General features: G+C 54.1%; 837 protein-coding genes, 12 tRNA genes, 3 rRNA genes, 1 other RNA gene, 6 pseudogenes, 1 riboswitch and 2 other annotated features (2 of these 862 cut by a window edge). Of the genes and pseudogenes, 461 read left to right on the top strand and 398 right to left on the bottom strand.

Annotation, left to right across the window (positions count from 1 at the left end):
* From alr to FD428_RS19995, 4 genes are all read left to right on the top strand, one after another.
* A protein-coding gene (gene alr, locus FD428_RS20010; protein ID WP_114848704.1) for an alanine racemase crosses the window boundary here: on the top strand, positions 1-139 show its 3' end. The gene continues 941 nt to the left of window position 1, outside the view; the window shows 139 of its 1,080 coding nt (coding positions 942-1,080); the start codon falls outside the window, past its left edge; it ends in the stop codon at positions 137-139.
* 148 nt (positions 140-287) lie between these two features.
* Positions 288-1,481 carry an aromatic amino acid transaminase gene (gene tyrB / locus FD428_RS20005; RefSeq protein WP_071257673.1) on the top strand — a complete coding sequence of 398 codons (1,194 nt, stop codon included), beginning with the start codon at positions 288-290 and terminating at the stop codon, positions 1,479-1,481.
* Between the two features lie 245 nt (positions 1,482-1,726).
* A complete protein-coding gene (aphA, locus tag FD428_RS20000; RefSeq protein WP_012134616.1) occupies positions 1,727-2,440 on the top strand; it encodes an acid phosphatase AphA in 714 nt (237 codons plus the stop codon).
* 202 nt (positions 2,441-2,642) lie between these two features.
* Entirely contained in the window at positions 2,643-2,999 is a 357-nt protein-coding gene (locus FD428_RS19995) for an MmcQ/YjbR family DNA-binding protein (protein WP_012134615.1), read from the top strand.
* A 95-nt stretch (positions 3,000-3,094) separates the two neighbouring features.
* On the opposite strand, the gene uvrA is transcribed toward FD428_RS19995, so the two are convergent.
* A complete protein-coding gene (uvrA, locus tag FD428_RS19990) occupies positions 3,095-5,917 on the bottom strand; it encodes an excinuclease ABC subunit UvrA (protein ID WP_012134614.1) in 2,823 nt (940 codons plus the stop codon).
* A gap of 250 nt (positions 5,918-6,167) precedes the next feature.
* Here uvrA and ssb1 point away from each other — a divergent pair, with 250 nt between their 5' ends.
* Positions 6,168-6,704 (top strand): single-stranded DNA-binding protein SSB1, encoded by a 537-nt coding sequence (ssb1, locus tag FD428_RS19980; RefSeq protein ID WP_047459655.1) that lies wholly within the window; start codon positions 6,168-6,170, stop codon positions 6,702-6,704.
* Positions 6,705-6,965: 261 nt separating this feature from the next.
* A complete protein-coding gene (locus tag FD428_RS19975; RefSeq protein ID WP_012134612.1) occupies positions 6,966-7,397 on the top strand; it encodes a universal stress protein in 432 nt (143 codons plus the stop codon).
* A gap of 109 nt (positions 7,398-7,506) precedes the next feature.
* Here FD428_RS19975 and FD428_RS19970 read toward each other — a convergent pair whose 3' ends face one another.
* From FD428_RS19970 to FD428_RS19930, 9 genes are all read right to left on the bottom strand, one after another.
* The gene (locus FD428_RS19970) at positions 7,507-10,224 is read right to left on the bottom strand and encodes a cation-transporting P-type ATPase (protein ID WP_371417114.1); all 2,718 of its coding nucleotides are present in this window, start codon (positions 10,222-10,224) and stop codon (positions 7,507-7,509) included.
* Positions 10,225-10,679: 455 nt separating this feature from the next.
* Complete coding sequence (fecE, locus tag FD428_RS19965) at positions 10,680-11,447, bottom strand: Fe(3+) dicitrate ABC transporter ATP-binding protein FecE (protein ID WP_112001355.1); 768 nt, start codon at positions 11,445-11,447, stop codon at positions 10,680-10,682.
* Entirely contained in the window at positions 11,448-12,404 is a 957-nt protein-coding gene (gene fecD, locus FD428_RS19960; protein ID WP_114848702.1) for a Fe(3+) dicitrate ABC transporter permease subunit FecD, read from the bottom strand.
* A complete protein-coding gene (gene fecC / locus FD428_RS19955; protein ID WP_114848701.1) occupies positions 12,401-13,387 on the bottom strand; it encodes an iron-dicitrate ABC transporter permease FecC in 987 nt (328 codons plus the stop codon). The genes fecD and fecC overlap by 4 nt, the downstream gene beginning before the upstream one ends.
* Complete coding sequence (locus tag FD428_RS19950) at positions 13,384-14,286, bottom strand: Fe(3+) dicitrate ABC transporter substrate-binding protein FecB (RefSeq protein WP_111925710.1); 903 nt, start codon at positions 14,284-14,286, stop codon at positions 13,384-13,386. Before FD428_RS19950 ends, fecC begins: the two co-directional genes overlap by 4 nt.
* Positions 14,287-14,386: 100 nt before the next feature.
* Complete coding sequence (gene fecA / locus FD428_RS19945) at positions 14,387-16,702, bottom strand: TonB-dependent Fe(3+) dicitrate receptor FecA (RefSeq protein WP_114848700.1); 2,316 nt, start codon at positions 16,700-16,702, stop codon at positions 14,387-14,389.
* Positions 16,703-16,799: 97 nt separating this feature from the next.
* Positions 16,800-17,756: a ferric citrate uptake sigma factor regulator FecR gene (fecR, locus tag FD428_RS19940; RefSeq protein WP_114848699.1), complete on the bottom strand. Its 957-nt coding sequence runs from the start codon at positions 17,754-17,756 to the stop codon at positions 16,800-16,802.
* Entirely contained in the window at positions 17,753-18,271 is a 519-nt protein-coding gene (gene fecI, locus FD428_RS19935) for a ferric citrate uptake sigma factor FecI (protein WP_114848698.1), read from the bottom strand. The genes fecR and fecI overlap by 4 nt, the downstream gene beginning before the upstream one ends.
* A 156-nt stretch (positions 18,272-18,427) precedes the next feature.
* The gene (locus tag FD428_RS19930; protein WP_012134601.1) at positions 18,428-18,709 is read right to left on the bottom strand and encodes a YjcB family protein; all 282 of its coding nucleotides are present in this window, start codon (positions 18,707-18,709) and stop codon (positions 18,428-18,430) included.
* 576 nt (positions 18,710-19,285) lie between these two features.
* Here FD428_RS19930 and FD428_RS19925 point away from each other — a divergent pair.
* Positions 19,286-20,872, top strand: coding sequence for an EAL domain-containing protein (locus FD428_RS19925; protein WP_049011569.1), 1,587 nt, complete (start codon positions 19,286-19,288; stop codon positions 20,870-20,872).
* Positions 20,873-20,874: 2 nt separating this feature from the next.
* Here FD428_RS19925 and soxS read toward each other — a convergent pair whose 3' ends face one another.
* A complete protein-coding gene (soxS, locus tag FD428_RS19920; protein WP_012134599.1) occupies positions 20,875-21,198 on the bottom strand; it encodes a superoxide response transcriptional regulator SoxS in 324 nt (107 codons plus the stop codon).
* 86 nt (positions 21,199-21,284) lie between these two features.
* Between soxS and soxR the strand changes: the two genes are divergently transcribed.
* The 4 genes from soxR to FD428_RS19900 all read left to right on the top strand — a co-directional run bounded on the left by soxR (position 21,285) and on the right by FD428_RS19900 (position 26,203).
* Positions 21,285-21,743 carry a redox-sensitive transcriptional activator SoxR gene (gene soxR, locus FD428_RS19915; RefSeq protein WP_049011570.1) on the top strand — a complete coding sequence of 153 codons (459 nt, stop codon included), beginning with the start codon at positions 21,285-21,287 and terminating at the stop codon, positions 21,741-21,743.
* A gap of 318 nt (positions 21,744-22,061) precedes the next feature.
* Positions 22,062-22,730 carry a glutathione S-transferase family protein gene (locus tag FD428_RS19910; RefSeq protein ID WP_012134597.1) on the top strand — a complete coding sequence of 223 codons (669 nt, stop codon included), beginning with the start codon at positions 22,062-22,064 and terminating at the stop codon, positions 22,728-22,730.
* A gap of 324 nt (positions 22,731-23,054) precedes the next feature.
* The gene (ghxP, locus tag FD428_RS19905) at positions 23,055-24,404 is read left to right on the top strand and encodes a guanine/hypoxanthine transporter GhxP (protein ID WP_024130830.1); all 1,350 of its coding nucleotides are present in this window, start codon (positions 23,055-23,057) and stop codon (positions 24,402-24,404) included.
* Between the two features lie 152 nt (positions 24,405-24,556).
* Positions 24,557-26,203 carry a Na+/H+ antiporter gene (locus FD428_RS19900; RefSeq protein WP_012134595.1) on the top strand — a complete coding sequence of 549 codons (1,647 nt, stop codon included), beginning with the start codon at positions 24,557-24,559 and terminating at the stop codon, positions 26,201-26,203.
* Positions 26,204-26,302: 99 nt separating this feature from the next.
* Here the strand turns inward: FD428_RS19900 and FD428_RS19895 are convergent, their stop codons facing one another.
* A complete protein-coding gene (locus FD428_RS19895; protein ID WP_012134592.1) occupies positions 26,303-27,190 on the bottom strand; it encodes a LysR family transcriptional regulator in 888 nt (295 codons plus the stop codon).
* A gap of 103 nt (positions 27,191-27,293) precedes the next feature.
* Here FD428_RS19895 and FD428_RS19890 point away from each other — a divergent pair, with 103 nt between their 5' ends.
* Together FD428_RS19890 and FD428_RS19885 are read left to right on the top strand one after the other, a co-directional pair.
* Entirely contained in the window at positions 27,294-27,704 is a 411-nt protein-coding gene (locus tag FD428_RS19890; protein ID WP_012134591.1) for a CidA/LrgA family protein, read from the top strand.
* Positions 27,697-28,386, top strand: a complete 690-nt coding sequence (locus FD428_RS19885; protein ID WP_012134590.1) for an LrgB family protein — start codon at positions 27,697-27,699, stop codon at positions 28,384-28,386. The genes FD428_RS19890 and FD428_RS19885 overlap by 8 nt, the downstream gene beginning before the upstream one ends.
* 39 nt (positions 28,387-28,425) lie before the next feature.
* On the opposite strand, the gene actP is transcribed toward FD428_RS19885, so the two are convergent.
* The 3 genes from actP to acs all read right to left on the bottom strand — a co-directional run bounded on the left by actP (position 28,426) and on the right by acs (position 32,481).
* Positions 28,426-30,075 carry a cation/acetate symporter ActP gene (gene actP / locus FD428_RS19880; protein ID WP_012134589.1) on the bottom strand — a complete coding sequence of 550 codons (1,650 nt, stop codon included), beginning with the start codon at positions 30,073-30,075 and terminating at the stop codon, positions 28,426-28,428.
* Complete coding sequence (locus FD428_RS19875; RefSeq protein WP_024130828.1) at positions 30,072-30,386, bottom strand: DUF485 domain-containing protein; 315 nt, start codon at positions 30,384-30,386, stop codon at positions 30,072-30,074. Before FD428_RS19875 ends, actP begins: the two co-directional genes overlap by 4 nt.
* A 136-nt stretch (positions 30,387-30,522) precedes the next feature.
* Positions 30,523-32,481: an acetate--CoA ligase gene (gene acs, locus FD428_RS19870; RefSeq protein WP_012134587.1), complete on the bottom strand. Its 1,959-nt coding sequence runs from the start codon at positions 32,479-32,481 to the stop codon at positions 30,523-30,525.
* 435 nt (positions 32,482-32,916) lie between these two features.
* Here acs and nrfA point away from each other — a divergent pair, with 435 nt between their 5' ends.
* The 7 genes and pseudogenes from nrfA (at position 32,917) to gltP (ending at position 41,208) form a co-directional block, all read left to right on the top strand.
* Positions 32,917-34,353: an ammonia-forming nitrite reductase cytochrome c552 subunit gene (gene nrfA / locus FD428_RS19865; protein ID WP_012134584.1), complete on the top strand. Its 1,437-nt coding sequence runs from the start codon at positions 32,917-32,919 to the stop codon at positions 34,351-34,353.
* Positions 34,354-34,399: 46 nt separating this feature from the next.
* Positions 34,400-34,966, top strand: a complete 567-nt coding sequence (gene nrfB, locus FD428_RS19860; protein ID WP_024130827.1) for a cytochrome c nitrite reductase pentaheme subunit — start codon at positions 34,400-34,402, stop codon at positions 34,964-34,966.
* Entirely contained in the window at positions 34,963-35,634 is a 672-nt protein-coding gene (gene nrfC / locus FD428_RS19855) for a cytochrome c nitrite reductase Fe-S protein (protein WP_012134582.1), read from the top strand. Before nrfB ends, nrfC begins: the two co-directional genes overlap by 4 nt.
* A complete protein-coding gene (nrfD, locus tag FD428_RS19850) occupies positions 35,631-36,587 on the top strand; it encodes a cytochrome c nitrite reductase subunit NrfD (protein ID WP_114848697.1) in 957 nt (318 codons plus the stop codon). Before nrfC ends, nrfD begins: the two co-directional genes overlap by 4 nt.
* An 18-nt stretch (positions 36,588-36,605) precedes the next feature.
* A pseudogene (gene nrfF, locus FD428_RS19845) lies at positions 36,606-38,820 on the top strand (heme lyase NrfEFG subunit NrfF).
* Entirely contained in the window at positions 38,817-39,548 is a 732-nt protein-coding gene (gene nrfG, locus FD428_RS19835; protein ID WP_371417113.1) for a heme lyase NrfEFG subunit NrfG, read from the top strand. Before nrfF ends, nrfG begins: the two are co-directional and overlap by 4 nt.
* Before the next feature lie 346 nt (positions 39,549-39,894).
* Complete coding sequence (gene gltP, locus FD428_RS19830; RefSeq protein WP_024130825.1) at positions 39,895-41,208, top strand: glutamate/aspartate:proton symporter GltP; 1,314 nt, start codon at positions 39,895-39,897, stop codon at positions 41,206-41,208.
* Positions 41,209-41,311: 103 nt separating this feature from the next.
* Here the strand turns inward: gltP and yjcO are convergent, their stop codons facing one another.
* Positions 41,312-42,001, bottom strand: a complete 690-nt coding sequence (yjcO, locus tag FD428_RS19825) for a Sel1 family TPR-like repeat protein YjcO (protein WP_012134575.1) — start codon at positions 41,999-42,001, stop codon at positions 41,312-41,314.
* Between the two features lie 182 nt (positions 42,002-42,183).
* The gene (fdhF, locus tag FD428_RS19820) at positions 42,184-44,331 is read right to left on the bottom strand and encodes a formate dehydrogenase subunit alpha (protein ID WP_077956844.1); all 2,148 of its coding nucleotides are present in this window, start codon (positions 44,329-44,331) and stop codon (positions 42,184-42,186) included.
* Between the two features lie 289 nt (positions 44,332-44,620).
* Here fdhF and FD428_RS19815 point away from each other — a divergent pair, with 289 nt between their 5' ends.
* Positions 44,621-45,352: a response regulator transcription factor gene (locus FD428_RS19815; protein WP_012134571.1), complete on the top strand. Its 732-nt coding sequence runs from the start codon at positions 44,621-44,623 to the stop codon at positions 45,350-45,352.
* Here FD428_RS19815 and FD428_RS21970 read toward each other — a convergent pair.
* The 7 genes and pseudogenes from FD428_RS21970 to FD428_RS19785 all read right to left on the bottom strand — a co-directional run.
* Positions 45,353-45,535, bottom strand: a pseudogene (locus FD428_RS21970) (hypothetical protein); the annotation flags it as partial.
* An 8-nt stretch (positions 45,536-45,543) separates the two neighbouring features.
* Complete coding sequence (locus FD428_RS19810) at positions 45,544-46,539, bottom strand: carbohydrate kinase family protein (RefSeq protein WP_096753815.1); 996 nt, start codon at positions 46,537-46,539, stop codon at positions 45,544-45,546.
* Positions 46,536-47,396 carry a ketose 1,6-bisphosphate aldolase gene (locus FD428_RS19805; protein WP_012134569.1) on the bottom strand — a complete coding sequence of 287 codons (861 nt, stop codon included), beginning with the start codon at positions 47,394-47,396 and terminating at the stop codon, positions 46,536-46,538. Before FD428_RS19805 ends, FD428_RS19810 begins: the two co-directional genes overlap by 4 nt.
* A 14-nt stretch (positions 47,397-47,410) precedes the next feature.
* Complete coding sequence (locus tag FD428_RS19800) at positions 47,411-48,091, bottom strand: D-lyxose/D-mannose family sugar isomerase (protein ID WP_024130824.1); 681 nt, start codon at positions 48,089-48,091, stop codon at positions 47,411-47,413.
* A gap of 125 nt (positions 48,092-48,216) precedes the next feature.
* Positions 48,217-49,158, bottom strand: a complete 942-nt coding sequence (locus FD428_RS19795; protein ID WP_012134567.1) for an ABC transporter substrate-binding protein — start codon at positions 49,156-49,158, stop codon at positions 48,217-48,219.
* Between the two features lie 101 nt (positions 49,159-49,259).
* Positions 49,260-50,255, bottom strand: coding sequence for a ribose ABC transporter permease (locus FD428_RS19790; protein WP_047459617.1), 996 nt, complete (start codon positions 50,253-50,255; stop codon positions 49,260-49,262).
* Positions 50,252-51,772 (bottom strand): sugar ABC transporter ATP-binding protein, encoded by a 1,521-nt coding sequence (locus FD428_RS19785; protein WP_012134564.1) that lies wholly within the window; start codon positions 51,770-51,772, stop codon positions 50,252-50,254. The genes FD428_RS19790 and FD428_RS19785 overlap by 4 nt, the downstream gene beginning before the upstream one ends.
* Positions 51,773-51,886: 114 nt before the next feature.
* Between FD428_RS19785 and FD428_RS19775 the strand changes: the two genes are divergently transcribed.
* Entirely contained in the window at positions 51,887-54,157 is a 2,271-nt protein-coding gene (locus FD428_RS19775) for a hybrid sensor histidine kinase/response regulator (protein ID WP_114848694.1), read from the top strand.
* Between the two features lie 14 nt (positions 54,158-54,171).
* On the opposite strand, the gene alsK is transcribed toward FD428_RS19775, so the two are convergent.
* The 6 genes from alsK to alsR all read right to left on the bottom strand — a co-directional run bounded on the left by alsK (position 54,172) and on the right by alsR (position 60,373).
* Entirely contained in the window at positions 54,172-55,086 is a 915-nt protein-coding gene (alsK, locus tag FD428_RS19770; protein ID WP_049011255.1) for an allose kinase, read from the bottom strand.
* Positions 55,070-55,765 carry a D-allulose-6-phosphate 3-epimerase gene (alsE, locus tag FD428_RS19765; RefSeq protein ID WP_114848693.1) on the bottom strand — a complete coding sequence of 232 codons (696 nt, stop codon included), beginning with the start codon at positions 55,763-55,765 and terminating at the stop codon, positions 55,070-55,072. The genes alsK and alsE overlap by 17 nt, the downstream gene beginning before the upstream one ends.
* A 10-nt stretch (positions 55,766-55,775) precedes the next feature.
* Positions 55,776-56,756: a D-allose ABC transporter permease gene (gene alsC / locus FD428_RS19760; RefSeq protein ID WP_012134559.1), complete on the bottom strand. Its 981-nt coding sequence runs from the start codon at positions 56,754-56,756 to the stop codon at positions 55,776-55,778.
* Positions 56,735-58,267, bottom strand: a complete 1,533-nt coding sequence (gene alsA, locus FD428_RS19755) for a D-allose ABC transporter ATP-binding protein AlsA (RefSeq protein ID WP_012134558.1) — start codon at positions 58,265-58,267, stop codon at positions 56,735-56,737. The genes alsC and alsA overlap by 22 nt, the downstream gene beginning before the upstream one ends.
* A 226-nt stretch (positions 58,268-58,493) precedes the next feature.
* A complete protein-coding gene (alsB, locus tag FD428_RS19750; RefSeq protein ID WP_114848692.1) occupies positions 58,494-59,429 on the bottom strand; it encodes a D-allose transporter substrate-binding protein in 936 nt (311 codons plus the stop codon).
* 53 nt (positions 59,430-59,482) lie between these two features.
* Positions 59,483-60,373: a D-allose utilization transcriptional regulator AlsR gene (gene alsR / locus FD428_RS19745; RefSeq protein WP_012134556.1), complete on the bottom strand. Its 891-nt coding sequence runs from the start codon at positions 60,371-60,373 to the stop codon at positions 59,483-59,485.
* A 359-nt stretch (positions 60,374-60,732) separates the two neighbouring features.
* On the opposite strand from alsR, the gene rpiB reads away from it, so the two are divergent.
* Both rpiB and yjdP read left to right on the top strand, forming a co-directional pair.
* The gene (gene rpiB / locus FD428_RS19740) at positions 60,733-61,182 is read left to right on the top strand and encodes a bifunctional allose-6-phosphate isomerase/ribose-5-phosphate isomerase RpiB (RefSeq protein WP_024130821.1); all 450 of its coding nucleotides are present in this window, start codon (positions 60,733-60,735) and stop codon (positions 61,180-61,182) included.
* A 69-nt stretch (positions 61,183-61,251) separates the two neighbouring features.
* Entirely contained in the window at positions 61,252-61,584 is a 333-nt protein-coding gene (gene yjdP / locus FD428_RS19735; protein WP_012134552.1) for a DDRRRQL repeat protein YjdP, read from the top strand.
* 55 nt (positions 61,585-61,639) lie between these two features.
* On the opposite strand, the gene phnP is transcribed toward yjdP, so the two are convergent.
* From phnP to FD428_RS19650, 16 genes are all read right to left on the bottom strand, one after another.
* Entirely contained in the window at positions 61,640-62,398 is a 759-nt protein-coding gene (gene phnP, locus FD428_RS19730) for a phosphonate metabolism protein PhnP (protein ID WP_049011829.1), read from the bottom strand.
* Between the two features lie 8 nt (positions 62,399-62,406).
* The gene (phnO, locus tag FD428_RS19725) at positions 62,407-62,841 is read right to left on the bottom strand and encodes an aminoalkylphosphonate N-acetyltransferase (protein WP_114848691.1); all 435 of its coding nucleotides are present in this window, start codon (positions 62,839-62,841) and stop codon (positions 62,407-62,409) included.
* A complete protein-coding gene (gene phnN, locus FD428_RS19720) occupies positions 62,828-63,382 on the bottom strand; it encodes a ribose 1,5-bisphosphokinase (RefSeq protein WP_012134548.1) in 555 nt (184 codons plus the stop codon). Before phnN ends, phnO begins: the two co-directional genes overlap by 14 nt.
* A 2-nt stretch (positions 63,383-63,384) precedes the next feature.
* Complete coding sequence (gene phnM, locus FD428_RS19715; RefSeq protein ID WP_114848690.1) at positions 63,385-64,521, bottom strand: alpha-D-ribose 1-methylphosphonate 5-triphosphate diphosphatase; 1,137 nt, start codon at positions 64,519-64,521, stop codon at positions 63,385-63,387.
* Positions 64,518-65,198: a phosphonate C-P lyase system protein PhnL gene (gene phnL / locus FD428_RS19710; protein ID WP_047459594.1), complete on the bottom strand. Its 681-nt coding sequence runs from the start codon at positions 65,196-65,198 to the stop codon at positions 64,518-64,520. The genes phnM and phnL overlap by 4 nt, the downstream gene beginning before the upstream one ends.
* A gap of 123 nt (positions 65,199-65,321) precedes the next feature.
* Complete coding sequence (gene phnK, locus FD428_RS19700) at positions 65,322-66,080, bottom strand: phosphonate C-P lyase system protein PhnK (RefSeq protein ID WP_047459591.1); 759 nt, start codon at positions 66,078-66,080, stop codon at positions 65,322-65,324.
* Positions 66,077-66,868, bottom strand: coding sequence for an alpha-D-ribose 1-methylphosphonate 5-phosphate C-P-lyase PhnJ (gene phnJ / locus FD428_RS19695; RefSeq protein WP_174234025.1), 792 nt, complete (start codon positions 66,866-66,868; stop codon positions 66,077-66,079). Before phnJ ends, phnK begins: the two co-directional genes overlap by 4 nt.
* A gap of 46 nt (positions 66,869-66,914) precedes the next feature.
* Entirely contained in the window at positions 66,915-67,982 is a 1,068-nt protein-coding gene (locus tag FD428_RS19690) for a carbon-phosphorus lyase complex subunit PhnI (protein ID WP_012134543.1), read from the bottom strand.
* On the bottom strand, positions 67,982-68,566 hold the full coding sequence (gene phnH, locus FD428_RS19685; protein WP_012134542.1) for a phosphonate C-P lyase system protein PhnH: 585 nt from the start codon (positions 68,564-68,566) through the stop codon (positions 67,982-67,984). Before phnH ends, FD428_RS19690 begins: the two co-directional genes overlap by 1 nt.
* Positions 68,563-69,015: a phosphonate C-P lyase system protein PhnG gene (gene phnG, locus FD428_RS19680; protein WP_012134541.1), complete on the bottom strand. Its 453-nt coding sequence runs from the start codon at positions 69,013-69,015 to the stop codon at positions 68,563-68,565. Before phnG ends, phnH begins: the two co-directional genes overlap by 4 nt.
* 4 nt (positions 69,016-69,019) lie before the next feature.
* Positions 69,020-69,745 carry a phosphonate metabolism transcriptional regulator PhnF gene (gene phnF, locus FD428_RS19675; RefSeq protein ID WP_024130818.1) on the bottom strand — a complete coding sequence of 242 codons (726 nt, stop codon included), beginning with the start codon at positions 69,743-69,745 and terminating at the stop codon, positions 69,020-69,022.
* Between the two features lie 20 nt (positions 69,746-69,765).
* Positions 69,766-70,545, bottom strand: a complete 780-nt coding sequence (gene phnE / locus FD428_RS19670) for a phosphonate ABC transporter, permease protein PhnE (protein WP_012134539.1) — start codon at positions 70,543-70,545, stop codon at positions 69,766-69,768.
* A gap of 104 nt (positions 70,546-70,649) precedes the next feature.
* Complete coding sequence (phnD, locus tag FD428_RS19665; RefSeq protein WP_024130817.1) at positions 70,650-71,666, bottom strand: phosphonate ABC transporter substrate-binding protein; 1,017 nt, start codon at positions 71,664-71,666, stop codon at positions 70,650-70,652.
* Positions 71,667-71,689: 23 nt separating this feature from the next.
* Positions 71,690-72,478 (bottom strand): phosphonate ABC transporter ATP-binding protein, encoded by a 789-nt coding sequence (phnC, locus tag FD428_RS19660; protein ID WP_012134537.1) that lies wholly within the window; start codon positions 72,476-72,478, stop codon positions 71,690-71,692.
* A gap of 132 nt (positions 72,479-72,610) precedes the next feature.
* A complete protein-coding gene (yjdN, locus tag FD428_RS19655) occupies positions 72,611-73,057 on the bottom strand; it encodes a VOC family metalloprotein YjdN (protein WP_047459584.1) in 447 nt (148 codons plus the stop codon).
* Between the two features lie 120 nt (positions 73,058-73,177).
* Positions 73,178-73,513 (bottom strand): zinc ribbon domain-containing protein YjdM, encoded by a 336-nt coding sequence (locus FD428_RS19650; protein ID WP_003031835.1) that lies wholly within the window; start codon positions 73,511-73,513, stop codon positions 73,178-73,180.
* A gap of 431 nt (positions 73,514-73,944) precedes the next feature.
* Between FD428_RS19650 and crfC the strand changes: the two genes are divergently transcribed.
* Positions 73,945-76,299, top strand: a complete 2,355-nt coding sequence (gene crfC / locus FD428_RS19645) for a clamp-binding protein CrfC (protein ID WP_114848689.1) — start codon at positions 73,945-73,947, stop codon at positions 76,297-76,299.
* Complete coding sequence (locus FD428_RS19640; protein WP_012134530.1) at positions 76,296-77,189, top strand: YjcZ-like family protein; 894 nt, start codon at positions 76,296-76,298, stop codon at positions 77,187-77,189. The genes crfC and FD428_RS19640 overlap by 4 nt, the downstream gene beginning before the upstream one ends.
* A gap of 17 nt (positions 77,190-77,206) precedes the next feature.
* Here FD428_RS19640 and kdgT read toward each other — a convergent pair whose 3' ends face one another.
* Positions 77,207-78,205 carry a 2-keto-3-deoxygluconate transporter gene (gene kdgT, locus FD428_RS19635; protein ID WP_012134529.1) on the bottom strand — a complete coding sequence of 333 codons (999 nt, stop codon included), beginning with the start codon at positions 78,203-78,205 and terminating at the stop codon, positions 77,207-77,209.
* A gap of 708 nt (positions 78,206-78,913) precedes the next feature.
* Between kdgT and proP the strand changes: the two genes are divergently transcribed.
* Entirely contained in the window at positions 78,914-80,416 is a 1,503-nt protein-coding gene (gene proP / locus FD428_RS19630) for a glycine betaine/L-proline transporter ProP (protein ID WP_012134526.1), read from the top strand.
* 226 nt (positions 80,417-80,642) lie between these two features.
* Positions 80,643-80,732, top strand: a complete 90-nt coding sequence (pmrR, locus tag FD428_RS19625; RefSeq protein WP_052194426.1) for an LpxT activity modulator PmrR — start codon at positions 80,643-80,645, stop codon at positions 80,730-80,732.
* Here pmrR and pmrB read toward each other — a convergent pair.
* The 15 genes from pmrB to uxuA form a co-directional block, all read right to left on the bottom strand.
* Entirely contained in the window at positions 80,726-81,811 is a 1,086-nt protein-coding gene (gene pmrB / locus FD428_RS19620) for a two-component system sensor histidine kinase PmrB (RefSeq protein WP_024130816.1), read from the bottom strand. The genes pmrR and pmrB overlap by 7 nt on opposite strands.
* A complete protein-coding gene (gene pmrA, locus FD428_RS19615; RefSeq protein ID WP_012134524.1) occupies positions 81,812-82,480 on the bottom strand; it encodes a two-component system response regulator PmrA in 669 nt (222 codons plus the stop codon).
* Entirely contained in the window at positions 82,477-84,120 is a 1,644-nt protein-coding gene (gene eptA, locus FD428_RS19610) for a phosphoethanolamine transferase EptA (RefSeq protein ID WP_058668434.1), read from the bottom strand. Before eptA ends, pmrA begins: the two co-directional genes overlap by 4 nt.
* 197 nt (positions 84,121-84,317) lie before the next feature.
* Complete coding sequence (fumA, locus tag FD428_RS19605) at positions 84,318-85,964, bottom strand: class I fumarate hydratase FumA (protein WP_114848688.1); 1,647 nt, start codon at positions 85,962-85,964, stop codon at positions 84,318-84,320.
* Between the two features lie 86 nt (positions 85,965-86,050).
* On the bottom strand, positions 86,051-87,391 hold the full coding sequence (dcuB, locus tag FD428_RS19600) for an anaerobic C4-dicarboxylate transporter DcuB (protein ID WP_012134520.1): 1,341 nt from the start codon (positions 87,389-87,391) through the stop codon (positions 86,051-86,053).
* A 597-nt stretch (positions 87,392-87,988) separates the two neighbouring features.
* Complete coding sequence (dcuR, locus tag FD428_RS19595; protein WP_049011800.1) at positions 87,989-88,708, bottom strand: two-component system response regulator DcuR; 720 nt, start codon at positions 88,706-88,708, stop codon at positions 87,989-87,991.
* Positions 88,705-90,336 carry a sensor histidine kinase gene (locus FD428_RS19590; RefSeq protein WP_047459570.1) on the bottom strand — a complete coding sequence of 544 codons (1,632 nt, stop codon included), beginning with the start codon at positions 90,334-90,336 and terminating at the stop codon, positions 88,705-88,707. Before FD428_RS19590 ends, dcuR begins: the two co-directional genes overlap by 4 nt.
* Before the next feature lie 109 nt (positions 90,337-90,445).
* Positions 90,446-91,399 carry a nickel/cobalt transporter gene (locus FD428_RS19585; RefSeq protein ID WP_049011927.1) on the bottom strand — a complete coding sequence of 318 codons (954 nt, stop codon included), beginning with the start codon at positions 91,397-91,399 and terminating at the stop codon, positions 90,446-90,448.
* 105 nt (positions 91,400-91,504) lie between these two features.
* Entirely contained in the window at positions 91,505-92,284 is a 780-nt protein-coding gene (locus FD428_RS19580; protein WP_114848687.1) for a heme ABC transporter ATP-binding protein, read from the bottom strand.
* Complete coding sequence (locus FD428_RS19575) at positions 92,277-93,269, bottom strand: iron ABC transporter permease (RefSeq protein ID WP_012134514.1); 993 nt, start codon at positions 93,267-93,269, stop codon at positions 92,277-92,279. Before FD428_RS19575 ends, FD428_RS19580 begins: the two co-directional genes overlap by 8 nt.
* Complete coding sequence (locus tag FD428_RS19570; protein WP_012134513.1) at positions 93,269-94,090, bottom strand: hemin ABC transporter substrate-binding protein; 822 nt, start codon at positions 94,088-94,090, stop codon at positions 93,269-93,271. The genes FD428_RS19575 and FD428_RS19570 overlap by 1 nt, the downstream gene beginning before the upstream one ends.
* Positions 94,087-95,115, bottom strand: a complete 1,029-nt coding sequence (chuS, locus tag FD428_RS19565) for a hematinate-forming heme oxygenase ChuS (protein ID WP_114848686.1) — start codon at positions 95,113-95,115, stop codon at positions 94,087-94,089. The genes FD428_RS19570 and chuS overlap by 4 nt, the downstream gene beginning before the upstream one ends.
* 45 nt (positions 95,116-95,160) lie before the next feature.
* Positions 95,161-97,143 carry a TonB-dependent hemoglobin/transferrin/lactoferrin family receptor gene (locus tag FD428_RS19560; RefSeq protein WP_012134511.1) on the bottom strand — a complete coding sequence of 661 codons (1,983 nt, stop codon included), beginning with the start codon at positions 97,141-97,143 and terminating at the stop codon, positions 95,161-95,163.
* Between the two features lie 75 nt (positions 97,144-97,218).
* A complete protein-coding gene (hemP, locus tag FD428_RS19550; protein ID WP_077956852.1) occupies positions 97,219-97,455 on the bottom strand; it encodes a hemin uptake protein HemP in 237 nt (78 codons plus the stop codon).
* Between the two features lie 150 nt (positions 97,456-97,605).
* A complete protein-coding gene (gene uxuA, locus FD428_RS19545; protein WP_012134508.1) occupies positions 97,606-98,670 on the bottom strand; it encodes a mannonate dehydratase in 1,065 nt (354 codons plus the stop codon).
* A 478-nt stretch (positions 98,671-99,148) separates the two neighbouring features.
* On the opposite strand from uxuA, the gene uxaC reads away from it, so the two are divergent.
* The 7 genes from uxaC to FD428_RS19510 all read left to right on the top strand — a co-directional run bounded on the left by uxaC (position 99,149) and on the right by FD428_RS19510 (position 108,373).
* Positions 99,149-100,558, top strand: a complete 1,410-nt coding sequence (gene uxaC, locus FD428_RS19540) for a glucuronate isomerase (RefSeq protein ID WP_115182191.1) — start codon at positions 99,149-99,151, stop codon at positions 100,556-100,558.
* 20 nt (positions 100,559-100,578) lie between these two features.
* Complete coding sequence (locus tag FD428_RS19535) at positions 100,579-102,123, top strand: MFS transporter (RefSeq protein ID WP_047459551.1); 1,545 nt, start codon at positions 100,579-100,581, stop codon at positions 102,121-102,123.
* Positions 102,124-102,196: 73 nt separating this feature from the next.
* Positions 102,197-103,660 carry a mannitol dehydrogenase family protein gene (locus tag FD428_RS19530; RefSeq protein ID WP_114848045.1) on the top strand — a complete coding sequence of 488 codons (1,464 nt, stop codon included), beginning with the start codon at positions 102,197-102,199 and terminating at the stop codon, positions 103,658-103,660.
* Between the two features lie 371 nt (positions 103,661-104,031).
* Positions 104,032-105,075, top strand: coding sequence for a TRAP transporter substrate-binding protein (locus FD428_RS19525; protein ID WP_012134504.1), 1,044 nt, complete (start codon positions 104,032-104,034; stop codon positions 105,073-105,075).
* 76 nt (positions 105,076-105,151) lie between these two features.
* Positions 105,152-107,026: a TRAP transporter large permease subunit gene (locus FD428_RS19520; protein WP_058668440.1), complete on the top strand. Its 1,875-nt coding sequence runs from the start codon at positions 105,152-105,154 to the stop codon at positions 107,024-107,026.
* 117 nt (positions 107,027-107,143) lie between these two features.
* Positions 107,144-107,908, top strand: coding sequence for an SDR family NAD(P)-dependent oxidoreductase (locus FD428_RS19515; protein ID WP_012134502.1), 765 nt, complete (start codon positions 107,144-107,146; stop codon positions 107,906-107,908).
* A gap of 45 nt (positions 107,909-107,953) precedes the next feature.
* Positions 107,954-108,373, top strand: coding sequence for an RbsD/FucU family protein (locus tag FD428_RS19510; protein WP_049011918.1), 420 nt, complete (start codon positions 107,954-107,956; stop codon positions 108,371-108,373).
* Between the two features lie 38 nt (positions 108,374-108,411).
* On the opposite strand, the gene FD428_RS19505 is transcribed toward FD428_RS19510, so the two are convergent.
* Positions 108,412-109,479, bottom strand: coding sequence for a LacI family DNA-binding transcriptional regulator (locus FD428_RS19505; protein ID WP_326999281.1), 1,068 nt, complete (start codon positions 109,477-109,479; stop codon positions 108,412-108,414).
* 341 nt (positions 109,480-109,820) lie between these two features.
* Between FD428_RS19505 and FD428_RS19500 the strand changes: the two genes are divergently transcribed.
* Positions 109,821-112,028, top strand: a complete 2,208-nt coding sequence (locus FD428_RS19500) for a TonB-dependent siderophore receptor (protein ID WP_168190570.1) — start codon at positions 109,821-109,823, stop codon at positions 112,026-112,028.
* Between the two features lie 183 nt (positions 112,029-112,211).
* On the opposite strand, the gene FD428_RS19495 is transcribed toward FD428_RS19500, so the two are convergent.
* Both FD428_RS19495 and FD428_RS19490 read right to left on the bottom strand, forming a co-directional pair.
* A complete protein-coding gene (locus FD428_RS19495) occupies positions 112,212-112,988 on the bottom strand; it encodes a DUF4886 domain-containing protein (protein WP_012134496.1) in 777 nt (258 codons plus the stop codon).
* A 10-nt stretch (positions 112,989-112,998) separates the two neighbouring features.
* Positions 112,999-114,036, bottom strand: coding sequence for a porin (locus FD428_RS19490; protein WP_012134495.1), 1,038 nt, complete (start codon positions 114,034-114,036; stop codon positions 112,999-113,001).
* 414 nt (positions 114,037-114,450) lie between these two features.
* Between FD428_RS19490 and FD428_RS19485 the strand changes: the two genes are divergently transcribed.
* Positions 114,451-115,821, top strand: coding sequence for an adenylosuccinate lyase family protein (locus FD428_RS19485; RefSeq protein WP_114848043.1), 1,371 nt, complete (start codon positions 114,451-114,453; stop codon positions 115,819-115,821).
* A 37-nt stretch (positions 115,822-115,858) separates the two neighbouring features.
* Here FD428_RS19485 and FD428_RS19480 read toward each other — a convergent pair whose 3' ends face one another.
* The gene (locus FD428_RS19480) at positions 115,859-116,752 is read right to left on the bottom strand and encodes a MurR/RpiR family transcriptional regulator (RefSeq protein ID WP_049010346.1); all 894 of its coding nucleotides are present in this window, start codon (positions 116,750-116,752) and stop codon (positions 115,859-115,861) included.
* A gap of 347 nt (positions 116,753-117,099) precedes the next feature.
* On the opposite strand from FD428_RS19480, the gene dcuC reads away from it, so the two are divergent.
* From dcuC to FD428_RS19465, 3 genes are all read left to right on the top strand, one after another.
* Positions 117,100-118,467 carry a C4-dicarboxylate transporter DcuC gene (dcuC, locus tag FD428_RS19475; RefSeq protein WP_114848042.1) on the top strand — a complete coding sequence of 456 codons (1,368 nt, stop codon included), beginning with the start codon at positions 117,100-117,102 and terminating at the stop codon, positions 118,465-118,467.
* 27 nt (positions 118,468-118,494) lie between these two features.
* Positions 118,495-120,189: an NAD-dependent malic enzyme gene (locus FD428_RS19470; protein WP_114848041.1), complete on the top strand. Its 1,695-nt coding sequence runs from the start codon at positions 118,495-118,497 to the stop codon at positions 120,187-120,189.
* A 356-nt stretch (positions 120,190-120,545) separates the two neighbouring features.
* Positions 120,546-122,444 (top strand): methyl-accepting chemotaxis protein, encoded by a 1,899-nt coding sequence (locus FD428_RS19465; RefSeq protein WP_114848040.1) that lies wholly within the window; start codon positions 120,546-120,548, stop codon positions 122,442-122,444.
* 128 nt (positions 122,445-122,572) lie between these two features.
* Here the strand turns inward: FD428_RS19465 and FD428_RS19460 are convergent, their stop codons facing one another.
* From FD428_RS19460 to aspA, 17 genes are all read right to left on the bottom strand, one after another.
* Positions 122,573-124,006: an EAL domain-containing protein gene (locus tag FD428_RS19460; protein WP_047459526.1), complete on the bottom strand. Its 1,434-nt coding sequence runs from the start codon at positions 124,004-124,006 to the stop codon at positions 122,573-122,575.
* 28 nt (positions 124,007-124,034) lie between these two features.
* The gene (locus FD428_RS19455) at positions 124,035-124,937 is read right to left on the bottom strand and encodes a fimbrial protein (RefSeq protein ID WP_058668445.1); all 903 of its coding nucleotides are present in this window, start codon (positions 124,935-124,937) and stop codon (positions 124,035-124,037) included.
* Between the two features lie 16 nt (positions 124,938-124,953).
* Complete coding sequence (locus FD428_RS19450) at positions 124,954-125,457, bottom strand: fimbrial protein (RefSeq protein ID WP_012134486.1); 504 nt, start codon at positions 125,455-125,457, stop codon at positions 124,954-124,956.
* A 12-nt stretch (positions 125,458-125,469) separates the two neighbouring features.
* Entirely contained in the window at positions 125,470-126,000 is a 531-nt protein-coding gene (locus FD428_RS19445) for a fimbrial protein (RefSeq protein WP_049008429.1), read from the bottom strand.
* A 10-nt stretch (positions 126,001-126,010) separates the two neighbouring features.
* Positions 126,011-128,635, bottom strand: a complete 2,625-nt coding sequence (locus tag FD428_RS19440; protein ID WP_114848039.1) for a fimbrial biogenesis usher protein — start codon at positions 128,633-128,635, stop codon at positions 126,011-126,013.
* A gap of 82 nt (positions 128,636-128,717) precedes the next feature.
* Complete coding sequence (locus FD428_RS19435; protein ID WP_161799976.1) at positions 128,718-129,422, bottom strand: fimbria/pilus periplasmic chaperone; 705 nt, start codon at positions 129,420-129,422, stop codon at positions 128,718-128,720.
* A 56-nt stretch (positions 129,423-129,478) separates the two neighbouring features.
* Entirely contained in the window at positions 129,479-130,018 is a 540-nt protein-coding gene (locus tag FD428_RS19430; RefSeq protein WP_012134482.1) for a fimbrial protein, read from the bottom strand.
* A 72-nt stretch (positions 130,019-130,090) separates the two neighbouring features.
* A complete protein-coding gene (gene fimA, locus FD428_RS19425) occupies positions 130,091-130,639 on the bottom strand; it encodes a type 1 fimbrial major subunit FimA (protein WP_012134480.1) in 549 nt (182 codons plus the stop codon).
* 459 nt (positions 130,640-131,098) lie between these two features.
* Positions 131,099-131,737 carry a tyrosine-type DNA invertase gene (locus FD428_RS19420; RefSeq protein ID WP_012134479.1) on the bottom strand — a complete coding sequence of 213 codons (639 nt, stop codon included), beginning with the start codon at positions 131,735-131,737 and terminating at the stop codon, positions 131,099-131,101.
* A 405-nt stretch (positions 131,738-132,142) separates the two neighbouring features.
* A complete protein-coding gene (locus tag FD428_RS19415) occupies positions 132,143-132,745 on the bottom strand; it encodes a tyrosine-type DNA invertase (protein ID WP_114848038.1) in 603 nt (200 codons plus the stop codon).
* 672 nt (positions 132,746-133,417) lie between these two features.
* Positions 133,418-133,792, bottom strand: coding sequence for a hypothetical protein (locus FD428_RS19410; RefSeq protein WP_071257308.1), 375 nt, complete (start codon positions 133,790-133,792; stop codon positions 133,418-133,420).
* A 519-nt stretch (positions 133,793-134,311) separates the two neighbouring features.
* Positions 134,312-134,387: transfer RNA gene (locus tag FD428_RS19405), tRNA-Phe, on the bottom strand.
* A 115-nt stretch (positions 134,388-134,502) separates the two neighbouring features.
* Positions 134,503-135,078, bottom strand: a complete 576-nt coding sequence (locus FD428_RS19400; RefSeq protein WP_024130805.1) for a transcriptional regulator — start codon at positions 135,076-135,078, stop codon at positions 134,503-134,505.
* Between the two features lie 36 nt (positions 135,079-135,114).
* A complete protein-coding gene (locus FD428_RS19395; RefSeq protein ID WP_114848037.1) occupies positions 135,115-136,824 on the bottom strand; it encodes a protein-disulfide reductase DsbD in 1,710 nt (569 codons plus the stop codon).
* On the bottom strand, positions 136,800-137,147 hold the full coding sequence (gene cutA, locus FD428_RS19390; RefSeq protein ID WP_012134473.1) for a divalent cation tolerance protein CutA: 348 nt from the start codon (positions 137,145-137,147) through the stop codon (positions 136,800-136,802). Before cutA ends, FD428_RS19395 begins: the two co-directional genes overlap by 25 nt.
* Positions 137,148-137,268: 121 nt before the next feature.
* Positions 137,269-138,570, bottom strand: a complete 1,302-nt coding sequence (gene dcuA, locus FD428_RS19385) for an anaerobic C4-dicarboxylate transporter DcuA (RefSeq protein WP_012134471.1) — start codon at positions 138,568-138,570, stop codon at positions 137,269-137,271.
* 114 nt (positions 138,571-138,684) lie between these two features.
* Positions 138,685-140,121, bottom strand: coding sequence for an aspartate ammonia-lyase (gene aspA / locus FD428_RS19380; protein WP_024130804.1), 1,437 nt, complete (start codon positions 140,119-140,121; stop codon positions 138,685-138,687).
* A gap of 338 nt (positions 140,122-140,459) precedes the next feature.
* On the opposite strand from aspA, the gene FD428_RS19375 reads away from it, so the two are divergent.
* Entirely contained in the window at positions 140,460-140,936 is a 477-nt protein-coding gene (locus tag FD428_RS19375) for an FxsA family protein (RefSeq protein WP_012134469.1), read from the top strand.
* Positions 140,937-141,020: 84 nt separating this feature from the next.
* Here the strand turns inward: FD428_RS19375 and yjeH are convergent, their stop codons facing one another.
* Positions 141,021-142,271: an L-methionine/branched-chain amino acid transporter gene (yjeH, locus tag FD428_RS19370; protein WP_071257317.1), complete on the bottom strand. Its 1,251-nt coding sequence runs from the start codon at positions 142,269-142,271 to the stop codon at positions 141,021-141,023.
* A 275-nt stretch (positions 142,272-142,546) separates the two neighbouring features.
* Here yjeH and FD428_RS19365 point away from each other — a divergent pair, with 275 nt between their 5' ends.
* From FD428_RS19365 to FD428_RS19355, 3 genes are all read left to right on the top strand, one after another.
* Positions 142,547-142,840 (top strand): co-chaperone GroES, encoded by a 294-nt coding sequence (locus FD428_RS19365; RefSeq protein ID WP_000027827.1) that lies wholly within the window; start codon positions 142,547-142,549, stop codon positions 142,838-142,840.
* A 43-nt stretch (positions 142,841-142,883) separates the two neighbouring features.
* Positions 142,884-144,530 (top strand): chaperonin GroEL, encoded by a 1,647-nt coding sequence (gene groL / locus FD428_RS19360; RefSeq protein WP_114848036.1) that lies wholly within the window; start codon positions 142,884-142,886, stop codon positions 144,528-144,530.
* Positions 144,531-144,789: 259 nt separating this feature from the next.
* Positions 144,790-145,143 (top strand): DUF4156 domain-containing protein, encoded by a 354-nt coding sequence (locus FD428_RS19355; protein ID WP_024130803.1) that lies wholly within the window; start codon positions 144,790-144,792, stop codon positions 145,141-145,143.
* Positions 145,144-145,322: 179 nt separating this feature from the next.
* On the opposite strand, the gene FD428_RS19350 is transcribed toward FD428_RS19355, so the two are convergent.
* On the bottom strand, positions 145,323-146,186 hold the full coding sequence (locus FD428_RS19350) for a YjeJ family protein (RefSeq protein ID WP_047459497.1): 864 nt from the start codon (positions 146,184-146,186) through the stop codon (positions 145,323-145,325).
* A gap of 183 nt (positions 146,187-146,369) precedes the next feature.
* On the bottom strand, positions 146,370-147,398 hold the full coding sequence (epmB, locus tag FD428_RS19345) for an EF-P beta-lysylation protein EpmB (RefSeq protein WP_012134462.1): 1,029 nt from the start codon (positions 147,396-147,398) through the stop codon (positions 146,370-146,372).
* A 41-nt stretch (positions 147,399-147,439) separates the two neighbouring features.
* Between epmB and efp the strand changes: the two genes are divergently transcribed.
* The 3 genes from efp to ecnB all read left to right on the top strand — a co-directional run bounded on the left by efp (position 147,440) and on the right by ecnB (position 148,585).
* The gene (gene efp, locus FD428_RS19340; RefSeq protein WP_012134461.1) at positions 147,440-148,006 is read left to right on the top strand and encodes an elongation factor P; all 567 of its coding nucleotides are present in this window, start codon (positions 147,440-147,442) and stop codon (positions 148,004-148,006) included.
* 189 nt (positions 148,007-148,195) lie between these two features.
* Entirely contained in the window at positions 148,196-148,330 is a 135-nt protein-coding gene (gene ecnA, locus FD428_RS19335; RefSeq protein ID WP_024130802.1) for a lipoprotein antitoxin entericidin A, read from the top strand.
* Between the two features lie 108 nt (positions 148,331-148,438).
* Entirely contained in the window at positions 148,439-148,585 is a 147-nt protein-coding gene (ecnB, locus tag FD428_RS19330) for a lipoprotein toxin entericidin B (protein WP_024130801.1), read from the top strand.
* A gap of 30 nt (positions 148,586-148,615) precedes the next feature.
* On the opposite strand, the gene FD428_RS19325 is transcribed toward ecnB, so the two are convergent.
* Positions 148,616-149,215: a LuxR C-terminal-related transcriptional regulator gene (locus FD428_RS19325; RefSeq protein WP_024130800.1), complete on the bottom strand. Its 600-nt coding sequence runs from the start codon at positions 149,213-149,215 to the stop codon at positions 148,616-148,618.
* A 255-nt stretch (positions 149,216-149,470) separates the two neighbouring features.
* On the opposite strand from FD428_RS19325, the gene sugE reads away from it, so the two are divergent.
* On the top strand, positions 149,471-149,788 hold the full coding sequence (gene sugE, locus FD428_RS19315) for a quaternary ammonium compound efflux SMR transporter SugE (RefSeq protein ID WP_012134457.1): 318 nt from the start codon (positions 149,471-149,473) through the stop codon (positions 149,786-149,788).
* Between the two features lie 16 nt (positions 149,789-149,804).
* On the opposite strand, the gene FD428_RS19310 is transcribed toward sugE, so the two are convergent.
* From FD428_RS19310 to frdA, 5 genes are all read right to left on the bottom strand, one after another.
* On the bottom strand, positions 149,805-150,338 hold the full coding sequence (locus FD428_RS19310; RefSeq protein ID WP_012134456.1) for a lipocalin family protein: 534 nt from the start codon (positions 150,336-150,338) through the stop codon (positions 149,805-149,807).
* Positions 150,339-150,447: 109 nt separating this feature from the next.
* Positions 150,448-150,807: a fumarate reductase subunit FrdD gene (frdD, locus tag FD428_RS19305; protein ID WP_012134455.1), complete on the bottom strand. Its 360-nt coding sequence runs from the start codon at positions 150,805-150,807 to the stop codon at positions 150,448-150,450.
* A 10-nt stretch (positions 150,808-150,817) separates the two neighbouring features.
* The gene (gene frdC, locus FD428_RS19300; protein WP_012134454.1) at positions 150,818-151,213 is read right to left on the bottom strand and encodes a fumarate reductase subunit FrdC; all 396 of its coding nucleotides are present in this window, start codon (positions 151,211-151,213) and stop codon (positions 150,818-150,820) included.
* Positions 151,214-151,223: 10 nt separating this feature from the next.
* A complete protein-coding gene (gene frdB, locus FD428_RS19295) occupies positions 151,224-151,958 on the bottom strand; it encodes a fumarate reductase iron-sulfur protein (protein ID WP_012134453.1) in 735 nt (244 codons plus the stop codon).
* Entirely contained in the window at positions 151,958-153,742 is a 1,785-nt protein-coding gene (gene frdA, locus FD428_RS19290; protein WP_047459485.1) for a fumarate reductase (quinol) flavoprotein subunit, read from the bottom strand. The genes frdB and frdA overlap by 1 nt, the downstream gene beginning before the upstream one ends.
* Positions 153,743-154,066: 324 nt before the next feature.
* Between frdA and epmA the strand changes: the two genes are divergently transcribed.
* The 4 genes from epmA to FD428_RS19270 all read left to right on the top strand — a co-directional run bounded on the left by epmA (position 154,067) and on the right by FD428_RS19270 (position 158,091).
* Positions 154,067-155,044, top strand: coding sequence for an elongation factor P--(R)-beta-lysine ligase (gene epmA, locus FD428_RS19285; RefSeq protein ID WP_012134451.1), 978 nt, complete (start codon positions 154,067-154,069; stop codon positions 155,042-155,044).
* Between the two features lie 218 nt (positions 155,045-155,262).
* Positions 155,263-156,765, top strand: coding sequence for a glutamate/gamma-aminobutyrate family transporter YjeM (yjeM, locus tag FD428_RS19280; protein ID WP_114848035.1), 1,503 nt, complete (start codon positions 155,263-155,265; stop codon positions 156,763-156,765).
* A gap of 295 nt (positions 156,766-157,060) precedes the next feature.
* Positions 157,061-157,777, top strand: coding sequence for a hypothetical protein (locus tag FD428_RS19275; RefSeq protein ID WP_114848034.1), 717 nt, complete (start codon positions 157,061-157,063; stop codon positions 157,775-157,777).
* Positions 157,777-158,091, top strand: a complete 315-nt coding sequence (locus FD428_RS19270) for a YjeO family protein (RefSeq protein WP_110494770.1) — start codon at positions 157,777-157,779, stop codon at positions 158,089-158,091. The genes FD428_RS19275 and FD428_RS19270 overlap by 1 nt, the downstream gene beginning before the upstream one ends.
* 55 nt (positions 158,092-158,146) lie before the next feature.
* Here the strand turns inward: FD428_RS19270 and mscM are convergent, their stop codons facing one another.
* The 3 genes from mscM to rsgA all read right to left on the bottom strand — a co-directional run bounded on the left by mscM (position 158,147) and on the right by rsgA (position 163,602).
* On the bottom strand, positions 158,147-161,473 hold the full coding sequence (gene mscM / locus FD428_RS19265; protein WP_024130797.1) for a miniconductance mechanosensitive channel MscM: 3,327 nt from the start codon (positions 161,471-161,473) through the stop codon (positions 158,147-158,149).
* Positions 161,474-161,489: 16 nt separating this feature from the next.
* On the bottom strand, positions 161,490-162,458 hold the full coding sequence (gene asd / locus FD428_RS19260) for an archaetidylserine decarboxylase (protein WP_114848033.1): 969 nt from the start codon (positions 162,456-162,458) through the stop codon (positions 161,490-161,492).
* A gap of 91 nt (positions 162,459-162,549) precedes the next feature.
* Positions 162,550-163,602 (bottom strand): small ribosomal subunit biogenesis GTPase RsgA, encoded by a 1,053-nt coding sequence (gene rsgA / locus FD428_RS19255; protein WP_058668459.1) that lies wholly within the window; start codon positions 163,600-163,602, stop codon positions 162,550-162,552.
* Between the two features lie 106 nt (positions 163,603-163,708).
* Here rsgA and orn point away from each other — a divergent pair, with 106 nt between their 5' ends.
* From orn to FD428_RS19235, 4 genes are all read left to right on the top strand, one after another.
* A complete protein-coding gene (gene orn / locus FD428_RS19250) occupies positions 163,709-164,254 on the top strand; it encodes an oligoribonuclease (RefSeq protein ID WP_012134446.1) in 546 nt (181 codons plus the stop codon).
* A 277-nt stretch (positions 164,255-164,531) separates the two neighbouring features.
* Positions 164,532-164,607: transfer RNA gene (locus FD428_RS19245), tRNA-Gly, on the top strand.
* Positions 164,608-164,675: 68 nt separating this feature from the next.
* Positions 164,676-164,751 (top strand) — tRNA-Gly (locus tag FD428_RS19240).
* A 75-nt stretch (positions 164,752-164,826) separates the two neighbouring features.
* A tRNA-Gly gene (locus FD428_RS19235) sits at positions 164,827-164,902 on the top strand.
* Between the two features lie 269 nt (positions 164,903-165,171).
* Here the strand turns inward: FD428_RS19235 and queG are convergent.
* Complete coding sequence (gene queG, locus FD428_RS19230; protein ID WP_049009166.1) at positions 165,172-166,311, bottom strand: tRNA epoxyqueuosine(34) reductase QueG; 1,140 nt, start codon at positions 166,309-166,311, stop codon at positions 165,172-165,174.
* On the opposite strand from queG, the gene nnr reads away from it, so the two are divergent.
* The 15 genes from nnr to FD428_RS19155 all read left to right on the top strand — a co-directional run bounded on the left by nnr (position 166,310) and on the right by FD428_RS19155 (position 183,923).
* Positions 166,310-167,857, top strand: coding sequence for a bifunctional ADP-dependent NAD(P)H-hydrate dehydratase/NAD(P)H-hydrate epimerase (nnr, locus tag FD428_RS19225; RefSeq protein WP_114848032.1), 1,548 nt, complete (start codon positions 166,310-166,312; stop codon positions 167,855-167,857). The two genes, queG and nnr, sit on opposite strands and share 2 nt — an antisense overlap.
* On the top strand, positions 167,829-168,290 hold the full coding sequence (tsaE, locus tag FD428_RS19220; RefSeq protein WP_012134443.1) for a tRNA (adenosine(37)-N6)-threonylcarbamoyltransferase complex ATPase subunit type 1 TsaE: 462 nt from the start codon (positions 167,829-167,831) through the stop codon (positions 168,288-168,290). The genes nnr and tsaE overlap by 29 nt, the downstream gene beginning before the upstream one ends.
* Positions 168,291-168,306: 16 nt before the next feature.
* Positions 168,307-169,638: an N-acetylmuramoyl-L-alanine amidase AmiB gene (gene amiB, locus FD428_RS19215; RefSeq protein ID WP_012134442.1), complete on the top strand. Its 1,332-nt coding sequence runs from the start codon at positions 168,307-168,309 to the stop codon at positions 169,636-169,638.
* A 9-nt stretch (positions 169,639-169,647) separates the two neighbouring features.
* The gene (gene mutL, locus FD428_RS19210) at positions 169,648-171,507 is read left to right on the top strand and encodes a DNA mismatch repair endonuclease MutL (RefSeq protein WP_114848031.1); all 1,860 of its coding nucleotides are present in this window, start codon (positions 169,648-169,650) and stop codon (positions 171,505-171,507) included.
* Positions 171,500-172,450 (top strand): tRNA (adenosine(37)-N6)-dimethylallyltransferase MiaA, encoded by a 951-nt coding sequence (gene miaA / locus FD428_RS19205; protein WP_047459461.1) that lies wholly within the window; start codon positions 171,500-171,502, stop codon positions 172,448-172,450. Before mutL ends, miaA begins: the two co-directional genes overlap by 8 nt.
* 84 nt (positions 172,451-172,534) lie before the next feature.
* Positions 172,535-172,843 carry an RNA chaperone Hfq gene (gene hfq / locus FD428_RS19200; RefSeq protein ID WP_012134439.1) on the top strand — a complete coding sequence of 103 codons (309 nt, stop codon included), beginning with the start codon at positions 172,535-172,537 and terminating at the stop codon, positions 172,841-172,843.
* Positions 172,844-172,916: 73 nt separating this feature from the next.
* Positions 172,917-174,197, top strand: a complete 1,281-nt coding sequence (gene hflX, locus FD428_RS19195; RefSeq protein ID WP_047459460.1) for a ribosome rescue GTPase HflX — start codon at positions 172,917-172,919, stop codon at positions 174,195-174,197.
* A 92-nt stretch (positions 174,198-174,289) separates the two neighbouring features.
* Entirely contained in the window at positions 174,290-175,546 is a 1,257-nt protein-coding gene (gene hflK, locus FD428_RS19190; protein ID WP_047459458.1) for an FtsH protease activity modulator HflK, read from the top strand.
* A 2-nt stretch (positions 175,547-175,548) separates the two neighbouring features.
* A complete protein-coding gene (hflC, locus tag FD428_RS19185; protein WP_012134436.1) occupies positions 175,549-176,553 on the top strand; it encodes a protease modulator HflC in 1,005 nt (334 codons plus the stop codon).
* A gap of 82 nt (positions 176,554-176,635) precedes the next feature.
* A complete protein-coding gene (locus FD428_RS19180) occupies positions 176,636-176,833 on the top strand; it encodes a DUF2065 domain-containing protein (protein ID WP_024130795.1) in 198 nt (65 codons plus the stop codon).
* A 102-nt stretch (positions 176,834-176,935) separates the two neighbouring features.
* Positions 176,936-178,234 carry an adenylosuccinate synthase gene (gene purA / locus FD428_RS19175; protein ID WP_012134433.1) on the top strand — a complete coding sequence of 433 codons (1,299 nt, stop codon included), beginning with the start codon at positions 176,936-176,938 and terminating at the stop codon, positions 178,232-178,234.
* Positions 178,235-178,461: 227 nt separating this feature from the next.
* Positions 178,462-178,887 (top strand): nitric oxide-sensing transcriptional repressor NsrR, encoded by a 426-nt coding sequence (gene nsrR, locus FD428_RS19170; RefSeq protein WP_024130794.1) that lies wholly within the window; start codon positions 178,462-178,464, stop codon positions 178,885-178,887.
* Positions 178,888-178,925: 38 nt separating this feature from the next.
* A complete protein-coding gene (gene rnr, locus FD428_RS19165; protein ID WP_024130793.1) occupies positions 178,926-181,358 on the top strand; it encodes a ribonuclease R in 2,433 nt (810 codons plus the stop codon).
* Positions 181,359-181,451: 93 nt separating this feature from the next.
* Positions 181,452-182,183 carry a 23S rRNA (guanosine(2251)-2'-O)-methyltransferase RlmB gene (rlmB, locus tag FD428_RS19160; protein WP_012134428.1) on the top strand — a complete coding sequence of 244 codons (732 nt, stop codon included), beginning with the start codon at positions 181,452-181,454 and terminating at the stop codon, positions 182,181-182,183.
* Positions 182,184-182,300: 117 nt separating this feature from the next.
* On the top strand, positions 182,301-183,923 hold the full coding sequence (locus FD428_RS19155; protein ID WP_114848030.1) for an isovaleryl-CoA dehydrogenase: 1,623 nt from the start codon (positions 182,301-182,303) through the stop codon (positions 183,921-183,923).
* Positions 183,924-184,008: 85 nt separating this feature from the next.
* On the opposite strand, the gene yjfN is transcribed toward FD428_RS19155, so the two are convergent.
* Entirely contained in the window at positions 184,009-184,284 is a 276-nt protein-coding gene (gene yjfN / locus FD428_RS19150) for a DUF1471 family protease activator YjfN (protein WP_012134425.1), read from the bottom strand.
* A 130-nt stretch (positions 184,285-184,414) separates the two neighbouring features.
* Positions 184,415-184,744: a biofilm peroxide resistance protein BsmA gene (gene bsmA / locus FD428_RS19145; protein WP_012134424.1), complete on the bottom strand. Its 330-nt coding sequence runs from the start codon at positions 184,742-184,744 to the stop codon at positions 184,415-184,417.
* A 178-nt stretch (positions 184,745-184,922) separates the two neighbouring features.
* On the opposite strand from bsmA, the gene yjfP reads away from it, so the two are divergent.
* A complete protein-coding gene (yjfP, locus tag FD428_RS19140) occupies positions 184,923-185,672 on the top strand; it encodes an esterase (RefSeq protein ID WP_114848029.1) in 750 nt (249 codons plus the stop codon).
* Here yjfP and ulaR read toward each other — a convergent pair.
* Together ulaR and ulaG are read right to left on the bottom strand one after the other, a co-directional pair.
* Positions 185,669-186,424, bottom strand: coding sequence for an HTH-type transcriptional regulator UlaR (gene ulaR, locus FD428_RS19135; protein WP_012134422.1), 756 nt, complete (start codon positions 186,422-186,424; stop codon positions 185,669-185,671). The two genes, yjfP and ulaR, sit on opposite strands and share 4 nt — an antisense overlap.
* A gap of 106 nt (positions 186,425-186,530) precedes the next feature.
* Entirely contained in the window at positions 186,531-187,595 is a 1,065-nt protein-coding gene (gene ulaG / locus FD428_RS19130) for an L-ascorbate 6-phosphate lactonase (protein ID WP_047459442.1), read from the bottom strand.
* Between the two features lie 363 nt (positions 187,596-187,958).
* On the opposite strand from ulaG, the gene ulaA reads away from it, so the two are divergent.
* From ulaA to FD428_RS19100, 6 genes are read left to right on the top strand one after another with little or no spacing between them, the layout of a single operon-like run.
* Entirely contained in the window at positions 187,959-189,356 is a 1,398-nt protein-coding gene (ulaA, locus tag FD428_RS19125) for a PTS ascorbate transporter subunit IIC (protein ID WP_012134419.1), read from the top strand.
* 15 nt (positions 189,357-189,371) lie between these two features.
* The gene (ulaB, locus tag FD428_RS19120) at positions 189,372-189,677 is read left to right on the top strand and encodes a PTS ascorbate transporter subunit IIB (protein ID WP_024130790.1); all 306 of its coding nucleotides are present in this window, start codon (positions 189,372-189,374) and stop codon (positions 189,675-189,677) included.
* Positions 189,678-189,686: 9 nt separating this feature from the next.
* Complete coding sequence (gene ulaC, locus FD428_RS19115) at positions 189,687-190,154, top strand: PTS ascorbate transporter subunit IIA (protein ID WP_012134416.1); 468 nt, start codon at positions 189,687-189,689, stop codon at positions 190,152-190,154.
* Positions 190,155-190,167: 13 nt separating this feature from the next.
* Positions 190,168-190,818 carry a 3-keto-L-gulonate-6-phosphate decarboxylase UlaD gene (ulaD, locus tag FD428_RS19110; RefSeq protein WP_024130789.1) on the top strand — a complete coding sequence of 217 codons (651 nt, stop codon included), beginning with the start codon at positions 190,168-190,170 and terminating at the stop codon, positions 190,816-190,818.
* A 9-nt stretch (positions 190,819-190,827) separates the two neighbouring features.
* On the top strand, positions 190,828-191,682 hold the full coding sequence (locus FD428_RS19105; protein WP_114848028.1) for an L-ribulose-5-phosphate 3-epimerase: 855 nt from the start codon (positions 190,828-190,830) through the stop codon (positions 191,680-191,682).
* On the top strand, positions 191,682-192,368 hold the full coding sequence (locus FD428_RS19100) for an L-ribulose-5-phosphate 4-epimerase (RefSeq protein WP_049010941.1): 687 nt from the start codon (positions 191,682-191,684) through the stop codon (positions 192,366-192,368). Before FD428_RS19105 ends, FD428_RS19100 begins: the two co-directional genes overlap by 1 nt.
* Positions 192,369-192,502: 134 nt before the next feature.
* Here the strand turns inward: FD428_RS19100 and yjfY are convergent, their stop codons facing one another.
* Positions 192,503-192,778: a DUF1471 family protein YjfY gene (gene yjfY, locus FD428_RS19095; protein ID WP_024130788.1), complete on the bottom strand. Its 276-nt coding sequence runs from the start codon at positions 192,776-192,778 to the stop codon at positions 192,503-192,505.
* 333 nt (positions 192,779-193,111) lie between these two features.
* Here yjfY and rpsF point away from each other — a divergent pair, with 333 nt between their 5' ends.
* The 5 genes from rpsF (at position 193,112) to FD428_RS19070 (ending at position 195,618) form a co-directional block, all read left to right on the top strand.
* Complete coding sequence (gene rpsF / locus FD428_RS19090) at positions 193,112-193,507, top strand: 30S ribosomal protein S6 (protein WP_012134408.1); 396 nt, start codon at positions 193,112-193,114, stop codon at positions 193,505-193,507.
* A 6-nt stretch (positions 193,508-193,513) separates the two neighbouring features.
* Positions 193,514-193,828: a primosomal replication protein N gene (priB, locus tag FD428_RS19085; RefSeq protein WP_012134407.1), complete on the top strand. Its 315-nt coding sequence runs from the start codon at positions 193,514-193,516 to the stop codon at positions 193,826-193,828.
* Positions 193,829-193,832: 4 nt separating this feature from the next.
* A complete protein-coding gene (gene rpsR / locus FD428_RS19080; RefSeq protein WP_000135199.1) occupies positions 193,833-194,060 on the top strand; it encodes a 30S ribosomal protein S18 in 228 nt (75 codons plus the stop codon).
* A gap of 41 nt (positions 194,061-194,101) precedes the next feature.
* Positions 194,102-194,551, top strand: a complete 450-nt coding sequence (gene rplI, locus FD428_RS19075) for a 50S ribosomal protein L9 (protein WP_012134405.1) — start codon at positions 194,102-194,104, stop codon at positions 194,549-194,551.
* 137 nt (positions 194,552-194,688) lie between these two features.
* On the top strand, positions 194,689-195,618 hold the full coding sequence (locus FD428_RS19070) for a DMT family transporter (RefSeq protein WP_012134404.1): 930 nt from the start codon (positions 194,689-194,691) through the stop codon (positions 195,616-195,618).
* Between the two features lie 88 nt (positions 195,619-195,706).
* Here FD428_RS19070 and FD428_RS19065 read toward each other — a convergent pair whose 3' ends face one another.
* Complete coding sequence (locus FD428_RS19065) at positions 195,707-196,357, bottom strand: OapA family protein (protein WP_012134403.1); 651 nt, start codon at positions 196,355-196,357, stop codon at positions 195,707-195,709.
* A gap of 219 nt (positions 196,358-196,576) precedes the next feature.
* On the opposite strand from FD428_RS19065, the gene fklB reads away from it, so the two are divergent.
* Both fklB and cycA read left to right on the top strand, forming a co-directional pair.
* Positions 196,577-197,197, top strand: coding sequence for an FKBP-type peptidyl-prolyl cis-trans isomerase (gene fklB / locus FD428_RS19060; RefSeq protein WP_024130787.1), 621 nt, complete (start codon positions 196,577-196,579; stop codon positions 197,195-197,197).
* A gap of 309 nt (positions 197,198-197,506) precedes the next feature.
* On the top strand, positions 197,507-198,916 hold the full coding sequence (cycA, locus tag FD428_RS19055; RefSeq protein ID WP_012134401.1) for a D-serine/D-alanine/glycine transporter: 1,410 nt from the start codon (positions 197,507-197,509) through the stop codon (positions 198,914-198,916).
* A gap of 79 nt (positions 198,917-198,995) precedes the next feature.
* Here cycA and ytfE read toward each other — a convergent pair whose 3' ends face one another.
* Entirely contained in the window at positions 198,996-199,658 is a 663-nt protein-coding gene (gene ytfE, locus FD428_RS19050) for an iron-sulfur cluster repair protein YtfE (protein WP_114848027.1), read from the bottom strand.
* A 245-nt stretch (positions 199,659-199,903) separates the two neighbouring features.
* On the opposite strand from ytfE, the gene FD428_RS19045 reads away from it, so the two are divergent.
* Complete coding sequence (locus FD428_RS19045) at positions 199,904-201,457, top strand: methyl-accepting chemotaxis protein (protein WP_114848026.1); 1,554 nt, start codon at positions 199,904-199,906, stop codon at positions 201,455-201,457.
* 63 nt (positions 201,458-201,520) lie between these two features.
* Here FD428_RS19045 and FD428_RS19040 read toward each other — a convergent pair whose 3' ends face one another.
* The 3 genes from FD428_RS19040 to FD428_RS19030 all read right to left on the bottom strand — a co-directional run bounded on the left by FD428_RS19040 (position 201,521) and on the right by FD428_RS19030 (position 204,317).
* The gene (locus tag FD428_RS19040) at positions 201,521-202,486 is read right to left on the bottom strand and encodes a DMT family transporter (protein ID WP_114848025.1); all 966 of its coding nucleotides are present in this window, start codon (positions 202,484-202,486) and stop codon (positions 201,521-201,523) included.
* A 76-nt stretch (positions 202,487-202,562) separates the two neighbouring features.
* Positions 202,563-203,387 (bottom strand): AraC family transcriptional regulator, encoded by an 825-nt coding sequence (locus tag FD428_RS19035; protein ID WP_047459432.1) that lies wholly within the window; start codon positions 203,385-203,387, stop codon positions 202,563-202,565.
* Between the two features lie 81 nt (positions 203,388-203,468).
* Positions 203,469-204,317: an SDR family oxidoreductase gene (locus tag FD428_RS19030; protein ID WP_058668468.1), complete on the bottom strand. Its 849-nt coding sequence runs from the start codon at positions 204,315-204,317 to the stop codon at positions 203,469-203,471.
* Between the two features lie 89 nt (positions 204,318-204,406).
* Between FD428_RS19030 and FD428_RS19025 the strand changes: the two genes are divergently transcribed.
* Complete coding sequence (locus tag FD428_RS19025) at positions 204,407-204,787, top strand: helix-turn-helix domain-containing protein (RefSeq protein ID WP_012134394.1); 381 nt, start codon at positions 204,407-204,409, stop codon at positions 204,785-204,787.
* A gap of 88 nt (positions 204,788-204,875) precedes the next feature.
* Here FD428_RS19025 and cpdB read toward each other — a convergent pair whose 3' ends face one another.
* The gene (gene cpdB, locus FD428_RS19020) at positions 204,876-206,819 is read right to left on the bottom strand and encodes a 2',3'-cyclic-nucleotide 2'-phosphodiesterase (protein WP_114848024.1); all 1,944 of its coding nucleotides are present in this window, start codon (positions 206,817-206,819) and stop codon (positions 204,876-204,878) included.
* Between the two features lie 190 nt (positions 206,820-207,009).
* Here cpdB and cysQ point away from each other — a divergent pair, with 190 nt between their 5' ends.
* Entirely contained in the window at positions 207,010-207,750 is a 741-nt protein-coding gene (cysQ, locus tag FD428_RS19015; protein WP_114848023.1) for a 3'(2'),5'-bisphosphate nucleotidase CysQ, read from the top strand.
* Here cysQ and FD428_RS19010 read toward each other — a convergent pair.
* Positions 207,747-208,304 carry a YtfJ family protein gene (locus FD428_RS19010; RefSeq protein ID WP_024130783.1) on the bottom strand — a complete coding sequence of 186 codons (558 nt, stop codon included), beginning with the start codon at positions 208,302-208,304 and terminating at the stop codon, positions 207,747-207,749. The two genes, cysQ and FD428_RS19010, sit on opposite strands and share 4 nt — an antisense overlap.
* Before the next feature lie 325 nt (positions 208,305-208,629).
* Between FD428_RS19010 and FD428_RS19005 the strand changes: the two genes are divergently transcribed.
* On the top strand, positions 208,630-208,836 hold the full coding sequence (locus FD428_RS19005; RefSeq protein ID WP_004857160.1) for a DUF1107 domain-containing protein: 207 nt from the start codon (positions 208,630-208,632) through the stop codon (positions 208,834-208,836).
* 81 nt (positions 208,837-208,917) lie between these two features.
* Here FD428_RS19005 and FD428_RS19000 read toward each other — a convergent pair whose 3' ends face one another.
* A complete protein-coding gene (locus tag FD428_RS19000) occupies positions 208,918-210,261 on the bottom strand; it encodes a hemolysin family protein (RefSeq protein ID WP_012134390.1) in 1,344 nt (447 codons plus the stop codon).
* Between the two features lie 151 nt (positions 210,262-210,412).
* On the bottom strand, positions 210,413-211,051 hold the full coding sequence (msrA, locus tag FD428_RS18995; protein ID WP_024130782.1) for a peptide-methionine (S)-S-oxide reductase MsrA: 639 nt from the start codon (positions 211,049-211,051) through the stop codon (positions 210,413-210,415).
* Positions 211,052-211,264: 213 nt separating this feature from the next.
* On the opposite strand from msrA, the gene tamA reads away from it, so the two are divergent.
* The 3 genes from tamA to FD428_RS18980 are packed head-to-tail and all read left to right on the top strand — an operon-like array spanning position 211,265 to position 217,121.
* Positions 211,265-212,998, top strand: a complete 1,734-nt coding sequence (tamA, locus tag FD428_RS18990) for an autotransporter assembly complex protein TamA (RefSeq protein ID WP_012134388.1) — start codon at positions 211,265-211,267, stop codon at positions 212,996-212,998.
* The gene (tamB, locus tag FD428_RS18985) at positions 212,995-216,774 is read left to right on the top strand and encodes an autotransporter assembly complex protein TamB (RefSeq protein ID WP_114848022.1); all 3,780 of its coding nucleotides are present in this window, start codon (positions 212,995-212,997) and stop codon (positions 216,772-216,774) included. The genes tamA and tamB overlap by 4 nt, the downstream gene beginning before the upstream one ends.
* A gap of 2 nt (positions 216,775-216,776) precedes the next feature.
* Positions 216,777-217,121: a gamma-glutamylcyclotransferase gene (locus tag FD428_RS18980; RefSeq protein ID WP_012134386.1), complete on the top strand. Its 345-nt coding sequence runs from the start codon at positions 216,777-216,779 to the stop codon at positions 217,119-217,121.
* Positions 217,122-217,302: 181 nt separating this feature from the next.
* On the opposite strand, the gene ppa is transcribed toward FD428_RS18980, so the two are convergent.
* A complete protein-coding gene (ppa, locus tag FD428_RS18975; protein ID WP_012134382.1) occupies positions 217,303-217,833 on the bottom strand; it encodes an inorganic diphosphatase in 531 nt (176 codons plus the stop codon).
* Positions 217,834-218,143: 310 nt separating this feature from the next.
* Between ppa and ytfQ the strand changes: the two genes are divergently transcribed.
* The 5 genes from ytfQ to FD428_RS18950 all read left to right on the top strand — a co-directional run bounded on the left by ytfQ (position 218,144) and on the right by FD428_RS18950 (position 223,943).
* Positions 218,144-219,100, top strand: a complete 957-nt coding sequence (ytfQ, locus tag FD428_RS18970; RefSeq protein WP_012134381.1) for a galactofuranose ABC transporter substrate-binding protein YtfQ — start codon at positions 218,144-218,146, stop codon at positions 219,098-219,100.
* Positions 219,101-219,222: 122 nt separating this feature from the next.
* A complete protein-coding gene (ytfR, locus tag FD428_RS18965) occupies positions 219,223-220,725 on the top strand; it encodes a galactofuranose ABC transporter, ATP-binding protein YtfR (RefSeq protein WP_058668471.1) in 1,503 nt (500 codons plus the stop codon).
* Between the two features lie 13 nt (positions 220,726-220,738).
* Entirely contained in the window at positions 220,739-221,761 is a 1,023-nt protein-coding gene (gene ytfT, locus FD428_RS18960; RefSeq protein WP_024130780.1) for a galactofuranose ABC transporter, ATP-binding protein YtfT, read from the top strand.
* Positions 221,748-222,749, top strand: coding sequence for a galactofuranose ABC transporter, permease protein YjfF (yjfF, locus tag FD428_RS18955; RefSeq protein ID WP_024130779.1), 1,002 nt, complete (start codon positions 221,748-221,750; stop codon positions 222,747-222,749). The genes ytfT and yjfF overlap by 14 nt, the downstream gene beginning before the upstream one ends.
* Positions 222,750-222,830: 81 nt before the next feature.
* Positions 222,831-223,943, top strand: coding sequence for a methyl-accepting chemotaxis protein (locus FD428_RS18950; RefSeq protein ID WP_114848021.1), 1,113 nt, complete (start codon positions 222,831-222,833; stop codon positions 223,941-223,943).
* A 102-nt stretch (positions 223,944-224,045) separates the two neighbouring features.
* On the opposite strand, the gene fbp is transcribed toward FD428_RS18950, so the two are convergent.
* Positions 224,046-225,044 carry a class 1 fructose-bisphosphatase gene (gene fbp, locus FD428_RS18945; RefSeq protein ID WP_024130778.1) on the bottom strand — a complete coding sequence of 333 codons (999 nt, stop codon included), beginning with the start codon at positions 225,042-225,044 and terminating at the stop codon, positions 224,046-224,048.
* A gap of 175 nt (positions 225,045-225,219) precedes the next feature.
* Between fbp and mpl the strand changes: the two genes are divergently transcribed.
* Positions 225,220-226,593: a UDP-N-acetylmuramate:L-alanyl-gamma-D-glutamyl-meso-diaminopimelate ligase gene (gene mpl, locus FD428_RS18940; RefSeq protein WP_024130777.1), complete on the top strand. Its 1,374-nt coding sequence runs from the start codon at positions 225,220-225,222 to the stop codon at positions 226,591-226,593.
* A gap of 97 nt (positions 226,594-226,690) precedes the next feature.
* Here mpl and yjgA read toward each other — a convergent pair whose 3' ends face one another.
* Positions 226,691-227,242, bottom strand: a complete 552-nt coding sequence (yjgA, locus tag FD428_RS18935) for a ribosome biogenesis factor YjgA (RefSeq protein ID WP_012134373.1) — start codon at positions 227,240-227,242, stop codon at positions 226,691-226,693.
* A gap of 95 nt (positions 227,243-227,337) precedes the next feature.
* On the opposite strand from yjgA, the gene pmbA reads away from it, so the two are divergent.
* The 11 genes from pmbA to FD428_RS18880 all read left to right on the top strand — a co-directional run bounded on the left by pmbA (position 227,338) and on the right by FD428_RS18880 (position 236,870).
* Positions 227,338-228,690: a metalloprotease PmbA gene (pmbA, locus tag FD428_RS18930; RefSeq protein ID WP_047459405.1), complete on the top strand. Its 1,353-nt coding sequence runs from the start codon at positions 227,338-227,340 to the stop codon at positions 228,688-228,690.
* 44 nt (positions 228,691-228,734) lie between these two features.
* Entirely contained in the window at positions 228,735-229,121 is a 387-nt protein-coding gene (gene cybC / locus FD428_RS18925) for a cytochrome b562 (RefSeq protein WP_049010806.1), read from the top strand.
* Between the two features lie 331 nt (positions 229,122-229,452).
* Positions 229,453-229,773: a glycine dehydrogenase gene (locus tag FD428_RS18920; protein WP_012134369.1), complete on the top strand. Its 321-nt coding sequence runs from the start codon at positions 229,453-229,455 to the stop codon at positions 229,771-229,773.
* A 10-nt stretch (positions 229,774-229,783) separates the two neighbouring features.
* Complete coding sequence (locus FD428_RS18915; protein WP_012134368.1) at positions 229,784-230,146, top strand: SFCGS family glycine-rich protein; 363 nt, start codon at positions 229,784-229,786, stop codon at positions 230,144-230,146.
* 2 nt (positions 230,147-230,148) lie between these two features.
* Positions 230,149-230,448: a DUF4312 family protein gene (locus FD428_RS18910; protein WP_012134367.1), complete on the top strand. Its 300-nt coding sequence runs from the start codon at positions 230,149-230,151 to the stop codon at positions 230,446-230,448.
* A gap of 22 nt (positions 230,449-230,470) precedes the next feature.
* Entirely contained in the window at positions 230,471-231,247 is a 777-nt protein-coding gene (locus FD428_RS18905; RefSeq protein WP_012134366.1) for a DUF4311 domain-containing protein, read from the top strand.
* Between the two features lie 14 nt (positions 231,248-231,261).
* Positions 231,262-231,906, top strand: coding sequence for a DUF4310 family protein (locus FD428_RS18900; protein WP_012134365.1), 645 nt, complete (start codon positions 231,262-231,264; stop codon positions 231,904-231,906).
* A gap of 58 nt (positions 231,907-231,964) precedes the next feature.
* Positions 231,965-233,098 (top strand): amidohydrolase/deacetylase family metallohydrolase, encoded by a 1,134-nt coding sequence (locus tag FD428_RS18895; protein WP_112001304.1) that lies wholly within the window; start codon positions 231,965-231,967, stop codon positions 233,096-233,098.
* Positions 233,082-234,200 (top strand): DgaE family pyridoxal phosphate-dependent ammonia lyase, encoded by a 1,119-nt coding sequence (locus FD428_RS18890; RefSeq protein WP_047463804.1) that lies wholly within the window; start codon positions 233,082-233,084, stop codon positions 234,198-234,200. Before FD428_RS18895 ends, FD428_RS18890 begins: the two co-directional genes overlap by 17 nt.
* On the top strand, positions 234,197-234,937 hold the full coding sequence (locus tag FD428_RS18885) for a KDGP aldolase family protein (protein ID WP_047459393.1): 741 nt from the start codon (positions 234,197-234,199) through the stop codon (positions 234,935-234,937). Before FD428_RS18890 ends, FD428_RS18885 begins: the two co-directional genes overlap by 4 nt.
* A 22-nt stretch (positions 234,938-234,959) precedes the next feature.
* The gene (locus FD428_RS18880) at positions 234,960-236,870 is read left to right on the top strand and encodes a transcription antiterminator (RefSeq protein WP_058668474.1); all 1,911 of its coding nucleotides are present in this window, start codon (positions 234,960-234,962) and stop codon (positions 236,868-236,870) included.
* Between the two features lie 97 nt (positions 236,871-236,967).
* On the opposite strand, the gene nrdG is transcribed toward FD428_RS18880, so the two are convergent.
* From nrdG to FD428_RS18850, 6 genes are all read right to left on the bottom strand, one after another.
* Positions 236,968-237,432, bottom strand: coding sequence for an anaerobic ribonucleoside-triphosphate reductase-activating protein (gene nrdG / locus FD428_RS18875; protein WP_114848020.1), 465 nt, complete (start codon positions 237,430-237,432; stop codon positions 236,968-236,970).
* A gap of 106 nt (positions 237,433-237,538) precedes the next feature.
* Positions 237,539-239,677 carry an anaerobic ribonucleoside-triphosphate reductase gene (gene nrdD, locus FD428_RS18870; protein ID WP_047459384.1) on the bottom strand — a complete coding sequence of 713 codons (2,139 nt, stop codon included), beginning with the start codon at positions 239,675-239,677 and terminating at the stop codon, positions 237,539-237,541.
* 404 nt (positions 239,678-240,081) lie between these two features.
* Positions 240,082-240,666: a fructose PTS transporter subunit IIA gene (locus tag FD428_RS18865; protein ID WP_049009912.1), complete on the bottom strand. Its 585-nt coding sequence runs from the start codon at positions 240,664-240,666 to the stop codon at positions 240,082-240,084.
* A gap of 1 nt (position 240,667) precedes the next feature.
* Complete coding sequence (locus tag FD428_RS18860) at positions 240,668-242,377, bottom strand: sugar phosphorylase (RefSeq protein WP_114848019.1); 1,710 nt, start codon at positions 242,375-242,377, stop codon at positions 240,668-240,670.
* Positions 242,374-244,992: a glycoside hydrolase family 38 C-terminal domain-containing protein gene (locus tag FD428_RS18855; RefSeq protein WP_114848018.1), complete on the bottom strand. Its 2,619-nt coding sequence runs from the start codon at positions 244,990-244,992 to the stop codon at positions 242,374-242,376. The genes FD428_RS18860 and FD428_RS18855 overlap by 4 nt, the downstream gene beginning before the upstream one ends.
* Before the next feature lie 14 nt (positions 244,993-245,006).
* On the bottom strand, positions 245,007-246,404 hold the full coding sequence (locus tag FD428_RS18850; protein ID WP_114848017.1) for a PTS fructose transporter subunit IIC: 1,398 nt from the start codon (positions 246,402-246,404) through the stop codon (positions 245,007-245,009).
* Between the two features lie 180 nt (positions 246,405-246,584).
* On the opposite strand from FD428_RS18850, the gene FD428_RS18845 reads away from it, so the two are divergent.
* Positions 246,585-247,244 carry a MurR/RpiR family transcriptional regulator gene (locus tag FD428_RS18845; RefSeq protein ID WP_047459370.1) on the top strand — a complete coding sequence of 220 codons (660 nt, stop codon included), beginning with the start codon at positions 246,585-246,587 and terminating at the stop codon, positions 247,242-247,244.
* 4 nt (positions 247,245-247,248) lie between these two features.
* On the opposite strand, the gene FD428_RS18840 is transcribed toward FD428_RS18845, so the two are convergent.
* From FD428_RS18840 to treR, 4 genes are all read right to left on the bottom strand, one after another.
* Complete coding sequence (locus FD428_RS18840; RefSeq protein WP_114848016.1) at positions 247,249-247,995, bottom strand: oligogalacturonate-specific porin KdgM family protein; 747 nt, start codon at positions 247,993-247,995, stop codon at positions 247,249-247,251.
* Positions 247,996-248,192: 197 nt separating this feature from the next.
* Positions 248,193-249,848, bottom strand: coding sequence for an alpha,alpha-phosphotrehalase (gene treC, locus FD428_RS18835; RefSeq protein ID WP_012134350.1), 1,656 nt, complete (start codon positions 249,846-249,848; stop codon positions 248,193-248,195).
* 49 nt (positions 249,849-249,897) lie between these two features.
* A complete protein-coding gene (gene treB, locus FD428_RS18830) occupies positions 249,898-251,316 on the bottom strand; it encodes a PTS trehalose transporter subunit IIBC (protein ID WP_024130770.1) in 1,419 nt (472 codons plus the stop codon).
* Positions 251,317-251,492: 176 nt separating this feature from the next.
* Positions 251,493-252,440 (bottom strand): trehalose operon repressor TreR, encoded by a 948-nt coding sequence (gene treR, locus FD428_RS18825; protein ID WP_012134348.1) that lies wholly within the window; start codon positions 252,438-252,440, stop codon positions 251,493-251,495.
* Here treR and mgtL point away from each other — a divergent pair.
* From mgtL to FD428_RS18810, 4 genes are all read left to right on the top strand, one after another.
* A complete protein-coding gene (mgtL, locus tag FD428_RS21965) occupies positions 252,412-252,720 on the top strand; it encodes a mgtA regulatory leader peptide MgtL (RefSeq protein ID WP_071818874.1) in 309 nt (102 codons plus the stop codon). The genes treR and mgtL overlap by 29 nt on opposite strands.
* Before the next feature lie 143 nt (positions 252,721-252,863).
* On the top strand, positions 252,864-255,572 hold the full coding sequence (gene mgtA / locus FD428_RS18820; protein ID WP_047463800.1) for a magnesium-translocating P-type ATPase: 2,709 nt from the start codon (positions 252,864-252,866) through the stop codon (positions 255,570-255,572).
* A 474-nt stretch (positions 255,573-256,046) separates the two neighbouring features.
* Positions 256,047-256,556 carry a TRAP transporter small permease gene (locus FD428_RS18815; RefSeq protein WP_012134344.1) on the top strand — a complete coding sequence of 170 codons (510 nt, stop codon included), beginning with the start codon at positions 256,047-256,049 and terminating at the stop codon, positions 256,554-256,556.
* Between the two features lie 30 nt (positions 256,557-256,586).
* Positions 256,587-257,873, top strand: coding sequence for a TRAP transporter large permease (locus tag FD428_RS18810; RefSeq protein WP_047459361.1), 1,287 nt, complete (start codon positions 256,587-256,589; stop codon positions 257,871-257,873).
* Between the two features lie 104 nt (positions 257,874-257,977).
* On the opposite strand, the gene ridA is transcribed toward FD428_RS18810, so the two are convergent.
* The 4 genes from ridA to pyrL form a co-directional block, all read right to left on the bottom strand.
* Positions 257,978-258,364, bottom strand: coding sequence for a 2-iminobutanoate/2-iminopropanoate deaminase (gene ridA, locus FD428_RS18805; RefSeq protein WP_110494748.1), 387 nt, complete (start codon positions 258,362-258,364; stop codon positions 257,978-257,980).
* A gap of 74 nt (positions 258,365-258,438) precedes the next feature.
* The gene (gene pyrI, locus FD428_RS18800) at positions 258,439-258,900 is read right to left on the bottom strand and encodes an aspartate carbamoyltransferase regulatory subunit (RefSeq protein ID WP_012134341.1); all 462 of its coding nucleotides are present in this window, start codon (positions 258,898-258,900) and stop codon (positions 258,439-258,441) included.
* Positions 258,901-258,911: 11 nt separating this feature from the next.
* Entirely contained in the window at positions 258,912-259,847 is a 936-nt protein-coding gene (gene pyrB / locus FD428_RS18795; protein ID WP_114848015.1) for an aspartate carbamoyltransferase, read from the bottom strand.
* A 2-nt stretch (positions 259,848-259,849) separates the two neighbouring features.
* Positions 259,850-259,984, bottom strand: a complete 135-nt coding sequence (gene pyrL, locus FD428_RS18790; protein WP_024130768.1) for a pyr operon leader peptide — start codon at positions 259,982-259,984, stop codon at positions 259,850-259,852.
* On the opposite strand from pyrL, the gene FD428_RS18785 reads away from it, so the two are divergent.
* A complete protein-coding gene (locus tag FD428_RS18785) occupies positions 259,964-260,083 on the top strand; it encodes a hypothetical protein (protein ID WP_077956855.1) in 120 nt (39 codons plus the stop codon). The two genes, pyrL and FD428_RS18785, sit on opposite strands and share 21 nt — an antisense overlap.
* On the opposite strand, the gene FD428_RS18780 is transcribed toward FD428_RS18785, so the two are convergent.
* The 5 genes from FD428_RS18780 to arcA (FD428_RS18760) form a co-directional block, all read right to left on the bottom strand.
* On the bottom strand, positions 260,074-260,562 hold the full coding sequence (locus FD428_RS18780; protein WP_024130767.1) for an arginine repressor: 489 nt from the start codon (positions 260,560-260,562) through the stop codon (positions 260,074-260,076). The two genes, FD428_RS18785 and FD428_RS18780, sit on opposite strands and share 10 nt — an antisense overlap.
* A 288-nt stretch (positions 260,563-260,850) precedes the next feature.
* Complete coding sequence (locus tag FD428_RS18775) at positions 260,851-262,254, bottom strand: YfcC family protein (RefSeq protein WP_024130766.1); 1,404 nt, start codon at positions 262,252-262,254, stop codon at positions 260,851-260,853.
* 57 nt (positions 262,255-262,311) lie between these two features.
* The gene (gene argF / locus FD428_RS18770; protein WP_114848014.1) at positions 262,312-263,316 is read right to left on the bottom strand and encodes an ornithine carbamoyltransferase; all 1,005 of its coding nucleotides are present in this window, start codon (positions 263,314-263,316) and stop codon (positions 262,312-262,314) included.
* Between the two features lie 112 nt (positions 263,317-263,428).
* Positions 263,429-264,361 carry a carbamate kinase gene (gene arcC, locus FD428_RS18765; protein ID WP_114848013.1) on the bottom strand — a complete coding sequence of 311 codons (933 nt, stop codon included), beginning with the start codon at positions 264,359-264,361 and terminating at the stop codon, positions 263,429-263,431.
* Between the two features lie 10 nt (positions 264,362-264,371).
* Complete coding sequence (gene arcA, locus FD428_RS18760) at positions 264,372-265,592, bottom strand: arginine deiminase (protein WP_012134333.1); 1,221 nt, start codon at positions 265,590-265,592, stop codon at positions 264,372-264,374.
* A gap of 676 nt (positions 265,593-266,268) precedes the next feature.
* On the opposite strand from arcA (FD428_RS18760), the gene FD428_RS18755 reads away from it, so the two are divergent.
* Entirely contained in the window at positions 266,269-266,721 is a 453-nt protein-coding gene (locus FD428_RS18755; protein ID WP_047459346.1) for a YhcH/YjgK/YiaL family protein, read from the top strand.
* Positions 266,722-266,801: 80 nt separating this feature from the next.
* On the opposite strand, the gene argF (FD428_RS18750) is transcribed toward FD428_RS18755, so the two are convergent.
* Entirely contained in the window at positions 266,802-267,806 is a 1,005-nt protein-coding gene (gene argF, locus FD428_RS18750) for an ornithine carbamoyltransferase (RefSeq protein WP_012134329.1), read from the bottom strand.
* 164 nt (positions 267,807-267,970) lie between these two features.
* Between argF (FD428_RS18750) and rraB the strand changes: the two genes are divergently transcribed.
* Entirely contained in the window at positions 267,971-268,396 is a 426-nt protein-coding gene (rraB, locus tag FD428_RS18745) for a ribonuclease E inhibitor RraB (RefSeq protein ID WP_047459344.1), read from the top strand.
* Between the two features lie 65 nt (positions 268,397-268,461).
* Here rraB and FD428_RS18740 read toward each other — a convergent pair whose 3' ends face one another.
* The 4 genes from FD428_RS18740 to pepA all read right to left on the bottom strand — a co-directional run bounded on the left by FD428_RS18740 (position 268,462) and on the right by pepA (position 274,102).
* Positions 268,462-268,965 (bottom strand): GNAT family N-acetyltransferase, encoded by a 504-nt coding sequence (locus tag FD428_RS18740; protein ID WP_110494743.1) that lies wholly within the window; start codon positions 268,963-268,965, stop codon positions 268,462-268,464.
* A 198-nt stretch (positions 268,966-269,163) separates the two neighbouring features.
* Positions 269,164-272,019 carry a valine--tRNA ligase gene (locus FD428_RS18735; protein WP_114848011.1) on the bottom strand — a complete coding sequence of 952 codons (2,856 nt, stop codon included), beginning with the start codon at positions 272,017-272,019 and terminating at the stop codon, positions 269,164-269,166.
* Positions 272,019-272,462 (bottom strand): DNA polymerase III subunit chi, encoded by a 444-nt coding sequence (gene holC / locus FD428_RS18730; RefSeq protein WP_071257400.1) that lies wholly within the window; start codon positions 272,460-272,462, stop codon positions 272,019-272,021. The genes FD428_RS18735 and holC overlap by 1 nt, the downstream gene beginning before the upstream one ends.
* Positions 272,463-272,590: 128 nt before the next feature.
* A complete protein-coding gene (gene pepA / locus FD428_RS18725) occupies positions 272,591-274,102 on the bottom strand; it encodes a leucyl aminopeptidase (RefSeq protein ID WP_114848010.1) in 1,512 nt (503 codons plus the stop codon).
* Positions 274,103-274,255: 153 nt separating this feature from the next.
* On the opposite strand from pepA, the gene ytgA reads away from it, so the two are divergent.
* From ytgA to lptG, 3 genes are all read left to right on the top strand, one after another.
* The gene (gene ytgA, locus FD428_RS21875; RefSeq protein WP_211180521.1) at positions 274,256-274,306 is read left to right on the top strand and encodes a protein YtgA; all 51 of its coding nucleotides are present in this window, start codon (positions 274,256-274,258) and stop codon (positions 274,304-274,306) included.
* Between the two features lie 62 nt (positions 274,307-274,368).
* Positions 274,369-275,469, top strand: a complete 1,101-nt coding sequence (lptF, locus tag FD428_RS18720; RefSeq protein ID WP_012134315.1) for an LPS export ABC transporter permease LptF — start codon at positions 274,369-274,371, stop codon at positions 275,467-275,469.
* Positions 275,469-276,551 (top strand): LPS export ABC transporter permease LptG, encoded by a 1,083-nt coding sequence (gene lptG / locus FD428_RS18715; protein ID WP_012134314.1) that lies wholly within the window; start codon positions 275,469-275,471, stop codon positions 276,549-276,551. Before lptF ends, lptG begins: the two co-directional genes overlap by 1 nt.
* A gap of 78 nt (positions 276,552-276,629) precedes the next feature.
* On the opposite strand, the gene FD428_RS18710 is transcribed toward lptG, so the two are convergent.
* Together FD428_RS18710 and FD428_RS18705 are read right to left on the bottom strand one after the other, a co-directional pair.
* Positions 276,630-278,132 (bottom strand): helicase HerA-like C-terminal domain-containing protein, encoded by a 1,503-nt coding sequence (locus tag FD428_RS18710; protein ID WP_114848009.1) that lies wholly within the window; start codon positions 278,130-278,132, stop codon positions 276,630-276,632.
* 135 nt (positions 278,133-278,267) lie between these two features.
* Entirely contained in the window at positions 278,268-279,287 is a 1,020-nt protein-coding gene (locus FD428_RS18705) for an NAD(P)-dependent alcohol dehydrogenase (RefSeq protein ID WP_012134312.1), read from the bottom strand.
* A gap of 201 nt (positions 279,288-279,488) precedes the next feature.
* Here FD428_RS18705 and FD428_RS18700 point away from each other — a divergent pair.
* From FD428_RS18700 to FD428_RS18625, 16 genes are all read left to right on the top strand, one after another.
* A tRNA-Leu gene (locus FD428_RS18700) sits at positions 279,489-279,573 on the top strand.
* Between the two features lie 1,137 nt (positions 279,574-280,710).
* Positions 280,711-281,340 carry a recombinase family protein gene (locus FD428_RS18690; protein ID WP_114848007.1) on the top strand — a complete coding sequence of 210 codons (630 nt, stop codon included), beginning with the start codon at positions 280,711-280,713 and terminating at the stop codon, positions 281,338-281,340.
* A 1,261-nt stretch (positions 281,341-282,601) separates the two neighbouring features.
* On the top strand, positions 282,602-284,446 hold the full coding sequence (locus FD428_RS18685; RefSeq protein WP_114848006.1) for a DEAD/DEAH box helicase: 1,845 nt from the start codon (positions 282,602-282,604) through the stop codon (positions 284,444-284,446).
* A 38-nt stretch (positions 284,447-284,484) separates the two neighbouring features.
* Positions 284,485-284,919, top strand: coding sequence for a hypothetical protein (locus FD428_RS18680; RefSeq protein WP_015387043.1), 435 nt, complete (start codon positions 284,485-284,487; stop codon positions 284,917-284,919).
* Complete coding sequence (locus FD428_RS18675) at positions 284,916-285,122, top strand: hypothetical protein (RefSeq protein WP_015387042.1); 207 nt, start codon at positions 284,916-284,918, stop codon at positions 285,120-285,122. The genes FD428_RS18680 and FD428_RS18675 overlap by 4 nt, the downstream gene beginning before the upstream one ends.
* Complete coding sequence (locus FD428_RS21750; protein ID WP_164472300.1) at positions 285,119-285,295, top strand: hypothetical protein; 177 nt, start codon at positions 285,119-285,121, stop codon at positions 285,293-285,295. The genes FD428_RS18675 and FD428_RS21750 overlap by 4 nt, the downstream gene beginning before the upstream one ends.
* Positions 285,292-285,855: a hypothetical protein gene (locus tag FD428_RS18670; RefSeq protein WP_114848005.1), complete on the top strand. Its 564-nt coding sequence runs from the start codon at positions 285,292-285,294 to the stop codon at positions 285,853-285,855. The genes FD428_RS21750 and FD428_RS18670 overlap by 4 nt, the downstream gene beginning before the upstream one ends.
* The gene (locus FD428_RS18665) at positions 285,852-286,088 is read left to right on the top strand and encodes a hypothetical protein (RefSeq protein WP_225391100.1); all 237 of its coding nucleotides are present in this window, start codon (positions 285,852-285,854) and stop codon (positions 286,086-286,088) included. The genes FD428_RS18670 and FD428_RS18665 overlap by 4 nt, the downstream gene beginning before the upstream one ends.
* Positions 286,089-286,100: 12 nt before the next feature.
* Positions 286,101-286,340: a hypothetical protein gene (locus FD428_RS18660; protein ID WP_000047583.1), complete on the top strand. Its 240-nt coding sequence runs from the start codon at positions 286,101-286,103 to the stop codon at positions 286,338-286,340.
* 3 nt (positions 286,341-286,343) lie between these two features.
* Complete coding sequence (locus FD428_RS18655; protein WP_114848004.1) at positions 286,344-287,039, top strand: hypothetical protein; 696 nt, start codon at positions 286,344-286,346, stop codon at positions 287,037-287,039.
* A 139-nt stretch (positions 287,040-287,178) separates the two neighbouring features.
* Positions 287,179-287,592, top strand: a complete 414-nt coding sequence (locus FD428_RS18650; RefSeq protein ID WP_069601661.1) for a hypothetical protein — start codon at positions 287,179-287,181, stop codon at positions 287,590-287,592.
* A 197-nt stretch (positions 287,593-287,789) separates the two neighbouring features.
* The gene (locus FD428_RS18645; protein ID WP_114848003.1) at positions 287,790-288,785 is read left to right on the top strand and encodes a capsid protein; all 996 of its coding nucleotides are present in this window, start codon (positions 287,790-287,792) and stop codon (positions 288,783-288,785) included.
* A 16-nt stretch (positions 288,786-288,801) separates the two neighbouring features.
* A complete protein-coding gene (locus FD428_RS18640; protein ID WP_114848002.1) occupies positions 288,802-289,311 on the top strand; it encodes an HNH endonuclease signature motif containing protein in 510 nt (169 codons plus the stop codon).
* A gap of 18 nt (positions 289,312-289,329) precedes the next feature.
* The gene (locus FD428_RS18635; protein ID WP_114848001.1) at positions 289,330-289,755 is read left to right on the top strand and encodes a hypothetical protein; all 426 of its coding nucleotides are present in this window, start codon (positions 289,330-289,332) and stop codon (positions 289,753-289,755) included.
* Positions 289,739-290,038: a hypothetical protein gene (locus FD428_RS18630; protein WP_049005209.1), complete on the top strand. Its 300-nt coding sequence runs from the start codon at positions 289,739-289,741 to the stop codon at positions 290,036-290,038. Before FD428_RS18635 ends, FD428_RS18630 begins: the two co-directional genes overlap by 17 nt.
* Positions 290,011-290,439, top strand: coding sequence for an endonuclease domain-containing protein (locus tag FD428_RS18625; RefSeq protein WP_049005210.1), 429 nt, complete (start codon positions 290,011-290,013; stop codon positions 290,437-290,439). The genes FD428_RS18630 and FD428_RS18625 overlap by 28 nt, the downstream gene beginning before the upstream one ends.
* 42 nt (positions 290,440-290,481) lie before the next feature.
* Here the strand turns inward: FD428_RS18625 and dcm are convergent, their stop codons facing one another.
* From dcm to FD428_RS18610, 3 genes are all read right to left on the bottom strand, one after another.
* Positions 290,482-291,714 carry a DNA (cytosine-5-)-methyltransferase gene (gene dcm, locus FD428_RS18620; RefSeq protein ID WP_058685590.1) on the bottom strand — a complete coding sequence of 411 codons (1,233 nt, stop codon included), beginning with the start codon at positions 291,712-291,714 and terminating at the stop codon, positions 290,482-290,484.
* An 80-nt stretch (positions 291,715-291,794) separates the two neighbouring features.
* On the bottom strand, positions 291,795-292,514 hold the full coding sequence (locus FD428_RS18615; protein ID WP_058685589.1) for an Eco47II family restriction endonuclease: 720 nt from the start codon (positions 292,512-292,514) through the stop codon (positions 291,795-291,797).
* A gap of 268 nt (positions 292,515-292,782) precedes the next feature.
* Positions 292,783-293,988, bottom strand: a complete 1,206-nt coding sequence (locus FD428_RS18610; RefSeq protein ID WP_114848000.1) for a site-specific integrase — start codon at positions 293,986-293,988, stop codon at positions 292,783-292,785.
* A gap of 1,005 nt (positions 293,989-294,993) precedes the next feature.
* Between FD428_RS18610 and FD428_RS18605 the strand changes: the two genes are divergently transcribed.
* Both FD428_RS18605 and FD428_RS18600 read left to right on the top strand, forming a co-directional pair.
* Positions 294,994-296,364 carry a tyrosine phenol-lyase gene (locus tag FD428_RS18605; protein ID WP_049010418.1) on the top strand — a complete coding sequence of 457 codons (1,371 nt, stop codon included), beginning with the start codon at positions 294,994-294,996 and terminating at the stop codon, positions 296,362-296,364.
* 106 nt (positions 296,365-296,470) lie between these two features.
* Positions 296,471-297,733 carry an aromatic amino acid transporter gene (locus FD428_RS18600; protein ID WP_012134247.1) on the top strand — a complete coding sequence of 421 codons (1,263 nt, stop codon included), beginning with the start codon at positions 296,471-296,473 and terminating at the stop codon, positions 297,731-297,733.
* A gap of 407 nt (positions 297,734-298,140) precedes the next feature.
* Here the strand turns inward: FD428_RS18600 and trpS are convergent, their stop codons facing one another.
* The 7 genes from trpS to mdtM all read right to left on the bottom strand — a co-directional run bounded on the left by trpS (position 298,141) and on the right by mdtM (position 305,586).
* Positions 298,141-299,148, bottom strand: coding sequence for a tryptophan--tRNA ligase (gene trpS / locus FD428_RS18595; RefSeq protein ID WP_114847999.1), 1,008 nt, complete (start codon positions 299,146-299,148; stop codon positions 298,141-298,143).
* A gap of 253 nt (positions 299,149-299,401) precedes the next feature.
* Positions 299,402-300,592 (bottom strand): MFS transporter, encoded by a 1,191-nt coding sequence (locus FD428_RS18590; protein WP_049010410.1) that lies wholly within the window; start codon positions 300,590-300,592, stop codon positions 299,402-299,404.
* Positions 300,593-300,707: 115 nt separating this feature from the next.
* The gene (locus FD428_RS18585) at positions 300,708-300,959 is read right to left on the bottom strand and encodes a DUF3343 domain-containing protein (RefSeq protein WP_049010407.1); all 252 of its coding nucleotides are present in this window, start codon (positions 300,957-300,959) and stop codon (positions 300,708-300,710) included.
* Positions 300,956-301,723: a putative 2-hydroxyacyl-CoA dehydratase activator YjiL gene (gene yjiL / locus FD428_RS18580; RefSeq protein WP_114847998.1), complete on the bottom strand. Its 768-nt coding sequence runs from the start codon at positions 301,721-301,723 to the stop codon at positions 300,956-300,958. The genes FD428_RS18585 and yjiL overlap by 4 nt, the downstream gene beginning before the upstream one ends.
* A 9-nt stretch (positions 301,724-301,732) precedes the next feature.
* Complete coding sequence (locus FD428_RS18575) at positions 301,733-302,884, bottom strand: double-cubane-cluster-containing anaerobic reductase (protein WP_114847997.1); 1,152 nt, start codon at positions 302,882-302,884, stop codon at positions 301,733-301,735.
* 82 nt (positions 302,885-302,966) lie between these two features.
* Positions 302,967-304,247, bottom strand: coding sequence for a DUF445 domain-containing protein (locus FD428_RS18570; RefSeq protein ID WP_114848046.1), 1,281 nt, complete (start codon positions 304,245-304,247; stop codon positions 302,967-302,969).
* Between the two features lie 97 nt (positions 304,248-304,344).
* Positions 304,345-305,586: a multidrug efflux MFS transporter MdtM gene (gene mdtM, locus FD428_RS18565; RefSeq protein ID WP_049009412.1), complete on the bottom strand. Its 1,242-nt coding sequence runs from the start codon at positions 305,584-305,586 to the stop codon at positions 304,345-304,347.
* Between the two features lie 166 nt (positions 305,587-305,752).
* Here mdtM and FD428_RS18560 point away from each other — a divergent pair.
* A pseudogene (locus tag FD428_RS18560) lies at positions 305,753-306,187 on the top strand (Rpn family recombination-promoting nuclease/putative transposase); the annotation flags it as partial.
* A 55-nt stretch (positions 306,188-306,242) separates the two neighbouring features.
* Here the strand turns inward: FD428_RS18560 and FD428_RS18555 are convergent.
* Positions 306,243-307,655 (bottom strand): PLP-dependent aminotransferase family protein, encoded by a 1,413-nt coding sequence (locus FD428_RS18555; protein WP_114847996.1) that lies wholly within the window; start codon positions 307,653-307,655, stop codon positions 306,243-306,245.
* 177 nt (positions 307,656-307,832) lie between these two features.
* Here FD428_RS18555 and FD428_RS18550 point away from each other — a divergent pair, with 177 nt between their 5' ends.
* The 4 genes from FD428_RS18550 to FD428_RS18535 all read left to right on the top strand — a co-directional run bounded on the left by FD428_RS18550 (position 307,833) and on the right by FD428_RS18535 (position 310,738).
* Positions 307,833-307,997, top strand: a complete 165-nt coding sequence (locus tag FD428_RS18550; protein ID WP_112001232.1) for a DUF1127 domain-containing protein — start codon at positions 307,833-307,835, stop codon at positions 307,995-307,997.
* A gap of 148 nt (positions 307,998-308,145) precedes the next feature.
* The gene (locus tag FD428_RS18545) at positions 308,146-308,604 is read left to right on the top strand and encodes a MarR family winged helix-turn-helix transcriptional regulator (RefSeq protein ID WP_012134229.1); all 459 of its coding nucleotides are present in this window, start codon (positions 308,146-308,148) and stop codon (positions 308,602-308,604) included.
* A 12-nt stretch (positions 308,605-308,616) separates the two neighbouring features.
* A complete protein-coding gene (locus FD428_RS18540) occupies positions 308,617-309,684 on the top strand; it encodes an HlyD family secretion protein (protein WP_114847995.1) in 1,068 nt (355 codons plus the stop codon).
* Positions 309,674-310,738 (top strand): DUF2955 domain-containing protein, encoded by a 1,065-nt coding sequence (locus FD428_RS18535; protein ID WP_114847994.1) that lies wholly within the window; start codon positions 309,674-309,676, stop codon positions 310,736-310,738. The genes FD428_RS18540 and FD428_RS18535 overlap by 11 nt, the downstream gene beginning before the upstream one ends.
* Positions 310,739-310,834: 96 nt before the next feature.
* Here FD428_RS18535 and symE read toward each other — a convergent pair whose 3' ends face one another.
* The 4 genes from symE to hsdR form a co-directional block, all read right to left on the bottom strand.
* Positions 310,835-311,179, bottom strand: coding sequence for an endoribonuclease SymE (gene symE, locus FD428_RS18530; protein ID WP_114847993.1), 345 nt, complete (start codon positions 311,177-311,179; stop codon positions 310,835-310,837).
* A gap of 214 nt (positions 311,180-311,393) precedes the next feature.
* Positions 311,394-313,157, bottom strand: coding sequence for a restriction endonuclease subunit S (locus FD428_RS18525; RefSeq protein WP_110494709.1), 1,764 nt, complete (start codon positions 313,155-313,157; stop codon positions 311,394-311,396).
* Positions 313,157-314,626, bottom strand: a complete 1,470-nt coding sequence (locus FD428_RS18520) for a type I restriction-modification system subunit M (RefSeq protein ID WP_114847992.1) — start codon at positions 314,624-314,626, stop codon at positions 313,157-313,159. The genes FD428_RS18525 and FD428_RS18520 overlap by 1 nt, the downstream gene beginning before the upstream one ends.
* Before the next feature lie 75 nt (positions 314,627-314,701).
* Positions 314,702-317,125, bottom strand: coding sequence for an EcoAI/FtnUII family type I restriction enzme subunit R (gene hsdR / locus FD428_RS18515; protein WP_110494707.1), 2,424 nt, complete (start codon positions 317,123-317,125; stop codon positions 314,702-314,704).
* Between the two features lie 141 nt (positions 317,126-317,266).
* Here hsdR and FD428_RS18510 point away from each other — a divergent pair, with 141 nt between their 5' ends.
* Complete coding sequence (locus tag FD428_RS18510) at positions 317,267-318,235, top strand: hypothetical protein (protein WP_110494706.1); 969 nt, start codon at positions 317,267-317,269, stop codon at positions 318,233-318,235.
* Positions 318,236-318,352: 117 nt separating this feature from the next.
* Here FD428_RS18510 and yjiA read toward each other — a convergent pair whose 3' ends face one another.
* The 3 genes from yjiA to btsT all read right to left on the bottom strand — a co-directional run bounded on the left by yjiA (position 318,353) and on the right by btsT (position 321,806).
* Positions 318,353-319,309 carry a GTPase gene (gene yjiA / locus FD428_RS18505; RefSeq protein ID WP_024130743.1) on the bottom strand — a complete coding sequence of 319 codons (957 nt, stop codon included), beginning with the start codon at positions 319,307-319,309 and terminating at the stop codon, positions 318,353-318,355.
* Between the two features lie 11 nt (positions 319,310-319,320).
* The gene (locus FD428_RS18500; protein ID WP_024130742.1) at positions 319,321-319,524 is read right to left on the bottom strand and encodes a YbdD/YjiX family protein; all 204 of its coding nucleotides are present in this window, start codon (positions 319,522-319,524) and stop codon (positions 319,321-319,323) included.
* A gap of 131 nt (positions 319,525-319,655) precedes the next feature.
* Positions 319,656-321,806, bottom strand: coding sequence for a pyruvate/proton symporter BtsT (gene btsT / locus FD428_RS18495; RefSeq protein ID WP_047459136.1), 2,151 nt, complete (start codon positions 321,804-321,806; stop codon positions 319,656-319,658).
* A gap of 366 nt (positions 321,807-322,172) precedes the next feature.
* Between btsT and tsr the strand changes: the two genes are divergently transcribed.
* Positions 322,173-323,837, top strand: a complete 1,665-nt coding sequence (gene tsr, locus FD428_RS18490) for a methyl-accepting chemotaxis protein (RefSeq protein ID WP_012134223.1) — start codon at positions 322,173-322,175, stop codon at positions 323,835-323,837.
* Positions 323,838-324,123: 286 nt separating this feature from the next.
* Here the strand turns inward: tsr and FD428_RS18485 are convergent, their stop codons facing one another.
* From FD428_RS18485 to FD428_RS18455, 7 genes are all read right to left on the bottom strand, one after another.
* Positions 324,124-324,639 (bottom strand): GNAT family N-acetyltransferase, encoded by a 516-nt coding sequence (locus FD428_RS18485; protein WP_110494705.1) that lies wholly within the window; start codon positions 324,637-324,639, stop codon positions 324,124-324,126.
* Between the two features lie 66 nt (positions 324,640-324,705).
* Positions 324,706-326,997 (bottom strand): phosphatidylglycerol--membrane-oligosaccharide glycerophosphotransferase, encoded by a 2,292-nt coding sequence (gene opgB, locus FD428_RS18480; protein ID WP_114847991.1) that lies wholly within the window; start codon positions 326,995-326,997, stop codon positions 324,706-324,708.
* Positions 326,998-327,251: 254 nt separating this feature from the next.
* Complete coding sequence (locus tag FD428_RS18475; protein WP_058668533.1) at positions 327,252-327,743, bottom strand: DUF2501 domain-containing protein; 492 nt, start codon at positions 327,741-327,743, stop codon at positions 327,252-327,254.
* Between the two features lie 63 nt (positions 327,744-327,806).
* Positions 327,807-328,544 (bottom strand): DNA replication protein DnaC, encoded by a 738-nt coding sequence (gene dnaC / locus FD428_RS18470; protein ID WP_049008305.1) that lies wholly within the window; start codon positions 328,542-328,544, stop codon positions 327,807-327,809.
* A 2-nt stretch (positions 328,545-328,546) separates the two neighbouring features.
* Positions 328,547-329,086 (bottom strand): primosomal protein DnaT, encoded by a 540-nt coding sequence (dnaT, locus tag FD428_RS18465; protein WP_049008309.1) that lies wholly within the window; start codon positions 329,084-329,086, stop codon positions 328,547-328,549.
* 124 nt (positions 329,087-329,210) lie between these two features.
* Positions 329,211-329,684: a threonine/serine exporter gene (locus FD428_RS18460; RefSeq protein WP_012134217.1), complete on the bottom strand. Its 474-nt coding sequence runs from the start codon at positions 329,682-329,684 to the stop codon at positions 329,211-329,213.
* Complete coding sequence (locus FD428_RS18455) at positions 329,675-330,451, bottom strand: threonine/serine exporter ThrE family protein (protein WP_114847990.1); 777 nt, start codon at positions 330,449-330,451, stop codon at positions 329,675-329,677. The genes FD428_RS18460 and FD428_RS18455 overlap by 10 nt, the downstream gene beginning before the upstream one ends.
* A 569-nt stretch (positions 330,452-331,020) precedes the next feature.
* On the opposite strand from FD428_RS18455, the gene FD428_RS18450 reads away from it, so the two are divergent.
* Together FD428_RS18450 and bglJ are read left to right on the top strand one after the other, a co-directional pair.
* Positions 331,021-331,743: a LuxR C-terminal-related transcriptional regulator gene (locus tag FD428_RS18450; RefSeq protein WP_114847989.1), complete on the top strand. Its 723-nt coding sequence runs from the start codon at positions 331,021-331,023 to the stop codon at positions 331,741-331,743.
* On the top strand, positions 331,704-332,372 hold the full coding sequence (gene bglJ, locus FD428_RS18445; protein WP_049008312.1) for a DNA-binding transcriptional activator BglJ: 669 nt from the start codon (positions 331,704-331,706) through the stop codon (positions 332,370-332,372). Before FD428_RS18450 ends, bglJ begins: the two co-directional genes overlap by 40 nt.
* A 64-nt stretch (positions 332,373-332,436) precedes the next feature.
* Here bglJ and FD428_RS18440 read toward each other — a convergent pair whose 3' ends face one another.
* Complete coding sequence (locus tag FD428_RS18440; RefSeq protein ID WP_012134213.1) at positions 332,437-332,895, bottom strand: YbaK/EbsC family protein; 459 nt, start codon at positions 332,893-332,895, stop codon at positions 332,437-332,439.
* Positions 332,896-333,258: 363 nt separating this feature from the next.
* On the opposite strand from FD428_RS18440, the gene FD428_RS18435 reads away from it, so the two are divergent.
* Positions 333,259-334,602: a PTS sugar transporter subunit IIC gene (locus FD428_RS18435; protein WP_024130738.1), complete on the top strand. Its 1,344-nt coding sequence runs from the start codon at positions 333,259-333,261 to the stop codon at positions 334,600-334,602.
* Positions 334,603-334,632: 30 nt separating this feature from the next.
* Here the strand turns inward: FD428_RS18435 and fhuF are convergent, their stop codons facing one another.
* Entirely contained in the window at positions 334,633-335,421 is a 789-nt protein-coding gene (fhuF, locus tag FD428_RS18430) for a siderophore-iron reductase FhuF (protein WP_012134210.1), read from the bottom strand.
* A 122-nt stretch (positions 335,422-335,543) separates the two neighbouring features.
* Complete coding sequence (locus tag FD428_RS18425; RefSeq protein ID WP_012134209.1) at positions 335,544-336,611, bottom strand: GGDEF domain-containing protein; 1,068 nt, start codon at positions 336,609-336,611, stop codon at positions 335,544-335,546.
* A gap of 252 nt (positions 336,612-336,863) precedes the next feature.
* Between FD428_RS18425 and FD428_RS18420 the strand changes: the two genes are divergently transcribed.
* On the top strand, positions 336,864-337,100 hold the full coding sequence (locus FD428_RS18420) for a DUF1435 domain-containing protein (RefSeq protein WP_080516675.1): 237 nt from the start codon (positions 336,864-336,866) through the stop codon (positions 337,098-337,100).
* A gap of 39 nt (positions 337,101-337,139) precedes the next feature.
* On the opposite strand, the gene FD428_RS18415 is transcribed toward FD428_RS18420, so the two are convergent.
* The 4 genes from FD428_RS18415 to rsmC all read right to left on the bottom strand — a co-directional run bounded on the left by FD428_RS18415 (position 337,140) and on the right by rsmC (position 338,693).
* Positions 337,140-337,225 (bottom strand) — tRNA-Leu (locus FD428_RS18415).
* Between the two features lie 32 nt (positions 337,226-337,257).
* Positions 337,258-337,344 (bottom strand) — tRNA-Leu (locus tag FD428_RS18410).
* Positions 337,345-337,371: 27 nt separating this feature from the next.
* A tRNA-Leu gene (locus tag FD428_RS18405) sits at positions 337,372-337,458 on the bottom strand.
* Between the two features lie 206 nt (positions 337,459-337,664).
* Positions 337,665-338,693 (bottom strand): 16S rRNA (guanine(1207)-N(2))-methyltransferase RsmC, encoded by a 1,029-nt coding sequence (gene rsmC, locus FD428_RS18395; RefSeq protein WP_047459087.1) that lies wholly within the window; start codon positions 338,691-338,693, stop codon positions 337,665-337,667.
* A gap of 103 nt (positions 338,694-338,796) precedes the next feature.
* Between rsmC and FD428_RS18390 the strand changes: the two genes are divergently transcribed.
* The 8 genes from FD428_RS18390 to FD428_RS18355 all read left to right on the top strand — a co-directional run bounded on the left by FD428_RS18390 (position 338,797) and on the right by FD428_RS18355 (position 345,206).
* On the top strand, positions 338,797-339,210 hold the full coding sequence (locus FD428_RS18390; RefSeq protein WP_024130737.1) for a DNA polymerase III subunit psi: 414 nt from the start codon (positions 338,797-338,799) through the stop codon (positions 339,208-339,210).
* The gene (gene rimI / locus FD428_RS18385) at positions 339,179-339,625 is read left to right on the top strand and encodes a ribosomal protein S18-alanine N-acetyltransferase (protein ID WP_012134203.1); all 447 of its coding nucleotides are present in this window, start codon (positions 339,179-339,181) and stop codon (positions 339,623-339,625) included. The genes FD428_RS18390 and rimI overlap by 32 nt, the downstream gene beginning before the upstream one ends.
* Before the next feature lie 14 nt (positions 339,626-339,639).
* On the top strand, positions 339,640-340,317 hold the full coding sequence (gene yjjG / locus FD428_RS18380) for a pyrimidine 5'-nucleotidase (protein WP_114847988.1): 678 nt from the start codon (positions 339,640-339,642) through the stop codon (positions 340,315-340,317).
* A 92-nt stretch (positions 340,318-340,409) separates the two neighbouring features.
* The gene (prfC, locus tag FD428_RS18375; RefSeq protein WP_012134201.1) at positions 340,410-341,999 is read left to right on the top strand and encodes a peptide chain release factor 3; all 1,590 of its coding nucleotides are present in this window, start codon (positions 340,410-340,412) and stop codon (positions 341,997-341,999) included.
* A gap of 329 nt (positions 342,000-342,328) precedes the next feature.
* Positions 342,329-342,946 (top strand): molecular chaperone OsmY, encoded by a 618-nt coding sequence (gene osmY, locus FD428_RS18370; protein WP_012134200.1) that lies wholly within the window; start codon positions 342,329-342,331, stop codon positions 342,944-342,946.
* A gap of 128 nt (positions 342,947-343,074) precedes the next feature.
* A complete protein-coding gene (locus tag FD428_RS18365) occupies positions 343,075-343,236 on the top strand; it encodes a DUF1328 domain-containing protein (RefSeq protein WP_047459078.1) in 162 nt (53 codons plus the stop codon).
* 123 nt (positions 343,237-343,359) lie between these two features.
* Positions 343,360-344,433 (top strand): patatin family protein, encoded by a 1,074-nt coding sequence (locus tag FD428_RS18360; RefSeq protein ID WP_114847987.1) that lies wholly within the window; start codon positions 343,360-343,362, stop codon positions 344,431-344,433.
* A complete protein-coding gene (locus tag FD428_RS18355; RefSeq protein WP_114847986.1) occupies positions 344,430-345,206 on the top strand; it encodes a metal-dependent hydrolase in 777 nt (258 codons plus the stop codon). The genes FD428_RS18360 and FD428_RS18355 overlap by 4 nt, the downstream gene beginning before the upstream one ends.
* 164 nt (positions 345,207-345,370) lie before the next feature.
* Here the strand turns inward: FD428_RS18355 and FD428_RS18350 are convergent, their stop codons facing one another.
* Positions 345,371-346,225, bottom strand: coding sequence for a YjjW family glycine radical enzyme activase (locus tag FD428_RS18350; RefSeq protein ID WP_114847985.1), 855 nt, complete (start codon positions 346,223-346,225; stop codon positions 345,371-345,373).
* 71 nt (positions 346,226-346,296) lie between these two features.
* Positions 346,297-347,883: a YjjI family glycine radical enzyme gene (locus tag FD428_RS18345; RefSeq protein WP_024130734.1), complete on the bottom strand. Its 1,587-nt coding sequence runs from the start codon at positions 347,881-347,883 to the stop codon at positions 346,297-346,299.
* A gap of 262 nt (positions 347,884-348,145) precedes the next feature.
* Here FD428_RS18345 and deoC point away from each other — a divergent pair, with 262 nt between their 5' ends.
* The 4 genes from deoC (at position 348,146) to deoD (ending at position 352,478) form a co-directional block, all read left to right on the top strand.
* Complete coding sequence (deoC, locus tag FD428_RS18340) at positions 348,146-348,925, top strand: deoxyribose-phosphate aldolase (protein WP_024130733.1); 780 nt, start codon at positions 348,146-348,148, stop codon at positions 348,923-348,925.
* A 135-nt stretch (positions 348,926-349,060) separates the two neighbouring features.
* Positions 349,061-350,383: a thymidine phosphorylase gene (deoA, locus tag FD428_RS18335; protein ID WP_024130732.1), complete on the top strand. Its 1,323-nt coding sequence runs from the start codon at positions 349,061-349,063 to the stop codon at positions 350,381-350,383.
* A 52-nt stretch (positions 350,384-350,435) separates the two neighbouring features.
* Positions 350,436-351,659, top strand: a complete 1,224-nt coding sequence (deoB, locus tag FD428_RS18330; protein WP_024130731.1) for a phosphopentomutase — start codon at positions 350,436-350,438, stop codon at positions 351,657-351,659.
* Between the two features lie 99 nt (positions 351,660-351,758).
* Complete coding sequence (gene deoD, locus FD428_RS18325; protein ID WP_114847984.1) at positions 351,759-352,478, top strand: purine-nucleoside phosphorylase; 720 nt, start codon at positions 351,759-351,761, stop codon at positions 352,476-352,478.
* Between the two features lie 58 nt (positions 352,479-352,536).
* Here the strand turns inward: deoD and FD428_RS18320 are convergent, their stop codons facing one another.
* The 6 genes from FD428_RS18320 to FD428_RS18295 form a co-directional block, all read right to left on the bottom strand.
* Positions 352,537-353,103 carry a hypothetical protein gene (locus FD428_RS18320; RefSeq protein WP_114847983.1) on the bottom strand — a complete coding sequence of 189 codons (567 nt, stop codon included), beginning with the start codon at positions 353,101-353,103 and terminating at the stop codon, positions 352,537-352,539.
* Positions 353,100-355,526: a fimbrial biogenesis outer membrane usher protein gene (locus tag FD428_RS18315; RefSeq protein ID WP_114847982.1), complete on the bottom strand. Its 2,427-nt coding sequence runs from the start codon at positions 355,524-355,526 to the stop codon at positions 353,100-353,102. Before FD428_RS18315 ends, FD428_RS18320 begins: the two co-directional genes overlap by 4 nt.
* A gap of 31 nt (positions 355,527-355,557) precedes the next feature.
* Complete coding sequence (locus FD428_RS18310; protein WP_047459060.1) at positions 355,558-356,268, bottom strand: fimbria/pilus chaperone family protein; 711 nt, start codon at positions 356,266-356,268, stop codon at positions 355,558-355,560.
* An 82-nt stretch (positions 356,269-356,350) separates the two neighbouring features.
* Positions 356,351-357,049 (bottom strand): DUF1120 domain-containing protein, encoded by a 699-nt coding sequence (locus FD428_RS18305; protein WP_112001213.1) that lies wholly within the window; start codon positions 357,047-357,049, stop codon positions 356,351-356,353.
* Positions 357,050-357,447: 398 nt separating this feature from the next.
* The gene (gene lplA, locus FD428_RS18300; protein ID WP_114847981.1) at positions 357,448-358,464 is read right to left on the bottom strand and encodes a lipoate--protein ligase LplA; all 1,017 of its coding nucleotides are present in this window, start codon (positions 358,462-358,464) and stop codon (positions 357,448-357,450) included.
* Positions 358,465-358,518: 54 nt separating this feature from the next.
* The gene (locus FD428_RS18295) at positions 358,519-359,166 is read right to left on the bottom strand and encodes a YtjB family periplasmic protein (RefSeq protein ID WP_012134185.1); all 648 of its coding nucleotides are present in this window, start codon (positions 359,164-359,166) and stop codon (positions 358,519-358,521) included.
* A gap of 117 nt (positions 359,167-359,283) precedes the next feature.
* Between FD428_RS18295 and serB the strand changes: the two genes are divergently transcribed.
* The 3 genes from serB to nadR all read left to right on the top strand — a co-directional run bounded on the left by serB (position 359,284) and on the right by nadR (position 363,103).
* Positions 359,284-360,252 carry a phosphoserine phosphatase gene (serB, locus tag FD428_RS18290; RefSeq protein WP_104867797.1) on the top strand — a complete coding sequence of 323 codons (969 nt, stop codon included), beginning with the start codon at positions 359,284-359,286 and terminating at the stop codon, positions 360,250-360,252.
* 97 nt (positions 360,253-360,349) lie between these two features.
* Positions 360,350-361,732: a DNA repair protein RadA gene (gene radA / locus FD428_RS18285; protein ID WP_114847980.1), complete on the top strand. Its 1,383-nt coding sequence runs from the start codon at positions 360,350-360,352 to the stop codon at positions 361,730-361,732.
* Positions 361,733-361,870: 138 nt separating this feature from the next.
* Positions 361,871-363,103 (top strand): multifunctional transcriptional regulator/nicotinamide-nucleotide adenylyltransferase/ribosylnicotinamide kinase NadR, encoded by a 1,233-nt coding sequence (gene nadR, locus FD428_RS18280; protein WP_012134180.1) that lies wholly within the window; start codon positions 361,871-361,873, stop codon positions 363,101-363,103.
* An 88-nt stretch (positions 363,104-363,191) separates the two neighbouring features.
* Here nadR and ettA read toward each other — a convergent pair whose 3' ends face one another.
* Entirely contained in the window at positions 363,192-364,859 is a 1,668-nt protein-coding gene (gene ettA / locus FD428_RS18275; protein ID WP_024130727.1) for an energy-dependent translational throttle protein EttA, read from the bottom strand.
* Between the two features lie 214 nt (positions 364,860-365,073).
* Between ettA and sltY the strand changes: the two genes are divergently transcribed.
* Both sltY and trpR read left to right on the top strand, forming a co-directional pair.
* Entirely contained in the window at positions 365,074-367,011 is a 1,938-nt protein-coding gene (gene sltY / locus FD428_RS18270) for a murein transglycosylase (protein WP_012134178.1), read from the top strand.
* A gap of 90 nt (positions 367,012-367,101) precedes the next feature.
* Positions 367,102-367,431: a trp operon repressor gene (gene trpR, locus FD428_RS18265; RefSeq protein ID WP_024130726.1), complete on the top strand. Its 330-nt coding sequence runs from the start codon at positions 367,102-367,104 to the stop codon at positions 367,429-367,431.
* Positions 367,432-367,524: 93 nt separating this feature from the next.
* Here trpR and yjjX read toward each other — a convergent pair whose 3' ends face one another.
* Positions 367,525-368,040 (bottom strand): inosine/xanthosine triphosphatase, encoded by a 516-nt coding sequence (gene yjjX, locus FD428_RS18260; RefSeq protein ID WP_114847979.1) that lies wholly within the window; start codon positions 368,038-368,040, stop codon positions 367,525-367,527.
* 51 nt (positions 368,041-368,091) lie between these two features.
* Between yjjX and gpmB the strand changes: the two genes are divergently transcribed.
* Positions 368,092-368,739, top strand: coding sequence for a 2,3-diphosphoglycerate-dependent phosphoglycerate mutase GpmB (gpmB, locus tag FD428_RS18255; protein WP_012134175.1), 648 nt, complete (start codon positions 368,092-368,094; stop codon positions 368,737-368,739).
* Here gpmB and robA read toward each other — a convergent pair.
* Entirely contained in the window at positions 368,736-369,605 is an 870-nt protein-coding gene (robA, locus tag FD428_RS18250; protein ID WP_012134174.1) for an MDR efflux pump AcrAB transcriptional activator RobA, read from the bottom strand. The genes gpmB and robA overlap by 4 nt on opposite strands.
* A gap of 211 nt (positions 369,606-369,816) precedes the next feature.
* Between robA and creA the strand changes: the two genes are divergently transcribed.
* Positions 369,817-370,287 (top strand): protein CreA, encoded by a 471-nt coding sequence (gene creA / locus FD428_RS18245; RefSeq protein ID WP_024130725.1) that lies wholly within the window; start codon positions 369,817-369,819, stop codon positions 370,285-370,287.
* 109 nt (positions 370,288-370,396) lie between these two features.
* On the opposite strand, the gene arcA (FD428_RS18240) is transcribed toward creA, so the two are convergent.
* Positions 370,397-371,113: a two-component system response regulator ArcA gene (gene arcA, locus FD428_RS18240; RefSeq protein ID WP_001194359.1), complete on the bottom strand. Its 717-nt coding sequence runs from the start codon at positions 371,111-371,113 to the stop codon at positions 370,397-370,399.
* 95 nt (positions 371,114-371,208) lie between these two features.
* Here arcA (FD428_RS18240) and yjjY point away from each other — a divergent pair, with 95 nt between their 5' ends.
* The 7 genes from yjjY to FD428_RS18205 all read left to right on the top strand — a co-directional run bounded on the left by yjjY (position 371,209) and on the right by FD428_RS18205 (position 377,996).
* Entirely contained in the window at positions 371,209-371,349 is a 141-nt protein-coding gene (yjjY, locus tag FD428_RS18235) for a protein YjjY (RefSeq protein ID WP_001541509.1), read from the top strand.
* A gap of 398 nt (positions 371,350-371,747) precedes the next feature.
* The gene (locus FD428_RS18230; protein WP_114847978.1) at positions 371,748-372,434 is read left to right on the top strand and encodes a tRNA/rRNA methyltransferase; all 687 of its coding nucleotides are present in this window, start codon (positions 371,748-371,750) and stop codon (positions 372,432-372,434) included.
* Positions 372,435-372,646: 212 nt separating this feature from the next.
* Positions 372,647-372,712 (top strand): thr operon leader peptide, encoded by a 66-nt coding sequence (gene thrL, locus FD428_RS18225; RefSeq protein ID WP_060815970.1) that lies wholly within the window; start codon positions 372,647-372,649, stop codon positions 372,710-372,712.
* Positions 372,648-372,768, top strand: a sequence feature (Thr leader region). (Overlaps the previous gene by 65 nt.)
* A gap of 25 nt (positions 372,769-372,793) precedes the next feature.
* Complete coding sequence (gene thrA / locus FD428_RS18220) at positions 372,794-375,256, top strand: bifunctional aspartate kinase/homoserine dehydrogenase I (protein WP_114847977.1); 2,463 nt, start codon at positions 372,794-372,796, stop codon at positions 375,254-375,256.
* A gap of 1 nt (position 375,257) precedes the next feature.
* Positions 375,258-376,187, top strand: coding sequence for a homoserine kinase (gene thrB, locus FD428_RS18215; RefSeq protein ID WP_012134169.1), 930 nt, complete (start codon positions 375,258-375,260; stop codon positions 376,185-376,187).
* 3 nt (positions 376,188-376,190) lie between these two features.
* Positions 376,191-377,477 (top strand): threonine synthase, encoded by a 1,287-nt coding sequence (gene thrC / locus FD428_RS18210; RefSeq protein WP_071257499.1) that lies wholly within the window; start codon positions 376,191-376,193, stop codon positions 377,475-377,477.
* Positions 377,478-377,705: 228 nt separating this feature from the next.
* Entirely contained in the window at positions 377,706-377,996 is a 291-nt protein-coding gene (locus tag FD428_RS18205) for a DUF2502 domain-containing protein (RefSeq protein WP_012134167.1), read from the top strand.
* Positions 377,997-378,094: 98 nt separating this feature from the next.
* On the opposite strand, the gene yaaA is transcribed toward FD428_RS18205, so the two are convergent.
* Both yaaA and FD428_RS18195 read right to left on the bottom strand, forming a co-directional pair.
* Positions 378,095-378,871: a peroxide stress protein YaaA gene (yaaA, locus tag FD428_RS18200; RefSeq protein ID WP_047459033.1), complete on the bottom strand. Its 777-nt coding sequence runs from the start codon at positions 378,869-378,871 to the stop codon at positions 378,095-378,097.
* A 77-nt stretch (positions 378,872-378,948) separates the two neighbouring features.
* Entirely contained in the window at positions 378,949-380,379 is a 1,431-nt protein-coding gene (locus FD428_RS18195) for a sodium:alanine symporter family protein (protein WP_024130724.1), read from the bottom strand.
* A gap of 286 nt (positions 380,380-380,665) precedes the next feature.
* Between FD428_RS18195 and tal the strand changes: the two genes are divergently transcribed.
* The 3 genes from tal (at position 380,666) to FD428_RS18180 (ending at position 383,752) form a co-directional block, all read left to right on the top strand.
* Positions 380,666-381,619 (top strand): transaldolase, encoded by a 954-nt coding sequence (gene tal, locus FD428_RS18190; protein WP_012134163.1) that lies wholly within the window; start codon positions 380,666-380,668, stop codon positions 381,617-381,619.
* A gap of 113 nt (positions 381,620-381,732) precedes the next feature.
* Entirely contained in the window at positions 381,733-382,320 is a 588-nt protein-coding gene (mog, locus tag FD428_RS18185) for a molybdopterin adenylyltransferase (protein ID WP_012134162.1), read from the top strand.
* A gap of 124 nt (positions 382,321-382,444) precedes the next feature.
* A complete protein-coding gene (locus FD428_RS18180; protein ID WP_071257506.1) occupies positions 382,445-383,752 on the top strand; it encodes an MFS transporter in 1,308 nt (435 codons plus the stop codon).
* A gap of 34 nt (positions 383,753-383,786) precedes the next feature.
* Here the strand turns inward: FD428_RS18180 and satP are convergent, their stop codons facing one another.
* Positions 383,787-384,353, bottom strand: a complete 567-nt coding sequence (gene satP, locus FD428_RS18175; protein WP_012134160.1) for an acetate uptake transporter — start codon at positions 384,351-384,353, stop codon at positions 383,787-383,789.
* A 401-nt stretch (positions 384,354-384,754) separates the two neighbouring features.
* Here satP and dnaK point away from each other — a divergent pair, with 401 nt between their 5' ends.
* From dnaK to nhaR, 4 genes are all read left to right on the top strand, one after another.
* Positions 384,755-386,671 (top strand): molecular chaperone DnaK, encoded by a 1,917-nt coding sequence (dnaK, locus tag FD428_RS18170; protein WP_012134158.1) that lies wholly within the window; start codon positions 384,755-384,757, stop codon positions 386,669-386,671.
* Positions 386,672-386,758: 87 nt separating this feature from the next.
* Entirely contained in the window at positions 386,759-387,892 is a 1,134-nt protein-coding gene (gene dnaJ / locus FD428_RS18165) for a molecular chaperone DnaJ (protein ID WP_047463780.1), read from the top strand.
* Between the two features lie 184 nt (positions 387,893-388,076).
* Positions 388,077-389,243 carry a Na+/H+ antiporter NhaA gene (gene nhaA / locus FD428_RS18160; protein WP_012134155.1) on the top strand — a complete coding sequence of 389 codons (1,167 nt, stop codon included), beginning with the start codon at positions 388,077-388,079 and terminating at the stop codon, positions 389,241-389,243.
* Positions 389,244-389,310: 67 nt separating this feature from the next.
* Positions 389,311-390,207, top strand: coding sequence for a transcriptional activator NhaR (gene nhaR, locus FD428_RS18155; RefSeq protein WP_012134154.1), 897 nt, complete (start codon positions 389,311-389,313; stop codon positions 390,205-390,207).
* Positions 390,208-390,304: 97 nt separating this feature from the next.
* Here nhaR and rpsT read toward each other — a convergent pair whose 3' ends face one another.
* The gene (gene rpsT / locus FD428_RS18150; protein WP_001518655.1) at positions 390,305-390,568 is read right to left on the bottom strand and encodes a 30S ribosomal protein S20; all 264 of its coding nucleotides are present in this window, start codon (positions 390,566-390,568) and stop codon (positions 390,305-390,307) included.
* Between the two features lie 102 nt (positions 390,569-390,670).
* On the opposite strand from rpsT, the gene FD428_RS21870 reads away from it, so the two are divergent.
* From FD428_RS21870 to ispH, 6 genes are all read left to right on the top strand, one after another.
* Positions 390,671-390,871 carry a DUF2575 family protein gene (locus FD428_RS21870; protein WP_049008862.1) on the top strand — a complete coding sequence of 67 codons (201 nt, stop codon included), beginning with the start codon at positions 390,671-390,673 and terminating at the stop codon, positions 390,869-390,871.
* Positions 390,872-390,896: 25 nt separating this feature from the next.
* Positions 390,897-391,835, top strand: coding sequence for a bifunctional riboflavin kinase/FAD synthetase (gene ribF, locus FD428_RS18140; protein ID WP_012134153.1), 939 nt, complete (start codon positions 390,897-390,899; stop codon positions 391,833-391,835).
* A 37-nt stretch (positions 391,836-391,872) separates the two neighbouring features.
* A complete protein-coding gene (gene ileS / locus FD428_RS18135) occupies positions 391,873-394,689 on the top strand; it encodes an isoleucine--tRNA ligase (protein WP_114847976.1) in 2,817 nt (938 codons plus the stop codon).
* Complete coding sequence (lspA, locus tag FD428_RS18130) at positions 394,689-395,177, top strand: signal peptidase II (protein WP_047459022.1); 489 nt, start codon at positions 394,689-394,691, stop codon at positions 395,175-395,177. Before ileS ends, lspA begins: the two co-directional genes overlap by 1 nt.
* 180 nt (positions 395,178-395,357) lie before the next feature.
* Complete coding sequence (gene fkpB, locus FD428_RS18125) at positions 395,358-395,807, top strand: FKBP-type peptidyl-prolyl cis-trans isomerase (protein ID WP_012134150.1); 450 nt, start codon at positions 395,358-395,360, stop codon at positions 395,805-395,807.
* A gap of 1 nt (position 395,808) precedes the next feature.
* A complete protein-coding gene (ispH, locus tag FD428_RS18120) occupies positions 395,809-396,759 on the top strand; it encodes a 4-hydroxy-3-methylbut-2-enyl diphosphate reductase (protein ID WP_012134149.1) in 951 nt (316 codons plus the stop codon).
* 47 nt (positions 396,760-396,806) lie between these two features.
* Here ispH and FD428_RS18115 read toward each other — a convergent pair whose 3' ends face one another.
* Both FD428_RS18115 and FD428_RS18110 read right to left on the bottom strand, forming a co-directional pair.
* Positions 396,807-397,499 (bottom strand): response regulator, encoded by a 693-nt coding sequence (locus FD428_RS18115; RefSeq protein WP_049010161.1) that lies wholly within the window; start codon positions 397,497-397,499, stop codon positions 396,807-396,809.
* Positions 397,489-399,126, bottom strand: coding sequence for a sensor histidine kinase (locus tag FD428_RS18110; protein WP_114847975.1), 1,638 nt, complete (start codon positions 399,124-399,126; stop codon positions 397,489-397,491). The genes FD428_RS18115 and FD428_RS18110 overlap by 11 nt, the downstream gene beginning before the upstream one ends.
* A gap of 333 nt (positions 399,127-399,459) precedes the next feature.
* Here FD428_RS18110 and FD428_RS18105 point away from each other — a divergent pair, with 333 nt between their 5' ends.
* The 3 genes from FD428_RS18105 to rihC all read left to right on the top strand — a co-directional run bounded on the left by FD428_RS18105 (position 399,460) and on the right by rihC (position 402,778).
* On the top strand, positions 399,460-400,827 hold the full coding sequence (locus tag FD428_RS18105) for a 2-hydroxycarboxylate transporter family protein (RefSeq protein WP_012134145.1): 1,368 nt from the start codon (positions 399,460-399,462) through the stop codon (positions 400,825-400,827).
* Between the two features lie 24 nt (positions 400,828-400,851).
* On the top strand, positions 400,852-401,715 hold the full coding sequence (locus FD428_RS18100; protein ID WP_024130722.1) for a fumarylacetoacetate hydrolase family protein: 864 nt from the start codon (positions 400,852-400,854) through the stop codon (positions 401,713-401,715).
* A 148-nt stretch (positions 401,716-401,863) separates the two neighbouring features.
* Positions 401,864-402,778 carry a ribonucleoside hydrolase RihC gene (rihC, locus tag FD428_RS18095; protein ID WP_104867788.1) on the top strand — a complete coding sequence of 305 codons (915 nt, stop codon included), beginning with the start codon at positions 401,864-401,866 and terminating at the stop codon, positions 402,776-402,778.
* Here the strand turns inward: rihC and FD428_RS18090 are convergent.
* A complete protein-coding gene (locus FD428_RS18090; protein WP_012134142.1) occupies positions 402,775-403,674 on the bottom strand; it encodes a LysR family transcriptional regulator in 900 nt (299 codons plus the stop codon). The two genes, rihC and FD428_RS18090, sit on opposite strands and share 4 nt — an antisense overlap.
* Before the next feature lie 90 nt (positions 403,675-403,764).
* Between FD428_RS18090 and FD428_RS18085 the strand changes: the two genes are divergently transcribed.
* Together FD428_RS18085 and dapB are read left to right on the top strand one after the other, a co-directional pair.
* On the top strand, positions 403,765-404,394 hold the full coding sequence (locus tag FD428_RS18085; RefSeq protein WP_168190569.1) for an alanyl-tRNA editing protein: 630 nt from the start codon (positions 403,765-403,767) through the stop codon (positions 404,392-404,394).
* A gap of 186 nt (positions 404,395-404,580) precedes the next feature.
* Complete coding sequence (gene dapB, locus FD428_RS18080; protein ID WP_049010172.1) at positions 404,581-405,402, top strand: 4-hydroxy-tetrahydrodipicolinate reductase; 822 nt, start codon at positions 404,581-404,583, stop codon at positions 405,400-405,402.
* Positions 405,403-405,450: 48 nt separating this feature from the next.
* Here dapB and FD428_RS21745 read toward each other — a convergent pair whose 3' ends face one another.
* Positions 405,451-405,624, bottom strand: a complete 174-nt coding sequence (locus FD428_RS21745; RefSeq protein ID WP_160117730.1) for a hypothetical protein — start codon at positions 405,622-405,624, stop codon at positions 405,451-405,453.
* A gap of 234 nt (positions 405,625-405,858) precedes the next feature.
* Here FD428_RS21745 and carA point away from each other — a divergent pair, with 234 nt between their 5' ends.
* From carA to caiF, 3 genes are all read left to right on the top strand, one after another.
* Positions 405,859-407,007, top strand: coding sequence for a glutamine-hydrolyzing carbamoyl-phosphate synthase small subunit (carA, locus tag FD428_RS18075; RefSeq protein WP_024130719.1), 1,149 nt, complete (start codon positions 405,859-405,861; stop codon positions 407,005-407,007).
* Positions 407,008-407,025: 18 nt separating this feature from the next.
* Entirely contained in the window at positions 407,026-410,250 is a 3,225-nt protein-coding gene (carB, locus tag FD428_RS18070) for a carbamoyl-phosphate synthase large subunit (protein WP_012134136.1), read from the top strand.
* A gap of 259 nt (positions 410,251-410,509) precedes the next feature.
* Positions 410,510-410,902 carry a carnitine metabolism transcriptional regulator CaiF gene (gene caiF, locus FD428_RS18065; protein ID WP_012134135.1) on the top strand — a complete coding sequence of 131 codons (393 nt, stop codon included), beginning with the start codon at positions 410,510-410,512 and terminating at the stop codon, positions 410,900-410,902.
* Positions 410,903-411,001: 99 nt separating this feature from the next.
* Here the strand turns inward: caiF and caiE are convergent, their stop codons facing one another.
* The 6 genes from caiE to caiT all read right to left on the bottom strand — a co-directional run bounded on the left by caiE (position 411,002) and on the right by caiT (position 418,372).
* Complete coding sequence (caiE, locus tag FD428_RS18060) at positions 411,002-411,595, bottom strand: carnitine operon protein CaiE (RefSeq protein WP_114847974.1); 594 nt, start codon at positions 411,593-411,595, stop codon at positions 411,002-411,004.
* A 96-nt stretch (positions 411,596-411,691) separates the two neighbouring features.
* Positions 411,692-412,477 (bottom strand): crotonobetainyl-CoA hydratase, encoded by a 786-nt coding sequence (gene caiD / locus FD428_RS18055; RefSeq protein WP_114847973.1) that lies wholly within the window; start codon positions 412,475-412,477, stop codon positions 411,692-411,694.
* A 40-nt stretch (positions 412,478-412,517) separates the two neighbouring features.
* Entirely contained in the window at positions 412,518-414,071 is a 1,554-nt protein-coding gene (caiC, locus tag FD428_RS18050) for a crotonobetaine/carnitine-CoA ligase (RefSeq protein WP_058668555.1), read from the bottom strand.
* A gap of 65 nt (positions 414,072-414,136) precedes the next feature.
* Entirely contained in the window at positions 414,137-415,354 is a 1,218-nt protein-coding gene (gene caiB / locus FD428_RS18045) for an L-carnitine CoA-transferase (protein ID WP_114847972.1), read from the bottom strand.
* Between the two features lie 324 nt (positions 415,355-415,678).
* Complete coding sequence (gene caiA, locus FD428_RS18035) at positions 415,679-416,821, bottom strand: crotonobetainyl-CoA dehydrogenase (RefSeq protein ID WP_114847971.1); 1,143 nt, start codon at positions 416,819-416,821, stop codon at positions 415,679-415,681.
* Between the two features lie 33 nt (positions 416,822-416,854).
* Positions 416,855-418,372, bottom strand: coding sequence for an L-carnitine/gamma-butyrobetaine antiporter (caiT, locus tag FD428_RS18030; protein ID WP_012134129.1), 1,518 nt, complete (start codon positions 418,370-418,372; stop codon positions 416,855-416,857).
* A 480-nt stretch (positions 418,373-418,852) separates the two neighbouring features.
* On the opposite strand from caiT, the gene FD428_RS18025 reads away from it, so the two are divergent.
* The 9 genes from FD428_RS18025 to folA all read left to right on the top strand — a co-directional run bounded on the left by FD428_RS18025 (position 418,853) and on the right by folA (position 427,295).
* On the top strand, positions 418,853-419,623 hold the full coding sequence (locus FD428_RS18025; RefSeq protein ID WP_049008001.1) for an electron transfer flavoprotein FixA: 771 nt from the start codon (positions 418,853-418,855) through the stop codon (positions 419,621-419,623).
* Positions 419,624-419,638: 15 nt separating this feature from the next.
* Positions 419,639-420,580, top strand: coding sequence for an electron transfer flavoprotein subunit alpha/FixB family protein (locus tag FD428_RS18020; RefSeq protein ID WP_110494691.1), 942 nt, complete (start codon positions 419,639-419,641; stop codon positions 420,578-420,580).
* 61 nt (positions 420,581-420,641) lie between these two features.
* Positions 420,642-421,928 carry an FAD-dependent oxidoreductase gene (locus FD428_RS18015; RefSeq protein ID WP_012134125.1) on the top strand — a complete coding sequence of 429 codons (1,287 nt, stop codon included), beginning with the start codon at positions 420,642-420,644 and terminating at the stop codon, positions 421,926-421,928.
* Positions 421,925-422,212: a ferredoxin-like protein FixX gene (gene fixX / locus FD428_RS18010; protein ID WP_012134124.1), complete on the top strand. Its 288-nt coding sequence runs from the start codon at positions 421,925-421,927 to the stop codon at positions 422,210-422,212. Before FD428_RS18015 ends, fixX begins: the two co-directional genes overlap by 4 nt.
* Before the next feature lie 117 nt (positions 422,213-422,329).
* Complete coding sequence (locus tag FD428_RS18005) at positions 422,330-423,661, top strand: MFS transporter (protein WP_024130715.1); 1,332 nt, start codon at positions 422,330-422,332, stop codon at positions 423,659-423,661.
* Positions 423,662-423,763: 102 nt separating this feature from the next.
* The gene (locus FD428_RS18000) at positions 423,764-423,997 is read left to right on the top strand and encodes a YgdI/YgdR family lipoprotein (protein WP_012134122.1); all 234 of its coding nucleotides are present in this window, start codon (positions 423,764-423,766) and stop codon (positions 423,995-423,997) included.
* Between the two features lie 104 nt (positions 423,998-424,101).
* Complete coding sequence (gene kefF / locus FD428_RS17995) at positions 424,102-424,632, top strand: glutathione-regulated potassium-efflux system oxidoreductase KefF (RefSeq protein WP_047458991.1); 531 nt, start codon at positions 424,102-424,104, stop codon at positions 424,630-424,632.
* On the top strand, positions 424,625-426,487 hold the full coding sequence (kefC, locus tag FD428_RS17990; protein ID WP_114847970.1) for a glutathione-regulated potassium-efflux system protein KefC: 1,863 nt from the start codon (positions 424,625-424,627) through the stop codon (positions 426,485-426,487). Before kefF ends, kefC begins: the two co-directional genes overlap by 8 nt.
* 328 nt (positions 426,488-426,815) lie before the next feature.
* Positions 426,816-427,295, top strand: coding sequence for a type 3 dihydrofolate reductase (folA, locus tag FD428_RS17985; RefSeq protein WP_012134119.1), 480 nt, complete (start codon positions 426,816-426,818; stop codon positions 427,293-427,295).
* Positions 427,296-427,411: 116 nt separating this feature from the next.
* On the opposite strand, the gene apaH is transcribed toward folA, so the two are convergent.
* The 6 genes from apaH to lptD are packed head-to-tail and all read right to left on the bottom strand — an operon-like array spanning position 427,412 to position 434,155.
* A complete protein-coding gene (apaH, locus tag FD428_RS17980; protein ID WP_012134118.1) occupies positions 427,412-428,260 on the bottom strand; it encodes a bis(5'-nucleosyl)-tetraphosphatase (symmetrical) ApaH in 849 nt (282 codons plus the stop codon).
* 10 nt (positions 428,261-428,270) lie between these two features.
* Complete coding sequence (gene apaG, locus FD428_RS17975) at positions 428,271-428,648, bottom strand: Co2+/Mg2+ efflux protein ApaG (protein ID WP_012134116.1); 378 nt, start codon at positions 428,646-428,648, stop codon at positions 428,271-428,273.
* A 2-nt stretch (positions 428,649-428,650) separates the two neighbouring features.
* Positions 428,651-429,472 (bottom strand): 16S rRNA (adenine(1518)-N(6)/adenine(1519)-N(6))-dimethyltransferase RsmA, encoded by an 822-nt coding sequence (rsmA, locus tag FD428_RS17970; protein ID WP_049011436.1) that lies wholly within the window; start codon positions 429,470-429,472, stop codon positions 428,651-428,653.
* Positions 429,469-430,458 (bottom strand): 4-hydroxythreonine-4-phosphate dehydrogenase PdxA, encoded by a 990-nt coding sequence (gene pdxA / locus FD428_RS17965; protein ID WP_114847968.1) that lies wholly within the window; start codon positions 430,456-430,458, stop codon positions 429,469-429,471. Before pdxA ends, rsmA begins: the two co-directional genes overlap by 4 nt.
* Complete coding sequence (surA, locus tag FD428_RS17960; RefSeq protein WP_047458976.1) at positions 430,458-431,744, bottom strand: peptidylprolyl isomerase SurA; 1,287 nt, start codon at positions 431,742-431,744, stop codon at positions 430,458-430,460. The genes pdxA and surA overlap by 1 nt, the downstream gene beginning before the upstream one ends.
* A 53-nt stretch (positions 431,745-431,797) precedes the next feature.
* The gene (lptD, locus tag FD428_RS17955; protein WP_049011438.1) at positions 431,798-434,155 is read right to left on the bottom strand and encodes an LPS assembly protein LptD; all 2,358 of its coding nucleotides are present in this window, start codon (positions 434,153-434,155) and stop codon (positions 431,798-431,800) included.
* Positions 434,156-434,530: 375 nt separating this feature from the next.
* Between lptD and djlA the strand changes: the two genes are divergently transcribed.
* Entirely contained in the window at positions 434,531-435,346 is an 816-nt protein-coding gene (djlA, locus tag FD428_RS17950) for a co-chaperone DjlA (protein ID WP_114847967.1), read from the top strand.
* A gap of 99 nt (positions 435,347-435,445) precedes the next feature.
* On the opposite strand, the gene rluA is transcribed toward djlA, so the two are convergent.
* The 6 genes from rluA to araB form a co-directional block, all read right to left on the bottom strand.
* Complete coding sequence (gene rluA / locus FD428_RS17945) at positions 435,446-436,105, bottom strand: bifunctional tRNA pseudouridine(32) synthase/23S rRNA pseudouridine(746) synthase RluA (RefSeq protein ID WP_114847966.1); 660 nt, start codon at positions 436,103-436,105, stop codon at positions 435,446-435,448.
* Between the two features lie 11 nt (positions 436,106-436,116).
* Positions 436,117-439,023, bottom strand: a complete 2,907-nt coding sequence (gene rapA / locus FD428_RS17940; protein WP_114847965.1) for an RNA polymerase-associated protein RapA — start codon at positions 439,021-439,023, stop codon at positions 436,117-436,119.
* 131 nt (positions 439,024-439,154) lie between these two features.
* The gene (gene polB / locus FD428_RS17935) at positions 439,155-441,506 is read right to left on the bottom strand and encodes a DNA polymerase II (RefSeq protein ID WP_047458970.1); all 2,352 of its coding nucleotides are present in this window, start codon (positions 441,504-441,506) and stop codon (positions 439,155-439,157) included.
* Positions 441,507-441,603: 97 nt separating this feature from the next.
* A complete protein-coding gene (araD, locus tag FD428_RS17930; protein ID WP_114847964.1) occupies positions 441,604-442,299 on the bottom strand; it encodes an L-ribulose-5-phosphate 4-epimerase in 696 nt (231 codons plus the stop codon).
* A gap of 98 nt (positions 442,300-442,397) precedes the next feature.
* Positions 442,398-443,900 (bottom strand): L-arabinose isomerase, encoded by a 1,503-nt coding sequence (araA, locus tag FD428_RS17925; RefSeq protein ID WP_047458964.1) that lies wholly within the window; start codon positions 443,898-443,900, stop codon positions 442,398-442,400.
* Between the two features lie 10 nt (positions 443,901-443,910).
* Positions 443,911-445,620, bottom strand: a complete 1,710-nt coding sequence (araB, locus tag FD428_RS17920; RefSeq protein WP_114847963.1) for a ribulokinase — start codon at positions 445,618-445,620, stop codon at positions 443,911-443,913.
* A 339-nt stretch (positions 445,621-445,959) separates the two neighbouring features.
* Here araB and araC point away from each other — a divergent pair, with 339 nt between their 5' ends.
* Positions 445,960-446,805, top strand: coding sequence for an arabinose operon transcriptional regulator AraC (gene araC, locus FD428_RS17915; RefSeq protein ID WP_012134104.1), 846 nt, complete (start codon positions 445,960-445,962; stop codon positions 446,803-446,805).
* Positions 446,806-446,924: 119 nt separating this feature from the next.
* Positions 446,925-447,692: a DedA family protein gene (locus FD428_RS17910; protein WP_012134103.1), complete on the top strand. Its 768-nt coding sequence runs from the start codon at positions 446,925-446,927 to the stop codon at positions 447,690-447,692.
* Positions 447,693-447,784: 92 nt separating this feature from the next.
* Here the strand turns inward: FD428_RS17910 and thiQ are convergent, their stop codons facing one another.
* From thiQ to sgrR, 4 genes are all read right to left on the bottom strand, one after another.
* On the bottom strand, positions 447,785-448,483 hold the full coding sequence (gene thiQ / locus FD428_RS17905) for a thiamine ABC transporter ATP-binding protein ThiQ (protein WP_114847962.1): 699 nt from the start codon (positions 448,481-448,483) through the stop codon (positions 447,785-447,787).
* Positions 448,467-450,077, bottom strand: coding sequence for a thiamine/thiamine pyrophosphate ABC transporter permease ThiP (gene thiP / locus FD428_RS17900; protein ID WP_110494682.1), 1,611 nt, complete (start codon positions 450,075-450,077; stop codon positions 448,467-448,469). The genes thiQ and thiP overlap by 17 nt, the downstream gene beginning before the upstream one ends.
* On the bottom strand, positions 450,053-451,036 hold the full coding sequence (gene thiB / locus FD428_RS17895; RefSeq protein ID WP_047458953.1) for a thiamine ABC transporter substrate binding subunit: 984 nt from the start codon (positions 451,034-451,036) through the stop codon (positions 450,053-450,055). Before thiB ends, thiP begins: the two co-directional genes overlap by 25 nt.
* Before the next feature lie 31 nt (positions 451,037-451,067).
* A riboswitch (TPP riboswitch) is annotated at positions 451,068-451,189 on the bottom strand.
* Between the two features lie 33 nt (positions 451,190-451,222).
* Complete coding sequence (sgrR, locus tag FD428_RS17890; protein ID WP_012134099.1) at positions 451,223-452,878, bottom strand: HTH-type transcriptional regulator SgrR; 1,656 nt, start codon at positions 452,876-452,878, stop codon at positions 451,223-451,225.
* A 93-nt stretch (positions 452,879-452,971) separates the two neighbouring features.
* Between sgrR and sgrT the strand changes: the two genes are divergently transcribed.
* Together sgrT and FD428_RS17880 are read left to right on the top strand one after the other, a co-directional pair.
* Positions 452,972-453,094, top strand: a complete 123-nt coding sequence (gene sgrT, locus FD428_RS17885; protein ID WP_024130713.1) for a glucose uptake inhibitor SgrT — start codon at positions 452,972-452,974, stop codon at positions 453,092-453,094.
* Positions 453,095-453,216: 122 nt separating this feature from the next.
* The gene (locus FD428_RS17880) at positions 453,217-454,395 is read left to right on the top strand and encodes a sugar efflux transporter (protein WP_114847961.1); all 1,179 of its coding nucleotides are present in this window, start codon (positions 453,217-453,219) and stop codon (positions 454,393-454,395) included.
* A gap of 89 nt (positions 454,396-454,484) precedes the next feature.
* Here FD428_RS17880 and leuD read toward each other — a convergent pair whose 3' ends face one another.
* The 5 genes from leuD to leuL form a co-directional block, all read right to left on the bottom strand.
* A complete protein-coding gene (leuD, locus tag FD428_RS17875) occupies positions 454,485-455,090 on the bottom strand; it encodes a 3-isopropylmalate dehydratase small subunit (protein WP_049008518.1) in 606 nt (201 codons plus the stop codon).
* Between the two features lie 10 nt (positions 455,091-455,100).
* Positions 455,101-456,501: a 3-isopropylmalate dehydratase large subunit gene (gene leuC / locus FD428_RS17870; protein ID WP_012134093.1), complete on the bottom strand. Its 1,401-nt coding sequence runs from the start codon at positions 456,499-456,501 to the stop codon at positions 455,101-455,103.
* Positions 456,502-456,503: 2 nt separating this feature from the next.
* A complete protein-coding gene (gene leuB, locus FD428_RS17865) occupies positions 456,504-457,595 on the bottom strand; it encodes a 3-isopropylmalate dehydrogenase (RefSeq protein ID WP_012134092.1) in 1,092 nt (363 codons plus the stop codon).
* Positions 457,595-459,166: a 2-isopropylmalate synthase gene (leuA, locus tag FD428_RS17860; protein WP_114847960.1), complete on the bottom strand. Its 1,572-nt coding sequence runs from the start codon at positions 459,164-459,166 to the stop codon at positions 457,595-457,597. Before leuA ends, leuB begins: the two co-directional genes overlap by 1 nt.
* A gap of 90 nt (positions 459,167-459,256) precedes the next feature.
* Complete coding sequence (gene leuL, locus FD428_RS17855) at positions 459,257-459,343, bottom strand: leu operon leader peptide (RefSeq protein ID WP_047458945.1); 87 nt, start codon at positions 459,341-459,343, stop codon at positions 459,257-459,259.
* Positions 459,344-460,002: 659 nt separating this feature from the next.
* Between leuL and leuO the strand changes: the two genes are divergently transcribed.
* From leuO to mutT, 23 genes are all read left to right on the top strand, one after another.
* Positions 460,003-460,947, top strand: a complete 945-nt coding sequence (leuO, locus tag FD428_RS17850) for a transcriptional regulator LeuO (protein ID WP_012134089.1) — start codon at positions 460,003-460,005, stop codon at positions 460,945-460,947.
* A 318-nt stretch (positions 460,948-461,265) separates the two neighbouring features.
* Positions 461,266-462,990: an acetolactate synthase 3 large subunit gene (gene ilvI, locus FD428_RS17845; RefSeq protein ID WP_012134088.1), complete on the top strand. Its 1,725-nt coding sequence runs from the start codon at positions 461,266-461,268 to the stop codon at positions 462,988-462,990.
* A 2-nt stretch (positions 462,991-462,992) separates the two neighbouring features.
* On the top strand, positions 462,993-463,484 hold the full coding sequence (gene ilvN / locus FD428_RS17840) for an acetolactate synthase small subunit (RefSeq protein WP_003829566.1): 492 nt from the start codon (positions 462,993-462,995) through the stop codon (positions 463,482-463,484).
* A 272-nt stretch (positions 463,485-463,756) separates the two neighbouring features.
* Complete coding sequence (gene cra, locus FD428_RS17835; protein WP_024130712.1) at positions 463,757-464,761, top strand: catabolite repressor/activator; 1,005 nt, start codon at positions 463,757-463,759, stop codon at positions 464,759-464,761.
* Between the two features lie 643 nt (positions 464,762-465,404).
* A complete protein-coding gene (gene mraZ, locus FD428_RS17830) occupies positions 465,405-465,863 on the top strand; it encodes a division/cell wall cluster transcriptional repressor MraZ (RefSeq protein ID WP_012134081.1) in 459 nt (152 codons plus the stop codon).
* Between the two features lie 2 nt (positions 465,864-465,865).
* Positions 465,866-466,807, top strand: a complete 942-nt coding sequence (rsmH, locus tag FD428_RS17825; RefSeq protein ID WP_024130711.1) for a 16S rRNA (cytosine(1402)-N(4))-methyltransferase RsmH — start codon at positions 465,866-465,868, stop codon at positions 466,805-466,807.
* Positions 466,804-467,169, top strand: a complete 366-nt coding sequence (gene ftsL / locus FD428_RS17820; RefSeq protein WP_012134079.1) for a cell division protein FtsL — start codon at positions 466,804-466,806, stop codon at positions 467,167-467,169. Before rsmH ends, ftsL begins: the two co-directional genes overlap by 4 nt.
* Positions 467,170-467,184: 15 nt before the next feature.
* On the top strand, positions 467,185-468,951 hold the full coding sequence (gene ftsI, locus FD428_RS17815; protein ID WP_012134078.1) for a peptidoglycan glycosyltransferase FtsI: 1,767 nt from the start codon (positions 467,185-467,187) through the stop codon (positions 468,949-468,951).
* A complete protein-coding gene (gene murE / locus FD428_RS17810; protein ID WP_058668566.1) occupies positions 468,938-470,425 on the top strand; it encodes a UDP-N-acetylmuramoyl-L-alanyl-D-glutamate--2,6-diaminopimelate ligase in 1,488 nt (495 codons plus the stop codon). Before ftsI ends, murE begins: the two co-directional genes overlap by 14 nt.
* Positions 470,422-471,780, top strand: coding sequence for a UDP-N-acetylmuramoyl-tripeptide--D-alanyl-D-alanine ligase (gene murF / locus FD428_RS17805; RefSeq protein WP_114847959.1), 1,359 nt, complete (start codon positions 470,422-470,424; stop codon positions 471,778-471,780). Before murE ends, murF begins: the two co-directional genes overlap by 4 nt.
* Entirely contained in the window at positions 471,774-472,856 is a 1,083-nt protein-coding gene (gene mraY / locus FD428_RS17800; protein ID WP_012134075.1) for a phospho-N-acetylmuramoyl-pentapeptide-transferase, read from the top strand. Before murF ends, mraY begins: the two co-directional genes overlap by 7 nt.
* A gap of 2 nt (positions 472,857-472,858) precedes the next feature.
* Positions 472,859-474,175, top strand: coding sequence for a UDP-N-acetylmuramoyl-L-alanine--D-glutamate ligase (murD, locus tag FD428_RS17795; protein WP_114847958.1), 1,317 nt, complete (start codon positions 472,859-472,861; stop codon positions 474,173-474,175).
* Positions 474,175-475,419, top strand: coding sequence for a cell division protein FtsW (ftsW, locus tag FD428_RS17790; protein ID WP_024130710.1), 1,245 nt, complete (start codon positions 474,175-474,177; stop codon positions 475,417-475,419). Before murD ends, ftsW begins: the two co-directional genes overlap by 1 nt.
* Positions 475,416-476,483 carry an undecaprenyldiphospho-muramoylpentapeptide beta-N-acetylglucosaminyltransferase gene (gene murG / locus FD428_RS17785; protein ID WP_112001186.1) on the top strand — a complete coding sequence of 356 codons (1,068 nt, stop codon included), beginning with the start codon at positions 475,416-475,418 and terminating at the stop codon, positions 476,481-476,483. The genes ftsW and murG overlap by 4 nt, the downstream gene beginning before the upstream one ends.
* Positions 476,484-476,535: 52 nt before the next feature.
* On the top strand, positions 476,536-478,011 hold the full coding sequence (gene murC, locus FD428_RS17780) for a UDP-N-acetylmuramate--L-alanine ligase (RefSeq protein WP_012134071.1): 1,476 nt from the start codon (positions 476,536-476,538) through the stop codon (positions 478,009-478,011).
* Positions 478,004-478,924: a D-alanine--D-alanine ligase gene (locus FD428_RS17775; RefSeq protein WP_071257565.1), complete on the top strand. Its 921-nt coding sequence runs from the start codon at positions 478,004-478,006 to the stop codon at positions 478,922-478,924. Before murC ends, FD428_RS17775 begins: the two co-directional genes overlap by 8 nt.
* A gap of 1 nt (position 478,925) precedes the next feature.
* Entirely contained in the window at positions 478,926-479,756 is an 831-nt protein-coding gene (gene ftsQ / locus FD428_RS17770) for a cell division protein FtsQ (RefSeq protein WP_012134069.1), read from the top strand.
* Positions 479,753-481,015 (top strand): cell division protein FtsA, encoded by a 1,263-nt coding sequence (gene ftsA / locus FD428_RS17765; protein WP_003018755.1) that lies wholly within the window; start codon positions 479,753-479,755, stop codon positions 481,013-481,015. The genes ftsQ and ftsA overlap by 4 nt, the downstream gene beginning before the upstream one ends.
* 61 nt (positions 481,016-481,076) lie before the next feature.
* Entirely contained in the window at positions 481,077-482,228 is a 1,152-nt protein-coding gene (gene ftsZ, locus FD428_RS17760) for a cell division protein FtsZ (RefSeq protein WP_004857884.1), read from the top strand.
* Between the two features lie 100 nt (positions 482,229-482,328).
* On the top strand, positions 482,329-483,246 hold the full coding sequence (gene lpxC, locus FD428_RS17755) for a UDP-3-O-acyl-N-acetylglucosamine deacetylase (protein WP_012134068.1): 918 nt from the start codon (positions 482,329-482,331) through the stop codon (positions 483,244-483,246).
* Between the two features lie 401 nt (positions 483,247-483,647).
* The gene (gene secM, locus FD428_RS17750) at positions 483,648-484,154 is read left to right on the top strand and encodes a secA translation cis-regulator SecM (protein ID WP_024130709.1); all 507 of its coding nucleotides are present in this window, start codon (positions 483,648-483,650) and stop codon (positions 484,152-484,154) included.
* Positions 484,155-484,215: 61 nt separating this feature from the next.
* Positions 484,216-486,921 (top strand): preprotein translocase subunit SecA, encoded by a 2,706-nt coding sequence (gene secA, locus FD428_RS17745; RefSeq protein ID WP_047458916.1) that lies wholly within the window; start codon positions 484,216-484,218, stop codon positions 486,919-486,921.
* 58 nt (positions 486,922-486,979) lie between these two features.
* Complete coding sequence (gene mutT / locus FD428_RS17740) at positions 486,980-487,369, top strand: 8-oxo-dGTP diphosphatase MutT (protein ID WP_049010061.1); 390 nt, start codon at positions 486,980-486,982, stop codon at positions 487,367-487,369.
* A gap of 95 nt (positions 487,370-487,464) precedes the next feature.
* On the opposite strand, the gene yacG is transcribed toward mutT, so the two are convergent.
* The 3 genes from yacG to coaE are packed head-to-tail and all read right to left on the bottom strand — an operon-like array spanning position 487,465 to position 489,032.
* Positions 487,465-487,659, bottom strand: coding sequence for a DNA gyrase inhibitor YacG (gene yacG / locus FD428_RS17735; protein WP_047458910.1), 195 nt, complete (start codon positions 487,657-487,659; stop codon positions 487,465-487,467).
* Positions 487,660-487,668: 9 nt separating this feature from the next.
* Positions 487,669-488,412, bottom strand: coding sequence for a cell division protein ZapD (gene zapD / locus FD428_RS17730; protein WP_012134063.1), 744 nt, complete (start codon positions 488,410-488,412; stop codon positions 487,669-487,671).
* The gene (coaE, locus tag FD428_RS17725; RefSeq protein ID WP_058668570.1) at positions 488,412-489,032 is read right to left on the bottom strand and encodes a dephospho-CoA kinase; all 621 of its coding nucleotides are present in this window, start codon (positions 489,030-489,032) and stop codon (positions 488,412-488,414) included. Before coaE ends, zapD begins: the two co-directional genes overlap by 1 nt.
* A gap of 225 nt (positions 489,033-489,257) precedes the next feature.
* Between coaE and FD428_RS17720 the strand changes: the two genes are divergently transcribed.
* The gene (locus FD428_RS17720) at positions 489,258-490,301 is read left to right on the top strand and encodes a GMP reductase (protein WP_012134060.1); all 1,044 of its coding nucleotides are present in this window, start codon (positions 489,258-489,260) and stop codon (positions 490,299-490,301) included.
* 33 nt (positions 490,302-490,334) lie between these two features.
* Here FD428_RS17720 and hofC read toward each other — a convergent pair whose 3' ends face one another.
* From hofC to nadC, 4 genes are all read right to left on the bottom strand, one after another.
* On the bottom strand, positions 490,335-491,537 hold the full coding sequence (gene hofC / locus FD428_RS17715) for a protein transport protein HofC (protein ID WP_114847957.1): 1,203 nt from the start codon (positions 491,535-491,537) through the stop codon (positions 490,335-490,337).
* Positions 491,527-492,912 carry a type II secretion system protein GspE gene (gene gspE, locus FD428_RS17710; RefSeq protein ID WP_114847956.1) on the bottom strand — a complete coding sequence of 462 codons (1,386 nt, stop codon included), beginning with the start codon at positions 492,910-492,912 and terminating at the stop codon, positions 491,527-491,529. Before gspE ends, hofC begins: the two co-directional genes overlap by 11 nt.
* A 10-nt stretch (positions 492,913-492,922) precedes the next feature.
* Positions 492,923-493,360, bottom strand: coding sequence for a prepilin peptidase-dependent pilin (gene ppdD / locus FD428_RS17705; RefSeq protein WP_114847955.1), 438 nt, complete (start codon positions 493,358-493,360; stop codon positions 492,923-492,925).
* Between the two features lie 356 nt (positions 493,361-493,716).
* Positions 493,717-494,610, bottom strand: a complete 894-nt coding sequence (nadC, locus tag FD428_RS17700) for a carboxylating nicotinate-nucleotide diphosphorylase (RefSeq protein ID WP_012134056.1) — start codon at positions 494,608-494,610, stop codon at positions 493,717-493,719.
* Positions 494,611-494,697: 87 nt separating this feature from the next.
* On the opposite strand from nadC, the gene ampD reads away from it, so the two are divergent.
* Complete coding sequence (gene ampD / locus FD428_RS17695) at positions 494,698-495,261, top strand: 1,6-anhydro-N-acetylmuramyl-L-alanine amidase AmpD (protein ID WP_012134055.1); 564 nt, start codon at positions 494,698-494,700, stop codon at positions 495,259-495,261.
* Positions 495,258-496,112, top strand: coding sequence for a beta-lactamase regulator AmpE (ampE, locus tag FD428_RS17690; RefSeq protein WP_114847954.1), 855 nt, complete (start codon positions 495,258-495,260; stop codon positions 496,110-496,112). Before ampD ends, ampE begins: the two co-directional genes overlap by 4 nt.
* Positions 496,113-496,210: 98 nt before the next feature.
* Here ampE and FD428_RS17685 read toward each other — a convergent pair whose 3' ends face one another.
* From FD428_RS17685 to aroP, 3 genes are all read right to left on the bottom strand, one after another.
* Positions 496,211-497,161, bottom strand: coding sequence for a family 43 glycosylhydrolase (locus tag FD428_RS17685; RefSeq protein ID WP_012134053.1), 951 nt, complete (start codon positions 497,159-497,161; stop codon positions 496,211-496,213).
* Entirely contained in the window at positions 497,161-498,567 is a 1,407-nt protein-coding gene (locus FD428_RS17680; protein WP_114847953.1) for a glycoside-pentoside-hexuronide (GPH):cation symporter, read from the bottom strand. The genes FD428_RS17685 and FD428_RS17680 overlap by 1 nt, the downstream gene beginning before the upstream one ends.
* 155 nt (positions 498,568-498,722) lie before the next feature.
* Positions 498,723-500,096 (bottom strand): aromatic amino acid transporter AroP, encoded by a 1,374-nt coding sequence (gene aroP / locus FD428_RS17675; RefSeq protein WP_012134051.1) that lies wholly within the window; start codon positions 500,094-500,096, stop codon positions 498,723-498,725.
* A gap of 539 nt (positions 500,097-500,635) precedes the next feature.
* Between aroP and pdhR the strand changes: the two genes are divergently transcribed.
* The 4 genes from pdhR (at position 500,636) to lpdA (ending at position 507,758) form a co-directional block, all read left to right on the top strand.
* Positions 500,636-501,400: a pyruvate dehydrogenase complex transcriptional repressor PdhR gene (pdhR, locus tag FD428_RS17670; RefSeq protein WP_012134049.1), complete on the top strand. Its 765-nt coding sequence runs from the start codon at positions 500,636-500,638 to the stop codon at positions 501,398-501,400.
* Between the two features lie 163 nt (positions 501,401-501,563).
* Positions 501,564-504,227 carry a pyruvate dehydrogenase (acetyl-transferring), homodimeric type gene (gene aceE, locus FD428_RS17665; RefSeq protein WP_012134048.1) on the top strand — a complete coding sequence of 888 codons (2,664 nt, stop codon included), beginning with the start codon at positions 501,564-501,566 and terminating at the stop codon, positions 504,225-504,227.
* A 14-nt stretch (positions 504,228-504,241) separates the two neighbouring features.
* On the top strand, positions 504,242-506,131 hold the full coding sequence (gene aceF, locus FD428_RS17660; protein WP_114847952.1) for a pyruvate dehydrogenase complex dihydrolipoyllysine-residue acetyltransferase: 1,890 nt from the start codon (positions 504,242-504,244) through the stop codon (positions 506,129-506,131).
* 202 nt (positions 506,132-506,333) lie between these two features.
* Positions 506,334-507,758 carry a dihydrolipoyl dehydrogenase gene (lpdA, locus tag FD428_RS17655; RefSeq protein ID WP_047463778.1) on the top strand — a complete coding sequence of 475 codons (1,425 nt, stop codon included), beginning with the start codon at positions 506,334-506,336 and terminating at the stop codon, positions 507,756-507,758.
* A 125-nt stretch (positions 507,759-507,883) separates the two neighbouring features.
* Here lpdA and FD428_RS17650 read toward each other — a convergent pair whose 3' ends face one another.
* Together FD428_RS17650 and FD428_RS17645 are read right to left on the bottom strand one after the other, a co-directional pair.
* Complete coding sequence (locus tag FD428_RS17650) at positions 507,884-508,675, bottom strand: DUF2950 family protein (protein ID WP_114847951.1); 792 nt, start codon at positions 508,673-508,675, stop codon at positions 507,884-507,886.
* 12 nt (positions 508,676-508,687) lie between these two features.
* Positions 508,688-510,250 carry a DUF3300 domain-containing protein gene (locus tag FD428_RS17645; RefSeq protein WP_114847950.1) on the bottom strand — a complete coding sequence of 521 codons (1,563 nt, stop codon included), beginning with the start codon at positions 510,248-510,250 and terminating at the stop codon, positions 508,688-508,690.
* Positions 510,251-510,650: 400 nt separating this feature from the next.
* Here FD428_RS17645 and acnB point away from each other — a divergent pair, with 400 nt between their 5' ends.
* Complete coding sequence (gene acnB, locus FD428_RS17640) at positions 510,651-513,248, top strand: bifunctional aconitate hydratase 2/2-methylisocitrate dehydratase (RefSeq protein WP_047458888.1); 2,598 nt, start codon at positions 510,651-510,653, stop codon at positions 513,246-513,248.
* A 176-nt stretch (positions 513,249-513,424) separates the two neighbouring features.
* A complete protein-coding gene (gene yacL / locus FD428_RS17635) occupies positions 513,425-513,787 on the top strand; it encodes a protein YacL (protein ID WP_012134038.1) in 363 nt (120 codons plus the stop codon).
* 33 nt (positions 513,788-513,820) lie between these two features.
* Here yacL and speD read toward each other — a convergent pair whose 3' ends face one another.
* The 3 genes from speD to FD428_RS17620 all read right to left on the bottom strand — a co-directional run bounded on the left by speD (position 513,821) and on the right by FD428_RS17620 (position 515,963).
* Entirely contained in the window at positions 513,821-514,615 is a 795-nt protein-coding gene (speD, locus tag FD428_RS17630; protein WP_012134037.1) for an adenosylmethionine decarboxylase, read from the bottom strand.
* Between the two features lie 15 nt (positions 514,616-514,630).
* A complete protein-coding gene (gene speE, locus FD428_RS17625; RefSeq protein WP_012134036.1) occupies positions 514,631-515,497 on the bottom strand; it encodes a polyamine aminopropyltransferase in 867 nt (288 codons plus the stop codon).
* Positions 515,498-515,615: 118 nt separating this feature from the next.
* On the bottom strand, positions 515,616-515,963 hold the full coding sequence (locus tag FD428_RS17620) for a YacC family pilotin-like protein (protein ID WP_012134034.1): 348 nt from the start codon (positions 515,961-515,963) through the stop codon (positions 515,616-515,618).
* A 167-nt stretch (positions 515,964-516,130) separates the two neighbouring features.
* Here FD428_RS17620 and cueO point away from each other — a divergent pair, with 167 nt between their 5' ends.
* Positions 516,131-517,681: a multicopper oxidase CueO gene (gene cueO / locus FD428_RS17615; protein ID WP_114847949.1), complete on the top strand. Its 1,551-nt coding sequence runs from the start codon at positions 516,131-516,133 to the stop codon at positions 517,679-517,681.
* 147 nt (positions 517,682-517,828) lie between these two features.
* On the opposite strand, the gene FD428_RS17610 is transcribed toward cueO, so the two are convergent.
* Positions 517,829-520,219: a glucose/quinate/shikimate family membrane-bound PQQ-dependent dehydrogenase gene (locus tag FD428_RS17610; protein WP_071257587.1), complete on the bottom strand. Its 2,391-nt coding sequence runs from the start codon at positions 520,217-520,219 to the stop codon at positions 517,829-517,831.
* 205 nt (positions 520,220-520,424) lie between these two features.
* Here FD428_RS17610 and hpt point away from each other — a divergent pair, with 205 nt between their 5' ends.
* On the top strand, positions 520,425-520,961 hold the full coding sequence (gene hpt, locus FD428_RS17605; protein ID WP_024130701.1) for a hypoxanthine phosphoribosyltransferase: 537 nt from the start codon (positions 520,425-520,427) through the stop codon (positions 520,959-520,961).
* An 86-nt stretch (positions 520,962-521,047) separates the two neighbouring features.
* On the opposite strand, the gene can is transcribed toward hpt, so the two are convergent.
* Positions 521,048-521,710: a carbonate dehydratase gene (gene can, locus FD428_RS17600; RefSeq protein ID WP_012134030.1), complete on the bottom strand. Its 663-nt coding sequence runs from the start codon at positions 521,708-521,710 to the stop codon at positions 521,048-521,050.
* Between the two features lie 232 nt (positions 521,711-521,942).
* Between can and FD428_RS17595 the strand changes: the two genes are divergently transcribed.
* The 3 genes from FD428_RS17595 (at position 521,943) to FD428_RS17585 (ending at position 524,179) form a co-directional block, all read left to right on the top strand.
* Positions 521,943-522,869 carry an ABC transporter ATP-binding protein gene (locus FD428_RS17595; RefSeq protein ID WP_012134029.1) on the top strand — a complete coding sequence of 309 codons (927 nt, stop codon included), beginning with the start codon at positions 521,943-521,945 and terminating at the stop codon, positions 522,867-522,869.
* Positions 522,866-523,636, top strand: a complete 771-nt coding sequence (locus FD428_RS17590; RefSeq protein WP_012134028.1) for an ABC transporter permease — start codon at positions 522,866-522,868, stop codon at positions 523,634-523,636. Before FD428_RS17595 ends, FD428_RS17590 begins: the two co-directional genes overlap by 4 nt.
* A gap of 102 nt (positions 523,637-523,738) precedes the next feature.
* Positions 523,739-524,179, top strand: a complete 441-nt coding sequence (locus FD428_RS17585; RefSeq protein ID WP_012134027.1) for a PTS sugar transporter subunit IIA — start codon at positions 523,739-523,741, stop codon at positions 524,177-524,179.
* A 55-nt stretch (positions 524,180-524,234) separates the two neighbouring features.
* On the opposite strand, the gene FD428_RS17580 is transcribed toward FD428_RS17585, so the two are convergent.
* The 16 genes from FD428_RS17580 to thpR form a co-directional block, all read right to left on the bottom strand.
* Positions 524,235-525,350: a fimbrial protein gene (locus FD428_RS17580; RefSeq protein WP_114847948.1), complete on the bottom strand. Its 1,116-nt coding sequence runs from the start codon at positions 525,348-525,350 to the stop codon at positions 524,235-524,237.
* Positions 525,351-525,358: 8 nt separating this feature from the next.
* Entirely contained in the window at positions 525,359-525,967 is a 609-nt protein-coding gene (locus FD428_RS17575) for a fimbrial-like protein (RefSeq protein WP_012134025.1), read from the bottom strand.
* 18 nt (positions 525,968-525,985) lie between these two features.
* Positions 525,986-526,552, bottom strand: a complete 567-nt coding sequence (locus tag FD428_RS17570; protein WP_012134024.1) for a fimbrial protein — start codon at positions 526,550-526,552, stop codon at positions 525,986-525,988.
* A 26-nt stretch (positions 526,553-526,578) separates the two neighbouring features.
* Positions 526,579-527,211 carry a fimbrial protein gene (locus FD428_RS17565; protein ID WP_071257592.1) on the bottom strand — a complete coding sequence of 211 codons (633 nt, stop codon included), beginning with the start codon at positions 527,209-527,211 and terminating at the stop codon, positions 526,579-526,581.
* Positions 527,212-527,238: 27 nt separating this feature from the next.
* Positions 527,239-529,839 carry an outer membrane usher protein gene (locus tag FD428_RS17560; RefSeq protein ID WP_024130698.1) on the bottom strand — a complete coding sequence of 867 codons (2,601 nt, stop codon included), beginning with the start codon at positions 529,837-529,839 and terminating at the stop codon, positions 527,239-527,241.
* Between the two features lie 64 nt (positions 529,840-529,903).
* The gene (locus FD428_RS17555; RefSeq protein WP_114847947.1) at positions 529,904-530,647 is read right to left on the bottom strand and encodes a fimbrial chaperone; all 744 of its coding nucleotides are present in this window, start codon (positions 530,645-530,647) and stop codon (positions 529,904-529,906) included.
* 80 nt (positions 530,648-530,727) lie between these two features.
* Positions 530,728-531,318 (bottom strand): fimbrial protein, encoded by a 591-nt coding sequence (locus tag FD428_RS17550; RefSeq protein ID WP_024130696.1) that lies wholly within the window; start codon positions 531,316-531,318, stop codon positions 530,728-530,730.
* 420 nt (positions 531,319-531,738) lie between these two features.
* Positions 531,739-532,119 carry an aspartate 1-decarboxylase gene (gene panD, locus FD428_RS17545; protein WP_012134019.1) on the bottom strand — a complete coding sequence of 127 codons (381 nt, stop codon included), beginning with the start codon at positions 532,117-532,119 and terminating at the stop codon, positions 531,739-531,741.
* A 92-nt stretch (positions 532,120-532,211) separates the two neighbouring features.
* Positions 532,212-533,066, bottom strand: a complete 855-nt coding sequence (gene panC, locus FD428_RS17540; protein ID WP_024130695.1) for a pantoate--beta-alanine ligase — start codon at positions 533,064-533,066, stop codon at positions 532,212-532,214.
* Positions 533,067-533,184: 118 nt separating this feature from the next.
* The gene (gene panB / locus FD428_RS17535; RefSeq protein ID WP_012134017.1) at positions 533,185-533,976 is read right to left on the bottom strand and encodes a 3-methyl-2-oxobutanoate hydroxymethyltransferase; all 792 of its coding nucleotides are present in this window, start codon (positions 533,974-533,976) and stop codon (positions 533,185-533,187) included.
* A gap of 120 nt (positions 533,977-534,096) precedes the next feature.
* Positions 534,097-534,576, bottom strand: coding sequence for a 2-amino-4-hydroxy-6-hydroxymethyldihydropteridine diphosphokinase (gene folK / locus FD428_RS17530; protein ID WP_114847946.1), 480 nt, complete (start codon positions 534,574-534,576; stop codon positions 534,097-534,099).
* Complete coding sequence (gene pcnB / locus FD428_RS17525) at positions 534,573-535,970, bottom strand: polynucleotide adenylyltransferase PcnB (RefSeq protein ID WP_204267647.1); 1,398 nt, start codon at positions 535,968-535,970, stop codon at positions 534,573-534,575. The genes folK and pcnB overlap by 4 nt, the downstream gene beginning before the upstream one ends.
* 69 nt (positions 535,971-536,039) lie before the next feature.
* Entirely contained in the window at positions 536,040-536,936 is an 897-nt protein-coding gene (gluQRS, locus tag FD428_RS17520) for a tRNA glutamyl-Q(34) synthetase GluQRS (RefSeq protein WP_012134014.1), read from the bottom strand.
* Positions 536,937-537,081: 145 nt separating this feature from the next.
* A complete protein-coding gene (gene dksA / locus FD428_RS17515) occupies positions 537,082-537,537 on the bottom strand; it encodes an RNA polymerase-binding protein DksA (protein ID WP_001155232.1) in 456 nt (151 codons plus the stop codon).
* A 177-nt stretch (positions 537,538-537,714) separates the two neighbouring features.
* A complete protein-coding gene (sfsA, locus tag FD428_RS17510) occupies positions 537,715-538,419 on the bottom strand; it encodes a DNA/RNA nuclease SfsA (protein WP_012134013.1) in 705 nt (234 codons plus the stop codon).
* A gap of 34 nt (positions 538,420-538,453) precedes the next feature.
* Complete coding sequence (gene thpR / locus FD428_RS17505) at positions 538,454-538,984, bottom strand: RNA 2',3'-cyclic phosphodiesterase (RefSeq protein ID WP_114847945.1); 531 nt, start codon at positions 538,982-538,984, stop codon at positions 538,454-538,456.
* A gap of 73 nt (positions 538,985-539,057) precedes the next feature.
* Here thpR and hrpB point away from each other — a divergent pair, with 73 nt between their 5' ends.
* The 6 genes from hrpB (at position 539,058) to fhuB (ending at position 550,513) form a co-directional block, all read left to right on the top strand.
* Positions 539,058-541,487 (top strand): ATP-dependent helicase HrpB, encoded by a 2,430-nt coding sequence (gene hrpB, locus FD428_RS17500; protein WP_151228657.1) that lies wholly within the window; start codon positions 539,058-539,060, stop codon positions 541,485-541,487.
* Positions 541,488-541,657: 170 nt separating this feature from the next.
* Positions 541,658-544,198, top strand: a complete 2,541-nt coding sequence (gene mrcB, locus FD428_RS17495) for a bifunctional glycosyl transferase/transpeptidase (protein ID WP_012134009.1) — start codon at positions 541,658-541,660, stop codon at positions 544,196-544,198.
* Between the two features lie 350 nt (positions 544,199-544,548).
* A complete protein-coding gene (gene fhuA, locus FD428_RS17490; RefSeq protein ID WP_012134008.1) occupies positions 544,549-546,798 on the top strand; it encodes a ferrichrome porin FhuA in 2,250 nt (749 codons plus the stop codon).
* Positions 546,799-546,846: 48 nt separating this feature from the next.
* Positions 546,847-547,644: a Fe3+-hydroxamate ABC transporter ATP-binding protein FhuC gene (fhuC, locus tag FD428_RS17485; protein ID WP_112001170.1), complete on the top strand. Its 798-nt coding sequence runs from the start codon at positions 546,847-546,849 to the stop codon at positions 547,642-547,644.
* Entirely contained in the window at positions 547,644-548,534 is an 891-nt protein-coding gene (fhuD, locus tag FD428_RS17480) for a Fe(3+)-hydroxamate ABC transporter substrate-binding protein FhuD (RefSeq protein ID WP_114847943.1), read from the top strand. The genes fhuC and fhuD overlap by 1 nt, the downstream gene beginning before the upstream one ends.
* Positions 548,531-550,513 carry a Fe(3+)-hydroxamate ABC transporter permease FhuB gene (gene fhuB / locus FD428_RS17475; RefSeq protein ID WP_114847942.1) on the top strand — a complete coding sequence of 661 codons (1,983 nt, stop codon included), beginning with the start codon at positions 548,531-548,533 and terminating at the stop codon, positions 550,511-550,513. Before fhuD ends, fhuB begins: the two co-directional genes overlap by 4 nt.
* Positions 550,514-550,583: 70 nt before the next feature.
* On the opposite strand, the gene hemL is transcribed toward fhuB, so the two are convergent.
* A complete protein-coding gene (gene hemL / locus FD428_RS17470; RefSeq protein ID WP_049011622.1) occupies positions 550,584-551,864 on the bottom strand; it encodes a glutamate-1-semialdehyde 2,1-aminomutase in 1,281 nt (426 codons plus the stop codon).
* 170 nt (positions 551,865-552,034) lie between these two features.
* On the opposite strand from hemL, the gene clcA reads away from it, so the two are divergent.
* The 3 genes and pseudogenes from clcA (at position 552,035) to erpA (ending at position 553,881) form a co-directional block, all read left to right on the top strand.
* Entirely contained in the window at positions 552,035-553,456 is a 1,422-nt protein-coding gene (gene clcA / locus FD428_RS17465) for a H(+)/Cl(-) exchange transporter ClcA (protein ID WP_114847941.1), read from the top strand.
* A gap of 28 nt (positions 553,457-553,484) precedes the next feature.
* A pseudogene (gene yadW, locus FD428_RS21765) lies at positions 553,485-553,544 on the top strand (small protein YadW).
* Complete coding sequence (gene erpA, locus FD428_RS17460; RefSeq protein ID WP_012134001.1) at positions 553,537-553,881, top strand: iron-sulfur cluster insertion protein ErpA; 345 nt, start codon at positions 553,537-553,539, stop codon at positions 553,879-553,881. Before yadW ends, erpA begins: the two are co-directional and overlap by 8 nt.
* 105 nt (positions 553,882-553,986) lie before the next feature.
* Here erpA and FD428_RS17455 read toward each other — a convergent pair whose 3' ends face one another.
* From FD428_RS17455 to mtnN, 3 genes are read right to left on the bottom strand one after another with little or no spacing between them, the layout of a single operon-like run.
* Positions 553,987-554,610 (bottom strand): TRIC cation channel family protein, encoded by a 624-nt coding sequence (locus FD428_RS17455; RefSeq protein ID WP_012134000.1) that lies wholly within the window; start codon positions 554,608-554,610, stop codon positions 553,987-553,989.
* A 36-nt stretch (positions 554,611-554,646) separates the two neighbouring features.
* A complete protein-coding gene (gene btuF / locus FD428_RS17450; protein ID WP_114847940.1) occupies positions 554,647-555,447 on the bottom strand; it encodes a vitamin B12 ABC transporter substrate-binding protein BtuF in 801 nt (266 codons plus the stop codon).
* A complete protein-coding gene (gene mtnN, locus FD428_RS17445) occupies positions 555,440-556,138 on the bottom strand; it encodes a 5'-methylthioadenosine/S-adenosylhomocysteine nucleosidase (protein ID WP_012133998.1) in 699 nt (232 codons plus the stop codon). Before mtnN ends, btuF begins: the two co-directional genes overlap by 8 nt.
* 83 nt (positions 556,139-556,221) lie before the next feature.
* On the opposite strand from mtnN, the gene dgt reads away from it, so the two are divergent.
* The 3 genes from dgt (at position 556,222) to cdaR (ending at position 560,606) form a co-directional block, all read left to right on the top strand.
* Positions 556,222-557,736, top strand: a complete 1,515-nt coding sequence (gene dgt, locus FD428_RS17440; protein ID WP_112001166.1) for a dGTPase — start codon at positions 556,222-556,224, stop codon at positions 557,734-557,736.
* 132 nt (positions 557,737-557,868) lie between these two features.
* Positions 557,869-559,290, top strand: coding sequence for a serine endoprotease DegP (gene degP / locus FD428_RS17435; protein WP_012133996.1), 1,422 nt, complete (start codon positions 557,869-557,871; stop codon positions 559,288-559,290).
* Between the two features lie 158 nt (positions 559,291-559,448).
* Positions 559,449-560,606 carry a DNA-binding transcriptional regulator CdaR gene (cdaR, locus tag FD428_RS17430; protein WP_114847939.1) on the top strand — a complete coding sequence of 386 codons (1,158 nt, stop codon included), beginning with the start codon at positions 559,449-559,451 and terminating at the stop codon, positions 560,604-560,606.
* Between the two features lie 90 nt (positions 560,607-560,696).
* Here cdaR and FD428_RS17425 read toward each other — a convergent pair whose 3' ends face one another.
* From FD428_RS17425 to map, 4 genes are all read right to left on the bottom strand, one after another.
* Positions 560,697-561,083: a DUF3461 family protein gene (locus FD428_RS17425; protein ID WP_024130689.1), complete on the bottom strand. Its 387-nt coding sequence runs from the start codon at positions 561,081-561,083 to the stop codon at positions 560,697-560,699.
* Positions 561,084-561,192: 109 nt separating this feature from the next.
* Positions 561,193-562,017, bottom strand: a complete 825-nt coding sequence (gene dapD / locus FD428_RS17420; protein ID WP_012133993.1) for a 2,3,4,5-tetrahydropyridine-2,6-dicarboxylate N-succinyltransferase — start codon at positions 562,015-562,017, stop codon at positions 561,193-561,195.
* Positions 562,018-562,047: 30 nt separating this feature from the next.
* On the bottom strand, positions 562,048-564,720 hold the full coding sequence (gene glnD, locus FD428_RS17415; RefSeq protein WP_114847938.1) for a bifunctional uridylyltransferase/uridylyl-removing protein GlnD: 2,673 nt from the start codon (positions 564,718-564,720) through the stop codon (positions 562,048-562,050).
* 106 nt (positions 564,721-564,826) lie between these two features.
* Positions 564,827-565,621 carry a type I methionyl aminopeptidase gene (gene map / locus FD428_RS17410; protein ID WP_012133991.1) on the bottom strand — a complete coding sequence of 265 codons (795 nt, stop codon included), beginning with the start codon at positions 565,619-565,621 and terminating at the stop codon, positions 564,827-564,829.
* Positions 565,622-565,945: 324 nt separating this feature from the next.
* Here map and rpsB point away from each other — a divergent pair, with 324 nt between their 5' ends.
* The 20 genes from rpsB to tilS all read left to right on the top strand — a co-directional run bounded on the left by rpsB (position 565,946) and on the right by tilS (position 589,677).
* The gene (rpsB, locus tag FD428_RS17405; RefSeq protein WP_012133990.1) at positions 565,946-566,671 is read left to right on the top strand and encodes a 30S ribosomal protein S2; all 726 of its coding nucleotides are present in this window, start codon (positions 565,946-565,948) and stop codon (positions 566,669-566,671) included.
* Positions 566,672-566,805: 134 nt separating this feature from the next.
* A complete protein-coding gene (gene tsf, locus FD428_RS17400; protein ID WP_024130688.1) occupies positions 566,806-567,657 on the top strand; it encodes a translation elongation factor Ts in 852 nt (283 codons plus the stop codon).
* A 147-nt stretch (positions 567,658-567,804) separates the two neighbouring features.
* On the top strand, positions 567,805-568,530 hold the full coding sequence (gene pyrH / locus FD428_RS17395) for a UMP kinase (protein ID WP_012133987.1): 726 nt from the start codon (positions 567,805-567,807) through the stop codon (positions 568,528-568,530).
* A gap of 272 nt (positions 568,531-568,802) precedes the next feature.
* Complete coding sequence (frr, locus tag FD428_RS17390) at positions 568,803-569,360, top strand: ribosome recycling factor (protein WP_024130687.1); 558 nt, start codon at positions 568,803-568,805, stop codon at positions 569,358-569,360.
* A gap of 95 nt (positions 569,361-569,455) precedes the next feature.
* Complete coding sequence (gene ispC, locus FD428_RS17385; RefSeq protein WP_114847937.1) at positions 569,456-570,652, top strand: 1-deoxy-D-xylulose-5-phosphate reductoisomerase; 1,197 nt, start codon at positions 569,456-569,458, stop codon at positions 570,650-570,652.
* 255 nt (positions 570,653-570,907) lie between these two features.
* On the top strand, positions 570,908-571,666 hold the full coding sequence (gene ispU / locus FD428_RS17380; RefSeq protein WP_024130686.1) for a (2E,6E)-farnesyl-diphosphate-specific ditrans,polycis-undecaprenyl-diphosphate synthase: 759 nt from the start codon (positions 570,908-570,910) through the stop codon (positions 571,664-571,666).
* Positions 571,667-571,678: 12 nt separating this feature from the next.
* A complete protein-coding gene (gene cdsA / locus FD428_RS17375; RefSeq protein WP_012133982.1) occupies positions 571,679-572,536 on the top strand; it encodes a phosphatidate cytidylyltransferase in 858 nt (285 codons plus the stop codon).
* An 11-nt stretch (positions 572,537-572,547) separates the two neighbouring features.
* Complete coding sequence (rseP, locus tag FD428_RS17370; RefSeq protein ID WP_012133981.1) at positions 572,548-573,900, top strand: sigma E protease regulator RseP; 1,353 nt, start codon at positions 572,548-572,550, stop codon at positions 573,898-573,900.
* Positions 573,901-573,931: 31 nt separating this feature from the next.
* Positions 573,932-576,361 carry an outer membrane protein assembly factor BamA gene (gene bamA / locus FD428_RS17365; protein ID WP_012133980.1) on the top strand — a complete coding sequence of 810 codons (2,430 nt, stop codon included), beginning with the start codon at positions 573,932-573,934 and terminating at the stop codon, positions 576,359-576,361.
* A gap of 122 nt (positions 576,362-576,483) precedes the next feature.
* The gene (gene skp, locus FD428_RS17360) at positions 576,484-576,969 is read left to right on the top strand and encodes a molecular chaperone Skp (RefSeq protein ID WP_024130685.1); all 486 of its coding nucleotides are present in this window, start codon (positions 576,484-576,486) and stop codon (positions 576,967-576,969) included.
* 3 nt (positions 576,970-576,972) lie between these two features.
* Positions 576,973-577,998, top strand: coding sequence for a UDP-3-O-(3-hydroxymyristoyl)glucosamine N-acyltransferase (gene lpxD / locus FD428_RS17355; protein WP_114847936.1), 1,026 nt, complete (start codon positions 576,973-576,975; stop codon positions 577,996-577,998).
* Between the two features lie 103 nt (positions 577,999-578,101).
* Entirely contained in the window at positions 578,102-578,557 is a 456-nt protein-coding gene (gene fabZ, locus FD428_RS17350) for a 3-hydroxyacyl-ACP dehydratase FabZ (protein WP_003018528.1), read from the top strand.
* Between the two features lie 3 nt (positions 578,558-578,560).
* Positions 578,561-579,349: an acyl-ACP--UDP-N-acetylglucosamine O-acyltransferase gene (gene lpxA, locus FD428_RS17345; RefSeq protein ID WP_114847935.1), complete on the top strand. Its 789-nt coding sequence runs from the start codon at positions 578,561-578,563 to the stop codon at positions 579,347-579,349.
* The gene (lpxB, locus tag FD428_RS17340; RefSeq protein ID WP_047458808.1) at positions 579,349-580,497 is read left to right on the top strand and encodes a lipid-A-disaccharide synthase; all 1,149 of its coding nucleotides are present in this window, start codon (positions 579,349-579,351) and stop codon (positions 580,495-580,497) included. Before lpxA ends, lpxB begins: the two co-directional genes overlap by 1 nt.
* Complete coding sequence (gene rnhB, locus FD428_RS17335; RefSeq protein ID WP_012133974.1) at positions 580,494-581,090, top strand: ribonuclease HII; 597 nt, start codon at positions 580,494-580,496, stop codon at positions 581,088-581,090. The genes lpxB and rnhB overlap by 4 nt, the downstream gene beginning before the upstream one ends.
* A 36-nt stretch (positions 581,091-581,126) precedes the next feature.
* Entirely contained in the window at positions 581,127-584,609 is a 3,483-nt protein-coding gene (gene dnaE, locus FD428_RS17330; protein WP_024130683.1) for a DNA polymerase III subunit alpha, read from the top strand.
* A 12-nt stretch (positions 584,610-584,621) separates the two neighbouring features.
* Entirely contained in the window at positions 584,622-585,581 is a 960-nt protein-coding gene (gene accA / locus FD428_RS17325) for an acetyl-CoA carboxylase carboxyl transferase subunit alpha (RefSeq protein WP_012133972.1), read from the top strand.
* A 129-nt stretch (positions 585,582-585,710) separates the two neighbouring features.
* On the top strand, positions 585,711-587,849 hold the full coding sequence (gene ldcC, locus FD428_RS17320; RefSeq protein ID WP_114847934.1) for a lysine decarboxylase LdcC: 2,139 nt from the start codon (positions 585,711-585,713) through the stop codon (positions 587,847-587,849).
* Between the two features lie 59 nt (positions 587,850-587,908).
* Positions 587,909-588,298 carry a VOC family protein gene (locus tag FD428_RS17315; RefSeq protein WP_071257623.1) on the top strand — a complete coding sequence of 130 codons (390 nt, stop codon included), beginning with the start codon at positions 587,909-587,911 and terminating at the stop codon, positions 588,296-588,298.
* Between the two features lie 62 nt (positions 588,299-588,360).
* Positions 588,361-589,677 carry a tRNA lysidine(34) synthetase TilS gene (gene tilS / locus FD428_RS17310; protein ID WP_114847933.1) on the top strand — a complete coding sequence of 439 codons (1,317 nt, stop codon included), beginning with the start codon at positions 588,361-588,363 and terminating at the stop codon, positions 589,675-589,677.
* An 83-nt stretch (positions 589,678-589,760) separates the two neighbouring features.
* On the opposite strand, the gene rof is transcribed toward tilS, so the two are convergent.
* Both rof and FD428_RS17300 read right to left on the bottom strand, forming a co-directional pair.
* Positions 589,761-590,021 (bottom strand): Rho-binding antiterminator, encoded by a 261-nt coding sequence (rof, locus tag FD428_RS17305; protein ID WP_024130681.1) that lies wholly within the window; start codon positions 590,019-590,021, stop codon positions 589,761-589,763.
* Positions 590,008-590,208, bottom strand: coding sequence for a YaeP family protein (locus FD428_RS17300; RefSeq protein WP_012133967.1), 201 nt, complete (start codon positions 590,206-590,208; stop codon positions 590,008-590,010). Before FD428_RS17300 ends, rof begins: the two co-directional genes overlap by 14 nt.
* Before the next feature lie 199 nt (positions 590,209-590,407).
* On the opposite strand from FD428_RS17300, the gene FD428_RS17295 reads away from it, so the two are divergent.
* From FD428_RS17295 to nlpE, 3 genes are read left to right on the top strand one after another with little or no spacing between them, the layout of a single operon-like run.
* Positions 590,408-590,953, top strand: coding sequence for a YaeQ family protein (locus FD428_RS17295; protein WP_012133966.1), 546 nt, complete (start codon positions 590,408-590,410; stop codon positions 590,951-590,953).
* On the top strand, positions 590,950-591,372 hold the full coding sequence (gene arfB / locus FD428_RS17290) for an alternative ribosome rescue aminoacyl-tRNA hydrolase ArfB (RefSeq protein WP_012133965.1): 423 nt from the start codon (positions 590,950-590,952) through the stop codon (positions 591,370-591,372). The genes FD428_RS17295 and arfB overlap by 4 nt, the downstream gene beginning before the upstream one ends.
* A 30-nt stretch (positions 591,373-591,402) precedes the next feature.
* Complete coding sequence (nlpE, locus tag FD428_RS17285; protein ID WP_012133964.1) at positions 591,403-592,107, top strand: envelope stress response activation lipoprotein NlpE; 705 nt, start codon at positions 591,403-591,405, stop codon at positions 592,105-592,107.
* A gap of 59 nt (positions 592,108-592,166) precedes the next feature.
* On the opposite strand, the gene proS is transcribed toward nlpE, so the two are convergent.
* The 6 genes from proS to metN form a co-directional block, all read right to left on the bottom strand.
* A complete protein-coding gene (gene proS / locus FD428_RS17280) occupies positions 592,167-593,885 on the bottom strand; it encodes a proline--tRNA ligase (RefSeq protein WP_012133963.1) in 1,719 nt (572 codons plus the stop codon).
* 110 nt (positions 593,886-593,995) lie between these two features.
* Positions 593,996-594,703, bottom strand: coding sequence for a tRNA (N6-threonylcarbamoyladenosine(37)-N6)-methyltransferase TrmO (gene tsaA, locus FD428_RS17275; RefSeq protein WP_114847932.1), 708 nt, complete (start codon positions 594,701-594,703; stop codon positions 593,996-593,998).
* Positions 594,700-595,104 (bottom strand): Rcs stress response system protein RcsF, encoded by a 405-nt coding sequence (rcsF, locus tag FD428_RS17270; RefSeq protein ID WP_012133960.1) that lies wholly within the window; start codon positions 595,102-595,104, stop codon positions 594,700-594,702. Before rcsF ends, tsaA begins: the two co-directional genes overlap by 4 nt.
* Before the next feature lie 118 nt (positions 595,105-595,222).
* Complete coding sequence (metQ, locus tag FD428_RS17265; RefSeq protein WP_012133959.1) at positions 595,223-596,038, bottom strand: methionine ABC transporter substrate-binding lipoprotein MetQ; 816 nt, start codon at positions 596,036-596,038, stop codon at positions 595,223-595,225.
* Between the two features lie 39 nt (positions 596,039-596,077).
* Positions 596,078-596,731 carry a methionine ABC transporter permease MetI gene (locus FD428_RS17260; RefSeq protein ID WP_012133958.1) on the bottom strand — a complete coding sequence of 218 codons (654 nt, stop codon included), beginning with the start codon at positions 596,729-596,731 and terminating at the stop codon, positions 596,078-596,080.
* Positions 596,724-597,755: a methionine ABC transporter ATP-binding protein MetN gene (metN, locus tag FD428_RS17255; protein ID WP_049008092.1), complete on the bottom strand. Its 1,032-nt coding sequence runs from the start codon at positions 597,753-597,755 to the stop codon at positions 596,724-596,726. Before metN ends, FD428_RS17260 begins: the two co-directional genes overlap by 8 nt.
* Before the next feature lie 189 nt (positions 597,756-597,944).
* On the opposite strand from metN, the gene gmhB reads away from it, so the two are divergent.
* The 7 genes from gmhB (at position 597,945) to dkgB (ending at position 605,020) form a co-directional block, all read left to right on the top strand.
* Positions 597,945-598,511: a D-glycero-beta-D-manno-heptose 1,7-bisphosphate 7-phosphatase gene (gene gmhB, locus FD428_RS17250; protein ID WP_047458784.1), complete on the top strand. Its 567-nt coding sequence runs from the start codon at positions 597,945-597,947 to the stop codon at positions 598,509-598,511.
* 366 nt (positions 598,512-598,877) lie between these two features.
* A 16S ribosomal RNA gene (locus tag FD428_RS17245) occupies positions 598,878-600,419 on the top strand.
* 85 nt (positions 600,420-600,504) lie between these two features.
* A tRNA-Glu gene (locus FD428_RS17240) sits at positions 600,505-600,580 on the top strand.
* A gap of 226 nt (positions 600,581-600,806) precedes the next feature.
* A 23S ribosomal RNA gene (locus FD428_RS17235) occupies positions 600,807-603,712 on the top strand.
* 95 nt (positions 603,713-603,807) lie between these two features.
* A 5S ribosomal RNA gene (rrf, locus tag FD428_RS17230) occupies positions 603,808-603,923 on the top strand.
* Together the 16S, 23S and 5S rRNA genes with 2 tRNA genes alongside form the textbook arrangement of a ribosomal RNA operon.
* Before the next feature lie 53 nt (positions 603,924-603,976).
* Positions 603,977-604,053 (top strand) — tRNA-Asp (locus tag FD428_RS17225).
* A gap of 163 nt (positions 604,054-604,216) precedes the next feature.
* Positions 604,217-605,020: a 2,5-didehydrogluconate reductase DkgB gene (gene dkgB, locus FD428_RS17220; protein WP_114847653.1), complete on the top strand. Its 804-nt coding sequence runs from the start codon at positions 604,217-604,219 to the stop codon at positions 605,018-605,020.
* Positions 605,021-605,044: 24 nt separating this feature from the next.
* Here the strand turns inward: dkgB and yafC are convergent, their stop codons facing one another.
* Positions 605,045-605,959 (bottom strand): DNA-binding transcriptional regulator YafC, encoded by a 915-nt coding sequence (yafC, locus tag FD428_RS17215; RefSeq protein WP_012133790.1) that lies wholly within the window; start codon positions 605,957-605,959, stop codon positions 605,045-605,047.
* 299 nt (positions 605,960-606,258) lie between these two features.
* Here yafC and FD428_RS17210 point away from each other — a divergent pair, with 299 nt between their 5' ends.
* Positions 606,259-607,059, top strand: a complete 801-nt coding sequence (locus FD428_RS17210) for an endonuclease/exonuclease/phosphatase family protein (protein WP_024130650.1) — start codon at positions 606,259-606,261, stop codon at positions 607,057-607,059.
* 76 nt (positions 607,060-607,135) lie between these two features.
* Positions 607,136-607,906 carry a class I SAM-dependent methyltransferase gene (locus FD428_RS17205; protein WP_071260099.1) on the top strand — a complete coding sequence of 257 codons (771 nt, stop codon included), beginning with the start codon at positions 607,136-607,138 and terminating at the stop codon, positions 607,904-607,906.
* 48 nt (positions 607,907-607,954) lie between these two features.
* Here FD428_RS17205 and mltD read toward each other — a convergent pair whose 3' ends face one another.
* Positions 607,955-609,322 (bottom strand): murein transglycosylase D, encoded by a 1,368-nt coding sequence (gene mltD, locus FD428_RS17200; RefSeq protein ID WP_047458772.1) that lies wholly within the window; start codon positions 609,320-609,322, stop codon positions 607,955-607,957.
* 71 nt (positions 609,323-609,393) lie between these two features.
* Positions 609,394-610,149 carry a hydroxyacylglutathione hydrolase gene (gloB, locus tag FD428_RS17195; protein WP_114847654.1) on the bottom strand — a complete coding sequence of 252 codons (756 nt, stop codon included), beginning with the start codon at positions 610,147-610,149 and terminating at the stop codon, positions 609,394-609,396.
* Between the two features lie 33 nt (positions 610,150-610,182).
* Between gloB and FD428_RS17190 the strand changes: the two genes are divergently transcribed.
* Positions 610,183-610,905 (top strand): class I SAM-dependent methyltransferase, encoded by a 723-nt coding sequence (locus FD428_RS17190; protein ID WP_012133785.1) that lies wholly within the window; start codon positions 610,183-610,185, stop codon positions 610,903-610,905.
* Here the strand turns inward: FD428_RS17190 and rnhA are convergent.
* Positions 610,902-611,369, bottom strand: coding sequence for a ribonuclease HI (gene rnhA, locus FD428_RS17185; RefSeq protein ID WP_012133784.1), 468 nt, complete (start codon positions 611,367-611,369; stop codon positions 610,902-610,904). The genes FD428_RS17190 and rnhA overlap by 4 nt on opposite strands.
* Positions 611,370-611,433: 64 nt before the next feature.
* Between rnhA and dnaQ the strand changes: the two genes are divergently transcribed.
* Complete coding sequence (gene dnaQ / locus FD428_RS17180; RefSeq protein WP_024130648.1) at positions 611,434-612,165, top strand: DNA polymerase III subunit epsilon; 732 nt, start codon at positions 611,434-611,436, stop codon at positions 612,163-612,165.
* Between the two features lie 133 nt (positions 612,166-612,298).
* A tRNA-Asp gene (locus tag FD428_RS17175) sits at positions 612,299-612,375 on the top strand.
* Between the two features lie 116 nt (positions 612,376-612,491).
* Here the strand turns inward: FD428_RS17175 and FD428_RS17170 are convergent.
* Entirely contained in the window at positions 612,492-613,262 is a 771-nt protein-coding gene (locus FD428_RS17170) for an amidohydrolase (protein WP_114847655.1), read from the bottom strand.
* A 107-nt stretch (positions 613,263-613,369) separates the two neighbouring features.
* Positions 613,370-615,817, bottom strand: a complete 2,448-nt coding sequence (fadE, locus tag FD428_RS17165; protein ID WP_047458764.1) for an acyl-CoA dehydrogenase FadE — start codon at positions 615,815-615,817, stop codon at positions 613,370-613,372.
* A 238-nt stretch (positions 615,818-616,055) separates the two neighbouring features.
* Between fadE and lpcA the strand changes: the two genes are divergently transcribed.
* Positions 616,056-616,634: a D-sedoheptulose 7-phosphate isomerase gene (lpcA, locus tag FD428_RS17160; protein ID WP_024130646.1), complete on the top strand. Its 579-nt coding sequence runs from the start codon at positions 616,056-616,058 to the stop codon at positions 616,632-616,634.
* 130 nt (positions 616,635-616,764) lie between these two features.
* Positions 616,765-617,532 carry a class II glutamine amidotransferase gene (locus FD428_RS17155; RefSeq protein WP_101743955.1) on the top strand — a complete coding sequence of 256 codons (768 nt, stop codon included), beginning with the start codon at positions 616,765-616,767 and terminating at the stop codon, positions 617,530-617,532.
* Here the strand turns inward: FD428_RS17155 and dpaA are convergent.
* Entirely contained in the window at positions 617,503-618,243 is a 741-nt protein-coding gene (gene dpaA / locus FD428_RS17150) for a peptidoglycan meso-diaminopimelic acid protein amidase (protein ID WP_012133778.1), read from the bottom strand. The two genes, FD428_RS17155 and dpaA, sit on opposite strands and share 30 nt — an antisense overlap.
* Before the next feature lie 271 nt (positions 618,244-618,514).
* On the opposite strand from dpaA, the gene dinB reads away from it, so the two are divergent.
* Positions 618,515-619,570 (top strand): DNA polymerase IV, encoded by a 1,056-nt coding sequence (gene dinB / locus FD428_RS17145; protein ID WP_012133777.1) that lies wholly within the window; start codon positions 618,515-618,517, stop codon positions 619,568-619,570.
* 103 nt (positions 619,571-619,673) lie between these two features.
* Here the strand turns inward: dinB and pepD are convergent, their stop codons facing one another.
* Positions 619,674-621,131: a cytosol nonspecific dipeptidase gene (gene pepD / locus FD428_RS17140; protein WP_104869055.1), complete on the bottom strand. Its 1,458-nt coding sequence runs from the start codon at positions 621,129-621,131 to the stop codon at positions 619,674-619,676.
* Positions 621,132-621,388: 257 nt separating this feature from the next.
* Between pepD and gpt the strand changes: the two genes are divergently transcribed.
* From gpt to crl, 3 genes and pseudogenes are all read left to right on the top strand, one after another.
* Complete coding sequence (gene gpt, locus FD428_RS17135; protein ID WP_006685917.1) at positions 621,389-621,847, top strand: xanthine phosphoribosyltransferase; 459 nt, start codon at positions 621,389-621,391, stop codon at positions 621,845-621,847.
* 99 nt (positions 621,848-621,946) lie between these two features.
* Positions 621,947-623,191 carry an esterase FrsA gene (frsA, locus tag FD428_RS17130; protein ID WP_104869054.1) on the top strand — a complete coding sequence of 415 codons (1,245 nt, stop codon included), beginning with the start codon at positions 621,947-621,949 and terminating at the stop codon, positions 623,189-623,191.
* Between the two features lie 57 nt (positions 623,192-623,248).
* Positions 623,249-623,647, top strand: a pseudogene (gene crl, locus FD428_RS17125) (sigma factor-binding protein Crl).
* Positions 623,648-623,751: 104 nt separating this feature from the next.
* Here crl and phoE read toward each other — a convergent pair.
* Positions 623,752-624,804, bottom strand: a complete 1,053-nt coding sequence (gene phoE / locus FD428_RS17120; RefSeq protein WP_024130644.1) for a phosphoporin PhoE — start codon at positions 624,802-624,804, stop codon at positions 623,752-623,754.
* A 289-nt stretch (positions 624,805-625,093) separates the two neighbouring features.
* Here phoE and proB point away from each other — a divergent pair, with 289 nt between their 5' ends.
* From proB to FD428_RS17050, 13 genes are all read left to right on the top strand, one after another.
* Positions 625,094-626,197, top strand: a complete 1,104-nt coding sequence (gene proB, locus FD428_RS17115) for a glutamate 5-kinase (protein WP_114847656.1) — start codon at positions 625,094-625,096, stop codon at positions 626,195-626,197.
* An 11-nt stretch (positions 626,198-626,208) separates the two neighbouring features.
* Positions 626,209-627,462 (top strand): glutamate-5-semialdehyde dehydrogenase, encoded by a 1,254-nt coding sequence (gene proA, locus FD428_RS17110; RefSeq protein WP_114847657.1) that lies wholly within the window; start codon positions 626,209-626,211, stop codon positions 627,460-627,462.
* 115 nt (positions 627,463-627,577) lie between these two features.
* A tRNA-Thr gene (locus FD428_RS17105) sits at positions 627,578-627,653 on the top strand.
* 175 nt (positions 627,654-627,828) lie between these two features.
* Entirely contained in the window at positions 627,829-629,043 is a 1,215-nt protein-coding gene (locus FD428_RS17100; RefSeq protein ID WP_020231158.1) for an integrase arm-type DNA-binding domain-containing protein, read from the top strand.
* Positions 629,044-629,369: 326 nt separating this feature from the next.
* The gene (locus FD428_RS17095) at positions 629,370-629,570 is read left to right on the top strand and encodes an AlpA family transcriptional regulator (RefSeq protein WP_020231157.1); all 201 of its coding nucleotides are present in this window, start codon (positions 629,370-629,372) and stop codon (positions 629,568-629,570) included.
* Between the two features lie 122 nt (positions 629,571-629,692).
* Positions 629,693-629,968, top strand: a complete 276-nt coding sequence (locus tag FD428_RS17090; protein WP_000711964.1) for a hypothetical protein — start codon at positions 629,693-629,695, stop codon at positions 629,966-629,968.
* Positions 629,969-631,256: 1,288 nt separating this feature from the next.
* Positions 631,257-631,544: a hypothetical protein gene (locus FD428_RS17080; protein WP_020231154.1), complete on the top strand. Its 288-nt coding sequence runs from the start codon at positions 631,257-631,259 to the stop codon at positions 631,542-631,544.
* Positions 631,545-631,555: 11 nt separating this feature from the next.
* On the top strand, positions 631,556-631,831 hold the full coding sequence (locus FD428_RS21865) for a hypothetical protein (protein WP_071595938.1): 276 nt from the start codon (positions 631,556-631,558) through the stop codon (positions 631,829-631,831).
* Positions 631,832-632,315: 484 nt separating this feature from the next.
* On the top strand, positions 632,316-632,618 hold the full coding sequence (locus FD428_RS17070; RefSeq protein ID WP_080224986.1) for a hypothetical protein: 303 nt from the start codon (positions 632,316-632,318) through the stop codon (positions 632,616-632,618).
* A gap of 182 nt (positions 632,619-632,800) precedes the next feature.
* Entirely contained in the window at positions 632,801-633,049 is a 249-nt protein-coding gene (locus FD428_RS17065; protein ID WP_114847658.1) for a hypothetical protein, read from the top strand.
* Positions 633,043-633,441: a hypothetical protein gene (locus tag FD428_RS17060; protein WP_114847659.1), complete on the top strand. Its 399-nt coding sequence runs from the start codon at positions 633,043-633,045 to the stop codon at positions 633,439-633,441. Before FD428_RS17065 ends, FD428_RS17060 begins: the two co-directional genes overlap by 7 nt.
* Positions 633,413-634,876, top strand: coding sequence for a relaxase/mobilization nuclease domain-containing protein (locus FD428_RS17055; RefSeq protein ID WP_080224989.1), 1,464 nt, complete (start codon positions 633,413-633,415; stop codon positions 634,874-634,876). The genes FD428_RS17060 and FD428_RS17055 overlap by 29 nt, the downstream gene beginning before the upstream one ends.
* A gap of 301 nt (positions 634,877-635,177) precedes the next feature.
* The gene (locus FD428_RS17050) at positions 635,178-637,337 is read left to right on the top strand and encodes a YecA family protein (RefSeq protein ID WP_059334104.1); all 2,160 of its coding nucleotides are present in this window, start codon (positions 635,178-635,180) and stop codon (positions 637,335-637,337) included.
* A 146-nt stretch (positions 637,338-637,483) separates the two neighbouring features.
* Here FD428_RS17050 and FD428_RS17045 read toward each other — a convergent pair whose 3' ends face one another.
* From FD428_RS17045 to FD428_RS17000, 10 genes are all read right to left on the bottom strand, one after another.
* Complete coding sequence (locus tag FD428_RS17045; RefSeq protein WP_020231146.1) at positions 637,484-638,137, bottom strand: AbiV family abortive infection protein; 654 nt, start codon at positions 638,135-638,137, stop codon at positions 637,484-637,486.
* A gap of 302 nt (positions 638,138-638,439) precedes the next feature.
* Positions 638,440-639,471, bottom strand: coding sequence for a methionine synthase (locus FD428_RS17040; protein ID WP_114847660.1), 1,032 nt, complete (start codon positions 639,469-639,471; stop codon positions 638,440-638,442).
* Between the two features lie 27 nt (positions 639,472-639,498).
* Positions 639,499-640,482 (bottom strand): DUF1852 domain-containing protein, encoded by a 984-nt coding sequence (locus FD428_RS17035; protein WP_104869048.1) that lies wholly within the window; start codon positions 640,480-640,482, stop codon positions 639,499-639,501.
* A gap of 269 nt (positions 640,483-640,751) precedes the next feature.
* Positions 640,752-641,975, bottom strand: coding sequence for a Zn-dependent hydrolase (locus tag FD428_RS17030; protein ID WP_114847661.1), 1,224 nt, complete (start codon positions 641,973-641,975; stop codon positions 640,752-640,754).
* Positions 641,972-642,454: an L-2-amino-thiazoline-4-carboxylic acid hydrolase gene (locus FD428_RS17025; RefSeq protein ID WP_114847662.1), complete on the bottom strand. Its 483-nt coding sequence runs from the start codon at positions 642,452-642,454 to the stop codon at positions 641,972-641,974. Before FD428_RS17025 ends, FD428_RS17030 begins: the two co-directional genes overlap by 4 nt.
* 17 nt (positions 642,455-642,471) lie before the next feature.
* A complete protein-coding gene (locus FD428_RS17020; protein ID WP_047458708.1) occupies positions 642,472-643,629 on the bottom strand; it encodes a branched-chain amino acid ABC transporter substrate-binding protein in 1,158 nt (385 codons plus the stop codon).
* 27 nt (positions 643,630-643,656) lie between these two features.
* Positions 643,657-644,376, bottom strand: a complete 720-nt coding sequence (locus FD428_RS17015; RefSeq protein WP_110494636.1) for an ABC transporter ATP-binding protein — start codon at positions 644,374-644,376, stop codon at positions 643,657-643,659.
* Positions 644,369-645,136 carry an ABC transporter ATP-binding protein gene (locus FD428_RS17010; RefSeq protein ID WP_012133754.1) on the bottom strand — a complete coding sequence of 256 codons (768 nt, stop codon included), beginning with the start codon at positions 645,134-645,136 and terminating at the stop codon, positions 644,369-644,371. The genes FD428_RS17015 and FD428_RS17010 overlap by 8 nt, the downstream gene beginning before the upstream one ends.
* A complete protein-coding gene (locus FD428_RS17005) occupies positions 645,133-646,239 on the bottom strand; it encodes a branched-chain amino acid ABC transporter permease (RefSeq protein WP_049010604.1) in 1,107 nt (368 codons plus the stop codon). Before FD428_RS17005 ends, FD428_RS17010 begins: the two co-directional genes overlap by 4 nt.
* A 10-nt stretch (positions 646,240-646,249) precedes the next feature.
* Positions 646,250-647,200, bottom strand: a complete 951-nt coding sequence (locus FD428_RS17000) for a branched-chain amino acid ABC transporter permease (protein ID WP_024130638.1) — start codon at positions 647,198-647,200, stop codon at positions 646,250-646,252.
* 171 nt (positions 647,201-647,371) lie between these two features.
* On the opposite strand from FD428_RS17000, the gene FD428_RS16995 reads away from it, so the two are divergent.
* Positions 647,372-648,304 carry a LysR substrate-binding domain-containing protein gene (locus tag FD428_RS16995; RefSeq protein WP_047458702.1) on the top strand — a complete coding sequence of 311 codons (933 nt, stop codon included), beginning with the start codon at positions 647,372-647,374 and terminating at the stop codon, positions 648,302-648,304.
* A gap of 52 nt (positions 648,305-648,356) precedes the next feature.
* Here FD428_RS16995 and FD428_RS16990 read toward each other — a convergent pair whose 3' ends face one another.
* The 16 genes from FD428_RS16990 to FD428_RS16915 form a co-directional block, all read right to left on the bottom strand.
* Positions 648,357-649,163 (bottom strand): phosphate/phosphite/phosphonate ABC transporter substrate-binding protein, encoded by an 807-nt coding sequence (locus tag FD428_RS16990; protein WP_114847663.1) that lies wholly within the window; start codon positions 649,161-649,163, stop codon positions 648,357-648,359.
* Positions 649,160-650,164, bottom strand: a complete 1,005-nt coding sequence (locus tag FD428_RS16985) for an ornithine cyclodeaminase family protein (protein WP_110494633.1) — start codon at positions 650,162-650,164, stop codon at positions 649,160-649,162. Before FD428_RS16985 ends, FD428_RS16990 begins: the two co-directional genes overlap by 4 nt.
* The gene (locus FD428_RS16980; RefSeq protein ID WP_114847664.1) at positions 650,161-651,132 is read right to left on the bottom strand and encodes an ABC transporter ATP-binding protein; all 972 of its coding nucleotides are present in this window, start codon (positions 651,130-651,132) and stop codon (positions 650,161-650,163) included. Before FD428_RS16980 ends, FD428_RS16985 begins: the two co-directional genes overlap by 4 nt.
* Positions 651,133-651,143: 11 nt before the next feature.
* Positions 651,144-651,776, bottom strand: a complete 633-nt coding sequence (locus FD428_RS16975) for an ABC transporter permease (RefSeq protein WP_114847665.1) — start codon at positions 651,774-651,776, stop codon at positions 651,144-651,146.
* Positions 651,773-652,396 carry an ABC transporter permease gene (locus FD428_RS16970; protein ID WP_012133746.1) on the bottom strand — a complete coding sequence of 208 codons (624 nt, stop codon included), beginning with the start codon at positions 652,394-652,396 and terminating at the stop codon, positions 651,773-651,775. Before FD428_RS16970 ends, FD428_RS16975 begins: the two co-directional genes overlap by 4 nt.
* Complete coding sequence (gene hutH, locus FD428_RS16965) at positions 652,396-653,940, bottom strand: histidine ammonia-lyase (RefSeq protein ID WP_114847666.1); 1,545 nt, start codon at positions 653,938-653,940, stop codon at positions 652,396-652,398. The genes FD428_RS16970 and hutH overlap by 1 nt, the downstream gene beginning before the upstream one ends.
* Before the next feature lie 9 nt (positions 653,941-653,949).
* Positions 653,950-654,831, bottom strand: a complete 882-nt coding sequence (locus FD428_RS16960) for a glycine betaine ABC transporter substrate-binding protein (protein WP_047458689.1) — start codon at positions 654,829-654,831, stop codon at positions 653,950-653,952.
* A 366-nt stretch (positions 654,832-655,197) separates the two neighbouring features.
* Complete coding sequence (locus tag FD428_RS16955) at positions 655,198-655,701, bottom strand: DUF1543 domain-containing protein (protein ID WP_114847667.1); 504 nt, start codon at positions 655,699-655,701, stop codon at positions 655,198-655,200.
* Positions 655,702-655,842: 141 nt separating this feature from the next.
* Positions 655,843-656,430, bottom strand: coding sequence for a LuxR C-terminal-related transcriptional regulator (locus tag FD428_RS16950; RefSeq protein WP_114847668.1), 588 nt, complete (start codon positions 656,428-656,430; stop codon positions 655,843-655,845).
* 45 nt (positions 656,431-656,475) lie between these two features.
* Entirely contained in the window at positions 656,476-657,141 is a 666-nt protein-coding gene (locus FD428_RS16945) for an EAL domain-containing protein (RefSeq protein ID WP_112002441.1), read from the bottom strand.
* A gap of 52 nt (positions 657,142-657,193) precedes the next feature.
* The gene (locus tag FD428_RS16940; RefSeq protein WP_123907353.1) at positions 657,194-657,976 is read right to left on the bottom strand and encodes a hypothetical protein; all 783 of its coding nucleotides are present in this window, start codon (positions 657,974-657,976) and stop codon (positions 657,194-657,196) included.
* 317 nt (positions 657,977-658,293) lie between these two features.
* Positions 658,294-659,385: a fimbrial protein gene (locus FD428_RS16935; RefSeq protein ID WP_058668655.1), complete on the bottom strand. Its 1,092-nt coding sequence runs from the start codon at positions 659,383-659,385 to the stop codon at positions 658,294-658,296.
* Between the two features lie 15 nt (positions 659,386-659,400).
* Positions 659,401-661,839: a fimbria/pilus outer membrane usher protein gene (locus FD428_RS16930; RefSeq protein ID WP_114847669.1), complete on the bottom strand. Its 2,439-nt coding sequence runs from the start codon at positions 661,837-661,839 to the stop codon at positions 659,401-659,403.
* Positions 661,840-661,870: 31 nt separating this feature from the next.
* The gene (locus FD428_RS16925) at positions 661,871-662,569 is read right to left on the bottom strand and encodes a molecular chaperone (protein ID WP_114847670.1); all 699 of its coding nucleotides are present in this window, start codon (positions 662,567-662,569) and stop codon (positions 661,871-661,873) included.
* A gap of 181 nt (positions 662,570-662,750) precedes the next feature.
* Complete coding sequence (locus FD428_RS16920) at positions 662,751-663,329, bottom strand: fimbrial protein (protein ID WP_024130637.1); 579 nt, start codon at positions 663,327-663,329, stop codon at positions 662,751-662,753.
* A 773-nt stretch (positions 663,330-664,102) separates the two neighbouring features.
* On the bottom strand, positions 664,103-664,486 hold the full coding sequence (locus FD428_RS16915) for a nuclear transport factor 2 family protein (protein ID WP_223849122.1): 384 nt from the start codon (positions 664,484-664,486) through the stop codon (positions 664,103-664,105).
* A gap of 106 nt (positions 664,487-664,592) precedes the next feature.
* Between FD428_RS16915 and FD428_RS16910 the strand changes: the two genes are divergently transcribed.
* The gene (locus FD428_RS16910) at positions 664,593-665,348 is read left to right on the top strand and encodes an AraC family transcriptional regulator (protein WP_114847672.1); all 756 of its coding nucleotides are present in this window, start codon (positions 664,593-664,595) and stop codon (positions 665,346-665,348) included.
* Positions 665,349-666,039: 691 nt separating this feature from the next.
* On the top strand, positions 666,040-666,588 hold the full coding sequence (gene cueP / locus FD428_RS16905; protein ID WP_114847673.1) for a copper-binding periplasmic metallochaperone CueP: 549 nt from the start codon (positions 666,040-666,042) through the stop codon (positions 666,586-666,588).
* Between the two features lie 115 nt (positions 666,589-666,703).
* Here cueP and FD428_RS16900 read toward each other — a convergent pair whose 3' ends face one another.
* Entirely contained in the window at positions 666,704-667,234 is a 531-nt protein-coding gene (locus FD428_RS16900; RefSeq protein WP_012133729.1) for a hypothetical protein, read from the bottom strand.
* A 311-nt stretch (positions 667,235-667,545) separates the two neighbouring features.
* Between FD428_RS16900 and FD428_RS16895 the strand changes: the two genes are divergently transcribed.
* Positions 667,546-667,890, top strand: a complete 345-nt coding sequence (locus FD428_RS16895) for an anti-adapter protein IraM (RefSeq protein ID WP_047458657.1) — start codon at positions 667,546-667,548, stop codon at positions 667,888-667,890.
* Positions 667,891-668,122: 232 nt separating this feature from the next.
* On the top strand, positions 668,123-669,583 hold the full coding sequence (locus FD428_RS16890) for an EAL domain-containing protein (RefSeq protein ID WP_160117728.1): 1,461 nt from the start codon (positions 668,123-668,125) through the stop codon (positions 669,581-669,583).
* A gap of 126 nt (positions 669,584-669,709) precedes the next feature.
* Here FD428_RS16890 and FD428_RS16885 read toward each other — a convergent pair whose 3' ends face one another.
* Positions 669,710-669,967 carry a hypothetical protein gene (locus FD428_RS16885; RefSeq protein WP_024130634.1) on the bottom strand — a complete coding sequence of 86 codons (258 nt, stop codon included), beginning with the start codon at positions 669,965-669,967 and terminating at the stop codon, positions 669,710-669,712.
* A 168-nt stretch (positions 669,968-670,135) separates the two neighbouring features.
* Here FD428_RS16885 and FD428_RS16880 point away from each other — a divergent pair, with 168 nt between their 5' ends.
* Entirely contained in the window at positions 670,136-671,125 is a 990-nt protein-coding gene (locus FD428_RS16880; RefSeq protein ID WP_012133726.1) for a lysozyme inhibitor LprI family protein, read from the top strand.
* Between the two features lie 60 nt (positions 671,126-671,185).
* On the opposite strand, the gene FD428_RS16875 is transcribed toward FD428_RS16880, so the two are convergent.
* Genes FD428_RS16875 through FD428_RS16845 form a run of 7 tightly spaced genes read right to left on the bottom strand, consistent with a single transcriptional unit; the run spans position 671,186 to position 677,370 of the window.
* Positions 671,186-673,282: a flagellar biosynthesis protein FlhA gene (locus FD428_RS16875; RefSeq protein WP_047458653.1), complete on the bottom strand. Its 2,097-nt coding sequence runs from the start codon at positions 673,280-673,282 to the stop codon at positions 671,186-671,188.
* Entirely contained in the window at positions 673,269-674,402 is a 1,134-nt protein-coding gene (gene flhB, locus FD428_RS16870; RefSeq protein ID WP_012133724.1) for a flagellar biosynthesis protein FlhB, read from the bottom strand. The genes FD428_RS16875 and flhB overlap by 14 nt, the downstream gene beginning before the upstream one ends.
* Complete coding sequence (gene fliR, locus FD428_RS16865; RefSeq protein WP_049009537.1) at positions 674,402-675,175, bottom strand: flagellar biosynthetic protein FliR; 774 nt, start codon at positions 675,173-675,175, stop codon at positions 674,402-674,404. Before fliR ends, flhB begins: the two co-directional genes overlap by 1 nt.
* A gap of 6 nt (positions 675,176-675,181) precedes the next feature.
* On the bottom strand, positions 675,182-675,454 hold the full coding sequence (gene fliQ / locus FD428_RS16860) for a flagellar biosynthesis protein FliQ (protein WP_012133722.1): 273 nt from the start codon (positions 675,452-675,454) through the stop codon (positions 675,182-675,184).
* A 2-nt stretch (positions 675,455-675,456) separates the two neighbouring features.
* Entirely contained in the window at positions 675,457-676,209 is a 753-nt protein-coding gene (gene fliP, locus FD428_RS16855) for a flagellar type III secretion system pore protein FliP (RefSeq protein WP_047458650.1), read from the bottom strand.
* Positions 676,206-676,604 (bottom strand): flagellar motor switch protein FliN, encoded by a 399-nt coding sequence (gene fliN / locus FD428_RS16850; protein ID WP_012133720.1) that lies wholly within the window; start codon positions 676,602-676,604, stop codon positions 676,206-676,208. Before fliN ends, fliP begins: the two co-directional genes overlap by 4 nt.
* The gene (locus tag FD428_RS16845; RefSeq protein WP_223849117.1) at positions 676,597-677,370 is read right to left on the bottom strand and encodes a FliM/FliN family flagellar motor switch protein; all 774 of its coding nucleotides are present in this window, start codon (positions 677,368-677,370) and stop codon (positions 676,597-676,599) included. The genes fliN and FD428_RS16845 overlap by 8 nt, the downstream gene beginning before the upstream one ends.
* Positions 677,371-677,991: 621 nt before the next feature.
* Between FD428_RS16845 and FD428_RS16840 the strand changes: the two genes are divergently transcribed.
* From FD428_RS16840 to FD428_RS16795, 10 genes are all read left to right on the top strand, one after another.
* Positions 677,992-679,023, top strand: a complete 1,032-nt coding sequence (locus FD428_RS16840) for a sigma-54-dependent Fis family transcriptional regulator (RefSeq protein ID WP_101743927.1) — start codon at positions 677,992-677,994, stop codon at positions 679,021-679,023.
* 19 nt (positions 679,024-679,042) lie between these two features.
* Positions 679,043-679,411 (top strand): flagellar hook-basal body complex protein FliE, encoded by a 369-nt coding sequence (locus tag FD428_RS16835; protein WP_047458644.1) that lies wholly within the window; start codon positions 679,043-679,045, stop codon positions 679,409-679,411.
* 10 nt (positions 679,412-679,421) lie between these two features.
* Positions 679,422-681,104, top strand: a complete 1,683-nt coding sequence (gene fliF, locus FD428_RS16830) for a flagellar basal-body MS-ring/collar protein FliF (RefSeq protein WP_114847675.1) — start codon at positions 679,422-679,424, stop codon at positions 681,102-681,104.
* Positions 681,076-682,113, top strand: coding sequence for a flagellar motor switch protein FliG (locus FD428_RS16825; RefSeq protein ID WP_012133715.1), 1,038 nt, complete (start codon positions 681,076-681,078; stop codon positions 682,111-682,113). The genes fliF and FD428_RS16825 overlap by 29 nt, the downstream gene beginning before the upstream one ends.
* Positions 682,114-682,116: 3 nt before the next feature.
* Positions 682,117-682,875: a flagellar assembly protein FliH gene (gene fliH / locus FD428_RS16820; protein WP_049009546.1), complete on the top strand. Its 759-nt coding sequence runs from the start codon at positions 682,117-682,119 to the stop codon at positions 682,873-682,875.
* Positions 682,862-684,181 (top strand): flagellar protein export ATPase FliI, encoded by a 1,320-nt coding sequence (gene fliI, locus FD428_RS16815; protein WP_058668664.1) that lies wholly within the window; start codon positions 682,862-682,864, stop codon positions 684,179-684,181. Before fliH ends, fliI begins: the two co-directional genes overlap by 14 nt.
* A gap of 6 nt (positions 684,182-684,187) precedes the next feature.
* A complete protein-coding gene (gene fliJ, locus FD428_RS16810; protein ID WP_049009295.1) occupies positions 684,188-684,631 on the top strand; it encodes a flagellar export protein FliJ in 444 nt (147 codons plus the stop codon).
* Between the two features lie 4 nt (positions 684,632-684,635).
* Positions 684,636-686,069 carry a glycosyltransferase gene (locus tag FD428_RS16805; protein ID WP_024130631.1) on the top strand — a complete coding sequence of 478 codons (1,434 nt, stop codon included), beginning with the start codon at positions 684,636-684,638 and terminating at the stop codon, positions 686,067-686,069.
* Positions 686,070-686,102: 33 nt separating this feature from the next.
* Complete coding sequence (locus FD428_RS16800) at positions 686,103-687,044, top strand: hypothetical protein (RefSeq protein WP_071259990.1); 942 nt, start codon at positions 686,103-686,105, stop codon at positions 687,042-687,044.
* 110 nt (positions 687,045-687,154) lie between these two features.
* Positions 687,155-688,042 carry a glycosyltransferase family 9 protein gene (locus tag FD428_RS16795; protein ID WP_160117727.1) on the top strand — a complete coding sequence of 296 codons (888 nt, stop codon included), beginning with the start codon at positions 687,155-687,157 and terminating at the stop codon, positions 688,040-688,042.
* Between the two features lie 99 nt (positions 688,043-688,141).
* Here FD428_RS16795 and FD428_RS16790 read toward each other — a convergent pair whose 3' ends face one another.
* The 5 genes from FD428_RS16790 to flgA all read right to left on the bottom strand — a co-directional run bounded on the left by FD428_RS16790 (position 688,142) and on the right by flgA (position 692,190).
* Positions 688,142-689,215 (bottom strand): glycosyltransferase, encoded by a 1,074-nt coding sequence (locus FD428_RS16790; RefSeq protein WP_114847677.1) that lies wholly within the window; start codon positions 689,213-689,215, stop codon positions 688,142-688,144.
* A gap of 18 nt (positions 689,216-689,233) precedes the next feature.
* Entirely contained in the window at positions 689,234-690,481 is a 1,248-nt protein-coding gene (locus FD428_RS21760; RefSeq protein WP_172958462.1) for a class I SAM-dependent methyltransferase, read from the bottom strand.
* A gap of 73 nt (positions 690,482-690,554) precedes the next feature.
* The gene (locus FD428_RS16780) at positions 690,555-690,992 is read right to left on the bottom strand and encodes a flagella synthesis protein FlgN (RefSeq protein ID WP_012133706.1); all 438 of its coding nucleotides are present in this window, start codon (positions 690,990-690,992) and stop codon (positions 690,555-690,557) included.
* A gap of 2 nt (positions 690,993-690,994) precedes the next feature.
* Positions 690,995-691,267: a flagellar biosynthesis anti-sigma factor FlgM gene (gene flgM / locus FD428_RS16775; protein WP_012133704.1), complete on the bottom strand. Its 273-nt coding sequence runs from the start codon at positions 691,265-691,267 to the stop codon at positions 690,995-690,997.
* A 131-nt stretch (positions 691,268-691,398) separates the two neighbouring features.
* Positions 691,399-692,190, bottom strand: coding sequence for a flagellar basal body P-ring formation chaperone FlgA (gene flgA, locus FD428_RS16770; protein ID WP_114847678.1), 792 nt, complete (start codon positions 692,188-692,190; stop codon positions 691,399-691,401).
* Positions 692,191-692,268: 78 nt separating this feature from the next.
* Here flgA and flgB point away from each other — a divergent pair, with 78 nt between their 5' ends.
* Genes flgB through FD428_RS16710 form a run of 12 tightly spaced genes read left to right on the top strand, consistent with a single transcriptional unit; the run spans position 692,269 to position 702,050 of the window.
* The gene (flgB, locus tag FD428_RS16765; RefSeq protein WP_012133701.1) at positions 692,269-692,619 is read left to right on the top strand and encodes a flagellar basal body rod protein FlgB; all 351 of its coding nucleotides are present in this window, start codon (positions 692,269-692,271) and stop codon (positions 692,617-692,619) included.
* Positions 692,620-692,642: 23 nt separating this feature from the next.
* Positions 692,643-693,068: a flagellar basal body rod protein FlgC gene (gene flgC, locus FD428_RS16760; RefSeq protein ID WP_012133700.1), complete on the top strand. Its 426-nt coding sequence runs from the start codon at positions 692,643-692,645 to the stop codon at positions 693,066-693,068.
* A gap of 2 nt (positions 693,069-693,070) precedes the next feature.
* Complete coding sequence (gene flgD / locus FD428_RS16755) at positions 693,071-693,754, top strand: flagellar hook assembly protein FlgD (protein WP_114847679.1); 684 nt, start codon at positions 693,071-693,073, stop codon at positions 693,752-693,754.
* Between the two features lie 34 nt (positions 693,755-693,788).
* The gene (gene flgE, locus FD428_RS16750) at positions 693,789-694,979 is read left to right on the top strand and encodes a flagellar hook protein FlgE (protein WP_012133698.1); all 1,191 of its coding nucleotides are present in this window, start codon (positions 693,789-693,791) and stop codon (positions 694,977-694,979) included.
* The gene (locus FD428_RS16745) at positions 694,979-695,710 is read left to right on the top strand and encodes a flagellar basal body rod protein FlgF (RefSeq protein ID WP_012133697.1); all 732 of its coding nucleotides are present in this window, start codon (positions 694,979-694,981) and stop codon (positions 695,708-695,710) included. The genes flgE and FD428_RS16745 overlap by 1 nt, the downstream gene beginning before the upstream one ends.
* Positions 695,711-695,731: 21 nt before the next feature.
* A complete protein-coding gene (gene flgG, locus FD428_RS16740; RefSeq protein ID WP_012133696.1) occupies positions 695,732-696,517 on the top strand; it encodes a flagellar basal-body rod protein FlgG in 786 nt (261 codons plus the stop codon).
* A gap of 26 nt (positions 696,518-696,543) precedes the next feature.
* Entirely contained in the window at positions 696,544-697,209 is a 666-nt protein-coding gene (flgH, locus tag FD428_RS16735) for a flagellar basal body L-ring protein FlgH (protein ID WP_012133695.1), read from the top strand.
* Positions 697,209-698,312 carry a flagellar basal body P-ring protein FlgI gene (locus FD428_RS16730; protein ID WP_371417106.1) on the top strand — a complete coding sequence of 368 codons (1,104 nt, stop codon included), beginning with the start codon at positions 697,209-697,211 and terminating at the stop codon, positions 698,310-698,312. The genes flgH and FD428_RS16730 overlap by 1 nt, the downstream gene beginning before the upstream one ends.
* A gap of 9 nt (positions 698,313-698,321) precedes the next feature.
* The gene (locus tag FD428_RS16725; RefSeq protein ID WP_012133693.1) at positions 698,322-698,711 is read left to right on the top strand and encodes a rod-binding protein; all 390 of its coding nucleotides are present in this window, start codon (positions 698,322-698,324) and stop codon (positions 698,709-698,711) included.
* Between the two features lie 3 nt (positions 698,712-698,714).
* A complete protein-coding gene (gene flgK, locus FD428_RS16720; RefSeq protein WP_012133692.1) occupies positions 698,715-700,100 on the top strand; it encodes a flagellar hook-associated protein FlgK in 1,386 nt (461 codons plus the stop codon).
* Positions 700,101-700,122: 22 nt separating this feature from the next.
* Entirely contained in the window at positions 700,123-701,040 is a 918-nt protein-coding gene (flgL, locus tag FD428_RS16715; RefSeq protein WP_071818870.1) for a flagellar hook-associated protein FlgL, read from the top strand.
* A 5-nt stretch (positions 701,041-701,045) separates the two neighbouring features.
* Entirely contained in the window at positions 701,046-702,050 is a 1,005-nt protein-coding gene (locus FD428_RS16710) for a hypothetical protein (protein WP_112002451.1), read from the top strand.
* A gap of 40 nt (positions 702,051-702,090) precedes the next feature.
* Here FD428_RS16710 and FD428_RS16705 read toward each other — a convergent pair whose 3' ends face one another.
* Positions 702,091-702,561, bottom strand: coding sequence for a hypothetical protein (locus tag FD428_RS16705; RefSeq protein ID WP_110494617.1), 471 nt, complete (start codon positions 702,559-702,561; stop codon positions 702,091-702,093).
* On the bottom strand, positions 702,533-703,486 hold the full coding sequence (locus FD428_RS16700) for a transcriptional regulator (RefSeq protein WP_012133688.1): 954 nt from the start codon (positions 703,484-703,486) through the stop codon (positions 702,533-702,535). The genes FD428_RS16705 and FD428_RS16700 overlap by 29 nt, the downstream gene beginning before the upstream one ends.
* Before the next feature lie 732 nt (positions 703,487-704,218).
* Here FD428_RS16700 and FD428_RS16695 point away from each other — a divergent pair.
* The 13 genes from FD428_RS16695 (at position 704,219) to FD428_RS16635 (ending at position 715,128) form a co-directional block, all read left to right on the top strand.
* On the top strand, positions 704,219-705,097 hold the full coding sequence (locus tag FD428_RS16695; protein ID WP_024130628.1) for a flagellin: 879 nt from the start codon (positions 704,219-704,221) through the stop codon (positions 705,095-705,097).
* A 247-nt stretch (positions 705,098-705,344) separates the two neighbouring features.
* Positions 705,345-706,238 (top strand): flagellin, encoded by an 894-nt coding sequence (locus tag FD428_RS16690; protein ID WP_024130627.1) that lies wholly within the window; start codon positions 705,345-705,347, stop codon positions 706,236-706,238.
* A gap of 204 nt (positions 706,239-706,442) precedes the next feature.
* A complete protein-coding gene (fliD, locus tag FD428_RS16685) occupies positions 706,443-707,771 on the top strand; it encodes a flagellar filament capping protein FliD (RefSeq protein ID WP_047458617.1) in 1,329 nt (442 codons plus the stop codon).
* A 22-nt stretch (positions 707,772-707,793) separates the two neighbouring features.
* Entirely contained in the window at positions 707,794-708,186 is a 393-nt protein-coding gene (gene fliS / locus FD428_RS16680) for a flagellar export chaperone FliS (protein ID WP_012133681.1), read from the top strand.
* Positions 708,183-708,488 (top strand): hypothetical protein, encoded by a 306-nt coding sequence (locus FD428_RS16675; RefSeq protein ID WP_012133679.1) that lies wholly within the window; start codon positions 708,183-708,185, stop codon positions 708,486-708,488. The genes fliS and FD428_RS16675 overlap by 4 nt, the downstream gene beginning before the upstream one ends.
* Positions 708,488-709,561 carry a flagellar hook-length control protein FliK gene (locus FD428_RS16670; RefSeq protein WP_012133678.1) on the top strand — a complete coding sequence of 358 codons (1,074 nt, stop codon included), beginning with the start codon at positions 708,488-708,490 and terminating at the stop codon, positions 709,559-709,561. Before FD428_RS16675 ends, FD428_RS16670 begins: the two co-directional genes overlap by 1 nt.
* A gap of 13 nt (positions 709,562-709,574) precedes the next feature.
* Positions 709,575-710,045 (top strand): flagellar basal body-associated protein FliL, encoded by a 471-nt coding sequence (fliL, locus tag FD428_RS16665; RefSeq protein WP_012133676.1) that lies wholly within the window; start codon positions 709,575-709,577, stop codon positions 710,043-710,045.
* A gap of 19 nt (positions 710,046-710,064) precedes the next feature.
* Entirely contained in the window at positions 710,065-710,760 is a 696-nt protein-coding gene (locus FD428_RS16660; protein WP_012133675.1) for a FliA/WhiG family RNA polymerase sigma factor, read from the top strand.
* Between the two features lie 7 nt (positions 710,761-710,767).
* Positions 710,768-711,631 (top strand): flagellar motor stator protein MotA, encoded by an 864-nt coding sequence (gene motA, locus FD428_RS16655; protein ID WP_114847681.1) that lies wholly within the window; start codon positions 710,768-710,770, stop codon positions 711,629-711,631.
* Positions 711,631-712,578, top strand: coding sequence for a putative lateral flagellar export/assembly protein LafU (lafU, locus tag FD428_RS16650; RefSeq protein WP_104869027.1), 948 nt, complete (start codon positions 711,631-711,633; stop codon positions 712,576-712,578). The genes motA and lafU overlap by 1 nt, the downstream gene beginning before the upstream one ends.
* Before the next feature lie 16 nt (positions 712,579-712,594).
* Positions 712,595-713,407 (top strand): C40 family peptidase, encoded by an 813-nt coding sequence (locus FD428_RS16645; protein WP_317889389.1) that lies wholly within the window; start codon positions 712,595-712,597, stop codon positions 713,405-713,407.
* Positions 713,408-713,450: 43 nt separating this feature from the next.
* Positions 713,451-714,485 (top strand): plasmid segregation protein ParM domain-containing protein, encoded by a 1,035-nt coding sequence (gene parM, locus FD428_RS16640; protein WP_196491298.1) that lies wholly within the window; start codon positions 713,451-713,453, stop codon positions 714,483-714,485.
* Positions 714,478-715,128 carry a hypothetical protein gene (locus FD428_RS16635; RefSeq protein ID WP_123907349.1) on the top strand — a complete coding sequence of 217 codons (651 nt, stop codon included), beginning with the start codon at positions 714,478-714,480 and terminating at the stop codon, positions 715,126-715,128. Before parM ends, FD428_RS16635 begins: the two co-directional genes overlap by 8 nt.
* A gap of 80 nt (positions 715,129-715,208) precedes the next feature.
* Here FD428_RS16635 and mtr read toward each other — a convergent pair whose 3' ends face one another.
* The 4 genes from mtr to FD428_RS16615 form a co-directional block, all read right to left on the bottom strand.
* A complete protein-coding gene (gene mtr, locus FD428_RS16630) occupies positions 715,209-716,453 on the bottom strand; it encodes a tryptophan permease (protein ID WP_024130622.1) in 1,245 nt (414 codons plus the stop codon).
* Between the two features lie 136 nt (positions 716,454-716,589).
* Positions 716,590-717,978, bottom strand: coding sequence for a tryptophanase (gene tnaA / locus FD428_RS16625; protein ID WP_071259965.1), 1,389 nt, complete (start codon positions 717,976-717,978; stop codon positions 716,590-716,592).
* 125 nt (positions 717,979-718,103) lie between these two features.
* Positions 718,104-718,199, bottom strand: coding sequence for a tryptophanase leader peptide (gene tnaC / locus FD428_RS16620; protein WP_114847683.1), 96 nt, complete (start codon positions 718,197-718,199; stop codon positions 718,104-718,106).
* Between the two features lie 221 nt (positions 718,200-718,420).
* Positions 718,421-720,583: a TonB-dependent siderophore receptor gene (locus FD428_RS16615; RefSeq protein WP_114847684.1), complete on the bottom strand. Its 2,163-nt coding sequence runs from the start codon at positions 720,581-720,583 to the stop codon at positions 718,421-718,423.
* 449 nt (positions 720,584-721,032) lie between these two features.
* Between FD428_RS16615 and FD428_RS16610 the strand changes: the two genes are divergently transcribed.
* The 10 genes from FD428_RS16610 to FD428_RS16565 all read left to right on the top strand — a co-directional run bounded on the left by FD428_RS16610 (position 721,033) and on the right by FD428_RS16565 (position 733,478).
* A complete protein-coding gene (locus FD428_RS16610) occupies positions 721,033-721,860 on the top strand; it encodes an ABC transporter ATP-binding protein (RefSeq protein ID WP_012133664.1) in 828 nt (275 codons plus the stop codon).
* Positions 721,857-722,870, top strand: a complete 1,014-nt coding sequence (locus tag FD428_RS16605; protein ID WP_114847685.1) for an iron ABC transporter permease — start codon at positions 721,857-721,859, stop codon at positions 722,868-722,870. Before FD428_RS16610 ends, FD428_RS16605 begins: the two co-directional genes overlap by 4 nt.
* Positions 722,867-723,919, top strand: a complete 1,053-nt coding sequence (locus FD428_RS16600) for an iron ABC transporter permease (protein WP_047458603.1) — start codon at positions 722,867-722,869, stop codon at positions 723,917-723,919. The genes FD428_RS16605 and FD428_RS16600 overlap by 4 nt, the downstream gene beginning before the upstream one ends.
* 15 nt (positions 723,920-723,934) lie before the next feature.
* Positions 723,935-724,882, top strand: coding sequence for an iron-siderophore ABC transporter substrate-binding protein (locus FD428_RS16595; protein WP_012133661.1), 948 nt, complete (start codon positions 723,935-723,937; stop codon positions 724,880-724,882).
* A gap of 2 nt (positions 724,883-724,884) precedes the next feature.
* On the top strand, positions 724,885-725,778 hold the full coding sequence (locus tag FD428_RS16590) for a MurR/RpiR family transcriptional regulator (RefSeq protein ID WP_012133660.1): 894 nt from the start codon (positions 724,885-724,887) through the stop codon (positions 725,776-725,778).
* Positions 725,779-725,966: 188 nt separating this feature from the next.
* On the top strand, positions 725,967-726,533 hold the full coding sequence (locus tag FD428_RS16585) for a TetR/AcrR family transcriptional regulator (protein WP_047458599.1): 567 nt from the start codon (positions 725,967-725,969) through the stop codon (positions 726,531-726,533).
* A gap of 160 nt (positions 726,534-726,693) precedes the next feature.
* Positions 726,694-727,815 (top strand): efflux RND transporter periplasmic adaptor subunit, encoded by a 1,122-nt coding sequence (locus FD428_RS16580; RefSeq protein ID WP_114847686.1) that lies wholly within the window; start codon positions 726,694-726,696, stop codon positions 727,813-727,815.
* Positions 727,815-730,922: an efflux RND transporter permease subunit gene (locus FD428_RS16575; protein WP_071259957.1), complete on the top strand. Its 3,108-nt coding sequence runs from the start codon at positions 727,815-727,817 to the stop codon at positions 730,920-730,922. The genes FD428_RS16580 and FD428_RS16575 overlap by 1 nt, the downstream gene beginning before the upstream one ends.
* A 3-nt stretch (positions 730,923-730,925) precedes the next feature.
* The gene (locus tag FD428_RS16570) at positions 730,926-732,290 is read left to right on the top strand and encodes an efflux transporter outer membrane subunit (RefSeq protein WP_114847687.1); all 1,365 of its coding nucleotides are present in this window, start codon (positions 730,926-730,928) and stop codon (positions 732,288-732,290) included.
* An 18-nt stretch (positions 732,291-732,308) separates the two neighbouring features.
* Complete coding sequence (locus FD428_RS16565; protein WP_114847688.1) at positions 732,309-733,478, top strand: multidrug effflux MFS transporter; 1,170 nt, start codon at positions 732,309-732,311, stop codon at positions 733,476-733,478.
* On the opposite strand, the gene FD428_RS16560 is transcribed toward FD428_RS16565, so the two are convergent.
* On the bottom strand, positions 733,444-734,076 hold the full coding sequence (locus FD428_RS16560; protein WP_012133652.1) for a LysE family transporter: 633 nt from the start codon (positions 734,074-734,076) through the stop codon (positions 733,444-733,446). The genes FD428_RS16565 and FD428_RS16560 overlap by 35 nt on opposite strands.
* Positions 734,077-734,274: 198 nt before the next feature.
* On the opposite strand from FD428_RS16560, the gene yahO reads away from it, so the two are divergent.
* The gene (gene yahO, locus FD428_RS16555) at positions 734,275-734,550 is read left to right on the top strand and encodes a DUF1471 family periplasmic protein YahO (RefSeq protein ID WP_114847689.1); all 276 of its coding nucleotides are present in this window, start codon (positions 734,275-734,277) and stop codon (positions 734,548-734,550) included.
* Positions 734,551-734,761: 211 nt separating this feature from the next.
* Here yahO and prpR read toward each other — a convergent pair whose 3' ends face one another.
* Complete coding sequence (gene prpR, locus FD428_RS16550) at positions 734,762-736,348, bottom strand: propionate catabolism operon regulatory protein PrpR (protein WP_114847690.1); 1,587 nt, start codon at positions 736,346-736,348, stop codon at positions 734,762-734,764.
* 265 nt (positions 736,349-736,613) lie between these two features.
* On the opposite strand from prpR, the gene prpB reads away from it, so the two are divergent.
* From prpB to prpE, 4 genes are all read left to right on the top strand, one after another.
* Positions 736,614-737,492, top strand: a complete 879-nt coding sequence (gene prpB / locus FD428_RS16545; RefSeq protein ID WP_024130618.1) for a methylisocitrate lyase — start codon at positions 736,614-736,616, stop codon at positions 737,490-737,492.
* Positions 737,493-737,614: 122 nt separating this feature from the next.
* Positions 737,615-738,784 (top strand): 2-methylcitrate synthase, encoded by a 1,170-nt coding sequence (gene prpC / locus FD428_RS16540; protein ID WP_047458582.1) that lies wholly within the window; start codon positions 737,615-737,617, stop codon positions 738,782-738,784.
* Between the two features lie 39 nt (positions 738,785-738,823).
* Complete coding sequence (locus tag FD428_RS16535) at positions 738,824-740,275, top strand: bifunctional 2-methylcitrate dehydratase/aconitate hydratase (protein ID WP_114847691.1); 1,452 nt, start codon at positions 738,824-738,826, stop codon at positions 740,273-740,275.
* Between the two features lie 33 nt (positions 740,276-740,308).
* Positions 740,309-742,195 carry a propionate--CoA ligase gene (gene prpE / locus FD428_RS16530; RefSeq protein ID WP_114847692.1) on the top strand — a complete coding sequence of 629 codons (1,887 nt, stop codon included), beginning with the start codon at positions 740,309-740,311 and terminating at the stop codon, positions 742,193-742,195.
* A 96-nt stretch (positions 742,196-742,291) separates the two neighbouring features.
* On the opposite strand, the gene FD428_RS16525 is transcribed toward prpE, so the two are convergent.
* Together FD428_RS16525 and FD428_RS16520 are read right to left on the bottom strand one after the other, a co-directional pair.
* The gene (locus tag FD428_RS16525; protein ID WP_114847693.1) at positions 742,292-745,369 is read right to left on the bottom strand and encodes a beta-galactosidase; all 3,078 of its coding nucleotides are present in this window, start codon (positions 745,367-745,369) and stop codon (positions 742,292-742,294) included.
* A 121-nt stretch (positions 745,370-745,490) separates the two neighbouring features.
* Complete coding sequence (locus tag FD428_RS16520; RefSeq protein ID WP_060815881.1) at positions 745,491-746,573, bottom strand: LacI family DNA-binding transcriptional regulator; 1,083 nt, start codon at positions 746,571-746,573, stop codon at positions 745,491-745,493.
* A 421-nt stretch (positions 746,574-746,994) separates the two neighbouring features.
* On the opposite strand from FD428_RS16520, the gene mmuM reads away from it, so the two are divergent.
* Positions 746,995-747,927, top strand: coding sequence for a homocysteine S-methyltransferase (gene mmuM / locus FD428_RS16515; RefSeq protein ID WP_110494608.1), 933 nt, complete (start codon positions 746,995-746,997; stop codon positions 747,925-747,927).
* Between the two features lie 88 nt (positions 747,928-748,015).
* On the opposite strand, the gene fbpC is transcribed toward mmuM, so the two are convergent.
* From fbpC to FD428_RS16485, 6 genes are all read right to left on the bottom strand, one after another.
* A complete protein-coding gene (gene fbpC, locus FD428_RS16510; protein WP_114847694.1) occupies positions 748,016-749,062 on the bottom strand; it encodes a ferric ABC transporter ATP-binding protein in 1,047 nt (348 codons plus the stop codon).
* A gap of 11 nt (positions 749,063-749,073) precedes the next feature.
* Positions 749,074-751,152 (bottom strand): iron ABC transporter permease, encoded by a 2,079-nt coding sequence (locus FD428_RS16505; protein WP_114847695.1) that lies wholly within the window; start codon positions 751,150-751,152, stop codon positions 749,074-749,076.
* A gap of 68 nt (positions 751,153-751,220) precedes the next feature.
* Positions 751,221-752,252 carry an ABC transporter substrate-binding protein gene (locus tag FD428_RS16500; protein ID WP_012133638.1) on the bottom strand — a complete coding sequence of 344 codons (1,032 nt, stop codon included), beginning with the start codon at positions 752,250-752,252 and terminating at the stop codon, positions 751,221-751,223.
* Entirely contained in the window at positions 752,249-753,553 is a 1,305-nt protein-coding gene (gene uhpC / locus FD428_RS16495) for an MFS transporter family glucose-6-phosphate receptor UhpC (RefSeq protein ID WP_114847696.1), read from the bottom strand. Before uhpC ends, FD428_RS16500 begins: the two co-directional genes overlap by 4 nt.
* 85 nt (positions 753,554-753,638) lie before the next feature.
* Positions 753,639-755,180: an MASE1 domain-containing protein gene (locus tag FD428_RS16490; RefSeq protein WP_049011967.1), complete on the bottom strand. Its 1,542-nt coding sequence runs from the start codon at positions 755,178-755,180 to the stop codon at positions 753,639-753,641.
* The gene (locus FD428_RS16485; protein WP_047458568.1) at positions 755,180-755,809 is read right to left on the bottom strand and encodes a response regulator transcription factor; all 630 of its coding nucleotides are present in this window, start codon (positions 755,807-755,809) and stop codon (positions 755,180-755,182) included. Before FD428_RS16485 ends, FD428_RS16490 begins: the two co-directional genes overlap by 1 nt.
* A 343-nt stretch (positions 755,810-756,152) precedes the next feature.
* Between FD428_RS16485 and tauA the strand changes: the two genes are divergently transcribed.
* Genes tauA through tauD form a run of 4 tightly spaced genes read left to right on the top strand, consistent with a single transcriptional unit; the run spans position 756,153 to position 759,565 of the window.
* Entirely contained in the window at positions 756,153-757,115 is a 963-nt protein-coding gene (gene tauA / locus FD428_RS16480) for a taurine ABC transporter substrate-binding protein (RefSeq protein WP_012133631.1), read from the top strand.
* A gap of 10 nt (positions 757,116-757,125) precedes the next feature.
* A complete protein-coding gene (tauB, locus tag FD428_RS16475; protein ID WP_012133630.1) occupies positions 757,126-757,893 on the top strand; it encodes a taurine ABC transporter ATP-binding subunit in 768 nt (255 codons plus the stop codon).
* The gene (gene tauC / locus FD428_RS16470; RefSeq protein ID WP_012133629.1) at positions 757,890-758,717 is read left to right on the top strand and encodes a taurine ABC transporter permease TauC; all 828 of its coding nucleotides are present in this window, start codon (positions 757,890-757,892) and stop codon (positions 758,715-758,717) included. The genes tauB and tauC overlap by 4 nt, the downstream gene beginning before the upstream one ends.
* Positions 758,714-759,565, top strand: a complete 852-nt coding sequence (gene tauD / locus FD428_RS16465) for a taurine dioxygenase (RefSeq protein WP_114847697.1) — start codon at positions 758,714-758,716, stop codon at positions 759,563-759,565. Before tauC ends, tauD begins: the two co-directional genes overlap by 4 nt.
* Positions 759,566-759,673: 108 nt before the next feature.
* On the opposite strand, the gene FD428_RS16460 is transcribed toward tauD, so the two are convergent.
* Both FD428_RS16460 and hemB read right to left on the bottom strand, forming a co-directional pair.
* A complete protein-coding gene (locus tag FD428_RS16460; RefSeq protein ID WP_114847698.1) occupies positions 759,674-761,389 on the bottom strand; it encodes a lysophospholipid acyltransferase family protein in 1,716 nt (571 codons plus the stop codon).
* A gap of 168 nt (positions 761,390-761,557) precedes the next feature.
* Complete coding sequence (hemB, locus tag FD428_RS16455; protein WP_012133626.1) at positions 761,558-762,532, bottom strand: porphobilinogen synthase; 975 nt, start codon at positions 762,530-762,532, stop codon at positions 761,558-761,560.
* Between the two features lie 494 nt (positions 762,533-763,026).
* Here hemB and ehaB point away from each other — a divergent pair, with 494 nt between their 5' ends.
* On the top strand, positions 763,027-765,948 hold the full coding sequence (ehaB, locus tag FD428_RS16450) for an autotransporter adhesin EhaB (RefSeq protein ID WP_012133624.1): 2,922 nt from the start codon (positions 763,027-763,029) through the stop codon (positions 765,946-765,948).
* Positions 765,949-766,034: 86 nt separating this feature from the next.
* Entirely contained in the window at positions 766,035-766,658 is a 624-nt protein-coding gene (iprA, locus tag FD428_RS16445) for a hydrogen peroxide resistance inhibitor IprA (RefSeq protein WP_047458555.1), read from the top strand.
* Here the strand turns inward: iprA and ampH are convergent, their stop codons facing one another.
* Positions 766,659-767,816: a D-alanyl-D-alanine-carboxypeptidase/endopeptidase AmpH gene (ampH, locus tag FD428_RS16440; protein ID WP_049011959.1), complete on the bottom strand. Its 1,158-nt coding sequence runs from the start codon at positions 767,814-767,816 to the stop codon at positions 766,659-766,661.
* Between the two features lie 392 nt (positions 767,817-768,208).
* On the opposite strand from ampH, the gene sbmA reads away from it, so the two are divergent.
* Positions 768,209-769,429, top strand: coding sequence for a peptide antibiotic transporter SbmA (gene sbmA / locus FD428_RS16435; RefSeq protein ID WP_114847699.1), 1,221 nt, complete (start codon positions 768,209-768,211; stop codon positions 769,427-769,429).
* Positions 769,430-769,447: 18 nt separating this feature from the next.
* Complete coding sequence (locus tag FD428_RS16430; RefSeq protein ID WP_114847700.1) at positions 769,448-770,551, top strand: DUF1615 domain-containing protein; 1,104 nt, start codon at positions 769,448-769,450, stop codon at positions 770,549-770,551.
* A gap of 27 nt (positions 770,552-770,578) precedes the next feature.
* Here FD428_RS16430 and FD428_RS16425 read toward each other — a convergent pair whose 3' ends face one another.
* Positions 770,579-770,887, bottom strand: coding sequence for a YaiY family protein (locus FD428_RS16425; protein ID WP_024130611.1), 309 nt, complete (start codon positions 770,885-770,887; stop codon positions 770,579-770,581).
* Between the two features lie 267 nt (positions 770,888-771,154).
* On the opposite strand from FD428_RS16425, the gene FD428_RS16420 reads away from it, so the two are divergent.
* Positions 771,155-771,367 carry a DUF2754 family protein gene (locus tag FD428_RS16420; RefSeq protein ID WP_024130610.1) on the top strand — a complete coding sequence of 71 codons (213 nt, stop codon included), beginning with the start codon at positions 771,155-771,157 and terminating at the stop codon, positions 771,365-771,367.
* A 105-nt stretch (positions 771,368-771,472) separates the two neighbouring features.
* On the opposite strand, the gene ddlA is transcribed toward FD428_RS16420, so the two are convergent.
* A complete protein-coding gene (gene ddlA / locus FD428_RS16415) occupies positions 771,473-772,570 on the bottom strand; it encodes a D-alanine--D-alanine ligase (RefSeq protein ID WP_104869010.1) in 1,098 nt (365 codons plus the stop codon).
* Positions 772,571-772,676: 106 nt separating this feature from the next.
* Between ddlA and FD428_RS16410 the strand changes: the two genes are divergently transcribed.
* The 9 genes from FD428_RS16410 (at position 772,677) to adrA (ending at position 781,783) form a co-directional block, all read left to right on the top strand.
* Complete coding sequence (locus FD428_RS16410; RefSeq protein ID WP_047458542.1) at positions 772,677-773,360, top strand: extensin family protein; 684 nt, start codon at positions 772,677-772,679, stop codon at positions 773,358-773,360.
* 169 nt (positions 773,361-773,529) lie between these two features.
* A complete protein-coding gene (locus FD428_RS16405) occupies positions 773,530-774,723 on the top strand; it encodes a multidrug efflux MFS transporter (RefSeq protein WP_012133614.1) in 1,194 nt (397 codons plus the stop codon).
* A 172-nt stretch (positions 774,724-774,895) separates the two neighbouring features.
* Positions 774,896-775,660 (top strand): gluconate 5-dehydrogenase, encoded by a 765-nt coding sequence (idnO, locus tag FD428_RS16400; RefSeq protein ID WP_012133612.1) that lies wholly within the window; start codon positions 774,896-774,898, stop codon positions 775,658-775,660.
* A gap of 23 nt (positions 775,661-775,683) precedes the next feature.
* Entirely contained in the window at positions 775,684-776,973 is a 1,290-nt protein-coding gene (locus tag FD428_RS16395; RefSeq protein ID WP_024130608.1) for an MFS transporter, read from the top strand.
* 83 nt (positions 776,974-777,056) lie between these two features.
* Positions 777,057-778,049, top strand: a complete 993-nt coding sequence (locus FD428_RS16390; RefSeq protein WP_114847773.1) for a substrate-binding domain-containing protein — start codon at positions 777,057-777,059, stop codon at positions 778,047-778,049.
* Positions 778,050-778,279: 230 nt separating this feature from the next.
* A complete protein-coding gene (iraP, locus tag FD428_RS16385) occupies positions 778,280-778,540 on the top strand; it encodes an anti-adapter protein IraP (RefSeq protein ID WP_012133608.1) in 261 nt (86 codons plus the stop codon).
* Positions 778,541-778,699: 159 nt separating this feature from the next.
* Entirely contained in the window at positions 778,700-780,115 is a 1,416-nt protein-coding gene (gene phoA / locus FD428_RS16380; RefSeq protein ID WP_071259932.1) for an alkaline phosphatase, read from the top strand.
* Positions 780,116-780,257: 142 nt separating this feature from the next.
* On the top strand, positions 780,258-780,578 hold the full coding sequence (gene psiF / locus FD428_RS16375; protein WP_012133606.1) for a phosphate starvation-inducible protein PsiF: 321 nt from the start codon (positions 780,258-780,260) through the stop codon (positions 780,576-780,578).
* A 107-nt stretch (positions 780,579-780,685) separates the two neighbouring features.
* The gene (gene adrA, locus FD428_RS16370; protein WP_114847701.1) at positions 780,686-781,783 is read left to right on the top strand and encodes a diguanylate cyclase AdrA; all 1,098 of its coding nucleotides are present in this window, start codon (positions 780,686-780,688) and stop codon (positions 781,781-781,783) included.
* A gap of 15 nt (positions 781,784-781,798) precedes the next feature.
* Here the strand turns inward: adrA and proC are convergent, their stop codons facing one another.
* Positions 781,799-782,608, bottom strand: a complete 810-nt coding sequence (proC, locus tag FD428_RS16365) for a pyrroline-5-carboxylate reductase (protein ID WP_047458533.1) — start codon at positions 782,606-782,608, stop codon at positions 781,799-781,801.
* Between the two features lie 138 nt (positions 782,609-782,746).
* On the opposite strand from proC, the gene FD428_RS16360 reads away from it, so the two are divergent.
* The 5 genes from FD428_RS16360 (at position 782,747) to ppnP (ending at position 785,444) form a co-directional block, all read left to right on the top strand.
* A complete protein-coding gene (locus FD428_RS16360) occupies positions 782,747-783,205 on the top strand; it encodes a YaiI/YqxD family protein (protein WP_012133603.1) in 459 nt (152 codons plus the stop codon).
* Between the two features lie 181 nt (positions 783,206-783,386).
* Entirely contained in the window at positions 783,387-783,932 is a 546-nt protein-coding gene (aroL, locus tag FD428_RS16355; RefSeq protein WP_114847702.1) for a shikimate kinase AroL, read from the top strand.
* Between the two features lie 26 nt (positions 783,933-783,958).
* Positions 783,959-784,150, top strand: a complete 192-nt coding sequence (gene yaiA / locus FD428_RS16350; RefSeq protein ID WP_012133601.1) for a protein YaiA — start codon at positions 783,959-783,961, stop codon at positions 784,148-784,150.
* 261 nt (positions 784,151-784,411) lie between these two features.
* Complete coding sequence (locus FD428_RS16345; protein ID WP_012133600.1) at positions 784,412-785,089, top strand: AroM family protein; 678 nt, start codon at positions 784,412-784,414, stop codon at positions 785,087-785,089.
* A gap of 70 nt (positions 785,090-785,159) precedes the next feature.
* On the top strand, positions 785,160-785,444 hold the full coding sequence (gene ppnP / locus FD428_RS16340; protein WP_024130605.1) for a pyrimidine/purine nucleoside phosphorylase: 285 nt from the start codon (positions 785,160-785,162) through the stop codon (positions 785,442-785,444).
* 37 nt (positions 785,445-785,481) lie between these two features.
* Here ppnP and rdgC read toward each other — a convergent pair whose 3' ends face one another.
* Entirely contained in the window at positions 785,482-786,393 is a 912-nt protein-coding gene (gene rdgC / locus FD428_RS16335; protein ID WP_024130604.1) for a recombination-associated protein RdgC, read from the bottom strand.
* Between the two features lie 125 nt (positions 786,394-786,518).
* Between rdgC and mak the strand changes: the two genes are divergently transcribed.
* On the top strand, positions 786,519-787,427 hold the full coding sequence (gene mak, locus FD428_RS16330) for a fructokinase (RefSeq protein ID WP_047458524.1): 909 nt from the start codon (positions 786,519-786,521) through the stop codon (positions 787,425-787,427).
* Positions 787,428-787,869: 442 nt separating this feature from the next.
* On the opposite strand, the gene sbcC is transcribed toward mak, so the two are convergent.
* Positions 787,870-791,013, bottom strand: a complete 3,144-nt coding sequence (gene sbcC / locus FD428_RS16325) for an exonuclease subunit SbcC (protein WP_114847703.1) — start codon at positions 791,011-791,013, stop codon at positions 787,870-787,872.
* Entirely contained in the window at positions 791,010-792,218 is a 1,209-nt protein-coding gene (gene sbcD, locus FD428_RS16320; RefSeq protein WP_114847704.1) for an exonuclease subunit SbcD, read from the bottom strand. Before sbcD ends, sbcC begins: the two co-directional genes overlap by 4 nt.
* Before the next feature lie 187 nt (positions 792,219-792,405).
* Here sbcD and phoB point away from each other — a divergent pair, with 187 nt between their 5' ends.
* The 5 genes from phoB to malZ all read left to right on the top strand — a co-directional run bounded on the left by phoB (position 792,406) and on the right by malZ (position 799,644).
* Positions 792,406-793,095 carry a phosphate response regulator transcription factor PhoB gene (gene phoB / locus FD428_RS16315; protein ID WP_012133591.1) on the top strand — a complete coding sequence of 230 codons (690 nt, stop codon included), beginning with the start codon at positions 792,406-792,408 and terminating at the stop codon, positions 793,093-793,095.
* A gap of 67 nt (positions 793,096-793,162) precedes the next feature.
* Positions 793,163-794,458 (top strand): phosphate regulon sensor histidine kinase PhoR, encoded by a 1,296-nt coding sequence (phoR, locus tag FD428_RS16310; RefSeq protein WP_012133590.1) that lies wholly within the window; start codon positions 793,163-793,165, stop codon positions 794,456-794,458.
* Positions 794,459-794,866: 408 nt separating this feature from the next.
* Positions 794,867-796,186, top strand: a complete 1,320-nt coding sequence (brnQ, locus tag FD428_RS16305) for a branched-chain amino acid transporter carrier protein BrnQ (RefSeq protein WP_012133587.1) — start codon at positions 794,867-794,869, stop codon at positions 796,184-796,186.
* Between the two features lie 76 nt (positions 796,187-796,262).
* Positions 796,263-797,636 carry a proline-specific permease ProY gene (gene proY, locus FD428_RS16300; RefSeq protein ID WP_104869004.1) on the top strand — a complete coding sequence of 458 codons (1,374 nt, stop codon included), beginning with the start codon at positions 796,263-796,265 and terminating at the stop codon, positions 797,634-797,636.
* A gap of 190 nt (positions 797,637-797,826) precedes the next feature.
* Complete coding sequence (gene malZ, locus FD428_RS16295; protein ID WP_114847705.1) at positions 797,827-799,644, top strand: maltodextrin glucosidase; 1,818 nt, start codon at positions 797,827-797,829, stop codon at positions 799,642-799,644.
* On the opposite strand, the gene FD428_RS16290 is transcribed toward malZ, so the two are convergent.
* The gene (locus tag FD428_RS16290; protein ID WP_024130600.1) at positions 799,638-800,540 is read right to left on the bottom strand and encodes a LysR family transcriptional regulator; all 903 of its coding nucleotides are present in this window, start codon (positions 800,538-800,540) and stop codon (positions 799,638-799,640) included. The genes malZ and FD428_RS16290 overlap by 7 nt on opposite strands.
* Before the next feature lie 304 nt (positions 800,541-800,844).
* Here FD428_RS16290 and FD428_RS16285 point away from each other — a divergent pair, with 304 nt between their 5' ends.
* Complete coding sequence (locus FD428_RS16285; RefSeq protein WP_114847706.1) at positions 800,845-803,475, top strand: DUF2339 domain-containing protein; 2,631 nt, start codon at positions 800,845-800,847, stop codon at positions 803,473-803,475.
* On the top strand, positions 803,472-804,866 hold the full coding sequence (locus tag FD428_RS16280) for a DUF3999 domain-containing protein (RefSeq protein ID WP_114847707.1): 1,395 nt from the start codon (positions 803,472-803,474) through the stop codon (positions 804,864-804,866). Before FD428_RS16285 ends, FD428_RS16280 begins: the two co-directional genes overlap by 4 nt.
* 74 nt (positions 804,867-804,940) lie before the next feature.
* Here the strand turns inward: FD428_RS16280 and FD428_RS16275 are convergent, their stop codons facing one another.
* Together FD428_RS16275 and acpH are read right to left on the bottom strand one after the other, a co-directional pair.
* The gene (locus FD428_RS16275) at positions 804,941-805,543 is read right to left on the bottom strand and encodes a peroxiredoxin (RefSeq protein WP_012133577.1); all 603 of its coding nucleotides are present in this window, start codon (positions 805,541-805,543) and stop codon (positions 804,941-804,943) included.
* A 149-nt stretch (positions 805,544-805,692) separates the two neighbouring features.
* Positions 805,693-806,274 carry an ACP phosphodiesterase gene (gene acpH, locus FD428_RS16270; protein WP_049009713.1) on the bottom strand — a complete coding sequence of 194 codons (582 nt, stop codon included), beginning with the start codon at positions 806,272-806,274 and terminating at the stop codon, positions 805,693-805,695.
* A gap of 236 nt (positions 806,275-806,510) precedes the next feature.
* Between acpH and queA the strand changes: the two genes are divergently transcribed.
* The 6 genes from queA to yajD all read left to right on the top strand — a co-directional run bounded on the left by queA (position 806,511) and on the right by yajD (position 812,487).
* A complete protein-coding gene (queA, locus tag FD428_RS16265; protein ID WP_012133575.1) occupies positions 806,511-807,581 on the top strand; it encodes a tRNA preQ1(34) S-adenosylmethionine ribosyltransferase-isomerase QueA in 1,071 nt (356 codons plus the stop codon).
* A 53-nt stretch (positions 807,582-807,634) separates the two neighbouring features.
* Complete coding sequence (gene tgt, locus FD428_RS16260) at positions 807,635-808,762, top strand: tRNA guanosine(34) transglycosylase Tgt (protein WP_012133574.1); 1,128 nt, start codon at positions 807,635-807,637, stop codon at positions 808,760-808,762.
* Between the two features lie 22 nt (positions 808,763-808,784).
* Positions 808,785-809,117: a preprotein translocase subunit YajC gene (yajC, locus tag FD428_RS16255; RefSeq protein WP_012133573.1), complete on the top strand. Its 333-nt coding sequence runs from the start codon at positions 808,785-808,787 to the stop codon at positions 809,115-809,117.
* Positions 809,118-809,144: 27 nt separating this feature from the next.
* Complete coding sequence (gene secD / locus FD428_RS16250) at positions 809,145-810,992, top strand: protein translocase subunit SecD (RefSeq protein WP_048902403.1); 1,848 nt, start codon at positions 809,145-809,147, stop codon at positions 810,990-810,992.
* A 10-nt stretch (positions 810,993-811,002) separates the two neighbouring features.
* Entirely contained in the window at positions 811,003-811,974 is a 972-nt protein-coding gene (gene secF, locus FD428_RS16245; protein ID WP_024130598.1) for a protein translocase subunit SecF, read from the top strand.
* Between the two features lie 165 nt (positions 811,975-812,139).
* Positions 812,140-812,487: an HNH nuclease YajD gene (gene yajD, locus FD428_RS16240; protein ID WP_047458501.1), complete on the top strand. Its 348-nt coding sequence runs from the start codon at positions 812,140-812,142 to the stop codon at positions 812,485-812,487.
* Between the two features lie 71 nt (positions 812,488-812,558).
* On the opposite strand, the gene FD428_RS16235 is transcribed toward yajD, so the two are convergent.
* Together FD428_RS16235 and FD428_RS16230 are read right to left on the bottom strand one after the other, a co-directional pair.
* The gene (locus FD428_RS16235) at positions 812,559-813,413 is read right to left on the bottom strand and encodes a nucleoside-specific channel-forming protein Tsx (RefSeq protein ID WP_012133569.1); all 855 of its coding nucleotides are present in this window, start codon (positions 813,411-813,413) and stop codon (positions 812,559-812,561) included.
* A gap of 300 nt (positions 813,414-813,713) precedes the next feature.
* A complete protein-coding gene (locus FD428_RS16230; RefSeq protein ID WP_024130597.1) occupies positions 813,714-814,253 on the bottom strand; it encodes a DUF3251 domain-containing protein in 540 nt (179 codons plus the stop codon).
* 152 nt (positions 814,254-814,405) lie between these two features.
* Between FD428_RS16230 and nrdR the strand changes: the two genes are divergently transcribed.
* The 6 genes from nrdR to pgpA all read left to right on the top strand — a co-directional run bounded on the left by nrdR (position 814,406) and on the right by pgpA (position 818,503).
* Complete coding sequence (nrdR, locus tag FD428_RS16225; RefSeq protein WP_012904816.1) at positions 814,406-814,855, top strand: transcriptional regulator NrdR; 450 nt, start codon at positions 814,406-814,408, stop codon at positions 814,853-814,855.
* A gap of 3 nt (positions 814,856-814,858) precedes the next feature.
* Positions 814,859-815,962 carry a bifunctional diaminohydroxyphosphoribosylaminopyrimidine deaminase/5-amino-6-(5-phosphoribosylamino)uracil reductase RibD gene (gene ribD / locus FD428_RS16220; protein ID WP_058668695.1) on the top strand — a complete coding sequence of 368 codons (1,104 nt, stop codon included), beginning with the start codon at positions 814,859-814,861 and terminating at the stop codon, positions 815,960-815,962.
* 85 nt (positions 815,963-816,047) lie between these two features.
* Complete coding sequence (gene ribE, locus FD428_RS16215; protein ID WP_001021161.1) at positions 816,048-816,518, top strand: 6,7-dimethyl-8-ribityllumazine synthase; 471 nt, start codon at positions 816,048-816,050, stop codon at positions 816,516-816,518.
* 19 nt (positions 816,519-816,537) lie between these two features.
* A complete protein-coding gene (gene nusB / locus FD428_RS16210) occupies positions 816,538-816,957 on the top strand; it encodes a transcription antitermination factor NusB (protein ID WP_000801129.1) in 420 nt (139 codons plus the stop codon).
* Between the two features lie 75 nt (positions 816,958-817,032).
* Positions 817,033-818,010, top strand: a complete 978-nt coding sequence (gene thiL / locus FD428_RS16205; protein ID WP_114847708.1) for a thiamine-phosphate kinase — start codon at positions 817,033-817,035, stop codon at positions 818,008-818,010.
* On the top strand, positions 817,988-818,503 hold the full coding sequence (gene pgpA, locus FD428_RS16200) for a phosphatidylglycerophosphatase A (RefSeq protein ID WP_012133564.1): 516 nt from the start codon (positions 817,988-817,990) through the stop codon (positions 818,501-818,503). The genes thiL and pgpA overlap by 23 nt, the downstream gene beginning before the upstream one ends.
* Before the next feature lie 94 nt (positions 818,504-818,597).
* Here the strand turns inward: pgpA and yajO are convergent, their stop codons facing one another.
* From yajO to xseB, 4 genes are read right to left on the bottom strand one after another with little or no spacing between them, the layout of a single operon-like run.
* Positions 818,598-819,572, bottom strand: coding sequence for a 1-deoxyxylulose-5-phosphate synthase YajO (yajO, locus tag FD428_RS16195; protein ID WP_024130596.1), 975 nt, complete (start codon positions 819,570-819,572; stop codon positions 818,598-818,600).
* Positions 819,573-819,628: 56 nt separating this feature from the next.
* Positions 819,629-821,491, bottom strand: coding sequence for a 1-deoxy-D-xylulose-5-phosphate synthase (gene dxs, locus FD428_RS16190; protein ID WP_114847709.1), 1,863 nt, complete (start codon positions 821,489-821,491; stop codon positions 819,629-819,631).
* A gap of 32 nt (positions 821,492-821,523) precedes the next feature.
* Entirely contained in the window at positions 821,524-822,423 is a 900-nt protein-coding gene (ispA, locus tag FD428_RS16185) for a (2E,6E)-farnesyl diphosphate synthase (RefSeq protein WP_012133561.1), read from the bottom strand.
* A complete protein-coding gene (gene xseB, locus FD428_RS16180) occupies positions 822,424-822,666 on the bottom strand; it encodes an exodeoxyribonuclease VII small subunit (RefSeq protein WP_012133560.1) in 243 nt (80 codons plus the stop codon).
* Positions 822,667-822,861: 195 nt separating this feature from the next.
* Here xseB and thiI point away from each other — a divergent pair, with 195 nt between their 5' ends.
* A complete protein-coding gene (thiI, locus tag FD428_RS16175; protein WP_049008398.1) occupies positions 822,862-824,310 on the top strand; it encodes a tRNA uracil 4-sulfurtransferase ThiI in 1,449 nt (482 codons plus the stop codon).
* Positions 824,311-824,415: 105 nt separating this feature from the next.
* On the opposite strand, the gene yajL is transcribed toward thiI, so the two are convergent.
* Both yajL and panE read right to left on the bottom strand, forming a co-directional pair.
* Entirely contained in the window at positions 824,416-825,006 is a 591-nt protein-coding gene (gene yajL, locus FD428_RS16170) for a protein deglycase YajL (RefSeq protein WP_012133558.1), read from the bottom strand.
* Complete coding sequence (panE, locus tag FD428_RS16165; protein WP_012133557.1) at positions 824,969-825,880, bottom strand: 2-dehydropantoate 2-reductase; 912 nt, start codon at positions 825,878-825,880, stop codon at positions 824,969-824,971. The genes yajL and panE overlap by 38 nt, the downstream gene beginning before the upstream one ends.
* 124 nt (positions 825,881-826,004) lie before the next feature.
* On the opposite strand from panE, the gene FD428_RS16160 reads away from it, so the two are divergent.
* Complete coding sequence (locus FD428_RS16160) at positions 826,005-826,496, top strand: YajQ family cyclic di-GMP-binding protein (protein ID WP_012133556.1); 492 nt, start codon at positions 826,005-826,007, stop codon at positions 826,494-826,496.
* Positions 826,497-826,587: 91 nt separating this feature from the next.
* On the opposite strand, the gene FD428_RS16155 is transcribed toward FD428_RS16160, so the two are convergent.
* Positions 826,588-827,952: an MFS transporter gene (locus tag FD428_RS16155; RefSeq protein WP_114847710.1), complete on the bottom strand. Its 1,365-nt coding sequence runs from the start codon at positions 827,950-827,952 to the stop codon at positions 826,588-826,590.
* Positions 827,953-828,134: 182 nt separating this feature from the next.
* Here FD428_RS16155 and FD428_RS16150 point away from each other — a divergent pair, with 182 nt between their 5' ends.
* Genes FD428_RS16150 through FD428_RS16140 form a run of 3 tightly spaced genes read left to right on the top strand, consistent with a single transcriptional unit; the run spans position 828,135 to position 829,419 of the window.
* Positions 828,135-828,617, top strand: coding sequence for a type VI secretion system tube protein TssD (locus FD428_RS16150; protein WP_114847711.1), 483 nt, complete (start codon positions 828,135-828,137; stop codon positions 828,615-828,617).
* A gap of 11 nt (positions 828,618-828,628) precedes the next feature.
* Positions 828,629-829,096 carry an STM2901 family protein gene (locus FD428_RS16145; protein WP_071259901.1) on the top strand — a complete coding sequence of 156 codons (468 nt, stop codon included), beginning with the start codon at positions 828,629-828,631 and terminating at the stop codon, positions 829,094-829,096.
* Complete coding sequence (locus tag FD428_RS16140; RefSeq protein WP_071259899.1) at positions 829,096-829,419, top strand: DUF1493 family protein; 324 nt, start codon at positions 829,096-829,098, stop codon at positions 829,417-829,419. The genes FD428_RS16145 and FD428_RS16140 overlap by 1 nt, the downstream gene beginning before the upstream one ends.
* Positions 829,420-829,475: 56 nt before the next feature.
* Here FD428_RS16140 and cyoE read toward each other — a convergent pair whose 3' ends face one another.
* The 7 genes from cyoE to FD428_RS16105 form a co-directional block, all read right to left on the bottom strand.
* Positions 829,476-830,366, bottom strand: coding sequence for a heme o synthase (cyoE, locus tag FD428_RS16135; RefSeq protein WP_081353222.1), 891 nt, complete (start codon positions 830,364-830,366; stop codon positions 829,476-829,478).
* 11 nt (positions 830,367-830,377) lie between these two features.
* A complete protein-coding gene (locus FD428_RS16130; RefSeq protein ID WP_012133553.1) occupies positions 830,378-830,707 on the bottom strand; it encodes a cytochrome o ubiquinol oxidase subunit IV in 330 nt (109 codons plus the stop codon).
* Complete coding sequence (locus tag FD428_RS16125) at positions 830,707-831,327, bottom strand: cytochrome o ubiquinol oxidase subunit III (protein ID WP_012133552.1); 621 nt, start codon at positions 831,325-831,327, stop codon at positions 830,707-830,709. Before FD428_RS16125 ends, FD428_RS16130 begins: the two co-directional genes overlap by 1 nt.
* Positions 831,317-833,308, bottom strand: coding sequence for a cytochrome o ubiquinol oxidase subunit I (gene cyoB / locus FD428_RS16120; protein ID WP_012133551.1), 1,992 nt, complete (start codon positions 833,306-833,308; stop codon positions 831,317-831,319). The genes FD428_RS16125 and cyoB overlap by 11 nt, the downstream gene beginning before the upstream one ends.
* 19 nt (positions 833,309-833,327) lie before the next feature.
* Positions 833,328-834,275 carry a cytochrome o ubiquinol oxidase subunit II gene (gene cyoA, locus FD428_RS16115; protein WP_012133550.1) on the bottom strand — a complete coding sequence of 316 codons (948 nt, stop codon included), beginning with the start codon at positions 834,273-834,275 and terminating at the stop codon, positions 833,328-833,330.
* Positions 834,276-834,733: 458 nt separating this feature from the next.
* The gene (gene ampG, locus FD428_RS16110) at positions 834,734-836,209 is read right to left on the bottom strand and encodes a muropeptide MFS transporter AmpG (RefSeq protein ID WP_024130594.1); all 1,476 of its coding nucleotides are present in this window, start codon (positions 836,207-836,209) and stop codon (positions 834,734-834,736) included.
* Between the two features lie 44 nt (positions 836,210-836,253).
* Positions 836,254-836,832 (bottom strand): lipoprotein, encoded by a 579-nt coding sequence (locus tag FD428_RS16105; RefSeq protein WP_012133548.1) that lies wholly within the window; start codon positions 836,830-836,832, stop codon positions 836,254-836,256.
* Between the two features lie 304 nt (positions 836,833-837,136).
* Here FD428_RS16105 and bolA point away from each other — a divergent pair, with 304 nt between their 5' ends.
* The 9 genes from bolA to fadM all read left to right on the top strand — a co-directional run bounded on the left by bolA (position 837,137) and on the right by fadM (position 847,505).
* Positions 837,137-837,454: a transcriptional regulator BolA gene (gene bolA, locus FD428_RS16100; protein WP_012133546.1), complete on the top strand. Its 318-nt coding sequence runs from the start codon at positions 837,137-837,139 to the stop codon at positions 837,452-837,454.
* A gap of 347 nt (positions 837,455-837,801) precedes the next feature.
* A complete protein-coding gene (tig, locus tag FD428_RS16090; RefSeq protein ID WP_012133545.1) occupies positions 837,802-839,100 on the top strand; it encodes a trigger factor in 1,299 nt (432 codons plus the stop codon).
* Between the two features lie 246 nt (positions 839,101-839,346).
* Entirely contained in the window at positions 839,347-839,970 is a 624-nt protein-coding gene (gene clpP, locus FD428_RS16085) for an ATP-dependent Clp endopeptidase proteolytic subunit ClpP (RefSeq protein ID WP_003021624.1), read from the top strand.
* A gap of 129 nt (positions 839,971-840,099) precedes the next feature.
* On the top strand, positions 840,100-841,374 hold the full coding sequence (gene clpX, locus FD428_RS16080; RefSeq protein ID WP_012133543.1) for an ATP-dependent protease ATP-binding subunit ClpX: 1,275 nt from the start codon (positions 840,100-840,102) through the stop codon (positions 841,372-841,374).
* Positions 841,375-841,558: 184 nt separating this feature from the next.
* A complete protein-coding gene (lon, locus tag FD428_RS16075; RefSeq protein ID WP_012133542.1) occupies positions 841,559-843,913 on the top strand; it encodes an endopeptidase La in 2,355 nt (784 codons plus the stop codon).
* Positions 843,914-844,122: 209 nt separating this feature from the next.
* Complete coding sequence (hupB, locus tag FD428_RS16070) at positions 844,123-844,395, top strand: nucleoid-associated protein HU-beta (RefSeq protein ID WP_003021629.1); 273 nt, start codon at positions 844,123-844,125, stop codon at positions 844,393-844,395.
* A gap of 223 nt (positions 844,396-844,618) precedes the next feature.
* Positions 844,619-846,490, top strand: coding sequence for a peptidylprolyl isomerase (gene ppiD / locus FD428_RS16065; protein WP_012133541.1), 1,872 nt, complete (start codon positions 844,619-844,621; stop codon positions 846,488-846,490).
* A 149-nt stretch (positions 846,491-846,639) separates the two neighbouring features.
* Positions 846,640-847,014 carry a helix-hairpin-helix domain-containing protein gene (locus tag FD428_RS16060; RefSeq protein WP_049008409.1) on the top strand — a complete coding sequence of 125 codons (375 nt, stop codon included), beginning with the start codon at positions 846,640-846,642 and terminating at the stop codon, positions 847,012-847,014.
* Positions 847,015-847,106: 92 nt separating this feature from the next.
* A complete protein-coding gene (gene fadM, locus FD428_RS16055) occupies positions 847,107-847,505 on the top strand; it encodes a long-chain acyl-CoA thioesterase FadM (protein ID WP_012133539.1) in 399 nt (132 codons plus the stop codon).
* 108 nt (positions 847,506-847,613) lie between these two features.
* On the opposite strand, the gene queC is transcribed toward fadM, so the two are convergent.
* Entirely contained in the window at positions 847,614-848,309 is a 696-nt protein-coding gene (gene queC, locus FD428_RS16050; protein ID WP_012133538.1) for a 7-cyano-7-deazaguanine synthase QueC, read from the bottom strand.
* 27 nt (positions 848,310-848,336) lie between these two features.
* Positions 848,337-850,073, bottom strand: coding sequence for an SgrR family transcriptional regulator (locus FD428_RS16045; protein ID WP_114847713.1), 1,737 nt, complete (start codon positions 850,071-850,073; stop codon positions 848,337-848,339).
* Between the two features lie 100 nt (positions 850,074-850,173).
* Here FD428_RS16045 and cof point away from each other — a divergent pair, with 100 nt between their 5' ends.
* Positions 850,174-850,992 carry an HMP-PP phosphatase gene (cof, locus tag FD428_RS16040; RefSeq protein WP_024130593.1) on the top strand — a complete coding sequence of 273 codons (819 nt, stop codon included), beginning with the start codon at positions 850,174-850,176 and terminating at the stop codon, positions 850,990-850,992.
* A gap of 52 nt (positions 850,993-851,044) precedes the next feature.
* On the opposite strand, the gene FD428_RS16035 is transcribed toward cof, so the two are convergent.
* Positions 851,045-852,100, bottom strand: coding sequence for a PLP-dependent cysteine synthase family protein (locus tag FD428_RS16035; protein ID WP_114847714.1), 1,056 nt, complete (start codon positions 852,098-852,100; stop codon positions 851,045-851,047).
* A 112-nt stretch (positions 852,101-852,212) separates the two neighbouring features.
* Between FD428_RS16035 and decR the strand changes: the two genes are divergently transcribed.
* The 5 genes from decR (at position 852,213) to amtB (ending at position 858,172) form a co-directional block, all read left to right on the top strand.
* Complete coding sequence (decR, locus tag FD428_RS16030) at positions 852,213-852,671, top strand: DNA-binding transcriptional regulator DecR (RefSeq protein ID WP_012133534.1); 459 nt, start codon at positions 852,213-852,215, stop codon at positions 852,669-852,671.
* Between the two features lie 44 nt (positions 852,672-852,715).
* Positions 852,716-854,488, top strand: a complete 1,773-nt coding sequence (locus FD428_RS16025) for a SmdA family multidrug ABC transporter permease/ATP-binding protein (RefSeq protein WP_112002128.1) — start codon at positions 852,716-852,718, stop codon at positions 854,486-854,488.
* Positions 854,481-856,259, top strand: a complete 1,779-nt coding sequence (locus FD428_RS16020) for a SmdB family multidrug efflux ABC transporter permease/ATP-binding protein (RefSeq protein ID WP_071259890.1) — start codon at positions 854,481-854,483, stop codon at positions 856,257-856,259. The genes FD428_RS16025 and FD428_RS16020 overlap by 8 nt, the downstream gene beginning before the upstream one ends.
* A 256-nt stretch (positions 856,260-856,515) precedes the next feature.
* Positions 856,516-856,854 carry a P-II family nitrogen regulator gene (gene glnK / locus FD428_RS16010; protein ID WP_012133530.1) on the top strand — a complete coding sequence of 113 codons (339 nt, stop codon included), beginning with the start codon at positions 856,516-856,518 and terminating at the stop codon, positions 856,852-856,854.
* Between the two features lie 31 nt (positions 856,855-856,885).
* Positions 856,886-858,172, top strand: a complete 1,287-nt coding sequence (gene amtB / locus FD428_RS16005; protein WP_024130590.1) for an ammonium transporter AmtB — start codon at positions 856,886-856,888, stop codon at positions 858,170-858,172.
* A 49-nt stretch (positions 858,173-858,221) separates the two neighbouring features.
* Here amtB and tesB read toward each other — a convergent pair whose 3' ends face one another.
* On the bottom strand, positions 858,222-859,082 hold the full coding sequence (gene tesB / locus FD428_RS16000) for an acyl-CoA thioesterase II (protein ID WP_012133528.1): 861 nt from the start codon (positions 859,080-859,082) through the stop codon (positions 858,222-858,224).
* A gap of 215 nt (positions 859,083-859,297) precedes the next feature.
* On the opposite strand from tesB, the gene FD428_RS15995 reads away from it, so the two are divergent.
* Positions 859,298-859,867 carry a YbaY family lipoprotein gene (locus tag FD428_RS15995; protein WP_012133527.1) on the top strand — a complete coding sequence of 190 codons (570 nt, stop codon included), beginning with the start codon at positions 859,298-859,300 and terminating at the stop codon, positions 859,865-859,867.
* A 35-nt stretch (positions 859,868-859,902) separates the two neighbouring features.
* Here FD428_RS15995 and FD428_RS15990 read toward each other — a convergent pair.
* Positions 859,903-860,292, bottom strand: a pseudogene (locus tag FD428_RS15990) (MGMT family protein).
* 84 nt (positions 860,293-860,376) lie between these two features.
* Here FD428_RS15990 and ffs point away from each other — a divergent pair.
* From ffs to FD428_RS15975, 3 genes are all read left to right on the top strand, one after another.
* Positions 860,377-860,473, top strand: an RNA gene (ffs, locus tag FD428_RS15985) — signal recognition particle sRNA small type.
* 193 nt (positions 860,474-860,666) lie between these two features.
* Positions 860,667-860,918: a hypothetical protein gene (locus FD428_RS15980; protein ID WP_012133525.1), complete on the top strand. Its 252-nt coding sequence runs from the start codon at positions 860,667-860,669 to the stop codon at positions 860,916-860,918.
* A complete protein-coding gene (locus tag FD428_RS15975) occupies positions 860,915-861,130 on the top strand; it encodes a hypothetical protein (protein WP_012133524.1) in 216 nt (71 codons plus the stop codon). The genes FD428_RS15980 and FD428_RS15975 overlap by 4 nt, the downstream gene beginning before the upstream one ends.
* A 20-nt stretch (positions 861,131-861,150) precedes the next feature.
* On the opposite strand, the gene FD428_RS15970 is transcribed toward FD428_RS15975, so the two are convergent.
* Positions 861,151-862,578 carry a PLP-dependent aminotransferase family protein gene (locus FD428_RS15970; RefSeq protein ID WP_104868984.1) on the bottom strand — a complete coding sequence of 476 codons (1,428 nt, stop codon included), beginning with the start codon at positions 862,576-862,578 and terminating at the stop codon, positions 861,151-861,153.
* Between the two features lie 86 nt (positions 862,579-862,664).
* On the opposite strand from FD428_RS15970, the gene FD428_RS15965 reads away from it, so the two are divergent.
* Together FD428_RS15965 and FD428_RS15960 are read left to right on the top strand one after the other, a co-directional pair.
* Positions 862,665-863,279 carry a YitT family protein gene (locus FD428_RS15965; RefSeq protein WP_101743908.1) on the top strand — a complete coding sequence of 205 codons (615 nt, stop codon included), beginning with the start codon at positions 862,665-862,667 and terminating at the stop codon, positions 863,277-863,279.
* A 79-nt stretch (positions 863,280-863,358) separates the two neighbouring features.
* Complete coding sequence (locus FD428_RS15960; RefSeq protein WP_012133521.1) at positions 863,359-863,712, top strand: DUF1428 domain-containing protein; 354 nt, start codon at positions 863,359-863,361, stop codon at positions 863,710-863,712.
* 39 nt (positions 863,713-863,751) lie between these two features.
* Here FD428_RS15960 and FD428_RS15955 read toward each other — a convergent pair whose 3' ends face one another.
* Complete coding sequence (locus tag FD428_RS15955; RefSeq protein ID WP_114847716.1) at positions 863,752-865,302, bottom strand: EAL domain-containing protein; 1,551 nt, start codon at positions 865,300-865,302, stop codon at positions 863,752-863,754.
* A 225-nt stretch (positions 865,303-865,527) separates the two neighbouring features.
* Between FD428_RS15955 and FD428_RS15950 the strand changes: the two genes are divergently transcribed.
* Both FD428_RS15950 and ykgO read left to right on the top strand, forming a co-directional pair.
* Complete coding sequence (locus tag FD428_RS15950; protein ID WP_012133519.1) at positions 865,528-865,788, top strand: type B 50S ribosomal protein L31; 261 nt, start codon at positions 865,528-865,530, stop codon at positions 865,786-865,788.
* Between the two features lies 1 nt (position 865,789).
* Positions 865,790-865,930, top strand: a complete 141-nt coding sequence (gene ykgO / locus FD428_RS15945; protein ID WP_003859006.1) for a type B 50S ribosomal protein L36 — start codon at positions 865,790-865,792, stop codon at positions 865,928-865,930.
* A 77-nt stretch (positions 865,931-866,007) separates the two neighbouring features.
* Here ykgO and FD428_RS15940 read toward each other — a convergent pair whose 3' ends face one another.
* From FD428_RS15940 to acrA, 6 genes are all read right to left on the bottom strand, one after another.
* The gene (locus FD428_RS15940; RefSeq protein ID WP_114847774.1) at positions 866,008-866,478 is read right to left on the bottom strand and encodes a YlaC family protein; all 471 of its coding nucleotides are present in this window, start codon (positions 866,476-866,478) and stop codon (positions 866,008-866,010) included.
* 113 nt (positions 866,479-866,591) lie between these two features.
* On the bottom strand, positions 866,592-867,143 hold the full coding sequence (gene maa, locus FD428_RS15935; RefSeq protein ID WP_049009805.1) for a maltose O-acetyltransferase: 552 nt from the start codon (positions 867,141-867,143) through the stop codon (positions 866,592-866,594).
* Positions 867,144-867,326: 183 nt separating this feature from the next.
* Complete coding sequence (locus FD428_RS15930; protein ID WP_002892050.1) at positions 867,327-867,545, bottom strand: HHA domain-containing protein; 219 nt, start codon at positions 867,543-867,545, stop codon at positions 867,327-867,329.
* A gap of 27 nt (positions 867,546-867,572) precedes the next feature.
* Complete coding sequence (gene tomB, locus FD428_RS15925; protein WP_012133514.1) at positions 867,573-867,947, bottom strand: Hha toxicity modulator TomB; 375 nt, start codon at positions 867,945-867,947, stop codon at positions 867,573-867,575.
* Positions 867,948-868,448: 501 nt separating this feature from the next.
* Complete coding sequence (gene acrB / locus FD428_RS15920) at positions 868,449-871,595, bottom strand: efflux RND transporter permease AcrB (protein ID WP_012133513.1); 3,147 nt, start codon at positions 871,593-871,595, stop codon at positions 868,449-868,451.
* A gap of 22 nt (positions 871,596-871,617) precedes the next feature.
* Positions 871,618-872,811: a multidrug efflux RND transporter periplasmic adaptor subunit AcrA gene (gene acrA / locus FD428_RS15915; RefSeq protein ID WP_012133512.1), complete on the bottom strand. Its 1,194-nt coding sequence runs from the start codon at positions 872,809-872,811 to the stop codon at positions 871,618-871,620.
* Positions 872,812-872,952: 141 nt separating this feature from the next.
* On the opposite strand from acrA, the gene acrR reads away from it, so the two are divergent.
* Entirely contained in the window at positions 872,953-873,606 is a 654-nt protein-coding gene (gene acrR / locus FD428_RS15910) for a multidrug efflux transporter transcriptional repressor AcrR (protein WP_012133511.1), read from the top strand.
* Between the two features lie 119 nt (positions 873,607-873,725).
* Positions 873,726-877,088, top strand: a complete 3,363-nt coding sequence (gene mscK / locus FD428_RS15905) for a mechanosensitive channel MscK (protein WP_047458417.1) — start codon at positions 873,726-873,728, stop codon at positions 877,086-877,088.
* Between the two features lie 36 nt (positions 877,089-877,124).
* Here the strand turns inward: mscK and FD428_RS15900 are convergent, their stop codons facing one another.
* The 3 genes from FD428_RS15900 to priC all read right to left on the bottom strand — a co-directional run bounded on the left by FD428_RS15900 (position 877,125) and on the right by priC (position 878,839).
* Positions 877,125-878,060 (bottom strand): Rpn family recombination-promoting nuclease/putative transposase, encoded by a 936-nt coding sequence (locus FD428_RS15900; RefSeq protein ID WP_114847717.1) that lies wholly within the window; start codon positions 878,058-878,060, stop codon positions 877,125-877,127.
* A 69-nt stretch (positions 878,061-878,129) separates the two neighbouring features.
* On the bottom strand, positions 878,130-878,297 hold the full coding sequence (gene rsmS, locus FD428_RS15895; RefSeq protein ID WP_012133507.1) for a pleiotropic regulatory protein RsmS: 168 nt from the start codon (positions 878,295-878,297) through the stop codon (positions 878,130-878,132).
* Between the two features lie 14 nt (positions 878,298-878,311).
* A complete protein-coding gene (gene priC, locus FD428_RS15890; RefSeq protein WP_114847718.1) occupies positions 878,312-878,839 on the bottom strand; it encodes a primosomal replication protein N'' in 528 nt (175 codons plus the stop codon).
* A gap of 69 nt (positions 878,840-878,908) precedes the next feature.
* Between priC and FD428_RS15885 the strand changes: the two genes are divergently transcribed.
* The 8 genes from FD428_RS15885 (at position 878,909) to hemH (ending at position 887,106) form a co-directional block, all read left to right on the top strand.
* Positions 878,909-879,277 carry a DUF454 family protein gene (locus FD428_RS15885; RefSeq protein ID WP_114847719.1) on the top strand — a complete coding sequence of 123 codons (369 nt, stop codon included), beginning with the start codon at positions 878,909-878,911 and terminating at the stop codon, positions 879,275-879,277.
* Positions 879,278-879,454: 177 nt separating this feature from the next.
* Positions 879,455-880,006, top strand: a complete 552-nt coding sequence (gene apt / locus FD428_RS15880; protein ID WP_012133504.1) for an adenine phosphoribosyltransferase — start codon at positions 879,455-879,457, stop codon at positions 880,004-880,006.
* 189 nt (positions 880,007-880,195) lie between these two features.
* A complete protein-coding gene (gene dnaX / locus FD428_RS15875) occupies positions 880,196-882,121 on the top strand; it encodes a DNA polymerase III subunit gamma/tau (RefSeq protein WP_012133503.1) in 1,926 nt (641 codons plus the stop codon).
* Positions 881,454-881,518: a sequence feature (DnaX frameshifting element), on the top strand. It overlaps the preceding gene by 65 nt.
* Before the next feature lie 45 nt (positions 882,122-882,166).
* On the top strand, positions 882,167-882,496 hold the full coding sequence (locus FD428_RS15870) for a YbaB/EbfC family nucleoid-associated protein (protein ID WP_001515903.1): 330 nt from the start codon (positions 882,167-882,169) through the stop codon (positions 882,494-882,496).
* The gene (gene recR / locus FD428_RS15865; RefSeq protein ID WP_012133502.1) at positions 882,496-883,101 is read left to right on the top strand and encodes a recombination mediator RecR; all 606 of its coding nucleotides are present in this window, start codon (positions 882,496-882,498) and stop codon (positions 883,099-883,101) included. Before FD428_RS15870 ends, recR begins: the two co-directional genes overlap by 1 nt.
* Positions 883,102-883,210: 109 nt before the next feature.
* On the top strand, positions 883,211-885,085 hold the full coding sequence (gene htpG / locus FD428_RS15860) for a molecular chaperone HtpG (protein ID WP_012133501.1): 1,875 nt from the start codon (positions 883,211-883,213) through the stop codon (positions 885,083-885,085).
* Between the two features lie 237 nt (positions 885,086-885,322).
* Positions 885,323-885,967, top strand: a complete 645-nt coding sequence (gene adk, locus FD428_RS15855) for an adenylate kinase (protein WP_012133500.1) — start codon at positions 885,323-885,325, stop codon at positions 885,965-885,967.
* A 176-nt stretch (positions 885,968-886,143) separates the two neighbouring features.
* Complete coding sequence (gene hemH, locus FD428_RS15850; protein WP_047458399.1) at positions 886,144-887,106, top strand: ferrochelatase; 963 nt, start codon at positions 886,144-886,146, stop codon at positions 887,104-887,106.
* 2 nt (positions 887,107-887,108) lie between these two features.
* Here the strand turns inward: hemH and aes are convergent, their stop codons facing one another.
* Complete coding sequence (aes, locus tag FD428_RS15845; RefSeq protein WP_114847720.1) at positions 887,109-888,068, bottom strand: acetyl esterase; 960 nt, start codon at positions 888,066-888,068, stop codon at positions 887,109-887,111.
* Between the two features lie 152 nt (positions 888,069-888,220).
* Between aes and gsk the strand changes: the two genes are divergently transcribed.
* Entirely contained in the window at positions 888,221-889,525 is a 1,305-nt protein-coding gene (gene gsk, locus FD428_RS15840) for an inosine/guanosine kinase (RefSeq protein WP_047458391.1), read from the top strand.
* Positions 889,526-889,615: 90 nt separating this feature from the next.
* Here gsk and ybaL read toward each other — a convergent pair whose 3' ends face one another.
* A complete protein-coding gene (gene ybaL, locus FD428_RS15830) occupies positions 889,616-891,292 on the bottom strand; it encodes a YbaL family putative K(+) efflux transporter (protein ID WP_047458388.1) in 1,677 nt (558 codons plus the stop codon).
* A gap of 279 nt (positions 891,293-891,571) precedes the next feature.
* Entirely contained in the window at positions 891,572-892,792 is a 1,221-nt protein-coding gene (gene fsr, locus FD428_RS15825) for a fosmidomycin MFS transporter (RefSeq protein ID WP_012133495.1), read from the bottom strand.
* A gap of 174 nt (positions 892,793-892,966) precedes the next feature.
* On the opposite strand from fsr, the gene ushA reads away from it, so the two are divergent.
* The gene (gene ushA, locus FD428_RS15820) at positions 892,967-894,619 is read left to right on the top strand and encodes a bifunctional UDP-sugar hydrolase/5'-nucleotidase UshA (RefSeq protein ID WP_114847721.1); all 1,653 of its coding nucleotides are present in this window, start codon (positions 892,967-892,969) and stop codon (positions 894,617-894,619) included.
* A gap of 81 nt (positions 894,620-894,700) precedes the next feature.
* On the opposite strand, the gene ybaK is transcribed toward ushA, so the two are convergent.
* From ybaK to FD428_RS15750, 14 genes are all read right to left on the bottom strand, one after another.
* The gene (gene ybaK / locus FD428_RS15815; protein WP_012133493.1) at positions 894,701-895,180 is read right to left on the bottom strand and encodes a Cys-tRNA(Pro)/Cys-tRNA(Cys) deacylase YbaK; all 480 of its coding nucleotides are present in this window, start codon (positions 895,178-895,180) and stop codon (positions 894,701-894,703) included.
* 200 nt (positions 895,181-895,380) lie between these two features.
* Entirely contained in the window at positions 895,381-896,175 is a 795-nt protein-coding gene (locus tag FD428_RS15810; protein WP_047458383.1) for a TraB/GumN family protein, read from the bottom strand.
* Between the two features lie 155 nt (positions 896,176-896,330).
* On the bottom strand, positions 896,331-898,832 hold the full coding sequence (gene copA / locus FD428_RS15805; protein ID WP_114847722.1) for a copper-exporting P-type ATPase CopA: 2,502 nt from the start codon (positions 898,830-898,832) through the stop codon (positions 896,331-896,333).
* 95 nt (positions 898,833-898,927) lie between these two features.
* On the bottom strand, positions 898,928-899,641 hold the full coding sequence (locus FD428_RS15800; protein WP_047458375.1) for an MgtC/SapB family protein: 714 nt from the start codon (positions 899,639-899,641) through the stop codon (positions 898,928-898,930).
* Between the two features lie 64 nt (positions 899,642-899,705).
* Positions 899,706-900,689 carry a nucleoside hydrolase gene (locus FD428_RS15795; protein ID WP_371417142.1) on the bottom strand — a complete coding sequence of 328 codons (984 nt, stop codon included), beginning with the start codon at positions 900,687-900,689 and terminating at the stop codon, positions 899,706-899,708.
* A gap of 10 nt (positions 900,690-900,699) precedes the next feature.
* Entirely contained in the window at positions 900,700-901,731 is a 1,032-nt protein-coding gene (locus FD428_RS15790) for a LacI family DNA-binding transcriptional regulator (RefSeq protein ID WP_071259872.1), read from the bottom strand.
* Positions 901,732-901,837: 106 nt separating this feature from the next.
* Positions 901,838-903,232 (bottom strand): MFS transporter, encoded by a 1,395-nt coding sequence (locus FD428_RS15785; protein WP_024130581.1) that lies wholly within the window; start codon positions 903,230-903,232, stop codon positions 901,838-901,840.
* A gap of 207 nt (positions 903,233-903,439) precedes the next feature.
* Complete coding sequence (locus FD428_RS15780) at positions 903,440-904,210, bottom strand: heme ABC transporter ATP-binding protein (protein WP_114847724.1); 771 nt, start codon at positions 904,208-904,210, stop codon at positions 903,440-903,442.
* On the bottom strand, positions 904,207-905,199 hold the full coding sequence (locus FD428_RS15775; protein ID WP_114847725.1) for an iron ABC transporter permease: 993 nt from the start codon (positions 905,197-905,199) through the stop codon (positions 904,207-904,209). Before FD428_RS15775 ends, FD428_RS15780 begins: the two co-directional genes overlap by 4 nt.
* 50 nt (positions 905,200-905,249) lie before the next feature.
* Positions 905,250-905,873, bottom strand: coding sequence for an anaerobilin reductase (gene chuY / locus FD428_RS15770; RefSeq protein ID WP_112002138.1), 624 nt, complete (start codon positions 905,871-905,873; stop codon positions 905,250-905,252).
* On the bottom strand, positions 905,873-906,367 hold the full coding sequence (gene hutX, locus FD428_RS15765) for a heme utilization cystosolic carrier protein HutX (RefSeq protein WP_012133483.1): 495 nt from the start codon (positions 906,365-906,367) through the stop codon (positions 905,873-905,875). The genes chuY and hutX overlap by 1 nt, the downstream gene beginning before the upstream one ends.
* A 12-nt stretch (positions 906,368-906,379) precedes the next feature.
* Entirely contained in the window at positions 906,380-907,717 is a 1,338-nt protein-coding gene (gene hutW / locus FD428_RS15760; RefSeq protein WP_049010050.1) for a heme anaerobic degradation radical SAM methyltransferase ChuW/HutW, read from the bottom strand.
* 20 nt (positions 907,718-907,737) lie between these two features.
* On the bottom strand, positions 907,738-908,562 hold the full coding sequence (locus FD428_RS15755) for a hemin ABC transporter substrate-binding protein (RefSeq protein WP_049010046.1): 825 nt from the start codon (positions 908,560-908,562) through the stop codon (positions 907,738-907,740).
* 2 nt (positions 908,563-908,564) lie between these two features.
* Positions 908,565-910,691 (bottom strand): TonB-dependent receptor, encoded by a 2,127-nt coding sequence (locus tag FD428_RS15750; protein WP_047458360.1) that lies wholly within the window; start codon positions 910,689-910,691, stop codon positions 908,565-908,567.
* A 283-nt stretch (positions 910,692-910,974) separates the two neighbouring features.
* Between FD428_RS15750 and cueR the strand changes: the two genes are divergently transcribed.
* Entirely contained in the window at positions 910,975-911,391 is a 417-nt protein-coding gene (cueR, locus tag FD428_RS15745; RefSeq protein ID WP_012133479.1) for a Cu(I)-responsive transcriptional regulator, read from the top strand.
* On the opposite strand, the gene FD428_RS15740 is transcribed toward cueR, so the two are convergent.
* Both FD428_RS15740 and FD428_RS15735 read right to left on the bottom strand, forming a co-directional pair.
* Complete coding sequence (locus FD428_RS15740) at positions 911,392-911,844, bottom strand: NfeD family protein (protein ID WP_047458358.1); 453 nt, start codon at positions 911,842-911,844, stop codon at positions 911,392-911,394.
* Entirely contained in the window at positions 911,841-912,758 is a 918-nt protein-coding gene (locus tag FD428_RS15735; protein ID WP_012133477.1) for an SPFH domain-containing protein, read from the bottom strand. Before FD428_RS15735 ends, FD428_RS15740 begins: the two co-directional genes overlap by 4 nt.
* Positions 912,759-912,907: 149 nt before the next feature.
* On the opposite strand from FD428_RS15735, the gene fetA reads away from it, so the two are divergent.
* Positions 912,908-913,585 carry an iron ABC transporter ATP-binding protein FetA gene (gene fetA, locus FD428_RS15730; RefSeq protein WP_114847726.1) on the top strand — a complete coding sequence of 226 codons (678 nt, stop codon included), beginning with the start codon at positions 912,908-912,910 and terminating at the stop codon, positions 913,583-913,585.
* Positions 913,572-914,351, top strand: coding sequence for an iron export ABC transporter permease subunit FetB (gene fetB, locus FD428_RS15725; RefSeq protein ID WP_047458353.1), 780 nt, complete (start codon positions 913,572-913,574; stop codon positions 914,349-914,351). Before fetA ends, fetB begins: the two co-directional genes overlap by 14 nt.
* Before the next feature lie 72 nt (positions 914,352-914,423).
* Here the strand turns inward: fetB and FD428_RS15720 are convergent, their stop codons facing one another.
* From FD428_RS15720 to tesA, 3 genes are read right to left on the bottom strand one after another with little or no spacing between them, the layout of a single operon-like run.
* The gene (locus FD428_RS15720; protein WP_058668720.1) at positions 914,424-915,278 is read right to left on the bottom strand and encodes a co-chaperone YbbN; all 855 of its coding nucleotides are present in this window, start codon (positions 915,276-915,278) and stop codon (positions 914,424-914,426) included.
* Positions 915,279-915,338: 60 nt separating this feature from the next.
* Positions 915,339-916,109 (bottom strand): SDR family oxidoreductase, encoded by a 771-nt coding sequence (locus FD428_RS15715; protein ID WP_101743903.1) that lies wholly within the window; start codon positions 916,107-916,109, stop codon positions 915,339-915,341.
* 28 nt (positions 916,110-916,137) lie between these two features.
* Positions 916,138-916,761: a multifunctional acyl-CoA thioesterase I/protease I/lysophospholipase L1 gene (gene tesA, locus FD428_RS15710; RefSeq protein WP_024130579.1), complete on the bottom strand. Its 624-nt coding sequence runs from the start codon at positions 916,759-916,761 to the stop codon at positions 916,138-916,140.
* Here tesA and ybbA point away from each other — a divergent pair.
* The 5 genes from ybbA to sfbB all read left to right on the top strand — a co-directional run.
* Positions 916,732-917,418, top strand: coding sequence for a putative ABC transporter ATP-binding protein YbbA (ybbA, locus tag FD428_RS15705; RefSeq protein ID WP_012133471.1), 687 nt, complete (start codon positions 916,732-916,734; stop codon positions 917,416-917,418). The two genes, tesA and ybbA, sit on opposite strands and share 30 nt — an antisense overlap.
* On the top strand, positions 917,415-919,829 hold the full coding sequence (gene ybbP / locus FD428_RS15700) for a putative ABC transporter permease subunit YbbP (RefSeq protein WP_114847727.1): 2,415 nt from the start codon (positions 917,415-917,417) through the stop codon (positions 919,827-919,829). The genes ybbA and ybbP overlap by 4 nt, the downstream gene beginning before the upstream one ends.
* Before the next feature lie 302 nt (positions 919,830-920,131).
* Positions 920,132-921,274, top strand: coding sequence for a porin (locus FD428_RS15695; RefSeq protein WP_114847728.1), 1,143 nt, complete (start codon positions 920,132-920,134; stop codon positions 921,272-921,274).
* 294 nt (positions 921,275-921,568) lie between these two features.
* Positions 921,569-922,399: a MetQ/NlpA family ABC transporter substrate-binding protein gene (locus tag FD428_RS15690; RefSeq protein ID WP_114847729.1), complete on the top strand. Its 831-nt coding sequence runs from the start codon at positions 921,569-921,571 to the stop codon at positions 922,397-922,399.
* A gap of 62 nt (positions 922,400-922,461) precedes the next feature.
* Positions 922,462-922,746: the beginning of a virulence-associated ABC transporter ATP-binding protein SfbB gene (gene sfbB / locus FD428_RS15685; protein ID WP_012133465.1), read on the top strand. 732 nt of this gene lie beyond the right edge of the window; the window shows 285 of its 1,017 coding nt (coding positions 1-285); its start codon is at positions 922,462-922,464; the stop codon falls past the right edge of the window.

The following is a 922,746-nucleotide window of genomic DNA, read 5'->3' as shown; positions in this document are numbered from 1 at the left end:
GCAGGACAAAGCAGGCGATCCGGTCATTTTGTGGGGTGAAGGTCTGCCCGTTGAGCGCATTGCGGAAATAACAAGAGTGAGTGCTTACGAACTTATCACGCGCCTGACATCAAGGGTTGCGATGAAGTACATTGATTAAATGCGTGCCGGGTGGCGCATTGATCCCAGGCCGGATAAGGCGGATACCCCGCCATCCGGCGATATTCACATCAACATCCTCTCGATCTTCTCTCGCTTCCGGTTTATTGTGTTTTAACCCCCTGCCTGTAAACCTGGAGAACCACAGCGTGTTTCAAAAAGTTGACGCCTACGCTGGCGACCCGATTCTTTCGCTTATGGAGCGTTTCAAAGAGGATTCGCGTAGCGACAAAGTGAATCTCAGCATCGGTCTGTATTACAACGAAGAGGGCATCATTCCTCAGCTTAAAGCCGTTGCCGAAGCGGAAGCCCGGATTAATGCACAGCCGCACGGCGCGTCGCTGTACCTGCCAATGGAAGGTCTCAATACCTATCGCCATACCATTGCGCCGTTGCTGTTTGGCGCCGATCATCCGGTTCTTCAGCAGCAACGCGTGGCGACAATTCAGACGCTGGGCGGTTCCGGCGCGCTGAAGGTAGGGGCGGATTTCCTGAAGCGTTATTTTCCTGAATCCGCCGTGTGGGTCAGTGACCCGACCTGGGAAAACCACATCGCAATTTTTGAAGGCGCTGGTTTCGAAGTAAGTACTTACCCCTGGTATGACAACGCCACTAACGGCGTGCGTTTCAACGACTTGCTGGCGACCCTCAACACCTTGCCTGCTCGCAGCATTGTGCTGCTGCATCCGTGCTGCCATAACCCGACCGGTGCTGATTTAACCCATTCGCAGTGGGACGCGGTTATTGAGATCCTGAAAGCGCGCGAGTTGATTCCGTTCCTCGACATTGCCTATCAGGGATTTGGCGCCGGTATGGAAGATGATGCCTACGCAATTCGCGCTATTGCCAGCGCCGGATTGCCCGCGCTGGTCAGTAACTCTTTCTCGAAGATCTTCTCGCTGTATGGCGAGCGTGTGGGCGGGCTTTCGGTGGTCTGTGAAGACGCTGAGGCCGCAGGCCGCGTGTTGGGTCAGCTCAAAGCCACCGTGCGCCGTAACTACTCCAGCCCGCCGAATTTTGGCGCGCAGGTGGTTGCCGCCGTACTGAACGATGAGGCGCTCAAAGCCAGCTGGCTGGCGGAAGTCGAAGCAATGCGCACGCGTATCCTGGCGATGCGTCAGGAACTGGTGAATGTCCTGAACGCCGAGATACCGGGCCGTAACTTTGATTATCTGCTGCAACAGCGCGGCATGTTCAGCTATACCGGCCTGAGCGCTGCACAGGTGGACCGTCTGCGTGATGAGTTCGGCGTCTACCTGATCGCCAGCGGACGCATGTGCGTGGCGGGTCTGAATTCCGGCAATGTCCAGCGCGTGGCGAAGGCGTTTGCTGCGGTGATGTAAGTAATTGTGTTGCCGGATGGCGGCGTTGCCTTATCCGCCTACAAAGCAGCCCGTAGGCCCGGTAAGCGGTAGCGCCACCGGGCGAGCAGCGCTGCCCCCTCCATTCATATGTGATCATCCTCTTTTTCTGTAACAAAACCGCAGAAAATTCTTCCTTTCACCTGCCGCTGGGGTTATGGTCAGAGAGTTTTTTGACCAGTCAATATAATTAAAAATCATAACTAACTGACTATTTAGGGAAAAATATGCGCAAGATAACCTTGGCCTTGAGCGCCTTTTGTTTACTTTTCACGTTAAATAATTCAGCAATCGCCCTGGCGTCCTCGCCGTCGCCGCTAAATCCTGGCACCAACGTCGCGAAACTCGCCGAGCAGTCTCCCATCCACTGGGTTTCTGTCGCGCAGATCGAAAATAGCCTGGCGGGTCGTCCTCCCATTGCTGTCGGGTTTGATATTGATGACACCGTGCTGTTTTCCAGCCCTGGCTTCTGGCGCGGCAAAAAAGTCTATTCGCCAGAAAGCGAGGATTATCTGAAAAATCCGGCATTCTGGGAGAAGATGAACAACGGCTGGGATGAGTTCAGCATTCCGAAAGAGGTGGCGCGTCTGCTTATTGATATGCACGTCCGGCGTGGCGACAGCATCTTTTTTGTCACGGGGCGGAGCCAGACGAAAACCGAAACCGTCTCGAAAACGCTGGCTGATGATTTCCACATTCCCGCAGCCAATATGAATCCTGTGATTTTTGCAGGCGACAAGCCGGGCCAGAACACCAAAACGCAGTGGCTACAGGAGAAAAATATCCGCATCTTCTACGGCGACTCCGACAATGACATTACGGCAGCCCGTGACGCGGGCATCCGTGGCATCCGCATCCTGCGCGCCTCCAACTCTACCTATAAACCGTTGCCGCAGGCCGGCGCGTTTGGGGAAGAGGTGATTGTGAACTCGGAATATTAAAACCGGCGGAACCTTTTGCCCCAGGACTGATAAAACGCATTAGCGTCGCCATCAGGCCTACAGTGGCATCATCCGGCAAGATTCTCAATCGCTGTTTTTTTGAACAAAATTGAGCTGCTGGCTTTTACCTTTGGCGGACTTGCTGCAAACTGAGTAAGAGACGTTCTCAGTGGGGCAATATGCTTAAAAGGGGAATAAGAAGATGACCAATTCGGAGTTACTGCAATATTGCATGGCAAAAACAGGCGCGGAACAGAGCGTTCACAGTGACTGGAAAGCCACACAAATCAAGGTTGAAGATGTGCTTTTTGCCATGGTGAAAGAGGTGGAAAATCGCCCGGCGGTATCTTTGAAAACCAGCCCTGAACTGGCGGAGTTGCTGCGCCAGCAACACAGCGATGTGCGACCAAGCCGACATCTTAATAAAGCGCACTGGAGCACCGTCTACCTGGACGGTTCGCTACCGGATTCGCAAATCTATTATCTGGTGGATGCCTCTTATCAACTGGCGGTAAGTACCCTGCCGGAGGACAAGCGTAAGCTGTTGGTGCAGCCGTGAGCCGTTTTGCCGGATGCGGCGCAAGCGCCTTATCGAGCCTACAAACTATTACGCATATTCTGTAGGCCCGATAAGCGCAGCGCCATCGGGCATTATTACAGCATTGGTTTGAGGAAACGGGCAGTATGTGATGCTTCACACTCTGCGACCGTCTCCGGCGTCCCGGAAACAAGAATTTCGCCGCCGCCGCTGCCGCCTTCCGGGCCGAGATCGACAATCCAGTCCGCCGTCTTAATGACGTCCAGGTTGTGCTCAATCACCACAATGGTGTTGCCCTGGTCGCGCAACTGGTGCAGCACGTCCAGCAGTTGCTGAATATCGGCAAAATGCAGACCGGTGGTCGGTTCATCCAGAATGTACAGCGTCTGCCCGGTGCCGCGTTTCGACAATTCACGCGCCAGCTTCACGCGCTGTGCTTCACCGCCGGAGAGCGTGGTGGCGGACTGACCGAGACGGATGTAGGTCAGACCCACGTCCATCAACGTTTGCAGCTTACGCGCCAGCGCCGGAACGGCGTCAAAAAATTCGCGCGCTTCTTCGATGGTCATATCCAGCACTTCGTGGATAGTCTTGCCCTTGTACTTAATCTCCAGCGTTTCGCGGTTATAGCGCTTGCCTTTGCACTGGTCGCACGGTACGTAAATATCCGGCAGGAAGTGCATTTCAACCTTGATGACGCCGTCGCCCTGACAGGCTTCGCAACGCCCGCCGCGCACGTTAAAGCTGAAACGTCCCGGCGTATAGCCGCGTGAGCGTGATTCCGGCACGCCAGCGAACAGCTCACGTACGGGCGTAAACACGCCGGTATACGTTGCCGGGTTAGAGCGCGGCGTACGGCCAATCGGACTCTGGTCGATGTCGATGACTTTATCGAAATGCTCCAGCCCCTGAATATCACGATACGGCGCAGGTTCCGCAATGGTCGCCCCGTTTAACTGGCGCTGGGCAATCGGGAACAGCGTGTCGTTGATAAGCGTGGACTTACCCGACCCGGATACGCCGGTAATACAGGTAAACAGGCCAACCGGCAGCGTCAGGGTGACGTCTTTCAGGTTGTTGCCGCGCGCGCCGGTCAGCTTCAGCACTTTCTCCGGGTTCGCGGGAACGCGCTGTTTCGGCACTTCAATCTTGCGTTTGCCGCTCATGTACTGGCCGGTGAGGGATTCCGGCACCGCCATAATCGCCTCCAGCGGCCCTTCGGCCACGACCTGACCGCCGTGTACGCCAGCGCCGGGGCCGATATCGATCACATGGTCGGCGGCGCGGATGGCGTCTTCGTCATGCTCCACCACAATCACGGTATTGCCGAGATTACGCAGGTGAATCAGCGTTCCCAGCAAACGTTCGTTATCGCGCTGATGGAGACCGATAGACGGTTCATCCAGCACATACATCACGCCTACCAGCCCCGCGCCAATCTGGCTGGCCAGACGGATACGCTGGGCTTCGCCGCCGGACAAGGTCTCTGCCGAACGGGACAGCGTCAGGTAGTTGAGGCCGACGTTTACCAGGAACTTGAGGCGGTCGCCAATCTCCTTGAGGATCTTCTCCGCAATCTTTGCACGCTGGCCTGCGAGCTTGAGATTGTTGAAGAAGTCCATCGCATGGCCGATGCTCATGTCGGAGATCGCAGGCAGCGGAGTATTCTCGACGAAGACATGACGTGCTTCACGGCGCAGACGCGTGCCTTCACAGCTGGCGCACGGACGGTTGCTGATGAATTTAGCTAACTCTTCACGTACCGCGCTGGACTCCGTCTCTTTGTAACGGCGCTCCATGTTGTGCAGCACGCCTTCGAACGGATGGCGACGCACGGAGGTGTCGCCACGATCGTTGATGTATTTGAACTCGATGCTCTCTTTGCCGGAACCGTACAGAACGACTTTATGCACGTTCTGACTCAGACTTCCCCACGGCGCTTCCACGTCGAACTTATAGTGTTCCGCCAGCGATTTCAGCATCTGGAAATAATAGAAGTTACGGCGATCCCAGCCGCGAATCGCGCCGCCAGCCAGAGAAAGCTCCGGGTTCTGGATCACGCGATCGGGATCGAAATATTGCTGTACGCCGAGGCCGTCGCAGGTCGGGCAGGCTCCCGCCGGGTTGTTAAACGAGAACAGACGCGGTTCCAGCTCGCGCATACTGTAGCCGCAAATTGGGCAGGCGAAGTTGGCGGAAAAGAGCAGCTCTTCCGCTTTCGTATCGTCCATATCCGCGACGATCGCGGTGCCGCCGGAGAGTTCCAGCGCGGTTTCAAAAGATTCCGCCAGGCGCTGGGACAGATCGCTACGGACTTTGAAACGATCGATCACGACCTCAATGGTGTGTTTCTTTTGCAGCTCCAGCTTCGGCGGATCGGAGAGATCGCAGACCTCGCCATCAATACGGGCGCGGATGTAGCCCTGGCTGGCCAGGTTTTCCAGCGTTTTGGCGTGCTCGCCTTTGCGCTCTTTAATAATGGGCGCCAGCAGCATCAGGCGTTTGCCTTCCGGCTGAGACAGCACGTTATCCACCATCTGGCTGACGGTTTGCGCCGCCAGCGGGACGTCATGATCCGGGCAGCGCGGTTCACCCACGCGGGCGAACAGCAGACGCAGATAGTCATGTATTTCGGTAATTGTACCTACCGTAGAGCGCGGGTTATGGGATGTCGATTTCTGCTCAATTGAGATAGCGGGCGATAGCCCCTCAATATGGTCGACATCTGGTTTTTCCATCAAAGACAGAAACTGACGCGCATACGCGGAAAGGGATTCAACGTAACGACGCTGCCCTTCGGCATACAAGGTGTCAAAAGCGAGCGAGGATTTGCCAGAACCCGAAAGCCCGGTGACGACAATCAGTTTGTCGCGCGGGATGACGAGGTTGATGTTTTTGAGATTATGGGTGCGGGCGCCCCGAACTTCGATCTTATCCATTCACCTTTCCCGGATTAAAACGCTTTTTCCCGGCCGCATGGCGCTACCGGCGATCACAAACGGTTAATTATGACACAACTCAACCTGAATGGATATACAGTATTGGAATGCAAAACACAGGCTACTGTGTAACAATGTCCGCCCAAGGTTGTTTACTGGAATCAGCCTCGCATCGTAGTAAAAACGCTATTGGTAATGCTACAATCGCGCGTTTACACTTATTCAGAAACGTTTTTCAGGAGACTCGATCATGGCCAGCAGAGGCGTAAACAAGGTGATTCTCGTCGGTAATCTGGGCCAGGACCCGGAAGTACGCTACATGCCAAATGGTGGCGCAGTTGCCAACATTACGCTGGCTACTTCCGAATCCTGGCGTGATAAGCAGACCGGTGAGATGAAAGAGCAGACGGAATGGCACCGCGTTGTGCTGTTCGGCAAACTGGCGGAAGTGGCCAGCGAATATCTGCGTAAAGGTTCTCAGGTTTACATTGAAGGTCAGCTGCGTACCCGTAAATGGACCGATCAGTCCGGTCAGGACAAATACACCACTGAAGTGGTGGTCAACGTTGGCGGCACCATGCAGATGCTGGGTGGCCGTCAGGGCGGCGGCGCTCCGGCTGGCGGCAATATGGGCGGCGGTCAGCAGCAGGGCGGTTGGGGTCAGCCTCAGCAACCGCAGGGCGGCAACCAGTTCAGCGGCGGCGCGCAGTCCCGTCCGCAGCAACAATCCGCTCCGGCACCGTCTAACGAACCGCCAATGGATTTCGACGACGACATCCCGTTCTGATGAATTAAAAAAGCTCCCTTTTCGGGAGCTTTTTTTGGGGCTGAAATAGCGTGCAATTAAATAGCAGGCTTGTCAGTTTTGTCACCGGACGTAAATATATCTACAGACTTTATGGGTTATTTCCTTTCTTGCTTATGATCAAAAAATACAGGGTATTATTGATTATTATTCCCCCGTTATTTTGGTCAAATGAATGCTGAATCTTGCCAGGTCTTTTCAGGGATATGTGATTGACCTGTCAGCTAACTTAAGGAAATCATCATGAATAAAGTCATTTTAATGCCCGTTGATATTCTGGCGATGGATCTCTCTGACAAAGCCATTGCCTACGCTGATCATATGGTGGACAAAGAAAACGGCGTGATCCATCTGCTGCATGTTTTCCCTAAACTGGGTACCTCCCCAATGCGTGGTTTTGCCTCGGATATCAGAAAATACGAGGAATACATGACGAATGACGCGCAAGAAAAAATGCTTAACCTTGCGAGAAAATTCAAAACGCCGTTGGAGAATATTCGTTTTGAAGTCCGTCATGGCAATATTCGTGATGAAGTAAATAACGCGGTAGAAGCGCATAACGCCGAGATGATTATCATCGGTTCGCGCAAGCCGGGTATTGCAACGCATTTGCTCGGTTCGGCTGCGGCGAATATTTTGCGATACGCGAAAATTCCGGTGATGGTCATTCGTTAATCTGCCATGCCCGGTGGCGCTTTGCTTACCGGGCCTACAAAATGCCTCCCCCATCGGCAAAAAAAAGCCTCCGCTACGGGAGGCTTTTTGCTTCGCGGTGAACCGCCGGCTATTTCCGGCGGAATTTACGGGTGAGCGGTTTCTCTATCTCCACAATGCAGAACAGCACTGCGCCGATAGCGAAGGTTATGCCCCAGTAACGCAGCGGCAGCGCTTCTGTGCCAAACAGCATCTGCATGAAAGGCATATAGATAATCGCTAGCTGTAACAGCAACAGAATGCCGCTGACCATCCAGATGCCTTTATTCATCAGCAGCCCGCGTCCCAGCGAGAAACCATCCGAAACCCGGCAGTTGAGCATATATACCCACTGTGCGGTGACCAGCGTCTGCAACAGCACGGTACGGATAAACTCCGGGCTGTGGCCGCGAGGCTGCAACCAGGCTTCCAGCGCAAAGGCGCAGGCCGCAATTAACGTTCCGACAAAACCGACGCGCCAGATAGCAAAGGCATCCATGACGTTCTCATTACTCTGGCGTGGCGGGCGTCGCATGATGTTGCGCTCACCGGCTTCAAATGCCAGCCCGAACGACAGCGTGGCGGAGGTCGCCATGTTCATCCACAGAATCAGTACCGGCGTGAGCGGGATCAGGTTCCCAGCCAACAGGGCAATGATGATCAGCAGACCCTGTGCCAGGTTGGTGGGCATGATGAACAGAATCGTTTTCTTCAGGTTGTCGTAAACGCGACGCCCCTCCTGCACGGCGCTGGCGATGGTGGCGAAGTTGTCGTCCGTCAGTACCATGTCAGCGGCTTCTTTTGTCACTTCCGTGCCTTTGATGCCCATCGCGATGCCGACGTCCGCCTGCTTCAGCGCGGGGGCGTCGTTGACTCCGTCGCCGGTCATACCGACAATCTCGCCTTTGTTTTGCAGCGCCTTCACCAGACGCAGTTTATGTTCGGGGCTGGTGCGGGCAAAGATGTCGTAGGTGACAGCGGCTTCGGCTAATGCCGCATCGTCCATCTGCTCCAGTTCGTAGCCCGTTACCGCGTGGGTGCTGTTATGAATCCCCAGCATGCCACCGATACTCATGGCCGTTTGCGGGTGATCGCCGGTGATCATCTTCACGCGAATCCCCGCCTGCTGGCAGGCCTGGATTGCGTCAATGGCCTCTGGACGCGGCGGGTCCATCATGCCTGCGATGCCCAGGAAGATCAGGCCGTCATTCAGGCACTCATGGGTGAGAGAGGCGGCTTCTGCACGCCCTGGCTTCCAGGCTGCCGCAACCATGCGCAGACCTTCTTTCGCATAGCGCGCGATCTCCGCTTCCCAGTGATTTTGCGTAAAGGCTTCAGTACCGGTAGCGGTTTGCTGTAGCTGGCACAGTTTAAACAACACATCTGGCGCGCCGGTCACCAGTACGCGCTCTTCATTTCCAATGCGATGGTGCGTCGCCATGTATTTGTACTGCGAATCGAACGGGATTTTGCTGCGCAGTTCAGTTTCAATGGCGGGAAGGCGCGCTTTTGCCGCCAGCACTTTTAAGGCCCCTTCCGTTGGCCCGCCGGTGATGCCCCAGTGACCGTTTTCGTCCTGAATCAATTGGCTGTCATTACACAGGTCGATAGTGCGAAGGTAGTTCTCCAGCAGGCTGCCGGGCAGGATCTCTACCGCAGCGTCGCTCTCCTCAGTATGGATCTCGCCCATTGGCTCATAGCTGTTGCCCTGAACGCGGTAATTTTTGTCCGCCGTAATAATGGCTTTTACCGTCATCTCATTCATGGTCAGGGTGCCCGTTTTATCGGAACAGATCACGGACATCGCACCCAGCGTCTCGACCGTCGGCAGCTTGCGGATAATGGCGTGTTTGCGGGCCATCGTCTGTACGCCGAGCGACAGAATAATCGAGATGATCGCGGGCAGCCCTTCCGGTACGGCCGCGACGGCAAGGCTAATCAGAGAAAGCAGCAGTTCGCCCATCGGCATATCGCGCAGCAGCAGACTGAACACAAATAGTCCTGCCATCATGGCGACGATAATGGCGAAAATGGCTTTGCCGAGTTTATCCATCTGAACCAGCAGCGGGGTACGGTGCTTCTCAATGCCCGTCATCATCTGGTTGATGTGGCCGAGTTCAGTCTCTTCACCAGTGGCGATAACCACGCCCAGCCCGGCGCCTGCACTGATGGTGGTGCCGGAGAACAGCAGATTTTTACGATCGCCTAACGGCAGTTCGCCGGTAAGGGTGTCGGCTGTTTTATCGACAACGGTGGACTCGCCCGTCAGGATGGCCTCTTCAACCCGCAGGTTATGGGCTTCCATAACGCGAAGATCTGCCGGGATGCGATCGCCTGCGCGCAGCACGACGATATCGCCCACCACCAGTTCGGTTGTGGGGACGGTTTCATGTTGACCGTTGCGGATCGCGACCGCTGAGTTCGACAGCATATTGCGGATGCTTTTCAGCGACTTTTCCGCGTTATTTTCCTGAATGTGGCCAATCAGCGCGTTGATAACGGCAACACCCAAAATGACGGCCGTATCCACCCAATGACCCATGACCGCAGTCAGCACCGCCGCAGCGATCAGGACATAAATCAGAACATCGTGGAAATGCGCCAGGAAGCGTAACCATGCCGGTTTGCCTGCTTTTTCTGGCAGCGCGTTAGGCCCATGCTGCGCGAGGCGCGCGCTGGCTTCATTTTGCGTCAGCCCGGAAGGCTGACTCTGCTTTTTTTCAAGTACCTCGTTAACAGATTGCTGGTACGGTTTTTTTTCAACGCATGGCGCAGAATGGAGACGATTTTTATTCGGCATTCTGGTCAATTTAAAATTCCTCGAAGTATAAAATGCATAATGTTTTGAATCGCGCTTATACTATTAAAATAAAGAGTCTGAATTATTGACATTAATCAATGGCGTTTCGTTAAAGATTATTTTATCTTGATGGTTAGATAACGCTTGTAGCGTATATTTTCAGTGTTTTGATGGAAGTGTAAATTTAGTAAAGGAGGTAATTATGTTAGGAATATATAGCGGTAGTCGATTGATGTTACTGGTTATTTTTGCAATTATCATCGCGGTAATTAGCGGGATTTCAACCTACGCCTTCGTTAAATATCTGGGTTGAAAAACACTAAATATAGTGTTCCTTACATAACTTTTAAATATTTAAAGTTAATGACAGAGAATAAAAATAAAGGGCATAAGAATATATTTTTGATGAGCAGTCTGACAGGATGAACAGACTGCTCTGGACAGGTAAAAATATGGCTAGCAGACTAACGAATAATACACATTGGTTTTCCTGTCAGCGGTTCAGGGTGAATTTCCGCATCAACCTGAAATACCTTGCGTAATAATTTTGGTTGCATAACATCAACAGGTTGCCCTTGCGCAATCACATTCCCCTGCGCCAGCACGACAAGATGATCGCAATAGCGACTTGCCTGATTCAGGTCGTGCAGTACCGTCACGACCGTTTTTCCCGCCTGTTTTAGCATCTGCATGAGCGCCATCAACTCCACCTGATGATTAATGTCGAGCCAGGTGGTGGGTTCATCCAGTAATACAATGGGCGTATCCTGCGCTAACACCATCGCCAGAAACACGCGCTGCCGCTGACCGCCGGACAGCTCCGTCAGCCGCCTGTCTGCCAGCGCGTCAGTGTGCGTCTGCGCCATTGCCCGGTTGACATGCTGATGGTCGTCGCGAGAAAGCCGCCCCCACAGCGGCAGCCACGGGCTGCGGCCATAGCTGACCAGTTCCCGCACGGTGATCCCTTCCGGCGTCATGTGCTGTTGCGGCAGTAGCGCCAGGTGACGCGAAAGCGCGCGGGGTGAGAATGCCGACAGCGGCTTACCCGCAATGTGCAAGGTGCCGGATTGCGGTATGAGCAGGCGGGCAAGGCATTTCAGCAGCGTCGATTTGCCGCAGCCATTAGGCCCCAGTAATGCGGTGATCTGCCCGGCGGGTAGCGTAACCGACAGGCCGTCAAGAATGCGTTTATCACCGTATCCGGCAGTCAGGTTTTCACATCTGATATCCATCTAGCGCATCCTCACAAGCAACCAGATAAACCACGGCGCGCCGATAATGGCGGTGAGCATGCCTGCCGGAAGCTCCGTGGGAGGGTTAATGATCCTTGCCAGCAAATCGGCCAGCGTTAAGACAAATGCGCCGATTAGCGCAGCGCCGGGCAGCAGCCAGTGATGGCGCCCTCCCAGCAGGCGTCGGGTCAGGTGGGGCACGACCAGGCTGACGAAAGCTATCGGCCCGCAAACTGCCACGCTGGTGGCTGCCAGCGCGACGGCGAGGAGCAATCCCAGGCGCTGCGCCCGCCTGACCGGGACGCCGAGCGTGCTGGCGCGATCATCGCCCAGCGCCAGCAGATCCAGATCGCGGCAAAACCAGGCGCTGAGTGGAATAAGCGCCAGCATTATCGGCAGCGCCACATACACAAACGACCAGCCGCGTCCCCATAAACTGCCGGTCAGCCACAGCAGCGCGTTGTTAACGTCCTGCGGGCGGGAGAGCATCAGGTAATCCGTCAGGCTGGCCCAGGTTGCCGACAACGCCACGCCGATTAACGCCAGACGTAGGGGGGAGGAGCGACCCGCAATCGCACGCAGCAAGATCAGCGCACAAAGCCCGCCCACAAATGCCAGCAGCGGCAGCCAGACGACCGACAGCGATGGCAGCAGCATGAGTGCGCTTACCGTCGCCAGACTGGCGGCATGGTTCACCCCTAAAATATCCGGCGAGGCCAGCGGATTACGCACGATGCCCTGCACCAGTACGCCGGAAATTGCCAGGGCAGCGCCGACGAATATCGCCAGCAGCAGTCGCGGCAGACGATACTGAGTCAGAACATAGTGGTGCTCGTGATCGGTATGCCAGCCATCGATCAGCGCGGACCAGGGCAGAGGAACCACGCCCAGACGCAATGACAGCAGCGCGGTGATACTCAGCAGGAGCAGCGTGATGAGCAGAATAAAGGCTTTCATCCACGCCTCCTTGCCAGCCAGACAAAACACGGCGCGCCAATCAGCGCCAGCACTGCGCCTGCCGGAAGCTCGCCCGGCCAGGCCAGCGCTCGCGCCAGAATATCTGCCAGCAGCATAAACGTTGCGCCCATCAGCAGGCTCATCGGCAGCAACTTACGCTGGTCGTGACCCGACCACGCCCTGGCCAGATGCGGCATTAACAGGCCGATAAACGCCACCGGCCCCGCCACGCTGACGCAGGCGCCGACCAGCACCAGCACGCCGATATTGACGGTAAGCCGCAGCCGAAACAGGTTTACGCCGAGCGTGTGTGCAGCGACATCGCTGACGTTGAGCAGATTAAGGGCGTTCGCCAGCAGCAGCATGACGGGAATAATCACCAGAACAAAAGGAAAGAGCTGCCAGAACTCGGCCCAGCGCACATGGGCAATACCGCCCGCCAGCCATGAAAAAATGCCGTAAGCGTGGTCTTCCGCCAATAGCAGCGTGATGCGGGTCAGCGCCATACACAGCGCGGAGAGCGCGATTCCGGCGAGAATCAGTTTGTTGCGGTCTGGCTCCTGTCGCCAGCCGCCGCCAGCCAGCATCACCAGAAGCCAGGCGAGGCCTCCGCCTGCGGCGGCGATAAACGCGATGGAATACCCGCTGAGCAGCATGGGGCTGAATGCGCTGGTTAACGCTATCGCCAGTGCCGCACCGCTGTTAATGCCGGTCAGAGAAGGGGAGGCCAGCGGGTTATGGGTCAGGGTTTGCAGCAATGTTCCCGCCAGGGCAAGGCTGGCGCCAATCAGCAATGCCACCAGGCTGCGCGGCAGACGTAAATTACGCACCAACGCCTCCGAAAGCGGAGGCGTTGAAGAAGGAAACAGGGCATGCAGAGCACTGACGGGTGAAATCGGGATCGCCGAGTAGCAGAACAGGCTCAGCCAGAACGCCGCCAGGAGCGCCAGTACGGGCGCTCCCCAAATGATCAATGTCCTCATTGCGTGGTATCAGGCATCTGGTGATGAAAGATTTTCACCGTATCGCCGGCAATGCGTTCCGCAGCGAAAATCCCGCGCATCCGCGCCCAGCTATTGCTATCGACGGCGGCAACCTGGTGGTGTTGCGACGCCTGGAGCATGGACCACAACGTATCCTGCTGCCAGCGTTTAACGATGCTCTCCTGGCGGTAGTGCGCGACAATCAGCCACTGCGGATCGAGCGCCAGTAGCCGCTCCAGATTAATCGTGGTCATTGGCGCAGAGTTGATTGCCTCCGGCACGCGCAGACCCAGCGCGGCGAGCACGCCGCCCGTATACGATTCGCGGCTGTGCAGATTAAACTGCTGTTCGCGTGAGGTGCCGAATACCACGCTGGCCCCTTTCGGCAAGTGGGCGGCAAACGCGCGCATACGTTCCCGATGCAACGTCAGCCGTTTTTGCATTTCAGCATCTTTACCTGATACTTTCCCGATGATCGCGGCGGATTGCAGATTTTCAGCGTACGTTTCATTGCGGGATTTGAGCAACAACACGGGGGCGATCTCTTGCAGCGCGGCGTAAATCCCTGCGTGGCGGCTGCTGTCAGCGATAATCAGGTCAGGTTTTAGCGCGCCGATCGCCTCAAGGCTCGGCTGAGCGCGGGTGCCGACGGACTGCCATTGCCCGATAATCTGACGCACTTCCGGCAGCAGACGCGTGGGATCGTTGTCATCGGCGATCCCCACCGGACTGACGTTCACCGCCGCCAGCGCATCGGCAAACGACAGTTCCAGTACGACAATCCGTTGCGGCGTTTTATTCAGGGTAAAGGCGCCGTGTTCATCCTGCACCGTCACGGCAAAAACCGGCGCTGCCAGGACGATCAGGCTGAAAAAATAAACGCGAATAAAAGCAAACATAGTCAACTCCGGTTGCCGGATGGCGTTGCGCTTACCTGGCCTACGTCACTCTGTAGGCCGGGTAAGGCATTTACGCCGCCACCCGGCAACAAATGAACAATCAGAACTTCAGTGACCCTTGCAGGTACAGCGTTCGCGGCTGTCCGGCATAGATGCCTTTGTTGTTGTCGTCATACGAGCGGGTGTAATACTCATGGTCGAAGATATTCTTTACGCCAAACGCGAGGTTCAGGTTGGCCATCTCGGGGCCGAAGTCATACGCCACGCGCGCGCCCCACAACATGTAACCCGGAATACGCCCGGTGCTGCCGTCCGCGCTCTCTTTCACAGTATTGGCGTTGTCGGCAAACTGGCTGGACTGGAAATCGCTGTTCAGGTTGAACGTCCAGTTGCCGGGTTTGTAATCCACGCCCAGCGTTCCTTTATGCTTCGGTGAGAACGGCACCTGATTGCCGTAAGTGTCGCCTTTTTCGCGAATTTCGGCGTTAACGTACGCGTAGTTAGCGTAAACGGCGACATTTTCCAGCGTGGGCGTCATATCGCCGAGATCGTAACGTACCTGCGTTTCCAGCCCGGTATGACGGGTTTTGCCACGGGCGGTAACCGTATCGTTAGTCTGGTTGGAGTCGTACTGATTATTAAAGTTAATCAGGAACAGCCCCATTTCCGCCGTCAGCGCGCCGTTGTCGAATCGGGTTCCGACTTCCCAGGTTCGCGCTTTTTCCGGTTCCACATTGCCGCTTTGCACAGCCTTGCCAATTTGACTGTACTGTACGGTGCCGAACGAGCCTTCAGTGTTGGCATAAAGATTCCAGCTGCCAGTGAGGTGGTAGAGGACGTTAAGCGCCGGAAGCGGGGCGTTGTAGCTCACCTCTTCGTGCGTACCTTTAACGTTGTTGTCCTGGTAGGATTCAATGTGCTCAAAACGCATACCTGGCGTAATGGTCCAGTTGCCGATATCAATTTTGTCATCGAGATACCAGGCGTGAGCTTCGGTCCCTGAACGCGTATCACGGTCATAAGGGCTGGATGTTGACGGCAACTGACCGCTGGTGGTTGCGGTGTAGTAACGCATTTCATGCGTGGATTCATTGACATAGCGATAGCCTACGCCGACTTCATGCGCAGACGGGCCAATCATAAAGCTCTGGCTGTAGCGCGGTTCAATGCCGCGAACCCAGTAGTAGCGCGGTGAGAGCGTAATGCGTTTTCCTTGCTCTAAATAACCGCTGCGCAGGGTGCGGGTGTAGAAACCCTGAATATTGAATTTGTGCTGGCTGTCGGGCTGGTATTGATATCCCAGACTGGCAAGCTGGCGGCGGCCCCAGAAGCTGTCATACGGGCGCGTGGACTGCCAGCGATCGGCGTCGTAGTCGGCGCGGGACAGGCCGCCGGGCATATCGGCGTGACCGTCATAGTATTGCAGCAGGCTATTGAAGGTGTGTACCTCGTCAGGCGCGTATTTGCTTTTCAGCATCACGTCGTCGATACGGGTGTTGCTGTGTTCGCGCCAGTCGCTGCCGCGCGTGCCGGAGTAGAGCAGGGCCGTGCCGAAACCGTTATCCGCCGTTCCGCCTACCATCAGGTTGTGCGTCTCTTTTGGATTGTTTTGCGACGAGGTGGGGCTGAGTTGCCCTTCAACGCCGGCTTCAATACCGAAATCCTGCGGAATCGCGCGGGTCACGAAGTTCACCACACCACCCACGCTTTGCGGCCCATAGCGCACCGCGCCGCCGCCGCGCACCACGTCAACGGCATCCATATTGCCCAGAGAGACCGGCGCGAGCGACAGCTGCGGCTGACCGTATGGCGCAAAAGGCACGGGGATGCCGTCCATCAATACCGTCGAGCGGCTGGCCAGGCGTGGGTTAAGACCGCGAATACCGAAGTTCATTGCCAGGTCATGGCTGCCGGTGCCGTTGTTTTCCGGGGCGTTGACGCCGGGGATACGGTTCAGCGCTTCGCGCATGGTCGTCGCGCCGGTTTTGGTGAAATCATCCCGACGGATAACGTCACGCGCGCCGGCATGTTCGAACACGTCGTTTTCCCGGGCTTCACCCAGCCAGTCGCCGACTACGGTCAACGAGTCCTCGCTGGCAACCGGGGCGGCTTCCAGCGTCCAGGTGTTATCGCCTAACGATTTTTCCTGTAGGCCGCTCCCCTTTAGCAGCGTGCGCAGGCCATCTTCAAGCGCGTAGTCGCCGTGCAGTCCGTCGCTGTGTTTGCCCCGCGTGAGCGAAGCATCCACTGACATAATAATGCCGCTGCGGGCAGCGTATTGATTAAGTGCTTTGTCTAAATCTCCGGCGGCAATATCGAACTGCGTGGCAAATGCAGGCAGTGAAGCCAGTCCGGCAAGCGGAAGCAGGCTTAAACGAATCGCCATCACCAGAGGTGCTGTGTTATGAAAGGCCATCACGTCTCCATCATCATTTCTTTATTTGTATTCAGTTATGAAGTCGAACGAGCGGGGCAAAAGGGACAATAAAAATGATAATTTTTTTCGTTATCGTTTAAATGGCGGGAGACAGCGTGACCCAGTAGCGCGTAACAAAATGAATTTTCACAGGAAGCGTTTTCGCGATCGCATTCAGTACGGCATCGGTGTTGCCGAGCGGGAACGTCCCTGTCAGGCGTAATCCGGCAACGGCCGGGTCGCAACGCAGTATGCCGTGTCGGTAGCGCGAGAGCGTGGCGATGACGTCGCCTAGAGGTTTGTCGCTGAAACTTAACACGCCCTGCGTCCAGCTTGCAGACTCGTCATTCAATGATGCGACGTCGCCAAACTGCGAGGCGCTGAAGCGCACCGTTTCACCTTGCTGAATAACCCGTTTTTGTTGCGGATCTCCGGCGAGAATCGCTTCGACGGCATGTTGGCGGACGCTAAGGACGGTTTCATCGCCGTCCTGGCGCACGGTAAATTCCGTACCCAATGCGGTGAGCTGGCCCTGGCGCGTCTGTACACGAAACGGGCGTTGCAGCGCGTCTTTACCGGTGGTAATGGCGATCTCGCCGTACCAGAGCTGGATCTGGCGCTGGCTACCGTCAAATCGCACGTTAACCGCGCTGTCGGTATTCAGCGAAAGCAACGTGCCATCCTCCAGCGTCTGCTGGCGAGTCTGCCCCCGGGCGGTACGATAATCAGCACGCAGGCCTTCGCCCAACTCCGATCGCCAGAGCTGCCAGCTGCCGCCCGCGCAGACCAGCAACAGCAACCCTTTCAGTACGTGGCGACGCGTCAGGCGGCTGTCTTTCAGTGTGTGGCTGGCGAGTTTGCCGGGGACGCTGCTCATCTGGCAGCGCAGGTTTTCGACCTGCTGCCAGGCCCATTGATTATCCTGATCTTGTTCATACCACTGCTGCCAGCGCGCTTCCTGCTGGGGGCTCACGCGCTCCCCGCTTAAAACGGCATACCAGTGTGAGGCTGAACGTAGCGCCTGGCGGCGGGCATCGGTGAGGGAGGTTTTCACAGGCCATGCTCCAGGCGGAACAGCAGGCAGTGTTCCGTGGCTTTCGCGACGTACTTTTTCACCGAGCTGACGGAAACATTCAGACGTTGCGCGATGGCGCTGTAGGTCAGCCCGTCAAGCTGAGAAAGCAGGAAGGCCGTTCTCGCTTTGGCGCTCAACCCGTCCAGCATCCTGTCGACAAGTTGCAGCGTTTCGAGATGTGACTGCTTTTCTTCAGCGGAAGGCGCCAGCGTTTCGGGTAACTGCGCAAGCATCTCCAGATACGCTTTTTCCAGCGCATTGCGGCGGAAAAGGTCGATCATCACCCGTTTGGCGACGGTGCAGAGAAACGACTTTGGGTCGCGAATCGCCGTCAGAGATTCACCGTTAATAATACGCAGGAAGGTGTCCTGGGCGACGTCGTCGGCGTCGAACGCCGACTGTAACTTTCGCGCCAGCCAGTGCGTCAGCCAGCCGTGATGCGCGCGATACAGCGATTCAAACGTTAAAGGAGCGCACTGAACTGGAGTCGGCATAGCGGAAAAGTATCAAAAGTTAATCATCACGGCGGGGATGTTAATATGAGAATAGTTCTCATTACAATAAATGATACGGCGATTTTAGCGGGATAAAGGTTAACTGGCTGTTTTTGAGAGAATAAAAAAGCCTCCGGGCGGAGGCTTATATCAGCATCAGGTCAACACCATCGGCCACTCTGGCGGGGTATGGCTCATGGCTTCCACCATCACGGCTTCGATATTGTTCCAGATTGCGGAGACATCCATCAGAGTGATGCCGAGTAACCCGGTTGCAAACCAGCAGGCCGATACGACGCCAAGGCCGCTACTGATCACCGCGAGTCCGATATAGTCGGATTTACGAAAGCGAATATTGAGCGTGCTGGCTAAAAACATGAGCACAGCGCTCAGCAGTTGCCAGCGGAGAAGAACCACGCCAGTGGTTATGGTAGCCATGAAACATTTCCTCTGAGAATAGCAGGTGCCCTGGACAGCGCGGCGTTGCTCACGGAAGGCGTGGTACACTCTGGCTATCGACGGGCATGACATCGACACTGAATGAAACAACGTTTCTGTTTCATCATTTTTGTGAACTATATCACAATAAATTGTTTGTTAGCCAGTGCAGGGCACCCTTTTTTGTGTGCTTTATAACCACAAATTAAATATGGGTATCTGAAGGGGGCTATACCGGAAGATTATGGGGCTGGTTATTGAAGATGTATTTTTATTACCATTTTATTAGCGCCGGAAAATTAACCAGCCTGGAAATTTAACTTAATTTTTCTGCATTAATCGGAAAAAACCCTGGAAAATTCTTACTCCTTTTGGATTAGAATATTCCCTAATAAAAATAAGCATAACTTTAAGTTTGCCTTACGGGAAAATATTATCGTCATCCGTCAATATCAGACTTTTACCAGGAAAAGTCTGTTGCTAATGTCGCTTAATTCATGCAACGTAATCACCTGTTTGTTATAGCATCCGCCTTGATGATGACAGGCACAGACAATTCAGGGATACAGGGCCGAAATGAATCATAGCGCGCAACGAAAGTTGCTGAGATTCCTTGGAACAATCATGGTGGTATTACTCCCCGTGATGCTGGCGCTATGGTTTGCCCACATGCGGGCGGTGTCTGAAACCCGTAATCAACTGCACTCTTTTGCCGAGCTGGCATTAGAAAAAACGGAACTGGTTGTCCAGCAGGTGGAGCTGGCCCGCGACGCGATACAGCAGTATCAGGGAAAAGCCTGTACTCCTGCGCATCAAAAACGAATGCAGGATATTATTCGTGGTCGTCTGTATATCAGCGAGTTAATTTATGCGCAAGACGATCATTTTTTATGCTCTACGGTAATGGCGCCTGCCAGTCCTTATATTATCCCTGCCGCAGATTATAAACGAGAACCAGACGTTTCTATTTATTACTATCGTGATACGCCGTTCTTTGCTGGCTACAAAATGACGTATATGCAAAGAGGACACTATGTCGCGGTAATAAATCCGTTGTCTTACAGCGAGGTGATGTCAGACGATCCGACTCTGGCCTGGGGTGTATATGACACGGTGACGAGCTCCTTTTTCTCCGTGAGCGAACAGGCAAACGTCGAGCAATTATTACCGTTACTGCACCGTGATGAATCTACCTTTCAGCAAAATAATCGCTTCTATACTATTGCCCATTCAGAAAAACGTCCGATCGCGATAATTGTTTCCACTGATAACGCACGTTTCTATCAGAACCTGTACCATCAGGCGACGTTAACGCTGCCGTTAGGCATTATCTGTAGCATCATTGTGTTATTGATGTGGTCGCGTACGCGCGAGGAATATCATTCACCGCGCCGTTTGTTGCAGCGAGCGATCGATAAACGTCAACTGCGTCTTTATTATCAGCCCATTATTGATATTCAAAATGAAAAATGCGTGGGGGCGGAGGCGCTATTGCGCTGGCCTGGTTTTGAAGGGCAGGTGATGAGCCCGGCAGAGTTTATCCCGCTGGCTGAAAAAGAGGGGATGATTGCGCAGATTACCGATTACGTTGTGGAAGAAGTATTCAACGATCTGGGACATTTTCTCGCCTCGCAACCTCATCTTTATATCTCTATTAATCTCTCTGCTTCTGATTTCCACTCCTCCCGGCTTATCGCGTTAATTGCGGAGAAAGCCCGCCAGCATTCCGTTCTTGCGCAACAAATTAAGGTGGAAGTGACGGAGCGCGGCTTTATTGACGTGCCGAAAACCACGCCGGTTATTCAGGCATTTCGTCAGGCGGGTTTTGAAGTGGCAATCGATGATTTTGGAACAGGGTATTCAAACCTGCACAACCTGTATTCATTGAATGTCGATATTCTGAAGATTGATAAATCCTTTATCGACACGCTGACCACCAATAGCACCAGTCATCTGATCGCGGAACATATCATCGAAATGGCGCAAAGTTTACACCTGAAGGCCATTGCCGAAGGCGTGGAAACGGCAGATCAGGTGAACTGGCTGTTCAAGCGCGGCGTTCAGTATTGTCAGGGATGGTATTTTGCGAAGGCGATGCCGCCGCAGGCGTTTATTCAGTGGCTGCAACAGTCGCCCGCACTCCTGATGCAGCGCGGGCAGTAAGGTTACAGACGATGACGGTAGTCGCTGGGCGTGCGGTCAAACTCGCGGCGGAAGACGCGCGAAAATGTCTGTTGCGACACATATCCCAGATCCATCGCGATATCAAAAATGGGGCGCTCGGTCGTTCGTAGCTCTACGGCGGCTAGCAGGAGTCGGCGCTGACGAATATAGTCGCCCAGCGTCTGATGCATCACCGTGCGGAACATCCGCTGTAAATACCACTTCGAGTAACCTGATTTTTTTGCGACCACATCAATGTTCAGCGGTTGGTCGATATGTTCATCAATCCATTCAATAAGGGTCTGAATTATCTGCTGATGGGACATATTGCTGCCTCTTTCTCAGTGTTCGATTCGTCGTTTTGTCTGCGGGCGAGTATAATTCCTCAAGTTAACTTGAGGTAAAGCGATTTATGGAAAAGAAATTACCGCGTATAAAGTCCCTGCTTACGCCGGGTGAGGTGGCGAAACGTAGCGGTGTGGCGGTATCGGCGCTGCACTTTTATGAGAGCAAAGGGCTTATCAGCAGTGTCCGTAACGGCGGCAATCAGCGGCGATATAAGCGCGATGTGCTGCGCTATGTGGCGATCATCAAGATTGCTCAACGTATTGGCATTCCACTGGCGACCATTGGCGAAGCGTTTGGCGTATTGCCTGAGGGGCATACGCTGAGCGCAAAGGAGTGGAAGCAGCTTTCTTCGCAATGGCGCGAGGAGCTGGACAGACGTATTCATACTCTGGTGGCGTTGCGTGATGAGCTGGACGGCTGCATCGGCTGCGGCTGTTTGTCGCGTAGCGATTGCCCGCTGCGCAACCCAGGCGATCAGCTCGGTACGCAGGGAACAGGGGCGCGATTGCTGGAAGATGATTAAATGTCGTTTCGCCGGGACGCGCGTAGGCCGGATAGGCGAGCGCCATATCGCCGCGCATAAAACTAAAGCGCCGCAAGGGCGCTTTAGTTTGTTTCCGGTCTTTGTCTTTCGCTCTATCCCGTTGGTTCACGGGAGGGTTTCCCCCGACATCAACACCCCTCAGTCGAGCACGTGGTGGAGGTTCCGGTTTGTGTTGATACTGTAATTGTATGCCATGCCCGCCCGTTTGCCAGTGTATTGTCTGTTTTTTAGCCGAAATTTTTACGCCATCTCTCGCTCTTTTCTATAGTTAATTTGAATGAAAAACAGGAGACAGCCATGCTGACGGTGCATCATTTGAATCAATCTCGTTCCCAGCGCGTGCTCTGGGCGCTGGAGGAGCTGTCGCTGCCCTACCAGATTGTTCGCTACCAGCGTGAAAAAACCATGCTTGCGCCACCGGCGCTGAAAAAAATCCACCCGCTTGGAAAATCGCCCGTTATTGAAGATAACGGTGAGATCCTCGCCGAATCCGGCGCCATCCTGGAGTATTTGCAGGAAACCTATGACCACGCAGGGCAGTTTAAACCTGCCGATGCCCGGCAAAAACGGCAGTATCGGTTCTGGCTGCATTATGCGGAAGGCTCGTTAATGCCAATGCTGTTAATGAAACTGGTGTTTGTCAGCCTGGGTAAACCGCCGGTGCCATTTGGGTTACGCACGCTGGGCGGCATTCTGGGGCAGGGCGTGCAAAAAGCGTATCTCAACCCGCAACTGGAGACGCATGCGCGCTACATTGATGCGCATCTTGCCGCGCAGCCCTGGTTTGCCGGGGAACATATCAGCATGGCGGATATCCAGATGAGTTTTCCTCTGTTTGCGTTACTGAGCCGAGGCGGAATTAACGACCTGACGCACATTAGCGCCTGGAAGAAGCGCGTAGAGATGCGCCCGGCGTGGCAAAGGGCTATCCAGCAAGGCGGTCCTTTTGAGATCCCTGGCGGGTAGACGGATGTGTCAGTCGTCCGCCCGAGAAAAAATGTTATCAGATTGCGCATTGACGATAACGTTTGCGCATCGACTGGCGATTTATTGAGCGTGATGAAAAGAAATAAGCAAAAAGCCGCAAAGTTTAGTTGAAAAGCCCCGTATTATCGCTGGATAATCGTTTGCTTTTTTTACTACCCGTTTTGTATGCGCGGAGTTAAACGTTTGCTTTTTTGCGACACCCCTTATTGTTGCAAACGTAGCACAAGGAGATGACGTTTCGCTGGCAGTGGATTGTCCACCACGCATACTCGACGAAAAATAAACTCTCAGGGGATGTTTTCTATGTCTACGCCTTCAGCGCGTACCGGCGGTTCACTCGACGCCTGGTTTAAAATTTCACACCGTGGAAGCACCGTCCGTCAGGAAGTGGTTGCCGGATTAACGACTTTCCTGGCGATGGTCTACTCCGTTATCGTGGTTCCGGGGATGCTGGGTAAAGCCGGATTCCCGCCTGCCGCCGTATTTGTGGCGACCTGCCTGGTGGCTGGCGTCGGTTCTATTGTTATGGGTCTGTGGGCGAACCTGCCGTTGGCTATCGGTTGCGCCATCTCGCTGACCGCCTTCACCGCGTTTAGCCTGGTGCTGGGTCAGCACATTAGCGTTCCGGTTGCGCTGGGTGCGGTATTCCTGATGGGCGTGCTGTTTACCATCATCTCGGCGACCGGTATCCGTAGCTGGATCCTGCGCAATCTGCCGCATGGCGTGGCGCACGGCACCGGCATCGGTATCGGCCTGTTCCTGTTGCTGATCGCCGCGAATGGCGTGGGTCTGGTGATTAAGAACCCGCTGGACGGTCTGCCGGTCGCGCTGGGTAACTTTGATTCTTTCCCGGTTATCATGTCGCTGATTGGTCTGGCGGTCATTATCGGCCTGGAAAAACTGAAGGTGCCGGGTGGCATTCTGCTGACCATTATTGGTATTTCGGTTGTGGGTTTGATCTTCGATCCATCCGTCCATTTCTCCGGCTTTTTTGCTATGCCGTCTTTAAGTGATGAACACGGCAACTCGCTGATTGGCAGCCTGGATATTATGGGCGCGCTGAACCCGATCGTCCTGCCGAGCGTGCTGGCGCTGGTGATGACCGCTGTTTTCGACGCCACCGGCACGATTCGCGCGGTCGCTGGCCAGGCGAACCTGCTGGATAAAGACGGGCAGATTATTGATGGCGGCAAAGCGCTGACCACCGACTCCCTGAGCAGCGTGTTCTCTGGTCTGGTTGGCGCAGCGCCTGCGGCGGTATACATTGAATCGGCGGCGGGTACGGCGGCAGGCGGTAAAACGGGTCTGACGGCGATCACCGTCGGCGTCCTGTTCCTGCTGATCCTGTTCCTCTCTCCGCTCTCTTATCTGGTTCCGGTCTACGCGACCGCGCCCGCGCTGATGTACGTCGGCCTGCTGATGCTGAGCAACGTGGCGAAAATCGACTTCGCTGACTTTGTGGATGCGATGGCGGGTCTGATCACGGCGGTGTTTATCGTCCTGACCTGCAACATCGTAACCGGCATTATGATTGGTTTTGCTACGCTGGTGATCGGCCGCATTGTGTCGGGCGAATGGCGTAAGCTGAACGTCGGCACCGTGGTAATTGCCGTAGCGCTGGTCGCCTTCTATGCGGGCGGCTGGGCTATCTGATTCCTGGCGTCCTCTAAAAACGGGTGGCTTTTGCCGCCCGTTTTTATTTTCAGGACACATCCCGTTGTCTTTTGCGTTACTCTGAGGAAGATAGAATTGAGGCACGACGCCTCACGTTTTAAAACATAAGAAATATCGCAAACAGGGAACGCATGGAAATCTTCTTCACAATACTCATCATGACCCTTGTGGTCTCGCTGTCGGGGGTATTTACTCGTGTATTGCCCTTCCAGCTTCCTTTACCCCTCATGCAAATCGCCATTGGCGCGCTGCTGGCATGGCCGACGTTTGGTTTGCATGTGGAATTTGACCCTGAACTGTTCCTGGTGCTGTTTATTCCGCCGCTGTTGTTCGCAGACGGCTGGAAAACGCCGACCCGGGAGTTTCTCGAACATGGGCGAGAGATTTTCGGTCTGGCGCTGGCGCTGGTGCTGGTCACGGTGGTCGGAATTGGCTTTATGATTTACTGGCTGGTGCCGGGCATTCCGCTGATACCGGCCTTCGCGCTGGCTGCCGTACTGTCGCCGACCGATGCGGTTGCGCTTTCCGGCATTGTCGGCGAGGGGCGCATTCCGAAGAAAATTATGGGCATCCTGCAAGGCGAGGCGTTGATGAACGACGCGTCCGGCCTGGTGTCGTTGAAATTTGCCGTCGCAGTGGCGATGGGGACGATGGTGTTTACCGTCGGCGGGGCGACGGTGGAGTTCTTCAAAGTCGCAGTGGGTGGTATTCTGGCGGGCTTTGTCGTCAGTTGGTTATACGGTCGCTCCCTGCGTTTCCTGAGCCGTTGGGGCGGGGATGAGCCAGCGACGCAAATCGTCTTGCTGTTCCTGCTGCCGTTCGCCTCCTACCTGATTGCGGAACATATCGGCGTATCCGGCATTCTTGCCGCTGTGGCGGCCGGGATGACCATCACCCGCTCCGGCGTTATGCGTCGCGCGCCGCTGGCGATGCGTCTGCGCGCCAACAGCACCTGGGCGATGCTGGAGTTTGTCTTTAACGGCATGGTCTTTCTGCTGTTGGGTCTGCAACTGCCAGGGATTCTGGAGTCGTCGCTGGTGGCGGCGGAAGCCGATCCCAACGTTGAAACCTGGATGCTGTTCACCGATATCGTGCTGATTTATGCCGCGCTGATGCTGGTGCGCTTTGGTTGGCTGTGGACGATGAAGAACTTCAGTAATCGCTTCCTGAAGAAAAAGCCGATGGAGTTTGGCGCCTGGACGATGCGTGAAGTTCTTATCGCCTCTTTTGCAGGGGTACGCGGGGCGATTACGCTGGCCGGTGTGCTCTCTATCCCGCTATTGTTGCCGGATGGTAACGGCTTCCCGGCGCGCTATGAGCTGGTATTCCTTGCGGCGGGCGTGATTTTGTTCTCGCTGTTTGTGGGGGTCGTGATGCTGCCGATTCTGCTGCAACATCTGGAAGTGGGCGATCACTCACAGCAGCAGAAAGAGGAGCGAATCGCCCGCGCCGCCACGGCGGAAGTGGCGATTGTCGCGATTCAGAAGATGGAAGAACGTCTGGCGGCGGATACCGAAGAGAACATCGATAACCAGTTGCTCACCGAGGTCAGCTCCCGCGTGATTGGTAACCTGCGTCGCCGCGCCGATGGGCGTAACGATGTGGAAAGCTCAATGCAGGAAGAGAACCTCGAACGGCGCTTCCGCCTGGCGGCGCTACGCTCGGAACGTGCAGAGTTATACCACCTGCGCGCGACGCGTGAGATCAGTAACGAAACCCTGCAAAAACTGCTGCATGACCTGGATTTGCTGGAAGCATTGTTGATCGAAAATCAGTAAGCACCCGTATCGCCCGGTGGCGCTTCGCTTACCGGGCCTACAAAATGCACTCCCGTAGGCCGGATAAGGCGCTTGCGCCGCCATCCGGCGAGCGAGGCGTTATTCCTGCGTTAACCAGAACCCTTCGCAACACGTCAACCACGCTCTGGCGCTGTGGGACAAATAAACGCCTTCGCGCCAGATCATGCCCAACTGCCAGCGTAAGTCACTCTCCAGCGGGAGCCAACGCAGGGTTTGTTTATCCAGCCGTTGGCAAATCGGCTCCGGCAAAATCGCAATTCCGACGCCGGCCTGCACCATAGCGGCCAGGAAATCCCACTGACCGCTGCGTACCGCAATACGCGGCTTCACATCATGCTGCTTAAAAAGCCGCATCAACTGGCGATTCAACGCAAAATCTTCGTTGTAGATAAGCAGAGGATGCTCCGCCAGCGCTTCGGGGGAAATCGACTCGCACGCCATCCACTTACCGGAACGCGGCACCAGCACGCATAGCGGGTGGCTGAACAGCGGCAAGGTCGTCAGTCCGCTCTCTTCCTCCACTGGCAGCGCGGTCATCGCCACATCCAGCTCGCCGTTCATTACCGCCTGCTGTACCGTCAAACCGCCAAATTCTGCAATCTTCAGTTCCACACCCGGATAACGCTGGCGAAACAGGCTAATCGGCCCGGCCATCAGCATGCCGACCATCGGCGGGATGCCAAGCCGCAGCAGCCCTTTATTGAGATGGTTAATATCGCCCAGCTCTGCTTCCAGCTGGCGAAATTCAGCGAGGATCGCCAGGCCGCGCTCGAACACCACGCGCCCGGTATCCGTCAGCAGCAGACGTCGCCCATCGCGGATCAGCAGCGTGCAATTAAGCTCATCTTCCAGATTCTTCAGCATCTTGCTGATGGTGGGCTGAGTGACAAATAACTTCTCCGCTGCGCGGGTGAAACTCTGCTGGCGCACCACCTCGACAAAATAACGCAGCGTTCTGATATCCATGATTATTCCTTAAGACTATGCCTGCAATGAGTTTAATTCATTTCAGTAGCGGACGGGCGCTCTCTATACTGGCGTTCCGTTTTATTTTTCAGGACATTCCCTCATGGCTGTGGCGATAAGCCGCGTTACGCCTGCTGTTATGCAACGACTCCAGATACCGGTTCAGGTACTGCTGTATGCAGGTTTATTTGTTTTTGCTCAATACCTTGTTTCATGGCTGCATCTGCCGCTTCCCGCCAATCTGGTTGGGATGGCGCTGATGCTGGCGCTTATTGTCTGTCGGGTGATCCCGCTTAACTGGGTTCGCGCGGGCGCACGCTGGCTGCTGGCGGAAATGCTGCTGTTCTTTGTCCCCGCCGTGGTGGCGGTCGTTAACTATGCGCAACTGCTGTTGATGGACGGCTGGCGTATCTTCGCCGTGATTGCGATCAGCACGCTGATGGTGCTTGGCGCAACCGCATGGGTGGTGGATAACGTATACCGCTATGAGATGAGCAGGGTAAACCGTGAGTAATTTTCAGCTAAGCGTACTGTGCCTGGTCATCACGCTGGGGATCTATTTCGTCAATAAGCGGCTGTACCGTCGCTTTCGTAAGCTGCCGTTGATGCCGCTGGTGCTCACGCCCGCGCTGTTGGTATTGATACTGGTGTTTGGCCATATCTCCTGGCAGAACTACATTGGCGAATCGCACTGGCTGCTGTGGTTGTTAGGCCCGGCGACCATCGCGTTTGCCGTTCCGGTTTACGATAATCTCGCCATCATTAAACGCCACTGGATGTCGCTGACGGCGGGCGTGGTAACGGCAACCGTGGTGGCGGTCACCAGTTCCGTCTGGCTGGCGCGCCTGTTTACGCTGCCGGATGAGATTCAGCGCAGCCTGGCCGTGCGTTCCGTCACCACGCCATTTGCGCTGGCGGCGGCAGAGCCGCTGGGCGGTCAACCGGATTTAGTGGCGCTCTTTGTGGTGGTGACTGGCGTGTTCGGGATGGCGGTTGGCGATGCGCTGTTTTTGCGCCTGTCTATTCGTGAAGGAATGGCGAAAGGCGCCGGGTTTGGCGCGGCATCACATGGGGCAGGTACGGCGCGTTCGTATGAACTGGGTCAGCAGGAGGGCGTCGTCGCCAGTCTGGTGATGATGCTGTCCGGTGTGATGATGGTGCTGGCGGCGCCGCTGGTCGCAAAAGTGATGTTCTGATGTTGTCCTCCGACCCGTGGGCCGGAGGAGTGCGCTGAATTAATGCGCGCGGCCTTGCTCAACGCCGTACCCGGTCTGGGAACGGATGAACTGGGCGCGGAACTGCTCACGCTCGCGATTACCTTCCGCAGAATTATCGGTAGCGGAGAAGAACCAGATCCCAATAAAGGCAACGCTGATGGAGAACAGCGCCGGATACTCATACGGGAAGATGGCTTTTTCGTGGCCGAGGATTTGCACCCAAATCGTTGGGCCGAGAACCATCAGCACGACAGCCGTCACCAGGCCTAACCAGCCGCCCATCATCGCGCCGCGCGTGGTCAGCTTCGACCAGTACATGGAGAGCAGGATGATTGGGAAGTTGCAGCTCGCCGCGATAGCAAACGCCAGGCCGACCATGAAGGCGATATTCTGGTTTTCAAACAGCACGCCCAGAATGATGGCAATTACGCCCAGCACCAGTACGGTAATTTTCGATACCCGCAATTCTTCGCGTTCGGTCGCGCCTTTACGAAACACGTTCGCGTACAGGTCGTGAGATACCGCCGATGCGCCTGCCAGCGTCAGACCGGCCACGACCGCCAGGATCGTTGCGAAGGCTACCGCAGAGATAAAGCCGAGGAACAGGTTGCCGCCTACCGCGTTCGCCAGATGAACCGCCGCCATGTTGTTGCCGCCGATTAACGCGCCTGCGGCATCTTTATACTCCGGGTTCGCGCCGACCAGCATGATCGCGCCGAAGCCGATAATAAAGGTCAGGATGTAGAAATAACCCATAAAGCCAGTGGCGTAGAACACGCTTTTACGCGCTTCGCGGGCATCGCTGACGGTAAAGAAACGCATCAGAATGTGCGGTAAGCCTGCCGTACCGAACATCAGACCCAGGCCTAATGACAGCGCGGAGATCGGGTCGTTGACCAGACCGCCAGGGCTCATAATGGCTGAACCTTTCGGGTGTACCGCCATCGCTTCGGTGAACAGGTTGTTGAAGCTGAAGCCGACGTGCTTCATGACCATAAAGGCCATAAAGCTGGCGCCGAACAGCAGCAGTACGGCTTTGATAATCTGTACCCATGTCGTTGCCAGCATGCCGCCGAACAGGACGTACATCATCATCAGAACGCCCACCAGCACGACCGCGATGTGGTAGTTCAGACCGAACAACAGCTCGATCAGTTTACCTGCCCCCACCATCTGGGCGATGAGGTAAAGCGCCACGACCACCAGCGAACCACAGGCAGACAGAATGCGGATCGGCCCCTGTTTCAGTCGATAAGAGGCGACGTCAGCAAAGGTATAGCGACCCAGGTTACGCAAGCGCTCGGCGATCAGGAACAGAATGATAGGCCAGCCCACCAGGAAGCCAAGGGAGTAGATCAGCCCGTCGTAGCCGGAGGTGAACACCAGAGCGGAAATTCCGAGGAACGACGCGGCGGACATATAGTCGCCGGCGATCGCCAGCCCATTCTGGAAGCCGGTAATATTCCCGCCTGCCGTGTAATAGTCGCTGCGTGAACGGACGCGTTTAGAGGCCCAGTAGGTGATGCCGAGCGTAAACACCACGAAAATCAGGAACATGACGATTGCCTGCCAGTTGGTTGGCTGGCGTTCTACTGCACCGCTAATGGCATCCGCTGCGTTTGCAGCGAAGGGTAGTGTGGCGGCAAGCGCCGTCAGGACTCTCTTCATGATGCTTTAACCTCGTGCAGGACGGCGTTGTTAAGACGGTCGAATTCACCATTCGCCCGCCAGATGTAAATACCGGTCAGGATGAAGGAGATCAGAATGACGCCCACCCCAATTGGAATACCCCGGGTGACATTGGTGCCGGCGTGTAGCGGAGTGCCCAGCCAGCCCGGCGCGAAGGCAATCAGTAGAATAAAGCTGATATAAACCGCCAGCATGATGACCGACAGGATGGTGGCAAACCGTTGCCGTTTTTCGACTAACTCCCTGAAACGCGCACTGTCTTCTATCCGTTGATAAATATTGTCATTCATCACAGAGTCTCCAGAGATAAGGTAGGGGGATTTTTTTATTTTGCCGGATGGCGGCTGAAGCCTTATCCGGCCTACAAGCGATGTTGAACCTGTAGGCCCGATAAGCAGCGCGCCATCGGGCATTTCACGGTTAGGGTTATGAAGGCATTGCGATGGCCTGCTTCTCTTCGAGCAGTTTCTCGACCACGCCAGGATCGGCGAGAGTTGAGGTATCGCCCAGATTGCTGGTATCGCCCGCTGCGATTTTGCGCAAAATACGGCGCATGATTTTGCCGGAACGCGTTTTCGGCAGTGAGTCTGTCCAGTGCAGCACGTCCGGTGTTGCCAGCGGGCCAATTTCTTTACGTACCCAGTTGCGTACTTCGGTATACAGCTCCGGCGACGGATCTTCGCCGTGATTCAGCGTGACATAGGCGTAGATGGCCTGGCCTTTGATGTTGTGCGGAATACCGACCACCGCGGCTTCGGCAATCTTCGGATGCGACACCAGCGCGGATTCAATCTCCGCCGTGCCCAGACGATGGCCGGAAACGTTCAGTACGTCATCGACGCGCCCGGTGATCCAGTAGTAACCATCTTCATCACGACGCGCGCCGTCGCCGCTGAAATACATGTTTTTGAAGGTAGAGAAGTAGGTCTGCTCAAAACGCTCGTGATCGCCGAACAGGGTACGCGCCTGACCCGGCCAGGAGTCGGTAATCACCAGATTGCCTTCGGTCGCCCCTTCCTGCGGGTGGCCTTCGTTATCCACCAGCGCGGGCTGCACGCCAAAGAACGGACGCGTGGCGGAACCGGCTTTCAGTTCAGTCGCGCCGGGCAGCGGCGTGATCATGAATCCACCGGTTTCGGTCTGCCACCAGGTGTCCACTACCGGGCATTTTTCGTTACCGATCTTCTTCCAGTACCATTCCCACGCTTCCGGGTTGATCGGTTCGCCGACGGAACCGAGGATGCGCAGCGAAGAGCGATCGGTGCCTTCAATCGCCTTATCGCCTTCCGCCATCAGAGCGCGAATAGCGGTTGGGGCGGTGTAGAGAATAGTAACCTGGTGCTTATCCACCACCTGCGCCATCCGCGCAGGCGTCGGCCAGTTTGGCACGCCTTCAAACATCAGGGTGGTTGCGCCGCAGGCCAGCGGCCCATACAGCAGGTAGCTGTGCCCGGTCACCCAGCCTACGTCTGCGGTACACCAGTAGATATCGTCCGGGTGATAGTCAAAGACATACTTAAAGGTGGTGGCGGCATAGACCAGATAGCCGCCGGTGGTATGCAGCACGCCTTTTGGCTTGCCGGTTGAACCGGAGGTGTAGAGGATAAACAGCGGATCTTCCGCATTCATCTCTTCCGGCTGATGGTCAGCGCTGGATTTCTCAATCACGTCGCTCCACCACAGATCGCGGCCTTCATGCCAGTCGACTTTCCCGCCAGTACGTTTTAAAACCACCACATGTTCAACGCTGTTCACATTCGGGTTTTTCAGCGCATCATCGACGTTCTTTTTCAGCGGGATGCCGCGTCCGGCACGCACGCCTTCATCGGCGGTGATCACCAGACGTGAGCTGGAGTCGATGATTCGCCCGGCAACCGCTTCCGGCGAGAAGCCGCCGAAGATCACCGAATGCACCGCGCCAATGCGCGCGCAGGCCAGCATCGCCACCGCCGCTTCCGGCACCATCGGCATATAAATAGCCACGACGTCGCCTTTCTTAATGCCCAGCTCCAGCAGCGTATTGGCGAAACGACAAACATCGCGATGCAATTCGCGATATGAAATGTGTTTGCTCTGGGTGGCGTCATCGCCTTCCCAGATGATGGCGGTACGGTCGCCGTTTTCTTGCAGATGGCGGTCAAGGCAGTTTGCCGCCAGGTTCAGCGTGCCATCTTCATACCATTTAATCGACACGTTGCCGGGCGCAAAGGAGGTGTTCTTCACTTTTTTATACGGTGTAATCCAGTCGAGAATCTTTCCCTGTTCACCCCAAAAGGTATCTGGCTCGTTAATAGATTGTTGATATTTCGCCTCATACTGCTCCGGGTTTATCAGGCAACGATCCGCAATGTTTGCGGGAATAGCGTGTTTATGTATTTGGCTCATGGCTTTTGTTCTCCTTGTAAGATGTTAATAATATGTCTCACAAAAGTTAAATGTAGGGGCTTTGGCAGTTTTGTTTAGTATTTGCGCGGCAGATCACGCAATAACGGAACTGTGCAAATAAACGGCAAAGTGATTTTTGAAGGAATCTCGCAAAAATGGATTAATACCCGCGATAACATGCAGTTACAGGCGAGTTGTTGAAAAAGTGATCCGCGTCGAATGCTAACGAAAGGAGTAGGTTTAAGGAGGGTGGTATAACTCTAAAGTGGTATTTTACATGCACTTACAATTGATTAAAGACAACATTTTTAATGGGGTTTTTTGTTACACATAGAGGGGAGCAATGTCATGACAGTATTCGTGCGGTTGCTGTTGTGGAAAAACAAAATAAAGAACCGCCATTGAAGGCAATGGCGCAATCTGGATGAGACCTCTATGGCAAGGACAATATTACGCGCACGCCGTTTCTTCAGCCTGATATTACCGTTTTTTTTCATTTCCTCTGTATACGCTGAACAAACGTCCGTTCCCGCAAAGACCGTCACCGTTGAAGCGAAGAATGAAACCTTCGCCCCTCAGCATCCCGATCAATATCTCTCATGGAAAGCGACGTCAGAACAGTCAACGCGTGAAGATGCGCTGGCAGAAGACCCGCGTCTGGTGATCCTGTGGGCGGGATACCCCTTCTCGCGTGACTACAATAAGCCGCGCGGGCACGCTTATGCGGTTACCGATGTGCGTGAAACCCTGCGTACCGGCGCACCGAAAAATGCCGAAGATGGCCCATTGCCGATGGCCTGCTGGAGCTGTAAAAGCCCGGATGTGGCGCGTCTGATCCAGAAAGATGGCGAAGACGGCTACTTCCACGGTAAATGGGCGCGCGGCGGCCCGGAAATCGTCAATGCCCTGGGCTGCGCCGACTGCCATAACACCGCCTCAGACGATTTCGCCAAAGGCAAACCAGCGTTAACGCTCTCCCGTCCTTATGCCGAGCGCGCGATGGAAACCATCGGCAAACCGTTTGATAAAGCCAGCCGTTTTGACCAGCAATCTATGGTGTGCGGGCAGTGCCATGTGGAGTACTACTTTGACGGTAAAAACAAAGCCGTCAAATTCCCGTGGGATGAGGGAACAAAAGTCGAGGATATGGAGAAATATTACGACGCCATCGCCTTCTCTGACTGGACAAACCCGCTGTCGAAAACGCCAATGCTGAAAGCGCAGCACCCGGAATATGAAACCTGGAGCGTGGGCATTCACGGCAAGAACAACGTGACCTGTATTGATTGTCACATGCCGAAAGTGCAGAACGCCGAAGGCAAACTCTACACCGACCATAAGATTGGCAACCCGTTTGATAACTTCGCCCAGACCTGCGCCAACTGCCACACCCAGGATAAAGCCTCCCTGCAAAAAGTGGTTGCTGAGCGTAAACAGGCGATTCATGACCTGAAAATCAAGGTTGAAGATCAGTTAGTACACGCGCATTTCGAAGCGAAAGCAGCGTGGGATGCGGGCGCGACAGAAGCGGAAATGAAACCGATTCTGGACGATATTCGTCATGCGCAGTGGCGCTGGGATCTGGCGATTGCCTCGCACGGCATCCATATGCATGCCCCGGATGAAGGTCTGCGTATGCTGGGCGGCGCGATGGATAAAGCGGCGGATGCCCGTACCAAACTGGTGCGTCTGCTGGGCAGTAAAGGCATCACTCATGAAATCCCGCTGCCGGATATCTCCACCAAAGAGAAAGCCCAGAAAGCGATTGGTTTGAACATGCAGCAAATCAACGCCGAGAAGCAGGACTTCATCAAGACGGTGATTCCGCAATGGGAAGATCAGGCGCGTAAAAACGGTCTGTTAAGCCAATAACCCCACATTCCGCCTCGTAAGAGGCGGATAACTCAACGGAGTGAATATGAGCGTATTACGTTCGTTATTAACTGCTGGGGTGCTGGCGTCAGGTCTGTTCTGGAGCCTGTGTGGGATAACCGCTACCCCAACGCCGCAGGACTCAGAGCAACGCTGGACGGTCACCCAGCAGCGTAATCCAGATGCTGCTTGTCTGGATTGCCACAAGCCGGATACCGAGGGTATGCACGGTAAGCACGCTTCTGTCGTTAACCCGAACAACAAGCTGCCGGTTACGTGCACCAACTGTCACGGTCAGCCATCGCCTAAACACCGCGAAGGGGTGAAAGATGTGATGCGCTTTAACGACCCGATGTATACGGTAGAGCAGCAGAACAGCGTCTGTATGTCCTGCCACCTGCCTGAGCAGCTGCAAAAAGCGTTCTGGCCGCATGATGTCCATGTGACCAAAGTGGCGTGCGCCAGCTGTCACTCGCTGCATCCACAGCAAGATACGATGCAGACGCTCAATGAGAAAGGACGGATTAAGATTTGCGTCGATTGCCACAGCGATCAGCGTACCAATCCGCACTTTAACCCGGCGTCCGTTCCCTTGCTTAAGGAGCATCCATGAGTTGCTCTCGTCGCCAGTTTATCACCCGCGTCGGCGCGCTGGTGGCGGTCAGCGGAACAGCAGGACGCGTGGTGGCGAAAACGTTGAATATCAACGGCGTGCGTTACGGCATGGTGCATGATGAGTCATTATGCATCGGCTGTACCGCCTGTATGGATGCCTGTCGGGAAGTGAACCAGGTGCCGGAGGGCGTGTCGCGTCTGACGATTATCCGCAGCGAGCCGCAGGGGACGTTTCCTGACGTGAAGTATCAATTCTTCCGTCATTCGTGCCAGCACTGCGATCATGCGCCCTGCGTCGATGTTTGCCCGACCGGGGCCTCATTCCGCGATGCCGCCAGCGGTATCGTCGATGTGAACCCGGATCTGTGCGTCGGCTGCCAGTATTGCATTGCGGCGTGTCCTTATCGCGTACGCTTTATCCATCCGGTCAGCAAGACGGCGGATAAGTGCGATTTCTGCCGGAAAACCAACCTGAAAGCGGGTAAGTTGCCCGCCTGCGTCGAGTCCTGCCCGACAAAGGCGCTGACGTTTGGCAACCTGGACGATCCCAACAGCGATATCTCTCGTCTGCTGCGGCAGAAAACCACCTACCGCTACAAGCTGGCGCTGGGTACGAAACCGAAGGTCTACCGCGTTCCCTTTAAATTTGGGGAGGTGAGCCAATGACGCACACTTCTGCTTTCCATTTTGAATCGCTGGTGTGGGACTGGCCCATCGCCATCTATCTGTTTCTGATTGGTATTTCTGCCGGGTTAGTGACGCTGGCTATTTTGCTGCGCCGCATTCACCCGGAAGCGGGCGGGGCGGACAGCACGCTGCTGCGTACGACGCTGGTGGTGGGGCCGGGGGCAATTATTCTTGGCCTGCTGATCCTGATCTTTCACCTGACGCGCCCGTGGACCTTCTGGAAACTGATGTTCCACTACAGCTTCACGTCGGTGATGTCGATGGGTGTCATGCTGTTCCAGCTCTATATGGTGGTGCTGGTTCTGTGGCTGGCGAAAATCTTTGAAAAAGAGGTGCTTGCCCTGCAACAGCGCTGGTTGCCGCGTCTGGGGATGGTGCAAAAAGCGTTGACGTTGCTGACGCCGTTCCATCGCCTGCTTGAGACGGTAATGCTGGTGCTGGCGGTACTGCTGGGGGCGTATACCGGCTTCCTGCTGTCGGCGCTGAAGTCCTATCCGTTCCTTAATAACCCGATCCTGCCGGTGCTGTTCCTGTTCTCGGGGATCTCTTCCGGGGCGGCGGTGGCGCTGATTGCGATGGCCTTGCGTCATCGCAGCAATCCGCACAGCACTGAAGCGCATTTTGTGCATCGCATGGAAACGCCGGTCGTCTGGCTGGAAATCTTCCTGCTGGCGGCGTTCTTCGTTGGGCTGGCGTTGGGCGATGACGGTAAAATGCGCGCGCTGACTGCGGCGCTGGGCGGCGGATTCTGGACATGGTGGTTCTGGCTTGGCGTCGCGGGGCTGGGGCTGATTGTGCCAATGCTGCTGAAGCCCTGGGCGAATCGCGGTTCGACGTTTCACGGCGTGCTGGCGGTATGCGGCGCCAGCCTGACCGGTGTCCTGCTGCTGCGCTTTTTCATTCTTTATGCGGGACAGCTAACGGTCGCGTGAGCTTAGGCAGGGTGATCTCTGGACGTATTCCTTCCTGAAGCCGGTTTTCTGGCATTATTACTGAGTCTTGGGGTCAACGTGTTGACCCCACTTGCCACGCTGGTGGGGTTGCGCCAGCGCTGGCAGGGCATCAGACGTCTGGCGATAATCGGCGTCCTGGCGCAATTCGCGCTGTTATTACTGGCGTTCGCTATTCTGGTTTTCTGTTTTCTTACCAGCGATTTTTCGGTTGTCTACGTTGCACAGCATAGCTACAGCCTGCTGCCGTGGGGATTAAAACTGGCGGCGGTGTGGGGCGGTCATGAAGGATCGCTGCTGCTGTGGGTGCTGTTCCTTTCCGGCTGGAGCGCGCTGTTCGCCTGGCGGTGCAAAGGCGAGCGCGATGCGCTCTTTCCGCTAACGCTCTGTATTCTGTCGATGATGACCGCCCTGCTGCTGCTGTTTGTCGTGGTCTGGTCGGACCCGTTCGTGCGTATCTTTCCGCCCGCGATTGAGGGACGCGATCTCAATCCGATGCTGCAACACCTGGGGCTGATTCTCCATCCACCGCTGCTTTATCTGGGCTATGGCGGCCTGATGGTCGCAGCGGGCGTTGCGCTGGCGTCATTGCTGCGCGGCGGCTTTAGCGCGGCCACCGCCTGGGTCTGCTGGCGCTGGGCGCTCCCCGGCTGGTGCGCGCTGACGCTGGGCATCATTCTCGGGTCGTGGTGGGCGTACTGCGAACTGGGCTGGGGCGGCTGGTGGTTCTGGGACCCGGTGGAAAACGCTTCTTTATTACCCTGGCTTTCCGCCAGCGCGCTACTGCACAGCCTGTTCGTTTCCCGCCAGCGCGGCATCTTCCGCCACTGGTCTTTGCTGCTGGCGATTCTGACGCTGATTTTATCCCTGCTGGGCACGCTGATTGTGCGCTCCGGCATTCTGGTTTCTGTCCATGCCTTTGCGCTGGATAACGTGCGTGCGGTGCCGCTGTTCGCGCTGTTTACCGTGTTGAGCCTGGCGTCGCTCGGGTTGTACGCGTGGCGAGGCCAGCAAGTCCGCCAGAATGCGCGTTTTGGCAGTTGGTCGCGTGAGATGATGATTCTGGCCGCGCTGCTGCTTTTTAGCGCCGTGCTGCTGATTGTGCTTATCGGGACGCTCTATCCGATGATTTACGGCCTGTTCGGCTGGGGGCGACTCTCCGTCGGCGCGCCCTATTTTAATCGCGCCACGCTGCCGTTTGGGCTGCTGATGATGTTAGTTATTGTACTGGCGACAATCAGAAGCCGGAAAGTGTCTGTGCGTTGTCAGCTTCCGGCGCTGCTGGCGCACACCGGCGTATTGGTTGTCGCCGCCGGGATTATTTTCTCCAGCGGCAGTCGGCACGAAATCAGCCTTAATCTGCGCCCCGGAGAGCAGGTGGAACTGGCAGGCTACACGTTTCGTTTTGAACGTCTCGATCTGGAGGCGAAAGGCAATTACACCACTGAGAAAGCGCAGATCGCCATTGAGCAGGATAAACGGCACATCGGGCGCGTCACGCCAGAGCGGCGTTTTTACGCGGCGCGCCGTCAGCAGATGATGGAGCCGGGGATTCGCTGGAATCTGCTGCATGACTGGTATGCGGTAATGGGCGAAAAAACCGGGCAGGATCGCTATGCCATGCGCCTGTATGTCCAGACCGGCGTGCGCTGGATCTGGGGCGGAGGGCTGTTGATGATTGCAGGCGCGGCGCTCAGCGGCTGGCGTGGGAGGAAGCGTGATGAGTAAATTAATCAACGCGTTGTCGGATGGCGGCGTACGGGGTGCGCAACACATTGTAGGCCAGATAAGCGCAGCGCCATCCGGCAGAATAGGTTTACTCTTGGCTATCATTTTGTTTTTCATCACCTTCGCAACGCATGCCCAGGTTGTGGACACCTGGCGCTTTGAAAACGCGCAACAGCAGGAAAAATCACTATTTATTGCCAGCCAGCTGCGCTGCCCGCAGTGCCAGAATCAAAACTTGCTGGAATCCAACGCGCCGGTAGCGGTCAGTATGCGCCATCAGGTCTATACCATGGTGGCGGAAGGTAAAAGCGAAGAGGAAATCACCGCCTGGATGACCGAACGCTACGGTGAGTTCGTCCTCTACAACCCGGCGCTAACCGGGCAAACGTTGCTGCTGTGGGCGCTGCCTTTCCTGCTGTTGCTGCTGGTGGGCGTGGCGCTGTGGCGAGTGATAGCGCGTCAGCGTAAAGAGGAGGGGCGTGAATGAGTCTGCATCAGGTGAGCGTACTGCTGCTGCGTCACAGCCAGCGCCAGGCGCAGCAGGCGCTGGCGGGTCAGGACACGGCGCCGCTACAACAGGAATTGCATCATGATTTGGCGGAGCCTGTGGCTTCGGACGCGCCGTCGCGCCCGCTGCCGGTGAAAGCGCTGCTGGCCGTTGCGATCGTCATGGTGATGGCTTGCGTCGGCGGCTATCTGGCGTCGTCAAAATGGCAGGCCGTTCGCCAGGAGCAGCAGCGTCTGGCCGATCCGCTGCGGGCGTTTACCGATGAACCGACGGCGGAAAAGCAGTTGCTGACGTTGCAGGCGGCGATTCGCGCAAACCCGCAGGACAGCGCGCAGTGGGCGACGCTGGGCGAGTACTACCTCTGGCGTAATGCCTATGACAATGCTCTGCTGGCGTATCAGCAGGCGCTGCGCCTGCGGGGAGAGAACGCGGAGATCTATTCGGCGCTGGCGACGGTGCGCTATTACCAGTCCGGGCAGCATATGACGCCGGAAACGCGTGAAATGATCGATAAAGCGCTGGCGCTTGATGCTTCGGAAGTCACCGCGTTAATGCTGCTGGCCGCTGATGCGTTTATGCAGGCTGATTATGTGCAGGCCATCGCATTCTGGCAAAAATTACTGGATTTAAACTCGCCAAGGGTTAATCGCGTGCAACTCATTGACGCTATTAATATGGCGAAGTTGTTGCAGAATCGTCAGAAATAATTTTGTTTTTTTGTGATTTGTGTCGTTTTTGCTGTTTAAAAAGTAAGCGAATGAACGGTGGCGTTAAAATAATTCCAGAAAGGTATTATTCGTTTTTGAGGAAATAAAAATCTTTCCATAACAAATAGTTATTCATGATGATCGCGATAAACTCGCGTTATTATGCATAAAATCAGTTAGATGCCCTGTTCTGAAAGGGTTGCGCAGTATGCCATGCAAATGGTACTGATTATGCGCGTTAAAAAACTCCACAAACGAACGCAACACAATTCATACCCTTTCAGTATGTACTGTTCTCATCCTTTTTTGAATGCAGAACGGCGCTTCATTGAGGAAGTCTGTTGTTATGAAAAACTTGAAAATCAGCCTGGCCTGGCAGATTTTGCTGGCCATGGTGCTGGGTATTCTTCTGGGCAGTTATCTGCATTATCACAGCGACAGCCGCGAATGGCTGGTTGCCAACCTGCTGTCACCGGCGGGCGATATCTTTATCCATCTGATCAAAATGATCGTCGTTCCGATTGTTATCTCCACCCTGATTGTCGGTATTGCCGGTGTCGGCGATGCGAAACAGTTAGGGCGTATCGGTGCCAAAACCATTATCTATTTCGAAGTGATCACGACCGTCGCCATTATCCTCGGTATTACACTGGCGAACGTGTTTCAACCCGGTTCCGGGATTGATATGTCGCAACTGGCGACCGTGGATATTTCGAAATACCAAAGCACGACGGCGGAAGTACAAAGCCATGCGCACGGTTTGATGGGCACGATTTTGTCACTGGTTCCGACCAATATTGTCGCGTCGATGGCGAAGGGCGACATGCTGCCGATTATCTTCTTCTCGGTGCTGTTTGGCCTGGGTCTGTCTTCCCTGCCTGCGACTCACCGTGAACCGCTGGTCACCGTGTTCCGCTCCATCTCAGAAACCATGTTTAAAGTGACCCACATGGTGATGCGTTACGCGCCGGTCGGGGTGTTTGCGCTGATCGCTGTTACCGTGGCGAACTTTGGTTTTGCGTCGCTGTGGCCGCTGGCGAAACTGGTGCTGCTGGTACACTTCGCGATTCTGTTCTTCGCGCTGGTGGTGTTGGGCATCGTGGCGCGTCTGTGCGGTCTGAGCGTCTGGATTCTGATTCGTATCCTGAAAGATGAACTGATTCTGGCTTATTCCACTGCCAGCTCTGAGAGCGTGCTGCCGCGCATTATCGAGAAGATGGAGGCCTATGGCGCTCCGGCGTCGATCACCAGCTTTGTGGTGCCGACCGGGTACTCCTTCAACCTTGATGGCTCAACGCTGTACCAGAGTATCGCGGCGATCTTTATCGCACAGCTGTACGGTATCGACCTGTCGCTGTGGCAGGAAATCATACTGGTGCTGACGCTGATGGTCACCTCGAAAGGGATTGCGGGCGTGCCGGGCGTTTCCTTCGTGGTGCTGCTGGCGACGCTGGGTAGCGTGGGCATTCCGCTGGAAGGGCTGGCGTTTATCGCCGGTGTTGACCGTATCCTCGATATGGCGCGTACCGCGCTGAACGTGGTGGGTAATGCGCTGGCGGTGCTGGTTATCGCCAAGTGGGAACACAAGTTTGACCGTAAGAAAGCGCTGGCGTATGAGCGCGAGGTATTGGGCAAATTTGATAAGACCGCGAATCAGTAATTCATGACAGATTGCCGGATGGCGCTACGCTTATCCGGCCTACGGGAAGCTGTGGTCTGTAGGCCGGATAAGGCGCTTGCGCCGCCATCCGGCAATATTACATTCACCCGTTGGTTAACTTATCAAACTCTTCGCAGCCGGTATCAAACCCTTCCGTACAGCTCAGATTCAACCAGTGCAGCGCCTTCTGTTTATTCTTCTCAATAAAGCCCTGTTCGCCGTTTAAGAACAACATTCCGGCCCAGTATTCGGAGTAGCCGGTACGGGAAATGGCGGAACTGCGTTTGAAATACCAGGTCGCCTTATCGTCATCGGCAGGAATGCCCACGCCGTTGGCATAAATCAGCCCGAGCAGCATCTGCGCATCGGCGGCAGAATCGCTCTCCAGGTTTTCTGAGGCGTTTTGCAACAGTGAAATAGCTTTTGGATAGTCAGGCGTCCCCGCCTGGGTGTTGACCAGAATGCGCGCCAGAGTGATTTCTCCGGCTTTGCTGCCCGCTTGTGCCGCTTTTTCGGCCAGCGTTTTAGCCTGCGGATAATCCAGACTGACGGGGTTGGTGATTTTGATTTGCGCCAGCAATGCGCAGGCATCCGCATCACCGTTGTCTGCGGCTTTTTGCGCCCAGTATTCGGCCTTGCTGAGATCGCCGGAACTGAACCAGGTATCGGCAAGGAAATACTGTGCGCGTCGGTCTCCGCCCTCCGCCGCCTTCAGATACTGGCTGCCAGGCTCAGTATCGGTGGCATGGGCAAAGAATGTCATTAAGAACATCAATGCAAGAAGTGGTTTCATTTTGAGTTTTATTTAGGGTACGGAGTAGACAGTATAAAGAGATCGTATGGATAAAAAAACAGCCTCCGGCGGAGGCTGTTGCAAGGAAAATGTCTGATGGCGATGCTCACGCATCTTATCAGGCCGACAGTGGAAACAGGTCGTAGGCCGGATAAGGCATTCTCATGCCGCCATTCGGCAGATTACCCCATTGCGCTTTCGCGCAGACGGGTTTTCAACTTGCTGTATTCATCAATCACATACTGCTCGGCGGCGCGCTGATCGGCGATCGGCTCGACGCGCACGGCGCAGTACTTGTACTCCGGCGTTTTGGTAATCGGGCTTAAGTTCTCCGTCACCAGCTCGTTACAGGCGCCAATCCACCACTGGTAGGTCATGTAAATCGCCCCTTTGTTCGGACGATCGCTGACCTGCGCACGGGTGATAATTTTGCCTTTACGTGAATGAACCCAGACCAGCGCTTCATCTTCAATGCCCAGACGCGCGGCGTCGGCCGTGTTGATTTGCGCATAGCCAGGCTCATCCGCCAGCGCCGCCAGCGCGGCACAGTTCCCGGTCATCGAGCGACACGAGTAGTGGCCGACTTCACGCACCGTAGACAGCACCATTGGGTACTCTTCGGTGAGTTTGTCGATCGGCGCGACCCAGTCGCAGGTGAAGAACTGCGCCAGACCGTTCGGGGTGTCGAATTTCTCTTTGAAGAGATAAGACGTCCCCTGATCGGCATCCGACGTGTCGCGGCAAGGCCACTGAATGAAGCCCAGCTCGCCCATCTTCTCGTAAGTCGCCCCATAGAAATCCGGGCACAGATGACGCAACTCATCCCAGATCTCCTGGGTGTTGTTGTAGTGCATCGGGTAGCCCATACGGGTGGCGATTTCACTGATGATTTGCCAGTCCGTTTTCAGATCCCACTTCGGTTCAACGGCTTTAAAGAAGCGCTGGAAACCACGGTCAGCAGCGGTAAACACCCCTTCATGCTCGCCCCACGACGTAGACGGTAAAATAACATCCGCCGCCGACGCGGTTTTGGTCATAAAGATGTCCTGCACGATGACCAGTTCCAGGTCTTCAAACCCTTTGCGCACCGCAGAGAGTTCCGCATCGGTTTGCAGCGGATCTTCACCCATAATGTACGCCGCGCGAACTTCGCCATGCGCAGCACGGTGTGGCAGTTCGCTGATGCGATAGCCGGTATGCGCTGGCAGGCTTTCCACGCCCCAGGCTTTGGCGAATTTTTCGCGGTTAGCCGGGTCTTTCACGTACTGATAGCCCGGATAGGTATCCGGCAGCGCGCCCATGTCGCATGCACCCTGAACGTTGTTCTGGCCGCGAACCGGGTTTACGCCCACGCTTGGCTTACCGAGGTTGCCGGTCAGCATGGCGAGACTGGTCAGTGAACGCACGGTTTCCACGCCCTGATAGAACTGGGTCACGCCCATGCCCCACAGGATTGCGGCGCTTTTCGCTTCGGCGTACATACGCGCCGCCTTGCGAATATCGTGCGCGCTCACGCCGGTGATATCCTCAACGGATTCCGGCGTGTAGCCTTCGACAATCTTACGGTACTCTTCAAAGCCTTCAGTACGGGAGGCGACGAACGCCTGGTCGTACAGATTTTCTTCAATAATGACATGACCCATAGCGTTGAGCAGCGCGATATTCGAGCCGTTTCTCAACGCGATGTGGATGTCGGCAATGCGCGCGGTTTCAATTTTACGCGGATCGCAGACGATAATTTTCGCGCCGTTGCGTTTAGCGTTAATCACATGATTCGCCACGATAGGGTGAGAATCCGCCGGGTTATACCCGAAGATGAACACTAAATCGGTGTTATCAATTTCGTTAATCGCATTACTCATTGCGCCGTTACCGACCGACTGGTGCAGACCTGCAACCGATGGGCCGTGTCAGACGCGAGCGCAGCAGTCAACGTTATTGGTACCAATAACGGCGCGCGCGAATTTTTGCATTACATAGTTGGTTTCGTTACCTGTGCCGCGAGACGAACCGGTCGTCTGGATGGCGTCCGGGCCATACTTCGCTTTGATGGCGCTCAGGCGATCGGCGACGTAGTTCAGCGCTTCATCCCAGGAAACGGATTCCAGTTTGCCGCCACGCTGGCGACGAATCATAGGGGTTTTCAGGCGCGGGGTCAGGATCTGGGTATCGTTAATAAAATCCCAGCCATAGTAGCCCTTCAGACACAGAGTACCCTGATTGGTTTTCCCCTGCGCCGCCTCTGCCCGGACGATTTTGCCGTTATCGACCACCAGGTTGATTTTGCAACCTGATGCGCAATACGGGCAAACCGTGACGACTTTTTTCATCGGTCTCGCTCCAGTTAATCAAATCGCGCATACGCGCTGTCGGCCTCATTATGCATCTTTTATGCCATGTTTTTATTGGGGTCTTTCCCTGATATTACGGGTAAAATTTGGTCAAAACCCTGACGAAAAACAGGCTGTCGTCAGTTTTGACGTGACGAACAGGAAAAGCAGTGACGGCCCGGCAGTGTGACCAGGGTTATGTTTCCTGCATCTCCTGCTGCGCAATATCTGTCACTCCGGGCAGAATCAATCACACTCATCTGTAGGGGATGTGAAATGGGGAAGGGTGATGAAACCAGCCATACTGGTCGTGGATGATGACGCGGCGGTCTGCGCATTGTTGCAGGATGTCCTGAACGAGCACGTTTTTGCGGTGACGGTCTGCCATACCGGGCAGGCTGCGCTGGCGTGCGTCGAAACCCAGCCGGAGATTGCGCTGGTGTTGCTGGATATGATGCTGCCCGACACGAACGGTTTGATGGTGTTGCAGCAGGTACAGAAGATCAGGCCTACGCTGCCGGTGGTGATGCTCACGGGGCTGGGGAGCGAGTCGGATGTGGTGGTCGGGCTGGAGATGGGCGCTGATGATTACATCAGCAAACCGTTTAACCCGCGCGTGGTAGTGGCGCGGATGAAAGCCGTACTCCGTCGGGTTGGCGTGCTGATCGCCGAAGGCGGAAGCGTGCAGACGTCCGGCCTCTCTTTCAATGGCTGGCATCTGGATACCGCGCGCTGTCAGTTGCACAATCCGCAGCAGCAGGCGGTGGATCTCACCCAGGGGGAATACAGTTTGCTGCTGGCGCTGGCGCAAAACGCCCGTCGGGTGCTCAGCCGTGAGCAGTTGCTGGAATTAACGCATAGCGACAGCGTTGAGGTGTTTGATCGCACCATTGACGTGTTGATTATGCGTCTGCGCCGCAAAATTGAAATCAATCCGCATCAGCCGACGTTGATCAAAACCCTGCGCGGCCTTGGGTATGTTTTTGCCGCCGATGTGCAGCACCACGATAAAGCCGCGTAATCAGGCGCAGTTGCCGGATGGCGGCGTAAACGCCTTATCCGGCCTACGGAGGCAACGGCCGGATGGCGGCGTAAATGCCTTATCCGGCCTACGGAGGCAACGGCCGGATGGCGGCGTAAATGCCTTATCCGGCCTACGGGGTGGCGGGGTATTTGTAGGCCTGATAAGCGCAGCGCCATCAGGCGTACTGGCTACAAAAGCGTTCGCAACTCCTCAAGCGTTTTCGCGCCATCAATCGCATTGGCGCACAGCAGGCTGACCCGCGCGCAGGCGTGCGCCAGCTTAATGCTCTCGGCCAGCGGCCATACTTCGTGGCAGCCATACAAAAAACCGGCGCAGAACGCATCTCCCGCGCCAACGCTACCGACAATCTCCCTCTGCTCCAGCTTTTGCGATGGTATCCAGACGCCAGGCTGATCCGGCGTTTCGCCCCAGGCGCCTTCCGGGCAATGAATCACCACCCGCTGGCGGACGCCTGCATCCAGCAATTCGCGGGCGGCTGCGGCGATGTGCGGAATATGCGGTTCGCCGTTGGGCTGGCGGATCTCCAGGCCGCTGAACTCCCCGGCCTCCAGCTCGTTGATCACCAGATAATCCAGATGGCGTAGCGCGGGCAAAACCAGCGGCTGATAGCGCGGATCGCCTTTGCGAGACACCAGATCCAGCGAAGTCTCAAAGCCCTCCTCATGCATCTGCGCCATCAGCCGTGCGCTGCGGGTGCCGTAGTCATCATCCGGCATATCCAGACTGTCGAGCAGCAGCAGATAGCCCAGGTGGAAAATCTTCATCGAGGCATCAAGCTCATCGAACGCGGGCAGATCCAACAGACGGTTAGCGCCGGGGGAGTGGAAAAAGGTGCGCTGCCCGCTGGGATCGGTCATCACCTGCGACATCGACGTGGGGGCAAACGTGGTGCGCTGGACATGCTGGCGATTGACGTGATACTGCTCCAGCATCGCCATAATGTAGTCTCCGTCGGCGTCCTGGCCGATTAATCCCACAGCCTGCAACGGCAGTCCGGTGTGCATCTTTGCCAGCGTCAGCAGGACATTAAGCGGCGCGCCGCCCGTCGAACGTTCGCTATGGGTGATCTCCGCCAGCCAGCCGCGCTCCGGCCACTGTACGATTTGGTGCACATGGTCGACCAGCATATTGCCCGCCGCGATAATGCCTTTACGTTCCATCAGATCTGCCCCGCGCTGCCAAAAATGCGCATCTGTTCCGATACCGTATCGGTAATCGCTTCTTCAATGCCCAGCAGCAGTTCGGCGAACTCATCATACAGCGGCTGGCGGTTAGTCATCCGTGATTCCACCGCCGCCAGCGCAGCCTGCGACATACCGGTGTAGAAATTGATTTTGTGAATGCCCAGCGTAATGGCGCGACGAAAATCCTCATCGCTGATGCCGGAACCGCCGTGCAGCACCAGCGGTAGCGCCGTTTGCTGGCGAATGGCGTCCAGACGTGGGAAATCGAGTTTGGGCTCGCCTTTATATTTGCCGTGAGCGTTGCCGATGGCGACGGCCAGGGCATCAATACCGGTGCGGTCAACAAAATCGCGCGCCAGCTGCGGATCGGTAAACAGCGATTCGTCGGCATGACCATACAGCGCACCGCCCTCATCGCCGCCAACCGCGCCAAGTTCCGCCTCTACCGACACGCCAACGGCGTGGCACATCTTCACCACTTCCCGGGTCTGGCGGATGTTTTCCTCATACTCCAGCGTGGAACCATCAAACATTACCGAGCTGAAGCCCAGACGTAACGCCCGCACCACGGATTCAAAATGCAGCCCGTGGTCGAGGTTAAGCACCACCGGAATATCGTGTCGGGCGGCTTCGAATTTTACCGCTTCGACCAGCGAGTCCAGCGAAACATACTTAAAATGGACTTCGGCAATGTTAATGATAAACGGCGAGCGTTCCTGCCTGGCGGCGGCGAACAGCGCGCGTAAAAAATGGGAATCCAGAACGTTAAACGCCCCCAGCGCATAGCGATGCTTGCGGGCATGGTCGAGTCCATCGGCAAGAGAAATCAACGGCATAATGTGCTCCTTGTTCAGCAGAACAGGCGGTACTCGTTACACAACACCAGTTGCGCCGGTTCATCTTCTTCAATGTCGTTATAGCGGGCGATCGGCTGGAGAAAATGGTTGTCATGGTCATCGTCATTGACGGAAGAAACTTCGCCGACCAGCACGTCGCCAAACCCTTTTTCCGCCCAGAAGCTGTGATACAGGCCCGGCGTCAGGCAAATGCTTTCTCCTGGCGAAAGGCGCAGCTGGCTGCCTGCCGCATGGGTCTGTCGACAGCCGTCTATCACAATGGTGACGTCGGTATTGTCGGTCTGGTCCCGGGAGTCGGCGTTCCACAGCTCAACGATTAAATTACCGCCGCCGCGATTGATAATGTCTTCACGCTTGCGCCAGTGGAAATGCATCGGCGTAACCTGCGCGTCGCGCACATGCATGATTTTTTCCGCGTAGCATTTCTCATAAGGCATACCTTTGGGCGAGCCGTTGCGCAGGGTAAACAGCGTCAGTCCCTGAGCGGCAAAATCTGTCCCGCCGAACGCGGTAACATCCCAGCCGAGCCTGAGATCGAATACTTCGCTCCAGGCGGCATCAAGCTGACGCCATTGCGATGGGGCAAAGCTGGCGAAAGGCGGCAGGTGGACGTCATGCATGGAAAAGAATTGCCGCGTGTGGCCGAGAATTTCGTTTATTTCGGAGCGTTTCATTGAAAGAATTCTCCTTATTGTGATGTAGCCTTGTAGGCCAGATAAGGCATTTTTGCCGCCATCCGGCATGAGTTTACTGCCTGATGGCGCTGCGCTTATCGGGCCTACGCAGAGGCCGCTTTCCGTTATTTCACCGTCCAGCCCTTGTAGCTGCCGATGTTGTTTTTATCGATCATCGTCACCGGAATCAGTACAGGTTCACCAGGCGCCGGTTTGCCCTGTAGAATGTCATAGCCGATCTCCACCGCTTTTGCCGCCATCACCTGCGGATCTTGTGCGGGGGTCGCTACAAACAGGGAATTTTCACGCTTCAGCGCCTCTTCGCCATCGGGCGAACCATCCACACCGACGATAAAGAACTCATTGCGCTGTGCCTGTTTTGCCGCCAGATCGGCGCCGATCGCCGTCGGATCGTTGATCGCAAATACGCCGTCGATCTTCGGATTCGCAGCCAGCAGGGCGGTCATCACTTCCAGCCCGCCTTCGCGACTGCCTTTGGCATTCTGGTTCCAGGAGAGCACCTTGATATCCGGGTGGCGTTTGAACTCGGTCTGGCAGCCCTCGACACGGTTCTGCACGGCGGAAACCGGCGGCCCGTTGATGATCACCACATTGCCTTTGCCTTTCAGACGATCGGTAATGTATTTACAGGCCATTTCGCCCGCCTGGGTGTTATCAGAGGTGATGGTGGCGTCTGCGCCTTCGGCAGCCACGTCAACCGCGACCACCACGATCCCGGCGTCTTTCGCCCGTTTCACCGCCGGGCCGATCCCTTTTGAATCTGCGGCGTTAAGGATGATCATATCCACCTTCGCGGCAATAAAGTTGTCGATCTGCGAAACCTGCTGACCCAGATCGTAGCCGCTGGAGACCAGCGTCACTTTTACGCCATCACCGGCCAGTTTGCGTGCTTCCAGCTCCGCCCCTTTTGTTATCTGCACGAAGAACGGGTTGGCAAGATCGCCCACCGTCACGCCGATGGATTTCAGTTCTTTGGCCTGTACAAACGGCGATGCGGCCAGTAACGCGCCAGCACAGAGCGCGGTCACTAATGGTTTCAAACGCATACTCTTTTCCTCACGTAGGGTATTGTTGTTATAAGCCTGATGGCGCTGCGCTTATCCGGCCTGCGAACGGGCAGGCCTGCGCCGCCATCCGGCAAGCTTGTCTATGCACTTTGATGGTGTCGGGTACGGTATTTGTCGATCAGCACCGCTATGATGATCACCGCCCCTTTGATCACCAGTTGCCAGAAGTAAGAGACGCCCATCAGCGTCATGCCGTTATTCAGGGTGGCGATGATCAGCGCGCCCACCAGCGTGCCGGTGATCGTGCCGATCCCGCCGACAAAACTGGTGCCGCCGAGGATCACCGCCGCGATGGCGTCCAGCTCATACCCCATGCCTAAGTTGCCGTTGGCGCTGTAGAGACGCGAGGCGCTCATTACTCCGCCCAGCCCGGAGAGCAGGCCGCTCATGCCGTACACAAACAGCAGCACCAGCCACACTTTGATGCCGGTTAAACGCGCCGCCTGCATGTTGCCGCCCACGGCATAAATATGTACGCCCAGCGTGGTGCGGCGCAGAATGAACCAGCACAGCACGATCACCGCGAGGGCGATAACCACCAGCCACGGAATCGGGCCAAGATAGTTATTGCCAATCCACTCGAAGCTGATGTTGGAGTTGATCACCGTGGTGCCGTCCGCCAGCAGGTAGGCCGCGCCGCGCAGCGCCGTATAGGTGCCGAGCGTGACAATAAAGGGCGGCAGCCCGGCGAAGGCCACCAGCGCGCCGTTAATCAGCCCCAGCCCCAGGCCGAGCATCAGCGCCGCCGGAATCGACAGCATGGCGAACTCGGGTATCAGAGAGACCACCATCGCCGCCACGGCGGTGGTGCCGAGAATCGACCCCACGGAGAGGTCGATGCCGCCAGTCAGAATGATGAACGTCATCCCCGCTGCTAGCACGATGTTGATCGACGCCTGGCGGGTGATGTTCAGCAGGTTGCTTTCAGTGAAAAAGTTAGGTGCGATAAAGCCAAATACCGCCACGATCAGCACTAAAATCGGTAAAATACCGACCGTTTGCATAAGATCGCTCATCAACATCTTTTTTGCGGAGGCGGACTTCGCCACCTGCTGGGGAGTGGTTGGGTTATTCATGATTTCACCGCCTCAAGGTGGGAGTCGTTTACGCCGGTCGCCAGCCGCATGATGTTTTCCTGTGTGATGTCCTGGCTGTGCAATTCCCCGGCAATGCTGCCTTCATGCATGACGTAGACGCGATCGCTCATGCCGACGATTTCCGGTAATTCACTGGAGATCATCAGGATCGCCACGCCCTTACGTGCCATTTCGTTCATGATGCGATAGATCTCGCTTTTCGCGCCGACATCCACACCGCGCGTCGGTTCGTCCAGAATCAGAATGCGCGGGCCGATGGCGACCCAGCGTGAGATCAGAAGCTTTTGCTGATTGCCGCCGGACAAACCTCCGGCGCGAACCTGGGCATGCGGCACGCGAATGTTGAGCAACTGAATGGCGTCATCGGAGATGCTTTGGGCTTTTTTACGGTTCAGCATCCCCCAGTTGGCGTCGCGCTCCAGCGTCGCCATCGTAATGTTCTCCGCCGCCGCCAGTTCTAAAAACAACCCTTGTTCTTTGCGGTTTTCGGTGAGGTAGCCAATACCGTGCTCAATGGCCTCACGCGGGGAGTGGATCACCACCGGCTCGCCATCCACCTCGATCATCCCGCCGGTGGCTTTACGCACGCCGAAAATCAGGTGCGCCAGTTCGGAACGCCCGGCGCCGACCAGCCCGGCCAGGCCGACGATTTCGCCGGAACGTACCAGCAGGCTGCACGGCTGCACTTTACCGCCGTCGGTAAGGTGATGAACGTTCAGACGCGGTTTACCGAGCGGGATGTCGCGTTCTTTGTTGAACAGGTCGCTTAACGGACGCCCCACCATCATGCGCACCAGTTCGGACGCGTTGAGTTTGTCGCGGGTGAGGCTGCCCACGTACTGTCCGTCGCGTAGGACGCTGACGCGATCGGACAGCTCATACACCTCCGCCATACGGTGGCTGATATAGATAACCGCCATCCCTTCATCGCGAAGGCGCATGATCAGCTCAAACAGACGGTGGGTTTCACGAGATGAGAGGGCGGCGGTAGGTTCATCCATCACCAGGATACGGCTGTTGCGATGCAGGGCGCGGGCGATCTCCACCTGCTGCTGTTCGGCGATGGTCAGCCGCATTACCCGATCGCTGGCTTTAAACTGCGCGCCGAGCCGGTCGATGACCTTTTGCGCCTGCAACACCATCTCTTTACGCTGCACGATGCCGCCGCGCGACAGTTCGCTGCCGAGGAAAATATTTTCGGCGACGGTAAGGTTAGGCGCAAGCTGCATCTCCTGATAAATCAGAGTGATGCCTGCGCTCAGGGCATCTTTCGGCCCACGAATATGAAAGGGCTGACCGTCGATCAGAATCTCGCCGCTGGTGGCGGTATACGCACCGGCGAGAATCTTCATCAGGGTGCTTTTACCGGCGCCGTTTTCGCCCATCAGCGCGTGGATTTCACCGGGGTATACCGTCAGATCGACCCCTTTCAGCGCGTAAAATTTGCCAAACGCTTTGGCAATATTGCGCATCTCCAGAACCGGTGTCCTGCTCATGGCGGATCTCCTGCGGGGTTAGCGATATCAGCACTCCATCACAGGAAAGTAAATGCAAAATGTCAGAAGCCGTTCATATTTGTCATATTGCGATTTTTCTTCATGGAGCGTGATATGCCGCAGCACAGACGTCACTTTTTCGCCAGTGCGCGCGGGCGACTGCTGTTTTTTAATCTGCTGGTAGTGGCGGTGACGCTGATGGTGAGCGGCGTGGCGGTGCTGGGCTTTCAGCATGCGAGTCAAATACAGGAGCAGGTGCAGCAGCAAACCGTCGATGACATGACCGGCAGTATGAACCTGGCGCGCGATACGGCGAACGTGGCGACGGCGGCGGTGCGGCTGTCGCAGGTGGTTGGCGCGCTGGAGTACAAGGGCGAAGCGGAGCGGTTGCAGGAGACTCAGCGGGCGCTCAGGCATTCACTCGAACAGCTGGCGACCGCTCCGCTGGCACAGCAGGAACCGGGGCTGGTGGCCCGCATTATTCAACGCAGCAACGAGTTGCAGACCAGCGTGGCGGGCATGTTGCAGCGCGGGCAGCGGCGGCATCTGGAACGTAATACGCTGCTGAGTTCGCTGTATCAGAATCAGAGTTACTTGCGGCATCTGCAACAGCTTGATGCGGCGCAGGATGCGGCGTTGTTCAGTCAAATGGATCGCCTGATTAGCGCCGCCATCGAAACGCCGACGCCGCGCGCCGTCATTAAACAGCTGGATGGCGTGATGCGCGACCTGCCTGAGCAACATGCCGATCCGCTGGTGAACGTGATTCTGTCTGACTTTAACCAGGAGTTACGCAAACTTGAACCGCTCTCGGCGGCGCTGGAGCAAAGCGACCTGGCCATCAGCTGGTACATGTTCCACATCAAAGCGCTGGTGGCGATTTTAAACAGCGACATCAATCAGTATGCGGCGCAGGTGGCGATCATCTCAGAACAGCGGGTGGCGCAAAGCCATCAGGAATTGCGCTCCGGCGCGTTGTTTATCATGACCTTCGCCCTGCTGGCGGTGGTGATTACCGGCTTTGCCGGGTGGTATATCTACCGCAACCTCGGTTCTAACCTGACGGCGATTTCGCGCGCCATGACCCGGCTGGCGCACGGCGAATCGGATGTCAGCGTCCCCGCCTTGCAGCGGCGGGACGAGCTGGGGGAACTGGCGCGCGCGTTTAACGTTTTTGCCCGCAATACGGCGTCGCTGGAGCGCACCTCCCGCCTGCTGAAAGAAAAGACCTCCCAGATGGAGATCGACCGAACGGAGCGTCAGGGGCTGGAAGAGGCGCTGCTGCACAGCCAGAAACTGAAAGCGGTAGGGCAACTGACGGGCGGGCTGGCGCATGATTTTAACAACCTGCTGGCGGTGATTATCGGCAGTCTGGAGCTGGTCAGCCCCGACTCGCCGGATGCGCCGCGCATTACCCGCGCGCTGAAGGCCGCCGAGCGCGGGGCGCTGCTGACGCAACGCCTGCTGGCATTCTCCCGTAAACAGTCGCTGCACCCGCACTCGGTGGAACTGAAAACGCTGCTGGAAAACCTGAGCGAACTGATGCGTCACTCGCTACCGGCCACGCTGACGCTGGAGATAGAAGCCCAGTCGCCCGCCTGGGCCGCATGGATAGACGTCAGTCAACTGGAGAACGCGATCATCAACCTGGTGATGAACGCCCGCGATGCGATGGAAGGGCAGACAGGGACGATCAAAATCCGCACCTGGAATCAGCGGGTTACGCGCAGTGACGGACGTCGTCAGGATATGGTGGCGCTGGAGGTGATCGATCACGGTTGCGGTATGTCGCAGGAGGTGAAAGCGCAGGTGTTCGAGCCGTTCTTCACCACCAAACAGACTGGCAGCGGCAGCGGGCTTGGGTTATCGATGGTTTACGGCTTTGTGCGCCAGTCAGGCGGTCGTGTCGAAATTGAGAGCGCGCCGGGGCAGGGGACGACGGTCAGATTGCAGCTTCCCCGCGCCATCGCGCCTGCGGTGGCAAACCTGGAGCCGGTTGCGGTGCAAAGTACCGCCAGCGACGAGAAACTGGTGCTGGTACTGGAAGATGAGGCGGATGTTCGTCAGACGTTGTGCGAGCAACTGCATCTGCTGGGGTATCTGACGCTGGAGGCCGCCAACGGCGAGCAGGCGATGCAGATGCTGGCGTCATCCGGCGAGATTGATGTTCTTATCAGCGACTTAATGCTGCCAGGCAGTCTGAGCGGTGTGGAGGTGATCAACCATGCCCGCAAGCATTATCCCCGCCTGACGCTGCTGCTTATCAGCGGGCAGGATTTACGCCCGGCGCATAACCCCGCGCTACCGGATGTGGCGCTGCTGCGTAAACCGTTTACCCGGGCGCAGCTCGCGCAGGCGCTGCGGGCGGCGCATGTGCAGGCCTGATAAGCGTCGCGATATCACCGCGACGACAGAAAACGGCAGCGCGCCAGCGTTGCCGCGCCCTGCGCGCCGTTAAACGCGGAGGACGAGGCGGCAATAAAACGTACGGCCTGATACGGCAACGGTCGGCGCAGGTATTTTTGGATCAGGGTAATTAATTGTTCGCGCGGGAAAGCCTGCATATCCATCACGCCGCCGCCCAAAATCACCGCATCGGGATCGAACAGATTTATGCTGGTGGCAATCGCGCGGGCGGCGCTTTCCAGCAGCGCCTGGACGAATGGCGCCTCTCCGGCGTGGACAAACAGTGCGTCCAGCGCGAAATCCCGTGGCTGTTGTTCGTACCAGCGTTTCAGCGCCAGCCCGGAACAGACCGTTTCGAGGCAACCTGGATTGCCGCAGGCACAGGTCTGCGTCATGTCGCCCTGGGGAATGTGCCCCAGTTCGCCCGCCACGCCATGCGCTCCGGTCCAGGGCGCGCCGTTCATCCACACCGCGAAGCCCATTCCCGTGCCGAGGTAGGCGGCCAGCACCTGCTGCTGTGTGAGATGGTTTTCCACGACGTCATACGACAGCTGTAAGTTAACGTCGCGGGAAAACGCGACCGGGCAGCCCAGCGCATCCTCCAGTTTTCCCGCGAGGTCATGCACTTCTTCAGGTTGCAGCGGCAAATTGGGTGTCGAAATGATGGTGCGGTTGTCTTTGCCGACCAGCGCCGGAAATCCCATCACCAGACCACGGCAGCGCGCCTCGTAGCGTGCGATCTGTTCGCTAATCATCTGTGCAATACCGGCCACCACGCCGGGCGCGATCACCTCCGCCGTACGCTGTTTCTCACAGTGCAGAGTCTCACCGCTTGCCGTTTGCAGGCAAAAACGGATATGGGTTGCCCCCATATCCACACCCGCCACAACGCTATGCTGTTTTTGCATGAGGCAGTACCTCGTTTTTCGCCGTCAGGATCTGCGCCGTCATTACTTGCCATGCGTCGTCGATATTCTCCGCGTGGTTAAACAGCCCGGAGGTGCCGACGATAAAGACATCCGCGCCTGCCGCCATCAATTTTTCGTAGGTGGCCTGATTGCAGGAACCATCCACTTCAATTTCGTAATGCAGCCCTTCACGCTCGCGCCAGGCTTTCAGCTCGGCGATTTTATCCAGCATTTCCGGGATGAACGGTTGCCCGGCAAAGCCGGGATCGACGGTCATCACCGTCACTTTATCAGCCTTATGGATATAGTATTTCATCGCCTCAACCGGTGTTTCCGGGTTGAGAATCAAGCCCACTTTCATACCGTGGCGGCGGATTTCGTCAATCAGACGGAACGCCTGACCGTTGATGGTTTCCGGGTGCAGCGTGATGAAATTCGCACCGGCGCGCGCCAGTTGACCAATATAATCCTGCGGACGCGTCACCATCAGATGACAATCAAGAGGTTTGCTCGCCAGTTTCTTGACCTGGCTGACGAAGAAGGGGGACAGCGTCAGATTCGGCACAAAGTGGCCGTCCATAATATCAATATGAAAATAGTCTGCATGGCTGTCGATAAATTCGATCTGTTCTTTAAACTTCAGCAGATCCATACACATTAAAGAGGGAGAGATTTTCATGATCCATTCCTTACTTACTGATAAGACGGTCAAGGGCGACAGCCGCGATAATTAATCCGCCCATCACCACCAGTTGGTAATAGGTTTGTACCTGCAAAATATTCAGGCCGTTGTTGATGGTGCCGATGATTAAGCCGCCAATCACCACCGAGAAGATGCGCCCCTTGCCGCCGAAGAAGCTGGTGCCGCCAATGATGGCGCTGGCGATGGCGTAGGTTTCAAACCCCATTCCGGCTAAGGGTTCTGCGGCGCCGAGTCGCGCAGTAGAAACCACGCCCGCCAGTCCCGCGCAAATGCCGGAGATGATAAACACCACCAGGATGTGAAACTTCACGTCAATCCCGGAATAGAACGCCGAGTTTTTGTTGCCGCCGAGCGCGTAGATGTTGCGCCCAAGCCGCATCCGAGTAGTGAGGAACCAGAGGATCACCGCGACAATCAGCGAGAAGATGACCGGCACGGGAACACCTAACACGCTGGCGGCGAAGAAGTTCACGAAGTCGAATGAGAAGCCGTATACCGAGTTGGCGTCAGAAATCACCAGCGTGATACCACGGAAAATCGCGTTAGTGCCAAGGGTGATAATGAACGGATGCAGGCCGGTCCAGTTCACCAGGCAGCCGTTAATCGCCCCCAGCGCACCGCCGACCAGCACGCCGCCAATCAGCGCCGCAAAGAACGGATCGACGCCTGCCAGCATCAGTTTGGCCGTCACCATCCCGGACAGCGCCAGAATCGCCCCGACGGACAGGTCGATACCGGCGACCAGGATGGCAAAAAATTCACCCATGCCGATCAGCACCGTTACCGAACTCTGAACAAAAATCTGGGTGATGTTGTTGGTGGTCAGAAAATATTCTGACGACAGCGAACCGAAGATGGCGACGATAATCGCCAGAATGAAGAAGGTGCCGTATTTATCCCAGAACAGCGCAAAGTTGAACGGTTTCTTCCCGTTCACGTCACCTTTTACTCTTGTGGTAATGCCCATGCCATAATCTCCTCTTCGCTCATGTCATCGCGATTGGTCAGGATTTGCGTCAGTCGTCCTTCGCAGAACACGGCGATGCGGTCGCAGACGGCGATAATTTCAGGAAGTTCAGATGACACCATCAGGATGACTTTTCCGTCGTCCGCCAACTGGCGCATCACTTTATAAATTTCGGCTTTCGCACCGACGTCGATACCACGGGTCGGCTCGTCGAAAATGATCACCTCCGGGCTACAGCACAACCATTTGGAAATCAGCACTTTCTGCTGGTTTCCGCCGGAGAGTTCGGTGATGTTCTGGTTAACGGAATGACACTTCAGCGCCAGCAGTTCGCGCTGCGCTTCGGCGGTACGCTGCTCGTCGCCTTCGTGGAACAGGCCCATCGCCCCCTTAAAGCCGCCGCTTTTCAGGCTGCGGCCGATCGCCATGTTCTGGGCGATAGAGAAATTGGGGAAGAAGCCGTTATCCCGGCGGCTTTCGGTGATGTAAGCCATCCCTTTTTTCACCGCATCCAGGGGTGAGCGCGGGGAGATGGTTTTCCCGTTCAGACGGATCTCGCCGCTTGCGCGTTTATCGACGCCGAACAGGCAATCCATCAGCTCGGTGCGCCCGGAGCCGACCAGTCCGGCGAAGCCTAAAATTTCGCCCCGGCTGACGCTAAAGGAGATATCGCGAACCTTTTTCTTGTCGCGGCTGGTGACGTTTTTCACCTCGAATACCGTATCGCGCTCGATGTTGCCGGTGCTCTCTTTCATGGCGTTAAAGCGGTTTTGCAGTTCGCGGCCAACCATCAGGCGGACGATATCGTCGTTGCTGACGTCGCTCACCATCCCGCTGCAAACGCTGCTGCCGTCTTTCATCACCGTATAGCGGTCGCAGATGCGGCGAATTTCCGCCAGCTTATGCGAGATGTAGACGATGGCGGTGCCCTCTTTGCGTAGCTGGTTCATGATCAGAAACAGGTAGTCCACCTCTTTATTGGTGAGCGAGGAGGTGGGTTCGTCCATGATGATCACTTTGGCGTTGAGCATCAGCGTCTTGGCGATTTCCAGCATTTGCTTATGGCTGATGGATAAGTTCGCCACCTTTTCGTCTAAATCGACTTTTAAACCGACGCGCAGCAACATCATGGCGGCCCGTACGCGCATCTCTTTCCAGTCAATCATATTGACGCCACAGACTTTTTTCGTCAGATGACGACCAATATATAAATTCTCCAGCACGGTTAATTCATCAATCACGCTGAGTTCCTGATAAATAATGCCAATGCCGAGTTGTGCCGCTAATTTATGATCCAGCTTGTCGTAATTAACGTTATTAATCGTAATGGTGCCTTTGGTCGGTTCATGTATTCCCGACAGAACCTTCATCAACGTTGATTTACCGGCGCCATTTTCTCCTAATAATGCGTGTATTTCATAAGGATAAACCGTTAAATCAACCGATTTTAATGCGTGAACCGGACCAAAGGATTTGCCGATCCCCGCCATCGAGATATATGGCGTGACCATAATTAACCTCTTTTACACTTCATCCTTCAAGCTGCCTCTTTGTTGGCTGTCTTCGCTCACCCCAGTCACTTACTTATGTAAGCTCCTGGGGATTTACTCAGTTGCCGCCTCGATGCATCTCGAATGATTTTGTGTAAGAAAAATATTGACTAAATCAGTGCCATTGCCTGATGGCGCTACGCTTATCAGGCCTACGTTCGCGTCGCCATCCGGCCTATTTACGGACTTACTTTGCGACCAGGATGGAATCAACCAGCTTAAATTCCGGCGCTTTATCCAGCGGGATCACGTTGCCTGATTTCGCGGCATCAACCATCAGCCTGAGCCCTGTCGCGCCGATATCCGCAGGGTTCTGAGCGATGGTCGCCGTCATCTGTCCGGCCTCCACCATTTTGCGGGCTTCCGGGATACCGTCTGTACCCACTACCAGCACTTTTCCGCTTTTCCCGGCGTTAGCCACGGCCTGGGCGACGCCCATCGCCATGGTGTCGTTAGCGCAATAAATCGCTTTGATATTCGGGTTGCGTTGCAGCACGTTGGTGGCAACGTCTAACGCTTTGATTCGGTCCCAGTCTGCGGGTTGGCTGGCGACCAGCTTGATTTGGCTTGCCTTTTTGAAAGCCTCGGTTGCGCCATTGCGGCGCGCCTCGCCGGAGGCGTTACCGGCTTTACCTTCAATAATGGCGACTTCACCGCCCTCGGCGCCCAGTTTCTCAATAATGAACTCCGCGCCTTTGGCGCCCACGGCGACGTTATCGGTGGTGACAAACCCTTCGACGTTACCGCCCGCTTTTTTCAGGTTATCCATATCGATTTTTTCATCGAGATTGACCAGATAAATCCCTTTCTTCCACGCGCGGGCGACGGGTATCACCAGGTTTACTGAGGATAATGGCGCAAAGGCGATACCTTTGTAATTTTTATTGCTGAGATCTTCGAATAGCTGCAACTGAGACTGAAAGTCGCCTTCCGAAGGCGAGGCAAAAATATCGACGCTGACGCCCAGCGTTTTTGCTTCATCTTCAATACCTTTTTTCATATCCACCCAGAATGGATTGGATAATGTTTTTAATACTACGGCATATTCGGCGGCGGCAAATGCGCTGGTGGACAACATTAAGCCCATAGCCGCACCGCTGAAATATTTCAGATATTTATTCATAGCAGTATTCTCAGTGTAGGGTGTTGCTCCCGAAAATGAGAGCAACGAGCATTTTATTTCAGCGCGCCTGGTGAAAAGAAATCAACAATTGCGCCAGTTTTTTGCATATTAATGGTTGCCTGTTCGATATTCAGTTGGGCGACGGAAACAAAAAATGCATCCAGTAGAGTGAGTTGTAATATGCGTGCGGAAGCATTACGCCCTAATAACGGTGTTTCTGGTGCTGGCGAACAAATAATATAGTCAGCCAATTTGGCGATAGGTGAATGGTAGCTGTGGGTGATACAGATAATTTTGGCACCATTCTTTTTCGCCAGTTCAACCGCGGCTTTTACATCACTGGTGCGCCCGGAATGGGTCACCACCAACACGACATCGCCTTCTTTTAATAGCGATGCGGACATCATCATAATGTGCGCGTCCGGGTAAGTCTGGCAGCGCACGCCGATGCGTAAGAACTTATGCTGTACGTCCGCGCAGATGGCATTCGACCCGCCAGCGCCATACAAATCACGCTGCTTCGCCTGATAAAAGAAGCGTGCGGCGCGATGAATCTCATCCACGTTGACGATTGACTGACCTTCCATAATGGTGCGCAAGGTAATGTTGAATACCTTATTCACCACATCCTGCGGCGCTTCATCAAAGGCCAGTTCGGCAGGCAATACCTGCTCAGACTGAGAAAAATAGTCTTCCAGCGCGCTGCGTAAGTTGCGAAACCCGCTGAATCCCAGCAGTTTCGATACCTTAACAATCATGGCTTCAGATACCGCCAGCGCCTCTGCGACATCTTTAATGGCTGGCGCGCTACTGAGATTACCCGGCTTGAGTAACCACTCGACGATACGGCTCTCGTTCTCCGTCATGCCTTCCTGCTTCATGCGCAGGTAAGGCGCAAGCCCGATGCCGTTTGGAAGCCCTGAATCAAATTCTGACTGACTCATTACGTTCTCTTGTCCTTGAAATGAAGACGCCACTATATCACCACAGCAGGAACAGAAAAGATGCTGACAACTTCACAAAATAGTTAAATTTATAAAGTTTGTCATTTTGTGAATTTAATAACGTTGATAAAAATACGGAATGAAAATAAGTCAATATAAAACAATGAATTATAATTTTTGCTTGTTCAGGTGCAGCCTGTGTAAGCATCAAGGTCGGGTATTTGTCGCTCTTGCTTTGCCGAACGGAGGTGTGTAGAACAGGCCCATACAGCGTCTTTCTGTCGATTTATTGTTCTTTTAAATTCATTTAAATCACAAATATTTTTTATTCGTAAAGTTTGACCGGGGCGAGAATGAGTATGAAAAAGATAGCATTTGGCTGTGATCACGTTGGTTTTATCCTGAAACAGGATATTTTGACGCACTTAACCCAGCGCGGTATTACGGTGATTGATAAGGGAACCTGGTCGCCGGAGCGCACGGATTACCCGCATTATGCCAGCGAGGTGGCACAAGCCGTTGTCTCTGGCGAGGTTGATGGCGGTATTCTGGTGTGTGGCACCGGTGTGGGGATTTCGATAACGGCAAACAAGTTTGCCGGAGTCCGCGCCGTCGTTTGCAGCGAACCCTATTCGGCACAGCTTTCGCGCCAGCATAATGATACCAACGTGCTGGCTTTTGGCTCGCGGGTTGTTGGGCTGGAACTGGCAAAAATGATCGTGGATGCCTGGCTGGATGCGGGGTTTGAAGGGGGTCGCCATCAAAAGCGCGTGGAGGCGATTATGGCGATAGAACAGCAGGGCAAATGAGATTCCTCCGCTACACGTCGAACAGGCCATTCGCTACCGTGAGGGGAAGATCTCTGCGAGGCTGGTTTTATGAAACGCTATTCTACGCTCATTGCTCTGGGTCTGTTGTCGCTGACGACGCTTCCTGCGCATGCCGATATTGTTGATGACACCATCGGTAATATTCAGCAGGCGATCAATGACGCGTATAAATCTGACAACGGGCGGGATTATGAGGATGACCGCCGTGATGAAGAGTGGCAGCGTCAGATGAGCGACGATCGCCGCAGACAATATGACGACAGACGCCGTCAGTTTGAAGATCGGCGTCGCCAGTTGGACGATCGCCAACGCCAGCTCGATCAGGAACGTCGTCAGCTGGAAGATGAAGAGCGCAGAATGGAAGACGAGTACGATCGTTAACCGCGCGACAATCGTAGGCCGGATAAGGCGCAATGCGCCGCCATCCGGCGTAAGGCTACTCCAGCACAATCTCCATCCCGTCATATCCGGCTTCAATACCGCCCGGCAGGGGGTTATCCATCAGCCATACGTCGAACGAGTGGCTGATGTGGGTGAGAATGACCCGTGGGCAGTGAATCACCTCATTGAGCGCGATAACCGTGTTTACATCGCAGTGATTACGCGGTGCTTCCGCGCGTGGCGCGTGACTACAGTCGATGACGATCGTTTGCGGCTGGTTATTCAGCAGAAATTTTACTGTCTTGTCCGGCAGCGCTGCGGTGTCCGACAGCCACGCGACGCGGCTGTGCGCAGATTCCAGCAGATAGCCAAACGTCAGTTTTGAATGGTTAAGCGGCAGCGGCGTTACCTGTAATCCCTGGAGATCGAAGACCACAAACGGTTCGACGGTATGGCTGAAATCAAGGATGCCGGGGTGTTTAAACAGATCGTCGCAGCCCTGTTCATCCGGCGGACCATAAACCGGAATCGCGGCGCCCACGCCCCAGCGCAGGGGGAACAGCCCCTGAACATGATCCATATGGTAATGTGTGAGCAGAAACTGCTGAAAAGATCCGGCGGGCCAGCGATCGGTAAGATCGTGCAGGCCCGCATCAAGCAGCGTTACCGCGTCATTGAATTTGACGACGCCGCTACAGGGGCGGCGGCGATACTGCTCCTGTAAGCGTGCCCGACGGCAGGCGAGACAATCGCAGCCGTATGCTGGCACGCCCTGTGCGCCGCCGGTTCCTGTTAGCGTAATCGTCAGGCTCATTAGTCACCTCAAAGCGCTTTGGTAAAACGAAAATGGCTTTGCGCATACCCTTCACGCAGATAAAACCGGTGCGCATCATGGCGTTTCACGCTGGTGGACAGCTCCGTCATCTCCGCGCCGGCCTGGCGGGCCTCTTCTTCCGCCCATGCCAGCAGCTGGCTGCCGACTTTCAGACCTCGCGCCTGCGGCATCACCACCAGTTCCTGGATCTCCCCGATCCAGTTAGCGTGATGCAGGTGGTACTGCATATGCAGGCCGATCATCCCGACTACCTGCCCGTCGCGCAGCGCCAGCTGGTAGCGTATCGTGCGATCCTGCAAATTTGAGGCAAACCCGGCGCGAAAGGCCTGGCGATCGAACTCCGCTTGTTTCAGTTCGCAGATCAGTTGATACACCGCGTCGGTATCGTCCGGCGTGGCCCGGCGTAGTTCACAGACAGGCATGGCTTTTCTCCTGGCGGCCCATTAACGTTAACAAGGTATCGACTGACTGTAGCAAACTTCCGTCATTATTGAGGATATGACAGTTAAAAGGGGCGTAACGGGCCGCACGCGCCAGGCGAGCAGCAATCTCGGTTTCGCTTTCACGCCCGCGCGCCTGTAGGCGCTGGCGCAAAATATCGGGAGAGACCTGTAAACAGATGGGCAGCAGCGCTTTGCCGTAGCGGGCCTGCGCCTGCGGCAGATGGGCGCGTGAGCCGTTAACCACCACGTCAAAACCGGCGTGCAGCCACAGATCGATCTCCACGCCAACGCCATAGTACAGGCCATTAGCGTGCCAGCTCAGCGCCAGTAAATTTTGCCCTGCCCGAGTGAAAAACTCCTGCTCGCTCAGCGCAATATGGTTCTCGTTGCCCGCGTTAGCCGCACGCGTGATATAGCGGTGCGCAACCAGCAACTGCGTATGTTCCCGCTGGCGGAGCGCCGCCAGCAAACTGTCCTTACCGGAGCCGGACGGCCCCATCAGCCAGATCAGTTTTCCCATAGTCAGAACACCCTTTTACCCTGACGCCAGACGTGGTCGATATGAATGTGATCGCCTTTACGGTGCGCCAGCACCAGATCGGCGCGCCTGCCTTCGGCGATGATGCCGCGATCGTCGAGATTCAGCGCGCGCGCCGGGTTGCGTGTCACCAGGTGTATTGCCTGCGGCAGCGTAAATGTGTTGGCCTCGTCGTCCGCCACGCGGAATGCCGCGTCGAGCAGGCTGGCGGGGTAATAGTCGGAGGAGAGGATATCCAGCAACCCCAGTTCTGCCAGCTTATGCGCCGCCACGTTGCCGGAGTGCGAACCGCCGCGCACGATGTTGGGCGCGCCCATCAGTACGTTCATCCCATGCTTGCGTGACGCCTCTGCCGCCTCGAACGTGGTGGGAAATTCGGCGATCACGCTGCCAAGCTGATGCGATTCCAGCACATGATCGGGCGTTGCGTCATCGTGGCTCGCCAGCGCGAGATGACGTTCGCGGCACATCTGCGCGATGGCGGCGCGGTTCGGCTGCGACCAGCGCGCCGCAAGCTGAAGCTGTTCCTCTTCGTAGTGGGCCATCTGTTCATCATTGAGTGAATATTTGCCCTGATAGTATTCACGGTACTTCTCACGGTTAGCGAACTGGCGCTGACCCGGCGAGTGATCCATCAGCGAGACCAGCGTTACCGGCTCGCGATCCACCAGCTTTTCGAACAGCGGCAGGGTGGTGTGATGGGGCAATTCACAGCGCAGATGCAGACGGTGTTCGGCGCGGTTAACGCCGCGTTTCTGCGTCTCTTCGACGGCATTGATCATCTTTTCCAGATTTTCCAGGCGATCGCCGCCGTCGCGGACATCGCCAATCGCAACGGCATCCAGCACGGTGGTGATACCGCTGGCGACCATCAGCGCGTCGTGGCTACTCATGGCGGAATGGGCGGGCCAGTCCACCTTCGGGCGCGGGGTGAAGAATTTGTCGAGATTATCGGTATGCAGCTCAATTAAACCCGGCAGCAGCCAGCCGCCTTCGCCATCCAGCGCCTCGGGGTGACGGCTCTGACTTTCCGCAAAGGCGCGGATAATCCCATCCTGCATTTCCAGCGATCCCTGCACCACTTCGTCTTCCAGCACCAGCTTTACGTTGTTGATAATCATGATGTGGTTCCCATCAGATGCAAACGATCCGCTACGCGATCGCGTACGGTTTGATCGTGAAAAATGCCGACAATCGCCGCGCCGCGCGCTTTGGCTTCTTCAATCAGCGCGACCACGGCGGCGCTGTTTTTGGCGTCCAGTGAGGCGGTGGGTTCATCAAGCAGCAGGATCGGGTAATCGACGATAAACCCGCGCGCGATATTCACGCGCTGCTGCTCGCCGCCGGAAAAGGTGGAGGGAGCGAGATGCCATAGCCGTTCCGGGACGTTCAGGCGCGTCAGCAGGTTCGCGGCTTTCGCGGCGCACGTTTCGCGGGCGACGCCCAGATCCAGCAGCGGCTGCATCACCACATCCAGCGCGGAGATCCGGGGGATCACGCGCAGAAACTGGCTCACCCAGCCGATCGTCGAGCGACGCACTTCCAGCACCTTGCGCGCCGGGGCCTGCACCAGATCGATCCACTCATCGCTATGACGAATGTGGATGTGCCCTTCGTCCGGCAGATAGTTGGCATATAGCGAGCGCAACAGCGTCGATTTACCGCTCCCGGAGTGGCCGTGCAGCACCACGCATTCACCGTTTTGTACCTCCAGAGAGGCGTTTTGCAGCACCGGCAGGCGCACGCCATTTTGCTGGTGCAGCACAAAGGTTTTACTGACGTTTTCTACGCGAATCATTTTGGCCTCTTAATTCTGATTGCCGGATGGCGGCTTCGCCTTATCCGGCCTACAGGTGCGCTTTTTGTAGGCCGGGTAAGCAAAGCGCCACCCGGCAAAACAAAAAATCAGCAAAACAAAAAATCAGTTCTGCAATACCGACGACACCAGCAACTGGGTATACGGATGATGCGGATCGTCGAGCACGCGGTCGGTTAATCCACTTTCCACCACCTGACCCTGCTTCATCACCAGCAGACGGTCTGCTAACAGGCGCGCCACGCCCAAATCGTGGGTGACAATCACCACTGCCAGATCCAGTTCCACCACCAGGCCGCGCAGCAGGTCCAGCAGCTTTGCCTGTACGGAAACGTCCAGCCCGCCGGTGGGTTCGTCCATAAACACCAGCTTCGGGTGAGTGACCAGGTTGCGGGCGATCTGCAAACGCTGCTGCATCCCGCCGGAAAAAGTGGTCGGCAGGTCGTCGATGCGCGAGGCCGGAATTTCCACCTCCTCCAGCCAGCGCTTCGCCGTGGCGCGGATTTCACCATAGTGACGCGCGCCGGTAGCCATCAGGCGTTCGCCGATATTGCCGCCCGCCGAGACCTGGCGGCGCAGTCCGTCCATCGGATGCTGATGCACCACACCCCATTCCGTGCGCAGCAGGCGGCGGCGGTCGGCTTCGCTCATGCCGTACAGTGAACGGTTCTGGTACAAAATGTCGCCGGACTGCGGCGTCAGGCGTGAGGAGATGGATTTCAGCAGGGTGGTTTTGCCGGAACCGGACTCCCCGACAATGCCCAGCACTTCACCAGGCCACAGGTCAAAAGAAACATCGCTGAAGCCTTTGCCCGGCGCGTAGAGATGGGTCAGGTTATTGACTGAAAGCAGCGGTTGCGTCATTTGCTGAGTGCCTCGCTCTGTTGGCGGCAATAATCGGTGTCGGAGCAGACAAACATCCGTTTGCCGGTGTCATCCAGCACCACTTCGTCGAGATAGCTGTGCGTTGAACCGCAGATGGCGCAGGGCTCATCCCAGGTTTGTACGGTGAACGGGTGATCGTCGAAATCGAGGCTTTCCACGCGGGTCCAGGGCGGCACGGCATAGATGCGTTTTTCGCGCCCCGCGCCGAACAGTTGCAGCGCGGGCATCATATTCATCTTCGGGTTGTCGAATTTCGGGATCGGCGACGGGTCCATGACGTAGCGGTCATTGACCTTCACCGGGTAGGCGTAGGTGGTGGCGATATGGCCGAAGCGGGCGATATCTTCGTACAGCTTCACCTGCATGACGCCGTACTCTTCCAGCGCGTGCATGGTGCGGGTTTCGGTTTCGCGCGGTTCGATAAAACGCAGCGGTTCAGGGATCGGCACCTGGAAGATAATGATCTGATCTTCGGTCAGCGGCGTTTCCGGGATCCGATGACGGGTCTGGATCAGCGTCGCGTCTTCGGTGCGTTCGGTGGTGTTCACGCCGGTTACGCGCTTAAAGAAGTTGCGGATCGACACGGCGTTGGTGGTGTCATCCGCCCCCTGGTCGATCACTTTCAGAATGTCTGGCTCGCCAATCACGCTGGCGGTAAGCTGAATGCCGCCCGTTCCCCAGCCGTAGGGCATCGGCATTTCACGCCCGCCGAACGGCACCTGATAACCGGGGATCGCCACCGCTTTTAAAATAGCGCGGCGGATCATGCGTTTGGTTTGCTCGTCGAGATAAGCAAAGTTGTAGCCGGAGAGGTTAGTCGTCACGGGCGGCCTCCTGTTGCAGGCGTTTGAGCAGTTCCAGTTCAGCCTGGAAATCGACGTAGTGGGGGAGTTTGAGGTGCGAAACAAAACCCGCCGCCTCGACGTTATCCGCATGCGCCAGCACGAACTCTTCGTCCTGCGCCGGGCCCGTGACCGTTTCATCGTATTCGGGTGCCTGTAGGGCTCTTTCCACCAGCGCCATTGCCATTGCTTTACGTTCGCTCATGCCGAACACCAGTCCGTAGCCGCGGGTAAAGTGCGGCGCGTCGTTTTCCGGTGCGACAAAGCCGTTGACCATTTCGCATTCTGTCATCAGCAGTTCGCCGACGTTTACGGCAAATCCCAGCTCCTCCGGCACCGTTTCCAGCCCGACGTAGCCGCTGCGGATCTCACCGGCAAACGGGTGGTTGCGCCCGTAGCCGCGTTGCGTGGAATACGCCAGCGCCAGCAGATACCCTTCGTCGCCGCGCATCAGCTGTTGCAGGCGTGAGGAGCGCGAACAAGGGTAAACCGGCGGCGTGCGGGTGATGTCGTCCGGTACGGCGCCGCTGTCTTCTTCACGCTTCGCCAGCCCCTGGTTCGCCAGCAGAGAAAAAACGTGCGGCGCGGCGTCCTGCATGGCGTCAGCGGTACGCAGCGGCGGCGTTTCGCCGTTTGCCAGCAGGGTAAAATCGAGCAGGCGATGGGTGTAATCGTAGGTCGGCCCCAGCAGCTGCCCGCCGGGAATATCCTTGTAGACGGCGGAGATACGGCGCTCTAATCGCATCTCTGCGGTGTTCAGCGGCTCACTGACCGCCAGCTTTGCCAGCGTGGTGCGGTACGCGCGCAGCAGGAAGATGGCTTCGATGTTATCGCCGCTGGCCTGTTTTAAGGCGAGCGCGGCCAGTTCGCGGTCGGCGATGCCCCCTTCGGTCATCACGCGATCCACGGCCAGGTTCAACTGTTGCTCGATTTGCGCCACGCTCAGTTCGGCGAGGGTGTCGTCGCCCCGGCGTCGGTTTTCCTGCAACGCGTGGGCGTTAGCTATCGCCTTTTCGCCCCCTTTGACGGCTACGTACATCAGCACACCTCCACATGGGTGGTTCGCGGAATCGCCAGCAGTCGCTCGCCGCAGGTGAGGATGAGATCGACCCCCAGCGGGAACGGGTGCGGGCGCTCAGTCAGTTCATGGATGAGGCACTCCGGCAGCTGCGGGGCAATCATGCGTTCTTCGGCGATACCCGCCCCGGTCAGGCGCAGCATACGTCCACCGCTCAGGCTGGCGACCTGGACGATCAGGGTGGCGCTGGTTTCCGGCGCGACGGCGCTTCCGGCGGAAAGGGCGTTTAGCTGCTCGCTGCTGATACGTTCATCGGCGACGGCAAAGGCGGCCTGCTGCGGCTGTTCAACCAGCGGCGCGCTGGTGTGAAAGCGCAGGTTCTGACTGGCAATGTCGTTGTTGATGGACGGCGCGAGCCATACCGGGGTGTCGCCGTCGACCAGAGTGAGCAATACGCTGGTGGTGGCCAGATTCAGCGGCTGCCAGCCGTGCTTCAGTTGATGCAGGGCGACAATCACCCCCGGCTCGCTCATCGCCTTCAGCAGGCGACGAAAACTCTGTTGCGCGTCCTGAACGGGCAGGGTAAAGGCGGTTTGTAGGGTCATGCGTTATCTCCGCGTACCAGCGTAAAGAAGTCGACCCGGCTGGCGTTTACTTCGGCGCGGCGAGCGGTAATGTGTGCGTCGCGTTCCGCCTCCAGCGGGGCAATTAAGGTTTCCATTAAGGTCTGGAAGTGAGTGTGCTCCTGCAACAGCGCGTCGATGACGGCGCACTGCTCGGCGTGGTGTTTGTTGCGCCCCAGCAGGTAGCTGTAGCCCAGCGTGCCGCTCTTAAGACGCACCACCGCACGGGTCAGCGTGGTATCTCCGGCGAAAAAGCGGTTGCCGGTGCCGCCCATGCGGGCCTGAATCTGCATCAGCCCGGTTTCCGGGGCGCGAATCAGTTCATATTCCGGCGTGAGTTTCAGCGCCTGCATTTTCACGTTAAGCGCGTCGGCGTTGCTGTAAGCCAGCGCGCGCATCCAGCGCTGGCGAGTGGCGGTATCGAAGTGCATTCCGTCAGTGCTCCATAGTGAATTCGATCATGTCGGCGCGGGTCAGGCTGACGGAGTACTCCGTCGCGTTTTCCTCGCCATCACGGTGGTTCAGCGTGCGCACGCACAGCAGCGGCGCCATATTGGGAATTTCCAGCACCTTGCTCTCTTTGGCCTGCGCACGGCGGGCACTGATGCGCGTCTGGGTGCGCTGTAGCGCCAGACCGCACTGCTCGCGCAGGTAGTCATGCAGCGAACCGTGGTTAAAGCCCTGCAACAGCGGCCAGAGGGCGAGGTCGGAAAAGTAATGGTCGATCAGGCACAGGGCGATGCCATTTACCCGGCGCAGGGTGCGCAGGTGGATGACGTTATCGCCCTCTTTGACGCTCAGCGCATCGGCGATGTGGCTGGATGCCGGGCGCAGCACCGCCAGCAGTTTTTCGCTGGTGGGATGACTGCCTTGTTCCAGTAGATTCTGGCTAAAGCGCGCCTGGGCATTGAGCGGGTAATCGAACGGGCGCATCAGCACCAGCACGCCGACGCCCTGGCGACGCTGCACCCAACCGCGCTCCACGAGCTGGTCGATGGCGCGGCGCAGCGTGTGGCGGTTCACCTCATAGCGGGCGGCAAGCTGATGTTCCGCCGGAAGGTAATCGCCGCAGCGGTAATGCTGGCGAAGCTCCTGCTCAAGTCTCGCGGCAATCTCCTGATAGCGCGTTGGGTAACTGGTCGGATGTGTAGACAAGTGCATAGCCATCAATGCCTCGCTAATCAGATAAAGTGCTTACGCAAACGCTGGGAGAGGAAATCCAGCAGGCTGACGGTAATGATGATTAACACCATCAGGGCGCAGGTCTGCGGGAACTGAAAGCCGCGAATCGCTTCCCACAGCGTGACGCCGATGCCTCCTGCGCCCACCATGCCGACCACCGTGGCGGAGCGGACGTTGGACTCAAAACGGTACAGCGAGTAGGAGATGAGCAGCGGCATAACCTGCGGCAGCACGCCGTAGAGGATCTCTTCAATTTTGTTGGCGCCGGTGGCGCGAATGCCTTCAACCGGGCCGGGTTCAATGGCTTCCACCGCTTCGGAAAGCAGCTTGGAGAGCACGCCGGTGGTGTGGATAAACAGCGCCATGACCCCGGCAAACGGCCCGAGACCAACGGCGACCACGAACAGCATGGCGAAAACCATTTCGTTAATCGCGCGGCAGGCGTCCATCAGGCGACGCATCGGCTGGTAAATCCACCACGGCACGAGGTTATCGGCGCACATCAGGCCGCAGGGAATTGACAGAATGACCGCCAGCGCAGTGCCCCAGACGGCGATTTGCAGGGTGACGGCCATTTCGCCCAGATAGTGCTGCCACTGGCTGAAGTCCGGCGGGAAGAAGTCGGCGGCGAAGGTCGCCATGTTGCCGGAATCCTGAATTAGCGTGAGCGGTGCCATTTCGGCGCCCTTCCACGAAACGACCAGGACGGCGAGAAGGATGGCCCAGCTCAGGAGCGAGAACCAGCTACGCTTTGGCGGGGCGACGGTGATGCTTTGCATGTTTAGCTCCGTGCGTCGTTTATTGCCGGATGGCAGCGCTTGCGCCTTATCTGGCCTACAGAACATCGTAGGCCCGGTAAGCGAAGCGCCACCGGGCATCAGGTTTACTGCACCGCTTTGGTGACGCTGGTCATCGCGCCCAGCGCGGCGGTCAGGCGGTCGAGATCGTCCAGCTGCGCTTTAATCGCGGAGGTTTTGCTGGTTTTTTCGCTCTCGTTCAGCCCTTTGTTGTCCTTCACACCCTGCATTTCTTTAAACAGCGCCAGCTGGCGAATCGGCACCAGTTGCAGGTCGCTGGAGGGGCGGAATGGCGCCCAGCCCAGGCGTTCCAGCACGGTTTTCTCTTCCGCTGTTTTGCCGTAATTCATAAAGAAGTCGTACACCTTGTCCTTGGTGGTTTCGGAGAGATTTTTACGCCAGACGATCGGATCGCCCGGGATCAGCGGCGACTTCCAGACAACTTTCAGTGCTTTCAGCTTGTCCGGCGCGGAGGTTTTCAGTTTGTCGAGGTTTTCGGTGTTATTGGTCGCGACATCCACCTGCTTGTTGGCGACGGCCAGCGCGTTGGTTTCGTGGCTGGCGTTAACGGTGCGTTTGAAGTCGCTGGCGGAGATGCCGTTTTTGGCGAAGACGTAATAACCGGGGACGAGGAAGCCAGAGGTGGAGTTCGGATCGCCATTGCCGAAGGTGAGATCTTTACGTTTGGCGATCAGATCGTCCAGGTTATTGATCGGGCTGTCTTTGTTGACGATCAGCACGCTCCAGTAGCCCGGCGATCCGTCTGCGGCGACGGTCTGGGCAAATACCTGACCGTTAGCGCGATCCACGGCTTCCATCGCCGAGAGGTTGCCGTACCAGGCGATATCCACTTTGTTGAAGCGCATTCCCTGAATGATGCCCGCATAGTCAGGCGCGAAGAAGGCGTTCACTTTGACGCCCAGTTTCTTTTCCATGTCCTTCAGGAACGGGTCCCACTGCGGCTTCAGGTTTTGCTGTGATTCGGTCGAAATAATGCCAAAGTTCAGTGCTTTTTCCTGTTCTTCCGCATGTGCCGGGCTTAACAAGGTGCTGATGCTGAACATGCTGGTGAACGCCAGCGCGGCAACGGCTTTGTAGCTCATTTCCATTCCTCATTGTGGGGATGTTAAGCAGCCTGCGCGTTCTGTTCGACGCGGTTCATGCTGCGGTAGAGATGGTCAAAACGATCGTTATCAAAGTGCTGGCTGCTGCCGTCATAGAACACATGCCCCTGACGCAGCGCCACAATGCGTTCGCAGTAGCGCAGGGCGTAATCCACCTGATGCAGCGTGACGACCACGGTGATACCGTCGGTCTGGTTAATGTCGCGCAGGGTGTCCATCACAATGCGCGCCGACTCCGGGTCCAGCGAGGCGATCGGCTCATCGGCGAGGATCACTTTCGCCTGCTGCATCAATGCCCTGGCGATAGCAACGCGCTGCTGCTGTCCGCCGGAAAGCGTCGATACGCGCTGATGCGCGAAGTGCGCCATCCCGACGCGGGTCAGCGCCTGTAACGCGCGCTGCTTCTGCGCCTGGGTGAACCAGCTAAAACAGGTACGCCAGAACGGCGTGCTGCCGAGCGCGCCAATCAGCACGTTCTCCAGTACGGTCAGACGGTTCACGAGGTTGAACTGCTGGAAGATGTAGCCGGTGTGAGCGCGGCTTTTGCGGATGTCCCGCGCCAGTTTGCCTTCACGCTGTACCGTGCGGCCCAGCAGCTCGACATGGCAGCCCGGCGCTTTATCTCCGGTAATCAAACCGCTTAAGTGACGTAAAAGGGTGGATTTGCCGGAACCGGAAGGCCCAAGCAGAGCCACCATCTCACCGGAAGAGATGTTCAGATCAACCGCATGCAGCGCCTGATGCTGATTGAACGTTTTGGAGAGTTTCTCGACGCGAATAACCGTTTGCATGATGCGGCCTCCCTAAAAAAGTGGCCCCATCGTGGCGGATTAATGTGACGTTTTAGTTAAGGGATGGTTACTTGACGATGAAGAATTGAAGGGGCTTCGATGACAGCACGGGAGGGCGCGCCTCCCGTCGGTTTACTCTGTCGGCTGCGGCTGTTTCACCACATTGATCATCCACGGTACGCCATATTGATCGGTCACTTTCCCGAAACCGTGCGCCCAGAAGGTTTCCTGCCAGTCCATTTCGATTTGTCCCTGTGCGGCCAGGTTATCAAACCAGCGTTTCCCTTCGGCGACATCCTGCGTGTCGAGCACCAGCGTAAAGCCGGAGTAACTCGCGTTACCCGACGCGACGGCGTCGCTCATCATGATGTCGCTGCCTGCAATGCGCACGTTGGCGTGGGCGATGGAGGTATCAGGGAATTGCATGCCTGACGGGCAACCGTCTTCGCTGCCCTGCTCTGGCGGGGGCATTTCACCGAAGGTGATTTTATAGAGGAGTTCCGCGCCTAACGTTTTGTGGTAGTACGCGATAGCGTCGGCACAGTGACCGGCAAAAGAGATGTAGGGACTTAACGGCATAATCGTGACCTCAGGTAAGAGAAGCCAGTTAAGTGTAGTTATCGTAGGCCCGGTAAGCGAAGCGCCACCGGGCAATAAATGCCGGATGGCGGCGTAAACGCCTTACCGGGCCTGGAAAAATCAGTTCTTTTTCACGAACTCAGATTTCAGCTTCATCGGGCCAAAGCCATCGATCTTGCAATCAATGTTGTGGTCGCCTTCAACCAGACGGATGTTCTTCACTTTGGTGCCAATTTTCAGCATGGAAGAACTGCCTTTTACTTTCAGATCTTTAACAACGGTCACGCTGTCGCCGTCTGCCAGCAGGTTGCCGTTGGCATCTTTTACGATCAGCTCGTCGCTGTCCTGCGCCGGTTCTGCGTCGTTCCATTCATGGGCGCATTCCGGGCAGATGAACATGCCGTTATCTTCGTAGGTATATTCGGAGTTGCATTGTGGGCAATGGGGTAATGACATGTCGATTTCCTCAAAAAAGTCAGCAGGGGCAAAAGCGCCCAAAAAATGGCAGATTGCCGAAAAAGGCCGCAATTATACACAAAATCCTTAACGTTGTCGGGACTACTCGCAATTTAAGGATACGACAATCTGTGGCTGAAGGTTGCCGCCAGGGTAAGAAAAATGTCATGACTATTTTTTTAAGGGAAATTGCTACGTTTTACTATTTAAGATAAGGTGAGAGGAACGACCAGACGCTTTATAAATCTTTATCCCTCTTACTTTTACACGGTAAGAGAGACAGGTGTGGTTGATAAAAATATCTCTAATATTAACAATAAGTTATTTTAATAAAATTATTTCCACACGTAATTATAAAAGCCGAAAAGCAAACAAATAAAATCATCCGGCTAAATAAAAGTAATAAAGTTTGCGTTAAGGAAAGATTTTCCATGTACACACAGACAATATATGAATTAAGCCAGGAAGCGGAAAGATTGTTGCTGCTTTCTCTGGAACATCTCCGGTTATTGCAACAACTGCCTGTGGCTTCGCTGGATGGCGTCGCTCAGGAAGGGGGGGAAGGGAATGAAAATACCCGGCCTCAGCCTGTTAGCGGGCGTGACGTGGAGGCTCAGCACGGCACGCTCAATAATGAGCTACGTAAAATAACGCGCCTGGAGATGGTGCTGGCGATTGTCGGGACGATGAAGGCTGGGAAGTCGACGACAATTAACGCCATTGTCGGAACCGAAGTCCTGCCCAACCGTAATCGGCCGATGACGGCGTTACCGACGCTGATTCGCCATACGCCAGGGCAGAAAGAGCCGGTGCTGCATTTTTCTCACGTCGCGCCGATTGATACGCTCATGCAAACGCTGCAACAGCGTATGCAGGCGTGCGATCGCCAGCATCTGACCCAGGTGCTGGAAATCGATAAAGACATGAATGCGCTGCTCCAGCGAATTGAAAAGGGCGTGGCTTTTGAGCGTCATTATCTGGGCGCGCAGCCCATCTTCCACTGTCTGAAAAGCCTGAACGATCTGGTGCGCTTGTCAAAAGCGCTGGGGGTCGATTTTCCTTTTGCGGCGTATGCCGCGATTGAACATATTCCGGTGATTGAGGTGGAGTTTGTGCATCTGGCGGGGCTGGAGAACTATCCGGGGCAACTGACGCTACTGGATACGCCCGGCCCTAATGAAGCCGGGCAGCCGCACCTGCAAAAGATGCTTAATGAACAGCTGGCGCGCGCTTCTGCCGTACTGGCGGTGATGGATTACACCCAACTGAAATCCATTTCGGATGAAGAGGTGCGCCAGGCCATTGCGGCGGTGGGGAAATCCGTGCCGCTGTACGCACTGGTGAATAAGTTCGATCAGAAAGACCGCAACAGCGACGATGAAGAACAGGTTCGCGCGCTGATTTCCGGCACGCTGATGAATGGCAGCATTACGCCCGGGCAAATTTTTCCGGTCTCTTCCATGTGGGGGTATCTGGCGAACCGCGCGCGTCACGAACTGCGGGTGCACGGGCGGTTGCCGGATCATCAGGAACAGCGCTGGGTGCAGGATTTTGCCGAGGCCGCGCTCGGCAGGCGCTGGCGGAGCGCCGATCTTGATGATATCGAACATATTCGTCATGCCGCCGATCTGCTGTGGGAAGATTCGCTATTTGAACAGCCCGTACAGCGACTGATTCACGCCGCTTACGCCAACGCCTCACTGTATGCGCTCCGGTCGGCGTCGCATAAGTTATTGAATTACGCACAGCGCGCGCGTGAATATCTGGATTTTCGCTATCACGGGCTGACGGTGGCGCATGACGCGTTGCAGGTCAATATTTCCCGCGTCGAAGAAGATATGCGGCAGCTTCAGGTGAGCCAGGATCGCGTGAGCGATGAGGTCGGCCATGAAGTTGAACGGATGATGGAGGCGGCAAACACGTTCCTGAGCCAGCAGCAGGCCGATATTTTGCACCGTATCGCGCCGCTTTTTCGCGAAGAGAGCGTGGTGGCGTGGCTGCCGCGCGATCCCCTTTCCCCTGAGCAGGAGGCGGTGGTCGAGGGCGAAACGCTGGTGCTGCATAACGAAAGGCAGGCGCAGGTCGTTTTAAGCAAAATGCGTGCGTCATGCGAAGCGGTATTACTGGCGGCGCAGGAGAACATTAGCCGCGATCTGGCGCTGCGCTTCGAACAGCTCGAATCGACGCTAAGCCGGGTGTTAAATGACGCGATGCGGCCAATTGAAGCGCGGGTAAAAGACGATCTGAGCCAGGCGGGGTTCCGGGCGCGAATCAGCTTCCCGACGTTTCATGCCAGTATGTTTAACTTCAATACTCAACCGTTGTTTAGCGAGGCGGTCGCTCAGGAGAACCCGCCGGAAGGCGCCGCGCCTCGCGCGGGCGGCGTGCGCGACACCTTTGCGCGCTGGCTGAATCAACCGAACTGGGGATGGAATGATTATGTGGAAGCCAGGACACGCTATGTCATTGATATAACGGCATTGCATAACACTCTGATCCAGCATGTCAGCCATTTCTTCCAACAAATTCATAAAGCTTTAGATGCCCAGGTCGATGTTTCTGTTACGGCAGGTATGGCGACCTTTTTTGCCGATTTTTCGTTGTGTCTGTCGGGATTGCAGGAGAGCTTGCGCGAGAGTCTGGTGACGCGCCAGCAACATGAATCGGTTGTGAACAGACTGAGCCAACAGTTACAGCACAGTATCTCCGCCACCCGGTGGATTCATGAAGATTCCCGCCTGTTACGTGATGATATCCAGACCCTTTTTGCAGCCGAGCACTCATGACGAACGTGTTACTGGAAGGCCCGGGACGGATGCTGGAATGCATTCACCCGAAGTTTATGGTCGATCTGGTTCAGGGAGAAGAGCCGAAGCGACCTGGCGGCAACCTGCAACAGCAGCAGCGTTTTCGCGAACGCCTGACGCAAGAAATTCTGAGCCAGACGCAGCTTCGCGCCTGGGTCATGGCGGGCGTATTCAATGAGCATCTGATGATGCGTCTTAAGCTGGTGGAAAAACTGGCGGGGATGCTCGATCCTGGCCATCTGGCGCTGACGCGCATTTCCCGGCAATTGACCCTTCTGCAACAGACGGAAAGCCCCAGAGGGCAAGCTATTCCTGGTATCACGCAGCAGTTAGCGGCGCTGAGCGACGGGTTTGCCCGGCGCAGCGAACATAAAGAGAAGGCGCTGACCCGGCGTGGATTGACGGTGCAGGCGGGCGAACACAGCGAGCAGATTTTTACCCGCTGGCGCGCCGGAGCCTATGACGGCTGGTCATTGCCGGGGCGCTGTTTTGTCGCGCTGGAGGAGCTGCGCTGGGGGCCGTTTGGCGATGCCTGTCGGTTGGGCAATATGGAAGTGGTCGCGATGCTGAAAGATAATTTGCGCGCGATGGCTACCGATTATCTGGCGCACAGTATTCACGCCGCGCCCACCACGCGTCATTATTACCATCAGTGGCTTCATTCGCCCGCCGTGGCCGGCGCGGGGGAGCACAATGACATGTTGAGCTGGATTGGCGACTGGTGCGATCCCGATAAACATCCGGTGTGCTGGTCAGTGACCCAGCGCTGGCAGACGGTGGCGTTGGGGATGCCAAGGCTGTGTTCGGCACAGCGCCTGGTGGATGCGATGATTGAGGAGATTTTTGCGCCGTCCCCTCTCGTGGGCTGAGAGGGGACGTATGACGTTTAGTGATGGAGGGATTCCGTTGGGTTTGCCTCCGCGTTGCCCGGCGCCGGGACGTTGCCGAAACGTTTTGCATACAGGGCGGTGATAATCGGAACCAGAATCGCCGTCACAATCACGCTGGCGGCAACCAGCGCCGTGGCGGACGCGGCGACGGGTTCAAACGCCGGGTTAATCTGCGCGATGATCACCGGGTTCGCTACCGCAGCGCCTGCCGCAGAGGAGGCCGCGACGCCCGCAGTGCCGTTACCGCCGCCAATGACGCGGTCTGCGATAATCAACGGGATACCGGTAATAATGATAACCGCGACACCCAGCAGGATGCCCAGCAGGCCGGTATCGACAATCACGCTCAGGTTAATGGTGTTACCCAGCGCAAAGCCGAAGAACGGGATCAGCACCGGCGTAGCTTTGCTGAAGAACGCGCGCAGGTCGTGGTCCAGGTTGCCTAATGTGAAGCCAATCAGGAACGGCAGCACGGCGCCGACAAAGTGATGCGGTTCGAAGGAGGCGAGACCTGCGGAACCCAGAATCACCATCGTCATCAGCGGGCCAGATTCCAGAGACATCAGGACGAACGCGCCGGACTCTTCTTTGGTACCGTACTGGTTCATCAGGCTGGCGTACAGGCCGCCGTTGGTCATGTCCATTGCGGAGACGATCGCCAGTACGGACAAACCGGCGAAGAAGCCGGTTTGAATACCGGTATCCGGGATAAACGAGGCGGCAATCATCGCGACCACCCACGCCACGGCTATTTTAGTAATAACCAGCGTACCCGATTTACGTAATACCGTTCCGGTAGCGCGCAAATCAATCGAGGCGCCAATACAGAAGAACCAGACGGCCAGAATCGGCACGGTGCCGCTGATCATGCCTTTTGTAAATGAACCAAAATAGGCGCCGGTATCCGGGGCCAGGGTATTTAAAATTGCGCCGAGCAGCAGAGGGATCAACATCATCCCGCCAGGGATGCGTTCAATCGTGGCTTTAATTTTCATAAAAGTCCTCACATCTTGTCGCGCGGAACTAACGGACAAGTCGATAAATATTATTTAATTTCAATTTGTTATTTCACAAAGAGAACGGCGGGAAACCCTCTTTCTCCCTGCGTGATACATAATCGAATGTGGCATACGTCTGTTTGTCACAATCCTCAGGGATGTTGCGTCGGGTGTTATCTTGCATTCAGTGGAATATTGATTCAATCAAAATAAAACACTGTTTTAGTTATCTTCATCACATATTTTGCGTAAAGGCCAGGGAACGCGATGATTATTAAAAATGCTGTAAATTGTTTGTGAAGAGTTATGGCGGATTTTTTGCTAGCAGCATAATAGTGACGGACGTGATATTTCGAAAAGAATAACGAAATCGCCTCTCATTTATTGTCAATAATGCGCTTTGCTGACAATGTAAAAATACAGATAAAAATGCCCTTATTTACGCTCGTTGACGAAACGGCAATATATATGTGAAGTTGATCACAAATTTAAACACTGGTAGGGTAAAGAGGTCATTAACCGCCCAATCAGGCGTCAACAGGTTCGGTTGTACAGACCTTGACCAGTCAGTGTAAGTAAACCTGCTACGCTTGTTCTACGAGGAATTGTGCCCGCACGATTCCAACGCTCGACGGTGACGTTAGCGCTTTGTGCGCCAATGAATGCAGTATGTAGCGAGACAGGGCTTAGTCTACGAGGACAGCTATGCTGAAAAGGAAAAAAGTAAAACCGATTACGCTTCGCGATGTGACCATTATTGATGATGGTAAACTGCGTAAAGCGATTACCGCAGCCTCGCTGGGTAATGCGATGGAGTGGTTTGATTTTGGTGTTTATGGGTTTGTCGCCTACGCGTTAGGTAAAGTGTTTTTCCCGGGGGCTGACCCCAGCGTGCAGATGATTGCCGCACTTGCCACCTTCTCCGTTCCCTTCCTGATTCGACCGCTTGGCGGCTTATTCTTCGGTATGCTCGGCGATAAATATGGTCGCCAGAAGATTCTTGCCATCACGATTGTGATTATGTCGATCAGTACATTCTGTATCGGGTTGATCCCCTCTTATGCCTCTATCGGCATCTGGGCGCCGATACTGTTGCTGCTGTGTAAGATGGCGCAGGGCTTCTCGGTCGGCGGCGAATATACCGGCGCGTCGATCTTTGTCGCCGAATACTCGCCAGACCGTAAACGCGGCTTTATGGGAAGCTGGCTGGACTTCGGCTCCATTGCGGGCTTCGTGCTGGGCGCGGGCGTGGTGGTGCTGATCTCCACCGTTGTCGGCGAGGAGAACTTCCTCGACTGGGGCTGGCGTATTCCGTTCTTCATCGCACTGCCGCTAGGGATCATTGGTCTTTATCTGCGCCATGCGCTGGAAGAGACCCCGGCCTTCCAGCAGCATGTGGATAAGCTGGAGCAGGGCGATCGCGAAGGTTTGCAGGAAGGGCCAAAAGTCTCCTTTAAAGAGATTGCAACCAAACACTGGCGCAGCCTGCTGGCGTGTATCGGCCTGGTGATTGCCACCAACGTGACCTACTACATGCTGCTCACCTATATGCCGAGCTACCTGTCGCATAACCTGCACTACTCGGAAGACCACGGCGTGCTGATTATTATCGCCATCATGATCGGGATGCTGTTTGTGCAGCCGGTGATGGGGCTGCTCAGTGACCGTTTCGGTCGCCGTCCGTTTGTGATTATGGGCAGTATCGCGCTGTTTGCGCTGGCTATTCCGGCCTTTATTCTGATCAACAGTAATATTATCGGCCTGATTTTTGCCGGTCTGCTGATGCTGGCGGTGATCCTGAACTGCTTTACCGGGGTGATGGCCTCTTCTCTGCCAGCGATGTTCCCGACGCACATCCGTTACAGCGCGCTGGCGGCGGCGTTTAATATCTCGGTGCTGATTGCGGGTCTGACGCCGACCCTGGCCGCCTGGCTGGTGGAAAGCTCGCAGAACCTGATGATGCCAGCCTATTACCTGATGGTGATTGCGGTCGTCGGTTTTATTACCGGTATTACCATGAAAGAGACCGCCAACCGTCCGCTGAAAGGGGCGACGCCAGCGGCCTCGGATATCCAGGAAGCGAAAGAAATCCTTGGCGAGCACTACGATAATATCGAGCAGAAAATCGAAGATATCGATCAGGAGATTGAGGAGTTGCAGGCTAAACGTTCGCGGTTAGTGCAGCAGCATCCGCGTATTGACGAGTAAGCTTTAGCGCACCGCCTGATGGCGCTGCGCTTATCAGGCCTACAGACGGTGCAACACCTTTGCCTGATGGCGCTGCGCTTATCAGGCCTACAGACGGCGCAACACCTTTGCCTGATGGCGCTACGCTTATCAGGCCTACAGGCTGCGTTTATCAGGTCGACAAATCTTAATGTTCGCTTAATCTTCGTCAGGCATACTCTCCTCCAGACCATCGGAGGAGAGTGTGATGAAAACGCGAATGTATGAAAGTCTGACAACCCTGTTCAGTATGCTGATTGTCAGCAGTTTCCTGTATGTCTGGGTCACGACTTACTGATCTCTTTTCAACAGCACCCACGCGCGGGTTCCCGTCGTTCCCACACGGTTTTGCAAAAAGAATTGCCCGTGGTGCAGCTGCGTGATGCGGGAGACGATGCTCAATCCCAGCCCGATACCGCCATAGCGGCTGTCCATGCGGACAAACGCTTCACTTAACTCCCCGCATTTACTTTCATCAATTCCCGGCCCTTCGTCTTCGACGGCCATCATCGCGTCGCTTTCCGCATTATTGAGGATAATGGTGATGGTTGACCCTTTCGGACTGTAGCGGTGCGCATTTTCCACGAGATTACGCAACAGCATACGCAGTAGCGTGGCATCGCCGCGCACGGTGGCGTCTGCTGTGCTTTCCGGCAGTTGCAGCGTCTGCTGGCGTGTTTCCAGCATGGTGTTCAGTTCATCGTAAGAGGGCAGGATCACATCATCCAGCAGCTTCACCGACTGGTAATTACCGGATGAGAACGACTGCCCCACGCGCGCTAATTGCAGCAGCTGTGAGACGCTGTCCATCATTTGATCAAGACGCGCAATCAACGGCGTGACGTTAACGTTGTGCGCTTTCGCCAGCAGTTCCAGATGCAGACGCACGCCCGCCAGCGGCGTGCGTAGCTCGTGGGCGACGTCGGCGGTGAACAGGCGTTCATTCTCCAGCGTTGTCGTCAGGCGAGTGACCAGTTGGTTAAGCGCCGAGACAACGGCTTCAATTTCAATCGTCGAGCTGTGAATGTCGATAGGCGTCAGGTTATCGGCCGTGCGGGCTTCCAGCTCTTTTTGCAGGTCGGCAAGCGGGCGGGTGATGCGCCGGACAGCCTGATAGCAGATCAGCAGCGTCAGGCTGACCATAAACACGGCGGGAACGATCAGGCTGGCGACCGCTTCGCGAACCTCATGCCTGATGTGCCGATCGTTATTCCTGTCCTCCAGCAGCGCCTGCTCGAAAAGCTCAATCTGCTCGGTGCTCTCGTGCCATAGCCAGAAGGTGCTGATCAGTTGCAGCACCAGCAGGATAGAGCCAATGGTCAGCATCAGACGCTGACGAAGGGTCATCGGTCTGTGCAGAAAACGCGTAAGGTTCACTTAGTTTTCCTCAACGGCAACCAGCATATAACCAAACCCGCGCACCGTGCGGATACGTGATTTCCCCACTTTGTCGCGCAGGTTGTGAATATGCACTTCCAGGGTATTGGTTGACGGTTCGTTATCCCAGTTATAGATGTCGTTATACAAGATTTCACGGTGTACCGGGCTGCCTGCTTTGAGCATCAGCCGCGACAGCAGCGCATACTCTTTGGGCGTTAAGATAAGCTCTTGCCCGGCCAGCCACACCTGACGACGCCCCAGATTCAGCATCAGATTGCCGACGGTCAATTCGCTTTCACCCTGATTGTGATGACGGCGCAGCAGCGCGCGAATACGCGCATGTAACTCCTCCAGCGCAAACGGCTTTACCAGATAATCATCCGCCCCGACATCCAGCCCGGTGATGCGGTCGTTGAGTGTGTCGCGGGCGGTGAGGATCAATACCGGAAGGGTGTATTTTTTCTGTCTTATTCGCGTCAGAAAATGCAGACCGTCCTCATCAGGCAACCCAAGATCCAGCACGACCAGGCTGTAATGCCCTGTTTCCAGACAGTGTTCCGCCGCCCGGGCGGTAGAAACGCCGTCGCAGGCGTAACCCTCCGTTTGTGCAGCAAGTATCAGTCCCTGTAATAACAGCGTATCGTCTTCAACAATCAGAATTTTCATTCAGTTAGCCTCCTGCAAGGTTGCAGAATATCGTCTGCGGCCTGGTAGTTCCTGGTCTGTACGCCCGTTAATCCGAGCATGGTTGAGAAAAGGTTGTCCTGCGAGAAATCCTCCTGGGCTGCCCGCTTTTGCAAACATGTCAGGTCTGTCCGGTAACGTTTCTGATAATCCTCCGAGAGCCAGAGGAGCATCGGGATATGCTTTTGCGCATCCGGCGCAATGGCGTATGGCAGCCCATGCAAATAGACGCCATTTTCTCCTAAAGATTCACCGTGGTCGGAAAGATAGACCAGGCTGGTGGTGAATTTATCCTGATGCGCTTTTAATATATTGATTGCCTTATCAACAATATAGTCCACGTACAGTACGGTATTATCGTAAGTATTCACTAACTGTTGCTGTGAACAGGTCTGAATTTCATTGGTGTCGCAGGTCGGGGTAAATTGCGCAAACTGCGGCGGATAACGGTGATAATAGGTCGGGCCGTGGCTGCCGATGGTGTGCAGCACAATGACGCCGTCGCCCTGGAGTTTATCGATGTATTCCTCCAGCCCGTGAAAGAGCACTTCGTCGTAACATTCGCCGTTAATGCACTGACCCGGCAATTTCAGCGCGGTCATATCCTGATGCGGCACGCGATCGCAGGCGCCTTTACAGCCGCCGTCGTTATCGTTCCACAGCACGCTAACTCCGGCTCGTTGAATGATGTCCAGCAACCCTTCCTGATGGTGCGCCAGCCCTTCGTTGTAGTGTTTACGCGGCATACCGGAAAACATACAGGGAACCGAGATCGCCGTTGCGGTGCCGCAGGAGGTGGTGTGTGGGAAGTAGACCACATTATCCTGCGCCAGACGCGGGTTGGTTTGCCGTGAATAGCCAGACAGCGAGAAGTTATCCCCACGCGAGGTTTCGCCGACGATCAGGATGGTCAGATTATGCCGTTTTTCTTTCAGCATCGCGGGATTGCGATGCGCATCTTCGCCAATGCGTACCAAAGGCAGGTTGGCGAGTTGCTCATGTGAATACCACGACCAACTGGCGACCAGGCTGTTCGACGGGCTGAGAGACTTGATCAGCTCTTTGTTATTGCGAAAAAGCGAGGCGTAATCTTTGTAGAAGCAGGCGGCGACCAGCACGATCAGCAAAAGCGAAGCCAGCACGTTGAGGGCGCGATACGCGCCGCTGCGTAATGTCAGAGAGGTCGGTTTGATTTTGATGCTACAGGCGATTACCGCCGCCAGAAGGCCGCTTAATCCCAGTGTAAGCGCCATTTGCGGCGTGACCAGCGCGAACGTTTCTGCCGGTGTGGTATCCATCATGTTGGCGATCATGGAGCGGTCCATGACGATGCCGTAGGTCATGATGAAGTATTGTGCGGCGGCGCCCGTCAGAATAAAGAGGCAGGCCAGCGGACGGTTAAGCCACAGGAACGACGCCAGCGTCAGTACGATATTGATGACGCTAAACGCGACAAGCGGCATGGATAAAAACACCAGCACGTTGTGCATTGAATCCAGCGGCAGGGCTTGCATCACCTGCTTGTAGAAAGCGATGTTCAGACAGACGGCGATGTAGAATGAAAGGAGTAACAGCCAGGTAATGTGTCCGAGGGTCGGTCTTTTTAAAACGCGCTTCAGCATTATGGTATGTCCATCAACTAAGTGCGCCGATCCTCGCAAAGCAACATTAAGCCAACCTTAAGTTTTTAAGGTTGTGGGGCGACCTGCGATCGTCGCCACAGGACTGATAAACGTAGCGCCATCGGGGGGAAACGGCGTATCCGCCATGCTGTAAATAAAGGGAAAAACGGCCCGATGAGATAACCGGGCCGGGCAGGTTATTTCGCGCAGTTCGCGCACTGTTTGCTGACAATCTGCTGGAAGAAATCGTTGCCTTTGTCATCCACCAGGATAAACGCCGGGAAGTCTTCCACTTCGATTTTCCAGATCGCTTCCATCCCCAGTTCCGGGTACTCCACGCACTCCAGATGCTTGATACTCTGCTGCGCCAGCACCGCAGCCGGGCCGCCAATGCTGCCCAGATAGAAGCCGCCGTATTTGTGGCAGGCGTCGGTGACCTGCTGGCTACGGTTGCCTTTCGCCAGCATGATCATGCTGCCGCCGTGAGATTGCAGCAGGTCAACGTAGGAGTCCATGCGTCCTGCGGTGGTTGGCCCCAGGGAGCCGGACGGGTAGCCTGCTGGCGTTTTCGCCGGGCCTGCGTAGTAGATGGGGTGATCTTTAATGTACTGCGGCAGACCTTCGCCGGATTCGATGCGCTCTTTCAGCTTCGCATGGGCGATATCGCGACCGACGATGATGGTGCCGCTCAGCGACAGGCGGGTCGATACCGGGTACTGTGAAAGCTGGGCGAGGATCTCTTTCATCGGCCGGTTGAGGTCAACTTTCACCACTTCGCCTTCACCGGCCTGACGCAGGGATTCCGGGATGTACTGCGCGGGATTGTGCTCCAGTTTTTCGATCCAGATCCCTTCACGGTTGATTTTGGCTTTGATGTTGCGGTCAGCCGAGCAGGAGACGCCCATGCCGACCGGGCAGGACGCGCCGTGACGCGGCAGGCGGATTACCCGGATATCGTGCGCGAAGTATTTACCGCCAAACTGTGCGCCGAGGCCGAGCTTCTGCGCCTCTTCCAGCAGTTCCTGTTCCAGTTGAATATCGCGGAAGGCCTGGCCGTGTTCGTTACCTTCAGTCGGCAGACCGTCGTAATAATGCGTACTGGCCAGCTTCACGGTTTTCAGCGTGCTTTCCGCCGATGTCCCGCCAATCACAAACGCGATGTGGTATGGCGGGCAGGCTGCGGTGCCCAGAGTGCGCATTTTCTCAACGAGGAAGTTTTTCAGCTTGCCGGGCGTCAGCAGCGCTTTGGTTTCCTGATACAGATAGGTTTTGTTCGCCGAGCCGCCGCCTTTTGCCACGCAGAGGAACTTGTATTCGTCGCCATCAACCGTGTAGAGGTCGATTTGCGCGGGCAGGTTGGTGCTGGTGTTGACCTCTTTGTACATATCCAGCGCGGCGTTCTGCGAATAGCGCAGGTTGTCTTCGATATAGGTGTTGAACACGCCTTTGGAGAGCGCGGCTTCATCGCCGCCGCCCGTCCAGACGCGCTGGCCCTTTTTACCGACGATAATCGCCGTGCCGGTATCCTGGCAGGTCGGCAGAACGCCTTTAGCGGCAATTTCGGAGTTGCGTAAAAATTGCAGCGCGACGTACTTATCGTTTTCGCTGGCTTCGGGGTCATGGAGAATGGAGGCGACTTGTTGCTGGTGCTCTGGGCGGAGCATAAAGGAGGCATCGTGGAAGGCTTGCTGGGCCAGGAGCGTCAGGGCCTGTGGCTCAACCTTCAGTATCGACTCTCCTTCAAATTCGCCAACGCTAACGTGATCGGAGGTCAGGAGATAATACTCCGTTTTGTCTTCCCCCATCGGGAAAGGCGCCTGATATATAAATTCTTTATTCGACATATGCTTCCAGCCTTTTTAATTATCCTGAATTATTTGAATTGTATAGATGGCGTGCCGCGCGATAACGGGCGGCACGCAAGGTGCTGTTACAGGAACCCGTACATGGCGGCGAAGATCCAGCCAAATACACAGGAGACGCTTACGCCAATCAAACCGGGCAGAATAAAGCTGTGGTTAATGACGAAGCGACCAATGTGGGTGGTGCCGGAACGGTCGAACTGAATCGCGGCCAGATCGCTCGGGTAGGTCGGCAGAATGTAGTAGCCATAGCACGCTGGTGCTGACGCCACGATGTAAGCCGGGTCTACGCCGATAGCCAGTGCTAACGGAACAATCGCCGCCAGCGCCGCCGCCTGGGAGTTTACAAACTTGGAGACCAGCAGCAGAACAATCGCATAGGCCCACGGATACTCTTTCACCATTTCGCCCAGCACGCTTTCGATTTCAGTCATGTGCGCGCCGAACATGGTTTCCGCCATCCAGGCAATACCGTACACCGCCACAATCGCGATCATACCTGAACGGAAGACTTCATTTTTTGAGATAGAAGCAGGATTGGTTTTTGTCAGGATAATAATCAGCGCGCCGGTCAGCAGCATGAACATCTGAATGACCAGTACCATCGACAGCGGTTTGCCGCCGAAGACCGGACGCAGTTCAGAGAAGGCGCCTAACAGAGCGACAACGGCGATGGCCGACAGGAAGATCCACATGGCCAGCCAGTTGCTTTTCGGCAGTTTTTTATCCAGCAGCGTGGCGGTGTCGCCATACACGTAGTGGTAGTTTTCCGGGACGGAGATGAACTTCTGGAACTCTTCGTCTTTATCCAGATCTTTACCACGGAACCAGCTGAAAATACCGATAGCCAGGATACCCAGCAGGGTCGATGGAATGGTGATGGAGAGCAGGTCAAGGAACTCCAGATGCTTACCGTTAAAGGTGAAGTTACCCAGCATCGCGACCAGCGAAACGACCGCCACAGAAACCGGGCTGGCGATGATCCCCATCTGCGCGCCGATAGAACTGGCTGCCATAGGACGTTCCGGGCGAATATTGTTCTTAATCGCGACGTCGTAGATGATGGGCAGAATGGTGTACACCACATGGCCCGTACCGCACAGGATGGTCAGCGTGCAGGTTACAAACGGGGCGACGATGGAGACGTATTTGGGGTTGCGACGCAGCAGCTTCTCGGCAATCTGCAACATCACATCCAGGCCGCCGGAGGCCTGTAGCGTGGCGGAGGCGGCGACCACGGCGATGATCACCAGCATAACGTCGACGGGCGGTTTACCCGGCTGGAGGTGGAAAACAAAGACCAGAATGACCAGACCGATACCGCCTAATAAACCCAGCGCGATACCGCCTTTTCTGGCGCCATAAAACAAACACACTAATATTATGATAAGTTGTATACTAAATAACATTTATCTACCCTCGCGATAAACCTGTTTAATTTTTGATAAATAGATCACAGTCATGTTCTGTTTTTTGTGAATTGTCCTCAGAGCCTGACGAATATTCGCTTTGTCTGTATTGATGATTAATCTCTAAACATGAAATAAGAATTTTTCAGTAAATCATGAGTCATTCTTGGCTTCTGTTTATGGCGTATTCAGAGAACGAAGCTCCCTGGCGATGGGCTGGTTAACAAAGAAGAGCAGGGCAGGTTGTGTGTTTTGTATTCTATGTCACTGAATTTCAGGAACATATCGTCTGCTCACAAAAATAGCGTTATTTTAATTTTTTTTATGTGTCCGGTGAATCCCAGACTACTCCTTTATAGTTAAAAATACACACTCTACGAGTCACATAATACTTAATTAACTTTTGTTACCGTTTTTGAAATTAAAAACAACGTGACGCTTCTGAATAATAAGCTGATGAATTAAAACATATTTGTGTTCATATTTGATCTGGCACAAATTCTCTATTTTTGAGGGTGTAACTTGTGCCTTTGTTATTTTTCATTATTGTAATAATTGTTACCTTTATATAACGCATAATGCGAAGCGGCTTCTTTTCTACTGGCAATATTGCTTAAGTAAAGAATAATGTTCGGCCTGAATACGATAACGGTAAACCGGTCTGCCGGTCACGCCATAATGGATGCTGGTAAACAGAATATGGCAATTGACCAGCCAGATAAGATATTTACGGCAGGAAACGCGGGAAATATTGACCTCATTCGCCAGCTCGTCAGTTGAAAATTCCTGGTCCTGGTGCGCATCGATCCACTGACACAGGGTGCGCAGCGTTTGCGGCGTCAGCCCTTTAGGCAGGCGTCGGGTATCCGGCTCATTGGATGAACTGCCGTGAATCAGCCGATCCAGCTCTGATTGTTCATAATACTGGTGCTTCTCCATCGCCGTTTTCTTTTGCAGCCAGCCGGTCAGCGCCTCTTCAAAGCGGGAAGCCTGAAACGGTTTGATCAAATAATCGACCACGCCGTAATGGAGCGAATCTTTGATGGTGGTGGCGTCGGCGGCGGAGGAGATAACGATGACGTCACATTTGCATCCGGCGCTGTGCAGGACGGGCAGCAGGTCCAGCCCGTTCTCCTTCTGCATGTAAATATCCAGTAAAATCAGATCAATATGGTTTTCGCCGTCGAAGATAAACGCTTTTGCTTTCTCCAGCGTAGACGCGGTGCCGCAGCAGTGAAAGCCAGCGATCTGCGCAACATAGCGGCGGTTTAACTCTGCTACCATCGCATCGTCATCGACAATTAAAACATTGATCATATGCTGGTCCTCTCCCCGTCCCAGGGTATTTGAACAAAAAATTGTGTGAAGATCCCGGGTTCCGATTCGACGGTAATATTGCCGCCGATACTCTCAACTTGCTGTTTTACTATCGCCAGACCGACGCCACGCTCCGTTCCTTTTGACGAGACGCCCTTGTCAAAAATTTGCTCTATGCGTTCGGGGTCAATTCCCGGCCCGTCATCGTTGACTTCACAATGCAGCCAGCCATGCCGATAATGCAAGGATACGCTGATTTCACCGCCGGGTTGTTGACCTAGCGCCTCCAGCGCGTTTTCAATTAAATTGCCCAGAATGGTAATCAATACGGTGATTTGATCTTCATTACGGCTGTCCGGTAATCGACTTTCATTGCTAATCACCAGACTGTGCCCTAAATCGGAGGTGCGATTAATCTTACTGAGCAAAAAGCCTGCGATAACGGGCGACTTTATTTTCCCCAACAGTGAGCCGATCTCTTCCTGATAGTTATTAGCCGTCTTAATAATATAATCTTCAAGCTGCTTATAACTCTTCAGATGCAATAATCCCAGAATGACATGTAATTTGTTCATAAATTCGTGGGATCGTTCACGGAGTGCATCCGCGTAGTTGACCATTCCGTCCAGACGCTGCATGAGCTGGCGGACTTCTGTTTTGTCCCTGAACGTGGAGATCGCGCCGATGATTTTTCCATTGCTGCGTACCGGAACGGTGTTGATAAGCAGCAGACGATCTTTAACGGTAATCTCTTCATCCCGGCGCGGCGTACCGTCGCGGAGCACGTCGTTCAGATTCACTACCTGCGACCAGGCGTGGCTAAGCGAGGATAAGTGCGCGTCATCCTGCGATTTGCGGTAATCAAGAAGTTCCTGCGCCGCCTGGTTGATTAACGTCACCTCGCCGCTGTCGTCAACGGCGACCACCCCCTCTTTGATGGATTGCAGCATCGCCTGGCGCTGCTCAAACAGCGTGGAAATTTCATACGGCTCCAGGCCGAACAGGATGCGTTTGAGCACCTTCACCAGCACGTAAGTGCCCAGCAGTCCCACCAGCGCGCCGAACAGAATTGACCAGATGATGCTCCAGCGGCTGTTGTTGATCTGCTCCGTTACTCTGCTGAGTTCAAGGCCAATCGCCACGACGCCGATCTGCTGATGATTGTCGTCATAAATGGGCGTGAAAACCCGCAGCGCTTTGGCAAGAAAACCGCGATTGATGGCGACATTTTCATGCCCCTGTAGCGCCAGCAGGATGTCGTCGCCTTTAAACGGCTGGCCGATTCGCTGCGCTTCCGGGTGCGAATAGCGAATGCTCTTCATATCGGTAATCACGATAAATAACATATCGTTGCGTTTGCGAACCGCCTCGGCGATCGCCTGAATGCCGCTCTCTGTCGGCTTTTGCTTCATACGCTGGCGAATTTCCGGGGAGTCCGCCAGCGTACGGGCGACCGCCAGCGCTTTGTCTGCCAGCGCGTCGCGCGTCATGTGGCTGATCTGTGAGAAATAAATCAGATGGACGACGAGCAGCACGGAGAACAGCACGGCGCTGACCATCAATATCACGGTCGTGCCGAGTTTCATCTGGCGTTTTCGTCCAGCGCGGCGTTGCAGAGAATGTTTCATCGCGATCCTGAGATTACACATTGTGTGGGTATTATCCCTGATGGGACGGGTAATTCAAAGGAGGTAGGGAAAGACAGGGGCATAAGCACGCTACCGCCCGGCAAACAGGTTAACAACCCGCCGCAATATAATCACCGTTCGCACTGATGGGGATCACCGTCAGAAACAGAATGAGGGCAAACAGTACCAGCGCCAGCCCGCCGATGATGCGGATAACCGGCCCCAGCCAGCGCAAGGGGGCATGGTTCCCGGCAAACAGCGCCTGGGTCTGGTTGCGTGCGTAACGTACCGCCAGCGACAGCCCCATAATCGACAGCGCCGTGCCGAAGGACATGGTCATGACGGCGGCAATCCCCCAACTGACAATACCGAGCGCGTTGGAGAACAGTAAAATCATGATTGCCCCGCTACAGGGGCGGGCGCCTGTCGCCAGAATCACGCCGAGGCGTGTTTTCCAGTTGCCGTCGGTGAGTTCTGCGCCCACGCCGTGATGCCCGCAGCCACAGTGTTCGTCGTGGCTGTGCGGCTGGGAGAAACGCGAAAAAATGGGCTTTGGACGCAGGGTTTTTAGCGCCTGGTAGATGATAAATAGCCCGAACGCGCCAATCAGGACGGCGCTGATTTTCTCGACGTACCAGCGGCTGGTGCTGAGATCGCCGGCGGCCAGGTTGAAGCCGACCGCCAGAATAAACACGAACAGTATGGCGCTGACGCCCTGCATCAGGCTGCCAATAAAGGGTACGACCCGCGCGGCAAGCAGGCTCTCTTTCGTCGTGCTCAGCCAGGTGGTGACGATAAATTTCCCATGCCCCGGCCCAATCGCATGCAGTACGCCATAGAAGAACGCGCCGGTCAGCAGCCATAGCCCGCCGGTGTACTGGTGGTTATTGAGTTGCAGCAAATACATGACCAGATAGCGGTGCAGGGTGATCTGGGCGGCGAGACACCACTGGATAAACGCTTCCCAATGGCTGTGCACGGTGAAACCTGCCCACAGCAGCGTCAACATCAGGAGTCCTGCCAGCGGTAAACGCAGGGAGGGAAGCTGTTTTGGTGCGATCATGATTCCGCCTGGTGATGAGTTTTGCGGAAAGTATAGCCTGAGGAAAGCGATTCTCCGCAGAATTGTCTGCCGGATAAGGCGAAGCCGCTATCCGGCATTTTCCGGTTAAGGCGCGAGGAAGATCTGCGGCCCGCCGCTTGTCGGGTGTGTTCTGACGTGGACTTCCGCGCCGTACCAGCGGGTTAGCGTACCGGCTTGCAGAACCTCGGCGGGTGCGCCTTCGGCAACGATGTTGCCGCCATGCAGCAACACGATTCGATCCGCCCACAGGGCCGCCAGGTTGAGATCGTGCAGCACGATGCAAACATGCAGATGGCCCTTACGGGTCAGCGTTTTCAGCAACCGCAGTAAATGCTGCTGATGGAACAGATCCAGCGCGGAGGTGGGCTCATCAAGAAAAAGCCAGCCGCGTGGGGAGCCGTCGCACCATAGCTGCGCCAGCGCGCGCGCCAGCTGTACGCGCTGCTGTTCGCCGCCGGACAAGGAGGCGTAACGTCTTCCCGCCAGCGACAAACATTCCGTAAGCTGCATCACCTGATGAATCACCGCCGCTTCGGGCTGCTGCGTCCAGGGCATTCGCCCCATGCCGATTACGGCCTCAACGGGCCAGTCAAACCCCATTCGCGTTTGCTGAAGCATGACCGCGCGGTAGCGGGACAGCGTCTGCGCAGGCCATTGCTCAAGCGGTTTGCCGGCCAGCAGGCAACGCCCGTCTGCCGGAGTGAGATAACCGGTGAGCAGCCTTAACAGCGTCGATTTCCCGGCACCGTTGGGGCCAATTAATGCCAGCAGTTCTCCCTGGGTCAGGGAGAGCGAGATATCGCGAATAATTGTTCTGCCCGCAGCGGCGTAGCTGACGCTGTCAGCGAGAAAACGTTCAGCCATACTGACCTCCCCGGCGGAAAATAAGCCACAGGAACCACGGCGCGCCCAGAATACTGGTCAGCAGCCCGACCGGCATTTCAGCCGGGGCAACCAGCGTTCGGGCGATGGTATCGGCAATCAGCAGCAGAAAGGCGCCCGCCAGCACGGAGCCGGGGATCACCGCACGATGGTCTGCCCCTAGCCACATCCGTATCAGATGCGGCACGACCAGACCGATAAAACCGATCACGCCGCTGACGGCGACAGCCGCCGCCACCAGCAACGCGCTACAGATCAGCAGGATTCGCTGAACAACCCGGACATCGACGCCCAGGTAATGCGCCTCTTCCTCTCCCAGTTGCAGCAGGTTAAGCGCGCCAGCAAGACGCCAGATGAGAAATACCGTTGGGATCATCAAAGAGGCGACTGCCAGCAGCGTTGACCACTGCGCCTGGCCAAGGCTGCCCATTCCCCATAGCGAGAGCTGGCGTAGCTGGGTGTCATTGCTGATCCACGACAACACGCCCACCGCCGCGCCGCATAGCGCATTAATGGCGATGCCGACCAGCAGCAGCCGGGAGAGCGAACTGTCCCGCTGTCGGCTGAGCAGGAAAATAACGACCGTTGCGATGAGCGCGCCAATGAATGCCGCCAGCATCGGCGCATACAGCATAATCAGGGGAGGCAGCGTGAGCGGAAGGACGACCCACAGCGCAACGGCTAACGCCGCGCCGCTGCTGATGCCGAGCAGTCCCGGATCGGCGAGGGGGTTGCGAAAGAGCCCCTGCATCACGCACCCGGACAGCGCCAGCGAGCCGCCAATCACCAGTGCGAGCAGAACCCGGGGCAGACGAATATTGAACCAGATCTGGCGTAACGCGTCGTCGCCGTCATGCCAGAGCAGGCTGAGAGGCAGGCGTAATGCGCCAAAACCGCTTGCCACGACCGTCACCACTGCCAGCATCAGCGCCAGCGTATACAGAGAAAGCGTGATCCGCCGTGGCATCAGGGCAATGACTCCGCTTTCGCGCGTAGCTGCTGAATCGCCTGAGGCGTACGCACGCTAAAACCGAGCAGCGCCATATCATCAACCGCGAACACCTGCTTATTGCGACCGGCAGGGGTCTGCGCCAGTCCAGGTAACTTCCAGAGATTCTCTTCGCCGCCCATCGCCGTTAATCCCTCCTGGGGAATCACCACCAGATCGGGCTGGCTGGCGATCACGCCTTCCTGTGAGAGCGGCTGATAGCGGGAGACGCCCTGCATCGCATTTTGTAGCCCTGCCGCGCGAATGGCGGCATCCGCTCCCGTTTGCTGTCCGGCGGCCATCGCGCTCATTCCGCCGTGGTTAAGAATAAACAGCACCCGCTTATTGAGCGGCGTGGTCGGCAGCGCGGAGATCTCTTTATTCAGCGTCTGGCGCAGCGCCTCGCCTTCAGCCACCCGGTCGGTGGCGTTGGCGATGACCTGCACTTTCTCGTCGATGACGCGCAGGTCGTTGCGGCTCGGTACGGTAATGACCCGAACATGACTTTGCTCGACCTGTTTGAGTACCAGCGAGGGCTGAGCCTGGCTGCTTGCCAGCACAAGATCGGGACGCGTGGCGAGGATACCTTCGGCATTTAGCTGGCGCAGATACCCCACATCCGGCAGGGCAGTGGCCTCCGGCGGCCACTGGCTGGTGCTGTCGCGGGCGACCAGCGAAGACTGTGCGCCGAGCGCGTACACGATCTCGGTGACATCTCCGCCGAGCGCGACGATCTTATCCTGTTTCGCGGCAAGAACCGTCAGCGGCAGGGCGGCAATCAGGGCAAGCAGTTTTTTCATGCCGCCAGTCCTTTTGGTATCAGCGCCTCAATCTGTTTGCGCCACTGTGTCTGTTCTGGTTCGCCTTCCGTACGCTGACCGTAAAGCTGAGCGATTTGCGTGCCGTCATGCGCAAAGAGTTCCAGACTGGTGACGTGGCCGTCTGCGGTAGGTTTGCGGGTTATCCAGGTCTCGGCAATCGTCTCTTCCAGCAGGTGCAGCGTAAACGTCGGGTTGAAAATATTCAGCCAGCCTTTCATCGGCACGACTTTTTCGACCACGCCGGTGAAAATTTGCACGCAGCCTCTGTTGCCGACGAACACCATGATTTCATTGCCGTCTTTAAGGGCGGCGTCGAGGAGCTGCGCCAGCGCGCTGTTCGGCACCTTGCAGGCCAGATCGTCAGCGACCCGTTCAAAAGCCTGCTGGCGGGTCAGGTTATGGCGCTTGAGCAGCGTGAAGAACTGGTGAACGTCGGTCATCGCGCGCCACTCTCTGTCGACGGTCACGGCATCGGCAGCCGTTTCGTTAACAGGGGTTTCAGCCGCTTTCAGCGCCAGCGGCGCATTCTCGGTCACGATAAAATGTTGCAGAAGCTCGTCCCAGGCGGCGGTGTCGGTGTTGTCTGTGGCATACACCTTCAGGAGCGCATCGCCCTGATGATCAAAGAACTGAATGCTCTGGCGCTCGCCGCGGGCGGTCGCTTCCTTAATGTGGAACACGCTGGCCCATTGATTTAAAAATAAGCGCAGATCGAGCGCGCGTGGGTTCAGTACCAGCCCGGCGTGACCGCTCAGGTGTTGATTGGTGAATGCGCCGACCTGCTCGTGTACCGCATACTCGTTGCGGCAGATGCATTTTGTTTCGCCAACGGATTCCAGCGCCGCGAAAATTTCACGCGTGTCGCCGCGCAGCCGCCATGCGTCATGACCGACGCGGGCAAACGTCAGCTCCGCCTCGCTGATCCCCAGTAAACCAGCGATGTCACGCGCGTACTTACCAGGATGTTGTTCTTTTAGCTCAAGCCAGCGTGTGTAGTGGTTCATTGTCTCTTCCTTCCAGTATTTGCCCCGGCGAACCGGGGCGGGTGATTACCATTGATAGCTCACGAAAATCTTGCCGTTGCGCCCGTCCTGCGGGATGCCCTGCGGCGACCAGTACTCTTTATCGAAGGCGTTACCCAACACCAGCGTGGTGGTCATGCCTTTCAGCGCCTGCTGTCCCTGGTAGCTAACGTAAAAGTCGTTGACGGCATAACCCGGCTGTTTGCTGTATTCGCTGCTGATATGCGTTGAGCGATCGGCAAACGTTCCTACCCAGCCAACGGAGAAGCCGCTCTGCGCGACGGGAATATTCAGCTTGCTGGTGACGGTATCCGGGTTAATGCTGGAGATATACTCTCCGGTATCCTTGTCTTTCCCACGGGTGCGGTTGTAGGCCACGTCGAGGCTGAACAGATCAGCGGTATATTTCGTCATCACATCCCAGCCCCAGATTTTGGCGTTCGGGACGTTGTAAGACATAGTGGTCGCGGCGGCGAAATCGACGGTCGTGGAGATGTAATCTTTTGCTTTGGTATCAAAGTAGCTGGCTTTGAACTCCAGCGCATCGTTGGACAGCATCAGATTGTCGAAACGCAGACCAAAACCGTACTCCTGCGTTTCGTTGGTTTCCGGGCGCAGGTTAGGGTTTGGCACCCAGTAGTTAGTGTAGAAGCTGCCAATGGAGAAGTGTTTTGCATCGTTATACATTTCACCCATTGTCGGCGCGCGGAATGCCTGGGCGTAAGAGCCAAACAGCATCAGCCAGTCCGTCGGGCTGACGGTTAACCCGGCGCGAGATGACCATTTATCGGCATCAACATCGTCATAGCCGTCGCTGCTGCCGCGGTAGTTGTCGTAACGCGTGCCGCCCAGCAGGGTGACGGGCAGGTCGCGAAGGGTGATTTCATCCTGCAACCAGCCGGAGCTGAAGTCGATTTTTGCTTCCGGGAAGCCGGTTGTCACGCCGCCGGGTTTTTGCTCCTGACGGTAATACTCTCCGCCATACGTCAGCAGGTGAGAGGCGAAAGCGTCGCTGAAGAGACGCGTGCGGTTTTCAACTTTTCCGCCTTTGGTGGTTTGTTTGCGAAATTCGCCCGTGTTATCGACGTTCTGGGCGTTGATGCGCGCTTCAGACCAGTACACTTTAGCATCGGCATTCAGCCAGTCGTTGCCCTGCGGCGCGATCCTGTAAGAGAGCTGCATGTCGCGCTGGATGGTCGAGCGATCCACAAGAGGGTTGCTGGTGGAGGCATCAATCGTTTGCGGGTTCTTTGGCTCTTGCGCGTCGTTGTTGTAGTAACGTAATGACCCACTCAGCGCCTGCGCATCGTTAATATACCAGGTGCCTTTTGCCAGCATGTTATTGATCGATTCATCATTTGGCGCCGTGGAGCCGTCGCCCTGGCGCAGGTCGCCACGATCGCGGCTGGACCACGCCACCAGTCCATCAAGGTTATCGGTTCGGCCAAAGGCGCTGGCGCCCATTCCCAGACTGTGATCGCCGGTGCCGCCAGTGCCAAAGACGCGGAAACCGCTGTTCTGGCCTTCCTGAAGCAGATCTTTCGCATCGGCGGTTTCATAAGAGATCACGCCGCCCAGCGCGCCGCTGCCGTACAGCAGTGCGGAAGGGCCGCGAACGATCTCAATACGTTTGATCAACGCCGGATCGAGGAAGGTGCTGTTGAGGTGCCCGGTATCGGTTCCCTGACGAACGCCGTCCACCAGAATCAGTACGCCGCGACGGTCATAGCCACGCATACTGATATCCTGGCCGTTGGTTCGCCCGCTTCCGCTCAGGGTGATCCCTGGAACAGGACGCAGCAGATCGGCTGCCGAGCTGGCGGTCTGGTTTTCGGGATCGGACGTATCGATAACGCTCACCATCATGGGGGCTTCAAAGGTGCTGCGCGCATTACCGGTCGCAGTGACGGTGATATCGTCTGTGGTCGCGTAAGCCGCTCCTGGCAGGGTGCTAACGATTGCCAGCGCCAGCAGAGATGGGCGCAAAGAGGCAGATTGCAGGCGTAACATAACAACTCTCCATAAGGAAATTGAAAAGTGCTGGCTGCCTGGGGGGAGACCTGGGTGGCTGGCGAAATTGGTTATTTATTTAGTCAGGATCAGTTTCCCGGATTGCGTCTGGCGGAGCAGATAATGTTCACCCTTATGCTCAATCAGTACCCAGCCTTCTTCACCGAGCAATACTTTGCTGTCTATCTGGCGTTTGGTGCCTGAAGGAGAAAGCGGAGCGTTGTTTTTTATTATTGCAGCCATAGTGTTATGCATAGCGGGCGCATCCGTTATGAAAATGATAATAAACATGATAACAAGAATGATTATCATCAAGATCAATTTTTGCATCAAGCGTTTTTTCGTAAAATAGCGTCTGGATCAACTTTGGTGAGAAAAGCGGTGATATTGAGGGGTACGGCAAGTAAAAACCCGCAAAATGGCGGGTTTTTTATCTCGTTACATCGTGATTCACAACGGACTTTATTTTTTCTCCAGCGCTTCCCAGAGACCTGACAGGTAAGTGACGCCGAGCGCGCGGTCGTAAAGACCATAGCCTGGGCGTCCCGTTTCTCCCCAGATAAAGCGACCGTGATCCGGGCGGATGTAGCCATCAAAGCCGTTATCGTGGAGCGCCTGCATTACGCGGTACATGTCCAGCGAACCGTACTGCGAAGGGTGGGCCGACTCGTAGAAGTCTTTATCTTTGATCAGCTTAATGTTGCGTACGTGCGCAAAATGGAGGCGCTTGCGACGCGTGAATTCAGCCAGGATTTCATAGACGTTATTTTCTGGATCTTCAGCGATCGAACCGGTACAGAGGGTGATGCCATTCGCCGGAGAGTCAACGGCATCGCAAATCATCGCCAGGTCGGCGTGGTTTTTGACCACGCGCGGAAGGCCGAAAATAGAATACGGCGGATCGTCCGGGTGAATGGCCATTTTCACGCCCACTTCTTCGCACACGGGAATAATCTCCCGGAGGAAATAAAACAGGTTTTCCCGCAGCTTGTCGTCATCCACTCCACTGTAGCGCGCGAATAATTCCTGCACTTTAGCCAGGCGCTCAGGTTCCCATCCCGGTAATGCGAAACCGTTGGAGTTATCCAGAACCTCTTTTACGACCTCTTCCAGCGTCTTATCAATGCCATGTTTTTCAAAGGCCATCGTCAGAGAACCGTCCGGCAGGACGTAGTTCATGTCCGTTTTCATCCAGTCGAAGACCGGCATGAAGTTATAACAGATGACCTTTATGCCAAAGCCCGCCAGGTTGCGGATCGTCTGCTTGTAATTCTCAATATAGCGATCGCGTTCCGGGGTGCCGATTTTGATGTCATCGTGGATATTGACGCTTTCGATGACTTCCATCTTCAGGCCCGCAGCGTGCGCCTGCTCAACCAGCGCCTTAATTTTTTCAACCGGCCACACTTCTCCAGGGGCGACATCATAGAGCGCCCCGACGACGCCTTCTACACCCGGCACCTGGCGAATGTATTCCAACGGGATTTTGTCTTCCTGTGGCCCAAACCAGCGCATTGTCATCTGCATTCTTTGTCCGCCTTTCTTATCTTATTGCGTATTTCGTATATTTGACTTCATACCATACTAGTATTGACTAGCATATTCAGTAATGACAATTTGATCAACCTTACCGTAGAAAAAAGATTAAATGCCGTCAGGAATATACATTTCCGTTAAGGGGAAGCTTTTACTGGAAAGCTTATTTCCGGTAAGTGTTTTAATTTTGTAAAATATAATGATCAGTTTGTTCTTATTTGTCGTTTATCGTGAAAATAGCCGCTATCGCACAGGGATTAATACACGCCATTATGACTGAAAGTGATTTTTTTATTGAAAGTTGCATAACATGATTTAAGTCACAAATTTCTTAATTACACTTGTATGGTAGTAGACTTTAAATGGGCGGGAGGGGTAATGTCGGGGCTATTAAGTACCTGTCATACACCGATTTTAGCCTCAACCTGGGGACGTTTTAGCAAAAGCCATCCCCTTGTGCGGAGTAATTATGTCCATGATAAATCAAAGTTTTATGATAAATAACGAACCGGGTCAGCGGTTGTATTCTGAGCTGGCTAAGACGTTACCTATTATTGACTATCACTGCCATCTTGAAGCGAAAGCGATTTGGGAAAACAAACCTTTTGCCGATATTACCCAGCTTTGGCTGGAAGGGGACCATTATAAATGGCGGGCGATGCGCGCCAATGGCATACCCGAGCGGAAAATTACCGGCGATGCCTCTTCAGAGGAAAAATTTGAAGCGTGGGCGCAAACCGTTGAGGCCAGTTTTGGTAATCCGCTGTATCACTGGACTCATCTTGAACTGAAATATTATTTCGCGATTGAGGAAACGCTAAACAGTAAGAACTGGCGCACGATTATGGCGCAGTGTAATGAACAATTACGTCGCGATGATTTTTTACCGCAGGCGTTAATTACCCGTTCAAATGTTGAAGCGCTTTGCACAACCGATGGGCCGCTTGACGATCTGGAATATCATCAGCGACTGGCGGAAAAGCGTGATTTTTCAACGCTCGTGCTGCCGACCTTCCGTCCCGATGAACTGTTTGAAACGCATCCCGATCGTTTCCTGACGTTTGTTTCTCGTCTGTCGCAGAAAACCGGAAAAACCATTACCACTCTGAATGAGTTTCTCGCGGCGCTTGAAGCGCGCGTCGATTTTTTCCACAGCACGGGTTGCCGGGTGTCGGATCATGGGCCGCTGGCCGTTCGTTTTCGCCCGTTTGATGCTGCCGGGCAGGCCGCGCTGTTCCAGCGCCGACTGGCAGGTGATGCGCTGAGTGAAGATGAACTTCAGGCCTGGGATAGCCTTATTTTTGTCGCCTTAGCCAAAATGTACAAACAGCGCGACTGGGCAATGCAGATTCACTTTGGCGCGATTCGCAACAACAACACGCCAATGTTCGAAAAAATCGGCATTAACTGTGGCTTTGATTCCATTGGCGATCAGACGCACCTTGCGGAAAGCCTGAATGGTCTGCTGAACGCAATGGCGGAAAACAACGGTCTGCCGAAAACGATCCTCTACAACCTCAACGCCAGCTATAACGATGTGGTTGCCTCCACCATCGCTAATTTCCAGAGCGGTGAAGATGGCGTGAAATCCCCGCTGCAATTTGGCTCCGGCTGGTGGTTTAACGATACGCGACGCGGCATGGTGAATCAGCTCAATGCGCTTGCCGATCAGGGATTACTCTCTAACTTTATTGGTATGCTGACGGATTCCCGCAGCTTTGTCTCCTATACCCGACACGATTATTTCCGCCGAATTCTCTGTGATTTGATTGGCGGGTGGGTCGAAAGAGGGGAAGTGCCGGAGGACGATGCGATCCTCAATAATATGATTCGTGGCATCTGCGTGGATAACGCCCGCCGCTATTTCCGTTTTCGATAAGACTGATGCAGGAATAAACGATGACCCGTAAGAACAGAAAAGTCACCATTCCCGTCAGTATCGGCTACGGCCTGACGGATATCATGGGGGGCGGCGCATTTACCGTTATCGGTGCCTGGCTGCTTTTCTTCTATACCACCTTTGTTGGTCTGTCGCCGATTGAAGCGGCGTCTATTGTGGCGATCGCGCGTATTGTCGATGCGATCGTGAGCCTGTTTATGGGCAGCTTCACGGACCATTTCTATAAGCATTATTTGGGCAAGAAATTTGGCCGCCGCCGGTTCTTCCTGCTCATTGGCGCGCCACTCATGCTGGTTTACATCCTGTTATGGATGAACGGCATGAACTTCTGGTTCTACCTCGCGGTATATCTGGCCTTTGAGATTATCGCCGCTATGGTGCTGATCCCGTGGGAAACGCTGCCGTCTGAGATGACCAAAGACTTCAATGACCGTACCAAACTGTCAACGTGCCGCATGTTCCTGTCGGCATCCGGGACGTTCCTTGCCACCTTTATTCCGGGCCTGCTGATCGGCTGGCTGGGTGAAAACAACGCGGATGCGTATCTGATCAACGGCGTTGTATTTGCCGTGCTGTTTACGGTCTGTGTGTTTATCTCCTGGAAAGTGACCTGGGAACGTGAACTGACGCCGGAAATGCTGGCGGAAATGGAAAAAGAGCGTCAGCCGATGACTGCTGGCGAAAAACTGGCGGCGTTTGGCAACCTGTTCAAAGAGTATGCCTCAACGTTAAAAGTGCGCGCGTTCCGTAAACATCTGGCGATCTATCTCTTCTCCTTTACCGCCAAGGATGTCTACAACACCGTATTCGTCTTTTTCTGCGTCTACTGCCTGAATGTTTCATCCTCGCTGGCGGGAACATTGCTGTCGATGAGTATCGTCGGCTTGCCGGTCACGCTGGCAGCGGGCGTGGCGATTATTAAATATGGCCCTTCTCGCCTCTATGTCTTCTCCTACAGCCTGATGATGCTGTGCCTGGGCGGGTTCTTCCTGGTTTACCAGTTCCCGACCGACAACAAAATCGTATTGTTGGTGATTCTCGCCGGGGTTTACCAGGTTGGGCGCTGCATTCTGGAGTTCACGCCGTGGAACGTGTTCCCGTTCATCCCGGACATTGACGAAATGATCACCCGCCAGCGCCGTGAAGGGCTGTTTGCCGCCGTCATGACGTTCTCCCGTAAGACAACGGTAGCTATTGCGACCTTTGCCGTGGGCCTGCTTCTGCAAAGCGGCGGCTTCGTGAAAGGCAGCCAGACGCAGCCGCAGGAAGCGATCACGACCATTGCCATGCTGCTGTTCGTTGGTACGGCCGGGCTTCTGATCATTGCACTGTGGCAAGCGCTGACCTTCCATCTGAATAAGCGCACGCACAAAATTTTCGTGGACGAAATTGAACGCCTCAAAGCGGACGGTCTTAAACAGGATGTGACGCCGGAAGCCCGCCATATTGTGGAAGACCTGACGGGTTACAGCTATGACTCGCTCTGGTGTCAAAGCGCGCCTGAACGGGTAAAGCCCGCTGAACCCACCTCCATACTGAGCTGATACAGCCTGGCGGCAGCAAGGGCGCAATAGGCCTGCTGCCGCCAATCCCTCTTTTTATACAGTGAGTAGAAAGATGCAAAATAAGCTATTACACGCGAAAGCCACCGTTCCGAACTGGGATCGCAACGCGCTGGTTCCGCGAATTGTTCACCTGGGATTCGGCGCGTTTCATCGTGCGCATCAGGCCGTTTATGCGGATATTCTGGCTGCGGAACACGGCAGCGACTGGGGCTACACCGAAGTTAACCTGATTGGCGGCGAGCAGCAGATCGCCGATCTGAAAAATCAGGATCGCCTCTATACGGTGGCGGAAATGTCGGCCGATGCCTGGACCGCCCGCGTGGTTGGCGTAGTGAAGAACGCGCTGCATGCGCAGGTGGATGGCCTGGAAACGGTGCTGGCTGCCATGTGCGAGCCGCAGGTTGCCATTGTATCGTTGACGATCACGGAAAAAGGCTACTGCCACTCTCCGGCTACCGGCCAGTTGATGCTCGATCACCCGGCTATCGTTGCCGATCTGCAAAACCCTCAGCAGCCAAAATCAGCGCCGGGCGTTATTGTCGCCGCGCTGGCGCGCCGCAGAGCGGCGGGTCTCCCGGCGTTTACCGTGATGTCCTGCGACAATATGCCGGAAAACGGTCATGTTATGCGCAACGTAATATGCGCCTATGCGCAAGCCGTTGATGCCGGGCTGGCTGCCTGGATTGCGCAGAACGTGACGTTCCCCTCCACGATGGTGGATCGTATCGTCCCGGCGATGACGGCGGAAACGCTGGATAAGATTGAACAGCTTACCGGCGTGCGCGACCCGGCAGGCGTGGCCTGCGAGCCATTCCGCCAGTGGGTTATCGAGGATAACTTTGTCGCAGGCCGCCCGGAATGGGAAAAGGCCGGAGCCGAACTGGTGGCTGACGTGCTGCCGTTTGAAGAGATGAAGCTGCGTATGCTTAATGGCAGCCACTCTTTCCTCGCTTATCTGGGTTATCTTTCCGGCTATCAGCACATTAATGAGTGTATGGAAGATGAGCACTTCCGACACGCCGCGAGGGCGCTGATGCTGGAAGAGCAGGCACCGACGCTGAACGTGACGGGGGTGGATCTCACCCGCTATGCCGATATGCTGATTGCGCGCTACAGCAACACGGGACTGCGTCACCGTACCTGGCAGATTGCGATGGACGGCAGCCAGAAACTGCCGCAGCGCATGCTGGATTCCGTTCGCTGGCACCTGGTTCACCACCATCGTTTCGATCTGCTGGCGCTGGGCGTTGCGGGCTGGATGCGTTACGTCGGCGGGGTGGATGAACAGGGAAACCGTATTGACGTCAGCGATCCGCTGTTGCCGGTCTTGCAGAATGCGGTGATGCAGAGCGCGGAAGGCGAGGCGCGGGTAAAAGCGCTGCTGGGCGTGGAGGCCATTTTCGGGAACGAATTACCGCATGAGCCGCTGTTTGTGGCGCAGGTAACGCAGGCTTACCTGTCGCTGCTGGAAAACGGCGCGAAAGCGACGGTCGCCCGCTATATCTCTGAACGGTAAAGCGTAAAGGAGTGCCGCCAGATAACGACGGCACTCCTGCGTTGACTGACGCCCCCCATTCACCAACCCTTTTCCTCTTTTTTTCTCCCGTCGCTTTCTTCTGCGCTAAACAGTGACTAAACAGCGATGATGTCGTTTTAACGATGTAACGCACCTGCGCGAATTAGCGATGTCCGCCACAAAATTCACATATCACTCCCACTGATGAAAGGAAGCGACTTGCTTTTGTACAGGGAGGCGGATAGTTTCTGTAACGTTACACTAAAACGTTACAGAAGAAACATACAGCAGTTTTTCTCATTTACTCTCCTGGCGATTTAGCGGTGCCAGACGGCGTTATCGCTACCCTAATGGTATGTGGAAGGACAATCATGATGGAAATAAAACAGCTTCGTTCGACCAGACGTTTTTTAGCTTTAGCTTGCTTAAGTACCGCGCTGATAGCGGGCAGTGTGGTGACTTCTTTTGCTCAGGCAGCGCTTAATTTTCGCGTTTACTCCTCTCTGCCCGGGGATGATTCCTCCGCGCACTATATCTGGTTTACCCGTTTTCAGGAGAACCTGAACAAAAACGAAAAATTGAAAGGGCAAATTAAGCTCAACTATTTCGCCAACGGGATGTTAGGAAAAGAGGCCGATGCCACGCAGCAGGTACGCATTGGCGCAATCAATATGATGATCTCCGGCACCTCGATTTGGGCCACGCTGGTGCCTGAAATCGGCGTTCTGGATCTGGGTTATCTGTTTAAAGATTACGACCAGGTTGGCAAAACGCTGGACGGAAAAGCGGGCGAGCAGCTTTCTGCGTTAATGCTGAATAAAGCCAACGTTATGGTGCTGGGTTATGGCTATAACTTAGGCGCGCGTAACGTGTATACCAAAAAGGCCATTGAAAAACCTGAAGATTTAAAGAATCTGAAAATCCGCGTTCTGCCAGTGCCTAACTTTATCGCCACGCTGAATCATATGGGCGCGGTGGCGATTCCGATGCCGGGCGGCGAGGTCTATTCCAGTCTGCAAATGGGCGTTATCGACGGCGTTGAACATGATGCGCCGACCATCTACTCCAGCAAATATTATGAAATTATTAAGAATGGCACCCTGACCCGCCATAGCTTTAACCCGCTGATGATTGCCATGAATAAGAAGAGCTTCGAGCAAATTCCAGAAGCGCTGCGGGCCGATGTCCTTGCGGCGGCGCAGGAAGCCACAGAGTACGAGCGCCAGCAGGCAAGCCAGAAAGAGCAGGAAGCGATTAAAAACCTGGAAGCCAAAGGGGTGACATTCCGCGAGACCGATCGCGCGTACTTTGCGCAGCAGGTGCAGCCGGTCTGGAAGGCATTCCTCGATCAATATCCTGATATGAAACCGATTGTTGATGAGATTACCGCCGCGGCGCCAGGCGATAAGTCGTAATACGTGAGCCGCCGATTCAGCCGGTTTTGGGGTGGGTCGGCGGTATCACCCGGTAAGCCCATGAAAGGAGTCCAACATGGCAGATATCTCTATGAAAGCAAAGGATGAAAATGCTTTGCTGATGCTGTTAGGCCGACTGAGCAGAGGCTTAACGACCTTAACATCCTGGGCCGGGGCACTGGTGCTGTTTATCAACGTACTGGTGGTATTCGCATCCGTTATCTGGCGCTACGCATTGCATTCACCGATTCACTGGGCGGAAGAGGTGGCGCGTGCGTTGATGATTGCCCTCGTCTTTTTTGGCGTGGCCACGTCCACAGGCAGAGGCGGGCATATTGGCGTCGATCTGTTCCTGCGTTTTTTGCCCGAGCAGGTGCGCCCTTATGTTATCCACGCCAGTCGTTGGGTGCTGTTTCTGGTGTCGGTGGGGCTGGTTATTTCCAGCTATGACCTGGTGCAGGCCGCGCGGGTACAAACGACCGAGACCGGCCTGCCGCAGACGATTTACGTTATCCCGGTGTTGATCGGTTCCGTGGTAATGATGGTGGCCGCGCTGGAACATGCGCTGCATGAACGCGCGCGGGTTGTTCTGCTCAGCGGCGGCGGAATCCTGGTGCTGGCGGCGCTGGGGTATCTGAAACTCTCGCTGATGGCCGATCCGGCCAGCGCGGCGGCGGGGCTGATGCTGATCTGTTTTGCGCTGGGTATCCTGGCCGGTGTGCCTATCGCGTTTACGCTGGGCATGTCCGCAATGGTGTTCTTTATTTGCGATCCGTCGTTACCGTTTGTCTTTTTCTCTCAGCAGGTTGCCGCCGGGGTAGACCACTTCGTTCTGCTGGCGATTCCGTTCTTTTTACTTGCCGGGGCGGCAATGGAAATCAACGGGATGTCAACGCGTCTGGTTGAGCTGATTGTGCGCGGGATGGGGCGCTTTCGCGGCGGGTTAAACATGACGACCGTGCTGTCGATGGCCTTCTTCTCCGGGATTTCCGGTTCCAAACTGGCGGATGTCGCTGCGGTGGGCGGTGTCTTGATGCCTGCGGTGCGTCGCGCTAAGCAGGACAGCGAAGAGGCCGCAGGGGTGTTCGCCGCATCGGCGGTGATGGCGGAGACCATTCCTCCGTGCGTAAACCTGATCGTCATGGGGTTTGTGGCGAATATCTCCATCGGCGCGCTGTTTATCGCCGGCCTGGTTCCCGCCGTCTGCTTGCTGATACTGCTGATGATCGCGGCCAACCGTTTTGGCGGAAAAATTAACGTCAGCGAGGCTTACCCGGTTTTACGCCCGCGTGCGCAGCTCTACCTTGGCGCCGCCGTGGGGCTGGTCATGATCTTTATGATTGGCCGTGGGGTGATGATGGGGATTGCGACCTCGACAGAAATCTCTGCCTTTGCGGTGATTTACGCCATCGTTGTCGGTCGCCTGGCGTTTCGCGAGCTGACGCTGAAAGCGACGGTGAAAATGTTTATTGATATCGCGGCCATGTCCGGCGTACTGCTGTTCATCGTCGCCTGCGCGACCAGCCTTTCTTATGCGCTGACGATACAGATGATTCCGCAGCAAATCGCTGAACTGCTGGTGGGGATTGGGATGGAACAAGGCGCCTGGCTGTTCCTGCTGTTGACCATTGTGATTCTGATTATCTTTGGCGCGGTTCTGGAAGGTGCGCCAGCGTTGATCATTTTCGCCCCTATCCTGGTGCCAATCGCCATTCAGCTTGGGTTTAACCCGCTGCATTTCGGTATTGTCATGATTCTGGCGATGGGCTTTGGCTTATTTTCACCGCCGATTGGATTAGGGCTGTATACCACCTGCGCCATCTGCGGTGTGGAGATGAAACATGTTATTCGGCCAATGGCGAAATATCTGGCGGTTGTTTTCGTCGGCATCATCATTGTGGCGATGGCGCCGCCATTAACCACCTGGTTGCCTGGACTGGCAGGCTACTGATTATTCATTACGGATATTCGCCACGCTCAGTGGCGGGGATGTCCGCGTGCTGAAAATAGCAGTAACGCGACAGGTTATCGCCTGGCGATGTTTAAATCTGAATAAGTGGAGTATGAAATGGGATCATTAGTGGGTAAAAAAGTTTTTATTACCGGTGCGGAACAGGGTATTGGTAAAGAAACGGCCAGAAAATTAATTGAGGCCGGATGTGATATCTATATTCATTATTTCAGTGGCGAAGAAGGCCCACGAGAATTAATGGCCATTGCGGAGCAAAAGGGAGGCCGGGCGGCTTGCGGTTATGCTGATTTAACGAATGAGGAAGATGCCGCGCGGTGCGTTGCGCAGGGCGCGGCGTTTCTTGGCGGCATTGATATTCTGGTGAATAACGTCGGTGGAATTATCGCCCGAAAATGGCTCGGCGAGATCGAACCACAGTTCTGGCGTACCGTTATTGACGTGAATATGACCACGATGCTCAATGTCACCCAGCAGGCGTTACCCTGGCTGAAAGCCTCGCCAGATGGGGCGAGCATTGTGAATCTGGCGTCATTAGCCGGTCGTTCCGGCGGCCATGCGGGCTCTCTGGTTTATTCCACCACGAAAGGCGCCGTCTTGACCTGGACGCGCTCACTTGCCGCCGAACTGGGCGAATCTGGCATTCGGGTGAACGCCGTGGCCCCTGGATTGATTCTGGGCACCCGTTTTCATAATCAGCATACGACGCAGGCCTCTGCCGACCAGACGATTCAGGCTATTCCTTTGGGGCGCGCCGGTACGCCTGAAGATGTCGCCCGGGTAATCTGTTTCCTCGCCTCTGAATATGATGGTTTCGTCTCCGGCGCGACGATTGATATTAATGGCGGTATTTATCGGGCGTAAAAGCGGGCGGGTTGTAAAACCCGCCTGATTTAAAAGGGACTCTTTATGATAAAGTCAGATATTATTCATCCTGATTTATTACAGGCATTGGCGCAGTGCGGTCATAAAGCCAATATTCTGATCGCGGATGCGAATTACTCTTTCCTGACCAACTCGTCACCGCAGGCACGTATTATCTGGCTTAACTTTTCTCCCGGCTTAATTGGCAGCGTGATGATTCTGGAGAAAATTCTTGGCTATATTAACGTAGAGAAAGCGACGTTAATGACGAGCCCGGCTGAATTTGATAACACGATTGAGCGTGAATACCGTGGTCTGCTTTCAGAAATGACGGAACTTTCTCATGTTGAGCGAAATGCGTTTTACGCGCTGGCAAAATCATCGGATACGCTGCTGGTGATTGCGTCAGGCGAAACCCGCCGTTTTGCCAATATTCTCCTCACCGTCGGCCCGACATTACTCTGAGAAGACGAGAAGAACGCGACGTTCTTCTCGCGTTATTCTCATCGTATATTTTCCGCTTCCCGCACCGATTGTCGGCATACCAGGGAAGGGGGAAACAAAAACTCGTCGGGAGGGATTGCCGGAGTCTCTATTCGGGCGATCAGGCGCTCAACCATCACGTCCGCCATCTCCGTGAGCGGCGGCATAATAGAGGTCAGGCCGGGGTAAACCAGGCCAGAGAGTGAAATATTGTCGATACCGACGAGAGAGATCTCTTCCGGCACGCGGATACGGGCTTCGTGCAAACCACTCATCAAACCAATGCCAAGCGCATCGTTAATGGCGACGATGCCGTCAGGACGAAGGGATTGCTGGCAGAGGGTTTGCGCCAGAGAACGGCCCAGTTCGGTCATTTCGGTATCTCCGTAGGCGGCCATCGCTTTTCCTTCGATGATCATCCCTTCACGATACATGTTGTGCTGGCGTACCGCGCTGAGAAAGCCTTCTATTTTATGCGCGCGGCTGGGGGTCATCCCTGCGACGGTCGCAAACGCGAGGCGGCGACACCCGCGCGCGATAAGATGCTCTGCCGCCATTCGGCCCGCCTCAACGTTATCCATCGACACGCTGTCCAGCGCGAAACCGCCAGAGTCAACGCTTGCAGGCATACGGCCATCGTAGTTCACCATTATCATGCCCTGCGCCGCCGCGCGGGCGAAATGCGGCTTTTCGATATCACAGGCGGCCACAATAATCCCGCGAACGCCATGAGCAAACATATCTTCCAGAAACGCTTCTTCTTCTTCGATTTGGCGATAGGTGTTGCCGATCAGCACGCGGTAGAGGTGTTTTTTGGCGGCCAGATCCACTTCACGCGCCAGTGCCGCAAAGCTGGGGTTCACGATGGATGGCACCAGCAACCCGATCATTTTTGCCTGCCCCGTTTTGAGTTGCTGAGCGACCCGGTTGGGGAAATAGTTGAGCGTTTGCATGCTTTGCTGAATGCGCGCCAGCGTTTCCGGGCGCATTTGATCGGCGCGGCCGTTAAGCACATTGGACACCGTGCTGACGGAAACGCCCGCATGCTTTGCGACATCTCGAATGTTTGCCATACATCTCCTTTGCAGCAATCGGTGAATGGCGGCTCATTCAGTATCGCCATCTGGATAGCAGAGTATAAACTACAACGGTTTAGTGTAACGTTACAGCTAATCGTGTCAATGCCATAAATCCCGTAACCGTTGTTCACACAATGAAAAATCTAAATAACATTGATAATGAGTTTCACTCTCATTATCATGTTGGCTGTGCGGGTTTCGGTGATTATTCTTCGTATCAAGGATGGACACAGAACATATATATGGAAAACCCTTCCCATACATAAAACGAGCATTTTTGTTCGGGTTTCATTCAATAAAACCCCATTTTAAAGGGTTTTTTTCGTGTCCTTGTATTCATGAGATTAATGATGAAAAGCAGCGCAAAAAATAATTATTCTCTGCAAAAATCCTTGCTGGCATTCGCGATTGGTGCCGCCGCTCACGGTGTTTACGCAGCAGAAGACACTACCGGGAAAGAAGATACGATGGTCGTTGAGGCCAAATCCGCAAACAGTGGTTTTAAAGCCGGTGGCGACGCGCAGGTGCCCGCGTTCCTGGAGGGGCAGGTTGCCCACGGAGGACGGCTGGGGGTTCTGGGCGAACAAAAAGCGATGGATGTGCCGTTTAACGTTATCGGTTACACCTCAAAACTGGTGGAAGACCAGCAGGCGAAGACCATCGGCGAGGTGCTGAAAAACGACGCCGCAGTACAGCCCGTACAGGGATACGGGAACTTCTCAGAAAACTATCGTATTCGCGGCTTTGAGCTGGCGGGGGATGACGTGACCTGGGGCGGTCTGGCTGGCGTGCTGCCGCGTCAGGTCGTGGATGCTTCGCTGTTTGAGCGCGTGGAAGTGTTTAAAGGCGCAAGCTCTTTCGTGAACGGCGCAGCAAGTTCCGGCGTGGGCGGTATGGTCAACATGGAGCCGAAACATGCTGATGACCTGCCGCTGACGCGCCTGGGAGTGGATTACACCTCTTCAACTCAGGTAGGCACCACGCTGGATGCCGGTCGTCGTTTTGGCGATAACAATCAGTTTGGCGCGCGAGTAAACATTCTGCATCGTGAAGGCGAAACCGCCGTTGATAATGAGAAAAAACGCACGACGCTGGCCGCCCTCGGGCTGGATTATCGCGGCGATAAACTGCGCTCCTCGCTGGATGTCGCCGCCCAGAAAAAGACGTTCCACGGCGGGACGATGGGAATTAACTTAAGCGGCGTCGATTTCGTGCCGGATGTACCGAACAACACGGATAACTACAGCCAGAAGTGGGGCTACAGTGATATCACCAACCAGTTCGGTATGGCGCGCGCTGAATACGACATCCTGAATAACTGGACGGTCTACGGCGGCGCCGGGGCGCAACATGCGCATGAAACCGGGATTTATACCGCGCCAAAATTACTGAACAGATCGGGTGATGCTGTCGTCGATGTGCTGTATACCAACCGTATTATTGACGCGTTTAGCAGTATGGCGGGTATTCGCGGCGAATTTGATACCTGGTCGGTCAGCCATAAGGTGAACCTGGGCTATTCGGCGGTGATCAAACGCGATAAAACGGCATGGCGTATGAACTGGGCCAACCCTGGCTCCATGACCAATATCTATGACAACCATGACGTGCCGATGCCGCAGTGGGATCTCGCCGGCGGCAACTATCACGATCCGCTGACAACCTCCCGAAACCGTACTCAGGGTTATCTCCTCAGCGATACGCTGGGATTCTTTGATGACCAGGTGCTGCTGACCGTCGCCGCGCGTAATCAGAAAGTGGTGGTGCGTAACTACAGCAATGCGACCGGTGAAGAAGACACTGACTCTCGCTATACGGAAAGTCGATGGATGCCGACCTACGGTATTGTATATAAGCCGTGGGACACGGTGTCACTGTATGCCAACCACACCGAGGCATTACAGCCGGGTGAAAACATTACCGATCAGGAGTCGCCGGATTACGGTAAAAGCATCGGTATTCTGCACTCTAAGCAAAATGAAGTGGGCGTGAAAATTGATTTCGGCACCGTCGGCGGTAGCCTGGCGCTGTTTGAGATTAAGAAACCGTCCGTGATTAAGAACGAGACGACGCAGGAATATTCGACCGATGGCGAGCAGCGTAACCGGGGTGTGGAAGTTAACCTGTTTGGTGAGCCGGTCTACGGTCTGCGTCTGAACAGCAGTGCGACCTGGTTACAGCCGAAACTGACCAAAACGCAGGATGGCGTCAACCAGGGGAATGATGCTTCCGGTACTCCACGTTTCACCGCCGTTCTCGGTGCTGAATATGATATCCGGCAGGTTGATGGGCTGACCGCTACCGCGCGACTGAATCACACCGGCTCGCAGTATGACGGCGCCGCTAATGAGAAGAAGCTGGACAGTTACACCACGCTTAACCTCGGCGTTCGTTACCGGATGCGCATAAACCAGGAGCAGAATGAGATGGTATGGCGTTTAGGGGTGGATAACGTCACCAACGAGCAATACTGGTCTGGTGTATCCGACTACGATGGCGTGTATGTGTACCGTGGCGAACCGCGTACCCTGAAGCTGTCTGTTAATTACGACTTCTGAGTTAAAAACGGGCAGGGATGCCCGGTAGTAATGCCGGATGGCGGCTTCGCCTTATCCGGCCTACGGTATTACGGTGTGGTGTGGGTAATGTCGGATGGCGGCTTTGCCTTATCCGGCCTACGGTACTACGGCGTGGTGAGATTGTAGGCCCGATAAGCTTGCGCCATCGGGCAACCGAACCGGCTATGATGATTTCTGAAACTCGCTGACGGTTTCCCACGCAATCTGCTGCAATGCTTTTGCGGTGGCTGGGGTCATATCCGTGTCTACGGGCAGCGCTCCGCCCACTGGCGACTGGTTATACAGCGTGGCAAAGAACACACAGGCGGCTAAATAGGTTCCTGCGATGGAAGGGTGTACGCCATCGTGGTAATAAAGATTAATTTCCGGGTGTGCTTTACGCGCTTTTTCAAAAGCCAGGCCGACCGGCGCGACATAGCCGCCAGTTTTCTGCGCAATGGAAACATAGGCGTCAGCAAGTTTCTGTATATCCTCTGGTTGATCCCGCTTTGCCCAGGTCATGAAGTACACGACTTTTGAACCTGCCTGATGCGCCATATCCGCCATTTTTGTCGCGGATTCGATGAAATTCTGCCGGGTGCTCTCTTTCTGCGAGATCGTCTCCGTAGAGTTGCCTTGCAAGATGACAACGTCCCATTTTTGCAATGTATTCTGATAGGCGAGATTATGAATTTGCCAGCCTAAATGACCGCTTGAGATGGTGATCCCCCGATATTTATACCCTTTCGCGTGATTCGGCAGTAAAGAGCGCGTCAGATCCCGCAACCGGGTATTAATATTGTTGTTATAGAACGTAAAAGAGTTGCCATACAGCGCGACAATTTTATTATCCCCCTCTATTTTTGCATAGGGTGAGGGCGCTAATAGCGCATCAGCATGCACACATAAACTGCCAAATAAAAAAGTTGATGCAAGGGATAACTGCATTATTCTTTTCATAAATCACCTGTCAGAAGTCATAGCGGAGTCCAACGATGAGCGCGTCATCATTGACTTTTTGGTTTTTATTGGCGAAGGCTTTATCGTAAGTAAATGATAACCAGGTATCATCGGCTAATGTTATTTGTGTTTCGACACGCCAGTCCTCTTTTTCATAGACGGATTTATCTTTCTCATCCAGGAAACTGTAACCGGTAAGGAATTTAAATTTACCGTATTTCCAGGACAGTAATGAATCCATGCCTTTAAAGTCATTGTCGCTTTTATTATCGCGCGCAATGGATGTGCGTAATGCGGTGACGGCGGCTTCAACGTTCTTATAGCTGAGCTGCAAGCCTGCCATGATCTGGTCGTTTTGATTCCGGCCATCGGTGGTTTTTACGCCATCCTGGCGTTTATAACGGCTGGCGGCAATCGCCGGTGTGAGTCTGAAATCCCCCAGTCTGAGCGTGTTTCTGTAACTGGCCATTGCGCCATAATCCAGGGCTTCATTACTGCTGCCATTGCCCGCGACCCACGCCAGCTGTATCTCATTGCCTGCAAATTTAGCATTCCATTGTACGGTGCCGTCCTGGCGGTTGAACTGGTAGGAGTCATCAATGGTGGTGATGCCGTAGCTGTAAATATTCGGCGTAAAGTTTTTATATTTATCAGTCATTTTCATGACCTGATACAACGGGTTTTTGGTCCTGCCGACAATCAGTTCGCCCCAGGTTTTATTGGACAAACCAATATAGGAGTAGCGCGCTTTTAAATCGCTATCCCCGGTATTGCTGTCGTTTTTTTCGGTTCGCACTTGCCATTCCAGACGGCCCACGATCTTTGTCTCGGGGATAAAATCCAAATCCCGGGTAAGGTAAATCCCCAGACGGCCACCCAGATTCGTTCGTGTTTCGCTTCCGGCATAAGAGTTTTCTCCGCTGGCAATTTTACCTTCTACACGGCCATAAATATCCAGCGTATTTCCATCTTTATTATAGATACTCATCGCATATGAGGAGGTTGTCATCCCCGTCAGTAGAATGAGTGAAATCATTTTTATTTTCATAGCATCCCCAGAAAACAATAGTTAGCTTATTTGTCTGTTCGAGTGAGCGGTTTATCGCAGGAGGGATTGTTCTGGAAAAAAGGAAAGTCATGATATGGGAATTATTTTTTCTCATTACAAAATGTGATTTTTAGCGCATAACGATGTCCTGTTTTATCGTGTTGCTAAATTTAATGATGCTTATTTGCGAAAAGTTAAAGCAAAGCGAAATACGCGTTGCACTAACAAGGCAACTCATTGTGATAGCTATCTCATTTTTGTGTTTTTCGGGTGTTAAAAAGGGAAAACAAAATTCTCATGACGTATTTTATGAATGGGAATTTTATTTTCCCCTGTTAATCAGTTGGCCGATCCCGCAAGATTCATTCACGACCTTTTATATTAAGATGCTTTATATTGCCGGAGAGTCGCAGTATGTACGGTAAGCAAACAACAGTATTTGATTCTGACCTCTATTCATCGCTCTTTACCGAGAGTCGGATGCGGGAGATCTGGTCTGACGACAATCTGCTTCGCTGCTGGTTGACGTTTGAAGCAACGGTAGCGCTCGTGCAAAGCGAGCTGGGCATTATTCCTGAACAGGCGGCGATTGAAATCGAGCAGGTATGTCAGAACATCGAGATAAACTGGTCTGCCTTAGCCCAGGGAACGCAAACGGTAGGCATGGCGATTAAGCCCTTGATCGACCAGATTTCGGCTGCTGGCTCTCCGTTGGTTAGCCGCTATCTCCACTGGGGATGCACCACCCAGGATCTGCTGGACTCCGGCGTGGCGATGCGATTACAGCAGACGCTGCAACGGGTATATCAGCAACTGATTGAGGTAGGGGAAGAGATGAAGGGCATGGCCTTAAAGCATGCCCGCACCGTTATGGTTGCGCGCACTAATTCGGTTGATGCTTCCGCCACGACCTGGGGGCTGCACGTCTCCGGCTATCTGGCGGAGGTGAATCGGCATCTGAACCGGCTGCAACAGCTCTATCCCCGGGCGATTACGGGTCTGTTTGGCGGCGCGGTGGGGAATCTTGCCTCCGTCGGTTCTCAGGGAATGGCGACGCGTGAGCGGTTGATGCGGGCGCTGGGGCTAAACGTTCCCTGTGGTATAAACAATGCCAGCCAGGATGCAATTGTTGAAGTGGTTCAATGCTTTGCGCTGATTCACGGTACGCTCTGCCGCCTGGCGAATGACGTGGAAACTCTGGGACGCACCCCCATCGCGGAAGTGCTTGAAGGCGAGGGCGGCGGGGGCTCCAGCACCATGCCGCACAAGGCTAATCCGCGCGCCAGCAATATGATTCAGACGCTGGCGAGGATGGGCTGGATGTACGCCTCCGGCGCGCCTGCGATGCTGGATCAGCAGGATGTGCGCGCGGCGTCGATGAGAGTATTGAACTGGACGATTCTACCCGAGGCGTCGAACGCCTTATCGGTCAGCCTTAGCCGGGCCAAAAAGCTGCTTTCCCACCTTATTGTGAATGAAGACAGAATGCGCGCTAATTTTGACTGCTCGAAATCTTTCATTATGTCGGAATCGATTACGATGAATCTGGCGAACAAAATAGGGCGAGAACCCGCTTATAATTTAGTTAAAGCGCTGCTCAGTCAGGCGAATGGTGAGCAAAGTCTTATCGACATTGTCCACGCCAGCCCGGAAATTCGGGCGTCGTTATCCGCAGAAGAAATTGCCGATGCCTGCGAGCCGTTGTCTTATATTGGTTGCAACGATGCGCTGATTGCCGAGACCCTCGCGCGGTTTGATGAAATGAAAGTCATCGATATCGCGTAGCGCTTTATGTCGGGAGCGTCCCTCCCGACTCTGCTGGTCAGGTATTATGTGAAGAAGCGGAAAATGTCTCAAAGAAGAGAAACAACTCTTCCAGTTGGGCAAAGTTGCCTTCATTGTCACTCTTCTCATAAGCCAGATGCAGAATCAGTTCGATAAAAAAGAAACCGAGAATTCGGCTTTGAAAAATGGACTCCACGTCGCTTGGCAGTACAAACTGAAGATCGCAGAATTTACCGTAAGGATTAGCATCAGAATTGGTGATCAGCACGACGGTCGCATTTTTCTTTCTGAACCATTTCGCGATATTGAGTGCGACCCGGTTAAAGCGATAGTAGGAGAATACGATCAGAACATCATCTGGTTCGATGTTTATCAGGCACTTGGGCAGCTCGCTGATGTCGGTAGGCAGAAGAGTGATGTTGCTGCGAAAGTACTTTAACAACGTACAAAAATGCAGCGCCATCGCGTGGGAGGAGGAAGGGCCGACCACATAAATATGGCGCTGGCTGTTGAGTACCAGTTCGATGAATTTATTCAGGCTATCGATGCTGATAGTCTGTTTAAAACCATTAAATAATGAAGTGACTTTATTATTAAAGGTATCAACAATCTGTTCTGTTTTGGTGGTGTTTTTAGGTCGCTGGCGACTGTTTTTCTCAAAAGGCGCGGCGATTTTGTTTTTTGACAGCGTGGTATCCAGCGCTCTTCTGAAAGCTGCATAGCCAGTAAAACCAACTTTATTCAGAAAGCGCCCGATGGTTGCTTTGCTCACGGCGGCATTCTGGGAAAGATCGACAATCCCATGATAAGGTAATTCGCTGAAGTGTTTATTAATATAGTCATTAAGCCGACATTCAGACTCGGTCAGGTCACCAATATTTTGGGTGAGTGAATTATACTCATCCAGACTTAATGTGTTTTTTCTGTACATGTGCAGTACCCGGTGACGTTTTATATTGAGATTGTTATATGAAAAGATACCTCTGCCGTCAATCATTCCGTGGCTGGCAATTTAGTAAAACGTCTTATTTTCTGCGGGATCGCGCCCCATGTAGATAAGATGCGATCTTACTCACAAAAAAATATGGGAAAAGCCCTTTCCCATATTTTATAGCACGGTGGTTTATTACGATTAAATCGACAGTACAATTATTTAATACCGTGAACTGACGGACATATTCTCATGGCAATATGTATGAGCAGGTTTTTAGCTGTTGGTGAAAACGCTGCTTGCATAAGGCTGACATCTCTGATTTGTATGGTATAGGGATTGTTGTTATGACTGCATTTATTATAGCAATAGTGATAACAGTAATTGCCGCGTGGTTAATTGTGAAAAATTACCAGCCGCAAACTGTGTTATTATTCGCGGGGCTGGCGTTATTAACAGTTACCGTTCTGTTTTACCCAGAGAATAGTATTCTTTATGGTAAAGCAAAATCTACCGGGTCAACCTGGCTGGATATCTTCAGTTTTGCAAAAGAGTCTTTGACCACGCAAATCGCGGGTATCGGCTTAATTATTATGGCGGCGGGAGGATTCGCCAGTTATATGGATCACATCAAAGCCTCGAATGCGATGGTGAATATGTGTATTCGTCCCTTGCAGGTCATTAAAGCGCCTTATCTTATTCTTGCGCTGGGCTACATTTGCGCGCAGCTTCTGCATGTGGCGATCTCCAGCGCAGCCGGGCTGGCGATGTTATTACTGGTGACGTTTTTTCCCGTTCTGGTGCGGCTGGGCGTCAGTAAAGCGTCCGCTGCCGCGATGATCGGCCTGTGCGCGTTTATGGATCTTGGCCCGGCGGTTGGAACGGCGAATCTTGCGGCCAAACATGCCGGAATGGAAAGCGCGATTTACTTTGCGCACTATCAGATGCCGGTGGCGGTTGTGGTTATGCTGGCCGTCGCGGTGGTGATTTTCTTTACCGCCAAATATTTCGATAAAAAAGATGGGTTTGTTCCGGGGACGGAAGAGGTTGCCGAAGCGGAAGAGGAAGGACGCAAAGTGCCCGCCATTTATGCGCTGCTGCCTGTATTGCCCGTCATTCTGGTTCTGGTTTTCAGCCCGCTGGCGATCGCATCCATCAAAATTGACGTTGTGACGGCGATGATCCTCGGGGCGGTGGTCGCTTTTTTCTTCGAGCTGTTCACCACGCGTGATTTCCTCGCCTGTTGCAAAGGGTTGCAGGTATTTTTCAAAGGAATGGGAAGCATGTTTACCAGTATCGTTTCTTTACTGGTCTGTGCGGATATCTATGCCCAGGGGCTACAGAAGATCGGCGCAGTGGACTATCTCCTTCAGTCCGTGCAAAGCGCCGGTCTGGGCTTTACCAGTATGACGCTGGTGATGACGGCGCTGGTGGGCGTTACCGCAGTATTAACCGGTTCTGGCGTGGCGGCATTCTTCTCCTTTTCCGGGCTGGCGCCCTCTATCGCGGCGAAGTTTGGTGAAAGCGCGGTCAATATGATTCTGCCTATGCAGCTGATGGCGGGAATGGGGCGCTCTATTTCTCCGGTTGCAGGCATCATTATCGCCGTGAGCAAAGCGGGCGAATGCTCACCGTTTATGATCGTCAGAAGAACGCTGCTCCCGGCGCTGGCGGGGATTGCCGCGATGTTGATTGCCAACTATGTGCTGATTTAACGCTTTTCTTATTACCGGGTTTAACTCATGGACAACAACGTGACACACGATGTTTTATACGTCCCGTTTACGGGGAAACTGTTACTGGAATCGCCGTTATTGAATAAGGGGAGCAGTTTTACTCAGCAAGAGCGGAATGATTTTAATCTTAATGGATTGCTGCCCTGCGCTATCGAAAATATTGATGAGCAAGCGGAACGCGCTTACCAACAATATCTGGAGGCGGAGTCTGATAACGCGCGGCATATTTATTTGCGTAATATCCAGGATACGAATGAGACGCTATTTTATTACCTGCTGAAAAAACATCTCCCGGAAATGCTGCCGATTGTTTATACCCCGACTGTTGGCGCGGCCTGTGAAAAGTTTTCCGGGATTTACCGTCGCGCCAGAGGGGTCTTTATTTCGTGGCTCGATCGCGAACGTATTGACGATATTCTGCATGATATTCCGAGACACGATATCAAAGTGATTGTGGTGACGGACGGGGAACGCATTCTGGGACTGGGCGATCAGGGCGTCGGGGGAATGGGGATACCGATTGGCAAACTGTCGCTGTATACCGTTTGCGGCGGGGTAAATCCGGCGCATACGTTGCCCGTTATGCTGGATGTCGGGACAAACAATCCGCGATTATTAGACGATCCCCGCTATATGGGCTGGCGGCATCCGCGCATCACCGGTGAAGACTACTTTGCGTTTATCGGTATGTTCATCGCTGCGGTGAAACGTCGCTGGCCGGATGTATTGCTGCAATTTGAGGACTTTGCCCAGCATACTGCGGTTCCTTTGCTGCATCGTTATCGTGATGAGCTGTGCTGTTTTAATGATGACATTCAGGGAACGGCGTCGGTCGCGCTGGCGACAATTTTAGCGGCCTGCCGCGCCAGTCAGCGTGATTTTAATCAGCAGACGATGGTTATTGTTGGCGCAGGGGCGGCGGGTTGCGGCATTGCCCGCCATATCATCGCCTGCCGGGTGGCCGAAGGTATGGACGCCGCAGAGGCCAGCAAAACGATTTTCATGGTGGATCGCGACGGCCTGGTGATGACCACCGCCTCGTCGCTGGCTGATTTTCAGGTTCCGCTGGCGCAGCCTCCTGAAATGCTATCTGGATGGGCATACGCTGGCGCGACGCCATCCTTGCTGGAGGTCATTCATAACGCGAAACCCGGCGTGATGTTGGGCGTTTCAGGGCAGGCGGGGCTGTTCACTGAAGAGGTGGTGCGTACGATGTATCGCCACTGCGAGCGCCCGATTATTATGCCGTTGTCTAACCCGACCTCCAGAATGGAGGCCCGGCCGCAGGACCTTATCCGCTGGACTGATGGACAGGCGATTATCGCAACGGGAAGCCCTTGTGAGCCGGTAGATTTTGCCGGACGTACGATACCGGTATCGCAGTGTAATAACGTGTATATCTTTCCTGCCATTGGTCTTGGCGCAATTGCCAGCGGCGCCAGGAGGATCACGGAAACGATGCTGATGGCGGCGAGCCGCGCGCTTGCCGACGCCTCGCCTTTGGTGCGTCATCATGGCGGAGGATTGCTGCCGGAAATCAATATGATATGCGATGTAACCCGCCGTATTGCCTTTGCGGTGGGGAAGGCGGCGCAGCTGTCCGGCGTAGCGGATGCGCTGGATGATGCAGTGCTGACACAGCGCATTACGGCGCATTTTTGGCTACCGCACTATCGTCCTTATAAACGCCGTGCTATCTAGTTTTTGGCTATGAATGCTCCGCTTCGGCAGTCGCGCCAGAGCGGGGCCGGGCGTATTAATAAAAAATACAAGGCGATAAAAAATAAAGGTAAGGAATAAAACTGACATCATAAGTTGAAAAATAAAACTTCATTAGCCTGCGATGCATTGCGTGGATTGTGCAACTTCATGATATGTATTTAATTATTTTTGAAAGCGGATGTGCGGCCTTATACAAGGTCAGATGGACGGCTGTTAATTAAAATGCTGTTTTTATTTTATGTGGGGAAAACCTTATTCAGAGCGATCGAAATAAGTAAAGAATTGCGGATAAATGTCGTTATAACACTTATCCAAACCGATCGAGACCCTACCCCATGATGTGGAAAACAACTCAAGCCCGAGTGACACTCCTGCTTATAAGTTTTTTTGTTATATTACTGTTGGTTACGTTTGTTGTTATCAAACAATTCGTCTCTCCACAGATTATTGCAACGGAAACCAGAAATATAAGAGCCACGGTCGAGCTGCAAAGTGACGCGATAAAAGAGCAAATGAACCGCGTTAAAGCGCAGCAGCGCACGATCACCGAACTGGTTTCCGGGCTTCAGAGCGAGCAAATTGACGCGCTCTTGCCGCTGTTTGTGAACCAGTATGGCGATCTGAACGTTTTTGGCGGCGGCATCTGGCCATTACCCGGGCTACGCGAGCCGGGCCGCGACAAATTCAGCACTTTTTATGCGCGCGATGCCGGTGGCGTGCTCCAGCTTAATACGGTCTGGAACCAGCCGGAGTCAGAAAAATACTGGGAACAACCGTGGTATAAAGACGGTATGGCTGCGCCAAAAGGTGAGTGTGCATGGGCCAAAGCCTACCAGGATTCGGCCAGCCCGCAGCCGAGAACCAACTGCGCGATGACAATCTGGAAAGAGGGAAAGGCCTGGGGTGTCGCCACTATCGATGTGACGTTGGGCTTTTTTAACCAACTGGCAAAAGAGATGGGGAAGGCGGTTGAGGGAACCGTATTAATTGTTGAGTCTGATGGCAAAATTGTTGGGAACGGCGCGCCGACTCAAGGCAATACCGCATTGATGAATGTGCGTGATTTGAATATTCCGTCAGCTTTACCGCTGCTCAATCTGCTGAGCCAGGGGCAAAAAGCGGAATATGAGGGCGGCTATGACGGCGAAGACGGCGCCCATTCGCTGTTTGTTTTGTCGATAGAAGGCAGCCCGTGGTATCTGGTGATTGATACGCCCAGCAGCAACCTGGTGCGCCAGTCTAATGCGATACTGACAACACTCACGCTCGTGCAGACGGTGATCGGCCTTATCATTGTTCTTGTCCTGATGCTGATTGTGCGCAACATTTTCAGGAATGTGACGCTGCTGAACAGGAACATAGAGGCGCTATCCGGCGGCGGCGCCGATCTCACGCAACGGCTTGTGGAAAGTAAAAGCCCGGAATTTAATGCCATCATCAATAACTTTAATAAATTCATCGCGTTCCTTCAGGATTTGATGCAGCAGGTTGGGTACAGCTCCTCGGCAATTTCTTCCGCTTCGCGGCAGATCGCCGGAGGAAACCTGGATCTCTCCTCCCGTACGGAAGAACAGTCCGCTTCCATTGTTGAAACGGCGGCGTCGATGGAGCAGCTCACCAGCACCGTACGGCAAAATGCGGAGAATGCGTTGCAGGCGAACAGGCTGGCGACACAGGCTTCCGACGCGGCGAAAGCGGGGGCTTCAGTGGTCAATGACGTGGTTGCCACAATGAGCAATATCAATGATTCATCCTCAAAAGTGGTGGAAATCATCAGCGTAATTGATGGCATCGCGTTCCAGACCAATATTCTGGCGCTGAACGCGGCGGTTGAAGCGGCGCGGGCCGGTGAGAATGGCCGTGGTTTTGCCGTCGTTGCCGGTGAAGTGCGTTCTCTTGCGCAGCGAAGCGCTCAGTCCGCGCAGGAAATTAAGAAGCTCATTGAAGAATCGGTCAGCAGTATTGAGCAAGGTAGCGGTCTGGTTCGCCAGGCGGGTACGACAATGGACGGCTTAATGGAGAAGGTTGAAGACGTGAGCGTTTTAATCTCTGAGATCAGCTCCTCAAGCGATGAGCAAAGTCGCGGAATTGAGCAGATTAATATCGCCATTACTCAGCTTGATAGCGCGACCCAGCAGAATGCGGCGCTGGTAGAAGAGGTTGCCGCAGCGGCCCAGTCAATGGAATCGCAAACCGAGATGCTTGAAAAAGTGGTCGGCAGCTTCAAACTCTGAAAAGCGGTATAACAAAACGCGCAGCATGATGGGGTTAGCCCTTCGCCGGACCGTGGAACACGTTGGTCTCAGAAAAGTTATCCCCTGTCATGCGGCGCTCTATGAAACCAGTAAGGCGCAGCGTGCGTTCAGCGAGGTGCGGGATGTTTCGGTAAAAATTGCTGGATTATCTCCGGCAGACGATCGTGAGTGATGGGCGGCGAGAAAAGATAGCCCTGAAAGCGGTCAACTCCCAGCGCTTTCAACTGATTGAATTTCTCCAGGCTATCGACGCCTTCGGCAATACAGCGACTCTGCGTCAACTGGCAGTAATAGAGCAGGCTCTTTATCAGCGCCAGTGCATGTGGATCGCGTTGAAAATCATTCACGATACTCATATCCAGCTTGTAGCCGCTAAAGCGGATTGTCCTGACGGGAAACATTACGCTGCTGTGTGAAAAGCAGTCATCAAGGAAGATGCGAAAGCCTTGCCGTTGGATTTTGTCCATATTTTCTGCTGTTCTTCCTTGCTGATGCAGATCGACCGTTTCTGCAAATTCCAGCACTAATCTACCCGACCATTGCGGCTGCTGTAGCTGCTGGCGCGCCGTTTCCATCATCCGCAGCAGGTTTTCGTGGTTGGCGATGCAGGGTGGAATATTTATTGAGAACCAGAACTTACCCTGGTGTTGGTTAATGTTCTGGATTGCTATTTGTAGCACAAAGGCCGTGAGCAGAAGCCAGGCGTATTCGGCGTGGATCTGCGGCAAAAATTCGCCGGGAAGCAATACGTTGTCGCCTCTTCTCCAGCGGGAAAGGATTTCAACTCCCTGCAACCGCAGGTGGCCGTCGGTTATGGGTTGAAATACCGGGAATACCTGTTGGCTATGAATGGCATGGATAAATTCGCGCTCAAAGGGAGATAGCGCGGCGATGAGCTGATTGTTGTGAGTCTTGCTCTGGCTTCCAGGAAAGCGGGTAATCAGATGCGGGTGAGACGCCACCATCTTTTTTAGTCCTGACGTTCTTTGATTATAAAGTGTTTTCTGGCTCACACCGCGGATCTTCGCCTGTGTGTTGATGCTGTACCCGTACAGAAGAGAGAGGGTGGCGCTCAATTCCGTTTTACTTAACCCTGCTGCCGGTTTGCCCTGTATCTGCGCGTCTAAAAAGGACAATTGCTGGAGTTTCGGGTATTGCAGGAAGTCCCCCTGTAGCAGCGCTGCCAGTTGTTTCCCAGGAAGGTCGGAGGCGACCGCCCGGACGGCGGTAAGTTGCCGTTTATCAGGAACATGGTAGAGCAGCGTTTGCCATAGCCAGGCGGATGGACTACGGCTAAGGATCAGCATGGGCAGCGGTGTTTCTGCCTCAGCAAGCAGGAAGGCGGCTTCCCTAAGAATAAACAGCAGCCAGTAAGGATCGTCAGGGAGAAAAACGACGATCCTTCCGACCTCGGATGTTAGCTGTAGCGAAAGGCGCTCCTGCGTCTGGTGTTGCAGCAGCACCGGTCGCCGTTGACCGCAGGTCATCATTCTGGCGAGTCCTTCCGCCGCCATTGAACAGGGAGACAGGATATAGTCCACCCTTGTTTTCTCCAGCGGGGAGGGAGAGTTACTGGTAAACAAATGTCACCCCGATGATCGACTGTACGTTGCCCGCCGTGACCTGGCCGCTGGTGCGCGCGTAGGTTGCGGTTAAGCCAAGATTTACCGGCGATGTGCCGACCGTGCCCAGTGCTACGGTGTTGTTAGCGGGAACAACACTACCGTATCGGGTCATCTGAACGCCGATACCCTGCGCCGCTGAGGAGGACGCGGTGTTGCTGAAGATAGAGTTGGCGGCATCGACGGTCGTACCTGAAAGGTAATAGCCGAGGTTCTGGTTTTGCGCACAGTGGACAGTGACCGGCACGGCCATTGAGCCGGGATAGTCTGGAAGCGTCACGGTAACATCACGCGCTGATACGTCGCATCCCCCAGTAGGGACAACAACATTATTGTTGGCGTAAATATTCCAGATGAAATTATTCGGGTTTCCGTCGCTGGCCACTTTATGCATATTCAATTGCGCGATGAGTTCGCCAGAGTTGATGACGACGCCTCCCGCTGCTCCGGTCGCGGTCAGATACATGCGCAGCGGCAATCCGCGATAATCCGTATGAGTGATGGTATAGACGGATGAATTACCGTTCATCGGCAAAGGATACGTATTCCCCGCCCAGTAAACGCTCCCCGTAAACGCCGCAAGCGCGCCACCGAAGGCGGAACCGCTGGTTAAATTGATGTAGTCAATGATAGAGCCGCCGGAGGAGTCGTTTTTACAGGAAACTGAAGAGGATAAATCTACGACCAGGTTTTGACCCACTCCAACAGATGGCGTCAGGTTTACATAGACATTCGCTGACCCTGAGGTCATGGTCTGCCCGGTATCATTGACTTTACAGGTGAATGCCGCAGCATCCAGCGACCAACCCATCAGCAGCAGCGTGGTGAATAGCGCGATGATTTTTTTCATGACAAACTCTCCTGACTCAGGCGTAGGTATAGGTGACACTAATCACCGCCTGAATAGTTCCCTGGGTGGCACCGCCGTTGACCGTTAACGCTCTGACCTGTAACGGAAAGCGGGTGGACTGCGTTGAGTCATCCACCTGAACGGATTTCGTGGCGCCATTGTTTAACGTGGTGCCTGCGTCATCCTGCAATTCGAGCTGAATATTGCCGGCGGTCCCCTGGTTTTTGTAATAACCGGTGCTGTCTGCGGTTCCGCTAAAGGTTGCGATGACCCGGGAGGTGCCGATCGGACAGTTAGTGAGTTCCAGCGCGGTACTGTGCCAGGCGGAAGCCGAACCTGCGGTTACCAGGCTGAAGGTATACAGGTCACCGAGGTCAACGGCGGCATTGGTGGTAGACACCGTGCACGGCTTCGCCACCACCTTCCCGTTGACGGTAATCGTGATATCAGCGGCCTGAAGCCCTGAAGAAGCCGCTGTCAGTACGCTTGCCAGAAGCCACCCTACATAGTTGCGTTTCATCTCAGCCTCCGGTTACTGAAATTCAAGCGTGAATGTTGCTGTGGCATTGACGTGCCCGGCGGTGACCGGAATCTGCGTAGCCATCAGGCGTGCATAAAAGTTGAGGATGTTGGTCTGCCCAGGCGTGAGCGTGGTCCACGCGATGGATGATGACGCGGCGTTGAGCGGCAGCATCGTCTGTTGGTTATTGAGGATCTGCACGCCCATGCCTGCGGCTGCCGAGGCACCGCTATCGATCTTCAATAGACTGGTGTTGCTGCCATCCTCCGTGCCGGTAAAGCCGACTTTGACTGCCGTAACCGAGTTACCGCAGGGAGAGAGGACAATACGGAATGGGACGAGCGGGGTTGTCGCCCCCACCGCATTAAACTGTTTGGCAGCGTTATTCATCAGGTCAACGGTAAAATCTTTTGACTCTCCCGCGACAGCGCAGGCATTGTCGCGGACGTAGCCGCTAATCGTAATCGTGCTGTCGGCGGCGAAGACATTGACGCAGGCCAGCGTCAGCACAGCGCCGAGGAAATACAGTGGTTTTTTCATCATCATTCCTTCCTTAACGGCACTCTGCAAAGAGCTGGCTCAGCACATGTTTCTGGCTCTCTTCCGGCAGGCGATACCGGGCCATGCAGTTAGCCCCCGGGCCTTCGCCCCATTTCACCTGAACGCTTCCCGCCAGCGGCATGCCGCTCAGGTAGACCTGGCCGTTATCTGCCACGATGCTGCCGCTCTGGTTATCGCCGGAGGTGACCATAGCGCCGAATGGCACGGGTTTGCCGTTGTGCGTCAGCGTCATCAGGATTTTTACCCCGACGTGGGCTTTAAATTCGGCGCGGACGATGGCGCCGTGGGTCGGCACGACGCTGACCACCGCATCATCGAGATCGACGTTATCCGCCAGGGTGTTGGTATCCAGCGCGACGCGGTTTTCCCTGTACTCAGTGGCGTACGGCATGACGGCATAACCGCGCCAGTCGGTACGTACGCCGGTCTGGTTCTCGACTTTCACGTCTCCGGCGCCAGGCGCTTTAATCAGCACTACCGTGTCATTTAATGGCTGGCTTAAGGTGATGCCGTTGGCATGGGCAAGTACACCGCCGCTCATCCCGTAGTACAGCTGTTTAAATCCATCGCTGTGGCTGTAGCCCACGTTAGCGTTGCCGTAGCCGCCGCGATAGTTCATCGCCGCGTAGCCGGTTCCGCCATTGTTGCCTTCGCCACCGCTGGCATAACCGGTTTGCATGCTGTAGCTCAGGTTATTGTCTTCCAGCAGCGTGCCGTAAAGACCGGCCAGGTTAGTCATCCTGCCATTCAGGTCGTGCGACATGCTGTAGCTGGCGCTTGCGTGCCGCCAGACGGATTTGCTGTCGGAACGCAGCCAGTGGCTAAACGGAATATTGACGTTGAACGCTAACATCTGGTCGCGGCCCTGTTGCCAGGCGTTTTTGGTCAGGCTGTAGCTCAGCGTCCAGTTGATATCGTCAACGGCGGCATTTAACCCCAGCTGTAGCTGTTCGTCGGCCTTGTTGGTTGACCAGTAAGTTTGACGGCTGCCATTCACGTACAGTGTGGCAGTGCGCCCCAACTGCTGCGTTACGCTCATCTGAACCTTGCCCCGCTTGTTATAAGCAAGGTTGTAGTAGTCGGTGAATTTGGGTTTGACCTGAATCACGCCATCCTGGGTTTCAACGTCATAGCCACTCATCCTGCGGTAAGTGGTGTCGGCAAAGCTGTAATAGCCCTGGGTGGAATAACGGTATCCCACCAGTTGGACGTTGGTGCCGGTCTCATAGAGCGACTTGTTATAAAGGAAGCGTATCGATTGCCCCTGGTGAGAGCTGTCGTCAGGCAGGGTGGCGTTGGCCTGAGTTGCATCCAGCGAAACCGCGCCGAACTCGCCCATGTTCTTACCGACCCCTAAATTGAAGGCGCGATAGTTGTCGGCCAGTTGGGTGCCGCCATACAGCGTCCAGCCTGCCGGGAGCCCGTGCAGGAGGGTGCTCTGGAAGAACTTTGGTTTTTCCTGCTGGTCGTTGCCGCTGCGGTATTCACCAGCGGTCACAGCATAACGGGTGTGCCCTTCACGCTGTAACATTGGCACCGTAGACCACGGCACGCTGAAGACCTGGCTGGTGCCATCGGCCTCTTTGATGGTGACCTGGAGATCGCCGCCGTTGCCTGCGGCGTAGAGATCGTTAATTGTGAAGGGGCCCGGCGGCACCGTGCTCTGGTAAATTTCATAGCCGTTTTGTTTGATCGAGACCTGCGCCGTGCCGCGCGCAATGCCGTGGATGACCGGCGCAAAGCCTTTCTGGCTATCCGGCAGCATATTGTCGTCAGAGGCTAACTGGGCGCCACGGAAGTTAATCCCGTCGAAGATATCGCCGTTGGTGTAGCTGTCGCCAAGCGTCAGGCGGGCGCGCAGGGGGGTAATATCGCGCTCCAGCCAGCTGTTCACATGCTGCCACTTATTTTCATTACTGGACGCGCTACCGCCACTGCTGTAGCTCCAGATGGTGTTATCACGCAGACGCCAGGCGCCAAGGTTGAGGCCGCTTTGCAGGTTTAAATACGCGTAATTGCTGCTGTCGCTGGCATCGTTATGTACGTTGTTGCCGGTAAAGTTATAGTTCAGCAAACCGGCGTTAATCCCGTCATCCCAGAGTTCCGGTGGAATATAACCGCGCGCGCGATTGCCCATGAAAGCCTGCGGGACACTCAGGTACAGGCGCTGTTGGCTGACATCGAAGCGGGTGGTGGCATCTTTGACCATTTCCGTCAACGGTACGCAGGCGTCGGACGCCAGCGTATCCATACCGGTGATGGCCGACGTGCTGACCCCCATGCCAGCGAGCTGGCTGCGGGTCAGGCACGGTTCCAGTCGATGACCGTTTGCGCCAGCGTTAAACGTGACGTCGCGGGTAGTTATAAAGCCATCGTTCAGATAGATATCCACGCGATAGGCGCCAGGCGGCACCTCTTGCCCGTTTTCAAATCCAGAGAGATCCGCAACGGCCGAGGGATCGTCGGCCAGGAAACGGGGGTTAAAATAGAGATCTGCCCGCGCGAAACCCGCGAGGCAAAGCGCCAATGGTATCTGCGCAAGGACAAAAATAGAGAATGCTTTGCGCCGGGCGCGTTGGGAACCCAAACGGTCCAGTCCGTATTTGAGATGTGACATAGTCCCTCCGGTCCGAAGTCGCCCGGCTGTCAGTTCTTAATTGTAATGTGCGGGGGAGTCCTGTTGGTGGACTGCCCCTGTGTTAACGCAGAACGCCCTTCATTTGCGGGGTCAGTGCGCCATAGTCATTAATCGTCCGGTAGGTAATGTTGCTACCGGCATCAGGCGGCAACTTGACCGAGGTTTTACCCATTGGCGGCACCAGCGCATTTTCCAGCACGCGCGTGCCGGCATTGAGTTCGGTCACCGTCAGGTAATACGGCGTCGGGTTGTTGAGCGTCAGCGATGAACCGTCACGGTTAAAGGTCAGTTTTTCCGCCGCCTGATCCGGTGGCAGAGCCAGTTTCGTTGGGCGGTAGTAGAGTTTGATTCGGCTGATAATCGCCAGTTGTAAGGTGTTATCGCTGAGCTTTGATTTATCCATCGAAGGAATGGCTTTTACGTTTACCCAGAACAGGCTTTCCCGGTCCTGCGGTAACTGGTTGTTAGTGGCATCAATAATGCGCAAGGTATTCTCTTTCTTACCTTGCATCGCAAACAGCGGAGGGGTGATGACAAAACGACCATCTTTGCCGCCATCGGCGTTTTCAACCCATGACTGAATCAGATAGGTACTGTTATTGTCGTTATTGGTCACCGCCAGCTGAACCTGTTTTTGTCCAGCCGGATAGATAACCCGGGTTGCGCCCAGCGCCACGCCTGCTTCAGCGCTGGTGGAAAAACCGCTTGCGGCGAGCATCAAAAAGCCCGCCAGTAAGCCGCGTGTCATCTCCAGTGTTTTTTTCACATTTTCCCCTTTCGTACTCACCGTTGTTTCCTGTTTCCGGCATACCTGCTGGCTAATTACTGATAGGTCAGAGAGAACCAGATTTGAGCATTGGCGGCTCCCCCGGTGACCTGCTTCCCGGTCGCCCGATACTTCGCCACGAAATGAAGCGTGGTGGGGCCGCTATACAACTGCGTCCAGGCACCCGGCGGGCTGTTGAGTGGAATCAATTGATTGTCTTTATCAAATAAAGCGATGCCTACGCCGGTTGCTATCCCCGGCCCTTCGCCAACTGAAAGCACCTCCGGGTTTTTGCCGTCGGCAACTCCGCGAAATGACACGCCTACGCGCTGACTCACGGCAGTGCTGCAATCCTGTAGATGAATATCGAATGGCACGGGGTTGGCATCTTCCCCTGACGAATGAAACCGATTACTGCTGATCTGCCCCATATTGACCGTCATCTGTTGATCTCCTGCTTCAACGCGGCAGGATTCGGCAATAATGACCCCCTGGAAACGCATGTTTCCCCCGGGCAACGTCACGTTCCAGTGATTGCCAGCCAGTGCCAGCGACGGAAACAGAAATATCAGCAGACCTGATTTCACTCCTTGCATCGTTATCACCCCTGTCCTGTTATGGATAACGGGCCATCCTGGCCCGGAATGCTTCCCTGTCAGACGTTTGAATTACTGGTATTGCACTTTGAAGGTTGCGTCTGCGTTCGCAGTACCGGCAGTTGCTGCGCCAGTTGCGTAGTAACGAGCCTGGAAAGGAATGATGTTAGTACCGTCATTCAGCGTGGTAGCGCTGCTGAAGGTCGCGCCATCCAGCCCCAGAGCGGTGCCAGTTTTGTCGAGGATCTGTACGCCGACGTTAGTCGCGCCGCCTGATGCGGAACTCTGTAGCGCCAGAACGGTAGGGTTGGCGCCATTAACAGCAGTACCTGTGAACGCAACGGAAGCCTGGGTCGCAACGGTCGTGTCGCAATCATCCAGTTGAATGTTGAAACCCACAGCGGAGCTGGTGTTGCCTTCAGCAGCGAGTTTGGCGGAACGAACCTGGCCTAACTGAACTGTCTGATCGATAGAACCGGCATCAACTGCACAAGCGGCGTTAACGATTTCCCCTTTAAAATGCACGGTGCCGCCGTTTACCGTGGTGGTGTCGGCCAGGGCTGCTGTGGAGCTCAGGGACAGTGCTGACAGAACAACGATTGCCAGTGTTTTGATTTTCATGCGGTTTTCCTTTAAACAATGTCGATATTACGAACCGAAACTGGCAGTCGTTGTACCTTCCTGGCATTTCAGGTTTAAGCCGAATAGTTCGACTGCCGATCTTGCGCAGTTTTTACCCAACTGATGAGTCAATTGGGACCATTTTGACTCGTAGCAATAAATTTCTTAATTTCGTTTTTTTATGCGTTGATCTGGAATTTAATTCTTATTTTTTGGTTTTATATAGATGAATATATCTGAGGTGATCGTGAGTTATATCAACAAGACAAGTGGAAAGCAGAACTCGACGTGCGGAGAAAAGGTGAGGATGTATGAAACGTAAAAAAATGTGAGTAAAAAAACAATTTTAAATCAGTTGGATATTTTTTTTTCGCAAAAAAATGGACTTACAGGTTGCAGAAAATTACAAAATTCCTCTATGATATAGACAGTTTGGTCCCAATTGACCTGTTCAATGTCTTATTTTTCCTTAGTTATCAATGAACTATATAGTTCATCATTTTTGATCTTCTGTTTTAGTAGCTTTTCCTCTAGCGGATTTACCCTTTCCCATAATCCTGCAAACCGGGCGGCATTACTGGCTGTATAACGTACGGTGTGGCGAATATTTCGGTGACCAAGGTAATCCTGGATTAGACGTGTATCTGTACCTCTTTCAGCAAGTTCATAACCACATGCATGTCGCAGCATATGCGGATGTGTGGTGGTGCTGGTTCCGGCCTTTTGGCCAGCAGAACGTATTATACGGTATGCCTGCTGGCGGGAAAGTTGTGAGCCTTTACGGGAAATAAACACCGCGTTTATTTTCTGCGCTCCTTTCCAGCTCGCACGAACCCGGCTCCAGCATTCAATGGCTTCACACTCGTCCGGCATGAGGGGATGAATAGTAGAAAAACCATTTTTCAGTCGGCGGATATTGATCCGACCTTCATAAAGATCAAAATCCCGGTAATGCAGGTTCAGTAGTTCACTTATACGCATTCCATGACGAAAGGCCAGCAGGATAAGACAATAATCTCGCTCTCCTGTCTGGCCATGACGTACGGCTTTCATCATGGCCTGAACTTCTCTGGCAGTAAGAAAACGGCGTCGGTTCATAATATTTCTCCTGGTATCAGAATGATAAAGAGTCAGCTCCAGTGATACGAATAACTGATAGCTAAAGCTAGGGATGTATTATTAATTGCACATATTGACCACTATCCCATTTTATTCTATGAAGCTCACAAAGCCCCATGTCAGTGGGCGACTTCATTCTAAAGATTTCATCAGACATCACAAGAAGACTATTCCGTATATTCTCAGAGGGGAAAAATGTATTCAGCGGGGGAATAACTATTCAGACCATGTCAGCGGTGTCAATTATACTGGTCAGAAAAAAATAACACAGGATATAGTGTAGAAACATAAAATAGATAACCATACTACCAATGTGACTATTGCAGTGCCATCCATGGCACATAGCTTTATTCAGACTTATTTACTGTCTATATTTTTCTTTCCTTACAGTCTGCTACAGACATCTCTGTTTTTTGTTTTATTCCAGATGCCATAAAAACGACCAGCGTTACTGGCAGTATACCAGACAGTATGACGAATATTGCGATGGCCAAGGTAATCCTGAATCAAGCGGGTATCTATCCCCATATTTGCCAGAGCAAACCCACAGGAATGGCGAAGCATATGCGGGTGGGCACAAATTGCAAGTTTTGCTTTCTTCCCGGCCTTGGCGATTATCTGATAAAATTGCTGTCTTGAAAGGGGATTGCCTTTACGTGATAAAAATAACCATTCAGTTTCTGAATGTTGGCTTGTAAGGCGAATTTTCAGCCAGGACTTTATCGAACGAATTTCCTCTTCCAGTAAGGGATGGGTAGTTGAGAATCCTTTTTTTAATCGGTAAATATGTATACATTTATCCTTAAGGTCAATATCTGAGATACGCAGACGACATATTTCGCTTGCCCTTAACCCATGAATAAAACACAGCAAAACCAGACAGCGATTACGCACTGCATAGGTTCCTGTACTAACAGCATTAAGAATTAAATTGATTTCATTTTGTGTCATAAACCTGCGTTTCTCTAGTCCATTATTATTTTTCATATCACCTGTTATCCTTTATTTTGCCGACATTCCGCTTATACCTGACTCTCTTCTAATGGATTAAAATCTGCCGAATAATAGCTTTTTCTTCAGGAAATAACCAGGTGTAGTTAAAAATAATGATATGTTCTTAAATTTATGTAGAGTCACAAATGAATAATTAGTCATATGCAGAACTAATTTGTTTTTTGATATCGTAGATGAATTACATATCCGTAATGACGGGACTATCGCTGTAGTTATCATATGGTAATATGATTAATTTAACTTAAGGGTAATTGAATGGCGAAAAGATAAGGTGAATGAACCACATAAGATTCTACATAAATATATTATTCTCAATGGACTGATTTTTTCGGCGTGTGCGGTGTATTGTTATTTCAAGGGGCTATTCCACTCTTTCACACAGTTCATTTTTACCGGGGTTGCAGGTTTTCTTCAGTTTGTATATGTCTTTCAATCTTTCTCGCTTTGATATCTACCATTAAGTCAGAACGGTTTGCTGCGGTGCGAAGCCTGTATACACTCTTCATAGGTATTAGCTCAGACTTGATCTGGCTTTGTCACAATACAGAGTTTTATCTAATCTGACAGGCAACTCTGTGCCAGGAGGAGACGTTGCTAACAACAGTCTGAGTTGATCAACGGGGAGCAGGTCAGTATTTCTGCTCATCACTTTCGCAGACCCAACCGTATAAAATTATGAGGGAATAAAGGCGTAATCATTATCTTATCGTTAAAAATAAATAGGTTAGGTGATATGGCGATGACATCGTAGATATTATCGACAATGAGTTGTAGATGGGTTCTGAACACGGGCACATCGGCATCATCCGCTATGACAAATACAGTTTCATTGCCTAAGCCGCTCCCATTAAACATATCATGAGTGAGTTCATAATCGCTGAAATCCATTTCTGACCATATGAGATTACCGCTATGCCATGGATATTGATGAAAAATATCCATTACCATACTCAAATCATCCCCTTCCACAACATCAAAATCTGCCTTGAGCAACTCCTTACATTCCTCAAACAATGTCATGTCCACTCCCTTTGTGGCTGTATATTTTTATCATAACCTCCCGGGAGGATTGTCTAAAGGAATTATGAACTTCCGCTCCTCGCTCAGAGCGGACACTCAGGTTTAATAATGCAATACGTTCAGCTCAAGTAGTATTACTACTGATAAATCATTTTATGGTGGGGGATTCTGGTAATGGTAAGAAGTGAAAGGGAAAGAAGTGTATGTTGCGGGTGGACGGACTTGTGAAGATCCCCATATGACTAGTGGAGGGCGTATGTTGTCAGATTCCCCCGTTTTCCTCGTGCTTTTGCATCATTATGAACAGTTAGAAATGAAAATAACCGTAGCTGACCGTAGAAAGACCGTATCTGGAAGTAAGAGATAGGCTTGTCAGAGGGTATATATGTCTTTAAATGCAACGAGCATCTAAGAAAATGGCGAGAAATCCAGCAAGCAAATAACGTCCTGTAATGACCAGAAATCTACCGGAACGCCAGAAAGCAAAAAACCAGCCCGTAGGCTGGTTTCTTTAAATTTTGGTGCCCGGACTCGGAATCGAACCAAGGACACGGGGATTTTCAATCCCCTGCTCTACCGACTGAGCTATCCGGGCAACGGGGCGCATTAAACCGTAAAGGCGCGCAGGCGTCAACGGCTTTCCATGAAAAAAATGACAAAAGACAGCTGACTGCCTGCTTTTCACGCAAAAAGCGCAAAATTGGCTCTAATTACGTCAACGCGCCACCCTGACGGCAGCGGGCAAAGCGCAGTATATCCTCCGCCAGACGGTGGGCGGTATCCACATCAGCCTGGCTGCGATTGACCAGCATTCGGCTGAGGCAACCTTCCAGCACCAGTTCCATCTGTTTCGCCACCATCGCCGGGTCGTCAATTTCGAGCGTTGTCAGCAATTCGTGGGTGAAGTCATGCGCCGCCCGTTTTTGCTGATCGGCCAGTTGGTGAATAGGGTGGGCAGGATCGGGATAAAACGTACAGGCAGCAATGAACAGACAACCGGGGTAGCGATTGTTGCTCACGCACTCCGAAAGCGCGTTATAGCGCGCCAGCAGTTTTTGTTCTGCGGTAAGGGTTTCATCAAGCAAAAGCTGGCGACGCCAGATGTCTACCTGTTGACTCAGATAACGCAGGGCGTCGTACAGAATAGCCTCTTTATCGGGCCAGAAGCGCTGTAACTCATCAAGCGGATAATCAATGCGTTCTGCCACCATTTCAAGCGTGGTGTTTGCTATCCCTTGAACCTCAAGTAATTTCAGGGCTTCTCCCAGGACATCTTCACGTTGCACGGTATTCTCCTCCGTCTTTCCCACAGAAAGTGTCGCTCACGGTTGGCGATCGCGCAAATGTGCGCTAAAGGTCGTCGCATCCATAAAGCCCGTCACTCGCGCATTCGGGTGCTCATGGCCTTGCGCATCAAAAAACAGGATTGTCGGTAAACCCAGCACATTCAGGTGCCTGAGCAAGGCGACATCCTGCGCATTGTTGGCGGTGACATTAGCCTGTAGCAGCACGGTGTCGCCCAGCGTCTGCTGAACCTGCGGATCGCTGAAGGTGTACTTCTCAAACTCTTTACAGGCGACACACCAGTCGGCGTAGAGATCCAGCATTACCGGTTTTCCTTTTGCCTCTGCCAGCGCCTGATTTAACGCATCGACTGTCGTAATCGGCTTGAAGTTCAGGTGCGCCTGCGTCTGGGCGGTTGTTGCGCCAAACGCCCAGTCCTGTAACGGGCGTACGCTGACCAGCGCCGCCGCCAGCAGGATGATTTGCACAATGCGCATCCCACCGCGTCTGGCGTGCAGGCTGGTAATAAACGCCCAGCCGAAGAAGGCGACGCCCAGCAGCGACCACAGACGCAGCCCCCACTCGTCGCCGATTACCCGTTCCAGCAAAAAGACCGGCAGCGCGAGGATCACAAAGCCAAAAGCGGTTTTGACGTGTTCCATCCACGGGCCGCTTTTCGGTAGCAGACGGTTGCCAAACACGGTGACCAGAATCAGCGGCAGCCCCATGCCCAGCGCGTAGAGATACAGCGTTCCACCGCCAAGCCACATGTTCCCGCTCTGGGCGATGTACAGCAAAATGGCGCTCAGCGGCGCGGTGGTGCATGGCGAGCAGATAAGCCCGGCAATCGCGCCCATGACAAATACGCCGCCAGGAGAGCCGCCCTGCTGACGGTTACTCATCAACGTGAGGCGAGTTTGCAGTGAAGAAGGCAGCTGTAGCGTGAACAGTCCGAACATTGACAGCGCCAGCAGCGTGAAGACCAGCGCAAGGCCGATTAGCACATAAGGGTGCTGAAGCGCCGCCTGGAACTGTAGCCCGGCAGCGGCCACAACCAGCCCCAGCGCGGTGTAGGTGAGCGCCATACCCTGTACGTAGATAAAGGTCAGCAGCAGCGCGCGTCCGGTTGAGAGGCGTTGTTTACCGCCGAGTACAATGCCGGAAATCAGCGGATACATCGGCAGGACGCAGGGCGTGAAGGCGATCCCGATGCCAATCAGCAATGCCCACAGCGCGGAGAAAGGCAGCCGGGCGGCAGGTTGCGGCGTCTCTTCCGTTTGCGCCGCGACCGGCGACGGCGTGGATTTAGCCACCGTGCTGGCGCTCACTTCGCTTAACGGCACGGTTTTGGTTTCCGGTGGATAGCAGAAGCCTGCGTCAGCACAGCCCTGATACGTCACGGTTAACGTCGCGCCGGATGCGGCCTGGTTAACGATGAGCGGAATGTTTAAGCGCTTGCGGTAGATTTCGCTTTTGCCATAAAACTCATCTTCATGCCAGACGCCCGCAGGGAGCCGGACTTCGGCAATTTCGGCCTGAGATGGGGTGATGCTTATCTGTTTGCGGTAAAGATAGTAGCCGTCTTTCACCTGCCAGGAGAGGTTCAGGTCATGTTGATTCTGCTGAAAATCAAAGGAAAAAGCCTGGTCGGCAGGGACAAACTGCGAGCGGCCTGGTGCGTCAAATAATCCGGCGAAGGCGGATGTGCTACACAGCAGCAGGATCAGCGTAAAGATGCGTTGAGCCATGAGAGGTAATCAGTGTCTCCGTGAGTGACGGGTAAAACCAGAAGTTCAGGCGTTTGATACGGGTGGTGAGACTTCAGGCATTCAAGAAGCGCTTGCTGGTGCGAAACGGTGGTTTTTAAAATCATCTGCACTTCGTATTCCTGCTCCAGTTTGCCCTCCCAGTAATACAAGGATGTCGCGCCCGGCAGTAACGTGGCGCAGGCGGCCAGTTTTTCCGCCAGCACCTTAGCGGCCAGATCCTGGGCTGTTGCTTCATCCGGCGCGGTACAGAGCACCACGACGGCCTCGGGGATGGAGATATCCTGACTATTATCATCAAGCATAAACACCTCGAAAGAACAGAAAGAGCAGCAAGAGTGTGGTCACTATACAACGGAAGGCGGCGGGATGTTAGTCAAAGCGGAGGTAAGAAAGCGGGGCGCGTATACGCCCCGCGAGGAGAACTTACAGCATGACGCTGCCCAACAGGAAGCCGAAGCAAACGGCAAGGGCAACACCCAGCGTACCTGGGATAAAGAACGGGTGGTTAAAGACGAATTTACCGATACGGGTTGTACCGGTGTCATCCATCTGAACCGCAGCAACCAGCGTTGGGTAGGTCGGCAGAATGAACAGGCCGGAAACCGCAGCGAAAGACGCGACAGCGGTCAGCGGAGAGACGTTCAGCGCCAGCGCCATTGGCATCAACGCTTTCGCTGTGGCTGCCTGAGAGTACAGCAGAGCGGAAGCAAAGAAGAAGATGACGGCCAGCAGCCACGGATGGCCCTGAATCACGCTACCCGCAGTGTCTTTGATCCAGTCGATGTTGTGAGAAACGAAAGTATCGCCCAACCATGCTACGCCCAGAATACAGATACAGGCGCTCATACCCGCTTTAAAGGTACTGGAGTTCAGGATGGAGTCCGTTTCGACACGGCAGACGATGGTCGTCAGCGTCGCGACGCTCAGCATGATGATCAGAATCGCGTTGGTGGTGTTCATCAGCGGTGTTGCGACCAGGCCGAGGCTTGGACTGTTGACGATGGCATAAACCACGACGCAGACAACGCCCAGCAGGAACAGCCAGACCGAGGTTTTTGCCATCGGTTTGATTTCAATTTGCTTTTCGCCGCGCAGCTCGATCAGCCCTTCTTCCAGACGTTTGCGGTAAACCGGGTCGTCAGAAAGTTTAGAGTTAAACAGCATTGTGACCAGGAAGGACATCACCAGTACCGCCAGCAGAGTGGACGGAATCACCACGGACAACAGGTGAATATAGCTGATGCCATGACCTTCCATGACGGAAGACATGTACACCACCGCCGCAGAGATAGGCGATGCGGTGATCGCAATCTGTGCGGAAACCACCGCCGTGGAGAGCGGACGGCAAGGTTTGATGCCTTGCTCCTTCGCCACTTCAGCGATAACCGGCAGGGTTGCCAGAGAGATGTTGCCAGTACCGGCAAAGATAGTCAGGAAATAGGTGACGATCGGTGCAAGGATCGTGATGTATTTCGGGTTTTTGCGCAGCAGTTTTTCCGTCTGGTTAACCAGATAGTCCAGACCGCCCGCAACCTGCATTGCGGAGATGGCAGCGATAACCGCCATGATGATGGAAATAACATCGAACGGGATATTCCCTGGTTTAACGCCGATGGCTGCAAGAACCAGAACGCCAAGCCCACCTGCAAATCCAATACCGATGCCCCCAAGTCTGGCACCCAAAAAGATTGCCAGCAAAACGATGATAAGTTCTAAAACTATCATATTAGCCTTCCTTGTTGTTTAACAAGTTGATATTAAATTGTTGTTATTTGGTAACTTATAACAAGAAAAAAGGCACGTCATCTGACGTGCCTCCTGTGTTACTACCCTGTACGATTACTGTTCGCTTTCATCAGTATAACGTTTTGCTTTGTAAGCCGGGTGCATCAGGTTCTGTGCGGAGAAAATATCGTCCAGCTCTGCTTCAGTCAACAGGCCGCGCTCCAGCACCACTTCACGGACGCTCTTACCGGTCTCGGCGCAAATCTTACCAACGATGTCGCCGTTGTGGTGGCCGATGAACGGGTTGAGGTAGGTGACGATGCCGATGGAGTTATAAACGTATCCTTCGCACACTTCTTTGTTTGCGGTAATGCCGTTAATGCATTTTTCCAGCAGGTTGTAGCAGGCATTGCTCAGAATGTGGATAGATTCGAACATCGCCTGGCCGATAACCGGCTCCATTACGTTCAGCTGCAACTGGCCTGCTTCGGCTGCCATCGTTACGGTGGTGTCGTTACCGATGACTTTGAAGCATACCTGGTTAACAACTTCTGGTACTACCGGGTTTACTTTCGCTGGCATGATAGAAGAACCCGCCTGTAGTTCCGGCAGGTTGATCTCGTTCAGACCCGCGCGTGGGCCTGAGGAGAGCAAACGCAGGTCGTTACAGATTTTGGACATCTTCACAGCCAGGCGTTTCAGCGCGCTGTGTACCATGACATAAGCGCCGCAGTCGGACGTTGCTTCAATCAGGTCTTCTGCCGGTACGCAGGCAAAGCCAGTGACTTCAGCCAGTTTCTGCACCGCCAGTGGAGAGTATTCTTTCGGGGTGTTCAGGCCAGTACCGATTGCCGTCGCGCCGAGGTTAACTTCCAGCAGCAGCTCAGCAGTACGTTCAATGCTTTTCACTTCTTCTTTCAGCAGTACGCTGAAAGCGCGGAATTCCTGGCCGAGGGTCATCGGTACAGCATCCTGCAACTGGGTACGGCCCATTTTCAGGATGTCCTGGAACTCAACGGCTTTACGCTCGAAGCCTTCACGCAACTGATTGATTGCATCAATGAGTTTGACGATAGACGCGTAAACGGCAACACGGAAACCGGTTGGATAGGCGTCGTTGGTGGACTGACATTTATTCACATGGTCGTTCGGGTTCAGGTACTGATATTCACCTTTCTGATGACCCATCAGTTCCAGCCCGATATTGGCCAGCACTTCGTTGGTGTTCATGTTGACGGAAGTACCTGCACCGCCCTGGTAAACGTCTACCGGGAACTGGTCCATGCATTTGCCGTTATTCAGGACTTCATCACATGCGGCAATGATGGCGTTGGCCACACTTTTAGGGATGGTTTGCAGCTCTTTGTTGGCCAGGGCCGCTGCCTTTTTCACCATTACCATACCGCGTACAAATTCAGGGATATCGCTGATTTTGTTATTGCTAATGTAGAAGTTTTCAATCGCTCTCAGAGTGTGAACACCATAGTAGGCATCCGCTGGAACTTCCCTGGTACCCAACAAATCTTCTTCGATACGAATGTTGTTTAACATGTGAACCTTCTTTTTCAAGCTGCCAATAATTACATAAACACACAGGATATATGTGGTTTCGAATGTTTCCTGACCGACGATTATCCCCTGCATCGGTCTGATACTCGAGATCATATTCTGCTTCAGGATTTCTACCGTAACCTGGATCACTTAAAGTGTGGGAAGTTACCCCTTATTTATTATTTTGTGAAATAGGTCACCGCTTTGGGATTACCACTAAAAATAAGTGTACAAACAGCTTGAAATTTTGCTAACCGTCTCAACATCTGACGCATGCGAATCGCGCACCCATATCAGACAGACGTGATGAAAACGGCTGTCATTTACAGGAGAGTCCTTTGCGCTGGATACCGTTTATTGCCATCTTTCTCTATGTTTACATTGAGATTTCTATTTTTATCCAGGTCGCCCATGTGCTGGGCGTCCTGATGACGCTGATCCTGGTGATTTTCACCTCGGTCATTGGTATGTCGCTGGTGCGAAACCAGGGTTTCAAGAACTTTTTGTTGATGCAGCAGAAAATGGCGGCTGGCGAAAGTCCGGCGGCGGAGATGATCAAGAGCGTGTCGCTGATCATCGCGGGTCTGCTGCTGGTGTTGCCCGGCTTCTTCACCGACTTCCTGGGGCTGCTTCTTTTATTGCCGCCCGTGCAGAAACACCTGACCATGAAGTTGCTGCCGCATTTGCGTTTTTCCCGTATGCCCGGCGGTGGTTTTAGCGCCGGAACGGGCGGCGGCGAGACGTTTGACGGTGAGTTTCAGCGTAAAGATGACGAGCGTGACCGTTTAGATCATAAAGACGACCGCAAGGATTAAATCAAACATTGAACCGTAGGCCGGATAAACCGCTTCAGCGGCGTCATCCGGCATAAATGCCCGGTGGCGCTATGCTTACCGGGCCTACAACTGCTGACGCTTAGCCAACCTGCGGGGTAAAAACAGCCACAGCGCCGTCAGCATAATCAGCGCGTACAGACACTTCCATCCCACCATTGCCAGCAATAATAGACACAGCAGAGCGCCAGTCACCGCCAGCGCGCGATAGCGTCCTGCCAGCAACCGACACCCGGCCAGCATACACAGCAAGTAGATCATAATGAAAATGCCGTTGGCATAGACGATCAGCGCGTCGAGATTGATCTCAAGGATGTAAATGCACAATGTGCTGAGTACGCAACAGCCCAGTACGGCGTTCAGCGCATTGCGGGGAACGCGGCGGGCAGAAAGGCGCGCCAGATAATGGTCTGGCCTGTCCTGCGCCTGTGACCAGACAAGGCGGGCGAAACTCTGGATATAGATATTCAGGCTGGCGAAGCAGGCCAGATAACCAATAATGCAGGCGACCCACAGCGCCTGTACGCCAAACAATCGCACGACGATGTCAGGGAGCGACGCTGCCGCCGCCATTTGCGCGCCGTAGGCGTCAAAATGCAGAACCGCCACCGTACACGCCCAATAAACGGAGCCAGCCAGCAGCAGACCGATCATCAGCGCGCGCGGGAAATCGCGTTCAGGGTTTTTAAATTCCGATGCCAGATGGGCGAACGCTTCAAGGCCGACAAAGCACCAGAACATAACCGACAGCGCAGCGAACAAGGCGGGCAGCTCAATATCCGCAGGGGCAGGGAACGGAATTTTGTTCGGCTTGAGATCGCCCGCCCACCAGATGGCGACAATCAGCGCCACAATCAGCCCGGCAATGATCGTTTGCAGGTTGGCGCTGGAGCTGGCGCCGCGAGAGCCAATGAACCACACCAGCGCCAGCGTGCCGAATTCCGCCAGTAAAAGCTGCCAGCCGTGCCAGCCAAACATCGCCTGACCGAATCCGGCGGCGATATGCAGCGCCGCTGGCAGGCCGACGGGGATGACCGACAGGAACAGCCATCCGGTGACGCGCGCCATTCGCGAACCAAACGCCATCCCGACAAAATGCGCCACGCCGCCCGCACTGGGGAAATGACGCCCCAGGATGGCAAAAACAATCGCCACAGGAAAGACTAAAACGATGAGCGCAGGCCAGGCCCACAGGCTGTTATTGCCCGCCACCAGCGCGGCCAGCGCCGGGACGGCAAAGACGCCGGTTCCTAACAGTGATGTCGACAACAGGCCCACGCCCTGAGCCAGTCCCAGCTCTTGTTTTAGTCCACTCATGAGTCACTATCCGGTTACGCCCAATTTTTGGGCAACTGCGCAGATTTTCGATGGTAACACAATCGGATTTACTTATGACGGGCTGCCTTAAATCGTTATGAAATGTGAGGTGAGCTATCGTTTTCGCGCGATTTTCTGCTGATAAGAATTTTTTTTCATCTGCCCCCTTGAAGGGGCAAAAACCCATCCCCATCTCTCTGGTCACTAGCCGGGAAACCGTTCACGGGCCGGCGTCACCCATAACTGATAAAGACTTTCTCAAAGGAGAGCTATCAATGAGTATTCGTCCGTTACATGATCGTGTGATCGTCAAACGTAAAGAAGTTGAATCCAAATCTGCTGGCGGCATTGTTCTGACCGGTTCCGCAGCGGGTAAATCAACGCGTGGCGAAATCATCGCTGTCGGTAAGGGTCGCATCCTGGATAACGGTACTGTGCAGCCGCTGGACGTTAAGGTTGGCGACATCGTTATTTTCAACGATGGCTATGGTGTGAAATCTGAGAAGATCGACAATGAAGAAGTGTTGATCATGTCTGAAAGCGACATTCTGGCAATTGTTGAAGCGTAATCCGCGAACGACACTGAACATACGAATTTAAGGGAAAGAGAAAATGGCAGCTAAAGACGTAAAATTCGGTAACGACGCTCGTGTGAAAATGCTGCGCGGCGTAAACGTACTGGCAGACGCAGTGAAAGTGACCCTCGGTCCGAAAGGCCGTAACGTGGTTCTGGATAAATCTTTCGGTGCGCCGACCATCACTAAAGATGGTGTTTCCGTAGCGCGTGAAATCGAGCTGGAAGACAAGTTCGAAAACATGGGCGCGCAGATGGTGAAAGAAGTTGCCTCTAAAGCGAACGACGCGGCAGGCGACGGCACCACCACCGCGACCGTACTGGCTCAGTCCATCATCACTGAAGGTCTGAAAGCCGTTGCTGCGGGCATGAACCCGATGGATCTGAAACGTGGTATCGACAAAGCGGTTGCTGCTGCGGTTGAAGAACTGAAAACCCTGTCCGTACCGTGCTCTGATTCTAAAGCCATTGCTCAGGTTGGTACTATCTCCGCTAACTCCGACGAAACCGTAGGTAAACTGATCGCTGAAGCGATGGACAAAGTCGGTAAAGAAGGCGTGATCACCGTTGAAGACGGTACTGGTTTGCAGGATGAGCTGGACGTGGTTGAAGGTATGCAGTTCGACCGTGGCTACCTGTCTCCTTACTTCATCAACAAGCCGGAAACTGGCGCAGTAGAACTGGAAAGCCCGTTCATCCTGCTGGCTGATAAGAAAATCTCCAACATCCGCGAAATGCTGCCAGTTCTGGAAGCCGTGGCCAAAGCAGGTAAACCGCTGCTGATCATCGCTGAAGACGTTGAAGGCGAAGCGCTGGCGACCCTGGTGGTTAACACCATGCGCGGCATCGTGAAAGTGGCTGCGGTTAAAGCACCGGGCTTCGGCGACCGCCGTAAAGCGATGCTTCAGGATATCGCAACCCTGACCGGCGGTACCGTTATCTCTGAAGAGATCGGTATGGAACTGGAAAAAGCCACCCTGGAAGACCTGGGCCAGGCGAAACGCGTTGTGATCAACAAAGACACCACCACCATCATCGATGGCGTGGGTGAAGAAGCGGCAATCCAGGGTCGTGTGACTCAGATCCGTCAGCAGATCGAAGAAGCTACTTCCGACTACGACCGTGAAAAATTGCAGGAACGCGTAGCGAAACTGGCAGGCGGCGTGGCCGTGATTAAAGTCGGTGCTGCGACCGAAGTTGAAATGAAAGAGAAGAAAGCCCGTGTTGAAGATGCCCTGCACGCAACCCGTGCTGCGGTAGAAGAAGGCGTGGTTGCCGGTGGTGGCGTAGCGCTAATTCGCGTCGCGTCTAAAATTGCGGAACTCAAAGGCCAGAACGAAGACCAGAACGTGGGTATCAAAGTTGCGCTGCGCGCAATGGAATCCCCGCTGCGTCAGATCGTGCTGAACTGCGGCGAAGAACCGTCTGTTGTGGCTAACACCGTTAAAAGCGGCGACGGCAACTACGGTTACAACGCAGCAACCGAAGAATACGGCAACATGATCGATATGGGTATCCTGGACCCGACCAAAGTAACCCGTTCTGCTTTGCAGTACGCGGCATCCGTGGCTGGTCTGATGATCACTACCGAGTGCATGGTAACTGACCTGCCGAAAGGCGATGCTCCTGACTTAGGCGCAGCCGGCGGCATGGGCGGTATGGGTGGAATGGGCGGCATGATGTAATTGCCCACCCCCTGCATCCTTCAGGCCGCAGATGCGTTGGCTGCGTTTGCTAACCCCAGTCACTTACTTGAGTAAGCTTCTGGGGATTAACAAACTGGCCGCCTCCCTGCAACCAGAATGATTTGGGGGCTCATCTCCCAGAATTTAGAAACCCCCGGGCAGAAATGTTCGGGGGTTTTTCTTTTGGTCATCTTTTTAGTATAAGATTCAGACATGGACGACGTGAGTGGCGTCCAGCTCATTGATTATGGGGAATAACATGCACGTAAAATATTTAGCAGGGATCGTCGGTGCTGCGCTGCTGATGGCGGGTTGTAGCTCCAGCAACCAACTGACCGCTGCCGGGCAAAGTGTGCGTTTTGTGGAAGACAAGCCTGGTGCAGAGTGCCAGTTGATCGGCACTGCGACCGGTAAGCAAAGCAACTGGCTTTCTGGTCAGCACGGTGAAGAGGGCGGCTCCATGCGTGGTGCAGCGAACGACCTGCGTAACCAGGCCGCGGCAATGGGCGGAAATGTGATTTATGGCGTCAGCAGCCCAACGCAGGGAATGTTGTCCAGCTTTGTCCCGACCGCCAGTGAAATGAACGGTCAGGTTTATAAGTGCCCTAACTGATTACACTTCATTCTTCAACCTGCCTCTTTGTTGGCTGCGCTGTGAAACCCCAGTCACATAGTTATCTGTGCTGCTGGGGATTTCTTTGCTTGCCGCTGCGATGCAGGTTGAATGATTTTGTGTAATACAGTGGGTCTATACAGGCGCATGTGGTCGTAGGCCGGATAAGCGCAGCGCCATCAGGCGTTTTTCGCTTTCTCGACCGACTGTATGCGTAAATGATGCAACGCGCGCAGGCACTGCTCCTGAGTGAGTTTGTGCGTCTTATCAGCGGTTAGCGTTCTGACAAACACCTGGCACGGTTTCCCGGCCAGCTTCTTCAGCCGTGGGCTGAAATCAAGCAGTCGGCGTGAAATGGCCTCTGCCTCTTTGCTGCCAGAAGGGGTGCGGTTTTTCACCACAGCGCCGCTAAAATGTGTTTTACCTGTCTCATCGGTATAACGATAGAGCACCGCCAGATAATGGCTGAAGAGATTGTGCTTCCATTCAGGTTGCGCGTAGGCGTCATATTCCAGATTACCGTTATCCAGACAGTCGGCATCATATAATGGCAGAAAATCCAGTAGTGATGTAATACGCAGCACCAGCTCACGCATACCGGCATTATCTATGGCGCGAATAATTGCGCGCACCAGAACGTCAATCTGTAATTCATTAATCATCAGCTCGCATGTTTTACCGTCATGCAGCGTAAAAGAAAGCATGACGTTTTCGCTCTGGTCGTCTATCAGCGTTAATGTATTCACCCGGCGATTAATATCTGCGTTTTTGAGTTCCTCTTCCTGAATGGCCGGAATGCTCTCAAGCATTTTTTTACTGACTCTATCCCGTGCTTTTTCATATTGTTGGCGAGCGTTGGGGGACAGGTGATGCTTCTGGTGCAGCCTGCTTTCCAGAGCGATCAGCAGATCTCTTAATTCCAGCGCCGTCAGAAAAAACAACGACTCTTTATTCCTCGGTTCTTTTATTTTTAATGCCAGCGCAATAAACTCATTCGCTTTGCGAATAACGCCCGTATTAACGCCTTTGATACTCATCGCCATAAAGGTTCTCCCTAACCAATTATTAATCAGGTAACTTAATTTGAATCAATATATAATTTTGAAATATATTCGGTGTATTATGTTATTAAAATAACATAATATGGAAAGTGTCGCGCTATATGAACGGATTCAAATAAGCGATTTTAAGGGCGAGTGTCCGAAACCGGACACTCGTTTGAACAATTATTGCTGGCGTAACTGCAAATCTAATGGTGTTTTGCTCGGCTCCCCGCCAATTTCACGCGCCAGTCTGGGCACCATATAACCGGATACCCGCGTCAGCAGTTCACGCATAATTCGCCGCGCTTCATCGTCGCTCACCATGAAATGCGCCGCGCCCTGAACTTTATCCAGCACATGCAGGTAGTAGGGCATGACGCCGGCGTCAAACAGCGCATTGCTGAGGTTTGCCAGCGTTTGCGCGTTATCGTTCACCCCGCGTAGCAGTACGCTCTGGTTGAGCAGGGTAACGCCCGCGTTGCGCAGCGTCGTCATGGCCTGACGGAACGTGTCGTCAATTTCGTTGGCGTGGTTGATGTGGTTCACCAGCAGAATTTGCAGAGAAGAGCGCGCAAAGCGGGCTGCCAGCCCATCCGTAATGCGCGCGGGGATCACGATCGGCAAACGACTGTGGATACGCAGCCGTTTGATGTGCGGGATCGCTTCCAGTTGCGTAAGCAACCAGTCCAGTTCGTGATCTTTCGCCATCAAAGGATCGCCGCCGGAGAAGATGATCTCATCCAGTTCAGGGTGTGCGGCGATGTAGTCCAGCGCGACCTGCCAGTTGCGTTTGTTGCCCTGATTATCCGCATACGGGAAGTGGCGACGGAAGCAGTAGCGGCAATTTACCGCGCATCCGCCTTTTACCAGCAGCAACGCACGGTTGCGGTATTTGTGCAGTAATCCGGGCACGACGCTGTGCTGCTCTTCCAGCGGGTCGGTGGAAAAACCGGGAGCGGTTACGAATTCGTCCTGCGAGGTAAGTACCTGACGCAGAAGCGGATCGTTGGGATTGCCTTTCTCCATACGCGCGATGAAAGATCGCGGTACGCGCAGGGCGAACAGGCGTTTGGCGTCGCGTCCGGCCAACAGTTTTTCATCTGCGTCTATATTCAAAAGATGCAGTAGTTCATCGGGATTGGTCACAACATCGGCAAGTTGCGCTAACCAATCTTCTCTGGATGGGGTATTTAGGGTTACAATATGCGCCATTTTGTGGCTTAGCTACCAGTTAACAATTTTCAGAGGGCCTTATGGCAACGTACTATAGCAACGATTTTCGTGCTGGTCTTAAAATCATGTTGGACGGCGAACCTTATGCGGTTGAAGCCAGCGAATTCGTTAAACCGGGTAAAGGCCAGGCATTCGCACGCGTTAAACTGCGCCGCCTGCTGACCGGCACTCGTGTAGAGAAAACCTTCAAATCCACCGACTCTGCTGAAGGTGCTGATGTTGTCGATATGAACCTGACTTACCTGTACAACGACGGTGAGTTCTGGCACTTCATGAACAACGAAACGTTCGAACAACTGTCTGCTGACGCCAAAGCGATCGGCGACAGCGCGAAATGGCTGCTGGATCAGGCTGAGTGCATCGTGACCCTGTGGAACGGCCAGCCGATCACCGTGACCCCGCCGAACTTTGTTGAACTGGAAATCGTAGATACCGATCCAGGCCTGAAAGGCGATACCGCAGGTACTGGCGGCAAACCGGCTACGCTGTCTACTGGCGCAGTGGTTAAAGTTCCGCTGTTCGTCCAGATTGGCGAAGTGATCAAAGTGGATACGCGCTCTGGCGAATACGTATCCCGCGTTAAATAAGACGCTGATATTAAGATTGATGACAACGTCTGAAATGCCCGATGGCGCAAGTTTATCGGGCCTACGGCGACTGCGTGACGCATGGGTATTAACGCCATCCGGTAAAACAGACGTGGAGTTTGTCAGCAATTTGCTAAGTTGAATTTATGGTGCGGCATTGAGCTGCGCCATACCTTTTCCAGGGCAGGAATGATGAAACGTCTTATCAGTCTTGTAGCACTCATTCTTTTCACCGGCGCGTTGCTGACGGGGTGTAATACCGCGCGTGGCTTTGGTGAAGACATCAAACATCTCGGCAATTCTATCTCTCACGCTGCCAGCTAATTATTTCCAGGTGTCTTAAAAAATCGTCGAACGCCCGTCACATTGCGGGATCTTGTCTATGCTTAAGTGGCTATACACAAACAACATTGGCTAGAAAAGGAAGACGTTATGGTTAAGAAAACAATTGCAGCGATCTTTTCTGTTTTGGTGCTTTCTTCCGTGCTAACTGCGTGTAATACAACACGCGGCGTTGGGCAGGATATCTCTGAAGGCGGCAGCGCCATTTCAGGCGCAGCGACCAGAGCCCAGCAATAAATGTGAACGGTACGGCGTGGCGTCGTACCGTTAATTGATTTGCTCCGGTAAGGATAAAAACGGCGAGTAGCGATTATCCATATGCAATTTCATGCGGATATTGCGTTTGTAGGTGTAGACCGTTTTGCCGTGAATACCGAGCGCAGCCGCGATTGCGTTGTTTCCCGCACCTTCCATCCACATTGTCAGCACCTTTTCCTCCTGCGGCGTAAGCAGCGGCGTGGCGGTTTTTGGCGTGTCAGTAACGGACTGGGCAAGCAGCACGTCCTGAATATTCCGCGATAGCTCATGCAGCGTGGCCTGTTTCGACACTACGGCATGAACCTGATACAGCGGGTCGCTATCGGCCTGGTACTGTACGCCGCCTGATTGCAGCAAAATTAAAGGCGTGGCTCCGCAGGCCATCAGGAGCGGCGCTGCTGGCTTAAAAGAGTGGCTGTAGTTGAAAAAACTATATAAGTCAGCGATAACCAGATGAGGTTTCCACTGGGAAATATGCTCTTTTGCCAGTAGCAGGTTATTCAACCCTGATACCAGGAACGAAGAATCAAATAAGCCAGAATGATTAAGCCAGGCCTCTATCCCCGTGCGGGTGAAATGGCAGCGGTCAATCACTAAAATTTTTAACATAAACTTTCCGCATCCAGAAGTAGGCGATGGCTTCCTGACCTCAGAAAGCGTCTCATCATAGAGAAGTCCGATGAGCGTCGAATGCGTGAACTGCGCTGCGAATTGCGCCCAATTCATGCTTTTGCAACGGCGGAAAATAAAAGGGTTGAATTTGATTTTTTCGCAGGCAAAAATGCTTTCTCACACCTCTGCTTTGCAGGACGACCTGCAAATGTATCTTTCACCGGGGACGGCCCCATTTTTCTGGAGCCAGATATGTCCTGGATAATTTTGTTCATTGCGGGTCTGCTTGAAGTCGTTTGGGCGGTCGGCCTGAAATATACCCACGGATTCAGTCGCCTGACGCCCAGCGTCATTACCATTGCGGCGATGATTGTCAGTATGGCGCTGTTGTCATGGGCGATGAAAACCCTGCCGGTTGGCACGGCATACGCGGTCTGGACGGGCATCGGCGCGGTAGGGGCTGCCATCACCGGCATTTTGCTGCTTGGCGAATCCGCCAGTCCTGCGCGTCTGGCGAGCCTTGCGCTGATCGTAGCGGGGATTATTGGGCTGAAGCTCAGCGCTCACTAATCCTCCGGGAAAAGCGTTAAGCGCCGGGTTGTTTTACCCAGATTAATTTACTGACATCAAACCCTTCCCGGGTCGCGACGGCCAGCATCTGCTGCTTCATCTCTTCGGAGAGCGTCGGCGTGCGTGAGAGTATCCACAGGTAGTCGCGATCCGGGCCGCACACCAGCGCATGGCGGTACTCTCTGTCGATCGCAATGACGTTATACCCGCCGTAGAAAGGGCCGAAGAACGATACTTTCAGCGCGGCGCGGCTGGGGTCGCCCGTAAACCAGGCTTTCCCTTCTGTTTTCTGCCACATGCCCCTGTCCGGGTTGTAGCCTTTGTTGAGGACGTTCAGGCCACCGTCGTCCCGCAGACTGTAGGTTGTCGTCACTTTTTCAAGACCACTTTCAAAGCGGTGATCGAAACGCGCGATTTCATACCAGGTGCCAGTGTAGCGTCTGGCATCAAAGTCAGTGACAACGGTAACGCCCCTGGGCGGGACAGGCGTGCTACACGCGACGACCAGAAACGCAGCGGTAACGGCGGCAACGACAGGCAGCAGGCGCATGGGATTTTCCTTAGCGGTTTTTTCTAAGTGTAGAACCTGGCGAGAAAAATAAGGGAGAAGGGGAAATAAAAAAACGCCCTCTTATCGTGCAGATAAGAGGGCGTATGGCTTAGATTGTGAGGATGCCGATTGCCGTGACAACGGTCAGAATCGCCGCCAGACCGTAGAATACCCATTTGCCGCTTGGCACATGGATTTTCAGGTCATGCATCGCATGGTGCATACGGTGTAAACCGCACCACAGCGGCAGGACGATCATCAGGAACAGGAACGCGCGGCCAATGAAGCTCTGGGCGAACGCCAGTACGCGTTCATAGCTCAGCGCATCGCCCGGGAAAAGTCCCAGCGGCAGCAGAATACCCACCAACAGAACCATTACCGGCGCAATAATCGCGCCCCACATACCACCTGCACCGAACAGGCCCCAGAATACGGGTTCGTCAGAGCGTTTTGGATTTGGATTAATCATCCCGGACTCCTTACCAGTACAGGGCAACATACAGTATGACTACGGTGACAACCGCAGTAACAACCCAGAGACCTTTAATGATCGGCTCTGGCCCCATTTTTTCGTCTTTAACAATGATGTTGGCGGCTTTTGGCGCCAGCTCAAACCAGGTTTTGGTGTGCAGCAAGGCTGCCGCCAGGGCGATCAGGTTTAAGATCACCACTACCGGGTTTTGCAGGAAGCCAACGAAGCCCATCCAGGATTCCGCGCCATGTTTGAGGGCAAACAGGCCGAAGATCAGTTCAATGCTGAACCAGACTGCCGGAACCGCCGTGCCTTCGCGCAGCATGTAAAAGCGATAAAACGGCAGTTTTTTCCACCAGGTGGACGTCATTGGCCGCACATAGGCTTTGCGTTTAGTCGTCATGTTGCACTCCTTAGCGTGGTTTCAGGGTGGCGATAAGAAAGTCTTTCGAACTTTCCACTTTACCCTGCTGAATGGCCGCAGCCGGATCGACGTGTTTCGGACAGACTTCGGAGCAGTAGCCCACGAAGGTACAGGTCCATACGCCGTTCTGACCGTTTAACTGCGCCATACGCTCCTTCTTACCGTGGTCGCGGCTGTCTTCGTTATAACGATGCGCCAGCGTGATCGCAGCCGGGCCGATGAACTCAGGGTTCAGGCCGAATTGCGGGCACGCGGCGTAGCACAGACCACAGTTGATGCAACCGGAGAACTGGTGATACTTCGCCATCTGCGCCGGGGTCTGGGTGTTTGGCCCCTGATCCGGCGTACGCGGGTTGCCGATGATGTACGGCTTGATCGCTTCCAGGCTCTCGATAAAGTGCGTCATATCGACGACCAGATCGCGTTCGATCGGGAAGTTCCCCAGGGCTTCAACCTTCATACCCTTGGTGTAATCACGCAGGAAGGTTTTGCACGCCAGTTTTGGCACGTTGTTAACCATCATGCCGCAAGAACCGCAGATCGCCATACGGCAGGACCAGCGGTAGCTCAGGTCCGGCGCCAGGTTATCTTTGATGTAGCCTAACGCATCCAGCAGCGACGTCGCTTCATCATAAGGCACTTCGTAGAAAGCACTGTGCGGCGCGGTGTCGGTTTCCGGGTTATAGCGCACCACCTCAATTTTCAGGTTTTTCATCTCAGACATTACGCCTTCTCCTTCTTATCGGCGGCTTCCGCTTCAGCGCCATACACACGTTTTGCCGGTGGCAGAGTGGTGATTTTTACGTCGCTGTATTCCAGGCGAGTTGTGCCATCAGCATCGCGGAAAGCGAGGGTATGTTTGAGGAAGTTGACGTCGTCACGCTCGGTGCAGCCTTCGTCCAGACGCTGGTGAGCGCCGCGAGATTCTTTACGTGCCAGCGCGGAGTGCGCCATACATTCCGCTACGTTCAGACCATGACCCAGCTCGATGGTGTACAGCAGGTCGGTGTTGAATACGCTGGAGGTATCGGTGATACGAACGCGCTTGAAGCGTTCCTGCAACTCCGCCAGCTTATCCACGGTTTTCTGCATGAGTTCCGGCGTACGGTAGATACCGCAACCTTCTTCCATCGACAGGCCCATTTCATCGCGGATTTTCGCCCAGTTCTCGTTGCCTTCCTGGTTAACGAGGTCTTTCAGACGTTGTTCAACGCCCGCAACCTGCGCATCAAGCGCGGCGTCGTTAGCCGTACCTGCGGTTGAGGCGCGTTCCATTGCTTGTTCGCCCGCCAGACGGCCAAAGACCACCAGTTCCGCCAGAGAGTTAGAACCCAGACGGTTAGCGCCGTGCAGACCCACAGAGGAGCACTCGCCAACGGCAAACAGACCTTTAATGCGGGTTTCGCAATTCTGATCGGTTTCGATGCCGCCCATGGTGTAGTGCGCGGTTGGACGAACCGGAATCGGCTCTTTAACCGGATCGACGCCCACGTAGGCTTTCGCCAATTCGCAGATGAACGGTAAACGTTCGAGCAGTTTTTTCTCGCCCAGATGGCGCAGGTCGAGGTAAACCACATCGCCACGCGGCGTGGAAATGGTGTTGCCTTTGCGCCATTCGTGCCAGAACGCCTGAGACACTTTGTCGCGCGGCCCCAGTTCCATATATTTGTTTTTCGGCTCGCCAAGCGGCGTTTCCGGGCCCATGCCGTAATCCTGCAAATAGCGGTAGCCGTTTTTGTTGACCAGAATACCGCCTTCACCACGGCAGCCTTCGGTCATCAGGATACCGGAACCCGGCAGACCGGTCGGGTGATACTGAACGAATTCCATATCACGCAGCGGTACGCCGTGGCCCAGCGCCATGCCCATACCGTCGCCGGTCACGATGCCGCCGTTGGTGTTGTAGCGATACACGCGGCCTGCGCCGCCGGTAGCCATCACCACCGCGTTGGCGCGGATCTGCACAAGCGTGCCTTCCATCATGTTCATGGCCACGAGGCCACGGGCATGACCGTCATCGACCAGGATATCCAGGACGAAGTGTTCATCAAAGCGTTGGATTTGTGGGAACTGCAAAGAGGTCTGGAACAGGGTATGCAGCATATGGAAGCCGGTTTTATCTGCGGCAAACCAGGTACGCTCAATTTTCATACCGCCGAAACGACGTACGTTGACGCTGCCGTCCGGGCGGCGGCTCCACGGGCAACCCCATTGCTCAAGTTGCGTCATTTCAGTTGGACAATGGTGGACAAAGTAATCCACGACATCCTGTTCACACAGCCAGTCTCCGCCCGCTACCGTATCGTGAAAATGGTAGTCAAAGCTGTCATGATCCTGGGCGACAGCGGCTGAACCCCCTTCGGCAGCAACGGTGTGGCTGCGCATCGGGTACACTTTTGAGATCAGTGCGATTTTAGCGTTAGGATTCGCCTGCGCGGCAGCTATTGCAGCACGTAATCCCGCGCCACCGGCGCCTATAATGGCAAGATCGGCTTGAAAGGTTTGCACGACATTCCTCCAGATTGTTGTTATTTCGTCCCCGTACACCATCAGATTGAACTCCTGATTGATGCGGGTTGCGAACGCGTTTCCACTGCTCCTTTATAGGTACAACAGTATAGTCTTACGGATGTGAGGGAAATTTGACGTGTTCGATTTTTTTAGCGCATCAACGGGTCGATTTATCATTGATTCTGATTAATTTAATTACTAAACCACCTGGCTTCACTTTTTTTACTTTTCCGGCGGAGCGCATTATTCCCGCACAAAATTTGTTTCACTGGCGTGTTACGAGTAGACTTCGTGCCCTTGTCTTAAATCGGAGAAAGTACCATGAGCGAAACGGCAACCTGGCAGCCGAGCGCGTCCATTCCTAACCTGTTAAAACGTGCAGCAATTATGACGGAGATCCGTCGTTTCTTTGCCGATCGTGGAGTGCTGGAGGTTGAGACGCCCTGCATGAGCCAGGCGACGGTAACGGACATTCATCTGTTCCCGTTCGAAACGCGTTTCGTCGGCCCTGGCCACTCTCAGGGCATGAACCTTTATCTGATGACCAGCCCGGAATACCACATGAAACGCCTGCTGGTGGCGGGATGCGGCCCGGTTTTCCAGCTGTGCCGTAGCTTTCGCAACGAAGAGATGGGGCGTCATCACAACCCGGAATTCACCATGCTGGAGTGGTATCGTCCCCACTACGACATGTACCGTTTGATGAACGAAGTGGACGACCTGCTGCAACAGGTGCTGGAATGTCAACCTGCGGAGAGCCTCTCTTACCAGCAGGTGTTTCAGCGCCATCTGGAGATTGATCCGCTGTCTGCGGATAAAACTCAACTGCGTGAGGCGGCGGCGAAGCTGGATTTAAGCAATATCGCGGATACCGAAGAAGATCGCGATACGCTGCTGCAACTGCTGTTTACTATGGGCGTGGAACCGCACATTGGCAAAGAGAAGCCGACGTTTGTGTACCATTTTCCGGCAAGCCAGGCATCGCTGGCGCAAATCAGCACTGAAGATCATCGGGTGGCTGAACGCTTCGAGGTTTACTTCAAAGGTATTGAGCTGGCGAATGGTTTCCACGAACTGACGGATGCGCGCGAGCAGCAACAACGCTTCGAGCAGGATAACCGTAAGCGCGCCGCGCGAGGCTTACCGCAGCAGCCTATCGATAACAATCTGCTGGAGGCGCTGAAGGTGGGGATGCCTGACTGTTCCGGCGTGGCGCTGGGCGTGGATCGTCTGGTGATGCTGGCGCTGGGGGCGGAAAGCCTCGCTGAGGTTATCGCTTTTACCGTTGATCGGGCATAAATCTGAAAACCCCTCTTTTGCGAAACAAAATGGCGCAATGAGCGCCATTTTGTAGCACATTTTTTCAATTCCCCTCTTATAGCCACAATATAAGTCTGGATGTTTGATACCATTCAGGTATCAATTCTGTGTTGATTTTTATTGCTGACCTCTGCAAGGGGGCAGTGCAAACCGGTGAGCGCCGTTTAGCCAACGTGCCCAGAGTAAGGGATGGTTTCATGAACCAGACAATAAAGAAGATGAGCCTGGCTGGCCTCATCCTGATGATATTTACGTCCGTTTTTGGTTTTGCCAATAGCCCGTCGGCGTTTTATTTAATGGGGTATAGCGCGATCCCGTGGTATATCTTTTCTGCATTATTATTCTTTATTCCATTTGCTTTAATGATGGCTGAAATGGGTTCTGCTTATCGAAAAGAAGAGGGCGGAATCTATTCGTGGATGAATAATAGCGTTGGCCCGCGTTATGCGTTTATCGGCACTTTTATGTGGTTCTCCTCCTATGTTATCTGGATGGTGAGTACTGCGGCGAAAGTCTGGGTGCCTTTCTCTACGTTCTTGTTTGGCGCAGATATGACGCAGCACTGGCGGATCGCCGGGCTTGAACCGACGCAGGTTGTTGGTCTGCTCGCCGTCGGCTGGATGATTCTGGTGACCTGTATCGCATCAAAGGGAATTAATAAAATTGCGCGTATTACGGCAGTAGGGGGGATTGCCGTGATGTGTCTTAATTTGGTTTTGTTGTTAGTGAGTGTCGCTATTTTGTTATTAAATGGTGGGCATTTTGCGGAAAATATTCATTTTGTCTCCTCGCCCAATCCCGGATATCAGTCCGGCCTGGCCATGCTCTCATTTGTTGTTTTCGCTATTTTTGCCTACGGCGGAATTGAAGCGGTAGGCGGCCTGGTGGATAAAACAGAAAAGCCGGAAAAGAACTTTGCGAAAGGAATTGTTTTTGCGGCAATTGTTATTTCCGTTGGTTATTCGCTGGCGATATTTTTATGGGGCGTTAGCACCAACTGGCAACAGGTATTAAGTAATGGCTCCGTTAACCTCGGAAATATCACCTATATTCTGATGAAAAGCCTGGGGATGACGTTGGGTAACGCGCTGCATCTGTCGCCGGAAGCGGCAATGGCGACCGGCGTCTGGTTTGCGCGTATCACTGGCCTCTCCATGTTCCTTGCCTATACCGGCGCGTTCTTTACGCTGAGCTACTCGCCATTGAAGGCCATTATCCAGGGAACGCCAAAAGCGCTGTGGCCTGCGCCGATGACGACGCTGAACGCGGCAGGTATGCCAGCCACCGCAATGTGGATGCAGTGTCTGCTGGTGAGTCTGTTTATTCTGCTGGTCTCTTTTGGCGGTGATACCGCGTCGGCGTTCTACAACAAACTGACGCTGATGGCGAACGTGTCGATGACGTTGCCGTACCTGTTCCTCGCGCTGGCCTTCCCGTTCTTTAAGTCTCGCGAAGGCCTGGAACGGCCATTTGTGATCTTCAAAACCCATGTTTCTACGATGCTGGCAACGGGCGTGGTCGTGCTGGTGGTGACGTTTGCGAATGTGTTTACCATCATTCAGCCGGTAATTGAAGCCGGGGACTGGAATAGCGCACTGTGGATGACCGGCGGCCCGATATTCTTCTCGCTGTTAGCAATGGCGATTTATCAGAACTACAGCCGCCGGATGGCGAAACAGTTTCGCTGGGTGACAGACTGAGGAAAGATACATATTGAATTTCCCCAAAGCCCGAATGGAACACCCTCCGGGCTTTTTCGTATCAAATAATTTTGAGATTTTTATCAGAATGATATTGATGTATATATTTTATGATTATTTACATGTCAAATCTAGGGAAGTGATTTTTTATGGTTGGAAATCATTGTTACTATGAATCTATTTGTGAATATAATTTTTGATTGCTTTTTTATACATGTGGTGTCTATCTCATTACTGATTGAGAACCATGGCTATTGTCGGGTCAATGCTAAATTAACTTTGGTGATAAATTTTCATGATGATTAGCTCTCCACCTTTTTGTGAGATCGACGAATATGGTTTTCCTCATTGGAATGGGTTAGATTTTTTTCGATGGTATGCCTTACCTACCAATTGGCGTTTTATGACTGGGAAAGCATATCTTTGGTATTATAAAACAGCTTGGTTGATTCACCATAGGGCAATGATAAAGCAATACGCTTATGAAGCAAGAATCCCTGAATTACTCCTTGCAGGTGTTGCTGTTGCTGAAGTTGGCGGAACTCCAGAGAGATTTAAAGGTGTTGGTGTTCTGCAATTCAGACAGATAATTGAAGAAATATTGGGAAAGAACAGTAATGAATCGTCTAATGCTACATCGGTCGGTTCAATTGCTATCCAGATCGGTGTTGCAGCCAAAACAATAGGTATCCACCCTGATAAATTGACTCATTTTCAGCAATTTCGCCTGTCGCAGTGTTTACTTGATAACAGCTTTAACATTCGGGTTGTAGCATTCCATTTACATGATCTTATTTTATATGATAATCCAGACGCTGATACTTTATACTTGACTGACGAGCAGATAATATTGGCGGGTTCCAGATATAATCGTGGAACAATGAGAAGTAAAGATGATATTGTTCAATCAATTAGTGAGTTACCCGGTTCTCCGGGGCGTGAATATGGTGAATATGGTCGTCGAATTATAGAAAAGAAAGATATAATACTTAAAATTATGCGAGGCGGTTAATGAGTTGGAAGTCTTTTACGTTGAATTTTATCTGGGGTATAGTAAGCATTATATCGATAATTATATTTTCAACGCAGGACAAGGAATGGTTTATCGATGGCAGGGGAATCAATGATATCTGTGATGTCATGAAATATATTGAGAATGATGATATTCGAACTGTGGGCATAACTTTAACTCTACCTCTGTTTATTCCTTTTATCTATGCAATTGTATGGCGAAGGCAACGTAGTATCTGGCAATATTCTGTTATAGTGGCTCTCCTGCTCTTTTGGTTATGGCGCTTTGTTATTCGATACCAATTATGTTGGTAAATAAGACGTTGGGTAGTGCTCAACACACCCAACGTTCATCTTATTGTGACACAATTTACAAACTTCCCGCCGGACGACTTTTCCTGGCTGCGGATGTCAGCGTTCTTCCTGTCTGCCTGCCATTCAGGCTTTCCAGACGCATCTGGAACGGCGGGAATGGCATATCGATACCGTGCTCATGGAAGCCCGCCAGAATCAACTGGTGGATTTCATGGCGCAACGGCATACGGTGCCCCATCTCTGCGGCATAGATACGCAGTTCGAAGATCTGAATCCCCTGTTGCAGGTCAACCAGGAATACTTCCGGCGCCGGGTTGTCGATCACCAGTGAACAGCGGTGCGCCGCAGTCAGCAGAATTTGCGTCACCTCCTCGCTGTTAGCGTCTGAGGGCGCCGGGATGGTCAGCACCACACGCGTTACCGAATCAGACAGCGACCAGTTGATAAACTGCTCGGTGATGAACGCTTTGTTCGGCACGATAATCTCTTTACGGTCCCAGTCGCTGATGGTGGTGGCGCGGGTGTTGATTTTGGTCACGCTGCCGGTAAGGTCGCGAATGGTCACCGTATCGCCAATACGAATCGGCTTTTCGAACAGGATGATTAAGCCGGAAATAAAGTTGGCGAAGATCTCCTGTAAACCAAAGCCCAGACCGACACCGAGCGCGGCGACCAGCCATTGTAACTTCGACCATTCAATGCCAATCATCGAGAAACCGACCAGCCCGCCAATCAGCATCAACAGATACTTGGTGATGGTGGTGATGGCGTAGCCGGTGCCGGGCGTCAGATCCAGATGCTGCAAGAGCGCCAGCTCCAGCAGTGCGGGCAGGTTACGCACCAGTTGCGTGGTGATGATAAACACCAGGATCGCAATCAACACCGCGCCCAGCGTAATCGGCTCCAGACTTTCAACCCCTTGCACCGTGGAGGTGACATCCCACAGCGAGATATTCTCCAGGAAGCCAAAGGCGGAATGGATTTCCGACCACAGCACAATGACCGACAGCAGGGCGATAAGCATCAGGATAGAACGTACCAGGCGCAGCGACTGGGCGCTGATGGCGTCGAGATCCACTTCGCTTTCATCCACTTCGACGGCCCCTTCGAGGCTGGTGGAGTGGGCGGGTTCTTCTTCACCGCGCGCACGTTGCGCCAGCATTTCGGCCCGGCGATGCTTAGCGCGATCGAACGCCAGACGGCGACGCTGAATCAGCATCCAGCGGCGAATGACGTGATAGATAACCAGCAGCAGGAACCAGATGGCGACGGAGGTCTCCAGTCGCGCCAGCAGCGCCTGTGCGGTAGCCAGATAGCCGACAGCGGCCGCAAGGATCGCAATGAGCGGCGCGCCCATCAGCAGGTTCCAGAGCATACTGTTGACCATATTGTCGCCGCTGCCCTCTTTATCGAGGTACAGCGGGATACCGGCGCGCTTCAGGCTCAGCGTGACAATCGCGAGCGCGCCGCAGATCAGGATGAAACAGAGACGCCCCAGCGAAGCGGAGAACTCCCGATCGTTAAGATTATCAAACATAATCAGCGCCATAATGAGCGGGACAATCAGCCCGATGCTCATCAGGTAATAGCGCATGGCGCGCGCGACACGGTTTCGGGGCCAGCCAAAATGCGCCACGAACAGACCGTTAGGGCGGGCAAAGGTGGCGCAAATCATGACGACCCACAGCAGCGGAACCGTTGCTGTCACTCCGTCGCCGATGGCGACGGCCAGAGGATAAGGCCATGCCTCCTGCAACCCATAGCCCAGCGTGGCCCACAGTACGGGCAGCGGGGAGGCGACCAGAATCGACCAGAACACGGTGCGCAGCGTAAGCCAGAAGTGATCCTGCGTGACTTTCCCGACGCGGGAGGATGAACGCTCCAGAAAACGGGTGAAATGTTTGCGCGAATAGAGACTAAAACCAACCAGCACCAGCGCGCCAAACAGCGGCAGCAGCGTCTCCTTGCTGGTAAGCATCATGATGCTGGCTTTGCCGAGCTGATTGAACGTATCCAGTGAGATCAGTCGACGCAGATCCTGAACGAGGCTGATAGGCCACGAGAGCGACATCGGACTCACGTCAGACGTCCAGAACAGGTAACGGTGAGTGGCTTCGTTGACCTCTTTCAGCGCGTCTTCCAGTTGACTATTGGACACTTTCAGCTTGGTGAGTTCGAGGATCAGCGTATCACCGCCCTGCAACAGTGAATTCAGCAGCTCGCGTTGGGTACGCAGTTGGGCGTCAAGAATGCGGCTCTGCTCAGAGGTCAGCGTTTGACCGTCGGCCTGGCGAATCTGACGTAGTTGCGGTTGTTTGTTGAGCAGGTCTTCGTAGCGCATACGGTGTACGCGCAGTTGCGCCATTTCGGTATCTAACTGCTGCGGCTTGGGCATTTCCGGGAGACGCGATACCTGTGCGCGCAGGGCTTCCCCCAGCATATTCGATACGCCTAACCACTGCGACTGTTCCCGCAGGGTGTTCAGGGCCTGACGAACCTGTAGCGTCTGGCTGGTGGCCTGGCGTTGCTGTGAGGCCACCAGATCCATGCGTTGCGCCTGCTGGTTAAGCGCCTGCGACAGCTCGCGGTTCACCTTGAACTGTTCGATAATGCCCGGCGGCAGGTCAGCGCTGTTTTCCGCCAGCAGTTCGGTGCTCTCCAGCGCTCGCTCTGCTTCTCGTTGGCGCTGGCTGTTTAATTGATTGCGTAATGCCTGCAACCAGGCATCCAGCTGTTGGCTCTGTTTTTCCGCCAGTTCGGAGCGCATACGCGCCAGTTCCTGACGGTTATTCGCCGAAAGCTGCGCCAGTTCCAGTTCATCAACCTGCGCTTTGAGTCTGGCGGATTCGGCCTGCATACTCAGATTTTGCGCCTGGTTGAGCGGGGAGTTGCCGCTGGCGGTGCCAATGCGCCGCTCAATCTCATTTAACTGGCGACGGGCATCCGTTTGCTGTTGTGGAAGCTGGCTTAACGAATCGGCGATTTCACGAGCGCGCTCTCGCTCCTGCTGGGCCTGACGGCTTTTATCCAGCAACTGGCTGCTGACCTGGAGGATCTCCTGGCTTAGCGCATCGGTGGACATGCCTGGCGGCACGCTGCGCGGTTCATCGCGCAAGTTATTGAGCTGTGCGCGTAGCGTCGCGGACAGCTTAGGGAAATTGTCGATAACTTGCTGATATTGTTCGGCGCGCTCAAGAGAACCTTTTCGTTCCTCAAGCGCGTTCAGCGCAGACTGGAGGGCCTCTACGGCCTCTGGCTGAGCGGGTTTTGCCGCTTTAGCCTGCTCCAGTTCCTGGGCAATCAGTTTGGCGTCGGGGGCCGTCGCAGCGTACGCCCCCAGGCTGAGGCACCAGGCCATCAGAAAAGTGATAATCAGGCGCACAGCAGCGATCCTTTATTTAACTTTCGTCTTTCTTGTCGTCAACCAGCGGGCTGGCGTCGTGTTCGGCGTTGATCTCTTCTTCCGGCAGCGGCGCGGGTTCCGCTTCAGGGGTCACGAAGAGTTCGGTAGAAACGGCCAGCGGCTGACCGATTTTGGTCACTGACAGGCTTTGCAGCTGTTCAGCCAGCGTGACTTTACCCGGCGCAAACAGGTTGATCACGGTTGAACCCAGTTTGAAACGGCCCATTTCCTGACCTTTCAACAGCGCCACAGACCCTTCGCTTTCCCCTTCCGGCCATGTCCAGCGTTTGATCACGCCTTCACGCGGCGGCGTAATGGTTCCCGCCCAGACGGTTTCGATGCTGCCGACAATGGTCGCCCCGACCAGAATTTGCGCCATTGGGCCAAACTCCGTGTCAAACAGGCAGATCACGCGTTCGTTACGGGCAAACAGGTTTGGTACGTTCTGCGCGGTCAGGTGATTCACCGAGAACAGATCGCCCGGTACGTAGATCATCTCGCGCAGGATACCGTTGCACGGCATGTGTACGCGGTGGTAGTCGCGCGGAGAGAGGTAGGTGGTGACAAACGAACCGTTGCGGAACAGGTCCGCCATCAGGTAGTTACCTGCCAGCAGCGCTTCCAGGCTGTAGTTGTGACCTTTCGCTTGCAGGATTTTATCTTCTTCGATTTTACCTGACTGGCTGATCACGCCGTCAGCCGGCATCACCAGTATGTTTGGATCGGTATTCACCGGACGGACGTCGTCACGCAGCGGACGAACAAAGAAATCGTTAAAGGTGCGATAGCTGGCGGTATCCGGCTTCTGCGCCTCTTTCATATCGACCTTGTAGTATTTCACGAACAGATCGATAACCAGTTTGGTCAGCCAGCCCGCTCGTTTTCTCGCGCCCCAGCCCGCCAGGCGAGTGAGCCATAGTTTCGGCAGAATGTATTGTAGCGAAAGTTTAAATGAGTTTAACAAGGTAGCCTCCAGGCCATTGTTGTTCCTGAACCGGCATTGACGCCGGCATCCTGAAAAAAGGGGACGATTCTAGCGATGCTTAGCGTAGTTGTCAGTCGTCCATATCAGAAAAGTTTTTACGTGTTTTTACCTGTGCCATGCTTTCCAGAATGCGGTGATAATTTTCGAAACGGGTTTCTGCAATTTTACCGTCTTCTACCGCTTCACGGATGGCGCAACCTGGGTCGGTATCATGCTTGCAGTCGCGATATTTGCAATGGCCCAGGTAGTCATGAAATTCGACAAATCCGTGGGTGATTTGTTCCGGTTCGAGATGCCAGAGGCCAAATTCGCGTACCCCGGGGGAGTCAATCACATCGCCGCCGTGCGGGAAGTGATACAGGCGCGCGGCGGTCGTGGTGTGCTGCCCCAGACCGGAGTTATCCGACACATCATTGGTGAGGATCGCTTCTTGCAGGCCCAGAAGGGCGTTCAACAGGCTCGATTTTCCAACGCCAGACTGCCCGGCAAAGATGCTGATGCGGCCGGTTAGCGCCTCTTCTAATGGTTTGAGGCCATCTTGCGTATGGCTGGATACCATCAACACGCGATAGCCGATGCCGCGATAGATATCCATCTGCTCGTTAACGAAGTCCATCCCTTCGTCATCCAGCAGATCGATTTTATTGAGCACGATAATCGGTTCAACCTGCAACGTTTCGCAGGCCACCAGGTAGCGGTCGATAATATTGAGCGACAGCTCCGGCAAAATGGCGGAGACAATGACGATTTGGTTGATATTGGCGGCAATAGGCTTCACGCCGTCGTAGAAATCCGGGCGCGTTAGCACGGAGGTGCGTTCGTGTACGGCTTCGACGATCCCTTTGACGTTGACGCCTTCAGCCGCCGCTTTACCCGGACGCCAGACGACGCGATCGCCGGTGACCAGCGAACGGATCGTGCGACGGATGTTGCAGCGGTGAATCTCGCCATTGGCGGATTCTACGTCGGCATGCATGCCAAAGCGGCTAATGACGATACCTTCAGCGGTCTCGCCGAACAGGTTGTCATCGAAGTCTGCCTTCTCCGTGGACGTTTTTAGACGACGCTGGTGATTGGCTTTCACGCGGCGCTGTTGGCCTTTGGAGAGTTTATTTTTACTCAATCGTACTGGCTCCTGGTCGCCCGCAATGGGCAAAACATCTATGATACACGCTATTTTAGATGAATATAGTCACACTGACTGTGACCTCTGAAGGGTGGAAAATAGCATGAGTGCCAATGAAAACAACCTCATTTGGATAGATCTTGAGATGACCGGCCTGGATCCCGAGCGCGATCGCATTATTGAGATCGCGACGCTGGTGACCGATGCCAACCTGAATATCCTGGCGGAAGGGCCGACGATTGCGGTGCATCAGTCTGCTGAACAACTGGCGTTAATGGATGACTGGAACGTGCGTACCCATACCGGAAGTGGTCTGGTGGATCGGGTAAAAGCCAGCTCGTTTGACGATCGCGCCGCAGAACTGGCGACCATTGAATTTTTAAAAGAGTGGGTTCCGGCAGGTAAATCACCGATTTGTGGCAACAGCATCGGCCAGGATCGCCGTTTTCTGTTTAAGTACATGCCTGAACTGGAAGCCTATTTCCACTATCGCTATCTGGATGTGAGTACGCTGAAAGAGCTGGCGCGTCGCTGGAAGCCGGAAATCCTTGCCGGTTTTACCAAGCAGGGGACGCACCAGGCGATGGATGATATTCGCGAGTCGGTGGCGGAGCTGGCTTATTACCGCGAGAATTTTATTAAGCTGTAAACGGCGTGTTTGCCGGATGGCGAAGCGAAGCGTCTTATCCGGCTTACGCTTTGCCTGCCGGGTGTGCTTGCGGCGGGGTGAATTTGGCGCTAAATTGTACGCTTTGCTGATAAATTCAACACTCAGAACGAAAACGGAAAAAATTGCGTTTTAGGGGGTTGCAGCAGAAAGGATTTCTCGTATAATGCGCCTCCCGTAACGACGCAGAAATGCGAATTACGACAGCAACAAATTTAATCACAGAATTTCAGATAACAGTCTGAAAAACGAAGATTAAGCGGGAATAGCTCAGTTGGTAGAGCACGACCTTGCCAAGGTCGGGGTCGCGAGTTCGAGTCTCGTTTCCCGCTCCAAAATTTGAAAGCAACACCAGATACCCAATCGCAGGATTTCAGGCAACGGTCTGAAAGACGAAGATTAAGCGGGAATAGCTCAGTTGGTAGAGCACGACCTTGCCAAGGTCGGGGTCGCGAGTTCGAGTCTCGTTTCCCGCTCCAAAATTTGAAAGTATCAGCAGATACGCACCACCCAATCGCAGGATTTCAGGCAGCGGCCTGGAAGACGAAGATTAAGCGGGAATAGCTCAGTTGGTAGAGCACGACCTTGCCAAGGTCGGGGTCGCGAGTTCGAGTCTCGTTTCCCGCTCCAAATTCTTATCTCCATAAAATTATCCACAGCGTATTTTCACGTTGGGGGTCTTTTATTTTGCCTCTGAAACACTCTTGTAAACAGACTTATCCACAGGTCCAGGCATTATTCCTGGAATACAAAAAACTTCGCCTGGTGAATAGTAACTTTGTAACTCATTGAAATTGATGGATTAATTATCATTTCGAAATGTTAATGCGATCACTTGACGATTTTTTCCCTCTTGAATCGCAATGTCTTTTTATTTTTATACACAAGCTGTGGATGACTCAGGCGTCGCGCGGCAGTCCCTTTTCAATGACCCTGACCAGGCGTTGTTTCTTCGGTAATTGCACCTCCACCACGCAGGCATTTCGCTTCTCAATTTGCTGCGCAATCGCCCACTCTATGTGTTCATCGAGAAGTGGGTGCTCACCCCGGCGACTTTCCAGGGCAGTAATTACGGCGTTATCCCAGGGCGCATTGCCTAACGCGACGGCAATATTTCGCAGCCAGCGTAAGTGACCAATGCGGCGAATCGCCGATCCTTCCGTAACTTTTAAAAACCAGGCTTCGCTCCAGCCAAACAGTTCAATCAGCTCTGGCGCGTGAAGATGCTTGCGGGGACTGAAATCTTCTTCATCGGTCAGTTGCGAGTAGCGGTTCCACGGGCAGATAAGCTGACAATCGTCGCAGCCGTAAATCCGGTTGCCCATTAATGGCCGAAGCGCTTCTGGTATCGCCCCCTCCAGCTCAATCGTGAGATAGGAGATGCAGCGGCGCGCATCCACCGTGTAGGGCTCGACGATTGCGCCAGTCGGGCAGATGGTCAGACAGGCAACGCATTTCCCGCAGCCTTCTTCAACTGGCGTATCAATGGGGAGAGGCAAATCAATTAACAACTCCCCCAGAAAAAAGAACGAACCGGCTTCGCGGTTAAGGATTAGTGAGTGCTTACCTGTCCAGCCAAGCCCGGCTTTTTCAGCCAGCGGACGTTCCAGAATGGGCGCAGAATCGACAAACGGTCTAAAATTCAGCGAAACGCAGTGCTGCTGAATCCTCTCGCCGAGTTTTTTGAGACGGTTACGTAACAGCTTATGGTAGTCACGGCCCAGCGCATAACGGCTGACGTAGCCCAGAGAGGGATTTTTTAGGGTACTGGCGAAAGCGGCATTGGCAGGCAGATAATTCATGCGCACACTGATGACGCGTAGCGTGCCGGGCAATAATTCGTGAGGGCGGGCGCGCATCATTCCGTGGCGAGCCATCCAGTCCATTTCGCCGTGGTATTGTTTATCCAGCCATGCCTGTAATTTGGGTTCGCTGGCGCTGAGATCGGTATCGGTAATACCGACCTGCTGAAAGCCCAGTTCCAGCCCCCACTGTTTAATATTTTGCGCTAACTGATTGAGATCGAGGGGCTCTGACATGACGGACCATACAATGAAGAAAAACCCCGCAAGTATACCACACTCCATCTGGCCCGCCGATGAGATCAAATGGGCGGAACGCGAGGCGGCGGACAGCTTAGGGCTGACGCTGTATGAGCTGATGCTGCGGGCGGGGGAAGCCGCATTTCAGGTTGCACGCGACGCGTATCCCGATTCACGGCGCTGGCTGGTGCTTTGCGGTCACGGTAATAATGGCGGCGACGGCTACGTGGTGGCGAGGCTGGCGAAAGCCGCAGGTATTGAGGTGACGCTACTGGCGCAGGAGAGCGATAAGCCGCTTCCTGAAGAGGCAGCGCAGGCACGCGAGGCGTGGCTCAATGCCGGGGGCGTCATTCATGCGTCGGATATCATCTGGCCGGATCATATTGATGTGATTATTGACGCCCTGCTGGGGACCGGCCTGACGCAGGCTCCGCGCACCGCCCTCTCTACGCTTATTGAACGAGCGAACAGCCATCCAGCGCCGGTGGTGGCTATTGATATCCCTTCCGGTTTGCTGGCGCAAACGGGCGCCACGCCTGGTGCGGTGATGAATGCCGCGCATACCGTTACCTTCGTTGCGCTGAAACCCGGTTTACTGACGGGCAAGGCGCGGGATGTCGTGGGAGCGCTGCACTTTGACGCGCTGGGGCTGGAAAGCTGGCTGGCAGGACAAGAAGCTCGTATCCAGCGCTTTGCGGCTTCGCAACTTTCCCACTGGCTGACACCACGCCGCCCGACGTCGCATAAAGGCGATCATGGTCGGCTGGTCATTATTGGCGGCGACCACGGGACGGCGGGAGCGATACGTATGACCGGCGAAGCGGCGCTGCGTGCCGGTGCTGGATTAGTGCGGGTGCTGACGCGCAGCGAAAATATCGCGCCGTTGCTGACCGCCCGTCCCGAACTGATGGTGCATGAACTGACGCCTCAATCTCTTGATGACAGTCTGCAATGGGCGGACGTGGTGGTGATCGGCCCAGGGCTCGGACAGCAGGAATGGGGTAAAAAAGCGCTACAGAAAGCTGAGAATTTTCGCAAACCGATGCTCTGGGATGCGGATGCGCTGAACCTGCTGGCAATCAATCCCGATAAACGTCACAATCGCGTGATCACGCCGCATCCGGGGGAAGCCGCGCGGCTACTGGGTTGTTCTGTCGCAGAAATTGAAAGTGATCGCTTACTTTCAGCACGTCGTCTGGTAAAACGGTATGGTGGCGTGGCGGTGCTGAAAGGTGCGGGAACGGTCGTCGCCGCCCAATCGCATGCGTTGGGCATTATTGATGCCGGTAACGCCGGGATGGCCAGCGGTGGAATGGGCGATGTGCTTTCCGGCATTATTGGCGCATTGCTTGGACAGAAGTTTTCCCCGTATGATGCAGCGTGTGCGGGATGTGTTGCCCACGGTGCGGCGGCGGATGTTTTAGCGGCGCGTTATGGCGCCCGTGGCATGCTGGCAACCGATCTCTTTTCTACGCTACAGCGTATTGTTAACCCTGATGTGATTGACGTAAACCATGATGAATCGAGTAATTCCGCTACCTGACGAGCAGGCGACTTTAGACCTGGGACTACGCGTAGCGAAAGCCTGTGACGGTGCGACCGTCATCTATTTGTACGGCGACCTGGGGGCGGGGAAAACCACCTTCAGCCGGGGATTTCTACAGGCGTTGGGCCACAAAGGTAATGTGAAAAGCCCGACCTACACGCTGGTTGAACCCTATACGCTCGATAACTTAATGGTGTATCACTTCGATTTATACCGACTTGCGGATCCTGAGGAGCTGGAATTTATGGGGATCCGTGATTATTTTGCCAACGATGCCATTTGCCTGGTGGAATGGCCGCAACAAGGTAAAGGTGTACTGCCTGACCCGGATGTCGAAATACACATAGATTACCAGGCGCAAGGTCGTGAGGCGCGCATTAGTGCTGTCTCCTCATCAGGTGATTTGTTGCTGGCGCGTTTGGCCGGTTAACCTTAAGGGTGGCGGGATGATTTATCGCATCAGAAATTGGGTGGTGGCAACGCTGGTTCTGCTGTGCGCGCAGGCGGGGGCCGCCAGCCTCTCCGATATTCAGGTATCTAACGGCGATCGGCAGGCGCGGATTACGTTCAGTTTTATCGGCGATCCTGATTACGCGTTTTCGCAAGAAGGTAAACGTACCGTCGCGCTGGATATCAAACAGACCGGCGTGATTCAGGGACTGCCGTTGCAGTTTAGCGGCAACAACCTGGTAAAAGCGATTCGCTCCGGTACGGCGAAAGATGCGCAGTCGTTGCGGTTGGTTGTCGATCTGACGGAGAACGGTAAAACCGAGGCCGTGAAACGACAGAGCGGCGGTAACTATACCGTGGTTTTTACCATCAACGCCGATACGCCTCCGCCGCCACCTCCACCGCCTGTCGTCGCAAAACGCGTTGAGACGCCGGTGGTTGCTCCGCGTCCGACTGAACCTGCGCGAAATCCGTTTAAAACAAACCAGGATCGCGCTACCGCTGTCACCAGCAGCAATACGGTAACGCGCCCGGCAGCGCGGGCGACATCCAGTAACGGCGACAAAGTGGTGATTGCCATTGATGCCGGTCACGGCGGGCAAGACCCCGGCGCTATTGGCCCCGGCGGGACGCGGGAGAAAAACGTGACGATTGCTATCGCCCGTAAGCTGCGCACGCTGTTGAATAACGATCCGATGTTCAAAGGCGTATTGACCCGCGACGGGGATTATTTCATCTCCGTGATGGGTCGCTCCGACGTGGCGCGTAAGCAGAACGCCAATTTCCTCGTCTCCATTCATGCGGATGCCGCGCCAAACCGTAACGCGACGGGCGCCTCGGTATGGGTGCTGTCAAACCGTCGCGCCAACAGCGAAATGGCGAACTGGCTGGAAGAACATGAGAAGCAGTCTGAGCTGCTGGGCGGCGCGGGCGATGTGCTGGCGAACAGTCAGGCTGACCCCTACTTAAGCCAGGCGGTGCTGGATTTGCAATTCGGTCATTCCCAGCGCGTAGGGTATGATGTGGCGACAAACATGTTAGGTCAGTTGCAGCGCATTGGTTCGCTGCATAAGCGTCGCCCTGAACACGCCAGCCTCGGCGTGTTGCGTTCCCCGGATATCCCCTCGGTGCTGGTTGAAACGGGCTTTATCAGCAACAGCGGCGAAGAGCGTTTACTGGCAAGCGATGCTTATCAGCAGCAGCTGGCAGAGGCGATTTACCAAGGGTTGCGTAACTACTTCCAGGCGCATCCGGTGCAATCCGGGCCGCAGAGCGCTCCGGCGCAAACGGCCAGCGCGGTGTCGCCGGGTGAGTCGTTGATTAACTAAGGATTTTACATGCCGATTCAGGTTCTACCGCCGCAACTGGCGAACCAAATTGCCGCAGGTGAGGTGGTAGAGCGACCTGCGTCGGTTGTGAAAGAGCTGGTGGAAAACAGCCTTGATGCAGGGGCAACGCGGATCGATATTGATATCGAACGCGGCGGCGCAAAGCTTATTCGTATTCGCGATAATGGCTGCGGAATTAAAAAAGACGAGCTGGCGCTGGCGCTGGCTCGCCATGCCACCAGTAAAATCGCCTCGCTTGACGATCTCGAAGCGATTATCAGCCTCGGATTTCGCGGCGAAGCGCTGGCAAGTATCAGCTCGGTTTCGCGTTTAACCCTCACGTCACGTACCGCGGAACAGGCGGAAGCCTGGCAGGCCTATGCCGAAGGGCGTGATATGGACGTGACGGTAAAACCGGCGGCGCATCCGGTCGGCACCACGCTGGAGGTGCTGGACTTGTTCTACAACACGCCGGCGCGGCGCAAGTTTATGCGCACCGAGAAAACCGAGTTCAATCACATTGACGAAATTATCCGCCGCATTGCGCTGGCGCGCTTCGACGTCACCCTTAATTTGTCGCACAACGGTAAAATGGTGCGCCAGTACCGCGCGGTTGCGCAGGACGGGCAGAAGGAACGTCGATTAGGCGCGATTTGCGGCGCACCGTTTCTGGAACAGGCGCTGGCGATTGAATGGCAGCACGGCGATCTGACGCTGCGCGGCTGGGTGGCCGACCCCCACCATACCACGGCGGCGCTGGCGGAAATCCAGTACTGCTACGTGAACGGCCGCATGATGCGCGACCGGTTAATCAATCATGCGATTCGTCAGGCCTGTGAAGACAAACTGGGCGGCGATCGGCAACCGGCATTTGTGCTGTATCTGGAGATTGACCCGCATCAGGTGGATGTGAACGTGCATCCGGCGAAACATGAGGTGCGTTTCCACCAGTCGCGGCTGGTGCATGATTTCATCTATCAGGGCGTATTGAGCGTGCTACAGCAGCAGCTTGATGCGCCGTTGTCGCTGGCGGAAGAAGATCCTGCGCCGCGTCATATCCCGGAAAACCGCGTGGCGGCCGGGCGTAATCATTTCGCTGAACCGGCCTCTGCGCGGGAACCCGCCGCGCCGCGCTATTCCACGTCGTCAGGGGCAACCGGCGGAGGTCAGCCTGCTGCCAGTTGGCCGCATGCCCAGCCGGGCTACCAGAAACAGCAGGGCGAAGTGTACCGCCAGCTGTTACAGACGCCCGCTCCGCGACAACCGGCGCTTGCACCGGAAGCAGAAACGGCAGCGCCGTCGCTGGCAGGGCATAGCCAGAGTTTCGGTCGCGTGCTGACCATTGTCGGCGCGGATTGCGCATTGCTTGAGCGTGACGGCAATATCCACCTGCTGGCGCTGCCCGTGGCGGAACGCTGGCTGCGTCAGGCCCAACTGACGCCGGGGCATACGCCGGTCTGCGCCCAGCCGTTGTTGATTCCGCTGCGCTTAAAAGTGTCGGCGGAGGAGAAATCCGCGCTGGAAAAAGCGCAAACACCACTGACGGATCTGGGGATTGAATTCCAGTCAGATGCGCAGCATGTGACCATTCGTGCAGTGCCTTTACCCTTACGCCAACAAAATTTACAAATCTTGATTCCTGAACTGATAGGCTACCTCGCGCAGCAGTCAGCGTTTGACGCGGGCAATATTGCACAGTGGATTGCGCGGAATTTGATGAGTGAACATCCACAGTGGACGATGGCGCAGGCCATTACGCTGTTGGCTGATGTAGAGCGGCTATGTCCGCAGCTCGTGAAGGCGCCGCCGGGTGGTCTGTTACAACCTGTTGATTTACATTCGGTGATGAACGCCCTGAAACATGAGTGATGTAAGTAAGGCGAGCCTGCCAAAGGCGATTTTTTTGATGGGGCCGACGGCCTCCGGCAAGACGGCGTTAGCAATTGAATTGCGTAAAGTTTTGCCAGTAGAGTTGATAAGCGTTGATTCCGCCCTTATTTATCGGGGGATGGACATCGGTACGGCGAAGCCGACGGCTTCAGAGTTAAAGGCCGCTCCGCACCGATTGCTGGATATTCTCGATCCGGCGCAAGCGTACTCAGCAGCGGATTTTCGCCGCGATGCGTTAGCGGAAATGGCGGAGATTACTGCGGCGGGGCGTATTCCGCTGTTAGTGGGCGGCACCATGTTGTATTTCAAGGCGTTGCTGGAAGGACTTTCGCCCTTACCGTCGGCGGAACCCGAGATCAGAGCCCGAATTGAGCAACAGGCGGCAGAGCAGGGATGGGATGCGTTGCACCGACAGCTTCAGGATATTGATCCGGTCGCTGCCGCACGGATTCATCCAAATGATCCGCAAAGACTTTCCCGGGCACTGGAAGTTTTTTTCATTTCGGGTAAAACTTTAACGGAACTGACGCAAACGTCAGGAGACGCTCTACCGTATCAGGTGCATCAGTTCGCCATCGCCCCGGCGAGCCGTGAACTGCTCCATCAGCGAATTGAGCAGCGTTTTCATCAGATGTTGGCTTCAGGTTTTGAAGCAGAAGTTCGGGCGCTTTTTGCCCGTGGAGATTTGCATACGGATTTGCCTTCCATTCGTTGTGTGGGATACCGCCAGATGTGGTCATACATTGAAGGCGAAATTTCATATGATGAAATGGTTTATAGAGGTGTTTGCGCCACGAGGCAGTTGGCGAAGCGTCAGGTAACCTGGTTGCGTGGTTGGGAAGGAGTACGCTGGCTTGACAGTGAAAAGCCTGACCAGGCGCGAAACGAAGTATTGCAGGTTGTTGGTGCTATCGCGAACTGAATGTGTACAATTGAGACGTATCGTGCGCAATTTTTCAGAATCGAAAGGTTCAAAGTACAAATAAGCATATAAGGAAAAGAGAGAATGGCTAAGGGGCAATCTTTACAAGATCCGTTCCTGAACGCACTGCGTCGGGAACGTGTTCCAGTTTCTATTTATTTGGTGAATGGTATTAAGCTGCAAGGTCAAATCGAGTCTTTTGATCAATTCGTGATCCTGTTGAAAAACACGGTCAGCCAGATGGTTTACAAGCACGCGATTTCTACTGTTGTCCCGTCTCGCCCGGTTTCTCATCACAGTAACAATGCCGGTGGCGGCACCAGCAGTAACTACCATCACGGTAGCAGCGCGCAGGGTACTTCTGCGCAACAGGACAGCGAAGAAACCGAATAAGGTTTTGGCTGTTTTACACACGGGGAGCCAGGGAACCTGCGTTCCCCGCTGATATATATCGAGGGGTTGACGCTTGTTTGACCGTTATGATGCCGGTGAGCAGGCGGTACTGGTACACATCTATTTTTCGCAAGACAAAGATATGGAAGACCTCCAGGAGTTTGAGTCTCTGGTCTCTTCCGCCGGTGTCGAAGCAATGCAGGTGATTACCGGTAGCCGTAAAGCACCGCACCCGAAGTACTTTGTAGGTGAAGGTAAGGCAGTTGAAATTGCGGAAGCCGTGAAAGCGTCTAACGCTGCGGTCGTGCTTTTCGATCATGCTTTAAGCCCGGCCCAGGAGCGTAACCTGGAACGTTTGTGTGAATGTCGCGTGATCGACAGAACCGGTCTTATTTTAGATATTTTTGCTCAGCGTGCACGTACCCACGAAGGTAAGTTGCAGGTTGAACTGGCGCAGTTGCGTCATCTGGCCACGCGTCTGGTTCGTGGCTGGACCCACCTTGAAAGGCAGAAAGGCGGGATTGGTTTGCGCGGTCCGGGTGAAACCCAGCTCGAAACCGACCGTCGTTTGCTGCGTAATCGTATTGTACAGATACAGTCGCGCCTGGAAAAAGTTGAGAAGCAACGTGAGCAGGGGCGGCAGTCGCGTATAAAAGCGGATGTCCCGACGGTCTCGCTGGTGGGATATACCAACGCCGGTAAATCCACCCTTTTCAATCAGATTACTGAAGCCAGGGTGTATGCCGCAGACCAACTGTTTGCGACCCTGGACCCGACGCTGCGCCGTATCGATGTCGCAGATGTGGGGGAAACCGTACTGGCGGATACCGTAGGGTTTATCCGTCATTTACCGCACGATCTGGTGGCGGCGTTTAAAGCGACCTTGCAGGAAACCCGGCAGGCCACGCTCTTGTTACACGTTGTTGATGCCGCTGATGTGCGCGTACAGGAAAACATCGACGCAGTGGATACGGTTCTCGAAGAGATCGACGCTCACGAGATCCCAACCCTGATGGTGATGAACAAGATCGATATGCTGGACGATTTTGAACCGCGTATCGACAGGGATGAAGAGAACAAACCAATCCGTGTCTGGCTTTCTGCGCAAACAGGGGTTGGGATACCACAGCTTTTTCAGGCTTTGACGGAGCGGCTTTCCGGCGAGGTGGCGCAGCATACGTTGCGTTTGCCGCCGCAGGAAGGGCGTCTGAGAAGCCGGTTTTACCAACTTCAGGCAATAGAAAAAGAGTGGATGGAGGAGGACGGCAGCGTAAGTTTGCAGGTTCGCATGCCGATTGTCGACTGGCGTCGCCTCTGTAAACAAGAACCGGCGTTGATCGACTATGTGATCTAATGGCGGCTCGTCTGGAGCATGGAGTAATTTCGCCTTATCCCTCTCGTCGAAAGACAACGGGGATCACCGCATAACAAATATGGAGCACAAACATGGCGTGGAATCAGCCCGGTAATAACGGACAAGACCGCGACCCGTGGGGAAGCAGCAAACCTGGCGGCAACTCTGAGGGAAATGGAAACAAAGGTGGTCGCGATCAGGGGCCACCTGATCTTGATGATATCTTCCGCAAACTGAGTAAAAAGCTCGGTGGTCTGGGTGGCGGTAAAGGTACAGGCTCTGGCGGTGGTAGTTCATCGCAGGGGCCGCGCCCGCATATCGGAGGTCGTGTCGTTACCATCGCAGCGGCAGCGATCGTCATTATCTGGGCTGCCAGCGGTTTCTACACCATCAAAGAAGCGGAACGCGGCGTGGTGACACGCTTCGGTAAATTCAGCCACCTGGTTGAGCCGGGTCTGAACTGGAAGCCGACGTTTATCGATGAGGTTACCCCGGTGAACGTGGAAGCGGTTCGCGAACTGGCGGCGTCCGGTGTGATGCTGACTTCTGATGAAAACGTTGTGCGCGTTGAGATGAACGTGCAGTACCGTGTGACCGATCCGCAACGTTATCTGTTCAGCGTGACCAGCGCGGATGACAGTCTGCGTCAGGCGACCGACAGCGCCCTGCGTGGGGTTATCGGTAAATACACGATGGACCGCATTCTGACGGAAGGTCGTACCGTTATTCGTAGCGATACCCAGCGTGAACTGGAAGAGACCATTCGTCCGTACAACATGGGTATTACCCTGCTGGACGTCAACTTCCAGGCAGCGCGTCCGCCGGAAGAGGTAAAAGCGGCGTTTGACGATGCTATCGCGGCGCGTGAGAACGAACAGCAATACATCCGTGAAGCGGAAGCGTACACCAACGAAGTTCAGCCGCGTGCGAACGGTCAGGCGCAGCGTATTCTTGAAGAAGCGCGTGCATACAGAACCCAAACCATCCTGGAAGCGCAGGGTGAAGTGGCTCGCTTCGCTAAAATTCTGCCGGAATATAAAGCCGCACCAGAGATTACTCGCGAGCGTCTGTATATCGAGACGATGGAAAAAGTGTTGAGCCATACGCGTAAAGTTCTGGTCAACGACAAAGGCGGCAATCTGATGGTTCTGCCATTGGATCAGATGCTGAAAGGCGCTAACGCGCCTGCGGCAAAAGACAGCACGGCTAACAATCTGCTGCGTCTGCCGCCGGCTTCATCGTCCAGCACGAGCGGAGCAAGCAATACCTCGTCCACCAGTCAGGGCGATATTATGGACCAACGCCGCGCTAACGCGCAGCGTAACGACTACCAGCGTCAGGGGGAATAACGATGCGTAAGTCAGTTATTGCGATTATCATCATCGTGCTGGTAGTGCTGTACATGTCTGTCTTTGTTGTCAAAGAAGGCGAGCGCGGAATTACGCTGCGTTTCGGTAAAGTTCTGCGTGACGATGAAAACAAACCGCTGGTTTATGAGCCGGGCCTGCACTTTAAGATCCCGTTCATTGAGTCGGTGAAAACGCTTGATGCGCGTATCCAGACGATGGACAACCAGGCCGATCGCTTTGTAACCAAAGAGAAAAAAGACCTGATCGTTGATTCCTACATCAAATGGCGCATCAGCGATTTCAGCCGTTACTACCTGGCGACAGGCGGCGGCGATGTTTCTCAGGCCGAAGTGCTGCTGAAACGTAAGTTCTCTGACCGTTTGCGCTCTGAGATTGGTCGTCTGGATGTGAAAGACATCGTGACCGATTCCCGTGGCCGTTTAACGCTGGAAGTGCGTGACGCGTTGAACTCCGGTTCTGCGGGAACGGAAGATGAAGTGGCGACTCCGGCGGCGGATAGCGCGATTGCCGAAGCGGCTGAACGCGTTGCGGCAGAAACCAATGGCAAAGTGCCGGTGATCAACCCGAACAGTATGGCGGCGTTAGGTATCGAAGTGGTGGATGTGCGTATCAAGCAGATCAACCTGCCGACCGAAGTATCCGAGGCGATTTACAACCGTATGCGCGCCGAGCGTGAAGCGGTAGCCCGTCGTCACCGTTCACAGGGTCAGGAAGAAGCGGAGAAACTGCGCGCGACCGCCGACTATGAAGTGACCAGAACGCTGGCGGAAGCCGAGCGTCAGGGCCGCATTTCGCGTGGTGAAGGTGATGCCGAAGCCGCGAAACTGTTTGCCGATGCCTTCAGTCAGGACCCGGACTTCTACGCCTTCATCCGTAGCCTGCGTGCTTACGAGAAGAGCTTCGAAGGCAATCAGGACGTGATGATCATGAGCCCGGACAGCGATTTCTTCCGTTACATGAAGACACCGAATACGGCAACACGTTAAAATCGTATCAACGGTTTTAGATGAACAAAACCACCGGCATCCTCAGGGAGGCGGTGGTTTTCTTTTTATATAAGGACGATGGATGAATTCAACTATCTGGCTGGCGCTTGCCCTCGTTTTGGTGCTGGAAGGTTTAGGCCCGATGCTGTATCCCCGCGCCTGGAAGAAAATGATCTCTGCCATGACGCAACTGCCGGAAAATGTTTTACGTCGTTTTGGCGGCGGTCTTGTGGTTGCCGGAGTTGTTGTCTACTACATGTTGAGGAAAACGATTGGCTGATCAAAAAGTAGTCGTATTTGCCGATCTTAGCATGCAAAAAGTGCTGTATATCTGAAAAAGCGATGGTAGAATCCATTTTTAAGCAAACGGTGATTTTGAAAAATGGGTAACAACGTCGTCGTACTGGGCACCCAATGGGGTGACGAAGGTAAAGGAAAGATCGTCGATCTTCTGACTGAACGGGCTAAATATGTTGTACGCTACCAGGGCGGTCACAACGCAGGCCATACTCTCGTAATCAACGGTGAAAAAACCGTCCTCCATCTTATTCCATCAGGTATTCTTCGTGAGAATGTTACCAGCATCATCGGTAACGGCGTTGTGCTGTCTCCGGCTGCGCTGATGAAAGAGATGAAAGGGCTGGAAGACCGTGGTATCCCTGTCCGTGAGCGCCTGCTGCTGTCTGAAGCCTGTCCGCTGATCCTTGATTATCACGTTGCGCTGGATAACGCGCGTGAGAAAGCGCGTGGTGCGAAAGCGATCGGCACCACCGGTCGTGGTATCGGTCCGGCTTATGAAGACAAAGTGGCTCGTCGCGGTCTGCGCGTTGGCGATCTGTTCGATAAAGCTACCTTCGCTGTAAAACTGAAAGAAGTGATGGAATATCACAACTTCCAGCTGGTGAACTTCTACAAAGTGGAAGCTGTTGACTACCAGAAAGTGCTGGATGATGTGATGGCAATTGCCGACATCCTGACCTCTATGGTTGTTGATGTTTCCGATCTGCTGGACCAGGCGCGTAAGCGTGGCGATTTCGTCATGTTCGAAGGCGCGCAGGGTACGCTGCTGGATATCGACCACGGTACTTATCCGTACGTTACCTCCTCTAACACCACTGCGGGTGGCGTAGCGACCGGTTCTGGCCTGGGGCCGCGTTATGTGGACTACGTTCTGGGTATCATCAAAGCTTACTCCACTCGCGTGGGCGCGGGTCCGTTCCCGACTGAGCTGTTTGATGACACCGGCGAGTTCCTGTGCAAGCAGGGTAACGAATACGGTGCCACCACCGGTCGTCGTCGTCGTACCGGCTGGCTGGACTCCGTTGCTGTGCGCCGTGCGGTGCAGATCAATTCCCTGTCTGGCTTCTGCCTGACCAAACTGGACGTGCTGGACGGTCTGGAAGAGGTGAAAATCTGCGTGGCTTACCGTATGCCGGATGGCCGTGAAGTGACCACCACACCGCTGGCAGCGGATGACTGGGAAGGCATCGAGCCGATCTACGAAACCATGCCGGGTTGGTCTGAGTCCACCTTTGGCGTGAAGGATCGCAGCGGCCTGCCGCAGGCGGCGCTGAACTACATCAAACGTATCGAAGAACTGACCGGCGTGCCGATTGATATTATTTCTACCGGCCCGGATCGTACTGAAACGATGATTCTGCGTGACCCGTTTGACGCATAATTTGGGGTCATGGCGCAGTGCCTGATGGTGCTGCGCTTATCAGACCTGTTCACACTGTAGGCCGGATAAGGCGCTTTTCACCGCCATCCGGCTTAATACAGCGTAAGATCCTCGCTTTTTTCCTTCCCGAACTGAAATAAATTAGCGACCTGGCTGGTGGCTGGTTTATCATCAATGTAATTAATACAACTTGGTTTATCCCGTTTTCCCCTTTTCCTGAGGTTGATGTGCAGTTAACGAGTTTCACCGATTACGGATTACGTGCGCTAATCTATATGGCGTCGCTACCCGAAGGACGTATGACCAGTATTTCTGAGGTGACAGAAGTCTACGGCGTGTCCCGTAATCATATGGTCAAAATAATCAATCAACTTAGCCGGGCGGGCTTCGTTACTGCTATTCGAGGAAAAAATGGCGGTATCCGCCTGGGTAAACCGGCTAATGTTATTGTTATCGGTGATGTGGTTCGTGAGCTGGAACCTTTATCTCTGGTAAATTGCAGCAGCGAATTTTGCCACATTACTCCTGCCTGCCGACTCAAGCAGGCACTTTCGAAGGCCGTGCAAAGTTTTCTCAAGGAACTGGATAACTACACGCTTGCCGATTTGGTTGAAGAGAATCAACCGCTTTATAAATTATTGCTGGTGGAGTGACGAAAATCTTCATCAGAGCTGACAACGGAGGAACCGCCATGTCACAAGATCCTTTCCTGGAACGTGAAGCTGAAAAATACGCGAACCCTATCCCGAGCCGGGAATTTATCCTCGAACATTTAACAAAACGTGAAAAACCAGCCAACCGTGATGAGTTGGCTGCGGAACTGAACATTGAAGGTGAAGAGCAGCAGGAAGCCCTGCGCCGCCGTCTGCGCGCGATGGAACGCGACGGACAGCTGGTCTTTACCCGCCGCCAGTGCTATGCGCTGCCGGAACGCCTCGACCTGCTGAAAGGTACCGTTATCGGCCACCGTGATGGCTACGGCTTTTTGCGTGTCGAAGGACGTAAAGATGACCTGTATCTCTCCAGTGAGCAGATGAAAACCTGCATTCATGGCGATCAGGTACTGGCGCAGCCGCTGGGGGCCGATCGTAAAGGCCGCCGCGAAGCGCGTATCGTGCGCGTTCTGGTGCCGAAAACCAGCCAGATTGTCGGTCGTTACTTTACCGATGCTGGCGTGGGCTTTGTGGTGCCGGACGATAGCCGTCTGAGCTTCGACATCCTGATCCCGCCTGAAGAGGTGATGGGCGCGCGCATGGGCTTTGTGGTGGTGGTGGAACTCACCCAGCGCCCGACCCGCCGCACTAAAGCGGTCGGTAAAATCGTTGAGGTTCTCGGCGATAACATGGGCACTGGCATGGCTGTCGATATGGCGCTGCGCACCCATGAAATTCCTTATATCTGGCCGCAGGCGGTAGAACAGCAGATCGCCGGCCTGAAAGAAGAAGTGCCGGAAGAGGCGAAAGCAGGCCGTGTGGATCTGCGCGACTTACCGCTGGTGACGATTGATGGCGAAGACGCCCGTGACTTTGACGATGCGGTTTACTGCGAGAAGAAACGTGGTGGCGGCTGGCGCCTGTGGGTGGCTATCGCTGACGTAAGTTATTACGTGCGTCCGCCAACGCCGCTGGATCGCGAAGCGCGCAACCGTGGGACGTCGGTCTATTTCCCGTCGCAGGTTGTGCCGATGCTGCCGGAAGTGCTCTCCAATGGCCTGTGCTCGCTGAACCCGCAGGTTGACCGCCTGTGTATGGTCTGCGAAATGACCGTTTCATCAAAAGGGCGTTTAACCGGCTATAAATTCTACGAAGCGGTGATGAGTTCCCATGCGCGCCTGACGTATACCAAAGTCTGGCATATGCTACAGGGCGACCAGGACCTGCGTGAGCAGTATGCGCCGCTGGTCAGGCACATCGAAGAGCTGCATAACCTCTACAAAGTGCTGGATAACGCCCGCGAAGAGCGTGGCGGCATCTCATTTGAAAGCGAAGAAGCGAAGTTTATCTTCAATGCTGAACGTCGCATTGAACGTATCGAGCAGACGCAGCGTAATGACGCGCACAAGCTGATCGAAGAATGCATGATTCTGGCGAATATCTCGGCGGCGCGATTCGTTGAGAAAGCCAAAGAGCCTGCGCTGTTCCGTATTCACGACAAGCCGAGCACCGAGGCGATTACCTCCTTCCGTTCCGTTCTGGCGGAGCTGGGGCTGGAATTGCCGGGCGGCAATAAGCCGGAACCGCGTGATTATGCGGAGCTGCTGGAGTCGATTGCCGACAGGCCTGACGCGGAAATGCTGCAAACCATGCTGCTGCGCTCAATGAAACAGGCAATTTACGATCCAGAAAACCGTGGCCACTTTGGTCTGGCATTGCAGTCTTACGCGCACTTTACCTCACCGATCCGCCGTTATCCTGACCTGTCGCTGCACCGCGCTATTAAGTATCTGCTGGCGCATGAGCAAGGGCATAAGGGCAACACGACGGAAACGGGCGGCTACCACTATTCGATGGAAGAGATGCTGCAACTGGGCCAGCACTGTTCTATGACCGAGCGCCGTGCTGACGAAGCCACGCGCGACGTCTCTGACTGGCTGAAGTGTGACTTCATGCTGGATCAGGTGGGGAACGTCTTTAAAGGGGTGATTTCCAGCGTAACCGGGTTCGGCTTCTTTGTTCGTCTGGATGAACTGTTTATTGATGGTCTGGTACACGTCTCTTCGCTGGACAACGATTACTACCGTTTCGATCAGGTAGGGCAGCGTCTGATGGGGGAATCCAGCGGCCAGACCTACCGTCTGGGCGACCGCGTGGAGGTCCGCGTCGAAGCGGTCAATATGGATGAGCGTAAAATTGACTTTAGCCTGATCTCCAGCGAACGCGCCCCGCGCAACGTCGGTAAAACCGCGCGTGAGAAAGCGAAAAGAGGCGAAACGGCTAAAAATGCCGGTAAGCGTCGTCAGGTGGGCAAAAAGGTGAATTTCGAACCGGATAGCGCCTTCCGCGGCGAGAAAGCGAAAGGTAAGGCGAAGAAAGAGAAGAAAGCCAAAAATCCATCGGCAAAGACGCAGAAAATCGCTGCCGCGACAAAAGCGAAGCGCGCGGCGAAGAAAAAGTCAGCTGAGTAATTTCCCCCTCTCCCCCTGCGTGGAGAGGGCGTTTGTACTGTAGACCGGGCAGGCATCGCGCCGCCCGGCAAAATTGATCAATGAGAACCATCAATGAGTGAAATGATTTACGGCATCCACGCGGTGCAGGCTCTGCTGGAACGTGCGCCAGAGCGCTTTCAGGACGTCTTTATTCTGAAAGGGCGGGAAGATAAACGCCTGCTGCCGCTGATCCATGCGCTGGAAGCGCAGGGAGTGGTGATCCAACTGGCGAACCGCCAGTATCTTGATGAAAAAAGCGAGGGTGCGGTACATCAGGGGATCATTGCGCGCGTGAAGCCGGGACGCCAGTATCAGGAAAACGATCTTCCTGATCTGATCGCGAAGTTCGACAATCCCTTCCTGCTGATCCTCGACGGCGTGACCGATCCGCATAACCTCGGCGCCTGTCTGCGTAGCGCAGACGCCGCTGGCGTACATGCGGTCATTGTGCCGAAAGATCGTTCCGCACAGCTTAATGCAACGGCGAAAAAGGTGGCCTGCGGCGCAGCCGAAAGCGTGCCGCTGATCCGTGTGACCAACCTGGCGCGTACCATGCGTCTGTTGCAGGAAGAGAATATCTGGATTGTCGGTACGGCGGGCGAAGCTGACCATACGCTGTTCCAGAGCAAAATGACCGGCCGGATGGCGCTGGTGATGGGCGCTGAAGGCGAAGGGATGCGTCGTCTGACCCGCGAGCACTGTGATGAGCTGATTAGCATTCCGATGGCGGGCAGCGTGTCGTCGCTGAACGTCTCCGTCGCGACCGGGATCTGCTTGTTTGAAGCGGTGCGACAGCGCAGCTAAGCGCTTTTGACTGATGAAGCCATCCCTCGGGATGGCTTTTTTGTGACCGTTATCCCAGGCGTGTCCCCCGCAGGCTGACCATACTTAATGCGACTGCCATTGACGGAGGGAAACACAATGCACTGGCAAACGCATACCGTTTTTAACCAACCGGCACCGCTCAACAACAGCAATTTATTCCTGTCTGATGGCGCGCTTTGCGAGGCGGTCGCCCGTGAAGGCGCGGGCTGGGACAGCGATCTTCTCGCCAGCATCGGTCAACAATTGGGCACTGCGGAGTCGCTGGAGCTGGGGCGGCTGGCGAACGCCTTTCCACCTGAACTGCTGCGTTACGATCCACAAGGGCAGCGGCTGGACGATGTCCGTTTTCATCCCGCCTGGCATCTGCTGATGCAGGGCCTGTGCGCTAACCGTGTGCATAACCTGGCCTGGGAAGAGAACGCCAGACAGGGGGCATTTGTCGCGCGGGCTGCGCGTTTTATGCTGCATGCGCAGGTGGAAGCGGGTACGTTGTGTCCAGTCACGATGACTTTTGCCGCTACGCCGCTGCTGCTACAGATGCTGCCGCCTCCCTTTCACGATTGGTTAACGCCGCTATGCAGCGATCGCTATGATTCACACCTCCTGCCCGGAGGGCAAAAACGCGGCCTGCTGATTGGCATGGGCATGACGGAAAAGCAGGGCGGCTCCGATGTGCTGAGTAACACCACCCGGGCAGAGCGACTGGACGACGGCACCTGGCGCCTGGTGGGGCACAAATGGTTTTTCTCCGTGCCGCAAAGCGACGCGCACCTGGTGCTGGCGCAGACGAAAGGCGGATTATCCTGCTTTTTTGTCCCGCGTTTTTTGCCTGACGGGCAGCGAAACGGCGTTCGCCTTGAGCGGTTGAAAGACAAACTGGGCAACCGCTCTAATGCCAGTTGCGAGGTTGAGTTTCAGGATGCGGTAGGCTGGCTACTGGGTGAGGAAGGCGAGGGGATTCGTCACATACTGAAGATGGGAGGGATGACCCGCTTTGATTGCGCGTTGGGCAGTCATAGTATGATGCGCCGGGCGTTTTCCGTGGCGATTTACCACGCGCATCAGCGGCAGGTGTTCGGCAAGTCTTTGATTGATCAGCCCATGATGCGGCAGGTTTTAAGTCGTATGGCGCTCCAGCTTGAAGGCCAGACGGCGCTGCTGTTTCGTCTGGCTCGTGCGTGGGATCGTCGCAGCGACCCGAAAGAAGCGCTCCGGGCGCGTTTGTTCACGCCAGCCGCGAAGTTTGCTATTTGCAAAAGTGGCATCCCCTTTGTTGCCGAGGCGATGGAAGTGCTCGGTGGCGTTGGCTATTGCGAGGAGAGCGAGCTGCCGCGCCTGTATCGTGAGATGCCGGTCAACAGCATCTGGGAAGGGTCGGGAAACGTCATGTGTCTGGACGTGCTGCGGGTGCTGAGTAAACAGACCGGCGTCTATGAGCTGCTCAACGAGGCTTTTGCGGAGGTCAAAGGGCAGGATCGGCATTATGATCGGGCGGTACGTCAGCTGCAACAGCGCTTGCGCAAACCCGATGAAGCGCAGGGGCGGGAGATAACACAGCAGCTGTTCCTGCTCGGCTGCGGGGCGCAAATGCTGCGCTATGCTTCTCCGCCGTTGGCACAGGCCTGGTGCCAAATGATGCTGGACACGCGCGGCGTGTTACGCCTGTCTGAACAGGTGCAAAATGATCTGTTGCTGCGGGCAACGGGGGGATTGCGATAACGATTTGCCTGATGGCGGCGCGGGCGCGTCTTATCATGCCTGCGATCGGTGCAGGCCAGATAAGTTTACGCCATCAGGCAATCTGTTACGCATAAAGTATGGCTTGTACGCGCCAGTTATCGGGCTGCTGTTCTTCGTACATCTGGATAATCCGATACCACGAAGCGCCCTGCTCATCGGCTTTTAACGCAATGATACGTTCCACATCCTGCTGATTTCCCGAAATATTACTCACGGATATCAGACCAATTTCATTCAGGCCCGTTACGCAGTCCGCGCTGGCGAATTCGGCAGACTGCGCCGTCGTACTCACCAGACCGGCAGAAAGCAGCAGTGAGGATAAGGCAAGAGATCGTTTCATCGTCAGCTCCTTTTACGTGACCCCGCGTTCAACAGGGCATTCCATTGCGGTCATCCCATGATTTCATTGTGCACAGGTAAACGCATAGAGGCGCAAAGCAATGTAAAGCTGACTAAATTTCAACCTTCCGCTATTTACGATACAGGATGGCTTGCGAATACCATTGGCCTGTTACGATGGTTTCATCAACCAACAAAATAACGTAATAATCTGCTTTAGCGGCGGCGGCTTTCGCTCTGATCTCTGCCACAGCATCGTCAGGAGAACCCCGAACCATTGAGCTTACCGTTCCCAGGCGCTGCAACCCTTGTGTCTGGTCACGGCGAATTTCCTGAGGATGGTCAGCGACTGGCGGTGCTGGTTGCGGCGTCCCTTGCAATACGCTACAGGCGCTTAAAAACAGTACCAGCATCAATGGGGCGAACCGTCGCATAACTCTATCTCGTTTACTGATAGCCATAGTGTAGTGCCTTATTAATTTCCTTTAGGGGGAATGTTCCCAAATTGTTATCTCTCACGCGATTTTCGAATGAAAATAGAGTGAAAGCGTAATCCACTTCTCAACATTATGAATCATTGCCGTACTCATTAACTTGAGTTATGTATTTCTCCGTGGCATATCAGAGAAAGGGGGATATATGATAAAAATAGAAACACGGTACCTGGCAGGACATTCCATACTCCACGCGTTTCCTGACGGTAAATGTGACACGCCCCTTCCATGTATTATTTTTTACCACGGTTTTACCTCTTCCAGCCTGGTCTATAGCTACTTTGCGGTTGCCCTGGCGCAGGCCGGGTTCCGGGTTATCATGCCGGATGCGCCCGAGCATGGCGCGCGGTTTAGCGGTGATACGCAGGGGCGAATGACCCAATTCTGGCAGATTCTGCGGCAAAACATGCAGGAATTCGCTGCGTTACGTGCGGCAGTTCAACAGGAAAACTGGGTGCTGGAAGAACGTCTGGCCGTGGGGGGCGCATCAATGGGCGGTATGACGGCGCTGGGGATCATGGCCCGCCACCCGGAGGTAAAATGCGTCGCCAGCCTGATGGGGTCGGGTTATTTCACCCGACTGGCGCATACGCTTTTTCCGCCATTAATTCCTGAGACGCCTGAGCAACAGCGAGAATTTGACGACATTATTGCTCCCCTGACTGAGTGGGAGGTGGCGCATCAGTTGCCAAAACTGGCCGACCGGCCGCTGCTGCTATGGCATGGACAGGAAGATGACGTCGTCCCTGCGGTGGAAACGTTCCGCTTACAACAGGCGCTGATTCAGGCGAACAGGGATCAGAACCTGACCTGTCTGTGGGAGGCAGGCGTACGCCACCGTATTACGCCAGAGGCGCTGGCGGCAACGGTGTCGTTTTTCCGCCAGCATCTTTAAACGCGCAGAATGCTAACGCCTTGCGCTTCAAGCTGTTGCAGAATGTCAGGGTTAGCATTTTTGCCCGTAATCAGCGTGTCGATTTGATCGGCGCGGCTGAACAACATGCCTGCGCGCTCGCCGATCTTGCTGCTATCCACCAGCACCACCAGCTTCCCGACCACGCTGAGCATTTTCTGCTCGGCCATAGCGGTGAGCATATCGGTTTTATACAGACCGTCTGCGGTCAGGCCTTTGCCGCTGGTAAACATCCAGTGCCCGGCATACAGGCTGTTTTCGCTGCCCTGGGGACTAAGCGTGATGGACTGGCTCTTGTTGTACTGACCTCCCATGATGATCACGCTTTCATGTTCCTGATCGATCAGATAGTTCGCCAGCGGGAGATAGTTGGTGATGATCTGCACCGGCTTACCGCATATTTCTCTGCCCAGCAGAAAGGCGGTCGATCCACAGTTGATCACCACGCTTTCCCCAGGATTCACCAGTTGCGCTGCCGCTTTAGCAATGCGCACTTTTTCATCGTGGTTCTGCGCCTGATGCAGATTCATCGGCGTCCAGCGCGGACGTTGCTGAGCGATCGCTTCGGCGCCATTACGCACTTTTTTGAGCTTTCCGCTCTCATCGAGCTTGTTGATATCCCGACGCGCCGTGGCCGGTGAGATCCCCAGACGTTCGATCACATTCTCGACGGTAACAAAGCCCAATTGCGCCAGCATATCCAGCAATATTTGATGTCTTTGTGCTTCAGTCATGAGCTATTCCGATACGAATTGATTTTAAAAGATGATATTTGAAATAGCCTGAAAATACTAAAGTAAATATAGAAAAATGCCGGGAAAACCCGGCATCGGAGAACAATTACAGGAAGGATTTGAACGGTAAATCCGGTTCCATCGTGAAGCAGTCATCAAAACCACGCGGGTAGTGATATTCAAAGTTGTCTTTATCCAGTGGCCAGGTGAACTTACCGCCAACCTGCCAGATAAACGGCTTGAAGCCATACTTCAGGCGATCTTTTTTCATTTCCCACAGAACGCGGATTTCCTGCGGATCGGCCTGGAAGTTCGACCAGATATCATGGTGGAACGGAATCACGACTTTCGTGTTCAGCGCTTCCGCCATACGCAGCATGTCGGCGCTGGTCATCTTGTCGGTGATGCCACGCGGGTTCTCGCCATAGGAGCCGAGCGCCACGTCGATCTGATGCTCATTGCCGTGCTTCGCATAGTAGTTGGAGTAGTGGGAGTCGCCGCTGTGATACAGCGTACCGCCCGGCGTTTTGAACAGGTAGTTCACTGCGCGCGCGTCCATGCCGTCCGGCAGTACGCCCGCCGCCTTTTGATCGGCCGGAAGCGTGATGAGCGCAGTACGATCAAACGCATCAAGCGCATGAATTTCGATGTCTTTCACTTTCACAACATCGCCCGGTTTGACCACGATGCAGCGCTCTTTCGGCACGCCCCAGCCAATCCACAGGTCAACGCAGGTTTGCGGCCCGATGAAAGGCACATCGTTAGCGCAGTTTTGCATCACCGCTGCGGCGACGTTGACGTCGATATGATCGTTATGATCGTGAGTGGCCAGCACGGCATCGATCTGGCGAATCGCGAAAGGATCGAGAACAAACGGCGTGGTGCGCAGGTTCGGCTGCAATTTCTTCACCCCTGCCATACGCTGCATCTGATGGCCCGTTTTCATCAACGGATTGCCGTGGCTTTGTTTGCCGGTGCCGCACCAGAAATCAACGCATACGTTGGTGCCGCCTTCTGATTTCAGCCAGATGCCGGTGCAACCGAGCCACCACATAGCAAATGTGCCGGGCGCGACCTGTTCCTGTTCGATCTCTTCATTCAGCCAGCTTCCCCACTCAGGAAAGGTGCTCAGGATCCATGATTCACGCGTGATACTTTTCACTTTACTCATCGCATTTACCTTCATGTTTGTTCAAATTGAATCAGTGTGTGATTGGTTTTGATTAATCCTGACATTATTTTTTCAAGATGGCAACGGCATATTTTTGCTTGTGCAGGGCGGTCTGGAAGTAAAGGAGAACGTAATGAAGGGCGTATAACTATTGAAATTAAATATATCTATTTGATTAAAATGAGTTTTATTGATGGCTGGTTAACGTCGGGTTAATCCTTTTCTGAAGTGTGGGAATTATTTGCGTGGTGCGTCACAATTAATCAAATTCAATCTTGTTGTGATTACTTTTGAAAATTAGAGTGGTGACACAACAACCTGAGCGTACGCAGAGCTCAGCAACTTCGTCTACTGGAGATCGTTATGGAGATCCTCTACAACATCTTTACCGTTTTCTTTAACCAGGTTATGACCAATGCTCCGCTGCTACTGGGTATTGTCACCTGTCTGGGCTATATCCTCCTACGCAAAAGTGTCAGCGTTATTATCAAAGGTACGATAAAAACCATTATTGGTTTCATGTTATTACAGGCAGGGTCCGGCATCCTGACCAGTACCTTTAAGCCCGTCGTGGCGAAGATGTCTGAGGTGTATGGCATCAATGGCGCGATTTCTGATACTTACGCCTCCATGATGGCGACGATCGAACGCATGGGCGACGCCTACAGTTGGGTCGGGTATGCCGTGCTGTTAGCGCTGGCATTGAATATCGGCTACGTGCTGCTGCGCCGGATTACCGGGATTCGCACCATCATGCTTACCGGGCATATCATGTTCCAGCAGGCGGGGCTGATCGCGGTGTTCTTCTACATCTTCGGTTATCCGATGTGGACCACCATTATCTGCACGGCGGTTCTGGTGTCCCTGTATTGGGGGATCACCTCCAATATGATGTATAAGCCGACGCAGGAAGTCACAGACGGCTGTGGTTTCTCCATTGGTCACCAGCAACAGTTTGCCGCATGGCTGGCGTATAAAGTCGCGCCATATCTCGGTAAAAAAGAAGAGAGCGTTGAAGATCTCAAACTGCCCGGCTGGCTGAATATCTTCCACGACAATATCGTCTCCACGGCAATTGTCATGACCATCTTCTTCGGCGCGATCCTGCTCTCTTTTGGCCTGGATGTGGTTCAGGCGATGGCGGGTAAAACGCACTGGTCTATCTATATCCTGCAAACCGGCTTCCAGTTCGCTGTCGCTATTTTCATCATCACGCAGGGCGTGCGCATGTTTGTCGCCGAACTGTCCGAAGCATTTAACGGTATCTCTCAGCGTCTGATCCCCGGTGCTGTGCTGGCGATTGACTGTGCGGCGATTTATAGCTTCGCGCCGAACGCGGTGGTCTGGGGCTTTATGTGGGGCACGATTGGTCAGCTGATCGCCGTTGGTATTCTGGTAGGTTGCGGCTCCTCCATTCTGATCATCCCTGGCTTTATCCCAATGTTCTTCTCTAACGCCACGATTGGCGTGTTCGCTAACCACTTTGGCGGCTGGCGCGCGGCGCTCAAGATTTGCCTGGTTATGGGCATGATCGAAATCTTTGGCTGCGTCTGGGCGGTGAAACTGACCGGTATGAGCGCCTGGATGGGAATGGCGGACTGGTCGATTCTGGCGCCTCCGATGATGCAAGGCTTCGTCAGCATCGGGCTGATGTTTATGAGCGTCATGATACTGATTTCACTGGCTTATATGTTCTTCGCAGGGCGTACATTGCGCGCTGAAGAAGATGCAGAAAAACAACTGGCAGAACACTCTGCTTAATAAGGAGTTCCGATTATGACCGTACGTATTCTGGCTGTTTGTGGTTGTGGGCAAGGCAGTTCAATGATCATGAAAATGAAAGTTGACCAGTTTCTGACGCAGCAGGGCGTTGCGCACACGGTAAATAGCTGCGCAGTGGGTGAGTACAAAAGTGAGCTGAACGGCGCGGACATCATTATTGCCTCGACGCACGTCGCCAGCGAAATCACCGTCTCCGGTAATAAATATGTGGTGGGTGTGCGCAATATGCTTTCCGCCGCTGATTTTGGTCCGAAACTGATGGAAGTGATCAAAGAGCACTTTCCGAACGACCTGAAATAAGGACGCAGCATGAAATTACGTGATTCGCTGGCGGAGAATAAGTCCATTCGCCTGAATGCAGAAGCGAGCACCTGGCAGGAGGCGGTGAAAATCGGCGTAGACCTGCTGGTGGAAGCAGATGTTGTGGAGCCGCGTTACTACCAGGCCATTCTTGATGGCGTAGAGCGTTTTGGTCCGTATTTTGTGATTGCGCCAGGCCTGGCGATGCCGCATGGCCGCCCGGAAGAGGGCGTCAAAAAAACCGGCTTCGCGCTGGTGACGCTGAAAACGCCGATGGTCTTCAACCACGAAGATAATGACCCGGTCGATATCCTCATCACGCTGGCGGCAGTGGATGCCCGCGCGCATCAGGAAGACGGCATCATGCAAATCGTCAACCTGTTTGAAGATGAAGCCAACTTTGACCGTTTACGCGCCTGCCGTACCGAGCAGGATGTGCTGGATTTAATTGATAACGCCACTGCGGCGGCAGTTTAAGTAAGGAATAGAAATGTCATTACCTATGTTGCAAGTTGCGCTGGATAACCAGACGCTGTCCCACGCTTACGAAACGACCCGCCTGATCGCGGAAGAAGTCGATATTATCGAAGTTGGCACCATCCTGTGCGTGGGTGAAGGCGTACGTGCGGTACGCGATCTGAAAGCGCTTTATCCGCATAAGATCGTGCTGGCTGACGCCAAAATTGCGGACGCGGGGAAAATTCTTTCTCGTATGTGCTTTGAAGCCAACGCGGATTGGGTGACGGTTATCTGCTGCGCGGATATCAACACCGCCAAAGGCGCGCTGGAAGTAGCGCAAGAGTTTAACGGCGATGTGCAGATTGAACTGACCGGCTACTGGACCTGGGAGCAGGCGCAGGAGTGGCGCGATGCGGGGATTCAGCAGGTGGTTTATCACCGTAGCCGTGATGCACAGGCCGCTGGCGTGGCCTGGGGCGAAGCGGATATCAGCGCGATCAAACGTCTCTCTGATATGGGCTTTAAAGTGACCGTGACTGGCGGCCTGGCGCTGGAAGATCTGCCGCTGTTTAAGGGCATTCCAATCCATGTCTTTATTGCTGGTCGCAGCATTCGCGACGCCGCCTCTCCGGTTGAAGCCGCGCGTCAGTTCAAACGTTCTATCGCCCAGTTGTGGGGATAAGGAGCGGATATGCTGTCTAAACAGACTCCGTTTGGCATCTACGAAAAAGCGCTCCCCGCCGGGGAGTGCTGGTTGGATCGCCTGCGGCTGGCGAAAGAACTGGGCTTCGATTTCGTTGAAATGTCTGTCGATGAAACCGATGCCCGCCTGGCGCGCCTCGACTGGAACCGTGAGCAGCGCCTGGCGCTGGTGAGCGCTATCGCTGAGACCGGCGTGCGGGTGCCGTCCATGTGCCTGAGCGCGCATCGTCGCTTTCCGTTGGGCAGTGAAGATGATGCTGTACGTGCGCAAGGGCTGGAGATCATGCGTAAAGCCATTCAGTTTGCGCAGGACATCGGTATTCGCGTCATCCAGCTTGCGGGTTACGACGTGTACTATCAGGAGGCCAACAATGAAACGCGCCGTCGTTTTCGTGATGGGCTGAAAGAGAGCGTCGAAATGGCAAGCCGTGCCCAGGTCACGCTGGCGATGGAGATCATGGATTACCCTCTGATGAACTCCATCAGCAAAGCGTTGGGTTATGCGCACTATCTTAATAACCCGTGGTTCCAGCTTTATCCTGATATTGGCAACCTGTCAGCCTGGGATAACGATGTGCAGATGGAGTTGCAGGCTGGAATGGGGCATATCGTCGCGGTTCATGTCAAAGATACGAAGCCAGGCGTGTTCAAGAACGTGCCGTTCGGTGAAGGTGTCGTCGATTTTGAACGCTGTTTCGCCACGCTCAAGCAGAGTGGGTATTGCGGGCCATACCTGATTGAGATGTGGAGTGAAACGTCGGACGATCCGGCGCGTGAGGTGGCGAAAGCGCGTGATTGGGTGAAAGCGCGTATGGCCAGCGCCGGTCTGGTGGAGACAGCATAATGCAAAAACTCAGGCAGCACGTTTTTGAAGCCAATATGGATTTGCCGCGTTATGGCCTGGTGACTTTCACCTGGGGCAACGTCAGCGCGATCGACAGGGAGCGCGGGCTGGTGGTCATTAAGCCTAGCGGGGTGGCTTATGAAACCATGAAAGCGGACGATATGGTGGTGGTGGATCTCCAGGGCAATGTGGTGGAGGGGCAGTGGCGGCCTTCTTCCGATACCGCCACGCATCTGGCGCTGTACCGTCGTTACCCTTCGCTGGGTGGTATCGTGCACACGCACTCTACGCATGCCACGGCGTGGGCGCAGGCAGGGCTGGCGATCCCGGCGCTGGGCACGACCCATGCGGACTACTTCTTTGGCGATATCCCCTGTACCAGGGCGTTAACCGAAGAAGAAGTGCAGGGTGAATATGAGCTGAACACTGGCCATGTGATTATCGAAACGCTGGGTGACGGTCAGCCGCTACATACGCCTGGCATCGTGGTGTATCAGCACGGGCCGTTTGCCTGGGGCAAAGATGCGCATGATGCCGTGCATAATGCGGTGGTGATGGAAGAAGTCGCGCGGATGGCATGGATTGCTCGCGGTATCAATCCGGCGCTCAGCCCGATCGACGATTATTTAATGAATAAACATTTTATGCGTAAGCATGGGCCTGACGCCTATTACGGACAAAAGTAAGACACGTGCCCTGGAATCATTACTTCCTTCGGGATGTTACCGGCCTGATTCCGGGGCCGCTTTTGCCATAAAAAAGCCCCCGGTTAAGGGGGCAAGTCAAACTATGGCAATGTTCTCGTTGGTTTTTCCTGGTGCTAGCGATAAATATCCGCGCTGGCGCGCATGTTGCCGTTACTTCCCGGTTCCCGGGTCAGGATGGCGTGGTAGTACGTTGCGCCTCGCGCATCTGTCTCTTCATTCAATGCCTGATCTGCTTCACTTTCAGTGGCGAAGTTATGGTTTATATAAATCACGCCTAAGCTCTGCACATCATCCATATTTCGTGCCTGGTGATTATCGATTTTGATGGCTGCCATCGCGTTTGCACTGAGCAAAAGCGCAGCCAGAAGGGTCATAACACGCGCTCGCATACTGTACCTCCTCGACTGCTGTGTCTGGTTAGCAATATCTCCTGTAAGTGAATTGCTTCTGATTTAATTTTAATCGCTACCAGCGAAGTCGATAGCGACCATTTCTGATGCAGTTGTTCAAAAAATTGGCGCGATGCCATGTGATTAATTTTAAATCACATGGTTAACCTGTCTTTGCGCTTCGTGTGAATTTTTGCGCAATCAACTTGTGTTTCCTCATGGGCGCAAGTATTATGACGCGTCATTTTTCAGCCGACCTTTAACACGTTCCTTGCCTCCCCGGGATTCGGCTGACCCAGACAGGAGGCTGAATAATCCGTAAGGAGCAATTCGATGCGTCATTACGAAATCGTTTTTATGGTCCATCCTGACCAGAGCGAACAGGTTCCGGGCATGATCGAGCGCTACACTGGTGCAATCACTGGTGCAGAAGGCAAGATCCACCGTCTGGAAGACTGGGGCCGCCGTCAGCTGGCTTACCCGATCAACAAACTGCACAAAGCTCACTACGTTCTGCTGAACGTTGAAGCGCCGCAGGAAGTGATCGATGAGCTGGAAACTAACTTCCGCTTCAACGATGCCGTTATCCGTAGCATGGTAATGCGTACTAAGCACGCTGTTACCGAAGCATCTCCGATGGTTAAAGCGAAAGACGAGCGCCGTGAGCGTCGCGATGATTTCGCAAACGAAACCGCAGATGATGCAGATGCTGGGGATTCTGAAGAGTAATTTCTGATGACCAACCGTCTGGCGTTGTCCGGCACCGTGTGCAGGATGCCCCTTCGAAAGGTCAGTCCATCAGGAATTCCGCACTGCCAGTTCGTGCTTGAGCATCGTTCTGTGCAGGAGGAAGCCGGGTTTCACCGGCAGGCATGGTGTCAAATGCCCGTTATTGTTAGCGGACACGAAAACCAGGCCATTACTCACAGTATAACGGTCGGCAGCCGCATAACCGTTCAGGGGTTCATCTCTTGCCACAAGGCAAAGAACGGTCTGAGCAAAATGGTTCTGCATGCCGAGCAGATTGAATTGATAGATTCTGGAGACTAGCCATATGGCACGTTATTTCCGTCGTCGCAAGTTCTGCCGTTTCACCGCGGAAGGCGTTCAAGAGATCGACTATAAAGATATCGCTACGCTGAAAAACTACATCACCGAAAGCGGTAAGATTGTCCCAAGCCGTATCACCGGTACCCGTGCAAAATACCAGCGTCAGCTGGCTCGCGCTATCAAACGCGCTCGCTACCTGTCCCTGCTGCCGTACACTGATCGTCATCAGTAATCGGCCACGGTCCATTAATACGACTTTGAGAGGATAAGGTAATGCAAGTTATTCTGCTTGATAAAGTAGCAAACCTGGGTAGCCTGGGTGATCAGGTTAACGTTAAAGCGGGCTATGCTCGTAACTTCCTGGTACCACAGGGTAAAGCTGTTCCTGCTACCAAGAAAAACGTTGAGTTCTTCGAAGCACGTCGCGCTGAACTGGAAGCTAAACTGGCTGACGTTCTGGCTGCTGCAAATGCACGCGCAGAGAAAATCAACGCCCTGGAAACCGTAACCATCGCGTCCAAAGCTGGCGACGAAGGTAAACTGTTCGGTTCCATCGGTACTCGCGACATCGCTGACGCTGTAACAGCAGCAGGCGTTGAAGTGGCTAAGAGCGAAGTTCGTCTGCCGAACGGCGTTCTGCGTACCACTGGTGAGCACGAAGTGAACTTCCAGGTTCACAGCGAAGTATTCGCTAAACTGACTGTAAACGTAGTAGCTGAATAAGTTTTATTCTTCTATCGCGTAAAAACGCCGGCCTTGTGCTGGCGTTTTGCTTTTCTGCCCCCTGTTTTTCGCACTGGCTATTCTTTACCCTTTTCGGGATAATAAAAAATAAAACATTATTTCAAAGTGGTGATGGAATGGAGATAACCCACCAGCAACCCCTGTTCGCGCGTAAAAACGTTGTCTATCTGGGGGCGGCATTTTGTTGTCTGTTATGGGGAAGCGCCTACCCGGCGATAAAAAGCGGGTACGAGATCTTTCAGATTGCGACAGATGATATCCCGTCAAAAATTGTCTTTGCCGGATACCGTTTCTTGTTCGCGGGGTTATTGCTGCTGTTGCTGGCGATGGCGCAGCGTAAACCGATCGGCCGCTTAAGCCCGCGCCAGTTTGGCCAACTGACCCTGCTGGGGCTGACGCAAACCTCGCTGCAATATATCTTTTTCTATATCGGTCTGGCGTTCACCACGGGCGTGAAAGGATCGATCATGAATGCCACAGGCACTTTTTTTAGCGTGTTGCTGGCGCACTTCATCTACCAGAACGACAAACTGAGCTACAACAAAACCCTCGGCTGTATTCTTGGCTTTGCCGGGGTGATGGTGGTGAACTTCAACAGCGGGCTGATGGATTTCAGCTTTAGCCTGTTGGGTGATGGCTCCGTGGTGCTGGCTGCTTTTATTCTTTCTGCCGCGACCCTTTACGGTAAACGTATTTCGCAGACGGTTGACCCAACGGTGATGACGGGCTATCAGCTTGGCATCGGCGGCCTGGCGCTGGTGATTGGCGGCTATGCCTTCGGCGGCTCGCTCTCCGTGCACGGCCTCTCTTCTGTGGCGATTCTGGGCTATCTGACGCTGCTCTCGTCTGTTGCTTTTGCGCTGTGGAGCATTTTGCTCAAGTACAACCGCGTCGGGATGATTGCGCCGTTTAACTTCCTGATTCCGGTTTCCGGTGCGGTGCTGTCGGCGATTTTCCTCGGCGAAAATATTTTTGAATTGAAATATGCGGTTGCGTTGGTGCTGGTGTGTTCGGGGATCTGGTGGGTGAACAAGGTGAAGCGGTAACGCCTGATGGCGCTACCGCTTATCAGGCCTGCAATCGCGGGTGCCGTAGGCCGGATAAGGCGATGCCGCCATCCGGCAATTTGCGCGCTTAACGGGCGCGAATAAAGCTGCCGTTTGGCTGACGGGTAAACAGAACCTGTTGGTCATTACCGGTATCGATGGTCAATCCTGTCACCACGCCATTCGCATTCTGGCGGATCTGCACCATCTGGCCATCTTTCAGATTGCTCAGCGGCTTGCCTGCGCCTTCAACCTGCGCCATCGCGTAAACGTCCGTTGGCGGCAGGCCGTGGTCACGGAACAACTGCGCCAGCGTTTTACCTGACTCCACGCGATAGGAGCGCCACTGCTGGTCAATTCCCCCGTTCTGCTGGAAAGGCTGTGTTTGCGGCTGGGATTGCTGCGTCTGCGGCGGCTCTTCCGGTTGACCTTCCTGGATGGGTTCCGGCGCTACGGGGGCGACCTGTCCCGGATCGTTTTGCGGGGCGACCAGTTGCGCCTGAAGTTCGGCTTCCGTCGGCGGTTGCGACTGTGACTGGATATCTGTCTGGACATTACGCGTGACGACGGGCGTATCGCGGGTATCATTCGAGGGAAGCAGAAAACCGACCACCAGCACGATAGCGGCAATAATAATGCCACGGCGATGCATAGGCGGCAGCGGGTCCATGATGCGAAAATTGTCCGGTGCATGCCAGATTTTCGCCAGGGTTGGTTTTAGTTCAAAGCGCCCGGGCATGGCTTTCCTCCTGCTCCGCGTCTCGTTCCTCAATCATAGAGTATAGATGCCTAACGCTATGATGTTCGTAGTTATACCCGCTTTCGTGACATCAGCATGGGTTATTCTTATTGTTTCTTTTTCCCCGCGATTTGTCATCTCTTCCCGAGACAAAGTTTTACCGGAAGAGACGTGGCTGCTATGCTGCCCGCTACTTTACCTCCGATGAAAGGAAATATGATGGCAACCCCGACTTTTGACACTATCGAAGCGCAAGCAAGCTATGGCATTGGTTTACAGGTAGGGCAGCAGCTGAGCGAATCCGGTCTGGAAGGTCTGTTGCCTGAAGCGCTGGTGGCAGGTATCGCTGATGCGCTGGAAGGCAAACACCCGGCAGTGCCTGTTGATGTGGTGCATCGCGCGCTGCGTGAAATTCACGAACGTGCGGATGCCGTACGTCGCGAACGTTTCCAGGCAATGGCGGCAGATGGCGTCAAATATCTGGAAGAAAACCGTGAGAAAGAGGGTGTGAACAGCACCGAATCCGGTCTGCAATTCCGCGTGATCACCCAGGGTGAAGGCGCGATTCCGGCGCGTACTGACCGTGTACGCGTACACTACACCGGCAAACTGATCGACGGCACCGTCTTTGACAGCTCCGTTGCGCGCGGCGAACCGGCTGAATTCCCGGTGAACGGCGTGATCCCAGGCTGGATTGAAGCGCTGACCCTGATGCCGGTTGGTTCCAAATGGGAACTGACTATCCCTCAGGAACTGGCCTACGGCGAGCGTGGCGCGGGCGCGTCCATTCCTCCGTTCAGCACTCTGGTGTTTGATGTAGAACTGCTGGAAATCCTGTAAGCAGTGACTTCTGTTCCCCTCTTTGTTGGGGGGAACAGAAAATATGCAAGAAAACCGTAAGTTAGCCAGATGTCGATATTTTATCTTGCAAATGTAGCTATTGCGTGTATTTTTGTGAGCTAATTCGCGTTGCCAGAGTGATATGACACTCACTTTAAACATATAATTAACATTATATCTAAATCTTAGTATTCATCCCGCCGATTCTTACCTAATATCGATGAGTCCTGATAACAGGATCGTCGTATCATATGACGCACTAAAGGCCGCAGAGCCTGCACAACACAGACAGGTACAGGAAGAAAAAACATGGTAGATCAGGTAAAAGTCGTTGCCGACGAACAGGCACCGGCTGAACAGTCGCTACGGCGCAATCTCACAAACCGTCATATTCAGCTTATTGCGATTGGCGGCGCCATCGGCACCGGCTTATTTATGGGCTCCGGTAAAACGATCAGCCTCGCCGGGCCGTCGATCATTTTCGTTTATATGATCATCGGTTTTATGCTCTTTTTCGTCATGCGGGCAATGGGTGAATTGCTGCTCTCGAATCTGGAATATAAATCCTTCAGTGATTTCGCTTCCGACCTGCTCGGGCCGTGGGCAGGATATTTCACCGGCTGGACTTACTGGTTCTGCTGGGTGGTCACCGGGATGGCGGACGTCGTTGCGATTACCGCCTATGCGCAGTTTTGGTTCCCCGGCCTTTCCGACTGGGTCGCCTCGCTGGCGGTCGTTGTTCTGCTGCTGAGCCTTAACCTTGCGACCGTGAAAATGTTCGGCGAGATGGAGTTCTGGTTCGCGATGATCAAGATTGTCGCTATCGTGGCGCTGATCGTCGTCGGTCTGGTGATGGTTATGATGCACTTCAAATCACCGACCGGGGTTGAAGCGTCGTTTACTCATCTGTGGAATGATGGCGGCTGGTTCCCGAAAGGGATCAGCGGCTTCTTTGCGGGCTTCCAGATAGCGGTATTCGCGTTCGTGGGGATTGAACTGGTGGGCACCACCGCCGCAGAGACCAAAGACCCGGAGAAATCCCTGCCGCGCGCGATTAACTCAATCCCGATTCGTATCATCATGTTCTACGTTTTTGCGCTGATCATCATTATGTCGGTCACGCCGTGGAGCTCGGTAGTACCAACCAAAAGCCCGTTTGTTGAGCTGTTTGTACTGGTAGGACTGCCGGCCGCCGCCAGCCTGATTAACTTCGTGGTGCTGACGTCTGCGGCCTCTTCCGCCAACAGCGGCGTGTTCTCTACCAGCCGTATGCTGTTTGGTCTGGCGCAAGAGGGCGTGGCGCCGAAAGCGTTCGCTAAATTGTCTAAGCGCGCGGTGCCGGCGAAAGGGCTGACCTTCTCCTGTATCTGTCTGCTGGGCGGCGTGGTGATGCTGTACATCAATCCGAGCGTGATTGGCGCGTTCACCATGATCACGACGGTGTCGGCTATTCTGTTCATGTTTGTCTGGACCATCATTCTCTGCTCGTACCTGGTGTACCGTAAGCAGCGTCCGCACCTGCATGAGAAGTCCATCTATAAGATGCCGCTTGGTAAGCTGATGTGCTGGGTGTGTATGGCGTTCTTCGTCTTTGTGCTGGTACTGCTGACGCTGGAAGATGATACCCGTCAGGCGCTGATCGTCACGCCGCTGTGGTTTATTGCGCTGGGGCTGGGCTGGCTGTTTATCGGTAAGAAACGTATGGCAGGAGTGCGTTAATCTTGATGCCCGGTGGCGTAAAGCTTACCGGGCCTACGGATTGTAGGCCGGATAAGCGTTAGCGCCATCCGGCTACACATTATTCCCCGGCCAGTGCGCGCGGGAACAAGACGTTGTTTTCCAGACTGATGTGTTCCATCAGATCGTCAATCATTTCATTAATGCCGTTGTACATCGCTTTCCAGGTGGTGCAGGCTTCTGGCGGCGGCGTGACGTTGTTGGTGGTGTGTTTGATCACTTCCAGCAATTCGCCAGCGTCATCGTGTTCGCTTTCCATGACGCTAATCGGGCCCATTGCCTGGCTTCCGATGCCTTGTTTGATCATCGGGAACAGGATCTGCTCTTCTTTCATCATGTGGCTGGAAAGTTCCTGATGCAGCATAGTCAGGTATTTCGCCAGACCTTTCGGTACGCTGGGTTTGTCTGCGTGAACGCGTTCCACTTTGGTGGCTTGCAGGATCAGCTCCGGCAGTTGCTCGCGGTGTCTGTCGTGGTAGCGCACGATAATGTGGTCGATAATTTCGGCCAACGGCGCGGTACGCCAGTCCTTCTCAATCGGTTGTTCAGCCAACTGTGCCAGTTCTGCTTCAATGGCTTCTACATCCAGCTCTTTACGTGCAGCAGCGCGCGCGAGCGTCTGCTTACCACCGCAGCAGTAATCCATATCGTACTTACGAAACAGCGCCGAGGCGCGAGGAATAGAGAGCGCCAGTTCACCTAAAGGTTGATCGCGAAAAGACATAGCCGTTACCTCATTCTCAATAATATAAGATGTATTTTAAATGCATCTTTAAGCCGAAGATATAACCCTTTCGGGTCAGAATAAAATGTGATGACCATCACAAAAAAATGTTTGTGCCTTAACGTGCTGAATCTTATTGAAAAGGGCAGGAATACGCGCGGCAAGCCGCCGGACAAAATTAAATATGCCGGCGGCACTGCCGATAGTTAGACCTCTGACAATACCTGCATAGTAAAAGGCAACAAATGTTCAAACGAATCAAAGTTATAACCTTACTGATTATCGTGTTACTCGCCCTCGGCGCGATGCAGCTTATTTCGGCGGGCGTTTTTATCAGCGCGCTCAATAACGATAAGCAGAATTTTACCGTATCGCAGCGTTCCAGCCAGAACGTCGCGGAGTTTACCGATGTCTGGATCAGCCTGAACCAGGCGCGCGTCACGCTTAACCGCGGCATGTTGCGCCTGCAAAGCAGCATGGCCAATGAGATCAACGGCGGTCAGCTAAATGAACTGGTGAAGACGGCGAATGCTCTGCTGGCTGATGCGCAGCGTCATTACGATAAATATTACGCGCTGCCAGAAACGCCGGGGCTGGATGAACACCTGGCCGACCGTCTGGAAGAGCAGTACGGCATCTACTCCGCGACGCTGGCGAAAATGAATACCTTCCTTGCCGCAGGACAACTGGAAGAGATGTTCAAACAGAATGCGGAACAAAAACAGACGGCGATGCAGGACGTGTACCTGGAATGGCGTGCCGCGCAGGCCGAACTGACGAACGCGGGCATTCAACAAAATGAACAGGACTACCAGCGCATTCTGTGGATTCTGGCGGCCGTTATGCTGGCGGTTGTCGCGGTGATTGTGATTAGCTGGCTGGCAATGCAGCGTGTCTTACTTAAACCGTTGCATGATGTTATGGAACATATCCGCCATATTGCGGCAGGCGACCTGACGCGCAATATCCATACCGAAGGCAGTAATGAAATGGCGCTGCTGGCGCATAACGTACATGAGATGCAGCAGGCGCTGGCGAACACGGTCAGCGTGGTACGTGAAGGCGCTGACACGATCTATACCGGTGCGGGTGAAATTGCGACAGGCAGTAGCGATCTCTCTTCACGTACTGAACAGCAGGCTGCATCGCTGGAAGAGACTGCCGCCAGTATGGAACAACTCACCGCAACCGTGAGACAGAACGCCGACAACGCGCGTCAGGCGTCCAGCCTGGCGAAAAATGCCTCTGAGACGGCGCAGAAGGGCGGCAACGTAGTGGACGGCGTTGTGCGCACGATGGATGAAATTGCCACCAGCTCCAGCAAAATCGCGCAGATCACCAGCGTTATCGACGGTATCGCATTCCAGACCAATATCCTGGCGCTGAACGCGGCGGTGGAAGCCGCTCGCGCGGGCGAACAGGGCCGTGGCTTTGCGGTGGTCGCTGGCGAGGTACGCACGCTGGCGCAGCGTAGCGCGCAGGCGGCGAAAGAGATCAAAACGCTGATTGATGACTCCGGTAATCGAGTCAGCGCGGGTTCCGCGCTGGTGCATGAAGCGGGGGAAACGATGGCGGAAATTGTCAGTGCGGTAACGCGTGTGACCGACATCATGGGGGAGATTGCCTCTGCATCTGATGAACAAAGTCGCGGCATTGACCAGGTTGGCCTGGCGGTGGCGGAGATGGATCGCGTGACGCAGCAGAACGCCGCGCTGGTGGAAGAGTCGGCGACTGCCGCCGTTGCGCTTGAAGAGCAGGCGGCACGTCTGACCCAGACGGTAGCAGTGTTTAAAGTTTAACCTCTGCTCCGGCCTACAGGATAATATCTTGTAGGCCGGATTAGCGCAGCGCCATCCGGCACATTATGATTGTGAAACCGCGACGACGCCGGGTTTCTGCGGCCTGGCTCTGACGGCTATCACCACCCCAACAATCAGCAGCGCAATGCCGCTTACCGTCAGCAGCGGTGGAAATTCCTCGCGCAGTATAAAGGTGTACAATAGGCCAGCCAGCGTTTCGAACACGATCAAGGGCCCCAGAATCACCGTCGGCAGCTTTTGACTGGCGACGTTCCAGCATAGCGCCCCCACCCATGAACAGAGCACGGCAATGGCGACCATCAAGGCGACAAAGACATCCGGCCGGGGGCCAAAGGGGAGAGGAAAGTCGGGCATCTGCTTACCCAACCAGATGCAGGCCGCAACATAACCCAGCAGCGAAACGGGAAGCGTCACTAGCGCCTGTGCTGTTGCCCACATCATCGGATGTTTATCCGGGTTTTCCCGCAGCCAGCGGGCATTACGCAACGCGTACCATGCCCAGCACACAACGGAAACCAGCGCCAGCGCGATACCTGAACCGTAGCGCCAGCCGCTAAACTCCGGCAGCCCCTGATTCAGCTCCGCAATATTGACGCACAGCAGGCCAACGCCGATGAGCGCCAGCGCAGGCGCCAGACGCCGCCAGGATAACTTACCATCTCGCTGGCTGTAGAGCAGGTTGGCAAACACCGGGATCACCACCGGCAACGTGCCGATGATCATGGTAGAAACAGGGGCTCCCGTGCGCTGGATAGCGCTCGCCAGGCAGACGTAATAGATCAGATTGCCCATCATCGTCAGCGCGAGTGCGGTTATCCAGTCTTTGCGCGTCAACTGGCGCAGGCGCGCACGCCCCAGCCACGCCAGGGGCACAGCAATTAACCCCAGCGCCAGATAGCGCCCCATCGACTGCAATACCGCCGGATACTCCGGTACGATCAACGGTCCGACAAAAATCAGTCCCCACATTAACCCTGCCAGCAGGGCATACAACACGCCGCTAATCATTGTTGATATCCACATCGTTTCACATTGCGAAAAGTGTAGGCAGGAGAAATGCGCCAGTATTGTATGAGATTGCGCATTAGCGCGGATAAACCTGTTTTTGATAGCGCACTGGCGTAATGCCGTAGCGATGGGTAAAGGCGCGCGTGAGATGAGATTGATCGGTTAGCCCGGTGGCGGCCGCCACATCCGCTGCGGGCATCCCGAGCGTGAGAAACGCCTTTGCCCGCCACAGACGGATCGCCATCAGCATTTGGTGCGGCGTAACGTGGAAATGGGCCTTGAACTGACGCTGAAAATGCCAGGGGCTTAATGAGGCGACCCGCGCCAGTTCGTCAAGCGTGACCGGATGCATGTAGTTGTCGTGCAGGTAGTCCCGCACGCGCTCAAAGCGATGCCCTCCTTCCCGCACTTCCGGCGCATGGCGCGCCAGCGGCTGGAAGGTGTCGATCAGATCGAGCAGCAGCCCTTTTTGCGCCAGCGGATCGTCGGTATGCCACAGGCCGTGGATCAGCGTGCAGATCTGGCGTGAGCGCAGCGGATCGTGGCGCGTGACCTCATGAAACCACCAGTGACGAACCCCGGTCACTTCTTCCAGCAGATCGGGATCGAGATAAATCATCCGATAGCGCCAGCCGTCGGCGGTTTCCGCTTCGCCGGTATGCAGCTCATCGGGATTCATGGTGACAACGGAGTGGACGGGGGCAACGTACTGCGTGCCGCGATAGCGAAAGCGTTCGGCGCCGGCTTCAATTGCGCCGATACCGAAGGCTTCGTGGGTGTGAGGCTCGAAAGCGTAACGCGAGATATGCGCATGATACAGCTCAACCCCCGGCACCTGCGCCAGATGGCGAAAGCGGGCGCTGTCTTTCTCATCGCTAAACTGTTCGGGTACGCCTTGCACGTTGTCTCTCCCTGAAAGCCATCTGTTCATTATCAGAGATGGCCAGCAGGGATGCCACAACAATTAACCTGTTTTTAACACTTACAGGATGCTTTTGACGCTTTCCGCCAGCGAGGTTGTCGGGCGACCGATCAGTGCGCTCAGAGTATGGCTGTCGTCAAACAGGCCGCCTTTTGCGGCGCCCGCGTCAGAATCAGCCAGCATATCCGCCAGACCTGCTGGCAGGCCCACGCCTTTCAGCGCGGCGGCGAAATCGGCTTCATTCAGGTTCTGATAGACGACCTTTTTCCCGCTCTGTTTTGCCAGTTCGGCGGCTAACTGGCTCAGCGTCCAGCCTTCGTCGCCTGCCAGTTCATACACTTTACCGGCATGGCCTTCTTCGCTGATGACGCGAGCGGCTGCGGCAGCGTAATCGGCACGGGTTGCGGAGGCGATTTTGCCTTCTCCGGCCGCGCCGATAAAGACGCCGTGCTCCAGGGCCGCTGGCGCGCTCGCCAGGTAATTTTCGGTGTACCAGCCGTTGCGCAGCAGGGCGTAAGGAATGCCTGAATCCGCCAGCATTTTTTCGGTTTCCACATGTTCAACATGCAGGCCCAGCGGGGAACGGTCTGCGTGCAGCAGGCTGGTATAGGCAATGAATTTCACGTTTGCGGCTATTGCCGCGTTAATCACGTTGCGGTGCTGAGCGGCACGTTGCCCGACTTCGCTTGATGAGATCAGCAGCAATCTGTCGATGCCCTGCAACGCTGCCGTGAACGCGGCTTCGTCGCTGTAGTCCGCCTGGCGTACGGTAACGCCCAGTCGGGTTAGCGCGTCAGCTTTCGCGGGGTTACGGACAATCGCCGCAATCTGGCTGGCAGGAACGGTTTTCAGTAAGGTATCGATAACGTGTTGGCCCAGTTGGCCGGTCGCGCCGGTAATTGCAATCATGGGGGATCTCCCTGTGTTCGTCTTGTGTTTCATTAAGCTAGCACTTAAACTTACTTTTAGTAAGTACGTACAAAAAGGTAAGTGTAAAGATGACGAACCCGACGCTTTCTCAGCAGCTTCGCGATGGCAATTTGTTTGCCGAGCAGTGTCCTTCTCGCGAGGTGTTAAAGCATGTCACCAGCCGCTGGGGCGTATTAATTCTCGTGGCACTGCGTGATGGAACGCACCGCTTCAGCGATTTACGCCGCAAGATGGGCGGCGTGAGTGAAAAAATGCTGGCGCAGTCATTACAGGCGCTGGAGCAGGATGGATTTATTCATCGGGTGTCGTACCCGGTGGTGCCGCCGCATGTGGAGTACAGTCTGACGACGCTGGGTGAACAGGTGAGTGAGAAGGTCGCCGCGCTGGCAGACTGGATCGAGCTCAATTTGCCGCAGGTGCTGGCACAGCGGAAAGAGCGAGCGGCATAATGGCTTGCCGGATGGCGCTGCGCTTATCCGGCCTACGGCGCGTCGATCGCGTAGGCCGGGTAAGGCGAAGCCGCCACCCGGCGTGGTTTTACTTACTCAAATCCAGCTGATAAATCGCAAAGCCGATGTCATCGGTAGCGACTTTATTCATCGGATATTGTCCCTTCTCTTTGATAAACGCGGCAGCCTTATCGGACGGCGAGGTTTCGAAGCGGATATCCAGTTTCGTGTCGCTGTGAACTGGCGCCAGACGCCAGTTGTTGTCCGCCGCCGGGTGGATTTCCCCCGCACGCTTCGACTCCGCGCCAATCCACGCCGCCAGCACGGAGCGGTTCTCATCCGGTGATGCAAAAGCGATGTGGCTGTCGCCCGTACCGGCAAATTTGCCGCCGTAGGCGCGATAGTTATTGGTCGCGACCAGGAACATAGCGTTCGGATCGACAGGCTTGCCGTTGAAGGTCAGATTTTTAATACGTTCCGCTTGCGGATTCACCGTCTGGCATTCGCCGTCGTAGCGCGCAGGCTGCGACACATCAATCTGATACTCCACGCCGTCAATCACATCAAAGTTATAGGTGCGAAAACCGTCCCAGTTGATCAATGACTGCGGTTTACTGCTGTGGACATCAATCTGATTGAACTGCCCGGCGGAACATTCCAGCCACTCTTTCACCTCTTTGCCGCTGGCTTTTACGACGACCAGCGTGTTCGGATAGAGGTAAAGATCAGCGGCGTTGCGGAAGGTAAGCTGACCTTTTTCCACTTCAACAAAGCTGGCAGGATCGTTTTTACGTCCACCGACTTTAAACGGCGCAGCGGCAGAGAGCACCGGCAGTTTCGCCAGGTCCGGGTCGCCCTGAATAAAGTGTTCGACATACGCTTTCTGCGCGTTGTTCACCACCTGCACGGTAGGATCGTCCTGCACCAGCGCCAGGTAGCTGTACATGTTATCGGCGGACTTACCGATCGGTTTGCTAACAAACTCGCGGGTGGCATCGTGGTCGGCTTTCAGGATACCCACCAGTTTTTTATCTTCTGCGGCCAGCGATTTTTTCGCGGCGGCATCGTAAATGGGCCGCGCTTCGGCTTTCGCACCGGTCACCTGCCATTTGCCGCTGTCGTTGTTGAGCACCAGATCCACCACGCCCAGATGATCGCCCCACATACCCGGCATGACCGCCGGTACCCCGTTAAGCGTACCTTTTGCGATATCCGCGCCGTTGATATCGGCAAAATCTTTGGAAGGGAAGACCGCGTGCGCATGGCCGAACATGATGGCGTTAACGCCGGGGACTTCGCTCAGGTAATACACGGAGTTTTCCGCCATCGTCTGGTACGGATCGGCAGAAAGCCCGGAGTGGGCAATCACCACCACAACGTCGGCGCCGTTGGCCCGCATTTCCGGCACATACTGACGAGCGGTTTCGGTAATGTCGTTGACGGTGACTTTGCCGCTCAGGTTGGCTTTATCCCAGGTCATAATCTGCGGAGGGACAAAACCGATATAGCCAATTTTCAGCGTCTGCGTGTTGCCCTCTTTATCGACCACGTCAGTCTCTTTGATCAGATAAGGCGTAAACAGCGGCTTTTTGGTCTTAACGTCGATGATATTGGCATTCACGTAAGGGAACTTCGCGCCCGCCAACGCCTTATGCAGATAGTCCAGACCGTAGTTAAATTCATGGTTACCGAGGTTGCCGACCGCATAATCCAGCGTATTCAACGCCTTGTAGACAGGGTGAATATCACCAGCTTTCAGCCCCTTTGCCGCCATGTAATCGCCCAGCGGACTCCCCTGAATAAGATCGCCGTTATCGACCAGCACGCTATTTTTGACTTCATTTCTGGCGGCGTTAATTAAACTTGCTGTGCGTACCAGTCCGAATTTTTCGGTCGCTGTATCTTTGTAATAATCGAAATCCATCATGTTGCTATGCAAATCAGTGGTTTCCATAATCCGAAGATCGACGGTCGCCGCATTCACGCTGGCGGCGATCAGCGTGGCCAGGAGCGTTGCGCTAAACTTAATCATCAGGGGCATCCTTTTTTAGATCTGAAACACAAAAGAAAATGTATATAAGTCTTGTTGCTTACAGAACTGTGAATCATGACATGAATTCAGCCATTAAAACCGCAATCGCTATCACAGATGGCGGATTCATTTACGATGGGGTATAAGTAAAACAAAGAGTTAAACGCCACTGCCATAAACGAGGTGGAGAATGCTAGAACATGTATGCCAGCTTGCACGGAATGCGGGCGATGCCATTATGCAGGTCTACGATGGAATCAAACCGATTGAAATCACCAACAAGCAGGATGATTCTCCGGTTACTGCGGCGGATATTGCCGCCCACGCGGTGATACTGGAAGGGTTACAGGCGCTGACGCCGGATATCCCGGTTTTGTCGGAAGAAGATCCGCCCTCCTGGGATGTGCGCCAGCACTGGCAGCGCTACTGGCTGGTTGACCCGTTAGACGGCACCAAAGAGTTCATCAAACGTAACGGCGAGTTTACCGTCAATATTGCGCTGATTGATAAAGGTAAACCGGTTCTGGGCGTGGTCTACGCGCCCGTCATGAAAGTGATGTACAGCGCTGTGGAAGGAAAAGCCTGGAAAGAAGAGTGCGGCGTGCGTAAACAGATTCAGGTGCGCGACGCGCGACCGCCGCTGGTGGTGATTAGCCGCTCCCATGCCGACAACGAGCTGCAAGAGTACCTGCAACAGCTGGGCGAGCATCAGACGACCTCCATCGGCTCATCGCTGAAGTTTTGTCTGGTGGCGGAAGGGCAGGCGCAGCTGTATCCGCGCTTTGGGCCGACCTGCGTCTGGGACACTGCCGCAGGCCATGCCGTTGCCGCTGCGGCCGGGGCGCACGTTCACAACTGGCAGGGGAAACCCCTGGACTATACCCCGCGTGAATCGTTCCTTAACCCCGGCTTTCGGGTCTCTATCTACTAATTATTCAGCAACTTATGCAGCAGGGCGATCACCTGCTGCACCTCTGCCGGGCTTAACCCGCCGTCTTTGGCATACTGAATACGCCCGTCTTTATCGAGCACCACAATGGCGGAGCTCTCTTCTTCAAGCTGCCATGCCTTACGCGCCACGCCATTGCTGTCGACAATAAATTGTGACCAAGGATAGAGTTTTTTATTGCTCTCGATGCTGCTGCGCACAAACATGCTGGTGCCCGGGATCGCGTCGTCGGTGTTGACGATGGTGGTCGTCTGGTAGCGGTCATGCGGGAGATTCGCGGATTTAATCGCTTCTATCAGCGCGGCATTTTTCTCTTTCGCTGACGTTCGCCCGGCGATGTGCTGCAACACTCGAACTTTCCCGGGGAGCTGCGCGCTATTCCAGCTTTTGTAGCTAAACTTGTTGTTATCAAGAATCAGTTCGCCGCGATCGGCGATCCCAATCGGTGATACGCGCTGATGGGTTTCAAAGTTATGCGCGGAGGCCATCATCGGCAGTAACAGGCACGACAGCGCCAGCAGTTTACGTAAGGTCATGGGGTTTCCTTCTTTATTTTTTGCAGGTGATCCGACCACTTGGGTCTGAGGTTTAATCATATGTGCGAATGATGCTTTTTCCCGCAAGCGTGATGCCAGTTTGCGGACGGGCGCACAAATCCTGCGAAAAATGAAGACTTATACTGAAGACAGCGAATCGGTGAATAGATAATTCTGAATAACTGTAATGAAAAGGTAAATAAACTTATACACACTGGAAACATCGTAGAGATAGTCTATAGTCATATGGCATTAAAATTTGCGCCTTAGAACAGCTGGGCCGAATGTGGCACCGCAAAGGCGTAACGCTCAGCAGGAGATAACAATGAAAATTTTCCAACGGTACAACCCGCTACAGGTGGCGAAGTACGTGAAGATCCTGTTCCGTGGACGGTTATATATCAAGGACGTTGGCGCTTTTGAGTTTGATAAGGGCAAGATTCTTATCCCAAAAGTGAAGGATAAGCAGCATTTGTCTGTGATGTCCGAAGTTAACCGTCAGGTTCTGCGTCTGCAAACTGAGATGGCTTAACCAAAGTGCTATGCAGTAGTTTAAAGTAGTATAAAAAAACGGCTCCCAATGGGAGCCGTTGATGTTTCCAGGGCCGGGCATTTATGCCGGGCCTTCTTCTTTCTCTTTGCTATCCGGCAGTTTAGGGACCAGGATGCTGGTTTTGGTGTCGAGGCGCGTTACCAGTAGCTGATCGATACGGTAGTTGTCGATATCCACCACCTCAAATTTATAGCCCGAGAACTTCACCGAGTCGGTGCGTTTCGGGATTTTACGCAGCATAAACATCATAAAGCCGCCGATGGTCTCGTAGTTGCCGGACTGCGGGAACTCGTCGATATCCAGCACGCGCATGACGTCGTCAATCGGCGTTCCGCCGTCGATCAGCCAGGAGTTTTCATCGCGCGCCACGATTTGTTCTTCCAGACCCTGACCGACCAGGTCGCCCATCAGCGTGGTCATCACGTCGTTCAGCGTGATAATCCCGACCACCAGCGCGTATTCGTTCATGATCACCGCGAAGTCTTCCCCCGCCGTCTTAAAGCTTTCCAGCGCTTCAGAGAGGGTCAGGGTGTCCGGCACGATTAATGTGTTGCGGATCTGCACGCCGCTGTTAAGCGCCATACTCTGGTTTGCCAGAACGCGGTTGAGCAGATCTTTAGAATCAACGTAGCCGATGATGTGGTCGATATCTTCATTACACACCAGGAATTTTGAGTGCGGATGCTCCGCGACTTTATTTTTCAGGCTTTGCTCATCTTCGTGCAGATCGAACCAGATGATGTTTTCACGCGATGTCATGGAAGACGGCACGGTACGCGATTCCAGCTCAAACACGTTTTCAATCAGCTCGTGTTCCTGCTTACGCAGCACGCCAGCAAGCGCCCCGGCTTCCACGACGGCGTAAATATCGTCCGAGGTGATATCGTCTTTACGCACCATCGGGATTTTAAACAGGCGGAAAATGCTGTTTGCCAGGCCGTTGAAGAACCACACTAAGGGGCGGAAAACGAACAGGCAGAAGCGCATCGGGTTGATGATACGCAAAGCCACGGCTTCTGGCGCAATCATACCGATGCGTTTCGGGGTTAAATCGGCGAACAGGATGAACATACCGGTAACTAACGAGAAGGAGAGCACGAAGCTTAACTGCTCGGAGAGTTCTGGCGACATATAGTTCGAGAACAACGAATGAAAGGCCGGAGAGAATGCGGCATCGCCGACGATACCGCCCAGAATGGCGACAGCGTTAAGGCCAATTTGCACCACGGTAAAAAACGTCCCGGGGTTTTCCTGCATTTTCAGGATGCGTTGCGCATTGATGTTGCCTTCATCAGCCAGCAACTTGAGTTTTATCTTTCGTGAAGCGGCAAGCGAGATCTCGGATATCGAGAAGAACGCACTCACAGCGATCAGGCAGAGTATAATTAAAATACTGTTTAACATATCTTATCCGACCGTTCAGGTCAGATCCTCGGAAGGGGAAGTTGATAAATCCGTGTGATATACACATTGAAAACCGGCCCGAAGGATGTGGGCCGGTAATTTCAGTCGCTAGTATAGCGTAAGGAACTGTAAAGCCGCCAGAGGCGCTGAATTAACCTTGCGGCGGTAAGCACACGCCGATCCCGCCAATGCCGCAATAGCCATACGGATTCTTGTGCAGATACTGCTGGTGATCGTCCTCGGCATAGTAAAACGGGGTGGCGGTGTTGATCTCGGTGGTGATGTGGCGATCGTCGTTTGCCGCAGTCATCGCGCTCTGGAAACGCGCCAGGCTGGCATGTGCGGCGGCGTTCTGCTCTGGCGTTAACGGATAAATCGCCGAGCGGTACTGCGTTCCGTGATCGTTGCCCTGCTGCATACCTTGCGCCGGATCGTGATTTTCCCAGAAGACCTGCAACAATTGTTCATAGCTGATAACCTGCGGATCGTAGACGACGCGTACCGCTTCGGCGTGGCCGGTTTGCCCGGAGCAGACTTCCCGGTAGGTTGGGTTTGGCGTGTAGCCGCCGGTGTATCCCGCTGCGGTGCTGTAAACGCCAGGTAATTGCCAGAACAAACGCTCGACGCCCCAGAAGCAACCCATGGCGAAGAGGGCAATTTCCATCCCTTCGGGCACGTTTGTCATTGAGTGTCCGTTTACCGCATGTAAAGTTGCCACTGGCATCGGGGTATTGCGTCCAGGTAGGGCATCTGCTTGTGAAACAAGATGCTTTTTATCAAATAAACTCATGGGCCATTCTCCCGAAATCAGTAATTGGGGTTAAGGTTGTAACGAGACGCGTCTTTGCACACAATAGTTACAGTGAATGCGTCTAGAGTAAACATAAGAAATATTTGGGTTGTCGTCTGTTTTTCAATCCCGGTTGTTGGGTTTTTGTTAAGCCGTGGAGCGGCATTGTGATTTCCTTCCAGGGGTGGGAATAAGGGATATTCAGGAGAAAACGTGCCATATATCCGTCAGTTATGCTGGGTTAGCTTACTGTGCTTAAGCGGTTCTGCCGTAGCCGCAAACGTCCGTTTACAGGTCGAGGGGTTATCGGGCGAGCTGGAAAAAAACGTTCGTGCGCAGTTGTCTACGATTCAAAGTGATGAAGTGACGCCGGACCGGCGTTTTCGCGCGCGCGTTGATGATGCCATCCGCGAAGGGTTAAAAGCGCTGGGCTACTACGAGCCGACCATTGATTTTGAGCTGCGCCCGCCGCCGGAGAAGGGGCGTCAGGTCTTGCTCGCCAAAGTGACGCCAGGCGAACCGGTTCGCATCGGCGGAACAGAAGTGATTTTACGCGGCGGCGCGCGTACCGACAGGGATTATCTGGATTTGCTGAAAACGCGTCCGGCCATCGGAACCGTGCTGAATCATGGCGACTATGACGGCTTCAAAAAGTCATTAACCAGCGTGGCGCTACGTAAAGGCTATTTCGACAGTGAATTTAATAAAAGCCAGTTAGGCGTGTCGCTCGATCGTCACCAGGCGTTCTGGGACATCGATTACAACAGCGGCGAGCGCTATCGCTTTGGCCAGGTCACTTTCGAAGGTTCGCAGATTCGTGACGAGTATCTGCAAAACCTGATCCCGTTCAAAGAGGGAGATTACTACCAGTCGAAAGACCTGGCGGAACTGAACCGCCGTCTGTCGGCCACCGGTTGGTTTAACTCGGTCGTCGTCGCGCCTGAATTTGATAAAGCGCGCGAAACCAAAGTATTACCGCTGCACGGCGTCATGTCGCCACGTACTGAAAACACCATTGAAACGGGCGTCGGCTACTCTACCGACGTCGGGCCGCGTGTGAAGGCGACGTGGAAAAAACCGTGGATGAACTCCTACGGCCACAGCCTGACCACCAGCGCCAGTATCTCCGCCCCGGAGCAGCAGGTCGATTTCAGCTATAAAATGCCGCTCTTAAAGAACCCGCTGGAACAATACTATCTGGTTCAGGGGGGGATTAAGCGCACCGATCTCAACGACACCGAGGCGGACTCCTCCACGCTTGCCGTTTCCCGCTACTGGGACCTTTCCAGCGGCTGGCAGCGCGCCATCAATCTGCGCTGGAGCCTCGATCACTTTACGCAGGGTAACGTCACCAACACCACCATGCTGCTCTATCCGGGCGTGATGATCAGCCGTACCCGTTCGCGCGGCGGCCTGATGCCGACGTGGGGGGATTCCCAGCGTTACTCCATCGATTACTCAAACACCGCCTGGGGTTCGGACGTGGATTTCTCGGTATTTCAGGCGCAAAACGTCTGGATTCGCTCGCTGTATGACCGCCATCGCTTCGTGATGCGCGGTAACCTGGGCTGGATTGAGACCGGCGATTTCGACAAAGTGCCGCCGGATTTGCGTTTCTTCGCTGGTGGCGATCGCAGTATTCGCGGTTATAAATACAAATCTATCTCGCCGGAAGACAGCGACGGCAACCTGAAAGGGGCGTCGAAGCTGGTGACGGGCTCGCTGGAATACCAGTACAACGTGACCGGAAAATGGTGGGGGGCGATGTTCGTCGACAGCGGCGAAGCCGTCAGCGATATCCGTAAGAGCGACTTTAAAACCGGCGCCGGGGTTGGCGTGCGTTGGCAGTCTCCGGTCGGGCCGATCAAGCTCGATTTTGCCGTGCCGGTTGGTGACAAAGACGAACACGGTTTACAGTTTTACATCGGTCTGGGGCCTGAATTATGAGTTTATGGAAGAAAATAAGCCTCGGCGTACTGATTTTTATTCTGCTGCTGCTGGGAACCGTGGCGTTCCTGGTGGGCACCACGACGGGGCTGCATCTGGTCTTTAACGCGGCGAACCGCTGGGTGCCGGGGCTGGAGATCGGTCAGGTAACTGGCGGCTGGCGTGACCTGTCGCTGAAAAATATTCGTTACGATCAGCCCGGCGTGGCGGTGAATGCCGGTGAAATCCACCTGGCGGTGAAACTCGGCTGCCTGTGGGACAGCAGCCTGTGTGTTAACGATCTGTCGTTGAAGGACATCAACGTCGCCATCGACAGCAAAAAAATGCCGCCTTCCGAACCGGTGGAGGAAGAAGAGGACAGCGGGCCGCTGAATCTTTCCACGCCGTATCCCATCACGCTTTCACGCGTGGCGCTCAGCAATATCAATCTCAAAATTGATGATACGACCGTCTCGGTGATGGCTTTCACCTCCGGCCTTAACTGGCAGGAGAAAACCCTGACTCTGAAGCCCACTTCGCTACAGGGGCTGCTAATCGCGCTGCCAAAAGTGGCGGAAGTGGCGCAGGAAGAGGTGGTTGAACCGAAGATTGACCATCCCCAACCGGATGAAAAGCCGCTTGGCGAGACGCTGAAGGATCTGTTCTCAAAGCCCGTGTTGCCGGAGATGGCCGATGTGCATCTGCCGCTCAACCTTAATATTGAGGAGTTCAAGGGCGAACAGCTGCGCGTGACGGGCGATACTGACCTGACGGTGCGCAACATGCTGCTGAAAGTCAGCAGCATCGACGGCAATATGAAACTGGATGCGCTGGATATCGACGCCAACCAGGGCACCGTCAATGCGACCGGAACGGCGCAGTTGACCAACTCGTGGCCAGTGGATATCACCCTCAACAGCACGCTGAATATCGATCCGCTGAAAGGCGAAAAGGTGAAGCTGAAGGTAGGCGGCGCGCTGCGTGAACAGCTGGAGATCAGCGTTAACCTCTCCGGGCCGGTGGATATGGATCTGCGCGCCCAGACGCGCCTCGCCGAGGCTGGGTTGCCGCTGAACGTCGAAGTGGCAAGCCGCCAGGTTTACTGGCCGTTTACCGGTGACAAGCAGTTCCAGGCCGACGATATCAAACTCAAACTTACCGGCAAGATGACCGACTACACGTTGTCGATGCGCACGGCGGTGAAGGGGCAGGACATTCCGCCCGCCACCATTACCCTGGATGCGAAAGGCAACGAACAGCAGATCAATCTCGATAAGCTCACCGTGGCGGCGCTGGAAGGGAAAACCGAGCTGAAAGCGCTGGTCGACTGGCAGCAGGCGATCAGCTGGCGCGGCGAACTGACGCTGGACGGCATCAACACGGCGAAAGAGATCCCGGACTGGCCTTCTACGCTTAATGGCCTGATCAAAACCCGGGGAAGCCTCTATGGCGGCAGCTGGCAGATGGATGTGCCTGAGCTGAAACTGACCGGTAACGTGAAGCAGAACAAGGTCAATGTTAACGGCTCTCTGAAGGGTAACAGCTACATGCAGTGGGTCATTCCGGGCCTGCATCTGGAGCTGGGACGCAATAGCGCCGATGTGAAAGGCGAGCTGGGCATTAAGGATCTCAATCTCGACGCCACAATTGATGCGCCGAATCTGGATAACGCGCTGCCGGGGCTGGGCGGTACCGCCAAAGGGCTGGTGAAAGTCCGTGGTACGGTCGATGCGCCGCAGCTGCTGGCGGATATCAACGCGCGCGGATTACGCTGGCAGGAGCTGTCGGTGGCGCAGGTGCGTGTGGAAGGGGACATTAAATCCACCGACCAGATCGCCGGGAATCTTGACGTTCGCGTTGAGCGGATTACGCAGCCGGACGTCAATATCAACCTCGTCACCCTGAATGCCAAAGGCAGCGAAAAGCAGCATGAACTGCAACTGCGGATTCAGGGCGAGCCGGTCTCCGGGCAGCTTGCGCTTGCGGGCAGTTTTGACCGTAAAGAAGCGCGCTGGAAAGGCACGCTCAGCAATACGCGCTTCCAGACGCCGGTGGGGCCGTGGTCGCTGACGCGCGCCATTGCGCTGGATTACCGTAATCAGGAACAGAAAATCAGCATCGGGCCGCACTGCTGGACGAACCCGAATGCGGAGCTGTGCGTACCGCAAACGATCGATGCCGGGGCAGAAGGACGGGCGGTAGTGAATCTCAACCGTTTCGATCTGGCGATGCTGAAGCCGTTTATGCCGGACGCCACGCAGGCCAGCGGCGTCTTTAGCGGGAAAGCGGATGTCGCGTGGGACACCACCAAAGAGGGGCTGCCGCAAGGGCAGGTCACGCTGTCGGGTCGTAACGTGAAGGTAACGCAACGGGTCAATGACGCGCCGTTACCGGTGGCTTTCGACACGCTGAACCTGAATGCCGATCTGCACAATAACCGGGCGCAGTTAGGCTGGATGATCCGTCTGACCAATAACGGCCAGTTCGACGGGCAGGTACAGATAACCGACCCGCAAGGGCGGCGTAATATTGGCGGTAACGTCAATATCCGCAACTTCAACCTGGCGATGGTCAACCCTGTCTTCTCGCGCGGCGAAAAAGCGGCGGGCATGTTGAACGCAAACCTGCGTCTGGGGGGCGACGTGCAAAGCCCACAGATGTTTGGTCAGCTACAGCTGAGCGGCCTGGATGTGGATGGCAACTTTATGCCGTTTGATATGCAGCCAAGCCAACTGGCGATGAATTTCAACGGTACGCGCTCAACTCTGCAAGGCGTGGTGCGCACGCAGCAGGGGCAAATTAATCTGAGCGGCGACGCCGACTGGAGCCAGATAGATAACTGGCGCGCCCGCGTGGCGGCGAAAGGCAGCCGCGTGCGTATCACCGTGCCGCCGATGGTGCGGCTGGATGTTTCCCCGGATGTGGTCTTTGAGGCGACGCCGAGCCTGTTCACGCTGGATGGACGTGTGGATGTGCCGTGGGCGCGTATCGTGGTGCATGAACTGCCGGAAAGCGCGGTAGGCGTCTCCAGTGATGAAGTTATGCTCAATAACGATTTACAGCCTGAAAATCCGCAGAGCGCGTCGATTCCGATCAACAGCAACCTGATTGTCCACGTAGGGAACAACGTCCGCATGGATGCGTTTGGCCTGAAAGCGCGTCTGACCGGCGACCTGAAAGTTGCGCAGGATAAACAGGGACTGGGGCTTAACGGGCAGATCAATATTCCTGACGGGCGCTTCCATGCGTATGGTCAGGATCTGATCGTGCGTAAGGGGGAACTGCTGTTCTCTGGCCCGCCGGATCAGCCGCTGCTCAACATCGAGGCGATTCGTAATCCTGAATCGACGGAGAACGACGTCATTGCCGGGGTGCGCGTGACCGGCACTGCGGATGAGCCGAAAGCGGAAATCTTCTCCGACCCGGCGATGTCCCAGCAGGAGGCGCTGTCTTACCTGCTGCGCGGCCAGGGGCTGGAGAGCGATCAGAGCGACAGTGCGGCGATGACCTCAATGCTTGTTGGTCTGGGGGTTGCACAAAGTGGTCAGGTTGTGGGTAAAATCGGGGAGACATTTGGCGTAAGCAATCTGGCGCTGGACACGCAAGGGGTGGGCGACTCATCCCAGGTTGTGGTCAGCGGATATGTGCTGCCAGGTCTGCAAGTGAAATATGGTGTGGGTATATTTGACTCTTTGGCGACGCTCACGTTACGTTATCGCCTGATGCCTAAGCTATATCTGGAAGCAGTGTCTGGCGTAGATCAGGCACTTGATTTGCTCTATCAGTTCGAGTTTTAGCAATGCGAATATTTGTTTACGGCAGTTTACGACGCAAACAGGGCAACAGCCACTGGATGACCAACGCCCAGTTGCTGGGCGATTACAGTATCGATAACTACCAGTTGTATAGCCTGGGCCACTATCCAGGCGCAGTTCCGGGAAACGGATCGGTACACGGTGAAGTTTATCGTATTGATAACGCCACGCTGGCCGAACTTGATGCCTTGCGCACCAGGGGCGGCGAATATGCACGCCAGTTAATCCAGACACCGTACGGAAGCGCATGGATGTATGTGTACCAACGTCCGGTCGAAGGGTTAACGCTGATTGAAAGCGGTAACTGGTTAGACAGAGACCAGTGCTGATAAAAAAACACGCCACCTTCGGGTGGCGTTGTTTTATGTGGTGCCATAATCATGCTGCGGATGCTTGATGGCGCTGCGTCCTTCACCACCGCCACTGGAGGTGGCTTAGGATGGATAAAAAAAAGACCCTCAATAAATGAGGATCTCCAATAGTGACGTTGGCCTTAACGCGAAAACGAACTTATTTCTTCGCTGCGCGCTCGAAGGAAGCAACGATTTCAGCTTTAGCCGCTTCAGCGTTGTCCCAGCCGTCAACTTTCACCCATTTGCCTTTTTCGAGGTCTTTGTAGTGCTCGAAGAAGTGCGTGATCTGCGCTTTCAGCAGTTCCGGCAGGTCGTTCACGTCGTTGATGTGATCGTATTCTTTGCTCAGTTTGGTGTGCGGTACGGCAACCAGCTTCGCATCTTCACCGGATTCGTCGGTCATTTTCAGAACGCCAACTGGACGGCAACGGATCACAGCACCCGGTTGCAGCGGATACGGCGTCGGGACCAGAACGTCTACCGGATCGCCATCCAGAGACAGGGTGTTGTTGATGTAGCCGTAGTTGCACGGATAGAACATCGCGGTGGACATGAAGCGGTCAACGAACAGTGCGCCGCTCTCTTTGTCAACTTCGTATTTGATCGGATCTGCGTTAGCCGGGATCTCAATAACAACGTAGATATCTTCCGGCAGATCTTTACCCGCAGGGACGTTGAGTAAGCTCATGTCTGTTTCCTTTAAATATATATGGCAAACAAGTGGCGAGTATTATAGCCAACTCGCGCTGAAAGTCTCCGCTTGTTTTCGTCTTCTTTCCCCTCCGGCTGCGATTTTCAGACGGTTTACGTGACAGGAAAATCCATAACAACAGCTGCTTTTTTCATAGGCGAATGAAAGCGATTACAAAGTTGTGATTAACCTTTTATTTACTTTTTTGAAGTGTGATGTAACGCAATCCGTTACATCACCTATTGTCTATAGTTTTCCTCGCGAATGCTTTTCACCCAACAATAACCTGGGCTACGAGGACATCATTATGTGGAAGCGCTTACTTTTAGTCACAGCAGTTTCGGCAGCCATGTCGTCTATGGCAATGGCCGCCCCCTTAACCGTAGGATTTTCGCAGGTCGGCTCTGAGTCCGGCTGGCGCGCCGCCGAAACCAACGTGGCGAAGAGCGAGGCCGAAAAACGCGGCATCACGCTGAAAATTGCCGACGGTCAGCAAAAACAGGAAAACCAGATTAAAGCCGTACGCTCATTTGTCGCTCAGGGCGTGGACGCCATCTTTATTGCGCCAGTGGTCGCGACAGGCTGGGAACCGGTCTTAAAAGAAGCCAAAGATGCGGAAATTCCGGTCTTTCTGCTCGACCGCTCCATTGATGTTAAAGACAAATCGCTCTATATGACCACCGTCACCGCCGACAACGTGCTGGAAGGCAGATTGATCGGCGACTGGCTGGTAAAAGAGGTAGATGGCAAGCCGTGTAACGTTGTTGAGCTGCAAGGCACCGTTGGGGCCAGCGTGGCGATCGACCGTAAGAAAGGGTTTGCCGAAGCTATCGCCAAAGCGCCAAACATCAAAATCATCCGCTCTCAGTCTGGCGACTTTACCCGTAGTAAGGGGAAAGAGGTGATGGAGAGCTTTATCAAAGCGGAAAACAACGGCAAAAACATCTGCATGGTTTACGCCCATAACGACGACATGGTGATCGGCGCGATCCAGGCGATTAAAGAAGCGGGCCTGAAGCCGGGAAAAGATATTCTGACGGGCTCTATCGACGGCGTGCCGGATATCTATAAAGCGATGATTGATGGCGAAGCCAACGCCAGCGTTGAACTGACGCCGAACATGGCCGGGCCCGCTTTCGATGCGCTGGAGAAATACAAAAAAGACGGCACGATGCCTGAGAAGCTGACCATCACCAAATCGACGCTGTACCTGCCTGACACCGCAAAAGAAGAGTTAGAGAAGAAGAAAAACATGGGCTACTGATTTTGCTGTCGGTCTTCTGTAGGCCGGATAAGGCGTTACGCCGCCATCCGGCATTTATTGCCTGATGGCGCTGCGCTTATCGGGCCTACGGAAAGGCCGCGCTTTCGAACCGGAGGAATGCCATGACCATAGACCAAAATCAGGAAATCCTCCGTACCGAGGGACTCAGTAAATTCTTTCCCGGCGTTAAGGCGCTGGATAACGTCGATTTTAGCCTGCGCCGGGGCGAAATCATGGCGCTGCTCGGGGAAAACGGGGCGGGAAAATCAACGCTGATTAAAGCATTAACCGGCGTATACCATGCCGATCGCGGCACTATCTGGCTGGAAGGCCAGGCGATTTCACCGAAGAATACCGCGCATGCCCAGCAACTGGGGATCGGAACCGTCTACCAGGAGGTTAACCTTCTGCCCAATATGTCGGTGGCGGATAACCTGTTTATCGGTCGTGAGCCCCGGCGTTTTGGCCTGCTGCGGCGCAAAGAAATGGAGAAACGCGCTACAGAATTGATGGCCTCTTACGGCTTTTCGCTGGATGTGCGTGAGCCGCTCAACCGCTTTTCCGTTGCAATGCAGCAGATTGTCGCTATCTGCCGGGCCATCGATCTCTCCGCGAAAGTCCTGATCCTCGACGAACCCACCGCCAGCCTCGACACCCAGGAAGTTGAGATGCTGTTTGGCCTGATGCGCCATCTGCGCGATCGCGGCGTCAGCCTGATCTTTGTTACGCACTTTCTCGATCAGGTTTATCAGGTGAGCGATCGGATCACCGTGTTACGCAACGGCAGCTTTGTCGGCTGCCGCGAAACCCGCGAGCTTCCACAGATCGAACTGGTGAAAATGATGCTGGGGCGTGAACTGGAGACCCATGCGCTACAGCGGGCGGGGCGCACCTTGCTGAGCGATAAACCGGTGGCTGCCTTTAAAGATTACGGCAGGAAAGGCACCATCTCGCCGTTCAGCCTGGAAGTCCGCCCCGGCGAGATCGTCGGTCTGGCAGGGCTGTTGGGATCGGGGCGTACCGAAACCGCAGAGGTGATCTTCGGCATTAAACCGGCCGACAGCGGCAGTGCGATGATCAAAGGTAAACCGCAAACCCTGCGATCGCCGCATCAGGCTTCGTGCCTTGGGATTGGCTTTTGCCCGGAAGACAGGAAAACGGACGGCATTATTGCCGCCGCATCGGTACGGGAAAATATCATTCTGGCGCTACAGGCGCAGCGAGGCTGGCTGCGGCCGATTTCCCGCAGAGAACAGCAGGAGATTGCCGAGCGTTTTATCCGCCAGTTGGGCATTCGTACCCCCAGTGCGGAACAGCCGATTGAATTTCTCTCCGGCGGCAATCAGCAAAAAGTGTTGCTGTCGCGCTGGTTGCTGACCAAACCGCAGTTCCTGATCCTGGATGAGCCGACACGCGGCATCGACGTTGGGGCGCATGCGGAGATCATCCGCCTGATCGAAACGCTGTGTGCGGACGGGCTGGCGCTGCTGGTCATCTCCTCTGAACTGGAGGAACTGGTGGGCTATGCCGATCGGGTGATCATCATGCGCGATCGTAAACAGGTGGCGGAGATCCCGCTGGCGGAACTGTCCGTTCCGGCGATCATGAACGCCATTGCGGCGTAAGGAGAATAGTGTGATGCCTCAGTCTCTCCCGCAAACCACACCGCCGAAGCGACGTTTTCGCTGGCCGACAGGTATGCCGCAGATCGTGGCATTGCTGCTGGTGCTGTTGGTGGACAGCCTGGTGGCGCCGCATTTCTGGCAGGTGATTTTGCAGGATGGCCGCCTGTTCGGCAGCCCGATTGACATTCTTAACCGCGCGGCTCCCGTTGCGCTGCTGGCGATTGGGATGACGCTGGTGATCGCCACTGGCGGTATCGATCTCTCCGTCGGGGCGGTAATGGCGATTGCCGGAGCGACCACTGCCGCCATGACGGTGGCCGGGCACAGTTTACCGGTGGTGCTGCTCGCGGCGCTGGGAACCGGCGTACTGGCGGGCTTGTGGAATGGCATTCTGGTGGCGATCCTTAAAATTCAGCCGTTTGTCGCCACGCTCATTCTGATGGTGGCCGGACGTGGCGTGGCGCAACTCATCACCTCCGGGCAGATCGTCACCTTTAACTCACCCAACTTATCGTGGTTCGGCAGCGGTTCGCTGCTGCTGTTTCCGACGCCCGTGATTATCGCGCTGCTTACCCTGGTGGTGTTCTGGCTGCTGACCCGTAAAACGGCGCTGGGGATGTTCATTGAAGCGGTGGGGATCAACATTCGGGCGGCGAAAAATGCCGGGGTGAACACCCGCATTATCGTCATGCTCACCTATGTTCTGAGCGGCCTGTGCGCGGCGATTGCGGGCATCATCATCACGGCGGATATTCGCGGCGCGGACGCCAATAACGCCGGACTCTGGCTGGAACTGGACGCCATTCTGGCCGTGGTTATTGGCGGCGGCTCGCTGATGGGCGGGCGCTTTAACCTGCTGCTGTCGGTCGTGGGCGCATTGATTATCCAGGGGATGAATACCGGCATCCTGCTGTCAGGCTTTCCGCCGGAGATGAACCAGGTCGTCAAAGCCATCGTGGTGTTATGCGTGCTGATTGTGCAGTCGCAGCGCTTTATCAGTCTGATAAAAGGAGTGCGTGGTCGTGATAAAACGTAACTTACCGTTGATGATCACCCTCGGGGTTTTTGTGCTGGGCTACCTCTATTGCCTGACGCAGTTTCCCGGTTTCGCCTCAACCCGGGTTATCTGCAACATCCTGACCGATAACGCTTTCCTCGGGATTATCGCGGTTGGCATGACCTTCGTGATCCTCTCCGGCGGCATCGATCTGTCCGTGGGATCGGTGATCGCGTTTACCGGCGTTTTTCTGGCGAAGGCCATTGGCTACTGGGGGATCTCGCCGCTGCTGGCCTTCCCGCTGGTACTGGCGATGGGCTGTGCGTTCGGGGCATTTATGGGGCTACTGATTGATGCGCTGAAGATTCCGGCGTTTATCATTACGCTGGCGGGGATGTTCTTCCTGCGTGGCGTCAGCTACCTGGTGTCTGAGGAGTCGATTCCGATTAACCACCCGATTTACGATACGCTCTCCAGCCTGGCGTGGAAAATCCCCGGCGGCGGGCGTCTGAGCGCAATGGGGCTGCTGATGCTGGCGGTGGTGGTGATCGGTATTTTCCTCGCGCACCGTACGCGGTTTGGTAATCAGGTTTACGCCATTGGCGGAAATGCGGCGTCGGCGAACCTGATGGGGATTTCGACGCGCAGCACCACCATCCGTATTTATATGCTCTCTACCGGGCTTGCGACGCTGGCGGGTATTGTTTTCTCCATTTATACCCAGGCCGGTTATGCGCTGGCGGGCGTTGGTGTTGAGCTGGATGCCATCGCATCGGTGGTGATTGGCGGTACGTTGCTGAGCGGAGGCGTGGGGACGGTGTTAGGTACGCTGTTCGGCGTGGCGATCCAGGGGCTGATCCAGACCTATATTAACTTCGATGGCACGCTGAGTTCCTGGTGGACGAAGATCGCTATCGGGATTTTGTTGTTTATTTTTATTGCCTTGCAGCGTGGTCTGACGGTGCTGTGGGAGAATCGCCAGAGCTCTCCGGTTACGCGTGTCAACACAGCCGCAACACCGAAGTAACATATTGAATTTCCTGAAACGTATAAACTTTTTCCGGTTGTAGTCGATAGATTCTATATCCCTACAACCGGAAAGATAACGATGCCAAAATCCCTCTCTATTCGTACAAGTTTACTGGTTTTACTGTCTTTACTTACCCTGCTCCTGTTGCTGACGGGCGGTATGGGGCTCTACGCCTCCACCCGCATTATCACTTCCTGGGTCTATTATGGGGTGATGACGGGGGCGACGCTGGCCGCCATCGGCCTGCTGGCGCTGGTATGGCTGATGTTGCGTAATAAGCTCCTGAAACCTCTTGGTAATGTTGTTGAGCAACTGGAGCGTCTGGCGACAGGGGATTTATCGCCGACGGTAAGCCATTTTGCCAGCTCTGAATTTAACCGTCTGAATACCGCCCTTGAAGAGATGCGTGCGGCGCTGAGTGAATCCGTGGTACGCGTTCGTGACGCCAGCACGCAAATTGATACCGGCAGCCGTGAACTGACGGCGGGCAACCTGCATCTGGCGCAACGCACGGAGTCTACGGCCACCTCGCTGGAACAGACAGCCGCCAGCATGGAAGAGCTGACTGCGACGGTGAAACTGAACGCTGAAAATGCCGATCAGGCGCACCAACTGGCGAAATCAGTCTCGGACACCGCCGATCGCGGCAGTGAGATGGTGTGCTATGTCATTGAGAAAATGCGTGATATTTCCGGCAGCTCTGACCGTATCGCCGATATTCTCGGCGTAATTGACGGCATCGCTTTCCAGACCAATATTCTGGCGCTGAATGCCTCCGTTGAAGCGGCGCGCGCTGGTGAACAGGGGCGCGGTTTTGCGGTGGTTGCCGGTGAGGTGCGTAATCTCGCCAGCCGCAGCGCCGATGCCGCGAAAGAGATCCGCGCGCTCATCAGCGACTCGCAAACGCATGTCGGAGAGGGCAGCGATCTGGCGATGCAGGCCGGTGAAACGATGGATGAAATTGCGACAGAAGTGATGCGCATGACCAAACTGATGCGTGAGATTGCCAGTGCTTCTCAGGAACAGAGCCGGGGCATTGAGCAGGTGAATATCGCGGTCAGTCAGATGGATGAAACCGCACAGCAGAACGCGGCGCTGGTACAGCAATCTTCCGCAGCCACCCGTTCGCTGGAAGAACAGTCCCATGCGCTGCTGGAGGCGATGGCCGTATTTAAGCTACAGGCAGCGTAACCGAACGTAGGCCGGATAAGGCGAAGCCGCCACCAGGCAATAAATTGCCGGATGGCAACGCTGCGCGTTTTATCCGGCCTACATCCGTGCGATTAATGATAATTATGCGTCCGGGAACTCGCGGATGAAGCGTTCTACGTCTTCCACCATATGATCGGTGCCGACGAAGAACGGACGGCGCTGGTGCAGGCTTTCCGGCGTAATATCCAGAATGCGCTCTTTACCGTCGCTCGCTTTGCCGCCCGCCTGCTCAGCCAGGAAGGCCATCGGGTTGCATTCGTACAGCAGACGCAGTTTCCCTTCCGGGTGGCTGGCGGTGCTCGGGTAGAGGTAGATCCCGCCTTTCAGCAGGTTGCGGTGGAAATCCGCCACCAGGGAGCCAATATAGCGCGAGGTGTACGGGCGATTCGTGGACTTGTCCTCTTCCTGGCAGAACTTAATGTACTTCTTCACGCCATTCGGGAATTTGATGTAGTTGCCTTCGTTAATGGAGTAGGTGTTGCCCTTCTCCGGGAAGCGCATACGTTCCTGGCACAGGCAGAAAACGCCCAGCGACGGATCGTAGGTGAAGGCGTGTACGCCGCAGCCGGTGGTGTAAACCAGCATGGTTGAAGAGCCGTAGACCACATAACCCGCAGCCACCTGCTTGTTGCCCGGTTGCAGGAAATCTTCTTCCGTCACCGGCGTGCCGACAGGCGTTACGCGGCGGTAGATAGAGAAAATAGTACCGACAGAGACGTTAACATCGATGTTGGACGAGCCATCCAGTGGGTCCATCAGCACCACGTATTTCGCGTGTTCGCAGCCTTCAAAGACGACAATTTCATCTTCTTCTTCAGAAGCGATGCCCGCCACAATATCGCGCGCCTTCAGTGCAGCTTTCAGTTTTTCGTTCGCGAACAGGTCGAGTTTCTGCTGAACCTCGCCCTGCACGTTCTCAGCACCGCTGGCACCCAGGATATCGACCAGACCGGCCTTGTTGATATCGCGGTGGATGATCTTGGCGCCCAGCTTTATTGCCGACAACAAAGCAGTGAGCTCACCGGTAGCATGAGAGAACTCGTGCTGCTTTTCGACAATAAATTCACCTAACGTTTTCATAACACTTTCCCTGCAATTGATATGGAGTAAAGCGACCGTAACAATCTTAACAAATATTTCAGCGGCCGCGCTCAGGTGAATCGCGCCAGCAAAGTACGGAATATCCTGAAATGCGTTTCTCACTTGCCTGACATGTGCGTAAAATGGCCCCCAGATTAAAAAAGGGTAGTGACGTATGCGCATTCATATTTTGGGAATTTGTGGCACTTTCATGGGCGGTCTGGCGATGCTGGCGCGCTCGCTCGGTCATGAAGTAACGGGTTCGGACGCCAATGTGTATCCGCCGATGAGCACCCTGCTTGAGAAGCAGGGCATTGATTTAATTCAGGGTTACGACGCCAGCCAGCTCGACCCACAGCCAGACCTGGTGATCATCGGCAATGCCATGACCCGTGGAAATCCGTGTGTTGAAGCGGTGCTGGAAAAGAACATTCCGTATATGTCCGGCCCGCAGTGGCTGCATGACTTTGTTCTGCGCGATCGCTGGGTGCTGGCCGTAGCCGGTACGCACGGTAAAACCACCACGGCAGGCATGGCGACCTGGATTCTGGAAGCCTGCGGTTATCAGCCGGGCTTCGTGATTGGCGGCGTTCCGGGTAATTTCGACGTTTCTGCCCGTCTGGGTGAAAGTCACTTCTTCGTCATTGAGGCGGATGAGTACGACTGCGCGTTCTTCGATAAGCGTTCCAAGTTTGTGCACTACTGCCCGCGCACGCTGATCCTCAACAACCTTGAGTTCGACCATGCGGACATCTTTGACGATCTGAAAGCGATTCAGAAGCAGTTCCACCACCTGGTGCGCATCGTGCCGGGGCAAGGGCGCATTATTTTCCCGGAACACGACATCAACCTGAAGCAGACGATCGCGATGGGCTGCTGGAGCGAGCAGGAGCTGGTGGGCGAGCAGGGGCACTGGCAGGCGAAGAAACTGAACGCGGATGCATCCGTTTGGGAAGTGTGGCTGGACGGTGAAAAAGCCGGCGAAGTGAAGTGGTCGCTGGTCGGTGAACACAATATGAATAACGGGCTGATGGCGATTGCCGCCGCTCGTCATGTTGGCGTAATGCCTGCGGATGCGGCTAACGCGTTGGGATCGTTCATCAACGCCCGTCGTCGTCTGGAGTTGCGCGGTGAAGCCAACGGTGTGACGGTGTATGACGATTTCGCTCACCACCCGACGGCGATTCTGGCGACGCTTGCGGCGTTGCGCAGTAAAGTGGGCGGTACGGCACGCATTCTTGCGGTGCTGGAACCGCGCTCCAACACCATGAAGATGGGTCTTTGCAAAGACGATCTGGCTCCGTCGTTAGGGCGTGCGGATGAAGTGTTCTTGTTGCAACCGCAGCATATTCCGTGGCAGGTGGCGGAAGTCGCGGATGCCTGTGTTCAGCCTGCGCACTGGAGCGGAGATGTGGACGCGCTGGCCGATATGGTGGTGAAAACCGCGCAGCCTGGCGATCATATTCTGGTGATGAGCAACGGCGGGTTCGGCGGCATCCATCAAAAACTGTTGGATGGCCTGGCGAAAAAGGCAGAGGCGGCGGAGTAATCATATGCCCGGTGGCGCTGCGCTTACCGGGCCTACAAACTGTAGGCCGGATAAGACGTTTTGCGTCGCCATCCGGCACACTTCACTCACGTACGCATTACTCTTCGTTTTCCGCCAGCTCACGCAGATACTGGAAGATCTGCCGCGCCGACTTCGGCGGCTTATTGCCTTCTTTCTCTTTCTTCGCGTTGCGGATCAGCGAGCGAAGCTGTTGACGGTCGGCATTCGGCCACAGGCTCAGCACTTCCTCCACCGCATCATCACCTTCAACGATCAGGCGATCGCGCAGTTGCTCAAGCTTATGGAACAGCACCACCTGCTGGTTGTGGCGGTTTTTCAGCTTATCCAGCGCCTGACGAATAGGTTCAACGTCGCGTTGACGCAGCATCTTACCGATCAGCTGCAACTGACGGCGGCGGCCTTCCATCTTAATACGCTGGGCCAGCTCAATGGCGGCGCGCAGATCCGCATCAAGCGGGATCTTATCCAGCGCGTTTTTCCCCAGATCCACAATTTCCGCGCCCAGGCGTTTTAACTCCTCGGCATCGCGTTTAATTTCACTTTTGCTGACCCAGATAATTTCATCGTCTTCGTCTTCGATGTCATCACCGGGAACGTCGTCGAGCCAGTCTTCGGGCTGCTTTGTCATGTCAGGCTCCTTAAAAAAAGAGGCTAATGTTACCAGTTAAGATGCGCACTGAAAAACGGTTCTCTGTTAGACTTCAGAGAAACTCTCTCTACAGTATGGCATTTGCGATGAAAGTAATCTCACAAGTTGAAGCGCAGCGTAAGATTCTGGAAGAAGCGGTCTCGACAGCCCTGGAACTCGCCTCAGGCAAATCAGACGGCGCGGAAGTCTCTGTCAGCAAGACCACCGGCATCAGCGTCAGCACCCGTTATGGTGAAGTGGAGAACGTAGAATTTAATAGTGACGGCGCGCTGGGGATCACCGTTTATCACCAGAACCGTAAAGGCAGCGCGTCATCCACCGATTTAAGCCCGCAGGCGATTGCCCGTACCGTACAGGCAGCGCTGGATATTGCTCGCTATACCTCGCCGGACCCGTGCGCGGGCGTGGCAGATAAAGATCTGCTGGCCTTTGAGGCGCCGGATCTCGACCTGTTCCACCCGGCGGAAGTAACCCCGGATGAAGCCATTGATCTGGCTGCTCGCGCGGAGCAGGCGTCGTTGCAGGCGGATAAACGTATTACCAACACCGAAGGCGGCAGCTTTAACAGCCATTACGGCATCAAAGTGTTCGGCAACAGCCACGGCATGTTGCAGGGATATTGCTCCACGCGCCATTCGCTCTCAAGCTGTGTCATCGCCGAAGAAAAGGGCGACATGGAGCGTGATTACGCCTACACCATTGGCCGTGCGTTAGGCGATCTGCAAACGCCGGAATGGGTGGGCGCCGAGTGCGCGCGCCGTACGTTATCTCGCCTGGCGCCGCGCAAACTCTCGACCATGAAAGCGCCGGTGATTTTCGCGAATGAAGTGGCGACCGGGTTGTTTGGCCATCTGGTCGGCGCGATTGCGGGCGGCTCGGTATACCGTAAATCGACCTTCCTGCTCGACTCGCTGGGCAAACAAATTCTGCCGGAATGGCTGACCATCGAAGAACACCCGCATCTGCTGAAAGGGCTGGCCTCTTCGCCATTCGACAGCGAAGGTGTGCGCACAGAGCGTCGCGACATTGTGAAAGACGGCGTGCTGACCCAGTGGCTGCTGACCAACTATTCCGCGCGCAAACTGGGGCTGAAAAGCACCGGGCACGCGGGCGGCATCCATAACTGGCGCATTGCCGGGCAGGGGCTGAGCTTTGAACAACTGCTCAAAGAGATGGGCACCGGTCTGGTCGTCACCGAACTCATGGGCCAGGGGGTGAGCGGCATTACTGGCGACTACTCCCGTGGCGCGGCCGGTTTCTGGGTTGAGAATGGTGAGATCCAGTATCCGGTCAGCGAGATCACCATCGCCGGGAATTTAAAAGAGATGTGGCGCAATATCGTCACCGTGGGTAACGATATTGAAACGCGTAGCAATATACAGTGTGGTTCCGTGCTGTTACCGGAGATGAAAATCGCCGGGCAGTAGCACTCGTTTGTTTTCTTTTCATAATAAAAATGAGGAAGTGAGCAATGCGTAAAAACCTGTTAACTGTTCTTGCCATATCATCCCTGGCGTTCAGTTCGGCGGTGTTTTCTGCCGATCTTGAAGACAATATGGACACGCTTAACGACAATCTGAAGGTGGTGGAAAAAACGGATAACGCGACCGAACTGAAAGACGCGTTAAGCAAAATGCGCGTTGCTGCGCTGGATGCGCAAAAAGGCACGCCGCCTAAGCTGGAAGATAAAGCCCCGGATAGCCCGGAGATGAAGGATTTTCGCCACGGTTTAGATACGCTGGTCGGTCAGATTGATGGCGCATTAAAACTGGCGAATGAAGGCAAAATCAAAGAGGCGCAAGCGGCGGCGGAAGCGTTTAAAACCACCCGCAACGCGTACCATAAGAAGTATCGTTAATAACGTGATGTAGGCCGGATAAGACGCATCGCGTCGCCATCCGGCATTTCCCCTGGGCCATAAGTAATCCCTATTCCCGTCACACTTTTTCACTTTCGGCGATCGCGCGAATGTGCTTTTTCTCATCGGTTTTTCCGCCTTTCCTTGCGACGTATGTCACAGTTTTTCAGCGATAAATCGCCAAATCCCCCTTTTCTGTGGAACAGATCACTGTCGCCACTCGCCTTTCCACTTCGAAGTGGAAAACAACTCGCTACAAACTTTTAACCCCTGCCGTTAGTTTTAACCCAGAGCCATTAACGGGGTAAGACGAGTGAATAACGGAGCAGTAATGAACGACATGGGGGAGCAGGTGACGGAGATCGGTGAACTGGCCGATCGCATGCTGGCGCAGGTGTATGCCTTACTCAGCGAACATCACATCATTCCCAACGCCGTACAGGAACAAATGCTGACGTCTCATGTTCGCGCCATGGCGCACCGGTCAGTGACCGGCGAGCCTTTGCCGGAAGTGGATGCCAGTTTATTTGATGAAATTTCAGCCGAATCAATGGCACTTGCCCGCGACATCGTGGCGGCGTTTGGCAACCTTCCAGAGGAAGAAGCCTGGCTGCTGTCAGTACATTTCGAAGTCGCGAAAGACAACCTTTAAGGAGCAAAAAATGGAACAGATTACAGTCGTAATTGGCGATCGTCTGGGTAAGGGCCAGAAAGTGGCGGCAGGTGTGGAAAAAGCCGGTGGTCGTGCGGTGGTGGTGCCGGGCGTGGCGGCGGATATGAAGCTGGGCGACGTGATGAAAGCGGAAAACGCTACCTTTGGCATCTCTTTTTGCGGTAGCGGCGGTGCGGGCGCCATCACGGCGCAAAACAAGTATGGCTACAAAGCCAAATACGGGATGCGCTCTGTGGATGAAGGCGTCACGGCTATCAACGAAGGCTGCAACGTGCTGGGGTTCGGCTTTATGGATAAAGAAGAACTTGGCGAGCGTCTGGTTCAGGCGTGGCAGAAGAAATACGGCGCTTAAGTATGAAAGAACAATTCACCACTACGGTGAGAGTCACCGGTAAAGGCGAAGCCAAAGCGCGCGCCTTTGCCGATGCCCTGAACCACGTTCAGGGCGCGGTGATGAAAGCATCGCCGCATATTTTATTGCGTATTGAGCCACAGGATGTGCAGGTTGTTCAAGCGCGTGAAACGGTGCGCAAAGAAGCGTTTTTATTTGTCTTTTTGCGCCGGGAAAGACGCACCTACAGCGTGGAGCTGGAAGTGACCGTCAACGTGACTGCCATCAATCTCGACAAGGTGGACTTCGTCGCGCAACGCTGATTCTTTATTAAAAGGCATAAATATGTTCCTGATAATATTAATAAAATCGCTCATCATTGGTGGCCTGGTCGGCGTCGGTGTGGGCGCCGGGGCTGCACGCATGTTTCATGCGCCGACTACACAGGGTATGGGCGCGTTTCGTACATTGGGGGAACTGAACTCCTGTGAAGGGGACCCGGCTTCTCACTTCTCCTTCGGTCTGGGCTTCTTCTTCAACGCCTGGGCCTCATCCGTTGCGGCAGGTTCATTCACGCAGGATGTCGATCACCGCATCATCCCGAACTGGGGCGCGGCAGCGCTGATGATCAAAAACCGCAATGTCGGCGAGACGCTGCACGATCCGAAGAAAATGGCGATTGCCTGCGGCATCATCGGCATGATCGTCGTGACCTTCCTCAACCTTACCGCCTCTTCCGTACCGGAAGCGTTGCAGGTCACCGCCGTTAAGGTATTGGTGCCTGCGGCTAACCTGCTGGTGAATACCGTGATGCCGGTTATTTTCTGGTTGGCGGCGATCGACGCCGGGAAAAAATCAGGCTTCTGGGCCACCGTGTTTGGCGGCGCGGCGCAGCTGATCATGGGTAACGCCGTTCCGGGTCTGGTGCTGGGTATTCTGATCGGCAAAGGCGTTGAAGAGAGCGGCTGGAACCACGTCACCAAAGTGATGATGGTCGCCATTGTGGCGCTGTTTGTCCTGAGCGGCTTCTTCCGCGGCTTCGACATGAAGATGATCGAATCCTTCAATATGACCGTGCCGAACTGGCTCGAACTGATCCACGGCTCGCTCAGCGGCAAATAACGGAGGCCATCATAATGGAACAGAATAAAGGTTTTTGGTATGCCGACTGGTCGTTCCCGATCTTTGTAGGCTTGCTCTCATCCGGCGTTTTTGCCGGGACGCATATGTACTACCTGTACGGTATCGGCGCGTTTAACGAAGTGGCCTTTGTGGCAATGCTGAAAGCGGGGATGGACACCGGCGTTTACGGCGCGGTGGCCGCGTTTGGCGCAAGCTTCTTGTTTGCCCGCATTATCGAAGGGTCGCTGGTGGGGATTCTGGACATCGGCGGGGCGATCCAGACCGGCGTCGGTCTTGGGGTTCCGGCGCTGCTGCTGGGCGCAGGGATCGTTTTCCCGGTCGCTAACTTTGTCGCCTCGTTAATCACCGGTCTGGTGATTGGTCTGGCAATTGGCTACGTCATCATTCTGGCGCGTAAGTTCACCATCAATCAGAGCGACTCCACCTACGGGGCGGACGTGATGATGGGGGCGGGTAATGCGTCAGGCCGCTTCCTGGGGCCGCTGATCATCCTCAGCGCGATGACCGCCTCGATTCCAATCGGCGTGGGTTCTTTGCTGGGGGCGTTGCTGTTCTATCTCTGGCAGAAGCCGATCACCGGCGGCGCGATCCTCGGCGCCATGATTTTAGGTTCGATCTTCCCGATTGCCATTAGCTAACTGTTGATTTGTAGGCCGGATAAGGCGGTTACGCCGCCATCCGGCAAAGGAGAGAGCGATGTATGATTTACTCCTGCGCCGTGCGCGTCTGGTTGACGATACGGTGAGCGATATCGCCCTGAAGGACGGCAAAATTGCCGCGTTGGGCAATATCCAGCAACCGGCGGCGAAAACCGTCGATCTGCGCGGCGAGTATTACGTTAGCGCAGGGTGGATTGATTCCCACGTCCACTGCTATCCGAAATCCCCGATTTATCACGATGAGCCGGACAGCGTCGGTATTGCGACAGGCGTCACCACCGTTGTTGATGCGGGCAGTACCGGCGCAGACGACATTGATGATTTCTACACGCTGACCCGTGAAGCGGCCACTGAAGTTTATGCGTTGCTGAATATCTCCCGCGTAGGGCTGATCGCACAAAACGAACTGGCGAATATGGCCAATGTCGATGCGGACGCCGTGAAACAGGCGGTGAAACGCCATCCGAATTTCATTGTGGGCCTGAAGGCGCGAATGAGCAGTAGCGTAGTGGGTGAAAACGGCATTACGCCGCTGGAATGCGCCAAAGCGATGCAGAAAGAGAACGGCGATCTGCCGTTGATGGTACACATCGGCAACAATCCGCCGGATCTGGATGAGATCGCTGAGCGTCTGACGGCGGGTGATATCATCACTCATTGCTATAACGGCAAACCTAATCGCATTCTGACGCCGGACGGTGAGCTGCGCGCGTCAATCACCCGGGCGCTACAGCGCGGCGTGCGCCTGGACGTTGGTCACGGCACTGCCAGCCTGAGCTTTGCGGTCGCGCAGCGCGCGATTAGCTTAGGCATTTTGCCGCACACCATCAGCTCGGATATCTACTGTCGTAACCGCATCAATGGCCCGGTTTATTCGCTTGCCAACGTGATGTCGAAATTCCTCGCTATCGGCATGACGCTGCCGCAGGTGATCGACTGTGTGACGGCAAATGCCGCTGATGGCCTGAACCTGAAAAGCAAAGGCCGCCTTGAGCCAGGTCTGGACGCCGACTTGACCCTCTTTACGCTCAGGCGCCAGCCAACCGTGCTGGTGGACGCTGAAAACGACAGCTTACAGGCTGAAAAATTGCTGGTGCCGCTTGCCGCCATCCGTGCGGGTAAGGGCTATGTAACCGAACAAGGGAGTGCTGAACGTGACTTCGATTTATGAAAAATACAATCTGAAACAAGTGATTAATACATCAGGGCGCATGACCGCGCTCGGTGTTTCCACCCCGCGCCCGGAAGTGGTGCAGGCGGCAATGGATGGCATGAACCAGTACTTTGAGATGAAAGATCTGGTCAATAAAACCGGGGAGTACATTGCAAAACTGCTGGATGTGGAAGGGGCGACGGTCGTCTCCTGCGCCTCGGCGGGGATTGCCCAGTCGGTAGCGGCGGTACTGGTTCAGGACAGCGACTGGCTGCTGGAAAACCTGCATGTTACTCCGATCGAGAATAACGAAATTGTATTGCCGAAAGGGCACAACGTTAACTTTGGCGCGCCGGTTGGCACGATGGTGGCGCTGGGCGGCGGTAAGTTGGTCGAAGCCGGTTATGCCAACGAATGTTCCGCAGCGCAGCTTGCGGCGGCGATCACTCCGCGCACGGCGGCGATCCTCTATATCAAATCTCACCACTGCGTGCAGAAAAGCATGCTCAGCGTAGAGCAGGCGGCGGTAGTCGCGCGCACGCACAATTTACCGTTGATTGTGGATGCGGCGGCAGAAGAGGATTTGCAGTGTTACTACCGCGTCGGCGCGGATCTGGTGATCTACAGCGGCGCGAAAGCGATTGAAGGGCCGACCAGCGGTCTGGTGATCGGTAAAACTCAGTACGTCGAGTGGGTGAAACGCCAGACGGCGGGCATTGGCCGCGCCATGAAAGTCGGCAAAGAGGGCATCCTCGGGCTGACCTGCGCCATCGAACTCTACCTGAACGCGCAGAAAGAGAGCGGCGCGGAGATGGTCGAAAAAATGACGCCGTTTATTGATGCGCTGAATGCGCTTAATGGCGTGAGCGCCCGCGTGGTGTGGGACAGCGCTGGACGCGATATCGCGCGAACGGAAATTAAATTCGATGAGGCCGTGACCGGCATTGCCACCGGCGATCTGGTGGAAGCCCTCAAACAGGGTGAGTACGCCATCTATTTCCGTGGCTACAAAGCTAACGAAGGCATTATTGAGGCGGATGTCCGCAGCGTAAATCAGGCGCAACTGGAGATTGTGGCACGCCGCATTCGCGATGTGATTAATCAGGAGAAAAAAGCATGAAACTGACCCCTAACTTTTACCGTGACCGCGTTTGTCTGAACGTTCTGGCGGGTTCCAAAGAGAACGCCCGTGAGATTTATGCGGCGGCGGAAGGCCATGTGCTGGTCGGCGTGCTCTCCAAAAATTACCCGGATGTCGATAGCGCGGTGGCGGATATGCGCGAATATGCGGCGCTTATCGACAATGCCCTCTCTGTTGGCCTGGGGGCTGGCGATCCGAACCAGTCGGCGATGGTGAGCGAAATCTCTCGTCAGGTGCAGCCGCAGCACGTTAATCAGGTCTTTACCGGCGTGGCGACCAGCCGCGCGCTGCTGGGGCAGAGTGAAACGGTCGTTAACGGTCTGGTCTCCCCGACGGGGACGCCGGGCAGAGTGAAAATTTCTACCGGCCCGCTGAGCAGCAAAACGCCGGACGGCATTGTTCCCGTTGAGACGGCGATTGCCCTGCTGAAAGACATGGGCGGCAGCTCGATTAAATACTTCCCGATGGGCGGCCTGAAATGCCGTGATGAGTACAAAGCGGTAGCGGAAGCCTGCGCCCGTCACGACTTCTGGCTGGAGCCGACTGGCGGTATCGATCTGGAAAACTTTGGCGAGATTTTGCAGATTGCGCTTGATGCCGGCGTCAGCAAAATCATTCCTCACATTTATAGTTCGATTATTGATAAGGTGAGTGGCAACACCCGTCCAGACGATGTACGCCAGCTGTTGGCCATTACCCGGACGTGCGTAGGTTAATAGCAAGAGTGAGGTAAGTGACGTGCGATTCCCCAACCAACGTTTGGCACAGCTGTTTGATATGTTGCAAAACGAGACGCTGCCGCAGGATGAGCTGGCGCAGCGGTTGTCGGTTTCCACGCGCACCGTGCGGGCGGACATTACTGCGTTGAATGCGTTGCTGACGCAGTATGGCGCGCAGTTTGTTCTGAGCCGGGGCAACGGTTATCAGCTCCGAATTGACGATCCGACCCGCTATCAAACCCTGCGGGAGCAGCAGCCGAGTACGCTGCGCATCCCGCGAACCAGCCAGGAACGGGTGCACTATCTGGTGGTTCGTTTCCTGACGTCCGCTTTCTCGCTCAAACTGGAAGATCTGGCGGATGAGTGGTTCGTCAGCCGCGCGACGCTGCAAAATGATATGGCGGAAGTTCGCGAGTGGCTGCGCCGCTATCATCTGACGCTGGAAACCCGCCCGCGCCACGGCATGAAATTGTTCGGCAGCGAGATGGCGATCCGCGCGTGTCTGACCGATCTCCTGTGGACGCTGGCGCAGCAGGACCCGGCGAACCCGCTGATTGTGGAAGAGGCGCTTAACGCGGGTGTGCCGGAGCAATTGCAGCCGATTTTGCAGGAAATATTTACCCGTTTTCGTATTCGTTTGACAGATGAAGGCGAGCTGTTTTTACGCCTGTATTGCGCCGTCGCGGTACGGCGCATCAGCGAAGGGTATCCGCTGTCGGAATTTACCACGGAAGAGGTGGAGGACAACGTCTGCTTCGCGGCGCGGGATATTGCGGCGGTGCTGCAACACCTGGCAGATAAACCGCTGTCGGCGTCTGAAGAGAACTGGCTGAAGGTACACATTGCCGCACGGCAGGTGCAGGAGATTGCTCCCAGCGCCATCAATGCCGATGACGATGAAGCGCTGGTTAACTATATCCTCCGTTTTATCAACACGCAGTACAACTATAACCTGTTGAATGACAAACAGTTACATGCCGACCTGCTCACCCACATCAAAACGATGATCACGCGGGTGCGCTATCAGATAATGATCCCCAATCCGCTACTGGAAAACATTAAGCAGCACTACCCTATGGCGTGGGATATGACGCTGGCGGCCGTGTCGGGTTGGGGAAAATACACGCCATATACCATCAGCGAAAACGAGATTGGTTTTCTGGTATTGCATATCGGCGTTGGGCTGGAGCGTAGTTACAACATCGGTTACCAACGGCAGCCTAAAATCCTGCTGGTATGTGACGCGGGAAATGCGATGGTACGCATGATCGAAGCGGTGCTGGCGCGGAAATATCCGCAGATTGAGATCGTGAGAACCCTGACTCTGCGTGACTATGAGCAGCGGGACAGCATTGCCGAAGATTTTGTCATCTCTACCGCGCGCGTCAGCGAAAAAGATAAGCCGGTGGTCATGATTGCGCCATTCCCTACCGACTACCAGCTGGAGCAGATCGGCAAGCTGGTGCTGGTGGACAGAACCCGCCCGTGGATGCTGAACAAATACTTCGACGCCGCCCACTTTCGCATTATTGACGGTGCAATGGATCAGCAGACGCTGTTTAAGACATTGTGCGATCAGCTGCAAAGCGAGGGGTTTGTGGATGCGGAGTTTCTCGACTCGGTGGTTGAGCGTGAGGCCATTGTCAGCACGATGTTAGGCGACAGCATCGCCCTGCCGCACGCCCTGGGATTGCTGGCGAAGAAAACGGTGGTCTATACCGTGCTCGCTCCGCAGGGCATCGTCTGGGGAGATGAGACGGCGCACGTCATCTTTTTACTCGCCATCAGTAAAAGCGAGTACGAAGAAGCAATGGCGATCTACGATATTTTTGTCACTTTCCTGCGTGAGCGCGCCATGACGCGACTCTGCGCCAGCCAGAATTTTGCCGAGTTCAAAGCGGTAGCGATGGAGTGTGTGAGCCGTTTTTGAGAGGCGTTTTCCAGAAATGAATGTTAATGCAAATGTAATGCTATAACGCATTACATTTGTTTATCCTGAAGCAGAGAAACGGCGTTAAAGAGTGCGATCAACGTAAATGATGGACGACCTGGTTACTGCTGCCGCGCCAGATCAGCATCGGGTCTTTAAGATCCTGTACGAATTTACCGTCGACCAGCACGTTAATCAGATCCACAACCTGCATTTGCGCGGCGGTGAGTTCATCCAGCTTATAACCCGTCCATACCCAGATGTCTTTGCCGGGGCACTCTTCGCGAATGCGTTGCACCAGTTTCAGAATGTCCGGTACGTTTTGGGGATGCAGCGGATCGCCGCCAGACAGTGAGATCCCCTGGCGTTTAATCCGCTCGTCGTTCAGATCGTTAATGATCTGGTCTTCCATCTCTTTCGTAAACGGTTTACCCGAATTGAGCCGCCAGGTGCTTTTGTTGTAACACCCGGGGCATTCATGCACGCACCCGGAAACAAACAGGGTACAGCGCGTGCCGGGGCCGTTGACGATGTCGACGGGGTAGTACTGGTGAAAGTTCATAGTCTGTAACCACGCCGGGGGGCGCTACGCTTACCCGGCCTACAGTAAGAGTGCAGTCCGTAGGCCCGGTAAGCGTAGCGCCACCGGGCATTAACGTGACAGCGGATTAACCGATCTGCCCATTGCCTAAATGCTTAACGCGGCGCTTCACTTCTTCCTGCTTACCGGCGTTAAACGGACGCGCATCCGGGCTGCCTAAATAACCGCATACGCGGCGGGTGACTGAAACACGCGCGGCGTCGTGGTTACCGCATTTCGGGCAGGTAAACCCTTTGCTGGTGCACTCGAACTCGCCGGTAAAGCCGCACTCGTAACACTCATCGATTGGCGTGTTGGTTCCGTAATACGGCACATGCTGATAGCTGTAATCCCAGACGTCTTCCAGCGCTTTCAGGTTGTGCTGAATGTTCGGGTATTCGCCGTAGCAAATGAAGCCACCGCTCGCCAGCGGCGGATACGGCGCTTCGAAATCGATTTTATCGTACGGGTTCACCTTCTTCTCCACGTCGAGGTGGAAGCTGTTGGTGTAGTAGCCTTTATCGGTCACGCCCGGCACGACGCCAAACTCAGCGGTATCCAGACGGCAGAAGCGGTCGCACAGGTTCTCGCTCGGTGTGCTGTACAGGCTGAAGCCATAGCCGGTTTCGTCTTTCCACTGATCCACCGCCTGACGCAGGCGCTCGACAATGGCGATACCTTTAGCGCGCAGCGCTTCGCTGTCGTACAGATGTTTGTCGCCAAACAGCGCGTTGATGGTTTCGTGAATACCGATATAGCCCAGCGAAATTGACGCGCGGCCATTTTTAAAAATCTCGGAAACGTCATCGTCAGCTTTCAGGCGGACACCACAGGCGCCTTCCATATAAAGGATTGGCGCAACGCGGGCTTTCACGCCTTCCAGACGGGCGATACGGGTCATCAGCGCCTTACGCGCCAGCACCAGGCGATCGTCCAGTAGCTTCCAGAACGTTGCTTCATTGCCACCGGCTTCCAGCGCGATACGCGGCAGGTTGAGGCTGATGACGCCCAGGTTGTTGCGGCCATCGTGAACCTGTTCGCCGTTCTCATTTTCCCAGACGCCGAGGAAGCTGCGACAGCCCATTGGCGTTTTGAACGAACCGGTCACTTTCACCACCTGATCGTAGTTCAGGATGTCTGGATACATGCGTTTGCTTGCGCACTCCAGCGCCAGCTGTTTGATGTCGTAGTTTGGATCGCCAAACTTGTGGTTCAGACCGTCGCGAATCGCAAACACCAGTTTCGGGAACACAGCGGTTTTACGGTTCTTACCCAGACCTGCGATACGGTTACGCAGGATGGATTGCTGAATCAGGCGCGATTCCCAGCTGGTGCCGAGGCCAAAACCAAAGGTGACGAACGGCGTCTGTCCGTTGGCGGTGTGCAGCGTATTCACTTCGTATTCCAGAGACTGGAAAGCGTCGTAGCACTCTTTCTCGGTACGGGCGTGCGCGTAGCCGTCAGCGTCCGGGATCTGCCACTCTTCGGCGGTCTTACGGTGTTTATTGAAGCTGGCGGTAACAAACGGCGCCAGCACTTCATCAATACGGTTGATGGTGGTGCCGCCATAAATATGGCTGGCGACCTGCGCGATGATTTGCGCGGTTACGGCCGTGGCGGTGGAGATGGATTTCGGCGGCTCGATTTCCGCATTCCCCATCTTAAAGCCCTGCGTCAGCATGCCTTTCAGATCGATCAGCATACAGTTGAACATCGGGAAGAACGGAGAATAGTCGAGATCGTGATAGTGAATGTCGCCGCGCTCGTGCGCCTGCACCACATCACGCGGCAGCAGATGCTGACGGGCGTAGTGTTTCGCCACGATACCGGCCAGCAGGTCGCGCTGGGTCGGGATCACTTTACTGTCTTTGTTGGCGTTTTCGTTCAGCAGCGCGGAGTTGGTTTGCTCAACCAGACCACGAATTTCCTGGTTCAGACGGCCACGTTTTTCACGTTGAATATCACGGTCATGGCGGTATTCAATGTAAGCGCGAGCGAGTTGTTTGTACGGCCCGGACATCAGCTGGTTCTCAACGGCTGTCTGGATCTCGTTGATATCAACCTGGCTGCGCTCATTCATCTGGTTACTAACGACTTCTGCGACGGTGGCGCAGTAATCTGCGTCATCGACTCCCGCTGCTTTAGCTGCACGCAGAATGGCTTCCTTGATGCGCTCTGATTTAAACGGCACTTTACAGCCATCTCGTTTCATCACATGCGGTGTCATGATCACTCCATATTTATAAGAACAGGTTATCCACAGAGGCTGAGGAAGTCTGCGTGGGTTTATTCATCTCTCTATCCAACGACTTCCCGCAATCCCGACCCACGTTATCCACAACATCACCGTTATGGCGTCGTATTGTGTTTGTAGCAATTGTAGTCGATTAATACAACATATTGGGTCGGGTTGCATTTTAAGTTCTATATGTAGTGATTTGCATCAAAGATGTTTACGATTTTATTGATTCAGAACAAAGTAAAAATTTAAGAGTACGAATGGCGGGCGCTTGCGCTTAATGTAAATTTTTGGACTTAAAAATTGCGTAAAAATTCAACAAAATTCGGGCGTTAAGCCAGGCGTTCGTCAAACCGGCGCGAAAAGAAACGACCGGTTTGACGCAGGAGGGGTTATTGCGCTGTTGCGTTCATCCAGTGAATACCCGCATTGATAAATGCAGCAACAGCGACGATCCCCAAAATCAGGGGGACAAGCCGGGTGTTTTTCACCACAATGGCGGTTTCTGGCGAAACCGAAGGCGCATCTGGCGAGAGCAGCGCAAGTACCTCTTCGGCAGAGGAAGCGTTGATGAGTGATTCACGCACTTTATCGTCCACCAGAGACGAGGTTAGTCGGGTTAATAATTGCATATGCGTACTGCCTGCTTCTTCTGGGGGAATCGCCAGCAGAAATACCAACTGAACCTCCTCGTCACCCTCAAGACCCGGCCACATGATGGGCTGGCGAAACAGGGCGACGCTAAATGCGGCCTGGACAACCGATCCGCATTTCCCATGTGGGACAGCCAGCGACTCTCCCAACGCCGTGGGCCCTTCGCTTTCACGGCGCAGGACGCTATCAATAAACATCGCCTTGTCGTTGATCAGGCCCTGCCTGAACAGGGCGGCGGACATCTCCCCGATCACCGCTTCAGGAGTGCGGTGCGGCGGATCGATAAAAATCAGTTCAGAATGCGTAAGCGCGGACAACTCCATGTTATGCCTCCGGTTGCGTATCAGCGAGAATCCATACCGTTTGCCAGCCGGAAAGCTCGCAAGCGCCGTTGAATGCTGCGCCCGTCAGCAGATCTGTTCCTGTGACAGGCAGTGAAAGTGATTGTGGTATTCCTGTGACGTTCACGACGCAGTACAGCGTTTCGCCTTCTGTAGGATGCTGGCGAACGACGCCAAAGAGCGCGTCAGGCAATTCAGGAACGCGCTGCGAGGCGAACGGAGAAAATGCGGGATGCTGCTGGCGTATACACGCTAACTTCGCCAGAGACGCGTAGATTCGGGATTGTCTCGTTTCCGGCGAGAGCAACTGCTCATGGAGCGTGGCAGCGTCCAGTTTTTCCCGGTTAATGCGGCGATTTATGCCCGATTCGAGCAGCCCGGCGTTGTCATTTTCACTGCCGAAGAGGCTGTGATAATAGATCGCAGGCACGCCCCGCAGCATAAAGAGGATGGCGTGCGCGGCGGTGAATCTGGCGAGCTGGTCGTCGGGACTTTCCCCAGGTTCGCTCAATGCGCTCAGAAAGTTGATGTTAAGTTCATACGGCGACTGGCTGCCGTCAGGGTTGGTTTTCCATGAAATACGCCCCTGCTTGCGTTCTACCTCGCTTATCAGAAACTGCCGCTCTTCTGCGCAAAGGAGATTTTCCACGGGACGCAGCCCGATGCCGTCGTGGCTGGCGAGGAAATTAAAAAAGGTCGTCTTGTCGGGAAACGCATCCTGTTCCAGACGTTGCGCCCACTGGCGTAACCAGCGTGCGTTACCGCGTAAAAAGGCATGGAGCGTCAGCGGCGGCAAGGGGAACTGATACACCATGTGAGCTTCATCGCCGTTGCCGAAGTAGCTGATATTTTCCTGATGCGGGACGTTGGTTTCCGTAATCAACAGGCAGTCAGGCCAGGTCGTATCCAGAATGGCGCGCCAGAGTTTAACGATCAGATGCGTCTGCGGCAGGTGAATACAGGTGCTGTTTCGCTCTTTCCACAAAAAACCGATCGCATCGAGCCTGATTGCGCGCGCGCCGCGCGCCGCGTATTCCAGCAGGATGTCGATACTTTCCAGTAACACGTCAGGTTCACGGAAATTCAGATCGATCTGATCGGCGCTGAATGTCGTCCAGATATGTACGGTTTCCCCCGTTTTGCGCTTGAATGGCGTAAGCAGGGGAAGGGCGCGTGGACGCGTGACAAGATGGTAGTCATCGTCAGGGTCGGCGCTAATAAAGTAGTGCTGATAACGCGGTTCGCCGTGTAAATAGCCCTGGAACCAGCGGCTTTGCTGAGAGATATGGTTAATCACGAAATCAAACATCAGATTAAAATCGCCTGCCAGCGCTGCAATGTCTGACCACTGGCCTAATTCTGGCGCAATGTGGCGATAATCTTTAACGCTGAAGCCATCATCAGATGTCCACGGGAACATGGGCAGCAGGTGAATGTCGCTGATGACGCCCTTAAGCCAGCGTGTCGAAAACTGATGCAGGCAGGCAAGAGCGTTTGCGTCCCCGCTATGGATACTGTCGCCATAAGTAATCATCCACACCCGGCTCTGATCCAAAGGTGCGGCGATTTGCTCCCGTAGCTTCCAGCGTTGACAGAGTTGCTCGATTTTCGCCGCCAGCGCGTACCGATCCGCATGGGGATAAAGCTGAGCTAACGTATTTTTGATGAAGGTATGATGGGCGTTCTGGCTCATACTTTTTCGTTACGCTCCTGATGAGTAAAAAGAAAATCACACGTACTGCAAGGCAAAATGGTGGTGCAATCTGCGACAGGTTCTTCCAGATAATTGATTTGCGGAATATTTCTTAGCGAAGGCGGGAGCGGCACCGGGTGCTCTCCGGCATTGAAAACGCGAATGATTGTTCCGTCTACCGTATGGGCATGGGGTATTGCGGAAAGCATCAGCGGTTCGGGAAGCGTCAGCAGGCTGAATGTTTCCGGCAGCGAGCGCGAAGCAAAATTGAGCGTAAAACGCTCCAGGCGGTTGTCCAGCGTGTTCAATGTCTGATTTTGCCAGGTGAATGGCTGGCGCGTCACGCGGGTTTCAAGATGCCTTAACGTCATAGGGTCGGCCCGATCGGCAAGCGCCAGCGTCAGGCTGAAATGCAGCGGTTTAAGCAGCTGCGCGTCGGGCGTGTTGACGACGGTATTATTAATGCCGGAAGCGCGTCCGGGTCGCCAGTCAAGATCGTCACGTCCCAGGACTCCCGTTGATTTAAACAACGTCAACGCTATCTGCGCCGTCTCGTTCTGGCATATCTGAAACTCTTTCATGCCCAGGCTATTGATGATGAGCGAGCGGTTGTTTTCCTCGATGGCGATAATGCCCTCGCTGGTTTCAATATCGACCGGCTTTTCCCGATAGTGCTGACGCCAGTCGGCTGGCGCATCGGCAACAGGACGCCGGATGACGGCAAAGGGCTGAGAGGCGATGGATTCTGTGGTGCGAATGTCGCTGTTGATGAGTAAGCGCAGGCGGTGATCGCAGACGGTGTTTTCCAGCGAAACGTCGATAAAAAGCTGAGCGTCATGCTGGCGAAGCTCGCAGACAAGGCGTACAGGGTAGGGTTGAACATCCTGCGCCGCTCGTGCCGCCAGCGAAGGGGGGAGCATCAGTGTGGCGCTTAGCGTTATCCGTTCAATGTGCGGGCCTTTCTCGCAGGCAATAAGCGTAAATGTGTGGCAGCGCTGCGGAACATCGCCCTCCAGCGGCGAAAAGTCATAGCTATCGCCCGCATCCGCACAGTCTTCAAAGGTCAGCAGGTCGGATATTACCCGGCCGTTGCGCTTATCATGAAGCGACAGCGAACCGGCACGCAGCGCCAGCCGGTAATCATTGTTTTCAATGGCGCTTTCAGCGCAGTTGCGCATTGCTGGCGCGGTGCGTGACGATTCCTGCGCCTGAATGTGGGTATAACCCAGCGGCGGTAACGCTGGCGCGTCAATAGCGACCTGCCAGCGGTAATAAGGCGGAAGTTCGACCTCTTTTTCGCCCTGCACAGTAACCTGAACCGTGCGCCCGCCGGAGACCTGCGTGCGTTCGAGAACGCTGAACGGAAGAGGACGCGCATGATGGCTGAGTTCAATACCGGCCGTACGGCTATATAATGTGGCTTTGATAATGCCTGACCAGGCGGTGGCGCTGGGGTTGATGACGAAAAGATCGCCCTCTTCACAACTGGCGGTCGCCAGTTCTTTTACGACCAGATTCCACAGGCTATGGCTAAGTTGTTCCGTTTGCTCAAGGCGATGGAGAATATCGCGATTGGTGGCATCGCTGTTACACCCGCCGATGGAGTCATGCGCATGATTACGCAGAAGGTTTTTCCATATCTGGTCAACCCACTGCACGTTGACCTCAATGCCCTGATAACGCGCCAGCGCAATGGTGGGTTCGAGCTTGCCTAACAGGAACTGTTCAACATCATAATTCTTCTTTTTGATGTCGTAACGTACTGAACCGATTGTTTTATGAATGCGGGTATAGCGGGGAGATTTTAATTCCCCTTGCCAGCGATCATATCCTGATGCCTGTTGTCGAAGGCGGTCAATGTACGCTTCCAGAGAGGAGATCTGAAAACGATCGCCTTCAGGGGAACATGCGCTGGCGATACGCAGTATCTCCGGCAGATGGGGATCAATATTGACCTGGTCGCCGCCGCAGGGCAGGAGCAGATCGTTCAGGCCGGAGCGTTGGCGGATGTGGTTAACGATTGGGAATATTTTGTCGTGCAGATGCGCGTCGTCTGCACGAATATTTTTTGCCGCGCCATAGCCGAAGGGCATGGCGCAAGCGATAACCTGCGCGCCGGACGGCGCTTGCCAGATGAACTGACTCTTTTCAACCTGCGTATCATGGTTGATGCCCCGCCAGAAAACGATGTTATCAAGGTTACACCCGCGAAGCAGGGTCGGGAGCTGGCTGTTATGGCCGAACGTATCGGGTAAATAGCCGACCATCATGGCATGGCCCAGTTTACGCGCGGAAAGTATCCCGTATTTCAGGTTGCGAATGATGGATTCGCCATGAACATTATACGTATCCGTCTGGGTGTACCACGGGCCGATAAAAAGCCGTCTGTCGGCGACCAGCTGTTTCAGCCGTTCGCAGTATTGAGGATTGACGGCCAGGAAATCTTCCACGACAGCGGTTTGGCCGTCGAAGTGGTAACAGGTATACGCAGGGTTCTGTTCCAGGGTTCGGATCACATCCGCAAAATTCCAGGACGCGAGAATATTGCTATCCTGCAAGGTGAAATACCATTCCTGATCCCAGTGCGTATGGGCGATGACGTGAATGTTGCTCATTTCTACTTCCTGAATTATTTGGCGATCTTAGGGCTGGCGAAGAGCACGCCCAGCGCGCATACAAGAGAACCGGCAAACACGCTGATCAGATACCCTGTGACATTTGTCGCCAGCGGCCATCCCCAGATGGCAGGCAACGGCAGCGATTGCTTCACGCCGAGTGCGATAGCAATAAGCGCGCCGGACATTGCGCCGATCATAAAGACCGGAATCAGGCGTGGATTTTTCAGGATGAAAGGAATAGCGCCTTCTGAAATGCCAATGAATCCCAGCAGTAAAGACGTACCGCCGACGGTTTTTTCTTCGCTGCTAAACACGTTGGGCAGGCCAAAACGGTTATTCAGTAACGCCGCCAGGCCGACGCCGATAGATGGAATGACGATCGCCAGCTCTCTGGCGGTTAAATCGAAGGTTTCGCTGACGCCGTTGAGCCCCAGCGCCACCGAACCAGCGGCTTTATTGATGGGGCCGCCGAGGTCGAAGGCCGTCCCTGCGGCGATCATCATGGCGTAAAAACCGCGCCCGGTGTTGCCAGCGGAGGTGAAAAACTCGACCATCGCCTGGTTGATTGCGCCAAAGAAGGGGTTGATCAGGTACTGCATAACGATGACGAGCGTAATGCCGGTACACAGCGGCACGATAAGCATCGTTTTAATGGTGGTAAGTTGGGCGCGAACGTTAATGGTATTGTTGAGCCACTGCACCAGATGACCGACAAAAAAGCCGATGGCGATGGCGCCGAAGAAGCCTGAGGGCATAAAACCGTCGAGATCAAAAAAGCGTTTATAGACCTCGTCGGACATAATGCCGCCGATAAGTCCGGGGATCAGCGCAGGTTTACCGGCAATAGAGAACGCGAGGTACATGGCAAAAACCGGGTACATGAACTTGATCACCATAAAGCCCAGTTTATCCAGCACCTCGAACGGCGTACCGGCAATTGGAATAAACTGCCCGGTTATTTTGGCGACCGCCATCAGTAATCCACCGAGGACGACGACCGGGAGCATATAGCTGATCGCCGCCATAATATGGCCGATGAAGGTCTGCCAGGCGGAGCGAGCTTCTTCCTGTTCTTCACACGCTACCGTTACGGTTTTATCCATCGCCAGCGCCTGACGCAGGTAACGATCGGTATTTTTGATCAGTTCCTGAGTGCGTATTTTGAGATGAGGAACGTTATCGAATCGTTCAGCGTCCTGGATGGGAACATCGATTGCCAGAATGACGGCATCTGCGCTGGCAATATCTTGTCGGGAAAGCTTGTTTTTGACGCCATCGCTTCCTTGTGTTTCCACTTTGACGATGACGTTATTTTCTTCTCCCCACGCTGCAATTTTGTTGGCAGCCATAAAGGTATGAGCGATGCCGGTCGGGCATGCCGTTATCGCGACGACTTTTTGCCTTGTCATTGTAAAACCCCTAACAATAGAATTGCAGAAATTATAAAGAGAAATAAAAAAGGCAATAAAAGGTTTGATGGTACTAATTGCGTATTGCCATACCTGTTGAATAGAGTGTGATTCGCATTCCAGTGTTATAAATACGATATTGATAGAATATATTATATTCGTAGGTTAAGGGTGGGTTTTATGAATTCCTTTCAGGGTAGTGAAAGATTAATATTTGAGTATATTCAGTGTCATGCTCATGAAATATCGGGTATTTCAGCTAAGGTGATTGCGAGCGAAACATTCACCACTACAACATCCGTTAATCGGGTGTGTAAAAAAATGGGATACCGGAGCTATACCGAGCTACGGTATCAGTTTTCTCGCGACAGGTTAATAGCCGAACCCGTAAGATATGTTGTTGGTGATGAAAAAGAAGAGACCGTTACACAACTGTGCAACATACTGGTTAATTCCAGCCATATCTTCTTATATGCGCGCGGCGCGTCATTGACCAGCCTGAATTATTTGTCGCGTTTTTTGTCGCTGGCGAGCTTGCCGCACCTCATTCTCAATGATGTTCATCAGCTGACGCGAGTCTCTAAAGGTACGCTGGTGTTGATCAGCAAATCGGGTGAAACGGCGTCGTTAGTCGAAATGGCGCGAAACGCGTTACGTAAGGGATTAAAAATCATTGCGATTACAAAACGAGAATCCACGTTAGCGACGATTTCAACATTATGCTGGCCTCTGGATATTGATATTGACGCAATCTCGTTATATCAACGAGAAGGCCAGCTGGAACTGCTGACGGTAGTAGACCGCATCGGATGTTATCTGCTGCAATACGATGCGGCATAGCGCGTTAAAGCTGTTTTACGATACCAAGACGTACGGCGTAATCATTTTCATGATGACCGTCGTCATTGATATAGGTTTTATCAAGAGAGACCAGCTCGACGTACGGCGTCCAGCCATCGTCCAGTTTGTAGTTGAACGCGAGGGTATGTTCCCAGTAAGTATCGTCGCCCGTCCCCTGATCGACGCCATCCTGATAGCGGAAACGGGGGTTATAAGACATGCCAAAGTTACCAATATTGTAGGCAAACCATATATCAAACTGATGAGATTCACGACGTGTATAACCGCTGCCGTCTAATTCTCTGTCGCTGTGCGCATCGTTCACCGTGTTGTAACGATAACGGGCAGAAAGGTTAAGGCCATTATCGAAGGATTTCCAGCCCTGAATAAAAGGGCGATAATGGGTATTACTGGACGTAAATACGGTGACCATCCCCGGTGCGACCGCGTAACCGTCACCTAAATCAAAGCGCCAGCGAGTTTCTATTTCCTGGGCTGCTTCGGTCACGCCTTTATCATCGGAACTGTAGCGATCGGTATCGCCAAAAAACGTATCGTTATGGTTTTGCGCAGCTTCAACGGAGAAATAAAAACCATTGTCGGCCTGGTGCATGACTTTAATTCTGGAATCATTAGCTTCTGAATTGGTATTATGACCAAAACGCAAATCAACAGAGGTATTACCGCACCATCCCTGGCTGCTAATGAGTAAAGCTGAAAGTAAACTTAACTTAATAAGAGGTTTATTCATGATATCCTGCCGGTTATATGATAAGTGTCAGTGGCAGGTCTATTTTTGTTTTATTCTTTAGCGCGTGTAAATTTTATGATGGTACATTCTAAGTATCACTATACGCGGCATTTTTTTACGCTGTCAGAAAGACGGAGAAAATATCTGTGGGCTGAATAATCCGGGATACAGACAGGTCTGTCCGTATCCCGTTGTGATTACTTCTGCAACCACCAGACGGCCTCAAACGGGCGTAACGTCATGGCGGCAGGGCGGGTGGCAACCTCGTCGTAGTTGTGCATCAGCGCCTGCCAGTTTCCTTCGTGATGCTCTGGCAGCCAGGCCTGACAGGCGTTGCTCAGGTTGGCGACCACCAGTAACCGCTGCCCCTGCCATTCGCGGCGATAGCACCATACATGCGGGCTGTCCGGCAGCAGATCCTGATAATTCCCCCAGGTTAAGACCGGCTCTGTTTTGCGCAAGGCAATCAGTCTTTGATAGGTGTAGAACACCGAGTCTTCATCATTTAGCGCCGCCGCCACGTTGATGTCCGCATAGTTATCGCAGAGGTTGATCCACGGCTCGCCTTGCGTAAACCCTGCATTCGCGCTGCTATCCCACTGCATGGGCGTGCGGCTGTTATCGCGGGATTTGCTGGCAAGAATAGCCAGTAGATCATTGGCTTCCCGGCCCTGGGCGCGCAGCCCGGCAAACATGTTGTGGCTTTCCACGTCACGGTAATCGGTGATGTGGGAGAAATGCGGGTTTGTCATGCCAATTTCTTCGCCCTGGTAGATATAGGGCGTACCCTGCATACCGTGCAGCACCATCGCCAGCATCTTCGCCGCCGGAACCCGCAGTTCGCCTTCGTCGCCAAAGCGCGACACGATACGCGGCTGATCGTGGTTACACCAGAACAGGGCATTCCAGGCAACGTTATGCATCCCCTGCTGCCAGTGGCGAAACAACGCTTTTAGCGCCACGTAATCCGGCTTTGCCAGCGTCCATTTCTCGCCGCCGGGATAATCGACTTTCAGATGATGGAAGTTAAAGGTCATCGACAGCTCGCTGCCATCGAGAGCGGCATACCGCTGACAGTTTTCCAGGGTGGTGGATGACATTTCGCCCACCGTCATCAGGTTACGCGGAGTAAAAACGTCACGGTTCATCTCGTGCAAGAACTCATGCGCGCGCGGCCCGTCGGTGTAAAAGCGGCGACCATCGCCGTCCAGATCGTTCGGGAAACGCTGATCTTTGGAGATGAGGTTCACGACATCCAGGCGCAGCCCGTCCACGCCGCGATCGGCCCAGAATTCACACACTTTTTTCAGCTCAGCGCGCACCGCCGGATTTTCCCAGTTCAGGTCGGCCTGCTCCGGGGCGAAAAGGTGCAGGTAATACTGTTCGCTCTGGGCATGCCAGCGCCAGGCGCTGCCGCCAAATTTGGAGCGCCAGTTATTGGGCGGCGCATCCGGCGTACCGTCGCGCCAGATATAAAACTCCCGGTGCGGACTCTCTTTATTCAGCGCGTTGTGGAACCAGGCATGCTGCGTGGAGGTGTGGTTAAACACCATATCCAGAATAATGCGGATGCCGCGCGCTTTGGCCTGCGCCGCCAGTTCGTCAAAATCATCCAGCGTGCCGTAGGCCGGGTCGATGGCGGTGTAGTTCGCGACGTCGTAGCCGTTATCAATCTGCGGTGAAACATAGAATGGCGTCAGCCAGATAGCATCCACCCCCAGTTTTTGCAGGTAATCAAGGCGCTGCGTAACGCCGCGTAAATCGCCGGTTCCGCTGCCGGTCGTGTCCTGAAAACTTTTGGGATAGATCTGGTAAATAACGCCGTTTTGCCACCAGTGGGGAAGGGTATTCATGCTTGTAACCTACATATGCGATGGGGCGCAACTGCGCCCCGAAGAAGAATCAGACAATCTGCAACGTGCCCTGACGGTACTTACGCTGATAGATAACGGAAGTCAGCACGATTGGGATGACGACCGCGATCGCCATCGCCATGCTAAACACCTGCCAGTAGCTCGGCTGGATGGAAAGAATGCCCGGCAAGCCGCCGACGCCGATCCCGTTCGCCATGACGCCGTTCAGGCCGCATAACAACCCGGCGAGGCCAGAGCCGATCATGGCGCACAGCATCGGGAAGCGGTATTTCAGGTTGATGCCGTACATCGCCGGTTCGGTCACGCCGAGGTAGGCGGAGATGGCGGCCGGAACGGAAATTTCGCGTTCGTTGTGCTTACGGCTGGAGATAATAATGCCCACCACAGCGGAAGCCTGGGCGATATTCGACAGCGCAATCAACGGCCATACCGGCGTACCGCCCATGCTCTGAATCATCTGCATATCGATAGCCAGCGTAGTCTGATGTACGCCGGTAATGACCAACGGAGCATACAGGAAGCCGAACAGCGCCGCGCCGACAGGGGCGAAACTCCCGGTCATCAGATGGCGCACCGCAAAGGCCACACCATCGCCAATCATGCGGCCAAACGGGCCGATAAAGGCGTGTGCGAGAAAGACCGCGAGGATCAACGAGCATACCGGCACCACCACCAGATAGAGGTAATCCGGCACGATGCGCTTCATGCGCGTTTCAATAAAGCCGAGCGCCAGACCCGCCAGCAATGCCGGGATGACCTGCGCCTGATAGCCGACTTTCGCAATGCTGAACATGCCGAAGTCCCACACTTCAGGAGCCTGCTGGCCCAGCAGATAGGCGTTCATCAACTGCGGCGACACCAGCGTTACGCCGAGTACGATACCGAGGATCGGCGTGCCGCCCATTTTCTTCACCGCAGACCAGCAGATCCCGACCGGCAGGTAGAAGAAGATCGCTTCGCCGATCAGCCACAGGAAGTCGTAGATCGTTTTCAGCGCGGGATGCATCTGCGCCAGCGTCTGGCCGTTGCTCATCGGCAGATCGCCGATCACGTTGCGAAAACCTAAGATCAGACCGCCGCTGATCAGCGCAGGCAGCAGCGGGAAGAAGATCTCAGCGAAGTGGGAGATCAACTGCTCGTGCCATTTCATATTCTGCCGCGCGGCTTTTTTAGCCTGCTCTTTGTCGGCGTGCGCCTGACCGGTGGTCGCCAGCAGCGCGTTGTAGTAGTCGCCAACGTCAGTGCCAATCACCACCTGGAACTGCCCGGCGTTGGTGAAGCAGCCTTTAACCATCGGTAATTGTTCAATTTCTTTCGGTCTGGCATTTGCTGGCTGGTTCAGCACAAAGCGCAGGCGAGTAATGCAGTGGCTCACCGTGGCGATATTGTCTCGCCCGCCGACCAGTTCAATCAGCTGGTCTATATCAGCTTGTTTTACTTTGCTCATCATAAAGCCCCGTGGCAGATGAAATGTGTCCCTGTAAGCCGGATGATAAGACGCTTTAGCGTCGCCATCCGGCAGCTCTTACGTTGTTGGCGCAAGAGTATATCTTCGGTGAATATTAAAAAATGGGAACGTTCCCGAAACGCAGCGAAGATCACAAATTACCGTTCAGAAAAGAATCAGGAGAGGGTAGACGGAATGACGATCTGGCGGGGATCGCTGCGGCCGTTGATTTGTTCGATCAGCTGTAAGGCCGCTTGTTTCCCGGCTTCAGCGTAACCGGGATCAACCGTGATAATCTCCGGGTGGAGAAATTTCATCAGCGGCGTGTTCCCGACGCTCGCCAGTTGCAGAGAATCGATACGCTGTTCCTGCAAATATTTACTGGCGCCCAGCGCCAGCGTATCGGTCGCGCAGACCAGCGCGCTGGTGTCTGGCGTAATGACATCCGCAGCGTGCTCATAGCCTTGTTTCATCGCCAGGCCAGGCAGAGCGGCGACAGGGTGCAGTTTATTTTTTTTGCAGAAACTCAGATAGGCTTCGTGACGGCGCTTACCGGTCGTGACGTCGCTGTGAGGCACGCCGAGAAAGCTGATCGCCCGATGTCCCTGGTCATACAGACGCTGCATTAAGGTATGGATAGCGCCTTCGTCGTCATAGCACACCGACGCAAAACCGCTGGCGTCCCTTGCCAGCAGCACCAGCGAGGCCTGCCAGGGCGCAAGCATCTCCTCGCAAATACCGGTAAAACCGAACAGCACCACGCCGTCAATGTTACGCCGTCTGAGCATCCCCAGGTGCTCTTCTACCAGTTCTGGCGAGAACTGGCTCTCCATCATGATGGGATCGTAACCCTGCTCGTAAAACGCGGGCAGCATGGTCTGGACGGCGAGGTTTTCTGACAGGGAATCCAGACGGGTAACAATAATGGCGACCACTTTATCACTTTGCCCGCGCATGGCGCGTGCGGAACGGGAAGGGGAAAAACCATGTTGATTCATTACGGCTTCCACACGTTCACGAGTCCGTTCACTTACCCCGCTTTCGTTGTTGAGCACGCGGGAAACGGTGGATTTCCCTACGCCGCTTAAGCGGGCAATGTCTTTAATGGTCAGCCGATTCTGCATCCTGTTTTCCCGTGGTGCGCATCAAGTTGTGTCAAAAAGAGTAACTTTACTCAAGCCAGGGGCAATGGGTAAAGTCTGGTTTATACGCTTCATCCTTCAAGCTAAATGTTTTTGTGTATACGTTTGGTTTAATTACACGGCGGTATCATACCGCCATAATTGCCACAAACCTTATGGTTTTCTGCGTATAATGCGCGGCGCCAATCATTCACTTACCGGAGGCTGCATGGATCCCGAACCCACCCCTCTCCCGCGATGGAGAAATAGCCCTTTCCGGTAAGCCTGTTTTTCACTGTCTTACCGGATACGTAAGGCAGTGACGTTCCCGACGTCCCTGTTATCGCTTTAAATTATCGTCAGGTAAGGCTTTGCCGCGCCTGAGAGATGTTTCTGCGCCGCTTTTTCGGCGCGGAGGGACTGCTTATGCTGAAAAATATCACCCGCGAGCTGTTTGCCCGCCTTAACCGTCATTTACCTCATCGTCTGGTGCATCGTGACCCTCTGCCCAGTGCGCAGAGCGTTGCGAATACTCCGATTCCCCCGTCATTGAGCGATCGCTGCCTGAAAATGGCGGTGATGGAAGAAGCGGCGCTCTGGCGCGCATTCGATGCGCATCCTGAGGGGCTGAATGTCGCAGAGGTGGAGGATGCGCGCGAGAAATACGGTGAAAATCAGCTGCCCACACAGAAGCCGACTCCGTGGTGGAGACACCTGTGGGTCTGCTATCGCAACCCTTTCAATATCTTGCTGACCATTCTCGGCGTCATCTCCTATGCCACGGAAGATCTGTTTGCCGCAGGCGTTATTGCGCTGATGGTCGGGATTTCGACGCTGCTGAATTTTGTGCAGGAAGCGCGTTCGACCAAAGCGGCAGATGCGTTGAAGGCGATGGTCAGCAATACCGCTACGGTGCTGCGCGTTATCAATGAAAAAGGCGAGAACAGCTGGGTTGAGCTGCCCATCGACCAACTGGTGCCGGGCGATATTATCAAGCTGGCGGCGGGCGATATGATCCCGGCGGATTTACGCGTTATTCAGGCGCGCGATCTGTTTGTTGCGCAGGCTTCGCTCACGGGCGAATCTCTGCCGGTAGAAAAAGTGGCGACGACCCGCGACCCTAAGCAAAGCAATCCGCTGGAATGCGACACGCTGTGCTTTATGGGCACCAACGTGGTGAGCGGGACGGCGCAGGCGATCGTCATCGCGACGGGCGGCGAGACCTGGTTTGGTCAACTGGCTGGCCGCGTGAGCGAGCAGGAAAGCGAGCAAAACGCGTTTCAGAAAGGCATCAGCCGCGTCAGTATGCTGTTGATCCGCTTTATGCTGGTCATGGCGCCTATCGTGTTGATCATTAACGGCTATACCAAAGGCGACTGGTGGGAAGCGGCGCTGTTTGCGCTCTCGGTCGCGGTAGGCCTGACGCCGGAAATGCTGCCGATGATTGTCACCTCCACGCTGGCGCGCGGGGCGGTGAAACTGTCGAAGCAAAAAGTCATTGTTAAGCACCTGGACGCCATTCAGAACTTCGGCGCGATGGATATTCTCTGCACCGACAAAACCGGCACGCTGACTCAGGATAAAATTGTGCTGGAGAACCATACGGATGTCTCCGGCAAGCCCAGCGAACGCGTGCTGCATTCCGCCTGGCTGAACAGCCACTACCAGACCGGGTTGAAAAATCTGCTGGATACCGCAGTGCTGGAAGGCGTGGATGAAGAGTCTGCGCGTCAGCTCTCCGGGCGCTGGCAGAAAATTGATGAGATCCCGTTTGATTTTGAGCGTCGCCGGATGTCCGTAGTGGTGGCGGAAGAAGCCGATGTGCATCAACTGGTGTGCAAAGGCGCGTTGCAGGAGATCCTCAGCGTCTGCACCCAGGTGCGCCACAATGGCGATATTGTGCCGATGGATGACAACATGCTGCGCCGGGTGAAGCGCGTAACGGATACGCTGAACCGCCAGGGGCTGCGCGTGGTAGCCGTTGCCACGAAGTATCTGCCTGCGCGGGAAGGGGATTATCAACGCATTGATGAGTCTGACCTGATCCTCGAAGGCTACATTGCGTTTCTCGATCCGCCGAAAGAGACGACCGCTCCGGCGCTGAAGGCGCTGAAAGAGAGCGGCATTACCGTGAAGATCCTCACTGGCGACAGCGAACTGGTGGCGGCGAAAGTATGCCATGAAGTCGGGCTTGATGCGGGCGATGTGGTGACTGGCAGTGATATCGAAGGGCTGAGCGATGATGAACTGGCGGAACTTGCCGCGCGCACCACGCTGTTTGCCCGCCTGACGCCGATGCACAAAGAGCGCATCGTCACGCTGCTGAAACGCGAAGGGCATGTGGTTGGCTTTATGGGCGATGGCATCAATGATGCTCCGGCATTGCGTGCGGCGGATATCGGCATTTCCGTTGATGGCGCCGTGGATATTGCCCGCGAAGCTGCGGATATCATCCTGTTGGAAAAGAGCCTGATGGTGCTGGAAGAGGGCGTTATCGAAGGGCGTCGCACGTTCTCCAACATGCTGAAATACATCAAAATGACCGCGAGTTCTAACTTTGGTAACGTCTTTAGCGTGCTGGTGGCGAGCGCATTCTTGCCCTTCCTGCCAATGCTGCCGCTGCACTTACTGATTCAGAACCTGCTGTACGATGTATCCCAGGTGGCGATCCCGTTTGATAACGTGGATGACGAGCAGATCCAGAAGCCACAACGCTGGAATCCCGCCGATCTGGGGCGTTTTATGATCTTCTTCGGGCCAATCAGTTCGATTTTCGACATCCTGACCTTCTGCCTGATGTGGTGGGTATTCCATGCGAATGTGCCGGAAGCGCAAACCCTGTTCCAGTCGGGTTGGTTTGTCGTCGGGCTGTTATCGCAAACATTGATTGTGCATATGATTCGCACGCGCCGCGTACCGTTTATTCAGAGCCGCGCCGCATGGCCGTTGATGCTGATGACGCTGGTGGTGATGGTGGTGGGTATCGCGCTGCCGTTCTCGCCGTTGGCGGGCTATCTGCAATTACAGGCGCTGCCGCTGAGCTACTTCCCGTGGCTGATCGCTATTCTCGCGGGTTATATGACATTGACACAATTAGTGAAAGGTTTTTATAGCCGTCGTTACGGCTGGCAATAATCCAGAATAATGGCTGCTGCGGCAGCCATTACGCTTTTCTATAACTCCGAAAATATATCCTCACGAAAGTTCCTGTTTTATTTTTTTTGAAATACTAAAGAGTGTGACGGATCACAATTTTACTCCTCTTTCAGACATCTTTTTATCAGGAAAAAGACCTTCATTGCAAAAATGAAACAGCGTGCTAAAAATATTTCCATTCAGTCATATTTTATGAACATAATTATCGTAATACTTTCTTACATGCGTTGGCCTGCGCAGGCTACGCTGTAAAAGGTCATATATAACTGTAAGTTAAGCCCGGCACTCTTTTATCCTGTCAGTTAGCGCTATTCATGGCATTTTTTAAACTGCCAGCGAACCCTATAAAGATCGCCAGGATTTGATTAAACGGATTCAGGATATGAAGTAATACCTCTGGCGGGGTAAGGACTTTATCCGCCTGAACCTAAAGATTAATTCAAGGGGACGACCATGGGTGAATTTTATTCGTCGGTAATGGATTTGTTTTACCGAATCTCAATGTGGGTTGCCGGATTGGCGCTGTTGATTATGGTGGCCGTTATTCCCGTCGGGATATTTGCGCGCTATGTGATGAACAGCGCGTTGTCATGGCCGGAACCGGTCGCCATTCTTTGCATGGTGACATTCACCTTTGTTGGCGCAGCGGTGAGCTATCGCGCGGGTTCCCATATTGCCGTCAGCATGGTGACCGACCGCCTGAGCGAGGGCGCGCAGCGAATCTGTTTCATTGTGGCGGATCTGATGCTGATGGCCGTCAGCCTGTTTATCCTCTGGTACGGCTCCCTGCTGTGCTACGACCTGTGGGAACAGCCGGTGGCGGAATTTCCTCTGTTATCAGCGGGAGAGAACTACCTGCCGTTGCCTGTCGGCTCTGCCATCACGCTGCTTTTCATTATCGAGAAAATTTTCCGTGGTTCGCAGTATCAACGTCCTGTCGTCATGCTGGGCTCAACCCATTAATGCGCGACCCCATTTCATAAAGGAAAGCAGATGGATGCATTTATTCTCGTCTTTACGCTCGGCATTATGCTGGCGATTGGGGTGCCGGTAGCATACGCGGTGGGCATTAGCGCGATCATTGGCGCCTGGTATATCGACATTCCCCTGGAAGCGGTCATGATCCAGCTCACCAGCGGCGTGAACAAATTTTCGCTGCTGGCGATCCCATTTTTTATTCTGGCGGGGGCGATTATGGCGGAGGGCGGTATTGCGCGTCGCCTGGTGAACTTCGCCTACATCTTTGTCGGCTTTATACGCGGCGGGCTGTCGCTGGTGAACATTGTGGCGTCTACCTTTTTTGGCGCGATTTCCGGCTCGTCCGTCGCGGATACGGCGTCTATCGGCTCGGTGATGATCCCGGAGATGGATAAAAAAGGCTATCCGCGTGACTTCGCGGCGGCGGTCACCGCCAGCGGCTCCGTACAGGCGATCCTGACGCCGCCCAGCCACAACTCGGTGATTTATTCGCTGGCGACGGGCGGTACGGTATCGATTGCCGCGCTGTTTATCGCCGGCATTCTACCGGGGCTGCTGTTAAGTTTTACCCTGATGGTGATGTGCGTCGGTTTTGCCCATAAGCGCGGTTATCCGAAAGGCGAGCGGGTGCCGTTTCGCCAGGCGTTGAAGATTTTTGTCGATACGCTGTGGGGGCTGATGACGGTTGTCATCATCATGGGCGGGATTCTCTCCGGCATCTTCACCGCGACGGAATCGGCGGCGATCGCCTGTCTGTGGGCCTTCTTCGTCACTATGTTTATCTACCGCGACTACAAATGGTCTGAACTGCCGAAGCTGATGTACCGCACGGTAAAAACGGTCACCATTGTGATGATCCTGATCGGGTTCGCCGCCGCATTTGGCGCCATCATGACCTACATGCAGCTGCCGATGCGCATTACCGAGGCGTTCACCAGTATTTCAGATAACAAATACGTCATCCTGATGTGCATTAACATTATGCTGCTGCTGATCGGGACACTGATGGACATGGCGCCGCTGATCCTGATCCTGACGCCTGTTCTGCTGCCGGTCACTACGGCATTGGGTATTGATCCGGTGCATTTCGGCATGATCATGCTGGTGAATCTTGGGATCGGCCTGATTACGCCGCCGGTGGGATCGGTGCTGTTTGTTGCCAGTGCGGTGAGTAAGCAGAAAATAGAGCAGGTGGTGAAGGCGATGCTGCCGTTCTACGCGGTACTCTTCCTGGTGTTGATGTTAGTGACCTATATTCCGGCGATCTCGCTGTTCCTGCCGAAACTATTTGGGGTGATGTGATAAATGCCCGGTGGCGCTGGCGCTTACCGGGCCTACAAACGGCGCTTCCCGTAGGCCGGATAAGGCGAAGCTGCCATCCGGCGCAGACATATTTTTAAGGAGACTTAGCGGCGAATAGCGATCGCTTCGATCTCGATTTTTACGTCTTTCGGCAGACGCGCAACTTCAACGCATGAACGTGCCGGGAAGGTCGCATTATGCTCGGTGAAGAACGCTTCATAGGTCGCATTCACGGTCGCGAAGTCGTTCAGGTCTTTAACGAACACGGTTGTTTTCACGATGTCGCCCACTTTCAGGCCTGCGGCTTCGACGATAGCTTTTACGTTTTCCAGCGACTGGCGCGCCTGAGCGGACACGTCATCCGGTACGCTGCCGGTTTTTGGATCAACCGGGATCTGACCGGAAGTGATGATCATGCTGCCCAGGTCAACGCCCTGAACGTATGGGCCGATAGCTGCGGGTGCATTTTCCGTCGCGATAGTTTTGCTCATGATTTCTCCTGAATTACAGCGGTAAATTAGGTACAGGTCATTATAGGGAGCCGGATACCCATTACCAACCTCAATTAGTTGGCCAGCACCACATAATGCGAAAACTCTTTTTCGCAGTATTTACATTTGAGCGCAATGTCATCTGTGCGTTTTTTCACTGCAAAACTGGATGAAACCGGCTCAGCATGACTGATGCAGTTGCTGTTCGGGCAGACCAGCACGTTGTCGATGCGATCCGGCAGGCTCGGGCGCGATTTGCCCACCACATCATAGTTGTCGATGCGGTTTACCGTTGCCTGCGGCGCGTACAGGGAGAGCTGGTTAACCTGTTCTTCGGTCAGGAAGGTGTTCTCGATTTTAATCAGGTCCTTACGACCCATCTCGCCGGACGGCAGGTTAAGGCCGATGGTGATGCGCTGATCGGTCTCGGTCAGTTTGAACAGCGTCAGTAACTTAAAGCCAACCTGCGCGGGAATGTGGTCGATTACGGTGCCACGTTTGATCGCTTCAACCTGTAGTTTATTGTCGTGTGTCATCTCTTTTCCCCTTACAGTGCCAGATCGCTATTCAGAACCAGTGCCAGTAACGCCTGGCGAGCGAAAATACCGTTTCCTGCCTGCTGGAAGTACCAGGCGTGCGGCGTTTTATCTACGTCGGTGGTGATCTCATCAATACGCGGCAGCGGATGCAGAACCTTCATGTTTTCACGCGCGCCGTTCAGGTCGCTGGCGCGCAGGACAAACTGCGCTTTGACGTTGGCGTATTCGGACGGGTCCAGACGCTCTTTCTGCACGCGGGTCATATACAGAATATCCACTTCCGCCATCACCTCTTCGATGGCGCTGTGCAGACTCCAGGCAATGCCTTTATCATCCAGCATATCCAGAATGTATTGCGGCATCGCCAGCGCGTCCGGCGCGATAAAGTAGAAGCGGTTGCCGTCAAACTTCGCCAGCGCCTGCGTCAGTGAGTGTACGGTTCGGCCATATTTCAGGTCGCCGACCATAGCGATGTTCAGATTGTCCAGGCGGCCCTGGGTTTCCTGAATGGTAAACAGATCCAGCAGCGTCTGGGTCGGATGCTGGTTTGCGCCGTCGCCGGCGTTCAGTACCGGCACGTTGCCGGAGAACTCGGTCGCCAGACGCGCTGCACCTTCCTGTGGGTGACGCATCACAATCGCGTCCACATAAGTGCTGATAACGGAGATGGTATCCGCCAGCGTCTCGCCTTTTTTGCCCAGCGACGTGTTAGCGCTGTCGGAAAAGCCCACCACGCTGGCGCCGAGGCGGTGCATCGAGGTTTCAAACGACAGGCGGGTGCGTGTGGATGCCTCGAAGAAGCAGCTGGCGATCACTTTATGCTTCAGCAGCTCCGGCTGTGGATTGGCTTTTAATTTCGCCGCCGTCGCCAGGACCAGATTGAGGTCATCGCGGCTGAGGTCGTTTATGGAAATGATGTGTTTTTGGTATAGCGGGTTAGCCATGTTTATCTCCTGACGCCTGGGCAAAAAAAAAGCCCCTCAATGAGGGGCCTGGAATAGGTGAGCAACGGGAAGAAAAACGGCAGTCCAGCGTCTGTTTTCAGACGCGGTAAGACAGAATGTCGTACACACTGAACCATACTTCCTCCCGGCAAATTGTCCGCGATTATACTCAGCTATGTTATGGGATCAAGCGATTAATGCACATTTTATTCATCGCAAACGGTTCTCATGAATAAGAATTCATTTTTAATAAATAATTAATTTGCTTGTGAACAAGCCCGGTGCGCTGTACGACCCGTGGCGCGACCCAGACGATACTGCTGCCCGCGATCACTCCTAAAATTTCCGGCAGGGCGTGATAATCCAGGATTCTGGCAACGGCGCGGCCATAACCGGCCACCGTGTGGATAAGGATAAATTCGCTATTGTGTTCCACGCTGACCACCATCTCGGATATCGATCGCGCAGCGTCAGGAGCGGGGCGCAATTGCGGATTTACGGAATAAATTTTTTGTCCCTTTGTATTTCTTATTTTTATGACGCCGAGCAGTTTCAACAGACGTGAAACGGTCGACTGGCTGATGCCTTCGAAGCCGTGGTTTTGCAGATCGCGACGTATTTCCTCCTGGGATAAGTAACTTTTTTCTGTAATCAGGCGCTGACATACCGCCAGTTGCTGCTGTTCTTTGGCGGAGCAATCATTGTATTCCTTCATATATGCACCTTGCTTTGTCATTGATATCAATGGACTAGCGAAATTCATCCTGTTTGTCACATTGATAACGAATCAACCGGTCGGTTTTGCAGGAAAGTGAGAAGCCAGTCAAAAAAGAAAGCGTATTGGCTGCGTTCGTTTGCCGGATGGCGGCGCTAAAGCGCCTTATCCGGCCTACGGAATACGCAACCTGTTGGCCTGTGCCGGATGGCGGCGCTAAAGCGCCTTATCCGGCCTACAAAATGCGTAACCTGTAGGCCGGATAAGCGAAGCGCCATCCGGCGGGAGTTACAGCATTGCGCCAACGCTCAAAACAGCCATATTCAGTAGCGTCAGGATCAGCAGCAGCGGCGCGACCCACTTCAGATACCGCACATACGGCACGCGCGCAATCGCCAGCCCTCCCATTACGACCGCCGACGTCGGCGTAATCAGGTTCACAATCCCGGACGCCGATTGATACGCCGTTACCACCAGATCCCGTTGCACATGGGCGAAGTCCGCTAACGGCGCCATGATCGGCATGGTCAACACCGCCAGACCAGAGGAAGAGGGCACCAGGAATGAGAGCAATACTTCCAGCCAGTAAGTGACATTGATAAAAATGGTGGTGGACAAGCCAGATACCAGATTTTCCGCGCTGTGCAAAATGGTATGCGTAATCATGCCATTATCCATCACCACCACAATGCCGCGTGCAATACCGATAATCAGCGCTACGCCAAGCAGATCCCGCGCGCCGTCGATAAACGTACTGGTGAACGCCTCTTCGCTCATCCGGGCGATAACGCCGACGATAATCGCGGACGCCAGGAAAACGCCGGAAATTTCCGCCATCCACCAGCCGAGAACCGCGACGCCGTAAATCATCACGGCAAAGGCGGCGGCGAAAATCAGCAAGATCCATTTGCGGGTTGCGGTGAACTCCAGCAGCGTGCTGGAACGGTTGCCAAGAAAGTGAGCGCGGTTCTCCTCCATCTTATCCGCCACGATAGATAACTCCGGGTTGCTGCGCACTTTGCGGGCATAGCGCATCACCCAGACCACGCAAATAACATAACCAACGACCAGCAGAATGATGCGTAACAGCATACCCTGAGTGAACGGGATTCCGGCGGCGTTGGCGGCAATCACCGTGGCAAAAGGGTTGATGGTCGAACCGAGTGTGCCAATACCTGCGCCGAGCAGCACGGTGGCGGCCGCGACCAGCGGATCGAATCGAGCGGCCATCATCACCGGAACCAGCAGCGTGTAGAAGGGGAGTGACTCTTCCGCCATCCCGTAAATCGTCCCGCCTGCGGCAAAGAGTCCCATTAGTATGGGGATCATCCACTCCTCTTTGCCGTTGAGCCGTACCGTGACGCGTTCAATACCCGCATCGATTGCACCGGTTTTGTTCACCACGCCGAGAAAGCCGCCGATGATTAGTACAAACAGCGCCACATCGATTGCGCCTGCGGTATAGGTTTCGTGGTTGTAGAGGCCGTCAATGGGGGCCAACAGTACGGCGGTAATCCCTTGCGGATGCGACTCGGCAGGAGCATAGGTGCCCGCGACCGGAACCTCTTTACCCAACGTGGGGTTCATCGCCATCTGGTATTTGCCCGCCGGGACAATCCAGGTCATCACAGCGACCAGTGCGATAAGAATAAACAGGATGGTATACGCGCTGGGAAATTTAAATTTGCCCATGGTGTTCTCTCCAGATAACACGGGCATGCGTCGTCAGGCGGCACATGCCCGGAGGGGTTAGTCGCCGAGCGTCGCCACCATGACCGCTTTAATGGTGTGCATACGGTTTTCCGCTTCGTCAAACACGATGGAGTGGGCTGACTCGAACACCTCTTCCGTCACCTCCAGTCCTTTCAGGCCATAGGCGGCCTCGATTTCGCGGCCCACTTTGGTGTGCTCGTTGTGGAAGGCGGGCAGGCAGTGCATAAACTTCACGTTGGGGTTGCCGGTGGCGTTGATGACCTGCTGGTTGATCTGGTATGGCTTCATCAGGCTGACGCGCTCCGCCCACGCCTCTTTTGGTTCGCCCATCGACACCCAGACATCGGTATAGAGGAAATCCACGTCATAAACGCCTTCCTCCACGTCCTCGGTTAGCGTAATGCGCGCGCCGGTGACGCTGGCGATGTCGCGACACTGCGCCACCAGTGCGTCGTCCGGCCAGAAGGATTTCGGTGCGACCAGGCGGATGTCCATCCCCATTTTTGCCGCGCCGACCATCAGCGAATTGCCCATGTTATTGCGGGCGTCGCCGAGGTAAGCGAAGCTGAGTTCAGGCAGCGTTTTGCCCGGCGCATGTTCCAGCATGGTCATCAGGTCGGCGAGGATCTGCGTAGGGTGAAATTCATCGGTCAGGCCGTTCCACACCGGTACGCCCGCGTACTGCCCCAGTTCTTCAACGATCTGCTGACCAAAACCGCGATACTCAATGCCGTCATACATCCGGCCCAGCACGCGGGCGGTATCTTCCATGGATTCTTTATGCCCAATCTGCGAGCCGCTTGGTCCGAGATAGGTCACCTGTGCGCCCTGATCGAATGCGCCGACCTCAAACGCGCAGCGGGTGCGGGTGGAGGTTTTTTCGAAAATTAGCGCGATGTTTTTACCGACCAGCGTTTGCTTCTCGCGCCCGGCTTTTTTTGCCGCTTTCAGCTCGATGGCCAGATCGATCAGGTACTGGATCTCCGTCGGAGTGAAGTCGAGCAGTTTAAGAAAGTTGCGATTTTTCAGTGAAGTAGCCATTACAGTGTCCTTGTTAAAATGAATTACCTGATGGCGCTGCGCTTATCAGGCCTACGGTTATGCGCGTGCTGTAGGCCGGATAAGGCGCCGCCGCCATCCGGCAGAAATCGCCTTATGCGTCGTAATCGACGGTTTCGGGTCGAATCAGGGTGCCTTTGTCACCGCTGAGAATGGCCGGGCCGTCGGCCAGTGAACCGATGCCGGCAATCCCCTGGCAGTGGCTGACAAACCCGGCGCAGGCGGTGACTTTCGGCCCCATCGAACCGGCATCGAACTGCATTTCGCTGAGCAGTTCCGGCGTTACCTGAGCCAGCGGGCGTTGGGTTGGCTTGCCCCAGTCGAGGTACACCGCGTCGGCATCGGTCAGGATCAGTAGCGCGTCCGCGTGGATTTGACTGGCGAGCAGAGCGGCAGAGAGGTCTTTGTCGATCACCGCTTCAATGCCATGAAAACCATCGGCTTTTTCCACTACCGGCACGCCGCCGCCACCGTTGCAGATCACGAGATGGTCGCGGGCGATCAGGGTGCGGATCGCGTCGCTCTCAACGATGCGTTTGGGCTGTGGCGAAGGCACTACGCGGCGAAACGCTTTTCCGTCGGCTTTGAAAATCCAGCCTTTTTCCGCCTGTAGCGTGTTGGCCTGGACGCCGTCATAAACCGGGCCGATATATTTGGTTGGGTTGCGGAATGCCGGATCGTCGGCATCCACCTCCACCTGAGTAAGCAGGACGCTGATTTCACGCTGCGGAAGCTGGTTTTTCAGCGACTGTTGCAGCATGTAGCCGATCATCCCCTGGCTTTCCGCGCCGAGAATATCGAGCGGGTAGGGGGTGACGCGGTCATAGGCGCTGTTCTGCAACGCCAGCAGGCCAACCTGCGGGCCGTTGCCGTGTACCAGCACCACGCGCCACTGTTGCGTCAGTTGAGCGATGGTTTTTGCCGCCAGATCGATGTTTTTACGCTGGATATCCGCTTCCAGCGGTTCGCCGCGTTTGAGCAGCGCATTGCCGCCCAGTGCGACAACCAGAGTGGGTTTGTTGTCCATAATCGCTTCCTTAAATGCCGTCGCGTTCCAGCGGGCAGCTCATGCAGCGCGCGCCGCCGCGTCCGCGTCCCAGTTCATCGCCAGGAATGGGCAGAACGGTGATGCCCGCTTTGTCGTATTTTTCGTTGGTCCAGATGTTGCGTTCGTAGCCGACCACCACACCGGGGCGCAGGGTGAGAACGTTGTTGGCGTCATTCCACTGCTCACGTTCGGCTTCGAAGGCATCGCCGCCAGTAGTGATCAAACGCACCTGATCAATGCCGAGGGCTTTTTCGATGGCGTGTACCAGCGTGCTTTCCTGGGTACGCTTCAGCCCGCCGCGCCCGTCCGGTGTTAAGGTCCAGCACTGGACGTCCGGGCGAACCACTTCCGGGTAGACGGAGAAGGTGTCGATGTCGATATGAGTCATGACGGTATCGAGGTGCATGCAGGAACGGTGTTTTGGCAACTCAACGGCGATGACGCGCTCGGCCTGGCGATGTTTAAACAGCGACTGAGCGAGGAACTCGATCCCCTGCGGGGTGGTACGTTCAGACATGCCAATCAGTACGGCGCCGCGACCAATAACCAGCACGTCTCCGCCTTCTAACGTGGCATGGTCGTAATTAATGTTTTCGTCACCGAAATATTTAATAAATTCGCCATCCGCAAATTGTGGATGCCAGCGATAAATTGCCCGCAGGTTATTGGTTTCACGCTGGCGCGCTGTTTTTGCCATTGGGTTGATCGACACGCCGTTATATATCCAGCATGAGGTATCGCGGGTAAATAAATGATTGGGTAATGGCTTCATAATAAAGTCATTAATATCGTGTGTATCAACCACCATATTTTTAATCGAGGCGGGGATTTCGCCATATGTCAGCCCACCGCTTAAATGGCGCGCTAATTCCCGATGCGGCATATCCGCCAGCCAGGCGCGAATATCCGCCGCGAAAGTCGGGCCCAGGCGATAGTCGGAGATTTGTGTTTCCAGCAGCCAGGTTTTGGCTTCGATAACATCCAGTGTTTGCGTCAGCAGGTCGGTTAGCAGCAACACCTCTATGCCTTGTTGGCGTAACGTATTAGCGAAAATATCGTGCTCTTCGCCTGCGCGTTCCACCGACAGAACGTCATCAAAAAGCAGCTCCTGGCAATTTGATGGCGTCAGTCTTTTCAGACTGAGATTAGGGCGGTGCAACATCACACTACGTAATTGACCGATTTCAGAACCGACATAATGTTTTTCCATCACGATACCTTTTACTCAATTTTCAGGAATAAAGAAGTGGTGGCTGCAAATAATTAAATTGTTTGCAGTCATTACTGTTCAGCTAATTTTCGGAAATCATCATTGATTCTAATTCGGTCTGATAATGTGATGTGTTTCACATCAGAAGGGATATTTAATTTTTCTTATTTAATATATGAGCGAGGTCAGAGAAATTGAAAAATAAAGAGAGTAATAACTGAATTACTACGCAATAAAATGTCTTGTTATTCTTTTTTGTTAATTATTTGTAGATGTTCTAAATTTATTATTTAATTCTATCTTGTTGATTTTATGATGTTTTATTTTTGTCTGTGCATAGGTATGCGGGAGGGTTATTTTATTATTTTTACCTTAACGTAAATCATAAAATAACTATGGTGATAAATGCAGGTTATGCAGGGAAAAGGAAGTGTGATCAACAAGGTGTTTTTCTGATAAACCCTTTTATAACAGCATATTACGGTTTTTACCGTAAAGTGGAGGGGGAAAGTTATGCAAAGGATATGCATAATCTTCGATGACGATTAACAGTCGGACAACATCTTCAGCGATAAACATGCGCTGACGCAAAACATTGTGAAATAGAAGTGGTATGGCAGCGGTTTTTTTCGTATAACCATAAAAATGAAACGTTGTTTTATTTAAGGAGTCTGTGATGATCGTTGGCAATATCCACAATCTGCAACCCTGGCTGCCGGACGCGCTGCGTCAGGCCATTGAACATATTAAAGCGCATGTGACGGATGAAACGGCAAAGGGCAAGCATGATATCGACGGCAATCGCCTGTTTTATCTGGTTTCGGAAGACATGACCGAGCCGTTTGAAAAGCGTCGTGCGGAGTATCACGCGCGCTATCTCGATATTCAGATCGTATTAAAGGGGCAGGAAGGAATGACCTTCAGCACCCAGCCTGCGGGCGCGCCGGAAACTGACTGGCTGGCGGATAAAGACATCGCGTTTTTGCCTGAAGGGGCAGAGGAGAAAACGGTGATCCTTAATGAAGGCGATTTTGTGGTCTTTTACCCGGGGGAAGTCCATAAGCCGCTGTGCGCCGTAGGGGCGCCAGCTCAGGTACGCAAAGCGGTCGTTAAGCTGCTGGTCGAGTAAGTTGCATTGCCGGGTGGCGACGCAAAACGTCTTACCCGGCCTACGGGAGCACGATCTGTAGGCCGGATAAGACGTAATCGTTATTTCGCCAGCGTTGCCACCATCACCGCTTTGATGGTGTGCATCCGGTTTTCCGCCTGGTCAAACACGATGCTGGCCGGAGATTCAAACACCGCATCGGTCACTTCCATCCCGCCGTGCAAACCGAACTCTTCGGCCATTTTCTTGCCAAGCGTGGTCTGATCATCGTGGAATGCGGGCAGGCAGTGCAGAAACTTCACCTGAGGATTACCGGTCTGCGCCATCATTGCGCTGTTTACCTGATACTGACGCAGCAGTGCGATACGCTCCGCCCATTTCTCTTTTGCTTCACCCATCGACACCCATACGTCGGTATAGATAAAGTCCGCGCCTTTCACGCCCGCTGCGATATCTTCAGTCAGCGTAATATCGCCGCCGTTCTTTTGCGCCAGCGCTTTGCACTCTGCGACCAGGCTTGCTTCCGGCCAGCAGGCCTGCGGAGCCACCAGACGTAAATCCAGCCCTGTCAGCGCGGCGGCTTCCAGCATGGAATTCCCCATGTTGTTACGCGCATCGCCAGCGTAAACCAGGGTCATCTCATTGAAGGCTTTGCCCGGCAGATGTTCCTGCATGGTCAGCAAATCCGCCAGCAGCTGCGTGGGGTGAAACTCGTTGGTCAACCCGTTCCACACGGGAACGCCTGCATATTCCGCCAGCGTTTCTACCACTTCCTGGCCGTGGCCGCGGTACTGAATACCGTCATACATGCGTCCCAGCACGCGGGCGGTGTCTTTAATTGACTCTTTATGCCCAATCTGGCTGCCGCTTGGCCCAAGGTACGTTACGCGAGCGCCCTGATCGTATGCGGCAACTTCGAAAGAGCATCGGGTACGGGTCGAGTCTTTTTCGAAGATGAGCGCGATGTTTTTGCCGGTCAGTCTGGCGACTTCTACGCCGTTTTTCTTGTCGGCTTTCAGTTTGGCGGCGAGTTGCAGCAGAGCGGTGAGTTCAGCGGAGGTGAAATCGAGTAATTTCAAAAAATGTTTCTGATAAAACGTAGACATGGTTCCCTCACATGGCAAAGGCCATTTGTTGAATTAAAATTCAATTTATATGGATGATTATGCATTTGCAACCCCATTTAACAAATCTTTCCTGGAAAGGTGGAGGCAATGACAGCGGTGTGTGACAATAAGAGTATCGGCAGGACATTTATGAGGAACGAGCCATGGCAAACCCGGAACTACTGGAAGAGCAGCGTGAAGAGACGCGGCTGATTATTGAAGAATTACTTGAAGATGGCAGCGATCCAGATGCGCTGTACACTATCGAGCACCACTTTTCCGCTGACGACTTCGAAACGCTGGAAAAAGCAGCCGTAGAAGCGTTCAAACTCGGTTATGAAGTGACCGAGCCAGAAGAGCTGGAAGTGGAAGAAGGCGATACGGTGATTTGTTGCGATATCCTCAGCGAATGTGCGCTGAATGCCGATCTGATTGATGCTCAGGTTGAACAACTGATGAACCTGGCTGAGAAATTTGACGTGGAATATGACGGCTGGGGTACGTACTTCGAAGATCCGAACGGCGAAGAGGGTGAAGACGGCGACGATGAAGATTACGTCGACGAAGACGATGACGGCGTACGCCACTAACTCAGAAGCAGAATGTTTGCATAAATTGCCGGATATGGCGTCGCCTTATCCGGCCCGTGGGTGACTTACAGCGTTTTCAGCATGCGGACTTCGCAGTCAACATGCCCGGTGCAGCCCAGCGGTTCGCTGATATGCTCAAATCCCAGATGTTCATACAGGCCAATCGCTTCGCGTAAGGATGCGGTGGTTTCCAGGTAGCAGCGTTTAAACCCCTGCTCACACGCATGCTCCAGCGCCATCAGCGCCAGTTTCTTCGCCAGTCCCTGGCCGCGTACCGTCGGCAAAAAGTACATTTTTTGCAGTTCGCAGATATCCGGTTCGCTACAGCCTAACGGCGCCACGCCGCCGCCGCCCACCACCTGACCGTTCTGCTCGACGACCCAATAGGCCGCGCCTGGCTGACTGTAAACCTGGAACAATTCATCCAGATTAGGATCGGCAACCGTATAGCCTTTATCAGCGGTCAGGCCGTATTCAGCGGAAACCTGGCGGATGACGCGGGCGATAGCGGCGTTATCGTCAGCGGTAAGACGACGCAACGTTGCCGGGACAGAGGTAATGACACTCATAGCGAACTCATGACAGAAACGTGGAACATATGCAGTTAATAACACTGCGGGGAGGGGGAGTGCAAGCGAGGATAATTCAATAAAAAGCCTCTTAGCGAGTGCGTCAGAGGCTTTTATCGTCCGTGGTGCCGGATGCGCTGAAGATGCCTGTAGGCCGGATAAGCGTAGCGCCATCCGGCAAACAGTCAGGCACGATCTTTACAGCGCCGCGATAACCGCCTGCTGCTCAATCAGCTTCGCTTTCGCTTCCGCGTAGTTTTCCAGCTTCTCACGCTCTTTGGCGATCACCGCTTCCGGTGCGCGGGCGACAAAACCTTCGTTCGCCAGCTTGCCTTCAATGCGGCCAATTTCAGCTTCGACCTTCGCCACTTCTTTCGCCAGACGCGCCAGCTCGGCTTCTTTGTCAATCAGCCCCGCCATCGGAATCAGCAGCTCGGCGCCATCGATAATCTTAGTCACGGAAACCGGCCCTTTGTCATCGGCTGGCAGCACGGTGATGCTTTCCAGACGCGCCAGGTTCAGCAGGAAGCTGCGGTTGTCGTTCACGCGGCGAATCGCTTCTTCGCTGCAACCACGCAGCAGCAGTTCCAGCGGTTTGCCCGGCGCGATATTCATTTCCGCACGGATGTTACGTACGGCAACGATCGCCTGCTTCAGCCATTCGGTATCGGCCAGCGCGGCTTCATCCACCTGGGAGGCATCGTACTGCGGGAACGGTTGCAGCATGATGGTGTCGGCGGTAATGCCGGAAATCACTTTCACACGCTGCCAGATGGTCTCGGTGATAAACGGGATGATCGGATGCGCCAGGCGCAGCAGACCTTCCAGCACGGTGACCAGCGTGTTGCGGGTGCCGCGCAGTTCTGCTTCAGAGCCGCCGTTCATGACCGGCTTGGTCAGCTCCAGATACCAGTCGCAGAACTGGTTCCAGGTAAACTCGTACAGAATGCCCGCTGCGATATCGAAGCGGAAGCTGTCCAGCGCTTCGCGGTACGCTTTGATGGTCTGGTTGAACTCCGCCAGGATCCAGCGGTCTGCCAGCGACAGGGTCATCTCGCCGCCGTTGAAGCCGCAATCCTGATCTTCGGTATTCATCAGCACAAAGCGGCTGGCGTTCCACAGCTTGTTACAGAAGTTACGGTAGCCTTCCAGACGCTTCATATCCCAGTTGATGTCGCGGCCGGTAGAGGCCAGCGCCGCCAGGGTGAAACGCAGGGCGTCAGTACCGTGCGGCTCAATGCCGTCCGGGAATTGTTTTTCGGTACGTTTGGCGATCTTCTCAGCCAGCTGCGGCTGCATCATGTTGCCGGTACGTTTTTCCAGCAGCTCCGGCAGGGAAATGCCGTCAACCATATCCAGCGGGTCGATAACGTTACCCTTGGATTTGGACATCTTCTGGCCTTCGTCATCGCGAATCAGACCGGTCATGTAGACGGTCTTGAACGGTACCTGCGGCTTGCCGTTTTCATCTTTGATGAAGTGCATGGTCATCATGATCATGCGGGCAATCCAGAAGAAGATGATGTCGAAACCGGAGACCATCACGCTGGTCGGGTGGAACTGACGCAGCGCGTCGGTGTTTTCCGGCCAGCCGAGAGTAGAGAAGGTCCATAGCGCGGAGGAAAACCAGGTGTCCAGTACGTCGTCGTCCTGACGCAGCGCAACGTCGGCGCTCAGGTTGTTTTCCTGACGCACTTCGTCTTCGCTACGGCCAACGTAGACGTTGCCCGCGTCGTCGTACCATGCCGGGATGCGGTGGCCCCACCACAGCTGACGGGAGATACACCAGTCCTGAATGTCACGCATCCAGGAGAAGTACATGTTTTCGTACTGTTTTGGCACGAACTGGATATCGCCGTTCTCTACCGCTTCCACCGCCGGTTTTGCCAGCACATCAGCGCGTACGTACCACTGGTCGGTCAGCATTGGTTCGATAACCACGCCACCACGGTCGCCGTAAGGAACGGTCAGGTCGTGCGGTTTAATCTCTTCCAGCAGGCCGAGGGCATCGATAGCGGCAACCACCGCTTTACGCGCGGCAAAACGCTCCAGCTTCTGGAACTCAGCCGGGATTTCGTTGGAGTAAACGTCGGACTCTTCGCCTTTGGTGTCATACACTTCCGCGCTTTCACGGATATCGCCGTCAAAGGTCAGAATATTGATCATCGGAAGTTGATGACGACGGCCCACCTCATAGTCGTTAAAGTCGTGCGCCGGGGTGATCTTCACGCAGCCGGTGCCTTTTTCCATGTCGGCATGCTCGTCGCCAACGATCGGAATACGACGGTTCACCAGCGGCAGCACCACGAATTTGCCAATCAGATCTTTATAACGCGGATCTTCCGGGTTGACGGCTACGCCGGTATCGCCCAGCAGGGTTTCCGGGCGGGTGGTGGCGACCACCAGGTAATCTTTACCGTCTGCGGTTTTCGCACCGTCAGCCAGCGGATAGCGGATGTGCCACATAGAGCCTTTGGACTCGCGGTTTTCCACTTCCAGGTCAGAGATCGCGGTGCGCAGTTTCGGGTCCCAGTTGACCAGGCGCTTGCCACGGTAAATCAGATCTTCTTTGTACAGGCGGACAAACACTTCTTTCACGGCATTGGAAAGACCTTCGTCCATGGTGAAGCGTTCGCGCTCCCAGTCCACGGAGTTGCCCAGGCGGCGCATCTGACGGGTAATGGTGCCGCCGGATTCCGCTTTCCACTGCCAGATTTTGTCGATGAAGGCATCGCGGCCATAGTCGTGGCGGGTTTTACCCTCTTCTGCGGCAATCTTGCGCTCAACCACCATCTGGGTAGCGATCCCGGCGTGGTCAGTACCGACCTGCCACAGGGTGTTTTTACCCTGCATGCGCTGATAGCGGATCAGGGTATCCATGATGGTTTGCTGGAAGGCGTGACCCATATGCAAACTGCCGGTGACGTTTGGCGGCGGGATCATGATGCAGAAGCTTTCCTGGCTTTCATCGCCATTCGGCTTAAAGTAGCCCTGCTGCTCCCAGTGCTCGTAAAGCGGCTGTTCGATATCTTGTGGGTTATATGTCTTTTCCATTATTTCCAGGTTGCCGTATTCAGGTTAAAACCAGCCACGCGGTAGGCTTTGTAGCGTTCGCGCGCCAGTTGTTTCAAAGTTTCTTCGTAAGGGACAAAGTCTATCACTTCTGTGAAAGCGGTGGCAAAATCTGCAAAGCCAGTACGCAGGCTGATCAGAATATCACGCGGGCTGCTGTTGCGTTTTTGCGGCCAGGCGATTTCCACCGGTGCGCCGCCGCGCGGACCTTCTCCCGCCAGATTATGCGGGACAAAACTCTCCGGCGGTCTTGCCCACAGCGCTTCATCCAGACGGATGGCCTGTTTTTCGTCTTCACAGGCAATCAGCACGCGTTTACCACTGCGCCAACGTTCTGCGGCAATGTCGCACACCAGTTGTTCAACGGCGCTCAGGCCATCAACGGTGGTGTCATTGTCCAGAATATAGAACGTTGCATTCTTCATATATGGGGCTTCTTGTGGTGAATTTAAATGCGAAGCCGGATGGCGCTACGCTTATCCGGCCTACGGTTAAATACTCCATGTAGGCCGGATAAGGCGCATATGCGTCGCCATCCGGCAATCATGCAAACTTACTCTTCGCCGTTAAAACCCGCGCGATTGAGCAGGAACTGCGACAGCAACGCCACCGGACGACCGGTTGCGCCTTTCGCTTTACCGGAACGCCATGCGGTGCCGGCGATGTCCAGGTGCGCCCAGTTGTACTTACGGGTAAAGCGCGACAGGAAGCAACCGGCGGTGATAGCACCACCAGGACGGCCGCCGATGTTCGCCATATCCGCAAAGTTAGACTCCAGCTGTTCCTGGAACTCATCGCCCAACGGCAAGCGCCATGCGCGGTCGCCCGCCTGTTCGGACGCGCTAATCAGCTCATGCGCCAGCGGATTGTGGTTCGACATCAGACCGGTGATGTGATGGCCCAGCGCAATCACGCAGGCGCCCGTCAGGGTCGCGACGTCAATCACCGTTTCCGGCTCAAAACGCTCAACGTAGGTTAACACGTCGCACAGTACCAGGCGGCCTTCGGCATCGGTGTTCAGCACTTCGACCGTCTGGCCGGACATGGTGGTCAGCACGTCGCCCGGACGATACGCTCGCCCGCCAGGCATGTTTTCGCAGCCTGCCAGCACGCCGATGACGTTAATCGGCAACTGAAGTTCCGCGACCATGCGCATCACGCCGTACACTGCCGCCGCGCCGCACATATCGTACTTCATCTCGTCCATGCCTTCGGCAGGCTTGATGGAGATGCCGCCGGAGTCAAAGGTTAGCCCTTTGCCGACCAGCACAACCGGACGCGCGTCTTCGGACGGGTTGCCTTTGTATTCGATAACCGACATCAGCGATTCGTTCTGCGAACCGTGACCGACCGCCAGATAAGAGTGCATACCCAGCTCTTTCATCTGCTGTTCGCCGATGACGCGGGTGATGACGTTCTTGCTGTAGCTGTCGGCCAACTGGCGCGCCTGAGAGGCCAGGTAGGCGGCATTGCAGATATTCGGCGGCATATTACCGAGATCTTTCGCCGCTTTAATCCCGGCGGCAATCGCCAGACCGTGCTGGATCGCACGCTCGCCGCTGGTCAGCTCACGGCGGGTCGGCACGTTGAAGACCATTTTACGCAGCGGGCGACGCGGCTCGCTCTTGTTGGTCTTCAGTTGATCAAAGCTGTACAGCGTCTCTTTGGCCGTTTCGACAGCCTGACGCACTTTCCAGTAGTTGTTGCGGCCTTTGACGTGCAGTTCGGTCAGGAAGCAGACCGCTTCCATTGAGCCGGTGTCATTCAGCGTATTGATGGTTTTCTGAATGACCTGCTTGTACTGGCGCTCATCGAGCTCGCGCTCTTTACCACAACCAATGAGGAGGATTCGCTCGGAAAGAACGTTAGGAACATGGTGCAGCAACAGGGTCTGCCCCGGTTTTCCTTCCAGTTCACCACGACGCAGCAGGGCGCTGATGTACCCGTCGCTGATTTTATCGAGCTGTTCTGCAATCGGAGAAAGGCGGCGTGGTTCAAAGACGCCCACGACGATGCAGGCACTCCGCTGTTTCTCCGGGCTACCGCTTTTTACACTGAACTCCATGCACTACGCTCCTGAATCTTAAAGACAACGGCGGCGGCTACAGTTAGAATTGCAAGCTTTCGTAACTCATGTCCGCAGTTGCGGTGACTTCGTGTTAATCTTAACGTTATTACGGCATTGGCACGTCAGAACGCGTTCTGAGTGGCGAATCCGCTGAGTATAATAATTTTAGCGACGATTTCGACGACTCAAGAGAATAAATGACGTTTAAGCCATGAAACAAGCTAAATTCCTGCAAAAGACGAGTTTTTACGGGCGTATTTAAAGTGATAATCATAAGATATCTGGTGCGGGAGACGCTCAAAAGCCAACTGGCGATTCTTTTCATCCTGCTTTTGATCTTCTTTTGTCAAAAGCTAGTGAGGATCCTCGGGGCGGCGGTTGACGGTGACATTCCGGCAAATCTGGTGCTCTCGCTACTGGGGCTGGGCGTGCCGGAAATGGCGCAGCTCATCCTGCCATTAAGCCTGTTCCTCGGGCTGTTGATGACGCTGGGCAAACTGTATACCGAAAGTGAAATAACGGTCATGCATGCCTGTGGTCTGAGCCGGGCTGTGCTGGTGAAAGCCGCAATGGTGCTGGCGCTGTTTACCGGCGTCGTCGCCGCTGTCAACGTCATGTGGGCGGGGCCCTGGTCATCCAGACACCAGGATGAGGTACTGGCGGAAGCAAAAGCCAATCCTGGCATGGCCGCGCTGGCGCAAGGGCAGTTCCAGCAGGCGACCAATGGCAGCGCCGTGCTGTTTATTGAAAGCGTTGACGGCAGCGATTTTAAAGATGTGTTCCTTGCGCAAATCCGCCCGAAAGGCAACGCCCGTCCTTCTGTGGTGGTGGCCGATTCTGGACATCTGACGCAATTGCGCGACGGCTCCCAGGTTGTGACGTTGAACAAAGGGACGCGCTTTGAAGGTACAGCCCTGCTGCGTGACTTCCGCATCACCGATTTCCAGAACTATCAGGCGATTATTGGTCATCAGGCCGTTGCGCTGGACCCGAACGATACCGATCAGATGGATATGCGCACGCTGTGGCAGACCGATACCAATCGCGCCCGTGCGGAACTGCACTGGCGTATTACGCTGGTATTCACCGTATTTATGATGGCGCTGATGGTTGTACCGCTGAGCGTGGTTAACCCGCGACAGGGGCGCGTGCTGTCGATGCTGCCAGCTATGCTGCTGTATCTGCTGTTCTTCCTCCTGCAAACCTCCCTGAAATCGAACGGCGGTAAGGGCAAACTGGACCCGGTTATCTGGATGTGGGCGGTCAACCTGATCTATCTGGCGTTGGCGGTTGGTCTGAACCTTTGGGATACGGTGCCGGTACGCCGCCTGCGCGCCCGTCTTCTGCGTAAAGGAGCGGTATAATGCAGCCGTTTGGTGTACTTGACCGCTATATCGGTAAAACCATTTTCACCACCATCATGATGACGTTGTTCATGCTGGTGTCGCTCTCCGGCATCATCAAGTTTGTTGACCAGCTTAAAAAAGCCGGGCAGGGGAGCTACGATGCGCTGGGCGCGGGGATGTATACCCTGCTCAGCGTGCCGAAAGATGTGCAGATTTTCTTCCCGATGGCGGCGCTGCTTGGCGCGCTGCTGGGGCTGGGGATGCTGGCGCAGCGCAGTGAACTGGTGGTGATGCAGGCTTCGGGTTTCACCCGGATGCAGGTGGCGCTGTCGGTGATGAAAACCGCCATTCCACTGGTGCTGTTGACAATGGCCATCGGTGAATGGGTCGCTCCGCAGGGCGAGCAGATGGCGCGTAACTACCGTGCGCAGGCAATGTACGGCGGTTCGTTGCTCTCTACTCAGCAAGGCCTGTGGGCGAAAGATGGCAACAATTTCGTCTATATCGAGCGGGTGAAGGGCGACGAAGAGCTGGCGGGCATTAGCATCTACGCCTTTAACGATCAGCGTCGCTTACAGTCAGTGCGTTATGCCGCGTCTGCGAAGTTCGACGCAGACAACAAGGTCTGGCGTCTGTCGCAGGTGGACGAGTCTGACCTGAAAGACCCGAAACAGATCACCGGTTCGCAGACCGTGAGCGGCACCTGGAAAACCAACCTCACGCCGGACAAACTGGGCGTGGTGGCGCTGGACCCGGATGCGCTCTCCATCAGCGGTTTGCATAACTATGTGAAGTATCTGAAGTCGAGCGGCCAGGACGCCGGACGTTATCAGCTCAATATGTGGAGTAAAATCTTCCAGCCGCTTTCCGTGGCGGTAATGATGTTGATGGCGCTGTCGTTCATTTTTGGCCCGCTGCGTAGCGTGCCGATGGGGGTGCGTGTGGTGACCGGGATCAGCTTTGGTTTCGTCTTCTACGTTCTGGACCAGATTTTCGGCCCGCTGACGCTGGTTTATGGCATTCCGCCGATTATCGGCGCGCTGCTGCCAAGCGCCTCGTTCTTCCTGATTAGCCTCTGGCTGATGATGCGTAAGTCGTAAAATCGATCTCTCTCATTGTTGGCCAGATACGGCGCAGCGCCATCAGGCGCTGCGCTTAGCAAACAAGGATTCCTTCTGTTAGCGTTTTCTACCGCCCATCAGGCTACCTAACATCCCCCGGATAATTTGGTTCGTTACCTGACGCGCTGCGCTTTTGGCGACGCTCTGCACCACACCATCACGTTTGCCGCCGCGTGGCCCGGTGCTGCCAAACAATATCTCTTTCAGCCCGCCAAGAATTCCGTCATCAACGGCGACTTCTTTGCCTTTTGCTGGCGGATTGTTTTGCTGCTCGGTGGTGGCCTGAACGCCTTTTTGCAACATTTCATACGCCGATTCGCGATCGACTTCGTCTTCATATTTGCCGTACAGCGAGGAGTGATTGATAAGCCCGTTACGCTCATCGTCCGTCACCGGCCCCATGCGTGAGCACGGCGCGATGACCATCGCTCGTTCAACCACTGATGGGCTGCCTTTGGTATCCAGGAAGGAGATTAGCGCCTCGCCAGTGCCCAGTTCCTGAATCGCTTTCTCGGTATCAAACGCCGGATTCGCCCGCATGGTTTGCGCGGCGGCTTTCACCGCTTTCTGATCTTTGGGGGTGAAGGCGCGCAGGGCGTGCTGTACGCGGTTGCCTAGCTGACCGAGCACGTTGTCCGGGATATCGGAAGGGTTCTGTGAGACGAACCAGACGCCCACGCCTTTGGAGCGGATCAGGCGGATAACCTGTTCGATTTTATCCAGCAACACCTGCGGAGCGTCGTTGAACAGCAGGTGAGCTTCGTCGAAGAAGAACACCAGCTTCGGTTTTTCCAGATCGCCCGCTTCCGGCAGTTGCTCATACAGTTCGGAGAGCATCCACAGCAGGCTGGCGGCATACAGTTTGGGCATCTGGTAGAGTTTTTCGGCGCTAAGGATGTTGATAATGCCTTTGCCGTTGGCATCGGTACGCATCCAGTCTTTGATGTCCAGCATCGGTTCGCCGAAGAAGTGCGCCGCGCCCTGCTGTTCCAGCGACAACAGCCCGCGCTGGATCGCCCCGACCGATGCGCTGCTGATATTGCCATACTGGTTCTGGAAGGATTTGGCATTATCACCGATATACTGCGTGATCGCCCGCAGGTCTTTAAAGTCCAGCAGCAACAGCCCCTGGTCATCGGCGATGCGGAAGATAATATTCAGCACGCCGGACTGCACCTCGTTCAGGTTCAGCAGGCGAGCCAGCAATAACGGCCCAAGATCGGAGACGGTCGCCCGCAGTGGATGACCTTTTTCGCCAAAAATATCCCACAGCACCACCGGATTAGCGTGCGGTTGCCAGCCGGTGATGCCGATATTTTTCAGCCGTGCGAGCAGTTTTTCAGAAGGTTCGCCTTCCTGCGCGACGCCGGTTAAGTCACCTTTCACATCCGCCATAAATACCGGAACGCCGATGTCTGATAGGGACTCAGCCAGTTTTTGCAGGGTAACCGTTTTGCCGGTTCCGGTTGCGCCGGTAATCAGCCCGTGACGGTTGGTCATGCCCGGCAACAGGAACAGTTCGCTTTCCAGCGTGCGGGCAATTAACAGGGGTGCACTCATGAGATTTTCTCCATTTATCCTGCCTGGAGTATAGGCAACTGCGGCGTACTCTTCACCGCTAAATTGCGGAGATTGCGAGAAGAATTCCAAAAGGGGGAACAAAACCGGGCAGCGAATGCCGCCCGGTGAAGGCAATCAAAAGTCGGCTTGCAGTACCACACGGTAGCGAGCTTTACCGTCACGAACGTGCTGGATGGCCTCGTTGATTTGCGACATCGGGAACAGCTCAGTCGTCGGCGAGACCTTGCTGCGCCCGGCAAATTTCATCAACTTGCGCAGTTCATACGGCGTACCGGTTGCCGAACCGGAGATGCTGCGATCGCCTGCAATCAGGGTAAACGCCGGAACCGGTAGCGGCTTCAGCACCGCGCCAACGGTGTGGAAGTTGCCGCCATAGGCCAGCGCTTCGAAGTAAGGCTGCCAGTCGAGATCGACATTGACGGTGTTGATGATGAGATCAAATTGACCTGCCAGCGCTTTCAACGCCTCTGGATCGCGGCTGTTGACCACTTTATCGGCGCCCATCGCCAGCACTTCCTGTTCTTTGGCCGGGCTGGAGCTGAATGCGGTAACCTCGCAGCCCATCGCGTGTAGCAGCTTAATGGCGATATGGCCGAGGCCGCCGATACCGATCACCCCAACGCGACTGGTGGCGGTAACGTGGTGCATCAGCAGCGGTTTGAAGACGGTGATGCCGCCGCACAGCAGAGGGCCTGCGGATTCAATATCGATGCTTTCTGGAAGCGGGATCACCCATTGCCAGTCTGCTCGCAGCTTCTCGGCAAAGCCGCCGCGATTGAGGATGGTTGGCACCGATCCTTCCAGACAGTTAATCTGATTGCCGCTGATACAGGCATCGCAGTGCCCACAGCTGCGCGCCGTCCAGCCAATCCCGACGCGTTGACCTACCTTCAGACCTTTATCCTGCGCGGCGCTGCCGAGTGCCACGACGCGGCCAATCACCTCATGCCCGGCAACCAGCGGATACTGAGAAAAGCCCCATTCGTTGTCGATCATCGACAGATCGGAGTGGCAGATACCGCAGTAATCTACCTGTACCTCAACATCTTCCGGCTTGAGTTCACCCGCATCATATTCATAGAGTTCAAGTTCGCTGCCCGCCTCTTTTGCGGCATAGCTTTTTATAATAGACATCGTGTTTCCCTCAGTGTGGTGTTGAACTGGAAGTGTAGAGCATGGGAAACGGAGTCGCTTCGCAGAAGGAGGGGTTAAGGAGGTGCCAGCCGTGGGGTTGTGCTGATTTTTTCAACACTTAGCGAGCCGGGCATATGCTACCGCTTGCATGGTGGCGTGTGACAGGTATAATCCACAACGTTTTCCGCATACCTCTTCAGTGCCGAAGTGGCGAAATCGGTAGACGCAGTTGATTCAAAATCAACCGTAGAAATACGTGCCGGTTCGAGTCCGGCCTTCGGCACCAAGTCACTAAATTCCTTACAATACAGCTAGTTAGACAATAAAATCTGTCTCTTTTGCCTGTAAGAAATGCTCTGTTATGTCCCTTGAAAAAGCCGCTGTGGTTGATAGTGGTAATTGGGATGTTAACTCATAGCGGCGTGTAGTTCCAAGCGTCAAACACGTACTGACTCAACTTGAAAGCTATGACGTAGCCACCGTCTCTAAACAATCCCAAAAACTTTTAGTGAAGCGCATTTTAGTCCGATGCCCCCGTTCTGTCGCCGTCGCGAGACGCCGCAGGGGATAAACAGGTTTATGGTGGTTACGGTACTTGCAGACCATATGCAAGCTCTGCCAGCGGTTCGGCCTCGCTCCCTTTGGGTACATGGTCATCCTGATAAGCCTCACTAACTGACATAACCCTGATGAAGTCGCCAGAGGCTCCGCTTGTTGTCTTACCACCAACGGGGCTAATGGTTGGTATTGCCAGATTACTTAGCAGAGGGGCATAAAGGCACTTCGGAGATCCCGTCCCAAGCGGCTCTCAGGGACTTGTGCGCATGAAGTAATGCGGTTGTATTGGGTATGTGCGCACAACCCTCTACAAGCCGCATTCTACCGTTAGCCTATAGCTGAATCCCCGGCTTGAAAAATTGCACGCTTATGGTTGCCCCTCCCTCAACTCTATAGCTCGCCCGCGCCCCCGTGCGCATGTGCGTGCCCGCGCGTCAGGGGTCGCTGAGAAAACCCTAAGATTTTGCTCATCCGAGACAACCGTTGCAGGCGCGAAATGCTGGACGATTGCTGCTGCCGAATGTGGGTGCGGGCGATTGATTTTCACTGTGTATCTGTACATCCCTCTAAAACGATCTGTGCCGCGTTCTACGGCGTCCTGTGCTTTCGGTGTGTGATTTAACGTCTGAGTGATTTCGTGATCGTGGCGGTGCTGTGGTGATCTGCTACGTGCGCCGTGGGGCTTTGCTGCTGTGGTGCGGTGCCAGTCTGTCGCGGCTGCGCCTGTCTCATTCGGGTATACCGCATTGTGATGTGCCGCCGCTGTCGCAATCAAATTTATTTTATACCCTATTGACCACGGTTTTTAAGTGTGATCTCCTTCATGTCGGGATGTGATACTTCACTGAGATTTGGAGGGGGAATCATGAATAACGTTCGTCTGTATGCCAGGGCATCCACCGCCGAGCAACACGCCGACCGTGCCGTTCCTGCGCTGGAGGATTTCGCTAATGAGCGTGGTTGGTCTATTGCTGCGCGATACATCGAGAACGCCAGCGGTGCGCGGCTGGAGCGTCCTGAACTGATGCGCCTGCTGGGTGAGGCGGAGGCTGGCGACGTCCTGCTTATCGAAAGCATCGACAGGCTAAGCCGCCTGACTCAAAAAGAATGGGCGACACTGAAACAGAGGATTCAGGATAAGGGGCTGGTGATCGTCGCCGTTGACCTGCCAACCTCATGGCAGTTGCTGAACGAAACCGCGTCAGAGCTAACCAGTGGCATCCTGAGAGCCGTTAATGCAATGCTGATCGACATCCTCGCTACAATGGCTCGCGTGGACTACGAGACGCGACTGATGCGCCAGCGGCAGGGCATTGAACGAGCCAAAGCTGAGGGGCTTTATCGTGGGAGTCAGAAGGATGCCGCCGCTCGCGAGACCGTCAGGGAAATGCTGGCGCAGGGTGTGAAACCGGATCGCATCATGAAAGCTGCCGGGATAAGCCGGGCAACGTTCTACCGCATCAAGCGAGAGCTGGCCGCCAGCGTTACGGAGTGATGGCCTACAAGCGAATAAGGTGCTATGACTGGCCGTTACTGGGCTGTGGGTGATGGATGACCTACAGCTTTTGTATTGATTTCAGTGGGTTATGTTATGCGTAATGTCATAACGATATGATTTATAATGTATTTTCGTGTTACTTGCGGCTCTCGATGTGAAGAGGTGGCGGGGCTTTAGCCGTGCCAGACGATGAACATCGAGATCAGATTGTGAATGTGATTTATCACTGAACAATTCGAGGGATGGGGCAGGGGAAGGGATCAAAGGCTGTGTTGTCTATCTACAAAGCCAGACGAGACGCGGGCTGGTGCTGCTTGGTTTGCTTTAAAGTTGCATTTTATATGCATGTACAAAAAAGGGTTCTTCCCCTACATCCCCATCTCCTAATCAGTGTATCGCTTCACGCTCACCACTGGCTACGCTTCTCGCGTCCGCTAGTCCGCTTTCATTCGCCTTCGGCTCATTCATCGGCCTGCGTCCGCTGCTGATGCTCGGCCCTCCACGCAACCGTGCTTGCCGGGCGGTCAACGCGGCGGGGTTGTGTAGTGGGACGGTACTCTGTATCGGTATTACTTCTGTATTCAATCTTATCCTGATATCGGTACGGTATTCTTCATAACATCTTCAATTCATTTCTGTAGCATTCAATCATCTTCCTTGTTCGTTTCCTTTCAGGTCTTAGCCGTTGGTCATTGGTCTTACTGCCTGCTGTGCTACTGCCAGCTATGGCACGCCGTCACGGTCTACTGTCTGTTACTGTCCTCCTGCGTTCACTGTCTGCCGTCTGTCATCCTGTCGGATTCCATCCGTTGACGTTCCGCGCTCGCTTGTTTCGGCTGCGCCGCGCTCGCTCTGCGTATCTAGCGATACTATATCACTATAGACACTTTCATAATTATCTATTGATATCAGTAGCTTATATTTTTAATTTTAAAGGCTACTAATAAGGAGATATAGAGCATTACTTGCACGTTTTAAACCTACTTAAAACTGCTCTGTTAAATGCGCCCAGCCCATACGCAATAAGGCTTTGCAGGGTCTTGAACGAAAAATGATCAAATTAAAGTGTCTAATAAGGAGAAAGAACAGCTCCCGAATTGCGACAAACTCTCCGATTTTGAGAGCATCTATTAAGGCAGATAGAACCCCCGACGCAACCACTGCCACGAAAACCTCTATAAGGGCAGAGAGTCTGCCGCACCTGTACCACCGCCCCAACCTGAGCTAATACCTACCCCTATTTTCTGGAGATTTCACCATGCCAACGAATCTACGCCGCCTGCTTGAGCAGGCTGCTGACGCCGAGCTGCTCAATACTGCAAACGCAGATGTGCAGCAAATGATCGCTGACGGGATTGTTATTCGACGTTCCAAGATATGCCCCGTAAAGCGTAAACCCGTTAAGGCGGCATACAACACAAAGACCGAAGAGTTTTATTACAATGCTGATGGCTCCGCTATGACCCTGCGGGAGTGGCGAGCGCTGCACGGTGTTCAACCGAAGAAGCAAAAACAGCGCTCTGACACTGGGTTGCGGCAAGTCATCCAGCCCGGTGACGCAATTCATTGCCGATGCGCTGAGCTGGAGCTGTGGTTAAACAAGAAGCCTGCTCGTTATGCTGACCCGCTGCCGCCAGATTTTCCCGGTGTTCGCGTAGATGATGCCGCATTGAAACCGCGCGAGCACGCCGTGCCGGAAGCGACAACCGGACAGAATGCTTTTCTCAAAGCCTGCCGCGAGTTCCTGATTTGCGATGAGAAGACCATGCGCCGTATCAGTCGGGGCATGAACCAACTGGAAGCTATGCGCAACGCAGATTTCAAACGCTACGGAGACTCAGGGGAGTTTCGTCAATTGTGGTGTGGAGAGTCGAAGCCTACCGAAGATAGATTTAATAGTTCTAATCATCATTGTGACCCGAACGGCTTGGCTGCTTCGCCGTCTGTGCCGCCACTGAATACTGCACCGTATGAGTTCCGCCCGCTGGCTCGCTGTGACCGAAACGCACGCGTTAGCCTGCTGCCACCTGATGGGCTGGAGTGGAGGCCGGGGCAGTTGTCTGTTGCTGATGCGATCTTTTCCCGTGGCAGTGATGTGCTTGCCGTACTGCCGACCGGGTATGGCAAAAGCGCCGCCTTCACTTATCCATTGATTTATGAGTCCCGCGCTGGCATTGGCCTGTCTGTAATCGTGGTTCCTACTAATACCCTTAAGCGTCAGATTCTCCGCCAGTTGCGGGAGGCTGGCATTCACGCTGTGGCCTTTGGCGATAAGCTACCGAGGCACCGCAACGCACAACAACTGGCGGGACTAGCAGCCGGGGTGTTCCGGGTTGCTGTTGTTTCGCCTGAACATCTGGTTCCGTCGAGTCAGGTTCTCGCGGCGCTGATGGCTTATGGCGTTGATCGTTTTATTATCGATGAGGCACACACGGTCAAAGACTGGGATTTCCGCCCAGCTTACGACGCAATGCAGCACACACTACAGAATGCTTTTCCCTCGGCTCAACGCTGCGTGTTTACGGCTACTCTACTACGTGAAAATGAGCGCGGTTTAATGGAGGCGCTGGGATGCCGTGGCGACTACGTCACATTCCGTGCTGATGTTGCTCGCGAGAATATCCAGTTGATTCCGGTCAGGCAGTGCCGCCAGCGATACCGTGCGGCTGTTGGTCTGGCTGAGGCTCTGCCGGATGAAGAGAAGACGCTCATTCTCGTCAATGACCTTAAGACGTTGCGGGCGTACCTGAAGCTCTTGGGCGACCGGGCGCGGCCATATCATTCGAAGACGATGCACCTGAGCAACGAGGAACGCCACGCAAACGCTGAGTGGTTTGCCACTACGCCGGGCGCGATTCTGATTGCTACTAAAGCCTTCGGGCTGGGGGCTGATGTGCCAGACATTCGCAACGTCATCGTTACCTATATTCCTGATGACCTGCCTGACCTCATTCAGATGATTGGACGAGCCGGGCGCGATGGTCAACCTGCCCGCGCGTTTCTGCTGTGGTCATCGCTGGCGCTGGATGCTGCGCCTGATGAGCTTGCTTACTTCTACCGCCCTGAAAACTGCAACTGGCAGTACATCGCAAAATACCTCTGAGTCGAAAGGCTCCCCCTCATTCTCTGGAGTTAATCCATATGCCTGTTACCGAACATGCGCAGCGTCGTGCTGCGCGTGCGGATGCGCTCGTCACCGCACAACTTGCCTTCGCCCTGAACGGCTATTCCTTTGATGGATTGGCTGAGCGCCACCGCCAGACCCTTAACCGTGAGGCTTTGTTACGTCAAGCAAGTACGCCTCTACAGCGGTATTGCCTGCTCAATAACTGTGAGCCTTGGGAATGTCTGGCCGCTGTGCTGAATAGATTCCGACGCCGGGAGGATGGCGCTCGTCTTTGGCCGACCTATCGCATGGCTCGTGAGGTCTTTAATGGGACTGTTCACCCTGCCGACAAGACGCGCGACGAGATATTTCAATCCGTGCAGCGTCGCCTGTTTTTACCAAAGCCAGTACATGCCGAGGTCATTCAACACCTGCGTGCAATGGGACTAACTGGAGACAACCACCAATGACGAAATCTGAATTTGAAAATGAAACGTGGCGAATGAAAGGCTTGCTTCTTGGGGCGCTGATTCGCCGCCTTGAGGAAGACAAGGCTGGTGAGTCGCGCATGGCCGCAGCGGAGTTATCCAGTGCGGTCAACTTCCTTAAGGCCAATGCCGTAGAAGCGCCGGACACGTCATTTAACCGTGTATTTGAGGATGACGAGCAATGACACCCGCAGAGTTTAGAGCATGGTTTGCCACCCTGCCGCCGAATTATCAGAGCGCCGCACGCACCATGTACGACAACGCCCGCAAGTCGGGCACACATACCGCATCAAGCCTTGCGCTGATCCACACGCTGGTTACTGACCAGATTAAATTTGATTCGGAGTTTAATTTATGACTTTGAGTATTACCGATATCCAGCGCATTAACGCGCTGGCTCATAAGCACCTAAAGAACAATGAAGAGATTGCAGCGGAGACAGGTCATACCCTGACCGATATTGATGCTGTAATCCGTGGCGTCTATGTCGATGACTTGGCCGAAAATTGGAAAGACGATGCTGATATCACTCTGGCGGAGTACAACGCCATCCGCAGCCGCTATAAGCCCGGCAAGCTGCACCGCGATACAGAGTTTATGATTGCCCGCGATATGCTGATTCGCCCTGAGACTGTGCTGGCTATCGCCCATTCCCGCTTTAGCAACGTCCACACGCACCCAGTGCCGAAAGCCGTCAAAGCAAAGCCGGAGAAAGCGAAAGTAGTGCGCAAGTTGGTGCCTACTGATTTAGATGAAATCCACAATTTAGAGCGCTTCGGTTGGCCTGCTGCGGAGATCGCCGGGAAGCTGGGCGTCCCTGTTGAAGTCGTCGCGCATGTGCAACGCTGTCTGAGAAATCGTTGGTCGTACCCGGATACTCTGGAGTCTGTTAACTCCAAATTCAGCGAGGCTGAATGATGGCAGAGAACGAACCGCTGCACCCCGCCGTTAACCCTGATCTCTATGTGAACCTTGACGAACAGCGTGAAGGATACGCTCCGATTGAATCACGGGGTTGGGATGTGCTGACGCAGAACCTGACCGGGAAAGGTCGAACTGACCCCAGCCAAACACTTAACCAGAATCCGAAACAACGTCCGCGCGGCTCCGTTGGTGAGCGCCGTTGGCTTCGTAAACGTGGATTACTTTAACGAGGAATTACCATGAGCAAAACTATTGTATTGCTGCCGCCACGTAAGAATACAGACTGGGCTGCACAATTAAAGCTGATTTCTGAATCGCTTGAGGTGAGTCAGGCAGACCTCGCCCGTGCATATCAGGTTGACCGTCAGGATATGGGGAAAGCGTATCACGGTGTACGCAAACTGCCGGAGCGTTGTGTGCCTGTTCATATGCTGTTGTTAGCGCAGGTACACGACTTTAGAGCATTATCAGGAGAATAATTTATGTCTGACCAGAATGTTAATCCGTACCTTTCCGGTGCTGATGCTGCGCCGCAGCAATCGCCATACATGGCTGCACCTGTTGGCGCTGACAATGGCGCATCCCGCTTTAGCTCTGCGCCTGCTGATGCTGATTTCCTCCGTACCCAGCCCGTTAACGGCAATGATGGCGGCCAATGGAATAGTAGCAATATTGCGAATCAGCAAGATCAGAACGCGGACAGCGCCGGGGCGCAGGTGGGCGATACTATCCCCCTGATGGACGGAAGCGCTGTAGAGTTGACTCCTGAACTTCATGGGCTGATGGGGCAGTTTCACCAGTCTGTCGAAAGCCAGTTAGGGCAGGGAACAGTTGACGCCATGTTGCAGTTCGCTGGTACGCTCGACGCCGGGACGCAATCTACCCTTGAACGGATGGTTATGTCTGGCGACCCTGCACAGATGCAGCGGGCGGTTCAGTATCTGCAAGAGCGTATGGCCGCTGGCTCTGCCACTGGTTATGTCCCGTCGCAGGCGAACACATATGGTCAGCCCGCAGCGCAACCTGTCGGTATGTCTCATGCCGAGTTTATCGCAGCGTATGACCAGCTTTCGCAGTGGGCGCAGCAATCAGGGTATGGCCCCGGCCATCGCCAGTACGACGAACAATACCGTGCTCTCGTTGCGCAGCGCTCCGCTGGCAAACGTGCTGGCCGCTAACGCCCAACGGTGGAATGCGCCCTGCAAGACTGAGTGCGCACCAACCCGGTACTACCACACCAATCTATGCGCATGAGTCCCCGCAAGCCGCATTCTGCGCGGCATCTGAAAGCCTATTTTTAATTAACCGAGGTTCGTAATGAGCACCTGTAATTTCCATGCCGTGGAGCGTGTCGCTGACGTGCGCCCGGATTTCGCCTTGCCGCTGGGTAGATGCGACCACATTTACCCTGAGCGTGTGCAGCACGCTTTTAACCCAGACGAAGCGGTTTATATCGTTGCCCGTTCTGCCACATCCGGCACCCGCACATCTGGCGTTAGCCGTGGGCTTTCCCCTGTACTACCGCCGAAGATGGCCGAGCGGATGCGCGAACGTGAACGGCACGAGAAGAATCGAGCCAGACCCCGCAAGGTGATCACTGAGGCGATACGCGCTGACATTATCGATCGCTCTGCAAAAGGCCAGAAGAATCGTTACATCGCAAGCAAGGTTGGCGTGTCTGAAACCTCTGTGCGGAAGGTGTTGAACATGGCGCGTATGAGTGCGCACTAATGCAAGGTAATGCGTTCGCCTTACTTCACGCGCACTAACCCCTGAGAACCGCGCCAGCTCTGGCCTCAAAACGCCCATTTCGGGGCACCTCATCCCTTTAATCGATACCGTTCTGAATCCTGCCTCGGCGGGAGGATTACGCACGTCTGTGCCATGACGATGGCGCGGGCTTCATCAACCTACGTAGGAGTTTTGTTATGGCTGATACTTCGTACAGTCCCGATCTGTTTCGCCCACATTATGGCGGGGTGGAATCCGACAATGATATTCACATCGAGGCTTATGACCGGGATGTCCAGACCCGTTTAGAGTCCAAATCCGTATTTCTGGCCGAGAGGCTGTCTACATACAGGCCGCTGAAAGCCAGCAACCAATACCGCATTGATCGCCTGAGTGGTGATCTTGAGGTGAAGGGCAGAACCGCAGGGCAATCGCTGGAGCCTACCGCTGTTAAGTCGGATAAGCTGATTATCTCTGTGGATACGCTGAGCTATATCCGCATCCCGATTGACTATCAGGATGACTGGACAGCACCCACCTTTCGCTCAGAGCTGAGCCGCAATATCGGTACTGCTCACGCTAAATTCTACGACGAAGCGCACACCATCCAGCTAATCAAAGCGACTGACTTTGTACCACCGCCGACACTGCAACCAACGTTTAACCCGTTGACGGATAACGTTGTCTCGCTCGACCTGACAGCGGGGAGCGAAGAAGACGCCGCGAATGAGCTGGTTAACGCTATTAAAGCTGCTGTTAATCGATTCCTGACTGAGAAAGATATTCCGGTGGCGGAGCTGGTACTGCTTATCGACCCGGCTTGGTTCAGCATCCTGATGGAACATAAGAAGCTGATGAACGTCCGTTACAGCCGGGATAGTGGCAACGATTACGCATGGCGTCGTGTTGGCTATGTCGCTGGGGTGCGAGTTATCGAGCTGAATAGTTACCCGCAGGAAGCCATTACCGGGCATGAACTGGGCGCTGATTATGACGTTACCGCAGAGGAAGCGATGACGAGGGCAACGCTGTTTAAACCTTCCTCGGTACTGTTGACGGTCGAAGCGCAGAGCGTCATCAATCGCCAGTGGGATGATGAACGCGAAATAACGATGGTGATGGACTCATATCGCCTGTTCAACGTTGGGCTGCGTCGTCCTGACTGCGTTATCAATTTCCGACAAGCTGCATAACTGGAGGGGCTGAGTCATGGTTAATGATGCTTACGCCCCTGAGCTGTTGCGATTCCTTTTCCTGTATGACCCGGTGACAGGTCGCCTGCACCATAAAGCTAAGCGACGCCGGGTTAAGGCTGGCTCCTATGCTGACTCCACCCGGCGAGCTGATGGCTATCGTCAAGTTGCCCTGCGACTTGATGGCAAGCAGTACCAGCTAAAAGCCCATCGCGTGGCGTGGATTCTTGCGCATGGCGCTATTCCTCACGGTAAGCAGATCGATCACATCAACGGTATCCGTGACGACAACCGCCTATGCAATCTGCGCTTGGTTACGCAGCGGGAAAACGACCAGAACCGACGCAAGGCAAGGGGGTATAGCTGGAATAAGGGCTGTAGCAAATGGGAGGCTTACATACGCGTAGATGGTGTACTCCGTCACCTTGGCTTATTTACTACCGAAGCGGCGGCGCGTGCTGCCTATTTAAAAGCTAAAGCCAGATACCATCCCTCAACGCCAGCCGATTTGTTGCAGGCTGCCTAATCCTCGGAGGTTCCATATATGGCTGATGAAAAGCCAATTAAACCGCTGGCATGTGATGACCCACGCCGCCAGCGGTACGCCGAACTGTTGGCGCAGGCTGGCCGCATGACTATTCCCCGACTGCATCCGGGCGATGCTAATAGTGTTATGAGTCAGCTTGCGACAACGCTCGGCGCACCTGTCCCGATAGTGGGTGCTATGACGGAGCACGCCGCTGCATGGCGTGCCTGTCTGCTGGATCAAGGACTTGGCGATCTTCTGGATGGATTGAGTAAACAGGTGCTGACCATCTTCTTTCTGCTCTGCTGGAGAGACAGCGCCTTACGATTGGCGGGTAAGCAAAAGGAACGGCTTACAGCGGCCAGCGAGGGTTTGACCATTGAGCAATACCGGGTAATGCACCCGGCTTACAGAGAGAATAAAGAAGATGATAACCACGATTAAATTAAGGTGGCGGTACATCGAGCCGCCGCCAATGACTGGCGTACTCGCTGACCTGAAACAGTGGGTAATGGATAACGGAGAGCCTGAGCTGGAAGCTGAATTTCGTAAGCTGCTGGGGCTAATGCGCCGCAACGGTATCAGTGACAAACGCGTTAATGCGATGGCTGATGAGCTTTATGTTCTGGTTTGCCAACGCCAGTGCGAAGAATACGAAGCCTGCAAGCGGGCAGCCTCTGACAATGGAGACTTTGAATCATGGTTACACGGACAGACCAACTACTAAGAAAAGCGATGCGGGGCTATCTGGAACATCTCGGCAACATGCCGCTGGCAGAACGGATTACAAATGCTGCTGTATTCGAAGATGTGTATCGCTTCCTGTTGAATGGTTCCGGGCGGCTGGAGCTGCGCCGCGCTGACGTGGCTGCCGTCCGTGTCTTCCTGTGGAATTATCAATACCGTCGCTGTGCGGTGACAGGTAAACCGCTGCGCCTTGCGTCTGCCGTGCTAGATCACTGCCATCGAACCGGGCGCGTGCGTGCTGTGGTGCATCGCTCTGCTAACGCTGCTGAGGGTGGGCGATATGTTGGGCGTACTTGTGGCGTGAACATTATAAATTTGAAAGCTATGTTGGATATCTATCGTAAGAATTATTTAGGAATAAATCTTACGTATCCAACATAGAGTAAGAATAAAAGGGTAGGTCATGAAACCTACCCTTTATGGTTATCTTTTATTTATTTTTTCTAAAAGATGCACAACTGATTTGCCAACGGCAAATGACAGATTAACAGGAACCGCATTCCCTATTTGCTTATATTTCGCTGACATTGGGCCTTCAAATACCCAGTCATCGGGGAAGGTCTGTATTCTTGCGTACTCACGCACTGTTAATGGTCGTGTTTCTTCCGGGTGGCAACGCTCTGTTTGTTTCTGCGCTGGGGCACATGTTAAAGTTAGGCTTGGCTCATCCCACGATAAGCGACGAGCCATACCTGTTTTGCCACCGCCTAAGTAAAAACTCTTGAGCATGTATTCTTTTTGAATATCCTCTGGAAGATCTCTCCAGTAGCCACCAGGAGGAACCATGCTTAGAATCTCGGCTTTTCTTTTAGGATACTTTTGTCCCTCAGACTCTGGCACGTCGCTATCGTACAGCTCTCCCTTTTTTAAAGCATCTTTAAGTGTTAATATTTTATTGTAAGAAGACGGCCATTCATAATCGATGCCATTAGCAAGATCATTTCTTACAGCCACTATAATCAAACGCTCGCGTTTTTGTGGCACTTTGTAGAAAATAGCCTTAAGTACCCTAGGCTCAAATAAAGTGTAACCTAGGTCTGTGATAATATTTTTTATTGTTTCTAAAGTTCGCCCATCATCATGATTTAGCAATCCTCGTACATTCTCTGCTAGAAGAACTTTCGGATTGATTTCTTTAACGGCTCTGGCGAACTCAAAGAAAAGGGTGCCTCGTGTATCTTCAAAACCAAGTTTTTTGCCTGCATAAGAGAATGCTTGGCAAGGGAAACCGCCAGCCAGTACGTCAACGGTATCCCTATAAGGGGTGAAGTCAACTTTGCTCACATCGCCTTCAACCACATTCCATTCAGGTCTATTTTTTCGTAACGTCTTACAAGCATGGGAATCAATTTCATTTAGTAAAACAGATTTCAAACCTGCTTTTTCCAAACCTAAAGCCATACCCCCTGCGCCAGCAAATAATTCTAATACAGTATAAATGTTATTACAGGTTTTAGACTCATCAGACCACTGGCTTTTGAATAAAAACTGAGCCTGTTCAAAATGTTTAAGTTGATCTTTTCTATAAAAACGATAGTTGTTCTCGTCATTTCGTTGAGAAACTAATTTTCCAGCAGTGTCCCAACGCCTTAAAGTTTCTTTTGACACACCCAAAATGTCTGCAACTTCTGAAAGTGAAAACTCTTCCTTTAACATACTTAGTAACCATGCCAACATTAGTCATGGTTACTACTGTATGGGTTTACATGGTCGTTGTCAAACATTGATCATGGTTATCAGCCGTAAGCGAGACCAAAATACTTAATAAAGCTATCTTTATCAGGGATGGAGAAGCCTTTCTGTCCGAGACGCTCGTTCAAAACATACTCAATTGCGTGAGGAAGAGCACTATAAAGTTCCTGCAAAGCATCCGGTCTGCCCGTGACAAGCTCATAGAAGCTCGCGCCATCAATGATTCGGATGTTAGGATTCGAAAGGCACAGAGTACCGCTGCCTTTATCAGAGGGGGTAAAAGGGATATCAAACCTAACAGGCTTGCGAGGGATTATATTAACAAAGTAAGCGCAGTAATCCTTAAATCGGCTATATTTAGGTGATACCAGTTCATCTAAGCCTTTATACTTATCAGCTAAGTCCCCGCCAGTAACCGTTGAGTATTTATTCTTCACCTCAGCAATGATTTTTCTCTCTTCGTTGAGGAGATCAACGATACCCCCGATTCCCATGTCCTGCCATCCATCAACATGGCCGAGGATTTTTTGGTGAAACGTACCAACATGATTCTGAATGGTCTTCTGACGTTGCCGTGCAAGTTCGGAGTTTCGCCACTCTTCATGGGATGAGAAACCCGGAGCTTCAAAAAGCGCACCAAAAGGGTCAATCACATTGCTGTTAAAAGTCTTCTCAGCGGCGTCTTTTTTCTTTTTAGCTTTAATTAATAAGGTTTCAACTTCGTTAAAAAGGTCTTCATCACTGATATATTCAAGTAATGCCATGGCTTTCTCTCCATCATTCTTTATAATTCAATGACTTGTTTGCGTAGTAACCTTTGGGAACTATTGCTGTTATGGCTAATTACGCAGCAGCTCTCAAAAACATCATTGGAGCAAGTCTCCCCATCATAACGACTACGGACATAGATGAGAACGATCAATAAGCATTTAAATGATAGAAAGGGCGGATGTTTGCTGCGGCGGGCTTTGAATGGCTTGCGCTAAGGATTCGATCAATATCAATATGTTACAAGGATAGGGGAGTTACCCCCTAAATTTCGAGATAAGCCACTTGTTCTATATACCGAGCCAATTCAATTGGAGATGCAGAATTTTTGGAATAAGTTTTGAAGCTCTCCGTGTTACCTCGCTCATGGCCGACGAGTAAGGCAATGCGATCCTCTGGTACTTGAGCACGATCGAGCTGTTGCACAAACGCATGTCGGAGTGAATGAAACACTTTTCTCTCTGCGGCAGGTTCGCCAAGAACTTTGCGCTTCGCCCGTGTGAACTGCTGGGTGTGCCACGTTGAACGCTTTCCGTCTGCCCGGTCTGTGATTGAGGCGTGATAGAACAGAAAACCGCTATGTGTGGTCTTGAGCAACGACTTCACGAGAGGGATTATCTTGCTGTGTACAGGGACGATTCGCGCCGCGCTCTTGGTCTTCCCCTCGGTGATCTCAAAGCACAAAACGCCCTCGATAGTTTTAATACTGCTCTCACGCAGCGTACATATTTCATTGATCCGCATACCGCTGTAAGCACCAATAGCCGTTACCGCCTTCATCTCGTCATCAAGCAAGGTATAGACCTTTGCCAGCTCTCCCGGTGCGAAGACTTCATAGCTGACCTTGCTGCTTTTGGCTTCGAGTGCATGACCACGCCAAGGGTTATCCTGTGGCGCATCGTGATAGCGATTGCGTGCCAAATCCCATATCTGTGCCAGTGCACTGATATAGTTCTGGATGGTTTGGGGCGCTCGCTCAGTTTTGAGTTTATCTAACCAGCCTGTAACTATGGTTCGGTTAATATCTCGCAACTGAACATCTTTCTTTTTCAGGTGGGTTAACAGCACCTCTACGGCTTTATTGGTCTTGGATAGGGTGGTTAGCTTTCGCTTCTCGCTGTATTGAAGCAGGTACAAATCACGCATTTTTAGCAAGGAAGGGCAAGCCTGAACCGATGCACCAAATGATGCGGGGGCTTCCTTAGCATACATACTGACACGGCGTAGCTCATCAATGATTTGATCGACGGACGAGCCGCCTTGTGGCTTAAGCAGATTCCGTAAGCGAGTCCATTCCAGAGCAATAGCATCGCGAAACAAACGCGCTTGCCGTATGTCTCGTGTCCCTGTGCTTTTCATAAAGTAGCGCTTCCCTTGGAACAGGTGGCGCATGTAGCTGGGAATAGCTATCCGCACGAGGTAATTCCCGCAGGGATCTAAAACTAGATAACGATCTCTCTTGAAACTCATACAAACCCCGGTTATGTTGTCGGGGCTTTTTCATGGCTAAACAGTCTGTGAAATGTGCCGGGGTTATGAGCTTTAGTCTAGCTAGTTCAACGAGTTAACGATGATTGTTGAAGCAAGCTAAGCCGCCTAAACCCGTGCCGGTTCGAGTCCGGCCTTCGCACTTATCCCCTTAACACCTCTCTCATGTACCATTCTACAAGCCCTTACGGCACGTCAATCGGCTTGTCGGCGGAACACAGAACAGCCTGTCGATAATCCTGCCTCCATTCATCATCTTCGACATCTGTACGTGCATAGTCTCGTTTGGTCCAATCGTTCCTTTATCAAAACTTTTATGATGGGCCACATTGTTTGCGTGTCTGTTGGATAGCGAATCCCACCTCGTCAGCAGAGAGTAATGTTCTTCATCAAAACCACTGGCAACTGTTGTGTTCGACGGTCTCTTTTTATTCTCAAACTACGTGAACTTTGCTGCTTATCTACTCTCCCCAAATCCATGCCAAAAAATGTGAACCTCATCCCTGAAGCAAATCGTAATCTCTGAAATCGATCCGTATCGTAAACTTTACTTTACACTTTTAGTGATGTTAGTCACAAAATTAAGCGCGGAGGGTGATCGCAATCTCACAATAGCCTGGTATACAAAATCGACAATGTGAGCGGAAAAGAGGCTGGAAAGTTAAGTTTTCACTGCTTTCTCTCTTTTACCGCGTCTGGAGGGAAACTGCAATTCAAAAGATAAAAAATAACTTGTTGAAATTGAGTCAGTAAAAAAATGGTATGTGATTTAAATCACGCGTATTTACAGATTTTATGATTTACGCCAATGGCGAATATTGACGGAGCTATTTTCTTCATGAATTAAATCTTGCATAGTGCCCTCACATTATTTCTCCCCCTGAATCAGGAGGCGGATAGTTATATTCCATCAATCTTTATTGATGGACCAGGTATGCTTTACTTCACATTAATACGAACATGACCACTGTTAACTGGAGAAACAAAATGAATTATCCGGCAGAACCCTTCCGTATTAAAAGCGTTGAAACTGTATCTATGATCTCGCGTGATGAGCGCATCCAAAAAATGCAGGAAGCGGGCTACAATACCTTCCTGTTGAACTCGAAAGATATCTATATCGACCTGCTGACGGATAGTGGTACGAACGCCATGAGTGATAAGCAGTGGGCCGGGATGATGATTGGTGATGAGGCCTACGCAGGCAGTGAAAACTTTTATCATCTGGAAAGAACGGTTCAGGAGCTGTTTGGCTTTAAACATATTGTTCCTACGCACCAGGGGCGCGGGGCGGAAAACCTGCTATCGCAGCTGGCGATTAAACCGGGGCAATATGTTGCAGGGAATATGTATTTCACCACCACGCGTTATCATCAGGAAAAAAATGGCGCCACCTTTGTGGATATCGTCCGTGATGAGGCGCACGATGCCGGTCTGAATATCGCCTTTAAAGGCGATATCGATCTTAAAAAGCTGCAAAAACTGATTGATGAAAAGGGCGCTGAAAATATTGCCTATATCTGTCTGGCGGTGACGGTGAACCTTGCGGGCGGTCAGCCGGTCTCGATGGCGAATATGCGTGCCGTCAGGGAGTTGACGCAGGCGCATGGCATTAAAGTCTTCTACGATGCAACCCGCTGCGTAGAGAACGCCTATTTCATCAAAGAGCAGGAAAAAGGCTTTGAGAACAAGAGCATCAAAGAGATCGTCCATGAAATGTTCAGCTACGCCGATGGGTGTACCATGAGCGGGAAAAAAGACTGCCTGGTGAATATCGGCGGGTTCCTGTGCATGAACGATGATGAGATGTTCTCGGCGGCTAAAGAGCTGGTGGTGGTATATGAAGGGATGCCATCCTACGGCGGTCTGGCCGGACGCGACATGGAAGCAATGGCCATTGGTCTGCGTGAATCCATGCAGTTTGAGTACATCGAGCACCGTGTGAAGCAGGTTCGTTATCTGGGCGATAAGCTGAAGGCGGCAGGTGTGCCGATTGTTGAACCGGTAGGCGGCCATGCGGTATTCCTCGATGCTCGTCGCTTCTGCGAACACCTGACCCAGGACCAGTTCCCGGCGCAGAGTCTGGCGGCAAGCATCTATATGGAAACGGGCGTGCGCAGCATGGAGCGTGGCATCATCTCCGCAGGGCGTAATAAAGAGACGGGCGATCACCACCGGCCAAAACTGGAAACGGTACGCCTGACTATTCCACGCCGCGTTTATACTTATGCGCATATGGATGTGGTGGCCGATGGCATTATTAAACTCTATAAGCATAAAGAGGATATTCGCGGGCTGAAGTTTATTTATGAGCCTAAGCAGTTGCGCTTCTTTACTGCACGTTTTGATTATATTTAATGGTATTGATAGCCCCATTTTTTAATGGGGCTTTTTGTTTTTTATTATCCAAAGATGTACAAATGACAGCCGTAATTATAATTAATAGTCAACAGGAACATTTATCATGGATATTAATGCCATTGAACGACAGAGTTCCCCCGGACTTATTAGCGGGACGATGCTTGTCATCGCAACGGTAGTCGGCGGGGGAATGTTCTCCCTGCCTATTGCGATGGCGGGAGTCTGGTTTCCCGGCGCCTCTGTTATTCTGATCGTTATTGCCATCATGATGTTATTAACCGGCCTGATGCTGGTGGAAGTGAACCTTCACTATGGTGCCGGAGCCAGTTTTAACACCTTTACTCAGGATCTATTAGGGCGAAAGTGGAATATCGTGGTTGGCATCGCCTTTGGTTTTGTACTCTATATTTTAACCTATGCGTATATCTCCGGGTCATCGGCGGTGATGGCGCAGACGGTGTTTAAATATAGCGGTTTTCGTTTCCCGGCAAACATCTCCGTTATTGTCGTCAGTATGCTGGTTGGCGTAATCGCCTGGTATAGCTCGCTGCTGGTCGGGCGGATCACCACCATTCTGATCGTCGGTAAGTTTGTGGCGTTCTTTGCCACGTTCTCCGGGCTAATCGGCCATATTGAGGTGGCGAAACTGGTCGATAGCGTCGCCATCGCACTGCCGAATACGCAATATCTGCCCTATATTCTGATGACGCTGCCGTTCTGCATTATCTCCTTTGGTTTTCACGGCAATGTGCCGAGTCTGGTGAAACTGTATGGCACCCACGGCGTATCCCATATTACGCGCTCCATCGTGATTGGCACCCTGTTTGCCGTGCTGCTCTATATCTTCTGGCTGGCGGTGACGATGGGCAATATCAGCCGCGCCGAGTTTTCGCCGATCATTGCCAAAGGCGGCAATATTGATGTGTTTGTGGAAGCCATCAGTGGGCTGTTTACCAGTCGCTATATGGATTTAATCCTGACCTTTTTCGGTAACTTTGCCGTTGCCAGTTCGCTGTTGGCCGCTACGCTGGGTCTGTTTGATTATATTGCCGATCTGTTCCACTTCCCGGATAACGGCATCGGCAGACTGAAAACCGCGCTGGTGACCTATTTCCCGCCCGCTGCCGTCTGTTTCTTTTTCCCGAATGGTTTTGTCCACGCGATTGGCTATGCGGGACTGGCGTTTACCATCTGGAGTGTGATCCTGCCGCCATTTCTGGTGAAAGCGTCCCGTAAGCGTTTTGCCACGGCGCGTTATACCGCCCCCTGTAACAATACGGTGCTGAATCTGGTGATTGTCGGCGGAGGGATTGTGTATCTGACGGTGGTGCTGGATGTGTTTGGTTTACTGCCGACGTTCCGTTAGCGGGAGGCGCTATGTTTCTGACATTACTCAGGTTACAGCATCCGCTGGTTTATCGTTACGCCTGGCTGAGGGTGTGGGTGGTGGTGTTAAGAAAATGCGGACTGCGCAAGAATAAAACTCACAAAAGCAATCAGGCCTGTCGCTGACAGGCCTGCCTGGATTTACACCCGGAAGTAGCGTGGTGGAATCAACGTTGAGAATGCGTCGATCTTCTTCACCATCTTTTTCCAGAACAACATAACAACAATCCTCTGTTTAAAATGCAGGCGCTATTTTAGTCAGCGCAGGCATTGCGTAAAAGATCGCCGCGTCGTTCTTATCGTGTGCGCGGTGTAAAGCTTTTTGTTCACTCTGCAAAATGTGGAGGAGTAACACGATCGGCAACCCTGCCGCCGGGTTGACAAGCGTTAAAATAGTACGGGCAATCCCAGCCCGCGTTTCACTTCCCGTAGCGTTGTCTGTGTGACCTCATGCGCCCGTTCACTGCCTTGTTGCAGTATCTGCATCAGCATGCCTTTATCCTGAATATAGGTTGCCCGCCGCTCGCGCACTGGGGCAATCAACTCCTGCAAACAGGCTTCCAGTTCGTTTTTACAGGTGCGATCGCCAAGCCCGCCCTGCTGATAATGCGCTTTCATCGCCGCGACTTTCGTTTTGTCCGGGTGAAAGGCATCCAGCCAGGTGAACACGACATTTCCTTCGATCTGACCCGGATCGCTGACGTTAAGGTGGTGAGGATCGGTGTACATGGCGCTAACCGCTTTGTGGATCGTCTCTTCACTGGCGGAGAGTTGCAGGGTATTGCCGAGAGATTTTGACATTTTAGCGCCGCCATCGATGCCGGGCAGGCGGCTGGTGTCGCTCAGAATCGCCTGACAGTGGTGTAGCAGCGGGGCAGGCAGCAGGCTGTTCATCTTGTGTACGATTTCGTTAGTCTGCTCGATCATCGGCAACTGATCGTCTCCTACGGGCACATATTCCGCTTTAAACGCGGTGATATCCGCCGCCTGGCTGATGGGGTAGACCATAAATCCGACCGGTAACGAGCGGGTAAAGCCTTTCTGCGCAATTTCATTTTTCACCGTCGGATTACGCTCTACGCGGGCGACAGTGACGACATTCATATACAGCATGGTCAGTTCCGCCAGTGCAGGTAAGGCGGATTGCAGGCAGAGCGTGGTGAGTGCAGGGTCGATTCCGGCAGCCAGATAATCCGCCAGCACTTCCGGGATGTTGTCGCGGATCTTTTGCGGGTTCGTACCGTTATCGGTCAGCCCTTGCAGGTCAGCAATCAGCACAAATTGTTGATGGGTATGCTGCAAGGCAACGCGCTGGCGCAGTGAGCCAACGTAGTGCCCGAGGTGCAGGGTGCCCGTAGGGCGATCGCCGGTCAGAATGGTGGGTTTTGTGTTCATCAAAGACTCCTTTACGTGAAAAAACCGAAAGACGTCTCTGGAACGCAATAGCCGCCTTTCGGCGGCTATTAATACGGGGATAAAACAGAACCGTGCCGCCTTTAGTCAGGCAGCCACCAGCGGTTATGGCGTTGGGGAATCGCAGTCTGTTTATTCATAAAAATGACCGTATCACGGTTAAGCGCAGGGGTAAACCTGCTATGTCAGGGTTGTTAATGGGCAACCTGTTCACTCTGCTTGCCATCAGCGCTCTTCAGCATTCTCTTTTTTGCGTAAACTGCCGCTGCTTAACAAGTTGAATCATGCTGATGACGGCGCCGAAAAATAAGGCCGCAGCGCCGCAAAGCGTTGCGCTGGCGATCGCCTCCGTGCCGCTGCCTAGCAGGCTGGTTAACAGTGGGCCGACGATCTGACCGATGCCGTAGGTAAGCGTGACAAGACCCAACAGATTGATATTCCCCGGCACGCTCAGTTGCCGCGCCAGCGGCATCACCAGCGAGGTTGTCCCCATGAACGTCGCGCCAAAACCAATGCTGCTGATAATGAGAAGCGGCAGTGCGTCGCTGGCGAGCGTGAGTATGACGCAGACTCCCTGAATCAGCAGATTCGCCGTCAGGCATTGTAATACGCCCCAGCGCTTTGCCGCCCACAGCCAGCCAAAACAACCGGGAACGATCGCCAGTCCCACCAGTGACCAGAGATGGGCGGTGAGTAGCGGCGAGCCCGCGTTTTTCGCCATCAGCGGCAGATAGGTGGCGACGATGATGTAGCCAAATCCGGCGAAGCCATACAGCAGCGCCAGTTGCCACCAGCGCATCAGCGGATTATGCGTCGGCGCCGGAGGAGCGGGCGGCAACGCGTGGGCGCGGGCAGGGATGAGGAGCGCCAGGAGCAGCAGTAACACGGCGGAGATAACGGCAGCGCCTGACCACAGCATATGGGAAGAAAGCGCATAGCGTAAACCGGCGATAACATACTCGTTGCCCAGCAAGATACCGGCGCCAACGCCGGAGAAAAGCGACGCAATCACAAACGGGTGACGGGTATGTTGCAGGACGATCATCGAGCCAAAAATCATCATTCCGGCGCTGGCGACCCCGGCCAGAAAACGGATCAGCATCACGATGGCAGGTTGCGTAAATATCGCCATCGCAAGGATTAATCCTCCGGTTGCTACTGCCGATGTCAACAGCATTGGCCGTAAGCGAGAAGGGAGGTGAAAGGCGCCGAAGGAGAACAACAGGCTGCCCGCCAGATACCCCGCGTAGTTGGCGCTGGCAATCCAGGAAAGCGCCGCGAAGGTAAACTGACCTTCAGACAGCAGGACCGGTAGCATCGGGGTATACAGAAAACGTCCGATCCCCATTCCCAGCGTCAGTACCATTAAGCCGAAGAGTGCCGTACTGATGGCATGACGGTTTGAATCGGCATTGCCCTGAACCATACTTGCTCTCACTTAGCGCGTTAATTTGTGTTTGTTATATTACATGTGTAAATGATAATAAAAAGTAAAAAATAGAGGCGTGTGAGGGCCCGGCAAGGCATATGCGTTGGGAAATTCAGCAGGCGTCGATCGTTTTTACGCAGTGCCAGCCATCATCCACGCAGCGATAGATGGATTCGGTATGACCGGGAATAATCCACCGCGTTTCTTCGCCGGGGGCGCAGCGCAGGTAAATACATAACCCGCAGCCGCCGCGTAGCTGGCGCGGAATATCCGCCACCCGGAAGGTCATTCCCGCAGCCTGAAGCGCTTTGCGGGTCTGAATGACGCCCACCGTCGAATGAAATAAAAACAGATATTCCGTCATCCGCGTTTTCTCTGGCGTTGACCAATCAGCGCCGCACCAATGGCCCCGGCAAACTGCGCGTCAGGATGGGTGTAAACCGGCATCGCAACGTGGCTTTCCAGCATACGCGCGAATGCCGCACAGTGGCTGACGCCGCCGGTAAACAGCAAAGGTCCCCCGGCAGACAGTCGGCCGATAAAATTAGCGCTACGTCTGGCCATCGCGTTGATCACGCCGGAAAGAATGGCTTCTGGCGCAACGCCCGCAGAACGCAGGCTGATCACTTCAGACTCGGCAAAAACCGTGCACATGCTGGTGATGGCATGAGGCTCAACGCCGTCGGTGATCGTATCCAGTTGATCCACGCTGGCGCCGAGGGTGCGCGAAATCACCTCCAGAAAACGCCCGGTTCCGGCGGCACATTTATCATTCATCAGAAAGTCGGTGAGATTACCGTCGTTATCCAGTTGAATAACTTTGCTGTCCTGGCCGCCAATGTCGATGACCGTGCGGGTTTCAGGAGCCAGGAAGCGCGCCCCCAGCCCGTGGCAGGAGATTTCCGTCACCTGTTTATCGGCAAAATCAACCAACTGGCGTCCGTAGCCGGTTAGCGTCAGAAACGGGCGCGTGTCCAGCCCTGCGCTTAGCGCTTCCCACGCCTCGTGGATAGCATCGGCGGGGCGAAACGGCGTGGGGCAGAGGAAACGGCGTGTGATAACGCCCTCCGCCAGCAAAACGCCTTTTGTCGCCGTGGAGCCGGAATCAATGCCAATCGAATACGTCACGGGCGCTCCTTACAGCATTTCGATAAAGGCCGCGACGCGGGTGCTGAGTTGCCCGATATCCGAAGTGGAGTAGTCCGTTTCGATGGCGATATAAGGGATGTTGTGCTGCTGGCGTACGTGGCGCTTAATCGCCATAGACTCAACGGCATAGGTATGACAGGCCTGCAAAATCACATCCACGACGCCGTCCGCCTGATACTCCTCTACCATCTGGCTGAGCAACGTCAGCCGCTGGTCGTTGGGCGAAATGCAGGAACAGCCAATTGCGAGGTATTTGTCGGTCAGCGCGTCATAGACATCGCCCGTCTCTTCAACGCACTGTTCGGTGGCTTTTGCCCCCGTGCAGTTTTCAAATCCGACGACCCAACCGCCGTTTTCTTCAATGGCGCGTACCACTTTTTCTGCCGCGCCGCCAATCGGGCAGCCGGTGATCAGAATACGCGGGCGGGCGTCCAGCCGCTTGCCGTCCTGCCACTCCTGGCGCACGCGGTCAGCCATGCCGTTGAGCTCGTCGATAAGCGCTTCTTTATCAAAACGAAACGTCGCGCCGTACACCACTTTCAGAATATCGCTGCCGCTAAGAGCAGGAGGATTAAGCTGGCCGACGCGGTAGAAATTGGCCAGCGCGCGGCGTTCGCGGTTTTTCAATACGATCGCGTCGCGCAGGGCGGCTTCGCTGATGGGGTGGCCAAAACGCGTTTCCACAGCCTGTTGCAGACGCAGGATCTCTGCTTTCCATAACGCACGGGAGGCGGCGTCATTGGCGCTGTTGGGTAGTTGCATGACGTGTACGGCCTTAAATTCGGCCATGTATTCGTACATTTTCTTTTTGCCGTCGCAGGTGGTTTCGCCCACCACCAGATCGGAAAAATAAAAGTAGGGGCATTTGTCCGTTTTGCCGAAGCCGTAGCTGCTTTTGATCAGCGGACACAGGTTGCGCGGCAGATCCTTTTCGGCTTCTTCGATGGTTTCGTCCGATGTTGAACACAGGGAAACGACAACCGCGCCCGCCGCCATTGGGATCTCCTGCGGCATAAACGTGCAGTAGGTGCCGACCAGTGGAACCCCCTGTTCTTTAAGATCCATGACGGTGAGAAAGCCTTTCTGACGGGCGTCGGAGAACTGGTTAAAAATGGCGGGTAGATCGGTGATAAGCGACATGGTTTTCCTTCCCCGTAACACGGGAGACAATGAAAAGACCACGCATTATAACCCTGTAAAAACCAGGTGTTTATTGATCTGCTTAAAAGTTGGGTAACGTCAGCAGGGACGGTATTTGCGACAGCAGATACAACACCAGCCCGATGGAGCCGCCGACCAGCGTGCCGTTGACGCGGATAAACTGCAAATCTTTGCCGATGTTCAGCTCTATCTGGCGTGACATATCGCGGGCATCCCAGCTTTTTACCGTGTCGCTGATGTGGCGCGTCAGAAACGTGGCGAATTCCGGCGCGACCCGGTGCGCAGCCTGTTCCAGATGGCCGTTGAGCGAAGCGCGAAGGGCATCATCCGCCACCAGCGTTTCGCCGAACCATTGCCCGGCATGGGCGATCCGCTGCTTCACGCGGGAACCCTCTGCGTTAATATCTGCCTTCAGCCACTGGCGTAAATCAGCCCAGAGTTCACCAAGATAATGGTTAAACGCCTCATCTTCTTTCAGGTACGCTTTGATGCTTTCCGCCCGGGAGGCCATCTCTGGATCGTTTTTGAGTTTGTCGATCAGCTTAAAGGTGGCGCGATCGAAGGCGTGGCGGATCTGGTGCGCCTGGTCGTGGCTGATATCATCCAGCAGCGAATTCACTGCATCGGAAACCAGTTCTGCGCTGTGTTCCCCCAGCCATTCGGTCGGTAAAATTTTTGCTTTTAGCGGATGTTCCGTCTCCAGCCAGCGCACGATTTGCTGTGCGATAAACGCGCGTGAGCTGTCGCGCTGAAGCAGGGCGATCAACTGCGCGATCAGGGTGTCCAGCAGTACCTGATGACGATCGTTTTTGGTCATGCTCTCCAGCATTAACGCGCTGGTGCCAGAGAAGTCCACTTTATCGATCGCTTTGTGTACCGCCCGCTTGAGCAGGCGCTGAATACGGGCGTCGTCCGTCAGTTCGAGAAAACCGCTCATGATTTGCAGCAAATGCATCCCAACCCGCCGGGCGTTATCCGGCTGACTGAACCAGTTGCCGATCAGCAAGGCCGGTTCATGACGGCGAATGAGCGCGACCAGCGACTGGGTATCAAGAAATTTCTCCTGCACAAACTGGCCAAGATTTTCGCCGATTCGATCCTTATTACGCGGGATAATGGCGGTATGCTGCGCGATAAACGGGATCGGCACCCGACGAAACAGCGCCACGACGGCGAACCAGTCCGCCAGTGCGCCCACCATTGCCGCTTCCGCAATGGCTTTAATGCCGAGTACCCAAAAATTTGGCGGCAGGAAAAGCGTCGTGATGAACGTGGCGGCGGCAATCAGCAGCAGCGAGAGCGCCAGTCGTTTGGCGCGTTTGAGTTCAGCAATTTTATTCATAGCGTTAAGGATAGAGCCAGACGGGAGGATCGTGCAAAAGATCATCCCGGGCTACCTGCGGTGAAGGCCTTCTGGCGTAGCGCTATCAGGCATGAGTTTATTTCTCAGTTGCCAGTTCTGTTACCTCATACTGACGCACGCGCTGTAATAGCCCTTTCAATGTGAACACCGCCGCAATTCCTGCCACCACCGCCAACAGATGAAACGGAATCTTGCCGCCGTTAAACCACAGCCCGCGTCCGACTTCGATAGCGACGGCCATGACTGTCAGGATGACGATATTCAGCGACGCTGAGACGGTGCCTTTAGGCAGAGTGTTGGAAAACAGCGTAAAGCGGAACAACGTCGAGAAAATCATCCCGATCCCGAAAGCGTACAGACTGGTGCCCAGCACTGACCACAGCCAGACATGAGGCCACAACAGATTTCCTGCGATCAGGATGGCCAGACCGACAAGCTGTATCGGCGGCGCGCGCCAGATAAAACGCGGATCGCCGGGATCTTTCACAACCCGAGCGACCATCATATTGGCGATGATTACCGCGCCAAACACCGGCACCTGCGCCCAGGCGAACTGCGCGGTAGTCATGCCGCCCGCGTCGATTAAGATTACTGGCGAGACCGCCACCCAACTCATTAGCGGGATGTAGCTCAGCGAAAGCGTTGCGGCGCCGAAGAGGAAAATCCGGTTGTGAAAGACATGGCGAAAATCGCGGAGGACGGCGGGAATGCTAAACGGCGCCGCGCCGCGTTGTACCGTCTCTGGCATCGCCAGCGCCAGGCCGCACAGGGCGATCAGCCCCATCAGCGCAATAATGCCGAACAGGGCTTTCCAGTGAACAAAGTGCATTAGCGCAGCGCCTGAGAGCGGGCCGATAACCGGCGCAACCAGGACTATTGAGGTGATGATCGCCATCAGTTTTATGGCTTTGGTCTGGCCGAAGGCTTCCTGCACGGTAACGTAACCGACCGTGGCGATAAAACAGATGCTGGTGCCCTGAATGAAACGCGCGACCAGAAACTGTGTCATTGACGTTGTAAGGAGTGTGGCGGCGCAGGCAACGGTGAAAATAAGCGCGCCCGTAATCAGCACCGGTCGGCGGCCAATCCGGTCGGAAAGCGGGCCGAGCAACCACTGCAATGCCATCCCTCCGGCCAGATAGAGACTGACGGATGCCGGAGCCAGGCTGACATCGGCATTGAAATCATGCACGACATGGATGATGCCCGGTTGAATCAAATCCGTCGACAGATAGGCGGCAAAGTCGTACAGAATCAGCGCCATCGGGAAAAATAGCGTTGTCGCGCGCCGGGAGAAGAATTGACGTATCCGTTGCATATAAATCGCACTCCATGTCGGAGAAAACCCTGAACGGGTACAGTGAAACATTTCTGCATGGCGTATTCAGAAAAAATGTACGCCTTGCAGAAAGGTGAATTTATCGTTGATAGCGCCTCGCAGCAACGCATAATACCGAATGTCGTTGGCATCCTGACAAGGTAAGGTGACGCCGGATAGTGAGATCATGCAACATCGGCGTATTGCCTTGCTGGAGTTGATACAAAAACATATCCGCCAGCGTGACCTGATGGGGCTGGTGGAGCAACTGGCCTCACTTTTGGTGATGGGATACACTACCGACAGCCAGCTTAAAGTGCTGTTTAATTATATGATGCAGTGCGGCGATGCCTCTCGTTTTAGCCAGTTTATTCACGAGGTGGCCGAACGTTCCCCCCAACACAAGGAGAGTCTGATGACGATAGCTGAACGATTACATGAAGCGGGTCGCCAGGAGGGTATGCAGCAAGGCTTACAGCAAGGCCAACGGGCTGAGGCGCAGCGTATCGCGCGTACAATGCTGGAAGACGGCATCGATCGCGATACGGTTTTACGTATCACCGGACTTGCTGTTGAAGAGGTTATCGCGCTGAACCACTAAACACATATCCACCAGCGCATCACTGGCCCGGTAAACGCCGTTCTGCCGGGCGGGCTTATTCCATCGCCACTTTCACCGCCTCTCCAAGTTTTTGCATCACTTCACGATGTTTCTCGTTCGGCGGTAACGCACAGTTGATGCGCACGCAGTTGCGATACTTCCCGGAGGCGGAAAACAGTGATCCCGGCGCGACCTGGATTTTCAGGCGGCATAGCTGTCTGGCGACGCAGACCATATCGATATGCTCCGGCAGCTCGACCCATAGCATAAAGCCGCCTTTTGGTCGAGTGACGCAGATCCCGCAGGGAAAATATTCGCGTACCCAGCAGGTATAGATCTCCATGTTGCGCTGGTAGATTTGGCGCATTCGCCGGACATGACGGTGATAGTGGCCCTCGCGGACGAAGGTGGCCGCCGCCAGCTGCGTGGCGGGAACGTTGGTGCCGATGACGGCGTATTTCATATGCAGCAGGCGATCGTGGTAACGACCCGGAGCGACCCAGCCTACGCGCAGGCCCGGCGCGACGGATTTGGTAAACGAACTGCACAATAGCACCCGACCATCGATATCCCAGGAGTGGATGGTGCGGGGGCGCGGGTAATCCGTCGCCAGCTCGCCATACACGTCATCTTCAAAAATCACAATATCGTGGCGCTGCGCGAGGCTGAGCACTGCCCGTTTGCGTGCGTCCGGCATAATAAACCCGAGGGGATTATTGCAGTTTGGTACGAGGATAACCCCTTTAATCGGCCACTGATCCAGCGCCATTTCCAGCGCTTCAATACTGATACCGGTATCTGGGTCGGTCGGGATTTCAATGACTTTTATTCCTAAGCCGCGCAGGAGCTGCATGGTGCCGTAATAGGCGGGGGATTCGACGGCGACAATATCACCCGCCTGGCAGACGGTCAGCAGCGCCAGCGACAAACCGCTCTGGCTACCGTTGGTGATAACGATATCATCAGCGCTGACGACCGAACCGCTGTCAAGCATCAGGCGGGCGATCTGTTCCCGCAGTTCGCGGTATCCGGCCAGTTCATCGTAGCCCAGCACCGCCCCTAGGTTATGTTGCGCCACGCGGCTTAGCTCGCGCCAGAGCGGTTTCAGGCTGGGTTGGTGGATATCGGGGACGCCGCTGCTGAAAGGAATGATTGATTTGTCGTTGTGCCCTTCCAGCATGTCCAGCACCTGATCCCACTGGGTGATCTCTACCGGCCGCTGTACCGGGCGTGACATCAGCGGCACCGGCGGTTGCGCCTTGCGTGGGGCGACAAAGTAGCCGGAGCGCGGCTGTGGAGTGATGAGCTGCAACGTCTCCAGCGTCTGATATGCCTGCTGTACGGTACTGATGCTCACCCCATGCTCCTGACTCAGGCTACGCACCGAGGGCAATTTTTCCCCGTGGCGATACAGCCCTTGCTCAATACGCTCGGCCAGCAGATTAGCCAGATGTTGGTAACGCGTCATGCTGTATCCCTCACTCTTGCCATACAGATGGAAAAACCAGTACAGAACGGTGGTCGAAATCGCGTTCAGATACCGTTTTAGCCAATCTGTATGGCAAAGAAAAGTATTTTTTGAATCTGTATTGTGGTGGTGAAGATCCGGGAAGATAAAGCCTCTGACCAGGTGGGGAGGTGGAGTATGGAATTTCACGAGAATCGCGCAAAACAGCCGTTTATTGGTTTTGTTCAGATCTGGCGGGCAATAAAAAGATGGCGACTGCGGGCGCAGACGCAGCGTGTATTGCAACGCATGAACGATGAGCAGTTAAAGGATGTGGGGCTGCGACGGGATCAGATTGAGTGATCCCCCGTAACATCACAGAGGCTGGGCTGTATTCAGTCCGGCCTTTTTACATTCACATAATTTATCAATTGATGCTTCCTTATCAGCCATTTCTTGATACTTATCCTGATAAGTATTATTTTCCCATCTGCTAAGAGGGGAAAGAGAGATGACTGAAGATGAGCTGTTTGCCCGTCGTCCGATGGGGATGCGCATGGCAATGGTGGTACGCCAGTGGCGTGCAATTATTGATGCTGCCATCACCGATACCGGCCTGACGCAGTCAAGCTGGACGGTGCTGATGCAACTGCATCAGTTGGGCGATAACGTCTCGGTCAGCGAACTGGCGGAGGTGCAGGGTATTGAGCTGCCACCGCTGATGCGCACCCTCACGCAACTGGAAAAACAGGGCTATCTGGTGCGTTCAACATCGCCATATGACAAACGCATCCGCCTGCTGACGCTGACAGCGCAAGGCCGTTCAAGGCTGGAAGAACTGAACCGGGTGATTGAGACGTATCAGCAACGCGTCACCCGTACTATCCCGGAAGCGGAACTTGCCGCCTTCAGCGCCACATTAAATCAAATCGCCTGCAATCTGCGGTTAATCCGCGAAGAAGATAATTAACTCTAAAAAACTATGATGACCCCAGAACAAAAATTTGCCCGTTGGGTAAGGGTGAGTATTGCCGCTTTCCTTGCAATATTCGCCTGGTTTATTGTTGCCGATATCTGGATCCCGCTGACGCCGGATTCCACCGTGATGCGTGTGGTGACGCCGGTCTCCTCGCGCGTCTCCGGCTATGTCTCTCACGTCTACGTACGCAACAATAGCCAGGTGAAAAAGGGCGACCTGTTGTATGAACTGGACCCAACGCCGTTTATCAATAAAGTTGAGGCCGCACAGATTGCCTTTGAGCAGGCGAAGCTGAGCAACCAACAGCTGGATGCGCAGATCGCCTCTGCGCGCGCCAACCTGCGCACCGCGCAATACACTGCCCGCAACGATAAGCTCACGTTTGACCGCTATCAGCGGCTGAGCGCGATGCAGAATGTTTCGCAGTCGGATCTGGATAAAGTGCGCACCACCTGGCAGACCAGCGAGCAGTCGGTGGCGGCGCTGAATGCCAGTATCCAGAACCTGCTGATCCAGCGCGGTGAACGCGACGACAGTCGCAATGTGACGCTGCAAAAATACCGCAATGCGCTGGAAGAGGCACAGCTGAACCTGGGCTGGACGAAGGTGCGGGCGGAAACCGACGGGACGGTGAGCAATCTCCAGCTCAACCCTGGGCTTTACGCCACCGCTGCCACGCCTTTGATGGCGCTGGTCAGTAACCAGACCGATATTGTGGCCGATTTTCGTGAGAAAAGCCTGCGTCACACCCGCGTAAATACCGATGCCGCAGTGGTGTTTGACGCCATGCCGGGCAAAGTGTTTCCTGCGCATGTGACCAGCAGCGACGCCGGGATTCTGGCCGGGCAGGAAGCGGTTAACGGACAGCTGTCGCAGCCGGAACAGTCGACGCGCTGGGTGCGCGATGCCCAGCGTATGCGCATTCACGTTACGTTGGATACCCCGCTAGAGAAACCCCTGCCGACCGGCGCTCGCGCTACGGTGCAGTTGTATAACAGCGAAGGGATGTTTGCCCGCACCTTTGCAGGGGCGCAGATCCACCTGGTAAGCTGGCTTCACTATGTCTATTAACACCCTGGCCCACGTCTTTACGCCGCACGGGAATATTGTCTACACCGCCAATGATTTTCGCCAGACCGTGCGTATTTCCGTTGCCGGGACGATAGCGCTGAGTATCTCGACCTTTTACAACGTGCAGTACGGCGTCTTTTTTGTGGTTTATCCGCTGATGCTGTTGTCGCTGGTGCCGGTGTTTAACCGCCATGTGGCTCGTCAGTTTGTATTCAGCGCGGCGGTGAACTGCGTTGAAATGGTGTTGATTGTCGGCTATCTCTCGCAGTGGCCGGTAATTATGACGCTGGTGGTGTTTGGCCTGTACGTGATGCGCTTTCGTTTTATGAGCAAGGGGCCGCTGTTTTTGCTGGGGTCGATGGGCGTGGTGTGCCAGAGCACGATGCTCAACTTTATGAGTTACCCTGGCACCAACTGGCACACGCTGATGTTCTCCAATATGGAGGCCTGCGTGATGGCAGTAGCCCTGAGCGCGCTGCTGCACTATCTGATCCCGGATGTCGAACCGCGTCAGCCGCCGCCGCGTATTGAGAAGGATGATGCCCGTATTCGCCATGAATCGCTGCTTTCCGGCACCGTGGCGACGATGATCTTTGTGATTTTCCAGATCTGTGATTTGAGCGATTCGTTGTCGGCGCTGATGGCGGGAATTTTGATTTTGTTTCCGATGCATTATCGTGGCGCGGTGATCAGCTCTATCTGGCGCGTCGTCGGCGTGGTGCTGGCCTGCCTGTATATTCTGCTGGTGCAACTGCTCATTTATGACTTCAGCAACCATATGCTGCTGATGATGCCGCTGATCGGCCTTGGGCTGGCCTTTAGTGCTCGTCTGCATGTGATGGAAAAGGTTGGCGCGGGCGTCGGTTTTGCCAGTATCACCACCATCGGCATTATGTTCGGCCAGAACCTGCACCCGGATCAGGACCTGGTATTCAGCGATCTGTACCGCATCACCTCCGTCACCGTCGCGCTGGTGGCGACGCTGACGATGGTGTTTCTGGTCCACCGGGTGTTGAACTGCTTTGCTGCGACACGGTTTGTAATTACCGAGTGAGTGTGGAGTAAGTGCCGGATGGCGGCTGCGCCTTATCCGGCCTACGTAGTTGATTTGTAGGCCCGGTAAGCGCAGCGCCACCGGGCATTCGGGCGGTTATTTCTGCCTGGTAGGCTTCGCCGAAATTACGTCGATAAACTCCTGCACCTGCTGTTGCTTATGCGCGGACAGTTTGCACACCCGACGCAGCGACTGCAATAACGCCGGTTCTTCAGGCTCCGACTGCTTTGTCGTCAGCACAATACAGCCTGCCATCACCTTGATATCCATTTTGCTGCCGGTGGTAAAACCGGCGGCTTCCAGCCACTGGCCTTTCAGGGTAATGGCGGGAATACGGGTGTAATCCGGGTAGCGGCTCGCATAACTGACGGTGCCCAGACGATTGTTTGCCGGGGAGACTTCTGGATCGTTGAATTCTGCAATAGAATGCGGGGTAGTCATGATGGCTATTTCCTGTGAATAGTGATTGTGATTAGCGAGGCGCTCGTGTTGCAGCACGGGCGTCTTGCGATAAATACCTGTACATATCATCAGGGAATAGAAGGAAAGTCCAGCTGAAAATAAATGAAAATAACGGCGTGGATGCGGGGATGAATTATTTCTGGTGATGGGAATAAAGCGGCTATTTAGCCGCTTTATTGGTTTCTGAGGCGGGTTAATTTATGGCTGCGTCGGTGAGGGCGTCGGCCAGGTGGAGCTGGGTTTGTTGGGCGGATTGGATATGTTTTCTTAATGAACTACATAAATTCAATAAAGAATTAACAGCCAATACCACTCTTGCTTGTTCGTGCTCCGGCGGTAGTGGAATAACCGTTTGAGAAATCTTTGCGACGTTCAAATTGGGCTGAGCACCACCAGATGCTAATGCTCTCAAGTCATCATATGATTTTTCAAAGAAAATTTTTATAAATTTACGATGGCTATCTTCATTTGCGATTAATTGGATTGCCGCACATGCTTGGTTTGTGCCTGCATTTATTAATAATTCTGTAATTTGGCCTCTGGTTTTACCTTGGCCATACATGGCAATAATGAGGGTTCCTGGTGGATATATCGAAACATTAGTATCATTAATCGCTTTTTTTGTAACGCACTCACTTGTGGTTTTAATAAATGGTTTACTGGTTTCACCACTGGTCACCCAATTAATTTCACCATCCAGCCAATATTTAGGCTCATCACGTGAAGGTGTTGCTCCTGTACCTACTGTTGAAATATCGCTTATTCGACACCATTCCCAACCATCCGGCAGTTCAAAAGGTTTTTCCTCATCACTAATCGGCGGCAACGGTTTTTGTTTTTTAATTTTCCCGTCTTTTATCAGCTGTGCTTTTTCCTGCGCAATACGTTTGAGCAGTTCAGAAGCCGGTTCATCGTTCGGATCCTGCGGCACCAGTTTGCCCATCACCGCCAGTTGCAGAATGGTCTGTTTTAAGGCGTCAATGCTGGCTTCGGTGGTAAACAGCGTATCGAAATGCTCGCTGATACGCGCCCAGTTTTCGGCCAGTTCCTCGGCGTTCTGGCTGCCGGTTAGCGTGGTTAGCAGGGTTTCAACCAGCTGTTGATGGGTGTCCAGACTGGTCAGGGAGTGCTGTTCCAGTTGGTCGCAGAGTGTCATTAGCTCCGTAATTTTATTAACAATGCGAGACTGCTCATCTAGTGGTGGTAATGGAACTAAAAAACGAGCTAAATCTGTAGCTGCCAGATTAGGTTGGGCTGTTCCATTATCATATTTATTTATAAAATCATAAGATAATGGCGCATCGAAATATAAATGAATATATTTATTAAATGTAGGCTTAAAAACACGAACGATTACTAGTGATGAAGCAATTGCTCCTGATAGGTTTTGTACAATTGCTGATTTACCTAGAGAACCTCTAAGACAAAATAAAATATCACCATTGAGGAATTTTCCTGAACGGAGAATGCTAAAATGTTCTGGTGTAATGAATGTCATGTCTTCTTGTCGTATATTTCCATTTTCAAGATGACCTGCGTTGACAAATGGTATTCCTGTCTCTACTAGTGTTGACTTATTCGGATAGTTTTTACTTCTGTCACCATTTTCTAATGAACATATTTCTTGTAATGCAACCCATTCCCACCCCGCAGGCAGCTCAAACGGCTTCTCTTCCTCGCTAATCTCCGGCAGCGGCTTCTGCTTTTTAATTTTCCCCTGCTTCACCAGCTCGGCTTTTTCCGCCGCAATGCGTTTCAGCAATTCAGACGCCGGTTCGTCGTTCGGATCCTGCGGCACCAGCTTGCCGCGCACCGCCAGCTCCAGAATCAGCTCGCGCAGCTTCTTAATGCCGTACAGGTCAATCTTACCCGAGCTGCCGCGCCCGGCGGTGGAGCGGGTTTGTAGCGCCGTGGTCCAGGTGTCGATATGGTCGACAATCAGTTTTTCCACCGCCATCAGTTGGCCTCCTTACCGGAGAGCGCCGGGCCGAGGATATCGCGCAACTGGTGGCGCAGAGTCTGGATTTCTTCCTGCTGCTTTGCGTACTGTGTGAGCAGTTCATCCGGATCGTGGCTGACGGTTTCCGCCTGGTGCGGGTTCTTGATATCGAGGTTAAAGTTGCGGGCAATCACCTCATCGATGCTGACCTTCCACGCCTGTTCGTTCTCGACGCGGCTGACGAAGCCATCGGCTTCGTTGCCCCACCAGTCGATCTCGGCCTGGAATTCTTCAAACTTCATCGGCTTGGTTTTGCTGTAGTTCTTCACGCCCGCCGGGTACGGATGCTCGTAGAACCAGATGTCTTTGGTCGGCTGGCCTTTGGTAAAGAACAGCAGGTTGGTTTTGATCCCGGTGTACGGGTTAAACACGCCGTTCGGCAGACGCACGATGGTGTGCAGGTTGCACTCCTCGGTGAGCAGCTTTTTGATTTTGGTTTTCACGCCTTCGCCAAACAGCGTGCCGTCCGGCAGCACCACCGCCGCGCGGCCGTTTTTCGCCAGCACTTCAATAATCAATTGCAGGAACAGATCCGCCGTCTCGCGGGTCTGCATCTCTGCCGGGAAGTTCTTCTCGATGCCGTCTTCTTCGGTGCCGCCGAACGGCGGGTTGGTGACGATGACATCCAACTGTTCATCCCACGACGACAGCGGCTTGTTGAGGGTGTTGTCGTGACGAATTTGCACCGGCACTTCGATACCGTGCAGCAGCATATTGGTGGTCGCCAGCAGGTGCGGGAGCTGCTTTTTCTCCACGCCGTGGATCTGCTGTTGCAGCGTCTGGTGATCGGCCACGCTCTTCACGTAGTTGTTTTTTACGTGATCGAACGCGCAGGCGAGGAAGCCGCCGGTGCCGCAGGCCGGGTCCATAATCGACTCGCCGAGCTTCGGATCGACGCGATCGACCATAAAGCGGGTGACGGCGCGCGGGGTATAGAATTCACCGGCATTGCCCGCCGATTGCAGATCTTTGAGGATCTGTTCGTAAATGTCGCCGAACAGGTGGCGCTCGCTGGCGCTGGTAAAGTCGATTTCGTTCAGCTTGTTGATCACCTGACGCAGCAGGGTGCCGTTTTTCATGTAGTTATAGGCATCGCTGAACGCCTGTCTGACCACAAAGCCGCGGGGGTTTTTATCGATGGGCGCGGTGAGGTTTTTCAGCGCCGGGAACAGGTCATCGTTGACGAATTCCAGCAGGGAATCGCCGGTAATGCCCTCGGCGTTCGCCGCCCAGGTGCGCCACAGGTAGCGCTGCGGGATCGGATACTGATAGTTATCCTGCTCCAGTTCGAGCGCCTCTTCCTGGGCGTCAAAGATTTTCAGAAACAGCAGCCAGGAGAGCTGGCCGAGGCGCTGCGCATCGCCGTCCACGCCGGCGTCTTTGCGCATAATGTCCTGTAATGATTTGATAACCGAGCTGATTGACATGATGTGTTCCATGTTTCATTAACAATAAGGCCTTCTGCTACGCGGTGGCAGCAGAAGGCGCAAAAGGGGGAGTGGTTACGCGGAGCGGGGCGGTAAGTGGTAGATTTCGCTCTCCAGCTCGCTGATGGCCTGATTATACCCGTTACGGTCGCCGAATCCGCTTTTAATGATCTCCGGCAGCGTACCCATGCTGTCGAACGGCTTAAGCTTCAGTACCTGAATACTCTCTATTTCCTGCACGCCTGCGTCGGCGTATTTATCCAGCAGCGTATTCAGCACCGTCTGCGCGGCGTCGGAGTATTTGGTGAAGTAGTTGCGCTTACGCACGTTCTCCGCCCGCTCTTTGCGGGTTAACGGCGGCTGACCATACACCACGTGGCACAGCATGTCGAACGGGTCGAGGTCTTTACCGACCTCTTCCGCCAGCACTTCCCAGATGATGCCTTGTTGTTCCAGCTCCTTGATGATGGCCTCTTTGCGCTCAGCGTCCAGCCATTTGCGGGTGAAATCATCCAGCGAGGCGTACTCTTTGAGCAGCGTTTTGCGGGTGTAGTCTTTAAAGGATTCGGTGACCAGCTTGCCGTCGGCATCGTAATACTGCACGCGCTGGGCGATCACGCCGACGGCCACGCCGTTGACGTGGAACTTCCGCACTTTGTTCTCGTCGTCTTCCGGCAGCAGGCCGACATCATCTGAACCGGTGACGGTATACGGCGCGGGATCTTCATTGGCACCGATGATGTCGTCTTCGGCTTCTTCCTCGTGCTCGTCGAACAGCTCTTCAAAATCAGACTCCGGGTCGGCGATATCTTCCGGCGTGGTATCCATCACCTTTTCCGGGATGCCGTCGAAGCGCTCGTCGGCGAACAGTTCGGTAGCCTTTTTGAAGTCGAGGATGGTGAACCATAGCTTGCCGTAGCGTTCATCGATGCGGGTGCCGCGACCGATGATCTGCTTGAATTTAGTCATCGACTGAATGTTTTGGTCCAGCACCACCAGTTTGCAGGTTTTGGCATCCACGCCGGTGGTCATCAGTTCGGAGGTGGTGGCGATAACCGGATAGGCTTTTTTGGGGTTAATAAAGTTATCCAGTTGGGCTTTGCCGATGTCGTCATCGCCGGTGATTTTCATCACGTACTTGTCGTTCTTTTTCACCTGTTCCGGGTTGAGATTGACCAGCGCGCGGCGCATCCGCTCCGCGTGATCGATGTCGTTACAGAAGATGATGGTTTTATCCATCGGGTTGGTGCGTTTGAGGTAATCGGTAATGGTTTTGGCCACCAGTTCGGTGCGCTCATCAATCACCATCGTGCGATCAAAATCTTTCTGGTTGTAGATGCGGTCGTCAATCAGCTCGCCGTTTTTATCCGCCTGGCCTTTGGTCGGGCGCCAGCCCTGGAGGTCGACGTCGATATCGACGCGCACCACTTTATAAGGGGCAAGGAAGCCGTCCTCGATGCCTTCTTTGAGCGAGTAGATATACACCGGGTCGCCGAAGTAATCGGTGCTGGAGACTTCATGAGTCTCTTTCGGCGTGGCGGTTAAGCCAATCTGCGTGGCGGCGCTGAAATAGTCGAGGATTTCGCGCCAGGCACTGTCTTCCGAAGCGCTGCCGCGATGGCATTCGTCGATCACAATCAGGTCGAAGAAATCCGGGGCTACCTGTTTAAAGGCTTTTTGATCTTCTTCCGGGCCGGTGATGGCCTGGTACAGCGCGAGATGGATTTCAAATGCCGGGTCGATGGTGCGCCCGGTGACCTTGGTCATCGCCGTGCCAAACGGCAGGAAGTCATTATTTTTGGTCTGATCGACCAGAATGTTGCGATCGGCGAGGAACAGGATCCGCTTCTTACTTTTAGCTTTCCATAAGCGCCAGATAATCTGGAAGGCGGTGTAGGTTTTCCCCGTCCCGGTCGCCATCACCAGCAGAACGCGGTTCTGCCCGGCAGAGACCGCTTCAATCGTTTTATTGATGGCCTGTAGCTGATAGTAGCGCGGCGCTTTGCCACTGCCGTCATCGTAGTAGTCCTGGGTAATAACCGGAAGCTGAGTTTCGGTGTAACCTTTCCAGACGCAGTATTTTTGCCACAATTCGTCAGGCGTTGGGAATTCGTCGAGGGTAATTTCTCGCTCAATCGCGCCGATTGCCGTTTTATCGTGGAAGATAAAGCCATCGCCGTTAGAAGCAAACGCAAAGGGAACGTCCAGCAGGTGGGCATAACCCAGTGCCTGCTGCATGCCTTTGCCGATTTCATGTTTATTGGCTTTGGCTTCGATCACCGCCAGTGGCATGTTTAATTTGTGATACAGCACGATATCGGCAGATTTCACCGTTCTGCGCGCCGCGACTTTGCCGCGCACAATGACCTTACCGTCCCGGAGTTTGACCTCTTGTCTGATTTGCGTTGTGTCGTTCCAGCCAGCATCAAGGATGGCGGGCATAACGCGTTTGGTGATGATGTCTGCTTCCGTCAGGGTACTCAGGTTCAGGTCAGCCATTGGGGATTCTCATCAAATAGCGATGCGCGAATTCTACACAAAAAATCAGATGAAATCATTACACGCTATGTGCATTATTGGTGTTAAGTCTCTGTTTTAGATGAATTCGTGAATTTTGTACCCAACATATAAGGTTTTAATATGGAAGTTATTAATATTTGGAGATCCTTTCTTAAACATTTTAAACAGAAAAAATTAGACTCTGCGGTGGTTGTCTACGGCATGATCGCAATCTATTTAATTCCCTATAAGTTTCCTTTAAAAAGTTACCTGGTTGCATTTCTTTTTATATCTATTCTGATATTCTCCTGTACTCAAGAAAATCGAGTCAGGGAATATATTAGTTTCTTTATACGTACAGACAATAACCATTTATTGACTCGGTTTGCTGGTATTCTATCGCTAACTGCATGGTCAATTTTTTTGCTTTTGTTGTTGTCTGCTAATGTGTTTGTTAACACCATAACGTATTGGTTAGCAATTTTATTTTCAGTCTCTATCCTCATTAGTAGCATTTTGACTGTTTTAGATCTTGCCAGAAATAATACAGCAAAAACCCTTAAGGTAATCGGCCTGGCTGTTACCGCATTTTCAGGTATTTTTGCTTTTACTAGTAGTTACTCTGCCAGCATTTTCTGGCAAATTAGTAATCTGGCGCTATCCTCTTCTCCGTGGTTAGAATATTGTTGGAAAGCCACCGCATTTCTTATGTTTTTCTTGTGGTTATCACAACCTATTTGCTATGGGCTATTTCTGCGTTACGGTGATAAAGCAAAAGGGTATCGAATCTTTACATTAACGGGTGCTTTTATCATGTCAATATTTTTGTTTCTGCTTGTTCCTATGCTGATCGGTGATGCCGCTTATTTTGTGCTAAAAAAGACCATCAACTATGAATGGCGTGATGAAGCAAAATGTGGTGAGCTAAAAATTAAGAATAAAAACGAAAAGTATTTTGGTTTTAATACTAATAAATATACAGTCTTTTATTCAGATAAAAATGAAAAATGGGGGTTCTATGAGCTTACCTGCAAAAAAGGGAGTGACAGGAGAGATTCTTATATTGTAGAACCTTTGCCGGAATATAATATACCCTCGTGGTTAAGGTAGCTTGTATTTATCCTTATGTGGTGGTGTGCTGGTGATGGGAAGAGTACGACAACGGCGAATGGGGTGTTTCTTATCAGCTCAGCAGGGGCCATCATCCCGTGATGGCCCTGATACGCATTACTTCTTCAACCCCGCAAATGCGGCTCTGATCTCGTCTTCCGGCAGTTGAATACCGATAAACACCAGCGTGCTGTGCGGCTGTTCGTCGCCCCACGGGCGGTCCCAGTCGGCGCTGTACAGGCGCTGGACGCCCTGGAACAGCAGGCGGTTCGGTTCGCCTTCAATCCATAGCATTCCTTTGTAGCGCAACAGTTTCTCGGCGGACTCCAGCAGCAGGTTTTCCATGACGCGGGAAACGTCGCTGATGTCTACCGGATAATCCAGCTCCACCACAATTGATGAGATATCGTTTTGTTTGTCGGCGATAAAGTGGAAGCGCGGTGTGGCGCTGACCACGTTCTCCTCCAGCATAAAGCCGTTGGTGTCGAACAACAGGGAGAGGTCGATATCGCCGTGCGTGACGGTGTAAACCGGGGCGCGGGCGTTGATGCGCGCTAAGCGTTCACGCAGTTTTTCGCTAACTCCCGCCACGTCGGTTTTGGTCAGCAGGATGCGGTCGGCATAACCGACCTGCGACTGGGCGATGGTGAACTGGTTCATCTGCTCGTCGGCGTGTACCGCATCGACCAGCGAAATCACGCCGTCCAGCAGGTAGCGCTGGCAAATCACGTCATGGGAGAAAAAGGTCTGAATAATCGGGCCGGGGTCGGCCATGCCGGTGCACTCAATCACCAGACGGTCGAAATGGATGTTGCCCTGGTCGAGGTTGTCTAGCAGGTCTAACAGCGCGTCTTCCAGTTCACTTGAGCGGGTGCAGCAAATGCAGCCGTTAGTCAGGGTTTTGATCTGGGTAGCGCGATCGCCAATCAACTGATCGTCAACGGAAACTTCGCCGAATTCGTTTTCGATAACGGCAATCTTGTAGCCGTGTTTTTCGTTAAGAATGTGGCGCAGCAGGGTGGTTTTACCCGCGCCGAGAAAACCGGTGAGTAGGGTAACTGCAATCGGGGTCATCAGTGCCTCCATTAACAGCAGCGCATGCCGCCTTTTCCGTCGCCGCCGTAACGTGCCTGCTGGCGCTCGCGGAAGAATTCTTCATAGCTCATGTACGGCTTGTCTGGATGGTTGGTTTGCATATGCTCGACATAGTTGTCGTAGTCTGGAATGCCAATCAACATCTTCGCCGCCTGGCCGAGATATTTTTTTGCCTGACCTAAGTTACCAAACATTTTCTCATCCAGATATGAATAAAGCCCAGCGAACCGGGCGTTGGTTTTGCCGGATGGCGGCTTGCGCCTTATCCGGCCTACGTTAACTGCATTTTGTAGGCCGGGTAAGCGTAGCGCCACCCGGCATCCGATTAATGGTGTGAAGAGGTCTTCACGCCGCCTTCCGGCACCGGTACATACGGCGTCTCTTTATCGGTACGACCGTTGATGGTGCGGGCTTTCTGCCAGGTACGGAACCCATAGAAGATGATGCTGTACACTACCACCAGGAACAGAATACTCAGGCCTGCGTTGGTGTAGTTGTTCACGACGATGTGGTTCATATTGGCAATTTGCTGCGCGGTCAGTTCGCTGCCGTTGGCAATCTTCTCTTTGTACTGGTTAGCCATGTAGAAGAAGCCTTCCATCTGCGGGTTGGTGCTGAACAGTTTCAGACCCAGCGCCCAGGTGGTGCAGATCAGCAGCCATACTGCCGGGATAACGGTAACCCAGATGTATTTGGTGCGCTGCATTTTAACCAGTACCACGGTACCCAGAACCAGCGCCACGGCGGCCAGCATCTGGTTGGAGATACCGAACAGCGGCCACAGGCTCTTAACGCCGCCCAGCGGATCAACCACGCCCTGATACAGCAGGTAGCCCCACAGACCGACGCAACCCGCAGTACCGATGACGCCAGCAACCAGAGAGTCGGTTTTCTTCAGGAACGGGACGAAGTTACCCAGCAGATCCTGCAACATAAAGCGGCCGGAGCGGGTGCCTGCATCCAGCGCGGTCAGGATGAACAGCGCTTCGAACAGAATACCGAAGTGATACCAGAAGCCCATGTCAGCCATCGGCAACACTTTGTGGAATACGTGAGCGATACCGACCGCCAGCGTCGGTGCGCCACCTGCGCGGTTCAGTACCGACGGTTCGCCGATGTCTTTCGCGGTTTGCAGGATCTGCTCAGGCGAAATTACAAAGCCCCAGGAGCTGACGGTTGCCGCCGCGTGCGCGGTGACGTCTTTCAGCTGCGCCATAATCAGCGGCGCGTTCTCGCCACCCATTTCGTGCAGGTTCGGCATGGTGATACCGAGGCCCGCCGGTGGGGTGTTCATCGCGAAGTAGAGACCCGGTTCGATGATAGACGCCGCAACCAGCGCCATGATCGCCACGAAGGACTCCATCAGCATTGCGCCATAGCCGATGAAACGCGCGTCGGTTTCACAAGCCAGCAGTTTCGGCGTCGTACCGGAAGAGATCAGCGCGTGGAAGCCAGATACCGCGCCACAGGCGATGGTGATGAACAGGAACGGGAACAGCGCGCCTTTCCACAGCGGGCCGGTACCGTCAATGTACTGGGTCATCGCTGGCATTTTCAGCTCTGGGTTGAGGATCAGAATCCCCAGCGCCAGACCGACGATAACGCCGATTTTCAGGAAGGTTGCCAGATAGTCGCGCGGGGCGAGGATCAGCCATACCGGCAGCAGTGCGGAAATAAACGCGTAACCGATCAGCGCGAAGGTAATGGTGGTGTCTTTAAAGGTCAGCGCCGGGCCCCAGTAGGGGTCGTGCGCAATCACGCCGCCGAAGTAAATAGAAGCAACCAGCAGCACGATGCCAATAACGGAGACTTCACCCACACGTCCCGGACGCAGGAAGCGCATGTAGATTCCCATAAACAGCGCGATAGGTACGGTTGAGCAAACGGTGAAGACGCCCCACGGGCTTTCGGCCAGCGCTTTTACCACGATCAGCGCCAGTACCGCGAGGATGATGATCATGATTAAGAAGCAGCCAAACAGGGCGATGGTGCCCGGCACCGGGCCCATCTCTTCTTTGATCATCTCACCGAGAGACGCGCCGTTACGGCGGGAAGAGATAAACAGCACCATGAAGTCCTGTACCGCACCGGCCAGCACTACGCCCGCCAGCAGCCACAGCGTACCCGGCAGGTAGCCCATTTGCGCGGCCAGAACCGGGCCGACCAGCGGACCGGCGCCAGCGATAGCGGCAAAGTGGTGACCAAACAGTACGTAACGGTTTGTCGGGACGTAGTTCAGGCCGTCGTTATTAATGACCGCAGGCGTAGCACGCGTTGGGTCGAGTTTCATCACCTTCTGGGCGATGTACAGGCTGTAGTAGCGATAAGCCACCAGATAAACAGAGACGGAAGCGACCACGATCCACAGGGCGCTGACGTGCTCACCTCTGCGTAAGGCGACGACCGAGAGGCAGAATGCACCGATGATTCCAAGAATCACCCAGGGTATGTGCTTGAATATCTTTTTCGTATCCATAGTAAAACCTGGTTTTTAAGATTAATAATTGGCCGAAGCCGTTGGGTTTGAGTCTGTGTTTGAGGAGGTAAATTGACTGCTATGCTGAGGTGATCCTGCCAGAGATACGCGCGCGTAAAGTAAGGTAAATAAGTGAGTGGTTATATGTGGGCTTAAGCGGTCAGGAGTGTCAGTGAGTGGTTTTTCCGACGGCGGGATGCGGTCATTTATGTGATTGAGATCACTAATTAAAATCCAGCATTTCTTTTTCGTCGATCGTGAACGGAGAATCATTCGTGCTGATATCGTCCCAACCAGTACGAATTCGGTAAAGTTTTCCCTTTCCAGGCCGAAAATTCTGGTATCTGTCTAGCGGAAAGAGAAAACATGTTAAAACGAATCAAGATTGTGACCAGCTTGCTGCTGGTCCTGGCAATATTTGGCCTTTTACAACTCACCTCAGGCGGTTTGTTCTTTAACTCATTGAAGAATGACAAAGAGAACTTCACCGTTCTGCAAACCATTCGTCAGCAACAGTCCACGCTGAACGCCAGCTGGGTTGCGCTGCTGCAAACGCGAAACACCCTGAACCGGGCGGGTATCCGTTACATGATGGATCAGAACAATATTGGCAGCGGCGCGACCGTTACCGATCTGATGCAAATTGCGACGACCTCTCTGAAACTGGCGGAAAAACACTGGGCTGAGTACGAGGCGTTGCCTCGCGATCCGCGCCAGAGTGAAACGGCGGCAGTGGAGATCAAGCGTAACTACGATATCTACCACAATGCGCTGGCGGAGCTGATCCAGCTGTTGGGCGCAGGTAAGATCAACGACTTCTTCGATCAGCCGACTCAGGGTTATCAGGACGGTTTTGAGAAGCAGTATGTTAACTACATGCAGCAGAACGATCGTCTGTATGACATTGCGGTAGAAGATAATAACCGTTCATACAGCCAGGCGATGTGGGTACTGGCGAGCGTGTTAATTGTTGTACTGCTGGTGATCGTCGCCGTCTGGTTCGGTATTAAGCTCTCTCTGATCGCGCCGATGAACCGTCTGATCGAAAGTATTCGTCATATTGCGAACGGCGATCTGGTGAAACGCATTGATGTGGAAGGCTCTAACGAAATGGGACAACTGGCGCAGAGCCTGCGTCATATGCAGGGCGAGCTGGTTCGTACCGTCGGTGATGTGCGTAACGGCGCGAATGCGATTTACAGCGGCGCCAGCGAAATCGCGATGGGCAACAACGATCTCTCTTCCCGTACTGAACAGCAGGCCGCCTCTCTGGAAGAGACCGCCGCCAGCATGGAAGAGCTGACCGCCACGGTGAAACAGAACGCCGAGAACGCGCGTCAGGCCAGCCATCTGGCATTGAGCGCGTCTGAAACCGCGCAGAAAGGCGGTAAAGTGGTGGATAACGTCGTGCAAACGATGCGTGATATTGCTTCCAGTTCGCAGAAAATTGCCGACATCATCAGTGTGATCGACGGTATTGCTTTCCAGACCAACATCCTGGCGCTGAACGCGGCGGTAGAAGCGGCGCGTGCGGGTGAACAGGGTCGTGGTTTTGCCGTGGTAGCGGGTGAAGTTCGCAACCTGGCGCAACGCAGTGCGCAGGCGGCGCGTGAGATCAAGAGCCTGATTGAAGACTCCGTCAGCCGTGTGGATGTGGGCTCAACGCTGGTCGAAAGCGCCGGTGAAACGATGGATGAAATCGTGAACGCGGTGACGCGTGTGACCGATATCATGGGGGAAATCGCCTCGGCATCTGATGAGCAAAGCCGTGGTATCGACCAGGTTGGCCTGGCGGTAGCGGAGATGGATCGCGTTACCCAGCAGAACGCCTCGCTGGTGGAAGAGTCTGCCGCCGCCGCTGCCGCGCTGGAAGAGCAGGCCAGCCGCTTGACGCAGGCCGTTGCCGTATTCCGCATTCAGCAGGAACAGCAGCGTGCGCGTGATGCCGCAGCGGTGAAACCGGCTTCTGCGTCTGTACTGCCGCGTAAAGCAGCCGTCGCGGATAGCGGTGATAACTGGGAAACCTTCTAAGCCGTCATGCCGGATGGCGCTGGCGCTTATCCGGCCTACGGGCAGGGAGCTGCTGTGATGCCGGATGGCGCTGGCGCTTATCCGGCCTACGGGTAGGAGGCTGCTGTGTTGCCGGATGGCGCTAACGCTTATCCGGCCTACGGGCAGGGAGTTGCTGTGATGCCGGATGGCGCTAACGCTTATCCGGCCTACGGGTAGGGAGTTGCTGTGTTGCCGGATGAATCCGGCCTACGGTATGGATGCGGTGCTTGTAGGCCCGATAAGGCGACAGCCGCCATCGGGCGCTTCAGACCAGCCTCAGGCGCATGGCGCAGCGTGATTCATACGCCAGACCGTGCGCCGTTTCTTCCTCTCGCTTTTGACGTAACCCTGGCGACAGGTTCTCATCATCCAGCACCACAAATCCCATTCGCGCATAGAGCGGCGCATTCCACGCCACGTCCCGAAAGGTGGTAAGCGTCAGCGCATCAAAACCGCTGCTGCGCGCCTGCTCCGCGACGTACGCAATCAGTTGACGGCCAATGCCTTTTCCCTGCCATTCACACAGCAGAGACACCTCGGCGATAAACAGCGATGAATCCAGCGCTTCGGCCAGTAAAAAACCGACAGGACGCTCATCGGCCAGCGCCAGCCAGCTCAATCCTTTTGCGGCGTGTTCCCGGTGTTGTTCAACTGAAATAACAGGGCCGTCGGCTATCCATGCCAGCGCAGGCACGTCCCGAAAGCGTTGACCCGCAGAGCGTTCAATGGCGGGCATGACGGTGATATCAGCCAGCGTGGTAGGGCGAAAAGTCATCTTCATGCGCGGGAGTATAGCGTGGATTGCGCAGACCCGATAAACGTTGTGTTATCGGGCCTGTACTAAGGATTAGCCTTCGGCATTCACCACTTTAATCTCAACCATCCCGATACCCAGCTTACGCGGGGAGTGGCCGAGAATATTGCCTTCATTGGTCGATACCGGGTCGGGCGGCACAATCACCAGCGTACTGGCATTTGACGGGTTATCAAAATGCAGCGTTGTTGTGGTGACTTCGTTCTCTAACACCAGCGTCTGTTCTTCCTTGCCTACGCGAACAGGAATAGGGCGATTAGCATTCGCGCCAAAGGCTTTGGCGGTGATCACCAGATCGAATTTCTTCGGTAACGGCGTGTTGTATTCAATCTTCACTTCATTACCCAGTTGCGCATTAGACCAGCGCCCCCACGATTCCGGTCGTGAAATCCCGCTGAACTGCTTCACCTCTTCCGGCGCGCCAGCCACGTTAAAGATAAAACTGTCGGCTTTATAACGAATGTCGTTATCGACGATCTTCAACGTATCAACGTTGCCTTTGTAACGTTCCATATCGATAACCGTATCTTTAAACGCCGTTTTGCCTTTCCACTGTGCTTTATCGACGTGCTGGATGCTTTGTTGCCCGCCCAGTTGCCCTTGTGAAACGCACCAGTCGGTGGAGAGCGCCAGCTCCGGCGCCCACAGCTGCGCCATTTTGTAGCAGCGATCGACCCAGACGAAGTTATCGCGCGGGGCAAAATTAGCCAGCTGGAAACGCAGCGGGGCAGAGTATTCACTTTCCGGCAGCGGTTCGACGCGCTTATCCGACACCCGCAACAGCAGCGGCAGGCGGAAGTGGCTCCCTGAGAAAGCGATCATGTCTTTATCCCGATCGACGGTAAAATCCTTCATCTCTTTCGGGAAGTTCCACAGGCGAATAATGTCCGGCTTCATCGCCAGGATTTTCTCTTTGCTGTTCAGGAAGACTTCCGACAGCGACTGACCGGAGAGGCTGCTGCGCCCCAGGCCGATAAAGTTATCCCCGCCCAGAATATCCAGCACGGTCGCGCCGTTATCCATCGTGTTGCGTTTCACCGCCAGCGTATCCTGCTGAGGCTGGTCGCCGCGCAGCACGAAGAACAGGTTGTTGCGATCCTGTTTGTTCAGGTACTTCCACGCGGTGTTGTTCATCGCCAGATGGTCGGAGGAAACCACGATGACGGTATTTTTAAACCACGGCGATGCTTTGATTTTATTGATAAATTCGGCGATGTTCTCCTGGCTGCAACTGACGGCGCTAAAGGACTGGTTCGGCTTACCGTCGAAGTCGTAACGCTTGCGGTTACAGGTGCGTGAGATAAACCCGTCCGGGTGGTGAGTATCCACCGTCAGCGTAAACAGCGAGAAACGCTGGCCGGAGCGAGAGAGTTCTTCAAACTTTTTCCATGCCTCGTCGAGCACCGTATCGTCGTAAAAGCCCCAGTCGTTACGATAGCTCGGGTCAGCCACCACGGTTTTTAATTCTTCCGCACCATACAGATGGTCGAAACCGTGGGATTTGAGGAACACGTCTTTTCCGGCGAAACGCAGATTTGCGCCCTGCACAAAATAGTTCTGATAGCCGGAGTTTTTCAGGATATCGCCCAGGCAGATATTCTGCGGGAAGAAGCTGGATACGGAAGCCGACGCGTTGCCTTCAAACGGCGCAAACAGCGGGATGCCGCACTGCGAGGCGACCATTCCGGCGATGGTGTAATCTGTGCCCGGCAATTGCATGGTGTGGCTGAAATCCAGCCCTTCGTTTTTCAGCGCTCCGAGTTCCGGCGTGAGATCCGGGAAGGCATCGTTATCAAAATAGGTGCGCTCCAGGCTTTCACCGTAGATATAGACCAGGTTGAGCTGCGGATTCGGGATCGTTTTCGACGGTTCTTTGTAATAAGCCGGGAAGTCCGGGTCGCCATCGCGCGACTGGGATTTGACCAGTTCGGAGATCTGGCGAAATGCCGGGCTGGCATCCACCGATCCCAGCGCCAGTAAGAGCGCCAGCAGGCTGTAGCCAAAATGGTGAGGATGGTGGCGACGCCTGCGCAGAACCCAGCCTAACGCGCCAAATACGGCGGCCAGCGCAAGTACGATGCCGGCGCCGGGCAGAATATATTTGCTGACGCCGGCACCCGTCAGGCTGTTGGTCAGCGTGTAGAGAACCGCATCGTTAATGCCGTCACCGGTAAAGTAATCACTGGCATAGAGCGTAATATTTAAGACAACAAAAAGCCCAAGTACCGCTAAAATGGCGGCAAACCACCAGGTGTTGCGACCCGCTTTCCACGCATAAATCAGCACGGACGCGAGAAACAGGGCGATGGAAAGTAACTCAGACAACTGATGATCCTCAATAAACCCGCATTCGGCAGGCGGCGTAATCTCTTTTCAGGACATACAATGTAATGGCGATGTCATATTGCTGCAATTATGGTGACATTAAAATGTGCAGTGATTAAGAATTGGTTTAGAACCTGGCTTTTTTGATCGTCGTCACTTCCCGTGATGCGGGGAAGGCGAGACAGAGAGAAGTAGAAAGAGAGAGGTCAGGCCGCGCTCAACGCTAAACGGTTGAAACGCGGCATGTTGGCGCATCAGGAAATGAAGTTCATCCCCTGTTTTAACACCAGGTCGCAGGCTTTGGTTTTCACTTTTTCCGCCAGCGGCGTGCTGCCAATATTATCCAGGCTAAGCTGTTCGCCGTTTTGGGTATTCAGCAGACCCTGAATGCCATCCAGATAATTGGTGTCCTGCTTCTGTTCGGCGGCGCCAAGTCCCAGTTTATCCAGCACCTGGTTTTTAACGTTTTCCGCATCGGTAACGGAAGTCAGTTTCTGTTTCGCGCAATACTGCAAAATACCCGCCGCGTTGTTCATGTTATCAGCGCTTAATGCCTGATTGCCGCCATTCAGCAGGCTGGTCAGAGAAGACAGCGACATGCCGCCCTGCTGTGAAGAGCTGCTTTGTTTGCTCAGTTCGCTGGCGGCGCTGGAGAGAGAATCCTGCCAGGACGCGGCGAAAGCGCTGGTGGCGATAAACGCGCTGGCGGCAACCGCGCAGCACAGAAGACGTTTTGTGGTTTTCATCGTTATGACTCGTGTGTGTGTACCTTTCGTCGCAGTATAGCGCTTGCCTGGGTCGGAATGGTCTTAATACTCTTTGCCGGTGACGCGGCTACGGTAGCTTTCCCAGTTGAAGATCACCCACAGACTGTTGCCCAGACGCATACGATCCATTACGCGTTCGCCAAGGAGTTTGGTCATCTCATCCATATTGCTGTTGGTTAACATCCCGGTAGGGCGTTTGGATGATGAGCGGCGATCGACGATCTGGTTAATGATCACTTTTTCATAGCGGGATTCGGTCTGCATGCCGATCTCGTCGATCACCAGCAGATCCACATTGCTGAGATCGTTGAGCAACTGCTCTTCGCTGGTTTCGCGATTGCTAAAGGTGCCTTTCATCGCGGACATAATATCGGCGACGGTAATGATCAAAACCGATTTTCCGCGCAGCAGCAGTTCATTGCAGATTGCCGCCGCGAGATGGTTTTTCCCGGTGCCGGGTTTGCCCGAAAAGATAAAGCTGGCGATGTTGCCGTCGAACTCTTCGACGTACTGCCGCGCTTTGCTCAGCGCGTTCATCTGCCCGTCGTTCTCAACACGATAGTTATCAAACGAGCAGTTTTGATGCAGCGGACGGATGCCGGAACGGTTGAACGTGCGCTGCATTTTCATCGCCCGGTTTTCACGCGCCAGCGCTGCCGCACGCATTTCGCCTTGCTCTTTCTGCCATGCCAGCAGTTCTTCGCCCGTTTTGAATGCAGGCTCAACATTTGCTGGCATCATTTTTTGCAGACGTTTCATCAGGTCGCCAACGTTTTTCATCGTTACCCTCGAAAACCAGGTGGAATATGGTCGTCAGGTTCGCTGACGTTGTTCACATCACGTTTCGGCATACCGCCGTTACTGGCCCGGCTGATTTGCACGCTGCGCGCCAGCTTTTGCTGCCACTGGATGTGGTGAAAAATCTTACCTTCCGCTTGCCAGTAAGCCACAAACGAGGCCAGCTCTTCGGCGGTGACGGGTTCCCTTAGCGCGACGCCCCACAGCGCGGCCTGCCGCTGAAAGTCAGCATCCGGCTGCCAGTCTGCGTACATGGCGAATTTCCCCAGCGGAACAGCCACAGGCGCGGCCTGGGAGTCTTCGTAGAGTTGAGCATCCAGTGTGACATCGCTTCCCGGGCGCGATAACTTTTCCTCCAGTGCCAGCAGTTCCGCCAGACGTGCCGGCGTCACGGCATAAAACGCGGGCGCGTTATTGGCGAAGACCGCCACCGCGCCGCTTGCCGATTTTGCCAGCACCGCGTTGTGATCGTGTAATAAGGCGTCAATACCGATGACGTCCGGGGTCAAAATTCTGGAAGACATAATGTTTCTCAACAGGGAACCACAACCGAGAAGGAATACTGTTTTTATAGTAACACACAGACGGGAGATATCGGCAGGGTGAGGGAAAGCGGCCTCACCCTGCCTGAGCGCAGGGAGAAAAGCATTACACCCGTGGGCGTTTGCGATACAGCCACAGACCGGGAACGGAAAGCCCGATGGAAAGCGCGCCGACAATAGAGGAGGCTTTCAGGAAATTGGTCAGCAATGTGATCATCAACGGTTCGCTGTAGCCAAAGTGGCTGATTTTGACGGCGGATATCATTGCCGTATAGGCGGATATCCCCGGAAACATCGGGATGACTGCCGCGACGGTAAAGACTTTGGGGTGCGCCAGATACCAGCGCGACCACTGAATGCCGATGCTCCCTACCAGCAGCGAGGCCATAAATGTCGACCATTCGATATTAAACCCGGCGGTCATCATCACCATGCGTGAGCCGTGGCCCAGCGCGCCGAGCAACGCACACCAGGGGAGCGCCCGGTGCGGCACGTTGAACACCATCGCAAAGCCCACTGCCGGGATTGCGGAGAGAATCATGTCCTGCATCAGCGCCAGAAGAAAATCGATTACACCCATCCGCGTAGCCCCCACAGCGTCATCGACATCACCACGCCGACGCACGTCGCCAGCGTTAACAGACTGGCAATCGCCCAGCGCGCCAGACCGGTATTAATGTGGCCCTTAAACATATCCGCGACGGAATTAATCAGCGGAAACCCCGGCACCAGCAGTAAGACGCTGGCGGCCATGGCGATGGTCGGAGTATGGCTGAAAGTGGGCAAGCGAAGCAAAAGGCCGGAAATGGTGGTGGCGACAAAAGCGGTGATGCAAAAGTTGATTTGTGGGTGTAAATGCCGATGCGCCAGTATCTGGCGAATATACATCGCCACCATGCTGGCGAAAAAGGTGATCACCGCGCCATCCCATCCGCCGTTATTCAGTTTGCAGAAGCAGGCGCAGGAAAGCCCGACCATCAGCGACACCAGCCACCGCGGGTAGCGCAACGGTCTGAGCTGGCTAAAGCGCTTCTCTACGCCTTTTATATCCAGCAAATTATGTTCGGCCAGGATGACAATATGCTGCACCTCCGTGACAACGTGCATATTAATGCCGCGATCCTGGTTCTTACGTGTCGATGTCAGACACTGCCCATCTTTAATGGTGGTGAGAACGATAGCGTTGGAGGAGATGGCGCTTTCCACGCTGTCCATCCCTAACGCCAATCCCAGGCGGGTGGAGAGTTCATCAACCAGCGCGCTCTCCGCGCCGTGTTGCAGTAAAAAAAGCCCGCATTGAATACATAACCGTGTAACCGTTCGCTGTAACGACTGCTCTGTTTGCATGACTCGCCCTGACTGAAAAGACGCGTTGCGTACCATCTGAATGACGAAAGTCTTCTTTGTATCATGAAGCCCGACCCTTTTGGCTCTGGCTAAGATCAATTTTGTGATGAAAAAAGAGGCAGGATGCCAGACAATCAGTCTGTGAATGTCATAATTGCAGTATATTGAATGCCTTACGTCGGACGTAAATGACAGGGAATGAAGTATCGTCTGTAACCTCTGAAATTAATGAGACGATATTCTTTTCTTGTGCTTCCTGAAAGCATAACTATCTGATGCGAAACATAGCGTGAGTTTATTAAATTCCCCTTGCATATGTTAGAAATGCTAATGATCTAATTTAGTTAATTTAATTGTACCGCAATTATTTTTAGCGGTAATTATGCAATAATAGTTTGGTGATTTTATACTATGCGGATCATTGTATAGAGTCGTTATTGCTATAACATTTCAAATAAAAGCCAAGGATAAACAATTCACTTCGTCTATTACCACGTCTGTTTTTCTCATTAATTATATTATTTATTAATGAGTGAACAGGAGGGGAGACCTGTGGATATGGAGGAGATATGTTGCCAGGATGCCGCAAAAACATAATTATTATCAGTAAAATACCTGTTATACAGACGGGGTTAAAAGAGGTGGTGCTGGGCCATTTCCCTGCTTATGAACTGATGTACTGCCGTTCCGTAGAAGAACTGACATTAATGCAGTTGCGCCGCTCCGATGTAGTGATTACGGATTTAACGGGAGAATGTAAACATCCCCGCGCTGTCTGCGAGCAATTTTACGCTTTATTATCTCAATACCATGATATTCACTGGGTATTTCTTGTTTCCCGTGCGTTTTACTCACAGGCGATTGAGCTTCTGATGAGCCCCTTCAGTACGTTGCTGTCTGACGTTGAACCGGTTGAGAATCTGGTAAACGTGATTGAAGCAGGCAATGCCCATACGGACAGGATCAGTAAGACGCTGCTATCTCCCGCTCTGCCAGATGTCTCGAGTTTTGGCCATCGTCCGGTTGTTCTTACGCTGTCGGAACGGAAAGTGTTACGGCTTCTGGGTAAGGGTTGGGGGATTAATCAGATAGCGATGTTGCTTAAGAAGAGTAATAAAACGATTAGCGCGCAGAAAAACAGTGCGATGCGACGTCTGTCAATACACAGCAATGCTGAGATGTATGCCTGGATAAACAGTTCTCAGGGAGCAAGAGAATTGAATTTACCTTCAGTTTATGGAGATGCTACTGAATGGAAAACAGAATTGCCAAGGGAAATGTCGCACTCATAGAGAAGTGCGTAATGAGCAGTATTGGAATGAAGAGTTTATTTGACGCGTTTCCTGATTGCCAATATAAACTTCATATTTTTCCAACTCAATCTGCTTTCCAGAAAGCGATGTTAAGTACTCCCTTTTCCGTCGTTATTTTTTCACTTTCTGCGATGCGGGAAGATCGCCGGATGGGGCTGGCTTATCTGGCGGAACTGGCTGTGAATTTTCCTCGTGTGCGCCGACTGGTCATCGCGGATGATGATGCGGAAGCCCGGTTAATTGATTCGCTGTCGCCTTCGCCGTTAGATGGGGTCTTAAGTAAAGCGTCGTCACTGGCCAGTTTGCAGGAAAAGCTCTTTTTATTATTGAACAGTAAGCGAGAGGTGACGGAACATACTCTGAACCTCTGGTATCTCAATCAGAGCCGAATGATAAGCCCCACTGAGCGTGAAATTCTGCGTTTTATGTCGAATGGTTATTCGATGCCACAGATAGCCGTCCAGCTGGAACGCAATATCAAGACGATTCGCGCCCATAAATTTAATGTGATGTCTAAACTGGGCGTCAGTTCAGATGCCGGATTGCTTGATGCGGCGGATATCCTGCTGTCTCTGCGCGCCGAAAAGCCGGGTCGCTTATCCGCGTAATTCTGTAGTCGCTCTGTATTTACAGGTTGCTTGTGCCGGGTTTATCGCCCGGGCACAAATAGCATCACTGGCACACATCAATCCAGGTTGCTGAAGTGAGTTCTGCCATTCTGTCGGGGGAAATTCGGACTGCGCTGTGCGTTGCCCCTGCGGCTGGTAAGACTTCAGCATAATGTTTTAATGAGACGTCGCAATAGACGGGCAGAGGCGTTTCCAGCCCGAAAGGGCAGACACCGCCGACCGGGTGCCCTGTGGCGATCACGACTTCATCGCTGCTGAGCATTCGCGCTTTCGCGCCAAACGTGCTCTTGAGTTTCTTATTGTCCAGGCGGGCATCGCCTTTGGCGACAACCAGAATAATGTCGTCTTTCACCTTAAGTGAAAGCGTTTTTGCTATCTGTCCTGGCGCGACATTGTGTGCTTTCGCTGCCAGTTCCACCGTCGCCGTACTCTGATTTAATTCGATGATTTCAATATCCGGGGCACGTTCGGCCAGAAACTGCCGTACCGATTGCAGACTCATTCTTTTCTCCTGACGCTGTATTAGCAGTCCTGTTTTTCAGAAAACCGCGTGGCGTAATTTGTCATAAGGAAAGCGGCACTGTAAATAATTTATGTAATAAACCAGCAGCATGAGCGATTTTTCGATCGTCTTCACATTCACAGAAACCGGTTACAGTAACCGGTTGCAGTCCGGCGGGCGGGGATTAATACTGAACCTGTCACTTCCTCTGTATCACATAATAAGAGCCATTTATGAAACTTCATTCTCTCTGCTGTATCGCTGGTGTTCTCCCCGGCGCGGTCGCGAAAAGTAGTAATGGACCCTTACACGGCGGTGCTGCTGCCAGCACGTCTATGTTGTTTTGACTGACAGGAGAACGCTATGTCTACCAACCATGCTGTGTTTAATGTGATTTTTCGGTTTGTCGAAAACTACGTGAGTCCCGTTGCCGGACGTATTTCCTCACAACGTCATGTTATGGCAATTCGTGATGGCTTCATTTCGGCAATGCCGTTTATGATTGTCGGCTCCTTCCTGCTGGTTTTCGCCTATCCTCCTTTCTCACCGGACACCACCTGGGGATTTGCCCGTGGCTGGCTGGCGCTGGCGAAACAGTTTGAAAGCCAGATTTTGACGCCGTTTGATATGACGATGGGGATCATGTCCATCTATATCTGTGCGGCCATTGCCTATAACCTGGGCAAACACTATGTTAAATCGCATCAGTTAGATCCGTTTATGTGCGCCATGCTCTCGATCATGGCCTTCTTGCTGGTTGCCGCGCCGAAAACAAACGGTACTATGCCGGTTGACAGCCTGGGCGGAACGGGGATTTTTACCGCGATTCTGGTGGCGATTTATTGTGTTGAAATGATGCGCTTCCTGAAGGCGCATAACATTGGCATTCGCCTGCCCGACCAGGTGCCGCCGATGATCAAGAACTCCTTTGATCTGCTGATTCCGGTGCTGGTGGTGGTTCTGACCTTGTATCCGCTGAGCCTGGCGATCCAGTCGCAGTTCGATATGCTGATCCCACAGGCGATCATGGCGATCTTTAAACCGCTGGTTTCCGCTGCGGATTCATTGCCCGCTATTTTGCTGGCGGTGCTGATTGGGCATCTGCTGTGGTTTGCGGGGATTCACGGAGCAGCGATTGTCTCCGGGATGCTGCAAATGTTCTGGCTGACCAATCTCGGTATGAACCAGACCGCGTTGGCGCAGGGGGCGCCGTTGCCGCACATTTTCATGGAAGCCTTCTGGACTTTCTTCATCGTCATTGGCGGTTCTGGCGCCACGATGGGGCTGGTGATTTGTTATTTACGCAGCCGTTCCGTACATTTGCGCTCTATTGGCCGCTTAAGCGTCGTGCCGAGTATCTTTAATATCAACGAACCGGTTATTTTCGGGACGCCGATTGTGATGAACCCGGTGTTCTTTATCCCGTTTCTGCTGGCGCCAATGGTGAACGCCGTGCTGGCGTGGGCGGCGATGAAACTGGATCTGATTGGGCGGGTGATTTCCGTGGTGCCGTGGACTGCGCCCGCACCGGTTGGCGCTGCGTGGGCACTGGGCTGGGACTACCGTGCGGCGATCCTGGTGGTTATACTGGCGCTGGTGTCCGCCATCATATACTTCCCGTTCTTTAAGGTTTATGAGAAGCAGCTTCTGGCGCAAGAGGCAGAAGAGGCCGGGCGTGCAGAAGAGGAGAGTCAGCAGATGGCCTGACGTGTTGAACAAGGCGCTGCGGCGCCTTGTTTATTTCAGCGTACAGTCACCGCATTGCTGAACGTCTGGCAACCGGTAGCGTTGACAGCAGGTTCGGCGCACCAGCAGACCTTCGCGAGGGACGACGGTACGCCACAGCGGGTTATCCTGGCCGCTGGAAAGTTGCTTTTCGAAGAAGCAGCTCTGGCGCAGCGTTGCCAGCAATGCTTCGCCAAGCAGCGGTTTCATTTCGGTCAGATACCAGTTGATCAGATACCCGGTGTTACTCCAGATAAGCTTACCGTTAATATCGCCGGTTGATTCCAGTGCCTGAACGACCGGCATCAGCGCAGAGACGATCAACGTTTCCATTCTCTGTTGAGGAGAATGCGCGGTTGCCCGCTCGTCCTGATGAACATCAACCCAAAAACAGGCTGCGCGTCCGGTTTCGTGGAACTCAACGTGCATGTGCTCGGGCGAAACGTCAATGGCCCTTTCCTGGGTGAGCAGGGCAAGCATCAGAGGCGGTACCATCAGACCGATATACCATTGCGCCCAAAGTGAAATGAGCGGCTTATTTTCGCGTGGTTGCGTCGGTTGATGACGATAAATATGGTCGGAATAGATAGCCAGCAGGGAGCGCATCGTACCCGGTCGAGCCCACTGCGCCAGCGTCATGGCGCCCGTTGGGTGCGGTTCGTCCAGCCGAATAAAATCAAGCAGATGTTCGCGCGTCCGGGTTATCGTTTCACGCACGGCTTCAGCCAGCGAGGGCATCTCAGGCTGGAGATGGGCTCGCCAGGTGACATCTTCAATGATCGGTGCGGAACGGTAAGGCATAGCGCTGTATATAAGGATAGTAATCTAAATGATAATGATTGCTAATCCTAATGATAGCGATAGTCGATGGCAAGCGCTTTGTCGTGACGCTGTGCGCGGTAGCACGATGATATCGCCCTGTGTCAGACTGTACGCAGTTCGTCACTCGCAAGAATGTTGTTGCGCCCCAGGTTTTTGGCTTCATACAGCGCTTTATCCGCCTTGACGATTGCAGCCTCCATGTCCTGACCCAGTAGCGGCGCGATGCCAACGCTGATGGTGACATTGGTCGCCACGCTGACATTAAACATATGTGGGATTTTGAGATCGTAGACCTTCTGGCGAATACGTTCGGCGGTCGTGCGCGCCTCCTGTGGATCGGTCGCGGTCAGCAGGACCATAAACTCTTCGCCGCCAAAACGGGTGACAATATCCCGGGAACGGACAGCGTCACGAATCGCGGCTGAAACGCGAATGAGAGCCTGGTCGCCCATCATGTGCCCATAGTGATCGTTATAAGCTTTGAAGTGATCGATATCCAGCAGCAATACGTAGTGTTCTTCGTGCGTTTCCAGAGCAAGGAGCGTATTCAGCTTATTTTGCAGGCCGCGGCGATTATACAGGCCAGTCAAAGGATCGAGCATACTCAGCCCGTTCAGCGTTTCTCTCTCTTCCAGCAGTTTGTACATCAGCTGTTGAGCGAAATCGTCATAGCGTTTTTGAATAACATGCTGGATGGCAATGCCCGCCATCGGGAGCGCCATGAGATAAATAATCCGTATGCCGTGTTCGCTGCCATTAAGCCACAGGCAGGCCAGAACGGAAGGCAATGAATGGAACGTAAACGCAATGATATTATTAGCAAAGGCGATGGAGCCAATAAATAACACGCAGAGAAGGGCGATGAGTAGAAAAGTATAATCGCTATGGTTCATAGCATTATATTTCAGTGTGATATGCCAGGCCCACAATATGCCTGATATAACAGAAATAAAGGGGATATTAATCTTTTTATGCGTATATTTTCCGTGCCATATCAGAAGTAACGTACTTGCAACAAAGAGCAGTATTGCCGGGACTGAGACAGCCCTGACCTCATAAAGAGGAAAGACAAGCGTAAACAGCCCGGACACCGCATTGAGAAACAGAAAAAGGCGTAAAGAGAATTGATATTTTTTGGTGCGTAGCGCGCGCCAGGATTGAGCTGTCATATCTGAATGTCGTTATTTATCTATGAATTACGCTGGTTGGGGCCAAAATGAAAAATAACGTGCGGGAAAAAGCCCGCATAAATAAACGTTTTTATTGTTTGTAAGTTAACCACTGCCCAATCTATCACCTTGCTGAATTCATGTCATCAATTGTTAAGACAATCTCATACAAGGAAGTGTGACGAACTGCTGACAAATGAGAAATTTTATCATATGCTATTGGTTATCATTATCGGTATCAGAGGTAAAGCCATGTTGCAGCGTACACTGGGCAGTGGATGGGGGATATTGTTGCCGGGTATTTTTATTACCGGACTGGCGTTTGCCGGCCTCTCCATTGACGCATGGAAGGTACTGATTGTATTAGGGTTACTGCTGACTTCGTTGATGCTGTATCACAAACGCTTACGGCATTTCGTCCTGCTGCCGTCATGTGTCGCGCTGATCAGCGGCATGGTGCTGGTTATGATGAATTTGAATCAGGGATGAACAAACAAGGCGTAAAACAGAGAAGGGAAATAAGATAATTGGTGCGAGGGGGGGACTTGAACCCCCACGTCCGTAAGGACACTAACACCTGAAGCTAGCGCGTCTACCAATTCCGCCACCTTCGCACAGTCATCTTACTTTTTTGATATCGCCTCGTTGGTGCGAGGGGGGGGACTTGAACCCCCACGTCCGTAAGAACACTAACACCTGAAGCTAGCGCGTCTACCAATTCCGCCACCTTCGCCCAGTGCGAGCAATATCAACGTGGTTTTGGTGCGAGGGGGGGGACTTGAACCCCCACGTCCGTAAGGACACTAACACCTGAAGCTAGCGCGTCTACCAATTCCGCCACCTTCGCATACCATCGATTCTTAAAAAGAATCGCTACCACGGAGGCGCATTCTAGTGGTTTTCAGCTTTTCGTCAATAGTTAATTACGCAGGATGGATTGATTGCTGCAAAAATGGGCGCTAACCGCAGGCCGGATAAGCGAAGTGCCATCCGGCATCCGCAAACCATGCCGGATGGCGGTGCAGGCACTTTATCCGGCCTACGATGACCACTCTATTTCTTCGCCTGGCGCGTCATCACCGTGCGGTAAACTTTAAAGCGCCCGGTTTGCGCAATCACTTCGTGGAAGCCAAACGTTTCATCCAGCACTTTCGGGTAGGGCAGGAAGGCGTTAGCCACGATGCGCAACTCACCGCCGCTGTTGAGGTGGCGAACCGCGCCGCGAATCAGCGTTTGCGCGGCATCCAGGCTGGTTTGTATTCCATCGTGGAACGGCGGGTTAGAGATGATCATATCAAAACGCCCTTTTACGTCAGAAAAGACGTTACTGGCGAACACCTCACCCTCAACGCCGTTTGCCGCAAGCGTTGCGCGACTGGCCTCAACGGCAGGCGCGGAAACATCACACAGGGTTAAACGCACTTTTGGCGAGTGGCTGGCTAAGGCCGCAGAGAGCACGCCTGCGCCGCAACCGACATCCAGCACTTTGCCTTTGGTATGTGGCGTCAGCGTGGAAAGCAGCAACTGGCTGCCGACATCCAGACCGTCGCGGCTGAAAACGCCGGGCAGCGTTTTGATGGTCAGATCGTTAATGCGGTACTCGCCCCAGTATTTTTCCGCATCAAAGACAGGCTGTTTTTCCAGACGGCCATGATACAGCCCGCAGCGGCGCGCGCTGTCGATTTTGTTCAGCGGCGCGTAGTCGGCCAGCATTTGCTCTGCGCTGCGAACGCCGCTACGGTTTTCGCCCACCACGAAGATGTCGGTGCCGAGCGGCAGCAGCGACAGGATATTCATCAACTGGAACTGGGCTTCAGGTTTATTTTTCGGCCAGTAGTAGATCAGCGTGTCGCAGTCCGCGACGTCGTCAGCGTGGGCGACCAGGCTAAAGCGCGCCTTCTCGCCCATCAGCTGGCTTAACAACTGCCAGTGGTGGAATTGTTGCGTATGCACGCGGCTGGCGGCGCTTTCGAAGCGGGCTGGCAGGTCATCCTGCAAATCTCCGGCAAACAGAATACGGCTTTGTTCGAAATCATCACTGTGGCGCAGCAAGACTTCACTTGCCGGGGTAAAAGCAGACATGAAAGGTTCCTCTATTGTTCCTGGCGGCGATTATAGTTGTTTGTTGGCGCAGTTTCGACGAATTTGCTATATTTGCGCCCCTGACAGACAGGAGCGTTTCGCTATGACATCCCGACGAGACTGGCAATTACAGCAACTGGGCATTACCCAGTGGTCGCTGCGTCGCCCTGGCGCGCTACAGGGGGAAATCGCGATTTCCCTTCCTGCGCACGTTCGTCTGGTGGTCGTGGCGGAAGAATTACCGGCGCTGACCGAACCCTTGATGAGCGATATTTTGCGCGCATTGACCGTCAGTCCCGACCAGGTATTACCGTTGACGCCTGACCGCGTCGCCATGCTGCCGGAAGGCAGCCGGTGCAACAGCTGGCGGCTGGGTACTGAAGAGCCTTTGCTGCTGGAAGGCGCTCAGGTGACAAGTCCTGCGTTTAATGAATTACGGGCAAACCCAACGGCACGCGCCGCACTATGGCAACAAATTTGCGCATATGAACACGATTTCTTCCCTCAATCCGACTGATTTACCTGCTGCGTTTCTGATTGAAAAACGCGCCCATGCGTTTCCGTGGAGTGAAAAAACCTTTGCCAGCAATCAGGGCGAACGTTACCTCAACTATCAACTGACGGTCGGCGGAAAGATGGCGGCGTTCGCGATTACGCAGGTGGTGCTGGATGAGGCGACGCTGTTCAATATTGCGGTCGACCCGGATTTTCAGCGTCGGGGGCTGGGGCGAGAACTGCTGGAACATCTGATTGATGAACTGGAAAAACGCGGCGTCCTGACGTTATGGCTGGAGGTGCGCGCCTCAAATGCCGCCGCCATCGCACTCTATGAAAGTTTAGGTTTTAATGAGGCAACGGTGCGCCGTAATTACTACCCGACGGCTGACGGGCGTGAGGACGCGATAATCATGGCATTGCCAATCAGTATGTAAGACAAGGTGGAATGATGAAGTGGGACTGGATTTTCTTTGATGCCGACGAAACGCTGTTTACATTTGACTCGTTTACCGGCTTACAGCGGATGTTTCTCGACTATAGCGTCACCTTTACCGCTGAAGATTTTCAGGACTACCAGGCCGTCAATAAACCGCTGTGGGTGGATTATCAGAACGGCGCTATCACTTCGCTTCAGCTTCAGCGCCAGCGCTTTGTCGGCTGGGGCGAGCAGCTGAACGTCCCGCCTGAAGAGTTAAATGATGCGTTTATGAATGCTATGGCGGAGATTTGCGCACCGCTGCCGGGTGCGGTTTCGCTGGTTAACGCCCTGCACGGTAAGGTGAAGATGGGCATCATCACCAACGGATTCACCTCATTGCAGCAAATTCGCCTTGAACGAACAGGGCTTCGCGATCGTTTTGGTCTGCTGGTTATTTCTGAAGAAGTGGGCGTGGCGAAGCCCGATCCGCGCATCTTTGATTACGCGCTGGAGCAGGCGGGCAGCCCTGACCGCTCTCGCGTGTTAATGGTCGGCGATACCGCAGAGTCTGATATTCTCGGCGGCATTAACGCCGGGCTTTCCACCTGCTGGCTGAATGCGCACCATCGCGAGCAGCCTGCGGGCATTGAACCGACCTGGACCGTGGCGTCATTAAGCGAACTGGAGCAACTCCTGTGTAAACACTGATTGCCTCCCCCCCGTTGATGGGTAAAATAGCCGCAATTTTTCGTATTCAACATGCGTGGTCAGACGCCGCGCTTACTCAAGAAGATTGAACTATGACGTTGTCTCCTTATTTGCAAGAGGTGGCTAAGCGCCGCACTTTTGCCATTATTTCTCACCCGGATGCCGGTAAAACCACTATCACTGAGAAGGTATTGTTGTTCGGACAGGCTATCCAGACTGCCGGGACGGTAAAAGGCCGTGGCTCCAGCCAGCATGCAAAATCTGACTGGATGGAAATGGAAAAGCAGCGTGGTATTTCTATTACCACGTCGGTAATGCAGTTCCCGTATCATGATTGCCTGGTCAACCTGCTGGACACCCCCGGGCACGAAGACTTCTCGGAAGATACCTACCGCACGCTGACGGCGGTGGACTGCTGTCTGATGGTGATTGACGCGGCAAAAGGTGTCGAAGATCGTACCCGTAAGCTGATGGAAGTAACCCGCCTGCGCGATACGCCGATCCTCACCTTTATGAACAAACTCGACCGTGACATCCGCGACCCGATGGAGCTGCTGGATGAAGTTGAGAACGAGCTGAAAATCGGCTGTGCGCCGATCACCTGGCCGATTGGCTGCGGGAAGCTGTTTAAAGGCGTCTATCACCTTTATAAAGACGAAACTTACCTGTACCAGACCGGTAAAGGCCACACCATCCAGGAAGTGCGCATTGTAAAAGGTCTGGATAACCCGGAACTTGACGCTGCCGTAGGGGAAGACCTGGCGCAGCAGCTGCGCGACGAGCTGGAACTGGTGCAGGGCGCGTCCAACGAGTTTGACCATGAGCTGTTCCTCGCGGGCGAAATCACCCCGGTCTTCTTTGGTACAGCGCTGGGTAACTTCGGCGTTGACCATATGCTGGATGGCCTGGTGGAGTGGGCGCCTGCGCCGATGCCGCGCCAGACCGATACCCGTACGGTAGAAGCGAAAGAAGAGAAGTTCACCGGTTTCGTGTTTAAGATTCAGGCCAATATGGACCCAAAACACCGCGACCGCGTGGCGTTTATGCGAGTGGTCTCCGGTAAGTACGAAAAAGGCATGAAAATGCGCCAGGTACGTATCGGCAAAGATGTGGTGATTTCTGATGCGCTGACCTTTATGGCGGGCGACCGTTCCCACGTTGAAGAGGCGTATCCGGGCGATATTCTGGGCCTGCACAACCACGGCACCATTCAGATCGGCGACACCTTCACTCAGGGCGAAATGATGAAGTTCACCGGTATACCGAACTTCGCGCCGGAGCTGTTCCGTCGTATCCGCCTGAAAGATCCGCTGAAGCAGAAACAGCTGCTGAAAGGGCTGGTTCAGCTGTCTGAAGAAGGCGCGGTACAGGTGTTCCGTCCGATCGCCAACAACGATCTGATCGTGGGCGCTGTCGGCGTGTTGCAGTTTGACGTGGTGGTTGCCCGTCTGAAGAGCGAATACAACGTTGAGGCTATCTATGAATCCGTCAACGTCGCCACCGCACGCTGGGTTGAATGTACTGACGCGAAGAAATTCGAAGAGTTCAAGCGTAAGAACGAAGTACAACTGGCGCTGGATGGCGGTGATAACCTCACCTATATTGCACCGACAATGGTTAACCTGAACCTGACGCAGGAACGCTACCCTGACGTTCAGTTCCGCAAAACGCGCGAGCACTAATTGTCCCTCCAGGGCGCGTCATCCGGCGCGCCCTGTTACTTTCCCTGCCTTTTTAACCGCTTGCGGAATGTTCTTAAATCCCTCAGTTTTTCTTATGGTTGCTTGTTTTTTAAGCGTATCAGCAAGCGATTTTGCGATTGTGATCTATATTTAACAAAGTGATGACATAAATGACGACTTTTAACACTGTTCAATGCGTGAATACTGGTTGTTAAGGCCGTCATTTATCTTGTCTGCGATATTAATAACTGAATAAAGATGGGATTAGCGCCGCGATTCTGCATAAGTATGTTGATTGTGACGGCTGCCATCCATACAGGAATGAATCGATGACGACGACAAGACTGAAGATTTCTAAAACTCTCCTGGCCGTAATGTTGACCTCCGCTGTCGCGACCGGTTCTGCATTTGCGGAAACCTCTACGCTGGATAAGGCACAGTCCAGCGCAGAAAGCGCGGGACAGAAAGTCGATAGCTCTATGAATAAAGTCGGTAACTTCATGGATGACAGCGCCATCACCGCAAAAGTGAAAGCGGCGTTGGTGGATCATGAAAGTATTAAGAGCACCGATATCTCGGTCAAAACCGATAACAAAGTGGTGATATTAAGCGGCTTTGTTGAAAGCCAGGCTCAGGCTGAAGAAGCCGTGAAAGTGGCGGAAGGCGTTGAGGGTGTGACCTCCGTCAGCGACAAACTGCATGTTCGCGACAGCAAGTCCGGCACGATGAAAGGCTATGCCGGGGATACGGCCACTACCAGCGAGATCAAAGCGAAACTGTTGGCGGATGACATCGTGCCTTCCCGCAAAGTGAAAGTCGAAACCACCGACGGTGTGGTGCAGCTCTCAGGAACCGTAGATTCTCAGGCGCAAATCGACCGTGCTGAAAGTATCGCAAAAGCGGTTGATGGTGTGAAAAGCGTCAAAAATGACCTGAAAACTCAGTAATTCGTCTTAATTCGCCCTCCCGACGTTTGTCGGGAGGCGCAATGTACACCACACTAAAAATATCGCGAATGAGCAACCTGAACGCTCATATCAAGCGGTCGACATTAACTATGGTAAAGGAGAGGCTTATGTTTCGTTGGGGCATTATATTTCTGGTTATCGCGTTAATTGCCGCCGCTCTGGGTTTTGGTGGACTGGCAGGCACCGCGGCTAGCGCAGCGAAAATTGTCTTCGTCGTCGGGATTGTCCTGTTCCTGATCAGCCTGTTTATGGGCCGTAAACGACCCTAGCACGTCACCCGTAATACCCATGATTCATGCTAAGCCAGTCCATCGGACTGGCTTTTACGGTTTTAGCTATCGCGAATTTGCGTTACTTTGTCATTCTATAAAATAAAACACAGGAAGGCAGAGGTGGGGCAGCGAATACCCGTGACGCTCGGCAATATTGCGCCATTATCATTAAACGCGTTCCGACCAGGCCGAATGGCTCTGGTGTGCGAGGGCGGAGGGCAGCGGGGAATCTTTACCGCTGGCGTGCTGGATGAGTTTATGCGCGCGCAGTTCAATCCGTTCGACCTCTACCTCGGCACCTCTGCCGGGGCGCAAAACCTTTCCGCCTATCTCTGTAACCAGCCCGGCTATGGGCGCAAAGTTATTATGCGTTACACCACGAAGCGGGAGTTCTTCGACCCGGTGCGTTTTGTTCGCGGGGGGAACCTGATCGATCTCGACTGGCTGGTGGACGCGACATCCGGGCAGATGCCGCTGGCGATGGACACCGCCGCGCGTCTGTTTGATAGCGGAAAATTCTTCTATATGTGCGCCTGTCGTGGGGATGACTACACGGCGAACTATTTCTCGCCGACGAAGCAAAACTGGCTCGATATTATTCGTGCGACCAGCGCGATTCCGGGGTTCTACCGTACAGGCGTGGCGCTGGATGGCATCAATTATCTGGACGGCGGGATCAGCGATGCGATCCCGGTACAGGAGGCGGCAAAGCGTGGTGCGAAAACGATCGTGGTGATCCGCACGGTGCCTTCGCAAATGTACTATACGCCGCAGTGGTTTAAGCGCATGGAGCGCTGGCTGGGGGAGAGCAGTTTGCAGCCGCTGGTGAATCTGGTACAGCACCACGAAACCAGCTATAGCGCCATTCAGCGTTTTATTGAGAAGCCGCCGGGTAAGCTGCGTATCATTGAAATCTACCCGCCGAAACCGCTGCAAAGCATGGCGTTGGGCAGCCGTCTTCCTGCGCTGCGTGAAGATTACAAAATCGGACGCCTGTGCGGGCGCTATTTTCTGGCGACGGTGGGGAAACTGCTGACGGAGAAACCGCCGCTCTCCCGCCACACGCCGAAGATTGTCATTCCTGGCCCGGTGGTGGTGCCTCCGGCGGCGGTGGCCAACGATATGCACGTAGCAACGGTCAGCGGCGTGGCGCAGGCCAACGACACTACCTTCAATAATGAGGATCTGGCGTGAGTTGCCGATTTATCGACACGCATTGTCATTTTGATTTTCCGCCTTTCACCGGTGATGAAGCGGCCAGCATCCAGCGTGCCGCTGATGCGGGGGTTGGCAAAATCATTGTTCCGGCGACGGCTGCGGTCTGTTTTTCACGCGTGCTGGCACTGGCGGAACGCTTCCCGCCGCTGTTCGCGGCGCTGGGGCTGCACCCCGTGTTTATTGAGCAGCACGCAGATGACAGTCTGGAGCGCCTGCAACAGGCGCTGGATCAACGCCCGCAGAAAGTCGTGGCGGTAGGGGAGATCGGGTTGGATCTTTACCGCGATAATCCTCAGTTTGATGAGCAAGAACGGCTCCTGGAGGCGCAGCTTAAACTGGCGAAACGCTACGATCTGCCGGTGATCCTTCACTCGCGTCGCACCCATGACAAGCTGGCAATGCATCTCAAACGCCACGCCCTGGCGCGAACCGGGGTGGTACACGGTTTTTCCGGCAGCCTACAACAGGCGGAACGCTTTGTTCAGTTAGGCTACAAAATTGGCGTTGGCGGCACGATTACTTATCCGCGCGCCAGTAAAACGCGTGATGTGATGGCGCAACTACCGCTGGACGCATTGCTGCTGGAGACCGACGCGCCGGATATGCCGCTAAATGGTTTTCAGGGGCAGCCAAACCGCCCGGAACAGGCGGCACGGGTATTCAGCGAGCTGTGCGCGCTACGCGATGAACCCTCTGAGGTGATAGCCGAAACGCTGTATCGCAATACGGCGGCGTTATTTCGTCTCTGATTGCCGGATGCGACGCAAAAGCGTCTTACCCGGCCTACGGGCCGACATCATTTGTGGGCCGGATAAGGCGGCCTACGGGCCGACATCATTTGTGGGCCGGATAAGGCGGCCAACGGGTCGACATCATTTGTAGGCCGGATAAGGCGCAGCCGCCATCCGGCGATTCATAAATATAAAGCAGGGAAAATCAGGTTATGCACCCCGTGCGCCCATAATGCGTTTGCCAGCTGTTGCACGTCGTCAGGCGTTGCGCCCGGCCACGCTTTTGCTTCGCCATACACCCCATGCGCATGGAAAGCGTTTAACCGGACGGGAATATCGCCCAGACGGGAGATAAACGCGGCCAGCGGCGCTATCTGTTGCAGGTAATCCACCTGACCAGGAATCACCAGCAGCCGTAACTCGGCCAGCTTGCCATGCTCCGCCAATATCCTGATGCTGTGCTTGATCTGCGCGTTATCCCGCCCGGTAAGACGCTGATGGCAGGCGCTATCCCAGGCTTTTAGATCGAGCATCGCGCCATCACAAACGGGTAGCAGTTTCTGCCAGCCGGTTTCGCTCAACAGGCCGTTGCTGTCGACCAGACACGTCAGCGTACACAACTGCGGATCGGCCTTGATCGCGGCAAACAGCGCGCAAATAAACGGTAACTGGGTGGTGGCTTCGCCCCCGCTGACGGTAATGCCTTCAATAAATGGCGATGCCTTACGGATATGGCCCAGCACTTCATCGACGCTCATCGTCTGCGCCATCGGCGTGGCCTGCTGCGGGCACATCCGTAAACAGGTATCGCACTGCTCGCAGACGTCAGCCTGCCACACCACTTTCCCCGCGCTGAAGCCCCGCGCCTGATGAGGGCACTGGGGAACGCACTCACCGCAGTCGTTGCAGCGCCCGATCGTCCACGGATTATGGCAATTCTTACAGCGCAGATTGCACCCTTGTAAGAACAGAGCCAGACGACTGCCGGGGCCGTCCACGCAGGAGAACGGTATGATTTTACTGACTAAACACTTCATCCTTCGAACTGCCTCTTTGTTGGCTGCACTTATTCACCCCAGTCACGTACTACGTGTACGCTCCTGGGGGGTCATTCGCTTGCCGCCTCGATGCCTCTCGAATGATTTTGCGTTAGGAAGCGCATCTGCTGTTCATGACTTATTACGCGTGCTTGTCGTTCCAGAATGCGCGTATTGCGCGCGGCTTCTTCCCCCAGCCAGGTGGTGTTTGTTCGCGATCCTTCGGCGCGATATTTTTCCAGATCCGACAGGCGCACCATATACCCGGTAACGCGCACCAGATCGTTGCCGCTGACGTTGGCGGTAAATTCACGCATGCCGGCCTTGAACGCGCCCAGACAAAGCTGCACCAGCGCCTGAGGATTCCGCTTGATGGTTTCGTCCAGCGTCAGGATGTCGCTGATCCCGGCATGGTAGTGCGCATGATGGGGGGCGACGGTTTGCAGGTGGGTAATGGGGTCGGGTTCATCGCCGTACGGTAAACGCGCGCCCGGCGTCGTACCGATATCGGAGCTGATGCCTGACTGGGCATGCAGCATCGCCCGCTGTTTCCAGCCATGCTTAACGGGCGTGTTTGCGACGAAATCGGCCAACTGCGCGCTGATGCGATAGCCCAGCGCATTGGCCGCGTCGTCTTTCCCGTAGCGCGCGTTCATCCCCGCGTTTTCACACAGCAGGTTTACCGCTTCGGCCAGGCCATACATCCCAAACATCGGTACAAAACGTCCGGGATCAAGCAACCCTTCCTGCACCAGGAAGCTATTCTCAAAGAAATGTGATTGTTCATAGAGGAAGTCACATCGGGCATCAATGATGGCGATCTGCTGCTGGCAGTAGTGCGGTAGCGTGCGCGTAAAGAAGTCATCGACAGAGGTGCTGCGCTCTGCAACGGCTTTCAGATTGATCCTGACCAGCGTGCTGCCGCCGCCCGCAAGCGGCAGAGAGTTGTAACAACTGACGACGCCATATTGACCTTTTGTGAAAATTTTATCATTTACCGGGCCATTAGAAATATGCGGTTTGCTGCATTCACAAATGTTTTTAGCGACATCAAGCAGTAAATCATCCGGTGTGATATCGGGATCGTAGATAAACGTCAGGTTAGGTGAAACCTGCTTTAACTCAGCATCGGCACGTAAAATAGCGCGGGTGACAGGCGTGTCGGCCGGGCCAATATTGGCATGCATAAAGGCGTCCGGCAGCGTTCTGTCGAGATAGCGCCAGAAACGTTTTATTCGAATATCGATCTCGTCTTGTGTTAGAATTTTAACATACGGCTGCAACAGCGCATCCAGTTGCCCCAGATAGACCGGCATCGATGTTACGGAAGGAACGTGATGGTAGAGGATGGTCAGCAAAGATAGTGCGTCATCCAGATCTTTTGCGCCTTCCAGCTCCAGCCACTGTGAGCCATTAGCCAGAAAACGGGCGTAATCGGGCAAAACATAACGAGGTTTGAACGGGGCATGACCTTCGAACATATCGCAGATAACCCCGTCGTCCAGCGCCTGGCGAGCCTCTGCGGGCAAGGCCGGATAAGGCAAAGCGTTCTCAGCTTCCAGCGCCAGAAAATGACGTTTTTGTTCGGGGCTGAGCACCGGACTGGTCACAATTTGCTGGCAACGATGTTGCAGCGCGGTTTCGCATGAAGTGGGCATCTTCGTTTCCTTTTTGTGCCGAAGGTTAAGCGCCATTGTAGGAAGTTGCGTGATGATGGCTTTTGATCAGGATGCGCCTGTTGCCCACTCGCGAGGCCGGGAAAGGTCATTTATTTGAAGTAGATCTCGTTACAGTAATGCAAATTTGTACGTAGTTTTCATTAACTGTGATGTATATCGAAGTGTAATGGCGAGCGGATGTTAGAATACTAACAAACTCGCAAGGTGAAATTTTATACCGGCGATGAGCCAGGAGAATGTAATGACTGATTTAACCGCAAGCAGCCTGCGTGCGCTGAAACTGATGGACCTGACCACCCTGAATGACGACGACACCAATGAAAAAGTGATCGCGCTGTGTCATCAGGCGAAAACCCCGGTTGGGAATACTGCCGCTATCTGCATCTACCCGCGTTTTATTCCGATTGCGCGTAAGACTCTGAAAGAGCAGGGCACGCCGGATATCCGCATTGCGACCGTCACCAACTTCCCGCACGGTAATGACGACATCGACATCGCGCTGGCAGAAACCCGCGCAGCCATCGCGTACGGCGCGGACGAAGTTGACGTGGTATTCCCGTACCGCGCGCTGATTGCCGGTAACGAGCAGGTGGGCTTCGATCTGGTGAAAGCCTGTAAAGACGCCTGTGCGGCGGCAAACGTGCTGCTGAAAGTGATCATCGAAACCGGTGAACTGAAAGAAGAAGCGTTAATCCGTAAAGCGTCTGAAATTTCCATCAAAGCCGGTGCGGATTTCATCAAAACCTCTACCGGTAAGGTTCCGGTTAACGCAACGCCGGAAAGCGCACGCATCATGATGGAAGTGATCCGCGATATGGGGGTTTCCAAAACCGTTGGTTTCAAACCGGCTGGCGGCGTGCGTACCGCTGAAGATGCACAGCAGTTCCTGGCCATTGCTGACGAACTGTTTGGCGCTGACTGGGCGGATTCCCGTCACTACCGTTTCGGCGCATCCAGCCTGCTGGCAAGCCTGCTGAAAGCGCTGGGTCACGGGGACGGCAAGAGCGCAAGCAGCTACTAAACCTTATATTGCCGGAGTTGTAGTGACGTAGGCCGGATAAGGCGCAGCCACCATCCGGCATCAATACGACTGCCGGGTGGCGCGTTGCTTACCCGGCCTACAATGGCCTTCTACTCTTTTCCCCTGGGGGTTACCGTGTTTCTCGCACAAGAAATTATTCGTAAAAAACGTGATGGTCATCCGTTAAGCGACGAAGAGATCCGCTTCTTTATCAATGGTATTCGTGATAACACCATCTCTGAAGGGCAGATTGCCGCTCTGGCGATGACCATTTTCTTCCACGATATGTCGATGCCTGAACGTGTGTCGCTGACCATGGCGATGCGAGATTCAGGAACCGTTCTGGACTGGAAGAGTCTCAACCTTAACGGCCCCATTGTTGACAAACACTCCACCGGCGGCGTGGGTGATGTGACTTCGCTGATGCTTGGCCCTATGGTGGCGGCCTGCGGCGGCTACATTCCGATGATCTCCGGGCGCGGCCTCGGTCATACCGGCGGTACGCTCGACAAACTGGAAGCGATCCCGGGATTTGATATTTTCCCGGACGACAACCGTTTCCGCGAAATCATTAAAGATGTGGGTGTGGCGATTATTGGGCAGACCAGTTCGCTCGCACCGGCGGATAAACGTTTTTACGCCACCCGCGACATTACCGCGACGGTGGACTCCATCCCGCTGATCACCGCTTCAATCCTCGCGAAAAAACTGGCGGAAGGGCTGGATGCGCTGGTGATGGACGTGAAAGTGGGCAGCGGCGCCTTTATGCCGACCTACGAACTCTCTGCCGCGCTGGCTGAAGCCATCGTTGGCGTTTCCAACGGTGCAGGCGTGCGCACAACTGCGCTGCTCACCGACATGAACCAGGTGCTGGCCTCCAGCGCCGGTAACGCCGTCGAAGTGCGCGAAGCGGTGCAGTTCCTGACAGGTGAATACCGCAACCCGCGTCTGTTCGACGTCACGATGGCGCTGTGCGTGGAGATGCTGATCTCCGGCAAGCTGGCGAAAGATGACGCTGATGCGCGAGTGAAACTACAGGCGGTGCTGGATAACGGCAAAGCGGCGGAAATCTTTGGTCGCATGGTAGCGGCACAGAAAGGGCCGAGCGATTTCGTTGAAAACTACGCGAAATACCTGCCGACGGCGATGCTCAGCAAAGCCGTCTATGCCGATACTGAAGGTTTTGTATCCGCGATGGACACTCGCGCGTTGGGCATGGCGGTGGTTTCAATGGGCGGCGGTCGTCGCCAGGCGTCGGACACCATTGATTACAGCGTCGGCTTTACCGACATGGCGCGTCTGGGCGACAGCGTTGACGGGCAGCGTCCGTTGGCTGTTATCCACGCCAAAGATGAAGCCAGCTGGCAGGAAGCGGCGAAAGCCGTCAAAGCGGCAATCAGCCTTGACGACAAAGCGCCTGAAATTACACCGACAGTCTATCGTCGTATTACCGAATAGCTGTATACTGATCTGATCGCTTTTTTGCAGCGCAAGATGTATGGAGAACAAGATGAAACGTGCATTTATTATGGTGCTGGACTCCTTTGGTATTGGTGCAACTGAAGATGCGGATCGCTTTGGCGACGTAGGTTCAGATACCCTGGGCCATATTGCAGAAGCCTGCGCCAGGGGCGAGGCCGACAATGGCCGTAAAGGCCCACTGAATTTGCCTAACCTGACCCGCCTGGGTCTGGTGAAAGCGCATGAAGGTTCTACCGGTAAAATTGCTGCGGGTATGGACGGCAATGCGGAAGTAATTGGCGCGTACGCGTGGGCGCACGAGCTCTCTTCCGGTAAAGATACCCCGTCTGGCCACTGGGAAATCGCGGGTGTTCCGGTTCTGTTTGACTGGGGCTACTTCAGCGACCATGAAAACAGCTTCCCGCAGGAACTGCTGGATAAGCTGGTAAAACGCGCCAACCTGCCGGGTTATCTCGGTAACTGTCACTCTTCCGGTACGGTCATTCTGGATCAGTTGGGCGAAGAGCATATGAAAACCGGTAAACCGATTTTCTATACCTCCGCTGACTCCGTATTCCAGATCGCCTGCCATGAAGAGACCTTTGGGCTGGATAAACTGTACGAGCTGTGCGAAATCGCCCGTGAAGAGCTGACCGAGGGCGGCTACAACATTGGCCGTGTTATCGCGCGTCCGTTTATCGGCGATAAGGCCGGTAACTTCCAGCGTACCGGCAACCGTCACGATCTGGCCGTTGAACCACCGGCGCCGACCATCTTGCAGAAACTGGTCGACGAGAAAAAAGGGCATGTGGTTTCCGTCGGTAAGATTGCGGATATCTACGCCAACTGCGGCATCACCAAAAAAGTGAAAGCCACTGGCCTGGACGCGCTGTTCGACGCCACCCTTAAAGAGATGAAAGAAGCGGGCGACGAGACGATCGTCTTTACCAACTTTGTTGATTTCGACTCATCCTGGGGGCATCGCCGCGACGTAGCGGGCTATGCTGCGGGTCTGGAGCTGTTTGACCGTCGTCTGCCGGAACTGATGGAACTGGTCGGTGAAGATGACATTCTGATCCTGACCGCCGACCACGGTTGCGACCCGACCTGGACCGGTACGGACCATACTCGCGAGCACATTCCGGTGCTGATTTATGGCCCGAAAGTGAAAGCGGGCTCGCTCGGTCACCGTGAAACCTTCGCGGATATCGGTCAGACGCTGGCAACGTACTTCGGTACGTCGCCGATGGACTACGGCAAAAACATGCTGTGATGCAATTGCCCGGTGGCGCAAGCTTACCGGGCCTACGGTTTTGTAGGCCTGATAAGGCGTAGCCGCCATCAGGCAATAACAACGAGATAAGGATAAAAGATGGCAACTCCACATATTAACGCAGAAATGGGTGATTTCGCTGACGTCGTTTTGATGCCGGGCGACCCGCTGCGTGCGAAGCACATTGCTGAAACTTTCCTTGAAGACGTGCGTGAAGTGAACAACGTTCGCGGCATGTTAGGTTTCACCGGGACGTACAAAGGCCGTAAGATCTCCGTCATGGGTCACGGTATGGGTATCCCGTCCTGCTCCATCTATACCAAAGAGCTGATCACCGATTTCGGCGTGAAGAAAATCATTCGTGTCGGTTCCTGTGGTGCGGTACGCAACGACGTGAAACTGCGCGATGTGGTGATTGGTATGGGTGCCTGCACTGATTCCAAAGTTAACCGTATCCGCTTCAAGGATCATGATTTTGCGGCGATCGCTGACTTTGATATGGTGCGCAACGCGGTAGACGCGGCGAAAGCGCTGGGTGTTGACGCGCGCGTGGGCAACCTGTTCTCCGCCGATCTGTTCTATTCTCCTGACGGCGAAATGTTCGACGTGATGGAAAAATACGGCATCCTGGGCGTGGAAATGGAAGCGGCGGGTATCTACGGCGTAGCGGCTGAGTTTGGTGCGAAAGCGCTGACCATCTGCACCGTGTCTGACCATATCCGTACTCACGAGCAGACCACTGCTGCTGAACGTCAGACGACCTTCAACGACATGATCAAAATCGCGCTGGAATCTGTTCTGCTGGGCGATAAAGAGTAAAAAAAGAAGGGGCAGTTTGCCCCTTTTTCCTGCCTGTTTATTTACCGCCCTTTGGCGATTAATGCGTTAGCAACTCCCAGCTTAAATTACTCTCCATCTCAGTATTGTCGCTGACGTTACGGAACTGCTTTTCGTTCAGCACTGGCGTTAGCGTTAACGTAAAGTTCAACTGCTGCCCGCGCGCGGCTTCATTGTTCTCGATAGCGATAATGGCTTCGTTATTGTGCAGCAGCTGTGTATCGGCATGGCCGTCTGCGGGAATGAACTCATTGCGATCGGTTGTTTTCCCGATCATATAGCTGCGGCCATCCAGTATCATTTGGCTGGCTTTCAACGCCAGCCCCCCGCCGTTACCGAAAAGAAATCGCCCTTGTGGGCCTGCGGCGCCATGTACAAATAGCGCCATCACCTGTGGTTGCGGGCAATAGATGCTGACATTGATATCGCGCGAGGGCATTTTAAACCAGTTTTGCTGTGAGCCGACGTTGTCATTTCGCTGCATCGGGGGAAAGGCTACGGTAGCGCGAGAGAGCGATACCTGGCAGTTCTCGTCTGCCCATGCTATGCGTGACCCCAGCACTGCTAACGTACATAATGCAATGATCCACTTTCCGTATGACTTCATTGGCAAATACCCTCCGCCGTTTCGTAAAACGCCTCTTTATTCTGCACATTGCTTAATGTGTAAGTGATTTTGCAGATACGGTTCATATTGTCATCAACGCTATAGAGCGTTGGCGTTTCGTCAATATTGCTAATAAAGACGCGGCCGCTGTCCACTGCGCTGACCAGGTAGTTTCCTTTTTCATCAACAACAGACGTGCCTTTAGGAAGCCAGGAGCCATCCTGCTGTTTTATCTTCAGCATGACGCGACGGGTGTTTAGCACGTTAAAATCCAGGTCGCTGACGGTGGCATGAGCGGGCACCAGTAGCTTTGTTCCGTTAGCCAGATCCATATTTTTGGGCAACGTATTTGCGTTCACCTCAATACGTGACTTACGCCACTCCGTCAGTCCTGGCACCACGGCCTGCCCCCAGAAATCTGTCCAGACCGGGCCTTGCGGCGTTGCGATTTCGATGCCGCTTTCCGGTTCGCTCAGGTGGGCAATGCCAAAAGTATCTTTAATGGTATAGGGGGAGAAGGTTACCCCCTGGCGATGCAGGGCAATGCCGCCCGACAGCATTGCGCTGTAGCTACGCTGATCGTCATTGTTGGTTGTTGCGCCAACGCTCATCTGCGTGTAGTGCAGGTTGCTGTTGATGTTGCCGTTGAGGGTGTTGAGATCGTTTCCGATATCGCGATCCGCCGAAACGGAGTAGCTGGTATTGTCGCTGAGAGGGCCACTGCTGCGTAAGCCATATGTCGTTCGATCGCCCTGATTGCGCATATATGCGTTAATCGATTGCGACTGGAAAGGAATGTTGAGGTTGATGTAAAACACATCATCGTCATAGCTGTCATCGTTGATGTCGTCATTATCGTTATCGTTATCGTTGCTAACAGAGTGCTGCCAGTTCACGTTTATTGACGCGTATTTAAATGTTTTTCCCCATGAAAGACTCACGTAACTGGAGTCTTCATAATCATCCGTGGCCTGATTATAGCTATAAGCTAACGAGAAGCTTCCTGCTGTTCTGCCGCTCCAGTTCACATTGGCGCTATAGCTGCTTTGATAGCTTGCGCTGTCATCGTCCATCGCCTCGGACAACTCACGATAGTCGTCAGAATAACGCGCGGTGCTGACCCCAACAGAGACATGGCCGGGAAGTGTCAGCTGGTTTTGAATTTCCGCCTTTATACCGCTGCGCGTATCGCCGAAGGATTCGCGGCTGCCCAGCAGACTGGCAAATACTTGCCATTTCTCGTTTGAACTCCACTCCAGCATTGCACCGCTTGCCTGATAATCCTCGGCAAGAACCCCCGCCGCCAGCAAACTTGTTTGTGGGGTAAGGCGCCAGCCGTCTGAAATGTTATATACCCAGGGGTCGCTGTAATCGCTGTCGACGTTGCGCACCTGGCCTACTGACATCATAAGCCCTTGTGGTCGCGGAAGGCCGTTCAGGTTGATTGAGGAGGCAGGTACGATGAAACTGGTTGTGACGTTGTCGGTTTCGACGATGCTGACCTGAAGATCGGCGTTATTTAACAGGATGGGGACATTGTCCAGCCTGAATGCCCCCGCGTTTACCAGCGTGGAATAAACAAGCTGCCCCGCCTGGCGGACTTCTACTCGCGCCTGGTTCGTGCGGGCAATCCCCGTCACGGTGACGCCTGAATTATCAGAGGTCATGCTGGACTCGGGGAGTAACTGAATGCCGCTGAGGGATGTTCCAGAAAACAGCGCCGATCTGGAGCTGATCTGCCCAACCTGGACACGCATCTGTTGCGCTTCAAAAACGTGTTCGCCATAAGTGAATAAATTTTTAGCGCTGCGATCGCCGTCAGAGTCCAGCAGAAAATAGCGGCTGCGCAATGCCCAGTTGGCCAGATTGGCGCCCGCTTCGAGATCGCCCTGCGTGTAGTTATGGCTGTCGCCGCCGTTGTATTCATTTCGCGTGGAAAACAGGCTGTAGTTGAGCAGCCCGGCGCTGCCGCCGTGGCTATAGTTTTTCTCCCGGGACGCGCTATTTTCCAGTGCGTCGGGCGGGACAGTTAACTCCAGCATCTCCTTACCGGGAAGGGACTTTATGACGGCGGAGGGATAATCTTTTTGCAGGTCATGACAGTGTTCTTGCAGGGAAATCCCCAGAGGACGTAGCCCGATCGCTGTCAGAAAATCGTCATCTACGCAGAGTTGCCCTTGTTCGTCAAATTTGGCGCCCAGCGAACCTTTTTCTGACCCGTTTACGTTGATTAGAACGCTATGTACACCGGGCAAAAAACGCGGCTCTTCTGCGAAGTAATTTGCGATATTTTTACTGATGCCGCGCGTATTGAGTATATCGGTACTGAACGTTACCTCACGGGCTAACGCCGTTGAGGTTAATAACGTACATGAATATAACGCGATCTGAATATGGCGAGACAGCAGGTTGATTCCTTTCATATACACTTACTTTGTCCCCGTTTTTTATTGATTATGGTGTTAACGGCGCAGTGAAATTGGGTATGTCGATGCCGTAGCGGCTGGCCGGGAAGAAGCGTACAGATTGATCGGAAATGATGGATTTCTTGACGGTTACATCCAGAACTTCTCCGGGTAAAATATAGGTTTTTGCGATTTCCCCGGCCGTTTGCGAAGGTAAAAAAATCACCTGTTGCGCCAGGCGCACCACATAGGCGGAAGGGTTGCTGACTTTAATATGCTGCCCGGAGCCGGACCATTTCAGCAGTTTCCACGCATCGGTGACGACCGGTAAATTTTTGGGGCGAATTAATACCGGCAGATCCTGACGCAGATTGAAGTTAACTTTCATTGCGCCTTTAGACACGCCTGATGGTGGGATGCCTTCAAAGGTGACGCGTTTATAGTGCTCTTTGGTTAGCGGGGCGCTGCTTTCCATAATAAAGCGGACCTGCTGTTCCTGACCGGGTTCCACGCGTACGACGGGCTGGGTGACGTTGACGGTGATGCCACTGTCATCTTTTACATCTTCTATTGTGGTGTACAGCAACATCGGAACCGTATCGCTGTTTTTGACATTTATCGTTCCGCCATTATGGCTTTCTTCAATAACCAGTAGCGTGGAGGCGGGAACCATTCCTGCCGCATAAGCCTGAGATAAAGGTAAACAGAGAAGCGTGGCGGCAAATATATACGCTTTAACGGTACAAGATTTGTCAGACATTATTGTAATTCCTTCTATTGGAAAAACTCCCCACCCATCCATGTAGGGAGTTGTTGTACAGATATGATTAATAACGATGTGATTAGATATATCTCAGGGTAATGGTGGCGGAACCTGAAATATCGGTATCATCGCTAATGGCCAGTTTGGTGGTATTATCTACAGCCAGAGAAACCTTAAGCGGATAAGTTGCATTGCTATAGGCTGCTGGTTCCAGCGTGCCTTTGGCGCCGACGGTGATGATATCCTGCGTCCCTTCCTGGTTCCGAAAAGAAGTTGCCGTTGTCGCCTTAGCCCACGAACCCATACTTGCGGCGGCGCCTATAATATAGTCAACGTCAAAGGTGTCTTCGCCATTGACGGCTTGCGCGCTTGCTGCCTTGGCAGAATCGATGGATACGGCATAGGCGCCAATGTTGACATTGCCTGCTGTTTTACCTACGCCGAATGAGACTCCTTTACCTTTAATGATGCCGGTTATCCAGATCTCTGCGTTGCTATCCGCTTTGTTATCGGTCAGCGTCCAGCCTACTTTTGTGGCGCTGGGGCACTCGATGACCAGATCGGTGTCTTTCGTGGCGATATCGTTGACGGCCGTTGAGCTAAGGTCGCTGATCAGATGCGAGCCGAAATCAAGTGCGTTGCCGCCGTTGACAGTCGCGGTACAGCCACCGACCAGCAGTTTCCCCGTTACGCGCAGTTCAGTAGTGGAGCCATCGGCCGCCCATGCGTTAGACATGGTCAGTGCCGCGATTGCGGTGGCAAGAAGTGCTTTTTTCATTTGTTGATCCTTAACTTGAATTGTGTGATGGTACGAAAAGGCATGTTACTTGCCTTCTGAATACGTTTTATATCAACCAGATAGCTATGGAATATGGTTGGGATAGAGTTATATTCCAGAAGTAATATATTATCTGGACACAGCAGACAGTGGTTTTAGTTTTATTTAAAACTGATTTCTGGTGATCTTTGTTATTTTTTGTTTTAGAGTTGCTGCTATTTTGTATGCGGTTGGAATATGGCGAGAGTGTATGTTTATATATTCACGCGGTGAATATTATTGATAAATAATATGCCAGCCTGAGCGTTAATCGGCAGGCTTTTAATGCATTGCTGATGGTTATTGAGAAAGTAACGTGCCGCCCTTGTTAAGGAGAAACGAGCACGTCCTGGAGAGGGTTAACGCACCGCCCGCGCAATCCACGCCGACAATTCCCGTAGCTCTTTTTCCTGCTCTGGAAAATCGACTAACAGCGCATCACACTCCTGTTGCAGCATATCCGCACGGTACAGACACCCCTGTAAACGGCCTGCCAGCGCTTCCAGCGGCGCAGGGTTAAGGCTGTCGGTAAAAACCTGAGTGCGCGTGATGTGCCCTTTTTCAACGTCGAAGTGCAGTTCAACGCCGCCCCAGATAAAGCGTTCGTCCAGAAGATGCGTAAAGGCTGGCGCCTGGCCGAAGTTCCATTCCCAACTGCTCTGGCGAGCAAACGTTTCGGCAAAATTGGGCAGATCCGGTGTTTTATCTGGAGAGATTATTTCGGCTTCCACGCGTCCGCCGTAGTGGCTGAAGAACGCCTCGGTAATGGCGTCGCAGATGTGTTCATGGGTAATACCAGGCAGCAGTTCGACCAGATTGGCGACGCGCCCGCGTACGGAAGCGATCCCTTTGGCCTGTAATTTTTTCTTATCAGGATTGAGGTAGTTCGCCAGACGGCTGAGATCGGCATTCAACAGCAATGTGCCGTGGTGGAAGCCGCGATCTTTGGTTTCCCGATAGGCGGAGCCGGAAACCTTGCGATCGCCTTCCGGCGTTTTCACCACCAGATCGTTACGACCGGAAGCCTCTGCGGTAACGCCCAGCGCGTTCAGCGCATTGAGCACTATCGCGGTGGAGATCGTTTTGTCGTACTCCGGCTTCCCGGCCATAAATGTAAAACAGGTATTGCCGAGATCGTGGAACACCGCGCCGCCGCCGCTGCTGCGACGCGCCAGCCGGACATTGTCTTCTTCCATGCGCCGGGTGTTGCACTCTTTCCACGGGTTTTGCGCCCGCCCGATGACGACCGTATCAGCGTTGCGCCACAGGAACAAAACGCGCTGTGTCGCGGGCATCTGGCGAAAAATACATTCTTCAACCGCCAGGTTGAACCAGGGATCGTAAGAGTCAGAGATAAGCAGACGTAATGTCGTCATGGCAGCATTCCTTTTCGTGGTCTCAACTATATTAACGACAAAGCGGCGGCTATCCTATGGTTCTTTCTTCTCGCTTTCTTCCTCTTCCGGTACGGATTTACTGGCGGTGAGCAGGAAAGGCGATTGCTGCCAGCGCGTGCGTTTGCCCTGTAGCAAGGTGCGCGTGAGCACCACGCCAATTGCCAGTGACAGGAGCAGCATCAGGCGTAAAATGTTGGTGGTGTTATCGACCTGTTTCGCTTCGGTCGCCAGCGTATGCGTATCCAGCGTCAGGCGCAGATAGCCCAGCGGGCCATTTTTACCCTGAATAGGTTCGACAATCTGCTGATTAAAATAGCCGCCCGCTTTTTTACCGTCCAGCGCCAGCCTGTCGCGCACATTGACGCTTTCGCCTGCGCGCGTAATAAGATCGCCTTGCTCGTCGTAGACGCCAGCATCCAGAATGCGGCTCTCTTCCGTTAGCTGGCGGAGTACGACGGCGATCCGCTTCTCATCCGGCGTTTCGGTGCGCATCAGCGGCGCGATATTTAAGGTCACCTGGCGCGCCAGCGTGCGGGCCAGTTCTTCGAGCTGCGGATTGCGCTGCCGTTGATGGTTTTGACTGAACCAGGACGCCCCCTGCATCAGCCCGACGAGCAGTGCGAGACAGAACAATACAATCACTGCACGATGAAGCCGGAATTTCAGTTTTGCGCGAGCCATATTCCACCTGCTGAAAATTTGAGGCTTAATGTTGCCAGAAGCGATGGTTACAGGGTAGCCTCATGCGTTATTTTCCCCAGGATGATTCCCGACCCGAACGATTTTACAGGAGCTTTAATGCCTAACATTACCTGGTGCGATCTGCCTGAAGATGTTTCTTTGTGGCCTGGTTTACCCCTTTCATTAAGTGGTGACGAGGTGATGCCACTGGATTACCACGCAGGCCGTAGCGGCTGGCTGCTGTACGGTCGCGGGTTGGATAAGCAGCGCTTAACGCAGTACCAGAGCAAGCTGGGCGCGGCGATGGTGATCGTGGCGGCCTGGTGCGTTGAAGATTATCAGGTGATTCGTCTGGCGGGCTCCTTAACGCCGCGCGCGACGAAGCTGGCGCACGGCGCCGGGCTGGATGTCGCGCCGCTGGGCAAAATTCCGCATCTGCGTACGCCAGGCCTGCTGGTTATGGATATGGATTCGACGGCGATTCAGATCGAATGCATCGATGAAATAGCGAAGCTGGCCGGGACGGGCGAAATGGTTGCGGAAGTCACGGAACGCGCGATGCGCGGCGAACTGGATTTTACCGCCAGCTTACGCAGCCGGGTGGCGACGCTGAAAGGCGCGGATGCCGATATTCTGCGCCAGGTGCGCGAGAATTTGCCGTTGATGCCGGGTCTGACGCAACTGGTGCTGAAGCTGGAAACGCTCGGCTGGAAAGTGGCGATCGCCTCCGGCGGGTTCACCTTTTTTGCAGAATACCTGCGTGAAAAGCTGCGTTTAACCGCGGTGGTGGCGAACGAGCTGGAGATCATCGACGGGAAATTTACCGGCAATGTCATTGGCGATATCGTCGATGCCCGGTACAAAGCTAACACGCTGACCCGACTGGCGCAGGAGTATGAGATTCCCGTGGCGCAGACGGTGGCGATTGGCGATGGCGCTAACGATCTGCCGATGATCAAAGCGGCCGGGCTGGGGATTGCGTACCACGCCAAACCGAAAGTGAATGAAAAGACGGAAATCACGATTCGTCACGCTGATCTGATGGGGGTGTTCTGCATTCTCTCCGGCAGTATGAATCAAAAATGATTGAATTGCCCGATGGCGCCGGGCCTACGGGAAAGTGACTGTAGGCCGGATAAGCGCCAGCGCCATCCGGCAAAAGCGTTAACGAAAGAGGTAAACCGTGGCAAAAGCTCCAAAACGCGCCTTTGTTTGTAATGAATGCGGGGCCGATTATCCGCGCTGGCAGGGGCAATGCAGCACCTGTCATGCCTGGAACACCATCACCGAGGTGCGTCTTGCCGCGTCGCCAACGGTGGCGCGTAATGAGCGACTCAGCGGCTATGCCGGTAACGCAGGTGTGGCAAAGGTGCAGAAATTGTCTGACATCAGCCTTGAGGAGCTGCCGCGTTTTTCCACCGGGTTTAAAGAGTTCGACCGTGTGCTGGGCGGCGGTGTCGTGCCCGGTAGCGCCATCCTGATTGGCGGCAACCCCGGTGCGGGGAAATCCACGCTGCTGCTGCAAACGCTTTGCAAACTGGCCGAGCAGATGAAAACCCTGTATGTCACGGGCGAAGAATCCCTGCAACAGGTAGCGATGCGCGCGCATCGGCTGGGATTGCCGACGGCTAACATGAATATGCTGTCAGAAACCAGTATTGAACAGATCTGCCTGATTGCGGAAGAAGAACAACCGAAGCTGATGGTGATCGACTCCATCCAGGTGATGCATATGGCGGATATCCAGTCCTCGCCAGGCAGCGTGGCCCAGGTGCGTGAGACGGCCGCTTATCTGACGCGCTTTGCCAAAACGCGCGGCGTGGCTATTGTGATGGTTGGTCATGTAACCAAAGACGGCTCGCTGGCTGGCCCGAAGGTGCTGGAGCACTGCATTGACTGCTCGGTGCTATTGGATGGCGACGCTGACTCCCGTTTTCGCACGCTGCGTAGCCATAAAAACCGTTTTGGCGCGGTAAACGAGCTGGGTGTTTTTGCGATGACGGAGCAGGGGCTGCGTGAAGTCAGCAACCCGTCCGCAATTTTCTTAAGCCGTGGCGATGAGGTGACTTCCGGCAGTTCGGTCATGGTGGTGTGGGAAGGGACGCGCCCGCTGCTGGTAGAGATTCAGGCGCTGGTCGATCACTCGATGATGGCGAATCCGCGTCGCGTGGCGGTCGGTCTGGAACAAAACCGTCTGGCGATCCTGCTGGCGGTGCTGCACCGTCATGGCGGATTGCAGATGGCCGATCAGGATGTATTCGTCAATGTCGTGGGCGGCGTGAAGGTCACGGAGACCAGCGCGGATCTCGCGCTATTGCTGGCGATGGTCTCCAGCCTGCGCGACAGGCCGCTGCCGCAGGATCTGGTGGTGTTTGGCGAAGTGGGGCTGGCAGGGGAAATTCGCCCGGTGCCCAGCGGTCAGGAACGTATTTCTGAAGCGGCTAAACACGGTTTCCGCCGCGCTATCGTACCGGCTGCCAACGTGCCGAAAAAGCCGCCGGAAGGGATGCAGGTTTTTGGCGTTAAAAAGCTTGCGGATGCGTTAAGTGTGTTTGACGACTTATAATCATCTGTATGCACTGATGTTGTATAATTTGCCGGATAGCGACGCAGTGCGTCTTATCCGGCCTACGGATTGATGTTGTAGGCCTGATAAGCGAAGCGCCATCAGGCATTGTTACGCGTTTTTTAGCAGGAGGCTCTTGTGTCATCGTTCGACTATCTCAAAACCGCGATCAAGCAAAAGGGGTGTACCCTGCAACAGGTGGCGGATGCCAGCGGCATGACCAAAGGGTATTTGAGCCAACTTCTGAACGCGAAGATTAAAAGCCCCAGCGCGCAAAAGCTGGAGGCGCTGCATCGTTTTTTGGGGCTGGAGTTTCCCCGGCAGCGGAAAAACATCGGCGTGGTGTTTGGCAAGTTCTACCCCCTGCATACCGGGCATATCTATTTGATTCAGCGCGCCTGTAGCCAGGTGGATGAACTGCATATCATTATGGGTTATGACGATACCCGCGACCGCGAACTGTTTGAAGACAGCGCCATGTCGCAACAGCCTACCGTGTCGGATCGTCTGCGTTGGCTACTACAGACCTTTAAATATCAGAAGAATATTCGTATTCATGCCTTCAATGAGGAAGGGATGGAGCCGTACCCGCATGGCTGGGATGTGTGGAGCAACGGCATCAAAGCCTTTATGGAAGAGAAGGGGATTCAGCCTAACTGGATCTACACGTCCGAGGAAGCCGATGCGCCGCAGTATCTCGAACACCTGGCTATTGAAACGGTGCTGGTCGATCCGAAACGAACCTTTATGAGTATCAGCGGGGCGCAGATCCGTGAAAACCCGTTCCGCTACTGGGAATACATTCCGACGGAAGTGAAGCCCTTTTTCGTGCGCACCGTGGCGATATTAGGCGGGGAGTCGAGCGGGAAATCCACGCTGGTGAACAAGCTCGCCAATATTTTTAATACCACCAGCGCGTGGGAGTACGGGCGCGACTATGTCTTCTCGCATCTGGGCGGTGACGAGATGGCGTTACAGTATTCTGATTACGATAAGATCGCGCTGGGCCATGCACAATATATTGATTTTGCGGTGAAATACGCCAATAAAGTGGCCTTTATCGATACCGATTTCGTTACCACGCAGGCCTTTTGTAAAAAATACGAAGGGCGCGAGCATCCGTTTGTACAGGCGTTGATCGATGAATACCGCTTTGATCTGGTGATCCTGCTGGAGAACAATACGCCCTGGGTCGCGGATGGGTTACGGAGTCTGGGCAGTTCGGTGGATCGTAAAGAGTTCCAGAATCTGCTGGTGGATATGCTGCGGGAGAACAACATCAATTTCGTCCACGTAGAAGAGGCCGATTACGATGGTCGATTTTTGCGCTGCGTGGAGTTAGTGAAAGAGATGATGGGCGAGCAGGGTTAAGCCTGAAGCGCCGGATGGCGGCCCACAAGGTGTAGGCCGGATAAGTCTGTAGGCCGGATAAGCGTAGCGCCATCCGGCATCTGATACATTACTTGGCGATACGTTTGTACTTGATACGCTTCGGCTCCAGCGCGTCGGCGCCCAGCGTGCGTTTCTTGTACTCTTCGTACTCGGTAAAGTTACCCTCGAAGAACTCCACCTTGCCTTCATCCTGGTAATCCAGAATGTGCGTGGCGATACGGTCGAGGAACCAACGGTCGTGCGAGATAACCATTGCACAGCCCGGGAACTCCAGCAGGGCGTTTTCCAGCGCGCGCAGGGTTTCGATATCCAGGTCGTTGGTCGGTTCATCGAGCAGCAGCATATTGCCGCCAACCTGCAACAGCTTCGCCAGATGCAGACGACCGCGCTCACCGCCGGACAGTTCGCCCACGCGTTTACCCTGATCGACACCTTTGAAGTTAAAGCGGCCCACATAGGCGCGGCTTGGCATTTCGGTGTTGCCGATCTTCATGATATCCAGCCCGCCGGAAACTTCTTCCCACACGGTTTTGCTGTTATCCATCGCGTCACGGAACTGGTCAACGGAAGCCAGTTTTACAGTCTCCCCCAGCGTGATGGTGCCGCTATCCGGCTGTTCCTGACCGGACATCATGCGGAACAGGGTGGATTTACCCGCGCCGTTCGGACCGATGATGCCGACAATCGCGCCTTTCGGTACTGAGAAGCTGAGATCGTCGATCAGCAGGCGATCGCCGTAGGATTTACGCAGGTTGCTGACTTCAACGACCTTGTCGCCCAGACGTGGTCCAGGTGGAATAAACAGTTCGTTGGTTTCGTTACGTTTCTGGTATTCGGTGCTGTTCAGCTCTTCAAAGCGCGCCAGACGGGCTTTGCCTTTAGACTGACGGCCTTTAGTACCCTGACGCACCCACTCCAGCTCTTTCTCAATGGATTTACGGCGGGCCGCTTCCTGAGAGGCTTCCTGCGCCAGACGCTGATCTTTCTGTTCCAGCCAGGAGGAGTAGTTGCCTTCCCACGGAATTCCTTCGCCACGGTCAAGTTCGAGGATCCAGCCCGCCACGTTGTCGAGGAAGTAACGGTCGTGGGTAATCGCCACAACGGTGCCTTCGAAGTCGTGCAGGAAGCGTTCCAGCCACGCGACGGACTCCGCATCCAGGTGGTTGGTCGGTTCGTCGAGCAGCAGCATGTCCGGTTTTTCCAGCAGCAGACGGCACAGCGCGACGCGGCGGCGCTCACCACCGGAAAGATTCGCGATTTTGGCATCCCAGTCCGGCAGACGCAGGGCGTCAGCGGCGCGCTCCAGCTGTACGTTCAGGTTGTGGCCGTCATGCGCCTGGATGATCTCTTCCAGCTTGCCCTGTTCGGCGGCCAGCTTGTCAAAGTCCGCATCTGGATCGGCGTACAGCGCGTACACTTCATCCAGACGTTTCAGGGCGCCGACCACTTCGGCCACCGCCTCTTCGATCGATTCGCGAACGGTATGTTCAGGGGTGAGCTGAGGTTCCTGCGGCAGGTAGCCAATTTTGATGCCTGGCTGTGGGCGAGCTTCGCCCTCAATATCTGTATCGATGCCAGCCATAATGCGCAGCAGGGTAGACTTACCGGCGCCGTTCAGACCCAGTACGCCGATTTTCGCCCCAGGGAAGAAGCTCAGCGAGATGTTTTTCAAAATATGACGTTTCGGCGGAACCACTTTGCCGACACGATGCATGGTATAAACGAATTGAGCCACGTTGGACTTCGCCTCTATAGGTTTATCGTGATGAAGAATAATTTTCAAAGGCGAAGTGTAGCCTTTTTCCCGGGCTAATCCCAGCCAGCAACTCTCACTCGCAATAAAAGTAAAAAAGTGTCCGTAACATGGCGCATTTAGCAATGTCTGGTTAGCATAAATTCATTACGCGGCATGATGCTGCATTGATGTATCACGACAAGAGGAAGAGCTTGTGGACAAAGCCAAACCATTTACCTGGCGTCTTATCGCCGCCAGCGTATGTCTGCTGACGGTAAGTCAGGCGGCGCGAGCGGATTCTCTGGATGAGCAGCGCAATCGCTATGCGCAAATCAAACAGGCCTGGGATAACCGACAGATGGATGTCGTTGAGCAGATGATGCCTGGCCTGAAGAATTACCCGCTGTATCCCTATCTTGAGTATCGCCAGATCACCGACGATCTGATGAACCAGCCTGCGGTCACCGTCACCCAGTTTGTGCGCGCCAACCCTACGCTTCCTCCTGCGCGTACGCTGCAATCGCGTTTCGTTAATGAGCTAGCGCGTCGCGAAGACTGGCGTGGACTGCTAGCGTTCAGCCCCGAGAAGCCGGGCACCACCGAAGCGCAATGTAATTACTACTACGCGAAATGGAATACCGGGCAGACGGAAGAGGCCTGGCAGGGGGCGAAAGCGCTTTGGCTGACCGGGAAAAGCCAGCCGAACGCCTGTGACAAACTGTTCAGCGTCTGGCGCGCTTCCGGCACCCAGGACCCGCTGGCCTGGCTGGAGCGCATCCGCCTGGCGATGAAAGCAGGCAACACGGGGCTGGTAACGGTGCTGGCCGGGCAGATGCCTGCGCAGTACCAGACCATTGCTTCGGCGATCATCGCGCTGGCGAACGATCCCAATAGCGTGATGACTTTTGCGCGTACGACCGGCGCGACCGATTTTACCCGCCAGATGGCGGCAGTGGCCTTTGCCAGCGTGGCGCGTCAGGACGCAGAGAATGCGCGTTTGATGATCCCGTCACTGGTGCAGGCCCAGCAGCTTAATGAGGAGCAAACTCAGGAACTGCGCGATATCGTCGCCTGGCGGCTGATGGGGAACGATGTGACCGATGCGCAGGCGAAGTGGCGCGATGATGCGATTATGCGCTCGCAATCCACCACGCTGGTGGAACGCCGCGTGCGGATGGCGCTGGGCACCGGCGATCGGCGTGGGCTGAATACCTGGCTTGCCCGACTGCCGATGGAAGCGAAGGAGAAGGATGAATGGCGCTACTGGCAGGCGGATTTGTTGCTTGAACGCGGGCGTGAGGCAGAGGCAAAAGAGATCCTCCATGCGCTGATGCAACAGCGTGGTTTCTACCCGATGGTCGCCGCGCAAAAGCTGGGTGAAGCGTATGTGCTGAAGATCGACAAAGCGCCGACGACAGTGGACGCTTCGCTTACGCAGGGCGCGGAAATGGCGCGAGTACGCGAACTGATGTACTGGAACCTGGATAATACGGCGCGCAGCGAGTGGGCGAATCTGGTCTCCAGCAGGACGAAGTCGGAGCAGGCGCAGCTGGCGCGTTATGCCTTCAATAACCACTGGTGGGATCTGAGCGTGCAGGCGACGATCGCAGGGAAACTGTGGGATCATCTGGAAGAGCGTTTCCCGCTGGCGTACAAGGATCTTTTCGCCCGTTACACCGGCGGCAAAGCGATCTCGCAAAGTTACGCTATGGCGATTGCGCGTCAGGAGAGCGCCTGGAATCCGAAAGTGAAATCCCCGGTAGGAGCCAGCGGTCTGATGCAAGTTATGCCGGGCACGGCGACGCATACGGTGAAAATGTTCTCGATACCGGGCTACAGCAGCCCCAGCCAGCTGCTTGACCCGGAGACGAACATCAACATTGGCACCAGTTACCTGCAATACGTTTATCAACAGTTTGGTAATAACCGTATTTTCTCTTCAGCGGCTTACAATGCCGGGCCGGGGCGCGTTCGTACCTGGCTTGGCAATAGCGCAGGGCGCATCGACGCCGTCGCGTTTGTTGAAAGTATTCCGTTCTCAGAAACGCGGGGCTACGTGAAGAACGTGCTGGCTTATGATGCCTACTATCGCTACTTCATGGGCGATAAACCAACGTTGATGAATGACGCAGAATGGCAGCGCCGTTACTGATCGCATCGGTTATGTTATGCTATCGTACTCGTTAAAGAGTACAATCGGGGGAGGCAGATACGTTTCCCCCTGCAACGATGGCGACATTCTATGACTCAGCAATCACCCTATTCAGCAGCGATGGCAGAACAGCGTCACCAGGAGTGGTTACGCTTTGTTGAGCTGCTCAAGCACGCTTGTGCGGAAGACCTGCATCTTCCCTTACTCAATTTGATGCTGACGCCGGATGAGCGTGAGGCGCTGGGAACGCGCGTGCGTATCATTGAAGAGTTGTTACGCGGTGAAATGAGCCAGCGCGAGCTTAAAAATGAGCTGGGGGCGGGCATCGCCACCATTACGCGCGGTTCCAACAGCCTGAAGTCCGCACCGGTAGAGTTACGCCAGTGGCTGGAGCAGGTGTTGCTCAAGAGCGAAAGGTAATTTCGCCTGATGGCGCTACGCTTATCAGGCCTACAGGAATGGTGAACGTAGGCCGGATAAGGCGAAGCCGCCATCCGGCGTGGATCGCGAGCCCTACCGATACACCGCATTATGAAACGGACTGAGCGCCAGAATCACCGCCTGGTGATAAACGCTGGAGCGGGTCAGTTTTCCGGCGGTAAACACCCCGATAGCCCCCTCTTTACGGCCAATCTCATCAATACCGGTATACTGCGACATCACCGGGCCGAGCGCTTCGCCCTGACGAACTTTTTCAAGGATAACCGCAGGAAGCGGCAGCGTTGCCGATCGCGCCTCGCCTCGCTGGGCGGCATTCTCTATCACCACCCAACTGAACGTACTGTTATCATCAATCCCCGCTTCGATAGCCACCCAAAAATCGGCCTGAGGACGCAGACAGCGCGCATTTTCTACCCGATTCCGTGCGCCAGCGCGCGTTTCCTGACTTCCAAAAGGCTGTTCCGGCACGCCGCTCTCGACGGAGACGGACTCAATATGGCAGGATCCTTCACCGAAAATCTCGTTAAATGCTTGCAGAATTGCCTGAATTTTAGCGGGATTGGTGGTTGCTGAGACAACATGGTGCATAATCAGAATTACTCAGAAATGAATGTCATCGCAGTATAACGGATAAAAAGCATGTTACAGGTATACCTTGTTCGCCACGGTGAAACGCAGTGGAACGCCGAGCGACGTATTCAAGGCCAGTCTGACAGTCCGCTGACCGCTAAAGGTGAGCAACAAGCTATGCAAGTGGGAGAACGCGCCAGAACGCTCGGCATCACCCATATCGTCAGTAGCGATCTCGGTCGCACCCGCCGCACGGCTGAAATCATCGCCCAGGCATGCGGTTGCGATATCACTTTCGACGCCCGCCTGCGTGAGCTGGACATGGGCGTGCTGGAAAAACGGCACATCGACACCCTCACCGAAGAAGAAGAGAACTGGCGTCGCCAGTTAGTGAACGGTACGGTTGACGGGCGCATTCCTGATGGCGAATCCATGCAGGAACTGAGCGATCGCGTCAATGCCGCTCTCGCGTCCTGTCTGGAACTGCCGCAGGGCAGCCGCCCGCTGCTGGTCAGTCACGGTATCGCGCTGGGTTGCCTGGTCAGCACCATTCTGGGATTACCGGCCTGGGCGGAGCGTCGGTTACGTCTGCGTAACTGCTCTATTTCCCGCGTCGATTATCAGGAAAGTTTGTGGCTGGCGCCTGGTTGGGTCGTTGAAACGGCAGGGGACGTCTCGCATCTCGATGCCCCTGCGTTAGATGAGCTACAGCGTTAACGGCGAACGGGGATCAGGAATTCGCAACGCAGGTTAATAGGGCGACCGCCTGTTTTGGCATCTTCTGCCGGGTAGTATCGCTCTATATCCTGCCCTTTACGGCGGGTCAGGTTCAGCATCGGCATACAGGTGCCGTATACCGTCAGGATAAACTCCTGTACCCCGGTTCCTAAACCTTCGTAGGTGAACATCACATATTCGCCGCCCTGTAGGGTAACAGGCTGCGCTGACGGCACATACCCGTTGGCATGTTCTTGCGGTAGCGCGGTGGTGTAGAACACCTCCTGTTCGTCATCTTTCTCAAGGCTGGGGCGCGTTTCGTTAAGGCCGTAGAGCAGCGGAGGAATCGTTGGCGCCTGGCTGAGAAAGTCTTGCCAGAACTGTACGCGCATTTCGTGTCGAAAATCGGAGATTTGCTCCAGCGAACAGGAATAGCTCTGGGTGGTGCCGAGCAGTTGCGTATCTTCCAGGGTGACAAACTGATGTTCAGGCATGGCGAACTCACCCAGACGCATTGGCGGACGAATGCCAAAGGCGCTCCATTCTGGAGAGCGGCGATATAACGCCGGCGTCTGAGAGAACTGCTTTTTAAACGCGCGGGTAAAGGTTTGCTGAGAATCGAAGCGGTACTGCAACGCGATATCCAGAATCGGACGCGCCGTCAGGCGCAGGGCCACGGCGGATTTAGATAAGCGGCGAGCGCGGATGTAAGCGCCAATAGCATGGCCCGTCACGTCCTTAAACATTCTTTGCAGGTGCCACTTGGAATAACCTGCTTTTGCCGCCACATTGTCAAGCGACAGAGGCTGATCCAGATGGCCTTCCAGCCAGGTTAAGAGGTCGCGAATAATGCCAGCCTGATCCATAAAATATCCTCATCCTTTCCACAACGAGCACCTGACATCAGGTAAGTGGATAATAGCATTTTTTGCTGTTTTAGCATTCGGTGTTTTTTTTGCTCATCTGTGCTTTTTTGGGGCACACTAAAGCATGATTATTCTAATCCTGTGATCTGTAAACAGTTTATCCAGACGTGTCGAATAATTGCGCAGTGTAACTTTTATGAATGGTAACAATATGAAATACAAGAGCTTAATACTTTCCTCAATTCTGTTGATGCTGGGGCAGTTTGCGCATGCAGAACAGGTGGGTTCCGTCGATACCGTATTTAAAATGTTTGGGCCTGACCATAAAATCGTCGTCGAAGCGTTTGACGATCCCGACGTCAAAAATGTGACGTGCTATGTAAGTCGGGCGAAAACGGGGGGGATTAAAGGCGGTCTGGGACTGGCCGAAGATACCTCCGACGCGGCGATCTCCTGTCAGCAGGTAGGGCCGATTGAGCTGAGCGATAAAATTAAGAACGGGAAAGCGCAAGGGGATGTCGTTTTCCAGAAACGCACGTCGCTGGTGTTTAAAAAATTACAGGTCGTGCGTTTTTATGATGCCAAACGCAATACGCTGGCGTATCTGGCCTATTCTGACAAGGTCGTTGAAGGGTCGCCAAAAAATGCCATAAGCGCGGTGCCCGTTATGCCGTGGCGGTAACGTTCCTGACGCGTCATCTGGAAGTGATTCCCGTTATGGTCGGATAAGTCATTGACAGACAATAAAAAACGGCGCGTTTTGCGCCGTTTTTGCTGCCGGTGGTAACCGATTAGTCCTGTAGATCACCGCAGAAACGGTAACCTTCACCGTGAATGGTCGCGATGATTTCCGGGGTATCCGGCGTGGATTCGAAATGCTTACGAATACGACGGATAGTCACGTCAACAGTACGGTCATGCGGCTTCAGCTCGCGACCGGTCATTTTCTTCAGCAGTTCTGCACGAGACTGGATCTTGCCCGGGTTCTCGCAGAAGTGAAGCATGGCGCGGAATTCGCTGCGTGGCAGTTTGTACTGCTCACCATCTGGGCCGATCAAAGAACGGCTGTTGATGTCGAGTTCCCAACCGTTGAACTTGTAGCTTTCGACGCTACGGCGCTCTTCACTGACCGTACCCAGATTCATAGTACGGGACAGCAGGTTGCGCGCACGGATAGTCAGTTCGCGTGGGTTAAACGGCTTGGTGATGTAATCGTCTGCGCCGATTTCGAGGCCGAGGATTTTATCGACTTCGTTATCGCGGCCAGTCAGGAACATCAACGCAACGTTAGCCTGTTCGCGCAGTTCACGCGCTAACAGAAGACCGTTTTTCCCTGGCAGGTTGATATCCATGATCACCAGGTTGATGTCATATTCAGAGAGGATCTGATGCATTTCCGCGCCATCTGTCGCTTCGAATACATCATAGCCTTCCGCTTCGAAAATACTTTTCAACGTGTTGCGTGTTACCAACTCGTCTTCAACGATAAGAATGTGCGGGGTCTGCATGTTTGCTACCTAAATTGCCAACTAAATCGAAACAGGAAGTACAAAAGTCCCTGACCTGCCTGATGCATGTCGCAAATTAACATGATCGGCGTAACATGACTAAAGTACGTAATTGCGTTCTTGATGCACTTTCCATCAACGTCAACAACATCATTAGCTTGGTCGTGGGTACTTTCCCTTTGGACCCGACAGTGTCAAAAACGGCTGTCATCCTAACCATTTTAACAGCAACATAACAGGCTAAGACGTACCGGACACCCAATAAAACTACGCTTCGTTGACATATATCAAGTTCAATTGTAGCACGTTAACAGTTTGATGAAATCATCGTATCCAAATGCTAGCGTTCATCACAAATTTGCAATAATCCAACTAGTTGCGCATGCCAACTAATAAATGTAATGAATCCAATAGGTGTGATTCATTCTAAATTAAATTATCCTAAATAAACAGAAGGATATGTAGTATTTCTTAACATAAAACGCAATAGTAAAGATAAGAAATAGTTTAGTGCCTTTTACTGAATGTGAAATGGTTTTTCAACGATTTTCGTTAAAAAATTGTAAATTCGTGCTGCGTAATATGTTGACATTGGTCACATTATTGCCAGCGGCTGGTCAAAAAGAGAATCGAAATGCGTGTAACAATTATTCTGGTCGCGCCTGCCAGAGCGGAAAATATTGGCGCGGCGGCACGGGCAATGAAGACGATGGGGTTTGGCGATATGCGTATTGTCGACAGCCAGGCGCACCTGGAGCCGGCGACCCGTTGGGTCGCACATGGTTCCACTGATGTTATTGATAATATTAGTGTTTATCCAACGCTGGCGGAAGCGCTGCACGATGTTGATTTCACTGTCGCCACCACGGCCCGCAGTCGCGCGAAGTTCCACTACTACGCAACGCCCGCAGAACTGCTGCCGCTGTTACAGGAAAAATCGCAGTGGATGAACCATGCGGCGCTGGTTTTTGGCCGGGAAGATTCGGGCCTGACGAATGAAGAACTGGCGCTGGCAGACGTTTTAACCGGCGTGCCAATGGTTGCTGATTATCCTTCACTCAATTTAGGGCAGGCAGTAATGGTGTATTGCTATCAATTAGCAGGCTTAATGCAACAACCGGCGAAACAAACAGAGGTGACTGACGCGCCGCAATTGCAGGCGTTACGCACACGTGTTTCGCAGTTACTGGCGACGCTGGATGTTGCTGATGACACCAAACTGGCGGACTGGCTGCAACAACGACTGGGGCTGTCAGGGCAGCGCGACACGGCCATGCTGCACCGTTTATTGCATGATATTGAGAAAAACATAACAAAATAAAATATTGTTAAATTACTTAATGTAAGATTTTAAATCTGGTTTCAAGAGGTTGCTTCATTCCGTATTGGTTGAAAATAAATGCGCAAGCAGCAGCTCGTGAACATGTTGCGGAATGTGATCAAATTAAAAATTTATTGACTTAGGTCACGAGATACTTTAACCCTTTAAAGATACAAGACAGACAGATAATAATTACAGAGTACACAACATCCATGAATCGCATCAGCACCACCATTACCACAACCATCACCATTACCACAGGTAACGGTGCGGGCTGACGCGTACAGGAAACACAGAAAAAAGCCCGCACCTGAACAGTGCGGGCTTTTTTTTCGACCAAAGGTAACGAGGTAACAACCATGCGAGTGTTGAAGTTCGGCGGTACATCAGTGGCAAATGCAGAGCGCTTTCTGCGTGTTGCCGATATTCTGGAAAGCAATGCCAGGCAGGGGCAGGTAGCGACTGTTCTCTCTGCCCCCGCCAAAATTACTAACCATCTGGTGGCGATGATTGAAAAGACCATCAGCGGTCAGGATGCTTTACCGAATATCAGCGATGCCGAACGTATTTTTTCCGAACTTCTTACGGGTCTTGCAGCCGCTCAGCCGGGGTTCCCGCTGGCGCAGTTGAAAGTTTTCGTTGAGCAAGAATTTGCGCAAATCAAACATATCCTGCACGGAATCAGCCTGCTGGGCCAGTGCCCGGATAGCATCAATGCTGCGCTGATCTGCCGTGGCGAGAAGATGTCGATCGCGATCATGGCTGGCCTGCTGGAAGTGCGCGGTCATGGCGTGACGGTTATCGATCCGGTCGAAAAATTGTTGGCGGTCGGGCATTACCTCGAATCGACCGTTGATATCGCCGAATCTACGCGCCGTATCGCGGCGGGCCGCATTCCGGCTGACCACATGGTGCTGATGGCAGGTTTCACCGCCGGTAACGAAAAAGGCGAGCTGGTCGTGCTGGGCCGCAACGGTTCTGATTACTCCGCTGCGGTGTTGGCTGCCTGCTTACGCGCCGACTGTTGTGAGATCTGGACTGACGTCGACGGTGTGTATACCTGTGACCCGCGCCAGGTGCCGGACGCCAGGTTGCTGAAGTCGATGTCCTATCAGGAGGCGATGGAGCTTTCTTACTTCGGCGCCAAAGTCCTTCATCCTCGCACCATCACCCCCATTGCTCAGTTCCAAATCCCATGCCTGATTAAAAACACCGGAAACCCGCAAGCCCCTGGTACGCTGATCGGCGCTAGCGTCGATGAAGACGAACTGCCGGTGAAAGGGATCTCGAACCTGAACAATATGGCGATGTTCAGCGTTTCCGGCCCTGGAATGAAAGGGATGATCGGGATGGCGGCGCGCGTCTTCGCGGCAATGTCCCGCGCGGGGATCTCCGTGGTGCTGATCACGCAATCCTCTTCTGAATACAGCATCAGTTTCTGCGTACCGCAGGGCGACTGCGCGCGGGCCCAGCGTGCAATGCAGGATGAGTTCTACCTGGAACTGAAAGAAGGGTTGCTGGAACCGCTGGCAGTGACTGAACGTCTGGCGATCATCTCGGTGGTTGGCGACGGTATGCGCACGCTGCGCGGCATCTCGGCGAAGTTCTTTGCGGCGCTGGCGCGCGCGAATATCAATATTGTCGCGATTGCGCAGGGCTCGTCCGAACGATCGATTTCGGTGGTCGTGAATAACGATGATGTCACAACGGGCGTGCGCGTTACTCACCAGATGCTGTTCAATACCGATCAGGTGATTGAAGTGTTCGTTATCGGCGTTGGCGGCGTTGGCGGCGCGTTACTTGAGCAGCTTAAACGCCAGCAGTCCTGGCTGAAAAACAAGCATATCGACCTGCGTGTTTGCGGCGTGGCGAATTCGAAAGCGCTGTTGACCAATGTGCATGGCCTGAACCTGGATAACTGGCAGGCGGAACTGGCGGAAGCGAAAGAACCGTTTAATTTAGGGCGCTTAATTCGCCTGGTGAAAGAGTATCACCTGCTTAACCCGGTCATTGTTGACTGTACCTCCAGCCAGGCGGTGGCGGATCAATACGCCGACTTCCTGCGTGAAGGCTTCCATGTGGTAACGCCGAACAAAAAAGCCAACACGTCGTCGATGGATTACTACCATCAACTGCGTTTTGCCGCGGCGAAATCCCGACGTAAGTTCCTGTACGACACCAACGTAGGCGCGGGCTTACCGGTTATCGAGAACCTGCAAAACCTGCTGAACGCAGGTGACGAACTGCAACACTTCTCCGGCATCCTGTCTGGATCGCTCTCTTTTATTTTCGGCAAGCTGGATGAAGGCATGAGCCTTTCGGCTGCGACCACGATGGCGCGCGAGTTGGGCTATACCGAACCCGATCCGCGTGACGATCTTTCCGGGATGGATGTGGCGCGCAAATTGCTGATCCTCGCTCGTGAAACGGGACGTGAGCTGGAACTGTCCGATATCGTGATTGAGCCGGTGCTACCGGAAGGTTTCGACGATTCCGGCGATGTCGCCACGTTTATGACCAATCTGTCGCAGCTTGACGACGCGTTTGCCGCCCGCGTGGCGAAAGCCCGTGATGAAGGCAAAGTATTGCGCTATGTTGGCAACATTGAAGACGACGGCGTGTGTCGCGTGAAGATCGCCGAGGTTGACGGCAACGATCCGCTGTTTAAAGTGAAAAACGGGGAGAACGCGCTGGCGTTTTACAGTCACTATTATCAACCGCTGCCGCTGGTTCTGCGCGGTTACGGTGCGGGGAACGATGTGACGGCGGCGGGTGTTTTTGCCGATCTGCTGCGCACCCTTTCATGGAAGTTAGGAGTCTAAAATGGTGAAAGTCTATGCTCCGGCTTCCAGTGCCAATATGAGCGTCGGATTTGATGTGCTTGGGGCGGCCGTCACGCCGGTTGATGGCTCACTGCTGGGCGATGTGGTCTCGGTGGATGCGGCAGAAAGCTTCACGCTGAATAATTTAGGGCGTTTTGCCGACAAGCTGCCGTCAGCGCCGCGTGAAAATATCGTTTATCAGTGCTGGGAGCGTTTTTGCCAGGAGTTAGGTAAACAGATTCCGGTGGCGATGACGCTGGAAAAGAACATGCCGATTGGTTCCGGGTTAGGATCCAGCGCCTGTTCCGTGGTCGCCGCGCTGGTGGCGATGAATGAGTTCTGTGGCAAACCGCTGAACGACACGCGTCTGCTGGCGATCATGGGGGAACTGGAAGGGCGTATCTCTGGCAGCATTCATTACGATAACGTCGCGCCGTGCTTTCTCGGCGGCATGCAGTTGATGATCGAAGAAAACGGCATTATCAGCCAGCAGGTGCCAGGATTTGATGAGTGGCTGTGGGTACTGGCCTATCCGGGGATTAACGTTTCGACGGCTGAAGCGCGGGCGATTTTACCCGCGCAGTATCGCCGTCAGGACTGTATCGCCCACGGGCGGCATCTGGCCGGGTTTATTCATGCCTGCTATTCCCGTCAGCCGCAGCTTGCTGCAAAGCTGATGAAGGATGTGATTGCCGAACCGTACCGCGCTCGTCTGCTGCCGGGCTTCAGCCAGGCGCGTCAGGCGGTGGCGGAAATTGGCGCGCTGGCCAGCGGTATTTCCGGGTCCGGGCCGACGCTTTTCGCGCTCTGTGATAAGCCGGATACGGCGCAGCGTGTAGCAGACTGGCTGGGTAAAAATTACCTGCAAAATCAGGAAGGCTTTGTTCATATTTGTCAGCTGGATACGGCGGGCGCACGAGTACTGGGATAAACAATGAAACTCTACAATCTGAAAGATCATAATGAGCAGGTCAGCTTTGCGCAGGCCGTTACGCAGGGGCTTGGCAAGAATCAGGGGCTCTTTTTCCCGCACGACCTGCCGGAATTTAGCCTGACTGAAGTTGATGAGATGCTGAATCAGGACTTTGTGAGTCGTAGCGCAAAGATCCTTTCCGCGTTTATCGGGGATGAGATCCCGCAGGAAATCTTAGAAGAGCGCGTCCGCGAGGCATTCGCTTTTCCGGCGCCGGTGCGTCAGGTGGAAGGCGATGTCGGGTGCCTGGAGTTGTTCCACGGCCCGACGCTGGCCTTTAAGGATTTTGGCGGTCGCTTTATGGCGCAAATGCTGACGCACATCAGCGGCGACAAACCGGTGACTATCCTGACGGCGACCTCTGGCGATACCGGCGCGGCAGTTGCTCACGCATTCTACGGTCTGAAAAATGTACGCGTCGTGATCCTCTACCCACGCGGCAAGATCAGCCCGTTGCAGGAAAAACTGTTCTGTACGCTGGGCGGCAACATCGAAACGGTTGCGATTGACGGTGATTTCGATGCCTGCCAGGCGCTGGTAAAACAGGCGTTTGATGATGAAGAACTGAAGGCGGCGCTGGGGCTGAATTCGGCGAACTCCATCAACATCAGCCGTCTGCTGGCGCAGATTTGCTATTACTTTGAAGCGGTCGCTCAACTGCCGCAGGACGCGCGTAATCAGTTAGTGATTTCCGTGCCCAGCGGTAACTTTGGCGACCTGACGGCGGGGCTGTTGGCGAAGTCGCTCGGCCTGCCGGTGAAACGCTTTATCGCCGCCACTAACGTCAACGATACGGTGCCGCGCTTCCTGAAAGAGGGGCAGTGGTCGCCGAAAGCGACGCAGGCTACCTTGTCGAACGCGATGGATGTCAGCCAGCCCAATAACTGGCCGCGTGTGGAAGAGCTGTTCCGCCGTAAAATCTGGCGTCTGACGGAGCTGGGCTACGCTGCGGTTGACGATGAGACGACGCAGGAGACCATGCGCGAACTGAAAGCGGCAGGTTATACCTCTGAACCGCACGCTGCCGTGGCGTACCGCGCGCTGCGCGATCAGCTGCACCCGGGGGAGTATGGCTTGTTCCTCGGGACCGCGCATCCGGCGAAATTCAAAGAGAGTGTGGAGGCGATTCTTGGTGAAACATTGGATCTGCCAAAAGAGCTGGCGGATCGTGCCGACCTGCCGCTGCTCTCACATAATCTGCCTGCCGATTTTGCCGAATTGCGTAAGCTGATGATGACACGCGGCTAACAGTTGTGCCCGGTGGCGCTTCGGGGCTATTGTAGGCCGGATAAGGCGTTAGCCGCCATCCGGCTTTTTTATGGAGAAAATAAGGAGAAATTTAGCAGGTAAAAAGGAGTAATTCTCAATAAATGCGGTAACTTAGAGATTAGGATTGCGGAGAATAACAACCCGCGTTCTCATCAAGTAATCTCCTTTCATCGACCCAAATCGGGCAATGGTAAAAAGGAGTACCTCATGAACAAGTTGAAACCCGTGCTTCTTGCACTTTCCATGATGCTGGTGGCTCCCCTCGCAGCACAGGCTGCCGAAATTACCCTCGTACCGGCAGTTAAACTTCAGATTGGCGATCGCGATAACCACGGTAACTACTGGGATGGCGGTCACTGGCGTGACCACGGCTGGTGGCAGAAGCATTATGAGTGGCGAGAAAACCGCTGGCAGCCACATGGACCACGTCCGCAACCGCATCATAATAAGCATGACGAGCATCGTCATGATGATCGCCGCGACGACCACCGCCATTAAGCACGCAAGCCTGATAAGCGTAGCGCTATCAGGCAGTTATGCGGTTTTAGCGCCGGATAGCGACAAAAGGCGTCTTATCCGGCCTGCGCTTCAGGGCATCAGTTTTGCTCGTGGCGTTTAAACACCAGTTCGCCTTTTCCTGACGCTTGCTCATCATAGAAATAGCCTTCGCTGTTAAATGCGGTGAGCTGTTCCGGCTTCGTCAGCCGGTTTTCAATGATGTAACGGCTCATCAGGCCGCGCGCTTTTTTGGCGTAGAAGCTGATAACTTTGAATTTGCCGTTTTTCTCGTCAAGGAACACGGGCTTGATAACCTCCGCATTCAGCTGCTTCGGCTTCACGGATTTATAATATTCATCCGAGGCCAGGTTGATGACGATTTTATCGCCTTGCGCAGCCAGCGCTTCGTTCAGCTTATCGGTAATCACATCGCCCCAGAACTGATAAAGGTCTTTCCCTTTGGCGTTCTCAAGGCGAATACCCATCTCCAGACGGTAAGGCTGCATCAGATCCAGCGGACGCAGGACGCCGTACAACCCGGAAAGCATACGCAAATGCTGCTGCGCGAAATCAAAATCGGCTTCGCTGAACGTTTCCGCCTGTAGTCCGGTATAGACGTCGCCTTTAAACGCCAGAATCGCCTGGCGGGCGTTTTCAGGGGAGAAGTCAGGCTGCCAGTCATGAAAACGGGTGGCATTCAGATCGGCCAGTTTGTCGCTAATGCCCATTAGCTTGCCAATCTGCGGCGCCGAGAGCTTGCGCGCCTCGCGGATCAACTGCTGGGAGTAATCCAGCAGTTCAGGCCGCGTATAGCGCGTCGTGGCCAGCGGGCTTTGGTAATCGAGCGTTTTTGCAGGTGAAATCAGAATCAGCATATCCAGTCCTTGCAGGAAATTTACTGCGACTTTAGCAAAAAAACCGACCGATTTGATCGATGGTTGTGATTGCCGCGCTAGTGACGCGGCAACTCATCCCATGTATCCGGCGCCAGTTGCTGCTCAATTTCAGGGTAGCGGAACGGGTCGAACACGGGTTGTACGCCGAGCTTACGCTGTCGCAGATAGTCGCTGGCGATCGTATGTACCACCGGCGAGAGCAGCAGAATCGCCGTCAGGTTGGTGATGGCCATACAGGCCATAATAATGTCGGCCAACTGCCAGACGAGCGGAAAGCTGAGTAACGTGCCCGCCACGACCATCCCGACGGTGACAATACGCAGCGCCCAGCGCATTCGCAGACTGTCCAGACGCAGAAAAATCAGGTTATTTTCGGCGTAAACGTAGTTGGCGACAATCGAGCTGAAGGCGAACAACACCACAATAAACGCGACAAGGCTTGCGCCCCATTCGCCGGTCAGTGAAATCATTGCCTGTTGCACCAGCTGGATGCCTTCCGTTGGCATATGCGAGGCGCCATTGCCTGCCAGCAGAATAATCATCGCGCTGGCGGTGCAGATAATAATGGTATCGGTAAAGACGCCGATCATCTGCACAATTCCCTGCGCGGCAGGGTGCGGCGGCCAGGATGAAGCGGCGGCCGCAATGTTAGGCGCAGAACCCATTCCCGCTTCGTTGGAGAACATGCCGCGCTGGAAACCGCTGGTAATCGCCTGGCTGAGCGTATACCCAGCCGCCCCAGCAGTGGCTTCCTGCCAGCCGAATGCGCTTTTCACAATCGACGCGATAATGTCGGGCAACTGTTCGATGTGCCAGAGGCAAATCACTAAACCGGTGAGCGTCCACAGAAGGGCCATCGCAGGGACGAACCATTGCATGAGCTTTGCGACATCTTTAATGCCGCGAACGATGACAAAAAAGGCCGCCAGCGCCAGCACGATACCGGAGATAATGGGCGGTATGTCAAAGGCAAAAGCGAGCGCCCGCGAGACGGAGTTCGCCTGTACGCTATTAAAAATCAGACCATACGCAATGAGTAAGAAAATCGCGAAGAGAACGCCCATCCAGCGCATACCCAGACCACGCGCCATATACCATGCCGGGCCGCCGCGATACTGTCCTGTGCTGTCGCGCTCTTTGTAGAGCTGGGCCAGAGAGCATTCGGCAAACGAGGTCGCCATGCCGATAAGCGCAGATACCCACATCCAGAATACGGCGCCTGGCCCGCCTGCGGCGATAGCCAACGCAACGCCTGCCAGGTTGCCGCTGCCAATACGCGCGGCAAGGCTGGTACACAGCGCCTGAAATGACGTAAGCCCGCCCGGCTGGGGATGTATGCTGTTTTTAAGACTTTTGCCAAACTGGCGGATATAGCGAAACTGAACGAATCCGGTACGGTAAGTAAACCAAAACCCTGCGCCAAGCAGGAGGTAGATCATTACCGAACCCCAGAGTATTTCATTAATAAAGGCGAAGAAATCAGGCATTAACATCCCTCTTGTTGATGCCGGTACGCTTTTGGGTTCCAGTGTAAGCGTTACCAATTCACGAACAGTATAGACCCTGTCAGGCTATTGAATGGGGGGAGTCTACCATACTATATGGCAATATCCTTTAATTGCGCGCAGCCCTGGCGAGGGGCTGAAAAAGGGGCAAACAAAGAGGGGGGTGGGATAACCGCATTGTCTGCGGTTGCGCTGTGAGTGCGTCGTGTTATCATCAAGGCAGACCGGTTACATCCCCCTAACAAGCTGTTTAAAGAGAAACACTATCATGACGGACAAATTGACCTCCCTTCGTCAGTTCACCACCGTGGTGGCCGACACCGGAGACATCGCGGCAATGAAGCTGTACCAGCCGCAGGATGCCACAACCAACCCTTCTCTCATTCTTAACGCAGCACAGATCCCGGAATACCGTAAGCTGATTGACGATGCCGTTGCCTGGGCGAAACAGCAGAGCAGCGATCGCGCGCAGCAGATTGTTGACGCGGCCGACAAGCTGGCGGTGAACATTGGTCTGGAGATCCTGAAACTGGTCCCTGGCCGTATCTCCACCGAAGTTGACGCTCGTCTGTCCTACGACACCGACGCGTCTATCGCCAAAGCAAAACGCATCATCAAGCTCTACAACGACGCGGGCATCAGCAACGATCGCATCCTGATCAAACTGGCGTCTACCTGGCAGGGGATTCGTGCTGCTGAACAGCTGGAAAAGGAAGGTATCAACTGTAACCTGACTCTGCTGTTCTCCTTCGCGCAGGCGCGTGCTTGTGCGGAAGCGGGTGTATACCTGATCTCTCCGTTCGTGGGCCGTATTCTTGACTGGTACAAAGCCAATACCGACAAGAAAGAGTACGCTCCGGCAGAAGATCCGGGCGTGGTTTCCGTTACGGAAATCTACGAATACTACAAACAGCACGGTTATGAGACAGTGGTGATGGGCGCGAGCTTCCGCAACGTCGGCGAAATTCTGGAGCTGGCGGGTTGCGATCGTCTTACCATCGCTCCGGCGCTGCTGAAAGAGCTGGCGGAAAGCGAAGGCGCTATCGAACGTAAACTGTCCTTCTCTGGCGAAGTGAAAGCGCGTCCAGAACGCATCACCGAGTCTGAGTTCCTGTGGCAGCACAACCAGGACCCGATGGCGGTAGACAAGCTGGCGGACGGTATCCGTAAGTTTGCTATTGACCAGGAAAAACTGGAAAAAATGATCGGCGATCTGCTGTAATCATTCGGCGTGACCAGACAGGTTTCTGGTCACGCTACCTCTTCTGAAACCTGTCTGTCCTTCCCTTTGCAGTGTATCATTCTGTTTAACGAGACTGTTTAGACGGAATAATCATGAACACCTTACGTATTGGTTTAGTTTCCATTTCTGACCGCGCGTCCAGCGGCGTATACCAGGATAAAGGCATTCCTGCTCTTGAAGAGTGGCTGGCCTCCGCGCTGACTACCCCTTTTGACGTGCAAACCCGACTGATCCCGGATGAGCAGGCGATCATTGAGCAAACGCTGTGTGAGCTGGTGGATGAAATGAGCTGTCACCTGGTACTGACGACGGGCGGTACGGGGCCAGCGCGTCGTGATGTCACGCCTGACGCGACTCTGGCCGTCGCCGACAGAGAAATGCCCGGCTTTGGCGAGCAGATGCGCCAGATCAGCCTGCACTTTGTTCCTACGGCGATCCTTTCCCGCCAGGTTGGCGTGATCCGTAAGCAGGCGCTGATCCTGAACTTACCGGGGCAGCCAAAATCCATCAAAGAGACCCTGGAAGGGGTGAAAGATGCCGAGGGTAAGGTTGTTGTGCCGGGAATTTTCGCAAGCGTACCGTATTGTGTACAGTTGCTTGAAGGGCCTTATGTGGAAACCGCAGCGGAAGTGGTAGCATCTTTCCGCCCGAAAAATGCCAGACGCGACATAAACGCCTGAAGTTGGCCTTTCTGTGACATAAATTACGCAGGTGGTGGAGTATTGAATTGTTTACGATATAGTAATTTTTGATTTACACATATCGATAAGCGCCCTCAATAACTCCACTGACTCATGGTTTGCTATGTCACAACACACACGACCTCTGAATCGCCAGGATTATAAGACTCTTTCACTTGCCGCTCTCGGCGGCGCGCTCGAGTTTTACGACTTCATCATCTTTGTTTTCTTCGCAGCGGTTGTGGGCGAACTATTTTTCCCCGCCGATATTCCTGAGTGGCTTCGTCAGGTTCAGACGTTTGGGATCTTCGCCGCCGGTTATCTGGCGCGCCCGCTGGGCGGCATTATCATGGCGCACTTTGGCGATCTGGTAGGGCGCAAGAAGATGTTCACCCTGAGTATTCTATTGATGGCTGTTCCAACGCTGGCGATTGGCCTGCTGCCGACTTACGCCTCAATGGGCATCCTTGCGCCGTTGTTATTGCTGCTGATGCGTATTTTGCAAGGCGCAGCGATTGGCGGCGAAGTGCCGGGAGCGTGGGTGTTTGTGGCTGAACATGTGCCGGAGCGCCGTATCGGCATCGCCTGCGGCACGCTGACTGCGGGACTGACGGTCGGTATCCTGCTTGGCTCTGTCGTGGCGACGCTGGTGAATACCAGTATGACCCAGCAGGCGGTGCATGATTATGGCTGGCGTATTCCCTTCCTGCTCGGCGGCGTATTTGGTCTGATTGCGATGTATTTACGTCGTTGGTTGCAGGAAACGCCCATCTTCCTTGAAATGCAGCAGCGCAAAACGCTCGCGCAGGAATTGCCCGTCAAAGCGGTAGTGGTGAAACATAAAAAAGCGGTGGCGATTTCGATGCTGCTGACCTGGTTGTTATCGGCCGGCATTGTCGTCGTGATTTTGATGTCGCCGGTCTGGTTGCAAAAGCAGTACGGGTTTGCGCCCGCGTTAACTTTACAGGCAAATAGCGTGGCGACCATTATGCTGTGCGTGGGATGCCTGCTGGCAGGGTTCATTGTCGATCGGGTTGGCGCCAGCAAAACCTTTATTGTAGGCAGTTTTCTGCTGGCCTGCTCAAGCTGGATCTTCTATCACCTGTCTGGTGCGCATCCCGAGCAGTTGTTTTTATTATACGGACTGGTGGGGCTGTGTGTTGGTGTTGTTGGCGCGGTGCCGTACGTAATGGTGCGAGCCTTCCCGGCGGAAGTGCGTTTCACCGGCATCTCTTTTTCTTACAACGTCTCGTATGCCATTTTTGGCGGCCTGACGCCAATTGCGGTCACCATGTTGATGGGCGTGTCGCCAATGGCGCCGGCCTGGTATGTGCTGGCGTTGTCACTGGTGGGGCTGGGGTTGGGCGTCTGGTTGCGACAGGATATTTATTATCGCGATGCGGATGTGCAGGCAGAATTACAACAGCTGTAAAAATTATCCCCCCGGTCGGGGGGATAACGGAAGATTAGTGCGCTTCACCGATTGGCAGGATGGTGCGGCCAAACTGTTCGTTCAGCACTTCGCCCATCGCCAGGTAAATGGCGCTGGCGCCACACACTAAGCCAATCCAACCCGCAACGTGGATCACCGCTTCATTACCCGCGATGTTGCCGAAGGCCAACAGGGCGAACAGTACGGTCAGGCTCAGGAAGACAAACTGTAGCGCGCGAGCGGCTTTCAGCGTGCCAAAGAACATGAACAGTGTGAACACGCCCCACAGCCCCAGGTAGGCGCCCAGGAACTGCGCGTTCGGCGCTTCTGTCAGACCCATTTTCGGCATTAACAGGATCGCGACCAGCGTCAGCCAGAAAGAACCGTAAGAGGTAAATGCGGTTAAGCCGAAGGTATTGCCTTTTTTATATTCCAGCAGGCCAGCAAAAATTTGCGCGATACCGCCGTAGAAAATGCCCATCGCCAGAATAATGCCGTCTAAAGCGAAGAAACCCGCGTTGTGCAGGTTAAGCAGAATGGTGGTCATGCCGAAGCCCATCAGGCCCAGCGGAGCCGGGTTAGCCAACTTAGTGTTGCCCATAATTCCTCAAAATCATCATTAATCGAATGGTGAAATAGTTTCCCCGAACAACCGATACCGTATTCGGGGCGCGGCATGATAATCAGGGGAATAGAGGCTGTCTATGATCTAATAGGGGGAAAATGAAATATTTCCCCTTGTGATGACGATCACGGAAGAAAAAGGCTTAACCGCCGCACAGGCAGAGGTGTTTTCCGTATGCCCGGTGAAGAAAATTATCGTTTTTCGCAAAAAAAATTTTTCATGCCCCCCTTGATGACGTGGGTTACGACCCCATCTTGTAGTCAACCGCAGTGAGTGAGTCTGAAAAAAAACGATTCAGGGTAGTTGAAACCGCACGTTTCGCCCTTATTACAGATTCACAACCACATGATGACCGAATTTTTAGTGGAGACGTTTAGATGGGTAAAATTATTGGTATCGACCTGGGTACTACCAACTCTTGTGTAGCGATTATGGATGGCACAACTGCACGTGTGCTGGAGAACGCCGAGGGCGATCGCACCACGCCTTCTATCATTGCTTATACCCAGGATGGTGAAACTCTGGTTGGTCAGCCGGCTAAACGTCAGGCAGTGACAAACCCGCAAAACACCCTGTTTGCGATTAAACGCCTGATTGGCCGCCGCTTCCAGGACGAAGAAGTTCAGCGTGACGTTTCCATCATGCCGTACAAAATCATCGGCGCCGATAACGGCGACGCATGGCTTGATGTGAAAGGTCAGAAAATGGCACCGCCGCAGATCTCTGCTGAAGTGCTGAAAAAAATGAAGAAAACCGCAGAAGATTACCTGGGCGAACCGGTAACTGAAGCTGTTATCACCGTGCCTGCTTACTTCAACGATGCTCAGCGTCAGGCAACGAAAGATGCCGGTCGTATCGCAGGTCTGGAAGTAAAACGTATCATCAACGAACCGACCGCCGCCGCGCTGGCTTATGGTCTGGATAAAGAAGTCGGCAACCGTACTATCGCGGTTTACGACCTCGGTGGTGGTACTTTCGATATCTCTATTATCGAAATCGACGAAGTTGACGGCGAAAAAACCTTCGAAGTTCTGGCAACCAACGGTGATACCCACCTGGGTGGTGAAGACTTCGACAGCCGTATGATCAACTACCTGGTTGAAGAATTTAAGAAAGATCAGGGCATTGACCTGCGTAACGACCCGCTGGCGATGCAGCGTCTGAAAGAAGCGGCAGAAAAAGCGAAAATCGAGCTTTCTTCCGCACAGCAGACCGACGTGAACCTGCCGTACATCACCGCAGATGCTACCGGTCCGAAACACATGAACATCAAAGTGACTCGCGCGAAACTGGAAAGCCTGGTCGAAGACCTGGTGAACCGTTCCATCGAGCCGCTGAAAGTCGCGTTGCAGGATGCTGGCCTGTCCGTATCTGATATCAACGACGTTATCCTCGTTGGTGGTCAGACGCGTATGCCGATGGTGCAGAAAAAAGTGGCGGAGTTCTTTGGTAAAGAACCGCGTAAAGACGTTAACCCGGACGAAGCTGTTGCTATCGGCGCAGCGGTGCAGGGCGGCGTACTGACCGGTGATGTGAAAGACGTTCTGCTGCTGGACGTTACCCCGCTGTCTCTGGGTATCGAAACCATGGGCGGCGTAATGACGGCGCTGATCAGCAAAAACACCACTATCCCGACCAAGCACAGCCAGGTGTTCTCTACCGCTGAAGACAACCAGTCTGCGGTAACCATCCATGTGTTGCAGGGTGAGCGTAAACGCGCGTCTGATAACAAATCTCTGGGTCAGTTCAACCTGGATGGCATCAACCCGGCGCCGCGCGGTATGCCGCAGATCGAAGTCACCTTTGATATCGATGCTGACGGTATCCTGCACGTTTCCGCGAAAGACAAAAACAGCGGTAAAGAGCAGAAGATCACCATCAAGGCTTCTTCTGGTCTGAACGAGGACGAAATTCAGAAAATGGTTCGCGATGCTGAAGCGAACGCAGAATCTGACCGTAAGTTCGAAGAGCTGGTTCAGACGCGCAACCAGGGCGACCATCTGCTGCACAGCACGCGTAAGCAGGTTGAAGAAGCGGGCGATCAGCTGCCAGCAGACGACAAAACGGCTATCGAGTCTGCACTGAGCGCGCTGGAAACGGCGCTGAAAGGCGAAGACAAAGCGGCTATCGAAGCGAAAATGCAGGAACTGGCGCAGGCTTCCCAGAAACTGATGGAAATCGCTCAGCAGCAGCATGCACAGCAGCAGGCTGGCGGCGCTGACGCTTCTGCAAACAACGCGAAAGATGACGATGTTGTCGACGCTGAGTTTGAAGAAGTGAAAGACAAAAAATAATCGCCCTTTGAACGGGTAAAATACTGGCACGGGCGAAGAGGGTTCCTCTCCGCCCGTGCACGCATGTTAGGGGCAGATAAAAAAAAGATGGCTAAGCAAGACTATTACGAGATTTTAGGCGTTTCCAAAACAGCGGAAGAGCGTGAAATCAAAAAGGCGTACAAGCGCCTGGCCATGAAATATCACCCGGACCGTAACCAGGGTGATAAAGAGGCCGAGGCCAAGTTCAAAGAGATCAAGGAAGCCTACGAAGTTCTGACCGATGCGCAAAAACGTGCGGCATACGATCAGTACGGGCACGCCGCGTTTGAACAAGGCGGTGGTGGATTTGGCGGCGGCTTCGGCGGCGGTGCTGACTTCAGCGATATCTTTGGTGACGTTTTCGGCGATATCTTTGGCGGCGGACGTGGTCGTCAGCGCGCAGCGCGTGGTGCTGATTTACGTTACAACATGGATCTCACCCTGGAAGAAGCCGTACGTGGCGTGACCAAAGAGATCCGTATTCCGACGCTGGAAGAGTGCGACGTTTGCCACGGCAGCGGTGCGAAAGCAGGTACTCAGCCGCAGACCTGTCCAACCTGTCATGGCTCCGGCCAGGTGCAGATGCGTCAGGGCTTCTTCGCCGTGCAGCAAACCTGCCCGCACTGTCAGGGGCGCGGTACGCTGATTAAAGATCCGTGCAACAAATGCCACGGTCATGGCCGCGTAGAGAAAACCAAAACCCTGTCGGTTAAAATCCCGGCGGGTGTGGACACCGGCGATCGTATTCGTCTCTCCGGTGAAGGTGAAGCGGGCGAGCATGGCGCGCCAGCGGGCGATCTGTACGTTCAGGTGCAGGTGAAGCAGCACCCGATCTTCGAGCGTGAAGGCAACAACCTGTATTGCGAAGTGCCGATTAACTTTGCAATGGCAGCGCTGGGTGGCGAGATTGAAGTCCCGACGCTGGATGGCCGTGTGAAGTTGAAAGTGCCGCACGAAACGCAAACTGGCAAGCTGTTCCGTATGCGCGGAAGAGGCGTGAAATCCGTACGCGGCGGCGCGCAGGGCGATCTGCTGTGCCGTGTTGTGGTCGAAACGCCGGTAGGTCTGAACGAGAAGCAGAAGCAGTTGCTGAAAGATCTGCAAGAAAGCTTCGGTGGCCCGACAGGTGAGAAAAACAGTCCACGTTCGAAGAGTTTCTTCGACGGAGTGAAGAAGTTCTTTGACGATTTGACGCGTTAATCACCGTTGTTACATTGCATAAAAAGCCCGGGATTGCACAATCCCGGGCTTTTTTTGTTTATCGGCGGCGATTATCTTATTTCGTAAAAACCGAACATTTCACCATAAATAATCTAATTTTAACGATAGATCATGCGAGGTAAGATAGACGCCACGAGGTTTGATTATATTGAGAGAATAAAAAGTGAAACACCTGCATCGTTTTTTTAGCAGTGATGCCTCCGGGGGCATCATTCTCATTATCGCCGCCGTGCTGGCTATGCTGATGGCGAACAGCGGATTCACCAGCGGATGGTATCACGCCTTTCTGGAGACGCCCGTTCAGCTACGGGTTGGGGCGCTTGAGATCAATAAAAATATGCTGCTGTGGATCAACGACGCGCTAATGGCGGTATTTTTCCTGCTGATTGGTCTGGAGGTCAAGCGCGAGCTTATGCAGGGCTCGCTGGCCAGTTTACGTCAGGCGGCGTTTCCGGTGATTGCCGCCATTGGCGGTATGATTGTTCCGGCGCTGCTCTATCTGGCTTTTAACTATTCCGACCCGATTACGCGCGAAGGCTGGGCGATCCCGGCGGCAACGGATATTGCTTTTGCGCTGGGCGTATTGGCCTTGCTGGGCAGCAGGGTGCCGCTGGCGTTGAAGATATTCCTGATGGCGCTGGCTATTATTGACGATCTGGGCGCGATTGTGATCATTGCGCTGTTCTACACCAGCGATCTTTCGATGGTCTCGCTGGGGGTGGCGGCATTTGCGATTGTGCTTCTGGCCGTGCTGAACCTGTGTGATGTCAGACGAACAGGGGTTTATATCCTGGTCGGCGTGGTGCTGTGGACTGCCGTATTGAAATCTGGCGTCCATGCCACTCTTGCCGGGGTGATCGTCGGCTTCTTCATCCCATTGAAGGAGAAGCATGGTCGTTCTCCGGCGAAGCGTCTGGAACATGTGCTGCATCCGTGGGTGGCGTATCTGATTCTGCCGCTGTTCGCCTTCGCCAATGCGGGCGTCTCGCTACAGGGGGTGACGCTTGACGGGCTGACCTCAATACTCCCGCTGGGAATCATTGCCGGGTTGCTGATCGGTAAACCGCTGGGGATTAGCCTGTTTTGCTGGCTGGCGCTGCGTCTCAAACTGGCGAAGCTGCCGGAAGGAACACGTTTTCAGCAAATTATGGCGGTCGGTATTCTGTGCGGGATCGGTTTTACAATGTCGATTTTCATCGCCAGTCTGGCGTTCGGTAGTGTAGATCCGGCACTGATTAACTGGGCGAAGCTGGGGATTTTGATTGGTTCTCTGCTTTCGGCAGTGATCGGCTATAGCTGGTTACGTACACGTTTAAGCCCGGTGGTCTGAGCGGGGCCAGAGGGTTGGGGGGCTGATGTGGCTCCCCTTGCGACATAGATCAGGGAGAGGAGTGAGCATGTCTCATATTAACTACAACCATCTTTATTATTTTTGGCATGTGTATAAAGAAGGTTCCGTTGTCGGGGCGGCAGAAGCGCTTTACCTGACGCCGCAAACCATCACCGGTCAGATCAAAGCCCTTGAGGAGCGCTTGCAGGGAAAATTATTCAAGCGTAAAGGGCGTGGGCTGGAGCCCAGCGAATTAGGGGAACTGGTGTTTCGCTATGCGGACAAAATGTTTACCTTAAGCCAGGAAATGCTGGATATCGTTAACTACCGCAAAGAGTCTAACCTGCTGTTTGATGTCGGCGTGGCGGATGCGTTGTCAAAACGTCTGGTCAGCAATGTGCTGGACGCGGCCGTGGTTGACGACGAACAAATTCATTTGCGCTGTTTTGAATCCACCCATGAGATGCTGCTTGAGCAGCTTAGCCAGCATAAGCTGGATATGATTATCTCGGATTGCCCAATCGACTCTACCCAGCAGGAAGGGCTGTTTTCGGTGAAGATAGGTGAATGCAGCGTGAGCTTCTGGTGTACGAAACCGCTGCCTGCAAAACCCTTTCCGGCGTGTCTGGAAGAGCGTCGGCTGCTGATCCCAGGCCGTCGCTCTATGCTCGGTCGCAAATTATTAAACTGGTTTAATTCGCAGGGCTTAAACGTCGAAATCCTCGGCGAGTTTGATGATGCGGCGCTGATGAAAGCGTTTGGCGCTACCCACAATGCGATTTTCGTCGCGCCGACGCTCTATGCGCATGACTTTTACGCCGATGAATCGATCGTTGAGATTGGCCGTGTGGAAAACGTCATGGAAGAGTACCATGCCATTTTTGCCGAGAGGATGATTCAGCACCCGGCCGTACAGCGTATTTGTCACGCGGATTATTCGGCGCTATTTAGCCACAAAGGGTAAGTGCTACAGGCCGGGTAAGGCGTTTGCCCGCCATCCGGCAGACATAAAAAAACCCGCTTGCGCGGGCTTTTTTACAAAGCTGATAACAAGCGAGCGATTAAGCCAGTTTGTTGATCTGTGCAGTCAGGTTTGCTTTATGACGTGCAGCTTTGTTTTTGTGGATCAGACCTTTAGCAGCCTGACGGTCCACGATCGGTTGCATTTCGTTAAATGCTTTCAGTGCAGCAGCTTTGTCGCCAGCTTCGATAGCTGCGTATACTTTCTTGATGAAAGTACGCATCATAGAGCGACGGCTTGCGTTGTGCTTACGAGCCTTTTCAGACTGAACGGCGCGCTTCTTAGCTGATTTGATATTAGCCAAGGTCCAACTCCCAAATGTGTTCTATATGGACAATTCAAAGGCCGAGGAATATGCCCTTTTAGCCTTCTTTTGTCAATGGATTTGTGCAAATAAGCGCCGTTAATATGGCGGCACTCGTTACGTAGTGATGGCGCAGGATTCTACCAGCTTGCGGGTCGTGAATACAGCTTTTCCACGATAAAAATTACATTGAATGGGCAGTTTCTTGTTCTGATTTGCCCCATAACAATGAAAACAATCTTCTTTATGTTTCACAGGGGCAATCGTCGGTTAACCTTGACCGCTGTACAAGGTATACTCTGACGATTTTCACTGTTTTGAGCCAGACATGAAGCTGATACGCGGCATACATAATCTCAGTCAGGCCCCGCATGGGTGTGTGCTGACTATTGGTAATTTCGACGGTGTGCATCGTGGCCATCGTGCATTGCTGCAGGGCTTGCGGGAAGAAGGGCGCAAGCGGGGTTTACCAGTGATGGTAATGATTTTCGAACCGCAGCCGCTGGAACTCTTCGCTACGGAAAAGGCCCCTGCGCGCCTGACCCGCCTGCGGGAAAAACTGCGTTACCTGGCGGAATGCGGCGTGGACTACGTGCTGTGCGTACGCTTCGATCGCCGCTTTGCCGCCCTGACCGCACAAAACTTTATCAGCGATCTGCTGGTGAAGCGTCTCGGCGTGCGGTTCCTCGCTGTCGGTGATGATTTCCGTTTTGGCGCTGGTCGCGAAGGCGATTTCTTGTTATTACAGAAAGCCGGAGCGGAGTACGGTTTTGACATCACCAACACGCAGACCTTTTGCGAAGGTGGCGTACGCATCAGCAGTACGGCCGTGCGTCAGGCGCTGGCGGAGGACAACCTGCCGCTGGCTGAAAGTTTGCTGGGGCATCCATTTACCATCTCCGGGCGTGTCGTCCACGGCGATGAGTTAGGGCGCACCATTGGTTTCCCGACGGCGAATTTACCGCTGCGTCGTCAGGTCTCCCCGGTAAAAGGGGTTTATGCGGTGGAAGTGATGGGGCTGGGTGATAAACCCATGCCTGGCGTTGCCAATATCGGCACGCGTCCGACAGTGGCAGGCGTACGCCAACAGTTAGAAGTGCATCTGCTGGACGTTGTAATGGACCTCTATGGTCGCCATATAGATGTAATACTGCGTAAAAAAATACGCAACGAACAGCGATTCGCATCGCTGGATGAACTAAAAGCGCAGATTGCGCGTGATGAGTTAACTGCCCGCGATTTTTTTGGGCTATCAAAACCGGCTTAATGCCTATACGAGTTTTAAATACGGAACCGAGAATCTGATGAGTGACTATAAATCAACCCTGAATTTGCCGGAAACAGGGTTCCCGATGCGCGGCGATCTCGCCAAGCGTGAACCGGGAATGCTGGCGCGTTGGACCGATGATGATCTGTACGGCATCATTCGTGCGGCCAAAAAAGGCAAAAAAACCTTCATTCTGCATGATGGCCCTCCTTATGCGAATGGCAGCATTCATATTGGTCACTCGGTTAATAAGATTCTGAAAGACATTATCGTGAAGTCCAAAGGACTCGCGGGATTTGACTCGCCTTACGTTCCGGGCTGGGACTGCCACGGTCTGCCGATCGAGCTGAAAGTCGAGCAGGAATACGGTAAGCCGGGCGAAAAATTCACGGCTGCGGAATTCCGTGCGAAGTGTCGCGAATACGCCGCCACCCAGGTTGACGGCCAGCGTAAAGACTTCATCCGTCTGGGCGTGCTGGGCGACTGGTCGCATCCGTATTTGACGATGGACTTCAAAACTGAAGCCAACATCATTCGCGCGCTGGGTAAAATCATCGGCAACGGCCATCTGCATAAAGGCGCGAAGCCGGTGCACTGGTGCGTGGACTGCCGTTCCGCGCTGGCGGAAGCGGAAGTTGAATATTATGACAAAACGTCTCCGTCTATCGACGTGGCGTTCCACGCCGCTGACCAGGATGCGGTGAAAGCGACGTTTGGCGTTTCCAGCGTCAACGGCCCGATCTCGCTGGTTATCTGGACCACCACCCCGTGGACGCTGCCTGCGAACCGCGCGATCTCTCTGGCGCCGGATTTTGATTACGCGCTGGTACAAATTGACGGTCAGGCGCTGATTCTGGCGAAAGACCTGGTGGAAAGCGTGATGCAGCGCCTTGGCGCGGCTGACTATACCATCCTCGGCACCGTAAAAGGCGCGGAGCTGGAGCTGTTGCGCTTTACCCATCCGTTTATGGACTTCGACGTTCCGGCGATCCTCGGCGATCACGTCACGCTGGATGCCGGTACGGGGGCGGTGCATACCGCGCCTGGTCATGGCCCGGACGACTATGTCATCGGTCAAAAATACGGTCTGGAAACCGCTAACCCGGTCGGACCGGACGGCGCTTACCTGCCAGGCACGTATCCGACGCTCGATGGCGTGAACGTTTTCAAAGCGAACGACATCGTCGTTGCGCTGCTGCGTGAAAAAGGCGCGCTGCTGCACGTTGAGAAGCTGCAACACAGCTATCCGTGCTGCTGGCGTCACAAAACGCCGATCATCTTCCGTGCGACGCCGCAGTGGTTCGTCAGCATGGATCAGAAAGGCCTGCGCGAGCAGTCGCTGAAAGAGATCAAAGGCGTACAGTGGATCCCGGACTGGGGTCAGGCACGTATTGAATCAATGGTTGCGAACCGCCCTGACTGGTGTATTTCCCGTCAGCGTACCTGGGGCGTGCCGATGTCTCTGTTCGTACATAAAGACACCGAAGAGCTGCACCCGCGCGCCATCGAACTGATGGAAGAAGTGGCGAAGCGCGTTGAAGTGGACGGCATTCAGGCATGGTGGGACCTCGATCCGAAAGAGATCCTCGGCGACGACGCTGACCAGTACGTAAAAGTGCCGGATACGCTGGACGTCTGGTTTGACTCCGGTTCGACACACGCTTCTGTGGTCGATGTGCGTCCTGAGTTTGCCGGTCATGCGGCGGATATGTATCTGGAAGGTTCCGACCAGCATCGCGGCTGGTTCATGTCCTCCCTGATGATCTCCACTGCGATGAAGGGCAAAGCGCCGTACCGTCAGGTACTGACCCACGGCTTCACCGTGGATGGTCAGGGCCGCAAAATGTCCAAATCCATCGGTAACACCGTTTCTCCGCAGGATGTGATGAACAAACTGGGCGCGGATATTCTGCGTCTGTGGGTGGCGTCTACCGACTACACCGGCGAAATGGCCGTTTCCGACGAGATCCTGAAACGCGCTGCCGACAGCTATCGTCGTATCCGTAACACCGCGCGCTTCCTGCTGGCGAACCTGAACGGGTTTGATCCGGTAAAAGATATGGTGAAACCGGAAGAGATGGTGGTGCTGGATCGCTGGGCGGTGGGCTGCGCGAAAGCGGCGCAGGACGATATCCTGAAAGCCTACGAAGCCTATGATTTCCACGAAGTGGTACAGCGTCTGATGCGCTTCTGCTCCGTTGAGATGGGCTCGTTCTACCTCGACATCATCAAAGACCGCCAGTACACCGCGAAAGCCGACAGTGTGGCGCGTCGTAGTTGCCAGAGCGCGCTGTACCATATCGCAGAAGCGCTGGTGCGCTGGATGGCGCCAATCATGTCCTTCACCGCAGATGAAATCTGGGGTTATCTGCCAGGCGATCGTGAGAAGTACGTCTTTACCGGTGAGTGGTATGAAGGTCTGTTTGGCTTAGGCGAAACCGAAGCGATGAATGACGCTTACTGGGATGAGCTGCTGAAAGTGCGTGGCGAAGTGAACAAGGTTATCGAGCAGGCGCGTGCGGACAAGAAAGTCGGTGGTTCTCTCGAAGCGGCTGTCACCCTGTACGCTGAACCGGAACTGGCGGCGAAGCTGACTGCACTGGGCGATGAATTACGATTTGTCCTGTTGACCTCTGGCGCGAAAGTCGCTGACTATGCGGAGGCTTCTGCTGATGCGCAGCAGAGCGAACTGCTCAAAGGGCTGAAAGTCGCGTTGAGTAAAGCCGAAGGTGAGAAGTGCCCACGCTGCTGGCACTACACCACGGATGTCGGCAAGGTAGCGGAACATGCAGAGATCTGCGGCCGCTGTGTCAGCAACATCGCCGGTGATGGCGAAAAACGTAAGTTTGCCTGATGAGTAAGCCTCTTTGTTCAACAGGACTGCGCTGGCTGTGGCTGGTGGTGGTCGTGCTGATTATCGATTTAGGCAGCAAGTACCTGATCCTCCAGAACTTTGCTCTGGGGGATACGGTGTCGTTGTTCCCGTCGCTTAATCTGCACTACGCGCGTAACTATGGTGCGGCGTTTAGCTTCTTAGCCGACAGCGGCGGCTGGCAGCGCTGGTTCTTTGCCGGTATCGCCATCGGTATTTGCGTTATCCTGATGGTGATGATGTATCGCTCGAAGGCGACGCAAAAGCTGAATAACATCGCCTATGCGTTAATCATTGGCGGTGCGCTGGGCAATTTGTTCGACCGTCTGTGGCATGGCTTTGTTGTTGATATGATCGACTTCTATGTCGGCGACTGGCATTTCGCCACCTTTAACCTGGCCGATAGCGCGATTTGTATCGGTGCGGCGTTGATTGTGCTGGAGGGTTTCCTGCCGAAAAAGCAGGCGTAATAAAATGCCGGATGGCGGCGTAAGCGCCTTATCCGGCCTACAAAATAGCGCGATTCTTGTAGGCCCGGTAAGCGTAGCGCCACCGGGCAAACAGGTAGCCCAAAACAAGCCTCTTGTAGGCCCGGTAAGCGTAAGCGCCACCGGGCAAACAGGTGACCCAAAACAAGTGAGCAAACCTGCATGTCTAAATCAGTACAGAGTAACAGTGCGGTGCTGGTGCACTTCACCTTAAAGCTTGACGATGGCTCTACCGCTGAGTCAACGCGTAACAATGGTAAGCCAGCGCTGTTCCGCCTGGGTGACGGCTCCCTGTCCGAAGGGCTGGAGCAGCATCTTCTGGGACTGAAAGACGGCGACAAAACCACGTTTTCTCTGGAGCCGGATGCCGCGTTTGGCGTACCGAGCCCGGACCTGGTTCAATACTTCTCTCGCCGCGAGTTTATGGACGCGGGCGAGCCTGAAGTAGGGGCAATTATGCTCTTTACCGCAATGGACGGCAGTGAGATGCCTGGCGTGATCCGCGAAATTAACGGTGACTCGATTACCGTCGATTTCAACCATCCGCTGGCCGGGCATACCGTTCATTTTGATATTGAAGTGCTGGAAATCGATCCGGCACTGGAGGCGTAAAATGCAGATCCTGTTGGCCAACCCGCGCGGCTTTTGCGCAGGTGTAGACCGCGCTATCAGCATTGTAGAAAACGCGCTGGCTATTTACGGCGCGCCAATTTATGTCCGTCACGAAGTGGTGCACAACCGCTACGTGGTGGATAGCCTGCGTGAGCGCGGGGCGATTTTCATTGAGCAGATCAGTGAAGTGCCGGACGGCGCGATCCTGATTTTCTCCGCACACGGGGTTTCCCAGGCGGTACGTAACGAGGCGAAAAGCCGCGATCTCACCGTTTTTGACGCCACCTGTCCGCTGGTAACAAAAGTGCATATGGAAGTGGCGCGCGCCAGCCGTCGCGGCGAAGAGTCAATCCTGATCGGCCACGCCGGGCACCCGGAAGTGGAAGGGACGATGGGGCAGTACAGCAACCCGGAAGGGGGCATGTATCTGGTCGAGTCGCCGGACGACGTTTTGTCGCTTGATGTCAAAAACGAAGGCAAACTCTCCTTTATGACCCAGACGACTCTCTCCGTCGATGACACGTCTGATGTGATTGACGCGCTGCGTCAACGCTTCCCGAAAATTGTCGGGCCGCGTAAAGATGACATTTGCTACGCCACGACGAACCGCCAGGAAGCGGTGCGCGCGCTGGCGGAACAGGCCGATGTTGTGCTGGTGGTCGGTTCGAAAAACTCCTCCAACTCCAACCGTCTGGCTGAACTGGCGCAGCGTATGGGGAAAGCGGCGTTTCTGATCGACGATGCCACCGACATCCAGGAAGCCTGGGTGAAAGAGGCGAAGTGCGTTGGCGTGACCGCTGGCGCTTCCGCACCGGATATTCTGGTGCAGAATGTGATCGCTCGCCTGCAAGAGCTTGGCGGCGGCGAAGCCATTCCGCTAGAAGGCCGCGAAGAGAACATTGTTTTCGAAGTGCCGAAAGAACTGCGTGTGGATGTTCGTGAAGTAGAGTAACTACGCTTTGACGCCGGTCTGCTATCCGACCGGCATCTTTTATGCCATTACGTTTCGCTCAGGCGATACATCCTGCGCGGATGCCCTGGCTTGCCATACAGCATTTCGACGCGAAGAAAACCCGTCTCGACACCGTGTTCAACATAGCGGCGTGCCGTGGTTTTACTTAACCCCGTTCCGGCAACCACATCGTCAACGGAGAAGCTGCGCGTGCTGTTTTCTGTAAAAAGCTTCTGCACCAGCGCCAGCGTGATTTCTTCAATCCCCTTACTGCCATTCTCCTGACGGTAATTTTTCGCCTGTAACAGGTAGAGTGAATCGACGTTTTGCTGATCGACAATTTTCCATACCCGCTGCTGTTCGGCAAACTGGACAAAACGTTCCAGCGACTGGCTGAGCCGTTTCCACGAGATTGGCTTTAGGATATAGTCAAACGCGCCGTTGCGAATCGCCAGGCTACAGGTATCCATATCACTGGCGGCAGTAATAAAGATCACTGAGCAATTCGTGTTCATGACTAACGGATCGCTGATGAGCGTAATACCCTTACCATCCGGTAGATAGTTGTCCAGCAGCAGTAGCTGAGGCCGCAGCTGGTTGAGTTTTTGCCGGGCATCGGCAAGCGTGGAGGCAATGCCTGCCAGTCGGAGTCTCGGATGTTTGTCGATCAGTTCAGCGTGCAGCTGCGCCAGTTCGTTCTCGTCCTCAACGATCAGGACATCGATAAGTTCAGGTTGCATAATCGGTACCTTCCAGTTCCTGTACGGGACTGCGGGAAATTCCCGTAGCGGGAATAAACAACGTAAATATGGCGCCGCGCGGCGAATTATCAGCGACTTCTATCACCCCTCCCGCCTGAGTGACATAACTTTCAATCAGATACAATCCAATGCCATGATCGCCCCGGGTTTTCGTGGTGACGCCACGTTCGAAAATATGCTCTCGAATCTCCGGTTTAATACCGACTCCCTGATCGGCCACTTCGATAATCAGCTCATGCTCGTTGAGTCTGATCAGCACGTCCACTGGCGCATGCGGTAATGGCGATCGCTGCGTTGCTTCGATCGCGTTATCGAGTAAATTGCCCAGGATCGAAATCAGTTCTGATTCTGCAAGTGGCGGAAAAGGCCTATCCATCCGGCAGCTGGGATCGAAATTCAGTTCCACCCCTTTTTCACCCGCTCTTGCCGCCTTACCTAACAGCAGGCCGCACAACGTCGGTGAACTGAAGCGCGATGAGATAAAGTCCAGCAGCTCCTGGGCATGTTCCGACTGGGCCTGAATATAATCAATGGCTTCATTGTAACGACCCATATGCAGTAAACCAGAAAGGGTCGTCATGCAATTGAGCTGCTCGTGGCGCATGATGCGCAGATTATCTACGTAACGTTTTACCTGGCTTAGCTGAGCGCTCAAACTGTCTATTTCATTGCGATCGCGGAAGGTTATCACCCATCCCTGAAGTGAGTTCTCCAGCATGATGCGCACCCGGCTGGCGATAACCGTCAATTCATTGAAACGGCAGATTTCATCATGAGTGTCATTCTTCAGCATCACCTCTTTAAGGAAGAAGGGGGATGGCGTAATCACTTCGGTAATGTGTTGCCCGCGTATCGCCTGCGCAGGCTGGCCTAAACCCAGCAGCTCGCGGGCAGCCTGATTGATCACCTCAATGTGCAAATTATTATCAATGGCGATTACCCCTTCATAAATCGATTCCATCATCGCTTTTTGCTGACGAACCAGCAGGCCTATCTCTCGCGGCTCCAGTGAAAAAATCTGTTTTTTAATACTGCGGGTGAAGAACCAGGAAAAGACAAAAAGGGATATCAGCAGCAGGATGGCGGCAACCAGGATACTGACGGCTTTATTCACCGTAATGGTGTTGAGGTAACTGGTGAGGTATCCAACGGAGACGATACCAATAACCTTGCCCTGATCGTCAACAATGGGCGCTTTACTGCGCAGGGAGATGCCCAGGCCGCCACGGCGAATTGTCGTGGTGCTCTTTCCGTGAAGCACTTCAGTGTTATCGTCGCCAACCAGCTTTTTTCCTACTCTGTCGGCATAAACCGAATGAAACAGATGGATGCCTTCTTTATCTCCGATAACAATAAAACTGGCGTCGCTATGCGCGGCTATTTTTTGCATAAATTGATGAATCGCCGTGGTATCTCTTTCCACGACTTCTTTTCGCAAATTCGGAATAAGCGCAATTTCTTCCGCCTGTATTTTCGCCCTGGCTCCCATCTCCTGATAAAGCTGCTTTTCTACGTGCATATAATAGTATCCACCCAGTAAGGCAAATAATATGGAGAAAAAAGCAATCAGCGATATAAACAGTTTGATCTGAAATGAAACTTTCATAATGTTCAGGCATCGTCATCAGGGATACGTCACTGTATCATCTTTTGGCCTGAATGAAGCGGTTTTGCCAGAAACCTGTGATCTTTTGCACAGCAGAATATATTGCGGTAGGCAGCGCGCAGGTGCAACGGTGTTACCAAACGTTGCTTTAAATACGCGCTGAAAAGAAACCATAAAAACCACGGCGTTAAATAAGAGGTAAATCACATAAAATAATAGAAACCATTAAAACTATAGAGACCATTAAAACTTCTTTTTGAATTCGTCAGTACTCACACAAAGTAAATATTGAAGCCCATAAACTAACCCTGAAAAATAACCGAGGGCTTAATAATGAGCACGACTGATGATTCTTTCTCTGTTACTCATGAACCGTTAAACATTCAGCGCTTGTCACTTAAAGAGCGCTGGTGGCACATTATGGATACATGGAAAATCGGTATTATTCCATTACCGATGTTTTTGTTGGCCGGTGCATTAATCGCGATTGATTGCCTGGGCGGGAAGCTGCCGAGCGATATTGTCGTGATGGTCGCCACGCTGGCTTTTTTTGGCTTTGCCTGCGGAGAGTTTGGAAAGCGTTTGCCCATCGTCGGCAAACTGGGGGCCGCCGCAATTTGCGCGACCTTTATCCCTTCCGCGTTAGTTTACTATGGCCTGCTGCCGGATGTGGTGGTGGAGTCGACGACCAAATTCTATAAATCTACCAATATCCTGTATCTCTATATCTGCTGCATTATCGTCGGCAGTATTATGAGTATGAATCGCACCGTGCTGATTCAGGGTTTTCTGCGTATTTTCTTCCCAATGTTATGCGGTGAAATCGTCGGCATGGTTGTTGGTATGGGCGTCGGCCTGGCGCTTGGCCTCGAACCCTTTCAGATTTTCTTTTTTATTATTTTGCCCATCATGGCCGGCGGCGTTGGCGAAGGCGCCATTCCGCTTTCAATCGGCTATGCGACCCTGTTACACATGGATCAAGGGGTGGCGCTCGGTCGTATCTTACCGATGGTAATGCTGGGCAGTCTGACCGCCATTATCATCTCCGGCTGCCTGAACCAACTGGGCAAGCGCTTCCCGCATCTGACCGGCGAAGGTCAATTGATGCCAAACCGTGCGAATGCCGATGAACAATCGCCGTCACTGGCGGAAGGCGTCTCTGGCAAAACGGATGTGACCACGATTGCCGCAGGCGCGCTGCTGGCGATACTGCTCTATATGCTGGGTATGTTAGGGCACAAGCTGATTGGCTTGCCCGCACCGGTTGGCATGTTGTTTGTGGCTGTGCTGGTCAAGTTAGTTAACGGCGTATCGCCCCGCGTTCTTGAAGGCTCGCAGGTGGTGTACAAATTCTTCCAGACTTCGGTGACTTACCCCATTCTGTTCGCGGTTGGCGTAGCCATTACGCCGTGGGAGGAACTGGTGAACGCCTTCACCCTGACCAATCTTCTGGTCATTATCAGTACCGTTGCTGCGCTGGTCGCGACAGGATTCTTTGTCGGTAAAAAAATCGGTATGCATCCTATTGATGTCGCCATTGTCTCCTGCTGTCAGAGTGGGCAAGGCGGTACGGGCGACGTAGCGATTTTAACCGCAGGCAACCGCATGAGTCTGATGCCGTTCGCACAAATTGCGACGCGTATCGGCGGGGCGATAAATGTTTCCATTTCGCTGCTGGTGCTGGGTAACTTTCTTATTTAATTGAAGTATGCAGGATTGATAATTATGAAACTCGCAAGCTTTCTTTATCAGGGTACTCGCAGCTATGGCATCGTTACTGCCGGAGGCGTTATTGATTTGGGGAACCGCATCGGCGACCAGTATCGGGACCTGAAGGCGCTATTGCAGGGGGATGGTCTGGAGCAGGCGCGGCGCTTCGCGCAGGCGCCGGTCGATCTAAAAATGGATGCAATCACCTTTTTACCGGTGATAGAGCGACCGGAAAAAATACTCTGTGTCGGCATGAACTACGCCGAAAAGCGCCAGGAGTTCGATCAGCATGACCCCGCGCCGACGCTGTTTGTTCGTTTTGCGGATTCGCAAACCGGGCACAACATGCCGGTACTCAAGCCACGCCATTCGCATGAGTTTGATTACGAGGGGGAGCTGGCGGTGATCATCGGTAACGGTGGCGAGAATATCTCCCGTGACCATGCGCTTGACCATGTCGCCGGATACAGCTGCTATATGGATGGCTCCGCACGCGACTGGCAGCACAGCTGGTTTACTGCGGGGAAAAACTGGCGGCAGACCGGCGCTTTTGGTCCGTGGATGGTCACTGCCGATGAAATTCCCGACCCGCATCAGCTGGCGATCCGCACCTGGCTCAACGGCCGCATGGTACAGGAAGATAACACCAGCAGTATGATCCATAAAGTTGCTGAATTAATTGAGTATATAAGCACTTTCACCCGTCTTAATTCCGGGGACGTCATCATTACGGGCTCGCCGGGCGGCGTAGGGAAAAAGAGGAATCCGCCGTTATTCATGCAGGAAGGCGATCGTATTGAGGTGGAGATTGAGCACATTGGCCATCTGAGTAATGTCATTATGGAAGCCCCGCTACAGGCCTTTGCGGCGGCGCATTAATACGATGAGCCAACACGTTTTGGCGTATGGGATTAATGACAAATTTTGTTTCGTCTCCTTTTGTCGGTCGGTCGCTTGCCAACCGGCAAAAGGTTTGCCAATAATCGGATGCCAACCCTGGAGTTTGTCATCTTTTTATGGAGGAAACATGCGCCTGCCCATTATTCTGGATACCGATCCGGGTATCGACGATGCCGCCGCCATTGCCGCCGCCCTGTTTGCCCCGCAGCTTGACCTGCAACTGATGACCACCGTCGCGGGGAATGTCTCCGTAGAGAAAACCACCCGCAACGCGCTGCAACTGCTGCATTTCTGGAACATGGATATCCCGCTGGCGCAGGGGGCCGCCACGCCGCTGCTGCGCCCGTTGCGCGATGCTGCTTACGTCCACGGCGAGTCGGGCATGGAAGGCTATGACTTTGTCGCCCATGATTGCCAGCCACTGGCAAAACCGGCCTTTATCGCCATTCGGGATGCCCTGATGAGCGCCCCGGAACCCGTCACGCTGGTCGCGATCGGCCCGTTGACCAATATTGCGCTGCTGCTGACTCACTACCCGGAATGCGCTTTTAACATTCGTCGTCTGGTGATCATGGGCGGCTCTGCGGGGCGGGGGAACTTTACGCCGAACGCTGAATTCAATATTGCCGTCGACCCGGAAGCCGCTTCCCGCGTTTTTCAGAGTGGGATAGAGATTGTGATGTGCGGGCTGGATGTGACCAACCAGGCCCTGCTGGCGCCGGATTATCTGGCAAAACTGCCCGAACTTAACCGGACGGGAAAAATGCTGCATGCGTTGTTTAGCCACTACCGCAGCGGCAGCATGAACACCGGGCTGCGCATGCACGATCTCTGCGCCATCGCCTGGCTGGTTCGCCCGGATCTGTTCACCGTTAAACCCTGTTTTGTCGCGGTAGAGACGCAGGGGGAATACACCGCAGGCACAACGGTTGTTGATATTGAAGGCCGACTGGGGAAAAGCCCTAACGTGCAGGTGGCGCTGGAGATAGATGTGGCTGGCTTCCAGCAGTGGGTCGCCGACGTGCTGGCGCTGGCACCCTAGGATTTTAGCTGTTGGCTAAGGTAATCAATCATGGCCCGTATTTTGAGCGGCATATGCTTGTTTCCAGCCCACAAAAGCCATAGCTCGCCGGAGTAGTTGCTGATAAACGTCCACTCTGGCAACACCTGCATGATTTCGCCGTCTTGTAACGCTTCTCTGGCCGTGAATGCGGGGAGACTGCCAATTCCCAGATGGCGCTTTACTGCGTCCAGTCTTACACCCGTATGATTAGCCGCATAGCGCCCCGTTGTTTGAACGACTTCTGTCTTACCTTGTTTACGAAATTTCCAGCGTGAGTCCGTTGGCGTCTCTCCGAGGCTAATGCAACTGTGCTGACGTAAATCTTCCGGGTGCGTCGGTGTCCCCTGTTTTTGCAGATACTCTGGCGTGGCGCAGAGGATGTGGGTGATTGGCATTAACGGCTTGCCATGCAACCCGGGCGAGGGGGTATTGGTGATTTGCAGCGCCAGATCGACACCATCATCAATGAGATCCATATAGCGGTCTTCGAGCCTCAGGCAAACATCAACCAGGGGAAAACGTTCAAGAAATTGCGGGATCAGTGGATGAATAACGAAGCGTCCGACGGCTTTGGGTACGCTGAGCGTAATCTTTCCCTGAGGAACGTGTTGTACGCTTCCCCCGGAATCAATGGCCTGTCGCGCTGCTTCCAGCATCATTTTCGCATGTTCATACACCATCTTTCCTGTTTCACTTAATGCCAGCTTACGTGTTGAACGATGCAACAACTGGCTGCCCGTTTCGCGTTCAAGGCGTGAAACGCTGCGGCTCATGGCTGATGGGGTCACACCTGCTGCGCGCGCTGCGGCAGAAAAGCTACCGTGATCAACAATCAACACAAAAGTGGCCAGATCGGGAAGGAGTGTCAAATTCATTTGTGTTTCTCAGGCAAAGATTCATTGCCGGGCAGGCGGATTATCTGCTCCGGGATAAATAATATACTGCCCTTCACGACAGGAGGACATATGACAGAACGTCTTTATTACAACACCGATGATACAGAAGGTATGGCATGTGTGACGGGGTGCTCTCCACAAATGGATGGCTTGTATGCCGTTACGCTCGATAAAACATTATTCCACCCTCAGGGAGGTGGACAACCCGCAGACAAAGGCTGGATTGCGGATATTCCAGTTTGCGGAATCATGTTACGTGATAATCAAATTATACATATTCTACCGCAACCCGTTGCAGCGGGAGTGGTTCAGCTAAAAGTCGATGCACAGACACGTTTGCTCAACTCTCGTCTGCATTCAGCAGGCCATCTTATCGGGTGTGCGGGAGAAACATGGGGTTGGTCGCCAGTGAAAGCGCACCACTGGCCGGGTGAGGGGCGCATTACCTTTTCAGCAGGTGAACATGCTCGTCTTCCTGATGCTGAAAATCTGCTGGCGTGTATTGAACAGTGGCAGGCGAAGGATTATGCCCGCCGAATTGAGTTTGACGGTGAGCGACGTAAAGTGGGGTTTGGTGAACTTCCGATGTACTTCTGTGGAGGAACACATGTCACTTCGCTCGGCCAACTTGGTCGTATAACGATCGGTGGGATCAAAATGAAGAAAGGGCAGCTCATCATTAACTATTCCATTGAATAGCGTCCATTTGCTCTTGATCGCAGGCAGAGTTGCCTGCGGTGTCCCGCTTTTCCCGCATATAGCTTTTACTGATATCTCTCCCTGTTTATCATTAAATTCTAATTATCGACGTTTTTGGCTAGCGGCGCGGCGTGGTGCTGGTTAATCTGAAAACGATTTACGCAAAATTAACAAAAGAGAATAGCTATGCATGATGCACAAATCCGCGTTGCCATCGCGGGAGCCGGGGGACGCATGGGACGTCAGCTGATTCAGGCCGCCCTGGGGATGGACGGCGTTCAACTCGGCGCGGCGCTGGAGCGGGAAGGTTCTTCATTACTGGGCAGCGATGCCGGTGAATTAGCAGGCGCAGGGAAAACGGGCGTCACCGTGCAAAGTAGCCTCGAAGCGGTAAAAGATGATTTTGACATCTTTATCGATTTCACTCGCCCGGAAGGGACGCTGGCGCACCTGGCGTTTTGCCGTCAGCACGGTAAAGGCATCGTCATTGGCACGACGGGATTTGATGACGCGGGCAAGCAGGCCATTCGCGATGCCGCGCAGGATATCGGCATTGTGTTCGCCGCCAACTTTAGCGTCGGTGTTAACGTCATGCTGAAGCTACTTGAGAAAGCGGCGAAAGTGATGGGCGACTATACCGATATTGAAATTATCGAAGCGCACCATCGCCATAAAGTGGATGCGCCGTCAGGCACCGCGCTGGCGATGGGGGAAGCGATCGCCCACGCGCTGGACAAAGATCTGAAAGCGTGCGCGGTATACAGTCGTGAAGGTTATACCGGCGAACGCGTGCCGGGCACCATCGGTTTTGCGACGGTTCGTGCCGGCGACATTGTGGGTGAACATACTGCGATGTTTGCTGATATCGGTGAACGTATTGAAATCACGCATAAGGCCTCCAGCCGTATGACGTTTGCGAATGGCGCGGTCAGATCGGCTATCTGGCTAAAATCAAAGCCAAATGGTCTTTTTGATATGCGAGATGTGCTGGATTTAAACAATTTATAGCTTGTTTTTACCCTTCGTGATGTGGTTATGGTAATCATAATTTGTTGATTACATAGGGCAATAATTTATTGCCCTATTATTTTTAGCATTATCTTTCTTTTTTTTATTTAAACTCGTAAATTTATCTGTTTTCTTCTGTTTATTTGTTGCTTTTATGTAAATTTTGACCAAATGGTCCACTTTTTTCTTCTCACTGGTTTCATAATGCATTCTTTCAGCCACGCAAGCGTTTTCCAGGACAAGTTAGCTGATCTTTTTGCCTGTTAAATCAGAACATCCTTTCCTGAGTCGTAAAACAATACAAAAAATACCGCCTTTAAGTTGACTTTTACCCGCCTTATCTTCAGAATGCCGCCGTTTGCCAGAAATCCACGGGTAAGCAGATTTGCATTGATTCAGGTTATACAAATGAATTAATATGCAAATAAAGTGAGTGAATATTCTCTGGAGGGTGTTTTGATTAAGTCAGCGCTATTGGTTCTGGAAGACGGAACCCAGTTTCACGGTCGGGCCATAGGGGCAACAGGTTCGGCGGTTGGGGAAGTCGTTTTCAATACTTCAATGACCGGTTATCAAGAAATCCTCACTGATCCTTCCTATTCCCGCCAAATTGTCACTCTTACTTATCCTCATATCGGTAATGTCGGCACCAATGAAGCCGATGAAGAATCCTCTCAGGTTCATGCGCAAGGCCTGGTCATTCGCGATCTGCCGCTGATTGCCAGCAACTTCCGCAATACTGAAGACCTCTCTTCTTACCTGAAACGCCATAACATCGTGGCGATTGCCGATATTGATACCCGTAAGCTGACGCGCCTGCTGCGTGAGAAGGGCGCACAGAACGGCTGCATTATCGCGGGTGATAACCCGGATGCGGCACTGGCGCTGGAGAAAGCGAAAGCCTTCCCGGGCCTCAACGGAATGGACCTGGCGAAAGAAGTGACCACCGCTGAATCCTATAGCTGGACGCAGGGAAGCTGGACGCTTGCAGACGACCTGCCGGAAGCCAAATCAGAAACTGACCTGCCGTTCCACGTTGTGGCTTACGACTACGGCGCGAAACGCAACATCCTGCGTATGCTGGTAGACAGAGGCTGCCGCCTGACGGTGGTTCCGGCGAAGACCTCCGCCGAAGAGGTGCTGAAGATGAACCCGGACGGTATCTTCCTCTCTAACGGCCCTGGCGATCCGGCGCCATGCGACTACGCTATCGAGGCGATTCAGGCATTCCTCGAAACCGATATTCCGGTTTTCGGCATCTGCCTCGGCCATCAGCTGCTGGCGCTGGCGAGCGGCGCGAAAACCATCAAGATGAAGTTCGGCCACCACGGCGGTAACCATCCGGTAAAAGATATCGATAACAATACCGTGATGATTACGGCGCAGAACCACGGTTTTGCGGTGGATGAGGCTTCTATGCCTGCAAATCTGCGAGTGACGCACAAATCGCTGTTCGACGGCACTCTGCAAGGGATTCATCGTACCGATAAACCGGCGTTCAGCTTCCAGGGGCACCCTGAGGCGAGCCCTGGCCCGCATGATGCCGCGCCATTGTTCGACCACTTTATCGAGTTAATTGAGCAGTACCGTCAGTCCGCGAAATAATCAGGAGTAAACAGAGCCATGCCAAAACGTACAGACATAAAAAGTATCCTGATTCTGGGTGCGGGCCCGATTGTTATCGGCCAGGCGTGTGAGTTTGACTACTCTGGCGCCCAGGCGTGTAAAGCGCTGCGCGAAGAAGGTTATCGCGTCATCCTGGTGAACTCTAACCCCGCGACCATCATGACCGACCCGGAAATGGCCGATGCGACCTACATCGAGCCGATTCACTGGGAAGTGGTGCGTAAAATTATTGAGAAAGAGCGCCCGGATGCGGTGCTGCCGACGATGGGCGGCCAGACGGCGCTGAACTGCGCGCTGGAGCTGGAGCGTCAGGGCGTGCTGGCTGAGTTCGGCGTGACCATGATTGGTGCCACTGCCGATGCGATTGATAAAGCCGAAGACCGCCGCCGTTTCGATGTGGCGATGAAGAAAATCGGCCTCGACACTGCCCGCTCCGGTATTGCGCATACGATGGAAGAGGCGCTGGCGGTTGCCGCTGACGTCGGTTATCCGTGCATTATCCGTCCATCCTTTACGATGGGCGGCACCGGCGGCGGTATTGCCTACAACCGCGAAGAGTTCGAAGAAATTTGCGCGCGCGGTCTGGATCTCTCCCCAACCAACGAACTGCTGATAGATGAGTCGCTGATTGGCTGGAAAGAGTACGAAATGGAAGTGGTGCGTGATAAGAACGACAACTGCATTATCGTCTGTTCCATTGAGAACTTTGACGCGATGGGCATCCACACCGGTGACTCCATCACGGTGGCTCCGGCGCAAACGCTGACGGACAAAGAGTACCAAATCATGCGTAACGCCTCGATGGCGGTACTGCGTGAAATCGGCGTGGAAACCGGCGGTTCCAACGTTCAGTTTGCGGTGAACCCGAAAAACGGTCGTCTGATTGTTATCGAAATGAACCCGCGCGTCTCCCGCTCCTCGGCGCTGGCGTCAAAAGCCACCGGCTTCCCGATTGCCAAAGTGGCGGCGAAACTGGCGGTGGGTTACACCCTCGACGAACTGATGAACGACATCACCGGCGGCCGTACCCCGGCATCGTTCGAACCGTCCATCGACTACGTTGTCACCAAAATTCCTCGCTTCAACTTTGAAAAATTCGCGGGCAGCAACGACCGTCTCACCACCCAGATGAAATCCGTCGGCGAAGTGATGGCGATTGGCCGCACTCAGCAGGAATCCTTACAGAAAGCGCTGCGCGGCCTGGAAGTGGGCGCCGCCGGTTTTGACCCGAAAGTGAGCCTGGATGACCCGGAAGCGCTGACCAAAATTCGTCGCGAGCTGAAAGATGCGGGCGCCGAGCGTATCTGGTACATCGCTGATGCGTTCCGCGCGGGGCTGTCTGTCGATGGCGTCTTTAACCTGACCAACATCGACCGCTGGTTCCTGGTGCAGATTGAAGAACTGGTTCGTCTGGAAGAGAAAGTGGCAGAGCTTGGCATCACCGGTCTCGACGCTGACTTCCTGCGGATGCTGAAGCGCAAAGGCTTCGCCGATGCGCGCCTGGCTAAACTGGCGGGCGTGCGCGAAGCGGAAGTGCGCAAACTGCGTGACCAGTTCAACCTGCACCCGGTTTACAAGCGCGTGGACACCTGTGCGGCGGAATTTGCTACCGACACCGCCTACATGTACTCCACTTATGAAGATGAGTGCGAAGCGAATCCGAACCAGGATCGCGACAAAATCATGGTGCTCGGCGGCGGCCCGAACCGTATCGGCCAGGGGATTGAATTTGACTACTGCTGCGTACACGCCTCGCTGGCGCTGCGCGAAGACGGTTACGAGACCATTATGGTCAACTGTAACCCGGAAACGGTCTCCACCGACTACGACACCTCCGACCGCCTGTACTTCGAGCCGGTCACGCTGGAAGATGTGCTGGAAATCGTGCGCGTCGAGAAACCGAAAGGCGTCATCGTACAGTACGGCGGCCAGACTCCGCTGAAACTGGCGCGCGCGCTGGAAGCGGCAGGCGTGCCGGTTATCGGCACCAGCCCGGATGCGATTGACCGCGCGGAAGACCGTGAGCGCTTCCAGCAGGCGGTTGACCGTCTGAAACTGAAACAGCCTGCTAACGCCACCGTGACGGCGATTGAACAGGCCGTTGAGAAGGCAAAAGAGATTGGCTATCCGCTGGTGGTTCGCCCGTCCTACGTGCTGGGTGGCCGCGCGATGGAAATCGTTTACGACGAAGCTGACCTGCGTCGTTACTTCCAGACCGCAGTCAGCGTCTCTAACGATGCGCCGGTACTGCTGGACCGCTTCCTTGATGACGCGGTGGAAGTGGATGTGGATGCTATCTGCGACGGTGAAATGGTGCTGATTGGCGGCATCATGGAGCACATCGAACAGGCGGGCGTGCACTCCGGTGACTCCGCATGTTCTCTGCCGGCCTACACGTTAAGCAAAGAGATTCAGGACGTGATGCGCCAGCAGGTGCAGAAACTGGCCTTTGAGTTGCAGGTGCGTGGTCTGATGAACGTGCAGTTCGCGGTGAAAGACAACGAAGTCTACCTGATTGAAGTGAACCCGCGTGCGGCGCGTACCGTACCGTTTGTCTCCAAAGCGACCGGCTTACCGCTGGCGAAAGTGGCGGCGCGCGTGATGGCGGGCAAATCGCTGACCGAGCAGGGCGTGACGAAAGAAATCATCCCGCCGTACTACTCGGTGAAAGAAGTGGTGCTGCCGTTCAACAAATTCCCGGGCGTTGACCCGCTGTTAGGGCCAGAAATGCGCTCTACCGGGGAAGTGATGGGCGTCGGCCGCACCTTCGCTGAAGCGTTCGCCAAAGCACAGCTTGGCAGCAGCTCGACGATGAAGAAATCGGGCCGTGCGCTGCTCTCCGTTCGTGAAGGCGACAAAGAACGCGTGGTGGACCTGGCGGCGAAGCTGCTGAAACAGGGCTTCGAACTGGATGCGACTCACGGTACGGCGATTGTGCTGGGTGAGGCGGGTATCAACCCGCGTCTGGTCAACAAGGTGCATGAAGGTCGTCCGCACATTCAGGACCGTATCAAGAATGGCGAATACACCTACATCATCAACACCACCGCAGGTCGTCAGGCGATTGAGGACTCTAAACTGATTCGCCGCAGCGCGTTGCAGTATAAAGTGCATTACGACACGACCCTGAACGGCGGCTTCGCCACGACGATGGCACTGAACGCCGATGCGACTGAAAAGGTGATCTCCGTACAGGAAATGCACGCGCAAATTACGAAGTAAGCGGCAGACGCATTTATCTGGTGATATAAAAAGGTTCCTGCAAAGGAACCTTTTTTTTACGCCATAAGGTCATTCCTGGTCACATACGCTTCCTGGATGTGGTTTTCAATGTAACAAGCACGATTTCGCTCACACTAATCAACAATTAAGTCGCATACTATCCCCTTATATCCACAATTTATTTATGGTTAATGGCGTTATTTATATTCAGGCCATAACGAACCGTAGCAAGATTTTTAATTTGTAAAATGGTGTGCTTATGAGTGAAAAATATGTTGAGAAACCACTTTATTTGTTAATTGCTGATTGGGTAATGGCAGAAAACCGGTGGGTGAGCGCCAAAGAGATCGCGAAGCAATTTAATATGGATTATTGCAAAGCGATTAATACGGTTTCGTATATTCTTTCTGAAGTGGGGGAAATAGAGTGCGAGACCAGGACGATCCCTAATCAGCTGGAAGGGCGAGGATGCCAGTGCCAGCGTCTGGTGCGTATTAAGCGTATTGACGCGCAGCTCTATGCGCGTTTGGGTCATAGCGCGCAGGAGAAGATGGTAAAAGCGGAGAGAACCCCGCGAATGCCGGTTCCGCCCGCAGAGCTAAACCGCGAGCAGAAATGGCAGATGATGCTATCAAAAAGTATGCGTCGGTAATGTCGGTGTGCCGGATGATGGCGTAAATGCCTTATCCGGCCTGCAACGGCGTGTTGACCCGTAAGCCGGATAAGCGTTAGCGCCATCCGGCACAAAGCGCTACGCCGATTTTGGCTTCACCTCCGTCGTGCCTTTCAGGCGCGGCCGGTTCTTTTCGACCTGGGTTAAGGGTTGCGTTTCACATAGCGATGCCCGACAGCGTACCGCGAGATCCTGATATTCCTGCGTGTTGAGCCGTTTCCAGTGCAGCTCTTCATCCGTGACATCACGTTTGACGCGTGCAGGCGCGCCAACCAGCAGCTGCCTGGGCGCGCCGACAAAACCTGCTTTTACAAAACTCATGGCGGCAACGATACTCTCTTCGCCGATGATTGCGCCATCCATGATTACGCTGTTCATGCCCACTAACGCATCACGACCAACCACGCAGCCGTGAAGGATTGCGCCGTGCCCGATATGCCCGTTTTCATGCACGATGGTGTCGGTATCGCAATAACCGTGCATGATGCAGCTATCCTGAAGGTTAGCGCCCGCCTCAAGAATCAGACGCCCATAGTCGCCGCGCAGCGATGCAAGTGGGCCGATGTAGACGCCGGCGCCGACGATGACATCGCCAATCAACACGGCGCTGGGATGCACGTACGCCTCTGGATGTACTACCGGAATCAGGCCTTCAAAGGCGTAATAGCTCATGGTTATTCCTCCGTGATTGTTGTCGGATGGCGACAGCGCCTTATCCGACCTACGGCAGTAGGCGGATAAGCGTTAGCGCCATCCGGCAGTACGGCGCTAGCGGCCTTTCCAGACCGGATCGCGTTTTTCGGCAAACGCCTGCGGGCCTTCGATCGCATCTTCAGAGTGCAGTACCGACGGGTAGTGCTTCAATGCGCCGCTGCGAATGTAGCGATAACCTTCTTCCACAGGCATTTCACTGGTTGCGCGGTAGATCTCTTTGAGGGCGGCGATCGCCAACGGCGCGCTGTTCACCAGCTGTTGCGCCAGTTCACGGGCGCTGTCCATTAACGCTTGCTGGCTGACAACCCGGTTCACAATTCCCCAGCGCAAGGCTTCTTCTGCGTCCATTCGTCTGCCGGTCATCAGCATTTCGTTGACGATAGCAGGCGGCAACAGCTTAGGCAGGCGCAGCACACCGCCGCTGTCAGGCACAATGCCGAGCTTTGCTTCAGGCAGCGCGAAACTGGCGTTATCGGCGCAGACGATAAAATCCGCCGCCAGCGCCAGTTCGAACCCGCCGCCGAAGGCATAGCCGTTAACGGCGGCAATCACCGGTTTATCCAGGTCAAAGATCTCGGTTAAACCGGCAAACCCGCCGGGGCCAAAATCGGCGTCCGGGGCTTCGCCTTCGGCTGCCGCTTTTAAATCCCAGCCTGCGGAGAAGAATTTTTCGCCGCCACCGGTGATGATCGCCACACGTAATTCGGGATCGTCACGGAAATTGAGAAAAACTTCGCCCATCTCAAAACTGGTTTTTGCGTCTATTGCATTCACTTTCGGGCGATCCAGCGTAATTTCCAGAATTGGGCCGTGACGGGTCAAATGTAATGATTCACTCATATCTTCACTCCATTATTTAAAATCGGACGGGTAAGAATGCTTATTTCAGGTTCTTTTTAATTATTTTTCCTGAACAGTTTCGGGGCAGATCATTTCTTATCTCAAGAAAAGAGGGGACTTTGAATTTCGCCATATTCTGTTCACAGAAAGCGAAAAACTCCTCTTCCGTTAATGTTTCACCTTCATTAAGCACCACAAAGGCTTTAATGGCTTCATCGCGAATCGAATCGTGAATACCAATAACGACGATGTCCTGAATTTTGGGATGAGCCGAAATAATGTTTTCCAGTTCGACGCAGGAGACATTTTCGCCGCCGCGTTTAATCATGTTGCAACGCCTGTCGACGAAATAGAAAAATCCCTCCTCATCCCGATAGCCGGAATCACCGGTATGCAGCCAGCCGTTGGCTTCCAGCGCTTTGGCGGTGGCTTCCGGCCTGGCGTAATACTCTTTAAAGAGGGTTTTTCCCGGCACGCCTTTAATACAGATTTCACCGATTTCTCCGGCGGGCAGCGAGCGGTTCTGCTCATCGCGGATGTCCGCCTCATAGCAAAATCCAGGGCGACCAATAGATGGCCAGCGCCGTTTATCGCCGGGACGATCGCCAATAATGCCGACAATGGTTTCCGTCATCCCGTAAGAGGTCAGCAGCCGGACGCCGAAACGTGCAATAAAAGCGTCTTTTTCCTGCACGGAAAGGTTGAGATAGAACATCACTTCGCGCAGACAATGCTGCCTCTCTTCCGGGGAGGCGGGCTGCACCATCAGCGTCCTGATCATCATCGGAATACATTCCGTGACGGTGGCGCGATACTTTCGTACCTGTCCCCAGAACGCGCGGGCGCTGTATTTTTCGATCAGCACAAAGGTGCTGCCTGCGGAGAATGCCGCCATTGCCGCAGTACACTGACAGTCAATATGAAAGGCGGGCATCACCGTCAGATAGACGTCATCTTCACGCAGCGCACACTGCCAGGAGGAGTAGTAACCCGCAAAACGCAGGTTGTAATGGGTAATGACCACGCCTTTGGGCCGCGAGGTGGTGCCAGAAGTAAACAGAATCTCCGCCGTGTCGTCAGTGGATAACGGCGGCGCATAGCACAATGTGGCAGGCTGCTGGTCTTTCAGTTGAGAAAAATGGCTAACGTTATCTTCAACGGGCGCATTTTCGCCAATCAGACAGATATGATTGAGCAGGGTATCGTCCTCAAGCAGTATCTGGCGATACATCGGATAAAATTCAGCGCTGGTGACGATGAGCTGCGCGCGGCTGTTTTGTAAAATCCAGGCGCTCTCTTCGCGCAGGAGCCTGGCATTGATCGGCACCATGATGGCGCCAATTTTGGCCAGACCAAACCAGCAGAAAAAGAACTCCGGGCAGTTATCCAGATGCAGCGCGACGTTATCGCCTTTCTGAATTCCTGAGGCGAGGAAAAGGTTCGCCGTGCGGTTGATCTCCTCATTCAGCGACGCGTAGCTGAATTGCCGGACAACGCCTTCGCTGGATTCAAAAATAAGCGCCGTTTTATTTCCGTATACCTCGGCCAGGTCGTCCCACATCTGACGTAAGTTTTGTCCGCCAACGATATCCATTGCACTGTTATCCGTTCGAAAATAGGCATGCGCGCTAACCGGATAAACCGGTTAGCGCTTTGCGTTTAATCCTCAACTTTGGCCAGACCCTTGCTGACCAGTTCCTGTATATCTGCTTCGTTGTAACCGATGTTTTTTAGAATGGCGGCGGTGTCCATGCCATGCGACGGCATGCCACGCCAGATTTTCCCTGGGTTGTTTTTGAATTTCGGCATGATGTTTGGCCCTTTACAGGTGCGGCCATCCATCGTGTGCCACTCGGTAATGGATTCGCGGGCGACGTACTGCGGGTTGCTTTCCAGTTCTGGAATGGTCAGCACTTTCGCGCAGGCGATATTCAGCTCGGCGAAACGCGCCTGCACGTCGGCGATGGAACGGGTCGCCAGCCACGCATCCAGTTTTTCCTCGACTAACGGCCCGTAAGGGCACTCAACGCGATGGATAAGCTGGGTGCCTTCCGGCACCTCTGGCGTACCCAGAATGTGCGCCAGGCCGATATCCTTAAAGCACTCGTTGATCTGCGTAATGCCGACCAGCTCCATCACGATGTAACCGTCTGCGCATTTATACAGCCCGCATCCGGCGTAGTAGGGGTCTTTGCCTTTGGTCATGCGCGGGCAAATTTCGCCGCCGTTGAAGTAATCCATCATGAAGTACTGACCCATGCGCAGCATCACTTCATACATCGCCACATCAATGCTCTCGCCTTTGCCGGTTTCACGCACTCTGTGCAAAGCCGCCAGCGCGGCGGTGGTGGCGGTCATCCCGGAAAAATAGTCCGCCGTATACGGGAACGCGGGCATGGGTTGATCGACATCGCCGTTCTGAATCAGGTAGCCGCTAAAGGCCTGGGCGATGGTGTTGTAAGCCGGGAGGTTGGTGTACTCCTCCGTGCCGTACTGGCCGAAACCGGAAAGGTGGGCGATCACCAGTTTGGGGTTGTGCTCCCACAGCACGTCATCGGTAATTCCGCGACGGGCAAACGCCGGGCCTTTGCTGGCTTCGATGAAGATGTCAGTGGTTTCCATGAGTTTCAGAAACGCTTCCCGACCTTCATCTTTGAAGATGTTAAGGGAGAGGGCATGCAAGTTTCGGCGTGAAAGCTGCGGATAGTTCGGCTGGACGCGAATGGTATCGGCCCAGGCGACGTTTTCAATCCAGATCACTTCCGCGCCCCACTCTGCGAACATTTGTCCGGCGAACGGCCCGGCGATTTCAATCCCGGAGAACACGACCCGCAATCCGGCGAGCGGCCCGAAAGTGGGCATCGGTAAACGTTTCATAAATAAATTCCTGCATTTTTTGTAGGCCCGGTAAGCGCAGCGCCACCGGGCATATCGCCGGATGGCGGTGTAAACGCCTTATCCGGCCTACGATGTTTGTAGGCCCGGTAAGCGCAGCGCCACCGGGCAAATTGCCGGATGGCGGCATAAACGCCTTATCCGGCCTACGATGGTTTGTAGGCCCGGTAAGCGCAGCACCACCGGGCATGTTGCCGGATGGCGGCGTAAACGCCTTACCCGGCCTACGATGGTTTGTAGGCTCGGTAAGCGTAGCGCCACCGGGTAAATTGCCGGATGGTTTGTAGGCCCGCCACCGGGCAATGTTTAACGGTATTGCTTCAGCACGGCGCGGCCGAGCGTCAGGATCTGCATTTCGTCAGAGCCGCCGGAGACGCGGTCAACGCGCAGGTCACGCCAGAAACGCGTAATGCGGTGGTTGCCCGCAATCCCGACGCCGCCCAATACCTGCATGGCGCTGTCTACCACGTCAAACGCGGCGTTGGCGCAGAAGTATTTACACATCGCGGCATCGCCCGAGGTGATGGTGCCGTTATCCGCTTTCCACGCGGCTTCCAGCAGCATGTTTTTCATGGAGTTTAATTTGATCGCCATATGCGCGAACTTCTCCTGAATCAGCTGGAAGCGGCCGATCGTCTCGCCAAACTGCACGCGCTGATTGGCGTAACGCGCAGCGTCTTCGAACGCGCACATCGCCGTACCGTAGTTGGTTAAAGCCACCAGGAAACGTTCGTGGTCGAACTCTTCTTTTACGCGGTTAAAGCCATTACCTTCCCGGCCGAACATGTCTTTTTCGTCCAGCTCAACATCGTCAAAACTGATTTCACAGCAGCTGTCCATGCGCAGGCCGAGCTTCTCAAGTTTGTTAACCTTGATGCCGGGTTTGCTCATATCGACAAACCATTCGGTATAAATCGGTTTGTCCGGGGAGGCGCCGTCCCGTGCCATCACCACGATGTAGGGGGTGTAGGCGCTACTGGTGATGAAACACTTGCTGCCGTTAAGATAAACCTTACCATTTTTACGGGTATAGGTAGTTTTTAAACTGCCAACATCCGATCCCGCTCCCGGTTCGGTGATCGCCGAGTTCCACATCTGCTTGCCGGTTCCCTGGAACGCCATGATTTTATCAATTTGCTCCTGGGTTCCTTCACGCAGGAAAGTGTTAAAACCTCCCGGCAATTGGTACAACACGTAAGTTGGCGCGCCCAGACGCCCCAGTTCCATCCATACGGCGGCAACGGTGACGAAACCGGCTTCCAGCCCGCCGTGTTCTTCCGGGATCAACAGGCTGTCGATGCCCATATCCGCCAGCGCTTTCACAAAACGTTCCGGGTAGACGCTGTCGCGATCGCACTCGGCAAAGTAGGCTTCCCAGTTCTCACTGGCCATCAGTTCACGAATACCGGCGACAAACAGTTCCTGCTCGTCATTCAAATTAAAATCCATCTTCCAGCCTCATTTGTAAGGAGTTTATTGAGTTTATTTATCTTTCCAGTGCACTTTGGCGTCTTTGATAAAGGAGAGCGTTACCATGATGTTGACGAAGAACAGCGGGCATCCTCCGGCGATAATCGCGGTTTGAATGGGTTTTAACCCGCCGAGCGCTAACAGGACGATGCCGATAACGCCAACCAGCACCGACCAGCCGATACGTACCAGCAGCGGCGGCTCTTCACCGTCGCGCACTTCGCGGCAGGTGGACATGGCCAGCGTGTAGGAGCAGGCGTTAATCAGCGTGACGGTGGCGATAAAGCAGAGGATGAAGAATCCCCACATCGTAGCCGTGCTGAATGGCAGTGCGGCCCAGGTTTCGATGATGGCGCGCGCCACGCCGTGCTGTTCGATAAGTTGTGGAATATTGAGGATATTTTTATCCATCAGCAGCAGGGTGTTGCTGCCAAGAACGGTCCACAGAATCCAGGTGGAGGCGGTCAGGCCGAGCACCATCCCAAAGCACAGTTCGCGCACGGTACGGCCGCGGGAAATACGCGCGAGGAAGATACTCATCTGGATGGCGTAAATGACCCACCATGCCCAGTAGAAAACGGTCCAGCCCTGCGGGAAGCCGCCTTTGCCGATCGCATCGGTGTAGAACAACATGCGTGGCAGATACATCAACAGCATACCGACGGAATCGGTGAAGTAGTTCATGATGAAACTGGCGCCGCTGACGATAAACACCCAGCCGAGCATCAGGAAGCTGAGATAGCTACGCACGTCACTGGCGATTTTCACCCCTTTTTGCAGGCCGCAGGCCACGCAAATGGCGTTCAGAACGATCCAGCAGGTAATGATGATGGCGTCCAGTTCCAGCGTATGAGGGATGCCGAACAGATACTGCATACACTCGGTCACCAGCGGCGTCGCCAGGCCGAGGCTGGTGCCCATCGCGAAGATCAGCGCCACCAGATAGAAGTTATCGACAATAGTACCGAATAACCCTTTCGCGTGTTTCTCGCCCACTAAAGGTACCAGCGTCGAGCTGGGACGAATCACGTCCATTTTGCGAACAAAAAAGAAGTAGGCGAACGCGACGGAGAGGAAGCTGTAAGTCGCCCACGGTAACGGCCCCCAGTGAAACAGGCTGTAGGCGAGGCCGATCTCTTTGGCGCCGTTGGAGCCAGGTGCCAGAGCAAAGGGCGGCGTCGAGATGTAATAATAAATTTCGATTGAGCCCCAGAACAGCACGGCGGCGGAAGTGCAGGAGGCGAACATCATGAAAATCCAGCTGGCGGTGCTGAATTCCGGCGGTTCATCACCTAATCTTTTTTTAGCGTAAGGGCCGAAGACCAGCCAGAACCAGCCAAAAAGCATCACCACCATGTACCATTCAAATGCCCAACCCCAGATATTTGTGACATAACTGAAGACGGCATTAATAACAATATTCGCAGCGTCGAGATCTCTGACGGTTAGCCAACAAAGTATCCCTACAATTATTAACGGCGGGAAAAAAACCTTAGGTTCAATCCCGGACTTTCTCTTTTCATTTTTCATGAGTCAATTCCAGTGTCAAAACGAAATTTATGTTACGTTCCCGTTTGTTATATTTTGTTTATTTTTCTTAGTAATAATCTGATGACAGTTAGACCTCAGAGTCGCTTTGGCGAGTAACTCATAATGGGTATTCATTTTGCGGTAATCTGTTATGTTGATCACACTTTTTTGTCTGGTGTTTTTGACCATGATTTTCAAATAAAATCAATGTAAAACAATTGGATATATTGCATCTTGGTCGAATTTCGCGCATCTCTCATTCAATATTGGTGATCCATCAAACAATATTGAAAATTTTTATGTTCTACGGGTGCTGTTCAATATTAGTGAGGTGCTTAACAATATTGAAAGTTGTAAATATCAGCGTGTGACATTTTCAATATTGGTGATTAAAGTTTTATTTCCGAATTAAAGAGCGTGATATCTGTATTTAACACCGCCGATATGGATGACGTTTCCTTCATGATTTCTGGAGATGCAATGAAGATAATTACTTGTTACAAGTGCGTGCCTGATGAACAGGATATTGCGATCAATAATGCCGATGGTTCATTAGATATCAGCAAAGCGGATGCCAAAATCAGTCAGTACGATCTGAATGCGATTGAAGCTGCCTGCCAGTTAAAGCAGCAGGCAAGCGATGCCCAGGTGATTGCCATGAGCGTAGGCGGCAAGGCGCTGACCAACGCCAAAGGGCGTAAAGATGTGCTCTCCCGTGGGCCAGATGAACTGGTCGTGGTGATAGACGACCAGTTTGAACAGGCTTTGCCGCAACGCACCGCCGCAGCGCTTGCCGCCGCCGCGCAAAAATCGGGCTTTGATCTGATCGTTTGCGGCGACGGTTCCTCCGACCTTTATGCCCAGCAGGTCAGCCTGCTGGTGGGTGAAACGCTGAACATTCCGGCCATCAACGGCGTGAGCAAAATCCTCTCCCTGACGGAAAGTGCGCTTACCGTTGAGCGTGAACTGGAAGATGAAATTGAAACCCTGAGTATTCCCCTGCCTGCGGTGGTGGCGGTCTCCACAGACATTAACGCTCCGCAGATCCCGTCGATGAAAGCGATTCTGGGCGCGGCGAAAAAACCGGTGCAGGTCTGGTCTGCGGCGGATATTGGTTTCAGTGCGCCAGACGCGTACTCCGTCCAGAAGGTCGCCGCACCGAAACAACGCGAGCGTCAGCGCATCGTTATTGAAGGCGATGGTGAAGAACAGATCGCCGCGTTCGCCGAACATCTGCGCAAAATCATTTAATTACCGGGGGATATTATGAACACGTTTTCTCATGTCTGGGTATTCAGCGATACCCCTTCTCGTCTGCCGGAACTGATGAGCGGCGCACTGGCTTCAGGCGAGCAGATTCATGCGTTTGTGCAGCACGACGCCGAGGGCGAGACGGCACGCCAACTGGGGGCGAATCACATCTGGCATTTACGCGGTAAACCGGACGACCGCATGGTGGAAGATTACGCCGGGGTGATGGCGCAGACGATTCGCCAGCAGGGGGATTCGGGTCTGGTGCTGCTGCCTAATACCCGCCGTGGCAAACTGCTGGCGGCAAAGCTGGGATTTCGTCTCGCGGCGGCCGTCTCTAACGACGCCAGTGCGGTAACGCAGCAGGAGGGCCATGCGACCGTCCGGCATATGGTCTACGGCGGGCTGGCGATTGGCGAAGAGACCATCACATCACCGTATGCGGTGATCACCGTCGGCAGCGGCACGTTCGAGGCGCAACAGGCGGACGCGTCCCGCCACGGCGAGTCGCATGACGTGCAGTGGCAGTCGCCAGATGTCGTCGTAACGCGCACCGCAACGCAGGCGCGCCAGAGCAACACGGTCGATCTTGATAAAGCGCGACTGGTGGTCAGCGTCGGGCGCGGCATCGGCAGCAAAGAGAATATCTCGCTGGCCCAGGCGCTGTGTCAGGCCATAGGCGCGGAACTGGCGTGTTCTCGTCCGGTGGCGGAAAACGAAAAATGGATGGAGCACGAGCGTTATGTTGGCATCTCCAACCTGATGCTTAAACCAGAGCTTTACCTCGCGGTGGGCATTTCCGGGCAGATCCAGCACATGGTGGGCGCGAACGGTTCACAAACCATCTGCGCCATCAACAAAGATAAAAATGCGCCGATATTTCAATACGCTGATTACGGCATTGTCGGCGATGTGATGAAGATTCTGCCTGCGCTTACGAGCGCTTTAGCACGCTGATCCACTCGGGCAGGGCTTGTGGGTATCGGCCCTGCCGCTGACAGGTAAATCTGGAGTTCTTATGTCCGAAGATATCTTTGATGCCATCATCGTGGGGGCCGGGCTGGCGGGTTCTGTCGCGGCGCTGGTGCTCGCCCGTGAAGGGGCGCAGGTGCTGGTTATTGAGCGCGGCAATTCCGCTGGCGCGAAGAATGTCACCGGCGGGCGCATCTACGCGCACAGTCTGGAGCGCATTATCCCCGGTTTTGCTGAGCATGCCCCGGTTGAACGCGTGATCACCCATGAAAAACTCGCTTTTATGACCGAAAAAGGGGCGATGGCGGTGGATTACGTCAATGGCGAGGATGCCGCGCCTTCGCAGGTCTCTTATTCCGTATTGCGCAGTAAATTTGACGCCTGGCTGATGGAACAGGCTGAAGAGGCGGGCGCGCAGCTGATAACCGGCATCCGCGTGGATAATCTTGTTCAGCGCGACGGCAAAGTGGTGGGCGTTGAGGCGGATGGCGACGTTATTGAAGCGAAAACTGTCATTCTCGCTGATGGCGTGAACTCGCTGTTGGCGGAAAAGCTGGGAATGGCGAAACGTGTAGATGCCGCCCATGTCGCGGTAGGCGTAAAAGAGTTAATTGAGTTGCCTGAATCGGTCATTGTGGATCGCTTCGGATTACAGGGAAATGAAGGCGCGGCCTGTCTGTTTGCCGGTTCTCCGACCGACGGTCTGATGGGCGGCGGCTTCCTCTATACCAATAAAACGACCCTCTCTTTGGGGCTGGTTTGCGGTCTGCATCATCTGAAAGAGGCGAAAAAGTCGGTTCCACAAATGCTGGAAGATTTTAAACAGCATCCGGCGGTGGCGCCGCTGATTGCGGGCGGAAAACTGCTGGAGTACGCCGCGCACGTCGTCCCGGAAGCGGGAATGAATATGCAGCCGGAGCTGGTGGGCGACGGCGTGCTGATTGCCGGTGACGCCGCCGGTATGTGTATGAACCTCGGTTTTACGATTCGCGGTATGGACCTGGCCGTCGCGGCAGGGGAAGCGGCGGCGAAGACCGTACTTTCGGCCATGCAGAGCAACGATTTCAGCCGACAGGGGCTGGCGGAATATCGACAGCATCTCGACAACGGGCCGATGCGGGATATGCGTATGTACCAGCGCTTACCGGCGTTTCTGGACAACCCGCGTATGTTCACGCGCTACCCTGAAATGGCGGTGGGCATTGCCCGCGATCTGTTTACCGTCGATGGCAGCGCTCCCGTCCCTGTGCGTAAAAAAATCCTGCGCCACGCGAAGAAAGTGGGCTTCATCAACCTGATGAAGGATGGCATCAAAGGAGTGACCGTATTATGACTTCTCCCGTCAATGTGGACGTCAAACTGGGCGTCAATAAATTCAATGTGGATGAAGACAATCCGCACATCATCCTGAAAACCGAACCGGATAAGCAGGCGCTGGAGGTGCTGATCAAGGCGTGTCCGGCCGGGTTGTATAAAAAGCAGGACGACGGCAGCGTGCGTTTTGATTACGCCGGGTGCCTGGAGTGCGGCACCTGTCGAATCCTCGGGTTGGGGACGGCGTTGGAGAAATGGGAATACCCGCGCGGCACCTTTGGCGTGGAATTTCGCTACGGCTGAGGTTGATGCCGGATGGCGTCGCTGATGCGTCTTATCCGGCCTACAAAATACGTGATTCGTAGGCCTGATAAGCGTAGCGCCATCAGGCATCAAGTGAAAACAAAACAGGACGCGGCTATGCAGCAGCCCAGGAACTTTGACGACATTAAATTCTCCTCTATTCACCGCAGAATTATGCTGTGGGGAAGCGGCGGGCCGTTCCTGGACGGTTACGTACTGGTCATGATTGGCGTGGCGCTGGAGCAGCTCACGCCTGCGCTGAAGCTGGATGCGCAGTGGCTGGGGTTACTGGGGGCAGGCACGCTGGCCGGGCTGTTTGTCGGTACGTCGCTGTTCGGCTATATCTCAGACAAAGTGGGGCGACGTAAAATGTTCCTCATCGATATCATCGCCATTGGGGTGATATCGGTAGCGACGATGTTTGTCTCATCGCCGATGGAGTTGCTCGTCATGCGCGTGCTGATTGGGGTGGTGATTGGCGCGGATTATCCTATCGCCACCTCGATGATTACCGAGTTTTCCAACACCCGCCAGCGCGCCTTCTCGATCAGTTTTATTGCCGCGATGTGGTACGTCGGCGCCACCTGCGCCGATCTGGTCGGTTACTGGTTGTACGATGTGGCGGGCGGATGGCGCTGGATGCTGGGGAGCGCGGCAATTCCCTGCATTATGATCCTGATCGGGCGCTTCGATCTTCCCGAATCACCGCGCTGGCTGTTGCGTAAGGGGCGGGTGAAAGAGTGTGAGGAGATGATGATTAAACTGTTTGGCGAACCGGTGGCGTTCGATGAAGAACCGCCCCAGGAGACGCGCTTCTTACAGCTGTTTAATCGCCGTCACTTCCCGTTTGTTTTGTTTGTCGCCGCCATCTGGACCTGCCAGGTCATCCCGATGTTCGCCATCTATACCTTTGGCCCGCAGATTGTCGGCCTGCTGGGGCTGGGCGTCGGGAAAAGCGCGGCGCTGGGTAATGTGGTAATCAGTTTGTTCTTTATGCTGGGCTGTATTCCGCCGATGTACTGGCTGAACAGCATAGGGCGACGGCCATTGCTGATCGGCAGCTTTGTTATGATGACGCTGGCGCTGGCTGTGCTGGGGCTGATCCCAGAAATGGGGATCTGGCTGGTGGTTGCGGCCTTTGCGGTGTACGCCTTTTTCTCCGGCGGCCCGGGGAACCTTCAGTGGCTCTATCCGAATGAGCTGTTCCCGACGGATATTCGCGCGTCTGCCGTGGGCGTCATTATGTCCCTGAGTCGAATTGGCACCATCCTTTCAACGTGGGCGCTGCCGATCTTCATCACCAGATATGGGATCAGCTACGTCATGCTGATGGGGGCGGGAATTTCACTTATCGGTCTGCTTATTTCCATCGCCTTTGCGCCGGAGACGCGTGGACTGACGCTTGCCCAGACGAGCAGTATGACGATTCGCAACAAGCCTCTGTGCTAGGGGATATCTTCAGAGTGTTCTGTATTTTCTTTTAAGGTCAGTCAGTTAGTCTATAGTTAATGGGTATGCCACTGAAAATGACTGAAAAGCAGGGAGAACACCATGCAAAAACAACTTCTTATTGCGTCTCTTTTTGCCGCTGCGACGGTATTTACCGTAGCGGGCTGTTCATCAAACCAGGCCATAAAAACCACCGACGGCAAAACGATCGTCACTGATGGTAAACCACAGGTCGATGATGATACCGGACTGGTGTCCTACAAAAACGCAGAAACCGGTAAAACGGAACAGATCAACCGCGATCAGGTGAAGAACATGAGCGAACTGGATAATTAATTCAGTTTTATCCATTTAGCTGCTCAATAATATTCACTATTAGCCTGTTAAATTACTGACTACACTCTGTGGTAAAACAGAGATGTAAAATAACAGGCTACTTCATGATCCTCATTATTTATGCCCATCCGTATCCGCAGCACTCGCATGCGAATAAACGGATGCTGGAACAGGCAAGGACGCTGGATGGCGTCGAAATTCGCTCGCTCTATCAACTTTACCCTGACTTCAATATTGATGTTGCCGCCGAGCAGCAGGCGCTGGCGCGCGCGCGTCTTATCATCTGGCAGCATCCAATGCAGTGGTACAGCGTTCCCCCTTTACTCAAACTCTGGATGGACAAAGTCCTCGCGCATGGCTGGGCCTACGGGCATGGCGGCACGGCGCTCCGGGGTAAAGATCTGATGTGGGCCGTGACGACCGGCGGAGGCGAAAGCCACTTCGCTATTGGCGCCTATCCGGGCTTTGACGTGCTCTCGCAGCCGTTACAGGCTACCGCGCTCTATTGTGGGCTCAACTGGCTGCCGCCTTTTGCGATGCACTGTACGTTTGTCTGTGATGACGAAACGCTCCAGGCGCAGGCGCGCCACTACAAGCAACGTTTGCTGGCGTGGCAGGAGGCAAATCATGGATAGCCATACGCTGATACAGGCGCTGATTTACCTGGGGTCGGCCGCGCTGATTGTGCCGATTGCCGTCCGGCTGGGCTTAGGGTCGGTGCTGGGCTACCTCATTGCCGGGTGTATTATCGGCCCGTGGGGGCTGCGTCTGGTGACGGACGCTGAAGCTATTCTCCATTTCGCCGAAATTGGCGTGGTGCTGATGCTGTTTGTGATTGGGCTGGAGCTGGACCCGCAGCGTTTGTGGAAACTGCGTGCGTCGGTTTTTGGCGGCGGCGCGTTGCAGATGGTGGTATGCGGTGGGTTGATTGGCCTGTTCTGTATGTTCCTCGGTCTGCGCTGGCAGGTGGCGGAGCTGATCGGCATGACGCTGGCGCTCTCTTCCACGGCGATTGCGATGCAGGCGATGGATGAGCGTAACCTGACCGTCTCGCAAATGGGCCGTAGCACATTCGCCGTGCTGCTGTTTCAGGATATTGCCGCTATTCCGCTGGTGGCGATGATCCCCTTACTGGCCGCCAGCAGCGCCTCAACGACGCTGGGCGTCTTTGCGCTGTCTGCGTTAAAAGTGGCGGGAGCGCTGGCGCTGGTGGTGCTGTTAGGGCGATATGTCACGCGTCCGGCGTTGCGTTTTGTCGCGCGTTCCGGTTTGCGTGAAGTGTTCAGCGCCGTGGCCCTGTTTCTGGTCTTTGGCTTCGGCTTGCTGCTGGAAGAAGTGGGGCTGTCGATGGCGATGGGGGCGTTTCTGGCGGGCGTGTTGCTGGCAAGCTCGGAATACCGGCATGCGCTGGAAAGCGACATAGAGCCATTTAAAGGGCTGCTGCTGGGGCTGTTCTTTATCGGCGTCGGCATGTCTATCGACTTTGGCACGCTGATCGATAATCCGTTACGCATTCTTATCCTGCTGGTCGGTTTCCTGGTCATTAAAACGGTAATGCTGTGGCTGGTCGCCAGGCCGCTACGGGTGCCGAATAAGCAACGTCTCTGGTTTGCCGTATTATTAGGACAGGGGAGTGAGTTTGCCTTTGTGGTATTCGGCGCGGCGCAAATGGCCAATGTACTCGACCCGGAATGGGCGAAGGCCTTGACGCTCACCGTTGCGCTCTCAATGGCGGCGACGCCCATTTTTCTGGTGCTCCTGAGCCGTCTGGAAAAATCCGCAACCGGCGAAGCGCGTGAAGCGGATGAGATCGATGCGGAGCAACCGCGCGTGATCATCGCCGGATTTGGCCGTTTTGGGCAGATTACGGGGCGTTTGCTGCTGTCGAGCGGGGTAAAAATGGTGGTTCTCGACCATGACCCGGATCATATTGAAACGCTGCGCAAATTTGGCATGAAGGTCTTTTACGGTGACGCGACGCGCATGGATTTGCTGGAGTCCGCCGGTGCGGCGAAAGCGGAAGTGCTGATCAACGCGATTGACGATCCGCAAACCAGTTTACAACTGACAGAAATGGTAAAAGCCCATTTTCCCGACCTGCAAATTATTGCCCGCGCCCGCGATGTCGATCACTACATCCGTCTGCGACAGGCCGGTGTTGATATGCCGGAGCGTGAAACGTTTGAAGGCGCGTTAAAAACAGGGCGTCAGGCGCTGGAGAAATTAGGGCTGGGACGCTACGAGGCGCGCGAGCGTGCCGATCTGTTCCGTCGTTTTAATACGCAGATGGTGGAAGAGATGGCGAAAGGGGAAAACGATCCAACGTCCCGCGCGGCTGTCTATAAACGCACCAGCGCTATGTTGAGCGAGATTATTACTGAAGACCGTGAACATTTATCGTTAATTCAACGCCACGGCTGGCAAGGCACGGATGAAGGTAAACATACGGGTGACGCAGATGATGAGCCGGAAGTGAAACCGTCAACGTAGGCCAGGTAAGGCGTTTATGCCGCCATCCGGCAATTTGCCCGGTGGCGCTAAGCTTACCGGGCCTACAAACCATCGTAGGCCGGATAAGGCATTTATGCCGCCATCCGGCAATTTGCCCGGTGGTGCTGCGCTTACCGGGCCTACAAACCATCGTAGGCCGGATGGCGCGTCTGATTGCCTGATGGCGGCCTGCGAGCTGACACCGCTTTAAATAAGTCGGGTTGCCAGCAGAACGGAAAATTTTCGTGCTATTCCTCTTTTCGTTAGTCGACGAAAGATTGCTCTTTCCGTATAGTGGCGACAATTTTTTGTATCCAGGAAATATTCAATGATCAGTCTGATTGCGGCGTTAGCGGTAGATCGCGTTATCGGCATGGAAAACGCCATGCCGTGGAACCTGCCTGCCGATCTCGCCTGGTTTAAACGTAACACCTTAAACAAGCCTGTGGTTATGGGGCGCCATACCTGGGAATCCATCGGACGACCGCTGCCGGGGCGTAAAAACATCGTCATCAGCAGCCAGCCTGGCACTGACGATCGCGTGCAGTGGGTGAAATCGGTCGATGAAGCGATTGCCGCCTGCGGCGATGCGCCAGAGATTATGGTGATTGGCGGCGGACGCGTGTACGAACAGTTCTTGCCGAAAGCGCAGAAACTGTATCTGACGCATATTGATGCCGAAGTGGAAGGGGACACCCATTTCCCGGACTACGAACCGGATGACTGGGAATCGGTCTTCAGCGAGTTCCACGACGCCGATGAGCAGAATTCTCATAGCTACTGCTTCGAGATTCTGGAGCGTCGTTAATCCGGCATGTTGTAATGCGGATTTGTAGGCCTGATAAGCGAAGCGCCATCAGGCAATAATGTGGCGTGAATGCCGGATAGCGGCGTAAACGCCTTATCCGGCCTACAAAATAACGCTCAGGCGTTTACCGCCTCGCCTTTGCCTGAATCAAGATGACGATTCGACGGCTGCACGAAGTAGCGCTTATCTTCCCAACGCAGGCAGGTTAAATCCCCGCCCCAGCAGCAGCCGGTATCCAGACCATAAATGCCTTCCGGCGTCCCTTTACCTTCCAGCGACGCCCAGTGACCAAAGACAATGCTGTATGCTTCGCTAACCGGTCCCGGAATGGCGAACCAGGGTTTCAGCGGCGCAGGGGCGTTTTCCGGCGACTCTTTGCTGTACATATCCAGTTGGCCGTTCGGGAAACAGTAACGCATACGGGTGAAGGCATTCGTGATAAAACGCAGCCGCGCCAGACCCGTTAGCTCCGGCGTCCAGTTGTTCGGCATATCGCCGTACATCGCGTCGAGGAAGAAGGGATAGGAGTCGCTCGACAGTACGGCTTCAACATCGCGCGCGCAGTCTTTCGCTGTCTGTAAATCCCACTGCGGCGTAATGCCCGCATGCGCCATCACCAGCTTCTTCTCTTCGTCGACCTGCAACAGCGGCTGACGGCGCAGCCAGTTGAGCAGTTCGTCGGCGTCTGGCGCCTCCAGCAGCGGAGTCAGCCTGTCTTTCGGCTTATTGCGGCTAATGCCCGCAAAGACGGCCAACAGATGTAAATCGTGATTGCCAAGCACCAGACGCACGCAGTCGCCCAGTGATTTCACGTAGCGGAGCACTTCCAGAGAACCAGGGCCGCGAGCGACCAGATCGCCGGTAAGCCACAGGGTATCTGAACCGGGGGTAAATTCCACCTGGTGTAACAATGCGATCAGTTCGTCGTAGCAACCGTGAACGTCGCCAATGAGGTATGTTGCCATTGCTTTAGTTTTAATGAATAAGTGTTGGAACGGCGAGTCGGAACACGGGAATATCGATAGTAAAGGCGACGCCTTTTTCATCGATCATTTCGTAGTGACCCTGCATGGTGCCCAGCGGCGTTTCAATAACGGCGCCGCTGGTGTACTGGTACTCTTCTCCGGGCGCGATGTGCGGCTGCACGCCAACCACACCTTCGCCCTGTACTTCGGTTTCGCGGCCATGACCATTGGTTATCAGCCAATAACGCCCCAACAACTGCACTGGCGCTCGCCCCAAATTGCGGATGGTTACCGTGTATGCGAATACGTAACGTTCATCATCAGGTGAAGATTGCGCTTCAATGTAGACGCTCTGAACCTGAATACACACTCGGGGCGAATTGATCATGCTTAACTCTCCTTCGAAGGCGCGTTTTCTGACAGATAGTTCGCCATCTGGCAATATTGCGCGACAGAGATATTTTCCGCTCGCAATGCCGGGTCAATGCCCAGTTCCGTCAGCACCTCGACGCTGAACAGATTGCCGAGGCTGTTGCGAATCGTTTTACGACGCTGGTTAAACGCCTCGGTGGTGATGCGGCTCAACACGCGTATGTCTTTCACCGGATACGGCATCGTCGCGTGAGGCACCAGACGCACAACGGCGGAATCGACTTTAGGCGGCGGCGTGAAGGCGGATGGTGGCACTTCCAGCACCGGGATCACCTGGCAATAATATTGCGCCATGACGCTTAATCGACCATACGCCTTACTGTTCGGCCCTGCAACCAGACGATTGACCACTTCTTTTTGCAACATAAAGTGCATGTCGGCAATGGCATCAGTATAGCTAAAGAGGTGGAACATCAACGGAGTGGAGATGTTGTAGGGCAAGTTGCCGAATACGCGCAGCGGCTGACCTATCTTCTCAGACAGCTCGCCAAAGTTCATGGTCATGGCATCTTGCTGATAAATCGTCAGTTTCGGCCCCAAAAACGGGTGCGTTTGCAGGCGCGCGGCCAGATCGCGGTCAAGTTCGATCACCGTGAGCTGGTCCAGACGTTCGCCGACAGGCTCCGTCAGCGCTGCCAGACCGGGGCCGATTTCGACCATTGCCTGACCCTTTTGCGGGTTAATGGCGGAGACAATACTGTCGATCACAAACTGATCGTTGAGAAAGTTTTGCCCGAAGCGTTTACGGGCTAAGTGGCCCTGATGGACTCGATTATTCATTGGGTATTAACAATCATTTTGATGGCGAGATTAAGCGCCGTAATAAAACTGCCGACATCCGCTTGCCCCCGACCCGCCAGTTCAAGCGCGGTGCCGTGGTCTACGGATGTTCGAATAAAAGGCAGGCCCAGCGTGATATTCACGCCGCGACCAAATCCCTGGTATTTTAGCACGGGGAGACCCTGATCGTGGTACATCGCCAGCACGGCATCGGCATGATCGAGATATTTAGGCTGGAAAAGCGTGTCGGCGGGCAAAGGGCCGCTTAAGCGCATCCCTTGAGCGCGCAGATCATCCAGTACCGGAACGATCGTGTCGATCTCTTCGGTTCCCATATGGCCGCCTTCACCCGCATGCGGATTTAGCCCGCACACCAGAATATGCGGATCGGCAAGGCCGAATTTCGTGCGTAAATCATGATGCAGAATGCCGATCACCTCATGCAGCAAAGCGGGCGTAATGGCGTCGGCAACCGCTCTTAACGGCAGGTGCGTTGTCGCCAGCGCGACCCGCAGCTCCTCGGTGGCCAGCATCATCACCACTTTCTTTGCCTGCGAACGCGCTTCAAAAAACTCCGTGTGTCCGGTAAACGGTACGCCAGCGTCATTGATGACGCCTTTGTGAACCGGCCCGGTGATCAGCGCCGCAAATTCCCCTTGCTGACAACCGTCGCAGGCGCGCGCCAGCGTATCCACCACATACTGCCCATTCTCAACGCTGAGTTGACCTGGGGTGACAGGAGCGCGAAGCGCTGTCGGCAACAGGGTCAGCGTGCCGGCGGATTGCGGTTTTGCAGGGTGATTTGGCGAGTAGGGAAGAAGCGAGAGGGGCAAACCGAGCAACGCGGCCCGGTCGGTTAACAGACGGGCATCTGCACAGACGACGAGCTCGACCGGCCACTCACGCTGTGCGAGCTGAACGACTAAGTCAGGACCAATCCCGGCGGGTTCGCCGGGAGTGATAACAACGCGTTGAACAGTAGCCATTAATTGCTCAGGATTTTAACGTAAGCGCTGGCGCGTTGTTCCTGCATCCAGGTCGCCGCTTCTTCCGAGAACTTACGGTTCATCAGCATACGGTAAGCTCTGTCTTTCTGCGCCGCGTCGGTTTTATCAACGTTACGCGTATCCAGCAGTTCGATCAGGTGCCAGCCAAAGGAGGAGTGCACCGGGGCGCTCATCTGGCCTTTGTTGAGGCGGGTCAGCGCGTCGCGGAAGGCAGGATCGAAAATATCCGCTGCCGCCCAGCCCAGATCGCCGCCCTGGTTGGCAGAACCTGGGTCCTGTGAAAACTCTTTCGCTGCGGCGGCAAAGGTCGTTTTGCCGCTCTTAATGTCTGCTGCGATCTCTTCCAGTTTCAGGCGCGCCTGTTGATCGGTCATGATCGGCGAGGGTTTCAGCAGAATATGGCGGGCATGAACTTCAGTGACGGAGATGCTCTGGCTCTGGCCGCGCAGATCGTTCACTTTCAGAATGTGGAAGCCAACGCCGGAACGAATCGGGCCAACGATGTCGCCTTTTTTCGCCGTGCTCAGCGCCTGCGCGAAAATGCCCGGCAGCTCCTGAATACGTCCCCAGCCCATCTGGCCGCCTTTCAGCGCCTGCTGGTCGGCGGAGTAGGTGATCGCCAGTTTGCCGAAATCACTGCCGTTACGCGCTTCATCAACAATCGAACGCGCCTGGGCTTCCGCTTCGCTTACCTGATCCGACGTCGGGTTTTCCGGCAGCGGGATCAGAATGTGGCTCAGGTTCAGCTCTGTGCTGGCATCGTTCTGGTTACCGACCTGTTGGGCCAGCGCATCCACTTCCTGCGGCAGGATGGTGACGCGACGGCGCACTTCGTTGTTACGCACTTCGGAGATGATCATCTCTTTGCGGATCTGGCTACGGTAGGTCGAGTAGCTCAGACCATCGTAAGCCAGACGGCTGCGCATCTGGTCCAGCGTCATGTTGTTCTGTTTAGCGATATTGGCGATAGCCTGATCCAGCTGTTCATCAGAGATTTTCACCCCCATCTTCTGACCCATCTGGAGAACGATTTGATCCATGATCAAACGTTCCAGGATCTGATGACGTAGCGTGGCATCATCAGGAAGCTGCTGACCAGCCTGACCCGCATTAAGTTTTACTGATTGCATTAAGCCATCAACGTCGCTTTCCAGCACGACGCCGTTATTGACGACGGCTGCGACTTTATCGACTACCTGCGGGGCAGCGAAACTGGTATTCGCGATCATGGCGATACCGAGAAGCAGCGTTTTCCAGTTCTTCATACTTTTTCCATTTCAATTAACCGCAATGCGGATTACGTGGTAAATCAATCAAATCACAGAGAGCTTTGATACGGCAAAATGTTCGAACGCAACATCTCTTTGGTGCCGAGACCGTAGTTGGAGCTCAGACCACGCAATTCAATGTTAAAGCCGATCACGTTGTCATAAACAGCGTGTTCTTTATCGTTATCCCAACCGTTCAGCTTACGCTCATAACCGAAGCGAATCGCATAGCAGCAGGAGTTGTACTGCACGCCGAGCATCTGGTCGGCAGGCTTATTCACATTGGTATCAAAGTAGTAAGCGCCTACGATAGACCAACGATCGGCAATCGGCCAACTGGCAACGCCCCCGACCTGGGAAATCCCGTTTTTATACTGCTCCGCAGTGGAATAAGACGGCAGCGTAGCCTGAATATATTCCGCGCTGGCATAACGGTAGTTCAACTGTAAGAGACGATTTTCATCGCGACGGTATTCGATCGTACTGCTGCTGGTCGCGACGCTGTCCAGACGCGTGTCGTACTGAATGCCGCTACGCAGTCCCCAGCGGTCGGAGATACGCCAGTAGGTGTCGCCCGCCCAAACCAGTGAGCCCGTTTTGTCGTCATTCTCCCAGGTTATGTTGTCATCGCCGGTGCGAGACTCCGTGAAATAGTAGATTTGACCCACGGAAACATTAAAACGTTCAATTGCGGCATCATCATAAATACGCGATGTGACGCCGGTCGTGACCTGGTTTGCGGAGGCGATACGGTCCAGACCGCCATATGTGCGGTCGCGGAACAGGCCGCTGTAGTCGGACTGCAATAATGAGGAGTCGTAGTTATTGATGCTGCTCTGGTTACGATAGGGAACGTACAGATACTGCGCGCGCGGCTCCAGCGTCTGGGTGTAACCCGGCGCCAACGTCGTCATATCGCGTTCAAACACCATCCTGCCGTCGACTTTGAACTGCGGCATTACGCGGTTAACCGACTCATCGAGTTTATTGACGTTTCGCGAATTGTTGTTGTACGAGTCCAGATTGGTTTGCTGGTAGTGCGTCGCCAGCAGCTTCGCTTCAGTATTGATGCTGCCCCACTGATTCGATAACGGCAGATTGATGGTTGGCTCCAGGTGAACGCGAGTCGCTTCCGGCATGTTGTCTCGGGTGTTTACAAACTTCACGGCCTGGCCATAAATACGCGTATCGAATGGACCAACGTCATTCTGGTAGAAGTTAACGTCTAACTGCGGCTCAGCGGAGTAACTGCTGGTATTCTGATCGCTGAATACCTGGAACTGTTTGGTTGACACCGTGGCATCAAAGTTCTGCACGGCATAGCCGACGCTGAATTTCTGCGTGGCGTAACCGTCGGTACTGGAACCGTACTTATTGTCAAAGTCATTGAAGTAGCTGGAGTCGCTGACCTTGGTATAGTCGACATTAAAGCGCCATACCTGATCCATCACGCCGCCATGACGCCAGTAGAACAACCAGCGACGGGAGTTGCTGTCGTTCGGATGCTCATCGTCGTAAACGCGATCGGAATTCAGATAATCGAACTCCATTAAACCCGCGCCCGCCTGGCTGAGGTAGCGGAACTCATTCTCCCACATGACACCGCCACGACGGTGCATATAATGCGGCGTAATGGTGGCGTCCATATTGGGCGCGATGTTCCAGTAATACGGCAGGTAGAACTCAAAATAGTTCTTGGTGGTGTACTTCGCGTTCGGGATCAGGAAACCGGAGCGGCGTTTGTCACCGACCGGCAGCTGTAAATAAGGGCTGTAAAACACGGGAACCGGACCCAGTTTAAAACGGGCGTTCCAGATTTCCGCTACCTGCTCTTCACGATCGTGAATCACTTCGCTGCCCACAACGCTCCAGGTATCGGAGCCTGGCAGACAGGAGGTAAAGCTGCCATTTTCCAGAATGGTATAGCGGTTTTCGCCACGCTGCTTCATCAGGTCCGCTTTCCCGCGCCCCTGACGGCCGACCATCTGGTAGTCGCCTTCCCACACGTTTGTGTCTTTGGTGTTCAGGTTCGCCCAGCCTTTCGGCCCCTTCAGAATAACCTGATTGTCGTCATAATGGACGTTGCCGAGCGCATCGACGGTACGCACCGGTTCCGGCTGGCCTGGCGCCTCTTTTTGATGGAGTTGCACCTCGTCAGCTTGCAGGCGACTGTTACCCTGGTTGATATCGACATTACCGGTGAATACCGCGTCGTCCGGGTAGTTCCCTTTCGCGTGATCGGCGTTGATCGTCACGGGTAATTCGTTCGTCTCGCCTTTCACCAGAGGACGGTCGTAGCTTGGCACACCCAACATGCACTGCGAGGCAAGGTCGGCGGCCAGGCCCTGCTGACTATAAAGGGCGCTGGCGATCATGGTGGCCAGGAAAGTGGGAATACGTTTTTTCATACGTTGTATTTATTGTTCCATCATCAGTAGCGTTGCGCGTGACAAACGGTCAGAGACTAACGTACTCATCTTCACTACGCTAGTGTTAATCCTGTCCCTTTTCTACCCGTCGTCTTTCAGGTTGCGCTTTCGTGGACGTTATTCACATGCCCCGGCGACTTGCCTGGATAAGCGTCTGGCGGCTGTGCGGCGGTCTTGCTGCAACGTGAAATCCAATGGGTATGTGTCTGTGGTGTTAGGCACGGCATTGAATGACAGGTATGATAATGCAAATTATAGGCGATGTCCCACAATTGACCGCAGCCTTCATTCCAGGAAAAGCACTCTATATTGTGGGACATAGCCTCACTGTCAGCGTAAAGATTTGGGGAGTCTATGCAGTACTGGGGAAAGATTGTAGGTGTCGCAGTGGCGCTGATGATGGGAGGCGGCTTCTGGGGCGTGGTATTAGGTCTGCTGATAGGCCACATGTTCGACAAAGCCCGCAGCCGCAAAATGGCGTGGTTCGCCAATCAGCGTGAACGGCAGGCACTGTTTTTCGCCACCACTTTTGAGGTCATGGGGCATTTAACCAAATCGAAAGGGCGCGTGACGGAAGCGGATATTCATATTGCCAGCCAGTTGATGGACCGGATGAACTTACACGGCGAATCACGTACCGCCGCCCAACACGCGTTTCGCGTGGGAAAATCGGATAATTACCCGTTACGTGAAAAAATGCGCCAGTTTCGCAGCGTCTGCTTTGGGCGGTTTGATCTGATACGGATGTTTCTGGAAATTCAGATTCAGGCGGCGTTTGCGGATGGAACGCTCCACCCGAACGAGCGGGAAGTGCTGTACGTTATCGCCGAGGAGCTGGGGATTTCCCGCGCTCAGTTCGATCAGTTCTTACGCATGATGCAGGGCGGGGCGCAGTTTGGCGGCGGTTATCAGCAACAGCAGGCCGGCGGCGGCTGGCAGCAGGCGCAGCGTGGCCCTACGCTGGAAGATGCCTGCAACGTGCTGGGGGTTAAGCCGACAGATGATGCGACAACCATTAAACGCGCGTATCGCAGACTGATGAGCGAGCACCACCCGGACAAACTGGTCGCAAAAGGGTTGCCGCCGGAGATGATGGAGATGGCGAAGCAAAAAGCGCAGGAAATTCAGAAAGCGTATGAAATGATTAAAGAGCAGAAAGGTTTTAAATAATGGTTTTGCCGGATGGCGACGTAAAGCGTCTTATCCGGCCTACGTTGAGAACGGTAGGCCGGGCAAGCGAAGCGCCCCCGGCACAAATGGGCACAGAATTTAAAAATCTACCGGGGCTTTAAAGGTCATACTGTTGCCATACGCGGGATGGGTGATGGTTAGCGTTTCGGCATGCAGCAACAGACGCGACGCCATCGTCAGCGCTTCTGGCGACGCGTAGAAGCGATCGCCGAGAATGGGGTGTCCCAACGCCAGCATATGCACACGTAGCTGATGAGAACGCCCGGTAATCGGTTTAAGCACCACCCGTGCGGTGTTATCCGCAGCGAAGTCCACCACCTCATACCCGGTTTGCGCAGGCTTACCTGTCTCATAGCACACTTTCTGTTTCGGCCTGTTCGGCCAGTCGCAGATCAGCGGTAAATCAACCAGCCCTTCGGCAGGGGCTGGATGCCCCCACACGCGCGCAACGTACTGTTTTTTCGGTTCACGCTCGCGGAACTGGCGTTTCAGCTCCCGTTCCGCCGCTTTGGTCAGCGCCACTACAATCACGCCGCTGGTCGCCATATCCAGACGATGCACTGACTCCGCCTGCGGATAATCGCGTTGAATACGCGTCATCACGCTATCTTTGTGCTCCTCAAGGCGGCCCGGCACGGACAACAAGCCGCTGGGCTTGTTGACCACCATAATGTGCTCATCCTGATACAGGATAATCAGCCAGGGCTCCTGCGGCGGATTGTAGTTTTCCATCCCCATTTTTTGCTCCGTTACTGATGCGTGACGACGATAAGACGCAAGGCATCCAGACGCCAGTTGGCCTGATCCAGGCTTTCCATTACCTGCTGACGGTTGCTGTCGATCGCCGCAAGTTCATCATCACGGATGTTCGGGTTAACGGCGCGCAGCGCTTCCAGACGCGACAGTTCGGCAGACAGTTTTTCATCCGCTTCGCTACGCGCGGCGTCGATCAGCGCCCGGGCCGATTTCTCCGCCTGCGCTTCGCCCAGTTGCAGAATCGCGTGTACGTCCTGTTGAACCGCGTTGACCAGCTTGCTGCCGGTATGACGGTTAACGGCGCTCAGCTGGCGGTTGAAGGTTTCAAACTCCACCTGCGCGGCCAGGTTATTGCCGTTTTTATCCAGCAGCATGCGCACCGGCGTCGGCGGCAGGAAACGGTTAAGCTGTAAATGTTTCGGCGCCTGCGCTTCAACGACATACACCAGTTCCACCAGCAGCGTTCCCACCGGCAACGCTTTGTTTTTCAACAGTGAAATCGTGCTGCTGCCGGTATCGCCAGACAGAATCAGATCCAGGCCGTTGCGAATCAGCGGATGTTCCCAGGTAACAAACTGCGCATCTTCACGCGACAGCGCCACATCACGCTCGAACGTAATGGTGCAGCCATCTTCCGGCAGGCCAGGGAAGTCCGGCACCAGCATATGATCGGAAGGCGTCAGTACAATCAGGTTCTCACCACGGTCATCCTGGTTAATCCCGACGATATCAAACAGGTTCATGGCGAAGGCGATCAGGCTGGTGTCGTCATCCTGTTCTTCAATGCTCTCTGCCAGCGCCTGCGCTTTCTCGCCGCCGTTAGAGTGGATCTCCAGCAGACGGTCGCGCCCTTGCTCCAGCTGCGCTTTCAGCGCTTCGTGCTGCTCGCGGCAGGTTTTGATCAGCGCGTCAAAACCGTCGGTGTTTTCAGGCGTCGCCAGGTAAGCGATCAGATCGTGATACACCGTATCGTAGATGGCGCGACCGGTCGGGCAGGTGTGCTCAAAGGCATCCAGCCCTTCGTGATACCAGCGAACCAGCACGGACTGCGCGGTTTTTTCCAGATACGGAACGTGGATCTGAATATCGTGCGCCTGGCCGATACGGTCCAGACGGCCAATACGCTGCTCCAGCAAATCCGGGTTAAACGGCAGGTCAAACATCACCAGGTTGCTGGCGAACTGGAAGTTACGGCCTTCAGAACCAATTTCCGAGCACAGCAGAACCTGCGCGCCGCTGTCTTCTTCGCTAAACCACGCGGCGGCGCGGTCGCGTTCAATAATGGACATGCCTTCATGGAATACGGCGGCGCGAATGCCTTCGCGCTCGCGCAGCACCTGCTCCAGTTGCAGCGCGGTGGCGGCTTTCGCGCAGATCACCAGCACTTTCTGCGAGCGGTGGCTGGTCAGATGCCCCATCAGCCACTCCACGCGCGGGTCGAAGTTCCACCAGGTGCCGCTATCCCCTTCGAATTCCTGATAAATCTGCTCCGGGTAGAGCATATCGCGCGCTCTGTCCTCCGCGCTTTTACGCGCGCCCATAATGCCGGAGACTTTAATCGCCGTCTGATATTGCGTTGGCAGCGGCAGCTTGATGGTGTGCAGCTCGCGTTTCGGGAAGCCTTTGACGCCGTTGCGGGTGTTGCGGAACAGTACGCGGCTGGTGCCGTGTCTGTCCATCAGCATGGAGACCAGCTCCTGGCGGGCATTCTGCGCGCCATCGCGGTCGCTGTTCGCCGTTTGCAGCAGCGGTTCGATGTCCTGCTCGCCAATCAGGTCGCCGAGCATGTTCAGCTCTTCGTTGCTCAGCTTGTTGCCTGCCAGCAGCATGGCGACGGCGTCGGCGACCGGGCGATAATTTTTTTGCTCTTCGACAAATTGTTCGAAGTCGTGGAAACGGCTCGGGTCGAGCAGACGCAGACGGGCGAAGTGGCTTTCCATTCCCAGTTGTTCCGGCGTTGCGGTCAGCAGCAGGACGCCAGGCACGCGTTCCGCCAGTTGTTCAATCGCCATATATTCGCGGCTTGGCGCGTCTTCGCTCCACACCAGGTGGTGAGCTTCATCGACGACCAGCAGGTCCCATTGTGCGTCGCACAGATGCTCCAGACGCTGTTTGTTGCGACGCGCGAAGTCCAGCGAGCAGATAACCAGTTGCTCGGTTTCAAACGGGTTGTAGGCATCGTGCTGGGCTTCGGTGTAACGCTCGTCGTCGAACAGCGCGAAGCGCAGGTTGAAGCGGCGCAGCATTTCAACCAGCCACTGATGTTGCAGGGTTTCCGGGACGATGATCAGCACGCGTTCCGCCGCGCCAGACAGCAGTTGTTGGTGCAGGATCATCCCGGCTTCGATGGTTTTTCCTAAGCCCACTTCATCCGCCAGCAGGACGCGCGGCGCGTGGCGGCGACCGACATCATGGGCAATGTTGAGCTGGTGGGGAATCAGGCTGGTGCGCTGACCGCGCAGGCCGCTCCACGGCATGCGGTACTGCTCGCTCTGAAATTTACGTGCGCGGTAGCGCAGAGCGAATCGGTCCATCCGGTCGATTTGCCCGGCGAACAGGCGATCCTGCGGTTTACTGAAAATCAGCTTGCTGTCGAGCAGGACTTCACGCAGCGTGACGGCGGTTTCTTCGGTATCAAGGCGGGTGCCAGTATAGGCAAGCAGGCCGTTTTCTTCTTTTACTTCATCGATTTGTAGCTGCCAGCCTTCATGGCTTGTAATCGTATCACCAGGGTTAAACATCACGCGGGTCACGGGGGAGTCACTGCGCGCATACAGACGGTTTTCACCTGTCGCTGGGAAAAGTAAGGTGACAGTTCGCGCATCCATCGCGACGACGGTTCCAAGTCCCAGTTCGCTTTCTGTATCGCTGATCCAGCGTTGACCAAGTGTAAAAGGCATATATGTTCGGCTCTATATCTTTAATTGCAGGCAATAATCACCCGCTACCAAAATAGAATGGCAGCAGTGTTAATTGGGTCCAGGAATGGAAAGGGCGCTATGGTAATGGATGGCGGCGCATTCGTCACGCGTCAAAATAACCCCAGTTGTCCTGTGAGTAGTGTAGCAAAATTATCATCGATGAAGGGAAGTATTCCCTCTGCGACCGGCTGTAGCTGGCGGGTTAAATAGTGCTCGTAATCCAGCGGTGAATGCCGGTAATCCAGCGGCTCAGGGCCGTTAGTCGTCCACACGTATTTGATCGTGCCGCGGTTCTGATACTGCGCCGGGCGCCCCAGCTTGATGTTTTGTTCATCGGCGAGCCGGGCGGCGCGAACGTGCGGCGGAACGTTACGCTGATATTCGCTCAACGGGCGGCGCAGTCGCTTGCGGTAAACCAGCTGTTCATCCAGCTTGCCCGTCATCAGGTTATCGATGGTTTCCCGGACATACTCCTGATAGGGCTCCTGGCGGAAGATACGCAGGTAAAGCTCCTGCTGGAATTGCTGCGCCAGCGGCGTCCAGTCGGTGCGCACGGTCTCCAGCCCTTTAAATACCATTCGCTGCTTCTCGCCTTCCTGAATCAGCCCGGCATAGCGCTTTTTGCTGCCGGTGTCCGCCCCGCGAATGGTCGGCATCAGAAAGCGGCGGAAGTGGGTTTCAAACTCTAATTCCAGCGCGCTGGTCAGCTTTTGCTGTTGCAGGGATTGCGTCCACCAGTCATTCACATGACGCACCAGCTCGCGGCCAATCCTTGCCGCCTCGTCTTCAGAATGCGCGCCTTTCAGCCAGACGAAAGTGGAATCCGTATCGCCGTAGATCACGTCATAGCCCTGCGCCTCGATCAGCGCTTTGGTCTGACGCATGATCGCGTGGCCGCGCATGGTGATCGACGAGGCCAGTCGGGGATCGAAAAAGCGGCAGGCCGTCGTCCCGAGCACGCCGTAAAACGCATTCATGATGATCTTCAGCGCCTGGGACAGCGGTTTATTGCCGTGGCGTTTGGCCTCATCGCGCCCGTGCCAGATCTGCGTGACGATCTCCGGGAGACAGTGCGTTTCTCGCGAGAACCAGGCGTCAAGAAAGCCTTCGGTGCTGTGTGTCGGGTCCGGTTGCGCCATCCCTTCCACCAGCCCAACCGGGTCGATCAGGAACGTGCGAATGATCGACGGGTACAGGCTCTTATAATCCAGCACCAGTACGGAGTCATACAGGCCAGGGCGCGAGTCCATTACGTAACCGCCAGGGCTGGCATGCGGCGGGACTTCACCGAGATTCGGTGCAACGTAACCGGCGCGATGCATACGGGGAAAATAGAGATGACCGAAGGCGGCGACAGAACCGCCGTGGCGGTCAGCGGGCAGACCGTTAACGGTGGCGCGCTCCAGTAAAAACGGCATGATCTCCGTCTTATGAAAAATCTGCGTCACCAGCTCGCAGTCCTTGAGGTTATACGTGGCGAGCGCGGGCTTATCTTCGGCGAAACGGCGGTCAATTTCGTCCATTCTGTCCCAGGGATTATCGATCGATTTCCCTTCGCCAAGCAGCTCCTGGGCCACGGTTTCCAGTGAAAATGATGAGAAATTCCAGAACGCGGATTTGAGCGCCTCAATGCCGTCAATAATCAACCGCCCTTTGGCCTGGGCGAAAAACACGCCGTTCTTGAAACCGTGCTCGCGCCATTCCAGCTCGGTGTTGTCGCGCCCCAGACGTAGAGGGATACGATAGCGCTCGGCATGTTTTTGCAGGATGCGTAAATCAAACTGCACCACGTTCCAGCCGATGATCACATCGGGATCGTGCCGGGCAAACCAGTCGTTGAGTTTTTCCAGCAGCAGCGGGCGACTCGCCGCATACTCAAGCTGGAAATCCAGCGCCGAGGCATCGCCATTCGCCGGGCCGAGCATAAAAACGACGCGTTGCCCGCAGCCTTGCAGGCCAATGCAGTACAGCTCGCCGTGTCGGGTGGTTTCAATATCCAGCGATACCCATTTCAGCGGGGGACGGTAGTCTGGGTGCGGTTTCAGGCGGGCATTGACGATCGCGCCGTCTTTTGTGTCGCCCTCCAGCCAAACGGGAGCGGTGATAAACCGCTCCATCAGGTAACGTTCCGGCGGGCGCACATCGGCTTCATAGACCGTTACGCCCTGTTCTTTCAGCTGTTTTTCCAGACGCATCAGCTGTCGGTGAGAGCGGCAGTACAACCCCGAGACGGGCTGGCGATGAAAATCCTGCAAATTGAGCGGCGTCAGGCGATAGCCGTTTTCTGTGCGCAGCAGCGAGGTGACGCGGGCGGCCTGATGCGTAGGGATAAACGCGACCGACTCCTGCGGCGCGAGCGTGACCTGCAAAGGACCGGTGTCCGTTGCCAGCCAGAATGAGACCTCCGTTCCTTGCGGGGTATCCCGCCAGTGCCGGGTTAAAATAAAACCTGCCTGCGCCACGCTGCGTACTCATTAAAAAACCAGGCATGATTATAGCCTGGTTTGGAACGTTTTGCTGTGGTTTTATACAGGTGTGGTTGCGCCGTCGGGCTATCCATTACTGCCCGTAATAGGCCTTCGCCCCGTGTTTGCGCAGGTAGTGCTTATCCAGCAACGTTTGCTGCATATCCGGCAACTGTGGCGCAAGCTGGCGGCAGAAGATGCCCATACAGGCGACCTCCTCCAGCACAATGGCGTTATGCACCGCGTCTTCGGCGTTTTTGCCCCAGGTGAACGGACCGTGTGAATGCACCAGCACGCCGGGCATCTGCGCGGCATCGATACCCTGTTTTGCAAAGGTTTCAACGATGACGTTGCCCGTTTCCCATTCATATTCGCCGTTGATCTCCGCATCGGTCATTTTGCGCGTGCAGGGGATCGTGCCGTAAAAATAGTCCGCATGGGTCGTCCCCGTCGCCGGGATGGATTGCCCGGCCTGCGCCCAGATGGTCGCGTGGCGCGAATGGGTGTGGACGATGCCGCCAATCGACGGGAAAGACTGATACAACAGACGGTGGGTCGGCGTATCGGAGGAGGGCTTTTTCGTTCCTTCCACCACTTCACCCGTGGCAATGCTGACCACCACCATATCCTCTGCGCTCATCACGCTGTAGTCGACGCCGGAAGGTTTGATGATGAAGACGCCGCGCTCGCGATCGACGGCGCTGACGTTCCCCCAGGTGAGAGTCACCAGATTGTGTTTTGGCAGCGCCAGATTGGCTTCCAGTACCTGACGTTTGAGGTCTTCTAACATAGCTGTCTCCACGCCGGATGGCGCTGCGCTTATCCGGCCTACGAGGTTGGTGCGACCTGTAGGCCGGATAAGGCATTTACGCCGCTATCCGGCAACTGTTAACGTTTGAAACCGTAATAAACTTCGTTCCAGCGCAGCGCGTCTTTAAAGGCGGGCAGACGGGTATCGTTATCGATGACGGTGATTTCGATATCGTGCATCTCTGCGAACTGGCGCATATCGTTCAGATCCAGCGCATGGCTGAAGACGGTGTGATGCGCGCCACCGGCGAGAATCCACGCTTCGGATGCGGTGGTCAGATCCGGCTGGGCTTTCCACAGCGCGTTGGCGACCGGCAGCTTCGGCAGGTCATGCGGCGTTTTTACGGTGTCGATGCAGTTGACCAGCAGACGATAGCGATCGCCGAGGTCGATCAGGCTGGCGACGATCGCCGGGCCGGTTTGGGTGTTGAAGATCAGACGTGCGGGCGCGTCTTTACCTCCGATGCCGAGGTGCTGCACGTCGAGGATCGGTTTTTCTTCCACCGCGATAGACGGGCATACTTCCAGCATGTGCGAGCCGAGCACCAGATCGTTGCCCTTCTCAAAGTGGTAGGTGTAATCCTCCATAAATGAGGTGCCGCCCGGCAAACCGCCAGACATCACTTTCATGATGCGAAGCAGCGCGGCGGTTTTCCAGTCGCCTTCGCCAGCGAAACCGTAGCCCTGTTGCATCAGGCGCTGTACGGCCAGTCCTGGGAGCTGCTTCAGGCCGTGCAAATCTTCAAACGTCGTGGTGAACGCGTGGAAGCCGCCCTGTTCCAGAAAGCGCTTCATGCCAAGTTCAATACGCGCGGCTTCCAGCACGTTCTGCCGCTTGTCGCCGTGAATTTGCGTCGCGGGCGTCAGGGTATAGCGGCTTTCGTATTCATCCACCAGCGCGTTAATGTCGCCGTCGCTAACCGCATTCACGACCTGCACCAGGTCGCCCACCGCCCAGGTATTCACCGAGAAGCCGAACTTGATCTGCGCCGCCACTTTATCGCCGTCGGTCACGGCCACTTCACGCATGTTGTCGCCAAAGCGGCACACTTTCAGGTGGCGGGTGTCCTGTCTGGAGACCGCCTGACGCATCCATGAGCCGATACGCGCGTGCGCGTGTTTATCCTGCCAGTGACCGGTCACTACCGCGTGCTGCTGACGCATACGCGCGCCAATAAAACCAAACTCGCGTCCGCCATGTGCGGTCTGATTCAGGTTCATAAAGTCCATGTCGATGCTGTCCCACGGCAGGGCGGCATTGAACTGGGTGTGGAACTGCAACAGCGGCTTGTTGAGAATACTCAGCCCGTTAATCCACATTTTCGCGGGCGAGAAGGTGTGCAGCCAGACCACCAGGCCCGCACAGCGATCGTCATAACTGGCGTCACGACAAATCGCGGTGATCTCGTCAGGCGACGTCCCCAGCGGCTTCAGCACCAGTTTGCAGGGCAGTTTTGCTTCGGTATTCAGCGCCTTTACCACATGTTCGGCATGCTGAGTAACCTGGCGCAGCGTTTCAGAGCCATACAAATGCTGGCTGCCAATCACAAACCACACTTCATAGTTGTCAAAAATCGTCATTGTCGTGTCCTTAATGGGTCAGGGTTGCCTGGCTGACCGGGGTTTTTGGCGCCGGGGCGGCAGTCGGAAGATAGTGTTGTTCAGCGCTGACCGCCCACTGCCGGTAGCGCTGATAAAGCTGTTCGAAGCGTTGAGCCTGTTCCGGGCGCGGTTGCAGGGTGTTCTCTACGGCGCTGGCCATTTTTTGTTGTGCGGCAGGGATATCGACATGCGCTTTTGCGGCGACGGCGGCAAAAATGGCGGCGCCTAACGCGCAGCACTGGTCTGAGGCGACAATCTGTAGCGGACGGTTGAGCACGTCGCAGCAGGCCTGCATGATCACCTGATTCTTACGGGCGATGCCGCCCAGCGCCATCACGTTGTTGACGGCAATGCCCTGTTCGGTAAAGCATTCCTGAATGGCGCGTGCGCCGAAGGCGGTGGCGGCGATCAGCCCGCCAAACAGCGCTGGCGCATCGGTAGCGAGATTCAGATCGCTAATCACCCCTTTCAGACGCTGATTAGCGTTCGGCGTGCGGCGACCGTTAAACCAGTCGAGCACCACGGGCAGATGATCCAGCGATGGATTCTTCGCCCACGCCTCGGTCAGCGCCGGGAGTAGCTGCTTTTGGCTGATGGCGATTTGGTCTTTCAGTTCAGGATGCTGCGCCGCAAGCTGCTCCAGCGGCCAGCCGAGAATGCGGCCAAACCAGGCATAGATATCGCCGAACGCCGATTGTCCTGCTTCCAGACCAATAAAATCAGGCACGACGCTGCCGTCTACCTGGCCGCAAATGCCTTTCACCGCGCGGTCGCCGACGCTCTGCTTGTCGGCAATCAGAATGTCGCAGGTCGATGTGCCGATCACTTTCACCAGCGCATTCGGCTGCGCGCCCGCGCCAACCGCGCCCATATGGCAGTCAAACGCGCCGCCAGAGATGACCACGCTTTCCGGCAGGCCGAGGCGTTGCGCCCACTCCGCGCACAGCGTGCCAACCGGCAGATCGGCAGTGAAGGTGTCGGTAAACAGCGGCCAGGCGAGGTGGCGGTTGATGATGGGATCGAGGTCATCGAAGAAACTGGCGGGCGGCAAACCGCCCCAGCTCTCATGCCACAGCGATTTATGTCCGGCGCTACAGCGACCACGGCGAATATCCTGCGGGCGCGTGGTGCCGGAGAGCAGGGCAGGCACCCAGTCGCACAGCTCAATCCAGGAGGCGGCGGCCTGCGCGACGGCGCTGTCCTGACGTGTAACGTGCAGAATTTTCGCCCAGAACCATTCGCTGGAGTAAATGCCGCCGATGTAGCGGGAATAATCGGTTTTGCCCGGCGTATGGCACAGGCGGGTGATGGCTTCCGCTTCTTCGACCGAGGTGTGATCTTTCCACAGGACGAACATCGCATTCGGGTTTTCGGCGAACTCAGGACGCAGCGCCAGTACGTGGCCGTCGGCATCAATGGGGGCGGGGGTGGAGCCGGTGCTGTCGACGCCGATGCCGACCACCTCGCCACGCTGTGACGCGCTCAGGGTCGCGAGGACGTTTTTCAACGCGGCTTCCATTGACTCTATGTAGTCGCGTGGATGATGGCGGAACTGGTTGTTCGGGGCGTCGCAATAGCGCCCTTCCTGCCAGCGGGGATACCACTCTACGCAGGTGGCGATCTCTTCCCCGGTGGTGCAATCCACCGCCAGAGCACGAACTGAATCACTGCCAAAATCGAGGCCAATTGCAATCGCCATCGTCTTACTCCATCGAAAAAAACAGGTATGGAGAAACAGTAGATAGCGGGGATAAAAACCGTCAGGCAGGATCCGCTAATCTTATGGATTAAAATGCTATGGCATTGCAAAGTGTGACGCCGTGCAAATATTCAATGTGGACATTTCTGTCGTAGTTATAGACACTTTTGTTACCCGTTTTTATCGCCTTCGCAATCGGCCTTTGTTACAAATCTCTTTTCTCAAGCGGGGTTGATGATCCGTAACCGCAATGACGGCGGGGCGCAGAGGGGAAGGTGAAGATGTTTCACTCAATATGGACAATTGGTTTCTTCTCAGAACGCCGGGAGTATTGAATTTATGGCTGAAACGCAGAATGATCCCCTGCTGCCGGGTTATTCGTTTAATGCGCATCTGGTTGCCGGGCTGACGCCCATTGAGGCGAACGGCTATCTGGATTTTTTTATCGACCGCCCGCTGGGGATGAAGGGGTATATCCTTAATCTTACGATTCGCGGGGAAGGGGTGATCAATAACCACGGCAAACAGTTTGTCTGCCGTCCGGGGGATATTTTGCTGTTTCCGCCTGGCGAGGTACACCACTACGGTCGCCATCCCAATGCGAGCGAATGGTATCACCAGTGGGTGTACTTCCGACCGCGCGCCTACTGGCAGGAGTGGCTCACCTGGCCGACGATTTTTGCGCAGACCGGTTTTTTCCGCCCTGACGAAGCGCACCAGCCGCGTTTTAATGAGCTTTTTGGTCAAATCATCAATGCCGGGCAGGGGGAAGGGCGCTACTCTGAACTGCTGGCGATTAACCTGCTGGAGCAGCTTCTGCTGCGACGTATGGAGGCGATCAATGAATCGTTGCATCCGCCGATGGACAGCCGGGTGCGCGATGCCTGTCAGTACATCAGCGATCATCTGGCGGACAGCCAGTTTGATATTGCCAGCGTAGCGCAGCATGTCTGCCTGTCGCCGTCTCGCCTGTCGCACCTGTTCCGCCAACAGTTAGGCATTAGCGTACTGAGCTGGCGCGAGGATCAGCGCATCAGCCAGGCGAAGCTGCTGCTCAGCACGACGCGGATGCCGATAGCCACCGTCGGGCGCAATGTCGGGTTTGACGATCAGCTTTATTTCTCTCGCGTCTTTAAAAAATGTACCGGGGCCAGCCCGAGCGAGTTCCGCGCTGGTTGTGAATAAAAAGTGAATGATGTGTCTGCAAAGATGTCATAACGCGTAATCTATTCAGACAATTGGCGACTTGACGAAGCGGGTGAGGGTTAGCAGAATCGCTGCTTCGTAAATCTGACGGACACATTATGCAAGCATTGCTGGAACACTTTATTCTCCAATCCGCTCTGTACTCGCTAATTGCGGTGGCGCTGGTGGCCTTTCTGGAGTCGCTGGCGTTGGTCGGTCTGATTCTGCCCGGTACGGTGATGATGGCGGGGCTGGGGGCGCTTATCGGCAGCGGTGAGCTGAATTTCTGGCATGCGTGGCTGGCGGGCATTATCGGTTGCCTGCTGGGGGACTGGATCTCCTTCTGGTTGGGCTGGCGCTTCAAAAAGCCGCTGCACCGCTGGTCTTTTATGAAAAAGAACAAAGCGCTGCTGGATAAAACCGAACACGCGCTGCATCAACACAGCATGTTCACCATTCTGGTCGGGCGTTTTGTCGGCCCGACGCGGCCGCTGGTGCCGATGGTGGCGGGTATGCTGGATCTGCCCGTCGCGAAATTTATCGTGCCGAATATTATTGGCTGCGTGCTGTGGCCGCCGTTCTATTTCTTGCCGGGGATTCTGGCGGGCGCTGCGATCGACATTCCGGCCGATATGCAGAGTGGTTATTTCAAATGGCTGTTGTTGGCAACGGCGCTGCTGCTGTGGCTGGCGGCCTGGCTGTGCTGGCGGTTATGGCGTAGCGGTAAGGCCGCCGCCGATCGCTTAACGCCGTTTTTACCGCGAGGCCGCCTGTTATGGCTGGCGCCGGTGATGCTCGGCGCGGGCATTGTCGCGCTGGTGATGCTGCTTCGTCATCCGCTGATGCCGGTGTATATCGATATTCTGCGTAAAGTCGTGGGTTACTGAGGAATCTTTTGCCGGATGGCGCTGACGCTTATCCGGCCTACAACGGATGCCTGTCCGTAGGCCCGGTAAGCGCAGCGCCACCGGGCACCCCATTACGCTTTAATGCCCAGCAATGCCGAAGCGCTGGCCTGACCGCTTAATAACTCATCCGTTTTGCCCTGCCATGCGATACGCCCGTCGGCCACGACAATCGAGCGTGACGCAATGCGCGCGGCATCTTCCACGCTATGCGACACCATCAGCAGGGTTAATTGCTGGTCGCGGCAGACGTCGCCGACCAACGTCAGCATCTCCTGACGCAGGGCGGGATCGAGAGCGGAAAACGGCTCGTCGAGCAGCAATACCGGCTGCTCGCGCACCAGGCAGCGCGCAAGCGCCACGCGTTGACGTTGCCCGCCGGAAAGCTCGCCCGGCAGGCGCTCCAGCAGATTTTCGATCCCCATCTGGCGTGCAATATGATGCAGCTTCTCCCGCTGAGCCGCGTTCAGCTTTAGCCCAGGGTTTAACCCCAGCCCGATGTTCTGCTGCACGTTGAGGTGGCTGAACAGATTATTTTCCTGAAACAGCATGGAAACGGGACGGCGGGAGGGCGGTGTCGTGGTGTGATCCTGACCTTCAATCATTATTGTGCCGCTGGCCGGTGTCAGAAACCCGGCGATTAAATTCAGCAACGTACTTTTCCCGGCGCCGCTTGGCCCGAGAACCGCCACCTGTTCACCGCGCGCCACCGACAGTGTGAAGCGCATGGGCAAATGGTGATAAAGCCAGGTGATATCAGTCAGTTTTAACATTTCGCCCCGGTAATTTTTCGATAACGGTAAACAGCATAAAGCAGAGCATCAGCAGTAATAATGCGGTAACCGCGCCGTCCTGGCTGCGATAGGAGCCAATTTGCTGATACAGATAAAACGGTAGCGTGCGGAAATCGTCGTTGCCAAACAGCGCCACCACGCCAAAATCACCGATGGAGAGCACGCAGGCAAAGGCCAGCGCCTGCGCCAGAGGGCGTTTCAGGGCGCGCAGTTCCACCACCTTCAGCCGCGACCATCCCTCAATGCCCAATGACTGACACAGCATACTGTAACGTGCGGTCACGTCGCGCATGGGGTTTTCCAGCACTTTTAGCGCATAGGGAATCGCCATTAGCGCGTTGGTGAAAATCACAATACCGTCAGCCGACTCCGGTAGTCCAACGCTGTTGTTGAGCAGTAAAAAGAAGCCGGTCGCCAGCACGATGCCGGGCATGGCAAGGATCAACATCCCGCTCAGTTCCAGCGCCTGGCCTGCCAGTACCTGCTGGCGGGCGCGCAGTTCGCGGCTGCTCCATAAAAGCATCATCGTCAGGATGACGCACAGCACTCCCGCCGCCAGCGCAATGCGCAGAGAGGTCCACAGCGCCTGCCACAAAATGGGTTGCGCCAGCACGTCCAACAGGCTGCGATTGACGCCATCAATAATAACCGCCAGCAGCGGCGGGAGAAGCAACAGCAGCGCCAGGGCGATCAGCAGGCTGTCCGTCAGGCGGCTGTGGAGCCGATCGTCAGGGTCGCGCCAGCCTTGCACCAGCGTGACGCCGGGGGCAATGGCTTTACTCAGCCGCTGGCTCAGCAGCACCAGCGCCAGACAACATATCATCTGGATCAGCGCCAGCATGGCCGCACGGGCAGGATCGTAGTCGTAGCTCAGCGCCTGATAGATGGCCAGCTCGATAGTGGTAGCCTGCGGGCCGCCGCCAAGTGACAACACGGTGGCGAAACTGGCGAAACAGAGCATAAAAATCAGCGCCGCCACCGGCGGGATTTGACGACGCAGCCACGGCCATTCAACAAAGCGGAAGAAGTGCCAGCCGCGCATACCTAGCTGCGCGGCGAGCTGTCGCTGTTCGCCGGGAATGTTTTCCAGCGCCTGAAGCAGCAGGCGGCTTGCCATCGGCAGGTTAAAAAAGACGTGCGCCAGTAAAATCCCCTGCAAGCCGTAGGGCGAGAAATGCCACTCCAGCCCCAGCGTATGCCACAGCGAGGCCAGCCAGCCCTGACGACCGTAGACGCTGAGGATACCGAAAACGGCGACCAGCACCGGTAAAATCAGCGTCATGGCGCACAGGCGCAATAACGCCAGACGTCCGGGAAAACGGCGACGATAGAGCGCTCTGGCGAGGAAAATCGCCGGGATGACGGAGAGCAGCGCCGACAGGAACGCCTGCCAGAACGAGAAACGCACGACGTGCCACAGGTAGCTGTCCTGCCACAGCGACGACCATTCACCCTGCGGCGCGTTAAGCCATAGCGCCAGAAATGCCGCCAGAGCCACTGCCACCATCAGCGCGGCGGCAGAAAGCCCGGGTATCAGCCAGCCGGGAATTAGCGGCTGACGGCGCGTTGCCATTCGCTAATCCATGCCTGACGCTGGGATGCCACTTCCGCAGGCGTAAATTCCAGCGTGGTGGATGGCTTCGTCAGTTGTTCAAATCCTGCGGGCAGGGCGACGTCAGCGACCGGATACATCCAGTTGCCGGTAGGAATGGCGTTCTGGAATGCCGGTGAAACCATAAACTTGAGGAATTTTTCTGCCAGTTCCGGCTGTTTGCTGGCGGCAGTGCGCGCAGCCACTTCCACTTGCAGGTAATGACCTTCGCTGAAGCTGGCGGCGGCGTAGTTATCTTTCTTCTCTTCGATGATGTGATACGCCGGAGAGGTGGTGTAGCTCAGCACCAGATCGCTTTCGCCTTTCAGGAACAGGCCGTAGGATTCGCTCCAGCCTTTGGTGACGGTGACCGTTTTGGCCGCCAGTTTTTGCCAGGCTTCCGGCGCGTTATCGCCGTAGACTTTCTGCATCCACAGCAGCAGACCCAGCCCCGGTGTACTGGTGCGCGGGTCCTGATAAATCACGCGCCATTTCCGATCGCTCTCTACCAGTTCTTTCAGGCTTTTCGGTGGGTTTTTCAGTTTGTTTTTGTCATAGATGAAGGCGAAGTAGCCATAATCAAACGGCACGAATGTGTCGTTATGCCAGCCGCCTGGCACGTTAACCGCATCAGGCGCAATGCCGCTTTTCGCGAACAGGCGGGTTTGCGTGGCGGCTTCCAGCAGGTTGTTGTCCAGGCCAAGCACCACGTCGGCTTTGCTGTTTTTCCCTTCCATTCGCAGGCGGTTGAGCAGCGACACGCCATCTTCCAGCGCCACCAGCTTCAGTTCGCAATCACAGTCAGCTTCAAAGGCTTTTTTGATTGTCGGGCCAGGCCCCCAGTCGGCAGCGAAGGAGTCATAGGTATAGACGGTCAGAACAGGTTTGGCGAAGGCAGGCGCTGCGCACAGGAGTAGCAAGGGAAGACATTTTTTTAACACTTTGCACCTCATAAAGTGGGTGGCAAAGGACTTGAGAAGCAGTCTCAAATCCCTTCGCCGGCGTTATCCGGATCAGGTTCGACGGGTATTTTCTCAGCCCATACACTTCACGAATGGTTTCGCGTATGTTTATCAGCACCCCGTTGAGGACGGCGTTAGTGTAGTGATTTTGTTGCTAAGCGGCAATCATGGGTCGGGTGGCGCAAACCATGCCGATTTAAAGTCAAACCAGCCGAGGGTGTTCATACGTAGCCCGCGCATACTGCGCTGCCCCTGGATGATCAGCCAGTGGTGGATCAGCGGGACGATCGCTTTACTGGCGAGCAATTGCTGGCACCACACTGCCAGGTTCATCTCGCCGTTTCGCCACTGCGCGGCGTCGCCCTCCCAGTCCAGCGGGATGCAATGCTGCAACAGCGGGACTTCGCACAGGTGCGCAAACAGGGAAAAATCGAGTGGTAGCGTAAAGTTGGCGCTGTTGAGCCAGATGTCGCTTGTGACCTCCCCCGCATGCCATTGATCGTAGTCGATCTCATGGATATCCAGATGGACCTGATGTTCAGCCAGCAGCTGGCTCATGATCTGCGCGATCACCCGATGTTCGATGTGGTCGTGGTAGTAGGTCAGCGTGATCGTCTCCAGCCCGGCGGGTTTTTCGCCGTGTCCCGGGCGGGCATGGTGCCAGCGGGGCAGTAATCCGTAAGCCGGGAACCAGTGGCGCTGGTATTGCTCGTCGGCATAGAAGAGCAAATTGCTGGGAGAGAGCACGCGGCTTATCCACTCTCTGACTTCCTGATTCGCGCCGCGATTCGTCCGGGCGTCGAACAGCATATAGTAGCAGCCCTCTTCCAGTCGGCTTTCGATGGCTTTTTCATCTTCGGTCGGCCCTTTTAACGTCAGACCGCCGTTCGGTTCGTCGCCAATGTCCGGCAATACCCAGACGTTCACTTCATCAATCAGCGCCCGATAGCCGAAGAAATCATCAAAGGCGTGGATTTTTAACTGGTTGCGCGTATTACGCATCACCGCGTAAGGGCCGGTGCCGATCGGATGGCTGGAGAAATTATTCAGCGTTTCCCACTCCCGCGGCAGGATCATCGCCGGAACCTGACCCAGCAGCCACGGCAGCCAGCGATCCGGCTGCGACAGGTGAATATCCAGCGTCCAGGCGGTGGGGGAGACTATCTCGGTAATGTGCGAGTAGAGCGGCAGGGCGTTGATGCGCGTCAGTGAGGCAATGACATCCTCCATCTCCAGCTCACGTCCGTGATGGAAGTGAATCCCCGGACGAAGAAAAAAACGCCACTGCAAAGGGGAAATCTGTTGCCAGTGGTGGGCAATGTCGGCTTCCAGTTCCCCATTTTCCTCATTTACACGCGTCAGTGCGCTGAAAATTTGCCGGGCGATATGGGTTTCTGAACGACGCAATGCGGTGCCAGGCAGCAGGTTGTGCATTGGACGATAGTAGAGCACGCGCAGAATATGCCGCCCCTGGCGAAAGCTGCGCCCCAGGTGGGACACCAGCATTTGCCGCACGGCGGTTTTGTCGCCCACCAGCTGTACCAACTGGTCGATGCGATCTTGCTCCAGCAGGTCTTCCGCCCGCTGCTGCTGTAGCGCCAGCCCGGTATAGAGGAAGGTCAGACGGGAGCGTTTCCCGCGTCCGACCTCCGCCTCCCACGTCAACCAGCCACGTTCCTGCATGGTATTCAGCAGCGTACGCATATGGCGGCGGGAGCAGCTCAGCAGGTCCGCCAGCTCGTTGAGCGTGGTGTCTTGCGTTTTGCCGTCGCAGCATTGCCACAGACGGATGAACTGTTGTTGCAGACGACCTGAAGACATAAAAGGGGAACTCCTGCGCAAAACTCAGCAATTTTACTATCCCCATATTAGGTCAATAATGGATTCCGATGAAGCAATATGGAGAGGTCTTCGATGCGTCAGTTTTATTTGAAGTACTTTACCGCGACAGAAGGGTTGTCCTGGTTGGCTTGTCCGAGCGCGCCGCAGCGCTTAAAGATGCTTGAAGAACTGATGCAGTGGGAGGTGACTGCCTGACCTCGGATTTCCGAATTGCAGACATCATGTGTGACTGAGTATTGGTGTTTATCGCCGCGCCAGCAGATAATTCCTGCTGGCTTTTTTCGTTTCGGCTGCGTTTAGCCATAAAAAGGGAAAGTATGCTCTGGTTAATGACGATGGGACGGCGCCTCAACGGTGTTTATACCGCTTTTATGCTGGTTGCCTTTATGATGGGCGTGGCGGGAGCGTTGCAGGCACCGACGCTGAGCCTGTTTTTGAGTCGTGAAGTTGGTGCGCAGCCGTTCTGGGTCGGCCTTTTTTACACGGTCAACGCGATTGCCGGGATTCTGGTCAGCCTTGCATTAGCAAAACGCTCGGACAGTAAAGGCGATCGCCGTAAGCTGATTATGTTCTGCTGCCTGATGGCGATTGGCAACGCGCTACTGTTCGCCTTCAATCGCCATTATCTCACCCTGATCACCTGCGGCGTGTTATTCGCGTCGCTGGCCAATACCGCCATGCCGCAGCTATTTGCGTTGGCGCGGGAATATGCCGATAACTCCGCGCGTGAAGTGGTGATGTTCAGCTCGGTAATGCGTGCACAGCTTTCACTGGCATGGGTGATTGGCCCGCCGCTGGCTTTTATGCTGGCGCTGAACTATGGCTTCACGGCGATGTTTTCCATTGCCGCCGGCATATTCGCCATCAGCCTGGCGTTGATTGCTTTTATTCTGCCCTCGGTGGCGCGCGTTGAGCAGCCTGCCGATGTTCCGGTCACGGAAGCGGGCGGCTGGCAGGATAAAAACGTCCGTATGCTGTTTATCGCCTCCACGCTGATGTGGACCTGCAACACCATGTACATCATTGATATGCCGCTATGGATAAGCCTTGAGCTGGGTTTACCGGATAAACTGGCCGGAATATTGATGGGGACTGCGGCAGGTCTGGAGATCCCGGCGATGATTCTGGCTGGCTACTCGGTGAAGCGCTTCGGTAAGCGGCGGATGATGGTTATCGCCGTGGCTGCGGGGGTACTGTTTTATCTCGGCCTGATTTTCTTTCACAGCCAGACGGCGTTGCTTATCCTGCAACTGTTTAACGCGGTGTTTATCGGCATTGTGGCGGGGATTGGCATGCTGTGGTTTCAGGATTTAATGCCTGGCCGCGCCGGTTCAGCCACCACGCTGTTTACCAACAGTATCTCCACGGGAGTGATTCTGGCGGGGGTGATTCAGGGCGCGGTCGCGCAAAGCTACGGGCATTTCGCTGTTTACTGGGTGATAGCGGCGATTTCGCTGGTGGCGCTGGTGATGACCGGGCGGGTGAAGGATGTGTAAAAAATGCCGGATGACGGCTTCGCCTTATCCGGCCTACACAGAGTGGCAGGCCGGATAAACGAAGTGCCATCCGGCAGGTATGCTGAGAATCAGCGCATAAACGACGGTTGTTTCTCTTCGTATGCCGCAATTGCGCTTTCGTGTTGCAACGTCAGGCCGATGCTGTCCAGACCGTTCAACATGCAGTGGCGGCGGAAGTCGTCGATTTTAAAGCTGTAGGACTTATCGCCCGCTTTTACTACCTGCGCTTCCAGATCCACTTCAAATTTAATCCCCGGATTGGCTTTCACCAGGGCGAACAGTTCATCGACCTCTTCATCGCTCAGTTTCACCGGCAGCAGCTGGTTGTTAAAGCTGTTGCCATAGAAGATATCCGCGAAGCTCGGCGCGATGACCACTTTAAAGCCGTAATCGGTCAGCGCCCACGGCGCGTGCTCGCGCGATGAACCGCAGCCGAAGTTTTCCCGCGCCAGCAGAATCGATGCGCCTTTATATTCCGGGAAGTTCAGCACGAACTCCGGGTTCGGCTGCTGACCCTTTTCATCCAGAAAACGCCAGTCATTGAACAGATGCGCGCCAAAACCGGTGCGGGTGACTTTCTGTAAAAACTGTTTCGGTATAATCGCGTCGGTATCGACGTTAGCAGCATCCAGCGGGACGACCAGGCCGGTGTGTTGGGTAAATTTCTCTGCCATGGTGTGCTCCTTATTTGATGCTGCGAATATCGGCGAAATGACCGGTGACGGCGGCAGCGGCAGCCATCGCCGGGCTAACCAGATGCGTGCGTCCGCCGCGCCCCTGACGACCTTCAAAGTTACGGTTGCTGGTGGAGGCGCAGCGCTCGCCCGGATTCAGACGGTCGTTGTTCATCGCCAGACACATGGAACAGCCTGGTAAACGCCATTCAAAACCGGCTTCGATAAAGATCTTATCCAGACCTTCCGCCTCTGCCTGCGCTTTTACGGGGCCGGAGCCGGGAACCACCAGAGCCTGAACGCCCGGTGCAACTTTACGCCCTTTGGCGATTTCCGCCGCCGCGCGTAAATCTTCAATACGCGAGTTGGTGCAGGAACCGATAAACACTTTGTCGATCGCCACGTCGGTTAACGGAATGCCCGGTTTCAGCCCCATATAGGCCAGCGCTTTTTCGGCGCTTGCGCGCTCGACAGGATCGGCAAACGAGGCCGGATCGGGGATATTGTCGTTGACGGAGATAACCTGACCCGGGTTGGTTCCCCAGGTAACCTGCGGCGCAATGTCTTCCGCTTGCAGGGTCACGACGGTATCGAACGTTGCGCCGTCGTCGGTTTTCAGGGTTTTCCAGTATGCGACGGCATCGTCAAAATCGCTGCCTTTCGGGGCGTGCAGACGCCCTTTTACGTAGTTGAAGGTGGTGTCATCCGGCGCGACCAGACCGGCTTTGGCGCCCATCTCGATCGCCATGTTGCACAGGGTCATACGACCTTCCATGCTCAGATTGCGAATTGCTTCGCCGCAGAACTCGACCACATGGCCCGTACCGCCCGCGCTGCCGGTTTTACCGATAATCGCCAGCACGATATCTTTCGCCGTAATGCCCGGCGCAGCCGTGCCTTTCACCTCAATCTTCATGGTTTTTGCGCGGCCCTGTTTCAGGGTCTGCGTCGCCAGAACGTGTTCAACTTCGGAGGTGCCGATGCCAAACGCCAGCGCGCCGAATGCGCCGTGCGTGGCGGTATGGGAATCGCCGCAAACAATGGTCATCCCCGGTAAGGTCACGCCCTGTTCCGGCCCCATTACGTGGACGATCCCCTGATACGGGTGGTTCAGGTCATACAGCTCCACGCCGAACGCTTTGCAGTTTTTGATCAACTCCTGCATCTGAATCCGCGCCATCTCGCCAGAGGCGTTGATGTCTTTGGTTTGCGTAGAGACGTTATGATCCATCGTCGCGAAGGTTTTACCGGGCTGGCGAACCGGGCGGCCGTGGGCGCGCAGGCCGTCAAACGCCTGCGGAGAGGTCACTTCATGCACCAGATGCCTGTCGATGTACAGCAGCGGGGTTTCGTTCTGCGCCTCATAAACCACATGCGCATCGAACAATTTTTCATACAACGTTTTAGCCATGATTACACCCCTTCGGCGACATAACGGGCAATGATGTCGCCCATCTCATCAGTACTGACAGCGGCAGCGCCACGGGCTAAATCACCGGTGCGAATACCTTCTTCTAATGCGCGGTTAATAGCGCTTTCAATGGCCGTTGCCGCATCGTCGGCATCCAGGCTGTAACGCAGCAGTAACGCCAGCGACAGGATCTGCGCGATCGGGTTGGCGATGTTTTTCCCGGCGATATCCGGCGCAGAACCGCCCGCAGGTTCATACAGGCCGAAACCCTGCTCGTTCAGGCTGGCGGAAGGCAACATCCCCATTGAGCCGGTGATCATCGCGCATTCGTCAGACAGAATGTCGCCAAACAGGTTGGAGCACAGCAGCACGTCAAACTGAGAGGGATCTTTAATCAACTGCATCGTGGCATTGTCGATGTACATGTGCGCCAGTTCGACATCCGGGTACGCTTTGGCGACCTCATTGACGATCTCGCGCCACAGAATGGACGTTTGCAGGACGTTGGCTTTGTCGATCGACGTAACTTTACGGCGACGTTTACGCGCCGATTCGAAGGCGATGCGCGCGATACGTTCGATTTCAAAACGGTGATACACCTCGGTATCGAAGGCTTTTTCATGTTGCCCGCTGCCTTCGCGGCCTTTCGGCTGACCAAAATAGATCCCGCCGGTTAATTCACGCACGCACAGGATGTCGAAACCGTTGGCCGCGATGTCGGCGCGCAGCGGACAGAAGGCTTCCAGCCCCTGGTACAGCTTTGCCGGACGCAGGTTGCTAAACAATTTGAAGTGTTTACGCAGCGGCAGCAATGCGCCGCGTTCCGGTTGGCTGTCCGGTGGCAGATTTTCCCATTTCGGGCCGCCGACGGAGCCAAACAGAATGGCATCCGCTTGTTCACAGCCTTCAACGGTCGCTTTCGGCAGCGGTTGACCGTGGTTGTCGATAGCGGCGCCGCCGACATCGTAATGGCTGGTGGTAATGCGCATAGCAAAACGACTGCGAACGGCTTCCAGGACTTTCAGGGCTTGCGCCATCACTTCCGGGCCAATACCGTCACCCGGCAAAACAGCAATATGGTAATTCTTCGACATCACACGGTTTCCTTATTGTTCTCTTTATTCTGAGCTTTGCGTTGCAATTCTTTTTCGACTTCGGCGGCGCGCCAGATGTTGTTCAGGACATGCACCATCGCTTTCGCGGAGGATTCGACGATATCGGTCGCCAGACCGACCCCGTGGAAGCGACGGCCGTTATAGTTGGCGACGATATCCACCTGGCCCAGCGCATCTTTGCCGTGGCCTTTCGCCGACAGGCTGTATTTCACCAGTTCAATGTTGTAATCGGTGATGCGGTTGATGGCCTGGTAAATGGCATCGACCGGGCCGTTGCCGTTCGCGGCTTCCGCTTTGATGTCGTCGCCGCAGGCCAGTTTGACGGAGGCCGTGGCGATATCGTTAGAGCCGGACTGCACGCTGAAATAGTCCAGACGGAAATGCTCTGGTTCTTCCTGTTGTTTATTGATGAAGGCCAGCGCCTCCAGGTCGTAATCGAATACCTGACCTTTTTTATCCGCCAGCTTCAGGAAAGCGTCGTACAGGTTATCCAGATTGTATTCACTCTCTTTATAGCCCATCTCGTCCATACGGTGTTTTACGGCAGCACGCCCGGAGCGAGAGGTCAGGTTCAACTGGATCTGGTTCAGGCCGATAGACTCTGGCGTCATGATTTCGTAGTTTTCACGGTTTTTCAGCACGCCGTCCTGGTGAATGCCGGAGGAGTGGGCGAACGCGCCGCTGCCGACAATAGCTTTGTTCGCCGGGATCGGCATGTTGCAGATCTGACTGACCAACTGGCTGGTGCGCCAGATCTCCTGGTGATTGATGCGGGTATGCACATTCAGAATGTCCTGGCGTACCTTGATCGCCATGATGACTTCTTCCAGCGAGCAGTTACCGGCACGTTCGCCGATACCGTTCATGGCGCCTTCAACCTGACGCGCGCCCGCGTGGACGGCCGCCAGCGCATTGCCGACGCCCAGACCTAAATCATCATGGGTATGTACGGAGATGATGGCCTTGTCGATATTCGGTACGCGCTCATACAGCCCGGAAATAATACCGCCGAACTCGAAGGGCATGGTGTAGCCCACGGTATCGGGAATGTTGATTGTTTTCGCGCCCGCATTGATCGCCGCTTCCACGACGCGAGCGAGATCGTCAATCGGGGTACGACCTGCGTCTTCGCATGAGAACTCCACGTCATCAGTGTAATTACGTGCACGCTTAACCATATAGACAGCACGCTCAATCACTTCATCCAGCGTGCTGCGCAGCTTGGTGGCGATATGCATCGGCGAGGTGGCGATAAAGGTATGGATGCGGAAAGCGTCCGCGACCTTCAGTGATTCTGCCGCGACGTCGATGTCTTTTTCCACGCAGCGGGCTAACGCGCAAACGCGGCTGTTTTTGACCTGGCGGGCGATAGTCTGTACCGACTCAAAATCGCCAGGTGAAGAGACGGGAAAACCCACTTCCATCACATCGACGCCCATACGTTCAAGGGCCAGGGCAATTTGCAGCTTTTCTTTCACACTCAGGCTAGCCTGTAACGCCTGTTCACCGTCGCGTAAAGTGGTATCGAAAATAATGACTTGCTGGCTCATGGTTTAGGTCCTTGTCTCTTTAGGGCGCCTTGCTTCGAGCATAAAAAAACCCGCGCAACGGCGCGGGTTTTTAATCTTACTGATGCTGACTTAATGCTGAATGTCGCTCACCAGTCTACCGCGCAACGAAGATGCGTTTAGTAGTAGTAGACCGTTAAAGCGAGCGATACGAATCATTAAATCAACTCCAGATGAATGCGATATGCTTTTAGTGGTACTGGATACGCTGCGCGATGTCAACCCTGTTGCAGATAAACCCTCCCATGCAGAGGGGATCTTGCGTTCTGTACTTTAGCTAATTGTGCTGAACTTTCAGGCGAATGCAAAATAAATCGACAGGAGGTGCGTACATACTTTTCACTGTTTGACATATTTGAGCATGTTTATTTGCAACTACAGCAAGCTGAAAGGGGAGTAAAGGTATTGCAAAGGTCGTACTTATCTTTTTGATTTTATTTATTTTTATATCTTTCGTGAATAAATTAATGAAACCGTTGCACACGTTATTGATAAATTATTGTTAAGAGTAAAAGCACAACTAATATAAACAATTAATTAAAACTTAATTTATTATTCACCAAAAGCATGATTGTGTATTCGCCACGCTTATGTTTATATTGCTTTTGTAATTTAAACATTATGAATCATCGTGCTGTGGCCTCTGCCGTATTGTACTGGCATGGGCTTTCGCCTTTTCCTGAACGATGCCTTTATGTTTTCCTAATTTTTATGTTTTCTCTTTTTCTTATTTTATATGCATGATAAATCATATTTCCTGAGATTATTTCTGCATTTCGTCAAGAAAAAGGGAGTTTAGTGTGACAGTGGAGTTAACTATGCCAGAGATAGAAATAGATAAACCGCATCCGATAGAAATGGTTAAGCCTCAGCTTCGTATGGTTGATCTGAATTTACTGACCGTCTTTGATGCCGTGATGCAAGAGCAGAATATCACGCGGGCGGCCCACTCCCTGGGGATGTCGCAGCCTGCCGTCAGTAATGCGGTGGCGCGTCTGAAAGTCATGTTTAATGACGAGCTGTTTGTCCGGTACGGACGCGGTATCCAGCCAACGGCGCGCGCTTATCAGCTATTTGGTTCTGTTCGCCAGGCGTTACAGTTGGTGCAAAATGAGTTGCCCGGTTCAGGTTTTGAACCCGCCAGCAGCGAGCGTGTATTCCATCTTTGCGTGTGCAGCCCGCTGGATAATATTCTGACGTCGCTTATTTATAATCGCGTTGAAAAGATTGCGCCGAATATTCATGTCGTTTTTAAATCATCGTTAAATCAAAATACGGAACATCAGCTGCGTTATCAGGAAACGGAATTTGTTATTGGGTATGAAGAGTTTCGCCGTCCTGAGTTTACCAGCGTATCGTTATTTAAAGATGAAATGGTGCTGGTCGCCAGCAGAAAACATCCGCGTATCAGCGGTCCGTTGCTGGAGAGCGATGTTTATAATGAACAACATGCGGTCGTTTCACTCGATCGTTATGCCTCGTTTAGCCAGCCGTGGTATGACACGCCAGACAGACAAAGCTGCATCGCTTATCAGGGAATGGCATTGATCAGCGTGCTTAATGTTGTCTCTCAAACGCAACTGGTGGCAGTTGCGCCGCGTTGGTTAGCCGATGAATTTGCCGAGTCATTAGCGTTACAGATATTACCGTTGCCTTTAAAACTGAATAGCCGGACCTGTTATCTTTCCTGGCATGATGCCGCGGGTCGGGATAAGGGTCATCAATGGATGGAAGAGTTATTGGTTTCTGTCTGTCAAAAGTGAATACGGGTGGAATAAATCAGAGTGAAATATCTGGTTTATTCTGCTTTTTCGTCTGTGTGTGAAATTTTATACTGAATTGTGCATCCAGGCGCTTTACGCATATCGCAAAAAATGGCGATATTGCTGTAAGTCCCCATTTTTAAGCGATTATTTATCATCACATCTGCTTATCCTGGTGTAATTCGCCGTTTCTTCTGCGCTTTCATCTCATTTATTCTTATTTATCTTCGAGCGACGACATCAGCCTGAATTGCCTGCGTCATGGCGAGCAGTTAATGTGTTAGCAAAAGGTAAATCATCATAATAGTGGAGCAAGCCATGGAGATGTTGTCTGGAGCCGAGATGGTCGTCCGATCGCTCATCGATCAGGGCGTGAAGCAGGTATTCGGTTATCCCGGGGGCGCGGTCCTCGATATTTATGATGCGCTGCACACGGTCGGTGGTATCGATCATGTGCTTGTCCGTCATGAACAAGCGGCTGTGCATATGGCGGATGGTCTGGCGCGGGCAACAGGTGAAGTCGGGGTCGTTCTGGTCACTTCCGGGCCAGGCGCCACGAATGCGATCACCGGTATTGCCACGGCCTATATGGACTCCATTCCTCTGGTCATCCTTTCCGGGCAAGTGGCGACGTCGTTGATTGGCTATGACGCCTTTCAGGAATGTGACATGGTGGGGATCTCACGTCCGGTGGTGAAACACAGCTTCCTCGTTAAACAGACGGAAGACATCCCGCAGGTGCTGAAAAAAGCGTTCTGGCTGGCGGCAAGCGGGCGTCCTGGACCCGTGGTCGTGGACCTCCCGAAAGATATTCTGAATCCGGCGAAAAAGTTGCCCTACGTCTGGCCGGAGTCGGTCAGTATGCGCTCTTATAACCCGACCACGACAGGACATAAAGGGCAGATTAAGCGCGCGCTGCAAACGCTGGCGGCGGCAAAAAAACCGGTGGTCTACGTCGGCGGCGGTGCAGTGAATGCGGGTTGTCATGAACAACTGCGGCAAACCATTGAAGCGCTCAACCTGCCGGTCGTCTCGTCGCTGATGGGGCTGGGCGCATTCCCGGCCACGCATCGTCAGTCGTTAGGGATGCTGGGGATGCACGGCACCTATGAAGCCAACATGACCATGCATCATTCCGATGTGATTTTTGCCGTCGGGGTGCGTTTTGACGATCGCACGACCAATAATCTGGCGAAATACTGCCCGAATGCGACCGTGCTGCATATCGATATCGATCCGACGTCTATCTCTAAAACCGTGACGGCGGATATTCCCATTGTGGGTGATGCGCGCCTGGTTCTGGAGCAAATGCTGGAATTACTACCGCAGGAAGTCGCACAGCAGCCGCTGGATGATATTCGCGACTGGTGGCAACACATTGAACGCTGGCGCGCCCGTCAGTGCCTGAAATATGACACCCAAAGCGAGAGCATTAAACCGCAGGCGGTGATCGAGGCTATCTGGCGTCTGACGAAAGGCGATGCGTATGTCACTTCTGATGTCGGCCAGCACCAGATGTTCGCCGCGCTCTATTACCCCTTTGATAAGCCGCGTCGCTGGATTAACTCCGGCGGTCTCGGCACGATGGGCTTTGGCCTGCCAGCGGCTCTGGGCGTGAAGATGGCGCTGCCGGATGAAACGGTAGTGTGCGTCACGGGAGATGGCAGCATTCAGATGAACATTCAGGAGCTGTCGACGGCGCTGCAATATGAACTGCCGGTGCTGGTGCTCAACCTTAACAACCGCTATCTCGGCATGGTCAAACAATGGCAGGACATGATCTACTCCGGGCGCCACTCCCAGTCTTACATGCAGTCGCTGCCCGATTTTGTACGCCTTGCCGAGGCTTATGGGCATATCGGTATCCAGATTAATCATCCAGATGAACTGGAGAGCAAGCTGGGCGAAGCGCTGGAACATGTGCGTAACCATCGTCTGGTGTTTGTCGATGTCACCGTCGATGGCAGTGAGCATGTCTACCCGATGCAGATTCGTGGGGGCGGGATGGATGAAATGTGGTTAAGCAAAACGGAGAGGACCTGATTATGCGCCGGATATTATCAGTATTGCTGGAAAACGAGTCGGGTGCATTGTCGCGTGTGATTGGCCTCTTCGCCCAGCGTGGATACAACATTGAAAGCCTTACCGTCGCGCCGACCGACGATCCGACGTTATCGCGTATGACCATCCAGACAGTTGGCGATGAGAAAGTTCTGGAGCAAATTGAAAAGCAACTGCACAAGCTGGTAGATGTTCTGCGCGTAAGCGAACTTGGGCAGGGCGCGCACGTTGAGCGAGAAATCATGCTGGTGAAGATTCAGGCCAGCGGATACGGAAGGGAAGAGGTGAAGCGCAACACGGAGATTTTCCGTGGGCAGATTATTGATGTCACGCCTTCTATTTATACCGTCCAGCTGGCAGGCACCAGCGATAAGCTGGACGCGTTTCTGGCGACGCTGCGTGAAGTGGCGAAAATTGTTGAAGTTGCCCGTTCCGGCGTCGTCGGGCTTTCGCGCGGCGACAAGATCATGCGTTAGTCATTGTGTTGTCTTTCAATTGTAGGCCTGATAAGACGCGGTAGCGTCGCCATCAGGCCATTATACCCAGCCGGATGGCGCTAATGCTTATCCGGCCTACAGGTGACGTCTCGACCTCCGCCGACGCTACCCGTTGGCTTTTTTTTGCGAAATCAGTGGTAACCCGGAATAAAAGCGGTTGCCGCAGTCACTATTCTGCGCTTAGATGTTAAGAAATTTAACCCATGCCGTCACAATGGTTATGGTTTGTACATTTTACGCAAGGGGCAATTGTGAAACTGGATGAAATCGCTCGGCTGGCCGGTGTATCGCGAACGACTGCAAGCTACGTTATTAACGGAAAAGCAAAGCAATACCGCGTGAGCGACAAGACCGTCGAGAAAGTCATGGCGGTGGTGCGTGAGCATAATTACCACCCGAATGCTGTGGCCGCCGGGCTGCGTGCTGGACGCACACGTTCTATCGGACTGGTCATTCCCGATCTGGAGAACACGAGTTATACCCGTATCGCCAACTACCTGGAGCGCCAGGCGCGCCAGCGCGGTTATCAACTGCTGATTGCCTGCTCAGAAGATCAGCCGGATAACGAAATGCGGTGTATCGAACACCTTCTACAACGCCAGGTGGATGCGATCATTGTATCGACCTCGTTACCGCCGGAGCATCCGTTCTACCAGCGCTGGGCCAATGGTTCATTCCCCATCGTGGCGCTGGATCGCGCGCTGGATCGCGAGCATTTCACCAGTGTTGTCGGGGCGGATCAGGATGATGCGGAAATGCTGGCGGCAGAGTTACGTAAATTCCCGGCGGAAACGGTGCTTTACCTGGGCGCGTTGCCGGAGCTGTCCGTCAGTTTCCTGCGCGAGCAGGGGTTCCGTACCGCATGGAAAGACGATCCGCGCGAAGTACACTATCTGTATGCCAACAGCTACGAGCGGGAAGCGGCGGCGCAGCTGTTCGAGAAATGGCTGGAAACTCACCCGATGCCGCAGGCGCTGTTTACCACATCGTTTGCGCTCTTGCAGGGCGTGATGGATGTGACGTTACGTCGTGACGGGAAGCTGCCTTCCAACCTGGCGATCGCCACCTTTGGCGATAATGAACTGCTCGACTTCTTGCAGTGTCCGGTTCTGGCGGTCGCACAGCGTCATCGTGATGTTGCTGAACGCGTCCTGGAGATCGTCCTGGCCAGCCTGGATGAGCCGCGTAAACCGAAGCCAGGTTTAACGCGAATCAAACGTAATTTGTACCGTCGCGGTATTCTTAGCCGCAGTTAGTCCATTTCTGTCGGCCGGATAGGGCGGTTATGCCGCCATCCGGCAAATCGCCCGGCGGCGTTGTCGCTGACCGGGCAAATATTCACCTGCCAACAATACTCACACCATAATTAAGATTATTCCTTAGAATTATCCGACTTATCTTTCAAATATGCTGATTTTAAACCTGTCGATACCGACTTCAGGTTTATTGAGACGTCGTATTGAACCCGTTTTGTATTATTTTGTTACATGCGGGCGACGAATTGCCGAATTAACAAACACTTTTTTTCGATGTGGCCTCCACGTCGCGGCTGGCTTGTCGGTGCGGGGCGTAGAGAGCGATAAACAGGTACTGTTATCTCGCTGCATATTGTCCTAAAATGCCGCTCGCGTCGCAAACTGACACTTTATATTTTTATCAGATGATATTGAGTCGTTTTAAACGGTGATGAGTTTTTGGATCTTTTTTCTTACAAATATTCATGACGTTAATTTGCTTCGCTCGTTGGACGGAATTTAATCAACGCTGATATTAGCCGTATACATTGGGTTTTTTACTCCGGTAAGCGTCCTGACTTGCTTGACAAGCTTTTCCTCCGCTCCGTAAACTCCTTTAAGTGGGAATTTGTGGGGCAAAGTGGTAATAAGGGGTGAGGCTGGCATGTTCCGGGGAGCAACGTTAGTCAATCTCGACAGTAAGGGGCGCTTATCTGTGCCCACCCGTTACCGGGATCAACTGATCGAGAACGCTACCGGTCAAATGGTTTGTACCATTGACATCCATCACCCGTGCCTGCTGCTTTACCCCCTGCCTGAATGGGAAATTATCGAGCAAAAATTATCGCGTCTGTCGAGCATGAACCCGGTTGAGCGCCGCGTGCAGCGTTTACTGTTGGGGCATGCCAGCGAATGTCAGATGGATAGCGCGGGTCGCTTATTGATCGCGCCGATTCTGCGGCAACATGCCGGGCTGACGAAAGAAGTGATGCTGGTTGGACAGTTCAATAAGTTTGAACTGTGGGATGAAACGACCTGGTATCAACAGGTCAAGGAAGATATCGACGCTGAGCAGTCAGTAACCGAAACCTTGTCGGAACGACTGCAGGACTTGTCTCTATAATGATGATGGAAAATTTTAAACACACTACGGTGCTGTTGGACGAGGCCGTAAATGGTCTGAACATTCGCCCTGACGGCATCTACATTGATGGGACATTTGGTCGCGGCGGCCACTCACGTCTGATCCTCTCCCGGCTTGGCGAAGAGGGACGTTTGCTGGCGATCGATCGCGATCCACAGGCTATTGCCGAAGCCCAGGCCATCAATGATCCTCGCTTCTCCATCATTCATGGACCTTTCTCTGCGCTTGCTGATTATGTAAGTGAGCGCGAACTTATCGGCAAGATCGACGGGATTCTCCTTGATCTTGGCGTCTCTTCACCGCAACTCGATGATGCCGAACGTGGTTTTTCTTTTATGCGCGATGGCCCGCTGGATATGCGTATGGACCCAACGCGCGGTCAGTCTGCCGCAGAATGGCTGCAAACCGCGGAAGAAGCCGATATTGCCTGGGTGCTGAAAACCTTTGGCGAAGAGCGTTTTGCGAAACGTATTGCCCGCGCCATTGTGGAGCGCAACCGCGAACAGCCCATGACCCGCACCAAAGAACTGGCGGAAGTGGTCGCAGCGGCGACGCCGGTGAAGGACAAATTCAAACATCCCGCGACCCGTACCTTCCAGGCGGTGCGCATTTGGGTGAACAGTGAACTGGAGGAGATAGAGCAGGCGCTAAAAAGCTCGCTCAGCGTGCTGGCCCCGGGTGGGCGGCTTTCCATTATCAGTTTCCACTCGCTGGAAGACCGTATTGTGAAGCGCTTTATGCGTGAGCAAAGCCGCGGTCCACAGGTTCCAGCAGGGTTGCCGATGACGGAAGAGCAGCTCAAAAAACTGGGCGGTCGTGAGCTAAGAGCATTAGGCAAGTTGATGCCGGGCGAAGAAGAAGTGGCGGAAAATCCACGCGCCCGTAGTTCAGTTCTGCGTATTGCAGAGAGGACGAACGCATGATCAGCAGAGTGACAGAAGCCCTGAGCAAAGTGAAGGGATCGACGGGAATCACCAATCGCCATGCTTTGCCTGGCGTGATCGGTGACGATCTTTTGCGATTTGGGAAGCTGCCACTCTGCCTGTTCATTTGCATCATTTTAACGGCGGTCACCGTCGTGACAACGGCGCACCATACGCGCCTGTTAACCGCACAGCGCGAGCAACTGGTGCTGGAGCGTGATGCGCTGGATATCGAATGGCGCAACCTGATTCTTGAAGAAAACGCGCTCGGCGATCATAGCCGGGTAGAACGGATCGCAACGGAAAAGTTGCAGATGCAGCATGTCGATCCCTCACAAGAAAATATCGTAGTGCAAAAATAAGGATAAACGCGACGCATGAAAGCAGCGGCAAAGACGCTCAAACCAAAACGCCAGGAAGAACAAGCCAACTTTGTCAGTTGGCGTTTTGCGTTGCTGTGCGGCTGTATTCTGCTGGCGCTGGGTTTCCTGCTGGGGCGCGTGGCCTGGCTGCAAATTATTGCGCCTGACATGTTAGTGCGTCAGGGCGACATGCGCTCTTTGCGTGTACAGGAAGTCTCCACCTCTCGCGGCATGATCACCGACCGCTCTGGTCGCCCACTGGCGGTGAGCGTGCCGGTAAAAGCCATCTGGGCGGACCCGAAAGAGCTGCATGATGCAGGCGGGATCACGCTGGACAACCGCTGGAAAGCGCTGGCGGACGCGCTGAAAATGCCGCTCGACCAACTGGCGGCTCGCGTTAATGCGAACCCGAAAGGCCGCTTTATCTATCTGGCGCGTCAGGTTAACCCGGATCTCGGCGACTACATCAAAAAACTGAAGCTGCCAGGCATTCATTTGCGCGAAGAGTCCCGCCGTTACTATCCTTCCGGGGAAGTGACCGCTCACCTCATTGGCTTCACTAACGTCGATAGCCAGGGGATTGAAGGCGTCGAGAAGAGCTTCGATAAGTGGCTGACCGGCCAGCCTGGTGAACGTATTGTACGTAAAGATCGCTATGGCCGGGTTATTGAAGATATCTCTTCTACCGACAGCCAGGCCGCGCACAATCTGGCGCTGAGCATTGATGAGCGCCTGCAAGCGTTGGTCTATCGCGAACTGAACAACGCCGTGGCCTTCAACAAAGCGGAGTCAGGCAGCGCCGTGCTGGTGGATGTCAATACTGGCGAAGTGCTGGCAATGGCGAACAGCCCGTCCTACAACCCGAATAACCTGACCGGTACGCCGAAAGACGCTATGCGTAACCGCACCATCACGGACGTGTTTGAACCCGGTTCAACCGTCAAACCGATGGTGGTGATGACCGCGTTACAGCGCGGGGTCGTGCGTGAAAACACCGTGCTGAACACGGTGCCATATCGAATTAATGGTCACGAAATCAAAGACGTGGCGCGTTACAGCGAATTGACCCTGACCGGGGTTTTACAGAAGTCGAGTAACGTCGGCGTTTCTAAGCTGGCGTTAGCGATGCCGTCCTCAGCGTTAGTAGATACTTACTCACGTTTTGGGCTAGGAAAGGCGACCAATTTGGGGTTGGTCGGAGAACGCAGTGGCTTATATCCTCAAAAACAACGGTGGTCTGACATAGAGAGGGCCACCTTCTCTTTCGGCTATGGGCTAATGGTAACCCCGTTACAGTTAGCGCGAGTCTACGCAACGATTGGCAGCTACGGCGTTTATCGTCCGCTGTCGATTACCAAAGTTGATCCTCCTGTACCGGGCGAGCGCGTCTTCCCGGAAGCGACCGTTCGTACCGTCGTCCACATGATGGAAAGCGTGGCGCTGCCGGGTGGTGGTGGCGTGAAGGCGGCGATCAAAGGTTATCGCATCGCCATTAAAACCGGTACGGCGAAAAAAGTGGGGCCGGATGGCCGCTACATCAACAAATACATTGCTTATACCGCAGGCGTTGCGCCTGCGAGTCAGCCGCGCTTCGCGCTGGTGGTTGTTATCAACGATCCGCAGGCGGGTAAATACTACGGCGGCGCCGTTTCCGCGCCGGTATTCGGTGCCATTATGGGCGGCGTACTGCGCACCATGAACATCGAACCGGATGCGCTGGCAACGGGCGAAAAAAGTGAATTTGTAATTAACCAAGGCGAGGGAACAGGTGGCAGATCGTAATTTGCGCGACCTTCTCGCTCCGTGGGTGCCTGGCGCACCGGAGCGAGCACTGCGGGAGATGACACTCGACAGCCGTGTGGCTGCATCGGGCGATCTCTTTGTGGCAGTGGTGGGTCATCAGGCGGACGGGCGTCGATATATCCCGCAGGCGATAGCGCAAGGTGTGGCTGCCATTATTGCAGAGGCCAAAGATGAGGCGACCGACGGGGAAATCCGTGAAATGCACGGTGTGCCGGTTATCTATCTGAGCCAGCTCAACGAGCGTTTATCTGCACTGGCGGGCCGCTTCTACCACGAGCCATCTGAACATATGCGTCTGGTCGGCGTGACCGGAACGAACGGAAAAACCACCACCACGCAACTGCTGGCGCAGTGGAGCCAGCTGCTTGGCGAAACCAGCGCGGTAATGGGAACGGTGGGTAATGGCCTGTTGGGCAAAGTGATCCCGACGGAGAACACAACCGGTTCCGCCGTTGACGTACAGCATGTGCTGGCCGGTCTGGTCGAGCAGGGCGCAACATTCGGTGCAATGGAAGTCTCTTCCCACGGTCTGGTGCAGCACCGGGTCGCCGCGCTGAAATTTGCCGCCTCTGTTTTCACGAATTTAAGCCGCGATCACCTTGATTATCACGGTGACATGGAACATTACGAAGCGGCGAAATGGATGCTCTATTCAACGCACCATTACGGCGAGGCTATCGTCAATGCCGATGATGAAGTCGGACGCCGATGGCTGGTGAGGTTGCCGGATGCCGTTGCGGTCTCGATGGAGGATCATATCAACCCGAACTGCCACGGACGTTGGCTGAAAGCGGTTGAGGTGAAGTACCACGATAGCGGCGCGACGATCCGTTTCGACTCCAGTTGGGGCGAAGGCGAGATTGAAAGCCGTCTGATGGGCGCGTTTAACGTCAGCAACCTGCTGCTGGCGCTGGCAACGTTGCTGGCGCTTGGCTATCCCCTGGCGGATCTGCTGAAAACCGCCCCCCGACTGCAACCGGTTTGCGGGCGGATGGAGGTGTTCAGCGCGCCGGGCAAAACCACGGTGGTGGTCGATTACGCCCACACGCCGGATGCGCTGGAAAAAGCGTTGCAGGCTGCGCGGTTGCACTGTACTGGTCAACTGTGGTGCGTCTTTGGCTGCGGCGGCGATCGCGATAAAGGTAAACGTCCGCTGATGGGGGCGATTGCCGAAGAGTTCGCGGACGTGGTGGTCGTGACGGACGATAACCCACGCACCGAAGAGCCGCGCGCGATCATTAACGACATTCTGGCGGGTATGCTGGATGCCGGGCACGCGAAAGTGATGGAAGGCCGCGCGGAGGCGGTGACCTGCGCCATTATGCAGGCGAAAGAAAACGACGTGGTTCTGGTCGCGGGTAAAGGGCATGAGGATTACCAGATTGTCGGTACTCAGCGCCTTGATTACTCCGACCGCGTGACGGCTGCGCGTCTGCTGGGGGTGATTGCATGATTAGCGTAACGCTCAGCCAACTGGCCGGTATTCTGCACGGCGAATTACAGGGCGCAGACCTGACGATTGACGCGGTCACGACTGATACGCGTAAAGTGACGCCGGGCTGCCTGTTTGTGGCGCTGAAAGGCGAGCGTTTCGACGCCCATGATTTTGCGGATAACGCGAAAGAGGGCGGCGCCGGTGCGCTGCTGGTGAGTCGCCCGCTGGATTGCGATCTGCCGCAGCTGATCGTCAAAGATACGCGGCTGGCCTTCGGCGAACTGGCCGCATGGGTTCGGGCGCAGGTTCCCGCTCGCGTCGTGGCGTTAACCGGCTCCTCCGGCAAAACATCCGTTAAAGAGATGACCGCCGCCATTCTGAGTCAGTGTGGCAACACCTTATACACCGCGGGCAACCTGAATAACGATATCGGCGTACCGATGACGTTGCTGCGGTTAAACAACGATTATGACTATGCCGTCATTGAGTTAGGCGCCAATCACCAGGGCGAAATTGCCTGGACCGTCGGTCTGACGCGTCCTGAAGCGGCACTGGTTAATAATCTGGCGGCAGCGCACCTGGAAGGATTCGGTTCGCTGGCGGGCGTGGTGAAAGCGAAAGGCGAAATCTATACCGGCTTGCCGGTGAATGGGATCGCCATTATGAACGCCGATAACAACGACTGGCTGAACTGGCAGGGCATTATTGGCGATCGCAAAGTGTGGCGTTTTTCACCGAATGCCGCCAACAGCGATTTTACCGCGACCAATATCCATGTGACCTCGCACGGTACGGAATTCACGCTGCAAACGCCGACGGGCGACATTGACGTCCTGCTGCCGCTGCCTGGTCGTCACAATATTGCGAACGCGCTGGCGGCGGCTGCGCTGTCGATGGCGGTAGGGGCTACCCTTGACGCCATTAAAACCGGTCTGGCGAACCTGAAAGCTGTGCCGGGGCGCCTGTTCCCCATCCAGTTGAATGACAACCAGCTGTTACTTGATGACTCCTATAACGCCAACGTCGGTTCGATGACTGCCGCTGTGCAGGTGCTGTCTGAAATGCCGGGCTACCGGGTGCTGGTGGTCGGCGATATGGCGGAGCTGGGCGCGGAAAGCGAAGCATGCCATGTTCAGGTCGGTGAAGCGGCAAAAGCGGCGGGTATCGACAGCGTGCTGAGTACAGGAAAACTGAGTCAGGCGATCGGCAATGCCAGCGGCGTTGGCGAACATTTTGCGGATAAATCGGCTCTGGTCGCGCGTCTTAACACGCTGATTGCGGAGCATCAGATTATTACCATTTTAGTGAAGGGTTCACGTAGTGCCGCCATGGAAGAGGTAGTACGCGCATTACAGGAGAATGGAACATGTTAGTTTGGCTGGCCGAACATTTGGTCAAATATTATTCCGGCTTTAACGTCTTTTCCTATCTGACGTTTCGCGCCATCGTCAGCCTGCTGACCGCGCTGTTCATCTCCTTGTGGATGGGCCCGCGTATGATTGCCCGCTTACAAAAATTGTCTTTTGGCCAGGTCGTGCGTAATGACGGCCCGGAATCGCACTTTAGCAAGCGCGGTACGCCGACAATGGGCGGGATTATGATTCTGACGGCGATTGTGGTCTCCGTCCTGCTGTGGGCTTACCCGTCTAACCCGTACGTCTGGTGCGTGCTGGTGGTGCTGGTGGGCTACGGCATTATTGGTTTTGTCGATGATTATCGCAAAGTGGTGCGTAAAGACACCAAAGGGCTGATTGCTCGCTGGAAATATTTCTGGATGTCGGTGATTGCGCTGGGCGTGGCGTTCGCGCTGTATCTGGCAGGGAAAGACACGCCGGCCACCGAACTGGTGGTGCCGTTCTTTAAAGACGTGATGCCGCAACTGGGTCTGTTCTACGTGCTGCTGGCGTACTTCGTGATCGTCGGAACGGGCAACGCGGTTAACCTGACCGATGGCCTGGACGGCCTGGCGATTATGCCGACCGTATTCGTCGCCGCCGGTTTTGCGCTGGTGGCGTGGGCAACCGGCAACATGAACTTCGCCAACTACCTGCATATTCCGTACTTACGTCATGCCGGTGAACTGGTGATTGTCTGTACGGCGATTGTCGGCGCGGGCTTAGGTTTCCTGTGGTTTAACACCTATCCGGCGCAGGTCTTTATGGGAGACGTCGGGTCGCTGGCGCTGGGCGGCGCGCTGGGCATCATCGCGGTGCTGCTGCGTCAGGAGTTTTTGCTGGTGATTATGGGCGGCGTGTTTGTCGTGGAAACCCTGTCAGTCATTTTGCAGGTCGGTTCCTTTAAATTGCGCGGGCAGCGCATCTTCCGCATGGCGCCGATTCACCATCACTATGAACTGAAAGGCTGGCCGGAACCGCGCGTTATCGTGCGCTTCTGGATTATTTCGCTGATGCTGGTCCTGATTGGCCTGGCAACGCTGAAGGTACGTTAATCATGGCTGATTACCAGGGTAAAAAAGTCGTCATTATTGGTCTGGGATTGACCGGACTTTCCTGCGTGGACTTTTTCCTGGCGCGCGGCGTAACGCCGCGCGTAATGGATACCCGTGCGACGCCGTCGGGTCTGGACAAATTACCGGAAGCGGTAGAGCGTCACGTCGGCAGCCTGAATGATGACTGGCTACTGGCGGCGGATCTGATCGTCGCCAGCCCTGGTATTGCTCTGGCGCACCCTTCACTGAGCGCTGCCGCCGATGCGGGTATTGAGATTGTCGGCGATATCGAACTGTTCTGTCGCGAAGCGCAGGCGCCGATCGTGGCGATCACCGGATCGAACGGTAAAAGCACCGTGACCACGCTGGTAGGCGAGATGGCGAAAGCGGCGGGCGTGAACGTGGGCGTTGGCGGTAACATCGGTCTGCCTGCGTTGATGCTGCTGGACGCCGCTCGCGAGCTGTACGTACTGGAGCTTTCCAGCTTCCAGCTGGAAACGACATCCAGCCTACAGGCCGTTGCCGCAACCATCCTGAACGTTACCGAAGACCATATGGACCGATATCCGTTTGGTCTGCAACAGTATCGCGCGGCAAAACTGCGCGTGTATGAGAATGCGAAAGTTTGCGTGGTGAATGCCGATGACGCGCTGACCATGCCGGTACGCGGCGCGGATGCGCGTTGCGTCAGTTTTGGCGTCAACATGGGGGATTATCACCTCAATCGCCAGCAGGGCGAGACCTGGCTGCGGGTGAAGGGTGAAAAAGTGTTGAACGTGAAAGAGATGAAGCTTTCCGGCCAGCACAACTACACCAATGCGCTGGCGGCGCTGGCGCTGGCCGATGCGGCGGGTTTACCGCGCGCCAGCAGCCTGAAAGCGTTGACGACCTTTACCGGCCTGGCGCATCGCTTCCAGCTGGCGCTGGAGCATAACGGCGTGCGCTGGATTAATGACTCCAAAGCCACCAACGTAGGCAGCACGGAAGCGGCGCTGAATGGCCTGCACGTAGACGGTACGCTGCACCTGCTGCTCGGCGGCGATGGTAAATCGGCGGACTTCTCTTCGCTCACCCGTTACCTGGGCGGCGATCGCGTTCGCCTGTACTGCTTTGGTCGTGATGGCGCGCAGCTGGCGGCGCTGCGCCCGGAAATCGCAGAACAAACTGAGACGATGGAAGAGGCGATGCGTCTGCTGGCGCCGCGTTTGCAACCGGGCGATATGGTTCTGCTGTCCCCGGCCTGCGCCAGCCTCGATCAGTTTAAGAATTTTGAGCAACGGGGCGATGCCTTTACCCGTCTGGCGAAGGAGTTAGGTTGATGCGTTTATCTCTCCCTCGCCTGAGAATGCCGCGCCTGCCGGGATTTGGAATCCTGGTATGGGTCTTTACGGCGCTTAAAGGCTGGGTGATGGCGTCGCGCGATAAAGACGACGATAGCCTGATCATGTATGACCGCACGTTGCTCTGGCTGACATTTGGCCTGGCGGCGATCGGTTTCATCATGGTGACGTCGGCGTCAATGCCTGTCGGACAACGTCTGGCGAACGATCCTTTCCTGTTTGCCAAGCGTGACGCGCTGTACATACTCCTGGCGTTTTGCCTGGCGATGATCACGCTGCGTTTACCGATGGAGTTCTGGCAAAAGTACAGCACCACGATGCTGATCGCGTCGATCATCATGTTGTTGATCGTGCTGGTGGTGGGTAGCTCAGTTAACGGGGCATCGCGTTGGATTGCGCTGGGGCCGCTGCGTATTCAGCCTGCGGAATTTACCAAACTGTCGCTGTTCTGCTACCTCGCCAACTATCTGGTGCGCAAAGTTGATGAAGTGCGTAATAACCTGCGCGGCTTCTTAAAACCGATGGGCGTGATTCTGGTGCTGGCGATTTTGCTGCTGGCGCAGCCCGATCTCGGGACGGTGGTGGTGCTGTTCGTTACCACGCTGGCGATGCTGTTTCTCGCCGGGGCGAAGTTATGGCAGTTCATTGCCATCATCGGCATGGGGATATCGGCGGTGATCCTGCTGATCCTCGCCGAACCGTATCGTATTCGCCGTGTGACCTCTTTCTGGAACCCCTGGGAAGATCCGTTTGGCAGCGGCTACCAGCTGACGCAATCCCTGATGGCATTTGGCCGTGGTGAGATGTGGGGGCAGGGGCTGGGGAACTCGGTACAAAAACTGGAGTATCTGCCGGAAGCGCATACTGACTTCATCTTCGCCATTATTGGGGAAGAACTGGGTTATATCGGTGTGGTACTGGCGCTTTTAATGGTATTCTTCGTCGCTTTTCGCGCGATGTCGATTGGCCGTAAGGCGCTGGAGATTGATCACCGTTTTTCAGGATTCCTGGCCTGCTCGATTGGAATCTGGTTCAGCTTCCAGGCGCTGGTCAACGTCGGCGCGGCGGCAGGCATGCTGCCAACGAAGGGTCTGACGCTGCCGCTGATCAGTTATGGTGGTTCCAGTTTGCTGATCATGTCGACGGCCATCATGTTTTTGTTACGTATTGATTATGAAACGCGTCTGGAAAAAGCGCAGGCGTTTACACGAGGTTCACGATGAGTGGTCAACCGAAGCGGTTAATGGTGATGGCGGGCGGTACTGGCGGACATGTGTTCCCAGGACTGGCCGTCGCGCACCATTTAATGGACCAGGGCTGGCAAGTACGCTGGCTCGGAACCGCCGATCGTATGGAAGCGGATTTAGTGCCGAAGCATGGCATTGAGATTGATTTTATTCGCATTTCCGGTTTGCGCGGAAAAGGCGTGAAAGCGCTGCTGGCGGCACCGCTGCGTATTTTTAACGCCTGGCGTCAGGCGCGGGCGATCATGAAGCGGTTTAAGCCTGATGTGGTGCTCGGCATGGGCGGCTATGTCTCTGGCCCCGGCGGTCTGGCGGCGTGGTCGCTGGGTATTCCGGTTGTGCTGCATGAGCAAAACGGCATTGCAGGGTTGACCAATAAGTGGCTGGCGAAAATCGCCACGACGGTGATGCAGGCTTTTCCCGGCGCGTTTCCGAAAGCGGACGTGGTCGGAAACCCGGTACGTACTGACGTACTGGCGCTCCCCTTGCCGCAAGAACGCCTGGCCGGACGTGAAGGGCCGATTCGCGTGCTGGTGGTGGGCGGCTCTCAGGGGGCGCGGGTATTAAACCAGACGCTGCCGCAGGTTGCAGCAAAACTGGGCAATACGGTCACTATCTGGCATCAAAGCGGTAAAGGCGCGCAGCAGACCGTAGAGCAGGCTTATGCCGGGGCGGGGCAACCGCAGCATAAGGTGACGGAATTTATTGATGACATGGCCGCAGCCTATGCGTGGGCGGATGTTGTCGTTTGCCGCTCTGGCGCGTTAACGGTGAGTGAAATCGCCGCCGCCGGTTTGCCCGCGCTGTTTGTGCCGTTTCAGCATAAAGACCGGCAGCAGTACTGGAATGCCCTGCCGCTGGAGAAAGCGGGGGCCGCCAAAATTTTTGAGCAGCCGCAGTTTACTGTGGATGCCGTCGCCAGCACCCTGTCCGGGTGGTCGCGAGAAACGTTATTAACCATGGCAGAACGTGCCCGCGCTGCATCCATTCCAGATGCCACCGAGCGTGTTGCAAATGAAGTGAGCCGGGCTGCCCGGGCGTAATTGTGGCGGTGCCTTTTGCACCGCATGAATTGAGAAGTGAATGGCGTAAAGAATGAATACACAACAACTGGCAAAACTGCGTTCCATCGTGCCCGAAATGCGTCGCGTTCGGCACATCCACTTTGTCGGCATCGGTGGTGCCGGTATGGGCGGTATTGCCGAAGTTCTGGCCAATGAAGGGTATCAGATCAGTGGTTCTGATTTAGCGCCGAATCCGGTTACGCAGCAACTGGCGAGCCTTGGCGCCACCATTTTCTTCAATCATCGCCCGGAAAACGTGCGCGATGCGAGCGTGGTGGTGGTTTCCAGCGCGATCTCTGCGGATAACCCGGAGATTGTCGCGGCGCATGAAGCGCGTATTCCGGTGATCCGTCGCGCGGAGATGCTGGCGGAGTTAATGCGTTTTCGTCACGGCATCGCCATTGCCGGGACGCACGGTAAAACAACGACCACCGCGATGGTCTCCAGCATTTACGCGGAAGCGGGACTGGACCCGACCTTCGTCAACGGTGGGCTGGTGAAAGCGGCGGGCGTGCATGCGCGTTTAGGCCACAGCCGTTATCTGATTGCGGAAGCGGATGAGAGCGATGCGTCGTTCCTGCATCTGCAACCGATGGTGGCGATTGTCACCAATATTGAAGCCGACCATATGGATACTTACCAGGGCGACTTCGAAAATTTGAAGCAGACCTTTATTAATTTCCTGCACAATTTGCCGTTTTATGGTCGTGCAGTGATGTGTGTTGACGATCCGGTGATCCGCGAGCTGCTGCCGCGCGTGGGCCGTCAGACCACAACTTATGGTTTTAGCGACGACGCTGACGTGCGTGTGGAAGAGTACCAGCAGGTTGGGCCGCAGGGGCATTTTACGCTGCTGCGTCAGGATAAACCTGCAATGCAGGTGACGCTGAATGCGCCGGGCCGCCACAATGCGCTGAACGCGGCGGCTGCCGTGGCGGTGGCGACCGAAGAGGGGATTGACGACGAGGCGATTCTGCGCGCGCTGGAAAGCTTCCAGGGTACCGGGCGTCGCTTCGATTTCCTCGGCGAATTCCCGCTTGAGCCGGTAAACGGTAAAGCAGGGACGGCGATGCTGGTCGATGATTACGGCCATCATCCAACGGAAGTTGACGCCACCATTAAGGCCGCGCGTGCAGGCTGGCCGGATAAAAATCTGGTGATGGTTTTCCAGCCGCACCGCTTCACGCGTACGCGCGATCTGTACGACGATTTCGCCAACGTGCTGACGCAGGTTGACGCGCTGTTAATGCTGGATGTTTACGCCGCAGGCGAAGCGCCAATTCCGGGAGCGGACAGCCGTTCGCTGTGCCGTACGATTCGCGGTCGCGGTAAAATTGACCCGATTCTGGTCTCCGATCCGGCGCAGGTTGCGCAAATGCTGGCGCCGGTATTAACCGGTAATGATTTGATTTTGGTGCAAGGCGCGGGAAATATCGGCAAAATTGCGCGCACCTTAGCTGAAATTAAACTGAAGCCGCAAACCCAGGAGGAGGAGCAACATGGCTGATAAAATCGCGGTCCTGTTGGGTGGAACCTCCGCCGAACGTGATGTTTCGCTGAATTCCGGCGCGGCGGTGCTGGCCGGGTTACGCGAAGGCGGCGTGGATGCGCATCCGATCGACCCGAAAGAGGTTGATGTCACCCTGCTGAAATCAATGGGTTTTCAGAAGGTGTTTATTGCGTTGCATGGTCGCGGCGGTGAAGATGGCACGCTGCAAGGGATGCTGGATCTGATTGGCCTGCCCTATACCGGCAGCGGGGTGATGGCTTCAGCAATCTCAATGGATAAACTGCGCAGCAAATTGCTGTGGCAGGGCGCCGGATTACCGGTTGCGCCGTGGGTGGCATTGACGCGCGCTGAGTTTGAAAAAGGGCTTAGCGACGACGCGCTAACGCAAATTTCTGCGCTGGGTTTGCCGCTGATTGTGAAGCCGAGCCGTGAAGGTTCCAGCGTCGGCATGTCGAAAGTGGTAGAAGAAAATGCTTTGCAGGCAGCATTAGCATTGGCTTTTCAGCATGATGAAGAAGTACTGATTGAGAAATGGCTCAGTGGCCCGGAATTTACGGTTGCGATACTCGGTGAAGAAATTTTACCGTCAATTCGTATCCAACCCGCCGGAACCTTCTATGATTATGAGGCGAAGTATCTCTCTGATGAGACACAATATTTCTGCCCGGCAGGTCTGGAAGAGGAACAAGAGGCTATTTTGCAGACATTGGTCCTGAAAGCGTGGACCGCGTTGGGTTGCAAAGGATGGGGCCGCATCGACGTCATGCTGGACAGCGATGGCCAGTTTTATCTGCTGGAAGCGAATACCTCGCCGGGTATGACCAGCCACAGTCTGGTGCCGATGGCGGCGCGTCAGGCGGGCATGAGCTTCTCGCAGTTGGTGGTACGAATTCTGGAGTTGGCGGACTGATATGTCGCAGGCTGCGCTGAACACGCGAAACAGTGATGAAGAGGTGTCTTCTTCACGGCGCAATAATGGAACGCGTCTTGCAGGAATACTGTTCCTGCTGACGGTGCTCTGCACCGTGTTTGTCAGCGGCTGGGTTGTGTTGGGCTGGATGGAAGACGCGCAGCGTTTGCCGTTGTCGAAACTGGTGTTGACCGGCGAGCGGCATTACACGCGCAATGATGACATCCGCCAGTCGATTCTGGCGTTGGGCGCGCCGGGTACGTTTATGACTCAGGATGTGAACATTATCCAGAGCCAGATAGAGCGTTTACCGTGGATTAAACAGGCCAGCGTCAGAAAGCAATGGCCTGATGAATTGAAGATTCATCTGGTTGAATATGTGCCGATTGCGCGTTGGAATGATCAGCATATGGTTGATGCCGAAGGCAATACCTTCAGCGTACCGGCAGAGCGAACCAGTAAACAGGTATTACCCATGTTGTATGGCCCGGAAGGCAGCGCGAGTGAAGTGTTGCAGGGGTATCGCGATATGGGGCAGGTGCTGGCTAAGGACAGATTCACCCTGAAGGAAGCGGCAATGACCGCGCGTCGTTCCTGGCAGTTGACGCTGAATAACGATATTAAGCTCAACCTCGGCAGGGGCGATACGATGAAACGTTTGGCTCGCTTTGTAGAACTTTATCCGGTTTTACAGCAGCAGGCGCAAACCGATGGCAAACGGATAAGCTACGTTGATTTGCGTTATGACTCGGGGGCGGCAGTAGGGTGGGCACCCTTACCTCCAGAGGAATCTAATCAGCAACAGAATCAGGCACAGGCAGAACAACAATGATCAAGGCGACGGACAGAAAACTGGTAGTAGGACTGGAGATTGGCACCGCGAAGGTTGCCGCTTTAGTAGGGGAAGTTCTGCCCGACGGTATGGTCAATATCATTGGCGTGGGCAGTTGCCCGTCGCGAGGTATGGATAAAGGCGGGGTGAACGACCTCGAGTCAGTGGTGAAGTGCGTACAGCGCGCCATTGACCAGGCGGAGCTGATGGCGGATTGCCAGATCTCCTCGGTGTATCTGGCGCTTTCTGGCAAGCACATTAGCTGTCAGAATGAAATTGGTATGGTGCCGATCTCCGAAGAAGAAGTGACGCAGGAAGATGTGGAAAACGTCGTGCATACCGCGAAGTCGGTGCGCGTGCGTGATGAGCATCGTGTACTGCATGTTATTCCGCAGGAATATGCGATCGATTACCAGGAAGGTATTAAGAATCCGGTTGGCCTTTCCGGCGTGCGTATGCAGGCAAAAGTGCACTTGATCACATGCCACAACGACATGGCGAAAAACATCGTTAAAGCGGTGGAACGTTGTGGCCTGAAAGTTGACCAACTCATATTTGCCGGGTTAGCGGCCAGTTACTCCGTTTTAACGGAAGATGAACGTGAACTTGGCGTCTGCGTGGTTGATATCGGTGGTGGTACAATGGATATCGCCGTTTATACTGGCGGGGCGTTGCGCCATACCAAGGTAATCCCTTACGCAGGGAATGTCGTGACCAGCGATATCGCGTATGCCTTCGGTACGCCGCCGAGCGATGCTGAAGCCATCAAAGTGCGTCACGGCTGCGCGCTGGGCTCTATCGTCGGCAAAGACGAAAGCGTTGAAGTGCCGAGCGTGGGCGGTCGTCCGCCGCGTAGTCTGCAACGTCAGACGCTTGCGGAGGTGATTGAGCCGCGTTACACCGAGCTGCTCAACCTGGTCAACGAAGAGATTTTGCAATTACAGGAACAGCTTCGCCAGCAGGGTGTGAAACATCATCTGGCGGCGGGGATTGTATTAACCGGCGGCGCGGCGCAAATTGAAGGTCTTGCTGCCTGTGCTCAGCGCGTGTTCCATACGCAAGTGCGTATTGGCGCGCCGCTGAATATTACCGGACTGACGGATTATGCCCAGGAGCCGTACTACTCAACGGCGGTGGGGCTGCTTCACTACGGGAAAGAGTCCCACTTAAGTGGCGAAGCGGAAGTGGAAAAACGTGTTACGGCATCAGTTGGCTCGTGGATCAAGCGACTTAATAGCTGGCTGCGAAAAGAGTTTTAATTTTTATGAGACCGGCGACTATTAACGGTCTCAGGCGACAGGCACAAAACGGAGAGAAACTATGTTTGAACCTATGGAACTGACCAACGACGCGGTGATTAAAGTCATCGGCGTCGGTGGCGGCGGCGGTAATGCCGTTGAACACATGGTGCGCGAGCGCATCGAAGGTGTTGAATTCTTCGCGGTGAATACCGACGCTCAGGCGTTGCGTAAGACTGCGGTTGGGCAGACCATTCAGATTGGTAGCGGCATCACCAAAGGTCTGGGCGCGGGTGCAAACCCGGAAGTCGGCCGCAATGCGGCGGACGAAGATCGTGAAGCACTGCGTGCAGCGCTTGACGGCGCAGACATGGTGTTTATCGCAGCAGGCATGGGCGGCGGTACCGGTACCGGTGCAGCGCCAGTGGTTGCGGAAGTGGCAAAAGATTTAGGTATCCTGACCGTTGCCGTGGTGACGAAGCCTTTCAACTTCGAAGGCAAGAAGCGCATGGCATTCGCGGAGCAGGGTATTACTGAGCTGTCCAAACATGTGGACTCGCTGATCACCATCCCGAACGACAAGCTGCTGAAAGTGCTGGGACGCGGTATCTCCCTGCTGGATGCGTTTGGCGCGGCGAACGACGTGCTGAAAGGCGCGGTTCAGGGTATCGCTGAGCTGATTACCCGCCCAGGTCTGATGAACGTCGACTTTGCAGACGTGCGCACCGTGATGTCCGAAATGGGCTACGCGATGATGGGCTCCGGCGTGGCAAGCGGTGAAGACCGTGCGGAAGAAGCGGCAGAAATGGCGATCTCTTCTCCGCTGCTGGAAGATATCGATCTGTCTGGCGCGCGCGGCGTGCTGGTTAACATCACTGCGGGCTTCGACCTGCGTCTGGATGAGTTCGAAACCGTTGGTAACACCATCCGTGCTTTTGCGTCGGATAACGCGACCGTGGTTATCGGTACTTCTCTGGACCCGGATATGAATGACGAACTGCGCGTCACCGTTGTGGCAACCGGTATTGGTATGGACAAGCGTCCTGAAATCACCCTGGTGACCAACAAACAGGTACAGCAGCCGGTGATGGATCGTTACCAGCAGCACGGCATGGCGCCGCTGACGCAAGAGCAGAAGCCGGTCGCAAAAGTGGTGAACGACAATACGCCGCAAACGGCAAAAGAACCGGATTATCTGGATATCCCTGCGTTCCTGCGTAAGCAAGCCGATTAAGAATTGGCTGGAATTTGGGATTCACGGCTCTTTGTGCTAAACTGGCCCACCGAATGTATAGTACACTTCGGTTGGATAGGTAATTTGGCGAGATTATACGATGATCAAACAAAGGACACTTAAACGTATCGTTCAGGCGACAGGTGTCGGTTTACATACCGGCAAGAAAGTCACCCTGACCTTACGCCCTGCGCCGGCCAACACCGGGGTCATCTATCGTCGCACCGACTTGAATCCACCGGTAGATTTCCCGGCCGATGCCAAATCTGTGCGTGATACCATGCTCTGTACGTGTCTGGTCAACGAGCATGATGTACGGATTTCAACCGTAGAGCACCTTAACGCTGCTCTGGCGGGTCTGGGTATCGATAATATCGTTATCGAAGTCGATGCGCCGGAAATCCCGATCATGGATGGCAGTGCTGCTCCGTTTGTCTACCTGCTGCTTGATGCGGGTATTGATGAGCTGAACTGCGCCAAAAAATTTGTACGCATCAAAGAGACGGTTCGCGTCGAAGATGGTGACAAGTGGGCTGAATTTAAGCCGTACAATGGTTTTACGTTGGATTTCACCATCGACTTTAACCATCCGGCGATTGATTCCAGCAGCCAGCGCTATGCGATGAACTTCTCTGCGGACGCGTTCATGCGCCAGATCAGCCGTGCGCGTACCTTCGGTTTCATGCGTGATATCGAATATTTGCAGTCCCGTGGCCTGTGCCTGGGCGGCAGCTTCGATTGTGCCATCGTTGTTGACGATTATCGCGTACTGAACGAAGACGGTCTGCGTTTTGAAGACGAATTTGTTCGTCACAAAATGCTCGACGCGATCGGTGACTTGTTCATGTGCGGTCACAACATTATTGGTGCGTTTACCGCGTATAAGTCCGGTCACGCATTGAATAACAAACTGTTGCAGGCTGTCCTGGCGAAACAGGAAGCCTGGGAATATGTGACCTTCCAGGACGACGCAGAACTGCCGTTGGCTTTCAAAGCGCCTTCGACTGTACTGGCATAATAGCTATACACAAAATCATTCAAGTTGCATCAAGACGGCAACTGAGCGAATTCCCAGGAGTGTACAACCAGTACATGACTGGGGCGAGAGAAGGCAGCCAACAAAGAGGCAGCTTGAAGGATGAAGTGTATACCTGTCGCATAAATTCGACTGGTTAATCTGGCACCCTCTCCGGCCAGGTAAGCCAGTCGTTTTTTTATCTCTTCCGTCCGGCGTTTGCCTTCGCCTTTTTCTCTGCCGCTGAACCGAAATACAGTGCGTTCGCTGCTTTCTTAAGCATTTTTATCCTCAGCGCCATGTCATTACTGCTGTAGAGCGTACGCTTTAATGGTAATATTTGTGCGCAAAAAACGTTTTGAATTCGTAAGCCCACATGCCGGGCATATCAGGGTGGCAATGACGTGAGTGGAATACTGACGCGCTGGCGACAGTTAGGTAGACGGTACTTCTGGCCGCATCTCTTATTGGGGATGGTCGCGGCTAGCTTTGGTCTGCCCGCTCTCAGTAACGCAGCCGAGCCTAATACGCCGGCGAAAGCGACCGCCAGTAACCACGATCAATCCGTTAAGGTTAACTTCAGCCAGCTCGCGCTGCTGGAGGCGAGTAACCGCCGCCCGAATTTTACCGTCGACTACTGGCATCAGCATGCGATTCGCACGGTTATCCGTCATCTCTCTTTTGCCATGGCGCCGCAAACGCTGCCGGTTGTTGAAGAGTCTTCGCCACTTCAGGCGCACCATATTGCGTTACTGAACACGCTCAGCGCGATGCTGACGCAGGAAGGCACACCGCCAACGATTGTACGTCGCGTCGCCCGTGCGCACTTTACGCCTCAGGCCTCATTTAGCGTTCCCGCCTGGATAAGTCAGGCGCAGGGAATCCGCGCTGGCCCTCAACGCCTCAGCTAAAAACAAAAAACCTTCAACTAATTATAGAGACTCCGCATCGCGGGGCGTTTGAGATTTTATTATGCTAATCAAATTGTTAACCAAAGTATTCGGTAGTCGTAACGATCGTACCTTGCGTCGTATGCGTAAAGCGGTCGGCATCATCAATGCCATGGAACCGGAGATGGAAAAACTCTCCGATGACGAACTGAAAGGGAAAACGGCAGAGTTTCGCGCGCGTCTGGAGAAAGGCGAAAGCGTTGAAAGCCTGATCCCGGAAGCGTTCGCCGTGGTTCGTGAAGCGAGTAAGCGCGTATTCGGCATGCGTCACTTTGACGTCCAGTTGCTGGGCGGTATGGTGCTGAACGATCGCTGTATCGCGGAAATGCGTACCGGTGAAGGTAAAACCCTGACCGCAACGCTGCCTGCTTACCTGAACGCGTTAAGCGGTAAGGGCGTACACGTCGTCACAGTGAACGACTATCTGGCGCAACGTGATGCTGAAAACAACCGCCCGCTGTTTGAATTCCTCGGGATGAGCGTCGGTATTAACCTGCCGGGCATGCCTGCCCCAGCAAAACGTGAAGCTTACGCCGCCGACATCACTTACGGCACCAACAACGAATACGGCTTTGACTACCTGCGCGATAACATGGCGTTCAGCCCGGAAGAGCGCGTACAGCGTAAACTGCACTATGCGCTGGTGGATGAGGTCGACTCCATCCTGATCGATGAAGCGCGTACGCCGCTGATCATTTCCGGCCCGGCTGAAGACAGCTCGGAAATGTACAAGAAAGTAAACAAGATCATCCCGCATCTGATTCGCCAGGAGAAAGAAGACTCTGATACCTTCCAGGGCGAAGGCCACTTCTCCGTTGATGAGAAAGCGCGTCAGGTCAACCTGACGGAACGCGGTCTGGTGCTGATCGAAGAACTGCTGGTGAAAGAAGGCATTATGGATGAAGGCGAGTCCCTGTACTCTCCGGGCAACATCATGCTGATGCACCACGTAACCGCCGCGCTGCGCGCGCACGCGCTGTTTACCCGCGATGTGGATTACATCGTTAAAGATGGCGAAGTGATCATCGTTGACGAACACACCGGTCGTACCATGCAGGGTCGCCGCTGGTCCGACGGTTTGCACCAGGCTGTGGAAGCGAAAGAAGGCGTGGAAATCCAGAACGAGAACCAGACGCTGGCATCCATCACCTTCCAGAACTACTTCCGTCTGTATGAGAAACTGGCCGGTATGACTGGTACCGCAGATACCGAAGCGTTCGAATTCAGCTCCATCTATAAGCTGGATACCGTTGTGGTTCCGACCAACCGTCCGATGATCCGTAAGGATATGCCGGATCTGGTCTACATGACCGAAGCGGAAAAAATTCAGGCGATCATTGAAGACATCAAAGAGCGTACCGCGAACGGCCAGCCGGTGCTGGTGGGTACGATCTCGATCGAAAAATCTGAAGTGGTCTCTAATGAGCTGACCAAAGCGGGCATCAAGCATAACGTTCTGAACGCCAAATTCCACGCCAACGAAGCGGCGATTGTCGCGCAGGCGGGCTACCCGGCTGCGGTCACTATCGCCACCAACATGGCCGGTCGTGGTACGGACATCGTGCTGGGTGGTAGCTGGCAGGCTGAAGTGGCGGAGCTGGAAAACCCAACGCCAGAGCAGATCGCGCAGATCAAAGCGGACTGGCAGGTTCGCCATGAGGCGGTGCTGGCGTCTGGCGGTCTGCACATCATCGGCACTGAGCGCCACGAATCTCGCCGTATCGACAACCAGTTGCGTGGTCGTTCCGGTCGTCAGGGCGATGCGGGTTCTTCCCGTTTCTACCTGTCAATGGAAGATGCGCTGATGCGTATTTTTGCCTCTGACCGTGTGTCGGGCATGATGCGTAAACTGGGTATGAAACCAGGTGAAGCCATTGAGCACCCGTGGGTGACTAAAGCGATTGCCAATGCGCAGCGTAAAGTTGAAAGCCGCAACTTCGATATTCGTAAGCAGCTGCTGGAATACGACGATGTCGCGAACGATCAGCGTCGCGCCATTTACACCCAGCGTAACGAACTGCTGGATGTCAGCGACGTCAGCGAAACCATCAACAGCATTCGTGAAGACGTCTTTAAAGTGACGATCGATGCGTACATTCCGCCGCAGTCGCTGGAAGAGATGTGGGATATTCCGGGTTTGCAGGAACGTCTGAAAAACGACTTCGATCTGGATATGCCAATTGCCGAGTGGCTGGATAAAGAGCCGGAGCTGCACGAAGAGACGCTGCGTGAGCGTATTCTGGCGCACTCAATCGAAGTGTATCAGCGTAAAGAAGAAGTAGTTGGCGCAGAGATGATGCGTCACTTCGAAAAAGGCGTCATGCTGCAAACTCTTGATTCGCTGTGGAAAGAGCACCTGGCGGCGATGGATTACCTGCGTCAGGGTATCCACCTGCGTGGCTATGCGCAGAAAGATCCGAAGCAGGAATACAAACGCGAGTCCTTCTCCATGTTTGCAGCAATGCTGGAATCGCTGAAGTATGAAGTGGTCAGTACGCTGAGCAAAGTTCAGGTTCGTATGCCTGAAGAAGTAGAAGCGATGGAACAACAGCGCCGCGAAGAAGCCGAGCGTTTAGCGCAGATGCAGCAGCTTAGTCATCAGGATGACGACAGCGCAGCGGCTGCTGCTCTGGCAGCGCAAACGGGCGATCGTAAAGTGGGTCGTAACGATCCTTGCCCTTGCGGTTCCGGTAAAAAATACAAACAGTGCCACGGCCGTCTGAGCTAAGGTCTGAATAAAGACAATGAGGCGCAGGTGACTGCGCCTTTTTTATGGATGTAACCGTATGAAAAAACTGCAAATCGCTGTCGGGATTATTCGCAACCCGAACCACGAAATTTTTATTACCCAACGTGCGGCCGATGCTCATATGGCCAATAAACTGGAGTTTCCCGGCGGGAAAATCGAAGCGGGCGAAACGCCGGAGCAGGCGCTGATCCGGGAGTTGCAGGAAGAAGTGGGGATCACCCCGCGTGAAGCAACGCTATTTGAAAAGCTGGAATATCAGTTCCCGGACAGGCACATCACACTGTGGTTCTGGTTAGTTGATCACTGGGAAGGGGAGCCGTGGGGAAAAGAGGGGCAACCGGGGCGGTGGATTGCGCAAGATGCTCTGAATGCGGAAGATTTCCCGCCCGCGAATGCGCCAGTAATTGAAAAACTGATTGCTGGCTAATGGTGTTCGTAGTTCGTAGGCCGGATAAGGCAACGCCGCCATCCGGCAAATTATGGCGGGGGCGCTGCGCTTGCCCGCCCTACGTTTTAGTTGAATTACTTCTGTTCTTCACTCCAGTCGTCGCTTTCTGACAAGTCGCCAGAGCTTGGAATACGCTTCTCTTCAGCGGCCCACTCGCCGAGATCGATCAACTGGCAGCGTTTAGAACAAAATGGACGGAACGGACTCACTTCGCCCCAGACAACGGTTTTCCCGCAGGTTGGGCAGCTAACGGTGATAGTTTCTGACATCTTTACTCCTTAACAACATGCCAGTTCGAAATCGAGGCGCTCAGGCACCAGGCCATTTTCGCTATCCAGCGGCATAAAGCGAATCGCAAAGCGGCTCTTATGCCCGGAAATTTGCGGATAGAGCTGTGAATCAAGCGCCAGTTGCAAACGCAGCAGGTCGGCATCATCGCCATTGTCCTGATAAAAACCATTCAGACTGGTTTGCTTACGGAACGGCGAGGAATTACGAATCAAATCCAGGATCAGCGTTAATGCCTGATTGAGCGGATTCAGGCTGGCGATCCAGGTTTCAACCTGCGCATCACGCTGTTCCTGCGGCAAATGCAGCCAGATATGCAGGGTCGGCAAATCAAAACTACAACAACCGCCAGGAATACTCAGGCGCTGACGAACCAGAGCAATCAGGCGATCTTCACGTAACTGCTGCCCGATACGCGGAGCAGAAATCAGAATGCTGCCCGCCGTCTTCAATTGCTGGCGCAGAGCCTCAATTCGACTCTGGTCAACCCCCGGCACTTCAACCCAGGCCTGAAGTTTGCGCTGCTGACGCTCAAGCTCTTTTAGCAACTCGGTCCGCACTTCACCACGTTCGAACACATCCAGCAAATCCCCGATGTTACGGAAAAAATGCAGAGCGTCCGCATGATCTGCGAGGGGTAAATTGACGGAGAGTTGCTGAATCAGAAACTCAATGCGCAGCCATGTACGCATCTTCTCATTGAGAGGGTGTTCAAAAAGGACCTGGGTGTGCATTACGGTTTTTCCTGTGAGACAAACTGCGACGCAAGCTGTAAATAGCGCGCGTGCAGGCGGGCAACATCCGACGCGATAGCGTCCGGTGCGCCATTATTATCAATAACATCATCTGCCACGGCAAGGCGTGCTTCACGCGTTGCCTGGGCAGCCAGAATTTGTTCAACATGTTCACGCGTCACATCATCGCGCTGCATGGTCCGCAAGAGCTGCGTTTCGGGCGTCACGTCGACCACCAGAACGCGATTGGCTTGTTTATACAGCGCATTTTCGACGAGCAGGGGCACAACCCATAGCACGTAAGGGGACGTTGCCTGCTGAAACTGACGCCGGGTTTCCTGCTGAATTAACGGATGGAGCAGGGCATTCAGCCAGGATTTCTCTTCAGGACTGGCAAAGATACGTTCGCGCAACATCCGACGTTGTAGCGAACCGTCTGGCGCGATAAGTGCAGAACCAAAATGTTCAGCGATCGCCATAAGGGCGGGTTGACCGGGTTCAACCACCTGACGCGCAATAATATCGGCGTCGATAACGTTTATTCCGAGGTCAGCGAATGCATTCGCAACGGTGCTTTTACCACTGCCAATGCCGCCGGTTAAGGCTACTGTATACCTCATAAGTCCAGATCCTGGGATTTAGGTTTGATAATCAAATGGTTAAAAGTTGAGCGCGCGAAGGCGATATTACTGTAGGCATTATCTACTATTCGCCAGGTAAATTTATGGGATTGTAGCGTAAAAAAAGAGAATTTCGCAGTCTTGCGCAAGCCTGATTAGTGCGTATGATAACGTCACTGGAGTTGTGAGTTTCGCTTTTTTGCCATTAACCCCAGGAATCCGCACATGCGTATCGAAGAAGATCTGAAATTAGGTTTCAAAGACGTTCTTATCCGCCCTAAACGCTCTACCCTCAAAAGTCGTTCTGATGTTGAACTGGAACGTCAATTCACCTTTAAACATTCAGGTCAGACCTGGTCCGGCGTGCCGATTATCGCGGCAAATATGGACACCGTCGGGACTTTCGAGATGGCAAGCGCTCTGGCATCGTTCGACATTCTGACTGCCGTACATAAGCACTATTCCGTTGAGGACTGGAACGCCTTCACCAGTACCGCCTCTGAGGATGTTCTCAGGCATGTGATGGTTTCAACAGGCACCTCCGATGCTGATTTCGAAAAAACCAAACAGATTCTGGCGCAGAGCCCGGCACTGAACTTTGTTTGTATTGATGTGGCAAATGGTTACTCCGAACACTTCGTGCAGTTTGTTTCAAAGGCGCGTGAAGCATGGCCGACAAAAACCATTTGTGCCGGTAACGTGGTGACTGGTGAAATGTGTGAAGAGTTGGTTCTCTCCGGCGCGGATATTGTAAAAGTCGGGATTGGCCCTGGCTCCGTATGTACCACGCGTGTGAAAACTGGCGTGGGCTATCCGCAGCTTTCTGCGGTGATTGAATGCGCCGATGCCGCGCATGGTCTGGGCGGTATGATTGTCAGCGATGGCGGTTGCACCATGCCTGGCGATGTCGCAAAAGCGTTCGGCGGCGGCGCGGATTTCGTGATGCTGGGCGGTATGCTGGCAGGCCATGAAGAAAGCGGCGGTAAAATTGTTGAAGAGAATGGCGAGAAATTTATGCTGTTCTATGGCATGAGTTCTGAATCCGCTATGACCCGTCACGTTGGCGGCGTTGCGCAATATCGTGCAGCAGAAGGGAAAACCGTTAAGCTGCCGCTGCGTGGCCCGGTGGAATACACCGCGCGTGATATCCTCGGCGGTCTGCGTTCAGCCTGTACCTACGTTGGCGCCTCCCGTCTGAAAGAGCTGACGAAACGCACGACGTTTATTCGGGTACAGGAACAAGAAAACCGCGTTTTCAATAGCCTGTAATCCCCTGCGCTGGCGCAGCACAATGCGCCAGCATTATCCCATACCGCTCATTGCATCCCCCAGATGGAAAACGGGCAAATACATTGCCACGACCAACGTACCAATAATGACCCCTGTGATAACAAGCAAGGCGGGTTCCAGTAGCGCCGCCAGGTTATCCGCCAGCGATAGCGTATTCTCACCGTGGTGCCGGGCAAGGTTATGCAACATTGCATCCAGCGCGCCGGAAGTTTCACCGGTCATGACCAACTGTATGCACAATGGGCTGAACTCACCGGCATTTTTAAGCGCCTGCCAGACCGGTTTTCCGGCATGAATATCGCGATGAACCTGAGCTAAACGCTGAGACCAGTAAGGGCAATTCAGGGTTTCTGCGACACTTTCCAGCCCTTGTGAAAAGGGGATTCCGGCGCGTTGCGTTAATGCCAGGATGGTGAAAATCTGCGTGAGTTTTTGGCCTCTGACCAGGCGTGCAATAACGGGACAGCGCAGCAGAAGACGCTGGCGTTGAATCTGCCAGTACGGTTTTTTTATTATCAAACCGTAGATTACCCCCGTTGCGATACCGGGCAGCGCCATCAGCCAGCCCCATTGGGCACTCCACTGCGCCAGTGTGATGATGCCCTGCGTCAGTGCCGGTAACGGCGTATTGAATGTCCGGTAGATAGCGGCAAACTCTGGCAGGACAAAGTGCAGCATGGCGAAAACAACCATCACGGCCATCGTCAGAATTATGATGGGATAACGCAGCGCTTTTTTGACTTTGTCAGCAAGCTGTTTTTGGGCATTTTGCTGACGCGCCAGCTCAAAGCAGCATTCATCGAGTTTTCCGGTAAGTTCCCCGGTACGGATCATCGCCTGATAGAGTGGAGGAAAGACCTGCGGCCATTGCGCCAGCGCGGAAGAAAGCGGGGCGCCTTGCTCCAGGTTATGGGCCAGCGTTTGCAGCAGCGCCTGCCATTGTCGACTGGGATGCTGCCCGGCAAGCAACGTCAGTCCTTCGGAAAGCGTAAGCCCCGCTTTGAGAAGCGTCGCCAGTTGGTGGACGATCTCCGCGCTTTGTTCTGCGCGCCAGTGTGCCGCTTTAACGCTCAAGCGTTTTGCGCGTATCGGTATGATGTGCTGATGTTCCAGAGCAACGAGCAGTGCGGCACGATCGTCAGCCCATAATGCCCCCTCTTCCGAATGGCCCGTGGCGTTAATCCCTTGCCAGCGCCAAAGCTGTTTAGCTGACATGGGGTAGCCCCAGAACGCGCAGGAGTTCTTCAAAGGTCGTCAATCCTTGTTCAACCGCATGACAGCCGTTCTCAAAAAGCGTACTCATCCCTTCCTGTCGGGCGCAGGACTCCAGCGCCTCAACGGTTGCATTGTTGATAAGCAACTGTCGCAATGCGGGCGTAACAGGCAAAACCTCGAAGAGTGCGGTACGCCCATAAAATCCGTGGTAGCAACGTTCGCAACCTGGCGCTTGCCAGCGGGGAAGCGTGGTAGGCCATAGCGCGGCGGGAAGCGAGACAGGCTCTGCGGCAAGATGACGGCAGTACGGACATAATTTTCTGACCAGTCGCTGGGCGACGACCAGCGTCAGGGCGGATGAGATCATCCAACGCGCGACGCCCATCTGCTGTAAACGTATCAGCGTTTCACTGGTGGAGTTGGTGTGCAGCGTGGACAGCACCAGGTGGCCGGTTTGCGCGGCTTTAATCGCAATTTCTGCTGTTTCGCCATCACGGATTTCGCCCACCATTATAATGTCGGGGTCCTGACGCAGCAGCGCGCGTAATACGCTCTGAAAGGTAAGTCCGGCGCGCGGATGAATTTGTGTCTGATTAAGGCCCTCGACAGGGATTTCGACCGGGTCTTCTACGCTACAGAGATTCACATCCAGGGTGTTGCGCGCCTGTAGCGCGCTGTAGAGCGTTACGGTTTTTCCACTGCCGGTAGGGCCTGTCACCAGAACCAGCCCCTGCGGTTGCCGTAGCGCCTGCATGAGCAGGGCGAGTTGCGTATCAGGCATGCCTAACGCGTTGAGATCAAGCGCCTGCTCGACCTGGTGAAGTAACCGCAGTACCACTTTCTCACCGTCCCGGCAGGGGAGGATCGCGACACGAAATGAAACCGCATTGCCCGCAAGCGTCACGGTAAATTGCCCGTCTTGCGGGAGTCGATGTTCGGCAATATCCAGATTGCCCAGTACCTTTAACCTTGCCGTCAGTGTCGCGCCGGTGACGGATGAAACGCCGGGCAAGGCATGAAGTACGCCATCCACGCGCAGCCTGATTCGGTAGTGGTTTTCCGCAGGTTCAATGTGGATGTCGGAAGCGCGTTTTGCCAGCGCGGATTCCAGCGTCTGCTGCAAAAGTTCCGCCGCCGTGCGGCTATCGTCGGCGATGACGGCCGGGAGCATTTTCCGGGGCTTATGCATATGGCCTTCCATCTGCTGACGAGTCCAGCAGACAATGTCGATCCGCTTTGTTGTGGCAAAGTGCAGGGCGTCCAGTAGTTCATGGGACGGTGAATCTACGACCGCGACGTGAACCACCTCGTTATCGGCATCGAGCAATATTCCCTGATGACGCAGGCACAGCGCCGTAAGTTGCGTGATGTTCATTGCTTTCTCCTTAGCTGGCGTCAAAGCGGAAAACATCTTCACAAGCCTGTTGCAGCGCGCTGTCGCTCTGGATGTTGCAACTGCGCGTCCAGCCGGTGATGCCGTTGGCGTTATCCCAGTTGGGCGTCATGGTGATGCTCAGACCGTTGAGGCTCTCCTGCCCGGTGAGCATTACCACGCCTTTTTCTATGCTCATGCCAGAGACGTAGCGGGTGGTGGTCGGAGAGGGGATGCCGTTGCTGCTGGCGTCGCAGGTTGCAATGCCGCCGTGTTCCAGCGCGCAGAGTTCGACGGCGGTGCGGTAAGGAACGAATGTCTGCAACATATCCGTCAGTGCGGCTTTGCACAGGTAGTTCTGGTAGGCCGGAATGCCGATGGCGCTCAGGATGGCGATAATGCCGATCACCACCATCAGTTCGATAAGCGTAAATCCGCGTTGTTTGTCCATTGTCTGCTCCTTGAGTTAACAGGCGCTACTTTGGCAAACGCAGGATATGATCCGCGAGCGGCAAAAATCGAAACGGGAAAGGGGATTCAGAAGATTGTTAGCGGGTTGCATAGCAAGGCAGCAGGTTTGCGAGGCCGCCCGAAAAAATGTGCCGGATGGCGGCGTAAACGCCTTATCCGGCCTACGGATTTACATCGTTTGTAGGCCCGATAAGCGAAGCGCCATCGGGCATTATCGGCAGGGTGTTACATCGTTTGTAGGCCCGATAAGCGGAGCGCCACCGGGCATTATCAGCCGGGATTAGCATTATTTGTAGGCCCGATAAGCGAAGCGCCATCGGGCATGACAATCCGGCGTTAGCGAAAACGCATGGAGAGATCGAGCGCTCTCACATGTTTGGTCAGCGCGCCAACGGAGATAAAATCTACACCGGTTTCGGCAAATTCGCGCAGGGTTTCATCAGTGACATTGCCGGAAACTTCCAGCCGCGCCTGTCCGTTGGTGCGTTTCACCGCTTCACGCATCTGATCCGTTTCGAAGTTATCCAGCATGATGATGTCTGCGCCCGCTTTCAGCGCGTCGTCCAGCTCATCCAGATTCTCAACTTCAACTTCAACCGGCACATCAGGATGCAGCCAGAAGGCTTTCTCGACCGCCTGGCGCACTGAGCCGGAAGCGATGATGTGGTTCTCTTTAATCAGAAAGGCGTCGGAAAGCCCCAGACGGTGATTCGCGCCGCCGCCGCACAATACGGCGTATTTTAATGCGGTTCGCAGACCCGGCAGGGTTTTGCGGGTGTCCAGCAGTTGCGTTTTTGTCCCCGCCAGTAAATCAACGTATTTACGGACTTCGCTTGCGACGCCGGAAAGCGTCTGAACAAAGTTCAACGCGGTGCGCTCGCCGGTCAGCAGGATGCGAGACGGGCCGTCCAGTTCAAACAGCGGCTGGTTGGCTTTAATGCTGTCGCCGTCCTGTACGCGCCAGGTGATGCTGACATCATCGCCGGCCAGTTGAATAAAGACCTCTTCTACCCAACGTTTTCCGCAGAATACGCCATCTTCACGGGTAATCACCGTGGCGTGAGAACGGGTGTTCTCCGGTAAAAGCTGCGCGGTAATATCGTTATTTGCGTCAACTTCTCCGCCTAAATCTTCACGCAGCGCCTGGGCGACAGCGGTGGGGATATCCAGATTTATGCGTTCCAACAGCGCGTCACGTCGGTAGTCAGGGTTGTAGCGGCGAGGCGGCATGATAAAACTCCAAATTGGTAACGAATCATAAGGTAGAAACATGCTACTCTGAACCGGATAACTGCACCATATAAAAGGAGGTTCTGTATGCTGTTAGACAAGGGCTGGCTGGCGGAGGCGCGACGCGTCCCCTCTCCTCATTTTGACTGCCGCCCGGATGACGAAACCCCTTCTTTGCTGGTGGTGCACAATATCAGCCTGCCGCCAGGCGAGTTTGGTGGTCCGTGGATTGATGCGCTATTCACCGGAACACTCGATCCCGCTGCCCATCCTTTTTTTGCCGAGATTGCCCATTTGCGCGTTTCGGCACATTGTCTGATTCGCCGTGATGGCGAAATTGTGCAGTATGTCCCTTTCGACAAGCGTGCCTGGCATGCGGGCGTGTCGAACTATCAGGGGCGTGAGCGCTGTAATGATTTTTCCATTGGTATCGAGCTGGAGGGAACGGACACGCTGGCTTATACCGATGCGCAGTATCAGCAACTGGCCGCCGTGACGCGCACGCTGATTGCGCTTTACCCGGCGATAGCCGACAACATGACCGGACACTGCAATATTGCGCCTGAGCGTAAAACCGATCCCGGTCCGTCTTTCGACTGGGCGAAGTTTCGCGCGCTGGTCACCGCCTCGTCACACAAGGAGATGACATGACGCTGTTTACGACATTACTGGTGCTGATTGTTGAGCGCCTGTTCAAGCTGGGTGAGCACTGGCATCTCGACCACCGACTGGAGGTCCTGTTCCGCCGGACGACGCATTTTTCGATGGTGCGTACGTTGGGGATGACGATTGTTGCGATGGCGGTGACGTTCCTGCTGCTGCGTGCGCTGGAAGGTTTACTGTTTAACGCTCCCACTCTGGTGGTCTGGATACTGATTGGTGTGTTGTGTATTGGTGCAGGGAAGGTTCGTCTGCATTATCACGCGTACCTGAACGCAGCTTCCCGTAATGATGCCCATGCCCGTGAAGCGATGGCTAACGAACTGACGCTGATCCACGGCGTGCCGCCAGACTGCAACGAACGGGAGTTTTTGCGCGAGCTGCAAAATGCGCTGCTCTGGATAAATTTCCGCTTTTATCTGGCGCCGCTGTTCTGGTTTATTATCGGCGGCCCGTGGGGGCCGGTGACGCTGGTCGGCTATGCGTTTCTGCGCGCCTGGCAGTCCTGGCTGGCGCGTTATCAAACGCCGCATCAACGTTTGCAGTCCGGCATTGACGCGATTCTTCATGTTCTGGACTGGATTCCGGTGCGTCTGGCTGGCGTGGTTTATGCGCTGCTGGGGCATGGCGAGAAGGCGCTGCCCGCCTGGTTTGTTTCGCTGGCGGATCTGCGCACGTCTCAGTACCAGGTGTTGACGCGTCTGGCACAGTTCTCGCTGGCCCGCGAGCCGCACACGGATAAGGTCGAAACGCCGAAAGCCGCTGTCTCAATGGCGAAGAAAACGTCTCTGGCGGTGGTGGTGGCGATCGCATTTCTGACCATTTACGGAGCGCTGGTGTAATGTCGTTTCGCCGGATGGCGCTGCGCTTATCCGGCCTACGGCATCACTCATTTATAGGTTTATAGGCCCGGTAAGCGCAGCGCCGCCGGGCAACGAGCTCAGACGGTATCCGCAGGCGGGATGCCAAAATCTGGCATTCCGTTTTCGTCCCAGCGAATCAGCTTCAGGCGGGTATGACGGTTCGGATCGTACAGCGGATCGCCTTCAATCTCCGTATAATTTCGCGCATGGTAGACCAGTACATCATCGCCTTCCGGCGTTTGGGTAAAGCTGTTGTGCCCTGGCCCATACTGGCAGTTTTCATTGCTGGTGGTAAAGACCGGACGCGGTGATTTGTGCCAGTTTGCCGGGTTTTGCGGATCGGCATGCATATCAATCCACAGCAGACCCATACAGTAGTTTTCGTCGGTGGCGCTGGCGGAATAGCTGATAAACAGCTTATCGCCGTGTGTGATAACCGCAGGCCCTTCATTGACGCGAAAACCCCGGCACTCCCAGTCGTATTCCGGCTTGCTGAGCATCACCGGCGCGCCTTTGATCGTCCACGGATTTTCCAGCCCGGCAAGATAGATATTGGAATTTCCGGCGATATCCGGCGCTTTCTGCGCCCACAAATACCACTGTTTTCCCTGATGGCTAAAAGTCGTGGCATCCAGCGCGAAGGTATCAAATGGTGTTTTGACCTGACCTTTTTCTTCCCAGACGCCGCTGAGTGGGTCGGCATCTGTACACTCCAGGACAAACATACGGTGCTGGAACATTCCCAGTTTGTCGAGCGCCTGGGTATGCGCGGCGGCGAAATAGATGTACCACTTGCCGTCGATGCGGTGAATCTCTGGCGCCCAGATAAGCTCGCACATCGGGCCGCTTTCAGGTTTACGCCAGACGACGACAGGGGAGGCGGTGCGTAAGTTTTCCAGCGAGTTTGCCCGACGGATCTCCAGCCGGTCATACTCCGGCACCGAGGCGATAAAGTAATAATGGTTGCCGTCGCGAAGGATAAACGGATCGGCGCGTTGTTCAATAAACGGGTTGGGCCAGTTTTGCATCAGGCTTTCCTTACTGTTTCAGCGACGTTAAATTGCGGGTCATCGTTGAGCTCGCGGTAGCTGGCGCGGCGTTTTTCCAGGTCCTTCTGAATCTGTTTCATCAGTTCGCGATCCACTTTCAGCAGGCGAACCACGCCGGCGGTGATCAGATAGCCGACGCCGGGGATCACCGTGAAGAGCAGAACAATACCGCCGATTGCCGTGTCGCTCTGCGCTTTGGCGCCAGCGTCGTAGCCATACCAGGATAACAGGAAACCGACCATTGCTCCGGCAATCGCCAGACCCAGTTTCAGGAAGAACAGGTTGCCGGAAAAACTGATGCCGGTGATGCGCTTGCCGGTTTTCCATTCGCCGTAGTCATCGACGTCTGCCATCAGCGACCAGTGCAGCGGGGAAGGGATCTGATGCAGGATGTTAAGCAGGAAGTAGAGCACCACGATAAGCGTAGTGGCTTTTGGATCGAAGAAGTAAAAAGCGCAGGAGAACAGCGCCAGCGCGATATTGGTCCAGAAGAAGACCTTCAGTTTGCACCAGCTGTCGGTCAGCACTTTCGCCAGCATACTGCCGATCATCATTCCCACCACGCCAAGGCTAATGAAAAGGGTAGCGAAGTGAGTGCTTTGCCCCATTACCCAGGTCACGTAATACATGGTTGCCGCCATGCGGATAAACCCCGGACAGACGTTGCACAACGTCAGCAGCAGGATGCGTACCCATTGATCGTTTTTCCATACGTCTTTGAAATCGTTCTTCATGTCATCATGGGTAGGAACGGCGGGACGAATGCGTTCACGAACGGTGGCGAAGCAGAACAGGAACATGCACATGCCGATAATCGCCAGTACGGTCATCGCCATCTGGTAGCCTTTGGCTTTATTGTCGCCGCCAAACCACTCCACCATCGGCAGCAGCGTTAATGACAACAGCAGAGTGGCAATCCCGACCAGCACAAAGCGGTATGACTGGCAGGCCACGCGCTCTTGCGGATCGTTGGTGATGACGCCGCCTAATGAGCAGTAGGGAATATTGATGGCGGTGTAGGTAATCGACAGCAGGAAATAGGTGACAAACGCATAGATAACCTTGCTGTTATATGTCCATTCCGGGGTGGTGAACATCAGGATGCTGAACAGCGCATAAGGGAAGGCAATCCACAGCAGCCAGGGACGAAATCGCCCGTATTTGCTTTGGGTACGATCGGCGATTGCGCCCATAATCGGGTCGGTAACGGCATCAATCACGCGAACGGAGAGGAGTAATACACCGACCAGAGCGGGAGCCAGCCCAAAAATATCTGTATAAAAATAGTTAACAAACAGCATTATGGCGCCAAAGATGATGTTGCATCCGGCGTCACCCATGCCATAGCCGATTTTTTCTTTTATCGACAGCTTACCCTTTTCCATTGAAACGTCTCCCATCAGATGATGTAGAGAATTATTCTGCGCAAGCGAAGTAATTGCGTTGCAGGATAACGCCGCTGATATGGATAAAATGGCTATACAGAGGAAAATGTGAGGCAGGTTGCAACCCTCACTCTTGCAAGTGAGGGCTGTGGGGATTAATGCGCTTTAACGGTTTTTGCGGTTTTCTGTTTACACAGATAGCCTACGCCCAGAATGACAATCCACACCGGAATCAGGTAGACCGAGATGGCCATGCCTGGCGTCATCAGCATAATGACCAGCACCGCCGCCATAAACAGCAGGCAGACCCAGTTACCCAGCGGGTAGAACAGCGCCGGGAAGCGAGTTTTCACTCCCTGCTGCTGTTTGGCGCGACGGAACTTTATGTGCGCGAGGCTGATCATTGCCCAGTTGATCACCAGAGCAGAGACCACCAGCGCCATCAGCAAGCCGAATGCCGAGTCCGGCGCCATATAGTTAATCAGCACGCAGAGCGCGGTAACCAGTGCGGAAACCAGAATGGTGTTCACCGGTACGCCGCGTTTATCCACGCTTAAAAACACTTTCGGCGCGTTGCCCTGCTGAGCCAGGCCGAACAGCATACGGCTGTTGCAGTATACGCAGCTGTTATAGACGGACAGCGCCGCGGTCAGTACCACGATATTCAGCGCGTTGGCCACGAGGGTATCGCCCAGTTCGTGGAAGATCAGGACGAACGGGCTGGTATCCGCCGTTACGCGCGTCCACGGCAGCAGAGAAAGCAGCACCGCCAGCGAACCAATATAGAAAATCAAAATACGGTAGATAACCTGGTTCGTCGCTTTCGGAATGCTTTGCTCCGGGTTGTCCGCTTCCGCCGCCGTGATCCCGACCAGCTCCAGTCCGCCGAAGGAGAACATGATAATCGCCATCATCATGACCAGCCCGGTGAAGCCATGCGGCAGGAAGCCGCCCTGTTCCCACAGGTTACGCACGGTTGCCTGCGGGCCGCCGTTGCCGCTAAACAGCAGCCAGCCGCCGAAGAGGATCATCGCCACCACTGCGATAACTTTAATGATGGCAAACCAGAACTCCATCTCACCAAACACTTTCACATTGGTCAGGTTGATGGCGTTGATGAGCACAAAGAAGGCCGCAGCGGAGACCCAGGTGGGGATTTCAGGCCACCAGAACTGAATGTATTTCCCGACCGCCGTCAGTTCCGCCATCGCAACCAGCACATACAGCACCCAATAGTTCCAGCCGGAAGCGAAGCCTGCAAATCCGCCCCAGTATTTATAGGCGAAGTGGCTGAACGAACCGGCAACCGGCTCTTCAACCACCATTTCACCTAACTGACGCATGATCAGAAAAGCGATAAAGCCCGCGATGGCATAACCCAGAATAATCCCTGGCCCTGCTGACTGGATAACGGATGCGCTGCCCAGAAACAGCCCGGTACCGATTGCGCCCCCCAGGGCGATTAGCTGGATATGGCGGTTTTTAAGACCGCGCTTTAGCTGCTCGCCATGCTGTTGACCTTCCATCATGAAACCTCGTGTGTGGTTATTTTTGAACTACGCAGTGACGCGTGTGTAAGTTTGCAATTCCATTTGTTGTATTAATATGTTTACGCTGATGAAATCTTAATTGTTACCGAAAGTCTTTCGTCGGCTAAAGAATAATGGTATGCGGGCGTTAATGCACCTGCTTTATGAAGGGACGATGACGAGTTGAATAAAAAGAAACCATTTGTAAATACCACCTCTCCCACCTCAAATTTTAGCCGATAAATATTTATTCATTATTTGTGAATATGAAAGCATTAAATAAGCGGTTGAATCGGTTCAGATAAAATTTTTCCTCGTTTCAATTACGTTAAATCTACTCCCAGGGGAGTAAATTTAACATTTGTGCATAGTTACATCTTTGAAACGTTATTTCTGTAATCTTGTTAAAATGTGCGTGGTTTACTGATTTCAATCAAAACCTGTATGGACAGAAGGTGAATACTTTGTTACTTTAGCGTCACGAACGTGAAATTGGTAAGACCAATTGACTCCGGGCAAATGGCTTAAGACAGGAAATCATGGCCTACAGCAAAATCCGCCAACCAAAACTATCCGATGTGATTGAGCAGCAGCTGGAGTTTTTAATCCTTGAGGGGACTTTGCGCCCCGGCGAAAAACTCCCACCGGAACGTGAACTGGCTAAACAGTTCGACGTCTCCCGCCCCTCTTTACGCGAGGCGATCCAACGTCTCGAAGCGAAGGGTTTGCTGCTTCGTCGCCAGGGCGGCGGAACTTTTGTGCAGAGCAGTCTGTGGCAGAGCTTTAGCGACCCACTGGTAGAACTGCTCTCCGATCATCCTGAATCCCAATTTGACCTGCTTGAGACGCGCCATGCGCTGGAAGGCATTGCCGCTTATTACGCGGCATTGCGTAGCACGGATGAAGACAAAACCCGCATTCGTGAACTCCATCATGCCATCGAGCTTGCTCAACAGTCCGGCGATCTGGATGCCGAATCCGACGCGGTTCTCCAGTATCAAATCGCTGTCACCGAAGCGGCGCACAATGTGGTGCTGCTCCATCTGCTAAGGTGTATGGAGCCGATGCTGGCGCAAAACGTTCGTCAGAACTTTGAATTGCTGTATGCGCGCCGGGAGATGCTTCCGCTGGTGAGCAGTCATCGCACCCGTATTTTTGAAGCGATCATCGCCGGTAACCCGATCGATGCGCGTGAAGCGTCGCATCGTCACCTGGCGTTTATCGAAGAGATTCTCCTGGACAGAAGCCGTGAGGAAAGCCGTCGTGAACGCGCCTTACGCCGTCTGGAGCAACGAAAGAATTAGTGATTTTTCTGGCAGAACGTTAACCAGAAGATGTTGTAAATCAAGCGCAAATTATAGCGCGCGGCAACTAAACGCAGAACCTGTCTTATTGCGCTTTCTGGCGAAAGCTCAATGGGACAGGTTCCAGACAAATCAACGTATTAGATAGATAAGGAATACCCCCATGTCAGAACGTTTCCCAAATGACGTGGATCCGATCGAAACTCGCGACTGGCTACAGGCGATCGAATCGGTCATCCGTGAAGAAGGTGTTGAGCGTGCTCAGTATCTGATTGACCAGCTTCTTTCTGAAGCCCGCAAAGGCGGCGTGAAAGTAGCGGCAGGTGCAGGGGCTAGCAACTATGTAAACACTATTGCCGTTGAAGATGAACCGGAATACCCGGGCAATCTGGAACTGGAGCGTCGTATCCGTTCAGCTATCCGCTGGAACGCCATCATGACCGTACTGCGTGCGTCTAAAAAAGACCTCGAACTGGGTGGCCACATGGCTTCCTTCCAGTCTTCCGCAACCGTTTATGATGTTTGCTTCAACCACTTCTTCCGCGCACGCAATGAGCAGGATGGCGGCGACCTGGTATACTTCCAGGGCCACATCTCCCCGGGCGTGTATGCACGCGCATTCCTGGAAGGCCGTCTGACTGAAGAGCAGATGGACAACTTCCGTCAGGAAGTTCATGGCAAAGGCCTCTCTTCCTACCCGCACCCGAAACTGATGCCGGAATTCTGGCAGTTCCCGACCGTATCTATGGGGCTGGGCCCAATCGGCGCGATCTACCAGGCTAAATTCCTGAAATATCTGGAACACCGTGGTCTGAAAGACACGTCCAAACAGACCGTTTACGCTTTCCTGGGCGACGGCGAGATGGACGAGCCGGAATCCAAAGGGGCTATCACCATCGCCACCCGTGAGAAACTGGACAACCTGGTCTTCATCATCAACTGTAACCTGCAACGTCTGGACGGCCCGGTAACCGGTAACGGCAAAATCGTTAACGAACTGGAAGGCATCTTTGACGGCGCTGGCTGGAACGTGATCAAAGTGATGTGGGGCGGTCGTTGGGATGAGCTGCTGCGTAAAGACACCAGCGGTAAACTGATCCAGCTGATGAACGAAACCGTTGACGGCGACTACCAGACCTTCAAATCCAAAGATGGCGCTTACGTACGTGAGCACTTCTTCGGTAAATATCCAGAAACCGCAGCCCTGGTTGCTGACTGGACTGATGAGCAGATCTGGGCACTGAACCGTGGTGGTCACGATCCGAAGAAAGTCTACGCTGCACTGAAAAAAGCGCAGGAAACCAAAGGCAAAGCAACGGTAATCCTGGCCCATACCATCAAAGGTTATGGCATGGGTGACACTGCCGAAGGTAAAAACATCGCGCACCAGGTTAAGAAAATGAACATGGACGGCGTTCGTTACGTCCGCGATCGTTTCAACGTGCCGGTATCCGATGCTGACATCGAAAAACTGCCGTACATTACCTTCCCGGAAGGTTCTGAAGAGCACACTTATTTGCACGCACAGCGTCAGAAACTGCACGGCTACCTGCCGAGCCGCCAGCCGAACTTCACTGAGAAGCTGGAACTGCCGACCCTGGAAGACTTCGGCGCGCTGCTGGAAGAGCAGAACAAAGAGATCTCCACCACTATCGCTTTCGTTCGTGCCCTGAACGTGATGCTGAAAAACAAGTCGATCAAAGATCGTCTGGTTCCGATCATCGCTGACGAAGCGCGTACTTTCGGTATGGAAGGTCTGTTCCGTCAGATCGGTATTTACAGCCCGAACGGCCAGCAGTACACCCCGCAGGACCGTGAGCAGGTTGCTTACTACAAAGAAGACGAGAAAGGTCAGATTTTGCAGGAAGGCATCAACGAGCTGGGCGCAGGTTCTTCCTGGCTGGCCGCTGCGACCTCTTACAGCACCAACAACCTGCCGATGATCCCGTTCTACATCTACTACTCCATGTTCGGGTTCCAGCGTATTGGCGACCTGTGCTGGGCAGCAGGTGACCAACAGGCGCGCGGCTTCCTGATCGGTGGTACTTCCGGTCGTACGACGCTGAACGGCGAAGGTTTGCAGCACGAAGATGGCCACAGCCACATTCAGTCTCTGACTATCCCGAACTGTATCTCTTACGATCCGTCTTACGCGTACGAAGTTGCGGTCATCATGCACGATGGTCTGGAGCGTATGTACGGTGAGAAACAAGAGAACGTTTACTACTACATCACCACGCTGAATGAAAACTACCACATGCCAGCCATGCCGGAAGGTGCTGAGGAAGGTATCCGTAAAGGTATCTACAAACTCGAAACCCTCGAAGGTAAGAAAGGTAAAGTTCAGCTGCTGGGCTCCGGTTCTATCCTGCGTCACGTTCGTGAAGCAGCAGAGATCCTGGCGAAAGATTACGGCGTAGGTTCTGACGTTTACAGCGTCACCTCCTTCACTGAACTGGCGCGTGATGGCCAGGATTGTGAGCGCTGGAACATGCTGCATCCGCTGGAAACTCCACGCGTTCCGTACATTGCCCAGGTAATGAACGACGCGCCGGCAGTGGCATCGACTGACTATATGAAACTGTTCGCCGAGCAGGTTCGTACTTATGTACCGGCTGATGATTACCGCGTACTGGGTACTGACGGTTTCGGCCGCTCTGACAGCCGTGAGAACCTGCGTCACCACTTCGAAGTGGATGCATCTTATGTGGTTGTTGCGGCTCTGGGCGAGCTGGCTAAACGTGGCGAAATCGATAAGAAAGTGGTAGCGGAAGCCATCACCAAATTCAACATCGATGCAGATAAAGTTAACCCGCGTCTGGCGTAAGAGGTAAAAGAATAATGGCTATCGAAATCAACGTACCGGACATCGGGGCTGATGAAGTTGAAATCACCGAAATCCTGGTCAAAGTGGGCGACAAAGTTGAAGCTGAACAGTCGCTGATCACCGTAGAAGGCGACAAGGCCTCTATGGAAGTTCCATCGCCGCAGGCGGGCGTCGTTAAAGAGATTAAAGTCTCTGTTGGCGACAAAACCGCGACGGGCGCACTTATCATGATTTTCGATTCCGCCGACGGTGCAGCTGACGCTGCGCCTGCTCCGGCAGAAGAGAAGAAAGAAGCCGCTCCGGCAGCCGCTCCTGCTGCTGCGGCAGCGAAAGACGTACACGTACCGGATATCGGCGGCGACGAAGTTGAAGTCACCGAGATCCTGGTCAAAGTGGGCGACACCGTTGCGGCTGAGCAGTCGCTGATCACCGTAGAAGGCGACAAAGCCTCTATGGAAGTGCCGGCGCCGTTCGCGGGTACAGTTAAAGAGATCAAAGTCAACGCTGGCGATAAAGTGTCTACCGGCTCTCTGATCATGGTCTTCGAAGTGGCGGGCGCTGCGCCTGCTGCTGCGCCCGCTCAGGCGGCAGCACCAGCAGCGGCGGCTCCGGCAGCAGCGGCTGGCGCGAAAGACGTTAACGTACCGGACATCGGCGGCGACGAAGTTGAAGTCACCGAAGTGATGGTTAAAGTCGGCGATAAAGTGGAAGCTGAACAGTCGCTGATCACCGTAGAAGGCGACAAAGCCTCTATGGAAGTGCCGGCGCCGTTCGCGGGCGTGGTTAAAGAGCTGAAAGTTAACGTTGGCGACAAAGTGTCTACCGGCTCTCTGATTATGGTCTTCGAAGTGGAAGGCGCTACCCCTGCCGCGGCTCCGGCTGCTGCTCCGGCACCTGCCGCTGCACCTGCTCAGGCCGCTAAACCGGCTGCTGCGCCTGCGGCAAAAGCGGAAGGCAAATCTGAGTTTGCTGAAAACGACGCTTACGTTCACGCGACCCCGCTGATTCGCCGCCTGGCGCGCGAGTTCGGCGTTAACCTGGCGAAAGTGAAGGGCACTGGCCGTAAAGGTCGTATCCTGCGCGAAGACGTTCAGGCTTACGTGAAAGACGCTATCAAGCGCGCTGAATCCGCGCCAGCGGGCGCAACCGGCGGTTCTCTGCCAGGTCTGCTGCCGTGGCCGAAAGTGGACTTCAGCAAGTTTGGTGAAGTGGAAGAAGTTGAACTGGGCCGCATCCAGAAGATCTCTGGTGCTAACCTGAGCCGTAACTGGGTGATGATCCCGCACGTTACGCACTTCGACAAAACGGATATCACCGATCTGGAAGCGTTCCGTAAGCAGCAGAATGCGGAAGCTGAAAAACGTAAGCTGGACGTGAAATTCACGCCAGTGGTCTTCATCATGAAAGCCGTTGCCGCTGCTCTGGAACAGATGCCGCGCTTCAACAGCTCTCTGTCTGAAGACGGTCAGCGCCTGACGTTGAAGAAGTACATCAACATTGGTGTCGCGGTCGACACGCCGAACGGTCTGGTTGTTCCGGTGTTCAAAGATGTGAACAAGAAGAGCATTACTGAGCTGTCCCGTGAACTGACGACCATCTCTAAGAAAGCGCGTGATGGTAAGCTGACCGCTGGCGAAATGCAGGGCGGTTGCTTCACTATCTCCAGCATCGGCGGCCTGGGCACCACCCACTTCGCGCCGATTGTGAACGCGCCGGAAGTGGCTATCCTCGGCGTTTCTAAGTCCGCAATGGAACCGGTGTGGAATGGTAAAGAGTTTACTCCGCGTCTGATGATGCCGATTTCTCTCTCCTTCGACCACCGCGTGATTGACGGTGCTGATGGTGCTCGCTTTATCACCATCATCAACAACACGCTGTCTGACATTCGCCGTCTGGTGATGTAAGCAAGCAAAAAAGTCGGCCTGACGGCCGGCTTTTTTCTGGTAATCTCATGAAGTGAGTGAGGTTATCGTGCGAAAGACAAATCGGTTGCCGTTTGTTGTTTCAAAATTGTTAACAATTTTGTAAAATACGGGCGGATAGAACGACCCGGTGGATGATGGGCGACAAGACCAGGGATCGCCGGGAATAAATTAAGAGGTCATGATGAGTACTGAAATCAAAACTCAGGTCGTGGTACTTGGGGCAGGCCCGGCAGGTTACTCTGCTGCCTTCCGTTGCGCTGATTTAGGTCTGGAAACCGTAATCGTAGAACGTTACAACACCCTCGGCGGTGTTTGTCTGAACGTCGGCTGTATCCCTTCTAAAGCTCTTCTGCACGTAGCAAAAGTTATCGAAGAAGCCAAAGCACTGGCTGAACACGGTATCGTTTTTGGCGAGCCGAAAACCGATATCGACAAAATTCGTACCTGGAAAGAGAAAGTTATCACTCAACTGACCGGCGGTCTGGCTGGTATGGCGAAAGGCCGTAAAGTGAAAGTGGTAAACGGTCTGGGTAAATTCACCGGGGCCAACACCCTGGAAGTGGAAGGCGAGAACGGCAAAACCGTGATCAACTTCGACAACGCGATTATCGCAGCAGGTTCCCGTCCGATCCAACTGCCGTTTATTCCGCACGAAGATCCGCGCGTCTGGGACTCCACCGACGCACTGGAACTGAAATCCGTACCGAAACGTCTGCTGGTTATGGGCGGCGGTATCATCGGTCTGGAAATGGGTACGGTGTACCATGCGCTGGGTTCAGAGATCGACGTGGTTGAAATGTTCGACCAGGTTATCCCGGCGGCTGACAAAGACATCGTTAAAGTCTTCACCAAACGCATCGGCAAGAAATTCAACCTGATGCTGGAAACCAAAGTGACTGCCGTTGAAGCGAAAGAAGACGGTATTTACGTTTCCATGGAAGGCAAAAAAGCACCAGCAGAAGCACAGCGTTACGATGCGGTGCTGGTGGCTATCGGCCGTGTGCCGAACGGTAAAAACCTCGATGCTGGCAAGGCTGGCGTAGAAGTTGACGACCGTGGCTTCATCCGCGTAGACAAACAGCTGCGCACTAACGTACCGCACATCTTTGCTATCGGCGATATCGTCGGTCAGCCGATGCTGGCGCACAAAGGTGTTCACGAAGGTCACGTTGCCGCTGAAGTTATCGCCGGTAAGAAACACTACTTCGATCCGAAAGTTATTCCGTCCATCGCCTACACTGAGCCAGAAGTTGCATGGGTAGGTCTGACGGAGAAAGAAGCGAAAGAGAAAGGCATCAGCTACGAAACCGCCACCTTCCCGTGGGCAGCGTCTGGCCGTGCTATCGCTTCTGACTGCGCAGACGGTATGACCAAGCTGATTTTCGACAAAGAATCTCACCGTGTTATCGGTGGTGCGATTGTCGGCACCAACGGCGGCGAGCTGCTGGGCGAAATCGGTCTGGCGATCGAGATGGGCTGTGATGCTGAAGACATCGCGCTGACTATCCACGCTCACCCGACTCTGCACGAGTCCGTTGGCCTGGCAGCCGAAGTGTTCGAAGGCAGCATCACCGACCTGCCGAACCCGAAAGCGAAGAAGAAATAATCTTCTGAGTTGATAAAGAAAAAGCGGCTTAGCGGCCGCTTTTTTATTGGGTCAAATCCTGCCCCGGGTTTTGCCGGATGGCGGCATCAACGCCTTATCCGGCCTGTAATCTTTGATAACCGCTTTTACTCAACGGTCTGCCAGTGGGCATCGGCATTGAATTTATTGATTGTCGCGACGTTCTTCTCCGTCCCTTTTCCCAGGTTCGCCTGATACACCTTATCGTCCTGATTCACCATAAAGCTCATGACGCCCGTCTTCCCCCAAATTACCGGCCAGGCCAGCAGGGCGAAACCGTTCTCTGTGCTATCGGGAATAATGCGGAAATGGTAGCCGTGATAACCCTCACCGGGTGCCGAAGGACTGAATGCCGGGCCTAACGGGCTGGGCATCTCGCCGGGTTGTGCCGGCCAGTACAGTCCATCCTGCTGACCTTTGCTACTGATGAGTTTTGTCGCGAACCTCTGTTTGCGTTGCCAGTAATCGTATTGGGCATCCACATAGGCACGCATCGCTTCTATCGCCGACAGTTCATTGCGGCCGATGGCGCGGGTGAGGATCTCGTCCTGTGCGGCCGCCATATCAAAATGCCAGCCATCAGCATCTTTCATCATCGGTACAGGCAGTTGCCACTCGTCGCGCCCGACGTTCAGGTGCGCGGTATCGTCTTGCTGTACGATACGGTGGCTGATTTTCCAGTCGCGGTTAAAGCGGGCAACGGCTTCGGGGTCGGCGCCTTCCTGCGGCAGAAACTGTCGCCAGTTGTCGCCCAATAGCGCCGTCAACTGCGCCTCGTTTTGTGTGGCGACTGCGGTCGCGAACGCCGTTGCCGCGTCGTCAGGCGAAGGGAAGCGTTGTTGCGCGTAGCTCAACAACGGCAGCGACAGCAGCAGGGTGCTTAACAGGATTTTTTTCATCATCGACTCCGGTTAACGACGGCGAAATTCATGGCGCTCGGAAAGGTGTTCACGCGCAGCGGCACGCTGTTCAGTATTGAGATTGCCGACGTGACGACTCTGCTGGCCGCGCTGCTGCTGGGATTGCCAGGAGGGCGAACGGCTGTCGTTACCGCTGAACACATTGGCATGGTTCTGCCGGAAGGTCTGACGCTGCTGCGGCGTGGCGGATGCAACGCGCTGGTGAACGGTCTCCCGTTGCGGCTGTGACAGTGAATGTGACTGAGCCGACTCTCTGTGAACGCTGTCTTGCCGGGTGTCGTAGCCGCGATAGTTATTCCGCTGGGCAATCTGGTTTAGCTGCTGCGAGGCCGCTTTGCGCTGAGCATCGCGGGACGTCGCGCCAGGTGGTTGGGTTCGCGTGGCGGGAGACGCGTGGCTATGCTGCTGGAATTGCGCCATCGCCGCCTGACGCTGGCCGTCGCGGGAGGCTGGCGTCTGTTGAGTAGCGCTTAACCCGCCGCTGACATCGGTTTGATGAAAACGTTGGGACACCGCGTTGTTCTGATAGGGCACGCCGTTGCGATACGCCGGGTTGTGCTGCCAGGCCATTGTCTGCCCTTTGAGATTTTGCCCGGTAATGTGATTGAAGTTATTCACATTGATATTGATGTTATCCCCGTTGTGCTGGTAGCCATTGCCGCCGTGATGGTCGTTATCATCGTGGTGGTGATGGTCATCGTCGTGGTGATGATGATCGTCGTCCCAGTCGATGCTGCTGAACAACGCGTAGGTGGTGGCGACGCCGAGGCTATAACCAAAGCCTTTCACGAAACTGTCGGCGAATTGCTGTCCGGGAGGCGGCGGCAGATACACGGGCGGGTAAGCGGTGTTCGGCCAGGCGCCGTAAACGGTCGCGGGATTATAGTTGGGAACATAGACGACCTGTGGATCGGCGGGCTCAATTTTGATCACCGTCGGCGTCGTGCTCTGTACGTTAGCGGCGGCGGTCGCCTGCGTAGCTGCGGCGCTCTGCTTCGGCGTGCTGCTGACCGTTTGCTGCGGCGTGGATTTCAGCGAGCCGGTTTGCTGCGCCAGTAAACGCAGCCGTTGCACCGCGTCCATGACGTCCTGCGGCTGGGCCAGAAAAGCGTCGCCAAGGTTTTGCACCCACGTTGGGTTTTCGCCCATCAGCGCCATCAACTGGGGAAACGCCACCAGTGATTTCACGCTCGGGTCCCAGGGCTGACCGGAGACGGCCTGTATTGCCGCGTCGCCTTGCAGGGTTGGGTTGTCATGCGACCACTGCACCGCCTGAACCACGTTCGCCGGATAGGTGGCGGCCATCAGCACCTGAGAAAGCAGTGAGTCAGGGTAGAGCGCTATCGGGGCGACCCATTGATCGATTTGCGCTGCGGTAAACGCGGCTTTTGTTTCAGGTTCCGCGGCGGCGGTCGGCTGCGGCTGCACGGCAACGGGCGCGGGTTGAAGCGGGGCTTCGGGCGTGCGGCTTTTTACATACAACACACCCGAAGCGGCAAATAACCCTGCGCTGCATACCAGCGCAATTACATGGGGCTTAAAGGGCAACGTCATTTTATCTCTCCCGATTCCTGAAGAATCGTCATGGTCATTATGCCTGCCGCCAGCGGGTGCGGTGTTGCGTGAGTATAGGGCGGCGGGAGTTTAATTTTTGACTAATATTGGGATCGCTACCGTCAGGTGATGATTAGCGTTCGAAATAATGTGAGCAAACGTTACAGGGGAAAATGTCTCTTTCCTGAAAAGGCGAAGGGCAATAGACCATGCGTAACGATTCAGCCACTTTTTTATGTTGCTTTTTTGTAAACAGATTAACACCCCACTAAAATCCTGCTATTCTGCCCGTTGCGGTATCGGGCATTTACCCTACAAACTGCTGTCTCACAGGAGCGTGAAGAGAATCGCCCATATACAAAAGCGCCGCACTATGACAATGAGAGCGAGGAGAACCGTCGTGCTAGAAGAATACCGTAAGCACGTAGCTGAGCGTGCCGCCCTTGGGATTGTGCCCAAACCCTTAGATGCAACCCAAATGGCCGCACTTGTCGAGCTGCTGAAGACCCCGCCTGTGGGCGAAGAAGAATTCCTGTTAGACCTGTTAATCAACCGTGTTCCCCCTGGCGTCGATGAAGCCGCCTATGTAAAAGCGGGCTTTCTCGCTGCCGTCGCGAAAGGCGACACCACCTCCCCGCTGGTTACTCCAGAAAAAGCCATTGAACTGCTGGGCACCATGCAGGGTGGTTACAACATTCATCCGCTGATTGACGCGCTGGACGATGCCAAACTGGCGCCGATTGCCGCCAAAGCGCTGTCTCATACCCTGCTGATGTTCGACAACTTCTACGATGTAGAAGAAAAAGCCAAAGCGGGCAACGAATATGCGAAGCAGGTGATGCAGTCCTGGGCCGATGCCGAATGGTTCCTGAACCGTCCTGCTCTGGCTGAAAAAATCACCGTTACCGTCTTTAAAGTGACCGGTGAAACCAACACCGACGACCTCTCCCCGGCGCCAGATGCCTGGTCCCGCCCGGACATTCCGCTGCACGCGCTGGCGATGCTGAAAAACGCCCGTGAAGGCATTGAGCCGGATCAGCCTGGCGTGGTGGGGCCGATCAAACAGATCGAAGCGTTGCAGCAAAAAGGCTATCCGTTAGCCTACGTGGGCGACGTTGTTGGCACCGGTTCTTCGCGTAAATCCGCTACCAACTCCGTGTTGTGGTTCATGGGCGATGACATCCCGAATGTGCCGAACAAACGCGGCGGCGGTCTGTGTCTTGGCGGCAAAATTGCGCCTATCTTCTTTAACACGATGGAAGATGCGGGCGCGCTGCCCATTGAAGTGGACGTGAATAACCTGAACATGGGCGATGTGATTGACGTTTACCCGTACAAAGGTGAAGTCCGCCATCACGAAACCGGCGAACTGCTGGCGAGCTTTGAACTGAAAACCGACGTGCTGATCGACGAAGTGCGCGCGGGCGGTCGTATTCCGCTGATCATCGGTCGCGGCCTGACCACCAAAGCGCGTGAAGCGCTGGGTCTGCCGCACAGCGATGTGTTCCGTCAGGCGAAAGACGTGGCGGAAAGCGCTCGCGGCTACTCGCTGGCGCAGAAGATGGTGGGCCGCGCCTGCGGCGTTGCCGGTATCCGTCCGGGCGCTTACTGCGAACCGAAAATGACCTCCGTAGGCTCTCAGGATACCACTGGCCCAATGACCCGTGACGAACTGAAAGACCTGGCGTGCCTGGGCTTCTCGTCTGACCTGGTGATGCAGTCTTTCTGCCATACCGCAGCGTATCCGAAACCGGTTGACGTAACTACGCACCACACGCTGCCGGATTTCATCATGAACCGTGGCGGCGTCTCTCTGCGTCCGGGCGATGGCGTAATCCACTCCTGGCTGAACCGTATGCTGCTGCCGGATACCGTTGGTACCGGCGGCGACTCCCATACCCGTTTCCCGATTGGTATCTCCTTCCCGGCGGGTTCTGGCCTGGTGGCGTTTGCGGCGGCGACCGGCGTCATGCCGCTGGATATGCCGGAATCAGTGCTGGTGCGCTTTAAAGGCAAAATGCAGCCGGGTATCACCCTGCGCGATCTGGTACACGCGATCCCGCTGTACGCGATCAAACAGGGTCTGCTGACCGTTGAGAAGAAAGGTAAGAAAAACATCTTCTCCGGCCGTATTCTGGAAATCGAAGGGCTGCCGGACCTGAAAGTGGAACAGGCGTTTGAGCTGACCGATGCCTCTGCGGAGCGTTCTGCGGCAGGCTGTACCATTAAGCTCAACAAAGAGCCGATTATCGAGTACCTGAACTCCAACATCGTTCTGCTGAAGTGGATGATCGCGGAAGGTTACGGCGATCGCCGCACCCTGGAGCGCCGTATTCAGGGCATGGAAAAATGGCTGGCGGACCCGCAGTTGCTGGAAGCGGATGCGGATGCTGATTATGCGGCGGTGATCGAGATCGATCTGGCTGATATCAAAGAGCCGATCCTCTGCGCGCCGAACGATCCTGACGATGCGCGTCTGCTGTCTGATGTGCAGGGCGAGAAGATTGACGAAGTCTTTATCGGTTCCTGTATGACCAACATCGGTCACTTCCGTGCGGCAGGTAAACTGCTGGATGCGCACAAAGGCCAGCTGCCGACCCGCCTGTGGGTGGCGCCACCAACCCGTATGGATGCCGCGCAGTTGACCGAAGAGGGCTACTATAGCGTCTTTGGTAAGAGCGGCGCGCGGATTGAAATTCCAGGCTGTTCACTGTGCATGGGGAACCAGGCGCGTGTGGCTGACGGGGCGACGGTTGTTTCTACCTCAACCCGTAACTTCCCGAACCGTCTGGGAACCGGGGCGAACGTCTATCTGGCTTCTGCGGAACTGGCGGCGGTTGCGGCGCTGATCGGCAAACTGCCGACGCCGGAAGAGTACCAGACCTACGTTGCGCAGGTGGATAAAACCGCCGTGGATACCTACCGTTATCTGAACTTCGATCAGCTTTCCCAGTACACCGAGAAAGCCGACGGCGTGATTTTCCAGACCGCGGTGTAACGGCTCCGACCTGTTCTGCGTAAAAACGCATCAATGCCCGGTGAACCTTGCGTCACCGGGCATTTTTATTTCTATTCCTTCCGCCCGTTCCGCTTTTTTTCTTCCGTTGTGCTGCGATAATTACAGCATGGGCGCAATGCGGTAATGGCGCATTGCCGGGAGCAGAGGAACACATTATGGATTACGAATTTCTGCGCGATATTACCGGAGTGGTAAAAGTGCGAATGTCCATGGGCCACGAGGTGGTGGGGCACTGGTTTAACGAAGAAGTGAAAGAGAACCTGGCCTTGCTTGATGAAGTGGAACAAGCGGCGCGTGCGCTAAAGGGCAGTGAGCGTTCCTGGCAACGGGCGGGACATGAATATACGCTCTGGATGGATGGCGAAGAGGTGATGGTTCGCGCTAATCAACTGGAGTTTACCGGCGACGAAATGGAAGAGGGGATGAACTACTACGACGAAGAGAGCTTATCGCTCTGCGGCGTGGAGGACTTTCTTCAGGTTGTTGCGGCTTACCGTCATTTCATTCAACAACGCTAAATACGGTGGAGCCTCCGTGCTCCGCCGTTACGCTTATACCGCAGGGATATTGCGGCCGTAGTAAATCTCGCGCATCTCTTTCCACAGCGCAGCGGTAATCTCTTTGCGCTCGGTTTCCGTCAGATCTTCCGGTTTAGTGTGGAACATGTAGTGCTTAAGATCGAACTCTTTAAGCAGCATCTTGGTATGGAAGATATTTTCCTGATACACGTTCACATCCACCATGTCATACAGCGACTTCATGTCGTCGGACATAAAGTTCTGAATGGAGTTAATCTCATGATCGATAAAGTGTTTCATGCCGTTGACGTCGCGGGTAAACCCACGCACGCGGTAGTCGATGGTGACGATATCGGACTCTAACTGGTGGATTAGGTAATTCAGCGCCTTCAGCGGGGAAATCACGCCGCAGGTCGAAACTTCAATGTCGGCGCGGAAGGTGCACAATCCGCCTTCCGGGTGGCTTTCCGGGTAGGTATGCACGCAGATATGGCTCTTATCCAGATGGGCGACGACGGCCTCGGGCAGCGGGCCGGGATGCTCTGTTTTGTCGATAAGCTGCGGGTCGACCGGCTCTTCGCTTACCAGAATAGTGACGCTGGCGCCCTGGGGTTCATAATCCTGGCGGGCGATATTCAGGATATTCGCGCCGATGATGGAGCACGTCTCTGACAGAATTTCCGTCAGGCGATTGGCGTTATAGAGTTCATCGATATAGGCAATGTAACCATCGCGCTCTTCTGCGGTTTTGGCGTAGCAGATATCGTAAATACAAAAACTCAGACTTTTGGTCAGATTATTAAAGCCATGCAGTTTCAGTTTTTTCAATTTCTTATCTTCTCCTTAGGACGACGGTGTTGCGAGCGCGTCTTGCAAATACTGAGGTAAGGCAAAAGCTGCCGTGTGAACAGACGGATTGTAGTAACGGCATTTCAGGCCGGAGGTATGGAAACGCGCCTGAATAATCTCGGTTGACAGGTGGCGCAGCGCGTCATTGTCCGTCGCCCACGCGAAGGTCATAATGCCGCCGTAGTAGGTCGGAATGGCTGCCTGGTAGAAGCTGACATCGCCAAAGTAATGGCTGAGCTTGCGGTGGCTGTCAATGGCTTCATCCTGTTGCAGGAAGCAGACGCCGTTCTGTGCGACAAAGATCCCGCCAGGATTCAGACAGCGCTTGCAACCTTCATAGAAGGTTGAGGTGAACAGACTCTCGCCGGGGCCGATCGGATCGGTACAGTCGGAGATGATCACATCAAAGGTCTGGCTGGTCTGATTCACGAAGTTAACGCCATCGTCGATCACCAGATTAAAACGCGGATCGTCATAGCTGCCTGCGTTGTGATTCGGCAGATACTGACGGCAGAAAGAGACCACGCCTGCGTCGATCTCCACCATCGTGATCGTTTCGACATTTTTATGCCGTGTCACTTCACGCAGCATTGCGCCGTCGCCGCCGCCGATGATCAGCACATGTTTCGCGTGGCCGTGTGCCAGCAGCGGAACGTGGGTCATCATCTCGTGATAGATAAACTCATCGCGCTCGGTGGTTTGCACCACGCCGTCCAGCGCCATTACGCGGCCAAACGCGGCGTTCTCGAAAATAATCAGATCCTGGTGATCGGTTTTCTCGTGATACAGCACGTTGTCTACGGCAAAGTACTGACCAAACTGGTCGTGTAGCGTTTCATGCCACTTCGTATTTTCGGCCATTGGCTGATACCTCCATTGTTAACACCCGTAAAAAATGGGCGCAACATAATAGCTAACAATGACCGATGATGCACGGTCATTATTTCAGCAATAAGGTATCCGTTGGGTATAACGCGAGTTATTTTACGTAGGCCAGCAAACTCAGGGAATCGCGCGCCAGCGCTTTGCATTTTTTGGCGACGGGAATACCGATGCCGCTCAGATCGCGGTAGCTGTCTTCACCGAGGGATTTCATGTCGAAGGAGTCGTAATTGCTGAGGTCCCACTGGTTTTGCTGGGCAAAAAAGACCAGTGCGCGACGAATCTGACCGTTCGGGAGATTCTGGTAACCGCAGTCATTTTTCAGAAAGACGAACACCGCCGTTAAATCTGCCATATCTTCGGCTTCGGATTCACTGAGCGCATAGCTGTTTGCGCATACGGCCATCAGGCTGCCGAACAACACTGTTCTGAAAAACGTCTTCATTGCTTCTACCACTGCATCACGGAAATTAAACGTTAGCACACTGCGGGCGAGGCGACGACATTTATTATTGTATCCGACGGGCGTCTGTGACTTGACCTTCCCGTAAGGGGAGGGTCTATGCTCAAAGGTCAGACTGCGTCCCGCCGGTTGAAAATAAGGAAGTGATTATGCAACGTCGTGATTTCTTAAAATATTCTGTGGCGCTTGGGGTCGCATCGGCACTGCCGTTGTGGAGCCGCGCCGTGTTTGCTGCGGAACGTCCCGCGTTACCCATTCCCGATCTTTTAACCGCCGACGCGCGCAATCACATTTCGCTGATTGTCAAAGCCGGACAGTCGACCTTCGCGGGTAAAACGGCAACGACCTGGGGCTACAACGGCACGCTACTCGGGCCGGCGCTTAAGCTGCACAAAGGTCAGCGTATTACCGTGGATATTCATAACCAGCTTGCCGAGGAGACGACGCTGCACTGGCATGGGCTGGAAGTTCCCGGCGAGGTGGACGGCGGCCCGCAGGGGGTGATTGCGGCGGGCGGCAAGCGCTCCGTCACCTTCACGCCTGAACAGCGTGCGGCAACCTGCTGGTTCCACCCTCATCAGCATGGGAAAACCGGTCGTCAGGTGGCGATGGGACTGGCGGGCCTGGTACTGATTGAAGATGAAGACATTGGCAAACTGCTCCTGCCAAAACAGTGGGGGATAGACGATGTGCCGGTGATTATTCAGGACAAACAGTTTTCCCCTGACGGACAAATCAATTATCAACTGGATATGATGACCGCCGCCGTCGGGTGGTTTGGCGACACGCTGCTGACCAACGGGGCGATTTATCCGCAACATGCTGCGCCAAAAGGCTGGCTGCGTCTGCGCCTGCTGAATGGCTGCAACGCGCGTTCACTGAACATCGCCACCAGCGACAACCGCCCGCTGTATGTTATCGCCAGCGATGGCGGCCTGCTGGCGGAGCCGGTGAAGGTAAACGCACTGCCCATGTTAATGGGGGAGCGTTTCGAAGTGCTTATCGACATCAGCGACGGCAAAGCGTTTGAGTTGATGACGCTGCCCGTCAGTCAGATGGGGATGACGATCGCGCCGTTTGATAAACCGCACCCGGTTATGCATATCCAGCCGCTGGCGGTCACGGCCTCCGGCACTTTGCCGGATACGCTGACCACGATGCCTGCATTGCCTTCTCTTGATGGCCTGACGCAGCGAAAACTGCAACTGTCGATGGACCCGATGCTCGACATGATGGGTATGCAGATGCTGATGCAAAAGTATGGCGACCGGGCGATGGCGGGAATGGATCATGGGCAGATGATGGGGCATATGAATCACGGTAGTGGTGGACATATGAACCACGGCGGGAAGTTCGATTTCCACAATGCCAATAAGATCAACGGTCTGGCGTTTGATATGACGACACCGATGTTTGCCGCCGCCAAAGGGCAGTATGAGCGCTGGGTTATTTCCGGCGAAGGCGACATGATGCTGCATCCGTTCCATATTCATGGTACGCAGTTCCGTATCCTGTCGGAAAACGGCAGCGCTCCGGCGGCGCATCGCGCAGGCTGGAAGGATACGGTGCGGGTTGAAGGCGGGATCAGCGAGGTGCTGGTGAAGTTTGATCACGAGGCATCGCAAGAACATGCTTACATGGCGCACTGCCATCTGCTGGAGCATGAAGATACAGGCATGATGCTTGGCTTTACGGTATAAACATGCCGGATGGCGCTGGCGCTTATCCGGCCTACAGTCTCGGTTTTACGGTATAAACATGCCGGATGGCACTGACGCTTATCCGGCCTACAGTAAAATGAGCATCCTGTAGGCCGGATAAGGCGAAGCCGCCATCCGGCATAAACGTTACTGCGCGTCGTCAGGCAGAGCGTACGCGACAATATAGTCGCCCATCTTCGTCCCGAACGAACCGTGACCCCCGGCGGAAATCACGACGTACTGCTTACCGTTGACTTCATACGTCATCGGCGTTGCCTGACCGCCTGCGGGCAGACGGCCTTCCCACAGTTTTTCACCATTGCTCATGTTGTAAGCGCGCAGGTAGTTATCTGCGGTCGCGGCAATAAACAGCACGTTGCCAGCGGTAGAGATTGGGCCGCCCAGCATTGGCATTCCCATATTGAACGGCACCTTAAACGGCATCGGGAACGGCATGCTGTCCTGCGGCGTACCAATACGTTTTTTCCAGACAACTTCGTTGGTTTTCAGATCCAGCGCGGAGATGTAACCCCAGGCAGGCTGTTTACACGGCAGACCAAACGGCGACAGGAACGGGTTCAGCGTCACGCCATACGGTACGCCATACTGCGGTTGAATACCCGATTCCGAACCGGTGCCTTTGGCATCTTCCGGCGGCTCCATCGGATTACCCGGGCCGCGTGGGATCAGTTTAGAGACAAACGGCAGCGCCATCGGGTTGGCAATCGCCACCTGACGGTTTGGGTCGACGGAAATGCCGCCCCATTCAAACATACCGAGGTTGCCCGGGAAGACCAGCGTGCCTTTTTCTGATGGTGGGGTAAAGATCCCTTCATAACGCATCTGATGGAACATCACGCGGCACACCAGCTGATCGAACATGGTGGCGCCCCACATATCCGCACCGGTCAGGTCTTTCGTCGGACGGAAGCTCAAATCAGAGAACGGCTGCGTTTTGGTGACGTAATCCCCTTTGGCCGCGCCCTGCGGCACCGGTTTTTCCGGGGCAGGCACCACAAGCTGACCATTGCGACGGTCCAGCACGAAAATATTACCGGTTTTTGCCGGAGCGTAGATGACCGGAACGGTTTGCCCTTTCACGGTGATATCCGCCAGCGTCGGCTGGGACGGCATATCCATATCCCACAGATCGTGATGAACGGTCTGATAGCTCCAGGCCAGTTTACCGGTCGTTGCATTGAGCGCCAGGATCGAGCTGGCATAGCGCTCCTGCTCTGGCGTACGGTTGCCGCCCCAGATATCCGGGGTGGTGACGCCCATCGGCAGATAGACCAGATCCAGCTTCGCGTCATACGCGGCTGGCGCCCAGGAGTTTGGCGAGTTTGGCGTGAAGTGGTGCTCATCCGATGGGATCGCGTTCGGGTCTTTCGCACCGGGATCGAATGCCCATAGCAATTTACCGCTGTTCACGTCAAAGCCGCGAATAACCCCGGACGGCTCGCGGGTAGAGAAGTTATCGGTGACGGCGCCTGCAATGACGATCACCTTGTCGGTCACGACCGGCGGTGATGTGGGTTCATACATGCCCGGCGTAGTGACCGGCATATTGGTTTGCAGGTTCAGAATGCCGTTGTTGGCAAAGGATTCGCACAGCTTGCCGTTGTCCGCGTTGAGGGCGAAAATACGGCCATCGTTCACCGGCAGAATAATCCGGCGCGGGCAGTCTGAAACGACATCCGGCGAGGCGTTATCGGCCGTGGCTTCATGATAGGAGACGCCACGGCAGGTGACATGCTGGAAGCTGGGATCGGTATTGAGCTGCGGGTCGAAATGCCACTTCTCTTTCCCGCTCGCCGCGTCCAGCGCGAACAAACGCTGGTGGGCGGTACACAGATACAGCGTATCGCCGACTTTAATCGGGGTCACTTCGTTGGTGATTTCACCCGGATCGTTCGGCTGCTTCAGATCGCCGGTACGGAACACCCACGCCTCTTTCAGGTTGTGGACGTTATCAGCAGTGATCTGCTTCAGCGGGGAGTAGCGTTGCCCTTCCTGATTGCGGCCATAGGCAGGCCAGTCCTGGTCCGCAACCGGAGAGATCGGTTCGGCAGGCACCGCGTCCGCGCTTAGCGTACCGTTGATCTCTTGCGGGTCGTTGAAGCCAGCCCAGGTGAGGATGCCGCCGCTTATCAGCAGGGCAACTACCAGCGCGCTGACAGCGCCGCTGGAAGGGACGCTCAGGCGATGCCAGACAAACGGTAAAATCAGCCAGATGCCGAAGAAGACCAGAATGTCGCTACGCGGGGTTAGCGCCCAGAAGTCGAAGCCGACTTCCCACACGCCCCAGATCATGGTGGCGAGGAGCAGGGCGGCATACAGCCACAGCGCGGAACGCTTGCTGCGCCATAATAGCCCGGCGACGCCAAGCATGACGATGCCCGCAATCGGGTAGTACCAGGAGCCGCCGATGGCGACCAGCCAGCCGCCGCCGATCAGCAGATACAGCCCGCAGAGTGCAGCGAAGAGGGCTGTCAGCGTCACGAGAAGCCGTGGCGCTTTTGCGTTGTTATTTGCCATAAAAAGATACCATCTCAATTTGTTAATTTTTTAGTAGCAATTAATTATAGGATTTAACAAGTGTGATCGTCATCACAAAATGAGCTTTATTAACAGATGCCGCGAATAAATACTTTTGCTGGTATACTGCGTGCCTTGCGCTTCGATGCTGTCTTATCAAGAGCAGGCATGAAGTGATTTGTTTTTAAATCATATGGTTAGAGATATGAAACATACTGTAGAAGTAATGATCCCCGAAGCGGAGATCAAAGCGCGCATTGCCGAACTGGGTCGTCAGATTACTGAACGTTATAAAGACAGCGGCAGTGACATGGTGCTGGTAGGTCTGCTGCGTGGCTCATTTATGTTTATGGCGGATCTGTGCCGCGAGGTACAGGTGTCTCATGAAGTCGATTTTATGACCGCCTCCAGCTACGGTAGCGGCATGTCCACCACTCGCGATGTGAAAATTCTCAAGGACCTGGATGAAGATATCCGTGGCAAGGATGTGCTGATTGTCGAAGATATTATCGATTCCGGGAATACGCTGTCGAAAGTGCGGGAAATCCTGAGCCTGCGTGAGCCAAAGTCTCTGGCGATTTGTACGCTGCTGGATAAGCCGTCTCGCCGTGAGGTTGACGTCCCGGTTGAGTTTATCGGTTTCTCGATCCCGGATGAATTCGTTGTGGGTTACGGCATCGACTATGCTCAGCGTTATCGCCATCTGCCGTATGTTGGTAAAGTGGTGCTGCTGGACGAGTAAGAACGTTGTGCCGGATGGCGCTACAGGTGCTATGTCCGTAGAAATGTAGGCCGGGTAAGGCGTAGCCGCCACCCGGCAATACACGTTTACTTGTGGTTAATATGCTTTTTGCTGAGGTTTGAAACCCCCCGACGATAGCGCTGTTCCAGCGTTTCACGGTTGGTCGCCGTGACTTCCAGATCGCGCAGCAGGCCGTCGTGAATACCGTAGGCCCAGCCGTGAATCGTCACTTTCTGACCGCGTTTCCACGCGGACTGCATGATGGTTGAGTGGCCCAGGTTATATACCTGTTCCATCACGTTCAGCTCGCACAGGGTATCGATTCGACGCTCCTGCGGCATTTCTCCGAGTAATGAGCTATGTTTGAACCAGATATCGCGAATGTGCAGCAACCAGTTGTTAATTAACCCCAGTTCCGGGTTTTCAACAGCCGCCTGGACGCCGCCACAACCGTAGTGACCACAAATAATAATATGTTCAACTTCCAGTACATCGACGGCATACTGCACTACGGAGAGGCAGTTGAGATCGGTGTGAATGACCAGGTTGGCAACATTGCGGTGAACAAATAATTCGCCCGGCTCAAGGCCGGTTAAACGTTCTGCGGGAACGCGGCTGTCGGAACATCCAATCCATAGAAAGCGCGGTTTCTGCGCTTGCGCCAGTTTCTCAAAAAATCCGGGATCCTCTTCCACCAGCATTTTTGACCATAGTGCATTGTTGCTGATGAGTGTATCTATGTCTTTCATGGAGGTTAACGACCTGTAACCAAATAAGTGCGTTGGGCTAATATAGGGCAACTCCGGGATTATTTAAACCATATACTCGTCATTCTTCACGTTGCAGGTGCGTTGGCTTCCTCGCTCACCCCGGTCACTTACTGGTGTAAGCTTCCGGGGATTCACTGCGTTGCCGCCTTCCTGCAACTCGAATTATTTAGAGTGTAAATAAAGTGTAAGAACGTAAGGTAAGTAAAAATTCATGACCATTGCACTGGAACTTCAGCAACTTAAAAAAACGTATCCGGGCGGCGTTCAGGCGCTCCGTGGGATCGATTTGCAGGTTGAGGCGGGTGATTTTTATGCGCTTCTGGGGCCAAACGGGGCGGGGAAATCAACCACCATTGGCATTATCAGCTCGCTGGTTAACAAAACCTCCGGGCGCGTCTGCGTCTTTGGTTACGACCTTGAAAAAGATGTGGTCAACGCCAAACGCCAGCTTGGCCTGGTGCCGCAGGAATTTAACTTCAACCCGTTTGAAACCGTCCAGCAGATCGTCGTCAATCAGGCGGGGTACTACGGCGTTGAGCGTAAAGAAGCCGTTGCGCGCAGCGAAAAGTATCTGAAACAACTCGATCTGTGGGAAAAACGTAACGAACGTGCGCGTATGCTCTCCGGCGGGATGAAGCGTCGTTTGATGATCGCCCGGGCGCTGATGCATGAGCCGAAACTGTTGATTCTGGATGAACCCACCGCAGGGGTGGATATTGAACTTCGCCGCTCAATGTGGGGCTTTTTGAAGGATTTAAACGACAAAGGCACCACGATTATCCTGACGACGCACTATCTTGAAGAAGCGGAAATGCTGTGTCGCAACATCGGTATCATTCAGCACGGCGCGCTGGTGGAAAACACCTCAATGAAAAATCTGCTCTCTAAGCTGAAATCCGAGACGTTTATTCTCGATCTGGCGGCGAAAAGCCCGCTGCCGAGGCTGGAAGGCTATCAGTACCGTCTGGTGGATACCTCGACGCTGGAGGTCGAAGTATTGCGGGAACAGGGCATCAATAGCGTCTTTTCGCAACTGAGCAGCCAGGGCGTTCAGGTTCTCAGTATGCGTAACAAGGCAAACCGCCTGGAAGAACTGTTTGTCTCTCTGGTGCATGATAAAAAAGGAGATCGCGGATGATGCAGCTGTATTGGGTCGCGCTGAAAAGCATCTGGGCGAAAGAGATTAACCGCTTTATGCGTATCTGGGTGCAGACGCTGGTGCCGCCGGTCATCACCATGACGCTCTATTTTATTATCTTCGGTAATCTGATCGGCTCACGCATTGGCGAGATGCACGGTTTTAGCTATATGCAGTTTATCGTGCCGGGCTTAATCATGATGGCGGTGATCACCAACGCATATGCCAATGTGGCCTCATCCTTCTTTAGCGCCAAATTCCAGCGCAACATTGAAGAGCTGCTGGTGGCGCCTGTCCCGACGCACGTCATTATCGTCGGATATATTGGCGGCGGCGTGGCGCGCGGGCTGTGCGTAGGGGTTCTGGTTACGGTGATTTCGCTGTTCTTTGTGCCGTTCCAGGTACACTCCTGGGTGTTCGTGGCGTTAACGCTGGTGCTGACGGCGGTGCTGTTTTCGCTGGCAGGGCTGCTGAACTCGGTCTTTGCGAAAACCTTTGATGATATCAGCCTGATCCCGACGTTCGTGCTGACGCCGCTCACCTACCTGGGCGGGGTGTTTTATTCCCTGACGCTGCTACCGCCGTTCTGGCAAGGATTGTCGCATCTGAACCCGATTGTCTACATGATCAGCGGCTTCCGCTATGGTTTCCTGGGCATTCACGATGTACCTCTGGTCACTACGTTCGGCGTGCTGGCCGTGTTTATCCTGGCGTTTTACCTGCTGTGCTGGTACTTAATCCAGCGCGGACGCGGCTTGCGCACGTAATGTTTTTCCTCTCCTCCGCCGGGGGAGGGGCAGACTTTGACGTTTATCACCCTTACTCATTTATCACACTGATAAACTACTTGCTTGCTAAGGAGGTAGGCTATGTTGGGTTGGGTGATTACCTGTCATGACGATCGCGCGCAGGAGCTACAGGATCGTCTGGAAGAAAAACATGGCCCGCTGGCGCAGTGCCGGGCGGTGAACTTCTGGCGCGGTCTGAGTACCAATATGCTCAGCCGTATGATGTGTGAAGCATTACACCAGGCGGATTCCGGCGATGGGGTGATCTTTTTAACGGACACGTCCGGCGCCGCACCTTATCGTGTGGCGTCGCTGATGAGCCATAAACATTCCGGCTGCGAAGTGATTGCCGGTGTGACGTATTCATTGCTTGAAGAAATGCTTGCCGCACGGGAATCCATGAGCAGCGCGGCGTTCCGTGACACCATTGTTTCCCTCGGCGCGCCCGATGTCACCAGTCTCTGGCATCAACAGCAAAAAAATCCGCCTTTTGTGCTGAAGCATGATTTGTACGCGTACTGACGGTCAATTCGTGGAGGCGATGATGCGGCTGACAGGCAGTCAGCCGCAGGGAACGTTATTCGTAGCTGAGGGTGAAAGTACCGACGGTTTCAAAAGTGCCGGCTTTAATTGTACCGATTTTGATTAACTGCCCGGTGAAATCCAGACCAATAGATTCATGATACCACTCACGATTTCCGCTGTAGGTGATACCGACATGCTCCGAACCGTCTACCTTCATTGTTTGTGTGTTGTTATTGATAATGGAACGAATTTTTACGCCCACGCCCTCGGCGCTCCCTGAAGAGTTGGTGAGAATCGTATTGTCTGCGCCATGATTGCCGGTCAGGGTGACGGTAACGGTCGTCAATGAGCAGCGGAATAAGTTAAACGTAAACGGCTTTTCTACCGACTCGCCCGTTTTTTCGAAATCGGAACGGTAAAAGTCGCCAAAATCCACGTCCCGATCGTATTCGTCATTATTTATCCCCATCCCCTGGCAGGTCGGCTCCATGACGGAAAACGCCATCGATGCTCCACTCATCATAAGGTCGAGATCGTTTTGCCCGGCATCTCCTATGTGCAGAGTACCTATTTTCCCTGGCAGCGCGTTCCCGTCCGTCTGACCATTTCGGGGGTGGTAGTCTGGCGTCTGATACATCGTGACGAAGATATCCCAGTTGCGTGTTGCGCTCGGCCCCGTCCAGGGGGCATCGCCATGGCTTGGGAAGGTTGACGTTCCTCCGGGCAGCGGCAGGTTTAAATCCAGATCGTTAGTGTTGTTGCCGTTGTGGCAGTTCCCGACACACCTCACGGAATAGGTGTAAACAATGCCGGGAATCGAGGTTTTGAGCAGCCCGGTAGGGCCATCTGACCCCTGAGTGGTATATTGATCCCACAAATTGGCGTCGGTAGGGCCGGTCAACGTTACGGCATTGCTCCCATTACCTCCGCATGTGATGGGCGCCGCTCCCTGGAATAAAGGGAAATCACCCTCCATAGACTGAGGGTTCATAATGATGAGCGGCGTATCGATGCCTCCGATGGGGCCGATGAGCGTTCTGGCAGTCCAGAAAGCAGGTATACTGGCCTGCTGTGTCGTAAAATGACATGCGGTGTCTGCTAACGCTTGCCTGGCGAAAATGGAGAGCACGCAAAATAATAGCGGCAGTAAATAGCGTAATTTCATCATAAATCCCTTTACTGATAGGTTACATTGACCACCACATTGCTGGTCACCAGTCCGTTGCCGACATCGCCCGTGTTCTGGTAGCGGGCGTAAAACACATAATCTGCTGGAAAGAGCGGTGCCGCTTGCCCGCTAAGGTCATACGCTACGTCGGAACTGCCATCGCTATTCAATACGTTCGTGTGGTGTGTGGCGGAAAAAACAACCACACCGACATTTCTGGCCTGATCGCTGACCGCGTTATTGATAAATACCTGGCTGTTGTCGGGGTTTATACCGAATTGCGGTTCAAATCGAAAATGAAGCTGCTGGCTTCCTTCGCTTCCTGCTGGCGGCACGTCGCAGTTGACAACCTGAATGGTAAACGTTGTACCGCCAGCGTCCGTTTCCGGCCGCAGGCGATCGCTGTTGTCCGTATTGTAAAACCAACTGCGCGTGACGGTTGGCAACTCGACATTACCGCCATTTTCCAGGCTTACTTGGCAGGTATTGGCCAGAATCTTCGCCTTAAAATTGACGTCCATTCCGCTGTCGTCAGCCTGACTGACGACAGGCCACAGTCCTGCCAGGCCCACCAGCAGGGCGAAAGTAAATCGCATAAAAAATAGTGTCTGTCGCATAGTTGCCCGCTGGCTACATTACTGGTAGGTGACTAAAAAGGTGATAAGCGACGTCGCTTCACCTGTTGTGATATCAGCGGCTGTTTTACCGTTCGCAACGACCCAGCGAGCCACCAGAGGATAGGTGTAGCTCTGGTTCATATTCTTCGAACCAAACGAATGCGTCAGTACATTCGAAGGGTTGCCCGTCTGGCAGGCTAACTGGGTGCCTGAGTCTGCGGCGGTTTCCCAGATCTCAACGGCGGTATTCGTGGCGCCTGTTGTCGCGTAGGAGTCGCCGGAACAGGTATTGCCCGCCCCTGGCTGAGCCGCCACGGTTGTGGTTAACACGCCCGCGCATTCGGTCAGTGCGATATTAAAGGATTCGGTACGCGTACCGACTTCGTTCTTATACAGATCGCCGAAGTCAATCGTGCTGGTCGGGCCATCTGCATCCGTCACCTGGGTGTTACAGGTGCCGGGGAGGATCTCAGTGGTAAAGATAGCCTGCAACTGATTGGTGCCTGTCACCGGGGCGGCGTGGGTCAGGCCGCTGAATAATCCACCAGCTACCGCCAGCGCGAGAAAAAGAGAATTAGATTTCATTATGATGCTCCGTTATATCGCAGGAATTATTCATAGCTAAAGTTAAAGGTTGCTGTTGCCTGGAAGGCGCCAACCGCCGGGGTTGTACCGGAGATCCTTGTCGTCACCAGACGCGCCACAAGGTCGACCTGTTTGCTGTCTATTTCAGCAGGACTCCATTTAATCACCTCGGCATCGTTATCTGAGGTCTCCGTTTCGTTGGCAAAAATAGCAAAATAGCTGGTTGGTGCACTGACACGAGAGAATTTCAGGCCAACCCCGGTGGGGCCTGTCTCACCCGTACCGGGGAGGAGGATGGTTTTCGGCGTACCGCTGTCGTAACCGGAGGTCGTGCCGCTGATGGAGGCTTTAATTCCGGTTACGGATTCCGGGCAGTTTTTAATTTTCAGGGCGAATTGCGCCATCGTTGGCCCTGACGCTGCCTCGCTGGTCTGGTATTTAATGATATCGCCCAGCGACACTTTGCCGTCGGCGCCGATGATGATGGTGGAGCTACTGTCCGAGTCATTAATCGTCATATCACAGGTTGTGTCCCGGATATTGGCTCGGAAGGTAATGTCGATGCTGTCGCCGTTGTCTGCATGAACGGATGAACACACCGCCAGCGCTAACATAGCGACAGGTAAACTGCGGAGATATTTATTACTTTTTAAAGTCATTAAGGGAACTCCCTGTAGAAAAATAACTTATTGCATATGACAGAGTTGATTGTTCAGGATTGTGGTTAATCCTGCCTTTTGTGCGCTGTCGGTAATGTGATAATTCACCGTACAGGCGCTACCTGCTTCTTTACCCCAGACAACTCGCAGGGTGCCCTGATCTTCTACGCCGCGCACATAAGCCTGCCCGGCCTGACCGACGGCGCCGACCAGCTCGCCTTTATCGGTCAGGACGTCTGCGCCGAGTGGAATAAAGCCTTTATCGTTGCGTAGAAGTTCAAGGATGAGAGAACGACCTTCGTCGGTTTCGAAGTTGACCAGCACCACGGCGCCATCACGCGGGACGATGGTTTCACTGGTGTTTTTGACCTCGACGTCGGCGTCCAGAGAACTGATATTCAGCCCAACGCGGTTCTCACGGTAAGCCGAGGCATACGGCATAATCGCGTATCCTGAACGACCTATTTCACCTTTGCCGTAACCGAGCTGCGCGCCTTTTGCGCCGCTGGCATGAACCAGAATGATGGGGCCGGTGTCACTTAACGTTCCTGGCGCCATCGTCAGGCCGCCAGTGTGAACCACCATGCCGCCGCTATAGTTGGCGGAATATTGTTTGCTGCTGTCATCGCTAAAAGAGGTAGAGACTGACAGGGGGCCATACGGACTGCTCCACGAGCCGTAACCGCTGATCTGATTCAAATCGCCATAATCACCGGTATTGCTTGCCGTACTGATGGAGTAGTTAATCTTACCGTCTTCAGTATTACCGCTGGCGGTGTTGTTAAAGTTGGCGCTGCCTTCCATATCCGTACGCGCGCTCATATTGACGTTGTTAAAACCGGCAATATTTTTACGTTCACTGGAGAACGTGCTTAACGGAATGCTGACGTTGAGATAAACGCTGTCATCTTTTTCGCCATCTTCATCATAGGTACGCTGGAGCGAGATGCTGTAGCTGCCATAGCGGAAGTCATTGCTGTAACCTGCGCTGTAGTTTGAGGTGGAACCACTCTCATTCCAGTAGTCTTCCCAGGTGCCGGTGACATAGAGCGAGCCGTAGTTTTCACCATTGAACGCCAGCGGTTGACTGACGCTAATCTGAAACTGGTTTTTCATACGCTGATAGTCAGAATAGAGTTCGTCGCTGGACTCATATGACTGATTCTTATAGCTGCCGTATTTCACGTCGTCCTGTAGCGCGGCGGCGTCCCGCAAGCTGAGGTAGTCTTCCGTCGAGAAACGGTATGCCGCCACATTGAATGAGGTGTCGGTGGTTTCGATGACCTTGCTGTACGTCAGGCGATAGCTTTGGCCGGTCAGCGTCCCCAGCTCGTCAATTTGTGCATGTGACTGCGTGACGTCTAACGCGAAGGCGCCGATCGCGGTGTTCATCGCCACGCCAAGCAAACCGGCGTAAAAATCCATGTCGCTGTACTGCACGCCCGCGTAGCCGGTAAAGGTGTTGTTGAGACCGTAATACCAGGTGGCGTAACCAATGTTCGGTCTGTCATGCAGCGAATCGTCGTTCAGTTCGCCCGCGCCAAACTCCCAGCGTGAGGTTCCCGGACGCATCATCTGCGTAACCGAGGAAAAAGGAACCGTGAAGGTTCTCTTGCTGCCGTCAGACTCTTCTACAGTCACCTGTAGATCGTTACCGTAGCCGGTGGTGCTGAGATCGCTCAGTTCAAACGGGCCTGGCGGTACGGTGGTTTCATAAATTTTGCTGCCGCTTTGCATGACGGTGACTTTGGCGTTGCTGTTGGCGACGCCACGAATGACCGGTGAGTAGTTGGTACGGCCTTCCGGGCGCATGCGATCGTCGCTGTACAGGCGCATCCCGCGCAGGCTGACGGAGTCGAAGGTGTCGCCGTTGGTGTAGGTTTCGCCCGCCACAACCTGCGCGGTTAACGCCGGAATGTCGCGCTGGAGGTAAATGTCCTGGCTGGAGTAATCTGAACCGTTGTCTTTATCCCAGTTGTAGGTGCCGCGGGAGCGCAGCCGCCATGCGCCCAAATTCAGCCCATATTGCAGACCGGCGTAAGCCGTGTCGGAATTATTGCCATCGCTTTCGCTATGCCAGGCGTTGAGGTTGTACGACAGCAACGCCGCCGGAATACCTGCATCCCATAATGATGGATCGACATATCCCGCCGGGCGTTTGAGAACGTAAAGCTGCGGCATCGTCAATTCCAGGGTAAGTTTTGAGGTATCGAAATTCACCGACGAGTGGGGGTAATATTTTTTGATATCAATACAGGTTGTATCATCGTCGGAAATAGTATTCCCCAGCACACTACTATCAACGCCCGCTTGTTTCAGCAACAATGCGGTAATACACGGCGTGGCGCGTGGCGTTCCGTTATCTTTAAATTCGATGTTTTGCGTCGATTTATTTTCACCGTTCAGGCTTATTTTCGCCCGGTAGGTTCCCGGTAATATTGGATTACCCTGAGCATAACGGCTTACATCGACTGCACTCCCCATATTCAGCAGGAATTGATCGTTAAACTCTACCATTTCCTCTGAGTCGGGAGCAGAGGACTGTGCAGGCGTATTTCCCGTCGCATGAACAGAGAACGGCAATGCCGCACTAATGGCGAGACATAATAGAGATCGTCGAAAAATCATAACAAGTCCAGTCGATTAAAGCGGGTTGCCGTTATATAAGAAGAAAAAATATATTTTTAATTTATTAATTAACGTTGGCGGTGAGTTTTTCCGTTCCGCCAAAATCATTGATAGCGATATACACCACTTCTCCGCTGGCGTTATTCGTTAATCCTTTAACCGTCATGGTTTCGCTGGAGAACGGCTTAATCGACTTACTGTCAATTTCATACTCTTTGGCGCCGACCTTAAACGTTGCGCTGGAGAGTGAAACGTTATAGGGCGAGTCGTTACGGCCAACTAAAGACAGGGTGTTGCCCTGGCGCGTTTGCGACCATTTAACCTGCTTCATCGCCTCACCCGGGGTGCCTTTTAAGCCGTCCGGGCGGAAAAATAGCTTAATACGGGTACGGAAAGCGAGTTGCAGTTGGTTCTGGCTTTCGCCGTCTTTCGCCGTTGCTTTTTTGGGGATTTCCAGCACGTTAAACCAGAATAAGGATTCCCGATCCTGCGGCAGCGGCTGCTGTAAATATGTCACACGCACAGACTGGCCTTTCCCTGGATCGATGCGTGAAATGGGCGGGGTAATGACAAAAGGCAGTTTTAATTCCTGCGGGTTAACGTTCGGGCTCCCGTCATCCAGCCAGATCTGAAGTAACAGCGGGTTTTTGCCTCGGTTATCCAGGTTCACAATCACATCTTTCATGGATTGTTGATATACGATGCGTGTGCCGGAGATAACCACGTCGGCGCATGCCTGAAAAGAGGCGACACCGATCATGGCGGCGGTGAGGGTTTTTAATCCGGTTTTTAACGTCAGGCTGAACATGATGCTATCCACTCCCTGTTGGATGTAACGAAAACATCCTCTGGCTTAAGCCAGAGGATGAAGAACGACAGTCCTGTTGCTTATTGGTAGTTCATGGTGAAGGCAACCTGTGCCTGCACGGAACCGCTGGTTACGCCAGTAGCCGGGCCCATATAAGCGACGGTGTAGTTCAGTTCGCCTTTGCCATCAGTCAGCGTGGTTGACTGAGTGTTGTTAGGATGATCGATTTTGATCAGATCGGTCTTCGTGTTGCCATCGTTGTGCAGAACCAGGCTTACGTTGGTTGCTGAACCTTGCAGGCCAGTTGGTGGAACCAGCGCGCCTTCGTTGTTTGCGGAAGAACCGCCCCAGGAATCAAACTGCGCATCAGCAGACTGCAACTCAGTATCCGCACAGGAAATAGACAGCGCGAACTTAGCCTGGCCCAGGGTGCTGTTAACGTCGGCAGCAGTACCTGGGGTGAAGTCTTCTACTGACACGGTCGGCAGAGTGACGTTGAAGTCTTTAGTTGTCTGGGAGCTCAGTGGATCATCTTTCAGCGTGATGTTACAGGTATTCGGGGTGACCAGGCCGTGGAAGGTGATGGTGCCACGATCCGCGTCTGCTGCGAATGCTGAACTGGAAATAGTTGCCAGAACTGCCGCAGCTAATGCGTATTTTTTCAATGCCATTTTGGTAAACATCCGTATTAGATAATAAGTGTACTTTACGTTTTTAGAAAAAGTACTTCGTCTGTTAAGCGTAAAGGCCGGCCGGGAATTACATTAACTTTGCGGAGTATAGGAAAATATTTATTGATAATTGTAATTATCTTTACTTAAATGGTGTTTAAGTAAACTTAACTGATGGTTATTTCGTTGAAAGGTAAGTGTTTTTATTTTTGGTTATTCATCTGATGAATTTGTGAGGAAAAGAATTTAATGATATAAATAAATATAACGATGGATTGTTGGACGTTTGTTTAAATTTTCTGATAACGCCACAACTAATATTATTAGTTGTCCTGATAAGAAAGGCCGGAATTATTTAAAATAAAAGGAGCTGAAGTTTTTCGGCTCCTTTTATTAATATAATAATATATTTGGGAAATATCAGGCAACCTGTACCGGGATCGCTTTCGCGGTGCGCTTCATTTCATTATCGCCTTCAAAATAGGCGACGTTGGGCTGCCAGCGACGCGCTTCTTCGTCTGACATGGTAACGAAACTTGCGATGATCACGATATCGCCCACCGCAGCGCAGTGCGCCGCTGCGCCGTTCACGGAGATGATTCTGGAACCACGCTCGGCGGCAATCGCATAGGTTGAGAAGCGCTTGCCGTTAGTCACGTTCCAGATATCAATGGCTTCGTTTTCAAGAATACCGGCTGCGTCCAGAAAATCCTGATCAATGGCGCAGGAACCTTCGTAGTGCAGGTCCGCCTGAGTCACTTTCACGCGATGGAGTTTGCCCTGCAACATAGTGCGAATCATAACTTCTACCTTTAAATCTTAGCGATAACGAAGCAGGCGTAGCCTGCTTTGAGGAAATTCTCAGGCAGTATTGCCTGATTTTTAACCCCTGTCTACTGGGTTAATGTAACGGACTGATTGTCGATCAGGCGAGCCTGGCCCAGCCATGCCGCCATCAGGATCACCGCGCGTTTGCTGCTATCGGTGAGTTCCAGCAGCGTGTCCGCGTCGCGAATCTGAATGTCATCGGCGCGGAAGCCTTTTTCATTCAGCTCCTGCTCGGCGACGGCGATCATCTCTTCCAGATCGCGATTACCCGCCAGCAATTTCTCGGCGACGCTGTTCATCACCTTATTTAAGCCGGGAGCAATTTTGCGCTGTTCGGCGGTCAGGTAACCGTTACGCGAACTCAGCGCTAAACCATCTTTGGCGCGAATAATCGGTACGCCGACGATCTCGATGTCGTAGCCCATATCGGCCACCATCTTGCGGATTAAAGCCAGTTGCTGGAAGTCCTTTTCGCCAAAGCAGGCGATGTCCGGCTGGACGAGATTGAAGAGTTTGCTGACGATGGTGGAAACACCACGGAAATGGCCCGGACGGCTGGCGCCTTCCAGCATGGTGGACAGCCCAGGAACATCAACGTAAGTCTGGCCGTCGGTGCCTTGCGGGTAAATTTCCGCTGGCGCCGGCGCGAACACGAAATCCACTTTGCGTTTGTTCAGCTTTTCGCAATCTTCCTGCAACGTTCGTGGGTAGCGTACCAGATCGTCCGGGCGGTCAAACTGCATTGGGTTCACGAAAATACTGACCACCACGACGTCAGCGCGCGCTTTCGCTTCCTCAACCAGTTTCATATGACCATCGTGCAGGTTGCCCATCGTTGGCACCAGCGCAATGCGTTTACCGTCCTGGCGCAGGCGGCGAATATGCTGTCGCAGCAGCGGCAGGGTTTCAATAATTAGCACAACAAGACTCCTTAAGTTGCCTGATGGACAGTGGTTTGTAGGCCTGATAAGCGTAGCGCCATCAGGCATTTTGCCGGATGGCGACGCAGGGCGTTTTATCCGGCCTACAAGCACCCCATTAATGGAAGCTGTGTTCTTCGCCCGGATAGACGCTGGACTCAACCTCGGCAATATACTGCCGCACGGCGGCGCGCATGTCGCCTGCTTCCGCCAGGAAATTTTTAGCAAATTTCGGAATGTGGCCGCCGGTAATGCCGAAGGCGTCGTGCATCACCAGGATCTGACCGTCGGTTACGTTGCCTGCGCCAATGCCGATGACCGGAATAGAGAGCGCTTCGGTGACGCGTTTAGCAAGCTCAACCGGCACGCATTCCAGCACCAGCAACTGCGCGCCTGCCGCTTCCAGCGCCAGCGCATCATCCAGCAGTACCTGCCCCGCATCGCCGCGCCCCTGGATCTTATAGCCGCCAAAGATATTGACGGACTGCGGCGTCAGTCCCAGATGGCCGCACACCGGCACCGCGCGTTCGGTGAGCATTTTTACCGTATCGACCAGCCAGGCGCCGCCTTCGATTTTGACCATATTCGCCCCCGCGCGCATCACCACGGCGGCGTTTTCAAACGCCTGCTCCGGGGTGGCATAGGCCATAAACGGCAGGTCGGAGAGCAGGAGACAGTTAGGCGCGCCACGGCGCACCGCACGCGTGTGGTAAGCGATATCTTCTACGGTAACAGGCAGGGTGGAATCGTGTCCCTGAACCGTCATGCCCAGCGAGTCGCCTACCAGCATCACGTTGATACCCTCGTCAGCGAAGAGTCTGGCGAAGCTGTAATCGTAGGCGGTGATAGTCGCGAAGCGCTTTTTCTCTTGCTTACATTTTTGCAGCAAGGCGATAGTCGTCGGTTTCATAACGTTTCCTGATGGTGGAGGTCATATTAACCGGCATTTTAACAGCAGCATTGATGGGGGCAATGGATTTAAGCAATCGATTAACCCGAAAGCAGTAAACGCTAAAGAGGGGCGGGCAATTTACCAGTAGGCAGGTTTTTCTGCTGCGAGACGCGTGAGGTAATGATGCAGCGTGACGCCGTCCGGGAACACCAGGTTGGGGGCGATTTCAAAGAGCGGCCACAGCATAAAACCGCGATTTTTCATATCGTAGTGCGGTATCGTCAGGCGGGGCGTGTTTATTACGTCATCACCAAACAGCATGATGTCGAGATCGAGCGTGCGCGGTCCCCAGCGTTCGGCTTTGCGAACGCGGCCCTGTTGTAACTCAATACGCTGCGTGTGGTTGAGCAGTTCTTCCGGCGCCAGTTGGGTTTCCAGCGCAACGGCGGCGTTCAGGTAGTCGGGCTGATCCTGCGGGCCTAGCGGGGGAGTGCGGTAAAACGAGGAAACGGCAACAATGCGGCTGTCCGGGATGTCGCCGATAGCCTTCACGGCAGCATTAACCTGCTCCAGCGGAGAGGCTAAGTTGCTGCCGAGCGCGATATAGGCAACCGTCACGCGGTTCCCTCGCGGCGTGGCGCGCGTTTACGCGGACGACGATGGCGGCGGCGCGGCGCGGGGTCTTCATCCAGCTCATTCAGCATGCCTTTCTGATCGGGCGGCGCTGAAACCTGGAACTCGCCCCACCACTGCGCCAGACGTTGCAGTTCAGCGTTGTTTTCCACCTCGGCGCGCAACGCCAGCAGATCGTATGCGGCGCGGAATTTCGGGTGCTCCAGCAGCTTCCAGGCGCGTTTGCCCTGGCGGCGGGACATCCGCAACTGGAGTTGCCAGATATCACGGGTTAACGTTGTGAGGCGTTTCGGGATCGCCAGCGAACGGCACGCTTCGTCCAGCACCTCGTTCATGGCCAGCGCAAAGGCGTCGTAATAGGCCAGGCCGCTCTCCTGAGCGATTTTCTGCGCCATTTCCAGCAACGGATACCAGAACATGGCGGCAAACAAGAACGCCGGGTTAACGCGCATGTCGTTATGAATGCGGTTATCGGTATTTTTCAGCACCTGCGCAATGATGCGCTCCATCGCGCTGTCGCCGTTTTCGGTGAAATAACGCGTAATGGTGGGGAACAGGGGCTGGAACAGGCTGTATTCACGCAGCTTTTTGTAGGTTTCGAAACCATATCCCGCTTGCAGAAGCTTCAGGGACTCTTCAAACAGACGCGCGGGCGGAATATCGTTGAGTAAGGTCGCCAGGCGCGGAATCGGCTCTGCGGTTTCCGGGCTGATGCGCATATCGAGTTTTGCGGCGAAACGGACTGCACGCAGCATTCGCACCGGATCTTCGCGGTAACGCGTTTCAGGGTTGCCGATCAGGCGAATCACGCCGTCTTTCAGATCCTGCATACCGCCGACGTAATCGCGCACGGTGAAATCCGCCACGCTGTAATAGAGGCTGTTAATGGTGAAGTCACGACGCTGGGCGTCTTCTTCAATGGAGCCGAAGATGTTATCGCGCAACAGCATGCCGTTTTGCCCGCGCTGGGAGGTGGCGCGGTCGCTGTCGTTGCCCTCATGGTGACCACGAAATGTCGCCACTTCGATAATCTCCGGGCCGAACATGACGTGCGCCAGACGGAAACGGCGACCCACCAGACGACAGTTACGGAACAACTTCCGCACCTGATCCGGCGTTGCGTTGGTGGTGACATCGAAATCTTTCGGTTTTTTGCCGAGCAGAAGATCGCGCACGCCGCCGCCAACCAGCCAGGCCTCATATCCCGCTTTATTGAGCCTGTACATTACTTTCAGAGCATTTTCACTGATATCTTTGCGGGAAATAGCGTGCTGCTCACGCGGGATTACCGTCATATGTGGACGGGCGACGGCAAGCTCGGCCTCGCTCTCCTCGCGGTTTAGCACCTTGCGGCAAAAATTAGCGACTCGGGTAAAAATAGTGCACCTCGGTAGTGTCAAACATCAATCAGGACAAGTTACTGCGTAAAAATAGCGGCTAATCATAGCTCAGCAAGACGCATTTGAGAATGCTGGATTTACACTTGCCGATTCCGGCACCGTCGTAAGCGTCCAGTTATCCACCGCATACTGCAATAATTCGTCGGTATGCATATCCTGCCATTGCGCCGTGGCGTTCTGGCCCAGAAAGCGCAGCGCGGCAATGAGTACGGGGCGTGGATCGCCCTCCGGCAAGGCTGGGGCATGATTCTGTTTGGAAAGTTTAGCGCCTTGTTCGTTGAGCGCCAACGGCAGATGAATATAGTCCGGCGCGCGCCAGCCGAACTGCTGGTACAACGAAATTTGCCGTACCGTGGGTTCGATTAAATCCGCGCCGCGCACGATTTCCGTGACGCCCTGAAAATGATCGTCCACGACCACCGCCAGGTTATAGGCGAACAGACCATCGCGGCGATGAATAATAAAATCCTCGCGCGCCAGCAGCGGGTCGGCCTGGATATCACCGCGCAGCACGTCATGAAATTGCATCACCGGGCTGAACTGTTTAATCCGCACGGCGGCATTTTCCGGCCCATGCTGCAAGGTTCGGCAATGGCCGTCGTAAACGCCGCCGATGCGTTGAATGCGCGCGCGCGGGCAGGTGCAGTAGTAGCTTAAATTCTGCTGGCGCAGCCAGGCGAGCGCGTCGCGGTAGGCGTCATGGCGTTGGGACTGCCACAATATATCGCCATCCCAGTGCAGGCCGTAATGTTCCAGCTGACGCAGAATTGTCTCTGCGGCACCGGGAACTTCACGAGGGGGATCGATATCTTCAATGCGTACTCGCCAGATCCCATGCTGAGAGCGGGCTCGCAGGTAACTACCGAGGGCGGCGATCAGTGAACCAAAGTGCAGCTCGCCAGAGGGGGACGGGGCGAAGCGGCCAATATAGTGTGCGTTGGTCATACCGGTGGACAATATAAAAGAATAAGGCGGGAGATAACCCCGCCCGGATTTTGCCGGATGGCGGCGCAAACCCTTCATCCGGCCTATGAATTGTTGCCAGGCAGGATAAGCGTAGCGCCATCCGGCGTTCTACGGTCTGACGGGATTAGCCCGCCATTTGTTTTTCGCGGATCTCAGCCAGCGTTTTGCAGTCGATGCACAGATCGGCTGTTGGACGCGCTTCCAGACGGCGAATACCAATTTCGACACCGCAGGATTCGCAGTAGCCAAAATCTTCGTCTTCCACTTTCTTCAGCGTTTTCTCGATCTTTTTGATCAGTTTGCGCTCACGGTCGCGGTTACGCAGCTCAAGGCTAAATTCTTCTTCCTGCGCGGCACGGTCAACCGGATCAGGGAAGTTAGCCGCTTCGTCCTGCATATGAGTCACAGTGCGATCGACTTCATCCCTGAGTTGATTACGCCATGCTTCAAGAATACGCTTGAAGTGCGACAGCTGGGCTTCGTTCATATACTCTTCGCCCGGTTTCTCCTGGTACGGCTCCACCCCAGCGATGGCGAGAATACTCAGGGACGATGTTTTACGGTTTTGCCCTTCTTGCATGTTGCTTCTCCTTAACACGCACTATCGATCCCCATTGTCGGGGGAAAAATCAGGTCGCTATAAATAGCAGATGCTTTTCAGGATAGCAATTATCTAAACGTAACACTTGACAACCCTGTGAGGAAAAGCGTATTTGCGTACGCGACCAGAATACTAATTAACCGATTGTTTACGCCATTATAAAGTCATGGGTAACGGTTCTTTTAGAGTCATACCTTCGGCAGAAAGTTCGGCTTTATAAACCAGAATTTCTACCCCCTTTAGCTGTGCTTCAATCAATAGTTGCGCATATTTTGCATCGATATGCCGCGCGGGTGAAAACCGTGTAATGGCTGAATGCAGCACCGCGAATAACACCACGGCGCGATGGCCTTCAGCCGCTACGCTCATCAGTTCCCGAAGGTGTTTTTGTCCCCGTAAGGTGACGGCATCGGGAAAATAACCATACTCTTGTTCCGCTAATGTGACCGATTTCACTTCAATATAGCAGTCGGGTCGGGAATCTGCCTGTAACATGAAATCAATACGGCTGCGTTCCGCGCCGTATTTTACTTCGCTTTTTAACAGGCTGTAGCCTGAAAGTTCTGAAAGCTGCTCATTCTGAATCGCTTCCTTCGTTAATCTGTTTGCCCACAGGGTGTTAACGCAGATAAGTGCGCCTGTCCGGGTTTGCGTTAATTCCCAGGTGTGCGGATATTTGCGTTTAGTATTTTCTGATGTCGAATACCAGACGGTATCGCCCGGCGTGGCGCATCCGGTCATCGCACCGGTATTTGGGCAGTGTAACGTTAATTCCGTGCCGTCCGGCGTAATGACATCGGCTAAAAAACGTTTGTAGCGCTGAATTAAGGTGGCGCGCTGTAATGGCGGAGAGAACTGCATGTGATTTCCTTAAAGCCTGCTTTTGCAGACTATTTTATTCGGTAAGCGTCCAGCGCTGTAGTTGTGTGTAACGTGTGCGGCCGCGTTCGAACGACGAGGCATAAAGCGCAAATTCATTGACCGGAAACGACCAGCAAAAACCCGGCGCTGGAATGGCGACCGCATGGCTGGCGTCACGCAGCAGCGTAATATGCGGATGAAAAGGCTGCGGGCTTTGATAACAACCGCTGCGCGCCGCCTGGGCGCGTAACATGTTCGCCAGTTGCAGCAGCCCGCGCGGCGGCTGTCGCGTCCCCAGCCAGACGACCCGCGAACGTAGCCACTGGCCCGCGTCATCCAGCCTGAGCGTAAAGCCTGGCTGACGGATGCGTCCGGCAAGCTGTGATAACGCCTGTTGCTTGCTCGCGCTCACCTCGCCTAAAAACGCCAGCGTCAGGTGCAAATTTGCTGCGGCGACCGGCCTGCCGTCGTCCGGGGAAAAATGACCGGCGCGCCAGGCGATGATCTGCTCACGAACCTCGTCGGGCAATTCAATGGCAAAGAACAGCCTTTTCGGCTCAGACATGATGGGTACTCGGTTATGAATTAACGCGATGCTACAATGCAGCGCGAAGAATGTTAACCCTCTGGAGCCATTTGTGACGTCGTTGCCCGTTGCCGCCGTACTGCCCGAATTACTTGCCGCGCTTGAAAGCGCGCCCCAGGTTTTGCTCACCGCCCCAACCGGCGCAGGGAAATCGACCTGGCTGCCGTTGCAGTTTCTGACGCATAAAGGCATTCAGGGGCGAATTATCCTGCTGGAGCCGCGCCGCCTGGCGGCACGCAATGTGGCGCAGCGGCTGGCGGAACTCCTGAACGAGAAGCCCGGCGAGACGGTCGGTTATCGGATGCGCGCGCAAAGCTGTGTTGGCCCGCAGACGCGGCTTGAAGTGGTGACGGAAGGGGTGCTGACAAGAATGATCCAGCGCGATCCCGAGCTGAACGGCGTCGGGCTGGTGATCCTCGATGAATTTCATGAGCGTAGTTTGCAGGCGGATCTGGCGCTGGCCCTGCTGCTGGACGTGCAGCAAGGGCTGCGTGACGATCTGAAACTGCTGATCATGTCTGCGACGCTGGACAACGGGAAGCTGCAACAGCGCCTTCCTGATGCGCCGCAGGTGGTGTCTGAGGGGCGTGCCTGGCCCGTTGAGCGTCGCTACCAGTCACTTCCGGCCCAACTGCGTTTTGATGAGGCGGTGGCCATCGCCACGGCAGATTTGCTGCGTCACGAAACCGGCTCTCTGCTGCTGTTTTTACCGGGCGTTGGGGAAATTCTGCGCGTACAGGAATACCTGGCCGCGCGCGTGGCGGATGATGTGCTGTTATGCCCGCTGTATGGCGCGTTGTCTCTGGAGGCGCAGCGTAAAGCGATACTGCCTGCGCCGCGCGGGATGCGCAAAGTCGTGCTGGCGACCAATATTGCTGAAACCAGTTTAACCATCGAGGGTATCCGTCTGGTGGTGGACAGCGCGCAGGAGCGCGTGGCGCGCTATGACGTGCGAACCGGCCTGACGCGGCTGATTACCCAGCGCGTCAGTCAGGCCTCCATGACGCAGCGAGCCGGACGCGCCGGGCGTCTGGAACCGGGCGTGTGTGTTCACCTGCTGGCGAAAGAGCAGGCGGAAAGGGCGGCGGCGCAAAGCGAGCCGGAGATTTTACAAAGCGATCTGTCCGGTTTACTGCTGGAGCTGCTGCAATGGGGATGCAGCGATCCCGTGCAGCTAAACTGGCTGGACCTTCCCCCGTCTGCCAACGTGCAGGCAGCCCGGCGGCTGTTGCAGATGCTGAATGCGCTGGATGGTGAGCGGCTGAGCGCGACGGGGCAGAAAATGGCGCGGCTTGGCAACGACCCCCGTCTGGCGGCGATGCTGGTCAGCGCCGGCAATGACAGTGAAAAGGCGACAGCGGCGAAACTGGCGGCGATTCTGGAGGAGCCGCCACGCGCGGGCAATACCGACCTCAGCGTGGCGTTTTCGCGCCAGCAACCGGGCTGGCAGCAGCGTAGCCAGCAGCTCCTGAAACGGCTCAACGGGCGAGGCGGCGAAGTGGACGGCACGATGCTGGCGCCGCTGCTTGCGCAGGCGTTTGCCGATCGTATTGCGCGTCGACGCGGTCAGGAAGGGCGCTATCAACTGGCGAATGGCATGGGCGCGGTGCTTGACGCCGATGACGCGCTGGGTCGCCATGAGTGGCTTATCGCACCGTTGCTGTTGCAGGGGAGCGCGTCGCCGGATGCCCGTATTCTGCTGGCTTTACCGCTGGATATTGAGGCGCTTATTCAGGCATGTCCGGCGCTGTTGCAGCAGTCCGACACGGTAGAGTGGGACGACGCGCAGGGAACGTTAAAGGCGCTGCGCCGAATGCGCATCGGGCAACTGACGGTAAAAGTTCAGCCGCTGGCTAAGCCTTCGGAAGAGGAACTGCACCAGGCGATGCTCAATGGCATTCGCGATAAAGGGCTAAGTGTGCTCAACTGGACGCCGGAGGCTGAACAGTTCCGCCTGCGTCTGCTGTGCGCGGCGCAATGGTTGCCGGAGTACGACTGGCCTGCCGTTGATGACGCTTCTCTTCTGGCTACGCTGGAAAGCTGGCTGCTGCCGCACATGACGGGCGTTCATACGCTGCGCGCCCTGAAAGCCCTGAATATTACCCTGGCGTTACGTGGCCTGCTGGACTGGTCTATGCTGCAACGTCTGGATAGTGAGCTGCCCGCGCATTACACTGTGCCGACGGGAAGCCGGATAGCCATTCGTTATCACGAAGATAACCCGCCAGCGCTGGCGGTCAGAATGCAGGAGATGTTTGGCGAAGCAAATACGCCTGCTATCGCGCAGGGGCGCGTGCCGCTGGTGCTGGAGTTGCTCTCACCGGCTCAACGCCCGCTACAGATTACGCGCGATTTAAGCGCGTTCTGGCAGGGAGCGTACCGCGAGGTACAAAAAGAGATGAAAGGGCGTTATCCCAAACATGTCTGGCCGGACGATCCGGCGAATACCGCGCCGACGCGGCGCACGAAGAAGTATTCATGACTGCCGGATGGCGCTGTGCTTATCAGGCCTGCTCGCTCAAATGTAGGCTGGATAAGGCGAAGCCGCCATCCGGCATAAACATGGCAGAAAATTGAGAGATTTCTTCTTCTGTCGACTGACGGAAGGACAGAGAATCGGGCCTTTGCGCCTGTATGTTGCGGAGAAAAAGCATGGCCGGGAATGACCGCGAGCCAATTGGACGCAAAGGGAAACCACCGCGTCCGGTGAAACAAAAGGTAAGCCGTCGTCGACTCAGAGATGAAGAGTACGACGACGATTATGATGATGACTATGAGGATGAAGAACCGATGCCGCGTAACGGTAAGGGCAAAGGGCGTAAGCCTCGTGGCAAGCGTGGCTGGCTCTGGCTACTGCTAAAACTGTCGATTGTTTTTGTCGTGCTGATTGCGATCTACGGCGTCTATCTGGATCAAAAAATCCGTAGCCGTATTGATGGCAAAGTCTGGCAGCTTCCTGCGGCGGTATATGGCCGGATGGTTAACCTTGAGCCGGAAATGCCCGTCAGCAAGAATGAAATGGTGAAATTGCTGGAGGCCACCCAGTACCGTCAGGTGACGAAAATGACGCGTCCCGGCGAGTTTACCGTACAGGCGAACAGCATCGAGATGATCCGCCGTCCGTTTGACTTCCCGGACAGCAAAGAAGGGCAGGTGCGTGCGCGTCTGACCTTTGACGGCGGCCATCTGGATACGATCGTGAATATGGATAACAACCGCCAGTTTGGTTTCTTCCGTCTCGATCCGCGCCTGATCACCATGCTCTCTTCGCCGAACGGCGAACAGCGCCTGTTCGTGCCGCGCAGCGGTTTCCCGGATCTGCTGGTGGATACGCTGCTGGCGACGGAAGACCGTCATTTCTATGAGCACGATGGCGTTAGCCTGTATTCCATCGGTCGTGCGGTGCTGGCGAACCTTACCGCCGGGCGCACGGTTCAGGGGGCGAGTACGCTGACGCAACAGCTGGTGAAAAACCTGTTCCTCACCAGCGAACGCTCCTACTGGCGTAAAGCGAACGAAGCTTACATGGCGCTGCTGATGGATGCGCGCTACAGCAAGGACAGGATCCTTGAGTTGTACATGAACGAAGTCTATCTCGGCCAGAGCGGCGATAACGAGATTCGCGGCTTCCCGCTGGCGAGCCTGTACTACTTTGGCCGCCCGGTCGAAGAGTTGAGCCTCGATCAGCAGGCGCTGCTGGTGGGGATGGTGAAAGGGGCGTCAATCTACAACCCGTGGCGTAACCCGAAACTGGCGCTGGAGCGTCGTAATCTGGTGCTGCGTCTGCTGCAACAACAGCAGGTGATCGACCAGGAGCTGTACGACATGCTGAGCGCGCGTCCGCTGGGCGTGCAGCCGCGCGGCGGGGTGATCTCGCCACAGCCAGCCTTTATGCAGATGGTGCGTCAGGAGTTGCAGGCGAAGCTCGGCGACAAAGTGAAAGACCTTTCTGGCGTGAAGATCTTCACCACTTTTGATTCCGTGGCGCAGGATGCGGCTGAAAAAGCGGCCGTTGAGGGCATTCCGGCGCTGAAGAAACAGCGCAATCTGAGCGATCTGGAAACCGCGATTGTGGTGGTAGACCGCTTCAGCGGTGAGGTGCGTGCGATGGTCGGCGGGGCGGAGCCGCAGTTCGCCGGGTACAACCGTGCGATGCAGGCGCGCCGTTCTATCGGCTCTCTGGCAAAACCGGCGACCTATCTGACGGCGTTAAGCCAGCCGAAGCTGTATCGCCTGAACACCTGGATTGCCGACGCGCCGATCGCGCTTCGTCAGCCGAACGGGCAGGTCTGGTCTCCGCAGAACGATGACCGTCGTTACAGCGAAAGTGGCAAAGTGATGCTGGTGGACGCGCTGACGCGCTCCATGAACGTACCGACGGTGAATCTGGGGATGGCGCTGGGGCTTCCTGCCGTCACCGATACCTGGATGAAGCTGGGCGTGCCGAAAGATCAGCTGCATCCGGTTCCGGCCATGCTGCTGGGGGCGCTGAACCTGACGCCAATCGAAGTGGCGCAAGCGTTCCAGACCATCGCCAGCGGCGGCAACCGGGCGCCGTTGTCAGCATTGCGTTCGGTGATTGCGGAAGACGGTACGGTGCTGTATCAGAGCTTCCCGCAGGCTGAGCGCGCGGTTCCGGCGCAGGCGGCGTATATGACGTTGTGGACGATGCAGCAGGTTGTGCAGCGCGGCACCGGGCGTCAGCTGGGCGCGAAGTATCCGGGTCTGCATCTGGCGGGTAAAACCGGGACTACCAACAACAATGTCGATACCTGGTTTGCAGGGATTGATGGCAGCCAGGTGACGATTACCTGGGTGGGTCGCGATAATAACCAGCCGACGAAACTGTACGGCGCCAGCGGCGCGATGTCGATTTATCAGCGTTATCTGGCGAACCAAACGCCAACGCCGCTGACGCTGACGCCGCCGGAAGATGTGGTGGATATGGGCGTCGATTACGACGGTAATTTCGTCTGTAGCGGTGGAATGCGAGCGCTGCCGGTCTGGACGACCGACCCGGACGCGCTGTGCCAGCAGGGCGAAATGATGCAACAGCAGCAGCCGACCGGGAACCCGTTCGATCAGTCTTCTTCGCAGCAACAGCAGCCTCAACAGCAGCAACCGGCGCAGCAGGAGAAGAAAGACAGCGACGGCGTGGCGGGGTGGATCAAGGATATGTTTGGTAGTAACTAACCGTTGCGCCTGATGGCGCTGCGCTTATCAGGCCTACGGAACCAATAAACGCATTGGATCTTGTAGGCCGGATAAGACGCGCCAGCGTCGCCATCCGGCAAGATGGCAAAAACAGGCGCGAACCGTAGGCCGGATAAGGCGCGTCAGCGCTGCCATCCGGCAAATTTCCGCAGAATAACATTCCAGCCTAAATCATTAACCCTTCCTTTTCATCTGGTTATTTCTTAACCCCTTAGTTTTGATAGGGGCGCGTATTGCTTGCTATCGCGCCAACGTTTCGAATATTATGCTGCGGTCATAAGAATAATTCTCGTTTACGTTATCATTCACTTTTCATTAGAGATATACCAATGGCGCGTCTTAAAACTGCTCAGCCAAACTCTTCGCTGCGTAAAATCGCAGTCGTAGTAGCCACAGCGGTTAGCGGCATGTCTGTCTATGCACAGGCGGCGGTTGAACCGAAAGAAGAAACTATCACCGTAACCGCTGCACCTGCCCAGCAGGAAAGTGCCTGGGGGCCGGCGGCGACCATCGCGGCCAGACAATCCGCCACAGCGACCAAAACGGATACCCCCATTCAAAAGGTGCCACAGTCTATTTCTGTGGTAACTGCCGAGGAGATGGCGCTGCATCAGCCTAAATCTGTGAAAGAGGCGCTCAGCTACACTCCTGGTGTTGCCGTGGGCACTCGTGGCGCGTCTAACACTTATGATTACCTGATCATCCGCGGTTTCGCCGCTGACGGCCAAAGTCAGAACAACTATCTGAATGGCCTGAAGATGCAGGGTAACTTTTACAATGATGCGGTGATTGACCCTTATATGCTGGAGCGCGCTGAAGTCATGCGCGGCCCGGTTTCCGTTCTCTACGGAAAAAGCAACCCTGGTGGTTTGTTGAACATGGTCAGCAAGCGTCCAACCACGGAACCGCTGAAAGAAGTTCAGTTCAAGATGGGCACCGACAGCCTGTTCCAGACCGGTTTTGACTTTAGTGATGCTCTGGATGACGATGGTGTTTACTCTTATCGCTTAACCGGCCTTGCGCGTTCTGCGAATGCCCAGCAGCAAGGTGCGGAAGAACAGCGTTATGCCATCGCGCCATCTTTCAGCTGGCGTCCGAATGATAAAACCAACTTTACCTTCTTATCTTATTTCCAGAATGAACCGGAAACAGGTTATTACGGCTGGCTGCCGAAAGAAGGGACAGTGACTAAGTTACCGAACGGTAAGCGTCTCTCTACCGATTTCAACGAAGGTGCGAACAACAATACCTATTCTCGTAACGAGAAGATGGTGGGCTACAGCTTCGACCACGAATTTAACGACACCTTTACCGTGCGTCAGAACCTGCGTTACGCGCAAAATAAAGTCTCGCAGAACAGCGTGTATGGCTACGGTATGTGCTCCGATCCGCTCTATACAAAGGATCCGGCTAATAGTCCTTGCGCCAGCGTTCCTCAGTCAGATTGGGGTCATACGCTGACTCGTCAGTACGTTATCGATAATGAGAAATTGCAGAACTTCGCTGTCGATACCCAACTGCAAAGCAAGTTTGCAACGGCCGATGTGGATCACACGCTGCTGACCGGCGTTGACTTTATGCGTATGCGTAACGATATTGACTCCTGGTTTGGCTATGCTGGTTCTGTAACGCCGTCCGACATCTATAACCTTGATCGCAGTGACTTCGATTTTGGCTCACATCCTGGCCCTTCAGGCCCTTACAAAGTGCTGAATAAGCAGAAGCAAACTGGCTTGTACGTGCAGGATCAGATGCAATGGGATAAGGTGCTGGTTACTCTGGGCGGTCGTTACGACTGGGCTGACCAGGAGTCCTTCAACCGTGTTTACGGTACTACCGATAAGCGCGACGACAAACAGTTCACCTGGCGTGGCGGTGTTAACTACCTGTTCGACAATGGCGTAACCCCGTATTTCAGCTATAGCGAGTCGTTTGAACCGGCTTCGCAGACGGGGGAAAGCGGTAATATCTTTGCTCCATCCAAAGGTAAGCAGTACGAAGCTGGCGTGAAATACGTGCCGAGCGATCGTCCGATCGTGATTACCGGTGCAGTGTATCAGCTCACCAAAACCAACAATCTGATGCCCGACCCGAATGGATCGTCCTGGTCAGTCGAAGGCGGTGAAATTCGTTCACGTGGTGTGGAAATTGAAGCGAAAGCCGCGCTGTCTGCAAGCGTCAACGTGGTTGGTTCTTATACCTATACCGATGCGGAATACACTACCGACACCAGCTACAAAGGCAACACGCCTGCTCAGGTGCCTAAACATATGGCATCATTGTGGGGTGATTACACCCTCTATGACGGCGCGCTTTCCGGGCTGACGTTGGGTACGGGTGTTCGTTATACTGGCTCCAGCTATGGCGACCCGGCAAACTCCTTCAAAGTGGGGAGCTATACGCTGGTGGATGCGTTAGTACGTTACGATCTGGCGCGCGTTGGTATGGCTGGGTCTAACGTGGCGCTGCATGTGAACAACTTGTTTGACCGTGAGTACGTCGCAAGCTGCTTTAACACCTATGGCTGCTTCTGGGGCGCGGAGCGTCAGGTCGTTGCAACCGCAACCTTCCGTTTCTAATTTCTCTTTGGGCACGGTTCGCCGTGCCCGCTTTACAAGTTGGCCGCTATGCAGGAAAACACAACCCGTCCCGACACGACTTTCGCCCTACGTAATGTCTCCTTTCGTGTGCCTGGCCGCACGCTTCTGCATCCTCTTTCGCTGACCTTTCCGGTGGGTAAAGTTACCGGGCTTATTGGTCACAACGGTTCAGGTAAATCAACCTTACTGAAAATGCTGGGGCGGCATCAACCGCCGTCGGAAGGCGACGTGTTGCTCGACGATCAGCCGTTGAACAGCTGGAACAGTAAAGCGTTTGCCCGCAAGGTCGCCTATCTGCCGCAGCAGCTTCCGCAGGCGGAAGGGATGACGGTGCGCGAGCTGGTGGCGATTGGGCGTTATCCGTGGCACGGCGCGCTGGGTCGTTTTGGCGTAACCGACAGAGAAAAAGTGGAAGAGGCGATTACGCTGGTGGGACTAAAACCACTGGCGCACCGTCTGGTGGACAGCCTCTCCGGTGGGGAACGTCAGCGGGCGTGGATCGCCATGCTGGTGGCCCAGGATAGCCGCTGTTTGCTACTCGACGAACCCACCTCCGCGCTGGATATCGCGCATCAGGTTGATGTGCTGGCGCTGGTGCACCGCTTAAGCCAGCAGCGTGGGCTGACGGTGATTGCCGTTTTGCACGACATCAACATGGCGGCCCGCTACTGTGATTATCTGGTGGCGCTGCGCGGTGGCGAAATGATTGCCCAGGGTACGCCAGCAGAGTTGATGCGTGGTGAAACGCTGGAGCTGATTTATGGCATCCCGATGGGAATTTTGCCGCATCCGGCTGGCGCCGCACCCGTGAGTTTTGTCTATTAATGAGCGGTTTACATTCTATTACCCGACGTCGATTGTTAACGGCGATGGCGCTTTCTCCTCTGCTCTGGCAAATGGGGCAAGCCCGGGCCGCAACCGTCGATCCTCATCGTATTGTCGCCCTGGAGTGGTTGCCGGTAGAGCTGCTGTTAGCGCTCGGCATCATGCCTTACGGCGTGGCGGATATTCCCAATTATCGCCTGTGGGTTAACGAGCCCGCATTGCCGGAGTCGGTCATTGACGTTGGGCTGCGTACCGAACCTAATCTGGAACTGCTGACCGAAATGAAGCCCTCATTTATGGTCTGGTCGGCAGGCTATGGCCCTTCGCCTGAAAAGCTGGCGCGTATCGCGCCGGGGCGCGGCTTTAGCTTCAGCGACGGCAAAAAACCGTTAGCGGTAGCGCGTCAGTCGTTAATTGAAATGGCGCAACTGCTTAATCTTGAGTCTGCGGCCAGCCGCCATCTGGCGGAATACGATAGCTTTATCGACAGCCAGAAACCGCGCTTTGCCCGGCGTGGCGACCGGCCTCTGCTGCTGATGACGTTGCTCGATCCGCGCCATATGCTGGTTTTCGGCCCGAACTGCTTATTCCAGGAGACGCTGGACGCGTTCGGCATTCGCAATGCCTGGCAGGGGGAAACCAATTTCTGGGGCAGCACTGCGGTCGGTATCGACCGGCTGGCGGCCTATAAAGACGCTGACGTCCTCTGTTTTGATCACGGCAATAACCCGGATATGGCTGCGCTGATGGCGACGCCGCTGTGGCAGGCGATGCCGTTTGTGCGCGCCGGACGTTTTCAGCGCGTGCCTGCCGTCTGGTTTTATGGCGCGACGCTGTCGAGCATGCGTTTCATGCGCATTCTGGATAATGCGCTGGGAGGTAAAGCGTGAGCCGACGTATTGCGCTATTTCCGGCGTTGCTGCTGGCGGTGTTATTTATCGCCGCTGCCTGGCTGACCTGGTTTAACTTCTCCATCGCATTGCCGCGCAGCCAGTGGCAGCAAGCGTTCTGGTCGCCGGATATCGACAGCATTGAGCAAATGATTTTCCACTATAGCCTGCTACCACGCCTGGTGATCGCCTTGCTGGTCGGGGCCGGACTTGGGCTGGTGGGCGTATTGTTCCAGCAGGTGCTGCGTAACCCGCTGGCGGAGCCAACGACGCTCGGCGTGGCGACAGGGGCGCAGCTCGGGATTACTGTAACGACGCTATGGGCGATTCCCGGCGCGATGGCCACGCAATTTGCGGCGCTGGCAGGCGCGTGCGTGGTGGGGGCGCTGGTGTTTGGCGTCGCCTGGGGAAAACGCCTGTCACCGGTTACGCTGATTCTCGCCGGTCTGGTGGTGAGCCTGTATTGCGGGGCGATTAACCAGCTGATGGTGATTTTCCACCACGACCAGTTGCAAAGCATGTTCCTGTGGAGCACCGGAACGCTGACGCAAACCGACTGGAGTGGGGTGCAGAGGCTGTGGCCGCAGCTGCTGGGCGGCGTGATGCTCACCTTGCTATTGCTGCGTCCGATGACCCTGATGGGGCTGGATGACGGCGTGGCGCGCAATCTGGGGCTGGCCTTGTCGCTGGCGCGTCTGGCGGCTTTATCGCTGGCGATCGTGCTCAGCGCGATGCTGGTTAACGCCGTTGGGATTATCGGCTTTATCGGCCTGTTCGCCCCGCTGCTGGCGAAAATGCTTGGGGCGCGTCGCTTACTGGCGCGCCTGATGCTGGCGCCGCTGATTGGCGCGCTGATCCTTTGGCTTTCCGATCAGACCATTTTGTGGCTGACCCGCGTCTGGATGGAGGTCTCCACGGGTTCCGTGACGGCGCTGATTGGCGCGCCGCTGTTGCTGTGGCTGCTGCCGCGTCTGCGCAGCATGAGCGCGCCGGCAATGAACGCCAATGACCGCGTAGCGGCGGAACGCCAGCATGTGTTGAGTTTTGCGCTGGCAGGCGGTGTCGTGCTGCTGCTGGCGGTGTTCGTGGCGCTCTCTTTTGGCCGTGACGCGCACGGCTGGAACTGGGCGAGCGGCGCGCTGCTGGATGAACTGATGCCCTGGCGCTGGCCGCGTATTCTGGCGGCATTGATTGCGGGCGTGATGCTGGCGGTAGCGGGGTGCATTATTCAACGCCTGACCGGAAACCCGATGGCCAGCCCGGAAGTGCTGGGTATCAGCTCCGGCGCGGCGTTCGGCGTGGTACTGATGCTATTCCTGGTGCCGGGTAACGCCTTTGGCTGGCTGCTGCCTGCCGGGAGCATCGGCGCGGCGGCGACGTTGCTGATCATCATGGTCGCGGCAGGACGCGGGGGCTTTTCTCCGCACCGTATGCTGCTGGCGGGGATGGCGCTCAGTACGGCGTTTACGATGCTGTTGATGATGTTACAGGCGAGCGGCGATCCGCGCATGGCGGGAGTGCTGACCTGGATTTCCGGTTCGACCTACAACGCGTCGGAAGAACAGGTGGTACGCACTGGCATTGTGATGGTGATTCTGCTGGCGATTACGCCGCTGTGTCGTCGCTGGTTAACCATTTTACCGCTGGGCGGCGAGACGGCGCGGGCGGTGGGTATCGCGTTGACGCCATCGCGTGTTGGGCTGTTGTTGCTGGCGGCCTGTCTGACGGCGACCGCGACGATGACCATTGGGCCGCTGAGCTTCGTCGGGCTGATGGCGCCGCATATCGCGCGGATGCTCGGTTTTCGCCGCACGATGCCGCATATGATTATGTCGGCGCTGGCGGGGGGAATACTGCTGGTTTTCGCCGACTGGTGCGGCAGAATGGTGTTGTTCCCGTATCAGATCCCGGCGGGATTGCTCTCGACGTTTATCGGCGCGCCGTATTTTATTTATCTGTTACGTAAGCAGAGCCGGTAATGGTGCCTTATCCGGCCTACGGCGCCATATGTAGGCCGGGTAAGCGTAAGCGCCACCCGGCAATGACAATTTACAGCTTCGCAAATACCCGACGCGCGGCATCGATGGTGTTGTTGATATCGTCCATGCTGTGCGCCACGGACATAAAGCCTGCCTCGAAGGCGGACGGCGCCAGGTAAACGCCTTCATCCAGCATCATGTGGAAGAAACGTTTGAAGCGCTCAACGTCGCATGCCATTACATCCTGATAGCAGTTTACGGATTCCGCATCGGTAAAGAAGATGCCGAACATACCGCCGACGTGATTCACCACCAGTGGAATGTTGGCTTCCTGCGCGGCGTCCAGCAGGCCTTCTGCCAGTCGGGTCGTCAGTTCGTCCAGCGTCTCGTGAATCCCCGGCTGGGCGACTTCGGTCAGGCAGGCGAAACCCGCCGCCATGGCAATCGGGTTGCCGGAAAGCGTTCCCGCCTGGTAAACCGGGCCAGTCGGCGCCAGTGCGTCCATCACATCGCGGCGTCCGCCAAATGCGCCTACCGGCATACCGCCGCCGATGATTTTGCCCAGACAGGTCAGATCCGGCACTACGCCGTAATAATCCTGTGCGCCCGCCAGCGCCACGCGGAAACCGGTCATCACTTCGTCAATGATCAGCAGCGCGCCGAATTCGTCGCACAGGGCGCGCAGGCCCGGCAGGAATTCCGGCAGCGGAGGGATGCAGTTCATATTGCCCGCCACCGGCTCGACGATAATACAGGCAATCTCTTGCGGATATTGCTCGAACGCCGCGCGTACAGAAGCCAGATCGTTATAGGTGCAGGTCAGGGTATGTCTGGCGAAATCAGCCGGAACGCCCGGTGAGTTCGGCTGGCCCAGCGTCAGTGCGCCGGAACCCGCTTTCACCAGCAGGCAGTCGGCGTGGCCGTGGTAGCAGCCTTCAAATTTGATGATCTTGTCGCGACCGGTGAAGCCGCGCGCCAGGCGAATCGCACTCATTGTGGCTTCGGTGCCGGAGTTCACCATCCGCACCATGTCCATAGTCGGCACCAGTTCGGTGACCAGCTCCGCCATTTTAACTTCCATCTCGGTCGGCGCGCCGAAACTCAGCCCGCGCGCAGCGGCTTCAATCACTGCATTACGGATGGCGGGGTGGTTATGGCCCAGCACCATCGGACCCCAGGAGCCGACGTAATCGATGTACGCTTTGCCATCGACATCATACAGATACGCGCCGTCTGCTTTTTCGATAAACAGCGGGGTGCCGCCCACGCCAGTGAAGGCGCGAACAGGGGAGTTGACGCCGCCGGGGATAAGCTCGCGCGCTGCGCTGTAGAGGTTTTCAGACTTGCTCATGGATGGGGTTCCTGGTTCGTAGAAAAAGTGAATGCCCTTTATTCTAAGTTATTCACAGAAGGTTATGAACATTTTGCGCATTTGAAACATGGCGATTTACAGGGGATTTTCCCGAAACAGGCGGGTACAATGCCGCTTCTGTATTTGTATTACCAATTAATGATCATCTGATGAACACAGACACTCCCACTTTCGAAGCACAGCAAGTTGTGCGCTTACGGCGCGGGGATCTGATCCGCAGACTACTTCAGCGGGATAAAACGCCGCTGGCCATCTTATTAACGGCGGCGGTGGTCGGCACCGTCACGGGCCTTATTGGCGTCGCGTTTGAGAAAGCCGTGACCTGGGTGCAAAACTTACGTATCGGCGCGCTCGTTCAGACGGCCGATTACGCGATTCTGGTCTGGCCGCTGGCCTTTATCCTCTCTGCGCTGCTGGCGATGGTCGGTTATTTTCTGGTGCGTAAGTTTGCGCCAGAAGCCGGTGGGTCGGGCATCCCGGAAATAGAAGGCGCGCTGGAAGAGTTGCGTCCTGTTCGCTGGTGGCGCGTGCTGCCGGTGAAATTTGTGGGCGGTATGGGAACGCTGGGCGCTGGCATGGTGCTGGGGCGGGAAGGGCCGACGGTACAAATCGGGGGCAATATCGGGCGAATGGTGCTGGACCTCTTCCGTATGCGTAGCGCCGAGGCGCGTCACACCTTACTGGCAACCGGCGCGGCCGCAGGGTTATCGGCAGCCTTTAACGCGCCGCTGGCGGGGATCTTATTTATCATCGAAGAGATGCGCCCGCAGTTTCGCTACAATTTAATTTCGATCAAAGCCGTGTTTACGGGCGTGATCATGTCGAGCATTGTGTTTCGTATTTTTAACGGTGAAGCGCCGATTATTGAGGTCGGGAAGCTCTCAAACGCACCGGTTAATACGCTATGGTTATATTTAATCCTCGGCATGATTTTTGGCTGCGTCGGGCCGCTGTTCAATCACCTGGTATTGCGCACTCAGGATATGTTCCAGCGTTTTCACGGCGGCGAAATCAAAAGGTGGGTTCTGATGGGCGGCGCGATCGGCGGCCTGTGCGGTATTCTCGGCTTAATTGAGCCGGAAGCGGCGGGCGGTGGATTTAATTTGATCCCCATTGCGGCGGCGGGGAATTACAGCGTAGGCCTGCTGCTGTTTATTTTTATCGCCCGCGTCCTTACCACGCTGCTTTGTTTCTCATCCGGCGCGCCGGGCGGAATTTTTGCGCCAATGCTGGCGTTGGGGACGTTGCTCGGCACCGCATTTGGTATGGCGGCTGCGGCGTGTTTTCCGCAGTACCATCTGGAAGCCGGAACATTCGCGATTGCCGGAATGGGCGCGTTGCTGGCGGCGTCGGTGCGTGCGCCTTTAACGGGAATCGTGTTAGTGCTGGAGATGACCGATAACTATCAGCTCATTTTGCCAATGATTATTACCTGTCTTGGCGCAACACTATTAGCACAATTTATGGGCGGAAAACCGCTATACTCCACCATCCTTGCGCGTACGCTGGCGAAACAGGATGCGGAGCAGGCGGCAAAAAGCCAGCGGTCGGTCGCTGGTGAGAATACTTGAATGAAATACCAGGGTATTAGATAATGCCATAACGATTGGGTTATAATTTGCCCAATTGCCAATGTCGTTTGGAGCAAAAAATGAGTGATGACGTAGCGCTGCCACTGCAATTTACTGAAGCAGCAGCCAAGAAAGTAAAAAGCCTGATCGCTGACGAAGATAACCCGAATCTGAAACTGCGCGTGTATATCACCGGCGGTGGTTGCAGCGGTTTCCAGTACGGTTTTACCTTTGATGATCAGGTAAACGAAGGTGATATGACCATCGAGAAGCAGGGTGTTGGCCTGGTGGTTGACCCGATGAGCCTGCAATATCTGGTAGGCGGCGCTGTCGATTACACCGAAGGTCTGGAAGGTTCCCGCTTTGTGGTCACCAACCCGAATGCGAAAAGCACCTGCGGGTGTGGTTCGTCCTTTAGTATCTGATGTATTGCCGGATGGCGACGCAGGGCGTCTCATCCGGCCTACGGTGCGTGTTGCTGCGTTCCTGAATGTAGGCCCGATAAGCGTCAGCGCCATCGGGCAGTGAAATCAACGCCCGTTCTCATCCAGAGCAAACGTCGGTAATTTTAAATGCCAACGAATTGCGGCCAGACGAATCATCAACGTCACAACCATCCCCATCATACTGGCGCTTTCCAGCGGCACGGAAAAGGTATAAAACGCCGTCGCATGCACGATGCCGCCGATAATACAGGCCGTGGCATAAATCTCCGTGCGTAAGATCATCGGCACTTCACGCGCCAGCACGTCGCGGATAATCCCGCCGCCGACGCCGGTAATCACGCCCATACAGATGGCGACCAGCGGGCCTGTTTCGGCAAGGAACGCCTTATTGACGCCAATACCGACGAACACCGCGAGGCCGACGGCATCCAGCACGGGAAGCATCCATTTAGGCAATCGTCTCGGCTGGCGCACCAGCAAAATGGTGAGCATGCTGGTGACCATCGCCACCACCAGGTCGGTCGGATCTTTGACCCAAAAGACGGGCCCGTTATCCAGCGCCATATCGCGGATCGTCCCGCCGCCCACTGCGGTCACGACGCCCAATACCAGTACGCCAAACGGGTCCATACGCAACTTTCCGGCCAGCAATACGCCAGAGATAGCAAAGACAGCTGTGCCTACAATATCCAGCCAATAGACGAGCATTATCGAATCCCCACTGAGAACCTGACTGCGCAGGTTCTATTCTACTTGTGAAAGCGCATTACAGAGTTGTTTTGCGGCGAGGATGATACGCGGGCTCGCGCGTTCAAACCAGTCACCATTCAGCGGTATAACCGGGATTTTTAGCTGATTTTGCCAGTATTGTTCTATTTTAGGAATTTCGCCCGCATCGCCGGTAACGACAATCGCCTGCGGATGTCGGGCCAGCACCTGCTCGCGGCTGACCTGCGGCCAGGGGACGCGACTGCCCGCAAAAATATTTTCTCCGCCGCAGACCTCCAGAACCTGGTTCTGGATGGAGCCTTTTCCGCTGGTGAATAACGGATTCGCGCCAAACTGGAGAAAAACGCGTTTTTTCGGTTTATCAGCGTACTGCGACTTTAGCGCGGCATACTCGTCCAGCAGCGTTTGCGCCGCACGTCTGGCTTTTTCTGGCTCAGGGCTCCATGCGGCAAGCTGGCGCAGTGCGTCGGCGACCTGCTCAATGGTTACGGCATCCACCCACATGATTTTAATGCCCAGGGACGCCAGCTGGTTAACCTGCCGTTCAGCATTGCCCCCTCGCCAGGCGATGACCAGGTCGGGTTTGAGCGCCACAATACGTTCCAGATTCATCCCTTGCCAGGTGGAGACTTCTTCGATGTTTTTCGCTTGCGGGGGATAGTCGGAATAACTGCTGACGCCAACGGGCATGATCCCTGCGGCAAAGGCAAGTTCGGTGTTGGAAGGGGAGAGGGAAACGACGCGCGGTGCGGCGCAAAGCCACAGCGGAAGGGCTAAAAGCAGGGCGGCCAGCGCCCTGGAGAATAATTTAGCCATGCGCCAGTTTCTGCACCAGCGTTTCAACCATCAGGCTGGACTGCTTCGCGGCTACGGCCAGGAATTCGTCAAAGCTGAGGTGGGATTGCTGATCGGCCACATCAGAGATGGCGCGAACCACCACGAAAGGCACGTTGAAGTTATGGCAGACATGCGCGATCGCGGTCGCTTCCATTTCCACGGCAATCGCCTGCGGGAAATTGTGGCGGATTTTCGCCAGGCCCACGGAGCCGTTAATGAAAGCGTCGCCGCTGACGATCAATCCGCGAACCGCATTCAGGTTGAGTTTTGCGATGCAGGATTCCGCCGCCGCGATCAGCGCGTCGTCGGCTTTAAAACCTGCCGGGCAGCCAGGGAGCTGACCAAATTCATAACCAAACGCGGTAACGTCGGCATCGTGATAACGCGCTTCATCGGAAACGACGATATCGCCGACTGTCAGCGTCGGGGCCAGACCGCCAGCGGAACCGGTATTAATAATGACATCCGGCTTGCAACGTTCCAGCAGCAACGTTGCGCCCAGCGCCGCCGCGACTTTACCGATGCCGGATTTCAGCAGCGCAATCTCGGTCCCGTTCAGTTGGCCGGTGTAAATTTCACAACCGCCCAGGGTGATCGTCTGACGGTTTTCGATTTTGTCACGCAGCAGCGTAACTTCTTCTTCCATTGCACCAATGATGCCGATTTTCATAGATTTACTCGCGATAAGCCAGATTTGAAGGCATAGTCTATCATGCGCTTAAGGGGAAGCGCATTTCTCAGGCGGGAGAGGACATGGCACAGATCGATTTCCGAAATAAAATTAACTGGCATCGTCGTTATCGTTCACCGCAGGGTGTGAAGACCGAACATGAGATCCTGCGGATCTTTGAAAGCGATCGTGGACGCATCATCAATTCCCCGGCGATCCGTCGGCTTCAGCAAAAAACGCAGGTCTTTCCACTGGAGCGTAACGCCGCCGTTCGGACGCGGTTGACGCATTCTATGGAGGTGCAGCAGGTCGGACGTTATATCGCGAAAGAGATCCTGAGCCGGTTAAAAGAGTTAAAGCTGCTGGAACAATACGGTCTGGATGAACTGACCGGCCCCTTTGAGAGCATTGTGGAAATGTCCTGCCTGATGCATGACATTGGCAATCCGCCGTTTGGTCATTTCGGCGAGGCGGCGATCAATGACTGGTTTCGCCAGCGCCTGCACCCGGCGGATGCGGAAAGCCAGCCGCTTAGCGACGATCGCTGCGCGGTGGCGGCGCTGCGTCTGCGTGAAGGCGAGGAGTCTTTGAATGATATTCGTCGCAAGGTGCGCCAGGATTTATGTCATTTCGAGGGCAACGCGCAGGGCATCCGCCTGGTGCATACATTAATGCGCATGAATCTGACCTGGGCGCAGGTGGGCGGCATTTTAAAATACACTCGCCCGGCATGGTGGCGAGGAGAAACGCCCGCGACGCACCGTTATTTAATGAAGAAGCCGGGGTATTATCTCTCTGAAGCGCCGTATATTGAGAGGTTACGTAAAGAACTTGCGTTAGCGCCTTACAGCCGCTTCCCATTAACATGGATTATGGAGGCCGCCGATGATATCTCTTATTGCGTGGCCGATCTGGAAGATGCCGTCGAGAAAAGAATCTTCAGCGTTGAGCAGTTATATCACCATCTTTACGAAGCATGGGGCCACCATGAAAAAGGGTCGCTGTTTACTCAGGTTGTTGAGAATGCCTGGGAAAAGTCTCGCTCAAATTCGCTAAGTCGCAGTACGGAAGATCAGTTCTTTATGTATTTACGCGTGAATACGCTAAATAAACTGGTGCCCTACGCGGCTCAGCGTTTTATTGATAATCTGCCGCAAATCTTTGACGGCAGTTTCAATCATGCGCTGCTGGAAGACGCAAGCAGCTTCAGCCAGTTGCTTGAGTTATATAAAAATGTGGCGATAAAACATGTGTTTAGTCACCCGGATGTTGAACAACTGGAATTACAGGGCTATCGCGTCATCAGCGGGTTATTAGAAATTTACCAACCGTTATTACGTATGTCCCTGGTCGATTTCAGGGAACTGGTTGAAAAAGAGCGGGTGAAGCGCTTTCCAATAGAATCTCGTTTATTCCAGAAGCTCTCTACGCGCCATCGCCTGGCTTACGTGGAGGCCGTCAGTAAATTATCGTCGGAGGCGCCGGAGTATCCCACGCTGGAATATTATTATCGCTGCCGTTTGATCCAGGATTATATCAGCGGGATGACGGATCTGTACGCCTGGGATGAATACCGGCGTCTGATGGCGGTTGAATAATAAATACGCTTTTGTAAAGATGGACAATAAATTTTTACTTTTTCCAGAAACTTTATTCTGGAACTTCGCGCTATAAAACGAATCTGACGTACACAGCAATTTTGCGTTATCTGTTAATCGAGATTGAAACACATGAAAAAAACCACATTAGCAATGAGTGCACTGGCTCTGAGTTTAGGTTTGGCGCTGTCCCCCCTGTCTGCAACGGCGGCTGAGACGGCGTCTTCGGCAACGACTGCCCAGCAGATGCCAAGTCTGGCACCGATGCTCGAAAAAGTGATGCCATCGGTGGTGAGTATCAACGTGGAAGGTAGCACAACCGTCAACACGCCGCGTATGCCGCGTAATTTCCAGCAGTTCTTTGGCGATGATTCGCCATTCTGCCAGGACGGTTCGCCGTTCCAGAGTTCTCCGTTCTGCCAGGGCGGGGGTCAGGGCGGCGGTCAGCAACAGAAATTTATGGCGCTGGGCTCCGGCGTCATTATTGATGCCGCAAAAGGTTATGTCGTCACCAACAACCATGTGGTGGATAACGCGACGGTCATCAAAGTTCAACTGAGCGATGGCCGTAAATTTGACGCCAAGGTCGTCGGTAAAGATCCGCGCTCTGATATCGCGCTGGTTCAAATTCAGGACCCGAAAAATCTGACGGCCATTAAGCTGGCGGATTCCGACGCGCTGCGCGTGGGGGATTATACCGTCGCTATCGGCAACCCGTTTGGTCTGGGCGAAACGGTGACTTCCGGTATCGTCTCCGCACTGGGCCGTAGCGGTCTGAACGCGGAAAACTACGAAAACTTTATCCAGACGGATGCCGCCATCAACCGTGGTAACTCCGGTGGCGCGCTGGTGAACCTGAACGGCGAGCTGATCGGGATTAACACCGCGATTCTTGCGCCGGACGGCGGCAACATCGGTATTGGTTTTGCTATCCCCAGCAACATGGTGAAAAACCTGACCTCCCAGATGGTGGAGTATGGCCAGGTTAAACGCGGTGAGTTGGGTATCATGGGGACGGAGCTAAACTCTGAACTGGCGAAGGCGATGAAAGTTGATGCCCAGCGCGGCGCGTTTGTCAGCCAGGTGATGGCGAACTCTTCTGCGGCGAAAGCCGGTATTAAAGCCGGGGACGTGATCACGTCCCTGAACGGTAAGCCGATCAGCAGCTTTGCCGCGCTGCGCGCCCAGGTGGGTACGATGCCGGTAGGCAGCAAAATTAGCCTTGGTCTGCTGCGTGATGGCAAGCCGGTGACTGTCAACCTGGAACTGCAACAGAGCAGCCAGAATCAGGTTGATTCCAGCTCCATCTTCAATGGTATTGAAGGCGCGGAAATGAGCAACAAAGGCCAGGATAAAGGCGTTGTTGTCAGCAACGTGAAGCCGAATACGCCGGCTGCGCAGATTGGCCTGAAGAAAGGGGATGTGATTGTGGGGGCCAACCAGCAGGCGATTAAGAACATCGCTGAGCTGCGTAAAATCCTCGACAGCAAACCTTCTGTTCTGGCGCTGAATATTCAGCGCGGCGATAGCACCATCTATCTGCTGATGCAGTAATTTCCTCTCTTGCCCTTTTCCTGTCCGGGAAAAGGGCATTTCTCACATTCTGTGAGGCCCCCCACAACTCCATACTTCTCTGCTTTAGTTTGTGCAGATGCACAATGATGCAGGTTAGCATCTTCCCTATGCTTGAGCTCTGCTCACAGGAGGGGATTATGGCTGGCTGGCATCTTGATACCAAAATGGCACAGGATATTGTGGCGCGCACAATGCGCATCATCGATACCAATATCAACGTAATGGATGCCCGTGGGCGTATTATCGGTAGCGGCGATCGGGAGCGCATTGGTGAATTGCACGAAGGCGCGCTGTTGGTGCTGTCGCAGGGGCGCGTGGTCGATATTGATGATGCGGTGGCGCGGCATCTTCACGGCGTGCGCCAGGGGATCAACCTGCCGTTGCGCCTGGAAGGGGAGATCGTCGGCGTTATTGGTTTAACCGGTGAGCCACAACACCTGCGAAAATACGGTGAGCTGGTCTGTATGACGGCCGAAATGATGCTGGAGCAGTCGCGGCTGATGCATCTGCTGGCCCAGGACAGTCGTCTGCGTGAAGAACTGGTGATGAACCTGATTCAGGCTGAGGAAAATACGCCAGCGTTGACGGAGTGGGCGCAGCGGCTGGGTATCGACCTGAACCAACCGCGTGTGGCTGCCGTGGTCGAAGTGGACAGCGGGCAGCTTGGCGTTGACAGCGCGATGGAGGAGTTGCAGCAGCTGCAAAATGCGTTAACGACGCCTGAACGCAACAATTTGATTGCTATCGTTTCTTTGACGGAAATGGTTGTGCTGAAACCGGCGCTTAATCAGTTTGGGCGCTGGGATGCGGACGACCATCGCAAGCGTATTGAGCAGTTGATTGCCCGGATGAAAGAGAACGGGCAATTGCGCTTTCGGGTCGCACTGGGGAACTATTTTACCGGCCTGGGCAGTATCGCCCGCTCCTGGCGCACTGCGCGTACTACCATGATGGTGGGCAAGCAGCGTATGCCGGAGCAACGCAGCTACTTTTACCAGGATTTAATGCTGCCAGTGCTGCTGGACAGCCTGCGTGGCGGCTGGCAGGCCAATGAGCTGGCGCGCCCGCTCTCAAAGCTGAAGGCGATGGATAATAACGGGCTGTTACGCCGGACGCTGGCCGCGTGGTTTCGCCATAACGTGCAGCCGCTGGCAACGTCGAAGGCGCTCTTTATTCACCGTAATACGCTGGAATACCGTCTGAACCGCATCTCTGAGTTAACGGGGCTGGATTTGGGCAATTTTGACGATCGGCTGTTGCTGTATGTCGCACTGCAACTGGACGAGCAGCATTGATTGCCTGATGGCGCGACGCTTATCAGGCCTACCGGGAGTTACCTGTAGGCCGGATAAGGCGTAACACGCCGCCATCCGGCAACACACAGCTTACTTACGCGTTAGTTTTTCCAGATCCGCTTCGATTTCGTTGATCTTGTTGGCGACTACGCTTTCCAGATGACGTAAATCATCCAGGATCTTACGTTTGAGATCGACTTCCGTGCGATCGCGCTGGCAGATCTGATCCAGTTCATCGATCACATAGCGCAGGTTAGGACTGATCTCCTGCACCTCTTTGTAACCTTGTCCGATACCATCGGCGACGACGGTTTTACGCTGGCGGGGATATTTGAACTTTACGCTTTTGGCAAAGAACTCGCCTCTATCCTTCTGGAAATAGATTTTCAGGATATCGTTGTTGGCTTCTTGCCGCAGGCTGTAACGATCGATTTCTTCAGGATTGGTAATGCCCAGACTTTTCAGATTGTCATACATAGCGGTACCCTTCATCTCAACATAACCTATGAATAATTAACGAAAAGTTCTCTTTCCGCCAGCCACAGATGTAAAAAAAGCGGGCTCAGCCCGCTTTTTCAAATCATTGTTAGTCGATGGTACGTAACAGCTCGTTGATCCCGACTTTGCCGCGCGTCTTCGCGTCGACTTTTTTCACGATGACCGCACAGTACAGGCTGTACTTACCGTCTTTCGACGGCAGGTTGCCGGAAACCACAACGGAGCCTGCCGGTACGCGGCCATAATGGATTTCGCCCGTTTCGCGATCGTAAATACGGGTGCTTTGACCGATGTACACGCCCATAGAGATGACGGAACCTTCCTCAACGATCACCCCTTCAACCACTTCAGAACGCGCGCCGATGAAGCAGTTATCTTCGATGATTGTCGGGTTCGCCTGTAGCGGTTCCAGTACGCCGCCGATGCCGACGCCGCCGGACAGGTGTACGTTTTTACCAATCTGCGCGCAGGAACCTACGGTCGCCCAGGTATCTACCATCGTGCCTTCATCAACGAATGCGCCGATGTTTACGTAGGATGGCATCAGCACGGTGTTGCGTGCGATAAACGCGCCCTGACGCACAGCGGCAGGCGGCACTACGCGGAAGCCTTCTTTCTGGAAGCGCGCTTCGTCATAGTCGGCGAATTTCATCGGCACTTTATCGAAGTAGCGGCTTTCCGCACCGTCGATAACCTGGTTATCGTTAATACGGAAAGAGAGCAGAACCGCTTTCTTCAGCCACTGGTGAGTCACCCACTGACCATCAATCTTTTCTGCCACACGCAGCGCACCGGAATCCAGCAGAGAAATGACCTGGTTAACCGCTTCACGGGTCACGGTATCTACATTCGCCGGAGTGATGTCGGCACGGCGCTCGAAAGCGGACTCAATAACGTTCTGTAACTGCTGCATTGTTAAACTCTTTCCATATGAATAAACACACTACCCTTTATCGTTTGGATTGAGGGCCGCTGTCAACCGTTGATGCACTTCCTGCTGTAGCTCATTATTAAGGGCACGCCGGTCGGCTGTCGCGATTATGAATAAATCTTCTACTCGCTCGCCAATGGTTGTAATTCGGGCGCCATGAAGCGAAATTCCCAGATCGGCAAAAATTTGCCCGACCCGCGCCAGCAGGCCCGGCTGATCGAGAGCGATAAGTTCAAGGAACGATTTTCTGTCGGTGTGAGTAGGCAGAAAAGTGACCTCGGTATCGACGGTAAAGTGGCGCAGTTTGGCCGGCTGGCGACGCGGCTGCGGAGGCTGCCAGCTGCTCTGGGTAATCGCCTGCTCCAGTCCAAAACGGATGGCTTCGTGACGGTCGGCGGAGAGAGGGCTGCCGTCCGGCTCCAGCACAATAAAGGTATCCATCGCCATGCCGTCGCGGGTGGTGAAGATTTGCGCGTCATGAACGCTCAGATTGCGCCTGTCCAGCTCTGCGCAAACGGCGGCAAACAGATAAGGGCGATCAGGACTCCAGATGAAGATCTCCGTTCCGCCGCGCGTGGCCTGCGGGCTGACCAGAATCAGCGGTCGGGTCAGATCGTGCTGTAACAGATGACGCGCATGCCAGGCTAGCTGATTCGGGCTATGGCGCACGAAATAGTTAGCGCGGCAGCGTGTCCAGATTTGATGCAGCGCCTCTTCGTTTATATTGTCCATTCGCAGCAGCGCCAGTGCCTGAAGCTGATGATGGCGCACGCGTTCGCGCATATCCGGCGTGTTTTGCATGCCGCGACGTAGCTGTTTTTCGGTGGCAAAGTACAGTTCGCGCAACAGGCTTTGCTTCCAGCTGTTCCACAGCGTTTCGTTAGTGGCGCAAATGTCAGCGACCGTCAGGCATACCAGGAAGCGCAGACGGTGTTCCGTTTGCACCTCTTCGGCGAACTGTTTGATGACCTCAGGGTCCTGGATATCGCGCCGCTGGGCGGTAACCGACATTAGCAGGTGCTGGCGTACCAGCCAGGCGACCAGTTGCGTTTCGCGTGAGTTCAGACCGTGCAGTTCGGCAAATTTGAGCACGTCCTGCGCGCCGAGTACCGAGTGGTCGCCGCCGCGCCCTTTGGCGATATCATGGAACAGCGCCGCGATCAGGATCAGTTCCGGTTGCCGCAGGCGCGGCCAGAGATCGACGCACAGCGGATGGCGCTGGCGGGTCTCTTCTTTGGCGAAACTTTCCAGCTTCAGCATCACGCGAATGGTGTGCTCATCCACCGTGTAGGCATGGAACAGGTCGAACTGCATTTGGCCGACGATATGCGACCATTGCGGCATGTAAGCCCAAAGCACGCTGTGGCGATGCATTGGCAGCAAACCGCGGCTGACGGCGCCCGGATGACGCAGCATACTGAGAAACAGAGAGCGCGCTTCCGGGATGTAGCACAGCGGCTGGGTCAGGTGGCGGCGGGCATGGCGCAGATGGCGCAGCGTGGTGGAATAGATGCCAGTGATGGTGCTATTGCGCACCATCGTATAAAACATCCGCAGGATCGCTTCCGGTGAACGGATAAACAGATCGTCATCGCGCAGGTCGATCAGCGTGCCGCGCAGTTGAAACTCGTCATCAATCGGGCGAGGTTTTTCATCGGCGGGCAGGGCGAGGATTGCTTCATCAAACAGCTGTAATAGCATCTGGTTTAGTTCGCTGACCCGACGCGTGACCCGGAAATAGTCTTTCATCATGTGCTCAACCGGCTCGTTGCCTTCGCCAGTGTAGTTGAGCCGCTGGGCAACGCTGAGCTGCCTGTCGAACAACAGGCGGTTGTCGTAACGGCTGACCGCCAGGTGCAGCGCGAAGCGAATGCGCCACAAAATATGCAGGCACTCGTTTAGCTCAGCGCGTTCTGCCTGGGTTAAGAAGCCGAAGCCGACCATCTCATTGAGAGACGTTGCGCCGAAGTGGCGGCGGGCCACCCATTGCAGGGTGTGGATATCACGCAGGCCGCCGGGGCTGCTTTTAATATCGGGTTCAAGGTTATAGCTGGTGCCGTGATAGCGCTGGTGGCGCTGGTTTTGCTCTTCGACTTTGGCGGCGAAAAATTTCTCCGACGGCCAGAAACCTTCACTGAAAATATGCTTTTGCAGCTCCAGAAAAAGCGCCACGTCGCCGATCAGCAGACGTGTTTCAATCAGATTGGTGGCGACGGTTAAGTCCGACAGCCCTTCCAGCAAACACTCTTCCAGTGTGCGCACGCTATGCCCGACTTCCAGCTTCACATCCCACAGCAAGGTCAGCAGTTCCCCGACTTTTTGCGCCTGAGCGTCGGGCAGCTTTTTACGGCTCAGGATGAGCAGGTCAATGTCGGAAAGCGGATGCAGCTCGCCCCGGCCATAGCCGCCGACGGCCACCAGGGCCAGATCGGCAATTTGCCCGAATCCGGCATCGATCCACAGTCGTTGCAACAACTGGTCGATAAATTCGGTGCGGGCTTCAATCAATTGCTCTGCGGAAATCCCGCTGTCAAAAGCGTCTCCCAGCCACTGCTGGAAAATATCAATGTGGGCTTTAATTCCGCTGACGGTAAGCTCGTCACGCGACCAGGCTCCCGGATTTTGCGGTTGGCCGGGTAGGGTGGGGAGAGCCGTATTCGCGTGCTGTTCAGGAAGAGTATTCATTATGTGCCACCCATTAAAAAGCCGGATGCGGCGTTAACGCCTTATCCGGCCTACGGGTAAACGCTGATTGTAGGCCTGATAAGCGGTAGCGCCATCAGGCAAAAGTTTATGCGTCGTGCGTGATAATCGCCGGGATGGTGTCATCCTTGCGTAACGTCAGAATTTCACAGCCGTTTTCGGTTACCACAATAGTATGCTCGTACTGCGCAGACAAGCTTCTGTCTTTGGTTTTTACCGTCCAGCCGTCTTTCATGGTGCGGATGCGGTAATCACCGGCGTTCAGCATCGGTTCAACGGTGAACGTCATTCCCGGTTGCAGAACCACGCCGCCGTCGTCCGCATCGTAGTGCAGAACCTGCGGTTCTTCATGGAAGCCGCGACCAATCCCGTGACCGCAATATTCGCGAACGACAGAGAAACCTTCGCCTTCCGCGTATTTCTGAATGGCCGCGCCCAGCGTGCGCAGACGGATGCCCGGCTTGACCATTCGCAGCGCCAGATACAGGCTTTCCTGGGTTACACGGCACAGGCGCTCGCCCAGAATCGTCGGTTTGCCGACGATAAACATTTTCGACGTATCGCCGTGGTATTCATCTTTAATTACGGTTACGTCGATATTGACGATATCGCCGTCTTTCAGCAATTTGCCGTCGTCCGGGATACCGTGGCACACCACTTCATTAATGGAGATGCAAACGGATTTCGGATAACCGTGGTAGCCGAGGCAAGCGGAGATCGCGTGTTGTTCATTGACGATGTAGTCGTTGCAGATGCGATCCAGTTCCCCGGTGCTGACGCCCGGTTTGATATACGGTTCGATCATCTCCAGCACTTCTGCGGCCAGGCGGCCAGCGACGCGCATTTTTTCGATTTCTTCAGGGGTCTTGATTGAGATAGCCATGAATTCTGTCCATCGGTGTCGATTATTTCGACAATAATTGTGTAAGTGCTGTCAATGGTATCAGTCCAAAGCGTAGCCTGCCAAATTGAGAATCATTAACAGCACATCGAGCCAACAATTATTGGTGTCCGCGGCGTATTTGTGGTATAAAGCGCGCCGGACTTCCGTTCCATTCGAAGACTACACAAGATGGACTGAAGCGACAAATCTCACTTTGTGTAACAACACACACGTATCGGCACATATTCCGGGGTGCCCTTTGGGGTCGGTAATATGGGATACGTGGAGGCATAACCCCAACTTTTATATATAGAGGTTTTAATCATGGCAACTGTTTCCATGCGCGACATGCTCAAGGCTGGTGTTCACTTCGGTCACCAGACCCGTTACTGGAACCCGAAAATGAAGCCGTTCATCTTCGGTGCGCGTAACAAAGTTCACATCATCAACCTTGAGAAAACGGTACCGATGTTCAACGAAGCGCTGGCTGAACTGAACAAGATTGCTTCTCGCAAAGGTAAAATCCTTTTCGTTGGTACTAAACGTGCTGCAAGCGAAGCGGTGAAAGACGCTGCTAACAGCTGCGACCAGTTCTTCGTGAACCATCGCTGGCTGGGCGGTATGCTGACTAACTGGAAAACCGTTCGTCAGTCCATCAAACGTCTGAAAGACCTGGAAACTCAGTCTCAGGACGGTACTTTCGAAAAGCTGACCAAAAAAGAAGCGCTGATGCGCACTCGTGAGCTTGAGAAACTGGAAAACAGCCTGGGCGGTATCAAAGACATGGGCGGCCTGCCGGACGCACTGTTCGTTATCGATGCTGACCACGAGCACATTGCTATCAAAGAAGCAAACAACCTGGGTATCCCGGTATTTGCTATCGTTGATACCAACTCTGATCCGGACGGTGTTGACTTCGTTATCCCGGGTAACGACGACGCAATCCGTGCTGTTAGCCTGTACCTGGGCGCTGTAGCTGCAACCGTTCGTGAAGGCCGTTCTCAGGATCTGGCTTCTCAGGCGGAAGAAAGCTTCGTAGAAGCTGAATAATAAGGCACGCTCGTTCGAGCCCCCTTATAAACCAGGTAGTATCACGTTTGGTTAGGGGCCCTTTAGGCCCCTTTTTCACTTTTAAATCTGTGCGGTTTGATGCCGGGCAGATCAAATCTTCCGAGGATTTTAGAATGGCTGAAATTACCGCATCCCTGGTAAAAGAGCTGCGTGAGCGTACTGGCGCAGGCATGATGGATTGCAAAAAAGCACTGACTGAAGCGAATGGCGACATCGAGCTGGCAATCGAAAACATGCGTAAATCCGGTGCGATCAAAGCAGCGAAAAAAGCAGGCAACGTTGCTGCTGACGGCGTGATCAAAACCAAAATCGACGGCAACTACGGCATCATTCTGGAAGTTAACTGCCAGACTGACTTCGTTGCTAAAGATGCTGGTTTCCAGGCATTTGCTGACAAAGTGCTGGACGCCGCTGTTGCTGGCAAAATCACTGACGTTGACGTGCTGAAAGCACAGTTCGAAGAAGAGCGCGTTGCTCTGGTGGCAAAAATTGGTGAAAACATCAACATTCGCCGTGTTGCTTCCCTGGAAGGCGACGTTCTGGGTTCTTACCAGCACGGTGCGCGCATCGGTGTTCTGGTTGCGGCTAAAGGCGCTGACGAAGAGCTGGTTAAACAGCTGGCAATGCACGTTGCTGCAAGCAAGCCTGAGTTCGTTAAGCCGGAAGACGTGTCTGCTGAAGTGGTAGAGAAAGAATACCAGGTACAGCTGGACATCGCGATGCAGTCTGGTAAGCCGAAAGAAATCGCAGAGAAAATGGTTGAAGGCCGCATGAAGAAATTCACCGGCGAAGTTTCTCTGACCGGTCAGCCTTTCGTTATGGAACCGAGCAAATCTGTTGGTCAGCTGCTGAAAGAGCACAACGCCGACGTAACTGGCTTCATCCGCTTTGAAGTGGGCGAAGGCATCGAGAAAGTTGAGACTGACTTTGCAGCAGAAGTTGCTGCGATGTCCAAGCAGTCTTAATTGTCGAAAAGGAGCCGCCTGAGGGCGGCTTCTTTTTGCGTCCATCTTGTAAATTCAGCCAACCCCTATAGTGGCTGCGCTGAAAAGCGACATACAATGTCGCCGGAATTAACTCATCTCAATCGTTGACAGTCTCAGGAAAGAAACATGGCTACCAATGCAAAACCCGTCTATAAACGTATTCTGCTTAAATTGAGTGGCGAAGCTCTGCAGGGTTCGGAAGGCTTCGGTATTGATGCAAGCATACTGGATCGTATGGCTCAGGAAATCAAAGAACTGGTGGAACTGGGCATTCAGGTTGGTGTGGTGATTGGTGGCGGTAACCTGTTCCGTGGTGCTGGTCTGGCGAAAGCGGGTATGAACCGCGTTGTGGGCGACCACATGGGCATGCTGGCCACCGTGATGAACGGTCTGGCGATGCGCGATGCGCTCCACCGCGCCTATGTGAACGCCCGCCTGATGTCCGCTATTCCGCTGAATGGCGTGTGTGACAACTACAGCTGGGCAGAAGCCATTAGTCTGCTGCGTAATAACCGTGTGGTTATCCTGTCTGCGGGCACCGGCAACCCCTTCTTCACCACCGACTCTGCGGCTTGCCTGCGCGGTATCGAAATTGAAGCGGATGTGGTGCTGAAAGCCACGAAAGTCGATGGCGTATTTACTGCGGACCCGGCCAAAGATCCGTCCGCCACGATGTATGAGCAACTCACCTACGGCGAAGTGCTGGATAAAGAGCTGAAAGTGATGGATCTGGCCGCGTTCACGCTGGCTCGTGACCACAAATTGCCAATTCGTGTCTTCAATATGAACAAGCCGGGCGCGCTGCGTCGCGTCGTGATGGGCGAAAAAGAAGGGACTTTAATCACGGAATAATTCCCGTGATGGCCAATTCCGGGTAAGATTCGCCTTTACCCGGCAGGATTTATATATCCTGTGGCATGAATTAAACGAGACTATACTGAGCATACTCTGTATACACGAAATCATTCATGCTGCATCACGGCGGCAAGAGCGTGAATCCCGAGGCGCGTACATCGGTACGTGACAGGGAAGAACGTTCGCAGCCAACGCAGAGGCAGCCTGAAGGATGAAGTGTATTGTGTGATTGTCTGGTCGACTGAGACTAGTTTTCAAGGATTCGTAACGTGATTAGCGATATCAGAAAAGATGCTGAAGTACGCATGGAAAAATGCGTTGAAGCGTTTAAAAACCAAATCAGCAAAATTCGCACGGGTCGTGCTTCTCCCAGCCTGCTGGATGGCATTGTCGTGGAATATTACGGCACGCCGACTCCGCTGCGTCAGCTGGCGAGCGTAACGGTAGAAGACTCCCGCACGCTGAAAATCAACGTGTTCGATCGCTCCATGAGCCCGGCGGTTGAGAAAGCGATTATGGCTTCTGACCTCGGCCTGAACCCGAGTTCTGCGGGTAGCGATATCCGTGTTCCGCTGCCGCCGCTGACTGAAGAACGTCGTAAAGACCTGACCAAAATCGTTCGTGGCGAAGCAGAGCAGGCGCGTGTTGCCGTGCGTAACGTACGCCGTGACGCGAACGACAAAGTAAAAGCGCTGCTGAAAGATAAAGAGATCAGCGAAGATGACGATCGCCGTTCTCAGGACGAAGTACAGAAACTGACTGACGCTGCCATCAAGAAAGTTGATGCGGCGCTGACGGAAAAAGAAGCGGAACTGATGCAGTTCTGATTTTCCTGTACGACTAAAACGCCGCTGGTTGACCCTGACGGGTCTTCCGGGCGGCGTTTTGCTTTCTATCCTGTCTCAATTCTTCTGGACGTTTCATGAAGCAACTAACCATTCTGGGCTCGACCGGCTCTATTGGTTGCAGCACGCTGGATGTGGTGCGCCATAATCCTGAAAGTTTCCGTGTTGTCGCGCTGGTTGCGGGTAAAAATGTCACCCGTATGGTAGAGCAGTGCCTGGAGTTTTCGCCGCGTTATGCGGTGATGGACGATGAACAGAGCGCTCAACGGCTGAAAACTGCGCTTCTGGAACATGGAAGCCGCACTGACGTCCTGAGCGGACAACAGGCCGCCTGCGATATGGCTGCGCTGGATGAGGTCGATCAGGTGATGGCGGCTATCGTGGGCGCGGCAGGTCTGCTGCCTACGCTTGCGGCGATTCGCGCCGGTAAAACCATCCTGCTTGCCAATAAAGAGTCGCTGATTACCTGCGGGCGTCTGTTTATGGACGAGGTGAAACGCAGTAAAGCCCGGCTTTTACCGGTAGATAGCGAACATAACGCGATTTTTCAGAGTATGCCCCAACCTATTCAAAACGATCTGGGATACGCTGAGCTGGAGCAAAATGGCGTGATGTCGATTTTGCTTACCGGGTCTGGTGGCCCTTTTCGTGAAACGCCATTGTGCGATCTGGCGGCCATGACGCCCGATCAGGCATGTCGTCATCCGAACTGGTCTATGGGACGAAAAATTTCCGTCGATTCCGCCACCATGATGAATAAAGGTCTGGAATACATTGAAGCGCGTTGGTTGTTTAACGCCAGCGCAAGCCAGATGGACGTGTTGATTCACCCGCAGTCGGTTATTCACTCAATGGTGCGTTATCAGGACGGCAGCGTTCTGGCGCAACTGGGGGAGCCGGATATGCGTACGCCAATCGCGCATACGATGGCGTGGCCGAATCGCGTGAACTCTGGCGTGAAGCCGCTCGATTTTTGCACGCTCAGTGCGTTGACGTTCTCTGCGCCGGATTATCAGCGCTATCCGTGCCTGAAACTGGCGATGGACGCGTTTGAGCAAGGTCAGGCCGCGACAACCGCGCTGAATGCGGCGAATGAAATCACCGTCGCCGCATTTCTGGCTGAAGAGATTCGCTTTACAGATATTGCTGAGCTCAATTTATCTGTGCTGGAGAAAATGGATTTGCAGGAACCGGGAAGCGTTGACGACGTTCTCAGGGTTGATGCCGTCGCGCGTGACGTCGCCAGAAAACAGGTGATGCGACTCGCAAGCTGATGATAATCCCTCTACACAGGATCGTGCTATTTGTTAGCGTTGGGCTTCAGTGATATAGTCTGCGCCACCCGATCGCAGATATTTGGCTTTATGCGGTCAGGTAAGCCGTGGTTTGACACGGCTTTTTTGTGGATGCACAAAATCATTCAGGTTGCATCATTCATAGCCAACGAAGAGGCAGCCTGAAGGATGAAGCGCAAAAGGCTTCAGTATTCCTGAGTACCGTTAAATCCTTTCAGGGACTAAAAACGCGTTATGTTGTCTGCAACTCAACCACTAAGCGAAAATTTGCCAGCACATGGCTGTCGCCATGTAGCAATCATTATGGATGGCAATGGCCGCTGGGCGAAAAAGCAAGGGAAGATTCGCGCCTTTGGGCATAAGGCCGGAGCAAAATCCGTCCGTCGGGCCGTATCTTTCGCTGCCAACAACGGTATTGATGCGTTAACGCTGTATGCCTTTAGCAGTGAGAACTGGAACCGACCAGCGCAGGAAGTGAGTGCGTTAATGGAGCTGTTCGTGTGGGCGCTGGATAGCGAAGTAAAAAGCCTGCATCGCCATAACGTTCGCCTGCGCATTATTGGCGACACCAGTCGATTTAACTCGCGTTTGCAAGACCGTATTCGCAAGTCTGAAGCGCTTACCGCCCAGAATACCGGGCTGACGCTGAATATCGCGGCGAATTATGGCGGACGTTGGGATATTGTCCAGGGAGTCAGGCAACTGGCAGAACAGGTGCAGGAAGGACTGCTGCGCCCTGATCAGATTGACGAAGAGATGCTAAACCAGAAAATCTGTATGCATGAACTGGCTCCTGTAGATTTAGTAATTAGGACTGGGGGAGAGCATCGCATTAGTAACTTTTTGCTTTGGCAAATTGCCTATGCCGAACTTTACTTTACTGATGTTCTTTGGCCCGATTTCGATGAACAAGACTTTGAAGGGGCGCTGCATGCCTTTGCCAATCGAGAGCGTCGTTTCGGCGGCACCGAGCCCGGTGATGAAAAAGCCTGATGGGGGTCGCTTTTGCTGAAGTATCGCCTGATTTCTGCTTTTGTTTTAATACCCGTTGTCATCGCGGCGCTTTTTTTACTCCCGCCGGTGGGGTTCGCCATTGTCACGCTGGTCGTTTGTATGCTGGCCGCCTGGGAATGGGGACAGTTAAGCGGTTTTACCACGCGTACTCAGCGGGTCTGGCTGGCGGTGCTGTGCGGGTTATTGCTGGCGCTGATGCTGTTTTTGCTGCCTGAATATCACCGCAACATTCATCAACCGCTTGTTGAGGTTTCGCTTTGGGCGTCGTTGGGCTGGTGGGTCGTTGCATTATTACTGGTGTTATTTTATCCCGGTTCGGCGGCGATCTGGCGTAATTCAAAGACATTACGCGTAATTTTCGGGGTGTTAACCATCATTCCTTTTTTTTGGGGAATGCTGGCGCTGCGCGCCTGGCACTATGATGAGAATCATTACAGTGGCGCCATATGGCTGCTCTATGTCATGATCCTCGTCTGGGGGGCAGACTCCGGGGCATATATGTTTGGCAAACTGTTCGGCAAACATAAACTTGCGCCAAAGGTTTCTCCTGGTAAAACCTGGCAGGGCTTTATTGGCGGACTCGCGACTGCCGCCGTGATTTCATGGGGTTACGGCATGTGGGCGAATCTGGATGTTGCGCCTTCAACCTTACTGATTTGTTCTGTCATCGCGGCCCTGGCGTCAGTGCTGGGCGATCTGACTGAGAGCATGTTTAAGCGTGAAGCAGGAATTAAGGACAGTGGTCACTTGATCCCAGGGCATGGTGGTATTCTGGATCGTATTGATAGCCTGACGGCGGCAGTACCGGTCTTTGCTTGCCTGTTGTTACTGGTATTCAGGACACTCTAACGGAAGGTTTTATGCTGAGTATTCTCTGGAATCTGGCTGCATTCATCGTCGCACTGGGTGTGCTTATCACCGTGCATGAATTTGGTCATTTCTGGGTTGCCCGGCGCTGCGGTGTTCGTGTCGAGCGCTTTTCTATCGGTTTTGGGAAAGCGCTTTGGCGGCGTACCGATCGATACGGTACGGAATATGTGATCGCCATGATTCCCCTCGGCGGTTACGTCAAAATGCTGGATGAGCGCGCTGAGCCGGTTGTGCCGGAACTGCGCCACCACGCTTTCAACAATAAAACCGTGGGACAGCGGGCGGCGATTATCGCCGCAGGTCCGATTGCAAATTTTCTTTTCGCTATTTTTGCCTACTGGCTGGTTTTTATCATCGGCGTCCCTGGCGTTCGTCCGGTGGTTGGTGAAATAACACCCAACTCGATTGCCGCCCAGGCGCAAATTCTTCCTGGTACGGAACTTAAAGCCATTGATGGCATCGAAACCCCTGATTGGGATGCGGTGCGCTTACAGCTGGTGTCCAAAATCGGCGATGAGCGTACGACAATCAGCGTGGCGCCGTTCGGCAGTAATCAGCGCCAGGATAAAACGTTAGATTTGCGCCACTGGGCATTTGAGCCAGACAAAGAAGATCCTGTATCTTCTTTAGGGATTCGGCCGCGTGGTCCACAGATCGAACCGGTGCTGTCAGAAGTGCAGGCGAACTCCGCTGCAAGTAAGGCGGGTTTGCAAGCAGGCGACAGGATCGTTAAAGTCGATGGTCAGTCGTTAACGCAATGGATGACGTTTGTGACGCTTGTGCGCAACAATCCAGATAAGCCGTTAGCGCTGGAAATTGAAAGGCAGGGGAGTTCCTTGTCTTTGACGTTAATCCCGGATACAAAGCCGGTTAACGGAAAGGCAGAAGGTTTTGCGGGTGTTGTGCCTAAAATTATTCCTCTGCCGGATGAGTACAAGACTGTACGCCAGTATGGGCCATTCAGCGCCATCCTCGAAGCCACGGACAAGACGTGGCAGTTGATGAAGCTGACGGTCAGTATGCTGGGAAAATTGATAACCGGTGATGTGAAACTGAACAACCTCAGTGGGCCGATTTCTATCGCTCAGGGGGCTGGGATGTCAGCGGAATTTGGGGGCATTTATTACCTGATGTTTCTTGCGCTTATCAGCGTGAACTTAGGGATAATCAACCTGTTTCCGCTGCCCGTTCTTGACGGGGGGCATCTGCTGTTCCTGGCGATTGAAAAGCTGAAGGGCGGGCCGGTATCCGAGCGGGTTCAAGACTTTAGTTACCGCATTGGCGCGATTTTGCTGGTGTTGTTAATGGGGCTTGCACTTTTCAATGATTTCTCTCGGTTGTAAGAGAGTTAGTTAGGAAGAACGCATAATAACGATGGCGATGAAAAAGTTGCTCATAGCGTCGCTGCTGTTTAGCAGCGCCACCGTATACGGTGCTGAAGGGTTCGTGGTGAAGGACATTCATTTCGAAGGCCTACAGCGAGTCGCCGTTGGTGCGGCCCTCCTCAGTATGCCGGTGCGCACAGGCGACACGGTTAATGATGAAGATATCAGTAATACCATTCGTGCTCTGTTCGCCACTGGCAACTTCGAGGATGTCCGCGTCCTGCGCGATGGTGATACGCTTCTGGTTCAGGTAAAAGAACGTCCGACGATTGCCAGCATCACTTTCTCCGGTAACAAATCGGTGAAAGATGACATGCTAAAGCAGAACCTTGAGGCGTCTGGCGTGCGTGTTGGCGAATCACTGGATCGCACCACGCTCTCTGATATCGAAAAAGGACTGGAAGACTTCTACTACAGCGTTGGTAAATACAGCGCCAGCGTAAAAGCGGTCGTCACGCCGTTGCCGCGTAACCGTGTGGACCTCAAACTGGTGTTCCAGGAGGGTGTATCGGCGAAGATCCAACAGATCAATATCGTCGGCAACCATGCCTTCAGCACTGACGAACTCATTTCTCACTTCCAACTGCGCGACGAAGTGCCGTGGTGGAACGTCGTGGGCGATCGTAAATACCAGAAACAGAAACTGGCTGGCGACCTTGAGACGCTGCGCAGCTACTATCTGGATCGCGGTTATGCCCGTTTCAACATCGATTCGACGCAGGTCAGCCTGACGCCGGATAAGAAAGGCATCTACATCACCGTTAATATCACCGAAGGCGATCAGTACAAGCTTTCCGGTGTGCAGGTGAGCGGTAACCTGGCTGGACACTCCGCCGAGATTGAGAACCTGACGAAGATCGAACCAGGCGAACTCTATAACGGTACCAAAGTGACCAAAATGGAAGACGACATCAAGAAACTTCTTGGTCGTTATGGCTATGCCTACCCGCGCGTGCAGTCGCAGCCTGAAATCAACGATGCCGACAAAACCGTTAAATTACGTGTGAACGTTGATGCGGGTAACCGTTTCTACGTGCGTAAGATCCGTTTTGAAGGCAACGACACCTCGAAAGATTCCGTCCTGCGTCGCGAAATGCGCCAGATGGAAGGGGCATGGTTAGGCAGCGATCTGGTCGATCAGGGTAAAGAGCGTCTGAACCGTCTGGGTTACTTCGAAACCGTCGATACCGACACGCAGCGCGTTCCGGGCAGCCCGGACCAGGTTGACGTCGTCTATAAAGTGAAAGAGCGTAACACCGGTAGCTTTAACTTCGGTATTGGTTACGGCACAGAAAGCGGCGTGAGCTTCCAGGCGGGCGTTCAGCAGGATAACTGGTTAGGTACGGGTTATTCCGTGGGTATTAACGGGACCAAAAACGACTACCAGACCTATACTGAACTGTCTGTCACTAACCCATACTTCACCGTTGATGGCGTCAGCCTCGGCGGCCGTATCTTCTATAATGACTTCCAGGCAGATGATGCGGATCTGTCCGACTATACCAACAAAAGTTATGGTACAGACGTTACGCTGGGCTTCCCGATTAACGAGTACAACACGCTGCGTGCAGGTTTAGGTTATGTACATAACTCCCTGTCCAACATGCAGCCGCAGGTTGCCATGTGGCGTTACCTGAACTCGATGGGTGAATATCCGTCCAATACGAATGACCGCAACTCATTCAGCGCTAACGACTTCACCTTCAACTACGGTTGGACTTATAACAAGCTGGACCGTGGCTTCTTCCCGACGGAAGGTACGCGTGTCAACCTGAATGGTAAAGTGACCATCCCGGGCTCTGATAACGAATACTACAAAGCGACGCTGGATACCGCGACCTATGTGCCGATCGATGACGATCACAAATGGGTGGTTCTGGGTCGTACTCGTTGGGGTTATGGTGACGGTATTGGCGGCAAAGAGATGCCGTTCTATGAGAACTTCTATGCCGGTGGCTCAAGCACCGTGCGTGGCTTCCAGTCCAATACTATCGGTCCAAAAGCGGTGTACTACCCGGCGAGCAGCCGTCATGACGGTGATGACGACTACGATAACGATTGTAAGAGCACTGAAACTGCGCCATGTAAGTCTGATGACGCAGTAGGCGGTAACGCTATGGCTGTCGCCAGCCTCGAATTCATCACCCCGACGCCGTTTATTAGCGACAAGTACGCTAACTCGGTTCGTACCTCCTTCTTCTGGGACGTAGGTACTGTCTGGGATACGAACTGGGATTCGAACGCGTATGCCGGTTACCCGGACTACAGCGATCCGAGTAATATCCGTATGTCTGCTGGTATCGCATTACAATGGATGTCCCCATTGGGGCCGTTGGTCTTCTCCTACGCCCAGCCGTTCAAAAAGTACGATGGAGACAAATCGGAACAGTTCCAGTTTAACATTGGTAAGACCTGGTAATTGTTCTGTGCAACGGAATGTAATGGTAGTGTAGCGATGACTTTTGGCGATCTCGTCTGAGATCGCCTGGCCACGCAAAGAACTGTGCCTGCGGGCACAAATGGGATGGTAAGGAGTTTATTGTGAAAAAGTGGTTATTAGCTGCAGGTCTCGGTTTAGCGATGGTAACGTCCGCACAGGCTGCTGACAAAATTGCGATCGTTAATATGGGTAGCCTGTTCCAACAGGTCGCACAGAAGACGGGTGTTTCTAACACGCTGGAAAACGAGTTCAAAGGCCGTGCCAGCGAATTGCAGCGTATGGAAACCGATCTGCAATCTAAAATGCAGCGTTTGCAGTCCATGAAAGCAGGTAGCGAACGTACTAAGCTGGAAAAAGACGTGATGGCTCAACGCCAGACTTTCTCTCAGAAAGCCCAGGCTTTTGAACAGGATCGCGCGCGTCGTTCCAACGAAGAGCGTGGCAAACTGGTTACCCGTATCCAGACTGCTGTGAAATCCGTTGCTAACAGCCAGAGCATCGATCTGGTCGTTGATGCCAACACCGTTGCTTATAACAGCAGCGACGTGAAAGACATCACTGCTGACGTACTGAAACAGGTTAAATAAGTAATGCCTTCAATTCGACTGGCTGATTTAGCAGAGCAGTTGGATGCAGAATTACACGGTGATGGCGATATCGTCATCACCGGCGTTGCGTCCATGCAATCTGCGCAAACAGGCCACATCACGTTCATGGTGAATCCTAAATACCGTGAACACTTAGGCGTATGCCAGGCTTCTGCCGTTGTCATGACGCAGGACGATCTTCCTTTTGCTAAGAGTGCAGCGCTGGTAGTGAAGAACCCCTACCTGACGTATGCGCGAATGGCGCAAATTTTAGATACCACGCCGCAGCCAGCGCAGAATATTGCACCGAGTGCAGCGATCGATGCGACAGCGATGCTGGGTAACAATGTTTCAGTTGGCGCGAATGCGGTCATTGAGTCTGGCGTAGAACTGGGCGATAACGTGATTATCGGCGCAGGTTGCTTCGTCGGGAAAAACACAAAAATCGGTGCAGGTTCGCGTCTGTGGGCGAATGTAACGATTTACCACGACATTCAGATCGGTGAGAATTGCCTGATCCAGTCGAGCACTGTCGTCGGCGCAGACGGTTTTGGTTACGCTAACGATCGGGGTAACTGGGTGAAGATCCCGCAGCTTGGTCGCGTCATTATTGGCGATCGTGTTGAGATCGGCGCCTGTACGACGATTGACCGTGGCGCGCTGGATGACACTGTGATCGGCAACGGCGTTATCATTGATAACCAGTGCCAGATTGCACATAACGTTGTGATTGGCGACAATACGGCGGTTGCCGGTGGCGTCATTATGGCGGGCAGCCTGAAGATTGGCCGTTACTGCATGATTGGCGGGGCCAGCGTGATTAACGGGCATATGGAAATATGCGATAAAGTCACGGTGACGGGTATGGGGATGGTCATGCGTCCTATCACTGAGCCTGGCGTCTATTCTTCAGGCATTCCGTTGCAGCCTAACAAAGTATGGCGTAAAACCGCTGCACTGGTGATGAACATTGATGATATGAGCAAGCGTCTCAAAGCGATTGAGCGCAAGGTTAATCAACAAGACTAGCGTTCCACCTGTAGTGCCATCCTTTTACGGCCTGTCACATTCATATGATTGCGGCAGGCCGTGTTATTATTGCCTTTTAGTATATTTGGACAGGAAGAGTATTTTGACTACTAACACTCATACTCTGCATATTGAAGAGATTTTAGAACTTCTGCCGCACCGTTTTCCGTTTTTGCTGGTTGACCGTGTGCTGGACTTTGAAGAAGGTCGTTTTCTGCGCGCAGTGAAGAATGTCTCCGTAAATGAGCCTTTCTTCCAGGGCCATTTCCCGGGTAAACCGATTTTTCCGGGTGTGCTGATTCTGGAAGCGATGGCGCAGGCAACAGGGATTCTGGCGTTTAAAAGCGTTGGAAAACTGGAGCCGGGTGAACTGTATTACTTCGCGGGTATTGACGAAGCGCGCTTTAAGCGTCCTGTCGTGCCTGGCGATCAGATGATCATGGAAGTGACTTTCGAGAAAACGCGCCGTGGCCTGACCCGCTTTAAAGGGGTTGCTCTGGTCGATGGCAAAGTTGTGTGCGAAGCAACCATGATGTGTGCTCGTAGCCGGGAGGCCTGATACGTGATTGATAAATCCGCCTTTATTCATCCAACCGCCATTGTGGAAGACGGCGCCTGTATTGGCGCTAATGTTCATATTGGTCCTTTTTGTATTGTTGGACCCCATGTCGAAATTGGTGAGGGTACCGTACTGAAGTCTCACGTTGTCGTGAATGGCCATACAAAAATTGGTCGCGATAACGAGATTTATCAGTTCGTCTCCATCGGTGAAGTAAACCAGGATCTGAAATATGCTGGCGAGCCGACCCGTGTGGAAATTGGCGATCGTAACCGCATTCGCGAAAGCGTCACCATTCATCGTGGCACAGTGCAGGGTGGTGGGTTGACGAAGGTGGGCAGCGATAACTTACTGATGATCAATGCCCATGTGGCGCACGATTGTACAGTAGGCAACCGCTGTATTCTGGCCAATAACGCTACGCTTGCGGGCCACGTTTCGCTGGATGATTTTGTCATCATCGGCGGCATGACCGCAGTGCACCAGTTCTGCACCATTGGCGCGCATGTGATGGTTGGCGGCTGTTCTGGCGTTGCCCAGGACGTTCCGCCGTACGTTATTGCTCAGGGCAATCACGCGACGCCGTTTGGCGTCAACATCGAAGGGCTGAAGCGTCGCGGTTTCACCCGCGAAGCGATCACCGCGATCCGCAACGCTTACAAAGCGTTGTACCGCAGCGGCAAAACGCTGGATGAAGCTAAACCGGAAATTGCCGAACTGGCGAAGCAGTACCCGGAAGTGCAACTCTTTAGCGATTTCTTTGCCCGCTCAACGCGCGGTCTGATTCGTTAATGGCGGAACAGCGTCCCTTAACGATAGCCCTGGTCGCCGGAGAAACCTCCGGCGATATTCTTGGTGCAGGCTTAATTCGCGCGCTGAAGACGCGTGTGCCCAACGCGCGTTTCGTCGGCGTGGCGGGGCCGCGTATGCAGGCTGAAGGCTGCGAAGCCTGGTATGAGATGGAAGAGCTGGCGGTAATGGGCATTGTTGAAGTGCTTGGTCGCCTGCGTCGCTTATTGCATATTCGTGCCGATTTGACCCGCCGCTTTACCGAGCTTCAGCCGGATGTTTTTGTCGGCATTGATGCGCCGGACTTCAATATCACCCTTGAAGGCAACCTGAAAAAGCAGGGCATAAAAACCATCCATTATGTCAGTCCGTCCGTCTGGGCGTGGCGACAGAAACGCGTTTTCAAAATAGGCAGATCCACCAATATGGTGCTGGCTTTTCTGCCTTTCGAAAAAGCGTTTTACGACAAGTTTAACGTGCCATGCCGTTTTATCGGGCATACGATGGCGGACGCTATGCCGCTGGACCCGGATAAAAACGCCGCGCGTGATGTGCTGGGAATCTCGCATGATGCACACTGCCTGGCGCTACTGCCCGGTAGCCGTGGCGCGGAAGTGGAGATGCTCAGCGCGGATTTCCTGAAAACCGCGCAGCTGCTGCGTCAGACCTATCCTGACCTTGAAGTTGTCGTACCGCTGGTGAACGCCAAACGCCGCGAGCAGTTTGAGCGCATTAAAGCTGAGGTTGCGCCGGAGCTTTCCGTGCATCTGCTCGACGGAATGGGACGTGAAGCGATGGTGGCCAGCGACGCCGCATTGCTGGCGTCTGGTACGGCGGCGCTGGAGTGTATGCTGGCGAAATGCCCGATGGTGGTGGGGTATCGGATGAAACCCTTTACCTTCTGGCTGGCGAAGCGCCTGGTAAAGACCGATTATGTTTCGCTGCCTAATCTGCTGGCGGGAAGAGAATTAGTCAAAGAGCTGTTGCAGGAAGAGTGTGAGCCGCATGCGCTTGCAGAGGCCTTGCTGCCGCTGCTGGCGAATGGCAAAACCAGCCATGCGATGCATGACACCTTCCGCGAGTTGCACCAGCAAATCCGTTGCAATGCCGATGAGCAAGCGGCGGACGCTGTCCTGGAGTTAGCACAATGATCGAATTTGTTTATCCGCATACGCAGTTGGTCGCGGGTGTGGATGAAGTTGGACGCGGCCCGCTGGTCGGCGCGGTGGTGACGGCCGCTGTGATCCTCGATCCGGCTCGCCCAATCGTGGGTCTCAATGATTCCAAGAAGCTCTCAGAAAAGCGCCGTCTGGCGCTGTATGATGAAATCAAAGAAAAAGCGTTAAGCTGGAGTCTGGGACGCGCGGAACCTCATGAAATTGATGAGCTAAATATTTTGCACGCCACGATGCTGGCGATGCAGCGCGCCGTTGCCGGTTTGCATATTGCGCCGGAATATGTGCTGATTGACGGCAACCGCTGTCCGGCACTGCCCGTGCCCTCTATGGCGGTGGTGAAAGGCGACAGCCGTGTGGCCGAGATCAGCGCGGCATCTATTATTGCGAAAGTGACGCGCGATGCCGAAATGGCGGCGCTGGACGGTATTTTCCCACAGTATGGTTTTGCCCAGCACAAAGGGTATCCGACCGCTTTTCATCTGGCGGCGCTTGCTGAACATGGTGCGACGGAGCATCATCGACGTAGTTTTGCTCCTGTCAAACGCGCCCTGGGACTTGCGTCCTGATTCTTGTGTCGAGATTAAGTAAACGGGAATCTGAAGATGTCTGAACCACGTTTCGTCCACCTGCGGGTGCACAGCGACTACTCCATGATCGATGGGCTGGCGAAAACCGGGCCGCTGGTAAAAAAGGCGGCCGCGTTAGGCATGCCTGCGCTGGCGATCACCGATTTTACCAACCTTTGCGGTCTGGTGAAGTTCTACGGAACGGGCCACGGCGCAGGGATTAAGCCCATTGTCGGCGCTGATTTCCATGTTCGCGGCACCCCGCTGGGAGATGAACTCTGCCAGTTGACCGTGCTGGCGGCAAATAATACGGGCTATCAGAATCTTACTCTGTTGATCTCAAAAGCCTATCAGCGTGGCTACGGCGCAGAAGGGCCGGTGATCGACAGGGAATGGCTGACTGAATTAAAAGACGGTCTGATTTTGCTTTCCGGTGGCCGGATGGGCGATGTGGGCCGCAGTTTGTTGCGCGGCAACAGTGCGCTGGTGGACGAATGCGTCGCCTTCTATGAAGAACATTTCTCCGACCGCTACTATCTGGAGCTGATCCGCACGGGTCGGCAGGATGAGGAAACGTATCTGCATGCGGCGGTTGAGCTGGCGGAAACGCGTGGCTTGCCGGTTGTCGCAACGAATGATGTCCGCTTTATTAACAGCGAGGACTTTGACGCGCACGAAATCCGCGTGGCTATTCACGATGGTTTTACGCTCGACGATCCTAAACGCCCGCGTAACTATTCGCCGCAGCAATATATGCGTAGCGAAGACGAGATGTGCGAACTGTTCTCCGACATCCCGGAAGCGCTGGAAAACAGCGTTGAGATTGCCAAACGCTGTAACGTGACCGTCCGTCTGGGCGAATACTTCCTGCCGCAGTTTCCAACGGGGGACATGACCACCGAAGACTTCCTGGTCAAGAAATCGAAAGAGGGTCTGGAAGAACGTCTCGAATTCCTGTTCCCTGACGAAGCGGTGCGTAAAGAGAAGCGTCCCCCCTATGACGAACGTCTGGACATTGAACTTCAGGTTATTAACCAGATGGGGTTCCCAGGCTACTTCCTCATCGTGATGGAGTTTATCCAGTGGTCGAAAGATAACGGCGTACCGGTAGGGCCGGGGCGCGGTTCCGGTGCGGGGTCGCTGGTGGCCTATGCGCTGAAAATTACCGACCTTGATCCGCTGGAATTCGACCTGCTGTTCGAACGTTTCCTTAACCCGGAACGTGTCTCCATGCCTGACTTCGACGTTGACTTCTGTATGGAGAAACGCGACCAGGTTATCGAACACGTAGCGGATATGTACGGCCGCGATGCGGTATCTCAGATTATTACCTTCGGTACGATGGCGGCGAAAGCGGTTATCCGCGATGTGGGGCGCGTGCTGGGGCACCCATATGGTTTCGTGGATCGTATCTCGAAGCTGGTGCCGCCTGACCCAGGCATGACGCTGGCGAAAGCGTTTGAGGCGGAACCGCAACTGCCGGAAATTTACGAGGCGGATGAGGAAGTTAAAGCGTTGATCGATATGGCGCGCAAGCTGGAAGGCGTCACGCGTAACGCCGGTAAGCACGCCGGTGGCGTGGTTATCGCGCCGACCAAAATCACCGATTTTGCGCCGCTGTACTGTGATGAGGCCGGCCAGCACCCGGTAACGCAGTTTGATAAAAATGACGTGGAATACGCAGGGCTGGTCAAATTCGACTTCCTGGGGCTGCGCACGCTCACCATCATTAACTGGGCGCTGGAGATGATCAACGCCCGCCGCGAGAAGAATGGCGAACCGCCGTTGGATATCGCGGCGATCCCGCTGGATGACAAGAAAAGCTTCGACATGCTGCAACGCTCGGAAACCACGGCGGTCTTCCAGCTTGAATCCCGCGGCATGAAAGATCTGATTAAGCGTCTGCAACCTGACTGCTTCGAAGATATGATCGCGCTGGTGGCGTTGTTCCGCCCCGGCCCGTTGCAGTCGGGTATGGTGGATAACTTCATCGACCGTAAGCATGGCCGTGAAGAGATTTCCTATCCAGACGTGCAATGGCAGCATGAAAGCCTGAAACCCGTACTGGAGCCGACCTACGGCATCATCCTGTACCAGGAACAGGTTATGCAGATTGCCCAGGTGCTTTCCGGTTACACCCTTGGCGGCGCGGATATGCTGCGTCGTGCGATGGGTAAGAAAAAGCCGGAAGAGATGGCGAAACAGCGTTCCGTCTTTGAAGAGGGCGCCAGAAAGAACGGCATCGACGGCGAGCTGGCGATAAAAATCTTCGACCTGGTGGAAAAGTTCGCCGGGTACGGGTTTAACAAATCGCACTCTGCCGCCTATGCGCTGGTGTCTTACCAGACGCTGTGGCTGAAAGCGCACTACCCGGCAGAGTTTATGGCGGCGGTAATGACCGCCGATATGGACAACACCGAAAAAGTGGTCGGTCTGGTGGATGAATGCTGGCGCATGGGGCTTAAAATCCTGCCGCCGGATATCAACTCAGGACTGTATCACTTCCACGTTAACGACGACGGCGAAATTGTTTACGGCATCGGCGCGATCAAAGGCGTGGGTGAAGGCCCGATTGAAGCTATCATCGAGGCGCGCAATAAAGACGGTTACTTCCGCGAGCTGTTTGATTTATGCGCCCGCACGGACACGAAAAAGCTCAACCGCCGGGTACTGGAAAAACTGATTATGTCCGGGGCGTTTGACCGCCTTGGGCCGCACCGTGCCGCGCTGATGAACTCGCTGGGCGACGCGCTGAAAGCCGCCGATCAGCATGCCAAAGCGGAAGCGATCGGGCAGGCGGATATGTTTGGCGTACTGGCGGAAGAGCCGGAACAAATTGAACAATCCTATGCCAGCTGCCAGCCGTGGCCGGAACAGGTGGTGCTGGACGGGGAACGTGAAACGTTGGGGCTTTACCTGACGGGACACCCTATCAATCAGTATTTAAAAGAAATTGAGCGCTATGTCGGAGGCTACCGGCTGAAAGACATGCATCCGACAGAACGTGGTAAAGTCACCACGGCTGCGGGGCTCGTGATTGCTGCAAGGGTTATGGTCACCAAGCGCGGCAATCGTATCGGCATCTGTACGCTGGATGACCGCTCTGGACGTCTGGAAGTTATGCTGTTTACCGACGCTCTGGATAAATATCAGCAATTGCTGGAAAAAGACCGCATACTTATCGTCAGCGGACAGGTCAGCTTTGATGACTTCAGCGGCGGGCTTAAAATGATGGCCCGTGAAGTCATGGATATTGACGAAGCCCGGGAAAAATATGCTCGCGGGCTTGCTATCTCGCTGACGGACAGGCAAATTGATGACCAGCTTTTAAACCGACTCCGTCAGTCTCTGGAACCCCACCGCTCGGGGACAATTCCAGTACATCTCTACTATCAGAGGGCGGATGCACGCGCGCGGTTGCGTTTTGGCGCGACGTGGCGTGTCTCTCCGAGCGATCGTTTGCTAAACGATCTCCGTGGCCTCATTGGTTCGGAGCAGGTGGAACTGGAGTTTGACTAATACAGGAATACTATGAGTCTGAATTTCCTTGATTTTGAACAGCCGATTGCAGAGCTGGAAGCGAAAATCGATTCTCTGACAGCGGTAAGCCGCCAGGACGAGAAACTGGATATTAATATCGATGAAGAAGTGCATCGTCTGCGTGAAAAAAGCGTAGAACTGACGCGCAAAATCTTTGCCGATCTTGGCGCATGGCAGGTTGCTCAACTGGCGCGCCATCCGCAACGTCCATACACCCTGGATTATGTTCGCCTGGCGTTTGATGAATTTGACGAACTGGCGGGCGATCGCGCCTATGCGGATGATAAAGCTATCGTCGGCGGCATCGCGCGTCTGGATGGTCGTCCAGTGATGATTATTGGTCATCAGAAAGGCCGTGAAACGAAAGAGAAAATCCGTCGTAACTTCGGCATGCCGGCACCTGAAGGGTATCGCAAAGCGCTGCGTCTGATGGAAATGGCTGAGCGTTTCAACATGCCGATCATTACCTTTATCGACACCCCTGGCGCTTACCCTGGCGTGGGCGCGGAAGAACGCGGTCAGTCTGAAGCGATCGCACGTAACCTGCGTGAAATGTCACGCCTGAGCGTACCGGTGATTTGTACCGTTATCGGCGAAGGGGGTTCCGGCGGCGCGCTGGCGATTGGCGTGGGCGATAAAGTGAATATGTTGCAGTACAGCACCTATTCCGTTATCTCCCCGGAAGGCTGTGCGTCCATTCTGTGGAAAAGCGCGGACAAAGCGCCGCTGGCCGCAGAAGCGATGGGTATTATCGCGCCGCGCCTGAAGGAGCTGAAGCTGATTGATTCCATCATTCAGGAACCGCTGGGTGGCGCGCACCGTAACCCGGAAGCGATGGCGGCTTCTCTGAAAGCGCAACTGCTGGCCGATCTCGCCGATCTCGACGTGTTGAGCAAAGACGATTTGAAAAACCGTCGTTATCAGCGCCTGATGAGCTACGGCTACGCGTAAACATCATCAATGCCCGATGGCGCTTACGCTTATCGGACATGGAGTAAAAAGGGTCACATTTTGTGGCCCTTTTTTTTACCTGCGGTTTGACCAGGCTATGATTAGCTAAGGTTTTTCCAGGAGGAACGCATGAATATCATTGCCATCATGGGGCCGCATGGCGTTTTTTATAAAGACGAACCCATCAAGGAACTTGAGCTTGCCCTACAGTCGCAGGGGTTTCAGATTATCTGGCCGCAAAATAGCGTCGACCTGCTGAAATTCATTGAACACAATCCGCGAATCTGTGGCGTCATTTTTGACTGGGATGAGTACAGCCTCGATTTGTGTAGCGATATCAACCAGCTAAATGAATACCTGCCGTTGTATGCGTTTATCAATACGCATTCGACGATGGATGTCAGCGTGCATGATATGCGTATGGCACTGTGGTTTTTTGAATACGCGCTCGGCCAGTCAGAAGATATTGCAACCCGCATCCGCCAGTATACGAATGAATACCTTGATAACATCACGCCGCCGTTCACCCGGGCGCTGTTTACCTATGTGAAGGAAGGGAAGTATACCTTCTGTACGCCGGGGCATATGGCGGGAACGGCGTACCAGAAAAGCCCGATTGGCTGTCTGTTTTATGACTTCTTCGGGGGGAATACGCTAAAAGCGGATGTGTCTATTTCCGTGACCGAACTGGGTTCGCTGCTGGACCATACCGGGCCGCACCTGGAGGCGGAAGAGTATATTGCCCGCACCTTCGGCGCCGAGCAGAGTTATATGGTGACCAACGGCACCTCCACATCGAACAAAATTGTCGGCATGTACGCGGCGCCGTCGGGCAGCACGCTGCTGATTGACCGCAACTGCCATAAATCTCTCGCGCACCTGTTGATGATGAGCGATGTGGTGCCCCTCTGGCTGAAACCCACGCGCAACGCACTCGGTATTCTGGGGGGCATTCCTAAGCGTGAATTTACGCGTGAGAGTATTGAACATAAGGTTTCGGAGACGGCGCAGGCGCAGTGGCCGGTACATGCGGTTATCACCAACTCGACCTATGACGGCCTGCTGTACAACACCAACTGGATTAAACAAACGCTGGATGTCCCTTCGATCCATTTCGACTCGGCCTGGGTGCCCTATACCCATTTTCACCCGATTTATCAGGGGAAAAGCGGGATGAGCGGCGAGCGGGTGCCGGGAAAAGTCATCTTCGAAACGCAGTCGACGCATAAAATGCTGGCGGCGCTGTCTCAGGCATCGCTTATTCACATTAAAGGGGATTACGATGAAGATACCTTTAATGAAGCGTTTATGATGCACACCTCAACATCGCCAAGCTACCCCATTGTGGCGTCGATTGAGACGGCTGCGGCAATGCTGCGTGGCAATCCGGGTAAACGATTGATCAATCGCTCCGTGGAGCGGGCGCTTCATTTTCGCAAAGAGGTACAGCGGCTGCGCGAAGAGTCAGAAGGCTGGTTCTTTGATATCTGGCAACCGGAAGAGGTGGATGAAGCGGAATGCTGGCCCGTTGCGCCCGGCGAGGAGTGGCACGGTTTTACCGATGCGGATGCCGACCATATGTTTCTCGATCCGGTGAAAGTCACCATTTTGACGCCCGGTATGGATGAGCAGGGCAACATGAGCGAGGAGGGGATCCCCGCCGCGCTGGTGGCGAAGTTCCTTGATGAGCGCGGCGTGGTGGTAGAAAAAACCGGGCCTTATAACCTGCTGTTCCTGTTCAGTATTGGTATTGATAAAACCCGGGCGATGGGATTGCTGCGCGGCCTGACGGAGTTTAAACGCGCTTACGATCTTAATCTGCGCGTTAAAAATATGCTGCCGGATCTGTACGCCGAAGATCCCGATTTTTATCGTAATATGCGGATTCAGGATCTGGCGCAGGGTATCCATAAACTGATCCGCCAGCACGATCTTTCCGGGTTGATGTCACGGGCGTTCGACACATTGCCCGAAATGAAAATGACGCCGCATCAGGCCTGGCAGAGGCAGATAAAAGGCGAAGTGGAGACCATCGCGATTGATCAACTGGTGGGGCGTATTTCCGCCAGTATGGTGCTGCCGTATCCGCCTGGTGTGCCGTTGCTGATGCCGGGGGAGATGATCACCGAAGCGAGCCGTGCGGTACTCGATTTTCTGCTGATGCTGTGTTCCATCGGCCACCATTACCCTGGCTTTGAGACCGATATTCATGGCGCAAAACAGGATGAAGATGGCGTTTACCGAGTGAGAGTCTTAAAAACGGCATGATGGCTTGCCTGAGCGACTGCAAGGCGGGTAACGTGCTGATAACACATTAAGGAGACGCTATGCTGGGATTAAAACAGGTTCACCATATTGCGATTATTGCGACGGATTATGCGGCGAGCAAAACGTTTTATTGTGACGTACTGGGCTTCACGCTGTTGAGTGAAGCGTACCGGGAAGAACGTGATTCCTGGAAAGGCGACCTGGCGTTAAACGGGCAATATGTGATTGAGCTTTTTTCTTTTCCCTTCCCGCCTGCGCGACCGAGCCGACCGGAGGCCTGCGGTCTGCGGCATCTGGCGTTCAGCGTGGAAGACGTAGACAAAGCGGTAGCGCATCTGGAGGCGAACAACGTTAAATGCGAGTCGGTTCGCGTTGACCCGTTTACGAATAAACGTTTTACCTTTTTCAACGATCCAGACGGACTGCCGCTCGAACTGTATGAGCAGTAAAACTTGTCATCACGGTTTCTGCCCGGTAACGTGCCGGGCAGTGCCACAGTTAAGCAATGATCATGACAACACTCACCCTGAACGCCTCACTCCTGCCATACCGCCAGATTCTGGTGGCCTTTAGCGGCGGGCTGGATTCTACCGTACTGCTGCATCAACTGGTGCAATGGCGAGAACAGCAGCCTGATGTCACGCTGCGCGCCATCCATATTCATCATGGGTTAAGCTCTCATGCCGATAGCTGGGTGACGCATTGCGAGGCTGTGTGCCAGCAGTGGCAGGTGCCGCTGGTTGTCCGACGAGTGCAGCTTCAGGATGAGGGGCTGGGGATTGAGGCTCAGGCGCGCCAGGCGCGATACGCAGCCTTTGCGCAGGCGCTGCATCCCGGTGAAGTCCTGGTCACGGCCCAGCATCTTGACGATCAATGTGAAACGTTTCTGCTGGCGTTGAAGCGCGGCAGCGGCCCGGCGGGATTGTCCGCTATGGGGGAACGCTCGTCGTTTGCCGGAACGCAGCTGATCCGCCCGTTACTTGGGGAAACCCGTGCGGCGCTGGAGCAGTGGGCAAAACGCTATGCGCTGCGCTGGATTGAGGATGAAAGCAATCAGGATGATGCCTACGATCGTAATTTCCTGCGCCTTAGGGTGCTACCGCTGCTGCAACAACGCTGGCCGCATTTTGCTGAAGCGACTGCCCGTAGCGCCGCGCTTTGCGCAGAACAGGAGCGCCTGCTGGATGAGCTTCTGGCAGAGGATTTAGCGGGCTGTATCACCGCTGATGGAGCATTGCAGTTAGCGCCGTTAATGGCGATGAGCGGCCCGCGACGTGCTGCGCTATTGCGCCGCTGGCTGGCCGCGAAGCATGCGCCGATGCCTTCCCGAGACGGGCTGGAACGTATCTGGCAGGAGGTGGCGCTGGCGCGTGAGGACGCCGCTCCCTGTTTGCGCTTTGGCGAGTACGACATTCGCCGTTATCAGTTACAGCTATGGTGGATAAAATCCGTTACCGGCCAAAGCGCGACGGTGATCCCGTGGTCATCGTGGCAAACACCGTTATCGCTGCCCGTTGGACTTGGGACGGTACGGCTCGTTCCAGGAGGCGACCTGCGCATGCCGCGTGCCGACGAGCCGGTTAGCATACGCTTTAAGGCATCTGGGTTACTGCATATTATCGGGCGCAATGGCGGGCGTAAGCTAAAGAAAATCTGGCAGGAGCTGGGCGTACCGCCCTGGCGGCGGGATACCACGCCGCTGCTGTTTTATGGCGAGACGTTGATTGCTGCCGCAGGTATTTTTGTTACCTGTGATGGTCTGGCGGAGGAGGGAGCGGGCGTCAGGCTGGAATGGAAGGAAGAGACGTCGTCATCGCGTAATGCCTGATGGCGCTGCGCTTATCAGGCCTACGTATCGCATGGAAAGTAGGCCGGATAAGGTGCTTGCACCGCCATCCGGCAACAAAAGAATCAGGATTCGCTGACGATTACAGTACCGATTTGTGGATGACTGAAGCTGGTAATTTTGTCCAGACGCAGCTCGCGTGTTTCACCGGCGACATCCGCGATCAGATATTCCACGTTTTTGCGCGATACCAGATCGTTGGCTTTCGCCTGTAAAACTTCTCCATCCTTAAGTTCCAGCGTCAGTAACAGATGATGCTGGCAGGCGAGCTCAAGATTATCGTAATCATCGCAGTTGATGGGTTGATACGTTTCATTCATTGACATAATCGCTCACCAGTAAGTTCGCGGCAGCATATGCCGCCTTTTCCCTGACCGACTCTGAAAGGGCATCGTCTGCTGCCACTTCATTAAGCACTTTCAATACACAACCCAGCGCATCCGGGACATACCCTAAGTCTCCGCTGGCGATTTCCGCATACCGCTTGCGTATTAACTCACAATATTTTTCCACATGCCCTCCTGTCAGCACTCTGACTTAACCGTGGATGCAAGTCTAAGCCTACGAAGATAAACTCTGTTTAGCAAGGTGACTATAACATACCCATCCAGGCAATATCAGCAGGTTGACGGCGCAGGTATACGACATCCGTTAACAGCCTTTTGACGCAGATTTCGCTACAATGTGTCCCTGATTCGAAAGGAGTTCTCTCATGGCGCTTAAAGCGACGATTTATAAAGCCGTAGTCAATGTGGCGGATCTTGACCGCAACCAGTTTCTTGACGCGGCATTGACGCTGGCGCGTCACCCTTCTGAAACGCAGGAGCGCATGATGCTGCGCCTGCTGGCCTGGATTAAATATGCCGATGAGCGCCTACAGTTCACGCGTGGTCTGAGCGCAGAAGATGAGCCTGAGGCATGGCTGCGTAACGACCATCTGGGGATTGATTTATGGGTTGAGCTGGGGCTGCCGGATGAGCGCCGCATTAAGAAAGCCTGTACCCAGGCTGCGGAGGTTGCGCTGTTTGCCTATAATAGTCGTGCCGCGCAAATCTGGTGGCAGCAGAACCAGAGTAAATGCGCGCAGTACGCTAACCTGTCCGTGTGGTATCTGGATGATGAGCAACTGGCGAAACTGAGTGATTTTGCCGGCCGAACCATGACGTTACAGGCAACGATTCAGGATGGCGCCATCTGGCTGTCGGATTCTCAGAATAATCTGGAAATTCATCTGGCTGCATGGCAACAGCCTTCATGATTGTCATCTCCCGAAATGTCTCGATTCCCGACAATGAGCTGGAAATCACAGCCATTCGTGCGCAGGGAGCGGGTGGACAGCACGTTAATAAGACCTCAACGGCTATCCATTTGCGCTTTGACATTCGGGCCTCTGGCCTGCCAGAGTATTATAAGGAACGTTTGTTGGCTGCCAGCCATCACCTTATTAGCAGCGATGGCGTCATTATTATTAAGGCGCAGGAGTATCGCAGCCAGGAGCTCAACCGGGAGGCGGCTATCGCCCGGCTGGTGGCAGTCATCAAAGAATTAACCGCAGTGCAAAAAAGCCGACGGGCAACCCGCCCTACGCGCGCGTCGAAAGAACGCAGGTTGTCATCGAAGGCACAAAAATCCACAGTGAAGGCGCTTCGCGGTAGAGTTCGTCGTCCTCAGGAGTGACGAGCGGGGATAACATTTCATAAGGAATTTATGGTGAAAACAGCGATATTGTCAGTAGCGGCAGCATGCACGCTCTTTGCCTTGATCGGATGTAATAATCGTACTGAAGTGGAGGCGCTACAGCCGACGCAGACGGCAGAATTAAAACCGATGCAGCAAAGCTGGCGTGGCGTATTGCCTTGCGCAGACTGTGAAGGGATCGAAACCTCTTTGTTCCTGGAAAAAGATGGAACATGGGTGATGAATGAACGTTATCAGGGCGTTCGTGAAGAACCCTCTTCGTTTGCCTCGTATGGCACCTGGGCGCGTACAGCCGATAAACTGGTATTGACCGACAGCAAAGGCGAGAAGTCTTACTATCGTGCGAAAGGCGACGCTCTGGAAATGCTTGATCGTGAAGGTAATCCGATTGAGTCGCAGTTTAATTACACGCTTGAGTCGGTGTCTGCCAGTTTGCCCGTAACGCCAATGCCGGTGCGCGGCATGTATTTCTATATGGCGGATGCGGCGACCTTTACCGATTGCGCTACCGGGAAACGCATGCCGGTGGCGAACAATGCTCAGCTGGAACGTGATTATCTGGCGGCACGAGGCGCTGCGGAAAAACCGGTATTATTAACGGTGGAAGGTCACTTTACGCAGGAAGCCAACCCGGATACGGGCGCGCAGGTAAAAACGCTGGTGGCCGATAAAGAGATTAAATTCGTTCCTGGACAGGATTGTTCCAGCAAGTAATTGCGGTATCGACCCCGTCTGGACATTAAAAAACCCCGCATCAGCGGGGTTTTTTGTGTTTAGCCTTTGATGGCTTTCACCAGGAAATCGACGATCTCGCCAGTTTTAATCAACTGCTTCTCGCCGTTACGACGGTATTTGTATTCAATATCGTCGTTGTCCAGGTTACGGTCGCCCAGCACGATAGTGTGCGGGATGCCGATCAGTTCCATATCCGCGAACATGACGCCCGGACGCTCTTTGCGGTCATCCATCAGCACTTCGATGCCTTGTGCGCGCAGTTCACCGTACAGTTTTTCCGCCAGTTCCTGCACCCGGAAGGATTTGTGCATGTTCATCGGCAGAATGGCAACCTGGAATGGCGCGATGGCATCAGGCCATACGATACCGCGTTCGTCGTAGTTCTGCTCAATCGCCGCCGCCACCACGCGCGTTACCCCGATACCGTAGCAACCCATCGTCAGGATCTGGTTACGACCATCTTCACCCTGTACGGAGGCTTTCAGCGCTTCGGAATACTTGGTGCCCAGTTGGAAGATATGACCCACTTCGATGCCGCGTTTAATCAGCAGCGTGCCCTGGCCGTCCGGGCTTGGATCGCCTGCCACGACGTTACGGATATCGGCGACTTCTGGCGTCGCGACATCGCGATCCCAGTTGATGCCGAAGTAGTGCTTACCGTCGATGTTGGCGCCTGCCGCGAAATCGCTCATTACTGCAACGGTACGGTCGATCACCACCGGAACCGGCATATTTACCGGGCCGAGAGAACCCGGGCCGGCTTTCACCAGCGCACGAATCTCTTCTTCTGTGGCGAAGGTCAGCGGGCTGGCAACCTGCGGCAGTTTTTCCGCTTTCACTTCGTTCAGTTCGTGATCGCCACGTACCAGCAGAGCAACCAGCGGGTAGCTGCTTCCTTCAACCGCTTTCACCAGCAGCGTTTTGACGGTTTTCTCAATCGGCAGATTGAACTGCTCAACCAGCTCCGCAATGGTTTTCGCGTTTGGCGTATCAACCAGCGTCATCTCCTGGCTGGCAGCCGCGCGCGGCGCTTTCGGCGCAACGGCTTCGGCGAACTCAATGTTAGCCGCGTAGTCAGAAGAATCAGAGAAGATCACATCATCTTCACCGCTTTGCGCCAGTACCTGGAACTCGTGGGATGCGTTACCGCCGATAGACCCCGTGTCTGCCTGTACCGCGCGGAAATCCAGGCCCATACGGCTGAAGATTTTGCTGTAAGCGGCATACATCGCGTCGTAAGTTTCCTGTAGCGATTCCTGAGAGGTATGGAAAGAGTAGGCGTCTTTCATCAGGAACTCGCGGGAACGCATTACGCCGAAACGCGGACGTACTTCGTCACGGAATTTGGTCTGGATCTGGAAGAAGTTCAGCGGCAGCTGTTTGTAAGAGCTGAGTTCGTTACGAATCAGGTCGGTGATAACTTCTTCGTGAGTCGGGCCGAGTACGAACGGACGCTCGCCACGGTCAACAAAACGCAGCAGTTCCGGGCCGTACTGTTCCCAACGACCACTCTCTTGCCACAGGTCAGCAGGCTGAACCACTGGCATTGACACCTCGATGGCACCGGCGTTATTCATCTCTTCACGCACGATGTTTTCGACTTTTTTCAGGACGCGCAGGCCAGTCGGCAGCCAGGTATATAACCCGGAGGCGAGCTTGCGGATCATCCCGGCGCGCAGCATCAGCTGATGGCTGATAACCTCGGCGTCGGCAGGTGTCTCCTTCAGAGTGGAGAGCAGATATTGGCTAGTACGCATGTTGTTACGGTTCCAGTTGGACGATCGAACAGGCTCAACGCGAGCCTGACACAAAAAAAGTGATTTAGTTTACCAGCGAGAAAGGGATGTCAAAAGAGAAGGGCGTGAAATTAGCGGGGTTCCAGCGCAAAGACTTCAAAACCCTCTTCGGTGACGCGCCAGCGCACGTTGAAATCGTGCAGCCAGACGGCGTACGTTTTACCTGTCCCTTCACCTTTACGATAGGCGGGACGCGGATCTTGCGCCAGCACTTCGCCGATAAATGTTTTCAGTTGCGGGTAACGTTGTTCAAGCCGTGAAAGCTGTTGGTCAATTTCGGCCGTGAAGCTGACGTGCATCTCTGCCACAGGCGCCTGTTGCGCGTAGCTGGCCGTTGCGTCCGGTAATGACTCGGCAAACGGCAGGTAGGGTTTGATATCAATAACCGGCGTGCCATCAACCAGATCCAGACTGCCCAGCTTCAGGATGACTTTCTCTTTCTGACAGACAATCTCTTTCAATTCAACCAGCGACATGCCGACAGGGTTAGGGCGAAAGGTGGAACGGGTCGCGAAGACGCCCATCCGGGCATTGCCGCCGAGACGGGGAGGGCGAACCGTCGGGCGCCATCCGCCAGCCATCGTCTGATGAAAGACGAAGATCACCCACAAATGGCTGAATGCTTCCAGACCGCGAACGGCATCGGCCTGATTATAGGGCGCAACAAGATGCAGTTCGCCGTCGGCGCTTTTTACCAGACCTGGCTGGCGCGGGACGGCGAACTTTTCTTTATAGGGGGAGCGAATAACGCCTATTTGCTCGAACTGAAAACTGCTCATTTAGCCGAGATGTTAAGGGCGGAACCGATGCAAACAGCCTGACGGTAGCAGCCTGGCGTTCCACTGGTGACTTCGCAGCTGTGCAGCAGTACAGCATTCGCCTTCATTTTAGAGGCGTTAATCTGCATGCGTTTACGTGCCGTCGGGATGCTCGGCGGGGAATCCTGATTAGATGCCTGGCAGGAGTCACCGCTGACTTCGCCAAGATCGCGGAACGGTTTACCCACTAACTCTTCGGCGTTGGTGTAAATTCGGACCGGTGCGGCACGCGGCGCTTTCGGTTTTTCCGACTCCGCTTTTGGCGGGGTTGCGGTGCTTTGAACGGGTTCAACAGGGGATCTGCTTAGCATGGAACAACCGCCCAGCATGAGTGCCAATAAACAGATCGGTAAAGCACGCATAATATTTCCTCAATGAATGATCTAATCGTCAGATATTGAATCAGGAGCTTGCATAAATGACAAGACGGGCAAGCGCCCGTCCTGAATGATATTACAGATTGTGGAAACCGCCTAAAAATTACCAGCCTTTAACAGCACCTCCGTTGAAGACTTTATTCGCGGCTTCGTAGACTTCGTCAGACTGATAAGCCTGAACGAATTTCTTCACGTTCTCTGCGTCTTTATTGTCTTCACGCGTTACGATCAGGTTAACGTACGGGGAATCTTTATCTTCCACGAAGATACCGTCTTTTGCCGGCGTCAGGTCAATCTGGCTGGCGTAAGTGGTGTTAATCACGGCCAGGGCAATTTGCGCATCGTCCAGAGAGCGCGGCAGTTGCGGTGCTTCCAGCTCAACAATTTTCAGGTTCTTCGGGTTTTCGGTCACGTCCAGAACGGTCGGCAGCAGGCCAACGCCATCTTTCAGTTTGATTAATCCTACTTTCTGCAACAGCAGCAGTGAACGACCAAGGTTAGTCGGATCGTTTGGTACGGCTACCTGAGAACCATCCTGTAGCTCATCAAGTGATTTGATTTTTTTGGAATAACCGGCAATCGGATAAACAAAGGTATTGCCAACGGCAACCAGCTTATAACCGCGATCTTTGATTTGCTGATCCAGGTACGGCTTGTGCTGGAAAGCGTTCGCGTCGATATCGCCTTTGCTTAACGCTTCGTTCGGTAATACGTAGTCGTTGAACGTCACCAGCTCAACATCCAGACCGTATTTTTCTTTCGCTACTTTTTGCGCGACTTCCGCAACCTGCTGTTCAGCGCCGACAATCACGCCCACTTTGATGTGGTTCGGATCTTTTTCATCCTGGCCGCAACCCACAAGTGCCAGAGAACCAATCAGGGCTCCCACTGCCGCAAAGGTTTTAAATTTGAACGCCATGCTTATTTCCTTAATGAGTCATTTGTGTTGTGTTTAATGTTACTTGTGCGTCACTGCCCGAACGATGCGATCGCCGGATAACTGAATTAAATAAACCAGAACGACCAGTAATACCAGCACCGTATTCATCACGGTAGCATTGTAGCCAATGTAACCATACTGATAGCCAATCTGACCGAGTCCGCCAGCGCCAACGGCGCCGCCCATAGCAGAGTAGCCCACCAGAGTGATCAGGGTAATGGTTGCGGCATTGACCAGACCCGGTAATGCTTCCGGCAGCAGCACCTTACGCACGATTTGCAGCGGCGTGGCCCCCATCGCACGGGAGGCTTCGATCAATCCGGTTGGGATTTCCAGCAATGCGTTTTCCACCATGCGGGCGATAAACGGCGCGGCGCCGACGGTTAACGGCACAATCGCCGCCTGCAAACCGATGGAGGTGCCGACAATCACACGGGTAAATGGAATCATCCATACCAGTAAGATAATGAACGGGATGGAACGGAAGATATTGACGACCGCAGAGAGTGTGCGGTAGAGCTTCGCGTTTTCAATAATTTGCCCTGGACGCGTAACGTACAGCAGTACGCCAACCGGCAGACCAATAACAAAACCAAAAAAGCCGGATACAAAAGTCATTGCCAGCGTTTCCCAGACGCCGCGCGCCAGTAACCACATCATCGCCTCAGACATAACCCAGTACCTCTACTTTCACATGGTGTTCCTGCAACCAGGCAATTGCGGCTTGCGTCTCTTCTTGCGTGCCGTGCATTTCCGTCAGCATAATGCCGAACTTCACGCCGCCTGCGTAATCCATCTGCGCGCTAATAATGTTGTTGTTCACATTGAAGCGGCGGGCCGTCTCAGACAGCAGCGGGGCGTCTACGGATTGTCCGGTAAATTCCATACGCAGCATGGGGACGCTGTCCGCATACGGCTCCGCTTTTAAACGTTCCAGATAATCTTCCGGGATATCCAGATGCAATGTGGACTGGATAAACTTCTGCGCCAGCGGCGTCTTTGGATGGGAGAACACTTCGCTGACCGTATCCTGCTCAATCAGCTCTCCGTTACTGATAACTGCGACACAATCGCAAATGCGCTTAACCACATCCATCTCATGAGTAATAAGAAGAATGGTCAGGCCAAGGCGACGGTTAATATCTTTCAACAGTTCCAGAATCGAACGGGTTGTTGCCGGATCGAGGGCGCTGGTGGCCTCGTCGCACAGCAGGACTTTGGGATTGCTGGCTAATGCGCGAGCAATCGCCACACGCTGTTTCTGGCCGCCGGAAAGGTTGGCCGGGTAGCTGTCGTGCTTATCGCCGAGCCCTACCAGATCCAACAGCTCTGTGACGCGGCGTTTAATCTCGTCTTTCGGCGTATTGTCCAGTTCCAGCGGCAACGCCACGTTGCCAAAAACGGTACGTGAAGATAACAGGTTAAAATGCTGGAAAATCATGCCAATCTGGCGACGGGCTTTCGTCAACTCAGATTCAGAAAGGGTGGTCAGCTCCTGGCCGCCAACCAATACGCTCCCTTCCGTGGGACGTTCCAGCAGATTCACACAGCGAATGAGTGTGCTTTTACCGGCGCCGGAGGCGCCAATAACGCCATAAATTTGTCCGGCAGGGACATGCAGGCTGACGTTGTTCAGCGCCTGAATGGTGCGAGTCCCCTGTTGGAACACTTTGGTGATATTCGAAAGTTTAATCATTGATTATTTATTATCGTAATTAAGTTAGCCGTGGCATTTTCTTCTGCCTGATACGGTCGAAGCCGTCAACAAAATGGATGTTAAGGCATCCAGACGTCTAAATCAATCAGGCTTTCGATGATGAGCACTTTCTTGCTCGCTGAAACATGCGATACTAACGGCACATGCCTTATTCAGGAGCTATAAAAGGTGGCAAAGTCCGTACCCGCAATTTTCCTCGACCGTGATGGCACTATTAATGTGGATCATGGTTACGTACATGAAATCGATGAGTTCGAGTTTATTGAAGGCGTCATTGACGCGATGCGTGAACTGAAAAAGATGGGCTTTGCGCTTGTCGTTGTTACCAACCAGTCTGGTATTGCGCGTGGTAAATTTACGGAAGCGCAGTTCGAGACGCTGACCGAATGGATGGACTGGTCGCTGGCGGACCGCGATGTCGATCTGGATGGCATCTATTATTGTCCGCATCATCCGCAGGGCAGCGTAGAAGAGTTCCGTCAGGCGTGTGATTGTCGTAAACCGCATCCGGGGATGCTTATCTCTGCGCGTGATTTTCTGCACATTGATATGGCCGCGTCTTATATGGTGGGTGACAAAATAGAAGATATGCAGGCGGCGGCAGCGGCAAATGTTGGTACGAAAGTATTGGTACGCACCGGTAAGCCCGTTACGCCCGAAGCAGAAAATGCGGCAGATTGGGTGTTAAATAGCCTTGCTGACCTGCCATCGGCGATAAGAAAGCAGCAAAAATAAGCGTTATGATTAAAAGATGAGCGGTTGAGATAAAAATGCATTTTTCCGCTTGTCTTCCTGAGACGACCCCCTATAATGCGCCTCCATCGACACGGCGGATGTGAATCACTTCACACAAACAGCCGGTTGATTAAAGAGAAAAATCCTGAAATTCAGGGTTGACTCTGAAAGAGGAAGGCGTAATATACGCCACCTCGCGACAGAGCGCTAAAGCGCGTCGCAACTGCTCTTTAACAATTTATCAGACAATCTGTGTGGGCACTCAAAGTGACATGGATTCTTGACGTCGCAAGACGAAAAATGAATACCAAGTCTCTGAGTGAACACGTAATTCATTACGAAGTTTAATTCACGAGCATCAAACTTAAATTGAAGAGTTTGATCATGGCTCAGATTGAACGCTGGCGGCAGGCCTAACACATGCAAGTCGAACGGTAACAGGAAGCAGCTTGCTGCTTCGCTGACGAGTGGCGGACGGGTGAGTAATGTCTGGGAAACTGCCTGATGGAGGGGGATAACTACTGGAAACGGTAGCTAATACCGCATAACGTCGCAAGACCAAAGAGGGGGACCTTCGGGCCTCTTGCCATCAGATGTGCCCAGATGGGATTAGCTAGTTGGTGGGGTAACGGCTCACCAAGGCGACGATCCCTAGCTGGTCTGAGAGGATGACCAGCCACACTGGAACTGAGACACGGTCCAGACTCCTACGGGAGGCAGCAGTGGGGAATATTGCACAATGGGCGCAAGCCTGATGCAGCCATGCCGCGTGTATGAAGAAGGCCTTCGGGTTGTAAAGTACTTTCAGCGGGGAGGAAGGTGTTGTGGTTAATAACCGCAGCAATTGACGTTACCCGCAGAAGAAGCACCGGCTAACTCCGTGCCAGCAGCCGCGGTAATACGGAGGGTGCAAGCGTTAATCGGAATTACTGGGCGTAAAGCGCACGCAGGCGGTCTGTTAAGTCAGATGTGAAATCCCCGGGCTCAACCTGGGAACTGCATCTGATACTGGCAGGCTTGAGTCTCGTAGAGGGGGGTAGAATTCCAGGTGTAGCGGTGAAATGCGTAGAGATCTGGAGGAATACCGGTGGCGAAGGCGGCCCCCTGGACGAAGACTGACGCTCAGGTGCGAAAGCGTGGGGAGCAAACAGGATTAGATACCCTGGTAGTCCACGCCGTAAACGATGTCGACTTGGAGGTTGTGCCCTTGAGGCGTGGCTTCCGGAGCTAACGCGTTAAGTCGACCGCCTGGGGAGTACGGCCGCAAGGTTAAAACTCAAATGAATTGACGGGGGCCCGCACAAGCGGTGGAGCATGTGGTTTAATTCGATGCAACGCGAAGAACCTTACCTGGTCTTGACATCCACAGAACTTGGCAGAGATGCCTTGGTGCCTTCGGGAACTGTGAGACAGGTGCTGCATGGCTGTCGTCAGCTCGTGTTGTGAAATGTTGGGTTAAGTCCCGCAACGAGCGCAACCCTTATCCTTTGTTGCCAGCGGTTAGGCCGGGAACTCAAAGGAGACTGCCAGTGATAAACTGGAGGAAGGTGGGGATGACGTCAAGTCATCATGGCCCTTACGACCAGGGCTACACACGTGCTACAATGGCATATACAAAGAGAAGCGACCTCGCGAGAGCAAGCGGACCTCATAAAGTATGTCGTAGTCCGGATTGGAGTCTGCAACTCGACTCCATGAAGTCGGAATCGCTAGTAATCGTGGATCAGAATGCCACGGTGAATACGTTCCCGGGCCTTGTACACACCGCCCGTCACACCATGGGAGTGGGTTGCAAAAGAAGTAGGTAGCTTAACCTTCGGGAGGGCGCTTACCACTTTGTGATTCATGACTGGGGTGAAGTCGTAACAAGGTAACCGTAGGGGAACCTGCGGTTGGATCACCTCCTTACCTTAAAGAACCTGCCTTTGTAGTGTCCACACAGATTGTCTGATGAAAAGAAAGAAGCAAGGCGTCTTGCGATTGAGACTTCAGTGTCCCCTTCGTCTAGAGGCCCAGGACACCGCCCTTTCACGGCGGTAACAGGGGTTCGAATCCCCTAGGGGACGCCAGCGTTCAACTGATGAGGTCAGACCTCCCAGGGGACGCCACTTGCTGGTTCGTGAGTGAAAGTCACCTGCCTTAATATCTCAAAACTCATCTTCGGGTGACGTTTGAGATATTTGCTCTTTAAAAATCTGGATCAAGCTGAAAATTGAAACGACACACGTAAAGTGTGTATGAGTCTCTCAAATTTTCGCAACACGAAATGTTTCACGAAACATCTTCGGGTTGTGAGGTTAAGCGACCAAGCGTACACGGTGGATGCCCTGGCAGTCAGAGGCGATGAAGGACGTGCTAATCTGCGAAAAGCGCCGGCGAGGTGATATGAACCCTTGACCCGGCGATGTCCGAATGGGGAAACCCAGTGTGATTCGTCACACTATCGTTAGCTGAATACATAGGCTAACGAGGCGAACCGGGGGAACTGAAACATCTAAGTACCCCGAGGAAAAGAAATCAACCGAGATTCCCCCAGTAGCGGCGAGCGAACGGGGAGGAGCCCAGAGCCTGAATCAGCTTGTGTGTTAGTGGAAGCGTCTGGAAAGTCGCACGGTACAGGGTGAAAGTCCCGTACACGAAAACGCACAGGCTGTGAGCTCGATGAGTAGGGCGGGACACGTGGTATCCTGTCTGAATATGGGGGGACCATCCTCCAAGGCTAAATACTCCTGACTGACCGATAGTGAACCAGTACCGTGAGGGAAAGGCGAAAAGAACCCCGGCGAGGGGAGTGAAAAAGAACCTGAAACCGTGTACGTACAAGCAGTGGGAGCCTCTTTTATGGGGTGACTGCGTACCTTTTGTATAATGGGTCAGCGACTTATATTCTGTAGCAAGGTTAACCGCATAGGGGAGCCGAAGGGAAACCGAGTCTTAACTGGGCGTTAAGTTGCAGGGTATAGACCCGAAACCCGGTGATCTAGCCATGGGCAGGTTGAAGGTTGGGTAACACTAACTGGAGGACCGAACCGACTAATGTTGAAAAATTAGCGGATGACCTGTGGCTGGGGGTGAAAGGCCAATCAAACCGGGAGATAGCTGGTTCTCCCCGAAAGCTATTTAGGTAGCGCCTCGTGAATTCATCTCCGGGGGTAGAGCACTGTTTCGGCTAGGGGGCCATCCCGGCTTACCAACCCGATGCAAACTGCGAATACCGGAGAATGTTATCACGGGAGACACACGGCGGGTGCTAACGTCCGTCGTGAAGAGGGAAACAACCCAGACCGCCAGCTAAGGTCCCAAAGTCATGGTTAAGTGGGAAACGATGTGGGAAGGCCCAGACAGCCAGGATGTTGGCTTAGAAGCAGCCATCATTTAAAGAAAGCGTAATAGCTCACTGGTCGAGTCGGCCTGCGCGGAAGATGTAACGGGGCTAAACCATGCACCGAAGCTGCGGCAGCGACACTATGTGTTGTTGGGTAGGGGAGCGTTCTGTAAGCCGTTGAAGGTGGCCTGTGAGGGTTGCTGGAGGTATCAGAAGTGCGAATGCTGACATAAGTAACGATAAAGCGGGTGAAAAGCCCGCTCGCCGGAAGACCAAGGGTTCCTGTCCAACGTTAATCGGGGCAGGGTGAGTCGACCCCTAAGGCGAGGCCGAAAGGCGTAGTCGATGGGAAACAGGTTAATATTCCTGTACTTGGTGTTACTGCGAAGGGGGGACGGAGAAGGCTATGTCGGCCGGGCGACGGTTGTCCCGGTTTAAGCGTGTAGGTGTGTGCTCCAGGCAAATCCGGTGCACTTTAACACTGAGGCGTGATGACGAGGCACTACGGTGCTGAAGTGACAAATGCCCTGCTTCCAGGAAAAGCCTCTAAGCATCAGGTAACATCAAATCGTACCCCAAACCGACACAGGTGGTCAGGTAGAGAATACCAAGGCGCTTGAGAGAACTCGGGTGAAGGAACTAGGCAAAATGGTGCCGTAACTTCGGGAGAAGGCACGCTGATATGTAGGTGAAGTGACTTGCTCATGGAGCTGAAATCAGTCGAAGATACCAGCTGGCTGCAACTGTTTATTAAAAACACAGCACTGTGCAAACACGAAAGTGGACGTATACGGTGTGACGCCTGCCCGGTGCCGGAAGGTTAATTGATGGGGTTATCCCTCGGGAGAAGCTCTTGATCGAAGCCCCGGTAAACGGCGGCCGTAACTATAACGGTCCTAAGGTAGCGAAATTCCTTGTCGGGTAAGTTCCGACCTGCACGAATGGCGTAATGATGGCCAGGCTGTCTCCACCCGAGACTCAGTGAAATTGAACTCGCTGTGAAGATGCAGTGTACCCGCGGCAAGACGGAAAGACCCCGTGAACCTTTACTATAGCTTGACACTGAACACTGGTCCTTGATGTGTAGGATAGGTGGGAGGCTTTGAAGTGTGGACGCCAGTCTGCATGGAGCCGCCCTTGAAATACCACCCTTTAATGGCTGGTGTTCTAACGTGGGCCCGTGATCCGGGTTGCGGACAGTGTCTGGTGGGTAGTTTGACTGGGGCGGTCTCCTCCTAAAGAGTAACGGAGGAGCACGAAGGTCAGCTAATCCTGGTCGGACATCAGGAGGTTAGTGCAATGGCATAAGCTGGCTTGACTGCGAGCGTGACGGCGCGAGCAGGTGCGAAAGCAGGTCATAGTGATCCGGTGGTTCTGAATGGAAGGGCCATCGCTCAACGGATAAAAGGTACTCCGGGGATAACAGGCTGATACCGCCCAAGAGTTCATATCGACGGCGGTGTTTGGCACCTCGATGTCGGCTCATCACATCCTGGGGCTGAAGTAGGTCCCAAGGGTATGGCTGTTCGCCATTTAAAGTGGTACGCGAGCTGGGTTTAGAACGTCGTGAGACAGTTCGGTCCCTATCTGCCGTGGGCGCTGGAGAACTGAGGGGGGCTGCTCCTAGTACGAGAGGACCGGAGTGGACGCATCACTGGTGTTCGGGTTGTCATGCCAATGGCACTGCCCGGTAGCTAAATGCGGAAGAGATAAGTGCTGAAAGCATCTAAGCACGAAACTTGCCCCGAGATGAGTTCTCCCTGACTCCTTGAGAGTCCTGAAGGAACGTTGAAGACGACGACGTTGATAGGCCGGGTGTGTAAGCGCAGCGATGCGTTGAGCTAACCGGTACTAATGAACCGTGAGGCTTAACCTTACAACGCCGAAGATGTTTTGGCGGACTGAGAGACGATTTTCAGCCTGATTACAGATTAGAGTTTAATGCGAGAGGCATTAGACGAACAGAATTTGCCTGGCGGCCGTAGCGCGGTGGTCCCACCTGACCCCATGCCGAACTCAGAAGTGAAACGCCGTAGCGCCGATGGTAGTGTGGGGTCTCCCCATGCGAGAGTAGGGAACTGCCAGGCATCAAATTAAGCAGTAAGCTGATGTGAAATCAGTGGATGTAGAAAAATTCGGTGGAGCGGTAGTTCAGTTGGTTAGAATACCTGCCTGTCACGCAGGGGGTCGCGGGTTCGAGTCCCGTCCGTTCCGCCACTTATTAAGAGCCCTGAGCTAACGCTCAGGGCTTTTTTCTTGTCTGCTGTTCCATTATTGCTTATTTCGCAAAAATCCTCTGCGTTCTACGATCTTTTTCCGCATAAAAACAACCGCGATAATCCCTCCTCAGTTAACGACACAACAATTAATGAGGAACTCAATGACAATCCCTGCATTTGGTTTAGGTACTTTTCGCTTGAAAAACGATGTTGTTATCGCATCGGTCAAAACAGCGCTGGAACTGGGCTATCGTGCAATTGATACCGCACAAATCTATGATAATGAAGCGGCTGTTGGTCAGGCGATTGCCGAAAGTGGCATCCCGCGTGGCGAGCTGTACATCACCACCAAGATTTGGACTGAAAATCTCAGCAAAGAGAAGCTGATCCTGAGTCTGAAAGAAAGTCTGGAAAAACTGCGCACTGATTATGTGGATCTGGCATTGATCCACTGGCCGTCACCAAACGATGCGGTATCTGTCGAAGAGTTCATGCAGGCGCTGCTGGAAGCAAAAGAGCAGGGACTGACGCGCGAAATCGGTATTTCTAACTTTACTATCCCGTTGATGGAAAAAGCCATTGCCGCTGTCGGCGCAGAAAACATTGCGACTAACCAGATTGAACTGTCTCCGTATCTGCAAAACCGCAAGGTCGTGGATTGGGCAAAACAGCATGGAATTCACATCACCTCTTACATGACGTTGGCTTATGGTAAGGCACTGAAAGATGAAGTGATTGCCCGTATTGCCGCTAAGCACAATGCGACTCCTGCGCAGGTGATCCTTGCATGGGCAATGGGAGAAGGCTACTCCGTAATTCCTTCTTCCACTAAACGTGAAAACCTGGCAAGCAACCTACTGGCGCTCGATCTGCGTCTGGATGCCGAAGATAAAAAGGCGATTGCCGCACTGGACTGCAACGATCGCCTTGTCAGCCCGGAAGGTCTGGCGCCAGAGTGGGACTGATCGACTAATCCTCTCTCTGTATCCTTAACCCTCTTTTACAGCTCCTTCGGGGGCTGTTTTTACATGATCGCTGAGAAAATCGATAAATGCCCGAATGCGGGTACTGACCGCACGATCGCTGTAATAAACGGCACTGAAAGGCATCTCTACCGGTAGGCGCTTATCGGCCATCAGCTCCACAAGCTCTCCCCGCGCGATTTCTTTATCAATCATATAGTCAGACAGGCAGGCGATCCCGTTACCACTCAGACAAAGCTGCTTGAGCGTCTCACCGCTATTTGACGACAGACCGCTGCTGATTTCATGGAGTTGCCCGTCGCTACATGCTACAGGCCATGTATTGAGCGAAGCCGGTTCAGTGAATCCGAGACATAGATGCTGTTTTAACTCTTCAATGGTTTCGGGTTTGCCAAAGCGGGCAATATAATCCGGCGACGCGATAATCTTTCGATAACTGGTAAAGAGCGGGCGGGCGCGCAGGCTTGAATCGGTCAGCGTCCCGGCACGTATGGCGACATCGACCTTTCGTTCAATCAGATTGATGAATGTTTCTGAGGAAACCAGTGATAACGTCATTTCTGGATAACGCTCGCGAAAAGGCTTAACCAGCGGCATCAGAAAGTGCAGTATCACCGGCGTGGCGGCGTCGATACGCAACAGGCCGCGTGGAGTGCTTCGCGTTTCCATCACCTCCGTTTCAGCGGCGGCCATGTCTTGTAGTATCGACTGCACGCGACGAAAATAACGTTCGCCTTCTTCCGTCAGACTCAGCTGGCGTGTTGTGCGATTAAGCAGACTCACGCCCAGTTTCATTTCCAGCTTTTTGACCGCCCGGCTGACCGCAGAATTCGCCTGTCCAAGTTGCTCCGCAGCGCGGCTAAAGCTACCGCTTTCGACTACGGCAACAAATATCACGAGTTCTTCTGAAGTGGCTTTCATTTTTGCACCTGAAGCAAAATTATATTGATATTTTGGCTATTTTTTCATTAAAACATCCTGGGCTGTTGGTTTCAATCTGCGCGTGAGGTGTGGTGGCCGGAGCGCCTGTTCTGACGGCGTTAACCTGTGATCGGTTGGATAGGCCAGTTCGCGCTGTTCCTGGTTAAATTTACGGAGGTAAGCGCTTGCTTACAAAACAATATGTAACTGCTCGTTGAAAGTGTGAGCTAAAATCCCTATAACAGAATAACCAGTCCGTGCCCGGGCTGGTTGACGTTACAGAGGTTTTAAAGTCAAACGTGCGAAAAAATACTTATGCCATGCGCTATATTGCCGGACAACCCGCCGAGCGGATTTTACCGCCTGGGTCGTTTGCGAGTATTGGCCAGGCATTACCCGCCGGAGTGCCGTTAAGCAGTGAAGACCGCATTCGGATTCTGGTGTGGAATATCTTTAAACAGCAGCGGGCCGAATGGTTATCGGTGCTGAAAAACTTTGGCAAAGATGCGCACCTGGTTTTATTACAGGAAGCGCAAACCACGCCTGAACTGGTGCAGTTTGCGACCGCTAACTATCTTGCAGCCGATCAGGTTCCCGCTTTTGTGTTACCTCAGCATCCTTCGGGTGTTATGACGCTTTCTGCTGCTCATCCCGTCTACTGTTGCCCGCTGCGCGAACGTGAGCCCATTTTACGTCTGGCGAAGTCAGCGCTGGTGACCGTTTATCCTTTGCCTGATACGCGATTGTTGATGGTGGTAAACATTCACGCCGTTAACTTCAGTCTTGGGGTGGATGTGTATAGTAAGCAGTTACTTCCTATTGGCGATCAAATTGCGCATCACAGCGGCCCGGTGATTATGGCCGGTGATTTTAATGCCTGGAGCCGACCACGAATGAACGCGCTGTATCGCTTTGCGCGCGAGATGTCCCTGCGCCAGGTGCGTTTTACTGACGATCAGCGCCGACGGGCGTTTGGCCGTCCTCTTGATTTTGTGTTTTATCGAGGTTTGAACGTTAGCGAGGCTTCCGTTCTGGTCACGCGCGCGTCCGATCATAACCCGCTACTCGTTGAATTCAGTCCCGGCAAACCTGAACAATAAGGTGTGTCAGGTCTGCCGTGGGGCAGGCCTGAAGTGGTGCTGCCCTTTATTTTGCAAACAACCAAAGGACAACACGATGACAACACACTCCCACCATGACAACGTCGAAAAGCAGTTTGGCTCTCAGGCAAATGCCTATTTAACCAGCACCGTTCATGCTTCTGGTCGTGACTTACAGCGACTGGCGGAACGGCTGTCCTCTTTTCCGCATGCCAGCGTACTGGATATGGGATGTGGCGCCGGGCACGCCAGTTTTATTGCTGCGCAGAACGTAAAGCAGGTGGTGGCTTACGATTTGTCTTCGCAGATGCTTGAGGTCGTCGTACAGGCGGCGAAAGAGAAAGGTTTAGAAAATATCGCGACCCGACAGGGGTATGCTGAAAATCTGCCGTTTGAGGATCACGCCTTTGATGTTGTGATTAGCCGCTATTCTGCACATCACTGGCATGATGTTGGGCTGGCACTGCGTGAAGTCAACCGGGTTCTGAAAGCGGGTGGCGTGTTGATTATGATGGATGTGATGTCGCCTGGGCATCCGGTGCGCGATATCTGGTTACAGACTGTAGAAGCGTTACGCGACACTTCTCATGTACGTAACTACTCCAGCGGTGAGTGGCTGTCTCTGGTGAATGATGCGAATCTGATTGTCGATACGTTGTTAACGGACCGCTTACCGCTGGAGTTCAGTTCATGGGTAGCGAGAATGCGTACGCCTGCGGCGCTGGTTGAGGCTATTCGTTTGTATCAGAAGAGCGCATCCGCGGAGGTAAAAGCGTATTTCGCTTTGCAGGAGGACGGTTCGTTTACCAGCGATACGATTATGGTTGAGGCGCATAAAGCGGCATAAATAAAAAAGGCACTGGGGGGAAACCAGTGCCTTTTCTGAGTCATGCTATCAGGAGTCAGGTGTGCTGCTGTTCTTCACAAACAACGTTAGCTGATCGCCTGGTTGCAGATTTGCTGTATCGCTGTTCCAGCGCATCACATCTTTGATGTTCACCCCGTGACGTTTGGCGATACTCGAAAGCGAATCACCTTTCCGCACACGATAGGTAATGCTATCGCTGTTGTTGGCCAGACGCTGTGCGCTACTGCCTGCGCCAATCGTCAGACTTTGGCCCACTTTCAGGTTAGATCCGCGCAGACTATTCCACTGCTGCAAATCTTTCGTGCTCACGCCAAGGCGTGCCGCGATGCCGGAAAGCGTATCGCCAGAGCGAACTTTGTAGCTACGGCTGTTCAGCGGCGTATTGTCTGCGACCAGCGTAGACTGTACGGCAGCAATTTCGCCTGAAGCCAGAGACTCACGCAGTTGTTCTGCATGCTTCTTTGGCACCATCACGTACTGTGGGCCGCTAACGCCTAGCGTAGAGCCTTTCACGCCAGCATTAAACGCCTTCAGCTTGGTGACGGACATGCCCGCCATATCTGCAACCTGCGCCATCTCAACCGGGCTGCTCAAACGAACGCGCGCCAGCGCACGGCTTTCGTCTGTGGTTGGCAGACGCACGCCATAGCGTTTGCTGTTTTTGAGAATATCGCTCAATGCCAGCATTTTTGGCACGTACAGCTTCGTTTCCTGAGGTAACGAAAGCGACCAGAAGTCGGTGGCTTTGCCACGCGCCTTATTCGCTTTGATTGCCTTCATCACGCGACCTTCGCCGCTATTATAAGCTGCAACGGTCAACAGCCAGTCGCCATCAAACATCTTATTCAGACGCTGCATCATGTCTAACGCGGCCGTTGTGGAAGCCACAACGTCACGACGCGCATCATAATTGCGGGTCTGTTTCAAACCATAATTGCGCCCTGTGCTCGGAATGATCTGCCAGATGCCTGCGGCATTGGCGCCAGACGTTGCGTGTGGGTCAAAAGCGCTCTCCACTATGGGTAGTAGTACCAGTTCCATCGGCATGTTACGTTTCTTAACCTGCCCGGCTATCCAGTACATATACGGCTCTGCCCGTAAAGTTACATCGTGGAGATAGCTCTTATTGCGTAAATACTTCTGTTTCTGTTCGCGTATCCGGTTGTTCTCCGGAATTCCCATCTTTAGCTCGTCGCCAATGAAAGCCCACAAGTCTTGATCCGGCGCGAGAGACGTCCCATCGTCCATCCATCGTGCCTGACTCGTAAACTTTCCTGCTTCCCCTTGACCAGCTGCAGAAAGGCTCTGTGCGTGCTGTTGGACGTTGCCAGTGTTCTGAGACGACTGGCACCCCACAAGCAGGACAGAGGCGAGTAATATCGCTTTTGCCTTCATGTGTGTGTCAATAGTTGCTTAAAAGACGACCGATCATAACGGCGAAGTTCGCCAATGACAAGTAGGAATTGTCAGAAGCTGTCTTTCTTTGACCTTAACCAGGCAAAACGCTCTTCAGGTTGTTGCAACTTTGTTTCTTTGTTTATTTCATTAATTAAATCAGGATCTTCCGTTCTCAAAAAAATATTATTTTTCCGCTCATTTTTCAGAATTACGGGGAGTGTAATTTGGTTTTTTGCGCGTAACTCATTAACTTTACGATAATATTCATTTATGAACGAATCGTGCGGTAGGATGCTCAATGCAAACTTCATGTTTGCTAAAGTATACTCATGTGCGCAACAAATCAGCGTATCGTCAGGAAGGGCGCTGATTTTTTTAAGTGATTGATACATCTGTGAGGCTGTACCTTCAAACAGGCGTCCACAACCTCCAGAGAAAAGGGTGTCGCCGCAGAAAAAGTAAGGGTGGCTAAAGTAACAGATATGTCCTAAAGTGTGACCCGGTGTGGCAAATATACTAAATTCATGCCCTAAAACGAGGGCGCTATCGCCATCTTTGACTACGCGCGTGGTTCCCTTATCTTGTGTTTCTGCCGGTCCGTAAACCACTACGTGCGGAAAATGTTGAAGAAGTTCTTTCACGCCGCCAACATGGTCGTGGTGATGGTGAGTGAGGAAAATCGCTTCCGGCTGCCAGTTCTTCTCTTTGATGGCGTTTAGCACGGGAGCCGCTTCGCCAGGATCAACGATCAGACAACGTCCTTCATTATTACTCAGAACCCAGATGTAATTGTCCTGAAATGCGGGAATACTGTTAAGATTCATAAATTACCTCTTAGTGCGTAGCGGAAGGTTGTGATGAAACCGGCAAGGATCCCTCAAACAGTCATAGCTCCCCATCGCTGGGGCGATTTGCCCTGGGGTGAATACTATCGTGAGGCGCTGGAGCATCAGCTTAACCCGTGGTTCGCCAAAATGTATGGTTTTCATTTGCTTAAAATTGGTAATTTAAGCGCAGAAATCAACTCTGAAGCGTGCGCCGTTTCTCATCAAGTCAATATTTCCCTGCAAGGCGCGCCCGTCCAGGTTCAGGCCGATCCCTTACATCTTCCCTTTGCCGATAAGTCTGTTGATGTTTGTCTGTTGGCGCATACGCTACCGTGGTGCGTCGACCCACATCGGTTACTGCGTGAGGCCGATCGGGTGTTAATTGATGATGGCTGGCTGGTTTTGAGTGGTTTTAACCCGATTAGTCTGATGGGCCTGCGTAAGCTGGTGCCCGTCTTGCGTAAATCTTCACCTTATAACAGCCGGATGTTTACGCTGATGCGCCAACTGGACTGGCTCTCGTTATTGAATTTTGAAGTGCTGCACTACAGTCGTTTTCATGTTTTACCCTGGTCAAAGCAAGGGGGAAAGCTGCTGAGCACGCATATTCCGGCGCTGGGCTGCCTGCAACTGATTGTGGCGCGTAAGCGAACCATCCCGCTTACGCTTAACCCGATGAAACAAAATAAAAGCAAAGCGCGGATTCGCCAGGCCGTGGGCGCGACCCGGCAATACCGTAAGCCAGACGCTTAAGCCTCTGCCTGATAGCCAACGTCTTCCTGCGTAGGATTCATCGCTGCCGCACGCGCCAGCTCATCGCAACGTTCGTTTTCAGGATGGCCGGCATGGCCTTTTACCCATTCCCATTTGATTTGATGTTGGCCCAGCGCGGCATCAAGGCGCTTCCAGAGATCGACATTCTTTACCGGCTTTTTCTCTGCTGTTTTCCAGCCGCGCTTTTTCCAGTTGTGGATCCATTGCGTAATTCCCTGACGGACATACTGGCTGTCCGTGCTTAATGTGACTTCACAATGTTCTTTTAACGCTTCCAGCGCGACGATGGCCGCCATAAGCTCCATGCGATTGTTAGTTGTGAGGCTATATCCTTCGCTAAAGGTTTTTTCATGGCCGCGATAGCGTAAAATAGCGCCATAACCACCTGGACCTGGATTTCCCAGGCAAGAACCATCGGTGAAAATTTCTACCTGTTTAAGCATCTCTGGTAGACTTCCTGTAATTGAAATCGATCGTAAAACGACAAGTCTGACATAAATGACCGCTATGAGCACTGCAATTACACGACAGATCGTCCTCGATACCGAAACCACCGGTATGAACCAGATCGGCGCCCACTACGAAGGCCATAAGATCATTGAGATCGGTGCGGTCGAGGTCGTGAACCGCCGCCTTACCGGCAATAACTTCCACGTCTATCTAAAACCGGACCGACTGGTGGACCCGGAAGCGTTCGGCGTACACGGTATTGCGGATGAATTTCTGCTCGATAAACCCGTTTTTGCCGATGTGGTTGACGACTTCCTGGAGTATATCCGTGGCGCGGAACTGGTGATCCATAACGCATCGTTTGATATCGGCTTTATGGATTATGAGTTCGCCAAGCTCAGTCGTGGTATTCCGAAAACAAGCGAGTTCTGCAAAATCACCGATAGCCTGGCGCTGGCGAGGAGGATGTTCCCCGGCAAGCGTAACAGCCTTGATGCGCTTTGTTCACGCTATGAGATAGATAACAGCAAACGTACGCTGCACGGCGCATTGCTCGATGCCCAGATTCTGGCCGATGTCTATCTGGCGATGACCGGCGGGCAAACGTCGATGGCCTTCTCAATGGAAGGGGAAACGCAGCAGCAGCAGGGTGAAGCGACAATCCAGCGTATTGTCCGTCAGGCCAGCAAGTTACGCGTTGTTTTAGCGACTGATGAAGAGCTGATGGCGCATGAGTCGCGTCTCGACCTGGTGCAGAAGAAAGGCGGAAGTTGCCTCTGGCGAGCGTAATTCGGGGTTTTACGACGTAAAAATAGCCGTCCGGGTGATTTTTACAGCAAACGATTCAAAACGTGAGAAAAACCGTTGACGAGGTGCAAGGCAATCCGTAATATGCGCTTCGTTCCCAAGAGGAACACAACGCGGAGCGGTAGTTCAGTTGGTTAGAATACCTGCCTGTCACGCAGGGGGTCGCGGGTTCGAGTCCCGTCCGTTCCGCCACTATTCAGAAAGCCTGAATCAGAAATGATTCAGGCTTTCGTCGTTTTTAGCCTTCAACAAAAATTATCCTTTTCTGTAGAAATGCCAGAATCGTTGCAAAGAAGGATAAACAATCATCAGCGTAACGTGAACGGGTCGGCGTCCTGCCATGCCGGAAATTTCTCGCGGTATTCCCGTAACGCCGTGAGTGACAGGTCTGCATCAATACGTGTCGCCTGATGTGGCTCGGCGGTGGCGATAATCTCTCCTTGCGGGTTAATCACCCGACTGTCCCCACGGTAATGGTGCCCGTTGCCGTCAGTGCCAACACGGTTGCAGCCTGCTACATAGGCCTGGTTTTCAATCGCGCGTGCGGTGAGCAGCGCCTGCCAGTGTAGAGAACGCGGAGCAGGCCAGTTCGCTACATACAGCGCCAGGTCATAATCATTAAGATTGCGGGACCATACCGGAAAACGCAGGTCATAACACACTAACGGCAGAATACGCCAGCCGCGCCATTCAACGACAACACGTTTATCGCCCGCCTGGTAATGATGATGTTCATCCGCCATGCGGAACAGATGGCGTTTATCATAGCAATGAACGTTGCCGTCAGGTTCAACCAGTAAAAAACGGTTTACCGGGCCACGTTCGGTTTGCAACGCAGCGCTGCCCGCAATCAGGGCATCAGTCTGTTGTGCTTTGGCCTGCATCCAGTCGATCGCATCTTCTTGCGGGAGTGACTGAAGTGCGGCTTCCATCGTAAAACCGGTGGTAAACATTTCAGGTAAAACAATGACGTCACGTCCGGTGATGGTTTCCAGCAGTCTGTCAAAATGACGTAAATTGGCCGGACCGTCCATCCAGACCAGCGGTTGTTGCAACAGGGTAATTTTCAAACCAGGCACGATCGGGGCTCCTCGTTGAACAGCATTTTTACACTGTAGCATGAGCATCAACGAAAATGTGGCAATAAAAAGCCCCGCAGAAGCGGGGCTTTCAGGGGAGATGAGGATTAAGCGGCTTCTACTTTACGCACTTGCTTCTCTGGCAACTTTACCGGCTGAGTCGCCAGCGCGTCGGCATCAAAATCATCAACGTTAATGCTGCGCAGACGGCTTTCTTCCGCTTTCACCAGAATGGCGGCTTCATCGTTATCAATCAGCCCTTTTGCCAGCGCGTTATGCGCCAGTTCATCCAGACGGGTAAACGGCAGATTTTTACCCAGCTCTTTGCAGATCCGCTGGTGGATAGGATCTGCCGCTATCACGTCCAGCAGCGCTTCTTCCAGCAAGCCGACCGGGTTATGCTCGCTCGGCGTCAGGTATTGACCGCGACCGATACGTGAACGGGTTGCGCTCGGTACTTGTAGAATCTGCGCGACCTTATGATCCAGCTTGTCGGAAGGGGCAAGGTAGTGACGACCGGTTGGGAAGATCACCACGTTCAGCAGACCCGCAACAAAACGGTTCGGGAAGTTTTGCAGCAGTTCATCCATCGCTTGCTCCGCCTGATACAACGCATCCTGTACGCCCCAGTGCACCAGCGGCAGATCGGCTTCGTTACGGCCTTCATCGTCATAGCGTTTCAGCACGGCGGAGGCCAGATACAGCTGGCTTAAAATATCGCCCAGGCGTGCGGAGATACGTTCACGACGTTTCAGGCTACCGCCCAACACCGCCATTGAGACATCAGACAGCAGGGCCAGGTTGGCGCTCAGTCGGTTAAGGTGCTGGTAATAACGTTTCGTTGCGTCGCTGGTCGGGGTGTAGCTGGTCAGGCCGCGGGTCAGACCGAGCCAGAAGCTGCGTACTTTGTTGCTACCGACATGGCCGATATGTTTAAACAGCAGATTGTCGAACGCATTCACATCGTTGCTTTGCGCGGCGGCCATCTCTTCCAGAACATACGGATGACAGCGAATCGCCCCCTGACCGAAGATCATCATGCTGCGGGTCAGGATATTCGCACCTTCAACGGTGATGGCGATAGGCGCCCCCTGGTAAGAACGCGCCAGGAAGTTGCTTTCGCCGAGCATAATGCCTTTACCACCGGTAATGTCCATTGCGTCGATGATGGACTGCTGGCCGCGATGGGTACAGTGGTACTTGACGATAGCTGACAGCACCGCCGGTTTTTCACCCAGCATAATGCCGTAGGTAATCAGCGACGCTGCGGCGTCCATTACGTAGGCGTTACCGGCAATGCGCGCCAGCGCCTCTTCAATACCTTCCATCTTGCCGATAGAGATTTTGAACTGGCGACGAATATGGGCATATGCCCCGGTTGCCAGCGCGACGGATTTAACCCCGCCGGTCGAGTTGGACGGCAGCGTGATACCACGGCCTACCGACAGGCATTCCACCAGCATACGCCAGCCCTGGCCTGCCATCTTCGGCCCGCCAATGATGTAGTCGATCGGCACAAAGATATCTTTGCCGTGCGTAGGCCCGTTCTGGAACGGTACGTTCAGTGGGAAGTGACGGCGACCAATTTCGACGCCAGGCGTTGAGGTCGGGATCAGCGCACAGGTGATACCCAATTCTTCTTCGCCACCCAGCAGTTTTTCCGGGTCAGAGAGTTTAAAGGCCAGGCCCAGCACGGTCGCGATAGGGGCCAGCGTAATGTAACGTTTGTTCCAGGTCAGGCGCATACCCAGCACCTGCTGGCCTTGCCATTCGCCCATGCAGACGACGCCGGTATCAGGAATTGCGCCCGCATCGGAGCCCGCTTCCGGGCTGGTCAGCGCGAAGCAAGGGATCTCCTGACCACGCGCCAGACGCGGCAGGTAATGGTTTTTCTGCTCTTCAGTACCGTAGTGTTGCAGCAGTTCACCTGGGCCTAATGAGTTAGGCACGCCCACGGTAATCGCCAGAATCCCGGAAACGCCGGAGAGTTTTTGCAGCACGCGAGACTGCGCATACGCCGAAAACTCCAGGCCGCCGTACTCTTTCTTGATGATCATCGCGAAGAAGCGATGCTCTTTCAGGTAGTCCCACAGCTCCGGCGGCAGATCGGCTAATTCGTGCGTGATCTGGAAATCATTCGCCATACGGCAGGCTTCTTCTACCGGGCCATCCAGGAACGCCTGTTCTTCAGCAGTCAGATGCGGTTGCGGATAGTTGTGCAATTTTTTCCAGTCAGGTTTGCCCTGGAAGAGATCGCCTTCCCACCATGTTGTACCGGCATCAATGGCCTCTTTCTCCGTGCGCGACATCGGCGGCATCACTTTACGGAAGCTACGAAACGCTGGCGCAGAGATCATCGACTTACGCATCGGCGTAACGTTAAACGGTACGAGGATAATGGCCAGAGGAACCAGCACCCAGATAGACCACAGGCCAGCAACGCCCAGCGCGGCTGTCCATGCGAGTAAAATCAGGCTGCTGAGGAATAAGCTCACGCGGTGATAAAACAGCGCGCCGAGCAGAACAACCGTTGCGAGAATACTCAAAATCATCATAACGAAAAGCTCCCTTGCTTGTAGGAGGTCTGACCACTTGTGATGATATGGTTGTAGTGGATGTCATTTCTTTTAGCAATGTGTTTACAAAATAATTACAACGAAGCTCACATTGTTGCCGTTTTCACCGGCACAAAAAATCAAAAGCCAGCGGCATTCCTGTGGCTTGTGCTTCTCGCTTTCTGCGCTATCCGGTACACTGCATCTGTCAATTACATTCATGCTGAAGGATATCCTCATGTACCAGGATCTTATTCGTAACGAACTGAACGAAGCGGCGGAAACGCTGGCCAATTTTTTAAAAGATGAAGCCAATATTCACGCTATTCAGCGCGCGGCGGTCCTGCTGGCAGACAGTTTTAAAGCGGGTGGCAAGGTACTTTCCTGCGGTAACGGCGGCTCTCATTGCGACGCGATGCATTTTGCCGAAGAGCTGACCGGTCGCTACCGCGAAAACCGTCCAGGCTACCCGGCGATCGCTATTTCTGACGTCAGCCATATCTCCTGTGTCAGTAATGATTTTGGTTACGACTATGTTTTCTCCCGCTACGTTGAAGCGGTTGGCCGTGAAGGGGATGTGCTGTTAGGGATCTCAACTTCGGGCAACTCTGGTAACGTGATTAAAGCGATTGCCGCAGCACGCGAGAAGGGAATGAAAGTCATCACCCTGACCGGGAAAGACGGCGGTAAAATGGCAGGGACGGCGGATATTGAAATTCGCGTGCCGCATTTCGGTTATGCTGATCGTATTCAGGAAATCCATATCAAAGTGATTCATATCCTGATCCAATTGATCGAAAAAGAGATGGTTAAGTAAGCGGATAATTCTTTACTGTGTTTTTGCCGGATGATGACGTTAAAGCGTCTTATCCGGCCTACATTTGATTTGTCCAGGCCTGATAAGCGCAGCGCCATCAGGCGGTTCAGCGTTTTAAGGTAGGTGATGTATGTGCGAACTGCTCGGGATGAGCGCCAATGTGCCAACCGATATTTGCTTTAGTTTCACCGGGCTGGTTCAGCGTGGTGGAGGAACCGGGCCGCACAAAGACGGCTGGGGCATTACGTTTTATGAAGGTAAAGGGTGTCGCACGTTTAAAGATCCGCAACCCAGTTTTAATTCGCCCATCGCCAGACTGGTGCAAGACTATCCCATCAAATCCTGTTCCGTCGTTGCCCATATTCGCCAGGCGAATCGTGGGGAAGTGGTGCTGGAAAATACGCATCCGTTTACCCGTGAGCTTTGGGGGCGTAACTGGACGTATGCGCATAACGGGCAGCTCAACGGCTACAAATCACTTGAAACCGGTAATTTTCGCCCGGTTGGTGAGACGGACAGCGAAAAAGCGTTCTGCTGGCTGCTGCATAAGCTGACGCAGCGTTATCCGCGCACGCCGGGCAATATGATGGCGGTATTTAAATATATTGCGACGCTGGCAGAAGAACTCCGTAAGAAAGGTGTCTTCAACATGCTGCTGTCAGACGGGCGCTATGTTATGGCCTATTGCTCGACCAATTTATTCTGGATCACCCGCCGCGCGCCGTTTGGCGTTGCCACGCTGTTGGACCAGGATGTGGAAATCGACTTCAGTTCACAAACCACACCGAATGATGTGGTTACCGTGATTGCAACGCAGCCGCTGACGGGAAATGAAACCTGGCAAAAGATTATGCCAGGCGAATGGCGATTATTTTGTCTCGGGGAGCGTATAGTTTGACGCCAGCTGTGGCTGAACCACTTCATGGCTCAACGGTTTGCTGACCACGTAACGGCCATCAACAACGGAAACCGTTGGTGGCTTACGGGTTTGCTCAAAGTAGTCGTAGCCCGGTTTTAGCTGCGTCCAGAAATCTTTGTAATACGAATACTTATGGCGCTGCATATTTGCATCGGTCATGCGGAAGGGATAGATGCTCACCTGTACGCTGGATTGCCCGAATACCAGGGCGCCGGTTACAAACTGGAAAATCTCATCAATGCCGCTGTCGGTCATGGCATAGCAACCGACGGAGACGCAGGCGCCGTGGATCATCAGATACTTACCTTCATAACCGTGTGCGCGGTCATAGGCGTTCGGAAAACCGATATTAATGGCCTTATAGAAACGGCTGTCCGGTTTGAGCTGATTACGCTGGACGCTGTAAAAACCTTCCGGGCTTTTAAAGTCACCCTGGCGCTGTTTGGGGCCTAAGCCACCGGAATAGTTGCAAATTTTGTAGCTGTCGAGCAATTGATATTGCTCACCCATCTTGACGTACAGATCGAGCGTACGCTCTTCTTTAAAGATCTGAATATAGACAGGCGACCCCATCAACTGCTGCTTATATTCTTTACTGACTGGCGTGGTTGGGCTGCTACTGCTTAGCAAACCGGCAAATGAGACGCACGGGATCAGAAGCATCGCAAGAAAAAATGCGATTTTACGCATACTGCTTATTCCTTGATAAAACGGTTACACACGCCAGAACGGCAAACAGAGTCCCCAAATCAGACTAATCCGTATTTGGTGCGCTCACATTATCACCACGGCAGTTTTTCGCAAGCCCCAGGCGATGCGTTTACAATTTAGTTTCTCTTTATACTGAAATTTAGCCGTCAAGGCAGTCAGAACCCGGCGCATTCTGCCGCGGCTTAATTTCCACTCGCTTCTCACAATACAAAATATACTGTATACTTAAACAGTATTGCAGAGGTGAGCCATGCGCAAAATCATACATGTTGATATGGACTGTTTTTACGCGGCGGTTGAAATGCGCGATAACCCGGCCCTGCGTGATATTCCCATTGCTATCGGCGGCAGCCGCGAGCGCAGGGGCGTTATCAGTACGGCAAATTATCCCGCCCGCAAATTTGGCGTGCGCAGCGCGATGCCGACCGGTATGGCGCTTAAGCTTTGCCCGCACCTCACGCTATTGCCGGGGCGGTTTGAGGCGTATAAAGAAGCGTCGCAGCATATCCGTGAAATCTTCTCTCGCTATACTTCGCGTATAGAGCCGCTTTCGCTGGATGAAGCTTATCTGGACGTTACCGACAGCACTTATTGCCACGGCTCCGCCACGCTTATCGCTCAGGAAATCCGTCAGACGATTTTTAACGAACTCCAGCTCACCGCATCAGCAGGTATTGCTCCGGTTAAGTTTCTGGCAAAAATTGCTTCTGATCTTAATAAACCGAATGGGCAATATGTGATTACCCCCGCCGATGTTCCTGAGTTTCTCAAAACCTTACCGCTGGGGAAAATTCCGGGGGTGGGTAAAGTGTCTGCGGCCAGGCTGGAAACGATGGGGCTGCGTACCTGTGAAGACGTGCAAAAGTACGATCTGGCGATGTTACTCAAGCGCTTTGGTAAGTTTGGCCGCGTGTTATGGGAGCGTAGCCAGGGGATTGATGAGCGGGATGTAAACAATGAAAGACTGCGTAAATCGATAGGCGTTGAACGTACGCTGGCGGAGGATATTCACGAATGGGCGGAATGCGAGGCGATCATTGAGCGGTTATATCCAGAGCTGGAAAGGCGGCTGGCAAAAGTGAAGCCTGACCTGCTCATCGCCCGCCAGGGGGTTAAATTAAAATTTAACGATTTCCAGTTGACCACTCAGGAGCACGTCTGGCCGCGTTTAAGCAAGGACGATTTAATCACGACGGCGCGTAAAACCTGGAATGAGCGGCGGGGAGGGCGGGGCGTGCGGCTGGTAGGGTTACACGTTACGCTACTGGACCCACAACTGGAAAGACAGCTTCTGCTGGGGCTGTGACTTTGATGTATTGCCGGATGGCGCTGCGCTTATCCGGCCTACAAATCAGCGTGTAGGCCGGATAAGGCGTTTACGCCGCCATCCGGCAATGTTTCGTAGCGACTTACTTCGCCGGAATAGACTTCAGCAGTTCAGTCAGAAGCCGCCAGTAGTGACCGACGCTTTCGATATGAACCTGCTCATCTGGAGAGTGCGGGCCGGTAATGGTTGGCCCGATAGAGACCATGTCCATATCCGGGTACGGTTTTTTGAACAGACCGCATTCCAGACCCGCGTGAATAATCTGGATGTTCGGCGTCTTATTGAACAGACGCTGGTAAGTTTCACGCACCAGGTGCATTACCGGCGAGTTCGCATCTGGCTGCCAGCCCGGATAGCCGCCTTTTGCTTCGGTTTTCGCGCCAGCCAGTTTACCCAGCGAATCCAGCATGCTCACCACGTAGTCTTTACCGCTGTCGATCAGCGAGCGGATCAGGCAGTGGATTTCCACGTTGTTGTCGGTCATGGTCACAACGCCCACGTTCAGGGACGTCTCAACCACGCCTTTCGCTACGTCGGAATTGCGAATCACGCCGTTTGGCGTGGCGTTCAGCAGACGGATAAAGCCATCGCGGGACGAGGCAGTCAGCGCCGCTTTGTCGTTAGCGGCTGCTTCCAGCAGAACCACCAGATTCTTCTCTTTCTCTGCCAGTTCGTTTTTCAGGATCTCCTGATAAGCGTTCACCCGTGTTTTCAGCGCATCGACGTTATCTGCCGCTACAGCAACGGTGGCGAAGGCTTCACGCGGGATAGCGTTACGCAGCGTACCGCCGTTGAAATCAACCAGACGCAGACCCAGTTCTTCAGCATGATCCGCCAGGAAGCGCACCAGCAGCTTGTTGGCATTGCCGAGACCGACGTGGATTTCGCCGCCGGAGTGGCCGCCTTTCAGGCCTTTCAGCGTCAGTTTAAAGCTCTGGAAACCCGCCGGAATGGCTTCACGGGACAGCGGCAGGTTAGAGGTAAAATCGATACCGCCTGCACAGCCCATGTAGATCTCACCTTCTTCTTCGGAGTCGGTATTGATCAGAATATCGGCCTGTAGCCAGCCAGGTTGAAGGCCGAATGCGCCGTCCATACCGGCTTCTTCCGTCATGGTCAGCAGCACTTCCAGCGGGCCGTGCACGACGTTGTCGTCAGCCAGAACGGCCAGCGCGGAAGCCATACCAATGCCGTTATCCGCGCCCAGCGTGGTGCCGCGGGCTTTTACCCACTCGCCGTCAATATAAGGCTGGATCGGATCTTTGGTGAAGTCGTGTACGGTGTCGTTGTTTTTCTGCGGAACCATATCCAGGTGCGCCTGCAAAACCACTGGTTTGCGGTTTTCCATACCTGCGGTGGCAGGTTTACGAATCAGGATATTACCGACCCGATCGCGCTCAGCGTGGAAACCTTTCTCTTTGGCCCAGCCCATAATGTGTTCAGCGAGCTGCTCTTCATGGTAGGACGGATGAGGAATAGAACAGATTTTTGCAAAAATATCCCACAGCGGTTGTGGAGATAATTGAGACAGTTCAGACACGATAAGTCTCCTTGACGATGTCCTGCAAAACTTTCTTGCAGGCCACAGGGTTAGCAGATTGATTGTCACCACAAGTCGGGCTTGCGAGATGCGATTGAGAATACCACTTTCCTGGTCTTCGGGTAGTATAAAGCACGTAAAAAGAGGGCTGGATTCCGCGAAACACTGGTTTTTAGCGCGTCAGGTCTCTATAATCTCGCGCAACCTGGTTCACCCTCAATTTTTAAGCCGTAGATAAACAGGCTGGGACACTTCACATGAGCGAAAAATACGTCGTCACCTGGGACATGTTGCAGATTCACGCACGCAAACTGGCAAGCCGCCTGATGCCTTCTGAACAATGGAAAGGCATTATTGCCGTCAGCCGTGGTGGTCTGGTACCGGGCGCATTGCTGGCGCGTGAGTTGGGTATTCGCCATGTCGATACCGTTTGCATCTCCAGCTACGACCACGACAACCAGCGCGAACTGAAAGTGCTGAAACGTGCGGAAGGCGATGGTGAAGGTTTCATCGTGATCGACGATCTGGTCGATACCGGCGGTACTGCTGTTGCTATCCGCGAAATGTACCCTAAAGCTCATTTCGTCACTATCTTCGCTAAACCGGCTGGCCGCCCGCTGGTGGATGATTATGTGATTGATATCCCGCAGGACACCTGGATTGAACAGCCGTGGGATATGGGCGTGGTATTCGTCCCGCCAATCTCTGGTCGCTAATCACTGAAATTTTCAACGCCTGGCAATGCCGGGCGTTGTTTTTTTTAGCCGCACACACGTTACAATAGGCCTCAGTAAGTACCCTTGGAGGCTGCACGAATGTCACAGGCTAACCTCAGCGAAACCCTGTTTAAACCCCGTTTCAAACATCCTGAAACGTCGACGCTTGTCCGGCGCTTCAATCACGGAACGCAGCCGTCCGTGCAGTCCACTTTGGATGGTAAAAACGTGCCGCACTGGTATCGCATGATCAACCGTCTGATGTGGATCTGGCGCGGTATCGATCCGCGAGAAATCCTTGATGTGCAGGCGCGTATCGTAATGAGCGAAGCCGAGCGAACCGACAAAGAGCTGTACGACACGGTGATTGGCTACCGTGGCGGTAACTGGATCTTTGAATGGTCGAAACAGGCGATGGAATGGCAGCAGAAAGCCTGCCAGGAAACAGACTCACAGCGCAGCGGGCGTCACTGGCTGCACGCTTCCTCGCTCTACAACATTGCGGCTTACCCGCATCTTAAAGGGGATGAGCTGGCGGAGCAGGCGCAGGCGCTGGCGAACCGCGCGTATGAAGAGGCCGCGCAACGCTTGCCGGGCTCGCTGCGTGAAATGGCGTTTTCGATCCCCGGCGGCGCGCCTGTCACTGCGTTTTTGCATATGCCGAAAGGGGATGGCCCGTTCCCGACCGTACTGATGTGCGGCGGCCTGGACTCCATGCAAACGGACTATTACACCCTGTTCGAACGTTACTTCGCGCCGCGCGGTATGGCGATGCTGACGCTGGATATGCCGTCGGTTGGATTCTCGTCAAAATGGAAACTCACCCAGGACTCCAGTCTGCTGCATCAGCATGTGTTGAAAGCGCTGCCTGGGGTGCCGTGGGTTGATCATACCCGGGTGGCGGCGTTTGGTTTTCGTTTTGGCGCTAACGTTGCGGTACGTCTGGCCTACCTGGAAGCGCCGCGACTGAAAGCGGTAGCCTGTCTGGGGCCGGTGGTCCATGCGTTGTTAAGCGATTCACAACGTCAGGGGACGGTGCCGGAAATGTATCTTGACGTGCTGGCAAGCCGTCTGGGGATGCATGATGCGTCAGATGAAGCGCTGCGCGTTGAGCTAAATCGTTATTCACTGAAGGTGCAGGGGTTGCTCGGCAGACGCTGCCCAACGCCGATGTTATCTGGCTTCTGGAAAAACGATCCGTTTAGCCCGGAAGAGGAGTCCCGGCTCATCACCTCGTCATCTTCCGACGGTAAGCTGATGGAGATTCCATTTAATCCGGTGTATCGCAATTTTGACACTGCGCTGAAAGAAATTACCGGTTGGATCAATCACAGATTGTGTTAATGGATTGCTAAATTTTATTGTTTTGGTAAAACAGTTGCTTCACCAAAGGAGATCGCAATGACGTTACCGAGTGGACACCCGAAAAGTAGATTGATCAAGAAATTCACTGCGCTTGGCCCGTATATACGCGAAGGGCAGTGCGAAGATAATCGTTTTTTTTTCGATTGCCTGGCTGTTTGCGTCAACGTGAAGCCAGCGCCTGAGAAACGTGAATTCTGGGGCTGGTGGATGGAACTGGAAGCGCAGGAAAAACGCTTTACCTACAGCTACCAGTTTGGCCTGTTTGACAAAGAAGGTAACTGAACCGCCGTGCCGATTAAAGAGACCGAGGTGGTTGAACGCCTGGAGTACACCCTGCGCGAGTTTCATGAAAAATTGCGTGCACTGCTGACTTCGCTGAATCTGGCGCTGGAACCCGCCGATAACTTCAAAGAACCGGTGAAGTTAACGGCGTAACATAGAATAGTGCCGGATGACGCTACGCTTATCCGGCCTGCAACAGTGCAAAAGAGTAGGCCGGATAAGACGCCTGAGCGTCGTCATCCGGCAAATTAAGACAATCAGAACTGGTACGTCATACCAATCGCGACGATATCATCGCTGCTTACGCCCAGCTTGTTATCATCGTCAATCTGGTTGATTTTATAATCAACGAACGCGGACATATTTTTATTGAAATAATATGTTGCGCCCACATCGATATATTTCACGATATCTTCATCACCGATACCTTCAATATCTTTGCCTTTAGACTGAACATAGCCCAGGGAAGGACGCAGACCGAAATCAAACTGATACTGGGCAACCGCTTCGAAGTTTTGCGCTTTATTGGCGAAACCACCGGAAATAGGCGCCATGTTGCGGGTTTCAGAATAGATAGTCGCCAGGTAAATGTTATTGGCGTCATATTTCAGACCCGTCGCCCAACCTTCCGCGTTTTTACCTTGTCCGCGAGATTGCAGGTTCTGCTCATTGGTGCGGTCTGAATTGGCGTATGCGCCGATGATGGCGAAGTCGCTGCCGCCGAAGTCATAGCTCAGAGATGTGCCGAAACCGTCGCCATTCTGCTTTTTGACGTCGCGGTTTTCGTTTTTACCCTGATATTGCAGGGTTAAGTTCAGACCATCGATAACGCCGAAGAAATCGGTGTTACGGTAAGTTGCCAGGCCACTGGCGCGTTTGGTCATAAAGTTGTCGGTCTGTGCAAGGCCGTCGCCGCCGAATTCAGGGAACATATCCGTCCACGCGGCAACGTCGTACAAGGCGCCCAGGTTACGACCATAATCTAACGAACCGAAATCGTTCAGCTTCAGACCCGCAAAAGCCAGACGAGTTTTCTGACCGCCTTCGCTTTCTGTTTTGTTACCGGCGAACTCAGCTTCCCAGCGACCGTAACCGGTCAGCTGATCGTTAATCTGCGTTTCGCCTTTAAAGCCAAAGCGGATATAAGTCTGGTCGCCATCTTTGCTGTCATCATCACTGATGTAGTGCATCGCTTTTACTTTGCCATACACGTCCAGTTTATTACTGTTTTTGTTATACACTTCTGCTGCCTGCACGGATGCCGATGCAACAATACCCATCACCACTAATGCCAGAGTGCTCTTTTTCATTTTCATTCCTGATTTAAAATTACGCGCTAATATTCGCTGGGAGTGATCCCCGTGAAAAACAGGATGGTTTTTAACGCTCTGCAATGAAGGTTTTATGACAAATTAAGAATATTTTTAAAAAAGGATGATTTATTATTGCGGTAATAAAATTGTCAGAAACTGCCGCTACGCTTGCTGATCCTGCGCAACAAAATTTCATGCTTTGTGCTCTGGTTGTTGGCAACCGGGGCCAGTCCTGCTAAAACGTTCGTTTGATATCATTTTCCCCTATTTTGAATGGCAGAGAATCATGAGTGACAGCCAGACGCTGGTGGTAAAACTCGGCACCAGTGTGCTAACGGGCGGATCGCGCCGCCTGAACCGTGCCCATATCGTAGAACTTGTTCGTCAATGCGCGCAGCTACATGCCGCAGGCCATCGTATTGTGATCGTCACGTCGGGTGCTATCGCCGCCGGGCGTGAGCATCTTGGCTACCCGGAACTCCCGGCGACCATAGCGTCTAAACAACTGTTGGCGGCGGTGGGGCAGAGTCGTCTGATTCAGCTTTGGGAACAGCTATTCTCTATCTACGGTATTCACATCGGGCAGATGCTGCTGACGCGTGCGGATATGGAAGACAGAGAGCGCTTCCTGAACGCGCGTGACACCCTGCGTGCGCTGCTGGACAACAATATTGTCCCTGTCATCAATGAAAACGATGCCGTGGCGACCGCTGAAATAAAAGTGGGCGATAACGACAACCTTTCCGCGCTGGCCGCCATTCTGGCGGGCGCCGACAAATTGTTGTTACTGACCGATCAGCAAGGGTTGTTTACCGCCGATCCGCGAACCAACCCGCAGGCTGAGCTGATTAAAGACGTGTACGGCATTGATGATGCGCTGCGTGCGATTGCAGGCGACAGCGTCTCTGGCCTGGGAACCGGGGGAATGGGCACCAAATTGCAGGCTGCCGACGTTGCCTGTCGTGCCGGAATCGACACCATCATCGCAGCGGGCAGCAAGCCGGGCGTGATTGGCGATGTTATGGCAGGCATTTCTGCGGGAACCCGTTTCCATGCGCAAGCCTCCCCGCTGGAAAACCGCAAACGCTGGATCTTTGGCGCGCCGCCTGCCGGTGAAATCACGGTGGATGAAGGGGCGACATCTGCGATGCTGGAACGCGGTAGCTCATTATTGCCAAAAGGCATTAAAAGCGTGACAGGTAACTTCTCGCGTGGTGAAGTGATCCGCATCCGTAACCAGGAAGGGCGCGATATCGCCCACGGCGTCACCCGTTATAACAGCGACGCGCTGCGCCGTATTGCTGGTCACCACTCTCAGCAGATTGACGCGATTCTTGGCTATGAATATGGCCCGGTCGCTGTCCATCGCGATGACATGATTACCCGTTAAGGAGCCGACGTATGCTGGAACAAATGGGCATTGCTGCCAAAGCGGCGTCCTACAAACTGGCGCTACTCTCCAGTCGCGAGAAGAATCGCGTACTGGAAAAAATAGCGGACGAACTGGAAGCGCAAACTGAAAGCATCCTGAGCGCTAATGCTCAGGACGTTGCCGAGGCGCGCGAAAACGGCCTCAGCGAAGCGATGCTGGATCGTCTGGCATTGACACCGGCGCGCCTGAAAGCGATTGCCGATGACGTCCGTCAGGTGTGTAACCTGGCCGACCCGGTCGGACAGGTGATTGATGGCGGTCTGCTGGACAGCGGGCTGCGTCTGGAACGTCGTCGTGTTCCGCTGGGCGTCATTGGCGTGATTTACGAAGCGCGTCCCAATGTGACCGTTGACGTCGCCTCGTTGTGCCTGAAAACCGGCAACGCGGCGATTCTGCGCGGCGGTAAAGAGACATATCGCACCAATGCGGCAACGGTTGCGGTGATTCAGCAAGCGCTGGAAGCCTGCGGCTTACCTGCTGGCGCAGTTCAGGCGATCGACAGCCCGGATCGCGCGCTGGTCAATGAAATGCTGCGTATGGATAAATACATCGACATGCTGATCCCTCGTGGCGGCGCGGGCCTGCACAAGCTGTGCCGTGAGCAGTCGACGATCCCGGTGATCACCGGCGGGATTGGCGTATGCCATATCTTTGTTGACGACAGCGCGGAGATCGAGCCGGCGCTGAAGATCATCGTCAATGCGAAAACCCAGCGTCCGAGTACCTGCAACACGGTGGAAACGCTGCTGGTGCATCAGGATATCGCTGCGCGTTTTCTGCCTGCGCTGAGCAAGCAAATGGCGGAAAGCGGCGTCATGCTGCATGCTGACGATGCGGCGCTGGCCCAACTGAAATCAGGCCCGGCTAACGTGGTGTCGGTGAAAGCCGAAGAGTATGACGACGAGTTCCTGTCGTTGGATCTGAACGTGAAAATCGTGGCCGGCCTGGATGACGCAATTGCGCATATTCGTGAACACGGTACTCAACATTCCGATGCGATCCTGACGCGCACTCTGCGCAACGCCGATCGTTTTGTGAATGAAGTGGATTCGTCCGCCGTTTACGTCAATGCTTCTACCCGATTTACCGATGGCGGACAATTTGGCCTGGGCGCGGAAGTGGCCGTCAGCACGCAAAAATTACACGCACGTGGCCCAATGGGGCTGGAAGCGCTGACCACCTACAAGTGGATCGGCATCGGTGACGATACCATTCGTGCGTAATTAAAACCGGAGTGATGCAAAATCAGCCACTTGATTCACAAGGCTATTGACGCATCACCCGGTTAGTTTTAACCTTCTACCCCGTGATTCACACTCGTGGTCATGTCCTTTCAGGGCCGATATAGCTCAGTTGGTAGAGCAGCGCATTCGTAATGCGAAGGTCGTAGGTTCGACTCCTATTATCGGCACCATCCTACCTATTTTAACGTCTCCTTAAGTCTACTCAAATACCCTTTAAACCCTTATAATACGCGGTTTCACGGCCCTTGTTGTCTCTGCTCGTCTACTCACGTTCACAGAAATCTACGGTGAGTTGGGGGTATCAATGGGGGTATTCGCTGTTCGGTCTAAAGGAGATACCCCCAGATGAAGCTCAATGCCAGACAGGTCGAGACTGCCAAGCCCAAAGATAAACCCTACAAGATGGCTGATGGTGGTGGCCTCTACTTATTGGTTAAAACTAACGGGTCACGCTACTGGCGTTTAAAGTATCGTATCGATGGAAAGGAAAAGTTATTGGCGCTGGGGGTATATCCCGATGTGTCTTTGGCTGATGCCAGAGCAAAGCGTGATGAAGCTCGAAAAGGTATCGCTGGGGGTATCGATCCTTTAGAGCTTAAGAAAGAACATAAAGCTGAGCGTGAAGCGCAGGTCAAAAACACCTTTCAGCAAATTGCGCTCGAATGGCACAGCATGAAAGTGAAAAAATGGTCAGTTGGGTATGCCTCTGACATTCTCGAAGCTTTCAATAAAGATATTTTTCCTTTTCTTGGTCAACGGCCTGTTGCGGACATTAAGCCATTAGAGCTTCTTAATGTGCTTAAAAAAATCGAAGCCAGAGGTGCAACAGAGAAAGCAAAGAAAGTGCGCCAACGATGTGGTGAAGTGTTTCGCTATGCCATCGTGACAGGCAGAGCCGAGTATAATCCCGCTCCTGATCTCACCAGTGCCATGCAGGGGCATGAATCTACACATTACCCGTTCCTGACCACCGAAGAGCTTCCTGCCTTTTTTAAAGCCCTTGCTGGCTACTCTGGTAGTGAATTGATGGTGTTGGCAGCAAGATTATTGATCCTTACTGGCCTAAGAACGGGTGAATTGCGTGGTGCCTTATGGTCGGAAATCGATTCCGAGAAAGCGCTATGGGAAATTTCTGCTGAACGCATGAAAATGCGCCGTCCTCATATCATCCCGCTATCTACCCAAGCGTTAGCCATTATCGAAAAGATCAGAGCAATGACGGGACAATTCCCTTTGCTGTTTCCGGGCCGCAATGATCCAAGTAAGACCATGAGCGAAGCCAGTATCAATCAGGTATTTAAGCGAATCGGCTATACAGGACGGGTTACGGGTCACGGCTTCCGTCATACTATGAGCACCGTTCTTCATGAACAGGGCTACAACACCGCATGGATTGAAACCCAACTAGCCCATGTTGATAAGAATGCTATCCGTGGCACCTACAACCATGCGCAATATCTCGATGGCAGACGCGAGATGCTGCAATGGTATGCCGACTACATGGTAAGCCTTGAGAAAGGCGGTAATGTCGTACAGGGAACGTTTAATCGGTGTGGGTAAGGATAACTGCTGATGAAAGAAGGGTTATGTCTTAACGGCCATAGCCCTTTTTCTTGGCTAATGCAGATAAGAATTAAGTCAGAATTTAAACTGATGTTTATTAAGTAATTGATTAATATGAAAATTATAAAATACCTTGAAACAGGAAAATAAATAGCACTTATTGCTAAATCGCTCTACACCCCGCCCAGTGACAGCTCTCCCGCCATTTCATCTGTTTTTGTATGAAAAACACTCAATTCGAGTTCAATTCTGATTTTCCGAGGGTTGAACGTCATAAGCGATCTGAAGATACTACATTCATCAAAACAACAACGGAGAAATATATGACAACAAAAAAACTTATTCGCATGCCGGAAGTGATCAATAAAACAGGATTTAGCAAAGCATGGATCTATAGACTTATTAGTAAGGGGGATTTCCCTAAGCCGATTAAGATTGGAATAAGAGCCAGTGCCTTTGTTGAAAGTGAGATTGATGAATGGATTGAACAACTGATCTATTCATCACGTAATACAGCTGCATAATAATATATGGGTAGTATGTGAAAGCAATATAAACATATATTTATAAAATACAACAATCCCTTTTAAATAATACATGAAAGTGTAGGGGGATATTTACTTAACGATTAAATAAGGAACCAAAAATGAAAAAAGAAAATAAATGTAATAGTCAGAACTCAGCAGAACTTACAGCATTGTTAGAATACTCTCGCTTTACCAAGAAAGTGCTTGCGAAGCCTGCTAATGAAGTATTCGATCTATTTACTGATAAATATTATATGGAAACCGTTTACGATGATATTATTGAAAAAACGAAGAAGAGTATTGATCAAAGTCAGCATAGATACATAGATTTTGAAGAGGTTAGAATAAATATAATGTGTATGCATACAGAGGCCATTATGATTTGTTATATGTGAAAATAAAACATATCAAAATGGATTGTATAGCGTTTAGAGATTTTATATGAATAATATTGATATCTTAAGCAAAAGGTCAGATATATATCTGACCTTTATTAAGTCTGCTATCGTTAACCAAAATGATTTTGTGAAATATCTCCTATCTTCCTATTGACTATTAAAATATAAGATCTATAAAAAGTAAAGATACAAAAAAAGCCAGATGTTAAATCTGACTTTTTAAGGACTAAAAAAGTTTTCGCTGACTTTTTTAAGTCTTGTAATCAGTTAGAGGATTAACGTGATTACAAATATAATAAAGTATTAAATAATCTTTTCATATTTGTCAAATCTAAATCTGAGCTTTTTACAAGTCTTTTGAATACCATTTCCAGAATCTTTAATGTCCTCAAAAGCAATCAAATTATAAACCTTTGTATCAGGTCTGCATATGTGGAGCAATTGAGCGCGAGTCGCTAATGAGAGATGTCCGTATGTTTTGTTGATTGTAGGTATAGAAGGGGAAGCGACGTAATACCAACCCGAAGCGAAGTTCTAAACAGATAAGTGAAGTTGTATATGGAATAGCTATGAGAAAGCCCTACCTTTGTTGAAAGCATAAATAGGGGATAACAATACATTAATCTGCATGAACGAATCTGGGGGTGTCGTAGGGTGTCCTACATTGGAAACGATGTAGAGCTTTAAGCCAGATCAACTTGGGTGAAGTCATATTTTTCATCTTGGTTTTCGCCAATCTTGATAGATTTTCAACAAAATAAGTTGAAAATTTCAGGAGGCGAAGCCTTGGGTGAAGTCCCATTTTAGGGGGCGAACACAAGGCAGTATATAGCTCTCAGTAAAGCTAAGTTTATTTATAGTAAAGGTGCCTTGTTTTATATGGCACTAATAAAATATAAAGCAGAGCTAGATCAAAAAAACTATAAAACGAGGGCTAATAAAGTAAAAAGGAAAATATATCTAAAAAATATAAAAAAAGTCTCGTTCCAGATATCCCACCATAGAACTTTTCCCGCTGTTGTCCGTTCAAGATCCAAATCCTTAACAGAAATAGATCGGTATAAAAGATCGATATGTTAATATTGATAGGTTTTAACAATCAAAAGGCACTAAATCGATCGTTATTAATTGGTTTAAACGATCGGTTATTTTATTTTGATAGTTTTTATCTATCATTGTTTATTTTTTCGATCGGTACAAACGATATGACTAGACATGAAAATAATTGAATCCTAAGGCGTTTACAGGTCAATCGTAGATCTGTGCTATTGGTGAAGGAAAAGGTATGCGGAAATTTATGTTAGTGGCAGGTCTTGCCGTCCTGCTAGCAGGGTGTGGCGATGATGGCATCTATGGCAACTATGTTAATCAACAGTTCGGCGTCAGGCTTGATATTCAGAAAGATGTGATCAAGTTTCGCGATGGTGTTTTTACCGTTAAAAGCTGGGATGAAAGCAAGAAACCCATCTATATCGCCAAAACGCAAAACAAAAATCTCGGATCTTGGACTTTTAAAATCGAAAAAGTCAAAGATGGAGTTGTTTACCAAGGTGCGGTTTTTAAGAAAGATTAGAGGAATAGGAAATGGAAAATAATACCATTCAATGCCCATACTGTCTAAAAGAAAGTCAGAAAGGGGTTCACGTATGCACTGGATGTCAAGCAACTGTATTATACGGTGCTCCGCCGGGTTGGTGTGTATTTTTAATAGTATTCAGCACCTTAATATTATCAGTTTTGATCGGTATGAGTTCAGGAATAATAGCTGGTAATATTAGTTTATTTGTCATTGCGATTGTTGGGTTTATTATTAGCAAGTTGGTTTTTTCTGACAGGATTTCTTTCAGAAGGAGAATGTAAAATACGTCTTCCAAGGTGATGGCTCGAAGTGTCGAACCATCACCCATATAAATTTTATTTCCTCCTCTATATCATCAAGCACTAAATCGGAACCCGCAAGCGGGACCCCACGATTTAGCCCTTGACGATTTCCCCCCCCCAAAGTTGTCATAAAGACAATATATTATTTACCCTATCTTTATTTGCATTTTATTTATCGTGCAGTGTATTTATTTATGTAGCCGCTATTGACTAGTTTTTTAGATCGGTTATTTATTTAAATATAAGTTGAGTTCAGCTTTTATTTTTTAGCTTTCGGAAACTGAGGCAAGGTGTAATAGCGTATCCGCTATTTACCCAATCCTTCGGATTGCCCTATCTCGCTTTGCTCGTAGGGTTGAAAAAGATCTACCCTTCCGCCTGTTCCCCTTATCAAATGGGAGGCGGTAAATCAAACCCCAAAGATTTACTTTGGATATTATAAATAATATTAGGAGTTATACATATGTCGCACGATTTTAGTATTGAAAGAAAAAAAGATAAAAAAGTAGCTTTCTTTTTTGGTTATGCTGACGCTGTTTTTTATAAGAGTTTTCATTGTGAAGAGTATAATAATCATTTTTCAGGTAGCAATGAAGGTAAAACAATAAGTAAAAAGGGAGCAGAAAACGCATTGAATAAAATAATAAATAGCGAGGAAATAAAGAACTATCCAGATCCTGAACGTATCAATGACATTAAAGATTTTTATAATAATGTTGTTTTGAAATCAAAAGAAGAAGATGAGTTTTATATTCACTTTAGTTGAGGAAATTAATAGATGATTATAGCAATAGCAATGATGCTTCTTTGTATAATGCTTGGCGGCTTCATGATCCGTAGTTGTATGGGTAAAAAAGACTCTTCAAGCGAAGCAAAGCAATCAATATTAGACGTTAGAAAAATGATAGATAAAAAAGCACTGATTAAATATAAGAGGAGTAATAGAATATGAATAATGATGACTTAGAGAAACAAATAAGTTTAAAAATGAAGTTTGAGTTATTAGCAAGATTTTTTTATTACATAGAACAAGATAAAGATATATCTTTCAATGAAATTAATGTTGATGAACAAAGACTATGCTATTTCGTGGCTCACAGGTATATACAAGAAAATAAAGCTGATGATCTTCTAAAAACATTGATTAAGGAAAATGATGAAGACTATATAAAAGCTATTAAGGATTATATATGTTAAATACAGATAGAAAAAGAGGTCGTATAAATTTAACCTCGGAGGAACGAAGGGATATATCTATACAGTTCAGAGTAAACAAAGCAGAGTTTGAATATCTAAAATCATTAGTTTCAGCGTCTGGCCTTGAAAGAGGCCATTACATCCGAAGAGAAATATTAAAGTCTGAACCTATTGTAAGAAGACAAATGCCCGAAGTTAATCAAAAAACTTATATACAACTTTCATCGTTAGGAAACAATATAAATCAAGCAACAAAAAAACTAAATAGCAATGAATACTTTGATAAAAATGAAGTTAATAAGCTTAATTTTAATATAAAGCAAGTTAGCAGAAGGATAATAGAAATAAACAAGGATCTAAATTATGAAGGGATACGTAGCGAAGTCAGGTAAATCATTTAAAAACAGAGTTAAGTATATATTAAAAGATGATCATGATTTCATTTGTAGCAATATGTCAGCAGATAAAAATAATGTTAGTGATTTAACTGATGAGTTCAAAGCTGTAAGCAATTTTAGACCTGATATAAATAAACCAACTTTTCATGCGTTTTTATCTCTTCCAAAAGATGAGAAGCTCACAGATGAACAATGGCAAGAGATAGCAAAAGACTATTTGAAAGAAATGAATATCGATATAGACAAACATCAATATATTTGTGTGCGTCATAAAGATACTGATAAAGACCATATCCATATAGTAGCGAATCGTGTCGGCCTTGATGGTTCTGTATGGCACGGTCAGCACTCAGCATTTAATACAATAACAGCTTGTGAACGTTTAGAAGTAAAGCACGGCTTAACCATTACACAGGGACTTAAAGGTCAAAAATCAGACGTATCAGCACCAACCAAGAACGAGATCGAGCAAGCTCTTCGTACAGGTGAAAAACCAGCTCGTATCGTGCTACAGAACGCCTTACAGGCGGCTATGACAGGAAAACCAGACTTAGAGACGTTCGTAGAACGTCTGCAGGCCGTAAGCATTGAGCCAAGGTTCAATGTTGCCAGCACTGGCAACGTGGCGGGGGTTTCATTCAGTGTAAATGACATAGCGTTTAAGGGATCTTCATTAGGCAAAAAATTTAGCTGGAACACTATTAAAACAAAGGTGAAATATGACAAAAATAGAGATGATGAACTCGTTAGAAGTTTCTCAGCAAGAAAAGATGATGAACCAAATAGTATTGGACGATCACTTATTGAACCAAATATCAATGACAGTAGAGCCACTGACCGAATCGATGATGATATTATCAGAATCAGTCAGCACAGCATTGAATCAGACACAGCAGACACTAACAAGGGTGAACAACTCGTTAGAAACAACAACTACAGCTTTAAACTCAGCAAAAAATATAATAGACCAACAAGCTCTAAAGTTAGAAGAACAACACAAAAAGCTGCACAAATACGCAACAGAGTTAAAAAACAACACAATAAAGAACCAATCAAAACTTATAATAAAAGTGGCCTCGGTGGTAGGAGTAATACATATATTGGTGGTTCTATCAGTAGGATACTTTATCATGCAGAAACAGCAACAACAGCTACCCATCAATTTAGACTCAAAGGCCGTAGCAATTTCAATAGTAGAGCAGTTAAGATCGAAGAGGTAAGAGAACGTTTAGGTATAAAAAAACCTGTTATTCAGCCAAGGAATAAAGAAAAAGTGATTGAAGAAAAAATAATGAAAAAAACGTCATATATAGTGGACTATGAAAATAGATTTAAATCTAAGTTAAAAGGAAATCTAAAAGATGGATATCTAGAACAAAAAAATCAGGACAAGTTTATATTTTTCAATCAAAGAGGTTTTAAATCATGAGTTAATCTGCATTTAGTATCATCAAGAAATTATCATATGCATTAACTTTAAATGTTTGTGGTCATTTCTAAAATTACATTTTACCGCACATTCATCGATGATGAATTAAAGGAATAAGTATTCCTTTAAAAAGCAATTTGTCTAATTAATTACTTTTTACCAGTATATACCAATATAGTCTAATTTAGTTGTCATTTTAAACTTGACTAAATTTATCAAAAGTTACATAGTTTCTTGAAAAAACCACGCCCCTGCTGTTTATAATCGTTGGCATTGCTGAATAAAATATTTGGAGACAATAATGAATAATGAGCAAGCGAAATTTTTAGAGTTAGAGGAACTTTGTAAACAAGACGGTTTTATTCATGCGTATTCATATTTATGCCTAAGAGACTGTACAATAGGTTTCCAAGGAGGATTGGAAACTGATGATTTGAACCATCTAACTTCATCTGACCGATTGATTAAAACTGAGTTATCACTACTGCATGGGTTGATGCTCAAGTCCGGTTATAATGCAGTAGAAATAAGCAGCGATAAGCTAACTCAATATGTTGATTCTGCTGAACAAATTTTAAAAGATATTCATGAGGCCATAAAAACTTCAGGAATGAAAAATTTCTCTCTTGAGAATCCGAAACTTTCGTTTGAAAGTTTTTTTACGGAAAAAGATGTTGTTCGTGAGTTTATATTTTATAGTGCTGAGCAGGCATTTGAGTTTCAATTTGCATCATTCGCAAGAGAACGTTATATAGAAGATGAAGTATGGCTCCGTGATCATGTTGGTTTCGATATGAATGATGCTTATACAATATATCGAGCTATTAATGAAATGCTTAATGAAAATCTTAACTCCATTGCATCACGTAGCGAATTAATAAGTCATAAAGAATCTCGCCTTCAGTTTCATGAAATAAATGTTGATGAGCTAATTCGTTTATCTAAACAGTCAAAGGAAATAGTAATTGCTTTTTTGACTATTTTTAGTACAAGTTCAAAAGATGATAACACATCGTTTAGCTCAATAGATGATTTTAATATTATTAATGCAAAGCCTATTGTATGTCTAAATGATAAATATTATTTATTCCAGTTAACATCACTTGCTCAATCAATGTATGAAAGCCCAATATTTTGGATGCGTGAAGATAAATCGTATCGCAAGTTTGCTGATGAGCATAGAGGAAATTTCACTGAGGCATTCACATATAATAAATTAGTATCTGTTTTTGGAAGAGAAAACGTCTATGTAAATATTGATATTTTTAAAAATGCGGCAGAGAAAATTGGTGAGATCGATATACTCGTTAAATTCGGGAGTAAATATTTAATCGTACAAGCAAAATCTAAAGGTATGACGCTTTCCTCAAGAAAAGGACAAGCTGAGATTGTTAAAGATGATTTCACTAAGGGATTTCAGAACGCTTATGATCAGGCGATAGAATGCTCCAATGCTCTTATGGAAGCGGGGGTTCACTTTAAGGATGCAAGTGGAAATTTGGTAGAATTTAAAGATCGGCCTACATCTTGCTACCCAGTTTGTATAACATCTGAGAGTTATCCGTCCTTAGCTTTTCAGTGTCGACTTCATCTTAAATATGAGAAAACAGAACATTTAAAAGCACCATATATTATGGATATTTTTTTCTTAGATATTCTTACTGAGTTTCTTTCGGAGCCTTTATTTTTCTTGAGTTTTGTTGACCGCCGTACTGGTTATCATGACGCTCTAATGGCGAGCACAGAAATTGTTCTTCTATCCATGCATTTAAAATATAATTTATGGATTGAGAATGATATGACCTTTATGCATCTAGCGGATGATATTGCTTCTGACTTAGATGCTGCTTTTATGGTACGAAGATTAGCACTGCCCGGTAGTGGAACACCAAAAGGCATTTTGCAAAAATATACATCAGGATTCTTTGGTAGGCTTCTTTTTAAAATTCAACGACTGGCTAATGATGATTTAACAGATCTGGGCCTGATCCTTTTAAAAGGAAATGGTAAGTTTGTCGATATGCTTAATGAGGCAGTAGGTAGGATACAATACTTAACCATACAGGATAACCTTACTCATGATTTTACTATTCAGCTAGAAAATGGGGTTGGTGGTCTAACCGTTCATACATTAGCTGGTGATTTAGAATCAGCTCAAAATAAATTGATGGCCCATGTTAATGCAAAAAAATATTTAGCAAAGCAAAATCAATGGTTTGGGGTTTTGGTTGAGGCTGATCGACTTGGTATGGTGGCTTCGATATGTAAGCTATCCTTTCCGTGGCAAAAAGATACAAAAATGGATCTTGCAGTTAAAGAAGCAAAAATGGATAAGCCAATGATTTATGATTCGAAGGAATTAAGGGGGAAATTTAAAGTTAAGCTTGGAAGAAATGATAAGTGTTTATGTGGAAGCGGTAAAAAATATAAAAAATGCTGTCTTATAAAAAATAATCTATGATGTTAGAATGACTCTTAATATAATTTGTAGGTTTGATAGGTATTTTTGTATGGACAATAAATGGGCAGATAATTATATCTGTCCATGTCTCGCTATTTATTCCGATAAGCCGTATGTATTTTTCAACCGAAATTCGAAAGTGTTTATTATTTTTGTGGGAAATTTCTATTTCTCCACCCTTCGTTTTTTATTCCACTTTTGTGTGGCCATTTTAATAGGTTGTTATAAATTTTGTAATCGAATACATCGTCCATGTTTTTCCCTCCTTCAAAGTAGAATTCATCTTCTTCAATTCTTTTACATATTTTTATTAACTCATCATTGATTATTGAAATAATTTCCTTTGCATCTCCTTGTTTTATTCTCCAAGGAGTGGATATTCTACTGTCTGTATCTATTTTCCCCTTGCTACGAGATAGTCCAACATATATAGAGTTTTGTTTTTTTTCTTCCAGTTTTCTACTTTGTATTAATGATATAAATTTTGGTGAATAATCATTTGTTTCTCTTGCTACAAAATTCCATTGTTTTTTAGGATGTTGATATAGGAGCTTAAGCCATTCCTGCTCAAAATCTGCTTTTGGATAGCCTTCATTTGTTTCAGATGTCCAGATATAGTGATCCACCCAGTTAGCCTTTGAAAACTCTTCAAGAGCTAACACGGAAAGCTGAAATGCGCTGGGATATGATCCATTTCTATAGAGTAAAATAGAGTCAAAATGAAGTCGTATAGTATTTCTTAACGATTCGGTGGCTATTTTGTTGAGCTTATATTTTGAGATGCCATCTTCTTTCTTCATAGAAACTCCATTCCATAGGTTAACTCGCTATACAAACATATATTATCATAGAGTATGGAACTTCCCCACCATCCGCTATAGCGAGTGATGTTCAAAAGGAACTACCATTAAGTAATAATCTCACATCATGAACACAAAAAATCTATTGGGGGTATCTTCGGGGGTATCACCAAAGATGGAACATATAATTTTCATTAATAATCAATAAATTAATGCATAGGTGTTGTTCCTATTATCGCACCATTTCAAATTCCTCTCAGATCTACCGAAATCAACTCAAAGCCCGTATCTTATTAACAGAGTCATTTAGCCGAAAGTTCTCTTCGGATGATTTCTGCGCCTGCGCTTAGGGCATCGAGCTTACCTCTGGCTACCCGACGAGATAAGGGGGCCATACCACAGTTGGTAGAAGGATAGAGCTTGTCGGCATCGACAAACTGAAGCGCTTTACGTAACGTACTGGCGACTTCTTCTGGTGTCTCAATGGTGTTGGTTGCCACGTCAATGGCCCCTACCATGACTTTTTTACCGCGAATCAGTTCAAGCAGATCCATTGGAACATGCGAGTTATGACATTCCAGTGAGATGATATCGATATTAGACGTTTGCAGTTTGGGAAAAGCTTCTTCATATTGTCTCCACTCTGACCCCAGCGTCTTTTTCCAGTCGGTATTGGCTTTGATGCCATATCCATAGCAGATATGCACAGCGGTTTCGCATTTTAGCCCTTCAATGGCTTTTTCTAACGCGGCGATCCCCCAGTCATTCACTTCATCAAAAAACACATTAAATGCGGGCTCATCAAACTGGATAATATCGACGCCGGCAGCTTCTAACTCTCTGGCTTCCTGATTGAGAATTTTTGCAAATTCCCAGGCCAGCTTTTCGCGGCTTTTATAGTGGGCATCGTAGAGCGTATCGATCATCGTCATAGGCCCTGGCAGCGCCCATTTAATCGGCTGACGAGTGAGCTGGCGTAAATACTTTGCATCTTCAACAAAAACGGGTTTTTGACGCGCTACCGCATCAACAACGGTCGGTACGCTCGCATCATAGCGATTACGAATTTTAACAATCTGACGTTTCTCAAAATCAACGCCGCTGAGGTGTTCAATAAACGTGGTGACAAAGTGTTGGCGCGTTTGCTCGCCATCACTAACAATATCAATACCTGCCCGTAGTTGATCATCCAGGGACAAACGTAGCGCATCTTGTTTTCCCTCGATTAATTCCTCATTTTGCAATTTCCAGGGCGACCAAAGCGTCTCAGGTTGAGCAAGCCAGGAAGGTTTAGGTAAACTGCCAGCCGTTGAAGTGGGTAGTAATATTTTCATAATCGATGACCTTTTATTTTCGGTTAATCAAAGAGCGTAGTGAGCAGACCATTTTTCAAGAATATCTTTGTATGGTTTGATGAAGTGCTCTTCTGTAAACTTTCCTTGCTCAATAGCCAGCTGGCTGCGTTCTTCCCGATCATAAACAATTTTTGTTAATGAATGATCCTGGTGGTTCAGATTTGGTTGATAGCATTGACCTGCTGCGGCGTTAGCATTGTAAATTTCAGGTCGGTAAATCTTCTGGAACGTCTCCATCGTGCTGATGGTGCTGATAAGTTCAAGATTCGTGTAATCACTAAGTAAATCACCAGAAAAATAAAAGGCTAAAGGTGCAACGCTATTTTTGGGCATAAAATAGCGAACCTGCAAATCCATTTTTTTGAAGTATTTCTCAGTTAACGAAGAACCACCTGGCTGGTATTCGATACCCAATACAGGATGCTGATTTCCAGTCCGATGATAGATATCGTTACTTGACACGCTGAGGCATATCACAGGTGGTTTTTTGAAATGCTCTTTGTATTCATTTGAGTTTATGAAATGTTTAAATATGTTCCCATGCAAATCACCAAAATTATCTGGAATGCTAAACTCAGGTTTGTTTTTGTTATGTTCTGGCAGTAATACGCTAAAATCATAATCTCGTACGTAAGAGGAAAAATTATTCCCGACAATACCTTCAAAACGTTCGTTGTTCTTTTTGTCAATAATATTGGTTTTTAATATTTCAATTGCGGGGAACGTATCGCTGTTGCTATCAACGTTAATATTCATCGCAACAGAAATGATATCAAGTTCCACAGAATAACGATCGCTTTTGGGGTTATCCCAATACGCCAGTGTATTGAAGCGATTGTCAATCATCACTAACGTGTTGCGTAAGTTTTCCTGGCGGTTCTTTCCTCTGGCCAGATTCGCAAAGTTGGTAGTAATACGCGTATTTTCAGAAGGGTTATAATGTTCATCGAAGCGACTGCTTTTGATCGTAAATGTAAAATCGTTATTCATCGTGATTCTGCATCCTAAGTCATGATATGAAAACTGAATTAATTTATTGATTTTACAGAGTTACCTGACTTTATTATTTAGCAGTCTTCATGTTATCAATAAGTGAGTAAGGTCTCTTTTATGCCAGAGTCACTGGATGAGTGAAAGAGACTTAATTTCATTACAACATGAGTCATATTCATGGTCTGCTGTATGGTCAAACCCGGTCATGCTTGTAATCGATTAAGTTGAATAGTGATTCTTCTGACTGACCGGTTCACCTGGCTCTGTTATTCAAGCGCAGCTGGCAGGATGCTGTGCAGCAGAACATTAGCGCCTTTTTCTGCCCATTCCGGCTGAATATTTTCTGCCTCGTTATGGCTGATGCCTTTTTCGCAGGGGATAAAAATCATGCTGGCGGGCGCGATTTTGCTGATATAACAGGTATCGTGACCGGCGCCGGACACCATCCGTTTGCTGCTGTATCCCAGTGCCTGGGCCGCGTTTGCGCTGCGCTGTAGACAGGTCTCGTCAAATGCGATGGGGGCGTAATCGAAGATGCGTTCCACGTCGAGCTGAATGCCGCGCTGATTCAGATCGGCGGTTGCCTTGCGAAGCGCCGTTTCCATTGCCTGGAGGGCGGCAGTCTGTGGATGACGAAATTCCACGCTGCAATGTACTTCCCCTGGCACTACGTTACGCGATCCCGGTGAAATCTGCGCCATGCCGATTGTCGCTCTGCCGTCAGGTTCGTGCTGATTGCCAATGTCTTCCACCGCCAGCGCCAGACGGGCGAAGGTGGTCAACGCATCGCGGCGGCTGGCCATTGGCGTGGTGCCGGCATGGGCGGCAAATCCGCGGATTACAACGTTGAACCAGCGCTGGCCCATAGCGGCATGCACCAGGCCGATATCAATACCTTCCTCTTCGAGAATCGGGCCTTGCTCGATATGTAGCTCGTAACAGGTGTAGACAGGGAAGGCGACGGCGGGCTGGTCGCCACGGTAACCGATGGCCTCAAGCGCCTCGCCGACGCTGATGCCGTCCTGATCTTCACGCGCCCATGCGTATTGTTGTGTGAACTGCCCGCTCCAGACGCCGGAGGCCAGCATTGCTGGCGCGAAGCGTGCGCCTTCTTCATTGGTCCAGTTGACCAGTACAATATCGCGTTCGGTCTCAATGTTCTGATCGTTTAAAGTACGCAGCACTTCCAGCCCGGCCAGCACGCCGTAAATTCCATCATATCGCCCACCCAGCGGCTGAGAATCAACGTGTGAACCGGTCATCACCGGCGCAAGCTGTGGTTTTTTACCGGCGCGGCGAATAAACATGTTGCCCATGCTATCGATTTCGCAGCGAAACCCGGCTTCCTGCGCCCAGTCGCGCAGTAAATCACGGGCGAGGCGATCCTCATTGCTTAATGCCAGTCGGGTGACGCCACTAGCTGGCGTGCCGCCGATTTGCGCCATTATCTCAAGCGTCGACCATAAACGCTCTGCGTTCACGCGGATCATACGTCTTCCTTTTTGGTGCGATAGCGAAAGTCACAGCATGCGCCACCCTGCATGATGGTGGTCGTACGGGTCAGCTCCACGTCGGGCGCGTAGCCGACGATAAATTTCTCATCTCGGGCGCAGGAGAGCAGGTGACCAATCTCACCGAGGCCCATCTCGTGGTACATCTCGGCATAACGGCAACGGGTGACGTTATAGTTGTACTGCTTGTCGTCGGCGTCGATCACTTTGACATCCAGCGCGTTATCCTTCTCCCACAGGTATTGCAGGGCGATAAAACTCTTCACGTCTGTGCCATTCGGCTCCTTGTGCGCAAATTCTTTACCGGCATCGATCGCCGCCTGCTCAATGGCTTCGCCAATGACCGCCTGGGCGCGGGCTTTCCCTATCTCGCGCACCAGGATTTCATAGATTGGTTTAATAATCTCTGCTTCTATTTTGCGGCGGGCGAGAATGCCCAGCTCATTATTATCACTCATCACATTGCCTCACTGCGTTACTTCGTTTTGGCGCCGCCCAGTACCGTTTGCGGCTGCCATTTACCATCCACGACTTTGTAGACGGTGAAAGACGGCGATTTCAGGTTGCCTTCATTATCAAAAGCGATCTGCCCGGTAACGCCGGAATAGCTTATTGCGCGCAGAACCGGCAGATACTCAGCCGGATCGACAGAGTCGGCTTTTTCCATCGCAGCAACCAGAACGCGGGTGGCGTCATAGGCGAATGGGGCGTGGAGTTCAATATGGGTGTGGTAGCGAGACTGATACTCTTGCTCAAACGCCTTACCGCCCGGCATCTGCTCAACTGGCAGGCCCGGCTCCAGCGCCACGACGCCTTCGCCTTCTTTCTGGGCCAGTTGCAGGAAGGTCTGGCTGACGAAGCCGCCTGCGCCCATCAGCGTGGCGTTCATACCCAGCTGTTTGATACGACGCGCCAGCGGCGCGGCCTGGCTATCCACGCCGCCGAAGAAGATCAGGTCAGCATTTTTGCTACGAATGGCGGTCAGCACGGCGCTGAAATCCACGGTTTTGTCGTCAACGTACTGACGGTCAACAATCTTCACGCCCTGCGCTTCAAGTGATTTTATAAACTCGTCAGCCAGCCCCTGACCGAATGCGGTACGGTCGTCGATCACGGCAATACGTTTTGCCTTCAGGGTATTCACCGCGTACTGACCGGCAAACTGGCCGCCGTCGTCGTCATGCCCCATCACACGGAAGCTGGTATCAAAGCCCTGTCTGGTATAGGCATGACCGGTGGCAACAGGCGCGACCTGGGCGATACCCGCATCGTGATAAACGCGTGCCGCCGGAATACTGGTGCCGGTATTCCAGTGGCCGACTACGCCCGCCACGCCGCTATCGACCAGACGCTGCGCCACAGCCACGGCAGTGCGCGGGTCGGACTGATCGTCTTCAGATTGCAGCCTGAAGGTCACCGCTTTACCACCGATGGTCGGGTGCTGCTTGTTGATATCGTCAATCGCCAGTTGGGCGCCGTTCTCCAGATCTTTACCAATACGGGCAGACGGGCCGGTAAGCGGGCCTGCAAGACCGATGGTCACGGTTTCGCTTTTAGCTGACCATGCACCTGTAGAGGCAAAACTACTGAGCAGAATAGCGGCGCTGAGCGCACTGATTTTTACTGTTTTCATTGTTTTTCCCTGCTGTTGGTGAGTGTGTTAAACAGGCATTTCGCCCAAATAAATCTGTGCAATTTGATCGTCATTAAGCATCGCTTTCGACTCGCCGTGATGCACAATGCTGCCGCTGTCCATCACCCAGGCGCTGTCGGTTACTTCCAGCGCCAGTCGGGCGTTTTGTTCAATGAGCAGCAGGGCGACGCCGCGTGCGCGCAGCCCGGCGATCACGGTAAAAATGTTTTCCACCATCCTGGGGGCTAACCCCATAGATGGCTCGTCGAGGATCAGCAAACGCGGGCGGCTCAGCAGGGCGCGGTTGAGCGCCAACAGCTGCTGTTCGCCGCCAGAGAGCAGTCCTGCAAGCTGGTGCTGGCGTTCGCCAAGACGCGGGAAACGCTCAAAAATCTCTGCCATTTCGCGCTTAACGCTGGCGGCGTCACGCCTTAACCATGCCCCCATCTGCAAATTTTCAAGCACCGTCATGCGGGCAAAGATGCCGCGACCTTCCGGCACCATCACCAGCCCGTTGCGCAGCAGCGTCTCCGGTTTCTGTTTGCGTACGGCTTTGCCATTGAACTCAATGTTGCCGTTAAAACTTTCCAGCCCGGTGATGGCGCGCACGGTGGAACTTTTACCCGCGCCGTTGGCGCCAATCAGCGTGGCTTGTTCACCCTCATGCAGGGTAAAGGAGATATCGCGAACGGCCTGAATACCGCCGTAATGCACATCCAGGCGTTCCACCTTCAGTAACTCAGACATGCTTATTGCCTCCAAGCCAGGCTGCGATAACTGCCGGGTCGCGACGCACGCTATCCGGTGTGCCGCAGGCCAGCGTTTTGCCGTAATCGAGCACCGTCAGGCGGTCGCAGATGTTCATCACCAGCTTGACGTCGTGCTCGATCATCAGCAGGGTTTTGCCATCTTCACGAATACGAATTAACAGCTCGCCAAGCGCGACCTTCTCGGCGGCATTCATCCCCGCAGCAGGTTCGTCAAGCGCCAGAAGCAGCGGATCTGTAGCCAGCGCGCGGGCGATCTCAAGACGACGCTGGTGGCCATAGGCCAGATCGCAGGCGCGGTAATGGGCAAACTTTGCAATGCCGGTGTACTCCAGCCAGCGCCAGGCCTGTTCGCGGGTTTGCGCTTCTTCCTCACGGGCGCGTTTATGGCGGCTCAGTGCAGCCCATAGCCCATTACGGGTACGAACGTGGCGACCGACCATCACGTTTTCCAGCACCGACATCTCGTTGAACAGACGCACGTTTTGAAAAGTGCGTGCAATCCCGGCGGCGGTGACTTTCTCTATCTGTTTTGGGTAATAGGGTTGGTCTGCAATAAAAAACGCCCCCCTGTCTGCCGGGTAAAGCCCGGTAATCAGGTTAAAACAGGTGGTTTTTCCGGCTCCGTTGGGGCCGATCAGACCGTAGATCTCGCCTTTATTGATGGAAAGCGAAACATCGTCCACGGCGGTCAGGCCGCCAAAGCGTTTGGACATATTGCTCACGGTTAACAGGCTCATGCTTTCACCTCTTTGTGGCGAACCGGCCAGATACCGGATGGGCGAACCAGCATCACCAGCACCAGTGCAAGGCCGTAGAAGAGCTGGCGCAAAATTTCCGGGTCAATCAGTACCGTGCCGAACAACATCTGTTGAACAGGGGCCGCCTGGCTACGGAGCAGTTCCGGCAGGGCGGTCAGGAGTACCGCACCGAGGATCACGCCGGGGATATGGCCCATACCGCCCAGCACCACCATCGCCAGCACGGCAATGGACTCTTGCAAGGTGAAGGATTCCGGGGAGACAAATCCCTGAAACGCGCCAAACAGTGCGCCAGCGACGCCGCCAAACGAGGCGCCCATAGCAAAAGCCAGCAGCTTATAGTTACGCACGTTAATGCCCATCGCGCGGGCCACGTCTTCGTCCTCACGAATCGCGTGCCAGGCGCGGCCGATACGTGAGTGTTGCAGGCGCAGGCAGACAAAAATGATCGCCACAATGACCAGCATCAGCAGGTAGTACCACAGCCACAACGCGGGCACTTTAAAGCCGAGCCAGTGATAAACACCGCTGAACTTCAGGCCAAACAGGTTAAGCGTATCCACGCCGGTGATGCCTTTGGCGCCGTTGGTGATATTCACCGGGCGATCGAGGTTGCGCATCAGAATGCGGATAATTTCGCCAAAGCCCAGCGTAACAATTGCCAGATAATCCCCGCGCAGCTTCAGCGTCGGTGCGCCAAGCAAAATGCCGCATACGGCAGCGACCAGTGCCGCAGCAGGAACGATCAGCAGATACGAGGTATGTAGCCCGTCCGGGAACCAGACGGTGAGGATTGGGAACACCTCAGACAGATGGGGAGAGGCCAGCAGAGCGGCCAGATAAGCCCCAACGGCATAAAAGGCAATAAACCCCATATCCAGCAGGCCGGTATAGCCCACGACGATATTGAGCCCCAGCGCCAGCATGATGTAGAGCAGGGCGAAATCGATCACGCGGACCCAGTAGTTACCGCCAAGCTGACTGGCAACGACAGGAGCGATCAGCAATGCGATGCAGAACAAAGTCATGCCTGACCAGAATTTGCGCGTCGTGGCTGGAGCTTGCAGTTGTACGGTTGTCATTGATTTTCCCTTACGCTCTGTGCGCCACGCGCTCGCCCAGCAAACCTGCCGGACGGAATACCAGCACCAGGATCAACACGATGAAGGCAAACACGTCCTGGTAATTACTGCCAAAGACGCCGTTAGTGAGTTCACCGAGATAGCCCGCACCCAGCGCTTCTATGACACCCAGTAAAATCCCGCCGATCATCGCGCCGCGAATATTGCCAATGCCGCCAAGCACGGCGGCGGTGAACGCTTTAATTCCGGGTAGAAAGCCCATTGAGAAGCTGGCGTTACCGTAGTTGCTCGCCATCATCACGCCGGCCAGCGCCGCAAAAATGCCGCCGATAGCAAACGTCAGGGTGATGATGGCGTTTGGGTTAACGCCCATCAGCGTGGCGACCCGCGGATTCTCTGCCACTGCGCGCATGCCTCGCCCGAGACGAGTGTATTCAACCAGCAGCCATAGACCGGTCATGACCGCCAGCGCCAGCCCGACGGTGACAATGCCGGTGAGAGTGATAATCGCGGGTGGATGAGTTTCGCCGCCGGAGGTCACGGCGATCGGGGCCATCGACAGGATCTGCGGGAACATCAGCGGGTTGCGGGTCCAGACGATCATCGCCACGGTTTGCAGTAATACGGAAACGCCGATACCGGAGATCAGCGGAGCCAGCCGTGGGGCGTTACGCAGCCTGCGGTAGGCGAAACGTTCCACCGCCATTGCCAGCAGGGCGCAGACGGCCATCGCAATGAGCAGCGCTACACCGAGTTGCAATAACTGCGGCATAGCAGGGAAGGTATGATTCAGGACATTGATGGCGGAGAGCGTAGTAAGCGCGCCAACCATCAGGATATCGCCGTGAGCAAAGTTAATAATACGCAAAATACCATACACCATGGTATAGCCCAGCGCGATCAGCGCGTAGATGCTGCCCAGCATCACACCGTTTATCAGTTGTTGTATGAGTGTGTCCAACGTTTGTACCCGACAAATTGCTCTTTCAGTGGGTACCATCCAATAATTGAATAAAATTGTAAAATACACATATATTATTTCTTATGATAAACAGATATTTTTATATCTTAATGATTAATATGATTATTTTATTAATCACAAAACAAGCTTATAGCCTAAAGAAATCAATATATGAATAAAACAGAACAATTGACGACATTGCCCTCCTTTGCGGAGAGTCGCCTTGCCAACGATCCTCCGTTGCGGGCGGTGCGCGCCTTTGAAGCCATTGCCCGGTTAGGAAGCGTGACGCAAGCCGCGAGGGAACTGGCGATTTCGCCATCTGCGGTTAGCCATCAGCTCAAATTACTTGAGGGATATCTGCAAATCGCGCTCACCGAACGGCATGGGCGACGACTGGCGCTGAGCCAGCAAGGGCGTGAATATTATCGTTCGATCCGTGCGGCGTTTAACGTTTTGCGTCAGGCGACGGAGCATCTGGTGGAGCAGGAGCAGACCCGGCAGGTAACGATTAGCCTGATTCCGCTTTTTGGGATGGGCTGGTTTATTCCTCGCCTGCCGATGTTTATGCGCGCGAATCCGCATACCGAGATTAACGTGGTGTATGCCAATCACCGCAACTATCTGAGTGACGCTTCAGACATGTCGATCCGCTTCGGCAATGGCAACTGGGCGGGATACCAGAGTGAAAAACTGATTTCCGGGCGTATGGTGCCAGTATGCAGCCAGGCGTTTTTGCGACTGCATGGTCATATTGATACCCCGGAGCAACTGATGCAGATGCCGCTGCTGCATGATGAAGAACGAACCACCTGGCATCAATGGTTTATTCAGCAGGGCGTGAAGCGTTCCCCGCCGCGCAGCGGCCCCTTGTTTGAGGACGGTCTGCTGACGCTGGCGGGTGTACAGGCAGGACTGGGATGCGCCCTGATGCGCGAACCCCTCATTATGCCGTACCTGGACAAAGGCGAGTTGGTGAAGATTTTCGATCTGCCAATAGATGACGGGCGCGACTACTATTTGTGCGTCCGCCAGGATAGTGAAATGACGCAGGATGGCAAGCTATTACAGAACTGGTTAAGGCGCGAAGCGGCTACCGTATAACGATGTCACCGCATATGAAGCGAATAAGGGGCGACATAATGAAATGCCGTTTTCAGCGCAGCGTTGCATAGCCTCTGGAAAACGCAATTTCTTCCCGGTCGCAGACGACTTGCCAGGCGTCTGCTGACGGGGTGATAAATCCCCGCAGCCCCAGAGGCCGTAATAGCGTGGCGTCGCGTTCTGTATTCAGCGTCAGCAGCGCCGTTTGCAGCGCCGCAATGGCCTGTGGATTAACGGTATCGCTTGCCACCAGTAAAGGCATCGGTGCGGGAACGCTGCGCGTCAGTATGCGCACATGGCGCGTTAGTTCCGGCTCATACCGGCACAGAAGCGACCAGGCATAGCTGTCCAACGGGCCGACATCCGCTTCGCCCGCCGCCAGCGCTTCCACCACGCGTCGCGGGGTGATTAGCGGCCCGACAAGCGTGCGATAGAGCGTCTTTCGCGTCTCGTTAATGTATGCCGACAGATGATAGCGTACCGCGTTATAGCCGGAGTGCGACTCCGGGTTGGTATACGCCAGCCGCCCGCCGAACGTCTCTTCCAGACATCTGGCGGTAGACGATGTCGGCACCATAAATAGGGTGCGGTAGTGCCCTGGAATCCCTTCCCTGGCGGCCTCTTCCGTAATCGGCGCGGCCACCGGGCGTACCGGAAAGCGCCGCTGCGCGAAGGGCCAGCCGCACATGAATACCGCCAGCAGATCGGAACGAGCCCATAGCCCCTCCAGCCTGGCCGGGGCCGGGTAGTCAACAATCTCTGCCGTCAGCCCGGCGCGGCGCACGGCTTCGGGCAGGAGTCTTTTCCACCCCTCCGCCGCAGCCGGAGTTACCGAGTACATTCTTGCGTTAACAATCATCGGTAACGTAGCTCCTGACCAATACCCAGCGCATGCGCTTTCTTCAGCATCGTATGCCCCAGCGCAATATCGCTTAGCGACAGCCCCCGGTGCCAGAAGAGGATGGTTTCATCATCATTTTCACGGCCTGGCTTCGTGCCCGCGACAATGTCGCCCAGCTCGGCATGCAGGGTATGCTCACTTAATTTTCCCGCTTCTACGTGGGCTCGCAGTGAACCAAACATGCCGCCTTTGCACTGCCCCCAGTCGTCCACCACCAGCTTATCCATCATATCGGTGAGCGACAGTTCCACGGCGCTCATGGTGCCGTAGGGCACAACAAAGGCGCCGGGCTTTATCCATTCTGTTTTTAACAGCGGCGTAGGCGCATTAAGACGCGAGGCTTCGACCACAATATCCGCGCCGCGCACGCAGCTTTCCCAGTCATCGGTAACGATGATTTTTTTGCCGAGATCCTGCTCCAGACGGCGGGCAAATGCGGTACGGCTTTCCGGGCGACGCGAATGAATGCGGATTTCATCAAAATCATAAATGCTGTTGAGCAGGCGAACGTTCCACCAGGCGGTTCCCCGCGCGCCGATATGCCCCAGCACTTTACTGTTGCGGCGGGCAAGGTGGCGTGCGCCCAGCGCGGTAAGCGCGCCGGTGCGCATATCGGTGATTGCCGACGCGTCCAGAATGGCGACCGGCATTCCGGTGCGCGGATCGAACAGGTTCAGTAGCGCCATTTCCGAGGGTAGCCCGAGCGTATAGTTATTGACGTAATCGCCGACGATTTTTACCCCGGCGAGTCCCAGCGGTTCGATATAACCGCGCAGCACGTTAAAGTGGCCGTTAAACGCTTTATCGGGAATTAAATGCATGCGCGGTTCAATGACTGTTTTTTTCTCTCCCTGTGCCCGCAGCCCGTCCTCCACCGCCGTGAGGATTTCTGTATCCGTGAGCTTCAGTTGGTCAACGTCGGGGCCGTTTAGCCAGGTTAAATGGATGGGTTGAGTCATAGATTTCTCTCACTGGTAGCATGGTTCGCATCGGGTCGTACGTGGGTGAAAAGCCGCTGGCGAGTTAATACGCCAACGGGCGCGCCGCATTTGGTGACGGTGATGCTGTCGGCGCGCCGGGAAAGCATCAGCGCCAGCGCGTCTTTCAGAGTAGCGTTGACGTCAAGCCGTTGTGGGTGGTCAGCGCTTAGAGACGTTTCCATCGCCTGGGCTACCGGGGTAATAGCAAGAAGTTTCAGCGCCGCATCGCTACCGACAAAAGCCGCGACGAACTCATCCGCCGGGGCCGAGAGCACTTCAGCGGGCGGGGCATACTGGCACAGGCGTCCTTCGCGCATAATGGCGATGCGATCACCCATTTTGATGGCCTCATCAAGATCGTGAGTGACGATAATCACCGTCTTTTTCACGCGTTGCAGAATCTGCTTAAACTCGGTCTGTAATCGCCCGCGAACCAGCGGATCGATGGCGCCGAACGGTTCATCCATCAGCATGACCGGCGGGTCCGCCGCCAGTGCGCGGGCAACGCCGACCCGTTGCCGCTGACCACCGGAAAGCGCGGCAGGAAATCGGCTGGCGTATTGCCGGGCATCCAGCCCGACCAGTTCCAGTAATGTTTCCACTCGCGCCTGAATACGCGAGGCGCTCCAGCCCAGCAGGCGCGGCACCGTGGCGATGTTGTCGGCGACGGTCATATGCGGGAACAGTCCGACGTTCTGAATAACATAGCCGATATGTCGACGCAGCATCACCGGATCTTCCGTTGCGACGTCGCGCCCATTTACCCGGACACGCCCGGAAGTGGGTTGTTCCAGCCGGTTGATTAAGCGCATGGTGGTGGTTTTACCGCAGCCGGAAGGGCCAATCAGGGCCGTGGTGGTTCCCTCTTCAAACGTCATGGAGAGATCGTCAAGCGCTTTACGCGGCGAACCAGGATAAGTTTTGCTAATATTTTCCAGTGTAATCATTGTATTAGCCCTTACGTCGGCTGAGAATACAGGCGCTCAAGCAGGGCGAAAAGCGCTTCGATAGCCACAGCGAGCAGAATAATCGGCACCGCGCCGACCAGCAGGCGCGACATGTCCATGATGGCAATGCCGGTGGTGACAAAATCCCCCAGACCGCCGCCACCGATAAATGACGCCAGAGCCGCGCCGCCGACAACCTGTACGGCGGCGGTACGGCAGCCGGCGAGAATGCCGGGAGCCGCCAGTGGCAGTACGATTTTGCCTGTGACCTGCCAGGGCGTGAGCCCCATGCCGTGCGCCGCTGAGAGCGTATCCGGGTTCACGGACTGAATGCTGGTGCAGGTGTTGAGCAAAATCGGCGGCACGGCCAGCACCACCAGCGCGACGACTGAAGGCAGCAGGCCAATACCGAGAAACGGCATGACCGCCGCAAGGATCGCCAGACTTGGGATCGTCCGCAGCGTGCTGGCGCCGCTGGTGATGATAAAAGCGAGGCGAGGGATGTTCGCGATCAGCACACCCGTCGGGATAGCAATAATCAGGGCGATGCTGAGCGCCAGCCCGCACATCATCAGATGCTGCCACACTGCCTGCCAGAACAGCGGCTGGTTATCCAGCACCCATAGCCATGCCTGGATTATCATTGGTCTCTCCCCTGTAAAACGCGCCGCTGTAGCCGGACAAAAAACAGATCCGCGCCGATCGCCAGCAGCGACGTCAGGCCGCCGCCGATAAATATTTTCTCTGGATAGCGCTGATCCAGCCCGGCGAGAATAATCGCGCCAAGTCCACCGGCGTTGATATATGCCGCGACCGTAGCGATGCCGATAAGCGTGGTGGTGGCAATGCGCAGTCCGGTGATGATGAACGGTAGCGCCAGCGGCAGTTCCACTTCGCGCAGATTGCGCCAGGCGCCATATCCCATTCCGCGCGCCGCTTCGCGGACGTCCAGCGGAATGGCATGAAAACCGGTGGCAATATTGCGGGTCAGGATCATCAGCGCATAGGCTGTCAGCCCGACAATCGCCGGGAGCATTCCGATGCCGAGCCACGGGATGAGCAGTGCGAATAGCGCCAGCCCTGGAATGGAAAAAATCATGCCGGTGACCGCCATCACCAGCGCATACAGTCGCGGGCGGCGGGCGGTGGTAATGCCGAGAAACAGTGAAATGGCGAACGCCATCAGCATTGCGGCGCCGACCAGTACCAGATGCTGCCAGAGCGCCAGCAGAATGTCGTCATAGTGTCGCGTCGCCCAGCGCATCAGGAGGTCTCCAGCAATACGGCCTGGCCTGCAAGCCATTCCGGCTGCATTATTGCGTCGGCCAGAACGGAAATATCGCCAGCGCTGGCGCGATCTTCATCCAGCGGCGCCACCCGAGCGCGAATCTTGTCGTGTAATGCCGTTGCATAGCGTCCTGGCCGTGGCGACGCCTGAAGATCCAGCGCCTGCGCGGCGACCAACAGTTCAATGGCCACCAGATAGCGCAGGCTTTCCAGTAGTCGTGTGGTTTTGGCGACCACCCCCATTGCCTGCGAGGCGTAATCTTCAATCCGATCGGCTACCGGCATCGTCAGCGGGGAGAGCGGCTGGGCATGATGGGCGATATCGCTGACCAGCGCGGAAACCGTTTTTTGCAGCGTGGCGAAGCCTGTCTGCCCAGCGTGGCGGGTGAGAAAACGCGGCAGGCCGCTGGCGGCGGGTGACATCAGTTTCATGATGCGTTCGCCGCTGCATGCGGCATGGCGGGCGAGAGCCAGCCCGAGGCTTTCCAGCGCCAGCGCCAGATGCGTGGCATCAAAATTGGCATTTGCCAGAACCTGTTCAGACTCAGCCAGCAGGCCGGGATTGTCGTCGGCGCTGTTGAGTTCCAGTTCCACCACCGCGCGGGCATTCAACCAGGCATGGCAAACGCAGGCCAGCACCGGCGCGACGCAGCGGAAGCTGAGCGGGTCCTGCAACGAACGCGCGCTGCCGGGCTGGAGTAGCGAGCTGCCTTCCAGCAGTGCCAGCAGATACGCGGCGGTCTTAGCCTGTTGCGGTGCGGGGCGCATCCGCGCCGCCCAGGGCGTCAGCGGCGAGATATTAGCGCGAAACGCTTCAAACGAGAGCACGATAGCGCCCGCGTGGGCGTTCATAAGCCGGGCGGCGTCGTGCAGCAGCAGCGCGGCGAGGCCGACGCTGGCGGCGTTAGACGACACCAGCGCCAGCCCGTCTTTTCCACGCAGCGGCGCAGGCGTCAGACCCGTCTGGTTCAGCAGTGCGGAGACTGGCGCCACCGTACCCTGAAATTCCGCTTCGCCATCGCCGATGAGCGCGCGTCCGATATGCGCCAGCGGCGCGAGATCCGCTTCGCCGATAGATCCGATAAGCGGAACGCGCGGATGGATGCCTTCGTTGATAAAGGCCAGCAGCATCTGCGCCACGGGCAGAGAAATACCCGATGCGCCCTGCACGAAACCCGCAAGACGCGCCAGCATGATCGCGCGAACCTGTGCGGGCGTTGCCTGCTGGCCGACGCCGACCGCCCGCGCCAGCGGGATTCGTCGCTGAATCGCCTGTAGCAGATCCTCATCGTGACGGTCATTTTGCGTGTGCAGCAGCGTCGTATCGACATTAGCGCCAAGCCCGGTGGTGACGCCATAGATATGTTTTCCGGCGCTGATGCTATGCAGCAGAAAATCAAAGGACGCGCTGATGGCCTGCTGCGCCTGCGCCCCCAGCGCGACAGTCTGGCCGCAATCAGCGACAGCTCGCACGTCATCAAGCGTGAGCGGCGCGTCGCCCAGAAAAAGTGTCGTTGTCACGGTCGTACCCTATTTAATTACGCCTTTTGCGCGCAAAAAGTCTTCCGCCACATCGCGCGGTTCTTCTTTATTCTTTTCCACTTCCGCATTCAGTTTTTGCATCGTGGCGTTATCAAGCAACTGGCTGATGTTATTTAAAATGTCGCGAACCTGGGGATGTGCCTGTAGCGCGGCATCGCGCACGACCGGCGCAACTTCGTAGGGAGGAAAGAGGTGTTTATCGTCTTCCAGTGCGACATACTGGTTTTCCGCGATTTGCCAGTCGGTTGCGAAGCCGTTTGCGACGTCTATTTGCCCGGCAGCAAGGGCGTCGTAGCGCAGGCCGACTTTGGCAAACTGGCGGAAGGCTTTAAATTTAATGCCGTAGGTCTGCTCCAGCCCTTTCAGGCCGTCCTGGCGGTCGCCAAACTCCGCACCTGCGCCGATGGTCAGTTCCGGCGCGGCTTTGGCGAGATCGGAGAGCGTTTTCAGGTGGTATTTCTCTGCGGTTTGTTTGCTCACCAGCAGTGCATAGCCGTTGTTCACGCGGGCTGGTTGCAGCCAGGTGAGATGATATTGCTGCTGGTAGGCGTCACTGACCTGCTTAAACACCTGTGCGGCATCGGAGGAGGGTTTTCCTTTGACCACTGCGCTGAGCGCCGTACCGGTATATTCCGGGTACATATCAATTTCGCCTTTCAGCAGCGCAGCGTGGGCGATTAGCGTCCCGCCCAGGTTTGTTTTGCGTTCAACGGAAAGACCGGATTGCTCCAGTGCCTGGGCATAGATTTCCGCCAGAATATATTGTTCGGTAAAGTTTTTGCTGCCCACAACGAAATCCGCTGCCTGCGCCTGCGCTGCGAACAACCCCAGCGCCAGCCAGGAGGCTGCCAGTTTGTTTTTTATGCTCATCCCCGTTTCCCCGCAAAGAAATGCATGAATTTACTTGTATATACAAACCAGCGAAGCTAGCAGCATATTGACGGCGCATGAAATAGGGATTCGTTCTTTCTTATAACGAAACTTTAAATGTTTACTATTTGGCTGACTTCTCCATGATGTGCCGTTTATTGATGCTGATTACAATATGGATAATGGGTTCGAACGTGTGAAACCGTAAATTTCAGGGAAGGGAGTTGTATTATGGAAAGGAGTAAAGCCATTTTTTGGTAATGGCTTAGTCAATGGGGAATACCCGCTTACCCCGCTAAATGATGAAGGGTAAAGGCCCGATTGCCGCAGAATGTATACGCAGGCCGGAGAGCAGGCTCCTGAATGTTATTCACCTATCGGTTGATAACCCTGCCATTCTGGTTGGTCACGACGTCCTGTCGGGCTGGGTGTCAGATGAATAAATAGCCCGCCTACCTTTTCAAGTAACAGGCAATCATCGACATCCTTCAGATTGTCTTTATGTTGCTGTTCAACGCCGCAGAGCAACGTTTGTAGTGCATTCTTTCTGGCCTGTTGTGCGTCTTGCGCGACAAAAAGATCAAATTCATGTAATTCAGCTAACGTATCAGGCCGGTATCCACCAACGTTAACAAAAAATAACCTGTTCGCCGTTGGGGAGGGTTCAGGAGAGAGTGTGACAGAATAGCCATTCACCCACGTAATACGGCTGTAACCATCAATGTGAATCTTATCCTTGTCACCAAACCATGCTTCTCTTAGCGCAGGCCAGGCGTCTTGTGGCTCGTTGGCTGCGACAAACTGAATATCGTGTACTTCGATATTGGATTTACCGGCATTTCCACCGATATAAAACATATACAGGTTCATGGAAACTCTCTTTTAGCATTGATGTCGCTATGCATTTGACTACATAACGATTGTGGTCGCAACCTGATAAACAATATCGGGAGTCTGGGTATCCCCGGTATCAAAGCGTACCAGCATCGCCAGACAAGTTTCAGACGGGGCTCAGTGCCGTTGAATGGTCTTAACAGCGGAGAGCGCCGGGTGGATACATAAGTAATTTTGGCTGCTCAGTAATCCCATCTTTTTTAATGCCGACCTCTTGTAGTAAGAGACCGTTTTTTCAGAGATGTTTATTGCGCTGTACATTCGTTTCACATTCCCGGCGCGGACTAACTCACTGAGAATAAAAAACTCTTTGTCAGTGATGGTGTTACTTTCCGTATTTTTTCTATTTGAAATAGCTATCAGAATATCGTTTAATTCTGATAATGTTTTGTTTTTATTGAAGTAATATACACCGTACTGGCAAAAGAAATGGCGACGGGAATGCAGGCCTGACGGTGATATGCACAGCGTAACCTTACTAAAGAAAAAGGTTATTAACCTGTCGAGTAAACCCGGCTCTCTGACGGAGAGCAACACAACGGTATCTTTTGATAGCGAAAAAGAGGTGGTTAGCGTGAAACGTTCAAACTCGCCAGCATCGCTTAAAAAAATGCTCTCGATACGCGTACCTGACTCTTTCATCCCTTTCGATATACCCGTCAGATAATAGATGTCATCAGACACTATCACTATTTTCGACTTCATTTGAATCCCTTTTTTATATTTGAAATATGCTGGTTTCCTTAATATTTAAATCGTTATTACGAATGATTCTCGCTCATCAACGGGCCAGAGAAATCCCTGGGCATAATGTACGTCGCTCTCCGAAATAAAGCGGTGCTGGTATTCATTTTCAACGCCTTCCACCAGAACATGATCCGTCAGATATTCCACCTGCTTTACCAGCGTTGTCATTGCTGGGGTATCCTGTTCAGCGGATATTCTCCAGAGTTCATGTTTATCAATTTTAATCCCATCAAAGCGAAAGGGGAGTTGCGCAATTAACGGAATATGCCTGACATAGAGATCGTCCAGCCAAAGTTGAGTATTAAAAGCGCGCATTAGGGTCAGAATTGCATCAATATGTGGCACAAGTCGCGGAAAATAAGACTCGCTTTGCTGGCAATCAATTTCAATGACCTTTGGGCCGGGTAACATGGCAAGAATCGATCTGAGCCACACCAGATTCATAAGCAATGGAATCGTAATATTCAAAAATAAAATGCCATTGCGATCGTGCTGATTTGCTACTCCCGTGCATATCTGTTCCTGAACAATATGTGACAGGAGTTCTGGCGAAACAGAGCGGAAAAATAGTTCTGGATCTGCCCCTTCCGGCTGGCAGAGCACCTCACCGCCAATCCGTCTACCGGTCTGGACATGAATGATAGGTTCGATACGGCACATGAGTTTCATAATAATGGCATATCCTTTTTAATTATAAACGGTGCATCGGGCTTTTCTGGGATTAATTAAATCGGTCGCGATAAGATATGCTTGCACTTTTTAGTGGATTACTGTTTATCGCTTTCAGCATTTTTATGTGTTCATTTTTAGTGCTTAGATGCAGCTTTTTATTGATCTTTTTGATGTAGTAAAAAAGCGTGTGATAGCGTTTATTTATTATTTTTGCGATGTCATGGGTAGGCGTGCTGTGGGCCAGTTCGGTCAGAACGGTCCATTCAATGTCGTCAAAAGAATCCGGCTGTTCTATTTCAGCCATGAGATCGTTAATGTACTGGCTGTAAAAAGCCTCATCCAGCCAGCAGGCATGAACGGCATGATTAAGCTCGGACATGGGTTCATACTTAGAAACGATATTGATATAATGAAAACTTCGCAAAACCTGAAGCAGGTAACTGTTACGCGTAAAAGTAAACACCGTTAAGCGAATGCCAGGATAGTTTATCTGCATATCATAAATGAAATTAAGCGCCTCCAGCGCACTCTCCTCCAGCGTAAAAACTTCCATGACGACATTATCAATAATATGGTTTTCTATTTTGTATTTTGCTTCTCTGAATGTCGGGCTGGTGTGTAATACCAAAGGGTTGATCAGATGTTTGCAAAGAAAATTAATCATATAGTTATCGGTATCAATAATTAACGTTGAATGGAGCGGCTGCGTAACGCTATTTAATGACTTGACAGAGTTTTCTATCATGACTAAATCAAATCTTGCAGTGGAAGGATTACAGGGGGAGTCCTCACTGCTGAGATAAAGAAATTGATCGTTCTGTAGTGTACGCATTATATTTTTCGATCCGCATATCGTTTACAATAATGACAAGATGTAAAATTTAACTGTAACTATTTATAAAATAAGAAAATAATAGTGATGCTATTAAAACACACCATGATAAGGCGTTGATATACACTTCATCCTTCAGGCTGCCTCTTTGTTGGCTGCGCTCATTCACCCCAGTCACGTACTACGTGTACGCTCCTGGGGGCTCATTCACTTGCCGCCTTGATGCCTCTCGAATGATTTTGTGTATAAATATCTTTCTTTTTTTGTTGAGGCTTCTGATTATTTCAGTAGATGACTATTCTGTTTCTCGCCTTTTATCATGGGTAAATGATGTTTACTTTCGCCGTGGTTTGTATTCTGCCTTCCGTCGGTTTTGCACCATAGATGTAATAATATGCTCTCAGTGGAATATCAAAATTGCTTCCCCACTGCGCAATCTTATAGAGTTCATACTCGCTGGTAATATTACCTGCGGTAAGCTCTGTCTGGCTGATGGCAATTTTTTTACTGGTATCGGCACGCATAATTCGCACCCCAATATTCCTTGCCGTTCCCTGGGTGTTTTTCAGGGTGTATTTATCCGTATCGACGCTGGCGCTACTGAGATAAAACTGAATGGTGCGTGTACTCATGCCTTCTAACAGGTCGCTGCATTCGGCATGCAGAGTGAAGTTTTCATAAAACTGCGCTTCCTTTCCTGCGGATATCAGGCTGGTAAGATCGGTTTCCGGTAGCGTGACCGTCGTATCCGGGATGCTACAGGTGCTGACATGAGGACGATAATTGATCGTGATATTCTGGTAGAACAGGCGTTTCTCTTCGTCAGAACCGATAAGGCCTAATATCCATTTAATGAATTCAGCTAAATTAACGCCGGGAAACCAGAAATCGATACCTGAAGCATCAACAACGGATATAGCGTGAGCAAGAGTAATACTGGTTGCGTCCGGGCCAACGTTATAGACATAGGCCGGGTTGGCGCCGCTCGGTACGCTTTTGAGTAACTTAGCCTTATAGGTATAGACCACGTTATTCAGCGAAGTACCGGGAATATGACTTTCTCCAGAGCGACTATAGTCTTTTTTCGTGGGTACAATATTGCCGATGGTGAATTGCAATACATAGTTACCATAATTGATATAGGCCGTGCTGTTGGCCATTTCAGAGATAATGGCAACACGGTTAACATAACCAATCCATTCGCCACTACAGCTAAACGTACCGGATGACAGCGACAGGTTCTGCGAACCTGTGGTTTCGCTGCTGAGGGAAAGTGAATCCAGGTTGAGCACCAGATTGCTCTCTTTTTGCGCGCCGGAATCGCTTTTACAGGAGGCCTGTACGCCATAGCTTATCGATCCCAGTAGCCAGGCAAGAATTAACGTTATTGTACGGATAGTGATTTTCATCCTCTGCTCCTGCCATTAGCGGCAAATATTTATCTGACCATCGTGGGTCGGCTGGCTAATAACACAGCTTTGGCGGCCGTCACTGCTGGTTTTGATATGTAAACGTGACGGGAGCTGTTCCGTTTTCAGGTACAACATTCCTCCCTGGGCGACATATCCGACGCTGGCGCCAGCATCGTCAAAAATTTCGGTGCCGAAGGGGAGAGGGCGCCCGTTAACGGCCCGTGCTGGCAACATGAACTGCCGCCGTTGGTCGGTATCGAAGCGCACATAGGTGACGGAACCCGCATAAGGCACCACTTCCTGGATATTGCCTTTCAGCTCAACGCCTTCCTTCATATGGGTGGTATCTAACTGGATTCGGTTTTTACGGTACGGGGACAGGTAAGGAACCAACGCTTTCCCGGCGGTATTCGTGGTGCGTGTGCCGTCGCCGCCCAGCGTGGCCCCTTGAGCGCCTGGCGCGTCGATAATTGCGAAGGTATCGCCCAACTGGCTGGACGTCAGCAGGCCGCCCCGATAAGCCACCAGGCTACCGCTGGCTCCCGCGCCGATCTGACGATAGTCTCCTGACTCGCTATAGCTGCCGTTTAAGGTGGTAAACGCAGTGCGATAGCTCAGGCTGCTGCTGGCCGAGTTATTCCCACCGCGACGGTTGCTGCCGCTGACGCTATAGGTCGCCTGATTAAATTCGCCTGCGGTTCCGCTGATCCCCACGTTCGTGTCGGAATAGCCGTCACGATTAAATGTAACGCTGCTGTTGAGGAAAACGGGCCGTTCAAAGAGACTCAGGGGCACCGAGAACGTGAGGTAATAACGTCGTTCTTCGCGCTGATTATCGTTACGCATGCTGCTGGCTGAGAGGGTATAACTTACGGCGCCAACGTGGTTGGAATACCCCAGTTGATACTCTTTTGTTGTGCCATTACCATTCCAGTAGTCCCGCCAGGTTCCTGATAAGTAAAGGGAACCCAGTTCCTCACCCAGAGACTGGCTCAGGTTGATATTAAAGGTGTTTTTCTGGCGCATATATCTGGCATTAGGGCTGTCAGTGTTCTCTTTTTGCCAGTTATGCAAAGCGATTGCATCATTGAAGCTGTAATAGTTTTTCGTGGAATAGCGATACGCCGCCAGCGCAAAGTTCGTCCCGGTGACATTAAAGAAACGGCTAAAGGCGACTTTGTAACTTTGCCCGCGGACTTTTTTATCTGCCGGAATTTGCGTTTGTGACTGTGTGACGTCAAAAGACAGCGCGCCAAACGGGAGATTAAGGCCGCTCCCGAGAAGAAACGCGTTATAGTCTTCGCTGTAAATTACCCCGGTATAACCGGTGATCAGGTTATTGATCCCGTATTGATAGCTGCCCTGGGCAAACTGGGGGCGATAGCGGCTTTCTTCCGTGCGCGCTTCCCCCAGCAACAGACCATATTTCCCAATCCCTTCTTGCAGCATGTTTGGCACCGAAGAAAAGGGGACGATGAAACTGCTGGTGCGCCCGTCTGCTTCAATGACTTCGACATTCAGATCGCCGCCTGAGCCGGTAGGAAGGATATCCGCAATTTCAAATGGGCCAGGCGACACGTTTTTCTGATAAATAACCTGCCCGTTCTGACTAATTTTAACCAGCGCGTTAGACTGTGCGACGCCGCGTACAATCGGGGAAAAGCCCTGCTGAGAATCGGGTAACATGCGCATATCCGTGCCCATGCTGACGCCGCGAAAACGCAAAGAGTCAAAAAGATCGTTGCTGGAATAGCTGTCACCCATGCGGATGATCGATTTAAGCGCAGCGATCCCGCGCTCAACGTAGCGTGTATTGTTTGTCCATGATCCTTCCACGCCCTTGCTTTTGTTATAGCTGGAGCTATCGCGAAATTGCCAGCCAAACGCATTCAGCCCGCTGTTTAACTGGAAATAGGCGTTTTCCTGATTGCGTCCTCCGCCTTTGGCTTCGTTGTAGTTATAGTTGGCATTGTATCCCAGCATCAGCGCCGGAATGCCTTCATCCCAAAAGACGGGATCGACATAACCGCGCAGCGTCTGGCGAATATACGCCTGGGGAATGGTCAGACGTAGCGACATATCGGCCGCATTGACTTTCATACTGCCTCCGTGCAGTAACGTATTCACATCCACTCGCTCGCTGGCGCTGTTTGCGGCAGGGACTATTGAGGGAAGAAGCCCAAGCTGGGCAATATTCTCATGCTGGAAAAACGTTCCTTCATCCGTGATATAAACGGGAAGGCGGCCTTTCCACTCCTCGTTAATAAAAACATCAAACGGGTATTCACCAGGAGGAAGCGCAGAGGCACGATAAAAACGCGACATATCGGCATTTTTAGAGTCACCGGCTAAAAAGTCAGTATTGAAAGCCACGGCATACGCCCGGCTATAAATAGACATCATCGCCAGTATTGGCAATAAACATGCGTATTGACTCTTTTTACCAGCCATTGCCATCCCCATTCATTTGGACATTATTATATTATTTTGTGGTGAATGAATATTTTTGATATGAACCGTAATCATCAACTAACAGAATATCCAAAGCCTGCCCCGATAAAACCGCCCCTGTCGTGGGTATTGTCAGTGTCGACAATGGCGCAATCATTTTAGGTTCGTCAGTAAGAGATTTACCTCGTGAACTCATTGTAGCAATCGATGCGAAATAAGGAGCCCGGTTTGTGGCGACAAGTTGATTACCCTGCGCGCTAAACGATAAATACTTATGTAAATCGCTGGCCGGAATCGTGAGTTCGGTCGGGCGATAAAATAATTTGATGCGTGACTTAATGGCGATTTGCATCGTGTTTTTGCCATCAAGATTTTCCTGTTTTGGCGGAATATCCAGCACATTCAGGTAATAAACGGACTCCCTGTCCTGAGGCAGCGCGTTGGCTGAACCGGTATAGCGAATGCGCAGCTGCTGGCCGCTACCGCCTTCAACTTTCACCACTGGCGGCGTCAGCAAAAAGGGAACCTGAGCGGTTTCTGGCGTAGAGTCTGGATTACCTTCGTCTATCCAGGCCTGAATTAACGCCGGACTGTTGCCACGGTTAATCAGCTGAACCGTTGTTTCTTTTTGTTCTTCAGGATAGATAACCCTGGTATTGCTAATAATAACATTCGCCAGACTGCTAAAGCTGAAGGCAATAAGCGTTAGAAAAATGAGAGAACGTTTCATATTAACCTGAAAAAAGAGAGCCTAATCTAATCAATATACCTGGTCGCGTTTATTTTCTCTCTTCCCTCCTGAATTGCAGGTATAAGAATACCTCACCAGAAGGTGAAAATAATTCGCGAATACAATAAGTCAATAATGACGGATCAGGCTCTTTATTTATATGAGTAAATTAACCCGTTGCTTATAAATACGCGACGGTATAAGTCAGCATGGTGTTAACGGCACCGGTATCGGCAGCGTCTGAACCGACTTTATAGTAGTTCGCATACAGATCGACAGTGGCGCTATCACCTTCAACATTCGTATCAAGGTTAGTATGCAGGTTCAGCGGCGTCTGGCTATTGGCCAGCGTGCTGAGTGCGATACCCACGTTTTTCTTCGTGCCGTCGGTTCTCAACTGTGTGTTGTTCAGATACAGACCATCGTTAGAAATACTGTCTGAACTCAGGATCAGATTCAGGGTATTTTTATTTCCCGCGCCATCGTCCTGCCCCAGGGAAGCAGAAGTACAGCCGGTAAATTCCAGAGTAAATTGTTTACGGTTTTTCTGGATCAGACCTGCGGTAGATGCATCGCTAACGGCGATGGGATCTAATGGAATCGTCAGGTCAGCAGAGTTTCCGCCGTTAATTGTACAGGTTGTATCAGTAACCTGGCCGGTAAAGGTGATAGTACCGCCAGAAGCCTCGGTTGCAGCGCTGACATTAAAGGCTGCGAAGGATGACGCGATAACGAAAGAAGAGATAGCGAGCTTTTTCATTGATATTAACTCCAGTATGTTTGCTCCCGTCCTGGGGACGAACATTTCATGTCACAAAACCGTCCTGGTCTTGCTGTCTACATCCGTAAAATCCCTGAAAACGGAAAAATGGAGCCTGCATCATTATTTCCATCAGGTTAGGTGATGATCCTAATTGATGTAACACAATCTTAAAATATCAGTTTAAGAATTTACTTAAATTAAGTGTATAAGTCTGCTGTTTTGGTTTTTTTTCTTGTTTATCAGCATATGGCACTGATCGTGTAACTGAGATGTAACTTTAAATTTTAAAATTCTTATAAAACGAAAGGCAAAATGGAAAAAATCTGATGCTTACATTCAGTAATATTGATTTACACAATCAGGTAACGACAAAAAAAGAGAATATTTTGCTCGCTAATGTTATATTTATAAAGAAAAGTAGTTAAATGTTCTTTATTTGTTTTGTTTTTGTTTCATTATTCAGGGTGAATTATTTTAATTAATAAGATTTATTAAAATGAAAGTGGGTGAAGAGGATGAGAAAAAGGGATAAAAACGCCCAGGCATGCAATATAAAATGGCGTTTTAATAAAAAGGAGAGCGGAGGGGGATTGCTGCTTATTCTTGCAGGTACGCACTGACGCTAACTAAATAGCGCAATGGCAGGGGAGCAGAGTGTACGGCTTTGCCATATGGGGACTGTTATATACCGCAAACTCCGTATTTTTATAGGCGGGGCTGCGTTCTGTCGTTGCATTCCGGCCTTTATCTGTCCCTTAATTCGCTCCCGATCACCGCAGACTTCCCAGCATTTTATCTTCTTCGGCGCCGCTGATTAACCGGGTTAATTCCTGACAGGCAGCAATACGGCCATTTTCTAATGTGAAACAGGCAAAGACTTCGGTTTGTGCCTGTTCGCCGTTCGTTTTGATGACGGTCACCAGGTGATGGGTCAGAACGTGATTGCCCTGCTGAGCGATGGCCAGAATGTTCACCTTCATGGTACGAGTAACCTGTTTTAGTTTTGCCATGTGTGCGACGAAGTTCTCGTAATCAAGGTCGATGCCATTTACCGTCTGGCGATAATCGGGCGTGAAAAATGATTCGATAGTGTGTTCATCGTGCCCGGGCCGGGAAATAACGGCATCAAGCGCCTGAGCAATGCGTTGCATCATATTTTCCAATGTTCTCTTCCTCATCGTGATTGCGTACAGGGAAGATTACCCTCAGACTGAAGCGGCAAAGTAACCGTAGTAAGACAATAAATACGCTAAATCGGCCATGATGATAGAAAGCATTCAACCTTTACATCACTCCTCTAAGCATACGACTCAGTGGCACCATCACCCTGGCGGGCAGTTGTACTGGATCACGCGTGGCATGGTGATGGTCGAAACGGAACAAGGGCAGTGGGCGTTGACGCCCGGTTCGGTAGGGTGGATTCCGCCGTCGTTACCCCATTGCGCGTGGATGCCGGTGAGTGCATATGGCGCCAGTCTGCACTTCAGCGCGGAATTTTGCGGGGTCTTTCCCTCCTCGCCGTGCGTTCGGGCAGCGTCGCCTTTTTTACTGCTGTTGCTTGAGAAAATTTGTGGGGAGGGAACCATCGGAGAGCCTTCAGAGCGGCTGGCCCACCTGTTGCAGGTTATGGTCGATGAGATTCGCTATGCTGATGCGCTCTCTTCACAATTGATCCTTCCCGACGACAGAAGGGTCAGACAGATTGCGCAAAAAATACTGGCCGACAGGGCCTGTACGCTGAGTCAGGCAGAGCTGGCGAAACAGGTCGGGCTGAGCGTCAGGACGTTGAGCCGCCTTTTTATACAGCAGACGGGATTAACATTCGGTCAGTGGAAGCAAAAAGCGAAAGTCATTTTGTCTCTGGAATATTTACTGCGCGGAGAGCCTGTCAGCCTTGTCGCGCAATTAGCGGGTTATGAGAATGTGAGTGCATTTATTGCCGTGTTCAGGCGTTTTATGGGAATGACACCAGGGCAGTTCTATCTGCGTTTCGGTCATGGTACGAATGTGGTTTAAAAAAAGGTCGCATAAATAGAGTCACTTATGCGACAAGGCACACGGAGTCAGACATCCCTGCCTGTATAATAGAATCTTATGATTTGTTCTTCGTTTTCTCCAGAATGACGCCTTCCAGAAAAATAATTCTGTTTTCCAGCAGATTAATATAATCCTTCATCAGGACATTTTCTTGTCGCAACGTTTTAAAGACATTAATTTTTAAGTTAAGGTCGTGGTCTATTTTATTTCTTCCTGTTTTTTTTATGTTTAACAGTTCCCTTTTCATAAATATTCCTTATGCTTATAAGGTTATGCCTTTATTTCTTATTGCCCATATTTATGCTGTGTAATTATCTTGTCAAGATTATTATTTTTTCTCATTGGATTTAAGATGCAAGGACAATGTACCGGAGAGAATAAATGAGACTCTGGACTCAGGTGTGTTCTGTTTACATTGATGTATTACACTTTTATCAGTGTTGACATGTTATCAGTTAGTTGTTTATATAACATATATTTTACAGTAAAAAGTTCATAATTGTGATATGGTCACTTGAACTCTTTTTTATTGGACTGCATGTCTTTCATTTTTTTGCTTATTTAGCACGCTCATACAGATCTTTTCTAAACTTTACCTGATGTGCGCCTGTCTTCTTCTTCCTGAAAAGACGTATAATTGTGAAACACAATTCGTACAAGGATAATAATTATGCCGAAAATCATTCAGTCTTTATTATTATTTATTGCACTAAGTAATATCTCAATAGCATCGACGCAGGAAACGGCGTTTTTGGCTGAACGCGGGCTGGCGGGAAAATCGGTTGAGCAAATGGTGGATACTATCGATCAAAACCCTCAGGCGCGCCCTTTACCGTATACCGCTTCTGTGACCAGCACGGATCTGAAACTGTCGGCGAATGGCGAAACGTACACCTTTCCGCTGGGTGAGAAATTTTATCTCTCGCTGGCGCCTTATGAATATCAAACCCATCCCTGTTTTAACCACAGTCTTTCAGGTTGCCAGGGAGAAATGCCGGACACCTGGTTTGATGTGAACGTGACAGATCGGAACGGTACGGTGTTGATACATAAGAAAATGAAAAGTTATCAGAATGGCTTTATCGGGTTATGGCTGCCGCGTAACACTGAGGGGATGATTGAAATCAGTCATGAGGGGAAAAAAGCGGCTTATTCGTTTAAAACCGCGAATGACAGTCAGACTTGCCTGACCGACCTGCAATTACGCGCTGCCTCGTAAAGGGATAAACAGCCTGAAGAGATGACTGACGATGTGCTGCATTCTTCGCCAGTCTCTATCTTCAGGGCGATTCCCTTGCCGGTGACTCAGCCCCGCATCGGGTGCGAATCACGTATCATGTAATGGTGACTTCTTTTCGGATTTTGTTTTGAAATTCCGTAGACAGCGATTTAAATTGCGCTCGCTTTTCTGTCAGTGTGGTAATGACTTTATTGCTGCTGGTACATCTGCCGTAGATAAAGTCAAAATAGATAGAGCAGTTTGAAACTTTACACAGCGTATTATAATCATCCTGTAGATGCGGAAAGTAAATAGATATTAATGCTTTTATTTTGGAGTAAAGTTTGCTGTCGCCGCTTATTGTCGGTTGTGTTATCGGCGTTTCTGTGGCGCTTTTACTCTTCACTTTTGTAATGAAAAACTCAATGGTGGATATTCGATACGTATGCCATTCGATTTCCATTGCTAACAGCTCCTCATATTTTTGCAGAATTTTATTATTCTGATCCTCTTTCCTTTTGAGTTCCAGCCCATCCATTATTTTTTGTTCTATTTTAGCTTCGGCTTTCAGAATGAGTATCCATCCTCCAGACAGCGCCAGGATGCAGCCAATTATGATTAAGGAGATAATAAATATTATGTCCATACATCAGACTCCTTCATTTGTTATTTTGCTCAAATTGCCTGAGTACCATTGCGACACAATCCGGCCTGTACTTAAATCTTATGTTGTGTGATTGATATAAATTCTGTTGATATTTTAAAAAATAGATGCAGAGTTAGCTGATATGTTTCATTAAGTCAAATCAGATCGCCTTGTCAATGTGTAAATAAAGTATTTGTTTTCTGTTCAAGCGTAAGGTTTTTGATTTTTCTTATTTCTGTTAGACATGAGGCAGAGTATTAGTAATTCTCTTAGGGCGTTAATGGACGAACATACAACAAAAGGAGTTTGTTATGGAGTGGAGCGTCGAAAATAACCTGGTGTGCCCGACAACGGGAACCGCCTTTGCGCTGACCAGCGGAGCGGAAAATCTTAAGTTCATTCTGTGGTATAAGGGCGATTATTTTTTACGCACAGGTTCCGTTATCTCCCCGGAGGATTCAGGCGTCCTGGCGAACGGGAAAAAAAGAAACATCAAAATCCTGCACGTTTTCCCCTACAGCAATGCGTTATGGGCCTCTTTTCATAACCGAATTGACTGCCCGGGAAATGGCGTTGTTACCATCAATCACTGTGCGCGACAGCAGCGGTGCGTATTCACGCTTTGTCCGTATGGCGCGAGGACTGTCACCGGATAAAATAATTTATGGCGTGACTATTCTGGCATCGCAGAACGTCGTCGTTACATGCAAATTGGGTATCCATCCTTTTTATTGCTGTCATTTAAGACGGGCCGGTTTTGTGTCGCCTGAATACAGAGTGCCCTGAGTAGAAAAGAAGCGACCTGATATGTCTTTAAGGTTTATAACAAAATCAGATAAAAGAATCCTTACAGCTTCTGTCTTTCTGTTTTTTCTGGTATTTGCCAGCGTGCTGTGGCTGGAGTTAACGAGCGTACAGCAAAGTAAGCAGGCGCTGCTGCAATCTGAGGTCAAAAGTCTGGCTTTTGTCGTCGATAAAGTATTAGGCGATGCCCGACTGGCGATTGCGCAGGCGCAACCGTTACTGGGTCAGCCCTGTAATACGACACTGGAAAAAAAGCTCAATATTATCCCCACACGCTACCCGCATCTTCAGTCGCTTAACTTTACGCAGGGCAATACGATTTATTGTTCCTCGCTGCTCTACAACAAAGGGTACACCCTGAGTCCTGCTCTCTCTTTACAGCAGGGCATAAGGGTTGATCGGGTGATCACCTCTCCGCATGATTTCATCATGATGCTTTATGTTTCTTATCCGGCGGGAAGAATATTTGCGGCTTCTGATGTGCGCATTATCGTTGAGCGCATCAAAAATATGGCGTTCAGCGATCGTATTGTTTTACGCATGAACGATAAAATTTTAACCGCCTCTGGCGTTAAACCGGGGAGTTTGCAGGAGTCGCATTTTTCACACTATATAAAAGCGGAAAGTAATAACAAACTTTATACGATTGCCTGGCGAAAAACCGAACTGGGGGATGCGCTGGCCGTGATCGCCCACTCATGGCGCTATATTGCGATGATTATCGCCAGCGCGCTCGTATCATCCATATTGCTCTGGTTACTGTTATCGCATCGGGCATCATTACCTCATCACCTTGCGGTAGCCATCAGAAGAAATGAAATCCAGCCTTACTACCAGCCGATTGTATGCGCCAAAACAAACCGCGTGATTGGCGCGGAAGTTCTGGCCCGCTGGCAACATTGTGAAGCGGGGTCTGTTTCTCCCGATATCTTTATCCCGGTGGCAGAACGTGCCGGGTTGATTGCCGACCTGACGAAAGGATTACTGGATCTGGTGGTCATCGATATTCAACGCTCGGTCACGGTATTTAAACCGGGTTTTAAATTTAACCTGAACATCAGCCATGCTCATCTGGTGAAGGACTCTTTTTATTCATTCATCGGAACGTATTCAGGTGTGTTTCGCGAACAGAACCTGCAACTTGTTTTTGAAATCACCGAGCGTGGAGAGATCGAAGTGAATGATGATATCTCCAATAAAATTGATTATATGAAGATTCATAATGTCGGGCTGTCGCTGGATGACTTTGGCACGGGATTTTCTAACCTGTCTTATATCACTGACCTGCGGCCAGAGAATATTAAAATAGGTCGCATGTTTATTAATCTGATTTCGGAAGGGAAAAATACGCCGCTTGTTGATTGTGTGGTCGAGATGGCACAAAGAATGCGTATTCAAACGACTGCGGAAGGGGTGGAGCATAAGTACCAGGTTGATTATCTTCGATCTAAAAATGTTGATTTCTTCCAGGGCTATTTCTTCTCCCGGCCACTTTCATTCGCGAATTTTATCCGCTTTATCAGAGGTTATCAGGTTGTCACGTAACATACTGATTATAGGAATTATATCCTGAAGGACTCTGCGCGGGGGAGGGGGCGTGATATGAACGATAAGCTATCTCAAGTGCGTGACAGATTACCGCTCATAATAATTATGCTGTATAGCGATGATTCAGACTGGCGTCTCTTTACCTAAATCATACTGAATTAACTGCCATTGCACGGGCGAGCCCTGATAATAAGGCATCATTTCCCCTTTTTTTAGGTTCACTACAGCCGATACCGCGGTGCTGGACAATTGCCAGTAGCCGCTTTGTGGACTGGCCTGCCCGCTGTTACGCGTGATGCCGAGAGGTTTGCGACTGGCATCGTTTTGTGACGAACCTGAGGAGAGTGTCGAAAGCATGTAATTACTACTGTCTATCTTCATAACCTAACAATCCATGAGGAACACATATTGTTATCAAGCGACATTTACCGGCAACAACTTAAATCAGGGAGGTGATTATTCATAATGTGAATAAAATCTTGTGACTTATTGCAAATAAAACATAATTTAGCCAAAATAAGCCCCTGTATTGGTTAAAGATTATTCATAATGATTGGTCGCCTGATTAACTGTCTGATACTCCTTGTGTCATTCTCCGCTGCCAGCGCTTATGCGGTTAACTGTCAGCGTGCTTCTATGCCTTTAGAAAACACCATTTGTAACAACGACAATCTTCATTGGCTGGACAGCACGATGACGGTTATCTATCACACGATGTTGGTCAGAAACCCTTCTCAACAGGTTCACAAGAAGTACCAGGAATGGGAAAAGTCGCTACAGGCGTGTACCTCCGACAGCTGCATTGAGCGCGCCTACTATCAGGGCATCAGTTCTATTTCAGACGTTGCCCCGGATTTTGACTGGGAAGGGCTGTGGTGGAACACCAGTGTGTCCAATTTAAGTGGCGGAATGATCCAGTTCAGCCGGAGCGCGGAATGGTCAGTCACGACGGATATTCGCGTCTGGTCGGGATTGAATAAAGATGAGTTTACGGCTGAAGCCCGAAAACTGTACGGCATGGCGCTGGTCGAACGTATTGCCGATACCAGTAATTGCAAACTGCTGTTTATCCCCCGTAAAAGCGGCGCGCTTCAGGTCTACAGCAACGCGGACTGGGGATGCCGGATTTCGATGCCGACGGGGGCATTTATTGATGGGCGTTATCTGCGCTCGGATCACGATCCTCGCCCGAAGGCGACGCTGTACTCGCTGGGAATTTTCTCCGACCCCAAAATGGATGAGCGCTTCCGCGCGCTGGTGGGGGATGATTACCAGAAGTTTGTGGATACCGCCAACGTTTACATTTATCAGGATGATATAGATAACATCGGCGCAACGGTCGTCTCTATGTGGGTGCGTGGCGCGGCGAACAACCATACGGCCATTATTATGTACACGCAAAGCAATATCTGGGCGGCGAGGGTAGAACGCGACAGCGCCGGAAAAATGCAGTTGTACTACTTCAGCACCAGAGGTAACGATATCAAGAAAATGCCGCGTACGCTCGCTGGCTGGAAACTGCGTTACCTGGATCAATAAAACCTGTCGTTATGGGAAAGGAGATCGTCATCGCGATCTCCTTTGTCGATCTCCTGCCGGTTATGCCAGCGTCCCTACGACGTTCAGATCCGCGTCATCCGGTACTTCATTATAAGAAAGAATATGCAGCCCGCTGGCGAACAGTCGGCCATAGCGGGAGATCACCGGACGTAGCTGCGGCGTTACCAGCAGCAGTGGCGGCAGCCCTTTCGCCTTCATCTGCTCGTAAATCATCGGCATTGTCGTCTGCAACTGGGTCAGAATGTTCGGATCGACAGGGAAGCTATCCAGCGCCACTTTTCCGGCCTGCTGCGCCTGGTTGAGCGCGCCCAGCAGCATATTCTCCAGTTGGCTGTCGATGGTGTAGGCCGCGAGTTGTTGACGATCGCCGTTAATGGTGTGAACGATGGCGCGGCGCAGAGCATAGCGCACGTCGGAGGTCAGCAGCACGGGATCTTTCGTCACGGTGACGCTTTCCAGCAATGTGGACGCGATGGTGACGATATCCTTCAGTGAAATCTGCTCCAGCAATAACTGACGATAAATGCGCAGCAGCAGACTGTAGCTAAACGCGGCATTTAAATCCTCCGCCAGCTTTGGTGCCTGGAGCGCCAGGCGCGCATGCAGGTGGGTAATATCGTCATAGTTAAACAGATCTGGCAGATGTTCGCGGGCGACCTTGTTGACGTGCGTCGCCACCACGCTCGCGCAGTCAACCACCTGATAACCAAGATTCAGCGCTTTCGCCTTTTGTTCCGGGTCGATCCAGACAATTGCCATGCCGTAAGCGGGGTCGGTATCCAGTATGCCGTTGATCTCCCCGTACAATTCAGTGCCGGGAATCGCCATCAGTTTTTCAGCCTGGACTTCGCCGATCGCGGTACGAATGCCGTTGATATGAATCGCGTATTGCGCCGGTTTCAGGCGGAAGTTTTCCCGGATGCGGATCTCCGGCAGCAGTACGCCGCAGTGCTCGGAAATGACCTGGCGAACGCCGCGTATACGTTGTGACAACGGACTGCCCTTCGACTCATCCACCAGCGTGACCAGTTTATAGCCGAGATTCAGGCCAATGGGCTCCACCAATGGAATGCTTTCCCAGGAAACGCCTGGCGTCGCATCCGGCGCGATGGCTTCGGTGATGGCCTCCATATCCGTCTCTTCCTGGGCGGGCTGCACCGCTTTGCTCTGCCGCCAGGCGGCAAACAGCAGCAGGGCGGTGAAGCTCAGGAAGGCAATGTGCGGCATTCCCGGCACAATCGCGAGAATAAACATCACGAAAGCGGCGGTATAGAGCACCTTCGGGCGAGAGAGAAGCTGGATTTTAATCTCATCGCTGACGTCATTGCCTTCGCTGACGCGGGTCACGATAATCGCTGCGGCAGTCGCCAGCAGCAGCGACGGGATCTGGGCGACCAGACCGTCACCAATGGTCAGCAGAACGTACTGGCGGAACGCGTGGCTGGCATCGAGATCGTATTTAAAAATACCGATACAGATACCGCCGATCACGTTGATGATCAGCACCATGATCCCGGCGATGGCGTCACCGCGAACAAACTTCGACGCGCCGTCCATCGCACCGTAGAAGTCTGCTTCTTTCGATACTTCCTGTCGGCGGTTTCGGGCCTGCTGCTGGTTAATCAGACCCGCGTTCAGATCGGCGTCGATAGCCATCTGTTTGCCCGGCAGCGCATCCAGGGTAAAGCGCGCGGAAACCTCGGAAATACGTTCCGCCCCTTTGGTGACTACCACGAAGTTGATGATCATCAGGATGATAAACACCACGAAACCGACGACGAAATCGCCGCCGATGACCACCTGACCAAAGGCTTCAATGACCTTACCCGCCGCGCCTTCGCCTTCATGACCGTGCAGCAACACCACGCGGGTAGAGGCGACGTTCAGCGTCAGACGCATTAACGTCGTGATCAGCAACAGCGTCGGGAAAATCGCAAAGTCCAGCGGACGCTGCATATTCACCGATACCAGCAGCACGATGACCGCCAGGACGATATTAAAGGTAAACAGAATATCCAGCATCAGCGGCGACAACGGCAGAATAACCATTGCCAGCACGCAGAGAAGCAGAATAGGCACGCCGACTTGCCCCTGACGGAGCACGCTCAGCGCGTTGCGCAATTTACTGTTCGCCATTGGCTTTCAGTACCTCTTGAGGAATGTTGATTTGCCTGTTCAGGCGGGGCTTTTGTTCCACGTTGCCTTCGCGCCAGGATTTTAATTGCATGACGTAGGTCAGTACGTGGGCAATCGCGCGGAAAAGCTGCGTGGGAATCTGTTGGTTAACGCGGGTGGTGTAATAAACTGCCCGCGCCAGCGGCGGAAATTCCACCACCTCGATATTGTGATTAGCGCCCACTTCACGGATCCAGAGCGCAACATCGTCGATTCCTTTAGCAACGATGTAAGGGGCTTCGGCACGCTGTGGATCATATTTCAGCGCAACGGCGTAATGCGTCGGGTTGGTGATGATAACGTCTGCCGTTGGTACGGTTCGTGCGATTTGCCCCATCGCCATCTGACGCTGAAGCTGGCGGATGCGTCCTTTAATCTGTGGATTACCGTCATTGTTTTTATACTCTTCTTTCACTTCCTGTTTGGTCATGCGCATTTTTTTGGTGAACATGAACTTACTGAGCGGTACATCCAGCAGGGCGAAAATGACGATAACGGCGATGAAGTAGCTGAAGACGTGACGAAAAATGGCAAACCCTTGTCCGATCGCCTGACGAAGATAAAGCTGTTGCAGGTGCAGCAGAGCGTGCATGGAGTCATGCACCATCATGTACAACACGGTAAGAATAATGCCGCACTTGAGCAGCATCTTGCCGACTTCCGTGTAGTGGCTGGCGGAAAACATCCGCTTGATGCCGCTAATGGGGCTGAGCTTTTTAAAATCCGGCTTCAGTTTTGTGGGGGTAAAAATCCAGCCGCCAGGCACCAGGCTTGCCACTATGCAGCACAGCGGAATCGGAATCAGCGTTGCGATAAAGCGCAGTACAACCCAGACGTTCAGCAGCATAAACTGATTCAGCGCCGTGGGATCGTCGAGCCTGCCCGCCATTTCACCGACAGCGGCAAACGATTCACGGATTAACTGCTGATAATAGGGCAGAAATGCGGCGAGGGTGAAAAACGACGCCAGCAGTCCCGCCGCCATCGTCAGATCTTTTGAGCGCGGGAGGTCGCCTTTTTCACGCGCTTTGCGCAGTTTTCCGGGGGTGGGTTTTTCGCTTTTGTCGCCGCTGGAGGACATTACGGCACCCTTATGGCGTCGAGCTTCGCCAGTATTTCATTGGTGAGATTGAGATAGTGATCAGGAATGTTGGTCACCATCATCGAGATACAGAGCAACCCAAACAGCATACTGATCGGAAAACCCAGCGAGAAAAGGTTCAGCGTCGGTGAAACGCGGTTTAACAGGCCAAATCCGCCCTGCACAATCAGCATGACGAACGTCGTTGGCAGCGCGATAAGCGTCGCGGATGCCATAATCCAGCCCAGTCCCTGAACAATCAGCGTCAGCGTTGGCTGGTTAATCGCCTGACCAATAGGCCAGTAGCTAAAGCCTTTGAACAGAATCGTGACCAGCAGCAGGTGCCCATCCATGATGAAAAAGAGCAGTGCGCAGAAAACATAAATGATCTGCGAAATCACCGTAGTGGAGCTGCCGTTGACCGGGTCGTTCATCATCGCCATCCCCAGCCCCATGTTCATCGACAGAATATGCCCGGCGGTTTGCAGCGTGACAAAGACGAGCTGGAGCGCCATGCCGAACAGGAATCCCCACAGGAGCTGCTCGCCGATCAGCAAGACGGTGCGCATCGAAAGCAGTTCGCTGAGCACAACATTATTGGGCAGCATAGGGGTGATAATGATCGACAGCGCCAGCGCTGCGGCAATCTTAATGCGACGGGAAAAAGCCCGGTTGTCCAGCACGGGCGCGAACTGCAAAAACGCCAGGATGCGGAAAAAGGGCAGCACCAGAGCCATCAGCGGCGTGAACAGCGCCTGTATATCGATTCCCATCGCCGCTTAACCGACCAGCGCCGCCGCCTGGTGAAAGATCTGGATCGTAAAATCCACCAGTTGCGTCAGCATCCACTTACCGGCGAAGATCAGCACGCCCAGGGTGACGACCAGTCGCGGCAGAAAGCTCAGCGTCTGTTCGTTAATTTGCGTGGTGGCCTGAAAAATACTGACGCACAGCCCGACAATCAGGCTGGGAATAATGGCGACGGCGGAAATCAGCAGCACCAGATGGATGCCGGTCGCCATGATGTCGCCTGCCGTGTCCATGTTCATCATCGCTAAAGACCCTGAACGCTGGAGGCCAGCGTACCGACGATCAATGTCCAGCCATCGCACAGGACGAACAGCATCAGCTTAAAGGGCAGCGAGACGATCAGCGGCGAGAGCATCATCATCCCCATTGCCATCAAGATACTGGCGACAATCAGGTCGATCACCAGGAAGGGGATATAGATCATAAAGCCGATCTGGAAGGCGGTTTTCAGTTCGCTCAGCAGATAGGCCGGAGTCACGATCGTGAGATCCTGCTCGCGCGCATCGCCCTCGATCCCGGCGATGCTCATCATTTGCGCCATCGCTTTATTGTTCGTCTGGGCCAGCATGTAGTTCTTCAGCGGCACTTCCGCCTTCGCCAGCGCCTGTTTCAGCGTGATTTCATCTTTTTGAAAAGGGTCAATGGCGTCAGTATAAATCGTGGTCCAGACCGGGCGCATCACCAGCAATGTCAGCGCCAGCGCAATCCCGGTAAGAATTTTATTGGGTGGACTTTGTTGCAGCCCGAGCGCCTGGCGCAGAATCGCCAGAACGATAATGAAGCGGGTGAAACAGGTCATCATCAGCACCATGATCGGCAATAAGCCGAGCAGGGTCATCAGGATCAGGATCTCAATTTTAACGTTGTAATCCTGACCTGCGCCGTTGGCGGCGGTGCTAAAGAGGGTAATGTCGCCATTTGCAGCCAGTGCCGGTTGTGCGACAAGCAGACCCAGGAGCAGCAGAGCGATGCCGCTTCTGTTAAACAAGCGGTTCATCGCGTGAGCTCACCGAGTTCTTTGGCGTTGAATTCAATGATTCGCAGGCCGTATTTATCGTTGAGCACCACCACTTCTGCTTTACCAAACAGAATGCCATTCACTTTAATGTCCAGCGGCTCGCCCGCCATCTTGTCCAGTTCGACCACCGAATCGCTGTTGACTGACATTAATTCAGCAAGCGAGATATTTACGGAAGCGACTTCCAGCGTCAGCGTCACGGGAATGCGGCTAAACAGCGCCATTTTACGGATATCCGTCATCGCGGTGTTGCGCGTTTCAGGCTGCAAATCCAGGCGGATATTCCCTTCGACGGTGTCTTCCTGCGTCATATCGCTAAGGTTCAGGTCATCCAGGTCAAGAGACTGGCTTAGCTCGTGTTGCAAATCACTCATATTGCTTCTCGGTTGTCTTATCATAGATATCGCACAAAAACAGCTTGCTACGATCTTCAACGATAGCAGCCTCAAAAATCTGTTCTTTGCCGATAAATACCGGTAAAGGTTCGTTAATGGCGATGGGGATGATATCCCCGGGTTTAATATCGGAAATCTGGGCGACGGTCAGGTTCAGGCTGGCCAGACGCCCGCTCAGTTTTAACGGCAGACTGTCGAACAACCGTTCTATCTGCGCAGGGCTCAGGGGCACGCTTTTCACGGCGCGGCTATCGGCCGCATCTGGCGAACGGAGTATCGCCAGCATCTGATCAACATGGTGGTGATCGAGCAGAATGGTAAAAGAGCCGTGATCGTACCCTTCGAGGGTAAAGGTAATGCACCAGGACCAGTGGCTAATGACCGTTGAATAATCGACCTTAATATCGAGATTTTCGCCAAAGGTTTCTTTGCAAATCACCAGTTGCGTGAGTTCCTGACCCAGTTTACTTCTCAGGCGTTCTTCTGTTTTTGTCACGCGCAACGATTCATCTGGCGCAACATGGCTGCTGTCTTTACTTAAACCGTAATAATCATGAAGGATGTTCAGCAATAAGATGCGATCAATAACAAAGGCGACATTTCCGTAAGGCGTCGAAAAAACCTGCGCATTCTTATATTGCTGGTCGATTGCGAAGGTCATCGACTTCAACGCGGCATTAACACGGAGTTTCTTCAGAAAATAAATGCTCAGGCGTGCATCAAGTATGTCAAAACTGTCATTCATCAACTTGGGTAACTTGTGCCACGGCCGACCGAGTTTACTGGTGTCGAGCTTTACCAGAGAAGGTAAATCCTTTCTCTGATGAATTCTGACTCGCTGTGATGCAGGGTTCATGATTATTCCGGGTTACCAAAAGTTTAGATGAAAAATAACGCCACTTTTTGGTTGTTGTGTAGCGTGAACCGTAAAATTTCCTGGAGGTATTTGAGTTTTAAAAATTATGTGTCGCTCTTGAACAACACAGAAGAAACGTCGCTGTCGAAAACTCTCACACATTACGTCAGGATGTAGATTAGACAATCTTAACCCTGCTATTGCAAGCATCCAGGGGTTATTAATCCATTATTTCTCTAGGAATTTTCTCATTAATAACTTTTTTAATTTATTGATTTTTATAGATTAATATTTTAATACCCATTAAAAACAAGACAATTCTTATTCGCTACGTATACTGCCTTTACTTTATGAAAGTTGCCTGATTCATGAGTTAAAAAAACTGTTTATTTTTATTAACATCTTATAAAAACCCATTAACAAACTGGGTTTGTGATGTTTTTAAAAGATGCTTTGAATAATGGCTGAACAGCATATTTCTTATTTTGTTTTTTCTGTTGGTACACCTAAATGAGTATTATCATTGAATGCGAAGATCGTAATAGAAATGGCTTTATCGCCGTTTCTCCTGCCAGCGTTAGCGTAATGTCGTTAGCGCGTCGCGTTGCTAAGTATAATGTATCAGTACTGATTACGGGCGAAACGGGAACAGGGAAAGAGTGTATCGCCAAATACATTCACGAGAATGCCTGCGGCAGTGACGCCCCGTATGTCGGCGTTAACTGTGCAGCTATTCCAGAGAGTATGCTGGAAGCCATTTTATTTGGTTACGAGAAAGGCGCGTTTACCGGCGCTGTTGCGAGCGTTGCCGGTAAATTTGAGCAGGCTAATGGCGGCACGCTGCTGCTTGATGAGATTGGCGATATGCCGTTGGCGTTGCAGGCAAAATTACTGCGCGTATTGCAAGAGCAGGAAGTTGAACGTCTGGGAAGCCATAAGCGTATTCCGTTGGATATTCGCCTGATCGCTTCTACAAATAAAGATTTGCAGCAGGAAATTGCCGAAGGCCGTTTCCGCCAGGATCTTTTCTACCGTATTTCCGTCGTGCCTATTCATATTACGCCGCTGCGTGAACGCAGGCAGGACATCCTGCCATTGGCCCAGCGTTTTATCACTAAATACCGCGCTTTTCATAAAGGCGATCTGCGTCTGAGCGATGAGGCGCGTACCGTTCTGCTCAGATACGACTGGCCGGGTAATGTCCGTGAACTGGAGAATGTGATTCAGCGCGGCATGATTTTGTGCAACGGCGAAGAGATTCACGCCGCCGACTTTGGCCTGGCCGTTCGCGCTTCCCAGCCTGAAGCGCCGGTTATCGAAATGATGCCTGCCTATCGCGAGCAGGAGACGGGCAACCCGTCGATCCGCGATGTCAAACTGCACGGACGGCTGGCGGAATACCAGTACATCATCGATCTGCTTAAACGCCATAAAGGCAACAAATCCAAAACCGCAGAGTTTTTAGGCATCACCCCACGCGCTCTACGTTATCGTCTCGCCTCCATGCGCGACGAGGGTATTGATATTGAATGTTATTCCTGAGGCCAGGAAGGATTGATGAATGGATAAGATTACTGCCGCAGGCATTAACACGACACACCAGGCGTTGCTGAACAGAATGCAGCAAACCGCTTCATTAGCGTCAGCCGGTTCGGTTGACGCCTCTTTAACTATCGCTCCCGCCAGTAACGCGTTTGGCGTCAGTGAACCGATTTCCTTTGCGGGCGCGCTGAATAACGCTATCGATAACGTCGATGCGATTCAACACAGCGCAGGCGCAAAGCAAAAAGCGATTGATATGGGGCTGAGCGACGACTTAGCCGGTGCGATGATCGAAAGTCAGAAAGCCAGCGTGGCTTTTTCGGCCATGATGCAGGTGCGTAATAAGCTCACCACGGCACTGGACGAAGTAATGAATATTCCGCTCTAAGGTTTTAACCGTGCTTACTAAGATTAAAAGTCGTCTCCCTTCCGTGTCGGTGCCATCCGGTCTGAATAAGCCCCAGCTCATGGCGATTGTGGGCGGCGTGGTGCTGGCGGCCGCGATTATTCTGTCGCTGTGGAACCGCAATCAGGGTTATGTCGCGCTCTATGGTTCGCAGGAACATCTGCCGGTGTCACAGGTGGTGGACGTTCTGGGGGCAGAAAACATCGCTTACCGCATTAACCCGGACAATGGCCAGATTCTGGTGAGCGAAAGCAAACTGCCGCAGGCGCGAATGGCGCTGGCGGCAAAAGGCATCAGCGCGGCGACGCCCGATGGCTACGAGTTGATGGACAAAGAAGAGATGCTCGGCAGCAGCCAGTTTATTCAGAATGTCCGTTACAAACGTAGCCTGGAAGGGGAACTGGCGAAGAGCATCATGGCGCTGGACCCCGTGGAAAACGCGCGCGTCCATCTTGGGCTTAACGAGTCCAGCTCCTTTGTATTGACCAACAAACCGACCAGCAGCGCATCGGTCATGGTGCAACTGCACTATGGCAGAAAACTGGATGAGCAGCAGGTCGCTTCTGTCATTCAACTGGTGGCCGGAAGCGTACCGGGTATGCAGCCTGGCGCGGTGCGGGTGGTCGATCAGAGCGGTAATTTGTTGTCTGACGGCATCGAAGGCCCAGATGGCGGCATGGCGAGCAAGCGCATGGGCGATGACGTCATGCAGCGCATTCGCGAGGATACCACGAAAAATATCACCAGCCTGCTGACGTCGTTAGTGGGGCCGGGCAACTTCCGTATCAGCGTCGCGCCGACCGTAGATTTAAGCCGTGTGGAAGAGACTCAGGAACGGCTGGGTAAAGATCCGCGCGTCAGCGATGAACAACTGAGCCAGGAAAACACCACCAATGAAATGGCGTTTGGCATTCCCGGCTCGCTGAGTAACCGTCCGGTCAACCCGACGCCGCAGGCTCCCGCCAACCCGGCGGAGGGCAATCCGCCCGCTGCAAACGCCGCGAATAACACCGACCCGCGCTCGCTTTCCAGCCGCAGCCAGGAACAGCGTAAATACGCGTTTGATCGTGATATTCGCCATATCCGCCACCCGGGTTACAAGCTGGAAAAACTGAGTGTCGCGGTGGTGCTGAACCAGGCCGCTCCTGCGCTGGCGAAAATTACGCCGGAACAACTGACGTCGATGACGCGCCTGGTGGAAAGCGCGGCGGGTATCGAAAAAGCGCGCGGCGATGCCTTAACGCTGGATGTTCTGACCTTCACGGCCCCGGCAGACGATGTCATGCCAGACCTGAAATGGTGGCAGGACCCTTCCATGCAGTACTGGGGACAGAATGGCGGAATTGGGCTGCTGGCCTTGCTGACATTGCTGTTTGGCGTTCGCCCGCTGGTACAGCGCTTTGGACGTCGCGACCCGATCACCCTTGATGGCGAGGCGACGAAGAAAGAGCTGGAAGCGCCTGACAATGGGGTGGTGATGAACGATGACGAGTTCGCCAGCCTGTCGAAAGCGGCGTTCAACAATAATGAAGATCTGCTGCCGCCGCAAAGCTCCGGCCTGGAAGCCAAAGTGGAATTCCTCCAGCTGTTGGCCCAGAGCGAAACCGAGCGCGTAGCAGAAGTACTGAAACAATGGATCAACAGCAATGACCGAAGCAACAGTAAGCCGGAATGATAAAAACCACTCAGCCTCAGCCGGGCGTAGCCGTCTGGAGCAGGCGGCGATCCTGCTGATGAGCGTAGGCGAAGAGGCCGCCGCGCAGGTGATGCAGAAGCTGAACCGCGAAGAGGTTATGTTGTTGAGCGAAACGATGGCGCGTCTCCATGATGTGAAGGTGCATCAGGCGCGTCTGGCAATGAACAATTTTTTCTCTGATTACCGTGAACAAAGCGGGATCAACGGCGCCTCACGCACGTATCTGCGCAGCATTCTGGAAAAAGCGTTGGGCGGTGAGATTGCCCGCAGCGTGATCAACGGTATCTACGGCGATGAAATTCGCTACCGTATGGCACGCCTGCAATGGGTCGATATCCCACAGCTGGCGGCATTGATTGAGCAGGAACATCTCCAGCTCCAGGCCGTTTTTCTCGCCTTCCTGCCGCCGGATATTGCCGCCAGCGTGTTAAGCGTTCTGCCGCAAGAACGGCAGGATGAAATTATCTATCGCGTCGCGCGTCTGGACGACATCAACCGTGACGTTATCGACGAACTGGACAGACTGATCGATCGCGGCGTCGCGGTGCTTTCCGAGCATGGTTCAAAAGTGATTGGCCTCAAACATGCCGCCAACATCGTTAACCGTATCCCCAGCAATCAGCAACAGCTGCTGGATCAACTGCGCGAGCGCGACGAGAAAGTGGTCGAAGATCTGAAAGACGAGATGTACGAGTTCTACATTCTCAGTCGTCAGACGCCGGTGACGTTGCAGCGTCTGATGGATGAAATCCCGATCGAAGAGTGGGCGGTAGCCCTGAAAGGGACGGAGCCGGTTCTGCGTCAGGCCATCTTTAACGTGATGCCGAAACGCCAGGTCACGCTGCTGCAAAGCACCACAACCCGCCTGGGGCCAGTGCCGATCAGCCGTATAGAGCAGGTGCGCAAAGAGATCATGCAGGTTGTGCGCCAGCTGGCTGAAGAAGGTGAAATTCAGGTGCAACTGTTTGCCGAGCAGACGGTGGAGTAAACCATGTTCAAGAAACGGAGTTTACCGCTGGATGCCCTGACCGCCAGCCGCCAGGCGGTGGTTAAGCCGCGCTTATACCGCTTCCCGCCCCTGCGTAATCGCAGGATGCCTGCCGGTGTTGTCGCTGATGAAGACGCCGCACCGACGCTGGACCCCGCCGACTACCAGTTACAGGTAAAAGAGGGGTTCCAGGAAGGGATGAACCGGGGGTTTGCCCAGGGGATGGAAGAAGGCCGGGAAGAGGGCTACCAGGAAGGCATTCGTCTTGGTTTTGACGAAGGGATGCGCAAAGGGCTGATTGAAGGTAAACAGCAGGCGCGTCAACAGTTCCTGGACGCCGCCGCCCCGTTTGAGCGCCTGACCGCAGAGGTGCAGAACTACCTGGAGCGTTACGAGCAGCGTCGCCGCGAAGAGTTGCTGCAACTGGTGGAAAAAGTGACCCGTCAGGTGATCCGCTGTGAACTGGCGTTGCACCCGACGCAACTGCTGGCGCTGGTGGAAGAGGCGTTGACCAGCCTGCCGCATCAGCCGGAGCAGGTGCGTGTTCAGCTGAACAGCGAAGAATTTATGCGCATCAGCGAGGCCGAACCGGAGAAAGCGCGTGAGTGGGGACTGGTTGCCGATCCTTCTCTGGAGCCGGGAGAGTGCCGCGTTATCACCGATACCACGGAGATGGATGTGGGCTGTCAGCACCGTCTCGATCAGTGCGTAGATGTACTGAAAAACAGTTTGCTGCCGGAATCGCCGCATGAGCAGCCTTGATTTTGAAGAGGCGCTGCGCTCTATCGAGCAGATCGATCTGGCGCGCGTCGCCGGGAGGTTGGTCAGGGTCAACGGCATTCTGCTGGAGTGCGTCGGTTGTCGTCTGGCGGTAGGGCAGATGTGCCATGTTGAAAGCGTCGATCAGGAGATGATGGATGCGCAGGTGGTTGGCTTTGATCGTGACGTGACCTACCTGATGCCCTTCAAGCATCCCTCTGGCCTGATCGCTGGCGCACGCGTGTTTCCCGCAGGCAAAACTGAAGGGGTTATGATCGGCGATCAGTGGCTGGGACGCGTGGTAAACGGTCTTGGCGAACCTCTTGATAATAAAGGAAAGCTCGGCGGAGATACGCTGTTAGCGCAGCAGCTTCCGCAGGTGCATCCGCTTAAGCGTCAGCCTGTTCATGCGCCGCTGGACGTTGGCGTTCGCGCCATCAACGGCTTGCTGACTATCGGTAAAGGCCAGCGCGTCGGGCTGATGGCGGGCAGCGGCGTCGGTAAAAGCGTTCTGCTCGGCATGATCACGCGTTACACCCGGGCGGAAGTCGTGGTGGTAGGGCTGATCGGCGAGCGAGGCCGTGAAGTCAAAGAGTTTATTGAAAATGCTTTGCAGGCTGAAGGGCTGGCGAAGTCGGTGATTGTCGCCGCGCCAGCGGATGAATCGCCGCTGATGCGCATCAAAGCCACCGAGTTATGCCACACCATTGCTGGCTATTACCGCGATAAAGGGAAAGACGTTCTGCTGCTGGTAGATTCCCTCACGCGTTACGCGATGGCGCAGCGCGAAATCGCCCTGTCGCTTGGCGAACCGCCTGCGACCAAAGGCTATCCGCCGTCGGCGTTTGGGATGATCCCGCGGCTGGTTGAAAGCGCCGGAAACAGCGAAAGCGAGGGATCGATGACCGCGATCTATACGGTGCTGGCGGAAGGGGACGATCAGCAAGATCCGATTGTGGACTGCGCCCGCGCGGTGCTTGACGGGCATATCGTGCTTTCGCGCCACCTTGCCGAGGCCGGGCATTATCCGGCGATTGATGTCGGCCAGTCTATCAGCCGCTGTATGAGTCAGGTGACGGAGCGTGAGCACCAGCTCGCCGCCCGCACGCTGAAACAGCTGTATGCCGAATACCAAAGTATTAAACCGCTGATCCCGCTGGGGGGATACGTTGCAGGCGCCGATCCGCTGGCAGACAGAGCGGTACGTCTTTCGCCCGCGATCAATCAATTCTTACAACAGGAAGTCCAGGATGCCGCGCTGCTTGAGCCGACAATCAGCGATCTGTGCGCCCTGGCGCAGGCAGGGTAATGCACGATGAGCAAACTGATTTCTACGCTTGAGCAACTTCACCTGCTGCGCGCCCGCGCGGTAGAAGACTTAAGCACGAAGCTGGCATCGCAAAACCAGCTGTGCCAACGGTTTGAGAAAAATATCGATACGCTGACGTCACTTGCTGCGGGTCTGGTGTCTCAGAGCGCCAACAGTGCGGCCATGATGATTAACCAGTCGAAATATAAACATAACATTCAACGCATTATCGACTGGCAAAAACAGGAGCAGGCGCTGGCGCACCTGGAAGCGCAAAAAATTCAGGGCAACCTGCTGGCGGAGGCGAAGCGGGAAAAAAGCATTGAGCTGGTTCTCGACGCTAAACGCGCTGACCGGCAGGCTGAAATCAACCGTCGGGAACAGAAAATGACCGATTCGCTCTCTGCCCAGTGCTGGCTGCGTCAACAACGTCTGATTCGTCAACGATAGCGCTATGAAAAGAAACAAACCGGGTTTCCCGCAAACGTCTTCGCGTTCTCTGATGGGGACGCTGATTCACCGTCAGCAGACGGCGCGCGTTCACAGCACGCCGTTCGTTAGCGTCGTCTGCCCGACGTATAACCGACGCGAGTTCCTGCCGTATCTGCTGTATATCTGGCAGTACCAGGACTATCCGGCCGACAAACGCGAACTGATTATTCTGGATGATTCTCCGGTCAGCAATGCCGATCTGATTGAGATGATGACGGACCCGTCGCAGCCCAACGTGCGTTATGTCCACAGTGAAGCGCGTCTGGTATTGGGGCAAAAACGTAACATGCTCAATGCGATGGCGCAGGGAGAGTACATCCTGTGTTTTGACGATGACGATTATTACCCGCCGGATAAAATTTCCTGGCAGGTGGCGCAGATGCAGGCCAGCAACGCGCTGTTCTCCGGCAGCGATCAGATTTATATCTGGTACAGCCATCTGGACAAAATCTATATCACGCACCCTTTCGGGCCGAGACATGCGCTGAACGGCACTTTTGGGTATCACCGCAATTTGTTGAAAAAAAATCGTTATGACGACGATGCGACAAAAGCGGAAGAGACGGGATTCCTGAAAGGCTTTACCACGCCGGTTCACCAGATAGATCCGAAGCGCGCCATTCTCTGTATTTCGCACAGCAGCAATACCTATGACAAAGATTTCATCATGGGCAGCTCCACGCCGGTGGATCTGACGCTGGAAGACATTGTCGATGACGCGAACTTGCTGGCGCACTACCGTCGACTGAGTCATGCGCCGCTGAATGTTCAGGTGAACTGGCAGGCTTTTGAAAAGGTGGCGGTGCTCTACGACCCGGCAAAAGAGGCGGAGCTGGCCCGTCGCTGCGAGGCTTTACTGGATTTTGGCCTGCGCGGCGAACAGATCTGGCCGGTAGCGAAAAACGCGGAGGCGTCGGCGGAACGGGCGGAACTGGCAACGCACTGCCAGGTGCTTGAGCGGGCGCAGAAAGAAGGCTGGAAAAATGTGCTGCTGCTGGATGCCGACGTGCAGTTCGTCAAAAAAGAGAACGCCGTTAACGACATCAACAAGCTGCTGAATGGCCTGAACCAGCTTAACTGGCAGGTGCTTCTGCTCGGCGGGCGCTATGAAAACTTTACGCTCACCCAGTCATTGAAGGGCGTAGCGCGGATCTATAACGCGGGCTGCGGCTGCGCGTATGCCGTTAACGCAGGTTATTACGATGCCCTGCTGGACGCCTATCGCCAGGCGATGGACTACCCGGCAAGCCTGGATCGCTGCTGGGCGGCATTAATGAATAAGGGGGATTTGTGGCTGGGATTCAGCCCGAGCTTTGCCTTCCTGCAACATCACCCGGACCCTAAAAGTGGCGAAATCATCGATTGTACGCACTGGTTTTTCCGTAAACACCGCTAACCGCAGGCCAGAATACGCCTGGAGAGAGCAAACATGGAACTGATAGAACATTACCAACCTGAATTTGTGTCACGCTTTGATGCGCGAGAAACCCCGTGCCAGTGCCCGGCTTGCCAGCATGCGCAGCAAAACTGGCCGCGTATTAGCGTGAAGCTGAAAAACCAGCAGCGTGAAAGTCTGGATATCACCTGTGAAGCGGCGGCCAGAGAGATGCTGCTTAACCCGGAGGCCTTTATCCTGCACACCTCGCAAGGGGAGGCGCAGGGCGAAGATGAGTTATCCGCCTGGAGCGAAACCCTGAACCAGCAATGTATTAACCTGGCGGTACATCCTGCGCTGTCGCTGGAAGGCAGCCTGTATGCGATCGGCGTTTTGCTGAGTAAGGCGCAGCAGTATCTGGACGGCGGCGAGCACGATCCGGCCCTGCTGTCCTCTATGGGAGAGCAACTGGCGATGCTGGCAGAGCAGGGCGTGCTGACACAGCAATTTGCGCTGTTGCCTCCGATTGCTGAAAACCGCATTGCCGCGCTAAAAGAGATGGGCCGGGTACGCCTGAATCTGAATCTGCCGCTGACTGAAAAAATGAGCGTGGCGCTGAAAATGAGCGAGCTGTCGGTGATGCAGCCAGCGCGGCTGGCGGATCGTCTTCAGCAACTGGAATCGCTCTGGTCAACCATTCCACTGTTTGATGAACAGCCGCATATCCTGCGTAATGCGCTGATTTATCAACTGTATAACGATGTATTCCCCGGCATTCAATGCACCAATTACGGTGAGGCGCTACTGGGGCTGGCCAACCAGTTCTTCCAGATCAAAATGCTGTGCGCAATCCGCCGCGAACAGGGAGCGCTGACGCAGGATGATGTCGTGCTGCTGATTAACGCGCTGAAGGGGTGGCAGCAGCAGAATCCGTTCTCCGCGAATGCGGCGCATACCTCTGACTACAGCCTGCTGTGCGGGTTGTCGCTGTTGTAATAAATCATATGGATACTGTTTATTTACATCTTAATGCTGCAATGGGAGATACCCTGTATCTCCTGGCAGCGTGCAGAGCCATCAAAAATAAAACAGGCGCGAGCATCATTATGTTGAGCCAGCCGCACTTTAGCGCGCTGGCGCGGGCATGCCCGCATATCAGCGAGGTCTGGCCGGTGGACTCTCTTAATGCGGAGCAGCATCAATGCATTCAGCGGGCGCAGGCGCAAGGGCGACTCTTTGACTTTACGCATTGGGCCCATGCGCTCAGACCGCTACATATGATCGATGCTTTTCTCGCGCAGGCAGGGCTTGAGGCGTCCGCAGCGGATAAACACCTCGATTTGGTCATTCCAGAATCTGCCCACAGTGCCGTTGACGCGTTCTGGCAGCAACATAAATTAGAGAACGCGCCGGTGTTATTAATGCACCCTAATATTGGGCACCCAAACCGGACCTGGCCGCAAAATAACTGGCATGAGCTGGCGCAAATGTGGCTGCAAACGGGGTGGCAAGTTGTGTTCATTGGGAGCAATAACAACTCTGAGGCGGGAAAATCGATGGCGGAAGCGTATCCGGCCGGGGTTATCAATGCTATTGACCGCTTTTCAGCGCTGGAAACGGTTGCGCTTATGCAGCGAGCGAACATGCTGGTTTCCTGTGATTCAGGGCCGGTCATGCTTGCGGCGGCAACAGATCTCCCTGTGGTAGCCCTCTATTCAACCGTGGCGGCGGAACACCGGTTGCCGTTTCGCCGTGGGGAAGCGGGCTGGCGTTGTATGGGAATTGATCTTGCCTGTAGTCATGGGCCATGTGCGCGTTTGCTAATGAACGATGTCATTTTCACCACCGTGCTTAAACGCCCTTTTGATGTGCCGACGACTCAGGAATTTGCAAACTGGTGCGTTCATAAAACCCCTTTCCGTTGTCTGCGACAATATGAACCGACGATGCTGTATACCCAAATGGTCAGTTTTGTTTTATCGCTCCAGGAATAACGTTATTTCTTGTCGTGTCGGTTCCAGAAGGAATATCTGGTAAAAGCGATTGGCTATGCGGCATAGCCAATCGTATTGCTAAATAGCGTGGTATGAAGACTAAAAACCTTCGGCTAATATTCTTCTTTTGTTCTTTATCGCCAGTTCAATTCTGCCTGATAGCGCGATGAATTCGCTCTCATCAATAATATTGCTGTCGCGAGCAATTTGGTTAATCAAGGCATGCAGCAACACAAGCCCATTCTCTGTTGGCGTGTCTACATACAGTTCATGAAAAATGGATGCCAGATAGTGAATCATCTTCTGTGCGGAAAATAAAGGCAGCGTTTCGGGCAAATTACGGATTATCGCATCCTGATATAGCATACCCGTATATCGGTTTAAACATTGTACGGTTTGGGGATTGCTGATATTTCCGGCCCGGGGAAGCAGCAGTCGGAAGGTATCAAGGATAGCCAGCGCGCGTTTTGCTTTGCTGCTGGAAGTGGTGATTGAGCCGTTACGAATGGTATGGAAATACAGTCTGTCGGCAAGGCACCTTACTTTTGCGTCGGGCACGCTGAGCAGCAATTCGGTGGTGAAGTATTCATCCTCAAAAAACGGTGTCTTAAACCGCATATGAGCATACGTTTTTCGCCGCCAGGCATATCCCCAGACCACAACGGAGTAACCGTGTCCTGTTCGGGCGCGTTCGGTAATGCAGTGATTAAAGAACGTTTCGGCATGAAATGTTTTATTAATCAGATTACGCGGCCGTTGATAATACCCGGAAACCATATTGTTGCTGATATGGTGCAGGTGAAATTCCAGATGGGTGGAGAAAAACAGGACATCCAGGTGATGCTTTTCCATTTCGCGCACAATGGTTTCGATACCATCCGAAGCGATATGATCGTCAGAGTCCAGGCAATAAATATATTCACCTGATGCGCTTGCTAACGCGGCGTTGCGGGCCTCGGCAAGTCCTCTGTTTTCCTGGTCAACAATACGCATACCCGGCAGACGGTTCTGATAACGCGCCAGAATATCCCGGGAGTTATCTGTCGAACCGTCATTAACCGCGATAATTTCCAGATGCCGCCAGGTCTGTGCAACGAGTGAATCAAGGCAGCGCTCAAGGTATGCGCTGACATTGTAGACCGGCAAAATAATCGATACGACAGGGTGATTCATTGGCTACTCTCCCTGTTGCTATGATTTCAGCTTTTGGATGATTATCTCAATTGCGGATTCAGCAAACGCCGTCCGCGTTTGATCGAATCGAGGCATACCTTTTAAATGGCTATGATTCAGCCTCTCTATTTTCTCAATGCTGAAGTTCCCTGGCAGGGTTTGTAATAACGATAATACGTTGACGGAAACAGGCGACCAGCTCCTATGCTTAAAGGGCGTAAAAGTATGTTTATGATCGTCGTTGAAGGTTGATGGCCAAACGCCTTGCTCGTATAAATCTTCGTCTGGAATGGTTAAAACCAGATGACCGCCGGGTTTTACGACCCTTAACCAATGAGGCAGCGCGACGTAGGGGTCCATAACATGCTCCAGGCAATGCCCTGAATAAACGAAATCAAATTCGTTATCCGGTACTCTGGCTAAATACTGCGCGTCACCTTGTTGAAGATCGAATACGGTTATTGATTGGATTAAAGGAAACAGGCTTTGATACAACGCAATACTGTCATCGCCGCCGCCAATATCCAGACCTTTTCCTGACAGCCAGCGAGTACTGAAACGCGCATCAAGCAATCGCCTGTTAATTGACATACAGGTTGATCCTGGTATCCCCGTTCGAAATACGGGGGCGGCAGTCCGGTCTCCTGCCAGAATATGGGTGTTAACGCCGAATTCTCGCCAGCTTTTAGGCCAAAGTACAACGTAGCCCTGGTCATCGGGGTAATGTTTGATGATATGCGTCCCGCTATAGGCCTCAAGCGCTTCCAGAAACGCGTTCTCAGCGTCTTCTGTGGGAGGAGGGAGCGCTTTGCAGCCGGTGGCCTCATGCATAACGCGAAGATAGATACGGCTATCATCAATAATAATCAGCGCATTATCCGCAAATTCTTTTAGCTGGCGTAACTCATTGAGCAGAGGAAGGCGCGTTTCCTCATTGTATTTATTGCTCTGGTAGTCCTCGAATTTAAAATCTGCGCCGGGGAAGTGTGCATCCAGAAAAACAACGGCGCGCTTGATGAAAAGAGTGCGTTTAATTTCTTCATGGGACAAAAATGTCAGACTGTCTTCATTGTACAGATGCAGATTGTCTATTTTTGGCGCGGCATCAAATAACGGTTTATAGATTTCACAGGAATAAACTTCTTCAGCACCTGAGCGTAAGGCATATACACTTGATGCACCTTTACCAAAACCTGTTTCAATTACATGAGTAACACGATAGTGACGAATCAGGTGGGGAAGGTTGAAGCGTCGTAATTGCCCCATAATATTGGCCTCGATGAAAATTACGGATAGAACGCAAACGGAACAAAGCTACAAATCAATAAATTACAGTGCATTACCCCTGCTGATACAGCCAGTTTTCGGGTTCGCTGATATTCAACAGATTGGTCAGAATCTCCTGCTGCATATTCATCAGCATGGCGTTGTATTCATTGGTGGCCTGACATTGCGCGACCTGTTGCTGGAGACTTTGCCAGAGAGCGGAAACGGAAGGCTGGTGGGCGGCAGGCAGGCGGGCAATGAGCGTTTGCATGCCCTGCGCGTTGGCGTTAATGCCTAACCGTTCAAGCAGGCGATAACGTTGCTGACTGTGCTGCGACAAGTGCTGGTAGCACGCCATGATTTGCGCGTTCAGCACGTCAAGCTCTGCGGCGCGGCGCGCAATAATGTGGTCGCGCTGCTGTATGAGTAAATCATTCAGGACATGGTAATGCTTACGGTCTTCGGCCATGTCCTGTATCAGTGTTTTAACGCTCTGAGCGGCGTTAGTCATAATTACCTCTGGAAATACTTCTGCATCGCATCCGTCAGCGAATCGAGGTTAACCGCGATTTTACCGCTGCTGATCGCGTCTTTCATTTCAGCTACGCGCGCCATATCCACTTCCGGCAGCGCAGAGAGTTGTGTTTGCGCATCGCCCAGTACCGGATCGATCGCGGCGCTGCGCTCAATTTTCGTGCCTTCCTGAGCGACAGTGCGGGTCTGTTCTGCGGCGCTGCTCTTGTTGATTGCGGTTGCCAGATTGTATTGATTCGCTACTACTTTCATCGCTTCGCCTCTTTTTCATCTTTTCGTTATGGTTGCGGATGAATCCTGCCCTGCGGAAGGAGGACTTCCGATGCCCTCACCGTTAAAGAGCGGCCTGCTGCCGGTAAAACTTAAACCGCAAATGAATATTTTTAGTTTCCGCTGGCGTAGACCATTTTGACGACGCCAGCGTCCGCGACAATTGCGCTGACCACCCGCTCGCTGCTCTCATTTTTCACCTTAATCATTTCGCCTTTACATCCCTTTTTCATGGCTTCCCCCATCGTACGGGCCTCTACGCCTCCCTGTTCGGCGATCATCAGAACGCGCTGACCGCGTTCAACCAGCACCGGAGATTCCAGTTGCGTCAGGGTGATCGGCTGTAGTTCACGAATGCGGCGCTTCACGGTCAGCCCAATGGCCTCATCCGGGTCGGTGAGGTAGTTGCCGCGCGTGCTGCTGATGTTGAGCTTTTTGATGGATACGTCGCTGGCGGATAACACCTGGCCGCGCTCCAGCGAATTTTTGGCGATCACCACCGGAAGATAGACATCCGGTTTGACGGTGACGGCGACATCCCAGCCTTGCGGCCCTTCACAGCGCACATCAAAACGCAGGCGGTTGAGATCGATGCGTTCGCCGCCGGGCAGCGACACGGTTAGCGCGTCAGGGCAGGGAGCGTACCGGGAGACGTCGGAAGGGATAAACAGGTTCATCTTCGCCTGATACTCGGGCCACTTGCGGCGCCCGGCCTCCTGGCGAAGGGCTTGCGCTGCGTGATGTTGAACGGCGGCAGTGACCTGCTTACGCGCGCTCTGCACTTTTTCCGGGGCGGCGAAGGATGGCAGCGCCGTAAAAAGCATCAGCAGGAAGGATAACGTTCCAGGGCGGAAGCAACGCTTCACCCGTGTAGGGATAAAACCAATAAAGCCATTAAAAATCATGATGTTAAAACCTTGGCATGAATATTGCTATACAGGGAAGCAGATCATTGCAGGTTTAGCATCACGAGGGTGTGAGTTGTGAGTATTACTTTTGACAAAGCATTGGGCGTTCATCCACAGGCTGTAGCGCTTCGACTTTCCCGAGCAGAGTTGCTGTCAGCCAATCTGGCAAACGTCGATACCCCCAATTTCCAGGCTAAAGATATTGATTTTGCCGCTGAGATGCAACGTTCATCGTGGAGTTTTTCGAATCCGTCAGCGCCGCAAGAGATGTACCGCGTGCCTTATCAGCCCTCTTCCGATGGCAACACCGTTGCGCTGAACGTCGAGCAGGCTGAGTTTGCGAAGAATACCCAGGATTATCAGATGAGCCTGGCATTTTTAAACATGAAATTCACGGGCCTGAAAAAGGCCATTGAAGGTAAGTAATCCTACGCAGGTGATAACGGAATATGGCTTTTACCGATATTTATCGCGTTTCGGGGTCGGCGATGACGGCGCAAACCGTTCGTCTGAATACCATCGCCAGTAACCTCGCTAATGCGGAAACCGCCTCCGCCACCGAAGACGGCGTCTATAAAGCCCGTCGTCCGGTGTTTGCTGCGGTTTATAAGAATGATGAGTTAATGAATAGCAGGGCGTTAACCGGCGCGCGCGTCCAGGTGATGGATGTTGTCGAAACCGGCAATGCCGTACAGCGTTATGAGCCGCATAACCCGATGGCGAATACGGATGGCTATGTCTACTACCCGGATGTCAACGTGGTAGAGGAGATGGCGGACATGATGTCGGCGTCGCGCGGTTTCGAAACCAATGTTGATGTTCTGAACAGTGTTAAAAGCATGCAGCAAAGTCTGCTGAGACTCGGAGAGGTATAAGGATGAATGTAGACGGCACGTCCACCAGAAGCCAGACAGGAACGTCGGATAGCAGCATTGCCAGTAACAACAATAACAGCAGCGTAGCCGGCATGAACACGCTGTTCATGCAGCTTCTGGTCGCGCAGATCCAGAATCAGGACCCGCTGAACCCTACCGATGGCACCGAGTATGTCAGCCAGCTGGCGCAGCTGACGCAGGTTCAGTCAATGGAAACCATGTCGCAATTGATGGCGAACAGTTCCGTATTGATGGACAACCTGCAAACGCTCACCACCGGCAACCTGGTCGGGCAGCATGTGATGGTGCAGACCGACGCGATCAACTCTGACGGCGAAACGACGATTAACGGACGTCTGACGCTGGATCACGCTTCCGGTGTGACGACGGTCATCGTCAAAGACGCGGCCGGCACCGAGCACAAAATTGAGCTGGGGAAACAGGATGCCGGGCAGGTGGACTTCACCATTGACCCGCAGGAGCTGGGCCTGAGCGAAGGGAAATACACCCTTAGCGTTGTGACCGATACGGGCGAAGAAGGCATTCCTGTTGAAGTGGGCGGCATCGTCAACAATGTGCGCATCCCGCTTGATGGCAGCGCCATCCAACTGAATATCACCGGAATCGGTGAGATTGCTTACAACAATATTACCCAGTTTGGCAGCGACTCGCAGAAACGTGCGTAAGTCGGGTTAAGCGTTGAGTTAACAGGAATTTATTATGAGTTTTAATATTGCGACCTCCGGTCTGAATGCGATTACCGAGCAGTTGAACGCCATTTCCAACAACATTGCGAACTCCGGCACCGTAGGATTCAAATCCGGCCGTGCGGAATTTTCCTCACTGTATGCGGAAAGCCAGCCGTTGGGCGTAGGGGTTTCTGGTGTGACCCAGAGTATTACCCGAGGCGGAAACATTTCTACCACCGGAAATGCGCTCGATCTGGCGATCAGCGATAGCGGATTTTTCATGGTGCGTGACAGCACGGGGACCACGGCATATACGCGTGCGGGCTACTTCGGCACCGACAGCAGCGGCAACCTGATCAACAACCTGGGGATGTATCTTCAGGGCTACCCGGTTAATGCTAACGGCGAGATAGAAGTGGGGACGATCGGCAATCTGACGATCAGCAGCGGCTCTATTCCGGCGAAAGCGACCGACAGCCTCGACTTCACCGCCAACCTGGATGCGCGCGCCGCCGAGCCGGAGACGGCGCCTTTCAACCCAAAAGACAGCACTTCCTATAACAATACCTACACCACGCAGGTTTTTGATTCCCTGGGACGCGAGCACACGCTGAACCAGTATTTTGTGAAAACCGGCGAGAACACCTGGCAGGTTCACTATTACATGGACGACGTGGAAATCCCGGACAGCAGCCAGGCGATAGAATTTACCGAGCAGGGCGTCCTGAAAAGCCCGGTTGGCCTGACGAACCTGACCACATCGATCTCCGGCGCGGCGGATCTCTCTATCGATCTGAGCTACAACGGCACCAGCCAGTACGGTTCTGACTTCTCCGTCAGCAAAAACAACAGTAGCGGCTACGCGTCTGGCGAACGTACCGGTCAGGCGATTGATGAAGACGGCAGCGTTTACGCGACCTTCTCCAACGGCGAACGGATGTTGCAGGGGCAACTGGTGCTGGCGAACTTTGCGAACCCGAATGGTCTGGCGTCAAAAGACGGCACGACGTGGGTACAAACCGCCAGTTCCGGCGCGCCGCTGACCGGAACGCCGGGCACCGGTTTGCTGGGTTCTGTGAAATCCGGCGCGCTGGAATCCTCAAACGTGGATTTGACCTCTGAGCTGGTTGGTCTGATGACCGCGCAGCGTAATTACCAGGCGAACACGAAGGTTATCAGCACCAACGACAACATGATGAACGCTCTCTTCCAGGCGGTGTAATGGATCGTTTGATTTTTACCGCCATGAGCGGCGCATCGCGCAGTTTGTCGCAGCAGCAGATCCATGCAAACAACCTGGCGAATGTGAATACCCAGGGGTTTCGTAGCGATCTTGATAATGCGATTTCTCAGCAGGTTAACGGCGAGGGATATGCCTCGCGTTATATGGCGCTGCCTACTCAGGGCGGCGTGGATATGACGCCTGGCGCGGTACGTGAAACGGGGCGCAATCTGGATATCGCCATTAAAGGCGATGGGCTGATTGCGCTGGCCAGCGGCAACCGTGAGGTTTACACCCGCAACGGGCAGATCGACGTCAGCCCGGAGGGCGATCTGTCGATCAACGGTCTGCCGGTTGAAGGTGACAACGGCCCGATCGTTTTACCGCCGTTCTCGTCCGTCAGCATCGGTGAAGACGGTGTGATCACTATCGTGCCTGACGACGGCGATATTGCCGCGCCGGTTGATGTTGACCGCATCAAGCTGGTGAACATTCCGGTAAGCGATCTGAGCAAAAATGTGGATGGCTTTCTGGTGAGCAACACGGCGATTAACCCACGCGATGAAGAGGTGATGGTGGCGTCCGGGCATCTGGAAACCGCTAACGTCTCGGCCATTAATGAGATGGTCGCCAGCATTGCGCTGAATCGTCAGTTTGAAGCGCAAATCAAGATGATGAAAGCCGCTGAAGATCTCGCTAATTCAGGCAACCGTCTGATTCGTGGCACCTGATAACAATAAGAAGGAATAAAGATGAATCCCGCTTTATGGATCAGTAAAACCGGCCTGGCGGCGCAGGACGCCAAAATGACCGCGATTTCCAACAACCTGGCGAACGTCAACACCACCGGGTTTAAACGCGATCGCGCGATGTTCGCCGATCTGTTTTATCAGAATCAGCGCACGCCAGGCGGGCAGCTCGATCAGAACAATATCGCGCCGACCGGCATTCAGTACGGCACCGGGGTGAAGATCGTCGGGACGCAGAAAGAGTTTACCGTCGGCAGCATCCAGAACACCGGGCAAACCTTCGACGTGGCGATCACCGGGCAAGGGTTCTTCCAGGTGGAAACTGCGGATGGCGATATCGCGTATACCCGCGCCGGTAATTTCCAGAAAACGCCAGATGGCGTGCTGACGAATGCGCAGGGGCTGCCGCTGGTGCCGCAGATTGAATTGCCGGAGAACGTCAAAGATTTGCAGATTGGTAAAGACGGCACCATCACCGCGACGGTGGCAGGCGAAACCGATCCGGTGGAGCTGGGGCAGTTGACGCTGGTGAACTTCGTCAATCCGGCCGGTCTGGAGGCGATAGGCGGCAACTTATACCGTGAAACGGCGGCCAGCGGCGAAGCGGTTGAAGGCGTACCCGGCGAGGACGCGCTCGGACAACTGGAGCAGGGCTCTCTGGAAGGTTCTAACGTACAGGTCGTTGAAGAGATGGTCGACATGATCACCGTTCAGCGTGCCTACGAAATGAACGCCAAGATGGTCTCTGCCGCCGATGACATGTTGAAGTTTGTCACCCAGTCGATGTAACGACAGGGCTTTAAAGTGAAAGAGAAATGAAAAAGCAGTTAGTTATCAGTCTACTGGCGCTGTTTTTGTCGGGCTGCGAAAGCCCGGCGTTGCTGGTGAAAAAAGACGATGCGGCGTATGCGCCGCCGGAAGATATCGTGGTGCCTGAAACGCAGGTGCGCGGCGGTGGGTTATATAACGGCAACTACAACTGGTCGTTAACCCAGGATCGCCGGGCTTATCGCGTAGGCGACATCCTGACCGTTAAGCTGGATGAGTCTACTCAGGCCAGCAAGCAGGCGCGCACTAACTTTGGTAAGAAAAACGATGTTTCCCTGGGGATACCGGAAGCATTCGGCCATTCAATCGATAAGCTTTCCGGCTCGATTGACGGCAACCGAAACTTTAACGGTAATGCCACCTCGCAGCAGCAAAACAGTCTGCGCGGCGCGATCACCGTTGCGGTTTATAAAGTGTTGCCAAACGGCGTGCTGGCGATTCGCGGGGAGAAATGGCTTACCCTCAACCAGGGGGATGAGTATATGCGGGTGACGGGCCTGGTGCGCGCGGAAGATATCGAACGCGACAACTCCGTCTCTTCACAGCGAATCGCCAATGCCCGTATCTCCTATGCCGGACGCGGCGCGCTCAGCGACGCGAATGCGGCAGGCTGGCTGACCCGCTTCTTCAACCACCCGCTGTTCCCAATTTAATGGAGGCCATGATGCGTAAACTGGCACTCTTTTTCCTGCTGATTTGCAGCATGAACGCGGCGGCGCAGCGTCTTGGCGATGTGGTCGATATTCAGGGCGTGCGCGGCAACCAGCTGGTGGGCTACAGCCTGGTTGTGGGGCTTGACGGTACAGGGGATAAAAACCAGGTCAAGTTCACCAGCCAGTCCGTTACCAACATGCTGCGCCAGTTTGGCGTGCAGTTGCCTGCGAAGATTGATCCGAAGGTGAAGAACGTCGCGGCCGTGGCGATTAGCGCCACGCTGCCGCCGGGCTATGCGCGTGGGCAAAGTATTGATGTAACCGTCTCCTCGATTGGCGATGCGAAAAGCCTGCGTGGCGGTACGCTGCTGCTGACTCAACTGCGTGGTGCCGATGGCGAAGTGTATGCGCTGGCACAGGGGAATGTGGTGGTAGGCGGCGTGAAAACCGAGGGCAACAGCGGCTCCAGCGTGACCATCAACACCGCGACCGTTGGCCGTGTGCCAAACGGCGGCTCGGTGGAGCGCGAAGTGCCGAGCGATTTCCAGCAGGAGCCGGTGGTGATGCTGAACCTGAAACGTCCCAGCTTTAAGACTGCCAACAGCGTCGCAGTCGCGCTGAACAACGCCTTTGGTTCCGGCACGGCGACCGCGCAAAGCGCGACTAACGTGGCGGTACGTGCGCCGATGGGCGCGGGCGATCGGGTGGCCTTTATGTCCTCTCTGGAAGATGTGCAGATTAACGCCGGTAAACAGCCGCCACGCGTGGTGTTCAACGCCCGAACGGGAACGGTGGTCATTGGCGATGGCGTAGTGGTGCGCGCTGCGGCGGTATCACACGGCAACCTGACCGTCACCATCCGCGAGTCGTCGAACGTCAGCCAGCCTGGCGCATTCAGCCAGGGAAGAACGGTTGTCACGCCGGAAAGCGACGTCAACGTTAATCGTGGCCGGGGTCAGATGGTGACTATTGCGGCGGGAACCAGCCTGCGCAGCATCGTGAATACCATTAACAGCCTTGGCGCGGCGCCGGACGACACGATGGCTATCTTACAGGCGCTGCATGAAGCCGGCGCGCTGGATGCTGAACTGGTCGTGATTTAAGGAAATACCATGCTGAATGCCATTAACCGACAAACCGCGATTCTGCCCGGCGATCTCTCCGGGCAGGTAAAGCCGCAGAATCTTGAACAGGCCGCCGAACAGTTTGAGGCGCTGATGCTGCGTTCCATGCTGTCGCAAATGCGCAAGGCGTCCGATGTGCTGGGGGAAGACAACCCTTTCAACAGCAAACAGCAGCGGATGATGCGTGATTTTTACGATGACCGACTGGCGTCTGACCTGGCGTCTCAGCGCAGCACCGGGATTACCCAGATGATCATCAACCAGCTTTCGCCGCAGGTGAATACGCCGCTTAAGAAAACGGATGAAATGACCGCTTTAGAAGAGCAACCGAAAGAACTTAAAACGCCTGTGGTTCCGGTAATGCGCGGGCAGGAGTAAGCCATGAGTATGATTAATATTGCCTTCAGCGGTTTGCAGGCAGCCCAGGTGGGCATGAATGTCACCTCGATGAACATCGCTAACCTGCTGACGCCGGGGTACAGCCGCCAGGGCATTATCCAAAGCTCCATCGGCCCAATGGGGGAAGCGGGTTTTACCGCCGGGAACGGGGTACAGGTCGACAGTATTCGCCGCATCTCCAGTCAGTATCTGGTTAATCAGGTGTGGCAGACCAACTCGAAAGCCAGCTATTTCGAAACCGGAAATCAATATATCGGCGCGCTGGAACAGGTGATCGGCACCGACTCTACCAGTCTTGGTAACGGGCTGGATGATTTTGTCAGCGCCCTGAGCGCATTGACCCAGACGCCGGAATCCCCGGCGCTGCGTCAGCAGCTTATTAACCAGGCGGGCGCGCTGGCGACCCGTTTCAATAACGTTAACAACTTCATCTCCAGCCAGAAAGAGTCGATCAACACCCAGCGCAACGCGATGGTTGACCAGATCAACACCCTGAGTACCAGTATTGCGGACTACAACAAAAAAATTACCGACATGGAGTCAACCGGCGGTAACAGCAGCGTACTGCGCGATCAGCGTGATGAACTGGTAAAACAGTTAAGTACGCTGGCGGACGTGAAGGTGACGGACGATGGTTCCAGCGGGTACACCGTCTCAATGGCGAACGGTCAGCCGCTGGTGAGCGGTAAGGTCGCCGGGCAGCTCAGCGCGGGGCAGGACGCCAACGGCAACTCCACGCTGACGCTGAAATTTTCCACCAGCGAGTTCACGCTGAACCCGTCGGCGGGCGGTCAACTTGGCGCGCTGTATGATTATGAAACCGGCACCCTCCAACAGATGAAAGATTCGGTGCAAGGGATGGCGGAATCGGTGGCAAAACTGTTTAACGATCAGCTGGCGAAGGGCTATGACCTGAATGGCAATTCAGGCAAGCCGCTGTTTACTTTCGATCCGAGCAATCCTGCGGGCATGTTGCAGGTGACGGATCTGAAGCCTGAAGAACTGGCGCTGTCCGGCATCCAGGCCGACGACGGCACGGGCGTACCGGGCAACGGCGATAACCTGAAGGCGCTGATCGAACTGAAAAACCAGAAAACGGATATTCCGGGTCTGGGAAATATGAGCCTGAGCGAAGGGGCTGCGGCGATCATTTCCACTATCGGTATTGCCAGTAAGCAGAGCAAAACAGAAATGGAAGCGGCGTCGACGGTGCGCGACCAGGCGCAGAATCAGCGCGATAACCTGAGCGCGGTAAACCAGGATGAAGAGGCGATTAATCTACAGATCTACATGCAGGCTTACCAGTCGAACATGAAGGTGATCTCCACCGGAAATCAGATCTTCAGCGACCTGCTGGGGATGTTTTAAGCGCCATCAGAGAATTTAAATTATGCGTATTAGTAGTCTTTACAACTCAAATGCCATGCTGGCGCAATTAGGCGTTAACGGCACGCGTATCAGTAAGTTGATGGAGCAGATGTCGACGCAAAAGCGCATTAATGTGCCGTCTGACGATCCTGTTTCCGCAAGTCGTCTGGTGCAACTGAACCGTGAGCAGTCTGCGATTAAACAGTATCAGAGCAATATTTCCAGCCTGAGCGGCGCGCTGTCGATTCAGGAGTCGAACATCACCGCGCTCAGTAACCAGATGCTGGCGGTCGGCGATAAGCTGAAGCTGGCGAATAACAGTACGCTCAGCCAGAAAGATATGGCGGGTTACGGCATGGAGCTTTCTTCAATGCTGGATTCGCTGGTCGCCACCCTGAACGCTAAAAATGAAAACGGCAGCTATCTGTTTTCCGGCACGCAGACTGACAGCCAGACGGTAACGTGGGACGAGGCGAAAGGGCAGTATGTGTACGGTGGCAATGACAGCAGCCGCGAAACGATTGTCGCGAACGGCGTCTCTATTACGGAAAACACCCAGGTCGCTCAGGCATTCTCCGGTTCAGGAAACGACCTTGAGATGCTGAATAAATTGAAAGCGCTCAGCGACAAAATGCAGGACCCGAACGCGAATTACGCTGACTATAAAGACGAACTGGAGGAGATGATCGGTGTCGCGCAAAATACCAGCGATAACATCTCCAGCCTCTTCACCGATCTTGGCGGCCGTCAGAACCGCCTGACGCTGCTCAGCGATGCGCACAGCGATGTCAGCCTTGCGAACGATCAGGTTGTACGGGACCTGTCCGAAACGGACTGGGCGACCACCAGTATCAACCTGCAACTGTATACGCAGTCGGTGCAGATCACTAATAAGGCTTACAGTATGGTGAGTCAGCTTAACTTGTTTAGTCTGTTGTAATTGTTATGCAGGTAGGTTTAAAAACAACGTCCCTTACGACTTCCGCGCCCGCAACCGGGCGCGGAAGCATTGATGCGCCGCAAACGGTCGGCCGCGTCAACGCGCCAGAAATCACCGCGACCCGCAATGCGTTCCCCGAATCGGCGCTGTTGTCCCGCCGTCCGATGCGCTACAACGTACAGCTAAATCAACAACTCACGGCAGTGCAGCAGGCTGACAGCTATCTGGCGCAGACGGAAACACAATTGTTGCAGGTGCGTCAGTCGTCGCTTCGCGGCGATGCGACGCAGCCGGCGAATACGCTGCAAAAACATTTGATGCGTCGGACGCAGCTTTCCGGCGGCACTGTCGATCGCCATCTGACCGCGTCGCTGGAGCAAAAAAGCACGGTTAACTTTACGCTTCCCGGCAGTGAGAGGCTTCTCAGCCAGCCGGGGGGAGAAACGCTGGTATTTTCACTGGGCGGGCGACAGCGTGAGATGACCGCCATTTCGTTGCCGGAAGAGGCGACGCCGCGTCAGACGTTGACCCAGTTGAATGTGGGGCTGGGCCGTCTGGGGATTCATGCGCGTCAGACGGCAAACGGGCAACTGATGTTCAGCGTGGATGAAAGCCGTTGGGAGCGGGTCAGCCAACAGCTCACCGTGCGCGGAGAGGGCAGGCATTTCCCCGCCGATGCGTTTACGTTGCTCACGCCACAGGCGGAAACGGCAAGCAGCGATGAGGTTGTTTCGCTGGCGACGCGTCGGGAAAGGGAAAGCCAGGTAAAGCTGCAAAATACGCTGGAGCACATTACCACCCAGCGCAGCAGGCTTCGCCAACAGCAGGAGCGCGTGGCGTCGCGCATCAATGATATGGCGACGGTATACAGCCCGGCGCAGGCCCGGGAAACCGCGCGCGGCCTGGGGGAAGCGCTGGCGAGCAGCGCCAGCAGCTACAGCACCCTCTCCAGGGCGCTGGGCGCGCAGGCAAACGTCAGGCTGGCGACGGTAAAAAATTTGCTGGGGTGATTATCGTAACCGGAAGCGGGCCTCCGCCTCCGGTTTTGACTTACTGCTGGATGGGGTAGAGAAAAATCGACCCGCTTTGCCCTACCACTAACGGTTGCCCGTTAAATGCCAGCGGCTCCATCCAGAAATTGGTGTTCATCAGCATATCGACCAGACCATCTATCATCAGCCCCTTGTGCGTGGTGGTGTAGTAGATGGGCGTCAGGTAAAAATAGAGTTTGCCGTTTTTCCCTGACGTCGGCGTAAATTTTTCCTTTAGTACGAAACGATTGTCATCAGGGCTGGTAATGGTCGCCAGAATGGTGCCTTTCGTTGTTTTCATCCGTGAATTATAAATTTCTTTCGTCTGCGACATCAGGTCATAGAAACCAAGCTGGAAAGTCCCTTCCACATCCGTATTGGGTCGCTCTGCGCCGCCTGTGAGGGCACTGGTGCCGAATGCGATGGCGAGAAGCACGGAAATACTCAACAAAATCACAAAATTAACTTTCTTTGCATGTTGCCATTTCATTCAGTTTTCTCCGGGTTTCACGCATAATCAGGTTGTTCAGCCGTGTCGGATCGATACGCCAGTGATAAATCGTCATCGCTAACTGCTTTTTGTCGCACTGGCTGGTAAGGGCGAACGTGTAGTTCAGCGATGAATTGGTGATGCTAAAGTAGACGCTCATCCTGACTGACTGCATTTTGATCTGCTGATTAATGGTATAAAAAGTGTCTTTCAGCTTGGTGTACAAGTTATTGGCGTCATAAGACGGCTCGCTGCTCGTCCCAATGGAATACAGGTTGATGTTGCTGTAAACGTTAGGCTGTATCTCCTGGGCGACCAGATGTTCATGACCTTTCAGTTTCATGTACCAGCCGGTAAAGAGTATGCTGCCGATCGCCGTCAGCGCGAGCAGTAAAAACACGGTGGTCCAGTGGATGGATTTTTTCACTGGCCTGGTCGTTGCAGGCGGCGTTACGCGGACGATATCGTTCGCTTGTTCCGCGACAGGAAGTGACGTCTCGTCGACAACCTCATATTCCCCGGCTAGATCGGAGGGGGCGTTTTCTTCCAGCGGAAGATGATTTTCTTCGGGATCGCGAACCTCGCTCTCTTCTTTTTCGATAAAGCAGCAATAATCAGGCTCAAGCAAATACCCTTTTTTAGGGATGGTTTTGATGATTTTTTGCTTTTTGCCGTCGTCTTCCAGTGCCGTACGCAGCGCGTGGATGGCATTGGGCAGACTGTTATTACCGATGACGCGGCGTTCCCAGACCAGCGTGGTGAGTTCTTCACGCGTAAAGATCTTTCCCGCATCTTGCATGAGCGTTTCAAGGAGTTTGAGTTGATATTCTCCCAGACGTTTACGTTCCCCTGTTGTTAAATGGAGAATAGATCCCGAGGGGATATCAACCAGCCAGTTATTAACGGAGTAATAGCGTTTATTCATTTATTCATCGATGGATATACCACCCCAGTAAATGCAACGGCTAAATATCGCAAGAAAATATAGCCTGAACACGGATGTTGACTATCTGTTAATTCCATTTGAAATTCTTAATGAATGCCGCTTGCCTGCGGGAGGTGAGGAAACGAAAAGCGCTTTTGCCGATGACTGAGTTTGTTTTTCAGCCTGAACAGCACTCAGAAACAAGACACCAGCGGCCTGCTGTTGTTCTGATTATCGCGGAATCATCTTTTCCTGGCGCTCTTTTTACGCGATAAAAATGTGATGTGCAACCTCATTTGCAGTGAAAGATTCGCCTTATTATTAATTCTTCTGATTAAAAGTTAATCGAAATAGTTAAAAGATCCTTATGTAAAATCAGGCCCTGCGAATGTGAAAAATTTGTGTTCATCAATCTCCTTTCATGGGGTGTGGGTATATTTTTTGGCAGATTAAAACAATAAACAAGAAAAAATAAAGGAGCGGAGTTAATTTTTTTATCGTTTGTGTCGCCTGATTGCATAATTATGGGGTTGGTTTTATTGCCGGGCTAAAGGTGGTTTATTGAGGATGGTATAATAAGAATAATTAATTGGATATTTTTCGTCTTGAAAAAAGAGGGTGACAAATCTTTAAATAAATTTTCATTAAATGAATTTAATTTTTCGTTGTGGTGGGTCGTTTTTATCAGTCAGCAACGACAAGAACCTGATAAAACAGACGGAGAAATATATTATGTCGCTTTCGATTTTCACCAGTGCTTCTTCTATGGCATCCACCAATGCCCTGAATAAATCCAACAATCTGCTGTCTACCGCAATGGAGCGTCTGGGCACCGGCAAACGCATCAACTCCGCAGCGGACGATGCGGCGGGCTTGCAGATTGCCACTCGCCTTCAGGGTCAGACCAACGGCATGGCCGTTGCGCAGCGTAACATCTCTGATGCCACCGCATTGCTGCAAACCGCAGAAGGCGCGTTCGACGAAGTGAGCAACATCATGTACCGCATGAAAGATCTCGCCACCCAGGCAGCGAACGACACCAACACCACCAAAGACCGTGATGCCATCAACGCTGAAATGAACGACCTGAATGCCGAACTGAAAAACATCATGGGCAACACGTCTTATGCGGGCGATAAATTATTCGGTACCGGCGGTAAATTTGCCGATTCCCTGAACTTCCAGATTGGTTCTTCCTCTGGAGAAACCATGACCGTGAGCCTGGGTGATGAACTGGGCGGTACAGCGAGTGGCCTGTTTAGCGCTTCTGGTTTCTCGGGTATCGGTGACTGGAACAACACCGCTTCCGGTATCAACATCGGGAGCGCCTCCGACGCTACGGCGATGATGAACTCTCTGGAAACGGCGCTGAATGACGTCGGCGCCGTGCGCTCCAAAATGGGTGCGAGCATTAACCGTCTGGGCCACACCGCGGCCAACCTGGCAAACATGAAAGACAACACCGATCTGGCGCTAAGCAATATTCAGGATGCGGACTTCGCCAGCGAAGCCTCCTCCATGACGCGTAACCAGATGCTGGCGCAGACCAGCATGTCCATGCTGAAACAGTCCAACAGCATGTCCAGCATGGTGATGTCTCTGCTGGGTTAACAGTAAGCCGCCGCTTGCCTGGAAAGGCAGGCGATGTGTTCTTATGACGCTGCATCCTGCACGGGGTGCGGCTTTTTTTGTGTCTGCTGTTGCCGTGCAGCTCCTTTTGCCATCTTTCTTCGCCATTTTTTTCCCCGGGTTGCCTGAAAAATGGTCATTCGAACGTCGTCGGATTTAATTTTCGAAATGGATGTGTCGTTTTGAATCAGTACAACGAATGAATGACCTGAATGAATAAGGAATATCTATGTCGCTTTCTATTTTCACCAGCGCTTCTTCCATGGCATCCACCAATGCCCTGAATAAATCCAACAATCTGCTGTCCACCGCAATGGAACGTCTGGGTACTGGCAAGCGTATTAACTCCGCAGCGGACGATGCGGCGGGTCTACAGATTGCCACCCGTTTGCAGGGCCAGACCAACGGCATGGCCGTTGCACAGCGCAACATCTCTGATGCCACTGCGCTGCTACAGACCTCCGAAGGTGCGTTCGACGAAGTGAGCAACATCATGTACCGCATGAAAGACCTTGCCACCCAGGCAGCGAACGACACCAACACCACCAAAGACCGCGATGCCATCAACGCCGAGCTGAACGACCTGAACTCTGAGTTGCAGAACATCATGAACAACACCTCCTATGCAGGTGACAAACTGTTCGGCGCTTCCGGTAAGTTTGGCGAAGCGATGAACTTCCAGATTGGCTCTTCCACCGATGAAACCATGCAGGTTGATCTGTCTAAAGAGCTGAAAGGTTCTGGCACCGACTCGCTGATTGATGCCAGCGGCGGTTTTGGCACGATTAGCGATACAAGCAGCAGCTACTACTCGGCCAGCGGCATCAACATTACTGACGCTGCCGGCGCGAAAGATCTGATGAACAACCTGGAAACTACGCTGAATGACGTCGGCGCCGTGCGTTCCAAAATGGGTGCGAGCATTAACCGTCTGGGCCACACCGCGGCCAACCTGGCAAACATGAAAGACAACACCGATCTGGCGCTGAGCAATATTCAGGATGCGGACTTCGCCAGCGAAGCCTCCTCTATGACCCGTAACCAGATGCTGGCGCAAACCAGCATGTCCATGCTGAAACAGTCCAACAGCATGTCCAGCATGGTGATGTCTCTGCTGGGTTAATCCTTCGCGGATATCTGCCCCTAAAACACCGCTGTATGGCGGTGTTTTTGTATCCGGCAATGCGCTTCCTTCTGCCGGAAATTGCGGAAGGGGACATTCCTCCTCTTACGTAACTCATTGATAAACACTTACTAAAAAATTGGCACGATAGTTGCTTTATCTACTGTATGTTGAAAGCGGCGCGCGTGCCCGGAGAAACCCACTATGTCTGATTTTGATCCAACGACACTGGCCACACAGTTGGCAGGCTATGACATTCTTGCGCTGCAAACCTCGCTGAAATCACAGACTTCCACGCTGGAAGCGCAGAAAAAAGCGCTTTCCTCGCTGCGTACCGCCCTGTCGGATTTCCGTTCGGCAATCACCGGGCTGAATTCCTCCAGCACCAGCGTGCTGAAAAATACCGCGACCATGAACCAGGAAGGGATCGCGACCATCACCGCCAGCGCGTCTGCCCGTAAAGGGACATACAGCCTGAACGTCACCCAACTGGCTTCTGCGCAGCAGAAAGGGTTTGACGGGCTTGATGATGAGGCGATTAAAAACGCCAGCGGTACGCTGAAGATCAATCTCAACGGCGAGAGCCTTGAAATTGAGATGGATGATTTAGACAGCCTCGCTGATTTTGCCGACGCCATCAATAATGCGGATTTCCCGAGCGCGTCTGACACCGCGACCTCTGACGACGGTCAGAACGGCGTTACCGCTTCGCTGATGCGTATTGATGGCAAGGTGACGCTGATGATGAGCAGCGATCAGAGCGGCGAGAAATACGATATTCAGCTGGATACCAGCGGCATGACCAACGGTCAGGATATCTTTAATGGCGAGAATGTGATTACCGCCGGTAAAGATGCCAAATTCACCGTTGGCGATTCCAGCACCGTTTACTCCAGCAGCTCCAATACCCTGGATAACCTGGTAGACGGCGTTTCGATCAAACTGACCGGCACCACCGAAGCCAACAAGCCGCTGGTTATTTCAGTCGACACGGATGCCACGGGGACAAAGGAGCAAATCCAGGCCTTTATCGATGCCTATAACACGTTGCAGGACACCATCTCCGGGCTGACGGCGACCGGCAGCAGCTCTGATTCGCGCGGCGCGTTTGCCGGTGATGCCAGTATCTCCTCGTTAACCAACGATCTGAGCAACATGCTGCGTGGCACCTTCGGCGATCAAAACATGACGAAGTTCGGCATTACTGCCGACAAAGACGGCAAGCTGTCGATCGACGCCGACACGCTCAATGAGCAACTGAAATCAAATCCGCAATCGGTCGCTGATTTCTTCAACGGGAATAACGGGCTGATTAAAGCGATGGATAAATCGCTGGATAAATACCTGAATACCAGCACCGGTTTATTAAAAGGTCGCCAGGAAACGCTCGACAGACAGCAGCGCGACATCGACACCAAAACCGAAAAAATGAACACGCGTTATGAGTCCTCCTATAACCGCTACCTGAAGCAGTTCACGCAGTTGCAGTCGATCATGACGCAGATGAATAACACCATGAGTATGTTTAGCTAATTCTTAGGGAATTTAACTTTCAATGTACGGTAACGAGCAGGAAGGCTTCGGCCTCTATCACCAATCTGACCTGGCGATTCAGGCCGCAGCAGCGAATCCGCATCAGTTAGTGCTGATGTTGTTCAATGGCCTGATGGATGAACTGGTACGCGCGAAAAGCCATATTGCGGCGCGTCGCTACGAACGTAAGGCGCAAAGCATTAATAAATGCATCGACATCCTGAACGCGCTGACCAGCGCGCTGGATTTTGAAAAAGGCGGCGAGCTGGCATTAAGTCTGGCGAATCTTTATGACTACTGCGTTTACCGCCTCTATGACGCCAGCCACAAGCTGTCTGTCGAAAATATTGAAGAGGTGGAAGTTATCCTCGGCAATATTCAGGACGGCTGGGAAAAAATGGGTCAGGGAACATGAGCTATGCGTTGACGATGCGAACGCTGATGCAGGCGTTACGCCAGGCCGCAGCCGACCATAACTGGTCTGCCGTACGGAATGTTGACCTGAAGATTGCTGAATTGCTTACCGCTGTCCGGGGTAAACCCCTGGACGCGGCAGACAGCAAAGCCCTGGACGAACTGCGGGAGATTCACCGTCAGGTGCGCGATTACTGTCAGGGGCAGAGCGACATTATCGCGAACAAAATGGCGCTCGCCATGCGCAATCGTGAAGGCGCGACGGCGTATGCCGCGTTTATGGACGCAGAGGATATGGGGTAATGGATATTCTCAATCTTTCTCAAAATGCGGGGCACGCTTCCGGTTTGCCGATGCAGGCGGAGACGATCGCCGGGCAGAGCGGCGCTCAGTCATCTGCCGGGCAGACGCAGCCAGGATTCAACGATGCGTTGATGAATGTTGTCAGCACGCTGATGGGCGGGCAGGGCAAAAATGCCCTGGGGATTACCGTCAGCGCGCAGCCGGTGAGCGTGCAGGACGAGGACGATACGGGCGATCGGCATCAGAAGGATGCCTCTCCGTTGAAAGACGATGCGCAGCAGCAGCTGTTGCAGGCGCTGTTGATGACCGGGCAGATGCCGGTTAAACCCGTCAGCTACGCGGGTCGTTCGCAAAACGAGATGAATGCGCTGACGTTGCAGACGCAGCCGTTACTGGCGGGACAGTTGCAGGAGAAGGGGGCGTTATCGCCAACGCTGCGCCCGACGCTGGCGGCAGGGGTTAACGTAACGCCTGCGACCGAGTCGCCGCAGACGCCAACCGCAGGGTTGCAGCACATTACGCCGCAGCTTATGACCGCAGTCGCTGTGGCGACGCCGACAGTGAATGCGCAGCCGGTCTCCGTTGTCTCCACGACGCCAACGGCGGCGGTGACGCCTGATGCAATGTCTGCGCATACCTCGACATTAAAACTTGATACGGAAACCTCCCGCTGGACGCAGCAGTTGCAAAGCGCGTTGGGCGATCGTCTGCAACTTCAGGTGAAGAACCAGATCCAGCACGCCACTATCCGTCTCGATCCGCCTGAAATGGGCAAGATCGACATCTCGTTGCAGCTTGATAACGGGCGCGTACAGGTACAAATCAACGCCAGCCATGCTGAGGTCTATCGTGCGCTTCAGCAAACGAGCAACGATCTGCGCCAGAGCCTGACCGAACAGAACTTTGTTCAGGTAAACGTGCAGGTCTCCTCTCAGTCAGGGCAGCAGCAGGGCAAAGAACAGCAGTTCGCACAACAACACGCCATCATTCAGGCGGGAGATGAGATAGCGGCAGGTCTGCCGGAATCAGAAAGCACCCGCCGTGAAGATGATTCGGTATTACTGACCGTTTAACAAAAAGACATTTATGAACGCAAAAACAATCTCCTTTGGGCTGGCGATCGCTTTGGTTACCGCTTTACTGACGGCATGTTTAACCGTTGCCGGCACCTGGCTACTTCGCGCGGACACGGCATCGGAGAGCAATCCGTTGACGAGCTTATTTAAATCCTCCACGCCGCAACAGGTGGAGTTCGTGGAAATTAAAAACATCCTCATCACCCTGAAAGGGAAAGGTAATGCGGAGCGTTATCTGATGCTGGAACTGAACCTGGCGACCATGAGCGCGGAAAACGCGCGGACGGCGCAAGACATGATCCCTGCGATTCGCGGGGCGACCGTCAATTTGTTTTCTGAAATGGACTATGACGCCGTGCGTGCGCTAAGCGTCAGCAACCTGCACGACAAACTCAAAGCCGCCTATGCCGCCAGATTCGACAGCCTGAAGATGGACGTCCCCTTTGATGACGTCATCATCAGCAAAATGGTCTTCCAGTGATTGATAAGCCGTATTGGACATGATGGATTTTATCGCAAGTGAAACGCTGACGCCTGCGGATGAAGCGCGCTATGTCAGCACGTATCTGCCGCTCGTCAACAAAGTGGTGAAGCAACTCGCTTACCAGACCAGTAGCGTTATTGATCGGGATGATATGGAACAGATCGCGCTAATGGGGTTATTAACCTCGTTGCGCCGTTACGGTCATCCTGATGAGCAGTTTGCCGCTTATGCCATACAACGCGTTCGCGGCGCGGTACTGGATGAGCTGCGGTTGCTTGACTGGCGTCCGCGTCGTTTGCGACAGAAAACGCATAAGCTCAATGACGCGATCCGCGAGATTGCGCGTCAGCTGGGGCGTACGCCCAGCTTTGAGGATATCAGCCACCATCTTTCCATTACGGCTGAAGAGTATCAGGAATATCTCTTACTCGATTGCGCCAAAACGCTGGAGAGTCTCGACGATCTTTTGGGTAATGACGTATATGCGGGGGCGCTGGATAGCCGTCCGCTTGAAGAAGAGATCATCGTCAGCAGAACGCTACGCAACGCGTTGGCGAGTCTTGATGAGCGTGAGCAACTTATTCTCACGCTCTATTACCAGCATGAAATGAGCCTGAAGGAAATTGCGCTGGTCCTCAATTTAACCGAGGCCAGGGTATGTCAGCTCAATAAAATCATTGCGCAAAAAATTCAGTCTTTTTTCCAGAAGTGAAAGGTTTATGCAGAAATTCTTAGGTATTCTCATCATCATGGGGTGTGTTGCCGGCGGCTTTATTTTGTCAGGCGGACACCTCGCCTCATTCTGGCAGCCGGGTGAAATCATCATTATTCTTGGCGCGGGACTGGGGGCGATGGTACTGGCGAACCCCAAAGCGGTGCTGAGCGAAATGTACCATCAGTTTCGCGGCATTATGCGCAAAAACGAATATACCGATGAGTATCAGCGCCAGCTGCTGATGCTGCTGTATGAACTGCTGGAACTGGTGCAGGACGGCGGCCTGAAGGTGCTGGATGAGCATATCGAAGCACCGGAAAACAGCGCGTTATTCCAGAAATACCCCCTCATGCTGCACGACAAAGCGCTGGTGACGTTCATCTCCGATAACTTCCGCCTGATGGCGATGGGGAAAATCAACGAGCACGAGCTGGAAGGGATTCTCGAACAGGAACTGGTGGCAATGGAAGAGAACCTTCTGCAACCGTCCCGCTCTTTGCAACGTACTGCGGAAGCGATGCCTGGATTCGGCATCTGCGCGGCGGTACTTGGCATCATCATTACCATGCAATCCATTGACGGCTCTATTGCGGTCATCGGTGTGAAGGTTGCGGCCGCTCTGGTGGGAACCTTCCTCGGCGTATTCTTCTGTTACTGCCTGATGGACCCGGTGGCGAACGCCATGGAGCAACGCACCAAAAAGCAAATCTCGGTGCTGGAGTGCGTGCGTACCGTACTGGTGAACCACGTTGCCGGTAAGCCGACGCTGCTGGCGGTCGATGCCGGGCGCAAAATGCTGCCGATGGACACGAAACCGACATTCGCGACGCTGGACGGTTGGGTAAACCAGATGATGGGTGATGCCTGATGCGTAACCGCAGCAAAGAACATACCACGATCATCAAACGCTCCTCGCGTAAAAGCCATGATGAATTTCATGGCGGCGCCTGGAAAGTGGCCTTCGCAGACTTCACGCTGGCAATGATGGCGCTGTTTATGGTGCTGTGGATCATGGGCGCGGTAACGGAAGAAGAACGTAAAGAGATTGTCTCCATGCTTAATGGCGAGTCGGTCTTTGAAGGCAACTCATTAACGCCCATTACGCAAAAAGAGGGGCAGGGCGGGCAGCTTTCGCTGATTGACAGCCGTCATCCGAAAACGCCTAAACCGTCGAAAACGGCAGAGTCGTCAAAACCGTTGACCGATGCGGAGAAGCAGATTGCTCAGCAGGCGAAACAGACGGAAAGCCTGGACGACGTGAACGCCCGCTCGCGTAATGAGATTGAAGATCTGGCGCGCATTATCATGAAAATCACCTCGACGTACGATGCACAAGCCAACCTGAAAATGGAAATTGTGCCGCAGGGGCTGCGTATTCTGGTCTCGGACGATCAAAAACGCGAGATGTTCCAGCGCAGTAGCGCAATCCTGACGCCGTTTTTCAAACGCTTACTGACGGAGTTCGCGCCGGAACTGAACAAGATTGACAACAAGATCATCATCACCGGCCATACCGATGCCACGCGTTTTCGCGATCAGGTGCTTTATAACAACTGGAACCTGTCCGGTGAACGCGCCATGCAGGCGCGGGCGGTTCTGACCACCGGGGGGCTGGATCAAAGCAAAATTCTGCAAGTGAGCGGCATGGCGGATCAGATGTTGCTTGACCCGCAACATCCGCTGAGTTCCGCGAACCGCCGCATTGAAATTATGGTGCTGACGCATTCCGCCAGTGATTCTCTGTACCAGTTCTTTGGGCAGCATGGCGAAAAAGTCATTAAACCGCTGACCGATAAACTGACGAAAAACCATTAATCAGATCGTTATTGCTGTGAAACGTTTCATCCGTTCTGTCCGTTTTGTACCTGCCCGGCATGTTCTGTGCCGCCAGGTACCTTTTTTTTCTCTCATCCTGTTATTGCTGATGCCGACAGGCTACAGCATCGCAAAGCCGAAGCCTGTAGAAGCGGGTATGACGCAGCAGGAAAACGCGTTGCAGATGCGGAAAAAAAATCGCGAGCGGCTGATGGCGAAAGTGAAAAAACGGACTGCCGTCGTACCGTTAACGCCGGAACAAAAGCAGCGGGAAACGGCGAAAAAACTGGCTGACCGCACTAAAAACCGCGAGATGCTGGCAATGCATGCTCGCTGGCAGCCCGGTAGCCTGGGAAGCTCCGACACACTGTGGAGTCAGGCGCGCAAAGGGAAGGACAAAACGGGGCGCATCAGCCCGAAACTGGCGTCCCGATTACATACCGTCATCAAGCGTCTGGAAGACCAGTTAGGTAAGCCCTATGTCTGGGGCGGTAAAAATCCGCTGGAAGGATTTGATTGCAGTGGCCTGGTTTTCTACGCCTTCAATCATGTGCTGGAGCGCAAGCTACCCCGCACGGCAAACGGCATGTATCAGGACCCCACTCTTAAACATATTCGCGTAGATAAACTCCGTCGCGGCGATCTGGTGTTTTTTAACATTAACCAGCGACCGGGCGCCGACCATGTTGGCGTCTACCTTGGAAACGATGAGTTTATTGAGGCCCCGCGTAGCGGGCTAAATATCCGCATTAGCCAGCTTTCAGATGATTTCTGGCAATCGCATTACCTCGGCGCTCGCCGCATTCTGACGGAAGAGGCGACGCTGTAAAAATGACCCTTAGATTGAGTTAAAACCCATGACCGCAACACGTATGAAATTCGCCATTGATGATGGCTCAACCAATGTGAAAATTAGCTGGATTGAAAACGGTACGCTGAAGACCGTTGTTTCGCCGAACTCCTTCCGTAAGGACTGGAAAAGCGCGGCGCTGCTGCGTGGTCAGTCGGTATACAACTACACCATCGGCACCACGAAATACACCTATGATGCGACCTCGGATAAAGCGCTTTCCACGACGCACATCGAATACCAGTATGACGATTTGAATCTGCTGGCGGTTCATCATGCGCTGCTGCAAACCGGCCTGACGCCGCGTGACGTTGAAGTTATCGTCACACTGCCGATTACGCAATTCTACAAGCCGGACGATTGCCAGCGTAACGATGAGCGCATCGAAGCGAAACGTCGCAACCTGATGCGTGAGATCTCGCTGAATAAAGGCGAGCTGTTCCGTATCGTTGATGTGCATGTTATGCCGGAGAGCCTGCCTGCGGCGCTGTCGCATCTGCTTAACTCCAACGTGAATGAATTCACCAAGTCGCTGGTCATCGACTGCGGCGGGACAACGCTGGATATGGGGGTGATTGTCGGCGAGTTTGACGATGTTTCAGCAATTTACGGCAACAACGAAATCGGCGTGGCGATGGTGACGGACGCCACGCGTAAATTACTGGCGGCGGCGGACAGCGACTCCAGCTATCTGGTGGCGAACGAGCTGATTAAGCGTCGCAACGATCTGGATTTTGTCAGAAGCGTTATCAACGATGAATCGCGGATTGACGAGATCCTTGAACGGATCGAGATCAAGATTCAGGAGCTTGGCGATCAGGTGGCTTATGAAGCGAAGAAATTCGCTAAGAACCCTAACCGCGTTTATCTGGTCGGCGGCGGTGCGCATCTGATCGAATCCGCTCTGCGCCAGGCCTATTCGACGCTCGGCGAACGCGTGGTGACGCTCGACAACCCGCAAAGCGCGCTCTCTCGCGAGATCTGCCTGTACCATGCTGAGTCAGGCGTTGAGCAGATTGATTCGCCGCAAATGGTTGAGGTAGGCGACGATGAGTAACAGGCAGATCCGCCGTGTTAACCTCTCATTGCATTTGTCGCCAGAGCGATCGCGCGCGGATTTGCGCGCGATGCTGCAACTAAAAAAATGGTATGGCGCAGTGCAGCGGGACGGGAGCGACGTCAATGACGCCAACATGGAGATCCGCCAGTTTCATCGCAATATCTATCTGTCCGGCCTGCAATTGCATCTTCTCAACCCGCAATTGTGCAGCCATGTTGCAGAATCCCTGAGCCGGGAAGGTTTGAGCCTCGAATCCCTTTGCGCGGAATTGCAGGAGAGCAATTTGCTGCCCGTCGCCCTCATGGCCGGCGATGGCGATGCAGAAAAAGAGAAAGACTTCAGCGAACAGCAGCTGGCGCAAATGCGTACGCTGATGGCGCAGGCCCTGCAAAAACAGCAGGTCGCCGCAGCGCCATCGGATAACACGCAGCATGAGGAGACGGCAAAACTGCGCGAAGAGGTCGCCCAGCTCAAAGTCTTGCTGGAACAGCAGCATCTGCTGTTGCAACAGCTGCGCGTGACGGGGCGCACGTCAACGGCGGAACCGGCTAAATCCGTAAATGCTGAAGAAGTCGATCTCAGTACCGTAGATGCGCCAACGCAGAAGATGAGTAAAGTGCGTCAGAAAGGGATCTTTTAGACTTTCGCCCGGCGCGTCACCAGTGCTGAAAAGGGAACCCGGCGGTTCCCTTTTTATTTTATGCCGCCGCGCACGGCGTACTACCGGTATACCGGCAGAAGGTTAATGCTGGATAGAATATGGATAAGCGCGTTAGCTGCCCCAAAGCATAAAATCAGGACGATCATCGCGTTGCCTCCCCATACCCGATAGTGCGGGCTGTTAAAGCGTTTGCGCGATGCGCGCGCCAGCAGCGCCGGGACAATCGCCGCCCAGACGGTGGCGGCCAGCCCGGCAAAACCGATGGCGTAGATAAACCCATTTGGCCAGATTAAACCGCCGGTGATGGGCGGAAGAAACGTGACCAGCGCAGTTTTGAAACGTCCTTTTGGCGAGTCGTCGAACCTGAAGAGATCGGCGAGGTAATCAAATAATCCCAGCGTAACGCCGAGGAACGAACTGGCGACGGCAAAGTTGGAGAAGACGGTCAGCAGCAGATCGAGCGTTGAGCTGTTCAGCAAACCGCTCAGCGTCTGTACCAGCACGTCGATATTGCCGCCTTTTTCGGCGATCTCAATAAACGCCGGACGCGGAATATTCCCCATCGTACCGACCAGCCAGATGATATACAGCACCAGCGCCATCAACGTTCCCAGCAGCAGGCAGCGGCGGATGGTCAACGGATCTTTGCCGTAATATTTCATCAGGCTGGGCACGTTGCCGTGATAACCAAATGAGGCGAGACAGAACGGCAACGTCATCAGGACGTAGGGCAGGTAGCTGGGGCTGACTTCAGCGGTATTGAGTAAAATCGTCGGCTGGACGTGCCAGAGCAAACCGCCAAACGTCATAAAGAAGGTGAGAATTTTGGCGCCCAGCACAATGGTCGTCATACGGCTCACCGCCCGGGTGCTTAGCCAGACAATAAACGCTACCGCCAGGGCGAATAATAACCCGCCGAGCCTGGCCGGAAAGACGATCCCCATTTGTGCAAAGGTATGGTGAATAACCGAACCGCTGGCGGAAATATAGGCGTAAGTCAGAATATACAGCACGAACGCGACGGTCAGACCGTTAATAATATTCCAGCGATTTCCCAGCAGGTCTTTGGTAATCGTGTCGAAGCTGGCGCCAATATGATAATTCAGGTTTGCTTCCAGGATCATTAACCCGGAATGCAGCATACAAAACCAGGTAAAAATTAATGCCAGCAGTGACCAGAAAAACCAGGCGCCAGACATCACCACCGGGAGAGAAAACATGCCCGCGCCAATAATGGTTCCACCGATAATCATTGCCCCGCCGATCAGCGACGGCGCTTTATTTGCGACCGATAATGTAGCCATAGTGCGTTTTCCTCGCGTGGCTATGCCCGTCATTGTGCAGAGAAAAGGGCGATCCCGCTTTTCTCATGCCTGAATGCGTCGAATATCGTATTAAATAGCGGAATCGCGCTCCCGCAGGGGAGCGCGTATCAGAACGTTATTTCACCGGTTTCAGCCGGGCCACAAAGTGGCGCAGCACCGGCGGTTCATAGGTGAAAGTCAGCCCTTTGATCGATGCGGCGCGGGCTTTTACGGCGATTAACGCATCCGCGATATAGTCCATGTGATCGTTGGTGTAGACCCGGCGGGGGATCGTCAGACGCAGTAACTCCATTGGCGACGGTTTTTGTTTGCCAGTGGCCGGATCGCGCCCAAGCAGCAGAGAGCCAATTTCCACGCTGCGAATCCCGGCTTCCAGGTACAGTTCGTTATTCAGCGCATGAGCCGGGAACTGTTCTGCCGGAATGTGCGGCAGCAGCAGCTTCGCATCGACAAATACCGCGTGGCCCCCGGTTGGATACTGGATTGGAATCCCCCCTTCGCGCAGCCGTTCGCCCAGGTATTCCACCTGGTTAATCCGATAGGCGAGGAAATCTTCATTCATCCCTTCTTCGAGGCCGATCGCCAGCGCTTCCATATCGCGCCCCGCCAGCCCGCCGTAAGTGACAAACCCTTCCATCGGCACGCAGCGAATGCGCACGTCGTTGAACAGATCTTCATCATCACGGAAGCAGCACAGCCCGCCGATATTGACCATCGGATCTTTCTTCGCCGACATGGTCAGCATATCCCCATACTGGTACATCTCACGGACGATCTCTTTCACCGTTTTATCCGCGTATCCCTCTTCGCGCTGTTTAATAAACCAGGCGTTTTCGCAGAAGCGGGCGGAGTCGATGACCACCGGAATATTGTGCCGCTTCGCTATTTGATACACCTCGCGCATATTGGCGATGGAAACCGGCTGGCCGCCTGAGCTGTTGCAGGTGACGGTGGTGATAATCGCCGCGACGTTTTCTGCGCCATGTTCCGCGATAGTGGCGTTGAGCAGGTCGATATCAAAGTTGCCTTTCCAGTCGTACCATGAGGTGGTGTCGAACGCTTTTGGCGTCACCACGTTGATGGCTTTCGCGCCGTTTAATTCGACATGGGCGGCGGTCGTATCAAAGTGGAAGTTGGAAATAAAGACCGGTTTTTCGGCGTTGCGGCGGGCAATCAGGCAGGGAAACAGGATTTGCTCGGCGCCGCGTCCCTGGTGCGTAGGGATCGTGAACGGGTAGCCGATCAGCTCTTTTACTTTGTCGCACAGATGGTAATAGTTGCGTGAGCCGGCGTAGGCTTCATCGCCCATCATCAGGCCTGACCATTGACGATCGCTCATTGCGCCAGTGCCGGAGTCGGTCAACAGGTCGATATATACATCATCGCTTTTGAGCAGAAAAGGGTTATATCCCGCTTCTTCAAGCGCTTTAACACGGTCGTCCCAGGTGGTCATACGAATGTTTTCTACCATTTTAATGCGGAACGGCTCAGGAATACGTTTCATATTATTTCTCCAATAGCATGTCGCGCTACGTGAACGTTATTTTTGTGCCTTTAACAGGCGCAAGAAATACCGACCAAACGTAGTGTTCAGTTAATTTTTTATTGATGTTGAACGGCTAAGGAGAATTAACGCGGAAAGTCGTTAGAAATACGCGGATCGAGGTTATACCAGAAGTGTAGACCGCCTACGGCAATGAGGCGATAAAACGATTTGTGTTTCATTACATCGTCCTCCATGAGTGAAAGGGAATTTAAAAATAGCGGAAGATTAAAATTTATCCGCGATAAAAATCACAAAATGTTCAATCTGATACAGTTCAGTTAAGAAAGTTGATGAGGCGCGCATTTTTGCGTTCATTGGGCGGTGTGAGTTTATTCATCTTAATGTGAGGGAATAGCGGGAATACCCTGCCAGAATTGACAGGGTATTTGGATGAGAAGGATCAGAACTCCATTTTTACCGTGAACTGAACTTCACGCGGGTCGCCAATCTGATTACCCAGATTATTGGTGGCAATGGATGAGGTGTAATACGTTTTATCAAACACGTTTTTCACGTTGAGTTGCAGAGTCACCGGGTATTGCAGTTTCATCTTATAGGCTGCAAAGGCATCGGCCACAAAATAACCAGGCAGATAATAGTCCGCGCCGTTGGTGGCGGAACGACGGCTTACGCCATGTCCGCCGCCGCCAATGGTCAACGTATTGCCCATAAAGGCGTTGTGAATGTCATAGGTCAGGAACAATGAACCGGTATGACGCGGTACGTTAGGCAGCGGTTTCCCTTTGTAATCGGGATCTTCCGTGACTTTCGCTGCGGTATAACCGTAGCTGGCGATGATATTGGTATTGGGCGTCAGCGAGCCCGCGACATCCACTTCCACCCCTTGTGAACGTACGCGCCCTGCGGTTTTCGCCACGGTTTCGTCATCCACGATTTCGTTGTACAGCACGTTGCGCTTATCAATATTGAACAGGGCGATATTGGCGGTGATGCCGTCAAAGAGATCGAATTTCGCCCCCACTTCATAGGCGGTAGAGGTTTCCGGCGGCAGATCGCCAATGTAGCTGGCAATAGAGTATTGCGGCATAAAGGCGCGCGATACGTTGCCAAACAGCGACACAGAAGGGGTCAGCTTATAGACCATGCCGAATTTCGGCACCCACTGCTGGTCCGTACTGTCGGTGTTGACGTTGAACGGGCGGCCCTTCCCGGCATATTCGGTGTAGTACTGATAGCGCATCCCGGCGACGGCGATCCACTTATCGGTCAGATACAGCGCATCCTGTACGTAAGCGGAATAGCTCTCCTGCTTAATCGTCTGGTCGCTGTCGGAGGCCGAGACGCTGGTGCATTTGCCGAGCGTACCGTAGACCGGATTGTAAATATTAAAGCCTTTCACGTTCTTACAGCGAATCATATCCGTGCGCAGCAGATCGTAATTCTCATAAGAGACGCCGGTCAGGATCTCGTTATAGAAACCAGCGATATCCACGTTTCCTTGTAAATCGGCGCGGGTCGCGTGCATCCGTTGGGTGGAGCCTTGCGTCGCATCCACGCGGCGGGTCAGGTTCCCGGTAGCGGAATCATAAGCCATCACGCGAGCCTGGTTATCGCTGTATTTATCCTGGCTGAAGCTGTAATCAAACTTCGCCGTCCACGCGCTGTTGAAGCGATATTCGGCATTGAGCTGCGCCAGATCCGATTCGCCATCGGTGATATTGAATTTCTCATCAAAGCGGGTTTTCCGATCCACGTTAACCGGCTGTTTGGTATTGAGATCGAAAATGGTGCCGCGATCGAACGGGGCTTTGTAATTACGGTGCGAATAGAGCACGCTGACCGTCGCGTTGTCGCCAAACCAGGTCAGGGAAGGGGAGATGAAGCTGCTCTGGTTAGTGCCATAGTTGCGCCAGTAGTCCTCGTGCTGATACTCGCCGATCAGGCGATACGCCAGTTGGGTGCCTTCAATCGGCCCGGTGATGTCAAACTGGCCTGTGCCGCCGCCGAAGCTGGAGGAGGTAGCGGAAATCGAGCCGCCAAATTGCGTTTGCGGACGTTTGGTTACGACGTTAATCAGGCCGCCGGGATCGAGAATACCGTACAGCGTGGAGGCCGGGCCTTTCAGCACTTCTACCCGCGACGTGGCCGCGTTGAAACTGCGCGGCAATACGGTTTTAAGACCGTTGGTCATCACGGAACCGTCACGATTCGCGCCGAAACCACGGCGAACAAACGCATCCTGCGTTCCGCCCAGCGTGTTGGTTTGCACGACGTTGCTGACGTTATACAGTGCTTCATCGAGCGTTGTGGCGTGCTGATCTTCCAGCACTTTGTCGCTGACGGTATTGACCACCTGCGGGATATCCAGCAGCGGCATCGACGTCAGCGTGGCGGTGGACGAACTCAGCGGTTGATAACCTGATGTGACGGCCTGATCGGCAGAAGAGGCGTCTGCGCGCACGGTCATCGTCTCTTCATTTTTGAGCGGCGAGTTTTCTTTTTCCGCCGCCATGACCGCAGGAGCCGTCGTGATACCCAAAAACAGAGCGGAGCACAGCGCTCGCCCTTTCATCCCAGAAAAATAAGGAGTTAACTTAGCCATCTTTTATTTATTCCGCAAAATACCCTGCCAAAAACGGGAGGGGAAACAGGTTTATCCAGTTCATTGCCCGGCTTGCTAGCCATGCGTTTTATCCATCTTTTAACCAACGTAAACGGCGTCAGATGTGTAATTGAGAATCATTCAATCATGGGCGTTTGTAGTAGTAAACGTAAAAATGAAAAAGAAACTACAGCGGGGTTAACGTCATAAAACCGTAGTGTTATTGCGGGAAAATAATTTTTAATTTATTGATATTTATCTGTTTTTATAAGTTTGTTCGTCTTTTTCTGCGGCGTTTTTGTTGCGTGCGTACGGTGATGTAACTACAGGGCGTAATTGCTTGACTACTACAGCGCAACCCAGCAAGATCTTAAAGAGAATGAGTTTTATTTTTATTTGAAAGGCTGCGCGCGCTGGCTTTGCCAGGCTGCGACGGCGCAGGAGTGAACATGCCACAGCATGTGGAAAACACCGCCCACAGAACGGGCATTGAGCTGAAACAGCTTTCTGCTGGCTATCGTCACCACGCCATCGTGCATGACGTCTGCCTCACTATCCCGCAAGGTAAAATGACGGTGCTGGCCGGGGCGAACGGCTCAGGCAAATCCACCTTATTAAGTACGATTGCCCGAATGCTGAAGCCGTTGGGCGGCAGCGTGCTGCTTGATGGTAAAGCGATTCATCAACAGCCGACCAAAGCGGTTTCGCGTCAGCTTGGCATCCTGCCGCAATCCCCGCTGGTGCCGGAGGGATTAACGGTTTTTGAACTGGTTTCGCGCGGGCGTTTTCCCTGGCAGAATTTTCTCCAGCAATGGACCGATGATGACGCACAGGCCGTAGAGCAGGCGTTACAGCTCACCGGAACAACCGACTTCGCCCATTTGCCGGTGGAGAGTCTCTCCGGCGGGCAGCGCCAGCGGTGCTGGATTGCGATGGCGCTGGCGCAGCAAACGCCGTTTATTCTGCTGGATGAGCCTACAACCTTTCTCGATCTGCGTTATCAGGTAGAGATCCTTGAGCTTCTGCACTCCCTGACCCGCCATCATGGTCGTACCGTGGTGGTGGTGTTACATGATCTCAATTTCGCGGTGAATTACGGCGATATGCTGGTCTTTCTCAGACAGGGACGGCTGGAGGGGATCGTACATGAAGGAGAGCACTGTACGCCGGAGCTGATCAAATCGGTGTTTGACGTCGATGTGCAGATGTCGGTGAATCCGTTGACCGGAAAGCCATTCTTCATGCCGTTTCGTGCCAGGGCTGGAGCGGAAGAATGACGGCTATGGTCATCGCATCAGGCCGCCGTCGTGGTCGATTTCTGCTGGCGCTTCCTGTCTTGCTACTGCTGCTGTTTATGCTGGCGGTGATTCATCTGGGCGTCGGGGCGCGTGCCGTCAGTCCGCAGACCGTCATTCAGGCGTTATTTCACTTCGATGCCAAAAACTTTGATCACCGAATCGTTATCTCTCTGCGTCTGTTGCGTATGGCTGCGGCCATGCTGGTTGGCGCGGCTTTGGGCGTAGCCGGCGTTCTGTTACAGGCATTGATTCGCAACCCGCTGGGCGAACCGCACATTCTGGGGCTGAATGCGGGGGCCGCGTTCTCCGTGGTGCTGTGTACCGCGCTGGGCGTCGCGGGGCTCAGTCAGTCACTGGTTGCGGCAGGGGGCGCAGCGGCACTCTTTTCGCTGGTGATGGCGCTCTCTTCCGCCGGGCGTGGCGGAGTGACGCCGCTGAAGGTCACGCTCTGCGGCGTGGCGCTGTCGGCGATGGTGTCGTCGCTCACGGCGGCAATCCTTATTCTGGATGAGCAGACGTTGCTGGCGATGCGCACCTGGCTGGTGGGCGATCTCGCGGGGATGAGTTGGGAAAAAGTACGCCAGGCCCTCCTGCCGTCGCTGGTTGGCGTTGTACTGGCGGTAGCGATAGCGCCGGGGCTGAATATTCTGGCGCTAGGCGACCGGATGGCCTGTGGGTTGGGCGTTAATATTCTGCGCATTCGTCTGATGGCGATGATCGCCATTGCGCTGCTGTGCGGCGCGGCGGTATCCGTCGCCGGGCCGCTGGGTTTTATCGGGCTGTTGGTTCCGGGCGTCATCAGACGCCTGGTGACGGAAGACATTCGCCAGATGCTCCCGCTGGCGGCGCTGCTGGGGGCGGCAGTGCTGCTACTGGCGGATATCGTTGCCCGAACCCTGCTTGCCCCGCAGGAGCTGGCTACAGGGGTGATGACCGCGCTGGTCGGCGCGCCGGTGTTTATTTTCATTGCGTCGAGATTTCTTAAATGAGCGTTGTTCTGGCGCGTGCCGGGCTGCGCGCATGGCGGGTGGGGAAATTCTCACGCCTTGTCCGGCTGAAAACGGTGTGGTGTGTGCTGGGGTTTGCCACGCTGGCCGCCGTACTGCTGGTTTCGGGCGTGTTGCAGGGGTCGCTTCCCGTTCCGGCTTCCGCCATCGGGCGTGCGTTGTTCTCTCCGCAGGCGTTAACGGAGCAGCAGCAGTATGTTGTCTGGGATGTCCGTCTTCCGCGTTTGCTGATGGCGCTGCTGTGTGGAGCAATGCTGGGGCTGGCTGGCGCGGCGATGCAGTCGATTACCCGTAACGGCCTGGCTGACCCCGGTCTTATCGGCGTGAAAGAGGGGAGTAGCGTGGTGGTACTGGCGTTAGTGCTGCTCTTCCCGTCGGTCAGCCTGGTCTGGCGACCGCTGGCGGGTATTGCTGGCGGATTACTGGTCGCCGCGCTGGTCATGCTGCTGGCCCGTGATTTCTCCCGCCCGCGATTTGTGCTGATCGGCATTGGCGTCTCATGGTTCTTTGCTGCGGGAATGGGCGTTTTTATGACGACAGCCGATGTCCGCGATGTGCAAACGGCGCTGGTCTGGCTAGCCGGAAGCCTGCACGCCGCCACCTGGCCGTTGCTGTGGGTGGCGCTGGGGTGGGCGTTGCCTGCGGCTGTTCTGCTGTTTGCGACGGCGAGAGCATCGGATGTGGCGCTGCTGGGTAATCACACCGCGACCGGGCTCGGGGTGCGTCTGTCTCATCTGGCGCTGCTGCGTTTTATGGCGCCGGTCTTTCTGACCGCCGCCAGCGTCTCCTGCGTGGGCAGCCTGGGGTTTGTCGGCCTGATGGCGCCGCATATGGCGCGTTTTTGCCTGCGCGGAGGGCAAATGGCGTTGCTGTGGGGCAGTGCGCTCATTGGCGCTCTGCTGGTGCTGCTCACGGATACCATCGGGCGTCTGGCCTTTGCGCCGCTGCAAATACCGGCGGGGATCGTGATTGCGCTGGTCGGCGGCCCTTTCTTTTTACTGTTGCTCTGGCGTCGTCGGGATCGTTTGTAATTTTTAAGAGGGTGTATGCGTTTACTTTTTTCGCTGTTGCTGCTGCTGGGGTGCTCTGTACAGGCAGAGGTTGCCACCCGGCCTTTTACCGACGATCTCGGACGCGTGGTGAACGTGCCGCTGCATCCGCAGCGCATTGTGTCATTACACGATCTTGATATCACCATTCCGCTGATTGAGCTGGGCGTTCCGCCGGTCGCCAGCCACGGCAGAACGCGTCCTGACGGCAGCCATTTCCTGCGTTCGGGCGCGCTGCTGACCGGCGTCGATTTTGATCATTCGACAATAAAGTTTATTGGTACGGCAGACATTGATATTGAAGCGATTGTCGCCGCGAAACCCGATTTGATCATCACCGAGCCGAGTCGCCATACGCCCATCGAACAACTGGAGAAAATCGCCCCGACGGTGAGCATTGATCATCTCGACGGCGGCGCGCCGGAAATTTACCGCAAGCTCGCGCAGCTTACCGGAACTCAGGCGCGACTGGCTATCCTGGAGCGTCGCTACCGGGAAGAGATTGACCGGTTGAAGCACACGGTGGATACCCAACACATTACGGTGTCAGTCATTCAGGCAAACCAAGGAAAAATCAATGCGTTGCACACCTATCATTCGTTAGGACGCGTCCTGCGCGATGCCGGATTTTCCTTCCCGAAACTGATCGACAGCATTCCGCCGGGAGGGCGGATTGACGTGAGCGCGGAGCGTCTGCCAGAGATGGATGCGGATTTTGTTTTTGCCACCTGGCGCGGTGATACCGGTGGTAAGCCGCAGGATGAAATTGCCGCGATGGATGCCGTGTTGCCGGGCTGGTGCGAGTTTCTTACCGCTTGCCAGCGCGGGCACTACGTTTTGATCTCCCGTGAAGAGGCGATTTCGAACTCCTTTGCATCACTCAGCCTGATGGTTGCACAGGTACAGTCGCATATTGCCGGGCGCCACTTACCGGAGGGGAAATAACCATGCTGACGGCGAAGAAAGTGAAAAATCGTATTGATGTCTACGGCGATCGCTTCCGGGCGCGGGCGCATCTGCTTTCGCCGAGGATGCAGGCGGTGGCGCGTTATATCCATGAGAACCGGGAAGTGGTACTGGAATTTACGGCGATAGAAATTGCGGCCGCCACTCAAACTTCTGACGCGACGGTTGTCCGGGCGATTCAGGCATTGGGGTTTGCCGGGCTGCGCGATTTAAAACAGACCATCGAACACTGGTTTGGCCCGGGTATCACCTCGGAAGAGAAAATGACGACCACGGTGAATACGCTTTCCTGCGATGTAAATTCGAGCATTGATTTTGTTCTGCAAGGGCATCAGCGCACCTGCGACGTGCTGTCTACGCCGCAAAACCGTTACGCGATTGCGCAGGCGGTCGCACTGTTGGTGGAGGCGCGTCAGGTGGGGATATTTGGCATTGGCGCATCCGGGATACTTGCGGACTACACGGCGCGTCTGCTCAGCCGTATTGGCTTGCCGTCGGTGGCGTTTAATCGTACCGGGATTAACCTGGCGGAACAGCTGATTGCGCTACAGCGGGGGGATGTGCTGATTATGATGGCACAGAAATCGCCGCATCGCGAAGGGTTGACGACCATCCGCGAGGCGAAGCGGTTGGGCGTGCCGGTGATTTTACTGACCAATGCGCTGGAATCACGTTTTAGCAAGGAGGCGGATGTGGTGATCAATGTGCCGCGCGGCGGTGAGAACGGGAAAATGCCGTTGCACGGTACGGTGCTGGTTTGCCTGGAAATGATCGTGTTGTCTGTCGCTTCGACAGCCCCGCAGCGTTCGATTAAGTCCGTTAAGCGCATCAATGAATTGTACCGGGGAATTGGAAAGTCAGGGGCAAAGAAATAAATTTAAATATTCTCTCCATTTGATTTTCAGATTTTTTTCATTAAATCTCCATAATCTCTCCATTATTTTCCTGGCAAATAATGCAGGAAAATAATAAGCAAAAAAATCCTTTTCAATGTGCGCAGGAGACGTATAATTAGCCAAAATGAGAACGATCATTCTCACTTTTGAGGTGACGAGGAGATGCGATGAGCAGCAAGCTGGAAATCCGCCAGAAACAACGACAGGATGAGATCATCAACGCCGCGCGCCAGTGCTTTCGCGCCAGCGGATTTCACGGCGCCAGCATGTCGCAGATCGCTGCTGAAGCCCGTCTCAGCGTGGGGCAAATCTATCGCTACTTCGCCAGTAAAGATGCCATTATCGAAGAGATGATCCGCCGTATTATCGACTATCGCATTACACAGATAGAAGATAAAACCCAGACGGAGCGTATCCCCGGAATCCTGGCCTGGCGGCAAACGCTGAGCGAGGATGATGATGCGCTGATGCTGGAGATGGCGGCTGAATCGACCCGCAATCCTCATGTTGCCGCGATGCTCGAAGAGGCGGATGCGCGGATGTTCGACAACGCCTGCGCGCACTTGAGAAAAACGTGTCCGCAACTTAGCGAGGTCCGCATCCGTTGCTGTGTTGAAGTGATTGCAACCATGATGGAAGGGGCGGTTTACCGTCGCCTGACGCCGCAAAAAAGTGACCCTGATGCGTTACAGGAGATATATCGGGATATCGTTACCATGCTTGTGAATGGCTGAATAAAGAATCTAATAATCAAAGGGAAATAAATTATTTCCCTTATTGTCGTTGTGAGAAATAGCTCATGACGCGATACCGCTGTACCTGAAATAACGTTCAGTCGCCTGGTGCTACCTTGTTAATTTTAACGGGGCAGGCGTTTCTCACCCTGGAAAAAAGATGAAATACATAACAACATCAATTATCGCGCTATTGTTATTATCCGGCTGTGATAATACGCAAACCGACAATACCGCTTCTCCGTCTCAGGAAGTGGGCGTCGTGACCCTTAAAACAGAACCCGTTTCTGTCGTCAGTGAACTGACCGGACGCACCAGCGCAGCGCTCAGTGCCGAAGTTCGCCCGCAGGTGGGGGGCATTATTCAAAAACGCCTGTTTAATGAGGGCGATATCGTCAAAGCGGGGCAGGCGCTGTATCAGATCGATCCCGCCAGCTATCGCGCCGCATGGAACGAAGCGAATGCCTCGCTCAGACAGGCGCAGGCGCTGGTGAATGCCGACTGCCAGAAGGCGCAACGTTACGCGCGGCTGGTTAACGATGACGGTGTTTCCCGCCAGGATGCCGATGATGCGCAGGCCACCTGTGCCCAGGACAAAGCCAGCGTGGAAGCAAAGAAAGCCGCATTAGAAAGCGCGCGTATCAATCTGGACTGGACCACCATTACCGCCCCGGTTTCCGGGCGCATTGGTATCTCATCCGTCACGCCCGGCGCGCTGGTGACGGCTTCACAGGAGACGGCGCTGGCGACCATTCGTGGGCTCGACACCATGTATGTCGATCTTACCCGCTCCAGCGTGGATTTGCTGCGCCTGCGTAAGCAGTCTCTGGCGACCAACAGCGATACCCTGAACGTGACGCTGACGCTTGAAGATGGCACGACCTATAGCGAAAAAGGAAAGTTAGCGCTGACGGAAGTGGCGGTAGATGAGTCTACAGGCTCAGTCACGCTGCGGGCGATTTTCCCCAACCCTCAACAGCAGCTGTTACCCGGTATGTTCGTTCACGCCCGCATTGATGAAGGGATCATGAACGATGCGATCCTCGCGCCGCAGCAGGGGATCACGCGCGATGCAAAAGGCAATGCGACAGCGCTGGTGGTCACTAAAGACAATAAAGTGGCGCAGCGTACCCTGGAAACAGGCGATACCTATGGGGATAAATGGCTGGTGCTGGACGGTTTACGTAGCGGCGACCGGTTGATCGTTGAGGGATCAAGTAAGGTCACGCCGGGTCAGCAGGTTAACGCCGTTGATGTACAACTGAACGGAGGCAAAGGCTGATGTTCTCCCGTTTCTTTGTGCGCAGACCCGTTTTCGCCTGGGTTATCGCCATTCTGATCATGCTGGCCGGTATTCTGGCGATTAAAACGCTGCCGGTTGCGCAGTATCCTGACGTGGCGCCGCCGTCGGTGAAAATCTCGGCGACCTATACCGGCGCTTCCGCTGAAACGCTGGAAAACAGCGTGACTCAGGTGATTGAACAGCAGCTTACCGGGCTGGATAACCTGCTCTATTTTACCTCGACCAGCAGTTCCGATGGTTCGGTCAGTATTGATGTCACCTTTGAACAGGGCACTGACCCTGACACCGCGCAGGTGCAGGTACAGAACAAGGTGCAGCAGGCGGAATCCCGCTTGCCGAGCGAGGTTCAACAATCCGGCGTCACGGTGGTGAAATCGCAAAGTAACTTCCTGCTGATTGCCGCCGTGTACGATAAGTCCGACCGGGCGAGCAGCTCAGATATCGCTGACTGGCTGGTGAGTAACGTACAGGACCCGCTGGCACGCGTGGAAGGGGTCGGGAGCCTACAGGTGTTTGGTGCGGAATACGCCATGCGTATCTGGCTGGACCCGGCGAAACTGGCCTCCTATTCTTTGATGCCGTCGGATGTGCAGAGCGCCATTGAAGCGCAAAACGTTCAGGTTTCCGCCGGGAAAATCGGTGCGTTACCTTCCCCTGACACACAGCAATTGACCGCTACGGTTCGCGCGCAGTCGCGCTTGCAGACGGTAGAACAATTCAAAAAGATCATTATCAAAAGCCAGTCTGACGGGGCCGTGGTACGCATCCAGGATGTGGCGCGCGTGGAGATGGGCAGTGAAGACTACACCGCCATCGCTAAACTCAACGGTCATCCGGCTGCGGGGGTTGCGGTCATGCTTGCGCCGGGGGCGAACGCGCTGGATACCGCCACGCTGGTAAAAGATAAAGTCGCTGAATTTAAACGGGATATGCCGCAGGGCTATGACGTGGCGTATCCGAAAGACAGCACTGAATTTATTAAGATCTCCGTAGAAGATGTGGTTCAGACGCTGTTTGAAGCCATCATTCTGGTGGTCTGCGTGATGTACCTGTTCTTGCAGAATCTTCGCGCCACGCTGATTCCGGCGCTGGCGGTTCCGGTCGTGCTGCTCGGTACTTTTGGCGTGCTGGCGCTGTTTGGCTACTCCATCAATACGCTGACGCTGTTTGCGATGGTGCTGGCGATAGGCCTGCTGGTCGATGACGCCATTGTGGTGGTGGAAAACGTCGAGCGTATTATGCGCGATGAAGGGCTGCCCGCGCGCGAAGCTACCGAAAAATCGATGGGGGAAATCGCTGGCGCGCTGGTGGCTATCGCTCTTGTTTTGTCTGCGGTATTCCTGCCGATGGCGTTCTTTGGCGGCTCTACCGGCGTCATTTATCGCCAGTTTTCAGTGACGATTATCTCGGCAATGCTGCTCTCGGTTGTGGTGGCGTTGACCCTGACCCCAGCCCTGTGCGGTTCGATTCTTAGCCATACCGCGCCGCATAAAAAGGGCTTCTTCGGGATATTCAACCGATTCTATAGCCGAACTGAACAGGGTTATCAGCGCGGCGTCCTGCATGTGCTGCGTCGCAGCGTCAGCGTGATGGGCGTTTATGCGCTGTTATGCGGGGCGATGGCGCTGGCGATGTGGAAGCTGCCCGGCAGCTTCTTACCGACCGAAGATCAGGGTGAAATTATGGTGCAGTACACCCTGCCCGCAGGGGCGACGGCGTCGCGAACCGCAGAGGTCAATCGTCAGGTGACAGACTGGTTTCTCAATAAAGAGAAGGCCAATACGGACGTTATTTTTACCGTCGATGGTTTTAGCTTCAGCGGCAGCGGGCAGAATGCCGGGATGGCGTTCGTTTCGCTGAAAAACTGGTCGGAGCGTAAAGGCGAAGAAAATACCGCACAGGCTATTGCGCTGCGTGCCAGTAAAGAACTGGGCGCCATTCGCGATGCGACGCTTTTTGCGATGACGCCGCCGTCGGTTGAGGGGCTGGGGCAAAGCAACGGCTTCTCTTTTGAGCTGATGGCGAATGGGGCGACCGATCGCGATACCCTGTTACAGATGCGTAATCAGCTGATCGCCCAGGCAAACCAGAGCGATATTCTGCACGCCGTGCGCGCAAATGACCTGCCGCAAATGCCGCAGCTTCAGGTGGATATCGACAGTAATAAGGCCGTCTCGCTGGGGCTTGGTTTAAGCGATGTGACCAGCACCTTATCCAGCGCCTGGGGGGGAACCTATGTCAATGACTTTATCGATCGCGGTCGCGTGAAGAAGGTCTACATTCAGGGCGACAGCGAGTTCCGTTCTTCGCCTGCGGACCTGGGCAAATGGTTCGTGCGCGGCAGCGATAACAGCATGACGCCCTTTTCCGCCTTCGCCACTACCCGTTGGGAGTACGGCCCGGAAAGTCTGGTGCGCTACAACGGCTCTGCCGCCTATGAGATTCAGGGAGAAAACGCCAGCGGTTTCAGCTCCGGCGCCGCGATGGACAAAATGGAAGCGCTGGCAAACAGCTTGCCTGCTGGCACCACATGGGCGTGGAGCGGGTTGTCATTGCAGGAAAAGCTGGCCAGCGGTCAAGCTATGAGCTTGTACGCCATCTCTATTCTGGTGGTTTTCCTCTGCCTGGCGGCGCTGTATGAAAGCTGGTCGGTACCGTTTTCGGTGATTCTGGTCATCCCTCTGGGGCTGTTAGGCGCGGCGCTGGCGGCCTGGATGCGTGATTTAAATAATGATGTTTACTTCCAGGTCGCGCTGCTGACCACCATCGGCCTGTCGTCGAAAAACGCCATTCTGATCGTCGAATTTGCCGAAGCTGCGGTCGCGGAAGGCTATTCCCTGAGCCGGGCTGCGCTGCGAGCGGCGCAGACCCGTTTACGCCCAATCATTATGACCTCTCTGGCCTTTATTGCCGGGGTTACGCCGCTGGCTATCGCCACAGGGGCCGGGGCGAACAGCCGTGTGGCGATCGGGACCGGAATCATCGGTGGGACATTAACCGCCACGCTGTTGGCTATCTTCTTCGTCCCGCTGTTCTTCGTGCTGGTTAGGCATCTGTTTACCCGCAAGTCCCGTCGTCAGGAGTAAGTTATGTTGCGTATTTTTCTCTTTGTTTTCGCTCTCCTGAGCGCAGGGTGTGTGTCGCTTGATCCGCACTACAGCACGCCCGATGCGCCGGTTCCGGCAAGTTTACCGGGTGCGCAGGGGCAGGGGAACGCTGTCAGCCGCGACTGGCAGCAGATTGTTAACGACGCGCGGCTGCAACAGGTGGTGAACACCGCCCTTAATAGTAACCGTGATGTACAAAAGGCGATTGCTGATATCGACTCCGCACGGGCGTTGTATGGCGAAGCGCGTGCCTCGTTGTTCCCGACGGTGAATGCTTCACTCAGTTCTACACGCAGCCGTACGCTGGCGAACGGAACCGGAACGAGCGCTGAAGCCGATGGCGCGGTGTCCAGCTTTGAGCTGGATCTGTTTGGCCGCAATCAGAGCCTGTCGCGGGCGGCGCGAGAAACCTGGCTTGCCAGCGAATTTACCGCGCAGAACACCCGTTTGACGTTAATTGCCGAGATCAGCACCGCGTGGCTGACCCTGGCGGCAGATAACAGCAATCTGGCGCTGGCCAGGGAGACGATGGCCAGTGCGGAAAACTCGCTGAAAATTGTTCAACGTCAGCAGCAGGTCGGGACAGCCGCCGCAACGGATGTCAGTGAAGTGATGAGCGTTTACCAGCAGGCGCGCGCCAGCGTAGCCAGTTATCAGACTCAGGTGGCGCAGGATATCAACGCCCTGAACCTGCTGGCGGGCACAACGCTGCCGGAAAGCGTGCTGCCCGGTACGCTGGAAAGCCTTGATGCGCAGGTGATTACGCTGGTGCCCGCTGGCGTCTCTTCTTCCGTGCTGTTGCGTCGGCCGGATATTCAGGAAGCGGAACATAACCTGAAAAGCGCCAATGCCGATATTGGCGCGGCGCGAGCGAATTTCTTCCCGACCATCTCCCTGACGGCAAGCGCCGGTGTCGGCAGCGATGCGCTCTCGTCCTTGTTCAGTCATGGCATGAAGGTGTGGTCGTTTGCGCCTTCCATTACGCTGCCGCTGTTTACCGGCGGCAGCAACCTGGCGCAGCTTCGCTATGCCGAAGCGCAAAAACGGGGACTCATTGCTACCTATGAAAAAACGGTGCAAAGCGCGTTCAAAGATGTGGCTGATGCGCTTGCCCGGCGTGCGACGCTGGATGAACAGCTGGATGCCCAGCGCCAGTATGTCGCCGCAGAACAAAAAACGCTGGATGTCGGGATGCGTCGCTATCGCGCCGGGGTCGGGGATTATCTGACCGTACTGACGGCGCAACGCACGCTGTGGTCGGCGCAGCAGACGCTTATCGCCCTGCAACTGACGGACAATGAAAACCGCATAACGCTCTGGCAGTCGCTCGGCGGCGGGGCCCGGTAATCAGAGGGAGGTGTTTTTATGGCGCGTGTGTCGCTTTCGTGGGTGCTGATCCTCGGTCTGTTAACCGGGATCGGGCCGCTGTGTACCGATCTTTATCTGCCCGCTCTGCCGGAGATGTCCGAACAGCTGGCAACGACGACCACCCTGACGCAACTGACGCTGACGTCTTCGCTGATCGGTCTTGGGCTTGGGCAACTGCTGTTTGGCCCGCTCAGCGACCGGATTGGTCGTAAGGTTCCGTTGATCCTGTCGCTGTTGCTGTTTATTGCCTCTTCGGTACTGTGCGCGACAACTCAGGATATTCACTGGCTGATCGTCTGGCGTTTTGTGCAGGGCGCGGCGGGGGCCGGTGGTTCGGTGCTCTCGCGCTCTATTGCGCGGGACAAATATCAGGGCGTGACCCTGACCCAGTTCTTCGCGCTGCTCATGACGGTGAACGGCATCGCCCCGGTGCTTTCTCCGGTTCTGGGCGGCTACATTGCCACCGCGTTTGACTGGCGTATGTTGTTTTGGGTAATGGCGGGGATTGCGACACTGCTTTTGCTCTGTTGCATCCTGTTTATCAGTGAGACGCTGCCGCAGCGAACGCGCGGCGCATCGTTATTTTCGACCGGGCGCAGCGTGGTGAAAAATCGTCTCTTTATGCGCTTTTGCCTGATGCAGGCCTTCATGCTGGCGGGGTTGTTTGCTTATATCGGCTCTTCGTCATTTGTGCTGCAAAGCGAGTATGGCTTAAGCCCGATGCAGTTCAGCCTGCTGTTTGGCCTTAATGGGATCGGGCTGATCGTCGCCTCGCTGATTTTTTCCCGTCTTGCGCGTCGAATCACGGCAATGACGCTGCTGCGCGGCGGCTTGCTGTTGGCCGTCATCTGCGCGTTAATCACCTTGCTCTGCGCCTGGCTACAGCAGCCGGTTCTGGCGCTGGTGGCGCTCTTTTTTACCGTCGCCTTTTGCAGCGGAATTGGCACCGTGGCGGGCGCAGAGGCGATGAGCGTGGTGGCTGTTCAGGAGTCAGGAACCGCCTCCGCGCTGATGGGGATGAGCATGTTTGTTTTCGGTGGCATCGCCGCGCCGTTGTCGGGGCTGGGCGGCGAAACCATGCTGAAAATGAGTCTGGCGGTGGCGCTCTGTTATGTGGCCGCTCTGCTACTGGCTAGCGGTGGTTCACGCCTTCGTAAATCAGCCTGAGGGCGAACACGCCGATGATCGCGCCAATCACCCTGCTGGCAATGCGCTGAATCCGCCCGTAAGCGCGGCGTACCGCCGGTAGGGAAAAGGCCTGGCTCAGGAAGATGCGCCAGATGACGGAAGAGAGCACGATGCCGGCCCAGGCCATCAGTCTTGCCCATGTCGGGGTTTCCGCGCTGAGCGTGACCGAGAAAATACTGATGAAAAACAGCACCGTCTGCGGATTTGACAGATCGGTTAGCAGTCCCCGGCGGAAGAACACGCTCCAGGGAGCGGAAATGGGCTGTTGCAGAGTCGGCATTTGCGGGGTGGCCTGATGGCGGATGCTGTTCCAGGCAAACCATAACAAATATGCGCCGCCGACGATTTTGATCAGCGAGAAAATTTCTTCGCACTGGGTAATCAGGGTCGCCATGCCAAACAGTCCCAGCCCGGAATAAATCGCATCGCCAAGCGCCACGCCCAGCCCCGTTAATACACCGGCCCGACGCCCGGAGGCGAGGCTGGTTTGTACCACCACAAAGAGGTTTGCGCCGGGGTTAAAGAAGGTTAAGACGAACAGGCTGACGGTCAGGACAACCGCGTGCAGAGGTTCCATAGTGAGATTTCCAGGGCCTGATAGTTAACGCCATACTATTTATAGTAAAAGTGCAGGGGTGAGAGAAAGATCACAAATTATGATACATCCGGCTGACTGGATTTTTCCGCTAATCTCAACTAGTTATTTAATCACTCAGAACAGAGCATCCGTTCCGAGAAGGCGATGATAGCGTAATAACACAACCGGAGCTTTTATATGAAGACAGGATATAAAGTATTGATTGGTGCGTTAGCGTTTGTCGTAACCAACGTCTATGCCGCGGAACTGTTGACAAAGGTCGAGTTTGAGAAAGTGGCGTCGCAATACACGAAGATAGGCACCATTAATACCAGCAACGAGACGTCAACTATGGAGGCAAAAGAGGATCTGCTTAAAAAGGCCGATGAAAAAGGGGCTGATGTGGTCGTACTGACCTCCGGGCAAACCGATAATAAAATTCATGGTACTGCGGATATCTACAAGAAAAAATAAGCTGTCATTGTGCCGGATGGCGACGTAAAACGTCTTATCCGGCCTACGGTTCAGTGCTGCTCGTAGCTCGTAGGCCGGATAAGCGTCAGCGCCATCCGGCAATAAGTTCTCACTCTGCTCGTAGGCCGGATAAGCGTCAGCGCCATCCGGCGATAAGTCCTCACTCTGCTCGTAGGCCGGATAAGCGTCAGCGCCATCCGGCGATAAACCTTCACTCTTTTAATCGTCGCCAGAATGTCGTCCGGCTAATACCCAGATATCGCGCCGCCGCGGTTTTATCGCCGTTAAACTGCGCCAGAACCTGCTGCGGCGTAAGCGCTGATGGCGCTTCGGGAATCGTCGCCAGCTCGGGTAAAAACTGCTGTAAAAACTGGCTATCCAGACTGGGCTGCGGCTCGACGCTTAAAAAAAGCGCCAGGCGCTCCATCATATTCCGCAGCTCGCGAATATTGCCGGGCCAGGCATAGCGCAGAAGAATGGTCTGGCTTTGCGCCAGCCCCTCGCGCACCGATTCGCCAAACGGCGCGTCTAATGCCGCCAGGGACTGTTTCAAAAATCCCTCTGCCAGCGGCACGATATCTGACGGGCGCTCCCGAAGGGGCGGAAGCGTCAGGCGCAGAATGCTGAGACGATAAAACAGATCGGTGCGAAATTGCCCCTGCTTTATCGCCTGTTCCAGATTGCAGTGCGTGGCGCTGATAACCCGTACATCCACCGGGACAGGCTGATGCCCGCCAACGCGCGTCACCTCTTTCTCTTCCAGTACGCGCAGCAGGCGGGTCTGTAAGGGCAGGGGCATTTCCCCGATCTCATCCAGAAACAGCGTCCCGCCGTGGGCGATTTCAAACAGACCGGCGCGTCCGCCGCGTCGGGAACCGGTAAATGCCCCCTCCTCATAACCGAATAACTCTGCTTCAAGCAGCGATTCGGTAATTGCGCCGCAGTTAATGGCCACAAACGGAGGCGTTTTTTTACCGCTGCGCTGGCCCCGACGGGCAAAAAACTCGCGGTGAATCGCCTGCGCCGCCAGCTCTTTACCGGTGCCGGTCTCGCCCTGAATCAACACCGCCGCGCTGGAGCGGGCGTACAGCATGATCGTATGGCGAACCTGCTCCATTTGCGCGGAATGGCCGCGCATATCTCCCAGATCGTAGCGGGTGCGCAGCCCGTTGCCGGAGGCATATTGGCCGCCATGTTGCAGCGTCAGCCGGGTCATATCCAGCGCATCGCTAAACGCCTGACGCACGGTGGCCGCAGAATAGATAAAAATGCCGGTCATCCCGGCTTCTTCCGCCAGATCGGTAATTAGCCCTGCGCCGACTGCCGCCTCAATGCCGTTGGCTTTCAGTTCATTAATTTGCCCACGGGCATCCTCTTCGGTGATGTAGCTGCGCTGTTCCAGACGCAAATTAAACGTTTTTTGAAAGGCGATCAGCGCGGGGATCGTCTCCTGGTAAGTGATAACGCCAATGGACGAGGTCAGTTTGCCGGCTTTCGCCAGCGCCTGGAGCACGTCGAATCCGCTGGGTTTTATCAGGATCACCGGTATGGAGAGGCGGCTTTTTAAATAAGCGCCGTTGGAACCCGCCGCGATAATGGCGTCACAGCGCTCGGTCGCCAGTTTTTTACGGATATAGTTCACCGCTTTTTCAAACCCAAGCTGGATGGGGGTGATGGTCGCCAGATGGTCGAACTCCAGGCTGATGTCGCGAAACAGCTCGAACAGACGCGTTACCGAGACCGTCCAGATCACCGGCTTGTCATGATTATCGCGAGCGGGAAGGTGCGTGTCAGCCATAGCAGTTGATGTTGTATTGAGGGACCGAGATTTTGTTTTAGTCGTGTTTCATAAATGTTGCAATGAAACAGCGCGAACCGTTTCATGAAACGTTAGCTGACACGCTTTTGTCCTGATGAAAGGTATGGTTAAGTTTGTATTTTTTGTTATTTGTTTGAATTATAAGAAAAAACAAAATTCTCTCTTTTTCAGCGACCGCTCTGGCATTCCCTTTGCTTTATGTGAATCAACATTAAATAACAAGTTGATAACAAGAGGACGGGATATGTCTCTACACTCTCCGGGCCAGGCGTTTCGCGCTGCGCTCACCAAAGAAAACCCCTTACAGATCGTCGGCGCCATCAATGCCAATCACGCATTGCTGGCCCAGCGCGCAGGCTATCAGGCGATTTACCTTTCCGGCGGCGGCGTGGCGGCGGGATCGCTGGGTCTGCCGGATCTGGGGATCTCCACGCTGGATGATGTGTTGACCGACATCCGCCGTATTACCGACGTTTGCCCGCTGCCGCTGCTGGTGGATGCCGACATCGGCTTTGGTTCCTCCGCCTTTAACGTGGCGCGTACGGTGAAGTCGATGATCAAAGCCGGCGCCGCTGCGCTGCATATCGAAGATCAGATCGGCGCGAAACGCTGCGGCCATCGCCCGAATAAGGCGATCGTGTCCAAAGAGGAGATGGTGGACAGGATTCGTGCGGCGGTGGATGCGCGTACCGATCCTGACTTCGTGATCATGGCGCGTACCGATGCGCTGGCGGTGGAAGGACTAGAGGCGGCGATCGATCGCGCGCGGGCTTATGTGGAAGCGGGGGCCGACATGCTGTTCCCGGAAGCGATTACTGAGCTGTCAATGTATCGCCAGTTCGCCGATGCCGTACCGGTGCCGATCCTGGCGAATATCACGGAGTTTGGCGCGACGCCGCTGTTTACCACCGACGAACTGCGCAGCGCTAACGTGGCGATGGCGCTCTACCCGCTGTCGGCATTTCGCGCCATGAATCGCGCTGCCGAGCGTGTCTACAACGTGCTGCGCCAGGAAGGCACGCAAAAAAACGTTATCGACATTATGCAGACCCGCAACGAGCTGTACGAAAGCATCAATTATTACCAGTACGAAGAGAAGCTGGATGCGCTGAACCTGAAGTAGACCCGTAGGCCGGATAAACGAAGTGCCATCCGGCAATGCCCGATGGCGGCTGCGCCTTATCCGGCCTACGGCGGCGAAACGTACACCCTCAATACCCTACATATAACAATGACGAGGACAACATGAGCGATACGACGATCCTGCAAAACAACACACATGTCATTAAGCCTAAGAAATCTGTCGCATTATCGGGCGTTCCGGCCGGAAATACCGCGTTGTGTACCGTGGGAAAAAGCGGCAACGACTTACACTATCGCGGGTACGATATTCTCGATCTTGCGGAGCATTGTGAATTTGAAGAAGTCGCGCATCTGTTAATTCACGGCAAATTGCCCAATAGCGACGAACTCCATGCCTATAAAAATAAACTGAAAGCATTGCGTGGATTACCGGCCAATGTACGCACCGTGCTGGAAGCATTGCCTGCGGCGTCGCACCCGATGGATGTCATGCGCACCGGCGTGTCGGCGCTCGGCTGTACGCTGCCGGAAAAAGAGGGGCATACCGTTTCCGGCGCGCGCGATATCGCCGACAAACTGCTGGCCTCGCTCAGTTCCATCCTGCTCTACTGGTATCACTACAGTCATAACGGCGAACGTATTCAGCCGGAAACTGACGACGACTCCGTCGGTAGCCATTTCCTGCATCTGCTGCACGGCGAGAAGCCGTCGCAAAGCTGGGAAAAGGCGATGCACATCTCGCTGGTGCTGTATGCCGAGCATGAATTCAACGCGTCCACTTTCACCAGCCGGGTGATTGCAGGGACGGGCTCCGATGTCTACTCCGCCATCATCGGCGCGATTGGCGCGCTGCGCGGCCCGAAGCACGGCGGGGCGAATGAGGTATCGCTGGAAATTCAGCAGCGCTACGAAACGCCGGAGGAAGCCGAGGCGGATATCCGCAAACGCATTGAAAATAAAGAGGTGATCATTGGTTTCGGCCATCCGGTCTACACCATTGCCGATCCGCGCCATCAGGTGATCAAACGTGTGGCGAAACAGCTTTCGGAGGCCGGTGGTTCGCTGAAGATGTACAACATCGCCGACCGTCTGGAAAACGTGATGTGGGAATCGAAAAAGATGTTCCCCAACCTCGACTGGTTCTCGGCGGTCTCCTACAACATGATGGGCGTCCCCACCGAAATGTTCACCCCGCTGTTTGTGATCGCCCGCGTCACCGGCTGGGCGGCGCACATCATCGAACAGCGTCAGGACAACAAAATTATCCGACCTTCCGCCAATTATACCGGCCCGGAAGATCGCGAATTTATTCCGCTGGATCAGCGCCAATAACTTTATTTCTCTAACGATAAAACGCAGGAAATGTACCCTATGTCCGCACAAATAATGAACATTCGCCCGGAATTTGACCGTGAAATCGTGGATATCGTCGATTACGTCATGAACTACGACATCACCTCTAAAGTGGCCTGGGACACCGCCCACTACTGCTTGCTCGACACGCTGGGCTGCGGTCTGGAAGCGCTGGAATATCCGGCCTGTAAAAAACTGCTGGGGCCGATCGTTCCGGGCACCGTCGTGCCGAACGGCGTACGCGTACCGGGCACCCAGTTTCAGCTCGATCCGGTGCAGGCGGCGTTTAATATCGGCGCGATGATCCGCTGGCTCGACTTCAACGATACCTGGCTGGCGGCAGAGTGGGGCCACCCCTCTGATAACCTCGGCGGGATTCTGGCAACGGCGGACTGGCTGTCGCGTAATGCGGTTGCCGCAGGCAAAGCGCCGCTGACCATGAAGCAGGTGCTGGCCGGGATGATCAAAGCCCATGAGATTCAGGGCTGCATCGCGCTGGAAAATTCCTTCAACCGCGTCGGCCTGGATCACGTACTGCTGGTCAAAGTGGCTTCGACAGCGGTTGTCGCCGAAATGCTGGGGCTGACGCGTGATGAGATCCTCAACGCGGTGTCGCTGGCGTGGGTGGATGGTCAGTCGCTGCGCACCTATCGCCATGCGCCAAACACCGGTACACGTAAGTCCTGGGCGGCGGGCGATGCCACCTCCCGTGCGGTGCGTCTGGCGCTGATGGCAAAAACCGGTGAGATGGGCTATCCGTCGGCGCTGACGGCGAAAACCTGGGGCTTTTATGACGTCTCTTTCAACGCCGAGCCGTTTCGCTTCCAGCGTCCGTATGGTTCTTACGTCATGGAAAACGTGCTGTTCAAAATCTCCTTCCCGGCGGAGTTCCACTCGCAGACGGCGGTTGAAGCCGCCATGACCCTCTTTGAACAGATGCAGGCGGCGGGTAAAACGGCGGCGGATATTGAGAAGGTGACGATTCGCACCCATGAAGCCTGCATTCGCATCATCGACAAAAAAGGACCGTTGAATAACCCGGCCGACCGCGACCACTGCATTCAGTACATGGTGGCGATCCCGCTACTGTTCGGGCGCTTAACGGCGGCGGATTATGAGGACGGCGTAGCGCAGGACAAACGCATTGACGCCCTGCGCGAGAAGATAACCTGCTTTGAAGACCCGGCGTTTACCGCCGACTACCACGACCCGGAAAAACGCGCCATCGCCAACGCTATCACCCTTGAATTTACCGATGGTTCACAGTTTGCCGAGGTGGTAGTGGAGTACCCGATTGGCCACGCTCGCCGCCGCGCCGACGGCATTCCGAAGCTTATCGATAAATTCAAAATCAACCTGGCGCGTCAGTTCCCGACCCGTCAGCAGCAGCGCATTCTGGATGTCTCCCTGGACAGAACTCGCCTGGAGCAGATGCCGGTCAATGAATACCTCGACTTATTTGTCATCTGAGCCAGCAGGCAGTAAGTTCAACAGGAGAGCTTCATGTCTTTTAGCGAGTTTTATCAGCGTTCCATTACGCAGCCGGCGTCGTTCTGGGCCGAGCAGGCCCGACGTATCGACTGGCAGCAGCCGTTTACCCAAACGCTGGATCACAGCGATCCGCCGTTTGCCCGCTGGTTTTGCGGCGGAACCACTAATTTGTGCCATAACGCTATCGACCGCTGGCTGGATAAGCAGCCGGATGCGCTGGCGCTGATTGCCGTCTCTTCTGAAACGGAAGAGGAGCGCACGTTTACCTTCAGCCAGTTGTATGACGAAGTGAACGTGGTGGCGTCGATGCTGTTGTCGCTGGGCGTGCAGCGTGGCGACCGGGTGCTGGTTTACATGCCGATGATTGCCGAGGCGCACATTACGCTGCTGGCCTGCGCGCGGATTGGCGCGATTCATTCGGTGGTGTTCGGCGGTTTTGCCTCGCACAGCGTAGCGGCGCGAATCGACGACGCTAAGCCGGTGCTGATTGTCTCGGCAGACGCCGGGGCGCGCGGCGGTAAGATTCTGCCGTATAAAAAGCTGCTGGATGATGCCATCGCGCAGGCGCAGCATCAGCCGCGCCACGTTTTGCTGGTGGATCGCGGGCTGGCGAAAATGGCGCGAGTACCGACGCGCGATCTCGATTTTGCGTCGCTGCGTCAGCAGCATCTCGGGGCGCGGGTGCCGGTGGCCTGGCTGGAATCCAATGAGATCTCCTGCATTCTCTATACCTCCGGCACGACCGGAAAACCGAAAGGCGTACAGCGCGACGTCGGCGGCTATGCGGTGGCGCTGGCAACCTCGATGGACACTATCTTCGGCGGCAAAGCGGGCGGCGTGTTCTTTTGCGCGTCGGATATCGGTTGGGTTGTGGGGCACTCCTATATTGTCTACGCGCCGTTGCTGGCAGGCATGGCAACCATCGTTTATGAAGGGTTGCCGACGTACCCAGACTGCGGCGTCTGGTGGAAGATCGTAGAGAAATACCGCGTCAGCCGGATGTTCTCTGCGCCGACCGCCATCCGCGTGTTGAAGAAGTTTCCGACGGCGCAGATCCGCAATCACGATCTCTCCTCGCTGGAGGTGCTCTATCTGGCCGGTGAGCCGCTGGATGAGCCGACGGCCGCCTGGGTGACGGAGACGCTGGATGTGCCGGTTATCGACAACTACTGGCAGACCGAGTCCGGCTGGCCGATTATGGCGATCGCCCGCGCGCTGGACGACCGGCCTTCACGGCTGGGCAGCCCCGGCGTACCGATGTACGGCTATAACGTGCAGCTGCTCAACGAGGTCACTGGTGAACCTTGCGAGGTGAACGAGAAGGGGATGCTGGTCATTGAGGGGCCGCTGCCGCCTGGCTGCGTTCAGACTATCTGGGGGGACGATGCACGTTTTGTGAATACCTACTGGTCGCTGTTCTCGCGTCAGGTGTACGCCACTTTCGACTGGGGGATTCGCGACGCGGACGGCTATTATTTCATCCTCGGGCGCACCGATGATGTGATCAACGTCGCCGGGCACCGTCTGGGCACGCGCGAGATCGAGGAAAGCATTTCCAGTTACCCGAACGTGGCGGAAGTGGCGGTGGTGGGGGTGAAAGATGCGCTGAAGGGGCAGGTGGCGGTAGCGTTTGTGATCCCGAAACAGAGCGACACGCTAGAGGACAGGGACGTGGCGCAAACGGAAGAGAAGGCGATTATGTCGCTGGTGGACAGTCAGATCGGTAATTTTGGCCGCCCGGCGCACGTCTGGTTTGTTTCACAGTTGCCGAAAACACGTTCTGGCAAAATGCTGCGTCGTACGATTCAGGCGATTTGCGAAGGCCGCGATCCGGGCGATTTGTCCACGCTTGACGATCCCGCTTCATTGCAACAAATCCGTCAGGTGATTGAGGAGTAACCGAGGTGCCCGATGGCGTTATCGCTTATCGGGCCAGGAAGAAAATGTATCGCAGGCCGGATACGGTGCTTGCACCGTCATCCGGCAGTTTCCCTTTTACCGCCAGCTTATCTGGTAGTGGTAGCGCCCGGCGCTGAGCTGATATTCCGCAGAGACAGAAGGGCTCCAGGAGTCATCGCCGCCCACGCCCATATGGAAACCGTCAATATTGAGCCAGGTGCCCGCTTCCGGCTGGAGCAGATGGCGGTGGCTGGTTTCCATCAGCTGTTTCTGGCTATAGCGACCGATGTTGAACTGAAAATCGCCGCGCCACTGATGCGCGCCATAGCGCAATTCACGCGTTCCGCAGCGCAGGCCGTTTTCGCTCGGGAAAACATACGGGGTGTACATCTCTTCCAGCGGCAGATCCCAGCGATCAAAGCAGGCGGCAGAGAGACGATCCGGGTAGTTTTCGTGCGGGCCTAACCCCAGCCAGTTAACCCGCTCCGCCACCTGCGCAAGCTGGCAGCTCAGGCCGATGCGCGCCGGATGCGGTGTCCCGCTGGCGACGTCAACATCTACCGTTATCTGCATTTCACCGTTGCCGTCGATACGGTAGGTTTTCCGGCTGATGAACAGCGTCTCGCCCTGATACTGCCAGGCGTGGGCGGTGGTAATCAGTACCGCGCTGGCAAGCGTGTCGGCATCGCATTGCAGTAATACCGCTTTAGCCTGGTAATGACCGGCGGCCTTCCAGCGTTCAACCCAGGCGTTAGGGTCGATGCGGGTTGCTTCGCTCACGCCGATGTCGTTGTCCAGCGGCGCGCGGGTGAACTGATCGACAAGCGGAGTCAGCAACTGTGCCTCTTCGCCAATCCAGAATTGCGTCAATACGCCCAGTTGGCGGCTGAACTCCCAGCGTTTCTCGCCTGCGACAATACGGAATGCCGTCCCGCTGCTGGTGAGGTGTGGCGCGTTGCCAGCGTGCTGCGGCCACTGCGTAGCGAGTTTTTCGCCGAGCTTCCACTGTTGCCAGGCGCTGATATGTCCGGCTTGCGACCACGCGGTTGCCTGCGGCTGTTCAACGCGTACCGTCAGCCACAGCTGGCCTGCGGTTTCCGCTTCCGGGAGCGCTGGCAGCGCGATGATCTGACGTCCCTGCGGCGGGATATCCAGCGTCACAACGCCTGCGGTCAGCGGGTTGCCATCCAGCGCCAGTGACCAGTGGAGCACCTCGTTATCGCTATGGCGGAACAGGTATTCGCTGGTCACTTCAATCTGGCATTCGGCTCCCGGCAGCAGCACAAACTGGAAAAACTGCTGCGCGTGTTTGGCTTCATACAGTGACGGATGCGGCGTACGGTCGGCGAACACCAGGCCGTTCATACAGAACTGACGGTCGTTAGGCGTGTCGCCAAAGTCGCCGCCGTAGGCTGACCACGGCCGACCGTCGTCGTCATATTTGATAAGCGACTGATCCACCCAGTCCCAGACAAAACCGCCTTGCAGGCGCGGATACTGGCGAAACGCCTGCCAGTATTTCGCGTAACCTCCGAGGCTGTTGCCCATCGCGTGGGCGTATTCACACAGGATCAGCGGGCGCTGCTCGCCCGGCATCGACAGCCATTTTTTGATCGACCATTTCGGTACGGCGGGGAAGGGCTGATCCTGATCGACGCGGGCGTACATCGGGCAAATGATGTCGGTTGCCGCCGTATTCGCGCCGCCGCCTTCATACTGCACAGGGCGGGAGGGATCTTCCGACTTAATCCAGCGGTACAGCGCGTCGTGGTTGGCGCCGTGCCCGGACTCGTTGCCCAGTGACCAGATAATAATGCTCGGATGGTTGCGGTCGCGCTGTACCATCCGCGTCACACGCTGGCTCATGGCGGGCAGCCAGACCGGATCGTCGCTCAGGCGATTCATCGGCACCATGCCGTGGGTTTCGATATTGGCCTCATCCACCACGTACAGGCCGTAGCGATCGCACAGGGTGTACCACAGCGGGTGATTCGGATAATGGGAGCAGCGCACGGCGTTAAAATTGTTCTGCTTCATCAGCAGAATGTCTTTAATCATGGTCTCTTTATCCATCACCTGGCCGTTTTCCGGGTGATGTTCATGGCGGTTGGCGCCGCGGATCAGCAGCGGCTTACCGTTTAACAGCAGCAGACCGTTTTCAATGCTGACCTGACGGAAACCGACGTCGCAGGCTTCGGCTTCAATCAGCGTGCCATCGGCGGCGTGTAGCTGTACAACGGCACGATACAGATGCGGGGTCTCCGCGCTCCACAGCGCCGGGTGTTCGACATTCAGACGAAGGGTTGTGCGATCAGGGTAAGCGCCGCGCTCATCAATGATCCCGCTGCCGAGCGGGGCGGTTTTTTCTCCGACGAATGTTTCGCTATCCCACAGTTGCACCGTCACGCGTAAATCATCGCGTCGTTCCCCCGTCGCTCTGACCTCCGCTTCCAGCACTGCGCGGCTGAAATCATCGTTGAAGCGGGTGTTGATGCGCAGGTCACGGATTTGCGTTGCCGGTTTATGCAGCAGCGAGACGTCGCGAAAGATGCCGCTCATCCGCCACATATCCTGATCTTCCAGATAGCTGCCGTCACTCCAGCGCAGCACCATTACCGCGAGGCGGTTTTCACCATTAAGCAAAAAATGCGTGAGATCGAATTCAGACGGCAGACGGCTGTCCTGACCGTATCCGACCCAGCGACCGTTGCACCACAAATGGAAGGCGGAGTTCACGCCATCAAAAATGATCCGCGTCTGGCCTGCCTGTAGCCAGTCTGCGTCAATACTGAATGTGAGCGAGTAACATCCGGTTGGGTTATCTGCCGGAACGAACGGCGGGTTAACCGGAATGGGATAGGTGACGTTGGTATAAATGGGGGCGTCGTAACCGTCCATTTGCCAGTTAGACGGCACGCGCACGCTATCCGCCTGTTGCAGATCGCTTGTCCGCCAGCTCTCTGGTACTGCTTCAGGCGCTGAAAACCAGGCAAACGTCCATTCACCGTTCAGGCTGCGCTTTTGTGCGGAGTCACGGTTCACGCGGGCGTCATCGGCATTACGCCAGCTGCAAAAAGGAGGGTGCGCCTCCAGGCGATTAAGTTGCGTTACGCCAGGGTTTTCCCAGTCGCGACGTTTCAGAACGACGGCGAGTGAATCTGCATTCTGGGGCATAGCGGTATCCTGATTGGGTTTGTTATTCGCTCACAATTTCAGTCAAAATACGAAGAAGGGATTCCTGCTGTAAAGGACAGGAGGTTCAATGAGTGAACTGACTCACACAATTGTTATGCGTTCACATTTTCGGCGCTAACAGCGAAACCTGCCGAGCCAGTTGGATCAGGGAGTCGGCCAACGCCTGCGGAGAAGTGACCTGAGCATTGGGGGGCTGCACGGTTTTACGCTGAACCAATGAAACGGGGAGTCGCTGGTTATCGGTGGCGGGTTCGCCACGGGAGAGTTGCAGCAGTTTGTCGACGCTGGTTGCGCCAAGCAGGGGGAAATTCTGTCTGATGGTGGTCAGCGGTGGGATGTAGCAGGCGCTGTCTTCGGTGTCATCGTAGCCTATCACCGAGATATCCTGCGGGATGCGCAGGCCAAACTCGGCGATCGCCCGCATGGCGCCCAGCGCCATCTGATCGTTAGCCACCAGTATTGCGGTGGGCATCGTTCCGTCATTGAGCATCTGCATGGTTTGCTGGAAGCCGGACATCGCGCTCCAGTCGCCTTCCGTTTCTGCCACCGGTCGCAGCTGATAGTGGGTCAGATATTTATGCCAGCCCGCCAGTCTTAGCCGTGCAGAGACGGACGAGCGCGGCCCTGTCAACAGCGCGATGCGCTGGTGCCCGTGTTCTACCAGATGCTCAACGCCCAGACGCGCGCCGTCGTCATGGGAAAAAATAATGCTGTTAACGGGGAACCGATCGGACACGTCGAGAAACAGTACCGGCACGTTGCCGCAGGCGGCGGCAACGGCAATGGCATCGTTCTCATCAAGCGGGTAGTTGATGATCAACCCGCTTACCCGCTGCGCCAGCAGGTTATGTACCGCCGCTTTGCAGGCGTCTACTCCGTTGCGCTCCACCATCGCGATCACCACGCTGGCGCCTGACCTGTCGGCGCGGGATTTAATCGCCGCGACAATTTGCGACGGCGCGTGCAGCGCGAGGTTAGCGGTGGCGACACCGATGAGCGGGGTTTGTTTACCCGCCAGCTGCTGCGCGACGCGATTGGGAATGTAATTCAGCTCCGCCATCGCGGCTTCGACTTTTTCACGGGTTTTGGCGGAAACGTGGCTGGCCTGATTCACCACGCGAGAGACGGTCTGATAAGAGACGCCTGCACGGTCTGCAACATCATAGAGCGTTACCGGTTTCACATTCATCACCCTGAATTTGTTGTTATCTGCGCGTTATGATGCCACACCCTGAAGGTTTTTCGCCATTCTGCCGGGCTGACGTCAGTTTGTCGGCTGATATCACCCCTGGCTCCTGACGTTGTCCTCATTCCGTCGTATGAGTGGGGACGGTATGTTCCCACTTCTGTTTGAGCGCCGGTGCGTCGCCTTGTTGCCAGAGTTGTAAGAGATTCTGGCAGCGGAGGCATTATGAGCTGGCGACCCTTTCTTTACCTCATTGTTACTCCTCACCCGGTGCTGAGCGCCCGGCGCGCGCGTTTGCGGCTGGTACAAGGCTGACGGGTCTTTAATAATTGCGTAGCGCTCCCGATTACCACCCGGCGCGCTGTGTTATGGTGCTTGTTTCATTGCCGATTTCATAAGCAGAAACAGGAGCCAGACTATGTCGCAACATAATCCGTTGAGTGCCATCCTCGATAAACAGGATTTCCTGTTGCTGGACGGGGCGATGGCGACGGAACTGGAAGCGCGCGGCTGTGATTTAGCCGATAGCCTGTGGTCAGCGAAGGTGCTGGTAGAAAACCCGGCGCTGATCCGCGAAGTCCACCTTGATTACTACCGGGCGGGGGCGCAGTGCGCGATTACCGCCAGCTACCAGGCAACGCCCGCAGGACTTGCCGCGCGTGGGTTTGATGACGCGCAGTCGAAAGCGCTGATCGGCAAGAGTGTGGAACTGGCGCGCAAAGCGCGGGAAGCGTATCTGGCTGAGAACCCGCAGGCGGGCACGCTGCTGGTGGCGGGTTCCGTCGGGCCATATGGCGCGTATCTGGCCGACGGTGCGGAATATCGCGGGGATTACGTATGTACTCCCGAAGCGTTCCAGGCTTTTCATCGCCCGCGTGTGGAAGCGCTGCTGGATGCGGGCGTTGACCTGCTGGCCTGCGAAACGCTGCCGAATTTTATTGAGATTAAAGCGCTGGCTGAGTTGTTAACCGAATATCCACGGGCACGGGCATGGTTTTCGTTTACGCTGCGCGACAGTGAGCATCTGAGCGATGGTACGCCGCTGCGTGACGTGGCGACGTTTCTCAACGCCTGCCCGCAGGTTGTGGCGACTGGCGTAAACTGTATCGCGCTGGAAAACGTCACCGCCGCATTGCAGCATTTGCACGGGCTGACCGCGCTGCCGCTGGTGGTTTATCCCAATTCGGGCGAACGGTACGATGCGGTAAGCAAAACCTGGCATCATCACGGCGAAGCGTGCGCCACGCTGGCGGAGTATTTACCGCAGTGGCTGGCGGCGGGTGCGAAGCTGATTGGCGGCTGTTGCCGGACGACGCCGAAGGATATTGCTGAATTGAACGCGCAACGTTGAGTGTGCGCCGGGTGGCGGCTGATGCCTTACCCGGCCTACAACGTGCACGAACCGTAGGCCGGGTAAGCGTAGCGCCACCCGGCATCAATTACACTGCGTCTGCTAAAACAAACATCCCGTACGGGTGGATTTCGAGGTAATAATTTTCCCCCACGTCCGGCTGCAATCGGGTGGCGTTAACCTGCAATAAAATCTCCTGTCCGTGCCACGCCACCGTCACCTCATACTGCGGCCCCATATAGGCGACATGTTGAATCACACAACGCTGGCTCTCTTCGCCGCGATCGCTCAAGGTAATCGCTTCCGGGCGCACGCCAACGGTGCCGGAACCCTGGGCGGCAAAGTGCGCCGGGCGCGGCAGCCGATAGCCGTAGATATCCACATACTCCTGACTGAACGTCGCCGGGAACAGGTTGGCATCGCCCATAAAGCTCGCCATAAAGCGTGACGCAGGTTGACGGTAGAGATCCTGCGGCGAACCGATCTGCATAATATGCCCCTTGTTCATCACCAGTACGGTATCGGAAACCGCAAAGGCTTCGCTCTGATCGTGGGTGACGTACAGCGAGGTGATATCAAACTGCTTTTGCAGTTCGCGGATCTTGTCGCGCATGCTGCGACGCAGGTTGGCGTCGAGGTTACTTAACGGCTCATCAAACAGCAGCACCTTCGGCTTGAGGATCAGCGCGCGCGCCAGCGCCACGCGCTGCTGCTGACCGCCGGAGATCTGATCAACATAGCGGTCTTCGAATCCTTCCAGATCCACCATCGCCAGCGCCTCTTTCACACGGGCTTTCACTTCGCTGCGCGACACGCCAAGCATCTTCAGACCGTAGCCGACGTTTTCCCCCAGCGACATGTGCGGGAACAGGGCATAAGACTGAAAGACCATACAGATATCACGCTGCTGAATAGAGCGATGGGTGACGTCTTCGCCATCAATGAAAATCTGTCCTTCGCTCGGTTTTTCCAGCCCGGCCACCAGACGCAAAATGGTCGTTTTGCCGCAGCCGGAAGGGCCGAGCAGCGTCACCATTTGCCCCTGCGGGATGGTGAGATTGATATTATCGATAACCGTGTTGCTGCCGAATCGTTTGGTGACGTTGCGCAGTTCAACAAAATTTTTCTGACTCATAGTGCGCTCCATTACGCCTGGTTTTTGGCTTTTGAACGGGAGATACGCGCTTCCCCGATCAGCCAGTCAAAGATGAAAATAATCGCCAGCATCACCACGATCAGAATCGAGCCGTAGGCGATCGCCACGCCGTATTCGCCGTCTTCCACGCGGTTGAGGATGTAGGCCGTCGCCACGCGGGTGTCTGGCGTGACGAGGAACACAATGGCGCTGACGGTGGTAATGGCGCGCACAAAGCTGTAGATCAGCGCCGAGAGGATCGCCGGGCGCAGCAGCGGCAGCAGGATGTGCGTGATGGTGCGTAAGCTCCCGGCGCGCAGGCTGAGCGACGCTTCATCCAGCGATTTATCGATCTGGCCTAATCCGGCGATCCCGGCGCGAATCCCAACCGGCACGTTACGCATCACCATCGAAATAATCACAATCGCCGCCGTTCCGGTGAGGTACACCGGGGCGCTGTTAAAGGCGAGGATGTACGACACGCCCGCCACGGTGCCCGGTACGGCGAAGCACAGCATGGTGGTGAACTCGATAGTCTTTTTGCCTTTGAACTGCTGGCGTACCACAATCCAGGCGATCAGCAGACCGAAGATGGCGGTGATCGGCGCGGCAATTCCGGCGTAGAGCAACGTATCAAGCAGGGAAGGCCACGCGCCGTCGCTCATTCCCTGGCCGAACAGCTTGATAAAGTTCGCCAGCGTCAGGGTGTAATCCACGCCCCAGTTGACGGTGAAGCTACCGTAGAAAATGCTGCCGTAGAGCAGGGCGTTGAAGGCTATCCACACGGCCAGAATGGCGATGACGCTCCACACTAGGGTGACAGGCAGCGGCTGGACGTCGCCACGGTACGATTTCCCGGAGACCGTGACGTAAGAGCGCTTACCGATCCACATATACTGCACACAGAACACCAGCAGCGAGAACAGCAGCAGGAACGCGCCCAGCGTACTGGCGGCCTGATAATCAAGCTGCGAACCTGTGATATAGAAATAGATCTGCGTCGCCAGCACGTCGAAGTTACCGCCGAGCACCAGCGGGTTACTGAAGTCGGCCAGCGACTGCACCACCACAATTAAAAAGGCGTTCGCCAGCGCTGGTTTCAGCAGCGGGACAAACACACCGTTAAAGGTCTGCCAGCGGCTGGCGCGCAGGGTGTACGAGGCTTCTTCCAGCGATGGATGGATAGTTTTGATCGCCCCGTCGAGGATCATAAACGCCATCGGGGTAAAGGCCAGCACCTGCGCCAGCCAGATGCCGGTAAACCCGTACAGCCAGTTGGTGTTGGTCAGCCCGAACCACTCGACCATAAATTCGGTGACGTAGCCGGAGCGTCCCATCATCAGCGTAACGCCTAAACCCACTACGAACGGCGGCGTGACGATTGGCAAAATCGAGAAGATGCGGCCAATAATGGCGCTGCGTTTGGCAATGCGGGTGGTGTAAATCGCCAGCACCAGGCCGAAGAAGGTACAGCCCACGCCCACCGCAATCGACAGGGCGATGGAGTTGAGGATCACCTGGATGATATGCGCCTGCGACAGCACCGTCATAAACGCCAGCGGCGCGAATTCCCCGGCATCGTTGGTGAACATCGGGATGAAAATCGCGATACTCGGCCAGACGATAAAGATGCCGATCAGCGCCACAATGGCGGTAAGTGAGCCGATCACGAAGCGGTCGCCGCCCAGCCATTCCAGACGGGTCAACGCCAGCGTCATGATCGCGCCCAGCGCGACGAACAGCACGATAGTGGCGTAGCCTAAACCACGGCCTTCAACGGTGGCGCTGACGACGATAAAGGCCATACACAACAGCGCCCAGCCCGCATCAAGGTAATGGCGGCTGCGCTGTTCGCGCCTGGCTTCATGGAACGGGCGAATCAGCAGCAGGCTTGGCAGCAGATACCACAGCCAACTGATATTGAGCTGTGACCAGCCGTAGGATTCAAGGATTTCATCGCCCGTGGACTCCAGCAGGCCGTAATCCAGGCTCCAGCTTGGCAGCAGGGCAAACGCCAGCCAGCCCAGCAGAACCCAAAAGAATATCGCATCCCGTTTTTTCACGGGATGGTGTGCAAGTGTGTGTGACATAGCGGTTCCGGTATTGTGGGCCGGGTACGGCGTTACGCCGCCACCCGGCAAATGAACGCAATGTGGGCTTATTTACCCATCTTCACTTCGCTAACCCATTTATTGATAAGCTGCTTACGGACGTCGGTAGAACCGTATTTATCCATGTCGTAATTGATGAGCTTCAGGTCGTCGAGCTTCAGCGAGTTCGGTGATGTTTCCGCTGTGGTGTTGGTCAGGATCTGATAAGACTTGCCTTTCTTCCACGCCAGTTCTTGTGCTTCTTTTGACAGCACCCAGTCCACGAACAGTTTGGCGTTGTCGAGGTTGCGCGCGCCTTTCAGGATGCTGACGCCGCCAATTTCATAGCCGGTGCCTTCGCACGGAGAGATCAGCTCCAGCGGCGCGCCCTGTTCTTTTTCCAGCGAATAGTCGTGCAGGAAGCCAATGCCGATAGCGGTTTCGCCACGGGCGGCGTTACGTGCCGGGGCAATACCGGATTTGGTGTACTGAGACACGTTGGCGTTGAGCTGTTTCAGGTAATCAAAGGCCTGATCTTCTCCCCACAGTTGGGCGAAGGTTGCCAGTGCGGTATACGCGGTGCCTGAACTTTGCGGGTCGGCAATCTGGATCTCGCCTTTGTATTCCGGTTTGGTCAGGTCTTTCCAGCATTTTGGCACCGGCAGATTTTTCTCTTTCAGGCGCTGGGTATTGACGCCAAAACCGAGAATACCGACATACACCGCTGAAGAGAGGTTGCCTTTTACTTTCGCCGGATCGCGGAATTTCTCCATGACCTGCTCAAGATTGGGAGACTTGTAGGGTTGCAGCAGCCCCATTTCACCCGCCTGAGACTGAGGGTCCAGCGTCCCGCCGTACCAGACGTCCGCCTGCGGGTTTTTCTTCTCGGCATCGACTTTCGCCAGCGTACTGCCGGAGCCGTTGCGAATGAACGAGGTTTTGACGTCATATTTGTCGCCAAACGCTTTGGTTTCTGCTTCGCACATTTCGTTGGTGGCGCTGCAATAAACCACCAGGCGGCCTTTGGCCTGCGCGGCGCCGGTTAAGGTTGCCAGCGCAATGCCGGATGCAATCAGGGTAGAGGTAAGCGTCAATTTCATTGTTTTATCCTTTGACTGAGCGAGGTGGTGATGCCCGCCATCAGCAGCGGCATCAGCAATAAACCCATAAGTACCGCGGCGACCGAGAGCAGACTGAACATGCCCGACCAGCCGTAGCGTTCAATGACCAGCGACAGAGGCCAGCCCGCCAGCGCTGCCCCCAGATAGGCGAACAGGCCGAGAAACCCGGTGATGGAACCGGCCGCCGCTTTGTGCCCGCACTCGACGGCGGCAAGGCCAATCAACATTTGCGGGCCAAAAACGAAAAAGCCCACCGTGAAGAAACAGACCGCCAGCAGTGCGTAATGGTGTACCGGCGCTAACCACAACGCGGCGACGGACACCATCAGCCCCAGCGTGAACAGCAAAATCATCGGCGCGCGCTGGCCGCTGAACAGCAAATCCGACCCCCAACCGGCGAACAACGCGCCGAGCAGACCGCCAACTTCAAACAGCATCACCGTGGCGTTGGCGCTGAGCAGATTGACGCCGTGGCTTTCCGTGAGCCAGATGTTGCCCCAGTCGTTGAGGGCGATGCGGATCAGATAGACCAGCACATATGAGACGCCCAGCAGCCAGATCATCGGGTTTTTCAGCATCGTGGTGCGCAACATCTGCCACAGCCCCATCGGCGGGCTTTGCTGCTCCTGGCGCAGCTCCAGCGGGTCATGACGCCATGCGCCGACCGTTGGCAATCCCTCTTCCTGCGGCGTGCCTTTCAGCTGTAGCGTGAGCCAGATACCTAATGCCATGCTGATGATCCCCGGCGCCAGCATCGCCGCCTGCCAGCCCCACCAGTGGGCGGCGAAAGCGCTAATCAGCGGGATAATCGCCCCGCCGATGTTGATCGACATATTCCAGCAGCCCCACCAGAAGCCGCGCTCGTTGCGCGAATACCAGTGGGTCAGCAGTCGGGCGCAGGGCGGCCATCCCCAGCCCTGAAAGAAACCGTTCAGCGTCCAGACCGCCAGCAGCAGCGTCAGCGACTCGCCAAAGGCGAACACCATATTCAGCAGGCCGGTGGCGAACAGGCCAACGCCCATAAACCAGCGCTGCCCGTGGCTGTCGTGCCACAGCCCGGCGGTAAACTTCGACAGGCCGTAGGTCAGGTAAAACAGTGAACCCAACAGGCCGATATCGCCTTTATCGAGTCCCAGATCCGTTTGCAGCGCCGGAAGCACGTAATTCACGCTTTTTCGCGTCAGGTAAAACGCGGCGTACCCGATGACCATGCACATCAGCAACCGCAGGCGTAGCGCCCGGTATCGTTGGTCTGTTTCGTTTACTGGGCGTGGATGCATGGCCGTCTCCGTTTGTGCTGACTATAGGAAAGTGAAAACCAAAGGGGATGAGAGAAAGTCCGCAGTGACTAAGACTTTTTCCTGGTCAGGACGTGGTTTGTTGCAAAATTGTGGGCAAGTTAACAATTACCCGCGTGCCGTGCAGCGATTCGAGCGTCAGTTCGCCGCCCAGCGCGCTGACCCGTTCGCGCATCCCCTGAATACCGAATCCCGGCATTTTTTCAGGCTGGATGCCGGTGCCGTTGTCCCGAACTTCCAGATGGAGGGTCTGTTTCTGCTGGCTTAACAGAATCGTGACCTCGCTGGCTTCGGCATGTTTACAGACGTTGTTCAGCAGTTCCTGCAACAGGCGGTAGAGAGTAAACCTGACGGTTTCATTTTCCGGGGTAAGCGTAAGGCGATACTCAAACTGGCAGCGAATCCCACGTTCGGGGAACGCGAATTCGTTGACCAGATGATGCAGCGCCTCTTTAAACGACAGCTCATCCAGCGCGGGGGGACGTAGCTGGCGTAACAGCTGGCGGGTAGAGTGGTGAATTCGGCGGGCGAGATCGTTTATCTGGCTGGCGGCGGCCTGCGTCTGCGCCGGATCGCGCGCGCGTTTCACGAGCTGTGACTGGATCTGAATGGCGGTGATGTTCTGCCCGATCTCGTCGTGCAGCTCGCGCGCCAGGTTTTTGCGCGTATCCTCTTCGGTATGGATCAGCTTTTCGGTCAGCGCCCGGCGCGCCGCCAGCTCCGACTCCAGACGCTGGCGATAGTGGTGCAGGTTTTGCGCCAGATGTTGCTGGCGGCTGATGGCGATCCCAAGACCTATGCCGAGTAGCGCCTGGGTAGCGAGGAAAATCTCCAGTTCGACCAGGTTGTTAAACCCGACGCCGACCTGGCGGGCGATGGTGATCATCATGCTGCCCAGCAGCCCGGAGAGCACGCCGCCCTGCCAGCCAAACTTCCACGCCATCACCACGTTAGGCAGGAACACCACAATCAGCAGCAGGCGTTCAATTTCCGGCGACAGCACCATTTGCGTGCCGATGCCGATAATAAAGAACAGGCTGCACCAGATGATCAGCGAAGTGCGCAGCGGCGGGTTGTTGGTATCCAGCCCCAACAGGTGATAACGGTGCTGCTGGCGTAAAAATTCAAATACCAGATAAACAAAGGGGGTGAGCAGCACGCCGCCGGTAAACGACGCCAGACCAGTCAGCATTGCCGGGCTTTTTATAAAGGGCGACAGCAGGGCGGTATTCAGCAGAGAGGCCAGCGTGACGGCGGCCAGCAGCAGCGTGAGACGCTGCCAGTACAGGGGAAAACGGTGCCAGAATTTTTGTCCGATGCTGGCCGGGATCAGGCAGATCAGCGGCGCCGCCAGCAGGACGTAGCCGCTGAGCAGTTGCTCGCTATGGAGCCATAACGGCATCAGCACCGGCGGCAGTATCAGCGCGGGCCAGTAACGGCGGGAGAGTAAAATCAACAGCGCAAGATAAACGCCGTGCGGCAAAAAGAGCGCCGCCTGTTGGCCGTTATGGGTCAGGTAAAAGCCCAGCGTCCATAGCATCAGCCAACCTGTTCCCCAGGCCAGCAGGATAAACAGTGAGATCACCCAGTAACGCACGCCGCGAGACATCAGTGCCCCGTCAGCAGCTGGTGGTCGAGGGCGAAATGCACCAGCTCGATGGTACTGTGGCACTGCAATTTACCCAGTACGTTAGCACGGTGGACGTGAACGGTTTTATGGCTGAGGTCGAGCTTAAATGCGATCTCTTTGACGCTGTCGCCTTTGACCAGTAAATCAAAAACTTCTCGCTCACGGGGGGTTAATACCTCCAGCACCTGCGCCGGCTGTTCGCCGCCGCGCAGCGCCCGCAACGCATCGGCGCACAGATAGTGGCCGCCCATACCGACGGAACGCACCGCCTGAACCAGCTCTTCCGGCCCGCAGCGTTTGGTCAGATAGCCGCTGGCGCCTGCATCCAGCGCGCTTTGCACAAACGCTGGCGTGTCGTAAATGCTGAGGACGATGGCGCGAAACGTGGGTTTTTGCGCGCGTAGCCGCTTTAACAGACTCAGCCCGTTTTCGTCCGGCATCGCGATATCCAGCACCGCGACGTTAACGTCATCGCGCAATAATGCGGGCCAGGCTTCCGCCGCGCTGCTGTACTGGCCTGCTACGTCCAGATCGTCTTCAAGACTTAATAATTGCGCAAAGCCGGAACGCACCACCACATGGTCATCAACCAGCACCACACGAATCATATGCTTACTCTCTTGCCGAATAATGCCTCTATGATGCCTGCCCCCGCTGCGCTGGCAATCATCCGGGTGTGGTTATGGAATGAATGTAACAAAATCGCAATAATTTGCAGGGTGTTGTTGTCGTGGTAGGCCTGATAAGCGTAGTGCCATCAGGCATGGATTGCCGGATGGCGGCGCAAGCGCCTGATCCGGCCTGCAACTCAATGCTAAATACATTTCCACACTAACCATTCCCGTTTTTTTTCTAAAAACGCTTTGCTATTAGCAAGAATTTTTAATTCCTTTATCAAACACGGCCGCAACGAAATACTGCCCCCATAACAAGACAGGGGAGCAGACAATAATGGGTATTTCATCGCGTAACACACTTCTCGCCGCACTGGCGTTTATTGCATTCCAGGCGCAGGCGGTTAACGTCACCGTCGCGTACCAGACATCCGCCGAACCGGCGAAAGTGGCGCAGGCGGATAACACCTTCGCCAAAGAGAGCGGGGCGACCGTTGACTGGCGTAAATTCGACAGCGGCGCGAGCATCGTGCGCGCGCTGGCTTCCGGCGATGTACAGATCGGCAACCTTGGCTCCAGCCCACTGGCGGTCGCCGCCAGCCAACAGGTGCCGATTGAGGTTTTCCTGCTGGCGTCAAAACTGGGGGAATCCGAAGCGCTGGTGGTGAAGAAAACGATCGCTAAGCCGGAGGATCTCATCGGCAAACGCATTGCGGTGCCGTTTATCTCCACCACTCATTACAGCCTGCTGGCCGCGCTGAAACACTGGGGCATTAAGCCCGGGCAGGTCGAAATCATCAATCTGCAACCACCGGCGATCATTGCCGCCTGGCAGCGTGGCGATATTGACGGCGCTTACGTCTGGGCGCCCGCCGTTAACGCGCTGGAAAAAGACGGGAACGTGCTGACAGACTCGGGGAAAGTCGGCGAATGGGGCTCGCCGACGCTGGATGTGTGGGTAGTGCGTAAAGACTTCGCGGAAAAACATCCAGAGGTAGTCAAAGCATTCGCGAAAAGCGCTATCGACGCGCAGCAACCCTATATCGCCAATCCTGAGGCGTGGCTTCAGCAGCCGGATAACATCAGCAAACTGTCGCGCTTAAGCGGCGTGCCGGAAACGGACGTGCCGGGGCTGGTGAAAGGCAATACCTACCTGACGGCGCAACAGCAGGCCGTTGAGCTGAACGGGCCGGTCAATAAAGCGATTATCGACACCGCGCAGTTCCTGAAAGAGCAGGGCAAAGTGCCCGCCGTCGCGACGGATTATAGCCAGTACGTCACCGATCGCTTTGTGCAATAAGGAGGCGCGGATGCTGCAAGTTTCCCATCTCTTTGCTGATTACGCCGGTAAACCGGCGCTGGAAGATATCAATCTGACGCTCGACAGCGGTGAGCTGTTAGTGGTGCTGGGCCCGTCAGGGTGTGGGAAAACCACGTTGCTGAATCTGATCGCCGGTTTTCTGCCTTATCAGCACGGCACGATCCAACTGGCGGGCAAACGGGTCGATGGGCCGGGTGCGGAGCGCGGCGTCGTCTTTCAGAACGAAGGGCTGCTGCCCTGGCGCAACGTGCAGGATAACGTCGGACTTGGCCTGCAACTGGCGGGAGCGGACAAAACCCGGCGTCAGCACGTTGCGCAGCAGATGCTGAAAAAAGTCGGGCTGGAAGGGGCGGGAAAACGCTTTATCTGGCAGCTTTCCGGCGGGCAGCGCCAGCGTGTCGGCATCGCCCGCGCGCTGGCGGCAAATCCTCAACTCCTGCTGCTGGATGAGCCTTTCGGCGCGCTGGACGCTTTCACCCGTGAGCAGATGCAAACGCTGCTGCTGAAACTCTGGCATGAGACCGGCAAACAGGTGTTGCTCATTACGCATGATATTGAAGAGGCTGTGTTTATGGCGACGGAGCTGGTGCTGCTTTCTCCTGGCCCCGGTCGCGTGCAGGAACGGCTGTCGCTTGATTTCGCCCGCCGCTTTGTGGGGGGCGAATCCTGCCGCAGCATTAAATCCGATCCGCAGTTTATCGAGACGCGGGAGTATGTGTTAAGCCGCGTCTTTGAACAACGGGAGGCCTTCTCATGAGCGTGGTCATCAACGATAAGCTGCGTCAACGCGGGTTGAAATGGCGCTGGCCGTTCTCTCGTCGCATTACTCTGAGTATCAGCACATTAGCGGTGATTCTGGCCGTGTGGTGGAGCGTAGCGGCGTTGCAGTTAATCAGCCCGCTGTTTCTGCCGCCGCCGGGGCAGGTGCTGCAAAAACTGATCGCCATCGCCGGGCCGCAAGGGTTTATGGACGCCACGCTGTGGCAGCATCTGGCGGCGAGCCTGACGCGCATTCTGCTGGCGCTGCTGGCCGCCGTGATTATCGGCATTCCGGTGGGCATTGCGATGGGGCTAAGCCCAACGATACGCGGCATTCTCGATCCGATCATTGAACTCTACCGACCAGTCCCGCCGCTTGCGTATTTACCGCTGATGGTGATCTGGTTTGGGATTGGCGAGACCTCCAAGATCCTGCTGATCTATCTGGCGATTTTCGCCCCGGTCGCCATGTCGGCGCTGGCGGGCGTCAAAAGCGCACAGCAGGTTCGCATTCGTGCGGCGCAGTCGTTAGGCGCCGGACGAGTACAGGTATTGTGGTTTGTGATTCTGCCCGGCGCGCTGCCGGAGATCCTCACCGGATTACGCATTGGCCTGGGCGTGGGCTGGTCAACGCTGGTGGCGGCTGAGCTGATTGCCGCCACCCGGGGTTTAGGGTTTATGGTGCAGTCCGCCGGGGAATTTCTGGCAACCGACGTGGTGCTGGCGGGGATCGCGGTGATTGCAGTGATCGCGTTTATTTTAGAACTGGGTCTGCGTGCGCTTCAGCGCCGCCTGACGCCCTGGCATGGAGAAGTACAATGAGTGAACGTCTGAGCATTACCCCGCTGGGGCCGTATATTGGCGCGCTGGTTTCCGGCGCGGATCTGACCCGCCCGCTGAGCGATAATCAATTCGAACAGCTGTATCACGCGGTGCTGCGCCACCAGGTGGTTTTTCTGCGTGAACAAGCCATTACGCCACAGCAACAGCGCGCGCTGGCACAGCGTTTTGGCGATCTGCATATTCATCCGGTCTATCCCCACGCCGAAGGCGTCGAAGAGATTATCGTGCTGGATACCCATAACGATAACCCGCCGGATAACGATAACTGGCACACCGATGTGACCTTTATTGAGACGCCGCCAGCAGGGGCGATTCTGGCGGCAAAGGAACTGCCCTCTACCGGCGGGGATACGCTATGGACCAGCGGTATTGCCGCATATGACGCGCTTTCCGAACCGTTTCGCCAGTTGCTGAGCGGCTTGCGGGCGGAGCATGATTTCCGTAAATCGTTCCCGGAATACAAATACCGCAAAACTGATGAGGAGCATCAGCGCTGGCTTGAGGCGGTAGCAAAACATCCGCCTTTGCTGCATCCGGTGGTGCGTACCCATCCGGTGAGCGGCAAACAGGCGCTGTTTGTGAATGAAGGCTTTACCACGCGGATTGTCGATGTGACGGAAAAAGAGAGCGAGGCGCTGCTTGGATTCTTGTTTGCGCACATCATAAAACCGGAGTTTCAGGTGCGCTGGCGCTGGCAGCCTGATGACGTAGCCATCTGGGATAACCGCGTCACCCAGCATTATGCCAACGCTGATTACCTGCCGCAGCGGCGCATTATGCACCGGGCGACGATTCTGGGAGATAAGCCGTTTTATCGCGCACCGTAATAGATAATCACACTATTCGGTTAGGGAACGGTTAGGGAAATGCAGGCCTGATAAGCGCAGCGCCATCAGGCACGATGTGGCACCGCGCCGGATGGCGGGGTAAACGCCTTATCCTACCTGGAAACCCAAATGCGCGCCAATATAGCGCTGATACCTGTTTGCCTTCAGATAGGTTAAATCGACCAGCACCAGACCATCCACGCAGTTGCTGAATGCCGGATCGTTACCGAAATCAATAAACTGCACGCCGCCGGGGTCGCAAAGTTCGGAGTACTGTTTGTAGAGCGGGGGAATACCGCAGCCCAGATTGCCGAGCAACGATTTCAGCCGCGTCAGATCGTCGTTGTAGCTTTTGCCTTCAAACTGCGCCAGTACGTCCGGCAATGACGCGGGGTAGGGCTGGCGTGATATTGCCAGCGGGTGCGTCGGCGGGAACCACAGGCGATAAAAGGCCACCAGTAAATCCCGCGCATCCGCAGGCAGACCGCCGGAAATAGACACCGGGCCGAACAGGTATCGGTATTGCGGATAGCGCGCCAGATAAGCGCCAATGCCAGACCAGAGATAGTCCAGCCCGCGACGTCCCCAGTAACGCGGCTGGATAAAACTGCGACCCAGCTCAATGCCGTGCTGCATCACTTGCGCCATCTGCTCGTCGTAATGGAACAAACTGTAGCTGTAAAGCCCTTCTATGCCACGTTTTTCCTGCTGCTGCGCGCAGGGAATGAACCGATAGGCGCCAACAATTTCCAGATCGTCTTCATCCCATAAAATCAGGTGCAGATAGTCGTCATCATAGCGGTCGGTGTCCCGACGCTTTCCGCTGCCTTCGCCAACCGCGCGAAAGGCGATTTCACGCAGCCGCCCCAGTTCCCGCAGGATGGGGACATCCTCTTTGCCGTTGCGCTGCCAGAGGTAAATGTGCTTCCCGTCGGCAGTGTGCCCAAGGCATTCCGCCTGGGCGAGATCGCGTTTGAGGTGCGCTCTGTCTTCTGCGCGGGCTATCGTACTTTCGGTGGTGAATAACCCGGGGCGTCCTTTACCTAATGCCGCGACGTGCTGACGGCATTTTTCGGCCTGCTCGCGGACGTTGGTTTTCGTGGCGGACCACTGTGTCCAGGCGATTTGTTGGCCGATGCGGAGCGGCAGGCTGCTGCGACGCCGACGAAACATCTGCTGCATCAGGAGCAGCAATGCGAAGGTGGGGGACACCAGGCTGCTGGCGTAAAACAGCGAGCTGTTACGCGCGTTGATATGTACGGGAAGCAGCGGCGTGCGGTATTTCTCCGCCACCCGGATAAACCCGGAATGCCATCGGCCTTCCCTGATTCCCTGCGATGTGAAGCGCGCTACTTCGCCCGCCGGAAAGAAAATTAACGCTCCGCCAGCCTGTAAGTGCGCATCTATCTGTTGTAGCGATGATTTTGGCGTGCGCCCGCCGATGTTGTCCACGGGAATGAAAAGTGAGCTGAGCGGTTGCAGATGCGAGAGCAGGCGGTTGGTCACTACTTTCACGTCACGGCGCACACGCGAGATGGCATACAGCAGGGCCAGCCCATCAAGCGTGCCTGTCGGGTGGTTGGCAATGATGACCAGCGGGCCATGTGCGGGGATGTTTTCGAGGTCGTGTGCGGGGATATCGCAGCGTATTTCAAGGTGTTCGAGAACTTGTTCCACCATGTCCACCCCTTTCAGATGGGGATGGCGGGATGCAAATTGCTGAAATTCTTCTTCATACAGCAACCGCCTGAGCAGATTTTTTTGCCAGGGTGTCGGCCTCGCCTGAGGCCACAGGTCGTCGAGTACGTTATCGAGACTAAACATAGCGGCTCCTCCTCCCGTCCTGTGCTGACAGTAGAAGGTACAAATGTCGTTTGTATGACGATGAGGTGACGTTTTGTGACAGTGCCAGATGGCGGCACCCGGCCTACAGATGTCAATCCCGTAGGCCGGATAAGCGCAGTACCAGCAGGCACTGCATCTCAGAAAGGATTAACGCAGGATTTTTTTCTCCGCCAGATCCAGCGCGAAGTAGCTGAAGATCAGATCCGCGCCCGCGCGTTTGATCGAGCCTAAGCTTTCCAGCACCACTTTCTCTTCGTCGATCGCGCCCGCCATCGCGGCGAATTTGATCATGGCGTATTCGCCGCTGACCTGATACGCGCCGAGCGGTAATTCGGTACGATCGCGGATATCACGCAGAATATCCAGATAAGCGCCAGCGGGTTTCACCATCAGGCAGTCCGCGCCCTGCGCTTCGTCGAGCAACGACTCGCGAATCGCTTCACGGCGGTTCATCGGATTCATTTGATAGGTCTTACGATCGCCTTTCAGTGCCGTACCGGCCGCTTCACGGAACGGGCCGTAGAAAGAGGAGGCGAACTTGGTGGAGTAGGACATGATGGCCGTATCCGTAAAACCGGCGGCATCCAGCGCCTGGCGAATCGCCTGCACCTGACCGTCCATCGCGGCGGAAGGGGCAATAAAATCAGCGCCCGCAGCGGCGGCGACCACCGCTTGTTTACCGAGGTTCGCCAGGGTTGCATCGTTGTCGACGCCGTGTTCGCACAGCACGCCGCAGTGACCGTGGGAGGTGTACTCACAGAAACAGGTGTCAGACATCACGATCATTTCTGGCACGGTTTGCTTGCAGATGCGTGACATGCGCGCCACCAGGCCGTCTTCTTTCCAGGCATCGCTGCCGGTGTCGTCGGTATGGTGGGAAATGCCGAAGGTCATCACTGACCGAATGCCGGCGTTGGCGATGCGTTCAATCTCGCGCGCCAGGTGTTTTTCAGGAATGCGCATGACGCCAGGCATGGCGTCGATCGCTTTGTAGTCGTCGAGTTCTTCTTCAACAAAAATCGGCAACACCAGGTCGTTTAAACTGAGTGTTGTCTCTTCAAACATGGCGCGCAGCGCAGCGGATTTGCGCAGGCGACGGGGGCGTTGGATTAGGTCTGTCATGGTATGCCTGATGTTTGTGGAATCGAAACGTCGAGTATACCTGAACCTGCCGCGAGGTGTTTTACGAAAGTTGTCCTTATGTGAAGTATTGCGGGTTGCTGTTAATGAAGCGATTAAATATTCGCAATTAGTATTTCTATGAATAAGATTATTTTTGTTAGTGATACATTTATTTCTGGTTTTAATTTTATTAAATGTTGTTTTAAGCTCTTCTGTCCTTTATTTATTGGTGATTTCTTTATTTCTTCATCATATATCATTCAGTTAAATAAGTAACTTCTATTTCCCTTTCTAATTTATTGAAAACTGGCGATTTAAAAAATATCTGTGATTTTGCTGGAGGTTTTTTAATTGTCCGCTTTCGGACATTAAACAAAGAATAATTGAACCTTTCAATGCTGACGCCGCATAATCGACCTGCGAAACATAAAATGTTTTCTATGCATTGATAATTGATGGATCAACTATATTACGTCCCTGAGGAGGGATGACAAATGCACTCCTGGAAAAAGAAACTTGTAGTCTCACAATTAGCACTGGCCTGCACTCTGGCAATCACCTCTCAGGCAAATGCTTCTACGGATATTTCTGGAACCACCTACACAACATTCAACCACTATAACGACGCAACCTACGCTGATGGTGTTTATTATGATGGTTACGTAGGCTGGAACAACTACGCGACCGATAGCGTTTATAACGGTGATATTTATCCGGTTATCAACAACGCTACCGTTAACGGCGTAATCTCAACCTACTATCTGGATGATGGTCTTTCTACCAACACCAACAGTAATAGTCTGACAATCAAAAACAGCACCATTCACGGGATGATCACCTCTGAGTGCATGACCACTGATTGCGTGGGTCGTGATGCGACCGGTTATGTTTATGACCGTCTGGCGCTGACTGTTGATAACTCAACCATCGATGATAACTACGAGCATTATACCTATAATGGCACGTACACTGATGGTACGGCGGATACGCATGTTGTTGACGTTTACAACCTGGGTACTGCGATTACGCTGGATCAGGAAGTTGACCTGGTCATCAAAAATAATTCCCACGTTGCGGGTATTACGCTGACTCAGGGTTATGAGTGGGAAGACATTGACGATAATACCGTTAGCACCGGCGTTAACAGCGCTGAAGTGTTCAACAACACCGTCACGGTGACTGACTCTACGGTGACCTCTGGCTCATGGTCAGATGAAGGGACTTCCGGTTGGTTCGGTAACACCAACAACGCGAGCGATTACAGCGATTCTTATACTGCTGATGACGTGGCGATTGCGGCGATTGCGCATCCGAATGCGGATAACGCAATGCAGACCACTGTTAACCTCAGCAATTCTACCCTGATGGGCGACGTTGTTTTCTCCAGCAACTTTGACGAAAACTTCTTCCCGAACGGGGCGGATACTTATCGCGATACGGACGCTGACCTGGACACCAACGGCTGGGATGGCACTGACCGTATGGATGTTACGCTGAACAACGGCAGCAAGTGGGTTGGCGCGGCAATGTCCGTACATCAGGTTGATTCTGATGGTGACGGCGTGTACGACAGCTTTGCTGCGGGCACCGATGCCACTGCGACGCTGATCGACATTGCGGCTAACAGCCTGTGGCCTTCCTCTACTTACGGCATTGACAATAATGACACCGCGTATGGCGAAGATGGTCATGTTGTTGGTAACGAAGTCTATCAGAGCGGCCTGTTCAATGTGACGCTGAACGGTGGTTCACAGTGGGATACCACGAAAACCTCGCTGATTGATACGCTGAGCATCAACAGCGGTTCCGTCGTGAATGTGGCAGACTCTGATCTGGTTTCTGACAGCATCTCCCTGACCGGCGGCGCGGCCCTGAATATCAATGAAGATGGTCATGTTGCAACTGATGAACTGACAATCAACAACAGTACCGTCACGATTGCTGATGATGTGTCTGCTGGCTGGGGCGTGTACGATGCCGCACTGTATGCAAACACCATCAACGTCACCAACAACGGCGTTCTGGATGTGGGCAACAGCACCGCGTATGCGCTGCAAGCTGATACCCTGAATCTGACCAGCTACACCGATGCTAACGGTAACGTGAATGCCGGTGTCTTCAACGTTCACAGCAACAGCTTTGTGCTGGATGCCGATCTGACTAACGATCGTACTAACGACATCACTAAGTCTAACTACGGCTACGGTGTGATCGCGATGAACTCTGATGGTCACCTGACCATCAACGGTAATGGCGATGCCTGGACTGGCGATCAATCTGAAGTCGATAACGCGGGTGATAACGTTGCTGCGGCAACCGGTAACTACAAAGTGCGTATCGATAACGCGACCGGTGAAGGTTCTGTCGCTGATTACAAAGGCAAAGAGCTGATCTACGTTAACGACAAGAACAGCAAAGCCACCTTCTCCGCAGCGAACAAAGCTGACCTGGGGGCATACACCTATCAGGCTCAGCAGGAAGGCAACACTGTTGTTATGCAACAGATGGAACTGACCGACTACGCGAACATGGCGCTGAGCATCCCGTCTGCAAACACCAATATCTGGAACCTGGAACAAGACACCGTTGGTACTCGTCTGACCAACTCTCGTCATGGTCTGGCTGATAACGGCGGCGCATGGGTGAGCTACTTTGGCGGTAGCTTCGATGGCGACAACGGCACCATTAACTACGATCAGGATGTGAACGGCATCATGGTCGGTGTTGATACCAAAATTGACGGTAACAATGCTAAATGGATTGTCGGTGCGGCGGCTGGCTTTGCGAAAGGTGACATGAGCGACCGTACCGGTCAGGTGGATCAGGACAGCCAGTCTGCCTATATCTACTCTTCCGCTCGCTTTGCCAACAATGTCTTTGTTGATGGTAGCCTGAGCTATTCTCACTTCAACAACGATCTGTCTGCCAACATGAGCAACGGCCAGTACGTTGATGGCAACACCTCTGCGGATGCGTGGGGCTTTGGTCTGAAACTGGGTTATGACTGGAAACTGGGCGACGCTGGCTATGTCACGCCGTACGGTAGCGTATCCGGCCTGTTCCAGTCCGGCGACGATTATCAGCTCAGCAACGACATGAAAGTTGACGGTCAGTCTTATGACAGCATGCGTTATGAACTGGGTGTTGATGCAGGTTATACCTTCACCTACAGCGAAGATCAGGCGCTGACGCCTTACTTCAAGCTGGCCTATGTTTATGACGACGCGAATAACGACGCCGACGTAAATGGCGATTCCATCGATAACGGCGTAGAAGGTTCTGCGGTACGTGTTGGTCTGGGCACTCAGTTCAGCTTCACCAAAAACTTCAGCGCTTATACCGATGCCAACTACCTCGGTGGTGGTGATGTCGATCAAGACTGGTCCGCGAATGTGGGCGTTAAATACACCTGGTAATTGTTTTTCATGATGAAAACACAGGTGATTTAATCAAAGGAAATGCCCGTCATGGATATGGCGGGCATTAATGCAAGGATGCGCATATGCTGTCTCTGAATAAACCACTTCAGGAATTTAGTAAGCTCGATAAGTGCCTGTCTAAATACGGCACGTACTTTGAATACGCCGATGAAAAGCAGGTTGTCTATTCGAATGATGCCAATCAAGGCGATACGTTTGTCATTTTAGACGGTCTCATCTCTTTGCGCAGAGGGGAGAACGTGCTTATGGGGATAACGCAGGCTCCCTTTATTATGGGTATTGCTGATGGCGTGATGAAAAATGATATCGAATATAAATTAGTCACGGAAAGTCGTTGTACCGGTTATTTTCTTCCTTCTTCCCACGCGATAAAAATCCTTGAGCAACACCAGTTATGGCGTGAAGCCTTTTGCTGGCTGGCATGGGAAAACAGAACTCTGGAACTGCGCGATCTGCAATTAATTGGCAATAACTCGTATGATCAAATTCGGGCGACGTTGATCGCGATGGTTGACTGGGATGAAGGCCTACGAGCGCGTATTGGCGTGATGAACTACATTCATCAGAGAACGCGAATTTCCCGTTCCGTAGTGGCTGAAGTGCTCGCCGCGTTACGCAAAGGGAACTACATCGAAATGAAAAAAGGCAAACTGGTCAATATCAACCATTTGCCTTCAGAGTATTGATCAGGATGCGGGCACGATCAGCGGTTTATTTCCGCTCAATTCTGTTACCAGGTCGTTGATGCCATCGCTCATATTAGTAAATCGCGTAAGCGGTGAGCGAGTGACGACCACAAAAGCGCCAACGTTGTGTTGCGGAATCATCGCCATATAGGTGATGAAACCACCGCCGCCGCCGGTTTTTTGAATAATCCCCGGACGTCCGTTTTTAGGCGCCATATAGACCCAGCCTAAGCCCAGCGCATCGGCTTTGCCCGGCACGTCCATACCTGTCACCCGTGTGAGCTGAGTTCGCTGATAAATCAGCGTTTGCATACGATCGGCCTGATTACTGCGATGATAAAAGTCGGATGAGAGATATTGCTGCATCCAGCGCATCATATCTCCCGGCGTGGAATAGACGCCGCCGCTGCCAATTGCCGCCAGCGTGTTGTTACAGGGACTGGCCCCTTTCTCCGCCACCATCAGGCGCTTGCACTGATCGGGGGAGGGGGTAAAGGTTGTGTCTTTCATCCCCAATGGGCGCGTAATCTGTTCTTCAAATAACTGCGTGTAGGGTTTGCCGGATGCGGTTGCCAGCGCGTCAGCCAGCAGGTCAAACGCAAGGTTGGAATAAGACGCCTGCGAGCCAGGAGCCGCTTTTAGCGTTGCGGTAGAGAGGTAGCTCCAGCGCTGTTCGCGGGTTGGCCAGACAAATACCGGGCGATGCGGCGCGCCGCCGGGTTGCTCACGCGGCAGGGCGCTGGTATGGGTCGCCAGATTCACCAGGGTGATAGGCGTTCCGTTGTAGGTCGGTACGCGCGCCCCAGGCGGGGCATACTTGCTCAGCGGGTCGTGTAATTTCACCGTCCCCTGATCGAGCAGTTTGACCAGCATCTCGCTGGTCATGAGTTTCGTGATAGACGCAATGCGAATAACGGAGTCCAGTTGAGGATGTACGTTATTGCCGGGGCGAGTCTCCCCGAAACTGCGGAACACGCGTTGATTACCATCAATCACCACCAGCGCCATTCCCGTCGCGCCGCTGCCGTAAAAGATATGGTTGGCATAACGATCAACGATATCGGAAGCGAAAACCGGATCGGTGATTGGCTGTGCCGCCTGGACAGATGTCAATGACGCCGCGCACAGCACGGCAGAAAAAAGCAGACTACGTTTCAACGGTTGTGTCCATCAGTTAAATGAAAAAACTATGCGTATTTATACTACCTGGCGGCGCGTTGCAAAGCGCTAAAAAGACAATAATAGTGTGAAAAACGTAACGACGAGTAAACAGGGCATTTTTTCCCAATCGCGAATGTCCGCTTTTGTGATCCCGCGCTTGTGGTAACCTTGGTCGGTTTTTGGGTTTCGCCTTCCTGTTGCTGTTGAAGGGAGCCGAAACTCGCTGAAACAATTCTGAAAAAATGATGTGCGAACTAAGCTGGCGAATACGGGTCACAATGCTCGGTTTCCGTCGCGGTTTTGTTGGGCCAGGCCCGTCTTGTCGCGCTCAGCGCTGCGGCAAAAGCACAGCAGTCGTCATAACGATAAGAAGTTAGCAGGAGAGCATCATGTTTAAGTCTTTTTTCCCAAAGCCGGGGCCGTTTTTTATCTCGGCGTTTTTTTGGGCGCTTGTCGCCGTCATTTTCTGGCAAGCGGGCGGAGGCGCCTGGGTTGCGCATCTTACTGGCGCTTCCGGTGATGTTCCCATCAGTGCCGCACGCTTCTGGTCGCTGGACTACCTGATTTTCTACGCGTATTACGTCCTTTGCGTCGGATTGTTTGCGATGTTCTGGTTTATTTATAGCCCGCATCGCTGGCAATACTGGTCGATTCTGGGCACCTCGTTGATCATCTTTGTGACCTGGTTTTTGGTGGAAGTGGGCGTGGCGGTCAACGCCTGGTACGCGCCGTTTTACGACCTGATCCAGACGGCGCTTAGCTCGCCGCATAAGGTCACTATCGAACAGTTTTACCGTGAAGTCGGCGTGTTTCTCGGGATAGCGCTGATTGCCGTAGTGATTGGCGTGATGAACAATTTCTTCGTCAGCCACTATGTGTTTCGCTGGCGTACCGCGATGAACGAACACTACATGGCGCACTGGCAGCATTTGCGCCATATTGAAGGCGCCGCGCAGCGTGTGCAGGAAGATACGATGCGTTTTGCCTCTACGCTGGAGAATATGGGCGTAAGCTTTATCAATGCCATCATGACGTTGATCGCCTTTTTACCCGTGCTGGTTACGCTGTCTGCGCACGTACCGGATCTGCCGATCGTCGGGCATATTCCTTATGGGCTGGTTATCGCGGCTATCATCTGGTCGCTGATGGGAACAGGATTGCTGGCCGTGGTGGGGATCAAACTGCCGGGGCTGGAGTTTAAAAACCAGCGGGTTGAGGCCGCTTACCGTAAAGAGCTGGTCTACGGTGAAGACGACGCCAGCCGCGCTACGCCGCCCACCGTGCGTGAGTTGTTCAGCGCGGTGCGCCAGAACTATTTCCGCCTCTACTTCCACTATATGTACTTCAACATTGCACGCATTCTCTATCTACAGGTGGATAACGTTTTCGGTCTGTTCCTGCTGTTTCCGTCGATTGTTGCCGGTACGATTACGCTGGGCCTGATGACGCAGATTACCAACGTGTTTGGTCAGGTGCGCGGTTCCTTCCAGTATCTGATTAACTCCTGGACCACGCTGGTGGAACTGATGTCCATCTATAAACGTCTGCGCAGCTTTGAGCGCGAACTGGATGGGCAGGATATCCAGGAAGTGACGAGTACATTTAGCTAACAAACAAAAGGAAACGTTATGTCGGCGGCGTCCCGTCTTTACCCTTTATCATTCCTGGCTGCGTTGGTGCTGGCAGGGTGTAGTAGCCAGCCTTCGCAACCGCTGAAAAAAGGGGAAAAACCTGTCGATGTGGCAAGCGTGGTGCGCCAGAAAATGCCCGCCAGCGTAAAAGACAGGGACGCGTGGGCGCAGGACATCGCAAAGACCTTCGAAAGCCAGGGGCTGGCGCCAACGGTTGAGAATGTCTGCTCGGTGCTGGCGGTGGCGCAGCAGGAGTCTAACTATCAGGCGGACCCGGTGGTGCCGGGGTTGAGCAAAATCGCCTGGCAGGAGATCGACAGGCGTGCTGAGCGGATGCATATCCCCGTTTTTCTGGTGCATACCGCGCTGAAAATTAACTCCCCGAACGGAAAAAGCTACAGCGAACGTCTGGACGCGGTGAAAACGGAAAAACAGCTCAGCGCGATTTTTGATGATTTTATTAATATGGTGCCGATGGGGCAGACGCTGTTCGGTTCGCTTAATCCGGTGCATACCGGCGGGCCGATGCAGGTCAGCATCGCCTTTGCCGAACGGCACACAAAAGGTTATCCGTGGACCATGAACGGGACGGTTCGCCAGGAGGTCTTTAGCCGCCGTGGCGGACTGTGGTTTGGAACCTGGCATCTGTTGAACTATCCGGCGAATTACAGCGCGCCTGTATTCCGTTTTGCTGATTTTAATGCCGGTTGGTACGCCAGTCGTAATGCGGCATTTCAGAATGCGGTCAGTAAAGCCAGCGGCGTTAAGCTGGCGCTGGACGGCGACTTGATTCGTTATGACAGCAAAGAGGCCGGGAAAACGGAACAGGCAATCCGTAAGCTGGCGGGCAAGCTGGACATGAGCGACAGCGCGATTCGACGTCAACTGGAAAAGGGAGACAGCCTTGCTTTTGAGGAGACGGCGTTGTACGAGAAAGTGTATAAGCTGGCGGAAGCCAAAACCGGTAAGGCATTACCGCGCGAGATGTTGCCAGGTATTCAGCTGGAAAGTCCGAAGATCACCCGTAATCTCACTACCGCGTGGTTTGCTAAACGTGTGGACGAGCGTCGGGCGCGTTGTATGAATTTGTCGGCCGGATAAACCTGGTGTCATCCGGCACAGGGAGAGTTACTGATGACGGTGACGCCAGCGCAAAATTACGGCAATGACGCCAAAAATCAGGCAACCTGTCAGGAAAGGCACCAGTCCGAAAATGGTGCCGACGCCTAATCCAATTTCCACGCGGGGGCGTCCGGTCTCTTGCATCTGCATCAGATGTTCATAAACGCCAGGCGCGTGAACCAGAAGGTTCAGGATCTGCGCCCCTGCCCAAAAGCAAAACAGCACAAACACGGCATAGGCGATATTACCTGGCGTGGAGGAGGTATCTCGATGTTTCCCGCTAAACAGGGATTTTGAGAGGGTAAAGTCAGCCATAAAGACCTCCGGGATAGTCTTCTGCACGAATCTGGCGTCATGCCAGCGGCTTATCGTGAAGTCTGACAGGTCATCGTGTTTGTCAATATCAGAATGATGGTAATTTCACTCAGGGATGACTCCTGGATTGCGGATTTTTTGTCTGATGTCACAATTTTGTTACCTTAATCTAAATTGATTAACATTTGAGAAATTCCGCACAGGCCACAGACGCTCAGGCAGAAATGTGCGAGGATGATTTTTTATTGTTTTAGCGTCGGAGCTGTCATGAACCTGCCTGTAAAAATTCGCCGTGACTGGCACTATTATGCTTTCGCCATTGGACTGATCTTTATTTTGAATGGCGTGGTGGGGTTGTTGGGCTTTGAAGCAAAAGGATGGCAAACCTACGCGGTAGGCCTGGTGACGTGGGTATTCAGTTTCTGGCTTGCCGGGCTGATTATTCGTCGCCGTGAGGATGATAAAACCGAAGAAGCTTAATGCGGTAGTGTGCCGGATGGCGGCATCGGCCTACGGGCGTAAAACGTCGTAGGCCTGATAAGCCAAAGCGCCATCAGGCGGTCAACACCAGATGGCGCATCGTCATCATGACATGCTGGTTTTCAGGGCGTTATCCGCCGCATGACGTTCCAGCGCCAGTTCAATCAGACGGGTAATCAAATCGGTATACCCTAAGCCACTTGCCTGCCAGAGTTTCGGGTACATGCTGATGTTGGTGAATCCCGGCAGCGTATTGATCTCGTTAATCACCACCTCGTTTTCCGCCGTTAAGAAGACGTCCACGCGCGCCATTCCCGCACAACCTAACGTCTGGTACGCCTGAATGGCGATCTGGCGGATCTTGTCGTTCACCTCTTGCGGGATTTGGGCGGGAACCACGACCTGCGCCCCGTTGTCGTCGATATATTTGGTGTCGTAAGCGTAAAAATCACTGTTCAGGACGATCTCGCCGCAGGTGCTGGCCTGCGGGTGATCGTTGCCCAGCACGGCGCACTCGATCTCACGGCCTTTGATCCCTTGCTCAACAACCACTTTGTGATCGAATTCGAACGCCAGCGCAACGGCCTGTTCATATTGCGCTTCGCTGGTGACTTTGCTGACGCCCACAGAGGAGCCCTGATTTGCGGGTTTCACAAACAGCGGCAGACCCAGCCGGGACGCCACTTCCGCAAAACGGATCGCATCGCGATTCGCGCGAGTCAGCGTAATAAACGGCGCGATGTTCAGCCCGGCATCGCGCAGCAGACGTTTGGTGACGTCTTTATCCATGCAGGCGGCGGAACCCAGCACATCGGAGCCGACAAACGGTAAATTCGCTACGCGCAGCATCCCTTGCAGCGAGCCGTCTTCCCCCAGCGTGCCGTGTACGATCGGGAAAATGACGTCCACCGTCGGTAATGGCTGGCCGTTCTGTGCGTCAATTAACTGGTGTTCGTGTTTGCCCGGAACCTGCGCCAGGCTGGTAGAAGAGGGGCGCAGCGCAATGTGCGCGGGGTCGTTTGCATTCAGCAGATAGTTTTCGGCATCGCTGACATGCCATTGCCCTTGTTTATCAATGCCTAACAGCACAACGTCAAAGCGGGCTTTGTCGATGGCATCGACAATATTTTTTGCCGATTGCAAAGACACTTCATGTTCCGCTGATTTACCACCAAATACGATACCTACCCGCAATTTTGCCATCTTAAAAACCCATTCCATCGAACGCAAAGCGTATACATTACCACGACAAAACGTCGGATTCGCGGGCTTCTGCCATAATGTTTAAGGGAATCAGAGAGGAGGGGGCGTGAAAGGTAAGGGTTGGCTTGCGATTGTGCTGCTGGGGGCCGTGGGGGTGGTGGGTTATCGCTCTCTTCCGTCGCATTACAATCCTTTTGTTCCCTTGCAACTGTCCGACCCTCCGGGCTGGCTCACCAAATTCAAACTACAGCGTCTGACGCCGCAACAGTGCCAGGGATTACTTGAGCAGGCCAATCGCCAGGGAATGATCTCGTCGCAACCCGTTGCCGACAGCGCGGGCGAATGTCCGCTGTCAGACGTGGTACGGGTCAGGCATTTTGGCTCCGTGTCGTTGAGCAGCAGTTTCCTGGCCTCTTGCCCGCTGGCGCTGAGTTCTGCGCTGTTTGTGGCGCGCCAGGCGAAACCGCTAACCCAGTCGTTTATGGGCAGTCAACTGACCCGTATTGAGCACCTTGGCAGCTATGCCTGTCGCAATATCTATCACCGGGCGGATGCGCGTCGCAGTGAACATGCCAGCGCGCAGGCGTGGGATATCAGCGGTTTTCAACTGGCGGACGGTCGAAAAGTTACGGTTCTGCGGGGATGGAAGGATGAGAAAACTGCCCCCTGGCTGCGCGCGATGCTTAACGCCAGTTGCACTTATTATGGCAATGGACTGGGGCCGGAGTACAACGCCGCGCACGCCAACCATTTCCATCTCGGTATGCGCGGATACGGGCTTTGTCGTTGAAGCATAAATCCCTGTTCTGAGCGGGCATATAATGTGACATATTTCACAAATCTGATGAACGGGGAGATAAAATAGCAAAATAGAGGTTACCGCATCTCTGGAACCGCTTCTGCTGGCGCAACTTGCTAAGCTGGTGAGCGTTTTCAGCTATTTATCGTTATGAGCACTTATGGAATCCTGGAAGGTTAATCTTATCTCCGTCTGGTTCGGCTGCTTTTTTACCGGGCTGGCGATCAGTCAGATCCTGCCATTTTTACCGCTGTATATCTCGCAAATGGGCGTCACTTCGCATGAAGCGCTCTCCATGTGGTCTGGCTTAACCTTCAGTATTACCTTTCTCATCTCCGCGATTGTTTCGCCCATGTGGGGCAGTCTGGCTGACCGTAAAGGCCGCAAACTGATGCTACTGCGCGCATCGCTCGGCATGGCGATCGCGATTTTACTTCAGGCGTTTGCGACCAATGTCTGGCAACTGTTTCTTTTGCGCGGCGTCATGGGGCTTACCTCCGGGTACATTCCTAACGCGATGGCGCTGGTGGCTTCGCAGGTGCCGAGAGAGCGTAGCGGCTGGGCGCTCAGTACGCTTTCCACCGCCCAGATCAGCGGGGTGATCGGCGGGCCGTTAATGGGCGGAGTTATTGCCGATCATATCGGGCTGCGGGCGGTCTTTTTTATTACCGCCACGTTGTTGATGGTGAGCTTTCTGGTAACGCTGTTTTTAATTAAAGAGGGCGTTCGTCCGACTCTCAAAAAGAGTGAACGACTGAGCGGCAAAGCGGTTTTTGCCTCATTGCCCTATCCGGGTCTGGTGATTAGCCTGTTTTTCACGACGATGGTGATCCAGCTCTGTAACGGTTCGATCAGCCCCATCCTGGCGCTGTTTATCAAATCCATGCTGCCGGACAGCACGAACATTGCCTTTTTGAGCGGATTAATTGCGTCGGTGCCCGGCGTTTCAGCGCTCATTTCCGCCCCCCGCCTTGGCAAACTTGGCGACAGGATCGGGACGGAAAGGATTCTGATGGCGACGCTGGTCTGTGCCGTGGTGCTGTTTTTCGCCATGTCGTGGGTGACGACGCCGTTCCAGTTGGGGGTTCTGCGTTTTCTGTTAGGTTTTGCCGATGGCGCGATGCTGCCTGCCGTACAGACCTTATTGGTGAAGTATTCCAGCGATCGAATAACCGGCCGTATCTTTGGTTATAACCAGTCGTTTATGTATCTCGGAAATGTGGCCGGGCCGCTGATGGGGGCGTCCGTATCGGCGATGGCGGGCTTTCGCTGGGTATTTGTCGCGACGGCGCTCATTGTGCTGGTGAATATCTGGCAACTGGCGATTGCGTTGCGCCGCCGTCACGCTGCCTGAGATCCGCTGCTAATCGTGATCATGTGCAGAAAGCATTCTGCACATGATCCCTTCTTTGCTACCAAATCCAACGTAGATCACAAATTGACCATTAGTTGTGTAAGAGAACTTCTTTTTTCTACTGTTACGCGTATACAGTTACGCGTAACAGTTATCGAAAAAGAGGTTTTTGATGAAAAGTATTTTTAGTCTTGCAGGTAAACGCGCATTGATTACGGGGTCAGCGCAGGGAATCGGTAATTTGCTGGCAAGGGGGCTGGCAGAGCATGGCGCCAGCCTGGTGATTAACGACATTACGCAGCAGCGGGCGGAACAGGCTGCGAGCACACTGACGGCTCTGGGTTATGACGCCGTGGGTTATGGGTTTGATGTCACTCACGCGGCGGAGGTGGAAAAAGCGATTGCGCATATTGAGCAGGAAATTGGGGCGATTGATATTCTCATCAATAATGCCGGTATCCAGCGTCGTTACCCCCTGACGGAATTTCCTGAAGCAGAGTGGGATCGCGTTATTGATGTCAATCAGAAATCCGTCTTCCTTGTTTCTCAACAGGTGGCCAAATATATGATGGCGCGCCGGGAAGGGAAGATTATTAATATTTGTTCCATGCAGAGTGAATTAGGCCGGAAAACAATTACACCCTACGCTGCCTCAAAAGGCGCGGTGAAAATGTTGACGCGAGGAATGTGCGTGGAACTGGCGGAATATAATATTCAGGTTAACGGTATTGCGCCGGGCTATTTTGCCACAGAGATGACGGAAGCGCTGGTAAACGACGACGCCTTTTCCGCCTGGCTGTACCAGCGCACGCCTGCCGCGCGCTGGGGAAAGCCGGAGGAGTTGATTGGCGCGGCGGTTTATCTTGCGGCCCCGGCCTCGAATTTTGTTAACGGTCATATTCTCTTCGTCGACGGCGGAATGTTAGCTGCGGTATAGACTCATTATCAAAAGGAATGTGTATGAACGCTCTTGCTAAATTACCAGCCCGGCGCTGGTGGTATTTAATGCCGATTATTTTTATTACTTACAGCTTAGCGTATCTCGATCGCGCCAATTATGGTTTTGCCGCCGCAGCAGGTATTGAAACCGATCTGGGTATTACGAAAGGAACCGCATCCTTAATTGGCGCGCTTTTTTTCCTCGGGTATTTCTTTTTTCAGGTGCCGGGGGCCTTGTACGCCGTTAAACGCAGCGTACGGAAAATGATCTTTTTCAGCCTGATCCTGTGGGGAATATGTGCCGCCGCGACGGGGTTTGTCAGTAATATTCCCATGCTGATGGCGATCCGTTTTACTCTTGGCGTGGTTGAGGCGGCGGTGATGCCAGCCATGCTGATTTATATCAGCAACTGGTTTACGAAAACCGAGCGCTCGCGGGCGAATACCTTTTTGATTCTGGGTAATCCGGTCACCGTGTTGTGGATGTCGATTGTCTCCGGTTATCTGATTCAGGCCTGGGGATGGCGCGAGATGTTCATTATTGAGGGCATCCCGGCGGTACTGTGGGCATTTTGTTGGTGGGTGCTGGTTCGTGATAAACCGGCCGATGCCAGCTGGCTGACGGCGGAGGAAAAAGAGACGCTGCAACAGGCGATGGATCGTGAGCAAACCCATATTAAACCGGTACGTAACTACGGCGAAGCCATGCGCTCGCGTAACGTTGTCATGCTGTGCGCGGTACATGCTTTGTGGAGTATCGGCGTGTACGGATTCATGATGTGGATGCCATCCATCCTGAAATCAGCGGCCCAAATGGATATCGTATCCGTCGGCTGGCTGGCCGCCGTGCCTTATCTGGCGGCGATCTGTCTGATGCTTACCGTGTCGTGGTTATCGGATAAGTTTCAGAACCGTAAGCTGTTTATCTGGCCGTTGCTGCTGATTGCCGCCATCGCTTTCTTATGTTCCTGGCTGTTGGGGAGCAACGCTTTCTGGCTCTCTTATGGATTGCTGGTGGTTGCCGCAGCCTGCATGTATGCGCCTTACGGCCCGTTTTTTGCCTTAATTCCTGAACTGTTGCCGCGTAATGTGGCGGGCGTGTCGATGGGCTTAATCAACAGTTTCGGCGCGTTAGGGGCATTCCTCGGCGCATGGCTGGTGGGGTATCTCAATGGCCTGACGGGCGGGCCGGGCGTTTCGTACACCTTTATGGCGATTTCCCTGCTGGCCTCGGTGGTATTGATGTATAACGTGCGCGCTAATCAGGCGCCGTCGTCCACATCCTTACAAACCGGGAAAGCGGTGGGCTAATCCGGCCGGATAAGATGCAGTCCCTCGCTGGCTGTGTTAAGGTTCTCTGCGAATTGATCACGCTGTCTTTCGCAGAGAACTTCATGAAAAACAATCGGATGACCTTGCAGGATATCGCCACGCTGGCTGGGCTAAATAAGATGACGGTAAGCCGTTATCTTCGCGATCCCAATCAGGTCTCGCAGCGTAGCCGCGAGCTGATTTCGAAGATCATGGAGGAGAATAATTATATTCCCAATCGCGCCCCCGAGATTTTGCTTAATGCGCGCAGTAAAACGATCGGGGTGCTGATTCCCTCCTTTCGCAACCAGATTTTTGCCGATGTCCTGGCGGGGATTGAATCGGTGACTTCCGCTCATCAATACCAGACGCTGATCGCTAACTATGAATATGACCCGGAGCGGGAAGAGCGCGAAGTGCTTAACCTGCTCTCCTACAACATTGATGCGCTGATTCTGACCGGAAAACAACATACTGAACGTATGGTGCAGTATGTGCGCGCCAGCGGTATCCCCGTGGCGGAGTTAATGGATATCACCGAGCATTGTCTGGATATGCAGGTTGGTATTGATAACGAAAAAGCCGCGTGGGATATGACTCAGGCGTTTCTGGAGGCGGGAAAACGCGCCGTGGCGTTTTTCGGCTCTATGGACGACCCGCGTGATGTCAGTCGCTATCGCGGCGTTGAGCGTGCGCTGAGCGAGCAGGGGTTACAGCCTTACCATGTGGTGCCAAAAGCCATTTCGTCACTGGCCTTAGGTCGTCAGTTGTTTTTGCAGACGATGCACGACAGACCGGATATTAACGCGATTTTTTGCACCAATGACGACTTAGCCGTTGGCGCGCTGCTGGAGTGTCAGTCGCAGCAGATCCCCGTTCCGCAACAGGTTGCTATTGCCGGATTTCATGGCCTGGAAATCGGCCGCGCACGTTTGCAAAAAATAGCGAGCGTGATTACCCCCCGCTACGATATGGGAAGCGTAGCCGCAGATATGCTGATTAAACGTCTGGGCGGAAAAGAGACGCTGGACAGGGTCAATCTGGGATATCAAATATATTATGGCGATACGCTTTAAGTTAAATTCTGGCGTATTTACCATAACTTTAATTTATGTAATGGCGTGACTATTTATACCCTGATTTTTTACGGTTGAATTATTTTCTCGCGAGAAACGTTTCGCTCCATTTTGTCAGCGCATTATTTACAGAAAGTCTTTCCTTTATCATAAAAATACTACTTTTACCCTCTAGGCAGTCGTGAACCATAATGATAACGTCAGCATTCCTCGGATAAGGAAATACGGTCATGAAAAATCTCATTTCAGAGTTGTTGCTGAGGCTCGCCCAAAAAGAAGAAGAGTCGAAAGAACTGGTTGCTCAGGTAGAAGCGTTAGAGATTATTGTCACGGCGATGCTGCGTAATATGGCGCAAAATGAGCAGCAGAAGCTCATTCATCAGGTTGAGGATGCGCTCGACGGCGTAAAGCCGGATGCCAGCGTTCCAGATTACGATACGGAATTGCTGCGCCAGTATGTAAAAAAGTTACTGAGGCATCCTCGTAGCTGATCGTATTCAGAGTAAACACTGTCATAACCTTGTCACGTCAGTTACCTATAGTCGCTTTGTTTTTATTTTACTGTATTTATACCCGTTGTACTTCAGGTTGCATATGTATTGGCTTTCTGTAACCCGAATTATTTAGGGTAGGCACATGGAGAAAATAAAGTGAAACAAAGCGCTATTGCTATTGCCCTGTTACCTCTGCTGTTTACCCCCATTACGCATGCCAGGACGTCCGCGATGACGGTGCTGGATAATCGTGCCGCACAGGGAGATATTACCACGCCAGGCGGGGCGCGCCGATTAGCGGGCGATCAAACGGCGGCGCTGCGAGATTCGCTGAGCGATAAACCGGCCAAAAATATTATCTTGCTGATCGGCGATGGTATGGGTGATTCTGAAATCACTGCGGCGCGAAATTATGCGCAAGGGGCCGGCGGCTTTTTTAAAGGAATTGATGCTTTACCGTTGACCGGGCAATACACCCATTACGCGCTGGATAAAGAAACGGGTAAACCGGATTACGTCACAGATTCCGCCGCGTCGGCAACGGCGTGGTCGACGGGAGTTAAAACCTATAACGGCGCGTTAGGCGTCGATATCCACGAAAAAGATCACACCACGATCCTGGAGATGGCCAAAGCGGCAGGTCTGGCGACGGGCAACGTCTCGACCGCAGAATTACAGGATGCGACACCCGCCGCGTTAGTCTCCCATGTAACCTCACGCAAATGCTACGGCCCCAGCCTTACCAGCACTCTTTGCCCGACAAACGCGCTGGAGAAGGGTGGAAAAGGGTCGATCACCGAGCAACTGCTGAATGCGCGGGCGGACGTTACGCTTGGCGGCGGCGCGGCCACCTTTGCTGAAATGGCGACAGCAGGCGAATGGCAGGGGAAAACGTTGCGTGAGCAGGCGCTGGAGCGGGGATATCAGCTGGTGAACGATGCCGCCTCGCTGAAGGCGGTAACGGCGGCAAATCAGGATAAGCCGCTGCTGGGCTTGTTCTCCGACGGCAACATGCCGGTTCGCTGGGAAGGCCCGAAAGCCTCTTATCACGGCAACCTTGAACAACCTGCGGTGACCTGCAAGGCAAACCCGCAGCGCGATGATACCGTGCCTACGCTGGCGCAAATGACGGACAAAGCGATTGAGCTGTTGAGTAAGAATGAAAAAGGTTTCTTCTTGCAGGTTGAAGGCGCGTCCATCGATAAACAGGATCACGCCGCCAACCCATGCGGGCAGATTGGTGAAACGGTCGATCTGGACGAAGCCGTGCAGCGTGCGCTGGCATTCGCTAAAAAAGAGGGCAATACCCTGGTTGTGGTGACTGCCGATCATGCGCATTCCAGCCAGATTATCGCGCCGGAAAGCAAAGCGCCGGGACTGACGCAGGCGTTAAATACCAAAGATGGCGCGGTGATGGTCATCAGCTACGGCAACTCGGAAGAGGAGTCGCAGGAACATACCGGCAGCCAGTTGCGCATTGCCGCATACGGCCCGCATGCGGCGAATGTCGTCGGATTAACGGACCAGACCGATCTGTTTTACACCATGAAAGCGGCGTTGGGACTGAAGTAAACGGACTCCTGACGGCAATACTTTTGCCGTCAGGTGGTATTTTCGTCGTCAGCAGCCAGACTTAGAGTTAGCCTCCTTCGGTTACGGCGCACGTAACCAGAAGGATGACGTGTAGTGTCAACACTCACAGAAGGATGGTGCTATGAAAATAACATTACTGGTTACCCTGCTGTTTGGGCTGGTTTTTTTAACCGCCGTCGGCGCTGCCGAGAAGACATTAACCCCGCAACAACAGCGTATGACGAGCTGCAATCAGCAAGCGACGGCGCAGGCGTTAAAAGGGGATGCGCGTAAGACCTACATGAGCGATTGCCTGAAAAACAGTAAATCCGCCCCAGGTGAGAAAAGCCTGACGCCGCAGCAACAGAGAATGCGTGAGTGCAACCAGCAGGCGACGGACCAGTCGCTGAAAGGCGACGATCGCAGCAAGTTTATGAGTGCCTGTCTGAAAAAATCCGCATAGTGCTAACGGGTGAGCTGAGAAAATCACTCACCCGAAATTTCATACTTCCTTCACAATCCCCCTCTCTATAATTTGGGAAAATTGTTTCAGAATGTTCCCAAAAAATAATGAATGATGAAAACTTTTACAAAAAAGCGGTCGCACAGAGTGAGCCACCTCACTCTCCTCAAAATGACCATCAACGCTCCGGGCTGCGATTCGCCAGGCGGGTGAGACTGCCGCGTGCGGTAGGACTGGGATGGATGTTTCTCCCGATCGCCGCCGTACTGGCTTCACAACCGATTGCGGGAGGATGGTGGTTGTTTCTGGTTGGCTGGTCTTTCGTCTGGCCGCACCTGGCGTTGCAACTGGCGAGTAAAGCCATCGATCCCTTAAGCCGGGAAATATACAACTTAAAGGCGGATGCCATTCTTGCTGGCGTCTGGGTTGGGGTGATGGGCGTCAACGTGCTGCCCTCCACGGCTCTGCTGATGATGATGTGTATGAATTTGATGGGCGCGGGAGGACTGCGGCTCTTTATCGCCGGTATGGTGTTAATGGTTGTGTCATGTCTGGTGACGTTACAGCTGACCGGAATTACCGTGGCTTTTCGCAGCGCGCCGCTGGAGTGGTGGTTCTCCCTGCCGGTGATTGTGATTTATCCCTTGCTGTTTGCCTGGGTGAGTTACCAGACGGCGACCAAACTGGCGGAACATAAACGCAGGCTACAGGTGATGAGCATGCGGGATGGTATGACCGGCGTCTATAACCGGCGTCACTGGGAAATATTGTTGCGTAATGAATTTGATAACTGTCGCCGCTACCACCGGGACGCCACGTTGCTCATCATCGATATCGATCACTTTAAGAGCATTAACGATACCTGGGGGCACGATGTCGGAGATGAGGCGATTATTGCCCTGACGCGCCAGTTGCAGATGACGCTGCGCGGCAGCGATGTGATAGGACGTTTTGGCGGCGACGAGTTTGCGGTGATCATGTGCGGTACGCCAGCGGATAACGCGATTGCCGCGATGTCGCGGGTTCATGAGCGATTAAACGCATTACGCCTGCCGTGCGCGCCACAGGTTATTTTGCGCATCAGCGTGGGCGTTGCGCCATTGACCACGCAAATCGGACACTACCGGGAATGGCTGAAATCGGCGGATATGGCGCTTTATAAAGCAAAGAACGCCGGACGTAACCGTACCGAAGTGGCGGCCTGACGTCCGGCAACTGGCTCAGGATTTACTGAGTTTCTCTGATTTTTCCATACACTTCGCCATCGCTTCGATAATCGACGCCCGGAATCCTCGCTCCTCCAGCACGCGAACGGCTTCAATGGTCGTCCCGCCAGGCGAGCACACCATATCTTTCAGTTCCCCCGGATGTTTACCCGTTTCGAGCACCATTTTGGCGGAGCCCATTACGGCCTGCGCGGCGAATTTATAGGCCTGCGCGCGAGGCATTCCGCCCAGCACCGCGGCATCGGCCATCGCCTCAATAAACATGAAGACATAAGCCGGAGCGGAACCGCTGACCCCAACGACGGGGTGGATCATCGACTCGGCAATCACTTCCGCTTCGCCAAAGCAGCGGAAAATGTTCAGCACGTCAGCGGTATCTTCCGGCGTGACCAGCGCATTTGGCGTTATGGAGGTCATGCCCGCGTTGACTAAAGACGGCGTGTTTGGCATCGCGCGAACAATTTTGCGATCGTGCCCCAGCGCGCGCGCCAGCTGATCGAGCGTGACCCCCGCAGCGATAGAGACGACTAATGAGTCCTTGTTCAGGCTGGAGCTGATTTCGCTCAGCACTTTAATCATGATGCCCGGCTTCACGGCGCCGAAAACGATATCCGCAACCTGCGCGACGTCCTGCGCACTCTGCGCCGCATTGATGCCGTACCGATCGTGCAGCGCGGCGACGTTATCCGGGGACGGGGTATAGACCCAGATTTGCCCGGGGAGAACCTGACCGCTGGCAATCAGGCCGCCCAGAATGGCTTTTCCCATATTACCGCAACCGATAAAACCGATTTTCTTCTCCATTTCGTCACTCCCTATGCGTATTTTTAGTTGGGGTTATTAGCTTAACGTGGATTGAAAGTCTCATGAAGGAGAAACAGCACTTTGACGGAAGACAAAAGCACGAGACAATAGACGATTGCACATGAGCCTGGAGCGGTTATGACAATATGGGTGGATGCGGATGCGTGTCCGAATGTGATTAAAGAGATTCTGTACCGTGCGTCTGAACGTATGCAGATGCCGCTTATTCTGGTGGCAAACCAGAATTTACGCGTACCGCCTTCGCGTTTTATCCGCACACTGCGCGTACCCGCCGGATTTGATGTCGCTGACAACGAGATTGTGCGTCAGTGCGAAGCCGGAGATTTGGTCATTACGGCGGATATCCCGCTGGCCTCTGAAGTGCTGGAAAAAGGGGCGGCGGCGTTGAATCCACGCGGCGAACGCTATACGGAGTCAACGATCCGCGAACGCCTGACAATGCGTGATTTTATGGATACCCTGCGCGCCAGCGGGATTCAGACGGGCGGGCCGGACAGCCTTTCTCCGCGTGATCGCCAGCATTTCGCCGCCGAGCTGGATAAGTGGTGGCTGGAAGTCCAGCGCAGAACGCGCTAAATGTAATGTTATTTTTACACTTTGCTGCTGATGATTTCTTGTTATAGTAAGCGCGTACAATCTTTCACGGTTTTTGTGGAATGATTTATTTACATTTAACGATGTACTAGTTTGGTGGTATGATTATTACTTTGATGACATCAGATCCCGCACCTTTGCGGCTCTCTGGGGAAAGCCCGCTATGACGCAACCTCTCTTTCTTGTTGGCCCTCGCGGCTGTGGTAAAACAACAACCGGTATGGCGCTTGCGCAGGCAGTGGATTTCCAGTTTGTCGATACCGATCGGTGGTTGCAATCGCACGTCCAGATGACGGTTGCGGAGATTGTTGACCGGGAAGGGTGGGACAGCTTTCGCGCCAGAGAAACAGCAGCGCTGAAGGCGGTTACCGCGCCGTCAACGGTGGTTGCGACGGGGGGAGGGATCATCCTCACCGAATACAATCGTCGCTATATGCGCGAAAATGGCATTGTGATTTATTTAAGCGCGCCAGTGTCCACGCTGGTGAACCGGCTGGAGGCTGCGCCAGAAGAGGGACTGCGCCCGACGCTAACCGGCAAGCCCTTAAGTGAAGAGGTGCAGGAAGTGCTCGAACAGCGCGACGCGCTGTATCGTGAAGCCGCGCATTACATCATCGATGCGAGCCATGCCCCTGACCAGGTTGTTTCTGAAATTCTTACCGCGTTGTCGCAGGCGGCGCAACGATTGCAGGGCGGCGTCTATAATTAAAGTTCATCCAGTAAAAAGGAAGAACTATGCCAACAAAACCGCCTTATCCCCGGGAAGCGTATATCGTCACCGTTGAGAAAGGAACGCCAGGTCAGACGGTGACCTGGTATCAGCTTCGCGCCGACTATCCCGAACCTAACGCACTGATCAGCGAGCATCCTTCCGCGCAGGAAGCGATGGATGCCAAAACGCGCTATGAAGATCCCGATAAAAGCTGATAAATCCTGACGTGTGGAACGCCCGGCAAGGCGCCTGAGTCACGTCACAACGTACTTGCATCACACTTTTCACTCATTGCCGCATTCTGCTAAAACTGAAAATTAAACGATAACAATATACTACTGGAGTGATTTGGAATCTTTACACAATGCATTGCCGATCTCCTGCTACGCTTTTCTGCATTTGTAGCGCAGGGCAGGTAAGTGTTCAGGCATTTACCCGGGAATTAACGACGAAGTAAAAAGAAGGTGGAACAGAAAATGAGTGCGTCGTTGGCTATCCTCACGATCGGCGTTGTGCCAATGAGCGAAGTGCTGCCGCTTCTGACGGAGTATATCGATGAGCAACATATTACCCATCATAGTCTGTTGGGTGAGATCAGCCGTGAAGAGGTGTTGGCGGAGTACGCCGTCGAGGCCGGAGACGATCCGCTATTAACGTTGCTCAGTGATAACCAAATCGTCCATGTTTCGCGCCAGAAAGTGGAGCGCGACCTGCAAAGTATTATCGAAGTGCTGGATAACCAGGGCTACGATGTCATTTTACTGATGAATACCGCCGCGATTAACAGTATGACCGCGCGTAACACGATCCTGCTGGAGCCATTGCGTATTATCCCGCCGTTAGTGGCGTCGATTGTTGATGGCCACCAGGTGGGCGTGATTGTGCCGGTTGAAGAGTTACTGGATGTGCAGGCGAGAAAATGGCAGGTCTTACAACGTCCTCCGGTCTTTTCTTTGGCGAATCCCGTGCAGGGATCGGAACAACAACTGATTGATGCCGGTAAAGATTTGCTGGAACAGGGCGCGGATGTGATCATGCTGGATTCCATTGGATTTAATCAGCGTCATCGTGATTTATTGCAAAGAGCACTGGATGTTCCGGTCTTGCTCTCTAATGTATTGATTGCACGGCTGGCTTCGGAGTTACTCGGTTAATTTTGCGTGACAGGCAGAAGGTCGCGACCCTATATTGGTGCTTAACGTAACCATGAGAAAGGGCCAGTTTATGCTACAAAGTAACGAATACTTTTCCGGCAAAGTGAAATCAATCGGCTTTACCAGCAGCAGTACTGGTCGCGCCAGTGTCGGCGTGATGGCGGAAGGCGAATATGCCTTTAGCACTGCCGCGCCGGAGGAGATGACGGTGGTCAGTGGCGCGTTGAACGTACTGCTTCCGGGGGAAACCGAGTGGAAAGTCTACGCAGCGGGCGAGGTGTTTAACGTCCCTGGCCAAAGTGAGTTCCATTTGCAGGTGGCTGAACCGACGTCCTATCTTTGCCGCTATTTATAATGGCGCTTCCCTCTCCTGGCGGAGAGGGAATATTCACTTAGCGTTGCGCTTCGCCGCCCAGACCTTCAACCAGGCTTTGAATTAACGCCGCCAACTCACCCGTCATCAGAATGAAATCGGCATCAAAACGCTGAGCGTAGTCTTCGCGATCGATATCTTCGTTTTGATCGCGCAGTTCATCGCTGAACTTCAGGCGTTTGATCGAACCGTCATCGCAGATCAAAAACTGAATGCGCTGCTGCCAGTCGAGCGCCAGTTTCGTGACCACTTTACCCGCTTCAATGTGCACGGCGATCTCGTCGCTGACCAGATCCTGTTTCTTCGCGCGGATCACGCCGCCATCTTCCAGCATTGCTTTCAGCTCTGCTTCGTCCAGCAACTGGAATCCCTGCGCCACCGTACCGGAACGCACCCATTCGGTGAGCGTCAGCTCGATAGGATTTTCCAGCGCCAGCGGAACCACCGGCAGCGAGCCGAGGCTTTTACGCAGCAACGCCAGCGTATCTTCCGCTTTTTTAGCGCTTGCGCAATCGACCATGATCAGACCGTTAACGGTGTCGATCCACATCATTGTCTGACTAAAACGGCTAAAGGCGCGCGGCAGCAGTGAGTGCAGCACTTCATCTTTCAGCGAGTCTTTTTCCGTTTTTTTTAGCTTGCGCCCCTGGTCAGCTTCCAGTTTGGCGATTTTCGCTTCCAGCGCTTGCTTGATCACCGGCGACGGCAGAATTTTCTCTTCTTTGCGCGCGCAGATAATAATTTGGCCATTGGCGGTATGCGTTAACGCATCGCTGTGCGAGCCCATTGGCGGAACCCAGCCCATTTTTGCCATATCCTGGCTGCCGCAAGGGGTAAACGTCATCGAGGCTAGCTGTTTTTCCATCTCCTCGGCGCGCAACGAAATATCGCGGCTAAGACGGTAAACCATTAAATTTTTGAACCACAGCATGATAATTTCCACGGCCTTGTCGTTAAATCCAGCGGGTATAATAACGAATTGTCGGCGGGCTTGCATTGCCAACCAGAACACCCGCCTCTACTCTGTTGATATTCCCTAAAAATGAGGAGCGATGTGTGCGTATAGGTATCGATTTAGGCGGCACGAAAACGGAAGTGATTGCGCTCGGCGATGCGGGGGAACAGCTGTTTCGCCATCGTCTGCCTACGCCGCGGGATGATTATCGACAAACGATAGAGACCATCGCTTCGCTGGTCGAAATGGCGGAAAAGGCGACGGGCCAGACGGGTACGGTAGGGATGGGTATTCCAGGTTCGATCTCGCCCTATACCGGCGTGGTAAAGAACGCTAACTCAACCTGGCTTAACGGTCAGCCGTTCGATAAAGATTTGAGTGCGCGTTTGCAGCGGGAAGTGCGCCTGGCGAACGACGCCAACTGCCTGGCGGTGTCCGAAGCGGTGGATGGCGCGGCGGCCGGAGCGCAGACCGTTTTTGCGGTGATTATCGGCACCGGGTGCGGGGCTGGCGTGGCGCTGAACGGTCGGGCCCATACCGGCGGCAACGGTACGGCAGGCGAGTGGGGGCACAATCCCTTGCCGTGGATGGATGAAGATGAACTGCGCTACCGTGAAGAAGTGCCCTGCTATTGTGGCAAACAAGGCTGCATTGAAACCTTTATCTCAGGAACCGGGTTTGCCACGGATTACCATCGTCTGAGTGGTCATCCGCTGAAAGGGAATGACATTATCCGTCTGGTTAACGAGCAGGACGCGCTGGCGGAACGGGCGCTTAGCCGTTATGAACTGCGCCTGGCGAAATCGTTAGCCCATGTGGTCAACATCCTCGACCCGGACGTTATCGTGTTAGGCGGCGGGATGAGCAATGTCGACCGGTTGTACAACACCGTGCCATCGTTGATTAAACCGTTTGTTTTTGGCGGCGAATGCGAAACGCCGGTTCGTAAGGCGTTACATGGCGATTCCAGCGGCGTTCGCGGCGCGGCATGGTTGTGGCCGCAGGAGTAAATCGTTTTTTGCCGGATAAGGCGTAATGCCCGGTGGCGCTATGCTTACCGGGCCTACAATGTGCTCCCTGTAGGCCGGATAAGGCGTTTACGCCGCCATCCGGCGTAATGCCCGGTGGCGCTACGCTTACCGGGCCTACAACGTTCTCCCTGTAGGCCGGATAAGGCGTTTACGCCGCCATCCGGCATAGTGCCCGGTGGCGCTACGCTTACCGGGCCTACAACGTGCTCCCTGTAGGCCGGATAAGGCGGTTACGCCGCCATCCGGCATAGTGCCCGGTGGAGCTATGCTTACCGGGCCTACAATGTGCTTCCTGTAGGCCGGACAAGGCGGTGACGCCGCCATCCGGCGTAATGCCCGGTGGCGCTACGCTTACCGGGCCTACAATGTGCTCCCTGTAGGCCGGATAAGGCGTTTACGCCGCCATCCGGCAAAACAGCCGTCATTCCACAGCAAACATCTTATCCAGTTTGCTGTAACCCAGCCCGTTGATTTTCTTCACCTTAATTTGCACAGGAATGCGTTCTTTCATCGCTTCCACATGGCTTATTACGCCAATCGTCTTACCGGTGGCATTCAGCGCGTCCAGGGCATCCAGCGCGGTATCCAGCGTCTCGCTGTCCAGTGTGCCGAACCCTTCATCAAGGAACAGGGAGTCGATGCGCGTTTTGTGGCTGACCAGATCGGACAACGCCAGCGCCAGCGCCAGACTGACCAGGAAACTTTCGCCGCCGGACAGCGTGCGGGTATCGCGAACGGCATCCGCTTGCCAGGTATCGACCACCTCCAGTTCCAGCGCTTCGCTGGCCTTGCGCTGGAGCAGGTAACGACCATGCAGGCGAGTCAGCTGATTGTTCGCCAGCCAGACCAGGTTATCCAGCGTCAGTCCCTGAGCAAATTTGCGGAATTTATCGCCCTCTTTAGAGCCGATTAACGCGTTCAGATAACCCCAGTCCTCCACCTGCTGCGAGGCGTTTTCAATCGCCAGCATCAGAGACTGCTGCTGTTGGCGGTTATCCGCATCCTGTTTGAGCTGCTGGCGGATCTCCCCCTGACGCGTCGTATTGTCCCGCAGTTGTCCGGTTAATTGCGCCACGGCCTGCTGAATGTGTTCAGGTGTGAGCGTGAGATCCAGCCCCTCGGGCGGATGTTGTTGATGTTCTGCCAGCGCCTGGTTCGCCTGAGCGGCTAAGGCCTGCGCCTGCTGTAACTGGTTTTCCAGCGCCTGGCGATGTTGTTCGAGGCGGGCGATGGTCTCATCGTCCAGCAGCGCGGCAAGGAAGGCGGCGCGATCGTCAAATACGCTGGCCTTGAGCGCGGCGTCAAAGTGCGCCTGCGCCTGTGCTACCCGCTGCATTTCCTGCGCCTCCTGCTGTTGCAAGGTCTGCCACTGGCTCTGTAGCGAAACGCAATCATCATGTACCTGCCGCCAGTTATCCAGCGCCACGCGCTCGTCGCTCTCCGGGAGAATATCTGTTTCCGGTAGTGTTTCCAGCAGGGGAACCAACTGCGCGATGCGCATTTGTAGCTCGCCCAGTTCCGTTTGGCGCTGTTGCCATGTTTGCGCGTCATCCGCGCGGGCGTTTAACCACGACGCTTCTTCTCCGTCGGCGGGCAGGGATAACCCGTAGCGGCGCAGTTCAGACAGCAGCGTGGTTTGACGCTGGTCGATTTGCTGCTGAAATTGCGTAACCTGCCCGGTATGGGCGGCGATCTGCGCCTGCAACATATGGCGCTGGCTGAGCTGATACAGCTGTTGTTCATAGTCCTGCCGGGCGGTAAGCCACGGTGAAATATCGTCCTGAGGCTGCAGCGTAACTTTCAGCGCGTCACACAGCGTCTGCCATTCTTGAGTGAGCGCTTGCTCCTCTTTTACCAGTGCCTGCGCTTCGCTTTCGTCGCGGTGTAGCTGCTGCGTTAATGTTTCCAGTTGCCCGCGTAAGGCGGCGCCTTCTTCCGCCAGCGTCTTGACCTCTTTTTCCAGTGCATCGCGCCGCGCCTGATTCACGCCGGGTTCGAGTGCCTGATAGGATGCAATCGCCGGATGCGAGGTCGATCCGCAGAGCGGGCATGGCTGGCCGGATTGCAGCAGCGCTCGCTGGCTTTCCAGATCTTTGATGCGCGCCTCCTGCTCGCAAATCGTTTTCACATCCATGAACTGCTGATTTTTTTCTTTATATTTCTGTCGCTTATCCTCCAGCGCCGCACTGCGTCGGGCCAACTCCTGCTGACTATTCTGGATCGCGGTTTGCAGTTGTTCCCGTCGTTTTTGCTTAGGCGCTATCTGCCCATGCAGGCTGGCGAGCCGCTGACGCAGCGGCTGCTGTTGCGTATGCTGCGCCAGCGCTGCCGTGGCCTCTTCTGGCGTAAGCGTCAGAGGATTCGGTGGAAGCGCGTCACGCTTGCGGATATCGCTTGCACACTGCTGCTGCCATTTAAGCAGCTGCGCTTTATCGCTGGACTGTTGAGCAAACAGCGCACGCCAGCCTGCCAGTTCACTGCTCCACAAGCGGAAGCGTTCATGTTCGGTGAGCCACCCGGTCAGCGTCTGCATGGTGGCGCGCAGTTCGGCGGATTGTTGTTGAGCGCTGTGTCGAATGCGGCTGCGCAGGTGTAATACGCTTTGTAAGCGAGTATTTACTTCCTGAATTTGCTGGCGTGTGCGCCCGGCGGCAGCGGTTTGTTCCTCAATGCGTTCCCAGTGTGGACGTAACTGCCGGGCAGGATGCGCCAGGTTCAGCGCGGCCAGCTGCGGCTTCGCGTTTTCCTGTTCTTCCTGGGCAACCCGCAGCGCCTGCTGGCGGCGATTCATTTCAGCCTGCAACTCATTCTGACGGGTCAGCCAGTGCAGATGTTGCTGGTGAAGCTGCTGGCGGGCGAGCAGCTGTTTTTCTTCGTCAGTGAGCGCCTGCAAACTTTCATTGAGGGAATGCTGCTGCTCCGGCGCTAACAGCGAGACGCCGCTGGCCTGCGCCTGAAGCTTTTCCAGGTCGGTGCGGGCGGTCTTGTGCTTTTCAAACACCAGCGCAGAGATCTGCCCGTAGATTTCGGTTCCGGTCAGCTCTTCCAGAAGCTCGGCGCGTTCTTTTGGCTTCGCATTGAGAAACGCAGCGAACTGCCCCTGTGACAGCAGCATGGAGCGGGTAAAGCGTCCGTAATCCAGCCCGGTGAGCGATGCCGTCATCTCCAGCTTATCTTTGACCTTATCGGCGAGGATTTTTCCGTCGGTGCAGCGCGCCAGCTCCACGCGCGGCACTTGCAGGTTTCCGTCCGGCTGATTGCGGGCGCGGTTCTGGCTCCAGAAAGCGCGGTAAGACTCGCCTTTAACCTCGAACTCCACTTCGGCGAGGCATTCGGCCGTATCGCGGGTCATCAGATCGTTTTGCGATTGCGAAACGGTGCTCAGGCGCGGCGTCTCGTGATAGAGCGCAAGACAGATGGCGTCGAGCAGCGTGGTTTTCCCCGCGCCGGTCGGCCCGGTGATGGCAAACAGCCCGTTGCTGGCAAAAGGTTCTGCCGTGAAATCGACTTTCCATTCTCCCTTCAGGGAGTTGAGGTTTTTCAGGCGCAGGCTGAGAATTTTCATGCGTCATGCTCCCCGGCCAGCGAATGTAGGGTGGTGGTAAAAAGCTGTGTCAGACGTTCACGCTGGGGCTCATCCAGCTCTTCCAGCGCCAAGCGGCGAGTAAAAACGTCTTCCACGCGCAGTTCGCTCAGGGTTTCACGTCGTTCGTTAGCCATAATGCGTTCGCGATTTTCCCGACTGCGGCGCACCAGTAAAACCTCAACGGGCAGCGACTCCGTTAATGCCTGAATTTTGCGCTGCATATCGTGAAGGTATTCGTCGGTGGTGATTTCAATATCCAGCCAGACGGGAGGCTCCTGGTGAACATCGCGCCATTGCTCAAGTTGTTCGGTGATGGAGGCCAGATCGCCTTTCAGCACCGCCAGCGGTTGAGTGACGGGAACGGTGAGGTTCTCTACTTGATGTAATTTGCCGTTTGCAAAACTGACCAGATGGACGCATTTGCTTTTGCCGCACTCATCAAAGCTCAGCGCGATCGGAGAGCCGCAGTAGCGGATGTGTTCCGTGCCGCCAATGATCTGCGCCCGGTGAATGTGTCCCAGCGCGATATAATCGGCAGGAGGGAAGTTTTGCGCCGGGAAAGCATCCAGCGTGCCAATATAGATGTCACGTACCGCGTCACTTTTACTGGCGCCAACGGTGGTCAGGTGCCCGGTGGCGATAACCGGCAGAGTTTGATCGCCGTCGCCGCGCAGCTTACAGGCTTCCTGATACTGTTGTTGGTAATAATCCGTGATCGCCCCGAGCAGATGCTGCTGTTTTTCATTGCCCGAAAGCCCCGCCTGGCTGGTGATGATGTCGCGCGGGCGTAAAAACGGAATCGGGCAAAGCACGGCGCCCGGCGTGCCGTCGCGACGGTAAAGGTACTGCGGCGCGTGGCCTGCGCTGGCGACCACGGTGGTGTTGAGAAACGCCAGAATATCGCGGGATTCGTTGAGCGTGGCGACGGAGTCATGGTTTCCGGCCAGCACCACCAGATGACAGCCGGTTTGCTGTAAATTGACAACAAACCGGTTATACAACTCGCGGGCATAGCTTGGCGGCGATCCTGTATCAAAAATGTCACCCGCGACAATAATCGCATCCACCTGGTGAGATTGCGCGGTTTCCAGCAGCCAGTCGAGAAACGCCTGGTGCTCGGCGGCGCGGCTTTTGCTGTAGAAGTTTTGTCCCAGATGCCAGTCAGAGGTGTGAAGGATGCGCATAACGGTTCCATGACGAAAAAGCGTGGGCAGGATTATAACCCGTCGGGAACGGTAATATCTTGTTTCGTGACTGTCATAAATCAATAACCTGAGCCGAATGTCGACTATCTTTTTCATAAATCTGTCATAAATCTGACGCATAATGGCGCCGCATTGATGACAACGACTTATTTAAACAGGGCAAATCATGGCGAGACGTATTCTGGTCGTAGAAGATGAAGCTCCAATTCGTGAAATGGTCTGCTTCGTGCTCGAGCAAAATGGCTTTCAGCCAGTAGAAGCCGAAGATTATGACAGTGCTGTGAACCAACTGAATGAACCCTGGCCGGATTTAATCCTCCTTGACTGGATGTTGCCCGGCGGGTCGGGCCTTCAGTTTATTAAACACCTCAAGCGTGAAGCGATGACCCGGGATATCCCTGTGGTTATGCTGACGGCAAGAGGCGAAGAGGAAGACCGCGTGCGCGGGCTGGAAACCGGGGCGGATGACTATGTCACCAAGCCGTTTTCCCCTAAAGAGCTGGTGGCGCGTATCAAAGCTGTGATGCGCCGCATTTCGCCGATGGCGGTAGAAGAGGTGATTGAGATGCAGGGGCTTAGCCTCGATCCAACCTCGCACCGCGTGATGACCGGGGAAAATCCGCTCGATATGGGGCCGACCGAATTTAAATTGTTACACTTCTTTATGACGCACCCTGAGCGCGTCTACAGTCGCGAGCAGCTCCTCAACCATGTCTGGGGAACGAATGTGTATGTTGAAGACCGTACGGTCGATGTACATATTCGTCGTTTGCGTAAAGCGCTGGAGCACAGCGGTCACGATCGTATGGTGCAAACGGTACGCGGAACCGGGTATCGCTTTTCGACCCGTTTTTAATACCTTGCCGCCAGACCGGCATCTCGGTGTGGCGGGCGGGTTTACTATTCTGAAGGGAGTGTGACGCGTGCTGGAACGGCTGTCATGGAAAAGGCTGGTGCTGGAGCTGATCCTCTGCTGCATCCCCGCTTTTATCCTCAGTGCTTTTTTTGGTTATCTGCCCTGGTTTTTACTGGCGTCGGTAACGGGATTGCTGATCTGGCATTTCTGGAATTTATTGCGCCTCTCCTGGTGGCTGTGGGTCGATATGAGTATGACGCCGCCGCCGGGACGCGGGAGCTGGGAGCCGCTGCTGTACGGTCTGCACCAGATGCAGTTGCGTAATAAAAAGCGGCGTCGCGAACTGGGAAACCTGATTAAACGCTTTCGCAGCGGGGCGGAATCCCTCCCCGACGCGGTGGTGCTGACAACCGAAGACGGCGGGATTTTCTGGTGTAACGGGCTGGCGCAACAGGTGCTTGGGCTGCGCTGGCCGGACGACAACGGGCAAAACATTCTGAACCTGCTGCGCTACCCGGAATTTACGCAGTATCTCAAAACACGCGATTTTATCCGGCCGCTCAATCTGGTGCTCAACACCGGGCGGCATCTGGAGATCCGCGTGATGCCTTATACCGATCAGCAACTGTTGATGGTCGCGCGCGACGTGACGCAGATGCACCAGCTTGAAGGCGCGCGGCGCAATTTCTTCGCGAACGTCAGCCATGAACTACGCACGCCGCTCACCGTCTTGCAGGGCTATCTGGAGATGATGCAGGAGCAGCCTCTGGAAGGTGCGACGCGGGAGAAGGCGCTGCATACGATGCGTGAGCAAACGCACCGGATGGAAGGGCTGGTGAAACAACTGCTGACGCTGTCGAAAATTGAGGCGGCGCCCGCGCTGCTGTTGAACGAAAGGGTGGATGTGCCGATGATGCTGCGCGTTGTTGAGCGTGAGGCGCAGGCGCTCAGCCAGCAGAAACACACCTTTACGTTTGAAGTGGATGCCCGGCTGAGCGTATTGGGCAACGAAGAACAGTTGCGCAGCGCGATTTCGAACCTGGTCTATAACGCGGTGAATCACACGCCTGCGGGAACGCATATTACCGTGCGCTGGCAGCATGTGACTCACGGTGCGGAGTTCAGCGTGGAAGATAACGGGCCGGGGATTGCGCCTGAGCATATTCCGCGTCTGACGGAGCGTTTCTACCGTGTGGACAAAGCGCGGTCGCGGCAAACCGGGGGAAGCGGATTAGGTCTGGCGATTGTGAAACATGCGCTGAATCATCACGAGAGTCGATTGATTATCGACAGTTCTCCGGGTAAAGGGACGCGCTTCAGCTTTGTGCTGCCGGAACGATTAATTGCCAAAAATTGCGCTTAATTGTGGTTCGTAAGGTTAGCTTTCCATAAGCCAGCGGATGCTGGCTTATTTTCTTTGCAGTAAAGAAGACTCCACTGAATTTTTCAACGTCTGATGCTTTTTTGTTCGCATGATTAGCCATGACTTTTTCTTATGGATAGCGTTTTGTACTGGTTGCTAATTTCATATCGCTATATTCTTCTGGTTTTTGGATCTCACCTTGCTTTAAAACGTTATAAGCGTTTAAATTGCGCTCCAGATGCTGTCATACCGACTGCATTTACGCGGTAAATCGAAAAACTATTCTTCGCCGCGCCAGCCCAGGAGCATATCCCGCTGGAATTGCTTAAAAATGCCGCTGTATCGTCCCGCAGGGAAGGGCAGAAAATTTAACGTTTTCAACACCACATCCACAGGCAGTAAAACTTTATGACCCATCAGTTAAAATCGCGCGATATTATCGCTCTGGGCTTTATGACATTTGCGCTGTTCGTTGGCGCAGGCAATATTATCTTTCCGCCGATGGTCGGTTTGCAGGCAGGCGAACACGTCTGGACTGCGGCGTTCGGCTTTCTGATTACTGCCGTTGGTCTTCCGGTACTTACCGTTGTGGCGCTGGCGAAAGTCGGCGGCGGCGTTGATAGCCTGAGCACCCCGATTGGTAAAGTGGCTGGCGTTCTGCTGGCGACCGTCTGTTATCTGGCGGTGGGGCCGTTATTCGCAACGCCGCGTACGGCGACCGTCTCCTTTGAAGTCGGGATTGCGCCGCTGACCGGCGATTCCGCACTGCCGCTGTTTATCTACAGCCTGGTGTATTTCGCCATTGTGATTCTGGTATCGCTCTATCCGGGCAAGCTGCTGGACACGGTGGGTAACTTCCTGGCGCCGCTGAAAATCATCGCGCTGATTATTCTCTCCGTTGCGGCAATCATCTGGCCTGCCGGCCCGATTAGCGACGCGATGGATGCCTACCAGAACGCGGCGTTCTCTAATGGCTTTGTGAATGGCTATCTGACGATGGATACGCTGGGCGCAATGGTGTTTGGTATCGTTATCGTCAATGCGGCGCGCTCGCGCGGCGTTAAAGAAGCGCGTCTGCTGACCCGTTATACCGTCTGGGCGGGCCTGATGGCGGGTGTGGGTTTGACGCTGCTGTACCTTGCGCTGTTCCGTCTGGGATCGGATAGCGCGACGCTGGTCGATCAGTCTGCTAACGGCGCGGCAATCCTGCACGCTTACGTTCAGCATACCTTCGGCGGCGCGGGTAGCCTGCTGCTGGCGGCGCTGATTTTCATCGCCTGTCTGGTGACGGCGGTTGGCCTGACCTGCGCATGTGCGGAGTTCTTTGCGCAGTACGTCCCACTCTCTTATCGCACGCTGGTGTTTATTCTGGGCGGCTTCTCAATGGTGGTATCGAATCTGGGTCTGAGCCATCTGATTCAGATTTCTATTCCGGTGCTGACAGCCATCTATCCGCCGTGTATCGCACTGGTTGTATTAAGCTTTACCCGCTCATGGTGGCATAATTCTTCCCGCGTCATTGCTCCGGCGATGTTTATCAGCCTGGTTTTTGGTATCCTTGACGGGATTAAAGCCTCTGCGATTGGTGACATCTTACCGGCCTGGACCCAGCGTTTACCGCTGGCGGAACAGGGGCTGGCGTGGTTGATGCCAACAGTGGTGATGGTTGTTCTGGCAATTATCTGGGATCGCGCCGCAGGTCGACAAGTGACCTCCAGCGCTCACTAAGATCACTGACAGTATGTTTTAACCACGGGGCTACAGGCCCCGTGGTTTTTTTATTATTTTGATGGGTTCGGAATTGATGGAAAGCAATAACAAGCTAAAGCGTGGGCTGAGCACCCGGCACATTCGCTTTATGGCATTGGGCTCGGCAATTGGCACCGGATTATTTTATGGCTCGGCAGACGCCATCAAAATGGCCGGGCCAAGCGTGTTGCTGGCCTACATTATCGGCGGGGTCGCGGCGTACATTATTATGCGCGCGCTGGGCGAAATGTCCGTGCATAACCCCGCCGCCAGCTCGTTCTCGCGCTATGCGCAGGAAAACCTCGGCCCGCTCGCCGGTTACATTACCGGCTGGACTTACTGTTTTGAAATTCTGATTGTCGCCATTGCCGACGTGACCGCCTTCGGTATCTATATGGGGGTCTGGTTCCCTGCGGTGCCGCACTGGATCTGGGTGCTGAGCGTGGTGCTACTTATCTGCGCCATCAACCTGATGAGCGTGAAGGTATTTGGCGAGCTGGAATTCTGGTTCTCGTTCTTTAAAGTCGCCACTATCATCATCATGATTGTCGCCGGCTTTGGCATCATTATCTGGGGGATTGGCAACGGCGGGCAGCCGACCGGGGTCCACAACCTGTGGAGCAACGGTGGGTTCTTCAGCAACGGCTGGCTGGGGATGGTGATGTCGCTGCAAATGGTGATGTTCGCTTACGGCGGGATTGAAATTATCGGCATCACCGCCGGAGAAGCGAAAGACCCGGAGAAATCTATTCCGCGCGCCATCAATTCCGTGCCGATGCGTATTCTGGTGTTCTACGTGGGCACGCTGTTCGTCATCATGTCTATCTACCCGTGGAACCAGGTTGGCACCAGCGGCAGCCCGTTCGTCCTGACCTTCCAGCATCTTGGCATTACGTTTGCCGCCAGCATCCTGAACTTTGTGGTGCTGACCGCTTCGCTGTCGGCGATTAACTCCGACGTGTTCGGCGTGGGACGTATGCTGCACGGTATGGCGGAGCAGGGCAGTGCGCCGAAAGTGTTCGCTAAAACGTCGCGTCGCGGTATTCCGTGGGTGACGGTTATGGTGATGACCATTGCGCTGCTGTTCGCGGTTTACCTGAACTACATCATGCCGGAAAACGTCTTCCTGGTGATTGCTTCGCTGGCGACCTTCGCCACGGTATGGGTATGGATTATGATCCTGCTGTCGCAGATTGCGTTCCGCCGCCGTCTGCCGCCGGATGAGGTGAAGGCGCTGAAATTTAAAGTGCCGGGCGGCGTGGCGACAACCGTTACGGGCCTGATCTTCCTGGTCTTTATTATCGCGCTTATCGGCTACCATCCAGATACCCGTATTTCGCTGTACGTCGGTTTCGCCTGGATCGCACTGCTGCTGGTCGGCTGGATGTTTAAACGCCGCCGCGACCGCCAACTGGCTGAAGTGGGGTGATTCCCCGCCGGATGGCGCTAACGCTGACCCGGCCTACAGGCAACCGTAGGCCGGGTCAGGCGAAGCCGCCGCCCGGCAGTATCAAACAATATCCTCCCCCGGACTCCTCCCCCAATAAACATTAAGATGATGAGTTATCCTTGATGTCGCTATGGCAAGGTGGCTTCATTTTCATCAAAGGGGATACGTGATGTTGAACGCCTGGCACCTTCCGGTTGCCCCATTTGTTAAGCAAAACAAAGAACAACTGACCATAACGTTATGGCTGAGCGGGGAAAACCCGCCCCAGCGTGTGACGCTACGCGCTGAGAACGATAATGAAGAAATCTCGCTGGCGATGCATCGGCTGCGCAGTCAACCGCAACCGGGCGTCACGGCGTGGCGGGCGGCGATCGATCTCGCCAGCGGACAGCCGCGCCGTCGCTACAGCTTTAAACTCCTCTGGCACGATCGCCAGCTGTGGTTCACGCCGCAGGGATTTAGCCGTTTCCCGCCCGCGCGGCTGGAGCAGTTTGCCGTCGATGTGCCGGACAATGGCCCGCAATGGGTCGCCGATCAGATTTTCTATCAAATCTTCCCGGATCGCTTTGCCCGCAGCCAGCCGCGCGAAGCGGAACAGGATAATGTCTATTACCATCATGCCGCCGGTCAGGATATCGTCTTGCACGACTGGGACGATCCGGTGACTGCGCAGGCCGGGGGATCGACGTTCTACGGCGGCGATCTGGACGGGATCAGCGAGAAACTGCCGTACCTGAAAAAACTGGGGGTGACGGCGCTGTACCTGAACCCGGTCTTTAGCGCGCCAAGCGTTCATAAATACGATACGGAAGATTATCGTCACGTTGATCCGCAGTTTGGCGGCGATCGGGCGCTGCTGCGCCTGCGGCAGCATACGCAGCAGCAGGGAATGCGCCTGGTGCTGGACGGCGTCTTTAACCATAGCGGCGACTCGCACGCCTGGTTTGACAGGCACAATCGGGGAACCGGCGGCGCATGCCACAACCCGGATTCGCCCTGGCGTGACTGGTACTCTTTCTCCCCGGAGGGCGTGGCGCTGGACTGGCTGGGGTATCCGAGTCTGCCCAAGCTGGATTTCCAGTCGGAAAGCCTGGTCAATGAAATCTACCGCGGTGAAGACAGCATTGTGCGTCACTGGCTGAAAGCGCCGTGGCATATGGACGGCTGGCGGCTTGATGTGGTGCATATGCTGGGCGAGGCCGGAGGTGCGCGCAATAACCTGCAACACGTTGCCGGTATTACGCAGGCGGCAAAAGAGACGCAGCCTGACGCCTATATCGTTGGCGAGCATTTTGGCGATGCGCGGCAATGGCTCCAGGCGGATGCGGAAGACGCCGCCATGAACTATCGCGGCTTCACTTTCCCGCTGTGGGGATTTCTCGCCAATACCGATATCTCTTACGATCCGCAGCACATTGACGCGCAAACCTGCATCGCCTGGATGGATAACTACCGCGCCGGCCTGTCGCATCAGCAGCAGTTACGGATGTTTAACCAACTGGACAGCCACGATACCGCCCGTTTTAAATCGCTGCTGGGCAAAGACGTGGCGCGTTTGCCGCTGGCGGTCGTCTGGCTGTTTACCTGGCTAGGCGTTCCCTGCATCTATTACGGCGATGAAGTGGGGCTGGACGGCAATAACGATCCGTTCTGTCGTAAGCCGTTCCCGTGGCAGGTTGAAAAACAGGATGCCACGCTGTTGGCGCTGTACCAGCGTCTGGGGAAACTTCGCCAGCGCACGCAGGCGCTACGTCACGGCGGTTGCCAGGTGATTTATGCCGAAGAAGATGTGGTGGTCTTTGTGCGAGTCTATCACCAGCAGCGCGTACTGGTGGCGATCAACCGGGGCGAGGCCTGTGAGGTCGTATTGCCTGCCTCACCGTTGCTTAACGTCAGCGAGTGGCGAGGCAAAGAGGGGAAAGGCCAACTGGCTGAGGGCGTTCTCAGCCTGCCCGCCATTTCCGCTACGGTCTGGGTGAATCACTGATAGAGCTGCGCGACTTCCGGGCTGGCGAGCAGGGCTTCTCGCCACCAGCGCTGCGCCAGACCATCGCTGTGGTTGCGCCATGCCATATAGGCGACATCTTTCTGCCGAAAAGAGATGACGGATTTTTCCACCAGCTCGCCGGTGGCAAGCCACGGTCTGACAATATGGCGGGGGAGGAATCCGCACCCTAAACCGGCGCGCAGCAGCGTCACTTTGCTGTCGAAGTCATCCACGCGAATTTGCGGCTGCTCATCCATTAAATTGGATTGCAGGGGATGGCAGAAGCGGGCGCTGTCGCTGATCACCACCGCCCGATGCAGACAGAGTTGCTCATTGGTCAGACCGTCCGTGGCGGCGGCCAGCGGGTGCGAAGGCGCGACCACAAATACGTTGTCCAGGGTGCCGAGCATTTTATATGACCAGGCGGCGGAGGTCGGAGGCTCGTTAATTGCGCCGAGAATGATGTCCGCGCCGTTGTGCGTCAGCTCTTCCCACGATCCCGCCAGCGTATGGTGTGTAAAATTGAGGCGCGTTTGCTTATTCAGCGCATAAAACGCATCAATAACGGGCAGCAGCGTCTCGAAAGGGAAGGAATCATCCAGCGCTATCGCCAGCTCTTTTTCCCAGCCAGAGCTTAACTGTACGGCTTGTTTCTCCAGGTCTTTTGCGGCGTTGAGCAGCAGACGCCCTTTTTCCAGCATCATTCGTCCGGTATCGGTAAATTTTGCCCGGTGGCCGGAGCGATCGAGAAGCTCAATATCGAGATCGTTTTCCAGTTTCTGAATCATATAGCTAAGCGCCGCGGGGGTTTTAAACAGCGACCCGGCCGCAGCGGCAAACGAGCCGTGTTTGTCGATAGCATCAAGAATGAGCAGAACGTCCAGATTGATTCGCATGATCTGAAAATATCCTGAAAATGAAATAAGTACGTTGTACAGACTGTCGAAAAACAATGCCAGTGAATAATTTAGACCAAAGCATGGCATTTTTTTGAGGGTGTCTGTTATGCAAAATAAGATGAAATAACCACGTTATTAGCATGGTTCATTTCCTCAATAATGCATTCAAAATGGTCGGCTTTATTCGCCCCGAAGCCGCGTTCTGGTTTACGCTGCGATCCGGCATTTTCACCTTCAGGGATGGCAAAAATGTAATAATCTATGTCATTCTGGTCTGTCCTTGTACAGTGAAGGTGGAAACATGGATGAGCTTTTAATCCTTGGCTGCATTGTTTTATTCTTCGCGCTGGTGGTGGTTCCCATTCTCGCGATTGTCGCGCTCAACCGCAGCGCGGCGGTTCGCTTTGAGCTGGCGGTGTTGCGCCGACGGGTTGAGCAACTTGAACAGCAGCGTGCGGAAGAAGCGCCTGCGGTACAGGTGACGGCGGAACCTTCGCTATCTGCGAAAGAGCGTGTCGCGTCATCGCCGCCTGATGCCATCGAAGCGGCCATACCTGAGCCGGAAAATCCCTGGGCTGCGCAGGAAACCCTCGCAAAACCGCTTCCGGCGCCTGCGAAAAAGGCGAAACCTTCCGCGTTCGGCGGCGTTTTCACCTCGCTGGCGCGCTGGTTTATGCAGGGAAATCCGCTGGCGAAGCTGGGCATTCTGCTCCTCTTTTTCGGTTTATCCTTCCTGTTGCGTTATACGGTTGAACACGCGCTGTTTCCGCTTGAACTGCGTCTTGTCACTGCGGCGCTGTGTGCCGTAGTGCTGCTCGCGACAGGCTGGCGTTTGCGACGCAAACAGCCGGTCTATGCGCTGATCCTGCAAGGCGGCGCGACAGGCGTGCTCTATCTGACCGTCTTTGGCGCATTCCGGCTGTGGCAAATGCTGCCGATGACGCTGGCGTTTGCGCTGCTGGTGCTGATTTGCGCCGCAAGCGTAGGGCTGGCAATTTTGCAAAAAGCGCTTAGCCTGGCGATGCTGGCCAGCCTGGGCGGCTATCTTGCGCCGCTGCTGCTGTCGACGGGCGGCGGGAACTATGTGGCGCTGTTCTCGTTCTATCTCCTGCTGTCGGCAGGCATTCTTGCCATAAGCGTCTGGCAGCACTGGCGTGAGCTTAATCTGCTGGGGTTATTATTCACTTTCGGGGTCGGCGGCCTGTGGGGCGTCAGCGACTACCGGCCTGAATACTGGCTCAACTGCCAGCTTTTCCTGATTGCCAATATCATTATTTTCGGTGTGCTGAGCGTGGCGCTGTCGCTGCGGGCGCAGGAAAAAGGCAAACATATTGTTGATGGCGTGCTGTTGTTTGCGCCGCCGCTGGTTGGGTTTGGCATGCAGTACGCCATTACCCAACATATGGATTATGGTCCAGCGCTCAGTGCGCTGGGCTACGGCGCGTTCTATATGGCGCTGGCGTGGCTGGCGCTGCGCCGCTACCCGTCGATGGGAAGGCCGCTGGTGCTGGCGGCGCTCGCGTTGGGCGGCGCGTTTACCACCCTTGCCATCCCGCTGGCGCTTTCGGCGCGCTGGACGGCAATGGCCTGGGCGCTGGAGGGGCTTGGCGTATTGTGGCTGGGTATGCAGCAACAGCAGCGGCGGATGAGCTATAGCGGCACTGCGCTAATGCTACTGGCTGTGGGCAGCGCGCTGTGGGCGCTGGCCGATGACGCCGCGCCGCTGACGGTGATGATGATCTTCGCCGTGCTGAGTTTGTGCTGGCTGGGCGGCGCGTGGCTGTGGCGCAGCGAGAAGAAGGAGGTCAGTTGGGCGCTGCTGGCGGGCGGCATCGCCTTCTGGATCGTCGCGCTGACGGGGGCCTCGCAACTGGCGCTGGCGCGTTATGCTGCCGAATGGTCTGGCGTGCTGGCGCTACTCGCCGCGTCCGCCTGGCTCTGGCGTTATCTGAGCGGGCGGCTCGCCTGGCGGGCGTTAGGTTACAGCCGCTGGCTGCTGTGGCCTGCGATGCTGCTGGCATTGCTGTACCAGATTGAAGAACGGCAGATTTTCGCCGCAGGCTGGCAAAATCTGGCGTGGTGCGTGGCGCTGCCTTGTGCGGTGCTCATGCTTTATCGTGATGATGCGCATCTGCCGCCGCGCATCTCCCGGACGCTGCATTTATCCTTGTTCTGGATGGTGCTTTTAGCGCTTGGGATGGAGCTGTTCTGGTTTGTGCAGTCGTTGCCGTGGGGAATGGACGCCTGGCGCAGCGGGTTGATGATGGCGGCGGGCGGAATCGTCATACTGCTGGTACACGCCGCGCTGCGCCGCGATTTGTGGCCGTTCAAATGCTGGCCTGCGTTGTACGGCGCGCTGGCGCTGGCGCCCGTGGCAGCGATCCTGCTGTTGCTTCTGGTGCTGGCGAATTTACAGGATGGCGTGGTTTTCCAACAGCGCTATCTGCCAGTGGTGAACCCGCTTGAGGAGGGAGCCGCTTTCGCCTTGCTGGGATTGTTCCTCCTTGCGCGTTTCTCTCGTCGTTTTCTGCCGTCGCCGTTAGCGAAATATCGCGCATGGGCGCCTGTGGTGCTGGCGGCGCTCGCATTCTGGTGGTTGAACGGAGGGCTGATGCGGGCGCTGGCGTGGTATGGCGAGGTGGCGTGGAGCATGGAGACATTGTGGCATTCGCGGTTGATCCAGACCTGTTTCGCCCTGTTCTGGATGCTGACGGCGTTAATTATGATGTTGCTCGCGACCCGTCGCCGTTCGCGGCGGGAATGGTTATGCGGCGCGGCGCTTTTGGGGATCGTCATTGTTAAGCTGATGCTGGTGGATAGCGCGCGCGGCGGCGGGCTGGCGCGCGCCATCGCTTTTATCGGCGTGGCGATCCTGGTACTTATCGTCGGGTATTTCTCACCGTTACCGCCCAAAGCAGGAGAAGAAAAATGAAATGGATGAAAGCGGTAGTCTGGAGCGCGTTGCTGAGTGTGGCGTGGCCGGTGTTCAGCCGTGACGAAGCCCCGGAAACGCCGCAGGATTACGCCACCGGCATGATGCTGGAAGCGACGGGTTCATCGCCGTGGTATCGCGTTTCGCTGCCGCTGGCGCTTTACCAACAAAGCGCCTGGCCGGATTTACGCGATGTGCGGGTTTTTAACCGCCAGGGCGATACGGTGCCCTTTGCGCTGACGGCGCAGAAAACGCCGTCTGTCACGCCAGAGACGGTGGCGCTGCGGCTTTTTCCTCTGGATATGTCGCCAGTATCACCGCGGGAAGGGGAGCGCCGTGGAAGCGAATCCTTTGTTTTGCGTTCAAAGACCGGCGTGGAAATTCATCTGGAAAGCGATGACGTTAACGCGGTTGGGCAGAGCTATTTACTGACTCTGCCGGAAGAGATGACGGCGGCCTTTTCGCTGGCGCAACTGCGCCTGAACTGGAACACGCCTGCGGGCAACTGGCAGGGGAAGGCGTCCGTTTATGCCAGCCGTGATTTACGTTACTGGCAACCCGTGCAAGAAGACGCGCCGCTGATGGATCTGACGCGCGATAACGATCGGCTGAAAATGGACACCATCAGCGCCAGCCTGACGCTCTCTGCGGAAGGCCGTCGCTACCTGCTGGTGATTCTTGATTCGCAAAGTCCGCCGCTGACGTTAAACAGCGTAAGCGCCATTGCGGACAGCGGAGAACCGGCGTCGGAGCGTATTGCGCTGGAGGCCCACGCAAAGAAAGTGTCGGAAACAGAAGCCGTATGGCGCTGGAATCAGCCGCAGCCGCTGACGTCGCTCAGAATTGCGTTGGAAAACGAGGGCGTTTTACCGGTTGAGCTGGCATGGCGCGGCGGGGAAAAAGAGGCGTGGCGTCCACTGACGAAAACGATCCTGTACCGCCTCGACGGGAAGCGTTCGGAAGATATTTTTCTTTCAGGTCAACAGGTTGAAGCTATCCATATGACCACCATCAACGCCCGATTGCCGGAGACGCTGCCTGCACTGAGCGGCGCGCGGGACAGTTATCAACTGGTGTTCAATACCCAAGGGAAAGGCCCGTATATGCTGACCTGGGGAAACCGGGCGGCGGAAAAAGCCGATGTTGAGCTGGATATGCTGATCCCGGCGTCGTTGCGCAAAACGCAGGATGTTAACGACCTGCCCTGGGCGATGACGCAGCGGCGCGTAACGCTGGGCGGTGAGGCGCGGCTGACGGCAACGTCGGCTGCGGAGCAGCAAAGCCGCTGGAAAACGTTACTGGTGTGGGGGGCATTGATTGCTGGCGTCGCGGTACTGTTGGTGATGGCGTGGCGAATCTGGCGCGAGGTGAAAAAGGACGGCGCGGCGTAAACGCGACATGTTTGTAGGCCTGATAAGCGCAATAAAAAAGCTCGCCATAGCGAGCTTTTTTCAATTCGAGCCGATTACAGGCTGGCGACGTTTTCAGTCAGGTATTTTGCCACGCCGTCTGGAGAGGCGTTCATCCCTTCTTTGCCTTTTTCCCACTGTGCCGGGCACACTTCGCCGTGCTCTTCGTGGAACTGCAACGCGTCAACCATACGCAGCATTTCGTCGATGTTACGGCCCAGCGGCAGGTCGTTAACCACCTGGTGACGAACCACGCCGTTGGCGTCGATAAGGAAAGAACCGCGCAGGGCAACGCCCGCTTCCGGGTGTTCGATACCGTAGGCTTTCTGGATTTCACGCTTCACGTCAGCAACCATTGCGTATTTCACTGCACCGATGCCGCCTTTATCGACAGGGGTGTTACGCCATGCGTTGTGGACGAATTCAGAGTCAAAAGAAACGCCGACAACTTCTACGCCACGCGCCTGGAACTCTTCATAACGTTTGTCGAAAGCAATCAGTTCAGACGGGCAAACGAAGGTGAAGTCCATCGGCCAGAAGAACAGAACGGTTGCTTTGCCGTTGGTGTGCTGTTTGAAGTTGAAGTTTTCAACGATCTCACCGCTACCCAGTACGGCGGCTGCTGTGAAGTCCGGGGCCTGACGAGTAACCAGTACCATATAAATACTCCTGCAAAGTTAAGGGGTTTGGAACGCAACGCGGGCAAGTATAGGGAGGGGAAGAGGGCAACTCAACGCGGTGCTGACAATCAATGAGACAGGTTTCACCTATCAATTTTTTGCCTGATGGCGTTACGCTTATCAGGCAGCTAAAGCGACTTCTGACGCGCCTGCGCCATCATGCGCGGGTAGAAGCGCCAGAAGCGCGCTTCTAACGCATCGTAGTGCGCATCCAGATCGTACCAGGAGTCGCGCAGGGCATCGAGGCGTGGGCGGCGATTCGCCATCCCGTTGAGGACATTCTGGATAAAATCCATATCGCGATAACGCTCCAGCCACTTTTCCGACCACAGATAATCGTTCAGATTCACAAAACGCGGCGGCGAGTCGGGCAAAATAGTGCTGACTTGCGCATGGGCGTAGCCCACGAACGCCTGCAACGGGAAATCGGGAGATATTGTCGCCCAGTGGCGCGACAGGAAGTGGTCCCACATCACATCCAGAGTGATGGGGGCTACACGACGGGTTTCGCTGCGAAACCATTCCCGCGCTTCACGCACTTCCGGCAGATTATCGGTCATGACGTCAATCCGTCGATGCATATAAATCCCTTCCACCACGTCAGGGGGAAAATTAGCCTCCGGGTTTCCCCGAACAAAATCGGCCAGTAAATTGCCGGAAAGCGAGCTGTCGGCGAGATGCGCTAAGTGCAGGTGTGCAAGAAAATTCATATCCACTTCATCCTTCAAACTGCCTCTTTGTTGGCTGCGAGTTACTCGGCCCATCCCCGGGCCTCACCCCAGCGACTTACTTGAGTAAGCGCCTGGGGACTTATTCAGTTGCCGCCTCGATGCATCCTGAATGATTTTGTCTATAGCTTATATCTCTTAACTTGAGGGGTAACGGTTGCAGGGAGCGCGCCCCGGCACTAGACTACCCGCCTCTTATTTTAGTCTGAGTCAGTGTCATGCGCGTTACCGATTTTTCCTTTGAATTACCCGAATCCCTGATTGCCCACTATCCGCAGCCTGAGCGCAGTCGTTGCCGCTTGCTGTCACTGGACGGGCCGACGGGCGCGCTGACGCACGGTACTTTCACCGATCTGCTCGATAAGCTCAACCCTGGCGATCTGCTGGTCTTTAATAATACCCGCGTCATCCCGGCGCGTCTGTTTGGCCGTAAAGCCAGCGGCGGCAAGATTGAAGTGCTGGTTGAGCGGATGCTGGATGACAAACGCATTCTGGCGCATATTCGCGCTTCCAAAGCGCCGAAACCGGGCGCGGAACTGCTGTTGGGCGATGACGAAAGCATTAACGCCACCATGACCGCGCGTCATGGCGCGCTGTTTGAAGTTGAGTTCAACGACGCGCGCCCGGTTCTGGAGATTCTCAACGCGATCGGCCATATGCCGCTGCCGCCGTACATCGACCGCCCGGATGAAGACGCCGACCGTGAGTTGTATCAGACGGTCTACAGTGAAAAACCGGGGGCCGTTGCCGCGCCAACCGCAGGTTTGCACTTTGACGATCCGCTGCTGGCCGCGCTGCGCGAAAAAGGCATTGAGATGGCGTTTGTGACGCTGCACGTCGGCGCGGGGACGTTCCAGCCGGTGCGTGTGGAGACCATTGAAGATCACATCATGCACTCGGAGTACGCCGAAGTCCCGCAGGAGGTGGTTGATGCGGTGCTGGCGGCAAAAGCGCGGGGCAATCGGATCATCGCGGTAGGCACCACCTCGGTACGCTCACTGGAGAGTGCGGCGCAGGCGGCGAAAAACGACCTGATCGAACCGTTCTTCGGCGATACGCAAATCTTCATCTACCCAGGTTATCAATACAAAGTGATTGATGCGCTGGTGACCAATTTCCATCTGCCGGAATCGACGCTGATTATGCTGGTGTCCGCTTTTGCGGGTTATCAGCACACGATGAATGCGTACAAGGCTGCGGTAGAACAAAATTATCGCTTTTTTAGCTACGGGGACGCGATGTTTATCACGTACAATCCGCAGGCTTTGAATGAGCGTGTCGGGAAGTAGGTTCGCGGCACAGGTTTAAACGTCAGACTGTTTTTCTGGCGTATGGAGAGAAAATGAAATTCGAACTGGATACTACCGACGGACGCGCTCGCCGTGGCCGCCTGGTGTTTGATCGTGGCGTAGTGGAAACGCCTGCTTTTATGCCTGTCGGTACGTATGGCACCGTTAAAGGCATGACGCCGGAAGAAGTTGAAGCCACTGGCGCACAAATTATTCTCGGCAACACCTTCCACCTGTGGCTGCGCCCGGGTCAGGAAATCATGAAACTGCATGGCGATCTGCATGATTTCATGCAGTGGAAAGGCCCGATCCTGACGGACTCCGGCGGTTTCCAGGTGTTCAGCCTCGGCGATATTCGCAAGATCACCGAGCAGGGCGTGCATTTCCGCAACCCGATCAACGGCGATCCGATTTTCCTCGATCCTGAAAAATCCATGGAGATTCAGTACGATCTCGGTTCCGATATCGTCATGATTTTTGACGAATGTACGCCGTATCCGGCGGACTGGGACTATGCTAAACGCTCTATGGAGATGTCTTTACGCTGGGCGAAGCGTAGCCGCGACCGTTTTGATGGTTTGGGCAACAAAAATGCGCTTTTTGGCATCATTCAGGGCAGCGTTTACGAAGATTTACGCGATATCTCCGTCAAAGGTCTGGTAGAGATTGGCTTTGATGGCTACGCTGTCGGCGGTCTGGCTGTGGGTGAGCCGAAGGAAGACATGCACCGCATTCTGGAGCATGTCTGCCCGCAAATCCCGGCGGACAAACCTCGTTACCTGATGGGCGTCGGCAAACCGGAAGATCTGGTGGAAGGCGTGCGTCGCGGTATCGATATGTTTGACTGTGTTATGCCAACACGCAATGCCCGTAATGGTCACCTGTTCGTGACTGACGGCGTGGTGAAAATTCGTAATGCGAAGCATAAAAGCGACACCAGCCCGCTCGATGCCGAGTGTGATTGCTACACCTGTCGCAATTATTCGCGTGCCTACTTGCATCATCTCGACCGTTGCAACGAAATATTGGGCGCGCGACTCAACACGATTCATAACCTGCGTTACTACCAGCGTTTGATGGCGGGTTTACGCAAGGCTATTGAAGAGGGTAAATTAGAGAGCTTCGTGACCGATTTTTACCAACGTCAGGGTCGACCTGTTCCACCTTTGAACGTTGATTAATTTTAATAATGAGGGAAATTTAATGAGCTTTTTTATTTCTGATGCGGTAGCGGCAACAGGTGCTCCGGCGCAGGGCAGCCCGATGTCTCTGATTTTGATGCTGGTGGTGTTTGGTCTGATTTTCTACTTCATGATCCTGCGTCCACAGCAGAAGCGCACCAAAGAACACAAAAACCTGATGAGCTCCATCGCAAAAGGCGATGAAGTGCTGACTAACGGTGGCCTGGTGGGTCGTGTAACGAAAGTAGCGGAATCCGGCTACATCGTTATCGCGCTGAATGACACCACTGAAGTGGTTATCAAACGTGACTTCGTAGCTGCCGTTCTGCCGAAAGGCACTATGAAGGCGCTGTAATCTATTGTTTTCCCAAAGGGAACTGCCGTGTTAAACCGTTATCCTTTGTGGAAGTACATCATGCTGGTCGTCGTGATTGTCGTCGGCCTGCTTTACGCACTTCCCAACCTGTATGGTGAGGATCCGGCTGTTCAAATCACTGGCGCGCGCGGCGTCGCCGCCAGTGAGCAAACGCTGATCCAGGTCCAGAAAACGTTACAAGAAGAAAAAATTACCGCTAAGTCTGTGGCTCTGGAAGAGGGCGCTATTCTTGCGCGCTTCGACACCACCGACATCCAGCTGCGCGCCCGTGAAGCGCTGGTTGGCGTGCTGGGTGATAAATACGTCGTGGCGCTTAACCTTGCTCCGGCAACGCCTCGTTGGCTGGCGGCCATTAAAGCCGAGCCGATGAAACTTGGCCTTGACCTGCGTGGCGGCGTTCACTTCCTGATGGAAGTGGATATGGACACCGCGTTAGGTAAGCTTCAGGAGCAAAATATCGATAGCCTGCGCAGCGACCTGCGTGAAAAAGGCATTCCTTATACCACTGTTCGCAAAGAAGATAACTACGGTCTGAGCATCACGTTCCGCGATAACAAAGCGCGTGATGAAGCGATCTCTTATCTGAGCGGGCGTCACCGCGATCTGGTGATTACCAGCCAGGGCAATACGGTGCTGCGTGCGGTCATGTCTGATGCGCGTCTGAGCGAAGCGCGTGAATATGCCGTTCAGCAGAACATCAACATTCTGCGTAACCGTGTAAACCAATTGGGCGTGGCTGAGCCGGTTGTCCAGCGTCAGGGTGCGGATCGCATCGTCGTTGAGCTGCCGGGTATTCAGGATACCGCGCGTGCGAAAGAGATTCTGGGCGCTACCGCGACCCTCGAATTCCGTCTGGTAAACACCAATGTTGACCAGTCTGCGGCGGCATCCGGGCGCGTACCGGGTGACTCGGAAGTGAAACAGACGCGCGAAGGCCAGCCGGTTGTGCTGTACAAACGCGTGATCCTGACCGGTGACCATATCACCGACTCCACTTCCAGCCAGGACGAATACAACCAACCGCAGGTTAACATCTCGCTGGATAGCGCAGGTGGCAACATCATGTCTAACTTCACCAAAGACAATATCGGCAAGCCGATGGCGACCTTGTTTGTGGAGTACAAAGACAGCGGTAAGAAAGATGCCAACGGCCGTGCGGTACTGGTGAAGCAGGAAGAGGTGATTAACATCGCCAACATCCAGTCTCGCCTGGGCAACAGCTTCCGTATTACCGGTATCAACAACCCGAACGAAGCCCGCCAGCTCTCTCTGCTGCTGCGCGCCGGTGCGCTGATTGCGCCGATTCAGATTGTTGAAGAACGGACTATCGGCCCGACGCTGGGTATGCAGAACATCAAACAGGGCCTGGAAGCGTGTCTGGCCGGTCTGGTGGTCTCCATCCTGTTCATGATCTTCTTCTACAAGAAGTTCGGTCTGATTGCGACAAGCGCGCTGGTGGCCAACCTGGTATTGATTGTCGGTATCATGTCGCTGCTGCCGGGGGCCACGCTGAGTATGCCGGGGATTGCCGGTATCGTGCTAACCCTTGCGGTGGCGGTCGACGCCAACGTACTGATCAACGAACGTATTAAAGAAGAGTTGAGCAACGGGCGTACGGTTCAGCAGGCGATTGATGAAGGTTATAAAGGCGCGTTCAGTTCCATCTTCGATGCGAACATTACCACGCTGATTAAAGTCATCATCCTGTACGCAGTCGGCACCGGGGCAATTAAAGGGTTCGCGATTACTACCGGTATCGGTGTGGCGACGTCGATGTTTACCGCGATTGTCGGTACGCGTGCCATCGTAAACCTGTTGTATGGCGGCAAACGCATCAACAAGCTGTCAATCTGAGGAGTGCGATGTGGCACAGGAATATACTGTTGAACAATTGAACCACGGCCGTAAAGTCTATGACTTTATGCGCTGGGACTACTGGGCTTTCGGCATCTCTGGTTTCCTGCTGATTGCGGCCATCGTGGTGATGGGCGTGCGCGGTTTTAACTGGGGTCTCGATTTTACCGGTGGTACGGTTATCGAAATCACGCTGGAAAAACCGGCCGAAATGGACGTGATGCGTGATGCGCTGGAAAAAGCGGGCTTTGCCGAGCCGCTGTTGCAGAACTTCGGTAGCAGCCACGACATTATGGTGCGTATGCCGCCGACGGAAGGTGAAGACGGCGGTCAGGTGCTGGGTAGCAAGGTGCTGAGTGTCATTAACGAAGCCACCAGCCAGAACGCCGCCGTGAAGCGTATTGAGTTTGTCGGGCCGAGCGTGGGCGCCGATCTGGCGCAAACCGGTGCGATGGCGCTGATTGTCGCGCTGATCTCTATCCTCATTTATGTCGGTTTCCGCTTTGAGTGGCGACTGGCGGCGGGGGTGGTTATCGCGCTGGCGCACGACGTGATTATCACCTTAGGGATTCTGTCGTTGTTCCATATTGAGATCGACCTGACGATCGTTGCATCGTTGATGTCGGTTATCGGTTACTCGCTGAACGACAGTATCGTGGTATCTGACCGTATTCGTGAAAACTTCCGCAAAATTCGTCGCGGGACGCCTTACGAAATCTTTAACGTGTCGTTGACCCAGACGCTGCACCGTACGTTGATCACCTCCGGGACGACGTTAGTGGTGATTCTGATGCTGTACCTCTTCGGTGGTCCGGTACTGGAAGGCTTCTCTCTGACCATGCTGATTGGTGTTTCTATCGGTACGGCATCGTCGATCTATGTGGCCTCGGCGCTGGCGCTGAAGCTGGGCATGAAGCGCGAGCATATGTTGCAGCAGAAAGTTGAGAAAGAAGGGGCGGATCAGCCGTCTATTCTGCCTTAATCACGCAGTCACGTTATTACTGGAATCCCGGTCGCATGGCCGGGATTTTTTTATCGCTAAAAAAGCCTGCGGTTAAGCGGGCTTCTGCATCCTTCACGGGCAATGGGGTACGCAGAGTGTTAAACTTGCTCATAACCCTACATTCAACGCAGATACAGAGTCACTATGGCGATTATCCCTAAAAACTATACGCGGCTGGAAAACGGCTATCGTGAAAAGGCGCTCAAATTATTTCCGTGGGTATGCGGGCGATGCTCTCGCGAATTTGTTTACTCTAACCTGCGCGAATTAACCGTCCATCATATCGATCACGACCACACCAATAACCCGGAAGACGGCAGTAACTGGGAGTTGCTGTGTCTGTACTGTCACGATCATGAGCATTCGAAATATACCGAAGCCGATCAGTATGGCTCAACCGTTATTGCCGGGGAGGATGCGCAGAAAGATGTCGGCGCTGCGATGCATAACCCTTTCGCTAATCTGAAAGCGATGATGGATCAGAAGAAATAAAAAAGCACCGGCGCGTTGCGCGTTCGGTGCTCTTTCTGTGCCCGGCGTTGTGCTGGCCGGGCGTAAACAGCTTAGAAGTTGTAACCGACAACCAGGTAGCCACCCCAACCGGTAGCTTTAACCGTTTCGGATTGCCATACCGGCTGAGCGCCGTTTTCCCACTGTCCGCCGTTATGGAAGTAACGAGCCACTACAGAGTAGTGCCAGTGATCGTAGTTCAGCGCCAGGATGTGGCTGGATGCGATAGAGTTGCTGGTACGGTACTGAGAGTCTCCCAGATCGGAGCCCCAGTCAAAGTTAGTGAAACCGATGTAGCTCAGGTTGCCGCCCCACAGCTCGGTGAGTGGCACGAAGTATTTCACTTTGAAACGGTAGCCGTCCCACTCGTTTTCGTTATCAGCCAGGTAGTTCTGCCACTGGTACTTCGCATAGACGTTCAGAGACAGGCTCATCGGCAGACCGGTTTCGATGTCAGTACCCAGACCCATGTACCAGGTGCTCTGACGGCCAGACTTGTTACGACCCATGTCATAGATGTAGTTGTTAGCGAAATACCACTCTTTGAACGGGCCAAAGCTCAGGTCGGCTCCGGTCAGTTTGTCGATAGAGAAACGCGGTTCAATTTCCATGAACAGCGGGGAACCGTGGTTCCAGATACCCTTCGCGTTGGTGTTACCGCCGAAGAATACCGGCGCATCCATATAGCCGTAGAAATCGAACCAGTCTTTTTTCGCGAATGCTTCATATTCCAGATAGGTATCGTTACGGAGCTGCGGTCCGAAACGGGTATGGTAGCTGCCTACGACGTTAACGCTCTGGTGCCACCAGTCTGAAAGGTATTGCGGTTTGTCATTTTCTGCTGCGTTAACAGTAAAGGACGATGAGAGCGCCAGCACTGCACCGGCTGCAAGTAATGTTTTTTTCATATTGTATGCCACTGTTTGAAATCCCTTGAAGGGAATGAAAAAGGCGCAATTTGCGTTTCTAAATATTTCGTGTTTCTGCGGAGCCTATTATAGAAATCATTGCTCACAAAAATATGTCTTGTTTCACAGATCTATCATCTACGTAATCGATTGCGTTCACGTTTGCGTACTTTAAGCGCGGCGATTGTACTGACTTTCATGAATGTTGCCAACTTTTAGCAAAAATTGCGGTGATGTCAGGGGAGTAACAAAAAGCCGGGGAGGGATGTTGCGGAACGCACAAAACGCTCCGCCGGAGGTTTATTGATTAACAGGCTGGATATCGTGAACGCGGACAAAACCTAACTGGTCGGGCGTCAATCCGTTTAATTGTAACGGGATGTCCACATCGCTCGGCGCCAGGATGCTGGCCGGGGCGTTAATCAGTTGATTCTGGACATTCACTTCCTGATAGTTATCCGTGGTGCCCTGAATCTGCCCGTATTCGACAGTACCGCTAAACGCCGGTAACGGATCGTTGGACTCACCCTGAATGCGCAGCGTCACGCGTGTGCCGTCGGCATTTGGCGCGATATTCACCAGGGACATACGCAGCGTACCGATCTGACTGTTCAGGCGGGCAGGCGTTTTTGAACCCGGCAGCAGATAGACCCCGCTGGTGGATTTCGCATTCAACATATTTTGCTGAGTAATCTTCACGGTTTCCTGGTTTAACTGCGCCATTTCCGTATTCAGCGTGCTGACGCTTTGGTTCATCTGGCGAACTTCGCTCTGCTGCGCGCAGGCGCTCAGGCTAAAGAGGCTTCCCACCAGGAGAATTCTTAGGTAACGTCTTGTCATGTAGATTATTTCCTTCATGGTCGCGATACCCTAATGGTAGATCGCAAAGGGGCGTAAGGTATCGATCCTTTGTCTCAAAAGTGCTCCGCCTTTGTTGTCGCGCCAGTTCAGGGTAAAATAGATTTCTGTTAACCACCTGGTCAGGACGCCGTATGCATTGCCCATTCTGTTTCGCCGTAGACACTAAGGTTATTGACTCTCGTCTCGTGGGTGAGGGCTCTTCCGTACGCCGCCGTCGGCAGTGTCTGGTCTGTAATGAACGTTTCACTACCTTTGAAGTGGCAGAGCTTGTTATGCCGCGCGTAGTGAAAAGTAACGATGTGCGTGAACCTTTCAACGAAGAGAAGTTGCGCAGCGGTATGCTAAGAGCGCTGGAAAAACGCCCTGTTAGCTCTGATGACGTCGAAATGGCGTTGAATCACATCAAATCACAGCTGCGAGCCACCGGGGAACGCGAAGTTCCCAGCAAAATGATTGGCAACCTGGTGATGGAGCAACTGAAAAAGCTCGATAAAGTGGCTTACATCCGCTTTGCCTCCGTCTATCGGAGTTTCGAAGACATCAAAGAATTCGGCGAAGAGATTGCTCGCCTACAGGATTAAGCCATGCTGGATGAGTTTTACATGGCGCGTGCGCTGAAGCTGGCGCAGCGCGGGCGTTTCACCACGCACCCGAACCCGAATGTAGGCTGTGTGATCGTCAAAGATGGCGAAATCGTTGGCGAAGGCTACCATCATCGCGCGGGTGAACCGCATGCTGAAGTCCATGCGCTGCGTATGGCGGGAGACAAAGCCAAAGGCGCGACCGCGTATGTCACGCTTGAACCGTGCAGCCATCATGGCCGTACGCCGCCGTGCTGCGATGCGTTGATTGCCGCTGGCGTGGCGCGGGTCGTTGCGGCGATGCAGGACCCCAATCCGCAGGTCGCGGGACGTGGGCTGTACCGTTTGCAGCAGGCGGGGATCGACGTCAGCCACGGGCTGATGATGAGCGAAACGGAACAGCTGAACAAAGGTTTCCTCAAGCGGATGCGCACCGGCTTCCCGTATGTGCAGCTCAAGCTCGGCGCATCGCTGGATGGCCGCACGGCGATGGCCAGCGGTGAAAGCCAGTGGATTACCTCCCCGCAGGCGCGGCGCGATGTGCAGCGTTTACGGGCGCAAAGCCACGCGATTCTGACCAGCAGCGCGACGGTGCTGGCCGACGACCCGGCGTTAACGGTTCGGTGGCCTGAACTGGATGCCTCAACCCAGACTCTCTATCCGCAGGAAAACCTGCGTCAGCCGATTCGCATTGTCCTCGATAGCCAAAACCGCGTGACGCCGGAGCACCGTATTGTGCAGCAGCCGGGAGAAACCTGGTTTGCCCGTACACAGGACGATTCCCGCATCTGGCCTGAGACGGTTCGCAGCCTGCGGGTGCCGGAGCATAACGGTCATCTGGATCTGGTGGTGCTGATGATGCTGTTGGGTAAACAGCAGATTAACAGCATCTGGGTGGAGGCCGGGCCGGTGCTTGCGGGCGCGCTGTTGCAGGCGGGCGTGGTGGACGAGCTTATCGTCTATGTTGCGCCTAAACTGTTAGGAAGTGATGCGCGAGGATTATGTGTGCTGCCGGGGCTTGAGAAACTGAGCGAGGCACCCCATTTTAAATTCAACGAGATACGCCATGTAGGCCCGGATGTTTGCCTGCATTTGATTCCCGCGTAAAGGCTTCGAAATAGAGAAGCGGCGCGTCGAGTATTATGATAAAATCCGCCCCCCTGCGGGGCCATATCGAACCCGAAGGAAGAATATGAACATTATTGAAGCTAACGTTGCTACCCCGGACGCTCGCGTCGCCATCACCATTGCGCGTTTCAACAATTTTATCAATGACAGCCTGCTGGAAGGCGCGATTGACGCCCTGAAGCGTATTGGTCAGGTAAAAGATGAAAATATTACCGTGGTTTGGGTTCCTGGCGCGTATGAACTGCCGCTGGCGGCTGGCGCATTGGCAAAAACCGGTAAATATGACGCGGTGATTGCGCTGGGTACAGTGATTCGTGGCGGTACCGCGCACTTTGAATATGTGGCTGGCGGTGCAAGCAACGGCCTGGCGCATGTCGCCCAGGACAGCGAAATCCCGGTAGCCTTTGGTGTTCTGACCACTGAAAGTATTGAACAAGCCATCGAACGTGCTGGCACTAAAGCTGGCAACAAAGGTGCGGAAGCCGCACTGACCGCGCTTGAAATGATTAATGTATTGAAAGCCATCAAGGCCTGATTTTTGTAAGGGGAAATCCGTGAAACCTGCTGCTCGTCGCCGCGCTCGTGAGTGTGCCGTTCAGGCGCTCTACTCCTGGCAGTTGTCCCAGAACGACATCGCTGATGTTGAATACCAGTTCCTGGCGGAACAGGACGTAAAAGATGTCGACGTTCTGTATTTCCGTGAACTGCTGTCCGGGGTGGCGACTAACAGCGCGTACCTGGACGGATTGATGAAACCGTACCTGTCTCGTCTGCTGGAAGAGCTGGGTCAGGTAGAAAAAGCTGTGCTGCGTATTGCGTTGTTTGAACTGTCTAAACGTAGTGATGTGCCATATAAAGTGGCCATCAACGAAGCGATTGAACTGGCGAAGACCTTCGGCGCCGAAGACAGCCACAAGTTCGTCAACGGCGTACTGGACAAAGCAGCACCTGTGATTCGCCCCAACAAAAAGTAATCTCCAGGTCGGCTGGTGGCGGGATGTATTCCCGCTATCTCCGGCCTTTTCTTTTTTTCTGCTGAGGCATAACGTATGGCATGCGGCGAGTTCTCCCTGATTGCCCGTTATTTTGACCGTGTTAGAAGCTCTCGTCTCGACGTCGAAACCGGTATCGGTGACGATTGCGCTCTCCTGAATATTCCTGAAAAACAGACGCTGGCGATCAGTACCGATACGCTGGTGGCGGGCAACCATTTCCTGACTGATATCGATCCTGCCGATCTGGCCTGGAAAGCGCTGGCGGTTAACTTAAGCGATCTGGCGGCGATGGGGGCCGATCCGGCCTGGCTGACGCTGGCCCTGACGTTGCCGGACGTTGACGAAGCGTGGCTGGAAGCGTTTAGCGACAGCCTGTTTGACCTGCTGAATTACTACGATATGCAGCTGATTGGCGGCGACACCACGCGTGGGCCGCTGTCGATGACGCTGGGTATTCATGGCTATGTGCCCGTGGGACGCGCGCTCAAGCGTTCCGGGGCAAAACCTGGCGACAGGATTTACATCACCGGCACGCCGGGGGACAGCGCCGCTGGGCTGGCGATTTTACAGCATCGCTTACAGGTGGCGGATGCGAAAGACGCAGATTACTTGATTAAGCGGCACCTGCGCCCGACGCCGCGTATTTTGCAGGGGCAAGCTCTGCGCGACCTGGCGAATGCGGCGATCGATCTTTCCGATGGCCTGATTTCTGATTTACGGCATATCGTTAACGCCAGCGGCTGTGGCGCGCGGGTGGATGTGGATGCGCTGCGGTATTCTGAGGCGGTTACCCGTCATGTTGATCCCGAGCAGGCGCTGCGCTGGGCGCTTTCGGGCGGTGAAGATTATGAATTATGCTTCACTGTACCGGAGTTGAACCGTGGCGCGCTGGATGTGGCGCTGGGGAATCTTGGCGTACCGTTTACCTGCATCGGACAAATGAGTGCGGATGTGGAAGGCATCAGCTTCATGCGTGACGGAAAGCCTGTCACTTTTGACTGGAAAGGATATGACCATTTTGCCACGCCATAAAGATGTTGCCAAAAGTCGGCTGAGCCTGCGTAACCCGTGGCACTTGCTGGCTACCGGGTTTGGCAGCGGCCTCAGCCCGATTATTCCGGGAACAATGGGGTCGTTAGCGGCGATCCCATTCTGGTATCTGATGACATTTCTGCCTTGGCAGCTCTACTCGCTGGTGGTGATGTTGGGGATCTGTATTGGCGTTTATCTTTGCCACCGAACGGCGAAGGATATGGGCGTTCACGATCACGGCAGTATTGTCTGGGATGAGTTTATCGGGATGTGGATCACCCTGATGGCGCTCCCTACGATGGACTGGCAGTGGGTTGCCGCCGGATTTGTGATTTTCCGTATTCTGGATATGTGGAAACCCTGGCCGATTCGCTGGTTCGACCGTAACGTACACGGCGGAATGGGGATAATGGTTGACGATATCGTCGCAGGGGTTATTTCCGCCGGTCTGCTTTATTTCATTGGGCACCATTGGCCCATCGGGTTGTTTTAAACCTGTAGGCCCGATAAGCGTAGCGCCATCGGGCGTGGTATGGCCGGATGGCGGCATACATGCCTTATCCGGCCTACATGCTCATCGGGCAATATTATTTAAACCCGACCACCGGGTGCTGTTTATATGGCGTTTCCAGCTCGGCAATCTGCTCTGGCTTCAACGTCAAATCCACCGCGCCGAGCAACTCATCCAGCTGTTCTTCCCGCGATGTACCGATAATCGGCGCAGCGATGCCTGGTTTACTCAATAGCCATGCCAGCGCCACCTGCGCACGCGTTGCGCCAAGATCCTCACTGACGCCCGTCAGACGCTCTGCAATCCGTGCGTCATTCTCATCGCTCTCGCTGTACAGCGTCTTGCCGAACTCATCGGATACCGAACGTGCGGTGGTTTCTCCCCACGGGCGCGTCAGTCGTCCTCGTGCCAGCGGGCTCCACGGAATCACCGCGATCCCTTCGTGATAGCACAGTGGCAGCATTTCGCGCTCTTCTTCGCGATAGATGAGATTGTAATGATCCTGCATACTGACAAACTGCGCCCAGCCGTGCTGTTTTTGCAGCGCCAGCGCCTGGGCAAACTGCGCGGCGTGCATGGAGGAGGCGCCGATATAGCGCGCCTTACCGGCCTTCACCACATCATTCAGCGCTTCCAGCGTCTCTTCTATCGGCGTGTTGTAATCCCAGCGGTGAATTTGCAGGATATCCACATAGTCCATACCCAGACGTTTCAGGCTGTCATCAATGGAACGCAGGATTTGCGCGCGGGATAATCCTTCTGGCAGGTCGCCGACGCGATGAAAAACTTTGGTGGCGACCACCACTTCTTCGCGGCGGGCGAAATCACGCAGCGCGCGACCCACAATCTCTTCGCTGCTGCCTGCGGAATAGCTATTGGCGGTATCAAAAAAGTTAATACCGCCTTCAAGCGCGCGCTTAATGATGGGGCGGCTGCTTTCTTCCGGTAGCGTCCAGGCGTGATTGCCGCGATCCGGTTCACCGAACGTCATGCAGCCCAGACAAAGGCGAGAAACCCGTAGATCTGTTTTTCCTAAGGTGTTGTATTGCATTGTTCCGCTCCTGTTATACCCGTTATTGATTAAGCATAGCAGGAGCGAGGAGGGGATTATGCCAGCCAGTCCTTGATTTTGGCCTCAATTCCGGCGGCATCCAGACCGAGTTCCGCGCGAGCCTCGTCCTGTGTACCCTGCGGGATAAAGAAGTCCGGCAGGCCGATATTCAGTACCGGAACGACTTTACGATGCGCCATCAGCACTTCGTTAACGCCGCTGCCCGCGCCGCCCATAATGGCGTTCTCTTCAAGCGTGATCAGCACTTCGTGACGTTCAGCCATCTCCAGAATCAACGTTTCATCCAGCGGCTTCACAAAGCGCATATCGACTAAGGTCGCGTTCAGGGATTCGGCGACTTTTGCCGCTTCCGGCAGTAGCGTACCAAAGTTCAGAATTGCCAGTTTTTCACCCTGACGTTTGACGAGTCCTTTGCCGATCGGCAGTTTTTCCAGCGGCGTCAGTTCCACGCCAACGGCGTTGCCACGCGGATAACGCACTGCCGTTGGGCCATTGTTATAGTGATAGCCGGTGTACAGCATTTGGCGGCACTCGTTTTCATCGCTCGGCGTCATAATGATCATTTCCGGGATGCAGCGCAGGTAAGAAAGATCGAACGCGCCCTGGTGCGTCTGCCCGTCAGCGCCGACGATACCGGCGCGGTCGATAGCAAACATCACCGGCAGTTTTTGGATCGCGACGTCATGCAGCACCTGATCGTAGGCGCGTTGTAGGAAGGTGGAGTAGATCGCCACGATCGGCTTATAACCACCGATTGCCAGACCGGCGGCAAAGGTCACAGCATGCTGCTCGGCAATCGCCACGTCAAAGTAGCGGTCGGGGAATTTACGTGAAAACTCCACCATGCCGGAACCTTCGCGCATTGCCGGGGTGATCGCCATCAGCTTGCTGTCTTTGGCGGCGGTTTCGCACAGCCAGTCGCCAAAGATCTTTGAATAGCTCGGCAGGCCGCCGCTGCTTTTTGGCAGGCAGCCGCTGGACGGATCGAATTTTGGCACCGCGTGGAAGGTGATCGGATCTTTTTCCGCCGGTTCATAGCCACGACCTTTTTTGGTCATGATATGCAGGAACTGCGGGCCTTTCAGATCGCGCATGTTCTTCAGCGTGGTAATCAGCCCCAGCACGTCGTGACCATCGACCGGGCCGATATAGTTAAAGCCCAGCTCTTCAAACAGCGTGCCTGGCACGACCATGCCTTTGATATGTTCTTCGGTACGTTTGAGTAGCTCTTTGATTGGCGGCACGCCGGAGAACACTTTCTTCCCGCCTTCACGCAGGGACGAGTAGAGCTTGCCGGAAAGCAGCTGCGCCAGGTGGTTGTTCAGCGCGCCGACGTTTTCCGAGATCGACATTTCGTTGTCGTTGAGAATGACCAGCATGTCCGGCTTGATATCGCCCGCGTGGTTCATCGCTTCAAACGCCATCCCGGCGGTGATCGCCCCGTCGCCAATGACGCAAACGGTGCGACGGTCTTTGCCTTCTTTTTCTGCGGCGACCGCAATGCCAATGCCTGCGCTAATGGAGGTAGAGGAGTGGCCGACGCTCAGTACGTCGTATTCGCTTTCACCGCGCCACGGGAAGGGGTGCAAACCGCCTTTCTGGCGAATGGTGCCTATTTTATCCCGACGCCCGGTGAGAATTTTGTGCGGATAAGCCTGATGCCCCACGTCCCAGATTAACTGGTCAAACGGGGTGTTATAGACATAGTGCAGCGCCACGGTGAGCTCCACCGTGCCCAGCCCGGAGGCGAAATGTCCGCTGGAACGACTGACGCTGTCGAGTAAATAGCGGCGCAGTTCGTCGCAGAGTTTCGGCAGACTCTCTTTTGGTAGCAGGCGTAACTCCGAAGTGGAGTCGACCAGTGCCAGGGTCGGGTATTTGGCTATATCAAAACTCATCAGAGGCCTATTAAGTAAGACTTGTTGTTTGTTTATTTATCACGCTGGATTATGTAGTCCGCTAGCGCTTCCAGTGCCGAGGTATCGAGTGAGAGGTCTGCCAGCTGCGTTAACGACTGACGGGCGTCTTCGATCAGATCCCGGGCTTTATTCCGGGCTTGCTCAAGGCCCAGAAGTGCAGGGTAGGTACTTTTGCCAAGTTGCTGGTCAGCACCCTGACGTTTACCCAACGTTGCAGTATCGCCCACCACATCCAGAATGTCATCCTGGACCTGGAAGGCAAGGCCGATACTTTCTGCGTACTTATCGAGTATCGGCAAGGCGTTTCGTCCGTTTTCTCCGGCACTTAGCGCGCCAAGACGAACCGCAGCGCGAATCAGCGCGCCCGTTTTATGACGATGGATACGCTCCAGCGCCTCCAGCGGCACCTGTTTCCCTTCGGCAGCAAGATCCAACGCCTGGCCACCGCACATTCCGGCGATGCCGCTGGCGTTCGCCAGTTCAGAAATCATAGCAATGCGGTCGCGGTCGGCCACTTCCGGCATCGGGGCATCGCTAATGATAGAAAACGCCAGCGTTTGCAGGGCATCTCCGGCCAGAATGGCATTCGCTTCGCCAAATTTGACGTGGCAGGTCGGCAGACCGCGACGCAGGTCGTCGTCGTCCATCGCGGGTAAATCGTCATGAATCAACGAATAAGCGTGAATGCACTCAACGGCGGCTGCCGGAGCATCCAGCGTGGACAGGCTTACGCCAAACATCCTGCCCGTTGCGTAAACCAGGAACGGGCGCAGACGTTTACCGCCTAATAATGCGCCATACTGCATGGTTTCGACCACGGGAGTGTTCTGAAAGGGCAGTGGTGCGATAAAACGGCTCAGCGCCTGGTTGGCCTGCTCGACGCAGGCCTGTAGCTGCTGCGAAAAATCCATTTACTCATTATCCGGTGTAAAAGGCTCAGGAGATGCATCTTCATTGTCAGACAGCAGAATCTGCACACGCTGTTCGGCCTGTTGCAACTTTGCCTGCCCCTGACGCGCCAGCTGCACGCCACGTTCAAATTCGTTCAGCGCCTCTTCCAGCGGCAGGTCGCCGCTTTCCAGACGGGTAACAATCTGTTCCAGCTCGCTCAGCGCTGTTTCAAAGCTGGCGGGCGCCTCATTTTTCTTCGGCATAATGAATATCTGACTCTCAATATTTTCAGCTCTGATATGGTAACGGACTCAGAGCAATTATCAAATAACGCGCAATGTGCACAGGACGACCATGATGGTGGTATACTTCCGCGCCTGGATGCAGCTCCATGTATGGGCTGCTGTACTCTTTTCTCCACGACAAGCCTTGATGCTTGCTTAAGAACCATTGCCGCCATGAAGTTTATCATTAAATTGTTCCCGGAAATCACTATCAAAAGCCAATCTGTGCGTTTGCGCTTTATAAAAATTCTGACCGGGAACATCCGTAACGTGTTAAAGCACTACGATGAGACCCTCGCCGTTGTTCGCCACTGGGATAACATTGAAGTTCGCGCCAAAGATGAAAATCAACGCCTGGCGATTCGCGACGCGCTGACCCGTATTCCGGGCATCCACCATATTCTCGAAGTCGAAGATGTGCCGTTCACTGATATGCACGATATCTTTGAGAAAGCGCTGGTGCAGTATCGCGATCGGCTTGAGGGCAAAACCTTCTGTGTGCGCGTTAAACGTCGTGGTAAGCATGAGTTTAGCTCCATTGAGGTGGAACGTTACGTCGGCGGCGGTTTAAATCAGCATATTGAATCGGCGCGCGTGAAGCTGACCAACCCGGATGTGACGGTACATCTGGAAGTGGAAGACGATCGTCTGCTGCTGATTAAAGGCCGTTACGAAGGTATCGGCGGTTTCCCGATCGGCACCCAGGAAGATGTCCTGTCGCTGATCTCCGGCGGTTTTGACTCCGGCGTTTCCAGCTATATGCTGATGCGTCGCGGCTGCCGCGTACACTACTGCTTCTTTAACCTCGGCGGCGCGGCGCATGAAATCGGCGTTCGCCAGGTGGCGCATTACCTGTGGAACCGCTTTGGCAGTTCGCATCGCGTGCGTTTTGTCGCCATCAACTTTGAACCGGTGGTCGGCGAGATCCTCGAAAAAGTCGATGATGGTCAGATGGGCGTGGTGCTGAAGCGCATGATGGTGCGCGCGGCGTCGAAAGTGGCGGAGCGCTACGGCGTCCAGGCGCTGGTGACGGGTGAAGCGCTGGGGCAGGTTTCCAGCCAGACGCTGACTAACCTGCGTCTTATCGACAACGTTTCCGATACGCTGATCCTGCGCCCGCTGATCTCTTACGACAAAGAGCACATCATCAACCTGGCGCGCCAGATTGGTACGGAAGATTTTGCCCGCACGATGCCGGAATACTGCGGCGTTATCTCGAAAAGCCCGACGGTGAAAGCGATCAAGGCGAAGATTGAAGCGGAAGAAGAGCACTTCGACTTTAGCATTCTCGATAAAGTGGTTGAGGAAGCGAGCAATGTCGATATTCGCGAAATCGCCCAACAGACCGGGCAGGACGTGGTGGAAGTGGAAACCGTCAGCGGCTTTGGCCCGAACGACGTGATTCTGGATATTCGCTCCGTTGATGAGCAGGATGACAAACCGCTGAAAATCGAAGGCGTGGATGTGGTTTCTCTGCCGTTCTACAAGCTGAGCACGAAGTTTGGCGATCTCGACCAGAGCAAAACCTGGCTGCTGTGGTGTGAACGCGGCGTGATGAGCCGTTTGCAGGCGCTCTATCTGCGTGAGCAGGGCTTCCAGAATGTGAAGGTGTATCGTCCGTAATTGTTAGCACGATTACAGGCCTGATATGCATCGCGCTATCAGGCGCAACGTATTGCCGGATGACGGCGTAACCGCCTTATCCGGCCTACGCACCGCCATCCGGCGCTATTCGTAGTAATTATAAATTCCCGCCGCCATCACCAGCTGTGACGCCACTTCATGGGCTTTTTCGCGGCCAACCAGCAGATCGATAATTTTCAGTCCGAAGTCAATCGACGTTCCTGGCGCCTGGCTGGTCAGCAGCTTCACGCGCGGGTCCCACACCACACGTTTATCCTGCCACTGTTCGGCGGGAATGTTGTCTTTCAACGCCGGGAATCCGGTCATATTGCCGATGGGAAAGATATCGTGCGGAACGAGAACCGTGGCGGCCGCTGCGCAAATCGCGGCGACAATACGCCCGGAACGGTGGAACTGCTTAACGGTTTCGACCAGCAACGGGCTGTCGCGAAAACACTCCGCCCCCTTAATGCCGCCAGGCAATACAATGATGTCGTAATCGCCGTCGGCCACCTCGACCAGCGGCGCATCCGCCAGCAGTTTTACGCCACGCGAACAGACTATGGTGAGATTTCCGTCGCTGGCGACGCTCGCGGTCGTGACCTGAATACCGCCACGAACCAGCAGATCGATAGTGGTGACCGCTTCGGTCTCTTCACTACCAGGGGCGAGGCATACCAGTGCCGATGCGCTCATACTCACTCTCCTTTCGCTTTACCATTTCAAACAGACGGGCATTTTCCGGGACGGCGATGCCATGCGCGCGGGCGCGTTTTAACAAATAACCCGTAATATAGTCGATCTCGGTATGACGCAGGGCACGCATGTCCTGCAACATAGACGAGATATTTTCTGCCGTACTCTCAATCACTTGATCGACATAATAACGTAAATCATCCGCCGACGTATGGTGTCCTTCGCGCTCGATAACCGCAGCGACCTCCTGACATATCGCCATTACCGCTTCCGGGTGGTGGCGTAATTCGCCGTTGGGGCAGTCCCATAGCGCGGTAAGGGGATTAATCACACAGTTTACCGCCAGTTTGCGCCACATCTCTGCGCGAATGTTGTTGTGCCAGGCGACGTCAGGCAGCACGCCCTGCAAAATATCGGCCAGATAGCTGTAGTCCCCGTCCTGCTCACGCGCCGGGCCAATATGGGTAGTGCCGTTGGCGACATGAATGATGACATTCCCGTCGCGTCTGGCGGCATGCGTCGTGGTACCCATCAGTAACGGCTGCGGGATGTTTTGCAACTCTTCGATTGTGCCCATCCCGTTGTGAATCAGCAGGATCGGCGTGGTTTCAGGCAGAATGGCGACCAGACCTCTTACGGCATCGTAGACCTGCCAGGCTTTCAGCGTGACCAGCAGCAGATCGCTGTTGGCCAGAAAATCAGGATCGTTCGCCGTCAGGGATTCGTTAAATATTGAACCGTCCGTCTCTATCAGATTCACGCTGCAATAGGGTTGCGGTACGCGCAGCCAACCCTGTACTTCATGTCCATGTTTGCACAGCGCTGTAAGCCAAAGTTGCCCTAAGGCTCCGCATCCCAGTACGGTAATTTTCATTGTTCCTCCTCACCTGCAACAGCGCCAGGTGTTATGGCCTAAGTATAGCGCCATCAGCTAAGCTTCTCGTTATGTCTCGTTACGGGTATTATGCTTCGCATCAAAAACGAAGGGAGAGGAAAAGATGCCATCTTTCGATATTGTCTCTGAAGTCGATCTTCAGGAAGCGCGTAACGCAGTAGATAATGCGACTCGCGAAGTCGAATCACGCTTTGATTTTCGTGGCGTTGAGGCCACGTTTGAATTAAACGACGCGAACAAAACCATCAAAGTACTGAGCGAATCGGATTTCCAGGTGAATCAGCTATTGGATATTCTGCGCGCGAAGCTGCTCAAGCGCGGCATTGAAGGCAGTTCGCTGGATGTGCCGGAAGCATTTGTCCACAGCGGTAAAACCTGGTTTGTGGAAGCGAAGCTGAAGCAGGGCATTGAAAGCGCGGTTCAGAAGAAGATCGTGAAGCTGATTAAAGACAGCAAGCTGAAAGTGCAGGCGCAAATTCAGGGGGAAGAGATCCGTGTGACCGGAAAATCCCGTGACGATCTGCAATCCGTCATGGCGCTGGTGCGCGGCGGGGATTTGGGACAGCCGTTCCAGTTCAAAAACTTCCGCGATTAAGTTGTGATGCCTGATGGCGCTGCGCTTATCCGGCCTACGGACAATGCGGTCTTGTAGGCCGGATAAGGCGGTAGCCGCCATCCGGCATTTCTCACGCCAGCCTGATCGCCTGCTCAACCTCAAAACGGTTGGTCACTTTGCTGTCGATCTTCACATAGGCGGAATGCTCTTTCTCTGCGATCAGCACCTCAATCACACCTTCAGTCGCCAGCAGACGCTGTTTCAGCGCGTCATTGGCGGCAATCTCCGGCGGAATTTCCACGCGTAAGCTGCTGACATACGGCGGTTCTTTCATCGTACTTGCTACTGCCAGCCAGACGACGGTCAGCAATGCGCCAGCCAGAAATACCGCCTGACCGTCGAACAGACCATTCACCCAGCCGCCCAGCGAGCCGCCAATCGCGACGCCGAGGAACTGGCTGGTGGAGTAAACGCCCATCGCGGTGCCCTTATAACCGGCTGGAGACTCTTTGCTGATCAGCGAGGGGAGGAGGGCTTCCATCAGGTTAAAAGCGAGGAAGAACAGCTGTACCCCGGCAATTAACCCCCAGAAGTGCACGCCTGCGCCCCACAGCACGACTTCGGCAATCAGTATCAACGCGACGCACAGCAGAAAGACCCGCTTCATCCGGCGTTTGACTTCGGCGTAGATAATGAACGGGACTACGGAGCCAAATGAGATCAGCATTGTGACCAGATAAATCTTCCAGTGTTCGGCGGCGGGGAAACCGGCAGCGGCAAGCTGGCCGGGGAGGGCGACGAAGGTCGACATCAGCAGAATATGCAGACACATGATGCCGAAGTTAAGCTTCAACAGCTTAGGTTCGGCCAGCACTTTGCTGAAACTGCCTTTCACCATGCCGGATTCACGGTTCAATACGTGGGTTGTGCTGTTGGGGACAACCCAAACGGTCAGGGCGATGCCGAGCGCGGCGAGTGCCGCAATCATCCAGAACAGGGCGTTCAGCCCCAGTTTGTGGGTGACGATCGGCCCAAGCACCATCGCAATGGCGAAGGTAATACCAAAACTGACGCCAATAAACGCCATCGCTTTGGTTCGGTTTTGCTCGCGGGTTAAGTCAGACAGCAGCGCCATGACGGCGGCGGCGATTGCGCCAGAACCTTGCAGCGCGCGGCCAAGAATAATCCCCCAGATGGAGTCAGACAGCGCGGCGATCACGCTACCCAGCACGAACACGGCCAGACCGCCGATAATTAACGGCTTACGCCCGACGCGGTCTGAGAGTAACCCGAAGGGGATCTGGAAAACGGCTTGCGCCAGGCCGTAAATACCGATAGCAATGCCGATCAAGGCTTCGCTGGCGCCCTGAAGCGCCATACCATAGGTGGTCAGAACCGGCAGGACCATAAACATGCCAAGCATGCGCAAAGAAAATACAGTCCCTAAACCCCAGGTGGCGCGCAACTCACCCGGCGTCATTTTGTAATCGTTCATTCCCACCTCTGTATAAAATCCGCGACTAGTGTAAAGCGGCGAGGTAACAGGGTAAACCACTACGGTATGTAGAATTGTGTTGAGACTTAAAAGAAATAGTTACTAGTGCAACTAATTTACTTGCGATAATTACAGGCGTAGTCTTTTTGTGGTTATTTCTAATGGAAAGCGGGAAAAGGAAAATGGCGATTCCAGGCAATATGTGGATTTATGACGATGGCGGCGCGCTGATTAAGGGCGGCTGCGATGTAAAAGATAGGGAATACAGTATTGAATTTAAAGGCTTTCACCACAATTTATCTATTTCAACTGATAACGCAACAGGTAAGCCGACGGGCACACGCCAGCACTCACCGATGATGATCGTCAAAGAGTTCGATTACTCCAGCCCGTATTTATACAAAGCTGTTGCAACAGGCCAAAATCTTAAATCAGCAGAGATACGCTGGTACAAAATTAACGATGCGGGTCAGGAGGTCGAGTATTTTAATATGTTGCTCGAAGGTGTGCGGATTGTTTCTGTCTCTCCAACGATGGCAGGGCCAGAAGACAATAACAACAACCATCTTGAAACCATAGAATTACGTTACGAGAAAATCACCTGGAAGCACTGTGATGGCAATATTATCTACAGTGATGCATGGAATGACCGGCAGTCCGTCTGAGGGAGGCGTCAATGGATACGACGGAAGAAGCGAATGGAACTTATTGGTATCATGGGCACGCTAATGTAACGCCTGGTGAACTATTTGATTTGATATTTATTGAGCAGTTAGCTGATTCATTAGGGATAACCACTGAAGCCGCTACGTTAGTGTTGATAGGTCAACCATTGATTCCCGTAAAAGGAAAATTATCAGCAGCTACGAACACACCGGGTACCAGCATTGCATCTATCTTATGCAGAAAACTTCTGAAAGGGGCTCGTTTCCCATTTGGATTAAGACCGCATGCGCCTATGGGGAAATTTTCTAAATTGAAGATGGTTCCCACAAACCAAATTGCAACTTATATAGGTCGATGGATTCCTTTTATCGGTCATGCTCAGCTAATCATGCTGCTGTTCATGGTTACAAAACATACGCGTGATAAATACAACCTTATCGCACGACCCAAAGATCGCATACAGTGGACATCTTTCTGATGAGAAATTATGAAGCTGAAGTAATTGAGTACATCATGAAGAACTACCCAATCAGGGAACGTTGGTTTAGGCCTGGCCTTAAACAGGTTACTAAAGAGTGGACCCTGGAAGATGATTTTCAGTTTGTACCAGAAGATGCCGATGATTTTTTAGTCGATTTATTTGAACATTTTGATATTGAGTATTCAAACTTTGATGCGCGGAATTATATTGAATATGAATATCCATTCTGGCAAAAAAAGCTGCCTGAAATAGAGTTAAAGCCTTTGACAGTAGAGATGATTATAGAGTCAGCAAAGGCGGGTAAATGGCTTTATGACTGAATAACATCCCTCAGATAAAAAAGGGTGCCGAAGCACCCTTGTAGCATTCGCTGATTTTACCCGACCCAGGTCAGCAGGCTGTGTGAGTCCGGCACCATAAAGTCGACGGACATCATCACGCTTAACGCAGTGATGGCAATGATGGAAAAGCCGAACAGCTTACGCGCCCAGACTTTGTCATCTTCCACTTTGTAACCGCGCAGGGCCATACCGAGCCACCAGACGCTCACGGCTGCCGCGACCACCAGATATTTGTATCCGGCATAGCCGCCCAGGGAGAGCATCAGCGTCGCAACGGCAAAGGCGATGATGTACAGCGTGATATGGTTCTTCGCCACCGAGATGCCTTTCACCACCGGCAGAACCGGAATGTTGGCAGCCTGATAATCCTTGAAGCGGAAAATCGCGATGGCGTAAGAGTGCGGCATCTGCCACAGGCTAAAGATCGCCAGCAGAATCAGCGCGCCGCTGTCGAACTCGCCCGTTACGGCGCAGTAGCCAATCACCGGCGGCGCAGCGCCGGAGAGAGAACCAATCAGCGTGCCGTAAACGGAGTGGCGTTTCATGTACAGACTATAAATGCCGACATACACCACGAAGCCCATCACCCCCAGCCAGCAGGCCAGAGGATTCGCGCCAAACCACAGCAGCATAAAGCCAGCAATACCCAGCAAGGTGGCGTACACCAGCGAGACAGCAGGAGAAATCAGGCCTTTGACCAGCACCCGATTCTTGGTCCTTTCCATCTTCCTGTCGATATCCCTGTCGATGTAGTTGTTAAATACACAACCCGACGCCACAACCAGTGACACCCCGACCAGCGTATAGATAAACAGGGGATAGTCGATGCTGCCTTTAGAAGCCAGCAGGAATCCCCCAATCACCGAGATCAGGTTGCCAAAGATGATGCCTGGTTTCGTTACTTGCAGGTATTGCTTAAACATCATAACCGCCGCTCTTAGTGCATCATCATATTGTAGTTCAGGTTCCACATAATCCAGATGGAGCCCACCACCAGAATGGCAATGATCAGCACGGTAAAGACAAAGGCCGTCATGTTCCAGCCTTCGTCAGATTTCGTATTCATGTGCAGGAAGCACACCAGATGCACCAGAATCTGCACCACTGCCATCGCCAGGATAGTCCCCAGAATCACGGCCGGGGAACCTGTACCCGTCATCACCATCCAGAACGGAATGACCGTCAGGATGATCGACAGAATAAAACCTGTCATGTAAGTTTTTACGCTGCCGTGGGACGCGCCGCTGTGATCGGTAGAATGACTCATTACATCGCCCCCATCAGATAAACAACAGTGAACACACAGATCCACACCACATCCAGGAAGTGCCAGAACAGGCTCAGGCACATGATGCGGGTACGGTTAGTGCTGGTCAGGCCGCGACGGGCGATCTGCACCATCAGCACCGCCATCCAGATAAGACCGGAGGTGACGTGCAGACCGTGCGTACCGACCAGCGCGAAGAACGCAGACAGGAAGCCGCTGCGATCCGGGCCCATGCCTTCAACAATCAGGTGATGGAATTCGTAGATTTCCATCCCGATAAATCCGGCACCGAACAAGAAGGTCAACGCCAGCCAGGAGACAACCTGGCTCTTGTTATCCTTGTGCATGGCGATAGCCGCCATGCCGTAGGTGATGGAGCTGAACAACAGCAGGAAAGTTTCAACCAGAACGAACGGCAGTTCAAAAATGTCCTTACCTGTCGGGCCGCCTGCGGTGCCGTTCACCAGAACGGCATAGGTTGCGAACAGAATAGAGAACAGAATGCAGTCGCTCATCAGGTAGATCCAAAATCCGAAGATTTTGGTCTGGCCTGCATCGTGGTGCCCGTGTTCGTGCGCGTGGGCAGTCGCGTGCGTTTGCGCTAAAGTATCAGTTGCCATTTTTCAGCCCTGCCTTAGAAATCTCATCGAAATGCTGGTTTTCCAGTTTTTCGACTTCCGGGACTGGTACGTAGTAGTCCACGTCCTCGTCAAAGCTCTTAACAATCCAGCTGATGATCATGCCTGCGAAGCTTGCAATCGCCAGCCACCAGATATGCCAGATCATGGCGAAACCAAAAATAGTGGAGAAGGCGGCGATAACGATGCCCGCACCGCTGTTTTTCGGCATATGAATTTCTTCATAATGCGCAGGCTGTTTGTACGCTTCGCCTTTTTCTTTCATTTCCCAGAAGGCATCACGCTCGTGAACGTGCGGCACAACGGCAAAGTTATAGAACGGAGGCGGAGAAGAGGTTGCCCACTCCAGCGTACGCGCGCCCCACGGGTCGCCGGTCAGGTCGCGGTTCTGCTCGCGGTCGCGAATAGAAACGAAGATCTGAATCAGCTGGCACAGGATGCCCAGTGCAATCAGCGCGGCGCCACAGGCGGCAATCAGCAGCATTGGATGGAACTGCGGGTCAATCTGCTGGCTGAGGCGACGGGTCATCCCCATGAAGCCCAGCACGTACAGCGGCATAAACGCCACGAAGAAGCCGATGATCCAGAACCAGAATGCGCGTTTACCCCAGGTCTCGTTCAGCGTGAAGCCGAACGCTTTCGGCCACCAGTAGGTCATACCGGCGAAGCACCCGAAGACCACACCGCCGATGATAACGTTATGGAAGTGCGCAATCAGGAACAGGCTGTTGTGCAGAACGAAGTCCGCGCCCGGAACCGCCAGCAGAACGCCAGTCATACCGCCGACCGAGAAGGTCACGATAAAGCCGATCGTCCACAGCATCGCTGAGTGGAAGACGATACGCCCCTGGTACATGGTGAACAGCCAGTTGAAGATCTTAACCCCGGTCGGGATTGCGATAATCATCGTGGTAATACCGAAGAAGGCGTTTACGTTCGCGCCCGCACCCATGGTGAAGAAGTGGTGCAGCCAAACGATGAACGACAGAACGGTGATACACACGGTCGCCCAAACCAGCGAGGTGTAACCAAACAGGCGTTTACGCGAGAAGGTTGCGGCGATTTCGGAGAACACCCCGAAGACCGGCAGAACCAGGATGTACACTTCCGGGTGGCCCCAGGCCCAAATCAGGTTGATGTACATCATCATGTTGCCGCCCATATCGTTGGTAAAGAAATGGGTGCCCAGATAGCGATCCAGGGTCAGCAGCGCGATGGTGACAGTCAGAATTGGGAAGGAGGCGATAATCAGGATGTTCGCGCACAGCGATGCCCAGGTAAATACCGGCATCTTGAACATGGTCATGCCCGGCGCACGCATCTTCAGAATCGTCACGAAGAAGTTGATACCTGTCAGCGTCGTACCGATACCGGATAGCTGGAGACTCCAGATCCAGTAATCGACCCCGACACTCGGACTGTACTCTATTCCCGAGAGCGGCGGATAAGCCAGCCAGCCGGTCTGCGCGAACTCACCAACGCCCAGAGACAGGTTAACCAGGATAACGCCGACAACGGTGAACCAGAAGCTCAGGTTGTTCAGGAACGGGAACGCAACGTCACGCGCGCCGATCTGCAACGGAACCACCAGGTTCATTAGACCGATAACGAATGGCATTGCCACGAAGAAGATCATGATCACGCCGTGAGCGGTGAAGATCTGATCGTAGTGATGCGGCGGCAGGAAGCCTGCTTCGCCCGCAGAAGCCAGCGCCTGCTGGCTACGCATCATGATGGCGTCGGCAAAGCCGCGTATCAACATAACAATTGCGACGATGACATACATGATGCCAAGACGCTTGTGGTCAACCGAAGTAAGCCACTCTTTCCATAGGTAGGTCCACTTACCGAAGTAAGTGATCAAGGCTAAAAGCGCCAGACCCCCGACGATAATGGCAGCGATCGTAACCATGACGATAGGTTCATGGAACGGGACTGCATCCAGTGTCAATTTTCCGAACATCGTTTTCTTCCTCGGCCCCTTAGTGAGCGGATTCCGCGTGGCTCATGTCCATGCCTTCCATGCCTTCATGCGAGCTGTGCTCACCTTCCGGTTGGGTCATGTCCATGCTCTTACCGTGAGCCATAAATTTGTTAATGACGTCTTTAAACAAATCCGGTTTCACGTTGGAGAAATATTCCACCTGGTTGTATTCGCTTGGCGCAGCCACTTTCTCGAACGCAGCCATGTCGCTCATGGTGTTCGGTGACTGTTTAGCTTTAGCAACCCACTGGTCGAATGTGGCGCGGTCCGGCGTGGCGATAGCTTTGAACTTCATACCGGAGAAACCAGGGCCGCTATAGCTTGCGGAAATACCATCATAGGTACCGGCTTCGTTGGCAATCAGATGCAGTCGAGTCTGCATACCGGCCATGGCATAAATCTGGCTACCCAGACGCGGGATAAAGAAGGAGTTCATCACGGAGTTGGAGGTCACTTTGAAATAAACCGGAGTGTTCGCCGGGAAGGCGATTTCATTCACGGTTGCAATGCCCTGTTCCGGGTAGATGAAGAACCATTTCCAGTCCATGGAAACCACTTCGATGGTAATGGGCTTCTCGTCATGCGCCAGCGGCTTGCTTGGCTCAAGAGCGTGAGTGGTTTTCCAGGTAAGTACAGCAAGGAAAATGATGATCAGAATCGGCACCGTCCAGACCACAGCTTCCACTTTATTGGAGTGTGACCAGTTCGGGCTGTACTTCGCATCTTTATTGCTCGCACGGTACTTCCAGGCGAAACCAACAGCCATCAAGATGGCGGGAATAACGACAATCAACATCAGGCCAAAAGCCGTCAGTATCAGTGAACGTTGTTCCAGTCCAATCTGTCCTTTGGGGTCAAGAAGTGCAGAATTACAGCCACTGAGTAATGCAGTGCCTGCAATTAATGACAACCATCCCAAACTTTTATTGTATTTCCTGAGTCTCATTTAACGACCTCAATTCCACGGGACCTGGTGGCGTTTAAAGTGTGTGGGCATTTTACGGGAAGGTTACATTACTGTAAACATGATTGGATCTGTGTTACTGGGTTCTGCCGGGCATGTCACATATGTTGCAGGATATGTCGCGTTGACTTTAAGAACCTGTTGCAACATCACGTTATAACGAAAGAGGGCTGGAAGGCAGGGCTTACAGGGTAATTGGTATAACCAATGCGAAATTAAAACAATTGTTTAACAATTAATTATCAACAAAGAGACAAATGAAAAACAAAAAATAAAACTATATTGGCTGAATCGAGTAAGGAAAATAAAATCTATAAAAGGCGTCAATAATTTCCAGATGCTATTGCGCACAAAACAACAAATATTATTTTTCGCAACTGCTGCTTATTTAGCCGTTATAATTTCGCTCTGTTATTACAACGGCAAATAACGTTGCCCGCTTACACAAGACGTGTTTTGCGTAGCGCCAGATAATCCAGCACCCCGCCGAACAAAATGCCGCATATCGCCACCATGACCCCCGCCTCAAGCAGTTCGGGCAGGAAGGAGAAGCGAGTGTAGTCCACGGCGTTCATCGTCAGCAGCAACAGCCATACCGCCAGCAGGCCGCAACCGATCATTAGCGTCAGCAGCGCCAGACCATACGCCCCGCGAAATTCCGTACGGGGGATGAAGCTTTCGCTTTCCCAACTGTGTTCAAGGGTTTGACGACAAACCAGCAGAAGCAGAAGGCCAGGCACAGCCGCTGCGACGGAGAAGAGATAAAACGTGGGCCAGCCATGCGCTTCGACAAACCATCCGGCAACGGGGCCGACATACACGCGTCCCACCGCAGAGAGCGCGGAGAGCAGGGCAAACTGGGTGGCGGAAAACGATTTGTTGCACAGCGTCATTAACAATGCGACAAAGGCCGCTGTTCCCATTCCGCCGCACAGGTTCTCGAAGAAGACCGCTGCGGCCATGCTGAACATATGCTTGTCCGTCACGGAAAGCAGCCAGTAACCGGCGTTGGAAACGCCTTGCAGAATGCCGAAAATCAGCAGCGCGCGGAAAAGGGAAAGGCGCTGCATCAGGATGCCGCCGTACAGCGCGCCGACAATCGTCGCCAGCAGTCCCAGCGTTTTATTGACCACGCCGACTTCACCGGCATCAAAACCAACGCCGCGAATCAAAAAGGTGGTGGTCAGACTCATGGCGAATGCGTCGCCCAGCTTATACAGCACGATTAACAACAAGATCAGCCAGGCGTTGTTGCGGCCAAAAAAGTCGCGCAGCGGAGCGGCGACCGCCTGTTCCAGCGTTTTAGGCACTGGAATGGAATCTTCAGGTTCAGGGGCCAGGAGCGTGGCGATAATACAGGGTACAAGCAGCGCCGCCATCAGCCAGTACATCCCCTGCCAGCCGAGCCAGCGATCCGCCAGCCACAGCGCCAGACCACCGGAGACCAGCATCCCTAGCCGATAGCCCAGTACGCTAATCGCCGCCCCGGTGCCGCGTTCTTCCGCAGGCAGAACATCTGTTTTCCACGCGTCAAAGACAATGTCCTGAGATGCGGAACAGAAGGCGATGATAACCGCCAGCGCCGCCATCCAGCGCAGCTGCGTGCCGGGTTCCAGAAAACCCATCGCCGCAATGGCGAGCAGCAGCAGAATCTGCGTGGTAATCAGCCAGCCGCGACGACGACCTAAAAAAGGTGGCGTGTAACGGTCCATGACCGGAGACCAGAGGAATTTAAAGACGTAGGCCTGGCCCACCAGAGAGAAGAAACCAATGGTTTTGAGATCGATATTCTCAACGGTCATCCAGGCCTGTAGCGTGCCGGAGGTGAGCGCGAGGGGTAAACCTGATGCAAACCCCAGAATCAACAGGATAGCTGAACGCGGTTGCTGAAAAATACGTAAATATTGGTTGGGCATGGGCATCTACAGGCCCGACAAGCGCCGGGCCATCTGGACAGAAATTAACGTGCGTTCTGCTTAATGAATTCGTGAATGCTGGTGTCCTGAGACATATCAGCGATGGTGTCGGTCAGGACGCTGTTAACCGCGTTGGCGATATTCTGGTTGGACGCCTGGAATGCGCCTTCAACAGAGTAGCTCGCACGGTAGTTTTTTGTCATCTTGTTGCCGTTTGCCGCCGTCGCGATGATGGCAATATCCGCTTTGGTGGCGATGTTGTAGCGAACGTTACCCTGAGATACATCGGCATACAGCTGATTTACGATGATTTGCAGGTTCACAGCGCCGTTCGGCCCCACCATATAACCGCGTGCGGTCATCTGTTTTTCCAGCACTTCTTGCAGCAGGAAGCGCAGATCGCGGGAGGCGGTCAGAGTAACCAGTTGGTTATTACGCGTAACTTTCGCCAGCGCCTGATCCTGACGCTGGTCGGCGCCGTTGATGCTCACAGTAACGCCCATCAGACTTGGATCCTGTTGCGGCAGTGTGATTTTCGGCGATACGTCAATGGTTGTCGGCGGTGTTGCGCACCCTGCCAGCATAACCAGAGCAATTAATGGAAAGAGGATTTTCTTTAACATGTTCGGGCTCTCAGTGACTCTTAAGCGTGATAGATAAAAATTCCCGCCATCATAACATTGCCAACGGCGAGGGGAAGTGGTCAACGCATGTAAATTCATCGCGTTGTCTGTTTTCTGACCCTCGGTACACCTTACTTCGGGTTTTCGCAACCAAATGAATGGATAAGTCAGTAAACTTCATACGTTTGAATGAAAATATCAGACGAACGCTAAATTTTTGTTGTCATGATGTAATGTAAACGGTAAAAGCGGCTAGTATTTAAAGGGATGGGTGACATCTCAGCGTTGTCGGAGGAGATATTTCATGATGATACGTGAGCAAATAGAAGAAAAATTAAGGGCAGCGTTCGAACCCGTGTTCCTCGAAGTTGTGGATGAAAGCTATCGTCACAATGTTCCGGCAGGCTCTGAGAGCCACTTTAAGGTTGTGCTGGTCAGCGATCGCTTCACTGGCGAACGTTTTCTTAATCGCCACCGGATGATTTACGGCACGTTAACGGCAGAACTCTCCACAACCGTACATGCGCTGGCCCTGCATACCTATACCATTAAGGAGTGGGAAGGATTGCAGGATACGATCTTCGCATCGCCTCCTTGCCGTGGCGCAGGAAGCATCGCGTAGAAAAACGCATTTGCAACTGTTGGCGCTTTTCCAGTATGTTGCTACAGATTATGTGAAAACGGCCTGCGGGCCGTTTTGTTTTGTCTGAATTTTGAGCGAGATGTACAGTATTCAGACCAAAATTAGCCGGGAATTGTGAAAAAAGCCGCAGCAACGCGCGATAACCGTTCTCGACTCATAAAAGTGATGCCGCTATAATGCGGCGTCTTATTTTTCGGAATGTCTTCGGGATGATTCTGACGACAGGGAATGTGATTGATTATGAGAACATCCCGGTTCCGCGAAGCCAACAACCTGTGCTTGCGGAGTAGAGTTGACCGAGCACTGTGATTTTTTGAGGTAACAAGATGCAAGTTTCAGTTGAAACCACTCAAGGCCTTGGCCGCCGTGTAACGATTACTATCGCTGCTGACAGCATCGAGACCGCTGTGAAAAGCGAGCTGGTCAACGTAGCGAAGAAAGTGCGTATTGACGGCTTCCGCAAGGGCAAAGTACCGATGAATGTTGTTGCTCAGCGTTATGGCGCTTCTGTTCGCCAGGACGTTCTGGGTGACCTGATGAGCCGTAACTTCGTTGACGCGATCATCAAAGAAAAAATCAACCCGGCTGGCGCACCGAACTATGTTCCGGGCGAATACAAACTGGGCGAAGACTTCACCTACGCTGTAGAATTTGAAGTCTACCCGGAAGTTGAACTGACCGGTCTGGAATCCATCGAAGTTGAAAAACCGGTTGTTGAAGTGACCGACGCCGATGTTGACGTGATGCTGGACACCCTGCGTAAACAGCAGGCAACCTGGAAAGACAAAGACGGCGCTGCTGATGCAGAAGACCGTGTAACCATCGACTTCACCGGTTCTGTTGACGGTGAAGAGTTCGAAGGCGGCAAAGCGTCTGACTTCGTACTGGCGATGGGCCAGGGTCGTATGATCCCGGGCTTTGAAGACGGTATCAAAGGTCATAAAGCAGGCGAAGAGTTCACTATCGACGTGACCTTCCCGGAAGAATATCACGCTGAAAACCTGAAAGGTAAAGCCGCTAAATTCGCTATCAACCTGAAGAAAGTTGAAGAGCGCGAGCTGCCGGAACTGACCGAAGAATTCATCAAGCGTTTCGGCGTTGAAGATGGTTCTGTTGCCGGTCTGCGTACTGAAGTGCGTAAAAACATGGAACGCGAGCTGAAAGGCGCGGTGCGTAACCGCGTGAAGTCTCAGGCGATTGAAGGCCTGGTGAAAGCGAACGACATCGACGTTCCGTCTGCGCTGATCGACAGCGAAGTTGACGTTCTGCGTCGTCAGGCTGCACAGCGTTTCGGCGGCAACGAGAAACAAGCGCTGGAACTGCCGCGTGAACTGTTCGAAGAACAGGCTAAGCGTCGCGTTGTTGTCGGCCTGCTGCTGGGCGAAGTGATTCGCACTCAGGAGCTGAAAGCTGACGAAGAGCGCGTTAAAGGTCTGATCGAAGAGATGGCTTCTGCGTACGAAGATCCGAAAGAAGTTATCGAGTTCTACAGCAAAAACAAAGAGCTGATGGACAACATGCGTAACGTCGCTCTGGAAGAGCAGGCCGTTGAAGCCGTTCTGGCGAAAGCGAAAGTGACTGAAAAAGCCACTTCCTTCAACGAACTGATGAACCAGCAGGCGTAATTCGTCGCTTAATTAGCACGAAATTCGCACAAGAGCCCGTCACCTCCAGGTGGCGGGCTTTTTTTTGTCACGCATTTTGCATGGAAGAGTGCGAAAACAGCGTTTCAGTGTTAGCGTTACAACAAAAGATTGTTATGCTTGAATTATGGCGATGCCGTACCCATAACAGAGGGACTAGCTGATAATCCGTCCATAAGGTTACAATCGGTACAGCAGGTTTTTTCAATTTTTATCCAGGAGACGGAAATGTCATACAGCGGCGAACGAGATAACTTTGCACCCCATATGGCGCTGGTGCCGATGGTCATTGAACAGACCTCACGTGGTGAGCGCTCTTTTGATATCTATTCTCGTCTACTTAAGGAACGTGTCATTTTTCTGACCGGCCAGGTCGAAGACCATATGGCTAACCTGATTGTGGCGCAGATGCTGTTCCTGGAAGCGGAAAACCCGGAAAAAGATATCTACCTGTACATTAACTCCCCAGGCGGGGTTATCACCGCAGGGATGTCTATCTACGACACCATGCAGTTTATTAAGCCGGACGTTAGCACGATTTGTATGGGCCAGGCGGCTTCTATGGGCGCGTTCCTGCTGACTGCTGGCGCAAAAGGCAAACGTTTCTGCCTGCCTAACTCTCGCGTCATGATTCACCAGCCTCTCGGCGGTTATCAGGGCCAGGCGACAGATATTGAAATTCATGCCCGTGAAATCCTGAAGGTGAAAGGGCGCATGAATGAACTTATGGCGCACCATACGGGTCAGTCTCTTGAGCAGATTGAACGTGATACCGAGCGCGACCGCTTCCTCTCCGCGTCTGAAGCGGTGGAGTACGGTCTGGTCGACTCGATTTTGACCCATCGTAATTGATGCCCAGGGCGCAGGTGTGCCGCTATAATACTATCCAGGGGCGGCACAACGCTGACAAGCGACTTGCGCCTGAGAATGGCATTTGCGTCGTCGTGTGCGGCACAAAGAACAAAGAAGAGGTTTTGACTCATGACAGATAAACGCAAAGATGGCTCGGGCAAATTGTTGTACTGCTCTTTTTGCGGCAAAAGCCAGCATGAAGTGCGCAAGCTGATTGCCGGTCCATCCGTGTATATCTGCGACGAATGTGTTGATCTATGTAACGACATCATTCGCGAAGAGATTAAGGAAGTGGCACCGCACCGTGAACGCAGTGCGCTGCCGACGCCACATGAAATTCGCAACCATCTGGACGATTATGTTATCGGCCAGGAGCAGGCGAAAAAAGTGCTGGCGGTCGCGGTATACAACCACTACAAACGTCTGCGCAACGGCGACACCAGCAATGGCGTTGAGTTGGGCAAAAGTAACATTCTGCTGATCGGGCCGACCGGTTCCGGTAAAACGCTGTTGGCCGAAACGCTGGCGCGTCTGCTGGACGTACCGTTCACCATGGCGGATGCCACCACCCTGACCGAAGCCGGTTATGTGGGCGAAGATGTTGAGAACATCATTCAGAAGCTGTTGCAAAAATGCGATTACGATGTGCAGAAAGCGCAGCGTGGTATTGTCTACATCGATGAAATCGACAAGATTTCCCGTAAGTCTGACAACCCGTCCATTACCCGTGACGTTTCCGGTGAAGGCGTACAGCAGGCGCTGTTGAAACTGATCGAAGGGACGGTTGCCGCCGTTCCGCCACAGGGAGGACGCAAGCATCCGCAGCAGGAGTTCTTGCAGGTTGATACCTCTAAGATCCTGTTTATCTGCGGCGGCGCGTTCGCCGGTCTGGATAAAGTGATTGCTAATCGTGTTGAAACCGGCTCCGGCATTGGTTTTGGCGCAACGGTCAAAGCGAAATCCGACAAGGCCAGCGAAGGCGAACTGCTGGCGCAGGTTGAGCCGGAAGATCTGATCAAATTTGGTCTGATTCCTGAGTTCATTGGTCGTCTGCCGGTTGTGGCGACGCTGAATGAGCTGAGTGAAGAAGCGCTGATCCAGATCCTGAAAGAGCCGAAAAACGCCCTGACCAAACAGTATCAGGCGCTGTTTAACCTGGAAGGCGTCGATCTGGAATTTCGTGACGAAGCGCTGGATGCTATCGCGAAGAAAGCGATGGCGCGTAAAACCGGCGCCCGTGGTCTGCGTTCCATCGTTGAAGCGGCGCTGCTTGATACCATGTACGATCTGCCTTCTATGGAAGACGTCGAAAAAGTGGTTATCGACGAGTCCGTCATCGGCGGTCAGAGCAAGCCGTTGCTGATTTACGGCAAGCCGGAAGCGCAGCAGGCATCTGGTGAATAATTAACCAACTCATACAATCAGTTAACGAAAAAGGGGGGATTTTATCCCCCCTTTTATTTTTCCGTAAACATGGCGTTGAATGTGTGGGAAACATCCCCATATACTGACATACATGTTAATGGCTGCGTGAAGCACAGTCGCGCAGTCTGATTACCTGGCGGACACTAAACTAAGAGAGAGCTCTATGAATCCTGAGCGTTCTGAACGCATTGAAATCCCCGTATTGCCGTTGCGCGATGTGGTGGTTTATCCGCACATGGTCATACCCTTATTTGTAGGGCGGGAAAAATCTATCCGTTGTCTGGAAGCGGCTATGGACCATGATAAAAAAATCATGCTGGTCGCCCAGAAAGAAGCATCAACGGATGAGCCGGGTGTAAACGATCTTTTCACCGTCGGGACCGTGGCCTCAATTTTGCAAATGCTGAAACTGCCTGACGGTACTGTCAAAGTGCTGGTTGAGGGGTTGCAGCGCGCGCGTATTTCTGCGCTGTCAGATAACGGCGAACACTTTTCCGCTAAGGCGGAATACCTTGAATCGCCGGCGATTGATGAGCGCGAGCAGGAAGTGCTGGTGCGCACTGCCATCAGTCAGTTCGAAGGCTACATCAAGCTGAACAAAAAAATCCCACCGGAAGTGCTGACGTCGCTCAATAGCATTGACGATCCTGCGCGTCTGGCGGACACCATCGCTGCCCATATGCCGCTGAAGCTGGCGGATAAGCAGTCCGTGCTGGAGATGTCCGACGTTAACGAACGTCTGGAATATCTGATGGCGATGATGGAATCTGAAATCGATCTGTTGCAGGTTGAGAAGCGTATTCGCAACCGCGTTAAAAAGCAGATGGAGAAATCTCAGCGTGAGTACTATCTGAATGAGCAAATGAAAGCCATTCAGAAAGAACTGGGCGAGATGGACGACGCGCCGGATGAAAACGAAGCGCTGAAGCGTAAAATCGACGCGGCGAAAATGCCGAAAGAGGCAAAAGAGAAAGCGGAAGCAGAATTGCAGAAGCTGAAAATGATGTCTCCGATGTCGGCGGAAGCGACGGTTGTACGCGGCTACATCGACTGGATGGTGCAGGTGCCGTGGAACGCGCGTAGCAAGGTCAAAAAAGACCTGCGTCAGGCACAGGAAATTCTCGACACAGACCATTACGGTCTGGAGCGTGTGAAAGATCGCATCCTTGAGTATCTCGCGGTACAAAGCCGTGTAAACAAAATCAAAGGGCCGATCCTGTGTCTGGTTGGGCCGCCGGGGGTAGGTAAAACCTCTCTGGGCCAGTCCATCGCCAAAGCGACCGGGCGTAAATATATCCGTATGGCGCTTGGCGGCGTGCGTGATGAAGCAGAAATCCGCGGCCACCGCCGGACATACATCGGCTCTATGCCGGGTAAACTGATCCAGAAAATGGCTAAAGTGGGCGTTAAAAACCCACTGTTCCTGCTCGATGAGATCGACAAAATGTCTTCCGACATGCGTGGCGATCCGGCCTCTGCGCTGCTTGAGGTGCTGGACCCTGAGCAGAACGTGGCGTTCAGCGATCACTACCTGGAAGTGGATTACGATCTCAGCGACGTGATGTTCGTTGCCACCTCCAACTCCATGAACATTCCGGCGCCGCTGCTGGATCGTATGGAAGTGATTCGTCTGTCCGGTTATACCGAAGACGAGAAGCTGAACATTGCTAAACAGCACCTGCTGCCGAAACAGATCGAGCGTAACGCACTGAAGAAAGGTGAGCTGACGGTTGAGGATAGCGCCATTATCGGCATTATCCGTTACTACACCCGTGAAGCGGGCGTGCGTAGCCTGGAGCGTGAAATCTCCAAACTGTGCCGCAAAGCCGTGAAACAGCTGCTGCTGGATAAGTCGCTGAAACACATTGTGATCGATGGCGATAACCTGCATGACTACCTCGGCGTACAGCGCTTTGACTACGGCCGCGCGGACAACGAAAACCGTGTGGGTCAGGTAACGGGTCTGGCATGGACGGAAGTGGGCGGCGACCTGCTGACCATCGAAACCGCCTGTGTGCCGGGTAAAGGCAAACTGACTTACACCGGTTCTCTCGGTGAGGTTATGCAGGAATCTATTCAGGCTGCGCTGACCGTGGTGCGTGCGCGTGCGGAAAAACTGGGTATTAATCCAGACTTTTACGAAAAACGTGACATCCACGTTCACGTACCGGAAGGGGCGACGCCGAAAGACGGCCCGAGCGCCGGTATTGCGATGTGTACCGCGCTGGTCTCCTGCCTGACGGGTAATCCTGTTCGCGCTGATGTGGCGATGACCGGGGAAATTACCCTGCGAGGCCAGGTACTGCCTATCGGCGGCCTGAAAGAGAAACTGCTGGCGGCGCACCGTGGCGGGATCAAAACCGTGTTAATTCCGTTTGAGAATAAACGCGATCTGGAAGAGATTCCAGACAACGTTATTGCCGATCTGGACATTCATCCGGTGAAACGCATTGAGGAAGTTCTGACTCTTGCGTTGCAAAATGAGCCGTCCGGCATACAGGTTGTCACCGCAAAATAGTGACCTCGCGCAAATAGCGCTAAGAAAAACAGGGCTGGCAGGGCATTTCGTGCTTGCCAGCCTTTTTTTGTATAGCTAATTTAGATGACGGATCGGGCTTGCCATCATTAACGGGTGTTGTAAGGGCATGGCAGGCCTGATATAACTGCTGCGCGGTCGCACTTTGAAGGATTCCGGTGCGATATAAATTATAAAAGAGGAAGAGAAGAGTGAATAAATCTCAACTGATCGACAAAATTGCTGCAGGGGCTGATATCTCTAAGGCTGCGGCTGGACGTGCGTTAGATGCAATTATTGCTTCTGTCACTGAATCACTGAAAGAAGGTGATGATGTAGCGCTGGTAGGTTTTGGTACTTTTGCTGTTAAAGAGCGTGCTGCCCGTACTGGTCGCAACCCGCAAACAGGTAAAGAGATCACCATCGCTGCCGCTAAAGTGCCGGGTTTCCGTGCAGGTAAAGCGCTGAAAGACGCGGTAAACTAAGAGCTTCTCCCCCTGGGGATGTGACAAAGTACAAGGGCGCATCATCTGATGTGCCTTTTTTATTTGTCCAGTACTACTTTATTTGAGTTTATGCTGGTTGTGGGCTGACAATTACCCCGGTTTCTTGTCACAATACAGCTTTCCGCGCAGCGTTCAGAAAACGCTATGCTGCGTGAAGTATGAATACGCAAAACAGTCACCTACAGCGGAGTGTGGTTACACCATGATGGACAGCTTACGCACGGCTGCTAACAGTCTCGTGCTCAAGATTATTTTCGGTATCATTATCGTGTCGTTCATTTTGACCGGCGTGAGTGGTTACCTGATTGGCGGAAGCAATAACTACGCCGCAAAAGTGAATGACCAGGAAATCAGCCGCTCGCAGTTTGAGAATGCGTTTAACAGCGAACGTAATCGTATGCAGCAGCAGCTGGGCGATCAGTATTCTGAACTGGCGGCGAATGAAGGCTACATGAAAACGCTGCGTCAGCAGGTACTGAATCGTCTTATCGATGAAGCCTTGCTGGATCAATACGCGCATGAGCTTAAACTCAGCATCAGCGACGAACAGGTTAAGCAGGCCATCTTTTCAACGGCGGCTTTCCAGGTTGACGGCAAATTTGATAACAACCGCTACAACGCGATTGTGAATCAGATGGGGATGACAGCCGATCAGTATGCTCAAGCATTGCGTAACCAGCTCACCACCCAGCAACTGATTGCTGGCGTTGCCGGTACTGATTTCATGCTGAAAGGTGAAACGGACGAGCTGGCGGCGTTAGTCGCGCAGCAGCGTGTGGTGCGTGAAGCGACGATTGACGTAAATGCACTGGCTGCGAAGCAGCAGGCTACCGATCAGGAAGTGTCCAGCTACTACGAGCAGAACAAGAACCGCTTTATGACCCCGGAGCAGTTCCGCGTGAGCTACATCAAGCTGGATGCGGCTGCCATGCAGGAAACGGTCAACGATGCGGATATCCAGTCTTACTATGACCAGCATCAGGATCAGTTCACCCAGCCGCAGCGTAACCGTTACAGCGTCATTCAGACCAAAACGGAAGATGAAGCGAAAGCGGTGCTGGACGCGTTGAACAAAGGCGGTGATTTTGCCGCGCTGGCGAAAGAGAAATCCGCAGATATTATCTCTGCGCGCAACGGCGGCGATATGGGCTGGCTGGAAGACGCCACCACGCCGGACGAACTGAAAAATGCCGGTCTGAAAGAAAAAGGCCAGCTGTCTGGCGTGATTAAATCCTCTGTTGGCTTCCTGGTCGCGCGTCTGGATGATGTTCAGCCTGCGAAAGTGAAACCGCTGAGCGAAGCGCGTGATGACATTGCCGCGAAAGTGAAGCAGGAAAAAGCGCTGGATGCCTATTACGCGCTGCAACAAAAAGTCAGCGATGCGGCGAGCAACGATACCGAATCTCTGGCGGGCGCTGAACAGGCCGCTGGCGTGAAAGCAGTTGAAACCGGCTGGTTCAGCCATGACAACCTGCCAGAAGAGCTGAATTTTAAACCGGTTGCCGATGCTATCTTCAACGGTGGTCTGGTTGGCGAGAACGGTACGCCGGGCAGCAACTCCGATATCATCACCGTGGATGGCGACCGCGCATTCGTGCTGCGCATCAGCGAGCATAAACCTGAAGCGGTTAAGCCTCTGGCTGACGTGAAAGAGCAGGTGGCTGCGCTCGTTAAGCACAATAAAGCAGAGCAGCAGGCAAAACTGGATGCTGACAAACTGCTGGTTGAGCTGAAAGCGGGTAAAGGCGCAGAAGCGATGAAAGCGGCCGGTCTGAGCTTTGGCGAAGCGAAAACGCTGAGCCGTACCGGGCAGGACCCGGTAAGCCAGGCTGCGTTTGCGCTGGGTCTGCCAGAGAAAGATAAGCCGAGCTATGGCGTCGCTAACGATATGCAGGGCAACGTTGTGCTGCTGGCGCTGGACGACGTGAAAGCGGGCTCTATGCCGGAAGAGCAGAAAAAAGCGATGGTTCAGGGTATTACCCAGAATAACGCGCAGATTACCTTTGAAGCGCTGATGAGTAACCTGCGTAAAGCGGCGAAAATCAAAGTCGGCGATGCGCTGGAACAGCAGTAATCACCGAGACGCTTCGCAAAAAACTGCAAAAAGTTGTAACCCTCAAAGGCCGCCTTCGCGGCCTTTTCCATTTCTGATATTTGCTATTTGTTTGCCTTTCGCCGCCCCGCTATCGTGATGCCACTGTTAACACACAAGGAGAAAACAGTATGAAACATGGAATCAACGCACTGCTGGTCACGATGACTCTGGCCTGCGCAGGCATGACGCACAACGCGCTGGCTGCCGGAACGGTAGAGAAAAATCAGGCGGTACAAACAAAGGCGGATTCGTCTGCGTCCGCGCAGACTAAAGCCTCCGTGCCAGCAAAGGCCAGCGATGATGAAGGCGCGAGGGTCAGTATCAACACGGCTTCAGCGGAAGATCTGGCGCGGGTGATGAATGGCGTCGGGCTGAAAAAAGCGCAGGCGATAGTCAACTATCGGGAAGAGTATGGGCCGTTTAAAACGGTGGATGATTTAAAGCAGGTTCCGGGGATGGGGAGTTCGCTGGTGGAACGCAATCTGGCGGTGTTGACGCTGTAATAACTTGCACTGTGGCAAAAGTTTGCCAGGATAATGAGGTCATACCAGTTATGGCCTCTGTTCCTATAACAACAACGTAAGGTTATTGCGCTATGCAAACACAAATCAAAGTCCGTGGTTATCACCTTGATGTTTATCAGCACGTTAATAATGCCCGCTATCTTGAGTTTCTTGAAGAAGCACGCTGGGATGGGCTGGAAAACAGTGACAGCTTTCAATGGATGACGGCTCGTAACATCGCTTTTGTGGTGGTGAATATTAATATTAACTACCGTCGCCCCGCCGTGCTGAGCGATCTGCTGACCGTCACCAGTCAGGTGCAGCAGTTAAACGGGAAGAGCGGCATTTTAAGCCAGGTCATTACGCTTGAGCCGGAAGGGCAGGTTGTGGTGGACGCGCAGATTACTTTTGTCTGTATTGATTTGAAAACGCAGAAAGCATTGCCGCTGGAAGGTGAGTTACGCGAGAAACTGGAGCAGATGGTGAAGTAACGGAAAGTTGCCTGATGGCGCTTCGCTTATCAGGCCTGCGGGCGACATTGACCACGGTGAATGTCGCCAGGCCGGATAAGGTGCGTGCACCGCCATCCGGCAAAACGATCACTTTAACCCTGTTTTCTGCTTCATTGCCGCCATCACTGCCGGTTTATCCGCCAGATAATGGTTCAGGCCGTTGGCGCGCAGATTACAGGCGGCGCACTGCCCGCAACCGTCACCTTTGATGCCGTTATAACAGGTCAGCGTCTCTTCGCGCACCAGATCCAGCTTGCCCCAGTAATCAGCGAGTGCCCAGGTTTCGGCTTTATCAATCCACATCAGCGGGGTTTCAAAGCGAATATCCTTCGCCATACCCAGGGTGACGGCATGATTCAGCGCTTTGACAAACTCATCGCGGCAGTCCGGGTAGCCGGAGAAATCCGTCTCGCAAACGCCGGTGATCACCGCTTCGGCTTTCACCTGATAAGCGTAAATCGCCGCCAGAGTCAGAAACAGAATATTACGCCCAGGGACAAACGTATTCGGAATACCGTCGGCATCCGGTTCATAGTCCGGTACGGGAATGTTATCGCGCGTCAGGCTACTGACCGCCAGTTCGCTCAGCAGCGTTACGTCCAGCACCTTATGCGCACGCGCGCCGAGTTTTAAGGCCAGATCACGTGCGACATCAATCTCAGCGCGATGGCGCTGACCATAATCAAAGGTGACGCAGTGCACTTCATCATACTGATGCAGCGCTTGCGCCAGACAGGTTGTGGAGTCCTGGCCTCCACTGAATACAACGACGGCACGTTTCATAACTTATCCTGACAAAAACGAAAAACTCTATGGTAGCGCCTGCGGATGGCTGCGACCAGCTTCTTCACCGCGTGGCGGCGGAAGCCATGCTTTCTCAAACTCAAACCAGCCGCGTGGATTGAGTTGAACGCCATTGACGCCCGGCGGCGCGCTAATACGGTAGTGATAGTTAAAAAGCGGCGTAAGCGTGGCGTCATTCATCAGACTCGTGAATACTTGTTGTAACGCAGTATAGCGGTCGTCTTCACCGGGCTGCGTTTGTAAGGCATCCAGCGTTGCCTGAAGATGGGCGAAAGCAGGGGCATCCAGCACATGCGGCCAGAGTTGATCGCAGCGTAGCCACTGCTCAAGCGTATATTCCGGCGCTTCGCCAATCAGCCTGTCGCCCATCATGAGATCCGCTTTTGCCAGCGAAGGGCAGTTATCCCAGTTTTTCGCGTTGTGGAAAATCAACGTTAATTCACAGCCGAGCGTTGCCAGATATTGCTGGAGTTGCTCCGCCATGGTGTGCAACTCAACGGGAAGGTGGTAGACCAGCGTCAGTTTTTTCGGTAATTCAACGGATTCCAGCCCCTTCCATTGCGGCATTACCCAGCCTGGCAGCAGCGCGTTGCTGGGCGTGATCAGATTTTCATCTACCGGCAGCGTCTGTAATAACGACGTATGATGAATGATGTCTACCAGGCGACGCGCCTGTTGCAGGCTGAGTTTCGAGCCTTTTTTAAGCGTCAGGTAGCAAAATCCCAGGCTAATACCGCTGCTCACCTGGCTAAGTGAGGCCAGCTCCTCAGGGTTGCCGATGGCAATCTGTACCGGATGACGGCAGCTGGTGCCTAAATCCTGGTCAAAAAGCTGAGGCGTGATCCAGTATTCAATCGCCTTTAGCAGCGGATGGCAAAGGTGGTAATTGTCGTGGCTTTCCAGGCGTACCAGCTCCGGCGTAAATAACGTCAGCCGAAAAGGTCCGGTGCCTGACAGCGGCTGATGCGGGTGCGCCAGGTGGCTACAGTAGCTTGCCAGACGGTGCGCCAGCCAGTAATCAGGGCGATGGAGAATGAACGTCAGGCATTGCGGATGGGTGACTTCAATCCGCTTGACGCTGATAAACAATTTATTGAGGGCTGGCAGGTCAAGCAGCATCAGCAGGCGCGTGTGCAGCTGCGCAGTTTTTACCGTATCGCCATTATGCCAGTGCAGGGTAGAGCGAATATAAAAATCCCAGCGCATACCGTCGGCGGAGATATCCCAGTGATGTGCTAAATCCCCGCAGGGGCGCTGGCTGGCGTTGTCAAAGCGGGTGAGGCCGGAGAAAATTTGTCCCGCAAGATGCTGTTCTGCGCGACCGGGCAGAAATCCCGGATGCAACGGGTCCAGCGGACGATAGTAGGGAATACGCAGGGTCGGCGTGTCGTTTTGCCACTGCCCGCCCATAAACGGTTGCAGCATGGTACGCAGTTCGCCTGGCGCCAGCTGTGCCAGCTCCAGCACATTAAGCTGCTGACCTTTTTCCAGCGCTTGTTCCATCATGGTATTGCGCAGTGACTCCGGCGTGACCAGAAATTGCAGTTTACCGCGCTTACCCCGCCCGGATTGCGCCTCCCATGTTAACCAGCCAGCTTCCTGCGCCTGACGTAGTAGCGTACGGACGTGGCGTTCGCTACAAAAACAGCGCTCCGCCAGTTCCCCAACGGTGACCGACTGAGGTTCTCCGGCCGAGGGCTGCCAGAGACGTTGATATTGTTTTAAACGGTTGAGAAGTCGCATTGAAACCCGGAACAATTCATTTTATCTATTCACTATTACTTCCGTATATCTCAGGTGATACTCAATCACAAGTTAATTGTGTCACAGTGTGGAGAAAGAGATGGCTCGTCTGGCTGCATTTGATATGGATGGCACGCTTTTGATGCCAAACCACCATCTGGGTCATGAGACCCTTGCAACGCTGGCGCGTCTGCGTGAACGCGATATCACTTTGACGTTTGCGACCGGTCGACATGTGCTGGAAATGCGGCATATTCTGGGGGCCATCTCAATGGATGCGTTTTTGATAACTGGCAACGGGACGCGCATTCACTCGCAGGAAGGCGATATGCTGCATCGCCAGGATCTGGACCCCGCCATTGCCGATCGCGTATTGCACCAGGCGTGGGATACCCGGGCCAGTATGCACGTATTCAACGATAACGGCTGGTTTACGGGGAGCGCGATCCCCGCGCTATTACAGGCGCATGTCTACAGCGGGTTCCACTATCAGATCGTGGATGTCAAACGTATCCCGGCCCACCAGGTCACTAAGATCTGTTTTTGTGGCGATCACGATGATCTGATCCGGCTGCGTATTCAACTGAATGAGGCGCTGGGCGAGCGGGCGAATCTCTGCTTTTCCGCTGTGGATTGCCTGGAAGTGCTGCCGCTCGGCTGTAATAAAGGTTCCGCGCTGGCGGTATTAAGCGACCATTTGGGGCTGTCGCTGACGGAATGCATGGCGTTTGGCGATGCGATGAACGATCGCGAAATGCTGGAGAGCGTGGGACGTGGTTTGATTATGGGCAACGCGATGCCTCAACTGATCGCTGAACTGCCGCATCTTTCAGTGATTGGCCATTGTCGTAATCAGGCGGTCTCTCACTTTTTAACGCATTGGCTGGATAATCCGCATCTACCTTATTCCCCCGAATGAGTGATCCTTTCCAGCAAGCCAGGCCCGTAAAGCCTGGCTTTTTTTATGCCGCTTAACGGACGTTCAGCAGTTGGGCAATTTCCGCCTGCCACGGCGCTAAATCGCCAATGTGATCGTTAACCCACTGGGGATTGTAATAGGTGTCGAGATAGCGTTCGCCGCTGTCACACAGCAGCGTGACGAGAGAACCTGTCTCTCCGGCGTCGCGCATTCTGGCCGCAATCTGCAACGTTCCCCACATATTAGTGCCGGTGGAGGCGCCCACTTTACGGCCCAGCTGCGTTTCCAGCCAGTGCGCGGTCGCGACGCTGGCGGCGTCGGGTACGCGCAGCATTTCGTCCACCACATCCGGGATGAAGGAAGGTTCCACGCGCGGGCGGCCAATCCCCTCAATTTTGCTGCCCACCGGACTGCGCAATGTGGCGTCGCGATCCTGCCAGTAGGGCAGGAAGACCGAGTTTTCCGGGTCAACCACCATCAGGCGCGTGTCATACCCATGACAGCGAATATAGCGGCCAATTGTCGCTGACGTGCCGCCTGTCCCCGCGCTCATCACGATATGCTTCGGCACCGGATTCGGCTCACGCTGCATCTGATGGAAAATACTGTCGGCGATATTATTGTTGCCGCGCCAGTCGGTGGCGCGTTCGGCATAGGTGAACTGATCCATATAGTGACCGTTCAGTTCGCGCGCCAGCTGCTCAGAGGCGGCGTAAATCTCGCAGGCGCTTTCGACAAAGTGGCAGCGACCGCCATAAAACGCAATTTGTTCGATTTTGCGTTTTGCCGTGCAGGAAGGCATTACCGCGATAAACGGCAGGCCGAGCAGTCGGGCGAACCAGGCTTCGGAAACCGCCGTTGAACCGGAGGAGGATTCAATAATGGTCGTGTTTTCTTTAATCCAGCCGTTACACAACCCATACAGGAACAATGAACGCGCCAGACGGTGCTTCAGGCTGCCGGTCGGATGGGTGCTTTCATCCTTCAGGTAGATCTGGATGCCCGGAAACGCCGGTAGCGACAACCGGATCAGATGCGTGTCGGCTGAACGCTGATAGTCAGCGTTAATTTCATTAATGGCGTTTTTAACCCAGGTGCTATTCATCATTAATTTCCATTTGTCATTTTGTGCCCAGATTAGCGAAAAGCACGGAAAAAATTGTTGCCATTTCACCTTTAAAATAGAATGTAAGGAGAAAAATCTTCTCTGTGGGGTGGGTATGTTAGATAAAATTGACCGTAAGCTGCTGCTTTTGTTGCAGCAGGACTGCACCCTCTCTTTGCAGGCGCTGGCCGATGCCGTTAATCTGACCACCACACCCTGCTGGAAACGGCTGAAACGTCTGGAAGACGACGGCATTCTCCTCGGTAAAGTCGCGCTGCTGGACCCAGAGAAATTGGGTCTGGGGTTAACGGCGTTCGTACTGATCAAAACCCAGCATCACAGTAGTGAATGGTACAGCCGCTTCGTGACGGTGGTCACCGAAATGCCGGAAGTGCTGGGGTTCTGGCGTATGGCCGGGGAATACGACTATCTGATGCGGGTTCAGGTAGCAGATATGAAGCGTTATGACGACTTCTACAAACGTCTGGTGAACAGTGTTCCGGGATTGTCAGACGTAACGTCGAGCTTTGCGATGGAACAGATTAAGTACACAACCGCTCTGCCTATTGAATAATTCTCCCGGAAAATATTGCCGGAAATCATGTCAGGATATAACGCGTGCGATTATTTGCTCAATTAAGCTGGTACTTCCGTCGGGAGTGGCGTCGCTATCTCGGCGCCGTGGCCTTGCTTATCATTATCGCTGTCCTTCAGTTGATCCCGCCCAAAGTGGTCGGGATCGTTGTGGATGGCGTCACTGCGCAACATTTCACTACCGGTCAGGTATTGATGTGGGTGGGCACGATGGCCATGATTGCGGTAATCGTCTATTTGTTGCGCTATGTCTGGCGCGTGCTGCTGTTCGGCGCCTCTTATCAACTGGCGGTTGAACTGCGTGAAGATTACTACCGCCAGCTCAGTCGTCAGCATCCTGAATTTTATCTGCGACATCGCACCGGCGACTTAATGGCGCGCGCGACTAACGACGTCGATCGTGTCGTCTTTGCCGCCGGGGAAGGGGTGCTCACGCTGGTGGATTCGCTGGTGATGGGCTGCGCCGTGCTGATCGTGATGTCAACGCAGCTCAGTTGGCAACTGACGCTGTTCGCGCTGTTGCCTATGCCGATTATGGCGCTGATGATCAAGCGCTACGGCGACCGTCTGCATAACCGCTTCAAACTGGCGCAGGCGGCGTTTTCCAGCCTGAACGATCGTACCCAGGAGAGCCTGACCAGCATTCGCATGATCAAAGCTTTTGGCCTTGAAGATCGACAGTCGTCGCTGTTTGCGGCGGACGCGGAAGACACCGGGAAGAAAAACATGCGGGTAGCGCGTATCGACGCCCGTTTTGATCCCACGATTTATATTGCCATCGGCATGGCTAATCTGCTTGCCATCGGCGGCGGAAGCTGGATGGTGGTGCACGGTACGCTGACGCTTGGGGAACTGACCAGCTTTATGATGTACCTCGGGCTGATGATCTGGCCTATGTTAGCGCTGGCCTGGATGTTTAACATTGTGGAACGCGGTAGCGCAGCGTACAGCCGTATCCGCGCGATGCTGGCGGAAGCGCCGGTCGTCAACGACGGAACGGAGACGGTGCCGGAAGGGCGGGGAGCGCTGACGGTCTCCATTCGTGAATTCAGCTACCCGCAAACCGCGCATCCGGCGCTGGAAAATGTGCAATTCCAGCTTGAGCCAGGGCAGATGCTGGGGATCTGCGGGCCGACGGGCGCGGGGAAAAGCACCCTTCTTTCGCTTATTCAGCGCCATTTCGATATTACGCAGGGGGATATCCGTTTTCATGATATTCCGCTGACGCGCTTGCAGCTTGATAGCTGGCGCAGTCGCCTGGCGGTCGTCAGCCAGACGCCGTTCCTGTTCTCCGACACGGTCGGCAATAACATCGCGCTGGGGCGCCCAAACGCGACGCAGGAAGAGATTGAACAGGTGGCGCGGCTGGCCAGCGTGCATGAGGATATTTTGCGTCTGCCTCAAGGATATGACACCGAAGTGGGCGAACGCGGCGTCATGCTGTCTGGCGGGCAAAAACAGCGCATTTCTATTGCGCGCGCGTTACTGCTCAATGCGGAAATCCTGATTCTGGATGATGCGCTGTCGGCGGTAGATGGCCGTACCGAACACCAGATCCTGCATAATTTACGCCAGTGGGGAGAGGGGCGCACCGTGATTATTAGCGCGCACCGCTTATCCGCTCTGACGGAAGCCAACGAGATTATCGTGATGCAGCATGGCCATATCGCCCAGCGTGGCGATCATGATGAATTAGTGCTGCAAACGGGCTGGTATCGCGATATGTATCGCTATCAGCAACTGGAGGCGGCGCTGACTGACGCTCCTGAAATCAACGAGGAGACGGCAGATGCGTAGTTTTGGACAGTTATGGCCGACCCTGAAAAGGCTGCTGGCGTATGGTTCGCCGTGGCGTAAACCGCTTGCCATCGCCGTGGTGATGCTGTGGATCGCGGCGGCGGCGGAAGTCAGCGGCCCGTTACTTATCAGCTACTTTATCGACAATATGGTCGCGAAGAGCCACCTGCCGCTGGGCACGGTCGCGGGGCTGGTGGCGGCGTACATTGGCTTACAGTTTCTGGCGGCGGGGCTGCATTATGCGCAGTCGCTGTTGTTTAATCAGGCGGCCGTCGGCGTAGTGCAACAACTGCGTACCGATGTGATGGATGCCGCTTTGCGCCAGCCACTGAGCGCCTTTGACACGCAGCCGGTGGGGCAACTGATCTCTCGCGTGACCAATGATACGGAAGTCATCCGCGACCTTTACGTCACGGTCGTGGCGACGGTGCTGCGTAGCGCGGCGTTAATTGGCGCGATGCTGGTCGCCATGTTCAGCCTCGACTGGCGGATGGCGCTGGTCGCGATGGCGATTTTCCCGGCGGTGCTGGTGGTGATGGTGATTTACCAGCGCTATAGCACGCCGATTGTGCGCCGCGTGCGGACATATCTGGCGGACATCAATGATGGCTTCAATGAGGTCATTAACGGCATGAGCGTTATTCAGCAGTTCCGCCAGCAGGCGCGGTTCGGCGAGAGAATGGGGGAGGCCAGCCGCTCGCACTATATGGCGCGGATGCAGACCCTGCGACTGGACGGCTTTTTATTGCGCCCGCTGCTCAGCCTTTTTTCCGCGCTGATCCTCTGCGGATTACTGATGCTGTTTAGCTTTACCTCGCGTGGCACCATTGAAGTCGGGGTGTTGTACGCCTTTATCAGCTATCTGGGGCGTCTGAACGAGCCATTGATTGAACTGACGACCCAACAGTCGATGTTGCAACAGGCTGCGGTGGCGGGGGAGCGCGTATTCGAACTGATGGACGGCCCACGCCAGGATTATGGTCGGGATGAGCGCCCGTTGCAGTCGGGCAGGATTGACGTTGATGATGTCTCCTTCGCCTACCGTGACGACAATCTGGTGCTGCAAAACATTACGCTCTCCGTTCCGTCGCGCAGCTTTGTGGCGCTGGTCGGGCATACCGGCAGCGGCAAGAGTACCCTCGCCAGCCTGCTGATGGGGTATTACCCGCTTACACAGGGAGACATTCGCCTTGACGACCGTTCGCTGTCAACGTTGAGCCACGGGGTTTTACGTCAGGGAGTCGCGATGGTGCAGCAGGACCCGGTGGTGATGGCGGATACGTTCCTGGCAAACGTCACGCTGGGGCGCGATATTTCTGAGGAACAGGTCTGGCAGGCGCTGGAAACCGTGCAACTGGCGGAGCTGGCGCGTAGTCTGAGCGAGGGTATCCACACCCGGCTGGGCGAGCAGGGTAATAATCTGTCCGTCGGGCAGAAACAGCTGCTGGCGCTGGCGCGGGTGCTGGTTGATACGCCGCAGGTTCTGATTCTGGATGAAGCCACCGCCAGCATTGACTCCGGTACTGAACAGGCGATTCAGCAAGCGCTGGCGGCAGTGCGTGAACACACCACGCTGGTGGTGATTGCACATCGCCTGTCAACCATTGTCGATGCGGACACCATTCTGGTGCTGCATCGCGGGCAGGCGGTCGAGCGCGGTACGCATCAACAACTGCTCGAAGCGCAAGGGCGTTACTGGCAGATGTACCAACTACAGCTTGCCGGTGAAGAGCTGGCGGCCAGCGCGCGTGAGGAATCGCTCAGCGCCTGATGGCGCTGCGCTTATCAGGCCTACGGACAATACGCTCTTGTAGGCCGGATAAGCTGCTTACGCCGCCATCCGGCAATCAACAATCTGGTGCAAAAATGTAACGTACCGTGCACCGTTATAGTGCGTTTTTTCTTTTCCTTCCCCTGCCGTACCCTACAAGCCTGAATTATCCCGCGTTTTTCATTTCTGGCACACCCCTTGCAATATCCCTGTCGTGAAGCGGCAGACATTATCGAATTCTGACAGGAGGGGATCTATGAAGCTGGTTACCGTGGTAATCAAACCGTTCAAACTGGAAGACGTCCGTGAAGCACTGTCTTCGATTGGTATTCAAGGGCTGACAGTCACCGAAGTGAAAGGCTTCGGGCGTCAGAAAGGTCATGCCGAGCTGTACCGCGGTGCGGAATACAGCGTCAACTTCCTGCCCAAAGTGAAGATTGATGTGGCGATTGCCGACGACCAGCTTGATGAAGTCATTGAGGTCATCAGCAAGGCGGCCTACACCGGAAAAATTGGCGACGGCAAAATTTTTGTCGCTGAGCTGCAACGTGTCATTCGTATTCGTACCGGCGAAGCCGACGAAGCGGCACTGTAACTCCTGGCACACAGTGATAGGGAACGAAAAGATGAAGATAGCAACGATGAAAACTGGCCTTGCTTCACTGGCTTTGCTTCCAGGTCTGGCAATGGCGGCTCCGGCGGTTGTGGATAAAGCCGACAATGCCTTTATGATGATTTGCACCGCGCTGGTGCTGTTCATGACCATTCCGGGCATTGCTCTGTTCTATGGCGGATTGATCCGTGGAAAGAACGTGCTGTCGATGTTGACGCAGGTTGCCGTCACCTTCGCGCTGGTCTGTATTTTGTGGGTTGTTTATGGCTATTCGCTGGCCTTTGGCGAGGGGAACAACTTCTTTGGCGACTTCAACTGGGTGATGCTGAAAAATATTGAGCTCACGGCAGTGATGGGCAGTTTCTACCAGTATATTCACGTTGCTTTCCAGGGCTCTTTCGCCTGCATTACCGTCGGGCTGATCGTGGGGGCGCTGGCTGAACGTATCCGCTTCTCTGCGGTACTGATTTTCGTGGTGGTGTGGCTGACGCTCTCCTATATCCCGATTGCGCATATGGTCTGGGGCGGCGGTTTGCTGGCTTCTCACGGCGCGCTGGATTTTGCGGGCGGTACGGTCGTGCATATCAATGCGGCGATTGCTGGTCTGGTGGGCGCTTATCTGATTGGCAAGCGTGTCGGCTTTGGTAAAGAGGCGTTCAAACCCCATAACCTGCCGATGGTTTTCACCGGCACCGCGATCCTCTATATCGGCTGGTTTGGCTTTAACGCCGGGTCGGCGGGCATGGCGAACGAGATTGCTGCACTGGCCTTTGTTAATACCGTGGTGGCAACGGCTGCCGCTATTCTGGGGTGGATTTTCGGCGAGTGGGCGCTGCGCGGTAAACCGTCTCTGCTGGGCGCCTGCTCCGGCGCTATCGCGGGACTGGTCGGCATAACGCCAGCCTGTGGTTACATTGGCGTCGGCGGCGCGTTGATTCTCGGTGTCGTTGCGGGGCTGGCGGGTCTGTGGGGCGTGACGATGCTTAAACGTCTGCTGCGTGTGGACGATCCTTGCGATGTGTTTGGCATCCACGGCGTTTGCGGCATCGTTGGGTGTATCCTGACCGGGATCTTTGCGTCCACCACCCTCGGCGGTGTAGGGTTTGCCGAAGGCGTGACGATGGGGCATCAGCTGCTGGTGCAGCTGGAGAGTATCGCTATCACCATCGTCTGGTCTGGCGTAGTGGCGTTTATCGGCTACAAACTGGCGGATATCACCGTTGGGCTGCGCGTACCGGAAGAGCAGGAGCGCGAAGGTCTGGACGTCAACAGCCACGGCGAGAATGCGTATAACGCCTGATCATCAACAGGCCGAATGGCGACGCTTTTGCGTCGCCATTCGGCCATTTTCAATTGCGATTGCGCATCACGCCTTCCTGAACGGTCGATGCGACCATTACGCCATCCCGCGTGTAAAACTCCCCACGAACAAAACCACGGGCGCTGGAAGCTGAGGTGCTCTCTACGCTGTACAGCAACCATTCGTTCATGTTGAAAGGGCGATGGAACCACATTGAATGGTCGATCGTGGCAATTTGCAGACCTTTTTCCAGGAAGCCGATGCCGTAGGGTTGCAGCGCGACGGGCAGGAAATTCAGATCGGAAGCATAACCCAGCAGATACTGATGAATGCGGATATCATCCGGTATCGTACCGTTGGCGCGGATCCAGACCTGGCGCGTCGGGTTCGCAACGTGGCCTTTTAACGGGTTGTGGAACTCTACCGGGCGGATCTCCAGCGGGCGGTCGCTGATAAATTTCTCTTTCAGCACGGGCGGCAGCAGATGCGCCAATGAACGGGCGATCTCCGTCTCCGATTGCAGCGTTTCCGGCGCAGGGGCGTCCGGCATGGTTTTCTGATGCTCAAATCCCTCTTCCGGCGCCTGGAAGGAGGCTGTCATATAGAAAATAGGCTTCCCGTTCTGGATGGCGGCGACGCGACGCGCGCTGAAACTGTTGCCGTCGCGCAGAACTTCCACATCGTAAATAATGGGCTTCAGGCTGTCGCCGGGGCGCAGAAAGTAGCTGTGAAAAGAGTGAACCAGACGTTGTTCAGGTACGGTCTCTTTGGCAGCATACAGCGCCTGACCGACCACCTGACCACCAAAAACCTGACGTAATCCTAAGTCTTCACTTTGGCCCCGAAAGAGTCCTTCTTCAATTTTTTCCAGATCTAACAATGACAGCAAATTATTCAGTGCCTGACTCATACGTGCTCTCCAGGTAACAACGGCGCCGAAGCGAGGTAGGCAGAGTATAACGCAATTTTGAAAGTGGTCCGATGGGTGCAATAGTCTGAATTACGGACTAATTCCAGGCAAAAATAAGTGAGATATGCCACACTTAGTCACGTTATGTCTTTGTTAACCACTCTTCCGGCGGGTAAAGCACCTCCCGCTGATGCATTGATGATAAGGAGAATTTAATGAAACTCGTGCACATGGTAAGTGGTTTAGCGGTTGCGGTTGCTCTGGCAGCCTGCGCAGACAGAAGCGCAGATATCCAGACGCCTGCGCCTGACCCAAATACTTCTGGCGTGGCTACACAGTCAACTATTCAGCAACCTAATGTCTCCGGTACTGTCTGGATCCGTCAGAAAGTGGCTCTGCCACCGGATGCCGTACTGACCGTGACGCTGTCTGATGCCTCACTGGCGGATGCGCCGTCGAAAGTGCTGTCGCAGAAAGCGGTGCGCACCGAGGGGAAACAGTCGCCATTTAGCTTTGTACTGCCGTTTAACCCGGCTGACATCCAGCCAAATGCGCGGATTCTGTTGAGCGCCGCCGTGACGATTAATGACAAACTGGTCTTTATCACCGATACCGTACAGCCAGTCATTAATCAGGGCGGCACGAAAGCGGATCTGACGCTGGTGCCGGTTCAGCAAACGGCAGTGCCTGTTCAGGCCAGCGGCGGCGCAGCGACAACCGTACCGTCAACGTCACCGACGCAGGTGAACCCGTCTTCCGCCGTACCGGCGCCGACACAGTACTAAGCTCTCACAGGACAACCCTCTCCGGCCGGAGAGGGTTAATAAATCCAGCGATATCGTTGCATATCGATTTGCCCACTCCCCGAGACCACCACGCCTTCTGACAGTAACGCCTGACGTTGGCGTTGCAGGTCTGGCCCGGTCAGGGAGATGGCGCCATGACGATTCACGACCCGATGCCAGGGGAGGGTGCTGCCTTCCGGCAATCGTTTTAATACGCCGCCGACCTGACGCGCGGCACGAGGTGAACCGGCGAGGCGGGCGACGTCGCCATAAGTCGTGACAAACCCTTCGGGGATTGAGGCCACGATTTGCCAGACGCGTTGGGGGAAAGTGTCTTGTCTGTCCATCATTCATTCCTGCGATAATCTTCCAGCATAATCGTGAACCGCCGGGGAGTGAAGCCTCATTGCGCAAGAAAACAGCATCCGATGTTGGATGGGTTGCATTTACAGGGGCCAGCAGTGATAATGCGCCTGCGCGTTGGTTAACAACGCTCTCAATGGGGGCTCTGTTGGTTCTCCCGCAACGCTACTCTGTTTACCAGGTCAGGTCCGGAAGGAAGCAGCCAGAGCAGATGACGTGTGTGCCGGGATGTAGCTGGCAGGGCCCCCACCCAATTCTGCCGTCCGGCAACCTCTTCATTTTCCTCCTCTTGTCATATTAACGTCATTATTTTGTCATCAAATGCTGGCAGAGTGTTATCGGGACGTTATTAATCAGTTTGTGCCCTGATATTCACGCGGTGACGATAGCTGTGTCGCACACGACGTGTTTTGCCTGTTTACAAGGACTCTTTACGATGGCTACTGCTGTACTAAATGTCAAAATCGATGAGACGTTAAAAGAGAAGCTTCGCCATTATGCCGAAGCAAATAATGAGAACTTAAGTATCACCACAGAAAAACTGCTGCTGATTGCATTTGAGGCCGCAGAAGAGGCGGGAGTCTCGGCGAGTGATATCGACAGTCAGCATACGGAAGAATCCGTGGATGAGCCGCTTACTCCTAAAGAAATCAAAGCATTACGCAGATTACTCAAGAAGAAAAAATGAAACAACAACTCTCAATCGCCAGTAATTATGGCGAAGCCTGCGAATTACTGCGTTCCGGCTATGTGAAGCATGTTCGTCTTAACTGGAATGTTGGTAGTGATGAATTCTTTCGTATTGCCTCCGACTGGTGCGATGCCGGGGCAAAAATAAAGAAAGACGGCGAGAACTTCATTATTTCCCTGAAAGGTTTCCCCGTCCCACGCCAGCAATAAAACGACGATGACAGGCCATATTAGATAATTTTGCGTATTTTCCCTGCGCTGTTTTGTGAGCGCAGGTTGTCCCATATCGGCTGTAATGTCTGAAAAGCCGATCGCAGTGTTTCATCCGGCAGGGTGAACGGCATACGTAAGAAACGATCAAACGCACCCGCGAGACCAAAACGCGTACCGGTGCCCAGTTGAATCCCTTCGCTTTCGGCGCGCGTTGCAAAGAGCGTGGCCAGCGTGTCGGGTAACTCCACCCAAAAAGAGAGCCCGCCCTGCGGCTGCCTGAAGCGCCATTCAGGAAAATGCGCGTGCATCAGTTCACAACACAAGTCGCGTCGTTGGGACAGCAACTGCCGTCTGTCAGGAAGAAAGCTGGCGGCATTATCAAGCAGCCAGCCGGTCGCTAACTGCTCCAGTACCGGCGATCCTAAATCAAACGTATCCCGGGTTTGTACCAGCGCGGCGATTGTCCGTGATGAGGCGCGAACCCACCCCAGACGCAACCCGCCCCAGAAACTTTTTCCTGCCGATCCCAGCATAATAATCGGCGCGTCGGCATTGTAATGCGCGAGTGGGGGCGGCGGCGGGGCGTTGTACCACAAATTAACCATCGTCTCGTCCACAACCAGCGTGGTATGCGTTCTGGCGGCAATATCCGCGACCGCTTGCCGCGTGGCGGCATCCATACAGCGCCCGGTGGGATTATGGAAATCCGGCATCAGATAAGCCATTCTCGGCGCGGTTTGCGCAATGGTCGCCATCAGACCGGCGGTGTCCCAACCCTGTTCGGGCAATGAGACGCCAACGGGGCGACAGGAGGCTCCCTGAATCGCGGCGATTGCGAGCGGGTAGGTCGGGTGATCCACCACCACGCGATCGCCCGGGCCCGTCAGGAGTCGCAGGAGCAGCGCCAGCCCGCTCACGGCGCCATTGACCACCATGATTTCATCAGGGCGGGTTGGCAAGCCGCGCTCGCAATAGTGCCGGGCGATAGATTCACGTAAAGAGAGCAGGCCTTGCGGCAGATACCCGGAACTCAGCAGATGCTGCGGCATTGCGCAAAGCGCCTGCTGGTAAGCCTGGTGAATTTCAGGGCCTGCGCTGAGCGCGGCGGTAGAGAGATCCAATGCCATATTGGCTCCACCGCGCGTGGGCACAGGGTGAATGGCATCCGGTAAGATCACCCGCGAGCCGCTACCCTGACGGCTTTCCAGATAACCTTCTTCCCGAAGTTGCGCCATTGCGCTGGCGACGGTGGTTCGGCTGATCTTCAATACGGCGGCCAGTTCGCGTTCGCCGGGCAGTCGGCTATCGAGCGCCAGTCGGCCATCAAGAATCAGCAGACGCAGGGCCTCCGCCAGCTGACGCCAGACAGGAGTACGTGAGGGAGTCTCCTGCCAGTGCCCAAGCAGGCGCTGAAGAGACTGGCTTCCATAGCGGCGTGATGACATAGCAGTCCACTTTTTTAAAACTGGACATTAATCATAGTGCCAATTGCGGTGAAGATGAAAGGTATCTGAACGGGGAGAATGGAAGAATGCTGCGTCGTCTGATTCAACTGTATACCGGTCTGGCTCTTTATGGCGTATCGACTGCAATGTTTGTGCGTGCGGACTTAGGGGCCGATCCGTGGAACGTTTTCCACCTTGGCGTGGCGAATTTGCTGTCAATGAACATTGGCATGGTGATTATCGCCGTTGGCGTGCTGGTGTTATTACTGTGGATTCCGCTGCGCCAACGACCGGGTCTTGGTACCATCAGCAACGTGATCGTTATTGGGCTGGCGGCGGATGTTGCGCTGGCCGTACTGCCCGCTTTTGAGTCGTTGCTGGTCCGCAGTGTTCTGTTGATCTCCGCTGTAGTGGTCAACGCGCTGGCGACCAGCATGTATATTGGGGCCGGTTTCGGCGCAGGCCCGCGAGATGGCCTGATGACCGGGATTCACGCGCGCACCGGTTGGTCGATACGCGCCATCCGTACGGCGATTGAAGTTTCGGTATTGCTGAGCGGCTGGTTGCTGGGGGGGACGCTGGGCGTCGGTACGGTATTGTATGCGCTGGCTATCGGGCCGCTGATTCAGATCTGCTTGCCGTGGTTTCGCTATCAGCCCCGGGCCCGCATTCGGGCTCGTCATTCGCCCACAGCAGAGTAACGCGATGGCGACTAGACTTAACAACGACTGACGCGGCCAGAATTGGCTTGCCGCGCAGTACGCTTCGGAGGTTTTTCTCATGAAGTATGTTGATGGTTTTGTGGTTGCCGTACCTGCTGAAAACAAGGAGGCGTATCGGGAAATGGCGGCAAAAGCGGCTCCTCTCTTTAAAGAGTTTGGGGCGTTACGCGTCGTTGAGTGTTGGGCTGATGATGTGCCGGACGGCAAATTGACCGACTTTCGCATGGCGGTAAAAGCGGAAGATCACGAAGAGGTGGTGTTTAGCTGGATTGAATACCCTTCGAAAGAGGTTCGCGACGCGGCGAATCAGAAAATGATGTCAGACCCACGAATGAAGGAGTTTGGCGATGCCATGCCTTTTGATGGCAAGCGCATGATTTACGGCGGATTCTCTCCCATTCTGGATGACTGAAGCGACAGGCTGTGCGGCGTGCCGCCAGCCGTCCCCATTCTAAATCCGTTTTTCCGCCCACAAAATAAATTCTGCGGCGGGCAGCGCTTTGCTGTAAAGCCATCCCTGACCATACTGCACGCCGTGCTGGCGTAACCAGTCCTCCTGATGCGTCGTTTCAATACCTTCCGCCACCATTTTCAGCTTCAGCGTTTTCGCCATTTCAATAATATGCGGCGTCACATTTTTGTAGGCCAGCGCATCAACAAAGGACTTGTCGATCTTCAGAATATCCACGTCCAGATTCTGTAAGTAGCAAAGACTGGAATAGCCAGTGCCAAAGTCATCAAGATAAATCGCGTGACCAGCTTTGCGGTATCTGGCAATGACTGGCGCGCTGGTTTTGGGATCGGCAAACTCACGCTCGGTCAACTCCAGCGCGATTTGCGACGGTGAAATCTGACTCCGGTTAAGCAACTGGCTGAGATGTACCGGAAGTTTCTCTGACGCAAGGGTCGTTGCCTCAATATTGATAGAAATGTGCTGCTCAGGGTGTTGTCGCAGCCATGTTCCCATCTCCTCAAAAACGGTCTCTAAAATCAGGTGGGTGAGCGGTTCGGAAAGCCCCGTTTGTTCTGCGAGGGGAATAAATATTTCTGGCGAAAGGTAGCTGCCGTCGGTTTGCGGCCAGCGAGCCAGTGCTTCCGCGCCTGCTATCTTCCCGCTACTCAGCGAAATAATCGGCTGATAATGCACCTTAATATCACGGTTATGGATGGCGTCCAGCAAACGGTGGTGTGGTGATTGTAAGCGGCGAAGAATGCGCAGAATAAACGCCGCCGCCAGCAGGCTCGCCATCATCCCCAGCGGTAGCCAGATAAAAGCCTGGCGATACCAGTTCTTTTGTAGCGGCAGCGTGGAGGCCCAGGTCACGATGGCGATGTTCATTTCAGGAGAGCGCTGAATTGTGTAGACACTGTTGCGATCTTCCCGGTATTGACCGGGCGACTGCTGCAATTGTCGAATAATGTCGGGATCGAGCCGATTGCTACTGGCGGCCACGATGTTATTTGCTTCGCCAATAATAGCGGCATCAATATGCCATGAACTAAATGGGATCACATCAATGAAGGAGGCGGGGTCCATCATGACCACATAGTGTCCTTTACCCACAGCGACCATAAAGCGCTTGAGCCCTAAATCATTTTGCGAGGTAAGCCATATGCGGTAGCCGTCCAGGGTGATCTTTTCCGGTTTGGGGAAAACGAAGGGGGCGCTTTTTTGCTCCAGCGATGAGCAAACAGGCATATTTTGGTCGAGGTATAGCACTTCCTGAATGTAGCGCAGACTGTAAGATATTCGGCGCATTGTCAGTAAATGCGCATTACTACAAGGCGTACCGCGAAAGGCGTTTAGCTGGCCTAACGCCAGTTTGCTCTGGGAGGCAACTTTGTCAGCGCGTAAGGCTACGCGTGATGAATAGACGTTAAGTTCCTCAATAAATTTCTTTTCAACCTGGCGATGAGCGAGCCAGAGGCTTAATCCCACAGGGGCAAGGACAGACAGAATGAGCACCCCTGTGACCAGGCTGACCAAATGTCGTGTTGTCACGGTGATATCCTTATTGATGCAGCATATGGCGAGTATATCTGAACGTAAAAAAGCCCTTCGTTTAATCACGTTATTCTAACTGCTTTTGCTCTTTCTGGCTCAATAAGGGCTTGTTTCGACTTAAAACGTACAATGTTGAAGGATAACCACATCATTATGAGGGTTGAAAAGCGGCAATTTGCGGCGTATTTTATTGTTACGTTATAACATAATATTGAGGCTGTCATGAAACCGAATATCCATCCTGCCTATCGCACCGTGGTGTTCCACGATACCAGTGCGAATGAATACTTTAAGGTGGGGTCAACGATCAAAACCGAGCGTGAGATTGAGCTTGAGGGCGTGACTTATCCGTATGTCACCATTGAGGTGTCTTCTAAATCACACCCTTATTACACCGGAAAACAAAAAACCTTTGATAACGAAGGCAGCGCAGCACGTTTCCAGAAACGTTTCGGAAATTTTATTGGCGCTAAGCGAGGATAAGATGCAGGTACTGAATTCATTGCGTAGCGCAAAGCAGCGGCACCCGGACTGCCAGATAGTTAAACGCAAAGGGCGTTTATATGTGATCTGCAAATCCAATCCACGTTTTAAAGCGGTGCAGGGTCGTAAAAAAAGACGTTAATGATTTGCCAACATTGCAGGGACTACAGTGCGTGCCAGGGACGGTACGCACTTTTTACATCTGCAACAGTGAGAAAACTAGTGGCTTGTTTCTGTGCGAGTGAGCGTGAAAACATCGTAGAAAGAGAGTTTGCCTTTACGCGTTATCATCTTCTGTAATTGTGCTTTCTGGTCGCTGCCAACATGCGGTGACTGAAGAATAGCGTGGATCAGCGCAGGGGGAACGAAACGCGTGTTATACCATTCTCCGTTATAGCAAACCCTGAAATCCAGCACGTCGATATCCTCGTAGCGATAACGCGGGGCGACATCAAAAAAGAAAAAACCATTCAACAGGACGAATAATACGACCAGCAGCCACACTGAATCCACCAGCGTGTCTGATTGCAGCATGACGGCCAGCGTGGCAAACCAGGCGATATACATGCCAATAAACAGCCCCGGATGTTTGCGAATAAAACTAATACTGAAACGCGGTCTGTTGTCGCGTTTCTCGCGAGCATTGAGATCGTCAATCGTTTCCGTCAGCAGGCGCTGTATTTCTGTCATCATTTGCCTTTGTGATTTCTGTAACATTCAGGGAACAGCCCATTTTAGAAGGGCGAACTTCATGAAAAAAGTAACAGATTAACCACAATTTATCATAACAGTTACAATTCGCTTTACAGCGTTTTAATGATTCGTGCGGGATTTCCACCGACCACAACGTTGGCCGGAACGCTTTTGGTCACGACGGCGCCTGATGCGATAACGGCGTTATCGCCAATGGTGACGCCAGGGTTAATCACGGCGCGACCGCCGATCCAGACATTATTCCCGATGGTTACAGGTTTACCCAGTTCCCTACCGCTATTGCGTTCTGTGGCATCCAGCGGGTGCGTCGCCGTATAGATATGCACGCCAGGCGCGAGCATACAATTGTCGCCGATATGAATCGGGCAGACATCCAGCATCACACAGTCGAAGTTAGCGTAAAATGCTTTGCCGAGGTAAATATTGTAACCGTAATCACAGCGGAAGGAGGGTTCAATATACGCACCGTCGCTCTGGCCTAGCAGGTCGCTCAGAATAGCCTGTCGCGCATTCTTCTCGTCCGGTGCGGAGTGGTTGTATCGATGAAGCAACTGGCGCGCCCGCAGGCGGTCGTTGCGCAATGTCTCATCGGCCGGGCAATATAACTCACCGGCAATCATCTTCTGCTTTTCTTCGCTCATTATGCACTCTTCTGTTTGTGGATTAACTGCCGCAGTACAGTAAAGCGCAACGCCTTTTAAGGGAACGTTCCCGTTGCCTTGATGTGATCTAAATCACGAGACGTAAAATAGGAATTAACGGTAAATACAGGGAAGCCCTCGGTCAGGCAGAACGAACGTATTCTCCATAGCGTTATGCAAAAATTAGCGAATGAATTTCCACACGGAGGTGGGAATCTTGTCGTAGAGCTTATTCATCGTCAATTCTGCAAGACGGTGATCTGCTGCTGAGTAAAATACAGCCAATTCATTGTCAGACAATTCATATTTATTTTTCTCTATTACACGTTCCAGCGTGTCTATTGTCTGGCAGCGTCGTAAACGCATCAAATAATCTGTTTTCGTTAATGGTTTATCGGACATAAATCTTACCTATGATTGTAATAATTTTTAACATGACAAGCTAACAGGATTCGCCCTGGTGGCATTGACGAAGCAGCGAAACAGGCGGTTTCCTGATTTTCGCCATTTTTGCAGATCCTGCGCATTAATGCCGTAACTGCTGAACAACATAAAGGTGTCATCCAGATATTCATCTATCTGTGCAATCAGCTTATTGTCCTCATTATACTTAATTTTATAATTAAGTGCGAAGGTTGCAATATGCTCTATCAGTTCATTGAGCTGAAGATTGATTGCCGAAGTAGGGTCATTAACCCAACCGTGGTTGCTTTCTTCAAGGTTTGCAAGACAGTCATGATACAGGGTTTCACAGAGAAATTTAAGCTGTGCGATATCATGTCTTTTGGGTGAGTACTCATCCATAACGCATCCCCTTCTTAGTGGCTTGAACTAACCGAACACCTTTCGGGATGGATACAACTAACTGACCTGGAACTTGCGCTCTTCTCCTGATGTTTTAACTATAATCCACTCTAAAAAAGATTTCATCGTCCTATTACGAAAAATTACAATTAGGTAAAAGTATGTTGCCCCAACGCAATTTTACATTTTAACCGTAAAAGACGATGCCTGAAATGAGGCGATCTTTTTATTGTTTTTGCAATCATTGAGTTATCGTCATTTGTGCTAACAACGATTGTTAAGAAGGCTGTTACACTCACGATATACCAGGAATAATCTTAATGATTTCTTAATTAACGGAAAAAATAAGAAATGACCAGACTCTCTAAGAATAGCCTTTAGCACGCTGGGGATTATATGTCTTATTTATTCTACGGTGAATAAACAAACTAACAATAAGCGCTTTTTATGATTTTTATCCAGAAAAAAGGCCGCTTGCGCGGCCTTTTCACAGGAGATGAATCAATGATGCTCTACCGAATGGCTGTGCTCAATGTCTTCGCTCTTGCGGCTAAAGCGGCGGCGTACCACCACAAAGAAGACCGGAACGAAGAAGATAGCCAGAACCGTTGCGGTGACCATCCCGCCCATTACGCCGGTGCCCACAGCGTTCTGCGCGCCGGAACCTGCGCCAGAGCTGATAACCAGCGGCATAACACCGAGGATAAACGCCAGAGACGTCATCAGGATCGGGCGTAAACGCATACGTACCGCTTCCAGCGTTGCTTCTATCAGACCTTTGCCTTCTTTATCCATTAAGTCTTTGGCGAATTCGACGATAAGTATCGCGTTCTTCGCCGACAACCCAATGGTTGTGAGCAGGCCCACCTGGAAGTAAACGTCGTTGGTCAGGCCACGGAAGGTTGCCGCCAGCAGCGCGCCGATAACCCCGAGCGGCACCACCAGCATAACGGAGAACGGAATAGACCAGCTCTCATACAGCGCCGCCAGACACAGGAAGACCACGATCAGTGAAATGGCGTACAGGGCAGGCGCCTGGTTGCCGGACAGTCGTTCCTGATAAGACATCCCGGTCCAGTCGTAGCCGATGCCGGATGGCAGTTTGCTTGCCAGCTCTTCCATCATCGCCATTGCTTCACCGGTACTCTTACCTGGTGCCGCCTGGCCGAGGATTTCCATTGAAGGCAGACCGTTATAGCGTTCCAGACGCGGTGAACCGTATTCCCAGCGCGAGGAGGAGAAGGCCGAGAACGGCACCATCTGACCATCGCTACCGCGCACATACCAGTTTCCGATATCTTCCGGCAACATACGGTATTTCGCTTCAGACATGACGTAAACTTTCTTCACACGACCACGGTCGATGAAGTCGTTCACATAGCTGCCGCCCCATGCTGCGCCCAGCGTCGTGTTAATATCGCTAATGGAAACACCCAGCGCCTGCGCTTTTTCCTGATCGATATCGACCTTGAACTGCGGCGTATCTTCCAGACCGTTCGGACGAACGCCGACCAGCAGATCCGGGTGTTTTGCAACTTCGCCAAATAGCTGGTTACGCGCCTGCGTCAGTTTTTCATGACCGAGGCCGCCCTGGTCAATCAACTGGAAGTCGAAGCCCGTTGCCGTACCCAGTTCGACAATCGCTGGCAGGTTAAAGGCGAACACCATCGCATCTTTAATCTGGGAGAATGCGCCCATCGCGCGACCGGTGATCGCATCGACTTTATTCTCATCCCCCGGACGGTCGGCCCAGTCTTTCAACGAGACGAACGCGATACCGGTGTTCTGACCACGACCAGCAAAACCAAAGCCGTTAACCGCAAAGACGGATTCAACGTTATCTTTCTCTTTGGTGAGATAATAGTCGGTCATCTCATCGAGAACTTTCTGCGTACGCTCCTGGGTTGCGCCCGCTGGCAGCTGCGCCATGCTCAGGAAGACCCCCTGGTCCTCGTCCGGCAAGAAGGAGCTTGGCAGACGAACGAACAGGTAAGCCATGCCGACAACGATGATCAGATAGAGCAGCAGATAACGACCGGTGCTGCGCAGGATGTTGCCTACGCTGTCGGTGTAGTGGTGCGTGCTCTTCTCGAACATGTTGTTGAACCAGCCAAAGAAACCTTTGGTTGACCCGTGGCTGCCTTTGGCAACCGGCTTAAGCATGGTGGCGCACAGGGCTGGCGTCAGGATCAATGCCACCAGCACTGACAGCGCCATTGCGGACACAATGGTGATGGAGAACTGACGATAAATAGCCCCTGTAGACCCGCCGAAGAAGGCCATCGGGATAAATACCGCTGACAGCACCATCGCGATACCCACCAGCGCGCCCTGAATCTGGCCCATTGATTTTCGCGTGGCTTCTTTCGGCGGCAATCCTTCTTCGGACATTACACGCTCAACGTTCTCTACCACCACGATGGCGTCATCCACCAACAGACCGATGGCGAGCACCATCCCGAACATTGTTAGCGTGTTTATCGAGAAACCGAACGCCGAAAGCACGGCGAATGTCCCCAACAGCACCACCGGCACCGCGATTGTCGGAATCAACGTCGCGCGGAAGTTTTGCAGGAACAGGTACATGACCAGGAACACGAGGATGATGGCTTCTACCAGCGTTTTCACCACTTCGTGAATGGAGATCGTCACGAACGGGGTGGTGTCATACGGGTAAACGATCTTCATCCCTGACGGGAAGAACGGTTCCATCTTCTTCAGTTCTGCACGGATGGCGTTTGCGGTATCCAGCGCGTTCGCACCGGTCGCCAGCTTGATCCCCAGACCAGACGCAGGCTGTCCGTTGAACTTCGCAATGATGTCGTAGTTCTCACCGCCCAGTTCAATTCTTGCTACATCGCGCAGGCGAACCTGGGAGCCATCCTGGTTCACTTTCAGCAGAATTTTACCGAACTCTTCCGTAGAGGTCAGACGCGTTTGTGCGATGATGGAGGCGTTCAGTTGCTGGCCTTTCACTGGCGGCGTACCGCCAAGCTGACCGGCCGCAACCTGGGCGTTCTGCGCTTTGATCGCGTTAATCACATCCACTGGCGTGAGCTGGAAGTTGTTCAGCTTCGTTGGGTCCATCCAGATACGCATCGCGTACTGCGAACCAAACAGCTGCACGTCACCCACACCTGACGTACGGCTGATGGCGTCTTTCATGTTCGCCGCAACGTAGTCAGAGATATCCTCCTGGGTCATGGTGCCGTCGGTGTTAATGACGCCCACAACCATCAGGAAGCTGCTGGATGATTTCTCAACGCTCACACCCTGCTGTTGAACCTCCTGGGGAAGCAGCGGCATGGCCAGTTGCAGTTTGTTCTGCACCTGAACTTGCGCGATATCTGCATCCGTACCGGATTCGAAGGTCAGGGTGATCTGCACGGTACCCGTGGAGTCACTGTTTGAGGACATGTACATCAGGTTATCGATACCGTTCATGTTCTGTTCGATAACCTGCGTCACCGTGTCCTGCACGGTTTTCGCATCAGCGCCAGGGTAAGTCGCGGAGATCGTCACTGCGGGCGGCGCAATCGTTGGATATTGCGCTACCGGCAGTTTGAGGATCGCGAGGCCCCCTGCCAACATGATGATAATGGCGATCACCCACGCAAATATAGGGCGATCGATAAAGAAATTAGGCATGTCTTAACGGCTCCTGTTTAAGTTAAGACTTAGACTGTTCAGACGGGTTAGCGCTTGCGGCTTGCTGTTCATTATCCGCGGTGACTTCCTGCGCTTTAACCTGCGCGCCAGGACGCACTTTTTGCAGCCCGGTAACAATCACGCGATCGCCCGATTTGAGTCCATCAGTGACTAACCACTTATCGCCAATCGCCTGGTTTGCGACGATCTGACGGGTTTCCACTTTGTCATCGGCGCCGACAACCAACGCACTGGCATCACCGCGTGGCGTACGGGTAACGCCCTGCTGGGGAACCAGCAATGCATCAGGATTGGTGCCTTCTTCCAGACGTGCGCGAACAAACATACCAGGCAGTAAGGTATGGTCCGGGTTAGGGAAGATTGCGCGTAACGTAATAGAACCGGTGGTTTGGTCGACGGTGACGTCAGAAAACTCAAGCGTACCGGATTGCGGATAGGTAATGCCGTCGCTGGTGACCAGCTCGACTTTCGCTTTGCCGTTCTCTTGCTTCAGTTTGCCGCTCGCCAGCTCCTGTTTCAGGCGCAGGAAGTCGTTGCTTGACTGCGTTACATCCACATAGATCGGGTCGAGTTGCTGTACTGTCGCGAGGGCGGTAGCCTGGCCGTTTTGTACCAGCGCGCCTTCCGTTACGGATGATTTACCGATCCGGCCGCTAATCGGGGAGGTCACTTTGGTATACGCCAGATTAATGCGTGCGGTTTCAACGGCCGCTTTTGCCGCCACAACGGACGCATTCGCCTGTTGCGCATCTGCCAGCGCGCTATCGTAGTCTTGTTGGCTGATGTATTTCGTACCCAACAGTTTCTGATAACGTTTAACCGTTAACTGAGCGATATTTGCAGCCGCCTGCGCTTTAGCGAGATCGCCTTTGGCGCTTTCGTAAGCCGCCTGGTAAGTCGCAGGATCAATCTGATAGAGAGACACACCCGCTTCAATGTCGCCGCCTTCCGTAAAGTTACGTTTCAGGATAATTCCGCTTACCTGAGGACGAACTTCCGCAATACGGTATGCATTGGTGCGACCCGGGAGTTCAGTAGTGATCTGTAGAGGTTCAGTTTTGAGCGTCACAACCCCAACTTCTGGCATCTGCTGACCACCTTGTTGGGCCTGTTTGTCGTCACATCCTGTTAGCGCTAAGCTGCCTGAGAGCATCAGAACGACCGCCAGAGGCGTAAACCCTCTGTTTTTGTTCATATGTAAACCTCGAGTGTCCGATTTCAAATTGATCAATGGTCAAAAGTCCACAAACCCATTGCTGCGTTTATATTATCGTCGTGCTATGGTACATACATCCACAAATGTATGTAAATCTAACGCCTGTAAATTCACCGACATATGGCACGAAAAACCAAACAACAAGCACAGGAAACTCGGCAACACATCCTGGATGTAGCTCTGCGTTTGTTCTCGCGACAAGGGGTATCATCCACTTCGCTCGCGGAGATTGCAAAAGCCGCTGGCGTTACACGCGGTGCAATCTATTGGCACTTCAAAAACAAGTCGGATTTATTCAGTGAAATCTGGGAGCTATCAGAATCCAATATTGGTGAGCTTGAGATTGAGTATCAGGCAAAATTCCCCGACGATCCACTATCAGTATTAAGAGAAATTTTAGTCCATCTTCTTGAAGCAACCGTGACGGAAGAGCGCCGACGTTTATTGATGGAAATTATATTCCACAAATGCGAATTCGTGGGTGAAATGGCGGTAGTGCAACAGGCGCAGCGAAGCATCTGCGTGGAAAGCTATGATCGCATTGAACAAACGCTAACACATTGTATTAAAGCAAAAATGCTCCCGGGAAACCTGATGACGCGTCGTGCGGCAATATTAATGCGCGGCTATATTTCCGGCATCATGGAAAACTGGCTCTTTGCGCCGCAATCCTTTGATCTGAAAAAAGAAGCGCGAGATTACGTCGCCATCTTGTTGGAAATGTATCTGCTTTGCCCGACGCTGAGGGCGGCGCCTGCCCTCGAAAGCCCCTGATATCATTCCAGGAATTATCCTGGACATTTTCTGTTCCGCTATTCTGTCCGTCACCGCCGTGATATTCTTGCGGCTTGACTATTTCCGGTCATTCTTCCGGTTCAGAAACCTTCACTCCCATGACTATGTTGCAGCTCTATAAACGTTCATCGCATCTTGTTTTTATCTCAATCATTTTCTTTGTGTTATTGCTGTGCGGTCAGTCGTCGGCGTTTGCCCGTGCGCAAACGAATGGCGATCTGCCGTCGAAAGCAGACGTGCAAAGCCAGCTGGATGCGCTGGGTAAACAGAAAGACCTCTCGGCGCTGGATAAACTGGTCCAGCAGGATCTCATCGATACGCTCGCCACGCTTGATAAAATCGATCGGGTAAAAGAGGAGACCACGCAATTACGCCAGAAAGTCGCGCAGGCGCCGGAAAAAATGCGTCAGGCGACGGACGCGCTGAATGCCCTCAGCGATGTGGATAATGACGACGAAACGCGAAAAACGTTGAGCACGCTTTCGCTGCGCCAGCTGGAACTTCGGGTTGCGCAGGTGCTGGACGATTTGCAGAACTCGCAAAACGATCTGGCGACTTACAATAGTCAGCTGGTTTCGCTCCAGACGCAGCCTGAGCGTGTGCAAAACGCGATGTATACCGCGTCGCAGCAAATGCAGCAAATCCGTAATCGACTGGACGGCACCAGTGTCGGGGATGGCGCATTGCGCCCGAGTCAACAGGCTCTGCTACAGGCGCAACAGGCGTTGCTTAACGCGCAAATCGATCAACAGCGCAAAAGTCTGGAAGGCAATACGGTTTTGCAGGATACCCTGCAAAAACAGCGCGATTACGTCACGGCGAACACCAATCGACTGGAACACCAGCTCCAGCTTTTGCAGGAAGCGGTCAACAGCAAACGTCTGACGCTAACCGAGAAGACGGCGCAGGAGGCGATCTCGCCGGATGAAACGGCGCGTATTCAGGCTAACCCTCTTGTGAAGCAGGAGCTGGATGTCAATCATCAACTGAGCCAGCGCTTGATCACGGCAACCGAAAACGGCAACGCGCTCATGCAGCAGAACATCAAAGTCAAAAACTGGCTTGATCGCGCGCTGCAATCAGAGCGCAATATCAAAGAGCAGATTGCGGTGCTGAGAGGCAGTTTGCTGTTGTCGCGTATCTTGTATCAGCAGCAGCAAACGCTGCCGTCGGCAGATGAACTTGTCGATATGACCAACCGGATTGCGGATTTGCGTCTGGAGCAGTTTGAAGTTAACCAGCAGCGTGACGCTTTGTTCCAGAACGATGCCTTTGTGGCCAAACTGGAAGAAGGGCACACTGACGAGGTTAATGACGAAGTGCATGATGCGCTGCTGCAAGTGGTTGATATGCGCAGGGAATTGCTGGATCAGTTGAATAAGCAACTGGGCAATCAGCTGATGATGGCCATTAACCTGCAAATCAATCAACAGCAGCTGATGAGCGTCTCGAAAAACCTTAAAGAGATCCTGACTCAGCAAATCTTTTGGGTTAACAGTAACCGCCCGATGGACTGGGACTGGATTAAAGCCTTCCCGCAAACGCTGAAAGATCAGTTCAGGTCGATGAAAATTACGGTGAACTGGGAAAAGGCCTGGCCTGCGGTATTCATCGCATTCCTCGCGGGGCTGCCTTTGCTGCTGATCGCCGGGGTGATTCGCTGGCGACTGAAATGGCTTAAAGCGTACCAGGAGAAGCTGGCGGCCGCGGTGGGATCATTGCGTAACGACAGCCAGCTCAATACGCCGAAAGCGATTTTCATCGATCTGATTCGCGCCTTGCCGGTTTGTCTGATAATCCTTGCGGTAGGGCTGATCCTCCTCACCATGCAGTTGAATATTAGCGACCTGTTATGGGCGTTCAGTAAAAAGCTGGCGTTGTTCTGGCTGGTATTCGGTCTGTGCTGGAAGGTGCTGGAGAAAGAGGGCGTTGCCATTCGGCACTTCGGCATGCCGGCGAAATTGACCAGCCACTGGCGCCGCCAGATTGTGCGCATCAGTCTGGCGCTACTGCCGCTGCATTTCTGGTCGGTGGTCGCTGAACTTTCTCCGCTGCACCTGATGGACGATGTGCTGGGGCAGGTGGTGATTTTCCTCAACCTTCTGCTTATTACTCTGCTGGTGTGGCCAATGTGCCGCGATAGCTGGCGTGATAAGGAGTCGCATGGTTTACGTCTGATCACGATTACCGTGCTCTCCATCATTCCCGTCGCGTTGATGGTGTTGACCGCGACGGGCTATTTCTATACCACGCTACGCCTGTCCGGGCGCTGGATTGAAACCGTCTATCTGGTGATTATCTGGAACCTGCTGTATCAGACCGTGTTACGCGGCCTGAGCGTCGCGGCGCGTCGTATTGCCTGGCGCCGTGCGCTGGCGCGTCGTCAGAATCTGGTGAAAGAGGGGGCGGAAGGCGCGGAGCCGCAGGAAGAACCGACCATTGCGCTGGAACAGGTTAACCAGCAAACGCTGCGCATCACCATGCTGCTGATGATTGCCCTGTTCGGGGTGATGTTCTGGGCGATTTGGTCCGATCTGATCACCGTGTTCAGCTATCTCGACAGCATCACGCTCTGGCACTACAACGGCACGGAAGCGGGCGCTGCGGTGGTTAAAAACGTTACGATGGGCAGCCTGCTGTTTGCCATTATTGTGTCAATGGTGGCCTGGGCGCTGATCCGTAACTTACCTGGCCTGCTGGAAGTTCTGGTACTTTCCAGACTGAAAATGCGCCAGGGGGCTTCGTATGCGATCACCACGATCCTCAACTACATCATCATTGCCGTTGGCGCGATGACGGTATTCGGATCGCTTGGCGTATCGTGGGACAAACTACAGTGGCTGGCGGCGGCGTTATCGGTTGGTCTTGGTTTCGGCTTGCAGGAGATTTTCGGTAACTTCGTCTCTGGCATTATTATCCTGTTTGAACGCCCGGTACGCATTGGCGATACGGTGACTATCGGCACCTTCTCCGGGACGGTCAGCAAGATCCGTATTCGTGCGACCACCATTACCGACTTCGATCGTAAAGAGGTGATCATTCCGAACAAAGCCTTCGTGACCGAACGATTGATCAACTGGTCGCTGTCCGACACCACCACCCGGCTGGTGATCCGCCTTGGCGTCGCCTATGGCTCGGATCTGGACAAAGTGAAAAAAGTGCTGTTGCAGGCGGCGACGGAGCACCCAAAAGTGATGCGTGAGCCAGAACCTGCGGTGTTCTTTACCACGTTTGGCGCCAGTACGCTCGATCATGAACTGCGTCTGTACGTGCGTGAACTGCGCGATCGCAGCCATACGGTGGATGAGCTGAACCGGACCATCGATCGTTTGTGCCGTGAAAATAACATCGACATCGCTTTTAACCAGCTTGAAGTGCATCTGCGCAATGAGAAAGGTGACGAGGTGACGGAAGTCAAACGCGAAATCAAAGGCGACGATCCGACGCCGTCGGTGGGCTAAGTTCTGTTCAGGGCGGCCAGGCCGCCCTGAGTACCTCTAATGGGAGAGCGCAGACAGCTCTTCTGGCGAGAGTCCGGTTAGGTGGGTGATCAGATCGGGGGCCAGACCGCTGTCGAGCATTTTGAGAGCGATGCTGCGCGCTTCGGCCTGACGACCTTCTTCTAAACCCTTCTGCCGTCCTTGTTGCATTCCTTTTTGCAGTCCGTCTGCTCTGCCTTTCTCTTCCAGCCATTCGGCAATGCTCATCAGTTGCTCCTTATACTGGGGGGCGCAGCTGGCCAGTTTGCGGATCAACGCGCCGGGGTCCGTGGTATTCCCAACCTGCAACATATAGTGTATCAGCACGTTGATTTGGCTACGGGTAAGGTGTTCCTGCGTTAATAGCGTGATTAATTGATCCTGTAATTCGGCCAGATCGCGTCGGCGTATATGCTTTTGCAGTAGCTCCAGCATCGCCATTCGCCGATGCCGCATGATCTGATTATCCGGCATTACGGTCAGGTCCACCAGCGCAAATTCATTGCTGTAAAGGCTATTGGCAAGCGCGGGCTCACAAAACATATTCTGCCAGTTCAGGCTGTAGGGCCACGGGCTAATTGACCCGTGGTAGAACAGTAAGGGAACCACTAACGGCAGCGTGTCGTGCCCGGCATCAAGATGCCGCTGCATGGCGGCGATGGCATAACGCATCAGGCGAAACGCCATGAATTTATCGGGTTTGCTTTGATGCTCAATCAGCGCATAAACGTAGCCTGGTCCATGCGTAGTTTGCAGGGAATAGAGGATGTCTGAATAGCTGGCCCGTAAGTTCTCTTCGACAAAACTTCCTGACTCCAGCGTCAGGGAATCCAGATTGCAGATGCGAAGAAAGGTGTCAGGTAAATGGATCTGTAAAAAATCCCGCGCGATCGCTTTTTGCGTCAGCAGTTGCCGAAATACCGCATCATGCGGCGTGGTTGAAAGTCGTTCCATGAACTGTCCGTCGTCATTGTGTCCCGACGCAGACTCTGACATTGACGGTGAGGACGCACCAGCTCCCTTTTAATCGCTTTGCGAGGCGTCTTCCGCGTTTTTTAGTTTGTTTTCATAATCACGCTTCACAATTTCCAGCGCGCGTAGCACGGTTTGCGCGGGCAACTGATTCTCTTCAAGCAGGACGATCAGATCGACGGCCAGTTTGACGTCGTCCGGGGCATTCTCAAGCGACATATTTTCTCCAGTGGTTAACGGGTCAGGCGCGCCAGTACGCGCTCTATTTTTTCCAGCGCATGACGACAGCGCGCCAGACGGCCTTCAAACGCCTCGATTTCCCGGTGCAGCGCCTGCTGCTCGGTGAAGCCGGTGACCTGCGCCAGACGGGCTTTACGCTCCTCGGCCATTTCCAGCAGACGACGCTCAAACTCCTGATGCTTTACGCGTTTACGTTGCCAGCGCGCCAGCCCCGGGGAGGCGCTGTCCCACTCCCTGAGCGACCAGGTCGCGGTTTCCCGTGTTATCGCCTCAATCTGTGAAACCAGGCGTTCCGCCAGCCAGGCAATCTGCGGCAGCGTCTGTTGTTCAACCGCATGGCGCAACGCGTCAAGGTTGGTTCCGGCTTCATCCAGATACGCCTTCAATAGCGTGCTGCGGGTGCGAAAAAGATGCCTGTCAAAGCGTGCGCTGAGCGTCGCATGCTGTGCCAGCGGCGCGCTCTGCTGGCGCAGACTGGCGAGCTGGCTTTCCAGCCTGTGTAACAGCATGGCGGTTTTCAATGTAACACTCCGATGAAAATGATAACTGTTATGCTACAGTAGCAGCCTTGTGTGCTACGTACTGTCATTATGAAACGTACTATTTTAATCATCATTGGCTGGCTGGCGGTAGTGTTAGGGACGCTGGGCGTCGTGTTGCCGCTATTGCCTACTACGCCGTTTATTTTACTGGCGGCCTGGTGTTTTGCCCGTTCGTCGCCGCGCTTTCATGACTGGCTGCTTTACCGCTCCTGGTTTGGCGGCTATTTGCGTCACTGGCAAAAGCATCGCGCGATGCCGCCGGGGGCGAAACCGCGCGCTATTGCGTTGATATTGATTACATTCGGTATCTCGCTTTGGCTGGTGCATATGATGTGGGTACGAATACTGCTGCTGGCGATCCTGGCCTGCCTGTTGATTTTTATGTGGCGGATACCGGTGATTGATGAAAAGCAATAAAAGCAATAAAAGCAATAAAAGCACTGAAGCGCAATAATCGCTGTTGCAATTGTCTTACGCAGCCAGTAAATTCGACCGTTTTCGAGCACAGGCGCAGACGGTTAAAGGTTAAACAATCGTTACTTTGACCCCCTTAATTCGCGCCGTGAGTAACACCGTAATAGCAGGCATATATCCATGACCGCGACTGCACAGCAGCTTGAGTTTCTCAAAAATAGCATTAAAAGCATTCACGATTACCCGAAACCGGGCATTCTTTTCCGTGATGTCACCAGCTTGCTGGAAGACCCGAAAGCCTATGCGCTCAGCATTGAATTGCTGGTTGAACGATACAAAAATGCAGGCATCACCAAAGTTGTCGGCACCGAAGCGCGTGGCTTCCTGTTTGGCGCGCCGGTCGCGCTGGGCCTGGGCGTCGGGTTTGTTCCGGTGCGTAAACCGCGCAAACTGCCGCGTGAAACGATCGCTGAAAGCTATGAGCTGGAGTACGGCACCGATCAGCTGGAAATCCACGTTGATGCCATCAAACCGGGCGATAAAGTGCTGGTGGTGGACGATCTCCTGGCGACCGGCGGCACAATTGAAGCGACTGTGAAGCTGATCCGTCGTCTGGGTGGGGAAGTGACCGATGCCGCTTTCATCATTAATCTGTTCGATCTGGGTGGTGAGCAGCGTCTGGCAAAACAGGGGATTACCTGTTATAGCCTGGTTCCCTTCCCGGGGCACTGATTCAGGCTAGCTTATTCGCCACTTTGGTTCCGGCCAGTGCCCGACAAAACGCATTTGCGTTTTGAACGCCGCTTGCGGCGGCTCAAAAGGGTGAGCGTCGCGAATAAAGCCTCACAACCTCGCTGTATTTGCGAGGTTGTGTTAGCATTCCCCCCATGAATCCACCTTCCAGCGTTTCAGAGCCAGCCAATGAGTTATCAGGTCTTAGCCCGAAAATGGCGCCCACAAACCTTTGCTGACGTCGTCGGCCAGGAACATGTGCTGACCGCACTGGCGAACGGCTTGTCGTTAGGGCGTATTCATCACGCATATCTTTTTTCCGGCACCCGTGGCGTCGGTAAAACCTCCATCGCCCGTCTGCTGGCGAAGGGACTGAACTGTGAAACCGGTATCACCGCCACGCCGTGCGGCGTATGTGACAACTGCCGGGAAATCGAGCAGGGGCGTTTTGTCGATCTGATTGAGATCGACGCCGCGTCGCGCACCAAAGTGGAAGATACCCGCGACCTGCTGGACAACGTCCAGTACGCGCCCGCGCGCGGCCGCTTTAAGGTCTATCTGATCGACGAAGTGCATATGCTCTCGCGGCACAGCTTCAACGCGTTGCTTAAAACGCTCGAAGAACCGCCTGCACACGTCAAATTCCTGCTGGCGACCACCGATCCGCAGAAGCTGCCGGTGACGATTTTGTCGCGCTGCCTGCAATTCCATCTCAAGGCGCTGGATGTCGAACAAATTCGCCATCAGCTTGAGCATATCCTTAACGAAGAACATATCGCGCATGAGCCGCGCGCGCTGCAACTGCTCTCCCGCGCAGCGGACGGCAGCCTGCGCGATGCGCTAAGCCTGACCGACCAGGCGATCGCCAGCGGTGACGGGCAGGTCTCCACCCTGGCGGTGAGCGCGATGCTCGGCACGCTGGATGATGACCAGGCGCTTTCGCTGGTCGAGGCGGTGGTTGCCGCCAATGGCGAGCGCGTGATGTCGCTGGTGAACGATGCCGCCGCGCGCGGTATTGAGTGGGAAGCGCTGCTGGTCGAAATGCTGGGGCTGTTGCACCGCATTGCGATGGTGCAGCTGTCGCCTGCCGCGCTGGGTAACGATATGGCGGCGATTGAGCAGCGCATGCGTGAACTGGCGCGAACTGTGCCGCCAGCGGACATACAGCTCTATTACCAGACGCTGTTGATTGGGCGCAAAGAGTTGCCCTATGCCCCGGACAGACGGATGGGCGTTGAAATGACGCTATTACGCGCGCTGGCATTCCACCCACGTATGCCGCTGCCGGAACCGGAAAGACCGCAGCAATCTTTTGCGCCGGTCGCGCCAACGGCGGTGATGACGCCGACGCAGGTGCCTTCTCAACAATCCGCTCCGGTACGCCAGGAGGTGCCGTTGCCAGATGCCACCAGCCAGGTGCTGGCGGCGCGCAACCAGCTTCAGCGTGCTCAGGGAGCAACCAAAACAAAAAAGAGTGAACCGGCAGCCGCTTCCCGCGCGCGGCCGGTAAATAACGCTGCGCTGGAAAGATTAGCCTCTGTCTCTGAACGCGTTCAGGCGCGTCCGGCGCCGTCTGCGCTGGAACAGACGCCGACGAAGAAAGAAGCCTACCGCTGGAAGGCGACCAATCCGGTGGTGGAAGTAAAAGAGGTTGTGGCCACGCCGAAAGCGCTGAAAAAGGCGCTGGAGCATGAAAAAACACCGGAACTGGCGACCAAACTGGCCGCGGAAGCGACTGAACGCGATCCGTGGGCGGCACAAATTAGCCAGCTCTCCCTGCCGAAGCTGGTGGAACAGGTGGCGTTAAACGCCTGGAAAGAGGAGAACGGCAATACCATTTGCCTGCATCTGCGCTCCACGCAGCGACACCTTAACTCCACTGGCGCGCAGCAAAAGCTGGCGGAAGCATTGAGCGCCCTGACGGGAACGACGGTTGAACTGACCATCGTTGAAGATGATAATCCGGCGGTGCGAACGCCGCTGGAGTGGCGTCAGGCGATTTATGAAGAGAAACTTGCGCAGGCGCGTGAGTCGATTATCGCGGATAACAACATTCAGACGCTGCGTCGATTCTTTGACGCGGATCTGGATGAAGAGAGTATTCGCCCCATTTGATCGTAAGCCCGGCTTGCGATTGTAAACCATCAAGAGAGAGAGCTTATGTTTGGAAAAGGCGGTCTGGGCAACCTGATGAAGCAAGCCCAGCAGATGCAAGAAAAAATGCAGCAGATGCAGGAAGAAATCGCCAAACTGGAAGTCACCGGCGAGTCTGGCGCAGGTCTGGTGAAAGTGACCATTAACGGTGCGCACAACTGCCGTCGCGTGGAAATCGACCCAAGCCTGCTGGAAGACGATAAAGAGATGCTGGAAGATCTGGTCGCTGCGGCGTTCAACGATGCGGCGCGTCGCATTGAAGAGACCCAGAAAGAGAAGATGGCGTCTGTCTCCTCCGGTATGCAACTGCCGCCTGGCTTTAAGATGCCGTTCTGATGCAAACCAGCCCGCTGTTAACTCAGCTTATGGAAGCACTGCGCTGTCTGCCGGGCGTTGGCCCGAAGTCAGCGCAGCGCATGGCGTTTACGCTGCTTCAGCGTGACCGCAGCGGCGGGATGCGTCTGGCGCAAGCGCTCACCCGGGCGATGTCGGAAATCGGCCACTGTGCCGATTGCCGCACCTTCACTGAGCAGGACGTGTGCAATATCTGTTCGAATCCGCGTCGTCAGGAAAACGGTCAAATCTGCGTGGTGGAGAGTCCGGCGGACATCTACGCCATTGAGCAGACCGGGCAATTCTCTGGCCGCTACTTCGTGCTGATGGGGCATCTGTCGCCGCTCGACGGCATCGGGCCGGACGATATCGGTCTCGATCGTCTGGAGCAGCGTCTGGCGTCAGAACAGCTCAGCGAAGTGATCCTCGCGACCAACCCGACGGTCGAAGGGGAGGCTACCGCGAACTATATTGCCGAACTTTGCGCGCAATATGGCGTTGAAGCCAGCCGTATCGCCCACGGCGTACCGGTGGGCGGCGAACTGGAAATGGTCGACGGCACCACGCTGTCCCACTCGCTTGCCGGGCGTCATAAGATTCGTTTTTAATCAATCGGGAGAACATTCGCGTTCTCCCGCTTGAAAACTCATTTCCCGTCCCCATCTCTCCCTCAACGCATTTTGACCTTGTAAATGGCATTGTTGAGGTATTTATCCAATGAAAGGACAAGAAACTCGTGGTTTTCAGTCAGAAGTAAAACAGCTTCTGCACCTGATGATCCATTCTCTGTACTCCAATAAAGAAATTTTCCTGCGTGAGCTTATCTCTAACGCCTCAGATGCGGCGGACAAGCTGCGTTTTCGCGCGCTGTCGAACCCGGATCTGTATGAAGGCGACGGCGAGCTGCGCGTGCGTGTCTCCTTCGATAAAGATAAGCGTACGCTGACCATCGCCGATAATGGCGTGGGGATGAACCGTGATGACGTTATCGATCATCTGGGGACCATTGCGAAATCCGGCACTAAATCTTTCCTTGAATCCATGGGTTCCGATCAGGCGAAAGACAGCCAGTTGATCGGCCAGTTCGGGGTCGGCTTCTACTCTGCGTTTATCGTCGCGGATAAAGTGACCGTGCGTACCCGCGCGGCGGGCGATAAGCCGGAAAACGGCGTGTTCTGGGAATCGGCGGGCGAAGGTGAGTACACCGTTGCGGATATCACTAAAGACGATCGCGGTACGGAAATCACCCTGCACCTGCGTGAAGGCGAAGACGAGTTCCTTGATGACTGGCGCGTACGCTCCATCATCAGCAAATATTCCGACCATATCGCATTGCCAGTAGAGATTGAAAAACAGGAAGAAAAAGACGGTGAAACGATCGTCTCCTGGGAGAAAATCAACAAGGCGCAGGCGCTGTGGACGCGTAACAAGTCAGAAATCAAAGACGACGAGTATAACGAGTTCTACAAGCACATTGCTCACGACTTCACCGACCCGCTGACCTGGAGCCACAACCGCGTGGAAGGTAAGCAGGAGTACACCAGCCTGCTGTACATCCCGTCTCAGGCGCCGTGGGATATGTGGAACCGCGATCACAAGCATGGGCTGAAACTGTACGTACAGCGCGTCTTTATCATGGACGACGCCGAGCAGTTTATGCCGAACTACCTGCGCTTCGTGCGTGGTCTGATTGATTCCAACGATCTGCCGCTGAACGTTTCCCGCGAAATCCTTCAGGACAGCACCGTTACCCGCAACCTGCGCAGCGCGTTGACCAAACGTGTTCTGCAAATGCTGGAAAAACTGGCGAAAGACGATGCGGAAAAATACCAGACCTTCTGGAAACAGTTTGGTCTGGTGCTGAAAGAAGGCCCGGCGGAAGATCATGCCAACCAGGAAGCCATCGCGAAACTGATGCGCTTTGCCTCAACGCATACGGACTCTTCCGCACAAACCGTCTCTCTGGAAGATTATATCTCCCGCATGAAAGAAGGGCAGGAGAAGATCTACTACATCACGGCAGACAGCTACGCGGCGGCGAAGAGCAGCCCGCACCTGGAGCTGCTGCGTAAGAAAGGCATCGAAGTGCTGCTGCTTTCCGATCGCATTGATGAGTGGATGATGAATTACCTGACCGAGTTCGACGGTAAGGCGTTCCAGTCCGTATCTAAAGTTGACGAATCGCTGGAAAAACTGGCGGATGAAGTCGATGAAAGCGCAAAAGAAGCGGAAAAAGCGCTGACGCCGTTCGTTGAGCGCGTGAAAACCCTGCTGGGCGATCGTGTGAAAGAGGTGCGTCTGACGCATCGTCTGACCGATACTCCGGCCATTGTCACCACCGACGCTGACGAGATGAGTACCCAGATGGCGAAGCTGTTTGCCGCTGCCGGTCAGGCCGTGCCGGAAGTGAAATACATCTTTGAACTTAACCCGGATCACGTACTGGTGAAACGTACGGCGGATACCCAGGACGAAGCGCAGTTTAACGAATGGGTAGAGCTGTTGTTGGATCAGGCGCTGTTTGCCGAACGCGGTACGCTGGAAGATCCGAACCAGTTTATCCGTCGTATGAACCAGTTGCTGGTGTCTTAATCGGCACCGCGTCATGCCGGATGGCGCTAATGCTTATCCGGCCTACGAGCAGGTTGCTTATGTAGGCCCGATAAGCGCAGCGCCATCGGGCATTTTTTATTTTATCCTCTCTTTTTCTTCATTTTCCCGCCGTTAACCGTTTCAGCGCAGGGCGCCTTCCTTGAGCGAATTGCGTGATGGTGGTATCGTTTAGCGCTTTTTTAAAAAATATCGACAACCTTTAAGGGGATTTTCGTAATGCGTATCATTCTGCTTGGCGCTCCGGGCGCGGGTAAAGGAACTCAGGCTCAGTTCATCATGGAGAAATATGGTATTGTGCAAATCTCCACTGGCGACATGCTGCGTGCCGCCGTGAAATCTGGCTCCGAGCTGGGTAAACAAGCGAAAGACATCATGGACGCCGGCAAGCTGGTGACCGATGAGCTGGTGATTGCGCTGGTAAAAGAGCGTATCGCGCAGGACGATTGCCGCAACGGTTTCCTGCTGGACGGCTTCCCGCGTACAATTCCGCAGGCTGACGCCATGAAAGAAGCGGGCATTGCGGTTGACTATGTTCTCGAATTCGACGTACCGGACGAGCTGATCGTTGACCGCATCGTGGGTCGTCGCGTGCATGCGGCGTCTGGCCGTGTTTATCACATCAAATTCAATCCGCCGAAAGTGGAAGGCAAGGACGATGTGACCGGCGAAGAGCTGACCACCCGTAAAGACGATCAGGAAGAGACCGTTCGTAAGCGTCTGGTGGAATACCATCAGATGACTGCGCCGCTGATTGGTTACTACCAGAAAGAAGCGGAAGCGGGTAACACTAAATACGCGAAAGTGGACGGTACTCAGGCCGTTGCCGATGTGCGTGCCGACCTTGAAAAAATCCTCGGTTAATCCGTAAATTGCCCGATGGCGCTACGCTTATCGGGCCTACGGCCTACGATTTTCTTGTAGGCCTGATAAGCGTAGCGCCATCAGGCAAATTCTCATCTTACCTCTCACAGCAATTAGTTCTTCTTCCTCGCTTTTCCGCTACAATTATCAACAATTTGAATCAACAAGAGGCGGTAATGCGTCAGACGAAAACCGGTATCCTGCTGGCTAACCTCGGCACTCCCGATGCCCCAACTCCTGAAGCGGTTAAACGCTATCTGAAGCAATTTTTAAGCGATGAGCGCGTGGTGGATACTTCCCGCCTGCTGTGGTGGCCGCTTTTGCGTGGTGTGATTTTGCCGCTGCGCGCGCCGCGTGTCGCAAAACTGTACCAGTCTATCTGGCAGGAAGGCGGATCGCCGTTGCTGGTTTACAGCAGGGAGCAACAGCAGGCGCTGGCAGAGCGTCTCCCGGATACGCCCGTTGCGCTGGGGATGAGCTACGGTTCGCCGTCGCTGGAAAGCGCGGTGGATGAACTGCTGGCGAACCACGTCGATCACATCGTGGTGCTGCCGCTCTACCCGCAATACTCCTGTTCGACGGTGGCGGCCGTCTGGGACGAACTGGCGCGTATTCTGGCGCGTAAACGCAGTATTCCAGGCGTCTCGTTTATTCGTGACTACGCTGATGACAATAGCTATATCACCGCCCTGGCAAATAGCGCCCGTGCCTCGTTTGCCCAACATGGCGAGCCGGACTTGCTGCTGCTCTCGTATCACGGCATCCCGCAGCGTTACGCTGACGAAGGCGACGACTACCCGCAACGCTGTCGCGATACTACCCGTGAACTGGTCTCCGCGCTTGGTCTGGCGCCAGAAAAAGTGATGATGACCTTCCAGTCTCGCTTTGGCCGCGAGCCGTGGCTGACGCCGTATACTGACGAAACGCTGAAAATGCTGGGCGAAAAAGGCACCGGGCATATTCAGGTGATGTGTCCTGGTTTTGCGGCGGATTGTCTGGAAACGCTGGAGGAGATCGCGTTGCAAAACCGGGAAATCTTCCTTGAGGCGGGCGGTAAAAAATACGAATACATTCCGGCGCTCAATGCCGCGCCGGAACACATCGATATGATGCTGAAGCTGACCGCGCCGTACCTCTGAGGCTATTTTAACTGCGCCATAAAGAAACGCGCGCCATCCTGTAGCGCATCGTCAGCGGTTTTCATCATGCGTGAATAGTGCAGGAAGGCGTGCAGCGTGCCGGGGTACATCCGGTACTCACTGGGCTGATTATGCGCCTGGAGCGTCTGGTGCAGTAGACGGCTGTCATCAAGTAACGGATCGAACTCCGCGCTGGCAATAAAGCAGGGCGGCACATTGCGGGTCAGATCGTTATTGAACAGGCAATACCAGGGGGATTCGCGATCCTGCTCGTCACGCAGATAGGCGTTTTCATATCTCTCCAGATCCTGACGGGTTAAGCCGTCCCATTCTCCGCCAAATAAACGGCGGCTGGGCGAATCCTGTAACCCGTAGAGACCATACCACAGCAGCATGGCGACCACGCTCCCGCATACAATCTGCTTATCGCGCAGCCACAGCGCGCTGGCGAGCGCCAGCATAGCGCCTGCGGAATCCCCGGCAAAACCGATTTGCGCCATGTTCAATGCGTATTCATCGGCGCGTTGATGAAAGAACCGACATGCCGCGACGGTCTCCTCAATCGCCTGTGGGAAACGCGCCTCGGGAGAGAGCGTATAGTCGATGCCGACGACCGTACACCGCGTATAGCTCGCCAGCAGCCGCATAATGCGGTCGTGGGTATCCAGATTGCCGAGAATAAATCCGCCGCCGTGCAGATAAAACAGCGTTGCTCTGCTGTTGTGCTGTGGATAATACAGACGCGTGGCGACCTCGCCGTAGGATGTGGGAACCGCCGCCTTCCGCGTTGCCATCTGCGGCGCTCCGGCGTTCCAGAACCGGCGCTCGCGGGTGTAGTGCTGGCGCTGCGCCGCAATGTCATCCGCAGGCCACGGCGGCAGCTCCGCCTGATGAACGTTGATGACGGCCCTCATCTGCGCAGAAATAAGATCGAGAACGGGAATTTTGTTTTCTGGCTTCATAACGCGCTCCTTGTGAAATGCCTCCATTGTAGAAAGCGATCGCCAATAAACTGCGATCTCACCGTCCGATATTGAAACTCCGCGCCTCGTCGCGCGGGCAGGGGGGAATGTGCTACCATGCACCGCTCAGTTATCCACCTGTAAACACAATCATGAAATTTCCCGGTAAACGTAAATCCAAACACTATTTCCCCGTTAATGCCCGTGACCCGCTGTTGCAACAAATTCAGGCTGAAAATGAAACCAGCGCGTCATGGGTGGTCGGTATCGATCAGACGCTGGTGGATATTGAAGCGAAAGTCGATGATGATTTTGTGAAACGTTATGGATTGAGCGCCGGGCATTCTCTGGTGATTGAGGATGATGTCGCAGAAGCGTTGTATCAGGAGCTGGTGCGTGAAAACCTGATCACCCACCAGTTTGCCGGTGGCACCATTGGTAATACCATGCACAACTACTCGGTGCTGGCGGACGATCGCTCCGTTCTGCTGGGCGTGATGTGCAGCAATATTGAGATTGGCAGCTACGCCTACCGCTATTTATGTAACACATCGAGCCGTACCGACCTCAACCACCTGCAAGGGGTTGATGGCCCCATTGGCCGCTGCTTTACGCTGATTGGCGAATCCGGCGAGCGTACTTTCGCCATCAGTCCCGGCCACATGAACCAGCTTCGGGCGGAGAGCATCCCGGAATCGGTGATTGCGGGCGCATCTGCGCTGGTGCTGACCTCCTATCTGGTGCGCTGTAAACCGGGCGAGCCGATGCCGGAAGCGACCATGAAAGCCATTGAGTACGCGAAAAAGCATAATGTGCCGGTGGTGCTGACCCTGGGGACGAAGTTTGTTATCGCCGATAATCCGCAGTGGTGGCAGGCGTTCCTCAAAGAGCATGTCTCCATTCTGGCGATGAATGAAGAAGAGGCGGAAGCGTTAACCGGCGAGAACGATCCGCTGCTGGCGTCTGATAAGGCGCTGGACTGGGTGGATTTGGTGCTGTGTACCGCCGGGCCGATTGGGTTGTATATGGCGGGCTTTACCGAAGATGAAGCGAAACGCAAAACCCAGCACCCGCTGCTGCCGGGGGCGATTGCCGAGTTTAATCAGTATGAGTTCAGCCGTGCGATGCGGCATAAAGATTGTCTCCATCCGCTGCGGGTCTACTCGCACATCGCCCCGTACATGGGCGGGCCGGAAAAAATCATGAACACCAATGGCGCGGGAGACGGCGCGCTGGCGGCGCTGTTACATGATATTACCGCCAATAATTATCACCGCACCAATGTGCCTAACTCCAGTAAGCATAAATTCACCTGGCTGACTTATTCGTCTCTGGCGCAGGTGTGTAAGTATGCGAACCGTGTGAGTTATCAGGTATTGAACCAGCATTCCCCGCGGTTGACGCGCGGTCTGCCGGAACGGGAAGACAGCCTCGAAGAGTCTTACTGGGATCGCTGAGTTATTGCCCGATGGCGCTGCGCTTATCGGGCCTACAAGAAAATCGTAGGCCGGATAAGGTGATTACACCGCCATCCGGCATCACACCGTTTAACCCGTCACCACTTCGCCTGCGGGCGGGGTTTCCAGCAGCTCCAGCATGGTGCGGGCAATTTCACGCTCGCCCATTACCACCTGATTCGCCCCGCGCTCGGTGATGTATTCCACCTCATCGTCATAATGCGCGCGTGCGATAATCTCAATATGCGGGCATTTCTCGCGGGCGGAGGCCACGATTTCACCGGCCTCGTAACCGTTCGGAATGGTCAGCAACAGCCAGCGAGCGCAGTCCAGATGCGCCAGGTTCATGATCTCTTCGTTAGCGGCATTCCCCAGTACGGCGCGAATACCGCGCTCACGCAGCTCATCCACGCGGGTACGTGAGGTTTCAATGACCACCAGTGGAATGCCTGCCGCCATCAGTTTTTCGCCCAGCAGGCTACCGACGCGGCCAAAACCGACCAGCAGCGCGTGGTTGCAGATATCCACCGGAATCTGCTTCTCTTCTTCGATCGCTTCTTCCAGCGTCTGCTCTTCCAGCGTTTCCGTTTTGGCGAGGTATTTCTCTAACAGCGCAAACAGCACCGGGTTGAGCATAATCGACAGAATCGCGCCCGCCAGCACCAGGTTCTGCCCTGCCTGCGGCAGCAGATCCAACGCCATGCCCAGACCTGCCAGAATAAAGGCAAATTCACCAATCTGCGCCAGGCTGGCGGCGATGGTCAGCGCGGTGCGCGGCGAGTGCCCGAACAGGCGAACCAGGAAGAAAGCGGCAACTGATTTACCGAAGATAATAATGGCCAGCGTAGCCAGTACCGCCATCGGCTGTTGAATCAGGATTAACGGGTCAAACAGCATCCCGACGGAGACAAAGAACAGGACCGCAAAGGCGTCGCGAAGCGGCAGCGTATCGTGCGCGGCGCGGTGGCTCAATTCTGATTCGTTTAACACCATCCCGGCAAAGAAAGCGCCCAGCGCAAAGGAGACATCGAACAGCTCGACGGCGCCAAAGGCGATGCCCAGCGCCAGCGCCAGTACGGAAAGGGTAAACAGTTCACGGGAGCCGGTGGCGGCGCTGCGCGCCATAATCCACGGCACCAGACGGCGCCCAACCAGCATCATAATGGCGATAAACGCCACCACTTTACCGATGGTGATGCCCATATCAACTGCCAGCGACGCGAAGCCGACATCGCCTTTTTCCAGCATTCCCGCCACGGCGGGCAGAAGAACCAGCGTCAGAACCATCACCAGATCTTCCACAATCAGCCAGCCGATGGCGATTTGCCCGCGCTGACTGTCAATAAGCTGTCTCTCTTCAAGCGCGCGCAGCAGCACCACGGTACTGGCGGTTGAAAGACATAACCCGAAGACGATACCGGTCATGAGCGACCAGCCCAACACCGCTGAAAGCGCCATACCCAGCAACGTCGCCACGGCTATCTGGGCGACCGCGCCGGGAATGGCGATGGCCTTTACCGCCATCAGATCCTTCAATGAAAAGTGCAACCCGACGCCGAACATCAGCAGGATTACGCCAAGCTCCGCCAGTTCAGGCGCAAGTTTGGTATCCGCGACAAAACCCGGAGTAAATGGCCCCGCAAGAACGCCCGCTAACAGATATCCCACCAGAGGAGAAATACGCAGTTTATTGGCAAGCATGCCGAGTATAAAAGCGAGCACGAGGCCGCCAACAATGGTGGTAATAAGCGGGGTGGCGTGATGCATTCCGTCTCCTTTGGTCGTTATGTTGATCCATTTTTGGTCGCCCTGGCGTCATCGCTCGCACAGCCTCACAAACGATGGCGCCAGAGAAACCAAAATTCCAGGTAATAGTTTATGACAATTTCGATGTTTATGTTTATGAATAATTGTTGAAATTTGATGAAAAGTGGAATTTAGAATAAAAAAGGCACGGATTGGAAAACTGGCGGGGTATCTGTGAGCTAAAGGCTTACGGTGACTGGAAGAGAGTGCGACCAAAGTTTACCTTTGGCCGCAGGAAAATCAGGCTTTATGTCGGTTGTCAGGCAAGAATATGGTCAGTATCCCCAGAAGTGGCAGGAAAGCACATATTTTGTAGACCAAATCAATACTGGTGTGGTCGGCGAGCAGGCCTAATACCGCAGCGCCAAGGCCTCCCATACCGAACGCGAAACCGAAAAAGAGCCCAGAAACCATACCGATACGCCCCGGAAGCAGTTCCTGCGCATACACCAGGATGGCAGAAAAGGCCGATGCGAGGATAAAACCAATTATCACGGTTAAAATCCCCGTCCAGTGCAGGGTTGCATAGGGTAAAACGAGAGTAAACGGCGCTACACCCAGAATTGAGCCCCAAATAACATATTTTCGGCCTATTTTATCACCCAGAGGCCCGCCGATTACCGTTCCAGCCGCAACGGCAAACAGGAAGGCAAACAGATGAAACTGTGCGTTTTGTACCGATAATCCGAATTTTTGCATCAGATAAAAGGTGTAATAGCTGCTGATGCTCGCCATATAGAAGTATTTGGAGAAAATCAGGACTAACAGCACGCTGACGGCAAGTATCACTTTATTGCGCGGCAGCGGATTGACGATGGTCGCCTTCGGTTTTCCTTTACTTATCCGGTGTTGCGCGGCATACCAGCGGCTGATCTGCGCCAGCACAATAATGGCCAGCAACGCGGCCAATACAAACCAGGCCACATTACCTTTGCCATATGGCGCGATGATGACAGCAGCCAGTAGCGGCCCCAGCGAACTGCCGAAGTTGCCGCCAACCTGGAAGATGGATTGCGCCAGCCCGTGGCGCCCGCCGGAGGCCATACGCGCCACGCGGGAAGATTCTGGATGAAATACCGAAGAACCGGTGCCGACCAGCGCCGCCGCCAGCAGCACAGCGCCAAAACTGCCCGCCAGCGCCAGCAGTACCAGACCGCTCAGCGTAAAGCACATCCCAATGGGGAGCGACCATGGCATGGGATATTTATCCGTCCAGTATCCGACGACCGGCTGGAGCAGGGAGGAGGCGAGCTGGAAGGTCAGGGTAATCATCCCTATCTGCATAAAGGTCAGGGAAAACTCTGATTGCAGCAGCGGGTAAATCGCTAAAATTAGCGACTGGATCATATCGTTCAACAAATGAGACAGGCTGATCGCGCCTAAGATGCCAAACGAGGTGCGTGCTTTAGTCGCAGCAGCAGAGGCGCCCGCTAACGGCTGGGTTGGTTCACTCATTGCCATAGAATGTCACTTCTGTTTTGTTTGCGATGTTGGGGATAATCGAATTTGTAATTATTACTCGACTAACATACCTGTGGACGGTGTTTGAAGGAAGTCTCAATTCTGAAAACATTTTCGACTATTATTTCAGATCATTGTAATTTCAGCGGTTGATATTGAGTCAGGGAGAGAAGCATGAAATTTTTGAAACGGGGTGTGGCGCTGGCATTGTTTGCCGCGTTTACGCTGGCAAGCCAGCCTGTTCAGGCTTATGAAAAAGATAAAACCTATAAAATCACCATTCTGCATACTAACGATCACCACGGTCACTTCTGGCGCAGCGAATACGGCGAGTACGGTTTATCGGCGCAAAAAACGCTGGTGGACGGCATTCGCAAAGAGGTCGCGGCTGAAGGCGGCAGCGTGCTGCTGCTTTCCGGCGGCGACATTAACACTGGCGTACCGGAATCCGACTTGCAGGACGCGGAACCTGACTTTCGTGGTATGAACCTGATTGGCTACGATGCGATGGCCGTCGGTAATCATGAGTTTGATAATCCGCTCAGCGTGCTGCGTCAGCAGGAAAAGTGGGCCAAATTCCCCTTCCTTTCCGCCAATATCTACCAAAAGAGTACCGGAGAACGCCTGTTCAAGCCCTGGGCTATTTTTAAACGCCAGGATCTGAAAATCGCCGTCCTCGGATTGACGACGGACGACACGGCGAAAATCGGTAACCCGGAATTCTTCACCGATATCGAGTTCCGTAAACCGGCCGAAGAGGCGAAGGTGGTGATTCAGGAACTGCAAGTGAATGAAAAGCCGGACATCATTATCGCCACTACCCACATGGGGCACTATGACAACGGCGATCACGGTTCGAACGCGCCGGGCGATGTTGAAATGGCGCGTAGTCTGCCAAAAGGCTCGTTGGCGATGATTGTGGGTGGTCACTCACAGGACCCGGTGTGCATGGCGTCCGAAAACAAAAAGCAGGTTGATTATGTGCCGGGTACGCCTTGCGCGCCGGATAAGCAGAACGGCATCTGGATTGTGCAGGCGCATGAGTGGGGGAAATACGTTGGCCGCGCGGACTTTGAGTTCCGTAACGGCGAGATGAAAATGGTCAACTATCAGCTCATTCCGGTAAACCTGAAGAAGAAAGTCACCTGGGATAACGGGAAAAGTGAGCGCGTACTTTACACCCCGGAAATTTCAGAAAATCAGCAAATGCTCTCGCTTCTGACGCCATTCCAGAACAAAGGTAAAGCGCAGCTGGACGTGAAGATTGGCAGCGTCAATGGTCGTCTTGAAGGGGATCGCAACAAAGTTCGCTTTGTGCAGACTAATATGGGCCATCTGATTCTGGCCGCGCAAATCGCGCGCACCAGCGCCAATTTCGGCGTGATGAGCGGCGGGGGGATTCGCGACTCCATTGAAGGCGGCAACATTACCTATAAAAGCGTGCTCAAGGTGCAGCCGTTTGGCAACGTAGTGGTCTATGTCGACATGAGCGGTAAAGAAGTAATTGATTACCTGACCGCCGTCGCGCAGATGAAGCCGGATTCCGGGGCGTATCCGCAGTTTGCAAACGTCAGTTTTGTGGCGAAAGACGGCAAACTTCATGACCTGAAAATTAAAGACGAGCCTGTTGACCCGGCGAAAACCTACCGGATGGCGACGCTGAGCTTCAATGCGACGGGCGGCGACGGGTATCCGCAAATTGATAATAAACCGGGATACGTGAATACCGGGTTTATTGATGCGGAAGTGCTGAAAGAGTACGTGCAGAAGAACTCACCGCTGGATGCCAGCGCGTATGAGCCGAAGGGCGAAGTCAGCTGGCAGTAACAGGGCGTAGTGCCGGTACGGGTCAATGCGGTTTGTAGGCCTGATAAGCGTAGCGCCATCAGGCAATCATTCTAAAATCGCTTAATCCCGGCGAGCGATATCGGCGAATTTCGCATCCAGAATTTTGGCTAAATCGCCCGCCGCCAGCTCGATGTCCAGCCCGCGTTTGCCGCCGGAAACATAAATGGTGGCAAACGTTTGGGCCGGCGCGTCAATCAGCGTCGGCAGCCGTTTTTTCTGCCCCAGCGGGCTGATGCCGCCGACCAGATAACCTGTCGTCCGTTGGGCGACCATCGGATCGGCCATATCAACCTTTTTAGCCCCCAGCGCTTTCGCTACTTTTTTCAGATCCAGCTGTCCGGCAACGGGCGTTACCGCGACCGCCAGGTGCTTCATATCGCCGTTTACGGCAACCAGCAGCGTCTTGTAAACCTGATCAGGATTCAGGCCTAATTTGCGCACCACTTCATCGCCAAAATTGGTTTCTGACGGATCGTGATCGTAGGCGTGGATCTGAAAAGTAATGTTGTTTTTTTCGAGTAATTTTACGGCGGGTGTCATAGCAATTATTCCTGGCCCAGACAAAATACCCTTAAAGCATACGCCTGATGGTGGTCTAAAAAATAGTACCATCTTGCGCAATAGTATTGGCAGGATGGTGACTTTGAGCGACAATCGACATAACCAGGGCGCTACGTCCTGGCATAATAATAACGATGAAATTCCTCTTTGACGGGCCAATAGAAATATTGGCCATTTTTTTAACGCATTAGTGCAGGCAAATTGCCTTCCCCGTAAAGATGAAGCGCGCCGACCGCCACGACGTACCGCCCTGGCGGCATGGCATGCAGACGCTCCCGCCAGGCGACATTTCGCTGATGCATCAGCACATCATACAGCGACTGACTGAAAGTATTCGGCAATGAAATAGCATTATTCTGCGGGGGCGATTTCAGCCACCAGCTCATCATCTGTTGCAGCAGTCTGGCGTTGGTATGCCAGTGCGTCAGGGTATCATCCAGTAGCGCCAGTCCGTTATCAGGGAGCTGGCACAGCAGATCGATCTGGCTGGAAGCGCCTTCCAGTTCGATGATCGGTTTTTGCGCCTGTTTTGCCGTTTTCAGCAACTGGTAATCAATACCGTATTCCGGTCGCAGCCCCAGTTGTTGCGCCTGAGTCGCCTGCAATATCATGGCGATTTGCCATAACGGCTGGGTCGAAAAGAGAGAAGGGGAAATGCCCAGTTCATGGGTGATTTTATGCAGGCGCTGACGTAACTCGTCGCTAATTCGCTCATCCAGGTCGGCAAAGGCAGGCAGGTCGGTAAAAGGCGAATCGTTGCCTGAAACATCGGCTTCAACAATCAGCGCGTCCGCCTGCCTGAGCTTTTTAAGCAGTTTTGCCGGAAGGGGGGCCATATCGCGCGTTCCCATGTGAATACTGCCCACAAGATGAAAACAGCGATCGCCGGGTAACATGATGTCGATGGCAGGCCAGGTATAATGGTTGCCGCGCAGTGCAGCCCATAACGCTTTTACCCGGTATAACAGATCCATACGCCCTCCCTTAGTGGAAAACCATGCTAGCGTGTGGCTCTGGAAGGTGCAATGCGTGAAATGCCGGATGGCGACGCAAAAGCATCTTATCCGGCCTACGATGAGAGTGCTGCGTAGGCCGGATAAGCGTTAGCGCCACCCGGCGATAAGGCGCCTTACTCTTTTGGTTCAAAGCGCAACAACCGGTTGGCGTTGCTCACCACGGTAATTGAGGAAAGCGCCATTGCCGCGCCTGCCACAACCGGGTTAAGCAGCGTGCCGGTGAACGGCCACAGAATCCCGGCGGCAACGGGGATGCCGATGCTGTTATAGATAAACGCGCCGAGCAGGTTCTGCTTCATGTTTCGCAGGGTCGCCCGTGAGATGGCCAGCGCGTCCGCCACGCCCATCAGGCTATGGCGCATCAGGGTTATCGCCGCAGTTTCAATCGCCACGTCGCTGCCGCCGCCCATTGCGATGCCGACATCCGCCTGCGCCAGCGCCGGTGCGTCGTTGATGCCATCGCCGACCATTGCGACCTGACGCCCCTGACTTTGCAGACGCTTAATCGCATCGGCTTTACCGTCCGGCAGCACGCCCGCGATCACCTCATCAATCCCGGCTTCTTTGGCAATGGCGTTGGCGGTGGTCGGGTTATCCCCGGTTAACATCACCAGACGATACCCGGCGCGGTGCAGGCGCTGAAGCGCTGCGACGCTGTCGCTGCGCAGCGGATCGCGGATCGCCAGCAGCGCCGCGGCTTTTCCGTCAATCGCCAACAATACGGGCGTTGCCCCCTGAGAAGCCTGCGCTGAAATTTCAGCGTCCATTGCGGTCGTGACAACCTGTTGTTCATTCAGCAGCGCCTGATTGCCTAACAGCAACGTATGCCCGTCCGCTTCGCCGCTAACGCCTAAGCCACGTAACGTCCGAAAGTTATTCACCTGAGGCAGGGCGGCGTCGGCGGCTTTTTCCAGGATAGCGTGCGCCAGCGGGTGGCTGGAGCCTTGTTCCAGCGCGGCCGCCAGACGTAAGGCGCTCGCCTCATCGGTATCGCCAAATGTCCTGATGGCGACGACCTGCGGTTTACCTTCCGTCAGCGTACCGGTTTTATCAAATATCACGGTGTCCAGCGTGCTGGCGCGTTGCAGCGCGTCGGCGTCGCGTACCAGGACGCCAAATTCAGCTGCTCGCCCCACGCCCGAGATAATCGACATCGGTGTCGCCAGACCCAGCGCACACGGACAGGCGATAATCAGGACGGTGGTGGCGATCACCAGCGTGTAAACAATTTGCGGCGCCGGCCCAAAGACATACCAGATACCTGCGCTCACCAGGGCAATCACCACCACGACTGGCACGAACACCGAGGAGATTTTATCGGCAAGCTGACCGATTTCCGGTTTGCTGCTCTGTGCCTGGCGCACCATGCGAATAATGCGCGACAGGGTGGTATGGCTGCCGACTGCGCTTGCGCGAAACAGCACGCTGCCGTCCTGCACCACGGTTCCGGCATGAACGCTGTCGCCTTCGCCTTTCTGCTGCGGGATCGGTTCGCCAGTGAGCATCGCTTCATCCAGCCAGGCTTCGCCCTGAGTGATTTCACCGTCTACCGGCACACGGTCGCCGGTGGTCAGACGCAGCAACATGCCCGGCTGTACATCCGCCAGAGGTACGCTTTTTTCACCGTCATCAGTGACCACGCGCGCCGTCGGCGGGGTTAAGTCGAGCAATTTTTCCAGCGCTTTAGAAGAGCGCTGGCGCGCACGGGCTTCCAGCATGTGTCCGAGGTTGATCAGACCGATGATCATCGCACTGGCTTCATAATAGAGATGGCGCGCTTCCATCGGGAACCACTGCGGCCACAGGTTGACGCTCATCGAGTACAGCCAGGCCACCCCGGTGCCGAGCGCTACCAGCGTATCCATCGTGGCGGTGCCGTTCATCAGGCTTTTCCATGCGCTGCGGTAGAAGTGTCCGCCCGCAAAAACCATCACGGCAAGGGTCGCCAGGCCGATTGCCAGCCACAGGCTGCGGTTATCGGCGGTGACCATCATGTTGTCGCCGAGCATCCCCCAGACCATCACCGGCACGCCGACCAGCAGCGCGACAATCGCCTGCCAGCGGAAGCGCTTCATGGTAGCGAGTGCGGTTTCCTGCTGGCGTTCGCGGCGTTTAACGTCATCTTCGATCGCTTCTGCGCCGTAGCCAGCTTTCTCTACCGCCTGCACTAAATCTGCGGCGGACGCGCTGCCCATTACCAGCGCAGTGCGTTCCGCCAGGTTTACCCGTGCCTGTGTGACGCCCGGTACGCTTTGCAATGCGTTTTGCACCCGGGAAACACAGCTGGCGCAGCTCATGCCGCTTAACAGCAGCTGTTGGCTTTCATCATCGGCCGTCGCTGCCGGAAGCTCAGGGGGAACCGCTGTCAGTGCTTCCGACGGGATTGATGACTCCGCCAGCGGTTTAGCCTTTGGGTGGCTTAACTCCGCGCCGTAACCGGCTTGTTTAATGGTTTCAATAAGCGCTTCGGCGCTGGCGCTGCCGGTAACGTGCGCTTCGGTTACCGTGACGTCCGCCTGTTCAACGTCAGGACGTTGTTCAAGACTTTCTTTCACGCGTTTGACGCAGTGGCCACAGGACAGACCGTCCAGGGTCAGGTCGATAGTTTGAGACATAACACACTCCTTTATGACAGGATTAACTGACTGTGATAAAGGGTAAACCTTCCATCAAGGGGAAGGTCAAGAAGTTTGTTTTATACTCGTGTTTTTCAGTGTTCCAGCGCGATAGCGCAGACGTGTTCGAGCGTAGAAAGGTTGCTGTACAGTTCGGGCAAGGTTATTTTTTTTCTGATCACAACCTTAAGGTTGACCTCTATTTTTCCCTTTTTTACATCGCGGATAGTAATGGTCTCAATAATGCTTTTTTGCTGATTAATACTTTCTACCAGCGTTTGTAGCCCTGATTTTTCGTCAAGAATAATGCGGATTTTTACTTTGCCGGGGAGCTGGTTTTTTGTTTGTAAAAAGATCACAAAATAACTGAGCTTTATAGCCAGCAGAAATAACCCTGTGGCAAGCAGGGCATGAAGATAAAAACCGGCTCCGCTGGTAATTCCTATGCCAGCAGAAGCCCAGACGATGGCTGCGGTTGTTAGCCCGGATATCGCATCATCATGGCGATGGAGGATAACCCCGGCACCGAGAAAACCCACGCCACTGATGATTTGTGCGGCCAGGCGCATAGGATCGCTACGGATATTCATTGAAATCTCAGCGTAATACTCCGCAGATTGAATCGAAACAATGGTCAGGGCACAACTGGCTACTGAAATAATCACACATGTTTTAAACCCGACAGGCTTTCCCTTTGATTCTCTTTCAAGCCCGATGATTCCTCCCAGGAAAAAAGCGACGCAAATTTTGCATAATGTAATTAAAATTGGTTCTCCTTCACCAGAGAGGATGAGTGCTAACGTATTCATTTTTCCCCCAGAAAAACATAACCTTACACACTGCGCGAATACCTTCTTTTTCTGTGCAGCATCGCTATGCGCCGTAGCGATGGATGTAGTGTTCAATCAGCGAAAGAAGTTGATGGTTATCGATAGTCTGTAGAATTTTTATCATCGTGCCTTTGGGCTCGGGTATTCCCACGTCCAGGCGTAATGTGTCACGTCCATAACGACAGGTCATACCACGAGTAAGGCCTTCAAGCGAGACGTCCAGAAAGTCTTCTGTCGTTGCGGCGAGCGAGGGATCAAGCAACCAGGCGATCGTCAGAACATCGTGGATCCAGCAGCCAGGCAGATTGCGGGTCTGCATAGAGTAGGTGATCCACGGGCGAATGGTTTTTTCCAGATAGAGACCAAGAACGTTTTCTGCCGCAGCCAGACGATCCAAATCGGTATGAAGCATTTGGGTTTTTGTCGTGACATCCATCGGAACCAATGTGACCGGCGCACCGCTGGTGAGTACGGCATGAGCTGCTTCTGGATCAAGGCCAAAATTAGTGTCTTTCAGATAGCCAGGAACATTGAATACTCCGCCCATGATCACGATATTCTTCACCGCATGAACGAGCTGCGGATAGAGCTGTAGAGCAATGGCGACGTTGGTGAGTGGGCCTGTTGCAACCAGCGTTATCTCACCGGGGTTGTTGCATATCAGCTCACCTATCGCCTCAGGCGCAAGAGGCTTCGTGGTCTGGTATGCCTGCGGAACGGGGACGTCAGCCCAGAGTTGGCGTAAGCCATATTGGTCTACACCATGATCAAGCTTTTCCCGCCAGGGCTGCGGATCTTCTCTGAGCGCGCGTGCGGCGCCACGGTAGACAGAAACGGGTACACCTAATTGTTGAACGAAATCTTTGGCTACTGCATATCCGATTTCTACCGGTGTATTACCAGCCACCGTTGTGATCATCTCCAGAGAGATTTGCGGCGCGGCAATGGCGAGTGCCAGCGCGAGGCCGTCATCGATATTGGCGCCGGGAATGCCATTACCCGGATCGCAGTCGATAATCACGCGCATAGATTTATTTTTATCTGGTTTCAGGTTGTACTTCATGTCCCTGGCAGCCACACGACTCTCCCACTCGTAAAAAAAACTCAAATTCAACGCGGCGAACTTCTCCATCCCAGTTTTTCAACATATCAATTGCCGCACGAGCCATTTTGTCGACAGGCTGTCGGACGGCGGTCAGGGAAGGTACGTTGTAAGCCGATTCTTGTGTTGCGTTAAAGCAGACCAGCGCCACATCCTGTGGAACGCGTAATCCTTGTTCTGCCAGAGCGCGTAAACAGCCAAGCGCCTGCTGTTCGTTGGTTGCGAACAGCGCGCGCGGTGGTTTACCTTGCAACATGCGTTTTGTCGCCTCGTAACCTCCGGCGCGGGTATAGTTAGTCGAAAAGATCCAGGAGGGGTTGATAATTAGCGATGACTCTTCCAGCGCTAGCTGCCATCCCCGGATACGATCCTGGGTGTTCAACATTTCACGCGGACCACAAATAATGCCAATATCGCGGTAACCGTGATCAATCAGATGCTTCGTCACCTGCCAGGCCGCCAGTTGTTCATCTACCTGAATAACACTGACATTCAACCCAGGGTCCACGCGATCCAGCATGACGCAGGGGGTTCCGCTCTCCTGAATCAGCTCAATATAGGGATGCCGGTCAACACTGGTATAGATAAGCCCGTCGACCTGACGGTTTAGCATATTGTTAATCAGTTCACGCTCACGTCCGCTGTTGTCGCCCGCATCGCCCAGCAGGAGCACTTTCCCATCAGAAAATGCTTCACGTTGCAGGGCATGCGCCATTGAGGCGATAAACGGGTTAGAGATGTCTGGCGCAATGAGTCCATAGGTTTGCGTGCTGCCTGAAGCCAGGGCGCGCGCTATACCATTAGGTCGATAACCGGTTTTTTTTATGGCCTGCAATACGCGCTGTCGGGTCGCTTCGGCGACGGGGCGCGGACCGTTATTAATAACGTAACTGACAACAGCGACAGATGTTCCCGCTTCTTTTGCAACATCAGAACGTGTTACGCGTTGTGAATGTGATTGGGTCACAAGGCACCTACCTGATTGAGTTCAGAGTGATCTTTTTTCCTGACAGCATAAGGTGTTATGACCCAAAAATCTTTGGTAAAGAACGCGCAACTCACGTTCTCTGGCCTCAAATTGCATCCTCGGGCAAGTTGAGATCCCGCCCACGAGTCTCTGGCGCGAAGAAAGTCGTCACCAGCCCAATTGCGGCCATCAGGGTGAAATAGACGGCGATAGGCCACCAGTGTCCGTAAAATGAGAGCAGCGCCGAGGCGACAAGTGGCGCCGTACCACCAGACATAATGGACCCCAGCTCTTTTGCGAAAGCCATTTTAGTATAACGGTTGGTCACACCGAAAAGCTCAACGCCCCATGCAGCCTGAACACCGAAAATGCCCAGCGAAGCGAGCCCCATTCCGGTAATGATCGTCGGGATAACAATCCACGGTTCACGAGAGTCCAGCAGCATGAATGCCGGAAATGCGTACAGAATCAGTAGCAGACAGAACCAACGGTAAGTGATACGTCTGCCAAATCGGTCAGAAAGCCAACCCGCCAGCGGAATAATGGCAAATCCCAGAATAGAGGCGATAAATACCGCAACAGTGGGGACAGATTTATCAACCATCAGCACTTTGGCAACATAGCCAATGATGAATCCCTGGGCCAGATAGGAGGGGCCATTTTCGCCGATGCGTAATCCGACCATGGTCCAGAATGCTCTGGTGCGTTGCCAGAAGCTACGGGTGTCATACTGTTGCATCTCCTGACCCTGGCGAAGCGCGTTCTCTCGCTCGGCTTGCAGGAGTGCTTTTTGACGCTCAAAGACGGGCGTTTCACGCATATGGCGGCGAATAAACAGTGCGGCGGCGGCGATGAGGAAGCTGCAAAGAAAAGGGATGCGCCATCCCCAGCTAAGCAAGGCGTCTTTATCCATTTGCAGTACGATGAGCCAGACTAAAGAAGCCAGCAATGTTCCGCTATTTGAGCCCAGAGCGATAATCGAGGAGACCAGTCCGCGATGCTTAACTGGGGCATATTCACCGAGCATGACGGTGCCGCCTGAAAGCTCTGCCCCGGCGCCCAGCCCCTGGGAAAATCGTAAGATGACCAGGCATACCGGCGCCCAAACGCCAATCTGGGCGTAGCTGGGAATTAAACCGATCAACATGGTCGACATGCCCATTAACCCGATAGTGATAACCATGACAGTCTTCCGGCCATGACGGTCGCCTATCCAGCCGAACAACAGCGCGCCGATGGGGCGTGCTATAAACCCGACGGAATAGGCGGCGAAGCTGGAAAGTAGCGCCATAACTGGTGTGGCTTCAGGAAAAAAGACGTCGCCAAAGATAATGCCTGCGGCGAGGCCATACAGCGCAAAATCGGCATATTCCATTGTCGTGCCTAACCAGCAGGAAAATGTCGCTCGCCAGAATTCGCGGCGCCCCTCGGGGGTTTCCAGTCGTTCCTGAGCTGCCTGTTGGCCGTCCGTCAGGGGAACAGAGGATGAATGCGTGTTCATAAGAACTCCTTGAAGTTAGCTGTCGACATAAGTCGCAGGTTTATACTCTTCACGTTCTACTCGCGTAGATATTATATTTTTACCGCAGATTAATAAATCTACCCGCGTAGAATGACCAGTTGAAAGAGTCAGAATTGAGAAAGCGATCACTTATAACAGGCAATTGTTACAGAAAATGGAGCATCAGCATTCGATGCTCCGCAAGTTTTACCGATCGAGGACGATCAGCGGTGAGAGATTTGATGGATCGTTTAAAACCGTGATATCCGCGCCGTAAAGCGTTTTCAGCGCCTGTTGTTTCAGCACCTCCTGCGGCCTGCCGTTATCAATAAGGCGGCTGTTTGCCATCAGCACCACCCGGTCGGCATAACGTGCGGCAAGATTGAGATCGTGCAGCACGCAGCAGACGTTGAACTGCCGTTCACGCACCAGTTGGCGCAGCAGACGGAAAAGATGCTGCTGGTGGTGAATATCCAGTGCGGAGGTGGGTTCATCCAGAAACAGCCATTTGGGCGAAGGCTCGGGTTCCCAGAGCTGAACCAGCAGGCGCGCCAGCTGTACCCGCTGCTGTTCGCCGCCCGACAACTGCCGATAATCACGCGAGGCCAGCTGGCTGCAATCGCACAACGCCATGATGTGCTCGGTTTCATCGCGTGGATTATGCGTCCGATGAGGATGCCTGCCCATGCGAATGACTTCCCGAACGCTGAACGGGAACGCCATGTGGCTGTTCTGGCGCATCACCGCGCGGGTCTTCGCCAGTTCCGTCAGCGGCCATTCGGTCAGCGGCTTGCCCAGAAGCGTACAGCGACCAGAGTCGGGCTTCAGATACCCGGTAAGCTGGCGCAGCAGCGTGGATTTCCCGGCGCCATTCGGCCCTAAAATAGCGACGATTTCACCACCAGGCAGAGTCAGCGAAACATTGTCCGTTAAACGGCGTCCATGAATGCTGTAAACCAGATTTTGGGCATCAATCATACCACCCTCCGGCTGTTCAGAATGAGCCACAGGAACCAAGGGCCGCCAATCAGGCTGGTCAGAAGGCCGACCGGCATCTCCGCAGGCTGTACCAGCGTGCGTGCCAGCGTGTCGGCAACCAGGAGCAAACATGCCCCTGCAAGTGTAGAGCAGGGAATGAGCCAGCGATGGTCTGCGCCGATGATCATGCGAATTAAATGAGGAACCACCAGACCGATAAAGCCAATCACGCCGCTTACCGAAACGGCTGCGCCCACCAGCAGGGAGCTGAGCAACAACAGCTGCTGACGTTTACGCTTTACGTTTACCCCCAGATAGTGCGCCTCTTCATCCCCTAATTGCAGCAGGTTTAGCGTCCCGGAAAGACAGGCGGTGGCGGTGATGGCGGGCAGCGCGAACGAACTGGCCACCAGTAGCGTCGGCCACTGCGCCTGACCGAGGCTGCCCATCATCCATAGCGTCAACTGACGTAATTGCTGTTCGTCGCCAACATAGCTCAGTATGCCGATAGCCGCCCCGCACAGCGCATTAATCGCAATCCCGGCCAGCAGCAGTTGCATCATGCCGCCGTGAGCGTGGCGCAGGCTGATCAGAAAAATAACCGCGCAGACCACCACGCTGCCGGCGACGGCAAAGATCATCTGTTCATAGAGCGCCAGAACGACGGGAAACGAAAGAGGGAAAACGATCGCGACGCCGACCATTAACGCAGAGCCGCTGCTGACGCCGAGCAACCCCGGATCGGCCATCGGGTTGCGAAAAAGTCCCTGCATGATCACGCCCGCCGTCGCCAGCGCGCCGCCAACCAGCACGGCCAACAGAACGCGGGGCAAACGGATGTTCAGCCAGATATCCCGGTACTCTTGGTTAAACAGCGCGCTGAAGCTGATGTTCAGCGCCCCCTGGCTGGCGCCGAACAGCACCAGTGCGATCAGCAAGAGTGAAAGCCCCGTCAATACACTGAGGGAAGAGAGTGAATCCTTGAACACTCGAATCTCCATAACGTCATTGCGGCGCGGATGTCCGCGCCGCGAGGGGATCACACCGGCTTTAGTTCAGGCTCAACCAGACTGTAGATCTGATTGTTAAGCGCAGGCGCGCAGGCCAGTTCATGAATATGGGCGGCGACATCCGCACGCATCACAAACCCGTGGCACTCCTGTCCCTGGTAGCGCTGCGCTTTACCTGTCGCATCGCCATTCAGTAAACCGCCAGGCCGCAGGATGGCATAATCCAGCTGACTGGTTTGCAGCCAACTTTCCGCCAGCGTTTTTTCCCGCACGGCCTGGCCGAATGCGGCTTTTGCGCGAGGGGATAAAAATGCCCAACTGTCGCCGCATCCCAGCGACGTCACCAGAATCATGCGTTTGATGCCCACTTTTTCCGCTTCATCAATAACGGTTCTGTGCGCCAGATAATCCTGGTTTCCCCCCATTGATGAAATGACAAGCGCCTCCGGCCCTGCGGCATGGCAGGCGCAGGACACGACGCTTGCGTCGCAGGCATCGCCAATAAATACCTGAACGCCTTTGCTTTGCAAAAGGGCCGCGGTTTCCGGGTGACGAATCACGGCAACGACCGGGCGCTGTTGCGTCAGCGCGAGTTCAAGCGTTCTGGCACCCACGCCCGTACCGCCGGCACCGAAAAGTAACCACGGCGTCATCAGGCGTTTTCCTTCAGAGAGGAGGCCAGTGTGCGGAAGGCGTCAACCTGTTCGCCCAGTAGCTGACGATGCTCGTCGCGACCGAGGAAGACTTTAAACATGGCGCTGCCCGCCTGGTTGAGGAACAGAATAGACGCAGTGTCCATGCCCATAAATTTGCGTTCCACTAAGGCGATGTGCGTGCAGTTTTCCGCTTTGATATGGCCGGTCATGCCTTTTTTACCGCGCAGATTGAAATAACCGTGACGATGGAAGCCGGAGGGCAGTTCACCGGTAAATTCGAGAATGACATCGGCGGTGTGCACCAGGGTTGTGACTTTGCCCCATTCGCTGACGGTGTCCCAGACGGTATCGAATTTATCGCCGCTGACCAGAGTATGAGAGGGCAGGTTTTTGACCACGTCTAAAAGCGTGGTGTTGTACTGTGCGGCGATCGCTTCCAGCGTTCCGTCCGGCTCAGTGCGCAAAAAATCCTGTAAAGAGACATGGCTCATAAGTTACTCCTTTTATGGTTTATCTACCGCGATACGCGGTGCGTTAAGTTCCTGAATCAGCTCGTCAAGAGACTGCAAAATATTGCTTGCCCAGAAGCGTCCTTCGTTGGTCAGACGCAGGCAGGTTGACGCATCGCGGGTCAGCCCCGCGTTGTGCCATTGGGTCAGTAATGGAATCAGTTGCTCCGCGTGAGGCGTCAGCTCATCAAGCGGTACGCGCGCCGTTTCAATCCCTGCCTGTAACGTATGGCGCCACTGAAAGCCGCGTTCGGCGGTACGCATCATCATCATTAACGGCTTTTTCCCGGCGGCGATAGTTTCATGCCAGGTGGAAAGGTTTCTCTCCACCATCCAGGAGTAGCCGTTGACCGAACCGCCTGCGCCGGAGCCGAAGGCGAGGCAGTCAGCGCCTTGCTTGATCAGCAGGTTGTACAGGTTGCGTTCTCGGGTGGTACGCGCCCAGTGGCTGTTGCTGATGCAGCGCCAGCCCGCGCTCTCCATAAAATCGCAGCCCTGAAGGTAGAGGTCGCGACGCGCTGAGGGGGAAGGAACGGTCGTCCGGCCACTTTCAACCGCTTTACCGAGCGGCGTATTGGGAAGCAAATTCAGCGCATACAGATCGATCCCATCCAGCCCGATATCGCGGGCTATCGCCAGATCTTCACCCCACAGGGCGGCATCCTGACCGGGCAGGCCGAACAGCAGATCGCACACCACGGCGGCGCGATCCCGCCGCACCAGGCCGTTCATAAAGGCGATGGCGGTTGGGCCGTCCGAGGTGCGCGCCATTTTCTTGCGGATCTTGCTGTTGAAAGACTGAATGCCGATAGAAAACCGATTGGCGCCCGCATCAAGACAGGCATCAACACGGGCATCATCAAAGTTGAGCACCCGACCTTCGATAGTGATTTCGCAATCCGGCGCCAGCGGCAGTTTTTCACGCAGCGTGGTGATGATCCTGGCCAGATCCCTGGCCGACAGCGCAGATGGCGTTCCGCCGCCGAAATACACCGCATGAATGGGCGCTGACTGGTGCAGCGTGCTGTCGGCTTCCATCTCTATTTCACGTAGCAGAGCGTCGGTATAGCGTGCGCAGTGATCCTCTTCAAAGCGGTTCTGATAAAAACCGCAGAAAGTACAGTGGGTTGCGCAAAAAGGGATATGTAAATACACCAGTCTTTTGCGCGGTGGAACGGTCTGGCTGATGACGTTCTGCCAGGTTTGCGACAATTGCTCTTTTGCAACAGGAATCGCACCACGCCACGGCATCGTGGCCCGACGATCCTTAAAGGGCTGGTTCCCCTCCAGCGCGAAATGTGGAGTGAGATCCAGCGTGTGTTGAGTATTCATAATTGTAATGCCAAATCCATTTAATGAGGCCAGAGTTGCTGGTGCAGAGTTTCAACGGCGTCAGCGACGCGGGGACCCATCCCCAGAATCAACGCCTGATCAATGGCGACGATCCGCTGATTTTTCCAGGCGGAGGTATGGGTGATACCGGCAATGGCGCGCAGGCGATTGATGTCGCCCTCGACCATCTGTGATGTCACAACAATCACCTGCGGGTTTGCCGCAATCAGCGATTCCGCGCTGTAACTTTTATATTGCGCATGCTGGGCGACATTCTGCGCGCCTGCGAGGGTCAGAATCGCGTCAGCGACGCTGCCCTTACCGGCGATCTGCGGGGCGCTGCCCCCCGCAGAAAGAATAAACATCGCCTTAACCGGCGCGCCTTTCGCCTTCACGCTGTCCTGCACACGATCCAGCCGCTGGCGAATGTGGTTAACCAGCGCGTCGCCCTGCTCAGGAACCTGGAGTGTGTTCGCCAGGGCATGAATATTGGCATACATCTGGTCAACGGTGGCCGGAACGCGCGGCAGGGTGACAACGTTGACTTTTTGGGTGCGCAACTGCTCCAGCACAATATGCGGGCCCGCGTCCTGCCAGGTAATAAAGCTGTCCGGGCGCAGCGATAAAATGCCTTCACTGTTCAGTTGCTTCCAGTAGCCAATATGCGGCAGTGCAGCGGTTTCGGGGGGATAAGAGGTGGTTTCATCCACCCCGACAACGCGATCGCCGATGCCCATCGCAAAAATAAGCTCGCTGAGAGAACCGCCCGCCACCACCAGTCGTTCGGCCGCCTGCACGCTGAAGGCGCTAACCAGCGCCAGTAAGCCAATGACAAGTCTCTTCATCGTCAGAAATTCCACGCAAAACCAATCGCTGCGTTAAAGCCCGCCGCTGGAATAGATTCATGAGCGGTCTGGTAACGTTTATCGGTCAGGTTGTTCAGCGCCAGATTGACCTGATACTGATCCTGCGGACCAAACTCGGTATTAAAGGCGAGGTTAAGCGTCGCCCAGCCCGGATAGCGAATTTCAGTCTCTCCCGTGTTGTCTTTGGCGCTGGATGCCGCACGGATGAAGAGATCGGAAGTGATATTCGCGGCATTGAGCAGCAGCGTGTGTTTCAGACCTGCGCGGCCTGTCAGCATCGGTTCGCCGGTATCCCAGGTTTTCTGCACGTCGCCTTCATACTGACGACGAATCAGGTTGCCGCTCAGATAAGGCGATACGGCCCAGGCGTTGTATTCCGCCGTCAGCTCCATCCCCCAGGTTTTGGCGCGGTCAATGTTGTCGTAGTAGTAGGATGAGGTGCTGCTGCCATTACAAATCGCTTGCCCTGAACAGGCAAGACTGGCGATATAGTCTTTGGCTTCGGAGTAGTAAATCGCCCCGTCAATCAGCCACATATTGCCTTTGTAACGCGCACCCAGTTCATAGTTATTGGAGTGCTCAGCCTTCAGGTCAGGATTGCCATAGGTGATTCTGCCGCCCGCAGACGTTTGCATAAACAACTGAACCAGCGTCGGGAAGACATATCCCTGAGCATAGGCTGCGCGTAGCTCAAGATTATCAAAACCGGAGTAACGCAGGCTGGTTGAGGTGACTAACTCATCGTCATGCGCTGACTTTCCACCGGATGACTGCCAGGTTGTGCCGCTCAGACTGTCGCTACGGTTCAGTTTAGAAGAGAGCCAGTACTGACGTGCGCCGACGGTCCAGGTCCAGTCATCGGCAAAACGCCAGTCGTTTTGCGCAAATATTGAGGCGTTACCTTGTTCAGCCTCAATATGTGACAGGGTATTGGTCTGGATATCGAAGACGCCGGTTGCCGCTGTCTGACGCGTGCTGCTATTGGTGTCCTGCTTCACTTTGTCGTGCTGATACTGCGTCCCGATAACCAGCTCGTTGTTCGCTGGCAGTGAGAAGTTGCTCTGTAACGTCACACCCTGCGTGTACTGTTTATCATTGGTGTTGGTCTGATTGCTGACTGTCAGCGCCTGAATCATCGGGCTTGGGATGACCTGGGTGGTTTTTACCCGATTCTCAAATTTACGCTCAATGGTCTGGCTGTAAGCGTCGAGGTGGATTTTTTTCAGGTAATCGCCATCGGCATCATAGTCATAGAAAACGCCGACCTTTTCGCGTTCCAGTTTCGGAATACGGACGCTGAATTCGTCATACTGGTTATCCGCATCGCTAATCCAGGTTTGGGTAGACGTTTTGTAGCGATCGAGTGATAGTCCAAATTTATGGCGATCGAGATTGTAGCCAAGCCAGACGCCCTGGCTGTTGTTGCGGAAATTGGTGTTGGGCAATCTGCCGTCAGGCGTGTCGCGGTTGCCCTGATCGGAATAACTGCCGTTAATGCGGTAGTCGAAGTTGCCGACGCTGCCCCAGGCGGCGGCCGACTCCTCCCAGCCTGCGGTCGCGGAGTTGTAAACGGCTTTGACGCTTCCGCCGAGCGGCTTATCGCCGCCTTTTTTCGTAATAAAGTTCACCACGCCGCCAATGGCCTGCGAGCCATAGAGCACCGAGTAGGGGCCTTTAACGATTTCAATACGCTCAAGCGACGATTCATCAATGAGCAAGCCGGCGCCGTAGTTTTGCCCGGCGCGCTGATAGCTGACGACCTGGCCGTCAATCAAAATTAATACGCGTGAAGAGGCTTCGCCGCGAATGCGGATCTGTTTGCGTCCTGCCAGAGAGTTATCAGTAACCTCAACGCCGGGGATGTCCTGTAGATCGTCCGCAATCGACACGCTGGTGGAATTCTGTATGGCCTGGCGGTCGATAACCTGAATCGTGGCCGGGCTTTCCCAAAGGCTACTTTCTGAGCGGTTAGCGGTGACGATTAACGTGTCGTCATCCGATACTTTATGATGTTGTGCTGTAGTTGTCGTGGCTGCTGAAACAGCACCTGAAACGCATAATGTCAGGGCCGAAAGAATAAATGGCCGTTGGCTAATCCGTGGCAACATGTGAGAACCTTTATGAGTATGTAAATGATCATCATTATCATTCGCGTTTATATAGAAGATGTATCCACAAGTTCAAGGTTGAAAGGTGTATAATTAATGCACCTTTGATCTGTATCAATATGTTGCAAGCAAGACAACCATAAGTGTGAGCGAGATCGCACATAACAGTAGGATTGCTAAGGATTTATTGCACAGGCGCCAGGGGCATTCCACCCCGTGATAGCATGGGGGCGATGTGGGTTATAATGAGCTTCGGCATCAACATGCTCTGCGGGGGGGAGATGTGAATATTAGCGATGTTGCGAAAAAAACAGGCTTAACCAGCAAGGCTATTCGATTTTATGAAGAGAAAGGGCTGGTGACGCCGCCGCTGCGCAGTGAAAACGGATACCGCACTTACAGCCAGCAGCATTTAAATGAGTTAACGCTGTTGCGTCAGGCGCGTCAGGTCGGTTTTAACCTGGAAGAGTGCGGTGAACTGGTGAATTTGTTTAACGATCCGGGGCGCCATAGCGCAGATGTGAAAAAACGCACGCTGGAAAAGGTCGCTGAGATTGAACGCCACATCAGCGAATTGCAGGCTATGCGCACGCAATTACTGACCCTGGCGGAGTCATGCCCGGGTGATGACAGCGCCGATTGCCCGATCATTGATAATCTTTCCGGCTGCTGTCATCACAAAGGTAAAGCCCGCCGTTGATCACACGGCCTTTATGCGCAACGTTATCCCTTCGATGGCAATCACCTCCACCTGCGTTCCGGCGCTCAGATCCGCGTCGGCGCTGACGGGCCAGGAGCTGTCGCCGACGCGCATGTGGCCGCGTCCGTTGACCAGCGCGGTTTCCAGAATAAAGCGGTGGCCTACCAGCTGTTTCCCGCGTTGATTAAGGTGACTGTCAGCCGGTTTTTGCTCACGCACGCGCCGTGCCAGCCACTTCCACCACAGCCAGGCCGCCAGCAGCGTCAATACGGCGAACATAACGCCTTGCCACTCCCAGCCGAGCGGCACCAGCCAGACCACCAGGCCAGTAATCACGGCGGCGACACCGCTCCACAGCAGGTAGCCGTTCCCTCCCAGCATCTCGGCGGCCAGCAGTAGCCCACCAAGACTCAGCCAGAAAATATGCGGGTGAACCAGAATCATCGCTATCATGATTTGTTCCGTTCGCTGGTGCTGTCCTTGATAAGTTCGGTGATCCCGGCAATGGAGCCCATCAGACTGCTGGCGTCCAGCGGCATCATGACAACCTTACTGTTGCCCGACGAACCAATCTGCTGCAACGCTTCGGTGTATTTCTGCGCCACGAAGTAGTTCACCGCCTGAATATCCCCGGCGGCGATCGCTTCAGAGACCATCTGGGTGGCGCGGGCTTCCGCTTCGGCGGAACGTTCACGTGCTTCAGCCTGTAAGAAGGCAGACTGGCGTTCGCCTTCCGCTTTCAGGATCTGCGACTGTTTTTCACCCTCAGCTTTCAGAATTTCAGCCTGGCGCACCCCTTCCGCCTCCAGAATGTAGGCGCGTTTGGTACGTTCCGCTTTCATCTGGGCGTTCATGGATGAAATCAATTCCGCCGGTGGACGAACATCGCGGATCTCGATACGCGTAACCTTGACGCCCCAGGGATTGGTGGCCTCATCGACAATGTGCAACAGGCGCGTGTTGATGCTGTCGCGCTGGGAAAGCATTTCATCCAGCTCCATTGACCCCAGTACGGTACGGATGTTGGTCATGGTGAGGTTGATAATGGCCAGCTCAAGATTGCTGACTTCATAGGCCGCGCGCGGAGCGTCGATAACCTGAATAAAGCACACCGCGTCAATGGTGACGTTGGCGTTATCTTTTGAGATAACCTCCTGCGACGGGATATCGAGTACCTGTTCCATCATGTTGATCTTGCGACCAATTCTGTCCATAAACGGCACCACCAGGCTCAGGCCTGGTTGCAGGGTTTTGGTGTAACGGCCAAAACGCTCCACGGTCCACTGGTATCCCTGTGGGACAATTTTGACGCCTGCGCCGACTATCACCAACGCCACGAAAATGAGAATAGGGATAAAAATAAGCATTGATAAACCTCCTGTCGTGCTGTCCATGTAAAAAAACGGTCTTTGCGGTCTGTTTAATCAAATTATACCCGATTAATCAAAGTGAGTTCCCCTCTTATAAATTACAGGGATACACTGTTTACTTTAAAGATGTGAAAAATGGATGTGAGATGAAAGAGAGCAGCCCTTTGCTCCAGCTAAGAAAGGTGGGATACCAGGCTGGCGCCACGAAAATTCTCAATAACATCAGTTTCATGCTGAATGCCGGGGAATTTAAACTGATTACCGGCCCATCCGGGTGCGGTAAAAGCACATTGCTAAAGATTGTGGCGTCATTAATCAGCCCGGATACGGGGGATATCCTGTTTGAAGGCGAAGAGATTGCTACGCTTAAGCCCGAAACTTACCGCCAGCAGGTCTCTTATTGCGCCCAGACGCCAGTGCTGTTTGGCGATACGGTGTATGACAACCTGATTTTCCCCTGGCAGATCCGCAACAAAACGCCGGAACCGAAGGCTTTTCTCGCCGATCTGGCGCAGTTTGAGCTATCGGAAACCATTTTACAGAAAAACATTACGGCGCTTTCCGGCGGGGAAAAACAACGTATCTCATTGATCCGTAATTTACAGTTTCTGCCGCAGGTTCTGCTGCTGGATGAGATCACCAGTGCGCTGGATGAGCACAATAAAGAGAATGTGAATGACATTATTCATCGCTATGTTCGCGATAAAAATATTGCCGTGTTGTGGGTAACACACGATAAAGATGAAATTAATCATGCGGATAATGTGATTACGCTTCAGCCTCATGCCGGAGAAATGCAGGAAGCTACCTATGAACGAGCATAATATAACGAATGAGTCGCTGGCGTTATCGATGATGCTGGTGGTTGTGGCTATTCTGATTAGCCACAAAGAGAAACTGGCACTGGAAAAAGATATTCTCTGGAGCGTTGCCCGGGCGGTAATCCAGCTTGTTATCGTCGGCTATGTTCTGAAATACATTTTTGGCGTCAATCACGCCATCCTGACATTATTGATGGTGCTATTTATCTGTTTTAACGCGGCGTATAACGCGCAAAAACGCAGTAAATATATTGATAAAGCGTTTACCTCGTCGTTTATTGCGATTACGACCGGAGCGGGGCTGACGCTGGCGGTACTGGTATTGTCAGGATCTATCGAGTTTACGCCGATGCAGGTGATCCCGATTTCCGGCATGATTGCGGGTAACGCGATGGTGGCGGTAGGGTTGTGCTACAACAATCTGGGCCAGCGATTCAGCAGCGAGCAGCAGCAAATTCAGGAGAAGCTCAGTCTGGGCGCAACGCCGAAAACGGCGTCTGCGGGGCTTATTCGCGACAGTATTCGCGCGTCGCTGATCCCGACCATTGATTCGGCAAAAACGGTTGGGCTGGTGAGCTTACCGGGGATGATGTCCGGGTTGATTTTTGCCGGTATCGATCCGGTAAAAGCTATTAAGTATCAGATAATGGTGACTTTTATGCTGCTATCCACAGCAAGCCTGTCGACCATTATCGCCTGCTATTTAACCTACCGGAAATTCTATAATTCGCGCCACCAACTGGTGGTGACGCATTTAAAGAAGATGTGATGCCGGAGGGATCGGTATTTTTAGCGTTTGTAGGCCCGATAAGCGTAGCGCCATCGGGCAAAATGTAGCGGATTAGTACAACAGCGCGTACAGCTGGCGGCGGAATTTCGACGCCAGCGCATCGCCGGTGCCTAACGCGGCGAGGATCTCCTGGAACGTTTTCCGTGCCTGACCGTCTGCGGCGGCGAGATCTTTCTTCAAATGGCTGAACAATAACTCCAGCGCCTCTTCGTTACGCCCGACCTGATGCAGTTGCAGCGCCAGTTGCGCCGCCAGCGCTGCATCTTCTGGATTGTCCGCAACCTGCTGTTGCAGTTGCTGGATTTCCGGGGTGTCGGCCGCCTGTTTCAGTAAATCAATCTGCGCGACCAGGCCCTGATAGCGGGTGTCCTGATCCTGTAACGGAATGGTTTTCAGCACGGCTTCGGCGTCTTCCGTACGGTTGAGGGCAATCTGGGTTTCCGCCAGCAGCAGGCCGATCTCGCCGTTCTGATGAGAGAGCTGCCAGGCGTCTTTCAGCAGCGGCAGCGCTTCAATGTAGTTGCCTTCCTGCATCAGTTGCATTGCCTGCTGCGCTTTCAGCTCTTCTTCACGCGGCAGCACTTTGTCGAGCAGCGCGCGAATCGCTTCTTCCGGCTGCGGCCCCTGGAAGCCGTCGACCGGCTGACCGTTCTGGAACAGATACACGGTAGGAATAGCGCGCAAGCCAAACTGGGAGGCGATCATCTGCTCGGCGTCGCAGTCGAGCTTCGCGAGGATAAACTGGCCGTTGTACTGTGCGGCAAGGCTTTCCAGCACCGGCGTCAGTTGCAGACAATGCTGGCTGCGTTCAGACCAAAAATAGAACAGAACCGGGGTGGTCATCGACTGTTCGAGGGTCTGTTGCAGGTTAGATTCGTTAATATTGACAATATTTTGTACGGACATGGAGTCACTCTCTTTATGTCTGGTTCTCTTTTACATGGGGGCTGACGCGTGCGCTTCAACTCAACCCTGCAAAATTTTGTCCATTGCGCGTCCCGGCAGCACGCGCTTCAGCAGCGTGATCGCCCACGTCACCATCGTAACCGGGTAGCGTAATTTCGGTTTGTCGCTCTCAAAAGCATGGCGGACTTTAGCGACAACGGCTTCTGGCCCGAGCGTAAAACGCGCGGCAATCCCCGGATTTTCTACCGGTTTGTCGCTCTGGGTCTGGCTGACGTTATCGGTAAACCGGGTACGAATCGGGCCGGGTTCGATCAGGCTGACCTTAATACCCGTGTGGCGCAGCTCCATGCGCAGCGCATCAGACCAGGCTTCCAGCGCATATTTGCTGGCGGCATAGGCGCCGCGCCCTGGCGTGGAGATCAGCCCCATCACGGATGAGGTCATCACAATGCGCCCTTCGCCGTACGGCAGCATAGCAGGGAGCAGGCGCATAGTGAGCTGGTGCGCGCCAAAGAAATTGGCGGAAAACTGCTGCTCCATCTGCGCGCGGCTGATAGTGGTAAGCGGGCCATACACGCCGTATCCGGCATTGTTAAAGATCCCATATAAACGATTATCGGTCAGGGCGATCACGTCGTCTGCGGCGCGATCCACGCTTTCCGGCGAGTCGAGGTCGATCAGCACGCCGGTGAATCCCATGCTGTTCATCCGCGTGACGTCATCGGGTTTACGGCAACCTGCCAGAATTTGAAAACCCTGACGTTTCAGTTCAAGAGCGCTTTCCAGACCGATTCCGCTGGAACATCCTGTAATTAAGACCGATTTTTGCATAACTTTACCTGTCAGGATCTCCGTTGATTTACGAGTCGTGGTTAACTAATGGGGTTAGTTGTTGCGCCATCCAGTCGGCAATAAACGGCTGGGCGTCGCGATTAGGATGAATACCGTCGTCCTGCATCCATTGTGGTTTCAGATAAACCTCTTCCATAAAAAAGGGCAGAAGCGGAATATCAAACTCTTTGGCAAGCCGTGGGTAGATGGCGCTAAAGGTTTCATTATAACGGCGACCATAGTTTGCGGGCAGACGAATTTGCATGAGCAACGGTTCGGCGTTTGCGGCCTTCACATCCAGCAGGATTTTACGCAGGGTTTGCTCGGTTTGCTGAGGTTGAAAACCGCGCAGGCCGTCATTGCCGCCAAGCTCGACCAGAACCCAGCGGGGCTGATGCTGCTTCAGCAGCGCAGGCAGACGCGCCAGGCCTTGCTGCGAGGTGTCGCCGCTAATGCTGGCATTGATGACCGGCGTTTTGTCCTGCCATTTGTCGTTAAGCAGCGCAGGCCAGGCCGCGCTGGCGGACATGCGGTATCCGGCGCTCAGGCTGTCACCCAGAATTAATAACGTGTCCGCTGCGGCGGCGCGGAACGTTAACAGGACCAGAAACAGGAAGGGCAAATGCCAGCGGAAAACATTGTTGAAGTTCATCGTCTTAAGAAGTCCGTCGGTCAGGGTGAGCATGAGCTTTCCATCCTTACCGGAGTTGAACTGGTTGTCAAACGCGCCGAGACCATTGCGCTAATCGGCGAGTCAGGATCGGGGAAATCGACTCTGCTGGCGATTCTGGCCGGGCTGGATGATGGCAGCAGCGGCGAGGTGAATCTGGTCGGGCAGTCTCTGCACACGATGGATGAAGAGGCGCGGGCGCAGCTGCGCGCGCAGCATGTCGGCTTTGTTTTCCAGTCTTTTATGTTGATTCCCACGCTGAATGCCCTGGAAAACGTTGAACTGCCCGCCTTGCTGCGGGGGGAGAACAGCGGGAAAAGCCGCGATGGCGCGAAAGCGTTGCTGGAACAGTTAGGCCTGGGGAAACGTCTTGATCATCTTCCGGCTCAGCTTTCCGGCGGCGAGCAGCAGCGTGTGGCGCTGGCGAGAGCGTTCAACGGGCGGCCAGACGTGCTGTTTGCCGATGAACCGACGGGAAACCTTGACCGGCAGACCGGGGATAAAATCGCCGATCTGCTGTTTTCGCTTAATCGAGAACATGGCACCACCCTGATTCTGGTGACGCACGACCCGCAGCTGGCGGCGCGTTGCGACCGGCGATTACGCCTGGTGGATGGGCAGTTGCAGGAGGAGGCATGATTGCACGCTGGTTCTGGCGCGAATGGCGCTCACCTTCCTTACTGATTGTCTGGCTGGCGCTGAGTCTGGCGGTGGCCTGCGTGCTGGCGCTGGGCAATATCAGCGACCGCATGGAAAAGGGTTTAAGTCAGCAAAGCCGTGATTTTATGGCCGGAGACCGGGCGCTGCGCAGTTCGCGCGAAGTGCCGCTGGCGTGGATCGATGAGGCGCGCAAACGCGGTCTGAAAGTGGGCGAACAGATGACCTTCGCCACCATGACCTTCGCGGACGATACGCCGCAGTTGGCCAGCGTCAAAGCGGTGGATGACGTTTATCCGATGTACGGTGAGCTGCAAACGAATCCGCCGGGGTTAAAACCGCAGCCGGGTTCCGTGTTGCTGGCGCCAAGACTGATGGCGCTCCTCAACCTGAAAACGGGTGACAGCATCGACGTCGGTGACGCCACGCTGCGTATTGCTGGCGAGGTGGTACAGGAGCCGGATTCCGGGTTTAACCCTTTCCAGATGGCTCCACGCCTGATGATGCACATTGCGGATGTTGAAAAAACGGGCGCAGTACAGCCGGGAAGTCGCGTGACGTGGCGCTATAAGTTTGGCGGTACGCCGCAGCAGCTGGACGGCTATGAAAAGTGGCTATTGCCACAGCTTAAGCCTGAACATCGCTGGTACGGGCTGGAACAAGATGAAGGCGCGCTGGGCAAATCGCTTGAACGCTCGCAGCAGTTCCTGCTGCTGTCGGCGCTGTTAACGTTGCTGTTAGCTGTAGCGGCCGTGGCGGTGGCGATGAGCCACTACTGCCGCAGCCGCTACGATCTGATTGCGATCCTCAAAACGCTGGGGGCGGGCAGGGCGCAGCTGCGCAAGCTGATCGTCGGGCAGTGGGGGATGCTGCTGGCTCTTTCCGCCGTGACGGGAGGCGCCATTGGGTTATTGTTCGAGAACGTGCTGATGGTGCTTCTTAAACCGGTGTTACCCGCCGTTCTGCCGCCAGCCAGCCTCTGGCCGTGGCTGTGGGCGCTGGGAACGATGATCATCATTTCTTTGCTGGTTGGACTGCGTCCGTATCGTTTGCTGCTGGCGACGCAGCCGTTGCGTGTGCTGCGGCGTGATGTGGTTGCGCGTGTTTGGCCGCTGAAGATGTATCTTCCGGTGGTCACGGTTGTCGTCGTCGCGCTGCTCGCGGGGTTGATGGGCGGCAGCATGTTGCTGTGGGCGGTGCTGGCCGGCGCGGTGGTGCTGGCGCTACTTTGCGGTGTGCTGGGCTGGATGCTGTTGAACGTGCTGCGCGGTATGACGTTGACATCGCTGCCTCTGCGCCTGGCCGTAAGCCGACTGCTGCGCCAGCCGTGGTCCACGTTAAGCCAGCTCTCGGCTTTTTCGCTCTCTTTTATGCTGCTGGCGCTTCTTCTGGTGCTGCGCGGCGATCTGCTGGATCGCTGGCAACAACAACTGCCGCCGGAAAGTCCGAACTATTTCCTCATCAATATCGCTTCTGAACAGGTGGTGCCGCTGAAAGCCTTCCTGTCTGAGCATCAGGTGATCCCGGAGGCATTCTTCCCGATCGTGCGGGCGCGACTGACGGAGATTAATGGTCTGCCGACCGAAGGAAATCAGGACGAAGCGCTTAACCGTGAGCTGAATCTGACGTGGCAGGATACGCGCCCGGATCATAACCCGATTACCGCCGGAAGCTGGCCGCCAAAAGCGGGAGAGGTCTCGATAGAGGAAGGGCTGGCGAAGCGGCTGAATATACAACTCGGCGATCGCGTGACCTTTATGGGCGATACCCAGGACTTTAGCGCGACGGTCAGCAGCCTGCGCAAAGTAGACTGGGAAAGTCTGCGCCCTAACTTCTTCTTTATCTTCCCCTCCGGCGCGCTGGACGGGCAGCCGCAGAGCTGGCTTACCAGCTTCCGTTGGGAAAATGGCAACGGCATGCTGACGCAGCTTAATCGCGAGTTCCCGACCATCAGCCTGCTGGATATCGGCGCGATCCTGAAACAGGTCGGTCAGGTGCTGGAGCAGGTCAGCCGGGCGCTGGAGGTGATGGTGGTGCTGGTCACGGCCTGCGGCATGCTGTTGTTACTGGCGCAGGTTCAGGTCGGAATGCGTCAACGTCATCAGGAACTGGTGGTCTGGCGCACCTTAGGCGCGGGCAAAAAACTGCTGCGCACCACGCTCTGGTGTGAATTTGCCATGCTGGGTATGGTCTCCGGGCTGGTGGCGGCGATCGGCGCGGAAACTGCGCTGGCGGTGCTGCAAAGTCAGGTGTTCGATTTTCCGTGGGAACCGGACTGGCGCGTGTGGATTATTTTGCCCGTCTGCGGCGCATTATTACTTTCATTATGCGGCGGATGGCTCGGCGCGCGTCTGTTAAAAGGCAAAGCGTTATTTCGCCAATTTAATAATTAATTTATAGATGTGATGATCACACACCGGTTTTTATACCGGTGTGTAGTTTTAATAATATAATTTATATACGTGATGATTACGCACCGGTGTTTATACTGGTGTGTACTCCCTATGTGGCACGAATTGTTAACCCCTCGATTTTTAGTAGCACAAAACATTAAAAACCCGCCAACACGACAGGATTAATACCAGTTAATATTTAATTGCTAAATAGTTAGCGGGCTATGCCCGTTGTTTTTTACGTTGCCGGTATTTTGCCGGCAGTGCGAATAATGGCGGGTAAATCTATCAAGGAAAATATAATGACAATAAAAAAAACAGCGCTGGCGGCATCGATCGGCGCGGCAGTGGCATTAACGTCTTTCGCATCTCAGGCGGAAATCACTGTTCTGAAACAAGATCCACAGGCGGGTAATCCGCTGAGCCGTCTTAACTTCACCGTTGGCGGCAGTATTCGTCCTCAGTTCCAGAATATGGCTGGCGACGACGGTAAAAATGGTTACAAACGTAATGGCTTCGATGGCGGCACCCGTTTCCGTTTCGCGGCTGATTACTATCTGTTTGATGACATTAGCTGGGTCAGCTACTACGAGCTGGGCGTTAACTTCCCGGCGATGTTCAACTGGGATAACCACTACGCAGACGGCGCGAACGACACCACTCGCCGTATGCTGTACACCGGTCTGAAAAGCGATACCTGGGGTACGCTGACTTTCGGTCAACAGAACAGCGTTTATTATGATGTGGTTGGCGTGAAAACCGATATCTGGGACTATGACATGATTGGTCAGGCGCCAGGCAACGGTATCAACGGCGACTACGACGGTTCTTACCGTACCCGTAAGTCCCTGAAGTATAAGAAAACAGTTGGCGACGTCGATCTCTACGCGTCTTATCTGTTCAGCGATGATTACAACCCGAACAACGGCCTGCGCTACAAGCGTAAAGGCGGCGGTTCTCTGGGTGCGGATTACCACATCACGGACGATCTGACCTGGGGTACGGCGTGGAACTATACGCGTGCGGAAATGCGCCCAGGTAACGGCGGCGACGGTAAAGACTACGATCAAAATATCGTTGGTACTGCGCTTAGCTGGACGCCGGATAACTGGACCTTCGCGCTGGGCGGCGGCTGGTATCAGAACTTCATGACCACCAAACGCGTAGACTCGCATGACTACTTTGCGGGCGACGCATGGGGTATTGAATACTTTGCCGGTTATAAATTCCCGATCAACCAGTATGCGGTGAAATCTATTCAGCCGTACTTTATGGGTGACCGTATTGAATATGTGAACGGCCGTAACTACCAGCGTATTGATAATGGCGTCGGTATTAGCTTCCAGCTGGATTATGGTTTCCGCGTGGATTACGAACACGTATTCACCTCCAGCACCGACGATCTGGGCGATATGAACCTGGTTCGTCTGCGTTACGACTTCTAATCATTGACGCCTGCCAAACCGAATGCCCGATGGCGCTTGCGCTAATCGGGCCTACGAGTGCAGCGCAATAATAGAGCGTCCAGGCCGGATAAGGCATTTATGCCGCTATCCGGCTTTTTCATTTCTCCCCATCCCCTTTCAACGACATACTCTGCAACATCATGAAATAATTTCAAGGACAACAGGTTGTGAACTGTGTCATGTTAACAAATAGCCTTGTATTCAGGCCCAAATGAACAACGTCGCATCGCACGGCGTACTGCACTGCATCACAACATTTAAAAGGGAGAAATTATGGGACTGCGTCAGAGTTTACGCGTTGCCGCCGGGGCGCTTTTGCTGGCCTGCGGCCTGCAATTTGCTCATGCTAATAACGATCCACAGACTATTGTATTCGGCGTCGCGCCGGGTCCGTATGGCGATATGGTCAAACAGGCCATCGCGCCAACGCTGAAAGAGAAAGGCTACAAGGTCGTGGTGCGCGAATTTAGCGACTATGTTCAGCCAAACATGGCGTTATCCAACGGCAGCATTGACGCTAACCTGTTCCAGCACACGCTCTATTTTGAAAAATTCACCGCCGATAAAGGGCTGAAACTGACGAAGCTGATCGTCGTGCCGACGGCCGGAATGGGGTTCTATTCCCGTAAAATCAATAGCCTGGACGAGCTGAAGAAAGGGGACATTATTACCCTGTCGAATGACCCGACCAATCTGGCGCGCGGTCTGCGTTTCCTGCAATCAATCGGTCTTATCACCATTAAAGACAATATCGACCCGACGAAAGCCTCCGAGCGTGATATCGCCAGCAACCCGAAAGGGCTGGTGTTTAAACCGCTGGAAGCGGCGCAGCTGCCGCGCACGCTGGATGGCGTGACCGGCGCGCTGGTTAACGGTAATTTCGCCGTTGCGGCGGGGCTGGATCTTTCCAGCGCGCTAAAACAAGAGCAACTGGATGAAAACCTGAAAAATATCATTGCCGTACGCAGTGAGGATGCCGACAAGCCGTTCGCGAAAGATATTGTCGATGCGGTAAAATCTCCGGCCTACCGTGCGGTCATTGACGATCCGAAGAATATTTACAGCGCCTTCCAGAAGCCGGAATGGATGACCGCAGACAAATAATCGCTGCGCAAGGGAATTAACGGGGCAGCGGCGACTGCCCTTTTCGCATTTCTGAGGTGAGCATGATTGAGATTGAAAAGGTCTGCGTGGATTTTACGGCAGGCCGTGGCGCATCGACCCGCGCGGTGGATGACGTCAGCCTGCGGATAGCGGCGGGCGAAATTTTTGGCATTGTCGGCACCAGCGGCGCGGGGAAAAGTACGCTGCTGCGTACCCTTAATGCCTTAACGCGCCCGAGTCAGGGAAGCGTGAAAGTGAACGGTGTGGCGATCTCTGCGCTGGAAGGGGCGAATCTGCGTAAAGCCCGCCAGCGTATTGGGATGATTTTCCAGCACTTTAATCTGATG

Source organism: Citrobacter sp. TBCP-5362 (genome assembly GCF_005406305.1).
Lineage (GTDB): Bacteria > Pseudomonadota > Gammaproteobacteria > Enterobacterales > Enterobacteriaceae > Citrobacter_B > Citrobacter_B koseri.
This window is presented reverse-complemented; position numbering and strand designations above follow the sequence as displayed.

Excerpts from the sequence above, each read along its gene's own strand:
- FD428_RS19355 (WP_024130803.1), top strand. The coding sequence starts at position 144,790 with ATGCACGTAAAATATTTAGCAGGGATCGTCGGTGCTGCGCTGCTGATG.
- FD428_RS17570 (WP_012134024.1), bottom strand. The coding sequence starts at position 526,552 with ATGAAATCTAATTCTCTTTTTCTCGCGCTGGCGGTAGCTGGTGGATTA.
- queA (WP_012133575.1), top strand. The coding sequence starts at position 806,511 with ATGCGCGTTACCGATTTTTCCTTTGAATTACCCGAATCCCTGATTGCC.
- fecA (WP_114848700.1), bottom strand. The coding sequence starts at position 16,702 with ATGGCCTTTCATAACACAGCACCTCTGGTGATGGCGATTCGTTTAAGC.
- FD428_RS17205 (WP_071260099.1), top strand. The coding sequence starts at position 607,136 with ATGACAACACACTCCCACCATGACAACGTCGAAAAGCAGTTTGGCTCT.
- FD428_RS15940 (WP_114847774.1), bottom strand. The coding sequence starts at position 866,478 with ATGACAGAAATACAGCGCCTGCTGACGGAAACGATTGACGATCTCAAT.
- treC (WP_012134350.1), bottom strand. The coding sequence starts at position 249,848 with ATGAATACCCTTCCCCACTGGTGGCAAAACGGCGTTATTTACCAGATC.
- FD428_RS16360 (WP_012133603.1), top strand. The coding sequence starts at position 782,747 with ATGACAATATGGGTGGATGCGGATGCGTGTCCGAATGTGATTAAAGAG.
- FD428_RS19005 (WP_004857160.1), top strand. The coding sequence starts at position 208,630 with ATGAAAATTTTCCAACGGTACAACCCGCTACAGGTGGCGAAGTACGTG.
- caiD (WP_114847973.1), bottom strand. The coding sequence starts at position 412,477 with ATGAGTGAATCATTACATTTGACCCGTCACGGCCCAATTCTGGAAATT.
- hfq (WP_012134439.1), top strand. The coding sequence starts at position 172,535 with ATGGCTAAGGGGCAATCTTTACAAGATCCGTTCCTGAACGCACTGCGT.
- uvrA (WP_012134614.1), bottom strand. The coding sequence starts at position 5,917 with ATGGATAAGATCGAAGTTCGGGGCGCCCGCACCCATAATCTCAAAAAC.
- tauA (WP_012133631.1), top strand. The coding sequence starts at position 756,153 with ATGGGTATTTCATCGCGTAACACACTTCTCGCCGCACTGGCGTTTATT.
- FD428_RS15795 (WP_371417142.1), bottom strand. The coding sequence starts at position 900,689 with ATGCGCGTGATTATCGACTGCGATCCGGGTAATGGCATTCCCGGCGCC.
- FD428_RS18625 (WP_049005210.1), top strand. The coding sequence starts at position 290,011 with ATGGTTACACGGACAGACCAACTACTAAGAAAAGCGATGCGGGGCTAT.
- FD428_RS19535 (WP_047459551.1), top strand. The coding sequence starts at position 100,579 with ATGACCCGTAAGAACAGAAAAGTCACCATTCCCGTCAGTATCGGCTAC.
- dnaJ (WP_047463780.1), top strand. The coding sequence starts at position 386,759 with ATGGCTAAGCAAGACTATTACGAGATTTTAGGCGTTTCCAAAACAGCG.
- arcA (WP_001194359.1), bottom strand. The coding sequence starts at position 371,113 with ATGCAGACCCCGCACATTCTTATCGTTGAAGACGAGTTGGTAACACGC.
- treR (WP_012134348.1), bottom strand. The coding sequence starts at position 252,440 with ATGCAGAATCGGCTGACCATTAAAGACATTGCCCGCTTAAGCGGCGTA.
- ecnA (WP_024130802.1), top strand. The coding sequence starts at position 148,196 with ATGATGAAACGTCTTATCAGTCTTGTAGCACTCATTCTTTTCACCGGC.
- FD428_RS16590 (WP_012133660.1), top strand. The coding sequence starts at position 724,885 with ATGCTGACGGCGAAGAAAGTGAAAAATCGTATTGATGTCTACGGCGAT.
- FD428_RS18615 (WP_058685589.1), bottom strand. The coding sequence starts at position 292,514 with ATGGCATTACTTGAATATATCAGTGATGAAGACCTTTTTAACGAAGTT.
- FD428_RS16405 (WP_012133614.1), top strand. The coding sequence starts at position 773,530 with ATGGAATCCTGGAAGGTTAATCTTATCTCCGTCTGGTTCGGCTGCTTT.
- FD428_RS17720 (WP_012134060.1), top strand. The coding sequence starts at position 489,258 with ATGCGTATCGAAGAAGATCTGAAATTAGGTTTCAAAGACGTTCTTATC.
- rapA (WP_114847965.1), bottom strand. The coding sequence starts at position 439,023 with ATGCCTTTTACACTTGGTCAACGCTGGATCAGCGATACAGAAAGCGAA.
- sgrR (WP_012134099.1), bottom strand. The coding sequence starts at position 452,878 with ATGTCTTCAGGTCGTCTGCAACAACAGTTCATCCGTCTGTGGCAATGC.
- FD428_RS17040 (WP_114847660.1), bottom strand. The coding sequence starts at position 639,471 with ATGAAAATATTACTACCCACTTCAACGGCTGGCAGTTTACCTAAACCT.
- FD428_RS18460 (WP_012134217.1), bottom strand. The coding sequence starts at position 329,684 with ATGGGTGTAATCGATTTTCTTCTGGCGCTGATGCAGGACATGATTCTC.
- fbp (WP_024130778.1), bottom strand. The coding sequence starts at position 225,044 with ATGAAAACGTTAGGTGAATTTATTGTCGAAAAGCAGCACGAGTTCTCT.
- caiF (WP_012134135.1), top strand. The coding sequence starts at position 410,510 with ATGAGTGAAAAATATGTTGAGAAACCACTTTATTTGTTAATTGCTGAT.
- chuY (WP_112002138.1), bottom strand. The coding sequence starts at position 905,873 with ATGACGCCGTGGTTACTTTTCGGTGCCGGCGGTACGGGCGTGGGTGCC.
- tsaA (WP_114847932.1), bottom strand. The coding sequence starts at position 594,703 with ATGAGCAGTTTTCAGTTCGAGCAAATAGGCGTTATTCGCTCCCCCTAT.
- FD428_RS18525 (WP_110494709.1), bottom strand. The coding sequence starts at position 313,157 with ATGGCGGTGGAAAAACTGATTGTCGACCATATCGACACCTGGACCACG.
- caiB (WP_114847972.1), bottom strand. The coding sequence starts at position 415,354 with ATGAAACGTTTACCGATGCCCACTTTCGGGCCGCTCGCCGGATTGCGG.
- tauC (WP_012133629.1), top strand. The coding sequence starts at position 757,890 with ATGAGCGTGGTCATCAACGATAAGCTGCGTCAACGCGGGTTGAAATGG.
- ampD (WP_012134055.1), top strand. The coding sequence starts at position 494,698 with ATGCTGTTAGACAAGGGCTGGCTGGCGGAGGCGCGACGCGTCCCCTCT.
- FD428_RS17080 (WP_020231154.1), top strand. The coding sequence starts at position 631,257 with ATGCGGAAATTTATGTTAGTGGCAGGTCTTGCCGTCCTGCTAGCAGGG.
- bamA (WP_012133980.1), top strand. The coding sequence starts at position 573,932 with ATGGCGATGAAAAAGTTGCTCATAGCGTCGCTGCTGTTTAGCAGCGCC.
- mltD (WP_047458772.1), bottom strand. The coding sequence starts at position 609,322 with ATGAAGGCAAAAGCGATATTACTCGCCTCTGTCCTGCTTGTGGGGTGC.
- FD428_RS18900 (WP_012134365.1), top strand. The coding sequence starts at position 231,262 with ATGGAACAGAATAAAGGTTTTTGGTATGCCGACTGGTCGTTCCCGATC.
- FD428_RS16600 (WP_047458603.1), top strand. The coding sequence starts at position 722,867 with ATGAGCGTTGTTCTGGCGCGTGCCGGGCTGCGCGCATGGCGGGTGGGG.
- panD (WP_012134019.1), bottom strand. The coding sequence starts at position 532,119 with ATGATTCGCACTATGTTGCAGGGCAAACTCCATCGCGTGAAAGTGACT.
- gpt (WP_006685917.1), top strand. The coding sequence starts at position 621,389 with ATGAGCGAAAAATACGTCGTCACCTGGGACATGTTGCAGATTCACGCA.
- FD428_RS19520 (WP_058668440.1), top strand. The coding sequence starts at position 105,152 with ATGGCAGATATCTCTATGAAAGCAAAGGATGAAAATGCTTTGCTGATG.
- epmB (WP_012134462.1), bottom strand. The coding sequence starts at position 147,398 with ATGGCGCATATTGTAACCCTAAATACCCCATCCAGAGAAGATTGGTTA.
- cdaR (WP_114847939.1), top strand. The coding sequence starts at position 559,449 with ATGGCTGGCTGGCATCTTGATACCAAAATGGCACAGGATATTGTGGCG.
- pdxA (WP_114847968.1), bottom strand. The coding sequence starts at position 430,458 with ATGGCTACTGTTCAACGCGTTGTTATCACTCCCGGCGAACCCGCCGGG.
- FD428_RS16575 (WP_071259957.1), top strand. The coding sequence starts at position 727,815 with ATGTTCTCCCGTTTCTTTGTGCGCAGACCCGTTTTCGCCTGGGTTATC.
- FD428_RS18600 (WP_012134247.1), top strand. The coding sequence starts at position 296,471 with ATGGATATTAATGCCATTGAACGACAGAGTTCCCCCGGACTTATTAGC.
- cueP (WP_114847673.1), top strand. The coding sequence starts at position 666,040 with ATGCCGAAAATCATTCAGTCTTTATTATTATTTATTGCACTAAGTAAT.
- FD428_RS19485 (WP_114848043.1), top strand. The coding sequence starts at position 114,451 with ATGTACGGTAAGCAAACAACAGTATTTGATTCTGACCTCTATTCATCG.
- yjjY (WP_001541509.1), top strand. The coding sequence starts at position 371,209 with ATGACTAAAGTACGTAATTGCGTTCTTGATGCACTTTCCATCAACGTC.
- FD428_RS18550 (WP_112001232.1), top strand. The coding sequence starts at position 307,833 with ATGGAATTTCACGAGAATCGCGCAAAACAGCCGTTTATTGGTTTTGTT.
- secA (WP_047458916.1), top strand. The coding sequence starts at position 484,216 with ATGCTAATCAAATTGTTAACCAAAGTATTCGGTAGTCGTAACGATCGT.
- nrdR (WP_012904816.1), top strand. The coding sequence starts at position 814,406 with ATGCATTGCCCATTCTGTTTCGCCGTAGACACTAAGGTTATTGACTCT.
- FD428_RS19445 (WP_049008429.1), bottom strand. The coding sequence starts at position 126,000 with ATGATGAAAAAACCACTGTATTTCCTCGGCGCTGTGCTGACGCTGGCC.
- FD428_RS17190 (WP_012133785.1), top strand. The coding sequence starts at position 610,183 with ATGAAACCGGCAAGGATCCCTCAAACAGTCATAGCTCCCCATCGCTGG.
- ytfT (WP_024130780.1), top strand. The coding sequence starts at position 220,739 with ATGCCTCAGTCTCTCCCGCAAACCACACCGCCGAAGCGACGTTTTCGC.
- mpl (WP_024130777.1), top strand. The coding sequence starts at position 225,220 with ATGCGCATTCATATTTTGGGAATTTGTGGCACTTTCATGGGCGGTCTG.
- fkpB (WP_012134150.1), top strand. The coding sequence starts at position 395,358 with ATGTCTAAATCAGTACAGAGTAACAGTGCGGTGCTGGTGCACTTCACC.
- caiC (WP_058668555.1), bottom strand. The coding sequence starts at position 414,071 with ATGGATATCGTTGGCGGACAAAACTTACGTCAGATGTGGGACGACCTG.
- fliR (WP_049009537.1), bottom strand. The coding sequence starts at position 675,175 with ATGGGAATCGATATACAGGCGCTGTTCACGCCGCTGATGGCTCTGGTG.
- nlpE (WP_012133964.1), top strand. The coding sequence starts at position 591,403 with ATGGTGAAAACAGCGATATTGTCAGTAGCGGCAGCATGCACGCTCTTT.
- pmrR (WP_052194426.1), top strand. The coding sequence starts at position 80,643 with ATGAAAACGCGAATGTATGAAAGTCTGACAACCCTGTTCAGTATGCTG.
- FD428_RS19450 (WP_012134486.1), bottom strand. The coding sequence starts at position 125,457 with ATGAAACGCAACTATGTAGGGTGGCTTCTGGCAAGCGTACTGACAGCG.
- ushA (WP_114847721.1), top strand. The coding sequence starts at position 892,967 with ATGAAATTTTTGAAACGGGGTGTGGCGCTGGCATTGTTTGCCGCGTTT.
- FD428_RS19800 (WP_024130824.1), bottom strand. The coding sequence starts at position 48,091 with ATGAAACGCTCCGAAATAAACGAAATTCTCGGCCACACGCGGCAATTC.
- copA (WP_114847722.1), bottom strand. The coding sequence starts at position 898,832 with ATGTCTCAAACTATCGACCTGACCCTGGACGGTCTGTCCTGTGGCCAC.
- FD428_RS18485 (WP_110494705.1), bottom strand. The coding sequence starts at position 324,639 with ATGAAGATGACTTTTCGCCCTACCACGCTGGCTGATATCACCGTCATG.
- FD428_RS16900 (WP_012133729.1), bottom strand. The coding sequence starts at position 667,234 with ATGGACATAATATTTATTATCTCCTTAATCATAATTGGCTGCATCCTG.
- rihC (WP_104867788.1), top strand. The coding sequence starts at position 401,864 with ATGCGCCTGCCCATTATTCTGGATACCGATCCGGGTATCGACGATGCC.
- rsmH (WP_024130711.1), top strand. The coding sequence starts at position 465,866 with ATGATGGAAAATTTTAAACACACTACGGTGCTGTTGGACGAGGCCGTA.
- phnP (WP_049011829.1), bottom strand. The coding sequence starts at position 62,398 with ATGAGCCTGACGATTACGCTAACAGGAACCGGCGGCGCACAGGGCGTG.
- frdC (WP_012134454.1), bottom strand. The coding sequence starts at position 151,213 with ATGACGACTAAACGCAAAGCCTATGTGCGGCCAATGACGTCCACCTGG.
- dnaX (WP_012133503.1), top strand. The coding sequence starts at position 880,196 with ATGAGTTATCAGGTCTTAGCCCGAAAATGGCGCCCACAAACCTTTGCT.
- FD428_RS16505 (WP_114847695.1), bottom strand. The coding sequence starts at position 751,152 with ATGTCACACACACTTGCACACCATCCCGTGAAAAAACGGGATGCGATA.
- FD428_RS16725 (WP_012133693.1), top strand. The coding sequence starts at position 698,322 with ATGCTGAATGCCATTAACCGACAAACCGCGATTCTGCCCGGCGATCTC.
- phnJ (WP_174234025.1), bottom strand. The coding sequence starts at position 66,868 with ATGATCCGCCGCGCTATTTTAAAAGCGGTGGCGATCCCCGGTTATCAG.
- eptA (WP_058668434.1), bottom strand. The coding sequence starts at position 84,120 with ATGCTGAAGCGCGTTTTAAAAAGACCGACCCTCGGACACATTACCTGG.
- FD428_RS16280 (WP_114847707.1), top strand. The coding sequence starts at position 803,472 with ATGAAATGGATGAAAGCGGTAGTCTGGAGCGCGTTGCTGAGTGTGGCG.
- phnM (WP_114848690.1), bottom strand. The coding sequence starts at position 64,521 with ATGATTATCAACAACGTAAAGCTGGTGCTGGAAGACGAAGTGGTGCAG.
- fbpC (WP_114847694.1), bottom strand. The coding sequence starts at position 749,062 with ATGAGTCAGAAAAATTTTGTTGAACTGCGCAACGTCACCAAACGATTC.
- yjgA (WP_012134373.1), bottom strand. The coding sequence starts at position 227,242 with ATGACAAAGCAGCCCGAAGACTGGCTCGACGACGTTCCCGGTGATGAC.
- mraZ (WP_012134081.1), top strand. The coding sequence starts at position 465,405 with ATGTTCCGGGGAGCAACGTTAGTCAATCTCGACAGTAAGGGGCGCTTA.
- FD428_RS19640 (WP_012134530.1), top strand. The coding sequence starts at position 76,296 with ATGACGAACGTGTTACTGGAAGGCCCGGGACGGATGCTGGAATGCATT.
- ghxP (WP_024130830.1), top strand. The coding sequence starts at position 23,055 with ATGTCTACGCCTTCAGCGCGTACCGGCGGTTCACTCGACGCCTGGTTT.
- acrR (WP_012133511.1), top strand. The coding sequence starts at position 872,953 with ATGGCACGAAAAACCAAACAACAAGCACAGGAAACTCGGCAACACATC.
- caiE (WP_114847974.1), bottom strand. The coding sequence starts at position 411,595 with ATGAGCTATTACGCCTTTGAAGGCCTGATTCCGGTAGTACATCCAGAG.
- FD428_RS16995 (WP_047458702.1), top strand. The coding sequence starts at position 647,372 with ATGAATAAAACAGAACAATTGACGACATTGCCCTCCTTTGCGGAGAGT.
- hflC (WP_012134436.1), top strand. The coding sequence starts at position 175,549 with ATGCGTAAGTCAGTTATTGCGATTATCATCATCGTGCTGGTAGTGCTG.
- FD428_RS16605 (WP_114847685.1), top strand. The coding sequence starts at position 721,857 with ATGACGGCTATGGTCATCGCATCAGGCCGCCGTCGTGGTCGATTTCTG.
- yjfN (WP_012134425.1), bottom strand. The coding sequence starts at position 184,284 with ATGAAACGATCTCTTGCCTTATCCTCACTGCTGCTTTCTGCCGGTCTG.
- FD428_RS18350 (WP_114847985.1), bottom strand. The coding sequence starts at position 346,225 with ATGAAGTGTTTAGTCAGTAAAATCATACCGTTCTCCTGCGTGGACGGC.
- lpxD (WP_114847936.1), top strand. The coding sequence starts at position 576,973 with ATGCCTTCAATTCGACTGGCTGATTTAGCAGAGCAGTTGGATGCAGAA.
- yajC (WP_012133573.1), top strand. The coding sequence starts at position 808,785 with ATGAGCTTTTTTATTTCTGATGCGGTAGCGGCAACAGGTGCTCCGGCG.
- flhB (WP_012133724.1), bottom strand. The coding sequence starts at position 674,402 with ATGTCCTCCAGCGGCGACAAAAGCGAAAAACCCACCCCCGGAAAACTG.
- FD428_RS16290 (WP_024130600.1), bottom strand. The coding sequence starts at position 800,540 with ATGCGAATCAATCTGGACGTTCTGCTCATTCTTGATGCTATCGACAAA.
- tesB (WP_012133528.1), bottom strand. The coding sequence starts at position 859,082 with ATGAGTCAGGCACTGAATAATTTGCTGTCATTGTTAGATCTGGAAAAA.
- kdgT (WP_012134529.1), bottom strand. The coding sequence starts at position 78,205 with ATGAAAATTAAAGCCACGATTGAACGCATCCCTGGCGGGATGATGTTG.
- yajL (WP_012133558.1), bottom strand. The coding sequence starts at position 825,006 with ATGAGCGCATCGGCACTGGTATGCCTCGCCCCTGGTAGTGAAGAGACC.
- FD428_RS18670 (WP_114848005.1), top strand. The coding sequence starts at position 285,292 with ATGACTTTGAGTATTACCGATATCCAGCGCATTAACGCGCTGGCTCAT.
- FD428_RS15975 (WP_012133524.1), top strand. The coding sequence starts at position 860,915 with ATGAAACAACAACTCTCAATCGCCAGTAATTATGGCGAAGCCTGCGAA.
- yajO (WP_024130596.1), bottom strand. The coding sequence starts at position 819,572 with ATGCAATACAACACCTTAGGAAAAACAGATCTACGGGTTTCTCGCCTT.
- FD428_RS19930 (WP_012134601.1), bottom strand. The coding sequence starts at position 18,709 with ATGGCTACCATAACCACTGGCGTGGTTCTTCTCCGCTGGCAACTGCTG.
- dnaQ (WP_024130648.1), top strand. The coding sequence starts at position 611,434 with ATGAGCACTGCAATTACACGACAGATCGTCCTCGATACCGAAACCACC.
- ykgO (WP_003859006.1), top strand. The coding sequence starts at position 865,790 with ATGCAGGTACTGAATTCATTGCGTAGCGCAAAGCAGCGGCACCCGGAC.
- FD428_RS18305 (WP_112001213.1), bottom strand. The coding sequence starts at position 357,049 with ATGAAAAAAGCACTTCTTGCCACCGCAATCGCGGCACTGACCATGTCT.
- hemB (WP_012133626.1), bottom strand. The coding sequence starts at position 762,532 with ATGACAGACCTAATCCAACGCCCCCGTCGCCTGCGCAAATCCGCTGCG.
- FD428_RS19440 (WP_114848039.1), bottom strand. The coding sequence starts at position 128,635 with ATGTCACATCTCAAATACGGACTGGACCGTTTGGGTTCCCAACGCGCC.
- alsK (WP_049011255.1), bottom strand. The coding sequence starts at position 55,086 with ATGCAAAAACAGCATAGCGTTGTGGCGGGTGTGGATATGGGGGCAACC.
- FD428_RS17050 (WP_059334104.1), top strand. The coding sequence starts at position 635,178 with ATGAATAATGAGCAAGCGAAATTTTTAGAGTTAGAGGAACTTTGTAAA.
- FD428_RS18575 (WP_114847997.1), bottom strand. The coding sequence starts at position 302,884 with ATGTCGCTTATCACCGATCTACCCGCCATTTTTAACCAGTTCTCCGAC.
- ybaK (WP_012133493.1), bottom strand. The coding sequence starts at position 895,180 with ATGACACCCGCCGTAAAATTACTCGAAAAAAACAACATTACTTTTCAG.
- FD428_RS17055 (WP_080224989.1), top strand. The coding sequence starts at position 633,413 with ATGAAGGGATACGTAGCGAAGTCAGGTAAATCATTTAAAAACAGAGTT.
- rcsF (WP_012133960.1), bottom strand. The coding sequence starts at position 595,104 with ATGCGTGCTTTACCGATCTGTTTATTGGCACTCATGCTGGGCGGTTGT.
- decR (WP_012133534.1), top strand. The coding sequence starts at position 852,213 with ATGTTAGATAAAATTGACCGTAAGCTGCTGCTTTTGTTGCAGCAGGAC.
- hflK (WP_047459458.1), top strand. The coding sequence starts at position 174,290 with ATGGCGTGGAATCAGCCCGGTAATAACGGACAAGACCGCGACCCGTGG.
- phnD (WP_024130817.1), bottom strand. The coding sequence starts at position 71,666 with ATGAGCTACAAAGCCGTTGCCGCGCTGGCGTTCACCAGCATGTTCAGC.
- FD428_RS17685 (WP_012134053.1), bottom strand. The coding sequence starts at position 497,161 with ATGCAAAACTGGCCCAACCCGTTTATTGAACAACGCGCCGATCCGTTT.
- proB (WP_114847656.1), top strand. The coding sequence starts at position 625,094 with ATGAGTGACAGCCAGACGCTGGTGGTAAAACTCGGCACCAGTGTGCTA.
- apaG (WP_012134116.1), bottom strand. The coding sequence starts at position 428,648 with ATGATCAATTCGCCCCGAGTGTGTATTCAGGTTCAGAGCGTCTACATT.
- malZ (WP_114847705.1), top strand. The coding sequence starts at position 797,827 with ATGTTGAACGCCTGGCACCTTCCGGTTGCCCCATTTGTTAAGCAAAAC.
- FD428_RS15785 (WP_024130581.1), bottom strand. The coding sequence starts at position 903,232 with ATGAACACGCATTCATCCTCTGTTCCCCTGACGGACGGCCAACAGGCA.
- cutA (WP_012134473.1), bottom strand. The coding sequence starts at position 137,147 with ATGCTTGATGATAATAGTCAGGATATCTCCATCCCCGAGGCCGTCGTG.
- leuC (WP_012134093.1), bottom strand. The coding sequence starts at position 456,501 with ATGGCTAAAACGTTGTATGAAAAATTGTTCGATGCGCATGTGGTTTAT.
- dxs (WP_114847709.1), bottom strand. The coding sequence starts at position 821,491 with ATGAGTTTTGATATAGCCAAATACCCGACCCTGGCACTGGTCGACTCC.
- FD428_RS16500 (WP_012133638.1), bottom strand. The coding sequence starts at position 752,252 with ATGAAATTGACGCTTACCTCTACCCTGATTGCATCCGGCATTGCGCTG.
- dnaT (WP_049008309.1), bottom strand. The coding sequence starts at position 329,086 with ATGTCTTCCAGAATTTTGACCCCGGACGTCATCGGTATTGACGCCTTA.
- bolA (WP_012133546.1), top strand. The coding sequence starts at position 837,137 with ATGATGATACGTGAGCAAATAGAAGAAAAATTAAGGGCAGCGTTCGAA.
- FD428_RS18860 (WP_114848019.1), bottom strand. The coding sequence starts at position 242,377 with ATGAGCCAGAACGCCCATCATACCTTCATCAAAAATACGTTAGCTCAG.
- FD428_RS21760 (WP_172958462.1), bottom strand. The coding sequence starts at position 690,481 with ATGGGGCAATTACGACGCTTCAACCTTCCCCACCTGATTCGTCACTAT.
- FD428_RS19530 (WP_114848045.1), top strand. The coding sequence starts at position 102,197 with ATGCAAAATAAGCTATTACACGCGAAAGCCACCGTTCCGAACTGGGAT.
- leuO (WP_012134089.1), top strand. The coding sequence starts at position 460,003 with ATGCCAGAGATAGAAATAGATAAACCGCATCCGATAGAAATGGTTAAG.
- fliL (WP_012133676.1), top strand. The coding sequence starts at position 709,575 with ATGAACGCAAAAACAATCTCCTTTGGGCTGGCGATCGCTTTGGTTACC.
- apt (WP_012133504.1), top strand. The coding sequence starts at position 879,455 with ATGACCGCGACTGCACAGCAGCTTGAGTTTCTCAAAAATAGCATTAAA.
- ulaC (WP_012134416.1), top strand. The coding sequence starts at position 189,687 with ATGAAATTACGTGATTCGCTGGCGGAGAATAAGTCCATTCGCCTGAAT.
- FD428_RS16610 (WP_012133664.1), top strand. The coding sequence starts at position 721,033 with ATGCCACAGCATGTGGAAAACACCGCCCACAGAACGGGCATTGAGCTG.
- FD428_RS17045 (WP_020231146.1), bottom strand. The coding sequence starts at position 638,137 with ATGAAGAAAGAAGATGGCATCTCAAAATATAAGCTCAACAAAATAGCC.
- caiT (WP_012134129.1), bottom strand. The coding sequence starts at position 418,372 with ATGAAAAATGAAAAGAGAAAGTCCGGGATTGAACCTAAGGTTTTTTTC.
- FD428_RS16145 (WP_071259901.1), top strand. The coding sequence starts at position 828,629 with ATGGATACGACGGAAGAAGCGAATGGAACTTATTGGTATCATGGGCAC.
- uhpC (WP_114847696.1), bottom strand. The coding sequence starts at position 753,553 with ATGCATCCACGCCCAGTAAACGAAACAGACCAACGATACCGGGCGCTA.
- surA (WP_047458976.1), bottom strand. The coding sequence starts at position 431,744 with ATGAAGAACTGGAAAACGCTGCTTCTCGGTATCGCCATGATCGCGAAT.
- FD428_RS18655 (WP_114848004.1), top strand. The coding sequence starts at position 286,344 with ATGTCTGACCAGAATGTTAATCCGTACCTTTCCGGTGCTGATGCTGCG.
- FD428_RS17645 (WP_114847950.1), bottom strand. The coding sequence starts at position 510,250 with ATGACGTTGCCCTTTAAGCCCCATGTAATTGCGCTGGTATGCAGCGCA.
- cysQ (WP_114848023.1), top strand. The coding sequence starts at position 207,010 with ATGCTAGAACATGTATGCCAGCTTGCACGGAATGCGGGCGATGCCATT.
- FD428_RS17060 (WP_114847659.1), top strand. The coding sequence starts at position 633,043 with ATGTTAAATACAGATAGAAAAAGAGGTCGTATAAATTTAACCTCGGAG.
- FD428_RS15960 (WP_012133521.1), top strand. The coding sequence starts at position 863,359 with ATGAAGTATGTTGATGGTTTTGTGGTTGCCGTACCTGCTGAAAACAAG.
- thiL (WP_114847708.1), top strand. The coding sequence starts at position 817,033 with ATGGCATGCGGCGAGTTCTCCCTGATTGCCCGTTATTTTGACCGTGTT.
- FD428_RS18195 (WP_024130724.1), bottom strand. The coding sequence starts at position 380,379 with ATGCCTGATTTCTTCGCCTTTATTAATGAAATACTCTGGGGTTCGGTA.
- can (WP_012134030.1), bottom strand. The coding sequence starts at position 521,710 with ATGAAAGACATAGATACACTCATCAGCAACAATGCACTATGGTCAAAA.
- FD428_RS17575 (WP_012134025.1), bottom strand. The coding sequence starts at position 525,967 with ATGCGACAGACACTATTTTTTATGCGATTTACTTTCGCCCTGCTGGTG.
- phnG (WP_012134541.1), bottom strand. The coding sequence starts at position 69,015 with ATGCACTTCGATACCGCCACTCGCCAGCGCTGGATGCGCGCGCTGGCT.
- tsr (WP_012134223.1), top strand. The coding sequence starts at position 322,173 with ATGTTAAAACGAATCAAGATTGTGACCAGCTTGCTGCTGGTCCTGGCA.
- FD428_RS18390 (WP_024130737.1), top strand. The coding sequence starts at position 338,797 with ATGACATCCCGACGAGACTGGCAATTACAGCAACTGGGCATTACCCAG.
- FD428_RS19525 (WP_012134504.1), top strand. The coding sequence starts at position 104,032 with ATGATGGAAATAAAACAGCTTCGTTCGACCAGACGTTTTTTAGCTTTA.
- mscK (WP_047458417.1), top strand. The coding sequence starts at position 873,726 with ATGACTATGTTGCAGCTCTATAAACGTTCATCGCATCTTGTTTTTATC.
- FD428_RS18605 (WP_049010418.1), top strand. The coding sequence starts at position 294,994 with ATGAATTATCCGGCAGAACCCTTCCGTATTAAAAGCGTTGAAACTGTA.
- FD428_RS16885 (WP_024130634.1), bottom strand. The coding sequence starts at position 669,967 with ATGAAGATAGACAGTAGTAATTACATGCTTTCGACACTCTCCTCAGGT.
- parM (WP_196491298.1), top strand. The coding sequence starts at position 713,451 with ATGAAATTCGCCATTGATGATGGCTCAACCAATGTGAAAATTAGCTGG.
- amtB (WP_024130590.1), top strand. The coding sequence starts at position 856,886 with ATGAAGATAGCAACGATGAAAACTGGCCTTGCTTCACTGGCTTTGCTT.
- ppa (WP_012134382.1), bottom strand. The coding sequence starts at position 217,833 with ATGAGCTTACTCAACGTCCCTGCGGGTAAAGATCTGCCGGAAGATATC.
- nrfC (WP_012134582.1), top strand. The coding sequence starts at position 34,963 with ATGAGTTGCTCTCGTCGCCAGTTTATCACCCGCGTCGGCGCGCTGGTG.
- FD428_RS19775 (WP_114848694.1), top strand. The coding sequence starts at position 51,887 with ATGCCGCAGCACAGACGTCACTTTTTCGCCAGTGCGCGCGGGCGACTG.
- FD428_RS16285 (WP_114847706.1), top strand. The coding sequence starts at position 800,845 with ATGGATGAGCTTTTAATCCTTGGCTGCATTGTTTTATTCTTCGCGCTG.
- recR (WP_012133502.1), top strand. The coding sequence starts at position 882,496 with ATGCAAACCAGCCCGCTGTTAACTCAGCTTATGGAAGCACTGCGCTGT.
- yjiA (WP_024130743.1), bottom strand. The coding sequence starts at position 319,309 with ATGACCCCGATTGCAGTTACCCTACTCACCGGTTTTCTCGGCGCGGGT.
- FD428_RS16235 (WP_012133569.1), bottom strand. The coding sequence starts at position 813,413 with ATGAAAAAAACATTACTTGCAGCCGGTGCAGTGCTGGCGCTCTCATCG.
- FD428_RS17555 (WP_114847947.1), bottom strand. The coding sequence starts at position 530,647 with ATGTTCAGCCTGACGTTAAAAACCGGATTAAAAACCCTCACCGCCGCC.
- rplI (WP_012134405.1), top strand. The coding sequence starts at position 194,102 with ATGCAAGTTATTCTGCTTGATAAAGTAGCAAACCTGGGTAGCCTGGGT.
- FD428_RS19925 (WP_049011569.1), top strand. The coding sequence starts at position 19,286 with ATGAATCATAGCGCGCAACGAAAGTTGCTGAGATTCCTTGGAACAATC.
- hofC (WP_114847957.1), bottom strand. The coding sequence starts at position 491,537 with ATGTCAGCTAAACAGCTTTGGCGCTGGCAAGGGATTAACGCCACGGGC.
- creA (WP_024130725.1), top strand. The coding sequence starts at position 369,817 with ATGAAATACAAGAGCTTAATACTTTCCTCAATTCTGTTGATGCTGGGG.
- ftsI (WP_012134078.1), top strand. The coding sequence starts at position 467,185 with ATGAAAGCAGCGGCAAAGACGCTCAAACCAAAACGCCAGGAAGAACAA.
- thrA (WP_114847977.1), top strand. The coding sequence starts at position 372,794 with ATGCGAGTGTTGAAGTTCGGCGGTACATCAGTGGCAAATGCAGAGCGC.
- FD428_RS15950 (WP_012133519.1), top strand. The coding sequence starts at position 865,528 with ATGAAACCGAATATCCATCCTGCCTATCGCACCGTGGTGTTCCACGAT.
- djlA (WP_114847967.1), top strand. The coding sequence starts at position 434,531 with ATGCAGTACTGGGGAAAGATTGTAGGTGTCGCAGTGGCGCTGATGATG.
- FD428_RS18025 (WP_049008001.1), top strand. The coding sequence starts at position 418,853 with ATGAAGATAATTACTTGTTACAAGTGCGTGCCTGATGAACAGGATATT.
- leuL (WP_047458945.1), bottom strand. The coding sequence starts at position 459,343 with ATGATTCGTATCGCTCGCTTTAACGGTCTACTACTACTAAACGCATCT.
- glnD (WP_114847938.1), bottom strand. The coding sequence starts at position 564,720 with ATGAATACTCTTCCTGAACAGCACGCGAATACGGCTCTCCCCACCCTA.
- purA (WP_012134433.1), top strand. The coding sequence starts at position 176,936 with ATGGGTAACAACGTCGTCGTACTGGGCACCCAATGGGGTGACGAAGGT.
- FD428_RS18475 (WP_058668533.1), bottom strand. The coding sequence starts at position 327,743 with ATGAAAACCACAAAACGTCTTCTGTGCTGCGCGGTTGCCGCCAGCGCG.
- gpmB (WP_012134175.1), top strand. The coding sequence starts at position 368,092 with ATGTTACAGGTATACCTTGTTCGCCACGGTGAAACGCAGTGGAACGCC.
- FD428_RS15695 (WP_114847728.1), top strand. The coding sequence starts at position 920,132 with ATGACAATAAAAAAAACAGCGCTGGCGGCATCGATCGGCGCGGCAGTG.
- FD428_RS16395 (WP_024130608.1), top strand. The coding sequence starts at position 775,684 with ATGAACGCTCTTGCTAAATTACCAGCCCGGCGCTGGTGGTATTTAATG.
- fliI (WP_058668664.1), top strand. The coding sequence starts at position 682,862 with ATGAGCAGCCTTGATTTTGAAGAGGCGCTGCGCTCTATCGAGCAGATC.
- FD428_RS18775 (WP_024130766.1), bottom strand. The coding sequence starts at position 262,254 with ATGGGCAAATTTAAATTTCCCAGCGCGTATACCATCCTGTTTATTCTT.
- lplA (WP_114847981.1), bottom strand. The coding sequence starts at position 358,464 with ATGACGACATTACGTCTGCTTATCTCTGACTCTTACGATCCCTGGTTC.
- gltP (WP_024130825.1), top strand. The coding sequence starts at position 39,895 with ATGAAAAACTTGAAAATCAGCCTGGCCTGGCAGATTTTGCTGGCCATG.
- FD428_RS16615 (WP_114847684.1), bottom strand. The coding sequence starts at position 720,583 with ATGGCTAAGTTAACTCCTTATTTTTCTGGGATGAAAGGGCGAGCGCTG.
- lafU (WP_104869027.1), top strand. The coding sequence starts at position 711,631 with ATGCGTAACCGCAGCAAAGAACATACCACGATCATCAAACGCTCCTCG.
- symE (WP_114847993.1), bottom strand. The coding sequence starts at position 311,179 with ATGACTACCCCGCATTCTATTGCAGAATTCAACGATCCAGAAGTCTCC.
- FD428_RS16935 (WP_058668655.1), bottom strand. The coding sequence starts at position 659,385 with ATGAAAATCACTATCCGTACAATAACGTTAATTCTTGCCTGGCTACTG.
- fecD (WP_114848702.1), bottom strand. The coding sequence starts at position 12,404 with ATGAAAGCCTTTATTCTGCTCATCACGCTGCTCCTGCTGAGTATCACC.
- FD428_RS18345 (WP_024130734.1), bottom strand. The coding sequence starts at position 347,883 with ATGCCCACTTCATGCGAAACCGCGCTGCAACATCGTTGCCAGCAAATT.
- hpt (WP_024130701.1), top strand. The coding sequence starts at position 520,425 with ATGAAACATACTGTAGAAGTAATGATCCCCGAAGCGGAGATCAAAGCG.
- FD428_RS19180 (WP_024130795.1), top strand. The coding sequence starts at position 176,636 with ATGAATTCAACTATCTGGCTGGCGCTTGCCCTCGTTTTGGTGCTGGAA.
- speE (WP_012134036.1), bottom strand. The coding sequence starts at position 515,497 with ATGGCCGAAAATACGAAGTGGCATGAAACGCTACACGACCAGTTTGGT.
- caiA (WP_114847971.1), bottom strand. The coding sequence starts at position 416,821 with ATGGATTTTAATTTGAATGACGAGCAGGAACTGTTTGTCGCCGGTATT.
- nnr (WP_114848032.1), top strand. The coding sequence starts at position 166,310 with ATGACGGACCATACAATGAAGAAAAACCCCGCAAGTATACCACACTCC.
- sugE (WP_012134457.1), top strand. The coding sequence starts at position 149,471 with ATGTCCTGGATAATTTTGTTCATTGCGGGTCTGCTTGAAGTCGTTTGG.
- FD428_RS16525 (WP_114847693.1), bottom strand. The coding sequence starts at position 745,369 with ATGCCCCAGAATGCAGATTCACTCGCCGTCGTTCTGAAACGTCGCGAC.
- rsmA (WP_049011436.1), bottom strand. The coding sequence starts at position 429,472 with ATGAATAATCGAGTCCATCAGGGCCACTTAGCCCGTAAACGCTTCGGG.
- FD428_RS18590 (WP_049010410.1), bottom strand. The coding sequence starts at position 300,592 with ATGGTTCAGGGCAATGCCGATTCAAACCGTCATGCCATCAGTACGGCA.
- phnF (WP_024130818.1), bottom strand. The coding sequence starts at position 69,745 with ATGCACTTGTCTACACATCCGACCAGTTACCCAACGCGCTATCAGGAG.
- trpR (WP_024130726.1), top strand. The coding sequence starts at position 367,102 with ATGACTCAGCAATCACCCTATTCAGCAGCGATGGCAGAACAGCGTCAC.
- murG (WP_112001186.1), top strand. The coding sequence starts at position 475,416 with ATGAGTGGTCAACCGAAGCGGTTAATGGTGATGGCGGGCGGTACTGGC.
- FD428_RS17425 (WP_024130689.1), bottom strand. The coding sequence starts at position 561,083 with ATGTATGACAATCTGAAAAGTCTGGGCATTACCAATCCTGAAGAAATC.
- FD428_RS16390 (WP_114847773.1), top strand. The coding sequence starts at position 777,057 with ATGAAAAACAATCGGATGACCTTGCAGGATATCGCCACGCTGGCTGGG.
- ispC (WP_114847937.1), top strand. The coding sequence starts at position 569,456 with ATGAAGCAACTAACCATTCTGGGCTCGACCGGCTCTATTGGTTGCAGC.
- deoB (WP_024130731.1), top strand. The coding sequence starts at position 350,436 with ATGAAACGTGCATTTATTATGGTGCTGGACTCCTTTGGTATTGGTGCA.
- sfsA (WP_012134013.1), bottom strand. The coding sequence starts at position 538,419 with ATGCAGTTCTCTCCGCCATTACAGCGCGCCACCTTAATTCAGCGCTAC.
- frdB (WP_012134453.1), bottom strand. The coding sequence starts at position 151,958 with ATGTCTGAGATGAAAAACCTGAAAATTGAGGTGGTGCGCTATAACCCG.
- FD428_RS18645 (WP_114848003.1), top strand. The coding sequence starts at position 287,790 with ATGGCTGATACTTCGTACAGTCCCGATCTGTTTCGCCCACATTATGGC.
- fliJ (WP_049009295.1), top strand. The coding sequence starts at position 684,188 with ATGAGCAAACTGATTTCTACGCTTGAGCAACTTCACCTGCTGCGCGCC.
- degP (WP_012133996.1), top strand. The coding sequence starts at position 557,869 with ATGAAAAAAACCACATTAGCAATGAGTGCACTGGCTCTGAGTTTAGGT.
- crfC (WP_114848689.1), top strand. The coding sequence starts at position 73,945 with ATGTACACACAGACAATATATGAATTAAGCCAGGAAGCGGAAAGATTG.
- ulaA (WP_012134419.1), top strand. The coding sequence starts at position 187,959 with ATGGAGATCCTCTACAACATCTTTACCGTTTTCTTTAACCAGGTTATG.
- FD428_RS18755 (WP_047459346.1), top strand. The coding sequence starts at position 266,269 with ATGATCGTTGGCAATATCCACAATCTGCAACCCTGGCTGCCGGACGCG.
- FD428_RS18110 (WP_114847975.1), bottom strand. The coding sequence starts at position 399,126 with ATGAAAGTTTCATTTCAGATCAAACTGTTTATATCGCTGATTGCTTTT.
- actP (WP_012134589.1), bottom strand. The coding sequence starts at position 30,075 with ATGAAGAGAGTCCTGACGGCGCTTGCCGCCACACTACCCTTCGCTGCA.
- rnhB (WP_012133974.1), top strand. The coding sequence starts at position 580,494 with ATGATCGAATTTGTTTATCCGCATACGCAGTTGGTCGCGGGTGTGGAT.
- ribF (WP_012134153.1), top strand. The coding sequence starts at position 390,897 with ATGAAGCTGATACGCGGCATACATAATCTCAGTCAGGCCCCGCATGGG.
- FD428_RS19585 (WP_049011927.1), bottom strand. The coding sequence starts at position 91,399 with ATGATCGCACCAAAACAGCTTCCCTCCCTGCGTTTACCGCTGGCAGGA.
- FD428_RS19270 (WP_110494770.1), top strand. The coding sequence starts at position 157,777 with ATGAGTTGGAAGTCTTTTACGTTGAATTTTATCTGGGGTATAGTAAGC.
- FD428_RS19480 (WP_049010346.1), bottom strand. The coding sequence starts at position 116,752 with ATGTACAGAAAAAACACATTAAGTCTGGATGAGTATAATTCACTCACC.
- FD428_RS16800 (WP_071259990.1), top strand. The coding sequence starts at position 686,103 with ATGGAACTGATAGAACATTACCAACCTGAATTTGTGTCACGCTTTGAT.
- mgtL (WP_071818874.1), top strand. The coding sequence starts at position 252,412 with ATGTCTTTAATGGTCAGCCGATTCTGCATCCTGTTTTCCCGTGGTGCG.
- FD428_RS18020 (WP_110494691.1), top strand. The coding sequence starts at position 419,639 with ATGAACACGTTTTCTCATGTCTGGGTATTCAGCGATACCCCTTCTCGT.
- kefF (WP_047458991.1), top strand. The coding sequence starts at position 424,102 with ATGATCCTCATTATTTATGCCCATCCGTATCCGCAGCACTCGCATGCG.
- FD428_RS15740 (WP_047458358.1), bottom strand. The coding sequence starts at position 911,844 with ATGATAGCGATGATTCTGGTTCACCCGCATATTTTCTGGCTGAGTCTT.
- FD428_RS18840 (WP_114848016.1), bottom strand. The coding sequence starts at position 247,995 with ATGAATAAACCTCTTATTAAGTTAAGTTTACTTTCAGCTTTACTCATT.
- pepA (WP_114848010.1), bottom strand. The coding sequence starts at position 274,102 with ATGGAGTTCAGTGTAAAAAGCGGTAGCCCGGAGAAACAGCGGAGTGCC.
- cof (WP_024130593.1), top strand. The coding sequence starts at position 850,174 with ATGGCTCGTCTGGCTGCATTTGATATGGATGGCACGCTTTTGATGCCA.
- FD428_RS19410 (WP_071257308.1), bottom strand. The coding sequence starts at position 133,792 with ATGACATTGTTTGAGGAATGTAAGGAGTTGCTCAAGGCAGATTTTGAT.
- FD428_RS17090 (WP_000711964.1), top strand. The coding sequence starts at position 629,693 with ATGAAAAAAGAAAATAAATGTAATAGTCAGAACTCAGCAGAACTTACA.
- sbmA (WP_114847699.1), top strand. The coding sequence starts at position 768,209 with ATGTTTAAGTCTTTTTTCCCAAAGCCGGGGCCGTTTTTTATCTCGGCG.
- pyrI (WP_012134341.1), bottom strand. The coding sequence starts at position 258,900 with ATGACACACGACAATAAACTACAGGTTGAAGCGATCAAACGTGGCACC.
- adrA (WP_114847701.1), top strand. The coding sequence starts at position 780,686 with ATGAATGATGAAAACTTTTACAAAAAAGCGGTCGCACAGAGTGAGCCA.
- iraP (WP_012133608.1), top strand. The coding sequence starts at position 778,280 with ATGAAAAATCTCATTTCAGAGTTGTTGCTGAGGCTCGCCCAAAAAGAA.
- FD428_RS19995 (WP_012134615.1), top strand. The coding sequence starts at position 2,643 with ATGACCAATTCGGAGTTACTGCAATATTGCATGGCAAAAACAGGCGCG.
- dcuC (WP_114848042.1), top strand. The coding sequence starts at position 117,100 with ATGACTGCATTTATTATAGCAATAGTGATAACAGTAATTGCCGCGTGG.
- rpsB (WP_012133990.1), top strand. The coding sequence starts at position 565,946 with ATGGCAACTGTTTCCATGCGCGACATGCTCAAGGCTGGTGTTCACTTC.
- FD428_RS18785 (WP_077956855.1), top strand. The coding sequence starts at position 259,964 with ATGTCGTACACACTGAACCATACTTCCTCCCGGCAAATTGTCCGCGAT.
- cueO (WP_114847949.1), top strand. The coding sequence starts at position 516,131 with ATGCAACGTCGTGATTTCTTAAAATATTCTGTGGCGCTTGGGGTCGCA.
- FD428_RS19420 (WP_012134479.1), bottom strand. The coding sequence starts at position 131,737 with ATGAACCGACGCCGTTTTCTTACTGCCAGAGAAGTTCAGGCCATGATG.
- ytfE (WP_114848027.1), bottom strand. The coding sequence starts at position 199,658 with ATGTCTTTTCGCGATCAACCTTTAGGTGAACTGGCGCTCTCTATTCCT.
- FD428_RS18570 (WP_114848046.1), bottom strand. The coding sequence starts at position 304,247 with ATGAATAAAATTGCTGAACTCAAACGCGCCAAACGACTGGCGCTCTCG.
- cycA (WP_012134401.1), top strand. The coding sequence starts at position 197,507 with ATGGTAGATCAGGTAAAAGTCGTTGCCGACGAACAGGCACCGGCTGAA.
- yjcO (WP_012134575.1), bottom strand. The coding sequence starts at position 42,001 with ATGAAACCACTTCTTGCATTGATGTTCTTAATGACATTCTTTGCCCAT.
- dnaC (WP_049008305.1), bottom strand. The coding sequence starts at position 328,544 with ATGAAAAACGTTGGCGACCTGATGAAACGTCTGCAAAAAATGATGCCA.
- FD428_RS16580 (WP_114847686.1), top strand. The coding sequence starts at position 726,694 with ATGAAATACATAACAACATCAATTATCGCGCTATTGTTATTATCCGGC.
- FD428_RS18680 (WP_015387043.1), top strand. The coding sequence starts at position 284,485 with ATGCCTGTTACCGAACATGCGCAGCGTCGTGCTGCGCGTGCGGATGCG.
- fadM (WP_012133539.1), top strand. The coding sequence starts at position 847,107 with ATGCAAACACAAATCAAAGTCCGTGGTTATCACCTTGATGTTTATCAG.
- serB (WP_104867797.1), top strand. The coding sequence starts at position 359,284 with ATGCCTAACATTACCTGGTGCGATCTGCCTGAAGATGTTTCTTTGTGG.
- msrA (WP_024130782.1), bottom strand. The coding sequence starts at position 211,051 with ATGAGTTTATTTGATAAAAAGCATCTTGTTTCACAAGCAGATGCCCTA.
- thiP (WP_110494682.1), bottom strand. The coding sequence starts at position 450,077 with ATGGCAACGCGCCGTCAGCCGCTAATTCCCGGCTGGCTGATACCCGGG.
- acrA (WP_012133512.1), bottom strand. The coding sequence starts at position 872,811 with ATGAACAAAAACAGAGGGTTTACGCCTCTGGCGGTCGTTCTGATGCTC.
- alsB (WP_114848692.1), bottom strand. The coding sequence starts at position 59,429 with ATGAATAAATATCTGAAATATTTCAGCGGTGCGGCTATGGGCTTAATG.
- tnaC (WP_114847683.1), bottom strand. The coding sequence starts at position 718,199 with ATGAAACACAAATCGTTTTATCGCCTCATTGCCGTAGGCGGTCTACAC.
- FD428_RS21865 (WP_071595938.1), top strand. The coding sequence starts at position 631,556 with ATGGAAAATAATACCATTCAATGCCCATACTGTCTAAAAGAAAGTCAG.
- FD428_RS16560 (WP_012133652.1), bottom strand. The coding sequence starts at position 734,076 with ATGGAACCTCTGCACGCGGTTGTCCTGACCGTCAGCCTGTTCGTCTTA.
- FD428_RS17260 (WP_012133958.1), bottom strand. The coding sequence starts at position 596,731 with ATGTCTGAGGCGATGATGTGGTTACTGGCGCGCGGCGTCTGGGAAACG.
- zapD (WP_012134063.1), bottom strand. The coding sequence starts at position 488,412 with ATGCACACCCAGGTCCTTTTTGAACACCCTCTCAATGAGAAGATGCGT.
- prpC (WP_047458582.1), top strand. The coding sequence starts at position 737,615 with ATGAGCGATACGACGATCCTGCAAAACAACACACATGTCATTAAGCCT.
- uxaC (WP_115182191.1), top strand. The coding sequence starts at position 99,149 with ATGTCCATGATAAATCAAAGTTTTATGATAAATAACGAACCGGGTCAG.
- cybC (WP_049010806.1), top strand. The coding sequence starts at position 228,735 with ATGCGTAAAAACCTGTTAACTGTTCTTGCCATATCATCCCTGGCGTTC.
- pmrA (WP_012134524.1), bottom strand. The coding sequence starts at position 82,480 with ATGAAAATTCTGATTGTTGAAGACGATACGCTGTTATTACAGGGACTG.
- nrfD (WP_114848697.1), top strand. The coding sequence starts at position 35,631 with ATGACGCACACTTCTGCTTTCCATTTTGAATCGCTGGTGTGGGACTGG.
- FD428_RS16035 (WP_114847714.1), bottom strand. The coding sequence starts at position 852,100 with ATGATGAATAGCACCTGGGTTAAAAACGCCATTAATGAAATTAACGCT.
- FD428_RS18635 (WP_114848001.1), top strand. The coding sequence starts at position 289,330 with ATGGCTGATGAAAAGCCAATTAAACCGCTGGCATGTGATGACCCACGC.
- sgrT (WP_024130713.1), top strand. The coding sequence starts at position 452,972 with ATGCGTCAGTTTTATTTGAAGTACTTTACCGCGACAGAAGGGTTGTCC.
- arfB (WP_012133965.1), top strand. The coding sequence starts at position 590,950 with ATGATTGTCATCTCCCGAAATGTCTCGATTCCCGACAATGAGCTGGAA.
- FD428_RS16790 (WP_114847677.1), bottom strand. The coding sequence starts at position 689,215 with ATGAATCACCCTGTCGTATCGATTATTTTGCCGGTCTACAATGTCAGC.
- alsR (WP_012134556.1), bottom strand. The coding sequence starts at position 60,373 with ATGAGTCAGTCAGAATTTGATTCAGGGCTTCCAAACGGCATCGGGCTT.
- hemH (WP_047458399.1), top strand. The coding sequence starts at position 886,144 with ATGCGTCAGACGAAAACCGGTATCCTGCTGGCTAACCTCGGCACTCCC.
- dinB (WP_012133777.1), top strand. The coding sequence starts at position 618,515 with ATGCGCAAAATCATACATGTTGATATGGACTGTTTTTACGCGGCGGTT.
- FD428_RS18630 (WP_049005209.1), top strand. The coding sequence starts at position 289,739 with ATGATAACCACGATTAAATTAAGGTGGCGGTACATCGAGCCGCCGCCA.
- tgt (WP_012133574.1), top strand. The coding sequence starts at position 807,635 with ATGAAATTCGAACTGGATACTACCGACGGACGCGCTCGCCGTGGCCGC.
- FD428_RS19490 (WP_012134495.1), bottom strand. The coding sequence starts at position 114,036 with ATGAAAATAAAAATGATTTCACTCATTCTACTGACGGGGATGACAACC.
- FD428_RS19815 (WP_012134571.1), top strand. The coding sequence starts at position 44,621 with ATGAAACCAGCCATACTGGTCGTGGATGATGACGCGGCGGTCTGCGCA.
- acs (WP_012134587.1), bottom strand. The coding sequence starts at position 32,481 with ATGAGCCAAATACATAAACACGCTATTCCCGCAAACATTGCGGATCGT.
- FD428_RS16660 (WP_012133675.1), top strand. The coding sequence starts at position 710,065 with ATGATGGATTTTATCGCAAGTGAAACGCTGACGCCTGCGGATGAAGCG.
- FD428_RS16675 (WP_012133679.1), top strand. The coding sequence starts at position 708,183 with ATGAGCTATGCGTTGACGATGCGAACGCTGATGCAGGCGTTACGCCAG.
- dcuA (WP_012134471.1), bottom strand. The coding sequence starts at position 138,570 with ATGATAGTTTTAGAACTTATCATCGTTTTGCTGGCAATCTTTTTGGGT.
- amiB (WP_012134442.1), top strand. The coding sequence starts at position 168,307 with ATGATTTATCGCATCAGAAATTGGGTGGTGGCAACGCTGGTTCTGCTG.
- ulaR (WP_012134422.1), bottom strand. The coding sequence starts at position 186,424 with ATGACTGAAGCACAAAGACATCAAATATTGCTGGATATGCTGGCGCAA.
- rnhA (WP_012133784.1), bottom strand. The coding sequence starts at position 611,369 with ATGCTTAAACAGGTAGAAATTTTCACCGATGGTTCTTGCCTGGGAAAT.
- gspE (WP_114847956.1), bottom strand. The coding sequence starts at position 492,912 with ATGAACATCACGCAACTTACGGCGCTGTGCCTGCGTCATCAGGGAATA.
- leuA (WP_114847960.1), bottom strand. The coding sequence starts at position 459,166 with ATGAGCCAGCAAGTCATTATTTTCGATACCACTTTACGCGACGGTGAA.
- proS (WP_012133963.1), bottom strand. The coding sequence starts at position 593,885 with ATGCGTACTAGCCAATATCTGCTCTCCACTCTGAAGGAGACACCTGCC.
- FD428_RS19795 (WP_012134567.1), bottom strand. The coding sequence starts at position 49,158 with ATGCGTTTGAAACCATTAGTGACCGCGCTCTGTGCTGGCGCGTTACTG.
- FD428_RS16490 (WP_049011967.1), bottom strand. The coding sequence starts at position 755,180 with ATGTCTCGCGGCGTGCGTTACTGGGTGATCTCACTGTTTATCCTGCTG.
- hemP (WP_077956852.1), bottom strand. The coding sequence starts at position 97,455 with ATGATAATCATTCTTGTTATCATGTTTATTATCATTTTCATAACGGAT.
- FD428_RS18205 (WP_012134167.1), top strand. The coding sequence starts at position 377,706 with ATGAACAAGTTGAAACCCGTGCTTCTTGCACTTTCCATGATGCTGGTG.
- FD428_RS17020 (WP_047458708.1), bottom strand. The coding sequence starts at position 643,629 with ATGAAAACAGTAAAAATCAGTGCGCTCAGCGCCGCTATTCTGCTCAGT.
- apaH (WP_012134118.1), bottom strand. The coding sequence starts at position 428,260 with ATGGCAACATACCTCATTGGCGACGTTCACGGTTGCTACGACGAACTG.
- FD428_RS18115 (WP_049010161.1), bottom strand. The coding sequence starts at position 397,499 with ATGCAACCTGAACTTATCGATGTCCTGATCGTTGAGGACGAGAACGAA.
- FD428_RS19975 (WP_012134612.1), top strand. The coding sequence starts at position 6,966 with ATGAATAAAGTCATTTTAATGCCCGTTGATATTCTGGCGATGGATCTC.
- rof (WP_024130681.1), bottom strand. The coding sequence starts at position 590,021 with ATGTCAATGAATGAAACGTATCAACCCATCAACTGCGATGATTACGAT.
- FD428_RS18455 (WP_114847990.1), bottom strand. The coding sequence starts at position 330,451 with ATGCAAACAGAGCAGTCGTTACAGCGAACGGTTACACGGTTATGTATT.
- fimA (WP_012134480.1), bottom strand. The coding sequence starts at position 130,639 with ATGAAAATCAAAACACTGGCAATCGTTGTTCTGTCAGCACTGTCCCTG.
- uxuA (WP_012134508.1), bottom strand. The coding sequence starts at position 98,670 with ATGCAGATGACAATGCGCTGGTTTGGGCCACAGGAAGACAAAATCCCG.
- deoC (WP_024130733.1), top strand. The coding sequence starts at position 348,146 with ATGACTGATTTAACCGCAAGCAGCCTGCGTGCGCTGAAACTGATGGAC.
- FD428_RS17610 (WP_071257587.1), bottom strand. The coding sequence starts at position 520,219 with ATGGCAAATAACAACGCAAAAGCGCCACGGCTTCTCGTGACGCTGACA.
- FD428_RS19000 (WP_012134390.1), bottom strand. The coding sequence starts at position 210,261 with ATGTTAAACAGTATTTTAATTATACTCTGCCTGATCGCTGTGAGTGCG.
- FD428_RS19465 (WP_114848040.1), top strand. The coding sequence starts at position 120,546 with ATGATGTGGAAAACAACTCAAGCCCGAGTGACACTCCTGCTTATAAGT.
- prpB (WP_024130618.1), top strand. The coding sequence starts at position 736,614 with ATGTCTCTACACTCTCCGGGCCAGGCGTTTCGCGCTGCGCTCACCAAA.
- FD428_RS18950 (WP_114848021.1), top strand. The coding sequence starts at position 222,831 with ATGCCAAAATCCCTCTCTATTCGTACAAGTTTACTGGTTTTACTGTCT.
- FD428_RS15900 (WP_114847717.1), bottom strand. The coding sequence starts at position 878,060 with ATGGAACGACTTTCAACCACGCCGCATGATGCGGTATTTCGGCAACTG.
- FD428_RS19365 (WP_000027827.1), top strand. The coding sequence starts at position 142,547 with ATGAGTATTCGTCCGTTACATGATCGTGTGATCGTCAAACGTAAAGAA.
- fhuD (WP_114847943.1), top strand. The coding sequence starts at position 547,644 with ATGAGCGGTTTACATTCTATTACCCGACGTCGATTGTTAACGGCGATG.
- FD428_RS15690 (WP_114847729.1), top strand. The coding sequence starts at position 921,569 with ATGGGACTGCGTCAGAGTTTACGCGTTGCCGCCGGGGCGCTTTTGCTG.
- FD428_RS15970 (WP_104868984.1), bottom strand. The coding sequence starts at position 862,578 with ATGTCATCACGCCGCTATGGAAGCCAGTCTCTTCAGCGCCTGCTTGGG.
- ddlA (WP_104869010.1), bottom strand. The coding sequence starts at position 772,570 with ATGGCAAAATTGCGGGTAGGTATCGTATTTGGTGGTAAATCAGCGGAA.
- thiI (WP_049008398.1), top strand. The coding sequence starts at position 822,862 with ATGAAGTTTATCATTAAATTGTTCCCGGAAATCACTATCAAAAGCCAA.
- FD428_RS18865 (WP_049009912.1), bottom strand. The coding sequence starts at position 240,666 with ATGGAGTTGTCCGCGCTTACGCATTCTGAACTGATTTTTATCGATCCG.
- groL (WP_114848036.1), top strand. The coding sequence starts at position 142,884 with ATGGCAGCTAAAGACGTAAAATTCGGTAACGACGCTCGTGTGAAAATG.
- fsr (WP_012133495.1), bottom strand. The coding sequence starts at position 892,792 with ATGGCAATGAGTGAACCAACCCAGCCGTTAGCGGGCGCCTCTGCTGCT.
- tauB (WP_012133630.1), top strand. The coding sequence starts at position 757,126 with ATGCTGCAAGTTTCCCATCTCTTTGCTGATTACGCCGGTAAACCGGCG.
- yaaA (WP_047459033.1), bottom strand. The coding sequence starts at position 378,871 with ATGCTGATTCTGATTTCACCTGCAAAAACGCTCGATTACCAAAGCCCG.
- FD428_RS19575 (WP_012134514.1), bottom strand. The coding sequence starts at position 93,269 with ATGCCACGGCGGATCACGCTTTCTCTGTATACGCTGGCGCTGATGCTG.
- aroP (WP_012134051.1), bottom strand. The coding sequence starts at position 500,096 with ATGATGGAAGGTCAACAGCATGGCGAGCAGCTAAAGCGCGGTCTTAAA.
- thiQ (WP_114847962.1), bottom strand. The coding sequence starts at position 448,483 with ATGTTAAAACTGACTGATATCACCTGGCTTTATCACCATTTGCCCATG.
- ftsQ (WP_012134069.1), top strand. The coding sequence starts at position 478,926 with ATGTCGCAGGCTGCGCTGAACACGCGAAACAGTGATGAAGAGGTGTCT.
- FD428_RS15755 (WP_049010046.1), bottom strand. The coding sequence starts at position 908,562 with ATGAAGAGACTTGTCATTGGCTTACTGGCGCTGGTTAGCGCCTTCAGC.
- ytfQ (WP_012134381.1), top strand. The coding sequence starts at position 218,144 with ATGTGGAAGCGCTTACTTTTAGTCACAGCAGTTTCGGCAGCCATGTCG.
- FD428_RS16420 (WP_024130610.1), top strand. The coding sequence starts at position 771,155 with ATGAACCTGCCTGTAAAAATTCGCCGTGACTGGCACTATTATGCTTTC.
- kefC (WP_114847970.1), top strand. The coding sequence starts at position 424,625 with ATGGATAGCCATACGCTGATACAGGCGCTGATTTACCTGGGGTCGGCC.
- queC (WP_012133538.1), bottom strand. The coding sequence starts at position 848,309 with ATGAAACGTGCCGTCGTTGTATTCAGTGGAGGCCAGGACTCCACAACC.
- FD428_RS18675 (WP_015387042.1), top strand. The coding sequence starts at position 284,916 with ATGACGAAATCTGAATTTGAAAATGAAACGTGGCGAATGAAAGGCTTG.
- FD428_RS19100 (WP_049010941.1), top strand. The coding sequence starts at position 191,682 with ATGCAAAAACTCAGGCAGCACGTTTTTGAAGCCAATATGGATTTGCCG.
- araB (WP_114847963.1), bottom strand. The coding sequence starts at position 445,620 with ATGGCGATTGCAATTGGCCTCGATTTTGGCAGTGATTCAGTTCGTGCT.
- ulaB (WP_024130790.1), top strand. The coding sequence starts at position 189,372 with ATGACCGTACGTATTCTGGCTGTTTGTGGTTGTGGGCAAGGCAGTTCA.
- gsk (WP_047458391.1), top strand. The coding sequence starts at position 888,221 with ATGAAATTTCCCGGTAAACGTAAATCCAAACACTATTTCCCCGTTAAT.
- fixX (WP_012134124.1), top strand. The coding sequence starts at position 421,925 with ATGACTTCTCCCGTCAATGTGGACGTCAAACTGGGCGTCAATAAATTC.
- nhaR (WP_012134154.1), top strand. The coding sequence starts at position 389,311 with ATGTCTCATATTAACTACAACCATCTTTATTATTTTTGGCATGTGTAT.
- gloB (WP_114847654.1), bottom strand. The coding sequence starts at position 610,149 with ATGAATCTTAACAGTATTCCCGCATTTCAGGACAATTACATCTGGGTT.
- bglJ (WP_049008312.1), top strand. The coding sequence starts at position 331,704 with ATGGAAAACAGAATTGCCAAGGGAAATGTCGCACTCATAGAGAAGTGC.
- FD428_RS18085 (WP_168190569.1), top strand. The coding sequence starts at position 403,765 with ATGACAGAACGTCTTTATTACAACACCGATGATACAGAAGGTATGGCA.
- FD428_RS18810 (WP_047459361.1), top strand. The coding sequence starts at position 256,587 with ATGGATGCATTTATTCTCGTCTTTACGCTCGGCATTATGCTGGCGATT.
- hutX (WP_012133483.1), bottom strand. The coding sequence starts at position 906,367 with ATGAGCCATGTCTCTTTACAGGATTTTTTGCGCACTGAGCCGGACGGA.
- FD428_RS17580 (WP_114847948.1), bottom strand. The coding sequence starts at position 525,350 with ATGATGAAATTACGCTATTTACTGCCGCTATTATTTTGCGTGCTCTCC.
- FD428_RS16020 (WP_071259890.1), top strand. The coding sequence starts at position 854,481 with ATGCGTAGTTTTGGACAGTTATGGCCGACCCTGAAAAGGCTGCTGGCG.
- FD428_RS16125 (WP_012133552.1), bottom strand. The coding sequence starts at position 831,327 with ATGGCAACTGATACTTTAGCGCAAACGCACGCGACTGCCCACGCGCAC.
- FD428_RS19495 (WP_012134496.1), bottom strand. The coding sequence starts at position 112,988 with ATGAAAAGAATAATGCAGTTATCCCTTGCATCAACTTTTTTATTTGGC.
- FD428_RS19580 (WP_114848687.1), bottom strand. The coding sequence starts at position 92,284 with ATGGCTGAACGTTTTCTCGCTGACAGCGTCAGCTACGCCGCTGCGGGC.
- FD428_RS19275 (WP_114848034.1), top strand. The coding sequence starts at position 157,061 with ATGATGATTAGCTCTCCACCTTTTTGTGAGATCGACGAATATGGTTTT.
- FD428_RS17295 (WP_012133966.1), top strand. The coding sequence starts at position 590,408 with ATGGCGCTTAAAGCGACGATTTATAAAGCCGTAGTCAATGTGGCGGAT.
- FD428_RS16975 (WP_114847665.1), bottom strand. The coding sequence starts at position 651,776 with ATGATAATCCAGGCATGGCTATGGGTGCTGGATAACCAGCCGCTGTTC.
- fliN (WP_012133720.1), bottom strand. The coding sequence starts at position 676,604 with ATGAGTGATTTGCAACACGAGCTAAGCCAGTCTCTTGACCTGGATGAC.
- clpP (WP_003021624.1), top strand. The coding sequence starts at position 839,347 with ATGTCATACAGCGGCGAACGAGATAACTTTGCACCCCATATGGCGCTG.
- nrfG (WP_371417113.1), top strand. The coding sequence starts at position 38,817 with ATGAGTCTGCATCAGGTGAGCGTACTGCTGCTGCGTCACAGCCAGCGC.
- acrB (WP_012133513.1), bottom strand. The coding sequence starts at position 871,595 with ATGCCTAATTTCTTTATCGATCGCCCTATATTTGCGTGGGTGATCGCC.
- FD428_RS15980 (WP_012133525.1), top strand. The coding sequence starts at position 860,667 with ATGGCTACTGCTGTACTAAATGTCAAAATCGATGAGACGTTAAAAGAG.
- hutW (WP_049010050.1), bottom strand. The coding sequence starts at position 907,717 with ATGAATACTCAACACACGCTGGATCTCACTCCACATTTCGCGCTGGAG.
- FD428_RS16940 (WP_123907353.1), bottom strand. The coding sequence starts at position 657,976 with ATGCGTACACTACAGAACGATCAATTTCTTTATCTCAGCAGTGAGGAC.
- FD428_RS17550 (WP_024130696.1), bottom strand. The coding sequence starts at position 531,318 with ATGGCATTGAAAAAATACGCATTAGCTGCGGCAGTTCTGGCAACTATT.
- sbcC (WP_114847703.1), bottom strand. The coding sequence starts at position 791,013 with ATGAAAATTCTCAGCCTGCGCCTGAAAAACCTCAACTCCCTGAAGGGA.
- psiF (WP_012133606.1), top strand. The coding sequence starts at position 780,258 with ATGAAAATAACATTACTGGTTACCCTGCTGTTTGGGCTGGTTTTTTTA.
- FD428_RS19560 (WP_012134511.1), bottom strand. The coding sequence starts at position 97,143 with ATGTTACGCCTGCAATCTGCCTCTTTGCGCCCATCTCTGCTGGCGCTG.
- ybbP (WP_114847727.1), top strand. The coding sequence starts at position 917,415 with ATGATTGCACGCTGGTTCTGGCGCGAATGGCGCTCACCTTCCTTACTG.
- mtnN (WP_012133998.1), bottom strand. The coding sequence starts at position 556,138 with ATGAAAATCGGCATCATTGGTGCAATGGAAGAAGAAGTTACGCTGCTG.
- aes (WP_114847720.1), bottom strand. The coding sequence starts at position 888,068 with ATGAAGCCAGAAAACAAAATTCCCGTTCTCGATCTTATTTCTGCGCAG.
- FD428_RS17620 (WP_012134034.1), bottom strand. The coding sequence starts at position 515,963 with ATGAAGACGTTTTTCAGAACAGTGTTGTTCGGCAGCCTGATGGCCGTA.
- gluQRS (WP_012134014.1), bottom strand. The coding sequence starts at position 536,936 with ATGACCAACGCACACTATATTGGCCGCTTCGCCCCGTCCCCCTCTGGC.
- pmbA (WP_047459405.1), top strand. The coding sequence starts at position 227,338 with ATGGCATTTGCGATGAAAGTAATCTCACAAGTTGAAGCGCAGCGTAAG.
- ispA (WP_012133561.1), bottom strand. The coding sequence starts at position 822,423 with ATGGATTTTTCGCAGCAGCTACAGGCCTGCGTCGAGCAGGCCAACCAG.
- mraY (WP_012134075.1), top strand. The coding sequence starts at position 471,774 with ATGTTAGTTTGGCTGGCCGAACATTTGGTCAAATATTATTCCGGCTTT.
- panB (WP_012134017.1), bottom strand. The coding sequence starts at position 533,976 with ATGAAACCGACGACTATCGCCTTGCTGCAAAAATGTAAGCAAGAGAAA.
- deoD (WP_114847984.1), top strand. The coding sequence starts at position 351,759 with ATGGCAACTCCACATATTAACGCAGAAATGGGTGATTTCGCTGACGTC.
- FD428_RS18425 (WP_012134209.1), bottom strand. The coding sequence starts at position 336,611 with ATGACAGCTCAATCCTGGCGCGCGCTACGCACCAAAAAATATCAATTC.
- xseB (WP_012133560.1), bottom strand. The coding sequence starts at position 822,666 with ATGCCGAAGAAAAATGAGGCGCCCGCCAGCTTTGAAACAGCGCTGAGC.
- brnQ (WP_012133587.1), top strand. The coding sequence starts at position 794,867 with ATGACCCATCAGTTAAAATCGCGCGATATTATCGCTCTGGGCTTTATG.
- glnK (WP_012133530.1), top strand. The coding sequence starts at position 856,516 with ATGAAGCTGGTTACCGTGGTAATCAAACCGTTCAAACTGGAAGACGTC.
- fhuF (WP_012134210.1), bottom strand. The coding sequence starts at position 335,421 with ATGCCTTACCGTTCCGCACCGATCATTGAAGATGTCACCTGGCGAGCC.
- FD428_RS18845 (WP_047459370.1), top strand. The coding sequence starts at position 246,585 with ATGAATTCCTTTCAGGGTAGTGAAAGATTAATATTTGAGTATATTCAG.
- pyrH (WP_012133987.1), top strand. The coding sequence starts at position 567,805 with ATGGCTACCAATGCAAAACCCGTCTATAAACGTATTCTGCTTAAATTG.
- FD428_RS18320 (WP_114847983.1), bottom strand. The coding sequence starts at position 353,103 with ATGAAGTCATACGGAAAGTGGATCATTGCATTATGTACGTTAGCAGTG.
- FD428_RS19395 (WP_114848037.1), bottom strand. The coding sequence starts at position 136,824 with ATGGCTCAACGCATCTTTACGCTGATCCTGCTGCTGTGTAGCACATCC.
- FD428_RS19025 (WP_012134394.1), top strand. The coding sequence starts at position 204,407 with ATGACGAACCCGACGCTTTCTCAGCAGCTTCGCGATGGCAATTTGTTT.
- ssb1 (WP_047459655.1), top strand. The coding sequence starts at position 6,168 with ATGGCCAGCAGAGGCGTAAACAAGGTGATTCTCGTCGGTAATCTGGGC.
- arcC (WP_114848013.1), bottom strand. The coding sequence starts at position 264,361 with ATGGACAACAAACCCACTCTGGTTGTCGCACTGGGCGGCAATGCGCTG.
- yjeM (WP_114848035.1), top strand. The coding sequence starts at position 155,263 with ATGAACCAGACAATAAAGAAGATGAGCCTGGCTGGCCTCATCCTGATG.
- metQ (WP_012133959.1), bottom strand. The coding sequence starts at position 596,038 with ATGGCGTTCAAATTTAAAACCTTTGCGGCAGTGGGAGCCCTGATTGGT.
- FD428_RS18915 (WP_012134368.1), top strand. The coding sequence starts at position 229,784 with ATGGAACAGATTACAGTCGTAATTGGCGATCGTCTGGGTAAGGGCCAG.
- rluA (WP_114847966.1), bottom strand. The coding sequence starts at position 436,105 with ATGGGGATGGAAAACTACAATCCGCCGCAGGAGCCCTGGCTGATTATC.
- yjfY (WP_024130788.1), bottom strand. The coding sequence starts at position 192,778 with ATGCGAGCGCGTGTTATGACCCTTCTGGCTGCGCTTTTGCTCAGTGCA.
- FD428_RS16635 (WP_123907349.1), top strand. The coding sequence starts at position 714,478 with ATGAGTAACAGGCAGATCCGCCGTGTTAACCTCTCATTGCATTTGTCG.
- FD428_RS17065 (WP_114847658.1), top strand. The coding sequence starts at position 632,801 with ATGAATAATGATGACTTAGAGAAACAAATAAGTTTAAAAATGAAGTTT.
- FD428_RS16880 (WP_012133726.1), top strand. The coding sequence starts at position 670,136 with ATGATTGGTCGCCTGATTAACTGTCTGATACTCCTTGTGTCATTCTCC.
- fhuC (WP_112001170.1), top strand. The coding sequence starts at position 546,847 with ATGCAGGAAAACACAACCCGTCCCGACACGACTTTCGCCCTACGTAAT.
- FD428_RS17590 (WP_012134028.1), top strand. The coding sequence starts at position 522,866 with ATGATGCAGCTGTATTGGGTCGCGCTGAAAAGCATCTGGGCGAAAGAG.
- rpsF (WP_012134408.1), top strand. The coding sequence starts at position 193,112 with ATGCGTCATTACGAAATCGTTTTTATGGTCCATCCTGACCAGAGCGAA.
- ybbA (WP_012133471.1), top strand. The coding sequence starts at position 916,732 with ATGCCAGCGGAAAACATTGTTGAAGTTCATCGTCTTAAGAAGTCCGTC.
- flgE (WP_012133698.1), top strand. The coding sequence starts at position 693,789 with ATGAGTTTTAATATTGCGACCTCCGGTCTGAATGCGATTACCGAGCAG.
- FD428_RS18610 (WP_114848000.1), bottom strand. The coding sequence starts at position 293,988 with ATGAGTTTCAAGAGAGATCGTTATCTAGTTTTAGATCCCTGCGGGAAT.
- osmY (WP_012134200.1), top strand. The coding sequence starts at position 342,329 with ATGACGACGACAAGACTGAAGATTTCTAAAACTCTCCTGGCCGTAATG.
- clpX (WP_012133543.1), top strand. The coding sequence starts at position 840,100 with ATGACAGATAAACGCAAAGATGGCTCGGGCAAATTGTTGTACTGCTCT.
- FD428_RS16425 (WP_024130611.1), bottom strand. The coding sequence starts at position 770,887 with ATGGCTGACTTTACCCTCTCAAAATCCCTGTTTAGCGGGAAACATCGA.
- btuF (WP_114847940.1), bottom strand. The coding sequence starts at position 555,447 with ATGGCTAAATTATTCTCCAGGGCGCTGGCCGCCCTGCTTTTAGCCCTT.
- sbcD (WP_114847704.1), bottom strand. The coding sequence starts at position 792,218 with ATGCGCATCCTTCACACCTCTGACTGGCATCTGGGACAAAACTTCTAC.
- FD428_RS16955 (WP_114847667.1), bottom strand. The coding sequence starts at position 655,701 with ATGAACCTGTATATGTTTTATATCGGTGGAAATGCCGGTAAATCCAAT.
- FD428_RS19910 (WP_012134597.1), top strand. The coding sequence starts at position 22,062 with ATGCTGACGGTGCATCATTTGAATCAATCTCGTTCCCAGCGCGTGCTC.
- FD428_RS16930 (WP_114847669.1), bottom strand. The coding sequence starts at position 661,839 with ATGGCTGGTAAAAAGAGTCAATACGCATGTTTATTGCCAATACTGGCG.
- FD428_RS16570 (WP_114847687.1), top strand. The coding sequence starts at position 730,926 with ATGTTGCGTATTTTTCTCTTTGTTTTCGCTCTCCTGAGCGCAGGGTGT.
- maa (WP_049009805.1), bottom strand. The coding sequence starts at position 867,143 with ATGAGCGAAGAAAAGCAGAAGATGATTGCCGGTGAGTTATATTGCCCG.
- carB (WP_012134136.1), top strand. The coding sequence starts at position 407,026 with ATGCCAAAACGTACAGACATAAAAAGTATCCTGATTCTGGGTGCGGGC.
- FD428_RS18435 (WP_024130738.1), top strand. The coding sequence starts at position 333,259 with ATGTCTACCAACCATGCTGTGTTTAATGTGATTTTTCGGTTTGTCGAA.
- FD428_RS18520 (WP_114847992.1), bottom strand. The coding sequence starts at position 314,626 with ATGTCAATCAGCTCGGTTATCAAATCATTACAGGACATTATGCGCAAA.
- FD428_RS18310 (WP_047459060.1), bottom strand. The coding sequence starts at position 356,268 with ATGTCTGACAAATCTTGTACCGTTAAAGCGTATATATTTGCCGCCACG.
- ppnP (WP_024130605.1), top strand. The coding sequence starts at position 785,160 with ATGCTACAAAGTAACGAATACTTTTCCGGCAAAGTGAAATCAATCGGC.
- ulaG (WP_047459442.1), bottom strand. The coding sequence starts at position 187,595 with ATGAGTAAAGTGAAAAGTATCACGCGTGAATCATGGATCCTGAGCACC.
- araA (WP_047458964.1), bottom strand. The coding sequence starts at position 443,900 with ATGACGATTTTTGACAACTATGAAGTGTGGTTTGTGATTGGCAGCCAG.
- FD428_RS15750 (WP_047458360.1), bottom strand. The coding sequence starts at position 910,691 with ATGTTGCCACGGATTAGCCAACGGCCATTTATTCTTTCGGCCCTGACA.
- FD428_RS15885 (WP_114847719.1), top strand. The coding sequence starts at position 878,909 with ATGAAACGTACTATTTTAATCATCATTGGCTGGCTGGCGGTAGTGTTA.
- FD428_RS18535 (WP_114847994.1), top strand. The coding sequence starts at position 309,674 with ATGTCTATTAACACCCTGGCCCACGTCTTTACGCCGCACGGGAATATT.
- FD428_RS15965 (WP_101743908.1), top strand. The coding sequence starts at position 862,665 with ATGCTGCGTCGTCTGATTCAACTGTATACCGGTCTGGCTCTTTATGGC.
- phnL (WP_047459594.1), bottom strand. The coding sequence starts at position 65,198 with ATGATTCGCGTAGAAAACGTCAGTAAAACCTTTGTGCTGCACCAGCAA.
- FD428_RS16910 (WP_114847672.1), top strand. The coding sequence starts at position 664,593 with ATGATGATAGAAAGCATTCAACCTTTACATCACTCCTCTAAGCATACG.
- FD428_RS18705 (WP_012134312.1), bottom strand. The coding sequence starts at position 279,287 with ATGTCTATTATAAAAAGCTATGCCGCAAAAGAGGCGGGCAGCGAACTT.
- FD428_RS19875 (WP_024130828.1), bottom strand. The coding sequence starts at position 30,386 with ATGAATGACAATATTTATCAACGGATAGAAGACAGTGCGCGTTTCAGG.
- FD428_RS17010 (WP_012133754.1), bottom strand. The coding sequence starts at position 645,136 with ATGAGCCTGTTAACCGTGAGCAATATGTCCAAACGCTTTGGCGGCCTG.
- FD428_RS19415 (WP_114848038.1), bottom strand. The coding sequence starts at position 132,745 with ATGAAAAATAATAATGGACTAGAGAAACGCAGGTTTATGACACAAAAT.
- FD428_RS19900 (WP_012134595.1), top strand. The coding sequence starts at position 24,557 with ATGGAAATCTTCTTCACAATACTCATCATGACCCTTGTGGTCTCGCTG.
- aspA (WP_024130804.1), bottom strand. The coding sequence starts at position 140,121 with ATGTTAAACAACATTCGTATCGAAGAAGATTTGTTGGGTACCAGGGAA.
- FD428_RS16845 (WP_223849117.1), bottom strand. The coding sequence starts at position 677,370 with ATGAATGACAGTTTTGACATACTTGATGCACGCCTGAGCATTTATTTT.
- ytfR (WP_058668471.1), top strand. The coding sequence starts at position 219,223 with ATGACCATAGACCAAAATCAGGAAATCCTCCGTACCGAGGGACTCAGT.
- ilvN (WP_003829566.1), top strand. The coding sequence starts at position 462,993 with ATGCGCCGGATATTATCAGTATTGCTGGAAAACGAGTCGGGTGCATTG.
- FD428_RS16990 (WP_114847663.1), bottom strand. The coding sequence starts at position 649,163 with ATGATTGTTAACGCAAGAATGTACTCGGTAACTCCGGCTGCGGCGGAG.
- FD428_RS18540 (WP_114847995.1), top strand. The coding sequence starts at position 308,617 with ATGATGACCCCAGAACAAAAATTTGCCCGTTGGGTAAGGGTGAGTATT.
- ispH (WP_012134149.1), top strand. The coding sequence starts at position 395,809 with ATGCAGATCCTGTTGGCCAACCCGCGCGGCTTTTGCGCAGGTGTAGAC.
- FD428_RS18295 (WP_012134185.1), bottom strand. The coding sequence starts at position 359,166 with ATGGCTCGCGCAAAACTGAAATTCCGGCTTCATCGTGCAGTGATTGTA.
- erpA (WP_012134001.1), top strand. The coding sequence starts at position 553,537 with ATGAGTGATGACGTAGCGCTGCCACTGCAATTTACTGAAGCAGCAGCC.
- FD428_RS19325 (WP_024130800.1), bottom strand. The coding sequence starts at position 149,215 with ATGTTAAAAATTTTAGTGATTGACCGCTGCCATTTCACCCGCACGGGG.
- FD428_RS19785 (WP_012134564.1), bottom strand. The coding sequence starts at position 51,772 with ATGAGCAGGACACCGGTTCTGGAGATGCGCAATATTGCCAAAGCGTTT.
- FD428_RS16690 (WP_024130627.1), top strand. The coding sequence starts at position 705,345 with ATGTCGCTTTCTATTTTCACCAGCGCTTCTTCCATGGCATCCACCAAT.
- phnE (WP_012134539.1), bottom strand. The coding sequence starts at position 70,545 with ATGCAAAGCATCACCGTCGCCCCGCCAAAGCGTAGCTGGTTCTCGCTC.
- FD428_RS18855 (WP_114848018.1), bottom strand. The coding sequence starts at position 244,992 with ATGAGCAACATTCACGTCATCGCCCATACGCACTGGGATCAGGAATGG.
- FD428_RS16160 (WP_012133556.1), top strand. The coding sequence starts at position 826,005 with ATGCCATCTTTCGATATTGTCTCTGAAGTCGATCTTCAGGAAGCGCGT.
- FD428_RS15735 (WP_012133477.1), bottom strand. The coding sequence starts at position 912,758 with ATGCTTATTTTTATCCCTATTCTCATTTTCGTGGCGTTGGTGATAGTC.
- cyoA (WP_012133550.1), bottom strand. The coding sequence starts at position 834,275 with ATGAGACTCAGGAAATACAATAAAAGTTTGGGATGGTTGTCATTAATT.
- tsf (WP_024130688.1), top strand. The coding sequence starts at position 566,806 with ATGGCTGAAATTACCGCATCCCTGGTAAAAGAGCTGCGTGAGCGTACT.
- FD428_RS16150 (WP_114847711.1), top strand. The coding sequence starts at position 828,135 with ATGGCGATTCCAGGCAATATGTGGATTTATGACGATGGCGGCGCGCTG.
- FD428_RS18510 (WP_110494706.1), top strand. The coding sequence starts at position 317,267 with ATGGAAGTTATTAATATTTGGAGATCCTTTCTTAAACATTTTAAACAG.
- bsmA (WP_012134424.1), bottom strand. The coding sequence starts at position 184,744 with ATGGCTATCAGTAAACGAGATAGAGTTATGCGACGGTTCGCCCCATTG.
- flgG (WP_012133696.1), top strand. The coding sequence starts at position 695,732 with ATGAATCCCGCTTTATGGATCAGTAAAACCGGCCTGGCGGCGCAGGAC.
- yjeH (WP_071257317.1), bottom strand. The coding sequence starts at position 142,271 with ATGAGTGGACTAAAACAAGAGCTGGGACTGGCTCAGGGCGTGGGCCTG.
- prfC (WP_012134201.1), top strand. The coding sequence starts at position 340,410 with ATGACGTTGTCTCCTTATTTGCAAGAGGTGGCTAAGCGCCGCACTTTT.
- rsmC (WP_047459087.1), bottom strand. The coding sequence starts at position 338,693 with ATGTCTGCTTTTACCCCGGCAAGTGAAGTCTTGCTGCGCCACAGTGAT.
- murF (WP_114847959.1), top strand. The coding sequence starts at position 470,422 with ATGATTAGCGTAACGCTCAGCCAACTGGCCGGTATTCTGCACGGCGAA.
- fhuA (WP_012134008.1), top strand. The coding sequence starts at position 544,549 with ATGGCGCGTCTTAAAACTGCTCAGCCAAACTCTTCGCTGCGTAAAATC.
- cyoE (WP_081353222.1), bottom strand. The coding sequence starts at position 830,366 with ATGATGTTTAAGCAATACCTGCAAGTAACGAAACCAGGCATCATCTTT.
- nrdD (WP_047459384.1), bottom strand. The coding sequence starts at position 239,677 with ATGACACCGCATGTGATGAAACGAGATGGCTGTAAAGTGCCGTTTAAA.
- FD428_RS19010 (WP_024130783.1), bottom strand. The coding sequence starts at position 208,304 with ATGACCTTACGTAAACTGCTGGCGCTGTCGTGCCTGTTACTGCCGATG.
- fecI (WP_114848698.1), bottom strand. The coding sequence starts at position 18,271 with ATGCCGACTCCAGTTCAGTGCGCTCCTTTAACGTTTGAATCGCTGTAT.
- FD428_RS18980 (WP_012134386.1), top strand. The coding sequence starts at position 216,777 with ATGCGAATATTTGTTTACGGCAGTTTACGACGCAAACAGGGCAACAGC.
- ribD (WP_058668695.1), top strand. The coding sequence starts at position 814,859 with ATGCTGGATGAGTTTTACATGGCGCGTGCGCTGAAGCTGGCGCAGCGC.
- thrB (WP_012134169.1), top strand. The coding sequence starts at position 375,258 with ATGGTGAAAGTCTATGCTCCGGCTTCCAGTGCCAATATGAGCGTCGGA.
- trpS (WP_114847999.1), bottom strand. The coding sequence starts at position 299,148 with ATGAACACAAAACCCACCATTCTGACCGGCGATCGCCCTACGGGCACC.
- murD (WP_114847958.1), top strand. The coding sequence starts at position 472,859 with ATGGCTGATTACCAGGGTAAAAAAGTCGTCATTATTGGTCTGGGATTG.
- murC (WP_012134071.1), top strand. The coding sequence starts at position 476,536 with ATGAATACACAACAACTGGCAAAACTGCGTTCCATCGTGCCCGAAATG.
- FD428_RS19430 (WP_012134482.1), bottom strand. The coding sequence starts at position 130,018 with ATGCAAGGAGTGAAATCAGGTCTGCTGATATTTCTGTTTCCGTCGCTG.
- FD428_RS16950 (WP_114847668.1), bottom strand. The coding sequence starts at position 656,430 with ATGAAGTCGAAAATAGTGATAGTGTCTGATGACATCTATTATCTGACG.
- tig (WP_012133545.1), top strand. The coding sequence starts at position 837,802 with ATGCAAGTTTCAGTTGAAACCACTCAAGGCCTTGGCCGCCGTGTAACG.
- frdD (WP_012134455.1), bottom strand. The coding sequence starts at position 150,807 with ATGATTAATCCAAATCCAAAACGCTCTGACGAACCCGTATTCTGGGGC.
- dgt (WP_112001166.1), top strand. The coding sequence starts at position 556,222 with ATGGCACAGATCGATTTCCGAAATAAAATTAACTGGCATCGTCGTTAT.
- FD428_RS18015 (WP_012134125.1), top strand. The coding sequence starts at position 420,642 with ATGTCCGAAGATATCTTTGATGCCATCATCGTGGGGGCCGGGCTGGCG.
- FD428_RS15720 (WP_058668720.1), bottom strand. The coding sequence starts at position 915,278 with ATGTCCGTACAAAATATTGTCAATATTAACGAATCTAACCTGCAACAG.
- FD428_RS19895 (WP_012134592.1), bottom strand. The coding sequence starts at position 27,190 with ATGGATATCAGAACGCTGCGTTATTTTGTCGAGGTGGTGCGCCAGCAG.
- phnH (WP_012134542.1), bottom strand. The coding sequence starts at position 68,566 with ATGACCCTACAAACCGCCTTTACCCTGCCCGTTCAGGACGCGCAACAG.
- dksA (WP_001155232.1), bottom strand. The coding sequence starts at position 537,537 with ATGCAAGAAGGGCAAAACCGTAAAACATCGTCCCTGAGTATTCTCGCC.
- proA (WP_114847657.1), top strand. The coding sequence starts at position 626,209 with ATGCTGGAACAAATGGGCATTGCTGCCAAAGCGGCGTCCTACAAACTG.
- FD428_RS17315 (WP_071257623.1), top strand. The coding sequence starts at position 587,909 with ATGCTGGGATTAAAACAGGTTCACCATATTGCGATTATTGCGACGGAT.
- FD428_RS16105 (WP_012133548.1), bottom strand. The coding sequence starts at position 836,832 with ATGTTAAAGAAAATCCTCTTTCCATTAATTGCTCTGGTTATGCTGGCA.
- FD428_RS16840 (WP_101743927.1), top strand. The coding sequence starts at position 677,992 with ATGAGTATTATCATTGAATGCGAAGATCGTAATAGAAATGGCTTTATC.
- tsaE (WP_012134443.1), top strand. The coding sequence starts at position 167,829 with ATGATGAATCGAGTAATTCCGCTACCTGACGAGCAGGCGACTTTAGAC.
- clcA (WP_114847941.1), top strand. The coding sequence starts at position 552,035 with ATGAACACAGACACTCCCACTTTCGAAGCACAGCAAGTTGTGCGCTTA.
- dapD (WP_012133993.1), bottom strand. The coding sequence starts at position 562,017 with ATGCAGCAGTTACAGAACGTTATTGAGTCCGCTTTCGAGCGCCGTGCC.
- fliH (WP_049009546.1), top strand. The coding sequence starts at position 682,117 with ATGTTCAAGAAACGGAGTTTACCGCTGGATGCCCTGACCGCCAGCCGC.
- map (WP_012133991.1), bottom strand. The coding sequence starts at position 565,621 with ATGGCTATCTCAATCAAGACCCCTGAAGAAATCGAAAAAATGCGCGTC.
- efp (WP_012134461.1), top strand. The coding sequence starts at position 147,440 with ATGGCAACGTACTATAGCAACGATTTTCGTGCTGGTCTTAAAATCATG.
- FD428_RS15715 (WP_101743903.1), bottom strand. The coding sequence starts at position 916,109 with ATGCAAAAATCGGTCTTAATTACAGGATGTTCCAGCGGAATCGGTCTG.
- ileS (WP_114847976.1), top strand. The coding sequence starts at position 391,873 with ATGAGTGACTATAAATCAACCCTGAATTTGCCGGAAACAGGGTTCCCG.
- ybaL (WP_047458388.1), bottom strand. The coding sequence starts at position 891,292 with ATGCATCACGCCACCCCGCTTATTACCACCATTGTTGGCGGCCTCGTG.
- FD428_RS18650 (WP_069601661.1), top strand. The coding sequence starts at position 287,179 with ATGAGCACCTGTAATTTCCATGCCGTGGAGCGTGTCGCTGACGTGCGC.
- FD428_RS18660 (WP_000047583.1), top strand. The coding sequence starts at position 286,101 with ATGAGCAAAACTATTGTATTGCTGCCGCCACGTAAGAATACAGACTGG.
- pyrL (WP_024130768.1), bottom strand. The coding sequence starts at position 259,984 with ATGGTTCAGTGTGTACGACATTCTGTCTTACCGCGTCTGAAAACAGAC.
- rraB (WP_047459344.1), top strand. The coding sequence starts at position 267,971 with ATGGCAAACCCGGAACTACTGGAAGAGCAGCGTGAAGAGACGCGGCTG.
- FD428_RS18230 (WP_114847978.1), top strand. The coding sequence starts at position 371,748 with ATGCGTGTAACAATTATTCTGGTCGCGCCTGCCAGAGCGGAAAATATT.
- FD428_RS19455 (WP_058668445.1), bottom strand. The coding sequence starts at position 124,937 with ATGAAAAAAATCATCGCGCTATTCACCACGCTGCTGCTGATGGGTTGG.
- dkgB (WP_114847653.1), top strand. The coding sequence starts at position 604,217 with ATGACAATCCCTGCATTTGGTTTAGGTACTTTTCGCTTGAAAAACGAT.
- FD428_RS16795 (WP_160117727.1), top strand. The coding sequence starts at position 687,155 with ATGTTGAGCCAGCCGCACTTTAGCGCGCTGGCGCGGGCATGCCCGCAT.
- yjjX (WP_114847979.1), bottom strand. The coding sequence starts at position 368,040 with ATGCACCATGTTGTCTCAGCAACCACCAATCCCGCTAAAATTCAGGCA.
- FD428_RS18090 (WP_012134142.1), bottom strand. The coding sequence starts at position 403,674 with ATGAATTTGACACTCCTTCCCGATCTGGCCACTTTTGTGTTGATTGTT.
- ulaD (WP_024130789.1), top strand. The coding sequence starts at position 190,168 with ATGTCATTACCTATGTTGCAAGTTGCGCTGGATAACCAGACGCTGTCC.
- soxR (WP_049011570.1), top strand. The coding sequence starts at position 21,285 with ATGGAAAAGAAATTACCGCGTATAAAGTCCCTGCTTACGCCGGGTGAG.
- FD428_RS19310 (WP_012134456.1), bottom strand. The coding sequence starts at position 150,338 with ATGCGCCTGCTGCCTGTCGTTGCCGCCGTTACCGCTGCGTTTCTGGTC.
- phnK (WP_047459591.1), bottom strand. The coding sequence starts at position 66,080 with ATGACGCAACCGCTGCTTTCAGTCAATAACCTGACCCATCTCTACGCG.
- proC (WP_047458533.1), bottom strand. The coding sequence starts at position 782,608 with ATGGAGAAGAAAATCGGTTTTATCGGTTGCGGTAATATGGGAAAAGCC.
- fecE (WP_112001355.1), bottom strand. The coding sequence starts at position 11,447 with ATGGATATCAGATGTGAAAACCTGACTGCCGGATACGGTGATAAACGC.
- FD428_RS19065 (WP_012134403.1), bottom strand. The coding sequence starts at position 196,357 with ATGCCCGGGCGCTTTGAACTAAAACCAACCCTGGCGAAAATCTGGCAT.
- FD428_RS15995 (WP_012133527.1), top strand. The coding sequence starts at position 859,298 with ATGAAACTCGTGCACATGGTAAGTGGTTTAGCGGTTGCGGTTGCTCTG.
- FD428_RS18905 (WP_012134366.1), top strand. The coding sequence starts at position 230,471 with ATGTTCCTGATAATATTAATAAAATCGCTCATCATTGGTGGCCTGGTC.
- FD428_RS19470 (WP_114848041.1), top strand. The coding sequence starts at position 118,495 with ATGGACAACAACGTGACACACGATGTTTTATACGTCCCGTTTACGGGG.
- FD428_RS19515 (WP_012134502.1), top strand. The coding sequence starts at position 107,144 with ATGGGATCATTAGTGGGTAAAAAAGTTTTTATTACCGGTGCGGAACAG.
- FD428_RS17565 (WP_071257592.1), bottom strand. The coding sequence starts at position 527,211 with ATGACTTTAAAAAGTAATAAATATCTCCGCAGTTTACCTGTCGCTATG.
- araC (WP_012134104.1), top strand. The coding sequence starts at position 445,960 with ATGGCTGAAACGCAGAATGATCCCCTGCTGCCGGGTTATTCGTTTAAT.
- panE (WP_012133557.1), bottom strand. The coding sequence starts at position 825,880 with ATGAAAATTACCGTACTGGGATGCGGAGCCTTAGGGCAACTTTGGCTT.
- rnr (WP_024130793.1), top strand. The coding sequence starts at position 178,926 with ATGTCACAAGATCCTTTCCTGGAACGTGAAGCTGAAAAATACGCGAAC.
- dnaK (WP_012134158.1), top strand. The coding sequence starts at position 384,755 with ATGGGTAAAATTATTGGTATCGACCTGGGTACTACCAACTCTTGTGTA.
- FD428_RS17030 (WP_114847661.1), bottom strand. The coding sequence starts at position 641,975 with ATGATCCGCGTGAACGCAGAGCGTTTATGGTCGACGCTTGAGATAATG.
- flgH (WP_012133695.1), top strand. The coding sequence starts at position 696,544 with ATGAAAAAGCAGTTAGTTATCAGTCTACTGGCGCTGTTTTTGTCGGGC.
- fadE (WP_047458764.1), bottom strand. The coding sequence starts at position 615,817 with ATGATGATTTTGAGTATTCTCGCAACGGTTGTTCTGCTCGGCGCGCTG.
- yjfP (WP_114848029.1), top strand. The coding sequence starts at position 184,923 with ATGATAAAAATAGAAACACGGTACCTGGCAGGACATTCCATACTCCAC.
- FD428_RS19650 (WP_003031835.1), bottom strand. The coding sequence starts at position 73,513 with ATGTCATTACCCCATTGCCCACAATGCAACTCCGAATATACCTACGAA.
- nrfB (WP_024130827.1), top strand. The coding sequence starts at position 34,400 with ATGAGCGTATTACGTTCGTTATTAACTGCTGGGGTGCTGGCGTCAGGT.
- alsC (WP_012134559.1), bottom strand. The coding sequence starts at position 56,756 with ATGGGCATTACCACAAGAGTAAAAGGTGACGTGAACGGGAAGAAACCG.
- FD428_RS17070 (WP_080224986.1), top strand. The coding sequence starts at position 632,316 with ATGTCGCACGATTTTAGTATTGAAAGAAAAAAAGATAAAAAAGTAGCT.
- FD428_RS18365 (WP_047459078.1), top strand. The coding sequence starts at position 343,075 with ATGTTTCGTTGGGGCATTATATTTCTGGTTATCGCGTTAATTGCCGCC.
- lpdA (WP_047463778.1), top strand. The coding sequence starts at position 506,334 with ATGAGTACTGAAATCAAAACTCAGGTCGTGGTACTTGGGGCAGGCCCG.
- ispU (WP_024130686.1), top strand. The coding sequence starts at position 570,908 with ATGTTGTCTGCAACTCAACCACTAAGCGAAAATTTGCCAGCACATGGC.
- FD428_RS18690 (WP_114848007.1), top strand. The coding sequence starts at position 280,711 with ATGAATAACGTTCGTCTGTATGCCAGGGCATCCACCGCCGAGCAACAC.
- ecnB (WP_024130801.1), top strand. The coding sequence starts at position 148,439 with ATGGTTAAGAAAACAATTGCAGCGATCTTTTCTGTTTTGGTGCTTTCT.
- FD428_RS16780 (WP_012133706.1), bottom strand. The coding sequence starts at position 690,992 with ATGACTAACGCCGCTCAGAGCGTTAAAACACTGATACAGGACATGGCC.
- fliD (WP_047458617.1), top strand. The coding sequence starts at position 706,443 with ATGTCTGATTTTGATCCAACGACACTGGCCACACAGTTGGCAGGCTAT.
- FD428_RS17680 (WP_114847953.1), bottom strand. The coding sequence starts at position 498,567 with ATGGAAAAGGGTAAGCTGTCGATAAAAGAAAAAATCGGCTATGGCATG.
- FD428_RS16920 (WP_024130637.1), bottom strand. The coding sequence starts at position 663,329 with ATGAAAAAGCTCGCTATCTCTTCTTTCGTTATCGCGTCATCCTTCGCA.
- FD428_RS16230 (WP_024130597.1), bottom strand. The coding sequence starts at position 814,253 with ATGACAAGACGTTACCTAAGAATTCTCCTGGTGGGAAGCCTCTTTAGC.
- ftsA (WP_003018755.1), top strand. The coding sequence starts at position 479,753 with ATGATCAAGGCGACGGACAGAAAACTGGTAGTAGGACTGGAGATTGGC.
- yjdP (WP_012134552.1), top strand. The coding sequence starts at position 61,252 with ATGAAACGCTATTCTACGCTCATTGCTCTGGGTCTGTTGTCGCTGACG.
- FD428_RS18420 (WP_080516675.1), top strand. The coding sequence starts at position 336,864 with ATGTTGCAGCGTACACTGGGCAGTGGATGGGGGATATTGTTGCCGGGT.
- fetA (WP_114847726.1), top strand. The coding sequence starts at position 912,908 with ATGAAAGAGAGCAGCCCTTTGCTCCAGCTAAGAAAGGTGGGATACCAG.
- FD428_RS18005 (WP_024130715.1), top strand. The coding sequence starts at position 422,330 with ATGCAGCAGCCCAGGAACTTTGACGACATTAAATTCTCCTCTATTCAC.
- FD428_RS16745 (WP_012133697.1), top strand. The coding sequence starts at position 694,979 with ATGGATCGTTTGATTTTTACCGCCATGAGCGGCGCATCGCGCAGTTTG.
- lspA (WP_047459022.1), top strand. The coding sequence starts at position 394,689 with ATGAGTAAGCCTCTTTGTTCAACAGGACTGCGCTGGCTGTGGCTGGTG.
- FD428_RS18885 (WP_047459393.1), top strand. The coding sequence starts at position 234,197 with ATGAAACTGACCCCTAACTTTTACCGTGACCGCGTTTGTCTGAACGTT.
- tal (WP_012134163.1), top strand. The coding sequence starts at position 380,666 with ATGACGGACAAATTGACCTCCCTTCGTCAGTTCACCACCGTGGTGGCC.
- FD428_RS18910 (WP_012134367.1), top strand. The coding sequence starts at position 230,149 with ATGAAAGAACAATTCACCACTACGGTGAGAGTCACCGGTAAAGGCGAA.
- FD428_RS16805 (WP_024130631.1), top strand. The coding sequence starts at position 684,636 with ATGAAAAGAAACAAACCGGGTTTCCCGCAAACGTCTTCGCGTTCTCTG.
- flgC (WP_012133700.1), top strand. The coding sequence starts at position 692,643 with ATGGCTTTTACCGATATTTATCGCGTTTCGGGGTCGGCGATGACGGCG.
- FD428_RS16460 (WP_114847698.1), bottom strand. The coding sequence starts at position 761,389 with ATGTTTAGTCTCGATAACGTACTCGACGACCTGTGGCCTCAGGCGAGG.
- lptG (WP_012134314.1), top strand. The coding sequence starts at position 275,469 with ATGCAGCCGTTTGGTGTACTTGACCGCTATATCGGTAAAACCATTTTC.
- tnaA (WP_071259965.1), bottom strand. The coding sequence starts at position 717,978 with ATGAAACGTATTCCTGAGCCGTTCCGCATTAAAATGGTAGAAAACATT.
- FD428_RS16565 (WP_114847688.1), top strand. The coding sequence starts at position 732,309 with ATGGCGCGTGTGTCGCTTTCGTGGGTGCTGATCCTCGGTCTGTTAACC.
- tauD (WP_114847697.1), top strand. The coding sequence starts at position 758,714 with ATGAGTGAACGTCTGAGCATTACCCCGCTGGGGCCGTATATTGGCGCG.
- FD428_RS18450 (WP_114847989.1), top strand. The coding sequence starts at position 331,021 with ATGTTGCCAGGATGCCGCAAAAACATAATTATTATCAGTAAAATACCT.
- FD428_RS17155 (WP_101743955.1), top strand. The coding sequence starts at position 616,765 with ATGTGCGAACTGCTCGGGATGAGCGCCAATGTGCCAACCGATATTTGC.
- argF (WP_012134329.1), bottom strand. The coding sequence starts at position 267,806 with ATGTCTACGTTTTATCAGAAACATTTTTTGAAATTACTCGATTTCACC.
- FD428_RS16710 (WP_112002451.1), top strand. The coding sequence starts at position 701,046 with ATGCAGGTAGGTTTAAAAACAACGTCCCTTACGACTTCCGCGCCCGCA.
- flgD (WP_114847679.1), top strand. The coding sequence starts at position 693,071 with ATGAATGTAGACGGCACGTCCACCAGAAGCCAGACAGGAACGTCGGAT.
- FD428_RS17595 (WP_012134029.1), top strand. The coding sequence starts at position 521,943 with ATGACCATTGCACTGGAACTTCAGCAACTTAAAAAAACGTATCCGGGC.
- treB (WP_024130770.1), bottom strand. The coding sequence starts at position 251,316 with ATGAGCAAAGTAAAACAAGCTGATATAGACCAGCTGATTGAACTGGTC.
- yjdN (WP_047459584.1), bottom strand. The coding sequence starts at position 73,057 with ATGCCGTTAAGTCCCTACATCTCTTTTGCCGGTCACTGTGCCGACGCT.
- rlmB (WP_012134428.1), top strand. The coding sequence starts at position 181,452 with ATGAGTGAAATGATTTACGGCATCCACGCGGTGCAGGCTCTGCTGGAA.
- priB (WP_012134407.1), top strand. The coding sequence starts at position 193,514 with ATGACCAACCGTCTGGCGTTGTCCGGCACCGTGTGCAGGATGCCCCTT.
- phnN (WP_012134548.1), bottom strand. The coding sequence starts at position 63,382 with ATGGGAAAACTGATCTGGCTGATGGGGCCGTCCGGCTCCGGTAAGGAC.
- FD428_RS19890 (WP_012134591.1), top strand. The coding sequence starts at position 27,294 with ATGGCTGTGGCGATAAGCCGCGTTACGCCTGCTGTTATGCAACGACTC.
- FD428_RS16060 (WP_049008409.1), top strand. The coding sequence starts at position 846,640 with ATGAAACATGGAATCAACGCACTGCTGGTCACGATGACTCTGGCCTGC.
- FD428_RS18740 (WP_110494743.1), bottom strand. The coding sequence starts at position 268,965 with ATGAGTGTCATTACCTCTGTCCCGGCAACGTTGCGTCGTCTTACCGCT.
- FD428_RS17910 (WP_012134103.1), top strand. The coding sequence starts at position 446,925 with ATGCAAGCATTGCTGGAACACTTTATTCTCCAATCCGCTCTGTACTCG.
- FD428_RS16700 (WP_012133688.1), bottom strand. The coding sequence starts at position 703,486 with ATGAATAAACGCTATTACTCCGTTAATAACTGGCTGGTTGATATCCCC.
- orn (WP_012134446.1), top strand. The coding sequence starts at position 163,709 with ATGAGTGCCAATGAAAACAACCTCATTTGGATAGATCTTGAGATGACC.
- FD428_RS18685 (WP_114848006.1), top strand. The coding sequence starts at position 282,602 with ATGCCAACGAATCTACGCCGCCTGCTTGAGCAGGCTGCTGACGCCGAG.
- FD428_RS18895 (WP_112001304.1), top strand. The coding sequence starts at position 231,965 with ATGTATGATTTACTCCTGCGCCGTGCGCGTCTGGTTGACGATACGGTG.
- FD428_RS19070 (WP_012134404.1), top strand. The coding sequence starts at position 194,689 with ATGGAGATAACCCACCAGCAACCCCTGTTCGCGCGTAAAAACGTTGTC.
- FD428_RS15810 (WP_047458383.1), bottom strand. The coding sequence starts at position 896,175 with ATGGATCTGTTATACCGGGTAAAAGCGTTATGGGCTGCACTGCGCGGC.
- ftsL (WP_012134079.1), top strand. The coding sequence starts at position 466,804 with ATGATCAGCAGAGTGACAGAAGCCCTGAGCAAAGTGAAGGGATCGACG.
- aroL (WP_114847702.1), top strand. The coding sequence starts at position 783,387 with ATGACGCAACCTCTCTTTCTTGTTGGCCCTCGCGGCTGTGGTAAAACA.
- FD428_RS16835 (WP_047458644.1), top strand. The coding sequence starts at position 679,043 with ATGGATAAGATTACTGCCGCAGGCATTAACACGACACACCAGGCGTTG.
- FD428_RS19105 (WP_114848028.1), top strand. The coding sequence starts at position 190,828 with ATGCTGTCTAAACAGACTCCGTTTGGCATCTACGAAAAAGCGCTCCCC.
- FD428_RS15780 (WP_114847724.1), bottom strand. The coding sequence starts at position 904,210 with ATGATTGATGCCCAAAATCTGGTTTACAGCATTCATGGACGCCGTTTA.
- FD428_RS16705 (WP_110494617.1), bottom strand. The coding sequence starts at position 702,561 with ATGAAATGGCAACATGCAAAGAAAGTTAATTTTGTGATTTTGTTGAGT.
- mmuM (WP_110494608.1), top strand. The coding sequence starts at position 746,995 with ATGTCGCAACATAATCCGTTGAGTGCCATCCTCGATAAACAGGATTTC.
- FD428_RS21750 (WP_164472300.1), top strand. The coding sequence starts at position 285,119 with ATGACACCCGCAGAGTTTAGAGCATGGTTTGCCACCCTGCCGCCGAAT.
- phoB (WP_012133591.1), top strand. The coding sequence starts at position 792,406 with ATGGCGAGACGTATTCTGGTCGTAGAAGATGAAGCTCCAATTCGTGAA.
- hsdR (WP_110494707.1), bottom strand. The coding sequence starts at position 317,125 with ATGGCTGACCTGAACCTGAGTACCCTGACGGAAGCAGACATCATCACC.
- ppdD (WP_114847955.1), bottom strand. The coding sequence starts at position 493,360 with ATGGACAAACAACGCGGATTTACGCTTATCGAACTGATGGTGGTGATC.
- frsA (WP_104869054.1), top strand. The coding sequence starts at position 621,947 with ATGTCACAGGCTAACCTCAGCGAAACCCTGTTTAAACCCCGTTTCAAA.
- lon (WP_012133542.1), top strand. The coding sequence starts at position 841,559 with ATGAATCCTGAGCGTTCTGAACGCATTGAAATCCCCGTATTGCCGTTG.
- FD428_RS16345 (WP_012133600.1), top strand. The coding sequence starts at position 784,412 with ATGAGTGCGTCGTTGGCTATCCTCACGATCGGCGTTGTGCCAATGAGC.
- thrC (WP_071257499.1), top strand. The coding sequence starts at position 376,191 with ATGAAACTCTACAATCTGAAAGATCATAATGAGCAGGTCAGCTTTGCG.
- htpG (WP_012133501.1), top strand. The coding sequence starts at position 883,211 with ATGAAAGGACAAGAAACTCGTGGTTTTCAGTCAGAAGTAAAACAGCTT.
- yajD (WP_047458501.1), top strand. The coding sequence starts at position 812,140 with ATGGCGATTATCCCTAAAAACTATACGCGGCTGGAAAACGGCTATCGT.
- phnC (WP_012134537.1), bottom strand. The coding sequence starts at position 72,478 with ATGCAAACGGTTATTCGCGTCGAGAAACTCTCCAAAACGTTCAATCAG.
- FD428_RS19030 (WP_058668468.1), bottom strand. The coding sequence starts at position 204,317 with ATGATTGCAATTACCGGCGCGACCGGCCAACTGGGCCAACACGTTATC.
- ftsZ (WP_004857884.1), top strand. The coding sequence starts at position 481,077 with ATGTTTGAACCTATGGAACTGACCAACGACGCGGTGATTAAAGTCATC.
- mutL (WP_114848031.1), top strand. The coding sequence starts at position 169,648 with ATGCCGATTCAGGTTCTACCGCCGCAACTGGCGAACCAAATTGCCGCA.
- FD428_RS16695 (WP_024130628.1), top strand. The coding sequence starts at position 704,219 with ATGTCGCTTTCGATTTTCACCAGTGCTTCTTCTATGGCATCCACCAAT.
- flgA (WP_114847678.1), bottom strand. The coding sequence starts at position 692,190 with ATGATTTTTAATGGCTTTATTGGTTTTATCCCTACACGGGTGAAGCGT.
- FD428_RS16985 (WP_110494633.1), bottom strand. The coding sequence starts at position 650,164 with ATGACTCAACCCATCCATTTAACCTGGCTAAACGGCCCCGACGTTGAC.
- FD428_RS18665 (WP_225391100.1), top strand. The coding sequence starts at position 285,852 with ATGATGGCAGAGAACGAACCGCTGCACCCCGCCGTTAACCCTGATCTC.
- yacG (WP_047458910.1), bottom strand. The coding sequence starts at position 487,659 with ATGTCAGAAACTATCACCGTTAGCTGCCCAACCTGCGGGAAAACCGTT.
- fetB (WP_047458353.1), top strand. The coding sequence starts at position 913,572 with ATGAACGAGCATAATATAACGAATGAGTCGCTGGCGTTATCGATGATG.
- yaiA (WP_012133601.1), top strand. The coding sequence starts at position 783,959 with ATGCCAACAAAACCGCCTTATCCCCGGGAAGCGTATATCGTCACCGTT.
- FD428_RS17775 (WP_071257565.1), top strand. The coding sequence starts at position 478,004 with ATGGCTGATAAAATCGCGGTCCTGTTGGGTGGAACCTCCGCCGAACGT.
- dpaA (WP_012133778.1), bottom strand. The coding sequence starts at position 618,243 with ATGCGTAAAATCGCATTTTTTCTTGCGATGCTTCTGATCCCGTGCGTC.
- flgM (WP_012133704.1), bottom strand. The coding sequence starts at position 691,267 with ATGAAAGTAGTAGCGAATCAATACAATCTGGCAACCGCAATCAACAAG.
- cpdB (WP_114848024.1), bottom strand. The coding sequence starts at position 206,819 with ATGATTAAGTTTAGCGCAACGCTCCTGGCCACGCTGATCGCCGCCAGC.
- ehaB (WP_012133624.1), top strand. The coding sequence starts at position 763,027 with ATGCACTCCTGGAAAAAGAAACTTGTAGTCTCACAATTAGCACTGGCC.
- metN (WP_049008092.1), bottom strand. The coding sequence starts at position 597,755 with ATGATTAAACTTTCGAATATCACCAAAGTGTTCCAACAGGGGACTCGC.
- FD428_RS18180 (WP_071257506.1), top strand. The coding sequence starts at position 382,445 with ATGTCACAACACACACGACCTCTGAATCGCCAGGATTATAAGACTCTT.
- fliP (WP_047458650.1), bottom strand. The coding sequence starts at position 676,209 with ATGAACCGCTTGTTTAACAGAAGCGGCATCGCTCTGCTGCTCCTGGGT.
- FD428_RS16045 (WP_114847713.1), bottom strand. The coding sequence starts at position 850,073 with ATGCGACTTCTCAACCGTTTAAAACAATATCAACGTCTCTGGCAGCCC.
- FD428_RS19950 (WP_111925710.1), bottom strand. The coding sequence starts at position 14,286 with ATGTTTGCTTTTATTCGCGTTTATTTTTTCAGCCTGATCGTCCTGGCA.
- leuD (WP_049008518.1), bottom strand. The coding sequence starts at position 455,090 with ATGGCAGAGAAATTTACCCAACACACCGGCCTGGTCGTCCCGCTGGAT.
- tilS (WP_114847933.1), top strand. The coding sequence starts at position 588,361 with ATGACAACACTCACCCTGAACGCCTCACTCCTGCCATACCGCCAGATT.
- flgL (WP_071818870.1), top strand. The coding sequence starts at position 700,123 with ATGCGTATTAGTAGTCTTTACAACTCAAATGCCATGCTGGCGCAATTA.
- FD428_RS19570 (WP_012134513.1), bottom strand. The coding sequence starts at position 94,090 with ATGAAAAAACTGCTTGCCCTGATTGCCGCCCTGCCGCTGACGGTTCTT.
- cyoB (WP_012133551.1), bottom strand. The coding sequence starts at position 833,308 with ATGTTCGGAAAATTGACACTGGATGCAGTCCCGTTCCATGAACCTATC.
- fliQ (WP_012133722.1), bottom strand. The coding sequence starts at position 675,454 with ATGATGAACATGGACACGGCAGGCGACATCATGGCGACCGGCATCCAT.
- FD428_RS19590 (WP_047459570.1), bottom strand. The coding sequence starts at position 90,336 with ATGAAACATTCTCTGCAACGCCGCGCTGGACGAAAACGCCAGATGAAA.
- ridA (WP_110494748.1), bottom strand. The coding sequence starts at position 258,364 with ATGAGCAAAACTATCGCGACGGAAAATGCACCCGCAGCTATCGGCCCA.
- FD428_RS18315 (WP_114847982.1), bottom strand. The coding sequence starts at position 355,526 with ATGAAAGGAATCAACCTGCTGTCTCGCCATATTCAGATCGCGTTATAT.
- phnO (WP_114848691.1), bottom strand. The coding sequence starts at position 62,841 with ATGCCTGTCTGTGAACTACGCCGGGCCACGCCGGACGATACCGACGCG.
- ampE (WP_114847954.1), top strand. The coding sequence starts at position 495,258 with ATGACGCTGTTTACGACATTACTGGTGCTGATTGTTGAGCGCCTGTTC.
- FD428_RS16595 (WP_012133661.1), top strand. The coding sequence starts at position 723,935 with ATGCGTTTACTTTTTTCGCTGTTGCTGCTGCTGGGGTGCTCTGTACAG.
- flgK (WP_012133692.1), top strand. The coding sequence starts at position 698,715 with ATGAGTATGATTAATATTGCCTTCAGCGGTTTGCAGGCAGCCCAGGTG.
- FD428_RS16825 (WP_012133715.1), top strand. The coding sequence starts at position 681,076 with ATGACCGAAGCAACAGTAAGCCGGAATGATAAAAACCACTCAGCCTCA.
- dcm (WP_058685590.1), bottom strand. The coding sequence starts at position 291,714 with ATGTTAAAGGAAGAGTTTTCACTTTCAGAAGTTGCAGACATTTTGGGT.
- FD428_RS16485 (WP_047458568.1), bottom strand. The coding sequence starts at position 755,809 with ATGATTCGTGTGGTGCTGGTTGATGACCATGTGGTGGTGCGTTCCGGC.
- rpsR (WP_000135199.1), top strand. The coding sequence starts at position 193,833 with ATGGCACGTTATTTCCGTCGTCGCAAGTTCTGCCGTTTCACCGCGGAA.
- mrcB (WP_012134009.1), top strand. The coding sequence starts at position 541,658 with ATGGCCGGGAATGACCGCGAGCCAATTGGACGCAAAGGGAAACCACCG.
- ampG (WP_024130594.1), bottom strand. The coding sequence starts at position 836,209 with ATGCCCAACCAATATTTACGTATTTTTCAGCAACCGCGTTCAGCTATC.
- FD428_RS16730 (WP_371417106.1), top strand. The coding sequence starts at position 697,209 with ATGGAGGCCATGATGCGTAAACTGGCACTCTTTTTCCTGCTGATTTGC.
- FD428_RS19805 (WP_012134569.1), bottom strand. The coding sequence starts at position 47,396 with ATGCCGTTGATTTCTCTTGCCGATGGACTCGACCATGCCCGCAAGCAT.
- miaA (WP_047459461.1), top strand. The coding sequence starts at position 171,500 with ATGAGTGATGTAAGTAAGGCGAGCCTGCCAAAGGCGATTTTTTTGATG.
- FD428_RS16275 (WP_012133577.1), bottom strand. The coding sequence starts at position 805,543 with ATGGTACTGGTTACTCGTCAGGCCCCGGACTTCACAGCAGCCGCCGTA.
- FD428_RS18105 (WP_012134145.1), top strand. The coding sequence starts at position 399,460 with ATGAGCACGACTGATGATTCTTTCTCTGTTACTCATGAACCGTTAAAC.
- holC (WP_071257400.1), bottom strand. The coding sequence starts at position 272,462 with ATGAAGAATGCAACGTTCTATATTCTGGACAATGACACCACCGTTGAT.
- ribE (WP_001021161.1), top strand. The coding sequence starts at position 816,048 with ATGAACATTATTGAAGCTAACGTTGCTACCCCGGACGCTCGCGTCGCC.
- FD428_RS18585 (WP_049010407.1), bottom strand. The coding sequence starts at position 300,959 with ATGACGGAATATCTGTTTTTATTTCATTCGACGGTGGGCGTCATTCAG.
- FD428_RS16535 (WP_114847691.1), top strand. The coding sequence starts at position 738,824 with ATGTCCGCACAAATAATGAACATTCGCCCGGAATTTGACCGTGAAATC.
- robA (WP_012134174.1), bottom strand. The coding sequence starts at position 369,605 with ATGGATCAGGCTGGCATTATTCGCGACCTCTTAACCTGGCTGGAAGGC.
- mog (WP_012134162.1), top strand. The coding sequence starts at position 381,733 with ATGAACACCTTACGTATTGGTTTAGTTTCCATTTCTGACCGCGCGTCC.
- ldcC (WP_114847934.1), top strand. The coding sequence starts at position 585,711 with ATGAATATCATTGCCATCATGGGGCCGCATGGCGTTTTTTATAAAGAC.
- queG (WP_049009166.1), bottom strand. The coding sequence starts at position 166,311 with ATGTCAGAGCCCCTCGATCTCAATCAGTTAGCGCAAAATATTAAACAG.
- dcuR (WP_049011800.1), bottom strand. The coding sequence starts at position 88,708 with ATGATCAATGTTTTAATTGTCGATGACGATGCGATGGTAGCAGAGTTA.
- FD428_RS17100 (WP_020231158.1), top strand. The coding sequence starts at position 627,829 with ATGAAGCTCAATGCCAGACAGGTCGAGACTGCCAAGCCCAAAGATAAA.
- FD428_RS15800 (WP_047458375.1), bottom strand. The coding sequence starts at position 899,641 with ATGAATACGTTAGCACTCATCCTCTCTGGTGAAGGAGAACCAATTTTA.
- proY (WP_104869004.1), top strand. The coding sequence starts at position 796,263 with ATGGAAAGCAATAACAAGCTAAAGCGTGGGCTGAGCACCCGGCACATT.
- tesA (WP_024130579.1), bottom strand. The coding sequence starts at position 916,761 with ATGAACTTCAACAATGTTTTCCGCTGGCATTTGCCCTTCCTGTTTCTG.
- FD428_RS17650 (WP_114847951.1), bottom strand. The coding sequence starts at position 508,675 with ATGAAAAAAATCCTGTTAAGCACCCTGCTGCTGTCGCTGCCGTTGTTG.
- ilvI (WP_012134088.1), top strand. The coding sequence starts at position 461,266 with ATGGAGATGTTGTCTGGAGCCGAGATGGTCGTCCGATCGCTCATCGAT.
- idnO (WP_012133612.1), top strand. The coding sequence starts at position 774,896 with ATGAAAAGTATTTTTAGTCTTGCAGGTAAACGCGCATTGATTACGGGG.
- dapB (WP_049010172.1), top strand. The coding sequence starts at position 404,581 with ATGCATGATGCACAAATCCGCGTTGCCATCGCGGGAGCCGGGGGACGC.
- FD428_RS16585 (WP_047458599.1), top strand. The coding sequence starts at position 725,967 with ATGAGCAGCAAGCTGGAAATCCGCCAGAAACAACGACAGGATGAGATC.
- FD428_RS15930 (WP_002892050.1), bottom strand. The coding sequence starts at position 867,545 with ATGTCCGATAAACCATTAACGAAAACAGATTATTTGATGCGTTTACGA.
- rdgC (WP_024130604.1), bottom strand. The coding sequence starts at position 786,393 with ATGCTGTGGTTCAAAAATTTAATGGTTTACCGTCTTAGCCGCGATATT.
- FD428_RS18555 (WP_114847996.1), bottom strand. The coding sequence starts at position 307,655 with ATGACGCGTTACCAACATCTGGCTAATCTGCTGGCCGAGCGTATTGAG.
- rseP (WP_012133981.1), top strand. The coding sequence starts at position 572,548 with ATGCTGAGTATTCTCTGGAATCTGGCTGCATTCATCGTCGCACTGGGT.
- phoE (WP_024130644.1), bottom strand. The coding sequence starts at position 624,804 with ATGAAAAAGAGCACTCTGGCATTAGTGGTGATGGGTATTGTTGCATCG.
- lpcA (WP_024130646.1), top strand. The coding sequence starts at position 616,056 with ATGTACCAGGATCTTATTCGTAACGAACTGAACGAAGCGGCGGAAACG.
- soxS (WP_012134599.1), bottom strand. The coding sequence starts at position 21,198 with ATGTCCCATCAGCAGATAATTCAGACCCTTATTGAATGGATTGATGAA.
- FD428_RS18710 (WP_114848009.1), bottom strand. The coding sequence starts at position 278,132 with ATGAGTGCACCCCTGTTAATTGCCCGCACGCTGGAAAGCGAACTGTTC.
- pyrB (WP_114848015.1), bottom strand. The coding sequence starts at position 259,847 with ATGGCTAACCCGCTATACCAAAAACACATCATTTCCATAAACGACCTC.
- FD428_RS19500 (WP_168190570.1), top strand. The coding sequence starts at position 109,821 with ATGAAAAGCAGCGCAAAAAATAATTATTCTCTGCAAAAATCCTTGCTG.
- rpiB (WP_024130821.1), top strand. The coding sequence starts at position 60,733 with ATGAAAAAGATAGCATTTGGCTGTGATCACGTTGGTTTTATCCTGAAA.
- FD428_RS16925 (WP_114847670.1), bottom strand. The coding sequence starts at position 662,569 with ATGAAACGTTCTCTCATTTTTCTAACGCTTATTGCCTTCAGCTTTAGC.
- FD428_RS19045 (WP_114848026.1), top strand. The coding sequence starts at position 199,904 with ATGTTCAAACGAATCAAAGTTATAACCTTACTGATTATCGTGTTACTC.
- FD428_RS19350 (WP_047459497.1), bottom strand. The coding sequence starts at position 146,186 with ATGGCGATGAGTATCAAAGGCGTTAATACGGGCGTTATTCGCAAAGCG.
- aphA (WP_012134616.1), top strand. The coding sequence starts at position 1,727 with ATGCGCAAGATAACCTTGGCCTTGAGCGCCTTTTGTTTACTTTTCACG.
- rsmS (WP_012133507.1), bottom strand. The coding sequence starts at position 878,297 with ATGTCGCTTGAGAATGCCCCGGACGACGTCAAACTGGCCGTCGATCTG.
- rimI (WP_012134203.1), top strand. The coding sequence starts at position 339,179 with ATGAACACGATTTCTTCCCTCAATCCGACTGATTTACCTGCTGCGTTT.
- yjjG (WP_114847988.1), top strand. The coding sequence starts at position 339,640 with ATGAAGTGGGACTGGATTTTCTTTGATGCCGACGAAACGCTGTTTACA.
- FD428_RS15870 (WP_001515903.1), top strand. The coding sequence starts at position 882,167 with ATGTTTGGAAAAGGCGGTCTGGGCAACCTGATGAAGCAAGCCCAGCAG.
- chuS (WP_114848686.1), bottom strand. The coding sequence starts at position 95,115 with ATGAACCACTACACACGCTGGCTTGAGCTAAAAGAACAACATCCTGGT.
- epmA (WP_012134451.1), top strand. The coding sequence starts at position 154,067 with ATGAGCGAAACGGCAACCTGGCAGCCGAGCGCGTCCATTCCTAACCTG.
- leuB (WP_012134092.1), bottom strand. The coding sequence starts at position 457,595 with ATGTCGAAGAATTACCATATTGCTGTTTTGCCGGGTGACGGTATTGGC.
- argF (WP_114848014.1), bottom strand. The coding sequence starts at position 263,316 with ATGGCTACTTCACTGAAAAATCGCAACTTTCTTAAACTGCTCGACTTC.
- FD428_RS19510 (WP_049011918.1), top strand. The coding sequence starts at position 107,954 with ATGATAAAGTCAGATATTATTCATCCTGATTTATTACAGGCATTGGCG.
- pdhR (WP_012134049.1), top strand. The coding sequence starts at position 500,636 with ATGGCCTACAGCAAAATCCGCCAACCAAAACTATCCGATGTGATTGAG.
- fliS (WP_012133681.1), top strand. The coding sequence starts at position 707,794 with ATGTACGGTAACGAGCAGGAAGGCTTCGGCCTCTATCACCAATCTGAC.
- FD428_RS18850 (WP_114848017.1), bottom strand. The coding sequence starts at position 246,404 with ATGACAAGGCAAAAAGTCGTCGCGATAACGGCATGCCCGACCGGCATC.
- fklB (WP_024130787.1), top strand. The coding sequence starts at position 196,577 with ATGGCAACCCCGACTTTTGACACTATCGAAGCGCAAGCAAGCTATGGC.
- nadC (WP_012134056.1), bottom strand. The coding sequence starts at position 494,610 with ATGCCGCCTCGCCGCTACAACCCTGACTACCGACGTGACGCGCTGTTG.
- FD428_RS18500 (WP_024130742.1), bottom strand. The coding sequence starts at position 319,524 with ATGTTTGGTAACTTAGGTCAGGCAAAAAAATATCTCGGCCAGGCGGCG.
- dnaE (WP_024130683.1), top strand. The coding sequence starts at position 581,127 with ATGTCTGAACCACGTTTCGTCCACCTGCGGGTGCACAGCGACTACTCC.
- fumA (WP_114848688.1), bottom strand. The coding sequence starts at position 85,964 with ATGTCGAATAAAGAATTTATATATCAGGCGCCTTTCCCGATGGGGGAA.
- acpH (WP_049009713.1), bottom strand. The coding sequence starts at position 806,274 with ATGAATTTTCTTGCACACCTGCACTTAGCGCATCTCGCCGACAGCTCG.
- FD428_RS19155 (WP_114848030.1), top strand. The coding sequence starts at position 182,301 with ATGCACTGGCAAACGCATACCGTTTTTAACCAACCGGCACCGCTCAAC.
- FD428_RS17015 (WP_110494636.1), bottom strand. The coding sequence starts at position 644,376 with ATGTCTGAGTTACTGAAGGTGGAACGCCTGGATGTGCATTACGGCGGT.
- mtr (WP_024130622.1), bottom strand. The coding sequence starts at position 716,453 with ATGGCTACATTATCGGTCGCAAATAAAGCGCCGTCGCTGATCGGCGGG.
- iprA (WP_047458555.1), top strand. The coding sequence starts at position 766,035 with ATGCTGTCTCTGAATAAACCACTTCAGGAATTTAGTAAGCTCGATAAG.
- fecC (WP_114848701.1), bottom strand. The coding sequence starts at position 13,387 with ATGAGGACATTGATCATTTGGGGAGCGCCCGTACTGGCGCTCCTGGCG.
- dcuB (WP_012134520.1), bottom strand. The coding sequence starts at position 87,391 with ATGTTATTTAGTATACAACTTATCATAATATTAGTGTGTTTGTTTTAT.
- FD428_RS18000 (WP_012134122.1), top strand. The coding sequence starts at position 423,764 with ATGCAAAAACAACTTCTTATTGCGTCTCTTTTTGCCGCTGCGACGGTA.
- motA (WP_114847681.1), top strand. The coding sequence starts at position 710,768 with ATGCAGAAATTCTTAGGTATTCTCATCATCATGGGGTGTGTTGCCGGC.
- FD428_RS18640 (WP_114848002.1), top strand. The coding sequence starts at position 288,802 with ATGGTTAATGATGCTTACGCCCCTGAGCTGTTGCGATTCCTTTTCCTG.
- adk (WP_012133500.1), top strand. The coding sequence starts at position 885,323 with ATGCGTATCATTCTGCTTGGCGCTCCGGGCGCGGGTAAAGGAACTCAG.
- thpR (WP_114847945.1), bottom strand. The coding sequence starts at position 538,984 with ATGTCTGAGCCGAAAAGGCTGTTCTTTGCCATTGAATTGCCCGACGAG.
- lptD (WP_049011438.1), bottom strand. The coding sequence starts at position 434,155 with ATGAAAAAACGTATTCCCACTTTCCTGGCCACCATGATCGCCAGCGCC.
- satP (WP_012134160.1), bottom strand. The coding sequence starts at position 384,353 with ATGGGCAACACTAAGTTGGCTAACCCGGCTCCGCTGGGCCTGATGGGC.
- coaE (WP_058668570.1), bottom strand. The coding sequence starts at position 489,032 with ATGAGGTATACAGTAGCCTTAACCGGCGGCATTGGCAGTGGTAAAAGC.
- FD428_RS16960 (WP_047458689.1), bottom strand. The coding sequence starts at position 654,831 with ATGAGCATAAAAAACAAACTGGCAGCCTCCTGGCTGGCGCTGGGGTTG.
- yahO (WP_114847689.1), top strand. The coding sequence starts at position 734,275 with ATGAAGACAGGATATAAAGTATTGATTGGTGCGTTAGCGTTTGTCGTA.
- FD428_RS19690 (WP_012134543.1), bottom strand. The coding sequence starts at position 67,982 with ATGTACGTAGCCGTCAAAGGGGGCGAAAAGGCGATAGCTAACGCCCAC.
- FD428_RS17455 (WP_012134000.1), bottom strand. The coding sequence starts at position 554,610 with ATGCTCGTCTATTGGCTGGATATTGTAGGCACAGCTGTCTTTGCTATC.
- arcA (WP_012134333.1), bottom strand. The coding sequence starts at position 265,592 with ATGGAAAAACATTATGTCGGTTCTGAAATCGGTCAATTACGTAGTGTG.
- FD428_RS18100 (WP_024130722.1), top strand. The coding sequence starts at position 400,852 with ATGAAACTCGCAAGCTTTCTTTATCAGGGTACTCGCAGCTATGGCATC.
- prpR (WP_114847690.1), bottom strand. The coding sequence starts at position 736,348 with ATGGCTGACACGCACCTTCCCGCTCGCGATAATCATGACAAGCCGGTG.
- tamB (WP_114848022.1), top strand. The coding sequence starts at position 212,995 with ATGAGTTTATGGAAGAAAATAAGCCTCGGCGTACTGATTTTTATTCTG.
- FD428_RS17035 (WP_104869048.1), bottom strand. The coding sequence starts at position 640,482 with ATGAATAACGATTTTACATTTACGATCAAAAGCAGTCGCTTCGATGAA.
- FD428_RS18440 (WP_012134213.1), bottom strand. The coding sequence starts at position 332,895 with ATGAGTCTGCAATCGGTACGGCAGTTTCTGGCCGAACGTGCCCCGGAT.
- aceE (WP_012134048.1), top strand. The coding sequence starts at position 501,564 with ATGTCAGAACGTTTCCCAAATGACGTGGATCCGATCGAAACTCGCGAC.
- FD428_RS18815 (WP_012134344.1), top strand. The coding sequence starts at position 256,047 with ATGGGTGAATTTTATTCGTCGGTAATGGATTTGTTTTACCGAATCTCA.
- FD428_RS16970 (WP_012133746.1), bottom strand. The coding sequence starts at position 652,396 with ATGCGCTGGGCGACGCGACACTATGACGACATTCTGCTGGCGCTCTGG.
- nrfA (WP_012134584.1), top strand. The coding sequence starts at position 32,917 with ATGGCAAGGACAATATTACGCGCACGCCGTTTCTTCAGCCTGATATTA.
- aceF (WP_114847952.1), top strand. The coding sequence starts at position 504,242 with ATGGCTATCGAAATCAACGTACCGGACATCGGGGCTGATGAAGTTGAA.
- FD428_RS16670 (WP_012133678.1), top strand. The coding sequence starts at position 708,488 with ATGGATATTCTCAATCTTTCTCAAAATGCGGGGCACGCTTCCGGTTTG.
- FD428_RS18780 (WP_024130767.1), bottom strand. The coding sequence starts at position 260,562 with ATGAAGGAATACAATGATTGCTCCGCCAAAGAACAGCAGCAACTGGCG.
- mgtA (WP_047463800.1), top strand. The coding sequence starts at position 252,864 with ATGCTGAAAAATATCACCCGCGAGCTGTTTGCCCGCCTTAACCGTCAT.
- FD428_RS16130 (WP_012133553.1), bottom strand. The coding sequence starts at position 830,707 with ATGAGTCATTCTACCGATCACAGCGGCGCGTCCCACGGCAGCGTAAAA.
- FD428_RS18545 (WP_012134229.1), top strand. The coding sequence starts at position 308,146 with ATGACTGAAGATGAGCTGTTTGCCCGTCGTCCGATGGGGATGCGCATG.
- FD428_RS16875 (WP_047458653.1), bottom strand. The coding sequence starts at position 673,282 with ATGGCGAACAGTAAATTGCGCAACGCGCTGAGCGTGCTCCGTCAGGGG.
- alsA (WP_012134558.1), bottom strand. The coding sequence starts at position 58,267 with ATGGTCACGCCATATATCTCGATGGCGGGGATCGGCAAATCCTTTGGT.
- accA (WP_012133972.1), top strand. The coding sequence starts at position 584,622 with ATGAGTCTGAATTTCCTTGATTTTGAACAGCCGATTGCAGAGCTGGAA.
- FD428_RS17095 (WP_020231157.1), top strand. The coding sequence starts at position 629,370 with ATGACAACAAAAAAACTTATTCGCATGCCGGAAGTGATCAATAAAACA.
- FD428_RS18920 (WP_012134369.1), top strand. The coding sequence starts at position 229,453 with ATGAACGACATGGGGGAGCAGGTGACGGAGATCGGTGAACTGGCCGAT.
- lpxB (WP_047458808.1), top strand. The coding sequence starts at position 579,349 with ATGGCGGAACAGCGTCCCTTAACGATAGCCCTGGTCGCCGGAGAAACC.
- FD428_RS16140 (WP_071259899.1), top strand. The coding sequence starts at position 829,096 with ATGAGAAATTATGAAGCTGAAGTAATTGAGTACATCATGAAGAACTAC.
- FD428_RS19040 (WP_114848025.1), bottom strand. The coding sequence starts at position 202,486 with ATGATTAGCGGCGTGTTGTATGCCCTGCTGGCAGGGTTAATGTGGGGA.
- tomB (WP_012133514.1), bottom strand. The coding sequence starts at position 867,947 with ATGGATGAGTACTCACCCAAAAGACATGATATCGCACAGCTTAAATTT.
- nrdG (WP_114848020.1), bottom strand. The coding sequence starts at position 237,432 with ATGAACTTTCACCAGTACTACCCCGTCGACATCGTCAACGGCCCCGGC.
- FD428_RS16895 (WP_047458657.1), top strand. The coding sequence starts at position 667,546 with ATGGAGTGGAGCGTCGAAAATAACCTGGTGTGCCCGACAACGGGAACC.
- yafC (WP_012133790.1), bottom strand. The coding sequence starts at position 605,959 with ATGAAAGCCACTTCAGAAGAACTCGTGATATTTGTTGCCGTAGTCGAA.
- FD428_RS19790 (WP_047459617.1), bottom strand. The coding sequence starts at position 50,255 with ATGAATAACCCAACCACTCCCCAGCAGGTGGCGAAGTCCGCCTCCGCA.
- FD428_RS17585 (WP_012134027.1), top strand. The coding sequence starts at position 523,739 with ATGTTGGGTTGGGTGATTACCTGTCATGACGATCGCGCGCAGGAGCTA.
- prpE (WP_114847692.1), top strand. The coding sequence starts at position 740,309 with ATGTCTTTTAGCGAGTTTTATCAGCGTTCCATTACGCAGCCGGCGTCG.
- FD428_RS16915 (WP_223849122.1), bottom strand. The coding sequence starts at position 664,486 with ATGATGCAACGCATTGCTCAGGCGCTTGATGCCGTTATTTCCCGGCCC.
- ftsW (WP_024130710.1), top strand. The coding sequence starts at position 474,175 with ATGCGTTTATCTCTCCCTCGCCTGAGAATGCCGCGCCTGCCGGGATTT.
- yacL (WP_012134038.1), top strand. The coding sequence starts at position 513,425 with ATGGATTACGAATTTCTGCGCGATATTACCGGAGTGGTAAAAGTGCGA.
- pgpA (WP_012133564.1), top strand. The coding sequence starts at position 817,988 with ATGACCATTTTGCCACGCCATAAAGATGTTGCCAAAAGTCGGCTGAGC.
- FD428_RS16155 (WP_114847710.1), bottom strand. The coding sequence starts at position 827,952 with ATGAACGATTACAAAATGACGCCGGGTGAGTTGCGCGCCACCTGGGGT.
- folA (WP_012134119.1), top strand. The coding sequence starts at position 426,816 with ATGATCAGTCTGATTGCGGCGTTAGCGGTAGATCGCGTTATCGGCATG.
- FD428_RS16980 (WP_114847664.1), bottom strand. The coding sequence starts at position 651,132 with ATGATTACACTGGAAAATATTAGCAAAACTTATCCTGGTTCGCCGCGT.
- lpxC (WP_012134068.1), top strand. The coding sequence starts at position 482,329 with ATGATCAAACAAAGGACACTTAAACGTATCGTTCAGGCGACAGGTGTC.
- FD428_RS18735 (WP_114848011.1), bottom strand. The coding sequence starts at position 272,019 with ATGGAAAAGACATATAACCCACAAGATATCGAACAGCCGCTTTACGAG.
- mdtM (WP_049009412.1), bottom strand. The coding sequence starts at position 305,586 with ATGCAACGGATACGTCAATTCTTCTCCCGGCGCGCGACAACGCTATTT.
- FD428_RS16430 (WP_114847700.1), top strand. The coding sequence starts at position 769,448 with ATGTCGGCGGCGTCCCGTCTTTACCCTTTATCATTCCTGGCTGCGTTG.
- FD428_RS17005 (WP_049010604.1), bottom strand. The coding sequence starts at position 646,239 with ATGACAACCGTACAACTGCAAGCTCCAGCCACGACGCGCAAATTCTGG.
- mutT (WP_049010061.1), top strand. The coding sequence starts at position 486,980 with ATGAAAAAACTGCAAATCGCTGTCGGGATTATTCGCAACCCGAACCAC.
- araD (WP_114847964.1), bottom strand. The coding sequence starts at position 442,299 with ATGTTAGAAGACCTCAAACGTCAGGTACTGGAAGCCAATCTGGCGCTG.
- alsE (WP_114848693.1), bottom strand. The coding sequence starts at position 55,765 with ATGAAAATCTCTCCCTCTTTAATGTGTATGGATCTGCTGAAGTTTAAA.
- FD428_RS17880 (WP_114847961.1), top strand. The coding sequence starts at position 453,217 with ATGCTCTGGTTAATGACGATGGGACGGCGCCTCAACGGTGTTTATACC.
- FD428_RS17025 (WP_114847662.1), bottom strand. The coding sequence starts at position 642,454 with ATGAGTGATAATAATGAGCTGGGCATTCTCGCCCGCCGCAAAATAGAA.
- proP (WP_012134526.1), top strand. The coding sequence starts at position 78,914 with ATGCTGAAAAGGAAAAAAGTAAAACCGATTACGCTTCGCGATGTGACC.
- btsT (WP_047459136.1), bottom strand. The coding sequence starts at position 321,806 with ATGGATACGAAAAAGATATTCAAGCACATACCCTGGGTGATTCTTGGA.
- ppiD (WP_012133541.1), top strand. The coding sequence starts at position 844,619 with ATGATGGACAGCTTACGCACGGCTGCTAACAGTCTCGTGCTCAAGATT.
- FD428_RS17560 (WP_024130698.1), bottom strand. The coding sequence starts at position 529,839 with ATGATTTTTCGACGATCTCTATTATGTCTCGCCATTAGTGCGGCATTG.
- hemL (WP_049011622.1), bottom strand. The coding sequence starts at position 551,864 with ATGAGCAAGTCTGAAAACCTCTACAGCGCAGCGCGCGAGCTTATCCCC.
- FD428_RS16945 (WP_112002441.1), bottom strand. The coding sequence starts at position 657,141 with ATGAAACTCATGTGCCGTATCGAACCTATCATTCATGTCCAGACCGGT.